A 922,746-nucleotide genomic window follows, 5' to 3' on the forward strand; every position below is an offset into this window, starting at 1 on the left:
GAAAGGCAGCAGATATTCAAAAATAATTGAATCCTCGCCACTACGATCTACCGCATCAAAAAGGCCCATGAACGTAATTTCAAGATTTGTTTTCTTAAATATGGTGGTGGCCGGGTCGCACTCTTCAAAGATTTTATGAGCAAATGCTCTTGCAAGGCTTGCGCCGAAATCGAAGCCAAATATTGACACGGATATTTTTTTAACCGGAGCTTTGCTGTTCTTGTTAGCGTCTTCTAAAGCCTTCTCCAAGGCGCTAACCGCCGCCTCCAATCGCGTATCTACACCTGTTTTGAAAAAGTTCGTTATCAGTTCGTTGTCACGAGTAAAGTCAAACATGTCCAGAGATGCTGGCGCTGCTGCTTTGATTGCTGAGGTAATAATGTTTCCAGGCTTTATATTGTTATAGATGCTTTCCCACCATTTTTTACCGGTAATGACGTCCTTTGCGGAATCAAGTGGGCTATTCGAAATAGTGTCTTCAGGAGACTTTACTATGCTGTCTTTCGCCCTGCTTGCGGCGCCATCAATGCCTGCGCCGCTTACGGTCTCTCCACCTCCGAGTGTTTTATCAAACTCAGTGGCCAAACCCGACAAGTAAAATCGTTTATTTCCCGCAAATGAATCTGATGCATCGGATAGGTCAGCATCCGGGTACGCCATGAAAAGTCTGGCAACATTACTGAGTCGATCCTCTTGCAAGTCGCTCTTCATGTTTCGGCCAAAACCATCGAAGAAGAATCCAACTCGCAGCGTCGCCTCACAAGGCAGAACAGGATTTTTCTCAGCAGAGGTGCAAGAGTTCGTTTTTGTGCTGATAGCTTCTGCACGATCTAGATGCTGAGGTGTGCTCATGGGATACGTCCTTGTTCAATAGATTTTTGCTTGGCAAAGGGAGATGGGAAAGGTCTTGTGAGGTCGGGACTCCATCCCAGCCTGACCTTGTTGCCTGGTTCGAATTGAACGTGAAGATATTGATCAGTTGGCCCACGCTCGGGCAGTGGAAGTTCAATTTCGTGATGCTCTTCTACCGCTCCACTCAATTGCTGCTGACGGGTCATGTCCAGAATCCATTTTATTTTAATGGTTTTTCCTTCAAATCGGGTGCAGCACATAATTCCGCCGCCTCCCATTGCCATCAAGTTTCCACCCCAAAAGTCATTCGCCCAGAAACTAAAAATCGGGCGATCCATATAGTTTGCAGATGTCAACATCGCCCCAGGCGTACGAAACTGGTTGTAAAGGTACGAACCCAGGAAAGGCAGCAGTAAAACAAGCATCCCAATGACCAGGTTGCGGCGGCGCCAGATTTTTTGCCGCTTCATGTTCATAGCCACGGTCATTTCTTGAGATCCTTATCTTGCGATACTTCTAAAACAGTCGAATGCATGACGGGCAAAAATGGACAGCTGATTTGTTTATCTATCCCGAAACTCACTCCGACAACTCCCTCATCACAACCCCAAGCGGCAACTTCTCCCCAACAGCCCGCGCTTTGGCTTTGTTCCACATCGGCCAATTCGCCGGGAACTCGGGATCCATCAATTGAAGGCTGGCAAACAGGCTGACGTCTTCCGGGTCCGACAAGCCTTCTGCGCGTCCAGCGTCCAGCGCCTGCTTGACCTGGTTCAACCGGTCGCCATGGCAGCTACTGGTGAATACCTCTGGCGCGTCTTTTTCCAGTTCGGTGGTCAGGTTGTAGGGCAGGGGATCGATCTCCATGTCCTTCCATAACCTGGCGTCCAGGAAAATCGGCTGGTACTTGCCCGGTTGTTCCAGGTTGAGCCCTTTGAAGCATTGCCACTCATCATCCGCCGCTGGCACCCACCACTCGTGCAACGGACCGAAAAGCCAGGCATGCCAGGACAGGTCGTCTCGAGCGTGGAGCATCGGCAGTACTTCAGGGGCGTAGCTGCGGATCATCAGGACTTCGCCGGCTTCATTTTTTGCCAGCAAGGCGTCGCTCAGGTGCGCCGCGAGTTTTTCTGCGGGGCAGTCGGTGCGGATCCAGCTGGCCATGGCAGTGCAGCCGGTAAAGTATTCGTGGGCGAGAAAGGCCTCGAATTCCATGTCACTGACGTCCACGAGCCATGGGCCGTAGTTGCGCAATTCGGCGAACTCCGGTTGAAGCATCAAGGGGCGGCGTGACGGATCGGATTTGAGGAATTGCTGCCGAGCCGGCTCGGAGAGCAGGCCCGTTTCAACGATTGCGAATCGCGACTGTGCGTTTTTATGCGCCTCTGCCCAGGCTTTCGCTGCGTCGTCCTTCGTCATCAATTGGCTCCCGATTGCAGGGCCAGTTTTTCCCGCATGGCTTTCTTCAGGCACTCAACGCAGATGCCTTTCGGCGCCTTCAGCTTTGGCACTACGGCCAGCGATTCAGCCTCGATCTTTTGATTCAGCCGGGTTTGCATCAAGCGTCCGGCCTTGTCGAGGGCTGCCAGGCCAGGAATGAAAGGCACGAGGATCTGAATGCCTGAGCCCACCCCCGGCGCACCGCCGGTGTTGGCCTTCACTTCCGCACCGCTGATGGTCACGCCACCCGCATCGACCTTGACGAAACTGCCGCCAGCCTTGGCCGTCAGCTCCATACCACCCTCGATCACGACCTTGTCGCCGGCGTGGTAATGAATCTCCGTGCCCGCCTCAACGAACTGCCCGGTGCCGACTTTCACATGCTGAGTCACGCCCACGGTCAGGTGATCGTTGGCGCGCATTTCACTGACACGATCCAGATGAGTGATGCGGTGCTCTTCAACCTTGAATTCACTCAAAACATTGGCTTCAACCGTGTCATGCCGTTCATTGCCAACGCGAATCTTCTGGTCGTGCTCGATGTTCTCGTCCCAGTCGCGCTGGGCGTGGATATAGATCTGTTCCGCGCCTTTCTTGTCTTCGATGCGGAATTCGTTGTAGCCCTTGCCGCCCGGTGAGCTCAGGGTCTTGAAGGTGCTGCGGGTCTTGTTCGCCGGCAAGTCGTAGGGGACGACGTTTTCCTTGTGGTACAGGCAACCGGTCACCAGCGGCTGGTCGGGGTCGCCTTCGAGGAAGGTCACCAGCACTTCCATGCCGATGCGTGGAATGGCAATGCCGCCGTACGCTGCGCCGGCCCAGCCGCTGGCGACGCGTAGCCAGCAGGTGGTCTTGTCGTCGGCCTGGCCGTCGCGGTCCCAGTGGAATTGCACTTTCACGCGGCCGTACTGGTCGCAGTGAATTTCTTCGCCAGCGGGGCCGGTGACGATGGCGGTCTGGCTGCCGAGCACTTTCGGTTTCGGGTGTTCGAGGGCAGGGCGGTAGTGGGCGTCCCACGGGGTGGCCACGAACGAGTTGCGGTAGCCCTGGTGGAAATCGCTCTTGTTGTCGGTGACGTCGCTGGTGACGTTTTCGCCCAGCACTTGCGGCTGCTTGCCTTCGTGGAAAACTTCCAGCAGCAGCCACAGATCGTTCCATTCGGCGCGCGGGTGTTCGGCCAGGGTCATGAAGTGGCCGCTGGTCAGGGTCGGTTCGTCACCTTTGCCTTCGGCGAGTTTGTAGTCGCTGCGATGGCGTTCCAGCGCGCGGGTCGAGAGGAACTTGCCGCGCTCGCGCGTGGTGAAGCGGCCGGGGTAGTCGTAGTCTTCCAGGTCCGGCATGAACTCGGATTTGACTGCGCCTTCGGGCAGGATCTTCGGTTTTTCGAAATCATAGTCGCGGCGGCTGACGCGGCTGGTGCGGGTTTCCAGGCGCAGGTTGAAACGCTTGATCACCGGTTTGTCGGCGGTCATGCCGGAGTCTTGCTGGTAGTTCACCGGTTTCAGTTTGCGGAAAACGGTCTGGTCGTCGCCGAACACCAGTTTGTGGCCGCTGCTGCTGTGCTGGAAGTGGAAGTGAATGCCTTCCTCTTCGCACAGGCGCTGGATGAAATGCAGGTCGGATTCGTCGTACTGCACGCAGTAATCGCGTTCCGGGTATTCGGCGCCGAGCTGGAAGCTGTAGGCGTTAGCCAGGATCCCGCGATCTTCCAGCACCTGGGCAATGATCTTCGGCACCGTCAGTTGTTGGAAAATCTGCTGGTCATGGTTGTGCCGCAGGTAGGCCAGTTGCGGCACCAGGCTCAGGCTGTAGCGGGTCAGGGTCTTGCCGGAATCGCCTTGCTCGATGCGATACACCAGACCATGAATCTTGCCTTCGCCAGTGGCGCCGAACGTGAGGCAGCCAGGCTTGTGCAGAAGTTCTTCAAGGTTGAGGTCGGGACGGGCGCTGACCAGTTCGATGTCGAAACGGAACGGTTCGTTGAGGGCTTCGCGACCAGTGAAACTGAGGACTTGCAGATCGGCCGAAGCGCCTTCGAGCGTGAGGGTAATGTGGGTAGCGTTGGCGTCCAGCATGCCTTGTTTTCCGTCCTTTGGATTAGCGTGGGCGGATGGTGCAGGATTAAACCGCCTCGTTCAAGGCGCAAATGCCGTAGAAGCACAGGTCTGAAGCCATAGGGAAAACCCCTAGGCCGGCTGTTTCGCCCCGTGAAACGGGCACTTTCGCACGAGAGATTCCGCGCAATCGTCAACTTCAACGCTCAAGAACATTCAGTCAGTTTCAGACTAAAGTCGCCTGTAGCACGTCAAAGCCATCTGCCATCATTGGCGCTCACCCCGCGTGTTCACTGCCTCCCGGTTCTTTATCGACCCGGGACGGGAGCTATTTCTGGTTGTTTGCGCCTCTGCGCAATCGTTGTTCTGTTGGAGTTTTCAATGCGTCCCCCATTTCCCCTCATCACCCCGCGCCAGTCGCTTGGCTTCGGAGCCTTTGTGCTGTGCGCCGGTTTTACCGCGCAGGTTCAGGCCAGCGGTTTTTTCGAAGACACCACGGCGAAGATCGAGTCGCGCACGGTGTACTTCAACCGCGATTTCCGTGATGGGCACACCTCCAGTGATCAGGGCGCGTCCAAGCGCGAAGAGTCGGCGCAGGGCTTCATTCTCAATCTGCAATCGGGTTACACCGAAGGCACCGTCGGTTTCGGGATCGATGCGCTGGGCATGGCGGGCTTCCAGCTCGATTCCAGCCCTGACCGCAGCAACAGCGGCCTGTTGCCGTCCAGCGGCGACAACCCGCGCGGTTCGAAAGGTCAGTACGCGAAGATGGGCCTGACCGCCAAGGTCAAAGTCTCGGACACCGTGCTGAAATACGGCGCGCTGCTGCCGGATCTGCCGCTGCTCAAGTACAACGACGGCCGCCTGCTGCCAACCATGTTCAACGGTGCGATGCTGACCTCCAAAGTGGTGAAGGACCTGACTTTCATGGCCGCGCGTCTGGACAAGTACACCGCCCGGGATTCGACCGATTCCCAGGACATCCGCGTGCACTGCAAGAACAAGCGCTATGCCTGCAACACCACCGCCGATCATTTCGACATGTACGGCTTCGACTACAAGATCAACGATCGCCTGACCGCGCAGTATCACTACGCCGAGCTGGAAGACATCTATCGCCAGCACTTCGTGGGTCTGCTGGCCAATCAGCCGCTGGGTGACGGCGTGCTGAAAGCCGATCTGCGGTTGCTGAAAAGCGCCGACAGCGGCGACGCGAAAGCCGGCTCCATCGACAACCGCGCCTTGAGCGGCATGCTGTCCTACGGCATCAACGGCCACACCTTCAGCGCCGGCTGGCAGCGCATGAACGGCGACAATTCGATGCCGTATCTGGATGGCAGCAACCCGTATCTGGTGAACTACGTGCAGGTCAACGACTTCGCGGCAGCGCAGGAACGTTCCTGGCAGCTGCGTTATGACTATGACTTCAAGGCGATCGGCATCAACGGCCTGAGCTTCCTGACCCGTTACGTGAACGGCGATCACATCAAGGTGCCGGGCAGCGATCAGGAAGGTAAAGAGTGGGAGCGTGACAGCGAGTTGAAGTACGTGATCCAGACCGGCACGTTCAAGGACGTCAGCCTGCGGTTGCGTAATGCGACTTACCGCACCAACTACGAGAAGTTCGCCCGGGACGTGGATGAGACCCGGTTGATCGTGAGTTACAACTTTTCGGTGTTGTAACCCATAGGTCGGTGGTGTCTGGACTGACGCCATCGCGAGCAAGTTCGCTCCCACAGGTTTCCCCGGGTGCTCACTAAATTGTGGTCACCCTAAATCCCTGTGGGAGCGAGCTTGCTCGCGAATGCGTCCGTAAGAGCACTGAGGGTCAGAGCCAATGCCAGAACCGGCTCCAGAACCCGCGATTCAAATCATCCTTGCACGCCGCGTATTGCTGGCCGTACATGTCCGAGCGGTTCTGCACCTTGCGCGCCACCGGTGGCAGCCACGCCTTGCTGGCGTAGGTCTTCTGGCGGAAACCGCCCCAGCCTTCGTGGTAGTTGAGGTACTGGTTGTAGGCGTCGTACTTGTACACGCCGTTGATCGAGGTGGTCTTGTCCATGTACCAGCCGACGAAGTCGATGGCGTCATCGAAGTCTTCGCGATCGGCGCCGTATCGGCCGGTGCTTTTCTGGTAGTCGGACCAGACTTCATCCTTGGCCTGCGCATAGCCCGACGCCGTCGTGACGCGGCCCCACGGGATTACCCACAGCAGGTATTTGCGCGGCGTCTTGGCGTCGTAGCGGTAGCCGGACTCCTGATACATGATCGCGAACGGCACCTGGATCGGTACGCCCCAGCGCTTTTGCGTGACTTGCGCCGCGTCGTACCAATCACTCTTTTCACGAAAAATCTCGCAGAGGTTTTCCGGCGAACGCGGTGGCGATGTTCCGCAACCGGTCAACAGTGCCGCCAATACCAAAAGTCCAACCGTGCGCCCCGAATTCAAAAGCCGTCATCCCGTCGTGCAAAAAAGGGCGCCAGTCTACGCGGTCAGGTCAACTGGTGGCGATAAGGCAAATCCGGACCTGTTTTACTGCATGTGAGGGCGGCGGCCTGTACGGCAAACCTGAGCATGCCGTCGATCTGCTCGCGGTCAAGGTGTTGAACGCCCTCCACCGAATCCAGTTCATGCTCGGTCAGCCAGGTGATCAACGCGGCCTGGAAGGTATCGCCGGCGCCGACGGTGTCGGCAATCTTCACCGAGCTTGCCGGCACCGACCATGAACCATGGGCACGGCTGAACACGGTCGCGCCTTCACCGCCACGGGTCAGAAACACCACCTGGCAACGATGCTGCAACCAGCCTTCGATGACGCGCGCCGGATCCTGCTCGGGGTACAGCAGGCTCAAATCTTCGTCGCTGACCTTGATCAGGTCCGCCAACGGCACCAGCGTAGCGATTCGTTCGCGCCACAGGTCGATGTTCGGCTCGGGGTTGAGGCGCACGTTCGGGTCGAGGCTGATCAGGCGCTTGCCGCTTTCGCGCTGCACCAGCGCAAGCAAGGTATCGGCAATCGGCTGCACCACCAGCGAGAAAGAACCGAAGTGCAAGCCGCGCACTTCAGGGCCCAACGTTGGCAAGTGCGTCAGGCTCAACTGGCGGTCGGCACAGCCTTCGCCACGGAAGCTGTAGTGTGGCGAACCATTGGCGCCCACCGCGACCATCGCCAGCGTGGTTGGCGCAGCGAAATCCACCAGGTAATCCGGGCGTACGCCTTCATCCTGCAGCACTTGCTGCAAACGCCGGCCGAGGTAGTCGGTGGACAACCCGCCGAACAGCGCCGAATCCACGCCCAGCCGGCGCAAACCCACCGCCACGTTGAACGGCGAGCCACCGGCAATCGCCTTGAAATTGACTTTCGATGCCTGCCCGCCGGCATCGTCTTCGCTGAAGAAATCGAACAGCGCTTCGCCACACACCAGGTACATAGTTGTTTGCTCTTTATAAGGTTGCGACATGCAGTCGATAGCGTTCATAGGCCTGCTGGAAGGCCGCGACATTCGCGGCAACCGGCAGGGTTTCACTGTTCAGGTCGAGCTTCACGCAGCGCTCGCACAGATCGGCCAGGGTGTCTTCGTGGCCGTTCGACCACGACTTGCACCACGCCGCCTGAATTGCAGCGCCGAGGGCTGCGGCTTCGCTCTGCTCGGTGCAGATCACCGGGGTGTTCATGATGTCGGCGACGATCTGCCGCCACACCGCACTTTTCGAACCACCGCCAATCAGGCAAATGCTGCGGCTTTGTAAACCATTCTGGCGCAACAGATCCAGTCCATAACGCAGGCCGAAGGTGGTGCCTTCGACGGCGGCGCGGCACAGATTGGCCTGGGTCAGGTTGCTCAGGGTCAAGCCATGCAGGCTGCCGGTGGCGTGGGGCAGGGGAGGCACGCGTTCGCCGTTGAGGAACGGCAGCATGCTCACGCCATCAGCGCCGATCGGGGCCTGGGCCACCAAGGCGTTGAAGGCGTCGAGATCGAGGTCGAACAATTCCCGGATCGCGCCCGTGGCGTTGGTCAGGTTCATGGTGCAGATCAACGGCAGCCAGCCGCCGCTGGAAGAACAGAAGGTCGCGACCGACGCGTCCGGGCTGACCTTCGGCACCTCGGCGTAGGCGTACACGGTGCCGGAGGAACCGAGGCTCATGGTGATCGCGCCCGGTTGAATGTTGCCGGTCCCGATGGCGCCCATCATGTTGTCGCCGCCACCGCTGGACACCAGTGTGGTTGGGTTGATGCCCAGCTGTTCGGCAATTGCCGGCAGGATTGTGCCGACCGCTTGATGAGCATCGATCAGCTCCGGCAGCGCGGATTGCAGACGGCCGCTGGCGTCGATGTCGCGCAGCAGTTGCAGATCCCATTGGCGGGTGCGCACGTTGAAATAGCCGGTGCCGGATGCGTCGCCGTATTCGCTGCAGCTACGGCCGGTAAGCCAGAAATTCAGATAGTCGTGGGGCAGCAAGATCCGCGCGATGCGGGAGAATACCTCCGGATGCTGCTCTTGGGTCCACAACAGTTTCGATACGGTGTAGCCCGGCGCGATGACTACGCCGAGGCGTTCCAGAGAGCCTTGTTCACCGCCCAGGTGAGTCAGCAAGCGGTCGTTTTCAGCCGTGGTTTCGGTGTCGCACCAGAGCTTGGCCGGGCGCAGGACCTGGCCTTGATCGTCGAGCAGCACCAGGCCGTGTTGCTGGCCGGAAACGCCAATGCCGAGGATCGACTGGCCGTCGACATTGGCCGCCAATAAAGCGCGGCGGGTGGCGAGGGTGAACGCCTCCAGCCATTGCGCTGTGTCTTGCTCGCGACGGCCGTTGGCGCCGCTGATCATCGTGTGGGCGGCGGCGCCCTGGCCCAACACCTGGCCGCTGGTGGCGTCGAGGATGATGGCCTTGGTGCCTTGGGTGCCGCAGTCGATGCCGAGGAACAGTTGTTGGTTGTTCATGGTGTGAACCTGTTGGTTTTTCCAGATCGTTCCCACGCTCCGCGTGGGAATGCAGCCCAAGACGCTCCGCGTCCCCATTCAACAGCGGACGCAGAGCGTCCATTGATGCATTCCCACGCGGAGCGTGGGAACGATCAGGTCAACAGGTGTTCGAGGGTTCGTGTGACGCCTTCTTCGCGCAAGCTGTTCAGGCACCACTCGAATGCTGCGACAAACTCGGGCGAACGCGGTATCGCCACGCCAAAAATCTCCTCAACCCCCAACAACCTTTCAGTAATCAGCGCATCCTCCGCCACCAACGCCTGACAGAACGCCGCCCGAGGATCCGGAATCGAGTAAGTGTCGCCATTCTCATCCACACCCTTCAAATAAAGCGCCCAGGCCGCCACCACCAGCGCCGCTCGTTTGGTCTCCTGCCCATCGGCAATCAACCGATTGATCGTCGGAATGGTGAACTTGGGAAACTTCGACGAACCGTCCGAACAGACGCGCTCCAGCTGATCGGCAATCGCCTGATTGGAGAACCGCGCTACCAGCGTGTCCTTGTACTCGGGCAAGTCGATGCCCGGCACCGGCGCCAATTGCGGAGTAACGTCCAGGTCCATGTAAGCGCGCATGTAGCGCACGAACAGCGGGTCGTTCATGGTTTCGTGAACGAAGCGGTAACCCTTCAAAAAGCCCAGATAGGTCAGCGCCAGATGACTGCCGTTGAGCAGTTTGATCTTCATCTCTTCGTAGGGGGAAACATCGTCGGTGAACTGCACGCCGACCTTTTCCCAGGCCGGGCGGCCGTTGACGAACTTGTCTTCCAGCACCCATTGCACGAACGGTTCACAGACCACCGGCCAGGCATCGTCAACGGCGTGTTTGTCCGCCAGTTGCAGGCGATGGGCGGTGCTGGTCATCGGCGTGATGCGGTCGACCATGGCGTTGGGGAAGCTGACGTTGGCGTCGATCCATTCGCGCAAGTCCGGATCCAGCAGCGCAGTGAAGGCCAGCAGCGCCTTGCGGGTCACGGCGCCGTTGTGCGGCAGGTTATCGCAGGACATCACGGTGAACGCCGGAATACCCGCCGCGCGACGTCTGGCTAGCGCCGCACAGAGGAAACCGAACACGGTTTTCGGCTGCTGCGGGTAAGTCAGATCGTGCTGAATCTGCGGCAGGTGCGCCATGAACTCGCCGTTGCTGTCGTCGATGCAGTAACCGCCCTCGGTGATGGTCAGCGAAACGATGCGGATCTGCGGATCGGCGAGCTTGTCGATCAGCACCTGGGCACTGTCCTCGGCCAGCAGCATGTCGCGGATCGCGCCGATGACCCGGACTTCGGTGTCGTCGCTGTCGCCGAGTTCGAACAGGGTGAACAGGTAGTCCTGCTCCTTGAGGTCGTCCCGGGCACGGCGGTCTTCGCCGCGCAGGCCGACGCCGCAGATCGCCCAGTCCAGCGCTTCGCCGGTGTTCATCAGCGCGTCGGTGTAATACGCCTGATGCGCGCGATGGAAGCCGCCGACGCCAATGTGGGCGATGCCCTGGCGGGTGTCGCCGAGGCTGTAGGCCGGCAGCTTCACTTCGGTGGCGAGGCGGTTGAGGTTTTGCTTGTTCAGTTTCATCGGGTCAGTCTCGAAATCAGGCGGCCGCGCGCAGCGGGCGGGTCAGCGCCACGCCGTCGGCATCGAACAGATGGCAGTGGGAGGCGTCCAGGTGCAGGTTCAGTTGTTCGCCGTAACGGCTTGCCAGATCACCACGCACGCGCATGGTCAGGGCTTCGCCGGCGTTGGTCTTGACGTGGCAGAAGGTGTCGCTGCCCAGTCGCTCGCTGACGTCAGCGGTGACTTGCAGGGTGCAATCGCCCGCTTGCGCCAGTTCCAGATGTTCCGGGCGAATGCCCAGGGTCACGGCGCTACCGACGCTCAGGTTCGATGCGTTGAACGGCAGGGTGATACGGGTGCCGGCGTCCAGCGAAACTTCGCAGCTAGCGCCATCGATCCGCACAATCTGGCCTTTGAGGAAGCCCATTCTCGGCGTGCCGAGGAAACCGGCGACGAACAGGTTGGCGGGGTTGTGATACAGCTCCAGCGGCGAGCCGACCTGTTCGATCTTGCCGCCATTGAGCACCACGACTTTGTCGGCCATGGTCATGGCCTCGACCTGATCGTGGGTCACATAAATCATGGTCGCTTTCAGGTCCTTGTGCAGGCGCAGCAGTTCCAGGCGCATCTGCACCCGCAGGGCGGCGTCGAGGTTGGACAGCGGCTCGTCGAACAGGAAGATTTTCGGGTTGCGCACAATCGCCCGGCCGATGGCCACACGCTGACGCTGGCCGCCGGACAGTTGTTTCGGCTTGCGCTCGAGCATCGGGCCCAGTTCCAGAATCCGCGCGGCTTCGCCGACTTTCTTCTCGACTTCGGCTTTCGGCACGCCAGCCAGGTCGAGGGCGAACGACATGTTTTTCTTCACGGTCATGTGCGGGTACAGCGCGTAGGTCTGGAACACCATCGCCAGATCGCGCTTGGCCGGGCTGACTTCGGTGATGTCTCGTCCGTCCAGTTCGATGGTGCCGCCGCTGACTTCTTCAAGGCCGGCGATCAGTCGCAGCAGGGTGGATTTGCCGCAGCCCGACGGGCCGACGAACACCACGAATTCCTTGTCGTTCACCTCAAGGTCGATGCCCTTGATGATGGAAAAGCCTTCGAAGCCTTTTTGCAGATTCTTGATTTTCAGGTTGGCCATGATGATGAGCCTCCACAATTTTTATTCAGTTGAACCGGATGGCTTTTCTGTGGGAGCGAGCTTGCTCGCGATGGGGCCGTGTCAGCCAATATCGTCGACGCATGACACACCGCTATCGCGAGCAGGCTCGCTCCCACAGGGGCATTCATTTGACGGCGCCGAACGACAGGCCGCGCACCAGTTGTTTCTGGCTGATCCAGCCGAAGATCAGGATCGGCGCGCAGGCCAGAGTCGAGACGGCCGACAACTTGGCCCAGAACAATCCTTCGGGGCTTGAGTAGGAGGCGATCAGCGCGGTCAGCGGCGCGGCTTTGGACGAGGTCAGATTCAGCGACCAGAAGGCTTCGTTCCAGCACAGGATCAGTGACAGCAGCACGGTCGAGGCGAGGCCGCCCTTGGCGATCGGCAGCAGCACGCGGAGCATTTCCTGGGCGAGGGTGGCACCGTCGAGGCGGGCGGCTTCGAGGATGTCCTTGGGGATGTCCTTGAAGTAGGTGTAAACCATCCACACCACGATCGGCAGGTTGATCAGCGTGTAGATCACGATCAGCGCGATGCGCGTATCGAGCAGGCCGAAGCTCTTGGCCAGCAAGTAGATCGGCATCAGCACGCCCACCGGCGGCAGCATCTTGGTGGAGAGCATCCACAGCAGCGTGCCTTTGGTGCGCTGGGTTTCGTAGAACGCCATCGAGTAGGCCGCCGGCACCGCGATCAGCAGGCACAGGGCGGTGGCGCTGAAGGAAATCACCACCGAGTTCCAGGCGAAACTGAAGTAGTCGCTGCGTTCGTTGATGTGCAGGTAGTTCTCCAGCGTCGGCGTGAAGATGAACTGCGGCGGCGTGGCGAAGGCGTCGATTTCGGTCTTGAAACTGGTCAGCACCATCCAGAAGATCGGGAAGAAAATGATGATCGCGATGGCCCAGGCCAGCGTGCCGAGCAGCAGGCTTTGCAGCCGGCGGGATTGTTGAAGAGTCATGGCAGGCCTCAGGCTTTGTCAGTCAGGTTTTTGCCGATCATCCGCACCAGAATGATCGCGGCGATGTTGGCAATGACCACGGCGATCAGGCCGCCGGCCGAGGCCATGCCGACGTCGAACTGCACCAGCGCCTGGTTGTAGATCAGGTAGGCGAGGTTGGTCGACGCGTAGCCGGGGCCGCCGTTGGTGGTGGTGAAGATTTCGGCGAACACCGACAGCAGGAAGATGGTTTCAATCATCACGACCACGGCAATCGGCCGCGCCAGGTGCGGCAGGGTCAGGTGCCAGAAGATCGCGATCGGGCCGGCGCCGTCGAGGCGGGCGGCTTCTTTCTGTTCCTGGTCGAGGGACTGCATGGCGGTCATCAGGATCAGGATCGCGAAGGGCAGCCATTGCCACGACACAATGATGATGATCGACAGCAGCGGGTAGTGAGCGAGCCAGTCCACCGGTTGCGCGCCGAACAGCTTCCAGATGTAGGCGAGGATCCCGGAAACCGGGTGGAAAATCAGGTTCTTCCAGATCAGCGCGCCGACCGTGGGCATGATGAAGAACGGCGAAATCAGCATCACCCGCACGATGCCGCGACCGAAGAACTCGCTGGCCTCAAGCAACGCACTGATCAGTACGCCGAACACCACGCTGATCAGCAGCACGCTGCCTACCAGCAGCAAGGTGTTGGTGGCGCCGGGCATGAAGCCGGAGTCGGTCAGGAAGTAGGTGAAGTTTTCCAGCCCGACGAACTCGTTTACGCCGGGGTCGAGCAGGTTGTAGCGGATCATCGAGAAATAGACGGTCATGCCCAGCGGCACGATCATCCACAGCAGCAACAGGGCCACCGAAGGGCTGACCAGAAACCAGCCGGGATTGGCCACACGGCTTTTGCGCCGGGGCTGCGACAGGTCGATGTGGGCTTTGGCAGTTGAAGTATTCATGGTGATCACAACCGTTTGGGTGCAGGTACATGTTCAGGAGAGAAAACCTTCCTGACATTGACGCGATCCCTGTGGGAGCTGGCTTGCCAGCGATAGCGATATAACGGCCGGCAGCAATGTTGACTGTGCTGACGCCATCGCTGGCAAGCCAGCTCCCACAGGTTGAGTGGCGAGTTACTTCGGATAACCCGCGCGCTTCATCTCGCGTTCGGTGGTTTGTTGGGCCGCGGTCAGCGCCTGGTCGACCGTTGTCTGGCCGATCAGCGCGGCCGAGAACAGCTTGCCGACCTGGGTGCCTATGCCCTGGAATTCCGGAATGGTCACCAGTTGGATGCCGATATAAGGCACGGGTTTGAGGGTCGGTTTGCTCGGGTCGGCGGCTTTGAGCGATTCCAGCGTGACCTTGGCAAACGGCGCGGCGCTCATGTACGCGTCGCTGTAGGTCGAGGCGCGGGTGCCCGGCGGTACGTTGGCGATGCCGTCGGTCTTGGCGACCAGTTCGCCGTACTCTTTGGAGGTGGCCCAGGCGCTGAATTCCTTGGCGGCGTCCTTGGCCTTGGAGCTGGTCGGAATCGCCAGTGCCCACGAGTACAGCCACGCCGAGCCTTTGTCGGTGACCTGATGCGGCGCGTAGGTGAAGCCGACGTGATCGGCGACCTTGCTTTGAGTCTTGTCGGTGACGAACGAGCCGGCGACGCTGGCGTCAACCCACATCGCGCACTTGCCGCTGTTGAACAGCGCAAGGTTTTCGTTGAAGCCGTTGCTGGAGGCACCCGGTGGACCGGATTTTTTCATGGTGTCGACGTAGAAGTTCAGCGCGTTCTTCCATTCCGGACCGTTGAATTCCGGTTTCCACTGCTCATCGAACCAGCGCGCACCGTAGGCGTTGGCCACGGTGGTGATCAGCGCCATGTTCTCGCCCCAGCCGGCCTTGCCGCGCAGGCAGATGCCGTACTGCTCCTTGTCCTTGTGGGTGAGTTTTTCGGCGAAACCGGCGATCTCCTCCCAGGTCGGACGCTCCGGCATGGTCAGGCCGGCGTCCTTGAACAGGTCGGTGCGGTAATAGGTGATCGAGCTTTCGGCATAGAACGGCAGGGCGTACAGCGACCCCTTGACCGACAGACCTTCGCGCACCGACGGGAACACATCGTCGAGGGCGTAGCTGGCCGGCAGATCCTTCATCGGCTCGAGCCAGCCTTTTGCCCCCCAGAGTGCGGCTTCGTACATGCCGATGGTCAACACGTCGAACTGCCCGCCCTGGGTGGCGATGTCGGTAGTCAGGCGCTGACGCAGGACGTTTTCTTCCAGCACCACCCAATTGAGCTTGATGTCAGGATGCTCGGTCTCGAAGGTTTTCGAGAGCTTTTGCATGCGGATCATGTCGCTGTTGTTGACGGTGGCGATGGTCAGGGTCTGGGCGCCAAGGCTGACGCTGCTGAGGGTCATGCAGGTGAGGGCCAGCAGAGCTTTTGCAGTGGGTTGCATCGTGCACTCCTTTTCTGCACCCGGCGGGGGCAGAAGGACAGTTATTGTTTTTGTGTTCTTCCGGCGGGGGAAGAATGTGCACTGATTACAGCCTTCTAATGAGGGGCTGACAAATCATCCCTAGCACTTGAATCGATACTTTTTTGCACTCGGGATTGAAGCGATAAACGCAGGGAAGGGTGTTTCAGGGCCGTAAGGGCGATGAAACCGTACAGGTTTTCGAGCGTCAGCCGTGGTTTTGCTCGGTCAGACGCTGCACCACCAGCCGCCGATAATGTGACGGCGTCATGCCTTTGAGCTGCTGAAAGCGCCGATTGAAATTGGAGATATTGTTGAACCCCGACTCGAAACACACTTCGGTCACCGGTTTGTCGCCGTCCGCCAGCAGTTCGCAGGATTTGCTGATGCGCAGGCGATTGACGAATTCGATGAAATTGCGCCCCGTCGCCTGCTTGAACACGCGGCTGAAATAAGTCGGTTTCATGCCCAGGTGCTCGGCGACTTCCTCCAGCGGCAGTTCCCGGGCGTAGTGGGTGAAGATGTAATCCACCGCGCGGTTGGTGCGGTCAATGTTGTGCTCATCGGCCAATTGCGGGGTGGTTGCGCCGGACAGCAGCTGGTAGTCGTCGGTCGCGGCCAGCAATTCCATCAAAATGAAAAAATGACCCAGGCGGGTAATGCCCTTGGTGTCGGCGATCTTCTGCATCAGGTTCGTCGCTTGGCGGATCGTGCGCGGGCAACGGAATTCGATGCCGTACTGCGCACGTTCCAGCAGCGGTGCCAGGGTCTTGAGTTCCGCGAACACCTGGTGACCGCTTTCAAACAGTTCATCGGTGAAATTGACCAGCATGTCGCGCTTCTCGACCACTTCATCCTCGGCCACTTGGCTGATCCAGTTGTGCGGCAGATTAGGGCCGGTAAGGAACAGTGTTTGCGGGTAGAAGTTGCCGATGTAGTCGCCGATGAATACCTTGCCAGAGCTGGCGACGATCAGGTGCAGTTCGTATTCCTTGTGGAAATGCCAGCGCACCAGCGGGCAGGGGAAACCATGCTGGCGATAGATGATGGACAACCCGTTGTGGTCATCCATCAGCTCGTAAGAGGGGTCGGTCACGCGGGCGGTGCGGGTCATGGCGGGGTACTTTTTTTGTTATCGCCCGTCGATCATGCCTCTTTGCGCAAGGATTGCGCCAGTTTCCATTGCGGTTCAGGCAGTTCGTTGTTTGGCCTTCAGCACGTTGGCAACGCGGCAAAACTCCACCAGGTCCGACTCTTCGATGAAGTCGACATTGATGATGTTGCACTTCAATGCCCAGTCACTTTTATCCAGGTCGAACCATTCGTTCAGCTCGTTATGGATGTCGACGGGGCCACCAAGGGCGGTGTAGCTGGTGGCAGATAACGACCAGGAATTCCAGGTGCCTGGCGGATTTTTCATTACATGTTCAATGAACTGTCTCAATTCATCTGGGTTGGTAATGCCGTTTCCGGACCATTTATGACTGATCTTGTCGTGGAATACCTTGTAGTCGAGTTTCGAGTGTGACCTTGCCGCAGCAAATACTCGTTGTGTCGTACTGATGCGCTTGAGTTCTTGAAGGGTGAGAGACTGGTTTACGCGCGGAACGAGGCGGTCTCCCAAGAGGGTGGTGATCGCATTATTAAAATTCTGATAGTCGAAGTCATTACCATCCAGGCTGTGAAAATCCAGGACGATGAATTCATCGGGATTCTTTTTCAGGAAACTGTTTACGTCATTAACCAGGTTTTCCAGCGTCCGGGAGTTCGTATGACCATTGTGGTGCAAGACGAACTTTCGAGGGCCCTCACCTTTGGCGTCATATCTCAGACGAATGTCGAGCGCTCGGGCGCCGTGATTCAGTTGTGCATGAAAACTGTCGTGCTGACATGCCAGCCAGTGACGCGGAGGGCCGAAGATCGGGTAGGTAGCGCGCCAGTCGCTGCCTGCGTTGTGAGCACCCGGCAATGTCAGTTCGCAGATGTTCAGCGAGTCAATGTCGGGGGTCCTGCTCATCCAGTTGGAAGTTGTCATGAGTGCATCCTGCATAAGTGATTTAAAAGAGCGACGCCGTTTTGAGTGTTTAAGGCGTCACTTGCAGGATGTTTATAGGGTTTCAGTTATTGGTTAGCTACAGGCATGTTGATTCAAGTTATTGGCTATTGTTTTTATAGTTTTCCGCGATGTCTATTTGTTCCGGTTTTTGGCCTCGATCCACTGGGCCATGTATTGTGTGCTCTTGTGAGAATGATGTCGCAACATGCTGCCAGTGAAGTTATTGCGCCTTAGTTGTTCAATGTTCTCACGGCATTCAAGTAGTTTGTTGATAAGCGCCGGTCCATGAACGACTTGCTGATAAATATCTTCGAGCAGTGTATGTCCCTGGGTTTGGGCTGCCTGCCAGCGTGTTTCGTCACGATAAAGTTTGACTGCGGCATCGGCGAAATCCTGCGCCGTGCGACAGATTGCCCCCGGCCAAGGCTGCTGGATATGCATGCCTTCGGCTCCAATCGGTGTGGTGATACTCGGCGTGCCGCAAAGCATCGCATCGATCAGTTTGCCCTTGATGCCGGCACCGAAACGAAGAGGCGCCAGGCAGATACGCGCATCGGACATGACCTGCAAGGCATCTTCTGCCCAGTTCATGATGTGGAACCCTTGCGCGGCATTGTGCAAGGCCGCGGCCTTGGGTGGTGTGTAGGCACCATAGATGCGCAACTGCGCCTTGGGAAGTTGCTCGCGGATCAGCGGCCAGACCGTCGATTTCAACCACAGAACGGCATCCCAGTTCGGCGCGTGGCGGAAGTTGCCGATACTGAGGAAGTCCGTGCGTTCAGCAAAGGTTTTTGCTGGCGTACTGGGCGGTTCAACCATCAATGGGCACCAGTGCAACAGCTCGGGTGGCAACTTGAACTGCTGTACCAGCAGTTCGATTTCTACTGGCGAGATCATCAGGTTCAGATCGCAGCGATAAAGCGCGGCAATCTCGCGCCTGGCCAGGTCAGTGTCAGCCATCAACTCGAATTCTTCACGCAGCGCAGGTGCGAACAATTCATGGAAGTCGTCTGCGTCATCACCGGCCTTCAGCCGATCCTTCAAGCGCTGATGCCTGGCATGGCGCAGGCTTTGCAGATCCGATGTTTCCAGAACACGCAAGGCATCGGGGCAGTGTTTTTCCACGCGCCAGCCGAACTGTTCTTCGATCATGAACTGGTCGAACAGGACGATATCCGGCGCCAGTTCGCTGATAAACGTGTCGAAACTGCTGTTGTTCAGTTCTATCGGGACAGTGCGGATTCCCAGTTGGCCAAGATCGGCCGGGTGTTCGCCAACACCGGCAGGACTGGCGAAGGTGACTTGCCAGCCCTGTTGCAGGAACGTTTCGAGAATCTGCATGACATGCCCGCTTGCTGCCGATGAGCGGGGTTCCGGCCAGACGTAACCAATGACGAGGACTTTGGTTGCGGGCTGACTCATGACGGGGTTCCTTGCTTGCAAAAGAGGGGGAGACGGGGCAAAAACCGCAATTAAATCACAGCAACTGCAACAAAGCCGTTTGCAATCCTTGGCTCGGGTTTCCAGAATTCCGAGCGCTTGCACCGTAGGGCTCGACAACGGTGCAAGCGCGACAGGCACTCTTTTAAAATGAGGGGACCGAACCCTGGCCAAGGCTCAGCCGCACGGGGGTAGTGATCGGGCGGTTCCCTGAGCTCTTCAAGGCTGCGCGCAGATTGCCCAGGTTTGACTGGAACGCCGGATTATTCGTCACCGATTGGCTCAGTAGCGAGGTCACCATCGTGTGGGAGTCGGCATTGAGGAACCCGGGAGCCTCATTGATGAAGGGAAGAGGTTCTCCGCGGGGCGGATTCAATAAGATCGAAATGCCTCTGCCGGCCAACTTGCTGGATCCGTCCACGTGTTCCGGACCCTTGGCGAGATTCAGCAGCCCGGAAACCTCCAGGTCCCCGACCATCAGCGCCTTTCGTTTGCTGATGTCAGCATAGAAAAAGTCATGTGTAGCCGGGCCTCCGTGGGACAGCTCATGCACAAAGATGTCTGCGATGCCGCTGTCGTCAAAGTTGATTTGCCGGTAGTAGTCATTCAATGCGTCGGTAAAAACGACCATGAATTGCTCGTGTGGTTGATCTGCCTGTACCGCAGCCTTCCAGGCACGGTAGTTGTCTGGAAAGAGGCCGGCGATCGCTTCACTGGCTTTGGCGTTGTCCAGCTTGATATTGCTGATCGCAAGGTTGTCGAGATCGTCTCTCATCACACGCATGGCATCCCGATAGGCTTTGGCTACCTCATCGGAGTCGGACCCAAAAAAGGCTTTGAGCAGAAACCGTATATCACGGTCATTGATCCCCTTGCTGAGCGTGTCGATCGCAAAGTCGAGCTTGCGTCGGGCAATGGGCAGTGCATTCTTGATGACTGATCGGGCGTAGCTCTTGGGTATGATCCGATGCAGTCCCGGCAACCGTGCCAGATCATCCGTGACTCGAAAGTTCTTCAACGCACGCCCTCCGGGAAGCCTGGTACGTGGGTGGATGGCGTACCAGTCCTGGTGATGCTTGAAGGCCAACAGGCTGATCGGCTCCCCCAGATCGTCCGCACCTTTCCAGGCGCCTTGTCTCAGGTCATAGAGCTCGGCAGCCTTCACCAGGTCATAGGACTGCGCGTTACCTGTCAGTTTGCGAAGTTGGCCGGTGGCGGTTTCCAGCGCGTTCAGGCCGTGCTTGCTCAAAAACAGAGCCCCCTTCCTGAGCAGGCGCGTGCCTTGTACAACAAGGTCCGGCAAGCCGTCGAACGGATTGACAAGTGAGGCGGAAAACCGGGCGCCTGCCTTGGCAATACTAAGCACTTTTGAGGTCGTGGAAGCCGTCTTGCCGACGATGCCGGCGACCGTAGCGCCAAAGCCGACGACCAGCCCCAGCAAGGCCAGCCCATCCAGCACGCACCCGCCAACCCCTTCGGCGACACGTGGAGCATCACCGGACCCGATGTCCTCGATGCACTTTTTGAAAGGAATGACGATATTGACGAGTGCTGTATCCAGCGCATCTTTTTGGGAGCGCATTTTTTGCAGATCCGTCTGCGTATTGAGTAATGCGTAAAGCTCTTCCCGGGTTGCTATCGGATGACAGGTCAACACTTCCTCTGCCAGCTTGTCGAGCGCCGAGGAGAAAAACAGAGGTACTGGCCGTACATCGTCTGACTGGAGGTGGAAATGCCAGAGCTTTTCCACGACGACTCTGGAGAACGTCGCCCGTTTCGGATGGCTTCCGTCTAGATAAGCCGAAGCGTCAACAGGCCACTGACGTTCCGGATTCTTGGCCTGGAAGTCCGTATCTGCGCCGGTATAGGACAGCGAGGGCGTGGAGTCGGCAATCCCGCTGGATCGCAACTGATCGGCGAGATCAGGTCGCTCGCGACACAATCCTTTCAGCGTGAAGAGTTCAAAGCAGCGAAATTCATTGTCATGCAGGCATCCGAGGATAATCCCGTAGCGCCCCTTCTCGTCGTCGCGCTGACGTTGGGTTTCCTGAAATGCGTTATCCGAATTCGCCTCTTTGCGTACGGTGTAGAGCGTAACGTAGCCGTTGGACAAAAAGGTGCGGCTGTCTTCCGGCAATTGGGTGATGGCCATTTTAATGACCGAGGACAAGCCTTTTTGCAGGTCGTGGTAATAGGGATCGAAGGCGTCGTTGAACAGCTTGTCGACAGGTTCGAGTTCCGAGAGGCGGGAAAAGGCATCCTTGGGAATGGCAAGTGTTTTCGTGGACACGAATCGGTGATTGAACCGTCTGTTCACGACCAGATCACCAGACATATAGAGGTCGAGAATGGAGGCACGAAGCCTGTGTACTTTGGACACGGCATATTCGTCTACCCCCAGTAAAACGGCGGCATCGTCCCAGAGGTAGACGAGATTGAAGGACGCCAGAAACTCAATCCAGCTTTTCTCGTTCAGGGCGGCCGGGTAGTTGAGCTTGTATACCCGCTGCTCCAGATAATCACCCGCCGGCATCACGCGTTTCAGTGCGCTCAAGGCCAGTTCGCGACGATTGGGTGGATTGGCTGAGATACCGGTTTCGATCTGGTTCAGCGCTTTGGCATATAGACCGAAGCTCGATGCGGCTTTGGCGTAGGATTCGGTGCTGTAGTCGGAATCCCGACTGTATGGCAGAACACCATTGAGCATGGCCCAATGAATGATCGGTTTGATTGCCGTCAATTCATGAAGCGTCAGTTGCGCCTTGCTGACCGGCGCCAGATCGGAAAAGGATTTGACCTCTTCGTAGTTCATGAGCCGGGATGCTCCAGGCGCGGTCAACTCGACCAGTGCCACCGCCTGTGCGAAGACGACCCAGCCGGGCCGGTCAATGGTCAACTCAACGGGCGTGCCTTGTACCAGAAATTCCGGTGCGATCCCCGCCAGCAATAAATGCGCAGCCAGTTGAGCGTTGTGCGATTCGATCATCTTTTCTGCGATCAGATGATTCTCGACTTCCTTCAAGATCTCGGGCGCTGTCCGTAAAGCGTTATCGGGTTGATAAAACGCATAACCGGCAATCTCGCCAGCCTGCTTTTCCATTTGAGGCATCAGGTCGAGAATCAGCGCCGTCGCCACCATGCACTTGAGTTGACGCTCGGTCGCCTGCGGATCATCCGTTTCGACATACCATTCAAGGCGCTCAAGCAAGGCTCGGCCCAATTTTTTTGCATTCGGCTTTTTCATGAAGCTGTTCAGGTAGAAGCCTGCATGTTCTCGCCGGATGTCTTCGGGAAAAGTGCTGAAGTTTTTCGGCGCAATATGCTGCAACAGACTATTACGCCCTTGAGTGGTCTCGGCGATCACGGTTCTGATGATCTGGCGATCATCGTTCGATAGATGGAAAGGTGAATCCAGCGGTTCCATCAGCAGTTCGCGATAGTCTCCCGTGTCCGGGCTGGCGGGGATCTTGAATTCGAGAAAGGCAATCAGGTTTTTTATATCGGAGACTGTTTTCGGAATCGTGTATTTGTGGAACACCAGCCACTGTTGTATTCCGATGAACTCCCCGGTAAAGACAAAACCACCGGTCTGTTCAGCACCTTCGGCAATAATCTGAAGATCATCTTGCAAGTAATGCTTTGTCTGAAAGTCGTGAGTCAGATTGATCCAGGTGCCTTCTTTGAAAACCCTGAGTGAGGCATTCATGTCGACAAACATGACCGGATCGGAAGAAAACTCGTAGACCTGCTGCATCGTAATAAAGGCAGTGTTCTTTTTGAATTTGGCCAGCGCGCTGCTGAACGGTTGCTGTGCAATATCGAGTGTCGATCCTGCGGTACGCGGGGCGACGATCTCGCTCAGGCTGACGATGTCGTCGTTTGCATGCTGGCTGATGTGCTCTTTGAGAGCTCGCATGATGATCGAACTCTCTTGCACATCAATTTCGTTTCGCCGGTTTACTAACGACGCCTGGAAAATGTTTTTCTCAATTGACGTCTGAGTGCCGTGCTGCACGGGGTACATGATTGAATATCCTTGTTCTCTTATGGAATGTTTGCCCTCAATAGATGTGCTGGTGCATTGCACGAGATATTGGAAACTATTGAGCCTGCGCAGAGTAAGTTACTCTGCGGCGCTCAAATAGTTGTCCATGGTTTCAAGGTTGTTCGGAAATGTGTTGGTAATAATTCAAGGATTGCGCGCAGGAGAAGTAATCAAGCACTCTCGCCTAGTTTTCCAGCATGCTTTTTACTTTGTCGCGTAGTTGATCAATCGAGAACGGTTTGCCGATCACCTGCATATCCGCCGGCACTTCAATTGTCTCGGCATAGCCGCTGGCGAACAGAATCGGCAGGGCAGGGCGCAGGTTGCGAGCTTCGGTGGCCAACTGGCGGCCATCCATGATCGGCAGGCCGACGTCGGTCATCATCAGGTCGATGTGCTGATTCAGGTCCTTGAGGATTTCCAGCGCCTGCTCGCTGCCATCTGCTTCCAGAACCTTGAAGTCCAGTTCCTCCAGCACATCGACGATCAGCATACGCACGATAGCGTCGTCTTCGACTACAAGGATGGTGGACGGGGTACTGGACATAGTGGCGGCTCTCAATAAATGGGGGGCGCCGGTCGATCAAAAATGCCGGGCTCTTGCATGAGTAAGTGGCGCATAGCCACAAGTTCCCGAGTGGATACAAAAAAGAATAGTCGCAAACGGGTGGGCAAGGATAACCGTTGGCCTGGGATTCGGCGCAGGCAAATGTGGGAAAACAGTGCTAACACTGTGAGAAAAATGGATCCATGCCGCCGTTTTGGGGCAAACTCTCTGGTTTTCAACAGTTCGACAAGGCTTCCTCATGTCCTCTCCGTCTTCGGTTGATGAGCAACGGTTTCGCAAACTCCTGAGTCGCAACGTCAGTTTGCCGTTGGGCGTCGGCGTCATCAGTGCCGTGTTCTTTATTTCCCTGATCACTTATCTGTTGTCCGTGATCCAGTGGGTGGAGCACACCGACCGGGTGATCAATAACGCCAACGAAGCGGTGAAACTCACCGTGGACCTCGAAACCGGCATGCGCGGGTATCTGCTTAGTGGTGACGAGCATTTCCTCGACCCGTACGAGACGGCCAAACCACGCATCGCCGTGGCGCTGAGCACCTTGCTTGAACTGACCGCCGACAACCCGGTGCAGACCGATCGCCTGCGCCGTCTTCAGGCGCTGCAAACCGAGTGGGCGACCTACGCGCAGTCGATGATCGACCTGCAACGCTCCAGCGGCGACTACAAGGCTGCGGTCAAGGCAGGTCGCGGCAAGCGCCTGACCGACGAGATCCGCAAGCAGTTCGACGACGTGATCGATACCGAGCAGACATTGCGTACCACACGCAACGAAGACGTTCGCCGCACCACGATCTGGAGCATCAGCCTCTACCTGCTGTTCGTGGCAGGTATCAGTGGTCTGCTGGCCTATGTCGGTCGGCGCGATCTGGTCAACCTTTCGCAAAGTTACGGTGCGACCCTGGCGGCGCAAGAGGCCAGTGCACAACGTCTCGAGCAGCAAGCCTGGTTGCGCAACGGGCAGACCCAACTCGCCGAACAAGTGTTGGGGCAACTGACGGTCAATCTGTTGGGGCGCAACATTCTGCAGTTCTGCGCCCAGTACCTTGGCACCGCCGTGGCCGCGCTTTATGTGCGCGAGGAGCATGGCGGCCTCAAACGCGTGGCGACCTACGGTTTCTCTCGCGAGCAGGAACAACAGGATCAATCGATTTACAGCGACGAGGGCATCGTCGGGCAGGTCGCCCAGCAGGCCCGACTGATTCGACTCGACTCGGTGCCGTCCGACTATTTCAAGGTCAGTTCCGGCCTGGGCGAAGGCCTGCCGCACAGCGTGCTGGTGGTGCCGACCAGCGATGACGACCGGGTCAACGGCGTGATCGAACTGGGTTTCCTGCGGCCGCTCACCGACCGTGATGTGGCCCTGCTGGAGCTGATTGCCGGCAACATCGGCACGTCCATTGAAGCGGCGCGTTATCGCCAGCGCTTGCAGGAAGTACTGGCCGAAACCCAGCAGCTCAACGAAGAGTTGCAGGTGCAGCAGGAGGAGCTGAAAACCGCCAACGAAGAGCTGGAAGAGCAGTCGCGGATTCTCAAGGAATCCCAGGCGCATCTGGAAACCCAGCAAGTCGAACTGGAACAGACCAACGAGCAACTGGCCGAACAGGCCCAGACCCTGGCCGAGCAGCGCGACGCCATGGATCAGAAGAACACCGAGCTCAATCAGGCTCAGGTGCAGCTCGAAGAACGCGCCGAAGAACTGCAGCGTTCCAGCAAGTACAAGTCAGAGTTCCTGGCCAACATGTCCCACGAGCTGCGCACGCCGCTGAACAGTTCGCTGATCCTGGCCAAGCTGCTGGCGGAAAACCCGCAGGACAACCTCAGCGCCGAGCAGGTCAAGTTCGCCGAGTCGATCTATTCCGCCGGCAACGATCTGCTCAACCTGATCAACGATATTCTCGACATTTCCAAGGTGGAGGCCGGCAAGCTCGAAGTGATGCCGGAAAACACCAGCGTCGCGCGTCTGGCCGACGGCTTGCGCAGCGTGTTCGAACCGCTGGCGGCGGACAAGAAGCTGACGTTCAGTGTCGAGTTGCAGTCCGATGCGCCGATCACCCTGTTCACCGACCGTCAGCGTCTTGAGCAAGTGATCAAGAACCTGCTGTCCAACGCCGTGAAATTCACCGAGCACGGTACGGTCAGCCTGACCATCGCCGGTCAGCCGGACAATCGCATCGCCTTCATCGTGCGCGACTCGGGGATCGGGATCGCTCAGGACCAGCAGGAAAGCATCTTCGAGGCCTTCCGCCAGGCCGACGGCACCACCAACCGCAAATACGGTGGCACCGGCTTGGGCCTGTCGATTTCCCGGGATCTGGCGACATTGCTGGGCGGCTCGATCAGTGTCAGCAGCGCGCCGGGGCAGGGCAGTGCCTTCACCCTGGTGTTGCCGCAGCAATACAGCGAGCCGGGCGACACGCCGGTAACGCCGCTAACCTTCAGCCCACCGGCCTCCGCACCTGTGATTGCACCTGTGGCAGCGGTTTCGCCACTGGCGCCCGTCGACATCCCGCGTTTCAACGATGACCGCAACAAAGCGCCATTCAATACCCGCTGCATCCTCGTGGTGGAAGACGAACCGAATTTCGCCCACATCCTTTATGACCTGGCCCATGAACTGGGTTATCAGTGCCTGGTCGCCCACGGTGCCGATGAAGGTTATGACCTGGCGAAAGAGTTTTTGCCGGACGCGATCCTGCTGGACATGCGCCTGCCGGACCATTCAGGCCTGACCGTGCTGCAACGCCTGAAGGAACACGCCGAAACCCGCCACATCCCGGTGCACGTGATTTCCGTGGAAGACCGCGTCGAAGCGGCGATGCACATGGGAGCCATCGGTTACGCGGTCAAGCCGACCACCCGCGAAGAGCTCAAGGACGTGTTCGCGCGCCTTGAAGCCAAGCTGACCCAAAAGGTCAAACGCGTGCTGCTGGTCGAGGACGATGATCTGCAACGGGAAAGCATCGCCCGGCTGATCGGCGACGACGACATCGAAATCACCGCTGTAGGACTTGCCCAGGACGCGCTGGATCTGCTGCGCACGACGATCTTCGATTGCATGGTCATCGACCTGAAGCTGCCGGACATGCTCGGCAACGACCTGCTCAAGCGCATGTCCACCGAAGACATCTGCTCGTTCCCGCCTGTCATCGTCTACACCGGGCGCAATCTGACCCGCGACGAAGAGGCGGATCTGCGCAAGTATTCGCGCTCGATCATCATCAAGGGCGCACGCTCGCCGGAGCGTTTGCTGGACGAGGTCACACTCTTTCTGCACAAAGTCGAATCGCAGTTGTCCCATGAACGGCAGAAGATGCTCAAGACCGCCCGCAGCCGCGACAAGGTCTTCGAAGGTCGCAAAGTGCTGTTGGTGGACGACGATGTACGTAACATCTTCGCCCTGACCAGCGCGCTGGAAACCAAGGGTGCAGTCGTGGTGATCGGTCGAAACGGTCGTGAAGCGATTGAAAAACTGAATGAAGTCGAGGACATCGACCTGGTGCTGATGGACGTGATGATGCCGGAAATGGATGGTTTTGAAGCCACCATGGAAATCCGCAAGGATCCGCGCTGGCGCAAGCTGCCGATCATCGCGGTGACGGCCAAGGCCATGAAGGACGATCAGGAGCGTTGCCTGCAGGCGGGCGCCAATGATTACCTGGCCAAGCCCATCGACCTGGATCGTCTTTTCTCGCTGATTCGCGTGTGGTTACCGAAGATGGAACGCATTTAGTGGAACGTAGTAATCCCGTTGAACGGAACAGTGAAATCGAACTGCGGTTGCTGATCGAGGCGATTTATCTCAAGTACAGCTACGACTTTCGCGATTACTCCGGCGCGTCGATCAAGCGTCGGGTGCAGCATGCGCTGAGCCAGTTCGAATGCGCGACCATTTCGGCGTTGCAGGAAAAGGTCCTGCACGACCCGACGGCGTTCATGCAGTTGCTGCAATTGCTGACGATTCCGGTCAGCGAGATGTTCCGCGATCCGTCGCACTTCCTGGCGATCCGCCAGGAAGTGGTGCCGCTACTCAAGACCTATCCGTCGATCAAGATCTGGATCGCCGGGTGCAGCACGGGCGAGGAGGTTTACTCGATGGCGATTCTGCTGCGCGAGGAGGGCCTGCTCGACCGCACGATCATCTACGCCACCGACATCAACCCGCGCTCGCTGGACAAGGCCAAGCAGGGGATCTTTTCGATGGAAAACGTGCGCGCCTACACGGCCAACTATCAGCAGGCCGGCGGTCAGCGCTCCTTCGCCGACTACTACACTGCTGCCTATGGCTACGCGATCTTCGACAAGAGCCTGTGCGAGAACGTGACCTTCGCCGATCACAGCCTGGCGACCGATAGTGTATTCTCTGAAACTCAATTAATTTCATGCCGTAACGTGTTGATTTACTTCAATAAAAAGCTTCAGGATCGAGCTTTCGGATTGTTCCATGAATCGTTGTGCCACCGTGGATTCCTGGTCTTGGGCAGCAAGGAAACTCTGGATTTTTCCGGCTACTCCAATCAGTTCGAACCGCTGGTGAAACAAGAACGGATCTACCGCAAATCATGAACAGCGCAGCAGATTTGCCTCGGGTCGAGGCGATTGTGGTCGGAGCTTCCGCCGGTGGCGTCGAGGCCTTGCTGACACTGCTCGGCTCACTGCGGGCCGGGTTCGGGTTGCCGATCATCATCGTGCTGCATCTGCCGGAAGAACGCCGCAGCCAACTCGCGGAGGTGTTTGCCCGGCGAGTGGCGCTGCCAGTGACTGAAGCCATCGATAAACAGGACATTGAGCCCGGCACCGTTTACTTCGCGACGCCGGGTTATCACTTGTCGGTGGAGCAGGACCTGAGCCTGTCGCTGAGCCTTGAAGACCGCTTGCATCACTCGCGGCCTTCGATCGATTTTCTGTTCGAGTCCGCCGCCGATGCCTACGGGCCGGCGCTGGCCGCCGTGCTGCTGACTGGCGCCAACCACGATGGTGCCCGGGGCCTGGCCCACGTCAAACAGCAGGGCGGGCTGACCGTCGTGCAGGATCCTGACGAGGCTCAGGTCGCCACCATGCCGCGCGCGGCGCTGAAGACGCATCAACCGGATTACATACTTCCCATCCACGGCATCGGCCGTCTGCTTGTCGAGCTGGAACGAATCGCATGCTGAGCAATATCCAGGCAAAACTGCTGATCGTCGACGATCTGCCCGAGAACCTGCTGGCCCTCGAAGCGCTGATCAAACGTGAGGATCGCACCGTTTACAAAGCACTGTCGGCGGACGAAGCGCTGTCGCTGCTGCTGCAACACGAGTTCGCCATGGCCATTCTTGACGTGCAGATGCCCGGCATGAACGGTTTCGAGCTGGCCGAGCTGATGCGCGGCACCGAGAAAACCAAGAATATCCCGATCATCTTCGTCAGCGCCGCCGGGCGTGAACTGAACTACGCGTTCAAGGGCTATGAAAGCGGCGCAGTGGACTTCCTGCACAAGCCGCTGGACATCCATGCGGTGAAGAGCAAGGTCAACGTCTTTGTCGACCTGTACCGCCAGAGCAAGGCGATGAAACAACAGGTCGAAGCCCTCGAGCAGAGCCGTCGCGAACAGGAAGCGCTGTTGCAGCAACTGCAAAGCACCCAGGGCGAGCTGGAGCAGGCGGTGCGCATGCGCGACGATTTCATGTCGATCGTCGCCCACGAAGTGCGTACGCCGCTCAACGGCCTTATCCTCGAAACCCAGTTGCGCAAGATGCACCTGGCCCGGGACAACGCCGCCGCGTTCACCCTCGACAAGATGCACGCGATGGTCGACCGCGACGAGCGCCAGATCAAAAGCCTGATCCGGCTGATCGAGGACATGCTCGACGTGTCGCGGATCCGCACCGGTAAGCTGTCGATCCGGCCGAGTCGGTTCGATCTGGCGCAACTGGTCGGCAATCTGCTGCAAAATTTCGCCCAGCAGATCGAAGCGGCCGAGACTGAAGTCAGCTTCACGGCGAAGGAACCGGTGCAAGGGCAGTGGGACGAATTCCGCATCGAGCAGGTGGTGTCGAACCTGCTGACCAACGCCTTGCGTTATGGCGGTAAAAGTCCGATCCAGGTTCGGGTCTATCGCGAAGGCAATGAAGCCCGGGTCGAAGTTCAGGATCAGGGCATCGGCATCAGCGAGGAAAACCAGAAACGCATTTTTCAACAGTTCGAACGGGTTTCCGCCAAGACGGTGGTCGCCGGTCTCGGACTGGGTCTGTTCATTTCCGAGCAGATCGTCGCCGCCCATGGCGGCTCCATCGTCGTCGAAAGCAAGATCAACGAGGGCGCCCTGTTTCGCGTTTGTCTGCCGCTCCAGGAAAACGGCGAAACAAACGCAACCTCTGAGTGACCACACGGTCGTATCAGCAGCTATTGACCGAACAAAGGCTTCCCATGAGCGTAGATGCACAAGATGTAGTACTCGTCGTCGAGGACGAACCGGTGATCCTGATGGTCCTGACCGATTATTTGTCAGGCCAGGGCTATCGCGTATTGCAGGCCGAAAACGGCGAGCAGGCGTTCGAGATTCTGGCGAGCAAGCCGCATCTGGACATGTTGATTACCGATTTCCGCCTGCCGGGCGGGATCTCCGGCGTGCAGATCGCCGAACCTGCCGTCAAATTGCGCCCCGATCTGAAGGTGATCTTCATCAGCGGCTACCCGCAGGAAATCCGGGAGACCGGCAGCCCTATCACCCGCAGGGCGCCGATCCTGGAAAAACCGTTCGATCTGGATGTGTTGCAGGAAAAGATTCAGGAACTGCTGGCCTGAGCCCCCCGTTCTTAGCAGGGGTTTTCAGGGTTCGGCGAGCATTCCTTTTCCACTTGGTCTGCCGGGTTGAAGGTGAACACTGCATCGGCTGCCGGTGTGACTGGCAGTGTGATTTTTATGATCGGAATGACGATCCCCGTCGATTTGAAAAAGTCTGTCTGATCGTATTGCGCACCCGCCAATCCATCATTCAGATAGAAGAAGGCCTGAATGGGCAACTTACTCGGAATATCCTGGGGCCACGTGGCCAGAATCAACTCGATGTAATCGTGTAATCCCGCGAAGAAGTTCGCCAAATTGTGCGCCCTGATACTTTGATAGAACGAATCAGCAGCCAGATTATTCATCGAATCTCTGACATCAAAGCTACACATGTTGTAGCCCATCTTGTATTGATTCCACCGTGCGACCCATTGTTCTGCGGTAGTTATTCCTACTGTCTGGCACCGGCGGCTGCCCACCGGGTCGTAAGGATGTGCTCCGCAACCGGGTTTGTCGCGTAAAGTGGTTCCCCCGTCGATAGGAAATGCGCACAGAATTTCAATTTTGGCCGTACCGATGGGACTGTTCAGTACTGGATGAAAGATGAAGCCGTTTTTTTGCCTGAATACGAGGCCGGTAAATTTGGAATCTGCACTCAGGTACGAAAAAGATACACCTCCACTATTTTGAGAATGGGGACTGGGGTTCCACGCCTTGTAGGCGGTAGACGGAACGGTAGAGCGAAGGATGATCCCGCGGCAGAGAAACGCGGGCATGGAAGCAGAACCACAATTCGCCCTTACATCCAGATATCGCGCGGTCAGAGCCGCTGCCACTGCTGGACCGCTTTGTGCCGCCGAGGAAACTGTACGGGGAACCGCTTTTTCAGTATCCGGACTCTGTAATGATCCCTGCTCGTGAAGCTGACACGCTGCCAATGACAGAACGAGCATCAATCCGAGTGCAAGTTTCCCGTTCATGTTGCCATCCTCTCATCTCGATTCGTTGACCGGTCCCTGTTCCCTTTTGCAGGGCCCGAGGGGCTTTCGCCGAGATTCAAGCAACATTGTGCGCAACTGGATAGCTGTCAAAGTTGACAGGTTAAAACACTGAAAAAGCAGCCTATGATTGAAAGTTGGCCGCTAGTGGAGTGCGACCGTCTGTCTGATTCGACAGGTAGCAGGATGTCAGCCGCGAATCATTTCCCGCACCTTTGCCGTCAGCAGGTCGAAGGTGAATGGCTTGGTGATCATCTGCATGCCCGGATCGAGAAACCCCCCGCGCACGGCGGCGTGTTCAGCGTAACCGGTGATGAACAGAACCTTCAGATCGGGCCGGTATTGTCGGCCGATTTCTGCCAACTGCCGACCGTTCATGCCCGGCAGGCCGACATCGCTGATCAGCAGGTCGATTCGCTGGGTCGAGTCAAGGATGGGAACGGCACCGTCAGCGTCACTGGCTTCGACAAATCCATAACCCAACTCACTTAATACCGCACTGACCAGCACGCGCACGGCCGGGTCGTCTTCGACGATCAGCACGGTTTCGCCTTCAACGGCGTCAGGGGCGTGCTCCATATCGATCGGGGTGTGGGGCAGGGATTCACCCTGGAAGCGCGGCAGATAGAGTTTGACCGTGGTGCCTTGGTCAATTTCGCTGTCGATCGCGACATGCCCGCCGGACTGCTTGCTGAAGCCGTAGATCATCGACAGACCAAGCCCCGTGCCCTGACCAATCGGTTTGGTGGTGAAAAACGGATCGAACGCGCGATTGATGACACTTTCCGGCATGCCGCAGCCATTGTCGCTCACGCTCAGCACCACATAATCGCCGGGCTCCAGATTGCTGTAAGCGGCGGTGAAATCCTGCCCCAGCACCTGATTACCCGTCTCGACCACCAGATTGCCGCCATCGGGCATCGCGTCGCGCGCGTTGATTACCAGGTTGAGCAGGGCGCTTTCCAGTTGATTGGGATCGGCCTCGGCTACCCACAATTGTTCATGCAGGCGCATGTCCAGCTGAATGCTTTCGTTGAGGCTGCGTTGCAACAGTTCGCCCATCGATTGCACCAGATCGTTCATCTGCACGGCTTTGGAGTCCAGCGACTGGCGCCGGGAGAATGCCAGCAGGCGATGCGTCAGGCCGGCGGCGCGGTTGGCGGAGGTCACGCCGAGGTCGATCAGGCTGTCCAGATCGTCGAGACGACCGCGTGCGAGGCGCCGGCGCAGCAATTCGAGACTGCCGATGATGCCGGTCAGCATATTGTTGAAGTCGTGGGCGATACCGCCGGTGAGCTGGCCGACCGCTTCCATCTTCTGCGATTGACGCAACGCTTCCTCGTTGTGACGCAACTGAGCCGTGCGTTCTTCGACTTGCTGTTCGAGGGTCTCGAGGGTCGATTGCAGGCGCCGCTCGCTCTCGCTCAGATCGATCAGACGATCGCGAGCCTCGTATTGTCGTCGCCGGCCGCGCAGAGCGGCGGAAATCAGGCTGACCAGCGTCGCGGGATGGAAAGGACGTTCAAGAAACGTCACGTTGCCCAGCAACTCACTGAGCTGTGAAGAGGGGCCTTGTTCGGGGCCGCCATGATGGGTCAGCAATACGATCGGCAAGTCCGACCAGGCAGGCTGCTGTTCCAGATACAGCAACAAGGTTTCCAGTTCCGGGCCACGCAAGGCCTCGGCGGCGATCAACAGCAGGCCGGCTCCCGGCTCCAGCTCGCTGCACAGGCTGGCAAGATCGGAAGTGACCAAGCCGCCATAACCGGCCTCATTAAGGATCATCAGCGCAATCTGGCTGTCGCGACCCAGGGGCGCCAGGATCAGCGCCCGTTCCGACAGCGGTACGTTGACGGTCACAAGTTGTCATCCTTAAGCAGCGGATTGCTCGCGCCGAGGTAGGTCGGAACGCCACGCAATACACCCTGGAAGGCTTCCAGTGGCTCACCGATGGTCATGGCTTGGGAGGAAATGCGGTACTCACGGATTGTCGATTCGTGACTGCCGGTACGTTTCTTGATGATCGAAATCGCCCGGCGAACCTTTCCGAGCGCTTCGAAGTAGCGCAGTAGTATCACGGTGTCGGCCAGATACGTGATGTCCACCGGCGCCTGCATGTCGCCGACCAGACCGTGCTGGGCGACGGTCATGAAGGTCGCGGCGCCCTTGCGGTTCAGGTACAGCAGCAATTCGTGCATGTGCAGCACAAGGGCATTCTCTTCCGGCATTGCCGCCTGGTAACCGTTGATGCTGTCGATCACCACGGTCTTGATGTCGCCCTCATCGACGCAGCGCCGCACACGGTGCGAGAACTCGCCTGGCGACAGTTCGGCGGCGTCGACCTGCTCGATCATCAGATTGCCGGTGGCCCGCAGGGCCTTGAGGTCGATACCGATGTTTTTCATGCGCTCGAACAGCAGCTCCAGCTCTTCATCAAAGATGAACAGCGCAGCTTTTTCCCCGCGCTTCACCGCTGCGGCCGCAAAGATCATCGAGATCAGCGACTTGCCGGTACCCGCCGGGCCCAGAATCAATGTGCTGGAACCGGTCTCGATGCCGCCTCCCAACAGCGCGTCCATCTCTTTTATTCCGCTGGTCAGTTGCAGCCGTGGGTAATCGCCCCGGTGTTCGGCCGCTACCAGACGCGGGAAGACATGCACGCCATCGCCCATGATGGTGAAGTCATGATAACCACCGCGATATTTCTGACCGCGATACTTGACCACCCTGACACGCCGTCGTTCGGCGCCGTAGTTGGGGGTCAGTTCCTCAAGCCGGATCACGCCGTGGGCCACACTGTGCACGGTCTTGTCGAGGGATTCGGTGGTCAGGTCGTCCAGCAGCAGCACTGTGGCGTCGTATCGCACGAAGTAATGCTTGATCGCCAGAATCTGCCGACGATAGCGCAGAGAACTTTGCGCCAGCAGGCGGATTTCCGAGAGGCTGTCGAGCACCACGCGCGTTGGCTTGAAGCGTTCGACCACTTCGAAAATCTGCTTGGTCGCTTCACCCAGCTCCAGATCGGAGGAGTACAGCAGGCTCTGCTGGTGCTCGGCATTGAGCAGGCTTTCCGGCGGAGTCAGTTCGAAAATATGGATGTTTTCGTCCAGCTCCCAGCCGTGGGACAACGCGCCCTGACGCAACTCTCGTTCGGTTTCCGACAGCGTGATGTACAACGAGCGCTCACCGGCACGGGCGCCGGCCAGCAGAAAATGTAACGCGACCGTGGTTTTACCGGTTCCAGGCTCGCCCTCCAGCAAGAAAACGTGACTGCGAGACAGGCCGCCGGCCAGGATATCGTCCAGACCCTCAATGCCGGTGGCAGCTTTTGCACTGATCAACGCGTTCGATGTAGACAAAAAATGCCCTCTCATGACTAGGGGAAAACGAGGCAGCGGGCGCCGGACGCCGTTTTGCACTGCCTGATTACTTGACCTTATGCCGAGACCGCGGTTCCGATTTTCTTGCGGGATGTGTCGAGCAGGCAGCTAGAGGCCTTGCTGTAACGAGGGGTCGTCCGGGTTCATCTGCTCGAGCTGGGCCAGCAGAATCTGCACGTTCTGCAACTGGCCGCTTTCTTTCCAATAGTTGATCAGCAATACCCGCGCCCTGCGGTCGGCGGGGTGACGCTGGACGATTTCCTGCAACTGCTTTTGTGCTGCCTCCAGTTCTTCGGCGCTGTGCAGGGTCGTGGCGAGGTCGTAGCGGTAGTCCTTGTTGTCAGGCTCGAGCTCCACGGCTTTGGACAAACCGAGCAGGGCGTACTCGCGTTGATCGTGGTGCAGCAACCAGAGGCCCAGAGCGTGCTGCAGATAGGCCGAATCGGGCTGGGCCTTCAATTGTCTGGCGAGCAATTGTCGGGCGGCATCGCTTTGCCCCTGACGATCGAGCACTTCGATCTGCATCACCAGCGCGGGGAGATTGCCAGGGTCCAGGCGCAGGGTCTGCTCCAACGCCTCTTGCGCCTGTTTCAGTTCGGCGTTGTGCAGATAAAGGCGCGCCAGTTGAGCGTAATTGGCGGCGCTTTCCGGCTGGGCCTTCAGCGCCTGCTCCCACACGTCGATGCCTTGCTGCAACGGTGCGAAATACAGTCCCAGTTGATCCGGAGACAAACCCAGCAGGGCGTTGATTGCAGCAAAACGTACGGTCTGATCCTCATCGTCGAGCAATGGCCCCAGCAACAGACTGCGCTGGCCGCCCGGCACCAGACCGGTCACGCTTTTGATCGCCGCCAGCCGGACGTCCGGCGATTCGTTTTGCAGATCGGCATCCGCGAGCTTCAGAGCCTGCGGACTCGGGTAATTGGGCAGTTCCGCATGCAGCCATACGCGCCGCTTGACCGACAGATCCGGACGCCCCAGTTGTTGATACAGAACCCGAGCGGCACCCGGCTGGCCGGCACGCGCGGCGGCCAGCGCTTCGCTGTAGCCATGCTTGATCGCTTCCGGCACCACGGGCACGGTACTTCGCAGAGACAGCCAGGCCACGAAGAGGACCAGCACAAGGCCGAGGCTGATGAGCAAATAGCGGCGAGACTGAGGCATGCGAATTTCCGAAACTTTCGTTTTGTAGCGGAGGTCGCAAGCTTCTGTCAGCTCGCGCCGTGAGTCAAACCCTCTGCCCGATATGACCTACCAAGGGCACTGAATCGGCCTACAACTTCTGTCGGCCCTGTAAACCGTCACGTCCTCCATGCAGTGTCTACGCTTGCAGAAGTTGTTTTGACGAGGCTACTCATGCAATCCCTGTTTATTTATTTCAAGGCGGTGATCCACCCCAGCCAGGCAGTATTGCTGTTTGGGTTGCGAACCATCGCCGCCGGATTGCTGACGTTGTACCTGGCGTTCCTGTTCGATCTGGATCAACCGAAATGGTCGATCATGGCCGTGGTGATCATCAGTCAGCCACTGGCCGGGATGGCGTTGGCACGCAGCTTCGGGCAAATCATCGGTACGACGCTGGGTGCGGTGGTGGCTGTGGTGCTGATGGCGATTTTTCCCCAGGCGCCGCTGCCGTTCATCACGACTTTGGCGCTATGGCTGGCCCTGTGCACGGCTGGCGGCACGTTGTTGCGTTACACCAGCTCCCAGGCGTTCGTGCTTAGCGGGTACACCGCCGTGGTGGTGGCGCTATTGGCGATTCCGGATCAGGACGGCACCTTTCTGCTGGCGGTGACCAGGGTCACCGAGACCTTGCTGGCGGTGGCGTGCGTGTGCGTGGTCAGTCTGCTGACGGCGCGGCCAGAGGCGGTGTCGCGCAATTATTTCGCGAAGGTCGATCAGGTGATCAGACTGGTCGCCACCCATGCTGCCGCCGTGCTTCGCACCGAAGAAAGCGAAGCGGACTTTCAGCGCCGACAAATGCAGCTGTTGGGGGAGATCAGCGCCCTTGAAGGTCTGCGTCGGCACTTGTATTTCGATGCTCCGCGTCTGCGCAGTGCCAACAATCTGGTGTTGTTGCTGGGTAATCAACTGATGCTGCTGACTTCGCGCCTGACCGCATTGCGTCACCAGCGTGAATTGCTCACCGAGCGCTGGGAGGGCGATCTGCCGCTGGAGATCCAGCAGTTGCGCGCCGAAGAATTGGCACTGCTCGACCAACTGGCACAGCAAGGTCGCTCATTGCCAGTCGAAGTGCGGCACCAGTTCGTCGCGCTGCAACAGCAATTCGAAGCGCTCGCCTACAAAGCCGAACAACTGACGGAAGACATGAGCGCAACCCTGCGCTCGCTGGCCTGGGCATTACGCTGGGAGCAGGCGCGGCTATTACAGCAACTGGAACAGATTCTCGAACTGAGCGACGCCATACAGGAAGGGCGGGAAGCCAGCTGCATGTTCCGTGGCCAGTCCAGCCCTTTGCATCTGGATTTCACCCTCGCGACGATGAATGCCATTCGCGCCTTCAGTGCATTGCTGGTAGCGGGGTTGATCTGGATCGAAACCGCGTGGGACGGTGCGCGGGGCGGGATGATTCTGGTGGGCATTCTGTGTTCACTGATGGCTACTTTTCCACGTCCCCTGATCGCCGCACAGAGTTACGCCCGAGGGTTGGGGCTGGCCTTGGTGGTGTCGGCGATCTATCAATTCATGCTGGTCCCGGCGATCAGTGATTTCGAAATGTTGGCCTTGATGCTCGCACCTTTGCTGTATGTGATCGCGGTCGGACTCTCCAGCCCGGCCACCGCCGGCATCGGCATGGGCCTGGGGCTGTCGAGTTTCCTGATGCTCGGCCCGCAAAATGTCGGCACCGGGCAGAACACCGCCATTCAGTGGTTCGAATTTGCCGGGGCCTACGTCAGTGCGGCGATGCTGGCGCTGATCGTCTACGCCTGGATTTTCCCGTTCCGTCCGGTGCTGCGAATCCGCCGCTTTTACAACGAGGCACGGGAGCAGGTTTACCAACTGACCAAAAGCCCGGCCACCGACGAACAGCAGTTCGCCTTTGAAAGTCGCATGGTCGATCGCCTGACCTCGATGCTGGGGGTGTTGCCGGCCGCCAATGATCGGGACATGCAGCGTCTGTATGAAATCAGTCTTGCCTGTGTAGCACTGGGCGTGGCCATGCACCAGCTCAGGCAACAAGCGCAGAACAACGCCTTGCTCACGGACGCTTTCGGTCGGCAGCTGTCAACGGCACTGCGGCAGACCGGCCGTTTCGTCGCCGGCCGAACGGACGTGCACCTGACACCGCTGCTGACAATGCTGCATGCGCTCGGCGATGAGCTGGATGCACTGCATGCCGCCACCCATGAACACTTGTGGTCGGTGTTTCGCATGCGCGTAGCCCTGTTGATCGTGGTGTCGTTTCTGGAGCGACATGGCAACGATTTACAGCCCGACAGTTCTGAAGGGGAGCCCGTCCTTGCCCATTGATTTCGAGATCGGCGGCGTTTACCTGCCTCCCATCGCACAGGCCCTGCTACTGGCCATACCGGTTTTTCTGCTGCTCGATTGGGGTTTGCGCCGGCTTGGCGTCCTGCGTTTTGTCTGGCACGAGGCGCTGTTCGAAGGCGCCTTGTACGCCTGTGTATGCGCCGCACTGATTTTGCTGATGGGAGCCTGAAACCTTGAAGACGTTGCTCACTCGATTGACGACATTGGCGGTGGTGCTGCTGGCGATCGTGCTCGGCTGGTTTGCCTGGGAGCATTACACCAGGGCGCCGTGGACGCGGGACGCGCGGGTGAGGGCGGATGTGGTGACGCTGTCGGCAGACGTCTCGGGCCGCATCGTCACGCTCTCGGTGCAGGACAACCAGCATGTCGACAAGGGTCAGTTGCTGCTGGAGATCGATCCGGCTCGCTACAGCCTCGCCGTCGAGCATGCGAAACGCTCGGTGGAGGTCTCGAAGGCCACGCTCGGGCAGTCGCAAGCGGCCATTGTCGCCAGCGAGGCGCTGCTCAAACAACGCCAGAGCGAAGAACGCCGCCGACGCACGCTCAAACAAGGGTTCGCGATTTCCGGGGAAGAGTGGGAGAAGTCCAGCACCGATGTCGCGGTAGCCCAGGCCGATCTGTTGCGCAATCAGGCGAATCTCGGTTTGGCCGAAGCCAACGTGCAGTTGGCGATTGCCGCGCTGACCCAGGCTGAGCTGGATCTGCAACGCACCCGAGTCGAAGCGCCGGTCAGCGGTTATGTCACCAATCTGTTGACCCGACAGGGGGATTACGCAGTGGCCGGCGGCGCCTTGCTGGCGCTGGTGGACAGCAGCTCCTTTTATGTCAGCGGCTATTTCGAGGAAACCAAGTTGCCAAGGATCGAGGAGGGGGATCGGGTGCGGATCGAATTGATGAGCGGGGAAAAATTCGGCGGCACCGTGCAAAGCATCGCCTTCGCCATTGCTGACCGGGAAAACGCGCAAGGCAGCCGATTGCTCGCCAACATCAACCCCAGCTACACCTGGGTGAAACTGGCGCAACGGGTACCGGTGCGGATCGGCATCGATCCCGATTACGCAGGCAAGGACCGACTGAGAGCCGGCACTACCGCGACGGTCACAGTGCTGGAAAACCGAGAACGACAGGCACAAAAAAGCCCCGCGACCGAATGATACGCGGGGCAAAAAATTTGGTTGGTTGCGGCCAACCAAAGGAGCTCTTTAAAAACTGTTACTTGCTGGCGACCGTCTCCGGCTGCCAGCCGCCACCGAGGGCCTTGTAGATCGCGACGATGCCGCGGTACAGATCCACTTCGGCCTGGGCCTGGCTGTCTTCGGCGTTCAAGCGTTCACGCTGGGCGTCGAGCAACACCAGGAAATCGGTGGTGCCTTCGCGGTAGCGAATCTCGGCGAGGTCGGCGGCCTTGCGGCTCGATTCGCTCTGACGGATCAGCGAGATCAGACGTTGCTGACGTTTGCCGTAATCACTGAAGGCGTTTTCCGACTCTTCCAGCGCGAGCAAGACTTGCTGCTCGTAGGTCGCCAGTGCGCCTTCGGCATCGGCATCGGCGCCGCGCAGACGGGCCCGCACGCTGCCCAGGTCAAACGCTGCCCAGGTGATGCTCGGGCCCAGTGCCCAGGCGTTGGCCGCCGAGGACCCGATCTGCGAACCACGCCCGGCCGTCCAGCCGAGGAAACCGCTGAGGCTGACCCGAGGAAACAGGTCCGCTTTGGCCACACCGATACGCGCCGTGGCCGAAGCCAGTTTGCGTTCGGCGCTGAGGATGTCCGGACGACGCTGCAGCAGTTCGCCCGGATCACCGATCGGCAAGGCCTTGGCAATCGCCGGCAGGTCTTTCGGGCTCAGGTCGACTGTCAGTTTGTCCGGACGCTCACCCAGCAGGGTAGCGATGCGGTTTTTCTGCCGCGCCTGTTCCGCCTGCAACTGCGGCACGCTGGCTTCGACCGACGCCAGACGGGCATCGGCCCGTTCAACATCAAGCTGATCGCCAACGCCGGCGTCACGCAGGCTGATGGTGATCTTGCGCGACTCCTGCTGGTTGTTCAGGTTGGCCAGGGCAATCTTTTCCCGCAACTGGGCACCACGCAGTTGACCGTAAGCGTCTACCAGTTCGGCAATCATGGTGACTTGCAGTTGGTACAGATCGGCTTCGGCCGCTTGCTGGTCGGCGTCGCTGGCTTCCAGATTGCGCTGGATCCGTCCGAACAGGTCCAGCTCCCAGGCCATGTCCAGACCCAGGTCGTAGCGTTCGCTATTGACCCGTTGGGTGGTCTGGCCCGGAATCTGACCTTTGGCCAGATCGCTGCTGGCGCGGCTGGTGATGGTCGGCATCGCGTCGTTGCTGGCATCGTCGCGGATCGCCCGGGCGGCTTTCCAGCGGGCGAACGCCACGCGCAGTTCACGGTTGCCTTGCAGCGATTGAGTCACCAACTGGTTGAGGGTCGGATCGTCGAACTGCTGCCACCAGATGCCTTCGAATTTCGAACGGTCGAAGTTCTTCTGGCCGGCGGCGCCGTCGGTGGCGGACGTGATGTTCGCCGCCTCCGTCGTCGGGGTCTTGTAGTCAGGGCCGACGGCGCAGGCACTCAGGGCCAGCACCAGCAGGCTCGGCAGGAAGACTTTCAGACTCATTGGTGCGCCTCCAGTGGCTTTTGAACATTGTGTGCCTTGGCCGCTTTGCGCGCCTCGCTGCGCTCCACGAAGTTGCGGATCAGCACATAGAACACGGGGGTCAGCAGAAGACCGAAGAAGGTCACACCGAGCATCCCGGAGAACACCGCCACACCCATGGCATGACGCATCTCGGCACCGGCACCGCTGGAGAACACCAGTGGCACCACACCCATGATGAACGCGAACGAGGTCATCAGGATCGGCCGCAGACGCAGACGGCAGGCTTCCAGTACGGCGGCCAGCGGATCGAGGCCTTCTTGCTGTTTGTCCTTGGCGAATTCGACGATCAGAATCGCGTTTTTACACGCCAGGCCCACCAGTACGATCAAGCCGATCTGGGTGAAGATGTTGTTGTCGCCGCCAGAAATGATCACACCGGTGATGGCCGACAGCAGGGTCATCGGTACGATCAGGATCACCGCCAGTGGCAGGCTCCAGCTTTCGTATTGAGCCGCGAGCACCAGGAACGCCAGCAATACGCAGAGCGGGAACACGAACAGCGCGGTGTTGCCGGACAGAATCTGCTGGTAGGTCAGGTCGGTCCACTCGTAGGTCATGCCGTTCGGAAGTTCATCCTTGAGCAGTTTCTCGATGGCTTTTTCGGCCTGGCCAGAGCTGTAGCCCGGGGCTGCGGCACCGTTGATTTCAGCGGTGATGAAGCCGTTGTAGTGCATCACACGGTCCGGGCCCGAGGTGTCGCTGACCTTGATGAAGGTCGCCAGCGGGATCATTTCGCCTTTGTTGTTGCGTACTTTCAGCTGGCCGATCTGGTCGGATTCGAGGCGGAACTGCTGCTCGGCCTGAACGTTGACCTGATAAGTACGACCGAAGCGGTTGAAGTCGTTGGCATACAGCGAACCCAGGTAGATCTGCAGGGTGTCGAAGATGTCGCTGACGGCCACGCCGTGGGTCTTGGCTTTTTCCCGGTCGATGGCGGCATCGACCTGCGGCACGTTCACGGTGTAGCTGGTGAACAGGTTGGCCAGTTCCGGAACGTTATGGCTCTTGGCAATAATGTTCATGGTTTCCTTGTACAGCTCTTCGTAGCCCAGGTTGCCCCGGTCTTCGATTTGCAGGCGGAAACCACCAATGGTGCCCAGACCTTGTACCGGCGGTGGCGGGAAGATCGCCATGTAGGCTTCCTGAATGTTCGCGTACTGGCCGTTCAAGGCACCGGCGATCGCACCGGCAGACATGCTCGGGTCTTTACGCTCGTCGAACGGTTTCAGGGTCACGAACACGATGCCGGCGTTCGGGCTATTGGTGAAGCCGTTGATCGACAGGCCCGGGAACGCTACGGCGCTTTCCACGCCCGGCTGTTTCAGGGCGAGGTCGGACATGCGCTTGATCACGTCTTCGGTACGGTCCAGGCTCGCGGCGTCCGGCAATTGCGCGAAGGCCACCAGGTATTGCTTGTCCTGGCCGGGTACGAAACCGGTCGGCGTGCTGGAGAAACCGAAGAAGGTCAGCACCATCAGACCTGCGTACAGGAAGAGGGCGATGCCGCTGCCACGGATGACCCGGCGCACGGTGCCGACGTAGCCATGGCTGGCGCGGTCGAAGAAACGGTTGAACGGACGGAACAGCCAGCCACCGAAGATCTTGTCCAGCACTCGCGAGAAGCGGTCTTTCGGTGCGTCGTGACCTTTAAGCAACACAGCGGCCAGCGCTGGCGACAGGGTCAGCGAGTTGAAGGCCGAGATCACGGTCGAGATCGCGATGGTCAGTGCGAACTGCTTGTAGAACTGACCGGTGAGACCCGAGATGAATGCCGCCGGTACGAACACCGCACACAGCACCAGCGCCGTGGCAATGATCGGGCCGGTCACTTCGCCCATGGCCTTTTTGGTCGCATCGAAGGGGTTGAGCCCCAGTTCAATGTTCCGTTCGACGTTCTCCACCACCACGATGGCGTCGTCCACCACGATACCGATCGCCAGTACCAGGCCGAACAGCGACAGGGCGTTGAGCGAGAAGCCGAACAGGTGCATCACCGCAAACGTACCGATCAACGATACCGGCACCGCCACCAAAGGAATGATCGAGGCGCGCCAGGTCTGCAGGAACAGGATCACCACCAGTACCACGAGAATCAGTGCTTCGAAGAGAGTGTGAACCACCGCCTCGATGGAGCCGCGCACGAAGATAGTCGGGTCATAGACGATGCTGTAGTCCATGCCTTGCGGGAAGCTTTTCTTCAGTTCTTCCATCTTGCCGCGAACTTCGTTCGAGATTTCGATGGCGTTGGAACCAGGACGCTGGAAGATCGGGATCGCTACGGCCGGCTGGTTGTTCAGCAACGAACGCAGGGCGTATTGGCTGGAACCCAGTTCAACGCGGGCGATGTCCTTCAGACGAGTGATTTCACCGTTGTCGCCTGCGCGAATGATGATGTTCTCGAACTCTTCCTCGGAGACCAGACGGCCCTGAGTGTTGACCGACAGCTGGAAGCTCTGGGCATTCGGGGCAGGGGGCGCGCCCAGCTGGCCGGCGGCCACCTGACGGTTCTGCTCACGAATCGCGGTCACCACATCAGTCGCGGTCAGATTGCGCGAAGCGGTCTTGTTCGGGTCGAGCCATACACGCAGCGAGTAATCGCCCATACCGAACAGCTGCACGTCACCCACACCGCCGAGGCGAGCGAGCTCGTCCTTGATGTTGAGGATTGCGTAGTTGGACAGGTATAGCATGTCGTAGCGTTTGTCCGGCGAGGTCAAGTGCACAACCATGGTCAGGTCGGGCGAAGCCTTGTCGACGGTGATACCGATGCGCGTCACTTCTTCTGGAAGTTTTGGCTCGGTCCGGGTCACGCGGTTCTGAACTTGCACCTGCGCGTTATCCAGGTCGGTACCCAGGGCGAAGGTGATGGTCAGGGTGATCTTGCCGTCAGCGGTGGATTGCGAGGACATGTACAGCATGTTCTCGACGCCGGTGATGGCCTGCTCCAGCGGAGCCGCCACGGTTTCACCGATGACTTTTGGGTTGGCGCCCGGGAAGTTGGCACGCACCACCACGGTCGGTGGCACGACTTCCGGGTATTCGCTGATCGGCAACTGGAACAGCGAAATCGCACCGGCGATCAGGATCAGCAGCGACAGCACCGCTGCGAAGATCGGCCGTGAAATGAAGAATTGGGAAAAATTCATCGGAGTTGTCGTCCCTTAACCGCGTGGGGTCGCAGCAGCCAGTTTCACAACCGAACCCGGCGCGCCTTTGGCAGGTGCGACTTTGGGCAGGTTGCTGGCTTCCAGCGCTTGTCGTTGTTGAGCGAGAGCGGCAATGGTCTGCTCGCTGGCCATCGGGATTACTTCAGGCGTGACTGGCGAGCCAGGACGAACCCGTTGCAGACCCTTGACGATGATCGTGTCGTCCTTGTTCAGGCCGCTGCGCACGATGCGCAGGCCCTCGATCTTCGGACCGAGCTCGACGGCGCGGTAGGCGGTCTTGTTGTCGCCATCCATCACCAGCACGAACTTCTTGCCGAGGTCGGTACCGACCGCTTCATCGTTGATCAGCATGGCGTTGTAGGTGCCGCTGCCGACCAGTTTCAAACGCGCATACAGGCCTGGGGTGTAAGTGCCATCGCTGTTGTCGAACACGGCGCGCCCACGGATGGTGCCGGTCTTCGGGTTGACCTGGTTGTCGACGAAGTTCATCTGGCCCAGGTGCGGGTTGCCGTCTTCATTGGACAGGCCCATGTACACCGGAGTGGTTGCACCGCGCTGACCCTGACGGGCGAGTTGGGTGTATTTGAGGAACACACGCTCGTCGGCGTCGAAGTAGGCGTAGACCTTGTCGGTGGAAACCACGCTGGTCAGCGCAGTGGTGTCGGCGGTCACCAGGTTACCGGCGGTGATCTCGGCACGGCTGACGCGGCCGCTGATTGGCGCGGTGACGCGGGTGAAGCTCAGGTTCAGCTTGGCCAGATCCAGTTGCGCTTGCAGCGCGCCGACAGCAGCACGAGCTTCTTGTGCAGCGCTGGTGCGCGAGTCGGCCAGCTCAGCGGAGATGGCGTTGCTGGCACGCAGACGTTCGCCACGACCGGCTTCGTTTTCACTGCGGGTGGCATTGGCGCGGGATTGAGCAACCAGGGCTTCGAGGCGGCGGACCTCGGCCTGGAACGGACGCGGGTCGATCTGGAACAGCAGGTCGCCTTTCTTGACCAGTGCACCTTCGGTGAAGGCGACTTCGTCGATCTGGCCGGAGACCCGCGGACGGATTTCAACGGTTTCCGGCGCCTCGAGGCGCCCGGTGAACTCGTCCCACTCGTTGACCGGTTGTTCCAGCACCTTGGCCACGCTGACTTTGGCAGCAGGCATGGTGGCGGCGGTCTCCGGAGTCTTGCCGCAGGCGCTCATCACCAGCACGGCCAACATGGCCAACGGGAAGCGCAAATGTTTGAGTGATTGTTCCATGGATGCATCCGCCAATGTATTGAAGATGGGCGGATGATGCTCGGCGGGTAGATGGCAAACGAATCGAATGACACGAAGGTAACTATCATTCGGAATGATATAAGCCCGAGCGAAGCCCTCTAGCATGCGCCTTTCGTTAGGGGGCTATCAATTGGTTTCAGGGCAATTCTCTGTTACCTGAGACGCAAAGGTCGGATGTGAAACTGCACGGTGGTGAATACGCGAGGATTAAAATGCCCACCCCCGCCTTGCGACAGGGCCGGCAATAGACCTTCGATTGGCGTCTATCTGAAAATCTGCTCAATCATGACCCTGGACGGGATCAATAGGGTATTCGAGTAATAGGCTTCGTACCCATAGGCGGTTATCCGAACTTTGCATGGGATCGAATTTTGCGACTCGAGCAACGGCTTGATGGCGTCATAGTCATTCAAGTCGCGTTGAGTTCCATACGGGTGGGTGTAGTAAAAGATGAGTTCGGAGGAAAACTTGTAATTGGGTTTGGTTTGACTGCTGGCGATTATTCGCCCTTCGGCTTTTACGGCAATTGGATGCTCGGATGAGAACTCCGTGTCTCGATTCAGGGAGCAACTGAGGGTCGGTGAGAGCTGATTGGACTGTTCGTAATCACTGAAAGCGTTCTGCAAATCCACAGTGGAGCTGAAGTGTGCCGTGAACAGATTGCTGGAGCCCATTCTGAAGGACGATAACGTGAGATCGGCCGCTGGAATACTGGCCGTTTTGACACAGCCACTACAGAGAAGCAATGCAAGGTAAATGACACCGCGCAGTCCGTTCATTGGCGTGTCTGTATACGTGCAGCACGCATAGAATTTACCGTCCCTGGAAATTTCGTCGCGAAGATTGCCGCAAGCCACTGCCACATTCATTAATCTCTATGACTCGTTATGGTAAAGGCTATGCCAGGCTATCCGGATCCCCAAAAAACATCTGAATCCGCGACCTCAACCACCGCTCCCCCGGATCATTATCCTGCGACCCACGCCACGCCATGTGCAATTCGAAGGTGCGCGTCGGCAGCGGCGGATCCTCCGCCCGAACCCCGCCCGCAGCCGTCAGCGCATCCGCGGTGTAATCAGGCACCGTCGCGACAATGTCAGTCCCGGCCAGCAACGTACTCAGCCCGTTGAACTGAGGCACGGCCAGCACCACATGACGCTTGCGCCCCAATTTCTCCAGTTCTTCATCAATAAAGCCACTGAGGTCACCAGCAAACGACACCAGCGCATGCGGTCGGGCGCAGTAATCGTCCAGGCTCAACGGTCCCGGCACAGTATCGGCGCGCAGCAGTTTGGGGGCGCTGCGGCGCAGGACCTTGCGTTTGGCGTTGGCCGGCAGGTCGGTGGTGTAGCTGACGCCGATGGAGATTTCACCGGAGGCGAGCAGGCCGGGCATCAGGATGTAGTTGACGCGACGTATCACCAGCACGATGCCGGGTGCTTCAGCGCGCAGACGCTTGAGCAGCATCGGTAGCAACGCGAATTCGACGTCGTCCGACAGGCCGATGCGAAATACCGAAGTGCTGGTGGCCGGGTCGAATTCTGCCGCGCGGCTGACGGCGGTGGAAATCGAGTCGAGGGCCGGGGAGAGCAGGGCGAAGATTTCCACCGCGCGGGCGGAAGGCTCCATGCTGCGCCCGGTGCGCACAAACAGAGGGTCGTCGAACAGCCCGCGCAGGCGTGAAAGCGCCGCGCTGATCGCCGGCTGGCCGAGAAACAGCTTTTCCGCCGCACGGGTCACGCTGCGCTCATGCATCAGCGTTTCGAACACGATCAACAGGTTGAGGTCGACACGACGCAGGTCATTACGATTCATCTGGAGTCCTGGCAGAGTCATCAAGCTTGACGAGAGCGACCATATGAGAACAATGGCCGGCATGAATCTTACGGGGAAAGGCTGGTAGTCTGCACCGGGTAATTCAGCTTTACTGAGATGACGGCAGCAGATTTTTCATGGATTTTCTCAATGCTGACCATGCTGCGGAATCAATGACAGGCATGTCGACTATTAATAGCCACTGATAGTCTTGGCTGGAAAGCCCAGATAGAGTTCAGGGCATTAGAGGTTACTTTGACGAGGTTTGCGATGTCCCGCACGATCCGTTTTCACAAGTTTGGTCCAGCCGAGGTGCTCAAATGCGAAGAGCATGCGGCTACTCAGCCAGGTCCTGGCGAAGTGCAGGTGCGTGTCGAGGCAATCGGCATCAGCTGGTATGACACGCTCTGGCGTCAGAATCTGGCGTCGTCCCAGGCACGTCTGCCTTCAGGCCTGGGCCATGAAATGTCCGGCGTGGTCACAGCGGTCGGCGACGGCGTCGAGGATCTGGCAGTGGGCGACAAGGTGGCCAGCTTCCCGGCCGAGAGCCCGAATGATTACCCGGTCTACGGCGAACTGATCGTTTTGCCGCGCACCGCGCTGACCCGCTATCCCGACGTGCTCAGCCCGATTGAAGCCAGCGTGCATTACACGCCGCTGTTGATCGCCTATTTCGGTTACGTTGATCTGGCACGGGTCAAGCCCGGGCAGTTCGCCCTGGTGACCGACGCCAGCCACTGTGCAGGTCCGTCCTTCGTTCAGTTGGGCAAGGCGCTGGGTGTGCGGGTGATCGCTGCCACCAAAACGGCGGAGGAGCGTGAGTACCTGCTGTCTCTCGGTGCCGAGAAAGTGATCGTCACCGAAGAAGAAGATCTGTTGATGCGCATCAACAAAATCACTGACAACCGTGGTGTTGACGTGGTGTTCGACGGTCTCGGCGGGCCACAGATGTCGCTGCTTGGCGATGTGCTGGCACCCCGTGGCAGTCTGGTGCTGTACGGTTTGCAGGGCGGCAATCAGACGCCGTTCCCGGCCTGCGCAGCGTTCCAGAAGAACATTCAGTTCTTTGTGCATTGCATCGGTAACTTCACCGGCAAGCCGGAGCTGGGCATCATCCAGGATCACGTGGCCTTGCAGCGTGCCTTGCGTGATATCAACCAGCTCACCGCCGACCGTGTGCTGCTTCCGCTCAAGACCCGGGTGTTCCCGTTCAACGAGTTTGTCGAAGCTCACCGCTATATGGACGAGTGTCCGTGCCGCGAGCGGGTTGCCCTGCAAATCGAAACTGCCTGACCTCCCAATCAGAGTCCGTGGCCCCACGGACTCTTGTGCGCTTTGTCCTTCAGACATCGAGAACCCCTGGGCCAGACGCCTGGGGACGTTCAGCAACTGAACTGGTTTTTGCTCTCGATCTGTATCTTCTAATTGCACTCCAGACCCTGATAATTGAATGACTACTTTCATCTCAAGGAATGAGCTATGTCTGTGCATTCTATTTGTTCCGTACAGTATCAATCGGCTGTTTATCATCGCATCTCAAACTTTTGTTTAAAGTTTGTAGGGGTGCCATGTAATCCCTTCTTTTTTTCTTGTACTCATCACGTGCAGGGGCTTGTAAGAAGTTTCCTAGGAAAACTCGATCCAGCAAGGAGCCCAGCCACGACGGGCCTTTCAGTCCTTTCGCTCGTGATTCTGAAATGCCACGCGCTCAACTGTTTCAAATAACTACAAAAACTTAAGTGTTAGCATTTCAGCGTCTATTAATTAATGAAGAGTGATTGCGCATCCGCTGTGCGTGGGCGCGCGATATAAAACCTTTGATACCGGGTGAAGTACTGATGAGCACGATCCATGATCAGGCAATGAATTATGTCTACCAGCAAGTATTGCAACGACTGCTGAGTTTCTTTTCCCGTGCCGAACGCACGGCATTGCAACTGTTGATCCAGCGCCTGGCGGTTGCCGCCGGGGGCATGGAACGCATCGGCGAATTCAAGGTGTTGGTGACTCAATCCGGCACACGCGACTGTTGTTACAGCCTGGCCTTGTTGCGTGCGGCCCAGTTGAGCATTGCCGGGCGTGCCCCCGCCACCTTTCAGTTGCGAGTCGCTACCCTGCGTTGCAATGGCGTACCGGCTTCGGCATTGCACAACATGCATCGCAGCTTCAGTGCACTGTTCCTGCATGACGATCCAAGGGTCGAGCTTTTGATGGTGGATCATCGCGAGATCCTGCCTTTCAACCATCTGGCGCCTGTTTGCGACGAAGGGCGCGAGGCCGGCAGGCTCAACCTGCTGATGGTCGGACATCGTCGTGGACGGGATGAGGATCTGACACTGTGGGATGACCTGTACCTGACCACCGCCGAGTTCTACGGTCAGGTGGCCCGCTGGAACAACGGTGTCGACGCCCTGATCAGTAGCGACAACGCACGCCGTCAGGAGCAGTTTCTCGATGGCCTGGACCGGGCAGTGCGCAAGGCCGGCATTGGCGAACTGGCGCGCACGGGGGGAGGGTTCGATGAATTGTTCGGATTGCTCGACAGCATCGGTGGCGATTGTTACCGCGAACTTTATTCCCAGGACGATCGTGTACCGTGGCGACCGCTCGGCGAATTCGAAGCCTGTCGTCGCACCGGCTACATCGGCATCGACGATATGGTCGTCGGCAAAATGGAGGAGCGCTGGCCCTTGCTCAGCGATTTCCTCGGGTTTCAAGCCGATGAACTGATGATTGAAGCGCGTGCCGGTGAATGCACCGACCCTTTGGTCGGCGCCTACTTGAAGGGGTTGCAAGCCAGTTTTACCGAAGGGCGCAACTATGAAGCCGGTGTATCGGATTATCTGCAGCAATACCTGGCGACGATGCGCCGCAGGAACACACCCGAACAGGTTTGCGAACGTTTCATTTCCACATTCTGCAATCTGCCCGATCTCGTCGGGCAGCGGTCGCAGGCAACGGCGTCGCTGCAAAAGAATTTCGGCCTTAACGAGTCGCAACTGGTTTGCCTGCTGTTCGCGCCCTTCATCGATGCCGGCGCAGGCCTTGAACATTTCTTGCGCACCTGCCATCCGGGCATGCTGGTCGCCATGCCGGATCTGCACCGCGCGATGCAGGGCCTGCACGCGCCAGAGCAGGTCTTGCAATGGATGACCGATGTCAGCGGTTTGCCCTTGCGAATGATCTGCCGGTTATATGCAATGGATGCAATACGGAGGGACGAACACGTCGCGAAAGCGCATGAGCTGCCCGAGCACGAGCTCACGGCGACTGACCGTTCGGCGGAAGGTTGAGTGTGAGTTTGTTAATCCGCCACGGGGACGTGCCTGCGGACACCTGCTCATGAGTGAGTCGCAAGCGTCCGGTTTTGCCTATCAGGCGGTCTATCGCTACCTGACGCAACTGATCAGCGAGCCGGGCAATCAGGGCGCCATTCGACTGCCGTCGTTAAGGCAACTGGCCGAGCGGTTGAACGTATCGATCTCGACCATTCAGTACGCCTATGCCCTGCTGGAGAAAGAAGGCCGGGTCTATTCCGTGGCCAAATCTGGATATTTTGCACAGGCGACATCGACGGTCATGCCGCCAGGACGCGGCAGTGATTTGCTGGAAACGGTCTACGTCAACGCCAGATGCGCTGGCATGCAGGTACTGAGTGCCGATGAGCCGGCGTTGGTCCAGCCACTGGATCGCCCCCTGCTGACGCTTGAGCGAGAGCTGTTGCGCCAGTATCCCCAGCATTTGCAAACGCCTGCCCAGCCTTGCGGCGAGCTGGAGCTGCGCACATTGTTGGCGGCCCGCTACACCTCCTCGGCGACACATTGCTGGCACGCCGAGGACGTTTACATCGGTGCCGATCTGAGAGGGGTGCTGGAAATCCTGATTGCCGTTCTCGAGTTGCGCCACGCAACCGTCGTCGTCGAGTCGCCCTGTGACTGGATGATTCTGCGTTTGCTGGAGTCCGCCGAAGTCCGGGTCATCGAACTCCCGGTTCAGCCAGACGGAGCACTCAGTCCGCAGAGACTCCAGAGAATGCTCGAAACCGAGCGAGTGCGGTTGATCCTGCTGTCCTCGAAACTGAACATGCCGCACGGGAGCCGTATCCCCCCGGACAGTCGCCAGGCCGTCGTGCAGTTGCTCACGAATCATGGCACCTGGGTTCTGGAGAACGATTGTCATGGCGAGTTGCTGGACGAGGCTGACGGTGAGCCACTGCGCGAGCTGGTGGATCCCGATCGGTTGTTGGTCTTCTCCATGTTCGAAAAAATCATCGGGGTTGAAGCGCCCTACGGGTTTGTCCTGTCGCGACAATGGCGCGCCGATCTGCAGCGTCATTTCCTGTTGCGTTCGTTTCGTCTGTCACCGATCCGCCAGAAGGCCATTGCCCGTCTCTACGGGAGCGGGCGGGTCGATCAGCACTTGCCGGTGCTCAAGCGCATACTCAAGGAGCGTCGGACGCGATGGGTCGAGTTGATAAGTGAACGCCTGGGCGACATTGTGCAGGTCATCGAACCCCAGGGTGGTGCAACGATCTGGCTGCATTCTGCCCGCCCGATCACAATGGACGCCGTGTTTCAGCGGTTGCTAAAACAACACGTGCTGATTGCACCGGGAGAACTGTTCAGTCTCCAGGGGCTGCACGCGCAGAACCTGCGCCTGAGTGTAACCGGCAGCGCCGAACATGAGTTGTTAAGACTTGTCGGACTGCTCGGGGATGCGTTACGACTGGCTCCGCGGACGGATGTTCGAAAACACGCGGCCTGTACGCAATAGACCCCATCGCACTCCGGACAAACTGCCAGTAAACTCCGCTGTAATTTCCTGAACCACTCTATTTCAGAGGTTTTGCATGACACTCAGTCCTTTTGCGGGCAAACCGGCACCGGCAGAACTGTTGGTCGACATCCCGCGACTGGTTACGGCGTATTACACCGGGCAGCCCGACGCCTCGGTTTCCACCCAGCGCGTGGCGTTCGGCACCTCCGGGCACCGGGGCAGTTCCTTTGATTTGAGTTTCAACGAATGGCACGTTCTGGCCATCAGCCAGGCGATCTGCCTGTATCGCGAAGCCCAGGGCATTACCGGGCCGCTGTTCGTCGGCATCGATACTCACGCGCTGTCGACCCCGGCCGGGGCCAGTGCCCTGGAAGTGCTGGCGGCCAACGGCGTGACTGTGATGATCGCCGAAGGCGATGAGTACACCCCGACCCCGGCAGTCTCCCACGCCATTCTTTGCTACAACCGTGGTCGCACCACCGGTCTGGCCGACGGCATCGTCATCACCCCGTCGCACAACCCGCCACAAAGCGGCGGCTACAAGTACAACCCAACCAACGGTGGCCCGGCCGACACCCACATCACCAAGTGGATCGAAGCCAAGGCCAACGAACTGCTGGCCAACAAACTGGCCGGCGTCAAACGCATCAGCTACGAGCAGGCGCTCAAGGCCGAAACCACCCACCGTCACGACTACGTCAACACCTACGTCGCCGACCTGATCAATGTCATCGACTTCGATGCCATTCGCGGCGCCAAGCTGCGCCTGGGCGTCGATCCGCTGGGCGGAGCAGGGGTGCGCTACTGGTCGGCGATTGCCGAGCACTATCGTCTGGACCTGGACGTGGTGAACAAGGAAGTCGACTCGACGTTCCGCTTCATGACCGTCGACTGGGACGGGCAGATCCGCATGGACCCATCGTCCAGCCATGCCATGCAAGGCCTGATCGGTCTGAAAGAGCGTTTTGACGTGGCCTTCGCCTGCGACCCGGATCACGACCGCCACGGCATCGTCACACCGTCCGGCGGCCTGCTGGCACCTAACAACTACCTGGCGGTGTCGATCGACTACCTGTTCCAGAACCGTCCGCAATGGCGTGCCGACGCGGCCGTGGGTAAAACCGTGGTCAGCAGCGGCCTGATCGATCGCGTGGCCAAGCGTCTGGGCCGTCGCCTGTACGAAGTGCCGGTCGGCTTCAAATGGTTCGCCGATGGCCTGTTCGACGGCTCGCTTGGTTTTGGCGGCGAAGAAAGCGCCGGCGCCTCGTTCCTGCGCAAGGACGGCGGTGTCTGGAGCACCGACAAGGACGGTCTGATTCCAGCCCTGCTGGCCGCTGAAATGACCGCGCGTACCGGCCGCGACCCAAGCCAGGCCTACCGTGCATTGACCGATGAGCTGGGCGAACCGTTCTCGGTACGTGTCGACGCCAAGGCCAACCCGGAACAGAAAGCGCTGCTGAGCAAGCTGTCGCCTGAGCAGGTCACCTCGACCGAACTGGCGGGCGAGAAGATCCAGAGCATCCTCAGCAAGGCTCCAGGCAACGATCAGGCCATCGGCGGTCTGAAAGTGATGACCGAAAACGGCTGGTTCGCCGCACGTCCGTCGGGCACAGAAGACATCTACAAGATCTACGCCGAAAGCTTCATCGGCGACGACCACCTCAAGCAACTGGTGGCCGAAGCGCAAACCCTGGTGGACGGTGCGATCAGTACCAAGTAACACCTGACGACGGAAAAGGGCGACCCTGAGGTCGCCCTTTTTTGTGCCCGCGATTCGCCGATCAGGCCAGATCCACCAACACGATCTCGCTGTCTTCCAGCGCCGTAACGGTCAACACCTGTTCATCAGCCACCGCCACACCGTCTCGAGCTTGTGCGCGCAAGCCATTGACTTCAATGACACCCGTAGCGGGAACCAGATAGGCACGACGCCCGGCATCAAGACGATATTCAGCGGTTTCCCCAGCCTTGATATTGGCCGCCACCAAGCGCGCATTGGCGCGGATGCGCAGGCTCTGATCGTCACCGTCCTTGCCGCTGGCGAGGGTCACGAAACCTTCGCGGTCGCCTTTCGGAAACGGTTTGGCGCCCCAGGACGGCGGTGCGCCGGTTTCGGTCGGCAGAATCCAGATCTGGAAGATCTTGGTGTCCGTGGCTTCCAGGTTGTATTCGCTGTGGGCGATCCCGGTGCCGGCGCTCATGACCTGCACGTCGCCAGCCTCGGTGCGGCCCTTGTTGCCCAGGTTGTCCTGGTGGCTGATCGCACCTTCACGCACGTAAGTGATGATTTCCATGTCACGGTGCGGGTGGGTAGGGAAGCCCGTGCCGGCGGCAATGATGTCGTCGTTCCACACGCGCAGGTTGCCCCAGCTCATGCGTCGCGGATCGTAGTACTCGGCGAACGAAAAATGGTGATGGGCATCCAACCAGCCGTGATGGGCGCCGCCCAGCGAGTTGAAAGGTCTGAGTTCAAGCATGATCGTCTCCTCAAAAGGTTCGTCATGGGGCGTGATGCCTGGGCCACGAAGCGAGACCGGTGATTGATGGCAGGCATCATCTATCAGTCAATCATCGAGAAAAAGCGTAAAAACTGCGGCATTCCAATCGAATCGATTGATATGAAAAAGGCTCGAAACCGTCTCATCCCACCTTCAATTCATCGCCTAAACCAATGACCTGTAAGCATTTCGCTAGAACAAAAAAGCAAATGCAGACACCATAGCCCTCAACAGCCTCACATCCGGAGTCCGTCAGCGTGGCGCAACACACCCCCGATCTTCCTCCCGAACCTCGTCCCCTGGCCGAGATGCCCTGGTTCAAACGCCTGGCGGCGCGTTTCCTTGGCCACGGCCTGACACAACTGCGTGCCCAGCATCGGGCTTCGTGGTTGCACGGCCAGGCCGATGGCTTTCGCAGCGGGCATACCGCCGGCGTGGATTACGGGTACAAGGAAGGCAAGGCTGACGGGCTGGAAGAGGGCCGCCAGGTCTTGTTGATCCGCGACAGCCGCAATACCGAGCATCGCCCGCCGGGTATCGACAATCATCTGTTCGACGACTGGCGCCTGCCAGTCAGCGCAGAGTTGAAGAAGCGCATGAAAGCCGACGTCGCACGCCTGCTGCCAGCCCACGCCCAGCCAAGCGTTGCGCAATGGAAAATGATATTCAGCGATACCCCGTCAACCTCCGTGATTGCCGGCGCCGGAGCCGGCAAGTCGACCACGCTGGTGCTGCGAATCCTGCTGCTGACTCACTATCTGGGCTTCGAGCTCGATTCGATGACCGTGGTGACTTTCACCCGCGAGTCGCGCAAGGACTTCATCAACAAACTGATCGAACTGTTCGCGTTGTGGGGCCGGGCACTCAGTCAGAAAGACGCCCGGGATCTGGTGCGCACCTTTCACTCGCGGATCCTGCCGATGGTTCGCAGCCTGCCGGGGTTCGAGCGCTTGCAGGCATTCGAAAACCTCAGCCACCGCGTGCAGGGCGGAGAAGAAGATGTCGACAGCAATCCGTTCGATCTGCGCATCAACGACGCACAGCGCCAGCAGCTCAACGCCTGTTACCACCGTCTCTACAAAGAAGACCCGCGCTTTGCGCAGCTGATCCAGCCGTTGTCCCGCCACGCCTTGCAGCTCAAGGAGCTGGAGCGCGATCACCCGGACGTGCAAAAGCGTGTCGCTGTAACCGAGCTGGCAGCCCGTCGCGACGAAGAGCTGTGCGACATGATCGAAGACTTGTGGCTCCGCGCCGGCGCCTGGCCGATCAAGGGCATCGAACCGAGCCGTCAGACTTTCGAAATCAACGGCGCATCGTTCCATTGCCACGGCTACATTCCGAGTCTGGATGCCTGGGTGGTGTTGGGTTTCGATCCTCGGGAAAACCCGCAGGTCTGCCGTCCCAACGCCAAACTGACGGTGCGTGCAGAGTGGGCAGTCAAGCGCACCCTGTTTCAAGCTTTCTGTCGTAAACCATTGATTTGGCTGGATAGTTACGAGTCGTCAAAGCGTTTATTGGCCGCACTGGCAGGTGATGTCAGCGCCGGCCCCGGCTTCGATTACAAGGTCAAGGGTGAGCTCGCGTCCGCGCCATTGCTCGACTGCTTTGTCGCCGCCGCAGGCTTCATCGAGAATCTGGGCCTGGATGTGCCGGACGCCGTTGGCCGCATGAGTTTCGCCAAGGACGATCCGGACCGGTTTTTCTTCGAGGCCTTGAGTCTGTTCTGGCGTGCGCTGGAAGACCATCTTCTGGATCAGAAACCGCCTGTCATGACCTACAACCGGATGTTTGCGCTGTTCAGCGAGCACTCACCAGAAAACTTCAAACTGCTCGGCGATGAGCTGCTGCGACCGATGTCGCACCTGATGATCGATGAATTCCAGGACGTTTCCCCGCAAATCGTCTCCTGGATCCGCGCCAGTCTGTCGGAAATCCGCAGTCGAGGCCCGGCCATGCACGTCGGACGAGGCGCACAGCGATCATCGCTACTTTGTGTAGGTGATGACTGGCAGTCGATCTACGGCTGGCGGGGCAGTTCGCCAAGCTACTTCATGGAGTTCAACAAGGAGTTTCCGTCGCCGAGCACCACCCGGGTGATGCTCAGCGACAACTATCGCAGCCATCAGCACATCATCGACGCTGCGGAGCACATCGTCCGGGCAGCGCCGGCGATTCCCGGCAAGAAGGCCAAGGCCTGCGGCGAAGAGAGGCCGTTGCAGCCGGTCAACGTGCTTGAACGCGATGATCAGGCTCTCGGCCAGCGCCTGGCAGAACACTATCGAAAGGGCGATTCAATCCTGATGCTCTATCGAAAAAGCAGCGATAAGTTATTGATAGAACAGCATATTCAATCTGTAGTTAATGTAGATTCGAGTTTGCCGTACGAGTCCCGCCGCCTGAAACAACTGACCTATCACAGTGCCAAAGGCTTGCAGGCTGACGCGGTTTTCCTGCTGGGCGATTGCCAGCACCTGACCAGTTCGCCGTACAAGAATCAGGTGTATCGCATGGCCGGACTGGGCAAGGCCGGTGACAGCGAGCCATACGACAGCGCGCAGAAAGACGAAATCCTGCGCCTGGCCTACGTCGGTATTACCCGCGCAGTCAGCCATTGCTACTGGTATGTCGAGCCGCAGGACACTCAAGCGGTCAACATGCCTCGGGCCTCGGATCGGGTCGCCAAAGGCAAACCGTTCTTCGTCGATCATCGGCCAGAAAAGAAAACAGCCTGAATCCACCGCCCATGAAAAAGCCCGCACAAAGCGGGCTTTTTATTTTAAATCAGCTGGTTACGCGTAACTCTTAAGGGATTCGGGAGGAATGAAAGCCTCCAGTTCATCCTCAACGGCTTCGATTATTCGCTCCACATCCGCTGCGTTCATCACTGTGGCACAGGGAATGCCGGCGATGGCGATCAGGGTTTCGCCGCTGGCCCGATCGAACAGGCGCGCGACCAGACTGCCCGGCGCATCCATGGTTGCCTCGAAACCCATGGGATGAAAATGCCAGCGCATCAGCTGGCAGGCATTGGGAAACGTGACCTTGCTTGAGCCTTTATTCATGTGTTGCCCGCCTTCTTCATCGAGCGCTTCCGTTTGCTCATGGTAGGTGGGAAGAGCCTTCATTGGCTCAACCGGTGATTGCCTTTAAAAGTAGCATCTGGATGTGAAATTCCTGTGAGAATTTTCAGTTCATTTAGCGATTGCGCGGATTTTTTTGATGTAAGTCACGATCCATCCCAGTCGTCGCCAAAATGCCATCACGGCCGGGTTGTTGATGCGGCGCCTGAAGTTGGGCAAGCTCGGTTCTTTTGCCTTGAGTCCCTTATGCACGCCGATGATGACAGCCCGGAACAGAGCCAGGCCACGGCCGAAACGGTCATGCGCTATCACCTGTGCTGGAAGCACCGGGACCTGAATGGCGTGATGGCGCTGTACCACCCGGACATCCAGTACAACGACTTCTTCCAGAACCGCGTGCTCGGCCTCGACGAGTTGCGCGAGTACGTCCGGGTCAGCATGCCGCGCGAATCCGATGAAGCGCTGGAGCATTGCGACCGCATCCGCATCGACGGCAACACCGCCTTCATTCAATACGAAGTGACATTGCGCGGCGGCAACGGGCTGGTGTCGTTTCGTTCCAGCGAAGCGATCACGGTCAAGGACGGCCAGATCTGGCGGGTCAACGAGTACGCCTCGCTGGTTCGCGAACCGGCTGACAGCCCGACGGCCACCCACCAGCGGCCGGCGGTGAGTCGCCTGGGTCTGTCGCCGCGACAGTTGAGCTTCATGGCCGATGACTTGCAGCAGTATTTCCAGCGTCAGCAACCGTATCTCGACCCCGAACTCGACCTGCAACGGGTGGCGAAGGAGTGCGGGTACAGCCGCAACCAGATTTCCTACCTGTTGAATCAGGTGCTGGGGCAAAGCTTCTACCGCTACGTCAATCAGGCGCGTCTGCAACATCTACTGCGGTCACTGGACAGCGCCACGCCGCCACTGCGCATCGACGAACTGGCCTTCGCCGCCGGTTTCAATTCGCTGTCGGCTTTCTACAGCTGCTTTCGCCAGCACACCGGCCAGTCGCCCAAGGCCTATGCGAAGCAAATTTCTTTGCGGACACGCGCGCAAGACAATTCCTGAGTTCTGCCACTAGGATCGACGCCATCGAAACCTGGATTGGCGGAGTCTTGCATGCCGGCGTGGCGCACTATCAGTTTGTGGATGGATCAACTCGACGAGCCGCTGACCGCGCGCCCGTCGCTTGCGCAGGACCTGGACGTCGACGTGGCGATCATTGGTGCCGGTTACACCGGACTGTGGACTGCGTACTACCTGAAACAACAGGCGCCGAGCCTGAACATCGCCATCATCGAAGCGCAAACCGCCGGGTTCGGCGCGTCCGGTCGCAACGGCGGTTGGTTGATGGGCAACCTGCTGGGCGAGGATCGCCTGCTGGCGGGCCTGTCACCGCAACAGCGCCGCGCTTCTTACGATCTGCTGCACGGCATTCCGGATGAAGTGGCAAATGTCCTCGAGCGCGAAGGCATCGACTGCGACTACCGCAAAGGCGGTGTGCTGTACTGCGCCGCGCGCTATCCCGAGCAGGAAGCGAATCTGCGGGATTACCTGAAAAAACTCCACGCTCAGGGCCTGACCGACGACGATTACCGCTGGCTCAGCCCCGAGCAACTGGCGCAGCAACTGCGCATCGCCAAACCCTATGGCGGCATCTTCGCCCCGCATGTGGCGACCATTCACCCGGCGAAACTGGTACGCGGCCTGGCACGAACCGTCGAAAGCATAGGGGTGAAGATCTACGAAAACAGCCCGGTGACCCACTGGCAGGCCGGCAGCCTGCGCACCGACAAGGCCAGCGTGCGCAGCCGCTGGATCGTCCCGGCCATCGAAGGTTATTCCGTCACGCTGCCACCGCTGGGCCGTTATCAATTACCCGTGCAGAGCCTGATCGTCGCCACCGAGCCGTTGCCCGCCGCGACCTGGGACGAAATCGGCTTGAGCCGCGGTCAGGCTTTCAGCGAATTCAGTCGCCAGGTCACTTACGGCCAGCGCAGTGCCGACAACCGTCTGATCTTCGGCGCCCGTGGCGGTTATCAGTTCGCCGGCAAGCTGCGCCACAACTTCGACCTGACCCGCGATGAAGTCGAGCTGCGCCGCTACCTGTTTGGCGAACTGTTCCCGCAACTGAAACACGTGCAGATCACCCATGCCTGGGGCGGCAACCTCGGCATGTCCCGGCATTTCAAACCGCACATGCTCTGTGATCGGGCCAACGGCATCGCGCTGTCCGGCGGCTATGGCGGGGAGGGTGTAGGCGCTTCCAGCCTGGGCGGTCGGACGCTTGCGGATCTGATTCTCGAGCGCGACACCGAGCTGACGCATCAACCCTGGGTACTGCCCGACGGTGGAATCCACGCGCTGCGGGCCTGGGAACCGGAACCGTGCCGCTGGCTCGGCTACAACGCGATCATCAAAAGCTTCGTCCACGAAGACCAGACCCTGGCCAACCCGGCGACTGCGCCCTGGCGGCGCAAGCTCGCCAGCCAGGTGGCCGGGTTCATGGAAGGGTTCATGCACTAAACGTTGTTTACTACGAGACAGGTAACGCCATGAGCATCACCCAATTCAAGAACACCGCCACGTTGCAGCTGGAAGAATCCAACCCGGTGGCCGTGCCGCTCGGCGCGCCGGTGGCGATTGCCTCGACCACCAGCGTCGAGCGCGACGACGGCGTCGAAACCGGCGTCTGGGAATGCACCCCCGGCCGCTGGCGGCGGCAGATCACCGCTCAGGAGTTCTGCCATTTCATTTCCGGCCGCTGCACGTTCACCCCGGACGACGGCGGCGAAACCCTGCATATACAAGGTGGCGACGCACTGATGTTGCCGGCCAACACGCTCGGGATCTGGGACATCCAGGAAACCGTGCGCAAGACCTATGTCCTGATTTTCTGACGTTTTGATCCTTTTGATTGCCTGCCAACAACAATAGCCAATACAGGAATCGATCCATGATCCGAAAGACCCTCGCGCTCGCACCCTTGATGCTCGCCGTTTCCCTCGCTCAGGCTGCGGATACGGTCAAGGTTTACAACTGGTCCGACTACATCGCGCCGGACACCGCCAAGAACTTCGAAAAGGCCAGCGGCATTGGCGTCACCTATGACGTCTACGACAGCAACGAAACCCTCGACGGCAAGCTGATGACCGGCAAATCCGGTTACGACGTGGTGTTTCCGTCCAACCATTTCATGGCGCGGCAGATCGAAGGCGGGGCGCTGAAGAAGCTCGACAAGAGCCAGTTGCCGAACTGGAAGAACCTCAACCCGGTATTGCTCAAGGCCTTGCAGACCAACGATCCGGGCAACGAACACGGCTTTCCGTACCTGTGGGGCAGCACCGGCATCGGCTACAACATCGCCAAGGTCAAGGCCGTGCTGGGGGACAACGCGCCGGTGGATTCCTGGGACTTGATCTTCAAACCCGAATACATGGAAAAACTGCAGAAATGCGGCGTTGCGATCCTCGACAACGGCCCGGAACTGCTGCCGGCAGCGCTCAACTACCTGGGTCTGCCGCATCACAGCAAAAATCCCGAGGACTACAAGAAAGCTGAAGCGCTGCTGATGAAAGTGCGGCCGTATGTCAGCTACTTCCATTCCTCGAAGTACACCAGCGACCTGGCCAACGGCGACATATGCGTGGCCGTCGGCTTCTCCGGCGATATCCTGCAAGCGGAAAACCGCGCCAAAGAGGCGAAGAATGGCGTCGACATCGGCTACGAGATTCCCAAGGAAGGCGCCGCCATCTGGTTCGACATGGTCGCCATGCCCGCCGACGCACCGGACGAGAAGGCCGGCTACGCGTTCATGAACTACCTGCTGCAGCCCGACGTGATGGCCGGCATCAGCAACTACGTGCACTACGCCAATGGCAACGAACAGGCCGACAACCTGATCGATCCGGCGATCAAGAACGACACCAAGGTTTATCCCAGCCCGGAAATGATGGGCAAGCTGTTCGCACTGGAAGCGATGCCGCTGAACATCGACCGGATCCGCACGCGGGTGTGGAACAAGATTCGCACCGGCAGCTGATGAAAACAGGCGAGGGCGGTACAGCCCTCGCCTGAATATGTACTGTTGAATCAACTTGATATCAAACCACTGGCATTGCACTGATAAAGTGCAGCAAAGTGAGACGCTGCTAACAAAAAACAACTTACCGATATTTAATATTTAAATAAGAAATCGTCAGACAATTAGGCAAATTCACCACACTTGCAAACTTCTTTCGGCGGCATGCGCTTTGTTTACGGGAGTTTCCCGGAACAGTTCAATTTGATCTCAAAAAAACGCTAGACGTTAGATTTCAAATTGTGTCAGGTTTCTTACGCCTTCATTGGGCGAGTGATAGGACAACCTCGCCAGAGGTTGTCGCTATCGGACAAAAACTGTTCCATTGCTAAACAAGGAAGTGTGTTTATGTCGAAAGTAAAAGCTAACGCTATTGATACCGCCGAACAGGCTTTCCAGCTGGCAGCGACCAGCACGGCGTATAACCAGATCAATAGCTTCAGCCACCAGTACGATCGTGGCGGCAACCTCACGGTCAATGGCAAACCCTCCTTTTCCGTCGACCAGGCCGCAACCCAGTTGTTGCGCGACGGCGCTGCCTACCAGGACAAGGATGGCAGCGGCAAGATCGAACTCACCTACACGTTCCTGACTTCGGTATCGTCCAGCACGATGAACAAGCACGGGATCACCGGGTTCAGTCAGTTCAGTACCCAACAGAAAGCCCAGGCCGCGCTCGCCATGCAATCCTGGGCCGATGTGGCCAATGTCACCTTCACCGAGAAAGCCTCGGGCGGTGACGGCCATATGACTTTCGCCAACTACAGCGGTGGCGTGGACGGCGCAGCAGCGTTCGCCTACCTGCCGGGGACCGGTCCGGGTTATGACGGCACTTCGTGGTACTTGATCAACAGCGGTTACACGCAGAACAAGACCCCGGACCTGAACAACTACGGTCGCCAGACCCTGACCCACGAAATCGGCCATACCCTTGGCCTGGCGCACCCGGGCGACTACAACGCCGGCAACGGCAACCCGACCTACAATGACGCCACCTACGGGCAAGACACCCGCGGCTACAGCGTCATGAGCTACTGGAGCGAAAGCAACACCAGCCAGAACTTCAGCAAGGGCGGCGTGGAAGCCTATTCCTCCGGCCCGCTGATGGATGACATTGCAGCGATCCAGAAGCTCTACGGCGCCAACATGACCACCCGCACCGGTGACACCACCTACGGCTTCAACTCCAACGCCGGTCGCGATTTCCTCAGCGCCTCGTCGTCGGCCGACAAGCTGGTGTTCTCGGTGTGGGATGCGGGCGGCAAGGACACCTTCGACTTCTCGGGTTTCACCCAGAACCAGAAGATCAACCTCAATGAAGCCTCGTTCTCCGACGTGGGCGGCCTGGTGGGCAACGTGTCCATCGCCAAGGGCGTCACCATCGAGAACGCGATCGGCGGTTCGGGCAACGACCTGCTGATCGGCAACAGCGCGGCCAACGAACTCAAGGGCGGTGCCGGCAACGACATCCTCTGGGGCGCCGGCGGTGCCGACAAGCTGTGGGGCGGTGCGGGTTCGGATACCTTTGTGTTCGCGGCCAGTTCCGATTCCAAGCCGGGTGCGATCGATCAGATCCTCGATTTCGTCAGCGGCCTGGACAAAATCGACCTGACCGGCATCACCAATGGCGCCGGCCTGCACTTCGTCAGCGCCTTCACCGGCGCGGCGGGTGATGCGGTTCTGACATCGTCGGGCGGCAACAGCCTGCTGTCGGTGGACTTCTCCGGGCACGGCGTGGCTGATTTCCAGGTCAGCACCGTTGGCCAGGCAGCCACCAGCGACATCGTGGCGTGATGTAACACGGAAAGCGGTGCGTAATGCGCCGCTTTCTTTACTTGCATCGCCATGGCCGGTAAGCAAGGCTACGTGCCGGAGTGAAATTTCCTATGATCCAATTCGCTTTTACCCGCAAAGCGGCGGCGTATCTGTTGCCGGTGCTGATGATGATTTCTGGAGAAACAACCATGGCAAGCAGCCTGAGACTCGAAGACCCATCGGTATTTGCCGGGCAGTGGCAAGCAACCCTGAGCGCCCGCAGTGACAGCCTCGAAGCGCAAGCGATGCAAGACAAGCCGTCGAACACCTGCCAGCTCGACCTCGAAGCCAATCAGACCCTGGGCAAGGGCGCCGATTGCCTGAGCGCTTGGTTGCAGGACTCAGCCATCGGCTGGTTCCCCGATCCGGACGGTCTGTCGATCACCGGCAAGGAAGGCTCAAGAATCCAGTTTTTCAGCCGACAACGTGACGGGCTTTATCTGAGCACTTTGAAGTCAGGCCTGGTGATTACACTCAAGCGTTCAGCGCAGCAGCCGTAATGACCGGAACAGACTGACCGTTTAAATATAAAGCACCCCGTTACAGTTATAAGCGACAGTGCAATAACACGCAGGCCGGTTTTAATCGCTGAAGTTGTTATTGAAGTGTAAGCAAGTACTGACGGTGTATGTCCCGCGCTCAAGGCGGGCAATTAATTGGAAGTCTCGCCAAGCAGGGCGGGAAATATCATTTCAGGAATAATCAATGAAGATGGCGAAGGCCCCAGCCACCGCTCCCTTATTCAAGGCATTGGGTGACTATAAAAGCATTCTGATCAGCGTCGGATGCTTTACCGCACTGATTAACGTGCTGATGCTGGTGCCCTCCATATATATGCTTCAGGTCTACGACCGGGTGCTGTCTTCGCAGAACGAAACCACCCTGGCGATGCTGTCGCTGATGGTCGTCGGTTTCTTCGCCTTCATCGGCCTGCTGGAAGTGGTGCGCAGCTTTATCGTGATCCGCATCGGCAGCCAGCTCGAGCGCCGTTTCAATCTGCGGGTCTATCAGGCGGCCTTCGAGCGCAACCTGTTCAAGGGCGAGGGTAACGCCGGGCAGTCCCTGGGCGACCTGACCCACGTTCGCCAGTTCGTTACCGGGCCTGCGCTGTTCGCGTTCTTCGATGCGCCGTGGTTCCCGGTCTACCTGTTCGTGATTTACCTGTTCAACGTCTGGCTTGGCGTGCTCGCCACGGCGGGTGCGCTGCTGTTGATCGCGCTGGCGTGCCTGAACGAATACATGACCAAAAAGCCGCTGGGCGAGGCCGCCGGTTTCTCGCAGAAATCCAGCCAGTTGGCCACCAGCCATCTGCACAACGCTGAAACCATTCAAGCCATGGGCATGCTCGGTGCCTTGCGCAAGCGTTGGTTCCAGGTGCATTCGCGCTTTCTCGGTCTGCAGAATCAGGCCAGCGACACTGGCGCGGTCATCAGCTCGCTGAGCAAAACCCTGCGCCTGTGTCTGCAATCGCTGGTGCTGGGCCTCGGCGCACTGCTGGTGATCAAGGGCGACATGACCGCCGGGATGATGATCGCCGGTTCCATCCTGATGGGTCGGGTGCTGAGCCCGATCGACCAGTTGATTGCCGTGTGGAAGCAGTGGAGCGGGGCGAAGCTGGCTTACCGCCGCCTCGATGCGTTGCTGCAAGCCTTCCCGCCGAGCGACGACGCCATGGCGCTGCCGGCGCCGAAAGGCCAGATCACCTTTGAACAAGTCAGCGCCGGCCCTCCGGGTCAGCGTGCCGCGACCCTGCACATGGTCAATTTCAACCTGGCGGCCGGCGAAGTGCTGGGCGTGCTCGGTGCCTCAGGCTCCGGTAAGTCGACTCTGGCACGAGTGTTGGTCGGCGTATGGCCGGCCCTTGGCGGCACTGTACGTCTGGACGGCGCCGACATTCATCGATGGAACCGCGATCAGCTAGGTCCATACATCGGCTATCTGCCCCAAGACATCGAGCTGTTCAGCGGCAGCATCGCCGAGAACATCGCCCGTTTCAGCGAAGCCGATCCGCAAAAAGTCGTGGCCGCCGCGCAACAGGCCGGGGTGCATGAACTGATCCTGCGCATGCCGCAAGGTTACGACACGCAGTTGGGCGAGGACGGCAGTGGCTTGTCCGGTGGTCAGAAGCAGCGCGTGGCACTGGCCCGTGCGTTGTACGGCAACCCGAGCCTGGTGGTGCTGGACGAGCCGAACTCCAACCTCGACACCGTCGGCGAAGCCGCGTTGTCCAGCGCGATCGTTCAGCTCAAGGCCCAAGGCACCACCGTGGTACTGGTGACCCACCGCTCTTCGGTACTGGCCCAGGCCGACAAGCTGCTGGTGCTCAACGACGGTCGCCTGCAAGCGTTCGGACCGAGTCACGATGTGCTCAAGGCGCTGTCCGGCAACCAGCCCGGCAACCAGCCTCAACAAAATGAAAAACCTGCGCAGGCACCGGCGGGGCTCAGCATGAGCCGACAGTATCAGCCGACGACAAGGAATTCGGGTGTATGAGCAGCGCGAACATGAACACGCAAAACGAAGCGACGATGGAACACGCGTACATCACCGAACGCCCGGAGCGCGATGCGAAATTCTTCGCGCGCATGGGCTGGATTCTGGCGCTGGTCGGCGCCGGCAGTTTCTTCACCTGGGCGGCATTGGCGCCGCTGGACCAAGGCATTCCAGTGCAGGGCACCGTGGTGGTGTCGGGCAAGCGCAAGGCCGTGCAGTCGATGAGCAGCGGTGTGGTCAGCCGGATTCTGGTACGCGAAGGCGAAATCGTGAAGCAGGGCCAGCCACTGTTCCGCCTCGACCAGACCCAGGTCGCCGCCGACGTGCAATCGTTGCAAGCTCAGTACCGCATGGCCTGGGCCAGCCTGGCGCGCTGGCAGGCCGAGCGTGACAACCTCAAGCAAGTGACGTTTCCGGCAGAACTGAGCGACAACGCGGATCCGCGCCTGGCACTGGTGCTGGAAGGCCAGCGGCAATTGTTCAGCAGCCGCCGCGAAGCGTTCTCCCGCGAGCAGGCCGCTCTGCGCGCCAGCATCGAAGGCGCCACCGCGCAACTGGCGGGCATGCGCCGCGCGCGTACCGACCTGAATGCGCAGGCCGACTCACTGCAACAGCAGTTGAGCAACCTGCAACCGCTGGCCGACAACGGCTACATCCCGCGCAACCGCTTGATGGAATACCAGCGTCAACTGTCGCAGGTGCAGCAGCAACTCGCAGAAAACACCGGTGATAGTGGCCGGGTGGAGCAGGGCATCCTCGAGTCGCGACTGAAATTGCAACAGCACAGCGAGGAATACCAGAAGGAAGTCCGCACTCAACTGGCCGACGCGCAACTGAAAAGCGTCACACTGTCCGAGCAACTGACCTCCGCCGGTTTCGACCTGCAACACAGCGAAATCCTCGCCACCGCCGACGGCGTGGCAGTCAACCTCGGCGTGCACACCGAAGGCGCCGTTGTCCGTCAGGGCGAAACCCTGCTGGAAATCGTCCCGCAAGGCACGCGCCTTGAAGTCGAAGGGCACCTGCCGATCAACCTGATCGACAAGGTCGGCACGCACTTGCCGGTCGACATCCTGTTCACCGCGTTCAACCAGAGCAAGACGCCACGGGTGCCCGGCGAAGTCAGCCTGATTTCCGCCGACCAGATGGTCGACGAGAAAACCGGTGTGCCGTACTACGTGTTGCGCAGCAGCGTCAGCGATCAGGCCATGGAAAAACTCAACGGTCTGGTGATCAAGCCCGGCATGCCGGCGGAAATGTTCGTGCGCACTGGCGAACGTTCACTCCTCAACTACCTGTTCAAGCCGCTGCTCGACCGCGCCGGTTCCGCGTTGACCGAAGAATAAGGATGTTCGGCTGTATGAATAAGCTTTCCATGCTGGCGGCAGCGTTCGCGCTGCTCGCGGGCAACAGTGCAGTGGCGGCCATGGGGCCGTTCGAAATCTACGAACAGGCGTTGCGCAATGACCCGGTATTCCTTGGCGCGATCAAGGAACGCGATGCAGGCCTTGAGAACCGCGCCATCGGCCGCGCCGGGCTGTTGCCGAAACTGGGTTACAACTACAACAAGGGCCGCAACTCGTCGAAGGCCACTTCACTCGACTCCCGCGCCCGCAACAACACTGAAGAGCGTAACTACAGCAGCTACGGCTCGAGCCTGACCCTGCAACAACCGTTGCTCGACTACGAAGCCTACGCGGCGTATCGCAAGGGCGTAGCCCAGTCGCTGTTTGCCGACGAAAACTTTCGCGGCAAGAGCCAGGAGCTTCTGGTTCGAGTACTGGATAACTACACCAAGGCCTTGTTTGCCCAGGATCAGATCGACATCGCGCAGGCCAAGAAGAAGGCGTACGAGCAGCAGTTTCAGCAGAACGAGCACATGTTCAAGCAGGGCGAGGGCACTCGCACTGACATCCTTGAAGCCGAGTCGCGTTATGAGCTGGCGACCGCCGAGGAAATCGAGGCCCGCGACGAGCAGGACGCCGCGCTTCGGGAGCTGGGCGCATTGGTAGGCGTGCCGGCGATGGACATCAGTGATCTGGCGCCGCTGGATCAGAACTTCCAGACGTTCGCCTTGATGCCGGCCAATTACGACACCTGGCACGAACTGGCGGTCAGCAACAACCCGAACCTTGCGTCCCAGCGTCAGGCGGTGGAAGTGGCGCGGTATGAAGTCGAGCGCAATCGCGCCGGGCACCTGCCGAAAGTCAGCGCCTATGCCACGATGCGCCAGAACGAGTCGGAAAGCGGCAACACCTACAACCAGCGCTACGAAACCAACACCATCGGTTTCGAAGTGAGCGTGCCGTTGTACGCCGGTGGTGGCGTGTCGGCCTCGACCCGTCAGGCCAGTCGCACCATGGAGCAGGCCGAATACGAACTGGACGGCAAGACCCGCGAGACGCTGATCGAACTGCGTCGCCAGTTCAGTGCATGCCTGTCCGGCGTCAACAAACTGCGCGCTTATCAAAAGGCGCTGGCGTCGGCCGAAGCGCTGGTGGTGTCGACCAAGCAAAGCATTCTCGGCGGCGAGCGAACCAACCTGGATGCGCTGAACGCCGAACAACAACTATTTACCACCCGCCGCGATCTGGCCCAGGCACGCTATGACTACCTCATGGCCTGGACCAAATTGCACTACTACGCGGGCACCTTGAGCGAGCAGGATCTGGCGCGGGTGGATGAGGCCTTCGGACAAGGCCCACGAACGCAATAAAACCGTAGCTTCTACGCAAAAAGCTTCGACACAAAACAACAAAAAAAGAGTGGTGAACATGGACGTACGCATCAAGCCGATTTCGGTCGGCACCCTGCTGCTTGTGATTTCTGCAGCCCAGGCCCAGGGCCAATACCTCGAAGCCGGTAAACCCGGCGATCCGGCCAGTTGGCGCAGCGCCGAATTCCTGCGTGACTGGGGCCTGGGTCGAATGCAGGCCGATCAGGCCTATGCCGCTGGCATCACCGGCAAGGGTGTGAAAATCGGCGCGCTGGACTCCGGTTTCGACGCGGCCCATCCCGAGTTCGCCCGTGATCGTTATAACCCGGTACTGGCCAGCGGCAGCTACCTCGACGGCTCGCTGTTCAACGTCAACGGCACCCTGAATCCGAACAACGACTCCCACGGCACCCACGTCGTCGGCACCATGGGCGCATCCCGCGATGGCACCGGCATGCATGGCGTGGCTTACAACGCACAGATCTACGTCGGCAACACCAACAAGAACGACAGTTTCCTGTTCGGTCCCAACCCCGATCCGCGCTACTTCAAAGCGGTGTACGACGCCCTGGCCGATGCCGGTGTGCGGGCGATCAACAACAGTTGGGGCAGTCAGCCGCCGGATGTCAGCTACCGAACCCTCGCCGATCTGCATGCCGCTTATGCCCAGCACTGGAACAAGGGCACCTGGCTCGACGCGGCGGCGGACGTTTCCCGTCGCGGCGTGATCAATGTGTTCAGCGCCGGCAACAGCGGCTACCCCAACGCCAGCGTGCGCTCGGCGCTGCCGTACTTCCAGCCGGATCTGGAAGGCCATTGGCTGGCGGTCTCCGGGCTCGATCAAAGCAACCAACAGAAGTACAACCAGTGCGGCATCGCCAAATACTGGTGCATCACCACGCCGGGGGCGAAGATCGACAGCACCATTCCCGACGGCGGTTACGCGATCAAGTCCGGCACCTCGATGGCCGCGCCGCACGCCACCGGCGCACTGGCGCTGGTGATGGAGCGCTATCCGTACATGAACAACCAGCAGGCACTCGAAGTGCTGCTGACCACGGCCACTCAGCTCGACGGTTCGGTGACCGACGCGCCGACCGAGCGAGTCGGCTGGGGCGTGGCCAACCTGTACCGGGCGATGCGCGGGCCGGGGCAATTGCTCGGGGCGTTCGACGCCAACCTGGCAGCCGGGCAGAGCGATGTCTGGAGCAATGACATCAGCGACAAAGCGCTGATCCAGCGCCAGCGCGAAGACCTCGCCGAGCACAATGCCTGGCAGCAAACCCTGCAAAACAAAGGCTGGCAGAACGGCGTTCCGGCCGGCGCCAGCCAACAGGATCAGACCGATTACGCCGTGGGCATGGCTCGCGATGCAGCGGCGTCCGGTCGGTTGTATCAGGGCAGCCTGATCAAGTCCGGCGACGGGCGACTGATTCTGACCGGTGAAAACACTTATCGCGGGCCGACCACGGTCAATGGCGGCCTGCTGACGGTCAATGGTTCGCTGACCTCGGCCGTAACCGTCAATGACGGCGGCACCCTCGGCGGCTCCGGACGAATCGGCGCACTGACCGCCAACAGTGGCGGGCGCGTGGCACCGGGCAATTCCATCGGCACGTTGAATGTCGCCGGTGACGTAACCTTCACGCCGGGCTCGACTTACGCCGTGGAGCTGTCTCCCACCAGCAGCGACCGCATCGTCGCCGGCGGCATGGCGTCCATCAACGGCGCCACCGTAAGCCTGTCGCTGGAAAACAGCCCGACGCTACTCAGCACCACCGAGGCCAGAAGCCTGCTCGGCCGGCAGTACGACATTCTGCAAGCAGCGGGTGGCATCCAGGGCCGGTTCGGCGCGGTGCTGCCGGATTACCTGTTCATCGGTGGCAGCCTGTCCTACAGCGACAACGGCATCGGTTTGAATGTCGAGCGCAACGGGACATCGTTCGCCAGCGTCGGCCAGACACCCAATCAACGCTCCGTAGCCACGGCGGTCGAAGGTCTGGGCGCGGGCAATTCCGTTTACGAAAGCCTGCTGTTGTCGGCCACCGCCAGTGACGCGCAACAAGCCTTTCAACAGTTGAGCGGCGAAATCTATCCGGCGCTCGGCTCGGTGCTGATCAACGACAGCCGCCAACTGCGCGATGCCATCGGCGAACGCCTGCACGATGCGCAAGCCACGCAAAGCAATGGCTGGATCAAGGCCCTCGGCGCCTGGGGTACATCCGACTCGCGCCACGACACTGCTGGATACAGCACGTCGATTGGCGGCTTGCTGGCAGGTGTCGACGGTGCCGTCGACGAGCAGACCCGCATCGGTCTGGTCACCGGTTACAGCGACAGTTCGCTGAGCATGGGCTCGGGCAAGCATTCCTCGGCCAAGGTCGACAGCTATCACCTCGGCGCCTACGCCGGTCACGAGATCGGCGCCTGGCGCCTGAGCACGGGCGCCGCCTACAGCTGGCATCGCGCCGATGTGAAGCGCGACTTGCAGTACGGCAACGTCAGCGCCAAGCAGAAAGCCAAGGTCGATGCCGCCACTACTCAAGTGTTCGGCGAAGCGGCTTATCGGCTGAACCTGCAACCGCTGGCCCTGGAGCCGTTCGCCAATCTGGCCTACGTACACCTCGACACCGACGGCTTCACCGAGAAGGGCGATGCCGCCGCACTGAAAAGCGGCGACGACCAGCGCGACGCAGTGTTGAGCACCCTCGGCGTGCGGGCGATCAAGACGTTTGATTTGTCATCTGCGCAGAAACTTGATGTGAGCGGGCATCTGGGCTGGCAGCACAGCCTGACCGACATCGACTCCGAACAGCATTTGCGCTTCGCCAGCGGCAGCGCGCCGTACACGGTCGAAAGCTCGCCACTGGTGCGCGACGCCGCACTGGTCGGCGTGCAGGCCAGTCTGGCACTGACCCGCGACGTGCGGGTGAACCTCGATTACACCGGACAACTGGCCAGCCGCGAGAAGCAGCACGGCGTGGGCCTGAGCCTGAACTGGCAGTTCTGACGGATCGCAACTGATCGGTTTGATCGGTTTGATCGGTTTGATCGTTCCCACGCTCCGCGTGGGAATGCAGCCCGTGACGCTCCGCGTCACTGGACGCGGAGCGTCCCTAGAGGCATTCCCACGCAGAGCGTGGGAACGATCAGGGGGAGAGCGTGGGAACGATCACGAGGCTGAACACACGGATTTTTCGCAACATCACTAAGGAAGGTCGCTGGATGAAAAACAACAACACCCCCGCGCAATCGGGTGGATGCTTTCGCCTGAAAACTCTCAATTTCGCCTTGCTCTGCGCGCTGGCCACCTGGGGCAGTGCACACGCGGCGCCCTACGTGGAAAGCGGTCGGGCAGGGGATCCGGGCAGTTGGCGCAGCGCCGAATTCCAGGCCGACTGGGGCCTGGGCGCCATCGGGGCGGATCACGCCTACGCCGCCGGTTACACCGGTAAAGGCGTGAAACTGGGGATCTTCGATCAGCCGGTCTACGCCGCGCACCCGGAGTTTTCCGGCAGTAACAAGGTCATCACCCTGGTGACCTCGGGGATCCGCGAATACACCGATCCGTACATCCCGGTCAAAGCCGGGGACGCGTTCCGTTATGACGGTTCGCCCTCGGTCGGTTCCGACGGCAAACTCGGCGCCCACGGCACCCACGTTGGCGGTATCGCCGCCGGCAGCCGTGACGGCGGGCCGATGCACGGCGTGGCGTTCGGCGCGCAGATCATCAGTGCAGACAACGGCGACCCGGGCCCGGAAGACGGCATCGTGCGCGGCAACGACGGCGCGGTGTACAAGGCCGGCTGGGATGCGCTGATCGCCAGCGGCGCGCGGATCATCAACAACAGCTGGGGGATCGGCATCACCGATCGCTTCGACCTCGGCGGCCGTGACCCGGCGTACCCGCACTTCACCGTCAACGACGCGCAACTGCAGTTCAACGAAATCCGCACACTGCTGGGCACCAAACCCGGCGGCGCCTACGACGGTGCCATCGCTGCCGCGCGCAGCGGGATCGTGACGATTTTTGCAGCGGGCAACGACTACAACCTGAATAACCCGGATGCCATCGCCGGCCTCGGCTACTTCGTGCCGGACATCGCGCCGAACTGGATCACCGTCGCCGCCCTGCAAAAGAACCCGGATCTGGCCAGCGCCAACCCGTACATCATGAGTACGTTCTCTTCGCGTTGCGGTTACACCGCGAGTTTCTGCGTCTCGGCACCGGGTACGAAAATCTTCAGTTCGATCATCGAAGGCACCAACGCCGACAACCTGACCACCGGCTACAAGAACTACAACGGCACCTCGATGGCCGCGCCCCACGTGGCCGGTTCCATGGCGGTGCTGATGGAGCGCTTCCCGTACATGTCCGGCGATCAGGTCGCCAGCGTGTTGCGCACCACGGCCACCGACCTCGGCGCACCGGGCATCGACGCCCTGTATGGCTGGGGCATGATCAACCTGCGCAAGGGCATCGACGGCCCGGCGATGTTCGTCACCGAGCAGGACATTCCCGAAGAGTTTCGCATCCAGGGCGCCTACGGCTCCGGCCAGTTCGTGGCCGATCTGCCGGGCATCGGCGCGATCATCGATGCGGGCAAACCCACCGAGCGCGTGTGCAACGACATCACCTGCGGACTCGACACCTGGCGCAACGACATCTCCGGCCATGGTGGTCTGACCAAACAGGGCATCGGCACCCTGGTGCTGACCGGCAATAACACCTACAGCGGTCCCACCCTGGTCAATCAGGGCCGACTGGCAATCAACGGCTCGCTGCAATCGGCGGTCACGGTCAATGACGGCGGCATCCTCGGTGGTAACGGCCGTATCGCCGCGCTGACCGCCAACAGCGGCGGCACCGTGGCGCCGGGCAATTCCATCGGCACCTTGAACGTGGCCGGTGACGTGACCTTCGCGCCAGGTTCGACCTATGCGGTGGAAGTGTCGCCAACCAGCAGCGACCGGATCGTCGCCGGTGGCAAAGCAGTGATTGAGGGGGCGACCGTGACCATGTCCCTGGAAAACAGCCCGACGTTGTTGACCACCGGCGAAGTGAGAAGCCTGCTGGGCACCCAGTTCAACATCTTGCAGGCAGCGGGCGGCATTGAAGGGCAGTTCGGACAAGTGTTGCCCGACTACGCGTTCCTAGGCGGCACCCTGGCTTACTCGGCAAGCGGTGTGCAACTGGACGTCGGCCGTAACGGCGCCTCGTTCGCCAGTGTCGGCCTGACGCCGAACCAGCGCGCGGTCGGTGCTGCCGCCGAACGCCTCGGCGCCGGCAATGCGTTGTTCGAAACCCTGTTGCTGTCGCCGTCGGCGGCCGCTGCGCAGGATGCCTTCCAGCAACTGTCCGGCGAGATTCATCCGGCCATCGGCACGCTGCTGATCAACGACAGCCGCTACCTGCGCGATGCTGTGGGCGAACGTCTGCGCGAGCGCGATCTGTTCGATGCCGGCGCGCCGACCGATGATCGCAGCAACGCCTGGCTCAAAGTGCTCGGCGCCTGGGGCAAGAGCGATGGCGGGTCGAAATACGCCGACTCCACCAGCTCCATCGGCGGCCTGCTGGCCGGTGTCGACGGCTTGATCGCTGAAGATACCCGTCTGGGTTTCGTTACTGGTTATAGCGACAGCTCGTTGAGCATGGGCGAGGGCACACATTCGTCTGCCTCGGTCGACAGCTATCACCTGGGCGCGTACCTGGGGCATCAGATCGATGCGCTGCGCCTGACCGCCGGTGCGGCCTACAGCTGGCATCGCATCGACGTCAAACGCGACCTGCAGTTCGGTGGCGTCAGCGGCAAACAGAAAACCAAGCGCGATGCGACCACCGCGCAACTGTTCACCGAAGCGGCCTACGACCTTGGCTTGCAACCGATGAATCTGGAGCCGTTCGCCAATCTGGCCTACGTGCACCTCAACAGCGACAGCTTCACCGAGAAAGGTGATGCCGCCGCACTGAAGGGCGGCGAAGACAACCGCGATGTAGTGTTGTCGACCCTCGGTGTGCGGGCCAAACGCACGTTTGCCCTGTCGGAGAAACACCAGCTGGAACTGGGCGCAAGCCTGGGCTGGCAGCACAATCTGAGCAGCGTGGATTCCGACAGTCACTTGGCCTTCGTCAATGGCAACAGTGCATTCACCGTGCAAAGTGTGTCGATGGATCGAGATGCAGCGGTGGTCGGCGTGCGCGCCGGGCTGGCGCTCAATCGCGATGTCCGGGTCAACCTGGACTACAACGGGCTGATCGGCTCCAACGAAAAGGACCACGGTGTGGGCCTGACGCTGGACTGGCAGTTCTAAGGGGTAGCGGCAGTTCTTTCGAGAACTGCCGTTTTTGAAAGGAAGAGAGAGCACAACATGGGATTGTTCGATTACAAAAATGCCGACGGCAAAGCGCTGTACAGCGATGCGATCGCCCTGACGCTGTATGCCTACACGCCGACCGGGCAAGCTTTGCCCGGCACTGGCTGGAAGCCGATCGGCGCCACGGCGCTGGGCTATCAGGGCAAGGTCGGGGCGCAGGGCACGTTCTTCGGTGAGAAGGACGGTTTCACCAGCGCCGAAGCCGAAGTGCTCGGCAAGTACGACGCCGCGGGCAAACTGATCGGCATCGGCGTGGCCTTCCGGGGCACCGGCGGGCTGGGTTACAGCGACACCTTTGGCGACATGAAAAACAATCTGCTGGCTGCCATCGGCCCGACGGATTACGCCACCCAGTACGCGAAAAACGCTTTCGACAACCTGCTCAAGTCGGTGGCGGCTTTCGCCGTCGCCCATGGCATCGCGGCCAAGGACGTAATGATCAGCGGCCACAGCCTCGGCGGTCTCGGGGTCAACAGCGTGGCGGAGTTGAGCGCGAGCAACTGGGGCGGGTTCTTCAAGGACGCCAACTACATTTCGTTCGCCTCGCCGACCCAGAGCAGCACCGGCACCAACGTGCTGAACATCGGTTACGAGAACGACCCGGTGTTCCGTGTACTCGACGGCACCACGTTCAGTACCGCGTCGATGGGCAAGCACGACAAGCCGCACGATTCGACCACCGACAACATCGTCAACTTCAACGACAACTACGCGTCCACCGCGCAGAACCTCGTGCCGTTCAGCATCGCCAATCCGCTGAACTGGTCGGCCCACAGCTCGCTGGGGTATGCCGACGGCCTGAATCGGGTGATCGCGTCGAAGTTCTACGGCCTGACGCACAAGGACTCGACGATCATCGTCTCCAACCTTGAGGAAGCGTCGCGGGGCAAGACCTGGGTCGAGGATCTGGGCCGCAGCGGCGAGCCGCACGCCGGCAGCACGTTCATCATCGGCACCGACAGCGGCGACTGGCTCAAGGGCGGGGCGAGCAACGACTTCCTGGAAGGCCTGGGCGGTGATGACCGTTTCCGTGACGACGGCGGCTTCAACATCCTGCTCGGCGGCCAGGGCCACAACACCTTCGAGCTGCAAAAGCCGCTGCAGAACTTCAGCTTCGCCAACGACGGCGACGGCACGCTGTACGTGCGTGACGCCTACGGCGGCATCAGCATGACCCGTGACATCGGCGCGCTGGTGAGCAAGGAGTCGGGGTCGTGGTGGGGCAGCAAGGAAATCTCCTGGACCGTCACCGCCAAAGGCCTGGCCAACGGTGCCGAACTGACCCAGTACAACCATTCGCTCAGCGGCGGCGCCATGGGCGACACCCTCAAAGCCACCGCCGACGGCGACTGGCTGTTCGGCCTGGGCGGCAACGATCACCTGATAAGCGACAAGGCCCACGTGACCTTCGTCGGTGGCGCCGGCAACGACGTGATGAGCGCGGTGGGTGGCAACAACACCTTCCTGTTCAGCGGCGCCTTCGGTTTTGACGCAATCAACGGCTACCAGGGCAGCGACAAACTGGTGTTCATGGGCGTCGAGGGCGCGGGGCAGGGCTACGACTACAAGCAACACGCGTCGCAGTCCGGAAGCGATACCGTGCTGAAGATTGGCGACTTTGCCGTGACGCTGGTCGGCGTAGGTGTGGCTAACCTGTCGGATTCGAGTTTCGTCTTCGCCTGACAAACCTTGTAGGAGCGAGCTTGCTCGCGAAGAGGGCGTGTCAGTCACCCAACCGGTAACTGACAGACCGCTATCGCGAGCAAGTCGAATCGTCGCACCGTCGCTCCCACATTGTGACTGTGTAGTAAATGCTCCGGGGCGCCTCGGGAGGGGCGTTCTGGTTGTGAGCTATCTCTGAACAATTCCAACAAAGAGAGAGGCAACAGCAATGGGTGTGTATGACTACAAGAATTTCGGTACGGCGGAATCCAAGGCGCTGTTCAGCGACGCCATGGCCATTACGCTGTATTCCTACCACAACCTCGATAACGGCTTTGCCGTCGGTTATCAGCACAACGGCTTCGGCCTCGGCTTGCCGGCCACACTGGTAACCGCGTTGATCGGCGGCACGGATTCCCAGGGGGTGATCCCCGGCGTTCCGTGGAACCCCGATTCGGAAAAAGCCGCGCTCGATGCGGTGAAAAAAGCCGGCTGGACCCCGATCACCGCCTCGCAACTGGGTTACGAGGGCAAGACCGATGCGCGCGGCACCTTCTTCGGCGAAAAGGCCGGCTACACCAGCGCCCAAGTGGAAATCCTCGGCAAATACGACGCGCAGGGCCATCTCACCGAAATCGGCATTGCCTTTCGCGGCACCAGCGGCCCACGGGAAATCCTGATCGGCGACTCCATCGGAGACGTGATCAACGACCTGCTCGCCGCATTCGGGCCCAAGGACTACGCCAAGAACTACGTCGGCGAGGCCTTCGGCAATCTGATGAACGATGTGGTGGCGTTCGCCAAGGCCAACGGCCTGACCGGCAAGGACGTGCTGGTCAGCGGTCACAGCCTGGGCGGGCTGGCGGTCAACAGCATGGCGGACTTGAGCACCGGCAAATGGGGCGGGTTCTTCCAGGATTCCAACTACATCGCCTACGCCTCGCCGACCCAGAGCAGCACCGACAAGGTGCTCAACGTCGGCTACGAAAACGACCCGGTGTTCCGCGCCCTCGACGGCTCGACCTTCACCGGCGCCTCGCTCGGTGTACACGACGCGCCCAAGGAATCGGCGACCGACAACATCGTCAGCTTCAACGACCACTACGCCTCGGCGGCGTGGAACGTGCTGCCGTTCTCGATCGTCAACATTCCGACCTGGATCTCGCACCTGCCGACCGCTTATGGCGATGGCATGAACCGGGTGATTGAATCGAAGTTCTACGATCTGACCAGCAAGGATTCGACGATCATCGTCGCCAACCTGTCGGACCCGGCCCGGGCCAACACCTGGGTCCAGGACCTGAACCGCAACGCCGAAACCCACAAGGGCAGCACGTTCATCATCGGCAGCGACGCCAATGATCTGATACAGGGCGGCAGCGGCAATGATTATCTGGAGGGCCGCGCCGGCAACGACACGTTCCGCGACGGCGGGGGCTACAACATCCTGCTCGGCGGCTCGGGCAACAACACCCTGGAGTTGCAGAAGTCGGTCAATACCTTCGACTTCGCCAACGACGGCGCCGGCAACCTGTACATCCGCGATGCCAACGGCGGGATCAGCATCACCCGCGACATCGGCAGCATCGTCACCAAGGAGCCGGGCTTTCTCTGGGGCCTGTTCAAGGACGACGTGACCCACAGCGTCACGGCGACCGGCCTGAAGGTCGGCAACAACGTCACTCAGTACGAATCGAACGTGAAGGGCACCGGCGGCGCCGACACCCTCAAGGCAAAGGCCAGCGGTGACTGGTTGTTCGGGCTGGACGGCAACGACCATCTGATCGGCGGGGCGGGCAACGACGTGTTCGTCGGCGGCGCGGGCAATGACCTGATGGAGTCGGGCGGCGGGGCGGATACCTTCCTGTTCAGCGGCGCGTTCGGCCAGGATCGCGTAGTGGGTTACACCGCCAACGACAAACTGGTGTTCCTCGGCGTGCAGGGCGTATTGCCCACCGACGACTTCCGCGCCCATGCCACGGCGGTGGGGCAGGACACGGTGCTGAAATTCGGTGCTGATTCGGTGACGCTGGTCGGGGTTGCGTTGAACAGCCTGAGTGCCGACGGGATCGTGATCGCCTGATGTAAGGGGAGCCTGCAAAGGCGCCATCGCGAGCAGGCTCAATCCCACATTTGGCCTTTTGTGGGAGCGAGCCTGCTCACGATTCAACGATAACGCGGTATTGAAAGTGACTCACCAGCCATTCCCTGACTCCAATCCCTGCACCAACAGGAAATGCGGCCTAAAGCCATGACGGCAACGTTCGTCATCTAAGGGTCGCCAACGAGTACAGGAGATTCACACGTGAAAGGTTTCAAGGGGTTTATCGGTATGGCGGGATTGGCGCTGTTATCGGCCAATGCCTGGGCCGATCTGCCTCACAGCTCGATTCTGAGCCGCTATGGCGTGACAACCGATCAGTTGCCAGAGCCGGCCAAAAGCGATGACGTCAAACCCGTCGAAGAAAAAAGCCGCTTTCATATCCAGCCCGAACAACCGTTCGTGACGATCCGCATCGGCGAAGACAAAACGCCGGAGATGACCGGCAACCTGAGCATCGACCGCATGGCGCAACAAGAGCGTCAGCGCTGCCAGCGACTGCAGGAAGAACTGGTTCGCCGGGGCGAGCGGCCCTTCAGCTGCGACGATTCCCTCCCGGGCATGGCGTTACCCCGCTGATGAATGCAAAAAAGGCTGCGATCCCACAGGATCGCAGCCTTTTTTGATGGACTAACCGTCAGTCTTCCTTGCGCACCGTAGCCACTTCGTCGGCACGCACGCGCACCTTGGCGCCGGAAATATCCTTGAATTCGTAGAAGCCATCCTCGGTTTTGGTATCAGGCATGTCTTCGGTCAGGTACTGGGTGCCGTTCTGCAAGGTGACCACCGTCTGGGTCGAGCAACCGGCGAGGGTCAGCAGGGCCGCAACAGCCAACGGGATCCCCAGAGTCTTGATTTTCATACGCAGCATTCCTGTTCGTTTCGACCATTGTCGGCCTCTAACGCGGTTGGTGCCATCGAGCCCGGAAAAGTTCGATGGACACGTGAAAAAAAACGCTTTGGCGGTGCCATTGATCCATTTCCGTTTGCGCCCACCGGGGCAGACTGGTATCTGTACGCATAACCAGTACTTGCTTGCCATGGCCCCGAAACTACCGTGATTGCCAATCCCCTCGACGACCCGTTCTATTACCTCAACAACTTCCGGCAAGTGCTTGACTGGCTTGAGCTTCGCTATGCCGATGTGATGACCGAAGCGGAACACACCTTCATTCGCGACTTCAAGGCGCTGCCGCGTCCGTCCCAGGGATTGCTGGTGCGGATGGTCATGCGCAAGGGCGTGCATTTCCGGGCTGGCAAGCTGAGTTATCCGGAAATCGGCGACATCGCCGTGGCAGCGCAACCGCTGCTCGATCATGGCTGGCTCGACGGACAGGCGCCGTTGTCGATGGCGGAACTGTTCGAGGTGTTGCTCAAGGCCGAGGTTCTGCAAGCCTTCGGCCCGGCCATCGACCAGCCCAAAGGCAAGAAGGTCGACTGGCTGCCGCTGCTGCACGAACAATTTCCCGAGCCCCGCAGTTTCCTGCAATGGTGCCCGGCGCTGGAGGATCGGCTATTCAGCCTGACGCTGATGGACCTGTGCGACCGTTTTCGCCTGATGTTCTTCGGCAACCTCTATCAGGACTGGTCGGAGTTCGTGCTCGCCGACCTCGGTATCTTCACCTATGAAAAAGTCGAATTCAGCGCCGACTCCCGGGGCTTGCGCAGCCGTGCCGACGTCGATGCCTGCCTGTTTTTGCACGACTGCCAGCTGTATTTCGAAGCGGGCGAACCGCTGGAGCCCATCGTCGAACAGGTCGCGGCGCTGCATTTCGACAACCCGTGGCTGCAACGCCGGCGCGGCAAGCTGTTGTTCCAGATCGGCCAATACTGCGAGCGCATCGGCGAATTCGCCCTGGCCCTGAAGATCTATCGCGACTGCGCCTATCCCGGCGCCCGATTGCGGATGATCCGCGTGCTGGAACGCAGCGCCGAATACGCGTTGGCTCTGGAACTGGCGGTCATTGCCGAGCAGGCGCCGGAAACCGCCACCGAACAGCAGGGCCTGCAACGGGTGCTGCCACGCTTGCGACGCAAGCTCGGCGGGCCACCGATCAAACGCACGGCGCCCGGCATGGTGGAACGGCTGGACCTGCACCTGCCGCGTCTCGATCCGGCGCTGTCGGTGGAATATCACGTTCAGGCGCACCTGCAAGAAGAAGCCGGCCCGGTGCATTACGTGGAAAACAGCCTGATCAATTCCCTGTTCGGCCTGCTGTGCTGGCCGGCGATCTTCGCGCCATTGCCGGGCGCGTTCTTTCACCCGTTCCAGCGCGGGCCGGTGGATTTGCTCAATGAAGACTTCCAGCCCCGACGAGCCGAGTTGTTTCAGGCCTGTCTGGCCGAACTCGACGATGGCCGCTATGCCGACACCATCCGCGCGCGGTTCGCCGCCAAATGGGGCGTGCAGTCGCCGTTCGTGTTCTGGGGCGCGCTCAATGAAGATTTGTTGGAACAGGCGCTGGCGTGTTTGCCGGCCGAACACCTCAAGCACTGGTTCAGCCGTCTGCTGCTGGACATCAAGGCCAACCGCGCCGGCATGCCCGACCTGATCCAGTTCTGGCCGCAGCACAAGACCTACCGGATGATTGAAGTCAAAGGCCCCGGCGATCGCTTGCAGGACAACCAACTGCGCTGGCTGGAGTTCTGCAACACGCACCGCATGCCGGTCGCCGTGTGTTACGTGCAATGGGCGGAGCAGGGCGCTTGAGCTACAGCATCGCGGTGCGGGCGTTGTGCGAGTTCACCGCGAAAAACGGTGACCTCGACTTGCGCTTCACCCCGTCACCGACCGCGCTGGAGGGGATTGCCGGGCATCGCACCGTGGCGTCCCGGCGCAACGACGCGTACAAGAGCGAAGTTGCACTGGAAGGCGCATTCGGGCCATTGAAGGTCAAGGGCAGGGCGGACGGCTATGACCCGACGCAGAACTGCCTGGAAGAAGTCAAAACCTATCGCGGTGACCTGAGCAAGCAACCGGCCAATCACCGTTCTCTGCATTGGGCCCAGGCGAAAATCTACGGCTGGTTGATGTGCTGTCGATTGCAGCTTGAGCAGATCAATCTGGCGCTGGTGTATTTCGACATCGTCACGGAAAAGGAAACCTGTCTGGTCGAGGCTTTCAGCGCCGAAGTGCTGCGGCATTTCTTCGAACAACACTGCGGTCTGTTCCTGGCGTGGGCCGAACAGGAAATGGCCCACCGCGAAGCGCGCAACCGGGCGGCGCAGCAGCTGGGTTTTCCCCATGCCGCGTTTCGCCCCGGCCAGCGTCACCTCGCCGAATCGGTGTTCAAGGCCGTCAGCACCGGCCGCTGCCTGATGGCCCAGGCTCCGACCGGGATCGGCAAGACCCTCGGCACCCTGTTTCCGATGCTCAAGGCGTTGGCACCGCAGCAACTGGACAAGGTCTACTTCCTCACCGCCAAGACACCCGGACGCAAACTGGCGCTGGACGCGGCGCAGGTGCTGTTCGATCACAGCGAAACCTTGCCGCTGCGAGTGCTGGAAATGGTCGCCCGGGACAAGGCCTGCGAACACCCGGACAAGGCTTGCCACGGCGAATCCTGTCCGCTGGCCCATGGCTTTTACGACCGTTTGCCCGCCGCCCGCGAGGCCGCCAGCCAATTGCGCTTGCTGGATCAGGCTGCACTGCGGGACGTCGCGGCGCAGCACGGCGTGTGTCCGTATTATCTGAGCCAGGAAATGGCCCGTTGGGCCGATGTGATGGTGGCGGACTACAACTATTACTTCGATTTCAGCGCGCTGCTGTTCGGTCTGGCCCAGTTCAATCAGTGGAACGTTGCGGTGCTGGTGGACGAGTCTCACAACCTGGTCGAACGCGGACGGCAAATGTACAGCGCTACCCTCGATCAGGCGACATTGGGCAGCGTGCGCAAAACCGCGCCCGAAGCCTTGAAGAAGTCGTTGCAGCGGGTCAACCGTGAATGGAACGCCCTGCACAATGACCAGTTGGCGCCGTATCAGGCCTACGACAAGGCGCCGGAAAAACTTTTGCAGGCGCTCTCATCCTGCACGGCGAGCATCGGTGACTACCTCAACGATCACCCGCAAGGGCTCGACAGCACGTTGCAGAATTTCTACTTCGAGATGCTGCAATTCGGCCGGGTGGCGGAACTGTTCGACGCGCATTACCTGTTCGACATCAGCAAACGCGACCTGGAGCGCAAACGCCCGTTATCGCAACTGTGCCTGCGCAACGTGGTGCCGGCGGCGTTCATCGGCCCGCGCCTGACGGCGGCGCGCAGCAGCGTGCTGTTTTCCGCAACCCTCAGCCCGCGCCACTATTACGCGGACTTGCTTGGCACACCGGCCGACACAGTCTGGATCGACGTCGAGTCGCCGTTCAGCGCCGAGCAATTGCAGGTGCAGATCGTCAGCCGGATTTCCACGCGTTTCACGCACCGTCAGGCATCGCTGGAGCCGATTGTCGAGCTGATCGCTCGCCAGTTCAGCGAACGTCCGGGCAACTACCTGGCATTCTTCAGCAGTTTCGATTACCTGCAACAGGTCGCGCAGTTGCTGGCCGAGCGGCACCCGCACATCACCTTGTGGCAACAATCCCGGGGTATGGCCGAAGGGGCGCGGCAGGGCTTTCTCGATCAATTCACTGCTGACAGCCAGGGCGTCGGTTTCGCCGTGCTCGGCGGCGCGTTCGGTGAAGGCATCGACCTGCCCGGCGCACGGCTGATCGGTGCGTTCATCGCCACCCTCGGGCTGGCCCAGCTCAACCCGGTCAATGAACAGATGAAGCGGCGCATGGCCGCGATCTTCGGCGCCGGTTACGACTACACCTATCTGTTCCCAGGCGTACAGAAAGTCGTGCAGGCCGCCGGGCGGGTGATCCGCACCCAGCAGGATCGCGGCATGGTGATGCTGATCGATGATCGCTTTGCCGAAAGCCGCATCCGGCAACTGCTGCCGCGCTGGTGGCACGTCGATATCGCAGAAGCACCTTTCCAATCCGCCGGTTTGACGCATACTCCTGTTATTGAAAAACAGCTTTGAGCCAAGCCTGATGAGCGAGAACAAGAAGTCCGCTGCGATCGAAGAGATGCGCTTTCGTTTGCTGATCGACGCGGTGGTCGATTATGCGATCTACATGATCGACCCCGAGGGCATCATCACCAGCTGGAACTCCGGCGCCAAACGCTTCAAGGGTTACGAAGAAGCGGAAATCCTCGGCGAACACTTTTCCAGGTTCTATACCCCTGAGGACCGCGCAAAAGGTTTCCCGCAGCGCGCACTGGACACCGCGCTCCGCGAAGGCCGGTTCGAGGGTGAAGGCTGGCGGGTCCGCAAGGACGGCACACATTTCTGGTGCCACGTGGTGATCGATCCGATTTACAGTCCGAGCGGGCAACTGCTCGGGTTCGCCAAGATCACCCGCGACCTGACCGACCGCAAGATGGCCGAAGAAACCCTCAAGCAGAGCGAGCAGCAGTTTCGCCTGCTGGTGCAGGGCGTCACCGACTACGCGATCTACATGCTCAGCCCCGAAGGCCGGGTGACCAACTGGAACCCCGGCGCGCAGCGGATCAAGGGCTATAAGCCGGAAGAGGTCATCGGCCAGCACTTCTCGATGTTCTACACCCCGGAAGACCGTGAAATCGGTGAGCCCCAGCGCGCTCTGGAAACCGCAGTGCGCGAGGGCCGGTTCGAAAACAAGAGCTGGCGCCTGCGCAAGGACGGCACGCGGTTTCTGGCGCACGTGGTGGTCGATGCGATACGCGGCGACACCGGCACCTTGCTCGGTTTTGCCAAGATCACCCGCGACGTCACCGAAGCCACCCAGGCGCAGCAGGCACTGGAGAAGACCCGCGAAGCGCTGTTCCAGGCGCAGAAAATGCAGGCCATCGGTCAACTCAGTGGCGGGATTGCCCACGATTTCAACAATCTGCTGACGGTGATCCTCGGCAACCTGGAAATCGTGCGCAAACGCGTCGGCGACGACCCGAAAGTCAGTCGTCTGCTGGAGAACGCTACCCAGGGCGCCTTGCGCGGCGTATCACTGACCCAGCGCATGCTGGCCTTCGCCCGCCGTCAGGAGCTCAAGACCGAACCTGTCGAGATCCCGAAACTGGTGCAGGGCATTACCGGGCTGTTGCGCAGCTCACTGGGACCGGGGATCCGCATCGAAACAAAGTTTCCCGAAGACTTGCAAGCGGTGCTGGCCGACAGCAACCAGCTCGAACTGGCGGTGCTCAATCTTGCGACCAACGCCCGCGACGCCATGCCCGAGGGCGGCAGCGTCACCATCAGTGCCGAACCCGAGGTGGTGCTCGAACAAAACGATTCGACCCTGGCGGCCGGGCGCTATGTCTGCCTGAGGCTGACCGATACCGGTGAAGGCATGGATGCCGACACGCTGGCGTCAGCGACCGATCCGTTTTTCACCACCAAGGGTCTGGGCAAGGGCACCGGGCTGGGGTTGTCGATGGTCCATGGCTTTATCGAACAACTGGGTGGGCGCTTCATTCTGAAAAGTACCAAGGAGCAGGGCACCACCGCTGAACTTTGGCTGCCGGTGGCCATCGACGGCGTCGCCGCCAAACCGCTTGGCCCGATTGCGTCTACCGATACGGTGCCGCGCCTCAGCGTGCTGGTGGTGGACGACGACAGTCTGGTGCGCACCAGCACCGTCCTGTTGCTGGAAGACCTTGGCCACCGGGTAGTCAGCGCCACCTCCGGTGCGCAAGCGCTTGAGCTGTTTGACCAGGGCGAGGTCATCGACCTGATGATCACCGACATGGCCATGCCGCAGATGAGCGGCGCGCAACTGGCTCATGCCGTACGCCTGCTCAAGCCGGATCTGCCGATCATCCTCGCCACCGGCTACGCCGAACGTCTCGAAGGCTTTGCCGCCGGGTTGCCGCGACTGTCGAAACCGTTCAACCAGCTGAATCTGGTGGAGATCATCGCCCAGTCGATGAAGTGAACCGGGGGCGCAATCGGGCTGAACTTGTCCGGGGCGTGGCGCCTCCAAACGCTTTGTTTCCGGAGCGTTTCCCGTGCCACGCATACTGACCCACCCGACCGCCGAAGAAACCCTGAACGAACATAATGCCAAAATGTTCGGTTCACCCAAGGAGCGGCTGGATTTCTACCGACGGGAAATCCAGTACGAAACCAGCATCCTGGCCAACCGAACCGACGCCTACCTGGCGGCGCAATCGTTTCTGGTGATTGCCTTTGCGTCCTGCATGGCCAACCTCAACCCCGAGTGGGGCAAGCTGTTCACCCTGGTGGTGCCGCCGTTTCTGGCGTTACTCGGGCTGCTCAGTTCGCTCAATGCCTGGCCGGGAATTCGCGCCGCCTACGACATCATTGATCATTGGCACTTCAAACAGAGTGAACTGCTGCGCAGCGAACCCCTGATGGGGCTGGCTTATGACGAATCGCCGCTGTTCAGCGAAATGGAGTCGAGCCACAAGGGGTATCGCAAGTCACTGCTGTTTTCCATTCGTACGCCGTGGATCTTTGCCACGTTCTGGATGTTGCTCGGCAGCTACGCCTTTTACATTCAGGTGACCAACCCGGGAGGTTGATCGGTTTTTACGCCGTTCGTAACGGGCAAGGATCGGCTGGGTACTGACGCCGTGCAGCAGAATGCTCAGCGCCACGACCGACAGGGTCAGGTCAGTACACACCGTGGCCACACTGTCACCCAGCCCATGGTTCAGCGCATAAAAGAGGTAGAACAGACTGCCGATGCCGCGAATGCCGAACCAGCCGATCAATAACCGTTGGCGTCCCGCCAGCAGCAATCCCCACGGCATCAATGCCACGCAGGCAGGGCGAATGACACAGAACAGCACGCCGCCGACCAGCAGTGCCCGCCAGTCCCAGTGACTGACCAGCACCACGCCGAGCAAGGTGACCAGAAACACCTCCATCGCCCGCTCGACCAGACCGCCGAAAGCGAGCATGTCGCCCATCATGATGCCAGCGGCTACCTGACTGTCTTCCAGTCGCTCGGTATCGCCGTGCACTGCGTGCTGCGGTTCGACGTTCTGATGGCCGACCACCGGTTGCACCAGATGCTCGGCGGGTGGCTGGTGGGCGCCGGTGGATTTGACCTCTTCCTGCCGCAACCCCAGTCCGGCGGCGAACACCGACAGAAACCCGTAGCCACCGATGGATTCGGCCACCACGTAGGCCAGCGCGATCAACGCCAGCGCCAGATAGTCATTGGGGCTGAGGGTGCTGTCATCGTTGCGGATGCGCAGTGACAAGGTCAGGCGGCCAATGCCGCGGCCCATCCAGTAGCCGCAAAGCAATCCGGCGGGCACGGCCCAGAGCAGGCTGCCCAGCACCCAGTCGGGCCACTCGGCGGCAAAGCCTTCACCGTGCAGCATTAACAGACCGAGGATCACAAAGGGAAAGGCAATCCCGTCATTGAGCCCGGCCTCGCCGGACAGGCCGAAGCGCACACTGTCGACGTCCCGCGCATCGTTGACCTGCACCAGCGCCGCGAGCACCGGGTCTGTAGGCGCCAGAATCGCTCCGATCAACAGCGAAGGGCCCCAATTCAGGTTCAGGCCAAAATGCAGCAACAGGCAGACGCCGATGATCGTCAACACCATCACCGGTCCCGCCAGGCCGAATGCGATCCGCCAGCGCTTGTCGCGCAACGGCAAACGCAGTTTCAAACCGCAGACGAACAGGGAAAAAAGCACCGCGACTTCGGTCAGGTGCTCCATCCACACAGAGGCCTTGTCCAGCGGCAACTCCAGCAGATCGAGCCCGACCGGGCCGATACCGATGCCCAGCAACAGGCAGACCGCCGACGTCGTCACCGGCATCCAGCGCAGGTAGGACGACGTCAATGCCAGGGTCAGCAAGACAGCACCGAGTACTGCCATCCAAATGATAAATGTCATGGCGGCCGACCCGTCTCACCCCTTGCGATCTGCTCGGGGCCTTGAGGTATTGAAACGCTTGCCGGGTGCCGGTTCATTTTTTCTGGCCGACGACCTCCCGGCTGAACCGGCAATAAATCAGGCCTTGCGTTCAGCCAGGCTGCGCGTCATCCGCGCAATCCCTTCTTCCAGCATCGAACGCGGGCAACCGAAGTTCAGGCGCACGAACTGCTGGCTATGATCGCCAAAATCCAGGCCCGGGCTGAGGCCGACCCGCGCGTGTTCCAGGAAGAATTTCTGCGGGTCGTCCAGATCCAGCGCCGAGCAATCGAGCCAGGCCAGGTAAGTGCCTTGCGGCACATTGATGGTCACACCGGGCAAACGGCTGCGCACCGTGTCCACCAGCCAGTCACGATTGGCTTGCAGGTAGTGTTTCAGCGATTCAAGCCACGGGCCGGCCTCGCTGTAGGCCACGCGGGTAGCTTCCATGCCCAGCGGATTGACGCTGTCGACCATACCGCAACGGGCGTGGTTGACGCGTTCGCGCAGGGCGGCGTCCTGGATGATCATGAACGAGGTCTTGAGGCCGGCGATGTTGTAGGCCTTGCTTGCCGACATCAGGGTGATGGTGCGGCGGGCGATTTCCGGGCTCAATGACGCGGTCGGAATGTGTACGCGGCCGTCGTAGCACAGCTCGGCGTGGATCTCGTCGGAGATGATCCAGGCGTCCTGCGCCACGCAGATGTCTGCCACGGCTTGCAGTTCTTCACGGCCGAAGACCTTGCCGATCGGGTTGTGCGGATTGCTCAGCAGCAGGGCCCCGCCACCGGTCAGGGATTCACGCAGTGCGTCCAGCGGGGTGGCGTAGGTGCCGTCGGCCTGGGCGTTGAATTCCAGCTCGACCTTGTTCAGGCCCCAATGGCCAGGCGCATGGCGCAGCGGCGGGTAGTTCGGGGTTTGCACCACGACGTTCTGCTGCGGTTGCACCAGCGCCTTGAGCGCCATGTTGAAACCCGATTCCACGCCCGGCAGGAAGATCAGCTCTTGCGGTTTGACCCGCCAGGCGAACTTGTTCCAGAGGTCGGCGACGATGGCCTCGCGCAGGTTGTCCTGGGCCACGCTGTAGCCCACCAACGGGTGCAGCAGCCGTTGGTGCAGCGCCTCGATGACCACCGGCGGCGCGGCGAAATCCATGTCAGCGACCCACATCGGCAACACGTCGGCCGGATAGCGGCTCCACTTGGTGCTGCCGGTGTCGTGGCGGTCGAATACCTGATCAAAATCGAAAGTCATGCGCGGTCTCTGAAGGCGGAGATGGGTCGTACCGGCCATGATAAGCCCATGCCCCTGAAGGAGCACACAAAACCTGTGGGAGCGAGCTTGCTCGCGAATGCGTCTGGTCAGGCAGCATCAATATTGAATGAAACACCGCTTTTCGCGAGCAAGCTCGCTCCCACAGGGAGGTGATGCTCCGACAAACGGCCGACGGTCGGTTTTCACACCGGCGGCGGGGGCGTTGTCTACAGTGAAAAAGTCGGCACTCGTGTGCCGCAACCGTGATTGTCCAGAACAAACCCGGCACAAGTACCGGGTTCCACCTGATCAGGAGTGCACGATGGATCTCAGCCGTCGTCAGTTCTTCAAGGTCGCCGGTATCGGCCTTGCAGGCTCTAGCCTGGGCGCGTTGGGCATGGCCCCGACGCTGGCCTTCGCCGAGCAGGTGCGCCACTTCAAGCTTGCCCACACCCATGAAACCCGCAACACCTGCCCGTATTGCTCGGTCGGTTGCGGCTTGATCATGTACAGCCAGGGCGATGCCGCGAAGAACGTTGCGCAAAACATCATCCATATCGAGGGCGACGCCGACCACCCGGTCAACCGCGGCACCCTGTGCCCGAAAGGCGCCGGTTTGCTGGACTTCATTCACAGCCCCGGCCGCTTGCAGTACCCGCAGGTGCGCAAGCCCGGCAGCAGCGAATGGACCCGGATCACCTGGGACGAAGCCCTCGACCGCGTCGCCGACCTGATGAAGGCCGACCGCGACGCCAATTTCGTCGAGCAGAACGCCCAGGGCCAGACGGTCAATCGCTGGCTGACCACCGGATTCCTCGCGGCGTCGGCGGCGTCCAATGAAGCCGGCTACATCACCCACAAAGTGGTGCGCAGTCTCGGCATGCTGGGGTTCGATAACCAGGCGCGTGTCTGACACGGCCCGACGGTGGCAAGTCTTGCCCCGACGTACGGCCGTGGAGCCATGACCAACACCTGGACCGATATCGCCAACGCGAATCTGATCCTGGTGATGGGTGGCAACGCAGCAGAAGCCCATCCTTGCGGCTTCAAATGGGTGACCGAAGCCAAGGCGCACAACGCCGCGCGGCTGATCGTGGTCGATCCGAGGTTTACCCGGACCGCGTCCGTGGCCGATTACTACGCGCCGATCCGCACCGGCAGCGACATCGCGTTCATGGGCGGGCTGATCAATTACCTGCTGACCGAGGACAAGATCCAGCACGAGTACGTGCGCAACTACACCGATGTGTCGTTCATCGTCAAAGCCGGGTTCGGCTTCGAGGACGGACTGTTCACCGGTTACGACGCGGCCAAGCGCAGCTACACCGACAAATCCACCTGGGGCTACGAACTGGGCGAGGACGGCTTCGTCAAAGTCGACCCGACCCTGCAGGACCCGCGCTGCGTCTATCAATTGATGAAGCAGCATTACAGCCGCTACAACATCGACCTGGCGAGCCAGATCTGCGGCATGCCGGTCGATGCCATGCAGAAAATCTGGGAGGAAATCGCCACTTGCTCGACCCCGGGCAAGACCATGACCATTCTCTACGCGCTGGGCTGGACCCAACACTCGATCGGCTCGCAGATCATCCGCAGCGCGGCGATGGTGCAACTGTTGCTGGGCAACGTCGGCATGCCCGGCGGCGGGGTCAACGCCTTGCGCGGGCACTCGAACATTCAGGGCCTGACCGACCTTGGGCTGCTGTCCAACGCGCTGCCGGGTTACCTGACCCTGCCCACCGACATGGAGCAGGACTACAACGCTTACATCAAGAAACGCACCCAGGTTCCGCTGCGGCCGGGGCAATTGTCTTACTGGCAGAACTACAGCAAATTCCACGTCAGCCTGATGAAAGCCTGGTACGGCGCCAATGCCACCGCCGAGAATCAGTGGGCCTACAACTATCTGCCGAAACTCGACATCCCCAACTACGACATCCTCAAGGTGTTCGACCTGATGGGGCAGGGCAAGGTCAACGGCTACATGTGTCAGGGCTTCAACCCGATTGCCGCGTTGCCGGACAAGAACCGGGTGATGGCGGCGCTGGCCAGGCTCAAATGGCTGGTGGTGATGGACCCGCTGGCCACCGAAACCTCGCAGTTCTGGGAACACGTCGGGCCGTTCAACGATGTGAAGAGTGCCGACATCCAGACTGAAGTGATCCGCCTGCCGACCACCTGTTTTGCCGAAGAGGACGGCTCGCTGGTCAACAGCAGCCGCTGGCTGCAATGGCACTGGAAAGGCGCCGACGGCCCGGGCGAGGCGCGTACCGACGTGCAGATCATGAGTGCGCTGTTCCTGCGCCTGCGTGAGCGTTATCAGGCCGAGGGCGGCAAGTTCGCCGATCCGCTGTTAAAACTGTCGTGGCCGTACAAGATCGCCGAAGAGCCCTCGCCGGAAGAGATCGCCAAAGAGGTCAACGGCTACGCCACCACTGATTTCACCGACGCCACGGGCGCGGCGATCAAGGGCAATTCGCAACTGGCCGGGTTCGCCCAGCTCAAGGATGACGGCAGCACCGCGTCCGGTTGCTGGATCTTCTGCGGCAGCTGGACCGAAGCCGGCAATCAGATGGCCCGCCGCGACAACAACGACCCTTACGGCATGCATCAGCATCAGGGCTGGGCGTGGGCCTGGCCGGCCAACCGGCGGATTCTCTATAACCGCGCTTCTGCGGACGTCGCCGGCAAACCCTGGGATCCGAAAAAACGCCTCGTCTGGTGGAACGGCAAGGCCTGGGGCGGCACCGATGTGCCGGATTACAAGGCCGACGTGCCGCCGGAAGCCGGGATGAACCCGTTCATCATGAACCCCGAAGGCGTGGCGCGGTTCTTCGCCGTCGACAAGATGAACGAAGGGCCATTCCCCGAGCACTACGAGCCGTTCGAAACACCGATCGGCATCAACCCGCTGCACCCGGACAACAAGAAAGCCACCAGCAACCCGGCGGCGCGGATCTTCGATTCGGTGTGGGACAGCCTCGGCGTGGCCAAGGATTATCCGTACGCCGCCACCAGCTACCGGCTGACCGAGCATTTCCACTTCTGGAGCAAGCACTGCAAGTTGAACGCGATTGCTCAACCCGAGCAGTTCGTGGAAATCGGCGAAGTGCTGGCCAAAGAGAAGGGCATCGCTGCCGGCGACCGGGTGCGGGTCAGCTGCAAGCGCGGGTTCATTGAAGCGGTGGCGGTGGTGACCAAAAGGATCCGGCCGTTGCAGGTCAACAACCAGGTGGTACACCAGATCGGCATTCCGCTGCACTGGGGCTTCACCGGCCTGACGCGCCACGGTTACCTGACCAACACCCTGGTGCCGTTCCTCGGCGATGGCAATACACAGACCCCGGAATCCAAGTCATTCCTGGTCAACGTGGAGAAGCTCTGATGGAGAATCTTTAGATGGCCAGCCAAGACATCATTGCCCGCTCGGCCACCACGACCCCGGCGCCTTCGATACGCGGTCAGGAACAGGTGGCCAAGCTGATCGACACCACCAAATGCATCGGTTGCAAGGCCTGTCAGGTCGCGTGCTCGGAATGGAACGAGCTGCGCGACGAGGTCGGCCACAACCACGGCACCTATGACAATCCGCAGGACCTGAGCGCCGATTCATGGACGCTGATGCGCTTCACCGAGCACGAAACCGACGCCGGCAACCTCGAATGGCTGATCCGCAAGGACGGCTGCATGCACTGCGCCGAACCCGGATGCCTGGCGGCGTGCCCCAGCCCCGGCGCGATCATCAAGCACGCCAACGGCATCGTCGATTTCGATCAGGACCACTGCATCGGTTGCGGTTATTGCATCACCGGTTGCCCGTTCAACATCCCGCGCATTTCGCAGAAGGATCACAAGGCCTACAAATGCACGCTGTGTTCGGACCGGGTGGCGGTGGGGCTGGAACCGGCCTGCGTGAAAACCTGCCCGACCGGGGCCATCGTGTTCGGCACCAAGGACGACATGAAGACCCACGCCGCCGAACGCATCGTCGACCTGAAAAGCCGCGGCTTCGACAACGCCGGCCTGTATGACCCGGAAGGCGTCGGCGGCACCCACGTCATGTACGTGCTGCACCACGCCGACACCCCGAAAATCTACGCTGGCCTGCCGGACAACCCGGCCATCAGCCCGTTGGTGGGCCTGTGGAAAGGCATCAGCAAACCCCTGGGCCTGCTGGCCATGGGCGCGGCGGTGCTGGCCGGGTTCTTCCATTACGTGCGGATCGGCCCGAACCGGGTCGAGGAAGATGAACATCCCGATCCGCCCGATACCTCGGTGCATGTCGTTGATCCGGCGGTGCACACCTTCGACCCACGCGGGGAGGGCCGGCCATGAGCAACAAGACGATCCTGCGCTACACCGCCAACCAGCGCACCAATCACTGGCTGGTGGCGATTCTGTTCTTCATGGCCGGGCTGTCGGGGCTGGCGTTGTTTCATCCGTCGATGTTCTGGCTGACCAATTTCTTTGGAGGCGGGCCGTGGACGCGGATCCTGCACCCGTTCATGGGCGTGCTGATGTTCGTGTTCTTCCTGGGCCTGGTGTTTCGCTTCTGGCGCTCGAACTTCTTTATCGACAACGACTGGAAATGGCTGCGGCGCATTGACCGGGTACTGGTCAACGATGAAGAGACTGTGCCGGCGGTGGGCAAGTACAACGCCGGGCAAAAACTGCTGTTCTGGACTTTACTGCTGTGCATGCTCGGGCTGTTGTTCACGGGGCTGGTGATCTGGCGCGCGTACTTCAGTCATTACTTCGGCATCACCACGATTCGCTGGGCGATGTTGTTGCACGCACTGGCGGGGTTTGTGCTGATCCTGAGCATCATCGTGCACATCTACGCCGGGATCTGGATCAAGGGTTCGGTGGACGCGATGATGCACGGCTGGGTCAGCCGCGCCTGGGCCAGGAAACACCATGCACTCTGGTATCGCGAGGTGGAAAGCAAGGATCCGCCAGAGCGACCGGTCACGAAAAAGGGCTGACAGTTGCCAACCATCCTCGAACCCGGAGAAATCGAAGCGGCGGCCAGTTCGCCGCCGTTTCTGCACCTGCCGCCGCACAACCTGTTCACGTTGCGGGCCCAGCGTCTTGAACGTTTGGCCGAAGGGCATCCGCTGGCCGACTACCTGTATTTGATTGCCGGTTTGTGCCGTGTCCAGCAGCAGGTCTTTGACGACCCGCCCTCGACCGCGCCGCTCGATGAACAGCGACTGGAAGTCTGCCGGCAACACGGCATGCCACCGTTCGCCGCCGACACTTTGATTCGCGAGGACGCCTGGCAGCTTTATCTTGAAGCCTTGCTCCAGCGTTATGTCGCCCCCGAGCAACCGGCGGTGGTCGAGGCCGTGACCACACTGCGCATCGCCAGTCCCGGACAGTTACGCGCCTGGGCCGTGGCGCTGGTCAGCGGCCAGTATTCGCTGGTGCCGGCGGCGCTGGTGCCGTTTCTCGGGGCGGCGCTGCAAGCAGCGTGGAGTCACTGGCTGCTCAGTGCGCGAAATCTGCAACTGACGCCCGGCGACAGCCTCAGCCAGTGCCCGGCCTGTGGCTCGCCGGCCATGGCCGGGGTGATCCGCCATCGCGGCAAGCACAACGGCCTGCGGTATCTGGTGTGTTCGCTGTGCGCCTGCGAATGGCATGTGGTGCGGGTCAAGTGCGTGTATTGCGAGCAGAGCAAAGGGCTTGAATACCTGAGCCTTGAGGATGACCGCCACGCCGCCAATCAGGCGCCGTTGCGCGCCGAGGTCTGTCCGGGCTGCAACAGCTACCTGAAGTTGTTGTATCTGGAAAACGACGGGGAGGGCGAGGCGCTGTCGGCGGATCTGGGCAGTCTGCTGCTCGACATGCGCCTGGCTCAGGACGGTTATCAGCGCCTGGCGCCGAATCTGCTGCTGGCGCCCGGCGACGAATAGGCCTCAGCGATGAGGCAGTTCAACCCGTGCGCGTAAGCCGCCGCTGCGGCGATTGCGCAAACTCAACTCGCCACCCTGTTCACGAATGATCCCCCGTGCCGCCGACAGACCGAGCCCGACACCGCCGGTGTCACGGTTGCGCGAGGTTTCGAGACGGAAGAACGGATCGAACACCCGCTCCAGCGCGTCCTCGGGAATCCCCGGCCCCTCGTCAATCACCTCGATGCGGATCGACGCATCATCGCAACTCAGCGCCACGCTGGGTCGCTGTCCGTATTTCACCGCGTTATCCAGCAGATTGACGATGACCCGTTTGATGCCCAGCGGCCGGCCGTCGTACACCACATGCGCCGGGCCGGTGAAACCGATGTCGAGGTGCTGATCGCGGTAGTCATCGACGATGGTTTGCAGCAACTCCGACAGATCGAACGCGGTGGATTGCTCCAGGTGGGTGTCTTCCCGGAAGAACGCCAGGGCGGCGTTGATCATCGACTGCATTTCCTCGATGTCGCGGATCAGTTTGCCCTGATGGTCGAGGTCTTCCATGAACTCGCTGCGCAGGCGCATCCGGGTCAGCGGGGCGCGCAAGTCGTGGGAGATGGCGGCCAGCATGTGGGTGCGTTCGCCAATGAAATGCTGGATCTGCGCCTGCATCGTGTTGAAGGCAACGATGGCCTGACGGATTTCATGAGGGCCTTCGAGGTGGATCGGCGGCGCTTTCAGATCCCCGCCGAAACGCCGCGCGGCATGGGCAAAGCGCTGCAACGGCTGGGCCAATTGCCGTGTGGCCAGCCAGGCGACCAGCAGGGTGGCGACCAGCCCCAGGGCAACGATCACGGCGATCCGTACGTTCAGGCTCAAGCCCCAACTGCGCTCCGGCGGCGTGAACGACAACCAGCTGTCATCAGCCAGCCGTATCAGCGCCACGTAGTGCGCCCGAGGGCTGCCGGCGGGCCAGTCGTCAGGGTTGAACACGTCGATCTGTCGGTCATCGCCGAGCAATTGCCGCAGCGCCGGCACTTTTCCGGCCTCAACCTGTTCGCCGTCCCCCGGCAGACCGAAGTCGACTCGACGGGGTTGCCACACCACTTCGAGCATCGGGCTGCTGGCGGCACTGGCCAGTTGCGGGCGCAGGGTTGCCGGCGCAGCTTCGATCACTCGGGTGGTGGCGGCGATCTGTTCCAGCAGACCGGTGCGTTCGATCGGCGGTCGGGCCCAGATGCCGGCGACCTGAACGAACAGCGCATTGAGCAGGAGCGACGCGAGCATGGCCGCGACGATTGTCAGGGCAATCCGCCGGCTGAGGGTGTCGCGCCGCAGCATCCGGCCAATCATGAGCGGCTGACCTTGGCAGTGAACATGTAACCGCCGTTGCGCACGGTGCGGATCAGGTCCGGGCGTTTGCTGTCCGGTTCGATCTTGCGCCGCAGCCGACTGATCTGCACATCGATGCTGCGGTCATAGGCGTCGTGGCCCTGGCCGTGGGTCAGGTCGATCAGTTGTTCGCGGGTCAGGATGCGTTGCGGGTGTTCGAGCAACACCAGCAGCAGATCGAATTCGCCGGCGGACATCGGGATCATCACGCCTTCGGGCGAGCGCAGTTCGCGGCAGGTGATGTCCAGATGCCAACCGGCGAAGGCCATGACTGGCCGTGAAGGCTCGGCGCCGGACGGCGTATTCTCGCCGACCCGACGTTGCAGGGCGCGCACCCGGGCCAGCAGTTCCTGCGGGGCGAAAGGTTTGGTCAGGTAGTCGTCGGCGCCCAGTTCCAGGCCGACGATCCGGTCGCTCAGCTCGGCCATGGCCGTGAGCATGATGATCGGGATGCCCATCTGCGCCCGAACCTTCTGGCACAGGCTCAGGCCACCCTCGCCGGGCAGCATCAGGTCGAGGATGATCGTGTCCGGCCGTGCCTGCGCAATGGCCGCCCACATGGCCTCGCCATGGGCGGCGACATCGACCTGATAGCCGTGCTGAACGAAGAACTTCTTCAGCAAGGACAGAATTTCCCCGTCGTCATCGACGATCAGCAATCTGCTCACGTTTGCGCAATCCATGAACCCCAAAAGAAGCGCATCTAAAACCATTTCGATGCGCCGGTCATATATTTCAATCCTGCAACATTCCTTCAGCGTGGACATCAGCCGGACATCGTCGGGCAAAAATCCGCTGGCAGTCTGCACGCCTTCCAACCAAGGGGGCTCAACATGAAGGACATGAACAGCGGCTACATCACTCGGGACCATGGCGCCGTGCGCCCGTTGATCCTGACCCAGCGCACCACCGCACCGGGCCCGGACACGCCGATCCTGTTCCAGGAGACGTGCCTGGGGCTGGCCAACGATCAGAGTCAGTTGATCCTGCGCCGCTATTTCGAACGGTTCAGCCCGACCGAGGCCCATTGGGTCGAATACCTGCACACGATTCCTACCGCCGAATTCATCCAATGGATCATGACCCACGGCCAGTTGCGCATCGAATGCTCCGACAACACCCCGCACAGCCACGTCCACGCCTGAACAAGGAAACACCACCGATGAATAGCCATCGCTCACTGGCCGTGCTGTTTGCCGCCACCCTCAGCCTGTCGGCGTGCAGCAGCAAGAAGCTTCCGACCGAGCCGCAGGCCGGTTTTCTACGGGATTACAGCGTGCTCAAGGAAGGGCAGACCGCTTCGGGACAAACGATCTTGAGCTGGGTCAGCCCGACACTGGCGAGGGGCCGTTACACCCAGGTTTACCTGGCGCCGAGCCAGTTCTACCCGCAGCCCCAGCCTTCGCCGCGCATTCCCCAAAGCACCTTGTCGGGCGTGACCCACTACTACGACGCAGCCCTCAGGCTGGAGCTGGGCAAGGTGCTGCCGCTGGCGTCGAAACCCGGCCCGAACACGCTGATCGTCAAACCGGCCATCACCCAGGTCGCCGCCAGTACTCAGGGCCTGCGCTTTTATGAATGGCTGCCGGTGACGCTGGTCGCGGCCGGGGTGAGCACCGCTACCGGCATTCGTGACCGGGACAGTGAGATCGCCACGGAAGTGTCCTTCGAGGACGGTTCGACCGGGGAGGTCGTGGCCGAGGTGGTGCGCAAGGGCAAGGGCGTGCCGCTGGAAAACGATAAACAGGTCATGACTGCCAATAACGTCAAAGCCGTACTCGATGGCTGGGCCACAGACCTGAGTCAAACCTATGTGCCGATGCAGAGGGCCGCGCTGCGCTAGAAGCAGGGTGGTCTAACATCATCAGGCGTAGTTCGATTTCGGGAGTGCCTGATGTCCGTGAGTGTTGCCCTGCGGTTACCGTCGATTGACAGCCTGTTGCGCCACCCCGCGTGCCAGCCTTTGGCCGAGCGTTACGGGCGCGGGGCCCTGTTGACGGGGTTTCGCCAGTTGCTGGATGACTTGCGCGAAGCGGTGGTGGCGGGGCAACTGACCACCCTTGAAATCAGTCCCGAAGCGCTGGCCGGAAGGGTCGCCGAACGTCTGGCGCTGAAGCAGCGCAGTCAGGTGCGCCGGGTGTTCAACCTGACCGGCACCGTGCTGCACACCAACCTTGGGCGCGCCTTGTTGCCCGAAGAAGCCATTGAAGCCGTGCAACTGGCGGCGCGCTATCCCTTGAATCTGGAATTCGATCTGGCCAGCGGCAAGCGCGGTGACCGCGACGACCTGATCGAAGGCCTGATCCGCGAACTGACCGGCGCCGAAGCCGTCACGGTGGTCAACAACAATGCCGCCGCCGTGCTGCTGACCCTCAACAGCCTCGGCGCGCGCAAGGAAGGCATCATTTCCCGGGGCGAGCTGATCGAAATCGGCGGCGCGTTCCGCATCCCCGACATCATGAGCCGCGCCGGCGTGCGCCTGCACGAGGTCGGCACCACCAACCGCACCCATGCCCGCGATTACGAAGCGGCGATCGGCCCACGCAGCGGCCTGATCATGCGCGTGCACGCGAGCAACTACAGCATTGAAGGTTTCACGGCCCGGGTGTCGACCTCCGAACTGGCCGCACTGGCCCATCGGCATGATCTGCCGCTGCTCGAAGACCTCGGCAGCGGCAGTCTGCTGGATCTGACCCGCTGGGGCCTGCCGGCGGAACCGACGGTGCGTCAGGCGCTGCTCGATGGCGCCGACATCGTCACCTTCAGTGGCGACAAACTGCTTGGCGGGCCGCAGGCGGGGGTGATTGTCGGGCGCAAGGACTTGATCGCGAAGATCAAGAAAAACCCGCTGAAACGCGCATTGCGGGTCGACAAACTGACCTTGGCCGCACTGGAAGCGGTACTCGGACTCTATCGCGACCCGGATCGTCTGGCCGAGCGTTTGCCGAGCCTGCGCCTGTTGTCCCGGCCGCAAGCCGACATTCTGACCCAGGCCGAACGCCTGCAACCGGCGTTGTCCCAAGTGCTGGGCAAGGACTGGACCGTCACGGCGATGCCGGCGCTGGGCATGATCGGCAGCGGCAGCCAACCGGTGGCGCGCCTGCCAAGCGCAGCGCTGTGCCTGCGCCCGCAAGTATCGAAACGCCTGCGCGGACGTTGCCTGCTGAATCTTGAAGCGGCGCTGCGCGCGTTGCCGATCCCGGTGCTCGGGCGTATCGATGACGACGCGTTGTGGCTGGATCTGCGGCAACTCGACGATGAACCGGCGTGGCAGGCGCAACTCGGGCAGTTGCAAACGTGATCGTCGGCACGGCAGGGCACATCGACCACGGCAAGACGTCTCTGCTCGAAGCGCTGACCGGGCAAACCGGCGACCGCCGCCCGCAGGAACGCGAGCGCGGGATGACCATCGACCTCGGTTATCTGTACGCAGAACTGGCGCCCGGCGCCGGGCTGACCGGTTTCATCGACGTGCCGGGCCACGAGAAATTCACCCACAACATGCTCGCCGGCGCGCAGGGCATCGATCTGGTGTTGCTGGTGGTGGCGGCGGATGACGGCGTGATGCCGCAGACCCGCGAGCATCTGGCGATAGTCGAGCTGCTGGGCATTCCACGGGCATTGGTGGCGATCACCAAGTGCGACCGGGTCGAGGCGGGCAGGGTAGACGAGGTTCGCCGACAGATTGAAAGCCTGCTGGCACCCGGGCCCTATGCCGAAGCACCGTTGCTGACGGTTTCCTGCGTGACGGGCGAGGGCGTCGATGCGCTGCGCCAGACATTGCTGCAGATAGAAGGCGAGGAGCGCAGTCGCTCAGGCGGATTTCGCCTGGCCATCGACCGGGCGTTCAGTGTCGCCGGCGCCGGGATCGTGGTGACGGGGACGGCGCTTTCGGGTTCGGTCGCCGTGGGCGACAAACTCAGCCTCGGCCCGGCGGGCAGAACCGTGCGGGTCAGGGGCCTGCACGCGCAGAATCAAGCCGCCGAACAAGCCTTCGCTGGCCAGCGCGTGGCCCTGAACATCAGCGCCGATCGCCTGGAACTCGGGCAGATCCATCGCGGCCAATGGCTGCTCGCCGAATGGCTGCATGCGCCGACCCAGCGGCTGGACATCGAATTTCGGTTGTTGCCGGGCGAACGGGTTTTCGAGCACTTCCAGCCGGTGCATCTGCATCTGGGCACGCAGGACGTGATCGCCCGCGTCGCCTTGCTGGAGGGGGCGAGCCTGGCACCCGGCGAGCGCATGTTTGCGCAACTGCTGACCAACGTCCCGGTGCACGGCGTCCACAGTGACCCGCTGATCCTGCGTGATGCCAGCGCTCAGCGAACGCTCGGCGGCGGGCGCGTGCTCGATCCCTTTGCTCCGGCCCGCCAACGCCGCAGCCCGGAACGGCTGGCGCAGTTGCGTGTGCTGGCGATCAGCTCCGAGCTGGAGCAGGCCTTGCCGACGCTGCTGGAATACAGCGAAAGCGGCCTCGATCCACAGCGTCTGGAGCGTCAGTTCAATCGCCCGCGTGACAGTTGGTCACTGCCGGACAACGTCCGCCTGATCGAAACCCGTCAAGGCCCGGTGCTGTTCAATGCGCAGCGCTGGGGGATGCTCAAGTTCACCCTGCTGGAGCAATTGGCGCGCTTTCATGAGCTGGAGCCCGATCAGATGGGCCCGGATCGCGACCGTCTGCGGCGCTTCAGCGGATTGAGCCTTGAGCGCGCGACCTTTATCAGCCTGCTGGAAGAACTGCTCGGCGCCGGTTCACTGGTCACCAGCGGCCCGTGGCTGCATTTGCCCGACCATCAAGTGCGCCTGAGTGCCGACGACGAAACTCTGTGGCAGGCGTTGCAACCGTTGTTCGAACAGGCCGGTTTCGATCCGCCGTGGGTACGTGACGTGGCAAAAATCGTCGACCAAGAGGACGCCACCGTCCGCTTGCTGCTGCGCAAACTGGCGCGCCTTGGCGTGATGCACCAGGTGGTCCGCGATCTGTTTGTCACCGACATCACGCTGCGGCAAATGGCGGCAGTGCTGCTGCGCCTCGCCGAAGAAAATCCGCAGATCGAAGTCACGGCTTTCCGCGATGCGCTAGGCTTGGGACGCAAGCGCAGTATTCAGATCCTCGAATACTTCGATCGGCTGGGCCTGACCCGGCGCGTCGGTGAAGGCCGGCAAATCCGCTCCGACAGTGCGCTGGCCAACCCCGGCGCGGACTGAGTTCAAGGAAGGCAATCGCGCCCGGTGGCGCGGCCGGGCTTCAAACCCGGTTGGGGACGGCATCCGTTCCCGGGCAGGTTCGACTCCGGCTGCCTTCCGCCATTTATCCCTTCAAAAGCCCAGCGGGTACTGGATCACCACGTAGATCCGGTCGATGTCATCGCCCGCCTGGGCGCTGTTGGCCCGGTGCGAAACGTGGGACAGCTGCACCGACAGATCCTTGGCCGCGCCGGACTGGACGATGTAGCGCAGATCGATGTCGCGTTCCCAATGTTTGCCACCGTCCCCTTGCTGCGGCTGGTATTGACCACTGTCCGCGTCGAACGGGTTATAGGCGCCGCCCTTGGGCGCGTGGGTGCCGTCGATTTGGCTGCCGGAAACGTAACGGGTCATGAAGTTCAGCCCCGGAATGCCGAAGGCGCCGAGATCGAGGTCGTAACGCGCTTGCCAGGAACGCTCGTGGGCGCCGTTGAAGTCGGCGTACTTGATCGAGTTGGCCAGGTAGATCGAGTCGCCGCCGACGAAATCGAACGGCGTGTCGCCATTGATGCGTTGCCAGCCGAGCATCACCGCGTGGGCGCCGAAAGTGTATTTGCCCGAGAGGCTGAACGCGGTGTTGTCGATGTCGCCCGCCAATGCCTGCCCGGTGTCGCGGGTGTGGTAGACGTTGGCGTCGAGCAACAGTCCGGACTGTTTGAAATGCAGGTTGGCGTAGTACTGGCGCCAGGTGTCGCTCAGGTCGGACGCATACAGGGCGCCGCCCACCGGGCTGTCACTGAACAGGTCGGTGCCGATAAAACTGATGCTTTCGCCTTGGGTACTGGCGCCATAGCCCTGAAAGTCGCCTTTGCCGGAGGAGCTGTCCTGGTTCCTGAACGCCGTGAAACGCCCGGCCACAACGCGCGCGTTTTCGATCTCGCGGCTGTCGAGCAGAAACCCCGTAGCGTATTCCGGTTGCAGGCGTTTGTCCGAAGTGTCGAACACCGGCGTTTCCACGGTCATTTCACCGAAGGCGAGGGTGGTTCTCGAGGCCTTGAGCTTCAATGCACCGCCGGCGCTGGAATAATCGCTTTCGCTACGACCGTCACTGTCCACCGGCAACAGTCCCGTGCCGGAATGGCCCTTGCCTCCATCAAGTTTCAGTCCATAAAAGGCGTGGGCATCGAGGCCGAATCCGACAGTTCCATCCGTGAAACCGGATGCAAAAGTGCCGATAAACCCTTGAGCCCATTCCTGTTTGTAGTTTTTCCCGGAAGGTGAGGGCGAGCGGTAGTCGTTGCTCAGGTAGAAGTTGCGGCTGAGCACTTCGGTCTTGGCGTCGTCGAGAAAACCACTGGCAATTGCCGAGTCGGCCATTGCGCAAAACAAGAGTGCCAGGGCGAAACGCGGTTGCAAGAAACCTTTCATGTGTCAGTGACCGGCCGTGAAGGAAGTCGCCGGATACTGAAGCAAACCGTCGTGCTGCGATTGAGCGGATGTGCTGCGTCAGCGTCCTCAGGTCACCCGGCCTTTTTGCTGCCCGGAAGGATCGACAGCGGCGGCTCTTGATGTGTGCAGAAGACGCGAGAAAGCCGCTTTGTCGATCGGACGACTCATGTAATAACCCTGCACTTCGTTGCATTGATCCTTGCCCAGGATGTCCAGTTGCTCTTCGGTTTCAACGCCTTCGGCGGTCACGGTCAGCCCCATCGCTTTACCCAGTCCGATGATGGCCTGCACGACCGCCCGATCATTGGCGCCGGTGCTGATGGACGCAATGAAACGTTTGTCGATCTTGATGCCGTCGAACGGGTAGGCACGCAGATAGCCAAGGGAGGAATAACCGGTGCCGAAGTCGTCCATGTTCAGCCGCACACCCAGTTCCTTGAGCGCGGTCATGGTGGTCAACGCGCCGTCGGTGTCGTTGAGCATCACGTTCTCGGTGATTTCCAGTTCCAGTCGGGTGGCCGGGAAGCGAGTGCCGACCAGCACCTGGCGTACATCTTCGACCACATCGCTGATTGCAAACTGCGCAGGTGACAGGTTGACCGACAGGAGAATGTCCGTCGGCCAGGTCAGTGCCGTTTCACAGGCCTCACGCAGGACCCAACGGCCCAGTGGAACAATCAGGTCTGTCTGTTCGGCCAGCGGAATGAACACATCCGGGCCGAGCAACCCTTTTGCAGGATGCTGCCAGCGCACCAGTGCCTCGACCGAGACGATTTCCTTGCCATCGACCTTGTATCGGGGTTGATAGTGCAGCAAGAACTCATTGTTCGTCAGGGCGCTGCGCAGTTCATCCTCCATCTGCCGGCGGGTCTGGATCTGATCGCTCATGTGCGCTTCGAAATAGCACCAGGTGTTCTTGCCTTCGGATTTGGCCTGATACAGCGCAATGTCCGCACAACGGATCAGCTCGCTGGCGACGTACCCGTGACGCCGGCTCAGGGCGATTCCGACACTGGCGCCGATATGCAACGGTTGCTGTTCGAAGAGGATGGGCTGATGCAGGCTGCCGATCAGGCGTGTGCAGAATTTGTCGATCTCCTGATGCGTATCCATGCCGCAGAGCACAACAACGAACTCGTCACCGCCCAGACGGGCGACGATATCGTGGTCGCGCGTGCATTCACGCAGGCGGCCGGCAACCTCTTGCAACACAGCATCGCCAGCCGGGTGCCCGAGCGAATCGTTGATCGGCTTGAAATTGTCCAGGTCAATCATCAGCACCGATAAAGGCGGGGCGTGCTCCTTGAGTAACAGGGCGTCATCCAGATAACGCGACAGTTTGTTGCGATTGGGCAGGCCCGTCAGCGCATCATGCAAGGACAGGTGCTGAATCTGGGCATGTGCAGCGACTTCATCGGTGATATCGCTGGCCGTGCCGCGATAACCGACAACTGCCGCACTGTTCACGATAGGCCTGGCCGAGAGCCGGCAATGGCGCTGTTGATCCTTGCGGTCACGGTAGGTGCAGCGCAGATCGCTGGCGTTGCTCTCCTCATCGAGTTTTTTCAGCCACAGATCCAGTGGAGTGGTGTCGCAGGCCAGCAAATGCCCGATGTGTTTCCCGATCCACTGAGCCTGCGGGTAGCCGGTGACCGCACTGAACCGGGTCGACAGATAGGTGATGGACAACGCTTCATCCACTTCCCAGATCCAATCGGACGCCGCTTCGGCCACCGCCCGGAAGCGCTCTTCACTGGCTTCCAGTGCGCGGTTGGACGCCAGCAGTGCCTGATTCGAGGCCTGCATCGCTTCAAAGCTGTTGTCGACATAGCGCGAGGAACGCAACGCATGGCGAAAGAACCAGGCCGTCAGCGCCATCAACACGATCAAAGCGGAGCCGAGGGTGGGCAACAACGACCACAGCAGATGCAGGCCCGGTCGCTCCAGATCCGCAACGAGGCTGTATCCGGTGCTGTCCAGCGCGACGCGGGGCTGGCCCGGGTCGATACTATCGTCCGGTGCCAGCGACAGATTGTTCAGCCCGTACCCGCTGCCGATCTTGCGCAACTTGGTGGGCGTCAGCTTGTCGACGAATACCAGCACCGAGGTCCTTTGTGGATCGCCCACCGGACGCTCATCATTGGGAAGGATCGCCGCTGCGGTGACCAGCGCCGGCCAGTCTTCGAACAATGAATAAGTACTGACGGGTTTGGTCAGGTCGGGCTGGTTCTGCACTTGCTCCACCAGACTGTTCGCCGAAAGCTGAAGGAACTGGGGCATTTGCGCATCGAGCATTTGCCCGCGAACGACGGCGTATTTGGTGCGTTCCCGATCCAGCACGAACAGACCGTCATAGCCGTCGCTGGTAAACAGGGTCTTGCCCATGTTCTGCTCGGTGTACGCCCAGTTCGTGTCGACCGTACCGCTCAAACGTTCATACGCTGTCGTCCAGTAGGCGTAACTGGTGATGTAGTTCTTGGATGCGGTAATCCGGTTTTCCAGCGCCCGGGTCGAATAGAACCGCACGTCATTGACGTCATCCTCATCCAGTTGAGTGGCAATGCCGAGCAACGCAGCGGTCGCCGCCATCACCCCGGCAATGAACAGCGCGCCCACCGCAATGGCCAGACGCCGGGTAACAGAGCCCTGCAGGGTGGGTAACGACGTCGCACGGCTGGAGATGTCCATTTGCTCGTCCTTGATCCGGTACTTCTTCAATCTAGAACATCGCCAGCCTCGGGATGTTCAGAAGATGTGCGAAACGTATGTCGAACAGGTCAAAACCCACTCTCGCGCATCAACACCGCCAACACATACGTGGCCCCGTCCCCGAGCAGGCTACGGCGTTCACCCTCGATTTTCAGATGGCCACGGGTCTCGCGCAGGCTCGGCGTGGCCTGATCCAGCTGGATCAGCACCTGAAACAGCGCAGCCGCAGGGGCCAGCGAATGTTCCTTTGACGTGGTCTGCACCGGCCCGCCAAACTGCGACGAGAGCATGCGGTGGGACAGCTGACTGGCTCGGGTGCTGCCGATCGCCAGTACCCGGCCGCTGATCGGGGTGACCTGGCCGTCCGGGTAAAAGCGCACGTGATCGCCCACGCTCATACGGTGCACCTGATCCTGCGCGACATAGGCGTCGACCTGCCAACTGCGGGGATCGATCAGGATGCCCAGCGGTTCTTGCCGGCCGATCCATTGACCGGGTTTCCAGTCCGGATTGACGTCCAGCCACACACCGGCAAACGGCGTTTGCAGGTTGAGCCGGGCGATTTCCGAGCGGGCCGCCCGGGCTTCTTCGAATTGCACATTCAGCCGCTCGCGGGTGGCGGCGTCCTCAGCTAGTCCGCCGGGGTCGGCAATCAGCCCGGACAACCGCGCCTCGTAGCTGCGGGCGTTGGCTTCGCTGCTTTGCAGGCGCGAGGCAATGTCCGGTTCATCCAGCACGGCCAGCGTCTGGCCGGCCTGTACCGGCCCCGCCGGGTGAATCGATTGCAGCCGCGCCGGGTAGGGCGCGTACACCCGCAATTGATGCTCGGCGCGCGCCACGCCGACGGCGCCGATCTGCGTGCGCCAAGGGATCGCCAGCCCGACCAGAATCAAACCGAGCACGGCATAAAACACGACCTTGCGCAGGCGCGGGATGGCGGCACGACGGGTCCACCAATGGCCGAGCTCGCGCACCACCGGCAGGGCAATGAACCAGGACAGTTCGACCATGAACAGGATGATCCCCAGCAATTTGAAAAAGAACAGGTAGACCGCCAGCGCGATCCCCAGAAACAGCACCAGCCGATACAGCCAGGTGACGATGGCAAAGGTCACCAGCAACCGCCGCTGGCCGGTCGGGAAAGACTCTGGCCAGTCTTCCTGCAAGCCGAGCAGATTGCGCCGCAGCGCCACCCGCGCCAATGCCGAGGAGCGCTCGTGCAGATTGGGGAAGTCGAGCAGGTCCGAGAGGATGAAATAGCCATCGAAACGCATGAACGGGCTGGCGTTCAGCGCCAGTGACAGCAACCAGCTGGTGGTCGCCAGATACAGCAAGGCATTACGCAGGGCGCCCGGATCGCACAGCGCCCAGCCCAGGGTCGAGAGCCCGGCCAGGGACAACTCGGTCACGATCCCCGCCGAAGCGATGGCCAGCCGCTGGCGGGAGCGGCTGAGTTTCCAGCTCTCGCCGGTATCGGTGTAAAGCATCGGCCACAACACCACGAAGGCAATGCCCATGTGTCCGACGCGCAGGCCAAGGCGCGTGGCCACCAGCGCATGCCCCAATTCATGCAGGGTTTTGGCGACGATCAAGGCCAGGGCAAAGCTGAACAGGCCCTCGGTGGAGAACGACTCCACGACTGCATGGGTAAAGACGTCCCACTGTTGCAGCACCAGCACGATGCCCAGCAGGCTCAAGCCGAACACCAGCAGGCCGGTGATCGGGTGAAACAGCCAGCCCAGTGCCCGCGCAAGTCGCTGCAACGGCACTTGCGGGCGTAACAACGGAATGCGGAAAAACAGGTAATGGTGCAGCCACCAGTTCCAGCTCAGCCAGGTGCTTTCTTCACTTTTGGCCTGCAGACGCTCCAGCGCGGCGGGGCCGGCCCGCAGTAACTGGTGTTGTTCGAGAAACTGGCGAAAGTCCAGAACCTGTTCGACATCCGGCTTGAGCGCGGTGCGTTCGGCGATTTGCGTGCAGATCTGCCGCGCCGATAGCCCCCAGCGCAGCAGGCATTCGAATTCCAGCCAGCCGATCCGGTAGAAGCGGTTGATGACGGTGTCCTGAATCACCCAAGCCGGTTCGCCATCACTGCCATGGGCGGCTTCGCTCAGACGCAAGTCCTCACGCAGCGGGGGCAGGGGCATGTCGGCCGGTTCGAGCATTACCAGCCACTCCACGCTCGCAGCGTCGCCAGCGGTCGGCGCAGCAGGTAATAACCGAGCATCACCCGGCCACCGTACAGTTTGGCGGTGCCATGCAAACCGAGGCGGGCGTGTTCCGGTTTGTCCTCAATACTGGCCAGCAAGCGATAGGCGACCACACCTTCGTCGCTGGGGCGTGCCTGATAACTGGTTTCAAGGATCTTGCCCTTGAGCGGTGCCAGCGGGTACGCCGTCAGGAACAACGTGACTTCTGCGCCTGGCTCAAGCGCAATCGCGTCGGCCACGGCCAACTGGATCTGCATGGCCGGCTGTGCGGGGTCGGCCACTTGCAGGATGCGCTCACCGGTCACTACCGGTTTGCCGAGCCAGTCGTTGGGGTCGCTGAAAACGGCGACGCCGGCGCGGGGCGAAAGTACCTGGGTGCGTTTCAGTTGAGCCTGCACGGCCGCGAGTTCCGCTCGACGCTGTTGCGCGCGGCCGTTGAGCAAGGTGAGTTCGCCTTTGCTTTGCGGGTTGTCGAACGCCCGCTGACTGGCCGCCAGCAACTCGGCCTCGGCCACAGCGACCTCCTTGCCCAGCACGTCGGCGCGACTGCGCAGGGTGGTTTCGTCCAGTGAAAACAGCGGTGTGCCTGCCTCGACCGGCTGATTGGGGCGCACCTGAATCTGCGCGATCACACCATCAATCGGCGAGCTGATGATCTGTGCCTGGCGCGAGACGATTTCCGTCGGCGCCAACGCGGTCTGCCGTACTGGCACCAGCAGCAGGGCAGCCAGCACTACCAGGCCGAGCAACAGTTGCCGGCGACTGAGTCGCCAGCGGCCGAAGTGTTTTTTTCGGGTCAGGGCGGACCAACAGTAAGCCCAGGTCTGCACCAGCCCGCCGAGGTGCTGGCGCAGCACCACGGGCGGTTCCTGTTCGAGCAACAGCAGCAACAGGCCCAGACGCCGGTCGTCGCGGTCATGCAAGGGCACGCACCACACGCCGGTTGGCCACCATTCGCCCCAGCCTTCGCTGATGTCGTCAGGTACGACGGCGGTGTCCTGCGTCACCCAGACCGGGTTGCCCTCCGGAACCTGAGAAGCCACCCAGCGACTGGCCCGTCGCAGCCAGACCAGATAGGGCGAGTCTTCACTGGGCCGCGACAGGCCGGACACGCTCAGCAGCTCCAGCGACGAATCGTGTCGGGCAAAAACCAGCGCCTGATGAAATGCCAGCAGCGGATACAGGTCGTTGGCCATGCTGAACGCCAGGGCATTCAGCGAATCGGCGGCCATCGCCTTGTCACGCAGGGCATCGAGTTCCAGCAGCAGCTGCGGATGGGGGAGGGAGTGAGGCAGCGGTTCATTCATGGTCATGGCTGAACATCTGGGCTCAGGCGAGCCGTGCCACTCATGCCGGCCATCAGATCGGGGGACTTTTCATCCAGACGCGCTTCCAGTTCCACCGTCTGCGCCACCGCATCAACCCGCGAGTTGATCGCACTGACATGGGCCGGGTAGGTCTTGCCGGTTTCATGAATGCTCACTTGTAACGGCAGGCCGGGCTTGAGGTTTTTCAGCAGATTGGAGGGCACGTTGAGGCGCACCTTCAAGGCACCATCGCTCACCAGATCGAACAATGGCGTACCGGCCGTTACGGTCTGGTAGGGCTTGACGTAGACCTTGGCCACACGCCCGGCAAACGGCGCCTGCACCTGGCAGTAGCCACTCTGGGCCACGCCCATGGCGCGGGCACCGTCGGCCTTTTGCACTTCGGTATTGGCCATCGACACCTCGATGTCACCCACCGCGTTGAGTTGACGCAGTTGCTTTTTCGCCTCCAGGTTCTGTTTGGCCATGGCCAGCTCTGCGGCCGCGACTTTGCTGCGGGCTTCGGCTTCGCTGCAGTTGAAGCGCGCCAGCAGCTCGGATTTCGCCACGTGTTCGCCGAATCCGGTCTTGAGCTCACCCAGCGTCCCGTTCATCTGGCTGGACAAGGTGGTTTCCAGTTCGGCGGCCAGCAACACGCGAATCGCCGTGGCGCTTTCCACCGGTGCGTCCTCGGCCTGAGCGCCCAGGCTGACCGCCAACATCAACAACAACCATCGCGAATCAAGGGCGGGTCTGGACATTCGGCATTCCTTGCTGGGTGACGAGCAGGCGTTGCTGCTCCTGTTCGTTCAACGTGCGCTGGATTTCCCGGGCCAGGGTTTTCACGTCATGTTTTTCGATTTCTTCGGGCAGCACGTCCAGGCCCACCGAGTTGTACAGTCGCCCCCAGGCGGCCTGAGCGCTGGAAAATGCCGCTTCACGTTGATAACGCGAGAGCAGATAGCGGCCTTCGGCACGGATCACTTCCAGCTCCGAACCCAGCGCACCGGTCCGGGCCGCTGTCGCGTAGTCCAGCAGGCTGCGGTCGACCCGCAGGCTGTCCTCGGTGAACGCAACTTCCTGGCGCGCCAGTTGATAGCGCAGGGTGCCGACGCGCACTTGCGTGAGGATCGCCATGGACAACGCCACACGCCGGGTGTCATCGGTTTCGCTCTGGGATTTCTCGGCCGCATTGAGCGCTGGCAGTTGCAGCAGGCGCAGCAGGTTCATCGAGACCTGCAGGCCGGTGCCCATCCAGTCGTTGTTGTAGAGGTATTTGTTGGAGTCGTACTTGTAGCCGAAATCGACACTGACGTTCGGCCACAGCTGCGCCTTGGCGATGTCCAGGTCTTTCTGGTTGACCCGTTTGCGATACCACTCTTCCATGATTTCCGGGCGGTGCTCGAGGGACAACTGCTCAAGCTGCGCCATGCTCTGGCGAACTTCCGGCAAGACCGGTTCGGCACCGTCGGCGAGGATCATTTTCGAACCCGGCGGCAGCGACATCAGCGCCGCCAGTTCAGCCTGGGCAAACTCCAGATCCTGACGGCGCACGGTCAGCAGATAGATCGAATCGAGCAACGCGCGTTGATAGGCGAGGATTTCCTGGCGCGGCAACAGCCCACGGTTCTCCGCTTCCCGGGCCGATGTCAGTGCGGTATTGGTGCGCATCAGCAACTTGTCCACTTCAGGCATCAGCCGCTGCGCGCCGAGGGCTCGCCAGTAGGCGTTGCGCACGTCCTGCAGGACGTTCTGCGCGACTTTGCGCCGACGCTCTTCGGCCATCAGGATCTGATCGGACTTTTGCTGGGTCCGGTAATAGGCCACGCCAAAGTCCAGCAGGCTCCAGCTCAGGCCCAGGCCATACAGCTCGCGATAACGCTCTTCGGAGGTCGATGAACGCAAGCTGACCTGACGATCCTCGATGCCGATGGAGGTACCGCCGGAGTCGTTGTTACGCCCGGCGTACCCGGCCGAAGCCACCAGCCGGGGGAGCATTTCGTGGCTCGACACATCGCGCAGGTCCGACGCCAGCGCGCTTTCCATCAGTTTGAGGCGATAGTCGAGGTTGTATTTCAGCGCCCGGGCCGCGGCATCGTAAAAAGTGATGGGCGCGGTGACCGGTTCCTGTCCCGAGTACATCCGCGACTGATCGGCCAGAATGCGCTGGCGGTTTTCTTCGTCGGTGGAGGGCTTGGGCTCCAGGGACGAGCAGGCACTGAGCAACAGTGCGGAAGCGATGGCAGTACCGAGAAACCTGGTCGCGGTTTTAGGCATGTTCAATCCTTTGTATTTTTTTGCGTTCATTCATTCGGTCCGGCCGTCGTCACCGCCGCGCTGGGCGGGGTGCAGCCGCTGGGCGGCGTTGCGCAACTGGGCGCTGAAACCTCTTGCCGGGCGCTGTTCCTGATGAGTTTCAGTGTTTGCCTGGCCTCGGGTCATTTGCGCCGGGTCAATGGTGAACAGCGACGGATCGCTGAGCAGCCCGTCGGCGCTGAGGCTGGTGCGCCCCTGACGCCCGAGAATCCACGCCAGGTCGAGGTCACTTTCAGCACGGCTGGCGCGCACGGCCTGAGACACAAACTGCCCTGGCACCAGGCCGAGCCCTGCACCTTTGGATTCGCTGGAAAACTCGCCGACGCTGGCAATGCGCAGATTCGCGCCGCCCGCGCCCCAGGTCGAGACCTCGAGCAGTTGCGCCTCGCGCTCGACCACCGGGGTGATGAAAACCGCCGGAGTGGGGTCTGGCAGCAGCAGATTGCGGTGGCGACTGCTCGGGTCGTTGTCGAAAAAGTTGCCTTGCGGCGCGGCGATGAAAGGCGTGGCGATGTCCAGATTGATCACCAGTTCGGCCTGGTCGCTGGCGCCCGCGCGATCATTGATGGTGTAGGTGAAGATGTCGCGTAACACCTGGCCCAGTCCGGCAGCTGCCAGCACCTGCGGGTTGTTCTGGTCGATGGTGTAGGTGTAGCTGCCGTCGGCGTTGATCACCAGGGTGCCGTACAGCCCGACGATTGGCTGGCCGATGACTCCGAAGGTTCCACTGCCGGACTCGGCACCGGTACGGATCGCGACTACTTGCAGCGCATCGTTGCCGTCCACGTCGCTGTCGTTGGGCAACACATTGCCGGTGACTTGCGGCGCAGGCGTCTGGTCGGTGGCGATCGCGCTGTCGTTCTGCGCCACCGGTGCGTCGTTGGCCCCTTGAATGACCACGGTCAGGCGCGCGTCCGACGTGGCACCGGCGGTATCGCGCATGCGGTAGGTGAACGTCTCGCTGAGGGTTTCGCCGGCCGTGCGCAAGGCCTGCACCAAAGGATTGCCGTTGTCGATCACGTAGGTGTAGCTGCCGTCGGCGTTGAGCGTCAGTTGGCCGTAAAGGCCGATCAACACCTGACCCGCTGCGCTCGACTGGCCGCCGGCGTTGCTGACACTCACCACTTGCCGGCTTTCGCCGTTGGCGACGCTGTCGACGTCGGTGTCGTTATCCAGCAAGTTGCCCGTGGCATTGCTGCCGGGAGTGCCATTAGCGACGCCACCCGCTTCCACGGCGACTGCGCTATCGTCTCGCGCCACTGGCGTGTCGTTGCGTCCTTCGATGGTAATGCGCAGCTCGGCAATGTCGGTTGCCCCGAACCCGTCACGCAGGGTGTAGCTGAACACGTCGGTGAGGGTCTGGCCACTCAGACGCAGGGCCTGGACTTCGGCCAGGTTGTTGTCGAGTTCGTAGTGCCATGTGCCGTCGGCGTTCAGTGTCAGGTCGCCATAACGACCGCGCAGAACGGTGCCCAACGTACCGGCAGTGCCGTTTTCGTTCAGACCACCGGTGCGCAGCGCAGAGACGGTGAGGGTGTCGCCCTCCAGATCCGTGTCATTGCCGATCACGTTGCCGCTCGGGTTGATGCCGCTCTGGCTGTTGTTTAGTCCGCCGGCCTCGACCGCAGTGGCATTGTCGGTGTTGGCCACCGGCGCATCGTTGCGGCCACGGATGATGATGTGGATTTCCGCCAGATCGCTTTGCCCGCCATTGTCGGTAACGCGATAGGTGAAGCGTTCGTTGAGAAACTGCAACGGGCCCAGCGCCTGAATGGCCGGGTTGCTGGAGTCGATGATGTAGGTGTAATTGCCGTCGGATCCGATGATCAATTGGCCGTAGAGGCCGTTGATCAGGGTGCCATTGGTGTTGTCGGTGCCCGGACTGACAGCATCCAGCGCGCCGCCGGCCGCTTCGGTGCCGAAACGGATGCCGGTCACGGTCTTGCCGTCGCCGGCATCGACGTCGGTATCGTTGGGCAGCACGTTGCGGGTCGGATTGACGCTGTTGCCTGCGCCGTTGTCGGCCACGGCCACCGCGACATCGTTGGTGGCCACCGGCGCATCCCAGGCACCGTCGACACGGATGCTCAGTTGCGCGGTGTCCGTAGCCCCGACAGTGTCACGCATGCGGTAGGTGAAGGTTTCCACCAGTGATTCGCCGAGTTTCAAGGCCTGTACGGCCGCCAGATTGTTGTTGACCACGTAGCTGTAGCTGCCGTCGGCGTTGATCGTCAGCGTGCCATAGAGCCCGACGATCGACTGGCCGGAACCCAGCGTGGTGAAGGCGCCGCCGGCCGCTTCGCTGCCGGTACGTACGCCGGTGACGGTTTTGCTGTCGCCGGCATCCACATCCGTGTCATTGCTCAGCACATTGCCCGTCGGGTTGATACCCGGTGTGCCATTGAGATTGCCACCGGCCTCGGCAGCCACCGCGCTGTCGTCGACCGCACGCGGATTATCGTTGGCCCCGCGAACAATGATGGTCAGCGTGGCGCTGCTGGTGGCGCCGGCCAGATCGCGGATCTGATAGGTGAAGATTTCCGTCAACGTATCGCCACTGGTGCGCAACGCCTGCACTTGTGGGTTGCCGTTGTCGACGATGTAGCTGTAACTGCCGTCGGCATTGAGCGTAAGGGTGCCAAAAGCGCCGGTAAAAGCCGTGCCGATCACGCCCGTCGAAAGCCCCTGGCGAACGCCGATGACGCTGAGTCGTTCACCGTTGCCATCCACGTCAGTGTCGTTGGAGAGCACATTGCCTGTCGGGTTGATGCCCGCCGTGGTGTTGTTCAGACCGCCGGCTTCGATGGCGGTGTTGCTGTCATTCTGTGCGACCGGCGTGTCGTTGCTGCCCTGGATGGTGATCGTCAGGGTCGCGGAATCCTGCGCCCCCAAGGCGTCGGCCACGCTGTAGGTGAAGTTGTCCGCCAAGGTGTTGCCGGCTCGCAAGGCCTGGACGGCCGCCATGCTGTTGTCCAGGCGATAGCTGTAACTGCCGTCGGCATTGAGGGTCAGCCAGCCATAAGTGCCGCGCAGTTCAGTGCCCAACGTGCCGGCAGTGCCTGTGCCAGCCTCGGTGCCGGTGCGCACGGACGACACGGCGCGGGTTTCGCCGTAATCATGGGCGGGAAGGTCGCCGGGGATTTCACCGCCGTCGACATCGCTGTCGTTGGTCAGCACATTACCGGTCGGATCCAGTCCCGGCTGGTTGTTGTTCAATCCTCCGGCCTCAACCGCCGTGGCGTTGTCATCGGCCGCCACCGGGTTGTCGTTCTGGCCGCGAATCAGCACGATGATTTCGGCGCTGTCGATTTCCGGTGTCGGACCCACGCCGTCGCTGACGGTGAAGGTGAAACGCTCGAGCAATAGCTGACTGCCCAGGCGCAACGCCTGGACATCCGGGTTGTTGTTGTCGAGCGCGTAGCTGTAGGTGCCGTCGGGGCGAATGGTCAGTGTGCCGTACAGGCCGTTGATCACCGTACCGCCGGCCGCTACTGCGACTGGCGTTCCGGGATCGCCTTCGGCACCGGCCTTGATGAACGTCACGGTCAGCGGATCGCCGTCCGGGTCGAAAGCGTTGGCGGTGGCATCGCCGATCGGATCGACACCCGCAGTGCCGTTGTTGACGCCGCCACGCTCGGTGGCGATAGATATGACGTTCTGCGCCACCGGCGGGTCGTTGACACCATGGACGGTAATGACCAGCTGGGCGGTATCGGTCAGCCCGGCAGTGTCGATAACGCGATAAGTGAAGAATTCGGTCAGTGTCTGCCCCGGTGCCAAAGCCTGGACCGCCGCATTGGTGCTGTCGACATCGTAGAAGAAAGAGCCGTCGGCACCGATTCGCAGCGTGCCATACAGGCCAGCCACCACCGTGCCATTGGCCGATGTGGTGCCTGCCGTGACGCCGCTCAAGGTGTCGTTGAGCGGGTCGTAAGTGGCTTCGCTCTTGTTGATGACGCCATTGACTTTCAGTTGCTCGCTGGGGCGGTCGACCTGATCGACATCCTGGTCCACGCCATTGCCGCCCGGCTGATCAATGCTGCCCGGACGGCTCGGGAACAGGATCACGTTACCGCTCGGGTTGCTTTCCGTGGCATTACCGTTGGTGGACGCTGCCTGAGCCTGGGCCGCGTCGTCGCTGGCCACCGGGTTGTCGTTGGCGCCCTGAATCGTGATGCGCAACTGCGCCACGTCGTTCAGGCCGCCGGCATCGGTGACCCGATAGCTGAACACTTCGACCAGTTGCTGCCCGACACTCAGGCGCTGCACCGTGGTATTGGCGTTGTTGATCACGTAGCGGTAGGTGCCATCGGGGTTGATGGTCAAGGTGCCGTAAAGCCCGGCGATAGAGGTGCCGACTGCCACCGGACTGAAAGCGCCGGGTTGCGATTCCGCTACCGCACGAATGCCGGTGACGGTTTTGGTTTCGCCGTTGGCAAGGCTGTCGACGTCGGTGTCGTTGTCCAGCACATTACCGGTGGCATCGCTGCCCGGTGTGCCGTTGAGTACACCACCGGCCTCGACCGCCGTGCCTTGATCGTCGACGCCGACCGGGGTGTCGTTGGCGCCCTGAATAGTCACGGTCAGAGTGGCGGTGGCCGTTGCGCCGGCCAGGTCGGTGAGCACGTAGTCGAAGCGGTCGATCAGGGTCTGCCCGGCCAGGCGCAAGGCCTGGACCGCCGGATTGTTGTTGTCGACGATGTACTGGTACGCACCGTTGCTGCCGACGATCAACCGCCCGTACTGGCCAGTGATCGCCACCACGCCCTGCACGGGCGTCTGGATGCCGGAGCCGTTGCTCGGGCCGACCGAGGCGACGTGCAGTTGATCGGCATTGGTGGCGATGTCGACATCACTGTCGTTGGCCAGCAGGTTCCCGGTCGGATCGACACCGATCGCCGCATTGTTGGTGCCCCCGGCTTCGACGGCCGTCGCACTGTCGTTGACCGCCACCGGGGTGTCGTTGACCGGGTCGAGGATGATTTGCAGGGTGTCGGTATCGGTCAGTGAATCGCCGGCAGTGCCAGGCAGGCCATCGCCGTCGGCATCGCCATAGTTACCCTGATCGTTGCTGATCACGGTCAGGGTGTCGGTGCCATTGAAATTCGGATTGCCCAGATAGCGCAGGCTGGCCAGCGCGGTGTTGATATCCGCCAGGGTGCCGGTCAGGGTCAGGGTGGCGGTGTTGGCGCCGCCGACCGTGACGCCCGGCACCGTTGCCCCGAGAAACAGGGTGCCGTTGACCACCTTCAGAATCACGCTGACCGTACGATCGTTGACGTTCGGGTCTCGGTTGGCGTCGATGTCCGCGACACTGATGCCACCGATGTTGAGCACCACGTCTTCCTGGCCGTGCTGAGTGCCGGGCAGGGTGTTGACCGGTGCATCGTTCTGCTCGACGTAACCGGCGTTGGCGGCCTGGGTATCGGCATCGCCCAGTGTGATGGTGATCTGACCGAGGGTGCCGCCATCGCTGTCGATCCGCACTCGCAGGTCGCCCACCGGTTGCGGATAACTGACCAGCCCGGCGGGCACATCAATGCGGAACACACCGAGCGGAAGTACGCCGAAGTGATACTGGCCATTGCTGTCGGTGACAGTGGTGAATTGCAGATTGTCGGCAGTGGTTTCCAGCAGACCGTCGGCGCCGGCCCAGGTCAGGGTCACGGTTTGCCCGGCGAGTCCGGCGCCATCGGGTACGCTGCTGCCGGTGGCCGACGCGGTATCGTTCCACAAGGTACCGGTGATGACGCCGAGTCCTGCATTGTCGCGCAGGATGTACTGGTTCGGACCGACGGTGCTGCCGGTCCGCTCACCGTCGATGGCTCCGTCTGTACCGACGCTGTTGCCGCCCCAACCAGTGAAGTCTTCGGGCAGGCTGCTCCAGGTCAGGGTCGCGTTGCTGCTGGCGATGATCGAGGCGTTGGGTAGCGTGACCTGATAGACCACTTTGACCTGCGCACCGACATCCAGCTGATCGAAATTGACGCTGATCCCGCCTGCAGCACTGAAGCTGACACCGGCAGGCAGATTGCCCGGGCCGTAGAGCACGCCATTGATACTGACGCTGATCAGACTGTAATTGCTGCCGCCGGCAAAACTGTCGCTGACCCGTGTGTCGAAGGCCGGCAAGCCGCCGTTCTGGGTGAAACTCAGCTGGATCGTGGCAGTACCGGTGGTTCCGGACGGGTTGGGGTTGAAACCGGTGACTTGTTTGTCGAAGTTGCTGAAGCTCGGCTCGACGATTTTTTCGAAGACCGTGTCGCTGTTGGCGCGGCCGACCCCGTTGACGATTTCATGGGCACTGGCTCCGAGCAGGGCTCCGGCGGCGTTGCTGGCCTGGTTGGTGACGCGGACGTTGAACTCGATCACCACACCTTCGAGGTCGTCGTCGGAACCACCGCCATTGACCACATTGCCGAGGTTGAACGTGATCACCTGACTGCCGTCGGGATTGGTGACGATGGTCAGGCGGCTCGGATCAAACACGCCGTTGGGGCCCAGCCCCAGCAGATCGGGAGTAATCGGCAAGGCCTGCGGGCTGTTTTCATTGCCGTTGATGTTCAGCGTGCCGCCGACGATAAGGTTGGCATCGGTGGTCAGGCCGCCATCGGAAATGAAACCGATCCGCAAGGCATTCACCAGCGCATCCGGGGAGATGAACTGCAAGCCATTGGCCAGGGTGATCTGAACTTGATAATTGGGGTTGTTGCCTTCCGGAACCAGTACCACCACCCGATAGCGGATGACTTCGCCGATGGTCACGGCTTCCTGCGCAGCGGTGGTCGGTGACGGGGCAGGGCTGTCCGGCAGGCCGCCGACACGGGAAATCTGGATGGCCTGGGCCACGGGTATCACCAGCACCGAGCTGTTGCGGTAGTCATTGAGGGAGCCGCCGTTGATCGGCCCGTCGACCCCGGTACGCTCGCCACTCTGGGTGCCATCGAGGCTGGTCCATTGCACCACCGCAACGTTGGGAATCGTCGACTGCGCTGCGGCCGACGCGTTGACCACACCCGACAGGCTCAACACGATGCTGCCGCCCTTGGCGATGTCGATGTTGGCGCCGCTGGCGGTGCGTAACTGGCCGTTGACCAGTTCGAAGTCGATGCCACCGTTGTTGGTCGCGCCATTGAGGTACAGCACCCCGGTCAGGGTGATGTTGCTGAGCTGGGTCGGCAGGCTGTCGAAGAAACTGATGTCGAAGGCGCTGAAATCGTTGCCGCCATTGCCGTTGGACAGGGTGATGGTGAACGTCACAGTGTCGCCCTGATCGTAGCCTCCCAGGCCTGAGGTCGATGTCAGATTCTGAATCACCGTCAACGTCGGTTCGCGCACGGTCACGGTCGGTTGGCCACCACTCAGGGCAACATTGCGGTCCACTGCGACATTGCCGTTGGGCGTGTCACCGTCAGGATCGCTGAACACCATTTGCGCATTGTTCTGCAGGGACTTGCTGGCCTGGTTGGCAATCACGTTGTTGGCCACCAGTTGCAAACGGATGACGAAGGTGTTGTTGCCGGTCAGGTTGTCGGCGGTTGCGCCGGAGATGCTGAACGTCCAGCGCGCATCCACGCCATCAGCGCCCAGTGCGCCACCCACACCGGTGAAACTGCTGACCACAATGCTGCCAGCGAAATCGGCCCCGAGGGCGCCACTGCCGGCACGGGTGGTGATGATCTGGTAACCGAGGCCGCCGTTGAAGCTGGTGTCCAGACGCATGCCCGGCGGAATCAGGTCTTCGATGCGCAGAGTTTGCGTGTTGCCTTCGGGCAGGGTGACGACGATGTCGTAGCGCATGCTTTCGCCGATCACCAGATCGCTGCCGGTGGTGTGCGAGGCGCTGGAATCGCCGTTGTCCAGCGTGCCGCCGGCGAAGACCTTAGTGATCGTCGGCGCCGCCACCTGCTGGCTCGACAGATCGGTGAGGTCGACGGGCGTGAAGTCGGTGCCGCCGTCGACACTGGCGTAATTGCTCAAGGTTGCCGTGCTTTGCAGACTGCGGCTGGCCTCGATGGTCGAGCTGACCACCACGTCGTAGCTGATCACGACCACATTGGCGCCGCTGTTATCGGCCGCCGTGCCGCTACGGCCGGCGAGCAGGGTGGCCTGGCCGCCGGCATCAAGGAAGGTGATCTGATTGCCTGACACGCTGTAGTCGACGCCGAGCACCAACGCCGTGCCGTCGCCGCGATAAATCTGCAGATTGGCCGCCGCCAGACTGCCGCCGACAAAACTCAGGCCGGAGGGCAGGGTGATGCTGGTTCTGACGTCAAAGGCGCCGCCGCCCCCCGAGTTCTCGATAGCGGTGACCAGGCGCAACCGGTCGCCACCGTCGATGCCGGTGATATTGCCGTCCACCGCCGCCAGATCGGTTACCCGCCCGTTGAACGGAGAACCCGCGCTGCCTGGCGGATTCCAGCTGCCGGTGGTGTTGCTGACGGTGCCATTGGAGCCGGAGACCACACCATGCTTGATCGACAGCACCGGTTCGGCCACGGAAACAATGGCCACCACATCGGAGGAAATCAGCGTGCGGTCGGTGAGGGTGGTTTGCTGGCTCGATTGCGCCAGTACGTCCAGCGAACGCTGGTCGGCGAATGGTTGGTCGCCCACGCGCACGGTAAATCGCACGACAATACGACTGCCCGTAGTGGTGGCGGTGACGAAGCTGCCAAAGTCGAAAGTCACCGAGTTGCCGACGCCACTGGTGACGGTCAGTACGCCACCGACGTTGGTATTGCCGGGGCCGATTTGCCATTGGCCGGGATCGCCGCCGGTTCCCCAGGTCACGCCGGAGACGTCGAACAACGGCAGCGGCAGGTAGGCCGTGAGTTTGAACTGCTCGTAATCGCCAGTGACCAGGTCGTAGCTCAGTTCGAAGGTGACTTCATCGCCGGGCCGCAGCTCACCGTTGCCCGGAGGGGTGCCGTTATTGACCTCCACCAGTTTGATGTCGACCGTACTGGTCGGGATCACGCTGGTAGTGGTCGAGCCGTCGGTTTCGCTTTGCCCGGTCAGGTTGAAGATGTCCTGAAGAATCGTGCCATCGACCACGGCGCTGTTGCCCAGCTCATCGCCTTCATTGATTTCGCTGTGGGGGTTGCCCGAGGGCGGTTTGTAGCTCTGGCCGACGACTGCCGAGTAACTGAGTACCGCCAGCACCGCGCCTTGCAGCGTGTCATCGAACGCCAGGTCGCCATTGAGCCAGCCCCGGATGTTGGAAAACGCATTGCGCAGTGATTGGGCAATGTCGAAGACCATCGACGTGCTGCCGTCGGCGTTGGTGACCACACTGGTCACAAGCGTGATGGTCTGGGCCACGCCATTGAGGGTGACGGTCAGCGTCGGTGTCCCTGTGAGGATCTGACCGTCGCTGAGCTGATCGCGAATGAGTAACTGACCTTCGTTGAAGAAGTCCTTGCCGAACGCGAAGTAGTCGGAAATGGCCAGGTTCAAGGTGTACCTGAGGGTGTCGCCGGGGCTGATGCCGGTCTGGCCGATGTCAGTTTGCAACGTCACCTGCTTGAGCAAAGTGATGGACTTGGCAACAAAGTCGGTAGGCCGCCCGGTGCCGGAAAAGTCGATGGTCGTGTTGGGCGCGACCACGTCACGCGGATCCAGCGGCGCCCACTGGCCGGACGCGGTAGGCGCACCGATGTTGATGGTCACGGCGTCCCCGGTGACCGGATTGATGATCGGCTGACCATTGGCGTCGACCTCCGGCACATAGAACGCGACCTGGGTGCCGGTGGCGGCAGAAAGCGTGTCGTACTCGACGGTGAAGGCGTTAATGAACACCGTATCGGACGCTATCAGCGTGGCGATTTGTGCCGGATCGGTGACGACGGTGCCGTCGTGCAGCGTGATCGACGTCAGGCGACCGCCCGCACCCGGGGTAATTGCAGTGACCTGGACGTTATCCGGCAACGGTTGGGTGACGATGACATGGGTCAGGGTCTGGCCTGGTGCCGGGGTGACCGTCACCGTCAAGGTGCGGCCGTAGTTGGGGCCGGTCGCGGTTTCACCTTCGGGCGTGGACAGCGTCTGATCGAAACGGATCACCGTCGGATGCACGACAAACGCGACTGTGCCGGCTTGAATCAGCGCCGGGTCGCTGGTGGGGTTGTCCAGCGCATCGTTGCCGAACTGAAAGCCGCCACTGGCTCGAATCGTCAGGTCCGGCGTGCCATTGGAGAATGCCGTGTCAGCCAGATTGCTCAGACTGGCCGAGACCTGCACGGAAATGACCGGCTGATCTTTGGAAACGCTGGCGAACGGTAACTCGATCACCACCAGTTGGTCGCCAACCCGCATGCCGAAAGCGGCGGCGCTGATTCGCAGCAGATTGCCGCTGGCGTCCCGGGCCAACGGGTGCGTGGCAAAACCGCTGGCGTCGAAGTTCACGACATGGGTGACGAGGTTCTGCCCCAGGTAACTGGCGGAAATGAAACTCGCACCATCGTTGCCGTCCTTGCCGCTGGCGGGCATGAACAGCGTCAGGAACGGCGCGTAGCCTTCCTGGCCCGAGGTGTTGCTGAAGTCGACATTGAAGGTGAAACGGTCACCCAGCAATACATCGCTGCCGGTGGCCGGCAACGTGACGGTCGGCGCCGCGTCGGCCAATAACCCGTCGAAACTCGCCATGGCGGCGCTGCTGATGGCGATCGCCTTGTCGATGTCGCCGACCCGGGTTTCCAGCGCCCAGTCACCACCGGCCTTGCTGCTGCCGGTGTCATTGCTGGAAGCTGCGACGTCGGCACCGGTCCAGCGGGCAAGTTCGGTGACCAGGGTTTTGCCGGCGGCGCCGGCACCGACATCGCATCCGTAGAGTTGAATGTCGGCGCCCTGGGTCAGGTTGTTGCGCCACTGTTCGAGGGTCTGGCCGAGCTGGTCGATATTGTCGGAAGTGACCGTTCGATTGCCCAGCGTGAACTGACCGGCTGCGCCGTGGGACATGACCTGGATCGAGTCGACCTTGCCGAGTTTTGCCAGTGCTGCCGAAATCGCGGCCAGACCGTCTTCTCCGTTGTTCACTACAATCGCCGTGACGTTGGCCGGGAGCTGCGCGAGCAGTTGCTCGCGATTTTCGACGCGGCTGTCGAGTACCAGCAACGTGCGCGCCGCCGAAGGCGCCTGCTCTGTGGCGGGGCGGCCCTCGACGGGGCTGGCGGGGTGGGGCGCTGCGGCATCGGCCGGGGCGGCGGGATCGGCGTGATGTTGATCGGCGGCGGCAGAGGCGGCAGCGCCGTCAAACAGGATGCGCGGTTCCAGAGCCAGTGACTGGCGATGCGGGCGCAGGTGAGCCTTTGACGACTGAGCAATCGGGTCTTGCATTTGATAGGCCCTCAAACTGCGTGGTAAATCATTCCGTTGAAACCAGCCCACTTCAGGACAGGTTTAGCGTAGGAGTTTTTTGAAGATTTGCCAGAACAGGAACCGCCGTTTAGACGGACGAAATGACACACCAGGGCACGGCTTTTGGCCAGCATGGCTGAGGGTCGGGAAGGGCTCGTCGATTTTTGAAACGCAGGACCAGTCGGCGTCCTTGACCCGAAAGCACAAGACTTCACGCTCAAAAACCGGATAATGGCGGCCAATTTGTTTAGCCCGCTATTCTGGTAACCCGCATGGAAATCAAGGTCAATTTTCTCGACAACCTCCGACTCGAAGCCAAGTTCGATGACTTCACGGTGGTGGCCGACCAACCGATCCGTTACAAGGGCGATGGCTCTGCACCGGGTCCGTTCGACTATTTCCTGGCGTCGTCGGCCTTGTGCGCGGCTTACTTCGTAAAGTTGTACTGCAGTACCCGCAACATCCCGACCGAAAACATTCGTCTGTCGCAGAACAACATTGTCGATCCGGAAAACCGCTACAACCAGATCTTCAAGATCCAGGTCGAGCTGCCGTCAGACATCTCCGAAAAGGATCGCCAGGGCATCCTGCGCTCGATCGACCGTTGCACGGTGAAGAAGGTGGTGCAGGCCGGGCCGGAGTTCGTGATCGAGGAAGTCGAGAACCTCGACGCGGATGCCCAGGCCCTGCTGATGCCGGCTTCCACCTCCGGCGCGGGCACCTCCATTGCCGGCAAGGACCTGCCGCTGGAACAGACCATCGCCAACATGTCGGGGATTCTGGCCGACCTGGGCATGAAGATCGAAATCGCTTCGTGGCGCAACATCGTGCCCAACGTCTGGTCGCTGCACATCCGCGATGCCCAGTCGCCGATGTGCTTCACCAACGGCAAGGGTGCGACCAAAGAGGGCGCGCTGGCCTCGGCGCTGGGCGAGTTCATCGAGCGGTTGAACTGCAACTTCTTCTACAACGATCAGTTCTGGGGCGAAGACATCGCCAATGCCGAATTCGTGCATTACCCGGACGAGCGCTGGTTCAAGCCCGGCGCCAAGGATGAGCTGCCTGCGGAAATCCTCGACGAGTATTGCCTGGGCATCTACAACCGCGATGGCGAACTGCGCGGCTCGCACCTGTACGACACCAACTCCGGCAATACTCAGCGCGGCATCTGCTCGCTGCCGTTCGTGCGCCAGTCGGACAACGAAGTCATTTACTTCCCGTCCAACCTGATCGAAAACCTGTTTCTCAGCAACGGCATGAGCGCCGGCAACACCCTGGCCGAAGCACAGGTGCAGTGCCTGTCGGAAATCTTCGAACGGGCGGTCAAGCGCGAAATCCTCGAAGGCGAAATGGCTCTGCCGGATGTGCCGCAAGAGGTGCTGGCGAAATACCCGGGCATCCTCGCCGGCATCCAGGCACTGGAAGAGCAGGGCTTCCCGGTGCTGGTCAAGGACGCGTCGCTGGGCGGTGAATTCCCGGTGATGTGCGTGACCTTGATGAACCCGCGCACCGGCGGCGTGTTCGCCTCGTTCGGCGCGCACCCGAGCTTCGAAGTGGCGCTGGAGCGCAGCCTCACCGAGTTGCTGCAGGGCCGCAGCTTTGAAGGCCTCAACGATCTGCCACAACCGACCTTCTCGGGCCAGGCCGTGACCGAACCGAACAATTTCGTCGAGCACTTCATCGATTCCAGCGGCGTGGTGTCGTGGCGTTTCTTCAGCGCCAAGGCCGACTTCGAATTCGTCGAGTGGGACTTCTCCGGCAATGGCGAAAACTCCAACGCCGAAGAGGCCGCTACGCTGTTCGGCATCCTCGAAGACATGGGCAAGGAAGTCTACATGGCGGTCTACGAGCACATCGGCGCCAAGGCTTGCCGCATTCTGGTGCCGGACTATTCGGAGATTTATCCGGTAGAAGACCTGATCTGGGACAACACCAACAAAGCGCTGCAATTCCGTGCCGACATCCTCAACCTGCACAACCTGAGCAAAGTCGGCCTGCGCAATCTCGCCAAAGGCCTGGAACACAGCGAGCTGGACGATTACACCGACATCACCACGCTGATCGGCATCGAGTTCGACGACAACACGCCATGGGGCAAGTTGACCATCCTTGAACTGCGCCTGCAGATCTACCTCGCCTTGCAGAAGTACGAGCAGGCCAAGGATCTGGTCGAGGCCTTCCTGCAATACAACGACAACACCGTCGAGCGCGGCTTGTTCTATCAAGCGGTCAACGTCGTGCTGGAAATGGAGCTGGACGAGGATCTGGAGCTGGAAGACTACGAAGCCAACTTCCGTCGCATGTTCGGCGACGAGCGCATGGATGCGGCGATCGGCTCGGTCAACGGCAGCGTGCGCTTCTACGGCCTGACGCCGACCAGCATGAAGCTGGAAGGGCTGGATCGACACCTGCGCCTGATCGAGAGCTACAAGAAACTGCACGCGGCGCGGTCCAACTTCGCGGGTTGATTCCGCTGGCGGCACGGACAAAAAAAGCACCTTCGGGTGCTTTTTTTGTGGTCGACAATCGTCGGCTTCAGAGCGCGGCTTTCACCTGCAATCCAAACACCAACGCATTGTCGATGTCCTGCCCGGAAAACGCACCCGGCTCGATGATGTATTGCACATTCGGACGCAGCGTCAGCCATGGGGTGGCTTGATAGCCGTAGCCGAGTTCGATCAATTGCTCGGCGCTGTCCAGATCGGGAAACGCTGCGCCATTGGCCATGGCTGCGTCCTGTTGCACATCGCGGCTGCGCGGGTTCGGTACTGCGCGGCCGTAGCCCAGCGCCACGGTGTCGCGCGGGCGGCCTTCGAACGGTTTGTACAGCACCAGACCGGTGCCGTACCACTTGCTGAACGGCGAAGCCGCTTCGCTGGCCGCCGAGTATTGGCCGAAAGCGTGCAGGCTGCGGCCTTCGGAGGCGTCAGAGGCCCACACAGCCTGGTCAATCAGGACGTAATGGCCGCCGCGTCCGGACACTTCCTTGTCACTGCCGATGCGTTTGACGTCGGAGCTGTCGTAGTAATAACCGACCTTGTACTCGCCTGGCAGTTTGCCTGCCTGCTTGTAGACCAGCTCGATCGGCACCACGGTGCCGGTGGTGTGTTTCGGGCCAAGGTGCCAGGCACGACTGGAATTGCCGTTGCTTTGCGGGTCGACATTGAACGCCGCCACTCGCAGTTGCCAGGCAGGGGAGAGGTCGTATTTCACCCGGACACCCAGGTGGGCGTTGGGATAGTTGGTCCAGCCGCTGCCACCAGACATGTTCAGCGGATGGCCGCAGAAGCCGGCGTTCATGAAGTTGCAGAGAATGCCGCTGTCGAGACCGCCGAGGTCATTGCCCATGGCCATGTAGCCGAGTTTGACGTTCAGCGCCGGGGTAAACATGCGCTCGTAGCTGAGTTCGGTGAGGCGCGTGTAGAGGCCGCCGTAGTTTTCCTGGATCGGCAGACGGTTGCCGACCAGATCTTCCGAGGCGCTGTTGCCGCGCCGGTCGTTGATGCTCAGTTGGATCTTGCCGGCGTTGTCCACGCCGTACAGTTTGCTCAGATCAAACTGCGCGCCGAGCTTGATGTTCTGCGAGTAACGGGCGGAGCGGTGCAGGCCGCCGTCGGCGTTGTAGGCGGTTTCGCCGGTGTAATCGCCGGTAAACTTGATGCCGTCTTCGTCGAGTTGGTGGCGCAGGCCGCCCCAGTCGCCGGTCAGGGTATTGCGGGTGAACACGTTCGAATCGGTGTCGGCGAGGGCGGGCAGGGCAGCGCCGCAGGTGAGACCGAACAGCATGCCGGTAAAGACCCCGGCGTGAGAAAAGCGAACAGCCAATGACATTGCGCAAATCCAGAGCGAAAGATATGAAACGACGCGGCACCCGAAGGTGCCGCGCACAAGTGAAGTGAAGGAGGGCGCCGCGGTTTACGGCAGGGCGTACGCCATCACGTAGTCGCCGCGATCGGTCGACTGGCGAGCACCGCCGGCGGTGATGACTACGTATTGCTTGCCGGTTTTCGGCGACACATAGGTCATCGGGCCGCCCTGGCTGCCGACCGGCAGACGTGCTTTCCAGACTTCTTCACCGTTGCCGCTGTTGAACGCGCGCAGGTAAAAGTCCTGGGTGCCGGCGATGAAGATCAGGCCGCCCTGGGTCGACAGCGTGCCGCCGAGGGTCGGCAGACCGATCTTGATCGGCAGGTGCATGCGGATGCCGAGCGGGCCAGTGTCTTCAACGGTGCCGACCGGAACCTGCCAGGCGACTTTCTGGGTCTTCATGTCGATGGCGGTCAGGGTGCCGAACGGCGGCGCCTGACACGGAATACCGGCCACCGACAGGAAGCGGTTTTTGTTCACGGCATAAGGCGTGCCTTTCAGCGGCACGGCGCCCATGCCGGTGTTCAGCGCTTCGCCACCGGAGGTTGCCTGACCTTTGTTCTGCGACGGGATCATCTGAATCCACAGGCCCAGGCGCATGTCATTGACGAAGATGAAACCGTGCACCGGGTCAGTCGAGATGCTGCCCCAGTTCATGCCGCCCAGCGAACCCGGGAAACTCAGGGATTTGTCAGTGCCCGGCGCGGTGTACAGACCGTCGTAGCGCATCGACTTGAAATCGATCCGGCACAGCAACTGGTCGTACGGCGTGGCGCCCCACATGTCGGACTCGGTCAGGTGTTGAGCACCGATTTGCGGCATGCCGACCGATTTCGGCTGGGTTGGCGAGTAAGGTTCGTTTGGAATGTTCGACGCCTTGACCGGCACTTCTTTAACTTCGGTCAACGGTTTGCCAGTGGCGCGGTCGAGCACGTAAATCTGTCCGGCCTTGGTGCCGATCACCAGCGCCGGCACGGTTTTACCGTCCTTGGTGAAGTCGATCAGGCTTGGCTGCATCGGCAGGTCGAAGTCCCAGAGGTCGTTGTGCACGGTCTGGTAGACCCACTTTTCTTCGCCGCTGTTGGCGTCCAGGGCCAGGATCGAGGCGCCGTAGGTATGATCCAGCTTGCTGCGCTCGACACCATAGATATCAGTGGACGAACTGCCCATCGGCAGGAAAACGGTATTGGTCGCCGGGTCGTAGGACATCGGCGCCCAGCTGTTTGGGGTGCTGCGCACGTAGGTGCTGCCGTCTGCCGGTGCCTTTTTATCCTGCGGATTGCCCGGGTCGAATGCCCAGCGCATGGCGCCGGTCATCACGTCGAAACCACGGATCACACCGCCCGGCATGTCGGTCTGCACGTTGTCGGCAACGCGACCGCCAACCACCACGGTGGTGCCGGCCATCAGCGGCGCGGAGGACAGTTGATAGTAGCTGTCCGGGACATCACCCAGACCGGCCTTCAGATCGACCTGGCCGTTGGTGCCGAAACCCTGGCAGAACTCGCCGGTGTCGGCATCGACCGCGATCAGGCGGGCGTCGATGGTGTTGGTCAGCAGACGGCGCGTGCAGTTGGCGACCGGTGCGACCGGGGTCTCGGCCACTGGCGAGTCAGCCGGTTTGGCGACGGCGGCGCTGGCGTCGAAATACGCCATGCCACGGCAACGCTGCCAGACTTTCGACTGGGCATTGATCGCGTTTTTCCAGAGTTCTTTACCGGTGTCGGCATCCAGCGCGATCAGGTTGTTGTGCGGGGTGCAGATGAACACTTTGTTGCCGATCTGCAGTGGAGTCAGCTGGTCTTCCGCACCGTTGCCGTCACTCTCGGCGATGTCGCCGGTGTGGTAGGTCCAGGCGACTTTCAGCTTGTCGACGTTGCTGCGGTTGATCTGATCCAGCGCGGCGAAGCGGCTGCCACCCTCGGTATTACCGTAGTGCGCCCAGTCTTTCTGCGCCTTTTCCGGCTCGACCGGCGTCAGGCCCGGACCAGTGCCGGTAGGGGCGACCGTCGGGTGCGCAACGAACATGTTGCCGGCAGCCACGGCCAGTCCAACCGCCAGAACAGCCGCAACGCCGTAAGCACCGCGACCTGCAACGTCACCATTGGCACGTTTGAGCAGCGGGTAGACCAGCGCGACAACCAGACCCACGGCGCTGAACATGAACAGGCGCGAGAACACCGGCCAGAACACCAGGCCCGCATCGCTCACGGCCCAGATGGCGGTCCCGACCAGAAACGCCGCAAACAGCCACGCACCGGCAACCTTGCGACAAACGATCAGCAGACCGGAAATGGCCATCGCCAGACCACCCACCAGGAAGTACCAGGAGCCTCCCAGGCTGACCAATTTCACACCGCCAGCGGCCAGTGCCAGGCCGAGGAGGGCGATGATCACGCCCAGCCCGACCAGAATGAATGTTGATATGCCCGAGAGGCGTTGACTCTGCTTCACGTTGAATGTCCCGTTGAAATGAGGGGGGCATTATATAGTTAGGTAACTATCTAGTTAAATCACTAAATCAGAATGAAGTGTAGTTTGCTGCTCAATGGCGCACCAGAACGAGGTCAGGCAACGCCAGTAGGCTTGGGAAGCGTGTTGAAACGTGAGCGAAAGTGTTTTTTTTTGCCAGGGAGGTCGGGATTTTTGACAGGTATGATCGGCGCAGGGACATAGGGAGTAGCGCCCCGGCGCCGCCAAAAAAGACGAAGCCTCCTGTCCACGGACAGATGGCTTCGAGGCATTTCAGTGACTCATAAATGGGAAGAGATGCGCTTTGATGTTGCTACAAAACGTAGTCAGGTCGGATTTCGATGCAAGAAGGGTATTCACACCTTCCAGGCCTGCTCGGATGGCACCAGTAGCTTGCAATCTATGCAGAGTGTCCAGAATGACTCTACTTCCGCGTCGAGAAAACCTTCGCTACTGCACATATTCTGGAATGCCGTCAGGTCAACCGGATCGCTTGGTGATAGCTTCGAAATTATTTCGTAGCCAGAGTGGTTCAATTTGTAGATTTTGAAATTGATCGGATCCAGAAAGCAGCGATCGTTATGGCGGGGGATCAGGTTTGTATTGATCTGGTACACGTGATAATCCTTCTAGAAGAAATTAACAAGGTCGCGAGACAGGTTGTTATTGATGAGTCTGTATAACGCATCCTCGGAATCCAGCAGCGCATTTTCGTATTGGTAAAACACATCGGGATGAATATTGTTTTTTAGCTGAAAAAGTGCCCATTCATTTGCAACAAACTCCTTCTCGTGATCATTGCTCTTGCGAGGGTCGATTTCCAGTGTGTCAGTGGCGATATGACCTATTTCATGCAAGGTAGTAAAAAAGCGTACAACCTCCGGAGTTTTTTCATCCAGGACAATGTGAAACTTCTCATTGAATTTGTAGACGATAGCGTTTGCCCCAAGTTCTGAGGAGGTCGTTTCGATCGTCGAAATTCCATAAACCTGCGAGAGACTGGATATCGTTTTCTGAAAAAAAGACCTGATTAACTTGTTCGTGTGACGCGTATAAATATCAGAGATACCTTCCTGGTAAATATTACCGATTTTCGGCTTCGCTTCATCCGTTGAAACACCACCATCCGCAGATATCACAATGTCCGGACTGACGCGTACCTTTTCGAGTGGTGCAGTTGAACCGAGGTCGTAGCCAGGGCAGATTATCCAATCGGTCTTATCGTATCGAACATTAAAGTCATGAGCTTTCTTCAAGACTGATTTGATTTCATCCGCATTCAAAGGCGTGCAGCTTTTTACAGGTGAGAACTCCAGATAAAATGTCAGCTTTACGGAAAAGGCATTCAATTCAAGACAGAGTTTGAATAGCTCACTTATCTCACCCGCATTGGCACTATGAATACACAAGGCAACGTTAAGATTAAGCCCGGCCGAGACTATGCGCTTGGCTGCGTCGCACACTTCTTCAAAGTTTCCGGGACGCCTGATACGGTCGTGCGTTGCGGAAGTAGCACCATCCAGACTTACCTGAATGGTCGGAATGCCGGCAGCCAAAATATCCTGAATGATTGCATCGTTCAGATTTACTCCCGTGCAGGCAACCAACGGCAGCATGTTCTTTGATTTGATGAGCTGTAATATTTTCAAGAATTCCGGATGCAGGACTGGATCACCACCCGCGATGATTATTGTATACACCCCATGGAATTGTGCTTCGCTGATAATGGCTTCAATTTTTTCGTAAGCCAGACGAAATTTATTGATTTCACCTTTCTGCACAATAAAACAATGAGGACACTTGAGATAACAGTCATATGTAATGTAGAGACTGAGAGAATAGGGGAGGTAATTTTTTCTCATCCCATGATCTCTTTGCTTGCGTAGCGGAATGCCAGAAGGGAAATCAGTGACAAGGCAGAAGCTATGCTCAGTATCGAGAAAATTGTATTTGAACCAAGAGATTCGGAAAACAATCCCGAAAGATAGGTTGCGACGCCTGTGATGGATGCTCGAAAAAAAGACGCTGTCGCCAAGGTAGTTGTTCGATCAGCACGACCGTTCTCGATATTGATATTGTAGATGTAAGAAGTCAGCGAAGGGTACATTCCCCGAACCATCTGATGGAAACAAATGGCCGCGACAATCGAGAACACATTCTTATCATCCAGAATCAATAGTGATGCTGCGAGGAAGAGCGAGAAAAATATCAGCTCAGGAAGACCAGTGGTAAGCAATCGCTTTTTAATATGGCTAAACACATATGCGCTTGCGGCGGAGAGGAGAAAAAGAGCTGAAAAAATCCCACCTACTTGATAGTACGGGACTTGAGCGGCCAATAGCAGCGGCTGGTAAAAATTGAACGCCACCCTGAGTGTCGCAAAAATGACGGCAGCGCAAAGAATAAAGTTGATCATGTACCACGATGAAAATGCATTCAGGAAGCCAGACTTCATAATGTTCAGGTACGATCGGCGGTCAGGCGCTCCCTCATGATGAAGATTTGTTGGCTTGGGCTCCTCGACATAAAGGGTGATGATGATGGTTGCCAGGCTCAGCAATATGATGTCCACGACCATGGGAAGGGCCAGATCTATCTCTGCCAATACGCCGCCAAGGATCGCAGCCACTGCCGCAGCGAACAGGGAAATGCTCGTCGACCTGGCCATTGCTTCGTGAAATTTATCTTCGGCTTCTCTTGATGCGTAGACATCGAACATCATCGACTGGAAGGAACTACCGGTAACAGCCGTGCCCACAGAAAACAACAGAGCAACAACAACGATAGGGATTTCATTTTTCCATAACAGCACTGACAACATAGCCAGGATGTAGACCACGTTGCCGACTACCAATGCTGTTTTTCTTCCTATTTTATCCGCTAACGCCCCGGCGGGAATTTCAATCAGCCAAAGAAAAAGAAAGCACAGCGCAAGCATCGTACTGTATTGTGCAAAAGTGTACCCTGCATAGGACAAATAAAAGATGGTAAGTACCGGCGCCAAAACCGATTCGACTCCGAAGAGCGATTGCAGATAGCTGAGGCGTCGCCATTTGTTTAGTACTGGATTATTATTCAAAGATATTTTTCCCATAGACGTTGTATGCCAGGTGACACCCATGCCGATGCACTTCCGAGAAGTTCTTTGCATCCTCGTAATTACTCGAAGCTAGTAGTTGACCGCGCCACTTGAGAAAAATTGGATCTTCGTTCCACACCCTTTGGATACTTTCAGAATCGACCATCGGCCGTGTTCGATCCTTCTCGGTGAGCATGTCGCACGCCGATAAAGAAAAATCGCTATTGATTACAATCGACGTCGTTGCTGCGCCACATCCAAAAGTAGAAGTGGCTGCGGTTTTTTTGTTATGCCATTTCACTTCATTGAAGAAAGGGCCGGCGACTATTTTTATGGAAGGATATTCTTGATGAAGATTCCAGAGTTCCGAACTGACCAAGCTACTGATCTGTGGGGTAAGACTATGACTATCGTCCAGGCCAGCGCCTGTTCCTGTTGGGACGAAAGCGCTGAACTTGATTTCTTGTACGCCAAGTCCATATGCGAGCTCAAAAATTTTCCGAGCGCTTTGATGGTTTTTCTTTGTTATCGTGATGGACAGGGTGACATTCATACCTGCCTCAACAAGTAAACCCACGCCGGTCATAGCCTTGGAAAAGTTTCCATCCCCCCTGACGCCGTCATTCAGTTGAGCAGTGTGCCCTTCAATACTGACTTGATAATTCACAGCACCAGAGGCTTTCAATTTAGCAACGAGGGCGGGGGTAATAAGGGTGCCATTGGTCACAATCAACAAGATCATCCCTTTTTCGGTAATGCGCTTGGCGATAATGGACAAATCTTTACGCACCATAGGTTCGCCACCAAGCAGAGTAATACTTCGAACCTGGTTGGCGGCGAGAAAGTCAATGGTGTCGAATATGCGCGGCAAATCGTTCTCTTGATAGGTGTAGTCTTCAAGATAACAGTGTGTGCAACGGATATTACACTTACTGGTGATGTACCATTTTACAAAAATGGGAAAGCCCAACGAGCAGACTTGGCTGGTCATTACGAATCCTTGTGATGAGGCATGTCTGATGATGCGAGCGACATGGGTTCCATATCGCTCGCATCATTTGATGCAAAGCGTTACATCAAGATCGCCTTGGTAGTACTTAGGCAACCCTCAATATTGATCATCTCCAGCGTTGGTGCAGGAAGTTTTTTCTTCCTCGCGTCAGGCTGAACTTGATCAATTTTTTGCTCCAGATGCTTCTTCTCGGCACTAACAGAGGAGGCACGATTTTCCATAGCCATACTATCTCCAATCTTGATGTATGCATGCTCAAGCGACATGCGCCAATGACATTAGCAATGCATGTGCCAATTCAAACAAATTTAGTAAGTTGTTGTTTTTTAATGGACGACAAAAAAAATAGAGCGGGTCAATCCATACTGAATTTCATTTGTTTATGTGCACATTCTGGAGCAAGTGGATCCAATTTGGTGCGATAAGTATTCGGGATTGTCCTGCACCAAGGGCGCCGGCGACCAAGTCCTGGGCCGACATCACGATGCCCGGATCCAGATGCTCATGCGAGGGTTTGGCGTTGCGCCGCAGGCGATTCGAAGAGATGCCAGGCGGATCGTTCCCCAATCACAGACTTGACGGTATTCACGCGAGCCAGCGCGATGCGCTTCAATGCCCAAATGGTTGCCTGCTCCATCGCCAACGAGAATCCCACAATGCGCAGCTTATGGAAGACCCTCGAGGGAGCCTCCCGTAATCTCCAAAAGCATCATAGATAGCGCCCGATGTCGAAGAGGGGGGAAGGGCAAGATACTTTGTCAAAAGCTGCGGCTTACGCTTTAATTTCAACTTGCCACTCACCCTATCGGCGATCTTGATGCCTTATCCGTCTGACTTTTCACACGACATCAGTGCGGTTGCCAGGATCGAGGCCGTCCCGCTTATTCTCAATATGGTGAAGCATGTTACCGGCATGCGCTTTGCGGCAATTGCGCGTGTCACCGAGACGAAATGGGTGGCCTGCGCAGTCGATGATTCTATTGATTTTGGGCTGATACCTGGCGGCGAGTTGGTGCTGGAAACGACGATTTGTCACGAAATTCGTCAGCACCGTCAGCCCGTTGTATTTCAGAATGCCAGTGAACATCCGGTGTACTCAACCCACCACACCCCTCGGGCATACGGCCTGGAAAGCTACGTCTCCATTCCTATCACCAGGACAAACGGAGATTTTTTCGGAACGCTCTGTGCTATCGATGAGGTTCCGGCACATTTTGATGAAGATGCGGTGTGCAAAACGCTAACGCTCTTTGCCCAGCTAATAGCAGTGCAACTAGACGTTTTGGCGGATCTTGATACCAAGACGATTGAACTGGCCGATGCAACCGAGACAGGCATTGTCCGGGAACAATTCATTGCCGTACTGGGACATGATCTCCGTTCGCCACTGAGCGCTATCAGAATGAGCGCCGATCTGCTGGAGGCCAAGCTTCCCGCCGGTCGCGAGCAGAAGCTTGCCACTGCAATACGACAAAGCTCGCAGCGGATGAATATCTTGATTGAAGATGTCCTGGATTTTTCTCGAGGAAAGCTGGGGGGAGGCATTCCGGTCAAACGAACTCTAGTAGATAACCTGGGTGACATTTTTATTGCCGTCATAAATGAAATCAGGACGAGTCATCCCCACGTCAAAATCCTTCAAGACGTGATCATTTCACCTGGGATCTTCTGTGATGCCGGGAGAATGGGACAATTGCTTTCAAACCTATTGGGTAATGCAGTGGCTCATGGAGCGCGTGATCACCCGATAGAGGTGATCGCGTGCATGCAAGAAAATCATATAGTCCTGTCAGTGAAGAACCATGGCCCGGAAATCCCCGACGTTTTGTTACCGTTACTGTTCCAGCCGTTTAAAAGGTCTGCAGGCGGTGGTCGAGGAGAGGGGCTGGGACTCGGTTTGTATATCGCATCTCAGATCGTAACGGGTCATAACGGGACGCTATCGGTAACCTCTACGTCAGATGCCGGCACGTGTTTCGTAGCAAGGTTCCCTGGCACCCTGGAGTGGACGCAAGCGGACCTGAATGTCCTTTAAATGATCTTATTGCCCGACTATTTCATGGCCGCCTCGGGCAATCGATTACCTGCAATCCGGTGAAATTCCAGCTAACTCGACTAAATGGTCGTTTAGTTGAGTTATTACAGACTGTATTTAGAATCAATGGAGCAGGTCATGAATTCACGTCCGATGACTGCGTCGAGCCTCATTGCAACACTAGCGCTTGAGCCTCACATCGAAGGCGGATTCTTTCGCAGAACGTACCAGGCCGATCATCGGGACAGGATCGGAACTGAAGGTGGTCAACGATTTCTGATGACGTCGATCTACTACTTGCTCACCGAGGAATCGCCGGTGGGACAGTTCCATTTCAACCAGTCTGACATCCTGCATTATTTCCATTTGGGCGACGCGATCGAGTACAACCTGATTCATGCCGACGGCTCACTGCAGACTTTGGTGATGGGCAGCGATGTTTTGGCCGGACAGCATCTGCAATTGCACGTACCGGGCGGAATCTGGAAAGCATCCAGATTGCTGAGCGGTTCGAACAGTTTTGGTTTGATCAGCGAAGCGGTTTCACCGGGTTTTGATTTCGCGGACATGGAAATGGGTAACCGGCAGAAACTCACAGCACAGTATCCGCAGCATCGAGCTCTGATTGAAAAGTTGACGCGTGACGAAGGTTGAAAGCTGCGCATTTCAAATGGATGGATCAGGAGGTACCAAGGATCAGGTCCTTTGAGAACGATGCTGTAGATTGAAACGGCGTACGCAACCGGGCTGGCTTTGTAATATTTTGTTACGTGTAATGTATATTATGTTAAACGACATGTCGTAGATTTTCACGAGCTGCCTAAGACGCTGATTCGACAAACCCTCTTCTGGCGGCCACATCATTAATACTCGGCCCGACCGCCCCCCCGGTACCGCAGCCTGACAGATGCGCAACTACAGGTCATTCGTGCACTGATTCGCTCAGGCGCCGTGGAGAATCCATTTCCGGAACGACTGCAGTTGCGCAACTGGCTGATGATTGAATTGCTACTGGAGACTGGTATTCGTCGTGAGAGCTTTTGAGACTCTCAGCATAAATGATCGCGAACATGATCCTAGCGACCGCGCACTGAAGAGACTGCGCTCAAAACATCTGGCTCAACCGGAGTTATTGCCTTCACTTTTGAAATCTCGCGAGGTAAAAGCATCAAAGAAAATTAAGACAGCGAGATCCAACTCTAAGTCAGAACTCGCTAGCACTTACCAACGGCGGTCAATCCCCAAAAATCTTGGTACATACGTCGGAAGAAGACTCAATAGCGTTCTGTGTTAAATATTTCTCTTCTCTTCGATATACTATATCGCTCAGATTCGATACTTCACCCGAATCCTTATCGTACGACCACAACAGCAAGGACCTTAGCGGGTGATTGGCAATTGCTTGCTTCGAGTTCGGCAGCATATTCGAATTGGCTTCAAATTCCTTTCCAAGATAATGGTTCACGCTGTTAGCCAATACGTCTGAGAGGAGAGTCATGGACGAATTCTCGCATACGATCTCAACTTTTAGGCCTGGATGGCTTGGTAAGTTATCTGCCGTTGCCTTCGATGAGCAATGAAGAAGCTCGCCGGTTGCTTTGTCGTAGACTTTGAACTCACGCTTCAATTCACCACTTTTCAGCAAGGACAGGTAGTCATCGAGCTCAATGAAGAGCTTTTTAATCACACCTTGATCCAGATTATCAGAGACCACCACCAACTCTACGCCCTTCTCTCTGAATTTGTGGACGGACGCAAGAACTTTAAGCATCAGTCCAATAAACAGCTTTGCATGCAGCAGCTCTTTGCTCGAACGATTGCCTCCCCTCCCATCGCAGAACTCAGACTGGTATAGCCCCTCGACATATATAGCTTCATACATCCATGGAATTTTCAGGTCAGTGAAAGCTTGGAAAATCACCCTTCGGGCTTGCTCTTGATTCGGCAGTTCGGTTATGTGAACTTTACCGGGCCCTTCAATATCAGAAAGTCTCTTTTCGATTTCCGTCTTGAATATTTCCAGGTACATGTCTGGAATGAGATATCCTGCAATGACTCCAAGTTCGCCAAGATAGCGCTCTCGCTTATCAGCATACCCCTTCCCGCCAGACTCATCGATGAATATGTAATGCCTTTTCATAATTTTCTCCATGAAAGCATGCATGCAGGCTGCTCGGGAAATCCCACGATAACTTCGGAACATGCCCAGTAGAAGGCACTAATGGGCTGATTGGTCCAGCCACCACAGGCTCAAGAAGGTCTGTCAGCGTAGCTGTACGGCAACCTCTCGTTGGTGTCGGCTTAGCCCCCCTTTCCCATCACCTTCATGATCCATTCATATGCCGCCACCGCCTTGCCCACAACATCGCCCGAGGTATTCACGAATTCCAGGGTCGATTTGATGAGGGTTAGCTGATTTCGGTTGATGCTGGTAGTGGCCACCTCTTTCCCTGGCAATAGGCCTTCAAGGTCCTTGAACAACTTGTCGCGGCTTTGAACCCAATGCTTGGCCTGTTCCGTGACGGATGGGATAAAGAGTCCACCTCGTTGAAGCTCAATCAGTGGTGCTCGACGGGTGTCTAGCTCTTCCGCAAGCTTCAACAAGCGTGTGATCTGCTCGTCTCTGAGAAATCTCTCAGACTCTTTGAAGGAGAACCGCGCGAGGACATTCTCCAGTATCTGTCGGCCCTGGCAGCCTTGAGCCACGTAGGACACCACCATCCGATGGTCATCGTCGTTACCACTATGCCGCCGAAGCACCTGATCCAATATTCTGGATATCTGACTCGTCTTTGCACTGATGCTGTTGACGAGATCTTGTATTCGTTCCAAGGCAGGGGGCAGCAAGTCTGCCATGCTCGAAATTTGTTTTTTGAAATTCGGGGTGCCGTCCACAATTATGCGAATTTTCTGAAGGAGCTCTATGAGATGCTCCATTGCCCAGTCCTTTTCCAATGAAAGGACGATGGATTCGTCAACCCCGTGCACGACGAGGCACAGGCAAGGCAGCTCGTCAGGTTTTACCTGAAAGATATCCATAAACTCCGGAACGAAACGGGCCGTCCCTCGTGCCGAAGTCTTTGCTACATGAGAGCGGTGGTGTTTCCATTCATCAGTCAGGTCTCGAAAACTTGTAGTGTCACGTAAAGGGAACGCGACGCCTGAAAAAGCCCCCACCTCACCAAGTCCCCGGTCGAGTCCCACAGCTGAGCTTCCAGTAGGGTCAAGCAAGATGAAGGCTACTTCGGTACCAAGCACCGCGTCCGCTGCTGAAAATTCTAGGATTAAGTCCTCCACCTTTTGCTGGTTTTGCAATTCCGGCGCCAGCATGATGCACATGATGCGTTGGCTTTCTTGTTTGACATGGAACCAGTCAACGAGCTCCTGGGGCGACGCGGCGGTGATCAGCATTGGTTTTCCTTTCTAATGCACAGTCAAATTTATAGTGTTTGATTCAAGGTGGTCAGGGCCACGCATTCGTTGAACTGGATGTTCAACACATGATCGCCATGGGCCGAACTGGCGGAAGTTTTCGATTTTCAATGCCGAGCGCTGTCCCCATCCTGGTTCAGTGGCAGGGAGCGAGCTTTTGCAGCGCAATCCTGGCAGGCATCCTCCTTGGGCATGCTAGCTATATGCCACGAAACACTGCAGAAGGCTACTCGATCACACCGATCGCTTGCGGGGAGTCAAATGCCATTTGATCTTTAAGTATTTGAAGATACCGTCGATATCGTTTGTGTTGATCCTTTTACTTAGGCCCCGAACACCGAGAAATAAGGCCCTGCAAAAATGGCAAGAAAAAAATCGAAGACGAGCACATCGTCGACAATGAAGCCAGCGTCTCTCACTCCCATAGAAAAAGCCAAGCTACAAAATTATCGCAACAAAATGGCAGCTGTGTGGCTCGCTATTACTTTCGTGTGGTTCGCGGGTGCCTTGCTTACCTTGGTAAACGCATCTGAAATTTTTGCTCGAGCCAACAAGCTCGATAACGCTTTTCAGATTGGATATGCAGCCATCACTATTGCGTTTATGGCTTATAGAGTGCGCTCCAGAAAGCTAATAGTCTCGTCCCCCACATTCACTCAGGACATGGACACTAGCATCCATAAAGCAAAGAAATTCAATAATATAGAGCTACTGAAAGGCACAATTGCCTTCGGCCTGATCTGGATTCCGGCGTTGCATTTTTCAGGCTTGCTAGATCCAGTGTTTATCTACTTCGGTATCTCCGCTTCCTCCGTCACAAATACTGCAGTTCAATGGCTAACCAGCGCGTTTGCATATCTGGCGAGCAACGCCCTGGCGGGCATCATCGGCGGTATCGCTTATGACCGCTTTAAGCGCAAACCCGAATCATCCAGCATTGATGGTTACGAATAAGCGTTGCTTATTATTCTGTTCGCCCGCCGCACTGCTGATTTCGCCAATCCCAGCAGCGTCCACTGCTCATGCACAGGAGCGGTGGACGACTCCAGATTGTGTAGAAAAAATTAATGGATTCCTGAGAAAGCGCCACTCCTGCTCCAGCATGTTCTGAACCAAAGGGAGGCTCCCCCTACCCTTCAGCCACTCCAGGACTACATGTTGTCTCTCATACTCGTTGAGTTTGTCCCATTCCTTTGCGACCGTCTCCTCGATTGCAATTACTGAGGAACGACGATGCCTTGGGCTACTGATCGCTGGATTTACACCATACCTCTATCCGCCGCGGCGTACGATTCATCACCCCCTTCCCTACAGCGCCCTGTCGAAACGAAACGAAGCCCCATAGGCCGAAGCAGGCAGGTGACTGGACTGATCTGCCCGCAACCGCGAGCGGAAAGTGCCACTCTGCGGTTGAGTACGGTACAGCCCACGCTTTTGCAATTCGGGAATAACCAGTTCGACAAAGTCCTCAAGGCTGCCTGGGCTGATCAATGGGTTGAGCATATAGCCGCTGGTGCCGGAAATACGCGCGTGCTCTTCGATGCGATCGGCGACTTGCTGCGGTGTACCGACGAGAATCAGGTCGCTGCCACGGGTAACGCTGGCGAAGCGCTTTTTCACATCCCCCGCCGTCAGCGGCTTACCACTGCCATCGGGGCGCATCACGTAAGAGGTCAGGCCCTCGGTGTGCGTCGAGAGCGCATCGCTGTCGGCGTAGCGGCTGATGTCGATGCCGGTGTCGCCGGCGTAACTGACCAGTTGTGCCTGCAAGTGATAGTTGCTTTGCAGCTCGTCGTATTTACGCTGGGCTTCGATTTCGGTTTTGGCCGTGACGATGCGCAACACCGTCAACGATTTCACGTCTTCACGTTGACGCCCCCGCGCCTGCGCCTTGGCCCAGATGTCTTCCAGGCCCTGACGAATTTCCTGCGGGTTGGACTTGGCGATGAAGATCAGTTCCGCATGTTTGGCGGCGAACTCTCGACCGCGTCCCGACCAGCCCGCCTGGATCAACAACGGTGTGCGCTGCGGGGACGGAGCGGTCAGATGCGGCCCGGCCACGCGATAGTGCGCACCCTCGTGATTGATCGGTCGCACCCGGTCGCCTCTGGCATACAGCTGGCGGGCCTTGTCGGCAACCACGGCGTCGTCGGCCCAACTGCCTTCCCACAGTTTGTACACCACGTCGAGAAACTCCTCGGCGCGCTCATAGCGATCGTCATGCTTGATCATTTCCTCCAGCCCGAAATTGCGGGCGGCGCTGGATAAGTAAGAGGTGACGATGTTCCACCCCACTCGCCCGTTGGTGAGGTGATCAAGCGTGCTGAAACGCCGGGCATGCGTAAACGGGTGCTCATAACTGGTGGTCACCGTGACACCAAACGCGAGGTTTTCCGTCACGGCCGCCAATGCCGGAATGATCATCAACGGATCGTTGGCCGGTGCTTCCACCGCCCATTTCATGGCCGCATCGGCATTGCCACCGAACACATCGTAGAAACCCAGCACATCACCAAAGAACAGCATGTCGAGGTGAGCCTGATCGGCAATCCGGGCCAGGTTTGACCAATAGCCCAGCGAGTTGATCGCCAGGCGTTCGTCCGCCGGGTGCGTCCAGAGGCTCGGCGCACCGCCGCACCCGACACTGGCTTGTTCATAGAGTGCAAACAACAGAGGTTTAGGATCGGACATCTTGGTTCCTGCAAGAAAATCATTGAACGGGCGAGTCATCGCTGATGCTTGAAGCCTCTGCCGTAATGGCGTTCGAGACGATGCTGGATCAGTTCGAGACCGATGGACAACAGCCAATAAATGACCGCTGCGGTGGTGAGCATTTCGATGTAGCGGTAGGACGAACGCCCGTACGACTGCGCCAGGAACATCACTTCCCAGACGCCCATGACCGAGATCAGCGATGAATCCTTGAGCATCGAAATGAACTGGCTGGTGGTCGGCGGAATGATCGTGCGCATGGCTTGCGGCAGGATGATATGGATGAACGTCGCGGCCGGTCTCAGGCCCAGTGCGGCAGCCGCTTCGCGCTGACCAGGGGCAACAGCAAGAATGCCGGCACGAAAAATTTCACTGAGATAAGCCCCATAGTTGAGCGACAGCGCGATGATCCCGGCGCTGATTGCGCCTGGCACCACGCCCAGCTGCGGCAGCCCCAGATAGATCAACAGGATCTGGATCAGCAGCGGCGTGCCGCGAAAGAACGAGGCGTAGAAGCTCGCGATGCCAAACGCCACGGCGCTGCTCGACAACCTGGCCAGCGCTGTGACAAAGCCCAGCAATAACGAAAACCAGATCGAGCAGAAACACAGGAATATCGTCAGCGCGGCGCCCTGCAAGAACCCGTTCGGCCCCAGATGCAGGCCGACCAGGTTCGGCCACTTTTCCAGAATGATCGAAAACTTCAGATCGAAGCGCATGAAAAACAGCACGCACAAGCCGAATAACGCCGCCCACGTCAGATACAGACGAGTGCGAAAGCCGAACAGCTGACGTGTCAGTTGCGGCTGCTTTTGCGGGGTGACAGTGGCTTTGGCCGGATGCGGGTTGATGGCTGTCATTGGCTGATATCAGAACCGATCCACTTGCGGGATATTTTGCTCAGCGTGCCGTCAGACTTGAGTTGCGCAATGACCTCGGTGACTTTCGCATTCCACTGCGGATCGCCCTTCTCTACCGCCACTACGTTCGGTTCGGCATACAGTGAATCTCCGGCAATCTTGAAGCGCGGATCCTGAGCGATGCGTTCACGCGCGGTGATGAGGTTGGTGACCATGGCATCCAGGCGCACGCCGGTGCCCAGTGCCAGATCCTGGAAGGCGACCGTTTCGTTGTCGTAAGGCGCGATCTGGACATTGTCGAACGGATAGCTCAACGGCTTGTCCTCGGCGCCTTCAATGACCAGATCCTTGTTCAGATAGGCCTCATAAGTCGACGCACTGATCACGCCGACCTTTTTGCCGGACAAGTCCTTTCCCGCGACGATGTCTTTGTCCTTTGCATTGACCACGATCACTGCCGGTGACTGGTAATACTCCACGGGGAAGTCGAACACTTCGGCCCGCGCCTTGCTCGGTGTCATCGAGCACACGCAGATGTCGTAGCGACCGTTCCAGTGCCCGGCGGCAATCACGTCCCAGGACGGCGTTTCGAGTTTCAGCTTGACCCCAAGGCGCTCGGCGACAGCTTTAGCAACATCCACATCGAAGCCGTCGAGTTGGTTCTGGTCGTTGAGAAAAGAGAACGGCGGGTAACTCTCCATCAGGACACCGGTGAGTTCACCTTTTTGCGTCACGCGATCAAGCGTCGGCCCGGCGAATGCTGCGGCGCAACTGGCGGCGAGCGCCAGGCCAAGTGTCAAATGTGTCGGGATCTTCAAGTGCGAATGCTCCAATCAGGAAAGCCTGATTAGATTAAAACGCACTATAAAATTAATATGTACTTCGTTTTAGGAATAAAAAGCTACGCTTAGGCTATATGGAATTCAGCCGTCAGCATTGACGGTGCCCGCTAGCGGGCACCACTTCCTATGGGAAAAAGCTACGCCCCGGCTTACCAGTTGTAACTCAATTTGGCGGTAATCTCGCGACCCGGATTGTAGAAGTTCGCCGTGCCGGAACCCACCACGTGCTGCTCATCCAGCAGGTTACTGAGGTTCACAGCAAGGTCGGTGCCCTTGGCGATCTTGTAGTTGAAAGCGGCGTCGAACAAGGTGGAGCCATCACTTTTGCCGGAGTTGGCTGCATCAAAGTAATAAGAGCCGACGTAGCGCGCACCCAAACCAACGCTCACATCAGTGCCCGGCACGTCGTAGTAGCTCCAAAGCGAAGCAGAATGCTTAGGTGCCGTGCTGAATTCATTACCCTTGAGGGAGCTACCGTCGTACAACGAACCGCGCACTACCTCGGACTCCATGTAGGAATAGCCGCCGATCAGGCTGAGGTTCTGCGTCACTTGCGCCTTGGCCTCCAGGTCGAGGCCTCGCGCCCGCGATTCGCCCACCGTCTGTTGCTCAATGATGCCGCTCGGCAGCACCACGGCGATGGTGACGTTTTCCTGGGTCAGGTCATAAACGGCTGCGGAGAACAGTGCGTCCATACCCATCGGCGCATACTTCACGCCCACTTCGTACTGCCTGCCCGTCTGCGGTGTTACGCCTACCTGCGGCGGCGAGACGGACTCCACCATGCTCACGTAGGTGGACACTTCATCGTTGACGATGTAAGTCAGCGCACCGCGATAGGAGGTTTCGGAGAAGTTGTCTTTCTCACTGGACTGCAAGCCTTTGCTGGTCAGATCCATCGAGTCGTTGCGCACACCACCGGTGACGATGAAACGCTCGTAGAACGACAGGTTCTGCTGAAGAAATACGGCTTTGGTTTTCGCGTCCCGCTTGTTGACGGCATACGGCGTGATTGAGCGTGAAACACCAGTGAACACGGGATTGGCAATGTCAATTGAGGTAGTCGGGGCGTAGACCGAGCTTTCCCTGGTGGTCGAATCGAGGTACTCCACGCCCACCAGGCTGCTGCTGTCGATGTTCTCGAAGCGGGCATCGTATTGCAGCATCAGATTGCCGTTGAACTGATCGGCTTCACTGTCCGTTCCAAACAGATACCGGTCAACCGTAGTGCCGACACGTGCGGCGCTGTCGCTGAGGTACACGTAGCCAAAATCATCGGTCAACTTGCTGTAACGCAGGTTGCTGCGCAGCACGAAGCCGTTGTCGAAGTCATGGGTGACGTTGCCGCTGAGGCTGGTGCGTTCGACGTTGTGAAAGTTGTAGCTGGGCTCACCATAAAACTTGCTGCGGTCGTATTCCTTGTCCAGCGGATAACCGCCGCTGTTGGGCGAACTGTCGGTTTTCAGATAGTCCAGAATCATGGTGGCCGACGTGTAATCCGTCGGTGCCCAGGTGAGGCCACCCATCACCAAACGGTTGTCGTCCTGCGAGTGGTCGTACTCGCGGTCGCTGTTTTGGCCTTTGGCAGTGAAGCGGCCAGCCAGGGTTTTTTCGTCGTTCAGAGCATCGCCCACATCGATGCCAGTCTCGACATGGTCAAAGGAACCGTAGGTCACATAGCCCTGGCCGAACTGCTCGAAGCGCGGCTGTTTCGTCACGAAGTTCACCGAACCGCCCGGGTCGGCCGGGCCAAACAGCGTGGAGTTGGCGCCACGCAGAATCTCGATACGTTCATAGGCGAAAGGATCTTCGCGTACTCCGCGCATCGAACTCAGGGTCAAGCCATCACGGTAGGTGGTGGCCTGGAAACCGCGGATCTGGAAATAGTCGTTGCGGTCGTCCGTGCCATAGAAGTCCGTGACCACACCAGGCGTGTATTGCAGCGCCTCTTCCGTGGTACTGACGCTGCGTTGCTCCATTTCCTTGTTGGTGACAACCGACACCGATGCCGGTGTGTTGAGAATGCTGGTTGCCACCTTGCCGCCAACCCAGAGCTCCTTGGCGACCACCGAGTTGGCGTCGTCGTCGGCACTGACCCTGACCTTGGCATTGATGATGAGGGGCGCAAGGCGGTAGTCCTCGACATCCGTTGCGTCGAGCTCCAGAGGGCCAGCGGGCTTTTGTTGAGGAACCAGCAGATAGGCATTCGGGCCTTGCTGTTCGATTTGCAATTCGCTCCCCTGCAGCAACGACGCCAGTGCGGCCGATGTCTCGAGCGTGCTGTTCACGCCCGAGGTGGTGCGATTGGCCACGCTCGGCGCATCGAACGAAAGACTGATACCCGCCTCGCGCGCAAAGCGATCGAGCGCTGGCGCCAGTGGGCCGGCAGCGATGTTCCACTGTTTGACTTGATGGGGGTGGTCGGCGCTCGACGTTTGCGCCAGCGACGGCAACGCGTAACTGCTCACGATCAAACCAAACATCGCACCCTGTATGGCACGATTCAGTGGATGGCGCTGTGAAACCGGGGACGAACTCATTTTCTCGCTCCAAGAAAGGACATCGGCAAACTGGCCTGTATTCCGGCCTTCCTTAGAGGTCGAACGAGAATGAGAAACCACCTCATTATTTTTTATAGTGTGAAAAGTCTGGATGGACTCAACTGGCAGCGGTCACGGTCACCCAATACCGGGTCCGATAATCAACGTGCACGCGCAGTGATTGCGCGACCAACGCCAGGACCTGATCGTTGTCGGCGAGCTGGAAGGTGCCGGAAACGCGCCGATCAGCCACCTCCTCGGCGCAGCGCAGTACCCCGGGGCGATAACGCGACAACTCCACGATGAAATCACCCAGGCGCATATTGCGCGCGCTGATCACCCCGTCCCCCCAGCTCCATGGATCAAGGCCGTTGTCCGTCAACGCACGAACACCACTTGATGTAAACAAAAGCTGATTTCCTGCCTGGACAACGCGGCTACCAGCAATTTGACTGGAGCCGGGGAAAGCCGTGACTGAGCCTCCCTGAGCCGCGACCAGAGTGCCATCGTCACGCTCGCGTGCAAGAAAGCGGGGACTCTGAGCGCGTATGATCCCGTCGCGGGTTTGTACCCAGAACGGTCGCGCTTGAGGCGAGTGTGGATCCGCGCCGACATTCACGATGATCTCACCACGCCGCAGGATGATCACGCGTCGCTGGGCGTCGAAATCGCTGTCGACGGCGCTGTCGCTATTGAGCTGGATAAGACTCCCATCATCGAGCTGGAAGCGTCGTTGCTCGCCGGTGCTACTGCGCTGCTGCGCAAGCATGGCCGGCAAGGGCGTGTAGTCCCGACCGAGCCAGGCCGCAGTGCCAACAGATGCCAATATGCCCAGTAGCTTAAGGCTTTCTCGCCGACGCATTCCCCGATCAGCGCCATTCAGGGTTTGCCGGGCCAATTGAGCTGGAACGCCAACCAACTCTTCCCCAAGCGTTTGCACACGCTGCCACGCCAACACATGCTCTGGGCGCTGCTGCAGCCAGTCCTCAAAGTTGCGCTGTGTTTGTTCATTGGCCTGATTGAAGCGAAGGCGCACCAACCATTGGATTGCCTGATCGACAATGGCCGGATCCAGCGCCTGCGGCTCACGCCTCGACATAACGCAATCGATAGCAGTGTTGCAGGGCCGTGGCCAGGTCGCGTTCCACCGTAGCGCAGGAAACACTCAGTTTTTCGGCTATTTGCGCGCAGGTCAGACCGTCGAGCCGGGCATATAAAAACGCCTGGCGAACTCTCGGTTTGAGCCTGTCGAGCATGCGGTCTATGCGCTCGAGCGAATCAAGAATCATCAGCCGGCTTTCTTCCGAGGGAACCTCGTGTGGCGGCAGTAACGCGACGCTTTCCAGGTAAGCACGTTCGAGTTCGCGACGACGATACTGATCAATCATCAGTCCGCGGGCGATGCTGCTCAGATAGGCGCGGGGTTCGCGCAAGGGGCTGGATTGACGGGATTTGAGCAGACGCACGAAGGTGTCTTGCACCAGATCTGCTGCGTTATCGCGACATCCAGTGCGTCGAAGTAGCCAGCCGTTCAACCAAGAGTGGTGGGTACGATAGAGCAGCCCTAGATCTGCAATACCTAGTGTTTCGTCGCTGCGCATCGGCATCCCGGTAGGTACATAATTGATAATGACTCGCATTCTACCCAGCCAGCAGGCCTGGGGCAAATACGAGGTGAGGTTCTTCACCGCTAGACAAAAAGATCGCCGTTTTATTGTCAGGTGGCTTCTTTGAGCCTATCTTGAGGAAACCTATACAGATACTTTGTTTTAGTACAAGTTTTAGCGATTTGGCCTTCGTCAGTTTTCCTGCCACTAGTGTGCTGAGTGTGCCCACTGTCAGCCGGTCATCACCGCGAAATCGAGGATTGTACGACGAAACACCCTGCAATCCTTGGACGGCAAAACCCTCTACAGCAGCTACCCTTCGTACAAGTAAATATTTCGAACCTTCCCCCTCAAAACCTGTGCAATCAGGGAGTAAGTCAATGACTCGATTCCTGCTGTTAATGGCACTGACGCTCAGCATTGCAAGCTGCACCAGCGTGGATGTCACGCGCTATGCCGATCAACAACCGGCACTCGATCTGGAGCGCTTTTTCAGCCAGCCCGTCAAGGCCTGGGGAATGTTCCAGAAGCGCAGCGGTGAAGTGACCAAGCGTTTTGAAGTCAGCATCGTCAGCCGTCGCGAAGGCAACAACCTGATTCTCGACGAGCGCTTCCTGTACAGCGACGGTACCCGCCAACAACGCGTCTGGACATTGACGCCACAGGGCCAGGGACGCTGGAGCGGTCGCGCCGGCGATGTAGTCGGCGTTGCCAACGGCCAGGTGGCTGGCAACACGTTGCACTGGCGTTATCGTCTCAACGTGTCGGTCGACGATTCGACCTATGAAATGAGCATGGACGACTGGATGTATCTGATGGACGAGGACACGTTGATCAACCGCACCCGCATGTCCAAATTCGGGGTTGAAGTCGGTCAGGTGACGTTGTTCTTCCGCCGCCAGGGCGCCGAATCAAGCCAATGAAACCGACAACGCAGAGCTCGACCGAATGAACGTTACCCGCCGCTTGTGCCTGGTACTGGGCGACCAGTTGTCCTTTGACCTGGCTTCATTACAGGCACTCGATGTCGAGCGCGACACGGTGCTGTTGGTCGAAGTCATGGAGGAAGCCAGCCATGTGCCCCACCATCCACAAAAGATTGCCCTGATCTTCAGTGCCATGCGCCATTTCGCCCAGGCCCTGCGAGAACAGGGTGTACATGTTGAATACGTCACCCTGGATGATCCCGAGAACAGCGGTTCAGTACCGGGTGAGCTACATCGCTGGCAAGCGCTGTTGCAGTCCGAGGAATTGCATGTCACCGAGTGTGGGGACTGGCGGCTGGAGCACTCGATCAAAGAATGCGGCTTGCCCATCCACTGGCACGCCGACACGCGTTTTCTGTGCAGTCGCGAAGAGTTCGCCGCATGGGCCGAAGGCAAAAAACAGCTGCGCATGGAGTTTTTCTACCGGGAGATGCGCCGCAAGAGCCGCCTGCTGCTCAATGGCGACGGCTCACCGGTGGGTGGCACGTGGAATTTCGATGCCGAGAATCGCAAAGCCCTGCCCAAAGGCGTGAAAGCGCCCTACCCGGCACGCTTCAATAACGACGCCATCACCTGCGAAGTACTGGCTCTGGTCAAGGCGCGTTTCAGCCAGCATTACGGTGCTCTCGATGACTTCAACTATCCCGTCACCCATGCCGATGCACAGGCACTTTGGGCGTACTTTCTCGATTACGGTCTGGCCGGGTTTGGCGATTACCAGGACGCCATGGCCAGTGATGAGCCGTTCCTGTTTCATGCGCGCATCAGCGCAGCGCTCAACATCGGCCTGCTGGATCTGCGGCAGCTGTGCAGCGACGTCGAGTCGGCGTACTGGTCCGGCAGCGTTGCGCTTAACGCCGCCGAAGGCTTCATTCGGCAATTGATTGGCTGGCGTGAATATGTGCGGGGCGTGTACTGGCTGAAAATGCCGGATTACGCGCTGGGCAATTCTTTTGGCAACAGCCGGCCGCTGCCCGAATTCTACTGGACCGGCGATACGCAGATGAACTGCATGCGCCACGCCATCGGGCAAAGCTTGCAGCACGCCTACGCGCATCACATTCAGCGGCTGATGGTCACCGGCAATTTCGCTCTGCTTGCCGGCATCGTGCCGAGTCAGATCTGCGAGTGGTATCTGGCAATTTACATGGACGCCTTTGACTGGGTCGAACTCCCCAACACGCTGGGCATGGTCATGCACGCCGATGGCGGCTTTCTCGGTTCCAAGCCCTATTGCGCCAGTGGCCAATACATCAATCGCATGTCGGATTACTGCCGAGGTTGCGCTTACAAGGTCAGCGAAAGCACGGCGGACAATGCCTGTCCGTTCAATGCGCTGTATTGGCATTTCCTGATGCGCCACGGTGAACTGCTGCGCGGCAATCAGCGCATGGCCATGATGTACAAGAACCTCGACCGCATGCCGGAAACGAAGCAACAGGCACTCTGGCAGCGCGGCGAGACGCTGTTGGCCCGCCTGGATAACGGGGAGACGATCTGAAATCAGCGTCCGCCCGCAGCGACCGTGGTCTATCGGTGAAACTTAACGATGACGCTACCTGTCAACGGATGAACAGTCATCAAGCCACACCGCTACGCGTTACTGACTGCACCTGTCGGGCATAGCCGCCCCCTGAAACCGGCCCTTTAACAACTTAACAAAGCAGGTGAGATGGATACCCTCAAACACCTTGATCGCGAAGCGCTTGAGTCCGAGGTAATGCGTTTGCGCGCCGCGCTGCTGAGCAATCAAGTCGACACTGAACAAAACGTGGCGACCCAACTGCAGGCCAGCCAGGCTGCACTCGCCCGCAGTGAGGAACGCTTCAGCACCATTCTGGAAACCATCGAGTCGGCGTTCGCCATCGTCAAAGTCAAATACGACGCCAACGACGAGCCTGTCGACTACTACTTCGTCGAGGCCAACCCGGCGTTCGAGCGTCAGTGCGGAGTCAACCTGCGCGGTAAATGGGTGACCGAGTTCGCACCCAATCTGGAACGCTTCTGGTTCGAAACCTACGGCCACGTGGCCAAGACAGGGGAACCGGCGAACTTCGAGAACTACGCCAATACTTTTGAGCGCTGGTTCGATGTGCGCGCCGTGCGTGTCGGCGATCCGGCCGACCGGCAGATCGCAATCCTGTTCAACGACGTCACCGAGCGGCGCGACGCAGAAGAACGCTTGCGCGCCAGTGAGGCCATCGCGCGGGAAAACGTCGAGCGGGTACAACTGGCACTCGCCGCCGGCGCCATCATCGGCACCTGGCACTGGGACCTGTTGACCAATCGCTTTGCCATTGACGACGGCTTCGCCCAGGTGTTCAACCTCGATCCGGCACTGGGGCGTGAAGGCCTCAGCCTCGAACAAGTGATCACCAGCGTGCACCCCGATGACCGGGGCGGCCTGACCACAGCGATCGACGAAGCCATTGGCCGCGGAGGCGCCTATTCCCATCAGTACCGTGTGCGCCGCGCGGACGGCAGATACCAGTGGATCGAGGCAAACGGCCGCGTTGAGTGTGCAGATGACGGAATTCCCCTGCGCTTTCCCGGCGTGCTGATCGACGTCGAGGAACGGCGCACCGTCGAGGCGGAGCGCGACCGGGCCATCGCCGCGTTGCGGGCACTTAACGACACACTTGAACAACGGGTGTCATCGCGCACCGCCGAGCTGATGCAAGCGGAGGAAAAACTGCGGCAGTCGCAGAAGATGGAAGCGGTCGGCCAATTGACCGGTGGCCTCGCGCACGATTTCAACAACTTGCTCGCGGGCGTCTCCGGCGCGCTGGAATTGATGGGCACGCGAATCAAACAGGGCCGATTGAGCGAAGTCGACAAGTACATGGTGACCGCACAGGGCGCGGTCAAGCGTGCCGCCGCCCTCACCCACCGCCTGCTGGCGTTCTCCAGACGCCAGACCCTCGATCCGCGGCCCACCGATGTCAACACGCTGATGACAGGCATGACCGAATTGATCCAGCGCACGGTGGGGCCGAGCATCCTTCTGGAAACGATCGGCTCGCCGGTGCTCTGGCCAACACTGGTCGATGCCAGTCAACTGGAAAACGCGCTGCTCAATCTGTGCATCAACGCCCGCGATGCGATGCCCGATGGCGGTCGCATTACCATCGAGACGGCCAATCGCACCCTGAACGCCGGGATCGCCAGCGCCCTGGACATGCCCGAGGGTGAGTATGTGTGCCTGTGCGTCACCGATACCGGCACCGGTATGTCGGCCGATGTCATCGCCAAGGCCTTCGACCCGTTCTTTACCACCAAACCGCTGGGCCAGGGCACGGGGCTGGGGTTGTCGATGATCTACGGGTTCGCCAAGCAGTCCGGCGGCCAGGTGCGCGTGCGCTCGCAGGTCGACCGGGGCACCACGATGTGCATCTATCTGCCTCGTCACAGTGGCGATCCCGTGCAGAGTCACGATGACAAGCACATCGCACCGGCGGTGGTGCCCAAGGCCAGCGAGACCATTCTGGTGGTGGACGATGAACCCACGGTGCGCGCGTTGTTGACCGAGGTGCTCGGCGAGCTCGGATTTAACTTGCTCGAGGCGGGCGACAGCGTTGCAGGACTGAGGCTATTGCAATCGAACGTGCATATCGACTTGCTGATTACCGACGTCGGCCTTCCGGGTGGCATGAACGGTCGGCAGCTGGCCGACGCCGGACGGGAAATCCGCCCGAACCTGACGACACTTTTCATTACCGGATACGCAGAAAACGCAGTGATCGGCTCGGGTCAACTGGGCCCCGGTATGCAGGTGCTGACCAAGCCCTTCGCGGTCGACACGCTGGTGGCGCGGGTCAGTGACCTGATGTCGTCAAGAACCGACCCCTCTTGCCCGGTCAGAAATCCACCGTAGCCGACAGCAGATAAGTTCTTGGCGTCGCCAGCGTCAAACCCGGTTCGCTGTCATCCGAAGCCCCGGCGGAGCTCCAGTAACGCTTGTCCGCCACGTTCTCCACATTGGCCCGCAGCGTGATGGTCTTTTCGTCGACTTTGAATGCGTAGCGTGCGCCCACATCAAAGCGTTCCCAGGCGTCTATTTCCTTGTCGTTGGACTGATCCAGATACTGCGAGCCGGAGTAGATCCCCCGCCCGGTCAAGGTCAGCCCCTGCACGTTCGGCACGTCCCATTCGGCGCCCAGGTTGACGTTGTATTTGGGCGTCGCCGGTGCACGATTGCCGTCGAACGTGCCGTTGGTGGTGTGGGTCAGTTCGCTGTCGATGTACATGACGCCACCCAGCAAACGGAAGCCTTTTAGCGGCTCGCCGAACACAGACAGTTCCACACCGTCGTTCTGGCGTTTGCCGTTGGGGCCGAACACCCGGGTAACGGCGTTGGTTTCGTACGCCGGCTGTTTGATCCGGAACACGGCAGCGGTCAGGCCGAACGAGCCGGCGTCGTACTTGGCACCCACCTCGACCTGGCGACTGATGAACGGCGGGAAGATTTCGTCCTCGTTCACGGACGTCGATGGCGCGATCTTGCCCTGACTCAAGCCTTCCATGTAATTGGCGTACAGCGACAACCTGTCGGTGGCCTTGAACAGCAGGCCACCCGACGGCGAAACCTTTTCCTCATCGTAGGCGGTGTCGCCCTTGACGTTGTCGGACCAGTCATCGACCTTCACCCGTTGCCAGCGGGCACCGAGGGTCAGCAGTAGACGATCATCGAAGAAACCCAAGGTGTCGGCCAGCGCCACGCCACTGAAACGGTTTTCGGTGTAGACCTCGGCATCCTGTCGTGTAGGGCGCACGGGGGTTCGGGTTTCCACCGGGTTGTAGAGATTGCTGGGGGCTGCCGCGTAACGCGCGCCACCGTTCTCGAAATCCATATAGAAATAGCTGGCGGCCAGATTGATCTCGTGACTCACGGGCCCGGTGTGAAACCAGTTGCGCACACCGGCGGTTGCCGTGCGGACGTTTTCGTCGCGGGTGAAATCCCGGGGCTGGACGCTGAAATCCCCGGCGTTGTTAGTCACCGAAACCGCGTGCCGAAGAAAATCGTGATTGCTTTTGCGCGCGCCGACGCCGCCATACAGCATCGTCGAATCGTTGACATCGAACTCGGCGTTGACCGTGCCGAACGTGTCCTTGGTACGCGCCTTGCTCCAGGGCTGCGCGTAGTTATGGCGCACCTCACTGGCGCTCGGGACCCGCGCATTGGCGCCCACCTGGACACGCTCCTGCGGCGCATCGGTATCGCGTTCGGTGCGGCCGATATCGGTCGAGAGGCGCAGGCGCTCACCGCGAAAATCCAGGCCCAGCACCGCCATGTCACGATCGACACTTTGATGATCCCATTCGGTATCGCCGGACTGTTTCACGCCGTTGAAGCGCAGGCCGAACTGGTTGTCTTCGCCAAAACGCCGGCCGACATCCACCGCGCCGCCGACCTGATTGTTCGATGCGTAGTTGGCGGTCATTGAAGTGATCGGTTTGTCGGTCGCGCGTTTTGGCACGACGTTGATGCCGCCACCGACGCTGCCGCGCGGAGAGATACCGTTGATGAGCTGGCTCGGGCCTTTGAGGATGTCGACGCGATCGGCCATTTCCATGTCGATCGTGTAAGTCGGCAGCACGCCGTAGAGGCCGTTGTAAGCGACATCGCTGTTGAACAGGCTGAAACCGCGAATGGTGAATTGCTCGTAGCGGCCGCCCGCCGGGTTGGTCGCGCGGACGGAGGGATCGCTGGCGATCAGATCGCCCAGCGTTCGCGCCTGCTGATTCTTGACCGCCTCACTGGTGTAGGTGGTTATGCTGAACGGCGTTTCCATGAAATCCCGCGAGCCCAGCAAACCTTGTGAACCCCGTCGGGCCACCTGGCCGCCGGCGAATACATCCCCTCCACTTTCATCATTGGCCCCAAGAATCGAGGTCGGCGCCAGTTGCAGGCTGCCGCCCTCGGGCGCTGGCACCAGAATGTAGGCTTGCTCGCCCACCGGTTGCAGTTGCAGGCCGGAGCCGGACAGCAGTCGGGCGAACCCCTCCTCCACCCCGAAATCACCGGCCAGCCCCGCGCTGCTGCGCCCGCTGACCAGCGCCGGGTCCACCGACAGGTTGACGCCGGCAAGTCCCGCGAAGCGAGTCAGCGCAGCGCTCAGGCTGCCCGCCGGCACTTGATAACTGCGGCGGGCGTCGTCGGCACGACTCTCTGACATCAACAACGGGCTGGCACTCAGGCTCAGCATCAGACTCAACTGCAACAACGGACGCAAACGGCTCGGGAAGACTGCGGACATGGGGAGAAGCTCTCGTTTTCGGTTCACTTGACTGGAATGACCAGCGAGGCGAAAAAAAGGGACAGGCTTCAACCGATATTTTTCCGCGGCACCAGCGTGACCCAGTAACGCGTCCGCGAATGCACCTCCAGCGGCAGACTCGCGGCCAGCAGGGCCAGCACGCGGTCGGTGTTGTCGAGACGGAAACTGCCAGTGACACGCAGGTTTTCCAGCGCCGGATCCCAGCGCAGCATTCCGGATCGATAGCGACCCAGTTCACGCAAAAAATCCCCCAGTGGCTGGTTTTGCGCCATCAGCACACCGCTGCGCCAGTCCGGAAGCATGGCGTCGAAGGCGCCAATCGGGCCAGCACCACTGGCTTGCAGGCTGATCCGTTGTCCGGCGCGCAAGGTCAGTTCCGGGCCCTGCAGGGGTTGCAGATGCACGGCCCCGCTGACCACCGATACCTGACAAGCGCGCTCGTCGAGCCGCACGCAGACTTCACTGCCGCTGACCGTGATGCGACCGAACGGTGCCCGGATCGTCAAAGGCGCGCTGCCCGACACCTTGAGCGCCATTTCACCGCGCACCAGGGTCAACTGACGGGCCGCGAGATCGACGTTCACCGCACTGTCGGTATTGAGCTGCAACGAGCTGCCATCGGCCAGCGGCATCTTTTTTCGTTCGCCAGTCCCGGTGTGCAAATCGGCGCGCCAGACATCCAGCGGCAGCTGGCGACTGACCAGCCAGGCCGCCGGCACCAGTGCGGCGACACCGAGCATGCGTTTGAGCGCTGCACGCCGCGCGGGGTCCGGTCGGTCCAGGGTGGCCATCGCCAGCGCCGGGGGCAGTTCGCAAAAACGTTGACGCAACAGTTGGGCTTTTTGCCAGGCATTTTCATGGCTGCCGTGACTGCTGCGCCACGTTTGCAATCGGGCGTGATCGGCGTCCGTCGCTTCTCCGGATTCAAGCAACGCCAACCAATGTGCGGCGGCCCGTGCGACCTCGCGGGCCTCGCTCGACGGGGCCGTGCGCATTACAGGTCCACCAGCAGGCAATGTTCGTAAGCCTGCGCCATGTAGCGCTTGATCGTGCGTTCGGAGACTTGCAGGCGTTCGGCGATTTCGCGGTAGCCCAGGCCTTCGAGCTGACTCCACAGAAATGCACGGCGCACGGGACGTGGCAGCCCATCGAGCAATTCATCGAGGGCTTGCAGGGTTTCCAGCAGAATCCAGCGCTGCTCCGGTGACGGCACACAGTCTTCTGGAAGCTGCGCCAAGGCATTCAGATACGCCTGTTCCAGGCTGCGCCGGGTGTAGAAGTTGCTCAGCAGGCGCTTGCCGACTGTCAGCAAATAGGCACGGGGCTCACGCATGTCGACGAGCGCTTGCGAATTGCCGAGCACCCGCAGGAACGTATCCTGACTCAGATCAGCGGCATCCCACGCATTGCCCATGCGGCGGCGCAGCCAGTTTTCCAGCCAGCCTCGATGGTCGCGATACAGGTCATGCAGGCTGTGTTCCGGTGGCTTCGCCGCTTCAATCATCTCAACAGATCCTGCCCGAAGGATACAAATGAGAGTGATTCTAATTAATATGCTGGCGTGAAACCACGTTCTTTTCGGGCGATTTCAAGCGTGTACCGGTCACGAAGACGACGAGCGCTTCAAGGTCTCGCTCGGCAACTCCTTGAACATCGCCCGGTAACTGCTTGAAAAACGGCCCAAATGCCAGAACGACCAGTTCATCGCGACCTCCGCCACCGTCGTATCTGCCGGCGAGCGCTTGAGCAATTCCCGCCGCGCGCTATTGAGCCTGCGCAAACGCAGCCAATGGCTCGGCGACATCCCCGTATAGGCCTTAAAGGTCTGCTGCAACTGACGCAGGGAAACCCCGGCGACCCGCGACAATTCCAGCAGATTGAGGGTTTCTTCCGGCGAATCCGCCGCCCACTCCCCTACGCGTTTGAGGGTGATCCGCTCTTCGGCGCGACGCTGCAAACCGCCGCCATCCAGGCACACGCTCGCGTTGTCGAGGATGAACAGGCAGTCCTCCAGCAACTGTTGGGTCAGTGCTTCTTTGCCCGGCTGATCAAGGGGTTGCGACAACTTCGTGAGGGTCGAGCTTAACCAGCGGCTGAACAATCCGTTCTGCGCGCCATTGAGCGGCGCCATGAACAGACCTTCCAGCCTGGCCACGTCCAGTCCGTTGCGGCGCACGAAGTCCGGGCCGAACACCACGGCGATTTCCTGGTAATTCTCCGGGGTGATCCAGATGTTGCGACTCTCTTCATTGAGCAGGTAGAGCGCGTTGTCGCTGCGATCGAAACAGAACGCCAGCGAGCCTTCAGGCGCGCTGAAATTCTGCTCGACCCGGGTGTTCATCTGTTCTTCGTAAACCTCGACACCCTGCAAATCCAGATAGCGGATCTGCCCGGCGAAATGCCCCGGCGACATCTGCTGGTAATGCTGAACCCAACCCGGCGTGGCGCGGATCTGTTCGGTGACATCGGCGGTGTTGAACGCTTGAACCTGAAGCGGATTGCACGTCGTCATGGGGAACCTTGCGCACTCTTTTGGTGCGCTTTGGTGCTGCTGAAAGTGGATAGATGGAACGTCAAGGCCCGCCCAAGATAGTCGTCAACGCGCCACAGGGGAAGCCTGCGAAAGATGAAATCGCACTTCCCCCGCGTCAATGAAACCAACGACGAGGTCTTTATGAATGCCCCTTTCGATCAGCTGTTCACGTGGCTGAAAGATCACAAGATTACCGAAGTGGAATGTGTGGTCAGCGACCTGACCGGCATCGCCCGCGGCAAGATCGCACCGACCAACAAGTTCCTGCATGAGCGAGGCATGCGCCTGCCGGAAAGTGTGCTGCTGCAAACGGTAACCGGGGATTTTGTCGACGACGACATCTACTACGACCTGCTCGACCCGGCCGACATCGACATGGTCTGCAAGCCGGTGAGCGATGCGGTGTACGTGATTCCGTGGGCCATCGAGCCGACTGCCATCGTCATCCACGACACCTTCGACAAATTCGGCAACCCGATCGAACTGTCGCCGCGCAACGTGCTGAAGAAAGTCCTGCAGCTGTACACCGACAAAGGCTGGAAGCCGATCGTGGCGCCGGAAATGGAGTTCTACCTGACCCAGCGCTGCGAAGACCCGGACTTGCCATTGAAGGCACCGCTGGGCCGTTCCGGTCGCGCCGAAAGCGGTCGTCAGTCGTTCTCCATCGACGCCGCCAACGAGTTCGATCCGCTGTTCGAAGACGTCTACGACTGGTGCGAACTGCAGGGTTTGGACCTGGACACGCTGATCCACGAAGACGGCCCGGCGCAGATGGAAATCAACTTCCGTCACGGCGACGCGCTGGACCTGGCCGACCAGATCACCGTGTTCAAGCGAACCCTGCGTGAAGCCGCGCTCAAGCACAACGTCACCGCGACCTTCATGGCCAAGCCGATCGGCGACGAGCCCGGCAGCGCCATGCACCTGCACCAGAGCGTGGTCGAGATCGCCAGCGGCCAACCGATTTTCGCCAATGCCGACGGCAGCATGAGCGACCTGTTCCGCCACCACATCGGCGGCCTGCAGAAGTACATCCCGAAAGTGCTGCCGATGTTCGCGCCGAACGTGAACTCGTTCCGCCGCTTCCTGCCGGACACTTCGGCACCGGTCAACGTCGAGTGGGGCGAAGAAAACCGCACCGTCGGCCTGCGGGTCCCGACGTCGGGGCCTGAAGCGATGCGAGTTGAAAACCGTCTGCCCGGCGCCGACGCCAACCCGTACCTGGCCATTGCCGCGAGCCTGCTGTGCGGTTACATCGGCATGGTCGAAGGTATCGAACCGAGCGCCGCCGTCGAAGGCCGGGCTTATGAACGTCGCAACCTGCGCCTGCCGATCACCATCGAAGAAGCCCTGACCCAAATGGAAGAGTGCGACACCGTCGCGCAATACCTGGGTAGCAAATTCGTGCGCGGCTACGTCGCGGTGAAACGCGCCGAGCACGAGAACTTCAAGCGCGTGATCAGTTCCTGGGAGCGAGAGTTCCTGTTGCTGAGCGTTTAACCAACACCCACGCCCCTGTGGGAGCTGGCTTGCCAGCGATGGCGTCGGCACAGTCAACATCTCTATCGACTGACCCACCGCTATCGCTGGCAAGCCAGCTCCCACAAGGGACCGTGCTCACCTGAAATCCAATAATTCGAAGAGGTGTCGATATGCGTCTGTTGAAATCCATGATCCCCGCCGCGCTGGCCCTGGCGTGCAGTGCCGGTGCCTTCGCCCAACCCCAGGTCAGCGTCTACAACTGGACCGATTACATCGGCGAAACCACCCTCGCCGACTTCCAGTCCAGCAGCGGGATCAAGGTGATCTACGACGTCTTCGACTCCAACGAAACCCTCGAGGGCAAACTGCTCGCCGGTCGTACCGGGTATGACGTGGTGGTGCCGTCCAACCACTTCCTCGCCCGTCAGGTAAAGGCCGGCGCGTTCCTGAAACTGGATCGATCGCAACTGCCGAACTGGAAAAACCTCGACCCGAAACTGCTGGCCCTGCTGGAAAAGAACGATCCGGGCAACGAGCACTCGGTGCCGTACCTGTGGGGCACCAACGGCATCGGCTACAACGTCGACAAGGTCAAGCAAGTGCTGGGCATCGATCACATCGACTCCTGGGCCGTGCTGTTCGAACCGGAGAACCTGAAGAAACTCACCCAGTGCGGTGTGTCGATGATGGACTCGGCCGATGAAGTATTCCCGGCGATCCTCAACTACATGGGCATGGACCCGCGCAGCGAAAAACCCGAGGACTACAAAAAGGCCGAAGAGAAACTGCTGAGCATCCGGCCGTACATCACCTATTTCCACTCCTCGAAATACGTGTCCGACCTGGCCAACGGCGACATCTGCGTGGCCTTCGGTTATTCAGGCGACGTGTTCCAGGCCGCCAACCGCGCCAAGGAAGCCAAGAACGGTGTGAACATCGCGTACTCGATTCCCAAGGAAGGCGCGAACCTGTGGTTTGACCTGCTGGCGATTCCCGCTGACGCCGGCAACACCAAGGAAGCCCACGCCTTCATCAATTACCTGCTCGATCCGCAAGTGATCGCCAAGGTCAGCGCCTCGGTCGGCTACGCCAACCCCAACCCGGCCGCCAAGCAATACATGGATGCCGAGCTGGTCAACAATCCCGAGGTCTATCCGCCTCAGGAAGTCCTCGACAAGCTCTACATCTCCTCTACCCCGCCCCAGTCGATCATGCGTCTGATGACCCGGTCCTGGAGCAAAGTGAAGTCGAACAAATGAATCAGTACACCCAGGAACATGCCCTCTCCTATTACGCCGCGTCGGCCCGGGCCAGCACACCCTATCCGGAACTTGAGGGTGACCTGATCGCCGATGTCTGCGTGATCGGCGGCGGCTTCACCGGCGTCAACACGGCCATTGAACTGGCGCAGCGCGGACTGTCGGTGATTCTGCTCGAAGCGCGGCGCATCGGCTGGGGCGCCAGCGGGCGCAATGGCGGGCAGTTGATACGCGGGATCGGTCATGACGTCGAAGGTTTCGCCCGGCATGTCGGCGCCGAAGGCGTGCGCTACCTGCACAGGGCCGGGATCGATTCGGTGGAACTGGTGCGCCAGCGCATCAGCGACAACGCCATCGAGTGCGACCTGCGCTGGGGCTTCTGCGAGCTGGCCAACACGTCGGCGCAGTTCGACGCCTTCAAGGCCGAGCAGGACAGCCTGGCGCAGTTGGGTTACCGCCATGAAACGCGGCTGGTCGCCCCTGAGCTGATTCGTCAGCAAGTGGTGAACGCGGGTGTCTACAAGGGCGGCCTGATCGACATGGGCTCGGGCCACTTGCATCCGCTGGATCTGGTCCAGGGCGAAGCGCGGCTGGCAGCCTCCCTCGGGGTACGGATCTTCGAGCAGAGCCCGGTGCTGGAAATCGTCCATGGCCCGACGGTTCAGGTGCGCACCCGAACCGGCACCGTGCGCGCCGGCAGTCTGGTGCTCGGCTGCAACGCGCACCTGGATGAGCTCGAACAGCAACTCAGCGGCAAAGTCTTGCCTGCCGGCAGTTACATCATCGCCACCGAATCGCTGTCGGCGGAACGCGCCGCCGAACTGATTCCGCAGAACCTGGCGCTGTGCGACCAGAAAGTCGGCCTCGATTACTACCGGCTCTCGGCGGACCGGCGCTTGCTGTTCGGCGGTGCCTGCCATTATTCGGGACGGGATCCGGCCGACATCGCCGCCTACATGCGACCGAAGATGCTCAAGGTGTTTCCGCAATTGGCGGACGTACGCATCGACTACCAGTGGGGCGGCAAGATCGGCATCACCGCCAACCGTTTCCCGCAGGTCGGCCGGCTGAAGCAACACCCGAATGTGTTCTATGCCCAAGGCTATTCCGGCCACGGCCTGAACGTCACCCACTGGTGCGCCAAATTGTTGGGCGAAGCGATTCATGCCGGTCACAGTCAGGGCATGGACGTGTTCAGCAACGTGCCGCACATGACCTTCCCCGGCGGCCCGGCGCTGCGTTCGCCACTGCTGGCACTGGGCATGTTCTGGTATCGCCTGCGGGAGTTGTTGGGATAAAGCGTCCTGCACATTTGCTCTATCGCGAAGCACTTCTATATTGATGAAGTGCTTTTGCGTTCCTGACGCTCAGTGCCCAACACACTTTGGAGGTCATGGATGGAGTCGTCAGCCGCCGATCAACCGCGAGCGCCCGGCCAGGCGCCGGTCAAGACCCGACGCTTCAGCATTTCGCTGGTGTGGATCGTGCCGATCGTCGCGGTGCTGGTGGGCATCTCGCTGGTGGTGCACAACCTCATGCAGGAAGGCCCCACTATCACCGTCACCTTCAAGACCGGCAGCGGCCTGACCGCCAACAAGACCGAAGTCAAATACCGCAATGTCGTCGTCGGCCAGGTCACGGATGTGGAGCTGAGCGACGACCAGAAAAGCGTCAACGCCACGATCAAACTGGCCAAACAGGCCGAAACCTTTACCCGCGAAGACTCGCAGTTCTGGGTCGTGCGCCCGCGCATCGGTGCGGGCGGCGTCTCGGGCATCGACACGTTGCTGTCCGGTGACTACATCGGCGCGGATATCGGACAGTCCAACTCGCGCGCAAAACACTTCAAAGGCCTGGAAAACCCGCCGCCGATCACCTATGGCGAACCGGGCAAGCGCTTCAATCTGCACGCCTCGGACCTCGGTTCGCTGGACATCGGCTCGCCGGTCTATTACCGCAAGATCCCGGTTGGCCAGGTGGTGGCTTATGCGCTGGACCCCGATGGTAAAGGGGTGAACATCGAGGTATTCATTCACGCGCCGAACGATGCCTACGTCACGGAAAACACCCGGTTCTGGAACGCCAGCGGCATTGACGTCAACGTCGGCGCCAACGGTTTTGCGGTGAAAACCGAATCCTTGTCGACCTTGCTGGTCGGCGGCATCGCCTTCCGCGCGCCGGAGTACAGCCCCAACGATGTCGCTGCCGCCGAAGAAAGGACTTACGACCTGTTCGACGACCAGCAAACCGCCCTCGCCCCGCCCAACGGCAAGGCGCAGTACCTGAGCCTGCGTTTCGACCAGGCCCTGCGCGGGCTGAAAGTCGATGCGCCGGTGGAATTCCTCGGCATCGAGATCGGCCGGGTGGTCAGCGTCAACCTGGACTTCGACGCGAAAAAACGCAGTTTCCCGCTCAACGTCGGCATCGTGATCTACCCGGCACGCCTCGGCCAGGCTCACATCAAGATGCTCAAGGCACTTGAGCACAATCCGGACGACGAAGCGGCGGCCGTGCGCCTGATCGGCACCTTTATCGACAACGGTCTGCGCGCCCAGGCCCGCAGCGGCAACCTGCTGACCGGCCAGTTGTACATTGCCCTGGACTTCTTCCCTAAAGCCGAAAAAGTGGCGTTTGACCCAACCGTTCGCCCGATCAGCGTTCCGACCGTCCCCGGCAGCCTCGAACAGTTGCAGGAAAAACTCGAAGCGATGATCGACAAGCTCAACAAGCTGCCGGTGGAACGGATTGCCGGCAACCTCGACAGCAACCTCGTGGAATTGCGCAAAGGCCTGACCCAGTTCAACGCCAAGACCCTGCCCGGCGTGCAGAACACCCTCGCCGACGTGAGCAAGACCCTGCAATCGGCCAGCTCGACCCTGGCCGAAGACTCGCCGCAACGCGAACAACTGACCCAGACCCTCGACGAACTCGGGCGCATGTCCCGTTCGCTGCGTGAGCTGTCCGATTACCTGGGCCGTCATCCGGAATCGTTGATTCGCGGCCGCCCCGACAACGCTGCGCCGCTGGACCTCAAAGGGCCGCCGCGCAATTGAGCACAGGAGCTGTCCCATGGCTTTAAAGCTGAAGTTCACCGTGCTCGCGATCGGCCTGTTGCTCGGCGCCTGCAGCAGCGCCCCGATCAGCTTCCATACTCTGACGCCGACGCAACCGATGGCTGGCCGCGCCGGTTCGGAAATCGCCATCGAAGGCATCAGCGTGCCGCCGCAGGTTGACCGGCCGCAGATCGTCATCCGCCAGGGCAACAGCGGCCTGGCGATCCTTGAGACTGAATGGTGGGGCGCGAGCCTGAGCGATGAATTGCGCAGCGCGCTGGTGGATCAACTGAGCAACGCCGGCAGCTCGCGCAAAACCTCGGTGCGCATCGATGTGCAACGCTTCGATTCGATTCCCGGGCAATACGGGCTGATCGACGTCAAATGGCGCCTGCGCCAGGCCGACACGGGTGATGACAACCTGCTCGCTTGCCGCTCCCTGCTGCAAACCCCGTCCGGGCCGAGCATCGACGATCTGGTGGTGGCCCAGCAGAACAACGTCAAGCGTCTGGCCGCGTTGATCCGTCAGGCGGCGGGCACCTCGCGGGGCTGTCCACCGGCGTCCTGAGCCTCCGGCTTCAACAAGACGGTAAAACGACAGCCGTTGGGCTCACGGGTTGTCAGCTCGACCTGCCAGTGCTCCCGGTTGCAAATCCGCTGCACCAGTGACAGCCCCAGTCCAAGTCCCTCGCCTCGACGTTCGTCACCGCGCACGAACGGCTGGAACATGGCTTGTCGCCGTTCCTCCGGAATGCCGATGCCGCTGTCTTCAACCACAAATCCGTGTTCTGCGACGGTAAGCCTGACAAAACCCTGATCGGTGTAGTGCCAGGCATTTCGCAGCAGGTTGCCCATCACTGACTGCAGGAAGGTCTGATTGAAGCAAGCCGCGCCGGCCGGGTTGATATCGCAGAAAAAATCCAGGCCTTTTTCGCGGATCAGCCGGCCCCAGATTTCGCTTTGGACTCGCGCTACCTCCCCGAGCGTGACGCAAATGTCACCGCCGGTATCTTCCTGCGAGCGGGCGAGCATCAGGAAGGTATCCACCAACTGCCGCATTTCATGGCTGGCCCGGGCGATGCGGTTGACCTGCGCGGCCGAGCGCACATCAAGCGACGGATTGGCGAGCAGCAACTCACAGGCACCGCCGAGCACCATTAACGGTGTACGAAGTTCATGGCTCACGTCGCTGGTGAACAGTTTTTCGCGGCTCAGCGTCTCGCGCAGACGGCCCAGTGTCTGATCGAACGAGAGTGCCAGCTCACCGACTTCGTCCGCCGCGTAGTCCGGATGCAGGGGCGGCGCCAGGACCAGTAACTGATCGCGGTGACGAACCTGACGCGCCAGACGGATGACCGGGGCCATCACCCGCCGAGCCAGCAATCGGCCCAGCGCAATCGCCAGCAGAATGCTCAGGATGAAACCCACCGCCACCACAATGAACAACAGATGCTCACGCTGTTCGAGACTTTCCTGGTCACGCAACAGCACGTACTTGCGTCCGCCCACCACCTCGACCATGGCGAAAAAACCGTCGCCCTCGAACATGACCTCCTGAAACCCCGGCGACAGAGCCGCCAGTGACGGAACCAGCGCCATGGCACCCGGTCCGCCTTCGAAGAAAAACAGCTCGCTCTTTTCCGGTCGATGGCTCCAGCGACTGATGTCATCCATCGCCAGTAAACGATGAAGACCGCCACTCAAGGTGGTGCTCGTCAACCGGTGTTCCACCACATGCACGGTGGCCACGATTCCCAGCGCAAACACCCCGGCCACCAGCGCGCTCATCAAGGCGAATACGGTCACGATCCGTTTCGTCAGGCTTTGCTTGAAATCCATTCGGCTGGAAGACTCCACTTTTTGTTATCAGACTCAGCGGTCAACATCAGGCGTATGACTAAGTAAGTTGACCGAACGGAATCAGCTTCACCTCAAACAGGAACATTTGTTAAGCCAGCCCGGCAAAAAAAGCGTATTTGAGTCTGGTTATCAGAAACCCGATTAATTAACGCACTTTCAACGCTCGCAAATTTTTCACATGTTCTTCACTGCCGCCCAACGCGAACAGCTCCAACATTCAGCCAGCATTCAAGTACGCAACCATAAAGTTGATTAAATCGCGGGCCAGTCTCGCCTGCGAAGTTAAGGGGCATGGCGTGGAGCGACAGATGCAATTAACAGCCGTCTATAAACAACGTCGAACATTGCGACTTGGGAAACTGCTCACGGTCATCGGTGCAGTGGTAGCGACTGCACTGGTCAGCGGCTTCGTCTGGGTCACCCGTTCACCCATTGATCTGGGCCAGGCGGGCAAGACAGCAATGGCTGACTGGACCAGAGCCTGGCAGGCTGGCGAAGTCGTGGCGCTGGTGCGTCACGCCGAACGTTGCGACCGCTCCGACAATATTTGTCTGGGCCCGGGAGACGGGATCACTCAGGCCGGCAACGAGTCGGCCGCGCAAGTGGGCAAGGGATTCGTGAGCCTGGGCATGCAGCAGGCGCAGGTTTTTACCAGCCCACTGACCCGTACGGTGCAGACGGCGCGTGCCATGTTCGGGCAGGACGCCACTGCCCAGACCTGGCTTGAATCCTGCGGTCCGTCGCTGCGTAACGATGTGGTGGCGCACAAAGTCGCACAACACAATCTGGTGCTGGTCACCCACAGCGGTTGCATCAGCGATTTTGAAAAACAGACCGGTTTCCCCCACGCGGTGGTCGCTGATTACGGCAGCACGCTGTTTGTTCGCATTGATGACAAGGGGCAACTTAAAGTGCTGGGCATTTTGAATGCCGAGGCCTGGTCTCAACTCAATAGTGATTAACGCCCAGGCTACCGCTAATTGAAAGTTCTGAGCTGTATTGAATTAAACAAAGCAGACTTCATTAAATTGTAATGAGAAATGTATCTGCCCTCCGACTTACTGGACAGCTGGTTTTTTTAGGCTTGGCTATATCGCGAGAACTTCGGCCTGGAGGTACGGCGGTTCTCTGGATACAGGAAATGCCCCGACACCTGCCTTCATTCAACACGATGACACGCTCGCTCAAGAACACGCCGGGCAGGTCATCGACATAAGAACTTCGTACGGTACCAAGGCTTTGTCATGACGTCTGAAAACAACCCGCTGCGGCACACTGCCCTTCAGTTTCCACAACCCACAGCCTTCGAACGCTGGGCCATCCCTGGCCTGATTCTGGCGTTCGTGGTGTTTTACCTGTTGCCGTTGATGACCCACGGCCTGTGGATCCCCGATGAAACCCGCTATGGCCAGATCAGCCAGGAAATGCTGCTGAGTGGCAATTGGGTCGCCCCGCACTTCATGGGCATCCGTTATTTCGAGAAGCCGATTGCCGGCTACTGGATGATTGCCATCGGCCAGGCGATTTTCGGTGACAACCTGTTCGGCGTACGCATTGCTTCGGCGCTGAGTACCGGAGTGAGTGTCTGGCTGACTTACCTGCTGGCCCGTCGGCTCTGGAACAACTCGCGTATAAGCGTCGCGAGCGCCCTGCTGTACATGAGTTTCGGGCTGATCGCAGGTCAGGCCGGCTATGCCAACCTCGATCCGCAATTCACCTTGTGGGTCAACCTGAGCATGGTGGCTGTGTGGTTTGCCATCGACAGCCGTACGCCCCGCGCTCGCCTGGGTGGCTGGGCACTGCTCGGTGTCGCGTGCGGCATGGGTCTGATGACCAAAGGGTTCCTGGCCCTGCTGTTGCCCGTGCTGATCGCCCTGCCCTACATGGTCTGGCAACGACGCTTCGGTGAGCTGGTGCGTTACGGTCTGGTCGCCGTGGTGGTCTGCGCCCTCGTCAGCCTGCCGTGGGTACTGGCGGTCCATTACCGGGAACCGGACTTCTGGCGGTTCTTCTTCTGGCACGAACACATCCGTCGTTTCGCCGCCGGTGACGACGCGCAACATGCCCGCCCGTGGTGGTTCTACCTGCCCTTGCTGTTTGCCTCGACCCTGCCTTGGGCGCTGCTTCTGCCTTCGACCCTGCTGCGCATGTGGCGCGAAAAACGTGAGGCAAAAACCACGTACCTGGCACTGTGGTTCCTGCTGCCGCTGGCATTTTTCAGCCTCAGCAGCGGCAAACTTCCTACGTACATCATGCCGTGCCTGTTTCCCGTCGCGCTGTTGATGGGGCAGACCGTGGTCAAGTGGCTGGATCAACGCAATGGCCGGCTCCTGCGTCTGAACGGTGTGATCAACACGGTGCTCGCCAGTGTTGCGCTGGCGGCCCTGCTCTATCTTCAGGCCACCAAGGAAATCTACGAAAACACCGAGTTGTTCAGCCTGTCGCTGGCTTATATCGTGCTGGTGGGCTGGATCATCGCCAACGCCTTGCAAGTGCTGCGGCCCCTGACATTGTGGGCAATGCCGGCGTTGGGTATCGGACTGCTCGTGGCGTTGCTGCCTGCAGCCATGCCGGCGCAGATCGTCAACAGCAAGATGCCCGATCAGTTCATTGCCGAGCATCAACGGGAACTGAGTGAAACCGCGTCCCTGCTGAGCAACGACCTGGGCGCGGCCTCGGCGCTGGCATGGCGCTTGAAACGCCCGCAAGTGGACCTGTTCAACACCATCGGCGAATTGAAATACGGCCTCGAAGACCCGGCCATGGCAGCACGCAAAGTCACCCTGGACAGCGTCGGCCAGTGGATGACCGACGCGCGGAAAAAAGGCGCCGTCGGTGTGGTCCTGCGCGTCAACAGCACGCAGGAAGAACAGGAAGTCGAATTGCTGCCGGTGGATGGCAAGCATTACCGGCGCGGCAATCTGCACATCTTCCTCTTCCCGCAGCGTCGGCCATGACGTTGCGCAACAATGACCGCGCCGCCCTGCTGCTCCTGCTGGCCGCCAGCGCCCTGATGTTGCTGCTGGGCCTGGGCAGCCGCGAACTGTGGGGCGCGGAAACCCGCTGGGCCAACATCGCGTTGCAGATGCTGCAAAGCGGCGATTACTTCGAGCCGTACCTCAAGGGCGATCCCTACTACGACAAGCCGTTACTGTCGTACTGGCTGATCACCGCAACCGCGTGGTTGACCGGGGGCCTGGATCATTGGTCGCTGCGCCTGTCTTCGGTGGTGTCCGCGTGGTTGAGCGTGTGGCTGGTGTATTGGCTGGGCGAGCAGTTGTTTTGCAAGGGCACGGGGCTGATCGCCGGGTGGATGCTGGCGACTACGTTCTACTTCGTGTTCTGGGCGCGAGTCGCCACAGCCGACATTCTGACCGTGTGCGGGGTACTGGCGGCGGTCTGGTGGTACTGGCGCGGGCCCGTAGACACCCGGTTTTCGCGCTACGTGGTGTTCTGCGGTTTGCTGGCCCTGACCTCACTGTTCAAAGGGCTGATCGGCTTTATCCTGCCGGGGCTGGTGCTGCTGCCTCACCTGTTGCATGAAGGGCGCTGGAAGCGTCATCTCAATCTGCGTCTGCTGGCAGCGCTGGTGATTGCAGGGGCGTTCTACCTGACGCCGTTCCTGCTGTCGCACCTCTATGGCGCGCCAGACTACGGGGAAAGCGGCCTCGGGCTGGTGTTGCGGGAAAACGTCGTGCGGTTTTTCCAGCCGTTCGACAACATTGGCCCGATCTACACCTATTTGCTGTACCTGCCGATTTATACCCTGCCCTGGGCGCCGTGCTGGATCATTGCCTTGTGGGTCGCAGCGCGGAACTGGAAACACATCGAACCGGACGCCCGCTGGCTTATTCAGGGCCTTGGGTTATTAATGCTGTTCTTCACGGCCAGCGGCAGCCGACGCAGTTATTACGTGCTGCCTCTGGTGCCGTTCGCGCAACTGCTCGGGGCCTGGTGGATCATCCAGCGCCTGGCGGCTCGAAATGCCGCAGGACCGTTCGGCGGGCGGGGCCTGAAAATCGGTTTCGGCGTGGCCACTGTCCTGCTGCTCGGCATACTCGGTGTGTTTTACCCGTGGACCAACAGCGGAGGCGGTGCGATCCGTTTCGGCGAGGCCGTGCGCCTGCAAGCCAGCCAACGGGCACCGTTGAGCCAATGGCATCTGGTGATGGTCGAGGTCGACAACAAAGTCCCGCTGTACCTGCAGACCGGCGGCGCGCCGTTCTACTACGTGCCGGAAAACCGCGATTTTCCCCGCGACGGCGATGCTGCCGCGATGTTCGAGTGGCTGGAACGCACCAGCGGCCAGCACTGGGATCCGCAGCGGACCATTTTCGTCGCGCAGTACCGCATCGGCGATCCGATACCGCTGAACAATCTCAGCCGCGACCATCAGGTCATTACCACCACGCCCACCCGCGGCGAACAGCTGTTCCACGGCCGCGACGATCAAAGCGTGGCCTACCTCCCCCAAGGTTCCTGAAAGACAACGCCGGGATCGCCCGGCGTCCCCGCCGAGTGACTGCTAACCTGAATGGCAATGACATGTATTAACGGTTGGTTTGACGTTTTTTTCTCATTTGCCTCTCTACATTGCCAGCCAGCCAACATCTGCAAATCATTCGCATTGAAACTCCCGCGAATGCTTGCCCATAACGTCTAAAAACAGGAGCTGCCCCGCCATGAGTCCATCCGTTCCGTCCTTTCTGAAACAGGCCGCGCTGGCGACTGCGCTGCTCGCTGCCGGTCAGGTGTTTGCCGCCGATTCCGTGGGTCTTGTGGTCTACAACGCGCAGCACGAAACCCTGACCAAGGCCTGGGTCGCCGGCTTCACCGAAGAAACCGGGATTCCGGTCACGATCCGCAACGGTGACGACACGGAAATGGGTAACCAGATTGTGCAGGAAGGCGCGTCTTCTCCTGCGGACGTATTCCTGACGGAAAACTCCCCGGCCATGGTGCTCGTGGACAACGCCAAGCTGTTCGCGCCGATTGCTCCGGCGACGCTTGAGCAAGTTGACGCGGCCTATCGTCCGGCCCACGGTCAGTGGGTCGGCATCGCCGCTCGCTCCACGGTATTCGTCTACAACCCGACCAAACTGGCGGAGAAAGACCTGCCAAAATCCCTGACGGATCTCGCCTCTCCCGCCTGGAAAGGCCGCTGGGCTGCCTCGCCTGCCGGTGCGGATTTCCAGGCCATCGTCGCCGCCGTGCTGGAACAGAAAGGCGAAGCCGCCACCCTTGAATGGCTCAAGGGCATGAAAGCCAACTTCACCGCCTACCGTGGCAACAGCTCGGTGCTCAAAGCGGTGAACGCAGGCCAAGTCGACAGCGGCGTGATCTATCACTATTACTACTTCGTCGATCAGTCCAAGACCGGCGAAAACAGCAAGAACACCGCCCTGCACTACTTCAAGCATCAGGATCCGGGCGCGTTCGTGAGCATTTCCGGCGGCGGCGTGCTGGCTTCCAGCAAGCATCAGGAAGACGCGCAGAAATTCCTCCAGTACATCACCGGCAAGCAAGGCCAGGAAGTCCTGCGCACCGGCAATTCCTTTGAATACGCCGTAGGCAAGGACGCTGCTTCCAACCCAAAACTGGTGCCGTTGAAGGACCTGGACGCACCGAAAGTCGATGCATCGAAGCTCGACAGCAAGAAAGCCGTCGAACTGATGACCCAGGCAGGGCTACTGTAATTGATGCCTGAAACGCTACCGGCGGGGATCGCTACGGCGCCCTCCGCCCATTTGTCACGCCGGTCCCGCGCCCTCAATGGACGCGGGAGCCCTTGGGTGGTCGCGCTGGCCATCGGGGTTTCGCTGTTGTCGCTGCTGCCGATCGGTTTCGTGATCGGCGTGTCGTGGTACACCGGTTGGGCGACGATCGAGGCGTTGGTCTTCCGCCCTCGGGTCGCCGAGCTGTTGATCAACACCGTGCTGCTGGTACTGATCACGCTGCCGATCTGCATCGTGCTCGGCACCACCCTGGCCTGGCTGACCGAACGCACCAATCTGCCGGGACGGCGATTGTGGTCACTGCTGGCAGTCGCGCCACTGGCGGTGCCGGCGTTCGTGCACAGTTACGCGTGGGTCAGCCTGATTCCGTCGATCAATGGGCTGCCGGCCGGGGTGCTGGTGTCGGTGATCGCCTACTTCCCGTTCCTGTACCTGCCGATTGCCGCGACGTTGCGTCGTCTCGATCCGGCGATTGAAGACGTCGCCGAATCCCTTGGTCTCAAGCCATGGGCGGTGTTTTTCCGGGTGGTGTTGCCGCAACTGCGGCTGGCGATCTGCGGCGGTGCGCTGCTGGTCGGCCTGCATCTGCTGGCCGAATATGGCCTGTACGCGATGATCCGTTTCGACACATTCACCACGGCGATTTTTGACCAGTTCAAATCCACCTTCAACGGCCCCGCCGCCAACATGCTCGCCAGTGTTCTGGCGCTGTGCTGTCTGGCGATGCTGACTGTGGAGTCCGCTGCCCGTGGCCACGCCCGGTATGCTCGCGTCGGTTCCGGCAGCGCTCGGGAACAACGCACCGTGCGCCTCAAGAAAGGCACTGCCGCGCTAGGCCTGTGCCTGCAGAGCCTGACCTGCCTGCTGGCCCTCGGCGTGCCATTGCTGACCCTCGGTAAATGGCTGATCGCCGGCGGTGCCGAAGTCTGGCAAGGCGAAGAATTGCTGCCAGCATTGCTGCAAACCCTGTCGTTCGGCGTAGCCGGCGCGCTATTGACCAGTCTGGCGGCAATCCCGATCGCATGGCTGTCGATCCGCGCCCCGGGCAAACTGCAACGCCTGCTCGAAGGCTGCAACTACATCACCAGCGCATTGCCGGGGATTGTCGTGGCGCTGGCGCTGGTGACCGTGACCATCCACTTCGCCCGACCGATCTATCAGACCACGATCACCGTGCTGCTGGCCTACCTGCTGATGTTTCTGCCCCGGGCGCTGGTCAGCCTGCGTGCCGGGTTTGCACAAGCGCCGGTGGAGCTGGAAAACATCGCGCAAAGCCTCGGTCGCTCACCCTTGCGCGCCCTGTGGCTGATCACCTTGCGTCTGGCGGCGCCCGGTGCGGCGGCGGGTGCGGCGCTGGTGTTTCTGGCGATCACCAATGAACTGACCGCGACCCTGCTGCTCGCGCCCAACGGCACGCGCACCCTGGCCACCGGTTTCTGGGCCATGACCAGCGAAATCGACTACGCCGCCGCAGCGCCTTACGCCCTGCTGATGGTGCTGTTGTCGCTGCCGCTCACGGCCATCCTCTATCACCAATCCAGGCGCAGTGCCGGCCGATGAACGCTCTCGACATCATCAATCTCAGCAAATCCTTCGGCGCACAAACGGCGCTGGATACCATTAACCTGTCCGTCCCGACCGGCAGCCGCACGGTGATCGTCGGCCCGTCCGGCTCCGGCAAGACCACCCTGTTGCGAATGATCGCCGGGTTCGAGTTCCCCGACGCCGGCAGCCTTACGCTCAACGGCCAGACCCTGGTCGACAGCACCCATGCCGTGCCCGCTTACCAGCGGCAGATCGGTTACGTGCCGCAAGATGGCGCGCTGTTCCCGCACATGACCGTGGCGGACAACATCGGTTTCGGATTGGCGGAAACCGGCAGCGCGAGAGCCGAACGCATTCAGGGGCTGATGGACAGCGTCGCCCTGAACGCCGACATGGCCGCGCGTTGGCCCCACGAACTGTCCGGCGGCCAGCAACAGCGGGTGTCCCTCGCCCGGGCATTGGCCCAGCGACCACGACTGATGCTGCTCGACGAGCCCTTTTCCGCCCTCGACACCGGCCTGCGGGGCGCCATGCGCAAAATGGTCGCGCGCCTTTTGGAGGATGCCGGCGTGACCACGATTCTGGTCACCCACGATCAGGGCGAAGCGCTGTCGTTCGCCGATCAGTTGGCGGTCATGCGCGACGGTCGGCTGGTGCAGTCGGGCCACCCGATGGACCTCTACCGCTACCCCGACGACGAACAGACCGCGCGTTTTCTCGGCGAAGCCGTGGTCATGCCCGCCCAAATCGAAGCCGGCTGGGCCCATTGCGATCTGGGCCGGGTGGCGGTCAACACCAACGGGTTTTCCGGCGCTGCGCAGATCATGCTGCGGCCTGAACAACTGCAACTGTCGGACATCCCCGCCGACCCGGACGGCTGTCATGCGGTGGTCACGGATCGGGACTTTGGCGGCAACGTCTGCACCCTGACCGTGGAACTTCGCTCCCAGGCCAGCCCCGGCCGTTCACTGCTGGTGCGCAGCTCCGGCATGCACGCGCCACCGGCCGGCAGCGCCGTGCAATTGTCCATTCTGGGGGCGGCGCACGTCTTCGAGACGTCCTGACGACAAAAATCGAAGCTACAGGTCGAAGCGGTCTACCGCGCGGCGCCGCTCATTGTCGTCGCGCACGTCGTAGTTGGCGGTTGTCTGGATGTTGCTGTGATGCGCCAGCTTCTGGGCAATCGACAGGTCATGCTCTTCGATCACCCGGGTGATGAACGAACGCCGGAAATCATGGGGCATGATCTTCACCCCGACCTGAGTACCGCGCTGACGGGCGATGTAATAGATCGCATGCTTGGTGATGCGCTCGCGGGTGATGTGGCTGCCACGGCGAATACGGTTGAACAGAAACGCGTCGTCGCTCTCGCCTTCCTTGAGTTCCGACCGACGAAACTCCAGCCAGGCATTGAGTTTGGCGAACGCCCAGGCCGGCGCGTATTTGATCAGCTGTTTGTTGCCCTTGGCGGTGACGCACAGACTGCGTTCGGTGAAGTCCACCTGATTCAGGTCCAGATCCACCGACTCCGACTTGCGCATGCCGGTGCCGTACAACAGCGCAATCACCGCTGCATCACGCAAACCTTGTGGCCGTGGATCGGCCGCGCAGACTTCCATCAACTCATGAATCAGCGTGCGCTTCAGATTGCGCCCCTGAGACAGTCGCGTGCCGCCAATGCCTTTGACCGAGCGCATCTTCAACAGATGTTCCTGACTGATAAGGCTCATGCGCCAGGCTTCATTCATCACACCGCGAATGGCGTTTACATAGAGCGAAGAAGTATTCGGCGCGTAATTGTCGGCGCGCAATGCCGCGACTAAAGCAACGACATCTTCCGGTTGCAGCGCATGCCAGGGAATGTCTTCGACGTTCATGTCTTCGAAACCGAGACGGTCGGCGGCATCTTGTAAAACGTAACGCATGGTGAGCTGGCTGGAGGGAGCCAGACGCGCCAGATACACGGTCATCGGGTTGGTTTTCAGGGTGTCGGGGGATGCAACGGGTAAGTCAATCAAACGTCGGGCCTTGAGTAAAAACAGTTCAACACAGCAACTAACAACTGCAACATTCTTAATATAAGGGGAACACTTCCGTAGGACTTTTCTACTAAAAACCGCGATAAACGGTAGAAGTCTGAACAGTGGCTGTATGGGTTTCAGATAAACGATTCGCCGACCGGTTTTTCATGTTCCTTTCACAAAAACGGGCATAACCTTAATTCCACTGAGTCCTGTGCCGGCGCTGCCCAAGCTGCCGGGCAATGCCTGAAAAGTCAACCGAACCCGACGTTATGTCGTCTTGGCAACTTATTGATGCAAAGGATTTTTTCGCGTCTACGCTTTGATTGGATCCAACACTTCAGTGGATCTATTTCTTTTTTCTTTGCAATGAGGTGTGCATGAGTCAGGCGTTTCTCCCCTTCTCCCGCCCCAGTATCGGTGATGAAGAAATTGCCGCCGTGGAGCAAGTTCTGCGCTCCGGCTGGATCACCACCGGGCCGAAAAACCAGGCACTCGAAGAACAGTTTGCGCAGTACGTTGGATGCCGGCACGCCGTGGCTTTGTCCTCGGCCACCGGCGGCATGCACATCACCCTGCTGGCGCTGGGCATCGGTCCCGGCGATGAAGTGATCACCCCGTCGCAGACCTGGGTCTCGACCGCCAACATGATTTCCCTGCTCGGCGCCACGCCGGTGTTCGTCGATGTCGACCGCGACACCCTGATGACCGACGCCGCGCGCATCGAAGCCGCCATCACGCCGCGCACCAAAGCGATCATTCCCGTGCATTACGCCGGCGCAGCGTTCGATCTCGATCCACTCTACGCGCTGGCCGACAAGCACGGCATCGCTGTGATCGAAGACGCCGCCCATGCCGCTGGCACCCGCTACAAGGGTCGCCACGTGGGTTCGCAAGGCACCGCGATCTTCTCGTTCCACGCGATCAAGAACATGACCTGCGCCGAAGGAGCAATGTTCGTCACCGACGACGAAGCGCTGGCCAGCCGTGTACGCATGCTGAAATTCCACGGTCTGGGCGTCGATGCCTATGATCGTCTGACTGGTGGCCGCAAGCCTCAGGCCCAGGTCATGGAGCCCGGTTTCAAATACAACCTGGCCGACATCAACGCCGCCATTGCCCTGGTGCAACTCGAGCGTCTGGATGCAATCAACACTCGCCGCACCGAACTGGCCACGCAATACCTGCAAAAACTCGAAGGCCTGCCGGTGCAACCGCTGGCCGTGCCGCAATACGCCCAACAGCACGCCTGGCACCTGTTCATCCTGCGCATCGACAGCGAGCGCTGCGGCATGGACCGCGAAGCCTTCATGAAGGGTTTGCAGGAGCAAGGCATCGGCACCGGCATCCACTTTATCGCCACCCACCTGCACACCTGGTATCGCCAGCGTGACCCGCACCTTTACCTGCCCGACACCGAATGGAACTCGGCGCGGCTGTGCTCGATTCCGTTGTTCCCCGACATGACCGACCAGGATCTGGACCGGGTCGTCGGAGCCATTGAACACCTGATGGGGAAACGCCCGTGAGACCTTATCCGATTCATTGCGTGTCGATCGTCATCCCGGTCTACAACGAAGAAGACAGCCTGCCGGAACTGCTGCGCCGCACCCAGGCTGCGTGCCAGCAACTGCGGCATGACTACGAAATCGTGCTGGTCGACGACGGCAGCCGCGACGCCTCCGCGCAACTGCTCGAAGACGCCGCCTCAGTCGAAGACAGCCCGTTCGTGGCGGTCATCCTCAACCGCAACTATGGCCAGCACGCAGCAATCATGGCCGGTTTCGAACAATGCAAGGGCGACGTGGTGATCACCCTCGACGCCGACCTGCAGAACCCGCCGGAAGAAATTCCGCGTCTGGTGGCCGAGGCCGAAAAAGGCTTTGACGTGGTCGGTACTGTGCGCGGCAACCGTCAGGATTCGGCACTGCGCCGCTATCCGTCGAAACTCATCAACCTCGCCGTGCAGCGCTCCACCGGTGTTGCCATGAGCGACTACGGCTGCATGCTGCGCGCCTACCGCCGCACCATCATCGACGCGATGCTCGCCTGCCGCGAACGCAGCACGTTCATTCCGATCCTGGCCAACAGCTTCGCCCGCCACACCACCGAAATCGTCGTGGCCCACGCCGAGCGTGAGCACGGCGATTCGAAGTACAGCCCGATGCGTTTGATCAACCTGATGTTCGACCTGATCACCTGCATGACCACCACCCCGTTGCGCCTGCTGAGCATCGTCGGCTTCGCCATGGCCGGGCTCGGCGTGCTGTTTGCCGTGGCGTTGATCGTATTGCGTCTGGCCTTCGGTTCCGGCTGGGCCGGTGACGGCATGTTCGTGCTGTTCGCTGTGCTGTTCGTGTTTACCGGCGGCCAGTTCATCGGCATGGGCCTGCTCGGCGAATACCTGGGACGCATGTACAGCGACGTGCGCGCCCGCCCGCGTTTCTTCATTGAAAAGGTGCTGCGCAGCCACCCCGCCACTCCGGCGCCTGCGGTCACCGTTGATGGTCTTTCCTCTACTGCTTCTACAACTTCTACTACCGGTCAGGTTCTCTCATGAGCGCAAAAACTGTTGTCTTCGCTTACCACGATATTGGCTGCGCCGGCATTCAAGCCCTGCTCGACAGCGGCTACGACATTGCGGCCGTGTTCACCCATGCCGACGATCCGCAGGAAAACGCGTTCTACGCCTCGGTCGCGCAACTGTGCGCCAACAAAGGCATCGCGGTTCACGCACCGGAAGACGCCAACCACCCGTTGTGGATCGAGCGGATTGCCAAGCTCAATCCGGACTACATCTTCTCGTTCTACTACCGCAACCTGCTGAGCGAGCCACTGCTGGCGCTGGCCAAAAAAGGCGCATTCAACCTGCACGGCTCGCTGCTGCCACGCTACCGTGGCCGCGCGCCGGCCAACTGGGTGCTGGTCAACGGTGAAACCGAAACCGGCGTCACCCTGCACCGCATGGTCAAACGTGCCGATGCCGGCGCCATTCTCGCCCAGCAGCGTGTGGCCATCGAACGCAGCGACACCGCGCTGAGCCTGCACGGCAAACTGCGCACGGCCGCCAGCGACCTGCTGCGCGACGCACTGCCGGCGATGCTTCAGGGCAAGATCACCGAGACCCCGCAGGACGAATCCAAGGCCACCGTGTTCGGTCGCCGCACCCCGGCGGACGGCAAACTGGTCTGGGCCCAACCGGCCGAGCAATTGTTCAACCTGGTGCGTGCCGTGACCCAGCCCTACCCCGGCGCCTTCTGCGCAGTGGGCGAGCACAAGCTGATCGTCTGGAGCGCGGAAGTCGTCAAGGGCAACGAAGGCCAGGCGCCGGGCCGGGTCATCAGTGTCGATCCGCTGCGCATCGCCTGCGGTGAAGATTCGCTGGTGATCAACGCCGGACAGCGCAACGACAACGGCCTGTACCTGAGCGGCCCGCAACTGGCCAATGAGCTCGGTCTGGTGGACGGCTCGCTGCTGCGCGGTGCCGAATCCGGCCGTGGCCCTCGTCGTACACGCGTGCTGATCCTCGGGGTCAACGGCTTCATCGGTAACCATTTGTCCGAGCGCCTGCTGCGTGACGAGCGCTACGAAGTCTATGGCCTGGACATCGGTTCCGACGCCATCGACCGTCTGCGCAGCCATCCGCGTTTTCACTTCGTCGAAGGCGACATCAGCATTCACTCGGAGTGGATCGAGTACCACATCAAGAAATGCGACGTGGTCCTGCCGCTGGTGGCCATCGCCACGCCGATCGAATACACGCGCAATCCGCTGCGGGTGTTCGAGCTCGACTTCGAAGAAAACCTGAAACTGGTGCGCTACTGCGTCAAGTACAACAAGCGCGTGATCTTCCCGTCGACCTCGGAAGTCTATGGCATGTGCCAGGACAAACACTTCGACGAAGACCGCTCCAACCTGATCGTCGGCCCGATCAACAAGCAGCGCTGGATCTACTCGGTGTCCAAGCAACTGCTGGACCGCGTGATCTGGGCCTACGGCGCCAAAGGCCTGAACTTCACCCTGTTCCGCCCCTTCAACTGGATGGGCCCGCGCCTCGACCGTCTGGATTCGGCCCGTATCGGCAGCTCCCGCGCCATCACCCAGTTGATCCTCAACCTGGTGGAAGGCACGCCGATCCGCCTGTTCGACGGCGGCGAGCAGAAGCGCTGCTTCACCGACATCGCCGACGGCGTCGAGGCGCTGGCGCGGATCATCGATAACGACAACGACGTCTGCAACGGCCAGATCATCAACATCGGCAACCCGGACAACGAAGCCAGCATTCGCCAGTTGGGCGAAGAACTGCTGCGTCAGTTCGAGGCTCACCCCTTGCGCAGTAACTTCCCGCCGTTCGCCGGTTTCCGCGACGTGGAAAGCAAGGCGTTCTACGGTGCCGGTTACCAGGACGTGGAACACCGCAAACCGAGCATCGCCAACGCCAAACGTCTGCTGGACTGGACGCCGACCGTGGAAATGCGCGAGACCATCGGCAACACGCTGGACTTCTTCTTGCGTGAAGCGATGCTCGAAATCGAGAGCAAGCGTTGATGCAGGCCGGTTTGCGCATCGACGTCGACACCTTTCGCGGCACCCGCGAAGGCGTGCCGCGTCTGCTCGAGATCCTCGACGAGGCGCAGATCAAGGCGACGTTTTTCTTCAGTGTCGGCCCGGACAACATGGGCCGGCATCTGTGGCGCCTGATCCGCCCGCAGTTCCTGTGGAAGATGCTGCGTTCCAACGCCGCCGGCCTCTACGGCTGGGACATCCTGCTCGCCGGCACGGCGTGGCCTGGCAAGCCGATCGGTCGCGACCTCGGGCACCTGATGCGTCAGGCCCGGGCCGCCGGCCACGAAGTCGGCCTGCACGCCTGGGACCACCATGGCTGGCAGGCCAACGCCGGGCGCTGGAGCGATGCGCAACTGGTCGAGCAGATCCGTCAGGGCGTCGACACCTTGAGCGACATCCTCGGTGAAAAAGTCACGTGTTCGGCCGCCGCCGGTTGGCGTGCGGACGAGCGTGTGATCGAAGCCAAACAAGCCTTCGGCTTTCGCTACAACAGCGATTGCCGTGGGCAGCGGCTGTTTCGTCCGTTGCTGGCCGATGGCTCGGCCGGCGCACCGCAGATTCCGGTGGACTTGCCGACCTTCGATGAAGTGGTCGGACCGAGCGTGGCGGCGAAGGATTTCAACGCTTTCATCCTCGACCGGTTCCGCCCGGACAACCTCAACGTCTACACCATTCACGCCGAAGTAGAAGGGATTCTGATGGCCGAAGATTTTCGTCGACTGCTGGCCGAGGCACGCCAGCGACACATCCACTTTCAGCCGCTGGGCGACTTGCTGCCCGCGTTTCTCAACACCCTGCCCATCGGCCGTGTGCAACGCGGCGCACTCGAAGGCCGCGAAGGCTGGCTGGGAGTGCAAGGCGCATGAGCAAACGCTTGGCATTGCCGCTGTTGCTGGGGCTTTTTCTGCTGGCCTACCTGCTGCCGCTCGGCACGCATGGCTTGTGGATTCCCGATGAAACCCGTTATGCGCAGATCAGTCAGGAGATGTTGCTGACTGGCAACTGGGCTTCGCCGCATTTCATGAACCTGCGTTACTTCGAAAAACCGGCGGCCGGTTACTGGATGATCGCCCTCGGGCAGGCCGTGTTCGGGCAAAACCTGTTCGGCGTGCGGTTTGCCTCGGCCCTGAGCACCGGGCTGAGCGTGCTGCTGTGCTTTCTCATCGCCCGCCGTTTGTGGAACGAGCCGCGCAAAAGCTTCGTCTGCGCCCTGCTCTACATGAGTTTCGCCGTCGTCGCCGGCCAGGCCGGTTACGCCAACCTCGATCCGCAGTTCACCTTTTGGGTCAACCTGAGTCTGGTGGCGCTGTGGTTCGCCCTCGACAGCCGTTCCAATGGTCAGCGCCTGGCCGGTTGGGCGGTGCTGGGCCTGGCGTGTGGCATGGGGTTCATGACCAAGGGTTTTCTCGCCTGGCTGCTGCCGGTGCTGATCGCCTTGCCGTGGATGCTCTGGCAGAAACGCTGGAAGGAATTGCTGCTGTACGGCCCGGTGGCCATCGCGGTGGCGATCATCGTCAGCCTGCCATGGGTGCTGGCGGTGCACGGTCAGGAACCGGATTACTGGCGGTTCTTCTTCTGGCACGAGCACATCCGCCGTTTTGCCGGCGACGATGCCCAGCATGACGCGCCGTGGTGGTTCTATCTGCCGCTGCTGGTGGCATTCAGTCTGCCGTGGGTCGGCATGTTGCCGGTGGCACTGAAACAGGCGTGGCAGACCCGCCGCGAAACCGGCATCGCGTTTCTCGGGCTGTGGCTGCTGATGCCGCTGCTGTTCTTCAGCCTGAGCAACGGCAAGCTGCCGACCTACATCCTGCCGTGCCTGCTGCCGCTGGCCTTGCTGCTGGGCCATGCGCTGGCCGATCGCTTGCGGCTGGAGCAAAGCCGGGCGCTGGGCCTCAATGGCCTGCTGAACCTGTTGCTGGGCATCGTCACGCTGATCGGGCTGGTTTACGTGCAGCTCAAGCGCCCGCTGTACGACCACGAATTGCACAGTCTGGTGCTGGTATTCATCGCCCTGACCGGCTGGATCATCAGCAACCTGTTGCAAGCCTTCCGCCCGTTGCAATGCTGGGCGGCGCCGGCGGTGGGCAGTCTGCTGCTGATCGCATTGCTGCCGGCGGCACTGCCCAAGTCGGTGGTTGCCAACAAAATGCCTGACCAGTTCGTCCTCACCCACCAGGTGGAACTGGCGACGACCACGCACCTGTTGAGCAACGACCTGGGCGCCGCGTCGGCCCTGTCCTGGCGCCTCAAGCGCCCGCAAGTGGCGCTGTACAACACGATAGGCGAATTGAAATATGGCCTTGCCTATCCTGACGGCATTCAACAACGGGTCGATCCCGATCAGGTGCAACAGTGGATGCGCGAAGCCCGCAAGACCGGTTCGGTCGGCGTGGTGATGCGGGTCAAGGGGCAAGACGAACTGGACGAACTCGACAGACTGCCCAAGGACGGCACCCGATATGAGCAGGGCAACCTGGTGATCATGATCCTGCCGCAGGAGGCGTCATGAGCCTGTGGCTGCTGTTGTTCGCCTGCCTGCTGACCTGTCTGGGCCAGGTCGCGCAGAAGTTCGCCGTGGAGAGCTGGCGCGGCGTCGATTCGGCGTGGACTGAAAAGCTCCGTTCACCCTGGCTGTGGCTGGCCCTGTTCGCTCTTGGCGCCGGCCTGCTGGTGTGGCTGCTGGTGTTGCAGCGTCTGCCGGTCGGGATCGCCTACCCGATGCTCAGCCTCAATTTCGTGATCATCACCCTGATCGCCCGCTTCGCGTTCAAGGAGCCCGTCGACGTTCAACACTGGTTCGGCGTGCTGTTGGTGATCGGCGGCGTGGCGCTGTTGGGGCAGCAGTCATGAACCAGCGCCGTGGAATCCTCTTCGCCCTGGCCAGCGTGCTGCTGGTCAGCGTGGCGCAATTGAGCATGCGCTGGAGCATGACGCGCCTGCCCCGCCCGGATCAGTGGCTGACCGTACAAAGCGTCGATTCAGTTGCGCTGGCCGTGGTGCTGGCGGCGATCTTCGCCTACGCGCTGTCGATGCTCTGCTGGCTCGCCGCCCTGCGGGATCTGCCGCTGGGCCGGGCCTATTCGCTGCTGAGCATCAGCTATGCGCTGGTGTACCTGCTGGCGGCCGGCCTGCCGCTGTTCAACGAATCTTTCAGTTTCTCTAAATCACTGGGCGTGGCGCTGGTCATGCTCGGGGTCATCACCATCAACACTCGTCCGGCCCGTGCGCCCGAATTGAGGAGTTCGCCATGAAAATCACAGTATTTGGTAGCGGTTATGTCGGCCTGGTGCAGGCCGCCGTGCTGGCCGAAGTCGGCCATGACGTGGTGTGCATGGACATCGACGAGAAAAAAGTCGAGCTGCTGCGCCAGGGTCACGTCAGCATCTTCGAGCCGGGGCTGGCCAGTCTGGTCCGCGAGGGCCTGGACGCTGGGCGCCTGCAATTCACCTGCGATGAAAAACTTGCGGTGCAGCATGGCAAGGTCGCGTTCATTGCCGTCGGCACCCCGTCGAAAGAAGACGGCTCGGCCGACCTGCGTTACGTGCTGTCGGTGGGTGACGCCGTGGCCCGGCATCGTGAGCAACCGCTGATTCTGGTGGAGAAATCCACCGTGCCCGTCGGCACGGGCGACACCTTGCGCACGCACCTGGACAAAGCTCTGGTCAAGGCCGGGCGCCTGTTGCAGTTCGATATCGTCTCCAACCCGGAATTTCTCAAGGAAGGTTCGGCGGTCGCCGATTGCCGCCGTCCGGACCGGATCGTCATCGGCTGCGAGCGCGAAGAAGTGCGCGACGTGATGCGCGACCTGTACTCACCGTTCAACCGCAACCACGACCGCATCATGTTCATGGACCTGCGCAGCGCCGAGCTGACCAAGTACGCCGCCAACTGCATGCTGGCGACCAAGATCAGCTTCATCAACCAGATCGCCGAGCTGGCCGAACACCTGGGCGCGGACATCGAATCGGTGCGCCAGGGCATCGGCGCCGACAGCCGCATCGGCTACCACTTCATCTACCCCGGTTGCGGTTACGGCGGCTCGTGCTTCCCCAAAGACATGCGCGCGCTGATTCACAGCGCCGAAGAGGCGCACTGCTCCAGCGATTTGCTGCAAGCGGTGGAAGCGATCAACCAGCGGCAGAAACACAAGCTGTTCGAACGCATCAACGCGTTCTACAAGGGTGAACTGCGCGGCAAGACCTTCGCCGTCTGGGGCCTGGCCTTCAAACCGAACACCGACGACATGCGCGACGCGCCGAGCCGGGTCTTGCTGGAATCGCTGTGGGCCGCCGGCGCCAATGTGCGGGCGTTCGACCCGGAAGCGATGCAGGAAACCCAGCATCTGTACCCGGACGAGTCGAAACTGATGTTGATGGGCACCCCGGAATCGGTACTCGCCGGTTCCGACGCGCTGATCATCTGCACTGAATGGCAGCAATTCAAGGCGCCAGATTTCGACCTGATCCAGCAACGCCTCAAGGCCCCGGTGATCTTCGACGGCCGCAACCTGTACGACGCCGAACGCCTGGCCCGCAACGGCTTCCATTACTTCCCGATGGGCCGTGGCGAATCGCGCACCCTGCCGATTCCGTTGCAGCAATGGCCGCACGCCTCGGACGTGGCTTGATCGGTTTAACCCCAGCCCTGCGCCGGCAGTCCCTGATCGCAGGGCTGCTGGCGTTCTTGCTGTTCATCGCCGGCGTGTACGGGCGGGCGCCCATCGGTTTCGACTCGCGCTTCGTGCTGTTCGCCCAGGAAATGCTGCGGCACGGGCCCAGTGTGTTTCCCACCACTTATGGTGAGCCGTACGCCGATTATTCTTCGCTCTCGACCTTGTTCATCTGGCTGTTGTCGTTGCCGTTCGGGACGGTCAACAGCCTGACGGCGTGGCTGCCGAGCGCTGTCGCCGGCGCAGTAATCGTGACGTTGATGTATCGCTTGCTCGCGCCTTCATCCGTGCGCTGGGCGGTGGTCAGCATCGCGCTGCTGATGCTCACCAGCACCTTCATCACCGAAACCCGCGCGGTGTCGCAGGACCTGATGCTCGCCGCCGTGGCGTTTTCGGTGTTCTACCTCGGTTATGCCCACGACCATTTTGCTGCCGGTCGACGCTGGCCGCTGGTGTTCATTCTGTTGCTGTTGGGGTTTGGCATCCGCGGGCCGATCGGGCTGGTGGTACCGACCGGCATGCTGTGCAGTTACTACCTGCTGGATCGCCAATGGTGGCGTCTGTTGACCTTCGGTGTGCTGGCTTCGCTCCTGCTGGCGGCCTGCGTCGGGCTATTGCTGTGGCTGGCGGAGGTCAGCGGCGGGCCGGCGTTTCGGCAGGACGTGATCCGCATGCAGTTCATGGGGCGCATGGACGGCAGCGAAGGCGTCAGCGGTTCGCTGTATTACTTCACCAGTTCTCTGGGCAACTACGCGCTGGCGTATCCGCTGGCCTTGCTGGCACTGGCGGCGGCGTGGCTGAGCAAGCCCCGGCAACGCGGCCCGGCCTTACGACTGGTGCAATATTGCGCTGCGGCGGGGTTGATCGTGATGCTCGGGCTGTCGATTCCCCAGGCGAAAAAGGCCCGTTACCTGCTGCCGATGCTGCCCATGGCGGCGATCATTGCGGCGTATCCGTTTCAGGTGTTGCACGGCCGGGTGTTTGCCTGGCTGCGCGTCGGCATGCAGGGATTGTGGCTGCTGATCCCTGCGTTGTTGATCGTCCTGCTGTGGGTGGCGCAGCGTCGGTTTCCCGAGGCCTTGACCGACCTGACGCCGGTAATGATCGTGCTCGGATTGCTGCAACTGGCCGCGTTGTCGCGGTTGTGGCTGCAGCGCTGGCGAACCGAAGTCCTCGTGTTCAGCGCCGTGCTGGCGGTCTGGGCGGCGTACGCGCTGGTGTTCGAGCCGGTGGAGCGCCAGCTCTATGACACGCGCACCTTCAGCCAGGCGGCGCTGGCGCGGGTCCACGAGCAACCCGCGCCGCTGGTGCTGCACGGCATGGGCAAGGACGCCAAGGCCATCAAGTTCATGGTCAATGTCGAGCAGGATCTGCAACCGCTGTTCACTGAAACCACGCAAGCGCTCGAAGCACTCAAGGGGCCGGCGTGGCTGATGATGGATCGCAGCGACCTCCAGGCCCTGCAAGGCACGCCGCTCGGAGCGCTGCAGCCGGTGCTGAGCGGCCGTTTCGACAAAAACGATTATGTATTGCTGTGGCTGTCGCCTTAACCTGCGCGCCTTGATTTCGACAGGGACCGCTGACTGATGACCTTCACCATGCGACAGGCCCTTGCAGCCGATGCCATCGCCCTCCCCGCCATCGAGCGCTCGGCCGCCGAGCTGTTTCGCCTCGACCCTTCACTGGCCTGGCTGGCGAATGCCGCCGTGCCGCAGGCGTCGGCGCATTTACCGGCGATTGAACGGGGCGAACTGTGGGTCGCAGAAAACAACGACGGACAACTTGCAGGCTTTTTAAGGGCGGTGACTGTCGACCAACAGTTGCACATTGAGGAACTGTCCGTCAGCCAACACTTTCAGGGCCGGGGCGTCGGTCGCAAGTTGCTGTTGGCGGCGATTGAACAGGCGCGTCTGTGGCAACTTCGGGCGGTGACGCTGACGACGTTTCGCGATCTGCCGTGGAATGCGCCGTTCTATCAACGCATGGGTTTTGCGCTATTGAACGCCGAGGAAAGCGATGCGCGCCTGAACCATGTATTGCGCGATGAAATCGCTCACGGATTGCCCGGCGAGCGACGTTGCGCCATGCGCCTGATACTCACGTCGTTGCCTTGAGATCAACCCCCAGCGCCTGGGCGAACGCCTTGACCAGCGGACTGCGCACGGTGTTGTGCCGCAGGATCAGATTGAACGGCGTGTCGAAGTGGACCAGCTCCGGGCACACCGCGCGAAACTGCCCGGCGGCCACCAGCGTAGCGGCGTAATGCTGCGGCAGAAAGCCCACGAAACGCCCGGTCTTGATCAGCAACGCCACCGCTTCGACCTGGGTCGCCGAGGCGGAAAAACTGTCGTAGCGAGCAAAGTTGAGCTTGTCGCGATGGATCGCATAGCGGTGGTTGATGCACTCGTAATCCTGCAGCACGTTGCCGCCCATCTGCTCCGCGGGCCTGTCGAACAACGGGTGGCCGACGGCGCAGTAAGCCTGCGAGCGCTCTTCATAGAGCGGGTAATAATCGAATTCTTCGCGTTTTTGATAAACCGGGACTATTCCGGCAACTAAGCGCCCTTCCACAACGCCTCTTTCCACTTCATCCAGCTGGGTCGCCTGAAGTTGAAACCTTACTTTCGGCGAATGTTCATTTATCTTTTTAAGCGCAGCAACTAACGGCGAATTATCGTCAGTGATCGTATTATCGATCACCCCCACTCCTAGGTCGCCGATGAGTTCGTTCTGCGCTGAACTTAGCCGATCACGAAAGTTGTCGACCGAGGCAAACAGATCAATCGACGCCTGATACACCAGACGCCCTTCTTCGGTCAGGTGAAACCCTTCGCGCCCCCGGGTACACAGGCGCATGCCGATGCGGATTTCCAGGTCGGAGATCTGCTTGCTGATCGCGGCCAGGCCCACGTTCAGCTCGTTTTGCGCCGCGCTGAAGCCGCCGGCCTCGACCACTGCCTTGAACACCTTGAGCAGTTTGAAATCCAGTCCGCTGAGGGCCAAAGGTGCCCGGTGAGCGGTTTTTACCGGTGGGTTTCCGGAATTGGAAAGTGGGGTTTCCATAATGCTGATTTACCTCTGGCGCAATGTTCAACAATCTGTGTCCAACAACAAAAACATCGCCGGCTAATAATAATGATCACAGAAAACAAGCCTTGGCAACCGCCAAAAAATCCCGAACATCAGTGCCAACTCACTGATCGCCAAACATTAAAAGCTGACACTTCGATCAGCTCTTGTCTCTTTGCAACTGCCCTCTTGAAAACTGCTTTGGCCTGATTCTGTCCGCTGACTCTTCAGCGCGACTTTCAGGGCCATGCACACCGATTTCAGTTCGCGTTACCGACGAGGAAAACAACAAATGTCTCAAACCACCGACCGTCTCTGGGGTGCCCGTTTCAAAAGCGGCCCGTCCGCAGCCCTGGCGGCCCTGTCCCGTTGCCCCGAGCGCTATTTCCGCCTGACGCCGTACGATCTGGCCGGCTCCAAGGCCCACGCCGGGGAACTGCAACGTGCCGGCCTGCTGGACGAGCAGGAAACCCGCACGATGATCGAAGCCCTGGACGGCATCGGTGCCGATTTTGCAGCCGAGCGCATCGCCCCGACGCTGGACGACGAAGACGTTCACACCTTCATCGAGCGCCTGCTGACCGAACGCCTCGGCGCGCTGGGCGGCAAGCTGCGCGCCGGCCGTTCGCGCAACGACCAGACCGCCAACGACCTGCGCCTTTTCCTGCGTGATCACGTCCGCACCCTGGCCGTGGAAGTGCTGGCCCTGCAAACGGCGCTGGTGGATCAGGCCGAACAGCACGTCGAAAGCATCTGCCCGGGTTTCACCCACTTGCAGCAGGCGCAACCGATCGTGTTCGCCCACCACCTGCTGGCCCACGCCCAATCGATGCTGCGTGACGTGCAACGTCTGGTGGATTGGGATGCGCGCACTTCGCTGTCGCCCCTTGGTGCTGCGGCCATGGCCGGTTCCGCGATCGCTCGCCAGCCGCAGCAATCGGCCAAGGAAATGGGCTACGCCGGGGTCTGCGAAAACTCCATCGATGCCGTGGCCAGCCGCGATCACGTCGCCGAATTCCTGTTCATCGCCAGCATGCTCGGGATCAACATCTCGCGTCTGGCCGAAGAGTTCTGCCTGTGGTCGTCGCGCCAGTTCCGCTGGGTCGATCTGGACGACGCCTACGCCACCGGCAGCTCGATCATGCCGCAGAAGAAAAACCCGGACATCGCCGAACTGGCCCGGGGCAAGGCTGGCCGTCTGATCGGCAACCTGACCGGTTTGCTCTCGACGCTCAAATCCCTGCCGCTGTCGTACAACCGCGACCTGAGCGAAGACAAGAACGGCGTGCTCGACAGTGTCGACACCCTGCTGCTGGTGCTGCCGGCCATGGCCGGGATGGTTGCGACCATGACCGTCAACGTAGAGGAGTTGCGCCGTCAGGCGCCACTGGGTTTCACCCTCGCCACCGAAGTCGCCGACTGGCTGGCCGTGCGCGGCGTGCCCTTCAAGGAAGCTCACGAAATCACCGGTGCGCTGGTTCAGGCCTGCGAAAAACACGACCTCGAATTGTGGGAAGCCTCGCCGGCGCTGCTGGCCGAAATCGACCCGCGCCTGACGGCAGACGTGCGTGACAGCCTGACCCTGGAAGCCGCCATCGCTGCCCGCAGCGGCTGGGGCGGCACCGCGCCGCAACAGGTGCGCGAGCAGATCGGCCGCCTGAAAACCGCCCTCGCCGCGCAGCAACAGTGGACCGAAAACTACCAGGGCTTCCGCCTCTAAGCCACGACGGCGGTCCCTGTGGGAGCTGCGGTGCGACGACTCGACTTGCCAGCGATGGCGTCCAGCCAGTCGACATTGATGCTGGATGACCCACCGCAATCGCTGGCAAGCCAGCTCCCACAAGGGCCGGTGTTGGATTTGAAAGTACAGTTCGGAGAAACACCATGAGCCAGACTCAGGCAGAACGACTCCAGGCGGAGCGCAAACTGGCGGAAAACCAGTTCGACATTACCCAGTACCAGCATGTGCCACGGCGTTATTACGGGCGGATCTTCTTCGCTACCGTGATCGTCATCGCCATCATCGGCCTGGTGCGAGCCTTCGCCGAAGGCAAGATCGAATGGTCGTACATCGGCCAGTTCCTCACCTCCGAAGCGATCATGTGGGGCCTGTTCAACACGATCATCATGGCCGTGCTGGCCATGGCGCTGGGCATCGTGTTCGGCGTGATCACCGCGATCATGCGCATGTCGGCCAACCCGATCCTGCGTTACGTGGCAGTGACCTACACCTGGCTGTTTCGCGGTACGCCGCTGATTCTGCAACTGCTGTTGTGGTTCAACCTGGCGCTGATCTTCCCCACCATCGGCATTCCCGGCCTGTTCGAACTCGACACCGTGAGCCTGATGACCCCGTTCGTGGCCGCCCTGCTCGGCTTGAGCATCAACCAGGGCGCCTACACCGCTGAAGTGGTGCGCGCCGGCCTGCTGTCGGTGGACACCGGCCAGTACGAAGCGGCCAAGTCGATCGGCATGCCGCGCCTGCAGGCGCTGCGCCGGATCATCCTGCCGCAGGCCATGCGCATCATCATTCCGCCGGTGGGCAACGAATTCATCGGCATGGTGAAAATGACCTCGCTGGCGAGCGTCATCCAGTACTCGGAACTGCTCTACAACGCTCAGAACATTTACTACGCCAACGCCCGGGTCATGGAGCTGCTGATCGTCGCCGGTATCTGGTACCTGGCCACCGTCACCGTCCTGTCCTTTGGTCAAAGCCGTCTGGAGCGTCGTTTCGCTCGCGGCGCCGGCAAGCGTTCTTGAGGAGTCGAACATGAGAAACATCGTCAAGGCCGTGAGCCTGAACAAATATTACGACCAGTACCACGCGCTCAAGGACATCAACATCGAGGTCGAGCAAGGCGAAGTGCTGTGCATCATCGGCCCGTCCGGCTCGGGCAAGAGCACCCTGCTGCGCTGCGTCAACCAGCTGGAAAAGATCGACAAGGGCGGTCTCTGGGTCGACGGCGAGCTGGTCGGCTACCGCGTGGTCGGGCACAAGCTGCACGAACTCAACGAATCACAGATCGCCCGCCAGCGCCTGGCCACCGGCATGGTGTTCCAGCGTTTCAACCTGTTTCCGCACATGACTGTGTTGCAAAACATCATCGAAGGCCCGTGCCAGGTACTCAAGCGTTCGCCCAAGGAGGCGCACGAAGAAGCCCTGGAACTGCTGGCCCGGGTCGGCCTGGCCGACAAACGCAACAGCTACCCGATCGAACTGTCGGGCGGTCAGCAGCAACGGGTGGCGATTGCCCGCGCCCTGGCCATGCGACCCAAGCTGATGCTGTTCGATGAACCCACTTCGGCACTCGACCCGGAACTGGTCGGTGAGGTGCTGTCGGTGATGCGCGATCTGGCGCAGACCGGCATGACCATGATCGTCGTCACCCATGAACTGGGCTTCGCCCGGGAGGTTTCCAACCGCATGGTGTTCATGGACGGCGGGCAGATCGTGGAGGCTGGAAGCCCCGAAGAAATACTAATAAGTCCGCAAAACCCGCGCACCCAAAGCTTCATTTCTGCCGTTCGAACCTGAGGCCCCTTTGGCCTTCACAACACTCATAAGAGAACGTCCATGAAGAACTTCGTCATTCCAGCAGTACTCACTTCCCTCATGTCTTGCGGTTTCGCCGTGGCCGCCGAATTGCCGGCCAGCATCAAGGAAAAAGGCGAAATCGTCGTCGCGATCATGCCCAACTATCCGCCGATGGATTTCAAGGACCCGGCCACCAACAAGCTCACCGGCCTTGATTACGACCTGGGCAACGCCCTGGCCGAACGCCTCGGGGTGAAGATCAAGTGGCAGGAAACCGGCTTCGAGCAAATGATCAACGCCCTGACCACCGACCGCGTGGACATGGTCCTGTCGGGCATGACCGACACCGCCGAGCGTCAGGCCAGCGTGACCTTCGTCGACTACTTCACCAGCGGCCCGCAGTTCTACACCTTGCAGAAAAACGCGGCGACCAACGAGATCATCGACCTGTGCGGCAAGAAAGTCGGCACCAGCCGCCGCACCACCTTTCCGGCGGAAATCGCCGAGTGGAGCAAGGCCAACTGTGAAGCCGCCGGCAAGCCTGCAATCAACGTGATCGGCACCGAAGGCTCGGCCGACGCCCGCGCCCAACTGCGCCAGAGCCGTATTGATGCGGCGATGCAGGGCAGCGAAACCCTGTCGTACCTCAAGACCCAGGAAAAGGACATGTACAAAACGGTCGGCCAGCCGATCTCCGTACAGTTCACCGGGCTGGGTGTGAGCAAGAAAAAGCCTGAGCTGAGTGAAGCGGTGAAGGTGGCGTTGCAGAGCATGGTGGATGACGGCAGCTATAACGCGATTCTGAAGAAGTGGGATCTGGAACTGGGTGCGATCAAGGACGTGACCATTAACGCCGGTAAGTAATCCGGTCAGCGCCACCTCTCCATTGTGGGAGCGAGCTTGCTCGCGAATTCAGTGTGTCATTCACCAGTGATGTCGACTGACATGGCCTCATCGCGAGCAAGCTCGCTCCCACAGGTACAGCGTACGTCCCTGCATGTGTGGAGCGCCCAATGCTCAGTTCACCCCAACCCACCTGGCCCGACCAGCACAAAGCCTGCCTCGCCCTGGCCTTCGACCTCGACGGCCCGACCGGCGATGCCATGCTCAACAACTCGATCTGGCACAAACCCGAGTACTTCGGCTTCGGCGGCTACGGCCCCTACCGCGCCTTGCCACGCCTGCTGGATCTGCTCGACACCTTCAAGATCCCGACCACCTTCTTCGTCCCCGCCTGGGTCGTGGAAAACTGGCCGAAACAATGCCAGGCCATCGTCGAGCGCGGCCATGAAGTCGCCTACCACGGCTACAAACACGAATCCTTCTACGCCCTGACGCTGGACCAGCAGCAGGCCGTGATGAACAAATCCCGCGATGTGTTCTGGCAATACCTGCACATCCGCGCCGAGGGCTTCCGCACCCCGTCCGGCGACTGGCGCGCCGAGACCCCGGCGATGCTGGCCGACAACGGCGTCATCTATTCCAGCAGCATGCGCGGCGATGATCGGCCGTATCTGGTCAACGTCCCCGGCCACGACACACCGCTGGTGGAGATCCCCGGCCGCTGGGAAATGGACGACTACGCCTCCCTCGCCTATACCCGCGCACCGAACTTCCCGTCCGGGCTCGACCGCACCGCCAGCTACGAGCTGACCCTCGACAACTGGCAGCGCGAATACGACGGCGCGATGGACGAAGGCCTGTGCCTGACCACTCTGTTCCACCCGAAAATCACCGGCAAACCGGGGCGCATCCTGTTGCTGGAGAAACTCTTCGACCACATGCGCCAGCGCGATGACGTGTGGTTCGCCACCTGCCGCGACGTCGCCCGCTGGTGGCTGAAGGAGCATCACCATGGCTGACGCTGAGAACCTCTGGCCCGCCGGCAAACGCTGCGCGGTGGTGCTGACCGTCGATTACAACGACATCCACGGCATTCTCACCCAGGCCCCGGAAGTCGCCGGGCGCGACAAGACACTGTCGGTGTGGCGCTACGGCACGCAACGGGGCGTCGAGCGTTTGCTCGGCCTGTTCAGGGAACTCGGGGTGCGCAGCAGCTGGTTCATACCCGGCATCGTTGCCGAGGAAAACCCGCAGCACATCGCCGCAATTCTGGCTGGCGGCCATGAAATCGCCTGCGCCGGTTACCGCCACCAGGATTACGACACGCTGGATCTGGCGGCGCAGAGCGCGGAAGTTGCCAAGGGCTGTGCAGCGCTGGAAGCATTGACCGGCGTGCGTCCAAACGGTTTCCGTATTCCGGCGGGTAACGGCGCGCCGGGCTTCATCGAAGCCTTGAAAGATCACGGCATTCACTGGTCGTCATCATGGCGTGGCGATGATCTGCCGTTTTTCCACCCGACCGCGCCCGAGGTGGTCGAACTGCCGCTGCATTACGAACTGGAAGACGAGCCTTACTTCGCCTTCAACCTGAGCCCGGCCGTGCCGCCGGCGCAATCGCGGATCGCCTCCTACAGCCACACCCTCGGCAACCTGCAAATGGACTTCGCCGGATTCCACCGTTTCGGCCTGTGCTACGTGCTGCGCCTGCACCCGGAAATCATCGCCACACCGGGGCGTATCGGTGTGCTGCGGGAATTGCTGCAAGGCATCCAGCAGCATGACGACGTGTGGATCGCCACCGGTGCCGAAGTCGCACAGTGGTGGGCACAAACGGCGGCGCCGGTCGCGCAGGATCATCCGGCGTCGGTGTATGAGCGCCATTATCGGGACTATCTCGTATGACGGAACGCATGCAACGGCTGGCGCGGTTTTGCGTCGAAACGCGGTTTGAAGATCTGCCGCCGGCGTTGGTGGAACAGGCAAAACGGCACATTCTCGACACCTTCGGCGCAGCGCTGGCCGGAGCCGACAGTGCGGTGGCGCTTCAAGCGCGGCAGGTGTTCGGCGCCGAGCCGGGCACCGCACTGGTCTGGGGTTCGTCATTGCGCGTCGGTGCGGGACACGCGGCGTTACTCAACGGCATCGCCGCCCATGCGCTGGAACTGGATGACACCGGCGGTTGCGATCACTCCGGCGCGGTGGTGTTGCCGGCGGTGGTGGCGGCGCTGTCACTGGTGGATCGGCCGGTGAACGGTCGCGAGTTCATCACTGCCGTGGTGATCGGCTATGAAATCGGCCGGCGGGTGCTGGAAGCCTGCGGCAGTTATTCGGCCCACAACGGCGCGGGCTGGCACTCGACCGCCACTTGCGGCGTGTTCGGCGCGGCGGCGGCCTGTGCGCGGATCTTTGCGCTGGATGTCGGGCAAACCGTGTCGGCACTGGGCATCGCCGGCAGTTTCAGCGGCGGGTTGTGGGCGTTCATCCACGACGGTTCGCAAAGCAAGAAACTGCACAGCGGTCGTGCGGCCGAGGGTGGATTGCTGGCGGCGCGATTTGCTCGTGAAGGCGTCAGTGGGCCGTCGGTGTTGTTCGATGATGTCTGGGGCGGGTTTCTCAAGACCCTGGCACCAGGCAGCGCGCAACCGGATGCGCTGGATGCCGATTTGGGACAAACCTGGAAACTCGCGCGCTGTTCGATCAAACCCTACGCCGCGTGCCGTGGTACTCACTCGGCGATCGACGCGCTCGGTTTGCTGCTGGAGCAATTGCAGGTCGGCGCGGATCAGGTGGAAGACGTCCAGGTGAACCTGTGCGGGTTTCTGCTCGACATGTGCGGCGGTCACGACACCCGCAGTCTGGCCGCTGCGCAGATGAGCCTGCCCTACGCACTCGCCGCGCAGCTGGTGCATGGTCATTGCCGGCTCGAGGCTTACGACGAACAGCCGCGAAACGATCCGCGCATCGCGCACTGGCTGACGCGCATTCGCCTTGAAGTGGATGAGCGACTGTCGGAGGATGGCGAGCCAGTGGTCGTGGTGCGAACCCGCGATGGGCGTGAGGCGAGTCTGTGTGTCGAGGTGCCGCTGGGGGCGCCGGGCAATCCGCTGAGCGAGACGGCGCTGGAAGAGAAGTTTTTCAGTCTGGCGTTGCGGGTGATTTCACCGCTCAAGGCTGAGCCGTTATTGGCGCAGCTACGGCAACTGCAAACGCTGGATTCCGTGCGCGATCTCGAGCACCTGTTAACCGAATAAGGATATTTGATTTTCCGTGGCCACCTACTCGCTCGTTATCCGCCGCCTGATGATCGTTTCGCTGACCATTGTCGTCAGCCGTGCCATCACCAGTCCTTTGCTCACCCTGTTTTTGAGCAACAAGCTCGGCCTCAACCAACAGGACGTCGGGTTGCTGCTGGGCATCGCGGTGTTCATCGCCACCCTGCTTGCACTTTACGGCGGCTACATCATCGACCGGCTCGAGAAGCGCCGATTGCTGATTCTGGCGATGCTCTCCAGCGCCATTGGCTTTGTGTTGCTGACCTTCGCCAAAGACCTGTACCTGACCACCCTGACCCTGGTCATCACCGAAACCGCCTCGGCGTTGTTCCTGATCGGCTCCAAGGCGATCCTCAGTGAAAACCTGCCCATGGGACAGCGGGCCAAGGCGTTTTCCCTGCGCTATACCCTGACCAACATCGGCTACGCCACCGGCCCGATGCTCGGTGTGGTGATCGCCGGGGTGTACCCGATTGCGCCGTTCCTGATTGCCGCTGGCATCGCCTTCGGCAGCATCTTCCTGATGATCGGCATCCCCAAGGACGCCAGCCCCGTCGCCGCCATCGGCCAGCCGCAAAGCTTTTTGAAAACCCTGATCACCCTGAAAAACGACCGCACGCTGATCATGTTCACCTGCGGCTGTCTGCTCAGCACCGTGGTGCATGGCCGCTTCACCCTGTACCTGTCGCAATACCTGCTGGTGGTCGAGGATTCGCAGCGCGCGTTGCAAACCATGGCCGCCCTGCTCGCCTGCAACGCCATCGCGGTGATCCTGCTGCAATACCAGATCGGTCGTTTCCTCAACCGGGAAAAACTGCGCTACTGGATCGCCGCCGGCACCAGTCTGTTCATTGTTGGATTGATCGGCTTCAGCCTGGCCGACAGCCTGGTGTCGTGGTGCATCGCAATGTTCATCTTCACCCTCGGCGAGATGATCATTTATCCGTCGGAGTTCCTGTTCGTCGACACCCTGGCCCCGGAAGAACTGCGCGGCAGCTATTACGGCGCACAGAATCTGGCAGCCCTGGGCGGCGCGCTGAGCCCGGTAATTTGCGGTTTCCTGCTGATGCACACACCGGCGCCGACCATGTTCTACGCCCTCAGCGCACTGACCGCGATGGGCGGGTTCCTGTGTTTCATGAGCGGGCGACGTGTGGCTTTACTGCATAAATAATGCATTGAAACTGCATTTATATGAATTTGTCAGCATCGTGATTGCTTGGCACACTGTGCGCGTTCCTCCCCCAATAGTTGGAACACTTCGAAGGACTTTCCGCGTTTACGGACAAGTCCTTTTTTTTGCCCTGAATTTCGCAAAGGATCGATTCTGCATGCTCGCTCGCTGGTTGCCCGCCGCCATCAACACCCGCCCCACCGAATGGAGCCGCGCCGCCATCGGCATGGCGCTGGGCACGTTGTTCAGCGTGTGGGCGTGCAGTCAGGTGTTCGGCATTGAAGTGGCCTACCACCTGATCGGCCCGCTGGGCGCCTCGGCAGTGCTGCTGTTCGCCGTGTCTTCCGGCGCCCTCGCCCAGCCGTGGTCGATCATCGGCGGCTACCTGTGCGCGGGCGTCGTCGCGTTGCTGGTGGCCCACGTCCTCGGCCGAACCTTGGGCAGCGCGTGTCTCGCCGCAGGCATGGCGCTGATCCTGATGTGCTGGCTGCGCTGCCTGCACCCACCGGCCGGCGCCGTGGCATTGACGATGGTGCTGGCCGACCCGATGACCATCGCCATGGACTGGAAAGCCCTGGAACCGGTGATGCTCAGCGCCGCGTGCCTGCTGCTCGCCGCCCTGGCCTACAACAACCTGACCCGCATCCGCTACCCGAAACGCCCCGCCGAGCCCGCGCCGGCCGTCGCACCGGTGGATATTCAGTCCATCACGGCCGAAGATCTGAAATTGGCACTGGCCGATATGGAGGCATTCATCGATGTCACGCCAGAAGATCTGGAGCAGCTGATTCATGCCAGTGAATTGCACGCCAAACGGCGGAGCATTGGCCAGGTGTTCCGCTGAGTCCGGATCCTGTCCCTGTCAGCGTTGTCGATTGAAAAGAAGCCGCGATCCCGTGCATTTGGCCTAAGGTAAAAATGCAGACAGCCCGTGCACATATCCCCGTTGTACATGGCAAATTTGCACTGTTACGATCCGCTAACGCTCGCGCGCGAGCTTCTCGAATAAAGACAATAAAAGCAGGGAGTTAGTGATGACTGCTCAGGCTTCATCCCCGCGGACTTCGTCCATGGATGCCACGCCGCACGAAGTGCTGGCCGAGGTTCGCAATCACATCGGTCATCTGACCCTCAACCGCCCCGCCGGCCTCAATGCCCTGACCCTCGACATGGTTCGCCAGCTCCAGCAACACCTGGATGCATGGGCTACGGACACCAATGTTCACGCCGTGGTACTGCGCGGTGCCGGCGAGAAAGCCTTTTGTGCCGGTGGCGACATTCGCTCCCTGTACGACAGCCATAAAAACGGCGACACGCTGCACGAAGACTTCTTCGTCGAGGAATACGCCCTCGACCTGACGATCCACCACTACCGCAAACCGGTGCTGGCGCTGATGGACGGTTTCGTTCTCGGCGGCGGCATGGGTCTGGTGCAAGGTGCCGATCTGCGGGTGGTCACCGAGAAAAGCCGTCTGGCGATGCCGGAAGTGGCCATCGGGTATTTCCCGGATGTCGGCGGCAGCTATTTCCTGCCACGGATTCCCGGCGAGCTGGGGATTTATCTGGGAGTCAGCGGCGTGCAGATTCGTGCGGCGGATGCGCTGTACTGCGGGTTGGCCGACTGGTATCTGGACAGCAGCAAACTCGGCATCCTCGACGAACAGCTCGATCTCCTTGAGTGGCACGATACGCCGCTGAAGGATCTGCAAAGCCTGCTGGCCCGCCACGCCGTGCAAACCTTGCCGGATGCGCCGCTCGAAGCCTTGCGTCCAGCCATCGACCACTTCTTCGCGTTGCCGGACGTGCCGAGCATCGTCGAACAACTGCGCGCCGTGACCGTCGCCGACAGCCACGAATGGGCGACCACCACTGCCGACCTGCTGGAAACCCGCTCGCCGCTGGCCATGGGCGTGACCCTGGAAATGCTCCGTCGCGGCCGGCACCTGAGCCTGGAACACTGCTTCGCCCTCGAACTGCATCTGGATCGCCAGTGGTTCGAACTTGGCGACTTGATCGAAGGCGTGCGCGCCCTGCTGATCGACAAAGACAAATCACCGCGCTGGAACCCGCCGACCCTGGCTGCGCTGCACGCCGAGCACATCGCGGGTTTCTTCCACGGTTTCGAAGAGAGCGGGAGCTGAGTCATGCACGATCTCGAATTGACTGAAGACCAGGTAATGATCCGCGACATGGCCCGGGACTTTGCCCGTGGCGAAATCGCCCCCCACGCCCAAGCCTGGGAAAAGGCCGGCTGGATCGATGACACCCTGGTGGCGAAGATGGGCGAACTCGGCCTGCTGGGCATGGTGGTGCCGGAAGAATGGGGCGGCACTTACGTCGACTACGTGGCCTATGCGCTGGCGGTGGAAGAGATCTCCGCCGGTGACGGCGCCACCGGCGCGTTCATGAGCATTCACAACTCGGTGGGCTGCGGGCCGGTGCTCAACTACGGCAGCGAAGAACAGAAACAGACCTGGCTGGCGGATCTGGCCAGCGGCGCGGTGATCGGCTGCTTCTGTCTGACCGAACCCCAGGCCGGCTCCGAAGCGCACAACCTGCGCACCCGCGCCGAACTGCGCGACGGGCAATGGGTAATCAATGGCGCCAAGCAATTTGTCAGCAACGGCAAGCGGGCGAAACTGGCGATCGTTTTTGCCGTCACCGATCCGGATCTTGGCAAGCGTGGGATTTCGGCATTTCTGGTGCCGACCGACACGCCGGGGTTCATCGTCGACCGTACCGAACACAAGATGGGCATCCGCGCCTCCGACACCTGCGCGGTGACGCTGAACAATTGCAGCATTCCTGAAGCGAATCTGCTGGGTGAACGCGGTAAAGGTTTGGCGATTGCTCTCTCCAACCTTGAAGGCGGACGTATCGGCATCGCGGCGCAAGCACTGGGCATTGCCCGTGCGGCTTTTGAAGCGGCGCTGGGTTATGCCCGTGATCGGGTGCAGTTCGGCAAGGCCATCGTCGAGCACCAAAGCATCGCCAACCTGCTGGCGGACATGCAGATGCAGATCAACGCGGCACGCCTGATGATCCTGCACGCGGCGCGGTTGCGCACGGCGGGCAAACCGTGCCTGTCGGAGGCTTCGCAGGCCAAGCTGTTTGCTTCGGAAATGGCTGAAAAGGTGTGCTCGTCAGCGATTCAGATTCATGGCGGGTATGGGTATCTGGAGGATTACCCGGTGGAGAAGTACTACCGGGATGCGCGGATTACCCAGATTTATGAGGGGTCGAGTGAGATACAGCGAATGGTGATTGCTCGGGAGTTGAAGAACTACCAGCTCTAAAAGGCAAAAGCATCGCTGGCAAGCCAGCTCTCACAGTTTCTTCGGTGTACACGATAAGTGCGAACGACCGAGATTCCTGTGGGAGCTGCGGTGCGACAATTCGACTTGCCAGCGATGGCGTCAATGAATACGCCGCACTACTTGCCTTGGAACTCCGGCGCACGCTTGGCCACAAACGCCGCCATCCCTTCCTTCTGATCCTGCGTCGCAAACGCCGCATGGAACACCCGGCGCTCGAAGCGCACGCCTTCAGTCAGGTTCACTTCAAACGCGCGGTTGACGCTCTCCTTGACCATCATCGCAATCGGCAGCGATTTGCTGGCGATCACCGCCGCGACTTTCAGCGCCTCATCCAGCAGCTCATCACTCGGCACGATGCGCGCGACGATGCCGCAGCGCTCGGCTTCCACCGCGTCGATCAAACGGCCGCTCAGGCACATTTCCATCGCTTTGGCCTTGCCCACGGCGCGGGTCAGGCGTTGGGTGCCGCCCATGCCCGGCAGCACGCCGAGGTTGATTTCCGGCTGACCGAATTTGGCGTTGTCGCCGGCCAGGATGAAGTCGCACATCAGCGCCAGTTCACAGCCGCCACCGAGGGCAAAGCCGTTGACGGCCGCAATGATCGGCTTGCGGCGGTTAGCCACACGGTCGCTGTCGCTGAACAAATCATCCATGTAAATCTGCGGATAGGTCAGCTCGGCCATTTCCTTGATGTCGGCGCCGGCGGCGAAGGCTTTCTTCGACCCGGTGATGACGATGCAGCCAATATTCGCATCGGCTTCGAGGCCATCGAGGGCGCGGTTCACTTCGCTGACCAGTTGCGCGTTGAGGGCATTCAGCGCCTGCGGGCGGTTCAGGGTGATCAGGCCGACGCGGCCATGGGTTTCCAGCAAAATCGTTTCGTAACTCATGTGCAGATTCCTTCTCAAAGATTGCGCGAAATGACCATGCGCTGAATGTCGCTGGTGCCTTCGTAGATCTGGCAGACCCGCACGTCGCGGTAGATGCGCTCCAGCGGAAAGTCGTTGAGGTAACCGTAACCGCCGAGGGTTTGCAAGGCCATCGAGCAGACCTTCTCGGCCATTTCCGAGGCGAACAGTTTGGCCATCGACGCTTCGACCAGCGCCGGCTGACCGCTGTCACGCAGGGCGGCGGCGTAGTGCACCATCTGCCGCGCCACGGCGATCTGGGTCGCCATGTCCGCCAGGCGGAACGCCACGGCCTGATGCTCGATGATCGGCTTGCCGAAGGTGTCACGCTCACGGGCGTAATCGCGCGCCGCTTCGAACGCGGCACGGGCCATGCCCACCGATTGCGAAGCGATGCCGACGCGCCCGCCTTCAAGATTGGCCAGGGCGATCTTGTAGCCCTCGCCCTCCTCGCCCAACCGGTTGGCCACCGGCACTTTCACGTCTTCGAACAGAATCTGGCAGGTGTCCGAGGCGTGCTGGCCGAGTTTGTCTTCGATGCGGGCGACTTTGTAGCCCGGCGAATCGGTCGGCACGATGAACGCGCTGATCCCGCGCTTGCCGGCGCTCGGGTCGGTGACCGCAAACACGATCACGACCCCGGCGTTCTGCCCGGAGGTGATGAACTGTTTGCAGCCGTTGAGCACGTAGTGATCGCCTTCAAGGCGTGCACGGGTTTTCAGGCTGCTGGCGTCGGAACCGGCCTGCGGTTCGGTCAACGCGAAAGCACCGAGCATCTCGCCGCTGGCCAGCGGCTTGAGGAAGCGTTCACGCTGGTCGTCGTTGCCGAACTTGAGGATCGGCACGCAACCCACCGAGTTGTGCACGCTCATGATGGTCGAGCAAGCACCGTCGCCGGCAGCGATTTCTTCCAGGGCCATGGCGTAGGCCAGGTAACCGGTGTCGCAACCGCCCCACTGCTCCGGCACCAGCATGCCGAAGAAGCCCAGTTCGGCCATTTCGCCGATGGCTTCCTTCGGGAAGCGGTGTTCGCGATCCCACTCGGCGGCGAACGGTTTGAGCCGTTCCTCGGCAAACTGCCGGGCCATGTCGCGGATTTGAGTTTGGTCTTCGTTGGGAATCATGGTGAATCCTTACTTCAGGTTCAGACACATATCCTGTGGGAGTGAGCTTGCTCGCGAAATCGGTGCGTCATGCAACTAAAATGTTGGCTGACACGACGCCTTCGCGAGCAAGCTCGCTCCCACAGTTCAATACACGCATTCCACGGCCATCGCCGTGGCTTCGCCGCCGCCGATGCAGATCGCCGCGACGCCGCGTTTGAGGCCTTTCTGGCGCAGGGCCGAGAGCAAGGTCACCAGAATTCGCGCGCCAGACGCACCGATCGGGTGACCCAGGGCGCAGGCGCCGCCGTGGATGTTGAGCTTGTCGTGAGGGATTTCCAGGTGGGTCATCGCCGCCATGCCGACTACGGCGAAGGCCTCGTTGACTTCGAACAGATCAACCTGATCCAGCGACCAGCCGGTTTTCTTCATCAGCTTCTTGATCGCGCCAATCGGCGCCACCGGGAACAGGCCCGGTGTGTCAGCGAAGGCTGCGTGGCCGTGAATCACCGCCAGCGGCTTCAGACCCTGTTTCTGCGCTTGCGACTGACGCATCAGCACCAGTGCCGCAGCGCCGTCGGAGATCGAGCTGGAGTTGGCCGCCGTCACGGTGCCACCCTCGCGGAACGCCGGTTTCAGCGAAGCGATCTTGTCCAGTTTGGCTTTTGGCGGCTGCTCGTCGTTGCTGATTACGACTTGTTCCTTGCCCACGGTCACGGTCAGCGGAACGATCTCGGCCTTGAAGCTGCCGTCCTTGATCGCCTGCTGGGCGCGGGTGGTCGAGGCGATGGCAAAGGCGTCCTGAGCTTCGCGGCTGAAGTCGTTGGTTTCGGCGCAATCCTCGGCGAAGGTGCCCATCAGGCGACCTTTGTCGTAGGCGTCTTCGAGGCCGTCGAGGAACATCGAATCCAGCACCCGGCCGTGGCCCATGCGGTAACCGGCACGGGCGCGATCCAGCAGGTACGGCGCGTTGGACATGCTTTCCATACCGCCGGCGATCACCACATCGGCGCTGCCGGCCAGCAGCATGTCGTGGGCCAGGATGGTGGTTTCCATGCCCGAGCCACACATCTTGTTGACCGTGGTGCAGCGGGTGGATTTGTCCAGCCCGGCGCCCAGTGCAGCCTGACGTGCAGGCGCCTGTCCGAGACCGGCTGGCAGCACGCAGCCAAACAGCACTTCATCGACTGCATCGACGGCCACACCGGCACGCTCAACCGCAGCCTTGATTGCAGCGGCGCCCAGTTGCGGCGCGGTCAGGCTTTTCAGTTCGCCCTGGAAACCGCCCATCGGGGTGCGGACGGCGCTGACGATGACAATCGGATCGTTGGAGATGGTCATGGGAAATCCTCCTTACTTGGCGGCCATGCGCAAGGCACCGTCGAGACGGATCACCTCGCCGTTGAGCATGCTGTTTTCAATGATATGCCGCACCAGCGCGGCGTACTCGGCAGGTTTGCCCAGACGTGGCGGAAACGGTACGCCGGCGGCCAGCGATTCGCGCACTTCCGGGGTCATGCCGGCCATCATCGGGGTTTCGAAAATGCCCGGAGCGATGGTCATCACGCGGATGCCGAAGCGCGCCAGTTCGCGGGCGGCAGGCAGGGTGAGGCTGGCGATGGCGCCTTTGGAGGCGGAATACGCGGCCTGGCCGATCTGGCCGTCGAACGCCGCAACCGACGCGGTGTTGATGATCACGCCACGTTCGCCGTCAGCGTTGGCTTCGCTTTCGGCAATCGCCGCCGCTGCCAGACGCAGCATGTTGAAGCTGCCGATCAGGTTGACGTTGATCACCTGAGCAAAACTGGACAAGGCGTGCGGACCGCTCTTGCCGAGGATCTTCTCGCCGCGAACGATGCCGGCGCAGTTCACCAGCCCGTTGAGGCTACCGAAGACTTTGACAGTCGCCTGCACGGCGGCTTCGGCGGCAGCTTCGTTGCTGATATCCGCCACCATGCTCTGCGCGCCGAGGCGCTGGGCCTGGGTGGCGACCGCATCGGCGTTCAGGTCCACCAGCATCACTTTGGCGCCGGCGCTCACCAGCAATTCAGCGGTGGCGGCACCCAGGCCGGATGCGCCGCCGGTGACGATAAAAACCTTGTTCTCGATCTGCATGACTGTTTCCTTGGATTCAAGCTGAAACGTTGTGCGCTGCGGCCTCTTGAGCCTTGGCGATTTCCTGGTTGCGCAAGATAAAGCGCTGCAATTTGCCGCTCGGGGTTTTCGGCAACTCGCTGACAAATTCGATTTCACGGGGGTACGAATGCGCGGCCAGGCGTTTGCGTACGTGTTGGCGCAGTTCTTCGGCCAGCGCAGGTTCCGCGCGGTATTGCGGGTTGAGCACGACGAAGGCTTTCACCAGTTCGGTGCGCTCCGGATCGGGTTTGCCGACCACTGCGGCTTCGACCACCGCCGGGTGTTCGATCAATGCGCTTTCCACGTCGAACGGGCCGACCCGGTAGCCGGAAGTGGTGATCACATCATCGCTGCGGCCGACGAAGCTGATGCTGCCGTCCGGATTCCATTCGACGGTGTCGCCGCTCAGGTAGTAATCGCCGACGAAAGCCTTGGTCGGCGCGCCTTCGTAGCCGGCGAACCAGCACATTGGCGACTGTGTGCGGTCGATGGCGAGGATGCCCGGCTGGCCGACGCCGAGTTCGTTGTTCTGATCGTCAAGCACCACGATGCGATGGCCCGGCGAGGCGAAACCGGCGGCGCCGAGGTGGATCGGGTGTTCGAGGCCGTGGTGGTTGCACAGCACCATGCCCAGTTCGGTCTGGCCGTAGTGGTCGTGAATGACCACGCCGAGGTTGTCGGCGAACCAGCGGATCACCTCCGGATTCAACGGCTCGCCGGCGCTGCTGACGATGCGCAGCCTGCCCTTGATCGACTTGGCGAAGTCATCGCCGCCGGCAATCAGCAGGCGATACGCGGTGGGCGAACCGGTGAGGTTGGTGATGCCGTACTTGTTGATCACCCGGCAGGTGCTTTCCAGGGTGAACGGGCCATCGTAGAACGTGATCGGATGGCCCATCGACAACGGGCCGGTGACGCCGAAATAAATGCCGTAGGCCCAGCCCGGATCGGCGACGTTCCAGAACGCATCTTCCGGGCGCAGATCCACGGCATCACGGGTGTAGCTCTGGAACGCGACGATGGCCTTGAGCGGCACCGACAGCGCTTTCGACGGGCCGGTGGTGCCCGAGGTGAACATCAGCAGGAACGGGTCTTCGCCGGTCAGCATGACCGGTTCGCAGACATTGGAATGGTTGGGCAGCTCGGCCCAGAAACTGAAATCGCCACGGACGATGCCCTGGCCTTTCGGACCGCCGACGGTGACCAGCGTCGGGCAGTCGGCGACTTCGGCAAGTTTCGGCCGGTTGACCGCATCGGTCACCACCACTTTGGCACCGGAACTGTGCAAGCGATGTTCGAGGGCTTTCGGGCCGAATGCCGTGAACAGCGGTTGATACACCGCACCGATGCGCCAGGTGGCGAACACGGTGATCAGCAATTCGATGTTGCGTGGCAGCAGGCCGGCGACCTTGTCGCCCTTCTGCACGCCCTGGGCGAGAAGGAAATTGGCGAAACGCGCGGCTTTGTCCTGCAGATCGTTGAACGTGTACGTCGCACCGGCGCCATCGCGCCCTTCCCAGAACAGCGCAATGCGCCCCGGCAGTGCGTGGCGGTCACAACATTCGACGCAGGCGTTGAGCGCCTCGAGCGTGCCGCTGAGCGCGGCGTCCACGGTGTGCTGATAATCAAACTGTGCGGTGGCAGACAAGTAATCGCGCATTGCCAGAATCCCTCTGTTCTTATTAGGTTGGGGAACCGTAAACAACAGAGGAATACTCGCGCCGCACGCCGGCTGCGGCAATGGTCAAAGCCCTCAAAGTGGATGACTGGTTTGGCCAAGATTCCGGTTACAGCTGATCGTTCCCACGCTCTGCGTGGGAATGCAGCCCGGGACGCTCCGCGTCCCCTCCAGAGCTGGAACGCGGAGCGTCCCTTGAGGCATTCCCACGCAGAGCGTGGGAACGAGAGTTGGCGTTGAGTCAGCGGGTGTTGGGAGTGTCGGTGGCGGATCAGACCGCTTCGTTGAGGATCAAGCTGCGATAGTGCCCGGGATTGGTCCCCGACCACTTGCGAAACGCCTTGTAGAACGAACTCGCATCGGCAAACCCCAGCCGCGTGGCGATCTCGGCAAAGCTGATCGAAGGCTCCGCCAGCCAGGTGATCGCCAACTCCTTGCGCACGCTGTCCTTCAACCCCTGATAGGTCTGCCCTTCTTCGGCCAGACGCCGGCGCAGGGTCGAGGCCGACATGCACAACTGCTGGGCCAGCGCGTCGGTTTCCGGCCAGTGTTCGGCGGCTAGCTGCCGCAGATCCTGCTTGATCCGGCTCGCAAGGCTTTCCGGGTCGCGGTACTTCACCAGAATGTTGGCCGGGGCATGGGCGAGGAAGCGCTTCAACTCCTCGGCGCTGCGCTTGATCGGCAGATCCAGCACATCGGCGGCGAAGATCATCCGCGTTCGCGGCCGGTCGAAGCGCAAGTTTTCCGAGAACATCACCCGATAGTCATCACAGAAGTCCGGCGCCGGGCAGCGCAATTCGATGGCCAGGATCGGAATCCGCCGCCCCGCCAGCCAGCACGCCACGCCGTGAACGATCATCCAGTAGGTGAAATAGGTGAAGGCGCGGCGCGGTTCCGGTTCGTCTTCCAGCAGGACGATTTCCGCCAGACTCTGCTGGTGCACCAGTTGCGCCGGCATGCGCTCGAGCATCAGCGACAGGAAATTCAGACCACTGCTCAACCCGGCCGCCAGATTCGGCTGGGCCATCGCGCTGCGGCAAAGGAATTCCAGGCTGCCGGATTTGAGCTTGCGCGGGTCCATGCCAAAGAACTCGTCATCGCCGCGCCGGGCCAGCAGCCGCCACAACCGTGCGTACTGGCTGGCCGGGACGCGGGCGTCGTCGGCGGACAGCAGCGCCGGATCGATCCCGACCTTGCTCAAGACTTCTTCCGTGGCCACGCCTGGGGCACAACTTTGCAGCAGTGCTTCGCGCACCAGTTGAATGGCGATGGTGTCTTTTTCCGACATGGAACGTGCGCAATCCTGTTGTTGTTCGAGTGGCGGGCATCTTAGCGCAGCTGGCTGGGCGACGTGGATGTTCAGACTCGTTCAGCTGAGGTTCAGGTAAATGTCAATTAGTGCCATGTGAGAATGACTTTCATTATGTTACAACTTGTAACCTCATTTCGTTACACAGTGATCGTCGAATGCTCGTTCCCTTTTTGATCATGTTGCGCGAAGGCATCGAAGCCGCGCTGATCGTTGGCATCATCGCCAGCTACCTGCAACAGACCGGCCGTGGCCAGTGGATGCCGGCGGTGTGGATCGGGGTGTTTCTCGCCGCTGCGCTGGCGTTGCTGGTCGGCGGTGGCCTGGAACTGGTCAGCGCCGAATTCCCGCAAAAGCAGCAGGAACTGTTCGAGGGCGTGGTCGGCCTCGTCGCTGTGGGCATTCTCAGCTCGATGGTGTTCTGGATGCGCAAGGTGGCGCGTTCGATCAAACATTCGCTGCAAGCCTCCCTCGATCATGCGCTGACCGCGTCGAAACATCAGGTCATCGCGCTGATCGCCATGGTGTTTTTCGCCGTGGCCCGGGAAGGACTGGAAACCGTGTTCTTCCTGCTCGCCGTGTTCCAGCAGAGCGAAGGCCCGGCCGCGCCGATCGGCGCCCTGCTCGGCCTGATTCTGGCGATCATCGTCGGCTTCCTGATCTACAGCGGCAGCATGCGCCTGAACCTGTCGGCGTTCTTCCGCTGGACCGGGCTGTTCATCCTCGTGGTCGCCGCCGGGATTCTCGCCAACTCGGTGCAGGCCCTGCATGAGGCCGGGGTGTGGAACCACCTGCAAACCGTGCTCTTCGACTTCAGCGCGACGCTGCCGATGGATGGCCCGCTGGGCTCGGTGCTGGCCGGCATGTTCGGTTATCAGGATGCACCGACCGTCAGCACCCTCGGCGCGTATCTGATTTATCTGGTGGTGGCGCTGGTGATGTTCTTCATGCCGGCACCCAGGCCCGCTGCCCAATCGTCTTCCGTTTCCAGCCAATAAGGGCCTTCATGTCAAAGCCTAATACTCCTCAGGCCTCGCCTCCCCGCGCCTTGCGCTGGGCGGTGGCCGGTTCGGTGGTCGTGATGATCGCCGCCGGTGGCCTGTTCTACTACGCCTCGAAAATGGCCGCCGCCAAACGTCAGCACAACCGTGACGAAGTGGTGGTGAACATCCACCCGCACAGTTGCGAGCCGAACGCCCTGACGGTGCCGGCCGGCCGCGCCAGTTTCCGCATCGTCAACCGCTCTGACCGGGCGGTGGAATGGGAAATCCTCGACGGTGTGCTGGTGGTCGAAGAGCGCGAGAACATCGCGCCGGGCCTGAGCCAGGTGATCAACGCCAACCTGCAGCCCGGCGACTACGCCATCACCTGCGGCCTGCTGAGCAACCCGCGCGGCACCCTGCACGTGACGCCAACCGCCGCTTCGGATGCCGCTGCCAAGGCCAAGCCGTCCATGGTTGCCTTCGTCGGGCCGCTGTCGGAGTTCCGCGTCTACCTGGCCAGCCAGGGCAGCGCGCTGATCAAAGCCGTGACCGCGCTGAATCAAGCGATCGACAGCGGCGATCTGGCCCGGGCCCAGGCGTTGTATTTGCCGGCCCGTGCCGCGTACCAGCGTCTGGCCCCGGCCGCACAACGCCTGGCCGAACTGGACAACAGCATCAACGCCCGCGCCGATTACTTCGAAAAACGCGAGCAGGATCCGGCCTTCGTCGGTTTCCACCGCCTCGAATACGCGCTGTTCCAGCAACGCAAACTCGACGGCCTGACGCCCATTGCCCAGGGCTTGCTCGACAACGTCACCACGCTGAAACAACAGCTGCTGGCCCAGTCGCTGCCGCCGGAGCAACTGGTGGAAATCGTCGTGCGCAACCTCAACACCCTCGCCGACGTGCGCGCCGCCAGCGGCGAAGAGGAACGCTACAGCCACGGCGACCTCAACGGCTTCGCGGCCAATCATGAAACCGCGCACAAAGTCGTCGAACTGCTGCGCCCGCTGCTGAGCAAATCCGCCGCCGACCTGCTGCCGAAAATCGACAGCGCACTGGCTGATTTCGATACCACGCTGAACGGCTTCAAGGTCAAGGACGGCTACGCCAGCTACGACACCGTCAACGGTGAGCAACGCAAGCAGATCGCCGACAAGGCCAAGGCCCTGGCCGACGCCCTCGACGCCATTGATCCCGCCCTCGGCCTCTCCGGCCTGTAAGCAGAAGACGAATACCGATGAACGATTCCGAACACTTCAACCTGCAACGTCGCCGTGTACTGATGGGCATGGGCGCCGCCGGTGTCGCACTGGCCGGCACGGCGTTGAGCTGCCCGGCGATGGCAGCCGCCCCTGCTCAAGTCACCGAAGCACCGAGCAGCGACAAGACCCAGGATCATCATGATTTTCATGGTGTGCACCAGAGCGGCATCGTCACCCCGCGCCCGGCGGCCGGCATGCTGGTGTCGTTCGATGTGCTGGCCAGCGACCGTGAAGACCTCGAACGCCTGTTTCGCACCCTCAACGAGCGCATCGCGTTCCTGATGAAGGGCGGCCCGGTGGCGCAGATCGATCCGAAGTTGCCGCCGCCCGATTCCGGGATTCTCGGCCCGGTAGTGACGCCGGACAACCTGACCATCACCGTGTCTGTCGGCGAATCATTGTTCGATGAGCGCTTTGGCCTCGCCGCCGCCAAGCCCAAGCGTCTGGTGCGCATGGTCGGTTTCCCCAACGATGCGCTGGAAGCCGATTGCTGCCACGGCGACCTGAGCCTGCAGTTCTGCTCCAACACCGCTGACACCAACATCCACGCCCTGCGCGACATCGTGAAGAACCTGCCGGATCTGCTGCTGGTGCGCTGGAAACAGGAAGGCAGCGTACCGCCGCAAGCCCCGGCCAAACCCGGTGTGCCGGCGCAATCGGCGCGTAACTTCCTGGGTTTCCGCGATGGTTCGGCCAACCCGGATTCCAACGACGGCAAAGCCATGGACCGCATCGTCTGGGTGCAGCCGGGCAGCGACGAACCGGCCTGGGCGGCCCACGGCAGTTATCAGGCGGTGCGGATCATCCGCAACTTCGTCGAACGCTGGGACCGTACGCCATTGCAGGAACAGGAAAGCATCATCGGCCGGGTCAAAACCACCGGCGCGCCGATGGGCGCCAACCATGAAACCGAAGTCCCGGATTACAGCAAGGACCCGGAAGGCAAGCTGACCAAGCTCGACGCACATATCCGCCTGGCCAACCCGCGCACCGCCGCGAGCCAGGCCAACCTGATCCTGCGCCGGCCGTTCAACTACTCCAACGGCGTGAACAAGAACGGCCAGCTCGACATGGGCCTGCTGTTCATCTGTTACCAGGCCGACCTGGAAAAAGGCTTCATCACCGTGCAGACCCGCCTCAATGGCGAGCCGCTGGAGGAATACCTCAAGCCGGTCGGCGGCGGTTACTTCTTCACCCTGCCGGGTGTCACGGGCGACAAGGACTTCATCGGTCGCTCGCTGCTCAACGCTACCCAACCAAAAACAACTGCATAGCATTCAACAGGAGCCGCCCCCATGAAAAAGACGCCACTCGCGTTATTGCTGACCCTTGGTTTGCTCAACACCCCGCTGTCGGCGTTCGCCGCGACCGCGCCTCTGGATCTGGTGGGGCCGGTGTCGGACTACAAGATCTACGTCACCGAACAACTGGATGAACTGGCCAGCCACACCCAGCAGTTCACCGACGCGGTGAAAAAAGGCGACCTGGCCACCGCGCAGAAGCTCTACGCGCCGACCCGCGTTTATTACGAGTCGATCGAGCCGATCGCCGAGCTGTTCAGTGACCTCGACGCCTCCATCGACTCCCGCGTCGACGACCACGAAAAGGGCGTGAAGGCTGAAGACTTCACCGGTTTCCACCGCATCGAGTACTCGCTGTTCTCAGAGAAGAGCACCAAGGATCTGGACGGCCTGGCCGATGGCCTGAACAAGGACGTGAAGGACCTGCAGACCCGCGTCGCCGGCCTGACCTTCCCGCCGGAAAAAGTCGTCGGCGGCGCTGCCGCACTGCTCGAAGAAGTCGCCGCGACCAAGATCTCCGGTGAAGAAGACCGTTACAGCCATACCGACCTCTATGACTTCCAGGGCAACATCGACGGCGCGAAGAAAATCGTCGACCTGTTCCGTCCGCAGATCGAGAAACAGGACAAGGCCTTCGTCGCCAAAGTCGACAAGAACTTCGCCACCGTGGACAAGATCCTGGCCAAGTACAAGACCAAGGACGGTGGTTTCGAGACGTATGACAAAGTGAAGGACAACGACCGCAAGGCGCTGGTGGGCCCGGTCAATACCCTGGCTGAAGACCTGTCGACATTGCGTGGCAAGCTCGGTCTGAACTGAGACGTGTAGCGCCTGTTCTACACCTTTCGCGAGCAAGCTCGCTCCCACACGAAGTCTTTGTTGAACACAGAAATTGTGCTCAGCAAAGATCCAATGTGGGAGCGAGCTTGCTCGCGAAGGCATTTTTAGCGGCGCTGAAAACTCTGTGCTTTAGAGGATGCGATAGAGCAACCGCTCGACGCGCACCCGGCTCACGCGCTTGAGGAACTTGGCCACGCCCGCCGGGTAGTCCGGCAAGGCTTCCAGGTCCTGGAATCGCTCGATCCGCGTGGTGTGTTCGAAGATGTTTTCCAGCTCAAGACGTCGCGGTTCCAGCCATTCGCCTTTCGGGTCATCGATCAGCAAGGCGTTTTCCAGATCGAGCCGGAATGCCCTCGGGTTGAGGTTGTTACCGGTCAGCAGCGTGTAGCGCTGGTCGATCCACATGCCCTTGAGGTGATAGCTGTTGTCGCCTTCACGCCACAGGTGCAGGTTCAACTGGCCGCTGTCGATGTTGCGCTGATGCCGCTTGGCGAAACGGCGCAGGCTGATCTCGTAGAGATACGGCAGCGCGGCGATCACCTTGAACGGCTCGCTCGGCGGGATGTAGAAGTCGTTGGCGGTCTTGTCGCCGACCACGATGTCGATCTTCACACCGCGGGCCAGCGCCCGGTTGATCTCGCGGATCACCCCCAGCGGCAGATTGAAATACGGTGTGCAGATGGTCAGTTGCTTCTGGGCGCTGGCGATCAGCTCCAGAATCACCCGGTTCAGCGGGTTGTTCTTGCCCACGCCGAGCAAAGGGCTGACTGACAGGCCGGTATGCGCCGTGTTGCCGGCACTGGTGTCGTAAGCCGCATATTTGAGGCGGCTGCGCAAATCGCCGATGTCGTTGCGCAGGCTGCGGGTGGTCGGCAGGTTCGGCAGGTCGAGGCGATGCACCGCTTTCGATTCGATCAGACCGTGCTTGACCAGATGGTGCATCGAATCCGCCAGTTCGCGGCTTTGCAACACGTGATAACGGTCGAAACGGTACTTGTCGAATTTATGCAGGTAGACGTTGTTCAGGCTCGCACCGCTATAGACCACGCAATCGTCGATCACGAAGCCTTTGAGGTGCAGCACGCCGAACAGCTCGCGGGTCTGCACCGGCACGCCGTAGACCGGCACCACGCTCTGGTGGGTGCGGGTCATTTCCTGATACCACGCCGAGTTGCCCGGCTGCTTGCCGGCACCGATCAAGCCGCGCTGGGCCCGCAGCCAGTCGACGACCACCGCGATTTCAAGCCCGGGACGCTTGAGTTTCGCGGCGTGCAAAGCATCGAGAATTTCCTGGCCAGCCTCATCGTTTTGCAGATAGAGCGCGACGAGGTAAATGCGCTGGGTCGCCTGGGCGATTTTCTCCAGCAGGCAACGGCGGAAATCGGCGGCGCCGGGCAGGATCGTCACGGCCTCGGCGGTCAGCGGAAAGCTGCGCAGTTTGGGCAGCAGAGAGCGTTTGAAAAGCAACGGCATAGGGCTCGCAATGGGTCGAATCCGAAGAACCCGAGAGCTTACACCATCAACTCCTTCGGGTCTTGTGAGTGTCTGTAATGACTTGACTGATCGTTCCCACGTCGAGGCGTCGAACCGTCCGCGTGGGAATGCCTCAAGGGACGCTCCGCGTTCCAGCTCGGGAAGGGACGCGGAGCGTCCCGGGCTGCATTCCCACGCAGAGCGTGGGAACGATCAAGTAGAACGCGAGAGCGATCAGGAAATAACTGCTTGACCAAGGAGAACGATCGTTCTACTGTTCGCCACATGAACAAAATAACCAGCAACGACACGACCCGAGACATCATTCTGGATGTCACCGAAAAGTTGATCTACAAAAGTGGCATCGCTGCCACCGGCATGGATCTACTGGTGAAAACCGCCGGCGTTTCCAGAAAGAGTATCTACCGCTACTTCGCCAACAAGGAGGAGTTGACCGTCGCCGCGCTGCAACGCCGCGACGTGCGCTGGATGCACTGGTACAGAAGCGCCGTCGATCAGGCCGAAACCCCGGCCGATCGCCTGCTCAACCTGTTTACCGTACTCAAGGGCTGGTTCGCCTCGGAAGGCTTTCGAGGATGTGCCTTCATCAATACCAGTGGCGAGACCGGCGATCCCGAGGATCCGGTCCGCCAGGTCGCCAAAGACCACAAACAGAAGCTGCTCGACTATGTGTGCGAGCTGTGTACCGAACATGGGGCCGAGGACCCGCAACTGCTGGCCAAACAGCTGCTGATCCTGATTGACGGCGCCATTACCGTAGCGCTTGTGATGGGTGATCACAGTGCCGCCGATAATGCGCAATGCATGGCGCGAAAGTTATTGGACCTGTAACGCCTTAATAAGCCTGACAAGTTGTTTGACTGTTAATAGATCGGGAGACAAACATGTCTACTGCAGCCGAAGTTCGTCCGCCATTGCCACCGTTCAACCGTGAATCGGCCATTGAAAAAGTTCGTCTGGCCGAGGATGGCTGGAACTCCCGCGACCCGGAGCGCGTGTCGCTGGCTTACACCCTGGACACCAAATGGCGCAACCGCGCCGAATTCGCCAACAACCGCGAAGAAGCCAAGGGTTTTCTGACCCGCAAATGGGCCAAGGAACTGGATTACCGCCTGATCAAGGAACTCTGGGCCTACTCCGACACCCGCATCGCCGTGCGCTACGCCTACGAATGGCACGACGACTCGGGCAACTGGTTCCGCTCCTACGGCAACGAGAACTGGGAATTCGACGACAAGGGCCTGATGTTCCAGCGTTACGCCTGCATCAACGACATGCCGATAAAGGAAAGCGAACGCAAGTTCCACTGGCCGCTGGGCCGACGCCCGGATGATCATCCGGGGTTGTCTGAGCTGGGTCTGTAATCAAGTAGCCGATCCCTCCTGCACAGTGTGCAGGAGGGATTTTCAGGCGACTTCGGCAGTCCGGGCCGATTGCGCTTTGGCCTCCAGTTCCCGCACCAACGGCAACACCCGCTTGCCGAAATACTCCACCTCTTCCTGAAAATGCAGGAACCCCGCCAATATCAGGTCCACACCCACCGCTTTCAACGCCACGATCCGCTCGGCAATCTGCTGCGGCGTGCCGATCAGATTGGTCTTGAAGCCGTCGTTGTACTGCACCAGATCTTCAAACGTCGATTTGGCCCAGTTGCCCTCGCCCTCGGGCGACGCCCTGCCCGCCTGTTTCGCCGCATCACCGAAGGCATTCACCGCTTCCGGATCCGCCTGGTCGATGATCTGTGCCAGTACTGCTTTGGCTTCTTCCTCGGTATCCCGGGCGATGACAAACGCATTCACCCCGATTTTCACCGAATGATGATTCGCCGCCGCTTTGGCGCGAATGTCGTCGACCTGCGCCTTGATGCCCTCGACGCTGTTGCCGTTGGTGAAATACCAGTCCGACACCCGCGCTGCCATGTCCCGAGCGGCGCGGGAACTGCCACCCTGAAAGATTTCCGGCCGGCCCAGCGGCTTCGGCTTCAGGCTGTAGTTGTCGAAGCGATAGAAATCGCCACGGAAAGTGAAGTTGTCCTGACTCCAGATCCCGCGCAGCGAACGGATGAACTCTTCCGAACGACGATAGCGCTCGTCGTGCTCCAGCCAGTGTTCGCCAATCGCCTGGAACTCGCCTTTGAACCAACCGCTGACGATGTTCACCGCAATCCGGCCGTTGGTGAGTTGATCAATGGTCGCCAACTGTTTGGCCGCCAGCGCCGGTTGCCACGGGCCGGGCAAGATGGCGGCGATGACTTTCAGTGTGCTGGTGGCGGCGAGCAGCGCATGGCTGAAGGCGACCGATTCATGCTGGAACTCGGCGCCGTAGCCGGCGGTGAAACGGATTTGCGTCAGGGCGTATTCGAAACCCGCCGCCTCGGCCAGTTGCGCCAGTTTGCGGTTGTAGTCAATGCCCCAGTCGGTGCGTTGCTCGATCTTGCTGACCACCAGCCCACCGCTGACGTTCGGCACCCAGTAGGCAAATTTCACGGCTTGCTGACTCATTGGCGTGTCCTCGGGACAGTTGATGAAGGTGAGAGAGCCAGAGCAGCAAGCGTGCCAGCAGCGGAAGGCCCGGTTTTATTGGGGCTACAGGCAATCGGGATGCATGGTGGGAGGGTGATTTGTTGGGTGCCTGTTCGGTGGGCAACAGTTGAACTGTCGGGGAAAGGACTGGCCTCATCGCTGGCAAGTCGAATCGTCGCACCGCCGCTCCCACAGTAATTTCAGTGCGCACAATATTGCGATCATCCCGAAAACTTGTGGGAGCTGGCTTGCCAGCGATGAGGCCATATAGGTCGCCGCAACACTTGGAAATGAGTAACATGGCTGCCCTCCCCGCAGCCCAGCTCTGCAACCTGCCGAATAAGCCGATTCCATGCCTTTCGAACTCAGCGTTGACCTCACCACCCTGGCCGTTCTGGCCCTTGTCGCTTTCATTGCCGGATTCATCGACGCCATCGCCGGCGGTGGCGGTCTGTTGACCACGCCTGCGTTGCTCACCGCCGGCCTGCCGCCACACCTGGTGCTCGGCACCAACAAACTGAGTTCAACTTTCGGTTCGGCGACTGCCAGTTTCACCTTCTACCGGCGCAAGCTGTTTCACCCCAAGCAGTGGATGCACGCCATCGTTGGCACCCTGGTCGGCGCGCTGACCGGCGCCATCGTCGCCCATTACCTGCCGGCGGAATGGCTGAACAAGATGCTGCCGGTGATCGTCTTCGCCTGCGGTCTGTACCTGTTGTTTGGCGGCACGCCGAAAGCGCCGCTGGACAGCGACGCACCGATCAAGAAGAAGTGGCAATCGACCCAGGGCTTCAGCCTCGGTTTCTACGACGGCGTGGCCGGCCCCGGCACTGGCGCATTCTGGACTGTCAGCAGTCTGCTGCTCTACCCGATCGATCTGGTCAAGGCCAGCGGCGTGGCGCGCAGCATGAACTTCGTCAGCAACATTGCGGCGCTGTCGGTGTTCGTGTTTTCCGGGCAGGTGGACTGGATCATCGGCCTGAGCATGGGCCTGTCGGTGATGGTCGGCGCGTTCTTCGGGGCGCGCACCGCGATCAGCGGCGGCGCCAAGTTCATTCGTCCGGTGTTCATCACCGTGGTGCTGGGGTTGACCGTGCGTCTAGCCTGGCAGCACTGGTTCAGCGTGGCCTAAGCGCCGCGCCACGTAGACGTCGATCAGGTAACGGGCAATCGATTTGGACGCCGGCAACGGCGGCAGATCGTGCACGTTGAACCACTGGGCGTCTTCGATCTCGTCTTCCTGACAGACAATCTCGCCACCGGCGTATTCGGCATGGAAGCCCAGCATCATCGAGTGCGGGAAGGGCCAGCACTGGCTGCCCATATACTGGATGTTCTTCACCTCGATCTGCACTTCCTCGCGCACTTCGCGGATCAGGCAATCCTCGGCCGACTCCCCAGGCTCGGCGAACCCTGCCAACGTGCTATAGACACCGGTGACAAAGCGCGGTGAACGCGCCAGCAGCACTTCATCGCCACGGGTCACCAGCACGATCATGCTCGGCGAAATCCGCGGATAACTGCGCAGATCGCACGGCTGGCAATACATCGCCCGCTCTCTTGGCACCTGGGTCATGGCCTGACCGCAATTGCCGCAGAAACGGTGTTCGCGAGCCCAAGTGCCGATCTGTGCGGCGTAGCCCAGCACTTTGTAGATCGTGTGATCGCCGTCGAGCATGAACGCCCGCAAGCCTTTCCAGTTGCACCCCGGCACCTCGCTGGTGCTGCGCAGTTCCAGCAGATACACCGGTTCGCCATCGAGATGACCGATACCGTGCTCGGCAAGGATCGACAAGTCCTGACGCTTGAGCCATTCCCGGGGGAACAGCGCGCCGTTGTCATCGAACAGGAAACCCTCGGGGCTGCGCGCCACGGCCCAGCCGCCGGGTTGATCGGTGTCCAGTACTGCAGTGGTCCAGCGAGATGTCATGGTTTCTCAATCCAGAAATTCGGGTTTCTGTTTGCTCATATGGGCAGCCATGGCCACGCGCAAGTCAGTGGATTGCAACATGGCGGCGTTCCAGGTGGCAACGTACTCGAGACCGTCGTCGATGCGATGGTCGCGCATGTAGCTGATCATTTCCTTGGTGCCGGTGACCGCGATCGGCGACTTGCCGGCGATGTCCCGGGCAATGTCCATCACGCCTTCGATCAGGCTGTCCTTGTCGCTGTAGACGCGATTGACCAGGCCGATGCTGCGCGCTTCTTCGGCGCCAAAGGTGCGACCGGTGTAAGCCAGCTCACGCAGCATGCCGTCACCGATGATCCGTGGCAACCGTTGCAGGGTGCCAACGTCGGCCGCCATGCCGATGTCGATTTCCTTGATCGAGAACTGCGCGTCTTCAGCGGCGTAGCGCATGTCGCAGGCGGCGATCAGGTCGATGGCACCGCCCAGGCAATAACCCTGGATCGCCGCGAGTACCGGTTTGCGGCAATTGTCGACGGCATTGAAGGATGCTTGCAGGGTCAGGATCTTTTTGCGCAGCAAACGCGCATTGCGCCCGACATCCTTGCCCAGCTCATTGGCCACACCGGCCAGCATCATCAGGTCGATGCCCGAGGAAAAGTGTTTGCCAGCGCCGCTGAGCACCACCACCCGCACTTCGTCGGTGTCGTCGATCCACTGGAACACCTCGACGATTTCGCTCCAGAACGCAGCGTTCATCGAGTTGATCTTTTCCGGACGATTGATCTGCACATGGGCGATGTTGTCGGCCAGTTCGACGCTGAAGGCGGTGTATTGAGTCATGGCAGAAATCCTTTACCGGGCTGAAAATGAGGCCCGAACTATAACAAGGCATCAGCACGGCGGTTCGGCCAAATGCGGGACTCTAGCCGTTCTTCACCGCGACGAAGGCGGCGGTCTCGTAAGGCACCGTCACCACCTCCCTGCCCCGCAGCTGTGGCTCGCCGGCAATCAGTTGAGCAATCTGCTCGTCGATCTTCGCGCGCTGTTGATCGCTCAACGCGGCAATGAAACTGGTGGAGCGCACCCGGTTGAAAATCACATCTTCCGGCGAGCCGGTATGGCCATGCTGAAAGTGCTGGGCCTGCAACGGCCCGAACGCAGGATGGGGAAAGGCCTTGCGCCATTCACCAGTGTAGAAGCGCGGGGTGTCGCCCTCCAGCGCATTGACGATGGCGTCCAGCTTGGGCACCCATTCGATCCGGGTGTCGCGCAGGTTCCAGATCAGGCCCAGTCTGCCGCCTGGCTTGAGCACCCGGGCGATTTCATCCAGCGCTTCGGTGCTGGCAAACCAGTGAAAGGCCTGCGCACAGACAACCGCATCCACCGAAGCATCGGGCAGCGGCAGATCTGTTGCCGTACCACTGACGGCCAACACCTGCGGCCAGGCTAGTGACAGTTTTTCCAGCATCTGCGCCACCGGTTCCACGGCGATTACCTGGGCGCCAGTCGCCACCAGCCGTCCGGTGAACTTGCCGGTGCCGGCGCCAAGGTCGATAACAGTCTTGTGGCCATCGAGGCCCAGTGTGCCCGTCAGCCATTCGCTGACGGCCGGCGGGTAGTCGGGCCGGCCCTTGACGTAGGTGTCGGCGGCGGTTTTGTAGCCACTGGCGGCCGAGTGGTGAACCTGATCTTTCATGGCCAAACTCCCATGGTGGAACTTCAGATCGACAACGAATGCTGACGAGCATAGCGCCGGAAAAAGGGCTTTCCTTTAACAAAGCCTGACAAAGCAATGAATAAATTTTCACCCTGTGGTGTTCAAAGTGAAACATGTCCCCCTGTGGAGCCTTGCCCATGACTATCCGTTCCGTTATGTTCGCCGCCCCGTTGCTGGTGGCCGCGGTTTTCGCAAGCCCCCTCGCCTTCGCCAATGGCGATGAAGAGGCGCCGGTACAGAAACCCAACTGCCCCAAAGGCCAGGTGTTCGACACCAAGACGCAGAAGTGCGTGATGCAGACCAGCCATCTGGTGCCCGACGCCGACCGGACCGATTACGCCTACCGTCTGGCCAAGGCCGGCCGTTATGAAGAAGCCCTGGCCCTGCTCGATACGCTGCAACAACCGAACACCGCCAAGGCCCTCAACTATCGCGGTTACGCGACGCGCAAACTGGGCCGCACTGATGAGGGCATCGGTTATTACCTGCAATCGGTGAAACTCGATCCGCAGTATGCGCAGGTCCGCGAATACCTGGGCGAGGCCTATGTGATCAAGGGTCGCGTCGATCTGGCGCAGGAGCAGTTGCAGCACATCCAGAAGATTTGCGGCACGACCTGCGAGGAATACCGGGACCTGGCCGAAGCCATCAACGATTCATCGAAAACCTGACACGACACGCGGAGGCGAACATTTTCAGCGATCAGGCCTTCAGAGCCGAACTCGGGCAACACCTGGCGCGCCTGTGGCGTTACGGCTTGCTGCTGTCGCGCAATCGGCACGTGGCCGAGGATCTGGTGCAAGCCACTTGCGTGCGGGCGCTGGAGCGTTCGGGCCAGTACGTGGCCGGCACCCGCATGGACCGCTGGCTGCTGAGCATTCTGCATTCGATCTGGCTCAATGAAGTGCGCGCCCGCCGGGTGCGCCAGGGCCAGGGCATGATGGATGCCGAAAGCCAGCTGACCTTCGATGGCGAATACGCCGCGCAGACTCACGTCATGGCGGCGCAGGTGATCCGCCGGGTCGATGCATTGCCGGAAACCCAGCGTGAAACGGTCTATCTCGCCTACGTTGAAGGCCTGTCTTATCGCGAAGTTGCCGAGATCCTGCAAGTGCCGATCGGCACGGTCATGAGCCGTCTGGCCACAGCACGCCTGAAACTGGCCGAATACCCGCCGCTGCATGCGGTACCGAACAGCCCCGCAGGAGACCGGCAATGAATGCGCCTTCCGACGAGCAACTGGTGGCGTATCTGGACGATGAACTGGACCGCGAACAACGCGGCCAGCTCGACAGCCTCATCGCCGACGATCCGCTGCTGAGCCTGCGGGTGCAATGGCTCGGCCGCAGCAATCTGCCGTTCAAGGCGGCCTACGACGAACTGGCGCAACAGGCGCCACTTGACCGTTTGCAGGCTCGGCTCGATGCCGCGCCGTCACCGCAGAAGCCGGGTTTCAGCCGACGCTGGTTCATCGGCGCAGCCGCCGCAGGCGTGGCGCTCGCAGGTATCGCGGCGGACCGCTTGTTCCTGGCCTGGCAAACGCAGCAATCGCACAACTGGCGCGAACTGGTGGGCGATTACATGGCGCTGTATGTGCCGCAGACCCTCGAGCATTTACCTACCGACGAAGCCTCGCAACTGGCGCAGTTGCGCACCATCGATGCGCGACTGGGCGTAAGCCTGACGCCGGCGAAACTGAAACTGCCCGGCGCGCAGTTCAAACGCGCGCAGCTGCTTGAATACGACGGCGTGCCCATCGCCCAGATGACCTGGCTCGACGCCACCCACGGCCCGCTGGCGCTGTGCGTCACGCGCACCAACAGCGGCAGCCAGCCGCTGGCCCATGAACGCCGTCACGGGATGAACGTGGTGTACTGGACCGAGCGTGAACACGCCTGGATGCTGATCGGCCATCATGCGTCGGCCGAACTCGAAAGCCTGGCGAAAACCTTCAAAGAGCGGCTGAGCGCGTGAGTGAACCTGTCGCTATGCTTGGCGAGTGATTATCCAGGGAGGACCCTTTTATGCCGATTTCAACGCGCACTGCCTTATTGGTCATCGACGTACAGAACGACTTCACTCCCGGCGGCCAGCTGGCCGTGCCCGAAGGTGATCTGATTGTTCCGCTGATCAATCGCCTCGCCACGCAATTCAAACAGGTCGTGATTGCCCAGGACTGGCACCCGGCCGGCCATGCGTCGTTTGCTTCCAGCCATCCCGGCCATAAACCCTACGACGTGATTCAACTGCCCTACGGCGAGCAAGCACTCTGGCCGGATCATTGCGTTCAGGCCACCCAGGGTGCCGAGTTCCACAAGGGTCTGAATCTGCCCCATGCACAGCTGATCATCCGCAAGGGTTGCAACCCGGACATCGACAGCTATTCGGCGTTTCTGGAAGCGGATCGCGTCACGACCACGGGTCTGGCCGGTTATCTCAAGGAACGCGGGATCGACACGGTGTACATGGTCGGGCTGGCGCTGGATTTCTGCGTGATGTTCTCCGCGCTGGATGCACGGGCGGCGGGGTTCAATGCGTTTGTGGTGCTGGATGCGTGCCGAGCGATTGATTTGAATGGCTCGCTGGCGTCGGCGGTCGAGCGGATGCAGGTGGCCGGGGTAGGACTGATCCAGTCGACTGAACTGCTTTGACCGACTTGCTGATCGTTCCCACGCTCTGCGTGGGAATGCCGCCCAGGACGCTCCGCGTCCTTTGTGACGCAGAGCGTCACCGTATGCATTCCCACGCGGAGCGTGGGAACGATCAGCGCTCTGGGTGGGAACTCAGCGATCATCAGGTCGGGGTTGGCAGCCAGAGCCTGAACCGCGCTCCGCCCAACGGCGAACCTTCCGCGGTCAACGTCCCGCCCTGCGCTTCCAGTGCCCGACGGCTGATTGCCAATCCCAGACCAAACCCGCCAGTGGCTCGATCCCGGCTGCGATCCAGTCGATAGAACGGCTCGAAAATCCGCTCCCGCTCGTCTTCCGGAATGCCGATACCATCGTCATCGACCCAGATTTCACACCCCTTCGGGCAGACCTGTACACCGATCTGAATGCGCTTTTCGCAGTAACGCATGGCGTTGCGCAGCAGGTTCTGAATCGCACGTGCCGTCAGGCGCGGGTCGAGGGAGAAGCGTTCCAGTTGATTGTGCAGCAGCACATCGATGACGATTTCCGGGGATTCCAGTTCTTCGTCGACGCTGCCCAGAATGCTGTCGATGAACTCGTCCAGCGACACTTCGACCTGCTCCGGCATCTTCGCCGGATTCTGCAGGCGGCTGTAGGACAGCAACTCCAGCACCAGCTCATCCAGTTCGCGAATGTGCGCGACCAGCCCTTGCAGGCGTTCGCGGCTGGCTTGCGGCAAGTCATCGGACAGCGCCAGCGCCAGGCCGAAGTCCAGGCGGGTCAGCGGCGTGCGCAACTCGTGGGACACGGCATTGAGCAGATCCCGTTGTTGATTGAGCAGGTTTTCGATGTCGCCGGCCATGGTGTCGAACACGTTGGCCAGACTACCGATATTGGAACCCGGGCCGATCTGCGTGCGCTCGCTCAAATGGCCCTTGCCGAAGCGTTCGGCCGTGCCCTTTAGCCGCTCCAGATCGCGCCAGTGCGGACGAAACCAGAGCAACAGGCACGCCAGCAGGCTCGCGCCGATGAGCACGTTGATGCTCCAGTACAACAAATTCACATCCATCGGATCCGGCGGCACCACCATCTGCACCGCCATTTCGTCGTTCAGCGGCGCGACCGCCAGCGTGCGCCAGCCCCAGTCGCCCACCCGCACCATGTTCTCGCCGCGCCGCAGACGCTCTTGCTCGATGGCGGTAAAGCCTGGGTCATCGATACGGGCCAGAACGATGTGCAACGGCTGGAAATCCTTGTCCATCGAGGCCGCCAGCGCCGGCCATTGATCCTGGGGCACCGTGCGAAACTGCTTGGTGATCAGCGATTGCAGGCCACGGGAATAGTCGAGGTTGTAGGTGACGAACCGCTCCCTGAACGCCATCACCACCAGATCCGGCACCAGATAGATCGCCGCGCTGTAGGAAACGATCGTCACCAGATAGAGGCGAAACAGGATTCTGAACATCGAATCAGCATTCCCACTCGGAACGGCTGAACAGGTAACCCTTGCCCCACACGGTCTTGATCTTGCGCGCCTCGCCGGCGTGGTCGTCGAACTTGCGCCGCAGCTTGGAAATCGCCACGTCCACCGAACGGTCGGTGCCGTTGAACTCTATACCGCGCAGGCGTTGCAGGATCTGGTCGCGGCTCAGCACTTCCCCGGCGTGTCGGGCCAGTACCACCAGCAGGTTGTATTCACCGCTGGACAGCTCGACCGGTTGTTCGCGCCAGGTCACGGTGCGCTCGGACAGGTCGATGCACAGATTGCCCATCAGGATCCGGTCGTTGGCAGTCATCGGCTCGCCGAGGCTGCTGCGCCGCAGCAAGGTGCGCACCCGCGCCAGCAAAACCCTTGGTTCGCACGGTTTGGTGACGTAGTCGTCGGCGCCCATTTCCAGGCCCAGCACCTGATCGTGGCTGTCATCGCGGGCGGTGAGCATCAGGATCGGCAGCGTTGCCGAGTCGGCGCGCAACAGGCGACAGACCTGCAAGCCATCGAGGCCCGGCAGCATCAGGTCGAGAATCACCAGGTCCGGCGGGTTGAGCCGTGCCCGTTCGCGCACATGGTCGCCACGGCCGATCACGCTGACGGAATAACCGTTGCGCTCCAGGTAGCTGGAAATCAGTTCGGCGAGGGCGGTGTCGTCTTCGACCAGAAGAATGTTGGGCATTGATGATCCAGATATTGCAGTGGTGTTTGTCAGGGCCTCTTCGCGAGCAAGCTCGCTCCCACATTGAATTTGTGTCGTTCACAAAACCTGTGGGAGCGAGCTTGCTCGCGAAAGAGGCTTAACAGTCACGAAATAATTCAAGGCGTAAAGGATATACGCCCTCACTCGTCACTGAGCAAAACCCTTACACAATTTCACACAGCGCCTACAAAGCTTCACCGCTACCCTCGGTGACTGTCCGTAGGATGCGCAGATCAATATTGGGGGTTGTACATGTCGAAGAATCTGCTGGCCGGGCTCGGCCTGATCGCATTGGCGCTGACGCTGAGTGCCTGTGATAAATCCTCGAACGCCGAAGAACAGGCACCGCCGGCCACCGTGCGGATCGAAACCCTTGAGGCGCGCCCCCTGTCGATCAGCAGCGAACTGAGCGGGCGGATTGCTGCGCCACGCATTGCTGAAGTCCGCGCCCGAGTGGCCGGCGTGGTGCTGCAACGCACCTACCGCGAAGGCAGCGACGTGAAAAAGGGCGATGTTTTGTTCCGCATCGATCCGGCACCGTTCAAGGCTGACCTGGACAGCGCCGAAGCGGCCCTGCGCAAGGCCGAGGCCAACGCATTCCAGGCGAAATTGCAGGAGCAGCGCTACGCCCAGTTGATCGACGACAAGGCCATCAGCGCTCAGGACTACGACAACGCCCGCGCCAACGCCCGACAAACCGCCGCCGACGTGGCCGCCAACAAGGCTGCTGTAGAACGGGCGAAACTGAATCTGGGTTACGCAACCGTCACTGCGCCAATTTCCGGCCGCGTTGGTCGCGCCCTGGTCACCGAAGGTGCGCTGGTCGGCCAGAACGAAACCACACCCATGGCGCTGATCCAGCAACTGAACCCGATCCACGCCGACCTCACCCAGTCGACCCGTGAGCTCAACGAATTGCGCCGGGCCTTCCGTTCCGGCCAGTTGCAGCAGGTCGGTCAGGATCAGGTCAAGGCCACGCTGATCCAGGACGACGGCAGCCTTTATCCGCTACCAGGCAAATTGCTGTTCAGCGACATCACCGTCGATCCGGGCACCGGGCAGATCATTCTGCGCAGCGAGTTCCCCAACCCGGATCTCGATCTGCTGCCGGGCAGCTACGTTCGTGTGCGTTTGGAGCAAGGCGTGATCCAGCATGGCCTCACCGTGCCGCAACGCGCTGTACAGCGCGACAGCGCCGGTGTCGCACAAGTCCTGACCGTCGACGATCAGATGCGCGTCGCCCAGCAGCCGGTTCAGCTTGGCGCTGTGCAGAACGACCGCTGGATCGTTACCGGTGGCCTGAAGGCCGGCGACCGCATTGTCATCGAAGGCCTGCAACACGCCCGTCCGGGCGAAGTGGTGCAGATCGACGACACCCCTCTTCCACTTGCCCAGACCTCTGGTCAGTAAGCAGGACGCTCTTCTATGCCGCAGTTTTTTATCGACCGCCCGGTGTTCGCCTGGGTCGTCGCGTTGTTCATCCTGTTGGCCGGTGCGCTGGCCATCCCGCAATTGCCGGTGGCGCAATACCCCGACGTCGCGCCGCCGCAGATCGAAATCTATGCCGTGTACCCGGGCGCCTCTGCGCAGACCGTCGATGAGAGCGTGGTCAGCCTGATCGAGGAAGAGCTCAACGGTGCCGATCATCTGCTGTATTTCGAATCCCAGAGCAGCCTCGGCAGCGCCACGATCAAGGCGACATTTCAGCCGGGCACCAACCCGGAACTGGCGCAGGTTGATGTACAAAACCGTCTGAAAGTGGTCGAGTCGCGCCTGCCGCAAGCGGTCAATCAGCAAGGCTTGCAGGTGGAGAAAGTCTCCGCCGGTTTCCTGTTGCTGATCACCCTGACCTCCAGTGACGGCAAGCTCGACGACGTGGCGCTCAGCGATTATCTGGCGCGCAACGTGATGAACGAGATCAAGCGCATCGACGGCGTCGGCAAGGCTCAGTTGTACGGCGCCGAGCGGGCGATGAGGATCTGGGTCGATCCGCAAAAGCTGATCGGTTTCAACCTGACGCCGGCCGACGTCAACGCCGCCATCGTCGCGCAGAACGCCCAGGTCTCGGCAGGCAGCATCGGCGATCTGCCGAACCCGAGCACTCAGGAAATCACCGCGACGATTCTGGTCAAGGGACAACTGTCGACGCCGGAAGAGTTTGCCGACATCGTGCTCAAGGCCAATCCCGACGGCTCCACCGTGCGCATCAAGGATGTGGCGCGGGTCGAGATCGGCAGCCAGGAATACCAGTTCGGCACCCGTCTGAACGGCAAGCCGTCCACCGCCGTCGGCGTGCAGCTGGCGCCGGGCGCCAACGCGCTCAGCACCGCCACTTTGATCCGGGCAAAGATGGATGAGCTGTCGCGTTATTTCCCGGCGGGCGTGGAATACAAGATTCCCTACGACACTTCGCCGTTCGTGAAGGTGTCGATCACCAAAGTGGTCTACACACTCGGCGAAGCCATGCTGCTGGTGTTTGCGGTGATGTTCCTGTTCCTGCAGAACATCCGCTACACCCTGATACCGACGCTGGTGGTGCCGGTGGCGCTGATGGGCACCTTCGCGACCATGCTCGCGCTGGGGTTCTCGATCAACGTGCTGACCATGTTCGGCATGGTGCTGGCCATCGGTATTCTGGTGGACGACGCCATCGTGGTGGTGGAGAACGTCGAAAGGATCATGGCCACCGAAGGCCTGTCGCCCAAAGAGGCGACACGCAAGGCGATGCGGCAGATTACCGGGGCGATCATCGGCATCACGCTGGTGCTGGTGGCGGTGTTCATTCCGATGGCGTTCATGCAGGGTTCGGTGGGCGTGATTTACCGGCAGTTTTCGCTGTCGATGGCCACCTCGATCCTGTTCTCGGCGTTCCTCGCCCTGACCTTGACCCCGGCGTTGTGCGCCACTTTGCTCAAACCGATCGCCAAGGGTGAACACCACGAGAAAACCGGGTTCTTCGGCTGGTTCAACCGTCGCTTCGAGCAACTGACTGATCGCTATCAGGGCTGGGTCGGCTACGCACTGAAGCGTACCGGGCGTTATCTGCTGATCTACGTTGTGCTGCTGGTGGGTCTGGGCCTGTGCTTCGCGCGCCTGCCCTCCTCGTTCTTGCCGGTCGAGGATCAGGGTTACACCATCACCGACATTCAACTGCCACCCGGCGCGAGCAAGAACCGCACGGTGCAGGTGGTCGAGCAGATCGAAGCGCACAACGCCGGCGAGCCGGGTGTGGGCGACAGCACGGTGATTCTCGGCTTCAGTTTCTCCGGCAGCGGGCAGAACGCCGCGCTGGCGTTCACCACGCTCAAGGACTGGTCACATCGCGGCAGCGACGACTCGGCAAGTTCGATTGCCGACCGCGCCAACATCGCCCTCAGCCAGATCAAGGACGCTGTGGCCTTCGCCGTGCTGCCACCGCCCGTGGATGGTCTCGGTACGTCCAGCGGCTTCGAATTCCGCCTGCAGGATCGCGGCGGCCTCGGTCATGCGACCCTGATGGAGGCGCGCACCCAGTTGCTCGCCGCCGCCGAGAAAAGCCCGATCCTGATGAACGTGCGCGAAAGCGCCCTGGCCGAAGCGCCGCAGGTGCAGCTGGAAGTGGATCGCAAGCAGGCCAATGCACTTGGGATTTCCTTCGCCGACGTCGGCAACGTGCTGTCCACCGCCATCGGCTCCTCGTACGTCAACGACTTCCCCAATCAGGGACGGATGCAACGGGTTGTCGTGCAGGCTGAGGGCGATCGCCGCAGTCAGGTCGATGACTTGCTGAAGATGCATGTGCGCAACGACGCCGGGAAAATGGTGCCGCTGTCGGCGTTCGTCAAAGCCACGTGGACTCAGGGCCCTGCGCAACTGACCCGCTACAACGGCTATCCGGCGATCTCGATTTCCGGCGAACCGAAACCCGGCCACAGCACCGGCGAAGCCATGGCGGAAATCGAACGTCTTGTGGCACAGGGGCCGAAAGGTCTGGGTCAGGAATGGACGGGGCTGTCGCTGCAGGAGCGTTTGTCGGGGAGTCAGGCGCCGATCCTGCTCGGGCTTTCGCTGCTGATCGTGTTCCTGTGTCTGGCGGCGTTATACGAGAGCTGGTCGATTCCGACGTCCGTGCTGCTCGTTGTGCCGCTGGGGGTACTTGGTGCGGTACTGGCAGTGACCCTGCGCGGGATGCCCAACGATGTGTTCTTCAAGGTCGGACTGATCACCATCATCGGCCTGTCGGCGAAAAACGCGATCCTGATCATCGAGTTTGCCAAGAGTCTGTATGACGAAGGTCACGATCTGATCGACGCCACGCTGCAAGCCGCGCGCCTGCGGTTGCGGCCGATTGTCATGACCTCGCTGGCGTTCATTCTGGGCGTTGTGCCGCTGGCGATTGCCACGGGCGCGAGTTCGGCGAGCCAGCAGGCGATTGGTACCGGGGTGATTGGCGGGATGATTACGGCGACATTGGCGGTGATTTTTGTGCCGGTGTTCTTCGTTGTCGTCATAAAGCTCGTACAACGATTCACCACCCCCCACTGATCCCAATTGTGGGAGCGAGCTTGCTCGCGAAAGCGTCGGCACATTCAACGTTGATGTTGGCTGACCGGACGCATTCGCGAGCAAGCTCGCTCCCACAGGGATTTGCAAACATCCAGCGTTATGGTCACACCTGCCATCGCTGGGCTAAGGTGTCTGAACCACCCTGGCCCATCGAGCTCCCATGCGCTTCCTCGCCCGCACCCACCCTCGCCTGTCCGCCGCTGCCTTGTTCGGCCTTGCCGTAGGCTTGCTGGCACCCGCCGATTCCATCATCAGCAAGATCCTCATCGGCTGGAACGCCGGGGTCTGGACCTATTTGGCTCTGATGCTCTGGCTCACCGCCCGGTCCAAGGCACCGGACGTGAAACAGATCGCAGTCATCGAAGACGAAAACGCCGGGCTGGTGCTGTTCGTGGTGTGTATCGCGGCGCTGGCCAGCCTGGCGACCATCACCCTCGAACTGGCCGGCAGCAAGGATCTGGATACCCACCACAAATTGATGCATTACGGTTTTACCGCATTGACGGTCATCGGCTCATGGCTGCTGATCGGAGTTATTTTCTGCGTCCACTACGCCCGGCTGTTTTACACCTGGGACGGCAAGGAGCCGGCGCTGCGCTTTGCCGAAGGCCTGACGACGCCCAACTATTGGGACTTTCTGTACTTCTCGTTCACCATCGGCGTCGCTGTACAGACGGCAGATGTCGGCGTGGCCACGCGGGAAATACGCAAGATCGTGCTGGCGCAGTCGTTGATCGGGTTTGTGTTCAATACAGCGATTCTGGGTTTCTCGATCAATATTGCGGCGGGGTTGTTTGGCTGAGCAGTGTGTCAGATAAAAAACACACAATCGACGCACTGTAAACTGTCAACTCTGACAGTTTACAGTGCGTCGTTTTAGCAGTCTGATAGCTCATCCCGAGGGTAGTCTTTATAAAGCGGGATACTTTGTGATGACTATGGAGACTATTTCGATGAACGCGAAAACACTCAACACCCGACAGGCTGCCCGAGCTGGAACGTGCGAAGGGATGCTGAATGACACCGAGGAATTCAAGGCAACGCTGGTTGAGCTCACCTCGGAGCAATACGAACCGCCACATGGTAAAGCCCTTAAAATGTTTGCCCGTCATCGCGACGTACAGCAATCTGCTACGAAAGAAATCACTCTTTCTGTCTCCGAAGGAGCGGCTGACGGCGAGTACGACCTGACTTACGAACAGACCGTAGTCAGGTTGACTTATGTTCACAATAAAAGTGAAACGGAGGCTTACATCTATTCACAGGTGGGTGGGAAAGCAAAAGTGGAATTCAATTCCCAAACCGGCGCCCTAAGCGGTGAGCTGATAAACGCGATTGTTGAGTACAGAGAGGGTGAAACGCCGGTCCAACTGAAAATCAATGTAAAATTCAATGCGGTCAACGGCCTTGTTTTGTACAGTACCTCCCAGCATAAACGCGTCGCGTGACTACTCGCATAAAGTAAAAAAGGAAGCCTCATGGCTTCCTTTTTTCTGCAATCATTGTCAGCACTTACCAATCATAACGTCCACCGATAGTGACGCCCAATGGCTGTTCGATATTGCGGCCATTGCTGTAATCAAAATCGGCATGCACATGAAGATTTTTCGTCAGCGTCATGGCAAGGCCCGTAGCCAACTTCAGTCGTGACCCCGACAGATCATTGTTGAAGACATTGTTGTTGACTTCGACCTTATTGTTTTTGGCGAATTCGTGCGCCCAACTGGCGCGCAGATACGGCTGCAGGACTCGGCCGCTTTCCAGTTCAATATTACGACCAATTGTTGCGCCTGCCTCGCCGATAAAGGAATGCATACGATCGCCTTCAGCTTGCAAGTCGTTATCGAGGGAAAAGTTTTTACCCTGAACCACGGACGCAGACCATTGGGTGAAAGGCTCGACATACACACCATGGCCAAGCGGTATATGGCGACCTACCTCGATTGATCCACCCATTCCTGTGTTGTCATAGTCACCTTTTGCACGCTTGCCGTCGCTAAGGCTCACTTTCGCCTCGTTACGAAAACGGTTGGCTTTCAAAACACCATCGAAATAAATGCCGGAAACCGCGTCGAGCCAGGTCGCGTAAGTGCCCAGATAGTAACTGTCGATCTTTCCTGAAGTTCCGGCATCAAGATCAAGGTCGGATTTGCTGTAACCAGCCATTGCACCCACCAACCACTGGGAGTCGCCAATTGCAGCATCTGCCCCCAGGGTGAAACCTTGCTGAGTTTGCTTATAACCCACGCCAGAACCATCGGCGACATTGTATCTATTGCCGTAAGTGCGGCCCCAGGCGCCGGCACGACCGCCATTGAAACGCAATTCCCCCATACGCGTACGCAAGGGTGCGAGTTCTCCGAGCAGAATTGTCGAGGGGGTATTGAACAAGGCGAGAACTGACCTCGCGCCCGGACTGACCGTTCGAGTGCTTGGGTCAAGGATCCAGTCGTTGCCACTTTTTGCCAAGCCGTAAGCATAAGTACCCAGTTCGACGTTACGGTCCATGAAGAACTGTGCATCGCCTCCAGCGGTCTGGACGACGCGGATAGGTTGCCCAGCCGCCGGATCAACGCCACTGCTCGCAATCAATAACTCGTGCGTCCCACTGGCATTGCCAGTGACGTTCAACAAATCGGTCTGCCCGGTGGCGAAATCAGTGCCCATCACAAACCGACCGTTACCGGACAGCGAGCCCACGTTCAACTGGTAGAACGCATCGTTGCCGCCGAACACCACTGAGCCACCGTTGTTAAGCGTCAATTGTTCAATGCTGCCATTGCCGACCATGACCCAACTCGACGTGTCATTGACGGTAGCGCTGGCGACGTTTTCCAAATGACCTGTCAAGGTGGAATTGTTCTGCAGTGTCAAATGTGTCGTGCTGCCCTGCTCCGAGACAATGTTGCCTGCCAGTTGGCTGTCGTTGACCAATAGTGAAGTATTCGCTCCGCCCTTTACGTCAAGCAATGTGCCGTTGCCCGCGAGTAAGCGAGCCCGGGTAAGTGAAACGGTGGCTGTCGAGTCTGACGCATTGGCAAAGTCAACCAAAATGGCCGATCCGGTTTGCCCCTGGACGGTCGTGTTTTCAAGATTCAGGACCGCGGGTCGGACTTCGTTGGGATCCAGATCGATCACGACACCTTCCTGTCCGCCCACTATCGTGCTACCCGTCGCAGATGCCTGACCGCTGCGCAATCGAAGCCCGTAACTGGTGACTCCAGTGCCGATCAGTGTTGAGTCGACCAGATCAAGGGTACTGAAAGCACTCACCAGCGCTCCGCCCAGAGCACCGCTGATCGTGCTGTTGTTGGCAACCGTGACGTGAGAGCCAATCTGCGTAGTAAAGTCACGAATCGCTTGAAGCCCAATGCGATTGCCAGTGATCGTGCTGTTATCGATCGTGGCGTCACTGTTGCTCAGAAGAACAGCGGCCAGTCCGCCCGTACCGACAACGGTTGCGCCGTTCAGATTGACCTTGGAACCGTTTCGCGCGGATATCTGTTGGGTTGTACTGCCAGCGTTGACGTTGAGGATAGAACTGTCAGAGGTGATCTGAAACGTCTGCGCACTATTGACGGTTAAGCTCGCGCCCTGGCTGAGATCCCAGGATTCCGGGGTACCACCGCTTACGGTTTCGTCCCTACCGACAACCGGGGCTGCGGACACCGATGAAATACACACGGAAAACAGCGATGTACTTAATACGGTTCTGAAAAACGGGTTGTTTGAGTTGGTTGTCAATTTCTTCCACATAACTGTCACCTGCTAGATTAACGTTAGTGGCCCTCCTCACAGGCGGCCGACCAATCGAGGGCTGGCAGACTATCCGGATTGTTCAAATATCTATGTAGGATTAATCTCTATTTACCGACGAATATTCCGCGAGAATTTCTCGAAAGGGCGAAAAAAGGCGGCGAGTTTTTTATCCTCACCGCGCGTAGTCGTGATCGTTAAGGGTTCGGTACAAACTCTTCGCAGAACCGCCCTTGGCTGTCATCCAGATCCAGTTCCCGGATGGCCACTACTGAATCAGGCGTAGGGTTGTTGCCTGGCCCACCTCGCGAAATTACATACCAGACATGGCCCATTGCCAGGTGTGCGGGTTTGAAATCTTCTTCATAAACACCGATTCCGATTACTGCCCCATCCACGGGATAAGTACCCGTTATTAGATACTTCGTTTCAGCATCCGTATCAGTAATAGGCGTTGTCGGATCATCCTTTGGATAGGCAATATATTTCAATGTAATCTCCTCGCCATCCACAGTGAAAGCGTTCGGCAATACACGCACCAGCAAATTTCGCCGTGGTGTGCCATCCCCGGGGTTTGTAGCAGTAGGGAAGTTCAGAGTCGCACATCCAATTCTTCGGGCCGGGCCTGCAAGATGGAGTATCTCCGGCGCGACCATTTGAATCGGAAAGGACTCTACAGGGACATCCTGAGTTCCGGACCTGTTTCGATTGTTACCGTCGGGCACATAGAGTTCACAGCGTAGAACGTGTGTCAATCCGCCACCTAGTCTATCCACCACATCCCACGGCAGGTTTTCGGAAATGGTTGTGCCTTCTTGCCCGGTAGTCAAAGGAACGGTAGCGAACGTTTCAGAGCCAAAAATAAAATCAAGCAACCAACCCTCTTCTGTCGGTGGAATCGCCGGCATAGCCAAACTGGCTTGTATGCCATTATCGCCATAATCGGACTCCAGGATTTCGTTGTCACTGCCCGCCGTCGTTTTCAGACTTGGCGCTGGAAGGCTTCCACCGACAATTGATATATCAATATCAATATCCACCTTGTCGGTTGCCAGCTCCTTGAGACCGCGAAACATCTTGAAGGCCACCGTCCGCTGAACGATACCGTCTGTGTTTCCATATATCTGCTCTACCAACGCAGGCGGTGCATAAAACTTAAGTTCAGTCGCAGTTCCGATTCTCTGTTCAGTTCCGACCTGTACGTTGTGCAGAGTAACGACGATCGTGTCTGCTGCAGAATTCGGCGTAGGGACTTTAACTACAATCTCGACACCCAACGGATCAAAAAGCATGTCTTCACGATCAATCAGGTTATCGCCACCTACACCATTGGCCAACGTAACAATTGGCGGCTCTACCGTAGCAGGATCAGGATTGGGTTTATGGGACACTTGGCGTTGGCTGAAATTCGAAGTGCGCGCCACATTACCCGCCGCATCGGTATTTACATAGATCAACCGATTGGGGCCATCACTCGCATTTACGAAAACATCGGCTGGAATTAAGGCATCCCGGTTAGCAGACAGAGGTTCTTCAAGAACGGGCGTATCGCGCTTGGGATCGGGCGCTGGTCCAAAAAACCAGGCAAAAACATCATTGGCCAAGAAATTAGGCGCGATAAATGGCTTGACGATAATACCGGGTTTGCCTTCGAGATATGTCTCATCGATTGGGTCCGTGGGGCCCAGATCGGCAGGCCAGGTAGGTGCGCCTGGTGTACGGTCAGATGGCGGGGTCTTGACAACGTTGTAACGCGTCCGGTCGATTGCAAAGGAGCTCTCGATTGACGCAACGTCGTTTGTACCGCCCGCATAAAAAATGTAGCGAAAGAACCATTCCGTCGGCTCTTCAGGGGTGGGGTCTTCTTTCAGAAAAGATTGCGCAATTTTAAAGGGTTGAGTCCAGTCTCTATCGGCTACCGGCCCCAATTCTAAAAACTGGCCAGGAAGAATATCGATCCAGGTAGTGGTGTCTTTTTTACGAATCTGCGGTTGAATTGCGTCGTCGTCATCCTCAAGCAATGGCTGTCCGATCATATAATCCAGATCTTTATCAAGATGCTCGATACGAATTCGTTTATCACCCGGAATAGTCTGCGCGGGAAAAGTAGGCGCAGGGGGTGGGTCAGCCAGTACGCCATCTGCCCTTTTGGTTTTTGATTGAAGTACCGCTTTCCTCGACAACTTGGCTTTCTCAATTATCGCGTTCATTTTCATCACTCCATCAGTTATAAACACCGCAACGACCAAAACAACTATCTTGACATCACGACCTTTGGTTCGTTAACCCCTTCCCAGAACAACACATATCTTTCCGAACTAACACACGACTTCGCCGACCTCGCAAACCTCTTATCAACATTGCTCAAGGCCCACAGGGAACCGGATCACCAGCAAGCATCCGACTGATTTTCAAAGTTGCAACTTTCGACATTCCTACTAACCTCGCGCCGCGAAATATACGATAGATCACTGTGGCGGATGCATTAGCAACCATAGGCTCTATATGAGGAACATACGGGTTAACCGTCAGACTGTATCCAGTCTTGACGTCTTGATCACTCAAGCTCTGACGAATGTTTTCCCAACGAGTGCGGGGGATTTCAACACTGCCCGAACTTGAAGGGCCATAACCTCTCCAAGTCACTTCGCACCGATCACCTACTTTAGAACCAGTCAATGCTGGAATAACAAGCCAGATACCCGTCCAGATTGCAGGTTCGGTAAAGCAATGAACGGTACCCCAAGGATCGGCATCCCGAAAAGTTACCATTTCCAGATCATCACGTACTGGGGAGTGGTCTATTGTCAGATTTCTGTGATCAGAAAAACTTGGATGATCCGCAGTATCATAAACTTCATACCATAGCTTGCCCACGCCATCACTTAACAGATATTTCGGTTCAATATGAATGACAAATTCCGGTTTTATATCCGCTGGAAGATACTCATTTATAATCACTACAGGTATTTGCCCGACTTGTTCATAACGGACAACGAGTTTGTCTCTATCCCCTGGCTGCGTGGCATAGGAAGGCCAAAGGGGAACCACCACATCAAGGCCTTGGGGAAGCAACTCACTGGGAACGTGTCCCTCAGGATCCTGTGAATGATCCAGTACCCCGATAACTTGAGGTGGCTTGAAATTCAGCGGCCCACTGACTGACATTTGAACACCTCTTTCAATCTGAAATTCTGTTCGCTAGTGCCTGTTACTGCTGAACAGATTAAGAGCGCTTTCATAACTTCCAGCTACTGTCAGATCTGACAGGTATTTCTACCGTCTGTCGGATATGCCTGACTTCACCCCCAAAATCGAAGCCATCTTCACTTGACGCGAACGAGGCGCTTAGTGTTTCCTGAAACCGGTTTCAGACAATAAGAAGACTCAACCGTGAACGACTTCTCCGCCGCCCAGCGCAGCCGCGTCACCATGCTCGACGTCGCCGAACACGCTGGCGTCTCAAAGGCCAGCGTCTCGCGCTTCATCGGCGATGACCGCGCCCTGCTCTCCGATGCCATTGCCCAGCGCATCGAGCAGTCCATTGCCGAACTCGGCTACCGCCCGAACCAGATGGCCCGTGGCTTGAAGCGCGGCCGTACGCGCCTGATCGGCATGCTGGTGGCCGATATCCGCAACCCTTATTCGATTGCCGTGATGCATGGCGTGGAGACTGCGTGCCGCCGACACGGTTACAGCCTGGTGGTGTGCAACACCGACCGCGATGACGAGCAGGAACGCCAGCATCTGGCGCTGTTGCGCTCGTACAACATCGAAGGTTTGATCGTGAACACCCTCGGTCATCACCGGGATGAGCTGAATGAGTTGAAGCGGGAAATGCCGCTGGTGCTGGTGGATCGCAAGGTCGATGGGCTGGACAGCGATATGGTCGGGCTGAACAACCCGCAAGCCATCGAGATGGCGCTCGCGCATCTTGAGCAACGCGGCTATCACGATGTGCTGTTGGTGACGGAACCTTATGACGGCACCAGTTCGCGGATCGAGCGGGTCAACAGTTTTCAGCAGCAAATTGGCCAGCGCAAAAGCATGAATGGTGCGGTGCTGGAAACCGGTTCGAGTCTTGCGGGCGATCTTCAAACCTTTTTGAACACACCTGATTCGGGCCCGAAAGCCCTGTTCTGCGCCAATGGCGTGGCGGCGCTGGCTTGCACTCTGGCTTTGCGCGAAATTGGCTGCCGGTTGTTCGAGGATGTCGGTTTGATCGCGCTGGATGATCTGGATTGGTATCCGTTGGTGGGCAGCGGGATCACCGCACTCGCCCAGCCTACAGAGGAGATTGGTGCGCGGGCGTTTGAGTGTTTGCTCAAGCGATTGCGTGGGGATGATGAAGCGGCGCGGACACTGGATTTTGCGCCGGTGCTCATTGAGCGTGGTTCAACCCAAGGGAAATCGGCTGACTGATCAGGCCCCATCGCTGGCAAGCCAGCTCCCACAGGTAATCGGGTGTACTTAAGTTTCGTGAACGATCCCGTATCTGTGGGAGCTGGCTTGCCAGCGATGAGGCCCGAAAGAACGACACACAACTTGATGATTTTTTTTGAACAAAAATGAAACCGGTTTCAGAGGTAGATAACAATGAATAAACCTGCCGTTTCCATCAGCCTCTCCAGCTACGGCGCCGACCTCGTGCGCCGCCGTGGCCAAGGTTCGTTCATCGAGGTGCTGGCCGCTGCCGGGGCCAATCGCATCGAATGGCGCGAGGAGCTGCTGACCAACGAAGTCCCCGAACAACTGGCCGCCGCCACGCGAGCGGAAGGCCTGCAAAGCATCTATTCCTCGCCCACCGAATTGTGGCTTGCCGGTCAGTCGCGCCCCAATCCCGAACTCATCACCGCGCTGCAAAACGCCGAAGCGTTCGGCTCGAAGTGGCTGAAGGTGTCGCTGGGTTTCTTCACCGACAACAACGATCTGCAGACGCTGGGGCAAATCCTTGCGCAAAGCCCGGTGCAACTGCTGGTGGAGAACGATCAGACCTTGCACGGCGGGCGCATCGAACCGTTTCAACGTTTCTTCGCCGCCGTCGAGCAACACAGCCTGCCGATCAAGATGACTTTCGATATCGGCAACTGGCAGTGGCAAGACCAGTCCGCCACCAGCGCCGCTCGACTGCTGGGCCGCCATGTCGGCTACGTGCATTGCAAAGCCGTGGCCCGCCGTACCGACGGAAAACTCGTGGCCGTGCCGCCCGCCGCCACTGACCTGCATCTGTGGGAACAACTGCTGCGGCACATGGCCCAAGGGGTCATGCGCGCCGCCGAATACCCGTTGCAGGGCGATGACCTGGTCGCACTGACCACGGAACACGTCGCCGCCCTCGCCCGCCTCGGCCAGTCCCGCCTGGAGCCTGCTTATGTCTGAGATCGATATTCTGTCGTTCGGCGAAACCATGGCCATGTTTGTCGCCGAACAGAGCGGTGATCTGGCGGCGGTCGAGCAATTCCACAAACGGATTGCCGGGGCCGACAGCAACGTGGCCATCGGGCTTTCGCGTCTGGGTTTCAAGGTGGCCTGGCTGAGCCGTGTCGGTGCCGACTCGCTGGGACGCTTTGTCGTCGAAACCCTGGCCCGCGAAGGATTGGATTGCAGCCATGTCGAAGTCGACAACGCGCACCCGACCGGTTTCCAGCTCAAATCCCGCAACGATGACGGCAGCGATCCGACGGTCGAGTACTTCCGTCGTGGCTCGGCGGCCAGTCATCTGTCGCCGCATTCGATCACTCCGATGCTGCTCGGTGCCCGGCACCTGCACGCCACCGGCATTCCGCCGGCGCTGTCCGCATCGGCCCGGGAGATGTCCCGTGAACTGATGACCCGCATGCGCAATGCCGGGCGCAGCGTGTCGTTCGACCCGAACCTGCGCCCAAGCCTGTGGGCCAGCGAGCGGGAAATGATCACCGAGATCAACCGCCTCGCCGCCCTCGCCCACTGGGTGTTGCCGGGTCTGAGTGAAGGCCGCTTGCTGACCGGGTTTGAAGATCCGGCGGATATCGCTGCGTTCTATCTGGATCAGGGCGCTGAAGCCGTGGCGATCAAGCTCGGGCCGCAGGGTGCGTATTACCGCACGCATCTGGATCAGGGTTTTGTCGCCGGGGTGCCGGTCGAAACCGTGGTCGATACGGTCGGTGCCGGCGATGGTTTTGCGGTCGGGATGATCAGCGCCCTGCTGGAGCATCAGAGTTTTCCCGAGGCGGTCAGACGCGCCAACTGGATTGGCAGTCGGGCGGTGCAGAGCCGTGGCGACATGGAGGGTTTGCCGACCCGCTCCGAACTCACCGCTGAATTCGAGGCCGCCTTCGCGAGCAAGGTCGCTCCCACAAGTCTTGTGTACGCCACAGACACTGTGGGAGCTGGCTTGCCAGCGATGAGGCCCTGACAGGCAACACATTTTTTGAACCTGCTGCGACAAAAACAACAAGCTCAGGAGCAAGACCATGAAAACCGCAACCCTCGCCACCCGCCGCTGGTGGTACATCATGCCGATCGTGTTCATCACCTACAGCCTGGCGTACCTGGACCGCGCCAATTACGGTTTTGCCGCCGCCTCGGGCATGGCCGCCGACCTGATGATCACCCCGGGCCTGTCCTCGCTGCTCGGAGCGCTGTTCTTCCTCGGCTACTTTTTCTTCCAGGTGCCCGGCGCGATCTACGCGCAAAAGCACAGCGTCAAGAAGCTGATCTTCGTCAGCCTGATACTCTGGGGCGGACTCGCCACGCTGACCGGCGTGGTCTCCAACGCCTATTGGCTGATCGTCATCCGTTTCATGCTCGGCGTGGTCGAAGCGGCGGTGATGCCGGCGATGCTGGTCTATCTCTGCCACTGGTTCACCCGCGCCGAACGCTCGCGGGCCAACACCTTCCTGATCCTCGGCAACCCGGTAACCATGCTCTGGATGTCAGTGGTTTCGGGCTATCTGGTGCAGCATTTCAGCTGGCGCTGGATGTTCATCATCGAAGGCCTGCCGGCGGTGCTCTGGGCGTTTATCTGGTGGAAGCTGGCCGATGATCGTCCGGCCCAGGCCAAGTGGCTCAACGACCAGGAAAAGCACGATCTGGAAAGCGCTCTCGCCGCCGAACAGGTCGGTATCAAAGCAGTGAAGAACTACGCCGAAGCCTTCCGTTCGCCGAAGGTGATCATTCTGGCGCTGCAATTCTTCTGCTGGAGCATCGGCGTCTACGGCTTCGTGCTGTGGTTGCCGTCGATCCTCAAGGCCGGCGCGCAGATGGACATGATCGAAGCCGGCTGGCTGTCGGCCCTACCTTATCTCGCGGCGGTAATCGGCATGCTGCTGGTGTCGTGGGGCTCGGACAAACTGCAAAAGCGCAAACGCTTCGTCTGGCCGCCGCTGCTGATTGCCTCGGTGGCGTTCTACGGCTCCTACGCCCTGGGCGCGGAGCATTTCTGGTGGTCGTACACGCTGCTGGTGATTGCCGGCGCCTGCATGTACGCGCCTTACGGGCCGTTCTTCGCCATCGTTCCGGAGATTCTGCCGGCCAACGTTGCCGGTGGTGCCATGGCGCTGATCAACAGCATGGGCGCCCTCGGCTCGTTCGGCGGTTCGTATCTGGTCGGTTACCTGAACAGCTCCACCGGTTCGCCCGGCGCTTCATACCTGTTGATGAGTGGCGCGCTGATGCTCTCGGTGGTGCTGACGATTTTTCTCAAGCCCGGCGCCAGCGACCGGGTGACGGCCAAGCGCGTCGCTCCGCGTCCGCTACCGGCCCATTCCTGAATTGATAGAGAGATGACTGCGATGAAGAAGCAGGTTGTGTTGTACAAGAAACTGTCGCCGGCGCTGATGGCGCGTCTTGAGGAACAGGTCGATGTGACGCTGATCGACAGCCTCGACGCCGACGGCCTGATGAAACTGCGCGACGCCCTGCCCGCCGCCCACGGTCTGCTTGGCGCCAGCCTGAAACTGGACGCGGCGCTGCTCGATCTCGCACCGAACCTGGAAGCCATCTCCAGCGTCTCGGTGGGCGTCGACAACTACGACATCGACTACCTGACCCGGCGCAAAATCCTGCTGACCAACACCCCGGACGTGCTCACCGAAACCACCGCCGACACCGGTTTCGCGCTGATCCTGGCCGCCGCCCGACGCGTAGTCGAGCTGGCGAACATGGTGCGCGGCGGCCACTGGCACCGCAGCATCGGCCCTGCACATTTCGGCACTGATGTGCACGGCAAGACGCTGGGCATCATCGGCATGGGGCGGATCGGCGAGGCGTTGGCCCAGCGTGGGCATTTCGGGTTCGGGATGCCGGTGACCTATCACAGCCAGTCGCGCAAACCGGCGGTTGAACAGCGTTTCGATGCGCAGTACCGAAGTCTGGAGGAGCTGTTGCAGCAGGCGGATTTCATCTGTCTGACCTTGCCGCTGACGGCGCAGACTGAAGGATTGATTGGCGCCGAACAGTTTGCGTTGATGCGCCCGGAAAGCATCTTCATCAACATTTCCCGAGGCAAGGTTGTGGATGAGGCGGCGATGATCGACGCCTTGCGGCATAACCGGATTCGCGCGGCGGGGCTGGATGTGTTCGAACGTGAACCGTTGAATCACGATTCACCGCTGCTGCAACTGAACAACGTGGTCGCGACGCCGCACATGGGTTCGGCAACCCATGAAACGCGTGAAGCGATGGCGCGCTGTGCGGTGGAGAATCTGTTGGCGGCGTTGGCGGGAAAGAAGCCGATGAATCTGGTGAATTCATCAGCTTGGCAAGGCTGACATTTTCCTATTCTGGAAGGGCCCTATCGCTGGCAAGCCAGCTCCCACAGATTTAGCGGTGATCACAATTCCGTGCACACCACCGACACTGTGGGAGCTGGCTTGCCAGCGATGGGGCCAGTCAAGGCAATACACATCTTTCAGGCGCTGCGCACCTGGAGAAGTTGCGCAGCGCACAGGGCAATCCGCGAGCACGCATCCGCCAGTTTCACCCGATCCACCACCAGCCCGATGCGAATATGCCCTGCCGCACTCGGCCCGAACGCTTCACCGGCCAGCACCGAAACCCCATAACCCTCGAGCAACCGCTCGGCAAAATCCTGCGCACCGATCCCGGTCTGGCGCACATCGACCATAACAAACATCCCGCCATCCGGCTTGATCGGGTACAACCCCGGACAGCCGCGCAGGCGTCCGCACACCAGATCCCTGCGCAAGCGGTATTCCTCGCGCATCTGCGTCACTTCCGGCAAATCCTTCTCCAGAGCGACCTGCGCGGCTTTCTGCACAAAGTCCGGCAGACCGAACAGCATGCTCAACGACAGGTTCACCAGATGCTCGGCCAACGGTTTCGGCCCGATCATCCAGCCGATCCGCCACCCGGTCATTGCGTGGGATTTGGACAAACTGTTGATGGTCGCCGTGCGCTCGGCCATACCCGGCAGACTGGCCGGGCTGACGTGCTCGCCTTCGTATAACAATTCGCTGTAGACCTCATCGCTGATCAGCCACAGGTCATGACGAATGCACAACGCCGCCAGTTCCTGCCAGATCAGCAGCGACAGACTGGCGCCGGAAGGATTGTTGGGACTGTTGAGCAACATGGCCCGAGTCTTCGGAGTGATCCGCGCCGCGACATCCGCCGGGTCGACACGAAAACCGTTTTCCGGACGCACCGGAACAGGCACCACGGTTGCACCGCAGGCGCCGAACACACCTTCATAAGTCACGTACATCGGTTCGGCGACGATCACTTCATCGCCCGGATCCAGCAGACATTGCGCCACCGAATACACCGCGCATTGCGCGCCGGGCAGCACAATCACATGCTCGGCGTCCACCTCCTGACCGCTGCGCCGCCGATGGCGTTCAGCAATCCGCTTGCGCAGCTCCAGCCGGCCGCGCACTTCGGAATAATGGGTATCGCCTGCCAGCAGGCTGTCGATGGCGCCGTGGATGATCGGCAGCGGCGTATCGAAATCCGGATCACCCACGGACAGCAGCAACACATCAATGCCCTCGGCGCGTAACTCCAGCGCTCGGTCGTGAATCCGCCAGGCCGCTGCTCCCTCCCCGGCGATTCGTTGGGTCAAGGCTGAATAGCGCATGTACGTCTCCTGATTGCGCGGTCTCCAGCCTTCACCCTAGGTCAAATCACAAACCGCGCCACCATCGCGTTCAAATCCACCGCCAGGCGCGACAGTTCGTGGGTCGCGGCGCTGGTTTGATTCGCGCCGGCAGCCGATTGCGTGGCCAGGTCGCGGATGTTGACCAGGTTGCGATCGACCTCGCGGGACACCTGCGCCTGCTCTTCCGAAGCGCTGGCGATCACCAGGTTGCGTTCGTTGATCTGGTGAATCGATTGAGTGATCTGCTCCAGCGCCACGCCAGCAGCGCGGGCCATTTCCAGGGTGGACTGGGTGCGCTGGTTGCTTTGCTGCATCGACTCGACCGCTTCACCGGTGCCGTTCTGGATGCCGGCGACCATTTTTTCGATTTCCTGGGTCGATTGCGCAGTGCGATGAGCCAGGGCGCGAACTTCGTCCGCCACCACCGCAAATCCACGCCCGGCTTCACCGGCACGGGCCGCTTCGATGGCGGCGTTGAGCGCCAGCAGGTTGGTCTGTTCGGCGATGGCGCGGATCACGTCCAGCACTTTGCCAATGTCGCGACCCTGAGTAGCCAGACCTTCGATCATCTGTGCGGTGTTCTGCACGTCGTGGGTCATGGTCTGGATCGCGTCCACGGTTTTCACCACCTGATCGCGACCTTCACGGGCGGCGTGGGTGGACTGGTTCGAGGCTTCGGAGGTCGACACCGCGTTGCGTGCGACCTCTTCCACCGCAGCGGTCATTTCGTTGACAGCGGTGGCAGCCTGTTCGATTTCGTCGTTCTGTTGTTGCAGACCGCGAGAGGCTTCTTCAGTCACGGCGCTGAGTTCTTCGGCAGCGGCGCCCAGTTGCGTGGCGGAGCCGGCGATCTGCTCGATGGTCTTGCGCAGATTGGTCTGCATTGCGGCCAAGGCTTCAAGCAGACGCGCCGGTTCGTCCTTGCCATCGACTTCGATGGTTTTGGTCAGGTTGCCGCCGGCGATGGTTTGTGCGGCAGCGACGGCACGGTTCAACGGGGTGACAATGCTGCGGGTCAGCAGCCAGGCCAGCAACACCGTGGCCAGTGCCGCGATGACCGCCACAATGACGATGCCGGTAATTGCGCTGTCGTAGTGGTCGCCCGCCTGGGTCGAAGCGGTCTTCGCATCGGCGGCGTTGATCGCAATCAGCTTGTTGAGCTGCTCGCCCATCTGGTCGGTGCCGTCCTTGATCTTCGTGTTGATCAGGGTACGCATCTCATCGACCTTGTCCTGACGCGACAAGTCCATCATCTGGTTCTGGGCTTGCAGATAGTTGTCGAGGGTCGTCGCGAAAGTCTGATACAGCGCGCGCTCTTCCGAACCGGCCGGCAATGCTGCGTAACTGGCCTGGGCGGCACGCACCTTGTCCACCAGCACGCCGATGCGGGTCTGGGCTTCCTGCAGACCGGCCGGATCGCGGTTGACCAGAATGCGGAATGACAGAATGCGCAGGCGCAAGACGTTTTCCGTGACCACGGCAAGTTGCGTGACGCTTGGCAACTGCGTCGACTCCATCTCCAGCGACGCCTGACGGATGATCGACATGCGATTGACGGCGAACACGCCGAGCACGATCACCAGCAAGGCAATAAAGGCAAAACCGAGGAAGGCACGGGGCGCGATATTCAGATTACGCAAGGACATAGGAGGACTCTCGGATAGTTGAAGCTACAAGCGTCCATGCCCTGTTCACTGGCCCGTGGGGCGGGGTTCAGTCCGGCGTCACTGTTTTGGGAAGTCTTGTGTGCGCCTGATTTCTGTATCGGCCAGGCTTGAGGAAGTTTGCGGGGAAAGATGAAATATTTTTCAAGATGTTGCGGGTGTTTCAGCGTTGAAACACCCGTTGTTTTAGATGATGGGTGACAGGTCAGGCCGGGGTTGCCATACGCCAGACGCGAGCGATGTCTGTGGCACGTTCGCGCAACAGGCGCGGCGCCTCCGCACAAGCTTGCTCGAGGGACATTGGGCCGCTGGTGACGGCGAATGCGGCATCGATACCGTGATCGTAAAGTTCCTGATAGCCCTCGCCCAAAGTGCCGGCGATGACGATCACGGGAACGCCTTGTTGCTTGGCGATCCGCGCTACGCCGAACGGGGTTTTGCCACGCAGGGTCTGAGCATCGAAGCGCCCTTCGCCGGTGACCACCAGATCTGCGCCCTTCACCGCATCGGCCAGTCCGACCAGTTCCGCGACTACTTCGACACCGGCCTGGAATCGCGCACCGAGAAACGCCTTGGCCGCGAAACCCAGTCCGCCTGCCGCACCGCTGCCCGGTTCATCGCGTACGTCATTGCCCAGCGCTTGGGCGCAGAGTTCTGCGAAGTGACCGAGAGCCTGATCCAGTTGTTGAACTTGCGCAGGAGATGCGCCCTTCTGCGGGCCGAAAATCGCCGAGGCGCCGTGGGGGCCGCACAGCGGATTGTTGACGTCGGCGGCGATGTCGAAACGGACGTGCGCCAGACGCGGGTCAAGTTCGCTGAGATCCAGTTTTGCAAGTTGCGCCAGCGCCAGACCGCCCGGCACCAGCGATTGCCCTTGGGCATCCAGCAGTTTCACGCCCAGCGCCTGCATCGCGCCGGCGCCGCCGTCGTTGGTGGCGCTGCCGCCGATGGCCAGAATGACGCGTTGTGCGCCGGCATCCAGCGCGGCGCGGATCAGTTCACCGGTGCCGAACGTGCTGCTGATGCACGCGTCACGCTGCCCCGGCGGCACCAATTGCAATCCGCTGGCCTCGGCCATCTCGATGATTGCGGTGTGGTTGTGTGGCAGCCAGCCCCACGCCGCTTCGACCGCTGCACCCAACGGGCCGCGCACGCGGGTGCGGCGCAGTTCACCTTCACACGCGGCGAGAATCGACTCCACCGTACCTTCGCCACCGTCGGCCATCGGGCATTTGACCAGCGTCGCCTGCGGCCAGACCTGCGCCAGGCCCAGCGCGATGGCTTCTGCAACGCCTTGGGCACTCAGGCTGTCCTTGAACGAATCGGGGGCGATGACGATTTTCATGCGAATTCTCCAGTTCCAATGCCCCTCATGCTGCCAGTCGCCTTGCCCGATGACGCCTGTCCGCTGCACAAGTTGGATTGGCGTTTATTGTTCATTTTCACAAAGGCAGGAATTTCGGTGCTGAATGTTCCGGCCCTATCGCTGGCAAGCCAGCTCCCACAGGGTTTTGCATCGTTCACATATTTTGTGCACGCCCGGATACTTGTGGGAGCTGGCTTGCCAGCGATGGGGCTCTCAAGAACACCTCATGCAGTCGATTCAGTCTGGGGCAGCAATTGCACCCCGAGATACAGCGCCAACATGCCATCGAGCTTCAACGGATCGACCCCGCTCAACTCGGCAATGCGCTCCATCCGGTAACGCAGGCTGTTGCGGTGAATCCCCAAGGCATCGGCGCAGGCCTGGCTCTGCCCGTCGTGATCGCACCAGCTGCGCAGGGTCGCGAGCAACTGGCCGTTGCTGTCCTTGGCGATGACTTTGCGTAACGGTTTGAGCAGTTCATCCAGTGCATCATCGTTGCGATGGCGCCAGAGCATCACCGGCAAGCGATAGCGGTTGAGGGTCAGCAACCGTGAACGCGGCAGCACTTCACGACCATAGGCGAGCAAATCGCCGACGCGTCGATAACAACGGCGCAGCCCCGACAGCCCATCGGCCTGCCCGCCGACCGCAATGCGCAAAATGTTCCAGCCCAGGCCATCGAGTTTTTCCAGCAGACGATCATGCTCGACGTTCTGACTCGCCGGACGGCACCAGAGCAGCGACGACTTGGCCGAACTCACGCACCAACTGTCGGGGTAGCGCGTCATCAGCCAGGCACTCAGCGCCTCGACGGTTTGCCCCGGCCCGTGTTCCAGGCCCAGCTCAAACAGATACGGCACTCGCGTCAGTTGTGGTTTGAGCCCAAGTTGCTGTGCCTCGTCGACCAGCCTTGGCGAATCCCCCGCCTCGCTCAACAGTAGCGCCAGCAAGTCATCGCAGCGCTGCCGCCGCCATTGCTGCTCGGATTGCTGGTTGCGCTGGCCGACCAGCATCTCGGCGGTCATGCGAACCAGTTCGGCGTAAGTGCGCAGTTGCTCCGGCTCGCCGGTAATGCCGAGTACGCCGATCAAACGCTGATCGAGCAACAGCGGCAGGTTGATCCCCGGCTGCACGCCTTTCAGATGCACCGCCGTCTGCGCGTCGATCTCCACCACCCGACCGTTGGCCAGCACCAGTTGCGCGCCTTCGTGGCGGGTGTTGATCCGCTCCGGCTCGCCACTGCCCAGGATCAGGCCCTGGCTGTCCATGACGTTGACGTTGTACGGCAAAATGGCCATGGCCCGGTCGACGATGTCCTGGGCGAGGTCGTGATCGAGTTCGAACATAAGGGCTGGAATCCTTGAAAACAGGCGCGGACGGTTGTTCACCCGCACAGGGTCTGGCAACAAACCCTGTGCTCAGGCACAAAGACAATCCGGCCAAAGGTGACCGAGACTCTCAGGGCGATCAACGTTACCCTTTGCATCGCAAAAAATCATAATAAAGAGAGAGCCGCCATGTCGCAGAGCGCCGCTGCCGCCCAGACCATCGCTGACGATAAAAATGCCGTCTACAAACGCATCACCCTGCGTTTGATCCCCTTCATCTTCATCTGCTACCTGTTCAACTACCTCGACCGGGTCAACGTTGGATTCGCCAAACTGCAGATGCTCGACGCGCTGAAATTCAGCGAAACCGTATACGGCCTCGGTGCCGGTATCTTCTTTATCGGCTACGTGCTGTGCGGCGTACCGAGCAACCTGGCCCTGACCAAATTCGGCCCACGGCGCTGGATCGCGCTGATGATGATCACCTGGGGCACGCTGTCGACCTGCCTGCTGTTCGTCACCACGCCGACCGAGTTCTACACCCTGCGCCTGTTCACCGGCGCGGCTGAAGCCGGGTTCTTCCCGGGCGTTGTGCTTTACCTCTCGCAGTGGTTCCCGACCTTCCGCCGTGGCCGGATCATGGCGTTGTTCATGTCGGCGATCCCGGTGTCCGGCCTGCTCGGCAGCCCGTTTTCTGGCTGGATCTTGAATCACTTCGCTGCGGGCCAAGGTGGCCTTGCCGGTTGGCAGTGGATGTTCCTGTTGCAAGGCATTCCGACTGTTGTGCTGGGCGCCCTTGCCTACTTCCTGCTCAGCGACAACTTCGCCAATGCCAAATGGCTGACCCCGCATGAGCGTTCGGTGCTGGAAGCGGATCAGGCGGAAGACCTGGCGAACAAGCCGAAAACCACCTCCGACTCGTTGAGCGCGGTGTTCAAGAACCCGGCGATCTGGGCCTTCGGCCTGATCTACTTCTGCATCCAGAGCGGCGTATACGCGATCAACTTCTGGCTGCCGTCGATCATCAAGAACCTCGGCTTCAGCGACAACCTGGTGATTGGTTGGCTGAGTGCGATTCCGTATCTGCTGGCGGCGGTGTTCATGCTGGTGGTCGGGCGTTCGGCAGACTTGCGTAAAGAACGTCGCTGGCATTTGGTGGTGCCGATGCTGATGGGTGCTGTCGGCCTGCTGATTGCGGTGAATTTCGCGGCGAATCCGGCGATTGCGATCCTCGGCCTGACCATTGCGACCATGGGTGCGCTGACGGGTCTGCCGATGTTCTGGCCGGTGCCGACTGCCATGCTGAGCGCGGGTGCTGCGGCGGGCGGGTTGGCGTTGATCAACTCGATGGGGCAGATGGCCGGGTTCCTCAGCCCTTATCTGGTGGGTTGGGTCAAGGACAGCACCGGGTCGACCGATGCGGCGTTGTATCTGCTGGCGGGGGTGATTGTTGGCGGGAGTCTGCTGGCGCTGCGGATGACCCGGACGTTGCGGGCCTGATTATTGGCAGACACAAAAAAAACGGCCCGATTCGGGCCGTTTTTTATTGACGCTAGATCGTTTTAGATCGTTCCCACGCTCCGCGTGGGAATGCAGCCCGGGACGCTCCGCGTCCCTTCCAGAGCCGAACGCGGAGCGTCCGCGGAGGCATTCCCACGCAGAGCGTGGGAACGATCTGGCTAGAGCGGTGTTTCTGTCTTCAACTCGAGATTATCCAGCGCCCGGTTCACCGCCAGTTCACTCAGCATGATCAGTTGCACAATGCCCAGCAGCACATGTCGCTGCGATCCGTCCGCAACGGCGCAAGGTTGTGTAGCCTGGGGTGCGTGTCTGAACGTGTCCTTTAAACACCACGATTAAACACTCACAAAATCCCCGTCTTTGCGTCCAGTTCAAGCACCAAGCCTCCCGGCATCTGCACAAAAATCTGCCAGACCCCATCCTCCGGCACCTGCGCCACCTGATACGACAACCCACTGCCCTGCACCCGCTTCAAAACCACCGCCGCATCTTCATCGGTACGAAACGCAATATGACTCAACGCCGCCTCATCCAGCGCAGGCTGCTCAATCACATGCACCAACGCCTCCCCATCCTGATACAACCAGCGCCCGGGGAACGGAAACGGCGGCCGACGCCCCGGCGTCAATCCCAATAACCCGCCGAAAGCGTCTTGCAGCGCCTGACCGTCACCAGTGTTGAAGGCCAGATGATCAAATGTCCACGTCATGTCTGTCTCCTGCGGTTATTCAGGATTTCAGTATCCGCGCTTGCCAATCCCGGAAAAATCCCGCAAAACGCCAAGGATCTTCAACGGATTTTTACTAATGAGCTCAATCCTTGATCTGGAAATCTTCGTCCGCACCGCCGACTCCGGCAGCATTTCCGCCGCCGCCCGGGCGCTTGAGCTGACGCCGGCCGCCGCCAGCATCGCGTTGAAACGCCTGGAAACCCGCCTCGGCATCCGCCTCTTCGCCCGCTCCACCCGCAGCATGCGCCTGACCGAAGAAGGCCGACGTTATCTGGAAAGCGTGCGTCTGGCGCTGGCCACCCTGGCCGAGGGCGAACAGGCGCTGAAGCAGCAGACCGAAGGCCTGAGCGGCGTGCTGCAACTGGCCGCGCCGTCGGACTTCGGGCGCAATGTGTTGCTGCCGTGGCTGGACGATTTCAAGCGCGAACACCCGCACATTCAGCTGCAATTACTGCTCAACGACCGGCATGCGGATCTGTTTCGCGAAACGGTGGATGTGGCGCTGCGCTTTGGCGTGCCGAGTGATTCGACGCTGGTGGCGTTGCCGATCCTGCCTGAGCATCGTCGTGTCGCCTGCGCCAGCCCTGCGTATCTGGAGCGCCACGGTACACCGCAAAATCCTGCCGAATTGAGCGAGCGCAGCGCCCTGCTCTACCTGCGCAACGGCCGGCCCTATAACACCTGGCGCTTCCATCGCGACGACGAAACGGTCGAGGTCGAAGTACGCGGCGACTACCTCAGCGACGACGGCGAAGTCGCCCGCCGCTGGGCACTCGCCGGGCACGGCATCGCTTACAAAGCCTGGCTCGACGTCGCCGAAGACGTGCGCGCCGGGCGGCTGGTGACGCTGTTCGATGACTGGTACGGCGAGAGCGTGCCGTTCAATCTGCTGTGCCCGCACCGGGTGCAGGTGTCGGAACGGGTCAAAGTGTTGCAGGCGTTTTTGCGCGAGCGTTGCAAGGGGTTGCACCGATAAATTCACTTTGCCGCGCCGGGCGCTTCTGGTATTTGATGGAAGCTTTCCCACCGACAAAAGGATTTCGGCATGAGCTATCGCACACTGGGTCACTCGGGGTTGCAGGTGTCCACCCTCACCCTCGGCACGATGATGTTCGGCGAACAGACCAGCGCGGAGGATTCGCTGCGCATCATCGACAAGGCCTGGGATCAGGGCATCAATTTCATCGACACCGCTGACGTCTATACCAATGGCCGTTCGGAAGAGATCGTCGGCGAAGCCATCGCCCGTCATCGGCATGAATGGGTGCTGGCGACCAAGGTCGGTTTCGGCCCGGTGGACGGCGTGCCGAATCGCAGTGGTTTGAGCCGCAAGCACATTTTCAATGGTCTGGAGGCCAGCCTGACCCGGCTTGGCACCGACTACCTCGACATCTATTACCTGCACCGCGAAGACCACAACACCCCGCTGGAAGTGACGATCTCGGCGATTGGCGATCTGATCCGCCAGGGCAAGATCCGTTATTGGGGCCTGTCGAACTATCGCGGCTGGCGGATTGCCGAGGTGATTCGTGTGGCGGACAAACTCGGTGTTGATCGGCCGGTCATCAGCCAGCCGCTGTACAACATCGTCAACCGCCAGGCCGAAACCGAGCAGATCACCGCCGCCCAGACTTACGGCCTCGGCGTGGTGCCTTACAGCCCGCTGGCCCGTGGCGTGCTCAGCGGCAAGTACGCGCCGGACGTGACCCCGGATGCCAACAGCCGTGCCGGGCGCCAGGACAAACGCATTCTGGAAACCGAATGGCGAGTGGAGTCGTTGCGCATTGCCCAGCAGATTCAGCAATACACTCAGGAGCGTGGGGTCGGAATTGTCGAGTTTGCGATTGCCTGGGTACTGAACAACGGCGCAGTGACCTCGGCGATTGTCGGGCCGCGTACTGAAGAGCAATGGGATGCGTACACCAAGGCGCAAGCGGTGAAGATTACGGCGGAGGATGAGGCGTTTATCGACTCGCTGGTGACGCCGGGGCATGCGTCTACGCCGGGGTTTAATGATGTGAGCCATTTTGTGTCGGGCCGGAAACCGCGTCAGGCGTAAAAGCATCGCGAGCAAGCTCGCTCCCACAGGGTTCTTGGGTGAATACAGATCTTGTGTTCCGCACAGACCCAATGTGGGAGCGAGCCTGCTCGCGATAGCGATAGTCGATTCACCACCTATGCTTGATGTGCTGGCCTCATCGTCGGATCGCCGCCCGGAGCAGGCTCGCTCCCACAGGTTTTGTCTCATGTGGGAAATATTGAGCACTCGGCCAATATTCAGCACAAAAACCACGTATCCTGCGCGCCCCGTTTGACCATCACCCCCGCGAGGACAGTTTGTCTAAAGGCATTGCTCTATCGGTGACAGCATCGACGCTGTTTGCCGTCATGTATTACTACACCTCGTTGCTCACTCCGCTGAGCGGCGTGGAAATCTTCGGTTGGCGGATGCTGCTGACCGTGCCCTGCATGACCGTGTTCATGCTGGTTTCCGGCGAATGGCGGCGGGTGCTCGAACTGCTGCGTCGGGTGCCTGCGCTGCCGAAGCTGCTCGGTGGCTTGATGCTTTCGTCAGCGTTGCTCGGCGTGCAGTTGTGGCTGTTCATGTGGGCGCCGCTCAATGGCTACAGCCTCGATGTGTCGCTGGGCTATTTCCTGTTGCCGCTGGCCATGGTCCTGACCGGCCGCATCGCTTATGGCGAAAGCCTGTCGTACCTGCAAAAAGTCGCGGTGTTCTTTGCCAGCCTCGGCGTGTTGAACGAGCTGTATCAGGTCGGCGGGTTTTCCTGGGCGACGCTGGTGGTGGTCGTCGGTTACCCGCTGTACTTCGTGCTGCGCAAATACCTCAAGACCGACAACCTCGGCGGCTTGTGGGTCGACATGACCCTGATGCTGCCGGTGGCGTACTGGTTTGTGCGCGGCGGCGAGCAGGGCTTCGGCGTGTTCGATCAGTACCCGGCGCTGGCGTGGTTGATTCCGCTGCTCGGTCTGATCAGTGCGTCGGCGCTGGTGGTGTACATCATCGCCAGCCGGTTGCTGCCTTTCAGCCTGTTCGGTTTGTTGAGTTACGTGGAGCCGGTGCTGTTGCTGGGTGTGGCGTTGCTGCTCGGCGAGAGCATCAAGCCCGGCGAATGGCTGACCTACATCCCGATCTGGCTCGCGGTGGTGGTGCTGGTGTTTGAAGGGTTCAAGCATCTGATGCGCCAACGGCGCCCGTAAGACGCGCAGTAAAAAGCCCGGCCTGCATTTCTGCAGGCCGGGCTTTTTTACATCTGGTGCGGATTACTCGGTAGCGAGTACGCCACGACGCACCTGGTCACGCTCGATCGATTCGAACAGTGCCTTGAAGTTGCCTTCGCCGAAACCATCGTCGCCCTTGCGCTGGATGAACTCGAAGAACACCGGGCCCATCAGGGTTTCCGAGAAGATCTGCAGCAGCAGACGCTTGTCTTCCTTGTCCGACGCACCGTCGAGCAGGATGCCGCGCGATTGCAGCTGATCGACCGGTTCGCCGTGGTTCGGCAGGCGGCCTTCGAGCATTTCGTAGTAAGTGTCCGGCGGCGCGGTCATGAAGCGCATGCCGATCTTCTTCAGCTGATCCCAGGTCTTGACCAGGTCGTCGGTGAGGAACGCCACATGCTGGATGCCTTCACCGTTGAACTGCATCAGGAACTCTTCGATCTGCCCTGCGCCCTTCGACGACTCTTCGTTGAGCGGGATGCGGATCATGCCGTCCGGCGCGGTCATCGCTTTCGAGGTCAGGCCGGTGTATTCGCCCTTGATGTCGAAGTAACGGATTTCGCGGAAGTTGAACAGCTTCTCGTAGAAGTTGGCCCAGTAGGCCATGCGGCCGCGATACACGTTGTGGGTCAGGTGGTCGATGATCTTCAGGCCGGCACCGACCGGGTTGCGATCAACGCCCTCAAGGAACACGAAGTCGATGTCATAGATCGAGCTGCCTTCGCCGAAACGGTCGATCAGGTACAGCGGCGCGCCGCCAATGCCTTTGATCGCCGGCAGGTTCAGCTCCATCGGGCCGGTTTCGATGTGGATCGGCTGGGCGCCGAGTTCCAGTGCGCGGTTGTAGGCCTTCTGCGAATCCTTGACCCGGAACGCCATGCCGCACACCGACGGACCGTGCTCGGCCGCGAAGTACGAGGCAACACTGTGGGGTTCGTTGTTGAGGATCAGATTGATCGCGCCCTGGCGATACAGGTGCACATTCTTGGAACGGTGGGTCGCGACTTTGGTGAAGCCCATGATCTCGAAGATCGGCTCCAGGGTGCCAGGTGTCGGCGATGCGAACTCGATGAACTCGAAGCCCATCAGGCCCATTGGGTTTTCGTATAAATCTGCCATGGTTGGCGCCTCATCATTCTTATCAATTAACCAGAGTTATTTGTCAGTAATGCTGAGGCCGGTGGGTGGCGCACAGGAGATGCCACGCACACTGCGGGCGAGGAAGTCACCGTAGATCAGTTGAAACCCGAATATCTTCATTGTCGACCCAAGGCTCTTGCGGGCGAGGCTTCTGCTGCCAGAAGACGATTATTATTGTATGCGTAACCCGATTCTACACAGCGTAAATAGGGTTGTCTGCCCTCTCTATAAAATCCGCTTTTTTCGTCCCGGTGCAAGGGGTTTGTTGCACAGCCAGATGCCCGTCAGAATCAGCACGCCGCCCAGGCACATGGCCAGCGTCAGTTGCTCGCCCAGCAGGATGGCGCCGGCCAGCACGGCGGTCAGCGGGTTGAGTGCAATGAACACGCCCGAGCGCATGGCGCCGATTTTGCGGATGCCATCGTAGTAACCGATATAGGCCAGCGCCGAGCCGAGCACGCCCAGATAGGCCAGGCTCAGCCATTGGCGTGTGCCAAGCGCAGCCAGCGCTTCAGCGTCCACTTCGCCATGGCTCAGGGCCAGCGCCCACAACATCAGGGTGCCCAGCAGAATCGAGAAGGTCACGGTCTGCACCGGGCCTATGCTCTGGTTGAGGCTGCGGGAGAACAGCGAATAGACGCCCCAGCTCAGCACACAACCGAGGATCAGCAGGTCGCCAATCCACGCGTCCCGTGTTTCGCTCAACAGCTGCGGGTTGCGACTGACGATCACCACACCCGCCCCACCGATGCAGATCGCAATCCCGATCACCTTCAACCGGCTCAGCTGCTCCTTGAACAGCAGCCAGGACGCCAGACCGATCACCGCCGGGTTCAGTGCAACGATCAACGAGGCCCGGGAAGCGTTGATGTATTGCAACCCATAAAAGAAACACAGGTTGTAGAAAAAAATCCCGAAGAACCCCAGCAGCACCAGTTGCAACCATTGCCCGGCATTGGGCCGCACCAACGGGATTCGGGCGAGCCTTAGAAACACCAGCAACGCCACGCTGGCCAGCAGAAACCGCAGGCTGGCGGCAAAGACCGGGCTCAGGCTGCCGGCCAGAAACCGCCCGGCCACCCACGTTCCGCCCCAAATCATGGTGACCAGGGCCAGGTTCAAATAGACGCGCATGTCCGAGGCGGCCGGACGAACAGGTTCATGACAACTCATAACGCTCCCAACGATGAGACTGACGGATGACGTATCATTCGATTGATTCCTCATCATCGTAAAATGAGTCTTTACTCATGACCCTGACCCAACTCGAAATCTTCTCGCTCGTGGCCGAATTGCGCGGCTTCACCCTCGCCGCCCATCGCCTGGGGATTTCCCAGTCAGCGGTGTCCCACGCCTTGAAGTCGCTGGAACAGGAATTGGGCGTCGAACTGCTGCGCCGACATCAATCCCAAGTGGAACTGAGCGACATCGGCGAGCAACTGCTGCTCCGGGCACGGGCGATGCTCGGGCTGGCCAACACGTTGCGTCAGGAGGCAGCGGATGCTCGCGGCATGAAGCGCGGAACCTTGCGCATCGGCTCGTTCGGGCCGACGTCCTCGATCAAATTGTTGCCGAGGATCCTTCAGCAGTATCGCGAGGCACATCCGGGGATCGAAGTGCACATCGATGAAGGCCCGGACCGGCAGGTGATTCAGTGGCTGGAGGAGCGGCGGATCGATATCGGATTTGCGGTGCTGCCCGAGGAGCGCTTCGACACCTTTGCCCTGATCGAAGATCAGATGGTTGCCCTGCTCCCGCTAGGTCACCCGTTGGCGGTGCGCGAATCAGTGACTCTTAAAGACTTGTGCAAAGACCCGTTCGTGCTGACCGAGGCCGGTTCATCGGAGCTGGTTTCGCGCCTGTTCAACGCCGCCCGGCTGAGCCCGAACATCCGCTTCCGCTGCTCGCAACTGCTCAGCACCCTCGACACCGTTGGCCGGGGCGATGCGATGACCGTGGTGGCTGAAAGTTCGTTGCCCTTCGATCCCGACCCGCGCTACATCAAACGACCACTGTCGCCCGCAGTAAGTCGGCAAGTCGGCCTCGCGGTGCTGGACCAGCGCCAGGCATCGCCCGCCACACTGGCATTCATTCAGCTGGCGACACGGCTGGATTACCGCTGAGCGGCGCAAGCGTCACTGGCCATCTATCATGGGCTCAGACCTTGGGCTTTGCGCGCACGCTTCGCCTGCTATCGAGAGTTCCATTCCACTGCGACAGGATGCGCCCATGCCACTGACCGTCAGGCCCCGCCGCAAGCGCAGCACCCGGATTATCGTGACATTGCTGTGCGGCCTGCTACCGATCGCGCTCGGCAGCGTGATTCTTTACATGCAGGCCGAACGCGCCCTCCAGCAGAGTTCGCAACACACCGCCGAGGAGGCCCTGCGTCAATTCGAACTGATGCTCGACAACACCGCCCAGGCTGCCCGGGAGCTACTGCCGCTGGCAGGCCAGACTTGCGAGACCGTCAAACTGGCCTTGCGTGAGCAAGTCACCCGCCGACCGTTCGTGCGCTCGACCAATCTGGTGTGGGACGACAATCTCTATTGCAGCTCGCTGTTCGGCGACTTCAAGGAAGCCGTCAATCCAGGCGATTACGCCCAAGGCAAGTTATGGCTCATGAACGGCAACCCGGTGACACCCAATACCGCACTCCTGGTGTATCGCCTGAGCGAAGGGCGCGGTGGCGCACTGACCACGCTGGACGGCTATCACCTGAGCAACATCCTGCGCCTGATCGGCCGGCACACATTGTTGTTGCTGCAAGTCGGCAACAACTGGCTCTCGGCCGACGGCAAAGTGCATCAAGGCGCCCTGCCTGCGTTGCCGGTTGCACAAAGTACCTTGCACTCATCGCACTATGCGTTCACGGTCAGCGCCGCTTTTGCGGAAGGCGAAACCTGGCGCTACATGAAAGACGAATATCCACCGCTGTTCAGCCTGCTGATGTTCTTCGGTGCGGTATCGGGAGCGATCGGCTACATCGTGCAGAAGCGCTCCACGTCGCCCAGCCACGAAATGCTTCGGGCACTGGAGGCGGGAGAATTCATTCCCTACTTCCAACCGGTGGTGCACGGCGACAGCAAGCGCTGGTCGGGCACGGAAGTGCTGATGCGCTGGAACCATCCCAAGGAGGGGCTGGTGCGTCCGGATCTGTTCATACCCTTTGCCGAACACTCCGGGCTGATCGTGCCGATGACCCGCGCCTTGATGCAGCAGACGGCTATCGTGCTGGGGCCGCTGTCATCGACCTTCACCGCGCCTTTCCACATTGGCATCAACATCACCGCCAGCCACTGCCACGATCTGGAACTGGTTGAGGACTGTCGTGAATTTTTGTCAGCTTTCCGGCCGGGCAGCATCAGCCTGGTCCTGGAGTTGACCGAACGCGAGCTGATCGAGCCGTCCGACATCACTCATCAATTGTTCACGCAGCTGCGCGCAATGGGCGTGAAGATCGCAATTGACGACTTTGGCACCGGCCATTCAAGCCTTGGGTACTTGAGAACTTTCAATGTCGACTTCCTCAAGATCGACCAGACATTCGTTGCCATGATCGATAAAGATGCCCTGTCCCGACACATCCTGGACAGCATCATCGAGCTCTCCACCAAACTGGATCTGGGGATTGTGGCCGAAGGTGTGGAAACACAGGCCCAGTGCGATTATCTGGCCGCCCATCATGTCAACTTTCTGCAGGGTTACCTTTTCGGCAAGCCGATGCCGGCGGCCGACTTCATCGAAGCATTAAGTCATCATTAACTTGTCTGGATAAATCCTGACACGCCGACAGCGCGCACCAAATTGATACAAAACAACGTTGTTGTTACATGAAGAAAAAGTCAGGATTTACTCTTGTCGCATTAACTACTACAATTTTTCTTACCTGTAGCAAGATACGCAGGTGAGCCATTATCACCGAGTCGCTTCAAGGCTCTTGGCTTATAGCTTTGTTTGCGGTTGGTATCAGCCAAACACACTATTGGAGTAAAGATATTGTCCAGACTCGCTGAATTTCGTGCAGCTGAAAAGGCCCTTCAGGAACAGCTCAAGCAGCTGGAATCGCTGAAGAACGATGCCGGGCTCAAGAAAGAAATCGAATTCGAAGAAAAGCTCCAGGGGCTGATGAAAACCTATGGCAAAGGCCTGAAAGACATCATCGCCATTCTCGATCCGAACCCGGCAAAATCCGGTCTGCAATCGACCGCCGCACCTAAAACCCGCCGCGCTCGCGTGGTCAAGGTCTATCAGAACCCGCACACCGGCGAGCTGATCGAGACCAAGGGTGGCAACCACCGTGGCCTGAAAGCCTGGAAGGAACAATACGGTGCAGCCACCGTTGATTCCTGGTTGCGCGGTTAATCCCTCGCAAACATGAAAGCCCTGCATATGCAGGGCTTTTTTTTGGACAATATTTAACAAATGCAACGATTTTTCTGGCGGGAAAGTTGAATCTCAAACCGCTCTCGCGCTGAAACTATGCTTCCGAATGTTGCTCCGTTAGCCGGAGATTAACTTTGTGTTTAATCAGTTCCGGTATCTAACACCACACTGGTCACGAACAGATGACTAAAATTTCAGGCTGTTTCGTGCAGCCATTATGTCGTCGCCGCTCGCCTTATAAACCTCTGCCTGCCCGGCATACGAAAGTACGTAAGCCTTATCCGCCTCGACCGCTGCAACCAATGTTTGCGACAACACGTGACGACCGTTTTCAGTCACCGTACAAGTGGTCTCAAGCGCGGTCAGCGAGCCCAGCGTACTCGCGTGAACCTTGTTGCAGACACTCTGATAACCGCTCTGGAAAAAGTCCTTCTGCACCGACTTGCGCATCTCCAGCAACACGCCCTGCAAGTTGACCTGATGACCACTTTCCACGCGAGTCATCGTCAACTCCATCACCATGACCTGATTGCCATCGGCGTCAGTCTTCACTGCGCGCTGACGGGAGACTTCAGGGGATGTTTCGGGCAGCGCTTCGACTTCCCAGCCGGCGGGCCAGGTGATGCTCGGCGCATCGGCGAAGGCCGGCAGCGCCAGCAGGGAAAAACCCAGGAAAACGAACAGCGATTTGAACGGTCGGATCATTACCAGAGGCACTCGCGGATTGAGCCGTAAAGTCTGAGGCCCGCCCGCTCGCAGGGCAAGCCCGCGCTTTCGGTTTGGCGATGCTGCCAGGCATGCGTATCATTGCGCCCATTCACTCGCCCCAATTTGTTACGGAGGGCCCATGAGCCTGCACGAACTGAACACCTTCCCTGGCGTCACCGCCACCCCGGACAGCGCAACCCGCAACTTCGTGTTCAACCACACCATGCTGCGCGTCAAAGACATCACCCAGTCGCTGGACTTCTACACCCGCGTACTGGGTTTCTCGCTGGTAGAGAAGCGTGATTTCCCGGAAGCGGAATTCAGCCTGTACTTCCTCGCCCTGGTCGACAAATCGCAGATCCCGGCCGACGCCGCTGCACGCACCGAGTGGATGAAGTCGATTCCCGGCATTCTGGAACTGACCCACAACCATGGCACCGAGAACGACGCGGATTTCGCCTATCACAACGGCAACACCGACCCGCGCGGTTTCGGCCATATCTGCATTTCGGTGCCGGACATCGTTGCCGCTTGCGCACGCTTTGAAGAGCTCGGCTGCGATTTCCAGAAGCGCCTGACCGATGGCCGCATGAAGAGCCTGGCGTTCATCAAGGATCCGGATGGCTACTGGGTCGAGATCATTCAACCGGCGCCGCTTTAAAGCTGAACCTGGGTAGAAAGCACCCCGCAAAGAAAAAACCCCATCAGCGATGATGGGGTTTTTCTGTTTCAGGCCCGGGAATTACGCCGGAGCCGAAGTGCGGATCAGGTGATCGAACGCGCTGAGGGAAGCTTTGGCGCCCTCGCCCACTGCAATCACGATCTGCTTGTACGGCACAGTGGTCACGTCGCCGGCGGCGAAGATGCCGGGGATCGAAGTTTCACCACGGTTGTCGACGATAATCTCGCCACGCGGCGACAGCTCGATGGTGCCTTTGAGCCAATCAGTGTTGGGCAGCAGACCGATCTGCACGAAGATCCCTTCCAGCTCGACAGTGCGCAGCTCGTCAGTAGTGCTTTCCTTGTAGCGCAGGCCGTTGACTTTCTGACCGTCGCCGGTGACTTCGGTGGTCAGCGCACTGGTGATCACGGTGACGTTCGGCAGGCTGTGCAGCTTGCGTTGCAATACGGCATCGGCGCGCAACTGAACGTCGAACTCCAGCAGGGTCACGTGGGAGACGATACCGGCCAGGTCGATGGCCGCCTCGACGCCGGAGTTACCGCCGCCAATCACTGCCACACGCTTGCCTTTGAACAGCGGACCGTCGCAGTGCGGGCAGTACGCCACGCCTTTGTTACGGTATTCCTGCTCGCCCGGCACGTTCATTTCACGCCACCGCGCGCCGGTCGCCAGAATCACACTCCTGGCCTTCAGGGTCGCGCCGCTGGCAAAGTGAACTTCATGCAGCTCGCCATTCTTGCCAGGGATCAGCTTGTCGGCGCGCTGCAGGTTCATGATGTCGACGTCGTACTGCTTGACGTGCTCTTCCAGCGCGGTCGCCAGTTTCGGGCCTTCGGTTTCCTGCACGGAAATGAAGTTTTCGATGGCCATGGTGTCCAGCACCTGACCGCCGAAGCGCTCGGCCGCAACACCGGTGCGAATGCCTTTACGTGCGGCGTAGATCGCCGCCGAAGCACCGGCCGGGCCACCGCCGACTACCAGCACATCAAAGGCTTGCTTGGCGCTGATTTTCTCGGCCTGACGCTCGATGGCGCCGGTGTCGAGTTTGGCGAGGATTTCTTCCAGGCCCATGCGGCCCTGGCCGAAGTTTTCGCCGTTCAGGTAAATGCTTGGCACAGCCATGATCTTGCGATCGTTGACTTCGTCCTGGAAAAGCGCGCCGTCGATGGCGACATGGCGGATGTTCGGGTTCAGCACGGCCATCAGGTTCAGCGCCTGAACGACGTCCGGGCAGTTCTGGCAGGACAGCGAGAAGTAAGTCTCGAAGTTGAACTCGCCTTTGAGCGAGCGGATCTGTTCGATCACTTCGACACTGGCCTTCGAAGGGTGGCCGCCGACTTGCAGCAGGGCCAGCACCAGCGAAGTGAATTCATGGCCCATCGGGATGCCGGCGAAACGCAGGCTGATGTCGGCACCGGGGCGGTTGATCGAGAACGATGGTTTGCGTGCATCGTCGCCGCTGTCGATCAAGGTAATCTGGTGCGAAAGACTGGCAACGTCTTTCAGCAGGTCGAGCATTTCACGGGATTTCGCACCGTCGTCGAGTGAGGCAACGATCTCGATCGGCTGGGTGACCCGTTCCAGGTACGATTTCAACTGGGCTTTAAGATTGGCGTCCAACATACGGGCGATCTCCTGACTTTATTTGAGGCGAAAAAAAGCCCGAGCGAATCTCGCCCGGGCTTTTCTATTGGGCGGTGCAGCTTACTTAAGTAGGTGCGGAGTTCCGCCCTGCATTGCGTGTCACAGACTTAGATCTTGCCGACCAGGTCCAGGGACGGAGCCAGAGTGGCCTCGCCTTCTTTCCATTTGGCCGGGCAAACTTCGCCTGGGTGAGCAGCGACGTACTGAGCAGCCTTGATTTTGCGCAGCAGCTCGGAAGCGTCACGGCCAACGCCGCCATCGTTCAGTTCAACGATTTTGATCTGGCCTTCAGGATTGATCACGAAGGTGCCACGGTCTGCCAGACCAGCTTCTTCGATCAACACGTCGAAGTTGCGGGAGATAACGTGGGTCGGGTCGCCGATCATGGTGTATTCGATTTTGCCGATGGCTGGCGAAGTGTTGTGCCAGGCAGCGTGGGCAAAGTGGGTGTCGGTCGAAACGCTGTAGATCTCTACGCCCAGTTTCTGGAAGGCGGCGTAGTTGTCAGCCAGGTCTTCGAGCTCGGTTGGGCAAACGAAAGTGAAGTCGGCCGGGTAGAAGAACACTACGGACCATTTGCCTTTCAGGTCAGCGTCCGAGACTTGTACGAAGTCGCCGTTTTTGAACGCGGTAGCTTTGAACGGTTTTACTTGGCTGTTGATGATAGGCATTGATGACTCTCCGTCAGGGTTGTGAATTCGATGGGGGAATCCTACCCAGTCACTCGACGGATGGCTCATTGGCAAACCTGATGCTGCTGATTTGTTTTCGCTATTAGCTGAGGGTATTAATAGAAGAAAACGATATCTACGGCGACAGCGGCTTATCCGTAATCCGGGCCATCCCGTGAAAGGGGCTCGCTTCAACATAGCGCATGGCGGACTTCATATCCTTCCAGCCCACGTAACTCATCAACGATTTGAGATCCCAGCCGCTTTGATGGGCCCATGTTGCGAAGCCGCGACGCAGGGAATGGCTGGTGTAGCGCTCGGCGGAGATACCGGCTCGCTCCAGGGCCTGACGCAACAACGGAATCACGCTGTTGGCGTGCAAACCCTCTTCGCTCAGATTGCCCCAGCGGTCGACGGCGCGGAACACCGGGCCTCGCACCAGTGCTGCCTCGGTGATCCATTCGATATAAGCCTGCACCGGGCACAGCTTCAGCAGCGCCGGGGCCTGATAAGTCTGTCCGAGGTTTTCCCGATCACCCTTGCTGCGCGGAAGGTACAGGGTGATGCCGCTGCCAGCGTGGGCCTGAACATGCTCGATCTGCACCCGACACAGTTCATCACTGCGAAAGCCGCGCCAGAAGCCCAGCAGAATCAATGCCCGGTCGCGGCAAGCTCTTAAAAGCAGCGGCCTGTCTTGTTGTTCACGGGCGTCTTTCATTTCCTGCTCCAGCCAGGCGACGGTCTGTTCAAGATCGCGCAGTTGCAATGGCTCGGCCTGCTTTTCCTGCGCGGGATGCAGCGCACGAATGCCCTTGAACACTTTGCGCACCACCGGCGACTTGGTGGGATCGGCGAAGCCCTGACTGTTGTGCCACTGCGCCAGCGCCGACAGACGCAACTTCAGCGTGTTGACCGACAACACGCCGGCATGCGCCACCAGATACCGCGCGATGCTGTCCGCTGTCGCCGGCAGAAACCCTCCCCACGCAGATTCGAAGTGCTCGATAGCCGCGCGATAACTGCGGCGGGTGTTGTCGCGGGTGGCGGCTTGCAGGTAGCGATCAATATCGCTCATGGGCTGATTCTCTCGTGGCGTACTGAGGGTTCGTGCAGAAACGGATTTTATGGGTTTCACATGGGGTAATACCAGTATATCCCGCCCATTTATCGATGCTTGTTTCACTTTATTTTCAACATGGTACACTTCGCACTTTGGTGGCATGTACCACAGTACGAAATGGTAGGAGCAGATATGGCCCGTGGCGGCGTTAACAAAGCAGTAGTCCAGATCGCGCGCACAGCGATCCTCGCCCGTGGCGAACACCCCAGCATCGATGCAGTACGCATTGAGCTGGGCAATACGGGTTCAAAAACCACGATTCATCGCTACCTGAAAGAGCTGGATGACGGCAGCGAACCGGCCGATGCTTCGGCAGAACCCATCGATGACGAACTCCTCGCTCTCGTCACGCGCCTTGCCCAACGCCTGAAAGAACAGGCGCAAGAACCGATTGACCAGGCGCGCGAGCAGTACGAACAACAGCGCCAGACGCTGGAGGACGAGCTGAATCAGCTTCGTCAGGATCATGCGCAACTGGAGAAGAAGCACGACATCCAGACTGCCGCGCTGGCCAAGGAATCCGAAGCCCTGAGCGATACCCGCTCGATGCTGCAGACCGAACAAACCCGCAACGCCGGGCTGAATCAGGCGCTGGCCGATTTTGAATTGCGCTTGCAAGACAAGGACGAGCAGATCCGCTCGCTGGAAGAAAAGCACCTGCACGCCCGCGATGCGCTTGAACACTACCGCAACGCCATCAAGGAACAGCGCGAGCAGGAACAGAGCCGTCACGAAACTCAGGTTCAGCAATTGCAGATGGAGCTTCGTCAGGCGCAGCAAAGCGCACTGGTACGTCAGGACGAAATCACCCAACTGCACCGCGACAACGAACGCCTGCTGACCGAAAATCGCGGCACCGTGCGCGAACTGAGCCTGATGCAGGATCAGCTCAAGCACAGCAATCAGCGTCAGGATCAACTGCTGGAGCAAGCCAATCGCGTCGACAGCGAGCGCACCCTCCTCCAGGAACGCCTGCGCGTGGCCCTGCTGGAAAGCCAGACGCTCAAGCAGAACGTCGACGAGCAATCGCAGCTCAATCAGTCATTGGAGAAGGAATTGACCAAGGCGCAAGACAGCCTGCGCCTGGCTACCACCGTTGCGGCAGCGCCAGACGCAGCAGAATCGAAAAAGACTTAAGCGCCGACCGGCGTACGCATCGTGACAAATTCTTCGGCCGCCGTCGGGTGCACCCCGATGGTGTCGTCGAAGTCACGTTTGGTGGCGCCAGCCTTCAACGCAATTGCCAGACCCTGCACGATCTCGCCGGCATCCGGGCCGACCATGTGACAGCCCAGCACCTTGTCGGACTTGCCATCGACCACCAGTTTCATCAGCGTACGCTCCTGGCAGTCAGTCAGGGTCAGCTTCATCGGCCGGAAGCGGCTTTCGTAGATCACGACGTCGTGACCCGCTTCCCGCGCTTCTTCTTCGGTCAGGCCGACGGTGCCGATATTAGGCAGGCTGAACACGGCCGTCGGGATCATCTTGTAATCCACTGGACGATATTGCTCAGGCTTGAACAGACGTCGCGCCACCGCCATGCCTTCAGCCAGCGCCACCGGCGTCAACTGCACACGCCCGATGACATCGCCCAGCGCCAGGATTGACGGCTCGGTGGTCTGGTATTGCTCATCGACTTTGATGAAGCCTTTGTCGTCGAGCTGCACATCGGTGTTTTCCAGACCCAGATTGTCCAGCATCGGACGCCGACCAGTGGCGTAGAACACGCAATCCGCTTCCAGTACGCGGCCGTCCTTGAGGGTGGCCTTCAGGCTGCCATCCGATTGCTTGTCGATACGGGCAATGTCGGCATTGAATTGCAGATCCAGACCGCGCTTGGTCAGTTCTTCCTTCAAGTGGTTACGCACCGAACCGTCGAAACCGCGCAAGAACAGATCCCCGCGATACAGCAACGTCGTGTTGGCGCCCAGCCCATGGAAAATCCCGGCAAATTCGACGGCGATGTAACCGCCACCGACGACCAGTACACGCTTGGGCAATTCTTTGAGGAAGAACGCCTGGTTCGAGCTGATCGCATGCTCATGCCCCGGAATCTCGGGGATCTGCGGCCAGCCACCGGTGGCGATCAGAATATTCTTCGCGGTGTAGCGCTCGCCGTTGACCTCAACTTCGTGCGGACCAACGATTTTCGCGTGGGCTTCATGCAGCGTCACACCGCTGTTGACCAGCAGATTGCGATAAATGCCGTTCAGGCGATTGATCTCGCGATCCTTGTTGGCAATCAGCGTCGCCCAATCGAAATCCGCCTCACCCAGGCTCCAGCCAAAACCCGAGGACTGTTCGAAGTCTTCGGCAAAGTGGGCGCCGTACACCAACAGTTTTTTCGGTACGCAACCGACGTTGACGCAGGTACCGCCCAGATAACGGCTCTCGGCCACGGCCACTTTCGCACCGAACCCGGCAGCAAAACGTGCAGCCCGCACACCGCCGGAACCGGCACCAATCACATAAAGGTCAAAATCGTAGGCCATTTCTATCTCCTCGGCAGGCGATCAGCATACCCGCAGACGCTTATTGAGCAAGTCTCTACTGCACGAGGACGGGCAATACCGGGAGGTTCTACGGTTAGCATTTGATTAATGACATTCTGCCGGCAGAACCTTTGGCAAGCGCAACGTACGCCTGGCAATCAGAATTGCTATCAGCGCCAGGCCGAAAGCGAGCCACGATGCCAATGTAATTCCGCCTTCAAATGCACTTCCCGCCTGCTGCATCAACTGTTGCGCTTGATCCCCCGCCAACCCCGTCGCAACATGATGAGCGCCAGCCAGCGTTTCACTTGCCAGCATCGTCTGAACATCGCTCAAAAACGCTGGAAGCTGCAGGTCTGCTCGGTAGTGAGCCGTCACCAGGCCGCCAAGCAGAGTAGTACCCAGCACCACGCCCACTTCATAGGCTGTTTCACTGATGGCGGATGCCGCCCCTGCCTTCGCTGGGGGCGCTGCCGACAAAATCACATCATTGGAAACCGTAGCGATCGCCCCCACTCCGATGTTGAGCAACGCGAACGCCACTACCAATACCGCAAGACTGCTGCCCATGCTGGCCACCAGCAAAAAGGCCGCACCGGTGAAGGCCACCAGAATCGGTATCAGTACATGCACCGGCATACGCTGCGCGACTGGGACGACCGCCATTCCAACCATAATCGCCATGATTTGCCCCGGCACCAATGCAAGACTCGCACTCAAGGGCGCCATTTGCAGAACAATCTGCAAAAACTGAGTCGTGAAGAAAACGAAGCCGACAAGAAACGCAAGACTCATCAAATTGATAAGGACTGACCCGCTGAAAGTGCCATTGCTGAACAGGGTCATGTCCATCAGGGGTACAGGAAGACGCAACTGGCGACGTACGAATATCCAGCCTGCCAGTGCACCTACCAGAAACGTGCCAAACACAACCCCGTCAATGCCCTCACTGGCGCCATGCTTGATGCTGTAAACGATACAACCCAGTGCGGCCATCGACTGAAGGATGCTGATCGGGTCCAGCGGACCCGACGCATCACGCTCTGATTCAGGGAGCAATAGCGGCCCCAGTACTAACAATGGAATCAGGACGGGAACCGCCAACAGAAAAATCGCGCCCCAATCAAAGAACTGCAGCAACACCCCTCCCACCAAAGGCCCTAATGCCGAGCCGACAGTCAGCGTGGTTGCCCAGATCGCTACTGCCACTCTGCGCTCTTCTCGATCCTCAAACACCGAACGTATCAATGCCAGCGTGGAGGGCATCAACATCGCACCGAAAACCCCCATGCAAGCCCGCCCGATAATCAGCTGCATCGATGTTGCGGAATATGCGGTCAGCACCGAGACCACCACAAACCCGAACGAGCCGATAAGCAGCAACTTACGGTGCCCCACCCGATCACCCAGGCTACCCATCGAAACCAGCAGTCCTGCGAGAACCAACGAATAGGCATCGATCATCCACAGCTGCTGGCTGGCAGTTGGACGCAAGGCTTCGGCGATTTTGGGTAACGCGAAACCCAATACGGTGTTATCAACGGTCACCAGCAGCACTGGCAACATGAGCACCGCCAGCCCTGACCAGCGACGGGCACTTGATCTTCGTGCGGTAGCCATATTCTCTGACGCCACAAGCAACACTCCTTATTGCTGGAGAATAAATTTCACAACCGTCCTTCGACGATCATGAAACGCTTTCCTCCGCACCTCCCTGGCGAAGACGAGTCAGTTCAGCAGCGAATATGCTGGCTGACAATCGAACATTTGTTTCACATTGCATCGCGAATCGAATCGAGATGCGCTATTTCTCCCCAGAAACGCAAACGCCCCGAACATGTCGGGGCGTTTGTTTTTAGCGTCACACTATTCAGACCGTGTGACGTACCTTCAGACAGTCAGGCTTTATCAGTAAGCCTTGCCAGTCTTGTAGAAGTTTTCGAAGCAGAAGTTGGTTGCTTCGATGTAGCCTTCAGCACCACCGCAGTCGAAACGCTTGCCCTTGAACTTGTAGGCCATCACGCAGCCATTCTGGGCTTGTTTCATCAGGGCGTCGGTGATCTGGATTTCACCGCCCTTGCCTGGCTCGGTCTGTTCGATCAGGTCGAAGATGTCCGGGGTCAGGATGTAGCGGCCGATGATCGCCAGGTTCGACGGCGCGTCTTCCGGCTTTGGCTTCTCAACCATGCTGTGAACGCGGTAGATGTCGTCGCGGATCATTTCGCCAGCGATGACGCCGTACTTGCTGGTTTCCTGCGGATCGACTTCCTGAATGGCAATGATCGAGCAGCGGAACTGCTTGTACAGTTTGACCATCTGGGTCAGTACGCCGTCGCCTTCGAGGTTGACGCACAGGTCGTCCGCCAGCACCACAGCAAACGGTTCATCACCGATCAATGGGCGACCGGTCAGGATCGCGTGACCCAGGCCTTTCATTTCGGTCTGACGGGTGTAGGAGAACGAGCACTCGTCCAGCAGCTTGCGGATGCCGACCAGGTATTTTTCCTTGTCGGTGCCTTTGATCTGGTTTTCCAGCTCATAGCTGATGTCGAAGTGGTCTTCCAGGGCACGCTTGCCACGGCCGGTCACGATGGAGATCTCAGTCAGACCAGCATCCAGGGCTTCTTCGACGCCGTACTGGATCAGTGGCTTGTTTACCACCGGCAGCATTTCTTTGGGCATGGCCTTAGTCGCTGGAAGGAAGCGAGTACCGTAACCGGCTGCTGGGAACAAGCATTTCTTGATCATATAAGTCCTTGAAAGGGCTGTGTGTACGAGTTTCGGCGCAGTCTAATCAGGCGGCGTACACCTTACAATGCCCCGCGCTGGCTAACCGGTGTCAACATAGAGAAATAATCTGGTGGATAGTTCAATCCGCACACAGGGGTTGCGCATTCAGCGTAGACCAAAGATGCCGAAACAGCGCATCGACCTGCGCCCGATCGCCCGTTTCCCGCTATCATGGCGCCTTTGAACCGGCCAACGAGGCAGATAGATGTCCGCAGCAAAAATCATCAACGGGTACACCGTCGACAAGGCGAAAGATGGGCAGTGGCATATCACCGCCGCCAACGGCGAAGATGTGTCCGGGCCATTGCCCACTGAAGCGATGGCGATTGAAGTAGCCGCGGTGCTCGATTACACGCCTCCTGCACCGAAGCGTCGCGGCAAGGATCAAGACTGATCGGCAACGACGAACCCCGGCCCTGCCCTCGCGCAGGGCTTTTTTTTGGACTGCTCACAAAGACGTGGCCAATCGCTATAACCTTTTCATGCCGGCGCTGTCATAGCGTCTAGCCCCCTCCTCCTCGAAGATGAACATTGCCATGACCAACCGCCCCCTCATCAGCTTTCTGCCCCTGATTGCGTTCGCGACCCTGGCCGGTTGCGCCACCTCGCAGCCAACCTATCTGAACAACGGCGAACAGGGGTTGAGCATCGACTGCTCCGGTGAAGCCAATTCCTGGGCCAGCTGCTATGAAAAAGCTGACGCGTCCTGCGCCGGCACCGGTTATCGCATCGTCGGGACCGACGGTACACCAGCGCCCAAGGAAAGCGACAAGACGCTGGGCGTCGATGTCGGCAACTACAAAAACCGCAGCGTAGTGGTGGTCTGCAAATAGACTTACATGTGAATTTCGGCGAATTTGATCCCCAACCCGCGTACGACTTCAATCAGGTCGTCGACTCGGCTAAAGGATTCGACTTCGTCGTTATCGTCGACCAGGAAGTAGCTGCGACCGGCGCTTTTCTTGAAAAACACGATCCACTCCCCCGGATTCGCCGGATTCTGGATCACATGGGTAGCGGCAATGAGCCCTTCCTTGTGTCGCTCCCGCACCTGTTCTCTCTTCATTCACTGCTCCAGAAATGACAATGCCGCCACAGCAACGCTGTGACGGCATCAATGCTGACTGACGACAGTCTATCAGCCGGAAATACAGGCGGTGGCGGCTTTGCGCACGTCCCACGGTCGCAGCGGCACATTGGACATCCGCTCATGCAGCTTGATACTGCTGCCGCCGGAGCGATCCTCGATGTCGAACACCGCAGCAGGACCCGATCCCAGCTTGCCCGGAACGATGACCCGAACTTCATCCTTGTGCCGCTCTACCTGCAACGCACCCCGGCTGTCGGACAGCTTTTCGGCCAGGCATTGAGCATACTCATGGGGTTTCTTGCCGGAAATGACGCTCATGGTCGGCAGCGTTTCATTGATTTCCGAAACGCTTGCGCAACCACCCATTGCCAATGCCAACGGCAGAATCACCACACCCCACTTCATACAAAATCTCCAATAAAGACCCTCCGACAGCACGAATGCCGTTTTTCTCCGAGGCTCACTGCATTTAACCCACATCGAATCGTGAATATCTGTTTTTAATTGTCAAAGCGGTGCCCGACGGCCGGATAATAACCCGTCCGGGCTGATAAACTGCGCCAATCGACAATGCTATCGTTTTGATTTTGTAGAAAAAGCCCTTCTGGAGGCGCCCATGAAATTCATTCACCAGCGCGAGCACCTCAACGAAGACGACATCGTCGTCATTCAATGCTCGCAAACCTGCAACATCCGCTTGATGAACGACGCCAACTTCCGCAGCTTCAAGAATGGCGGCCGCCATACCTATCACGGCGGTGCTTTCGACACGTTCCCGGCCCGTATCACCGCGCCTAGCACCGGTTTCTGGAACATCACTATCGACACCGTCAACCGCCGCGCGATCAGCGTGACCCGCAAGCCGACCCTGACGCATTCGATCAAGATCATTCGCCGCTCGAGCTCCAAACTCAGCTGAGCAGTTCCGCCAACGCAGACAGGTAAGCATCAACGTGGCCCAAACGACCAAATACGTGATCAAGTACAAACTCAACGGTGAACGCCGCTTCGAGTTCGCCCAACTGGAAAACGGCACCCAGGAAGAAGCCAAGGCAGCGCTGAATGCCCTGCACGGCCAGAGCGACGATGTGATCAGCGACATCAGCGTCAGCAAGGCCCTGTAAGACCCGGACGAAATTCGACCGCAAGCGGCGGAGTGTTGCGGCCGGGTGGACGGCCCAGACTGATACCTGAATGTAAGCCAAGGAATCAGCATGTCACCCTCACCCTCACCCTCACCCGCCTCCCCGCTCGATGCGCTGGACTGGAACGCCCTGGAGCAGCAACTGGATCAGGACGGCTGTGCCGTCATCCGCACGCTACTGCGCCCGGACACCTGCGATCGGTTGAGTGCACTTTACCCGCACAGCGAACCGTTCCGGTCCCAGGTGATCATGGCCCGCCACGGTTTCGGGCGCGGGGAATACAAATACCTGCGCTATCCGCTTCCATCCGTGGTTGAACGCCTGCGCAGCGCGTTATACCCGCGACTCGTGCCTCTGGCCAACCGCTGGCATGAACGAATGGGCCTGCCAGCGCGCTTTCCAGAGCAACACCGCGAGTTTCTCGAGCGCTGCCACGCCGCCGGTCAACTGCGACCTACACCGCTGTTGCTGCAATACGGCCCGCAGGACTACAACTGTCTGCATCAGGACCTGTACGGTGAACATGTCTTTCCGTTGCAAGTGGCGATTCTTCTGTCAGAACCTGGCGAAGATTTCACCGGCGGTGAGTTCGTCCTGACTGAACAACGCCCAAGAATGCAGTCGCGTCCGTTGGTGATGGATTTGAGAAAAGGCGACGCGCTGATCTTTGCCGTCAACCAACGCCCGGTCAAAGGCGTGCGCGGCGACTATCGGGTGACCATGCGCCACGGCGTCAGCCGGCTGCACAGCGGAAAGCGGCATACTCTGGGCATCATCTTCCACGACGCGACCTGACGATCATGCAAACCACCTTCGATCTATTCGCCGACACAGAATCCGAGCAGCCCCGGCGCGCCGAACAGATTGGCGAGCAATCCTGGGTGTTGCGCGGCTTTGCCCTGCCGCAAATCGAGCAATTGTTGCCGGCCCTGGAATCGATCATCGCCTGCGCCCCGCTGCGGCACATGATGACGCCCGGGGGCTTCAGCATGTCGGTGGCCACCAGCAGTTGCGGCGCACTGGGCTGGATCACCGATCGGAGCGGCTACCGCTATTCATCCGAAGACCCCGTTAACCATCGGCCCTGGCCGGCCATGCCCGAAGTTTTTCGCGAGTTGGCCCAGGCAGCAGCGAAACGCGCCGGATTTGCCGACTTCGTGCCGGATTCCTGCCTGATCAATCGTTATGTCCCAGGCGCGAAGATGTCGTTGCATCAGGACAAAGACGAAAATGCCTACGAAGCCCCGATCGTTTCGCTGTCATTGGGCCTGCCCGCAACATTCCTGTTCGGCGGTTTCGCGCGCGGCGACAAGAGCCAGAAAATCTCGCTGCTGCACGGCGACATGGTGATCTGGGGCGGTGTCGACCGACTGCGCTACCACGGCATCCTGCCGATCAAGCCTGGCCGGCATCCGCGCCTGGGCGAACAGCGCTTCAACCTGACGTTTCGCACCGCTGGATAATCCTGCAAAGTTTGACCGCAAGGGTCGGAGTGTTCCGGCCGGTGGCACTGGTTAACCTGAAATTCAACAGGTCAACGGACTCTCCATCATGAAAACGCTTTCCACCTCGCTGAACACTGAAGACGATCCACGCTGGGCCGCTGTCGTCGCACGCGACCCTCGGGCGGACGGTCAGTTTGTCTATGCCGTGAAAACCACCGGCATCTATTGCCGCCCCAGCAGCCTGGCGCGCTTGCCGAAACCGCAGAACGTCGAGTTCTTCGACACCGCCGAGGACGCCGAGGCAGCGGGCTATCGGCCCAGCAAACGGGCGGGCAAGGATCAGACCGAAGTCGCCGCGCAACATGCTGCGACCGTCGCGGCAGCCTGTCGCCAGATCGAAGCGTCGGACAGCCTGCCGGCGCTCAACGATCTTGCCGAAACCGCCGGCCTGAGCGCCTTTCATTTTCATCGAGTGTTCAAAGCAGCAACGGGGCTGACGCCGAAAGGCTACGCCGCCGCGCATCGCTCGCGCCGGGTTCGTCAGCGCCTGGCAGACGGCGGCTCGGTGACCGACGCGCTATATGACGCCGGCTTCAATTCCAACAGCCGTTTCTACGAGGCGGCCGATCAGGTACTGGGCATGAAACCCGGCGACTTCCGGGCGGCCGGGCAAAACAATGACATCCGCTTCGCCGTCGGCCAGTGCTCGCTCGGGGCCATTCTGGTGGCGCAGAGCGAGCGCGGGATCTGCGCGATTCTGCTGGGGGACGATCCGCACCGATTGGTGTGCGACCTGCAGGACCAGTTTCGCCGGGCCAACCTGATCGGCGCCGATGCCGAGTTCGAACAGCTGATCGCTCGCGTCGTCGGCTTCATCGAAGCGCCTGCCATCGGCCTCGAGTTACCGCTGGATGTGCGCGGCACGGCGTTTCAGGAACGGGTGTGGCAGGCGCTGCGCGAAATACCGGTCGGCAGCACCGCCAGCTACGCGGACATCGCCTTGCGTATCGGCTCGCCAAAAGCCGTGCGCGCAGTGGCCCAGGCTTGCGGCGCCAACAGCCTCGCGGTGGCCATTCCGTGCCACCGCGTGGTGCGTAGCGACGGCAACCTCAGCGGCTACCGTTGGGGTGTGGAACGCAAGCGCGAGCTGTTGTTGCGCGAAACGCAGACTTAACGCAGGCCAATGTAAATCGCCACCGATTCGGGGCCGGTATAGGCCTCGAAGTCGGTGGCAAATCGACGCTCGACCTGCGGATTGGCTTCAAAGTACTGCCAGATACGGCCCCAGGTCTCGATGACCGCGCCAGGCAGCGCGCCGCGACCTTCGAACACCAGATAGTTGCCGCTTTCGATCCGGATCGTCGCGAAATCTGACGATGGTTCGCTCACCGCCACCCCGGCGGTGACATCGAAGGCTCCGCTGGCATCCGACTCGTAAGCCGAGTACACGCCATAGACTGACGACTCGCTCAATTTGCCGGGAATCACCTCGGCCAGCCCCTTGGCAAAAAACTGTCCCCACATCGGACCGATCTTCGCAGTTTCCGGTTTGTGCTCGGCGGTGTTGGTGGTGCGTACGCGCAGACCGGAAACCGTGAATGAATCGACGTATTGCTGTTGTAAGTCCATCGAAAACGCCACTCCATTAGCTCGAAGTGCGGCCCGGGCGGGCCGCGATGGCGCTAATGTGTCAGCGATTGACGTCGACCACAACCCGCCCGCGCAACTGTCCGGCGAGCAACTTCGGGGCCGCTTCGAGGACTTCGCCGAGGCCGATTTCATGGCTGATCAGCGGCAACAGGGCGAAATCCAGATCCTTCGCCAGACGATCCCAGGCCTCGATGCGACGGGCCTTGGGCTGAGTCACGCTGTTGATCCCGGCCAGCGTCACGCCGCGCAGAATGAACGGCGCCACCGACGCCGGGAAATCCATGCCCTGAGCCAGACCGCACGCGGCCACCGTGCCTTCGGCCCGAGTGCTGGCGCAGGCATTGGCCAGCGTGTGGCTGCCGACCGAATCGATAACACCCGCCCAGCGCTCCTTGGCCAGCGGTTTTCCGGGTTCGGACAGAGTGGCGCGATCAATGATTTCGCCGGCACCCAGTTGTTTCAGATATTCGTGCTCCGACACCCGACCGGTCGAAGCGACCACGCGGTAGCCCAGCTTGCTCAGCAATGCGATGGCAAAACTGCCGACGCCACCGTTGGCGCCGGTCACCAGCACTTCGCCCTGTTGCGGTGTCACGCCGTTACGCTCCAGCGCCATGACGCACAGCATCGCCGTATAACCCGCCGTGCCAATGGCCATGGCTTGCGCGGCGGTGAATGCCTCGGGCAGCGGAATCAGCCAGTCACCGTTCAATCGCGCCTTTTGCGCCAAGCCGCCCCAGTGGCTTTCACCGACGCCCCAGCCATTGAGCAGCACCGAATCGCCAGCCTTGTAGTCCGGATGCGAGCTGACTTCGACGGTGCCCGCCAGATCGATCCCCGGCACCATCGGAAACTTGCGCACCACCGGGCTGCTGCCGGTGATCGCCAGGCCGTCCTTGAAGTTCAGCGTGCTGTACGCGACGCGAACCGTCACGTCGCCCTCCGGCAACTGCTCGTCACTGATCTCTTGCAGGTCGGCGCGATAACCACTGTCGTCTTTGTCGATCAAAATGCCTTTGAACATGACTGCCTCTCACGGGTGGAATTCAGGATGTCGAGGGATTGGAATAGCACACTGCAACATTTTGCCCCACTCGACCTTTAGCCAATCGGGCCCGAACGCCGAGCCAGCGCCGGCTGTTCAAGCTACAAATCTGTGCTGGTCATAGGGGTGGCTTTGCGTTAAAAAACCGGCTGCTATCGTCCCTGCCCTGTTTTGTCGTCGGAGAAGCCAATCCATGAGCCAATGGCCTGATACCCGCATTCTTGACCTGTTCGGCATCGAACTGCCAATCATCCAGGGCCCCATGGCCGGTGCCACTAACTCATCCATGGTCATCGCAGCGTGCAACGCCGGTGGCCTGGGTTCGATGCCGGCCGCAATGCTGACCGTCGAGCAACTGCGCGAAGAACTGGAGACCATCCGCCAGGGCACGAACAAGCCGTTCAACGTCAATTTTTTCTGCCATCAACCTCCCGCTCCTGATGAGCAAAAGGCCCGTGACTGGAAAAGCCTGCTGGAACCCTACTATCGCGAACTGGGTGTCGATTTCAATGCGCCGACGCCGGTGTCCAACCGCGCGCCCTTCGATGCGGCCGCCTGCGAAGTGCTGGAAGAGTTTCGCCCTGAAGTGGTGAGTTTCCACTTCGGTCTGCCGGAAAAATCCTTGCTGGATCGGGTCAAGGCCACCGGTGCGAAAATCATCTCGTCGGCGACTACCGTCGACGAAGCGATCTGGCTGGAGCAGAACGGGTGCGACGCGATCATCGCCATGGGTTACGAGGCTGGCGGCCATCGCGGGATGTTTCTCAGCGCAGACCTGAGCAGTCAGGTCGGTACGTTTGCGCTGGTGCCGCAAGTGGTCGACGCCGTGAGTGTGCCGGTGATCGCTGCCGGTGCGATTGCCGATGCGCGCGGTGTAGCGGCAGCTTTGATGCTCGGAGCTTCGGCGGTTCAGGTCGGCACGGCGTATCTGTTTACCCCGGAAGCGAAAGTCAGTGCGTCGCACCACAAGGCCTTGCGTACTGCCAAGGAAAGCGAGACAGCGGTGACCAATCTGTTCACCGGACGCCCGGCGCGGGGGATTCTCAATCGGGTGATGCGCGAACTGGGCCCGATGTCGGACAAGGCCCCGGCATTCCCGCTGGCGGGCGGTGCCTTGATGCCTTTGCGCGCCAAGGGTGAAGCGGAGTTCAGCAACTTGTGGGCCGGCCAGGCGTTCACGCTCGGCAAAGACCTCGGCACCGCTGAACTGACCCGGCAACTGGCGGAAGGCGCACTGGCAAAACTGACGCGATGATGGACCCGAACGGGCGAGGAGCGTGGCGCGCTCGCCCGGTTCAAAAGCAGTGCTTCCCGTTTGGCGGCATTTCGCTATATATTTCGCTATATAGCGTTTCACCCCCTCGCATCGGCGCAGTCTTCCTTCCAATAACAACTGCCCACTGCACTTGCCACCCACGGAGCCGTTACATGATCAATCGTGCCTCACGTTTTGCCCCTGCCCTGCTCGCGGTATTCGCCATCGGCGCCGCGCAGGCCGACGAAGTGCAAGTCGCAGTCGCGGCCAACTTCACCGCACCGATCCAGGCGATTGCCGCCGATTTCGAAAAGGACACCGGGCATAAACTGGTCGCTGCCTACGGCGCCACAGGCCAGTTCTACACCCAGATCAAAAACGGCGCGCCGTTCGAAGTGTTCCTGTCGGCAGACGACACCACCCCTGAAAAACTCGAAAAAGAAGGCGACACCGTCAAGGGTTCGCGCTTCACCTACGCCATCGGCACCCTGGCGCTGTGGTCGGCCAAGGAAGGTTACGTCGATGCCAAAGGCGACGTCCTGAAGAAAAACGAGTACCAGCACCTGTCCATCGCCAACCCGAAAGCCGCACCTTACGGTCTGGCCGCCACTCAGGTGCTGGAGAAACTGAAACTGACTGAGGCCACCAAAGCCAAGATCGTCGAAGGCCAGAACATCACCCAGGCCTATCAGTTCGTGTCCACCGGCAACGCCGAGCTGGGCTTCGTCGCCCTGTCGCAGATCTACAAGGACGGCAAGGTCAGCAGCGGCTCGGCGTGGATCGTTCCGGCAAGCATGCACGACCCGATCAAACAGGACGCCGTCATCCTGAACAAAGGCAAAGACAACGCCGCTGCCAAGGCGCTGGTTGATTACCTCAAAGGCCCGAAAGCCGCTGCGGTCATCAAGTCCTACGGTTACCAGCTGTAAATGTCGCTGACGAGTGCCGATTTCGCGGCGATCTGGCTGACCCTGAAACTGGCGTCCCTGACCACCGCGATCCTGCTGGTCGTCGGCACTCCGATTGCCCTGTGGTTGTCGCGCAGCCGTTCCTGGCTGCGCGGCCCCGTCGGCGCGATTGTCGCATTGCCGTTGGTGCTGCCACCGACGGTCATCGGTTTTTATCTGCTGCTCGCGCTCGGCCCCAACGGCTTCATTGGCCATTTCACCCAATGGCTGGGGCTCGGCACTTTGACGTTCAGCTTCACCGGCCTGGTGATTGGCTCGGTGCTCTATTCCATGCCGTTCGTGGTGCAGCCTTTGCAAAACGCCTTCTCCGCGATCGGCACTCGTCCACTGGAAGTGGCCGCGACATTGCGCGCCAATCCCTGGGATACCTTCTTCAGCGTGATCCTGCCTCTGGCTCGTCCCGGTTTCATCACTGCAGCAATCCTCGGTTTCGCCCACACCGTCGGCGAATTCGGTGTAGTGCTGATGATCGGCGGGAATATTCCCGACAAGACCCGGGTGGTTTCCGTACAAATCTACGACCACGTCGAAGCCATGGAGTACGCGCAAGCGCACTGGCTGGCCGGGGCGATGCTGGTGTTTTCGTTTCTGGTGTTGCTGGCGCTGTATTCCAGCCGCAAGACCCGCGCGGGCTGGAGCTGATCGATGATTGATGCACGTCTGAAACTGGGCTGGTCGGGCTTCAGCCTCGATGTTGACCTGCAGATGCCCGGTCGCGGTGTGACAGCGCTGTTCGGTCAGTCCGGCTCGGGCAAGACCACGTGCCTGCGCTGCATCGCCGGGCTCGAACGCGCGCCGCAGGCCTTTATCCGCATCAATGACGAGGTCTGGCAGGACAGCGAAAAAGGCATTTTCGTGCCGCCGCACAAACGCGCGCTCGGTTATGTCTTTCAGGAAGCCAGCCTGTTTCCGCACCTGTCGGTGCTGGCCAATCTGCAATTCGGCCTCAAGCGCATTGCCAAGGCGCAGCGCCGGGTCGACATGACCCAAGCCACCGAACTGCTGGGCATCGGCCACTTGCTTGATCGTCACCCGCAACACTTGTCCGGCGGCGAGCGCCAGCGTGTCGGCATCGCCCGTGCGCTGTTGACCAGCCCTAAATTGCTGCTGATGGATGAGCCTTTGGCAGCCCTGGACAGCCAGCGCAAAAGCGAAATCCTGCCCTACCTGCAACGCCTGCACGACGAACTGGAAATCCCGGTGCTGTATGTCAGCCACGCGCAGGACGAAGTGGCCAGGCTCGCCGATCACCTGGTGCTGCTCAGCGACGGCAAAGCGCTGGCCAGCGGCCCGATTGGCGAAACCCTGGCGCGGCTCGACCTGCCGCTGGCCATGGACAACGACGCCGGTGTGATCATCGAAGGCCAGGTCAGCGGCTACGATGCCGACTATCAATTGCTCACCCTGCAACTGCCGGACTCATCACTGAGCATTCGCGTGACCCACGCGCCGATGACAACGGGCCAGAGACTGCGTTGCAAGGTTCATGCGCGTGACATCAGCCTGACCCTGCAAAACAGCGAGTTCAGCAGCATCCTCAATCGCCTGCCGGTCACGGTCGTCAGCGAACAGCCGGCCGATAACGCCGCGCACGTGCTCATTCGCCTCGATGCCGGCGGGACACCGTTGCTGGCGCGCATCACTCGCTATTCACGGGATCAGCTTGGCGTGCATCCAGGTCAGCCGTTGTGGGCCCAGATCAAGGCTGTCGCGGTATTGGCGTAAATCCGCGGGCACGACCGTCATGGCGTGCGGTCAATGGCTTTAACAGCCTGATTTGCCGCGAAGGAAGTCCGCCATGCCCGATACTGCGCTCACCGAGGTGTTGCCTTCGGATCTGCATTACGTCGATGACACGCAGCCCGGTATCACCCGCAAAAAACTGCGCGGAAAATTCGCCTACTTCGATCCCGCAGGCCAGCGCATCACCGATCCCGACGAGATCAAACGCATCAACGCACTGGCCGTTCCGCCGGCCTATGTCGACGTGTGGATCTGCGCCGACCCGCGCGGCCACCTGCAAGCCACCGGCCGCGATGCCCGTGGACGCAAGCAATATCGCTATCACACACGATGGCGTGAAGTGCGCGACGCGGACAAATATTCGCGTTTGCGAGAATTCGGTCTGGCGCTGCCCAAGCTGCGTAAACAGCTGGAAGCGCTGCTGGCATCGCCGGGCTTCAGCCGAGACAAAGTCATGGCCACGGTCATCACGCTGCTCGACGCCACGCTGATCCGCGTCGGTAACACGCAATACGCGCGGGACAATCGCTCCTACGGCCTGACAACGCTGCGCAGCCGGCATGTCGAAGTCAACGGCAGCGCGATCCTGTTCCAGTTTCGTGGCAAAAGCGGTATCGAACATCAGATCACGGTGAAGGACCGGCGACTGGCGCGAATCATCAAGCGCTGCCTGGAAATTCCGGGGCAAAACCTGTTTCAGTATCTGGATGAAAATGGCGAGCGGCACACCGTCAGCTCCTCTGACGTCAACACCTACCTGCAAACCCTGACCGGCGCGGATTTCACCGCCAAGGATTACCGGACCTGGGCCGGCAGCGCCCTGGCATTGGCGGTCCTGCGGGAATTGCAATGGGAGTCCGAGACCGAGGCCAAACGGCATGTGGTCGAGATGGTGAAGGGCGTCGCCCGCCAACTGGGCAATACGCCGGCAGTCTGTCGCAAGTGCTACATCCACCCGGCGGTGGTCGAGCATTTCATGCTCGGGGCTCTGGCCGAGCTGCCGAAACCGCGCATCCGCAAGGGCCTGCGCAAGGAAGAAGTCGCGCTGGCGCTGTTCCTTGAGCGAATGCTCGAGAAGGCAGACACGCCTTGAAGCCTTCGACCGTCTCGACTAGGCTACGCCCTCCCACATCCCCAGGACGACCGCAGAAGTGAACAACTAAGCCTTCAAAAATGTAATCGCGACACGCCCTTCATGGCGCTTGTCAGTGTTCACGACATTTTTTGGAGGTGCCGATGACTCACGTCTCGCGTACGCCTGCTCTCGTCTCCGTGAATCAACTGGGTTTTCAGTTCGCCAATGGCGAGACGATCTTCACTGCACTCAATCTGAAATTCGATCACACCCCGACCGCCATTGTCGGGCGCAACGGCGTTGGCAAAAGCGTGCTGGCGCGCCTGATCGCCGGACATTGGCAACCTACCAACGGCAGCGTGACGCGCGCCGTGGCGACGACCTACGTGGCACAAACCTTTGTCGCGACACCCGGCGAGACGGTCGCCGAGTCCACCGGCAGCGTCGCGATTCTTCAGGCGCTGGAGCGAATGAACCGGGGCTGCGGATCAGTCAAGGATTTCGACCTCATTGGCGAACAATGGGATCTGGCGCAGCGTCTGCGGCGCATGCTCGATGACGCCGGGCTGACAGAAGTTGCCTTCACCGATCACACCGGCAACCTCAGTGGCGGCCAGCAAGCGCGCATCGCCCTGATTGGCGCGTTTATGAGTCAGGCTCCTCTGCTGGTCCTCGATGAGCCGACGAACCATCTGGACGCATCGGGACGGCAATGGCTGATGAACTCGCTGGAGCGCTGGCAAACTGGTTTGATCGTCGTGAGCCATGATCGGCAACTGCTCGACCGGATGCAGCGGATCGTCGAATTGAGCGCGTCGGGTGCAATTGAATTCGGTGGCAATTACTCGGCATTCCGCGAGCATCAGCGAATCCATCAAGCCGCGGCGCAAGCACGTCTCGACCACGCCAGAAGCGAACGCCAGCGCGAGCGGAATCGGCTACGGCGCGAACACGACACGATACAGCGCCACGCTGCCAACTCTCGACGCAACGCCGAAACCGCCAACATTGCCAGTTTCGAATACGTGGCGATCAAGGGCGCCGCCCGGGAAATCATGGGGCATGTCCGTCAGGGTCATCAGGCCCGCAAGTCAGAGCTCGATGCCCAGGTACGCGAGGCTTACGCCAAGGTGCAACCCGAGGACAGCGTGTTGATCAATTTGCCCGGGAGCGCCGTGCCGAACAACCGTCAGATCTGCACGCTGATCGACGCTCGGCTGCCCTGGCTGCCAAACGGCGCACTGAGCCTTACGATCCACGGCCCGATGCGGATCGCTGTCAGCGGGCCCAACGGCTGTGGCAAATCAACCCTGTTGAAAGTGCTCGCCGGGGAACTGTCACCCGTCGATGGAGCCGCCACGACTCACGTGCCCTTCGCATTCCTTGATCAGCAACTGGCGCAACTGGACGATCAGCGTTCCATCACCGAACAGCTGATGATGCAAGGGGCTGCGCTGACCGAAGGCACCCTGCGCAGCTATCTCGCCCACTTGCAGCTGGATGCGAGCCGCGCGACCGCCCCCTGTGTTTCGTTGAGCGGTGGCGAGCGCCTGAAAGCGGCGCTGGCACTGGCCTTGTGGCGAGCGGATCCTGCGCAGCTGTTGCTGTTGGATGAGCCTACCAATCATCTGGATCTGCCGTCGGTGGAAGCATTCGAACGGGCGGTGCAGGCATTTCTTGGCGCCATTGTCGCCGTTTCCCACGATCAGGACTTCCTCTCAGCACTGAATCCGACCCACCACCTGCGCTGGCTCCCATCAGGCTGGCAACTGCACCCGACGAACTGACCTGTGTATTTTTTGCACGATTGGTCAGGGCTTCTATAGTTGATCTGGTACGAATCAGCCGCGGTGACGCCATGGAAGACATATTCGTCGTGAAGCGCTGCAACAAGATCGTCATCCACGGCCGGCGCGCCGGAGAAGCGCTCCATGAGCCCGCCGAAGCCCTGGGCTGGTATCGCATCTGCGACACGCGAACCGGCGGTTTCATCGGCGATGGCTACGACCGGGAAGAAGACGCCCGCAAGGAATGTCATAGGCTCAACGCCGCCAGCTCGCGAGTGACCGCCCCCGAGTCTTCGGGCTGATAGCTGTCATTTACGGGTCTATACTCAAACCAGCTGAAGGAGCAGCGCCCCAACGGCAGAGAGCTCGCGCTTGCGGGCTTTTTGCTGCCACCGAGCGGATTAATGAACGGAGGTGTTCCATGTCCGAAAAAGAGTCCATCACCACTCTCCTTACCTTGCTCGAGGCTCGGGAGGCGCGTCTCGCGGCAGCGTGCAAAGAGATCGCCGACTGGGTCGATCATCAAGGCGGACACCCGACCGCCCTGCGCATCCGCGACCGGTTGAACGATATCGACAAGGACACTCCGCTGATTCGCAGTACCTTGTCTTCGCTCAAACCCATCGATCGGCCATTGCCACGATTCAGATAATTCGTCGATTCGCCTGCTGCGTGAAAGAACCCCTTTGGTCGTGAGAGGTCAATACCTTTACACGTCACCAAGGAGGCGTCTTATGGTCATTCATTTCAAAATCGACGGTCACCTGGCCTGTGGGCACAAGGGCAACAACCTCTCCTCCAGCAGCGAACTCAATCGAGTGAAATGCCGTAGTTGCCGCAATACCGACGCATACAAGGATGCACGCAAAGATCAGCGCAATGCCGCGCGGCGCGCGGCTCGCCACTCCAGAGCTGCGCACACGGCGTCCGACTGGCGTTCGGAATGGATCGAGCGATTGACCGCGATGGCAGGACTTCAGCGCTTGCCTAGAGGGTTTACCGGGCAAGCATTTGTCTGAACAAAAAATGGGCCGATTGAATCGGCCCTTTTTGCTGTTCGCTAAACGCTCTGGTGATTAGAGCCCGGTTAATGGAGTAGTCGACTTACTTCGTTTCCTTTACTTGGCAAACTCCATTGGCTTTGTTCTTGCCCGTGTACGAAACATCGGGTGAGCCGTCAGGCATGATCGTGAGCGAGATGGTCACGCCGCTGCCTTTGGCTTCGAAGGCGTTATCGTTGAATTTCTTCAGCTTCCCTTCTTTCCCATTGATATAGATCGGGCCACCTTTGTCCGCGTGGACCTCGATATTTCCAGGACATGTTGCGTTCAACAGCGGGATGCCGGCTTGAGCAACGGCGGAAGACAAAAGCAAAACGCTCAGTAGCAATCTCTTCATCATCATTGTCCTTTGTTGGATTGACCAAGAAAGAAGCAGTAGCTCCCACCCTCTTCAGATTCAGAAGTAGATCAGGAGGAATTTAACGTTGAAAAAAATGAGGATCAGCGCCGTCAACAAGCCAGGTGAACGCATAAGTCCCAGCAGGATGTAGAGAAAGGGATTCAACAGTCCGATCAGGAAAAAAACCCAAGGGGCGAGTCTTAACCGATCCGGATCAAACAGCGCCCAGATCATAAGCCCAAGCCATACAGCCCAAAAAAAGTACATCGTCACACCGTCGACGCGGAAAAAAGCCCGCTTGAAGGTATGCCCCACGGTATCCGTTTCGTTAAGCATATGCGCCACCGCGCTGACTGCTGCACTTGAATCATAGCTGAGACGTCGCAATGACCTTCAATCCATTGCCCGTGGAGGGCAAAGTTTGCCCATGGATCATCCTGAACTTGAAATAGTGGCGTGTTGCCGTTATTGATGGACGCATTTTCACTAGTAAGGACGCTCAACCTATGCCTTTTGCTCCTCTTCGCCATGCTGCTATCGGCCTACTGGCTGCTACCACTCTTTTCGGATGCGCCACTGCTCCAAAGGAAACCTGGACCAATAAAGGCCCCTCCGAAATTGTCACCAAGCAAGGGCAAAGAGTCTGCTATTCAGATGCCAACATCATCGGCGGTGAGCGGGTGTTCGGCATGCTGTGCGCGACCCCGAACTCTGGATTGCTGAATGAAGGCGAGCCACTGATCATGGCTGGCCCCGCTTATCACCGCCTCTTTAAAGCAGGTTTCGGCGAGACCACAAAAGGTATGGATATTCCGCTCGGAGATAAAACTGGGCGACTTCAATGCGACCCCTTCAAGGCTGATGCCAATAAGTCTTCACCAGAGAGCTTCTGCCGAATCACAGTGGATGGGCAGATGGTGGTAAGTGCAAAAATCACCTTCGCCGATAAATAACCTGGAGGTGCCGTACTCGCCTGCGGCACACCTACTCTGGTCTGTCTCGCTCAATGCTTGTGGCGATGACTGAATGGCGGTGGCCACGTGATTGGCGCCACGACGCTCAAGGCAAGGAACATGGCAAACCTAACAAAACTGCGCATCGGGCTGACAATCGGAGCACTTGTCGGCCTACTCCCGATTACTTTGCTTTTCACAGCGGGCATGATTGGCATCTTTGTCCCCGCCATATTTATTCCTCCTACCACTCCCTTCGTCGTGGCAGGATCCATTGGTGTCTGTTTCATCTCGATTTTCAGCATCGGTTCGGCTTGGAAAATCTACGCGCTATCAATGGCAACCTCACCCAATCTTCGACACACTCGACTACTGGCGTTTGGCGCTGTGGTGACCATGGTCTGGGGGTTGATGGTCGCCTTCTATGTTCGCGAAATACCAGAAGCCACATGCATATTCCTCATGCCTGGAGTCATTTCTTCGACCATGCTTGCTATTACCCTAAAACGAGTGCGGACTTGAAGACAGCGTTACCAGTCAGCGACATCAGTAAATCACCACGCCAGTCGAACTGGGGAAGCGCTGGAGAATGTGCTCAAAAAAGCGCGAATCACCGCTAAGGAATGCGAAACTCGGCTCAACAAAAAGGCCGCACTAGGCGGCCTATTGATTGGGTCTCGCGGAACTCAGCGCAAGCCAGTGAAACAGAAGATGGTGCCCGAAGCCGGAACCTAATTAGCCTGCAAAACATCAATATTTATTGACCCCTGCACAGAAACACCAATTTCGATGTACTGATCCGTGTACTAATTAATCGCTGCCCTGATATGCGCCCTTTGCTGATCATCACTGTATCACCTGATGTTACAGCTCGTCGCCTCGCGCTCCCACCCAGCACTCCTCGATTACTGTATATCCAAACAGCATCAAGCAAGGCGCTCCCGTGGATCCCTCCGACATCGAAAACACAGACGACTGGCTAGGCTGCCCGACGCCGCTCGAAACCTGCTGGCAGCAGCTCAGGCTCTACGAAAATGAGTTTGAGGAATTGAATCGACAGCTCCGTGAAGAGCGGGAGCGCATATTCAAGCTGGTTGAGCTGCACGCCGCTGCGGCATCGGACCGCGATCAGCTCCGAACTCAACTGGCGGCGGTGAAGTCAGTGGTGGCCGACGCGAAGCGAAGAGCCACGGATATTGAAACCAAAAGAAACTGGGAGTTGATGGCGAAAGGCAGAGAAATCAGCGAGCTGACTACCCAGATCAGGATTCTGAAGGGTGACAGCCCGTTCAAAGACCACTTCCCCCAACAGCGTGAAACAGACCGGACGTAATCCTGGCACGCCTGCAGCGCAATCAGTCCCCGGTCGCCTTCGTCGGTGATGGCGATAATTCTTTGAGCATGCGCTGGGTCAAGTCGGGCGCGTACGGCTGCATGATCCACGCTGCCGGCGCCGGCGGTGGCAGGCACTGAACAGCCACCGGTTGAACCTGCATCGAGGAGGACTGACAGCCGCAGATCAGAAGTGGCAAGGCGATCGCGCAGAAGAGCCTGGTTTTTTTGAGCATTGGTCATTTTCTCGAAGTGGGTTTTGTCACTGGCCGCCAGCCGCTGCTCGAGCGCCAGCCGCTTGCCCTGCTCGGCCTGTTGCTTGCCGTACCGCCAGTCCTGGACCTGCCAAGCGATGCCGAATCCGCCCAGCACCAGCGCCACCGCGCCGACGACCTTCCACGGCACGATCATCACGGCACTTCCCTGAAAAAGACGTGGCCTCCAAGCTTGAGCGTCTGCTTTGCCTTCGCAGCCCAAGCCGGCGGAGTTTTCATGCTCAGCGCGTAGTAGTGCGTGGCGCCGCCGGTCGGATCCGACACATTGCCGTCGATCACCTGGTCAGCAGCGATCCGACACTGCGCCAGCTCGCGGAACGGGATATCTCGCGCACCACTCAGAAACGGGCATTCGGATCGTTCTTGTTCCAGCAGCTGAACTGATACGGCTTCTGGCACACGCCGGCGTAGCCCTCCCACCACCACCACCACCACCACCACCACCACCATGAATTGGCCTTGCCATCAAACACCCGGTTACGGATGGTCCAAGCCAGGGCAATTTTTCCAGCCAGGCTTTCGCCGCGAGCCTCGCCCCACAGCGTTCGAGCAAGGATGTCGCGGTCTCTTTCGGTTGTAGCCATAGCTTTCCTCCAGACGAAAAAAAACCCGCACATGGCGGGTTTATTTTTTATGATCACTCTCAGGTTCTAAAAATTCGCGATTGAATCTTGTGTCTCAAATTCTCCATTGGGCCTTCGAAGCAGTAAAAAAGCACCGCCCCAGCTAAAACGGAACCAATAATCCCGACAACCATTAACAAAAAACTCGTCGGCCGACCCTGCGTGACTAGTGCGTAAATCATAATATGAATCAAATAAATTGAATAACTCCACTCACCAATCTTTCTAAAAACGATATTTTTCAGCAAGCCACCCAAACGTCCTTTCCCGTCAGCTAGAACAAGGATAAACAGCATCCATAAAGGGGAGAACAACAAATATTTGTTCATTAACCATTTATCTATCGGCATGCCAAAAATAATGTTTCTGAAATATGGAAACGTCATAACAATTATAACAATTATCGACAAACCGATGATATCTGCCTTCTGATCATCCAATTTATCCCGAAAGGAATGATGGATGATCGCGCAAACTATTCCGAAGGTGAAGCTGGATAAGTACCAGCGCGTTTCAACCGAATTCTCGGGAGTCAGCCAATACGGCCAAATCGACTGTTGAGCAACCACTAAAAGCGCGCAACCAAGCGTAGCTAAGTAAAGGCCGAACCTGTTATAAATCTCAATTACCAGATAAGCAAATAGAGGGAGGATAAAATAAAATTTAAACTCGGCGGGTATAGTCCATAAATGTCCATATCCTGACTCAAAGGTAATTGCACGAACAATGTCAAATCTAGTCTCTAATCCAATCCAACCTTTAGAATAGTAAATAAGCACGACAAGATAAAACAAGGGTAGAATCCTAAGAATCCGTCCCACAGCATAACTGATAGTCGATTTCAGGCCAAACCCTGACTTCATAAACTTAGAAGTTAAAAGAAAAGCGCTCAGTACAAAAAACAACCACACCCCTATCTTGCCTGTGCCCGCTAAGAGTGTGCCTGTAGACGGAAAAAAGTAGGCGCTCGCATGAATACAGATAACAATCAGGCAAGCAAGCCCCCTAATCCCATCCGCCCCTTCAAATCGTCCAGACATAACGCTCCTAGCAAATCGACGCACCCTACCACCTTAGTAATCTTCCATCAATTAGCTCGAAATAATATTTTTCGAATTGGTGTTATTAGGGGGCAAAGCCCAGTCCGGTGTTTCCGGCCAACCAGGTCGGGATGGGGTCTTGCTCAGCGCGCTTCGATAAATCTTCCAGTTTCGCAGCCGATCGGAGTCTTCCTCTGTGATCGCCCCGACTTCGAAGTCGTCCTGCAAGGGTTGGATCGTCTGGCTCGCAATAGCCATCAGCGCCGCGAGTTGCTGGGATTGCTGCCGCGCCATTTCATCGCGCTCAGACTTTTCGGTCAGCCACTGAGGAATCACCTCAACGAACGCTTCACCCTCGGAAAGGGTCTCGCCCACTTTTACGCTGCGCCAGCCGATGTCTGTGATTGCGTATCCGTTCATCCCTATCGCTCCAGGCTGTAACCGAGGACGTCAATAAACGTGTTGCCGCCGCTCGATGTGTTGAGGTAGTTGATTTGGCCGTTTTCGATTGGCGTCCGCGTGGTGTAACGGCACAGTGGCAACGAAGCGTCGAGAGCCATCGCCGGTTTTCTGCCGGGCTGTGCCGTTGGCATACACGGCAGGCGCGGTGGTGTTCATTTCCAGTGTCGGTGTGCCTGCGTTATCGAAGATGTACAGGTAGTAGGTAGAAGGTGTTAGCGATCAGCGTTCCCGGCGTGAACGAGTAGGTCAGCTGACTTGGAACCAGCAACACCCGGTTCAGTCCTGGCACGTGCGCAGCACCCGGTGACACGCTGACAGATCCTGAACTGCCCCAGATCGGCCGAAGCCCTTCGATGTAGCCGTTCGAGATTCGCGTGGCTTGAGCCTGAAGCTTTCCAACCGCAGCAAGCACTGAGTCAGCCGCGGAAACCGCAGCGACGTCCGAAACCACCAGTCCCGTCAGCAGAGCCGCGCGCACTCTCGCGTCGGTGAAGTACTTGTTGATCGTTCCTTCCGACAGGCCGTCCGTGTTTGTCAGGGCAGCAAGCTGCGCGCCGAACTGATTGACCAGCGCCCGCAGAGCATCCGCAGAATCCTTGACGTAGCCCTGCATCGGCGCCAGCGCATACGTGCCGGAGGAATTGGTTGCACCCTGATAATTGCGCGAGATCGACATCGCCGTGTCGCTGGCGATGTTGGTGACCTCATACCAGCCACCGTCTGGACCTCGGAAGGCATCGCCGACGCGCGAATTGGCAATGAATGCGGTCCCAGAACCGATTACCGCATTGGAATTTTGGACGACAGAAACCGTCCCGGTTTTGTACCAGGGCATAGTTGCATCCTATAAAAGGGGCTAAGCAGCTTGTTTTGCGAAAACTGCCGGAAGGAAAAAAGCGAACGAATTTGATGCAGCAACAGTAATTGCGTAGAGCTTGCTGTTGGGAAAATCCCACCAGCAGTAGAGGTTGCGAGGAATCCCGCTGCCTGAAGTCATTGGCATGCCGAACGTATTCAGCAGCATGAATTCGTTTTGTGGGAAGTCGAACGGAACCGAGTAATAGATGCGGGTCAGCCCTTGTGGGTCGAGGTCATATGTGACGCAGCTCCCGTTCTGGAAAGCCCTGGTGAAAGTGGCATTGGGTGTGCCCGAGTCAAAAAGAAGTTTCCCGGCGCCATCCCACAAACGCATTCCGTACTGGGCAACGGCCTGCGCAGCGAACGCAGCCACGAAATATCGTCCATTAGGTTGAGCCGTGTTCGCGCTGTAAGCCCGAACATAGAACCCGGTCCAGTTACCCGCCGATCCGATTAGTCGCATCTGGCATAGGCCGGCAACCGCATTGACCGTATCCGGACGCACAAACACCAGTGGCGGCTCTTGCGAAGTTACAGGCCGTGCGAAATAGGTCGTCGAGCCGAGCCCACCCTCCTCCGTCGGTGCAAACCTTCCGGCAGAGATCACCATCTATCGAGCGAACTCGGAATCGAGGGTGACGACGTTGCTGTTATTGGTGAATTGAACGCCATATCCCATCAGTTCCACCTCATCACGATCAGCCGCATGGTACCGGATGATGTGAAACTGGCAGCGTAGGTGCGCGTGTGGTTGTAGACGCGGGCAACACCATCAAGCATCTCGGTTTCAAATTGCATCTGAGAAGCGCTGTATGCCCCAGTCGGAACCACGATGGCGGTTCCATTCCCGGGGCCGACACCAGGCACCGCGAAATCCTGGCTTCCCTTTGAAGTCCCGACCGCGAAAGTCACCAGTGTTGAAAGCGCGAGCCGACCAACGACTCGGCAATCAACACTGTGCGGGGCACGTTCATTGATCCGTCGCAGTCGTGGACGGAAACCGTGGAGACGGCAAGCCGTTCACCAAGACTTAGCAGGTGCACCTGTGCGGCAACAGCGTCAGCCCGCCGCCGATGGCCGCACTGGCCCGGGCGAACGACCCATGGCGAGTTGTCGAGCGGCAGGCAGCAGCAGCGTAGTCACAACCACGGGAACGACGACAGCCAATCGGCCAGACGTAACAGAATCTGGCTGAGGAAATCGACAAACATTTGGTACATCAGATCGGCAATCAGGCGTTTCATGCGAAGTCGCTCCACAGCTATTGGGTAAGGCGACATTCTCCAATGACTGCACTGCTCGATCGCCTGAGGAAAACTGTGCCAAGCGCTGGCACAACTAAAACTTTCAATCTTTCCCCCATTGACACCCTCCACCGCCCGGGCATGCCCCGGCATAGGACTCCACATGCCCAAAGAAAACAAGCTCACCCTCAAGCGCCAGCGTTGCGAGCAGGTCAACAAAGTAATCCTGATCATTGCCAGCCACGGTCGCCGGTTCTTCTACGACGATGTCACGGGCCGTTATGCCAGCATGGAAGTCGATCATCGCGGAAAGGTTTGGATCGTCGACGAATACACAGGTAAGCGAATCTTCACCCATGAAACGGTTTGGGGCGGGCGGTGGCACGGGTTCAACCATGGCGGGACGCTGAAGGTCTGGTCAAAAAGTTTCGGGACTACATCTGCACGGGAGAACCACTGCACCCGGGATACCTCGGCCCGGAGCGATTCAGCGACAGCAATATCTGGGGTTACGACGAGGCCGGAATGAAAGCGGTGCGCGAGCATGCCGGTGCCCTTCATGTCTTCCGCCAACTACTCACGGAGGCAGCATGATCAACTTCTTCTGGCGCCTGGTCGCCAGGCTCCTGGCTCGCGCGGCCATCGCCGCCTGGCTCATCGCCCGCGCCAAGCTCACCCCGTACCAGCACATCATGTCCGCCGACGGCACCGAGATGTACATGGGCCGCTGGTGGCTGTTCAACCCGTACAGCCGGGAGACGCACAAGCCGGCGCCGTGGTGGTGCCCGTGGCCGTTCCGGATCCACCACATCCTGCGGCCGGACGCCGATCGTGACTTGCACGATCATCCGTGGAACGCCCGAACGATCATCCTGTGCGGCTGGTACGCGGAGGAACGTTTGGAGATGACAAGCATCGCTGACTGGCTATCCGACCGGCCAACACTGCTCCTGCCGGATGATGAGGTTTACAAGGTCGCGATGCGGACCCGCAGCCCCAGCGACACCGCCCGCCTCAACCACGGCGAATACCACCGCATCGACCAGGTATCCCCCGGCGGCGTCTTTCTGGATAGGTACCCAGGGACATGCGCGGCTGGCTGCCGTGTCATGAAAACCTGAAGTGCCAAGACTTCGTGCCGTTTGGGGCAACGAACAGGGATAGACAACTGGCGTCAGTCAGAGTGAAGCTCTTTTCGGCCGGCTTGGCCTGGCGCACAGCGGTATCAGTGAGAGGCATTAGTACATCACCATTGCAGTCGAACTGGGGAAGGACTGAATGATGTACAAAAAATATGAGAAGTGGTGAGAATGCTTGATAAGTGCTGAAAAAGAAAAAGCCCCTACAGGTCTATGCCATTGGGGCTTTTTGATAAGTCTTGAGAAGACCTGAGAATCAGAAATGGTGCCCGAAGCCGGAATCGAACCGGCACGCCCTTACGAGCGGGGGATTTTAAGTCCCATGCGTCTACCAGTTTCGCCATTCGGGCGGTAGCGCGGTGTTGCTTGGCTCTGATGACGATTCACAGTCCTGACAGGAACTGCACGTCGGCGGCAGAGGGGAAATATATACATCACATCCCGGTGAAGCAAGTTTGCAGTTGCAGTTTCAAAGACTAAATCTTTCAGTGCAACGTAAATAAAAAAGCTCCGTAAATCATGGATCTACGGAGCTTGTTTATAGTGGAGGCCGAGGTCGGAATCGAACCGGCGTAGGCGGATTTGCAATCCGCTGCATAACCATTTTGCTACTCGGCCTCAAAACATTTGCTGTCAGTAGCGCAACAACAAACGTTGTACAAATTGGAGCGGGAAACGAGACTCGAACTCGCGACCCCGACCTTGGCAAGGTCGTGCTCTACCAACTGAGCTATTCCCGCTTGGTGTGGCGCATTCTATAGATTCCAGATGTCCCGTCAACCCTTTGATTCAAAAAAGTTTTATTTCTTTTCAACATCGGTCTTCAGATGTGGCCAGGCAGCGCGAAGGTATTGAACCATCGACCACAGGGTCAGACCTGCCGACACCATCAGCAACGAGTAACCGATGAAAACCCAGAAACTGAAAACCTTGGGGTTGGCCAGGAGGATTACCAGTGCAAGCATTTGCGCAGCAGTTTTCCACTTGCCCAGATTCGACACGGCCACATGAGCCCGTGCACCGAGTTCGGCCATCCACTCTCGCAGCGCCGAGACAACGATCTCGCGACCGATGATCACAGCGGCCGGCAGTGTGAGCCAAAGGTTGCCATGCTCTTGCACCAGCAACACCAGGGCAACAGCCACCATCAGCTTGTCAGCGACAGGATCCAGAAACGCACCAAACGGCGTGCTTTGCTCCAGGCGTCGCGCGAGATAGCCATCCAGCCAGTCAGTCGCCGCCGCAAAGGCGAATACCGAACTTGAGGCCAGATAGCTCCACTGGTAAGGCAGATAGAACAGCAGGATAAAGATCGGAATGAGCAGGACGCGGAGAACGGTAATCAGATTAGGGATATTCATCGGCACAACTGGCTACGAGGTGAATGGGCATTCTACTCACTATGCAGGTTTGCATAAATCGACTCTGCTAGCTTTTTGCTGATCCCCGGTGCTTTGGCGATCTCTTCGATGCTTGCACGAGACAGCTCCTGCAATCCACCAAAATGTTTCAACAAGTCCCGACGACGGGTCGGCCCAACGCCCGCAACGCCTTCCAGCGTCGACGTGCGGCGAGTCTTGCCGCGCCGCGCGCGGTGGCCCGTGATTGCAAAGCGGTGGGCCTCGTCACGAATCTGCTGGATCAGATGCAGCGCCGGCGAATCCCCCCGCAAGGTGAACTCGTTTGCTGCATCATTCAGATACAAAGTCTCGAATCCGGCCTTGCGCGTGGCCCCCTTCGCGACCCCCAGCAGAATCAGATCCGACACAGCCAGTTCGTTGAGCACATCACGCGCCATCGACAACTGCCCCTTGCCTCCGTCCACCAGCAGAATATCCGGCAACTTGCCCTCTCCGTCCTTCAGTTTGCTGAAGCGTCGAGTCAGGGCCTGATGCATGGCGGCATAATCATCGCCGGCCGTTACGCCTTCGATGTTGTAGCGGCGATAATCCGATTTGATCGCCCCTTCCGGACCGAACACCACGCAGGAAGCAACCGTTGCTTCACCGCTGGAGTGACTGATGTCGTAGCACTCCAGGCGTTGGGGTGGCTCGTCAAGATTCAAGACTTCTGCCAGCGCTTCGAAGCGTGCGGCCACGTGTTGACGGTTCGCCAGCCTTGCACCCAGCGCCTGTTCCGCGTTGGTCACGGCCAGTTGCTGCCAGCGCGCCCGCGTTCCACGCACCCGATGACTGATGGTCAACTCACGCCCGCGCAACGACTGAATGGCCTCGATCAGCGCAGGAAAGTCTTCGTGCACGACGTTTACGATCAGTTCGCTCGGCAGGTCGCGCTCCGGGCTGCTGATAAAATATTGCCCCAGAAACGCTGCCATGACCTCGGCAACCTCTTCCTCAATTCCAACCTGAGGGAAGAAATTCTTGCTGCCAAGCACCCGCCCTCCCCGCACGCTGATCAGGTGGACGCAGGCACCACCCGGGTTCACGAACGCGGCGATCACATCGATATCACCCGTTCCGCCTTCCATGCTTTGCTGATCCTGTACCCGACGCAGCAACGCAATCTGGTCACGCAGTTCGGCGGCACGTTCAAATTCCAGATTGATCGCAGCCTCCTCCATCGCCGTCGACAGCTCATTAGTCAACGCATGGCTGCGTCCTTCGAGGAACATCACCGAGTGACGCACATCCTCGGCGTAAACCTCAGGTTCGACCAGCCCGACACAAGGCGCCTTGCAGCGCTTGATCTGATATTGCAGGCACGGCCGGGTCCGGTTCTTGTAGTAACTGTCCTCACACTGACGCACGAAGAACGTCTTTTGCAGAAGGCTGAGGCTTTCGCGGATCGCTCCGGCACTCGGATAAGGACCGAAATATTTGCCCTTGGCCTTCTTGGCCCCACGATGAATGCTCAGGCGCGGAAACTGTCCGTCAGACAGAAAGACATAGGGGTAGGATTTATCGTCGCGCAACAGGATGTTGTAAGGCGGCCGCCACTCCTTGATCAGGGTTTGCTCTAGCAGCAATGCCTCTGTCTCGTTGGACGTGATGGTGGTTTCGACCTGGGCGATACGCCCGACCAGTGCCGCGGTTTTCGGCGCCAGCCCCGTCTTGCGAAAATAACTGGCCAGGCGTTTCTTGAGGTTCTTGGCCTTGCCGACGTACAGCAGACGCGCATCGCTGTCGAACATGCGATACACGCCAGGGCGCCCGCTGACGGTCGATAAAAAAGCGCCCGAATCGAATGTTTCAGTCATGGTCAGAGGCTGGCATCAACCATGCCGTGCCGAACCGCCAGAAGCGTCAGTTCGACATCGCTGCTGATCGAAAGCTTCTCGAAAATCCGGTAACGGTAGGTATTCACGGTTTTCGGCGACAGGCATAACTTGTCGGAAATGATCTGCACCTTCTGACAGCCGACAATCATCAGCGCAATCTGGATTTCCCGTTCCGACAACGCATCGAACGGTGAATCGTTGGTGGGCTGGAACGACTTGATTGCCAGTTGCTGGGCAATTTGCGGGCTGATGTAGCGCTGGCCGGCGAACACCAGGCGAATGGCCTGAACCATTTCCGGCAATCCTGCACCCTTGGTCAGATACCCCGCCGCACCGGCCTGCAACAACCGTGTAGGAAACGGATCCTCCTCACACACGGTGACCGCGACCACTTTGATGTCGGGATGACTTCGCAACAGTTTGCGCGTGGCTTCGAGGCCGCCGATGCCCGGCATCTTGACGTCCATCAGCACTACGTCGGGCTTCAACTCACGAGCCTTGATGAGGGATTCTTCCCCGGACTCGGCCTGGCCTACCACCTGCAAGCCATCGATATCGGCCAGCATCCGTGTAATGCCTGTACGAACGAGATCATGGTCGTCGACCACTAGCACCCTAATCAAGCAGACACCTCGCGATATGGTCTTATTGGGATGCCGGACACCTTAGCAAAAAGTGCCGGACAGACCTAGCGGCAAGCGACATATAAAAAGTTTCAATTCTTCATCGAGGGCTTGCCAGCCGTGGGTTTCAGAGCACAGGTGTACTGAAATCAAGCTGCATTCGCAGGAAACACTCGTCCTCGCCCTGCACAAACATTCCTTTTCTTCGATACAGGTTTTGCGCCGGATTGTTCCTGAACACCGTCAGGCGCAACGCCGGGCGACGCTCCAGCCGAGCCATGGCAATAACCTGATCGATCGCCCAGGATCCCGCGCCCTGGCATTGAGCGCTTTCGACGATCTGCAATTCGCGGATATACAGGGCCCGAGCATCACGACTCAGACTGAAATACCCCATCAATTCGCCTTCACTAAGGATCAACCAGTTTTCGCGCCCGGCCCAGGCGACATCAAATGCCTCGTCCTGCCACAGCAGGTCATAGTGAATGTAGTAGCGGAGCATGTTTCGGCAAGTCAGCTCTCGCACAAACGACAGGTCGGCGGATGTTGCCTGGCGTAACTCAAAACTCATTCCTGCCTCTATCTTTTTCAAATTCAGGCCCGTCCTTGAGCACAAGTTCAGAGAATGGAGTGTGTCACACCTTGGCGGGCGCTCAACCCATAGAGTCCCTCTTGTGCCTCCGATAGCAATTTCTGATTGCTGACGCGCAGCAGCCTCTAGTAAGCTCGGCGCATTCATTGGAGACAGCTCATGTTCAACACCCTCTCACAGCTTCGTACCGCCAGCGCCTCGCGCTCGGGTGCGGCTGCCCGGGCGAACGGTGTCTGCGCTGCTCCAGCAAGCTTCTATTTTGGGTATTGGTTTAGCCACTGGCGCGCCTGATACCCACACGGCGCCCATTTGAACGGGTCGCCCACCAGAGATTTCTCAACCCCCGGTCGGCCTCCCGACCGGGGGTTTTGTTTTTTCAGGCCCGAACTTTTTCAGCAACACACCAGACACTTTGAGGATTCATCAGATGAACTACGCCACTTATTACCGTTACGACAGTTTTTCCGCCTGGCGATTTACCAGCCCCCGCTCGGGACAGCCTGCCGCCTCCGATCGGTCACCCAAAGGTGGCAAGCCAACACACGTAGCCAATCCGGCCAATTGTCGAACACCCCAGTAGGGCCGAGTGTGCGGGAAGCCCCCGCCGTCCGCCCAGGAATACCGAAAATGAACTCGTCCGTTTCTGCTCTTCCACTGTCCACCTTGAACTCTGCCAACGAAGCACTGACCCTGCGTCTGCCAAGTTCGCTGCAGCTCAAGCAGCAACTGCCGCTCAGCAATGCCCTGAGCAATCAAATCGTTGCCCACCGCCAGGCGGTCCGCGCGATTCTCAATGGTGAAGACCAGCGTCTCTTGGTGATCGTCGGCCCCTGCTCGATACACGACCCCAAATCCGCGCTTGAGTACGCCGAAAAACTCGCACAACTGGCCAGCGAAGTCCGTGAGAGCATGTTGCTTGTCATGCGCGCCTACGTAGAAAAACCTCGCACCACCGTCGGCTGGAAAGGCCTGGCATACGACCCTCATCTCGACGGTAGCGACGACATGGCTGCGGGCCTGGCGCTATCGCGCGAACTGATGCTGGAAATGATCCGCCTCGGACTGCCGGTTGCCACTGAACTGCTGCAGCCCATGGCAGCCGGATACTTCGACGATCTGCTGAGCTGGGTCGCCATTGGCGCCCGTACCACTGAATCACAGATCCATCGTGAAATGGCCAGCGGTCTCGGCATGCCGGTCGGCTTCAAGAATGGAACCGATGGCGGTGTCGCCATTGCCGTCGATGCGATGCGCTCGGCAGCTCATCCCCATCGCCATTTCGGCGTAGATAGCCAAGGCCATCCGGCAATCATCCCGACACTCGGCAATCCGGATACGCATCTGGTGTTGCGGGGCGGACATCAGGGGCCGAACTACGACCGTGAAAGCGTTTCCAGGATCAACAGCGAATTGAACCGACTGAAAATCCCGAGCCGTATAATGGTCGACTGCAGCCACGCCAACAGCGGCAAGGACCCGCTTCGCCAGCCCGACGTGTTCAATCATGTACTGGAGCAGCGCTTGCAGGGCGACCGTTCTCTGATCGGCATGATGCTTGAATCGCACCTGTTCGAAGGATGCCAACCCCTGAGCGAGTCCCTTCGTTACGGCGTTTCGGTTACCGATGGCTGCCTCGGGTTCGAGGCCACGAGACAATTACTGCTGGACGCCGCACACCGTATGCGGGAACAGACTTCGGCCTGATCATGAACACCGCCCTCCGCGGAGTTTCAACCGGAGGGCGGCTACGTTCACAACGGTGGGTCAAGCCTGAACGCGCACCAAGGTCACCCCGGATTCCTGACTGACATCATCCAGCCGCTCGACCGAGTAGGACAACCGTACAACCGTGTTCACATGCTCGCGCCAGAACCGGTAAGGCACGATAAAGACCAAAGGCTGCATGGCCATCCCTCCGATGATTTCTCGGTCGTCCCTATGGAAGAATGACTCGCCGTCACACTTGAGATAAACCAGCTCGCCTTCCTCCACCCGCGCATCACTGATCATCACGCTGATGCCATCGGTGGCATCCTGCACCTCAAGCACACCCTCATTCGCTTCAAGCACCCGAGGGGCCGGCAGCTCGCCTCGTACCAACGGAGCAATACCGATTTGCGTAACGCCTGACTCGCGAACGGCTCCGCTTTTCTGCTCGACACGGTAGCGGACCACCACCTCGCCGCCCAGATGCGGGAGGATGAATTCGGGAGCGACACCGAACACAAGGGGCTGACCGACAGCAAAGGATTCTACGATCAGGATGTCGCGAAACGATGCCTCCGGCGAAGGCCCCTGCCAGATCAACTCCACCCGGTCGCCTGAACTCATCCCGGCATAGGGCTGAAGGATGGCAGTCGTTCCCTCGGGTACGCGAGCCGGATCAAGAGTGCCCCCGACGACATCCTCCACGAGGACGGGCAACAGACTGTAGCGGACGTCTCCGACATCCAGCTGTATGCGCGATGACGTTGCAGGCGCCGACCTGGTGACGCTGCTCAGTGTCCAGAAGACTTCCAGCGTGCCCCCGTCCAGCGCAGCGATGTGAACATCCCGCACGATCAGAACCATATCCTTGCCCAACTGACGCTCACTGACGGATCTCGCAATGTCGTGCCGATACGACAATCCTTCTATATCGAGACCATGCCAGCTCAGCACAACCCTGTCCCCGCATGCCATTCCAGGCCAGGGCGCAATCCTTATAACAACCCTGCTCAATGACGGATCAACGACAGCGCCAACAATTGAGTCCAGCGTGGGCGCCGGTAACAGCAAATCCCCTGCACACTCCCGACAGAGTCCGAACGACTGAACGCTGTGATCCTCCTTCCATATGTCCTTTTCTTGCAAGACCGTTGCTTGTACATCATTCATCAGTCGCCTCTCCATTCCCTGGAATTGACACGTCGCCTGAGCTCTGCGTCGAAGAGCCTCTATTTAAAACGCTTCACCATCAATCCGATGTCAGCTCCGCGCTGTTCAAGTCATGGCTAAACGCACTAAAGGAAGTAGGCAAAAAAGGAAAAAATACTTTCACTGAGGCGGAAGCTGTCTAAATGTTCCGAAGTGGATTTCATCCAGCAGTGAAAATTCACACACGCATTGATCCAGTTTCCAACACATGATGGCGATTCTTCAGGCATCCCAAGGCGCACGACTGTTTTAGAGTGGCACGCAGAAAACATCGACGATCATCTGCGATCAAGGACGAAAAATGCTACTAAATGCGACAACCAACCATCCTATTCTTTTGGTGCATGGCCTGTTCGGATTCGAGCGCATTGGCCCGTTCGAACTGTTCCACGACGTCAAGCAGGCGCTCAAGGCCGTCGGCGCGCAGGTGTTTGTGCCTCATCTGTCGGCCATCCATGACAATGAAATACGCGGGGAGCAACTGCTCTCGCAAATCCACTCTGTGTTGAGAGGCACAGGCGCGACCAAAGTCAACCTGATCGGTCACAGTCAAGGCGCACTCGCGGCACGCTATGCTGCTGCGCTAGCCCCACACAACGTTGCGTCCGTTACGTCTGTCAGCGGACCAAACCACGGTTCGGAACTGGCGGACTTCCTGCGCAAGGCGCTGATACCTGGAAGACTGCCGGAGGTCGTGGCACAGAACGTGGCAACACGGTTTGCCGACTTCCTCTCCCAGCTCAGCGGGCATGCAACATTGCCGCACAACGCACTGGCTGCGCTGGCTGCCCTGACGACAGAAGGGGTTGGCAACTTCAATGACAAGTATCCGCAGGGTCTGCCCACGGCCTGGGGCGGTCACGGTGCCGAGTGGGTGAATGGTGTTCGCTATTACTCCTGGAGCGGTGTTGTACCGGAACTCGAGGAGCCGTCACTCGGCCCGGTACAGGAGATCTGCAGCGCCCTGTCGGAGTACTTCGTTACAGAGCTCGCCCAGAACGACGGGTTTGTCGGTCGCTTCAGTTCTCACCTGGGTACCGTGATCCGCTCCGACTACCCCCTCGACCATTTGCAAACGCTGCGGCGGGCCACCGGACAACATGCCATGGTGAACGACTCGATAAGTCTCTATGTCGAGCATGCCTTGCGCCTTCAAGCCGCTAATCTGTAGATGGCGCATCAGACGAGCGAACGGAACTTTGCCGAGAAATCGGCCACTGAATCCGGTAGGCTCCCCCCTTTACTGATTTGATTGGAGAGTTTCCCCATGGCTAAAGCCACTGCCCGCCACATCCTGGTTTCCAGCGAAGCCAAGTGCAACGAACTCAAAGCCCAGATTGAAGGTGGCGCCGATTTCGCCGAAGTGGCCAAGGCCAACTCCACCTGCCCGTCCAGCCGTCAGGGCGGCGATCTGGGTTCGTTCGGTCCTGGCCAGATGGTCAAGGAATTCGACACCGTGGTATTCAGCGCGCCGATCAACGTCGTGCAAGGCCCGGTGAAGACCCAGTTCGGCTACCACCTGCTGGAAGTCACCAGCCGTCAGGACTGATTTTCAGCCCGACCTGCTGTGCAACGGCCCGCCTGATGGCGGGCCGTTTTGTTTTGGTTACACCACACCGCTGGCGAACGGCGCGCCGCTCGCGTACAAATTGCGCTTATCGATTACCCGGCTTTAAGGCTGACAATGCGACTGGCTTTCCCGACATTGATGTTCACTGCCGTGACCCTGCTGCTGGGGATCACCGGTGTGGACGCCGCACCGCAGCATGCGATGACCGTCTATGGCGAACCGGCAAAGTACCCGCCCGGCTTCAGTCACTTCGATTACACCAACGTCCGGGCGCCCAAAGGCGGGACGATGCGCCGCTCCGCCGTCGAAATCGGCCACTTCGACCATGTTCTTCCCTATATCGACAAAGGCATCGGCGTCAGCCAGATCGACGGCCTGCTGTACTCCCCGCTCGCCCAGCGCTCGCTCGACGAGCCCTACACCGTATATGGCCTGGTGGCGCAGAAAATGGAACGCTCGGATGATGGCCTGTCCTTGCGCTTCTTCATCAATCCCAAGGCCCGCTTCGCCGATGGCAAGCCGATCACCGCCGAAGACGTGCGCTACACCTATGACTTGCTGATGACCCAGGGCAGCCTGCGTTATCGCACCCAGTTTGCCGACGTCAAAGGCGTCGAAGTCGAAGCCCCGCTCACCGTGCGTTTCGACTTCAAGAGCAACGAAAACCGCACCCTGCCACTGGACATCGCGACCCTGCCGGTATTTCCCGAGCATTGGTGGAAGACCCGGGACTTCGCCGGTGGTGGCGGCTATGAACCGCCGCTGGGCAGCGGCCCGTATCGGGTCGGCAAGGTCGATTCCGGGCGCAGCATCACCTTTGAACGCAACCCCGACTGGTGGGGCAAGGACCTGCCGGTCAGCCGTGGCCTGTACAACTTCGATCACTTCAGTATCGAGTACTTCGGCGACACCGACGTCGCCCGCCAGGTCCTGCGCGGCGGCGCCTACGACTACAACCGTGAATTCTCCGCCACCGGCTATTCCATCGGTTATGACAGCCCTGCCCTGAGCGACGGTCGCCTGCAAAAGGCTCATCTGGCCACCGAAGCGCCGCAGTCGGCCCAGGGTTTCGTGTTCAACCTGCAAAAGCCGATGTTCCAGGATCGCCGTGTTCGTCAGGCACTGGCCATGCTCTGGGACTTCGAATGGAGCAACCGGCAGATGATGCGCAATATGTACATCCGCCAGCAGAGTTACTTTTCCAACAGTGATCTGGCCGCCCGCCAGTTGCCGGACGCCGCCGAGCTGAAGATTCTCGAACCCTTGCGCGGACAGATTCCCGACGAAGTGTTCACCCAGGTCTTCGAAGCACCGAAGACCGATGGCAGCGGCATTATCCGTGACAAACAACTGCAAGCGCTGGAGCTGCTGGAACAAGCGGGCTGGAAACCCGATGGCGACCAGTTGGTCAACGACCGTGGCGAGCCGCTGAGCTTTACCTTCCTGGTCAGCCAGAACGGCATGGACCGTCTGCTGCTGCCCTACAAACGCACCCTGAAACAGATCGGCATCAACCTCGACATCCGCCGCATCGATTCCTCGCAGTACGTCAATCGCCTGATGAGTCGTGACTACGACATGATTGTCACCGGTTACCCGGTCACCACCTCCCCCGGCGGCGAGCTGTTGAACTACTTCGGTTCGGCTTCGGCCAACGATCCCGGCGCCAACAATTACATGGTGCTGAAGAACCCGGCGGTCGACACCTTGATCAACGGTCTGATCCGCGCCTCGACCCAGGCCGACATGCTGCGTTATGCCCATGCGCTGGATCGGGTGCTGCAATGGAACTACTACTGGATTCCCAACTATTACCCGCCGGGCACGTCCACCGTGTGGTGGAACCGTTTCGGCATTCCCACCGTGCAGGCGAGCAATGACGAAGCGATCGAGAGCTGGTGGGAAATCAGCAGCACGCCGCTGACCAACCAGCAGATGACGGCCGAGAAAATCAGCCGTGGCAGACCCGGAGGGCCGCACTGATGTGGGCTTACATACTGCGGCGTCTGCTGCTGATCATCCCGACGCTGGTGATCATTCTGCTGGTCAACTTCGTGATCATCCAGGCCGCGCCGGGTGGTCCGGTGGAACAGGCCATCGCCCACTTGCAGGGGATCGGCGGCGCCAGTGTCGGCGGCGGCGCAAGCGAGACCATGAGCGGCACCTCCCGCGCCAGTCGCGGCCTCGATCCACAGTTGATCAAGGACATCGAAAAACAGTACGGCTTCGACAAGCCGGCCCATGAACGCCTGTGGCTGATGCTCAAGAACTACGCGCTACTGGATTTCGGCAAGAGCTTCTTCCGCGGCGCCACGGTCACCGACCTGATCCTGCAGAAAATGCCGGTGACCATTTCCCTCGGACTGTGGGCGACGCTGATCACTTACCTGGTGTCGATCCCGCTGGGCATCCGCAAAGCCGTGCACCACGGCAGTCATTTCGATATCTGGAGCAGCACGGCGATCATCATCGGCTACGCCATGCCGGCATTTCTGTTCGCGATGTTCCTGATCGTGGTGTTCGCCGGCGGCACGTCGCTGAACTGGTTTCCGGTGCGCGGGCTGGTGTCCGACAACTTCGAATCCCTGTCGACCCTGGGCAAGATCACCGACTACTTCTGGCACCTTGTGCTGCCGGTCACGGCGCTGGTGATCGGCGGTTTCGCGACCCTGACCATCCTCACCAAGAACTCGTTCCTCAATGAAATCACCCGCCAGTACGTGGTCACCGCGCGCGCCAAAGGCCTGAGCGAAAACCGGGTGCTGTATGGGCATGTGTTCCGCAACGCAATGCTGCTGGTGGTGTCGGGCATTCCCCAGGCGTTCATCAGCGTGTTCTTCGCCGGTTCGTTGCTGATCGAAGTGATCTTCTCCCTCGACGGTCTTGGGCGCATGAGTTACGAAGCGGCCGTATCCCGTGACTATCCGGTGGTGTTTGGCTCGCTGTTCATCTTCACCCTGTTCGGCCTACTGATAAAACTGATCGGCGACCTGTGCTACACCCTGGTCGACCCGCGCATCGACTTCGCCGCGAGGAATGCCTGATGTTCAAGCTCTCGCCTCTGGGCCGTCGCCGTTTCGAACGCTTCAAGAAAAACCGCCGGGGCTGGTGGTCACTATGGCTGTTCATCGGCCTGTTCCTGCTCAGCCTTGGCGGCGAACTGATCGCCAACGACAAGCCATTGGTCGTCAGTTATCAGGGCCAATGGTATTTCCCGGTGTTCAAGCGCCACACCGAACAGGAGTTTGGCGGGCAACTGCCGTTCCAGGCCGATTACCGCAGCGACTACGTGCAGAAGCTGATCCGCAAGGACGGTGGCTGGCTGCTGTTTCCGCCGATTCCGTTCAGTGACGACACCCCGAATTACGACCTCAACAAACCGGCGCCGAGCCCGCCGACTTCGGTCAACTGGCTGGGCACCGACGACCAGGCGCGCGATGTACTGGCTCGGGTGATCTTCGGCGCCCGGGTGTCGATCCTGTTCGCCCTGATGCTGACCTTCGTCAGCGCCCTGATCGGCATCGCAGCCGGCGCCCTGCAGGGGTATTACGGGGGCTGGGTCGATCTGCTCGGTCAGCGGTTGCTGGAGGTCTGGTCAGGATTGCCGGTGCTTTACCTGTTGATCATCCTCTCGGGATTCGTCGAGCCGAACTTCTGGTGGCTGCTGGGGATCATGGCGCTGTTTTCCTGGCTGGCGCTGGTGGACGTGGTACGTGCCGAGTTTCTGCGCGGGCGCAACCTCGAGCACGTCAAGGCTGCCCGGGCCCTGGGCTTGAGCGATCGCAAAGTGATTCTCCGGCACATCCTGCCCAACGCGATGAACGCGACCCTGAGCTACCTGCCCTTTATTCTGACCGGGGCGATTTCCACCCTGACCGCACTGGATTTTCTCGGTTTCGGCATGCCCGCCGGCAGCGCGTCACTGGGCGAGTTGATCGGTCAAGGCAAACAGAACCTGCAAGCGCCGTGGCTCGGATTGACCGCGTTTTTCACTCTGGCGCTGATTCTTTCCCTGTTGGTATTCATCGGCGAAGCATTGCGCGATGCCTTCGACCCGCGCTCATGAACGGATCCTTGATATGACTGACAACCTGATCGAAATCCGTGATCTGAGCGTCGCCTTCCATGGCCAGACCGTGGTTAGCAATCTGTGCCTGGACATCCGCCCCGGCGAATGCCTGGCACTGGTCGGCGAGTCGGGCTCGGGCAAGTCGGTAACGGCTCATTCGATCCTGCAACTGCTCCCCGAATGCGATGCCCGGACCACCGGCAGCATTCGTTATCGTGGACAGGAACTGGTCGGCGCCGATCCCAAGACCCTGCGCGACCTGCGAGGCAACCGCATCGCCATGATCTTCCAGGAGCCGATGACCTCACTCAATCCGTTGCACACGATTGAAAAGCAGATTGGCGAAACCCTGTTGCTGCACCGTGGCCTCGGCGGCAAAGAAGCTCAGGCTCGCATCATCGAACTGCTTGAGCTGGTGGGCATCCAGAAACCGAAAGAACGGCTGAAGGCTTATCCGCATCAGCTGTCCGGCGGCCAGCGCCAACGGGTGATGATTGCCATGGCCCTGGCTTGCGAACCTGAACTGCTGATCGCCGACGAGCCGACCACTGCCCTGGATGTCACCGTACAGCGCAAGATCCTGTTGCTGCTCAAGTCCCTGCAACGGCGCCTCGGCATGTCGCTGCTGCTGATCAGCCACGACCTCAATCTGGTGCGCAGCATCGCCCAACGGGTGTGCGTGATGAAGGCCGGGGAGATCGTCGAGCAGGCGCCGTGCGAAACCCTGTTCACCGAACCGAAACACCCTTACAGCTGCGTGTTGCTCAACGCCGAACCGGAAGGCGAAGCGCTGCCCCGGGACGAACGCGAGAACGTGCTGGAAGTTGAGAATTTGCGAGTCGACTTTACGGTCGGCAGCGGGCTTTTCCAGCGCAAGCAATACCTGCGCGCGGTGGACGGCATCAGCCTGAGCATACAGCGCGGTAAAACGTTGGGCATCGTTGGTGAGTCCGGCTCGGGCAAGTCGACCCTCGGTCAGGCAATCCTGCGCCTGCTCGACTCCAAGGGCAGCATTCGCTTCCAGGGCGCGGCACTCGACGGCCTCGACCAGAAACAGATGCGGCCGTGGCGCCGGCAGATGCAGGTGGTGTTCCAGGACCCGTTCGGCAGCCTCAGCCCGCGCATGTCGGTGGCGCAGATCATCAGTGAAGGGCTGGAGGTGCATTGCCAGTCCACCGCCGCCGAGTGCGACGATCAGGTGATCCGCGCGCTCAAGGAAGTCGGGCTCGACCCCGAAAGCCGTCATCGCTATCCCCATGAGTTCTCCGGCGGGCAGCGTCAGCGCATTGCCATTGCCAGGGCACTGGTGCTCAAACCGGCGCTGATTCTGCTCGACGAGCCGACGTCGGCACTGGATCGCACCGTGCAGAAACAGGTGGTCGCCCTGCTCCGCCAGCTTCAGGAAAAACACGGCCTGACCTATTTGTTCATCAGTCACGACCTCGCGGTGGTGCGCGCCCTCGCCCACGACATGATCGTGATCAAGGACGGCAAGGTAGTCGAACGCGGCGCCAGCCACGACGTTTTCGACTCACCGCAGCATCCCTATACCAAAGAGCTGTTGGCCGCGGCGCATCCGGGATAGGCATAATCAGCGCATGCCTTTGAACCGCGTTGCGGCTATCGCTGGCAAGCCAGCTCCCACAGGTTTATCGGGTGTACACGGCATTTGTGAACGACCAAAAGCCCTGTGGGAGCTGGCTTGCCAGCGATAGGGCCAGGCCAAGCGGCACACATTCAGGATCAGTCAGATGAACACCACCGAAAGCCTCAAGGATTACCAACGGGTTCGCACGCTGGCGATCCGCTCGTTGTTCGAGATCATCGAGCAATCCAGTGAAGGCACGGTGATTGTCGATCGGGACGCGAACATCGTCTGGATGAACGAACGCTACGCCCGACGCTTCGGGCTCGACTCCGCCGCCGGGGCCATTGGCAAACCCTGCGAAAGCGTGATTCCCGGCAGTCTGCTGCGCGAGGTGGTGCGCACCGGGCGGCCGATTCTGCTGGACATGCAGGACACGCCGAAAGAACCGCTGGTGGTCATGCGCCTGCCGATCCATGACGACGCCGGATCGGTCATCGGCGCCATCGGTTTTGCCCTGTTCGATGAACTGCGCACGCTGTCGCCGATGCTCAAGCGCTACCTGAGCATGCAGGAAGAACTGGCCTCGACCCGTTCGCTGCTGCGCGCCCGGCAGACCAAGTACAACTTCGCCCACTTCATCGGCACCAGCGCTGCCAGCCTGGAAGTCAAACGCCGTGCCCGCCGCAGCGCCAGCGCCGAGTCACCGGTTCTTTTGCTGGGCGAGACCGGCAGCGGCAAGGAGTTGTTGGCGCAGGCCATCCACGGTGCTTCGCCTCGAGCGCACAAGGCCTTTGTCAGCATCAACAGCGCAGCGATTCCCGAGGCGCTGCTCGAAGCCGAGTTCTTCGGCACCGCGCCCGGCGCTTTCACCGGAGCCGATCGCAAGGGTCGCACCGGCAAGTTGCGGATTGCCCAGGGCGGGACGCTGTTTCTCGACGAGATCGGCGATATGCCACTGCCGTTGCAAAGCAAATTGCTGCGGGTGTTGCAGGAAAAGGAATTCGAGCCTGTAGGCTCCAACGACGTGATCCAGAGCGATGTGCGGGTGATTGCTGCGACGTCGACGGATCTGGAGGCGGCGATCAAGCGTGGCGAGTTCCGTGCCGACTTGTATTACCGCCTCAACGTGCTGCCGATTCAGGTGCCGCCGCTGCGTGAACGACTGGACGATCTCCCGGCGCTCAGCGAAGCGATTCTTGAGGAGCTGCGCAGTCAACACGAGTTGAACCGCGAAGCTCTGGAGTTGCTGGGTCAGCATGCCTGGCCGGGAAACATCCGCGAGTTGCGTAATGTGCTGGAGCGAGCGGCATTGCTCAGTGATGACTTGATGCTGACGGCGGATGACATTCGTGCCGCGATTGGCACGTTTACACCGGTTGAGCGAACGCTGACGCCTCTGTCAGAGCCGGTAACCAACGAGACCTTCAGTCGGGCCCGCGAGCGGTTTGACCGACAGTTGATTCAATCCACCCTCGCGCAATGCGGGGGCAAGGTGATCGAGGCAGCTGAGCGGCTTGGGCTCGGGCGCTCGACGCTTTACAAGAAGATGATTGCGCTCGGGATCGTAGAGTCTCAATAAAGAGACTAAATTCTCCAAATCAAGACAACACAAAAGCTTCGCGGGCAAGCCCGCTCCCACAGGGAAATGCGCTCAACTGTGGGAGCGGGCTTGCCCGCGAAAGCGCCCTTCCTGTCAGAGAAGTCTCAAAACAGAGACTAAATCTCGAAAAGCATCACAAAAAATCAAATTAATTCCTTTTATTTCAATAACTTAACCATCTGGCACAAATCTCGCTATAGCCCTTCCCACACCCGTTCCACCCACAAAAATAACAATCGAAGGAGCACACCATGAGTGTGATCATCGCCTTGGCAGCCCTCGCGCTGCTGATGCTCGCGGCCTACCGTGGCTACAGCGTTATCCTTTTTGCCCCGATCGCCGCCCTCGGCGCCGTCCTGCTCACTGACCCGTCCGCCGTCGCCCCAGCCTTTACCGGGGTGTTCATGGAGAAGATGGTCGGATTCATCAAACTTTATTTTCCGGTGTTCCTGCTTGGCGCGGTGTTCGGCAAGCTGATCGAGTTGTCGGGGTTCTCCCGCTCGATTGTTGCCGCAGCGATTCGTCTGCTCGGCACCCGCCAGGCGATGCTGGTGATCGTGCTGGTCTGCGCCCTGCTCACCTACGGCGGCGTTTCGCTGTTCGTGGTGGTGTTCGCGGTCTACCCGTTTGCTGCGGAAATGTTCCGCCAGAGCAACATCCCCAAGCGCCTGATTCCCGCAACCATCGCCCTCGGCGCCTTCTCGTTCACCATGGACGCCCTGCCCGGGACGCCGCAAATCCAGAACATCATCCCCAGCACCTTCTTCAACACCACCGCGTGGGCGGCGCCATGGCTGGGTGTGATCGGCACGATTTTCGTGTTCTGCGCCGGCATGCTGTTCCTGCAGCGCCAACGCAACAAGGCGCAGCGTGCGGGCGAAGGCTACGGCACCGAATTGCGCAACGAACCGGAAACCGCCGAAGACCTGAAACTGCCAAACCCGTGGATCGCCCTGTCGCCACTGTTGGCGGTGGGCATCATGAACCTGCTGTTCACCCAGTGGATTCCGCAGTGGTATGGCAAGACCCACAGCCTCGCGCTGCCGGGCATGGCCGCGCCGGTTACCACCGAAATCGCCAAACTGACCGCGATCTGGGCGGTGCAGGCAGCCCTGTTGGTCGGCATCCTGATGGTGCTGGCATTCGGTTTTAAAGCGATCAAAAGCAAGCTCGCTGAAGGCAGCAAAAGTGCCGTCAGCGGTGCATTGCTGGCAGCGATGAACACCGCGTCGGAATACGGTTTCGGCGCGGTCATCGCCTCGCTGCCGGGTTTTCTGGTGCTGGCAGACTGGCTCAAAAGCATTCCCAATCCGCTGGTCAATGAAGCGATCACCGTGACCCTGCTGGCCGGTATCACCGGTTCCGCTTCGGGCGGCATGAGCATCGCGCTTGCAGCGATGTCCGAGCAATTCATCAGCGCCGCCCACGCTGCCAACATTCCGCTGGAGGTGCTGCACCGGGTGGCCGCGATGGCCAGCGGCGGCATGGACACCCTGCCGCATAACGGCGCCGTGATCACCCTGCTCGCCGTCACCGGCCTGACTCACCGTGAGGCCTACAAGGACATTTTCTGTATTACGCTGATCAAGACCCTGGCGGTTTTCGTGGTGATCGGCACTTTCTACGCCACTGGCATTGTGTGAGGTATTGATGACGACTCTTTCTGGCAAGACCGCACTGGTTACCGGTTCCACCAGCGGCATCGGGCTGGGCATCGCCCTGACGCTGGCCAAGGCTGGCGCCAATCTGATCCTCAACGGTTTTGGCGATGCGTCGAAGGTGATCGCCGAAGTCGAGCAGTTCGGCGGCAAGGTCGGCCATCACCCCGCTGATGTCAGCGACCCGGCGCAGATTGCCGACATGGTCGCCTACGCCGAGCGCGAGTTCGGCGGCGTGGACATTCTGGTCAACAACGCCGGTATCCAGCACGTCGCGGCGGTGGAAGAGTTTCCGGTGGAGCGCTGGGATTCGATCATCGCGATCAACCTGTCGTCGGTGTTTCACAGCACTCGCCTGAGCCTGCCGGGCATGCGCGCCAAAGGCTGGGGGCGGATCGTCAACATCGCCTCGGTGCACGGTCTGGTCGGTTCAACCGGCAAGTCCGCGTATGTAGCGGCCAAGCATGGCGTGATCGGCCTGACCAAAGTGGTCGGCCTGGAAACCGCCGCCAGCAACGTCACCTGCAACGCTATCTGCCCGGGCTGGGTGCTGACGCCGCTGGTGCAGAAGCAGATCGACGATCGCGCAGCCAAAGGTGTCGACCCGCAGCAGGCGCAGCATGACCTGCTGGCCGAGAAGCAGCCGTCGCTGGAATTCGTTACCCCTGCGCATCTGGGTGAACTGGTGCTGTTTCTGTGCAGCGAAGCCGGCAGTCAGGTGCGTGGTGCCGCGTGGAATATCGATGGCGGGTGGCTGGCGCAGTAAGCTTGCAACTGATCGCTCCCACGCTGTCGTGGGAGCCTTCTGACAAACAATAAGAGGCAAACCATGTCCGACATTCTCTGGCAGCCCGATGCCAAACGCATTGCCCGGTCCCGCATGGACGGCTTTCGGCGTTTCATCAATCAACGCCATTACCTGAAGCTCGACGACTATCCGGCCCTGCACCAATGGTCCATCGATCAGCGCGAAGCGTTCTGGCAGGCGATCGTGGATTTCTTCAGCATCAGCTTTCACACCCAACCGGACGCCGTTTTGCGTGGAGGCCTGAAAATGCCGGGGGCCGAATGGTTTCCCGGCGCCACGTTAAATTTCGCCGAACACCTGCTGAGTCGCCGCGACGATGCCATCGCCGTGATCGCTATCGGCGAAAACGGTCAGCGTGAACTGTTGACCTGGGCCGAGCTGGCCCAGCAAGTCGCCGGGTTCCAGGCCAGCCTGCAAGCGGCCGGCGTCGTGCTCGGCGACCGGGTCGCAGCGTGCATGCCCAACACCTGGCAAACCCTGGTGGCGATGCTCGCGACCACCAGCCTCGGGGCGATCTGGTCGTGCTCATCGCCGGACTTCGGCACCCACGGCGTGATCGACCGCTTCGGCCAGATCGAACCGAAAGTGCTGATCACCTGCGCCGGTTACCGTTACGCCGGCAAAGAGATCGACCAGACCGTCAAGATCAACGAAATCCTCGAACAGCTGCCTTCACTGCAACAGCTGATCATCGTGCCCTACGCACGACCTCACGCCCATGCGACGGATTACCGGACATCCGCCAACGTCACGTTGTGGGACGATTTCTACGAACCCGGCGATGAGCCGCAGTTCGTCCCGGTGCCGTTCGATCATCCGCTGTACGTGCTGTATTCCAGCGGCACCACCGGCGTGCCGAAGTGCATCGTTCACAGCACCGGCGGCGTGTTGCTGCAACACGCCAAGGAGCACGGGCTGCATGTCGACCTGGGCCCCGGCGACCGGTTGTTCTACTACACCACCTGCGGCTGGATGATGTGGAACTGGCTGGTCTCGGCACTGGCGGTCGGCAGCGCGGTGGTGCTGTATGACGGCTCACCGTTTTATCCGGACAATGAGCGGTTGCTGGAGCTGCTCGACGACGAGCAGGTCAGCGTGTTCGGCACCAGCCCGAAATTCCTCGCGACCCTGGAAAGCAGCGGCATCAAACCGTGCGAAAGCTACGACTTGAGCCACCTGAAAACCCTGCTTTGCACCGGCTCCGCGCTGTCGCCGCAGAGTTATGACTTCGTCTATCGCGACTTCAAACCGGACGTGTGCCTGTCCTCGATGTCCGGCGGTACGGACATCGTGTCCTGCTTCGTCAACGGCAACCCGATGTCGGCGGTCCGCCGGGGCGAGATCATGGGCAAGAGCCTGGCCATGGCGGTGGAAGTGTGGAATGACGCCGGGCAACCGGTGATCGGCAAAAAAGGTGAGTTGGTATGCACTCGACCATTCCCGGCGATGCCCATCGGACTCTGGAACGATCCGGATGGCGAGAAGCTGCGCAAATCCTATTTCAGCCAGTTCCCCGGCGTCTGGGCCCAGGGTGACTACGCCGAACAACTGCCTCACGGCGGAATGCTGATTCACGGCCGCTCCGACGCCGTGCTCAACCCCGGCGGCGTGCGCATCGGTACGGCGGAGATCTACCGTCAGGTGGAGAAAGTCCCGCAAGTGCTGGACAGCGTCGCCATCGGCCAACAGTGGCAGGACGACGTGCGGGTGGTGCTGTTCGTACGCCTCAAGGAAGGCGTAGCGCTGGATGACACGCTGCAACAGCAGATTCGTCAGGTGATCCGCGCCAACACCACGCCTCGGCATGTACCGGCAAAAATCGTCGCAGTCACCGACATTCCACGCACGATCAGCGGCAAAGTGGTGGAGCTGGCCGTGCGCAATGTCGTGCACGGCCTGCCCGTCAAGAACACCGATGCGCTGGCCAATCCCGAAGCGCTGGAACAGTTTCGGGATCGGCCAGAGTTGGCGGACTGATATCAGAAAGCACAGTTCAGCATCGACAACCCGGATTGGCCAGGCCATCGGCTCTCCTCATCTGGTGTTCAGATTCAGCCACACCTCGGTTTCAATACCTTTGTCATCACTGCCGGAGATCGCACTTCTCATCAGACTGACATTTGCCGAGAAGCCTTCATAATCCGTTACCACCTGACTGAGCAGAGCTGTTGCCAGCGCACAGGAGTCAGCATTGTCGATCGCGTTGGCTAACATTGTCTCTGACGTCGAAGCCTTTAAATGGCCTGAGGCGAGATTCAACAGAGGGGTTACATTCAGACCTTTATGTTCATCCGCCGACGTCGTCGCAATCACAACATCTTTTCTGGCGGATGCAACGCGCAACATCTCGTGGATCAAATCGTCAGCAATCTCTCCATAAACCCGGCCCGCAAAACCCGATCGACTATTAAGATTTTTAGGGTTGATCGCCAGGAACTTGTAATCAGCCTTGCGACTCAAGGCAGCACGCTTCCACTGGTTGAAATCCAGGTCCTTGACGTTCAACGTTATCGAGTGGTCCTTCAAAGGATCGAGCACGACATTGCTCGCCGAATAGCCATTGAAGTCAGTCTTTACGACTTTCAAAAACGCGAGCAAATCATCCCGGAGCTGAGGTGTCGTTCCCAAAAACATACCAATCGCCGGATCGGTTTTGAGCTTGAGCGACGGTTGCGTCAAGACAACGATCGCGTTATCGATCTTGCGATTGGCAATCTCGATGCTTTTCTCAATGACATGATTGATGTAACTCGACGGCAGTTCATGGATGGCGTCTGGAACAGAGAATGGCTGTTTCCACTGGAAGTCGAGCGGTTTGCCCCACGGCCTGCCCAATCGACTGACGGCGTACCATTGACGGTCACGGGCGATAGCACATACATCCACGGCATTGGCAGAGTCGCGGCGTGGACGCCATTGCCCTGCACCGAGCTGAGGTACGCTGTCCAACTTGAGCAAGTCGACAGAAGAAGCCTTGCCCGTCAACCTGCGTAGCTGGAACGCCGCACGTTCGACAAGCCTTGCGCCGTCCTGGCTCAAACGCAATCCTCTTTTCAAGAGGGTCTTCGACAGTCGGAAACCTGCCGTCGGAAGTCCATCGAGCGGATTTAATGTCGATACCACCAACTTTAATCCGTACTTTCCTAGACTGGTCAGCTTCGATAGGGTCGATACAGTTCTGGCAGCGATATTCAGCAATTTGGTAGTTGTACCCAGTGCGGTAAAGAGCAAGCTGATTGCATCCATGGTGCAGCCGTAAAGACCATCTACCAGCTTGTTCTTGTCTCCCGACGCAATATCTTCAATACACTTTTTGAACGGTACGACCAAGTCGACGATATAAGTAATTACTTCGTCGGTCTTCGCCCGTGCCTGCTCGCGAGCAGTCAGTTCGGTCACCGCCTCCGTATACTCCTCGACCGTCGCCAAAGGGCGGTGAGTGACTATGAACTGCGCGATCTCATTGAGTCGTAGACTCATGAAGTTTTGATAGATGCCACTTCTCGGTTCTTCTTCCTGACTCGGTGCCCCCAGGGTACCCAGTTTTTCAATAACCGCGACACTTGTCCTGTTTTTCCTCGGGGTGGAGCCGTGAGTGTAGCTTTCCAGATCAACAGGCGCGTAATTCAGGGTATGGGCCGAAGGCACTTTCTCGTCAAGGCGACCGAAAAAATCCACTCTGGAAGCAAATTTTTTGTGCCCGACTTTCCGAATCAGTTCGCCCAGCTCGTCATTTCTTGTCAATTCACCTTGCAAGTTGAACATCTCGTGACAGAGGTACTGGTTGTCACCGTAGGCAACATACAGGATGACTGCGAACCGGCCGGTCGCCTCATCTCTTTGCGCCTGAGTTTCCATCCGTATCGGTTTCTTGTTGTTCACACCGACAAGGCCCGTACTATGGGCTGACGGATAATCAAGCGTACCCACGGGTGGGCGGACTGTGAAAAATGAAATGTCGTGGATTTCGTAAACCTTGCGCTCATCCTCTGGCAAACGCGCCAGGGCCAATTTGATATTGGTCGACAGGGCCTTGTGCAGTTTTTGATGATGCTCTCGCGCCGCGCTCTCGAATATCAGTTGATTGGGCAACATCCGGGTCAGTTGCGGATAAACGGAATAGAGACTTTTGTCTTTCCCCCAGTCCCAGTGTTGTTTTCGAAGTTCGTCTTCGATGTGCAGGTCCAGCATCGAAATCTTCGGGCCCGTATTGAACTGATCCGAATGTGGCCTCAGCAATGGCTTCTCAAGAAAGTCACATCCAGGCGCAGCAGCCTTGAGAGCTTCCAGGGCAATAGCCTTTCGGCTCGGCGGCTTTTCGCCCCACACATTGGTACTTTGGATCAGGGTGTTCACATAAACCTCGTAGGCTGACAAGGCTCGTTCGCTGGCATTCTTTGCCGAGTCTTCCAGCTCTTCGTGGCTAATGACTTCGTTGATCAATGCCCAATCGATGATTGGATCGATAGCCGTCAGGCTCTGCAACAGGCCCATGGAGTCACTAAGTTCATCCATATCCGAAAACGCCATGACCTGATCATAAGTCATGTAACGAGTAGCCCCTTTGGACTTCGTTTCCACGAAAGCCACAGCCTGAGAAAAGGTGACCCAAGCGAGAGACCCCACTGTAAGATCGGCGGGAATGGCCTTGACCAGAAAGCCAGGAGCAAGGTCGGCCAATAATAGATGCGACGCCAGAGGCACCAATTTGGCGGAGACCATTCGATTGGCCACCAGATACTGTTCAAGCTGGTTGCGGACAAGATTCATTGGTTTGTCCACGGAGTCCGAAGCCTGGTAGATATCGAATGGACCGATGTAATTTCGCGACTGCTCACTGCCGATACTGGGAAAGAGGTCAAGCAGAATTACGGTAATCAGCAGTTGCGACAAATCAACCGGCTCAAGCGTGCCGCTTGAGTTTGAACCATAACAGCCGAGGGCTTCGACGTACTTTCTTGCCAACGCTTGCGCCGAAGGGTGCGTGACCAATTTCGACAAGACTTCGTTCGCATTTTCCCAACCGAGATCTTCGGAATCCGGCAGCTTGACATTCTTGTACAACATGCCAAGCAACTTTTCACGACCAGGGGATAGTGTGCTCTTGAGCGCCCGTATCTCTTTAAATTGTGTAGAAGTTAAAACAACCGAATTATCATCATGACCGCGAATGTGCTCCCAGTAGTTGCCGAGCTTATCGGGATCTGATCCGCTCCACCGGAGAAAGGACAAAAGCTTGTGAGCGCTCCCGACCCGGCCTGGCAACTTCATATCGTGAAAACGCAACCATTGGGCGACACTGACGGACTGCGTGAATTTCAGTTCGCCACCTGTTGCCTGTGCTGCGTCAACCAATGCTTGCAGGCGAGGAGCATCAAGCGGGTCCGCTTGAAGTTCTGGTGCGATATCCAGAACTCCATTCTTTGTCACAACATTCATACGACCGCCAGCGGTAACGGACACGTGCTTATGATCGAGAGCCTCTATCTCCTTCAGTTTTTCCTGGAAGGCTTCCGACTCGACGAACGCCTTCAAAATGTGAATAACAGACTGCCACACGGTATGAAGTGACGAGCCTTCTTTCATAAAGAAAAATGAATTTTCCAGATCGATAACATCATGATCTAGGCGATTGGAGACAAGCACTTCAATCAAAGCCACGACACTTGCACGCTCAACATCATCAAACTTACCACTTGAAATAAAATTACGCACATCACGTACTGCAACCTGACTGACATCACCTCTAACTTTCATAAAGAACCACTCCAATACAGTCTATTTATTAAACGGAGCCGGCACTTTACTTGCGAGGAAAAATCCATCAAGCGGCAAAATATTAGATAAAGTTGCGCACCACCCTACTCATCAACAAAAAAAACACAGGCCATTCTCCTTAAACCCTTATTCGACCAACCCCCAATCACCTGATAACGGGGATTTTGCAGTGTCGGATTCAAGATTAAGTTTCAGCTTCAACCTTAAGTCATTAGCGGAATCAGCATATTTCAAAGCCTCGCCTTCATTAATTACTCGTTCCACTACTAACTTATAGAGTGCAGCATCAAATGTTTGCATCCCAAGTTCGGATGACTTTTCCATGATGGATTTGAGCTCACCCAATTGATTGCGCCGAATAAGATCACCAATGATCGGAGATCCCAGCATGACTTCCACCGCTGCCCTGCGTTGCCCATCGAGCGTGCGCACCAGTCGTTGGGAAACAAATGCCTTGAGATGGTTGCCCAGCGAGTGCAGTAATTGCGGCCGCCGTTCTTCGGGGAAGAAGTTGATAATGCGATCCAGCGCCTGATTGGCGTTATTGGCATGTAACGTCGACAGCACCAGATGCCCGGTTTCGGCGAATGCCAAGGCGTGCTCCATCGTCTCCCGATCGCGGATCTCGCCAATCAGCAATACATCCGGCGCCTGACGCAGCGTGTTTTTCAGTGCCGCATGGAACGTGCGGGTGTCGACCCCGACCTCTCGCTGGTTGATGATCGACTTTTTGTGCCGGTGGATATACTCGATCGGGTCTTCAACAGTGATGATGTGCCCGCTGCTGTGACGATTGCGATGATCGATCAACGCCGCCAGCGAGGTAGACTTCCCGGAGTCGGTGGCGCCGACGAACAGGATCAGCCCCTGCTTGAGCATCACCGTTTCAAGCAGCACTGGCGGTAGTTTGAGGTCTTCGAATCGAGGAATGTCGAGCTTGACGTTGCGGATCACGATCGACACGTCGTTGCGCTGCTTGAAGATGTTGACCCGGAAGCGACCGATACCAGTACGGGAGATCGCCAGGTTCATTTCCAGATCCCGTTCGAACTCCCGGCGCTGCTCGGCGTCCATCAGGGAGGTGGCGACACTGGCCACCTCACCGGGTTTGAACGGCTGCTCGCTCAAGGGTGTCAGCACCCCGTCGAACCGCGCACTGGGTGGCGCACCGGTGGAAAGGAACAGATCCGAACCGTGACGGCTCGCCAGTTGTTTGAGCAGTGCGTCGATTTCCATGGCCAAAAACACCCGCGAAGCTTTCAATGAACTTAAGACCGTGCGTCGTGACGCGACGGGTCTTACAGCGTCTACCGCACTAGGATAGTAGACGCCGCCTCACCGACCGCCGCCCAGGATTGATGTGATGAACGCTGTACCGAACACCAACGACGCCCAGGCATTGATTGCCCGAACCGACTGGGGCCGCAGCCCGCTGGGCACTGCCGGCACCTGGCCACAGAGCCTGCGCACCGCGGTGGACATCGTGATTCACTCGCCGATGCCGATGCTGCTGTTATGGGGTCCGCAACTGACCCAGATCTACAACGACGGCTTCGCTCTGCTGGCCGGCAGCAAGCATCCTCACGCTTTCGGACAGCCGGCGCACCAGATATGGCCGGAACTTCGAGATTTCACCGACCCGATTTACAGCGCCGTCCTACAGGGACAGGTGCGAACCTACAGCGAACGGCGCTTTACCCTGCAACGGGATGGCAAGGAGTCCGACTTCTGGCTCGATTTGACCTACAGTCCGATCCGTGATGAAAGCGCGCAGGTAGCCGGTATTCTGGTCACTGCAATCGAAACCAACGAACGCCGGCGCATCGCCCTGGAGCTACAGCAACGTTCCGAAGACAGCCTCAAGGCCCAGCGCGAAAGCGAGGAACGTCTGCAACTGGCGCTGGCGGCCACCGATGCGGTGGGGACCTGGGATTGGGACATCGGCGAAGACCGCTTCATCGCCGATGCGCATTTCGCCCAATTGCACGGGATCGATCCGGGTATGGCCGGTCAACTGCCCATCAGCGAATACCTGCATGGCGTGCACCCGGAAGACCGTGCGCTGATTGCCCGCAGCATCAAGCATTGCATCACCCACGGCACCGAGTACGCCGAGGAATACCGGTTACTGCAAGCCAACGGCGAGGTGCGATGGGTGTTCGCCCGCGGACGTTGCTACAAGGATCATCATGGCCGGCCGATGCGCTTTCTCGGCGCCGCCCTGGACTTGACCGAGCGCAAGCACACCGAACAGGCGCTACGCCAAAGCCAGACCGAGCTGCAACTGATCATCAACGCCATGCCGATCCTGATCAGCTATGTCGATCACGAAGAACGCTTTCGCCTGAACAATGCCGCGTACCTCGACTGGTACGGACTCACGCCCCAAGAGCTGTACGGTCGCACGATCCGCGAGGTGATCGGCGAAGAGGCCTATTTCCTGCGGGCGCCATACATCGCCGAAGCCCTGGCCGGCCGCCCCTGCTCATTCAGCCTCTACACGCCACACCGCGACGGCAGTCAGCGGCACGCCTTGATGAACTACCTGCCGCGTCACGGCGCGGACGGTGCGGTGAACGGTTTCTACATCTTTGTGATCGACGAGACCGAACGTAAAAAAACCGAAGAAGCCCTGCGCAACCTCAATGAAACCCTCGAGGAGCGCGTGGGTGCGCGCACCGAACAACTGGCCCAGGCCAACCAGCGTTTGCAGAATGAAATGTTCGAGCGCGAGCGCGCCGAAGATGCGTTGCGCCATGCGCAGAAAATGGAAGCGGTCGGCCAGCTCACTGGCGGCATCGCCCATGACTTCAACAACATGCTCACCGGAATCATCGGCAGCCTCGATCTGATGCAGCGCTACATCGCCAGTGGCCGCGCCGATGAAATCGGCCGGTTCACCGACGCGGCAGTGTCCTCGGCCAACCGCGCGGCGGCGTTGACCCACCGTCTGCTGGCGTTCTCCCGTCGCCAGTCGCTGGATCGCAAGACCCTCGACGTCAACGAACTGATCCGGTCTCTGGAAGACCTGATCCGCCGCACCAAAGGCGATCCGATCGAACTCAAATTGCATCTCGCCGACAACGTATGGCCGGTCAGCACTGACGTCAGTCAACTGGAAAACGCTCTACTCAACCTGGTGATCAACGCTCGCGATGCCATGCCCGACGGCGGCGAATTGTTGATTGAAACCGCCAACGTCTACCTCGACGGTAACGACATCACCACGCTCGAACTGGTCAAGGCCGGTGATTACCTGATGCTCGCGGTCAGCGACAACGGTACCGGCATGACGCCATCGGTGCGTTCGAAGGCGTTCGATCCGTTCTTTACCACCAAACCAATCGGCCAAGGCACCGGGCTCGGGTTGTCGATGATTTATGGTTTTGCCCAGCAATCGGGCGGGCACGTCAGCCTCGACAGCCTGCCCGGCCAGGGCACTTGCGTGCGCCTGTACTTGCCTCGTTTATATGCACTGGAACCGGAGCGGCCGGTCATCGAAGCGGTTACCGAGACCCACGCTGTTGCCACTGGCGAAACCGTGGTGGTGGTCGAGGACGATCCGGCGGTGCGCATGCTGGTCATGGACCTGCTCAAGGAATTGGGTTATCGCGCCCATGAAGCCGAAGACGCCAAAGGGGCCCTGCCGTTGCTGGAATCTGACCTGCGAGTTGACCTGCTGGTGACCGACGTCGGCCTTCCGGGCATGAACGGCCGGCAAATGGCGGAGATCGCCCGCCAGCATCATCCTGGGCTCAAAGTATTGTTCATGACCGGTTACGCACAGAAAGCCGCCGAACGCCAGGGCTTCCTCGAAGACGGCATGGACATGGTCGCCAAGCCGTTTTCCATCGAACAGCTGGCCGGCAAGATCCGCACGATGATCAGCCAGAATCCGTGACTTGAGGCATAATCCGCGACCCGCCGTCACCCCGCTACAGGTATTGCACGATGAAAGCCCAAGCCCGCCACATTCTGGTGAAAACCGCCGAAGAGGCTGAAAAACTCAAACAACGCATCGCCAACGGTGAAGCGTTTGATGTGCTGGCGAAGAAATTTTCGACCTGCCCGTCCGGCAAGCGCGGCGGTGATCTGGGTGAAGTACGGCCGGGGCAGATGGTCGGCGTGATCGATGCGGTGATCTTCAAGAAGCCGTTGCGCACGGTGCACGGGCCGATCAAGAGCAAGTTCGGTTATCACCTGGTGCAGGTGTTTTACCGCGACTGAGTGATTGGCTTCAGGGCCAATCGCGAGCAAGTCGAATCGTCGCACCGTCGCTCCCACAGTGATTGTGTGTCGTTCACGGTTCTTTTGTGGGAGCGAGCTTGCTCGCGAACCGATTGCGCAGCAATCGGCCATCCGCCACTTATCTCGGAATCAACGCTCCAGGCACTTGAATCACCTGACTGGCCAGACGATGCCCCGCATCTGCGGCCTGCGCAGGGCTTGCGCCCGACAAACGACTCGCCAGATACGCCGCACTGAACGAATCCCCCGCCGCCGTGGTGTCCACCACCTTCTCGACCTTCTGCGCCGGGACTTCAAACGCTTCCCCGTCGCAACGGATCAGACAGGCTTCGGCGCCACGCTTGAGCACCACTTCCGGCGTGCCGATCTGCGCGTACGCTTCAAACACCGCCTCACAGTCCTCGAAATGGAACAGCGCCTGCTCGTCGTCCACTGTCAGCAACGCCAGATCGACATGGGGCAACACGCTGCGATACGCAGCCCGCGCTTCTTCCACCGAGGCCCACAGACGTGGCCGATAGTTGTTGTCGAAGACGATTCGCGCATCACGCTGGCGGGCTTCGATCAAGGTCTCGATCAGCTTTTCCCGCCCCTGCGCGCCGAGTACCGCCAGCGTGATACCGCTGAAATACAGCACGTCGTAATCCGGTAGCGCCGCCAGAATTGGCGCGGCCGCCGGCGTGGTGAAGCAGTCGCGAACGGCAGCTTCGTTGCGCCAGTAAAGGAAGCGGCGCTCACCGGCCGCATCGGTCTGGATGCAATACAGACCGGGAAGGCGACCGGGCAAGCGCTGAACCAGATCCAGACCAACGTTTTCATCGGCCCAGCTGCGGCACATGGCGTCACTGAAGCTGTCGTCCCCCAGCGCGGTGACGTAATCGACCTGCGCCTTGTCGCCCATGGCGCGGGACAGATAGACCGCCGTGTTCAGCGTGTCACCGCCAAAACTCTGTTGCAGACTGCCATCGGCACGTTGCTGGAGTTCGATCATGCATTCGCCGATCAGGGCAATGCGCGGGGTGTTCGGACCCAATGGACTGAGCGTGTTCATCAGAAACAGGTTTCCATGGTTTCGATCACCGACAGCTGCTCGTCCACCAGCAGCCCCACGCGCCACTTGTCGAAGGTCAGGCATGGGTGCGAAGTGCCAAAGGAAATGATGTCGCCGACGCGCAATTCCACGCCTGGCGCCACGGTCATGAACGCGTGCTGATCCATCACCGCCGTCACCTTGCAGGCGCCGACATCGTCGCCCACCGCCGGCAGCACACCGGCCTTGTAACGCAGCAACGGAACCGGCATCCCGGCATCGAATGCCACGTCACGCTTGCCCAGGGCAATCACGGCAAACCCCGGCTCCGGCATCGACTGCACGTGGGCCCAGACTTCCAGCGCCGGGTGCAGGCCTTCGTGCAGGTCGCTGCGACGGTCGAGTACGCAGCACTGCGCCTCTTTATAGATGCCATGGTCGTGAGCGACATAACTGCCAGGGCGCAGCACGCTGAGGAAGCGCCCGCCGGCGTTCTGCGCTTCGAACGACTCAGCAATCAAGTCATACCAGGCCGAACCCGACGCGGTGATGATCGGCTTGGCAATGGCGAACGCGCCGCTGTCCTGCAACTGCACCGCCAGACGCACCAGCGAGGCGGCGAATTCACGGATACCGCTGACGGCGTGATCGCCATGGATCACACCCTCGTAGCCTTCGATGCCGGTCAGGGCCAGCGCCGGTTGTGCGCCGATGGCCTTGGCCAGTTCGATGACTTCCTGCTCGCTGCGGCAACCGCAACGACCGCCGACCACGCCGTACTCGATCATCACGTTCAGGCGTACACCGCGCGATGCGAAGTAAGCGCCCAGGTCGGCGACGTTGTCCGGGTGATCGACCATGCAATAGAAATCGAAGCCCGAGTCGGCCGCCAGCAGATCGGCGATCAACGCCATGTTCGGCGTGCCGACCAATTGGTTGGCCATCAACACCCGGCGCACGCCGTGAGCGTAAGCGGCGCGGGTTTGAGTGGCACTGGCCAGGGTGATGCCCCACGCGCCGGCGTCGAGCTGACGACGAAACAGCGCCGGGGTCATGCTGGTCTTGCCGTGGGGCGCGAGTTCGGCGCCGCTGTCACTGACGAATTTCTGCATCCAGCGGATGTTGTGTTCCAGCGCTTCGCGGTGCAGCACCAGCGCCGGCAGGCTGATGTCACGCACCAGTTGCGCGCCGAGGGCGGCATCGCCCTTTTCCACGGCAGCAGTGTTGTTGGCAGTCGTCATGGTCGAACTCCTCACAGTCGCGCCCGCTGGCGGGCGCGGTTATTCGTTGATTCGCCGGGCGAGGCTGTTGGCGCTCTCGATCAAGACCCGGCGATAGTCGTTGTAATGGGTCTTGGCATCGGCGCGCGGGGCGACGATGCACAGGGTGCAGATGGCAACGCCTTGAGGGTCTTTGACCGGGGCGGCGAAGCAATGGGTGAAGGTGTCGGCGACACTGTCGAAGGAGAAGAAACCGTCGATGCCGGCCTGACGGATTTCCGCCAGAAACGTCTCCATCGGCAGGCGTTCGCCACCCGGCAGAATGAAGTCGTCGGGGTCGATCAGGTCGCTGATTTGCTGGTCGCTCAAGTGCGCCAGCAGCAAGCGTCCGGAGGCGGTCCAAGGGATCGGCGCGTTTTCGCCGATATCGGAAGAAATACGGAAATGCCGTTCGCCCTCCTTCATCAGCGCCACCGTGTATTTGCGCCCGTTGAGCAGGCACATCTGCGCGGTTTCCCGGGTCTGGCTGACGATCTCCTGCAACGCATGATCGGCTTCGCGACTGAGGTCGAAGTGGCGCAAATGAGCCTGGCCGAGGAAGTACAGCTGACGACCGAGGTAAACGTGACCGTCCTTGCCCACCGGCTCCAGAATCCGCCGCTCGAGCAACGAGGCCACCAGTTCATAGACCGTGGATTTCGGGCTGCCGATGCCGTTGGCGATGTCGTTCGGACGCAGGGGCTGGCCGATTTCCTTGAGGAAATCGAGGATATCGAACGCCCGGTCCAGACCGCGTGCCCGGCGCTTGATGGTGTCTTCGGTCATTTCAGTGGTTCCCATTCAAAGTGCCGGGAGTTTATCGCGAAAAATCGCTCCCACGCTCTACGCGGGAGCGGCCAATGCTCAAGCCTTCTTCTTGTACGCAATGCAGTCGATCTCGACCTTGCAGTCGACCATCATGCTCGCCTGCACACAGGCCCGGGCCGGTGCGTGTTCAGGCTTGAAGTACTCGCCGAAGACCTTGTTGAAACTGCTGAAATCCCGTGGATCGTCCAGCCATACGCCAGCACGTACCACGTCTTCCAGGCTATAACCGGCCTCTTCGAGAATCGCGATCAGGTTTTTCATGGTCTGGTGCGTCTGCTCGACGATGCCGCCCACAATGATCTCGCCATCCACCGCCGGCACCTGCCCGGAAACGTGCAGCCAGCCATCGGCTTCAACGGCGCGGGCGAATGGACGAGGCTGACCGCCAGCGGCGGTGCTGCCGGTGCCGTAACGAGTAATGCTCATGGGTGTTTCTCCTGATTGAAAAAGTGAAAAGTCAGAACCGCGTGCTTTTGAGAAATTCCGCCAGCCGCGGCGATTGAGGACGCTCGAACAGTTCCTTGGGAGGCCCCTGCTCTTCGATGCGTCCCTGATTCATGAAAACGATCTTGTCCGAAACCTCGAAGGCAAAACGCATTTCGTGAGTCACCAGCAACATGGTCATGCCGTCCTCGGCCAGGCCCTTGATCACGTTGAGTACTTCGCCGACCAGTTCAGGGTCGAGGGCCGAGGTGACTTCGTCGAACAACATCAGGCTCGGATTCATCGCAATCGCCCGGGCAATCGCCACGCGCTGTTGCTGACCGCCGGACAACTGACCGGGAAAGTGATTGCGCCGCTCCAGCAGGCCGACCCGCTCCAGCCATTTCTCGGCCAGGACCACGGCTTCGTCCTTGTGCATCTTTTTGACTTTCAGCAAGCCGAGCGTGACGTTCTGCAACGCGGTGAGATGCGGGAACAGGTTGAATTGCTGGAACGCCATGCCGGTCATCGCACGATGACGGGCAATGACTTTTTCCGGGTGGCGCACGCGTTTGCCGTTGAGTTCGTCATAGCCAATGGATTCGCCGTCGAGCAGGATCTGCCCGCCCTGGAACTCCTCCAGCATGTTCACGCAGCGCAACAGCGTGGTCTTGCCCGAGCCGCTGGAGCCGATCAATGTCACCACGTTGCCGCGCTGCATGCTCAGGTCGACACCCTTGAGCACTTCGACCGCGCCGTACTGTTTGTGCAGGCCACGGATGTCCAGCAGGGGCTGAGCGTTCTGGACGTTGGAAACTTGAGCTTGAGTCATGGCAGGGCCACCCGCTTTTCAATGTGCCGGCCGAGTAATTCGATGCCGTAGTTGATGACGAAGAACAGAAAACCGGCGAACAGATAAAACTCCAGGGTCATGAACGTCCGGGCGATGATCTGCTGGGTGCTGAGCAACAACTCGGCCACGCCGATCACCGACAGCAAGGTCGAAGCCTTGACGATTTCCGTGGACGAGTTGACCCAGGTCGGCAGGATCTGCCGCAGTGCCTGAGGCAGCAGCACGTAGCCGAGGGACTGATAGAACGTCAGACCGATGGCCTTGCCGGCTTCCAACTGCCCGCGTGGCAACGCCTGCAATGCACCGCGCACAATCTCGGCGACGTGGGAGCCGCAAAACAGCGTCAGCCCGAGCGCACCGGCCTGAAACGCGCTGATCTGCCAGCCGAGCGCCGGCGCCATATAGAAGCAGGCCAGCACCAGCACAAACACCGGCGTGCCGCGAATCAGGTCGACATAAAGGCGGAACGGCGCGCGCATCCAGAACTTGCCGTAGGTCAGCACCAGACCGGCAAATACGCCGATGACCGTGCCGAACAGAATCGCCAGCGCCGACACCTGCACGCTGGTCAGAAAGCCTTGCCACAAGGCTTCGCGAGCAATCCACAACTCATGCAACCAACTGGGGGATTCGTACATCGCAGCCTCCTATCGGCGGATCGCCAGACGCTGCTCGAGGTAACGCAGCAGCATGGCAATGAGGTAACAGGCCGCGACATACAACGCCGTGGTCACCAGCCAGGTTTCGATCACCCGGTAGCTCTCGACGTTGATCTTGCGCGCGTAATAGGTCAGCTCCGGCACCGCGATCGCGGCGGCCAGCGAGGTGTCCTTGAACAGCGAAATGAAGTTGTTCGACAACGCCGGCAGCACGTTGCGCAACATCACCGGCACGGTGACATAGGCCTTCACCTGCCACTCGCCGAGACCGATGGCCAGCCCCGCTTCGCGCTGGCCCTTGGGAATGCTCAACAAACCGCCGCGGAACACTTCGGTCAGGTACGCCCCGGCATACAGCGACAGGGTGATGATGAACGACGGGATCTTGTCCAGCCGGATCCCCAGGCTCGGCAACGCAAAGTAGATCAACAGAATCAACACCAGGATCGGCGTGTTACGGATCACCGTCACATACACCGATGCCAGCACCCGCAAGGCGCGATGCTTCGACAACAAGGCAAACGCCATCAGCAGGCCGATCACGCAGCCGATGGCAATCGACACCAGCGCCAGTTCGAGGCCCAGACCGAGCCCCGCCAGCAAGGTGTCGAAATCGCGCCACACGGCGGCAAAGTTCAACTGATAGTTCATGGTCGGCAGTACCTTGAGCGGGGCGCGTCAGGGCGCCCCACTCTCACGGGATCATTTGAATTCGACAGGGAAACCGATGGCAGGCGATGGCAGATCGACGCCGAACCATTGCTTGAACGAGGCGGCGTAGGTCGGGAACTCCACGCCCGTCATGGCTTCGTGCAGGGTGGTGTTGACGAAGTTCAGCCAGTCCTGATCGCCGCGTTTGACCGCGCAGGCGTAGGTCTGCGGGCTCCAGGCGTACGTCGGGCTGCGGTAGCGGCCAGGGTTCTGCACCATCAGGTATTTGACCGAAGACTGGTCGGTGGCGGCAGCATCGGCCCGGCCGGAGTTCACCGCCTGGTACATCAGGTCGACGCTGTCGTACTGATCGACCTTGGCCTTGGGCAGCGCCTGATGCACCAGCTCTTCGGCGTACACGTTCTGCAGCACGGCCACGGTCACACCGTCACCACCGGCCTGCAGGTCTTCGATTTCCTTGTATTTGCTGTTGTTCGGCAGCAGCAGGCCGACACCTTCGCGGTAGTACGGCAGGGTGAACGCCACTTGCTGCGCACGGCTGGCGGTGACGGTGATGAACTGGCAGCTCATGTCGACCTTGTCGGTCAGCAGATTGGGAATTCGTGCATCGGACGACTGCACTACAAACTCGACCTTGCTCGGATCGTTGAACAGACCTTTGGCCACCATCCGGGCGATGTCGATATCAAAACCCTGCAACTTGCCGTCCGCGCCCTGGAAGTGCCACGGCGCGTTGGTGCTGCCGGTGCCCACAATCAGTTTTCCACGGGCCAGCACGCTGTCGAGCTTGCTGTCGGCCGCCTGGGCCATACCCGTGACAGCGGACGAAGCCGCGAGAACAAAAACACACGCTTTGAACAAGGAAGGTCGGCGATGCATGGCAAGCACTCCAGGAAGTTGTTTATTCCGCTATACCGGAACACGGTTTGTTACTACGGAATAGACAGCAGAAAGTGTGCCACAGGATTCGGGGGGAATCTGCACCCGTTTGAAAATTCTCAGGAATCAAAGAGATACGTAAAAAGGAAAAAAATAGAGAAACAGCGAGAGAGCGGAGCGTGCGCTACCGTTGGCTACAACAATGCGGGTAGCAGGTTCCCAGTCGGTGCACGGGTGATCGATTCAGGGGCAGTGCCCATTGTTACCGTAAGAGATGCCGGAGCAGATGCAGGCAATAAGGTCATCTATCGCGACCTTTATGGTCGGATCATTTTCCCGTTCCTTGCAAAGAGCAATCAGCTCCAGATCCTCAAGACGATTCATCAGCGCTTCATAGGTTTTTGCCGGGACGCAATAAAAGGCCGGCTCATTGCGGTTGAGAATTGCGACTGAATCACCGCCGCCTGCTGCGACAGTTCCCATGGGATTTTTTTTCAGTTCGGAAATGCTTGCTACGACTTGGGAAAGGACACTGTGAGTCATGAAGGTTTGCTTCGGAGTGCTTTTCAGAGTGCTGAAAATAGCACTCCAGGACGCATCTGACTTCAATCCTTTTGCTACGGAAACTGCTTTCAAACTTGCATCGCTGCCCATCAGGAGCTCCTTTGATTAAGGTCTGAAAAACGATACCAGCTGCCTGGCCTCCGCGGATCTGAGTCTTCTGAGGGAATGCTCTCGCATCAAAGTAGGACGAAATCATCCTTTGTAGGACCTACCTGTAATTTCTGACAGTAGACCGCCGTTTTGCCCTGCTTTAACGTCAAAGGCCTTCCAGATTCATTGCTCAGGAGGCTCCAATGACGACACCGACTCGATATTCAGCGTTGCCCCCGACGTACCGGAAGGTCTTGAAAGCCAGGCGCCTTGTCGTTCTGTATTTCTTCAACGAGCACTGCGGTGCCTGCGTTTTCGCAGGTCCGGTTTTCCTCGATATCGCCAAACCTTTCCGGCCCTGGATGGATATCTTCATGCTCGATACCGCACAGTCGTGCCGGCATCCGGATGTCACAGGAACCCCGACAGTGTTGTTCTACAAGGAAGGTGTACTGCAAAAAAAACTGAAAGGCATCGGTTCGGAAGAATCCCTCTTGCAAGACTTCACCCAATTCCTCGGCAAAACCAGACACTGCTCTGCACCGCGCAAGTCGACCCATGACCTGAACTGGCTTCGCCACACCCTCCGCACCCTATGCACCATCCCCCGCGCAAAACGATGGAACTTTTCCTGAAAGTGCCACCTAAGAGCCATCAGGTAATGGCACCTTCGTTCCAATTGATCTGTAACAACTAGCCTCGAAGCCGGATTGGACAAGCTCCCATCCGGCTGCTTTTCTTTATTTCTCAGAAAGAGATAAGTGCTGCCGGCCCTCGGGCTGCAGCCTTGCTTCGTCCCAGGAGGGGTCAATGTCCTTTAATGTCATGATGGTTTTCGGTACTCGCCCGGAGGCCATCAAAATGGCCCCGCTGGCTCGGGTTCTTCGTCAGTGGCCCGACATCACACTCAACATCTGCTCCACCGGCCAGCATCGCGAAATGCTCACTCAGGTGCTGGACGCGTTCGAACTGACGGTCGACGAAGACCTGCAAGTCATGACCCAGGGCCAGTCCATCAACGGCTTGTCGCAACATCTGCTCGCACAACTCGATCAGGCCTACGAGCGGGTCAAGCCGGACATCGTGCTGGTCCACGGCGACACCACCACCAGCTTCATCGCCGCCCTCGCCGCCTTCAATCGCCAGTTGCCCATCGGTCATGTCGAAGCCGGTTTGCGTACCGGCAACCTGCGCGCGCCCTGGCCCGAGGAGGCGAATCGACGCCTGACCGGCGTGATTACCGACCTGCATTTCCCGCCGACCTCCAAGTCCGCCGCCAATCTGCTGCGCGAAGGCGTACCCGAAGACAACATTGAAATCACCGGCAACACCGTGATCGATGCCTTGCTGTGGATGCGCAAGCACCAGCAGGATATCGATTGGCATCCACCTGCCGATTCGCCCCTGGCGGCGCTGGATGACCAGCGCCGGATGATTCTGGTCACCAGCCATCGACGGGAAAATTTCGGCGACGGTTTCCGCAATATCTGCCAGGCCCTGGCCGAACTGGCCGAGCAATACCCGGACGTGCAATTCGTCTATCCGGTGCACCTCAACCCGCTGGTACAGGAGGTCGTGTACGGCATGCTGGCCGACAAACCGAACATCTATCTGGTGCCACCGCAGGACTATCCGAACTTCGTCTGGCTGATGGGCCGCGCGCACTTCATCCTGACCGACTCCGGTGGCGTCCAGGAGGAAGCTCCGGCGATCGGCAAACCCCTGCTGGTACTGCGCGACGTCACCGAGCGACCTTCGGTACTGGAGAGCGGCACCATGCTGCTGGTGGGCACCGACAAGGCGCGCATCGTCAAGGAAGCCCGACAACTGCTGGATGACCCGGACACCTACGCGCGCATGAGCCGCGTGCACTTCCCCTACGGCGACGGTCACGCCAGCGAACTGATCGCCACCCGCCTCCACGCCTGGCTGAGCGCACGCTTGGCGGCGGGTAAAGGGGTATGAGTCTGGGTTGGGTCGATTTCTTTGCGTATGTGCTGTTCGGTCTCAAATATGTGGCGATTGCCCTCGCCCTGCTGATGTTCATCCTCGGTCTTGATGACCTGTTCATCGACCTCGTGTACTGGAGCCGCAAGTTCATCCGGCGCTGGCGGATCTACGAGAAATTCAAGCGTGCCGACGAAGAACGCCTGTATTCGATACCCGAGAAGCCGCTGGCAATCATGGTGCCGGCGTGGAACGAAGTCGGCGTTGTCGGTGAAATGGCGCGTCTGGCCGCCTCGACCATCGACTACGAGAACTATCAGATTTTCGTTGGCACCTACCCCAACGACGCCGAGACCCAGGCCGATGTCGACGCGGTCTGCCAGCACTACCCCAACGTGCACAAAGTGGTCTGCGCCCGCCCCGGCCCGACCAGCAAGGCTGACTGCCTGAACAACATCATCGACGCGATCCTGCGCTTCGAGAGCGAGGCGAAAATCCAGTTCGCCGGGTTCATCCTGCACGACGCCGAAGACGTGATTTCGCCGATGGAATTGCGCCTCTACAACTACCTGTTGCCGAACAAGGATCTGATCCAGATTCCGGTCTACCCCTACGCGCCGGAGTGGAAAGGTTTCACCGCCGGGCACTACGTCGATGAGTTTGCCGAAAATCATGGCAAGGACGTCATCGTCCGTGAAGCCCTCACCGGGCAGGTGCCCAGCGCCGGCGTCGGCACCTGTTTCAGCCGCAAGGCCATCAGCGCCTTGCTCGAAGACGGTGATGGCATTGCTTTCGATGTGCAGAGTCTCACCGAGGACTACGACATCGGCTTCCGCCTCAAGCAGAAAGGCATGAAATGCATCTTCGCCCGTTATTCGGTCAGCGATCCGAAACTGGCGCTGGAGCAACCCTGGGTGTTCGGCATGAACCGTGAGTTCTCCCAGGTCATCTGCGTGCGCGAACACTTTCCCCGCGACCTGCAACATGCGATCCGGCAGAAGTCCCGGTGGATTGTCGGCATTGTGTTCCAGGGCACCAAGAACCTCGGCTGGAGCCGCAAGGGTCTGCTCAATTATTTCCTGTGGCGCGACCGTCGCGGGCTGATCGCCTACCTGCTGAGTTTTCTGGTCAACCTGCTGTTCCTGGTGCTGCTGGCGATGTGGGCGGTGACGATCATTTCCCCGGACTCGTGGCGCTACCCCTCGATCCTGGCCGACAGTTCGTTGCTCTCGGTGCTGCTGTGGCTCAACGGCCTGATGCTGCTCAATCGTCTGTTCCAGCGCGGCTGGTTTGTCACCCGTTATTACGGTCTGGTCGAAGGTCTGCTGTCAGCCCCACGAATGATGTGGAGCAACTTCGTCAACTTCTTCGCCAACCTGCGTGCCTTGCGTCAGGTGATGGAAATGGGCGATTCGCGCCGTGTGGCCTGGGACAAGACCACTCACGAATTCCCGGCACTGACCAAGGCACAGCGCACCCCGCTCGGCCATCGCCTGGTGGAAAAAGGTCTGCTGACCGAAGAGCAACTGGAAGCGGCGATCACCAGTCCCGTGCGCCGGCGCCTGGGCCGCGAACTGTTGCTGCGAGAGTACATCGACAGCACTCAGCTGGTTCAAACCCTGGCCGAACAGCTGGATCTGGAATGGGCGCCACTCAATCCGTTCAAGCTCGACAAACGTCTGATCGACGCCGTGCCACGCCGGGTCGCCTCCCACTACGGCATTTTGCCGGTGGCCGAAGAAGGCGACACCCTGATCCTGGCCTCCGAAGGCCCGGTCAGCCAGGTCTCGCTGGGCGCCATCAGCCGTCAATTGAAACGCCCGGTGCGCAGCCGTCTCGCACCCCAGGGCCGCGTCACATTGGGGATTCGTTACTGGTACGCCAGCCCCCGCCAGAATGAGGAAGTGCGTCATATGCTCGAAGTGCTTGAGCGCCATCAGGACGATGAAGCCCTGCTGGAACGGGTCAGCCGCCATCAGGTGCTGCTGGGCAATCTGTTGCAGGTACGCGGCATGGTGCCGCCCACTCTGTTCAATCAGGCGCTGATCGACTTCGATGCCGAGAACAGGTCACTCGGCGAACATCTGATTTCCCGGGGCATGATTACCCAGGAAGTACTGGAACAGGCCCTGGCCGACCAGGCCAGCGAACAGCAAGCCGCCTACCGCATTGTCCGGGAGGTCGCATGAAGCCTGTGCATCGTCAAACCTTGCTGATGGGCAGCCTGCTGCTGGGCCTGAGCACCGCGTTTCCTCTGCAAGCTGCGCCGCTGAGCGAGTTTGAACAGTTCCGCAGCTATCCCTACATGGACCGCAGCTATCGCGAGGCGAAAAAGGGCAACTGGAAAGAAGTCGAACGACTGATGCGCCACTTGCTGGAAAAAGTCCCGAAAAACGACGAGGCCCGTGCACTGTTGGTGGAATCCCTGGCCAAGCAACGTCGTTACAAGGAAGCGCTGCAAGCCTTGCCGGACGACAGCGACGCCCTGCTCGACCTGCGCCTGACCTGGATCGAACAGGATCCGCCGACCAGCACGCAAGTGGAAAGCTGGATGGCCACCAGCAGCCTGAATGACCGCGTGCGCCTGTGGCAGGCATACAGTCTGAGTCTGGCCAAGTTCGGTGGCGCGGCAAAGGCCCACGACTGGCTGGCGCAACTGGCGCCCAAGGGCGACGACAATATCCTGCGCCTGGCCCGCGCCAACTGGTCGGAGCAATTGCGTGACTGGAGCGGCACCATCGACCAACTGGCGCCGCTGGCCGCACGCAAACAGCTGGACGCCGAAGGCTGGCAACGTCTGGCCAACGCCTACGTGCAGCGTCTCGATGAAAAGCCGCTGCAGCAACTGCTGCAACAGGCACCGAGTCCCGAGACCGCGCGCAACGTTCGCCTGGCGATGGTCGACCGCGCCATCGCCATGGGTCACGAGCAACAGGCTCAACGCTGGATGCAGTCACTCCCGGCCAGCGACCTCGCCGATCCAGCGCAACGTCAGCGTCTGTGGGAACTGGCGCGCAAGACCGAAGACGTGCCTACCGTGCAGCGACTGAGCAACGATCTGCAACGTCCTTGCCTGGAAACCGCCGAATGGCTGTCACGCCAGGATCCGGAAGCTGCACTCAAGCAACTGCACAGCTGTACTCCGTCGGACGATCCACAGACCTGGCTGGTACTCGCCCAGCGCCTGCAAGCCACGGACCTGTTGCAAAGTACCCGTCTACCAGAACCCTGGGACAGCCGACGGCAAACGCAGGTGCTCGACATCTGGCAGGAGCAAGGTCGCAGTGCCGAGGTCAACGCCTGGCTGGCCGGGCAGAAACAGACACCCGATATCGTCAAGCGCCGTGCGGAACTGACGCAGCGCATGGGTCGAATGATCGAAGCGGAAACTCTGTGGGAACTGCATTACCGGCAGACCGACAACCTGTCCTCGCTGAATCAGGCTACCTATCTGGCGGTGAATGCGGGTGATCGTGCGCATGCCCAGCAGTTGCTGGAATCTGCATTCGATCGTCACGGCGGGCGTCTGCCGTCGACGGCGTTGCAGCGTCTGGCCGGCTTGTATGCCGCAGCGCCATCCACGACACCCGAGCAACAGCGGCGTATGGCGCTGCTGCTCAACCGGGTGGACGGCGCCACGCGCGGCCAACTGCTCGCGCAACTCGCGGAGACCGGCCAGTGCGATGCCGTGCAGCAAGCCATCGGCAGCCACCCGCAAGCAGCTGGCGATTACCGCGCGCTCGGTCGCTGCGCCATGCCTGATCGCCCGGGCGAAGCCGTCGTCTATTACCAGCAGGCTGAAAAACTCGGTGATCGCGGTAGTCGCCTGCCGCTGGCCTATGCCCTGGAAGCGGCCGGTGATTCTGCCGGCGCACTGGCCATCTGGCACAGCTTCCCGACCGCCGAACTCAGCGACAACGCGCGTCTGACAGCCAGCCGCAGCGCGCTGAATGTCGGCGACAGCCAGACCGCCGAAACCTATTGGCAACAGAGCACCACTCGCGGCGCCAATGAATGGGCCCTCGGCGCAGCCATCGCCGACGCACGGGGTGATCATGCCCAGGCACTGCAACGACAGCGTCAGGCCCTGCAACAGACACCGGATGCCGGGCACTTCTACGCCGCATCGGTCACTGCGCAAAAGGCCGGGGACTTGCCACAAAGCACCGCTTGGCTGGCCGAAGCGGTACGTCGCGAGCCGAATAACCCGCGTTATCGCGCCGACTACGGTATGCGTCTGGCCGGTGCCGAAACCCGCGAAGAGCGCGCCACGGCGATTCCGTATCTGCAACAGGCGACCCGGGATTTCCCCGAGGATTACCGTCTCGGCGAAACCCTGGCCTGGCGCTACGACGAAGTCGAAGACAGCGCCTCCGCGCGCAAGGAACTGCGCCGGGTGATCGAACTGGAGCAGAACCCGGTGGCGGCCGATGACGAAGACGGCAGCATGGAAGCCCGGCGGTATCGCCAGCGCCGTGCCCATGAAACCTTGTCCCGGCGTGACAGTTTCACCGTGGCCAGCACCTGGTCACCGGCCGGGGTTTCGACCAACGACTTCCTGCGCCCGGATGACAGCGAAGGCAGCAACCGAGTGGCCCGCTCACAGAACGTTCAGGTCGCGATGTGGGATCACGCGCTGGGCGAAGAACCAAGTCGGGCCGGCAGTACGCTCTCGGTTTACGGCCGACTGCTGTTCGGTGGTCAAGGTCGCTCCAGCTATGGGGAATCCTTCGCCACCGGCGTAGGCCTGCGCTACAAGCCGTGGGGCACGGCCAACGTCAACCTGTATGCCGAAATCTACAAACAAACCGGAGTCAGCGACGATGGTAGTGGCGGCATGCGCCTGGGACAGTTGTTCAGCCCGGTGAAAGTCTGGGATCAGGGTCACGATTACGATCGCTTCGGTCGTACCAGCACCGACTACCTGTTGCGCGCCACCGCTTCGTTCCTCGATCAGGGCAAGTACCGCAACGACTGGCGGGTCGATGAAAACGATTGGGACGAGCGCTTCCTGTACCTCGATGCCGCATGGTGGACCAAGGCCGGCGATCACCAATGGTTGTCGCGCTTCCAGCAAGGTCACGCCTGGAAACTGCCGTTCAGCGGAGCCCAGACGATCATGCCTTACGGCTTCCTCGAATTTGCCAGCCAGGACCCGAGCAACGACTGGCGCCAGGACCTGCGCACCGGTGTCGGTCTGCGCTGGCAATGGTGGTACGACGAGGATCGCTACAACGCCTACCGTTCGAAACTGACGGTTCGCACCGAATATCAACAGTCGCTGGGCGGCAATCTGTATGAAGGCGGCAACGGTGTGCTGCTGGGCGTGGAGTGGAATTTCTGATGGCTCGATGGATGTTGTGTTTGTGCCTGCTGATGAGTGCCACTGTCGCCAGGGCCGATGAGCGAGTGTTCTATCAGCCGCTGAATGTCGATGCCGGCCTGACCCAGGCACAGTGGCAGAAAGTCTGGCAAGACACCGCGAAACAAGGCACGCGTACCGTGATCGTGCAGTGGACGGCTTATGGCGACTCGGACTTCGGCGGCGCCAATGGCTGGCTCGCCAACAGCCTGAAACTCGCTCAACGACAAGGTCTGCAACTGGTGCTCGGCCTGGCGATGGACCCGGCCTACTACAAGCGCATCGATGAACTGGACAGCGCCGGCCTCGGCGCTTACTGGCAGGCACAACTGGGTCAGTCACTGGCTCAGCAGCAGAAGCTGCGCCAGGACTGGAAGCTGCCGGTCAGCGGGTGGTATATGCCGCTGGAACTGGATGACCTGCACTTTCTGGCAGCAGATCGACGGGCCACGCTTCAGCGCCAGTTGAAGGACTTCGCCGCGAAGCTGGATGCGCCGCTGCATGTCAGCGCCTTCAGCGCCGGCAAGCTGGCTCCGGCGGTCAACGGTCAATGGCTGGGCGAATTGACGGCGGCCGGTGCGCAGGTCTGGTGGCAGGACGGCGCAGGCACCGGTCGTTTGTCACCACTGGTGCGCAACGGTTACGCCAGTGCACTGCCCTGCTCCGTGGGGATCGTGCGCGAGGCCTTCCGACAGGTCAGCCGCGAGGGCGAGCCATTCCGTGCCGAACCGGCCAACCCGGATGCGACCTCGACCGGCTGCCATCAGAACGCGGTGTTTTCCCTGCGCTATCGACCGTGGGGCTCGGTAATCCTCGATAACCAACGCAGGCATCCGGGCAGCAATGTACAAAACCATTGAAGACGAAGTCCTTAAGAAGACCGCGCCTGCCGAACTGTGGAGCGAGTTCATCCAGCATGAATTCGAGCGGCTGCACAGGTTCTGCCTGCTGATTTATCTGGCGAGCATCAGTGTCTGGATTGTCTTCGATCTGATCGTCAGTTTCCTGGGCGGGCAAGGTTTTACCTGGCGATCGATGGTGTTTCTGACGGTGTTTTCGATTCAGGCGGTCATTCTGCTGTTCACGCGAAAGGCCGCCCATTTCGACATCCTGAACATCCTGTTCATCGTCGCCATGACCCTTGGCGTGCGACTGCTGATCGACGGCCTGCCCGCGAGTTTTCAACCCGCGTGGCTGGTGCTGGGCGCCTCGAGCATGCTTTACAGCATTTCGGTTCTGCCCATCAGCCGCTGGTCGTTCTACACCTCGCAAGGGGTGATCTGGCTGGTGCTCAATCCGTTTTTTGGTACCGAAGTCGGGCTGTTCGAACTCAAAGGCGTGATGACCATCGCTTACACCGTGTTTCTCTGCGGGTTGACGATCTATACGTTTTTGAAGCTGCGCGAGGCCAAGCTCTACAACTACATCATGTCCAAGCTGTTGCTGGATCAGGCCTACAACGACACGCTTACCGAAATCCCCAACCGCCGCTCGTTCATGACCCGCGCCGGAAAAACCCTGCAAGCCATGCCGCGCGAGCATGACCATTACCTGGCGATGATCGACATCGACAACTTCAAGAAAGTGAATGATGTGTACGGCCACGACATCGGCGATGAGGTGCTCAAGCGCATCGCGGCGGACATCAAAACAGTGATGTCACGCTTCGAATACGCACGATTGGGCGGTGAGGAGTTTGCGATCTATCTGGCCGGTGTGCGCCGCGAGGATGTCGAGGCGCTGGCCGGGGAATTGTGCCGGGTGGTGCGTGAGCAACCGACCCGGCATCCGGTGACCATCAGCATCGGTCTGGCCCGGGTCGAAGATGGCGACACCCTAAACCAGGCCCTGATCAAGGCTGACGAAGCGTTGTACGAGTCAAAGCATACCGGCAAGGACCGGTACACTTTTCATCAGTGAGTCCGTCAGGCCTCACGCACCAGCAGCACCCGCGTCACGCGACGCTCTTCGACCGCCATCACGGTCATGCCCCAACCTTCATGTTCCAGTCGATCGCCCTTCATCGGCAGGCGATCCAGCAGGCTCATCACCAGCCCGGCCAGGGTCTGGTAATCCTCGGTCGGCTCGGCGCGAAAACCGGTGTGCTCGCGGATGCGGGTCAGGTTCAGCGCACCGTTGACGATAAACCCGCCCTGCTCTTCGACCACGTCCGGGCCGGCGATTTCGCTAGCATCGGGCAGTTCACCGGCAATCGATTCGAGAATGTCGGTCATGGTCAGCACACCGACAAAATCACCGAATTCATTGACCACAAAGGCAATGTGGGTCGAGGCCGCACGCATTTGTTCCAGTGCGTTGAGGATCGAATAGCTGTCCAGCAGATTGACGGTCTTGCGCGCCAGGTGTTCAAGGTTCGGCTCGTTGCCGGCCAGATACTCCTTGAGCAATTCCTTCTTGTGCACGAAGCCCAGCGGCTCATCGACCGCGCCGTTACGAATCAGCGGCAAGCGCGAGTAGGACGAATGCATCAATCGCGTACGAATAGCCTCGGCGTCGTCGGCCAGATCAATGTGATCGACATCGGCGCGCACCGTCATCAAGGCGCGGATCGGTCGCTCGGCCAATTGCAGCACGCCGCTGATCATCACTCGCTCGCGACGGTCGAACAGCTCCGCACTCGGCGCTTCACCGTTATCCAGCAGGTCGGAAATTTCCTCGCCGACTTCTTCCACCGCCAGTTTGCGACCACCCAACAGACGCATCACCGCGTGGGCCGTACGCTCACGCATCGGGCGCAAGCCCTGCATCGAGCGCTTGCGACGGGCGCGGGCGATCTGGTTGAAGATCTCGATCAGGATCGAGAAACCAATCGCGGCGTACAGATAACCTTTCGGGATGTGGAAGCCCAGGCCTTCGGCCGTCAAGGCAAAACCGATCATCATCAGGAAGCCCAGACACAGCATGATCACCGTAGGGTGGGCGTTGACGAAGCGGGTCAGCGGCTTGCTGGCAACGATCATCACACCGATGGACACGACCACCGCGATCATCATCACCGCCAGTTCATCGACCATGCCAACGGCAGTAATCACCGCGTCCAGGGAGAACACCGCGTCGAGCACGACGATCTGCGCCACGATCGGCCAGAACAGCGCATAAGCGGTGTTGGTGGAGCGCTCGCCAATATGGCCTTCCAGCCGTTCGTGCAGTTCCATGGTCGCTTTGAACAACAGGAACACACCACCGAACAGCATGATCAGGTCACGGCCGGAGAAGCTCTTGCCGAACACTTCGAACAACGGCTGCGTGAGGGTGACCAGCCAGGAAATGCTCGCCAGCAGGCCAAGACGCATGATCAGCGCCAGGCTCAAGCCGATGATGCGTGCGCGGTCGCGCTGATGCGGCGGCAGTTTGTCCGCCAGGATCGCGATGAACACCAGGTTGTCGATACCCAGTACCAGTTCCAGCACGATCAGTGTCAACAAGCCCAGCCATGCCGTGGGATCCGCTAACCATTCCATAATCTGTCTCTATCTCTCGTCAGTGAATTCAGGCTGCCGGACACGGCAAAGTGCGGCGCGAAAGCTCGAAGGCTGCGCCATCAACGATAGTCGGTAGTCGGAAGACTGGATGTTGCGAGTGCGTCAAGACCGCGCGGTGGCGCGAGGGGAACGGGGTTCTTTGAATAGAACTGGGAGGCTCCGAGAGGGTGTTCATGCAAATCCTGAATGAAAAAAGGCCTTGAAGCGTACAGGCTCTGATGACTTTTCCTACAGCTGGAAATCATTTCAAAATCTGTACGCCGCACACATCTCCGGACTTTTACGGGTAAAGCGTCGACAACACACGGTCCGCATTGGCACCGCAACTCATGCCTTCGGGCTTGGATTGAATGTTCTCGATCACCTCCAGCAACCGCGCCTTGCTCTGGGCCAGATGCTGCTGCATGACTTCGATCTGCTCGACCTTGCGCGTGAGGCCTGCCACCAGTTCATCGTGCTTGAATTCACCGGTTCCGGCGGCCGGCAACAGCTGCTTGAGTTCTTCCAGAGAGAACCCGGCCTGCTGGGCACTGCGGATGATATTCAGGGTCTGCAGCACTTGTGGCGGATAGCGCCGGTAACCATTGCCCTGCCGCTCCACTTTGGGAATCAGTCCCTGGGCCTCATAGAAACGAATACTCGAAGCGCTCAACCCGCTCTGCTGCGCCAATTCACCGATTTTCATTTCAGTCTCAATTTGCCTGCTTGACATTAAAGTTAACTTTAAGCTTAGCCTCTCTCCATCAATGATGAGGAGTCAAGCCATGTCGCCCTTCCAGATTTTGAATCTGCCCAACGGTCAGACCGTCGGCAACCGTATCGCCAAAGCCGCCATGGAAGAAAACCTCGCGGACGGTGACCAGGCACCTTCGCGCGAACTGTTCCGCTTGTATCAGGCCTGGGCCGACGGCGGTGCCGGATTGCTGTTGACCGGTAACGTGATGATCGACCGCCGCGCCATGGCCGGGCCCGGTGGCGTGGTGCTCGAAGACGAGCGGCATCTGGAGCGCTTCCGCCAATGGGCCGAAATCGCTCTTAGCGGCGGTGCGCAGGCCTGGGTACAGCTCAACCATCCCGGCCGCCAGACCTTCGCCAACATGGGCCAGCAAGCGCTGGCACCGTCGGCGGTGGCACTGGAAATGGGTTCGTTCTCGAAACTGTTCGCCGAGCCCAAGCCAATGACCGAGGACGATATCGAAGAAGTCATTCAACGTTTCGCCAAAAGCGCCGCGCTTGCCGAGAAAGCCGGATTCACCGGCGTGCAGATCCATGCCGCGCACGGCTATCTGCTGAGCCAGTTTCTCTCGCCGCTGACCAATCGCCGCACCGACCGCTGGGGTGGTTCGCTGGAAAACCGCGCACGCCTGCTGCTGTCGGTGATCGAGGCCATCCGCCAGGCCGTGTCGCCGCAGTTTTGCGTGGCGGTGAAACTCAATTCGGCGGACTTCCAGCGTGGCGGATTCGACACCGACGACGCGCGCCAAGTGATCGAATGGCTCAACGAGCAGCCGATCGACCTGCTGGAATTGTCAGGCGGCAGCTACGAAGCCCCGGCGATGCAAGGTGAAGCGCGTGACGGACGCACCCTTGCTCGTGAGGCGTTCTTTCTGGAAATGGCCACGGAACTTGCCAGCGTCGCGCGCATGCCGGTGATGGTCACCGGCGGAATCCGCCGCTTGCCCGTGGTCGAACAAGTGCTCGACAGCGGCATCGCCATGGCCGGCATCGCCACGGCGCTGGCCATCGAGCCAAGCCTGGTCAAACACTGGCGCGAAGGCCGCAACAGCGAGCCGCAGCTGCCGCCGATCCGCTGGAAACGCAAACCGCTGGCCGCACTGGCAAACATGGCCGTGGTGCGCTTCCAGATGGCCCGCCTGAGCCGTGGCCGCCAGCCCAAACCCGAGGTGTCGGCACTCTGGGCGCTGATCCGCGACCGGTTGTACCTCAGCCGCCGGACCCGCCAGTACCGTCAGGCGATGGACGTCTAACGCCCGGCAAACCGCAGGCGAGATAGCTGACGCAGGTCGTCCTCGACGTAGTAGTCGTTGGTCCAGCTGTCATCCGCCGCCAACGGCTGCACCTGCTTCAACGCCAGTTTTTTCGCGAAATAGCGAAAACGGTAATGCTCGTAGAACCGCAGCAATTCCAGGCCATAGCGGTCCGCCAGATCGGTATCGCCGCGAATGATCAGGTAGTTCTCGTCATTGCCGTTGCTGGCCGAGGTGCTGAGGTTGTGGCTGCCGCTGATGATGGTCGGGCTGTCGCTGGTGAAGTCGGTGACCACCGCTTTGGTATGCACCAGCAGGTTGCCTTTCTGACCTTTCATGTTCTCCCGCAGCCAGCCCTCAAGCCCGGTGTTGAGCAACGCAGTGGCGGCGAACTCGGCAGTCCGGTCAGCGTGAAACCCGGTGATGCGGCTGACCGTGTTTTGCAGGCCGTAGCGCAGGATGTCGTCGTGGGGCTGGCCGAGCAACGCGTTGAGAATCGCGTCGGGCAAGGCGAATGCGGTGACGAACAGCAGGTCTTTTTTCGCCCCCTCGATGATATCGACGAACTCCCGCAGATCAGCGCCGCCGGTGCGCGGTGAAAACCCGGCGAACAACGGCTGCGCCGGGTTCATCGGGTTGTGTTGGGTGATCCAGTCGCGGGTGGCGCCGACGTCCGCCGGCTCGGCCCAGATCTGCTCGAAGGTTTTCAGGTAACTCGCGCTGACCGCCGAATCGTCCAGCACATGCACCACGTTGGCCTGGCGGTACACGCCGTTGGCGGTGAAGTTGGTACTGCCGCAAAGCACCGCTTGCGGCTGGCGCTCACCGCCTCCGTCGAGGTGGCTGAGGACGATGAACTTGTTATGGAAAATGTTGTGAGTGACCCGCCCCCGTTTGCTGGTCGCCGGCAGTTTCGCAAGGCTGGCTTCGTTGATCGTGGTGTCTTCGTCGTCGGGCCGGGCGTGATACAGCACGCGCACTTGAACACCGCGATCGAACGCCGCGTTCACCGTGTCGATGATGGCTTGCAACTGGTATTCATAGATTGCGATGTCCAGCGCCCACCGACTGTCCAAGGCACGTTCGATAAACCCTTGCAGGCGCCCGAGCAGACCGTTCTCCAGCCACTGACGCGCTGCGTCGGGCCAGGCTTCGATGGGCATGTTCTTGTTGGCACTGATCTGTGCGTCGAGATCGGGGAATTTGCGCTGAAACGCCTGGCTCGCGGCCACGGCGCGGTTGAAGGTCACGCCCTGGTTGGCAGGATGGCCGTCGTCGGAGCGGATTGTCAGCTCCAGCGCTTCACCCAGTTGCGGCGCATCCGGCGTGCCATAGGCCAGGTGCACGCGATAGTGAATCGTCATGCCCGGATTGACCGCGTAATCGGCCCAGCGAAATTTCTGCAGCGGTGCCTTGTCGCTCGGCGTGGCGTGGAACTGCGCGAAGGTGTGAACCTTGCCGGGAAAGGTCAGGCTGTTGAACAGGAACAGCCACGGTTTGTCGCCTTGCTGCTTCTCGATGGCAAACCCCAGCAGGCCTTTGCGGCGGGATTCGGCGAGGTCCATGGCGAGCAGCACGCCGTTGGTGCCGGCGTAGGCCTTGACGCGAAAATCGTCCTGCGGATTGGCGACCAGTACGCGCATGATTCACTCCCTGTGATTGGGCCTTACTGCAGCATAGCCCTCAGACCGACAACAACTCGTCGATATGTCGGTAATCGGCGTCCAGTGCTGTCGCCAATTGTTTCGCGCGGCCCAGCCGGATCGGCCCGCGCTCGATATCGATCAACAGGCCCGGACACGCCAGCGCTGGCAGTTCCGGACAGTCTTTCAAACGGCCATCGGTGATCACCAGCAACCGTTGTTGCTCCGCGGAGAAACGCTTGCGCCGCACCGCCAGCCAATGCCCGGCTTCTGTCAGCGCTGCCAACAGAGGCGTGCCGCCTCCCGCGCCCAATCCATCGAGCCACGCGCGCAATCCGCTGGAGGCCTTCAGCCCTTGCACCTGCCATTTCGGCACCGCGCCGCTAGCGGTCAACAATGCAAGCCGTGCGCGTTGCCGGTAAGCGTCGTCGAACAGTTGCGCAAGCACGCCTTTGGCATCGCTCAAGGCTTGATGGCGACGGGTCGAGGCCGAGGCATCGACGATCACCAGCCACAGTTCATGGGGCGTGCGGGTGCGCAGTTGAAACAGCAGATCCGCCCGGGTTTTCGGGCGGCCATTGAGCAAGGTTCCCGGCCAGTTCACCGAGCCACTGCGTGCGGCGTGACGCTTGCCCTGGCGGCCGTTATCGAGGCGTCCGGCGCGGGGTCTGGCATTCGCCCCCGCGTCGGATCGGGGGCGAATGCCTAAGGCTTTTTTTGTAGGTGTGGCGGCCAGGTCGGCACTTCGCGGCGTGCGCCAGTAGCGAGGGCTGGGGCCGGCATTTCGCCCCACTGGCCCTGCCCTTCACTCGGTTCGGCGTTAGTGCCGGACGGCGATTGCGCCGGTGGCTGCGTACTGGATGAAGGCTGTTCGCGACGACGATGACGCAAGGCAAACTCAGCCACAGCATCAATGTCTTGCTCGGCGATGGCCTCGGCCCCCCGCCACGCGGCATGCGCCCGCGCCGCACGCAGCCAGACCAGATCGGCGCGCAAGCCGTCGACGCCTGCCTTGAAGCAGCGCTCGGTGATTTGCGCCAGCGCCGCGTCATCCAGCGGAATACCCGGTAAAACCTTGCGGGCGTTCTCGCAGCGCTCGCGCAGGGCTTGCTGCTCGGTTTCCCACTGCGCACAAAACGCCTGCGGATCGCTGTCGAAATCCAGCCGGCGACGAATGATCTGCCCACGTTCGGTCGGTGCCGTATGACCGCCAAGCGCGACGTTGAGGCCAAAGCGATCAAGCAACTGCGGACGCAATTCCCCCTCTTCCGGGTTCATCGTGCCGATCAGAACAAACTTTGCAGAATGCCGATGGGAGATGCCGTCCCGCTCGATCAGGTTGGTGCCACTGGCCGCGACGTCCAATAGCAGATCCACCAGATGATCCGGCAACAGATTCACTTCATCGACGTACAGCACGCCGCCGTCAGCCTTGGCCAACACACCGGGAGAAAACTGCGCACGACCGTCGCTCAACGCCGCGTCCAGATCCAGCGTACCGACCAGGCGTTCTTCAGTCGCACCCAATGGCAAGGTGACGAACTGACCGCTGGCCAACAGATCCGCCAGACCCCGGGCCAGCGTCGATTTGGCCATGCCGCGCGGGCCTTCGATCAGCACGCCGCCGATCTTCGGGTCGATGGCCGTCAGGTACAGCGCCAGTTTCAAATCATCGGCGCCGACCACGGCGGAGAGCGGGAAATGCGGGGTGTCGGTCATGTTCAGTCTCAGCTCTCTTCTTCTGTGTCCAGCAGCAGGTTTTCCAGGGCCTCTTTATAGGCGCCCGGTTCCTGCCACATCCCGCGCTGCTGCGCTTCGAGCATGCGTTCGGTCATGTCGCGCAGCGCGTGGGGATTATGCTCGCGCACGAAGTCGCGGGTCGCCGGGTCCAGCAGATACGCATCGGCCAGCAACGCGTACTGGTGATCGTCGATCAGTTGCGTGGTGGCGTCGAAGGCAAACAGGTTATCGACCGTCGCCGCCAGTTCGAACGCGCCTTTATAGCCGTGGCGCTTGATCCCGTCGATCCATTTCGGATTCGCCGCCCGGGAACGGATCACCCGGTTCAGCTCTTCTTTCAGGGTGCGGATCTTCGGCAAGTCCGGTTGACTGTGATCGCCGTGATAACTGGCCGCCGCTTCACCGCGCAGGCTTTCCACGGCGGCGAGCATGCCGCCCTGGAACTGGTAATAGTCGTTGGAATCGAGCAGGTCATGCTCGCGGTTGTCCTGGTTTTGCAGCACGGCCTGCACCTGGCTCAGGCGCTGGACGAATTGCTCGCGGGCGGCGGTGCCTTCGTCGGAACCGCCATAAGCGTAGGCGCCCCAGTTCAGGTAAACCTCGGCCAGATCCTCGCGGGTTTGCCACAGGCGACCGTCGATGGCGCCCTGTACGCCCGCGCCATAAGCACCGGGTTTGGCACCGAAAATTCGCCAGCCAGCCTGACGCCGGGCAGCGTCTTCATCCAGACCGGACTGGCGCAGCGCCTCACGTTCGGCACGCACTTTGGCGGCCAGCGGGTTGAGATCGTCCGGCTCGTCCAGTTCTGCCACGGCTTGTACGGCGGCGTCGAACAGGCGAATCAGGTTGGCGAACGCATCGCGGAAAAACCCGGAGACCCGCAGCGTGACATCGACCCGAGGCCGATCGAGCAGGCTCAGCGGCAGAATCTCGAAATCATCGACCCGCTGACTGCCAGTGGCCCACACCGGACGCACGCCCATCAGCGCCATGGCCTGGGCGATGTCATCGCCGCCGGTGCGCATGGTCGCGGTGCCCCAGACCGAAAGGCCGAGCTGGCGCAGATGGTCGCCGTGGTCCTGCAAGTGTCGCTCGAGAATCAGGGTCGCGGACTGGAAGCCAATCCGCCAGGCCGTGGTGGTCGGCAGGTTGCGCACGTCTACCGAATAGAAATTGCGCCCGGTTGGCAGTACATCGAGGCGCCCGCGACTTGGCGCGCCGCTCGGGCCGGCCGGGACGAATCGGCCACTCAACGCGTCGAGCAAGCCGTGCATTTCCGCTGGGCCGCAGGCGTCGAGGCGTGGGGCGATGACCTCACGCAGGTGAACAAGGATGGCACTTACCTCAGACCAGTGAGGACCCTGTGGGAGCGAGCTTGCTCGCGAAGGCGTCGTGTCAGTCGACATTTTTGGTACTGACATACCGCCTTCGCGAGCAAGCTCGCTCCCACAGGAATCACCCACGGCGTGCGAGATCGATTGAGCCGCGAACAGCTCAAGGCGTTCACGGGTATCTCCCGCCGTGCGCCAGACCTCGTCGCTGACCGACAGCAACTCCGATGGACGCGGGCCAGTCCAAGGATCAGCCAATGCGCAATCCAGCGGATCGAATCCCAATTCAAACGCCTTGGCCAACGCCCGCAACAGACTCGACTGCGCCCCTTTGCCGTCGCCACGCGGAATCCGCAGCAACGCCAGCAAGGTGTCGATGCGTAAACGCCCGGTCGGCGACTCGCCAAAAATGTGCAGACCATCGCGGATCTGCGATTCCTTCAGATCACACAGATAAGTGTCCAGACGCGGCAGCCAGATCGCCGCATCGGCGTCGCTGTCGAGGCCTTCGTCCAGCTGCAATTCACGATCAATCTGCGTGTCACGCACCAGTTGCAGAATGTCCCGCTGCAATTCACGGGCGCGACGCGGATCGAGCAACTGAGCTTCGTAATACTCGTCCGCCAACAGTTCCAGATTGCGCAACGGCCCGTAGGTTTCGGCACGGGTCAGCGGCGGCATCAAGTGGTCGATGATCACCGCCTGGGTGCGACGTTTGGCCTGAGCGCCCTCGCCCGGGTCGTTGACGATAAACGGATAGATGTTCGGCAGCGGCCCGAGCAGCGCGTCCGGCCAGCAGTTCTCCGAAAGGCCCACACCTTTGCCCGGCAGCCATTCGAGATTGCCGTGCTTGCCGACGTGGATAACGCCATGAGCCCCGTAGATCTGGCGCAGCCAGAAATAGAACGCGAGGTACGCGTGCGGCGGCACCAGGTCCGGGTCGTGATACACCGCGCTCGGATCGACCTGATAACCCCGCGCCGGTTGAATGCCGACGAAGGTCAGGCCAAACCGCAGGCCGGCGATCATCATCCGCCCGTCACGGCACATCGGATCGTTTTGCGGTGACCCCCAACGTTCCAGCACCGCCGTGCGATTGGCTTCGGGCAGCGCGTTGAACATCTTCAGGTAATCGTTCATCGCCAGGCTTTGCTGGCACGGGCGCTGGTCGAGCGTATCGAGATCGTTGCTGACGCCGCCGAGCAGTTGCCGGATCAGCTCGGAGCCGCTGTCCGGCAATTCGGCCGGCAACGGATAACCTTCAGCCTGCAACGCCCGGAGGATATTCAGCGCGGCAGCCGGCGTGTCGAGTCCCACGCCGTTGCCGATGCGTCCGTCCCGGGTCGGGTAATTGGCGAGGATCAGCGCGATACGTTTTTCAGCGTTCGGCACCCGCGCCAGTTCGACCCAGCGTCGCGCCAGTTCAGCCACAAAATCCATACGTTCAGGCTGCGCCCGATAACACACGACATCGGACTGACTGCGCTCACTGCGCCAGGCCAGATCCTTGAAACTGATCGGCCGACTGATGATCCGACCGTCGAGCTCCGGCAAGGCGATGTGCATCGCCAGATCCCGCGGACCGAGGCCCTGCTCGCTTTCGCGCCAACCGGGCTCGTTGTCCTGGGCGCAGATCGCCTGGATCACCGGAATATTGCGACGGAACGGCCGCAGATGCGGCGCCTCCGGGCTGGACTGGGCGAAACCGGTGGTGTTCAAGATCACCGAGGCCTCGACTTCATCCAGCCAGTCCTCGACCACCGACAGGCAGCCGGGCTCTTTCAAACTGGCCACGGCGATCGGCAACGGATTGAGTCCGGCAGCCTGAAGCCGTTGGCAGAACACGTCGATAAACGCCGTGTTCGCCGCTTGCAAATGCGAGCGATAAAACAACACCGCCGACACCGGTTGACCGGGCAGCCAATCGGCTTGCCAGTCACTCAGTGCGGCGGTGTTTTTGTTCGGGTGGTAAATCGCCGTGCGCGGCAGCGTCTGCGGCTCGCCCCACACGTAATCCCGTGCCAGCCAGCGATTGGCCAGACAGCGGAAAAAGTCCAGCGCATTGCCCATGCCGCCCTGACGCAGAAACTGCCAGAGCCGGTCGCGATCTTCGGCGCCGACGGTGCTGAGGTCGCTGAGCTCCGGGTCGGGCCGGTCATCGCCCGGTACCAGAATCACCTGCACGCCACGTTCGGACAACTCGACCAGCCGCTCGACGCCATAACGCCAATAAGCGATGCCGCCGTGCAACGAGATCAGAATGACCTTGGCATGGCGCAGCACTTCATCGACGTACAGATCGACCGACGCATGGTTCTGCACCTGCATCGGGTTGGCCAGCCGCACGCTCGGGTAATCCTCGGGCAGTTGCTGCGCGGCTTCGGCGAGCAGCGCGAGGCTGGAATCGCCGCTGCACAGGATCACCAGCTCGGCGGGGGTTTGTCCAAGGTCGGCAATGTTGTCATCCGACACGAAACCGCCGGGCTGGGTCCTGAGCAGGTGCATGGCTTAAACGCTGAGCGCGGCGCGCAGTTGCGCTTCGAGCTGGGCGGCATCCAGTTCCTGACCGATCAACACCAGACGCGTCACACGCGCTTCATCGGCGCCCCACTGACGGTCGAAGTGTTTGTCGAAACGCGTGCCCACGCCCTGGATCAGCAGACGCATCGGCTTGTTCGGGATTGCCGCGAAACCTTTGACCCGCAGAATGCCGTGCTGCACCACCAGTTGCGTCAGTGCGTCGAGCAACAGGCTTTCGTCGGCTTGTGGCAGTTCGATGGAGATCGAGTCGAAAGCGTCGTGATCGTGGTCGTCGTGATCGTCATCGCCTTCACCGTGGTGGTGATCGTGATGGCTGTGGCGGCTGTCGATGTGTTCTTCGGAACCGGCACCCAGACCAATCAGCACGTCCAGCGGCAGACGACCGTTGCTGGCTTCGATGATTTTCACCGCCGGCGGCAGCTCTTCGGCGACTTCCAGGCGCACGCGAGCGAGGTCTTCAGGGCTGGTCTGGTCGGCCTTGTTGAGGATCACCAGGTCGGCGCTGGCCAGTTGGTCGGCGAACAGCTCGTGCAGCGGCGATTCGTGGTCCAGGTTCGGGTCGAGTTTGCGCTGGGCATCGACCTGATCCGGGAACGCGGCGAAAGTGCCGGCGGCCACGGCCGGGCTGTCGACCACGGTGATCACGGCGTCAACGGTGCAGGCGCTGCGGATTTCCGGCCACTGGAAGGCTTGCACCAGTGGTTTTGGCAGGGCCAGGCCCGAGGTTTCGATCAGGATGTGGTCGAGGTCGCCGCGACGGGCCACCAGTTCGCGCATCACCGGGAAGAACTCTTCCTGAACCGTGCAGCACAGGCAGCCGTTGGCCAGTTCGTAGACACGACCGGTGGCTTCTTCTTCGGTACAGCCGATGGTGCATTGCTTGAGGATTTCACCGTCGATGCCCAGCTCGCCGAACTCGTTGACGATCACCGCGATGCGGCGGCCTTGCGCGTTGTCGAGCATGTGCCGCAGCAAGGTGGTTTTGCCCGAGCCGAGGAAGCCGGTGACGATGGTGACGGGGAGTTTGGCCAGTGTTTTCATCGGATGCCCTTTGGCAAGGTGGCGGGCATACGGGACGAGACCGGCACGCAAGTGCGTGCCTGGAGAGTTCGCCACCGGATCACCCCGCCCGGTTGAAAGTGAGAATCTGTGACGAGGCAGGTCTCCTGGCTGACGGTGTTCGGGCCTTGGCCCGGTATTCGCTGCGCCTTCCCGCTGGCTCTGGATTGAGTTGGCAGTGGCGTGGCAGCGAACAGCACCGTTCACAGTTGCGGGGGCAGCCGCGGCTTGGACCGCGTTCCCTTCTTAGCTTCGGCGTGGGCCGAAGAACCTCGAAAGCGCAAGGCTACGCATGGGTTCGTGATGGGTCAATGGCCGTTGTTTTTTGGTTTTGGGTTTTGTGAGCATATCCGTTGCTGCGGTAACGGCTTCCTAGGGTTCCGCCCTGACGGCGGGTCACTTTTGACAAACGCCCGGAATGCCGGCCCAGCCAAAAGTAACCAAAAAGTCTACGCCCCGGCGTACGGCACTTCGCTTAGGCTCAGTGTTCCCTCGCTACGGTGTCCATCAGGGGGCATCGCCTACGGTTTGCTTCGCTGCACCTCCTCTCGATGTATGCGGCTTCGCCGCACGGCGCTGCGCGCCTACCCCCTGATGAACACCTCCGCTCGGCCTGCCGAAGGGGCAAAAAATCAAAAGCCAGAGCCAGAGCCAGAGCAAAGGCCAGATCAAGAGCCCCTCACCCTAGCCCTCCCGAAACGTCGGACCGCCCGTAGGGAGAGGGAACCGACCGAGTTGATTGGGAGAGTTGCGCCGACTTGCGATACCGCGTTGAACTCAGACTTTGAAAAGCACAGAAATCGGCTCCCTCTCCTCGGGGAGAGGGCTGGGGTGAGGGGTAAGCCCACCACAAAACCAAAGCCGAACACGCCCCGCCCCCCCCACTCAAAACGATGAGCGTTAGCTCGAGTACCGCTTTTGATCGCAGGGCCCGTCGGCAGGCTGAGTGGAGGGATTGATCCGGGGGTGGGAGCGCAGCGACCGTTTGGCGAAGCCAAACACATCGAGAGGAGGTGCAGAGAAGCAAACCGTAGGCGATGCCCCCGGATCAATCCCGGAGCGAAGGAACCCCGAGCCTCAGCGAGGGGCCGTACGTCAGGGTGCAGCCTTTTTGGTTACTTTTTCGGCGTTTGGAAAAAGTGACCCGCCGTCAGGGCCATCCCTTTCAAGGTCTTTTCGTTTTGGCGGCCTTGATTACCCGGTCCGTTGAAACATGCGCATGCACCGCAGCGCCTTGCACCCATGTTTTGGGTTTGGGCACCTTGGGGCCCCGGGGACTTTTGGCAACTTGTTTTGGCTGGATGTTTCTGGCCAGTTCCAACAAGCGCTGGGCCAGTTTTTCCAGAGGTACGACGGGAAAGCATTCCGAGGGCAGCGCAATTTGCAGACCTTCATAGCCACTGCGGACCTGAACCGCCAAGTGATAGGTTGAGGCTTCCCAGCCCTCAGGCTGGGAAGCCTGATGGGCTTGCTCGACGCTTCGCTTGAGTACGGCCAGGACGTTGTAGGCCAAAACCGCAGTAGCAAACCCGAGCAGGGCAGCCTTTGGGCTACCAAGGGTTTCGATTTCACTTTCCAGGATTGCTTCCAGTCGCTGGAACATGCCTTCAATGCTCCAGCGGCGGCGATAGAGTTCCGCGATCTGCTGCGCGCTGACGCTGTCAGGCAGATTGCTCCAGAACATCAAGCTGCTGTCACCCGAGTCCGTTGGCGAGTGAAGCGTCAGTTCGACACGCCGACACTGGTAACCGCCTCTGACCTGAATAATCTGCTCACGCACAGTGCCCGTACTCACAGGCACTGGTTCTTGCCACTGCCCCTCCTGAATCAAGCGTGGATGCTTGGCTTGTTGGCGAATGACAAAGGAGGTTTTGACCTGTTCGCAAGCCTCCATAACCGGGAGCGTGCAATAGAGTCGATCAGCCAGCCACACTTGGCCCGACTCGGCATCGGCCAAGAGAGGCAACACGCAAACACGCTCGCTTGCGTAGGCATCCTCACACGCCTGCAGGTCGATGACCTGATCCAGGTCGGGATCGTAGACAACCACCGAAAAACCGGGCCGAGCGGCGCCTCGCTCGTGGCGTAAAGCCCCGAGTCGTTTCTCAGTGGATGCCAAGTGATTACCGTCCACCACCCGAACCTGCCAACCCGGCAGCATCGCCGTGCAACCCAACTCCCTGATCGTTGGAGCCAGGCGCTGTGCACAGCCCGTGACCAGGGCGCGCAACAGAGCTGGCTCGGTACGACTGATCTTGTCGTAGAGGGCCGCCAGGCTGACAGGAAGATCTTCCAGTTGCCGCGCCGCAGCGTGCAGGGATGGCTTCAAGCCCAATGAAACAAGGGACATCAGCTTGATGATGGTCGAGAACAGTAGCTCACGAGAATACTGCCGTTGCCGATGCTCTTCGAAGACCTGATCGACCCACTCAGGGGCAATAGCTTGCTCCAGCGCCAATTTGGCCATAACGCTGGCAGGTGCTTTTTTCTCGAAACGCGCTAAAACATCGGCCCACATCGTTCGGGTATCCCTGATAGAAACTTCAGGGGATTTTACCTAAGACCTTGAAAGGGATGGCCGTCAGGGCGGAACCCTAAGAAGCCGTTACCGCAGCAACGGATCAGCCCCCAATCCCAATCCCAATCCCAATCCCAATCCCAATCCCAATTGACTCAAATTCCCCCTCATGGTCTCCTACACAACTTGTTACGGGTGCCCTTCACAGGGTGAAACGGGAAACCGGTGAATCATGTGCTTTACTCTAAAGCCATGTCAGTCCGGTGCTGCCCCCGCAACGGTAAGCGAGCGAAGCGTCAGATCCACTGTGCCCTCGGGCATGGGAAGGTGACGCTTGCAGGTCGGCAGACAGCCACCCCTCGTGAGCCCGGAGACCGGCCCGCAACACACAGTGCGTATCCTTGCGCCACTGAACATAACAAACCCGCGGTGGGCGGGCGCTGTTCGAACCTCTGCGTGCCCGGCCGCAGGGGTTTTCATGCGCTCTATTCACCCGCTGACACTCCAGAGGGAAGCGCCATGTCGATCATCAGCAGCACCGGCAGCAATTCGGACAAGATCTCCAGCACCACCACCCTGAGCCAACGCCTGACCGCCGCCGTCTGCGCGTCGATCCTCGGTGCGTGCCTTGTGTATTTCGCCGGTTTCTCGCACATCGAAGCGGTGCACAACGCCGCGCACGATACCCGCCACAGCGCCGCGTTCCCTTGCCACTGAGACCTGACGACATGATCAAGCGTATTGCGCAGACCGCAGGTTTCACCGGCCTTCTGGCCGCCCTGCTCCTGACGTTGCTGCAAAGCTTCTGGGTGTCGCCGCTGATTCTGCAGGCCGAAACCTTCGAGAAAGCCGAGCCGGTTGCCGAAGTTCACGAACACGCCGCCGGCACCGCCGCCCACACCCACGATGCCGAAGCCTGGGAGCCGGAAGACGGCTGGCAACGCGTGGTTTCCACCACCGGTGGCAATCTGGTGGTTGCCGTGGGTTTTGCCCTGATGCTGGCGGGTCTGTACACCCTGCGTGCGCCGACCAAAACCTCTCAGGGCCTGCTCTGGGGTCTGGCCGGTTATGCGACCTTCGTGCTCGCGCCGACCATGGGCCTGCCGCCTGAACTGCCAGGCACTGCCGCCGCGGATCTGGCCTCGCGGCAGATGTGGTGGATCGGCACCGCCGCCTCCACCGCTGTCGGCCTGGCCTTGATCGCGTTCAGCCGTAACTGGCTGATGAAGATCCTCGGCGTGGCAATCCTTGCCGTGCCGCATGTGATCGGCGCGCCACAACCGCAAGTGCATTCGATGCTTGCCCCGGAAGCCCTCGAAGCCCAGTTCAAAATCGCTTCGCAGCTGACCAACGTGGCGTTCTGGCTGGCCCTGGGCCTGATCAGCGCCTGGTTGTTCCGCCGCAAAAGCGAAGGTCAGTACCACGCATGACCGATGACAGCGCAGCGCCGACCTTCGTGGTCGGCCTGGGCTGCCAGCGCGGCTGCCCGGCCAGCACGCTGCGCGCATTGCTCGATCAGGCGTTACAGGCGCATCGGATTGATCTTGAGAAGGTCAAGGCGCTGGCCAGCATCGACCTCAAGCGTGATGAACCCGGTTTGCAGGAGCTCGCCGCCCAACTGGCGCTGCCCTTGTTGTATTTCAGCAGCGAAGAACTGGCCAGTTATCAGCAACGCTTGAGTCACCATTCACAGATCGCCTTCGAACGCACCGGCTGCTACGGCGTAGCAGAAAGTGCCGCTCTGGCACTCGCCGAACAGTTGATCAGTGGCCCGGCAAAACTGCTGATTTCCCGGCAAAAGTACGCCCAGGCGACACTGGCATTGGCCGGCGCTGCGTAAATTCCCGATAATCCCCGCTTTCGATCATGAGCATTCTTCATCTGAAGGGCTTGTGAAGCTCCGCCCTGCCCCTTTTCTACAGGATCCAACGATGACCGTTTACTTCATCGGCGCCGGCCCCGGCGACCCGGAATTGATCACTGTCAAAGGCCAGCGGCTGATCCGCAGTTGCCCGGTGATCATCTATGCAGGCTCGCTGGTGCCGACGGCAGTGCTGGAAGGTCATTGCGCTGAAACCGTGGTCAACAGCGCCGAACTGCACCTGGAGCAGATCGTCGAGCTGATCAAGACCGCCCACGCCAAGGGCCAGGACGTCGCGCGCGTACATTCGGGCGATCCGAGCCTGTACGGCGCCATTGGCGAGCAGATTCGTTATTTGCGTGAGCTGGATATTTCGTTCGAGATCATTCCCGGCGTAACCGCCACTGCCGCTTGCGCTGCTTTACTGGGTGCCGAACTGACCCTGCCGGACATTTCGCAGAGCGTGATTTTGACCCGTTATGCGGACAAGACCGCGATGCCGGTTGGCGAAGAGCTCGGCAGTCTTGCGCAGCATGGGGCGACCATGGCGATTCATCTGGGCGTCAATCATCTGGAAAAGATTCTGGCTGAACTGCTGCCGCATTACGGCGCGGATTGCCCGATCGCGGTGATTCACCGGGCGACGTGGCCGGATCAGGACTGGGTGACGGGGACGCTGGAGGATATTGCCGCGAAGGTGGCGGCCAAGGGGTTTCGGCGTACGGCGTTGATTCTGGTTGGGCGGGTGTTGGGTAGCGATCACTTTAGTGAGTCATCGCTGTATCGCGCGGGGCATGCGCACCTGTATAGACCGTGAATGGGACGCGCAGCGTCCCGGGCTGCATTCCCACGCGGAGCGTGGGAACGATCAAAGTCCCAAAATTTCCGGCATAAAAAAACGGCGCTCACGGGGCGCCGTTTTTCATGCCGCAGCGAACACCTTAGTAGTAGGCGTTTTCTTTCTGCGTGTGGTCGGTCACGTCGCGAACGCCCTTGAGCTCCGGAATGCGCTCAAGCAAGGTGCGCTCAATGCCTTCCTTCAGGGTCACGTCCGCCTGGCCGCAGCCCTGGCAGCCGCCGCCGAACTGCAACACGGCAATGCCGTCTTCAACCACATCGATCAGGCTGACCTGACCGCCGTGGCTGGCCAGCCCCGGGTTGATTTCGGTTTGCAGGTAGTAGTTGATACGCTCGTTGACCGGGCTGTCGGCGTTGACCATCGGGACTTTGGCGTTTGGCGCCTTGATGGTCAACTGGCCGCCCATGCGGTCGGTAGCGTAGTCGACGACGGCATCATCGAGAAACGCTTCGCTGAACGAGTCGATGTAAGCGGTGAAGCTTTTCAGCCCCAGCGCTGTGTCTTCAGGTTTCTCTTCGCCCGGCTTGCAATAGGCAATGCAGGTTTCGGCGTACTGGGTGCCAGGCTGGGTGATGAAGACGCGGATGCCGATGCCCGGGGTGTTCTGCTTGGAAAGCAGATCAGCCAGGTAATCATGGGCGGCGTCGGTAATGGTAATAGCGGTCATGGAGACTCCTCGCAGGCTTGAGGCGGAGTTTACGCCAATCGGCGCGCGGCACAAAGTCCCAGTATTTTTGTCGGAATAAAATCCCGTTATTCAGGCTGGTGACGGACGGTCGCTCGAGCGCTGCAAGTGCCGGTATCCGGCCTTTTCGATCCATTTGTAGCTGGCCAGACTGCCCGCACCAATCAAGATCAAACAGACCGTAATGACGACGTACGGACTGAGCGAATAGCGCTGCGCCAGATAATGCCCGAGCATCAGAATAAGCGTGTGGATCAAGTACACCGAGTACGAACAGTCACCCATCAGTTTCAGCAATCGACTGCGGCGGGCGAATCGCTCCAGTGATAGGGCCGACATGACCAGAACGGCGGCCGGCACGCCCCACGCCAGCGCCTGATATTCACCGATCCAGACATGGATTGCCGCCAGCGCCGCCACCATTGCAAATATCGGCCCCCATAGCCCCGGCCTGATCCAGCCACGGCGATAGAGCATGCCGACGCCCATCCCCAGCAAGAACTCAACCACCAGGTCCGATCGGTAAAATTCGCTGATCCAGCCCAGCCCGGTCAGCACGTTGCAGACCAGAAACAGCAGAATCGCCACCACGGCAATCCGCAGTTTCAAGGGAAAAATCAGCGCTACCGCGAACAGCAAGTAAAACAACATCTCGAAATTCAGTGTCCAGCCCACGTTCAGCGTGGGGTAGATACCAAAACCACCGGGGTTGTCGCTGGCGATAAACAGCAACGACAAAAGGAAATTCGGCCAGCCGAAGCGCTCGTCGGGGAACGCCTCTGGCACGGCCAGCAGCAACAGAACCATCACGACCGTATAGAACCAGTAGGCCGGAGCAATTCTCATCAGCCGCAAGGCCATGAAACGCCCCGGCGTCAGTTCTTTATCCGCGGTGGACAGGAACATCACCAGACCACTGATGACGAAAAACACATCCACGCCGGCCGCGCCCTGATCGACAAACACCCGCCCGATCGGCCCGCCGGGCTCGAAATCGAAGAAAATCTGCATGACGTGATGACCCACCACCATCCAGGCGGCCAGTGCACGCAAGGCTTGCACCGAGATCAGCATTGAGGTCGCTCCTGGTCACAACATCTCGATCACCTCTTCCAAAGAGGATTGGCGGTGCTTCCATGAGTTGTGACAGTAGGACAACCTCAGAGGTCGATCAAAGATTCTCGTACCGGTTCATATCCAGCACGCCCTCTTCCACCGGATCGGTTTCGTGGATGTACTGGCTCAAGTCGTGGAAGTAGAACCAGAACTGCGGATGACTGCGGCGGATACCCCAGCGTTCGACGATTTTCTCGAACTGCGCCGCGTCCCTTGCACTTTCCATGGCGTCGACAAACGCCGGCACCTGATCCGCCGGGATGTTGAACATGAAGTTCGGGTAACTGCTGAGCACACCCGGGTAGATCGTCAGCGTATCCAGCCCCGGTTGATAGCGCAGCGATTCACCTAGCAGGAACGCCACGTTGCTGTGGGCACGGTTGCGCAGCAGGCTGTAGACCTCGCGTTTGCCGCTACGGGTTTCGACCCGCAGCATCGTCGCTTCCGGCAATTGATCGATCACTTTCAGGCCCGCTGCCGGGCGCGAAGTCAGGCGGCTCAACGCCTGTTCGGCGTTTTGCAGGGCCGGGTCGATGTTCGGGCGCGAACAATAGGCGTCTTCGCAGCGGTTGATCGGATCCGGACGCGCGTTGAGGTCGCCGTAGCGCGCCAGCAACTGCAGGGCGAAATCGCGTTTCGGGTCTTTTTCGTCGAGTTTCAGCGCGGTGGGTTTGTCGTCGTCGATGGCTTCGTAATCGAGCCACATCTTGAACTGGCCGCTGCTCTGATACCAATCGTCGAGGTAGCCCTCGCGGGAGTCGGCAGGCATCAGGCGCAGGAAGTTCTGTTCGGCGCCGTTGCGGATCAGGTCGAAATACAAGCGCGTTTGCGCCTGATGCGAGACGTTGCCGAACACATCGAAATTCACCGCCAACTGGTAATAGGTGCGCTCCAGCAGCGGATAGTCGAACAGCCACATGGTCTGCGGCACTTCGCCGATCAGGCCTTTGGTCACCGAAGCGCTGTCGAAGTGACGGAAGATGCTCAGCAAGGCGTTGTCGTTGCCGGCCCACAGGGTCGACCAGCTCGGTGCAGGCAGGTCGGCATAGCTGTCACGGCGCAGGGCTTCGTATTTGTTTCGCTTGTTGCGGTAGTTGTGCCACAGGCTCAGGACACTGCCGACATCGTCGTTCTGCCCCGGCATGGCCAGCAACGGCGTGGCCTGGCCGCGATAGTTCGGGTCGGTGATGTACAGGTCGTGCTCCGGCGCCTGGAACAGCGCCCAGAAGTTGTCACGGATCACGTCGGTCGCGATCTGCCCACGGCAAACCGGGCCGCGAATGAAGGTGCGCACGAAGTATTCGGCGTTATCGAGCATGAACTGATAACGCGCCTGCGCCGGGATTGCCTCGAAGGTCGCGAACGGGTTGGCCCGGCTCTGCGGCCCGTAACCCGGCAAGGCATTGACCTGCCAGTGGCCGTTGTAGAACAGGCTTTTGACCCGCGCCATCTTCGCCGCGCTCAGCGGATAAGTGATGTGGGTCTTGTGCACGATCACGCCCTGCACCGGCCACAGGCGGTAGTAGACCTGAGTGCCCGGATCGTCGTTCGGGCGACGCGTGGCGATCAGATCGATCGGCTGACCGGTCGGCGTGCGCGAACGCACCCACTGGAAGTAATGCCCCGGCTCGCCGTCCTTGAAATAGATGTGCGCCAGGAACCAGTGCTCGTACAGCCAGCGTCCGACCAGACTTTCCCGCGCGCCGGGCTGGTTGAGCAGGTTTTCCCACTGGACGATCTGCAGCGCTTCCTTGGTGCTCGGCGCCAGGCCTTGCTCGTCGATAGGTGCGCCGGACGCCAGCCAGCGCTGCAATGTCTGGTATTGCTGATCGGTCAGACCGGTCACCGCCAGCGGCATGCCCTCTTTCGGATGGGCGCCGGCATAGCCGTCGAATTCGGCGGGCATCGCGCACAGGTTCTCGCGGTTGAGGCCCAGCACGATGTCTTCCGGCAGTTTGGCGTTGGGTGTCAGCGGCGTTTTGTGTCCCAGCTCCAGCATGCGCGCCATCAGCGCGGCCTGACTGCCTTGAGCGTCGAGCACCGAATAGAAGTCTTTCTGCTGCCAGGCACGTTTGCCGAAGGCGTCGTAGAACAGCCGCGTGGTCGGTGCCGCCTGAGTGCGTTCGCCATCGTAGACCGGCATCTTGCTCGCGCCGCGGGCGGCGCCTTCGCCGCTGCCGAGGTTCAACTGACAGGCGGAGTCGTAGCAGGCATGGCAGGCCACGCACTTCTCGGTGAAGATCGGCTGGATGTCTCGGGTGTAGGAAATAGAAGAAGAAATAGCGGGACCCTGCGCCGCCGCGCCAAAGCTTAAAAACAGCAATGCAATGCTGATGACGCGGTACGACATGTCCCTGATCCTGATCCTGAATAAAAACGCCGCGATTCTACCGTTATGACGCCCGTGCCAACATGAGCGATATTCATGCAAAAGCGCCACATGCTCTAAAACCGCACAGGTTTGTTATGATCCCGGCCCTTCGTCATGGTCTTTTTCGAGTAGTCCCAATGTCCGATCGCAGCGTCCGCCTTCAAGCTCTCAAGCAAGCCCTCAAAGAGCGCATCCTGATACTCGATGGCGGTATGGGCACGATGATCCAGAGCTACAAGCTCGAAGAGCAGGATTATCGCGGCAAGCGTTTTGCCGACTGGCCGAGCGACGTCAAGGGTAACAACGACCTGTTGGTCATTACCCGTCCCGACGTGATCGGCGGTATCGAAAAAGCCTACCTGGATGCCGGTGCCGACATCCTGGAAACCAACACCTTCAACGCCACCCGCATTTCCATGGCCGACTACGGCATGGAAGAACTGGCCTACGAACTCAACGTAGAAGGCGCACGACTGGCGCGCAAGGTCGCTGACGCCAAGACTGCCGAGAACCCGGACAAGCCGCGCTTCGTCGCCGGCGTGCTTGGCCCGACCAGCCGCACTTGCTCGCTGTCGCCGGACGTCAACAACCCGGGCTATCGCAACGTCACCTTCGATGAGCTGGTGGAAAACTACACCGAGGCCACCCAAGGCCTGATCGAGGGCGGCGCCGACCTGATCCTGATCGAAACCATCTTCGATACCCTCAACGCCAAAGCCGCGATCTTCGCCGTGCAAGGCGTGTTCGAAGAACTGGGCTTCGAGTTGCCGATCATGATTTCCGGCACCATCACCGACGCCTCCGGCCGTACCCTGTCGGGCCAGACCACCGAAGCGTTCTGGAACTCGGTGGCCCACGCCAAACCGATTTCGGTCGGCCTGAACTGCGCCCTCGGTGCTCGTGAACTGCGCCCGTACCTGGAAGAGCTGTCGGACAAGGCCAGCACCCACGTTTCGGCGCACCCGAACGCCGGCCTGCCGAACGAATTCGGCGAGTACGACGAACTGCCGGTGGACACCGCCAAGGTCATCGAAGAATTCGCCCAGAGCGGTTTCCTCAACATCGTCGGCGGTTGCTGCGGCACCACGCCGGGCCACATCGAAGCCATCGCCAAAGCCGTCGCCGGCTATGCGCCACGGCAGATTCCGGACATTCCCAAGGCCTGCCGCCTGTCGGGCCTGGAACCGTTCACCATCGATCGCAGCTCGCTGTTCGTCAACGTCGGCGAGCGGACCAACATCACCGGCTCCGCGAAATTCGCCCGTCTGATCCGTGAAGACAACTACACCGAAGCCCTGGAAGTCGCCCTGCAGCAGGTCGAGGCCGGCGCCCAGGTAATCGACATCAACATGGACGAAGGGATGCTTGATTCGAAGAAGGCCATGGTGACCTTCCTCAATCTGATTGCCGGCGAGCCGGACATCTCCCGCGTACCGATCATGATCGACTCCTCGAAGTGGGAAGTGATCGAAGCCGGCCTCAAGTGCATTCAGGGCAAGGGCATCGTCAACTCGATCAGCATGAAAGAAGGCGTCGAGCAGTTCATCCATCACGCCAAACTGTGCAAGCGCTACGGCGCCGCCGTGGTGGTGATGGCGTTCGACGAAGTCGGCCAGGCCGATACCGAAGCGCGCAAGAAAGAAATCTGCAAACGCTCCTACGACATTCTGGTCAACGAAGTCGGCTTCCCGCCGGAAGACATCATCTTCGACCCGAACATCTTCGCCGTGGCCACCGGCATCGAAGAACACAACAACTACGCTGTGGACTTCATCAACGCCTGTGCCTACATCCGTGACGAACTGCCCTATGCCCTGAGCTCCGGCGGCGTGTCCAACGTGTCGTTCTCGTTCCGCGGCAACAACCCGGTGCGCGAGGCGATCCACTCAGTGTTCCTGCTGTACGCGATCCGCGCCGGCCTGACCATGGGCATCGTCAACGCCGGTCAGTTGGAGATCTACGACCAGATCCCGCAGGAACTGCGCGACGCTGTTGAAGACGTGATCCTCAACCGCACGCCGGAAGGCACCGACGCCCTCCTCGCCATCGCCGACAAGTACAAGGGCGACGGCAGCGTCAAGGAAGCCGAGACCGAAGAATGGCGCAGCTGGGACGTCAACAAGCGTCTGGAGCATGCGCTGGTCAAGGGCATCACCACCCACATCGTCGAAGACACCGAAGAATCCCGTCAGTCCTTCGCCCGCCCGATCGAAGTGATCGAAGGCCCGCTGATGTCCGGCATGAACATCGTCGGCGACCTGTTCGGCGCCGGCAAAATGTTCCTGCCGCAGGTGGTGAAATCCGCCCGCGTGATGAAGCAGGCCGTGGCCCACCTGATCCCGTTCATCGAACTGGAAAAAGGCGACAAGCCGGAAGCCAAGGGCAAGATCCTCATGGCCACGGTAAAAGGCGACGTACACGACATCGGCAAGAACATCGTCGGCGTGGTGCTGGGTTGTAACGGCTACGACATCGTCGATCTCGGCGTGATGGTGCCGGCCGAGAAAATTCTGCAGGTGGCCAAGGAGCAGAAGTGCGACATCATCGGCCTGTCCGGCCTGATCACTCCGTCGCTGGATGAAATGGTCCACGTGGCCCGCGAAATGCAGCGACAGGACTTCCACCTGCCGTTGATGATCGGCGGCGCGACCACTTCCAAGGCACACACGGCGGTGAAGATCGAACCCAAGTACAGCAACGACGCGGTGGTCTACGTGACCGACGCCTCCCGCGCCGTGGGCGTGGCGACGCAGTTGCTGTCCAAGGAATTGAAAGCCGGTTTCGTCGAGAAGACCCGCGAAGAGTACATCGACGTCCGCGAGCGCACCGCCAACCGTAGCGCCCGCACCGAACGCCTGAGCTACGCCGCGTCGATCGCGAAGAAGCCGCAGTTCGACTGGGCCACTTACAACCCGGTCAAACCGACGTTCACCGGCACTCGCGTGCTGGACAACATCGACCTCAACGTACTGGCCGAGTACATCGACTGGACACCGTTCTTCATCTCCTGGGACCTGGCCGGCAAGTTCCCGCGCATCCTCGAAGACGAAGTGGTCGGTGAGGCGGCGACCTCGCTGTACAAGGACGCCCGCGAGATGCTGACCAAACTGATCGACGAGAAACTGATCAGCGCCCGTGCGGTGTTTGGTTTCTGGCCGGCCAATCAGGTGCACGACGACGATATCGAGCTGTATGGCGATGATGGCAAGCCGATGGCGCGCCTGCATCACCTGCGTCAGCAGATCATCAAGACCGACGGCAAGCCGAACTTCTCCCTGGCCGACTTCGTCGCGCCGAAGGACAGCGAAGTGACCGACTATGTCGGTGGTTTCATCACCACCGCCGGGATCGGCGCCGAAGAAGTGGCCAAGGCCTATCAGGACGCTGGCGACGACTACAACTCGATCATGGTCAAGGCATTGGCCGACCGTCTGGCCGAAGCCTGCGCCGAGTGGCTGCACCAGCAGGTACGTAAAGAGCACTGGGGTTATGCCAAGGACGAAGTACTCGACAACGAAGCGCTGATCAAAGAGCAATACTCGGGCATCCGCCCTGCCCCGGGCTACCCGGCGTGCCCGGATCACACCGAGAAGGCCACCCTGTTCGCCCTGCTCGACCCTGAAGCCCAGGAAATGCGTGCTGGCCGCAGCGGCGTGTTCCTCACCGAGCATTACGCGATGTTTCCGGCGGCAGCGGTCAGCGGCTGGTACTTCGCGCATCCGCAGGCGCAGTACTTCGCCGTGGGCAAGGTCGACAAGGATCAGGTGCAGAGCTACACCTCGCGCAAAGGTCAGGAACTGAGCCTGACCGAGCGCTGGCTGGCGCCGAACCTGGGTTACGACAACTAAGTCAGCTTCGCGCGATACCCTGTGGGAGCGAGCTTGCTCGCGAAGGCGGACGATTATTCGACATTGATGTTGACTGAAACGCCCCCTTCGCGAGCAAGCTCGCTCCCACAGTTATTTCTGCGGCTTCAAAGGCGTTGACTATGCTTGTCTGACACACACGGCAGACGAGGGATTTATGGACGATCCAGTCGACAACAAGCCACCGACCTTCTGGCAGATGCTGCACAGCGTCATGGCGGCGGCGTTCGGGGTGCAGAGCGGCAAGAACCGGGCAAGAGACTTCACCCACGGCAAGCCCAGCCATTTCATCTTTCTGGGCATCGCGTTCACGGCGGTATTCGCCCTGACGCTGTTCGGCATTGTGCAACTGGTGGTGCACCTGGCGGGGGTCTGATCCGCTCAGCGCATCAGTGTCTGCAGATTGAACGGATAGCGATACGAAACCGGACGGCCTTTCGCCGAGAGTTTGCGAAAGTGCACGCCGTAGTCCGGTGAAGCGCCCATGGCCAGCATTCGGCGAGCATGTTCTTTGTCGATCAGTTGCAACAGCGGAATTTGCCGGTCACGACCGCCATACTGATTCAGATCGACGCCTTGCGCGTGATCGTGCAACTCGACCAGCGCCCAGCCACCGAGGGTGAAATGCCCGCCGAGCAATGCGCTCAGGCGACCGTCAACCATGGCTTGCAAGGCCTCGGGCGAGGTGTTGACCGCGCTGAACAGCACGTCCTTGCCCGGCACCTTGCCGACCTCGGACGCGGCGCGCATCGCACCGAAGGCCATTTCATCGTTGGCGGCCCACACCAATGACACTTTGGGGTACCGGACCAACAATTGCTTCGCCTGTTCGTAGGCCCGCTGTTGCGTCCAGCCGCCGTAGACCAGTTGCCGCAGTCGCACCTGAGGATGCTCGGCCAGCGCCCGCTGCATGCCCTTTTCGCGCAGCTGCGCCGAGGGTGTGATCTTCAGGCCGGAAAACGCCAGCAGATCGATACTTTCGCCGGGGGCCACAGCCGGATGCAGACGAATCAACTCCTTCATCATCAGGTAGCCGCCCTCTTCGTCGTTGGGCACCAGGCTGCCGATGCGATCCGCTCGCTGTGCCACCAGGGCCTGCTGGTTGGACGTCAGCGCCGAATTGACCATAAAGAGCTTCACGCCACTGCCATTGGCCATGCGCAGAATCTGCGGCGCCACGTACTGTTCGTTGACGAACACCAGATAGTCCGGTCGCTCCGGCCCCTGCAGGGCCAGTCGCGCCTGGGCCAGGGTCAGTTCCGGTTGGCGCTGGGCATAGAGGATGCGCAGGTCGATACCCAGATCACGGGCGGCAGCCTGCATGAATTGCGAGTAACTGACCCAGAATGCTTCCTGCGTCGAGCCCGGATTCAGAAACAGCACCGATTCTGCACGCGCGCAGGTTCCGAAAACCGCGCCGAACAGCAGCAGGCTGAGGTGGAGAAGCTTGAACATGAATCATCCGGGCCCAAGGAAAAATGGCCGCGCATTATAGCCATTGATCGCCTGGCCTTTGGCGCTTGATCCCGCCTTTTGTCCGACAATCGTCGCAAGCGGGGCCCGGACGAGTCGTTTTACTGATGGCTGACCCAGAACACCGCTGTTCCTACAACCAGAATGATCAGAAACAGAATGGCCCATGCATCGACGCTGCTATCGCTTTTCCTTGCCTTGGTTGGGTTGCTCATTGCATCGCCTCTTGTCGGTTTTATCGGTGATTGCAGAAAGACTCGACCACAGTTAAGACGATGATTGTCCGCACGACAAATGTGGGTTAGTTGACAGTGATTCTCGTTAGGCGATTTGGTTCTTTCCATATACTCAAACATCACTTTTGCGCATAACTGCAAACGGGTATATTGCCCCGGCTCCATTAGGGAGTGCGCGGCCGTGCGCGCGTAATTGCAGAGGCACCATCGGACTCCAGCAAGCGAAAACGCAGCGTTTTCCGAGTAGCCCAAAGCCTGAGAACAGGACTTATATGTACGTATACGACGAGTACGATCAGCGGATCATCGAGGACCGCGTCAAGCAGTTCCGTGATCAGACCCGACGCTATCTGGCAGGTGAGCTGAGCGAAGAAGAATTCCGCCCCCTGCGCCTGCAAAATGGCCTGTACATCCAGCGTTTCGCGCCGATGTTGCGCGTGGCGGTGCCTTACGGCCAGTTGACCTCGCGTCAGATGCGCATGATGGCCAAAATTGCCCGCGACTACGACAAGGGCTACGCCCATATCAGTACCCGCCAGAACGTGCAGTTCAACTGGCCGGCGCTGGAAGACATCCCGGACATTCTCGCCGAGCTGGCCACCGTGCAGATGCACGCGATCCAGACCAGCGGCAACTGCCTGCGCAACGTCACCACCGACCAGTTCGCCGGTGTTGCGTTCGATGAGCTGATCGACCCGCGTCCGTGGTGCGAGATCGTGCGTCAGTGGACGACCTTCCACCCGGAATTCGCCTACCTGCCGCGCAAGTTCAAGATCGCCGTCAACGGTTCGACCTCCGACCGTGCGGCCATCGAAGTCCACGACATCGGTCTTGAGCCTGTGCACAACGCTGCTGGCGAACTCGGCTTCCGCGTGCTGGTCGGCGGTGGTCTGGGTCGTACCCCGGTGGTCGGCGCGTTCATCAACGAATTCCTGCCATGGCAAGACCTGTTGAGCTACCTCGACGCCATCCTGCGGGTCTACAACCGCTACGGCCGTCGTGACAACAAATACAAGGCGCGGATCAAGATCCTCGTCAAGGCGCTGACTCCAGAAGTCTTCGCCCAGAAAGTCGATGCCGAGATGGAACACCTGCGCGGCGGTCAGACTACGCTGACCGAAGCCGAAGTGCATCGCGTCGCCAAGCACTTCGTCGACCCGGACTACAAGGCACTGAGCAGTCAGGACGCTGAACTGGCCGCTCTCGACAAAGAACATCCGGGCTTCGCCCGCTGGCGCACCCGCAATACCCTGGCGCACAAGAAGCCGGGCTATGTGGCCGTGACCCTGTCCCTGAAACCGACCGGCGTTGCGCCGGGCGACATCACCGACAAGCAGCTCGACGCCGTCGCCGACCTGGCCGACCGCTACAGCTTCGGTCAACTGCGCACCTCCCACGAGCAGAACATCATTCTGGCCGACGTCGAGCAGAGCCAGCTGTTCACCCTGTGGGGCGAGCTGCGTGAAGGTGGCTTCGCCACGCCGAACATCGGCCTGCTGACCGACATCATCTGCTGCCCTGGCGGCGATTTCTGCTCCCTGGCCAACGCCAAGTCGATCCCGATCGCCGAATCGATCCAGCGCCGTTTCGACGACCTGGACTACCTGTTCGACATCGGTGAACTGGACCTGAACATCTCCGGTTGCATGAACGCCTGCGGTCACCACCACGTCGGCCACATCGGCATCCTCGGCGTGGACAAGAAAGGTGAGGAGTTCTACCAGGTCTCCCTCGGCGGCAGCGCCAGCCGTGACGCCAGCCTGGGCAAGATCCTCGGCCCGTCCTTTGCCCAGGACGACATGCCGGACGTGATCTCCAAGCTGATCGACGTGTACGTGGAACAGCGCACCGAAGACGAGCGTTTCATCGACACCTACCAGCGTATTGGCATCGACCTCTTCAAGGAACGCGTCTATGCAGCGAATCATTAAGAACAACGAGGTCGTCGACGAAACCTGGCACCTGCTGCCCAAGGATTTCAACATCGACGAAATCAGCAACTGCGACGACCTGATCGTCCCGCTGCAACTGTGGCGTGAACACAGCCGCATGCTCAAGGCCCGCGATGGCGGTCTGGGTGTGTGGCTGGATGCCGACGAAGAAGCCGAGGAAATCGGTGACGACGTGAATGAGTTCCAGGTGATTGCCCTGAACTTCCCGGCATTCACCGACGGCCGCAACTACTCCAACGCCCGCCTGCTGCGTGACCGTTACGGTTTCAAAGGTGAATTGCGGGCGATTGGCGACGTGCTGCGCGACCAACTGTTCTACATGCGCCGTTGCGGTTTCGATGCCTTCGCCCTGCGCGCAGACAAAGACCCTTACGACGCCCTTGAAAGCCTCAAGGATTTCTCGGTGACCTATCAGGCCGCCACTGACGAACCGCTGCCGCTGTTCCGTCGCCGCTGACCGTTTGTGCTCCGAGCCCTTGTCAAAGGGTTCGGAGCCTCTGCTCAGACCGCTCCCGTTCCTAATCTGTTGGGCCCTGTCGTAACCGGCAACTGCAGCCCTGGATGACGTACCAGTGCCGCATGGGTCAACTGTTTGCGCAATTCCAGGCTTTCATTTCTGAAGTTGTCGAAGATTGTCGCCATCTGGTGTGCGGCAGCTTCACGAGACAGATTGATCTGCGACTCCAGCAGGGAAAAAGCCCGTGCGCTGCGATCCCGTATTGCTGCGAAAGCATCCTGACGACTCGTCGACAAATACTCGGCCCAGAATTCCTGCCGACTGAACGAGTCGGACAATCGCGAAGAATTTTCGGCCTTGACCACTTCCCGATAAGCCCTGTCGATCTGCTCGTCGGTGACGCCGGCATACAGCGGCACATTCAGTTCAGTGGGCTGCGCAGGCAATTCCAGACGTCCCGCCAGCCGTACCCGGTAAATCAGGTTGATATCCCGCGTCTGTTGCAGGCTCAACGATTCTGTCCGTGCGCGACGCGCGGTTTCCCGCACGACCTGTTTCTCCAGCTCCTGCAATCGAAACAGTCCGCGCAACAGACGAACAAGATCCCCCTCAAGCGTCTGGTTACCGGTGCGCGCCACCGCCGCGGCCCGAAAACACAGAACCCTGACTTCGAGCTCGCTGAACAACAAGGACGCATTGGCGGCACTCACGCGCCCTTCTCTGGCCATGCGAAAGAGCACACGACGCAGCCGCTCGTCTTCACACGCGGCCTCCAGCACATCCCAGACCCGCTGGGCAAGTTTAGTGCGGGCGCGGGAATAGTCAGCCGTCCCGCGCAATTGCATGAGCATGTCGAAAAATGCCCTGGAGTCCGGATCAGCCGACAGCGATAACAAGACCTCCTGGGCTCGCGCAACCTGCACCGATGACAAACCACTGACCCAACCGGCACCTTGCACGTCAGCCGCCGGCCTCGCCGTGGTGAGGTAGTCGGGGGTGATCACGCCCAGGCTGATACCTTGCGCCCGCTGATAATCGCCGATTGCCTGGAGGCTGGTCGCCGACAGAGGGTTGCCATCGATATGAGTGCCACGATTGAGCACTGCACGCGACTTGTACACCGACGCCGGGACCTCCTCGATTCTGTTGTTGCGCAGATCCAGGGTTTCCAGCTGGGTAAGCCCGTCGATGTCCAACGGCCACCGAGCGAGGCCTGTGTCGTGTAAATCCAGATGGCGCAAGTTGCGCATCGCACCGACCACAGGTGCCTGCCCCAACGCCTTGTTCAGGCTCAGGTCCAGTGAACGCAGATGCGCTTTGCTGCCCAGCTCCTGCGCAGAGTGTTCGTTCAGGCGAATCTGGTTGTTACTCAGATCCAGCCCCGTGAGCCCCGGCATGTCCGCAATCGCCTGAGGAATGCGCGTCAAATCGTTGCCAGAAAGATCCAGCACTCGCAGACGGGGGAAGTTGCGCAGAAAGGCATTTAAACCGGCACTGGCACCCACGCCATTCATGCGCAGCACCGTCACATGGGCGAAGTCACCGATGATCACAGGAAGGTCACCCAGTGGCACCGCGTCGAAGGTCAGGCTGTAAAGACTTTCAACGGAATGTCCGGGCATCCGGGTTTCCTTGCGCCACGCCCGCAGAATGGCCCGCGCCGCCCGGTTTTTACTGCGGGACGACACTTTGAGTCTCCGGCCTTCGCTATCGTGGTACCAGGTATCGCGCTGCACCCAGCGCTCCAGCGTCTCCAGGATCGTCCTGTATTCCTCTCGCATGTCCTCAAGGGTTCTGATGGCCAACACTTCGTCAATGCTCAGTGACGAAACAAATCGATCAATCTGCACCGAGGGTGAGGGATACAGTTCAAGAGCCCGGCGCAGCAGCACTGGCGATCTTTTCGGCACCGGACCTTGAACCGGCTCTGAGTCCACTGCTGCTTGTTCGACCTGTCGATCTGCCAGCCCCATGGGCGATCGATAGTCGGTACGCGAAGCCTCGATCCCCAGCACTTTTGCAAATGCCTCCCGGCGCTGCAGTGCCAACGCGGTTATCTTTTCTCTCAAGCCCGTGCCGTCCAGATCCGTATCGACGCCAATGGCTTTGCGCGCGTGTGCCGGGAGGCTTTGCGACAATGACTGAAAGAAATTCGCCCGGGTACGTTCCGGCTGACTGGAAACAACAGTGTTGCTGGAGTCCAGGCCTTGATAACGATCGGGATACGCTTCGAGCAACACCTGATGTACAGCACCGCCGGGGCCGACAGTCGCCCGTTGATCGTTTTGCACCCCCCAATCCAGAATTTCGACAAACACATCGCCGGGCCAGCCGGGCAAGTGCGTCAATGTATCCAGCACCAGCATATCCGCGTCACGTCCACTCGCTGCGTCCAGGTACAAGCTTTCGTTTGCCCGGTTCATGCGCTGGATCTGCTGATAGCGCCGTGCTTCTTCCGCCAGACGCAGCGGTACGGTGTCAGCATCAAGCTGCTCCCATTCATGCGCATCGGCATGCTGCGCCAACTCGTCGGCGACACTGGCCGACAGCCCTGGGAACGCTTTAATGATCGGCTCTGCCCTGGACAACTCGCAGACATCGGCGCGCTGAAACAACCGGTTCATCAACGTCATGCGCATGCGAGGCGCCAACCCGGCAATGTGTTTGCCCAGCAGCGCGCCCTGATTTTTCTGTTCCACGGTGGTCGAACCCAGCAAGTGAGAACGCTCACTCTCTTTCAGCGCTGCCAGCAGCGGCGAGTAAAACTGCCCCCTGCTCAGCAGGTCTTCATGGACTTGCACCTCGCGTGCGCCTTTGGTTCCGCCATAGCGCGCCACTTCGTTAGCGGTGATATCCGTCACGACAATCGCCAGGTCCCGCGGCCAGCGCCCTGCCATGGTCAGTAAGTACAGCTGCAGATCGGCATCGGCCTGTGGCGCAGAGGCAGGGACGGCCATCTGCTCGATGAACACCGTGACTTCGGTATCCGCACGAAAACGTCTGACCGTATCCGTCAGCGTCGCCATTGTCTTGCCGCGTTCGACAAACAGCTGGCGCATGGCGGTCTCGTCTATATTGCTGGCCGCGATGATTTGCAGGGCACGACTATCCGGAATCTTCGTCTCATGAAATCCCAGACGACGAAACAGCATCAGCGTGCTCCATTCTTGAGGCAACTCGGAATCGTGTCGCCAGGCGCCCGCCCCATTGGTCTCAAGCAAGGGGCAATAGCGTTTGGGCAACGGATAGGGGCGCACCTCCCACAAACTGGTACCGCTCAATGGACGTACCGCGTACGCGTCAGGTCCCAGCGGCAGATAACCATCACTTCCACGCCAGACGAGCCCTTGCGCATCGGCCGAAAGACTGCTCGGCAATGACTCCTGCTGGCGGTAAACGCTCATGTCCGGATTCCACAATCGATGCGAAAGCGCGTCCACCGGAACACGCCGCAGGCCCTGAATGAAACTCGACGAGCGCACCGCTCTATAAGCCTTGCCTGCGGCAACACCGCCGGCGGCAAAACCCGCCATGAGAATCAGGTTTTCCAGGGTATCGAACAGACAGTCAGCGGCATGCTCCTGATCGCCATGGGCCCAACTGTCGAACCCTTCATAAATCTCGCCGAGCAACTGCACGCCGGCGACGGCACACATGACCTGTCCCAGAAGCGGGACGAAGGAAAGAAAGAACAGAGCAGTATTGAGCCCAATGGCCTTATAGGTATCCAGTCGCGCCAAGCGGGTTTTTTCGTCTTCGTCGTCGGTGGGCACCACCAGCAAACGAGTGTCGGCCCTGACCTGCGCCGCGCGGTGCCGAAAGATCGCCAGAAACAGATCCTGTTTTGCATCACCCTCAAGATCGATGCCTGACAACGGCAGATAGATCGTAGAGACCGGGAGTGGATTCGGTCGGGCGTTCAAGAGCCGCACATCCAGACCGGTGAGGAACAGCGAGCGATCCTTCATCGAAATGAAGCGCAGGAAAAAGTTGCGAAATTCGGGATCACGCAAGCGACCGCTCAACTCGACTTCGAACTTCTGGAACGACACGTATTCTTTCAAGGGGTGATCGGGATCGCCGGGGATATAGACCACGCAACGATAATCGTCATCCGCATGTTCACTGACCGGGCCGATGAACATCGGCCCTCTCAGCGACACTCCGAGCATCTCGAGACTTTGATATCCGAGTGTGTTGTTGCCGAGTTTGATCGACGATGCCTGGTCTCGCACCGACTTTAGCATCTGGCTGACATCGAAGCTTATATGGCCACGCAGACAGGCCATATTCCGATCCACATCAAATTGATCTTTTGAACACGCTACAGCTGTTTCCTGCAAACTTGCGAACTGATCTTTGTTACCAAAAAAAGATTCAACATGCTTTTGATATTGCTTACCAAGATCCAGATAGCGACATAGCCTTGCAAACTCGTGGGGCTGCATCGCCAACACCTGATTGGCGCGCCCGGTTACCCGCTTCGGAATGTATAACAGAGACCGCTCGTGATAATTACCGGCCTGGGTTTCCGACAGCTCAAAGTTCTCGCAAGCTGCCGTCAGCAGATCCCGCTCAAGCGGCAGTACGAGCTTCTTGCGCAGGCCAAGCAGGCTCGATGTGGATCGCACATGCTGAAAAACTGCACCATCAACTTCAAAAGGCTCACCCAGCTTCTCAGCCATCGCCTTGGCCAACAGTGGCGTACAAAAACTCTGGGGGGATTTCAGTGTGCGCAATTGTTCCAGCGCGGAATGACGCGATTTGAAACTGGCTTTTAAACTTTCATAGAGATCATTACGAGCAGACTCCGAAGACTCAAGCAGCCAGGAAGGTATCTGTTTTTTATACAGTTCAAAAAAGACACCTTGTTGAGCCGGCGTCATGACAGGTGGAATCGACTTACTTTTTTCAACATCCATGTTTAGCAACTTCTTTCTGAAATGGAGTATCAGAATAAAGTCGAAACACGGCTCAATACAGCGCGATTAGTTGATAAATCCTCTACTAAAACAGCAACATTATTAAACTTTAAAATATCTATATACCGCACTGTCCGCTGATGAAAATGCATCACGCTCGTGGAGCGGAAACTCACGAACGTGATGCACGTATTTACCAGAAGCGCTGCTGGGTCAAGCGGCTCCACCAGCTCAGCAATACGCGATCCACGGAACCGCTGGCCGCCATGCCGATACGCTCCTGCAGGCTTTTGCGTTCAGCGTAATGCAGGTGATAGACCTCGGACTGTTTGGCGCGCTCGGCCAGGTATTCGTCGCTGGTCTTGAGTTCATCGACCAGTTGCTTTTCCAGTGCGGCGATGCCGAGCCAGACTTCTCCGGTGGCAACTTCGTCGATCGCCAGCTGTGGCCGATAACGCGCAACGAAGTTCTTGAACAGCTGGTGGGTGATGTCCAGATCTTCCTGGAATTTCTCCCGGCCCTTCTCGGTGTTTTCACCGAATACAGTCAGTGTGCGTTTGTACTCGCCGGCAGTCAGCACTTCAAAATCGATGTCATGCTTTTTCAGCAGGCGGTTGACGTTGGGCAACTGTGCCACCACGCCGATGGAGCCGAGAATCGCGAACGGTGCGCTGATGATCTTCTCACCGATACACGCCATCATGTAGCCGCCGCTGGCCGCGACCTTGTCGATACACACGGTCAACGGCACGCCGGCTTCACGAACGCGCGCCAGTTGCGACGAGGCAAGCCCGTAGCTGTGCACCATGCCGCCGCCGCTTTCCAGCCGCAGGACCACTTCGTCCTTCGGTGTGGCCAGGGTCAGCAGCGCGGTAATTTCGTGACGCAGACTTTCGGTGGCCGAGGCCTTGATATCGCCGTCGAAGTCCAGCACGAACACCCGCGGTTTGGCTTCGGGTTTCTTCTTCTGTTTCTTTTCGGATTTGGCCTGGCCCTTGCGCAATGCCTTGAGCTGATCCTTATCGAGCAGGGTCTGCTCCAGGCGCTCACGCAGGCCTTTATAGAAATCGTTGAGCTTGCTGACCTGCAACTGGCCGGCGGATTTACGCCGGCCCTTGCTGCGCAACGCAGCGAAACTCGCCAGCACCACCAGAATGGCGATGACCAGCGTCACGGTCTTGGCCAGAAAACTGGCGTATTCAGTGAAAAACTCCACAGTGACTCCTTCAAACGATGCGCGGTTGTGAAACACGCGCGGGAATTGGCTCCAGCATACCCATGCACCAGCCCCGCGGCCAGCCGTGAAACCTCTGGCAACAAGGCTGGAACGGGCATTTCAAACAAGCGTATGTTTTTTCATTGACAGCTCACCGTCATCCCCATAACCTCGCCACAACCTTCAACGTACCGGGATGACGCGGACGTGGGCAGCATCTACTTGATTCGACATGGCCAGGCCTCCTTTGGTGCAGACGACTATGACGTCCTGTCGCCGACCGGTGTACGCCAGGCAGAAATCCTCGGCCGCCACCTCGCCGAACTCGGAATCAGCTTCGATCGCTGTCTGTCGGGCGATCTGCGCCGTCAGCAACACACGGCCAACAGCGCGCTTGAGCAATTTTCCGCTGTCGGCCTGCCGGTTCCGGCCCTGGAAATCGATTCGGCCTTCAACGAATTCGATGCCGATGCCGTGATCCGCGCCCTGCTTCCGGCCATGCTGCCGGAAGAGCCCGAAGCCCTGGAGATACTGCGCAACGCCGCGCAAAACCGTGGCGAGTTCCAGCGCATCTTCGCCCTGATCATCGAACGCTGGCTCGCCGGCACCTATGACACACCGGGTCTGGAAAGCTGGCTGGGTTTCGTCGAACGGGTACAGGCCGGGCTGCAGCGGATTCTCGAACAGGCCGACAACACCCAGAAAATTGCGGTGTTCACCTCCGGTGGCACGATCACCGCCCTGCTCCATCTCATCACTCAAATGCCTGCCCGGCAGGCCTTTGAACTGAACTGGCAAATCGTCAACACCTCGCTCAACCAGCTGAAGTTCCGCGGTCGCGAGGTGGCTCTGGCTTCCTTCAACAGTCATGCACACCTGCAACTGCTGAAGGCCCCGGAACTCATCACGTTTCGCTGAGTCCGGATTACTGTGACCCTGCTGCAATCAACCAAAAAGGATCGAACCATGACCTCCGTAGCTGATGCCGTAAAAGCAATGCAAGCCAAGTTCAACCCAGCCGCCGCTGCCGGTCTGGATCTGATCTTCGGTTTCAACATCACCGACGAAGACAAGCACTACGCCCTGATCGTCAAAGACGGCACCTGCGACATCCAGGAAGGCGAAAACGCCGACGCCAACTGCACGCTGGTGCTGGACAGCGAAACCCTGAAAGGTATCGTCAGCGGCGAAACCGACGGCATGCAGGCCTTCATGGGCGGCAAGCTGCGCGTTGAAGGCGACATGATGCTGTCGATGAAACTGTCCGAGCTGTTCCCGGCGTAAGACAGCAGCCAGTCTGCAAACAAATCCCGCCCCAGTGGCGGGATTTGTCGTTTCAGGCGTTCACACCGGCCAACGACGCCGCCAGCAGCTCCCGCGTATAGGGGTGCCGAGCCGAACGGAACAATCCGGCCGTATCGCCACGTTCCACCACCTCGCCATCCTTCATCACGATCAGATCGTGGGCCAGCGCCCGCACCACCGCCAGGTCATGACTGATGAACAGATAAGTCAGCCCGTGCTCCTCCTGCAATCGACGCAACAGCGCGACGATCTGTTTTTGCACCGTACGGTCCAGCGCCGACGTCGGCTCATCCAGCAGAATCAAATCCGGCTTGAGCACCAGCGCCCGAGCGATGGCAATGCGTTGCCGTTGCCCGCCGGAAAACTCGTGGGGATAACGATGGCGGGTCGCCGGATCGAGTCCGACTTCCTTCAATACGTCGATCACAGCCTGTTCGCGCGCCTGCGCATTCAAGTCGCTGTGCACCTGCAAACCTTCGGCAATGATCTGCTCCACGCACATACGCGGGCTGAGGCTGCCAAACGGATCCTGAAACACCACTTGCAGGCGTTTGCGCAGCGGACGCAATTGTTTACCGCTCAGTTGCTCAAGCGCCTCGCCCTTGAAGCGGACGCTGCCGTCGGCGTCGATCAGGCGCAGGATCGCCTGACCCAGAGTGGACTTGCCCGAGCCGGACTCGCCAACGATGCCCAGAGTCTTGCCCCGCTGCAGGTTCAGATCGATGCCATTGACCGCATGCAGATACGACCTGGCCCGCAGCCACCCGCCGCCCAGCGGAAAACGCACATGCAGATCACGAACGTCGAGCAAATCCTCCGCCGCATCACGGCACAGCGCCGCACCGCCGGGTTCAGCATTGAGCAATTCGATGCTGTAGGGATGCTGCGGCGCGCGGAACAATTGCTCGCAGCTTGCCTGTTCGACGATCTCGCCCGCGCGCATCACCGCTACCCGCTGGGCGATGGTGCGCACCAGATTCAAGTCGTGGCTGATGATCAGCAGCGCCATGCCCAATCGCTGTTGCAGTTCCTTGAGCAGCAACAGAATCTTGCGCTGTACCGTGACGTCGAGGGCCGTGGTCGGCTCATCGGCGATCAGCAACTGCGGTTCGCATGCCAGCGCCATGGCAATCATCACCCGTTGCCGCTGGCCGCCGGAGAGTTGATGCGGATAGGCCTTCAGCCGCTCGCGCGGTCGTTGAATGCCCACCAGTTCCAACAGTTCCAGAATCCGTTTACGTGCCGCCGCGCCCGCCAGGCCTTTGTGCAGCGCCAGGCTTTCGCCGAGTTGTCGTTCGATGCTGTGCAACGGGTTCAGCGAACTCATCGGCTCCTGAAAAATCATCGCGATGCGGTTGCCGCGCAGTTGCCGCAGATAGCGCTCGTGTACACCCAGCAACTCTTCGCCACCATAACGGATGCTGCCGTCGATCTGCGTGATGTTCGGGTCCAGCAGTTGCAGGATGCTGTGGGCCGTCACCGACTTGCCGGAACCCGATTCGCCCACCAGCGCCAGACATTCCCCTGGGCGAATGTCGAGGTCGATGCCGTGCACCACTTCCTGCCCTTTGAACGCCACCCGCAGGTCGCGTATTTCGATCAGATGTTCACGCATATCAAGTCCTGGGGTCGAAGGCATCACGGCAGGCTTCGCCGATGAATACGAGTAGAGAAAGAATCAGCGCCAGGGCAAAAAATGCCGTCAGCCCCAACCACGGAGCTTGCAGATTGTTCTTGCCCTGACCGATCAACTCACCCAGCGAAGCACTGCCGGCGGGCATGCCGAAGCCGAGGAAATCCAGCGCCGACAACGTAGCGATCGCCCCGGTCAGAATGAACGGCAGGTACGTCAACGTTGCACTCATGGCATTGGGCAGAATGTGCCGCACGATCACCTGCGCATCGCCGACACCCAGCGCCCGCGCCGCTTTCACGTACTCGAGCCCCCGGCTGCGCAGGAACTCGGCGCGCACCACGTCCACCAGACTCAGCCAGGAAAACAGTGCCATGATCCCCAACAACCACCAGAAATTCGGCTCGACGAAGCCCGACAGAATGATCAGCAGATAAAGCACCGGCAGCCCCGACCACACTTCCAGCAAACGCTGACCGAGCAAGTCGACCCAGCCGCCGTAATAACCCTGCAAGGCGCCGGCAGCGATACCGATCAATGCGCTCACCGCCGTCAAGGCCAGGGCGAATAACAGCGAGACTCGCGTGCCGAATATCACCCGCGCCAGCACATCCCGCGCCTGATCGTCGGTGCCCAGCCAGTTTTCAGCGGTGGGCGGGCTCGGGGCCGGTTCGGTCAGGTCGTAGTTGGCCGTGTCGAAGCCGAACGGGATCGGCGCAAACCACATCCGCCCGCCCTGCCCCTCGATCAGTTCACGCACCTGGGCGCTGCGGTAGTCGGGCTGGAACGGCAGCTCGCCGCCGAAATCCTGCTCGGTGTAGCGCTTGAACGCGGGGAAATACCACTCGCCCTGCCAGGTCACCAGCAACGGCTTGTCATTGGCGACCAGTTCACCGCCCAGGCTCAGGCCGAACAGCGCGAGAAACAGCCACAACGACCACCAGCCGCGCCGATGAGCCTTGAACCGCGCCCAACGGCGCTGTCCGATTGGAGAAAGCGTCGGCATCAGGCAGTCCTCGCGGTGAAGTCGATACGCGGATCGACCAGCGTGTAGCACAGGTCGCCCAGCAGTTTTATCAAGAGCCCGAACAGGGTGAAGATGAACAATGAACCGAACACCACCGGGTAATCCCGCGACACCGCCGCTTCGTAGCTCAGGCGGCCGAGACCGTCGAGGGAGAAGATCACTTCGATCAGTAACGAACCGCCGAAGAACACCGTGACCAATGCCTGAGGCAAACCGGCCACCACCAGCAGCATCGCGTTGCGAAACACATGCCCGTACAACACCTGGCGTTCACTCAGGCCCTTGGCGCGAGCGGTGACCACGTACAGCCGTGAGATTTCATTGAGAAAGCTGTTCTTGGTCAGGATCGTCAACGTTGCGAAACCGCCGATCACCAGCGCGCTGACCGGCAACACCAGGTGCCAGAAATAATCGGCGACCTTGCCCCACAGCGACAGCTCGGCGAAGTTGTCCGAGACCAGCCCGCGCACCGGAAACCAGTCCAGCGCCGTACCGCCGGCGAACACCACGATCAGCAGCAGCGCAAACAGAAACCCCGGCATCGCATAGCCGATGATGATCGCCGCGCTGCTCCAGACATCGAACGCCGAGCCGTTGTGCACCGCCTTGCGGATGCCCAGCGGAATCGATACCAGATAAGTGATCAGCGTCGCCCACAATCCCAGCGACAGGGTCACCGGCAGTTTCTGCCAGATCAGTTCGGTCACCGACGCCCCCCGGAAAAAACTCTTGCCGAAATCCAGTTGCGCGTAGCGCTTGAGCATCAGCCACAAGCGCTCGCCGGCGCTTTTATCGAAGCCGTACTGGCGCTCGATCTCGGCCACCAGTTTCGGGTCCAGGCCACGGGTCGCGCGGGACTCGCCGCCAATGCTCTCGACATGGCTGGCCCCCACCGCCGCACCAACACCAATCCCCTGCAATCGGGCGATGGCCTGTTCGACCGGGCCACCGGGCGCGGCCTGCACGATCACAAAGTTCACCAGTAGAATTGCCAGCAAGGTCGGCACGATCAGCAGCAGACGCCGCAGGCTATAACCCCACATGGGCGTACTCCTTTTGCTGCTGCATTTGCGTCGAGGTCAGCGCGGTCGGGCTGATCTCCCACCAGGTGTCGAGGCCGGCGTCGTACAGCGGCGCAATTGCCGGGCGACCGAAGCGGTTCCACCACACCGTGGAAATCCCCGGCGGGTAATAGTTGGGAATCCAGTAATAGCCCCACTGCAACACCCGATCCAGCGCATGGGCGTGGCGCAGAAGGCTCTCACGATTGTCGGCCTGGACCACGCCTTCGAGCAGCGCATCCACCGCCGGATCGCGCAGCACCATGTAGTTGTTGGAGCCGGGATCGTCGGCGCCGTCGGAACCGAAGTAGTTGAACAGCTCGCGCCCCGGCGCCTGACTCACCGGGTAACCGACGACAATCATGTCGTAGTCGCGGCTGCGCACGCGGTTGGTGTATTGCGCGGTGTCGACCTGACGAATATCGAAGCCGATGCCGATCTGCGACAGGTTGCGCTTGAATGGCAGCAGCAGGCGCTCGAAACCCTTCTGGCCGTTGAGGAAGGTGAATTGCAACGGCTCGCCGGCGGCATTCACCAATTGATCGCCACGGGGTTTCCAACCAGCAGCCTCCAGCAATTTCAGCGCCTGCAATTGCTGCGCGCGGATGTTGCCGCTGCCGTCGGTGCGCGGCGCCTCGAACACCTGACTGAAGACTTCATCGGGAATCTTGCCGCGCCACGGTTCGAGGATTTTCAGTTCTTCGGCATCCGGCAGTTCGGTGGCCGACAACGCACTGTGGGAAAAGAAGCTGCGTTGGCGCAGGTACATGCTGCGCATCATCTGCCGGTTGCTCCATTCGAAATCCCAGAGCATGGCAATCGCCTGCCGGACCCGGCGATCCTGAAACATCGGCTTCTGCAAGTTGAACGCAAACCCCTGGGCGCCTTGTGCAGCACCGGGTGCGAGGTGTTCGTGCAGCAACTTGCCCTGCTCCAGTGCCGCGCCGGCATAACCGATGGTGTAACTGGTGGCGGAGAACTCGCGGTTGTAATCGAAGCCGCCGGCCTTGAGCACTTGTCGCGACACGTCGGTGTCGGCAAAGAACTCCACGCTCAACTGATCGAAGTTATAAAGCCCACGAGTGATCGGCAGATCTCTGGCCCACCAGTCCTTGATCCGCTGGAATTTCACGCTGCGCCCGGCGTCTACCGCGATAACCTTGTACGGCCCACTGCCCGGCGGAATCTCGAAGCCTGCGCCATCGGCGAAATTGCGTGTACGCCACCAATGTTCAGGCAACACCGGCAACGTCGCCAGATCCAGCGGCAAGGTCCGGCTCTCGTTGTTCTTGAACACGAAACGCACCTGGGTCGGCGACTCGACCTGCACCTCGGCGACATCGCGAAACTGCTGGCGATACTTGAGGCTGCCTTGAGTGGTGAACAGTTCGAAGGTGTAGCGCACGTCTTCGGCGGTGATTGGCGTGCCGTCCTCGAACTGCGCCTTGGGGTTGAGGTAAAAGCGCAGCCAGCGCCGGTCCGCGTCCAGCTCCATCCGTTGCGCGACCAGACCGTAGACGCTGTAGGGCTCGTCCTTGCTGCGATAGGCCAGCGGCGCATAGAGCCAGCCGTCGATGTCGGCGACACCGGTGCCTTTGTCGATGTAGGGAATCAGGTGATCGAACGGGCCGCTCTCCAGCGAAGAGCGGCGCAAGATTCCCCCCTTGGGCGCGTCGGGGTTGGCGTAGGCCAGATGCTGGAAGTCCGGGGCGTATTTCGGGGCTTCGCCGTAGACCGTGAGGGCGTGTTGTGGCGCCGCGAAAATGAGCGGGCTCGACAACATGAAGATGCTGAAAAGCATGAGTCTGGAGAGCATCGGCAAGATCCTGATAATTGGGCGCCGCCAATGGCCCCTCGCGAGCAAGCTCGCTCCCACATTGCTTCGTGACGAACACAAATCCCCTGTGGGAGCGAGCTTGCTCGCGATGGGGCCAAAGCAGTCACCACACCTCCTGCCTACCTGTGATGTGCAACAGGCCGGCATTTTTTATAGAACTGGGTTTAGAACGATGCGTTACTAAAACCCGCCCTGACCGATCATTCTCAGAACTTGTAATTGACCCGCGTGTACAGCGTGCGGCCAAACGGGTCGCCGTATTTCGGGTCGTAGCCGCTCTGGAACGTGTAGGTCTGGTTGCTGAATGGCGGCTCGCGGTCGAACAGGTTTTTCACTCCGAGGGTCACTGCCAGGGTCTTGCGCCAGGTGTAGGTGCCGGCCACGTCCCAGACGTTGTACGAGCCGACGTAATCGTGAGTCTCGCGATCCGAGTCGTGGTAACCGCTGGTGTAGCGGTTGGTCAGGCTCGCGCCGAGCGGGCCGTAGTTCCAGCTGCCGGTCAAGCTATGACGCCAGCGGGCCACGGCGCCGGCGGAAGCAAAGTCGCCGCCGCGAAAATCGCCGAGCTTGTCGATGTAGTCGCCCTTGAGCTGCTGCTGATAGTCGTAACGGGTGACGTAAGTGCCTTGCAGACCGATGCCGAAATCGCCGTACGGCATGCTCGGCAGGCGATAGTCGAAGCTCACGTCGACGCCGTTGGTCTTGATCTTGCCGAGGTTGGCCAGGCCAGTGACGATGTGATCGATGGAGCCATCAGGCTTGCGAATCAGACGCTCCGGGTACAGCTCCGGGTTTTCGAACACCGCCGATTCAGGGAATTCGGCGATCTGGTTGGCGATGTCGATCCACCAGAAATCCAGCCCGGTGGTCAGGCGATCAAACGGCTGATAAACGAAACCGAGGGTGACGTTGCGCGCAGTTTCCGGGCTCAAATCGGTGTTGCCGCCTGAGGTACGGTTGAACTGCTGGGCACAGTCGCGGTTGGCAATGCCGCCGTTGCTCGGGTTGCCACCGGCGCACAGGCGCGGGTCGTTGTAGTTGGCATTGGTGAACGAGGTGAACGTCGGGTTGTACAACTCATAAAGCGACGGCGCACGGAAGCCTTCGCTGTAGGCGCCACGCACCACCAGCTCCTTGAACGGCTGGAAGCGGAACGAGTATTTCGGGTTGGTGGTGCTGCCGAAATCGCTGTATTTGTCGTGGCGCACGGCGGCGGACAGTTCAAGGCTGTCGAGCACCGGCACGTTGACCTCGGCGTACTGCGCCGAGACGCTGCGATCTCCTTGTACGCTGCCATTGGGATCAACGCCCAGGCTCTGCACGTCGCCGGCGAACGCGGCGAAATCCTGATGAAAGTCTTCCTTGCGGTATTCACCGCCCAGCGCCAGCGCCGAAGGACCAGCACCGAACCAGTCGCCGATCTCGCGGCTGATGCGCCCGTCAATCGCCTTGACCCGGCCCACTGCCGTCGCGTAATCGCCATCCACTCCGTTGGCCGCCAGCAAGGCCGAACCGGCAGCGGTCTGCGGGCCGAAGGGGTTGATCAAACCGTTGGCGATGCCTTGACTGACGGCTCGGTCATTCACGTAACCGCTGCGAATCGTGTTGACCACTTTGTTCTGGTTGTAAGAAGCGCCGAGGTTGTAATCCCAACCTACCAGCGTCCCGTCGAAGCTCAACAGCAAACGCTGACCAGTGTTGTCGTCCTCATGCTGGCGGGCACCGACAGCCGTCTCGCGCCAGTTCACGTCCACCGGTTGCGTCGGGTCCAGAGCAAAACCGCTTGGCCCGGGCGTAATGCCGTTGCCCGGATAGAACGCAGTACCGGGATTGACCTGATTGCCCATCAACGTACCGGGACCGATCTGAGTACGGTTTTCGTTGCGCGCCCAGAAGTATTCGAGGCTGACGTTGTGATCGTCCGACAGCTTGCCGGTGGCTTTGGCGAAGGCGGAGGTCTTTTCGGTTTCCGGTACCAGGTCGAGATAACTCCACAGGCTCTGGCGGCAGATGCCGTTGCGTGACAGCAGCCCCGGTGCATTGCAACCGGAACCGGCCAACGGGTTGGTGGCATTGCTGCCCTGGCTCCAGTTGGCGGGCGATGCCGTGCCGGAGGTGTAATCCAGGCCGCGCCCCGGCTGGTAGTTATAGGTGTAACCACGATCATCGGCGGCCAGTCGGTTCTGCTTGTCGTAGCTCACCACGCCGAAAACGTTGAAGCGATCGTCCTGCAAATCACCAAAACCCCAGCTGCCGCTGAAGTTGCGGCTTTCACCGCCGCCGGAATGGGTCGGCGTGTCGTAGTTTGTGCTGATCTGGCCTTCGGTGAGGCTGGTCTTGGTGATGAAGTTGATCACCCCGCCAATGGCATCTGTACCGTACAGCGCCGAGGCGCCATCGCGTAGCACTTCTACCCGGTCGATGGCGGCGAACGGGATGGTGTTGAGATCGACGCCCGAGCCGTTGATCGCATTGGTCGCGTTGTTGCTCAGGCGTCGACCGTTGAGCAGCACCAGCGTTTTGTTCGGGCCGATACCTCGCAGGTCGGCGTAGGACGCCCCGCCGCTGCTCGACCCCACCGAGCGCCCGGAGCCCACCGAAGACTGGTTGGCCGAGATACGGCTGACCAGCTCTTCAGTGGTGGTCACGCCCTGCTTCTGCAACTCCTCGACCCTCAGGATGGTGACCGGTACGGCGGTTTCGGCATCGACCCGGCGTATCGCGGTGCCAGTGACTTCGACCCGTTGCAACTGGGTGGTCGGCTCGGTTGCCGTGCTGTCGGCGGCGACGGCCGGCAACGTGTTGATTGCCAGCAGCAAGGCCAGGCTCAACGGGGATTTAACGGGTGAAAATCGAATCATGAACAGCCATCCCTGCGTTTTGGTTTATGCAGGGATGTGCGATGGCAGATGGGAATTTATAGGGCGCGATTTAGACCGTTGGGTGCTGAGGTTATGCAAAACCGGCAAGTCGACTCATCAGGTCAAAACCGCTTCTTTGAGCAACCGGGTATCCAGCCCAAAACGTTCTTGGGAGACCATCCTGAACTGCCCCTCCGCCAAATCGCAGCTCACCAGCAAGTTCCACGAATGCCGGGTTGCCGCCGACGGGATCAGCACAAACGGATGCTCGGCCAGTAAAGCGTCGGCGAACAATCGCTGATTGGGTGACGGCCGTGCAGGGCTCAGCCAGTAAGGGTTCGGCACTTCTTCGGGCTGCACGATTTTCACCTTCGCGTCGCTTATGACCTCAAAACACGTCAACACATAAGGCTCGCGATCTAGAGCATCAAAACTGTGGTTGGCTGCCACCTCCAGAATGGCCGAGGACGGATCGACTGACGCGTAGACGACGCGTCGTCCAGGTATATTCCAGCGACCGCCACTCAGCTTTGAACCAATCCCGCTGTCCCAGGTACCTCCATAAACCTCGGGATCCAGCCGCCAGGCATACCAATGCTTGTCCCACGGCAAGGGGTTCATGGGTAAACCCCGTAGATAAGCTGACTCAGATACTGCTCCACCATCTGAAAACCCAATGGATGCAGCGTCAATTCCAGCGGCACATGACCGTAAAAATAGGTAGAGGGTTTTTGCATCCAGTCCTCCGCCCGTGGTTGCCCCCCGAAAGCCCGAATGGCCAACTCCAGCACCAATGCATATTGGTAGGCTATGACACTCTGCTGCGGGTCAAGCCGTACCGGTTTTCCTTCCTTCAGCAGCCGTCGTACCGTTCTGACCGACTTGCCAGTGATGCGTTTGACCACGTCGCCTTGCTGGTAAAGCTCGGAGGTTGAAAGCATGTCGACGACGTCGCTCAGCTCGAAACCTTCATCGGTAAGGTGAACAATCAGCATGGCGTCATCACCGATATTCTTGCCATGCACGAGCAATTCGACAGGTTTGCCCTCGACCTTCTTCAAGCCCGCCAACCGGGGTACTTTTGCGCTGGGCAACGCGACGTCCTCCATGGGGCACCTGGCACGATCATCGCGCCACTGATGGCGAGCGGAATAAGCAGGTGTTTCGTATTCGAGGTGTGCAGTTCGCATGATCCATCCATTATCAAAGGCCTGAGTAATCGGGCCGTTTACGACTTCAATGTCATCGCCGATGCTATAGATCATGCTTCCGACGACCAACCTTAAAAAGTCGTCGGAAATATCCCCGTTTTCGCACAAAGCCCGGCAACTTCCGTAGGACGCTGCCGGGCGTCATTTCGTCCTCAACTGCCGAAGTGATAACTCACATCCAGCCACCACTGACGCCCGTACGGGTCGTAGTTGCCGGTGGGGTAATACGGCCACCCCGCCGAGTCGTCATGCTTGACCTGGTTAAGTACGTTGTTCACGGTCAGCCCGACACTCGCCCGGTCGTTGAGCTTGTACCGCGCACTGGCGTTGAACACCGTCCACGGCGACAGTCGCCCATCGCCCGCGCCGTTGGTGACCGAACCGTAACGAATCCCCATCAGCGTTGCCGTGGCCTTCTGGTAATCCCAGGTCAGGCTCGCATTGACCTTGCTGCGCCAGTCGTAATTGGTGCGCGAGGTACGCCAATCCTGGGTCGGGGCTTCGTCCGATTCCTTGTAGTAATGCGACAGCACCAGGGTGTAGCCCAGCGCCGAACTGAACGCGCCGTACTGCCCGGCGCCCCAGCGGATGTTGCTCTTGAAGTCCAGGCCGCTGACTCGCTCGCTGGCGGCGTTGATCGCGTTCACCCGCACCCGCTGCAACTGATTGGGATCGATGGCGGCATTGCCGGGGTTGCGATCGACGCGTGCCAGGGTCGACTGGCAGTTGGCCGAGTTGATGTCCTGGGTGCCATTGCGACATTCGTTCTCTTGCTGCAACAGACGGTTTTCGTCGACGGTGGTCAGCAGATCATCGATCTCCACCCGCCAGAAGTCCGTGGAGAAATCAAAGTTGCGCGACGGCGACCAGACGAAACCGTATGTCCAGGATTTGCCGCGTTCGGATTCCAGATCCGCCGTTCCGCTCTGGGTGTAATCGACGCGCCCGCGATCACACGCGCCCTCCACGCCCTGGCTGCAACCGTAATAGTCGATCTGCGCCGGGTAGTAACCGTTGCTGTCGGACTGATAGATGTAGTTCAGGTCCGGGGCGCGGAAACTGGTGCCGTAGCTGCCGCGCACCAGCAGGCTGTTCACCGGCCGCCATTCGAGGCCGAGGTTGTAGGTTTTCTGTTGTTCGGTACGGCCGCTGAATTTGTATTGGTCCCAACGCCCCGCTGCCGTCGCCAATACGGTGTCGGTAACCGGAATGCTGAACTCGCCGCCCGCCGCGTAACGCTTGCGCGAGCCGCCGGAGCTTTGCGCCGGGGTCACGCCGTAGAAGCTGCCGTCATTGAGGCTGTCATCGGGATCGATGCGATATTCCTGCTTGCCCGCCTCCAGCACACCGGCGAATCCCACCGGGCCGGCCGGCAGATCAAACAATTCACCGTTGACCGAAGCGTTGTAACTGGTCGATACCGACTTGCTGCTCTGCGTCAGGTTGCCGCGAAACTGCTCCCACTCCTGGGGCGTCAGTGGCCGGTCGAGGCGCGAGGCATCCGGCGCAAACACCGGGTAACCGCCACGGGTGCCCAACTGCGGGCCGAGGTAGAAATCCTGGATCGACGACAGCGGCGTGTAACGCGTGGTGCGCACGCTTTTGTACTCGGACCGATTGGCCGCCAGTTCATAGTTCCACCCGGTGTCGGCGATCTTGTCCGAGAGACCCAGGGTGCCGGTCCATGAGGTATCGCGCCATTTGCTGTTGTTGCTGGTGCGGCCGCCGATTTCCTCTTCACCGAAGCGCCGATACCAGCGCTCCAGATTGCCGCTGTTCTGGTTGATGAAATCCGGCGAGGTGAAAGTCGGACCACGGGTGTTGTTCTGGATGTGATCGAGGCCGTACATCAAGTCGGCGAAGACCTGACCGCTGTCGCTGAAATGCCAGGTTCCACGGGTGTAGCCGTCGTAGTTTTCCTTTTGGGTCTGCACGGTCCAGTAATCGTTGTAGATCTGGTCGGTGCGGCAACGCCCGCCGTTGTTGAACAGTTTGTTGTCGAACGTGCCCTGATACGCGCCACAGCCGGGCCCCAGATAGCGGTTGTTGGTCAGGTCGCGACGGTAGCCGACATCCGCCAGCGGCCCGCTCTGCATGAAGCCGCGATCATCGGCCCAGATCGGATCGCGGTTGGTCAGTTCGAGTCCGAACAACCCGTCGAAGTCGCCCCAACTGCCACCGCCGCTGATCTGCAAGCGCTGGTTGTCGCCGCCGCCGCGCTCGCTGGTGCCGCCCTTGAGGTTGACGTCGACGCCATTCATTTTGTCCTTGAGGATGATGTTCACCACCCCGGCAATCGCATCAGACCCGTAGATCGCCGAGGCGCCGCTGCTGAGCACTTCGATGCGGTCGATGATCGCCGACGGAATATTCGCCAGGTTGGTGAAGTTGACCTTGCCATCGTACGGTGTCGGGTAATCGGCGACCCGCCGGCCGTTGATCAGCACCAGCGTGTGGTTGGGGCCAAGTCCGCGCAGGTTGAGGGCGCTGGCCGCCGGTTGCCAGGTGTTGCCGTAGTCTTCGCCCTGGGTCATGCCGGTGTTTTGCGTCTGCGTGGCGAGGGCGTCGTAGACGTTTTTGTAGCCGCGCGCTTCCATTTCTTCGTGGGTGATGACGTTGACCGGGGTCGCACCATCGCTCTGGGCACGGGCGATACGCGAGCCGGTGACGGTGACTTTTTCCATGCGGTAATCGGCGCTGCTGGCGGGCACCACGGCAGCCGCCTTGAGCGGCGCGGTGCTTGGCGCATCGGCCGGGCGAATGCTCAGGCCCTGGGTGCCCTGCTCGACTTGCAGACCGCTGCCGAGCAAGGCCTTCTCCACCGCCTGACGGCCACCCAATGCGCCGCGCACTGCACTGCTGCGCTTGCCCTGAACCAGATTCTGGCTGAAGGAGATCGGCACGCCGGTCTGGCGCGAGATGTCCAGCAGCACCTCGTCGAGGGCCCCTGCGGCGATGTCGAAGGTAAAGACCTGAGTGGCGGCGTCTTGTGCCTGAACGGCGGCCGGGACAATGCCCGTCGCCAGCACGATGGCCAGCGTCAGGCGGGACAATTGTTGTTGTTTGAATGAGAACATCGAGGGGCTTCCCTGTTGAAGGCGTCTGCTGGGAATGAGCAGTGGGCCGGCGCTTTTTATAGGGGTGCGGATAGACCGGGAAGTTATGGATTTATAACCGCGCTTCAATGCTGACCCAGTACGGGTTGTGCCAGGTGACACGGATCGGCAGCGAACGCTCCAGCAGCTGCAGGGTGCGGTCGCTGTCATCCAGCGGATAGAGGCCGCTGAGGCGCAGACCGGCGACCTCGGGGCTCAGATGCAAGATGCCGCGACGGTAACTGCGCAGGCTGTCGATGACCTCGCTCAAGGGGCGATCGCGCACCTCGAGCCGTCCCTGCACCCAGGCACTTTCCTGTCCTTTGCTGCGTTCCAGCGCGAGGATTTCCCGAGCGTCGAACAGCAGGCTTTCACCCGCCTCCACCACTTGCCGCGCACCGCTGGCGGTGACCACTTCGACCTGCGAATGCAGCATCACCAACCGCGTCGAATCCTCACCGCGCTGCACCAGAAATTTCGTCCCGAGCGCACGCATCCGCCCATGTTCGGTTTCGACCACAAATGGCCGGGCCAGATTCTTCGCGACATCGATCAGCAGCTCTCCGCTGCGCAAGTCCAGCAGGCGTTCCACGCTATCGAAACGCGGCACCACACGACTGCGGGCGTTCAACGTCAGGGCGCTGCCGTCCTCGAGGGTGAATTCACGTCGTTCACCAGTACCGGTCGACAACTCGCCGGATTCGGGCAGCCAGCCATAACGTCGACCGAGCAAGCCCGCTAACACGGCGATGCCGAGTACGCTCAAACTGCCGCTGAGGAACCGTCGGCGACTGGACGGCGCATTCAGGCTGTGCAGCACACTCTCACGGGGCAGTCCGCGCAGGTTCGAATGGCGCAGCAGATTCAAACCGCCCCCCATTTGCTCGATGATCTGCTGATGCCGTGGATCTGCCGTGCGCCAGGCGTCGAACGCAGCACGCTCCTGCAAGCTGACATCCCCCGATTGCAGCAGCGCCATCCATTGCGCGGCTTCGTCGATCAGCGTTTCGTCCGACCTCATGCCTGCATCGCCTGATAGCAACGTTTGAACGCCTCGACCATGTATTGCTGCACGCGGCTGGTGGACACGCCGAGGCGTTCGCCGATTTCGCTGTAGGTCAGGCCATCAAGCTGGTGATAGAGAAACGCAGCCTTGGCCTTGGCCGACAAGCCGTTAAGCAAGCGATCCACCGCCAGCAGCGTTTCGATCACCAACTCCCGTTCCTCGGGAGACGGATGCACCGGCTCCGGCGCCAAGGCAAGGCTTTGCAGATAGGCGCGCTCCAGATCCTGCCGGCGCCAGCCTTCATAGACCAGCCGCCGCGCAATCGTGGTCAACAGCGCGCGGGGTTCGCGAATCGCCAGCGGATCGGGCAGCGCCAACACCCGAAGAAAAGTTTCCGAAGCAATGTCCTGTGCGCTGTGCGGGCAGCCCAGGGTTCGGCTGACCGCGGCACACAACCATCGGTAGTCCTTTTGGAACATCTGTCCGATGACCTGGTAATGCGGGTTGTGACTCCCCATGCCTTACTCCCTGAAAACGGGCTCCACCCGCTGCGAAAATCCATGGATACGCCGGGATCTTCCGGCGTTGATCAGGGGTGCGACTGTGCAATAGCGCCTGAGACATTTGAAGTAATAAAAAATCAGGACAAGCAAACCTTTGAGAATAAGGCCTGTCGTCGCCACGGCAACACTGGCTGACACAACGTTGATCTCGATCACTGGCGCCCGCCACGCCACTCTCTAACCTTGCGCCTCCATCGATAGCCACGGACGGCTCACCGGGAGCCTGCGGCTGACCTTTCAAGGAAGAGCAATCATGCGATCACTCAACATCATTCTTCTGTCGTCGGCATTCAACGGCCTGACCCAGCGCGCGTGGCTGGAACTGCGTCAGGCCGGACATTCACCCAGCGTGGTGCTGTTTACCGACGAAACCGCCGTGTGCGAACAAATCGAAAACAGCGGTGCCGACCTGGTGATCTGCCCGTTTCTCAAGGACCGTGTTCCCCACGCACTGTGGAGCAACCCGCAGCGTCCGGTTGTCATCATTCACCCCGGCATCGTCGGTGATCGCGGTGCCAGCGCACTGGACTGGGCAATCATGCGCGAGCTGCCGTCCTGGGGCGTGACCGCCCTGCAAGCGGTGGAGGAAATGGACGCTGGTCCGGTCTGGGCCACTTGCGAATTCAACCTGCCGACAGGCCTGCGCAAATCCGAGCTGTACAACGGCCGGGTCAGCGACGCGGCGATCCGTTGTATCCGTGAAGTGGTGGAAAAATTCATCGAAGGCTTTGTGCCGGTGGCGCTGGATTACAACGATCCGAAAGTGCGTGGACGCTTGCAACCGAACATGAAACAGGACGACCGCACCTTCAGCTGGCACGACTGTTCGCGCTTCATCAAGCGCTGCATCGACGCGGCGGACGGCCAGCCCGGCGTACTCGCCAGCCTCGCCGGTGGACAGTATTACGTGTTCGACGCGCACCCCGATCAGCGCACTGGCATCCCCGGCGAGATTCTCGCGGTACACGACGACGCAGTACTCGTAGCGACCGGTGATCACAGCCTGTGGATCGGCTCGCTGCGACGCAAACCGCAACCGGGCGAAGAGACCTTCAAGCGTCCTGCGCGGCATGTGCTGGCCGGAAAGTTGTCCGGCGTGCCGGTGCTGGACTGGTCGGTTGCCAACGCGCCGTTCAGCGACGAGGCGTATCAACCGATCCGTTATCGCGAGTCCGGTCAGGTCGGCGAGCTGACGCTGGAGTTCTACAACGGCGCCATGAGCACCGAACAATGCCGACGCATGGTCGAGGCGCTGCGCTGGGCAAAATCCCGCGACACCCAGGTGTTGTTGATCAAGGGCGGACGCGGCAGTTTTTCCAACGGTGTGCACCTGAACGTGATTCAGGCCGCCGAGGATCCGGGTGCCGAAGCCTGGGCCAATATCCAGGCCATCGATGATGTGTGCGAAGCATTGCTCAGCGCGCGGCAACTGGTGGTCAGCGGTCTCACCGGCAATGCGGGCGCCGGCGGTGTGATGCTCGCACTGGCGGCTGACATTGTGTTCGCCCGCGCCGATATCGTGCTCAATCCGCATTACAAAAGCATGGGCCTGTACGGCTCGGAATACTGGACCTACAGCCTGCCCCGCGCCATCGGCCCGGCCATGGCCGAACAATTGACCCAGGCCTGCCTGCCGGTCAGCGCTGCGCAGGCGCTGCAACTGGGCATGGTCCAGGAAATCGGCCCGCGCTGCCCCGACGAGTTTTCGCTGTGGCTGCTGCAACGGGCCAACAGCGTGCTCAGCGATCCGACGTATGCGCCGGTGCGCGAACGCAAGCTGCGGGTCGATCATGTGCTGATCCGCCAATGCCGCGAGGCCGAGCTGCAAGAGATGCAGGAAGACATGCTGTACAACCGCAATCAGTTCGCCGAGAAGTGCCGCAACTTCGTCTACAAGCGCAAGACTTGCTGCACGCCGGCGCGGTTGGTGGAGGATTGGGCGCGGGTGCGTGATGTCGAAGTGGCTGACTGAACAATGACGCGGTCCCGGGGCTGCCCGTACAATGCGCGCACCTCAACCACCGGCCCGCCCATGGACATCGACCTCGCCCGCACCTTTCTGGAAATCGTCCGCCACGGCAGCCTCGCCGCGGCGGCTGAAAAGCTGTTCGTCACCCAAACGGCGATCACTGCCCGGGTCCAGAAACTCGAAAGTCAGTTGGGCAGCACGCTGTTCGTGCGCAACCGTGCCGGTGCGCGGCTGACCGCCAACGGCGAGGCCTTTGTGGTCTACGCCAATCAACTGGTGCAGACCTGGGAAGCGGCGCGCCGCGACCTGCCCTTGCCCGAGGGCTATCACAACGTGCTGCACATCGGCGGCGAGGTCAGCCTGTGCAACCCGCTGATGCTCAGCTGGGCTGCTGAGCTGCGGGAGAAAATCCCCGGCCATGCGTTGCGCATGGACATCCGCGACGGCGAAAACCTGCTGCGCCAGCTCGAACTGGGGGTGCTCGATGCGGCGCTGGTCTATCAACCGGAATACTGGCCGGGGCTGCAGGTCGAGCAGGTGCTGGAAGAGAAACTGATTCTGGTCACCACGCCCGGCCGCCCTGCCCCTTACGTGTACATCGACTGGGGCCCGGACTTCCGCCGCCAGCACGACGCGGCCCTGCCGGAAAAGGCCAAGGCCGCTCTGAGCTTCAACCTCGGCCCGCTGGCCCTGCAATACATCCTGGAGAACGGCGGCAGCGGCTATTTCCGGACCCGGGTCGTGCGCACTTATCTGGAAAGCGGCGCGCTGGAGCCGGTCACCAAAGCCCCGGAATTCGGCTATCCGACCTACCTCGTCTATTCCCGCGACCGCGACTCGGCGATCCTGCAACAGGCGTTCGATCTGCTGCGCGAAGTCATCAGGGCCGATGATGACTGGTCGCAGCGCTGGAACCCGTTGAGCTGACGGCCGCCATACACCGGATCATGGCAGTTGTGACCTGAAGGTTGCCCCTGCACAAACGGCGGGATCGGCTAATCTGCCGGGATAATGACAATATCCGCAGGTGACCGCAGTGAGGCAGACCACCGAGGCATTTCGCAGCCGCTACCGTGCGGCGATCCATCCGCGCTACAACCCGTGGCTGCACGGCGCGTTCGTGCTGCTGTTCGGCGCGCTGGCCATCGGCGCGTTCTGGAGCAGCGTGCACCAGGTGCGGCCGCTGGAATGGCTGACCGTGCCGCTGACCCTGCTGTTCTTCAATTTCGGCGTGTACATGGTGCACCGCCACCTCGGCCACCATAAAAAAAGCTTCGCCCGAATGTTCTACGCCCGGCATGCGGGCGATCATCACAGCTTCTTCACCCCCGGCCACATGACTTACGACGGCGCCCGCGACTGGCGGGTGATCCTGTTTCCGGCCTGGCTGATCGTGCTGCACACCCTGGCGATCACCTTGCCCCTGTGGTGGCTGTTCGCGCAGATCAACGCCAACGTCGCCGGGCTGTTCGGCGGCTGCATGGTGTTCGGCTACCTGACCTATGAAGTGTTCCATGCCTGCGAGCATCTGCCGCCGCAGAACCCGCTGACCCGCCTGCCGTGGATCCGCCAGATGCGCCGCCTGCACGAGCTGCATCACCGTCGCGAGCGCATGCAGGAGCGAAATTTCAACATCGTTTTTCCGCTGATGGACTACCTGTTCGGCACCCTCTACTGGGAGCCGGATACCGCCCCTTCAACCGATTCGAGAACGCCCATGACCCGCATGCAGCACACAGTCGACATCGCCGGTGATCCGATCGCCGTCCTCGCCTACGCCGCCACCGTCAGTCGCTGGCCTGAATGGCACCCGTCTTCGCTGAAGATTGACGGTCCCAGCGGTGCGCTGCATGCCGGGGCGCGATTCGACGAGGACATCCACGCCGGCGGTCGCGAGGGGCATTTGCGCTGGGAAGTCACCGAGTACCTGCCCGGCCGGCGCTGGTGTGCCCGGGCCCAGGGTGATCAGGGTCTGTCGTTGCTGCTGACCTATGAATGCTCGGCGCACAACGATGCCACGCGGTTCGTGCGTACCCTCGATTACCAGTTCGAGGGCATCGGTCTGCGCATTGCCAACCACCTGCTGCTCAAACGGCGCATTGATCGCGAATCGGCGGCTTCGATGCTGGCCCTGCGCGACATGGCGACCCGGCACCTGGCCCTTGCAGGAGCTCACGTGTGAGATGGCGCTCTCTGGTGTTGCTGCTGATTGTCGGACTTCTGGCCTTTTTGCTGTTGATGCCGACCAAGGTCGAGCCCGTGGCCTGGACGCCGCAACAGGCGCCCTCGCTGACCGAAGGCCCGTACGCTGACAACCAGCGACTCAAGGGCGCGGCGCAAGTCGGCCCGAGTGACATCGAAGGCCCGGAAGCGCTGCTGCTGGAAAACGATTTTCTGATTACCGGGCTGCATGACGGACGCCTGCTGCGCACCAGCCTCGACGGCCAGCAACGCCAAATCCTGGCGGATACCGGCGGCCGGCCGCTGGGATTGGCGCGGCATTCCAACGGTTTGCTGGTGATCGCCGACGGGGTCAAGGGTTTGCTGTCTCTCGACGCGCAGGGCCGGCTGGTGGCGTTGACCACCGAAGCCAATGGCCTGCCGTTCGGCTTCACCGATGACGTGGCCATCGACAAGTCCGGGCATTACGCCTATTTCAGCGATGCTTCGAGTCGCTGGGGTTACGGTCGCGATGGCGAAGCGATCATTGAACATGGCGGTGACGGACGCCTGCTGCGCTATGACTTCCAGACCGGCAAGACCGTCGTGCTGCTCGACAAACTGGAGTTCGCCAACGGCGTGACCCTCGGCCCGGAAGACGCCTACGTACTGGTCAACGAAACCGGCGCCTATCGAATCAGCCGTTATTGGCTGACCGGGCCGAAGGCCGGCACCCACGACCTGTTCATCGACAACCTGCCGGGGCTGCCGGACAACCTTGCGTTCAATGGTCGGGATCGCTTCTGGGTGGCGCTGTACACGCCGCGCAACCCGCTGCTCGACCGCACCGCTGAACACCCGTTCGTACGCAAGATGATCGTGCGGGCGATGACCGTGCTGCCCAAACCGGTGGAGAAACGCGGGTTCGTGCTGGGGCTGGATCTGGACGGCAAGGTGATCGCCAATCTGCAGGATGCCAGCAGCGGCAATTACTCGCCGATCACCACGGTGCGCGAGTATGGCAACTGGTTGTATTTCGGCTCGCTGAAGGCCACGCACATGGCGCGCTTGCCGTTGGAGGCGGCCTTGAAGTGAGGCTTTGAGATTTGTGATGAATTGGCTGACGCCATCGCTGCGATGCGGCGGGCCGACAAGCCAGCTCCCACAGGGTTTTTCGTCGTTTGCAGGTTTCGCGACCAACACGGTCACTGTGGGAGCTGCGGTGCGACGACTCGACTTGCCAGCGATGGCGGACTATCAGTTACTGGATCGATCGAACTTGTCGGGATCTTCGTCCTCCGGCACTTCCTCGCTCTTGCGCTCCTCTTCAGGATTACGAACGGTGTGCGCCGGGCTGTTGGGCTCGGGATGCGTCGGAACCGGGTCAAATGCGCCCTGCTCTTCACTGGGGAATTTTGGCTTGTTCATAAGGCACCTCGCAGAGAGTCGCTATTTGAAGACTCTGAACATTCGAGGTGCCGGTCGGGGCTGTCGTTCCAGTCATTTCACCACCGGAGGCCGGTGGCGCGACTGACGGTCAGGATCGGGCCTGCAATTGCTCGACGATCTTGTCTTTGACCTGCAAGCGTTTCTCTTTGAGTTTCTTCAGTGTGTCGTCGCTGGGTGCATCCGAAGTCGCCGTCTCGGCCTTGACGACTTCGGCGTCCGCCTGGGAATACTTGTTGATCAGTGCATCCAGATGTGGATCCGCGGTGCGTCGTTGCTGGATCTCTTCCTTCGTAAGTTTCAAGTCCTGTAACAAATCATGGGTCACCGGCATGGAACACCTCCGTCAGTTGATCGGCAGCCAACACGACCGATTGCGCTGGCCAGTTATCAGAATGGCCTCGGTTGACCGGTTCTGTCGACCACCTGTCAGACCAGCGGTGCCCGTTCGTCGCCCTGTCGCAAACCCGATAAAACCTTCGCCCGCGCTCGTCCCTCCATTGAATAACGCTCACAAAAACCTGCGTGGAGAAGCAACAATGGACGGATTCAAACTGCGTCATCTTTTCCTGGCCGTTGCATTGAGCACCGGCATGGGCTCGGCCTTCGCCGCCACTGACAATGACTTCGTCGACAACGCCGCTGCCGGCGGCATCGCCGAGATCGAAACCAGTCGCCTTGCCCTGGAAAAAAGCCAGTCGGCCGACATCAAGGCCTTCGCCAACATGATGATCACCGACCACGGCAAGGCCAACGATGAACTGGCCACGATCGCCAAGGCCAACGACATCGAAGTACCGGACACCACCACGCTGGTCAAACAGGCCAAAGAGAAAATCCTCGACATGCGCGATGAGTCCTTCGACGCCGCCTACGCCAACAATCAGGTCAAGGCCCACGAAGAAGCCATCCAGCTGTTCGAGAAACAGGCCAACACCGTGACCGACGATCAGGTCAAGGGCGCCACCGAGCTCAAGGGTTTCGCCCAGAAAATGCTCCCGGGGCTGCAAAAACACCTGGCCGCCGCCAAGGAATTGCAGGCCAAGCACCCGAGCAAATAAACGCAACACATCTCAAGAGGCCGCCTCCATTGGACGCGGCCTCTTTTTTGGCACGCCGTTTTTCGCAAAAGATCAGCGTCGCCAGCCATGGCGACTAGAGTTAACGGTGCGTTTCTTGCGGCAGATCAAAAATATCCTCGCAATATCGAACAACTATTTCGAACGCCAAGGGTCATTCACTTCGCGCCGGTCATTTTCCAAAGAACCGGCCCCAATTCGCAATGGAGCACGACGCACATGGCAGCACTGCAGAACAGCACACTCGATGCGATCAAAAACAAACAGGCACAACTGCTGGGCGAATGGATCAACGGACTGCAGGCCAGCGGCGCTACCCGCAACCTCAAAGAACACGACATACAGCAACAGACCACCGAGTTCCTGCAACTGGTGGTCAGCGGACTGGAAAACGACAACGGCACCAACATCGCCGCGCCGGGCTGGGAAAGCATCCGCCAGTTCCTCGAAAAACTCTCCCACAGCCGGGCCCTGCTCGGGCAGGACTCACAGCAGACCGCCAGCTTCATTTTCTCGCTCAAGGGCCCGTTGTTCACCCTGCTGCAAAACCATTACCAGGATCAACCGGCCCTGCTCGCCGAACAGCTCTGGGAAATTTCCGAACTGCTCGACGCCTTCGGCCTGCACACCATCCGCACGTTCCAGAAATCCCGTGAAGCCGTGATCAAGCGCCAGCAGGAAGAACTGCTGGAACTGTCGACCCCGGTGGTCAAGCTGTGGGATGGCGTCCTCGCCCTGCCGATGATCGGCACCCTCGACTCACAGCGTACTCAGGTGGTGATGGAATCGCTGCTGCAACGCATCGTCGACACAGGTTCGGAAATCGCCATCATCGACATCACCGGCGTGCCGACCGTCGACACCCTCGTGGCCCAGCACCTGCTGAAAACCGTGACCGCGATCCGCCTGATGGGCGCCGATTGCATCATCAGCGGTGTGCGACCGCAGATCGCCCAGACCATCGTCCACCTGGGCCTCGACCTGCAAGGCGTGGTAACCAAGGCCAATCTGGCCGATGCCTTGAAACTGGCGCTGACTCGCCTGGGCATCACCCTCGCGAAGACGGTTTAAACGATGGAACGCATCCCGATTCTTCAGATGGGCGACTTCCTGCTGGTGACCATCCAGGTCGACATGCATGACCAGCTCGCCCTCACCCTGCAGGACGACCTGTCCGAGCGCATCAGCAAAACCTCTGCCCGTGGGGTGTTGATCGACATCTCGGCGCTGGACATGGTCGATTCGTTCATCGGCCGGATGATCGGCACCATTTCCGGTCTGTCAAAAATCATGGACGCCGAAACCATGCTCGTCGGCATGCAGCCGGCGGTGGCGATCACGCTGGTCGAGCTCGGCCTGAACCTGCCGGGCGTCAGCACCGCGCTGAACGTCGAGCGCGGCATGAAACTGTTGCAGGAACGAGTACGCCAGCAATGACCGTGCGCAGCAGCGGTACACAACCGATCAACATCGAGCAGGACGTGGTGCTCGCCCGGCAACTGGCGCGCAAACTGGCCACCGAATGCGGCATGCGCCTGATCGACCTGACCAAACTGGTGACCGCCGTCAGCGAGCTGGCGCGCAACACCATGGTCTATGGCGGTGGCGGCGACATGGACTGGCAGATCCTCGACGACAACCACAAGGTCGGCCTGCGCCTGACCTTTCGCGATGAAGGCCCCGGCATTCCCGACCTCAAACTGGCGATGACCGATGGCTGGACCTCCGGCAGCGGTCTGGGCCTGGGCCTGACCGGGGCCAAGCGACTGGTGGACGAGTTCGAACTGGACACCGAGCCCGGCAAAGGCACTCGCATAACGATCACCCGATGGACATGAATATCAGCGGGAGCCTGACCCAGGTGTTGGTGATCGAGGACAGCAGCCAGATCGGCCATGCCCGGCGCACGGCGCAGCGGCTGGCCGAACAGCACGGTTTCGATGAACGCGATGCCGGACGTGTCGCACTGGTGGCCACGGAACTGGCGAGCAACGTGCTCAAACATGCGACGCACGGCGAAATGCATCTACGGGTGCTGAAGCGGGCCGAGGGTTTCGGTATTGAAATACTGGCGGTCGACCGGGCCGGCGGCTTCGATCTCGACGCGTGCATGGCCGACGGCTTTTCCACGGGTGGCACGCAGGGGATCGGCCTCGGTGCGGTGTCGCGTCAGACTGAAGTCTTTGATGTGTACGCCGACGCTCGGGGCGCGGTGTTGCTGGCGCGGCTGTATCCACGCAGCGACCGGCAGCCGGATCAGCGTTTCGGCATCAGCCAGCACTCATTGCACAACGACCCCGCGTGCGGTGATGTCTGGCATCTGGCGTTCAACGGGCCGGACATCAGCGCCCTGATCGTTGACGGTCTGGGCCATGGCGAAGACGCCGAGCGCGCCGGACGGGCCGGTGAGAAAGCCTTCGCCCTGGCCCCATTCGCCGCCCCGGTGTTGCTGATGGAAGACCTGCACCGGGAAATGATCGGCACCCGGGGCGGCGCGGTGGCGTTTGCGCAGTTCCATGGCGAGCGCGACAGCCTGACCTATTCCGGTGTCGGCAACATCGGCGCCAGTCTTGTCACGGCCGACAAATCCCGCGGACTGGCCTCGCACCCCGGAATCGTCGGCGGCCAATACCGAAAAGCCCAGCCCTTTGACTATGCTCACGTGAACGGACATCTATTGATCATGTATAGCGACGGCTTGCAGTCCCGCTGGAACCTTCAGGATTACCCCGGTCTGGTGCATCGCCATCCCGCCGTGATTGCCACCGTTCTGCACCGCGATTTCTGTCGCGCGCGCGACGATGTAACCGTGCTGGTCGTTGCCCTGGAGTCTGCCCATGACTGAGTCCCCGACCTTGAACAACGCCGAGCAGGCCGCACTGATCGCCCAGTTGCAGAGCGAAACCGCGGCGCTGCGCGAAGAGCTCGACGAAACCAATCAGGGCGTGCTCGCCCTGTACGCCGAACTCGACACCCAGGCCGAACAGCTGCGCCAGGCGTCCGATCTGAAAAGCCGCTTCCTGTCGTACATGAGCCACGAGTTCCGCACCCCGTTGGGTTCGATCCTGAGCATCAACAGCCTGCTGGCCGACGAACTCGACGGCCCGCTCAGTCCCGAGCAACACAAGCAGGTCGCGTTCGTCAGCAGCGCCGCCCGTGAGCTCAGCGACATGGTCGACGACCTGCTCGATCTGGCGAAGATCGAGGCCGGACGCATCAGCATTTCCCCGGCGTGGTTCGACATGTTCGATCTGTTCGCCGCACTGCGGGGGATGTTCCGGCCAATTGTCGACGCCACGGCTGTGGACCTGATTTTCGAAGAGCCGGTGGGCCTGCCGCGTCTCTTCACCGACGACAAGAAGCTGGCGCAGATCCTGCGCAACTTCATTTCCAACTCGCTGAAATTCACCACCCGTGGCGAAGTCCGGGTCTCGGCGCGCCTTGAAGGTCAGGACAAAGTGCGTTTCGCCGTCAGCGACACCGGTATCGGCATCGCCCCTGAATTGCACGGCACCCTGTTCGAGGACTTTTCACAGGTCGACTCGCCGCTGCAAAAACGCCTGCGCGGCACCGGGCTCGGCCTGTCGCTGTGCAAGCGTTTCGCCGAACTGCTCGGCGGTGAGGTCGGTGTCGAGAGTACACCGGGCGTGGGCTCGAGCTTTTTCGTGATTATTCCGTTGGCGATTGCCCAGGAGAACGTCGATGAAACATGACATCCGTCTGTTGATCGTCGATGACAACGTCGCCACTCGCTATGCCTTGCGCCGGCGGCTGGAGCGCCATGGTTACGAAGTGCTGGAGGCCGGCACGGGCGGCGAAGGTCTGGCACTGATCGCCAGCGAAGCGCTCGATGCGCTGATACTCGACGTCAATCTGCCGGACATGAGCGGTTTCGACATCGTGCGCAAACTGCGTGCCGAGCCGGGTACCGCCTTGCTGCCGGTGATCCACGTGTCGGCGGCGTCGATCCAGACGGGCGACATCATCACCGGCCTCGATGCCGGGGCCGATGCCTACCTGATTCACCCGGTCGATCCCGATGTGCTGCTGGCGACGTTGCGCACCCTGCTGCGGGTGCGCGACACGGAGAACGCGTTGCGCGAAAGCGAGGCGCGTTTCCGCGAGATTTTCGTCAACGTCTCCGCGCCGATTGCGGTGCTCGACGCCGACCTGAAAGTCCACGAGTGCAACCACGCCTTCTCCCAACTGATCCAGGACAACCGCGACCCGCAGACCCTCAGCGAATGCTTCGCCGAGGATCAGAGCGCGATCCTCGACGAACTGCGCCTGCGACTGGAGGACGGCGAGCGCTGGAAAGGCACGCTGAATATGCGCGTGCAGGGCGAGATCCGCGAGACCGAGTGGCAGATTTCACCCTATCGCACCCCGAGGCTGAGCCTGGTGTTCGTCGAAGACGTTACCGAACACCGTCATCGTGAGCGCTCGCACCTGGCGCGGCTGGACGACACCACCACGCAACTGGCCAAGGAAGTCGCCGACCGGGTCCGCGCCGAATCGCAACTGCTGCAAGTACAGAAAATGGATGCGCTGGGCAAACTCACCGGCGGCATCGCCCATGACTTCAACAACCTGCTGACCGGGATCATCACCAGCCTCGAACTGATCCAGAAACGCGTTGCCGATGCCCGCACGGACAAAGTCAAGTTCTACGCCGAAGCCGCCCTGAACTCGGCGATGAGCGCGGCCTCACTGACCCATCGCCTGCTGGCCTTTGCCCGACAGCAACCGCTCGACACCCGCCCGGTGGACATCAACGATCACGTGCGTTCGCTCGAAGAGTTGCTGATGCGCACCATCGGCGAACGTATCGCCCTCAAGCTTGAGCTGACCACTAAACCGGCGATTGCGCTGGTCGACCCGATCCAGCTGGAAAGCGCGGTGCTCAACCTGGTGATCAATGCCCGGGACGCGTTGCCTCAGGGCGGCAATATCTGGGTCAGCACCTATGCGGCGTACTCTCACGGCGATCCAAATCTTACCGATGGATCCTATGTGGCGTTGTCGGTGCGCGATGACGGCACCGGCATCGAGCACAACGTGATCGACAAGGTGTTCGACCCGTTCTTCACCACCAAACCGCTGGGCCAGGGCACCGGTCTGGGACTGTCGACTATCTACGGTTTCGCTCGTCAGTCCGGTGGCGATGCGCACATCCGCAGCGTGGCCCGACGCGGCACCGAAGTGACGATCATGCTGCCGGCCACCAACGATCCGACCGCTGTCGATCTGATGCCGCCAGTGGTCGATCCACAGGGATCCGGCGAGCATGTGCTGATTGTCGAGGACATGCCGTCGGTGCGGCTGTTCGTCACTGAAGTGCTGGAGGACGCGGGCTACCGCTGCACCCAGGCCGGCGATATCGAAACGGCGCTGGAGCGCTTGCAGAACGACCCGTCGATCAACCTGCTGTTGACCGACGTCGGCCTGCCAAGCATGAGCGGCCGCGAACTGGCCGACGTTGCACGGGGCTGGCGCGAAGCCTTGCCGATCCTGTTCATGACCGGTTACGCGGAAACAGCGATCAACCGCCAGGTGTTTCTCGGTGCGGGCATGGACATGCTGGTCAAGCCATTCCAGATCAGCGAATTGCTGGACAAGGTACGTCGCACCCTCGACGGTGCCTGACACACCGCCATCGCGGGCAAGCCCGCTCCCACCGTTTTTTGTGCCGTACACAAATTCGTGAACACATCAGACTCTGTGGGAGCGGGCTTGCCCGCGATGAGGCCGGCCCAAACGACGCACTCAGCGGCTGAGGGCCCGGGCTAGAAACGGCGCAGTCCGGCTCTTCTTGCTCGCCGCCACCTTCTGCGGCGTACCGGCCACGACGATCCTGCCGCCCTGATCCCCCGCGCCCGGACCCATGTCGATCACCCAGTCGCTCTGCGCCACCACGCGCATTTCATGCTCGACCACGATCACCGTGTGCCCGGCCGTCACCAGCGTATCCAGTTGCGCCAGCAAGCGGTCGACGTCGCGCGGGTGAAGGCCGGTGGTCGGTTCATCCAGCACATACAACGTCGCGCCGCGCTGATTGCGTTGCAGTTCGGTGGCCAGTTTGATCCGCTGGGCTTCGCCGCCGGACAATTCGGTTGCCGGTTGCCCGAGACGCAGGTAACCGAGACCGATGTCGCGCAGCACCTCCAGCGAACGGCGGATCCCCGGTTGCTCGGCAAACACCGCCACCGCTTCGTCCACCGTCAGTTGCAGCACCTGCGCGATGCTCAAGCCCTGCCAGAGGATGGCCAGGGTCTCGGGGTTGTAACGCGCGCCATGGCAGGTCGGGCACGGCGCATAAACGCTGGGCATGAACAGCAACTCGACACTGACAAATCCCTCGCCCTCGCAAGTCGGGCAGCGACCCTTGGCGACGTTGAAGGAAAACTGCCCGGCGTCGTAACCCGCCGTTTTCGCCTCGGAGGTTGCGGCGAACAATTTGCGCACGTTATCGAACAGCCCTGTGTAAGTCGCCAGATTCGAACGCGGGGTGCGGCCGATGGGTTTCTGATCGACCTGCACCAGACGCTTGATCGATTCCAGCCCGGCACTGACCTGGCCGGTGCTGGCGAGCGGAGTGTCATCCTCCAGATTGAGTTCTTCCGGCTCGGCATCACTGACGCTGCGCCCGAGCTGCGCGCCGACCAGTTCCAGGAGTGCCTGACTGACAAGGCTCGATTTGCCCGAACCGGAAACCCCGGTGACCGAGGTGAAACAGCCCAGGGGAAATTCGGCGCTGAGGTTATCGAGATTGTTGCGGGTGACGCCGTCGAGCTTCAGCCAGCCCGACGGTTTACGTGCGGCGCGGGTCGGCCGTTGCTGTTCGGCGAACAAATAGGCACGGGTCTGCGAGTGCTCGATCGCCGCCAGCCCCGGCGGCGGGCCGCTGTAGAGAATCTGCCCGCCCTTTTCGCCTGCTGCCGGGCCGACGTCGATCAGCCAGTCGGCCCGGCGCATGGTGTCCAGATCGTGTTCGACCACAAACACGCTGTTGCCGTCAGCCTTGAGGCGCTGCAAGGCCTCGAACAGTGCCTCGCCGTCAGCCGGGTGCAGGCCGGCAGAGGGTTCGTCGAGCACGTAGATCACGCCGAACAATTGCGAGCCCAGTTGGGTAGCCAGCCGCAGGCGTTGCAACTCGCCGGACGACAGGGTCGGCGTACTGCGCTCCAGTGCCAGATAACCGAGGCCGAGATCGGTCAGGGTGCTGACCCGGTCCAGCAAGTCCTCGGCAATGCGCTGCGCGGCCAGGCGTTTTTCCAGCGACAGGTTCGGCGTATGGCGAACGTCCGGCGCGTTGGCGTGGCCGCTGGCGCCGTGGGCCACGCGCTGCTGTCGGGCTTCGCGGGTCTGGCGGTGGGTCAGGGTTTCACCGGTTTCATCGGGGTGTTCCAGCCAGCTCGCGTCCGCCACCGGTTTCAAGACCTCGGCGACTTGCAGCAGCGGCATCCGCGACAATTCGCCGATGTCATGCCCGGCAAACGTCACCGACAGCGCCTCGCGCTTGAGCCGCTTGCCATCGCACAGCGGGCACAGGCTGCCGATCATGAATTGCGACACGCGCTTCTTCATCAGCGCACTTTGCGAATGGGTGAAGGTGTGCAGGATATAGCGTCGGGCGCCAGTGAACGTGCCTTGATAACTCGGCTCCATGTTGCGCTTGAGGGCGACGCGGGTTTCTTCCGGCGTCAGCCCGGCGTACACCGGAACGGTCGGCGTTTCTTCGGTGAAGAGGATCCAGTCACGCTGTTTTTTCGGCAGCTTGCGCCACGGGATATCGACGTCGATGCCCATGGTCACCAGAATGTCGCGCAGGTTCTGCCCCTGCCAGGCCAGCGGCCAGGACGCCACGGCGCGCTGGCGGATGGTCAGGTCCGGATCGGGCACCATCAACGCTTCGGTAACCTCGTAAACCCGGCCCAGTCCATGGCATTGCGGGCAGGCGCCTTGCGGCGTGTTCGGTGAAAAATCCTCGGCATACAGCATCGGTTGACCCGGCGGGTAACTGCCGGCGCGCGAGTACAGCATGCGGATCAGACTCGACAGCGTCGTCACGCTGCCCACCGATGAGCGCGTGCTCGGCGTGCCGCGCTGTTGCTGCAGGGCCACGGCCGGCGGCAAGCCTTCGATGGAATCGACATCCGGTACGCCAACCTGATCGATCAGCCGCCGCGCATAGGGCGCCACCGATTCGAAGTAGCGCCGCTGGGCTTCGGCATACAGCGTTGAAAACGCCAGCGACGACTTTCCCGAACCCGACACGCCGGTGAACACCACCAGCGCATCACGGGGGATATCGACATCAACGTTCTTCAGGTTGTGTTCGCGGGCGCCACGCACACGAACCATGCCAGCGGCGGAATTTGAGCTGCGCTTGGAGGTCATTGGCCAGCCTTGGTCAGGGGATTCGAAGCTCAGGCACTGAGCACGGAGCGGATCATCTGCAGCAATGCTTCGGGGCCGTAAGGCTTGCCGAGCAAATGAGTGTCGGGGCTGAGCTGGTGGTTGCGCGAGATGATGTCGCGGGTGTGGCCGGAGGTGAACAGCACCGCCACCGGCGGTATTTGCACCTTGGCCCACGCCGCCAGATCGGAGCTCTTGATCAGGCCGGGCATGACCACGTCAGTGAAGATCAGGTCAACCCGGGCGCCTTCCATCAACATCTGCATGGCCGCGTCGCCATTGCCGGCGATCAGCACGCGGTAGCCTTCTTCGCGCAACAGCTCGACCGCCGAAGTGCGCACCGCTTCGTTGTCCTCGACCACCAGGATCGTCTCGTGGCCGCCCGTGAGGGGTTTCTCCACGCTGGGCGCCGCCTGCCCCACCGCTCGCAGGCTGCGCGGGAAGTACAACTGCACCCGAGTGCCCTCACCCACCTGGCTGTCGATCTCGACATGCCCGCCGCTCTGTTTGACGAAGCCGAACACCATGCTCAAACCGAGGCCGGTGCCCTGGCCGTCGGCCTTGGTGGTGAAGAACGGTTCGAACACCTGCTCGAGCATGTGCGGGGCAATGCCGACGCCACTGTCACTGACCGAGACCCGGACAAAGTCCCCCGGCACGATGCCCTTGCCCGAACAGAACGCCCGATCCAGTGAGAGGTTGGAAGCGCCGAGCACAATGGTGCCCTCGCCCTTCATGGCATCCCGCGCATTGATCGCCAGATTGAGAATGGCGTTTTCCAGTTGATTACGGTCGACGTTGATGTGCCACGGTTCCTGCGGCAATTGCACGTCGATCTGAATGGTTTCGCCCAGCGCCCGTTGCAGCAACTCACCGACGCCTTCGAAGATCTGCCGGGGATTGCACACGGCCGGCGACAGCGGCTGGCGACGGGCAAACGCGAGCAGTTGCGAGGACAGCTTGGCGCCACGCTCCACCGCCGCCAGCGAGGCGTTGACCCGACGCTGGACGTTGGCGTTGTTGGGCTCGTGCCGTGCCAGCAGGTGCAGGTTGCCAGCGATCACTTGTAGCAGGTTGTTGAAGTCATGGGCCACACCACCCGTGAGGCCGCCGATGGCTTCGAGTTTCTGCGACTGGCGCAATTGCTCTTCGGCACTGAGGCGCGCCTCGACCTCATCGGCGACACGCTGTTCGAGGTTGCGGGTGAACTTGAGCAAGGACTCTTCGGCCGCCTTGCGCTCGTGAATGTCGATCAGCACGCCGGGGAAACGGAACGGCTGGCCCTGCTCGTCGAACTCGCAGCCACCGCTGGCCAGCACCCACAGGAAGCTGCCATCGGCGCGGATCACGCGGTATTCGGCGTTGTACGGCTCGCCGGTACGGACCGAGTTCTCGACACATTCCTGCACCCAGCTGCGGTCATCGGGATGAATGTGCGCCTCGGCAATGTGCTGCGGCAGGTTGGTCAGGTCCTGATCCGGCGGAAAGGAAAACGTGCGGGCGAATCGCTCGTCGGCGGACAGCACGTTGTTTCTTACATCCCACACGAAAGACCCGAGCAACGCCCCGGCATTCAGCGCCAGGCGCACCCGCTCGTTGTCGGCGCGGTAGGCGTCTTCGGCGGCCTGACGCAGGCGTTCGGACAGCACCAGTTCGGTGGTTTCCACCACCATCGCCATCACGCCCGCGGGCACCCCGGCATCGTTGGCCACCGGGCTGTAATACAAATCGAGCCAGACGTCCTCGGGCACGCCATCGCGCAACAGCACCAGCACCTTGTTGCGATATTCCAGAGTGCCACCCGCCAGACAGGTGTCCACCACATGCCGGTTGAACTCGGCGACCTCCGGCCAGCCCAGCTCCACCGGTGAGCCGAGCAGGTACGGATGCCGCCCGCCAGCGAACCGTGAATAGGCGTCGTTGTAGATCATGTAACCGGAGTGCCCCCAGAGCATGACCATCGGCAACGGCGAGGCCAGCATCAGTTGGACCGTGCTGCACAGGCTGGCCGGCCAGGTTTCGAGGGGGCCCAGATCCGTACCGCTCCAGTCGAACGCACGGATTCGCCCGGCCATCTCGCCTTGCCAGCCATCACACCCATGGCTATCGGTTAAAAACTGCATCGGCTGCTTCAACGCCTTGTGGTGAGTCCAGTTCAATCGCTGCGCGATCAAGCACCGCGCCCGTCTGTTTCGAGCGCATCAGGCAGCGATGGTTTCATTAGAGGTATAGCCGATTTCAGTGGCCGCCAACGCTCAGACTTCGATCAGGTGTTTGAGCGGATGGTAGCCGGTCTTGAGCTTCGCAGCGACGTCGAGAATCGCCTTCTGGATGCCGTCCAGGTGTATGCAGGTCAGCTCGATTGCCGCGCTCTGATTGCCGGCCTCGATGTACTCGATCAGGCGCAGGTGCTCATCGTCGCGGCAGGCTTCGTGGCTGTCGTCGTCCAGCGCGGCGGCGTACAGCGAGGCGCGGGAAATCAGCTTCTGGAACCAGTCGAGCAACACCGGGTTGTTCAGGCTGCGGGCCAGCTTGATGTGGAACTCGCCGAGCAAATGGATCAGCCGTTCATGATCACCGGCCGCGTGGGCTTCGTCTTCCAGCAGCAGGTGATCGCGCAGGTCCTGCATCGCGGCGGAGTCCTTGCGCCGGCACAGTTCGGTGACGATACCGATCTCGATCAGGCGCCGGGTTTCGAACAACGAACGGATCTCTTCATCGCTGGGCAGCGACACCGACGCACCTTTATTGGGCTCGGTGGTAACCAGACCATCGGCCTCCAGTTGTTTGAGCGCAGCACGAACCGACGTGCGGCTGACATTGAACAATTCCGCCAGCGACGCCTCGCCCAGTTTCATGCCCGGACGCAGCGAACGCTTGCTGATCGCCTCGTAAACCCCTTGGTAGACGCGGTCGACCGTGGTTTCCGTTTTCTTCTCGGTCATTCAAAAGCTCCTTCAATGCTGGCAACGCTGCCTGACGAAAGACTCAGTCAGGGAAATGGGGGGTTGCGCCAGCAGATTAATCCGGGTATTTCTAAATTGCATTCAGATATTGCATACAATAATTAGAGGATTGCACCATTATGGGTCAACCAATAGCCATTGAAGTGCGTAACGTATCCAAGCGGTATTCTGATGATCCTGGCCTGGCACCAGCCCTCGACAACGTGTCGGTGCACATCGCCGACAACGAATTCTTCACCCTCCTCGGCCCCTCGGGCTGCGGCAAGACCACCCTGCTGCGCACCATCGCCGGTTTTGAACACGTCAGCGACGGCGAGATCCGTCTGGCGGGCGAAACGGTCAATCACCTGCCGCCGTTCAAGCGTCGGGTCAACACAGTGTTCCAGAGTTACGCGCTGTTTCCGCACATGAGTGTCGCGCAGAATATCGCCTTCGGCCTCGAGATGCAGGGTCTTGATCGCAAGACGATTCCCGGACGGGTCGATGAAATGCTCGCGCTGGTGCAGATGGAGCATCTGGCCGGGCGCAAACCGGCGGAATTATCCGGTGGCCAGCAACAGCGTGTCGCTCTGGCCCGGGCCCTGGCGCCGAAGCCGAAAGTGCTGTTGCTCGACGAACCGCTGTCGGCGCTGGACCTGAAGCTGCGCAAGGAAATGCAGGTCGAACTCAAGCGTGTGCAGCAGGAAGCCGGGATCACTTTCATCTTCGTCACCCACGATCAGGAAGAAGCCCTGACCCTGTCCGACCGGATTGCGGTGATGTCCGCCGGCAAGGTCCTGCAGATCGGCACCCCGACCGACATCTATGAACGTCCGCAGCACCGGTTCGTCGCCCAGTTCATCGGCGACATCAACTTCCTCCCCGGCCAGCTCAAGCGCGGCGAGCACAACGAAAACATCTTCGTGCCCAACGGCATGCCGGTGGAAATCCCCTGCCCGCCACAGGGCGTCCAGGGCAGCAGCGTGCAGCTGGCGTTTCGTCCCGAGCGTTCGCAACTGGTCGCGGCGGACCAGCCGCATCATCTGCGCGGGGTGATCGAAGCGGTGCTGTACGTCGGCACCGCGACCCTGTACCAGTGCCGCTTGAACAACGACATCAAAGTCATGCTGCGCGAGAACAACGAAGGCCTGAATCGTGGTCGTGCGGTCGGCGAACGCGTGGCGGTGCACCTGCCGCCCCAGGCCTGCCTGTTGATGGAGGCCTGAGATGAGCGTCAGCAGCACTTCCCCCTCCCTCAACCGCGCGCTGCTGCTCAGCCCGGTGGTGTTGACCCTGCTCGCCCTGATCGCCATTCCGCTGGGGATCATGGGCTACATCAGCCTGCTGCCGCGCAACACCTACGGCGGCGTCGACTGGCAGGCGCAATGGCAACTGCAGAGTTATGTGCAGCTGTTTTTCCAGGAAGGTTTCGACGGTGAACTGGAACTGAACTGGGTTTACGCCCAGGCGTTGTTGCGCTCGGTGTTCCAGGCCGGTGGCACCACGGTGTTGTGCTTCCTGTTCGGGTTTCCGGTGGCGCTGTGGATGTCGAGCCTGACTCCACGCCGACGCAATCTGATGGTATTGCTCATCACCATTCCGTTCTGGACCAACCTGCTGATCCGCAACTACGCGTGGCTGATCATCCTGCGCGAACAGGGCTGGGTCGCCCAGAGCCTCAACGCACTGTTCCCGAGCGCCGGCGGCATCACCCTGCTCTACAACGACTTCGCGGTCAGTGTGGGCCTGGTCTACAGCTTCCTGCCGTTCATGATTCTGCCGATCTACTCGACCCTGGAAAAACTCGACTGGCGTCTGGTGGAAGCCGCCTATGACCTGGGCGCCAACCGCTGGCATGCGCTGCGGCGGATCATCCTGCCGCTGTCGATGCCCGGCGTGATTGCCGGTGCGTTGCTGGTGTTCGTGCCGAGCCTCGGCGCCTTCATCACCCCGGCGATTCTCGGCGGCGGCAAGACCCTGATGATCGGCAACCTGATCCAGCAGCAATTCGGCACCGCGCGCAACTGGCCGCTGGGCAGTTCGCTGTCGTTCCTGTTGCTGGGGATTCTGCTGTTGTCGCTGGTGCTCTACGCCCTCTACAGCCGCAGCGCGGCGAAAACCCTGAACCGGGGAGCGAAAGCATGATCTCTCTGCACCTGAAAAAACTCCCGGCGACCCGGGAAATCAGCCTGCTGATCCTCGCCTACCTGTACGTGCCGATCCTGGTGTTGATCGCCTACAGCTTCAACGCCAACCGCTCGGCGACGGTGTGGACGGAGTTTTCGTTCGCCTGGTACGGGCGAATCCTGGCCAACCCGTCGATTCAGACCGCCGCGCTGAATTCGATCATCGTCGCGACCATCGCCACGGTCTGCGCTACGGCGATTGCGCTGCTCGCCGCGCTGGCGACCTACCGGCCGTTCTACGGGCAGAAAATGGTCGAAGGCGGGATCAACCTGCCGCTGATCCTGCCGGAGATCGTCACCGCCGTGGCTACCCTGCTGCTGTTCATGGCGCTGGGGATCAAGCTTGGGCTGATGACGGTGATCGTCGCGCACATCGGCTTCTGCATTCCGTTTGCCTACCTGCCGATCCGCGCACGGCTCAACGATCTGGACAAAAGTCTGCTGGAGGCGGCCAACGATTTGTACGCCAACCCGTGGCAGGTGTTCCGCCGCGTGACCTTGCCGCTGCTGTGGCCGGCGGTGTTGTCCGGTTCGGTGCTGGCGTTCGTGGTCAGCCTCGACGACTTCATCATGACCTTCTTCGTCGCAGGGCCCGGTTCGACCACGTTGCCGGTGTACATCTTCTCGGCGATCAAGGCCGGCGTAACGCCCGAGATCAACGCGATCTCGACCCTGATGCTGGTGATTTCCATCGTGCTCGTGGTGCTGGCCTTCTGGCTCGGCCAACGCGGCAAACAACAATAAACCTGGAGCGCTCTGTTCATGAAAACCAAAAGCATGCGTTTGGCTATTTCCGGTCTGGCCCTGAGTTGTTTCACCGCGTTCAGCGCCCACGCCGCCGAGCCCAAGGTATTGTTCTTCTACAACTGGACCGATTACTACCCGGTGGAGCTGCTGGCCAAGTTCGAAAAGGAGACCGGAATCAAGGTCACCATGGACGGCTACGACAGCAACGAAACCCTGCTCGCCAAGTTGCAGGCCGGCGGCGCGGCGTATGACGTGATCGTGCCGTCGCAGTCGATCATGCAGACGCTGATCAAGCAGGACCTGCTGTTGGAAATCGATGCCCCGACCCTGAATAACTTCCAGTACGTCAAAGGCCCCTTCCGCGACCCGAGCTTCGACCCGGGCCGCAAGTTCTCGGCGCCGTACCTGTGGGGCACCACCGGGTTTTCCTATGACAGCGCCCGGGTGCCGGGCGGCAAGCTCGACGATTCGTGGAAAGAGTTCTTCGAACCGCGCAAGGAGCTGCAAGGCCAGCTCGCCGCCCTCGACACCTCCAGCAGCGTGATCAACGCCGCCAGCCATTACCTGAACGTCGACGAATGCACGGAAAACCCGCAGGACGCCAAGCGCATCCTCGAGCTGCTGCAAAAGCAGAAACCGTTTTTGAAGATGTACAGCTCCGACAACACCGTCGACCGCATGGCCTCGGGCGAAGTGATCATGATGCAGAACTGGAACGGCTCTACAGCGCGAGCCACCTTGCAGAAGAGCACGATCAAATACGTGTACCCGAAAGAAGGCCTGGCGATGTTCCAGGACAACTTCGCCGTACCGAAAAGCGCGCCGCATCCGGGCAACGCAAAGATCTTCATCGACTGGATGATGAAACCGGAAAACGCCGCTGCCGTGTCCAACGCGATCGCCTATGCCAACGGCATTCAGAGCGATCAGTTGCTGGATGCGAAATGGAAGGTCATGGACGCGATCAACATGCCCGAGGAATACGCCTCGCGCCTGCGTCCGGAGAAGGAATGCAGCAACAAGGCGCGGGAGCTGCAGGATCGGATTTGGTCGAAGCTTAAGGGCTGATCGCCTGACTTGAGACCGCGTCGCGGCCATCGCTGGCAAGCCAGCTCCCACAGGATTTCAGAGTGTTTCTGGATTTTGTGTACTACCCGCATCCCTGTGGGAGCTGGCTTGCCAGCGATGAGGCCCGCTCAGACAACATAGAAACAGAGGTATGAAATGTCCCACCCCCGCTGGCTCAGAAACATCCGCCCCTACGGCGCCCCCGCCGAAGACCTGCTGATCGAAAACGGCAAGTTCACCCAACGCCGCCCGGCCTCCAGCACCCCACTGGCCGCCACCGACATCGACGGCCAGAACCAGTTGCTCACCGCCCCGCTGGTGGAAAGTCACGTCCACCTCGACAAGACCCTGTACGGCCAGCCCTGGCGCCCGAACAGCGCCGGCCCGACACTCAAGGATTACATCAGCAACGAGCGCCGCGTCCTGCGTGAGGTCAAGGCGCCCATCGCCGAACGCGCCGGCGCCCTGCTGGAAAACTGCATCGCCCGGGGTTCGCTGACGATGCGTTGCCACGTCGACATCGACCCGGAATTCGGCCTGCGTCACGTCGAGGCCATGCAACAACTGCGCGAAACCTACAACGACCTGATCGACCTGCAATTGGTGGTGTTCCCGCAAACCGGCCTGATCAGCCGCCCCGGCACTGCCGAGCTGATGCGTGAAGCCATGGCCCTGGGCGTGGAAAACGTCGGCGGACTCGACCCATGCGGCATCGACAACGACCCGATCGCGCAGCTGGATTTCGTGTTCAAACTGGCCAGCGAATGCCAGCGTGGCGTCGACATTCACCTGCACGACAAAGGAGAACTGGGCCTGTGGCAGATCGCCCGGATCGCCGACTACACCGAGCGTTTCAGCCTGCAAAACCGGGTAATGATCAGCCACGCCTATTGCCTCGGCATGTTGCCTTGGAGTCAGGTCAAACCGGTCGCCGAACGCCTCGCCACGCTGGGTATTTCGCTGATGAGCTCGGCGCCGGCCGACTGCGCCGTTCCGCCGTTTCTGGCGCTGCGTGAGACCGGCGTCAACGTGTGCCTCGGTTCCGACGGCATCCGTGACGCGTGGTCGCCGATGGGCAACGGCGACATGCTGGAACGGGCGATGCTGCTGGCGTTCCGTTTCGACCTGGGCAAGGACGATGAACTGGCCGCGGCGTTCGAAGCGGCAACAGTCAACGGAGCGCGCGCATTGGGGATCGAGGATTACGGCTTCGCCATCGGCAAGCCTGCGGACTTTCTGCTGATGCCGGTCGAAACCCTCGGTGAAGCGGTGGTCGCGCGGCCGGTGCGTCAGGTCTATCGCGGCGGCGAACTGATCGCCAGCGGCGGTCGTTTGCTGGGCAGCCGTCTGTGAGACGGATCGGCCTGAAGGCCGGTTGCGTGGTCGGTTTCGACGGCACGCAGCATGTGCTGTGGCGTGACGGTGAAGTGGTGTTTGCCGGCTCGCGGATCGAGTTTGTCGGGCGCGGTTATCAAGGGCCGGTGGATCAGTGGATCGATTACGGCAATGCGCTGATCGGCCCCGGTTTCATCGACCTGGATGCCCTCGGCGATCTCGATTCCACCGTACTGACTCTGGACAACGGCGATGAACGCGCCATGGGCCGCATGTGGTCGGCGGAGTATCTGGAGGCCGGCCCGCGTGAGTCGTTCAGCCCTGAAGAAGAAGTCTTCAAATACCGCTACGCCTTCACCCAGTTGATCCGCAACGGCATCACCACAGCGATGCCGATCACCTCGATGTATTACCGCGAATGGGCGGAAACCTACGACGAGTTCTCGGCGGTCGCCGACGTGGCGGGTGAACTGGGTCTGCGCACCTATCTCGGCCCCTGCTACATGAGCGGCATGAGTTACTGGCGCGCCGACGGCAACCTCGGCCATCACTGGGATGAGGCTCATGGTCTGGCCGGGCTGGACGCGGCCGAACGGTTTTTCAAGGATTTCGATGGTGCGCACGCCGGGTTGATTCGCGGTGCGTTGCTGCCGGATCGCATCCAGACCTGCACCCCGAAGCTGCTGCAACGCACCTCAGCATTGAGCCGCGAGCTGAATGCGCCGATGCGTCTGCACTGCTGTCAGGCGTTGGGTGAAGTGGCGATGGTCGAACAGTTGCGCGGCACCTCGCCGCTGGGCTGGTTGCAGCAACTCGGCCTGCTCACCCCACGCAGCCTGTTGCCCCACGGTATCTACACCTCTGGCGATGACGATCTGCAACGGGTCATCGACGGCGGCGCGAGTCTGGTGCACTGCCCGCTGGTGTTCGCCCGTGACGGCGAGGCACTGAATTCGTTTGGCCGTTATCGCGCCAAAGGCATCAACTTCGCCCTTGGCACCGACACCTGGCCGGCAGATCTTCTGGAAAACATGCGCCACGGTCTGAACATCGCCCGCTTGATGGAGGGCGGGCCCACGCTGACCAGCAGCCTCGATCTGTACAACGCCGCCACCCTCGGCGGTGCCAAGGCGTTGGGCCGTGACGACCTCGGTCGCCTGGCCCCCGGCGCCAAGGCCGATATCACCGTGTTCAACCTGCGCGGCCTGCACCTGGGCCCGCTGTTCGATCCACTGAAAAACCTGCTGCTGGCCGGACGCGGCGACGACTGCATCGCCAGTTACATCGACGGTCGTTGCGTGATGCACGACGGTCAGGTCAACGGCGTCGACTACCCCTCCCTGCAACGTCAGGCCCAACGCCAATACGAAAAACTGATGCGCAGCCATAGCGACCGGGCCTTTGGTCGGCCTGACTGGAAGACCCTGTTCCAGCCAGCCATTCCCTTTGCCGACGACTACAGCGCCGAGGCGCCACTAAGCGCCATCGATCCACTTTCCTAGAGATTTCTGCCATGCACAGCTTCGATTTCAGCCAACTGAGCCCACGGGAAAAGTACAAGATTCTGATCGGCAGCGTGGTGCCACGCCCGATTGCACTGGTCACCACCATCGACGCTGAGGGCCGGGTCAACGCCGCGCCGTTCAGCTTCTTCAATGCGCTGTCGGCGGACCCGCCCATTCTCGCGCTCGGCGTGGAGAACTACGGCGACCAGAGCCCGAAGGACACCACGCGCAATATCCAGATGAATCAGGAATTCACCGTCAACATCGTCAGCGACGCCTTGGTGGAAGCCATGAACGTTTGCGCCGTGCCGTTTGCACCGGGCTTTGACGAACTGACCGCTGCCGGCCTGACAGCCATCCCCGGCACCTCGGTCAAATGCCCGCGAATCGGCGAAGCACCGGTGGCACTGGAGTGTCGGCGGATGATGGCGCTGAACATCGGCCAGTCCCGGGAGATCATTTTTGGCGAGGTGTTGATGGCGCATGTGCGCGACGAGTTGATCGACCCGAAAACCCTGTACATCGATCAATTGGGGCTGGATGCGATCGGGCGCATGGGCGGCCATGGTTATGCGCGGACCCGGGATTACTTCGATCTGCCGACCCGCTCGTTGCAGGCGTGGACGGAAGCACCGGGGGGTGGCGAGCGGTTGTGGCCACAGCGCTGAAGGTTTGATCGTTCCCACGCTCCGCGTGGGAATGCATACCGTGACGCTCTGCGTCCATGGCGGCATTCCCACGCAGAGCCCGGGAACGATCAGTTCGGGTTGTCAGTGGAAGTCGCGGCTCTGTACGCGGATACCGTTGAGCAGCGGAGTCAGATCGCTCAGACGTCCGGCGATCAGATGCCGCACTTCGCCTTCACGCTCCCAGCGGCCATCGACCTTGAGCAGTTGCGAACCCACCAGCACCTGACGCTGACGCTCGGCCAGATCGCGCCAGACCACCACGTTGACGTTGCCGAACTCGTCCTCCAGGGTCACGAAGGTCACGCCACTGGCGGTGCCCGGCCGCTGGCGCCCGGTCACCAGCCCCGCCACGCTGACCGGCCGGCCATGCTCGACGTCCAGCAACTCCCGGGAACTGCGACAGCGCCGCGCCCGCAACTCGTCGCGCAACAACGTCAGCGGATGCGGCCCCAGCGTGGTGCCGAGGGTGGCGTAGTCGGTGAACAGGTCTTCACTGACGCTCGGCGTCGGCAGCAGCACATCGGGCTCTTCCTGACTCGGCAATCCGGCAAACAACCCGAGCTGTTTCTGCACCCCGGCCACTTCCCAGCGCGCCCGATGGCGATGACCGGCCAGGCCGCGCAGCGCCCCCGAATCCGCCAGCAATGCCTGGGCGCGACTGTCGAGCCCGGCGCGTTCGCCCAGATCGGCGACATCGGCAAACGCCCCCCTCGCCCTAGCGCTTTCAATGCACCGGGCATCTTCCTCGCGAAAGCCCTTGATCATCCGCAGGCCCATGCGGATTGCCGGTTGCTCGCCGGTGATTGGCTCCAGGCTGCAATCCCAGTCACTGGCGCGCACGTCCACCGGGCGGATCTGCAAATGGTGCCGGCGTGCATCCTGAAGAATCTGATCCGGGCTGTAGAAACCCATCGGCCAGCTGTTGATCAGCGCACAGGCGAACGCTGCCGGTTCGTGGCACTTGAGCCAGCAACTGGCATAGGTCAGCAAGGCAAAACTGGCGGCGTGGGACTCGGGGAAACCGTAACTGCCGAAGCCCTTGATCTGTTCGAAAATCTGCGCGGCGAACTCCGGGCTGTAGCCGTTTTTCTTCATGCCGGCGGCCAGCCGCTCCTTGTGTGGCTCCAGTCCGCCGTGGCGTTTCCACGCGGCCATGGAGCGACGCAACTGATCGGCCTCGCCGGGGCTGTAATCGGCGGCGACAATGGCGATCTGCATCACCTGCTCCTGAAACAGCGGCACGCCGAGGGTGCGCTTGAGCACCACTTCCAGCTCCGGGGACGGATAGGTTTCCTCTTCTTCCTTGTTCCGGCGGCGCAGGTACGGATGGACCATCCCGCCCTGGATCGGCCCCGGCCGGACGATGGCCACTTCGATCACCAGATCGTAGAAGGTTTGCGGGCGCAGGCGCGGCAGCATCGACATCTGCGCCCGGGACTCGATCTGGAATACGCCGATGGTGTCGGCGCGGCTGATCATGTCGTAGGTCGGGCGATCTTCAGGCGGGATCGTGGCCAGACTCAGGTCCTGATGGCGATGACGGCGCAGCAGGTCGAAACAGCGGCGGATCGCGCTGAGCATGCCGAGAGCGAGAATATCCACCTTGAGCAATCCAACGGCGTCGAGGTCGTCCTTGTCCCACTGGATGATCGTGCGGTCGGCCATGGCGGCGTTCTCCACCGGCACCAGCGTGTCCAGCGGTTGCTCGGATATCACGAAACCGCCGGGGTGCTGCGACAGGTGCCGGGGGAAGCCGATCAGTTGCCCGGTCAGGCTCAGCACCCGGTGCAGCAGCGGGCTGTCCGGGTCGAAACCGTCTTCACGCAGGCGCTCCACGGGCGGCGTGTCATCGCTCCAGTGACCGCAGCAGTCGGCCAGCGCATTGATCTGGTCTGGCGGCAAGCCCAGCGCCTTGGCCACATCGCGGATAGCGCCGGCCGCGTGGTAGGTGCTGACCACCGCCGTCAGCGCCGCACGACGGCGGCCATAACGACGAAACACGTATTGCAGGACTTCTTCCCGGCGTTCGTGTTCGAAATCCACGTCGATGTCCGGCGGCTCGTTGCGCTCCCTCGACATGAAACGCTCGAACAGCAGCGTGGTGCGGTCCGGGTCGATTTCGGTGATGCCCAGGGCAAAACACACCGCCGAATTGGCTGCCGAGCCACGGCCCTGGCAGAGAATTTTCTGCTCACGGGCGAAGCGCACTACGTCGTGCACGGTGAGGAAGTAGCTTTCGTAGCCGAGTTCGGCGATCAGCTCCAGCTCATCGTCGATCTGCTTGAGCACCTTGGGTTGTGCGCCTTTCGGCCAGCGCCAGGCGATGCCGTGTTCGGTCAGGTGGCGCAGCCAGGAACTGGCGCTGTGTTCCTCGGGCACCAGCTCTTTGGGGTATTGATAACGCAACTCGCCCAGATCGAAGGTGCAGCGGCGGGCCAACGTCACGGACTCGTCCAGCAAGGTCTGCGGATACAACTCGCGCAACACATCGAGGCTGCGCAAATGCCGCTCGCCGTTGGGGTGCAAGCGCAACCCGGCTTCGGCCACCGGGACGTGATGACGGATCGCGGTCATGGTGTCCTGCAAGGCCCGCCGGCCACGGGCGTGCATGTGCACATCACCGCTGGCCACCGCAGGAATCTGCAGCTCATCCGCCAGACGCAGCAGTGCGGCCAGCCGCTGCTGATCGTTCTGCCCGCGATGCAGCTGCACCGCCAGCCACAGCCGTTCGCCGAAGGTCTGTTTCAGCCAGCGGCCCCCTTCCACGTCATCGACCGCCTCCGGCACCCACAGCACCAGCAACCCCGGCAGCGGCTCGCTGAAATCTTCGCGCAGTATTTGATACTGACCTTTCTGCGTGCGCCGTCGAGCCTGGGTGATCAAGCCGCACAACGCCTGATAACCCTCGATGTTCTCGACCAGCAACACCAGTTTCGGGCCGTTCTCGATGCGGATCTCGCTGCCGATGATCAGCGGCAGCTCCACGGACCTCGCTGCCTGCCAGGCACGGACGATCCCGGCCAAGGTGCATTCATCGGTGATCGCCAGCGCCTGATAGCCGTGCTTTTTCGCGCGCTGGAACAGCTCCAGCGCACTTGACGCACCGCGCTGGAAACTGAAGTTCGACAGGCAGTGCAGCTCGGCATAACCCTCGCTCATGCAAACCAGCCTTGCAGCCACAACGGACCGCCCTCACCCACTGCCCGGTACGCCCAGCCTTGCTGGCCGGCGCGGTTCTGGATCAGGTAATAGTCGCGGCGCACATCGTCGCCGTCCCACCAGCCGGACTCGATGCGTTCCGGCCCCATGAGGATGCGCGCCGAACCCTCGGGCACGGACTGCGGCTCGCCCAACAACCAGCCCGGACGCTGCACGCCCGGCAACGCAGGGCAGCGCTGTTTGTCGTCGGCGTTCTGCCATGCGCACTCCGGGCGATGATCGGCCTGAAAGCGCAGGCCCTGCACCGCATCATCGCCCAGCCGTGCGCGCAGGCGTTCGCGCAATTGCTCCCAGGGCAAGGTCTGCTGCGGGCGGTCGTCGAACAGTTCCTGAAACTGCGGCACGAAACTCGGCAAGTCCTCGGCGCGCAGACGAAAACCGCGCACAGGGGCTTCGACCTGCACCTGCTCCAGCCGGCCACGGGCCAGTTCAAAGAGCATCGCCGGATCGCGCTCGGCACTGAGCAGGCCGACCTTGATCAGCGTGTCCGGCAGCCCCGCATGTTCCAGATGCAGATCGAAGCGCTGCACGCCGCTGTCGCGCCCGCACAAAAACGCCGCCAGATCGGACGTCAGGCGGCGCAAGGGGAACAGCAGCGCCTGATGGGACTGCACGTCGAAATTGAGTTCGATCCGCACGTCGAAACGATCCGGCGGCAGGTAGAACGCCAGCGCCAGCGGCCGGGCGCCGAACAGCGTGTCCAGATGCTTGAGCATCGGCGCTTCGAAACGCCGGGCCAGAGCCTGACGCGGCAGGCTCTGCACCTGATGGAGGTTGCGCAGCCCCATGCGCGACAGCGCTGTGGCCACGCTTGGTTCAAGGCCGATGCGGTCGACCGGTAATTGCCCGAGGTGATGGCGCAGGGCCTCACCGTCGGGGACCACCAAACCGTCATAGGCGTTGGCCAACACCCGCGCCGCCACCGGGTTGGGTGCGGCGACGATGCGGTGACGAAAGCCCAGCTCGGTCAGCTCCGTGCGCAACCGCGCCTCGAACTGCGCCCAGGAACCAAACAGCCCGAGGCTCGATTCGATCTCGAACACTAAAGTGCGCGGGTAATGCACGCTGACCTGGGCGCTGAAGCGATAGGCCCAGGCCGCGAGAAACTGCTGCCAGTGCTCGACCTCGGCCGAATCGTAATCGACGGTGGCAAACCCTTTGCTCATGGCCTGCGCGGCGGTCATCGACTGCCCCGGCCGCAAACCCAATGCCCGCGCCGCCGGGTTGACCGCTTGCAGCACCCGGCGCTGGGCCGGGCCGCTGAGCAGCGCCAGCGGTTGCGCGGGATCGGGGCGCTGACGCAGCACGGCGTCGAGGGCCAATTGCGGGAACAGAATGCAAACCCAGCGCATGGCGACCTCAATGCCCCACAGCGAAGTCAATCGGTGCGCTGCGCGCCAGTCCGCCCCGGCACTTGAGCACGCGCAATTGCGCGGGTCGTGCATCGATGGCAATCCGCAGTGCGGCCGGCGACGGGTTGACCGCTTCGCTCAAGGGTCGCCACGCGAACGCCAGAGTCTGGCCGGTTTCCGCCGCCACCTGCAAACGGCGCAAGGCACGGTCATCGGCCTTGTGCGGCCAGCACAGCACCGCGCCGCAACTGCCCGAGCGCAGGCATTGTTCCGCCGCCCACAAGGCCTCGCGCTCGCTGGCCTGGATCACCGACAACTGGCGCAGATCGACCCCGGCATTGGCCCAGGCCTGCGGGTACGGCACGAACGGCGGCGCCACCAGCACGATGCGCTCGCCCGCCGCCGACAGCCGCGCCAACGTCGGCCATACCAGTTGCAGTTCGCCGACACCGGGCCCGGCCAGCAGGATTTCGCTCAACGCCGCTTCCGGCCAGCCGCCACTGGGCAAAGCGGCATCCAGCGCCGCGTGCCCGGTGGGTTGCGGGCTGGCGGCCGGTGGCGCAGGCCGGCCCTTCCAGACCTGGCCGCCATTGAACAGCGTATCCAGCGCGACGACGGCACCCATCAGCCTTGCCTCACCAGACCGCAGAACACCCCTTCGATGGCCAGGTCCTGATCGGCCCGCACGACAATCGGCTGGTACGCCGGGTTGCGCGGCAACAGGCGAACCTCTTCGCCGACCCGCTCGAAGCGTTTGATGGTGACCTCACCGTCGAGCCGCGCCACCACGATCTGGCCGTTGAGCGCCTCGGGGTTGCGGCGTACGCCGACCAGATCGCCGTCGAGAATCCCGTCTTCGATCATCGAATCGCCCTGCACCCGCAACATGTAGTCGGGCGTACGGGAGAACAGCGCGGGGTCGAGCATCAGCCGATTGTGGATGTCGGCATCGGCGCCGATGGGCGCACCGGCGGCCACCCGGCCAAGCACCGGGACTTCGAGCAGTTCCGGCCGCGCCGGTTGCCCGAGCAAACGAATGCCCCGGGCCTGATGCGGATTGACCTCGATAAACCCGGCTTCGGTCAGCGCCAGCACATGCTTGCGCGCCACGCTGCGGGAGGCAAAACCAAAAGCCTCGCTGATTTCAGCGAGGCTTGGGGGCTGACCATGTTCGGCGATGCGTTCGCGGATGAAGGTCAGGATGGCGGTACGGCGGGGAGTCAGAGTCGTCATGGAGTACATTTGTACTCTTGTGGGATTTTCCTGACAAGCACCGCCAGTCAGTTGGGTCCGACTTCATCGCGCAGTGTTCAGCATCGATACTGAAAGCCTGGTCTGCGCCAGCCATCGCTGAAAAACTTGTGACAAGATGTTTACAAAATTTTTACCAATCCTCTTCTATAGTTAGGAGCACATCCGTATGTGTTTTCTATCTGTAGAGGAACGATTCAAATGGCTTTGGGCAAAGGACTGCGCTTGCCAGTCATCACTCCAACCCGCCTGGTGCTGCTGTTTTCCCTGGCACTTGTGGCGCTGTACAACCTGGCGACCTGGAAAGCGCTGGGGACACTGATCACCCTGCAAGGCGCGCACAAAGTGGCGTTTTTCGCCTCTTTCGGGCTGTTTCTGTGGGCGGCGATCACCCTGCTGCTGACGTTGATCTCGTTTCGCTGGACGCTGAAACCGGCGCTGACGCTGGTGGCCCTGCTCTCGGCCTGCGCGGCGTATTTCATGAACGAGTACGGGATCACCATCGACACGGTAATGATCCAGAACGTGTTCGAAACCAATCCGGGAGAAGCCACCGCGCTGTTCAGCGGCAAATTGCTGGCTTATGTGCTGTTGCTCGGTGTGTTGCCGGCCGTGCTGATCTGGCGCTGGCCGGTGGTTTATCGGCCGTTCTTTCGGGGCTTGCTGAACAAGGTGCTGGTGATCGTGGCCTGTGTGCTGGTGATCGGCGCTTCGGTGGGCGCGTTCTATTCGACCTACGCGCCGATCTTTCGCGAGGAAGACAAGCTCACCCACTTCATCAACCCGACCAACTACATCTACGCGATCAGCAAATACACCAAGCAGCGGCTGGGAATCAAAAAGCATTTCGTGGTGCAGACCATCGGCGAAGATGCCGTCATGACCGCCAAGGCTGCCAGCCGCGAAAAGAAATCGCTGATGGTGTTCGTGGTCGGCGAAACCGCCCGGGCCGACCATTTCTCGCTCAACGGTTATGAGCGCGAGACCAATCCCGAGCTGAGCAAACTCGACATCCTCAACTTCACCCAGGTGCATTCCTGCGGTACTTCGACGGCGGTGTCGGTGCCGTGCATGTTCTCGATGTTCCCGCGCGAGGACTACAGCGACAAGAAAGGCAAAACCTACGAAGGCCTGCTGGACATCCTGCAACGGGCCGGCGTGCAAGTGCTGTGGCTGGACAACAACAGCGACTGCAAAGGCACCTGCCTGCGCGTGCCGAACCGCGACATCGCGAAGGACCAGCCGGGGCCGTTCTGCGACGGCAACAACTGCCTCGACGAAGCGCTGCTGGCCGACCTGCAAGGCTACATCGACAGCCTCAAGGGCAACGCGATCATCGTCCTGCACGCCGATGGCAGCCACGGCCCGGAATACTACGAACGCTACCCCAAGGACATGGAGCGCTTCAAACCGATCTGCCACACCAACCAGCTGGGCAGTTGCAGCCGTGACGAACTGGTCAACGTCTACGACAACACGATCCTCTACACCGACCATTTCCTGGCCAAGGTGATCGAGCTGCTCAAGCGCAATCAGGACCACCTCGATACGTCGATGCTGTACGTGTCCGACCATGGCGAATCACTGGGCGAGAACGGCCTCTATCTGCACGCCGCGCCCTATGCACTGGCGCCGGAAGCCCAGACCCATGTGCCGATGGTGATGTGGTTCGGCAACAACACGTTGGCGCAACTCGGCATCGACCGTGGCTGCCTGCAAGGCAAAAGCAGCCAGCCGGATCTGAGCCACGACAACCTGTTCCATTCGGTGCTCGGGTTGTTCGAGGTCAGGACGTCGCTGTATCAGCCGGGGCTGGATATTTTCCATGGCTGCCGGCCGCCGATGACTGCCGCGCAATAATTCAGACATCGAAGATCCCTGTGGGAGCTGCGGTGCGACGACTCGACTTGCCAGCAATGGCGGCCGCTCAATCAACATAGATGCCAGATTTGCCGGCCTCATCGCTGGCAAGCCAGCTCCCACAGAGTAAACGATGCTCTAAGGGGTTGAGTTGTGCCAGATAGGCCCACGGGTAAATCCCGCGTTGATGACCGTCGCTGAACACCAGTTGCAGGCCGTAACCCTGAGCGTTCAATTCGATGACCCGCACTCGCGGGTCAACCAACGGTGGCGTGCCCCGCAGGCGAAACGCGCGGCATTGCGAGCACGGGCACTGGCGGCGCAGTTCGGCATGGTCGAGCAGCTGTTCGCGGCCATCCGGCCAGCTCAGCCGTAACCGGTGTTCACTTTGGGAATTGCCGACCGACAGCGGATTCATTGCAGCTGACTCAAGGCAATCCGCACGGCCTTGCGCACTTCCGGGTCGCCGTCGTCCTGCGCGGCCTGCAATGCCGCCACCGCCCCACGATCATTCAATTCGCCGAGGGCCAGCGCGGCTTCCTTGCGCAGGTTGCTGATGCGATGGCCGAGGGTATCGATCAGGGCGTCGAGGGCCGGCACGTAACGCAAACGGCCGAGGCTGCGCGTGGCGCGCAGGCGAACCTGCCAGTAATCGTCGGCCAAGGCTTCGATCAGGGCCGGGCCCGCGTCGGTGTGGCCGACCTTGCCAAGGGTGGTTGCGGCTTCTTCGCGCACTTGCCAGGCCTGGTCCTGCAAAGCCTGACGCAAGGCGGGCAGCACTTCAGCGTCACTTGCCAAACCCAGGGCGCCGGTAGCGGCGCGGCGAACTTCGGTGTCCGGGTCATCACTCGCCAGGCGGGCCAGGGCTGGCAACGCGTCGAGTTGCTTGAGCCAGCCAAGCACGCCCACAGCTTCGCGGCGCACGCTGGCATCGGCATCGTTCAGCGCCTGAATCGCGGCCAGCGCAGCGCCGGGGAAACGCAATTCACGCAAGGCCCGGAACGCGGCAATCCGCACGCCGGTTTCGGCATGGCTGGTCCACGGCATGATCACCCTGCCCGCCGCTTCGGTCTTGAGCAGGCTCAGGCTCTGCGCCGCTGCGGCTTGCACCGCCGGCGACGGATCCGTCAGCGCCTGGCACAGCGCTTCAACCACCGGCTCGTCTTCCCAGGCTTCCAACAGGCGCGCCGCTTCGGCACGCACTTCTTCGGCGGGGTCTTCAGCCAGGCGCTCGACCAGCCAGAGCAGACCGTCCGGCTCTTCGAGGTCGGCCAGATCGATCAGGGCAATCCGCCGTACACCGGCGTCATCGGCGGTCAGGCGTGGTTGCAGGGCGAGAATGTCGTCGTTATCGGTCACAGCAAAAAATGAGGTCACAGGGCAAATCTCGGCAAGGTGTTTTCAGGAGGCAGGCCGAGCGGATTGAGGCGCGGCAGCGGTCGGTCGTTGTCGTGGCGCAGCAGGTCGAGGCAGTGGCGCTTGAGGCACGAGAACGCGTGGCTGGTGACCAGTTCGGTGGTGCGTGGGCGCGGAAAGTCGAGGCGCAGGTCTTCGATGATCCGCCCCGGCCGTGCGCTCATCACCAGCAAGCGATCGGCGAGGAACAGTGCTTCGTCGATGTCATGAGTGACGAACACCACGGTGGTACGAATCCGCGTCCAGATGTCCAGCAGCAGTTCCTGCATGTTCAGGCGGGTCAGCGCGTCCAGTGCGCCGAAGGGTTCGTCCATCAGCAACAGCCGTGGGCGATTGACCAGCACCCGGGCGATTTCCACCCGTTGCTGCATGCCGCCGGAGAGTTGATCGGGCCAGCGTTCAGCGAAGCCTTCGAGGCCGACCAGTTTGAGAATTTCGTCCGCAGCGCGATGGCGCTCGGTTTTACCGATGCCACGCATCTTCAGGCCGAAGGCGACGTTGTCGCGCACCGTGCGCCACGGGAACAAGGTGTGATGCTGGAACACCATGCCGCGCTGTGGCGACGGGCCAGACACTTCGGTGCCGTCGACTTTCAACTGCCCGCCATGGGGTTGCAGATGCCCGGCCAGCGCGCCGAGCAAAGTCGACTTGCCGCAACCGGACGGGCCGAGAATGCACACGAACTGGCCCGGCTCGATCTGGCAATCCAGGCCCTGCACCGCTTCAAAGGCTTGCCGGCCTTCGCCGAGCACGATGGACAACTGACGGATATCGATCCGCCCTTCCGGGGTTTGCATGACGCTCATCAGGCTTTTCCTCGTGGCCGGTGCCAAGGCGTGAACAGCCCGCCCAGGCGTTTGATCAGCAGGCTGCTGCCCATGCCCAACACGCCGATCAGCAACATGCCGACCACGATGTCGGCGTAGTTCTGGATGGTGTAGGACTCCCAGGTGTAGTAACCGATGCCGAACTGGCCGGAGATCATTTCGGCGGTCACCAGACAGAACCACGACGTGCCCATGCCGATGGCGAGGCCGGTGATGATGCTCGGCGCAGCGCCCGGCAGGATCACTTCCAGCAGGATCGCCCCGCGCCCGGCCCCGAGGCTTTTGGCCGACGCGATCAGGCGCGGGTCGACACCTTCGACGCCGTGCACGGTGTTGAGCAGGATCGGGAACAACGCGCCGGTGAAGGTGATGAACACCATCGACAGCTCCGACGACGGGAACATCAGGATCGCCAATGGAATCCACGCCACAGCGGGGATCGGGCGCAGCACTTCCAGCGGTGGCAGCAGCAGGTCTTCGGCCCATTTCGAGCGACCGATGGCCAGGCCCAGGGCGATGCCGATCACTAGTGCCGCGAGGTAACCGGCGAAGACCCGGCCGAGGCTGGCGCTCAGGTGCTGGATGAGCTTGCCGGAGTCGCCGAGGCCGAGTGCGGCTTCGATAACGGCCAGTGGGGTCGGGACGTTGGCGAAAGTGACGAGGCCGAGGTTCCAGTGGTGGCTGGCGGCTAGTTGCCAGAAGAGCAGGCAGAGTAATAGGGAGACGGCTCTGGGGAGCCAGCGTCGATAAGGTCTGAACACAACAATTCCTCTCACCCCGACTCTATGTGGGAGCGAGCTTGCTCGCGATTCGGATAGGTCAGGCAAAGTTGCACCGTCTGACCGGACGCCTTCGCGAGCAAGCTCGCTCCCACAGTTGACCGAGTTGTTATCGGGTTAACGACTGGCCACGGCCTGGGTCGTGGCATCGGTGAAGTCGAGGACTTTGCCGCCCTGAGCCGTGGCGAATTGCTGGGCCTGGCCTTTTAGCAGGAACGCGCTGAGGCGCCCCTTCGCATCACTGGCAAACCACGCCTGCTCCGCCAGCAACTTGATCCCGCTGTCACTCGCCTGGGCATACACCGCCCGGATGTTCTTGCCTTCCGACTTCAGGCCGGCCAGTGCGGTGAACGCCTCTTCAGCCGAGGCGTACCGCCGAACCTTGTCTTCACCCCGCACCCAGATTTCCGCGACATGGCTGAAGTCGGAAATCGCTTTCCCGGTCGCCGCATCGACCGACTTCAACGGCGTCTGCGCGTAGTTGGCCAGTTGCGCGGTGTAATCCAGATTCGAAGCCTTGAACGCCGCACGAATGTACTGATCGTCGATAAAGGTGTTCAGGTCGAGCCCACGATCCGCCTTCTTCAGCAGCTTCAGTGTATCGATGGCCGTGCCCACGGCCTGGCGATATTCAGGCTTCCAGCTCAGGTCGCGGGTCTGCACGCCGAGCGGGCCGTGGAACAGGTAATTGACCTCGGCATCGACGCCGGTGACCTTGGCGATCAGTTCGCTGTATTTCTCCGGTTCGGCGGCCAGCAGTTGATTGGCCTCGATGCTGGCGCGCAGGTAGGCGACGACAATTTCCGGGTACTTTTTCGCATAGGCCTGATCCACCAGCGCACCGTGGAAGGTCGGCGCATTGGCCTGGGCACCGTCGTAGATCTTGCGGGCGAAGCCACGGCTCGGGAACAGTTCGGCGAACGGTACGAAGTCGGCGTGGGCGTCGATCTTGCCGGCTTGCAAGGCAGAACCCGCGACCTCCGGCGGCTGGGCGATGATGTTCACATCCTTGAGCGGGTCCCAGCCCTGCTCCGCCACGGCGCGCAGCAACATGCCGTGGGCGGTAGAGGCAAAGGGCACGGAAATGGTCTTGCCCTTGAGTTCGCTCAGCGACTGCACGCCGGACGCGCTCGGCACCACGATGCCGTTGCCGCTGCCCTTGATGCTGCCCGATAGCACGCTGATGAACAGGCTGTGCTTGCCGGCGGTTTCAAACGCCACGCCATTGAACGCACCGGGGAAATCGGCCATGGCGCCGAAGTCGAGTTTGCCGGCGACCATCTCGTTGGTCAGCGGTGCGCCGCTGGTGAAGTTCTTCCACTGCACGTCATATTTGGCGTCCTTGTAGGCGCCGTCGTGAGGCAGGTATTTGTCGAGCAGGCCCAGCTCGCGAATCAACAGACCGCCGGCAGCGCAGTTGATGGTGGTGTCCTGGGTGCCGATGGCAATGCGGATGGTTTCGGCCGAGGCCGACAGGGTGAACGAAGCCAGTACCAGACCGGCGATTGCTGCACGCAACATGGTTGAATCCCCTCGAATCATTTATAGGATGTTCGTCTCCGCCGCGATCAGGGCGCGGTGGGAAACGAGGGGTGTTTTTCAATTCAGCGTCCGGGGTTTACGGATGGCTTTTGTGTTGTCTGGGGCGGCCTCATCGCTGGCAAGCCAGCTCCCACAGGTTTCTCGGTGTACTCATATTTTTGGGCTGGCTTCGATCCACTGTGGGAGCTGGCTTGCCAGCGATGGCGTCCTAGTAGTCAACGCAATAAATAAGGGATTTCGACTTTTACAGCACCGGTCGGGCAGTCCTTTTCGCAAGGCATGCAGTACCAGCATTCGTCGAACGCCATGTAGGCCTTTTGCGTGGCCGGGTTGATCGCCAGCAGGTCCATCGGGCAGACGTCGACGCACACGGTGCAGCCCTTTTCGGCGATGCATTTGTCCTCGTCCACGGTGACGGGGGCGTTGGAGCGGAAGAAGATTTCCTGGGCTTGATAGGCCATGGTTCGGACTCTCTCTAGTGATGCATCAAGCGGCGCAGGCGCCGACCCGCAAGCGGTCGTAAGCCTGCATTTCCTCGGCATCGAGCGGGATGATGTAAGGCTCGACGGCTTTCTTGAAACTGGTCATGCGCCCGTCCTCGCCCTTCTTCAGGTGGCAGTGGCAGAACCATTCGCGGTCGTCCCGTTGCGGGTGATCGACGCGGTAGTGGTACAGGCCCCAGCGGCTTTCGGCGCGGAACAGCGAGGCCCGGGCAGCCATTTCGGCGCAGTCGCGAATCACGCTGGCTTCCATGGCACGCATCAGTTCATGGGCGTTGTTGGCCTTCATCTCGTTCAGATCGCGTTCGATGTCGCTGAAGCGTTGCAGGCCGATTTCCATCTTCTTGGTCACTTTCGGCGGTTGCAGGTAGTCGTTGACGAAGCGCCGCAGCTTGTACTCGACCTGGGCCGGCGGCAGACCGTGTTCGCGGTCCAGCGGTGCGTAGACCCGGGTCTTTTCCTTCTCGATCTGTTCGGCATTCAAAGCGGAAAACTCGCGCCCGGCGACAAACTCCGCCGCGTTGTGGCCGGCGAACCAGCCATAGGTGAACGCGCCAAGCATGTAGTTGTGCGGCACGGCGGCCATATCACCGGCCGAGTACAAACCCTTCACCGAGGTTTCGGCGCGCTCGTTGACCCACACCCCGGACGCTGAGTGACCGCTGCAAAAGCCGATTTCCGAGATGTGCATCTCTACCATTTGCGTGCGGTAATCGGTGCCGCGATTGGCGTGGAACTGACCACGACTCGGGCGCTCGTTGCTGTGCAGGATTTCCTCGATGTTCTGGATTGTTTCCTCGGCCAGGTGATCGAGCTTGAGGAACACCGGGCCGTTGCCGCTTTCCAGTTCCTGGTGGAACTCCCACATCATCTGCCCGCTCCAGTAGTCGCACTCGATGAAGCGTTCGCCCTTGTTGTTGGCGGTGTAGCCGCCGAGCGGGCCGGTGACGTAAGCGCAGGCCGGGCCGTTGTAGTCCTTGATCAGCGGGTTGATCTGGAAGCACTCGAGGTTCGCCAGTTCGGCCCCGGCGTGATACGCCATCGCGTAACCGTCGCCAGCGTTGGTCGGGTTTTCGTAGGTGCCCATCAGGTAGCCCGAAGACGGCAAACCCAGTCGCCCGGCAGCGCCGCAGGCGAGGATTACGGCTTTGGCCTTGATCACGTGGAAATCGGCGGTGCGGCAATCAAAGCCCATCACACCATTGACGGCGCCCTCCTCGTCGGTCAGCAACCGGGTGCAGACCAGGCGGTTGGTGATGCTGACCCGCGCGCGTTTCAACTGGCGATACAGGACTTTCTTGATGTCGTGCCCTTCCGGCATCGGCAGCACGTAGGCGCCCATGTGGTGGACTTTCTTCACCGCGTAATCGCCGGTTTCGTCCTTCTCGAACTTCACGCCCCAGCGGTCGAGCTGTTCGATGGTTTCAAAGCTGTGGGTGGCATAGGCGTACACCGCCGCCTGATTGACGATACCGTCGTTGGCGATGGTGATTTCCTTGGTGTACTGCTCCGGCGTCGAGTGGCCGGGAATGATCGCGTTGTTCAGGCCGTCCATGCCCATGCTGATCGCGCCGCTGCGCTTGACGTTGGCCTTGTCGACCAGCAGCACCCGCAGATCCTTGTTCTTTTCCTTGGCCTTGATCGCGGCCATCGGGCCAGCGGTGCCACCGCCGATCACGACGATGTCGTATTCCTGTTCGAGGGTGTTGCGGGTCATGGTCACGCCCCTTTTTGCCGGTCGATCCGCAGGCGGTACTGGAACGCATCGCCACGGTAGTAAAGGTGTTCGAAGTCCAGCGGCTGGCCGTTGGCGTCGTGGGTCAGACGTTCAATGCGCATGATCGGCGAGCCGGCTTCGACGTTCAGCGCCTGGGTCAGGTCGCTGTCGGCCAGCACCGCGTCGATGGCCAGATCGGCGTGGCCGAGGGCGATGCCGCAGTCGTTTTCGAGGATCAGGAAGATGTCGCGGGTCACCAGATCGGCCTTCTCCAGGCGCTCGCCGACGGCTTTGGGCAGGTAGGTGATTTCCAGTGAAATCGGCTCGCGGTTGATCAAGCGTACGCGTTTGATCTGGGCGACGGTTTCGCCTTCGGCGACCTGCAATCGCTCGGCGACCAGTTTGTCGGCGGCGATGAATTTGAAACTGCGCAGGCGGTTGATCACCTCGTAGCCACGGCCGGTCATGGACTCGGCGAGGCCTTGCAGGGTGCTGACGTTTTGAAAGGTCTTGGGTTTGGCGACGAAGGTGCCTTTGCCGTGGATCTTGAAGATCAGCCCTTCTTTCTGCAGATCGCCCAGAGCCTGGCGCACGGTGATGCGGCTGACCTTGAACAGCGTGCCGAGCTCGCTTTCGGACGGCATCTGGCTGTCTTGCGGGTATTCGCCGTCGAGAATCCGGGCGCGCAGCACATCGCGCAGTTGGGTGTGCAGCGGAACGCTGCCAAGGGAGAGAACGTTATCGGTCATCACGGGATCACTTGTTATAACGAGTTATGACGTGATCTTAGAGACGTTATGACAAGCTTGAGAAATACCGAATGAGCATAACCTTAGATGCAGGGCACACGTTGTTACCTGTGGGAGCTGGTGGGAGCTGGCTTGCCAGCGATGGCGTCCCGTCAGCGAACTGATTGGCTATCTGAACCACCGCTATCGCTGGCAAGCCAGCTCCCACCGGGGGATGGTGTAAGTCAGGAGGATCAGTGGCGCTTGAGGATCTGATCCATGACCCAATCGGTCTTCAGGGCTTCGGCGGCGATTGCGGGGTGACGGGACTCACCGCGAATCTGCGCGTTCATGCCCAACACGTGGTGCCACTGGATGTGCTCGTGGTGGGGGATTTCCAGGCTGATGTGTTCATCAGCGTGCAGCTCGACCGGATGCTCGTCGAACACCGAGAAACCAATCCGCCCTTGGCTGCCGATGATCTCGACCCGATCCTCGCGCCGGTCCGCGACAAAGCTCCAGCAGCCCATGCCCAACGCGCCCGAGGCGAATCGCCAACTGGCGCTGACCGCATCTTCCGCCGCGTACAACCCGGCCTGACGCGCGGTGAAGCCGGCGACTTCGACGATGTCACCCAACAGATACTGGAACAGGTCGAAACCATGGCTGGCCAGATCCGCGAAATACCCGCCACCCGCCACCGTCGGATCGGTGCGCCAGTTGTCGCTGCCGTCCAGATCCTTGGGTGACGGCGCCTTGGTCAGCGTCCAGCTCAGGTGCCGCACCTCGCCGATGCGCCCCTGCTCCAGCCATTGCCGCACCTGCTGGAAACGCGGCAGCGAGCGGCGGTAATAGGACACGAACAGGTGCAGACCGGCGCCGACAAACGCCTGCTGCATTTCGCGGCTTTGCCCGGCGTTGAGGGCCATGGGTTTTTCCACGCAGCAATGCTTGCCGGCGGCGGCGACTTTCAGGCTGTAGGTGTAGTGACTGTCGGGGGGCGTGGCGATGTACACCGCGTCCACCTCGGGATCGTTGATCAGGGCATCGACGTCGGTGTACGTCCGGGCGATGCCGTGGCGCGAGGCGTAATCGGTCACGGCTTCGAGACGTCGCCCCATCACCGCCACCAACGCCGAACCGGGCGCCTTGTAGAAGGCCGGCCCGCTCTTGCGTTCAGCGACGCTGCCACAACCGATCATGCCCCAACGCACCACGTTCATTCTTGTGCCTCAGCCGATGCGCAGTGCGCGCAGATCGAGGTGGCCGTTCTGCAGCGGCGGGCACCAGTAGTAGCCGCCGGTGATCGGCCGGCTGATACGGTACAGACCGTCGGTGATGCCGTCTTCCAGGCCGCTCATGCGGCGCAGTTGCGCTTCGAAGGCATCGAGGGAGAAGCCGAACGCGAGGAACATCAGGCCGGCGCGGTCGCCTTCGATCCACGGCATCGAACGGCGCACGACGAACGCTTCCGGGGCGAAGCTTTCCTGGGCAGTACGCTTGACGTGAGCGGACACCGGAGCGTCGTCGATCTCTTCGTTGTCGCTCAGGCGACGGCCCATGATGTTGTCCTTGTCCTCGGCGGACAGCGCATGGAAACCCTTGAGGTCATGCTGCCATTGCTGGATGGCGGCGAAGCTGCCGCCGACCAGACCGTCCGCGCCTTCACTTTGCAGTGCGGCGGCGATGGCGGCTTCGTCATGGGGGTTTTCGGTGCCGTCTTCATAACCGGTGAGGTCATGGCCGTCCTTGTGGCGGAAGGCTTCCTGCATCTGTACCAGACGCAGCGCCGGGGCCAGTGCGGCCTCAAGTGCACTGCTGCGATTGAGCAACTCGCCACGGTCGACGCCGTGCAGCCAGACCCACAGCGCGTGCTGGGTCGACGGGTTTTCAACGCCAACGCCAGTCAGCGCCGGGAAGCTGCGCAGGCCGTCGATGTTCACATTCAGGGCCTTGGCCAGGGATTCACCGAAACCGACCACCGCCGACTTGCCGTCCACCAGGTTCAGCAAGTTGTCGATCGCCTGCGGCAGCGCTTCAACCGACTCGAGGGCGAAAAACAGGTGACGTGCTTGCGGTGGAACTGGGGTGGCGAGAATGCCCGGCTGGTAGTAACTCATGTCGACTCCTTGGAAAGAGCGCGGAGTTTAACTGTAGGCGGAGGGTTTGTGTGGGATCAGATCACGCACTCATTGCGCCATGCACTCGGGCTCTTGCCCGTCCAGCGCTTGAACGCCCGCCGAAAACTGCGCACGTCGCTGTAGCCGACTTCCTCTGTAATCCGCTCGATCGGCATATCAGGATTGGCCAGCAGACTCATGGTTCGCGCCTGGCGCACTTGCTCCAGCAACGCCTCGAATGTCAGCGAGTGCTCAGTCAGCCGCCGACGCAAGGTACGGCTGCTCATGTTCAAGTCGCCGGCGATCTTTTCGATGTGGCTACCCCGGCTCAAGTCCCGGGCAATCGCCCGCTCCACGGCCTGGATCAGATCGAGTTTCTGATGCACCTGCGCCGCTTCCAGCTCCAGCAACTTGACCGCCTGACGCAGCGCCAGCGAATGGTGGTTAGGCAGGTTCACATCCAGCCATTGCACGTCGATCAGCATGCGATTGTGCAGACACCCGAAACGCACATCCGGCCCCAACAGCCGCCGGTATTCATCGACGTAATCCGGCGCGGCGTGCATGAACTCCACGGCAATCGGCTTGAACGTCTCGCCCACCAGCGCCCGGCCGTAGACCAGCAGGCTGGCGAAAAACTCTTCCACCGCAAACACCTGCACATCGGCAAATGGCAGCCGGCATTCAACGTCGACGTACACCTGGTCGCCCACCACATCGACACTGGAAACGACGATCCCGCCGGATGTGTGCTGATGCCGGACCCCGATTTCGAACGCGTCGCGCAGGGTCTTGCACAGCGACAGCACATGCCCGAGCAGCCCTAGCGTCCCGAGCACGTTCTGCGCGCCGACCCACAGGCCCAGCCCCTGATTGGGCATGACTTTGAGCGCACGCTGGATCATGGCAACGGCCTGGCGATAGGAAATCCGCTGCGAAGGATCCTGCAAGTCTTCGAAATCAAAGCCCAGGCCACGGCACAGGCTCCGCGGCTCGATGCCCTTGTTGGCAGCGACTTCGGCCAGGGTTTGCAGGAGAAATGGCGACACCAAAGCCAGTTCGAAGGTCGGGTCTTGGACTTTTACGTTCATGGGGGCTGACATTCCGGATCACGCTGAATTGTTATTTTTGTAACCGGTTATGTCGAAGGAAGTTAGCACAGGGTTGGCGGGCTGTCCGCAGAAGTCCCCTTCCGTGTCCGCCAATACCCTGCCCTGACGTGCGCCAAGGGCTTATTTCTATAGTGGCCGGACGCCCTGCGTGCCGGCGTTGCGCCCAAACACAATAATAATGAGGACGGACATGACCCCGAACCGCGCGACATTCCCTGTGCGACTGGCGCTGAGCCTGCTCGGCTGCGCCGCGACCCTGCCGGCGCTGGCCACCGAAGCCGGCGTCGACAACATCGGCCCCGGCACCGACGGGTTCTTCATGCTGCCGCTGGAAGTCGACAGCCTTCCGGAGAACATGGTCGCCTTCAACCTCTACTACAACCACTACAAGTCGCGAAAGCTCAACATCAGTTCGCTCGGCGGCAAGGTGCCGAACGTCGAGATCGAATCCACCGCCGTCATCCCGCGTCTCGACTACCTGAGCCCGGTGCGGATTTTCGGCGGACGCCTGGCCGGTTACATCGCCCAGCCGTGGCTCAAACAGGAAGTTTCGGTATTCGGCCTGAGCGACACCCGCGAAGGCATGGGCGATACCACCATCGCGCCGATCATCCTGTGGGACATGGGCAAGAACCTGACCCTCGGCGCCGCCGTGGAAATCACCGTGCCCACCGGCGAATACAGCGTCGACCGCCTGGCCAACACCAGCAACAACTTCTACACCTACAAACCGCTGTTTTCCTTCACCTGGCTGCCGACCGAGCGCACCGAGGTGTCGATGAAAACCACCTACAGCTTCAACGAGAAGAACAAGGACACTGACTACAAGTCCGGGCAGATCTTCCACTTCGATTACTCGGCCAGCTACAAGATCACTGATGACCTGATGCTCGGCATCAACGGCTACTACCTCAAGCAGACCACCGACGACAAACAGTTCGGCCACACCGTGCAATTCGCCGGCGAAGACGTGAACGACGGCGTACGCGGCAAGGTCTTCGCCATCGGCCCGGCGCTGCACTTCACCTTCCTCAAGTACGCCAGCGCCGAGATTCGCTGGGCCAAGGAGTTCGACGTGGAGAACCGGCCGGAGGGGGAAATGTTGTGGGCGAAGGTGAGTATTCCGTATGCGTTCTGAGTGCATTTGTAGGAAGGCGCGCGCGGATTTGTAGGCAGAAAACCTGAAAAACAGAGGGTGGGAATAGGCCTACAGCGGCGGTCGAGATTGCCGGACAACGGAGGGAAACGTCCGGCAGATTTCAAAGGGGCGCTTGCAGATACTGGGCTTCGTTACTCCATGGTTCCTCAAGGGCTCATGGAGTGCATCGTCTGCCAGTGACGACAATGGGCCATTCCCCCTTAAACTGTTAAATTGATCACGGAGATCACTATGAGCTTATTACTTTCCCCGTTTTACTCTGACTTCGAATCCGAAGAAGAGGCCGAGAGCTACGATCGCTGGTTTCGTGCCAAGGTGCAGGCTGTACTGGATGATCCTCGCCCGGGCATTCCCCATGAGGAAGCCATGGTGCGGCTCGACCAGTTATTAGAAGAGAGACGCAAGAATCGACGCGCTGCCGCTTGAATGGAGCGATCAAGCTCTGGACGATCTGGCTGACATTATCGATTACATTGAACAATACAACTCAAACGCTTCAACGGCTCTGCAGCACAAGGTGGGTGCAGCAACGCAAAGGCTTTCATCAATCCCCTATGGTTACCGGTCCGGTCGAGCGCCAGGCACTCGGGAAATGGTGGTCAATCCGAACTATCTGCTGGTCTATCGAGTGAACGGGCGCATCAAAATACTGACGTTAGTCCACACCCGACGACAATACCCACGAACCTCATCACCATAAAAAAAGGGCGGCCAATTGGCCGCCCGAAGCGTACTACACGAGAGTCCTTTACAACGTCAGCTGTCCCCGCTCCTCTTCGGTCAGCTGCTGTTTCGCCTGTTCATCCAGCGCCCCGGCGCCCAGGACCTGCACCGGGCTGTTGGGGTTGTAACCGGGTGTCGGTGCACGGCTGGCGCCGTCGCGGGTCGGGGCCAGTTGTTCGTTGCCGAAGCTCAGTACTTGCACAGTGAACACCGAGGCCTGGTTCTGGCGTGACGCAGCTTGCTGCTGACGGGCGACGTCTTCCGCCGCCTGGGTCGCCGACGACGCAGCGGAACTGGCCGAGGTGATCGCCCCGGTGTTGACCGCCGAGACTACCGGCACGCCGGTCGCCTTGCCCTGCACCGAAATGTTGGCGGCGTTGACCACCGTCAGCGCGGCGATGTTGACGTTGCCCGAGACACGAATCCCCGCCTCGCCCGCATCGATGGTGCCCAGCGGCGCAATCAGGTCGATGTCCCCCGGTGCCACTTCGGCAATCGGGTTGAGCGTGGCGATACCGGCACCGGTGCTCGGCACCGATGGCGACAAGGTCACATTGCCCCAGCTGTCGTACACACGTTTCGGCGGGGTGTAGACCACGGTGGTTTTCGAACCGCGACCGGCGTTGATATCGCCTTCGGCCGACCAGCCGAGTATCGAACCACCGAACGTGGTCATGATCCGGCTCTGCCCCAGCAGAATGCTGCCCTGGGAGTAGAGCTGAATGTTGCCCGAGCCCTGAGTGATGATGCCTGCGGTGGACGGTGGTGCCGCGCCCTCGATGCCGAACACCTGACCACCGCCCGGCGTGAGCATCTGGATATCGCCGCCGAACAACGTCTTGACCCCGGCACCGCCATAAAGAGTGATATCGCCGTCATAACGGATCGGATTACCGGCCACATCGGTGGTCGGGAACAGCGCAGCAATGGCGTTGCGACCGCGCAGATAACTGCCTTGGCGTGGACCGTCGACGTCGTTGTACTCAAGACCACCCGCACGCAGTTCGGCGAAGTACACCTGGCGGGCGAAGATCGCTTGCTCGGCACTTGGCAACGCGGTGAAGAAGGCTTGCGCCTGCTCTGCATTGCCGCTGAAGCCGTAGCCGAGGGTCAGCCAGCTCTGCAATTCGTCGAGGTAGGTCTTGACCACTTTGCCCGGCTGCCCGGCAAGGGACAGATTCGCGTCAGCGAGATTGTCCCGGTTCAGATAGCGAGCGATAAAACGTCCGTAATCCGCACCTTGTGCACCGATGCCGGCCTGCAGCACGACGCTGGCACCGGGCCGACTGTCGCCCTGCACAATCGGCCCGAGGCTGGTGATGCTCGCGCGATCTTCCATGAGGATATTGCGCCCGGCATTGATGTCGAGCAGGCCGGGGCCGGCAATGTCGAAGCTGCTGTAGAGAATGTCGCGCCCCGCCGAGACACGCGACACATCACGCGCACCGTTGTGGACGAACAGGTTGCCCGAGGAGGCAATTGCTTCGACGTTCCAGCCCAGATCCAACGGCGCAGCAGTAGGTTTGCCAAGGTCGGTGCCGGCCGCAACGATATCGCGCCCGGCCAGCATCCACACCGGCGCAGCCGCGACATACCAGGTGCGCAGTGAGGTGCTGAAACGCAAGGTTTCACCGCTGCGCACGCCGACCAGATCACCGGTCAATGCGTAGAAACGTGTCGGTGCCTGCACACCGCTGGTGCCTGAATAAGTATCGGCGCCAAACGCAAACAACGGATAACGCAGGTTCTGACTCGGTGCCACGCCATCAACGCTGTAATTGCTCAAGAGCGGCTTGCTGCTGCCGTATTGCGCATAGCCGCTGAACGCCGGCGCGAATGGCGTGGCGAGGGCCGCCCGGCTGGCGCCGGACTGATCGATGGCATAGCCGCCGGCGTAAATCGAGTCGCCGGCGAGCATTTCCAGTTGACCAGCGGCTGAAGGTGCCAGCACCAGCGAATAAGCCGGTGCAGCAGGAAACGCACTGGAGACAGACACCGCTGACGTGCCGGCATAGATCGAACCCTGAGCGGCCACGGCGCGCAAGATCGACGGATAGACAAAGCGCAGGTCGCTCGGCGAGCTGTTGCGATTGGTCAGCGGCCCTGCCGTGCTGGTCTCGGCCAATTGGGTGCTTGGGGTCAGGTTGCCCCCGGCTGAAAACAGATCGATAGCGGTGTGATCCGTCCACAGCGAGAAACCCGCCAGTCCGCCACCGCCATACACGACGCCAGCGGCATCGGTGAACGGTGTGCTGTTTTGCAGACGCACGCGTCCCGGGTCCGCCGCACCACCGAGCACCAGATCACCCCGCGTGCTCAGGCGCATGCCCGAGTCACCGGGGATCAACACCAGACCACCGGAGGCAATGCCCAGGGTCGAGGTGAACGGGTCGAAGGCCCGGGTTTCGCGCGCATCCTGCAACGCCGCTGCCGCACCGTATTGCAGGTTGATCGCGCCAAGTGCCCCGCCCGACAACTGTGCCGCGCCGCGCAGGTTGATCAAGGCTCCCTGCAAGTCATGGTTCGGTGAGGCGTTGCCGCTCAGCCCCGCGCTCGCTTGCAGCGACGGGTTGAGCGTGCCGCCGATGCGAATGTCCATGTCGCCACCGCCGGTCAATTGCAGGCTGCCGTCGCTGCCGACCCGTCCGGTGCTGCCGACCGCGACGATCAAGCCTTGGCTGCGCGGGTTCAACCCGCTGTCGCCCAACGGCCGGAGCATGCCGCCGTCGCCGCCGACACGCAGGCTGACGTTGCCGCCACCCAGCGCACCAAAACCCGTGAAGCCGACCAGATAAGGGCCGCTATCGGTGCCCTGATCCGGCAGGGGTTGGGTCGCATAGCTGCCAAAGTTGATCCACCAGGCGGTCGGCACATCGCTGTTGCCTGCGCCTTGGCGCCAGAGCCAATTGCCCACCGAGACGCTGGCAACCTGCTCACGAAGCTTGGCCTGGGGGTTGAGGCTGCGACGGCCCACGGCGTCGCCGGACACCGAGCCACCGGCATTGATCGTCAGGTTGCCGCCCCACTGCGGATACCAGGCCTGATACAGGCTGTCGCTACCACCATTGACCCATTTTTCGTAATCGGCGCCCTGGCTCCCCAGCACCGAGCCATTGTCGGTCAAGTTGCCACGGCGCAGGTTGTAGCGCGGATCGACGTCGCTTGATTGGGTGCCGGCGGTGTATACCCCGAACGCCGAATCCATGCTCAGGTTACCAGCCGCCAACAGGTCGAGGTCGCCGGTGCCGGTGCGCAACACACTGAACATCTGCGAGTGGGTCGTGGTGCTGATCCCGCCCTTGTTCGGCGCACAGGAAAACGGGTCTGCATCACACCACCACAGGTCGTCCTCGACCACCGGGGTACCCGCCGGCATCCCGGCAATGTTGTCCGGCGCCCAGAGGAATTTGGCCGGCAACAGGCACGCGCCGGGGAACACGTCACACAAATACAGCTCATCATCGCTGACCACCGTGCCTTCCGGATAACCCATCGGGTTGCCGTCGACCCAGGTCGTATCGAGTTTTTTCTCGGTCACTTTCAAGCCGTAGTGGGTATCGGCCAGGCGCAAGTTGCCGTCGCTGGTCAACGGTTTCAACGCGCGGCTGTCGGCGGCATCCAGATCGGAGCCGGCCACCAGTCGCATCGACCACGACGTGCTGCCCGCCGGCAACATGCTCGCCACGGCCCAGTTACGGCCTTGTTGTGTAGCGTTGGTGTAACCGCGCAGTTCAATGAATGACATACCGTCAGCCAGCACCACATCCGTCATCGACGGAATCAGCGAGCCGCGCAGCAGCGCCAGCGCACTGCTCAATTTGACCCCGACAAGCACATTATCCGCACCGAGCGTGCCCGGCAGCGGCACGCCTTTAGGCCAGCTCATGGCCTGCAGTGCGGTGGCAGTGTTCAAGCGGGTACCGGCGCCCAGGCGACTGCCGATCGGCAAGGTCAAGTTCTGTGTAAGCAGAGTGCCGGCGGCGTACAGCAGGTTGCCCGCCGAATCGTGGATGGCGGCGGACAACACGCTGCCGGCGTTCAAGGTGTACTCACCGGCCAGAACCGCCTGGGTTGGCAACAACGTGCCGCTGGCGAATGTGGCCGCCTGAATCGGCAAGTCGTAGTTCAAGGTAGTGCCGTTCGGGAACAGCGTACCCTCGGCCAGCGTCACGCCGCTGCCCGGCACGATCAGATCGCCACCGAATGGCTGCACGCCCGGCAGCAGTTTCCAGCCGGCGTCATCCACGGTTTCCGGCGGCGGCGCGAAACCGTCGTTGATACTGCCGTAGATATCGAGGTTGCCACCGGCACGCATCACCAGGCTCGCCGACTCACCGGAGCCATACAGCGCAGTTTTCTGCGTGTGCGGATTGAGGCTCGCGTAGCGGTAGCGCGACAGGTCGATATCGCCTTCGACCAGCAGATCGCCGTCGGCAGACTTGCTGGCGATTTCCACACCCGGGCGCAGATGGAAGGCATCGCGGTAGGTCGCGTTGTTCAACCCTGCCAATTTGCGCTGCAGCAGGTCACTGTTGACCAGTGCCGCGTTGATGAAGGCGTCGCTGTCGCCATGAATCCGATCGAACAGTGCCTGATCGATCACCTGATACGGCCGGCCACTCGCTGCGGGATCAACGCCGTCGCGGGCATCCGTGTAGCGGCGAACGGCGTTGAGGCCAATAGAGCGCGCGCCTTGAATACTCAGTGCGCCATTGGCATCGATCGCGATATCACCGGCGCCCAGACGCGGCGCGTTCAACTCCAGGGTGCCCCGTGCAAGCCCATCGTTTTGTCCGGTCAGACTGCCCGGCGCGGCATCGGTGCCGTGGCGCAGATCGATCCGCGCACCGGAGGCCAGCGTCAGCACGCCGGCACCGGAATCGAGCTCGACGATCGCCCGGTTCGGCGCATCGATGATCTTGCCGTAGCTGTCGACCCGCAGCACTCGACCGTGAGCGTCGAGGACCGAACTGCTGCCCAAGGTCAAACCGTTTTTGCCGGACAGACGAATGCTGCCGACCCGCTCGCCACTGGCGTCGATGGTGCCGGCCACGCTCAAGTGGCCATTGTCCAGCGAGACATTGACCTCGCCGGCGCGCAGGCCATCGCCGATCAGCAGATCACCCTGTTTGAACTGGAAGCTGCGGCTGCCGAACACCTGGCCGTCATTCAAGCGCTGGTTGAGCGCGGCGAATTGTTGATTCAGATCGTCGCCCAGTTGCTGCGCACGAATCTCCACGCCCCCGGCCTTGTATGGCACCCAGGTGCCACCGGCATCGTAATGACCGCTGCTGGCGCCGAGGATCTGACCTTGCAGATCAACCACACCGGCGTTCGCCGCCAGCGCCACTGCGCTGAGATTGCCGGCCATATTGTTCTGCGCCGAAAGATCAATGCGCGAACCGGCCGCCTGACGGATATTGCCGCTGTTGCTGAAGAGCGACACGTCGCCGCCCCAGCTGTATTTGTTGACGTCGTTGAACGGCAAGGTGCGTCCGGCCAGATCCAGCTGCGCATTGCCCGTCAGGGTCAAGTCATTCTCGGCCTTGACTACCAGCTTGCCGCTCGCCAGCGCGATCCGGCTGTCGAGGACAACATGGCGCGCATCCAAAGTCAGTTCCGCGCCCAGCGCATCGGCTGCTGCGCTGGCAGCGCTGCCGGTCAAGGTCAGGTTATTGCCCGCCTTCAGCGAGTTGACCGAGGCGGCTTCACCAGTCAGCAACGGCGTGCGCAGCATGAGGTTGCCGCCGCTGTAGGCGTAGCCTTTGACCGGGTCGTACGCGCCCTGCTCCTGATACACCGCAAGACTGCCCTTGTGGTTGGCGGTAATGCGCTCGCTGGCACTGAGGTTGACGTTGGCAAAGCCCAACGCCAGACGGTCGTTCTGATCCAGGCCGCTGGGCTGCGGATTCGGCCCGTAACCCAATTCGATGCGCTGCGCTTCAATCTGCAGGGTCCCGCGCCCTGTGCCGGCGCCACCGCTGACTACTGCTCCCGGCGCCTGGGTGGCTCCGTTCCAGATCAGATTGGCGGTGCGCAAGGTGGCTACGTCCTCGCTGCCGCCCTGGCCGTAAATCGCCGGGGTCGTCAGGATCAGGTTCTGCAGTTTGCTCTGGCCGGTTTGCGGGTCCAGTGTGTCGAGCGTGGTGGTGCCAAAGAAGTTGAACGAGTCGCGAGCGGTCAGGTTCAGCGATTCCAGGGCCGGCGCCCCGAACTGGGTGTCGCCCCGAAGCAAGCGGTTCAGCACGTTCTGGCTCAGGGTCAGACCCACCGGCACGCGCCCCGCCGCGTCGCCCAGCACCTGTGTGTTGCCGACATTGACCGCGCCGACCGCCAGGGTCAGATGACGGGTGCCGAAACGCACCGTCTCATCAAGTTCGAAGTGGTTGTCGGTGGCGGCGCTGATACTGCCGTTGGAATACAGGATCGCCGGGTTACTGCACGGCGCCAGCGAGCAGGTGCCGATATGGATACTGCCGGCACCGGTATGGTCGACGGCTTTCTCCGGCGCCAGCACACTGTTCCAGCCATTGGAAACCAGCAACAGGCTGGCCTGCCCCGGCTGATAGACAAAGCCGTCGGTGGAGTCGAACGAGACCTCGCCGCGCCCCAGGGTATTGATCCCAGCCCCGGCCTCGACGGTAATGCCACCGCCGGTGTTCTCGGTGCGCAACATGACTTCCGGCGCCGAGAGGATCGCACCTTCACGCAAGAAAATGTCGGTGCCCGAGCCGCCGTTGACGAAGGTCACGATATTGCCGCCAGCGCCGTATTCCACGGTCGGTGCCGCGCCGATGGCCAGACGTCCGGCATTCAGGCGGTTGAGGCTGTCGGCGTAGAGCGAGACACCGCGAAAATCCGGCGTCGGCTCATGGCCTGCGCCCAGTACTTCGAGAATACCGATTGACGGTTCGCTCACCACGGCCGTGCCCGTAACGCCGCCCTCAGCGGGCTGAAACAACACCTCGCCGTTGAAATCCAGGGCAATGGCATGCTCTTCACCATGCTCCAGATTCAGACTCAGGGTTTTGCCGTCCATCGGTGCCAGTGCGCGTGGTACTCCACGCCGCGCCGCGTCACTGGTGATGAACTGGCTGTAGCTGGTTTCGTTGTATTGCGAGTAGCGGCGCAGTACATCAGCCGACGTCAGCGTCAGCGTGCTCGGCAGACTGTCACGCACGTCGGTATTGGCAATCGACATCTGGCCGCTGCTGGTCCATGAACCATTGCGCATTTGCAGCGCGCCACCCATGGCCGTCGGCGTCGCCTGGCCGTTGACCTCGACCCGGAACGCCCCGGGCAACAAGGCAAACGTCGAAGGCAGCAAGGTATAAGTGCCGGCCGGTAAACCCGGCACGCCCGCACCGATCGTGACCTGTTGACCGATGCGCGGATCGACCGCGCCAGCCTCGGCGATCACCGGGGCATAGACACTCTGATTGCCCGGCAGGATTGCGTAGACCGGATTGCTCGCCAGGCCCGGCAGGCTGAACGTGCCGTCAGCGGCATTGCGCACCAGCGGGTTGTAGCGGGCATCGGTGGAACCGCCACGCCCGGAGATGAAACCGGCGCCGCGCAGATCGCCACCGCCCGACAGATCAATCACCGCGCCTTGCGCGACATCCAGATACTGCGACTGCACGGCCACCCCGGTCGTGGTGCCGACTATGCCCCTCAACAGCACCGAACTGCCGTTGTAGCGATAGTCGATACCGTCAGTCGTGCCGCCATAAGGCATGACCAGTCCGGCGGCGCTGACTGACGTGAGACTGCCGGGCAACAACGCAACCTCGCGGGTCTGCACCGACTTGCTGCTCTCACCCAGAGTGATCAGGCCCAGCGGTGCCCGTACCACCCCGCCTTGTTCGATGTGGCTGGCGGCGAGGATCAACTCGCCGAACACCGAATAAGGCAATGCCGCCGGGACGCCACCCTGAGCGAAAATGCGCAAGGTGCCGTCACTCGGATCGGTCTGCTGCTGGAAGCCGGCGCGCACCCGGGCGTGAATCCCGCTCACCGGATAAATCTGCGCGGCGCCGAGGTTCAAATCACCCGCCGTCCACAGCTCGGCATAGGTTTGCGTGGAAGAGCCGATGAACCGCAGGTCGCCCTGACTGGCCAGCGTGACTTCGGCGAAGCTGCGGCGACCAACCTCAAGGACCGGCGCATCGAGTTGCAGAATATTGCCCTTGGTACCGAACGACAGGCTGTTACCGATATCCAGCAGGCTGGCGCTGGCGGTGAACTGCGCCGCCGAGACATCGGGCGTCGGCGCATGCATGACCCGAGGGCGGATAAAGACACTGGAGTCGTAATACGCGCCCGGGCCCAGCAACCGCAGGTGCGGTGCAGACAGATTGATCCGCGCATTGCTGCTCGAACCCTCGGCCAGGGAGATCGCGCCGGCATACAGGCTCAGGCTTTGATTCAGATGCAGGTTGACGTCGCCATCGAACGAAATCAGGCCATTGCTCAACAGCCCCAGATGATCGAAGCCGCCGGCCATCAAGGCATCGGCGCTCAGCCGGGCGCTACCGTAAGTCAGCATGGGTGCGGCTTCGCCGGGTTCAAGACCGGCCGCCAGGGTGGTCTTGCCAGCGCCCTGGCCGATGATGATTTCCCGTGGTCGCCGGACCTCGTTGCTGGCGGTGTTGAGGCGGTATAGCGGCGTTTCCAGGGCGATGTCCAGCCGCCCGCCACCCGCGCCGGCACCACCGGCTGCGGCACGCAGGTCGCCGTCGATGAACAGGCCGTTGTAGGAACTCAGGGAAATCCGCCCGCCGTCGGTAGCGACCGTGGTCGGACCCTGCCCGGCAATGTCCAGCACCGCCTGGGTGCCCGAAGCGTCAAGACGCGCGCCCTGGCGCACGATCACATAAGCGTCGGCCGACGTTGCCGTGGCTTTCTTCGAATCGATTTCACCACCGATGATGATGCTGCCACCCTTGCCGACCTGGCCGTACACCCTTCCCAGGGCATCGACGGCAGTGGCGGCGCGCCCCGCCACATCGAGCACCGCGTGCTCACCGATCCAGATTGACCGGTTGTGCGCCTGCGTCGGCGCTTCCTGCTGGCTCTGGGCCGGGTCAATGCTGCCGAACTGCTGCTGGCGAATATCGATCGTGCCGCCCCAGGCCAGCAGCGTACCGTCAACGGTGATCTGCCCCGCCCCGCGCAAGTTGATGCGTTGCCCCGGATCGACGCTCAGGCGTGAACCTGTGCCGAGGGTCAGCGTCGCGTTGCGCGGGTCGATCAGCCCCACGAGGCTCGGACCGGCCTGCAGCGAAAGGCTGGCGCCGGCACGTTGGGTCAACAGCGCTTTGGTCGGATTCTCCTGAAACAGCGCCGGTGTCCATAACTCCAGCGCCGTGCGCGGATCGCTGCCACTGACCTGGCTCGCAGCATCGTCAGTAAAACGATAGACCGGCGTGGTCACATCAAGCTGCGTGTCCCGGGCAACTTCGAGGCCATTCAAGCCAATCACGCTATAGGCTGAAAAACCTTTGCTGAACAGGCTCGGCGCCAGTTGCAGCGTCGATTTCGCAAGCGCTTCATCAGCCGCGCCGATCATCACCTTGTTGGCTTGCACCAACAACGTACCGCCGCCCGTCACGCCGTAACCGCGCAGCTCGCCATCCAAGGTGAGTTGCGAAGTGCCAGCGGCACTGTTGGCCGCCGACTCCAGCGTGACGCTGCCGCCCCTGGCGCCACGGGTCTTGCCGTTGGCCAGAATCGCCGCGCCGGAAGACACATCGAGCAGGCTGCCGCTCTGAACATCGATATCGCCGCTGCTGCGGATCGAAATCGACCCTCCGTCCAGCCAGGCCAGACTGGCCGCGTCGTCGGGGTCGGTGCGTTGATTGCTCCACAGCCCGCGAGTATCGAGTTGCACGCCATGGGCCACGGTGACCCGTTCCGGATGGCCAGCGGCCGGGGTGATTCGGGTGTCGGTGACGCTGCTGGTCTGCAACTGATTGAGCACGTTGCCCAGGCGAATGCTGCCGCCACGGGCGCTCAGGTCAGCATTGACCTGAACATCCGGCCCGTACAGGGTGATCTCGCCACCGGCATCGACCTGCAACGCGGCGTCCAGGGTAATGCGATCTTTGGCCGCGACCTTTAACGCACCGAGCTTGAAGCCGTTGAGTTGCCCGGCGTCGAGGAACAGCTTGCCCTTACGCGCGTCGGAGACTGCCGTCAGCAGGTCCCGGTCAGCGCCCGCAAGCATCTGTTCACCACCGATCTGCACCTGATCAAGCAAAGGATTCAGTCCGTACAACACGCCACCGGCCGCCGCCACATACGCCGGGTCATAGCTGCCGACGATCAGTTGTGCGCGACGCGCCAGCGCCGTCTGGCTCTGCTCGTAACCATCCAGCGGCGCACGCGGCGCCTGGGTCTGGCGCTCACCCTGATACACCTCGCCGAGCAACTGCCCGTCGAGCACCGCATTGGTCGTGCCGATCACCAGTTGCCCGGCATCGCGACCCACGGTGTAGCCGGATTCCTGGCGCGATCGCGGGGCAATCAACGAGCTGTAGTAGTAACTGGTTTGGCCCCAACGTTCGCTGCTGTCCTCATAACCTTTGTACAGGCCGGTGTAGAGCATGTCCCCCGGTGCCCGCGAGACTTCGTACAAGCGCCCGTCGGCGCCACGCAGCCAGCTCTGGCGGATCTCGCCGCTCTGCACGTCGAGCGTGCCGCCGGACAGATTGATCAACGAGCCCTTCTCAGTGATCACATCGTTGCCGGCAAAACTCACCGCGCCCCCCTGGGCCATCCATTCGCCAATGCTGTGGCCCTGCGTGCCGAGATAGCCGCCGACCTCAAGCAAACCACCGGCGGTGTACCAGCGATCCGTTGCATAACCGTTGGTACCCGCAGGCACATACACCAGCTCACGCACATCGACCCACACGTCATTGCTGTTGAGCGCACCTTTTTCGCGGTTGACCGACGCGTCGCGCTGCTCGTTGCCCTGGACGTTGATTTTGATGTTGTTGGATTCCATCGCGACTTTCACGCCGATGGCCCCAGACACATCGATCAGCGCCCCATCGCGCACCAGACTGCGCCGCCCTGCCGCCACGGCCACCTGGCCGCCGGTGGCGAGGGTGATCGAGCCATTCTGGAACTCGACACTGCCGCCGCTCTGAATCTCGATGCGCGACTGGTCGCTGCGCACTTTGTTGTTGGGGCTGACGCCGGTCAGTGCGGCTTTTTGTTGACTGTCGAGTGCAGTCAGATCACTGCTGTCGAGCATGATCGCCGCGGCACTGCCCTGCCCCAGCGTGACACTGCCGCTGGTATCGGTCGCCGGGTTGAGCAAGTGAATGGTGCCGCGCGTGGCCACCGAAGTACTGGCCAGCAGCACGCCGTTTTGCACGACTTCGTGGCCGGTCAGGGTGATGTCGCCGGTGGCGGCCTGGATCAAGCCGTTGTTGCTGACCTTGCCGACACTGCTGCCGCTGTTGAAGCCGGGAATCACTTCGCTGCCGAAGGTCGTGGAGAAGCCGTTGCCCTCGGTGCCCGAACCTTTACGGATGTAGAAGCGGTCACCGGCACCCAGCACGGTCTGGCCCTTGGCGGTGCTGATGCTGCCGTCGTTCTGCACTTCACTGCCGAGCAACAGCGCATAGCCGCCGGCATCGGTGGAGGTCGCGGGGCCGGCGGTCTGGATCGACGCGCCGCGCTCGACCAGCACCTTGCCGACAGCGTCGGTGAAGGTTGGCTGGCTGCCACTGCTGTCGAAATACAGGCCGCGCTCACGGAACTGAACGTCGGTGATGTTCGCCGCGGCGGCCACCAGATTGCGCACGTTGACCTGACTGTTGCCACTGAACACGATGCCGTTGCGGTTGATCAGCATCACCGTGCCGTCACCCTTGATCTGGCCCTGGATCTGGCTCGGACGCGAGGCCGGATCGTTGACCCGGTTGAGCACCGCCCAATTGGCCTGCTGAGCGAACTCCACGGTGGTGTTACGCCCGACGTTGAAGGTTTCCCAGTTGAGAATCGCCTTGTCGGCGGTCTGCTCGATGCGCACGTTGGTCTTGCCGTCGGCCTGGGTCTGTTGCGGGCCTTTGGCGTTCTGCCAGCCTTGCGCGAGGCTGTTATCGACTTGCAGACCGCCGGCGCCCAGACCGTCCGGCACCACCTGCACCGAACCCAGTGCCGCTGCGCGCCCGACCGCCTGCGCAGCTTGTTGCGCGGCAATCGCCGCGACCGTGTTGTTCAAGGTCTGTATCGAACGCTGTAACTGCTGGTTGGCCCGTTGCTGCTGCGCCAGCGGCGGGGTCATGCCCGGCAATCCGCCGCTGCTCGGGCGTGCTGCCGCCGCTTGCTGCGCAGCACCCTTGGCAGCAAACCAGTTTGAACTGAACGCCGTCTGCGCCTGCGCGCCGCCCGCCACCAGACACAACGCCACGGCCTGGGCCAGCGGCTTGAGCAGCCACAGCGCCGGGTCTATGGCATCACGTTTTAACGACTGAGCGCGGGTATGGCGACGGGATGGGCGAGCGAGCATCACTACGAGTCCTTTTGATTGCCGCAGGTCGGCGACAACCTGCTGTTACGACATAGGCGGTTGGCGAGGGACACGACCGAACCGATGTCACACAAACTTCATGATTGAGGTGTAACTGCCCGCCGCGGCCATCCGATATGGCCAAAAAAAATGGCAGCCCCGAAGGGCTGCCATTCGTCTTGCGGGTTAGCGCGAAGCTTACAAAGGACGACCGATAGCGTTGCACACGCTGGCGTTGTTGATGTCCAGGTTGTTGCCGCTGGTGTTGGTGATGAAGTTGGCGGTGACGGCGTTTTTCCAGTTGGTCGGAACTACGCTGAAACCGTGGTTGATGGTCGCTGCAGCGTTGCCCGGCACGCTGTAGTGAGTGGTCAGGAAGGATTTGATGTCAGCGGCCACGGTTGCATCCTTGTAGCACTGGCCGAAGATCAGGTTGGTGTAGGCAGCGATCGGGTAGCCGCTGGATGGGTTGGCAACCACTGGAGCCCATTGCGCAGGGTTCGAAGGAGCGGTTGGCAGAGGTGCCGAAGACAGCGCGGTGGTGACGTTGGCCGGAGTCGGTTGAACGCCGTTGACGCGAGAAACCACTGCGTTGCTGCTGGCATTCACGCCATCAGGACCGACATAACCAATGGAGCCGTCAACAGCGTTGACCTGAGTGGCCACGTCAGAAGTACCGGCAACGCCTACCCAGTTCGCAGGCAGGGTCGAACCGGCTGGCAGACGAGCGCTGGTGAAAGTGGAGTTGGTGGCGAACTTGGTCGGGCAGATCGAGTTCAGGTGACGGGTCAGGATTTCCGAAGTGCCGCTGGAAACGTTGCGATAAACAACGCGGATCGGCGTGGTGTCGGCAGTGCCCAGCAGAGCGCCCCAAGTGGTTTTGGTGCCGGAGAAGGCGTCGCACAGCTGAGCGCTGGTCAGGTTCAGAGCGGTCTGACCGGATTTTTTGTACGGAATGGCAACCGAAGTGGCCACCGAAGGCAGCTGGATCAGCGGGCCGTACGAAGCACCGAAGTTGGTGTTGTAGGTGCTGATTTCCGAAGCGCTGAGGACCGAGTCGCTACCGGCGAAGTGTACCGAACCGGTGGCGCTGAACAGAGCCGAGTTGTTGCTCAGAAAAGCGGTCTTGCCAGTGCCGCTGCCGGTGCCGGCGTAGGTGAAGTTGGCAGGCAGGATGCTGTTGCTGGAACCTTTGTACAAAGCGGCAGGCAGAGTCGCGCCACCACCGGTTACGTTGGCGGCCATGGCCTGGGCGGAGGCCAATGCGGCGACAGTCAGTGAGGCTGCGATCAGAGTGCGCTTGAACATGAAGAATCTCCTTTTCAACTAGGTTGGGAACACAGGTTTTCGGATTGCTTGCATGACACTGGGAGGACTCACCGCCGACCTTCGCAAGCGGGGTCCGTGGTTAAGTCGCACTGAGAAATTCGCAGTTTCCGGTGACAGATAAAGGAAAAAACCTCGGGAGGTGCAGGCTGATTTTCAAGGGATTTTCTCGGGTGTTCTGGGGGGTGGCCGGAGGGTCTGAGACAAGCTTTTCGAGGGAATCGGCCACAGCCCTTGAAGGGCCGTTGCAGATGACAGAAAGGAGAACCCGAGGATGGGGGGAATGAGGGTCGGGTGATGCTGAGGTCGCTGAAAAAAACCTGAATTATTTATTGCTCTGACCGGCCTCATCGCTGGCAAGCCAGCTCCCACAGTGTTCGGTGTTGTTAATGCAATTTTCTCCACAACACAAAAATCTGTGGGAGCTGGCTTGCCAGCGATAGGGCCAGTACAGACAACATCAAACCAACAGACACGCCCCTACTGCACCAGCTGATTGATCTCGATGATCGGCAGCAACACCGCCATCACAATCACCAGCACCACCCCGCCCATCACCACGATCATCAGCGGTTCAAGCAGCGCAGTCATGCCCATCGCCCGACGCTCGATATCGCGGGACAGGGTTTGTGCAGCGCGTTCAAGCATCGGCGGCAACGCACCGGTTTTCTCGCCGCTGGCGATCAGGTGAATCAGCACCGGCGGGAACACGTTTTCCACTTTCAGCGCTGCTGCCAGGTTGACGCCCTCGCGCACCTTGGCGGTGGCCTCATTGACGCTCAGGCTCAGGCGATCATTCGACAAGGTCTGCCGTGCTGCCTCCAACGCGCGCAACAACGGCACCCCGGCGCCGCCGAGAATCGCCAGCGTCGAGGCGAACCGTGCGGTGTTCAGCCCCAGCACAAACCGCCCGATCAGCGGCAACTTCAACACCCGATGATGCCAACTCAAGCGTGCCGCCGGATTGCGCAGATACAGGCGCCAACTCCAGAACGCCCCGGCCATGATCCCGGCGCACAACCAGCCCCACGCGCGGATGAAATCACTGGCATTGAGCATCGCCAGCGTCAGCCCCGGCAGATCCTGCCGCGCCTGGGAAAACGCGCTGACCACCTGCGGCACCACATAACTCAGCAGGAAAATCACGATGCCGATCGACACCAGCCCGACCACGCCCGGATAGATGAACGCGGTGAGTATCTTGCCCCGCAGGTTGTTGCGTTCCTCGATGTAATCCGCCAGCCGCTCCATCACCTGCGCCAGATCGCCAGACTCCTCGCCCGCCGCAATCAGCGCCCGGTAGATTTCCGGAAAATCCCGTGGCCGCGCCGCCAACGCTTCGGCCAGGCGCATGCCGCTGCGTACGTCGGCGCGCACGGCGCTGAGGGTGTGGGCGATGTGCTTTTTCTCGGCCTGTTCGACTGTGGCACTCAGCGCCGCTTCCAGCGGCAGACTGGCGCCGAGCAGGCTCGACAGTTGCCGCGTGGCCCACGCCAGATCGTTATCCGACATGCGGGCGCTGAACATTCCACCGCCGCCATGCTGGGAGACGTTGCTTTCCTTCTCCACCGACAACGCCGTCAAACCACGCCCGCGCAGCGCGCCAAACGCGGCGCCCTGACTCTCTGCTTCCAGATGCCCGGATTCGATCTTGCCGCTGGCATCGGCGGCTTCAAAACGATAGCGATTCATCAGGCATCCCGTGTCACACGAAGGATTTCTTCCGGCGCCGTGGCACCGCTGCGAATCCAGCGCTCGCCGTCCTCACGCAGGCTGAACATCCCGGCCTTGCTCGCCGCCGCGCGCAACGCCTGCTCCCCTGCCCCTTGGTGAATCAGGGTGCGGATGTCGTCATCGATGCAGAACAATTCGTGAATGCCGGTGCGGCCGCTGTAACCGGTGTGATTGCACGCCGCACAACCCACCGGGCGCCAGGTGCCGGGCGTCGCCGGGTCTTCCTGTTTGCACTGACTGCACAGCCGCCGCACCAACCGCTGGGCCAGAACGCCGAGCATCGACGAGGCCAGCAGAAACGGCTCAACGCCCATGTCGACCAAGCGGTTGACCGCCGACACCGCGTCGTTGGTGTGCAGGGTCGCGAGCACCAAGTGGCCGGTCAGCGAAGCTTGCACCGCGATCTGCGCGGTTTCCAAATCGCGGATCTCGCCGATCATGATGATGTCCGGGTCCTGACGCAGAATCGCCCGCAATGCCAGGGCAAACGTCATGTCGATCTTGGCATTGACCTGAATCTGGCTGATCCCCGGCAAGTCGTATTCCACCGGATCTTCCACGGTGAGGATGTTGCTGGTGCTCGCATCGAGCCGCGCCAGTGCCGCATACAAACTCGTCGTCTTGCCGCTGCCGGTCGGGCCGGTGACCAGCACAATGCCGTGGGGCTGGCGGATCAGGTGATCGAGTTTGGCCAGCACCTGCGCATCCATGCCCAAGGTTTCCAGATGCAGGCGCCCGGCCTGTTTGTCCAGCAAACGCATCACCACCCGCTCGCCATGACCGGTGGGCACAGTGGAAACACGAATGTCGATCGGTCGCCCCGCTACGCGCAGCGCTATGCGGCCGTCCTGCGGCAGGCGTTTTTCGGCGATGTCGAGCTGCGCCATGATCTTGATCCGCGACACCAACGCACCGTGCAACGCCTTGCGCGGCGAGACCACGTCGCGCAGGGTGCCGTCGACGCGGTAGCGCACCACCGAATGGGTTTCGAAGGGTTCGATGTGAATGTCGCTGGCCTCATCCCGCGCCGCCTGGGTGAGCAAGGCGTTGATCATGCGGATCACCGGCGCGCCGTCCTGGGTGTCGAGCAGGTCGGTGATTTCCGGCATGTCCTGCATCAGGCGGTCGAGGTCGACTTCGTTTTCCGCCGCGCCGACCACCGCCGCCGCGCTGCCGGTATCGGCATAGGCCGTGGCGAGCAACCCGTCGAGTTCGTCATCGCGTACCCGCTCAAGCCTGGCCGCGCCGAACTGCCGACGCACCTCGCTGATCGACCAGCCCGGCGTCGACGGGCACACCGTCAGCACGCCGTCGCGCAGCAGAATCCGCTGCGCCTTGGCCCAGGCGTAAGGCAATGCGCTCATTGCAGCGGCACCGCTTTGATCGTCGCGCGCGGGCCGGACACCGGCGCCGGCACGCCTTGGGCAGTGGCCGGCAATTGCGGCGCCTGCATGTCCGGCATCGCCCAGCTACGTTCCGGTTGCAGACCGCCCTGAGCGCGGCGCATGAAGTCGTAGCGGTTAAGCGTGATGCTGCGCCCCGCCGCGCTGTCGCGAATGATGTACGGGCGCAGGAACACCATCAGGTTGGTCTTGGTGATCGAGCGGCGTTCGTTGCGAAACAGCGCGCCAATCCCCGGAATACTCGACAACCAAGGCACCGCGTCATTGCTCTGGCTGTAGCCGTCCTGCAGCAGACCGCCGAGCACCATGATCTGCCCGTCGTCGAGCAGGATGCTGGTGTCGAGCGCGCGTTTGCTGGTGACGATCCCCGCCGAATTGGCCGCCGCCGAGGCGCGTTCGTCGATGCTGCTGACTTCCTGATAGATGTCGAGCTTCACCGTGCCGCCCTCGGAAATCTGCGGCCGCACGTTGAGCTTCAGACCGACCTCTTCACGGGTCACGGTCTGGAACGGATTGTTGCTGGTGCCCCCGCCGCCGGTGACGTAACTGCCGCTGACAAACGGGATGGTCTGGCCGACGAAAATGCTCGCGGCTTCGTTGTCCAGGGTCAGCAGGTTCGGCGTCGACAGCACGTTGGTGCCGCCCTTGCTCTTCAGGGCCCGGGCCAGCACTTTCAGGTCGAGGATCTTGCCGATGCCGGGGATATCGACGGTGCCGTTGACGTAGCCGAGGTTCAGACCTTGCGGGAGCACATCGAGGCTGGTCTTGCCATTGACGTTGATCCCCGAACCACCGAGGTTGGCCCCGCCGATCACGCCTTTGCCGCCGAGATTGCCGGTCTGCCATTGCACGCCGAATTCGCTGGCGTCGTCTTCGCCGACCTCGACGATCAGGCTTTCGATTACTACTTGCGCGCGGCGCTGGTCGAGCAGGTCGATGACTTCGCGCAGGTTGCGATACAGCGGCTCCGGCGCGGAAATCAGCAATGTGTTAGTGGTCGCGTCCGCCTGAATGGTCACGCCGCCAGCGCTGAACGCGACGTTCTGTTCACTGCTTTGAGCATTGCTGCTGCCACTGGTGGCGCTGCTGCCCTGAGCGTAACTGCCGCCGGTGCTGCCGCTGTTGGTGGTCGACGTGCTGCCGTTGCTTTGCGTGCCGCTCTGGCCGTTCTGCCCACCGCCCAAATTGGTGGAGCTGCCCATGTTGCTGAGCACCGAGCGCGCATTGTCGCTGGTGCCGCTGTCGCTCTCGCCGGTCAACAACCCGCGCAGGGCCTGGGCCAGTTTGCCGGCCTGAGCGTTGCGCAGATACACCACGTGCAGGTTGCTCGGATTGCTTTGCGCGTTGTCGAGTTTGTAGATCAGGTTGCGCGCCAGCTCCGTGCGCTCCGGGCTGCCGGCGCGGATGATGATGGTGTTGGAGCGCGGGTCACCGATCACGGCGATTTTCTGGGTCGGGTCATTGCCCGGCGCGTCGAGCAGGTCGGCGACCATCGGCGCGATGTCGGCGGCGATGCCGTTCTGGATCTGCACCACGTCAGTGTCGATGGCGCTCGGAGTGTCGATGCCCTGAATCAGTTGCGCGACTCGCGTGAGGTTCTCGGCGTAGTCGGTGACGACAATGGTGTTGTTGCCCGGATAGGCGTTGATCGGGTTGTTCGGTGACACGATCGGGCGCAGCACCGGGATCAGGTTCACCGCGTTCTCGTATTGCAGGCGGAACGTGCGGGTAAGCATGCCGTTGCCGGCCGGTTTGTCGGCGCTGTAGATCGGCCCGCCGAGCAACTTGGCATCGGCCTCCGGCACCACCTGCGCCACGCCGCCGACGTCCACCACGCTGAAACCCTGCATGCGCAGCGCCGCCAGCAGCATGTCGTAGGCCTGATGCGCCGGCACCTGGCCTTCGGAGACCAGCGTCAGATTGCCCTTGACCCGTGGATCGACCAGAAACTGCTGGCCGGTGGAGCGCGACAACGCCCGCACCACCGCTTGAATATCGGCATCGACAAAATTCAGCGTCACCGGTTGATCGCCCAACGGGTTGGCCGGCAACGTCGTGCCCCGCGCCGAGCCGCCACTGCGAGCGCGTTCGGTGATGTTGTGCAATTGCTTCGGCGCGGGTCTGGCCTGAGCCTGCGCCCGTTCGCGGTCGAGCACCGCGTCGCCACTGCGCTGGGTGTTGGCCAGCGGCCGGCCGAGTTCGCTGTCCACCAGCAGCGGCGGTTGATTCGGTGGCGTGGTGTTGCTGCACGCGCTCAATGCCATCAACAGCATCGGCAACGCCATGCGTTTGGATCCTGACCCCTTCATGAAGCTTCCTTAGCGCCCAGCGCCTGATCCATGCGTACGGTGCCCGACAGAGTGCCGGCGGTGTCATCGGTCGCGGCGTCGTCTGCGCGTTGCAGACGGGCCTCGACCACTTGCAGTGAAAAATTCCGCGGTTGGCTCAGCAGCCAGTCGAGCACGGCGTCGGCCGGTGCCGCGTCGAAGGTCAACTGCCAGCCGGCGGAAGCGGCCGCCAATTGGTAATGGCCACCCAGTCCGCTGGCCTGCAAGGTCTGTTGCAGCGACTGCCCAAGGTTCTGCCCATCCGGGCGCACGCTGACGTCGCGCAACAGCACTTCCAGCGCTTCGGCCTGGGCGCGCAGTTTTGGCGTTTCGACTTGCGACGCGGCGATCTTCTTCAGCGGCGGCTGAACCAACGCCACCCACACAAACAGCCCCAGCAACAGCGCCGCCATGCCGCCGACCATGCGCTTTTCCCGCAAAGCCAACGGCTGCCAACGGGCCTGCAACTGAGCGTTGAAGCGCTGCCAACCGGCGCGGTATTTCGCAAGCGAGGGGCTATTCATCTTCGGCTCCGCTGCTGTCGTCGTTGTCGGTGGCGGCGGTCGCCTCGCCGGCCGGGCGCAGGACCCAGCCGTCGTCATTCGGGCTGATGCTGATGCCGGCCTGGGCCAGCGTGGCTTGCCAATCCTTGTCGTTGCCCGAACGCCGGGCCTCGGGCAGCAGACTCAGTTGCAACGCACCGTCGACAAACTCCAGACGCTGCACCGTGCCCGCCATGGACGGCATGCCGCTGCCGGCCTGCAACACCAGCCGCGTGAAATCCTGACCCGGCGCATCCGCCGCGCCTTGCTGGCGCGCCGTGATTTGCTGACGGGCCTGTTGCAGCGGATTGAGGATCACCGGCAACTCGGGAAACGCCTGCTTCACCCGCTGCGCCATCTTCGCCTTGAGCTGCTGGCCCTGCCCGGCCTCGCGAGCGGCGTACAGGTTCAAACCGATCACCCACACCGCCAACGCCAGCGCACAGCAACCGAGCGCCCTGCCCCAGCCGCGATGTTCGGTGCCCGGTTGCTGGAGGCCACCGTGCAAGCCCCAGTTCGGCAACGGGCCGGAGCAGCGTTGTGTGTCGGGCAATGTCGATTGCACCGCCTCAGGCGCGCCGTCACCGATCCAGTGCGCCGGCAGACCGGTTTCCAGCAGCCACGCTTCGTCGATCATCGGCTGCACCTGCGCCGCATTCGGGCCGTGGCGCAGCAACAGATGATCGTCGTGCAGGCAGCCGATACCGCCCGCCATCACCGGCAAACTGTAGGCCGCCGGGTACAGGCCTTTGAGGTTCAAACCGTATTGCCCGAGGTGCTGCAAATCCTTGCGTGCTACCCAGGCAATCTGCACCTGGCCGGTTTCGTTGCGAGCACTGTGGGCGATATGCATCTCGGCGCTATCACCGAGCATCAAGGCCTGCGCTGCACATTGCACCGCCGCAGCGGTTTTGCTCGCGGGCAACGGCGGCAGATCGATGCTCGCCAACAGGCTGTCTGACGGGTGCAGAAAGCACACCAGCGGCTGCTTCGGCAGTGCGCCAAGCCGCACGCGTTCCTGGCGAGTGACCTGCCCCTGACGATCCAGCCACGCGCAATCCACTTCACTGTCGAGACTCAGCTCCGCCAGCGGCGGCAAACTCACGCGCAACTGGCTCATACGCCCACCCGTGACCAGATCACTTGCGGCAAGCGGTCTTCACTGCGATGCAACAACGCATCGAGGCTGACCCGCCGCTGATCCCGCCGCGCCTGCCCGCGCAGCCGGAACCAGTCGCTGGTGATGCCGACCTTGACGCTGGTGATCTCCAGTTGCGGCAGTCGCAGGCGATTGACGAAATCCCCGCGGTTGATAAACCAGCGCCCGGCGTCACGCTCATTGATCAACGCCTGCGCCCGCTCCAGCGACAGCCCCGGCACATAAGCCGCGAGCACCGGCGCCGTGGCCGTGTTGCCGTTGAGCCAGGTGGTCGCCGGAATCACCGTCAGGTACGGCGCGAGTTTCGCCAGCACCGCATCGTTGACCCCGTCGACACTGCGCAAATCATCAAGCGTGCGCAGCATTGGCAAGGTCGGCGGTTGCGGTTTGCGCGAAGCGGACGGCGACGTGGCGCGCCCACTGTCGAAGGTGTTTTTCGCCACAGGCTTGTCCACCACTTGGGCATTCAACAGGTGCGGATACGAGCCGATCACCCGCTGACTGATGCGCCGGCTCAAGCCGCTGCTGACACCAATCAACTCGCACAAACGCTCGAACGCCTGCACCTGCGCGTCATCGATCCGCTCGTTGGCCACCAGATTGCGCAGGTTGAACTTGCCCTGCTCGTCCTCCAGCCGCCCCTCGAAACCCTGGGTGTTCAACCGCTGCGCCCACGGCTGATCGAGGCGGGTCAACGGATCGCGCTGCCGCGCATCCCACAACAATTGCCGGCTGATCTCCAACCCGCCGTGCAGCACCCAGCGGCCCTGCACGCGCAGTTGTTCGGCCTCCAGCGCCCGGGTCGAAACGCTCTGGCGGGTCAGCATGCCGGCGGCGATCACCGCGACCACCGCCGCAATCAGCAGCGCACTGATGATCGCCATCCCCTGCTGGTTCGATTGGCTGTTCATGACCGGCCTTACAACTGCCAGGAACCGATGTCGGCATTCACACCGTCGCCGTCAGGCTGGCCGTCGGCGCCGAGGGAAAAGATGTCGATCTCGCCGTTGGCACCGGGATTGAGGTACTGATAAGGACGACCCCACGGGTCATTCGGCAGGCGCTCCAGGTACGAGCGCCAGTTGGTGTTCTTCGCATCGGCCGGCCGCTCCACCAACACCTTCAGACCCTGGCTCTGGCTCGGGTAAGTGCCGTGATCGAGGCGATACAGCTTCAGCGCCTGCATCAACCCGCCAATGTCCTGCTTCGCCGCCGTGGCCCGCGCCTGATCCGGCCGGTCGAGCACCTTGGGCACCACCATCGCCGCCAGAATCCCGAGAATCACCACCACCACCATGATCTCGATCAGCGTGAAACCCTGCTGCCCACGGGGCATCCGGCTCGGTCGACTGGGTTGTTTGAACTGCGCGATATCCATCTCGTCATTCCCTGGCTTGATTCGATTCGACGCGCAGTGTTGCAAGAAGATATGTCAGGGATGTTGAAAATCCTCGGGAGAAACTGTCATGTAAAAAGCAGTTGAGCGGCGACTGCCCGGTCACCGCCCCGACTCACGCGACACCTGTCACTGCGTGCCTGCATAAGTACCTTTCACTGGGTTGGAGGACTGCCACCGACCCACCACCTGTTCGCCGCTGAAAAACTGAAAACTGGCGCTGCCACCCTGTACGGTGGGCATGGTCACCCGGATGATCGGGGCCACAAGCCCCCCCGACACGTTGTAGAAATCCCGTTGATTGTATTGAGCATCCGGCAAGCCGCTGCCCGTATAGAAGAACGCCCACAACGGCACGGTGCGATGAATGTTCTGCGGCCAGATATCGCTGACCACTTCGTTCCAGCCCTGAAACGAGGTGGCCCCCAACAACGCCATTGCGCGAACGCCTTCGATATAGGCTGACGCCGCGTGATCGCCTGCGGTCGTTTCGCGAACATTGAAGCCGCATTGCGCGTTGTTGGTCCGGTAGTTGTTCAACCATTGTTGGGCCGTAGTAATTCCGGAAAGATGGCAAGGACGGCTGGTGAGCGGTTGGGAAGAAAGCGCGCCGCAGCCGTTCTCCGAGCGCGAATTGGAACTCGCATTCAGGGGGAAAATGCAGAACACGTCGATATCCCTTTTATCTACCGGACTGTCGAAGATCGGATAGACAAAGTAGCCATTGTTGTAGAGAAAACTTCGGAAGGTCGAATCGCGCCGCAACCAGGACCAGGACACGCCGCCACGCTGCACAGCAGTCGGGCTCGGATTCCAGACATGGTAGGCCGTCGACTTCACGGTCGCCCTCCCCATGACACCCGAACAAAGAAACGCTGGCCGTCTTGGGTTACCGCAATCGACTCGAGTGTCGTTGTAAAGCGCCTGGAGCTTGGCCGCCGTAGAGGCGCCGTCAAGGGTAGCTTGCTGAATCTGCAGTTCATCCGGGACCTGCTGCTGTATGGTGCAGCCAACCAACAGGCACAGCATTACAACCGTGAGCATTCTCATCAGTGAAATCCTTTTATCGATTGGACGTTGCCAGCGACAGACAGAATTCCAACTGGCGAAAGCCCTGCAAAACCCTCTGCAAAAGAACCCGCCAGACAGAGCTTTTCCAGGGACGCCTCAATCAAATCTCACGGACATAAGTGTCGCTACTGTCAGATCTGACAGTAGCGACCAACGGTCGAGCCTCCTCGGGAGTTTTGGTCAGCAATCGGTCAACTTCGAGGTTTACAGTGCGATGTCCTTCCCATCGAAATGTCCCGATGCCCAGCAAAGCCCGACAAGCCGGATTCACCCTGATCGAAGTGCTGGTCGCACTGGCAATCATCGCCGTCGCCATGTCCGCCGCCGTGCGTGTGGCGGGGTTGATGACGCAGAGCAGCGGGATATTGCGCGATCGCTCGATTGCGATGATTGCGGCGCAGAGTCGGATGGCGGAGTTGCGTTTGGAGGGGCGATTGCCGATGGGGGTCAAGGTGATGGAGTGTGATCAGGGGCGGTTGTTGTTGCGGTGTGAGCAGGTGATTGGGGGGGTGGAGAATGGGCGGTTGCTTAAGGTTGGTGTGCAAGTCTTTGATCGCAGTAAGGAAACGCCACCGCTAGCGAGGCTGGAGACGTTGCTCAACAGGCCGCAGGACTGACACTCCCCTTGCCGTCAGGCGTTCTACCTTTCTGGTCTCCAGCGCATGAATTACCGGAAGTGGCCAGGATGACTATTCTGTTGACTCCCCCCGGCCGATAATTGCCAGTCGATGCCGCTAAACGGGGCAATGGAGTGCGAGATGAAAATTATCGCTTTTTTGGCAATCTATCTCGCCGGCGGGGTTGCCCTGTTTCCCCTCCTCGACCTCTTTCGTCCGGTAGGCATTTCTCTCGACCAGTTTTATTCGGAGTTTTACCTCAGCTCCGGCGCTGATGTGGCGCAACGTCTAAGCCTGAGCTTCATCTACGCAAGCGTGTTTCATCTGGGGTGGGCTGCCCTGTTTTCTGAATCCGCAAAAAGCTGGGTGTACACGACCAACATCAAAGACCTTTGCTATCTCGCCTTACGGTGTTTGAGCTTTTTTTGCATCAGCCTGATGACGCTTGGACTGGTCGGGAAAAGCGCGCAGAAAGTGCCCGCTACAGAGTTTCATCAATATTTTCATTTTCTGGTTATCTGCATGCTCGCGGGCGTTTGGGCGTGGGAGCTCAAGAATTTTTTGATAGCCGTCATTCATTACGCCGCAAGAAAAATCAGGGGAGCGACTGAATGAGAGAAGCCAGATTTATTTCCAGACAGGAAAATTGGCCTTCTTTTTTCACCTGTTTAATCAATTCCCACGACCCCGTTTAAAGACACCCACCGTTACCTCCTCAAGGCTACAACGCCTTGCGTCATTGCCTACGACTACGCCAGAATCCGCCGGCTTGTGCGTCTGGGGTGCGGGTCTTATCGTTTCCGGGTCACTGAAAAACAGTGATCGGGTTTGGTAGCCCGACCTCCCATATGACGCATAACGTCACCTAGCGCAGACGCCCTTTCGGCATTTGTCTTATGGTGGCCATGCGCAGGGCGCCCTCGGGCGCGCCGGATTTTCCATATGGGCCGGTCTACCAACCTTCGTATGGCCACCACCACTCGTTTGGTAGCGAGAGTGATGGCTCCTTAAGTCCCATATGGAGCTACATCTATGTTCAAGCCAACACCAAACCCACCAGAAACCGATCCGGTCTCCCCCTACAAATTCCCCGACTCCCGAACCCTCAACGAAGCCGCCGAACGCGCCCTCGACCACTACCTCACCCCACAACAACGCATCATGGGCAGCCACCACAAACACGACCCCATGTATCTGGCCAACCCGGCCTACAACACCGAATCCTTGCTGGCCAATGCCAGCGAATCACTGGGATCGGCGAGCGAAATGCTTAACAACTTTGCGGCCACACTGGAGCCTGCTCATCGCAAGACTGCGATCGGGATTGCGCAGTTGGTGATGTTGAGTGAATTGGCGGTAAATCAGGCGTTGGATCATGTTGAGGTGAAGGCGTAAGCGTCTGAGTGCTGTAGCTCAATAGACGAAAACAAAATGGCCGAGGTTGTCAGGTGTAACTGACTACCTCGGCCAAATGAGCATTTCTATTTTTTGCGGCACACCTCGACGTCATCCTGAGTCTTCAGGTCCGTGTCGATTCCCAAGCGATACCTGCAGTAATCAATAATCCACCCCCGCTCCTCTGCTGTCAGGCGTTCAACCTTCCTGATCTCTCCATCGTTGGCGTGGATGTTGTAGAACTTCATCTGAAACGTCGGGTGTTTCTTGATGAAGACAATGGTCTCGATGTCCCCGTCCTCAAGGGCTTCGTAGTAGCCGATGTAAAGCACCGTCGTTACGACGAGGATCGCTGCGATTAGAAACTTTTTCATTCCGTTGGCGCCGATGGCAGAGGCTGAAGGGTTCTAGCATGAAAGGAGACTGATTGAATGCCAGAAAGTAAATCAGCCCCCATTTTTTGCTGCCAGCCCAGCTCCCACAGATTTCAACGTCCTACACAATATCTGTAATTAACATAAATCCCTGCGGGAGCGACGGTCCGACGATTCGACTTGCTCGCGAAGGCGCCAGAATTGACACCAGCTTAATCAGCAGGTGATCCCGAGGTCTGCTTCACCGGCAATTGCAAATTATCCAACGCCCGATTCACCGCCAACTCCCCGAGCATGATCAACTGCGCAATGCCCACCAACGCCCGACGCTGCGAAGCCGGCACCAGACTGGCGATGTTCTGGGCAATGGTTTGGGCCGAAGCGAGTGTTTCACTGGCATCAATCAGCAGTTCTTCGTTTTTGTTGTCCGCAGTCACGGCATACATCCCGCGGGTTCTGCGTAGAGGCGGCGTGGAGCCGGGCGGACAGAGGTAATGGTCGAGCGCGCGGTCGGCGGCTTCGTGGAGTTTTCTGGAATCGATGGATTCGTAGGGGGAAACCGAGTCGGCTTCGGGCGGGTTGGGTGTTGGTTTGATCATGGTGAAGCTCCATTTTTATACCTGGTGGAACCACCAACACCTGTCGCTAAACAAGTAAAGGTGGCAGCTGTACGCGGGTTAGCGAACCGAGAGGTATAAGACCCGGCAGACCCGAAGGTCTCCCACGCACAGCCACCATATCGTCATCGCAAAAATCTGCGACAAACTGGAGCGTCGTTGAACTTATACCTGGTCAGGTCGCTAAACCCGGTCGCTGGGTTGCCAGCGACACGTAGACGATAAAGACCAGGTACAAAGCGTACAAGCCGGCGGATTCTGGCGTAGCTGTAGGCAACGGCGCAAGGATATGTAGCCTGAGAGAGTGTCTGGAGATGTCTTTTTAAACGTTGGTGTTTATCGAAGCTTTACTGCGGCACCTCCATGAGGTGTGGAGGCCGGCCAGATGATTTTCCGGTTTATTTTTTGGAAATAAATCAGTCCCCTTTTTCCCTTTTTCTACTCGCCAACCAGTCGTGCTACAGATTGCTCATTTCTGAAATTGACTATTGAATGTACTGGCCCCCGTGATACCTTCCTTGTGCTATGGCGCAATGATTTGGGTAGGGGCACATGGAATTAGGTGCGTTGAAGAAGCGGCTCCAGCAACATCTTGGTGACGGACTTGTATTAGTAATTGGTTCTGGATTGTCCTGTGCAGAAGGCGTGCCCGGGATGGGAGCGCTTGGGCAGCATCTTGTCACGCATATTCCTGCGGCCCTCTCTCCGGACGACAACACACTCTGGGAACAGATTCATCCCCTCATAGAAACCGACGGGCTGGAGGCAGCTTTACTGAGGTATGCTCCCACTCCCTCCCTCGAGGCGGCCATTGTTCAAAGTACGGCCGACTTCATTGCTCTCGCTGAATCAAGCATCATTTCCGAAGTTTTCAATAACACAAAGACGCTTCGCTTAACCAACCTCATTCCTCATCTATTGAAGCCGGACACCGGCATACCAATTGTTACAACTAACTATGATCGCCTTGTCGAGATTGCATGCGAGGAAGCCAAGCTAGGTGTTGATACGATGTTCAGTGGTCATTTTGCAGCGAGGCTTGACCCGCAGGATAGCTACTGGAGTTTCTGCCGAGGCGTTAAGCTAGCGGGCAAAAATGTGCGCTATAAATTCGCGTCGAAGGTAAATGTATTCAAACCTCACGGTAGCCTCGACTGGTATTACCGCGAAGGCAATCCTGTGCGCTACGCTGGGACCTTGCCTCTTCCCCGGCTCATCATTACGCCAGGTTTGAACAAGTTTCGGAGCGGTTACGATAGCCCTTTCGACAAACATCGCGAAAAAGCGAACGATGCCATTGATAAGGCGCGATATTTCCTCATCATCGGCTACGGCTTCAATGACGATCATTTGGAAACCCATCTCACCCCTCGCATAAAGTCCGGTGTGAAGACGGTTATTTTGACGCATTGGCTATCCCCTAAAGCCCGGGAGATCGCTACGAAAAACAAGCAGGTAATTGCTGCCGAGTATCACGAAGATGGAGGAACTGTTGGTACTCGTTTCATAGTTGATGGCACCGAAAAGTTTTATCCCGGTATTAACTATTGGGATCTCGACGGATTTGTGAAAGGAGTTCTATCCGCATGACTGGTTCAGCGCTTGATTTTACAGACAACGACCAAATTGGACGCGTGGCCGGTGTCGACACCAGTCGTGTAGCCATTGATGTCACCAACTCAGACATGTTGACCCGCGTTGGAATTGGGCAACTCATCGCCATCAAAGGCGTGACCCAGGCAGAATATCTGATCGCAATGGCTGATCGGGTTACTCGCACACTCCGAGAGGAACTTCCTGATCCGGCAGATGGTGAGTTCGGAACTCTGATGATTTCGCCTGCAGATCACATGCAAGCATTTGTTATCGGCACCTATCGGTCGGTTGATGGTGACAGTTCTGACACCTTCAAGCGCGGCGCTGATAGCTTTCCACAGATAGATAGAGACTGCTTCGTCATTGAAGGCCCCAATCTTCAGCGATTTATGGGTATTTTGGGCGCTGGGCTCTCCGAAGACGAGCGGTTGAAACTTGGGACCTTTGTTGCTGATCGGAGTGCTGAAGCGATCGCGAGTGGTGACAAATTCTTTCAGCGGCACGCGGCAATTCTGGGTAGCACTGGATCGGGTAAAAGCTGGGCTGTCGCTCTCATTCTCGAACGGGCCGCCAAACTCAAGTTCCCCAACATTGTGGTATTCGATATGCATGGCGAATATCAACCGCTTGCAGACCAGAGCAAAGGCGGATTCGCACAGCGTTTCCGTATCGCTGGACCTGGCGACCTTACAGCACCAAAGGACGATGCGTTGTTCCTTCCGTACTGGCTGCTAAACCGTGATGAGATGCTTTCGATGATTTTGGACCGGAGTGATCAAAATGCTCCCAACCAAGCTTCTCGCTTCACTCGCCACGTTCGAGAGTTAAAGGGCGCCACTCTGGATATTTCGGATAAGGCCAAGGTTAAAGAGACTTTTACGGTCGACTCGCCGATACCCTATGCCGTTTCAGACCTAGTCGCAAAATTGAAGATCGACAACACGACGAAAGGGGTCGGATCAAAAGGCGCAGCGGTAAAGGGGGAATGGGAGGATAAACTGACCCGATTTATTTCCCGTCTTGAGGCGAAGCTTGAAGATCGCCGTTACGGTTTTATGTTCTCGCCGCCACCAGAGTCATTAGATTACGGATGGCTCGCAAAGCAGATTGTGAAACTGCTTCGCGCGGGTTCAAATAATGGCATTAAGATTATTGACTTCTCTGAGGTTCCCGCCGATGTACTACCCGTCGTTACCGGTACACTGGCTCGCCTCCTTTACGATGTCCAATTTTGGATGAGTGGGGATGCACGGACGCCGATCACGCTGCTCTGCGACGAAGCGCATCTCTACCTACCGGTGAAAGATGACGCCGACGCTGTCCAGCGGCAGGCGTTGTGGTCATTTGAACGTATAGCAAAGGAAGGGCGTAAATACGGTTTTTCATTACTCGTGGTAAGCCAAAGACCATCTGATGTGAGTCGGACGATTCTCTCCCAATGCAATAACTTTCTCGCTCTCAGGCTTACAAATGATAGCGATCAGAATGTTATAAAAAAACTCATGCCGGACTCATTAGTTGGGCTAACAGCAATGCTACCCTTACTCGATACAGGCGAGGCTCTGCTTCTAGGTGATGCTGTTCTTCTTCCCACTCGAATCAAGCTGGATCGACCTCAAGTAAAACCTGACAGCGCGACGCGAGAATTCTGGAAGGAATGGGGTTCGCTGAAACCTAATGAGGACTTGCTGGAGGCAGCAGTCGAATGCCTACGGAGTCAGTCGCGAGCAAGCTGATCGATTACGCTTGATGTTGAATGAAGGTAAAAACAGGGGAATTCTTTATTCCCCATTTTTACAGCTTCTTAAACATTTGATAAAAACCAAGCCCCCCAAAAAAAACGGCCAAATAAAAACCGACAGCCCAACCCACATAAAACACAACAACCCAATAAAATATCAAATACAGCACAAATCATGCAGTCATATTAATTAAGCAACAGAGCTTAGCATCAAACCTATAACAACGGACATTTAACACAGACACGAAGCCGACCCCAATGAATAACCCTAAGCGCATGAACTATAACAACACCACACTAAAGTGCCGCATAGATGACTTCGAGAGCGGCCGACTGATGGAAGACCACAGTTTCAATAACTGCCTACTCTACCTAACTCAGCCGACAACTTATTCACCTGAGATAACATTGGCAACTGTCTGCTTCGTTCGCAACGATCATGTCGTTCGAACCTGGCACGCACGAATTACAAAATTCAGCAAATTTAACGCGACATTAGCACACACCTCAAATGGAGAATTCAGCGCCGCTGTAAATTTATTTGAATTTAATTCCCAAGAAGCTAGCATCCTGGATGATCGTTCTGCATATAGAGAACTTATAGAAATTGCAGGACCAGCCACTGCTAAAGCTCTCTTGTTTCGCGCTCATGACGCTGCAGTCCTACACGCATTCAGACCTACCAGCCAGCTGTATAAAAAACTTGTTCAAGACTCATCTCTACACGGGCTCATTGTAAACGACAGCGAATTCTACACTTACATCTCTCTAAAGCTTATATTTGAGGAAAACGCAATTGGAGGTCATAAGACGATCTCTCATTTACAATCGACTTTACCGACAATATCAAACAATCAAAAAGCACAGCTAGAACTAGACTTTCGCTTCAACCACACTGCGACACCATTTGCTTTACCACTTAACGTAATCATAGGATCTAACGGCGTCGGTAAAACTCGCACCCTTCAAGCGATCGCACGCACTTTACAAAAAAATGATGGTAGATACTCTAAGAATGAATATCCTCGCAGCAACCCGATTGTTGTGTTTTCCCATGAGCCACAACGTTGGAGAGAGAACAGTGCAAAAAGCTTCAAACATGTTTCGCTAAGTATCACCCGTTCTGATTGGGGAAAACTACCCGCCATCACACAAGAAATTTCGCTATTGCGCGAAAGAAACTTTTCGCTCAGCACACTTAACAACATCATTAAAAAAGTGCTAGACACTCGTCATCTATACTTAAAAAAGATGGGAAATGAATCTACGGGATACTCCCTTGACGAATTAGCAAACCAACCGGATAAGTGTGAACGCATTGACATTAGTGCCGAATATAAATTTATAGACGACCATGGCCTAGAACATCACTTGAGCTCAGGCCAGAGAGCCTTAATCTGCTTTTGTTTTAATGTAGTCTTACACTGCAGGCCAAAATCAATATTATTAATTGACGAACCAGAAAACCACCTACACCCAAGATTTATCTCGCTACTCATACAGACACTTAACTCAGTTTTATTAGCAACAGAATCGGTAGCTATTGTCGCCACACATTCACCCTTCATCGTGAGAGAAATCGACAAGTCTGGTGTGTTAATTTTGCAAGTTGATCAGCAAAACCTCCCATCACTATTTCGACCAAGCATGCAAACGCTGGGTGGTGATATATCGCTAATTTCTGACTTTGTTTTTGAAGACATTAGTGTGCGGAAAGGTTATCAAGAGTCCATCGATGAATCCCTGCGTGCCTGCCGTGATCCTGCCGCTCGAAAAGCTGTCTTGGAGCAATTCACTGCCCTTGGCATCGATGCCGCAGCCTATGCGCGATCGTTGGAGCATTAAGAGAATAAACATGCCTACGTACATTCAACGCACCAGACAAATCAGCGATGATCTGAAAGCTATATCAGCGTTCGTAAAAGAAGAACAAAAAAACTCAGATATTTTGCGACCACAACTCAGCAATCTTCGTTCGATGTTCAATAACTACTTGCACGCTGTAGAAAACCCAAACAGCCATAGAGCATGGCGAAAATACAATATTAGCGCGGCGACTGCCTTTCACTTTCTCTATGACAGCAAAGCAAAATGCCTATCCTACGTTGATGACTTTCGCCATGATGCTATCGATAAGCTTGGTGGTTGCCCATACTGCGGGCTGCCCAGCAACATAACATTAGATCACTATCTCCCTAGAAAAATAGGTGCTTTCCCAGAATTCTCTATATTGTCTAAAAATCTAGTGCCGGCCTGCTCAGACTGCCAAGGAAAGAAGAGTGATTTCTATACACTTACTAAAGAAAAATCAATCCCCAAACGAAGATCTAGACTCAAAACAACACGCAAAATAAAAAAAACCTACAAGCACATCAAAATCAGCAACCGAAAAAGTTCGCGACACACCCTAAGCATGCGTATAAAACCACTTAGATTGCTTCATCCATACGTAGATTCGTTCTTGATGCACTCAGTATTGAGTATCTATCCGACATCCCAGAGAAACCGATTTTTAGTACATGCCAAAGGTAGCTTGCGCAAAGAGGAACGTGAACGATTAAACTTTCATTTAAAAAAACTCAATATCGAAACACGTTGCAACCATGCTATCGGCAGATGTAGAAATGCAATAATTAGAGACTTATCGTCCAACAACATATCTTTCGATCGAAAAAGCATAGTCAAAGAACTACCAAGACTTCTAAAGTCCGCCTTGGAACGTGCTGCATTAGCCCCAAACGCCATAGAACCGGCCTACATCAAGTCGTTAATCAACCATCCCTCAACACTTGACGACTTAATTAACTGGTCTCAAAACCGTATCGAGCCGAACATATTAGCAGCCAAGCCCATTATTCTTTAACTTTTTCGGGGTGAGAAAATTCAACTCTGCTAAATTGAACTATAGATAATCGTACTCAAGAGCGCTCCTGTCCCACTTCAAACATTCTTTGCTTTTCCGGCCTCTTTTTTTCCGAGGCACTCGAACTGGTAGAAGAGCGCTATTCCAGCGGAAAGGGCAATATGCTGGAAATAAGCCCAACAACTCACGGCCTAACCAACCTAGGCATCTCCACCCCCTCCCCCAACCTCTCCACCCCCAACCGCACCCTCTCCCCACCCTGCTCAATCACCACCCCATCCCCCTCCACCGCCACCAACTTCACCCCAGGACTCACCCGTTCCCCCTGCAAAAAACTCCTCGGCGGTCCGTCGTTGAGGCTGAGTATCGCCACCGCCCCCCGACTCCCCGCCATCACCCCACTGACCTTGATCTCCACCGGCGCCGTGCGGTTGGAAAACCATTGCAACGCCGGGTTATCGCTGCGCGCAGCAAGCAGTTGCGGCGTAGCCGCCGGGGTGTGGGATTCGGCGGTGGTCAGGAGCAGGGATGACCAGGTGGCGATGCCGACCAGGGCGGCCAGCAGTGCGGCGGCCTGGATGATTTGGGGGGGTGAAAAGCGTGCGGTGTATCTCATGGGCTGAATCTCCTTTTAGTCCCGGTGACCAGACTACGCGGCAATTCTCACGGTTTTATTTCACACGCCTTACATGTTGGCCGTGCAGGATGGTTTTTTGGGACGGGCTGGACGCAAGGGAGTGCGCATTCGATGAACCGGTGCAGGCAGCAGGGTTTTACGCTGATCGAGTTGATGGTGGTGCTGGTGATCATCGGCATCGCCAGTGCGGCGATCAGTCTGAGTATCAAGCCCGATCCGTTGCAGTTGCTGCGCAAGGACGCCGAGCGCGTGGCGCAGTTGCTGCAGATTGCCCAGGCCGAGGCCCGCGCCGATGGCCGGCCGATTGCGTGGTTGAGCGATGGCAAGGGGTTTCGGTTCAGTCGGCGCAGTGACAGTGGCAAGGGTTTTGATCATTTCGATCGGGACCCGCAGTTGCGGCCGCGTCCCTGGCAGAGTCCGAAGCTGGAGGTGCGGGTGGAGCCCAAGCAGAAGGTGGTGTTGAACGCGGAGTGGATCAATCCGCCGCTGCAGTTGACGCTGTCTGACGGGCTCAATCGGTTGAGTGTGCTGCGCGATGCTTCGGGCCGGATTAGCGTGCAATGAACAGACAACAAGGTTTTACGCTGATCGAGGTAATGGTCGCGATTCTGTTGATGGCGGTGGTCAGTCTGATTGCCTGGAAGGGGCTGGACAGTGTCACCCGCGCCGACAGCCATTTGCAGGCCAGTGGTGAGCAGAGCGACAGCCTGTTGCGTGCGTTGAATCAGATGCAGCGGGATGTGGAGATGCGCGCCGGGATCGAGCTGACGGAGCCGAAGAAGGTCGGCACCGAGGATGAACCGGCGACGGCGCCGCCTGCGCTTACGGTGCGCAGCAGTGACAGCAAGGGGTTTCGACTGGACATTATTCGTAGCGCGGCGGATCAGCCGGGGGCGTTGCAACGGGTGCGCTGGTGGCTCAAGGGGGACACGCTGTATCGCGCGGTGGCGCCGGCGCGCAGTCGGTATCCGTTGCCGGCGCCTACGGCTGGGGTTGCGGTGTTGGGTGAGGTGAGTGATTTGCAGGTGCGGGTTTGGGAGGCGGACAAGGGGTGGCGGCAGTTGAGCGGGAGTCGGCGGGAGGATCCGTTGGGGTTGGAGGTGCGGTTGACTCGGGAGACGGCGCAAGGGCCGGAGAAGTACCGGCAGGTCATGGGGCCACTCCAATAACTGGGTTCACTGAGGTCCCCGTGGGAGCTGCGGTGCGACGATTCGACTTGCCAGCGATGGGGTCTGCACATCCAACATCTCATTGCCTGACATACCGCTATCGCTGGCAAGCCAGCTCCCACAAGGTTCTATGGTGTTTGTGGGGGTTGTGTTAGTTAGCTGAGGACTACGACGCCGCCCGGCAACTCGGTGCATTTGACGCCGTAGGCATCGCGGATCAGTGCGCCTACGCCGGCCAGTTGGTCGAGGGAGAAACGTGCCTGTACGCGGCGTTGGCCGAGTTCGCGATTGAGCAACAGCAACATGCCCGGGCGGTAGCGGTTGATCTCGTCGATCATCTGGCTGAGGGTCGTGCCGTTGAACACCAGGACCTGTTGGCGCCAGTTGGTTACCGCCGCTGTGTCGACACTTTGCACCGTGCCGACCTGTTGCGCGTCGTAGGTCAATTGCTGACCCGGTTCCAGGCGCAGGCTGCGGCCTTCAACTTCCACTTCTACTGCGCCATCGAGGCAAGTCACGCACACCTGCTGATCGAGGTTGCGCAGGTTGAACCGCGCCCTGCTCGCCCGCAACCAACCGCCTCCGGCCTGCATCGCCATGGGCAGCCGTGCGGTCTGCACTTCGACTTCGCCGCTGACCAGTTCAAAGCCTTGCACGCCCTCATCCACCGAACGCTGGTTGATGCGGGTCTGGGTGTTCAGTTCCAGACTCAGGCCATCCGCCGGTTCGACCCGACGTTGCTGGCCGACTTCGGTGATGTAATCAGCGCCAAGTCCGGAGAACCCGCCTGGTATCGTGCCACGTACCAACAGGAACGCCGCCGACGCCGCAATCGCGCCGCCGAGAAAGGCCCGTCGTCCAAACCGTCGTGGCGCCTGCATTGCTTCCGCCGCCGGTTGCAGCAGGTGCCACAAGGCCTTGCACTCTTCAAAGGCGCGGGCGTGTTCGGGGCTTTGGGCGCACCACTGGCGCAGCGCTCGGGCGTCGGCGACCGTGGCGCGGCCGGAGGTCAGCAGGATCAGCCAGTCGCGGGCTTCGCTTTGCAGACGCTCGGCAGGCGTGGGCTCGGCAGGTGTCAGACGGAAGATGTTCAAACGCACAGGTACTCGACGGGTTGATCGGGACACTAAATCGGAGCTTCATTCACTAGACGGTTTTCCGGCCCCGCGACCGAACCGCTGAAACACTTTTCTTTCCAGTTTGGCCGCGCAGTGTCCGAGGGCAGCCTTGATTTCCTTCTCGACCATGCGCGTGGAGATGCCGAAACGCTGGGAGATTTCCAGGTGCGGCGCTTCTTCCAGGCGTGCGGCGATGAAGATCCGGCGCCGCCGCGCGGGCAGCTCGTAGAGGGCGCTAAGCAGGGACTGGATTTCCTTCTGGCCGCCGACCACGCGCATCGGGTCCAGCGCTTCGTCGCTGACTTGCAGCAGTTCTTCGACTTCGCTGCCGGTGAGCAGCCGCGCGTCGGCCTGGCGGCGGTCGGCGGCGATGTTCAGGGCCATGCGATAGAGGTAGGCGTTGGGCCGCAAAAGGTTTGGCGGCGCTTCCATGCGGTCGACCCGCAGGTAGGTTTCGTGCAGCACGTCGTTGGCCAGGTCCTCCGAGCCGAGACGGCGTCGCAGGCGCACCCGAAAGTCCTCGTAGGACGTCAGGAACAGCTGGACCATCGAACTTTGTCCGGCGTCTTTCATCCCCCGGAAACTCCTTCCCATTGTGTGCATTCCATGCGCTTTCCTGACGATTCGGGTAACAACAGCAACGTGACTGGCTGGCGCAATGCGCCGGGTGTCGGCCGGTCGATTTTGAGCGTGTGAAAACTTTCTACCAGCGCTGCATCGCGCCGAACATCGCCGGTGGTGGTGACCAACCGGTTGTGCTGCACCACGCCGTCGCGGCCGATCCACAGCTGCAACACCGCGCGAAAACTGCCGGGCCGGGTCAGCGGCGAGCGGCACAGGTTGCGTTCAATCGCGGCCTGCACCGCCGTGGCGTAACTGCGGTTGACGGCTGCGCTAGCGGGGGTCGGTTTCTCCGCCGGCATCGGCACTTCCTCGACTTGCGCAACCTGCAAGGTGAACGCGTCGTCGCGGCTGTACTTGGCCATCAACCCGCTGCCGCCGAGCATCCGGCGCAACGCTTCAGCGGCGGTGAATTCGCCATCCACCGCCAGGGAACGCCGACCGCGACTCAACTGGCTGTCGACCAGCACCGCCATGCCGGTGGCGCGGCTGAACTGATCGAGGGCGCGGGCCAGTTCCTGGGCCGGAATGTGCAGCGTCATGCGCATGGTCGCTGGCATCGGGTCGGCGCCGGCGCGGCTCAGAAACAAGCCAAGCAGCAGCCCCAGACAGAGCTGGCGCACGAGCGCTGAGCGCACAACATCCTCCCTGGCACGGCCTCGCTGCACGGCTGATGTATCCCTGAAAACCGTCATCCTGAGGGCTGTTTATGAATCTGGTGTGACGGCCACTGCAAAAAAACCATCACGGGATCGGCGCCGCCGTTGCACTAGACTCTTGAGCTAGAGCGGCCCCTTCGGGCCGGCCAGGAGGCAGGCATGAAATCAGTCTGGAAAGTCGCCCTCGGTGGGTTACTGCTGACGGTGTTTAGCGGTGCACATGCGGAGGAGCCGCTGGGCTGTGTCGAGGTAACGGTGGGCGGCTACAAGGCGCCGAATTACGATTGCCTGAGCCAGCAGATGGGCAACAACCCCGACGGCGCGGCGGCTGCGCAGAAGAATCAGGAAGCGATGAATGTGCCGATCAACAAGCGGCCGCCGAATCAGGTGGGGTTGGCGACGCCGGCGGCCACCAGTACGCGGATGGGCAATACGTTTGGCACGTCGGTGAAGCCGCAGCGCCCACCGAACTAGCTTTTACTGGATCGTTCCCACGCTCCCGCGTGGGAATGCAGCCCGTGACGCTCCGCGTCACTGGACGCGGAGCGTCCCTAGAGGCATTCCCACGCGGAGCATGGGAACGATCAAAACCACAGCCACCGAACCAGCTTTTACTGGATCGTTCCCACGCTCCCGCGTGGGAATGCAGCCCGTGACGCTCCGCGTCACTGGACGCGGAGCGTCCTTAGAGGCATTCCCACGCGGAGCGTGGGAACGATCACCGTGTGGGGGGAGATCGCTCGTGATCAGTCGCTGGGGATCTGGCGGAAGCTCACCGCCAGGCGATTCCAGCTGTTGATGGTACTGACGGCCATGGTCAGGTCCACCATTTCGCCTTCGTTGAACTGTTCCCGGGCTTGTTGGTAGACGTCGTCCGGTACATGACTTTCCGCCAGTAGCGTGACGGCCTCGGTCCACGCCAGCGCCGCACGCTCGCGCAGGTTGAAGAAGCCGCTGTCGCGCCAGACCGCGATAGCGTACAGCCGCCGATCTGTCTCCCCTGCCCGCCGCGCTTCCACCGAATGCATGTCGGTGCAGAACGCGCAGCCGTTGAGTTGCGAGGCGCGGATCTTGATCAGGTGCAACAGCGGCGGCTCGATGCTCAGGCTGCTGGTCAGCGCTTCCAGGGCAATCATCGCTTTCATGGCTTTGGGTGAAGCGCTGTAGTAATCCAGACGCGGGGACATGGGCGGGCCTCGGGCAGCAGAAGAGTGATTTCACGGTAAGCGCTGGTTCGCCAGGGTTACAGCCCCAATTGCACGGAAAACAGGCAGACCACTGAACCCCGAGCCAAACACGATACCTGTGGGAGCTGGCTTGCCAGCGATGGGGGAATTACATCCAACATAGATTTCAGCAGATATACCGCTATCGCTGGCAAGCCAGCTCCCACAGGGTACGTGACCAATTTGAGGGATTTGCACTACGCAACTTCTGCCGATACCGCATTCGGGAGTAATCTGGCCGGCACACTCAATCGCCCGGAGAGCCTCCTCGGTATGGAACTTCATGTCGTGATCAACGGCCGCAAGGATCTGGCCGGTCAGTTGTACCAGCAACTGCGCGGCGCCATTGAATCCGGGCGTCTGGCTGCCGGCACGCAGTTGCCGCCCAGCCGTTTGCTCGCCGAGCAATTGGGGATCTCGCGCAAGACCATTTCCGACACTTACGCGCAGCTCACCTACGAGAATTTCCTCACCGGCGTGATCGGCAAAGGCACTTACGTCAACGCCCGCTCGACGCCGGTGCAGCGCAAGCAAAGCCATTCCGAGCTGGCCAGTTCCGAGGTGATCGAGAGCTGGCGCAATCTGCCGGTGTTTCTGCGTCATCCAACGCTCGAGGGTTCGCTGCGCTACGACTTCATCGGCGGCGCCACCAGCAAGGGCCAGTTTCCCCAGGATGACTGGCGCCGCTGCGTCTCTCACGCGCTGCGGCAGATGGCCAATTCCAAAGGTTTCTACAGCGTGCCGGAAGGCCTGCCGGCGCTGCGCAATGCGATTGCCCGGCACATCGCGTTTTCCCGTGGCGTGAACTGTCAGGACGAGGACATCGTGGTCTGTAACGGCGCGCAACAGGCGCTGGATCTGATCACCCGGGTGTTGATCCGCCCCGGCAGTCTGGTGGCGATGGAAGATCCGGGTTACCCGCCGGCGCGGTTGCTGTTCGGCACTCACGGGGCAACGGTGGTCGGCGTGCCGGTGGATGCCGAGGGCATTCAGGTCGAGCGGATTCCCGAGGGCACGCGGCTGATCTACGTGACGCCGTCGCACCAGTTTCCGCTGGGCATGCCGATGAGTCAGGCGCGGCGCGAGGCCCTGCTGGCACGGGCCCATGAACTCGGTGCGATCATCATCGAGGACGACTATGACAGTGAATTCCGCTACGAGGGCCGGCCGACCGATTCGCTGCACAACCTCGATCAGCGCGGCATCGTTGCCTACGTCGGCACCTTCTCGAAAACCCTGCTGCCGGAGCTGCGGCTCGGCTATGCGATCCTGCCGCCGGCGATCCTCGAAGCGGTGATCCGCGCCAAGCAGCTCACCGATCTGCACGCCTCCACCCTGCCCCAATGGGCGCTGGCCAAGTTCATCGCCGAGGGTTGCCTGCTCAAGCACATCCGCCGCTGCCACACCATTTATGCCCAGCGCCGCGAACGGATCCTGGCGCGCATGGCCACCGACCTGTCGCCGTGGCTGGAGGCCGTGCCGCCCAGCGCGGGTTTTCACATGGCGGTGTTCTGCAAGGTGCCCATCGACTTGCCGCTGGTGATCGAACTGGCAAAAAAAGTCGAAGTCGGGCTCTACGCCATCGACGGCTTCTATTACCAGCAGCCGGCAAGAAGCGGGATGTACTTCGGTTTCGGCGCCATCGAGACGCTGGACATCGATATCGCCCTCGACCGCCTGCGCGACATTCTGCAACAGGTCGTTGGTTAGATTGGCCTAAACGATTAACCGCCGATTGGTTATTGGTGATCCGTGGGTGCAGGCCTATCCTGCACAAGCGTTATCCCTCAATGAGCAGGATTCGTCCGGCCTGATTCAGGAGTGTGAGCAATGTCCAACGAAGTGATCAACACCGTACAGGTGCAGGCTGCAGCCGGCCGATCGGAGGAGCTGGGCAAGCAGTTGCAGAAGATCGTCGAAACCCTGCGTGAAACGCCGGGCTGCGATTCCTACATGGTCGACCGCTGCCCCGAGGACAGCCACCGCTGGACGGTCAGCGCCCGCTGGCAGTCGGAAGCGGCAATGCAGGCGCATTTCAATCGCCCGGAAGCCCAGGGCTTCATCGACCTGATCGACAGTCGTCTGGCCAATAGCGTGGATTTCAACTCTTTTCCAATCGTTTGACTTACTGACGCCATCGCTGGCAAGCCAGCTCCCACAGGTTTCGTGTAGTTCGCATGATTAATGAACTGCACGAAATCTTGTGGGAGCTGGCTTGCCAGCGATGGCGTATTCGAAAGCGCAGAATCCCCCAGATTGGTCACCCAAACTTCCCGAACATTGGCCGTTTGAATACCCAGGCCCGCGGACTACTGTGATTACCGACTCCCCCACTTATCAGGTGATCACCATGAAAGTCCTGCACTTGCTTGCCGCCCCGCTCGCCGCTCTGGCCCTCACCATCAGCGCTTCGGCACTGGCCCACGGCACAGATTCCCCGTCCGAGAAAATCTCGGTGCTGCAGGATCAGATGCTGAAAAACGTCCCCGGCAAAAAAGCCATGATGATCGAAGTCGATTACAAACCCGGCCAGTCCTCCATTGCCCACAAACACGACGGCACCGCCATGGCCTACGTGCTCGAAGGCGAGATCGTTTCCCAGGTCAAAGGTGAACAACCGATCACCTACAAGAAAGGTCAGTACTGGTACGAGCCGGCCGGTTCCGAGCATTTGATCTCGAAAAACGCCAGCAAGAGCAAGCCGGCCAAGTTGCTGGTGTTCATGGTGCTGTCGCCGGACGAACAAGTGCTGATCCCATTGAAAAACTGATGGTTGTTTAACCAGCCATAAATAAAAGGCGCAAATTTTTGATTTACGCCTTTTTTATTTCTCGCGGCAATTAATCAAGAACGCTTACAGCCAATAAAACTATTGCATGACAGTCATTCAGCAAATTGTCAGGTTGTTTTGAGTTTGGCGGGAGTAGTCTGAGGCAACTGTCGCCGGTTCCATTTAATCAACCCCGACACCTCTGACTTTCCGACTGAAGTTGCTTCACGGGAGACTCACCATGAAACTTGCCTTTGCCAGTACCTTGGCGATATCGGTTTTAGCGTTGTCCGCCTGTTCTGTTCCTACCGCCCCAAAAGCGGTTTCCTCCCTCGACACGCTGTTCACGCAACCGGTGGGTCGCAGCAGCGCCACCCAGGTCAAAAGCGGTCCCGGTGTCTCGCTGGGCGTGATTTACAGCCCAAGCACCCAGACCAACCGTGACTACCTGCGCAACTACCAGGCCAACGCCGGCACCGGTTTTGGCCAGAGCCTGCTGGTGCAGCCGATCCACGACGCCTACGTCGCCACCTCGAAACCGGACATGGCGGTAGATTGGGTCAAAGCCTCGCTGCAACGCCAGTTCGGTTCGGTCACGGTGTACCCGGACATGCAGAGCCTGCGCGCGGCCAACCCGGATGTGGTAGCGATCGTCGACACTCACAGCCAGTTGATTACTTCGCGCAGTTCGGACGTCAAGGCGGATGTGAGTGCTGATTTTTATGACGGGAAGTTCAACTATATCGGCACCGCCAAAGGGACGGATGCCAGAGCCTTGAGTCCGTTATGGGCGGATTACAAACGCTCGGAAGAGATCGTGGCGGATATTAATGAACAGCAGAATGTGCAAGTTCGGGCGTTGCAGAAGTTTGACCAGTCGCTCAGTAATTTGTTGACCAGGCCGGCAGATAAGGTGTCGATGCTTGATAACAAACAAACACACAACTTGCAGTGACAAATAGGGCCTCATCGCTGGCAAGCCAGCTCCCACAGGTATCGGGAACACTGAAATATTTGTGGGAGCTGGCTTGCCAGCGATAGGGCCAGATCAAACAACACAAATCCATCAGGCAAAAAAAAGCCCCCGCATCTCACAATGCAGGGGCTTTTTCATTCAGCAGCTACTCAAGCAAGCTCAAGCTCCGCCGTCGCCGCAGCAGGCACAACCGCCTGACCGCTCAGCGCGACGTCGTTCAGCTCACGGTTGGCCACCGCGTACATGGCGTAGTCGGTGCCGCTGGCGGCACGGATTTCCACCAGCATGGCGCGCCAGCGCTGGATCATCGCGTCGTGTTGCGCCATCCACAGCCCCAGACGCTCTTCCACGTCCAGGTTGCCACCGCCCGCTTGCAGAACAGCGATGGTGATCGCGCGTTGCTGCCAGTCGACGTCGTCGCGGAACGCTTCACGGGCCAGGGCCTGCCAGTTGTTTTCAACCGGCAAGGCGCTGATCTGCGAGATGTACCAGGTGATGTCCAGCGCGCTGCCCACGGCGAAGTACGCCTTGGCCACTTCGGCTGGATCCTGACCGGTGACGTCGGCCGCTTCGATGATCGGCAGCAGCGTGTAGAGGTGGGTAGTCCCCGCCACCATACGCGCCAGCAGTTCCGGTACACCGGCTTCGACGTAAGCCTGATAACGCGCCTGCCAGTTTTCGCGGATTTCGCCGCTCAGCAGCTCGTCCAGCTTCAGGCCCAGCTCTTTCAGGTGCGGACCGAAATGCGCGACGTCACGGGCAGCGTTCTGCTCGTTGCGACGGGCACGCAGGAACCAGCGCGTAGCGCGACGGCCCAGACGCATCAGCTCGTCCATCAGTTCCAGCTGCACGTCAGCGGAAACCTGATAGTCCAGGGCTTCAATCTGACGGAACCAGTGCGGGAGGTGGAAGATGTCACGCACGATCACGTAAGCGCCGGCCACGTTCGCCGGGGTCATGCCGGTGGACTCTTTGAGTCGCTGAACGAAGGTGATGCCCATGTGGTTGACCAGATCGTTGGCAATCTGGGTGCTGACGATCTCGCGCTTCAGACGGTGACGGCGCATGGCATCGGCGAACTTGCTGACCAGGCTCGGCGGGAACGCCGTTTCCATGTCGCGGGTCAGGTAGTCATCGTCCGGCACCAGCGAGTCCAGCAGCTGCTGCTTGAGGTCGATCTTGCTGTACGAGATCAGCACCGACAGTTCCGGACGCGTCAGGCCCTTGCCCGTCGCGGCGCGCTCGGTGAGCTGCTCCTCGGTCGGCAGGTACTCGATGGCGCGGTCCAGCTTGCCACGGCCTTCCAGGTCGCTCATCAGGCGTTTGTACTCGGCGGCACGCTCGTAGGCACGGCGGGCAGCCAGGGACAGGGCCTGGGTCTGCTTGTAGTTGTTGCCCAGCACCAGACCACCGACTTCGTCGGTCATGCTCGCCAGCAACTGATCGCGTTGCTTGCCGGTCATGTCGCCAGCCTGAACCACTTCGTTCAGCAGGATCTTGATGTTCACTTCGTGGTCGGAGCAGTCCACGCCACCGGCGTTGTCGATGAAGTCGGTGTTGGAACCGCCGCCATTGAGACCGAATTCCACGCGACCCAGTTGGGTCATGCCGAGGTTACCGCCCTCGCCCACGACTTTGCAGCGCAGTTCGTTGCCGTTCACGCGCAGTGCATCGTTGGCCTTGTCGCCGACATCCGCGTGGCTTTCGGTGCTGGCTTTGACGTAAGTACCGATACCGCCGTTCCACAGCAGATCCACCGGCGCCTTGAGCAAGGCGTTCAGCAGTTCGGTCGGGGTCAGCTTGTCGGCCTGGATGTCGAAGCGCTCTTTCATCTGTGGCGAGATGGCGATGCTCTTCGCGCTGCGCGAGAAGATGCCGCCGCCTTCGGACATGATGCTGGTGTCGTAGTCGGACCAGGCCGAACGCGGCAGGTCGAACATGCGCTGACGCTCGACGAAGCTGGTGGCCGGGTTCGGGTTCGGGTCGATGAAGATGTGCATGTGGTTGAACGCGGCAACCAGTTGCAACTTGTCGGACATCAACAGGCCGTTGCCGAATACGTCACCGGCCATGTCACCCACGCCGACCACCGTGATGCTGTCTTCCTGGACATTGATGCCGCGCTCGCGGAAGTGGCGCTGTACGCCAACCCACGCGCCCTTGGCGGTGATGCCCATTTTCTTGTGGTCGTAACCGGCCGAACCACCGGACGCGAACGCGTCACCCAGCCAGAAGCCGTAGTCGATGGCGATGCCGTTGGCGATGTCGGAGAAGGTTGCAGTGCCCTTGTCCGCCGCGACCACCAGGTACGGGTCATCGTCGTCATGACGCACGACGTTGGCCGGCGGTACCAGTTTGCCGTCCTTCAGGTTGTCGGTGATGTCCAGCAGACCCGAGATGAAGATGCGGTAGCAGGCGATGCCCTCGGCCGCGATCTCGTCACGGCTGCCGCCCAGTGGCAGGCGACGCGGCAGGAAGCCGCCCTTCGCACCCACCGGCACGATGACCGAGTTTTTCACTTGCTGGGCTTTTACCAGACCGAGGACTTCAGTACGGAAGTCTTCTTCACGGTCGGACCAGCGCAGGCCGCCGCGAGCAACGTTGCCGAAGCGCAGGTGCACGCCTTCGACGCGTGGCGAATAAACGAAGATTTCGAACTTCGGCACCGGTTTCGGCAGCTCAGGAATCAAGTGCGGGTTGAACTTGAAGCTGAAGTACGACTTGTTCTGGCCGTTGGCGTCGGTCTGGTAGAAGTTGGTGCGCAGGGTCGCTTTGATCAGGTCCAGGTAACGACGCAGGATGCGGTCTTCGTTGAGGACTTGAACGTCGTCCAGCGCGGTCAGGATCGCCTGTTCCAGACGCTGTTGCTTGTCGTCCAGATCATCGCTGCCGAGCTTGCGGGCCAGGTAGAAGCGGGTCTTGAACAACCGGGTCAGTTCGCGAGCGATGTCGGTGTGGTTGTTCAGGGTGCTGGCGATGTAGCCGAGGTCGAAGCCCAGGCGGATCTGCTTCAGGTAGCGGGCGTAGGCACGCAGCAGCGCAACGTCGCGCCATGGCAGGCCGGCGGTCAGCACCAGACGGTTGAACGCATCGTTCTCGGCATCGCCACGGACGATATGGACGAACGCGTCCTGCAGGGTGTCGTTGAGTTGCTGGATGTCCAGGTCCAGGCCTTCGGCGGCGGTGAACGCGAAGTCGTGGATCCAGAACTCGCGGCCATTGGTGTGACGCAGACGGTACGGGAATTCACCCAGTACGCGCAGACCGAGGTTTTCCAGGATCGGCAAGACGTCGGACAGTGCCAGCGGGGTATCGGCGTGATACAGCTTGCAGTGCAGCTCGCGTGGGCCGGAGGCCAGCGGCTGGTAGAAGCTCATGGCCAGCGGCTTCTTCTCGCTCAGGTTCAGCAGGTGCTGCATGTCGACCACGGCCGAATGCGCTGCGAAACGCTCGCGGTAGCCAGCGGGGAAGCCTTTCGGGAAGTCGGCCAGCACGTTGGTGCCGTTGGCTTCGCCGAAGGTTTCGACGGTCAGGGCGGCGTAGTCGTCCTGCCAGCTGCGGCAAGCCTGGATCACTTCGTTTTCCAGTTGCAGCGGGTCGATGTCGATGCGGTTTTTCGGGTCGACGCGCAGGATCAGTTGCACGCGGGCCAGCACGGACTCGGAGAAGAACGTCCAGAACTCGCAGTCGGAGGCTTTCAGGCGCTCCATAAGCACTTGCTGGATCTTCTGGCGAACCTCGGTGGAGTAGATGTCGCGCGGCACGTAGGCCAGGCAGTAGCAGAAACGACCGTACGGGTCTTTGCGCAGGAACACGCGGATCTTGTTGCGTTCCTGGATCTGCACGATCGACATCACGGTGCTGAACAGTTCGTCGACCGGAGTCTGGAACAGGTCGTCACGCGGCAGCACTTCCAGCACCTGGGCCAGTTCCTTGCCAAGGTGAGCCTTGGCCTGGAAGCCGGAGCGACGCTCGATTTCCTCGACCTTGCGGCGGATGAACGGGATGACACGCACGCTTTCGCCATACACCGACGAGGTGTACAGGCCCATGAAGCGGTGTTCCTTGATCACTTTGCCGTCGGCGTCGAGTTCGCGGATCGACACGTAGTCCGGGTAGGCCGGACGGTGTACGCGGCTCGGGTGTGCAGCCTTGGCGAACGACAGCAGCGTCGGTTCGCGCAGGTAGTTCACGGCGTAGTCTTCGATGTGACGGTCTTCGTTGGTCAGACCGGTGCGCAGCATCTTGGTCAGGCCGAGGAACGAATTCTGGTCGTATTCGATGTGGCCGCCATCGGCCTGATCGACCACGGTGAACTCTTCGTAGCCGAGGAAGGTGAAGTGGTTGCCCACCAGCCATTCCAGGAAGCTCTTGATTTCGGTCTTCTCGTCGGCATCGACAGCGAATGCACTGTTATCGAGCTTGGTGAGGATTTCCTGCACCTTGGCCTTCATCGGCTCGAAATCGGCGACCGCGACGCGGACTTCACCCAGGACCTGTTCCAGTTCCTTGCTCAGCACATTCAGCTCGGCCGCGTTGGCGCAGCGGTCGATTTCCAGGTACATCAGCGACTCGTGCAGTACGCCTTCGCCGGTCGAACCTTTTGGCAGGATTTCCAGCAACTCGCCCTTGCTGCCACGACGCACGCTCAGCACGGTGGTCTGCAGGGTGTGGATGCTGTAGCCGCGACGGTTCAGCTCGGTACGCACCGAGTCCACCAGGAACGGCAAGTCGTGGTGCAGCACTTCGACCGCAGTGTGGGTCGACTGCCAGCCGTGGCGTTCGTAATCGGGGTTGTAGACGCGCACTTGCGGTTGCGCGTGATCGAAGCGCTCAAGCAGGCGCCACGCAGAAAGAGTACAGCCAGCGAGGTCGGAGAGGCGACGTTGGGTCAGCTCGTCCAGGGAAATGATGCCGAAGAATTGTTCAGCGAACAGCGCCACTTGTGGCAGTGCCTGTTCACTGATGTGCTGCGCCAGTGCCGCTTGCAGTTGGTGCTGGAAGTCGGCTTTGCTGGCTGCGGTGAAGAACGCCATCTGTGGTACTCCGCTTGGGCTTGTTATTGATGGAAAGCGTCGCGTACAAAACCCCTTTCGGGGCGTTCCGTCGCCCTGTTCCTGATTCTCGGGCAGAGGAAACAGGGTGACAGGTGGGTGAAGCTGGACGAGACACTCAGGTCACATTCACCTTCCATGAATGGGCATCTGCAAAAACGACTGCCCGGCGCCGCTCGCGGGGCCATGGCAATGCCTTTACGGGTGCTCATCCGTTGCGCAGCTTAATGGGTGCGACAATGTGTCTGCTTGCGGTGCTGCGACATATTCGGTCATTGGCACGTAAACCAAGGCAAGCGCATCGGTAAACACTAGCATTCATGGGGCAGAACGCCGGTCTGAATCCCCGTTTTTACGGTACAGGCGTGCCAGGAATGACCATTGATCTGCGTCGCGTTCACGACACATCCTCTGACACTCTCACATGCAGAAATTCCCGAGGGCTGGCAGAATCGCGCCCAATTGCGACCAACAAGCCCGCCGAGGCAGGAATTCCCCATGCAAATGACCACCGCCCTTTTGATCGTCAACCCGTGCGACGACGAAGAAGACAACATGGCCATGCTCTGCTGCCACAGCGACAAGGGCGACATGTTTCTGATGAGCCGCTACCCGGACGAGGACGAGCTGGAGATCACGCTGGATGGCGAGCCGTCCACCCTCGATGGTGTGAAAGTCACTCTGACCAAGACCCTGCTGAAGATCGAAATCGCTGCAGCCGATGCCGATGCGTTGAATGGGGATGATGTGCTGGAAATCACCTTCAACCCGGACATGGTGGATCTGGCTGAGGTCGAGGAAACCCTGAAGAACATTCTTGATGGTACTGGCACTTACATCAGCCAGTTTTGAGGGTGTCTGCACTGGCCTCATCGCTGGCAAGCCAGCTCCCACAGGTATCGGCGTTGTGAATGCGATTTGTACAATACACCGACCCTTGTGGGAGCTGGCTTGCCAGCGATAGGGCCAGAACTGACCCCCAACCTTTCCCTGTCTACAAAAATCCAACAATTGCCCCGGTCATTTCCCGCACTTTGCGCAAAATGCCGTTAGTCGCCACCCCCCGCGATGGATTAAAGTAACGCCCCCAGCCCCGGCGTTATCCGAACGCCTGTGGCCACCCTTTCCAGGAACAGTCATCGATGGAACATCGTGAAGCGCTGCTGGCGCTGCGAACCTTTCTTTCAACGCAGATTCTCGGCCAGGAAAAACTCATCGAGCGCTTGCTCATCGCCCTGCTCGCCGACGGCCACATGCTGGTCGAGGGCGCTCCGGGTCTGGCCAAGACCAAAGCGATCAAAGAACTCGCCGAGGGCATCGAAGCCCAGTTCCATCGCATTCAGTTCACCCCGGACCTGCTGCCGGCGGACATAACCGGCACCGAGATCTATCGCCCGGAAACCGGCAGCTTCGTGTTCCAGCAAGGCCCGATCTTCCACAACCTGGTGCTGGCGGACGAAATCAACCGTGCCCCGGCCAAGGTCCAGTCGGCACTGCTAGAAGCCATGGCCGAACGTCAGGTCAGTGTCGGGCGCAGCACTTACGAGCTGTCGCCACTGTTTCTGGTGATGGCCACGCAGAACCCGATCGAGCAGGAAGGCACTTATCCGCTGCCCGAAGCCCAGCTCGACCGGTTCCTGATGCACGTAAAAATGGGCTTTCCTGACGCCGCCGTCGAACGCCGGATCCTGCAACAGGCTCGTGGCGAAGCCCTGAATGGCGAAACCAAGCCCGAACGCCGGGTCAGCCAGCAGGCGATCTTCGCCGCGCGCAAGGAAATCCTCGGCCTGTACATGGCGGACGCCGTGGAGGAATACCTGGTACAACTGGTCATGGCCACGCGAAACCCGGCCAAGTTCGACCCGGAAATGGCCGAATGGATTGCCTACGGCGCCAGCCCGCGTGGCTCCATCGCCCTGGACCGCTGCGCCCGTGCCCACGCCTGGCTGGCCGGTCGCGACTTCGTCAGCCCGGAAGACATCCAGGCCGTGCTGTTCGACGTGTTGCGTCACCGCATCATTCTGTCGTTTGAAGCCGAAGCCGCTGGCATCGACCAGGATCGGGTGGTGCAACGGATTCTCGACGTCGTAGCCGTCGCTTGACCCCCATGAACGCCTCCCTGCCGTCCGAACCCGGTATCCGCATCTCCCTCGCCGAACTGATCGAGATGCGCCACCGCGTGCGCGAAGTGCAACTGTTTTCCACGCCGAGCCAGCGCAGCCCGCTGATCGGCCTGCATCACTCGAAATTCCGTGGCCGTGGCGTCGACTTCGATCAGGTGCGGGTCTACCAGGCCGGCGACGACGTGCGCACCATCGACTGGCGCGTCACCGCGCGGACGCAGGAACCGCACACCAAGCTATTCCATGAAGAACGCGAACGGCCGATTTTCATCATGGTCGAGCAGAGCACACGACTGTTCTTTGGCTCCGGGCTGATGTTCAAGTCAGTGCTGGCCGCACAGGCCGCAGCGCTGATCGGCTGGGCCGCGCTTGGCCACAACGACCGGGTGGGCGGGCTGGTGTTCGGCGACAACGAGCACTACGAAATCAAGCCGCGCCGCAGCAAGCAGAGCCTGCTGCAATTGCTCAACCGCTTGGTGAAGGTCAATCAGTCGCTGCACAGCGAGCGAGAACCGGATCGCGATGCATTCGGCGTGGCCCTGCGCCGGGCCCGTGAAGTGCTGCGACCAGGCAGTCTGGTGATCGTGATCTGCGACGAGCGCGCACTGTCCGACAGCGCCGAGCAGCAATTGAGCCTGTTGTCGCGCCATTGCGATCTGTTGATGCTGCCGCTGTCCGATCCGCTGGACCACGCCCTGCCCGCCGCCGGACTGCTGAGATTTGCCGAACGCGGCGCGCAGCTGGAACTCGACACCCTCAATTTCGACCTGCGCCAGACCTACCGCGCCCAGGCCGAAGCACGCATCGCCCGCTGGGAATTGCTCGCGCAGAAGCTGCGGGTGCTGTTGATGCCGTTGAGCACCCAAAGCGAAATGGTCGAGCAGATGCGCGAGTTCCTTAACCCGCAACGTCCGGGGAAAGGTCGATGAACGGCCTCGAACAACTGCAACCGCTGATCTCCCCGCCACCGATTGCCTTCTGGCCGCCGGCACCGGGCTGGTGGCTGCTGCTTTTGCTGTTGCCGATAATCGGCTTCGCGGTCTGGCGGCTGCGGCGTTTCATTCCGATCAAGAAAAAACCGATCGTGCGCGCCGAACTGCCACTCGACCCGGTACGCATTGCTGCACTCGCCGAACTGGCGCAGATGCCCAAACCCTACGACGGCGCACCGGCCGGGGCTTGGCTGCAACAGCTCAACGGTCTGCTCAAGCGCTTGTGCCGCAACCACTATCCCTACAGCCAGAGCCACACCCTCAACGGCCGTAAATGGCTGGCGTTTCTCGACAACCGTTGCCCCGCCGCTGGCCTGACCCGCTGGATGGTGCTCGTCGAAGGCGCCTACAAACCCGAGTGCAAACTCGACGACAAAGCCATCGCCGGCCTGACCCAGGCAGTCGACACCTGGATCCGCAAACATGTTTGAGTTCGCCTGGCCGTGGATCTTTGTGCTGTTGCCGCTGCCGTGGCTGATGCGCCTCGTGCTGCCGGTGGCCGACAGCGGCGAGCCAGCGCTGAAAGTGAGTTTCCTGGGTGACCTGGAAGGCCTCGCCCGCCGTCGCGCCCGCGCCAACCTGCCGGCCTGGCGCCAGCAGGCACCGTTTCTGTTGTTGTGGCTGATGCTACTGACCGCCGCCGCCCGCCCGCAATGGCTCGGCGAACCACTGCCGATTGCCGCCAGCGGTCGTGATCTGCTGGTGGCGGTGGATGTGTCCGGCTCGATGGATTTCCCGGACATGCAATGGAACGATGAAGACGTCAGTCGCCTGTCGCTGGTCCAGCATTTGCTCGGTGATTTTCTCGAAAGCCGCGATGGCGACCGGGTCGGCCTGATCCTGTTTGGCAGCCAGGCCTACCTGCAAGCGCCACTGACATTTGACCGGCGCACGGTTCGGGTCTGGCTCGATGAGGCGCGGATCGGTATCGCCGGCAAGAACACCGCGATTGGCGACGCCATCGGTCTGGCCCTCAAGCGCCTGCGCATGCGTCCGGCCCAGAGTCGGGTGCTGATTCTGGTCACCGACGGCGCGAACAATGGCGGCGAAATCGACCCGCTGACCGCCGCAAGACTGGCCGCCAATGAAGGTGTGAAAATCTACCCGATCGGCATCGGCGCCGATCCCGAAGAAAGCGGCGCCACGGCGTTGCTCGGCGGCAACCCGACTCTCGATCTCGACGAGCCGGCACTCAAGGCCATCGCCGAGGTCACCGGCGGGCGTTACTTCCGCGCCCGCGACGGCCAGCAACTGCAAGCGATCAAGGACACTCTCGACCAGCTCGAGCCGGTGACCCAGCAACCGACCCAGGCCCGTCCGGCACAGGCGTTGTATCAGTGGCCGCTGGCCTTCGCCCTGCTGCTGAGCATGTTGCTGGTGGCCCGTGTGCTGTGGCCGGACAACCCGCTGCAACGGCTGTTCACCAAGGAGCTGTATCTGCAAAGCCCCCTGCCTGACTGGCGCGAGCGCCTCAAGCGCCTGCGTTTGCGGAGGCGTCGATGATCGACTTCTGGCCGCACTGGTTCCGCCCCTGGTGGCTGTTGCTGCTGCCGTTGCTCGGCTGGCTGATCTGGCAGCTCTGGCACCGGCAGAAACGTGCCGGGCGCTGGCAGATGATTCTGCCGCCGGCCTTCCACACCACGTTGCTCAGTGGTGGCAGCGGTCGTGACAGCAAATTGCCGTGGGTCGCCCTGAGCGTGGCATGGCTGCTGACGATCCTGGCGTTGCTCGGGCCGAGCTGGGAACGGGTCGAACAGACCAGCCAGAAACCTGCCGATCCGTTGGTGGTGATCCTGGAGCTGACCCCGGAAATGCTCGCCACCGATTCTCCGCCAACGCGACTGGAACAGGCCCGGCGCAAGCTGTTCGACCTGTTGCAGGTGCGCAGCGATGCCCAGACCGCCATCGTCGTTTACGCCGGCAGCGCCCATACGCTGGTGCCGCTGTCGGATGATCTGGCGACCAGTCGCAATCTGCTCGATGCGCTCAAGCCTTCGCTGATGCCGGAAAGCGGCCACCGCGCCGACCTGGCGGTGAGCAAGGCGCTGGCGCTGCTCAAACAGGGTGCATTGGGTCAGGGGCGGATTCTGCTGATTGGTTCTTCGCTGTCGGAAGAGGAACGCCAGGGCATTCGTCATGCGCTGAGCGGCCAATCGGCACAACTGTTGATGCTCGGCATCGGCACCGCCGAGGGCGCGCCGATTGCTCAGGAGGACGGCAGTTTCCTCAAGGATGCCCAGGGCGCGATCCGGGTGCCGCAACTCGACAGCCCTGGCCTCGGCGCATTCCTCAACGCGGTCGGCGGCGAGTACCGCAGCGCACGGCTCGATGAATCCGATCTGGGCGAGCTAGGCCTGCTCGATGGCCCACGCAGCCTGCGCAGCGATGGCCAGACCGTTCGCCTCGACACCTGGGCCGACCAGGGTTACTGGCTGCTGTTGCCGCTGTTGTTGCTCGCCGCCTGCGCCGGGCGTCGTGGCTGGCTGTTCTGCCTGCCGTTGCTGCTGGCATTGCCGCAACCGAGCTATGCCTTCGACTTCGAAGACCTGTGGCTGCGCCCCGATCAACAAGGTTTGCACCTGCTCAAGCAGAAGCGCCCCGCCGAAGCGGCGAAGCATTTTGAAGACCCGCAATGGCAAGGGGTGGCGTTGTACGAAGCCGGCGACTACAGTGGCGCCGCTCAGCGTTTCGCCGAAGGCAATGACGCCCACGCCCACTACAATCGTGGCAACGCCCTGGCCAGAAGCGGTGAGCTGGAAGCGGCGCTGGACGCCTACGAACAGGCTCTGGAACGCCAGCCGGATCTGCGCCCGGCGCTGACCAACAAGGCGCTGGTCGAAAACCTGCTCAAACAGAAAAACGCACCGCCGCCGGCCGAACCGCAAGACAAACCGGCGCAGCAGAACATACCGGGCGATGAACCACCGCCACCGACTGCTCCGCCGCCGGCGGTCAAAAGCGAAACCCACAGCGAGCCGCAGACCGGCGAGTCCGCCAGCGAGCCGCCGACCACCCCGCCGCTGCCGGGGGCGAACGAGCTGCCGGACAGCGAACCGGGCGAGGAACAGAACACTCCGCCGCTGCTGCGCCCCAATGAGGAAAACCTCGAAGGCGAGCAACAGCAGGCACTGGAGCAATGGCTGGGCAAGATCCCGGACGATCCGGGCGAACTGCTGCGCCGCAAATTCTGGTACGAACAGCAACAACATCAGGATCAGGAAAACATTCGATGACCCGTTTCACCGCTCTCTTGCTGCCCCTGCTGATCTGCACGGCCACCGCCCAGGCGGCCGAGCTGACGGCCAGTGTGGATCGCAGTCGCCTGAACTCCGGCGAGACGGTCGAACTCACCCTCGAATCCAACGATGTCACGCAGTTCGGCAAACCGGACCTGAGCCCGCTGGAGCCGCTGTTCGAAGTTCGCGGCACCCGTCAGGTCAACCAGTTGAACACACTCAACGGTGACAATCGCGCCACCACGCGCTGGATCATCACGTTGCTGCCCAAGCAGAACGGCAGCGTTGAAATCCCGCCGCTGAAACTGGGTGAAATCGAGAGCCAGCCGATCACCGTGCAGGTGATCGAGAGCGACACCCGCGCAGAAAACAGCGCCCGCGAACCGGTGTTCATCGAAGCCAGCCTCGACCAGACCAGCGTTTACGTGCAGGCCCAGGCGATCCTGACCCTGCGCATCTACCATTCGGTGTCGCTGTACGACGACAGCAGCCTGACGCCGTTGCAGATCGCCGACGCGCGCATCGAACAATTGGGCGACATGCGCACCTACGAGAAAGACATCAACGGTGTGCGCCATGGCGTGATCGAGATGCGCTATGCGATCTATCCGCAGCACAGCGGTTTGCTGAGCATCGCCCCGCAGACCTTCAGCGCCACGCTGGTCGATACACAAGCCTCGCAGGACTCGACGGCGCAGGGGCCGAAGCCGGGCAAACTGATGCACATCAGCTCCGCCGCGACTTCGCTGACAGTCAAACCCAAACCGATGACCTACCCCAGCGATGCGCCGTGGCTGCCGGCCCGCAATCTGAGCCTGAGCGAAAGCTGGAACCCGGAGCCGGAACACACTCAGGTCGGCGATTCCCTGACCCGCAGCCTGACCCTCAAGGTCGAAGGCCTGGCCAGCTCGCAGCTGCCGGCCCTGCCCGCCACTGAAGCCAACGGCCTGCGCCGCTACCCGGATCAACCGGTGCTGAACAATCAGAGCAGCGACCGAGGGCTGATCGGCAGCCGTGAAGAGCGTGAAGCACTGGTGCCGAGTCGCAGCGGCTCGATTGAATTGCCAACAGTTGATGTGGTCTGGTGGAACACCTTCGAAGATCACCTGGAACACACCAGCCTGCCGGCGCGCACCCTGCAAGTGGCGAACAACCCGAGCCTGCAGGTCGACACCCCGGCGGGCAACGCGCAACCGCTCAGTGCCGCCGACAGCGAAGCCTTGTGGTGGTGGAAACTCAGCACGTTCATTCTGGCTTGCACCACCCTGCTCGGCTTCGGCCTCTGGTGGCGTGCCCGTTGGCAACCGGCGATCCTGCGCGCCGCGCAAACCGGCCCGAGCCCCCGCACCCTGCTCGACGACATCAAACGCGCCAGCCAGGCCAACGACCCCCACGCCACCCGCCAGGCCCTCGACGCCTGGGCCCGTCAGCAGCCGGAAACCCTGGCGGATATGGCGGCGCGTTTTGTGCCGCTGTCGGATGCGCTCGACGGGCTGAACGGCGCGCTGTACAGCGAGACCGGGCAGCATTGGCAGGGTGAGGATCTGTGGCGGGCGATCCGGACGATTCCGACGGCGGAGCGGGTGCAGGATCCGGTCGGGGACAGCGGGTTGCCGCCGCTTTATCCGAAGTAGGAACGTCCCCTTTTTTTCTTAAATTCAAAAAGAGATAACCCGTAAGAGTTCTTCTATTTTCGCCTTATCTTCAGGATGACGCTGAAGGTACTTCTCACAAGCTAGCCGAAGATACTCAGTACAAACCGATTCGCTGACGACGATGGTGTCCTCATCACTCGGGGGATAGCCATAGGAAAATTCCACCCCTTCGAAGTGCTCTTCGTCGAACGGGCTGCTTTCATCAGGAAAGTTACAGTATGCCCCATCCACACTGAACCCCCATCTTTTCACAACATAGCCAACCGCCTCGATAAAACGGCCGTCATTATACATCCTGTCAAAATACCCTTTAACAATCCAATTAGGGTCTGACTGGCTATATGGCTGACCGAACAACTCTCTCATATGCACCTCACATTTTTAATTCGGGTGGACATTACTCCCTTTTTAGTCCTTTTTTCTCTGCCTTTACTACTCCGGCAACTATATTTTCTCCGAAATAGTTTCCAACTCATCCCACAGATGGGACAGGCCAATACTGCTCATATAAGTCATGTAATCCACAAATCCGGGGAACTTTACTTCGTCGATCGAGAACCACGTCGCTTCGCACTCAGGGCAAATAAAAATAATCGACCTAGTCGCTTTTATCATCGCCTTGATAACGTCGTCCTGCTGACATCTTGGGCAAATCACATACACCTCCCCCATGAAACTCAGTAAAAAAAGTAACAAAAAAAGTAAAAAAAGGGGACAGATTTATTTAATAAAAAAGCCCCCTTCCCTTTCACTTTCATGTCTTGTCGTAAACATAGTCGTCAGGTATTTCTTGCCACTCGGCTTCTCTGACCAGTGCATCGAAATCATCAAATATTCCTCTAAAAAAATTTGACAGATCCAAAAACCCCGTACGCGCCCTTCCCGCCGCCACACACAACTCAACGTCATCTTTACTTTTCAATGCTTGCGCGACTCTCGAAACATCGGACACAGCGTTACCCATCAACTACGACAGTTCGTCATTCCAATTCAGCCTATAGTCGGCCGCCCAACTGTCAGCATCGAAAGTGCCCCACTTTTCGGTAATCAAGTCAATCAACGTCTTTCGGAACGCTTCTCCATCCTTCATCGCAACCCCCTGCGGTCATCAATCGATTTTTTTCGCTTTTCGGGCCTGATCAACGCGTTTCCACTTTTATCTGGCTCATTGTCTGTTAGCACCTACTTCATAAACTCGCCAGGAACCGCCCTTCCCGTTTCGATATCAATCTCATACATACCACCATCCCATCTATAACCTTTAAGTACCCCCTCATTGAAGATGATATTTGTGAAGGGACCTGCATGGGCGTCAAAGTCAAAAAAAAAAGCCAAACCCTACGACCGACTTCACCCATTAAATAGATATTTCTCGCACACTCAACTACACCGAAAAGTGCTTCCTGCCCGAGTCGATCAATCAGCACAACACTCAAGGATTCTGCGACCTTAATTACTTTTGAAGTCTTCATCAGGCGCAATAAAGCTCTACATACACAGCCTCAACGATGGCGTCATCTTCTTCGAAGTCAGGCACGTAAAATTTCAAACCCATATCAACAACATCAAAGCCCGAGTTGTTTGACCGGTCTCGCGTCATACCAGCGCGAATCAATCCCAGATCACCGCGACCCAACAAGCAAAAAATCATAGTCATCTCAAGCAACCTGTCAGGGCTGAAGCAGCCTTTAACAGCTCGGCGTCAGCACTCAAGCGATTCACTTCGGCCACAGCAACAACAGCCTTGCGGGATGCCTCGACATTCTCGTGCCAATACACAGTTCTCAAACCCGCCAGCGCAACCAGCAATTCCCCGTCATATCTATCGCCTTCCAGAACGTCTTTGGTCAGTAAAGCAATGCCGATGGGCAACAACTCCCGCACATGCAAATCCTGCCTCAATGCACGACAGACATCTCCCACACTCAAGCAATCCAAGGGCGTATCGCGCACGGACAAATACCATTCATCCAACGACGAGAGCTTTCCCGGGGTCCCGTAAACATCCGGTCCTTGCTCCAGGTCCCGAAACCTCATGCCTCGGCTCCCGGACTCAACGATCCAACCTGGTAGAAAGTAATATCCGGGCCATAGTTCTGCTCCGAGTTCGTCACCTCTACACAAAACACCTTCTCTGGAAATTTTTCTTTCAGCACCATGCGCCACGCAAAACCGATCACATTGCACAATTGAAGAAACACGTCATCCGAAACACCAGCAGCAACCTGGCCAAAAACGTCATAGATCCTCACAACATTCAATAACTTTTCAGTCTTTGAAATATCACCAGAGGCAAGGCCAGAACACCTATCAAGCACTTCAGTCGAGAAATTCCGCGCTAAAAATACGCCACCCTCTTTCACCACAAAATCCGGGAAGAGCATTTTTGAAAACAACAGAATATGTTCGGGCTGGCATTGATCGAAGATGTACGAATAAACGTCCAGACCTTCCTGACTCGACCACTGTTTTTTCCAGGAACAATACGCTGGATTGTCAGTAACGGAAGGTATCGAGTTAACCCGTTTCATTGCGCTTGCTCCAGACTTTATGTCTCTGTGACCTATCGTGGCGTGCAGGTTGAAGCACGACGAGTCGCCAGCCCCAAAAACGATATCAATATAGTGGCGCGATGGTAGGTAACCGGTGCCGGGTCGTCAATTAATGGGCTCACCGAGATCGCGGCCGCCGCCTCCCGGACAAGCCTACCCGCCGCAATAATCTGTAAACTCTCCCCTCTTTCGCCGCCCCTCTCATCCCGGCGGCCATCACCTCTTTATATTGAGGAGTCAGCCTTGCGTCTGTTTCACACCTCCGACTGGCACCTTGGGCAGAACCTGCACGGCCAGGAGCGCGATTTCGAGCACGCCTGTTTTCTCGAGTGGCTGCTGCGCCAATTGAAGCTGGCGCAGCCGGACGTGCTGCTGATTGCCGGCGACATCTTCGACACGGTCAATCCACCGGTCAAAGCCCAGGAACGCCTCTACGATTTCATCGTCAGCGCCCACGAACAGCAACCGTTGCTGACTATCGTGATGATCGCCGGCAACCACGACTCCGGCTCGCGGATCGAGCTGCCCGCGCCGTTGATGCGGCGTTTGCGCACCCATGCACTGGGCCGAGTGTTGTGGCTGGATGACGGGCAACTGGATGCTGAGCGTCTGCTGTTGCCGCTGCCGGACGCCACCGGTGAAATCGCCGCGTGGTGCCTGGCGCTGCCGTTCCTGCGGCCTGCCGAAGTGACCGGCGCGCATCTGGGCGATAACTACCTGCGCGGCATCGGTCAGGTTCACGAATGGCTGATCGAAGCGGCCAACGCCAAGCGCCAGCCAGGCCAGGCGCTGGTCGCCATCAGCCATGCACACATGGCCGGTGGCTCGGTGTCGGAAGACTCAGAACGCAGCCTGATCATCGGCAACGCCGAAGCCTTGCCCGCCAGCCTGTTCGGGCCGAGCATCAGCTACGTTGCCCTCGGCCATTTGCACAAACCGCAGAAGGTCAACGGCGAAGAACGGATTCGCTACAGCGGCTCGCCGATCCCGCTGTCGTTCTCGGAAATCGCTTATCAACATCAGATTCTCGACATCGTGCTCGACGGCGAAACCCTGGTCAGCGTCGAGCCAATGCTGATCCCCCGCTCCGTCAATCTGCAGCGTCTCGGCCCGGCACCACTGGCCGAAATCCTGCTGCAACTGGCGGACCTGCCGAACATCGATCTGCTGGCCGAAACCCAGCGCCAGCCGTGGCTGGAAGTGCGGGTGCGTCTCGACGAGCCGCAACCGGATCTGCGCCATCAGGTCGAAAGCGCCCTGCAAGGCAAGGCTGTGCGACTGGTGCGAATTGCCGCCGAATACGCCGGCAACCGGGGCGCTGACGGCGCCGAGGACGGCAGCGCGCTGATCGAACTGGACCAGCTCACGCCGCAGGAATTGTTCAGCCGCGCCTGGCTCGACAACTACGGCAGCGAGGTCGACGAGCAAACCCTCAAGGACTTCGCCGAACTGCTGCAAGACGTACAAATGGAGGGCGAGCAGCCATGAAGATTCTCGCCATTCGCTTGAAGAACCTCGCGTCGCTGGCCGGCCCGTTCGAGATCGACTTCACCGCCGAACCGCTGGCCAGCGCCGGACTGTTTGCGATCACCGGCCCGACCGGCGCCGGCAAAAGTACTTTGCTCGATGCGCTGTGCCTGGCGCTGTTCGGCGCCGTGCCGCGCCTGAACAACACCGGGCGTGACGCCAAGGTGCCGGACGCCGACGGCGAAATCGCCACCGGCGACCCGCGCACCCTGCTGCGTCGTGGCACCGGTGAAGGTTTTGCCGAAGTGGATTTTATCGGCGTCGACGGTCGCCGCTATCGCGCGCGCTGGGAAGCCAATCGCGCCCGGGAAAAGGCCGGCGGCAAGTTGCAGGCCAGCCGTCAGAGCCTGCGCGACATCGATCAGGATCAACTGCTCGCCAGCCAGAAAGGCGAGTACAAGACTCAGCTCGAAGCCGCGCTGGGCCTGAACTTCGAACAGTTCACCCGCGCCGTGCTGCTGGCCCAGAGCGAGTTCAGCGCCTTCCTCAAGGCCGACGACAACGACCGCAGCGAACTGCTGGAAAAACTCACCGATACCGCGCTCTACACCCGCCTCGGCCGGCGCGCGTTCGACAAGACCAAAGAGGCCCGCGAAGCCCACAAGCAGTTGCAGGATCAGGCCACCGGCGTGACCCCGCTGGCGCCCGAGGCTCGCGCGGAACTCGACGAGCGCTTCAATGCCGCCCAGCAACAACTCAAATTGCAGCAGACGCAGCTCAAGCAGATCGAGCAACAGCACGATTGGCTCAAGGAGCTGCTGCGGCTGCAAGACTCGCAACAAGCCGCCGCCGAACAACTGAGCAGCGCCGAGCACGAACGGGAGTCGCTGGCCGGTGAGCGTTTGAAGCTCACCCGACTGGAACAACTTGCCCCGCAACGGCACCAGTTCGCCCGCAAAACCGAACTCGATGCACTGCTGACGCCGCTGGCGGAACAGATCAATGCGCACACCCGGCAACAAGGCGAACTGGCTGAGCGCCAGACTCGGCTGGAACAGGATCTCGCCGCAGCGCAGACCGCCCTGACCCAGGCACAAACGCAGCAAAGCGAAAGCGCACCGCTGTTGCGTCTGGCGTTCGAGGAGCAAAGCACCCTTGCCCGCCTCGCCAAGGATGTCGCGTCCGGCGCCGAAGCGAAGCAAGCCGCCGAGCAGGCCTGCGCCCAAGGCCAGAGCACGATCCAGACCCTGCTCGATCAGCAAAAACAGGTCGCTGAACGCTTGCAACGCATTGCCACCGATCTTGAGCAAAGCGCCCATCTGGCACCGTTGAGCGAAGCGTGGAATGCCTACCGCGACCGCTTGCAGCAACTGATGCTGATCGGCAATCGGTTGAACAAGGGTCAAAGCGAACTCGCTTCCCTCGAAGAAAACGCCACCCGCGCCACCGAAGCGCTCGCCACGCAGAAGCAGCAACTGGAAGTGCTCTTCAAGGAAGCCGGCGCCGAGCCTGACGCGGTCGCCGAGCAGATCGGCATCCTCGGCAACCTGTTGCAGGACAACCGCAAACAACTGCGCGCCGTCGAAGACCTGTCGCGCCTGTGGGCCAGTCAGCAGGAGCTGGACAATCGCAGTGCCGAGCTGCAACAGCGTCAACTCGATGCACAACAGGAACGCGAGCGCCTGACCCAGGACGGGGTGAAAACCAAGTCCGAACTGGCCGTCGCCGAACAGACCCTCAACGTCACCCGTGAACTGCTCGAGCGTCAGCGTCTGGCCCGCAGTGCCAGTGTCGAAGAACTGCGCGCGCAATTGCAGGACGACCAGCCGTGCCCGGTCTGCGGCAGCAACGAGCACCCGTATCACCAGCCGGAAGCCCTGTTGCAAAGCCTCGGTCGTCACGATGAAAACGAGCAGGCCAGCGCGCAGCAAGCGGTCGATCAACTGAAGGAAAAAATCACGGAGCTGCGTGCCAGTGTTGGTGGCGTGATTGCCCAACAGAAAGAGCTGTTGCAACAGCAGGAACAACTGGCGGCCCAACAGCAAGCGCTGACGCCAAGCATCGAGGCGCATCCGCTGGCGGCATCGTTGCTGAATCAGGACAGTGACAAGCGCGCTGCGTGGCTCACCCGCCAGAATGAACAACTGAATCAGAGCATCACCCAGGACGAACAGCGCCAGACCGCCCTGCTCACGCTGCAACAGGATGCGGCGCGGCTGACCCAGCAATTGCGTCACGCCGAAACCGCGCACCAGCAAGCGTCGCAGCACCTGAGCAATCAGCAACGCGAACTGAGTGCTGACCGCCAGCGCCTGGACGAAGAACTGGCGGCCTTCGCCACACTGCTGCCGAGCGACACCCTCGACGCCTTGCGCGCCGAACCGGCCGCGACCTTCATGCAGCTTGACCGGCAGATTGCCGAACGTCTGGCGCAAGTCGATCAGCAGAAGGAAGAACTGGCCGAGCAACAACAACGCCAGCAGACGCTCGAGAAAGAACAGGACCGCCAACAGAGCCGTGCGCAGCAGCTGCAAAACGCTGAGCAGCAACTCAACGCGCTGACCGAGCAACAACTCGCCAGCCAGCAGAAGCTTGCGCAATTGCTCGGCGATCACAACTGCGCCGAACACTGGCAGCAGCAACTGGAACAAGCCGTGGAACAGGCACGCAACGCCGAATCCACGACGACTCAAGCACTTCAGGACGCGCGTACGCAGCTCGTGCAAATCGCCGCCGAACTGAAAGCGCAGCAGGAGCGTCTGCAAGCGCTCGAAACCGAAGACCGCGATCTGGCCGGCAAGATTGCCGACTGGCGCGCTCGCCATCCGGAGCTGGATGACGGCGGCCTCGAAGATCTGCTGCGGGCCGATGACGCGCAGGTCGATGAGTTGCGCCAGCGCTTGCAGCACAACGAAAAAGCCGTTGAACAGGCCAGGGTGTTGTTGCAGGAACGCGATCAGCGCCTGCTCGATCATCAGGCCCAACACAACGGCAACCTGGATGCCGAACAACTCGCCAGCGCCCTCGCCGACCTGCAACACCAGTGCACGGCCAGCGAACAGCAATGCGCCGAACTGCGCGCCGAGCAAGCCGAAGACCAGCGCCGCCAGAACGCCAATCAGGCGCTGGCGCAGCAAATCGCCGACGCCTATGCCGAGTATCAGCGCTGGGCGCGGCTCAATGCGCTGATCGGTTCGGCCACCGGCGACACCTTCCGCAAGATCGCCCAGGCTTACAACCTCGACCTGCTGGTGCATCACGCCAACGTACAACTGCGGCAACTGGTCAAGCGCTATCGCCTCAAGCGCGGCGGCAGCATGCTCGGCCTGCTGGTGATGGACACTGAAATGGGCGACGAACTGCGCTCGGTGCATTCGCTGTCCGGCGGCGAAACCTTCCTGGTGTCGCTGGCCCTCGCCCTGGGCCTGGCCTCGATGGCGTCGAGCACGTTGAAGATCGAATCGCTGTTCATCGACGAAGGTTTCGGCAGCCTCGATCCGGAATCCCTGCAACTGGCCATGGACGCCCTCGACGGCTTGCAGGCGCAGGGCCGCAAGGTCGCGGTGATTTCCCACGTGCAGGAAATGCACGAGCGGATTCCGGTGCAGATTCAGGTACAGCGCCAGGGCAACGGTTTGAGCACACTGGAGGTGAAATGAACACGCTGTATTCCTTCCGCCGCTGCCCGTACGCGATGCGGGCGCGGATGGCCCTGCGTTATTCGGGTGTGCCGGTGGACATCGTCGAAGTCAGCCTCAAGGCCAAACCGGCGGAGATGCTGGAGATCTCGCCCAAGGGCACGGTGCCGGTGCTGGATGCGGGCGGTCAGGTGATCGATGAAAGCCTGGAGATCATGCGCTGGGCGCTGGCGCAGAACGATCCGGATAACTGGTTGCTGGGTGGCGATTCAAGGATCGCCGAATTGATCGAAGCCAACGATCAAGTGTTCAAGGTTCACTTGAATCGCTACAAGTACGCCGAGCGTTATCCGGAACAACCGATGGAGGTTTATCGCGCCGAAGGTGCTCTGTTCTTGCAGAAACTGGATGAGTTGCTCGGGGGGCGTGATTACTTGCTGACCGGGCATCCGAGCCTGGCTGATATCGCGTTATTGCCCTTCGTTCGCCAGTTCGCCCATGTTGATCGCGACTGGTTTGCGCAGACGCCTTACGTGCGGTTGCAGGCCTGGTTGCAGCGGTTTCTGGAATCGGAACTGTTCACCGGCATCATGAAAAAGTAGGCGCGTTACGTCAGCACTTCACACATGCCGATGGCCGAGCAATCCACTTCAAACGGGCCGAGAAAACCGCTGGGGGTTTTCACCGGCGGATTGCCGGCCAGCAGCCCCAGCGCATTGGCCCGTTCGATGTTGTGAGCGATGCTGTGGTTGGCCTCTATGGCTCGGGCCAGTCCACCGACCGAGCCCTGACCGAATCCCAAAAGCGAAGCGCCGTTGGTCATGAACGCCAGTCCGGCAATGACCCAGAGTCTGTAGCCTTTCATGCTCCGCCGACTCCCGCGAGTTCAGTTGAATCCACCGTCGCGTTCTGCGAGCGGAGTTCGAACTGGATGCCGGGATGTGCAACGTCGATCGGTGCTTCGAAGCTGTGTTGCGACTGCGACGCCAGACTGACAAACAGCACCATGACCAGGTACAGACCGATGGCCACGTAGGCGCCGCGTTTGGCGGAAGTGATGATTGAACTGGCCATGATGTGTGCTCCGCGGACAATGTTTCGAGGTCCACAGAATCGATCAAAAAAGCCGGGGTAACCACTCAGGGTTTTCCATAGTAACCATCAGCTTCGTTGATTATTTAGCCGGTCTATCTCGTCGTTTGAAAATAGCTATCGCCGGTCGCTGCGCAGGCAAAAAACTGCCCAAGGCTGCGATCTTTTGATTTTGCTTTTTGATAAACAAGATCAAAGGATCGCAGCCTTGGGCAGTTCCAGGGTGTGACGGAAATTTCAGTGTTGAGCTTTGTGATCCAGCGCGGCGTAGAAGTTGGCGCTTTGTTGCAGGTATTTCTGGGTGTAGCTCTGGGTGTGGGATTTTTTGTCGCTGATTTCAACGTTGGCGCTGGCAGGCAGGGCCACGGTGGCGGAGATGGCGGAAGCGGCAATCACGGAGAAGAGATTGAAGTTCATGGCGGTAACCCTCGTGTTCAGTTGGCTTGCTTGCCCGGTTGGGCCGTGAAGCAAACTTAACGCTCGAGGGTTGATCGCTTGAAATGCTTTGCAACATTACCTGTTATCAGCAGGATTAATACAAAGCTTCAGGCCCCGCAAACCGGGGCCTGCGGCTTATTGACGCACGAGAAACTTGAGGTCGCTCGGGGCGTCCATCGGCAGTTTTTGCACGGTTTTGCCCAGCAGACCGGTCTTGCCGTCACGCTCGACCACGACAATCTGGTTGCTTTTCTGGTTGGCGATCAGCAGGAATTTGCCGCTTGGATCGAGGCTGAACTCACGCGGGTGATCGCCATCCACCGAACGTCGTTGCAGTTCCTTGAGCTGGCCGCTGGCCGGGTCGATGGCGAACACCAGCAACTGATTGGCGGTGCCACGGTTGCTGACGTAGAGGAATTTGCCATCGGCGGACGCGTGCAGCGCGGCGGCGGCTTTGTCCGAAGTCGGCTGGCCGGCAGCCAGATCGACCATTTGCGTCTGGGTCAGTACGCCGTCCTTGTAGTCGAATACCGCGACCTGAGCACTCATTTCCATGGTCAGCCAGGCATGTTTACCGTCCGCGCTGAACAGCAGATGACGCGGGCCGCTGCCGGCTGGCAGTTGCACCGACGCGGTTTTCGCCGGGGTCAGCGGCAGGTCCGGGTTGGCTTTCGGGTCGAATTGGTAGATGAAGACCTTGTCCGCACCGAGGTCGTTGGAGAACACGTATCGGCCATCCGGCGAGGACACCGTCGAGTGTACGTGGTTCGAAGCCTGGCGCTCGGGATTGACCCGGCTCGCCGGGTGCGCACTCATCTGCACCACTGGTTTGAGTTTGCCGTCGCTGCCCACCGGCAACACCGCGAGGGTGCCGCCCGGATCTTCGACCACCGAGTAGTTGCTGACGAACAGATGGCTGGCGTCGCCGCTGAGGCTCGAGTGGGTCGGCTCGTTGCCCAGGCTCTGGACCTGATTGATCAGGATGAGCGCGTGGGTCTTCGGATCGATCGAATAACTGCTGACGCGGCCAACCGGATCTTTCTGGCCAGGACCGTTTTCGTTGACCGCGAACACCCGGTGCTGATCCTTCGACAGGGTCAGCCATGACGGGTTTTCACTCTTGATCACTTGCATCGGCTTGGCGTCGATCTGGCCGGTGGCGCTGTCGAAGTTCATCCGGTAAATGCCTTCGCTGGTGCCGGCGGTGTAGGAGCCCACCAAAAACTGGAAGCTCTCGGCCGAGGCGCTGGAAAGCCCCATCGCGCCGACGCTGCCGGCCATCAGCAATGGCCAGAATTTACGCATGTTCATTCGGTTTCATCCTCGTCGTCGGCGCTGCTGAGTACATCGCCGAGGCAGACCAGACGGTGTTCGCCGACGGTTTTGGTGTCGCTGGCAAAACCGACGATCAGCCAGCTCTGCAGATCTTCATCAAACGTCGCCGCAGCCACCTGCGCCGGGGTGAACTCCCAATGCTTGGCTGCCCGGCCATCGATGCATTCGATGTGCAGGTTGTCGTCTTCGTCGAGGGCGAATTCGAAAGCGTGCAGGCCGTCGATTTCGACCATACCGCAGTGTTCGAGGGCGTTGAGAAGGGTGTCGGTTACGGCAGTCATGGCAATCATGTCTTTCAGGGGGAAAGGGCCAATGATAGCTCAAAGCAGCCGCTGAGCCCCTGTGGGAGCGAGCTTGCTCGCGAATACGGAGTGTCAGGCAATCAACAAGTGACTGGACGGCCGCCTTCGCGAGCAAGCTCGCTCCCACAGGGATCTCGCTGTGGCTTAGAGGGCGTCGCGCGATGGCTTGCCATCGACCAACCGCTGGATGCGCAGCGGATTGGCGTTTTTCAGCGGTTCCGGCAGCAGGCTGTCGGGGTAGTTCTGGAAGCACACCGGACGCAGGAAACGATCGATTGCCAGCGTACCCACCGAGGTGCCGCGAGCATCGGACGTCGCCGGATACGGCCCGCCGTGAACCATCGAATCGCACACTTCAACACCGGTCGGATAACCATTGAGCAGGATCCGCCCGACCTTCTGCTCCAGCAGCGGTGTCAGCTCCGGGAACCGTTCGAAATCGGCTTGCTCGCCGATAATCGTTGCCGTCAGTTGTCCATGCAGCCCCTGCAACGCCGCGCTCAACTGCGCCTTGTCGGCCACTTCGACGATCACCGTGGTCGGGCCGAACACTTCTTCCTGCAGCACTTCATCGCCATCGATCAACAGGCTGACATCGGCCTTGAACAACTGCGGCTGCGCCTGATTGCCTTGCTGCGAATTACCCGCCAGATGCTCGATACCGGCGTGGGCCAAGAGTTTTTCCAGACCTTTGCCGTAGCTGCCCAGCGTGCCGGTATTGAGCATGGTTTGCGCCGGTTGATCGCCGATCAGCGCCGCGACTTGCTCGATGAACGCCGTGAACTGCGGCGAGCGAATACCGATCACCAATCCCGGATTGGTACAGAACTGACCGCAGCCCTGCACCACCGACGCGGTCAGATCGCGGGCGACGGTTTCCGAACGCACGGCCAGGGCCTGGGGCAGCACGATCACCGGGTTGATGCTCGACATCTCGGCGAACACCGGAATCGGTTGAGGGCGCGCGGCGGCCATGTCACACAGCGCCCGTCCGCCCCGCAGCGAACCGGTGAAACCCACCGCCTGAATGGCCGGATGTTTGACCAGCCATTCGCCGACACCACCGCCGTAGATCATGTTGAACACGCCGGCCGGCATCGCGGTTTTTTCTGCTGCACGGATCAGCGCATTGGCGACAAGCTCAGCGGTGGCCATGTGACCGCTGTGTGCCTTGAACACTACCGGGCAACCGGCGGCCAGTGCCGACGCCGTATCGCCGCCGGCGGTGGAGAATGCCAGCGGAAAGTTGCTCGCACCGAACACCGCCACCGGGCCGAGGCCGATGCGGTACTGGCGCAGATCCGGACGTGGCAGCGGCTGGCGATCCGGCAACGGCAGGTCGATACGCGCACCGTAGAAATCGCCGCGCCGCAGGACTTTGGCGAACAAGCGCATCTGGCCGCTGGTGCGCCCTCTTTCACCCTGAATCCGCCCGGCCGGCAGTGCAGTTTCGCGGCAGACCACGGCGACGAAATCATCGCCCAGCGCATCCAGTTCATCGGCAATCGCCTCAAGAAACTGTGCGCGGCGTTCGGCGCTGAGGCTGCGATACGCCGGATACGCCGCAGCCGCAGCCTTGGCGGCGGCGTCCACCTCCGTTTCCGTGGCCTGAATGAAATCGTGGGGCAGTGCTTCGCCCGTGGTGGCGTCGACGCTTTGCAGCTTGACGTTGCCCGCCGCGCTGCGACGACCGCCGATGTAGTTGTGACCGAGAATCTGAGTCATGGGATCTCCTTAAAGGGTGCCAATGCTGTCCGGTTCGAATGCCGCTGCGACCGGGGCGATGCCGTTGACCAGCGGTGCGCCGAATTCGGCCTGGCTGATTTCGAACACATCGCCCGGCTGAGTGCGAATGCCATCGGCGAACGACAGGGTCGCGGTGCCGAAGAAGTGAATGTGCACGTCGCCAGGACGCAGGAACTGGCTGTATTTGAAGTGGTGGTATTCGAGGTTCGCCAGGCTGTGGCACATGTTGGCCTCGCCGCTGAGGAACTCGTTCTGCCACAGCACTTCCCCGTTGCGCAGGATGCGACTGGTGCCCGCCAGGTGTTGAGGCAATTCACCCGTGCGAAGTTCCGGGCCGTAGCTGCAACTGCGCAGTTTCGAGTGGGCCAGGTACAGGTAATTCTTGCGCTCCATGACGTGATCGGAGAACTCGTTGCCCACCGCAAAACCGAGGCGATACGGCTTGCCGTCATGGCCGATGATGTAGAGGCCGGCCATCTCTGGCTCTTCACCGGCGTCTTCGGCAAACGGCGGCAGCGGGAACGGCTGGCCAGGTCGCACGACGATGCTGCCGTCGCCCTTGTAGAACCACTCCGGCTGCACGCCGGCCTGCCCCGCCGCCGGTTTACCACCCTCCACGCCCCATTTGAAGATGCGCATGGTGTCGGTCATCGCCGCTTCGTCGCCGGCCTGTTGGTGCATCTTGTCCCGGGCCGACGCGCTGCCGAGGTGCGTAAGGCCGGTGCCGCTGACCAGCATGTGCGCCGGGTCCGGGTGATCCAGCGGCGGCAGGATGCGCAGTTTGGCCAGCAATTCGGCGTAATCGTGGCTGATGCCCAGGCCCAGGGTTTGCACTTGCTGCGCCAGGGTGCTGCCGGCCTCGATCGCGGCCAGGGCGAGATCGCGGACCGTGCGCGCATCCTGCACTTCACGCACCAGACCGTCCTCGACCACCCCGACGCGGCGCTCGCCGTTACTCAATTCGAATTGAACCAGATGCATGTTTTTCTCCTATTACCTCAAAAAACACCGCTGATCCCTGTGGGAGCTGGCTTGCCAGCGATAGCCATCTGTCAGATACATCAATGCTGAATGTGCTGACGTCATCGCTGGCAAGCCAGCTCCCACAAGTAACAGCGCCGATCATTCAGGTGCGCGTGGCGCCTCGGGCGCTCGCTGCAAATTGCTCGACTGGGAGCACATGCTTGCGCTCCAGCAAGCGATAGACGACGCCCGTCAGAATCAGTCCGAACACCATCACGCCGGACAGGAAGTACAGGCCCGAAGCGAGGTTGCCGGTGTATTCCTTCAAGGCGCCGATCACGAACGGGCCGATGTAGCCGCCGAGGTTGCCCACCGAGTTGATCAAGGCAATCCCGGCCGCCGCACTGGCGCCGGCAAAGAACCGCCCCGGCAACGTCCAGAACACCGCCGTGCAGGAAAACAGCGCGAACGCCACCAGACACAACGCCGCCAGTTGCGCCACCGGCAACGACAGCCAGGCACTGAGGAACAGGCCGATCGCGCCCAGCACATAAAGCACCGCCAGATGGCCGTAACGATCATTCAAACGGTCGGAACTGCGCGGAATGATCAGCAGGCCGATGATCCCGAAAATGTACGGTACCGATGACACGAAACCGGTGACCAGATCGCTGCCGCCGAACTGTTTGATCAGGGTCGGCAACCACAGGCCCAGGCCATAAATGCTCAGGGTCACCGGCAGGTAGAACAGCGCCAGCAGCAACACCCGTTTGTCTTTCAGCGCATGCAGCGGATTGCCGTGACGGGTCTGGCCGTATTCCTGCAGGTCCTTTTTCAGCTCGCCGGTCAGCCAGTCCTTCTCGGCCTGGTCCATCCATTTCACTTGCTGCGGGCCGTCCGGCAGCCAGCGCAATACGGGCCAGGTCAGCAGGATCGCCGGGGTGCCGATGACGATGAACAGCCACTGCCAGCCGTGCAGGCCGAGGATGCCGTCCATGCCCAGCAAACCGCCCGAAACGGGGCCGGTGATCATCATCGCGATGGGTTGGGAAAGGATGAACAGCCCGAGGATCTTGCCGCGATGGCGCACCGGGAACCATTGGGTGATGTAGTACAGAACGCCGGGAAAGAACCCCGCCTCCGCCGCGCCGAGCAGAAAGCGCATCACGTAGAAACTGTGCGGCCCCTGCACGAACGCCATGCCGATGGTGATCGCGCCCCAGGTGATCATGATCCGCGCAAACCAGCGCCGCGCGCCGAAGCGTTCGAGCATCAGGTTGCTGGGGATTTCAAACAGAAAATAGCCGATGAAAAACAGCCCGGCGCCAAGCCCGTAGGCGGCATCGCCGATGCCGATGTCGGCGCCCATGTGCAGCTTGGCGAAGCCGACGGCGGAGCGATCCACATAGGCGATCAGGTACAGCAGGATCAGGAAGGGAATCAGTTTCAGCGTGATGCGCCGGACAAGCCGCAGTTCCTGGCTCATGGGATCGGTCTCCGATTGTAGTTTTTATGGAACCTCGGGGGACGCCTCTCGCAAAAAACCGCCAGGGTCATCCCTCCGTCGAAATCGACTATATAGTAATACTAATTACGCAACAACACTTCCAAACCGCCGATTTTGCGCTTATGTTTAGCCAAAGCTCGCAAACAATAGTCTTACAATAAGAGAATCGATCATGTCTGATAAGAAACCCACCCTGCGCTCCGCCCAATGGTTTGGCACGGCCGACAAGAACGGCTTCATGTACCGCAGCTGGATGAAGAATCAAGGCATCGCCGACCATCAGTTCCATGGCAAGCCGATCATCGGCATCTGCAACACCTGGTCGGAACTGACGCCGTGCAACGCGCACTTCCGCCAGATCGCGGAGCACGTCAAGCGCGGGGTGATCGAGGCCGGCGGGTTCCCGGTGGAATTCCCGGTGTTCTCCAACGGCGAATCGAACCTGCGCCCGACCGCCATGCTGACCCGCAACCTGGCGAGCATGGACGTCGAGGAAGCGATTCGCGGCAACCCGATTGACGGCGTGGTGCTGCTGACCGGTTGCGACAAGACCACCCCGGCCCTGCTGATGGGCGCGGCCAGTTGCGACGTGCCGGCGATCGTGGTTACCGGCGGGCCGATGCTCAACGGCAAGCACAAGGGCAAGGACATTGGTTCCGGCACGGTGGTCTGGCAGCTCAGCGAACAGGTCAAAGCCGGCACTATCACGATTGACGATTTCCTCGCGGCCGAGGGCGGCATGTCCCGCTCGGCCGGTACCTGCAACACCATGGGCACCGCGTCGACCATGGCCTGCATGGCCGAAGCCTTGGGCACTTCGCTGCCGCACAACGCGGCGATTCCGGCGGTGGATGCGCGGCGTTATGTGCTGGCGCACATGTCCGGCATGCGTGCGGTCGAGATGGTTCGTGAAGATCTGAAGCTGTCGAAGATCCTGACCAAGGAAGCCTTCGAGAACGCGATCCGGGTCAATGCGGCGATTGGCGGTTCGACCAACGCGGTAATCCACCTCAAAGCCATCGCCGGGCGCATCGGCGTCGAGCTGGATCTGGACGACTGGACCCGGATGGGCCGTGGCATGCCGACCATCGTCGACCTGCAACCGTCCGGGCGTTTCCTGATGGAAGAGTTCTACTACGCCGGGGGCTTGCCGGCCGTGCTACGTCGCCTGGGCGAGGCCAATCTGATTCCCAACCCGAACGCTTTGACCGTCAATGGCAAATCCATCGGCGAGAACACCAAGGACGCACCGATCTACGGTGAAGACGAAGTGATCCGCACCCTCGACAATCCGATACGCGCCGACGGCGGTATCTGTGTGTTGCGCGGCAACCTGGCGCCACTGGGCGCAGTACTCAAGCCGTCAGCCGCCACGCCGGAACTGATGCAGCACCGTGGCCGCGCCGTCGTGTTCGAGAACTTCGACATGTACAAGGCGCGAATCAACGACCCGGAACTGGACGTCGATGCGAACTCGATCCTGGTGATGAAAAACTGCGGGCCGAAGGGTTATCCCGGTATGGCCGAAGTCGGCAACATGGGCTTGCCGGCCAAGCTCCTGGCGCAGGGTGTGACCGACATGGTGCGCATTTCCGACGCCCGCATGAGCGGCACTGCTTACGGCACCGTTGTGTTGCATGTCGCCCCCGAAGCGGCGGCCGGCGGGCCTTTGGCGGCGGTGAAAGAAGGCGACTGGATCGAGCTGGACTGCGCCAGCGGGCGTTTGCACCTGGACATTCCGGACGCCGAACTGGCGGCGCGCATGGCGGATCTGCAACCGCCGCAGCAGCTGTTGGTGGGTGGGTATCGTCAGCTGTATATCGACCATGTGCTGCAGGCGGATCAAGGCTGCGATTTCGACTTCCTCGTAGGTTGCCGAGGGGCTGAAGTACCGCGCCATTCCCACTAACACCGCCGCCCCTGTGGGAGCTGGCTTGCCAGCGATTACGGTCTGCCAGCTGACACTCATGTTGACTGACACTCCGCCATCGCTGGCAAGCCAGCTCCCACATTTGCTTTGTGTATCCACCTCAAGATTGTGTCGTGCCTGCTATGATGCGCGGCATCTCCATCGCTCAGGATCGCGCCACTCCCCATGGATTACCGCAAACCTTCCGACCGTAAAAGCATGCACTCGCGCATCGTCCAGGAACTGGGCATGCAGATTGTTTCCGGACGCTTTCTGCCCTGCGACAAGCTGCCCGCCGAAGCCTTGCTCTGCGAGGAGTACGCGGTCAGCCGGCCGGTGTTGCGCGAAGCCACGCGAGTGCTGGTCGCCAAGGGCCTGGTGTATTCGAAACCCCGCGTCGGCACCGTGGTCAAGCCGCGCCGTGAATGGCACATGCTCGACCCGGACGTGCTGCACTGGCTGATGCAAAGCAGCCCGCAGAATGAGTTCTTCAATGTCCTGACCAGCGTGCGCAGCATCATCGAACCGGCCGCCGCCGCCCTCGCCGCCCAGCACGCCACCGATGCCGACATTGCGTCGATTGCCGAGGCTTACCAACGCATGGAAGCCGCGCCGACCCCGGAGGCCTTGCTGCAACCGGATCTGGACTTCCACAGCCGGATTGCCGATGCGACGCATAACGACTTGCTGGCGAACCTGTGCAACATGCTGTCGGTGGCGATTGCCGAAGCGCTGAAGCATTCGAATCAGCGGCCGAATCTGCATGAGCTGGCGTTGCCTCGGCACAAGGCGATTTTGACAGCGATCGAAAATCGGGATGCGTTGGGGGCGCGGCATGCGACGTTGGTGCAGCTGGATGATGCGCGCAGTGCGCTTAGTGTCGTGCTTGGCACCGAACTCTCCTGAACACAACAAAACCCTGTGGGAGCTGGCTTGCCAGCGATGAAGGCTGAACATTCAACATTGGTGTGGGCCGCTGATCCGCTATCGCTGGCAAGCCAGCTCCCAGAGGGTTAATCGTGAACTTCGCGACATAAAAAAGCCGCAACCCGAGGGTTGCGGCTTTGTCGTTTCAGGCCCGCCGATCAGTGGGCAAACAACGAATTCCCCTTCTGCCCCGCCAGTTTCTCCGGTTTGATCAGGAACTTCGCCAGTGCCGGCAACAGCCACAGCGCACCGAACATGTTCCACAGCAGCATGAAGGTCAGCATCAGGCCCATGTCGGCCTGGAACTTGATCGCCGAGAAGATCCAGGTGCACACGCCGATCGCCAGACACAGACCGGTGAACAGCACCGCTTTACCGGTGGATTTCAGGGTCTGGTAATAGGCTTCCTGCAACGGCAGGCCGGCACGCAGGAAACTTTCCAGGCGGCTGTAGATGTAGATGCCGTAGTCCACGCCGATCCCCACGCCCAGCGCCACCACCGGCAGCGTCGCCACTTTCACGCCGATGCCCATGAACGCCATCAGCGCGTTGCCCAGCACCGAGGTCAGCACCAGCGGCAGCACGATGCACAGGGTCGCCGCCCACGAGCGGAAGGTGATCATGCACATGACCGCCACGCAGATGTACACCAGGATCAGGATGGTCAGCTCGGACTTCTTGATCACCTCGTTGGTGGCCGCTTCGATCCCGGCGTTACCGGCGGCGAGGATGAATTCCAGGCCTTCCTTGTTGTTTTCCTTGGCGAAGTCCTGCACCGCATGCACCGCGCGATCCAGGGTTTCGGCTTTGTGATCGTTGAGGAACACCAGCACCGGCGCCAGCGAGCAACTGTTGTTGTACAGGCCGTCAGCCCGGGCGATGGAGTTGTTCAGCACGTCCGGGTTGCGCGACAGGGTTTCCCATTTCAGGTTGCCCTCGTTCATGCCCTTGATCATCTGCTTGGACACGGTCACCAGCGAGATCGCCGACTGCACGCCCTCGGTGTTCTGCATCTTCCACATCAGCTCGTCGATCGGCGCCATGGCTTCATAGCGCGAGCAGCCTTCGGACTTGGTCTTGACCATCACCACCAGCACGTCGGAACTGGTCGAGTAGTTGCTGATGATGAAGTTGTTGTCCTTGTTGTAGCGCGAGTCCGGACGCAGTTCCGGCGCGCCCTGGTCGAGGTCGCCGATCTTCAGGTTCTGGCTGTACCAGAGGCCGCCACCGAAGGCGACCAGCGCCAGGGCGATGGAAATCGGGGCGACTTTCGGGTTGGCGAAGTTCGACAGCAGGCGCCAGAACGGATGTTCGCGGTGCGCGTCTTTCTTGCTCTTGGCGATGGCTCGCTTGCTGATGCCGACATAGGAAATCGCCACCGGCAGCAGGATCAGGTTGGTGAACACGATCACCGCCACGCCGATGGAGGCGCCGATGGCCAGCTCGCGAATCACGCCGATGTCGATGATCAGCAGCGTGATGAAGCCGACGGCGTCCGCCAGAATCGCGATCATCCCTGGCAGGAACAGCTGACGGAATGTCCGCCGTGCAGCCGTCAGCGCGTTGTCCGCCTCGCCGGATTGCAGGGCGATCCCGTTGATCTTCTGCACGCCGTGGGAAATACCGATAGCAAAGATCAGGAACGGCACCAGCATCGAATACGGATCCAGGCCGAACCCGAAGAAGTGCATCAACCCGAGTTGCCAGACCACCGCCACCAGCGTGGTGCTCAACACCGCCACGGTGCTGCGCAGGCAGTTGGTGAACCACAGCAGCAGGATCAGGGTGATGACGAAGGCAATGCCGAAGAACATCACCACCATCACCAGGCCGTCGATCAGGTCGCCGACCTTCTTGGCGAAACCGACGATGTGGATCTTGACGTTGGGGTTCTGTGCTTCGAACTTGTTGCGGATCTTGTCTTCAAGCTCATGGGAGAACTGGCGATAGTCCAGCGCCAGCAGCTTGCCCTGGTCCTGCGGGTCCGGGTAGGACTCCAGCAGCGGGATATCGACGATGCTCGACTTGAAGTCGTTGGCCACCAGACGTCCGACCTGACCGGACTTGAGCACGTTGTTGCGCAGCAGATCGAGGCTGTCCTGAGAGCCGTTGTAGCTCTGCGGGATCACTTCGCCACCGGCAAAACCTTCCTCGGTCACTTCGGTCCAGCGCACGCTCGGGCTCCACAACGACTTGAGGCCGGAACGGTCGACGCCGGAGATGTAGAACACCTCGTCGTTGATCTGACGCAGGGTCTCCATGTACTCCTTGGAGAAGATGTCGCCGTCCTTCGCTTCCACCGAAATACGCACGGTGTTGCCCAGGTTCGCCAGATCGTTGCGGTGCTCCATCATCTTTTCAATGAACGGATGCTTGAGCGGGATCATCTTTTCGAAACTGGTGGACGGGCGGATCAGCGTGGCCTGCCAGAACAGGAAAATGCTGACCAGCAGGCAGATCACGATCACTGCCGGGCGGTTGTTGAAGATCAGGCGCTCGAGAAACGTCGCCTTGTCCTGATGATGAGTGCTCAAGGAAGTCATAGCCCCGCCTTCTTATTATTGATTCGGCTCATTTGCCCAGCTCGGCGCCGTTCGCAGTAGTCACCCGAACGCCACCCTGCCCGCTCAGGATCAGATTGCCGTTGCCGGCGGCGGTGACCGACGACAGCGAGATACGATCCGGACGGTTGAACACGCTGAAGGTTTCGCCATTGTCGCTGCTGCTGACCACCGAGCCGCCGTTGCCAACGATGACGATGGAGCCGTCCGCAAGCAGCGTGGCACCGGAAAGGCCGAATTCCAGCGAACCGCGCGCGGCTTTCAGTTCGACTTGCTCCCAGGTGCTGCCGAAATCGGTGGAGCGGTAAAGATTGCCGCGCAGACCGTAAGCCAGCAGGGTTTGCGGTTGCGCCGTGCCGATCACGCCGAACAGCGAACCTTCGTATGGGCCTTCGAGTTTTTCCCAGGTCTGGCCCCAGTCGGCGGAGCGGAACATGCTGCCCGATTCGCCGACGATGAACAGGCCGGCGTCTTTTACCGCACCGATGGCGTTGAGGTGGAACTGGTCTTCGTTGTCGAGGCGATCACTGACGTCTTCCCAGTGCTTGCCGCCGTCGGTGGTTTCCAGCAGCGCGCCGTAGGCACCCACGGCCAGGCCGCTGTTGACGTCCTTGAACCAGACGTCGAGCAGGGGCGATTCGCGCTTGAGGTCTTCGAACTGTTTGGTCCAGGTCAGGCCGCCGTCTTCGCTGGCGAGGATCTGTGCGTCGTGGCCGACGGCCCAGCCGTGCTTGTCATCGACGAAATACACGGAGGTCAGCAACTGGCGGCTCGGCACCTTGGCCTGGGTCCAGGTCTTGCCCTGGTCGTCGGAATAGAGAATGTGTCCGCGATCCCCGACCGCCACCAGCCGGGTTCCGGCATGAACGACATCGAGCATCAGGCTTTTCGAGGCCTTGGCCGATTCGGTGGAATAGACCACGTCGGCTGGCGCTTCGGCGGCGAGCACCGGCGCCGACAATGTGGCAAAGCCCAGCAGAGAGAGTGCTGTGGCCAGCAACGCGGTGTTGCGTAACGCCGGCGGGCGGCAACGACTCATAGACCTTCCCCTGTTTATTATTGTTGGTCATGGACCTTAAGGGCGCCGCAAGGGTGCTCACGGTGACTGCCTGGTCACAAGCATAGTCCTGAAACCCGCCATCCAGAGCCCCTTCGGAAGCTGGCTCATCCTATCGGGCATTCGAAACGTCTGACAATCGGCGCAACGTTATCTTTTGTTAACCGAAAGCAGACCTCTGCAACGAATGAATTTCCCTGTGGGAGCGAGCTTGCTCGCGAAGAGGCCCTTGCAGTCGACATCTTCATTGCCTGACCCAACGCTTTCGCGAGCAAGCTCGCTCCCACAGGGGTCGGTGGTGCCTGTGGAGTTGAATACATGACCATTCGCCGGGGTGATGCGGCAAAAGTCATCGAGGGGACTTGCACGATCGGTATTATGGTATACCATCAGACGCACAGACACTCTTTATCCCCTACGGAGCAGCTCATGAGTTTCGAAATTCGCAAGATCGTCAGCTATGTCGAAGAGACCTTCATTGAAGGCGGCAAGGCGTCCGACACCCCGGTGACCATGGTCGGCCTGGCCGTCGTGATGAAGAACCCGTGGGTCGGCAATGGCTTTGTCGAAGACCTCAAGCCGCAGATCCGCGCCAATTGCTCCGACCTCGGCGCGATGATGGTCGAGCGTCTGGTGGGCATCATCGGCGGCGCCGAGAAGATCGAGGCTTACGGCAAAGCGGCAGTCGTCGGTGCCGATGGCGAGATCGAACACGCCTCGGCGGTGATCCACACCCTGCGTTTCGGCAATCACTATCGCGAAGCGGTCAAGGCCAAGAGTTACCTGAGCTTCACCAACAAGCGCGGCGGTCCGGGCACTTCGATTCAGATCCCGATGATGCACAAGGACGACGAAGGCCTGCGCTCGCACTACATCACCCTGGAAATGCAGATCGAAGACGCCCCGCGCGCCGACGAAATCGTCGTGGTGCTCGGTTGCGCCGACGGTGGTCGCCTGCACCCGCGCATCGGCAACCGCTACATCGATCTGGAAGAACTGGCCGCCGAAAAAGCCCAGTAATCACAATAAAAAAAGGCATTGCAGGAGCGCTCCATGATTCGGCTCACCGCTGAACTCACCCCGGCCGGCACCAGTTATCTGGCGACAGGCGTTGGCCAACCCGTGGTGTTGATCCACGGCGTGGGTCTGAACAAAGAAATGTGGGGCGGCCAGATCGTTGGCCTGGCCACGCAATACCGGGTGATCGCCTACGACATGCTCGGCCATGGCGCCAGCCCGCGACCGGCCAGCGGCACCGCCCTGCTCGGCTATGCCGATCAGTTGCTGGAGCTGCTCGACCACCTGCAATTGCCACTGGCATCGGTGATCGGCTTTTCCATGGGCGGTCTGGTGGCGCGGGCCTTTGCCCTGCATTACCCGGACCGCCTGAAAAGTCTGGTGGTGCTCAACAGCGTGTTCAACCGCAGCGAAGAGCAACGCGCCGGGGTCATCGCCCGCACCGCGCAGGCCGCCGAACACGGGCCCGACGCGAATGCCGAAGCGGCGCTGTCGCGCTGGTTCAGCCGCGAATATCAGGCGGCCAATCCGGCGCAGATCGCCGCGATCCGCCAGACCCTGGCCGGCAATGATCCGCAAGGCTACCTGACCACCTACGAACTGTTCGCCACCCAGGACATGTACCGCGCGGACGACCTGGGCAGGATCCAGGCGCCGACGCTGATCGCCACCGGCGAGCTCGACCCCGGATCGACCCCGGAAATGGCAGAGCAACTGGCCGCGCGCATTCCCGGCGCGAAGGTTGCCGTGCTGCCCGAGCAACGGCATATGATGCCGGTAGAGTCGCCACGGCTGGTGAACCAGACGCTGCTGGAATTTCTCGACACCGCACACGCCCGACAAAACCATATAAAGGGGATCGTTGCATGACGCTCGCACGCTTCCAGATGTGCATCGGCGGAGAATGGGTCGACGCCCTCTCCGGCAAGACTTTCGAAAGCCTCAACCCGGCGCTGGCCGAACCCTGGGCCGAACTGCCCGACGCGGATGAAGCCGACGTCGAACGCGCCGTGCAGGCAGCGCAAAACGCTTTCGACAGCCCGGCATGGCGTGGTTTGACCGCCACCGCGCGCGGCAAACTGCTGCGTCGCCTCGGTGACCTGATCGCCGAAAACAAGGAGCATCTGGCGCAGCTGGAAAGCCGCGACAACGGCAAACTGATCCGCGAAACCCGGGGTCAGGTCGGCTATCTGCCGGAGTTTTTCCACTACACCGCCGGCCTCGCCGACAAGCTCGAAGGCGGCACCCTGCCGCTGGATAAACCCGATCTGTTCGCCTACACCGTGCACGAAGCCATGGGTGTGGTTGCCGCAATCATTCCCTGGAACAGCCCGCTGTATCTGACCGCGATCAAACTGGCGCCGGCATTGGCGGCGGGCAACACCATCGTGATCAAACCGTCGGAGCATGCCTCGGCGACCATTCTGGAGCTGGCGCGCCTGGCCCTCGAAGCCGGGATTCCGCCGGGCGTGGTCAACGTGGTCACCGGTTACGGCCCGAGCACCGGCGCCGCCCTCACCCGCCATCCGCTGATCCGCAAGATCGCCTTCACCGGCGGTGCGGCCACGGCCCGGCATGTGGTGCGCAGCAGCGCCGAGAACTTCGCCAAGCTGTCACTGGAACTGGGCGGCAAGTCGCCGAACATCATCTTCGCCGACGCCGATCTCGACAGCGCGATCAACGGCGCCATCGCCGGGATCTACGCGGCGTCTGGCCAGAGCTGCGTCTCCGGTTCGCGACTGCTGGTGCAGGACGAAATCTACGACGAATTCGTCCGCCGATTGGTGGAACGCGCCCAGCGCATCCGCATCGGCAACCCGCAGGACGACAGCAGCGAAATGGGCCCGATGGCCACCGCGCAGCAACTGGCCGTGGTCGAAGGTCTGGTTGCCGACGCTATCGCCGAAGGTGCGCGCCTGCGCCTGGGCGGCAAGCGGCCGAGTGGCGTCGGTGACGGCTGGTTCTACGAACCGACGCTGTTCGAATGCGACCGCAATTCGATGAAGATCATGCAGGAAGAAGTCTTCGGCCCGGTGGCCTCGGTGATCCGCTTCAAGGACGAAGCCGAAGCACTGGCGATTGCCAACGACTCGCAGTTCGGCCTCGCCGCCGGCATCTGGACCCGCGATCTGGGCCGCGCCCATCGCCTGGCCCGGGATGTGCGTTCGGGAATCATCTGGGTCAACACCTACCGCGCGGTGTCGGCGATGGCACCGATCGGCGGCTTCAAGAACAGTGGCTATGGACGCGAAAGCGGCATCGATTCGGTGCTGGCCTACACCGAACTGAAAACGGTGTGGATCAACCTCTCCCAGGCGCCGATGCCTGATCCGTTTGTGATGCGTTAGGAGTCCTGCGACATGATCGAACCCGGCATTTACAAAGACGTCATGAGCTCGTTTCCGTCCGGGGTCACGGTGGTCACCACCCTCGACCCGGACGGTGGCATCGTCGGCATCACCGCCAGCGCCTTCAGTGCGCTGTCGATTGACCCGGCGCTGGTGCTGTTCTGCCCCAACTACGCCTCCGACACCTATCCGGTGCTGCGCGACAGCAAGCGTTTCGCGATCCATTTGCTGTCCGCCGACCAGACCGCCGAGGCCTACGCCTTCGCCGGCAAAGGCAAAGACAAGGCCAACGGCATCGAGTGGCATTTGAGCGAACTTGGTAACCCGATCCTCGACAAGGCCACGGCGATCATCGAGTGCGAGTTGTGGCGCGAATACGACGGTGGCGATCACGCGATCATCGTCGGCGCGGTGAAGAACCTGATCCTGCCGGCGCAGCCGGTGACGCCGATGATCTATCACAAAGGCAAGCTCGGGCCGTTGCCAACATTGGCCTGAGAAAATAATGCAAAACCCTGTGGGAGCGAGCTTGCTCGCGAAGGCGTAGTGTCAGTCGACATCAATGTTGCAGGAGCTGACGCTATCGCGAGCAAGCTCGCTCCCACAGGGAATGGTGGCGTGAGAGGTAATGATGAACAATGACAAGTATGAAAAGGGATTAAAGATCCGCACCCAAGTGCTGGGGGAAGCCTACGTGCAGCGCTCGATCGACAACGCCGACGACTTCACCCGCCCGCTGCAGGAGATGGTCACCGAATACTGCTGGGGCCATGTCTGGGGACGCGACGGCCTGTCGCTCAAGGAGCGCAGCATGATCAACCTGGCGATGATCTCGGCGCTCAACCGTCCGCACGAACTCAAGCTGCATGTGCGCGGCGCCTTGCGTAACGGCCTGAGTCGTGAGCAAATACGCGAAATTCTGCTTCAGGTCGGTATTTATTGCGGCGTCCCGGCAGCCGTGGACAGTTTCCGGCTAGCCCGTGAAGCCTTCGCCGAAGCCGACGCCGAGGCCTCCAGTTAACCCCTCGGCTGTTTGAATGCCCGTCTGGCATGGACAGCCAACTTAAAGAGCGGACCCCATGAAACGCCTGCCACTCGACGACAGCTTCAAGGTCAATCGCAACCCCGTCACCCTGCGCGAAATCGTGCTGGATAAACTGCGAAGCGCCATCATGAACTTCCAGCTGCTGCCGGGCGATCGCCTGGTGGAGCGCGATCTGTGCGATCGCCTGGGCGTGAGCCGTACGTCGGTGCGTGAAGCCTTGCGTCACCTGGAATCCGAAGGCCTGGTGGAGTTCGCCGACGCCAAGGGCCCGCGCGTGGCGATCATCACCCTCGCCGATGCGGTCGACATCTATGAACTGCGCTGCGTGCTCGAAGGCCTGATCGTCCAGCTGTTCACCCTGCGCGCCAAGGCCAAGGACATCAAAGCCCTGGAAAAAGCCCTCGACGAGAACCGCAAGGCACTCAAGGACGGCGAGCTGCAACAGGTGATCGACTCGGTGCAGGGTTTCTACGACGTGCTGCTGGAAGGCTCGGGCAACCATGTCGCGGCCACTCAGTTGCGTCAGTTGCAGGCGCGCATCAGCTACCTGCGGGCGACCTCGGTGTCCCAGGAAAATCGTCGCGGCGCCAGTAATCACGAGATGGAAAAAATGGTCGAGGCGATCAAGAGCGGCGATCCGCTGGCGGCGCATCAGGCGTGCGTCGATCACGTTCGCGCGGCGGCTGCCGTGGCCCTCGACTACCTCAAGCGCAAACAGGAAGAGACCGGCGCCACACCGCCGATCACCCTGCCCATCGCGCTGAAAGAACCGCGCATAGGTCACTGACATGTTCAGCCCGAGCTTTTGCCCGAAATGCGGTGGCGCTGACCTCGGTCAGCAGGTGCCGCCGGGCGATACGCACGAGCGCCTGATGTGCCGCGGCTGCGGCTACATCCACTACGTAAACCCGAAGATCATCGCCGGCTGCATCATCGAGCAGGACGGCAAATACCTCTTGTGCCAACGGGCCATCCCCCCGCGCCCCGGCACCTGGACCCTGCCCGCCGGTTTCATGGAAAGCGGCGAAACCACCGAACAGGCCGCCCTGCGCGAAGTCTGGGAAGAAAGCGGCGTGCGCGCGGAAATCGTCTCGCCCTATTCGATCTTCAGCGTGCCGAAGATCAGCGAGGTCTACATCATCTTCCGCGCCCTCGCGCTGGAGATCACCGGCCAGTACGGCCCGGAAACCCTCGCCTGCAAATTCTTCGCCCCCGAAGACATCCCGTGGGACCAGATCTACTACCCGGCGATCCGGCAGATCCTCGAACGCTACATCGAGGAACGCCAGGCCGGGGTCTATGGCATGTACATGGGCAATGACGACAGCGGCAAGATTCATTTCATGCGTTGATCAGCCGTCACTTGCAAGAGATACAGAGCCCGGCCCGATTCCTCGGTAGATAGGTGCTCAGTCCGGCATCGCACGAATGATATCCGCCAAATCATCTTTGGTGATTTCATTGGCTTTGAGAGCAGCGGAGATGTCTTTCTTGGAGAGCGGGAAACGCTTGAAAATGTCCTTCAAGGTATCGGCATCAATATTGGCGAGCCAAAGAGGATCAATAAAAGAACCGCCATATTCGGGCTTCATTGGGACTTCTTCGTGGGCAATGGCACCTTTGTGATTCAGATACACAACATAACGATCGTGCCCTTCAGGAAAGCTTTTATCGTGATATAGCGTTGTTCCCATCGGCAGGACATAGTAATTGTCATCGCCACCTTGCCCTTCGATCAGCAGGGGTTCTTTGGTTTTAACCATCTCCAGATCGCGTCCCTTCGCACTGTTCCCGAAAATCAGAAAAGCCAGAAAGACTGCATTTACCAATAGAGCCGCCGCTAGCCAGAGGCCTACTCGCCTACCTGCAAACATTCCTTTTGTCATGCGCATCAATATTCCCTTAGAGCACATCGTGCAAAATCGCAGGCATTAAATTCCGTCCGGCGGGCGATCTCCTGATCCAGAAAAAATATCAAAAGATCGCGGCCGCGTTCGATTCTGTAGTTCCTGCGGGTTTGCAGGCAAGTCGTTACGGCGCCATCCCTTCAACGATGACAATCTCCGCCCTCGCCCATTCCTCGCGATAGCTCTTCGCTTCCTGATACGCCGCCGAGTGATAGCACGCCACGGCCTGCTCATAACTGTCGAATTCAATCACCACGCTGCGCTGCGGCGTCGTCCGTCCTTCCATCGCTTCACTGCGCCCGCCTCTGGCCAAAAACTTCGCGCCGAACTCGGCGAACGCTTTCGGCGCGCGCTGGGTGTATTGGCTGTAGTGATCGGGATCGGTGATGTCCACGTGAGCAATCCAGTACGCCTTCATAGTGACCTCTTGGTTGAATTTGTATTATGGTATACCACGAATTTCATCCACATCGAGAGTCCAGCATGGCCTTCAACAGCATCGAAGAAATCATCGAAGATTATCGTCTCGGCAAAATGGTGTTGCTGGTCGATGACGAGGATAGGGAAAACGAAGGCGACCTGCTGCTGGCCGCCGACCGTTGCACGCCCGAGGCGATCAGTTTTATGGCCCGTGAGGCCCGGGGGCTGATCTGCCTGACGTTGACTGACGATCATTGCCAACGCCTGGGACTTGAGCAGATGGTGCCGAGCAATGGCAGCGTGTTCAGCACCGCGTTCACGGTTTCCATCGAAGCGGCGGTCGGCGTGACTACTGGCATCTCTGCTGCGGACCGCGCTTGCACGGTGGCCGCTGCGGTGGCGCCGAACGCTCGCGCAGAGGACCTGGTGCAGCCTGGCCATATCTTCCCGCTGCGCGCCAAGGAAGGTGGCGTGCTGACCCGTGCCGGTCACACCGAGGCCGGTTGCGACTTGGCGCGTCTGGCCGGGTTCACGCCCGCCTCGGTGATCGTCGAAGTGATGAACGACGACGGCACCATGGCACGCCGCCCGGATCTGGAAATCTTCGCCCGCAAGCACGGGATCAAGATCGGCACCATCGCTGACCTGATCCACTATCGCCTGAGCACTGAGCACACCATCGAGCGCATCGGCGAGCGGGAGCTGCCGACGGTGCATGGCACCTTCCGTTTGATCACCTTCGAAGACCGCATCGAGGGCGGCGTGCACATGGCGATGGTCATGGGTGAACTGCGCCGCGAAGAGCCGACGCTGGTGCGTGTGCATGTGATTGATCCGCTGCGCGATCTGGTCGGCGCCGAGTACAGCGGGCCGACGAACTGGACGTTGTGGGCAGCGCTGCAACGGGTCGCGGCCGAAGGGCATGGCGTGGTCGTAGTGCTGGCCAATCATGAGTCATCGCAGGCATTGCTGGAGCGCATTCCGCAACTGACTCAGCCGCCACGGCAGTTCAGTCGCTCGCAATCACGGATCTATTCGGAGGTCGGCACCGGGGCGCAGATTCTGCAGAACCTGGGCGTCGGCAAGCTGCGCCACCTGGGCCCGCCGCTGAAATATGCCGGTTTGACCGGCTACGATCTGGAAGTGGTCGAGAGCATTCCCTTCACCGAATAACCCCGTTTGCCAGATAGCCGGTACGGCAAAGTGCTTGCACAAAGTTTGGAATACCATAATATGATATTCCATAGACCGGACGACCTGAAAAACCGTCCACCTACTGCTCCCGACAGGCGGGCAACAACGCAAGCCCGCTCAAAAACACAACAATGAGGGCGTAAAAATGGTGTTGAACAAAGCTGCAACCGCGATCTTTTTTGCGGGACTGCTGAGCGTGACCGGTCAGGCCGCGATGGCCGCCGAGAGTGTGAACTTTGTCAGCTGGGGCGGTAGCACCCAGGATGCGCAGAAACAGGCCTGGGCCGATCCGTTCAGCAAGGCCAGCGGCATCACCGTCGTGCAGGACGGCCCGACCGACTACGGCAAACTCAAGGCCATGGTCGAGAGCGGCAATGTGCAATGGGATGTGGTCGACGTTGAAGCCGACTTCGCCCTGCGCGCCGCCGCCGAAGGCCTGCTCGAACCCCTCGATTTCAAACAGATCCAGCGCGACAAGATCGACCCGCGCTTCGTCAGCGACCACGGCGTCGGTTCGTTCTTCTTCTCCTTCGTCCTCGGCTACAACGAGGGCAAGCTCGGCGCCAACAAGCCGCAGGACTGGAGCGCGCTGTTCGACACCAAGACCTTCCCCGGCAAACGCGCTCTCTATAAATGGCCGAGCCCCGGCGTGCTTGAACTGGCCCTGCTCGCCGACGGCGTGCCGGCAGACAAGCTCTACCCGCTGGACCTGGATCGCGCCTTCAAGAAACTCGACACCATCAAGAAAGACATCGTCTGGTGGGGCGGCGGCGCGCAGTCGCAGCAACTGCTGGCCTCCGGTGAAGCGAGCATGGGCCAGTTCTGGAACGGTCGGATTCATGCCCTGCAAGAAGATGGCGCACCGGTCGGCGTGAGCTGGAAACAGAACCTCGTAATGGCTGACATCCTGGTCGTGCCAAAGGGTTCGAAAAACAAGGACGCGGCGATGAAGTTCCTGGCCAGCGCCAGCAGTGCGAAGGGCCAGGCCGACTTCTCCAACCTGACCGCCTACGCCCCGGTCAACGTCGACAGCGTGGCGCGTCTGGACTCGACGCTGGCCCCTAACCTGCCGACTGCCTACGCTAAGGATCAGATCACTCTTGATTTCGCGTACTGGGCCAAGAACGGTCCGGCCATCGCGACACGGTGGAACGAATGGCTGGTCAAATGAAAATGGCGGCCACCGCGTCCCGTCCCTCCACTGCCACCGGGAGCGCCCCGAGCGCTGCCGGCCTGGCTAAAGGCAAAAAGGCGAGTGCCATGGCGCAAGCCCCGTCCCTCAAGCAACGCTGGCGCGGCGCCGGCAATCTCGCGCCGGCGCTGCTGTTCCTTGGCCTGTTCTTTCTCGCGCCGCTGATTGGCCTGCTGTTGCGCGGCGTGCTCGAACCGGTGCCGGGCCTTGGCAACTATGAACAACTGTTCGCCAACTCGGCGTACGCCCGGGTGCTGTTCAACACCTTTTCGGTGGCGGGACTGGTGACCGTATTCAGCCTGCTTTTGGGCTTCCCGCTGGCCTGGGCGATCACTCTGGTGCCACGGGGCTGGGGCCGCTGGATCCTCAACATCGTGCTGCTGTCGATGTGGACCAGCCTCCTCGCCCGCACCTATTCGTGGCTGGTGCTGTTGCAGGCTTCGGGCGTCATCAACAAAGCCTTGATGGCCATGGGCATCATCGATCAGCCGCTGGAAATGGTGCACAACCTGACCGGCGTGGTGATCGGCATGAGCTACATCATGATCCCGTTCATCGTGCTGCCGTTGCAGGCGACCATGCAGGCCATCGACCCGATGATCCTGCAGGCCGGCTCGATCTGTGGCGCCAGCCCATGGACCAACTTCTTCCGGGTGTTCCTGCCGCTGTGCCGGCCGGGTCTGGCGTCCGGCGGCTTGATGGTGTTCGTGATGTCGCTCGGTTACTACGTCACCCCGGCGCTGCTGGGCGGGGCGCAGAACATGATGCTGCCGGAATTCATCATTCAGCAGGTGCAGTCGTTCCTCAACTGGGGCCTGGCCAGCGCCGGCGCCGCGTTGCTGATCGTCATCACCCTGGTGCTGTTTTACGTCTACCTGAAGCTTCAGCCGGAATCCCCGGTTGGCGCCAGTAACGCGAGGTAAGCCGACATGCTCCTGACGCCCAATGCCATGAGTCGCCGGATGCGCTTCGGCCTGTATTTCACCACCGGGCTGATCGGCCTGTTCCTGCTGTTGCCGATCGTGTTCATCGTCCTGCTGTCGTTCGGTTCGTCCCAGTGGCTGGTGTTCCCGCCTCCGGGCTGGACGCTGAAATGGTACGTGCAGTTCTTCTCCAATGCCGACTGGATGAGCGCAGCGCTGGCCAGCCTCAAGGTCGCGGTGCTGACCACGATCTGCGCCGTCGCCCTCGGATTGCCGACTGCCTTTGCGCTGGTGCGCGGACGCTTCCCCGGCCGGGAAATGCTCTACGGTCTGTTCACCCTGCCGATGATCGTGCCGTTGGTGATCATCGCCGTGGCGGTGTACGCGCTGTTCCTCAAGCTCGGCTACACCGGGACCATGTTCGCCTTCGTCGTCAGCCATGTGATCGTCGCGTTGCCGTTCACCATCATCTCGATCATCAACTCACTGAAGCTGTTTGATCAGTCGATCGAAGACGCGGCGGTGATCTGCGGGGCGTCACGCCTGCAAGCGGTGTTCAAGGTGACCTTTCCGGCAATTCGTCCGGGGATGGTGGCCGGCGCCCTCTTCGCTTTCCTGGTTTCGTGGGACGAAGTGGTGCTCAGCGTGATGATGGCCAGCCCGACCCTGCAAACCCTTCCCGTGAAAATGTGGACCACCCTGCGCCAGGACCTGACGCCCGTCATCGCCGTCGCCTCGACGCTGCTGATCGGTCTGTCGGTATTGGTCATGGTGATCGCCGCCGCTCTGCGCCGGCGCAACGAAATCAGCGCCTGAGCGCCCAGGAGTACGACATGAGTGCCGTGATCAAAGACGCATCCCAGCAGAACGACAAACCCCTGGTCAGCCTGCGCAACCTGAACAAGCACTACGGCGATTTCGCCGCCGTGGACAACATCTCGCTGGACATCAAGGACGGCGAATTCCTGACCTTCCTCGGCTCCAGCGGCTCGGGCAAAAGCACCACGCTGTCGATGCTCGCCGGCTTCGAAACCCCGAGCAGCGGCGAGATCCTGGTCAACGGCCAGTCGCTGGTGAACGTGCCGCCGCACAAGCGTGACATCGGCATGGTGTTCCAGCGTTATTCGCTGTTCCCGCATCTGTCGGTGCGCGACAACATCGCGTTCCCGTTGGCGATCCGCAAACTCGCTGCGGCTGAACGTGACAAGCGTGTCGATGCGATGTTGAAACTGGTGCAGCTGGAGCAATTCGCTCATCGCCGTCCTTCGCAACTGTCCGGCGGCCAGCAGCAACGGGTCGCCATTGCACGGGCGCTGGTTTACGAGCCACGCATTCTGCTGATGGACGAACCTCTCGGCGCGCTGGACAAGAAGCTTCGCGAAGACCTGCAGGATGAATTGCGCCAGTTGCATCGTCGCCTCGGCATCACCATCGTCTACGTGACCCACGATCAGGAAGAAGCCATGCGCCTGTCCCAGCGCATCGCGATTTTCAGTCACGGCAAGATTGTCGGGCTCGGCAGCGGTTATGACCTGTACCAGAACCCGCCGAATGCGTTTGTGGCGTCGTTCCTCGGCAACTCGAACTTTCTCAAGCTCAAGGCGCAGGGTAATGCGGCGGCGAGTTTTGAAGGGCAGTCGCTGTCGATTCGCCTGACCGCCGGATTGCAGACCGGGCAGGATCTGCTGCTGATGGTGCGTCCGGAAAAGGCGTTGGCGTTGAGTGTGCAGCAGGCGAATGACGAGCCGTTGGCAGCGGGCTGGAACGAGGTTTCGGCGAAGGTGGTTGAGGTGTTGTTTCTGGGTGAGAGTCAGACGTGCAGTGTGGTCACGTCGGCTGGCACATCCATGACGGTGAAGGCGCTATCGGCAGCCGGGATGCAGTTGAAGGCCGGGGATCCGGTTCGGGTGCGTTGGGCGACGGCGGATGCTTGCGTCTACACCGAGTGGGCCGAAAGCGACCTCAACAAGGCCGCCGGATCACACTAAGGTCTTTCATATACTGCAAAACCCTGTGGGAGCGGGCTTGCCCGCGAAGGCGTCAGTAAATTCGACATTGATGTTGAATGTGCCAACCTCTTCGCGGGCAAGCCCGCTCCCACAGGAATTGTGGCGTCTAGACAATCGGGGCTAAACCCTCGATCTGATCAGGCCAGGCCGTCAACACTTCAAACCCGTCCTCCGTCACCGCCACCATGTGCTCCCACTGCGCCGACAACGATTGGTCCTTGGTCACGACAGTCCAGCCATCCGCCAGACTCTTCACATGGCGCTTGCCGGCATTGAGCATCGGTTCAATGGTGAAGATCATCCCGGCCTTCAGCTTCAAGCCCTGCTCCGGATAACCGTAATGCAGCACCTGCGGTTCATCGTGATAGACCTTGCCGATCCCGTGCCCGCAATACTCGCGCACCACGCTGAAACCTTCCTTCTCCGCCAACGTCTGGATCGCATGCCCGATATCACCCAACGTGGCACCCGGCCGCACGACGCGGATGCCCGCGCACATCGCGTCATAAGTGGTCTTGATCAGGTGCCGCGCCTCGGGTGTCGGTTCGCCGACCACGTACATGCGGCTGGTATCACCGAACCAGCCGTCCTTGATCACCGCGATGTCGAGGTTGACGATGTCGCCGTCCTTCAACACGCGCTTCGAAGGAATGCCGTGGCAGACCACTTCGTTGACTGACGCACAGACGGTTTTCGGGAAGCCGTGATAACCAACGTTGGCCGGAATGGCTTTCTGCACATTGACGATGTAGTCGTTGCACAACTGATCGAGCTGATCGGTGGTGACGCCCGCCTTGACGTGCGGCACCAGCATCGCCAGCACCTCGGCGGCCAGTCTGCCGGCTTCGCGGGACTGGGCGATTTCGGCCTGGGTGTTGAGCTTGATCGGGTTTCTCATGCCTTGACCACCTCTTTGACCGAGGCGTTCTGCGCGGCATCCGCCAGTGCGCAGACTTGCTGCAGATCCAGACCACCCGACTGTTCGGCGCGAATCAATAACCGGCAGATAGCATGGTGATCAAGGTCCGGATACAGCTCGGCGAGCATACCGATGCGCATCCAGTGTTCGGCCTGCGCGTTGATCGAGCGGCTGAGTGCGTTGCTGGAGATGCGCAGATTCTCGTGCATGTCCTCTGAAATCTTTACGATGCCCATTTCAATATCCGATACGAAGTGTATATGGATCGTATACTAATCGTGCATTGCCCGGGATTGCAAATTTTGGACGTCCGGTAAATCGCGGGCAAAAAAAAGCTGCCCAAAGAGGCAGCCGAAACATGAAAAGCACGCGATGTATTGAGGGCAAGTATGAACAGCCGATAATGACAGTGTCATGACAGCGATGAATTCATTGAACCGCCCCGCCCGCGTCATCAGGTTGTCATCGAACCCACGGCAGAATCCTCGCAAACCGTCCCGCGCCTCCCGACGGATGATTTGCAAGGATCCCCATGAAAGAAGACACCTCGCTGTTTGCCGCCATCGACCTCGGTTCCAATGCCTTTCGCATGATGATTGGCCAGTCGGTGCGCAGCAGAAAGGGCTTCATGATTCAGGAGGTCAAAACCTTGCGCGAGCCGGTGCGGCTGGCCGAGGGTTTCGACGGCCGGGCACTCGACGAAATGGCGCTGGATCGTGGCTGGCAGGCGCTGGCACGGTTCGGCAAGAAGCTGCGCGGTTTCGAGCCCGGTCGCGTGCGCGCGGTGGCGACCAGCGCGGTGCGCGAGGCCGACAATGCGCAGCTGTTTCTGGCCAGCGCGGAACGGCATCTGGGGTTTCGCATCGATGTGATTTCCGGTCATGAAGAAGCGCGTCTGGTCTACGCCGGTGTGGCCCACACCCTGCCGGTTGCCGATGACATGCGCCTGGTGGTCGACATTGGCGGCGGTTCCACCGAACTGATTCTCGGCCAGGGCGCGCAACCGCTGCTGACCGAGAGCATCGCCATCGGCAGCGGCACCTTGAGCACCCGTTACTTTCGCAACGGTGAGATTTCCGCCGGCGCCCTGCAGGAAGCCGAACGCGTGGCCATCCTGCAATTTGAAAAAGTCGCCCGTCGTTACCGCGCCCAGGGCTGGCAGCAGACCATTGGCTCTTCAGGCACCGCGCGGATGCTCGCCAAGGTGCTCAAGGCCAATCGCCTGAACGATCATGGCGAGAGCGGCATCACCTACGGCGGCCTGCTGCGCTTGTCCCTGCGCTTGCTTGAGGTGAGCAACGTTCAACACCTCAAACTGGCCGGTCTGCAAACCCATCGCCAGAGCATCCTGCCCGGCGGTCTGGTGGTCATGCTGGCAGCGTTCAAAGTGTTCGGCATCTCGCAAATGGTGCCGTCCGAACCCGGCTTGCGGCTGGGTGTGCTGCACGGTCTGATGAGCAACCACTGAGCGATTTTTGCTGCAGGATTTTCACTGCTGGATCAAGCGCTCCGTGACACTGAAGACGCCCTTTCAATACTCGATGACGCCTGCGTATAAACCCCTGCAAATCACTTCCTTCCCTTCGCTGATTTCGTTCTATCGTTAGATCGAAATGGCTGTATTTCCGGCCGTTTAAAGGTTGCGGCAGCTCAGGTCTGAGCCTATGTTGCACCCGAGCTTTTTCCCCGCGAACGGAACGCGATCAACACCACAAAGAGGTGAAGAGATGTCAAAGGATTCACGCCCTGCCGTACTTGGGCTGATCGGCAATACGCCGCTGGTACAAGTCACCCGCTTCGATACCGGTCCCTGCACCCTGTTTCTCAAACTCGAATCCCAGAACCCCGGCGGTTCGATCAAGGACCGCATCGGTCTGGCCATGATCGACGCCGCTGAGCGCGATGGTCGCCTGCAACCGGGCGGCACGATTGTCGAGGCCACCGCCGGTAACACCGGTCTTGGCCTGGCCCTGGTCGGCCGCGCCAAGGGCTACCGCGTCGTGCTGGTGGTGCCGGACAAAATGTCCACCGAAAAAGTCCTGCACCTCAAGGCCATGGGCGCCGAAGTGCACATCACCCGCTCCGATGTCGGCAAGGGCCATCCCGAGTATTACCAGGATGTCGCCGCGCGTCTGGCCAAGGACATTCCCGGCGCGTTCTTCGCCGACCAGTTCAACAACCCGGCCAACCCGCTGGCCCACGAGTGCAGCACCGGGCCGGAAATCTGGGCCCAGACTGAGCATGACCTGGACGCGGTCGTGGTCGGCGTCGGCTCGGCGGGCACGCTGACCGGCCTGACCCGTTTCTTCAAACGCGTACAACCGGATCTTGAAATGGTCCTGGCCGACCCGGTCGGTTCGGTGATGGCTGAATACAGCCGCAGCAAGCATCTCGGCACCGCCGGATCCTGGGCGGTGGAAGGCATCGGCGAGGACTTCATTCCGTCGATCACCGACCTGTCGAGCGTGCGCAGCGCCTACTCGATCAGCGACGAAGAAAGCTTCGATCACGCCCGCCAGTTGCTGAAAGCCGAAGGCATTCTGGGTGGCTCGTCCACCGGCACCCTGCTCGCCGCCGCGCTGCGCTACTGCCGCGAACAGACCGAGCCGAAACGCGTGGTCAGCTTCGTCTGCGACACCGGTACTCGCTACCTGTCGAAGGTCTACAACGATCAGTGGATGACCGATCAGGGCCTGCTACAGCGCAAACGCTACGGCGACCTGCGCGACCTGATTGCCCGACGTTTCGAAGACGGAAAAGTCGTCAGCGTCGGCCCGTACGACACACTGATGACCGCGTTCCAGCGCATGCGCCTGGCAGACGTTTCGCAACTGCCGGTGCTGGTGGATGGCAAACAACTGGTCGGCGTGATCGACGAGTCGGACATTCTGGTGCGGGTGCACGAAGACGCCTCGCTCTTCAGCAAACCCGTGTCCAGCGCGATGACGGACAAGTTGCAAACCCTCGCCCCCGGCGCCACGCTGGCTGAACTGGAAACCGTGCTCAGCAGCGGCCTGGTGGCCATCATCGCCGACGCTTCAGGCTTCCACGGCCTGATCACTCGCGTCGACATGCTCAATCAATTACGGAGATCCCTGGCATGAGCCAGCACGACAAGAACGCCCGTCAACAGGGCTTCGCCACCCGCGTGATCCACGCCGGGCAAACGCCGGACCCGACCACCGGCGCGCTGATGCCGCCGATCTACGCCAACTCCACGTACCTGCAAGACAGCCCCGGCGTGCACAAGGGCTTTGACTACGGCCGCTCGCACAACCCGACGCGTTTTGCCCTGGAGCGTTGCGTGGCGGATCTGGAGGGCGGCACCCAGGCGTTCGCCTTCGCGTCCGGGCTGGCGACGATTTCCACCGTGCTCGAACTGATTGACGCCGGCTCGCACATCATCTCCGGCAATGATCTGTACGGCGGCACTTTCCGGCTGTTCGACAAGGTTCGCCAGCGCAGCGCAGGCCATCGTTTCAGCTACGTCGATCTGGCGGATCTGTCGGCGTTCGAAGCGTCGTTGCAGGACGACACGCGCATGGTGATTGTGGAGAGCCCGACCAACCCGCTGCTGGGCCTGTCCGACCTCGCCGCCATTGCGCGCATCTGCAAGGCGCGCGGAATCCTCTGCGTGGCCGACAACACCTTCGCCAGCCCGTGGATCCAGCGTCCGCTGGAGCTGGGTTTCGATATCGTGCTGCACTCGACCACCAAGTATCTGAACGGTCACTCCGATGTGATCGGCGGGATCGCGGTGGTTGGCGACAATCCAGCACTGGCCGAGCGTCTGGGCTTCCTGCAGAACGCCGTCGGCGCGATCTCCGGCCCGTTCGACGCCTTCCTCACCCTGCGTGGCGTGAAGACCCTGGCGCTGCGCATGGAACGTCATTGCAGCAACGCGCTGGAGCTGGCGCGCTGGCTGGAGCAGCAGCCGCAGGTCAAACGCGTCTACTACCCGGGTCTGGAATCCCATCCGCAACACGAACTGGCCAAGCGTCAGATGCGCGGTTTCGGCGGGATGATTTCCCTGGATCTGCACAGTGATCTGGCGGGCGCCCGGCGCTTCCTGGAGAACGTACAGATCTTCGCCCTCGCCGAAAGCCTTGGCGGTGTGGAAAGCCTGATCGAGCACCCGGCGATCATGACTCACGCGACCATTCCGGCGGAAACCCGTGCCAAGCTCGGCATCGGTGACAGCCTGGTGCGTCTGTCGGTAGGCGTCGAGGACATCGAAGACCTGCGCGCGGATCTGGCGCAAGCGCTGGCCAGTATCTAACGCCCGAAAACGTCAAAGCCCGCACGAGGCGGGCTTTGGTGTTTGAGTAGGCGGCCAGTGCTGGTCTCTGGCTTACGAGGTTTCTCAGGACTCCCACAGTACAGGCAATGTGCTCTGCTGCTTCACACGGCATAAGGGCTGGAACCCAGCGCGGGGTTCTTTCTAACCGTGTACCCTTCGGAACGCGCCCCACGTCCCCTCGCTATCCGCTTGCGCATCAGTCTGCGTCTTCGCCTACATCCTTGAGCCTAGCAAACACGCTGCATTGCGCTACGCGGTTTTTAGACTGATTGTTTTCTAGCGCCGGCCTGCAAGGAAGCTAACCGACTATCGCCTTCACGGCGCTTCAGCCTGCCTCCCGCCAAGGGCGAACTATACTTTTCAGTTCGCTGTCCAGATTTCCTGTAAACCGTCGACACCCGTGCACCCTCCGGTGCCCCCGTGCCACTCACCAATCTGGTTGACCCCGGGCCGACGAGCCTTCCGTCAGACAACGAATGACGGCTGATGCTCGGTTGCTGTGTGGCTGATGGGGCGTGGAGAAAATCATGAAGCATACGCTTTGGCCGGGCCTTGTCCTGGCAGTTGCGGCAACGGTGGCAATGCCCAGTGTCTGGGCTGCGAAGGCGCAGGCTTTGGCGTCGGATGGGGCGGATCATGTGGGTGCGGGGGCGGTTGCTTCTGATGGCGCCGATCATGTCGGTGCTGGCGCGGTAGCTTCTGACGGTTCCGATCATGTTGGCGCCGGAGTCGTTGCTTCTGACGGCGCGGATCACGTCGGCGCCGGTGCGGTCGCCTCTGACGGCGCGGATCATGTTGGCGCCGGAGCCGTTGCTTCTGACGGCGCGGATCACGTCGGCGCAGGCGCGGTCGCCTCTGACGGCGCGGATCACGTCGGCGCAGGCGCGGTCGCCTCTGACGGCGCGGATCACGTCGGCGCAGGCGCGGTCGCCTCTGACGGCGCGGATCACGTCGGCGCTGGCGCGGTCGCCTCTGACGGCGCGGATCACGTCGGCGCTGGCGCGGTCGCCTCTGACGGCGCGGATCACGTCGGCGCTGGCGCGGTCGCCTCTGACGGCGCGGATCACGTCGGCGCTGGCGCGGTCGCCTCTGACGGCGCGGATCACGTCGGCGCTGGCGCCCTCGCCTCTGACGGCGCGGATCATGTTGGCGCCGGAGCCGTTGCTTCTGACGGCGCGGATCACGTCGGCGCTGGCGCACTCGCCGCCGATGGCGCTGACAAGGTCGGTGCCAACCGGCTTGCCTATTCCCGCGCAGGCGTCGGTTCGGACCAGGTGGCTTCCGCCCTCATGAGCGGCAGCTATTCGGACCAGTTCAACAGTCCTCAATAACCGCTATCGGCGCAACCAGCCCACCGCTGGTTGCGCCGCACTAGCACATTTGTGCTAATCGACCACCCCGATCCCTGGCGTTATAGTCCCTCGCAACCCCCGACACTCCCCAACATTGCTGCCGTGCAGTGCGCGGGATCGTTGTGCCTGGAAAAACAACAACACCAAGGACTCTGTACGCTCATGAAAACACTCATCGCCACCCTCAGCCTCGCAGCCATCGTTCTCACCGGCTGCGCCACCCCCAAGCAATGGGAAGCCACCGGCGGCAGCAAGACCGACGGCGTCGTTCAGGTCTCCTATGAACTGGGCCAGTTCGAGAGCGGACAAACCTCCGCCGCTCAAGGGTTGGCCACGGCTGAAGGCCGTTGCAAGGTCTGGGGCTACAAAAGCGCCGAAGTGTCGGGTTCGGAGAAAAACATCTGCCGCACCATGGGTCAGTACAACTGCCTGCAAACCACCATCACGCAGGACTATCTGTGTAAGCGCTGACTGCTTCGGTCTGCCGGTCGCGCAGCGCACGCAAGGTCGCGCGCAGCTCGGCCGGACGTACCGGCTTGGACAGAATGGCGATCTGGCGATCCTGCAGGGCCGCCTGGATTTTTTCGATGTCATGTCCGGTGATGATCATGGCCGGCACTGCATAACCGCGCTGACGGCGAACCTCATCGATGCACTCGATACCGGTACTGTGGGAGCCGAGGTCATAGTCGGCCACGATGATGTCGCAGTCCGTGACCAGCCCCTGCCCGCTCAGCTCGGCCTGCACGACGCAGCCCCAACGCTCGAGCAACGCCGAGGTCGCCAGCAGAACGTTGCGATCATCCTCCACCAGACACACCTTCAACCCTGTCAGCAACCCGACCTGTCGAGCCTCCTCCCGATTGACCGGCATCTGCGGCGATGCCAGTGGCAGCCCATACAAGTTCACCGCCGTGCCCTGCCCCAGGCATGAGCGGATCGCGACGTCGATACCGATCAATTGGCCCAGACGCCGGACAATCGACAGCCCCAGGCCCACGCCTTCGACGTCTTTGTCGCGCAACTGGCGCACCCGATAGAATTCCTCGAACACCTTGGGCAAATGCTCTTCGGCGATACCGTTGCCGCGGTCATAGATCGCGATGGCCAACCCGGCGCCGCGCTTGCGCACACCGATCAGCACCGGCCGGTGCGCGCCGTATTTAAAGCAGTTGGAGAGCACGTTCTGCACCATGGTCGCGAGCAACGCCGGATCGGTGCGCACCCAATGTTCACAAGACCGCAGGCGCAACTCCACACCCGCCCAACGTGCGGCTTCGGCGTTCTGGCGGATCAGATCCGTCAACCATTCGCCCAGTTCAAGCGTCTGCAACCGGGGCAGAATCCGCCCGTTGTCGAGGGTGTAGAGATCGAGAATGGAACGAAACAGCTGCGACACGTTGAGCAGCGAACGGTCGATACTGTCCACCAGCCGCCGCTCCTTCTCGCCCAGCCGCGACTCGCGCAGGCACGCAGTAAACAGGCCGATGGAGTGGATCGGCTGACGCAGGTCATGACTGGCCTGGGCCAGGAAACGCGACTTTTCCAGATTGGCAGCGACCGCTTCTTCAGATGCCTTGCGCGTACGCTCCAGCAGCAGGTGCGCATACACCGGAATCACCGTGCTGGTGATCATCAGCATCAATACCATGAACGGTTGCGCCTGCCAGTACGGCGTCAACCGATAGACCGCCAGCAGCGCCAGCAATGCCAACACCGTGGCGATCGCCAGGTAGCGCGAGCCGTAGCGCATGCCGTTGCCGAGATTGACCCAGACCATCACGGCATAGATGGGCAACGCCGCCTCGCCGCCGACCACCAGCCCGAAACTGGTACCGGTGTAATCGTGGATCATGCCGAAAATCCGCCGCGCCGGATAATGCCCCGGCCAGCGTACGATGGCCTGGCGCAGCACGACGGAGGCCAGCAAAAACAGGGAGATGTAGGTGACCACCGGCAGGTAAGTATCGAAGCGCTGGCCTGGCAGGAAACCGAGCACGGCCATGTACACCAACGCAATGCTGGCGATGATGATTCGCAGATTGGCCTGGTCGAGCTCGGTGTTTTTTTCGAACTTCATGGAGGAACGTCCTTGTGCGGCAGTCGTCATAAACAGCACGAATCAACAGGCATTGCCTTCGCGTGGTGCTAAGGTGCACACCGTTAAAAATGCTGACCCAGGGAGGGTTTTGCCATGGCGTGCCGAATCATCATAGCCGACGATCATCCGTTGTTTCGCGAAGCGCTGCTGCGCACCGTCCAGCGCCTGCTGCCCGAAGCCCTGATCGAAGAAGCCGGCGACCTCGACACTGTGCTCGCCCTGCTGCCGGCCGGCGATGAGCCCGACACCTTGATCCTCGACTTGCGTTTTCCCGGCCTGACCTGTGTCAGCCAGCTCTCTGAACTGCGTCGGCGTTTACCGCGAACCACCCTGATCGTGGTGTCGATGGTCGATGACGAGACGCTGATCGGCGAAGTCATGGCCACCGGCATTGATGGATTCATCGGCAAGAACATCGCCCCCGACGAAATCGGTCAGGCGATCCGGGCGATTCGCGAAGGTGAGGTGCTGGTCAAATTCGCCCCGTCCGGCCTGCTGCCGCTGGACACCGGCACCGCCCTCACCCCGCGCCAGCAAGAGGTGCTGCGGCTGATCGCCCAAGGCAAGACCAACAAGGAAATCGCCCGTGAACTGGATATTTCGCCGTTCACGGTGCGGATTCATGTGTCGTCGTTGTTGCGGGTGTTGAATGTGCCGTCTCGGGCCGCAGCAGCGGTGAAATACTCCGGAGTCTTGTAGCCTGCCTCCGGGTCAGGCGTGCGGGTGTACGGTCAGTGCTACCAGTTTCACCACAATCGGCCGGACCACGAGAATGCACAGAAACGCCACGGGCATCGCGAGTTTGTAGGCGTGTAGTGCATTGCTAAGGTAATCGGCATCAATCCCGAAATTGGACGCGGTGATCACCAACGACATCAGAAACGCCATGATGGTCGCCATGTACAACGCGAATACGTACGGCGTGGCGCGGGCAGACAGCTTGCGCTGGTTAAATGCTGTGGTTCTTGGGGATAGTCTCTGGTTCATGTCAGTCCTTGTTGACCGAAGTGGATAGGCGCCGAGCACCCTAACAAGCCTGCCAACCCGCAACTAGACTGATCGCCGTGAGCACTTTATAAACAAAGTCTTATGAATCCTTTTTTGCCAGGATCCCCGCATGAATCTGTTGGGTGCCATCGATTGCTTTATCAAAGTCGTTGAGGCGGGATCGATTGTCGGCGCCGCCAAAACTCTCGGGGTGAGTGCCGCCGCCGTCAGTCAGACCCTCAGTCGCCTTGAGGCTCACCTCGACACACGCCTGCTGCAACGCACTACCCGCAGCATGGCGCTGACGGAGAGCGGTTCGGTGTATTTCGAGAAGGTAAAACGTATCGCGCTCGATCTGGAATCCGCGCAGAGCGCGATCAGCCACGCACAGACGCAACTCCAGGGACACTTGAGTATCGCCTCCACCGCCGGGTTTGGACGCCATGTACTGGCCCCGGTCATTGCCGGTTTCGCCGAACGTTACCCGAAGTTGACGCTTGAGCTCTCGACCACCGACCGCAAAATCAATCACCTCCATGAAGGTATCGACCTGAGCCTGCGCATCGAGCCGCAACTGGAAGACGGCATCATCGCGCGCAAGGTCGCGACGGTGCCGTTCGTGATTTGCGCCAGCCCCGGTTATCTGCAACAGGCCGGTCGACCGGGCGCTCCGGAAGATCTTCAGCAGCACGCTTGCCTGGCGTTCCGATACCCACTCGACGGGCGTTTTCTGCGCTGGTGGTTTGTCCGGGATGACCAGCGTTTCGAAGCCGCAATCAATGCGACTGCCGTCAGCGACGATATCGACGTGTTGGCGCAAATGGCGGCCCATGGCGCCGGTATTGCACGCCTGGCCGAATTCGTTGCCGCGCCGTATCTGGAAAGCGGTCAGCTCGTGCCGCTGTTCGAGCCTGGCGATGGATTGACACGGGCCAGTGCGGCACCGTTGGAGATCTACGCCTGTGTGCAGGAGCGTGCAGCCCTGACACCCAAGGTCAAGGCATTCACGGACTATCTGATCGAGCAACTGAAAACACGCTGGCCCACCCGATGATCATCAAGGATCAACGTTTGCCATCAGTTCAGGCACCGATTCCTGCCGTTTCGCATACCGCTGCGCCAACACCGCGCAGACCATCAACTGAATCTGATGGAACAGCATCAGCGGCAGAATCAACACGCCAATCGTGCTGCCGGCAAACAACACCTGAGCCATCGGCACACCGGTGGCCAGGCTTTTCTTCGAGCCGCAGAACAGGATGGTGATGCGGTCTTCCTGACTGAAACCGAACGCCTTGCCCAGCAGGGTGGACGCCAGCAGCACCAGCGCCAGCAGAATGCAGCAGACCACCACCAGCCCCAGCAGATCGATCACCGGAATCTGGTGCCAGATGCCCTCGTTCACCGCTTCGCTGAACGCGCCGTAGACCACCAGCAGAATCGAGCCCTGATCGACGAATTTCAGCCAGTTCTTGTTGCGACCGACCCAGGCACCGATCCAGCGGCGAGCGATCTGGCCGACAATGAATGGGAGCAGCAGTTGCACGCTGATTTTCACGATCGCATCGAGGGTCGAACCGCCGTCACCGTGGACGTTCAGCAGCAGCGTCACCAGCAGCGGCGTAAGAAAAATCCCGAACAGGCTGGACGCCGCCGCGCTGCAGATCGCCGCAGGAATATTGCCCCGCGCCAGCGAAGTGAAAGCAATCGCCGATTGCACCGTAGCCGGCAGCGCACACAGGTAAAGCATGCCCATGTACAGCTGATCGCCGATCATCGGCGACAACAGCGGCTTGAGCGCCAGACCCAGTAGCGGGAACAGGACAAAGGTCAGGCCGAACACCAGCAAATGCAGGCGCCAGTGGCCGGCGCCGGCAATGATCGATTCGCGCGACAGCTTGGCGCCGTGCAGGAAAAACAGCAGCGCGATGGCGATGTTGGTCAGCCAGCCGAAACCGGTCGCGACCTGGCCGCTGGCGGGCAGGAAGCTGGCCAGCAGCACCACGCCGATCAGGGTCAGGGTGAAGTTATCGGGCAAAAATCGTGGGCGCGTCATGGTTTGTTCATCCGGGGGTTGCCAGTACGTGGAAGCGACTCTAACGTGGCTGGAAATTACCGACTAACGCCGAAGAACCCACAGATGCCGCCAAAAGGACACGACAAGAGCGTCAGACGCAGCATTCCAGGGCTGCCCAGCCTGCCGCGTCCGCTGTACGGGCGCACCGAATCGCTGCCCAATCGCGCGCTGACCCGCCGCCATAGCCATCCGTGGGTGCAGTTGTCCTACGCCATCCAGGGTGTGCTCGAAGTGCAGACCGCCGTCGGTCGTTTCGTTGCACCGCCGGAGCGGGCGGTGTGGATTCCGGCGGGCGTGCCGCATCGAGTATTCAGTTCGCCGCACACCGAAATGCGCAGCCTGTACATCGATTGCAGCGTCGCCAGCTGGGCGCCGGAGCGTTGTCATGTGCTCGGCGTCAGTGATCTTTTGCGTGAATTGATTCGGGCCTTCAGTCAGATTCCTGTCGAATATGACCAGAGCGGCCCGCACGGGCGTCTGGCGCAGGTGATCCTCGATCAACTGGCCGAAGCCCCGCCCATCGATCTGATGCTGCCACTGCCGCAGGACAGTCGCTTGCGCCAGATCTACCAGAGTCTGGAGCAACATCCGGAACAGCAGACCACCCTGGCGCACTGGAGCGAAAAATTCGGCGTGACCGAGAAAACTCTGACTCGGCTGTTCCTGCGCGACACCGGTTTGACCTTCCGCACCTGGCGTCAGCGCTTGCGTCTGCTGGGTGCGCTGACGCCGCTGGAACGCGGCGAGCGCGTCACCGACGTGGCTTTGGCCTGTGGTTATGACTCGACGTCGGCCTTTATCGCGGCGTTTCGCCAACAGTTCGGTGAAACACCTGGCGAATTTTTCCGATGAAATTAACCGATATTTATCGACTTTATGCATGCCATTGAGCAAATTTCAGGGTAGAGTTTCGCCCATCAAAAATCTTTGACATCTTTCGACGATAACAATGATCAACCACCCTTTAGCGAACCTGTCGGCGGTAACAGCATGATCGAAGTCACTGAAGTTTCCATTGCCCAATTGCGCGCGGCGCTCGAATCCGGCCAGACCACAGCCGTTGAACTGGTGCAGGCCTATCTGGCGCGCATCGACGCCTTTGACGGCCCGGACACTGACACTGCCCTGAACGCAGTGATCGTGCGCAACCCCGACGCGCTGAAAGAGGCGCAGGCCTCGGACGACCGTCGCGCCAAAGGCGAAACCCTCGGTCCGCTGGACGGCATCCCCTACACCGCCAAGGACAGCTATCTGGTCAAAGGCCTGACCGCCGCGTCCGGCAGCCCGGCTTTCGCCGATCTGGTGGCCCAGCGCGATGCGTTCACCATTGAGCGCCTGCGTGCGGGCGGTGCGATCTGCCTGGGCAAGACCAACATGCCGCCGATGGCCAATGGCGGAATGCAGCGCGGCGTCTACGGCCGTGCGGAAAGCCCGTACAACGCTGATTACCTGACTGCGCCGTTTGCTTCCGGCTCGTCGAACGGTGCCGGTACTGCCACTGCTGCAAGCTTCTCGGCATTCGGTCTGGCGGAAGAAACCTGGTCGAGCGGTCGCGGCCCGGCGTCGAACAACGGCCTGTGTGCCTACACGCCGTCGCGCGGGGTGATCTCGGTACGCGGCAACTGGCCGCTGACGCCGACCATGGACGTGGTGGTGCCCTATGCCCGAACCATGGCTGACCTGCTGGAAGTGCTCGACGTGGTGGTCGCCGAAGACGCCGAAACCCGTGGCGACCTCTGGCGCCTGCAACCGTGGGTGCCGATCCCGAGCGTCGCCTCGGTGCGTCCGGCTTCTTACCTTGAACTCGCAGTGAAAAGTGATGCACTGGCCGGCAAACGCCTGGGCGTGCCGCGCATGTACATCAACGCCGACCCTGAGGCCGGCACCAGCGAAGAACCGGGCATCGGCGGCCCGACCGGGCAGCGCATCAACACTCGCGCCTCGGTGATCGATCTGTGGAAACAGGCCCGTCAGGCCCTCGAAACCGCCGGCGCCGAAGTGATTGAAGTGGATTTCCCACTGGTCTCCAACTGCGAAGGCGATCGCCCGGGCGCACCGACCGTGTTCAATCGCGGCATCGTCTCCAAAGAGTTCATGCACCACGAACTGTGGGACCTGTCGGCCTGGGCCTTCGATGATTTCCTGCGCGCCAACGGCGACCCGAAACTCAACCGTCTGGCAGACGTCGACGGGCCGAAAATCTTCCCGCACGACCCGGGCACCCTGCCCAACCGTGAAGGCGACCTCGCCGCCGGCATGGACGAATACGTGCGCATGGCCGAACGCGGCATCACGCCGTGGGATCAGATCCCGACCCTGCCGGACGGCCTGCGCGGCCTGGAGAAGACCCGCAAGCTCGACCTCGAAGACTGGATGGATCGCCTCGGCCTCGACGCCGTGCTGTTCCCGACCAACGCCGACGTCGGCCCGGCGGACGCCGACGTCAACCCGGCCTCGGCGGACATCGCCTGGAGCAACGGCATCTGGGTGGCCAACGGCAACCTGGCGATTCGTCACCTTGGCGTGCCGACCGTCACTGTGCCGATGGGTGTGATGGCGGACATCGGCATGCCAGTGGGGCTGACGTTTGCCGGACGTGCCTATGACGACTCGACTCTGTTGCGACTGGCAGCTGCATTCGAGGCAACCGGATCGAAACGTTTAGTGCCACCACGTACGCCAGCGCTTTCCAGCGAGTAATGATTGGACCGTGAGTCCAAGTTTTAGAAGTGTGCCGTGAGCCTGCTCGCGGCACATACTCCAAAACACGCAAACCACACTTTTAACATTTTCACAACTGTCAACTCTGACAATTGCACAGCGCACAAGCAATAACTAACATCAAGCCGAAACAGCACCCGTGTAATCTAAAAATTCACAGGTTTACATTTCGACTTAACAAAGGTTAGTCATAATGAAACGCACAAAAAACGATAACAATAATAACACCGAGCTCCCCCATGATGAAAATAATGCTACGACAGCTCCCTGCGGGGATGAGTCTTTTTTCCATGGTTTCTTCAACCCGCCACACCATTACATGGGCAGGGAATTTACTGCGGACGAATTTGTCTTCGCTTCGCTAACCCCCGAATACATAAGCACTTTGGGTTACAGATTTGCCGGAATCCAACCTAAAGAATCTATAAGATTTCTTATCCCACGATATCTCCCCAATGGAAACTATCCTATTGACAATTCCAACCCAGCCTTACCACAGGCGCGCCTCTCTACTAACGGTGGCACCATTTATTCAGGAAAAGACGGTTTTTTTGAATTCACCCTCGACAGGGCCTCAAGTATTATTGAGGCTAAATTTCATCTCACCGTGCTAACTGAAGGAAAGGAATATCCTCTCAAAGGGGAATTAAAACTCAACGCCACCGGCCCAATCTAGACTGCACTAAAGTCAAACGACCAAAAACTTAATGAAAACATCGACAAATGTTCCACTATTAAACAACATTAGTCCAACATCCCCTGACTTAATGAAATGAAGGCTGCATCATTAGATCCGGCCTTTTTTATCGCTCTGCCAGTTCTTCCAGTAAATCCGCCGAAGGCACGAAAAACAGACTGCCCGTGACCGCCGCACTGAAGTCCAGCAACCGGTCGTAATTACCGGGTGGGTTGCCGACAAACATGTTCTCCAGCATCTGCTCCAACGGTTCCGGCGAGCGCGCGTAGCCAATGAAGTAAGTGCCGAACTCCCCCGCGCCGGGCCGGCCGAACGGCATGTTGTCGCGCAGGATTTTCACCTCTTCGCCGTCCTTGGTGATGGTCGTCAACGCGCTGTGGGAATTGCTCGGCTTGACCGAATCATCCAGCTCGATATCGGACAGTTTGGTGCGCCCGATCACCCGCTCCTGCGCTTCGACCGGCAATTCGTTCCACGCCTTCATGTTGTGCAGGTACTTCTGCACCAACACATAACTGCCGCCACTGAACGGCTGATCTTCATCGCCCACGAGGGTGAAATGCTCGGCTTTGCGTCCGACCGGATTTTCCGTGCCGTCAACGAAACCGATGATGCTGCGCATGTCGAAATAGCGGAAACCCTGTACCTCGTCCGCCACCGTCACGGCGCCCTCCAGCGCCGACATCAACTGCGTCGCCAACTCAAAACACAGATCCATCTGATCGGCGCGAATGTGCAGCAGCAAGTCGCCAGGCGTGGAAACGGCGCGTCGCCCTTCTACGCCAAATTCGCGGAAGTCGTGCAAGGACGCCGGGCGTGGACTGCCGAACAGACGATCCCATGCGCGGGAAGAAAAACCACAGACACAGGACAGGTTGCCCGAGGGAACGCGTTTGCCAACCGAGCGCGTCAGGCCGGCGATATCGGCGCACCAGCCACGGACTTTTTCGGCGGCCTCGGCCTCGGCGTTGAGGGTCGCCACGATGAAGATGGCAGCGCTGGTGATCGGGCTGCAGACGGCTTGAGGATCTGGCGTGTCGATGATCGTAGCTCCCGGAGTGGTGGACTGACTCGACAACGAGGTTAGCAAAGAAGTGTTGAATGAAGTATTACCCGCGCTCTGCCCGGGTCATCCGACACTTCGTTATTCACGAACAATACCCACGAAATAAACGATTTTTCTTTGTCGGAAGGCTCCTACTAGCATGGCCCCGTCTACCCCGAAAAACATAAAGACAGGGAGAACGGCATGCACCCCATCAACATCGGCGAACCCTGGATGTGGGTCGCCTTCATCGTTTTTGTCCTGGCCATGCTGGCCGTCGACCTGTTCGTCTTCGGTGGGCGCAAGGCGCATCGGGTCTCGGTACGTGAAGCCTCATCCTGGGTATTTGCCTGGTGCATGCTGGCGATGGCCTTCGCCGGATTGCTCTGGTGGTATCTCAACGGCGAATTCGGTCCCGAAATCGCCAAGGTCAAGACCCTGGAATTCCTCACCGGTTACCTGATCGAGCAGTCGCTGTCGATCGATAACATGTTCGTCTTCGTGATGATCTTCAGCTACTTCGCCGTGCCGCCGGAGTTGCAGCGCCGGGTGCTGCTGTACGGCGTGCTCGGGGCGATCGTGATGCGCGCGGCCATGATCTTTGCCGGCGTATGGCTGGTGTCGCAATTCACTTGGCTGCTGTATGTGTTCGGCGTGTTCCTGATCATCACCGGGATCAAGATGCTGGTGTTCGCCGAGCAGCAACCGGACCTCGATAACAACCCGCTGCTGCGCTGGGTGCGCGGGCATCTGCGCATCACCAATGGCTTTCACGGTGAGCGGTTTTTCGTGCTGCAGAACGGTGTGCGCTGGGCCACGCCGATGTTCCTGGTGCTGGTGCTGATCGAAGCGAGCGACCTGATGTTCGCGGTCGACAGCATCCCGGCGATCTTCGCGGTGACGACCGACCCGTTCATCATTTTCACCTCGAACATTTTCGCGATCATGGGGCTGCGGGCGCTGTATTTTCTGCTGGCGGACATGGCCGACCGCTTTCATCTGCTCAAGTACGGACTGGCGCTGGTGCTGGTGTTCATCGGCGGGAAGATGACGGTGATGCCATGGTTTCACATGCCGGTGGAGTGGTCGCTGGCGATTGTCGGCGGGCTGATTCTGGCGTCGGTGGTGCTTAGCCTGATCCTGACAAAGGACAAGTCGCCCGAGAGCGAAACGCAGGAAAGCCAGGCGAAGTAGAATTTGTGGGAGCGAGCTTGCTCGCGAAGGCGTCATGTCAGCCAACTAATCTGTCGAATGACACAACGCTATCGCGAGCAAGCTCGCTCCCACAGTAATTGTGGTCTGCTACTTATCAGACTTGATGCTGGTCCACACCCGGGTCCGCACCCGTTCCAGTTTCTGCGGCAACGGTTGCACCACGTACAGCTTCTTCAGCGCTTCGCTGGTCGGTGTCAGGTTCGGGTTGCCGGTGATTTCCTTGTTGATCAGCGGCAGCGAATCCTTGTTGGCATTCGGGTAACCGAGGAAGTCACTGATGGAAGCGATGACCTTCGGATCCAGCAGGTTGTTGAGGAACTCGTGGGCCTCTTCAACGTTTTTCGCGCTCTTCGGAATCGCGAACGTATCGAACCAGATCGGCGCGCCCTCCTTCGGCAGGCGCCAGTCGACCACCACGCCGTTTTTCGCTTCTTTGGCGCGGTTGCCGAACTGGTAGAAGCTGCCGGAGTAACCGATGGCCACGCAGATGTCGCCGTTGGCGATATCGGTCATGTACTTGGCCGAGTTGAAGTAGGTCACATAAGGGCGAACCTTGAGCATCAAGTCCTTGGCTTTCTCATAGTCGGCCGGGTTCTGGCTGTTCGGGTCCAGACCCAGGTAATGCAGGGCCAGCGGCAGGATTTCCGTCGGCGAATCGAGCATCGCCACGCCGCAGGATTTCAGCTTCTCCATGTTCTCCGGTTTGAACACCAGATCCCAACTGTCCACCGGCGCATTCTCGCCGAGCGCCGCCTTGACCTTGGCCGGGTTGAAACCGATCAGCACCGTGCCGACCATGTAAGGCACGCCGTACTGATTGCCGGGGTCGTTGACGTCGAGCAACTTGAGCAGCGCCGGGTCCTGGTGACTCCAGTTCGGCAGCTTGGACTTGTCGAGTTTCTGGAACACGCCGGCCTTGATCTGGGTATCGAGGAACTGGTTCGACGGCACCACCAGGTCATAGCCGGAGTTGCCGGTCAGCAGTTTGGCTTCGAGTGACTCATTGGTGTCGAAGGTATCCCAGGTCACTTTGATGTTGCTTTTGGCGGCGAAATCCTTGGGCACCGACGGCAGGATGTAATCCGCCCAGTTGTACACCCGCAGTTCGCGCTGTTCGGCCTGGACGGCGCTGGCCAGCAGCGTCAGCCCGCAAACAGTGGCGCCCAGAATGCGTTTCATCGTGACCATGTTGTGTTTCCCCGAATGCAGCGTGAGTCGATGGTTTTTATGTTCTGTACACGGCAGCGGCTTGCAAATCAGCCAAGGGCAAGGAAGGTGCAGCATCTAGTTGTGGCTTCGATTCTTCCTGACAGCGTAGACGCAGCACAGTAGCCCATTGGCCAAAAGGGGATCGAAATGGCCAATTTGCGTGACCGTCGGGATGCGGAAACAACAATGCCCGACGAAGTGCCGGGCATTGTCTGAACAGCCTGCGAAGGATCAGTCGGTAAAACCCAACCGCGCCGCCCTGCTCTGCTGCGACTGCCCACGGGTCGCCAGGCAGTAATACAGCGGGCACGTCACGATCAGGCCGACCAGCCACGACAGGTCCGCGCCTTCCAGCAGATTGGCATACGGCCCGACATACAACGAGGTGTTGGCGAACGGCAGTTGCACGATGATGCCGATGAAATAGGCAATGATCGCGTGCAGGTTGAAGCGCCCATAAATGCCGCCATCGGCGCGGAAAATCGAGGCGATGTCGTAGCTGCCGCGCTTGATGAGGTAGAAGTCGATCAGATTGATCGACGCCCACGGCACCAACACCAGCAGCAGCGCCAGAATCAAGCCGATGAACTCGGAAATGAAATCCGCCGACGCGCCCAGCGCCACCAGGCAGCAGCCCGCCAGCACCACGCTCGACAAGATCACCCGCACCTTGATGCTCGGCGTCCATTGGCTGGCAAAGGTCTGGATCGAGGTGATGATCGACAGCACCGCGCCATACAGATTCAGCGCGTTGTGGCTGATGATATTGAGCAGGAACAGCACCATCAGAATCGGCCCCAGCCAACCGGTGGACTGCTTGACCGCCGCCATCGCCTCGGTGCCTTCCGGGGTCGCCAGCACCGCGACCGCGCCGAAGGTGAACGACAGAATCGTGCCCAGCGTGGCGCCGAGATAAGTCGCGATAAATGGCTTGCTGATCCCGATGTCCGCTGGCAGGTAACGGGAATAGTCGGAGACATAGGGCGAGAAACTGATCTGCCAGATGATCCCCAGTGACACCGTCGCCAGCCATCCCGAGAGATTGAAGCTGCCCCGGGTAAAGAAGTCCGCCGGCAACTCATGGGCAAAGATGTAGATGAACCCGGCGAGCAGCGCGCTGCCCATCACCCAGGTGCCGATGCGGTTGAGCGTGTGAATGAAGTTGTAGCCGATCACGCCGATGGCCGTGGCGCTCAGGGCACCGATCAGAATGCTCAGCGGCGCCGGCACCGACGGCGCAATGCCGACGATGGATTTGCCGGCCAGCACGATGTTGGAAATGAAAAACCCGATATAGATGATCGCTGCGAAGAACACGATCAGCAGCGCGCCGTATCGCCCGAACTGACCACGGCTCTGGACCATTTGCGGAATGCCCATGCGTGGGCCTTGCGCCGACGCCAGGGCGATCACCACGCCGCCGATCATGTGCCCCAGCGCAATCGCCAGCAGCCCCCAGAACAGGTCGAGATGAAACACCTGGACCACCATGGCGCCGGTGACGATGGGCAGTGGCGCAATGTTGGTGCTGAACCATAGAGTGAACAGGTCGCGGGCCTTCCCGTGGCGTTCCGCGAGTGGGACGTAGTCGACCGTGTGATTCTCGATCAACGGATCTTGCCGGGACATCTGGGACATAAAAATGAACTCGATTGGGTCTGTTCTTATCGTTGTATGAAGCCAAACCGGGGGTGCTTCGTGGCGACCCCTCAGATGAACACCATATTATGGTATTCCAACATTTTCACAAGACTGATCCGCTATTTACGATGGCAGCTGATCCGGCATCCTCGCTGATGGCCAGCGTTCTCGGCTAGAGCAAAGCCCCGTAAATACTGAGTTTCCGACGGATGAACCACGTTTATCGTTTCACCAAAAAAGCGCTTGCAATCGATGTATTACGGTATACCATCAGACCTATAAACACATAAAAATACGCTTCACCGCACTCGAGGATTGACCAATGATCGATGCTGCCGTCTACAAACAAGTCATGGGCTCGTTTCCGTCCGGCGTTACCGTCATCACCACGCTGGATGACGACGGCCAGATCGTCGGTCTGACCGCCAGCGCCTTCAGCTCGCTGTCGATGGACCCGGCCCTGGTGCTGTTCTGCCCCAATTACAGCTCCGATTCCTACCCCGTCCTGATCAAGAACAAACGCTTTGCCATTCACGTGTTGTCCGGCGGCCAGCAGAGCGAAGCCTACGCGTTCGCCCGCAAAGGCAAGGACAAGGCGCAGGGCATCGAGTGGACGCTGAGCGAACTGGGCAACCCGATCCTGGCCAACGCGACAGCTATCATCGAATGTGAGCTGTGGCGCGAATACGAAGGCGGCGACCACGCGATCATGGTCGGCGCGGTGAAAAACCTCATCGTTCCTCAGCAGGACGCCGGCCCGCTGGTGTATTGCCACGGCAAGATGGGCGCCCTGCCCGCTTTTGCCTGATCCGCACGATTGCACTTAAACAGGCCGGCAAGCGACCGGCCGACCACAAGAGACTCGAGGTAGCGTCATGAAATTTTCCCTGTTCGTACACATGGAGCGCTGGGACGAAAGCGTCAGCCACCGTCAACTGTTCGAAGACCTGACCGAACTGACGTTGATGGCCGAGGCCGGTGGTTTCAGCACCGTGTGGATCGGCGAACACCACGCGATGGAATACACCATCTCGCCGAGCCCGATGCCGCTGCTGGCCTACCTCGCGGCCAAGACCACCACCATTCACCTGGGCGCCGGCACTATCATCGCGCCGTTCTGGCACCCGTTGCGGGTCGCCGGTGAATGCGCATTGCTCGACGTGATCAGCAACGGGCGGATGGAGGTCGGCCTGGCGCGTGGCGCCTATCAGGTGGAATTCGATCGCATGGCCGGCGGCATGCCCGCCTCCAGCGGCGGCCAGGCGCTACGGGAAATGGTCCCGGTGGTGCGCGCCCTGTGGCAAGGCGACTACGCCCACAACGGCGAGATATGGAAATTCCCCACCTCCACCAGCGTGCCGAAACCGATCCAGAAGCCCAACCCGCCAATGTGGATCGCCGCCCGCGACCCGGACTCGCACAACTTCGCCGTGGCCAACGGCTGCAATGTGATGGTCACACCGTTGATGAAAGGCGACGAAGAAGTCCTCGATCTGAAGAACAAATTCCAGACTGCGCTGGACAACAACCCGGATGTGCCGCGTCCACAATTGATGGTGCTGCGTCATACCCACGTGCACTCGGCGGATGACCCGGAAGGCTGGAAGGTTGGCGCCAAAGCCATCTCACGTTTCTACCGTACCTTCGATGCGTGGTTCGGCAACAAGGAAGTGCCGGTAAACGGCTTCCTGGCACCGAGCCCGGAAGAGAAATTTGCAGGGCGGCCGGAGTTTGAACTGGAGAGCCTGCACAAGACCGCCATGATCGGCACACCGGAAGAGATCATTCCGCGGATCAAGTACTACCAGGAACTGGGGGTCGATGAGTTCAGTTTCTGGTGTGACAACAGCTTGCCGCACGCGGAGAAGAAGAAGTCGCTGGAGTTGTTTATCAAGCATGTGGTGCCGGCGTTTCGTTAAATACGCCGAACAACGTTGAATGTAGAAGCGCCCCGAACGGAACGTCGGGGCGCTTTTTTCGGCTGACGCAGGTGTCAGTAAGCAGTCGAGGTTGTCGCGATATCTTCCGGCGCCAGATGGCGACCATCGACCGACAGCAGCTCCAGCTTCCTGATCGGCTTTCGCTTCTGTGCATCGACCATCACCGACCCCGGCTCGCCCGGCTCGAACATGAACTCCCCGCCCCACTGCGACAGCGCGACGATCACGGTTTGCAGCGCCCGGCCCTTTTCCGTCAGCACGTACTCCTTGTAGGCGCTGCCATCGGACGCAGGCTCCATGCGCAGGATCCCACGCTCCACCAGCCCTTTGAGCCGGGTGCTCAACATGTTCTTGGCGATCTCAAGGCTCTTCTCGAAATCGCTGAAACGACTAATGCCTTCCAGCGCATCGCGGATGATCAGCAGCGACCACCAGTCACCGATCAGGTCGAGTGTCCGGGCGATTGGGCAGGCATTACCCGCAAGGCTTTTGCGCTTCATTTCGGGTGTCTCCGGCAAAACGGCAGGTTCGATGCGGTTGCATCTTACAACTCGTATCGCAAAACCGATAACGCCATGCGCCACGAACTTAGCACCTGCGTACAAGTGGCCAATCCGCTTTGTCGCGATAGTGAGCGTTGCCATCACGGCATCCACGCAGGCCCACACCCAAGGAGTTTTCATGAGCACGTTCACGACCCAAGACGGCACCGAGATCTATTTCAAGGACTGGGGCAGCGGCAAGCCCGTGCTGTTCAGCCACGGCTGGCCGCTGGACGCCGACATGTGGGAATACCAGATGGAATACCTGAGCAGCCGCGGCTATCGCACCATCGCCTTCGACCGTCGCGGTTTCGGCCGCTCCGAGCAGCCGTGGACCGGGTATGACTACGACACCTTCGCCGATGATATCGCGCAACTGATCGAGCACCTGGACCTGCGTGACGTGACCCTGGTCGGCTTCTCCATGGGCGGCGGCGATGTCAGCCGCTACATCGCGCGCCACGGCAGCGAGCGTGTTGCCGGGCTGGTGTTGCTGGGCGCGGTGACCCCGCTGTTCGGCAAGAAACCGGACTTTGCCGAGGGCGTCGACAAGTCGGTGTTCGACGGCATCAAGGCCGGCCTGCTGAAGGATCGCGCGCAGTTTATCGCTGACTTCAACGCTCCGTTCTATGGCACCAATCAGGGCCAGAAAGTCTCCGATGGCGTGCTGACACAAACCCTGAACATCGCCCTGCTGGCGTCGCTCAAAGGCACTGTGGATTGCGTCACTGCATTCTCGGAAACCGACTTCCGACCGGACATGGCGAAAATCGATGTGCCAACGCTGGTGATTCACGGCGATGGTGATCAGATCGTCCCGTTCGAAACCACCGGCAAACGTGCCGCTGCGCAGATCAAGGGCGCTGAGTTGAAAGTCTACGCAGGCGCGCCACACGGCTTTGCGGTCACCCATGCGCAGCAATTGAATGAAGACCTGCTGGCGTTTCTCGATCGCTGAGTCCGGCTGATCTGAACACGCCTTGAAAAGGGCCGCCGACAACCCTGTCGGCGGCCCTTTTTTTCCGTGTCCCGGATTCCGGCGCCACGGCGAGCCCCTTTATTTACGGGGCTTTCAGGTCTCTGCATCACGTTTTTATCTTCACATGCCAGCTTAATAATATTTTACCGATAACCACCCCCTCCCTAGTCTGATCCCAAGCACAGAGAACAGGTCGACAGCGACCTGAATCCAAAGGCCTCGTGAGAAGGGATCAGAGATGACCACTGAAATAATAAAAACAGACACGCTTGTTGTCGGCGCCGGTCAAGCGGGTGTGGCCATGAGTGAACACCTGAGCAAACTCGGTGTGCCGCACCTGGTGCTGGAGCGCAGCCGCGTTGCCGAACGCTGGCGCACCGGGCGCTGGGATTCGCTGGTGGCCAACGGTCCGGCGTGGCACGACCGGTTTCCGGGGATGGAATTCGATGATGTCGACCCGGACGGTTTCGCCCACAAGGAGCGCGTCGCCGATTACTTCGAAGCCTATGCGAAGAAATTCAACGCGCCGATCCGCACCGGCGTCGATGTGAAAAGCGTGGTGCGCAATGTCGGGCGCCCGGGCTTCACTGTCGAAACTTCCGAGGGCGTGATTGAAGCGGCCCGCGTCGTCGCTGCCACCGGTCCGTTCCAGCGTCCAGTGATCCCGGCGATTGCGCCGAAGGATGAGCGTCTGCTGCAGATTCACTCGGCCGACTATCGCAACCCACAACAACTGCCGGCCGGCTCGGTGCTGGTGGTCGGTGCCGGTTCGTCGGGCGTGCAGATTGCCGATGAATTGCAGCGCTCGGGCAAGCAGGTTTACCTCTCGGTCGGCGCCCATGACCGCCCTCCTCGCGCCTACCGCAACCGTGATTTCTGCTGGTGGCTCGGCGTACTCGGCGAGTGGGATCAGGCCGCGATGAAACCGGGCCGCGAGCATGTGACCATCGCTGTCAGCGGTGCCCACGGTGGCCGCACCATCGATTTCCGTGGCCTGGCTCATCGCGGCATGACTTTGGTCGGCGTCACCGAATCGTTCAGCGACGGCGTGGTGACCTTCAAGCAGGACCTGCGCGACAACCTCAAGCGTGGCGACGAGAACTATCTCGCGCTGCTGGATGCCGCCGACGCCTACATCGAACGCAACGGCCTCGACCTGCCGCTGGAACCGGAAGCCCGCGAGACTTATCCGGACCCTGAATGCGTGAAAAACCCGCTGGCCGATCTCGATCTGGCCGCCGCCGGCATCACCTCGATCATTTGGGCCACCGGGTTTGCCGTGGACTATTCGTGGCTGAAAGTCGCCGCGTTCGACGACAACGGCAAGCCGCAGCACCAGCGCGGTGTGTCCAGCGAAGCGGGTGTGTATTTCCTCGGTCTGCCGTGGCAATCGCGACGCGGCTCGTCGTTCATCTGGGGCGTGTGGCACGACGCCAAGCACGTGGCCGATCACATCGCCACCCAGCGCAAATACCTGGCCTATCGCGATGCCGAACAACGCGAAGCCGCGCTGCACAACAACGCAGTCGACACCGTCGACGCTTGATTTCCCTCTTCAATCCCGGCGCCCGTCGCGCCGGGTCCGATTTCGTCAGGAGCCTCACATGAGTCAGCCAACCCACACCCGCATCCGCATGTTCAACACCAAGGACACCTACCCGAACCAGACCCTGGACAACGACCTTTGCCAGGCCGTGCGCGCCGGCAATACCGTGTACGTCCGTGGTCAGGTCGGCACCAATTTCGACGGTGAACTGGTCGGCCTCGGCGACCCGCGCGCGCAGACCGAACAGGCCATGCGCAACGTCAAGCAACTGCTCGAAGAGGCCGGCAGCGACCTGAGCCATATCGTCAAGACCACCACTTACCTGATCGACCCGCGCTACCGCGAGCCGGTGTATCAGGAAGTCGGCAAATGGCTGAAGGGCGTGTTCCCGATTTCCACCGGGCTGGTGGTGTCGGCCCTGGGTCAGCCGCAGTGGCTGATGGAGATTGATGTGGTTGCGGTGATTCCCGAGTAATTCGACCTTAGCGAAAGGAGGCCACACATGACATTTTCCATCGCCGCCCGTTGCCCCGAAACCGGCCAGTTCGGCATCGCCATCAGTTCCTCCAGCATCGCCGTCGGCGCCCGCTGCCCGTGGCTGTTGCCGGGGGTCGGCGCGGTGTCGAGCCAGAACATCACCCTGCCGTCGCTCGGCCCGGAAGTGCTCGCCTTGATGGAACAAGGCCTGGCGCCCGAGGCCGCGCTGGACAAAGTGCTGACCCGCAACGGTTACAGTCAGTACCGGCAGATCACGGCGATCAACCACCTCGGTCAGACCGCGCATTTCAGCGGTGCGCAAACCCTGGGCGTGCACAACGCCGTGTCCGGCGAACAGTGCGTGGCGGCCGGCAACATGCTCGCCGGGCGCTCGGTGATCGAAGCCATGGTCAGCGCGTTTGAGGATGGCGAAGGCCAATTGGCCGACCGTCTGATCAAGGCCTTGCACGCCGCCCAGGCCCTGGGCGGTGAAGCAGGTCCGGTGCATTCGGCAGCCGTGGTCGTGGTTGGTGAACTGACCTGGCCCATCGTCAACCTGCGGGTGGACTGGGCCGATGAAGACCCGATCGGCCAATTGCAAAAACTCTGGGACGCCTATCGCCCGCAGCTTCAGGACTACATCGACCGCGCCCTCGATCCGGCCAGGGCGCCGGGCTACGGGGTTGCCGGAGACGACCGATGAGCAACAGCGTCGCGTTGCTCAGGACGCTGGTGGGGTTCGACACCACCAGCCGCGAGTCCAACCTGCAATTGATCGACTTCGTGCGTAGCCACCTCGAAAGTTTCGACGTGCCGTGCGAGCTGATCTACAACGATGAGCGCAGCAAGGCCAACCTGTTCGCCACGATCGGCCCGGCCGATCAGCCGGGCATCGTACTGTCGGGGCACACCGATGTGGTGCCCGCCGACGGTCAGCCATGGACCGTGCCGCCGTTCGAACTCAGCGAGCGCGACGGCAAGCTTTACGGTCGTGGCACGGCGGACATGAAGGGCTACATCGCCTGCGTGCTGGCGCTGGTGCCGTCGTTGATCGAAGCACCGCTGCACCTGCCGGTGCACATTGCGCTGTCGTACGACGAAGAAGTCGGCTGCCTAGGCGTGCGCTCGTTGCTCAAGGTGCTGGAGCAACGTCCGGTCAAACCGTTGCTGTGCATCATCGGCGAGCCGACCGAGCTCAAACCGGTACTCGGGCACAAAGGCAAACTGGCGATGCGCTGCGATGTCCAGGGTCACGCCTGTCATTCGGCCTACGCGCCGCTCGGAGTGAACGCCATCGAATGCGCCGCCGAGCTGATCGGCGAGCTGGGACGCATCGGCCGGCAACTCAAGGATGAACACCTCGATCCGCGTTTCGACCCGCCGTACTCCACGGTGCAAACCGGTGTGATCAGCGGCGGCAAGGCATTGAACATCGTCCCCGCCGACTGCCGTTTCGACTTTGAAATCCGCGCCCTGCCCTCGCAGGATCCGGCGATTGTCGCGCAGCAACTCAAGACCTACGCCGAACAACAAATGCTGCCGCGCATGCGGGCCGTCAGCGAGCAGAGCGATATCCGCTTCAGCGAATTGTCGGCCTATCCGGGGCTGGCCACCGATGCCCGAAGCCAGGCTGCCGAGTTGATCGCTACGTTCTGTGGTTCGGACGATTTCGGCACCGTGGCCTTTGGAACTGAAGGCGGCTTGTTCGATGCGGTGGGGATTCCCACGGTGGTGTGCGGTCCCGGCAGCATGGATCAGGGCCACAAGCCGGACGAGTTCGTCAGCCGCGATCAGCTCAAGGCCTGCGATGAGATGCTGCAAAGGATGCTGGCTTCGATTCGTCTTTGATACCGGGCCCCAACTCTTTGGGAGCAGGTTTGCCCGCGAAAGCGCCAGATCAGCCATCTGTTTGGGTTGAGTCTGATGGCCTCTTCGCGGGCAAGCCCGCTCCCACAGGACTTAGCGATTGGCGCAGATTTTCGATGCGCCACATCCTACAGACAGCTGCTCCGTTGGAGGTCTGCTGCGCTCGCGCTTGCACGTATGAAAGGCCCGAAACAGAGCGGCTTCGACGGAAACACGAAGCTCGTTTTTTTAACGCCTGAAGCAACAAAACTACTAATTTATCTCTCCCCTTTCCTTGCCCATGATCAACCCCAACAAGAAATGCGCCGTCCGTGCCGGCGCTCACTGAAGTACGTCCACGTACTCGTCCTTGCCTTGGAGTTCGTCATGGCCACCTCTGCAACAACGTCCGCACCGCTCATTGAAAAACATACGATCGGCTATGTGCCGCCCGAAGATCGCCACGGAAAGGTTCGGGATCTGTTCACCCTCTGGTTCGGCGGCAATATCGCGCCGTTGCCCATCGTCACCGGCGCCCTCGGCGTGCAGTTGTTTCACCTGAATCTGGTGTGGGGCATCGTCGCCATTCTGGTCGGTCATCTGGTCGGCGGTGTGCTGATGGCGCTGCACTCGGCGCAAGGCCCGCAGATGGGCATTCCGCAGATGATCCAGAGCCGTGCGCAGTTCGGTTCCCTTGGCGCATTGCTGGTGGTGTTGATTGCCGGCGTCATGTACATCGGCTTCTTCGCCTCCAACATCGTGCTGGCCGGCAAGTCGCTGCATGGCGTGGTCGACAGCGTTCCGGTGCCGGTCGGCATCGTGATTGGCGCGCTGGGTTCGGGGATCATCGGCATCATCGGTTACCGCTTCATTCACGTGCTCAACCGCATCGGCACCTGGGTGCTGGGGATCGGCATCGTGGTCGGTTTCGGCTACATCCTCACCCACATCCAGACCGATGACTTCCTCACTCGCGGCAGCTTCAACATCTCGGGCTGGCTCGCCACCGTGTCGCTGGCGGCGTTGTGGCAGATTGCGTTTGCGCCTTACGTGTCGGACTACTCGCGCTACCTGCCGGCGAATGTGCCGGTGGCGGCGACCTTCTGGACGACCTATCTGGGATCGGCACTGGGTTCGAGCCTGTCGTTCGTGTTTGGCGCCGTTGCCGTGCTGGCAACACCGGTGGGCATGGACACCATGGAAGCGGTGAAACTCGCCACCGGCGCCATCGGCCCGTTGATGCTGGTGCTATTCCTGCTCAGCGTGATCAGCCACAACGCCCTCAACCTGTACGGCGCGGTGCTGTCGCTGATCACGCTGGTGCAGACCTTCGCCTACCGCTGGATTCCAACCGCCAAGAGCCGTGCGGTGATTTCGATCATCGTCCTGCTGGCCTGCTGCTTCGCTGCGGTCGGCGCCTCGGCAGACTTCATCGGCCACTTCGTCGACATGGTGCTGGTGCTGTTGGTGGTGCTGGTGCCGTGGACGGCGATCAACCTGATCGACTTTTACGCCATCCACAAAGGGCAGTACGACATCGACTCGATCTTCCAGGTCGATGGCGGCATCTACGGCCGTTACAACCCGCAAGCCTTGCTGGCCTATGCGATCGGTATCGCGGTGCAGATTCCGTTCATGAACACGCCGCTGTACGTCGGGCCGGTGTCGGCGCACATCAACGGCGCGGACCTGTCGTGGGTGGTTGGCTTGCTGGTGACCTCGCCGCTCTATTTCTGGCTGGCGACTCGTGACAGTGCTTATCGTCGGCGGCTGACCTCCGGAAAACTGGTGAACAGTCTGTAAGCGATGCGTTCTGCGCTGACACACGAAGGCCCTCGAAAGTGAGGGCCTTTTTGTTTTGGATGGAGCCGCCTATTTCGACTTGAATGCCTCACGCCGCGCCTGTCGTTCGGCGGCGTACGCCTCTTGCGGCTGGCTGATCAGATCCTCACGGCGCAACACTTCACCGCAGTGATCGCACAACGGCCCGAGGCCGGCGCTGTGGTTGCAGTTCTTGTGGGTCATGTTCACCGCCAGCCCTTCCTCCGGCGACTTGCACCAGGTCTCGCCCCAAGCGCGTAACGCGATCACCACCGGGTAAAACGCCTCGCCTTTTGCGGTGAGGTGGTACTCGTAGCGTTTCGGCCGCTCGTTGTACAAGCGACGCTCGACCAGTCCGTCCGCCTCGAGGCTTTTCAGACGGGCGGCGACCATCTGCGGCGTACCGCCGGTCTGGGCCAGGATCTCGTCGTAACGATGGCTGCCCATGAACAACTCGCGCAAAACCAGCACCGTCCAGCGGTCGCCGACGATCGCCTCGGCCCGGGAAATCGGGCACAGCGTATCGGGAAGACTATCGTTTACAGCCATCAGGGCTTGCCTCTTTCACAGTTACTATGATTATCATATCAACACGATGCGGGAACAAGCCCTGAGCATCGATCACTCTCATTGCCGGAGTACATCGTCATGTCGAAACCTCTCTATCCGCTCGACAGAACCGCCTACCTGCTGGTCGATCCGTACAACGATTTTCTCTCGGACGGCGGCAAGATCTTTCCGCTGATCAAACCGATGGCCGAGCAGAACGGCTTGCTCGACAACCTGCGCAAACTCGATCGCGCCGTACGGGCCCTGCCGATTCCGGTCGTCATCGTACCGCATCACCGCTGGGTCAAAGGCGACTACGAAAACTGGGATCATCCCACTCCCACCCAACAAAAGATCATGCACATGCACCACTTTTCGCGCGGCGAATGGGGCGGTGAATGGCACCCGGACTTCGCACCGAAGGACGGCGACATCGTGGTTCAGGAACACTGGGGCTCCAGCGGTTTCGCCAACACCGACCTGGATTTTCGCCTGAAACAGCAAGGCATCACCCACGTAATCATTGTCGGGCTCCTGGCCAACACCTGCATCGAAGCCACCGCGCGCTATGCGTCCGAACTTGGCTATCACATCACGCTGGTACGCGATGCGACCGCTGCGTTCAAAGAGGAAATGATGCACGCCGCCCACGAACTCAACGGCCCGACGTTCGCCCATGTCATCACCACCACGGACGAACTGATCGCCAGCCTTCAGTCCCAGGGTGACGCGAAATGAGTCTGACTGGCCACCTGCTGATAGGCGCCGCTGACGTCCCCGCTACCGAGGGCACGATGAAGGCGCTGAATCCGGCGACCAACACACTGATCGAGCCGGAATTCGCCTTCGGCGGTGCAGCGCAGATCGACCAGGCTGCAACCCTCGCCGATGCGGCCTTCGACAGCTACAGCCACACTTCGCTGGCCGAACGTGCGGCGTTTCTCGAAAGCATCGCCGACAACCTCGACGCCGTCCGTGAGGAACTGGCCGCCCGTGCCGCACTTGAAACCGGTCTGCCTCAGGCACAGCTCGAAGGCGAAGCCGCCCGGGCCGCGACTCAGTTCCGTCAGTTCGCCGACGTGGTGCGCAAGGGTCGGTTCCTGCAACTGGCGATCGACCCGGCGCAACCTGAGCGTCAGCCCCGGCCACGGATGGATCACCGGCTGCAAAAGATCGCGATAGGCCCGGTAGCGATCTTCGGTGCGAGCAACTTTCCGATCTCCTATTCGGTGGCCGGCGGCGATACTGCGTCGGCACTCGCGGCCGGAGCTACGGTGATTCTCAAGGCCCATAACGCGCATCCCGGGGCCTCGGAAATTCAGGCTCGCGCAATCCGCAAAGCGGTGCAGATGCATGGCTTGCACGAAGGGGTTTTCTCCATGGTGCGCGGTGGTGGTAATGCCATCGGTGAGGCGCTGGTCGATCATCCTTTGATTAAAGCGGTGACGTTCACCGGTTCAGAGGTGGGCGGCATGGCGCTTTATCGCCGCGCGCAATTACGGCCTGATCCGATTCCGGTGTTTACCGAAATGACCAGCGTCAACCCGACGTTCATTTTGCCCGCAGCGCTGGCCGCACGTGGCGGCGAGATCGGCGATGGCTTTATCGAGCGGATGCTGGTGAATGTCGGGCAAGCCTGTTTGTGTCCGTCGATCCTGATCGCGGTCGAGGGTGAAGGACTGCAAGCGCTGCGCAGCGCCATGATCAAGCGAGTCAGCGAAGCGCCGGCACGCACGATGCTGACGCCGGGGATTCACGGTTCATACGTCAAAGGGCTGGTGGCAATGGAAAGTGTGGGGGCGAATCGGGTGGCGGTCGGCGCGCCGGCGGATGGGAAGTTTGAAGGCCGCTCGGCGCTGTTGGAAGTTGACGGTCAACGCCTGCTCAGCGAACCGGCGCTGGCCCATGAAGTGTTCGGCCCAGCCGCGTTGTTGGTAACGGTTAACAATGAAGAAGAGTTGCTGGCAGTTGCCCGTTCATTCAAGGGTCAACTGAGCGCAGCCATTCACCTTGAAGACCGCGATCTGGATCTGGCCCGGCATCTGCTGCCGATCCTCGAACGCCGCACCGGACGCATTGTGGTCAACGCCTTCGCCCATCCGCAGGAAGTGACTTTCGCCACCGTCCACGGCGGGCCGTTCCCGGCCACTTCGGACAGCCGCTTCACCTCGGTCGGCATGACCTCGATCGAGCGCTTTTTGCGGCCGGTGGCGTATCAGGGCTTTCCGGATGCGTTGCTGCCGCAAGTGTTGCGCGACGGTAATCCACTCGACCTGCCCCGCAGCATCGACGGCCAATAAAAAATGCCCGGTTCGGCGAATCACCGAACCGGGCATTTTTAGCGAGTCACGGGTTCGATCAGGCCGGCACACCCAGAATGATGTGCGAAGCCTTGATCACTGCCGTAGCACTGACGCCAGTCGCCAGGCCCAACTCGTTCACCGCATCTCGGGTCACGATCGAATAGACCTTCGAACCGCCGGCCAGCTCGATCACCACTTCAGCGTTAACGGCGCCATCAGTCACGCTCAGCACCTTGCCTTGCAGGCAGTTGCGGGCCGACAGGCGAATGTCGCTGGACTCGGTCATCAGCATCACCCAAGGCGCCTTGACCAAAGCAACGGCTTCTTTGCCCACCGCGATGCCCAGGCTTTTGAGGCTGGCCAGGGTCACGACTGCAACCAGCTTCTCGCCGCCCGGCAGGGTCAGGACGACTTCCGCATTGACCGAGCCTTCCTGAACCTGGCTGACCTGACCTTTGAAAACGTTGCGGGCACTGACTTTCATGATGGACGTCCTTTTGTTGACTTTAGAGTTAGGAAACGGGCTGCATCATCGGAGCAAGCGTTATGTAGTTACAACTATAGCGCTGCGCCTGAATGCACATCGACTCCTGACTTTAGATCAACAAGTCTTCATAGAAGGCGCCGTACGGAAGCTCAGGGTGTTCGATCTGTATTTCCAGAATCCACACACCGGCATTCGGAGCCTGATCAAAGTCACCGAGATTGCCGCCCCGATAAATCGCATGGGGAAAATCGCTGACCCGGTGGCCCTTGATGTCCAGATTCAGCTTCCAGCCCATCGCCTCGGCCTGATCGGTTGCGTAGCGATAAAGCTCGACACCGGTCACGCCCTGACGCCAGAAGGCCTCGACCTTGTCGAAGAGTTCTTTGGAGGCCGCCGCACAAGCGATCATCTGCGGGTCGGAACCAGTAACAAACGTCGCCCCGGCGTCGCCTTCGTGGCCTTCCCAGACCACGCCCATGTCGATGAAGAAAATGTCGTTCTCGCCCAGCACCGGATCGCCGTCCGAACGCTCCTTGAAGGTCTTCAGCGTGTTGGCGCCGAAGCGGATCAGCAGCGGATGCCAGATCCGGTCCATCCCCAGTTCAACAAGGATCTCTTTGCCCCGCGCATGGGCTTCCGATTCGCGCATACCGGGTTTGATCACCTTGGCGATCTCGTCCACGGCCTTCCAGGTCAACTGCTGGGCGTGGCGCATGGTTTCCAGCACAAAACGCTCACCTACCGCTTCTTTCCCGCTCAGGGCTGTGGTCATCGCTGATTCCTTTTGGCTAATCGCTTGCGCTGTATAGTTTTTTATATTGCGAAACAGGACGCCTAAGATACAACCATGACACAACGTGTCAATTCTCTTCTGCGCGCACCACGCCGCGCTCCTCCAGCAAGCGCACAAACATGCTCAGACTGCGCGAAACCGTACCCCGTCGCCATACCAGCCACGTCGTCAGATAGCGGAAATCCGACGCCAGCGGCCAGACGCTCACCGTCGCGCAACCGGGCATGCTCTGCAACATGCTGCGCGGCATCAGGGCCAGACCGGCGCCCGCACTGACGCAGGCGAGCATGCCGTGATAGGACTCCATTTCGAAGATCTTGCCGGGTACCGCAGCGTCGGTGCTGAACCATTTTTCGAAGTGATGGCGATAGGAGCAGTTCGAGCGGAACGCATAGATGTTCTCGCCGTTCACGTCCGCCGCGCGCTGTATCGGCCCGTGATGAAGCGGCGAGATGATGACCATTTCCTCTTCGAATGCCGGGATGCCTTCCAGCGCCGGATGCAAGACCGGGCCGTCGACGAACGCAGCCGCCAGGCGCCCGGACAACACTCCGTCGATCATCGTCCCGGACGGCCCGGTCGACAGATCCAGATCGACCTTCGGGTGTTGCTGGTTGTAAGTCGCCAGCAAACCTGGAATCCGCACCGCCGCCGTACTTTCCAGCGAGCCCAGCGGGAACGCGCCTTGCGGTTCCTCGCCGGCAACCGTGGCGCGCGCTTCCTGCACCAGATCGAGAATGCGCCGCGCGTACTCCAAAAAACTCCAGCCGGCCGGCGACAGGCGCAAGCGACTTTTCTCGCGGATGAACAGGTCGACGCCCAAGTCCTCCTCCAACTGCTTGATGCGGGTCGTCAGGTTCGACGGCACGCGATGGATCTGCGCCGCCGCAGCGCTGATGCTGCCGTGCTCGGCCACGGCCTTGAAGATTTCCAGTTGCACCAGATCCACAGTCATTCTCCAATCGTGAAAGAAACGCTCTTTATTATTCAGTTTCCAGAAATCAAACGCCACCCTACTCTGAGCGCATCCACTGACCTCGCAGGACGATGCCATGAGCCCGATTTCCAGCCAGACCCACGCCATCTCGATCAACCCCGCCACCGGCGAGCAGATCGGTCACTACGCCTTCGAATCCGCCGAAGCCCTCGACGCAGCGCTGACCCGCGCCGCCTTCGGCTTCAACAAGTGGAAACGCAAGCCGCTGCAGGATCGCTCCCGCGCCCTGACCGCGCTGGCCGGCGCTCTGCGTGACAGCAGCGAAGCCATGGCGACCATGATCACCCGGGAAATGGGCAAGCCGATCGCCCAGGCCCGTGGCGAAATCGAGAAATGCGCCAAGCTCTGCGAGTGGTACGCCGAACACGGCCCGGCCATGCTCAACGCCGAAGCGACGCTGGTCGAAGGCGGCAAGGCGCGCATCGAGTATCGTCCACTCGGCCCGATCCTCGCCGTGATGCCGTGGAACTTCCCGATCTGGCAAGTGCTGCGCGGTGCAGTTCCGGCGCTGATCGCCGGCAACACCTACGTGCTCAAGCATGCGCCGAACGTGATGGGCAGCGCCTATCTGTTGCGCGACGCCTTCACCCGCGCCGGTTTTGCCGATGGCGTGTTTGAAGTGATCAACGTCACCCCGGAAGGCGTGTCCACCGCCATTGCTGACCCGCGCATTGCCGCCGTAACCCTGACCGGCAGCGTCCGCGCCGGCATGGCCATCGGTGCACAGGCCGGTGCCGCGCTGAAAAAATGCGTGCTGGAGCTGGGCGGTTCCGATCCGTTCATCGTGCTCAACGACGCCGATATCGATGAAGCCGTGCAGGCAGCGGTGATTGGTCGCTACCAGAACTCCGGCCAGGTCTGCGCCGCCGCCAAACGCCTGATCATCGAAGAAGGCGTGGTCGAAGAATTCACCCGCAAATTCGTCGAAGCCACCCGCCAGTTGAAGATGGGCGATCCATTGTCCGCCGACAACTACATCGGCCCGATGGCGCGTTTCGATCTGCGGGACGAACTCGATCAACAAGTGCGCGACACCCTCGAAGAAGGCGCCACCCTGCTGCTCGGCGGCGGCAAGGCCCAAGGCCCGGGCAACTACTACGAGCCGACCGTGCTGGCCGATGTCACTGATCGCATGACCTCGTTCAAACAGGAACTGTTCGGCCCGGTGGCCTCGATCATCACTGCCCGCGATTGCGCTCACGCCGTGGCCCTGGCCAACGACAGCGAGTTCGGTCTGACCGCCACGATCTACACCGCCAACGTCGCCCTGGCCCAACAACTGACCAGCGAGCTGGAAACCGGTGGCGTGTTCATCAACGGCTACTCCGCCAGCGACCCGCGCGTCACCTTCGGTGGCGTGAAGAAAAGCGGTTTCGGCCGCGAGCTGTCGCACTTCGGCGTGCGCGAGTTCTGCAATGCGCAGACGGTGTGGCTGGATCGCCGCTGAATCCAATGAAAAAAAGCCCGGAAGTGTTTTGCGCTTCCGGGCTTTTTCATTTCAAACCGCCACCTGTTGTGGCTCCGATACCATCCGGTCCTTGCTTAACAGCCCCAGCACTACGGACGCCGACACCAACGTGATGATCGTCAGGATGTGCAGCAGAGACTGGAACGCCGAAGCGTAACCCTGCACCAGACGTTCGTTGGCCAGACCCGGAATCGTGTTGATCGCGTGAGCCATGTCGCCCGTGGTCACCCGGTGGGCGGTATCGGCAATCAGTGCGGCATCTGCACCGCTGGCCACGGCTTGCAGATCGGTATGCAGCAGCGAGGCAAGAATCGCCGCCACGCTCGCCAGTGCAATTCCCTCACCCGCCACCCGCACCGTGTTAAAGATCCCTGCCGCCATGCCGGCGCGCTCTTTCGGCACTACGCTGACCGACAACCCGTCCATCAATCCCCACGGCAGTCCCGCGCCGATTCCGATCAGCACCATCGGCACCACCAACGCGAATTTCGGCTCGCCGACGTTGTACAGGCTCAGCCAGTGCAAGCCCACGGCGGCAATCAAAAAACCCACGCCCGACAGAATGCCGGCCGAGACAAACCGGGTCATGGATGCCGCCAGCATCGGCACCACCAGCATCGGCGCCGACAACGCCAGCAACAGCAGACCGGCATCGATTTCACTCAAGCCTTCGACGCCGATAAACCGCAGCGGCAGCATGACCACCAGCACGATGTAGCAATAGCAGGTGCCGATCGGCAGCATCTGCACACCGATGAACCGCGGAAAACGGAACAGCGTCAGATCGAGCATCGGACGTTTGACGCGCATTTCGATCATGACAAACAGCGCCAGCAACAGCGCCGAAGCACCCAACAGCCCCACCACCAACGGACTGTCCCAACCGCTTTCGGGCGCCTGGATCACACCGAACGTGAACAGCGCCAGCATCGAGCTGAACGTCACGGTGCCTGGCCAGTCGAGACCGCTGGCGTCGGGGTCGCGGGTTTCGCGCATGCGCGGCAGGCCGAAGACCATCGCAATCACACCGATCAGCGCGGTGAAGACAAAGATCGCGCGCCAGTTGAACGCCTCGATCAGCGCCCCGGCCACCAATGGCCCGAACGCCAGGCCGATGCCAAATGTGGTACCCAGCATGCTGTAGGCACGGGTGCGCGCGTGGCCTTCGAATTCTTGCGCCAGCGCTGCAGAACCACTGGCTAGCGCTGCGGCACCGGCCACGCCCTGAATCGCCCGCAACACGTCCAGCCAGAACACCGAAGGTGCCAGGCTCTGGGCAATCGACGCTGCGGTGAACAACAGCATGCCGGCAGTGAACAGGCGCTTGCGTCCATAGACATCGGCCAAAGCCCCCGCCGCCATCAGCAGACTGCCGAAGGTCAGCATGAATGCGTTGGTGATCCAGGTCAGCGCCACCGGGCTGCCGCCCAGGTCACGGCCAATGGCCGGCGTTGCCACTGCGCCGCCGGTAAAACTTAACGGAAGGACCAGCGCCGACAGGCAAATGGCCGCAAGGATCAGCCGTTTGTCGCGCGAGCCTCGGTGTTGGGAGACGGTTGTCATGATTTCATCCAATGAAAAGAAAACAAGGCTGCGATCAACAGAGCGCAGCCTGTGATGGCTTCAACGGGGGTTGGGTCAGTCCTTGAAATCCGTGGACAGCGCCAGCTCATTCCACTCGGCCAACTCCTGCGCCACCAAGCGGTTCTTCGCTTCGATCCGCGCAATCGTGTCGCTGCCCAGCGCCAACCGCTGCGGCGGGCTCGGTGCGTTGACCAGCGCCAGCATCGCATCGGCAAACTTCAGCGGATCACCCGGCTGAGCATGATTGGCCGCTTCGGCAAACGTGCGCATCTTGCCGACGGTTTCGTCGTAGTCGGGCAGAACCAGTGCGGTCTTGATCAGCGACTGCTCGTCGAGGAAATCGGTGCGGAAGAAACCCGGTTCGACCACCGTGACCTGAATGCCCAGCGGCGCCAGTTCCTGATGCAGCGCTTCGCTGATGCCTTCCACCGCAAACTTGGTCGAGCCGTAAACGCCCCAGCCCATATAGGCCTGATAACCGCCAATCGACGAGATGTTGATGACCCGTCCGCTGCGCTGGGCGCGCATGTGTGGCAGCACGGCGCGGGTGACGTTGAGCAGGCCGAACACGTTGGTGGCAAACAGGCGCTCGGTCTCGCTGGCGCTGGTTTCTTCGACGGCGCCCAACACGCCGAACCCGGCATTGTTGATCAGCACGTCGATGCGGCCGAAGCGCTTGATGCCTTCTGCCACCGCTTGGTGGGCTTCTTCTTCGCGGGTGACGTCCAGCCGCACGGCCAGCAGGTTCGGGTGATCGCCGAGGCGGTCGGTGACGTCTTGCGGGTTGCGGGCAGTGGCAATCACCGCGTCACCGGCACGCAGGGCCTGTTCAGCGATAAGGGTGCCAAAACCACGGGAGGCTCCGGTAATCAGCCAGGTACGCATATCAACTACTCCTGTCATTGACCCTGGCGTTGTTGCCGGGCCTTCTCGATGAGTTGAGTCGACTTTAAAGCCGTGCTACTGATGTGATAATCCCAGCAAATTTGCATGACTTTGTGAAAGGTGCTCACAAATGAAAAACCCGTCCACGGCGGATCTGTCGATCTTTCTCTGCATCGCCCAGCACCTGAATTTCAGTCGTGCGGCAGTGGATCTGGGCCTGACACCTTCAGCCCTGAGCCATTCATTGCGAGCGCTGGAAAATCGCCTCGGCGTGCGGCTGTTCAACCGGACCACCCGCAGCGTGGCCCTGACCGAGGCTGGCGAGCGGTTATATGCGCGGCTGAAACCAGCCTTTCGCGACATCGAAGATGCCCTTGAAGACCTCAATCACTTTCGCGACAAACCCTCGGGCAATCTGCGTATTACGTCCGGGCGCCAGGCCTGTGAGCTGGTGCTGCTGCCCATTGCCAGCGAGTTCCTGCTGGCCTATCCGGACATACGTCTGGAAGTGGTCGAAAGCGATGCGCTGCTGGATATCGTCGCCGCCGGATTCGATGCTGGGGTACGCTTCGGCAACCGGCTGGAAGCTGACATGGTGTCGATGCCCATCGGACCGAATCTGCGCTCGGTGGTAGTCGGCTCACCCGGCTTTTTCGAACGACATCCCGCGCCACAGAAACCTGAAGACCTGCATGCCCTTCCCTGCATCCGCCATCGGTTCCCGAGCGGCTCGATGTACCGCTGGGAATTCGAACGCGGTGGCATTGAACAGGAAATCGAGATCAACGGACCGCTGACCCTGGGCGATGTGAGCCTGATGATCGGCCCGGCGTTGCAGGGCTTGGGGCTGGCGTATGTGTTCGAGGACATGGCCCGGGAACACCTGGCGAGTGGGCGACTGGTGCAGGTGCTGGCGGACTGGTGTCCGTACTATCCCGGTCTGCATCTGTACTACCCGAGTCGGCGCCACGTACCGGCGCCGCTCAAGGCGTTCATCGACTTTGCCCGCAATGCCCGCGACGGTAAAACGGGATAAGCCGTTCTACAGATACTTCAACCAGGCGATGTCGCGGCGCCGGGCCTTCAATCCCGAAAACCAGCGCACCGCCGGAAACAACCCGACCGCCAGCACCATCGCCGCCAGCCAGACCGCTGCCACCGACGAGAAACCGAAATAAGTGCCCTGATTAAGCCCGAACAACGCCAAGCCGATCAGGTACAACACCTTCAGCGCATACAGGTGCAGCAGGTAGAAAAACATCGGCGCCGAGCCGAAAACGGTCAGCCAGCGAATCCAGCGCCGATCCTGCGCACGCTCGAATACCAGCAACAGCAGCAACCCGACGCTCACCGTCAGCGTGATGAACAACAGCGACGGCGGGTATTTGGTGATGTTGAAAAAGCTCATCAGGGTTTGCAGACCGCTGTCGCCGAATGCCCAGGGTTTCTCGCCGTAACCGTTGACCAACCGCAGTGTCACGAACCCGATTAGCCCGGCGATACCACCGATCAACAAGCGACGCTGCCGCACTCCGGCATCAGCTGCGCGAGCGAACCACGGCCCCAGGGCGTAACCGAGACCGATCACGCCGATCCACGGCAACAGCGGGTACGAGGTACGCAGACGCAAGGTCTCACCGGCCTCGATCCAGCCGCGGTCATGCAGGATCGCCCATGGCACGTGCAGCGCCGATTCGGTGCCGAAGTGCAGTCCGTCGAGCAGGTTATGCCCGGCGATGATCGCCAGGCTCAACGTCAACAGCAGCCAGCGCGGCAGCCAGACCAGCAGCGACAGCGCGATCATGCTCAGGCCGATCGCCCAGATCACTTGCAGGTAGATCACGGTCGGTGGCAGCTGGAACGTCCAGGCGAAATTCACCAGGGTGAACTCCAGCAACACCAGAAACAGTCCGCGCTTGAACAGGAAGGCACTGACGTCAGCCTTGCCGTCGTACTTTTCCCCGAACAGCCACGCCGACAATCCGGTCAGCAGCACAAACACCGGCGCGCACAGGTGCGCCAGGGTACGGCTGAAGAACAGCGCAGGCTCGGTATTGGCGATGTCCATCGGATCAGAGACCTGACGATGCAGCAGAAAGGTTTCGCGCACGTGATCGAGCAACATGAACAGAATGACCAGGCCACGCAGCGCATCAATGGACAGCAACCGGCCGGTCACCGAGGGGGCAGAACGGGGAACCGCAATCGTCATGGAGGTATCGCAATCGAAAGGTTGATCGATGCAGCCGCCCGGAAGCGGCTGCAAATTAGCGTTACCTTATAACACGAAAATGCATTCCAATCGCTAGCGATTCTCAACCAGCGCTCACGCAGTGCGCAGGGTTTCCAGCACGACCTGCAACGGATGGCGCAACTGCTGATCGGCCTGGCGCTTGACCTGGCTGCGGCAGGAATACCCGGTGGCCAGCGCCTCGCCCTTCTCCGCCGGCGCCTCGATCTGCTTCGCCCAGGATTGCTCGTAGATCACTGCCGAGGTTTCGCGATTGCGTGCTTCGTGTCCGTAAGTGCCGGACATGCCGCAGCACCCGGTGGCCTGGGTTGCCAGCTTCAGGCCGACACGCTCGAACACCTGCTCCCACTGACGGGTAGCGGCCGGCGCGTTGGTTTTCTCGGTGCAGTGCGCCAGCAGGCGGAAGGTGTCGTCGCGGCGCTGAGAGGCTTGTTCCGGCATGACCTTGAGCAGCCACTCCTGCACCAGCGCTACCTCCGGGCATTTTTCCATCCCCGGCACTTTCAGGTATTCCTGGCGATAGACCAGGGTCATGGCCGGGTCGAGTCCCACCAGCGGCACACCGATCTCGGCCAACGCGCGCAATTGCCCGGCATTGCGCAACGCCGCGCGATTGAACGCCGACAGGAAACCCTGCACATGCAGCGGCTTGCCGTTGGCACTGAACGGCGCCAGGTAAACCTGATAGCCGAGGCGCGAAATCAGCTCGATCAGATCCGCCAGCAGCGGCGCTTCGAAGTATCGGGTGAAGGCATCCTGCACCAGCACCACGCTGCGCTCGCGTTGCGCCTGGGTCAGCGCCGACAACACGTCGACCGACGCCGGCTGAACCTGCCAGCGGCGCATCGCCGCGTGGAAATCGAAACGGCTGAGCAACGGCACATCGACCATGCCGCCAAGGCGATCGATCAAGCGACGGCTGAACGAGGCGCCCATCAAGCCGTTGTAGAGCAACGGAATCCGCGCCATATACGGAATCGTGTACTCCAGCGAGGCAATCAGATAATCCCGCGCCGGCCGCAGATAGCGGGTGTGATACAGCTCCAGAAACCGCGAACGGAAATCCGGCACGTTCACTTTCACCGGGCACTGCCCCGCGCAGGACTTGCACGCCAGGCAGCCGGCCATGGCGTCGTACACCTCATGGGAGAAGTCCTTTTCCTGCGCACGGCTGTTGCGCCAGCGCTGCAGCAATGTGCTGAAAAACGGCGGACGGCGGCTGGCATCGGCCAACACATCAACACCCGCCTCGCCCTGCAACCGCAGCCATTCGCGAATCAGCGAGGCGCGGCCCTTGGGCGATTGCGCACGCTGGCGGGTGGCTTTCCACGACGGGCACATCGCATCGTCGGGATCAAAGTTGTAGCAGGCGCCGTTGCCGTTGCAGTGCATGGCCGCGCCGTAGTCCTGCCAGACTTTCTCGTCGATCTGCCGATCAAGTTCGCCGCGCAGGGTCACTTCGTCGATCTTCAGCAATGCCGCGCCGGGAATGTTCGGCGTGGCGATCTTGCCGGGGTTGAACTGGTTGAACGGATCGAACGCGGCCTTCAAGGCTTGCAGCGCCGGGTACAGTTCGCCGAAGAACGCCGGCGCGTATTCCGAGCGCAGGCCCTTGCCGTGCTCGCCCCACAGCAGGCCGCCGTAACGCTGGGTCAACGCGGCGACGCCGTCCGACACTGGTCGCACCAGCGCAGCTTGTTGCGGATCCTTCATGTCGAGAATCGGCCGCACGTGCAACACGCCGGCATCGACGTGGCCGAACATGCCGTATTGCAGTTTATGGCTGTCGAGCAGGTCGCGCAGTTCGGCGATGTACTCGGCCAGGTGTTGCGGCGGCACAGCGGTGTCTTCGACAAACGGCTGCGGCCGCGCTTCACCGGCGACGTTGCCGAGCAAGCCCACTGCACGCTTGCGCATGCCGTAGACGCGATTCACCGCCGCATGCCCGACGGCCAGCGTATGCCCCAGTCGCTCGACCGTGGCGTCGGTGCCCAAGTGCTGGACGAAGGCCTCGACCCGGCCTTGCAATTCCTCGGGATCGTCGCCGCAGAACTCAACCAGGTTGATTCCCAGCGTTGGCCGCTCGGCGCTTTCCGGGAAATACTCGGCGACGCCATGCCAGACGATGTCCTGCATCGCCAGCAACAGCACTTTGGAGTCCACGGTTTCAATCGACAGCGGTTTGAGCGCCATCAACGCCCGGGCATCGCGCAAGGCATCCATGAAGCCGGCGTAGCGAATGTTCACCAGCATCGTGTGCTTGGGGATCGGCAACACGTTGAGCTTGGCCTCGACCACAAACCCCAGCGAACCTTCAGCGCCGCACAGCACGCTGTTGAGGTTGAAACGGTTGTCGGCCTCGCGCAGGTGCGCCAGGTCGTAGCCGGTCAGGCAGCGGTTGAGATCGGGGAAGGTTTCCCGGATCAGCTCGCCCTGCTCGTCGATGATCTGCCGTGCACAGCGATACACCTCACCGGCCCGGCCCTCACGGGCGCATTCCGCTGCCAGTTCACTTTCTTCCAGGGGACGGCCATGCAAGCGCTCGCCACCGCGCAGCACCATGTGCAGTTCCAGCACGTGATCGCGGGTCTTGCCGTAGGTGCAACTGCCCTGGCCGCTGGCGTCGGTGTTGATCATGCCGCCGACGGTGGCGCGGTTCGAGGTCGACAGTTCCGGGGCAAAAAACAGCCCGGCGGATTTCAGCGCGGCGTTCAGTTGATCCTTCACCACACCGGCCTGCACCCGCACCCAACGCTGTTCTACGTTGATTTCGAGAATGCGGTTCATGTGCCGCGACAAGTCGACGACGATGCCGTCGGTCAACGACTGGCCGTTGGTACCGGTGCCGCCGCCGCGAGGGGTGATCACCACTTTCTGGTACGCCGGTTCGGCGATCAGGCGCGCCAGCAGCGCCACGTCGTCGGCATCACGCGGGAATACCGCCGCTTGCGGCAAGCGCTGATAGATCGAGTTGTCAGTGGCCAGCACCACGCGGCTGGCGTAATCGGCACTGATTTCGCCGCGAAAACCGCCGTTTTCAAGAGCTTTGAGAAACTGCTGGTAATCGGTGTTCAACGCGGTGGAAGGCGACAGCTGGGCAATCATCGGGCGTGCAATCTCGGTCAAAAACGGGCCATGTGGCGGTGAACAGTTGTGCGCAATGAATGATTGCGTCACGCTCCCGCCATCTCATAGGCCTTATGTTCATTGCAGAGCGACGCCGGGACAACCGTAAAATCGACCCGCAATCCATGACTAAAACGAATGAATCCGCGAACCCTCACTCCCTCGATGTCGTTGCTGCTGGCGTTTGAAGCCGCCGCACGCCATGAAAGTTACACCCGCGCCGCTCACGAACTGTCGTTGACCCAAAGTGCCGTCAGTCGGCAGGTGCAGATTCTGGAAAAGATGCTCGGCATGCGCCTGTTCAGCCGCGAAGGCCGGCGAGTGATCCTTACCGACGTCGGGCGCATGTATCAGCGCGAACTGTCCGAAGCCCTCGGCCAGATCCGCAGCGCGACGTTGCAGGCCATGGCGTTTGGCTCAGGGATTCACAGCCTGCGCCTGGCGACCTTGCCGACTTTCGGTTCCAAATGGCTGCTGCCGCGCTTGAAGGATTTCTACACCGCGCACCCGGGCATGACGGTGCACCTGCATTCACGCATCGAAGCCATCGACTTCGACACCAGCGAAATCGACGCGGCAATTTGCGTCGGCGGCGGTGACTGGCCGGGGCTGACAGCCCACCGTCTGCACACCGAAGAACTGGTGGTGATCGCCAGCACGCAGCTGTCCGATGCCGAACGCCGTGCGGCCGACAAGGACATCGCCGGACAACTGCTGCTCAATGTCAGCAGCAACGCTCAGGCCTGGTCCGAGTGGTTCAGCCATCACGCCCTGCCCCATCGCAGCATGCGCATCGGCCCGAGTTTCGAGATGACCTCGCACTTGATCCAGGCAGTGCGCGCCAATATCGGCATCGGCCTGGTGCCGAGGATTCTGGTGGAGGATGAGTTGCACAACGGCGAGCTGCTGCAACTGGGCGAACCGATCAGCAGTCGGCGCAGCTATTACCTGGTGTACCCGGCGCGCAATGAGTCGCTGGCATCGCTGAAGGCGTTTCGCGACTGGTTGATGCGTACGCTCTGAAACAACAGAGGGCGCCGTTTGGCGCCCTCTGGTTTTGCTCGATCAGAACCGCGGCTTCAGCGCTTTCCAGTCCGGTTTGTAGCGCTGCATCTGCCGCACATCATCGCGCTGGCGGATGCCGCAGGTCAGGTACTGGTCATGCAGCTTGCCCAGTTGATCGTGATCCAGTTCCAGCCCCAGCCCCGGTGCACGAGTGATCTTTACGCAGCCATCGACAATCGGCAGCTTGCCGCCCTTGATCACTTCTTCATCCGGTTCCTGCCACGGGTAATGGGTGTCGCAGGCGTAGTCCAGATTGGGTACAGCAGCCGCCACGTGAGCCATCGCCATCAGGCTGATGCCCAGGTGGGAGTTGGAATGCATCGACACGCCGAGGCCGAAGGTGTCGCACATTTTCGCCAGGGTCTGGGTGTCGCGCAGGCCGCCCCAGTAATGGTGATCGGCGAGGACAATCTGCACGCTGTCCAGCGCCACGCTGCGGCGGAACTCGTCGAAATCGGTGACCACCATGTTGGTCGCCAGCGGCAGCCCGGTGCGTTTGTGCAGCTCGGCCATGCCGTCGAGGCCCGGTGTCGGGTCTTCGTAATACTGCAGATCATCGCCCAGCAACTCGGCCATGCGAATAGAGGTTTCCAGCGACCAGTTGCCGTTGGGATCGATGCGCAGCGGATAACCGGGAAAGGCCTTTTTCAGCGCCTTGATGCACGCCACTTCGTGCTCCGGCGGCAGCGTACCGGCCTTGAGCTTGATGCTCTTGAAGCCATAAGCCTCGATCATCCGTGCGGCCTGGGCGACGATCTGCTGCTCGTTCAGCGCCTCACCCCAGTTGTCCGGTTTGTACGGCGAATCGACGTGCTGCGCGTACTTGAAAAACAGATAGGCACTGAACGGCACTTCATCACGCACCGCCCCGCCCAGCAGGTCCACCAGCGGCACATTCAGGTAACGCGCCTGCAAGTCGAGAAACGCCACTTCGAACGCCGAATAAGCGTTGCTGACAGCCTTGCTGGCGTGGGAACCAGGCGCCAGTTCGGCACCGGCCAGACTGGCCGGTTTGTTGGCAGCAACCGTCGCCTGAACGATCCGACGCAGCTGATTGAGGTTGAATGGATCGAGACCGATCAACTGCGACTGCAACTGTTGCTGGATCGCCAGCGCCGGGGCATCGCCATAGCTTTCGCCGAGGCCGATGTAGCCGTTGTCACTCTCGATCTCGATGATCGAGCGCAGGGCAAACGGCTCGTGGATGCCACTGGCGTTGAGCAGCGGCGGGTCACGGAAAGCGATTGGAGTGACGGTTACGCGAGTGATTTTCAAAATGACGCTCCTGTTGAGTCGGAATCAGTGGCTCGCCAGCGGCTTGGCCGTCGGCGCAACGGCGGTTTCGGGTTCAGGCTTTGCCGGGGTTTTACCTTTGGCGCCGGGCGCCATGCGGGCGAAGAAGATCACCACTGCCGCCACCAGTGAGGTCGCGGCCAGGCCATACAGACCGCCCTCGATGGAGCCGGTGGTCTGTTCCAGAAAGCCGAATGCGGTCGGCGCGACGAAGCCGCCGAGGTTGCCGATGGAGTTGATCAGCGCGATCACCGCCGCTGCGATGCGCGCATCCAGATAGCTTTGCGGAATTGGCCAGAACAGCGCCGAGGCAGCTTTGAAGCCAATGGCCGCGAAACAGATGGCGACGAAGGCGAAGATCGGCCCGCCGGTGGTGGACATGAACATGCCGAACGCGGCAATCACCAAGGTCAGCGCGACCCACGCCTGCTGGAATTTCCACTTGCCGGCCAGCGCCGCAAAGCCGTACATCGCGACGATGGAAATGATCCACGGCACCGAGTTGAGCAGCCCGACCTGGAAGTCGCCGAGGTTGCCCATTTTCTTGATCATGCTCGGCAGCCAGAAAGTGGCGCCGTAGATCGTCAGGGCGATGGAGAAGTAGATGAAGCAGAACAGCGCGATCTGCCGGTCAGCCAACAGTTTGAACATCGATGGCTGGGCTACGTGAGTCGCTTCCCGGGCACGCTGTTCCTCGGCGATCGCGGCCACCAGCGTCTCGCGCTCTTCCTCGCTCAGCCACTTGGCCTGGCGCGGATGGGATTGCAGCCAGAACCAGACAAACCCGCAGAGCACCACCGACGCCGCGCCTTCGATCAGGAACATCCACTGCCAGCCGTGCATCCCCAGACCGCTGATGTGTAACAGCGCGCCGGACACCGGACCGGAAATCACCGAAGCGATTGCCGAACCGCTGAGAAACACCGCCATGGTCTTGCCGCGTTCAGAGGCCGGCAGCCATTGGGTGAAGTAATAAATGATCCCCGGGAAGAACCCGGCCTCGGCAGCGCCCAGAATGAAGCGCAACACGTAGAAACTGGTTTCACCCTTGACGAACGCCATGGCCATCGCCGCGGCGCCCCAGGTGAACATGATCCGTGTCAGCCAGGCGCGGGCGCCGTAGCGTTGCAGGAGCATGTTGGACGGCACTTCAAACAAGGCGTAACCGATAAAAAACAGACCGGCGCCCAGACCATAGGCAGCGGCGCCGATACCCAGATCGGTTTCCAGATGGCTGCGCACAAAACCGATGTTGACCCGGTCGATGTAGTTGACGATGAACATCACCACGAACAGCGGCAGCACATGACGCTTGACCTTGGCGGCGGCGCGGGCGAGTACCGTGATGTCCGGCGGACTCTGGAGGGTATTCAAGGGGCGACTCCCGATCTTTGTTTTTGTAGGGATAGCGGTGGCCTTTGAGGCGTAGATCGATCATGGACGGGGCAATTGATCCCGTCTAATCTAACTTGGCATTCGATTGATACCTGGATTAGATCAATGTTCGAGCTGACCCAACTGCGCTGCTTCACCACCGTCGCCACTGAACTTAACTTCCGCCGTGCCGCGGAACGGTTGAACATGACCCAACCGCCACTCAGCCGACAGATCCAGTTACTGGAGCATCACCTGGGTGTCGACCTGTTTACCCGCAGTACGCGCAGTGTGGCGCTCACTGCCGCTGGCCGCGCATTCTTCATTGAGGCGCAGAACCTGCTCGAGCGCGCCCAGCAGGCCGCCGTCACCGCCCGGCGCTTTGCCGAGGGTGACATCGGTTCGGTGAACATCAGTTTTGTCGGCAGCGCGGTGTACGAGTTTCTGCCCAAGGTCATCGCCGAGGCACGACTCAAACAGCCGCAGGTGAAAATCGACCTGACCGAAATGAACACCTATCAACAACACGAAGCCCTGCGCGCCCGGCGCATTGATCTGGGCATCGTCCGCGCGCCCTTGCTGGAACCGGGCTACGCCACCGAATGCCTGGTGCGCGAGCCGTTTGTGCTGGCAGTGCCGAGTGGCCATCGACTGGCCGAGGCTGATGACGTTTCAGTGAAGGACCTGGATGGGCAGCCCTTCCTGATGTACTCACACGCGGCCTATCCACCGTTCAACGAATTGCTCACCGGCATGCTGCGCTCGGCCCGGGTCGCTCCGGATTACGTGCAGTGGCTGGGTTCTTCGTTGACGATTCTGGCGCTGGTCAACGCAGGAATGGGCCTGGCGCTGGTGCCGCGTTGCGCGACCAGCGTGGTATTCAGGAATGTAGTGTTTCGCGAAATCGACCTGGGCGAAGGGGTGCAGAGCGAGCTGCATCTGATCTGGCGGGAGAACAACGACAACCCGGCGTTTGCGATGTTGCTGGAGGGCATTCGCCGGGCGGTGAAGGATGGATGGGGTTAGTAGCGGGCTTGCGGTGATGGGGGGTACTTCAGCGGTGGAGGTGCCTTTGGGCCCGTGATCAACGGTTTCTCCAACAGCTTCCCGTCGGGCCCTACGAAAAGTCGCTCCAGATGTTGTGGCATTGGTTGCGGTGCTCTGGCGGTCATGATGAACCCTCTGATGCCGGGCTGAATTCAACCCATTTAACCTTCGCGGAATCTATCAGCAAAAATTCGGCGCCAATAGGATCCAATTTGCCATCTTCGTTGAGCCAGCGTGGAAACCTCATCAAAAACTGCCCGGTGTTCGACTCCGGTGGCCACTCGACTGGCCAGCCTAGAACGCGCCTTTCATCCTCCAGATGAAGGGTGATGAATCGGTCATATTGAGCGAAAGCGCAGAACCATTCACTGGGATAGGAAGATTGTTTCGTTACGTTTCTACTGCGCAACCACCTATGCAATTTGCCATTGGTTGCCAGACAGCAAGCCATCAACCCAAGCAGTAGCGAAGCAAAAAATGCCCACGACGCTTCAGCTTTCGTATCCCATTTTCCTACAGAAAACCCCTTCTCCCCCACCCACACACAAACCGCCCCAATCCCCAGTACCATCCCGTGAATCACAAACGTGAAAATCAACGCCTGCACAATCTGCCCGAACGTATCCGGCCGCTTGAAGGCCGTCAGGGTGTAGAAAATCCAGGCCGAGACAAACCCCGGGATCAGGTACTGCAACAGCGGAATCACTTCTTTCACCAGATCATCCATGACCGGTCGCTCCTTGAATCAAAAAACAATCCTCCAGAAACAGCAGTGCCGGCCCGTAATGGGCCGGCACTCAAAGCCTAGTGCAGGCTGGAAAGACGCCCGCGATCAACTGTCACCGCGCATTACGCGTCCTGCAGAATCAGATCCGCGCCCTTCTCCGCCACCATCAGCACCGCCGCATGGGTGTTGCCCGATGTCACGTTGGGGAAGATCGACGCATCGACGATCCGCAAACCGTCGAGGCCATGCACCTTGAGGCGCTTGTCGACCACGGAAGATTGCTCGTCTGCACCCATCGCGCAGGAGCCACACAGGTGATAGATCGAACCGCAGTTGTCACGGAAGTACTGGAGCATTTGCTCGTCGGTTTCCACTGCCGGCCCCGGCAGGACTTCATCGACCGTAATGCCCTTCAATGAAGGCGCGCCCATGATCTTGCGCATCAGGCGGCTGCCCTGGATCACCTCGTCGATGTCCTTTTGCGTGCTCAGGTAGTTCGGGTCAATCAACGCCGCATCGCGCGGATTCTTCGAAGCAATCTCGATGTGCCCGCGACTGGTCGGGCGGCACGGATTGAAGCACAGCAGGAAGCCTGAATACGGCTCGGGCTTGAGGCTGGCCTTGTTGTTTTTCGGAATCTGGTAAGACAGTGGGTTGAAATATAACTGCAGGTTCGGATGGCTCTGCTCCGCGTTGCCTCGGAAGAATCCGCCGGCCTGATTGACGCTCATCGCCAGCGCGCCCTTGCGGGTCAGCAGATATTTCACGCCGAGCTTGAACTGGCCGAACAGCGAGCTCAGCTCATCGTTCAGGGTCGGGATATTGGCCTTGTAGTAGTAGCTGACGCACAGGTGATCCTGCAGGTTCTGCCCTACCGCCGGCAGGTGTCTGACCAGCGGAATCTGATGCTTGGCCAGCAAGGCGCGATCGGCCACGCCGGACAGTTGCAGGATCTTCGGCGTGTCGACAGCACCGGCGCACAGGATCACTTCCTTGCGCGCCGTGAAGGTCCGCGCCACACCATGCTGGGTGATGGAAATGCCGGTGGCGCGCTGCTGACTTTCATCGAACAGCACCCGATCAACCAACGCGTAATGCTCGACCGTCAGGTTCGGCCGGCTCAACGCCGGGTGCAAATGGGCGAAGCTGCTGGAACTGCGCTGACCATTGCGGGTGTTGACGTCGTAGATGCCCGCGCCTTCGAATTTCGGCCCGTTGAAATCGTCACTGCGGGGGTAGCCGAGTTCATCACAGCCCTTGAGAAACACGTCGCAGATCGGGTGGGTCTGGCCGGCCATCGGCGTGATGCTGATCGGCCCGCTGCCGCCGTGGTATTCGCTGTCGCCCAGCGGATGGTTTTCCAGTTTGCGGAAGTACGGCAGCACATCCTTGAAGCCCCAGCCGTCGTTGCCGTTGGCCGCCCAGTCATTGAAGTCATGAGCCTGGCCACGCACGTAGATCATCGCGTTGATCGAGCCCGAACCGCCCTGGACCTTGCCGCGCGGGGCGTAGATTTCGCGATTGCCCAACTGCTTCTGCGGCTGGCTGTAGTACATCCAGTTGAAGGTCGGGTTGTAATACATTTTGGCGAAGCCGACCGGGATCTTGAACCACAAGGAACTGTCCTTGCCGCCCGCCTCCAGCAGCAGCACCGTGTATTGGCCCGAGGCCGAAAGCCGATTGGCCAGCACGCAGCCAGCGGCGCCTGCGCCAGCGATGATGTAGTCGTATGTCATGCACGGTTACCGCGTAAGTCGTTGTACAAAGAATGCCTGTCAGCCAGGCACTATCCTTGTGGGAGCGAGCTTGCTCGCGATTGCGGTGCCACATTCAACATCGATGCTGACTGAACTGACGCTATCGCGAGCAACCTCGCTCCCACAGGTCTTGCGGTTGGGTTAGAAACCTCGTCAGCCCTTGGCCGGCGATGTGTCTTTGACGTCGGCCGGGGTCGGGGCCATTTGCAGGTGCAGGCGTTCGCCGGTGTACGGCGAATGCTTGCGCACCACGTCCATGTTCAGCTCCACGCCCAGGCCCGGCTCGGTGGACGGGATGATGTAGCCGTCCTCCCACTGCAGCGGTTTTTTCAGGACCTCGGCGTGGAAGCCACCCCAGGTCTCGATGCTTTCCTGGATCAGGAAGTTCGGCGTGCAGGCTGCGAGCTGGAAACTCGCCGCTGCGCCAATCGGCCCGTTGTACAAGTGCGGGGCGATTTGCGCGTAGTAGGCTTCGGCCATGCTGGCGATCTTCTTGCCTTCGAGCAGGCCGCCGCAGCGCGCCACGTTCATTTGCAGAATCGACGCACCGCCGGCCTGCAACAGCTTGAAGAACTCGTACTTGGTGGTCAGGCGCTCACCGGTGGCAATCGGAATGCTGGTCTTGGCCGCGACCTGCGCCATGGCCTCTTCCTGACCCGGCGGCACCGGTTCTTCGAACCACAGCGGATCGTATTTCTCCAGGCGTTTGGCCAGACGAATCGCCGAGGACGGCACCATTTGCCCGTGGGTGCCGAACAGCAGATCGCACTTGTTGCCCACCGCTTCGCGGATCTTGCGGCAGAAGGTTTCGCAGCGCTCCAGCACTTCCAGCGAGATCTGATGCCCGGAGTACGCCGTATAAGGCCCGGCCGGGTCGAACTTCACGGCGGTGAAGCCCTTGTTCATGTTTTCAACTGCGCACTCGGCAGCCAGATCCGGGTCGTCGTAGTCGTACTCGCCACGGCTGTTGACCGGGTACAGGTAGGTGTAGGAGCGCAGGCGTTCGTGAACCTTGCCGCCAAGCAGTTCGTAGACCGGTTTGTTCGCGGCCTTGCCGATGATGTCCCAGCAGGCCATTTCCAGGCCGCTGACCACGCCCATCATGGTCAGGTCGGGACGCTGGGTGAAACCACTCGAATAGGCCTGACGGAAGAAGCGTTCGATGTGGTGCGGATCCTGATTCAGCAAGTAGCGCTCGAACACGTCTTCGATGATCGGCAGCATGGCTTTGGGGCCGAAGGTCGCGGCGTAGATCTCGCCGACGCCTTCGATGCCGCAGTCGGTCTTGAGCTTGACGAACAGCCAGTACATGCCGCCGATGTGCGGTGGCGGTACGGCGACGATATGGGTTTCAAGGGCGACGATTTTCATCTCAGGCACCTGCTTTATTCAAAGATTTACGATTGATCCGGGCACGCAGGGTCACAGCAGCCAGGGTGCCGATCAGACCGATAGCAGCGATGTAACCGAAGTACAGCTTGTAGCCGAGGGCGCCAGGGAAATGCTCAGTGAGGTAGCCGTTGATCAACGGGATAAACGCATCCGGCATGTAACCGACTACCGAGACGATGCCGATGGCCAGCCCGGTGATACGCAGCGGAATGTTGCAGCTGTCGAGGATCGCCCAGTACAGACCGCGAATCGCGTAGGTCATCAGGCCGATGAAAATCACTGTCGCGATCAGCAGCCCCATGCTGTTGAGCGCCGGGAACACGATCAGCCCGACAATCGCCAGACTCGCCAGCAACAGCGCAACAATCAGCACCGAGATGTTTGAGAACTTGTCTCCCAGCCAGCCGCCACCGATGCCACCAATCGGGCGCATCCACAGTTTGATGGTGGTGATGGTGCCGGCCATGACGGCGGTCAGGCCGCTGCCTTGCAGGTAATCCGAGAAGCTGTAGGTGGCCCAGAAGATGTGATAGCCGCAGAACACGATCGCGGTGACCAGCCACAGTTCAGGGATCTTCACCAACGTTGCCAGATCAGTGAACAGGTTGAACTTGCCCTTCTCCACCGGCGGCGTGTCCTCCATCGACTTCGGGTCCTTGATCAGCACCAGCACACAGCCGATGGCGATACAGGTGAAGGCGTAGAGGTAAACCACATGCTTGAAACCTTCGGCGGTGGACTCGCCACGGGTTTCGGTGGCGTAGGCGAACAGCCCCAGCGCGACCGTTGCCAGCAACGCTTCGACCAGTCCGCGACCGCCATCAAGAATGCCGAAGAATCGGCCCTGCTCAGTGTGATGAGCAATCATCTTCACGCGCTTGAGCACCGAGGCCCAGAACGTCAGGCCGGTGGTCAAACCCCAGCAACCGAAGATGATCATCAGCCCGGTCATCGACGGCGCGGTCGAGTACCACAGGCCCAGCGCACCGGTCGCCACCAGCGAGAAAAAGATCAGGAATCGCGGCGCGATACGGTCGGCCAGCCAGCCGCTCGGCAAGTAGCTGAGCAGGAAAATCGTCCCCAGCATCGAGTACAGATAACCCAGCTCGCTGTGGTTGATCTGGAACACTTCGAGCATGGTGGTCTGATAGACCTGGCGCAGGTACAGAATCGGATAGATCGCACCGGCGGCGAGCACCAGCAACATCAGTTGGAAATAGCGACTTCCCTTGTCGCTCTGGCTTTTCGAAGCCGAGTTGGAACCCTGAACAGCGGCAGCAGAGGATGCATGCTTGGACATTGAAGTGACCTCGGGCGACCCGTGCTCCGGGCGCCCCTGATAATTGTTTTTATAGGTGTAGCGTGAGGCGTGATGCGGTGGATCAGTACTTCATGACCACGAGACGGGTCTGGGTGAATTCGAGCATGCCGTGCTTGCCGTCATCGCCGCCCAGGCCCGAGCGTTTCCAGCCGGCGTGGTAGCCCTGATACGGATCGGCCGGGGTGCGATTGACGTACAACTCGCCGGCCTCGATGGCGTTGGCGACTTTCTGCGCGGTGCGGTAGTTCTCGGTGTACAGCACAGACGACAGGCCGAACTGGTGGTCGTTGGCCATGGCCAGCGCTTCGTCGATGTCGCGGTACTTGAGCACCGGCAACACCGGGCCGAAGATTTCTTCCTGGACGATTTCCATGTCCTGACGGCAACCGCTGAGCAGCGTTGGCGGGTAGAAATGTCCCGGGCCTTCAGGCAGCACACCGCCGCTTTCGAGGACGGCGCCGTCGGCGATCGCGCGCTCGACCATCGCGTGGATGTTCTTCTGCGAACTGGCGTTGACCAACGGGCCCATCAGGCTGGCGTCCGTGGCGCGGTCGCCGAATTTCACGGCGGCGATCTTCGCTTTGAGCAACCCGAGGAAACGGTCGTAGACGCTTTCCTGCACATAGACCCGCTCCACCGCCGTGCACAACTGGCCGCAGTGAGTGGTCTTGGAGGCGATGATTGCGCTCGCGGCCGCTTCAAGATCGGCATTGGCTTCGATGATTGCCGGGGTCTTGCCGCCCAGTTCCAGCGACGGTTTGGCGATGTTGGCCTTGCAGTAATCGAGGACGATGCGCCCGGCGTTGACGCTGCCGGTCAGGGTGATCAGGCCCACGGCTTTATGGGTGCAAACGGCTGCGGCGGTGGCGTGATCCATGGTCAGGATATTGATTACGCCGGCCGGCATGCCCGATTGCTCCACGGCTTTGGCGATTTCGAATGCCGACGTCGGAGTGTTGTTGCTCGGGCGCACCACCACGGTGTTGCCGGCAATCAGCGCCGGAGCGATTTTGCGCAACAGGGTGTAGACCGGGTAGTTGAACGGAATCAGGCACGCGACGACGCCAATCGGCTCGCGGTGCAGAAACAGGTTTTCGTCGGGGCTGTCGCTGGGAATGATCTCGCCTTCGATGCGGCGCGCCCACTCGGCGTGGTAACGGGTGATCTGCGCGGCATAACGGGCTTCGTTGCTGGCATCGCTCAGGCTCTTGCCGGACTCGGCTGCCAGTGCGGCGCCGATGGCTTCGGCGCGATCTTCAAGGGCCGCCGCAAACGCTCGCAGGTGCTCGGCGCGTTCGATGCTGGTGAGTTTGCCCCAGGTTTTTTGCGCCTTGGCGGCGGCGTCGACTGCCGCCGTAGCCTCTTCGGCAGTAGCCGCTGACACCTGGCCGATCAACGCTTCGGTGGCCGGGTTGTAGACCGCGATCAGCGCCGCGCTGGCCGGCTCGATGAAGTGGCCGTTAACAAAATTTCGCTCGACTCGCATGTGCATCGCCCATCGTTTGTTTTTATCGATGCCGCCAGTCTTGTCATCGACAGCGGGTTCAACAAACGATTTATCCGGCGATCAAACATTCGAAAAAGGCTCGTTACTCAGAAAATCGCCTTCGAAGGCTCAAGCTGGCGCTGCGCCAGCCAGATCTCTTCCTGCAACCACTGACTGAACGCCTGCAATTGCGGCATCTGCGTCTGCTCCGGGCGGGTCACCAGCCAGTAGGACTGGTGCCCTTCAACGTGGACGTTGTGCACCTGGGTCAACTGCCCGCTGGCCAGCTCCGAGGCGACCATGTGCCAGTCGGCAATGGTGATTCCCAGACCATCGACCGCCGCCTGAATCGCCAGGTCCAGCAGGTCGAATTCATAACCGCCCTGGGTATCGACACCCGTGATGCGCGCCGCGTCGAGCCAGTGTTTCCAGGTCAGGTAACGCTGATCCTCCCGGGCCAGCACATGCAGCAGGGTCAGGCGATTGAGGTCGATGCCCTGATCGCCGCCCTCCCGCGCATACAGGGTCGGCGCGCACACGGCGATGTGCCGCTCCTGAATCAGCAGCGAGCTGTCGAGCCCGTCCCACTCGCCGTCGCCAAAACGGATCGCGCAATCGAGGGTGCTGGTTTCCGCGAGGCTGTCCTGCAAGCGGGTGGTGATGCTTAGTTCCAGTTCGGGATGTTGCTCGCGCAAGCGCCCCAGGCGTGGCATCAACCAGCGGCTGGTGAAGGTGGGCGGCGCGTTGATGTGCAGGCGGTTGGCGTGGGTTTTCTGCTGGATGCTGCGCACGGTCAGCTCGATCTTGTCGAATGACTGATGCAGCGCCCGCAGCAGAATCTTGCCGGCACCGGTCAGCTCGAGATGGTGATGGCGGCGTTCCAGCAGGCTCTCGCCGAGTTGTTCTTCCAGCTGCCGCACCTGACGGCTGACCGCGCTCTGGGTGACGTTGAGCAACTCGGCGGCGCGGGTGAAGCTGCCGGTGCTGCCGGCCACTTCGAATGCTTTGAGCGCATTCAGGCCGGGCATTTTGCGTTTCATACAAGGCACTCGAAAACCACTGACAAGGCGCAAAGCATCCCACGACACTGGCGAATTGTCCTACAGGATTTTCTGAGTAACATGCATTCGATGCAGGTTTCCCCACCGTTTTTATCGTTTGTTCAACAAACCGCAGATGGCAAAACTGCGCGGCATCTCTAATAAAAACAATCGAGAGCCGCTCCATGCCCTTCCCTGCCTCTTTGCGCCTGCGCACCACCTCCATCGCTCTGTTCTGCAGCATTGCCGCCCCGGCCATGGCGGTCCAGGTCACCGACAATCTCGACCTTGGCGGCGCCATACGAGCGCGTTGGGACGTGGACCCGGATCGCGACATCCAGAAGTTCGGTCTCGACACGGTGTTCCTCAGCGCCAAGTACAACTCCGACACCTGGATCGGCGAAGCGCAATACCGCTTCTACGGTCGCTCCTACCCGTACCAGTACACCAAGGACTACGGTGATATCCGCTTCGCCAAGTTCGCGTGGGTCGGCTACAAGTTCAACCCGGACCAGCAAGTACAGGTCGGCCTCAATACCGTACCGTTCGGCTTGCAGCCGTACTTCGGCAGCACCTTCTATGAAACCCTGGGCAACGTCATCGGCCTGGAAGACGTGCAACAGGTCGGCGCCAAGTACATCCAGCAAAGCGGCGACTGGAACGTTCAGGCCGGTTATTACCTGCGTCCGGCCTGGCAAGGCAAAGGCACCAGCAAAGGCGTGACCTACTCCAGCGTCGTGTCGGGCGCCGACAGTTACGTGGCCGACGGCAGTGACAATCAGGAACGCAACACCGTAGTGCTGCGCGTGGCCAGGTCGCTGGATCTGGGGCCTTGGAAATCCGAAGTCGGGATCTCCGGCCTGACCTCGACCCTCGAAAACAAGGACACCGACAACGACGGTCGACGCAACGCCGTAGCCGTGCATTACCTCGGCAAGAACGGCCCGTGGGGCGTGCAGTTGCAGGCGGCGCGGCAGCAGATGTCGCCGCGCAACGCCGGCACCGATGAACTGGTGACCCTCGGCGGTTACGACGGTACTTACAACGTGGCCAGTCGCGGCAATCTGTACGTGGCTGACCTTAGCTACGACGTCAGCGGCAAATACCTGTTCGACCAGGTCAGCGGGATCAAGCTGTACGCCAACTACAGCGCGTTCGACAAGTCTGCCAGCGGCTTCAAGACGTCTGAGCGGATGATCCTTGGTACCTCGTTTTCCGTCAGCAAATTGTGGGTGGCCACGGAATGGCTGTTCGGCAAAAACGATCCGTACATCGGTGGCAGCAGCTACACCCAGAGCCTTGGCGCGGGCGGATTGGATCAGTGGGAGAACCAGTTGTATGTGAACGTCGGGTATTACTTCTGACGCTCGAACTTTCAGCGCCTGAAAGTCAGTCATCGCTGGCAAGCCAGCTCCCACAGGATTGATGGTGGCCGCAATATTTGTGGTCACCTTGATACTTGTGGGAGCTGGCTTGCCAGCGATGGCGTCTGTCCAAACAACACTTGCATCCGCCCATCACCGATAGTCAGATAGGCCCATCTCAAAACAACAATAAACCGCCCGATCCGGAGTTCCGCCTCCATGCGTCAACTGCCCTCGCTCAACACCCTGCGCGTGTTCGAAGAAGTCGCCCGTCATCGCAGTTTCAGCCAGGCCGCCATCGGGCTGAACGTCACCCAGGGCGCAGTCAGTCGCCAGATCAAACAGCTTGAAGACTACCTCGGCGTCGCGCTGTTCGTGCGCACGCCTCAAGGGCTGTCGCTGACCGAAGCCGGCAGCAATCTTTCCCCGCATCTGGCCGAGGCCTTCGACCACATCGAACGTTCTCTGCAAGCGGTGCGCGTGCCCAATCTGCGCCAGCGTTTGAAAGTACTCGCGCCGCCGACCTGGGCCACGCGCTGGCTGTCGCCACATCTGCGCGCATTCTGTCAGCGCTACCCGGACATAAACCTCAGCGTGACCAACCAGATCGGCCACGACAGCCTCACGGAAGTCGATTGCCACATCCGCTTCGGCCTCGCGGCAGCGCCTCACTGCGCCAGCCAATTGCTGGTGATGGAAAGACACATCGCGGTGGCCAGCCCGGAGCTGTTCAACGGCGATCAGCCGCCGGATCTGCGGCAATTTCCGCTGCTGCACATCCTGCACGACGGCAAGCGCTTGAAGGTCTGGGAAAACTGGCTGGCGGCCATGGGCCGGGATGATATCGATGCCGCGCAAGGGCTGGAATTCAGCACCCTGGATCAGGTGATTCATACCGCCCTGGCTGGCGGTGGCCTGGCGGTGATCGACCGGCAGATGATCGAAAAGGAACTGGCCAACGGCAGCCTGCTGCCGATCACCCCGATTGAGGTGATCGGCCCTTATGGGTATTGGCTGGATGTGGCGAATGACAAGCAAGGGCTGTCGAAGGTGAGGCTGTTTACCGAGTGGCTAGGGGTTGTCAGCAACCCCTGACCTGCACTCATCAGACGGGCGTGGCGACTTTCCCTACCACCCCTGTCCCGACTTCCACCGGACTCTGCGCCTTGCATGCCTGACTCAACGTCAACGACTTGGTCTCCGGCGCCCACGCCCAGGACAGCAACGCGCCGATCCCCAGAATCGCCGCAAGAATGCCCATGGTCGGGCTCAAGCCGATCCCCGCCACGCTCACCGGCAACAGGAACGTACTGACTGCCGAACCCAGACGGCTGACTGCAGTCGCCAGACCGATCCCGCTGGCCCGCACTTCCGTCGGGAAGCTCTCCGCCGGGAACACGCCCACCAGGTTGCTCACCGCCGACAGCACCAGCGTGAACACGCCGAACACCAGCACCATCAGCCACGGCGCACTGCCCGGCAACACCGCCAGCAGAAACAACGCCACCGCCAGAATGATGAACGAGTTGATCAGGAAGCCGCGCCGGGTGAATTTGATCGTGCACCAGATACCGATCAACGCGCCGAGGATCAGCAGCATGTTGAGCATCAACTCGGTGCCGAAGCCTTCGGCCAGGCCCATCTTCTGCAGGATCGACGGCAAGAAGGTGTAGATGGCAAAGTACGGCATGACGATGCACACGAAGAACAGGCAGTTGAACGCCGTGCGCTTGCGGTATTCGCGGCTGAACAGCACCGCGTAGCCCGAGCGGGTTTCCGTGGAGCGGGTTTCGTCCAATTCGACGTTATCGCCCAGATGCTTTTTGACGATGGCGCGGGCTTCGGCCACCCGGCCCTGATTGACCAGCCAGCGCGGCGACTCCGGCGTGCCGATCCGGGCGATCAGAATCAACGCCGCCGGGATCGCCGACGACGCCAGCATCCAGCGCCACGCATCATCACCGAGGCTGAGCATGGCGGTGCCGACGAAGGTCGCTGCGACGTAGCCGAAGGTCCAGATCACGCTGAACGAACCCAGCAACACGCCGCGATGTTTCTTCGGCGCGAACTCGGCAAGCATCGCGTGCCCGACGCTGAAATCCCCGCCCAGACCGATGCCGATCAGCACCCGACAGAGGAACAGGCTCATGGCGGTTTCGACGTAGAACTGCATCACCGAGGCGATGGTGATCAGCACGAAACTGACCAGAAAGATTTTCTGCCGGCCGACCTTGTCCGAGATCCAGCCGAAAAACAGACTGCCGAGAAACAGGCCGATCAGCGCCGACGCGCCGATCAGACCCTGCCAGAACGCGTCGAGCTGCATCTGCGGGCTGAGCAAGGTGAACGCGATGCCGATCAGGCCAAGGATATAGCCGTCGGTGAAGTGCGCGCCGAAGGTCAGGCCGGCGATCTTGAGGTGGAAGCGCCCGATGGGCAGGTCATCGATCTTTACGGGTTGAGCGGACATGTTCGTCTCCAATTGTTGTTATTGACGGAGAAACCGATAGCTCTTGCAGTTCATTGTGGGAGCGAGCTTGCTCGCGAAGCGGAGTGTCAGTTAACAGAACTACCAACTGGCCCGACGCATTCGCGAGCAAGCTCGCTCCCACAGATTTCGAGTGATACTCAGAGACCGCCCATCAACAGGTATTTGATCTCCAGATAGTCATCCAGACCGTATTTCGAACCTTCACGCCCAAGGCCCGATTCCTTGATGCCACCGAACGGTGCCACCTCCGTGGAGATGATCCCTTCGTTGATGCCGACCATCCCGGCTTCCAGCCCTTCAGCCATGCGCCAGACGCGGCCGATGTCGCGGCTGTAGAAGTACGCCGACAGACCGAACGGCGTGTCGTTGGCTCGCGCCAGCACCTCGGCTTCGTCCTTGAAGCGGAAGCACGCGGCCACCGGGCCGAAGGTTTCGTCCTGAGCGATGAGCATGTCGCCGTTGGCTTCGGTGAGGATGGTCGGTTCGTAGAACGTGCCGCCGAGGGCATGACGGCGACCGCCGCACAACAGCGTGGCGCCCTTCTCCAGCGCGTCGCTGACGTGGGCTTCGACCTTGGCCAGCGCCGCGGCGTTGATCAGCGGACCTTGCTCGGTCTCACCGTCCAGCGCACTGCCCACGCGCATCGCCGCCACGGCTTCGGCGAGTTTGCCGGTGAAGGCTTCGTAGACGCCGTCCTGAATGAAGAAGCGGTTGACGCACACACAGGTCTGCCCGGTGTTGCGGAATTTCGAGGCCATCGCGCCTTTCACGGCCGCATCGATGTCGGCGTCGTCGAAGACAATGAACGGCGCGTTGCCGCCCAGTTCCAGCGAAACTTTTTTCAGGGTGTCGGCGGCCTGACGCATCAGCAATTTGCCGGTGCGGGTCGAACCGGTGAACGACAGCTTGCGCACCACGCTGGACGCTTGCAGGGCGCCGCCGATGGCCACCGCATCGCCGGAGACGATGTTCAACACACCGGCCGGAATCCCGGCCTGCTCGGCCAACACCGCCAGGGCAAATGCCGACAGCGGGGTTTCTTCCGACGGCTTGAGAATCATCGTGCAACCCGCCGCCAGCGCCGGTCCGACCTTGCGGGTGACCATCGCCAGCGGGAAGTTCCACGGGGTGATCGCCGCAACCACGCCGATCGCTTCCTTGGTCACGATGATCCGCGCATCGGCCTTGTGGCTCGGAATCACATCACCGTAAGCACGCTTGGCTTCTTCACCGAACCACTCGAGAAAACTCGCGGCGTAGACCACTTCGCCCTTGGCTTCGGCCAGCGGTTTGCCCTGTTCGCGGCTGAGCAAGGTCGCCAGCTCCTGCTGGTTGGCGAGCATCAGATCGCTCCAGCGTTTCAGGCGCTGGCTGCGTTCCTTGGCGGTGAGTTTGCGCCACGCCGGCAAGGCACGGTTGGCGGCTTCGATGGCGAGGTTGGTTTCCTCGGTGCCAGCCTTTTGCACGTCGGCGATCAGTTCGCCATTGGCCGGGTTGCGCACCGGATAAGTAGCGCCGCCCTGGCCCCACTGACCGTCGATAAAGTTGCCGTGACGGATCAATTCGCTCATGCCACCGCCCCCTGCAACGTAAAGCGTTCCTGCCCTGGACGGGCCGTGCGCAGGATGCGTTTGCCGGCGGTGTAATCGTTGATCACGTCGCACGGGGTGTAGTTGCGTTCCAGCTCGTGCAGTTCTTCGGCATCGAGTTTTGTCTCCAGCGCTGCCAGTGCGCTGTCGAACTGTGCGGTGGTGTCAGCGCCGACCAGCATGCAGTCCACGCCCGGATGATTGGCGACCCAGGCCTGGGCGATCTGCGCGTTCGACACACCACGGGCACGGGCCACGCGCTGTACGGAATGAGCGATCTCGAACGAGGCTTCGTCGCTGTACATCTGCTGGGTGAAGAAGTCGGTCTGGTTGCGGGTCGATTGCACGTCACCCGTCAACAGGCCACGAGCCAGCGGACTGAACACCGAGACGCCGATGCCCTGATCGCGGCAGAACGGAATCATCTCGCGCTCTTCTTCGCGGTAGGCGCAGTTCAGTTGCAACTGCATGTTGATCGGCTTGACCCAGCCATTGCGCTCGCAGGCCATGAGGATTTTCGCCAGTTGGCCGGTGAGCATGGTCGAGACGCCGATGTAGCGCGCCTTGCCGGAACGCACGATGTCGTTCAGCGCGCCCATGGTTTCCTCGACCGGGGTGTTCACGTCGAAGTAATGCAGCATGAACACGTCGACGTAATCCATGTCCAGACGCTTCAGCGAAGCATCGATGCTGTCCATGATGTGCTTGCGCGAATGGCCGCTGGCATTGATGCCGTTGCGGGTGCCGTAGCCGACCTTGGTGGTGATCACCAGGTCTTCGCGACGGGCCAGACGCTTGACGATGCGCCCCACCACTTCTTCGCCGACACCGGCGGAATAGAAGTCCGCCAGGTCGATGAAATTCACGCCGTTGTTCAGGGCGTGAGCGACGATCGGCTCGCTTTGTTTTTCATTGAAGATCCACGGCTTCCAGTCCGGGGTGCCCATGTTCATGGTGCCCAGGCACAGGCGGGAAACTTGCAGGCCGGAGTTGCCCAAACGGATGTATTGCATGGCGCGGACCTCAGGCTTTTGGCGTGTAGAAAGGGTTGCTGATGTGATTGACCACATCTTTGAGCTGCGCGGTTTCCGGCTTGCCGGTCAGGGCGGCGCGGATCGCGGTACGGCAGGCGTTGTAGTTGTTCAGGTAGACCGCATCGAGGTCGTCGCAGGCCGGGTTGACCCAGTTGGCGGTGACGATGGCCCACTCGTCTTCGGCTTCCGGCGGCAGCGTGCCGTCGAGCAGTGCTTCGAGCACAGCCTTGGCGATGCCCGCCTGGGAGGCGCCCCACGTCGCGTTGCCGTGCAAGTCGCTGCTGATCGCAGCCTTGTTGACGAACAGGGTCATCGGCTTGACCGGAATGTTCGGCTGGGCGATCACCATGAACGGGCAATGGCCCTGGCTCGGCGACGCCAGACTGTTGGCAAACGCCTGCCCTGCCGGACCGTTGCGCGGGCCGATCAGGATATTGATGTGCGCGGCGTTCACGCCCGGGCCTTCGAAACCTTCACCGATGTACAGGTCGAGTTCTTTCATCAGTCATTACTCTTTGCGATGCAGAGGGATTTTTTGGGGTGATCGACAGCTCACGCTGACCGAATGGCCAGCGTGATCAATAACGGACGTGAGGAGATGCGAAGGGAGAATCGGGACATGGTTGCAAACGCTCTCTGGTTGTTATTGATGAGCTGTGTTTGCGATTTTTTAACACCGGGGATCGGGCCGGCCGTAACCATTAAAAATCATGGGGCAATGACTTTTAGTCATAGCCTTTTGTGATGGCGAAAAAATCCCGCTCGCAAGCGGGATTTTTGAGACTGCGCGGTTTACGCGACGACAGGGATCATCGGATCCGCAGCTGCCAGCGCAATGGCACGGTCAGCCGCCGGTGGGTAGATCCACTGGGTGTTGATCTGGGTCTTGAGCGACTTGCCCTCCTCCTTGACCAGCTTCACCTGACGATCCCAGCCTTCGGTGTACACCGCGCCCCAGGCGCCGAGGTCCAGGCAGGTCACGTATTTCGGCTGGCTGTACGGCGTCGGATCAACGCCGAGGATCTGCGCCGCGACATTGTTGCCGGCGTGACGACCGAGGGAAATCGCGTGCTGGCAGGTCATCAGCGCGAAGTTGCCGATATCGTCAGTGGCTGCGTAAGCCACGTCGCCGGTGGCGAAGATGTCGTCCTGGCCAATGACTTTCAGGTTGGCATCAACGTGCAGACGGCCCTGACGATCGCGCTCGGCAGGAATCTGCTCGGTCAGGGAGCTGGCACGTACACCGGTGGTCCAGACCACGGTTTTTGCCTCGATGCGCTGGCCGTCCGACAGGGTCACGCCGTTTTCATCGACCGACAGCACCGACACACCCAGTCGCCATTCCACGCCCAGTTCTTCGCTCGCTTCGGCAATCGACACGCTGATGGCTTCGCCCATGGAAGCGCCGACTTTCTGTGCACGGTCAACGATGATCACTTGAACGTTGGCATCGTCGCCCAGCACGGCCCGCAGGCGCGCCGGCATTTCAGTGGCGGTTTCGATACCGGTGAAACCGCCGCCGGCGACGACCACGGTGTTGCGCGCCAGGCTTTCAGGCTGACCAATCAGCGAATCGAGGTGGTTTTCCAGGCGGATGGCGGCTTCGATCTGATCGACGTCAAACGCGTATTGGGCCACGCCCGGGGTGTCCGGCAGGGCCAGGCCGCTGCCGGAAGCCAGCACCAGTTTGTCGTAGTTGAACACCTGCTGCGCACCGGCTGCGTCGGTGTAGCCCACGGTTTTTGCCTGTACGTCGATGGTGTTCGCCGCGCCTTTGATGAAGTTGACGCCAACCACATCGAACAGATCGCCCAGCGGCGCTGCCAGCGTGTGGGCATTCGGCTCATAGAAACGCGGACGCACGCGCAACTCGGCCTGCGGCGCCAGCACGGTAACGTCAATGTTGTCCCGATTGTGAATGTCGACCAGACGCGTGGCGCTCAACGCGGTCCACATGCCACCGAAACCTGCGCCGATTACCAGAATGTGCTGTTTCATTGTTCTCTCCAGGCACGAAGCCAAGTCACTGAATGAGGTTGAAGGATTCACATCATCGGGAGCGGACACGTTTGTAATTTTCAAGAACGCGGAAGGCTGCTCACCGGATAACGGCGACTGTATTGGTCGCCTTTCAATCCGACAAGTCAGATTTTGTGATGATTAGCATCGAAAACTTCGATAGCTCAAACCGCTGACTAAAGAACTACATAACTCATTGAATTAGCTTGAGGCCTAGAAAAACCGCGCCCTACCGGCAAAACAACAAAGGCGTTCCCGATTTGTTTGCCACGAACAACCCTGCTAACATCGGCGACAAATACAGTCGGAGATAGTTATGTCGCTTTACAGTGCGGGGGTCGAGTACGGCATTCATTGCCTGGCCTTTCTGGTGGGTAGCGGCGGTGACAGTCGTGAAGCCAGCGTGCGTGACCTGGCAGAGCTGCAAGGGGTGCCGCTGGATTACCTGGCGAAGATCTTCACCAAACTGGCCAAGGGCAAACTGGTGGAGTCCACTGGCGGTGTGCGCGGCGGCTTCACCCTGGCGCGTCCGGCGGATGAAATCACCCTGCTCGACATCGTCAATGCCATCGACGGTCGCAAGAACATTTTTGAATGCCGGGACATTCGCGGACGCTGCGCGCTGTTCGACGGCTCCCCGCCCGACTGGGCGTTGGAGGGCACCTGCTCGATTCACGCCGCGATGATGACTGCGCAAAAACGCATGGAAGAAGCCCTCGCTCAACAGACGATTCTCGACATCGCCAGAAAGGTCGGGCGCAAGGCGCCGACAGGGTTCAACAGCCAGGTGGAAGACTGGATGCAGGATCGCCGGGAAAAGAAGACCGGTGGCGCCGGCATTCCACTCACCGACATCTCGGACTGAGCTCGATCAGCAGGCAAAAAAAAGCAGAAACCGATCACCGGTTTCTGCTTTTTTTATTTGTCCATTACAGGCAATCACGTACCGATTTGCGCAACGATCCAGACTTCGCCCACGGTGGCCCCTGATACAGGGAAACGCGGCTACCGTCCTTGTACTTGACCACATCGAGAATCTCGTCGGCGGTGACGATGCTCGGCGCAGTGATCCGGTAGCCGTTGGAAATCGACGTCTGGGACGTCTTGGCAACGTCCTGCTGCCACAGCGGCAATACACACGCGGCGTAGTCCTTGGGAGTCTTGCCGCTGATCTTGCTGACATTCGGCTCGCCCGGCACCAATGACGCAGGCAACGAGCAACCGGCCAATGCCGCCAACAGCATGCCCCCGATCAACATCCGCATGGTGATTCCTTCATCTGAAAAAACGCGAATGTACCCTGTAACTGTTCGGACATCCATCGTAGCGCTCTGCCTGCATGTCCCGAAAACCGGGCCATTCCGCCCACTGACAGGCAACCCTTGACCCGCTCCGGAAAAATGCAGCTACTCTGTTTTACCGAGAATGTTCCGGAGGTGATCATGCGGCTCAATGAATACGAACACGAACTTCAGCGTGACCTGCAAAGCGTGGCATCGGACCTGAGATGGTCGGCGGTGGACCTCAAGCGCATCGCCGAGCAACTGCGCCAGTCGGGCAACGAGGCAGACGCCCAGGCGGTGCTGCGATCCTGCGAGGTGCTGCAAAGCGATGAAGAACGCCTGCAGTTGTATGCCCGGGAAGTGAAAGCCCGTGCCATCAGCCGGACCAAAGTCCACTGAACCTCACCCGGCCCACAGCAAAAAGCCCCGGACAACCGGGGCTTTTTCTTCACAGGCCTTCAGCCTGACTTGCGACCGCGTGCGCGGCTTTTGTACCCCGGCAGCGCGGCGGCGTACGCCAGCGCTTCCTCGCGACTGGCAAACGATGCGAGCCGGTCGCCCTGCGTGCAGACCCGCCACGGGCCGTTGTTCACGCTGAGTACGTCGTAGCCATTCATGTGCATTTTGTTCAGCATCGCCATGCTCATAGGCACCTCCTGTCTGGTAACGAACTTTTTCACCTTACACCCGCAACGCGCTGCCGTGCCGACCGGACGTCGCACCGTGGCCGCGTCAAGTCTCCGGCACTTTTGCCACGGCCATGCACTCAGAAGCTCTAAACCGGCAGCGGCCCGGATATTGCTAATTCATGACAGATTTATGACAACCGGCAATCGGGTAACACATGAAAGTACGAGCAACCGTCATCTGCGAGCAGGATCGACATATTCTCCTGGTGCGCAAACCCAGGTGCCGCTGGACACTTCCGGGGGGCACCGTCGAACCGGGAGAAACTCGCGCGCAAGCCGCCGCCCGCGAGCTTCGGGAAGAAACCGGGCTGGAAAGCGATGACATGCTCTACCTGATGGAATTGCTGGCCGGCAGCACCCGCCACCACGTCTACGAGGCGTCAGTGCTGAACATTGATCAGGTTCGGCCGCTGAATGAAATCGTCGACTGTCTCTGGCACCCGCTCGATACGGTGCAGAATCTGAACGTCAGTGACGCCACGCTGAGCATCGTCCGCGCCTTTCAGCGACGTCTTTGACCCTCAGCCGGCGAACGCCCGGCGTCCGGCACTCATCTCAGTGCGCAATTCACCGATGAAATTGGAGATGTCACGAATGGTGACCAGATGCTCCGGGGAAACCCCGTTGAGCAACAGGTTGACACGCCCGCTGTCGGGTTCGTAAACCTTGATCTGCAAGAGTCCCTGCGCCGTTTCGATGCAATCGCAATACAGCGGCGAAAAGCCGGATTCGACGATGCGGCAAATGTCGGTTATGGCAATCATGGGGGCACGCCTCACAGGCGCAGGCTCGGGCGACCCGATCAGCATAGATGAGCTTTAACCGCCCCGCTCCCGCCGACACCCGCAAAATTTGCCAACCGCTTCACATCTTCCAGTCGCCGCACTCAGTGGGCGTCGTGATCCCAGATCCAGTTCCAGATCCCCGGCAGGTTCACCGGTTTCGACGACTCGCCCACCGTGCGTGCCAGCGCGGCTTTTTCCAGCGCTGCGCGATCGTCATAGAACGGTTTGTCCGCCAGTTGAACGCCGGTGGCGGCGGCGCTGTCGAGCAGAATCTGCAAGTACTCGCGGGTGTGGCGGGCGGTGTAGCGGTTGAGGTCATGGAAGGTCACCACCACCGGAATTACCCCGTCCACCGTTGGCAACTCGCCAAGGGCAATCCGTTCGCGGACTTCCGACAATTGACGCAGCATGTTCGCCCGCCGCCGGGGGCTGGCGTTGAAGCCCCAGATCTTGCCGTCGTTGGCGCTCAAGTCGGTCAGTAATACCTGCATATGGTGCTGCTGATAGGCAGCAAAGGTGCGTTTGTCGTAGTTCCAGAAGGGTGGGCGCAATAACGTCGGCGGCGCGCCGGTGATTGTCGCGATGTCCGCCGAGCCGTTGGTCAACGTGGTTTCGAGCTCATCCGGGTCGAGCAATCGATGATTGGTGTGCCAATGGGTGGCGGTGTGAAAGCCCAGAATATGCCCTTCAGCGTACTCGCGGCGCATGACCCGACGGCCGATCTCGCTGTTGCCCGCCCGAGGCGCGCGGGTCTGGACGAAGAACACCGCTTTAATCCCCGGCTGCAGCGGGTTGTCCTTGAGGCTGTCGAGCACGGTGTCGGTGGGATTGAAAAAACTGGAAGCGCTGGGGCCGTCATCGAAGGTCAACAGAAACCGCACGGGTGCCTGGGCCTTGAGCCGGGCTTCGGTCTTCGCGGTCATTTCGATGGGAGCGGCGATGCACCCGGCCAACCCGACGGCCACCGCCATCGCGCAGAAAAGCTTGAACCACTGTGTCATGTTTTGCCTTGAGCCCGACCGTTGCGGTCATGTTGTCGATTGGCAAAACTCCTTCGCCGCTGCTGCCTCCCTGCGACCCATTGAGATGGGCCGAGGTTGGATAAAGATACACAGGGTTTGGTTCCGGCGCTCGCTCAGCGTGCCAGCGCCTGTTGAAACGAGCTGTCGATGATCCCCGCCGTGGCCAGCGGAGCCGGCAGCGCCTTGACCTTGAACAGAAAGTCGGCGGTGCTTTGCAGGTCAGCGGCGGCCTGCTGATCCACCGGGCCGACCGTCATGTGCGCCTGGCGCAACCAGTGCCGCGAAACCTGCTGATCGAGATTGGCTTTCTTTGCCCACAGGTCGGCGTATTCGTCGGTGTGGCTATCGACCCAGGCCCGGGCCTGCTTCAGGCGCCCGAGGAAATCGGCGATCGCTTCACGCTTGCTGTCGATGGACGGCGCGGACGCGGCGATGGCGCTCAGGCCCGGCATCAGGTTTTTCGCCGTGAGAATCGGTCGCGCGCCGGAGAACACGATCTGCTGGGAAATGTAGGGTTCCCAGACCGGGAACGCATCGATGCTGCCTTGCGGTAGCGCCGCCGCGGCATCAATCGGCATCAGTTTGACGAAGTCGACGTAATTCTCCGGCAAACCGCCCTGCTCCAGCGCGCGCAAGGTCAACTGCTGACTCCAGGCGCCCGGCCAGTAGGCGACTTTCTTGCCTTTAAGGTCCTCGATGGTTTTCACCGGAGAATCCTTGGGCACCAACAGGGCGATGGTGTCCGGGTTCTGTCGCGAGACACCGATCAGCTTCACCGGCGCCTGCTTGGCCGCCAGAAACAGAAATCCCGAATCCCCAAGGAAACCCAGATCCAGCGACCCGGTCTGCAACGCCTCGGCCAATGGTGCAGCGGCCTGGAAATGTTTCCAGTCAACCGTGTAAGGCGCGTCCTTTAGCACGCCGGACGCTTCTATGGACGCGCGGATGTTGTAGTAATTCTGGTCGCCGACATGCAGGACCAAGGGTTCGGCAGCGTAGGTCAATGGCGTGGAAAACAGTGCGCCGGTCAACGCGGCGCGTAGGAAACGGGAGAGCTTCATGGCAAGTCCTGCAGAAGGGATTTTATAGACCATAACGCTCTTACAAATCAGATTTAAAATTCGATTAACGCATAAGCTCAGCACGGTCCGGCCGTACTGTTGGCCGAGCAACAGTGGCTCGGCACAGTGTTTTCCCTGCAACACTTCAAACCTGCAATACCGGCTTAAAGTCCCGTAAACACGGGACAAGGCGCACATGGCACAGAGCCTGCAATATTCCACTCATGCAGGAAGCATTCGATAAAAACATCTTTTTGGACATAAGAATCTGTTGCCTTGCCGGAGCGTGCCCATGAAATCCCTCTTACCGTTTTCCCGCGTCAAAACGCTGCTCGCGGCCTGTGCAGTGGCCCTGAGCCTGCAACCGCTCGCCCACGCCGCCGAAGCGCCGCCCGCCGAAGTGCACCTGGATTACGCCTATTACTCGCCGGTCAGCCTGGCGCTGAAACATCTGGGCTATCTGGAAAAAGCCCTGCCCCAGAGCAAAGTCAGCTGGGTGCTGAGCCAGGGCAGCAACCGCTCGCTGGAATACCTCAACAGCGGCGGCGTGGATTTCGCCTCGTCGGCCAGCCTCGCTGCCGTGCTCAGCCGGGCCAATGGCAGCCCGATCAAATCGGTCTACGTCTACAGCCGCGCCGAATGGACTGCGCTGGTGGTGCGCAAGGACTCGCCGATCCAGTCCGTCGCCGACCTCAAGGGCAAGAAAATCGCCGCCACCAAGGGCACCGATCCGTACCTGTTCACCCTGCGCACCCTGCAACAGGCCGGGCTGAAAAAGGACGACGTGGAACTGGTGCACCTGCAACACCCGGACGGCCGCACCGCACTGGAGAAAGGCGATGTCGACGCCTGGGCCGGCCTCGATCCGCACATGGCCGCCAGTCAGGTGCAGGCCGGTTCGCGCCTGCTGTACCGCAATCGCGACTTCAACAGCTATGGCGTGGTCAGCGTCACCGAGCAATACGCCAGGCAACACCCGCAAACCATCGACACCGTGATCAAGGCCTATGAACAGGCTCGCGAGTGGTCGGTGAAGAACCCCGACGAACTGGCCCAATTGCTCGCCAGTGAATCCGGCTTGCCGCTGGACGTGGCCAAACTGCAACTGTCGCGCACTGACCTGAGCAGCCCGCAACTGACGGCCAAGGACGTACTGGCTTCGAAAGCGGCCGCGCCGATTCTGGTCTCCGAAGAACTGGTGCGCCGTGGGGTGAATGTCGATCAGGTCATCGATCAGTTGATCGACACCGGTTTCCAGCAAGCCGCCGCCGCCCAGTAACCCATCAGGCTCACAACAGATCCGCGCCCGTCGCGGATTTGTCGTGAGCGGAGAACCGTCCATGAGCAACGACTTGCCCGCCCGCCTCGCCGCGCCGGCATCACACCGACAAGCCTTGCGGTTGAATCCGCTCTGGCGCCGGCGTCTCAAGGGCCTGGCCCTGCCGCTGCTGATCGTGATTGCCCTGGAATTCATCGTACGCATCGGCTGGCTGCCGTCCTACCAGATGCCCGCGCCGAGCGAGATCGCCCTGACCCTCACCGACCTGGCCGAAGGCGCCTTGTGGAAACACATCGGCGCCAGCCTGATTCGCGTACTGCTGGGGTTTGCCATCGGCGCGAGTCTGGCGCTGGTGTTCGCCGCATGGGTCGGCCTTAGCCGCGAAGCCGAGGCCTATCTGGAACCGACTTTCGCCGCGCTGCGCTCGATTCCCAGCCTGGCCTGGGTACCGCTGTTGCTGCTGTGGCTGGGGATCGACGAGACCTCGAAAATCGTCCTGATCGCCATCGGCGCTTTCTTTCCGGTGTACGTCAACGTGGTCGCGGCGATCCGCAACATCGACCGCAAACTGGTGGAAGTCGGGCACATCTACGGTTTCAGCCCGCTGCAACTGGTGCGACGGATTCTGCTGCCCGCCGCCCTGCCCGGCCTGTTCACCGGATTACGCAGCGGCATGAGCCTGTCGTGGATGTTTCTGGTGGCGGCCGAACTGATCGCCGCGACCAAGGGGCTGGGTTACCTGCTCAGTGACGGTCGCGAAACGTCGCGGCCGGACATCGTGCTGGCCGCGATCATCGTCCTCGCGCTGCTGGGCAAACTCAGCGACGGCCTGTTGGCCGTGCTGGAACGCCGCTGGCTGATCTGGCGCGACGCCTTCACCGGCCAGGGCAGCAAGGATTGAACCGTGCAACTAAGCTGAAACCTTCAGGCAGGTGTTCGCCGGAGGGTCGGCCGATGTGCGGAAGACTGTCGCAATACCGCGGCATCCACGATTTCGTCGCGGTGCTGAGCATTCCCGATGCGCTGATCAATCACGTCGGCGACGCGCCGCTGGCGCATTACAACGCTGCGCCCACGACGTCACTGGCGATCCTTCATCAGCACCAACAACGTTTGTACGCCGAGAATCTGCGCTGGGGCTGGCGCCCGCACTGGGCCAAGGATCGCGCCGCGCCAATCAACGCGCGGGTGGAAAAAGTCGCCCACGGGCCGTTCTTTCGAGCGATCTGGCGTCATCGGCTGATCGTGCCGGTCGACAACTGGTTCGAGTGGGTCGACGGGCCCGACAAGAGCCGACAACCGTGGCTGATTCGTCGCGCCGATCATCAACCGGTTTTCTGCGCCGCCATCGGCCAGTTTCCGACACCCGGTGAACCTCCACGGGAAGACGACGGCTTCGTCATCATCACCGCCAACAGCGAAGGGGGCTTGCTCGATGTCCATGACCGACGCCCCATCGTGCTCCGCACTGATTGCGTGCACGAGTGGCTCGATCCCGCCACGCCCCCGGAGCGTGCCGAGCAGATGCTGCTGTTCGAGGCCCAAGCCAGCGAAGCATTCCAGTGGCACAAAGTCGGCAAAGCGGTGGGCAACTCCCGCAATCAGGGCGAAGAACTGATTGTGCCGGTAGCGTAAATAAATGCCGGTGCGGTGCGTTATCAAGAACAGGAATCCACGAATTGAATCCTGCGCGTTACACGCGGTGTTTCATTCGCGAAACAGGGAGCTGAAACAGTCGTTTGAGTGAACTAACCGCCTGTCTGACATTTCAATCGTCATACATACTTTTAGAAACACTACGGATAGCATGCGCGCCGCATTTCCTATTGGCATACCAGTTGACCAAAGAGTCAGCAAAACCAGGAATACCCCACAAACTAACAAGCCTTGCAGAGAACTAAGTTGCGCGACGATTTTGCAATCAAACAGGTCACAGGCCTGGAGTGTATTCATCTGTCCACGACAGAACGCTTTCAACTCGACTGTTTTATCGGCCACTACATAAAGACTCGAAACCTGCGTGACGTACCCGATATCGACCGCATCCTGCGCGCCACCCTCGAAAGCTATCCCTGCCACCCGCCGGTGATGGTCAACGAGTTGAATGCCTGGATCGACAAGACCTTGGGTTATCGGGCCTCCCACCCCGATTTCACGCAGCTGGACGATCTTTGATGAAACGAAAAAGCCCCGCAATCGCGGGGCTTTTTCGTTGTGGCGTTCAGGGTCTCAGGGGGCGTTCCTGATCACGGTCGGACAACTCGCGGCTGTCGTCATGCTTCCAGGTCTGCTCCTTGTGTTTCTCCCGCTCGATTTCTTCTTCACTCGGTTCGTCATCTTCTTCGGGACGTTTCTGCTCGGTTGCCATGTTCACCTCGCTAATGGAATTCATCCATTAAGCGTAGAACTTAAAGCCACCAGCGCAATAGAAAGAAGAACGCCATGCTCAATAGCATGCTGAGCAACGTATTGCGTGTGTAAATCACCAGCCCGATTGCCACTAACGAACTCAGCAGATAAGGGTTATCCCATTGCAGATTCAGCTGTTTGTCCGGCATGAACACAATCGGCCCGCAAATCGCGGTCAACATGCCCGGCACGGCAAAACCGAGAAACTGCCGCGCGTTGCTGCTCAGGCGCACCGGCAAACGTGGTTCGAGGAACACGTAACGGTTGAGGAACACCAGAATTCCCATGCCGATAATCACTGCCCAGACCATCATGTGCGCTCCCGATACAGCTTGTTGCAGATAAACCCGGCGGTCATGCCGGCAAGACCCGACAGCACCAGCGCCGAACCCCATTGCCAGTAACTGAACAACACCGAGCAGAACAGCGACACCGCCACGCAGACCACCGTCGGCACATTGCGCACCACCGGGGTGATCAGGGCGATGAAAGTGGCGGCAATCGAGAAGTCCAGCCCCAGGTGTTCAAGCCCCGGGATGCTGCTGCCGAGCACAATGCCGGCCAGGGTGAAGAGGTTCCAGGCGATGTAGAACGTCAGGCCGACGCCCAGGGCGTACCAGCGGTTGAACTGCTGCCGATCATGCTGACTGGTCAGGGCAAACAGCTCATCGGTGAGCAAAAAGCCCAGGCCAATACGCCAGCGACCCGGCAACGGCGAAATCACGTGGCGCATGCTCATGCCGTAAAGCAAATGCTGCGAAGTCAGCAGCAGCGTGGTCAGCAGAATCGAGAAAATCCCTGCGCCGCCCTTGAGCATGCCGATTGCCACCAATTGCGCAGCGCCGGCGAACACGATGCTCGACAGGCCCTGCCCTTGCAGCGGTGTGAGGTTGGCTTCGATCGCCATGGAGCCGGCCAGCAGCCCCCAAGGCGCGGTTGCCAGGGATAACGGCATGATCGCCGCGGCTCCGCGAAGAAAGGCACTGCGCGGCATTAATGAGTCAGACATAACACGCTTCAACCGTGGGACAAGGCACCGGACTCTGCCAGCAAACGCCAGTTCATGGCTTGAACAATCTTGCGCAGTTGGCGCAAATCCTTCCTTCCGTCAGTCGCTTACCGGCGTAACATGGCAAGCATTCACACACGCGTCAGGGAGACGACATGCTGTATCGAATAGCCGCCGACGGGCTGGTGCTGTTTCATTTGCTGTTCATTCTGTTCGTGTTGTTCGGCGGGCTGCTGGTGCTCAAGTGGCCGCGGCTGGTCTGGCTGCATTTGCCGGCGGCGGCCTGGGGTGTGGCGGTCGAGGTGTTGCACCTGACCTGTCCGCTGACCTATTGGGAAAACCTGATGCGCCACGCTGCCGGGCAGACCGAATACGCGGGTGGTTTCATCGAACATTACGTCTGGCCGATCATCTACCCGGCCGGGCTGACGCCGCAGATTCAGTTGCTGCTGGGCAGCGTAGTGCTGGTGGTCAACCTGCTGGTCTACGGGCGCCTGATTCGCCGCTGGAAACTGCGTCGCGCCGCGCGCATTCCGTTCTAGCGCGCTTTCAAGGTTTCCAGCCAGGCCGGATCGAGGCGCGTCTGATCGGTGTCCAGACCGAGCGCCTCCATCCGCGCCTTGTGCGCTTCGACTTCCCGGTGCAATTGCGCGTGATCGCTGGAGTTGCCGTCCAGTTCATGCATCTGGGTCAGCCCCAGGTGATAGAAGCGCAATACCTTCATCGCCACCGGATCACCCTTCTCCACCGCCGCCGTCACCTGATGCATCACGTTGGTGACGCTCATCAGGCTGCGCTTGAGCCGCCAGCCGTACACCGCCGGAGCCATCCAGGTCTGATTCCAGAAACGCCCGCGCAGCAACGCCGCCGTCAGCAGAAATGCGCCAAACACCCCGCCGACATTGAACCGCAGATTATCCCCGCCCGGCTCGCCGAACAGCGCCACCGCCGCCGTCGAAAACGCCATCGCCAGCACCAGAAACAGCACCGCGATGATCAGCGTGCTGCGCCGGGTCTGCTGGCGATAAGTGATGGCATCGATCGGTTGAATCTCGAACATCGCGACAGGCTTCCATGGCTTGAGTTAAAAAGAGGCTGCGCATTATCGCCTCTGAGGCGGATTTAGCTATGCTGGAGCGCCTTTTCATCTTTTCAACGTCCAACGGGGACATGGCGATACCACGCAGATCGTGCCATCTTCATTCATGGATACACACTATTCGGATGCCATTGGCCATGCCGGCAATGACATCGTTTTAAGGATCACTGCATGACCCAACGACACGTAATCAATGCCTCGGTCAGCCCAAAAGGCAGCCTCGAAACCCTTTCCCAGCGTGAAGTTCAGCAACTGAGCCAGGCCGGAACCGGCAGCACCTACACCCTCTTTCGCCAGTGCGCCCTGGCAATCCTCAATACTGGCGCCCATGTCGACAACGCAAAAACCATTCTTGAAGCCTATAAAGACTTCGAGATCCGCATCCACCAGCAGGATCGCGGCGTGCGCCTGGAACTGCTGAACGCTCCGGCCGACGCCTTCGTCGACGGCGAAATGATCGCCAGCACCCGGGAAATGCTGTTCAGCGCCCTGCGCGACATCGTCTACACCGAGAACGAACTCGATGCCTTGAGCATCGACCTCAGCACCTCCCAGGGCATCAGCGACTACGTCTTCCACCTGCTGCGCAACGCGCGCACCCTGCGTCCGGGCGTCGAACCGAAAATCGTCGTGTGCTGGGGCGGCCACTCGATCAACACCGAAGAATACAAATACACCAAGAAAGTCGGCCACGAACTGGGCCTGCGCAGCCTCGACATCTGCACCGGCTGCGGTCCCGGCGTGATGAAAGGCCCGATGAAAGGCGCGACCATCGCCCACGCCAAGCAACGTATTCACGGTGGCCGTTACCTCGGTCTGACCGAGCCGGGCATCATCGCCGCCGAAGCGCCGAACCCGATCGTCAACGAGCTGGTGATCCTGCCGGACATCGAAAAACGCCTGGAAGCCTTCGTCCGCGTCGGCCACGGCATCATCATCTTCCCGGGCGGCGCCGGCACCGCCGAAGAGTTCCTGTACCTGCTGGGCATCCTGATGCACCCGGACAACGCCGGCCTGCCGTTCCCGGTGATCCTGACCGGGCCGAAACATGCCGCGCCGTACCTGGAACAACTGGACGCCTTCGTCACCGCCACCCTCGGCGAAGCGGCGAAAAAGCACTACGAAATCATCATCGACGATCCGGCCGAAGTGGCCCGGCAGATGACGGCGGGCCTCAAGGCTGTGAAGCAGTTCCGCCGCGAACGCGCCGACGCGTTCCACTTCAACTGGCTGCTGAAGATCGACGAAGGCTTCCAGCGCCCGTTCGACCCGACTCACGAAAACATGGCCAACCTCAAGCTGCACCGTGACCAGCCGCCCCATGAACTGGCGGCCAACCTGCGCCGCGCGTTCTCCGGGATCGTCGCCGGCAACGTCAAGGACAAGGGCATCCGCCTGATCGAAGAACACGGCCCGTATCAGATCCGTGGCGACGCCGCGATCATGCAGCCGCTGGATCTGCTGCTCAAAGCCTTCGTCGCCCAGCACCGGATGAAACTGCCGGGCGGCGCGGCGTATGTGCCGTGCTATCGCGTAGTGTCCTGACACCATCAATGCGTAAGCCTGGAGAGCCATTCTTCAGGCCATCCCCTAACACTGTGGGAGCGGGCTTGCCCGCGAAGGGGCCAGCGAATTCAGCATCTTTGTTGACTGACGAACCGCTTTCGCGAGCAAGCTCGCTCCCATAAAAAGAGTGTGAACCATGGATCACATCAACCACATCCTGATCGTCGACGATGACCGCGAGATCCGCGAGCTGGTCGGCAATTACCTGACCAAGAACGGCCTGCGCAGCACCGTGGTCGCCGACGGCCGGCAGATGCGCAGCTTTCTGGAAGCCAACACCGTCGACCTGATCGTGCTCGACATCATGCTCCCCGGCGATGACGGGCTGGTGCTGTGCCGCGAGTTGCGCGCCGGCAAGCACAAGGCGATCCCGATCCTGATGCTCACCGCCCGCGACGACCAGACCGACCGCATCCTCGGCCTGGAAATGGGCGCCGACGATTACCTGACCAAACCCTTCGCTGCCCGCGAACTGCTGGCGCGGATCAACGCCGTGCTGCGCCGCACGCGAATGCTGCCGCCCAATCTGCTGATCACCGAAACCGGGCGTCTGCTCGCGTTCGGCCGCTGGCGCCTGGACACCACCGCCCGCCACCTGCTCGATGAAGACAACACCATGGTTGCCCTCAGCGGCGCCGAGTATCGCTTGCTCCGGGTGTTTCTCGACCACCCACAACGGGTGCTCAGCCGCGACCAGTTGCTCAATCTGACTCAGGGTCGCGACGCCGACCTGTTCGACCGCTCCATCGATTTGCTGGTCAGCCGCCTGCGTCAGCGTCTGCTGGACGACTCCCGCGAGCCGACCTACATCAAGACCGTGCGCAACGAGGGGTATGTTTTCTCCTTCGCCGTGGAGATGCTCGCCGAATCCTGACGGATTTGTATCACTCTGTATAAATTCGCCGCGCAGATACGTAATCCGTGTTTTCGGGCCGCAACACCACATATCAGCGATACACCCTCGCGTTTGAATGAACCCACCAGAAAGCACTGGTTCACTCATCTCAAACGCAAGGAGAAGCACCATGTTCAAGTCCTCGAAATCCCTGGCACTCGCACTCAGCCTGCTCGGCGGCCTGGCCCTGGCCGACCTGGCATCCGCCAGCTCCCAGCCGCTGGTCGCTGAATACGGTTCGGAAAACCTGCAGAAGGATCGCGTTGCCGAGGGTGGTGCAGATCGCTTGCAGGCACTGCGTGAACGCGTGGCGGAAGGCGGCGCGGATCGCTTGCAGGAACTGCGTGAACGCGTGGCGGAAGGTGGCGCCGACCGTTTGCAAGAGTTGCGCGAACGCGTCGCCGAAGGGGGAGCAGATCGCCTTCAGGAACTGCGCGAGCGTTCGGCCCGCAGCGTACTCGTCGCCGAGAACCGTCCCGAGTTCGGTTCCAAGTACCAGCGCTACTGATCGTTCGTACCCGCTGCAGTCGATTCCTGCCGGGGGCACTCTGCCCCCGCAGCGATCACGACTTCCCGGTAACGGGGCACAGCGAGATGCCATGCAATATTGCCGAGCCATTGAACCTTGAGCGTCCGGGCGCTGCGCAAGACCTGGTCGCGTAAAACATCGTCGCATTCAAGCCGATCCAGCTCACGCGGCAAGCGCCGTTGCAGCTTGAAAAACTCTCCCGCCCAGACATCGATACGATGGCGAACCTCGCCGGCCGCTTCACGCGGGGAACATTGTCGATGATGGATGAGGTGAGTCAGCAGGTTGTACACATCCTCCATGGGATTCTCCATCCTGGAGAAGGACAGCAAGTCATTGACGGCCTTCATCAGATCCAGGCTCACCCTGCGTAGCGCCTGCCATATGTCGCTGTAGTAAACGCGGGACGGCAGGTGCACACGATCGGCGAAATAGTTGAACTCCACACACACCTGAAATCCGCCGGCATTGCGCCAGACACTTTCAAAATCCTGCTCGGCCGGCTGCGAACCTTCAAGACGATGCATCGCAGCACGCAAACAGGGATAGATATAACTTTCATACTGTTCAAGCACTCGTTGTCGCCACTGTGGCGGCATTTGCGCTGCAGCCTGTTGGATGAGGTCCGCCAGACCACCTGCCAGCCCATGGAAAAACGAGAGCCCACCAAGGCTTGCCATCTCATGCACCTCACGGATCGCCTGTTCCAGCAGCTCGGGATCCTGAGTCAAATCCTCATCGGCCAGATCATCCTGACAACTGAACCACCCGGTGAGGTGAGCAAGTACGAAAAGATCCTCACTATTTGCATTGGGCCACATATAACCGGCGTACAACCCTGGCTGGTATATATTGCGCTGGTGCTTCGCATGCGGCCCATCCTCCAGCCCAAGACGAATCAGCCATTGGCGAGTATGCACTTCCGCTTCCTGGGCATGGGGGCTGAGCGCAAATGACAGCCGTTGCAGCCGAGGCGGAAGCGAGAAGTCTTTTCGATGCTGTTTGATTAACGCGTCACGGTCGCGAAGCTGCTTGTACCAACCGCGCACAGTCGAGATCTCGTGCTGCCCGAGAATTAACTGCAACCAGACGGTGAACCCTGCTGGCTCGCGCCTGATTTCGCCAAAAAGTGCATACAGACTCGACCATCTCCAATCCATCGCTTCATCGGGATTCACCTCGGGATCCACTCGGCTGAGCCCGATATACACGTGGTCGTACTCGTTCTCGATCAAACCATTGGAAACCTGTGTCCGGTACACGAAGGCCTCGACCTCCATCAGCACAGGGCAATCAAGCCCCATCTCTTCGAACAATCGTCGTCTGGCTGCCGCAAGGGTCGGTTCGCCGGGTCGAGGATGGCCACAACATGTATTGGTCCATAAGCCTTGAGAGTGATATTTGCCCATCGCGCGTTTTTGCAGGAGCAGTCGTCCTTTCAAATCGAAAATGAAGACTGAAAAGGCGCGATGCAAAAGACCGTCGCGGTGCACCTGCATTTTTTCGGCGGTTCCGGTCACCCGATCATATTCATCTACAAGAATCAGCTCTTCCATCCTCGTCACCTTCGCCCCCTCAAGACTGGAAGATACGTCGGACCAGACTTCACTCTGCCTATCGGATTAAAACGTCACTTTAAAAACTAGACAAATCAGAACAAATCACAAGTCTGGCACTCAGCCTCTCGCCAGGACAATGCTGCGATATTTCTTAAAATTCTACAGTCGATTACCAATCGATTCTTACTCGAGCATGAGACGCCACACTAAATACGCTACGTTAAAAATATCAGTACCTAATGAACCGTCATTGCCAGAACCAGGTTGTTGGCATCTGCCCCAAGGCGCTTTTTGTATGTTGCAATCAACTTATTCAACCTACGCGCAAGCCAGAGAACTTTGGGCTTTGGCCTTTCGCTATCAGGAACAGCACACCGGAATGAAAGTCAGGACAGCACTGACGCTGGCGATTGCAGACATTTACCGGTTGCTGCCAGTGCATGCGCAAACGCTTTGTCAGATTGTCGAGCTCTTCAATACCGCGTCTCTGGTACACGACGACATCATTGACGAGGACACTACACGTCGCGGCGCCCCGTCCGTCTGGGTGAAGTTCGGTATCGCCAGCGCACTGGTATCCGGCATGTGTGGCTACATCGAAGGCTTGCAAAAGCTGAACGCCTTTGGTGATCCGAATCTCATTGACGCAGCCCTGAAAAGCCTCGAAGCGCTGCACATCGGCCAGCACCTCGACACGCAGCTGAGTGCAGGCAACAGTTTGCCGACACTGGATCAATATCGTTTTATTGCACAAGCCAATACCGGATGCTTTTTCATGTTCATCCTGGACTCATGCCAGATCCTCAATCCGATGCCGATAGCGGTTTATTCGGCATTGAAAGACCTGATGCTGGAACTGGCGGTCTATTACCGCTTCATCAATGACTACTGCGATATAAACCACACACCTCACTTCAAGAAAAAAGGCTTTGCACCTGATCTGGAAGGAGGTCCGAAAACGTTTCTCATGATCCTGGCCAACAGTCCATTAATCAAAAGCAAAAGAACGGAACTGCAGAAACGCCGAATCATTTCTGACTGGGGAGATGCCGGCGTTTTCACCCAAGCGATGAACATCATGGAAGACAGTTTCAATACCATCTTGCTTCATTTTGAAGAAGCCCGGCGCCACGCTCGGGAGCGAAACTTTGGTTCGCTGCATGCGTTCCTGCAGAACGTGCATTTTCAGCAACAACCACAGGATGACTACTACCTGTCATTAATCAGATAGCCTGGGTCCCTGTCGCTACTACCGATAAGCCTTGTTCTCTGACACAAAAGCCCCGCTGTTTTCCCACGACAGCCGTCATGGCTCGTACTAAGCTGCGCGATTGATTTGTTCAGGGACGATCCATGAAACGATTTGCCGCCTGTCTGCTGTCCATGCTGGCCCTGACGGCCACCGCGGCGGATCTGCAACTGCTCACCGACAACCATCCGCCCCTGCATTTCATGCAAGGCAATCAGCTCGCAGGGTTCGGTGTTGACGTGGTGCAGGCTCTGGCGACCCAGACCGGCGACCGCATCCATCTGCAACAAGTCCCGCTGCTGCGCGCCCTGCGCATGGCCAGCGACACGCCCGACACCGGCGTATTCACCGTGCTGCGTACCGACGAACGCGACGATCGCTATCAATGGGTCGGGCCGCTGATCGAAGTCGAAACCGCGCTGTACGCCCGCGACAATCTCCAGCCTCCCGTGCAAAGCCTGAGTGAAGCCGATCACCTGGGCCGAATCACCGTGCCACGTAAATGGTTGGTCTACAGCTATTTGCAGGGGCAAGACCTGAACAACCTCTACGGCGTGGAAACCCCGGAACAGATGATGCGACTGTTCAGCCTGGGGCGTACCGACTTCGTGGTCTCCGACACCTGGTCCAAGGCCGCCCTCGCCCGCGCACAAGGCATGGAGCCGGGACGCTTGCAGTATCAGATCCCGTTGATGAAACAGAACACCTACATTGCCTTTTCGCCGCAGACCGATCCGAAACAGGTCGCCCGCTGGCAGCAGGCGCTGGATACGTTGCGGGCCGACGGCCGTCTGGAGCAACTGCGCCAGCGCTGGCTGAGCAATACCCTACCGCGCTGATCGGGCATCAACGCCTTCGATAACAACTATGCGCAAGGGTGTTTTCACATCAAAACCCTCCAGCACTAGAGTGGGCTCCATCTTCTCCCCACTCTCTGGAGCAACATCATGAAAGACATCATCGCACTCGGCTTCATCGTTTCCCTGATCGGCGCCACCTCAGCCATCGCGGCACCACACGCCAGCACTCCGGTTGTCGCCGCTGCGACCGTTGGCCAGTCCGGCACCCTGAACGTCGATACTGTCAGCATCGACGCCGAACACAAAGGCAGCCTCAAGCTGCAACAAAATGCTGAACAGACCAAACTCTACGTCGCGGAAAACCGCCCGGAATTCGGCTCCAAATATCAGCGCTACTGAGTGATCGGTTTGAGCTGCCAGAAACAGGAAACCCCGCCGAAGCGGGGTTTCTTGCATTTGCGCGTCAGCGCACCAGTCGCGCGGCCAGTGCCTTGGCCTGCAACGCGACGTCGGTGACAGCGGTGCTTTCCCACCACATCCCACGCAACGGCGGGCCCATGGCGAACAGGCGGTTCGAGATCCGGCCCTCGACATCCAGCACAGCGCCGTCCACCGCCGCCTCGATCCCCAGCGCCAAAGGCCCCGGGCGAACCAGACCGCGCGCCAGCAACTGCTGCGGCAAAGGTCGCGCGACTCGGCGCCAGTCGTATTCGATGCCGCTGGAATTGATCAACGCCGCGCCCTGCACTACGCGGGTTTCCGCCTGACCTCGAGGGCGAATGCGGATACTCACGCCATCGCCCGACACCGGCTCAAGCCCCTTGTAAGACGCCGCATGAATGCGCAATCGCCCTTCCCGGTGCAGACGCTCGACCAATTCCGCACTCAATGGCGGTGAACGATGGTGATGACTTTCCCACCACGGCCGCACATGCCGCACGAACTGCCGGCGTTGCACATCGCTGGCCTGGCTCCACAACCGACCGATGTGCGCACGCACGGTGTCGAGCGGCGCCTGCCAGTCGATGCCCTTTGCGATGGCGTCGCGACAATGCCGGCGCAATTCGCGCAGTAACTGGCGCGGTGTGCGAATGCTGTGATCTTCGGCGAGGAAGTCCACCCACGCCGGCGGTTGTCGACGCACATGGGGCAACAGTCCGTGCCGGGAAAACACCTCGATCGGCCCGCGATGCCCGGCCTGCTCCAGCGACACCACGGCATCGACCATGGTCAGGCCGGAGCCGATGATCAGCACCGAGGATTGCGGATCGAGTTGACGCATGGCCGTGACATCCCACGGATCAAGCGACGCCGCGTTGAGGCCGCTGGACTCTTTTTGCGGGGTGCGGGCAGCCGGGAACATCCCTGTCGCCAGCACTGCATGAGCGCCCTGCAATTGCTGGCCGTCACTCAAAGTGAGCAGCACGCAATCGCTGGAGGCCTGAACGTCGACCACTTCGGCGCGCACATGCTCGACCGTCGACCCGAATTGCGCGCCCACCTGCTGCGCTTCGGCCAGACGCTGCTGCACGTATACGCCGAACAGCCCCCGAGGCGGAAACAGTTCGCTGACCGGCACGTGCTGCCGATCCGCCTCCGGCCAACCGCCACCGGCAATGTGCTCGGTCAGCCATTGGGTCAAGTCATCGGCATTGTCCGGATCAACGCTCATCCGCGCCGCGTTGCCGTTGAGCGTGTGGCCCAGTTCCACCGCGCTGTACGCTTCACCCCGACCCAGTTCAGCCCGGGGCTCGATCACCAGAATCTTTCTGCGCCCCGCCAAACGCAGCAATTGCACCGCCAGCATCGTGCCGCTGAGGCCGCCGCCGACAATCAGGATGTCGGCGTGACGCAGTGCGGTCGTATCGGTTTGAGTCATGCCGTTCTCGCAACTGAGGATATTCTCGGGCCAGTGTCATTCAGACGCCGCGAAGGCGTCTAGACGGACGCGGCTTTTTTCTCCTGCCGATGCAACTCACCCAGGTTTCGATAACCGCTGCCCGGATGAATCTCCGGCAGTCTCGGCCCTTCGCCAAACAGCTTCTCGCGCAAGGTCCCCGGCGCGTACGCGGTCTTGTAGACACCGCGCTTCTGCAACTCCGGCACCAGCAGTTCCACGGCATCGATGAAGGTTTCGTGGGTCAGCGCGTAAGCCAGGTTGAAGCCGTCGACGTCGGTTTCGTCGACCCACTCCTGCAACAGGTCCGCCACCGTTTCCGGGCTGCCGACAAACAACGGGCCGAAGCCGCCGATGCCGACCCAGTCGGCGAGTTCGTTGGGGGTCCAGACCTTGTTCGGATCCGCCGTGGAAAACGCTTCGACTGCTGATTGAATGGCGTTGGTGTGCACGTGTTTGAGCGGTTCGTCCGGTTTGAAACGGCTGAAGTCGATGCCGGTCCAGCCGGAAATCAGCGCCATCGCGCCTTCGTAGCTGACCCAGGATTTGTATTCTTCGAACTTGGCTTTGGCCTTGGCGTCGGTCTCGCCCAAAATCACCGTTTGCAAGTTAAAGATCAGGATCTTCGACGGATCGCGCCCGGCCTCGGCGGCGCGGCGGCGGATGTCGGCCACGGTTTTCTTCAGCAGCACTTTCGACGGGGCAGCGACAAAAACGCATTCGGCGTGCTCGGCGGCAAACTGCTTGCCCCGGCTGGAAGCGCCGGCCTGATAGAGAACCGGCGTGCGTTGCGGCGACGGCTCGCAAAGGTGAATGCCCGGCACCTGGAAGTGTATGCCGTGGTGACGAATCTCATGGATTTTGCTGGGGTCACTGAAGATCCGCCGCTTGCGATCCCGCAGAATCGCGCCCTCTTCCCAACTGCCCTCCCAGAGTTTGTAGCAGACCTCCAGGTATTCCTCGGCGAAGTCGTAGCGCGCGTCGTGTTCGGTCTGGGCTTGCTGGCCGATGTTCTTCGCGCCGCTCTCCAGATACGAAGTGACGATGTTCCAGCCGGCACGGCCCTTGGTCAGGTGATCGAGGGTCGACAGGCGTCGGGCGAACGGGTACGGATGCTCGAAGGACAATGAAGCGGTCAGGCCAAACCCCAGGTGCTCGGTGACCAGCGCCATCGGCGGGATCAGTTGCAACGGATCGTTGACCGGCACCTGCGCCGCCTGCCGGATGGCCGCTTCGCCATTGCCGTTGTATACGTCGTAGATGCCCAGCACGTCAGCGATGAACAAGCCGTCGAACTTGCCGCGCTCGAGGATTTTCGCCAGATCGGTCCAGTACTCCAGATCCTTGTATTGCCAGGAACGATCCCGAGGGTGAGCCCACAGGCCCGGCGACTGATGGCCGACGCAGTTCATGTCGAAGGCGTTGAGGCGGATTTCGCGGGGCATCAGATGGCACTCCGAAAAATTGGAGTAGCAATGCTGCTAATTCGAAAACTGCCACAAGAAACATCACTTCTGTGACGATTGAAATTGTACCTGCCCTGCACCCCATGAATAACAGGAGAGGAAGGTAAGCATTGGAAAAAGATGGGCATGAAGCGACTCCAGCGAAGAATGTTTTCACAGGCGTCAATACAGAAGTCGTGCCAGCTTTATTAGTTGTTTTAAATCAAACAGTTAAGATAAGAATCTAATCCCGTATCTCGAAACCACTCAACAGAATGTGGTTTTACTGTTGATCAGCAAACACATGAGAAAGCAGGCCACCAAAGATGCGGGACCTGCCATGGAGTTAACAATCAGTGGGTGATGTCGTATTGGACGGGTTTAGATTTTTGGTCGTTAGCCCCCCCCGCCCAGTGAATATAGTCGAACGTCCTTCCAGCACCAAGATTGTCAAGTAGCGCCGTTCGTGGAATCAGCAACTCATAATAACCACCAATATCAGGGCCCGGCGACTGAGCCGGGACTACCACCTTAGCGTTGATTCTCAATTCGACAAGATCGTCGGGATCGGTAAGAGGAGGAACTGGAATTAAGGCCGTCGCACCCTTTGCGGGCACGTTCTTCAGGCTGAGTTCCGTTCCAATTGCTTCTTTCATTTCGAGCGCTTCCGGTTCCATTTCTTTATTCCTTCTTAACGAGGGTGAACTCTGCCCAAAGAGGAGAGCTGAGCAACGACGTTGCCTGGAACCATTGAATGGCGACGAGATATGTACGTCTACTGTCAGAAATAACAGGTAAAAGGCTATATCCGACCGACGGTGACTGGCGTCAGATCACCACATTGCGCACGAAGCGCGCGGCCACTTCCCCGTCATTGCGATAGGTGTGCGGCTGGTTGCTGGCGAACATGAAAAACTCCCCGGCCGCGATGCGCTGGGGTTGGTCGCCGAGCATCAGCGTCAGGCAGCCCTCGAACACGAAAATCTGCTCGCTCCAGCCTTCGGCATCCGGTTGCGAGGGATAGACCTCGCCCGGTTGCAGGCACCATTCCCACTGTTCCACCGCACGGGTGGCGTTGGCCTTGGACAGTAAAACGGCTTTGCTGCCGGGGATGCTGCCGGCCCAGGCCAGCTCGTTGATACGGCCGGGATCGCGATTGTCCGGGGCCTGAATCAGGTCACTGAAGGCCACTTCGAGGGCTTCGGCGACGCGGTCGAGAGTGGTCAGGCTGACATTCTTTTCGCCGGCCTCGATGGCCACCAGCATCCGCCGGCTGACCCCGGACTTTTCCGCGAGGGCCGTCTGGCTCATGTCGGCGGCGTGACGCAGGCGCCGGACGTTCTGGCTGACGTGTTGCAGGACCGAAGCCCGCTGAACGGAATCTTTGTGCACTATATTGCTCACTGGCTGGGGTTGGGCAGTATACTGCGCAACATTTGGCGCATTGTGCGTCTCCTCCTTAAAAGTGCGCAAGGTCATGACGTCAGCCAATTCCTCCCAAACTCCCCTGCGGTTTTCCCGGTTCAGCAAAGCCGAGTGCGTGCTGGTGCTGATCACCATGCTTTGGGGCGGCACCTTCCTGCTGGTGCAGCACGCGATGGCCGTCAGCGGCCCGATGTTTTTCGTCGGCCTGCGCTTTGCCGCAGCGGCGAGCATCGTTGCGCTGTTCTCCTGGAAACACCTGCGTGAACTGACCCTGTTCGAACTCAAGGCCGGCGCTTTTATTGGCGTGGCGATCATGCTCGGCTATGGCTTGCAGACTGTCGGATTGCAAAGCATCCCGAGCAGTCAGTCGGCGTTCATCACCGCGCTGTACGTGCCGTTCGTGCCTCTGCTGCAATGGCTGGTCCTCGGTCGGCGCCCGGGTTTGATGCCGAGCATCGGCATCATGCTGGCATTTACCGGACTGATGCTGCTTTCCGGGCCGTCCGGCGCTTCGCTGAATTTCAGCCCCGGTGAAATCGCCACGTTGATCAGCGCCATCGCAATAGCGGCCGAAATCATCCTGATCAGTAACTATGCCGGGCAGGTCGATGTGCGCCGCGTAACCATCGTGCAGTTGGCGACGACTTCGGCGCTGTCGTTCTTGATGGTGGTGCCGACCGGCGAGGCGATTCCGGATTTCTCTTGGCTATTACTGAGCACCGCCCTGGGCCTCGGCGCGATGAGTGCGGCGATTCAAGTGGCGATGAACTGGGCGCAGAAAAGTGTTTCGCCGACCCGTGCGACCTTGATCTATGCAGGTGAGCCCGTGTGGGCGGGGATCGTCGGGCGCATTGCGGGTGAGCGTCTTCCGGCCATCGCATTGGTGGGTGCGGGGCTGATCGTGACGGCGGTGATCGTCAGTGAATTGAAGACCAAAGGCAAAGATACACAAACGATCACGGAAGAATTGAAGCACGAGACCGAAGGCTAAACGCGGGTTTTACGGCTACTTTGTAGGATTCAGAGACATCCTCGCGTTTGGCGATCCGGGAGCTGGCACGTATGATGCTTCACAAACTTCCGCAGATTAGAAGCCTATGTCCCTGATAGTTCTACTGCTTCTGCCTTTTCTGGGCAGCTGTCTGGCAGCCGTGCTGCCGCACAACGCACGTAACGCCGAATCCCTGCTGGCAGGTCTGGTCGCACTGATCGGCACTGTCTCGGTCGCACTGCTGTACCCGCAAATCGCCCACGGCGGCGTGATTCGCGAAGAATTCACGTGGCTGCCCAGCCTGGGCTTGAACTTCGTCCTGCGCATGGACGGCTTCGCCTGGCTGTTCTCGATGCTGGTGCTGGGCATCGGCACCCTCGTCTCCTTATATGCCCGCTATTACATGTCGCCGGACGATCCAGTGCCGCGTTTCTTCGCGTTCTTTCTGGCGTTCATGGGCGCCATGCTCGGGCTGGTGATCTCCGGCAACCTGATCCAGATCGTGTTCTTCTGGGAGCTGACCAGCCTCTTCTCGTTCCTGTTGATCGGTTACTGGCACCACCGCCACGACGCGCGCCGTGGTGCGTACATGGCGTTGATGGTCACCGGTGCCGGGGGATTGTGCCTGCTGGCGGGGGTCATGATCCTCGGCCATGTCGTCGGCAGCTATGACCTGGACAAGGTCCTGGCCGCCGGCGATCTGATTCGCGCACATGCCCTCTACCCCATCCTGCTTCCCCTCATTCTTATCGGCGCCCTCAGCAAAAGCGCCCAGTTCCCCTTCCACTTCTGGCTGCCGCACGCGATGGCGGCACCCACACCGGTTTCGGCATACCTGCACTCGGCGACCATGGTCAAGGCCGGGGTTTTCCTGCTGGCCCGCCTTTGGCCGTCGTTGTCCGGCAGCGAAGAATGGTTCTACATCGTCAGCGGCGCCGGCGCCGCCACGCTGTTGCTCGGCGCGTACTGCGCGATGTTCCAGAACGATCTCAAGGGACTGCTGGCGTACTCGACCATCAGCCACCTCGGTCTGATCACGCTGCTGCTGGGCTTGAACAGTCCGCTGGCCGCTGTGGCGGCGGTGTTCCACATTCTCAACCACGCGACCTTCAAGGCTTCGCTGTTCATGGCCGCCGGGATCATCGACCACGAAAGTGGCACCCGCGACATCCGCAAGCTCAACGGCCTGTTCAAACTGATTCCGTTCACCGCTACCCTGGCGATGGTCGCCAGTGCGTCCATGGCCGGCGTACCGCTTCTCAACGGTTTCCTGTCGAAAGAAATGTTCTTCGCCGAAACCGTGTTCATCAATGCCACCGCCTGGGTTGAAACCAGCCTGCCAATTGTCGCGACCATTGCCGGGATGTTCAGTGTTGCCTACTCGCTGAGATTCACCGTCGACGTGTTCTTCGGCCCGACTGCCACCGACCTGCCCCACACCCCGCACGAACCGCCGCGCTGGATGCGTGCACCGGTGGAATTGCTGGTGTTCACCTGCCTGCTGGTGGGGATTTTCCCGGCCCAGGTGGTCGGTCCGTTGCTGGCCGCAGCCGCATTGCCGGTAGTGGGTGGTGTGCTGCCGGAATACAGCCTGGCAATCTGGCACGGCCTCAATGCTCCGATGATCATGAGCCTGATCGCCATGTCTGGCGGCATCGTGTTGTATCTGCTGCTGCGCAACCAGCTCAAGCGCGGACGCTTCAAGTATCCGCCGCTGGCGGGCCGCTTCAACGGCAAGCGAATGTTCGAACGCAGCCTGGTGGCGATGATGCGCCTGGCTCGACGCCTGGAGCGGCGGATCGGCACCAAGCGTCTGCAAACCCAGCTGTTCCTGATGGTCTTGGCGGCAGTGCTGGCCGGCCTGATTCCGATGCTGCACAGCAGCCTGAGCTGGGGCGACCGGCCGAAGATCCCGGGCTCGATCGTGTTCGTGACCCTGTGGCTGCTGGCAATCGCCTGTGCCCTCGGCGCCGCGTGGCAGGCCAAGTATCACCGTCTCGCCGCCCTGACCATGGTCAGCGTCTGTGGCCTGATGACCTGCGTGACCTTCGTCTGGTTCTCGGCGCCGGATCTGGCCCTGACGCAACTGGTGGTCGAAGTAGTGACCACCGTGCTGATCCTGCTCGGCCTGCGCTGGCTGCCACGACGGATCGAAGAGGTTTCGCCGCTGCCAAGCAGCCTGCGCAAGGCGCGGGTACGGCGTCTGCGCGACTTGCTGCTGTCGATTGCAGTCGGTGGCGGCATGGCGCTGCTGTCCTACGCCATGCTGACCCGGCAGACGCCGAACGACATTTCTTCGTTCTACCTGAGCCGCGCTCTGCCTGAGGGTGGCGGTAGCAACGTGGTCAACGTGATGCTGGTGGATTTCCGTGGTTTCGACACCCTTGGCGAAATCACGGTGCTCGCCGCCGTCGCGCTGACCGTGTTTGCCTTGCTGCGTCGTTTCCGCCCGCCGAAAGAAAGCCTGCAACTGCCGGCCCAGCAACGCCTGCTCGCCCCCGACGTGGTCACCGATCTGGTCAACCCGCGCTCGGCCAGCGACACCGCGCTCGGTTTCATGATGGTGCCGGCTGTGTTGGTGCGTCTGTTGCTGCCGATTGCGCTGGTGGTGTCGTTCTACCTGTTCATGCGCGGGCACAACCAGCCGGGTGGCGGCTTCGTCGCCGGTCTGGTGATGTCGGTGGCGTTCATCCTGCAATACATGGTCGCCGGCACCCAGTGGGTCGAGGCGCAAATGAGCCTGCGGCCGCTGCGCTGGATGGGCACTGGCCTGCTGTTCGCCACCGTCACCGGTCTCGGGGCGATGGCGGTCGGTTATCCGTTCCTGACCACCCACACCTGGCACTTCAGCCTGCCGCTGCTGGGTGACATCCATATCGCCAGCGCGCTGTTCTTCGATATCGGCGTCTATGCCGTGGTGGTCGGGTCGACCTTGCTGATCCTCACCGCCCTCGCCCACCAATCGGTCCGGGGCCACAAAACCGCTGCCGCCAAAGGAGCCGTCTGATGGAAGAAGTCATCGCAATCGCCATCGGCGTGCTCGCCGCATCCGGGGTCTGGCTGATCCTGCGGCCACGGACATTCCAGGTGGTGATGGGCCTGTGCCTGCTGTCCTACGGCGTCAATCTGTTCATCTTCAGCATGGGCAGCCTGTTCATCGGCAAGGAGCCGATCATCAAGGACGGCGTGCCGCAGGACCTGCTCAATTACACCGACCCGCTGCCACAGGCGCTGGTGCTGACGGCCATCGTCATCAGCTTCGCCATGACCGCATTGTTTCTGGTGGTGCTGCTGGCCTCACGGGGCCTGACCGGCACCGACCACGTTGACGGAAGGGAGCCCAAGGAATGACGGCGATAACTCACCTGATCGCCGCACCGATCCTGCTGCCGCTGCTGACCGCCGCCATCATGCTGATGCTCGGCGAGAAGCACCGACCGCTGAAGGCGAAAATCAACCTGTTCTCCAGCCTCCTCGGCCTGGGCATTTCGGTGATGCTGCTGCAATGGACCCAGACCACCGGCGTGCCCGGGTCCATCGGCGTCTACCTTCCGGGCAACTGGCAGGTGCCGTTCGGCATCGTGCTGGTGGTCGATCGTCTGTCGGCGTTGATGCTGGTGCTGACCGGAATCATCGGCGTCAGCGCCCTGCTGTTCGCCATGGCCCGCTGGGACGGCGCCGGGTCGAGCTTCCACGCGTTGTTCCAGATTCAGTTGATGGGGCTGTATGGCGCGTTCCTGACCGCGGACCTGTTCAACCTGTTCGTGTTCTTCGAAGTGCTGCTCGCCGCATCCTACGGCCTGTTGCTTCATGGTTCGGGCCGGGCACGAGTGTCGTCGGGGCTGCATTATATTTCGATCAACCTGCTGGCGTCGTCGCTGTTCCTGATTGGTGCGGCGTTGATCTACGGCGTGACCGGCACGCTGAACATGGCGGATCTGGCCCTGAAGATCCCGCTGGTGCCGGAGGCCGATCGTGGCCTGCTGCATGCCGGCGCGGGGATTCTGGCCGTGGCGTTCCTGGCCAAGGCCGGCATGTGGCCGCTGAATTTCTGGCTGGTGCCGGCCTACTCGTCGGCCAGCGCGCCGGTGGCGGCGATGTTCGCGATCATGACCAAGGTCGGCGTCTACACCCTGCTGCGCTTGTGGACGTTGCTGTTCTCGGGTCAGGCCGGCGCTTCGGCGTATTTTGGTGGTGACTGGCTGATCTACGGCGGCATGGCGACCATGGCCGGCGCAGGCGTGGCGATCATTGCTGCGCAACGCCTGGAGCGCATGGCCAGCCTGAGCATTCTGGTGTCGGCGGGGATCCTGCTGTCGGCCGTGGGTTTCGCCCAGCCGAACCTGATTGGCGCCGCGCTGTTCTATCTGGTCAGCTCGACCCTGGCGCTGAGCGCACTGTTCCTGCTGGCCGAATTGATCGAGCGTTCGCGCACCGCCATCGAAGTACCGCTGGAAGACGAAAACGAACTGCTGCCGCGTCCGCAGGAATGGCAACGACCGGTCAAGGGCATCAACCTCGACGACGATCAGAAAGCCGTGGTGGGTCAGGTAATCCCATGGACGATGGCGTTCCTCGGCCTGAGCTTCATTGCCTGCGCGCTGCTGATCATCGGCATGCCGCCGTTGTCCGGGTTCATCGGCAAGCTCAGCCTGATCGGCGCCCTGCTCAATCCGCTGGGCCTCGGCGCCGGCGAGCCGATCTCGAATGCCGCCTGGGCGTTGCTGGCCCTGCTGATCCTTACCGGACTCGGGTCGCTGATGGCGTTCTCGCGTCTGGGGATCCAGCGCTTCTGGTCGCCAGAGGAGCGCCCTTCGCCGCTGCTGCGCAAACTGGAATGCACGCCAATTTTCCTGCTGCTCGGCCTGAGCATTGCGCTGACCTTCAAGGCTGAACCGCTGCTGCGTTACACCCAGGCAGCAGCCGACGCCCTGAACAATCCGCAGCAATACGTGATGGCGGTACTCGGCACCCGCGCCGTGCCGAGCCCGGAAGCCAAGGCTGCGCTGTTGGAGGTGCAACCATGAAGCGTCTGTTTCCTGCTCCGTGGTTGTCGCTCGCACTGTGGTTGCTGTGGCTGGTGCTGAACCTGTCGGTCAGCCCGGGCAATCTGCTGCTGGGTGCCGTACTCGGCTTCTGTGCCCCGCTGATGATGCGCAAACTGCGCCCGCAGCGCACCCGCATCCGGCGCCCCGGCACCATCCTGCGCCTGTTCCTGCTGGTCGGGCGTGACGTGGTGGTTTCCAACCTGGCCGTGGCCTGGGGTGTACTCAACGCTGGTCGACGCCCGCCCCGCTCGCGCTTCATCAAGGTGCCTTTGGACCTGCGCGACGCCAACGGTCTGGCAGCATTGTCGATGATCTGCACGGTCGTGCCCGGCACGGTATGGTCGGAACTGGCGCTGGATCGCAGCATTCTGCTACTGCACGTTTTCGATCTGGATGACGAGGCGCAGTTCATCCAGCACTTCAAGGTCACTTACGAGCGGCCGTTGATGGAGATTTTCGAATGAGCCCGCTGCTGTCGAACGCGATTCTGCTGACGCTGTTCCTGTTTTCCCTGGCCATGGTCCTCACGCTGGTACGCCTGTTCAAAGGCCCTTCGGCGCAGGACCGGGTACTGGCGCTGGATTACCTGTACATCGTCGCCATGCTGATGATGCTGACCCTGGGGATTCGCTACTCCAGTGACACCTACTTCGAAGCGGCGCTGCTGATCGCGCTGTTCGGCTTCGTCGGCTCGTTTGCCCTGGCGAAGTTCCTCCTGCGTGGCGAGGTGATCGAATGAACGCTGAACTGTCTCTCTGGGTGGAAATCCCGGTGGCGATCCTGCTGGTCCTCAGCGGCGTGTTCGCCCTGATCGGCGCGACCGGCCTGCTTCGGATGAAAGATTACTTCCAGCGCATGCATCCGCCGGCGCTGGCCTCGACGCTGGGTGCGTGGTGTGTGGCGCTGGCGTCGATCATCTGCTTTTCCGCGCTCAAGTCCGGGCCGGTGCTGCACGCATGGCTGATCCCGATCCTGCTGTCGATCACCGTGCCGGTGACTACTTTGCTGCTGGCGCGGGCGGCGTTGTTCCGCAAGCGCATGGCCGGGGATGATGTGCCGGCCGAGGTCAGCAGCCGGCGCACTGAAACCGGCAGCTAGATCCAGGCAACAGCCAACAGCCCGGCTCCCAATATCAGACACAGCGGCGAGTAAACCCACGTGTCGAGCCGGGCAAACCGCGATCCCTTCACTTCCTTGAAAAAACCCACCAATTCCGAATCGCCAATCGCCCGCGCAAACATCAGCAGCGCAATCGCGCTGATCATCCATTGCAGCGCCCAGTGATGCACCGCAGGCAGCCACCACCCCACCCGCATGCACACCAGTGCGGCAATCAGTAGCAGGGCTGCCGCCACCACCAGCGTGATCCAGCCTGACGGCTTGAACGCCGGCCTGAGCGTCAGCCCGCCGTTATCCACCGGAACCTGCGGCACCACCGCCACGGCCGCCCACTGCCCACCCATCGCCCAATACACATGCATCAGGCTGATCACCGCAAATATCGTCACCAGCCATTGAGCCAACACAAAGGTCATGGTCGAGAATCCTTTCAAGGGATTTGAACAAAACATCCTAGTCGGCATTTTTCCATGTGCACGACCGGTCGGCGGTGCGGTAAAGTGCCGCCCCATGAAATTCACCCGTACCGATCGCTCACTGCTGGCCTGGATGCTCTATTGCTGCGTCCTGTTCAACGTGTTCGCCTGCAGCATCGGTCACGGACAAATGGTCGGCATGCAGCTCAACGGTATCGGCGGCCAGTTCTGCGCCGTCGACCCGAACACCCAGGCGCCGCTCGCTCCAAATCCCGCCGAAGAAAAACTGCCGACCCTGGCCAAAGCCTTCGGCTGTCCGCTGTGTTCCACTGGCGGCATGGGCCCGGCGTTCAACTCCAGCCTGACCCTGGCGATCCTGCCGGAACAACACAGCCCGCCGCTGCCGGTCATCGTCAGCGCCGACCTCCCTGCCCGCTTCATCTGGCCTTCGGCCAATCCTCGCGCCCCGCCGCTCGCCTGAGTGTCCTTGCCTTTTTGATTTGTCAGCCCACTGCGCCAACGCGCGGCGTTCGCCTGTGCGCTGACTCCTAGACAAGCATTCAGGATTCAATCGATGAAACAACTTACCTTGCTGGCGAGCCTGTGCGGCTGCCTGTCCGTCAACGTCTGGGCGCAGTCCACCGTGGATCTGGCGCCGATCACCATCGACGGCGAATCCGGCGCCGAACCGGGCCTGAGCCTCGACCAGTCCAGCGGCATGGCCTCGCGCCTCGGTCTCAGTGTGCGTGACACTCCGGCCTCGGTGGCCATCGCCAACCGCAATGACATCGAACGTCACGGTTCGCAAAACTTTCAGGACGCGGCCAACACCTTGCCGGGTGTGAACGCCAGTGCGCCGCCGGGCTTTGGCGGGTTCGCCTCCTATCGTGGCTTTACCAGCAGCCAGATCACCCAGATGTTCAACGGGGTCAACGTTTCCGGCGGACTGGCGCGCCCCGTGGATTCGTGGATTTATGACCGGGTGGAACTGGTGGGCGGTCCCTCTTCGCTGATCAACGGCGCAGGCTCGGTCGGCGGCTCGCTGAACTACGTGACCAAACTGGCCACCCGCGACGAGCAAGCCATCGAAGGCAGAGTCAGTTATGGCACCTACGACACCACCGAAACCGCGTTTGGCCTCAATCACGCGCTGACCGAACCTGGCGCCGACGTGCAGCATTACGCGCGTCTCGACGTCAGCCACAACACCGGCAACGGCTACATCGACCGTCAGGAACGCGATGCCTGGAGCGTGGCGTTCTCGCTGCTCAGCGACCTGACGCCGAACCTGTCGCACACCCTGGCCCTGGAATATCAGGACGAACACGAGGACAGCCCGTACTGGGGCACGCCAGTGCTCAACCCCAAGGCCGGCGAATTGAAGATCGACAAGCACAACCGCTTCAACAACTACAACGTCGAGGACGGCCGCTACGAGCAGCGGACAATCTGGGTTCGCTCGATCATCGATTACCGGATCAACGACAGCACCACCCTGCGCAACACCCTCTATCACCTCGACAGCCAGCGCGATTACCGCAACCTGGAAACCTATCAATACAACGCCGACAACAGCGCGGTGAACCGCTCTACTGCGTATCAGGTGCGACATCAGGGCGAGCAGGACGGCAACCAGTTCGAACTGCGCCACGACAACAGCCTGTTCGGCCTCGACACCACCTGGTCCGGCGGTTTCGAATACAAGGTCAACCAGACCACCAACTCGCCGCTGAACGTCAAAGGCGCCAGCACGGTGAACCCGAACAACTACCGACCGGGGCATTTCTATGACATTCCCGGAACATTGCCGGGTTTTGTCAGCGACAAGACCAACGAAGTCACGACCAAAGCGCTGTTTGCCGAAAACCGCCTGGCACTGACCGACAAGCTCTCGCTGCTCACTGGCCTGCGCTACGACGACATCGACCTCGACGTGACCAACCATCGCACGGTGACCGCGAGTAACCCGCGTCATCTCAAACGCAGCTGGGAGCCGGTCACCGGGCGCGTCGGCCTGACGTATCAGTTCACTCCGTCAGCCAATGTGTACGTGCAATACAGCACCGCCGCCGAGCAGCCCAATGGCACCCAGGACTTCGATGTCTCGACCGGAAAACAATGGGAAATCGGCAGCAAGTTCGACTACCTGAACGGGCGCGGGTCGGCGACGGTGGCCGCCTATACCATCGAGCGCAAGGACTTCGCCGTGACGGATCCACTGGACCCGACCAGCAGCATTCCGGTTGGCCAGCAGACTTCGAAGGGCATCGAGATTGCCAGCTCCTTGCGGATCACCGACAAGTTGCTGGCCGAAGGCAACTTCGCCTGGGTCGATGCGCAATATGATGAGTTCAACGAGAAGAACGCTGCCGGCGTAGTGGTTTCCCGCAAGGGCAACACACCGACCAACGTGCCGGACCGGGTCGGCAATCTGTGGCTGACCTACGATTTCTCGCCGCAATGGCAAGGCGGGGTCGATGCGCGGTACGTGGCGTCGGTGTTCGCCGACAATGCCAACACCATGACCGTGCCGTCGTACACGCTGTTTGGCAGCTTCCTCAGCTACAAGGTGGATTCGCACACCACCGTGACCGGGCGGGTGCGTAACCTGACGAATGAGGTGTATGCCGAGTTCGCCCATGTTTCGCCGGCGTATTACCTCGGCACACCGCGTACATTCGAGCTGGCAGTGCAAACCCGCTTCTAAAAGCTTCGCGGGCAAGCCCGCTCCCACAAGAATCGATGTGTTTTCAAAGCTCGGAGCACACCGAAAAAACTGTGGGAGCGGGCTTGCCCGCGATGAGGCCCGTCGGTACGACCTCTATTTCAAATCAGCTGAAACCTTATCTGCCACGTCCTTCGGCAACCACGCCTGCCACACATCCGGATGCGCCTTCATGAACGCCACCGCTGCGTCCCGGGGCGCCGTGTGTTTCTCGCTCATCTCGGCCAGCGCCTTGTTCAGGTCATCAATCGGAAAGTCGACTTTGCTGAAAAACTCGACAATCTGCGGATACTGCTTCCGGAACGGCGTGGATACCCCGATCGACAGCTTCGAGGCCAGCGAACGGGTCGGTTTCGGATTGGGATTGTCGGCGTCGGTCAGGGTCTTCCAGGCCTCGGCATCGAACGGCGGCTCTTCCAGTTGAATCAGTTTGAACTTGCCGAGCAACGGCGTTGGCGACCAGTAATAGAACAGCACCGGTTTGCCCCGGCGGATCGATGAACTGATTTCTGCATCCAGCGCCGCACCGGAGCCGCTGCGGAAATTGACGAAATCGTCCTGCAAGCCGTAAGCGGTGAGCTTCTGCTTGTTCACCACCTCCGACGTCCAGCCGATCGGGCTGTTGAGGAACCGACCCTTGCTCGGGGTTTCCGGGTCCTTGAAGACGTCCTTGTATTTCTTCAGATCGCTGACACTGCGCAGATCCGGCGCCAGTGGCTTGATGCCCTTGGCCGGGTCGCCCTTGATCACGTACTCCGGCACCCACCAGCCTTCGGTGGCGCCTTTGACCGTGTCGCCCAGGCTGGCGACCTTGCCTTCGGCTTCGGCTTTGACCCACACCGGACTGCGCCCGGCCCACTCTTCACCGATGACCTGAATATCGTTGTTGGCCAGTGCGGTCTCCAGGGTGATGGTGGTGCCCGGCAAGGTGTCGGTCGGCAGGCCGTAGCCCTTCTCGACGATGATGCGCAGGACATCGGTGATCAGGCTGCCGCTTTCCCAGTTCAGGTCGGCAAAGTGGATCGGCGCCTGTGTCGCACTCACCGCAGGCACCGCCGTCATCAAGCCGAAAGTGGTCAGGCCAGCGGCCAGCAACCGTCGAAATCCGTTCATGCTTTTGCACCTCGTGCTGTTCACAGCAATAGCAGGATGGCCTGACAGAAGACCGCAAGCCTCTGAATACTCAGTCAACTGACTGTAGACGAGGTTCCTGCTTTTTCAGGGGCATGACACGGACAAGGCTACTTTTCAGAAATTTCCTGCAGGCTCTTCAGCTCGCGTCTGACCATGCTGGCGTATTCCGCAGGCTGCAAGGCGTAAATTTGCGAGGCGACCCAACCCAGCCATGCGCCCTTCATCTCTGCCTTTGCAGTGAACAATCGACGGGCTTCTTCACGGGCGCTGTCGAGATTCTGCAGGTGGAAATCGGCGCGGCTCACTCGCTGGCCTTGAACGTTACCAGTTCGCCCTTGCGCCACTTGGCGGCTTTGGCGGTGACGGCTTTCAGGGTTTTGGTCAGGCCTTCCTGCAATTGTTCATTGGCGGCGAACACGGTGACCGCACTATGACCTTCCTTGAACACGATGGCATGACCGTCCGCCGTGGTGACAAACGCGTAGTCCCCCAAGCCGTACACAGTCATTTTGATTTCGCGAAAGCGGATGTCCATCTTGCCGCCTTCACGACTTGGAAGCACCGAGGCACTGAAATGATCGCCGACCTTGAGCTTGAGACCCGGTTTGTCATCGACCACCAATGCGCTTTCGGTGTCGATCTCGGCAACATAAATGCCTTCGGCGTTTTGCTCGGTGATGTAAACAAAACGTGATTGAAACTGCTTGACCAGCTTTGCCCGCAAATCACCCAGCACGAACAAAGCATGCATATCGAGGTTACTGACTGCCAAAGATACATCCCCACACTTGAAAAGAGTGCCGTACGCGAAAAGCGCTTACGGCATAAAAAGTCGGCATGGCCGAAGGTGTTGCGCGATGACTCGAATATACGCCTGAGCGAGCAAATTGCTCATTCAACGCGAGGTCCACAAGACTACTGGAATGCCACTCGCGAAACCTGCAAAGACGTTCTCCAAATGTTGAAGGAAAACGTGTCGCGGCCGGCCAGAGAATACTGACTACGAACTTTAGGGAAAAAACTCACCAAGAAAAGCACTTTTCCGACATATCGCACGCAAAAAATTGCTTTAGATAACGCCATGCCGTCAACAGGTGTTGGCGATTCTAGAGCAGCGATACTGCTTGCGACTACCCGCAACACCTTGTAAATGCGGGTCAACCCATGAAAAGGACTTCATATGTGCACTATGACGCATTTTGCCGTGACTCAAGAACCTGCCTTTGTGCTGAGCACTCCGGGCTTCGAGACTGTTCCCACCATGAAGCCCTGCGGCCAGGAACCGTTGTTTCAGGTGATCCCGGCGGGCAACGCCTTTTTTCATATCAAGGAAAAGTCGACAGGCCTTGTCAGAGGTTTCCGTGAGAATCACAACGCCGCCTGCGCCCTCGCCCGCTCACTGGAATCACAGATCGAACTCCTGGCCAGCCAGCACCTCAGATACAGAGAGTGATCGACCCGCCATCCTCCAAGGAGCACAACATGGAACTGCCTGCCTACAACCTGACAACCCTGTTCGATCAATTAGGACTGCCTTCAGAGGAAACGGCGATCGACGACTTCATCGAAGCCCATCCGCTGAATCCCGATATCAAATTGATCGACGCCGACTTCTGGAGTCCGCAACAGGCGCAACTGCTCAAGGAATGGCTTCGTGCCGATGGCGAGGAAGCGGTGATGGTCGATGAACTGAACGTGCGCCTGCATCGGGGCAAATGATTTCGATCAGTGCAGGCTGTCACCGGAATCAGCGCTCAATTGCGCTAGCCATGCAGCCCTGCACTCTTCCGCCTCGTTTCGACTCGCGAAGGCAGTGCCACGGCGTTCGCCATTGAGCAGCACCACCCAGCAGACACTTTGCCCCATCGCGCGCAGTCCGGCGGGGACACCGCTACCGATCATCACTGCGACATCGACTCTGCATTGCATGCTGACCTCCCAACTTCATTAGCAACCTAACTATGTAGGCATGTTAATGATTTGGATCAGGGGGAAACAGCGACGCCGCTGCACAGCTTAATTGCAGCTTCGGCAACAATGCCTCAGCGCGGTTCCTCCGGTTTGTAGCCCAGGCGCAACCCGCCCCAGTGGCGACCCTTGACGATGATCGGCACCGACAGGTCATGCATCAGCTCGCCGGTATCGCGGGTGTAGGTCTGCAACAGCACCGGTTGCTGATGGCTGCCGCAGCGGATGCCGGTGCGGTCGGCGAATTTGCGTTTGGTGCGATTGTTCACGGTATCGACCTGCACATCTCCGGTCAGTGGCTGGCTGAACGCCCGATTGTGCGTCGGCACGTAACCCTGCTGCGTGCAGGCGATAGCAAAGACCAGGCCTTCGTGACGCGGCAACAGCGGTTCCTGAATCGCCGGCAGCACCTGATCGGTGTAGCGGTCGAAACGGGTCTGGAACTTTGCCGGCTGGGTGTCCGGGATCGGTTGATACTGGCGGTCGAACAGGTCTTCAAGGCTGATGCGCCCTTGTTCGACGTCGGCCTCGAACCGCGCGGCGATCTGGCTGGCCCCTTCGCGGGCGAGGTCGTAGATGCGTTGGTGATAGTCGTCCAGCCCGACTTCGGCCAGGCGTTCGCTGATGGTTTCCGCCTGCCCTTCCATCTGCACCGCGGCTTCGGCCAGACGCCGAGTCTGTTGGTCGCTGATCGCCAGATCGCTGCGCATCTGCTCGATGGCGGTGAACAGGCTGTCGAGCTGTTCACGATTGGTTTCTGCGCCTCGGGCGATTTCGCCGACCTGGGTTTCTACCCAGGCCGCCAGTCGCGCGATGTTTTCCAGGTGCTGACCGGTGTGTTCGACCTGCTCGACGCCCGTGTGCAAATCGTCGGAGAGCTGGCGAATCTGCTCCACCACCTGCGCCGTTCGTTGCTGGATGTCGGCGACCATCTCGCCCACTTCGCCGGTGGCCGTCGCGGTACGGGCCGCCAGACCGCGCACTTCATCCGCCACCACCGCAAAACCGCGACCGTGCTCACCGGCCCGGGCCGCTTCGATGGCGGCGTTCAACGCAAGGAGGTTGGTCTGGCTGGCGATGGACTGGATCACCAGCGTCACGCGCTGGATGTCATCGCTGCGCTGGCTCAAGGCTTCGATCAGTTCGCGGCTGGCATTGGCGCGCTGGCTGAGTTGATGCATGCGCGAGATCGAATCCACCAGTTCGGTACGCCCCGCCGCGCTGCTGTGATGGGCTTCGCTGGCAGCGCCCAATGCTTCACGGCTGAGCTGCGAAGTGGCCTGCTCAGTAGCGATCATGACTTCAGCGTTGTTGACGATCTGCGCGGCGGCGTCGAGTTGCGATTGCAGCTTGCCGGCCAATTCCTTGACGGAAAAAGCCACGCCAGCAGCTGACAGCGCGTTATGACTGGTGGTGTAGGAAAGGTCGCGAGTCAGCTCGGACATCGCGTTACTGCTATCGACCGGTTGCGCATCAGGGACTGCCCGGGAACGCAGGCGCGGCAGCCAGACAATCAGCACCGCCAACGGCATGCCGACGTACAAAGGCCATTCGCCCAGGCTCATCCCGGCCAGCAACAGCATCAGGGCGATGCTTTGCAGGGTCGGCGTCAGCCAGCGATTCTTCGGCAAAACAACTGGTGCAGGCAGAGCCGCAACCAGAGATCCATCTCTCGTCATTTTGTTACCCCACGCTTGTTCTCATTGTTGTGACTGCATTAAACGCCACTACAACGCCATTATCCATGGTCCGTTAGTCGTGGGTCTGTGGCAGGTCAATGGAATGGTGCGTGGACTTTCCGGCAGACGAGAAAAAGCAAAGATCGCAGCCTTTTACAGTTCCCGGAGGAGCTGCAAAAGGCTGCGATCTTTTCGCGACGACCCGCATTGAAGGGGTCGCCTCAGGAATCAGGCCTGACGCTGGTGCTTGTCGATCTGCTCGTGACGCTCTTGAGCTTCGATGCAGTACTTGGTGGTCGGGCTGATCAGCAGGCGTTTCAGGCCAATCGGCTCGCCGCTGTCGTCGCACCAGCCAAAGCTGTCTTCCTTGATACGCTCAAGGGCCTGCTCGAGTTGCGGCAGCATGCGCTGGTCGCGATCAATCGCGTTTACCAGCCAGGTGCGCTCTTCTTCCACCGATGCGGCGTCCGCCGGGTCAGCCGGGGTGTCCAGGCTTTCGATGGCAATACGGTTCTGCTCAATGCGCTCATGGGTTTCGACTTTCATGTTCTGCAACAGCTCGCTGAAGAAAGCGTGTTGCTCGGCATTCATGTAGTCATCTGCCGGCATGGCCAGCAACTTGTCCTTTGTCATTGATATCTCTATAAAAAAACGTGCATTAAGGCGAATTAGGGAGCGTTCCGGCGAACCGCCTGCGGTCATCGGAAAGGCATCGTTTATTGCAAACGCCACCCGGCACTCAATTTACGAAGGGGCGGCAGTCTAAGGCCCGTTTGAGGCCTCAGCAACTGTAAATACCGGGAATTTGTCCGACAAGGCCCGGAAACTGCTCTGACACAGGCTTCACAGCGCTCATCGGAGTGCGTTTATAGCAAGAAATTCAGTCGAGCGGCTGTATATAGAAGACAAACGGCGGACGAGCGGCGCTTTGTCGCAATTCGTTACGGTCGCTGACCGCATAACCATCCCCCTCGCAAAGACTGACAAATTCCCCCAACCTCGGCTACGTTATGCCCTCCCCGGTTCGACTTGAAGGAACGCGTCATGAAACTGATCGGCATGCTGGACTCCCCTTACGTGCGCCGCGTGGCGATTTCCGCCAAATGCCTGGGGGTCGAACTGGAACACGATCCGGTCTCGGTATTCCGCCACTTCGAACGTTTCCAGCAGATCAACCCGGTGGTCAAGGCGCCGACTTTGGTCCTTGATGACGGCGAAGTGCTGATCGACTCGACCCTTATCCTCGACTACCTCGAAGCACTGTCCGGCAAAACCCTGCTGCCCGCTGACCTGCCGCAACGGGTCAAAACCATCCGCCTGATCGGCCTCGGCCTCGCCGCCTGCGAAAAAGCCGTGCAGCTCTACTACGAACGCAACCTGCGCCCGGCCGAGATTCAATACCAGCCGTGGGTCGAACGCGTCGAAGGCCAACTCGCCGCCGCCTTCACCGCCCTACAACACGAACTCGAAAAACACCCGCTGCCCACCGACGGCCCCCTCCAACAGGACGGCATCACCCTCGCCGTCGCCTGGAGCTTCACCGGCCTCGTCGTCCCCGACCAGATCGACGCGGATCGCTTCCCGCGCATCGCCCAATACACCGCGTACGCCGAAAGCACCCAGGCGTTCATCAGCACCCCGATGACCTGACCATGAGCTCCACAGAAACCGCTGCCCCGGCCCTGAAAGAAATCTTCAACGCCGAACGCCTGCAACATATCGCCACAGAAATGAGCGCCGTGTACCCGGCGTTCAAAGCCAAGGCCTTTCTCAAGCACGCCAACGACGGCCTCGCCGACCTCTCCGTCATGCAGCGCATGGCCCGCGTCAGCGAAAGCCTGCACGCGGTGCTGCCGCTGGATTACGCAGATTCCCTCGCCGTACTACGCGAACTCGCCCCACGCCTGAACAGCGGCTTCGTCAGCATGTGCCTGCCGCACTACGTGGCGAGCTACGGCGCACACGCGTTCGACATTTCGATGGAAGCCCTGAAGTACTTCACCACCTTCGGCTCCTCCGAATTCGCCATCCGCCACTTCCTGCGCAGCGACCTGGAACGCTCGCTGGAACTGATGCACGACTGGACGCGAGACGAAAACCACCACGTCCGAAGACTCGCCAGCGAAGGCAGCCGCCCTCGCCTGCCGTGGTCGTTTCGCCTGGAACCGGTGCAGGCTGATCCGCTGTTGGCTGCCGGGATTCTTGACCGGTTGAAGGCCGATGAGAGCTTGTACGTGCGCAAGTCCGTGGCGAATCATTTGAATGACGTGACGAAAGAACATCCGGAATGGGTGCTGGATACGGTTGAGGGGTGGTCGCTGGAGAACAGGCACACGGCGTGGATTGCCAGGCATGCGCTGCGGAGTTTGATCAAACAAGGGGATTTACGGGCGCTCACGGTTATCGGTGCGGGGGCGAAGGCTGAGGTTGAGTTGCTGGATGTGAAGGTGGAGCCGGCGGTTGTGCGGCTTGGGGAGACGATCACTCTGTCGTTTACCGTTCGATCGTTGGTAGCAGTTGAACAGCGGTTGGTGATTGATTATGCGATTGACTATGTGAAGGCGAATGGCGGGACGTCGGCCAAGGTTTTCAAGTTGAAGACGTTGGTGTTGGCGGGGTTTGGGAGTGAGGTTGTTGCGCGGCGGCAGGTGATCAAGGATTTCACTACGAGGAAGCATTATGCGGGGGTACATGCGGTGCATGTGGTGGTTAATGGGGAGCGGTTGGGGAGTACAGCGGTTGATATCAATTGCTGACGAACTGAAAGTTCCTCTCTGACGTTGCTCTCGGACGACAAAAAATAAAAAGAGGACATGGCCATAAAGCTTAAACAAATAATCGATTGCTTTTTTAAATATGCGAGTGAACAGAGAAATCCGTACAACAGCTTCCCCCTCACCACTGAAGTCGATGAGTTTGGCGGGCCATATATTGAAATTAATCCAACTCGATGCTTTCAACTCTTCGCAACCTATCAAACATTTACGACTTTACTTTCTGACTGATTTTGACCAAAAGTATCTAAACACGCTGCCCCCTTCACAGCCGGCTTCAGGCGGAAAGGAATGTCAAACTGTCAAGATCGATCTCGGCGCAACACCCTATATCCCCCTTGTAAAGCGAAACCCTGGAAACTCCCAGCTCGGACTGTAAGAGCTCGACTAGCGTTCTGAGCTTTTTGTTTTTAGACATCGACGTCGGACGCATTACCGTTGCCTGTCCGGGTTCGTCATCGTAAATTCTGATCAGAAACATACCCTCTTCGCTCTGTATGACGTAGTTATAACCATGGTATTCATACCCAAGGTCATGGTCGACATCATCAAAGCGAGTAGCTTTTATTATCTTCAAAGTGGCATCCAGTATTCGATCACTATAGAAGTATCATTTAAAAAAATGCAAAAAACAGGACGCATCTATTTATCGATAGATCCGTCCTATCTTCTTCGACTAACCCCCGTTTTCCAAGAATTACCAACTGCCATATGGATTGCGGAGTTTGTCGATATATCGCTTGGATTTTTCACTGACAGGATAGGCGTAACGCCCCTGGTTTTTGCCTTGGCTTGCACCCAAGGGCTCAATTTCTGCTTGGGCTCTAGCCACTTTGACCGGGTGATGGCAAGAGTCTCTAACCCACACTTGCACAACTCCGCCTGGCGCCAACCCTAAATAAACCGAAGAAATATAGGTAGCCTTCTGATCCGGTGTTTTCGCGCATCGCTGGTTGACCGATGTCAGCATTAGTTGCCTGGCTTCTTCCGGTATATCCACCCAAGCACGATAGGTCTGAGGCTCCACAATAGATTGCCAACGAACAAAGATTCGCTTGGGAAGATCGGCGCCTACTACTGCTTTCGCAGAGCCGCCTACGCCATGCCAACCTCGGGCTGACTCTGTGCCATCCTCTGGTTGCCCGCCCGAGGCGGATCCCCCGCTAGTGTGCAGGAACGTTCTTCCTTTGATGTCTTCCACCGAAGTATCTTCCACCCAAACCTTCATGTAGTGAGGCTCTGTGAAACCCAGCTCCCACCATTCGGACTTGGGATCATTTTCGCCTGACAACGGATCGGTCAAATGACAACCAGCAATCAACAGCACACATAGCAAACTTATGAATGGCCTCATTTTCTGACTGTTACCAGCTGCCGTACGGAATGCCAAATTTCTCGATGTAGCGTTGCGATTTTTCACTGACCGGATAAGCGTAACGCCCTTGGTTCTTACCCTGACTCGGACCTAGCGGTTCGATTTCTGCTTTGGCTTTCGCCACTTTCACCGGATGGTGACACGAGTCCCTGACCCAGACTTGTACAACCCCACCGGGAGCCAGCCCCAGGTAGATAGAAGCGGAATAACTCGCTTGCTCCTTCGGCGTTTCCGAACAACGCTGATTGACCGACGCCCTCATTAACTGTCTGGCCTCTTCGGGCACATCCAACCAAACAACATAGGTCTGAGGTTCGACAATCGATTGCCAACGCACGTAAATGCGTTTGGGGAGATCGGCACCAATCACTGGCTTTGCAGCAGCTCCCAAAGCGTGCCAGCCTCGTGCAGATTCTTTACCGTCTTCAGGCTCCCCGCCAGCAGCCGTACCTCCTCCCGTACGCTTGAACAGCTTGCCGTTTATATCTTCGACAGCACTGTCCTCCACCCACACTTTCATGTAGTAAGGCTCAGTAAATGCGAGCTCCCACGACTCGGACTTAGGGTCGTTTTTGGCAGACAGCGGGTCCGCAGACTGACAGCCAGTCATGAACAAAGCACAAAACAGGGTTACAAAAACTCTCATTACCAAAGCGTCCAATCAGGTACGTGTGGGTGTAGCACGCGGATGGCATCGGCGGTCGGGGCGTTGATGTATACCGCATTTAGTCCGCTGCCATCTCTGCGGCCGAGTGGATGGTTCCAGTTTGCGGACTTATGAATGTACTTGAGCTTCAGCAGCTGCTCCTCTTCAGGCGTGGTGCTGTAGTCACCCGCAACGAACCGATCACACAAAGCTTGAAGTTCTGCGGGGACGGTCAAATCCGGAGTGTCAGGAATATCGTTGAATCGAGCGCCTTTCTCTTTTGCCAGATGATGCATCACTCTCAGGTAAACCCTGGATAGCATGCCACTCACCGGACGCTTGAGCTGTACAGCTGCGTAAACACGTTTAACGCTTGGACTCAGCCGATCTTGCGGACTATTCGGCACCAGAAGCGCTTCTGGAGTCACAATCTCAAGCATGTCTGCAGGCCATCCCTTGAATAACCACTGGTTTCTAACATTAACCGCATCGCTGTAGATCGAGGTATTCACGACGTCGGTGTTAAATGGCACGATCAGTGTTTGCATTGGGCTAACAAGAACACACTCCTGCGCTTCCTCCAGATACCCTCCGCCGATGTCGGAATGCACTCCAGGCAGAATAATCTCCAGATGATCAGGTTTGACGCGACTGAGTGCGAAGTTGGCTCTGCATTCATCACGAGCAACCAACTGAGCGACATCACTGAAAAAACGACGATCAAGGTAAAGCTTGATACCCGTCGCAATTGGACTTTTGATATTTCCCAAATTCGACCAACCAGCGATCGAGGGCACTGTATCGAATAATCCGATAAACCCCATATTGATGTCGCTTTTATACTGGTCATTGAATCTAGGACCGAATGCTCTCGGTAGATTTCGCAGTACATGACCAAGAGGGCCGCGACTGGTGCGAACAATTTCGTTGGCGAAATGCCGTGCGGCTGCGGCGCCACGACTGAAACCAAACGTATCGAACGTCAGTGAGGTGATTTCACTGTCCGGGTTATCTTCAAGGACTCGATTGATCGCTTGTTGGATCATGGGAAACGCGGACTCGACTCGCCCTGCGACACCTGTTTCTCCGCGCCCGGTACCAGCACCGAGTGCGCTGTCTTTTTCGCCAGATCGCGTGCCGATGCCCTCGACGTAGACAACGCGGGAAGCTCGTCCCCCTTGCGCTACAGGAACCGCGTCATATAGCTCACTCAGCTTTTTGATATTGCTGACATCATTGCCATAACTGCTATCCGGATCACTCATATACGGCTTGCAACTCGCATCAATATCTTGAGCAGCAATCGGATGATGAGCACCACACAGAAGCCCGGCCGCCGCGTTATTGGCATTATTCCCCGTACCATCGAAGAACACTCCTATCCGCAGGGCTATGCCGATTTTTTCACGAGCCGATGCCGGTTCCTTCCCGTGTTTCTCATACTCAGCCCAACGCTGGGCATGAATATCGACGGGGTCGGTTCCTTTGTTGCGATAGTTTTTAGGCGGGTTGGGAATGTAGCCACTCAATCCTTGATTCCTTCTTCTGATCCTTGAAGAACGGGCCGAAGGGTGACAGCGGAAATCGGGGGGCGCAAGGCGTGGCCGCGTGCCAGCACCTGTGCTCTTTCTCCCTGCCTGCAATGGTGGCGCCCAACCACGAATGATAAGGTTCAGACTCAAAACCAGGGACGACGCCTCGTGCACAAACAATGTCTTGCAGCAGCGATAACCTTCACCATCAGTCTTTCCGCTCTTGCCTCTCCTGTGCCGCAGGAAGAGCTCGAAGAGTGCCAACGAATAGAAAACTCGGCCAAACAGGTCATGAAAACCAGGCAGCAAGGCGTCCCCATGGCTTCGGTGTTGGAACTGGCCGAAGCGGCAGGCAAGCAGAACGAGTATGTGGGTGAGGTGTTCAAGTCGTTGATCCGCGAGGCGTACGAGATTCCTCAGTACACAACCGAGAGCTTGCAGCAGAAAGCGATCAGCGATTTCCATTCCAATTTCTACAAGGCTTGCATCGTGACGGCGGAAAAGAGAGCAAACGCCAACGGCTGAGTTCAACGAACAATCAAGGGAGCAGATTCAGGTAGTGAATCTGCTCCCTTTTTACTGAAGTACTGCCTTAGGCCTTCAGTTCGACGTTATCCAACGCCTGATTCACCGCCAATTCCCCGAGCATCACAATCTGCGCAATCCCTATCGCAGTCTTACGGTGAGCGGGCTCCAGCGTGGCCGCAAAGTTGTTGAGCATTTCGCTGGCCGAGCCTAGGGATTCGCTGGCATTGGCGAGCAGTGATTCGGTGTCATACGCCGGATTGGCCAGGTACATCGGATCGTGTTTGTGGTGACTCCCCATGACCCGTTGCTGCGGAGTGAGGTAATGGTCGAGCGCGCGTTCGGCGGCTTCGTTCAAGGTTCGAGAGTCGGGGAATTTGTAGGGTGAAACCGGATCGGTTTCCGGGGGATTCGGTGTGGGTTTGATCATGGTGAAACTCCTGATTTTCAATAGGAGCTACCAGCATCACTTGCAGATGATGGGTGGCAGCCATGTGCGGGTCTGCAAGACCGGGAAACCAGGCACCCGGCAGACCCGAGGGTCTCCCGCACAAAGCCGCCATTGAGCGGACGCGAACGAGCATCCTGTTGGCAGGCTGTGCGACTGGTTTTTTCGGCGGGCTTGCAGACCCGATCACTGATGGGCAGTGACGGGAATCAAGTTACGGTCGGGGGTCCAGACGCACAAGCCGGCGGATTCTGTCTTAGGTGTAGGGGGTGACGCAAGGTGCTGTGGGCAGCAACCCACAACAAGAAGCTTCACTTAAACAGGCTATTTGTTCTGCGTTTAATTTCAGGTAAATGGGGGACTGAGAGAGTCAGATTTTTTGTGTGCGGACCGTAAACGGACAGTCGTCAGCGATGCCCCTGAGCGAAAGTTTTCCTTTGACGAACCTCAACTTCAGGCATCAAGCGATCAGTCGACTGATCAGACTGAGACGGTTACGCTGGCGTTTTTTACCTGAACGGAAAGCGTATGACAGAGGTGTATCAGGGAAGCTGTTTGTGTGGAGCCGTCAGCTACGAATTAATCGCCTCACCGAAAGCGGTGAGTCATTGTCATTGCAGTCAGTGTCGAAAAGGTCACGGGGCAGCATTCTCTTCATACGGCAGTGTTCCGCATAGCGCACTTCGAGTACTCCGTGGTTCTACCAGCATCAAATCCTATGCTTCTTCGGAAACGGTATTGCGCGAGTTCTGTGCAGAATGCGGTTCGACCTTGTTCTGGTCACAGTCTGAAGGTGAGTTTGCCGACTGGGTTTCGATAGCTTTGGGCACGCTCGATACGCCGTTCCTGCCTGAAAAGCAGAAGCACGTTCATACCGATTCTGCAGTCCCTTGGTATATGTCCTCTAAGCCATGTGTATCAGATGAGCGTCCACCCTTCCCCTTGACTCCAATGGTGGCGCCCAACCACGAATGATAAAGCTCAGCCTCAAAATCACGGACGACACCTCGTGCACAAACAATGTCTTGCAGCAGCGATAACCTTCACCATCAGTCTTTCCGCTCTTGCCTCTCCCGTGCCGCAGGAAGAGCTCGAAGAGTGCCAACGAATAGAAAACTCGGCCAAACAGGTCATGAAAACCAGGCAGCAAGGCGTCCCCATGGCTTCGGTGTTGGAACTGGCCGAAGCGGCAGGCAAGCAGAACGAGTATGTGGGTGAAGTGTTCAAGACGCTGATTCGCGAGGCGTACGAGATTCCGCAGTACTCAAGCGAGAGCTTGCAGCAGAAAGCGATCAGCGATTTCCATTCCAATTTCTACAAGGCTTGCATCGTGACGGCGGAAAAGAGAGCAAACGCCAACGGCTGAGCTCAACGAACAATCAAGGGAGCAGATTCAGGTAATGAATCTGCTCCCTTTTTACTGAAGGACACAGTGCCGTACACCGGATCGGCCAGATACATCGCGTCCGGATTTCTTAATCTGCTGCCGTTGCGATGTAGGCCGGATAGTCGGTATAGCCTTTGGTTGGGCTACCGTTGATGCCGTAAAAAGTAGAACGATCACCCTCAGCGATTGGCCAGCCGTTTTGCATCCGTTCGACGAGGTCGGGGTTGGCAATGAATGGGCGACCAAACGCAATCAGATCGAGATCACCAGCCTCCAAAGCAGATTCTGCCAGCTCTTGGTTAAAGCCTCCTGCAGCGATCAGGGTGCCTTGATACGCTTTGCGAAACTGGAAGGCGAAGCCCTCCGGAATTGCCTCTGCGCCAATCGTGAGTTGATCACTCAAATGCACGTACGCCAGATCCCGATCATTGAGCGCCGAGGCCACGTTCAGCCAGGTGGCGGCTTCTTCAGCATAGGGGTGCATGTCGAAAAGACGACCAAACGGAGACAGCCGCACCCCGACCCGAGCACTGCCGATCTCTGCTGCCAAAGCATCCAGCGTTTCAAGCAGGAAACGTTGACGATTGGCGATGGAGCCACCGTACGCGTCCTGGCGATTATTCAACGCGCCGTTGAGGAACTGTTCAAAAAGATAGCCATTGGCGCCGTGCAATTCGACACCATCAAAACCCGCGTCTATTGCTCGGCGTGCGGAACTGACAAAATCAGCGGTGACCCGACGCACTTCGGCCGTGCTCAATGCTCTGGGGGTACTGGCCTGCACGGGGCCGGGTTGGTCTTTTTCAACCCACGCGTAGGCGTTTGAGTTTGCGGCAACACTGGCAACGGATGACACCGGTGCGCCATTGGCCGGTTGGAGTGATACATGTGACATGCGCCCGACATGCCACAGCTGCGCGAAGATTCGTCCACCTTTGGCATGGACGGCATGCGTCACACGGCGCCAGGCTTGCGCTTGTTCATCGGTGTAGAGACCCGGGTTGAACAAGTAACCACAACCTTCGCGTGAAACAGGAATGCCCTCGCTAATGATCAGGCCGGCTGAAGCACGCTGAGCGTAATAGAGAACCGTGTGCTCATCCGGAATGTCGGCAAGGGCTCTCGCGCGAGTCATGGGAGCCATGACTACGCGGTTGGCCAACTCGGTGCCGGCCAGATCGTAGGGTTTGAATAATTTTTTCATCAGAAACTCTGTGGGTGATGTAAAGGGAAGCGGATCAGGGCAAAACCAGGCCATTTGCAGGATCGCCGCCGCCGACATCGGGCTCCGGCCACACGACATCAAGGCGGGTACGGCTGATCAGCCATTGGCCGTCAACTCGCCGGTATTCGTCGGCATATAGCCCGAGGAGGAGCAGCGGGTTCTCCCCCGCCGCCCTTTGGGTGGCGAAATCGATCAAGTAGCAACGACCTTCGGCCCGATTCTCATCGAGGATCTCGATCCAGTGGTTCGACACCGCGTGAATGAATGGATACACCCCGCGTTGTTGCACATCGAATACCGAGAAAGCTTGGGTCAAACCTTTCTGGATGGCTTCACGACCTTTCCAGCAGCCGCGATCAACCTGGCAAATGGCGTCTTCGGTAAACAACTGTGCGAGTGCATCCATCCGATTGGCGTCAAGGTGGTGGCAATAACGCAAGCGCAGGTTTCTGATAGCTTCAAGCGCGAGCAATCGGTTCAAGTCGGCGTTCATGGTGGCCTCAAGGAGTAGGTCATTTAAAAGTGAGGCCCACTTTAATCCAGCCCTTGAACTCTAAAAATCAGTGAAAATTTCAATCAGTTGATCCTCAGGGGATATAATCAAATGTCTATCTCAGCGGAATCGGTTATGGATTCTCTTCAATTTGATGGCATCCCGGAATTCACACTCGCAGCTCAACTGGGAAGTTTTACAGCGGCGGCATTGCAACTGGGCGTCACCAGTTCCGCAGTGGGCAAGAGCGTGACCCGACTGGAAAAGCGCCTGGGGATCAAGTTGCTGCATCGCACAACACGCAAGCTGAGCCTGACCAGCGAAGGCGAGGCGTATCTGGCCAGTTGCTTGCGGGTAATGGACGAGCTTGCGGACATTGAAGACAATCTCTCTTCAGGGAGTGCCGAGCCAAGGGGGCGCCTGCGAATCGATCTGCCTGCCGCCTTCGGTCGACGGCACATCGCGCCGATGCTTATTTCTCTGGCGCGTAAATATTCACAGCTTGATCTGACGCTAACCTTCGGTGAGCGGAAGGTCGATATGATCAACGATGGTATCGATCTGGCGGTTCGAATCGGTGATCTGAAGGATGATCCAGAGTTAGTGGCGCGCCGACTCGGTCAACAGCATCTGGTGATCTGTGCGACGCCCGACTACTTGAGTCAATGCCCACCGATTTTGAGCAAGTCCGATTTGCTGGAGCGTGACTGCATCATTGCCTGGCGCAAGGGGTTGCGCATGACATGGTTGATGAAGAACTCAAAAGGCGGGACAGAAGCGCAGGAAGTACGAGTACGACATGAGTTTGGTGACGGTGAAATGATGTTGCGCGCGACTCTGGAAGGTTGTGGGCTTTGTCAGCTGCCGACATGGCTGGTTTCGGAACACCTGCACAGCGGTGCATTGGTCACGGTCCTGGACAAATATGCAGGAGCAACAATGCCCATACACGTCATTTGGCCACGCACGCGTTACATTCAGCCGAAAGTGAGAATTGTCGTCGATGCCTTGCTCAACATGGCTGATGAGAATGCAGAACTGTTCGGCGCACCCCGCCCCCTCCGTTAGAGCAAGACCGCTGACGGCCGTTTGCTGCCCTTCGAAGGCAACCCGTTAATCCGCCTTGCAGGGCGAGCGCGAGCAGACTCTCCCTTGGTGGCGACAAACAAAGTTTGCACCACTGAGGGACAGTCCTCGCCGAAAGGGGTCTGCATCAGGCTCCGACCCAAAGCCTCCCTTCACCCGCAGTAAAAACCGCCCCCTCAATGTGATAAACCTGCGGTTCCTCCGAAAAATACCCCTCAAGTTCCAGCATAAAGACCCTGTGATCCTCCCCCGCCTCAAACTCGGTATGCGCCTCAAGCGATTCCCATCGCACGATCAAGTTGAACCGCTCCGGCGTTTCAATCCCCTGCGCAAGCATGTGCCCGCCATACCCATTCGCGCGGCGGAGCAAAGGTGCAACCTCGGCAAATGCACGTCTGAACTCATCAATGCGTTCTGCGTGAACAGGCAACAAAGCGATCTCATAAATCATGACGCATCCCCCACAGAACCCGAACGAAGTGACGGCACGACCGCAATCGCAATCTTCCCTTGAAGACCATTGTTGGGACTTTCCAACCGAGCATGGGCCAGCGGAATCTCCGCAAGCGAATACACCGCGCCAACATGTGGCCGCAGTTGACCGCGCTCCACCAGGGCACTCAATTCATCGAGCTTGCCGCGGTTCTGGCGGGTGAAAACGAAGTGGTAACTCGCGTTCTTGCCCCAGGCCTGAACGAGGTTTTGTGGTTTGGCGATATCGACGATCGAGACCACGCGGCCAAGCTGTGCGAGGGCGTCGGGGCTGCGCGACAGGGTGTCGCCACCGATGGTGTCGAACACCACGTCCACTCCGAGGCCATTGGTTTCTCGCAGGATGGCGTCGACGTAATCTTCCTTTTCGTAGTCGATGATCACATCGGCGCCCATGCGGCGGACGAACTCGGCGTTTGCTTCGCGCGCGGTGGTGAACACTTTGGCGCCCATCGCTTTGGCGAGCTGGATGGCGACGTGTCCGACGCCTCCCGCGCCGCCGTGGATCAGAATGCTCTCCCCTACTCTGAGCGCCGCCCGCCCGATCAGGGCCTCCCACGCCGTCCCGCCCACCAGGCTCAGGCTGGCCGCTTCGAGATGGCTCAGCGAGCGCGGCTTTTTGCCGATGATGCTGGCGGACGCCACGTGGTACTCGGCATAGCTGCCGGGGCCGTCGAAGATTTGCGGCGTGTACCAGACTTCGTCGCCCGGTGCGAAAGCCGTCACGCCGGGGCCGACGGCTTCGACTACGCCGGAGACGTCATGTCCGGTGATGGCCGGCAGTTGCACCAGGTCGGGATAGTCGCCGCGTCGGACTTGATAATCCAATGGATTGATCGAGGTGGCGTGTACTCGGACCAGCACTTGCCCCGCTTCCGGCACGGGCTTGGGTACGTCGCAGAGTGTGAACGATTCCGGGTTGCCAAATGATTCAAGCAGCATCGCTTTCATGGTGAATCCTCGTATCGACAATAAGGGATATCGAGATATCTCGATATCATGCGGTAAAAATTTTTACAGCTCTTTCCCTATGACCTCGGCCAAAGCGCTGATATTGGCTTCGTTGCGCTTGTAGTAGGTCCACTGACCGATGCGCCTGACTTCAACCAGGCCCACGCGCTGCAGCGTTGCAAGATAACCGGACACCGTTGACTGCGAGAGTCCGATGCCCTCTTGAATACTGCTCACACACACGCCCACCGTGTGAACGTCGCCCTCGTCCTGCGGGGGGAAATTCTTTACGGGGTCCTTCAAGCCTTTCAGGATTTCAAGCCGTACCGGGTTTGAGAGTGCTTTGAATACTTCGATCAGGTCCATGCCGCGAGAATATCGAGATTATTCGATATGTCAATACGCTGATTGACCAGCGGAAAACAGAACGGTCTGCCGACACCCACGGCATCGGCAGACCGGATTTCACCGCGAACAACCTCAGTACGGATTACACCGCTGCGCCACCGCCGTCGCCTGATCCACATACGGCCGCGCCGGCTCAAGGTTCCACTCCGGCTTGTTCCTTACAGGCTTGCCATCAAACGTCGCTGCCAGATGACAAACCAGCTGCCGGCGCAATGACCCACCGTTGACGCTGTACTGGCGCCATTGCTCGTCGTTTTTGTGTTTGTTGTACAGCTCGGCAAACATGCGGTCGGTCTGGTCGTCCTTGATCGCGCGGCCGCAGGCGGTAGGCACGACTTCCAGAGACCAGGTTTTCGGCCCCAGTTTCGGGTCGTCCCGTTGGACCCAGGTGCTGGACTCGATGTACTTCTCGCAGAACTGTTGCGCCGGCGGCGCTACCGTCTGCATGCACGAGAACGTGGCCTTGGCGGTCGGGGTTCTCGGGAAGTCGATCTTGACGATGTTGCGGTCCTTGCCGGTCTTGTTCTTGTAATCACGCTGGTTGGCCAGCGCATCGTTCAAGCCCCGGGAGTCGCTGTAGAAAAATGCCAGGATCGGCAATTCATCGGTCTTGGGATTGCCCAGGCGCAGTTCGGTCTGGGTCTGGAACTCACGGGTGTTGATGACGCGCCGGGCCCCCATAAAGTTCTGGAACGCACTGACCCGATCCTGGCTGCTCATCGGGTTGCGCATGTTGAAGCCGCATTGCAGCTGATCCTGCTGGCGGTTGTTGTTGAACCTGGTGAAGTGCGCGACCCAGGCGTTGACATTGGTGATCGGCGGCGCCATGGCCTGGCAGACCGCTTCGGTCGGGCTGGTGTTCTTGTTGTTGCCACAGCCGCGATCATCGCGAAAGTCGGTCCAGGCATCGTTAGGGAACGCGCAGTAAACGTGTACCGGATTTTCCGGGTCGCGCACCATATCGACCGGGGTGATGATGTAGCCGTTCTGCGTGCTCATTCCGGGGTCTTCGTAGCTGATGCCGTCGGCCCGCATGTAGGAGGCGGCAAACGTGCCCAGTTCTACGGCTTTGGGGCTGGGGTTCCAGACGTCCCACTGCTGCCCTTTCGCCGGATCGGCCCGGTGCGTCCCCCGGATCAACAGCCCCGAGCAGTCCGACGCCGGGTCTTTGCCACAACTGGCTACGGTGTTGTTGTACAAGCCTTCAACGCGTTTGAGGGTTTCTTCGCAGGACTCGGCACTGGCCGACGTCGCGTGCAGAAACAATGGAACCGCGAGTAACGGGACGATCCTGTTCCAGCGCTCTTTCATGATGTGTTTCTCCCTGATGGTGCTTCTGACCTTCCCTGCTCAACCCGATGCGACGTCCTGCTGCATCGGGCGGGTTTAACGCGGAACCGGGTTGCAACCTGCCGAGCGGGTCTCGCTATCGGAGAGCGCAGGCCGGAACGGCTCAAGATTCCAAGGCGTCTTGGCGCGGTAATTCACCAGTACGCAGTTCAATTGCTGACGCATGCTGCCGACGGATTTTTCGTTGTCGCGCCAGTTGCCATCGGCGCCTCTGAGCGCGAACAACTGTTGGTACAAGGCGTCGATCTGTTCGTTGGGCAAGGCACGTCCGGCGGCTGTCGGCACCACGCTCAAGGTCCATTCGTCCTGACGGGTGCCCGGGTCGTAGCGTTTGACCCAGTCGGCAGATGCAATGTATTGCGGCGCCTTCACCGGCAGCGGATTACAACCGGCCTTCGCCGCCTCCTGAGGCGTGACGACGGGACGGAACGGTTCCAGATTCCACTCGGTCTTGCCGGGGTAGTTCTGCACCAGGCAGCTCAGTTGCTGACGCATGCTGCCGGCGGATTTTTCGTTGTCGCGCCACTGGCTGTCGGCACCGCGCAGCGCGAACAATTCCTTGTACACCGCCTCCTGATCGCTGGCCTGAATCGCCTTGCCCTGAGCGGTGGGCGTGACATTCAGGGTCCACTCGTTCTTGCCCGTGCCTGGGTCGTGACGCTCGACCCAATTGGCCGAAGCAATATATCGAGAGGTAACCGGTGCAGGCTGCCCGTTACCGGCCGTTGTCAGATCAATCGCCTGATCCGCCGCGACGTAACTGAAACGCTGCTCCGGCGGCTTGGTGAAGTCCAGCCGCAGGACCGGCACGCTGTACCCCTGAGCCTGGAGTTTCTTCTGGAAGTTGCGCGCACTGTTCAGGCCGTTTTCCGGTTTCGGCGGTGCCTGATCGCCACGAGTGGCGAAGTTCTGCGTGCTGTTGACGTTGTAGACGAAGGCGTCGATGTACTTCATGTTTTCGCTGCCATCGTTGCTCGACGAGGCGTTCTTCAACATGAACTCGTTGACCTGGGCGCTGAAGGCGAAGGGGTCTTTGTTGGTGGTGTTCACCCGCGATTCGTGGACGCGGATCATCGCATTCCAGTCGCTGGGCTTCTCCGCGTTCCAGGAGCACTGGCCGTACTGGATCGGTCCTTTCATCAACCCGGTGTACTTGTTGGTCCACTGCTCGGCGGTGGTCACGCCGGCTTCCGCGCAAGTGCCATAGGCCAGCGCGGCGTTCTTGTTGTTCATCGTTCCCTGAGCTGTGCGCGGCGGTTCGCGACTGTCAAAAAAGCCGCAGCCATACCACTTGCGCTCGGGCCCGGTGCCGCCATCGAAGGCGTAGATGCAGGTGAAGCCTTGCTCTTTGACCGGCAGTTGCAGCGCCGCTGCATCGGTGGGATTGCGCAGGATGAAACCGGCCGGATGAATGAGGATGCGGGTGCTCAGATCCTTGCGGATCCACGAATAGGACGTCGCGCCGATCTTGATCGCGTAAGGGCTGTAGTCCCAAGGGTTGAACGGCCCGTCGTTGACCATGCGCAATGTCACACCACTGCAGTAGTAGAGCCCGCGAGCGGCGCCAGTGTCGGGCTCCTGGCAGGCATCCTTGAGGGTGTTGTAGTTGCGGTTGATGCGGTTCAGGGTTTCCAGTGGGTCAAGCGGTGACTGGGCCGCCATGGCGCTGAATGCCAGGGGGAGGAACAGGCCCAGAATAAAAGGCGAACGAACGGCTGCGCGCATAACCGACACTCCTTGTCGTGCGAGATGACACTTCCATGAAGGGCAGCGTAGTTAGCTCAATCCATACGGTCAAACCGCTGACCGGAACGTTGTGAACATGTCCTCACTTCCTGCCACTTGCCAGATGATGAGCAACCAACGCGTTCGCATGTCCGTGGCCCATGCCGTGTTCGGACTTGAGCCAGGCGACCAGTTCCATGTGCTTTTTGTCGGTGATGCTGGCGAGCAGGTTCAGCCAGTGGTCGATGGGCTGGCCGTACTTCTTTTCGATTGAAGGGAAGTAGGATGCCGGACCTTTTACTTTTGCGTCTTCGCTCATGTTGCAAGCTCCCTGTTTGCGATGGAATGTCATGACCTCACAGATTGAAGGCCAGGATGATCGCGCAGTCCAGTGCAGGCAGGCTGATACGTCAGGGAGCAACCATTGGCCGCACACGTTTTTGCAACCCCGTTGATTCAGCATCAGTCCGCGATACCGTCTCCGGCACCGCCACCCAGAGCAGCACCAGCGCCACCATTGCCACCGCTGCCAAGGTCAGGAACGCAGCACTGTACCCCGCCTCCTGAACCACAATCCCCGCCAGGCTGTTGCTCAATGCCGCGCCCAGACCAAACACCGTCGAAATCGCTCCAAGGCTGACGTTGAAATGCCCGGTCCCCAGCGTCAGGTCTTTCACCACCACCGGAAACAGTGCGCCGAAAATCCCCGCGCCGATGCCATCGAGCAACTGCACCGAAACCAGCCACCACGGATCGTTCGACAGCACATACAACACGCCGCGCAACGGCAGGATCAGGAACCCCGCCAGCAGCAATGGCTTGCGCCCCCACAGATCGGCCTTCGCCCCCACCAGCAGCGCGACCGGCACCATCACCAGTTGCGCCGCGACGATGCAGGCGGACGTGAGCGGCGTGGCCATCTGCAGATTGGCCTGCGCCAGTTTCTGACTCACCAGCGGCAGCATCGCCGCGTTTGCCAGATGAAACAGTGCGCAGCAAATCGCGAACATCAGCAGCGGTCTGTTGGTGAGCAACACCGACAAGCCTGAAGGTTGCTTGCCCTGCCCCGCTTCGCTGGGTTCCAGACCTCGGGCGAGATCGTGGTCAATCGCGTCGGCCGAAACGAACGAGACGGCAATCACACTGGCCAGCGCCATGACTGCCATCAAATAGAACACGGCGACCGGGCCGAACAGGTACGCAGACAAACCGGCCAACAACGCCGCGCAGGCGTTGCCGGCATGGTTGAAGGTTTCGTTGCGCCCGGTTCTTCGCGTAAAGGCGCGAGGCCCGGTGATTCCCAGAGTGATTGCGCAAATGGCCGGCGCGAATATCGAGGCAGCAACGGCGCTGATGGCTTGCGTCAAGGCCACCAGCGTAAACGACGTCACGAACGGCAACAGCAGACAGCTTCCGGTGACCACCAGCGCGGCAATCGCAATCAGCGACCGTTTGAAGCGTGTGCTGTCGACCAGCGCGCCTGCCGGGGTCTGCGTGATGAGTGCGGCGATCCCGGCGATGGTCATGACCAGACCGATACTCGCCGGCTCCCAGTGGTGAACCGCCAGCAGGTAGATCGCCAGATAAGGGCCGAGCCCGTCACGCACGTCGGCGAGGAAGAAATTCAGGCCGTCGAGGGACAGGGTATTACGGCGATCGAGGTGAGTAGCCACGGGTAACGTCTTCGTTGTCGAGGTTCTGCGAGATGACTCAACCTCCGCAATTGAAATGACCTTTTGCGAGAGATTTTAGTTGCATGGATTGGCGGGCCGACTTGCCCCAAAGGCAGCGCATTGCACAAGAATTGTCGAGAACCCGGTGACGGTATCGCCAAGTGTTCTAAAGGACTGTCAGTTCTGTCAGGTTACGTGCCGTCTGGCCAGGTTTACGCTGGCATCAATTACAGTAAATCGAGGCGCTCATCATGTTTCGGATTCGTCATCTTTTGCCAAAGGTTGTTCTCTTGTTGGCGATGCTGAGTTTGATCAGCCATGCACAGAGCACCGTCACGTTTACCTATTTTCTTCCCGTGGACTTTCAGTGCAATAACGGTGTAACAACGCGGGGCTACAGCGTTTATGCGTCGGGGGCCCGTTCCGAGTTGGGGAACTGGGATGTAACCAAGGCGGTGAAACTGACACCTTCTGCTTATCCGACCTGGACCGGCTCAATACAATTCAACGGAGCCAATCCCGGTGATGTCGTGGAATGGAAATGCATCATCCGCAATGAGACCAACCCCAGCGACGTACAGAAGTGGCAGGCAGGGGCCAATAATCAGGTGACATTGGCGTTCAAACCTACGCCCACCACCGTAGGAACATTTTGAGGTTGCGATCCAGTGACTCAGAGATTGAGCAACAACCCCTGCTCTGCCTCGCAAAGCCCCACCACGTAATCCCAGACCACCCGCAACCGCACCGACTTGTGCAACTCGCGCCGCGTACTGATCCAGTAACTGCGCGCGATGCTCTCATCCGGAAGCAGCGCCACCAGATCCGGATCCGACGCGGCCATGTAACAAGGAAGAACTGCAATGCCGAGACCTGAGCGCGCCGCCTGCTGCTGGGCAATCACGCTGGTGCTGTGAAACACCACCCGCGGATTGCGGCAGAAGCTGTTGAGGAACATCAGCTCCTGACTGAACAGCAGATCGTCGACATAGCCGATCCACGCGTGCCGGCCAAGATCTTCGCGGCTGCGCAGAGGCGGTGCGCTGTCCAGATAGCTTTGGCTGGCATAAAGCGCCAGCCGGTAATCGGTGAGTTTGCGGGTGACCAGCATGTCCGCCGCCGGCCGTTCCAGGTGAATGCTGATTTCCGCCTCGCGGTTGAGAATGCTGACGAAGCGCGGCACGGCAACCAATTCCACTTCCAGTCCCGGATAGCGCTCGAACAGTCCGATCATGCGGCTGGCCAGAAACATGATGCCCAAGCCTTCGGTGACCCCGACGCGGATCTTGCCCAGCGGTGCCGTGGACTGGGTGATTTCTTCCTGAGCCAGCAGCGCGACGTTTTCCATGGCTTCGGCATGTTTGAGCAGCGCCTCTCCCGCCGGGGTCATTTCGTAGCCTTGAGCGTGCTGGACGAACAGCGCGGTGCCGAGGCTTTTTTCAATGGCCTCGATATGCCGGGCGACGGTGGCGTGAGTGGTGTTCAAGCGGCGGGCGGCAGTGAGCAAGCGGCCACTGCGCTGCAACTCGAGAAAGAACCGCAGGTCGTTCCAGTCGAACATGGCTTGTCCTTCTCGGCTATCGTCAGTAAGCGCTGTTTGAAAACGCACAGCGGCTGCGCAAAAACTAACATTCTTTTGACGAAAGCTAACAACTAGGATGACCGACAACAAAAACAATAAGCGAGGTCAGGGAATGCAGACTTCCCTCGATGAATTCGATTACATCGTGGTCGGCGCCGGGCCGGCCGGGTGTTTGCTGGCCAATCGGCTGTCGGCCGATCCGCAGCAGCGCGTTCTGTTGCTGGAAGCCGGCGGGCGCGACAACTATCCGTGGATTCACATCCCCGTGGGTTACCTGTTCTGCATCGGCAACCCGCGCACCGACTGGTGCTTCAAGACCGAAGAACAACCGGGCCTCAATGGCCGCGCGCTGAGTTATCCGCGGGGCAAGGTGCTGGGCGGCTGTTCGTCGATCAACGGCATGATCTACATGCGCGGCCAGGCCAACGACTACGACGGCTGGGCTGCCGAGGGCAATCCGGGCTGGGCCTGGAATGACGTGCTGCCTCTGTTCAAACAGAGCGAAAACCACTTTGCCGGCGCGGCGGACTTTCATGGCGACAAGGGTGAATGGCGAGTCGAACGCCAGCGTCTGTCGTGGCCGATTCTCGACGCCTTTCGCAGCGCTGCCGAACAGAGCGGAATCGCCAGCATTGATGACTTCAACCAGGGCGACAACGAGGGTTGCGGCTACTTCCAGGTCAATCAGAAGGCCGGGGTGCGCTGGAATGCGGCGAAGGCGTTTCTTAAGCCGATTCGCGATCGGGCCAATCTCACGGTATTGACCGAAGTCGAAGTGGATCGCGTGTTGTTCGAAGACGGTCGCGCCTCGAAGGTCAGCGCCCGTTGGCAAGGCCAACAAAAGAGTTTCAAGGCGCGTAAGGAAATCGTGTTGTGCGCAGGCTCCGTGGGCTCGCCGAGCATTCTGCAACGCTCCGGAATCGGCCCGCGCCCGCTGCTGGAAAAGCTCGGGATCGGCGTGGTGCATGAGCTGCCGGGCGTCGGCGGCAACCTGCAGGATCACCTGCAACTGCGGCTGATCTACAAGCTGGAAAACGCCCGCACCCTCAACCAGATCGCCGGCAGTGTGTGGGGCAAGATGGGCATGGGCCTGCGCTATCTGTATGACCGCAGCGGGCCGTTGTCGATGGCGCCGAGTCAGCTGGGCGCGTTTGCCCGCTCCGGGCCGGAACAGACCTCGGCCAATCTTGAATATCACGTGCAGCCGCTGTCGCTGGAGCGCTTTGGCGAACCGTTGCACAGTTTCCCCGCGTTCACCGCGTCGGTGTGTGATTTACGGCCGCAGAGCCGTGGCCGGGTCGAGATCCGCTCAGCCGATCCTCAAGCAGCGCCGCTGATTCAACCCAATTACCTCAGCCATCCCGAAGACCTGCGCGTGGCCGCCGACGCGATTCGCCTGACACGACGCATCGTCGCCGCCCCGGCCCTGCAAGCCTTCAACCCGGTGGAATACCTGCCCGGTGCCAGCCTGCAAACCGAAGAACAACTGCACGAAGCGGCGGCGAAGATCGGCACGACGATTTTCCACCCGGTCGGCACCTGTCGCATGGGCAACGACGCGGACGCCGTGGTCGATGCGCAGTTGCGCGTACACGGCGTGCCCGGTCTGCGAATTGCCGATGCGTCGATCATGCCGCGCATTACCTCGGGCAACACTTGTTCACCTACGCTGATGATTGCCGAGAAGGCAGCACAGCTGATTCTCAACCCCGCAACTGTAAACACAACCCCTGTGGGAGCTGGCTTGCCAGCGATGACGGAGTGACATTCAACAATTATGTCGGCTGATTAACCGCCATCGCCAGCAGGCTGACTCCCACAAGGGGCATATTTGATTCAAGGACATTGCGCATCACCCGGACACGCAACACCAGTGGAAACAACAAAAACAATCACTGTGAGGGATACCGACATGTCAGAACACGCTCAGCCTCTGGACGCCGTGCGCAGCGCGGACGCCAGCCCCGATACCCGAAAGGTCATCTTCGCCTCGTCCCTGGGGACGGTGTTCGAGTGGTATGACTTCTTTCTCTACGGCGCCCTGGCGGCGGTCATCAGCAAGCAGTTTTTTGCCGGGGTCAACGACACCACCGCGTTCATCTTCGCGCTGATGGCGTTCGCCGCAGGCTTCATCGTGCGGCCGTTCGGGGCGCTGGTGTTTGGTCGGTTGGGGGACATGATCGGACGCAAATACACCTTCCTCGCGACCATCATTCTGATGGGCGTGGCGACGTTCGCCGTGGGCCTGCTGCCGACCTACGCCAGCATCGGCATCGCGGCGCCGATCATTCTGGTGGTACTGCGCATGCTGCAGGGCCTGGCCCTCGGCGGCGAATACGGTGGCGCCGCGACTTACGTGGCGGAACACGCGCCGATCGGCAAACGCGGTTTCCACACCAGCTGGATTCAATCCACTGCCACCCTCGGTCTGCTGCTGTCGTTGCTGGTGGTACTCGGTTGCCGCTACTTCACCGGTGATCAGTTCGAGGTCTGGGGCTGGCGCATTCCGTTCCTGCTGTCGATCGTGCTGTTGGGCATTTCCACCTGGATTCGCCTGAGCCTGCACGAATCGCCGGCCTATCTGAAAATGAAAGAGGAAGGCAAGACCAGCAAGGCGCCGATCCGCGAATCTTTCGGTAAGTGGGAAAACCTCAAAGTCGTGCTGATCGCCCTGTTCAGCATCAACGCCGGCCAGGCGGTGACCTTCTACGCGGCGCAGTTCTACGTGCTGTTCTTCCTCACCCAGTTCCTGAAAATGGACCCGGCGGTGGCCAACAGTTTGCTGATCATCAGCGTGGTGATCGGCGCGCCGTTCTTTATCTTTTTCGGCTGGCTGTCGGACAAGGTCGGACGCAAACCGGTGCTGATGCTCGGTCTGTTGCTGGCCACGGCGCTGTACTTCCCGATCTTCAAATCCCTCGCCCACTACGCCAACCCGGCCATCGACCACGCCAGCCAACAGGCGCCGATCACCGTGGTGGCCGACCCGGCCACCTGCACCTTCCAGTTCGATCCGGTGGGCAAGGCCAAATTCGACAGCCCCTGCGACAAGGTCAAGACCTTCCTGGTCAAGCAAGGCCTGCCCTACTCCAGCGTCGCCGCCCCGGCGGGCAGCGCAGTGCAGGTGAGCGTCGGCGATGTGAAACTCGACGGCTTCGACGAAGCCGCCCTGCGCGGCGCCATCACCCTGGCCGGCTACCCGCAACAGGCCGACATGCAACAGATCAACAAGCCGATGATCGTGGCCCTGATCGTCGCGCTGATCATCATCTCCGCCATGTGCTACGGCCCGCTCGCTGCGCTGATGGTCGAACTGTTCCCGACCCGCATCCGCTACACCTCGATGTCCCTGCCGTATCACATCGGCAACGGCTGGTTCGGTGGTTTCCTGCCGACCGTGTCGTTTGCGCTGGTGGTGTACACCGGGGATATTTTCTACGGGCTGTGGTACCCGGTGCTGATTACCGGGGTGAGCCTGGTGGTGGGGATGATCTGTCTGCGTGAGACGAAGAATATCGATCTGGACAAGAACTGATTGATAAAGGTGTGGCGGGGGCGCAATGCCCTCGCCACCCTGCGGAATCTCAGACCTCCGCCTCCAGCAATTCAAACTTCACCTGATCGGGATAAAACGCCACGTAGTCCTTGATCTGGTTGACCGAAATCTTCGGATGTTCGTACGTCCATACCGCATTCGCCCCTTCATGCCCCGGCACTTGCAGACTGAAATAGTTGGCGTCGCCCTTGTACGGGCAATAGGTGGTGTGGTCGGTACGGGCGAAATACTTCTCGTCGATGTCCTCGCGCGGGACGTAGTAGACCGGCGGGTAATTGGCTTCGAGCAGCACCAGCGCCCGGGCCGACGCGGCGACCTGTATGCCGTGGAATTTTACAAGGAGGCAGCCTGGCTGCTCGGCGATGGTGATGACGGGACTGGGGCCGGAAGTTTTCATCGGTTTCTCCTGACTGCGGCGAAGGCACCGGTTCAGGTATAACCCATGCGCAGGAATCTCGTCGGGTTCGCAGCCGAACGGTTTTTCCGTTCACAAAAAAACCGCAGCCTGCGAAGGACTGCGGTTTTTTCGTTTCAGATTTTCCGTTTTCAGATCAGGCGACGATATCGGTCGCCACAGCTTGCCCCACCACACCCACGGCGAAGTCCACCGAACCCTGGCCTGTGAGGTCGATCATCAGGCTGGTCTGGTTGGTCTGTTCGAAGTACGTGAGGATCGCATCGCCCGCGTGCCCGGTGAAGCCGCTGACGAAGTTCAGCGTGGCCGCGCCGGTGGCGAACCCGGCGATGCCCGACAGGTCGATCTTGTCCAGGCCGCTGGTGAAATCCATGATCCAGTCCGGCGCGGTCATGGTCGAATCACTGGCTGCGCCGAATACGAAGGTGTCTGCGCCCTCACCGCCCCATAACGAATCACCACCGCCACCGCCGTAGATGATGTCGTTGCCGGCACCGCCGATCAGGTCGTTGGCCGCCGCGTTACCGATCAGCAGGTCGTTGCCCGAGCCGCCCACTGCGTTTTCAACGGTCACGCCATACGCGATGGACACGTTGCCCACCAGGCCGCCGACATCGGAGAACGAACCTTCGTTGAGGTTGATCTTCTGGTTCTGGCTGAAGCCGGAGAAATCCAGCGTGTCGTTGCCGCCGCCGTCCCACACCGAGAACACCACTTTGGAAGTGTTCGAGGTGGCGCTGTAGTAATCGCGGTCGGCGTTGGAGTTGAAGCCGTACACGGTGTTGTCGGCACGGGTTTCCAGGTTGGCGCCGTAGAGTTTCTGCACGGCGACGATGTCATCCAGCAATGGTGCGGAGGCGTAGGCGCCGCTGCCGTCCTTGCTGAAGTTCTGGTCGGTGTTGGCTTCGCTCCAGTAGCTCATCAGGCTGTAGCCACGGGTGTCTTCGGCGTACTTGGCATCGCCGTAGGTCGGGTTGCCGTTGCCGGCGTTGTAGGCGCCCGGGTGCGACAGACCGAGGGTGTGGCCGATTTCGTGGGTCAGGGTCTGACGCCCGTAGTTGTTGGTGTCCGGGGTCTTGTTGACCTGGTACTGATCGTTGATCAGGTACCAAGATTGACCGTCGTAGCTGCTGCCCTGCGGCAGGTAGGCGAACGCCGCGCCGCCGGTGCTGACGTCGTAGTTGCCGAAGGTCATGTGGCCGTCGCCACCCTTGCCTTCGGTGAAGGTCACGTTGGCCACGTCCGACCACGATTGCATCGACAGGATGGCCTGGGCTTTTTGCTGGGCGCTGAACTCGCTGAAGTTGCCGAGTTTCGGGTTGTAGTTCGACGGTTTGTCGGTCAGGAACGTGTAGGTCAGATCAATCTTGCCGTCGGCATTCTTGTCCTGCCACGACATGCCCTTGCGCAGGATTTCGTCGGCGGCCTGGTCGGCAGTGAATGACGGTTTGCCATTGACCGTCCCGGTGCCCCGGTCGTACAGGTGGCTGAAGGTGTCGACGGCGGTGAAGGCGCTGCTGGCCTGGGAGGAAGGTTGAGACATGGTGTACGTCCTTGTTTCTAAAGAGTCAGTGTCAGACAGAAAAGCGGCGATCTTCTGGCGAGATCGTCCTGTCACTCGCCCCGTAAAGGCGAATTGAACCTGCCACAGCCGCCACGGGGGGCGCTAATCAATTTCTCGATAGCGTCCCGGATTGCCACGACGCGCACTGTCATGACCGGCAATCTTTTTATCTGTATATCCATACAGATAAAAGTTGCCCCATCGCCCGAGTCAGGCCATTCTGTGCGCCTCTTCGGGCAATGATCGACGATGGTGGTTATGCGGCTGTACCTCTGTGAAAAACCTTCCCAGGCCAAGGATATTGCGGCCGTGCTCGGCGCAAAGCGTCGCGGCGATGGCTGCTGGCTGGGAACGGATGTCACGGTGACCTGGTGCATCGGCCACCTGCTGGAAACCGCGCCGCCGGACGCCTACGACGCCAAATACAAGCGCTGGGTACTGGCGGACCTGCCGATCATCCCGAACAAGTGGAAAATGACCGTCAAGCCGCGTACCGCCAGCCAGTACAAGGCAGTCAAGCGCTTGCTCGGCGAAGCCAGCGAACTGATCATCGCCACCGACGCCGACCGTGAGGGCGAAATGATCGCCCGGGAACTGGTGGAGCATTGCCGCTATCGCGGGCCGATCCGCCGCTTGTGGCTGTCGGCGCTGGATGAAGCCTCGATCCGCAAGGCGTTGGCAGCGCTCAAACCGGGCGCTGAAACCTTCAGCCTGTATCACTCGGCACTGGGGCGCTCACGGGCAGACTGGCTGATCGGGATGAACATGAGTCGGCTGTTCACCCTGCTCGGCCGGCAATCGGGCTATCAAGGCGTGTTGCCGGTAGGCCGGGTGCAGACGCCGACGTTGCGACTGGTGGTGGATCGCGATCGCAGCATCGCCGACTTCGTGCCGGTGGCGTACTGGGCCATCGACGTGCAACTGCTGCACAACGGCACGCCGTTCACGGCGCAATGGCGTGCACCGAACGATACCTGTGACGATCAGGATCGCTGCCTCAATCAGGTCCTCGCCCAGCAAGCGGCCGCCGCAATCAGCAGCGCCGCCAGCGCCCGGGTGATCAAGTTGCGCACCGAGCGCATGCGCGAAGTGGCGCCCCTGCCCTTCGATCTCGGCACCTTGCAGGAAGTCTGCTCGAAGAAGCTCGGCCTCGGTGCCCAGGAAACCCTCGACATTGCCCAGGCCCTCTACGAAACCTACAAAGTCATCACCTACCCGCGCAGCGATTGCGGCTACCTGCCCCTGAGCCAGCACAGCGAGGCGCCGGGGATTCTTGCGGCGCTGCGTCAGGCTGATCCGAGTCTGGAAACGCTGCGCAAGCATCTGGAGCCACAGCGCCGCTCCCGCGCCTGGAACGACGCCAAGGTCAGCGCCCACCACGGCATCATCCCGACCGCTGCTGCGAAAAATCTGGAGCGCCTGACCGGCAAGCACCGCGCGGTCTACACGCTGATTCGCGCGCGTTATCTGGCGCAGTTCCTGCCCAATCACGAATACGACCGCACCCAGGCCGATTTCGATTGCGCCGGGGAAGCCTTGCGCGCGGTCGGCAAACAGATCATCGAACCAGGCTGGAAACGTGCGTTGCCCGAAGCGCTGGCACCGGCCAAGGGTCGCGAAGCACCGGCCCCGCAAACCTTGCCCACGCTGACCCAGGGCGCCGAGTGCGCCGTAGCGGACGTGAAGCTCAAGGACCTGTGGACGCAACCGCCAAAGCCCTACACCGAAGGCGATCTGATCAAGGCGATGAAGAACGTCGCCAGACTGGTGGAAGATCCGCTGCTGAAGCAGAAACTCAAGGACACCACCGGCATCGGCACCGAGGCTACCCGCGCCTCGATCATTCAAGGCTTGCTGGATCGCGGTTATCTGGTGAAGAACGGCAAGGCGCTGTCCGCCACACCCGCCGCGTTCAGCCTGATCGACGCTGTGCCGCGAGCGATTGCCGACCCCGGTACCACGGCGATCTGGGAACAGGCGCTGGACATGGTGCAGAGCGGCGAGATGAGTCTGGAAGAGTTCGTCACCAAACAGGCGGCGTGGATGAGCAAGCAAGTGACCCGCTGCGCCGGGCTGAGTCTGACCATCAGTGGCCCGCCGCCTGCTGGCAAAGCCGCTGCGCCATGGAAGAACAAACGCAAGACCACCCGGCGTAAAACCAGCGGAACCAGCAAGCGAGCGGTGAAACCGGCAGCCAGATAGCCCGCTGCGCGCTACTGTTTCTGCAGTGATTGTCAGGAGCCAGCGGCATGTCTGTCATCGAACTGCGCGTCGCCCGGCGCGACGAACTGGACACCCTCGAAAACCTGATGCAGTTCTACACCTATGACTTCAGCGAGTGGCTGCCGCTGAAGTTGGGCGGGCATGGTTTCTTCCCGATCCAGTTGAAGGACGATTACTGGCGCCAGCCGGCAACCCGACCGTTCCTGATCCACGTCGACGGCGAACTGGCGGGATTCGTGACCGTGGACGATCACCTCCTCATCGAAGGCGCCGACTACAACATCGGCTATTTCTTCGTCAGCCGGCGCTGGCGTGGCCAAGGCGTCGCGCAGTTTGTCGCCTCTGCCCTCTTGAGCCATCTGCCCGGTCGATGGCAGATTTTCCATGTCGACGCCAACGTGCCTGCACAGCGGTTCTGGGCCCGGCTCATCCCCGAGCTGAGCGGCGGCGACTTTACCCGCCAGACCAAAACAGTGGACGGCTATCCCTGCACGTTCTACTGCCTGCGCAGCCCTTCTCCCGCTGCCTGAACAGCGCTTTTTTCATTCCAGAATCACTTTGTCCGACAATATGTAGTGACCAAAAATAATCACTACAAAACCGTTGACGGCATCGTTTTGCTTTTGCATGATGCAGACGTCTCCCCGATCGGGAGCACTGGTAACACGCTTGAGCAAGCTCGTCTGACCGCCGAGCTGTTTTTTCCGGATACACGCTGCCCACAAGGCAGATTGAAGAAGCTGACCTGGCCTGAACGTCCAGTACAAGGACGAGAAGCGCTGGCGAAAATTCTCAAGACGCTTGTGGTCGACCCTGAAAACGTCGTCAAGGAGCCTCCCGGTTTTCGCTGCTTCTCCTCGTTGTGACGCTATTGCGTAGCAGTTATTCAACACGACTACATGCAACAGATGCATGACCCCGTACTTCACACGGGCGACCGCTGACGTCCTGGTTTCGGTGCCAGGGATCAACTAACCGATGGGCTACCTGTATTAGCGAATCAACTTTGAAAGATCACCAGACTGGTCAAGGGGCAATATCATGAATCTGAACAATCAACCTACTATCGAAGAACTGGCTCGTATGTTCGCGGCGCAAAAAGACAGCCACGACAGCCATATTCTGTGGATCAGCAAGTCGGGTCAGGTCCATATCGACTGCCTGTCGCCCCATGCTGGTGAAGAAGAGTTCGACCGGAACAACCAGAACCTGCTGGCCCGCCTGAAGATGTACCGCCGCGGCCACGGCTATGTCGGCAAGAAAGCCGCAGCCGACAAGGACTTCATCGGTAATGTTCTGCAAACGCTGAAACAGGCGTGGGACTCGATGCAGAACAAGAACGAAGTTCGGGTGATTGATCGGTTCTACTGAGTTAAAACTTCAATAAACAAAGGGCCTGCTTCGGAAACGAAGCAGGCCCTTTTTATTGCTCACAAGTATTATTCATGAACGGGTTTCCAGCACCATGTCCATAAACGCCACCGCCGCCGCACTGTGATAGTTGTTCTGACGCCGCAACAACGCCGCGCCCCGCTGCGGCGCCTCACTCTCGACACTCAACCGGCGCAACGCCCGATCCTCGGTCGCAATCGCTTCCGGCAGCATGGTCGCAATCGGCGCATGCCGGATCACTTCCAGTAACGTACTCACCGAATTCACCTCGATCTGCACCTTGGGTGTGATGCCATTCTGGCGGAAGTATTCGTCGATCGACTGGCGAGTGAAAAAGTCAGGCGCCAGCAAGGCGAAATCCAGTTGCGCAATGTCATCCGGCGTCAGCACAGAAGCGCTGTCATACAACGGATGCTCACGCCCGACCATCACCCCCAACGTCTCGACAAACGCCGGAATGCACTCAATGTCCGGATTGCGCACCGGCGTGAAGGCAATCGCGATATCCAGCGAGTCATCCGCCAGCCCTGCTTCGATGTCGTCCATCGACAACTCGAAAATCTCCAGGTGAATCCCCGGATACCGCGCCACGTAGTCACGCACCAATGGCCCCACCAGATACGCCATGAACGTCGGCGTCATGGCCAGGCGCAGCGAGCCACGGGAAAGATCCTTCACGTCATGCAACGCGCGCTTGCCCGCCTCCAGCTCCACCAGCACCCGACGCGCGCATTCGATATAGGCCTGGCCGGCATCAGTGGGTTTGACCGAGCGTGAGGTGCGGTCGAACAGGTCCACACCGAGGCTTTCTTCCAGTTGGCGGATCTGTTGCGACAGGGTCGGCTGCGACACGTGCAGCGCCTCCGCCGCCCGGGTGAAGCCGCCGTGATCGGCCACGGCCAGCAGGTATCGCAAATGTCGCAACAGCATGGGACGCTCCATCTATAGGCAGTGCTTATGGTTTGCATTGTATATCGGTCTTGGACGCTATGGATCAATCGGCAGAAGATGAATCCCACACAGCAAGCCAACCCCGAAAGGAGAAGCACCATGCAATCCCAAGCCTACAACGACAGCCGCATCGCCCTGACCACCCGCGCCCTGGATGCCAAGGCACAGAAGAACCTGTCGTGGCAGGATCTGGCGGACGGCACCGGCCTGAGCCTGGCCTACGTCACCGCTGCCCTCCTCGGCCAGCATCCACTGCCGACAGCCGCCGCCGAAGTGGTCGGTGACAAGCTTGAGCTGAGCGCCGAAGACGTCGCCGCCCTGCAAATCATCCCGCTTCGCGGCAGCCTCGACGGTGTGCCGACCGACCCGACCATCTACCGCTTTCACGAGATGATCCAGATCTACGGCACCACCCTGAAGGCGCTGGTTCACGAACAGTTCGGCGACGGCATCATCAGCGCGATCAACTTCAAGCTCGACATCAAGAAAGTCGAAGACCCTGAAGGCGGTTCCCGCGCCGTGGTCACCCTCGACGGCAAGTTCCTCCCGCTGCGTCCGTTCTGATCCATCCCGGGCCCACACCCCGCGTGCGGGCCCCTCCAAACCTGAATCGCCAAGTCGTCACCACACCTGTCTGGAGGCTGCCCCATGCAAAAAATCCTGTTGACCCTGGCCCTGCTCGCCGGTCTTTGCGCTCAAGCCCAGGCCGATGACGAAGCCGTCGCTTACCGCTACGGCATGTCTCTGGATATCGCTGAAGTCGTGAGCATCACCCCGGTGGCCGATGTCTGCGGCGTAGTGCCGGTCGAGATGACTTACCTCGACAGCCACGGCGCAAAACACATTCTTCAATACAGCGAATTCGGCACCGGCTGTTCGAACTGAGAGGACTACACCATGAAAAACCTGATCGAAGGCTTCCTGAAGTTCCAGAACGAAGCGTTTCCACAGCGCACCGAACTGTTCAAATACCTGGCGACGACCCAAACCCCGGGCACGCTGTTCATCACTTGCTCCGACAGCCGCGTCGTCCCGGAACTGCTGACCCAGCAGGAACCCGGCGAGCTGTTCGTGATCCGCAACGCCGGCAATATCGTGCCGTCCTACAGCCCGCATCCGGGTGGGGTTTCGGCGACGGTGGAATACGCGGTAGCCGTGCTCGGAGTGACCGACATCGTGATCTGCGGCCACTCCGATTGCGGAGCCATGACTGCCATCGCCCAGTGCAAATGCATGGATCACCTGCCCGCCGTCAGCGGCTGGCTGCAACACGCCGAGTCGGCGAAAGTGGTCAACGAATCGCGGCCTCATGCCAATGACGCAGCGAAGCTGAGTTCGATGGTGCGGGAAAACGTGATCGCGCAACTGGCGAACATCCAGACTCACCCGAGCGTGCGTCTGGCCCAGGAAAAAGGCCTGCTGAACCTGCACGGCTGGGTGTACGACATCGAGACCGGCTCGATCGACGCACTGAGTGCCGACCGCCGTACCTTCGTCTCGCTGGCCGAGCAACCGTCGACGTGCGCGGTGTACGGTCAGGCAGTCGATGCTGCTTGAAAACACAACGCCGCGCCCGTCATTGCGACGGGCGCGGCGTTGTTCTGTTCAGCGTTTTACGCCCAGATCGGTTTGCGTCATGCGGCTGCGCACGGTGAATACACCGTCACCGGAGAGAATCGCGCTGCGGGCAAACAACCGGCCGCTTTCCCAGTTCGAAAGGCCCAGTTCCGGCTTGTTCAGCGCGTACTGGCCATCGACCCAACGGGTGATGCCATCGCCCACGAACGGCGCGTTGACCGCGCTGTAGAAGCGCTCCTGAACCGCCGCGTCTTCGCTGATCAACGACACCGTGAACTGCGGGCTGTAGCGGTTGAACAGCGCAATGGCCTGATCCAGATCGTCGACGATCATCAGGCTGGTTTCCGGGGTTTCTTCCCATTCCCACTCGCGGCCCAGTTGCGCTTCCGGCAATGGCTCGGCCAGCGCTTCGGTCTGGTAACCCTCGGCGCGGTAGACCTCGACCGTCGCGTTCTGCCAGTCGCTCGGCAGGTAGCTTTCACTGCCTTCGACGATGTGCAGTTTGCAGCCCTGACCGCGCGCGGTGCCGGCCTGTTTCAAGGCGTCGAGGAACAACGGCACCAGTTCGGCGGCGCGGTCGCGCTGGATCAGGCAGACGTTCAGCGTGTTGCAAACCTTGCGATCCAGCGAGTTGCGCACCACGGCGGCAAAGCGTTTGGCGTCGGCATCACGATCAGCAATCAGCCACGCGCCACCGGTGCCGTGCAGGCTGACGGCGGTGCCGGCCTGCTGGGCGATGCTGCCCAACTGGCTGACCGCACGGCCCGAACCACGGGCCACTGCCAGCGACAGACGCCGGTCGGCGAACATCGCCCAACCGGCGGCGTGGTTGACGCTTTCCACCAGCGACACCGCACCCGCCGGCAGACCGGCATCGGCCAGCGCCGGGTTCAGGGCGTGGGTGACGATGGCTTGCGCGGTGCCCAATGCATCGCTGCCAATGCGCAGCACGGCGGTGTTGCCGGTACGCAATACACCCGCGGCGTCGGCGAAGACGTTCGGCCGGCCTTCGAACACGAACGCGACAATACCCAGCGGCGACACCACCTGCTCGACCTTCCAACCGTCATGCTCGACGCTGCTGATTACCTTGCCGCGTGTGGCCGGCGCATCACGCCAAGCGCGCAGGCCGGCGATCATGTCGCGACGCATGCGCTCGTCGGCGAGCAAACGGGTAGTGGAACGACCGCGCGCCTTGGCCCGCTCGATGTCGGCGAGGTTGGCGGTTTCGATCAGCGCCCAGGCGTCCGGGTTTTCCAGACGTTGGGCGAACAGATCGAAGAAGCGGCTGATGGCCTCATCCGGCACAGCGGACAACGCGGTAAACGCCGCCGCTGCACGCTCGATCGCCACCGACGCCGCCTGCTGATCCACCACCGGAATCAGCAACAGCTCGCCGCTCACCTGCTCCACCAACAGGTGGTCGCCGGGTCGGAAACGCTCGGCCAGTTCGGGGCTGACCACGGTGACGCGGTTACCGGCGAAAGGGATAGGCGTGCCAGCGACGAGACGTTCGAGCGCGAGAGACATGGAGCGGATTCACCATATTGAGGGCGGCCGGAAAATGTATAGGTTGGCCTCCCTCAACGCAACACGGGCTCAGAACACCGACCAGCCAATCCGCGAACTGAGCATTTCCAGCGCCGCCATCCCCGCCAGCGAATTGCCCGCCGTGTTCAGTTCCGGCGACCACACGCACACAGTGAACTGCCCCGGCACCACCGCAACGATGCCGCCACCGACGCCGCTCTTGCCCGGCAGGCCGACACGGTAGGCGAAGTTGCCGGCCTCGTCGTAGAGACCGCTGGTGGCCATGATCGAGTTGACTTGCTGGGTCTGGCGGCGAGTAAGAATCTGCTCGCCGCTGTGTTTGCAGAAACCGTCATTGGCCAGGAAGCAGAAGGCCCGGGCCAAGTCGATGCAGTTCATGCGCAATGCGCAGTGGCTGAAGTAGCTGCGCAGCACCGCTTCAACGTCGTTGTGGAAATTGCCGAAGGATTGCATCAGGTAAGCCATCGCCGCGTTGCGCGCGCGGTGCTGGTATTCGGAATCGGCAACCTTGCCGTCGACCATCACTTGCGGATTGCCCGACAGCCGCCGCACGAAGTCACGCATCGACAACGCCGGTGCGGCAAAGCGTGACTGGTTGATGTCGCAGATCACCAGCGCCCCGGCATTGATGAACGGATTGCGCGGGCGACCGCGTTCGAATTCCAGCTGCACCAGCGAGTTGAACGGCTGGCCGGACGGCTCGTGGCCCAGGCGTTCCCAGATCGCCTCGCCGGAATGTTCGATGGCCTGCACCAGGCTGAACACCTTGGAAATACTCTGCACCGAGAACGGCGTCTCGGCGTCACCGGCGCAATACATCTCGCCGTCGTTGCCGTACACGGCGATGCCCAGTTGATTGGCCGGCACGGTGCCGAGGGCGGGAATGTAGTCAGCCACCTTGCCCTGCCCGATCAGGGGCCGGACAGCGTCAAGGATCTCGTTCAACAGCGCTTGCATGCCGGGTCTCGAAGTCTCGCCCCATGGGATTGCGGGGACACCGTGGCTAGACGCTGCGGGTCTGAGGCAAATCACACATTCGGAATAATTGGAGATCCAGTGTGGGAGCGAGCTTGCTCGCGATGAGGCCAATACAGCCAGCACCCTCGGCGCCTGACCCGCCGCTATCGCGAGCAAGCTCGCTCCCACAGGTTTTGCGCAGGCTGTGTATCGCAGTGTGTACGGCCCGACGCCCGACACATCCCGCGCACAAATCCGGCCCTTCGCGACACATCAGCGATACAGCCCGGCGTTCAAATGAACCTGTCGATCGGCAACCCCGATCAAGCCTTTGAACTCACCTATCGCATCGGAGATTCACCATGACCAAGCTCTCGAAAACCTCCCTGACTCTGGGCCTGCTGCTTGCCGGTGGCCTGGCCCTGTCCAACGCCGCTTCGGCTTCCGAAGCGTTCAGCGTCAAGCAACTGGATCACGGCTACAGCCAGACCCAGGCCAAGGCCGACTCGGCGGAAAAAACTTCGGAAGGCAAATGCGGCGAAGGCAAGTGCGGCGCCGGCGAGTAACCCTTTTTACGGGGCACGTCGGTGCCCCGTTTTCTTTTGAATGAATGGAGCCTTCCCATGACCACAGCTCTCTCGTCGGCCGTCAAAGGCCTGCATGTGAACCTTGACCGCGCCGGCCAGTGGCTCGCACCGCTGACCCTGCGCCTGTTCATCGCCTGGGAGTTTTTCGAATCGGGGCTGGAGAAATTCAACGGCCAGAACTGGTTCGAAGACATTCAGGAGCGGTTCCCGTTTCCCTTCGACCACTTGCCGGCGACGCTGAACTGGGAGCTGTCGATGTGGGCCGAGCTGATCTGCGCGCTGGCGATCCTGATCGGATTCGGCACGCGGATTTCGGCGATTTCTTTGATCGTCGTGACCGTCGTCGCCACGGCTGCTGTGCACTGGCCGGCGGACTGGTCCTCTTTGAGTGAGCTGGCCCAGGGTTACGCGATCACCAACAAAGGCTTCGGCAACTTCAAGCTGCCGGCGATTTATCTGGCCGCGCTGGTGCCGCTGGTGTTTGCCGGGGCCGGCAAGTTGAGTGTGGATGCGTGGCTGGTGCGGTTGTACTGGAAACGCGCCAGCCGCTGAGGATCAATGCGCCCGGTCCAGCCCCGCCAGCAACGCGCTGTCCCGGCTGTAGATGTCCGGCGCGTAGAGCACGCGACCCTGGCCGTCGACCTGTGCCGTCCAGTAAGTCATGAGGATCGGCACCGGGTTGCTCAGGCGGAATTCATGGGTGGTGCCGGTGGCCAGCAAGGTGTCGGTGCGCGCCTTCTCCGCCGGGCTGAGCAGGAAATCGCGCAGCTTCATCGGATGCTCGACCCGCACGCAACCGGAGCTGAACGCCCGCGGCCCCTTGTCGAACAGCGCCTTGCTTGGCGTGTCGTGCAGGTACACCGAGAACGGATTGGGGAAACGAATGACCATTTGCCCCAACGGATTGCGCGGCCCGGCGTCCTGGCGCAGGAGGATGTTGCCGGGGTTGTCCCAGTCGATGTCGGCAGCGGCCAGCGGCTGACCGTTGGCGTCGAGCACTTGCAGGTTCTGACGGCTGAGGAAGGTCTGGTCCTTGCGGATTTCCGGCAGCTTGTCTTCCTTCCAGATGGTTGGCGGCACAGTCCAGGTCGGGTTCAGGGTCAGGCGCGTGACCCGGGATTTGAGCAGCGGGGTCTGGCGTTCGGCGCGCCCGACCTGGGTGCGGGTCTGCCACACCGGCAGGCCACCCTGATAAAGCGTCAGTTCGGCAGCGGCGACGTTGACCAGCAGACCGTCCGGCTCCATGTCCTGGGCCATCCAGCGGAAACGTTCAAGGTTGACTCGCAACTGTTCGCGACGAGTCAGCGGGCTGATATTGAGTTCGGCAATCGTTCCCGGCCCGACCACGCCGTCGGCCTGCAACGAATGGTTGGCCTGAAAGCTCTTCACCGCCTCTACCAATACACCGTGATAAGCGTTGTCCGGCGTGCCGGCAACGCTGCTCAAGTAGCCTTCGCTGTAGAGCCGCCGGGCCAGTTCAGGTACGCGTTTGTCTTCCATGTCCGGACGCAACAACGGGCCGTTGCCAACCGACGTCCATTGGGGCAAGGCTTTCAGGCGCTGCGCGGCATACAGATGTCGCAGATTCTGGTACTGCGCCAGCTGCGGGCGGGCCAGATCGAACGCGGCCGGAACGTTGCGCACGCCCGGTACGGCGATGGCGAGCAATTCGGCCTGACGGTCGCGGGGCGTTTCGTCGGAATGCCACAGCGGTTCGAAATGCGATTGCAGCAAGCGGCCGTAATGCAGGTCCTGCAGAGCTTGCAGGTAGTAACGGCTGATCTCGATGTCGGCGCACAGCTCGCCGTCCTGCGGCGCGGTGAGCGCCACCGGATAGCGTTTCGGGTTCAGGCCATCGTCGGCCAACAGCTGCAATTGCGCATGCAAGGCCGGCAATTGCCCGCCATCGGCCCACACCGGCAGCCAATCCTGCTGCTGATAGAACGCGCGCAACTGATCCAGCGCCGGACCGTTGAGGCTGGTGCCGATCGTCGGGCACGCCTGGGGCAGGCTGATCAGCGCAGCCTGCAACGGGCTCTGCGGCTCGATGGGCATTTCCGTCGGCACGGGCGGCAGCGTCGGGAGTCCCGGCAACGGCTCTTCGGCGCAAGCGACAAACGGCGCAGCGAGCAAACAAATGCTCAAGTAGCATGCGTACTTTTTGAACAACTGCTTTACTCCAATCCATGGCCGTCTTGATTGACGGTCAACCTTACCTCAGGTGCGGTGAACAGTCAGGCCCGATTCGCGGGCTTGCCGGGAACGACTGGACGTCAGGAGCCTAAGTGCCAAACAAGTAGCAAGTGGAGACTCACTTTAAATGTTGACGTTTTTGCGCCGACTTCTGCTGACTGCCACCGCCCTTGGCGTGTTGACCAGTCCAGCCTTTGCCGCCGGCACCTCTTCGCCGGTTCTGTACACCAGCCTCGCGCACGCCGCTCCGGAACTCAATCCCCAGGCGCTGAAAGGTGCCTTGAACGCCATGCAATGTGCGATCAACAACGGCGCGAAGCAGTCCCGTCACCTGGCGATCATCGACTATTCGCAGCCGTCCACCGAGCGCCGGTTGTGGATCTTCGACCTGACCCGGAAAAAACTGGTGCTGCGCGATCTGGTCGCCCACGGCTCGAACTCCGGGGAAAACTTCGCCACCCGGTTCTCCAACCGTGAAGGCAGTTTTCAGTCCAGCCTCGGCCTGTTCCGCACCCAGGAAAGTTACCAGGGCACCCACGGTTACTCACTGCGCATGGACGGTCTGGAACCGGGCGTCAACGACATGGCCCGTGACCGTGCCATCGTGATCCACGCCGCCGATTACGTGAACCCGTTCTGGAGCAAACGTACGGGCCGTCTGGGCCGCAGTCAGGGTTGCCCGGCGGTGCGACCGCAGGTTGCCAAACGAGTGATCGACAGCCTGAAGAATGGCCAATTCATGTTCTCCTGGTACCCGGATCAGCAGTGGCTGAAATCCTCGCCGTACCTCAACTGCCAGCCACAACAGATCGCGAGCATTCTCAGCACCCACGCCAGCTGAATACTCTGTGGGAGTGCGCTGGCTCCCACAGGTTCGGTTTATTACAGATTTGTCATCGAGTTGTCGGTTTGCCGAGCGGATCGCCCGGTAGCTTGAAGTTGTCCCGGCCAGAACGCCGATCAACTTCAACGACTCGAGTGACCCATCATGAAAACCCTGATCCTCGCCTTCACCGCCCTCCTCGCCACCGGTTCCGTGTTCGCCGCTGAAATGCCTGAGAGCACGGTCATTCACGACACCAACGGCTTTTACGTGCACCTGGATGTCGACAAAGTCCTTTCCAGCACCGATATTTCCCAGGCTTGCGGCGTGATCCCCGCGCAGCTCAACTACCTCGACCACCAGGGCCGTGAACATGTGCTGGACTATCAAGTGCAAGGCAGCGGCTGCATCAATGACAATTGAGGCACAGTGCCCATGAATATCCTTGTTGTCGAAGACGAACCCAAGGCCGGCAATTACTTGCTCAACGGCTTGCAGGAACTGGGCTACAGCGTGAGCCTGGCCCGGGACGGCGCCGACGGTCTGCACCTGGCGCTGGAGTTCGACTTCGACGTGATCGTGCTGGACGTGATGATGCCGAAAATGGATGGCTGGGAAGTCTTGCGCCGGCTGCGAAAGGAAACCGACACGCCGGTGCTGTTCCTGACTGCCCGCGACGACATCGCCGACCGGGTCAAGGGGCTGGAACTGGGCGCCGACGATTACCTGATCAAGCCGTTTTCCTTCGCCGAACTGGTGGCGCGCCTGCGTACCCTGACCCGGCGCGGGCCGATCCATGAAGAAGAGCAATTGCAAGTGGCCGATCTGCAGATCGACGTGCTCAAGCGTCGGGTCACCCGCGCCGGCAACCGGATCACCCTGACCAACAAGGAATTCGCCCTGCTGCAACTGTTCGCCACCCACACCGGGCAAGTGCTGTCGCGTTCGCTGATCGCCTCGCGGGTGTGGGACATGAATTTCGACAGCGACACCAACGTGGTCGATGTCGCCGTGCGCCGCCTGCGGGCGAAGATCGACGACCCGTTCCCGCTCAAGCTGATCCACAGCGTGCGCGGCATCGGCTACCGCTTCGATACCCAGCCATGAAAATCGCCGGCACTTACTCCCTGACCTTGCGTCTGGCGCTGGTCTTCGCCGTGCTCGCCTTCGCCGCGCTGGCGGGCCTCGGCGCGGCGCTTTACAACCAGCTGGAAGAGCAACTGACCCGCCGCGACGACATCCAGTTGGTCAGCCGTATCGACCAATTGCGCACCATCCTCAACGACAGCAACACCCTTGAGCTGATCAAGACCAAACCGGCGCTGTTCCAGAACATGCTGGGCAACCGCGAAGCGCTGTTGACCATCGGTGCGCCGGGGCAACCGCCCTTGTTCGTGGTCAACCCCAGCGACCTGGCACTGCCGAGCGTGCCCGCTGTACCGATCGACCATGTAATGGCGCTCAACGACGTGCAGCATCTGCCGAGCATCAACGGCGTGCCGTTCTCGGCGGTGGCGGCCAGTATCGACTCCGGCGACCAGGGCAATCTGCAGGTGCTCATTGCCAAGGTGATGAGCGAACGCACAGCGATGCTCGCCAACTACCGGCTCAGCGTATACGGCCTCGCGTCACTGGCCGCAATTGTGCTGGCGTTGGTCGGCTGCCTGCTGGTGTATCGCGGTTTGCTGCCATTGCGGCGGATTGCCCGACATGCCCACGGGATCGGCATCGCCAACCTCGGCGAACGCCTCGACCGCCACGGCACGCCCCGGGAATTGCAGCCGATGATCGAGTCTTTCAATGCGATGCTGGACCGGCTCGACCGAGGGGTTGCGCAACTGAGCCAGGTCTCCACCGACATGGCCCACGAACTGCGTACGCCGATCAACAACCTGCTCGGAGAGACCCAGGTCGCCCTGCAACAGAACCGCAGCGTCGACGCCTATCAGCAACTGCTCGCCTCCAACGTCGAAGAACTCGAACGACTGGCGCGGATGCTCGACAACATGCTGTTTCTCGCCCGCACCGACCCGGCCAGTGCCCTGAGCCAGCGGCAGGAGCTGGACGCCGGCGATGAGATGCAGCGTATCGCCGATTACTTCGAAGGGCTGGCTGCCGATGTCGGCGTCACCATCGAGGCCAGTGGCAGCGGTGTGATCTGGGCCGAACCGATGCTGCTGCGCCGAGCGCTGGCCAACCTGTGCGCCAACGCGATCAAGTACGGCGCGGCGGATTCGACGTTGCAGGTCGAAGCCATTGCTGAAGCGGACGGCAGCTACCTGCGGGTACGCAATCAGGGCGCGACCATTCCTGCGGAACACCTGTCGCGACTGTTCGAGCGCTTCTACCGCGTCGATCCGTCCCGTGAGCGCTCGGCCCAATCCAACGGTCTGGGCCTGTCGATTGTCGCGACCATCATGCAGTTGCATCAGGGCCGCTACAGCGTCAGCAGCGCTAATGGCGTCACCTGCTTTGAGCTGTTCTTTCCTGCCCGACAATCCCGCGACTGATTTCGCCAAGGCCTTACTGTGGGAGCGAGCTTGCTCGCGAATGGGTCATACCAGCCAACTCTTCAGCGCATGACATACCGCATTCGCGAGCAAGCTCGCTCCCACAATTGATTGATGCACAGGGCGGCGAGCATCAACGCCGTGGCCACGCCGAAGGTGATGTGCAGTCCGCCTGCAATAACTGCGGCCGGCGCCTGAGTCGGATCGTCCGTGGCCAGGGCGAACACCGCGCCCATTGCCGCCGCCCCGGTGATCAAGCCCAGATTGCGCGACAGCCCGAGCATGGCCGAGACCACGCCGCGCTGATCCTGAGCGACGCCGGACATCAAACCCGTGTTGTTGGCGGCCTGGAACAGCGCATAACTCAAGGCCACCAGCATGATCGGCAGCACATACGCAAGCAGCCCGAGCCTCATGGGTAACAAGGACAACAGACCGCATCCGCAAGCCAGGCCGAGCAACGCGCCCGGCACCATCCGCCGCGCGCCGAAACGATCCACCAGCCGCCCGGCCGGTACACCGCTGAACGCCGCCAGCAACGGCCCGATCGACAACACCAGTCCGACCTGAGTGTTGGTGAGGCCCAGTCCCCGGCTCAGGTAAAACGGCCCGACCACCAGCGTGGTCATCATCACCGTCGTCACCAGCAACGTCAGGGCCAGACTGCTGCTGATTCGCGTGTCGGTGAACAATGACAGGTGAATCAGCGGCGCCTTGCTCCGTTTCTCGACCAGGATGAACAACCCCACACCCAACAGGCTGATCAGCAACAACGTCGGGGTGAGTCCTTCAATCGTCATCGCCAGTGCATAGGCCGCCAGCGTCAGCATCAGCACGGCGGTGCCGGGATAATCAAATGCAACACCCGAGCGCACGATCCGATCCTTCGGCAAATACCGATACACCAGCCAGGCATTGAGCAACCCCAACGGCACGTTAATCACAAAGATCGACTGCCAGCCGACATGCGCCATCAACAACCCGCCGAGCGACGGCCCGAGGGTGGTGCCGGTGGCCGACATCGTGGCCAGCAACCCCATCGCACTGCCGGCCCGGGATTTCGGTACTGCATCGGCCACCAGCGCCACCGTCAATGCAAACATGATCGCCGCGCCCAGGCCTTGCACCGCACGCGCACCGATCAGCCAGGCCAGACTCGGCGCCAGTGCGCAAGCCAGCGAAGCGGCGGTAAAAATACCGATGCCGATCAACAGTAAGCGCCGCCGACCGAAGCCGTCACCCAACCGCCCGACGCTGACAATCAACGTGGTGACCGCCAGCAGATAAGCCAGCACGATCCACTGCACTTGTTGAAAGGTCGCATCGAACGCCGCCGCCAGCGTGGGCAATCCGGCGTTGGCGATGCTGGTGTCCAGCGACGGCATCAGCATCGACAGCGCCAGACTGGTCAGCGCCCAGCGGGCTGAAGGACTCAGGGGTTCTCGGTGCATGGGAGGCTCACAGGGCAGAAGTCATGGGACATAGCCTGAGCCTCGACAATACAAGGCGCAAGACGCATGCTTTGCACTTGATACCTGCATGGAACGCCATGTCATGAATGCACCGGACCTGAACCTGTTGATCACCCTCGACGTGCTGCTGAGCGAAGGCAGCGTCGCCCGCGCCGCCGAGCGCCTGCGTCTGAGTCCGTCAGCCATGAGCCGCGCGCTGGCCCGGCTGCGGGAAACCACCGGGGATCCGCTGCTGGTGCGCGCCGGCCGAGGACTGGTGCCGACCCCGCGTGCGCTGGAGCTGCGCGACCGGGTCAGTTATCTGGTGCAGGAAGCCGAAGCGGTTTTGCGCCCGGCAGAAGTGCTCGATCCCGGCCAGTTGCGGCGCACCTTCACCCTGCGCAACACCGACGGTTTTGTCGAAACCTTCGCCGCCGCCCTGCTCGCCCGCATCGCCGAAGAGGCGCCCGGCGTGCGCCTGCGCTTTGTGCAAAAAGCCGACAAGGACAGCACGCTCCTGCGCGTAGGCCGGGTGGACCTGGAAACCGGCGTGGTCGACGACAGCACTGACCCGACGCTGCACAGCCGCATCCTGTTCCGCGATCAGTGGATCGGTGTGGTGCGTGAGGGACATCCGTTGAGCAGCGGCAAGGTCAGCGCCAAACGCTTCGCCGCAGGCCAGCACATTCTGGTGTCACGGCGCGGGCGCAGCAGCGGCCCGGTGGACGAGGCATTGCTCGCCTTCGGACTGACGCGGGACATCGTCACTTCGTTTGGCGGGTTTTCAGCGGCGCTGACGCTCGTCCGTGAGTCGGACCTGATCGCCACCGTTCCGGAACGTCACACCAGCAAACTGCGCACGGGCCTGCACAGTTTCGCCCTGCCCTTTCGCATGCCGGACATCAGCGTGTCGATGCTCTGGCATCCGCGCATGGACGCCGACCCGGCGCACCGCTGGCTGCGCAATTGTGTGCGGGAAGTCTGTGCCTAACGCGCATCCCCGCCAGCGGGTTTGTAGAACAGAAATTTCCTGGTCTCGGCGGTCTTGGTGTATTCCTTGGCCCAGCTCGGATGAACGTTGCGGTCGTGAAAATACAACGCGCCGTGGGTGCGATCGGTGAGCTGACGGTTCAGCGCCTTGCCGGCGATTTCCTTGGCCAGCGCGTATTCGGCATCCTCCTTGACCTGATCCGGACGCCCGTCACACCACCATGAAAACTGGCAGCTCTTGGTTTCCGAGCCCTGCTTGACCACCTCGCAGACCGTGCCCGGAAAGCCGTCATGCCCGAGGCGGTTCATCACCACACTGGCCACGCCTTCCATGTCGGCATTGTCCTTGCCTTTGGCTTCCCAATAGATACTGCGCGCCAGACAGGTGATCGGATCGTCCAGCGGTGCGGCGCCGGCGGGGTCAACCGCCTGCGCTTCAGTCGGGGTGATGGCTTCGGATTTAGGTGCCGGGGGCGCGTCGGGTTTGTCGGCGGCCTTCTCTTCCAGTACCTCGGCTTTCGCTTCGGCCTTTGCCTTGATCGGCGCCTGATCGGTGGCCAGTGCCGCGCCGCTCAGCAGGGTCAACGCAAGACAGCAAAGCAACCCGTTCAATCGCATGATCATTCTTCCGGCAGGGCCCGATGCGGGCAAAGTGTTACGTGGTTGAGACGCCCGGTTTCCGGGGTCTTCGCGAAGTGTAGACGGCAATTTTCACGGCATCGTTCCGCAGAAAAATCCGCGCCATGAAGAAAAAGACATTGCACGAACCGGGGCCCTTTCGCGCATGATGTGCGCACTCAGCCCAAGGGAGATTTCCATGCGCTTCATGCCATCCGTTCTGCGACTCGCCGCGTTGTCCGTGGGCCTGGCGCTGGCCACTTCGGCCATGGCCACCGACGAGTCGCAATTGATCGAATCGATCAACAGCTACCGCAGCCAGCCGCAGCGTTGTGGCACTCAGGCGTCCAGCGAATTGCCGCCGCTGTCGGCCGATCCGCGCCTGATTCTGCCGGCCAGCGGTGTGGTGGATTTGCAGCAGGCGATGTCCAGCGCTCGCTACCCGATGGTCAACGTCCAGGCGATCACCCTCAACGGGCCACGGGAAGCAGCGTCGGCGATGAAGGCGATTCAGGAGAGTTTCTGTCAGGTGGTGCTGGATCCGCAGTTCGTCGACATCGGCGTCAGCCGTGCTGACCGTGACTGGCGCATCACCCTCGCCCGGCCACTGCTGTCCGCCCGCCTTGGCGACGGTCAGGCTGAAGGCCAAAAACTCCTCGAACAACTCAACGCCGCCCGCGCCCAACCGCGCCAGTGCGGCGGTCAGGCCTTCGCAGCGACTGCGCCGCTGGCGTGGAACGCGGTGCTCGGCGGCGTCGCCCAGGAACACAGCCGCGAGATGGCCAACAACAATTATTTCGACCACAAGGACCGCGACGGCCGCACCCCCGGCGACCGCGCCGAACTGGCCGGCTACAGCGGTCAGCAGGTCGGCGAAAACATTGCAGCCGGACAGGACACGGTGCAGAAAGTCGTCGCCGGCTGGCTCGCCAGCCCCGGCCATTGCGCCAATCTGATGAACCCGCAATACCGCGAGCTCGGCGCTGCTTACGCAGTCGATCCGAAGAGCAGCGCCGGCATTTACTGGACGGCGATGTTTGGTGGCGAATAAGTCTTGAAACCACCACTGAACACTGTGGGAGCGAGCTTGCTCGCGATGGCGGTGTGTCATTCACCGTTGATGTAACTGACACATTGCTATCGCGAGCAAGCTCGCTCCCACAGGGTCAGCCTATGAACTTGGAATTCTGGAAAAAAAACCGGAGCCCCTGTCAGGCTCCGGTTTTTTATGCTCAATGAGTTCTCATCCCCGCCGCATACATCGCCAGTTTCAGCAGGCTCGCCACCACCGCCAGCGACACCACGCTGCCGGACCAGATCAGCAGCAGCCAGCCCAGACGCTTGTACCAGGGGCTGGATTTCACCTCACGCGAATCAATGGTAGCCATCGCCGATCCTCACTTTGCCGCGGAACACGTAGTAGTTCCAGAAGGTGTACATCAGGATCACCGGCAGGATAAACAGCGCGCCGATCAGGGCGAACAGCTGGCTGGTGGCCGGTGAAGCCGCCGCCCACAGGCTGACCGACGGCGGGATGATGTTCGGCCAGATGCTCAGCGCCAGGCCAATGTAGCCGAGGAACGTCAGCACCAGTGTGAACACGAACGGCCAATGGGTGTGCCGCTGGCGCAGTGAACGCAACAGCCCGAACAGCGCCAGCACCGCCAACACCACCAGCCCGGCGAACACGGTCAGGTGCGCATGGTTGAACCAGCGGCCAGCCAGTTCCGGGTGCAGTTGCAGCGTCCACGCGCCGATCACCACCACCATCGCCAGCAGCAGCCACGCCAGCGGACGGCTGTAGTGACGCATCCGCGACTCGAGCATGCCTTCGGTTTTCACCAGCAGCCAAGTGCTGCCCAGCAAGGCGTAAGCGACCACCAGACCGACGCCGCAGACCAACGGGAACGGTGCGAGCCAGTCGAGACCGCCACCGGCAAACTGCCGGTCCACCACCGGAATCCCCGCCACATACGCGCCGATCACCACGCCCTGGGAGAACGTGGCCAGCAGCGAACCGCCAATGAACGCCCAGTCCCACAGATAGCGTTTTTCCGCCGGTGCCTTGAAACGAAACTCGAACGCCACACCACGGAAGATCAACCCCGCCAGCATGAGGATCAGCGGCAGATACAGCGCCTCCAGAATCACTCCGTAAGCCAGCGGAAACGCGCCGTACAACGCCGCGCCGCCCAGCACCAGCCAGGTTTCGTTGCCGTCCCAGACCGGTGCGACGGTGTTCATCATCACGTCGCGTTCCTGCTCGTCGCTGATCATCGGGAACAGGATCCCGAGGCCCAGATCGAAGCCGTCCATGATCACGTACATCATCACCCCGAAGGCAATGATCACACCCCAGATCAACGAGAGATCGATACCTTGAATACCCATGACTCAACGCTCCTTTTTCAGTGGATCCGGGTCGCGGATTCGAGGTTGTCGGTGACCGCCGAAAGTGGCCGGCGCGGGGTCTGCACCTGGGTGCCTTCGGGCGGGTGTTCGTGGTGCGGCTGCGGGCCCTTGCTCACCAGTTTCATCATGTAGCCGATGCCCACAGTGAACACTGAGCAGTAGATGACGACGAACAGCGCCAAAGAGGTGCTCATCTGCGCCACCGAGTGATGGGACGCCGCGTCATGGGTGCGCATCAGGCCGTACACCACCCACGGCTGGCGCCCGACTTCGGTGGTGATCCAACCCGCCAGCAGCGCGATCAGACCGCTCGGCCCCATCAACAGCACCAGGCGCTGGAAGCCGCGATGACGGTAGACCTTGCCGTTGCGCCGCAGCACCAGGCCCAGCACACCGACCAGGATCATCAACATGCCCAGCCCGGCCATGACGCGGAAGCTCCAGAAAATCACGGTCGAGTTCGGCCGGTCTTCTTTCGGGAAGCTCTTGAGCGCCGGAATCTGTTTGTCGAGGCTGTGGGTGAGGATCAGGCTGCCGAGGTATGGGATTTCGATCGCGTATTTGGTCTTCTCCGCCTGCATGTCCGGGATGCCGAACAGCACCAGCGGGGTCGGCCCGTTGTCGGGGTTTTCCCAGTGACCTTCGATGGCGGCGATCTTCGCCGGTTGGTGTTCCAGGGTGTTCAAGCCATGGGCGTCACCGACCACCGCTTGGATCGGCGCGACGATCAGCGCCATCCACAGCGCCATGGAAAACATCTTGCGCACCGGTTTGCTGTCATTGCCGCGCAGTAAATGCCAGGCTGCCGAAGCGCCGACAAAGAACGCCGTGGCAACAAACGCGGCAATCGCCATGTGCGCCAGGCGGAACGGGAACGACGGGTTGAACACGATCGCCAGCCAGTCGATCGGCATCACCCGGCCGTCAACGATTTCGAAACCTTGTGGGGTCTGCATCCAGCTGTTGGACGCGAGAATCCAGAAGGTCGAGATCAGCGTGCCGATGGCAACCATCACTGTGGCAAAGTAGTGCAAGCCACGGCCCACGCGGTTCCAGCCGAACAGCATGACGCCAAGGAACCCGGCCTCGAGGAAGAACGCGGTCAGCACTTCATAGGTCAGCAACGGCCCGGTGACGCTGCCGGCGAAGTCGGAAAACCCGCTCCAGTTGGTGCCGAACTGGTACGCCATGACCAGCCCCGACACCACGCCCATGCCGAAGTTGACGGCGAAGATCTTCGACCAGAAGTGGTAGAGATCGCGGTAAGTGTCGTTACGGGTTTTCAGCCACAGGCCTTCGAGCACCGCGAGGAAACTCGCGAGGCCAATGGTGATCGCCGGGAAGATGATGTGGAACGAAACCGTGAACGCGAATTGAATTCGCGCCAGGTCCAGTGCCTCCAGGTTGAACATGATGATGTCCTCATCAAGGCTGAAAAGCGGCAGCACACGGCCGGGCCACCGCCAGGCGTGAACGCCTGCAGCCAGTCAAAAATGCAAAAGGGTTGGATCGCGTGAGTCGGTTACGCCACCGACGACGGAATCAGGTTGCTCGCCTCGGCCGCTTCGAGGCGGATCGCCACGAATTTCGAGGTCGGCGTGTAGGTGCGATCACCGTAGCTTTCCAGCGGCACCAGCGGATTGGTTTCCGGGTAGTACGCGGCAGCCTGCCCAGCCGGAATGTCGTAGGCGATCAGGGTGAAACCGCTGACCCGACGCTCACGCTCGTCGCCCCACAGCGCCACCAGGTCAACCTTCTGCCCCGGTTCAAACCCGAGCCGGCGGATGTCCTGTTCGTTGGCGAACACCACGTCGCGCATGCCGTAAACCCCGCGATAACGGTCGTCGAGGCCGTACAGCGTGGTGTTGTACTGATCGTGGGAACGCATGGTTTGCAGAATCAGATGCGGTTTGACCGGCAGGTTGCGCACGCCTTCGCTGATCAGATGTTCCGGCAGCACACACGGGGTGAACTGGGCCTTGCCGGATTCGGTTTTCCAGACCCGGTCGGAAGCGTTGTTGCCGAGATGGAAACCACCGGGGATCAGCAGCTTCTCGTTGAAATTCTCGAAGCCCGGAATCACGTCGGCGATCAGGTTGCGGATGCGCCCGTAGTCGCCCACCGCCCATTCCCAATCGATCGGGTGTTTGCCCAATGTGGCGGCAGCGATCCCGGCAATGATCGCCGGCTCGGATTTCAGGTGCGCCGACTTCGGCTTCAGTTGGCCGAACGACAAATGCACCATGCTGAAGGTGTCTTCCACCGTCACGCCTTGCGGGCCTTCGGCCTGGACGTCGATGTCGGTTCGGCCGAGGCACGGCAGGATCAAAGCATCGCGCCCGGTCACCAGATGGCTGCGGTTGAGCTTGGTCGAGATGTGCACGCTCAGGTCGAGTTTGCGCATGGCGGCGTGAGTGCGTGGCGTGTCCGGCGTGGCCTGGGCAAAGTTGCCGCCCAGACCGATAAACACCTTGGCTTCGCCGCGTTCCATGGCACCAATCGCCATCACCGTGTTATGGCCGTGCATGCGCGGCACCTTGAAGTTGAAGCGTTTTTCCAGGGCGTCCATCAGCTCGGTCGGGGCCAGTTCGTTGATGCCCATGGTGCGGTCGCCCTGCACGTTACTGTGGCCGCGCACCGGCGACAGCCCGGCGCCCGGACGGCCGACGTTGCCGCGCAGTAGTTGCAGGTTGATGACTTCCTGCAGGGTCGGCACCGAGTGCACGTGTTGGGTCAGGCCCATGGCCCAGCACATGATCACGCTTTTGGCGCGGGCGTACATGCGCGCTGCCAACTCGATGTCATGCAGCGGCACGCCGGATTGCTCGACGATGTGCTCCCAACTCGTGGCATCGACTTCGGCCAGATAGCTGTCGAGACCCGACGTGTGCTCGGCAATGAACGCGTGATCGAACACCGGTTCGCCACCGGTGGCCTGGGCTTCACGCTCCCACTCCAGCAGGAACTTGGCCATGCCGCGGATCATCGCCATGTCGCCGCCCAGTGCCGGGCGGAAGTACGCGGTGTTGGTCGCTTCCCAGCCGTTGCTGAGCATCTCGATCGGGTTTTGCGGGTTCTGGAAACGTTCCAGCCCACGCTCCTTGAGCGGGTTGATGCACACCACCTGGGCGCCACGCTTCACCGCTTCACGCAGCGGTTCGAGCATGCGCGGGTGGTTGGTGCCGGGGTTCTGGCCGATGACGAAAATCGCGTCGGCGTGGTGCAGGTCTTCATAGACCACCGTGCCTTTGCCGACGCCCAGGCTCTCGCCCATGCTCACCGCGCTGGCTTCGTGGCACATGTTCGAGCAGTCCGGGAAGTTGTTGGTGCCATAGGCGCGGACGAACAACTGATAAAGAAACGCCGCTTCGTTGCTGGCGCGACCCGAGGTGTAGAACTCGGCCTCGTGAGGCGATTTCAGGCCTTTGAGATGTTTGGCGATCAGCGCGAAGGCTTCGTCCCAGGTGATTTCGACATAGCGGTCGACCCGCGCGTCGTAGCGCATCGGGTGGGTGATCCGCCCCTGATATTCGAGCCAGTAATCGCTTTGCTCGGCCAGGGTCGAGACCGTGTACTTGTTGAAGAACGCCGGATCGACCAGGCGGCCGGTGGCTTCCCAGTTCACCGCTTTGGCGCCGTTCTCGCAGAACTTCAGCATGCTCGCGCCGGGTGCCTCACCCCAGGCGCAACCGGGGCAGTCGAAGCCGCCGTTCTGGTTGGTCTTGAGCATGGCGCGGATGTTTTTCAGGGCGTTTTCACTGCCCAGCCAGTTTTTGGTGAGGCTGATCACAGCGCCCCAACCCGCAGCGGCGCCCTTGTAGGGTTTGTAACGGTCGACTTGTGACATGGGACTTCTCCATGACGATGCACACAGGCAAAAACCTGATCGGGTTTAAACAGCGACGACTGACTTTCAAGTTAAAAAGCGGTCGTTTCGTTTGACGGGGCCAAGGATAGGAACCGCTGCAAAAATTTGTCTAATCGCTATTAATGACTGCGTTATCGAAAGCATCTATCACGGACTTAAACCCTTTAAATCCGGGCACTTGCAAAACTAAGAAGGGAAAAACAGCGAATAATCATTTCATCATCGACAGCATCAATCGGCCGGTAATCAAGAGTGATTGGACGCTGTTCCAAGTTGCTCATAACCTGCACCGACCCAATCCCTTCAATAGCGGATTTCACCCAAGCGAGGCTGTCATGTCAGAGCGCGTCTTGATCGATGGTTACAACCGCCGCGTCGACTACCTGCGCATGTCGGTCACCGACCGCTGCGACTTTCGCTGCGTGTATTGCATGGCCGAAGACATGCAGTTTCTGCCGCGCCAACGGGTGCTGACGCTCGAGGAGATCTATCAACTGGCGCAGAGCTTCGTCGCGCTGGGCACCCGCAAGATCCGCCTGACCGGCGGTGAGCCGCTGATTCGTCCCGGCGTCGTCGGTTTGTGCAAGCAGATCGCCGCCCTGCCCGGCCTGCGCGAACTGTGCCTGACCACCAACGGCTCGCAACTCGGCAAACTCGCCAGCCCGCTGTTCGACGCCGGGGTCAAACGCCTCAACGTCAGCCTCGACAGTCTCGATGCCGAGCGCTTCAGGCAGATGACCCGCACCGGCGACCTGGCACAAGTGATCAACGGCATCGATGCCGCCCGCGCCGCCGGATTTACCCGCACTAAACTCAACTGCGTGGTGATGCAGGGCCGAAACGATCACGAGATCAACGATCTGGTGCAGTTCGCCATCGAACGGGATCTTGATATTTCCTTCATCGAGGAAATGCCGCTGGGGATCATCAGCGAACACAGCCGCGCCGAGTCGTTCTTTTCCAGCACCCAGGTGCGCGAAAAGATCGCCGAGCGCTACACCCTGATCGACTCCGCCGAGTCGACTCAGGGCCCGTCGCGCTACTGGCGGCTGGCCGAAGCGCCGCACATTCGGCTGGGGTTCATCTCGCCCCACAGCCACAACTTCTGCGGCACCTGCAACCGGGTGCGGCTGACGGTCGAGGGGCGTTTGCTACTGTGTCTGGGAAACGAGCATTCGGTGGATCTGAAAGCAGTGCTGCGCGCCCATCCGGGACAACCGGAACGCTTGGAGAAAGCCATCATCGAAGCGATGAAGCTCAAGCCTTACCGGCATAACTTTGAAGTGAACGACGACGTGCAAGTGGTGCGTTTCATGAACATGACCGGCGGCTGATCCGCCACGTTTTCAAGGCAGAGAGCCGCATGATCATCCGACCCAAGGTCAATCAATTCGCCATTCTCTTCACACTCAAGGGCTCGATTGCCAAGCGCATCGCCCTGCGCGCCCTGATGGTCACGCTGCTGGCGTCGGCCATCGTGCTGGTGGAAATGCTCCACCCGAGCAACTTCACCAAAGTCAACGCCACGCCGTTCACCCTGCTCGGCCTGTCGCTGTCGATCTTCATGAATTTTCGCAACAACGCCTGCTACGACCGCTGGTACGAAGCCCGCAAGGCCTGGGGCGAAGTGATCGTGCATGTGCGCTCGGTGATTCGCGAAACCCATGTCATCCGCGAGTCGGCCCAGCGTCGACTGTTGCTGCTCAACCTCGCAGGTTTTGCCCACGCGTTGAATGCGCGCTTGCGCCGGGAAGACGAAGCCGCCGCCAGCGCCCAATGGATCACTCCGCAACACGATGCTCAGGTGCCGGATTACAGCGGGCGGATCCTGCAGACGGTGGGCCAGCAATGTTCCGATCTGCATGAGTCAGGCGAGCTCAGCGAATGGCGCTACATGCTGCTGGCCAATCACCTGACCAGCCTGACCCAGGCGCAGGCCGTGTGCGAGCGGATCAAGAACACGCCGCTGCCCTTCCCGTACACTTTGCTGCTGCACCGCACGATTTACCTGTTCTGCATCCTGCTGCCGTTCGCCATGGCCGAACCGCTGGGCTGGCTGACGCCACTGTTCACGGCGATTGTCAGCTACACCTTTTTCGGGCTGGATGCGATTGCCGATGAGCTGGAAGACCCGTTCGGCCGGGATGAAAACGATTTGCCGACCGATGCGCTGGTGCGGGGTATCGAGCGGGATATTCTCTCGGAGCTGGGGACTGAGCCGTTGCCGCCGGCGCTGAAACCCGTCGACTATGTACTCAGCTGAAGCTGATGCACCGCTGGCTCTTGCAAGGGCATTGGTGGCGAGCCCGGATACTCAGCCAACATGCAAAACCTGTGGGAGCTGGCTTGCCAGCGATGGCGTCGGATCAGTCGGTAAAGATGTTACTTGTGCTGACCTAATCGCTAGCAAGTCGAATCGTCGCACCGCAGCTCCCACAAGGTTTCAGTGGCGGGCTCCAAGTCTCGGCCAACACAAGATCAATCCAGATGCGCCCAGGTCATGCGAAACGATGCGCCGCCCCACGGTGAATCGCCAACCTCGACCCGGCCACCATGGGACTGCGACACCCGTCGTACCAATGCCAATCCGAGACCAAAACCACCGGTGCGGCGATCACGGCTGGCGTCCAGACGGGAGAACGGTTCGAAAATCTTCTCCCGACCGGCCAGCGGCACACCCGGCCCGTCGTCATTGACCTGCACTTCGTATTGATCGCCGATGCGCACCAGCGACACCTCGACCCTCTGCTCGGCATATCGAATGGCGTTGCGCAGCAGATTGATCACCGCCCGCGCCATGAACCGCGGTTCGATCCGCACTTCATCGACCCGGCAATCAACGATCAACAGCTGCACCCCGGCCGCCTCGGCCTCCAGCGCCACGCTGCCGACCACGCTGTCGAGCCAGTTCGCAGCCTGGATGTTTTCGCGGGTGATCACCGTCGCGCCGCGTTCGAGGCTGGCGTAGGTCAGCAGTTCGGAGACCATTTCTTCGAGTTCGCCGAGGTCGGCGTACATGTCGGCGATCAGTTCGCGGTTCTGGCTGGCGTCCGGTTGCTGCTTGAGCTGATCGAGCTCGAACGACAACCGGGCAATCGGCGTGCGCAGTTCGTGGGAGACCGCGTTGGTCAGTTCGCGCTGATTGGCGATCAGGCCTTCGATGCGCGCCGCCATCAGGTTGAAGTGGCCGGCCAGGTCGCGGATGTTCGAGCGTTTGGACAGCTGGATCCGCACCGAAAGATCGTTGTCGCCGAACCGCTCGGCGGCCAGGCGCAGTTTTTCCAGATCGCGCCAGTGCGGGCGAACCCAGAAGAACAACACGACGCCGATCATCACTGCAATCATCAGGTATGCCCCGGCGATATAGAACGGCATCAGACTCGGTTCGGCCGGCAGCTTGATGCTGAGCAGTTGCGGCCCGCCGTCGATCGAGGCGATGTATTGCGTGTACTTCTCGCGAATCACCAGCAAGCCTTGGGAGAGCTCGGCTTTTTCCTTTTCGTCCAGGGCCAGTTGATCGGCCTGAACCAGCGTCAGCCCTAGCCCATAATGCGGTCGGATCGCTTGCAGTTGCTGCTCGCGGTCCGGGTTATCGAGATTGCGCAGTAGCTCGGTCAGACTCCAGGCCTGGCCACGCACTGCTTCGCGGTTGTAATCCTGCATCTGATAGTCGAGCAGCGCGTCGAACGTGCGCTCGACCGTCTGCAGCGCCAATACCAGACCGACGGTCATCACCAGAAACAGCCCGAGAAATAACCGCAGCATCTACAACTCCCACGCGAACGGATTGAACAGGTAACCCTTGCCCCACACGGTCTTGATGCACACCGGTTCGCGAGGGTTGTCCTTGAGTTTGTTGCGCAACTTGCTGATGTACACGTCGACGCTGCGGTTGAGGCCATCGAACGCGATGCCGCGCATGCGGTTGAGAATGTCATCGCGCGACAGAATCTTGCCGGCGGCGCTGGCCAGCAGCCACAGCAGCTCGAACTCCATGGTGGTCAGCTCGATCAGCTCGCCCGCCAGACGCACTTCGCGGCAACTGCGGTCGATGATCAGGTTGCCGAATTCCAGCGAACTGACCACGCCGCTGTCCGGTACTTGCCGGCGTTGCAAGGCACGCAGGCGCGCGAGCAAGACCGGCGGTTTGATCGGTTTGATGACGTAATCGTCAGCCCCGGACTCCAGGCCCAGAATATGGTCGAGGTCATCTTCCTTGGCTGTCAGGATGACAATCGGCGTGTCCGACACGCTGCGGATTTCCCGGCACACGTGCAGGCCGCTCTGACCCGGCAGCATCAGGTCGAGCACCACCACCTTGGGCTTGAATTCGAGAAACGCGGCCACAGCCAGATCGCCGCGATGCACCGTGCGCACATCAAAGCCGTGTTGTTCGAGAAAGTGCGCGATCAGCGCAGCCAGTCGCTCATCGTCTTCCACCAGCAGGACTCTGCCAAAACCCAGGTTATCCATAACAACCGCCGCCAACCGCTTTGTGAAGTGGACGGCATTATGCGGGCATTCGATGGCGAGTCGTTTACGCCAGGCAGCAAAAACCGGCCACTTGGGCCGGTTTTCGTTGATGTTTCATACTCTTAAGAGTTTTTAACAATTCATGCCGCGACGGGTACGCCGCTGTGGAAACGGAATTCCTCGTCCGGCGACTCGATCAGGTCCTGCTCAGCGGCGCGGACTTTCTCGATCACCTGCGCGATGTCCTTGGCGTCACCGTATTGATAGGCCAGTTTCAGGTAACCCTGGAAATGCCGGGCCTCGCTTTTCAGCAGGCCGAAGTAGAACTTTCCGAGTTCTTCGTCCAGATGCGGCACCAGCGCTTCGAACCGCTCGCAACTGCGCGCTTCGATAAAGGCGCCGACCACCAGGGTATCGACCAGTTTCACCGGTTCGTGACTGCGCACCACTTTGCGCAGGCTCGAGGCATAACGCCCGGCGTGGAGCTGGCGCAGTTCGATCTTGCGTCGCTTCATGATGCGCATCACCTGTTCGTGGTGCACCAGTTCTTCCCGGGCCAGACGCGACATCATGTTGATCAGATCGACGTGGGAGTGGTACTTGGCGATCAGGCTCAACGCGGTGCTGGCGGCCTTGAACTCGCAGTTCTTGTGGTCGATCAGCAGGGTTTCCTGATCGGCCAGCGCGGCTTCAACCCAGGCGTCAGGCGTGCGGCAACCGAGGAATTCGTGGATTTCGGGAAGGATCATGGGGCTCACGGTCAAAAGGTGTTCGAGCGAAGGGCGCCGATTATACCGGCCTGCCCGCAGACCACCAGCGGCCTGCGTTGATATGCATCAAGTCGCAGGCACGGCAGCAGCAACTATAGTTGTGCAACGCCGTGCCTTTTCATTGCTGGAGACTCACTCATGCAAGCCATTCGCAGCATTCTGGTGGTCATCGAACCCGAACACGCGGAAAGCCTGGCGCTCAAGCGCGCCAAGCTGATCGCCGGGGTGACCCAGGCCCATCTGCACCTGCTGGTCTGCGACAAGAAGCACGATCACGCCGGCATGCTCAGCGTGCTCAAGGCCGCGCTGCTGGCGGACGGCTACAGCGTCACCACTGAACAGGCGTGGAACGAGAGCCTGCACGAAACCATCATCGACGTGCAGCAGGCCGAAGGCTGCGGGCTGGTGATCAAACAGCATTTCCCCGACAGCCCGCTGAAAAAGGCCCTGCTGACTCCGGCGGACTGGAAACTGCTGCGCCACTGCCCTACTCCGGTGTTGCTGGTGAAAACCGCCGGTTCGTGGAAAGACAAAGTGATTCTGGCGGCGGTCGATGTGGGCAATGCCGACGGCGAGCACCGTCACCTGCACACCACGATCATCGACCACGGCTTCGACATTGCCAGCCTGGCCAAGGGGCATCTGCATGTGATTACCGCCCATCCGTCGCCGATGCTGTCGGCGGCAGACCCGACGTTCCAGCTCAAGGAAACCATCGAGGCGCGCTATCGCGAGCAATGCCGGGCGTTTCAGGCTGAATTCGACATCGATGACGCTCACCTGCACGTCGAGGAAGGCCCGGCGGATGTGCTGATTCCGTTCATGGCGCACAAGCTGCAGGCGGCGGTGACGGTGATTGGCACGGTGGCGCGCAGCGGGGTATCCGGTGCGTTGATCGGCAACACCGCCGAGCAGGTGCTGGATCAGCTGGAAAGCGACGTGCTGGTGCTCAAACCTCAGGAGGTTGAGGATCATTTGGTCGAGTTGGCGGTGAAGCATTAAGTATTGTGGCGCCTGTAAGGCCATCATCGCTGGCAAGCCAGCTCCCACAGGGTTTCGGGCTGTATGCCGGATTTGTGATTGCGCAAAAAATGTGGGAGCTGGCTTGCCAGCGATAGCAATAGATCAGTCGCCGAGGGCATCCTTGAGGAAACCGGGCGCGATATAGCGCTGATAGTGCGCTTCCGACAGCAGGAAAAATTCCCGATCAATGGCATCGCGCAGTTCCGGCAGGTTCCAGTCGCGAAACTCCGGCAACAGCACCATCCCGTAGGCTTCCAGATTAATGATCACCCGTGCGCCCCGGGCGATCAGCTGATAGGCCCAGCAATATTCCGACTGATGCGGCACGAAGCGGATCTTGCGCTGTTCCAGTTGCAGGCGCAGGCGCGCCGGATCGAAGACCTCGACCTTGCTGGCCATCACTTGTGACAGCAATTGCTCAAGACGCAGCCAGACCGCGCGCTTTTCTTCCTCGTTGTAACCGTTCCAGTGGATCACTTCGTGGTGGAAACGCTTGCAGCCACGGCACACCAGATCACCGTAAACGGTGGAGCAGAGGCCGACGCAGGGGGTCTTGATGGTCTGATTGGGCATAAATGGGCAAAACACTTGAAACGCGGAACAGGTCGGCATGTTAGCCCTTTGTCCGGCATTCATCACCCCTCAAACGTCAGGGGCAAGCGCTGGATCAAGGTTTGCCCCATCCGCGCACAACGCAACCAAAGTCCAATAGAGCGCGACTTACCTTTAAATTTTTTTTGCCGTAGAATCAGCCAGCCTTTTTAGGCGCCAATGTCCGTTAGAAGCTGTTTTCAAAGCGTCACGAGCACAGTCGTTCCTTCAGAGCGGTGTTGGCGAAGGGTTTTTCCAGCGGGGAAAAGCCCAACGCCAACCCTCATCAGCTCCCCGTTCTGCAGGCGTAAAACTTTGAAAGCAGCTTCTGTAAGGAATTGCCGGTAATTCTGGCCGAACGACCCACAACGTCGTGAGGAGCATGAGTACGGCAATTTCGGGATGAGCGTCCCGGACACCCATTTGGGACCACTGATGAGGGTAATAACTGTGCTTGAAGCCTACCGCAAACATATCGAAGAGCGTGCAGCCCTGGGTATCGTTCCCCAGCCGCTTAACGCCGAACAAACTGCAGGCCTGGTCGAGCTGCTGAAGAATCCTCCGGCTGGCGAAGAAGCTTTCCTCGTTGACCTGATCACCAATCGCGTACCACCAGGAGTGGACGAAGCCGCCTACGTCAAGGCCGGTTTCCTCTCCGCACTGGCCAAGGGCGAAGTCTCCTCCCCTCTGCTGGACAAGAAGCGCGCTGTAGAACTGCTCGGCACCATGCAGGGCGGCTACAACATCGTGACCCTGGTTGAACTGCTGGACGAAGCCGAGCTGGCGCCAGTGGCCGCCGAAGAACTCAAGCACACCCTGCTGATGTTCGATGCCTTCCACGACGTGGCTGAAAAAGCCAAGAACGGCAACGTTCACGCCAAGGCCGTGCTGCAATCCTGGGCTGACGGCGAGTGGTTCAAGAAGCGCCCTGTGCTGGCCGACAAGATCAGCCTGCGCGTCTTCAAGGTGACCGGCGAAACCAACACCGACGACCTGTCCCCTGCTCCAGACGCCTGGTCGCGTCCAGACATCCCGCTGCACGCCCTGGCCATGCTGAAAATGGCCCGTGACGGCATCGTTCCGGACGAGCAAGGCAAGACCGGCCCGATGAAGCAGATCGAAACCATGCGCGGCGAAGGCTTCCCGATTGCCTACGTCGGTGACGTGGTCGGTACCGGTTCCTCGCGTAAATCGGCGACCAACTCGGTCCTGTGGTTCTTCGGCGACGACATCCCTTACGTGCCGAACAAGCGCGCTGGCGGTTTCTGCTTCGGCAGCAAAATCGCTCCGATCTTCTACAACACCATGGAAGATGCCGGCGCACTGCCAATCGAGTTCGACGTATCGAACATGAACATGGGCGACGTGATCGACCTGTACCCGCACGCAGGTAAAGTCTGCAAGCACGGTACCGACGAAGTCATCACCACCTTCGAAATGAAGACCCCGGTCCTGCTGGACGAAGTCCGTGCCGGCGGCCGTATCCCGCTGATCATCGGCCGTGGCCTGACCGAGAAGGCTCGCGCCGAACTGGGTCTGCCTGCGTTCGATCTGTTCAAGAAGCCTGAAGCACCGGCTGAAAGCACCAAAGGCTTCACCCTGGCGCAGAAAATGGTCGGCAAGGCTTGCGGTCTGGCAGAAGGCAAAGGCGTTCGTCCTGGCACCTACTGCGAACCGAAGATGACCACCGTAGGTTCTCAGGACACCACCGGTCCGATGACCCGTGACGAACTGAAAGACCTGGCGTGCCTGGGCTTCTCCGCTGATCTGGTGATGCAGTCCTTCTGCCACACCGCGGCTTATCCAAAGCCGATCGACGTGACCACCCACCACACCCTGCCAGACTTCATCATGACCCGCGGCGGCGTTTCCCTGCGTCCGGGCGACGGCATCATCCACTCGTGGCTGAACCGCATGCTGCTGCCGGACACCGTGGGTACCGGTGGTGACTCGCACACCCGTTTCCCGATGGGCATCTCGTTCCCGGCCGGTTCCGGTCTGGTCGCGTTCGCCGCTGCCACCGGCGTCATGCCGCTGGACATGCCGGAATCGATCCTGGTGCGCTTCAAAGGCAAAATGAAACCTGGCATCACCCTGCGTGACCTGGTTCATGCCATTCCTTACTTCGCCATCCAGAACGGTCTGCTGACCGTCGAGAAGAAAGGCAAGAAAAACGCCTTCTCCGGCCGCATCCTGGAAATCGAAGGCCTGGAAGGTCTGACTCTGGAACAGGCTTTCGAACTGTCCGACGCCTCGGCCGAACGTTCGGCTGCCGGTTGCACCATCAAGCTGTCGAAAGAGTCGATCACCGAGTATCTGCAGTCCAACGTCACCCTGCTGCGCTGGATGATCGGCGAAGGCTACGGCGATGCGCGTACCCTGGAGCGTCGTGCCCAAGCGATGGAAGCCTGGATCGCCAACCCGCAACTGATGGAAGCCGATGCCGACGCCGAATACGCCGAAGTCATCGAAATCGATCTGGCCGACATCAGCGAGCCGGTACTGTGCGCGCCGAACGACCCGGACGACGCCCGTCTGCTGTCCAGCGTTGCTGGCGAGAAGATCGACGAAGTGTTCATCGGTTCGTGCATGACCAACATCGGTCACTTCCGCGCTGCCGGTAAACTGCTCGATCAGGTCAAGGGTCAGCTGCCAACCCGTCTGTGGCTGTCGCCGCCGACCAAAATGGACGCTCACCAACTGACCGAAGAAGGCTACTACGGCATCTACGGCAAGGCCGGCGCCCGCATGGAAATGCCAGGCTGCTCGCTGTGCATGGGTAACCAGGCACGCGTTGAGCCGAACAGCACCGTGGTGTCGACGTCGACCCGTAACTTCCCGAACCGTCTGGGCGACGGCGCGAACGTCTACCTGGCCTCGGCCGAGTTGGCGTCCGTTGCTTCGATCCTGGGTCGCCTGCCTACCGTCGAGGAGTACATGGAATACGCTGGCAAGATCGACAGCATGGCGGCCGACGTTTACCGCTACCTGTCCTTCGACCAGATTGCCGAGTTCCGTGAAGCTGCTGCGAACGCCAAGATCCCTGTCGTTCAAGCCTAACGCTGCAACGCAATGAAAAACGCCGCCCATCGCGAGATGAGCGGCGTTTTTTTATGCCTGCTGAACGGCTGGCGCTGATCGTTCCCACGTCGAGGCGTCGAACCGTCCGCGTGGGAACGATCAATTACAAACCATACAGGCACAAAAAAGGCCGACCTGCGACGCAGATCGGCCTTTGTGTTTCACAAGATCAAACGGGATCCTGTGTTGAACCTCAAGCAGTCAGCGAGTAGATCAACGCCGAAATCGCCACCAGACCCACTGCGGTGACAAACACGTTCGACATCTGCCCACGATAACGGGCCATTGCCGGCACTTTGCGGATCGCGTACATCGGCATCAGGAACAGGATCGCCGCGATGACCGGGCCACCGATGGTTTCGATCATGCCGAGGATGCTCGGGTTCAGGGTCGCCACGATCCAGCACACCACCAGCATGAACGCCGCCACGATGCGGTCCAGGGCCTTGGCCCCTGGACGCTTGCCGCTCTTGACGATCAAGCCCTTCAGGCCTTCGCTGGCACCGATGTAGTGGCCGAGGAACGACTTGGAGATGGCCACGAACGCAATCAGTGGCGCCGCGAACGCGATGGTCGGGTTGCTGAAGTGGTTGGCCAGGTACGACAGGATCGACAGGTTCTGCGCCTTGGCTTCCGCCAGTTGCTCCGGCGACAGGGTCAGTACGCAGCTGAACACGAAGAACAGCACCATCACCACCATCAACAGGTGCGCGCGGGACAGGATCTGCGAGCTGCGCTCGTCAGCGTGAACGCCGTAACGACGCTTCTGATCGACCGCAAACGCCGAGATGATCGGCGAGTGGTTGAACGAGAACACCATCACCGGAATCGCCAGCCACAGCGTGTGCAGCAGCGCCGACGGTGCCGGCACTTGCGAAGCGGTGGTCAGGATGCCGCCGTTCCAGTGCGGAATCAGGTACACCGCCAGGAACAGCAGCGCAACGATGAACGGATACACCATCAGGCTCATGGCCTTGACGATCACTTGCTCGCCGCAACGCACCACGGCCAGCAGGCCAAGAATCAGCACGAACGACAGTACCGCACGCGGTGGCGGCGTAATGTGCAGTTGGTGTTCGAGGAAACTGGCGACCGTGTTGGTCAGGCCGACGCTGTAGATCAGCAGGATCGGGAAGATTGCAAAGAAGTACAACAGAGTGATCAGTGCACCGGCCTTGATGCCGAAATGCTGTTCCACCACGTCAGTGATGTCGGCGCCTTCGCGACCGGAAAGCACGAAGCGGGTCAGGCCGCGGTGTGCGAAGAACGTCATCGGGAAGGCCAGCAGCGCGAGGATCACCAGCGGCCAGAAGCCACCCAGGCCTGCGTTGATCGGCAAAAACAGGGTACCGGCGCCGATGGCCGTCCCAAACAGTCCCAACATCCAGGTAGTGTCATGGCGATTCCAGCTCGACAGTTCGGCTGGTGCTGCCGCTTCAAAGCGTTGTTCGACGCTATTGGCCTGATCATTCATCCGGTCGGATCTCCGCATTCCGGTCACTTGCCACTCGGTCAGGACGCGTCGGAAAAAACCGACAGACATGCTCCGGCCGAAACAGGGGCGCGATTCTCCGTGATAAATGAGCAGAAGCAAAGACTTAGCTGAGGAATGGTTGTACGGAGCAGATCGAAGGAATGTCGTTTTTGGGAAAAACCCTGTCGGCGCCAGATACGTAACATGTCGCTTTATGGCATGTACCGGCGCCGAATGAGCCATGGGAAAGCCCGATCAGATCGATCGGGCCAATATGAAGCCGAGGAACATGCAAAAGATGCCCAGACCCATCAACCCCCAGATCGGGCGCATTTCTTTCCTGTCTTTGATACGTATTTTTTCGGCCCACTCATCGTGTTCCCGTTCCAGTTGTTCCATTCTGGCTTTGGCGTCATAGGTGCTCATGTTGATTTCCTTTTGGGTCATGTGTCTGAAGATTGCGAAAACGAACGCTCAAAACTTGAAAAAGACGCCTGCCAATGCCGCGCTTGCCGTCAACACGCCGGCCACCACCGCAACCGGATAAAAATACGTCTCCCACTTCAGCTTCTTCTGTTCCGCCATAAGCTTCTGCCGCTCAGCTATCAGTTTTCGCGTTTCGTTATGCAGCCTGTCGAGTTCCAGGTTTTCGCGGTTGTTCTGAAGCATTGGCCTTCCTTGGCTGATGGCAATTTCCGTCCGGATTACTGCTTCGTCATGAAGAACGCATCCCGTCCTGCTCTCTATAATTCCGCGCTTCTCACCCCGCCGTATAGCGGATGAATCCGGCAGCACTCGTAGGCAACATCCGTAAATCCCGCAGGACGGTGCGTCCATTTCCTAACGTTTTTAAACAACCTCACCGTCTGGCATTTTTCGGCTATACCCAATGGCGAATTGACTGACATCCCCGTCCAGTCCCCTCGTCTGTGGAGCCATCCCCATGCCCCTCGTCCGCGTCGACATCAAGAAAAACCCGGACCCGACGTTCGCCAAACGCATTGGCGAAGTGATCTACGCCGCCCTGCGCAGCGAGATCAACGTGCCGGAACACGACAACTTTCAGGTGCTGGCCGAGCACGACGACCAGCACTTCGTCTATGACCCGCAATACCTGGGGATCCAGCGCAGCGACGGCATCGTGTTCATCCAGCTGACCATCAGCGAAGGCCGCACCGTGGAGATGAAACAACGGCTGTTCCAGACCATCGCGCGCAACCTGAACCTGCAACTGTCCGTACGTCAGGAAGATGTGTTCATCAATCTGGTGGAAGTGAAAAAAGAGAACTGGTCATTCGGCAACGGCATCGCCCAGTACGTGACCTGACTCTGTGACCGTCAGCACCGGCGTCACCTTCTGACGAAGCACCCGCACGCTCCCCCATCAGCTCCTACACTGCCTGATGCGGGGCCGTGCCAGCCATTGCCAAACCGCTCTGGAATCAGCACTCTGAACCGACTTTTGCGCCCGAAGACCGACGATCACAGGAGCCGAGCAATGCCCGCCACCGTTCTGGTACTGGTTGAAACCATCAATGACTATTTGCCGATCCTCGAGCGTCAGGGTTTTCACCTGATTCTCGCGCCGACCCCTGCCGAACGCGCGCAAGCCATCGCCACCCAGGGTGCGCGAATCGACGCGGTGCTGACCCGTGGCCCGCTGGGTTTATATGCTGAAGAAATCGCGGCCTTGCCCGCGCTGAAAATCATCTGCGTGATCGGCGCCGGTTACGAGCAGGTCGACCTGCAGGCCGCCAGCGACCGGGGGCTGACCGTGACCAACGGCGCCGGCGTCAACGCTTCATCGGTGGCCGACCACGCCATGGCGATGCTGCTGGCGCTGGTGCGTGACATTCCGCGCTGCGATGCGGCGGTGCGTCGGGGCGAGTGGCCGAAAGTCATGCGTCCGTCGCTGGCCGGCAAGCGCCTGGGCATACTCGGGCTGGGCGCGGTGGGGATGGCGATCGCCAAGCGCGCCGGCCTGGGCTTCGACATGGAGATCAGTTACCACAACCGTCAGGTGCGCAGCGACGTGCCTTATGCGTTTTGCTCGACCCCGACCGAACTGGCCCGGGCCTCGGACTTTCTGGTAGTCGCCACGCCCGGTGGCATCGGCAGTCAGCATCTGGTGACCCGCCCGGTACTCGATGCCCTGGGACCCAACGGCTTTATCGTCAACATTGCCCGCGCCAGCGTGATCTCCACTGCCGACCTGATCAGCGCACTGGAGCAACGTCGAATCGCCGGGGCGGCGCTGGATGTGTTCGATCACGAGCCACAAGTGCCCGATGCGCTGAAGGGCCTGAGCAACGTGATTCTGACCCCGCACGTCGCCGGTCTGTCACCGGAAGCCACCCAAGGCACCGTTGAGCTGGTGGGCAAGAATCTGGTGGCGTTCTTCTCCGGGCAACCGGTGCTGACGCCGCTGCAGTTGCCGCCGAAACTGAACAACCAGCGCGTGCACTAAAGCACGCCGAGCAAGGTCCACAGACGCCGGGATTCGGCGTCTGCCGAAATCAGCTCGCCGAGCAGCTCGCTCAACGGTTTGTTGCCCCACTCGACGCCGCGCCGGATCAGATACGGCACCGGGCTGTGGGGTTCGGTGCGGGCCAGGTACTCGGCGATCAACAACAATTGCCGATAAGCCTCTTCGCGGCTGGCCGGTTCGCGCGGCACTGGCGCGGCTTCGGGCGTGGCCGTGACAGACGCTTCAACCGGTGAGACCGCGACCGGCGCAGGCGGCGGTGCCGACAGTGGTTGTTGTGGGTGCATGGCGATGAACTCCTGAACCAAGGTCAACAACGCTTGAAGGGTGTCCTGCAATGGTCCGAGCCCCGGTCCCTGATCTCCCAGATACGCATCGCACCAGGCATCGAGACGTTGCAGGTGTTGCAGGCTCAGCAGCAGATTGCCTTGATGGCGCAGCCAGAACGCCATGGGCGTGGCCCGCACCTGCTCGATGAGTTTCTTGTGTTCGCTGCGCGCAGTTTCGGCCGACGCTTTCGCGCCTTTGGAATCGTTGGCCTGCACCTGTTGCACCTGAATCCGTCGCCAGGTTTCGAGTGTGTAACCCTCAAAATCGCTGTTGTTCGCTCCGAATAAAGACACCCGGGTCAGCAGCACTTCACTGTAGCGACGCACCAGCCACTCCAGCGGAATCGCCCGCCACGACTGGTCACCGTCGTCGGCCTGCGGGTGCAACTGTTCGGGATAGCGCTCACACAGACCGGCGATCAGCGCCAGACTGCCCGGCAGTCCATCGAGTGCCTGCAAGTGCAGCCAGGCCTCGCCCAGCCAGGCGCTGAGCATCAGGTCCTTGCTGCGTTCGAGCAATAACGCGGTGGTCAGTCGCTCGACTTCCGGCCAGTTGGCCCGTTTCAGGGTCGACTGCCAGACACCCGTGGGCAGGCTCGCGTCGTCCTCGCGACGCAGATCGCGCAACTGGTCGTACTCGCGTTCATAGCGCAGATCCGCACCACAGGGCGCGTCTTCGCTGATGGGCGAAAGCAGCTGATCGATCAGGTCCGGCAACGGGGTCGAGGGCAGGCTCACAAGTCCTCCTTCTGCGCTTCAAGGGCGGCGGTGGTGCCGGTCGCCTGGAACGGCGAACGCGGCGCGCGGGTCGGCAACGGCGGAATCGACAACGGCAGTTTCGAGCCTTGGCTCATCAGCGACACACGCACGAACATCCGGGTGAATTCGCTGGTGACGCTGTCGTTCTGCGCAGTGACCGGCAGGCGCAGGCTCAACGGGAAATCGGTGTAATCCATGCTCGGCTGGCGCTGCACCGAGAAGTGCGCGCGCATCAGGCGCAGCAGCGACCACGGCCCGCCATACTCCCAACCGGCCTCCAGATCGCGCACCACCAGGTTCGGTTGCAGCGGATCGTTGACCGGACGCTCCTTGCCGTTGCGCGCCCAGCGCAGGGTCAGGCGGATTGGCTGCCCGGGCATCCAGCGCAGGTTCGGCTGATCGGCGGCGGGATAACTGATCTGCTGATTGCCGGCCAGCAGGCCCCAGGCAATCACCTGATCGGCGCCCTTCTCTTCTTCACGGTCAGTGCGCCAGCGCACGTCCAGCTCGACGCCGAGAATTCCGCTCTTGTCGCGCATGAACAGCGGCGTCAGCCAGACGCTGGCCTGCTTCACCCGGTTGAGAAAATCTTCCGCCGCCAGCCGCTCCGGGGTCTGGCTCAGGACCAGTCCGGCCTGGGCCACGGGCAAACGCTTGTCGATGATTTCCAGAAAGTGCTGAACCCGCGCCGGATCGGCATCCTGGGCCTGCACGCCGTTGGCAAACGGAAAGCGGTCGGCCAGGTATTGATTGAAATAGCCGGCCAGCTCGTTCCACGCGGCGGCCGCCTGTTGCTGTTGCAGAAACTGGCAGCGTTGCAGGGCCGACTGTTGCAGCTCCACCGCCCGCATCGCCAGGGTCCCACGCCCGCCGGTCACATTGGCCGTCTGCAGCATCTGCACGCAGGAGCCGATGTCCATCTCAATGAAATCACGGCTGACCAGTTGTTCGATCTGCGCCGGCGAACTGGCCGGGTTCGAATCTTTGTACTTGAGCAAGTCATCGTTGAGTGCGCTGAACTGGGTCACGCGCTCGTAATCGAGCGCCGACAGATTGCCCTGCTGGGTCTTCAGCCATTCCAGAGCCGGGGCACGACGCTCGATGATGCCGAGCATGGTGTTGAATTGCTGCTTGAGACCCAGCTTCAGCTCCTGCACGTCGCTGGCGCCATAGAGTTGCAAACCGAGGTTTTTCGATCCGTCCCACTGGCTGATTTCCGTACGGCCCCCGAACAACGGCTGCTCGGTAATCTCGTTCAGACCGCCGACAATCTGCGCCATGGCGCGGCGGTTCAACGCACCCTGCAAAAGCGCCGCCAGATCGGGACGATGCACCTCGACAAAAGCCTTTTGCAGGTTCATTGCCTGCACGGCCTGCACGTTGAACACCTCGTAGGGATGAGTCTGGTCATCGTGATCCTTGAGACTCAACCACATCGCCTGCGCGGCGGCGGTTTCGGCCGCTTTCAGCAATGCTTCGCGATAGTCCGGCGGAATGCGCGGCAGCTCTTCGGCGACGTAGCTCTTGTAGCTGGAGAAATAATTCAGCGATTCGTTGAGGTCATCACTATCTACGGTCTGGCCTTGCCGGTTGACGCTGTCCTGACTGGCGCGCAGGGCAATCGAAACGAAGTCGCGCTTGAACAGCGCCTGCACAGCATTATCGAGCTTGACCACCTGATCCTGCAGCGCCAGTTGCCCGCTGCCCTGTTGCACCAGCAGATTGCCCCGCGAGCCTACCTGGGCGATCCATTGATCGCGAAAACTCTGTTGCAACTTGCCGGCCTGTGCATCGAGCTGCTGTTCGACCGCCGGGCCGAGCAATGAACTCTTGCGCACCTTGTCGAGAAATTCACGATAGCCCGGCACCAGCTCCTGGCCCTTGCCGCGACTCCAGGTCGAGTTGGTCAGGGCGATCGCCGCTTGCAGGTCGTCGATCAGCGCGCGCAGGTCTTCCAGTTCGGTAAGGCTGTTGCCACTCCCGGCTTCAAGCTGTTCCAGATGCAATTTCAGGTAACCGGCCTTGCTGACGAAGTTGTCGGCCAGAAAATACTGATCGAGCCAGCGCTCCATCAGCCCGGTGAAATTGCTCACGATCAACGGCCGTTCAACGCTCAGATCCAGCGCCTGCAAGTCGCCGCCATCACTGGCCACGAGCAGCCGGTTGTAGTAGGTGGCGTGGGGCAAGGTCGCGGCGTTGAGGTTGAGCGACAGCGCGCTGTTGCTCAATTGCGCCAAGTCCTCCAGCGGCGCCCGCTGATTGTTCTGCACCTGGGCGAACAACTGGTTCTGTTGTTCCAGACGCAAGGCCCGCTCGACCAGATCCGTGGCCTTCTGATAATTCTGCCACTGCGCCGGGTCTTCGCTTTCCACGCTGGTGCGCCGGTCGGTTTCGCGGATCGCCTTGATTCTCGCCAGCTCAGCGACCAGCAGATCGTGCAGCGGTTGCAGCATGTGGTGCTGGGTCGACCTGAACACTTCCTGTTCGAGTCGCTCGTCCAGCGAAGAAAACCACGACGTCGGAAAGGCCAGCGAAACGTAGTGCCAGTGCGGCGCCCGTTCCAGCACGCGCCAGAAATTCTGCACATTGCGCCGGGTCGGCTCGACCCGATGTTCGTCGTCGATGACCGCCACGTAATTTTTCTGCGCGCCGTGCAGCAGCCGCGCCAGTTCGTGGGCGTCCTTGACTGACGCCTGCCAGACCCAGAGCATCGCCACCGCCCAGACCACCCCGACCACCAGCGCTACCCCGGCGGTCACTCGCTGCCAGCGCTGGCGCAGGCGTAACAGGCGCGGCACGCCCTGGGCCAGTCCGCGTTCACCGACGATTCGCTGGCGCCACAACTGACGCACAAACGCACTTTGCTGCAGGCCACTGTCATCGGCAGAAAAACCGTCCAGCGCATCGTCGCCCGGTTGATTGGCCGTCAGGTAAACGCCACGAAAACACGGTGCCTCGCCCTGAGCGTTGCCTTGAAACACTGGCTCCAGCACGTTCTGCAAACCACGGCGCAGGGTTTCCAGACGTTCCGGCAAGGCGTACAGATCCGCGCTCAAATGCCCGGACAAGGTGCCGATTTCGATCACCGCTTCCGCCACCGCACGATGCAGCCGATCCAGCGCCTGATCGCTCCATTGCCCTTGCCACACCGCGTCGCGGGCATAGGGCGACGACCAGCCCAGGGTGTGATCGCGGGCTTCGTCCGGCAAGGCGCTGATCAGCTCCTGAAATCCCGGAAGTTCCTCCAGCCCGGTGATGACCACGTACACCGGCAGGCTCAGACCAAAGCGCTGTAACAGATCAATGAAACGTCGACGCGCCGCCAGCCCCAGTTGCGTGGCTTGTTCCAGATTGCTCAACCGACTGACCGGTACTGTCCAGATCACCCCGTCCAGCGGACGCTTGCTGCGCAGACGCAGGATCAACCCGAGCAGACGCCACCAGCCGCCGCGTTGCAGGTGCATGCCGTCTTCCGGCAGAAACAGCGCCTGCGGCACCACCAGAACCGCACCTTCGGAGTCCGACCACCAGCGACCGAACCACGCCGGTTTGTCGGTCGGTTGCAGTCGCCATTGAGTCGCGAGTTGTGCGCCCTGGATTTCATCGCCGAGCATCAGCAGCCAAGGCATCTGATACCGGTCGTGGGCGCCCTGCTCCTGTTCCATGTGCCGCACGGCGGCGTAGAAACTGCGTATCGCCGCGCCGCTCTGAGTGCGCAGCCACCACACCGCCACCGCGATGATCACCAGCAGCAGAAGGATGGCGACCACCCAGGCCACGATCGTCAGCGTACTCATGAGTCTTGCTCCGGCGCCGACAGCGTATCGGGCGCTTGCAACACCGGCTCCAGCTCCTGGCGGATGTCACGCCACAGAAACTGCCCTAACCCGGTCAGCAACAGAATCATCGCCAGAATGCCCAGGGCCAGGCGGAAGCCGTCGGGCAACACCGTGCGTACCGGCAACTGCAAAGGTGTCGCCAGCGAAGGCTGTACCAGACGCTGGCTGACGTCGGCGTAATCGGCCTCGTCCTGCCAGGCAAACGTGAACAGGGCCCGCCGCCACTTCTCCCTTTGTACCTGGCCCAGCTCACCGCGCAGGCGTCCGTGGAAACCGAGGATCAGACACTGCAAATACACGTTGGCCAGATCGCGGGTGGTGGGTTGCTGTTCATCGAGCAACGTCTGGATCGCCGCCGGCACTTGCTCGCCAGCCTGACGGCTGGAATACAGTCGCGACTCCAGGGGCTTTTCCTGCCAGACACTCTGGCCCGGCCATGGGCTGAACAGCAGGGTTTCATCAACGAGCGCGACAAACGCGTACACCAGCGCCTTGACCTGCTCGGTCGCCGAATCGCCCACCCGGGCAAACGCGGTGCGCCACAACCGTTGCGAAGCCTGGGTCGAGAGCTCGACCACGGTTTCGACCAACGCCGCCTCGTCCTCGCTGTCCTTGGGCAACTGACACCAGTCCTGCGACCACTGCTGCCACGTCTGGCGGAACGCACTGCTCAGCGGAGCGTCCTGCAACCCGAGGCTTGCGGCACTTCCTTGCGACATACGACGTTCCTTGTGTGGTCAGGCACGTTCACTGTTCTGGGCGACAAACAACACCACTTGCCACGGACTGCTGGTCAGTTTGGTGGCCGGCGCGGCGATCATCAGCGGCAGTTGCGCGTCGAACCAGCTGCCTTCAGCGGTTACCACGAACAGCCGGGTGTCGTCGCCGACGCTGTAGGCCACCTGCTCGCTGCGGCTCATGGCCTGATGCGTCAGACCGCTCATGCGCTGACGGCTGAGCAAGGCAATGTGCGGCGCAGAGGCGATGATCGCGCCCCGCAGCCATTCGCCGGCCGCCTGCTCGCTGGCCCCGTTGGGCATGCGCAGGCCGATGACCAGACGCTGGCTCGGTTGCTCGTCCGGCAACTGAATGGAAAAACTCTGCTCACCGCGTTCGAACGCAATACTGCGATACCCGGCGCGGATCAGTTCCAGGGTGTTTTCCAGCCAGTCGAGCAGCGGTTCGTAACCGCGCTGCAATTCGAGAAAGTCCAGTGGCGCAAAAGCCGGCACGCCCGCCAGCGGATCCAGTGCCGACCACGCACCGGCGAGTCCCAGCAGTTGCACATAAATGCTTTGCGGATGAGCGACACGACTGATCAGCGCCCCTTCCACTTCCGGCAACCGCGCCCACAGCGCTGTCATCTGCCGACGGATTTCCAGCGCGTCATCCTGATTGCCGGCCTGTTGCGCCTGGCGCAATCGCCCGCCGAGAAACAGGCACTTCTCCCGCGCCCGCGCACAGAGCCCGGCTACCCGTCGACCCAGTGGCGATTCCGGCAATAGAACCGGTGTCGGCGGCGTGTACGGCAACGGCAGGAAACCGCCGCCCTCCTTGCGGATTTTCAGCAGCGGCAGGCAGATCGAATCGGCTTTGTTCAGTTGCGTGCACAGCCGTGGATTGGGACGCCACACCGTGATCGACTCAGGAAATTCGCCGCTGGTGAGATCCGGCAATGCCTCACCGACCACCGATTGCAGACGTCCCTTGAGCGGCAACAATTGCCCGGCGCGCCACAGCGGACTGATCGCCAGATAAACCGTCACCGTCGCATCGTCCGTGGCGTCGATCGCCGGGCCGACATCCAGCTCCAGCGTCGGATCGACGCCGGCTTGCAGATTGACCGGCAGACCATCCGGCATCGTCCCTTGCAACGACAGCACCCGCACCACGCCGGCGCTCATCGCCGACGGATCGAACTCCATGTGGCTGGCGCCGAAAAACCACGGATTGCACGCCTGAGCCAGATGCGCGCCGAGCGCCTCGGCCCGCAGGCCCTGTAACTGAAAATGCTGTGGCAGCAATTGCATGCCTTCATGCCAGCAGACCGCGTCAGGTAGCAGACTCATACGACTCCCTTCGACTGCACCGCGAACCGGCGGCGGACGGTGTGTTTCAGTTTTCCCTGCTGACCAGGCTCATCTCGCGACTGTCGAACTTGAGCCATGCGTCGCTCTGATCGTCCAGCCGCAGGCGGTGCGCTCCGGGAGTGTTATAGCTGGCGAAGACCAAAAGTCCAGCCGCCCGCTTGCCCCCCAAAGGGAACGGCTGGCGGTCGATGAATTGCCCCGGCACCAGCTCCAGTCCCCACACGCTCATCAGCTGACGATAGTCGCGCTGGTACTGCTCGCGCTCGGCAAACCACTGGCGGGCACTGATGCCTGACAGTTGCTTGAGCAGATCCGGATCGTTGACCGCGATGAAATCCACGGCGATCGGGGTGTCGTCATTGGCCTTGGGAGCGACGTCGAGGGTCAGGCTGTCGAGGTCCACTTTCGGCCCGAAAAACGAACAGCCGGCGAGCAGCGCAAACCCGATCGTTAGAAAAAGTCGTGCAGACAAAATGAATTTTCCTTTTCGCCAACCAGTCCAAAAAAGTTTTTCGCTTGCATTTTTATAGACCTGTTCTAGCGTCTTGGGTAGTTCGGTTCCTACAGCCGAATGAGGAAGGTTTGTCAAAGGAACGACAGGTCATCTGCCACCCTTTCTAACCTGTGGTCCAGCAAGGGAAAGCGATGAACGGGCCTCCCCGATGCATTGCGCCCGCTCATCGCATCGGAGTCCGCCGACATGGCAGAAAGTACCCAGCACAAGCTCGACCGGGTTCGCCCGCCCCGAGTGCAAATCACCTATGACGTCGAAATCGGCAACGCCATCGAGAAAAAGGAATTGCCGCTGGTGGTCGGCATCCTGGCCGACCTCTCGGGCAAGCCGCTCGAACCCTTGGCAAAACTGACCGAACGCCGTTTCACCGAAATCGACCGCGACAACTTCAACGACGTCCTCGCCTCCATCGCTCCCCGCGCCACGCTGCAAGTCAACAACACCCTCAGCGGCGACGACAGCAAGCTCAACATCGAACTCAACTTCAAGCACATCGACGACTTCGACCCGGTCAAGGTGGTGGAGCAAGTCACCCCGCTGCGGCGCTTGTTCGAAGCCCGCCAGCGCCTGCGCGACCTGCTGACCAAACTCGACGGCAACGACGATCTCGACAAGCTGCTGCGCGACGTGATCGCCAATACCGAAGGCTTGCAAGAGATCAAGTCGGCCCGCCCGGACACCGCTGTCCCGGCCGCTGATGCCGAAGCTCCGGCCGAACCGCAAGCCTGATCGTCCACCTGACCGAGGAAGAATTCGCCATGCCCGCCGCCGCCCAGAATCAAGCCAGCGAAAATGCTGCTGCCGAGACTTTATCCCTGCTCGATCGAATCATCGCCGAGGGCCGCATGGCCCATGACGACAGTCAGCAGGATTACGCCCGCGACATGCTCGCGGAATTCGCCACCCAGGTGCTCGACGAAGGCATGGCCATCGACAAGGACACCGTGGCGATGATCAACGACCGCATCAGCCAGATCGACGAGCTGATCAGCGCCCAGCTCAACGAGGTGCTGCATCACCCGGACCTGCAAAAACTCGAAGCGTCCTGGCGCGGCCTGCACATGCTGGTGCAGAACACCGAAACCAGCACCCGGTTGAAATTGCGCCTGCTCAACGTGACGCAGAAAGAGCTGCAGAACGATCTGGAAAAAGCCGTCGAATTCGACCAGAGCGCCCTGTTCAAAAAGATCTACGAAGAGGAATACGGCACCTTCGGTGGCCACCCGTTCAGCCTGCTGGTGGGTGACTACACCTTCGGCCGCCACCCGCAGGACATCGGCCTGCTGGAGAAACTGTCGAACGTCGCCGCGGCCGCCCACGCCCCCTTCATCGCTGCTGCCAGCCCACGGCTGTTCGACATGAACAGCTTCACCGAACTGGCCGTGCCGCGTGACCTGTCGAAAGTGTTCGAGAGCCAGGAACTGATCAAGTGGCGCTCGTTCCGCGAAAGCGAAGACTCGCGTTACGTCTCGCTGGTGCTGCCGCACTTCCTGCTGCGCCTGCCTTATGGCCCGGACACTTCGCCGGTGGAAGGCATCAACTACGTCGAAGACACCAACGGCACCGACCACAGCAAATACCTGTGGGGCAACGCCGCGTGGGCGCTGTCGCAACGCATCACCGAAGCGTTTGCCAAATATGGCTGGTGCGCGGCGATCCGCGGCGCTGAAGGCGGCGGCGCGGTCGAAGGCCTGCCGGCGCACACCTTCCGCACCAGTTCCGGTGACCTGTCGCTGAAATGCCCGACCGAAGTGGCGATCACCGACCGCCGCGAGAAGGAACTCAACGACCTCGGCTTCATCGCCCTGTGCCACAAGAAGAACAGCGACATCGCGGTGTTCTTCGGCGGCCAGACCACCAACAAATCCAAGGTCTATAACACCAACGAGGCCAACGCCAATGCACGTATCTCGGCGATGTTGCCGTACGTGCTCGCGGCTTCGCGTTTCGCCCATTACCTGAAGGTGATCATGCGCGACAAGGTCGGCAGCTTCATGACCCGCGACAACGTGCAGACCTACCTCAACAACTGGATCGCCGACTACGTGCTGATCAACGACAACGCCCCGCAGGAAATCAAGGCGCAGTACCCGTTGCGTGAAGCGCGGGTGGACGTCACCGAAGTCGCCGGCAAGCCCGGTGCCTATCGCGCGACGGTATTCCTGCGGCCGCACTTCCAGCTCGAAGAGCTGACCGCGTCGATCCGTCTGGTCGCGACCTTGCCGCCACCGGTAGCAGCCTGACCTGTACACGCCCGCAGGATTCCTTGCGGGCGTTTCCCTGTTTGCCTGGCACGACACCTTTCAGGAGTTTCAAGCGATGGATGCAATCATTCTCGACCTCGGCGGCGACATCAAAGGCGACAGCCTGCTCGAGGGTTATGCGGACAAGATTGAAGTCATGTCCTACAGCCACAACGTGGCGATGCAAGTCACCAACGACGTCAGCAACTCGGAGCGCACTTCCGGCAAACCCCACGTCGGCGAGTTCACCCTGACCAAATTCGTCGACACCTCCACACCGTCGCTCAACGAATACTGCTGCGCCGGCAAGCCGATCCCGGAAGCCAAGATCACCATCGGCCGCAACGCCGCCGAAGGCAGCGGGCAACTGCTGCCCTTCATCATCTACACCCTGACCAACGTGGTGATTTCCAACGTCAGCGTCAGTGGCGGTACGGGCGGCAAACCGGTGGAAACCCTGTCCCTGAACTTCACCAAGATCAAATGGGAGCTCACCGCGCAGAAAGACGACGGCACCAAGGAAGGCACGGCTGCCTCAACCTGGGACATGGCCGCCAACAAGCTCGTCAGCTAACCCGGCGGCGCGGCCATGGCAGGCACCGGCTTACTTCCACCGCTGTTCGAACGCCTCGCCTCGAGTGAGGGCGACGGCGCGCGGGAGTTCGATCGGCAGGATTTGCTCGACTCGGTGCACGCCGAGCTCGGGCGCCTGTTCAACACCCGCCGTGGCCCGCGCACCCTGACCTCCCCGCCCAGCGTCATCGATTACGGCATCGCCGACTGGAGCGCCCTGCAACAACAGCGCAGCGATGATCGTCGTCGACTGGCGCGGGACATTCGCGAAGCCATCACCCATTTCGAACCACGCCTGCTGCTCGGCGAAGTTCAGGTCAATCCCCTGCCCGAGCACCCGCAGCGCCTGAGCATTCGCCTGCTCGGCGAGTTGCGCAGCGGCTCGCAGCACTGGCCGGTGGCATTTGTCATCGAGCCCGGCAACGAAGGGCTGGAGGTGCGCCATGAGCGACTCGATTGACCCGCAACTGCTCGACTACTACCAGCGCGAACTGACCTGGCTGCGTCACGCCGGCAGCCAGTTTGCCGAGCGCTATCCGAAAGTTGCGCGGCGGCTGGAACTGTCCCCCGGCGAATGTCCCGACCCACACGTCGAACGCTTGCTTGAAGGTTTTGCCCTGCTCGCCGCACGCCTGCAACGACGGCTGGATGACGACTACGCCGAATTCAGTGACGCGCTGCTCGAACAGCTTTATCCCCTGGCCATGCGCCCGTTGCCGTCGTGCGCGATTGTCCAGTTCGAACCGGATCCGAGCAAAGGCAACCTCGACGGAGGTTATTCCCTGCCCCGGGACACGCCGTTGTTCGTCACCACCAGCAAGGGCGAAAGCATTCACTTTCGCACCAGCGCCGCCGTGCGCTTGTGGCCGGTCGAAGTCAGCGAAGCCTTGTTGCTGGGCAGCGATGAAGCCCAGGCGCTGACCGGCGTAGCGCAGTCCCGTTCGGCACTGCGCCTGAGTCTGCGCTGCCTCGGCGACAGCCAGTGGTCGGAGCTGGGCATCGAACATTTACGCATTCACCTGGCCGCGTCACCGGTGATCAACGCCAGCCTCTATGACCTGCTCGGCGCCCATGCGGTGCAGGTGTTGGCCGGCTCGCCGGGGAGCATTCCCGCCCGCGTGAAAGGCCTGCCGAAGATCGTCGGTTTCGCCGACGACGAAGTGCTGCTGCCGGACGAAGACGGCGTGCATCCGGGCATGCGTCTGCTAGCCGAGTACTTCGCATTCCCGGACAAATTCCACTTCTTTGATCTGCCCCTGTCCGGTGTTTCGAGTGACAGCCAGACGCTGTATCTCTACATCGTTTTTGACCGGGCCCCGGCCGGTCGCCTGCACTTGCAGGCCAGCGATATCGCGCTGGGCTGCGCGCCGGTGATCAACCTCTTCCCGCGCACCTCGGAGCCGCTGCGGCCCGATGGCACCCGTAGCGAGTATCGACTGATCGCCGACAGTCACCGGGAAAACAGCGTCGAGATTCACAGCATTCGCAGCGTGCGCGCCAGCTCCGCCAGCGGTGTGCAACGGCTGCCGGCGTATTTCGGCAGCCAGCACAGCAGCGGTGACCGGCAACGTTACTGGCATGCACGACGGGTCAACGGACAGACGCCGAACCGGCTCGGCAGCGATCTGCTTGTCAGCGTGGTCGACACCCGTTTCGAACCGCAGACCGACCTGCCCGATTACAGCCTGACTGCCGAACTGCTGTGCACCAATCGGCATCTGGCCCAGAGCCTGCCCGCCGGTACGCCGCTGGGTTTCGAACGGCCGGGCCCGGTGGCGTGGGCACGCCTGCGCAATCCGCCGAGCCCGCAAAGCCTGCCGCGTCTGGACGGTGATTCGCGCTGGCGGCTGGTCTCGCAACTGACCCTCAATCATCTGTCGCTGGTCGAAGGGCCACAGGCACTGGATGCGCTGAAGGAAATCCTGACCCTGCACAACCTGCGCGATGAGGCCAGCGCCCTGCGCCAGATTGAAGGTCTGCTGAACCTCGGTTGCGAGCGGGTGATCGGCCATGTCGGCGCCGACGCCTGGCGCGGTTGGCGCAACGGGCTTGAAGTGCAATTAGAGCTCGATCCACAGCATTTCGTCGGCAGCAGCGCGGTGTTGTTTTCAGCGGTGCTCGCGCAATTCTTTTCGGTGTACGCCACGGCCAATCGCTTTGTGCGCACGGTGCTCATGCAGGCTGACAAGGAGGTCAAGGCATGGCAACCCCAAGCCGGCATGCCCCTGTCGCTCTGACCCTGAGCCAGCGCCTGCGCCGTGATCCGCAGGCGTTCGAATGGTTGCAGGCGTTGCTGTTGCTGGAGCGCGAACAGCCCCAGGCCGACGCCCTTGGTTCGGGTACATCGCCACAGGCCGAAGCGCTGAAATTGCGCGGGCCACTGACGCCGTTGTTCGCCGCCAGTCAGATCGAAAGCCTGGAGGAAAACCCCGGTGAACCGCTGACCCTGAACTCGCCGATGTTCGGCCTCGGCGGCCCCGACGGCCCGCTGCCTTACGCCTATCAGGAATGGCTGCAACAACGGGCGCGGGCCAAGGATCATGCGCCCGCCGAGTTCCTCGACCTGTTCCAGCATCGGCTGCTGAGCCTGCTGTACAAGGTGATGCGCAAACACCGGATCGCCCTCGGCTTTACCTCGCCCGGCGCCTCGCCGGTGCAGGCGCAACTGCGGGCGCTGACCGGGTTGCTGCCAAAATCCCTGCAAGAACGCCAGGCGATTCCCGACTGCGCCGTTCTGGCCTGCACCGCGTTGTACGCCGATGGCCGCCGCTCACTGGCGGGGTTCGCGGCGATTGTCCGCGAGCAGTTTTCCGTGGCGGTGGAACTGAGCGCCTATGAAGGGGCGTGGCGTGAGATTCCACGCGCCAGCCGCAGCGTCATGAAGGCCGGCGGACGCAATCTGCAACTCGGCCGCAGCGCTGTCGCCGGGACTCGGGTCTGGGATGAACACGCCGGAATTCGTCTGACGCTGGGGCCGCTGCCATCGACGCAGGCCGCGCGCTTCTTGCCGGACGGCGAAGCGCATCCGGCACTGGCCAGTCTCGCTGCGCTGTATTTCGGCCCGGATCTGGACGTGAAACTGGTGCTGCTGGTGCGTGGTGCCGGGCCGCTGCAACTCGGCCGACAAACCCCGGCTCTGCTGAGCTGGAACGGTGGCCTGCAACGGCAGACCAACCTGGCCGTGCTAAGGATCGAAACCCGCCTGCGTCAGCTGGAGATCACCTGAAATGGAACTGGCCAGCCTGATCGGACGCCTCAACCCGGACAACCGCCGCGCCCTCGAACGCGCCGCGCAACGGTGCTTGCAGCGCGGGCATCACTTTGTCGAGATCGAACATCTGTTGCTGGAACTGCTGGATATCGAGGGCGGCGATTTTGCGTTTCTACTGCCGCGCTTCGGGCTGGAGCGTGATGCGCTGACGGCGGAGATCAACAAGGCGCTGGACCTGTTCAAGGCTGGCAGCACGCGCACGCCAGCGTTGTCTTCGCACACCCTGGGATTGCTGGAAGACGCCGTGGTGCAGGCCAGTGTGCTGGGCATCGACAGCATTCGTTCCGGGCTGTTGTTGCTGGCGCTGATCGACCGTGACGAGCGCCGTAGCCTGCTGCTCAACAGCGCGTCTTCATTGCTGCGCATTCCGAAAGAAGCGCTACGCACGAACCTGCTGGAGTGGACCGAGAATTCCCGGGAACATGTCGGCCCGCGCGCGGTGTCTTCGGGGAGTCCAACGCCACGGCAAGACTCGGTGCTCGATCAATACACCCAGGACCTGACAGCCGATGCCCACGCCGGGCGCATCGACCCGATCGTCGGTCGCGATGGCGAAATTCGCCAGTGCATCGACATTCTCCTGAGACGCCGGCAGAACAACCCGATTCTGGTCGGCGCACCCGGCGTCGGCAAAACCGCTGTGGTCGAAGGCCTGGCGCTGCGCATCGCCGCCGGGGATGTGCCGCCGTCGTTGCAGGAAGTCAGTTTGCGGGTGCTCGACCTTGGTTTGCTGCAGGCCGGGGCCGGGGTCAAAGGTGAATTCGAACAACGGCTCAAAGGCGTGATCGACGCGGTTCGCAGCGCCGACAAGCCGATCATCCTGTTCATCGATGAGGCCCACACGCTGATCGGCGCTGGCGGTGCCGAAGGTGGCAGCGACGCGGCCAACTTGCTCAAACCCGCGCTGGCCCGAGGTGAATTGCGCACGCTGGCTGCCACGACCTGGATGGAATACAAAAAATATTTCGAGAAAGACCCGGCCCTCGCCCGCCGCTTCCAGCTTGTGCAGGTCGAAGAACCGGATGAAGTCACCGCCGTGGAAATGCTCCGTGGCGTGGCTGCCAAACTCGAACAGCACCACGGCGTGCAAGTGCTGGATGCCGCGATCCACGAAGCGGTGAAACTCTCGCACCGTTACATCTCCGGCCGCCAGTTGCCGGACAAGGCCATCAGCGTCCTCGACACCGCCTGCGCCCGGGTCGCCCTCGGCCAGCACGACGTGCCGCCACCGCTGGAGAGCCTGCGCCACCGTCAGCAAAGCCTCAAAGAAGAAGTCGAACGGCTGCGCCGGGAACAGGCCACGGGGCTCGATCACCGCGAGCGCATCACTCTGTTGGAAAGTGAATCGAAGACCAATGTCCAGGCCATCCGCGAACTGGAAACCCGCTGGAGTGAAGAGCGTGTCGCCGTGCGCGAACTGCTCGACACCCGTCGCGAATTGCTCGACCTCAGCGAACGCGCCGACAGCGACAAACCCGACGAAGCCACCGACAGCCGCATCGATCACCTCGCCGCCGAATTACTGCGTCTGGAAGCCGGACTCGATGCGATCCGCCAGGACGATCCGCTGGTGCCTGAACAGGTCGACGGCAAAATCGTAGCTGCCGTGATCGCCGGCTGGACCGGCATTCCCGTCGGCAAAATGCTCGCCGACGAAGCACACGCCGTGCGCACCCTCGGCACACGCATGGGCCAGCGCGTGATGGGTCAGAGCACTGCGCTCAACACCATCGCCCAGCGTTTGCAGGCCTATCGGGCGGGGCTTACCGATCCGCAAAAACCTGTCGGTGTTTTTTTGCTGGTCGGCCCCACTGGGGTTGGCAAAACTGAAACCGCTTATGCGCTGGCCGACGCGTTGTACGGCGGTGAACGCAACCTGATCAGCATCAACCTTTCTGAATATCAGGAAGCCCATACCGTCAGCCAACTCAAGGGCGCGCCACCCGGCTACGTCGGTTACGGCAGCGGTGGCGTACTGACCGAAGCCGTGCGGCGCAAACCGTATTCGGTGGTGTTGCTGGATGAAATCGAGAAGGCCCATCCGGATGTACTGGAAGCGTTCTACAACGTGTTCGACAAAGGCTTGATGGAGGACGGCACCGGGCTGGTGGTGGACTTCAAGAACACCGTGATGCTCGCCACCAGCAATGTCGGCGCTGAGCTGTTGCTCGACACACCGACTGCACAACTCGGCTCGGAAGCGTTCAACGAGGCACTGCACAAAGTCCTGCTGCAAGCCTTCCGCCCTGCGTTTTTGGCGCGCATGACGGTGGTTGCGTATCGACCGCTGGATGAGCAGACGCTGGAAGGGATTGTGTTGGCGAAGCTGGAGAAATTGCGTGGCCGCTACAAGGCCGCGACCGGCAAGCAGTTCGAGTTTGACTCGGGGATCGTTAAAGCCGTGCTCGCCAAATGCAGCGCGGCCGGTGCGCGGGATGTCGAGAATGTGCTGATGACGCAGGTGACAGGGAAATTGGCGGAATGGGTTTTGGAATAAAAGCGTACTTGCATTTCAAGGAGGAAATACGGAAATGAAAAGTGTTAGCCGAGTGAGAAAGCACACGCCAGAACATAAGAGAATTTCAAAAGCTTTCTCTCAATCGCCGGAGAAATTAATAAAGCTAAAGGATTCTTTTATTTTCTTTAGCGATGATCGTACTTGCTATCGCGCGACAAAAGCCGATGAGCAGCTCACTATTTATCGGCAATCCGGAAACAAGCACATCTTCAGGCGCTCACGTAATCCCGACGTACCAAAAACACGTGACTCTACCAAAATGGACGCCCTGAAACACCACGTATCATTTGACCTGCCTCTAATAGCACCAGATCACGACGCCAAAGATATAAAAAGCCAGCACTACATGATCCCTATCACGGCACTTAATAAAAAAAGACGTATCACACAGAATGCCGTAATGGGTGGAAGTGCCCATGAACATATCAATGAACAACCTTCCAACACATTTTTCACGCCAGATGGCCGGCATGAATGGCTGCACCTTCAGGCTCATAGTCATGGAGGAAAGCAGGCGGTAGAAAATCTCGTCGCGGGCAGTCGAGACTCTAACTCACTGCAAATCGGAGTTGAAGACGCGCTTATATTTTGCAGAAACACATTAAACTCCGTCAGCAGCAATCTTCTCATGAATGCAACAGTCAAGTGCGCAACGCTTCCTGAGACCAACATAGGAACAATCTGCGAATACCTGATCACTATTCACGATACTGAAAATGCAAAGAATATTGCATGCGAACCCATCTCTATCAACTTGCAATACCATTCATCAGAACAAGACAACAACCTACATTACGATCACGTCAGGGTCATTTACAAAAAAACCTGCGAGATGATTTTCAACAAAACCAACGAGCTATTGACAATTGACGACCTGCTGGGTGATGAAATAGCAATAAACAACTCCGCAGAACAGCGTTTGTCAAATGACTCACAAGATCAAAAAATGAGTGATGACGAATAGTGGAGTAAAGGGGACGGATTTTTTTGCCGTATACGAAGCAAGTAAATCAGCAAATAAATCCGTTTCATTTTTCGCTTTTTTGGCGAAATGGAGCCGACCTGATTTCTTTTGCGAAGGGTCGGCGCAGTGTTTTGCAGAATGACATTCTGATCGATAAAGAAGGATTACCATGCCGGTCACTATCCGTTTCTACCTCGACTCGAAAACCTTCGGCGCACCTTCCAATCCTCTGTCGATCGGCGTCGTGATCGACTGGCTGTCGAAATCCGGCTACCAGCTTGATCTTTATCGGGGAGAAGGTCTGATGCTGGCCGAGTTCCTGGGACGAACGACCAAAACTTATGGTTTTTTACTGGCTGATGATTTTTTGAAGGACCTCAAGGCTTTTGTCTACCCAGGACCTTCGCAAGCGGTTTCGCGTCCGGTCAATCCGCGCAAAACCCCGGAAAGTGAGGGCGTTTTCATGGCGCCACCACAGACAGATATAACAAAACACGCCAAAGATAGAATGCAGCACCAACTCAGGCTTTTTCTGATTATGATTTTGATGAAATGCAATGGCTGTTTCTCCAGCGCCAGCGCGGATGATGTCGAACTGTCCAAGACAATATTTCAACATGGTCAGGGCAACCTGGGCGAAGCCGCCGCCCACAAAATAATGGCGACGTTCACGGTGAAAAAAAAGCAGCTTGAAAGTATCACCGGCGACAACGCATGCCGCACTTTTCTAATCTACCTCCAGTCAGAAACATCCATATTGAAATCGTATTTCAACAGTGCCGACAGTGAAGTCGAAACTCTCATAAGGAACGACCTTCTTATCATGGCCAAGAACATTGTATCGGACCCGTACTTGGTTAAACCCATGAGCCTTGACAGCTTCAAAGAACACGCCGGCTCCATTTGGAGTACATTGCACGGCCTTTATTTTTCCGCATGCAGAAAGGCCTTGCTGACTGCTGCTGAACGAATGAAATTGGAACTGCACAACTACAATTGTCGCAAACTGATCCCGAACATTCCGTTGGAGAAATTGATGGAGGCGAAGAAAAAATCAGCAGAAGCCGCTTTTACCAGCATCGTACTCGACACTTATTTTGAAAGTGCTCAAAACACCGTCGACTGTCCATTGAGCGAGGGCGAAATAGAAAATCTGTACGACGTTTTTACTGACCCGACCACGGCTGCTGAACTTGTCTGATCTCACACCCATTTCCATAGCAGGAAGGATCGACTCATGGACTACGAACGCAGGGAGATGCTGCATATCCCTTCGCCTCTGGACGAAATCAAGAGGATGGAAAAAGAGGCGCAAGAGTATTGGAACCGGGTGATTCGAGAAACCGGAGCGTCGCCGCTATGGTGGAAGTTGATGCGTAATCCGAAGTTTCGCGCGGCGGTGGAAGCCGAAGCAGAAAGAATTTATCTGGAAAGCATCGATGAACTGGTTAAGCGCAGAGCGACAGAAGCCGGAATCGCTCAACAACTTGAAGAAGAATATCAACAACGACTGCGCAAGCCCGGCAGGCAATTGGCCGCGAAAGTACCGGACAATCTGAACGATCTGGTCAAACGGGTGAAATCTGAACAAGCGACTGGCGTAACTTACGGAACACTCGCGGAATACCGCCAGTATGAAAAGCATTTCGCCAAAGCACGTGAACGGGGTGACAGAATCGTCATCCTCGGAAAACACTCGGGCAAGGAGCTCAAGAAACTTCTGGCCGCCGTACACCCTAAAATCGACACTTCGGGCCTGGATGATGATACAGCGTACGGTGGCGACCTAATGATCATCGGCCTCGAACGCAGGGAATTCGAATCCTGGCTCAAGCATCTGGAATTGTGGGGAATGAATGATGAAGCGAGCGTGATCACCAAGACCGTTCAAATGAAATGGGGTGAGTCCAGTGATCCCGCCAATACGGAAGAGCAAATAACTTACGCAGGCATTCAACTGTCCGGACTGCGCGACGAAACGGCACTTCCGCTGGGCCATCAAGAAATATCGATCGGGTTGTTGAATCCTGCTCATCCCTGGGACGCGTTGGCCCCGCAGTTGGCAGCCACGGTAATCACCGAGGCCATAACAAGAGCATTTGCACCGGGCAAGCATGGAAAGATGAGTGTTCCCCGAGGGGGGTTATACCCTTTCGTCAGCCGTATCGTAATACGTACCAGCAACTGGACACATCGATTTCTGGTCAGCGATAACAGCATCACCTGCACCTCCAGCACCCGACATGTTGCACAGCATCGTCAACTGCTGTCAGACCCGCGCCCGGGCAAGCCTGCCGCCGGCGTCCGGAAAGGAATGCTGATTTCGACAAAGCCTGGAGCACGCATTCAAATTACCGATAACTCCAATGGGCAAAGAGTGTACAAGTTGAATGAAAAACAGCTGGAAGACCTCAAGCTCACGCTCCTCGATAGACCGCAGAATATCGAATTTGAAGTCGACGCAAGTGGAAAAATAATACGGATTATCCGCCTCGGATAGCGGGATTCAGAACAGGGTAATGTGTGGTTGATGACGATTCAATTGAAGAGGTCTTCATATGCCCCGCTCCACCGACAGCAACACAACCCTGTCCCTCACCGCCACCTCGCTGTCGGCGCTTTACCCTGAATCATTGACTGGAGACGAAGCGCTCAATCTGTTGGGTTCGCAAACCCTCAACGGCCTCAACGACGGCACGTCTCTAACCCTGACCAGCGCCATCGCCACCCACGTCACCACCACTTTGCACAACGACGCCCAACTCCGTCCCTTCGACGCCCTGGTCGCCGAGATTCGCCAACTCCCCGCCGACGCCACCGCAGAACGCTATCAGTTGGTGTTAAGACCGTGGCTCTGGTGGCTGACCCTGGCCAGCAACAACCGTGTATTCCAGAACCTCGCCACCTCCGACATCGTGACCACAATCTTCAAGGCCCACGATTTCACCGATTTCAAACTCTCACTGACCGGCAGTTACACGCCCCGCGAGTACTGCGTGCAGTACGGCGAAACCGATTTCGCCTTCATCTCGCGGCTGCTGGAAGAGGAAGGCATCTTCTGGTTTTTTACCCACCAGGACGGCAAGCACACGTTGGTACTCGGGGACAGCAATGACGCCTTCGTACAGATTCCCAACGGGCCGAAGGTCAGTTATCTGGGCCAGGGTCTAGGTGAGCGCGAGCTGCATGGCATCCGCTCGGGCCAAGTCTGTTTACAGGCAGTCGCCGGGGTTTATCGGGCGACGGATTATGAATTCACCACGCCGAGCACATCGCTGTATGGCCAGGCCGAAGCCGTGGCCGGGCCGCGTTCGATCTATGAGCATCCCGGCGGTTACAACGCCAAGGCGCGCGGTGATGCACTGACCAAGCAGCGTGTCGACGGTTTGCGCAGTGAAGAGAAACGCTTCGTCGGCGAGAGCGACTGCCGCTGGCTGATCCCGGGCCACTGGTTCACCCTCGATGGCCACGAAGACGCAGGCCTGAACATCGACTGGGTCGTCACGCGGGTGACCCACGACGCCAGCCATGAAAGCTATCGCAATCGCTTCGAAGCGATCCCCAAAGCCACGCCATTTCGTCCGCAACGCACCACGCCCAAACCGCGCATGCACCCACAAACCGCCATCGTCGTCGGCAAGTCCGGCGAGGAAATCTGGACCGACGAATACGGCCGGATCAAGTTGCAGTTCCCTTGGGACCGAGACGGCAAGAACGATGAAACCAGTTCCTGCTGGGTGCGCGTGGTGCTGCCGTGGAGCGGCAAGGGTTTCGGCATGCAGTTCGTGCCGCGCATCGGTCAGGAAGTCATCGTGACGTTTATCGACGGCGATCCCGACCGGCCGCTGGTCACCGGTTGCGTGTACAACGGCGACAACGCCCTGCCCTACGCCTTGCCGGCGAACCAGACCCAGTCCGGGATCAAGACTCAATCTTCAAAGGGTGGCGGCGGTTTCAACGAGCTGCGTTTCGAGGACAAGAAGGACGCCGAAGAGGTGTTCCTGCAAGCGCAGAAAGACCTGAAGATCAACGTACTCAACGACACCACCGCCACCGTCGGCCACGACGAAACCCTCACGGTGCAGAACGCGCGCACCCGCACGGTCAAGGACGGCGATGAAACCGTGACGCTGGAGAAAGGCAAACGCAGCGTGACGATCCAGACCGGCAGCGACAGCCTTGATGTGAAGGACAGTCGCACCGTAAAGGTGGGCACCGACCAGAACCACAGCACCGGCGGCAACTACACCGACAAGGTCACCGGCGATTACAGCCTGACGGTGGACGGCAACCTGACAATCAAGGTCAGCGGCACCCTCACCTTGCAAAGCGGCGGCAGTTTCACGATCAAGAGCGGCGCGGATCTGGCCACTTCGGCCAGCACCTCGATCACCCAGAAGGCCGGCACCGCCATGACCAATCAGGCCGGTACCTCGCTGGACAACAAGGCCGGAACCACGCTGACCAACGACGCCGGCATCAGCCTGACCAACAAGGGCGCGGCCTCACAGACCGTGGACGGCGGCGGCATGCTGACCATCAAGGGCGGTCTGGTGCAGGTCAACTGACAAGGAGAAGCCATGGCGATCACACCGCTGGATCTGCAGCAGGATGACAAACACCTCAAGGGGCGATTGCAGGACGGCCAGCTCGACGGCCCGTTGAACATCAAGGATGACGGGCGCAAACAGGCGGACCTGAATTACAGCCAGGGCGAATTGCAGGGCACTTCTCTGCTCTATCACCCCAACGGCAAGGTCTCGGCGCAGATGCCGTTTGTGCGCGACAAGCTGCAAGGCATCGCCAGTTTCTACGCGCCCGAGGGCTGGTTGCAGCGCAAGGCCACGTACCGGCGCGGATTGCTGCATGGCGAGGCGTTCAACTACTTTCCCGACGGGCAAGTGGCGGAGGCGGAGTTCTATCGCGATGGCGTGCGTGAGGGGCGTTATCAGCGCTTTCATCCCAATGGCAAACCGGCGGTGGATGCACGTTATCTGAATGGGCAGTTGATGGAACCGGAGCAAGGGTTCGCCGAGGACGGCCGGCCGCTGGATGCCGATGGCAAGCCGATTTCCCGGGTGCGCTGGTGGTTTCGCAAATGGACGGATCCGCAGCAGGCCTGAAACTTTAAGGTTGTATTGACTGGCCCTATCGCGGGCAAGCCCGCTCCCACTGTGGTCGGTGTTATTTACACAATTGCATTCACAACGCAGACCCTGTGGGAGCGGGCTTGCCCGCGATGGGGCCAGCACACTCAATGCAAGAATCAGGGAATCAACATCTGCATCTGCCCCGGCATCACGATCTTGATCACCCCCGCCCAGTTGCACATCAACGTGCTGTTGGCATCGATCGCCGGCATCCCGCCCAGCAGCAAGGTCGGCGCGCCGCCGGGGATCCACGGCGTGGCGGTCGCCGGAATGCATGGCATCGGCGTCAAGACGCCCAACGCCGCAGCCGTGGCAGCCGCGACCATCGGGTTGGCCATGCTCATGCACATGCCGAACGTGGTGACGTTGACCAGCGGAATGTGATCCATGATGTTCGCCGCCGGCATCCCGCCGGTCAGCGTGCGGTTGGCCGGCAGCACGTTGAGCACCGCCGGCGCGGCGCCAAAACTGCATTGCAGGGTGGCGCTGGCACAGACTTGCGGGCAGCCCATTTCAAAGCTCCTTCGTGAACAAGGCATACGCGCTAAACCTTAGTCGCCAGCGGCCTGCCGCGCACATTCCCAAAGGTGATTATCGTCCAACACGCTAACCTATAAGACCGAACCGCGCTTGTGACGTCCCGAGCGCGCCATTAGATTAGCCAATGATGTCTGGCCTCCAAAATAAGCAGAAGGGATAAGCATGGCGCTTACTGACCAGTCCACCCGTATCCGCTCTGGCGAAGAACTCGATGCCAGCCTGATCGATCCGTACCTCAAGGCGCACATTCCGGGCCTGACCGGCACGCCGCAGATCAGCCAGTTTCCCGGCGGCGCGTCGAACCTGACCTACCTGCTGGAATACCCGGACCAGGAATTCGTCCTGCGCCGTCCGCCGTTCGGCCACAAGGCCAAGTCCGCCCACGACATGGGCCGCGAATTCCGCATCCTCAACCAGTTGCGCGACGGTTTCCCGTATTGCCCGAAAGCCTACGTGCACTGCACCGACGACTCAGTGATCGGCGCCGAGTTCTACGTGATGGAACGGGTCAAAGGAATCATCCTGCGCTCTGACCTGCCGCCGGAACTGGGCCTGGATTCAGCGAAGACCGAAGCCCTGTGCAAGAGCTTCATCGATCGTTTCGTCGAGCTGCACCGGGTCGATTACAACGCCTGCGGCCTCGGCGATCTGGGCAAGCCTGAAGGTTACGTCGCCCGCCAGATCAAAGGCTGGAGCGAGCGCTACGAAAAAGCCCTGACCCCGGACGCACCGCACTGGGAACAGGTCAAAGCCTGGCTCAACGACAAGATGCCGGCCGATCACCCGACCTCCAGCATCGTGCACAACGACTACCGCTTCGACAACGTCATCCTCGACCCGAACAACCCGATGCAGATCATCGGCGTCCTCGACTGGGAACTGACCACCCTCGGCGATCCGCTGATGGACCTGGGCAACACCCTCGCCTACTGGATCCAGGCCGACGACCCGACACCGGTACAACTGATGCGCCGCCAGCCGAGCCACGCGCCGGGCATGCTGACCCGCCGCGAATTCGTCGACTACTACGCCGAGCGTTCGGGCATCCAGATCGACAACTTCGACTTCTACTACACCTACGGCCTGTTCCGCCTGGCCGGCATCGTGCAGCAGATCTACTACCGCTTCTTCCATGGCCAGACCCAGGACAAACGCTTCGCGCAGTTCATTCACATGAACAAACTGCTGGAGCAGATGAGCCTGCAGGTCATTGCCAAATCCAGCCTCTGATGACGGCGTTATAACAAGGCTTACTACAAGGGAATCCCATGTCCAAGACTCAGTTGTTCGACCTCGACGGCAAGATCGCTTTCGTCTCCGGCGCCAGCCGCGGCATCGGTGAAGCCATCGCCAAACTGCTGGCCCAGCAAGGTGCCCATGTGATCGTTTCGAGCCGCAAACTCGAAGGCTGCCAGCACGTGGCCGACGCCATCATCGCCGCCGGCGGCAAGGCCACAGCGGTCGCCTGCCACATCGGCGAAATGGAACAGATCAGCCAGGTCTTCGCCGGCATCAAGGAACAGTTCGGGCGCCTGGACATCCTGGTCAACAACGCCGCGACCAACCCGCAATTCTGCAACGTGCTGGACACCGACCTCGGCGCCTTCCAGAAAACCGTCGACGTGAACATCCGCGGCTACTTCTTCATGTCGGTGGAAGCCGGCAAGCTGATGCGCGAAAACGGCGGCGGCAGCATCATCAACGTGGCGTCGATCAACGGCATTTCGCCGGGGATCTTCCAGGGCATCTACTCGGTGACCAAGGCTGCCGTGATCAACATGACCAAGGTCTTCGCCAAGGAATGCGCGCAGTTCGGCATCCGCTGCAACGCCCTGCTGCCGGGCCTGACCGACACCAAATTCGCCTCGGCGCTGGTGAAGAACGACGCGATCCTGAAACAGGCCCTGACGCAGATCCCGCTCAAGCGAGTAGCCGACCCGAGCGAAATGGCCGGCGCCGTGCTGTACCTGGCGAGCGATGCGTCGAGCTACACCACCGGCGTTTCGCTGAACGTGGACGGCGGTTTCCTGTCCTGATCCAGTCCTGTAGGAGCGAGCCTGCTCGCGATAGCTTCAGTACAGTCAACATCTGCTTTGACTGAACCACCGCTATCGCGAGCAAGCTCGCTCCCACAGGGTCAGTGTTTCAATCAGGCATCGAGGACTTTCGGCAACTGCCAGCCAAAATGCACCGACAACAACCGCAACAACAGACACGCCGCCCCCGCCAGCAACGCAGCCGCCACCGGCGGCACACCCAGCCGGCGTCCGACGATCAACACCGCAGCGCGGACAAACGCCGAACTGGCATACAGATCCGCCTGCAACACCACCGGCACCCGCGCCAGCACAATGTCACGCAGCACCCCGCCACCGACCCCGGTAATCGTGCCCATCAGCATGGACACAAACGGCGAGATCCCGAAATTCAACGCCTTCTGCGCCCCGGCCACGGCAAACAACGCCAAACCCGCCGCATCCAGCACGATCAAGGTCGAACCGGACCAGCCCAACACCAGTTCATGAAAAACGAACGCCACCCCGCCCATGGCAAACGCCAGCGCCGGATAGCGCCAGTCCGCCACAGCCTTGGGCGGCGTCGCACCGATCAACAGATCACGGGTCACCCCGCCACCGAGCGCAACGATGAACGCAATCACCATCACCCCGAGCAGATCGAGCTGACTGCGCATCGCCGCAATCGCGCCTTCAACCGCAAACACCGCGGTGCCGACCAGATCGGCCACCAGCACAATCCACTCGACCCGCGCCTTCAACGGCGCCCGGGTTATTGAGTGACGCAACGGGTCTTGGTGATGTGTCGAGTCACTTGCCCGTCGGCATACGCATCACCGGCGACCTCGGTATTTTCCATGACCTGACAAGTGCGCTCAGGTGGCGGAGGTGGCGCGGCCGGCGGAGGGGGTGGAGGACTGGCACAACCACTGAGCAGCACCAGACCGAAAGCCGACAACAACGAAAAACACACGCGTTTCCCAGGATTGTTCATAGGATGACCCGCGATGAATGGAAGAAAACTCCCGTCGCCGAGCAGGACAACGCCCGGTTATGGAAACCGAACCACTCATTCCTTATAGACCAGTGGGGGGTGAGTGCCAGTGAAATGGCTCGAACCGGCAGGATTTGCTGTCGATTTTCGGGATGAGTCGACTGATCCATCGCCACCGCCGACAAGCCATCACCTACAGGTGAATGTCAGATTGGGACGCAGAGCGTCCCGGGCTGCATTCCCACGCGGAGCGTGGGAACGATCAAAGAGCACACAAATCGGCCTTACGCCCCTCGCTCCTCACCACTCAAAACGATGAGCGTTAGCTCGAGTACCGCTTTTGATCGCAGGGCCCGTCGGCAGGCTGAGTGGAGGGATTGATCCGGGGGTGGGAGCGCAGCGACCGTGCGGCGCAGCCGCATGCATCGAGAGGAGGTGCAGCGAAGCAAACCGTAGGCGATGCCCCCCGGATCAATCCCGGAGCGAAGGGACACCGAGCCAAAGCGAGGTGCCGAACGTCAGGGTAAAGCCTTTTCGGTTACCTTTTCGGCGTTTGGAAAAGGTGACTCGCCGTAAGGGGGGGTGTCAGAAATTTTGTGTTCGGGCATAACAGAGGTGCATGTATGCCAACCAAAAAGAAACCCGCGTTGCGAGAGCTGCCGAAAATCCCGAAAGAGCTGCTCGAGCAATTCACCGATGGACCGATGACCGCTGAAGCCATCGAGGACGCGTCAGCAGCGTTCAAGAAGGCTTTGATCGAGCGAGCGCTGAGTGCAGAGCTTGGTCACCACTTGGGCTATCCGCCGGGCGCGCAGCGCCCAGAGGATGAAACCAACCAGCGCAATGGCAAGAGCGGCAAGACGGTTCTAACCGGTGACGGCCCGCTACGGCTGGATATTCCACGCGACCGGGACGGCAGTTTTTCCCCGATCCTGATTCCCAAACACGAGCGCCGCTACACCGGGTTCGATGACAAGATCATCGCCATGTATGCCCGTGGAATGACGGTCAGAGAGATCCGGGCGTTTCTTTCCGAGCAGTACGGTACCGATGTTTCTCCTGACTTCATCAGCTCTGTAACCGACGAGGTCATGGCAGAGATCGGTGCATGGCAACAACGGCCTTTGGAGCCGATGTATCCGGTTATTTTCTTCGATGCTTTGCGGGTCAAAATCCGTGAAGAGGGGCTGGTTCGCAACAAGGCGATCTACTTGGCCCTGGGTGTTTTGCCTGACGGAACACGCGATATTCTCGGCATCTGGATAGAAAATACCGAGGGCGCCAAGTTCTGGATGAAGGTTTTCAACGACCTCAAGACACGCGGCGTCGAAGATGTGTTGATTGCTGTGACCGATGGCCTCAAAGGCATGCCAGAAGCGCTCAACGCCGTGTTTCCAGACACGACACTGCAAACATGCATTGTTCATCTGATCCGCAACAGCCTTGATTACGCGGCTTGGGACAAGCGTCGCGAACTGGCCAAGGCGCTTAAGCCGATCTATCAGGCGGTGACCGCCGAAGCGGCCGAGCAGGCGCTGGACGCCTTTGAAAACGGACCGTGGGGCAAGCAGTATCCGACGGTAGTGGCTGCCTGGCGCCGCGCTTGGGATCGTGTGATCCCATTTTTCGTGTTCCCGCCGGCGATCCGAAAAGTGATCTACACGACCAACGCCATCGAGAGCATCAACGCTCAATTGCGCAAAATCATCAAGACGCGCGGCCACTTCCCGACCGACGATGCGGCGACAAAACTGATCTGGCTTGGACTGCGCAATATCACCGCCAACTGGGGCTCAGCGGCCCATGACTGGAAAAGCGCGATGAATCAATTTGCGATTCTGTACGGAGATCGATTTATCAGGCCAACCTGGTAAAAGCACGGCCTGCCTGACGGCAGGCCGTTACCGGCCCGCACACAAAATATCTGACAGTCCCCCGTAAGGGCGAAACCGCCAGCAGCTGCCCCCGAAGAACCGGATATTCACCCAAACCGAACAAGAACCTGGTCGGCCCAAAGGCCGCCAAGTTCAACTGGGCGACCGCAAAGAATTACTCTCAAGCTCATACCGCAACTCACCAATCAAAGCATCCACCGCTTCCGGAGTACGCAAGGCACCAAGGCTCAACCCACTGATCACCAGATCCACCCGCCCCGAAACCGGCTCATACAACTTCACCGTAAGCGAATGATCCCCATCCACCACACACTCACAAGCCAACGGCGAAAAACTACGCTCAAGCCGAGCCCGCAACTGCGCCAGATAAATCATCGCGCCAGCTCCGCACAACGAGACTCAACGACAAACAACACATTCATAAAGGGCTGATCCATTAGCAGGTTCCAAAGAGACACGATCACAAAAAAAATGCACCGCACCTCACCAGACTAAGAACACCCCGCCCGATCAAACACCCGAATTTGCACCCCATGAACTAGTGCATTTGCACCTTACCGCTGCCCCCGGCCGCCCCCCGAAAACAACCCACGCTCCCGAGCCCAGACTATCGCCTCGCTGCGACTGTGCACATCCAGCTTCGAATACACCGTCGCCACATGATTGCGCACCGTGTTCGGCGCCAGCTTCAACCGCGCAGCAATCTCCTTGTCCGCCAGCCCTTCACAGATCAGCGCCAGCACATCACGCTCGCGTGCGGTGAGATCAGTGAACGACACACTCGGCAGCTGCGGCGAGTTGACCTTCTTCACATTGGCCAGCTTTTCGATCAGCGTCCGGCTGAACCACGACGCATCCTTCATTACCTCTTCAATCGCCGCCACCAGCTCAAGCTCGGTGCGCTTGCGCTCGGTGATGTCCATCAGCACCAGCAGATAGCACACCGTGTCCTGGATGTTGACGGTGTCTGCAGACACCGCGCACTCCAGCAGCTCGGCGTCTTTCCTGCGGATCCGCATGTCGACGCGATCAACCCGACCGGTCTTCTCCAACGCCGCCAGCAACCGGGCGCGTTCCGCCGGTTCATCGATGAAGTCCAGTTGCGCGACGGTCTTGCCGAGTACGTCGTCGCTCTCGTACGCCAGGGTATCGAGAAACGCCTGATTGACGTCGATCAGCCGCTGCTCGTCGGCGCTGCAAATCAGGATAGGCACCGGGGTCAGGCGAAAAGCCTTGGCAAAGCGCTCCTCGCTCTGGCGCAGGGCGACCTCGGCCTTGTGCCGGGGCTCCATGTCGACAAATGAAAACAGCATGCAGTCTTCGTCGTTAAGGACCAGCGGCTGACCAGCGACGATTACCTGCTTGCTGCCACCGTCCGGCAGACGCAATTCAGCCTGCATCTGCGGAATGGTCGCAACATCGCGCAGGCGCTGGATCGCCAGATCCTTGCGCTCGGCCTGTTCGAGAATATCCAGCTCATAGGTCGAGGCGCCGATCACCTGATCGCGGCTGTAGCCGGTCATTTCCAGAAACCCCGGATTGACCTTGATGTAACGCAGGTCGCTGAGACGGCAGATCACCGCCGGCGCCGGGTTGGCATTGAAGGTTTTTTCGAAGCGCTGTTCGGCGTTGGCCCAGTCGGTGACGTCACTCATGATCAGCACCAGCGACTCGATGTCGCCGTCCCGATCGGTCAACACCATGCTGCGCACGCTGTGCACCCAGGTGCGTTCCTCGTCGCTGTTCGGGGTGACTTCGACAAGCACGTCGCTGAAGGTCTCGCCGGCGGCCACGCGACTGATCGGATACTGCTCCGGTGTCAGCGTGTGATTGTTGCGATAGCGCAGGTTGAAGCGCTCGACGTATTCCCCGGCGTTGTTGCCCAGTTCGCCGATCCGGCTGACGCCATGCATCGCCAGCGCGGCTTCGTTGGCCCAGAGAATCGTCTGGTCGAGTTCCAGCAGAATCACCCCGTCGGACAGGCCGGCAATAATCTGCTGCAACTGACGGCGATTGGTTTCGGTGGTCAGGACGTCCCGGCTCATTGGTTCTCCACAAGTTCGCGCATGTGAAGTTTACGACCGCAGGCATCCATGATCGTGCCGATCGCTCATGCAACCATACCCCAACCATTTGTGGGAGCTGGCTTGCCAGGGATAGCGGTGGGTCATTCAGCACTTCAGTTGAATGGAAGTCCGCAATCGCTGGCAAGCCAGCTCCCACAGGGATTGAGTGCTGGTTTCAGATATCTACCAGTTCCCGCAGCGTATCCAGAAAGAGCTTGAGCACCGGCGAGGCATCGTCCGCCCGATATGTCGCGTACAGCGGCACTTGCGGCAACGCCGGGGTCAGGCGTCGGAACACCAGCCCGGCAGGGGCCAGTTGCTCGATGGAGGCCGGCAACAGCGCCACACCGAACCCGGCGCGAACCAGACTGAGCAAGGTCTGCACCTCGATCACCTGCTGGCGGATCTGCGGGGTGAACCCGGCCTGAATGCAGCACTGATAGAGAAAATTGGCGAACCGCGACTGCTTCAATTCCAAAGCCACGAACGGTTCCTGCGCCAGATCAGCCGGCGCCAGCACTTCGCGTCGGGCGAGCGGGTGATCCTCTGGCATCACCACATGGATCGGCTCATGGATCAGCAATTCATTGCGCAATTGCGGGTCGTCATAACCGACGCGGAACACGCAGGCGTCGATGCGTTTCTCCTTCAACGCCTTGACCTGCGCCGCCGGGGTCATCTCATGCAGACGCCAGGTGACCTGCGGGTAGCGCTCGCGAAACAGGTGCAGGGCCTTGGGCAGCACGCCGACCATCACCGAGCTGATCATGCCGATTTCCAGCTCGCCGAGCTGCCCGCGCCCGGTCTGGCGGGTCAGGTCCAGCGCCCGTTCGAGTTGTTCGAACACCAGCGGCGCCTGTTCCTTGAGCATCTGCCCCGCCGCTGTCAGCTCGACCCGGTGATGGCTGCGCTCGAACAGCGGCGTACCGAGTTCTTCCTCCAGCAAGCGGATCTGCTGGCTCAGCGGCGGCTGGCAGATGTGCAACCGTTCGGCGGCGCGGCCAAAGTGCAGCTCATCGGCCAGCGCCATGAAGTACCGCAGCAAACGCAGGTCCATGGCGGCTTACCCCAGGTTCAATGGCGTGGAACGCTGACGCACCCCGGTCAGGCTGAACAGCGCATTGGCAATCGCCGGGACCACCGACGGACTGCCCAGCTCCCCGACGCCGCCCGGTTTGTCCGGCAGGCCATCGAGCACGAGGATGTCCACCGGCGGCATGTCCGACATCCGCGTGACGCGATAGTCGTGAAAATTGCTCTGCACCACCCTGCCCTGCTGGATGTCGAGACGGTCGAACAGCGCATGGCCGAGGCCCCACATCAAACCGCCGTAAATCTGTTCTTCGACCCCGCCGGGCGACACCGCCAGACCGCAATCGACCACACAGGTCAGCTTCTCGACCCGCGCCTTGCCATCGACTTTTGCGACCCGCGCCACCACGGCGATGAAACTGGTGTAGCCCTGATTGGTGGCGATTCCCAGCGCCGTGTCCGGCGGCAGTTTCTGGCCCCAACCGGCGCGCTCGGCGGCCTGCTTCAACACCGCCACATGCCGTGGCCGCTCCTGCATATTGGCCAGCCGGAACGTCAGCGAATCTTCACCGGCCGCATGGGCCAGTTCATCCATGAAGCTTTCCACGGCGAACACGTTGGGAATGAAACTGACCGAGCGATACCAACCGCTGGGCACGTTGCTTTCGTGCTTGACCCAGTTCAGTTCCAGGTGCGGCGGACGGTAGGCGAAGTCCCAAGCGGTGATCGCTTCGGTGGTGCTGTAATCCATGTGATCCGGGCGCTCGAAATAACCCGGCTCCCATTGTTCCGGCGAGGCCGGTGACACCGCATGCAGTTGCAACGCCGTGAGTTTGCCCTGGGCATCCAGTGCGCCTTTTGCCCGATGAAGCGTGGCCGGGTGATTGAACAGCGCGTGCATTTCGTCTTCGCGGCTGTTGAGCAGCTTCACCGGCACACCGGTCTTCTGCGCCAGATACGCCACTTCGAACAGCCAGTATTTGGCTTCCCGTGCACCGAAGCTGCCGCCGGAAACCAATTCATGGATAGTGACCTTGTCCTTGCCGATGCCGCACACGGTCTGCGCCGCTTCCAGTGCCGACGACGGCACCTGCACGCCGCCCCAATAGGTGATCGCCTTGTCCTTGACCTGCGCCGTGATGCAGATCGGTTCCAGCGGATTTTGCACCTTGTAAGGCATGGTGTAATCGGCTTCGAGCAGCTTCGCTGCGCCCGGCCATTGTCTGGCGACATCACCCTGGGCCATGGCTTTGACGGTTTGCGTTGCCGGGTCGCTGATCGCTGCGATCTGTGCCTTGACCAGCTCGGCACTGTCGAAGCCAGCCAGCGGGGAGTCGCTCCATTTGATCTCCAGCAGCTTGCGTCCCTGCTGCGCGGCCCAGAAGGTTTCGGCCAGCACCGCGACGCCTTCGAGGTTGCCGCCGAGCACGTCCGGTCGCCCCGGAATCGCGATCACCTTGCGCACGCCTGGCACCTGCAAGGCGGCCGCCGAATCCACGGCGACAACCTTCGCGCCCACTACCGGCGCACGCTGGATTACCGCCACCAGCATCCCCGGCAACTGCACGTCGATGCTGTACTTGAAGCGCCCGCAAACCTTGGCCGCCGCATCGCGTTTGTGGCGCAGTTTGCCGATGTATTTGAACTGCGCAGGATCCTTCAGCGTGACGTTGGCCGGCGCCGGCAGATGCGCCGCCGCGCCGGCCAGTTCGCCGTAGCCGAGGCTGCGTTTGCTCGAAGCATGCACGACCCGGCCTTCTTCGGTGGAGCAGCTGTCGGGACTGACTTTCCACTGCTGCGCCGCCGCACTGATGAGCAGCACCCGAGCCGTGGCGCCGGCCATGCGCAAGCGATCGTATTCCAGCGACACACTGGTGCTGCCGCCGGTGGAGAACACTTTCCAGACCGGATGAATGTAGGTTTCAAAGAACGGATCTTCCGGAGTGATGACCTGCACGGTCATCGGGTTCACGTCCAGTTCCTCGGCCACGCACGCGGCCAGCGCGGTCTGGGTGCCGGTGCCGGAATCGTGTTTGTGCACCACCAGTTTCACCGTGCCGTCCGGCAGCACGCGCACCCAGGCGTTGGGTTCAAATTCAGTGGCCGAGGTTTTCGCTTCAGTCGCCGCCGCCCCGGAAGGCAGATACAGCGCAATCGCCAGACCGGACGCCACCGTCACCGCCTGTTTGAGAAACACCCGGCGCGAGGGTTCATGAAGAGTGCCGTCGATGAGGCTCATCACGCCTCCTTCGGCGTATTCGCCGCACGTTTGATCGCCTTGTTGATGCGCCCATAAGTGCCGCAGCGGCAGATATTCCCGGACATGGCGTTGCGGATCGAGTCGTCGTTGACCGGTGCGCCGGTGTTGAGCAGCGCGGCGGCGGACATGATCTGCCCGGATTGACAGTAGCCGCATTGCGGCACATCTTCGGCGACCCAGGCCAGTTGCAGCGGATGGTTTTCGCTGGGCGACAGGCCCTCGATGGTGGTGATGCTGTGGCCCGCGACGGCGGCCAGCGGCAACTGGCAGGAACGTACCGCAACGCCGTTCAGGTGCACGGTGCAGGCACCGCACAGGCCCATGCCGCAGCCGAACTTGGTGCCGGTGAGTTTCAACTGATCACGCAACACCCATAACAAGGGCATGGAGGGGGACGCCTCATCCAGCTCGCGTCGTTCGCCGTTTACCGTGAATGCAATCATTGTCAGGCTCCAGAAGAGCGGCCCGTCTTTGTGCGGGCCTGGTGACCGATTATTGGAACCCCCGGCAACGCGCGGCCAGCGACGATTTCTGCCAACCGGTGTAAGCAGGACTAACAACATGTACAAGCGATACCCGTCGGTGCAGTCCATGAGCGCGTTCATCCATGCGGCGCGCAGCGGCAGTTTTTCCAGTGCCGCACGCAAGCTCGACCTGACCCACAGCGCAATCAGCCAGCAGATCCGCGCCCTGGAAGACTTCATCGGCCAGCCTCTGTTCGTGCGCGAAGGCGGCGGCAGCAACCTGACCGACGCCGGGCAGTTGTTTGCCAGCGTGTTGTCGGATGGTCTGGCGCAGATTGATCGCGCGTTGTCTTCGGTGAAAAACCGCAGCGTGGCCCAGCGACTGACCCTGGATGTGGACAGCGAACTGGCGCAGAGCTGGCTCAATCCGCGTCTGCCGCAGTTGCTCGATGGCTTGCCGGATTACGAAGTGACGCTGCTGTCGATGCCGCGCAGTGATCGCAGCACGTTCGAACGGGTGGACCTGTCGCTGCGCTACGGCTATGGCGATTGGGACGATTGCGAGATGACGCAGATCTGTGGGGATCGGGTGTTGGCGGTGGCGTCTCCGGCGCTGCTGGAGCGGCACGGATTGCAAGTGCCGCTGAGCCCGGCGCAGATTCTTGAGTTGCCACTGTTGGGGTATACGCGACGGTCGTGGATTCCGTGGCTGGATGCCGCGGGCATGCCGGCGGTGGAGCCTGCTGCTCGCGTCGTTTTTGATAACGCGGCGAATCTGATTGCGGCTGCCGAAGCGGGTGTCGGTGCGGGACTGGTGCGTGGATTGTTGGCCGCCGATGCGTTGCGCAGCGGGCGGCTGGTGGCGTTGAACGAGGTGCAGATTGCGGCGCATTACAACCTGTATGCGGTGTGGCCGCATGGGCAGGCCGAGCGGGTGGCGCCTGTTGTTGAAGTGATCAAGCAGTTGGCCCTGCGAACACCATCCTGACGCCATCGCTGGCTTGCCAGCGATGAGGCCTGCACATCCACCCCAAAAAACCAAAACCATATCGAACAAGTATCACCACCCCACCCAATTAATATTGTACGAACCCTCCCCCGCCTTCCAATACTCGCCTCAAGCAACCACCCACCCGGGCCGGATGCGAACAGGCGAGGGAATGCGCGAGTGCTGCGCATAGAAACGGCCGATTGCCCGGGACGTGGATGCTGTGAGCCGCAAGGCTCCCTTCCCCGCTATCAGGAGATCGACTTCAATGATCATCGATATCAGCTGCTATCCCACGGATCTCGTGGACCTCGCCTGGAGGCATGACGGTGACCCGTTCACCGGCGAGCGTCTGCTGGAGATGATGGATGGCCCGTACATGGTCAACGGCAAGCCTCGCCGCATCGACAAAGCCTTCATCCAGCCGCCGCAGGGCAACACCATTTACACCTGGACCGACGGCGAACTGTCGGGCCGCGAATCCATCGACGCCTACATGGCCTACACCCTGAAAATGGTCCAGACCTACCCGGACCGTTTCATCGGTTGCTTCGTCTACAACCCGCGCTGCGGCGTGGAAAACGGCGTCGAGGCAATCGAACGCTACGTGAAAGAGCACGGTTTCAAGATGGTGCAGATGCAGGCCAACATGCACGCCTACCGGCCTGACCGTGCGCTGGACTGGGTCCGTCCGGCCTTCGAGAAATGCGCCGAGCTGGGCATTCCGGTCAAGCTGCACACCGGCGACGGGCCTTACAGCATCCCGTCGGAATGGGTGCCGATGATCAAGGAATTCCCCAACGTCGATTTCATCATGGCCCACTTCGGCGTGCAGACCGGCGGCGTCTATGTGTTCGAACCGATGCAGTGGGCGATGGAGTTGCCCAACGTCTATTGCGAGTCCGGCTGGTGCCTGCAATCGCGGATCGTCGAATTCGCCAAAGTCCTGCCGACCCACAAGATCCTGTTCGGCACCGACACCCCGCCGAACGAACCGGGCATGTGGCTGCGCCTGCTCGAAGTGCTGTGCCACGAGCCGCCACAGGGCCTGAACCTCGACGAGGACACCCTCGAAGACTACCTGGGCAACAACACCGCACGGATGATCGGCCTCGAGCCGTCCCCGCCGCCGCGTTCCGTTTCCGAAGCAGAGGCGCAACTCAAGCGCCCCGTCACCACCCAACTGGCCAGGAGCTGAACCGATGATCATCGACACCCATCTGCACCCCACCAACCTGGTCGACGAGGCCTGGCGCCACACCGGCGAACCGTTCACCGGCGAGCGCATGCTCAAACTGATGGACGGCCCGTACATGATCAACGGCAAGCCGCGCCGGATCGACATGGGTTTCATCCAGCCGCCACCGGGCAACACCGGTTATCGCGACGGCAACCGCCGTGGCCGCGAGGGCGTGCGCGACTACATGTCCTACGTCGCCGAACTGTGCGTGAAGTACCCGGACCGTTTCATCGGCAACTTCAACTTCAATCCGCGCTGGGGACCGGAAAACGGTGCGGCAGAGCTGGAATTCCACATCAAGGAATACGGCTTCAAGATGCTCAAGCTGCACGCCAACATGCACGGCTATCGCCCGGATCGCGCACTTGACTGGCTGCGTCCGGCGATGAAGGTCTGCGCCAAATACAACATCGTGGTGCTGATCCATACCGGCGACGGCCCGTACACCATTCCGACGATGTTCTACCCGATCATCCGCGAGTTCCCGATGGTCAATTTCATCATCGGCCACTTCGGCATCCAGACCGGGGGCAACTACTCGTTCGAGGCGTTCTGGATGGCGATGGACACGCCGAACGTGTACTGCGAATCCGGCTGGTGCTTCCAGTCGCGGATCGTCGAGTTCGCCAAGGAGCTGCCGCGCAACAAGATCGTGTTCGGTACCGACTCACCGCCGAACGAACCGGGCATGTGGCTGCGCGAGCTGGAAGTGTTGTGCTCGCCGGCGCCGCAGGGCCTGGGGATCGACGAGGATCACCTTGAGGATTACCTGGGCAACAACATCGCCCGGTTGTGCGGGATCGAACCGACCCCGCCGCCGAAGGATCTGGCCGAGGCGGACATTCGTCTGACCACGACCTACCTATAGACACAAAACCTGTGGGAGCGAGCTTGCTCCCACAGGGATCAGTGTCACAACAGTAAACAGCGACTTTACAGGCGCGAAGATGACCCGGCGTTCGCTCGACCGGCAGGCCAACGGCTTGTCGATCGAACGCCAGCCTCACCCCTGCGTGCCTGCTTTTTACGAGGTGAAACCATGACCCGTTCGACGCTCGGCGACTCTCAGGACTTTCACGTATTCATCGACGCCTATCGCCGCCAGTACCCGGACGATGTGCTGACCATCACCCACCCTCTTTCCGCCGATCAGGACGTCACCGCCCTGGTCGATGCCCTCGCCACTCAGGGCCGCGATCCGCTGCTGATCTGCGAAAACGTCGGCAACCTCGGCGTGCCGGTGGCGACCAATCTGTTCGCCTCCCGCCGACGTATCGCCCGGCTGTTCGGCGTCAGTGCCGCGCAGTTGCACGAAACCTTCCAGACCCGCGCCAACCAGCCGATCGCGCCACGCTACGTCGAAACCGGCCCGATACTCGACGAAGTGTTCGAGGGCGAAGCGCTGGACCTGGCGCTGCTGCCGATGCTCAAGCATTTCGACAGTGATCGTGGCCCCTACATCACCAACGCGATCATCATCGCCGAGGACCCGCAGACCGGCATCGCCAACATGAGCTATCACCGCTCGATGCGTCACGCCCGTCAGGCCCTGGCCACCAGCCTGCACTCGCGCGGGCACCTGTGGCGGATGTTGCAGACCGCCCGTGAACGCGGCGAAGAATTGCGCGTGGCCATGGTGGTCGGCGCGCACCCGCTGTTCATGCTCGCCGCCGCTGCACGTTTGCCCTACGGCAGCGATGAACGCGCAGTGGCCGGCGGGCTGTTCGGTGCGCCGCTGGAGCTTGTGAAGACCCCGCGCTACGGCATCGGTGTTCCGGCTCACGCCGAGTTTGTGCTCGAAGGCGCGATAGACCCGACGGCCTATGCCGAAGAAGGCCCGTTCGGCGAATTCAGCGGTTATTCCTCGGATCGCTCGACCAACAACGTGCTGCGCGTCGACACCCTGTTGCGGCGCAAGGACGCGTGGCTGGTGGACGTGATGGGCGGGCGCTACGCCGAGCACCTGACCCTGGCGCGACTGCCCCGCGAAGCGGAAATGAGCGAGAAGCTCAAGGCGCGCTTCCCCGCCGTCACCGCCGTGCATTACCCGAACTCCGGCACGCATTTTCATTGCTACGTGGCGCTGGACCAGAGCCGCGACGGCGAGGCCCGGCAGATCATGCTGGCCCTGCTCGGCTGGGATCCGTACCTGAAAACCGTGATCGCGGTGGACAGCGATATCGACCTCACCGACGACAGCCAAGTGCTGTGGGCACTGGCCACGCATTTCCAGCCGCACCTCGACATCTTCACCATCGACGGTTTGCCCGGCAGTCCGCTGGACCCTTCGTCCTCGGTCAATGGCACTACTTCGCGCATGGGTCTGGATGCCACGCGCGGCTCGGGGTTTGACGGGATCAAGGCGCAGCTCGATCAGGACGTACTCGAACGTGCCCGGCAACTGCTTGAAGGTCTGCCATCGTGAACCGTCAGCGGATGGTGGTCGGCATCAGTGGCGCGTCCGGCTTTATCTACGGCGCGCGCCTGCTGGAGTTGCTGGTCGAGCTGAACATCGAAAGCCACCTGATCATCAGCCGCGCCGCGCTGCTGACCATGGCCCACGAAACCGACTACAAACTGGCGGACGTCACCGCCCTCGCCAGCCATTACCACCGCGCCGATGACGTGGCCGCCGGGATCGCCAGCGGTTCGTTCCGCTGCCTGGGCATGGTGGTTGCGCCGTGCTCGATGCGCACCCTGGCGGAGATCGCCACCGGCACGTCGTCGGGGCTGATCGGCCGCGCCGCCGACGTCACCCTCAAGGAACGCCGCACCCTGGTGCTGATGGCCCGCGAAACACCGCTGACCCTCGCCCACCTGCGCAACATGACCGCCGTCACCGAGATGGGCGGCATCATCGCCCCGCCGGTCCCGGCCTTCTACGCCCGCCCCGACAGCCTGGCGCAAATGGTCGACCACAGCCTCGGCCGCGTCCTCGACCTGTTCGGCCTCGATGCCGGCGTCGCCCGACGATGGCGAGAACACACAAAAACCTGTGGGAGCGAGCTTGGTCCGGGCGGCGATCCGACGAAAGCGGTAAGCCAGTCACCATCACTGCTGAATGACACACCGCTATCGCGAGCAAGCTCGCTCCCACAGTAAAGCGTCATCACTCAATTCATCGTGCACCGGTAATCACCAAGGAGCCTCACATGAACACCCCCTTCAACGCCCCGACCCCGAACACCAAAATCCCGGTCACCATCCTCACCGGGTTCCTCGGTGCCGGCAAAACCACCCTGCTCAATTACATCCTCAAGGAGAACCATGGCCGCAAGATCGCGGTGATCGAAAACGAGTTCGGCGAGGTCGGCATCGACGGCGATCTGGTGCTCAGTTCCGAGACCGAAGAAATCTACGAAATGGTCAACGGCTGCGTCTGCTGCACCGCCGAGGTTCGCGAGGATCTGGTGCGCATCGTCCGCGAACTGGTGGCGCGCCCGGTGCGGCTCGACCACATTCTGATCGAGACCAGCGGTCTGGCCGACCCGTACCCGGTGGCCCAGAGTTTCTTCATCAACGACCCGATCGCCGAGGAAGTCGAACTCGACGCCATCGTGACCATGGTCGATGCCAAGCACATCGCCCAGCACCTGGAAGACCTGCAACTGGACGGCGTCGACAATCAGGCGGTGGACCAGATCGTCTGCGCCGACCGCATCGTCATCAACAAGGTCGATCTGGTCAGCGCTGAAGAGGTGGAAACCCTGCGCGGCAAGATCCGTGGATTGAACGCCACGGCGGATCTGGTGACCTCGACCCACGCGCAAATCGACCTCTCGAAGATCCTCGGCATCGGTGCCTTCGAATGCACGCAGAAGCTGATGGAAATCGGCGCGGATCAGCACGATCACGATCACCACGAGCATGACCATCACGCTGAAAAGCCCGACCACGAGCACGACCCAAGCGTGTCGTCCGTGGGCATCGCCGTGGACGGCGCCGTCGACCTGATGGCCTTCCACCGCTGGATCAGCGAGTTGCGCAGTGCTCAGGCCGACAACCTGTACCGCATGAAAGGCGTGCTGGCGGTGGCCAACGAAGACCAGCGCTACGTACTGCAAGGCGTGCACAGCCTGGTGGAGTTCCGCGCCTCGACCGCGTGGGGTTCCGAGCCGCGTTCGAGCAAGATCGTGTTCATCGGCCGCGACCTGGATCGGGCGGCGCTGAACCAGGGCTTCGCCGCCTGCCTGGCCGGCTGAAACCCGGCATCGGAGCCGGTGGATGGCGGTTCCGGGCACATGAATGACTGATGCACAGTTTTTGAAAACCTCACGAAACCCTGTGGGAGCTGGCTTGCCAGCGATTGCGGTCTGTCAGCAAACAAAGATGGTGACTGATCAGCCGCCATCGCTGGCAAGCCAGCTCCCACAAGGATCGAGGCGCTCCAAAAGCGGCATCAGACGAATACCCCTCTGTACCGAATAACAACAGCTAGAGGTGATTCCCCATGTCGTCAGCCAGTTCCTCCTCCACCGTCCACCCTGTCGACCGCGTCCTGCCGGTGCGACAGATGCTCACCCTCGGCCTACAGCACATGGCCGTCTCGTACATCGGCGCCATCGCCGTGCCGTTGATTGTCGCCAGTGCCTTGAAGATGTCCCACGCCGACACGGTGGTGCTGATCAGCACCACACTGTTCTGCTCCGGCATCGCCACCCTGTTGCAGACCGTCGGTTTCTGGAAGTTCGGCGTGCGTCTGCCGATTCTGCAGGGCGTAGCGTTCAGCAGCGTCGGGCCGGTGATCGCCATCGGCAGCAACCCGGAGGTGGGATTCGCCGGGGTCTGCGGGGCGGTGATCGGTGCGGGGATTTTCACCATGTTGATCGCGCCGTTCGTAGGCCGCTTGCGGCGGTTTTTCCCGCCCGTGGTGACCGGTTGCATTGTCACGGTGATCGGTTTGCAGCTGTTCCCGATTGCCTATGAATGGGTCGGCGGCGGGCGCAACGCGAGCAATTTCGGCGCGCCGGCGTTTCTCGCCGTGGCCGTGGTGGTGTTGCTGACCATCCTGCTGGTCAACCGTTATGGCAGCCCGTTGCTGCGCAACATGGCGGTGCTGGTGGGGATGCTGGTGGGCGCCGGTCTGGCTTACGGCCTGGGCATGGGCAACTTTCACAGCGTCGAGGACGCGCCGTGGCTGACCGTGCCCTACCCGTTCTATTTCGGTCTGCCGACTTTCAGCCTGATCCCCATCGCCACGATGGTGGTGGTGATGATCGTGCAGATGGTCGAGTCCATGGGGCTGTTCGTGGCCATCGGCGACATCGTCGACAAACCGGTTGAAGACAAGCAGGTGATCAACGGCCTGCGCGCCAATGGCTTGGCCAGCACCATCGCCGGGATGTTCGCCGCGTTTCCGTTCATTGCCTTCATGGAGAACGTCGGGCTGGTGATCCTGACCGGCGTGCGCAGCCGCTGGGTGGTGGCGGTCAGCGGTCTGCTGATGTGCTCGATTGCGCTGGTGCCGAAAGCCGGGGCGATCATCGCCTCGATGCCGACCGCCGCACTGGGCGGTGCCGGCATCGCCATGTTCGGCGTGGTCGCGGCGGCCGGGATACAGACCCTGGCCAAGGTCGACTACGAGCGCAATCGCTACAACGTGCTGATCGTCGGTTTCACCATCGCCGCCGCCCTGGTGCCGGTGCTCGCCCCGACCCTGTTCAAACAACTGCCCGAGTGGTCACAGCCGTTCCTGCACAGCAGCGTGGTCATCGCCTGCCTGGTGTCGGTGCTGCTCAACGCGGCGCTCAATGGCGTCAGCGTGCCAGAAACCACAGCCGGCAAATCCGCCTCGCACATCCTCTGACTGGAGCTGCCCATGACTCGACTTCAAAACATCCTGATCAAAAATCCCGTGGCGGTGATGACCGGCCTGCGCGGCCCCCGTGCCCGGGCCGGCGCCGTGGACATCCGCGTGGTCAACGGCCGGATCGCGGAAATGGCCGCCAACCTTGAACCGCAACCCGGTGAGCGAGTGATCGACGCGCGTAATTCGGTGGTCTATCCGGGCTGGATCAACACCCACCACCACCTGTTCCAGAACCTGCTCAAAGCGGTGCCCGAAGGCTTGAATCAGGACCTGCAAGGCTGGCTGGCCAGCGTGCCCTATCCGCGCCTGAACCGTTTTACCCCACAACTGGCGCGGATCGCCGCACGGCTGGGGATGGTCGAGTTGCTGCTGTCCGGCGTCACCACCTGCGCCGATCACCACTACCTCTACCACGCCCACGGCAGCACCGAGACCGGCGACCTGCTGTTCGACCTCGCCGAGGAATTCGGCCTGCGTTTCGTGCTCTGCCGTGGCGGTGCACTGGAGTCGGCCAGCGCGCATCCGGGCTTCTCGAAAACCGCGCTGCAACCGGAATCCCTGGAGCAGATGGTCGGCGATATCGAACGGCTGAAATCGCGCTACCACCAGGACACCCCGGATGCCCTGCGCCGGGTGGTCGTGGCGCCGACCACGCCGACCTTCTCGCTGCCGCCAACGCTGTTGCGCGAACTCGCGCACACCGCCCGAGGCATGGGACTGCGCCTGCACACGCACCTGTCGGAAACCGAGAACTACGTGAATTTCTGCCGCGACAAATACAACTGCCTGCCAGTGGAGTTCGTCGCCGAACACGAATGGCTCGGCCCGGACGTCTGGTTCGCCCACGCCGTGCACCTGCAACCGGGGGAAATACGCATGCTCGCCCAGACCGGCACCGGCGTCTCCCACTGCCCCGTCAGCAACGCCCGGCTGGGCAGCGGCGTCGCGCCGATCCCGCAAATGTACGAGGCCGGCGTACCGATCTCCCTCGGCGTCGACGGCGTGGCCTCCAACGAATCCGGGAGCATGGTCGGCGAAGCCAACACCGCGTGGCTGATCCATCGTGCCGAACAAGGCGCCTCAGCCACCACCGCCGAAGACGTCATCCACTGGGGCACGGCCGGCGGCGCACAAGTGCTCGGCCTCGGCGCAGTCGGCACGCTGGAAGTCGGACAGGCAGCGGATCTGGTGATCTACAGCCTCGACCATCCAAGGTTCTACGGCTTCCACGACAGCGCCGTCGCCCCGGTCGTCGCGGGTGAGCCGACTGCCGTGAAATACAGCCTGGTGGGTGGGCGGATTGTCGTCGATGACGGCGTGATTCCAGGGCTGGATATCGAGCGGATGCGGGCCGAGGCCTGGGAGGGTGTGCAGGCGATGATGAAGGTCGATGACTGATGAAAATTCGGTGGGAGCGGCGGTGCGACGATTCGCCTCGTCAGCTCCCACCGGCAGCATTAGCGCCCTGCGCTTTTGTCGACTAACGTTAGTACCTCATCGGATTGAGCCCCTGCCAGTGACACCGGGCTCTTGATCAAGGAGAGACTGATGACATCCAACCGCCTCATCGAACAGACCTATCGCACCTGGTCCAGCCCCATCCTGCTGGAGCTGAAAAAGCGCGAGCACGAGATGGCGCCGGCCGAACGCCAGGCGCTCGAGAATGTGTTGGTGGAAAGACGATTGCTGGATGTTGGCAATCCCAAAGGTGTTGAACGGCGTAAGAGTGCGTCGAGTAAAACCGACAATCCCGGGTAATCACTTCACCCGCCTGAGTTTGCGTTCAGCCCCAGGTTAAGTAGCTCCTTGCGCAAGATCGAGGGTTTTAGAACGGCCAATCCAGCCTGCCATCCCATCGGCAGCAAACCAGTCAATTTCTGCTGGCTGATCACGGGTTCGGCCAGCAAACAACTTTTGCGTTGGCTGATACTGATGACGTTCAGCAACCAGTCATCACCCTGCCCGTCCATCCAGCGGCAAATCTCGCTGCAATACTTTTCGATCAACGCATCTGCGTCCCACACGGTCATCTGCGCGAAAACCGCGGGCAACCGGCTTTCGGGTTTCATGCGTTTGAGATCGGCGGCCAACGCAGCGGATATGTCTGATTCGATGGTTGCCTGACATTCGAGAAAATATTGCTCGGGCCACTCTGCCGTGAGTTGCCCGTGGGGCGCGAGCTCGGCGTAGGCGTCAATGTCCGCCGTCGTGGTCATCTGCCCGGTGAAATTCAGCGTGTTGTCCAAAATCGCCGTGGCCAGCAGCGCGGCGCTTTGCTCGCTGATCCTCGACAGCAATCCTGCGGCTTTCCAGCGCTGGAAAACCTGGGTCGCCGCTGCGCCGATCGGGCGGATATCGGCGACAGATCCGAGCTTCTGCGCCCAATGGTTTTCGAAGCCTGGATGATGGTCGATGACTTCCACCACCCGATCGAGCGCGACCATCGGGTCGAAATGGTGATAATCGGAGACGTCGACCAGCACAAACTCGTCGCTGGGTGTCGGGCGGTAATCGTCCAGAACAGCGCCCCAGCCGAGCACTGTCTTCGAAACACTGGCATTGGGTTGTGCGCTGCTGACGGCGCGGGCGGGCATGCCTTGCAGGTTGAGCAGTTCGGCGTAGGCGATGCAGCAGGCGTAGGCGTCGATGTCTAGATACGCCGAGCCGGAGGTGATGACTTTGATGGGCGACATTGCGCGTCCTGACTTCCTTTTTCAGGGGCGGCAACGTCGCACATTTTCATGAACGATTGATGAACATCACGCAGCGCGTTGCCCCCCGGCCACCGACGCCGAAGCCGCCAGCATTGCCCGCAGCAACACCGCACACCCGGCCGCGAGATCATCCGGCGCGGCGTTTTCGATTTCGTTGTGGCTGATACCGCCTTCGCACGGCACGAAGATCATCCCGGCCGGGCCCAGTTCGGCGAGGAAAATAGCGTCGTGGCCGGCGCCGCTGACGATGTCCATGTGCGACAGGCCCAGCCCTTTGGCGGCGCCGCGCACGGCTTCGACACAGCCTTTCTCGAAGTACAGCGGCGGGAAGTCGGCGGTCGGGGTCAGTTCATAGGTCAGGCCGTGTTCTTCGCAGGTGGTTTCTATGACTTGCTTGACCTCGGCGATCATCGAGTCAAGGCGTGCCGGCTCCAGATGCCGGAAGTCCAGGGTCATGCGCACCTCGCCGGGGATGACGTTGCGCGAGCCCGGATAGGCTTGCAGGCAACCGACGGTGCCGCAGGCGTGGGGTTGGTGGCCGAGGGCCGCGCGATTGACCGCTCCCACGATCACCGAAGCGCCGACCAGAGCGTCCTTGCGCAGGTGCATCGGGGTCGGGCCGGCGTGGGCTTCGACGCCACGCAGTTTCAGGTCGAACCACTTCTGCCCCAGTGCGCCGAGCACTACGCCGATGGTTTTCTGCTCGTCTTCAAGGATCGGGCCTTGCTCAATGTGTGCCTCGAAATAGGCGCCGACCTTGTGCCCGCTGACTTTGCGCGGCCCGGCGTAGCCGATGGCGTTCAGCGCTTCGCCGACGGTAACGCCGTCGGCATCGACCTTGGCCAGGGTTTCTTCGAGGGTGAATTTTTCGGCGAACACGCCGGAGCCCATCATGCACGGAGCGAAGCGCGAGCCTTCTTCATTGGTCCAGACCACCACTTCCAGCGGCGCCTCGGTTTCCACGCCGAGGTCGTTTAGGGTGCGCAGCACTTCGACCCCGGCCAGCACGCCGAAGCAGCCGTCGAACTTGCCGCCGGTGGGCTGGGTGTCGATGTGGCTGCCGGTCATTACCGGTGGCAGGCTCGGGTTACGGCCGGGGCGACGGGCAAAGATGTTGCCAACTTCATCGACCGTGACGCTGCAACCGGCGTCCTTGCACCACTGCACGAACAGGTCGCGGGCCTGGCGGTCGAGGTCGGTCAGGGCCAGACGACAGACCCCGCCCTTGACTGTGGCGCCGAGCTTGGCCAGCTCCATGAGCGACGCCCACAAGCGGTCGCGGTTGATGTGCTGATGGGTCGATTGCAGAACGTCTACGGCTGCGTTCATGGGGATCTCCTCAGGCTGCTAGTTCCCACGCTCTGCGTGGGAATTCATCCATGGACGCTCTGCGTCCGCTTTGGGGACGCGGAGCGTCCCGGGCTGCATTCCCACGCAGAGCGTGGGAACGATCATTACGAGGGTGCTTTGGCCATGGCCGGGTTACCGCGCATCGCGCACAACCCGTAATAGATCAACCCGCCCAGCGCCGAGCCGGTGAACCAGCCGTAGCTGTAAAACCAGCTGAACGCATCGCTGCCAAGCGACAACAAGGTCAGCACCACCGGCACGCCGAACGCGATGAACCCGGCCAGGTTCCACGCCGGGTACACGTCGTCGCGGTACAGGCCGGCCAGGTCCAGTTGCTGTTTCTTGATCAGGAAATAATCCACCACCATGATCCCGGCAATCGGCCCGAGCAGGCTGGAATAGCCCAGCAGCCAGTTCGAATACACGGTTTCCAGGCTGACATCGGAAACGATCAACCCGAGTTTCTTCAGCAGTTCATGGCCCATCAGCGCCAGCCCGACGAACCCGGTGAGAATCACCGCTTTGGTGCGGTTGATCACCTTGGGCGCGATGTTCTGGAAGTCGTTGGTCGGCGAGACAATGTTGGCGGCGGTATTGGTCGACAGCGTGGCGATAATGATCAGCGCCATGGCCACCGCGACCCACACCGGGCTCTGAATATGACCGATCAACGTCACCGGATCGGAGACGCTGACGCCCACCAGTTTCACCGAAGCGGCAGTCATCACCACGCCCAGTGCGGCGAACAGGAACATGGTCAGCGGCAGACCGAAAATCTGCCCGAGGATCTGATCCTTCTGGCTGCGGGCATACCGGCTGAAGTCGGGAATGTTCAGCGACAGGGTGGCCCAGAAACCGACCATCGCCGTCAGCCCGGCGGCGAAGTAACTGACCACACTCGCGCCCTCGGGACGCTTCGGCGCAATTGCCAGCAACTCAGTCATCGACACATTCGGCATGGCCCACACCAGCAACCCGATGCCGACCGCCACCAGCAGCGGTGCCGACAGGGTTTCCAGCCATTTGATCGACTCGGCGCCACGGATCACCACCCACAGATTCAGCGTCCAGAAGATCATGAAACCGATCACCTCTCCCGTTCCGCCGAGTGATTTCCAGCCTTCAAATACCGAGCCGAGAAACAGGTGAATCGCCAGTCCGCCAAACATGGTCTGGATACCGAACCAGCCGCACGCGACAAGCGCGCGGATCAGGCACGGCACGTTGGAGCCGAGGATCCCGAACGAAGAACGCAGCAGCACCGGAAACGGAATCCCGTATTTGGTGCCGGGGAACGCGTTGAGCGTCAGGGGAATGAGAACGATGACGTTGGCAAACAGAATCGCCAGCAAGGCCTCGCCGACGCTCAGGCCGAAATACGCGGTGAGCACACCACCCAGGGTGTAGGTCGGCACACAGATCGACATGCCGACCCACAGTGCAGTGATGTGCCATTTGTTCCAGGTTCGTTCGCGCACCTTGGTCGGTGCCATGTCGTGGTTGTAACGGGGACTGTCGAGGACGTCGCTACCGGCTTCGAGTTCGAACAAGCCGTCGCGCTCGGTCACTTGCGATCTGTTCTGTTGCATGGCCGCTCCACTGTTCTTCTGATTATTTTTCTGCTCATCAGGCGGCTGCACACGCAGGTGCGAGCCGGACGATGGCCGGAGGAACTGACAACTTTCATGCACCGGCCATGGTGTCAGCGGCGGCATCAATAAACGTGCCGGGGGAACCGCTTGGCGCCAGGGCAGTGCTTTCCATTTCCTGCAACTTACTGATGTTTATCAGTTTTAATTATTCACCTTGTGAGGCCGCGAAAAACTTGACTGAACACTCAGGCTAAATGCCAGGCAAGTTGTCCGAACTGTCAGGACTCAATCTGGTGCACTGCATTATTTTTCTTCAGGACGCCCCACTCTCCGCTCAACTTCAAGCGGCTGATTTCACATAGGAAATCTTGACCATATTTCCATCCTGTCAAGTGCGTCAAAATGGTGAAGCGCCTCACCATTTTGGTGATTTTGTATTTTTATCTTTATTTTTCAGATATTTAAAACGGTCATAAGCTTATAAAAAATAATCTTGATCAATTGCAGAACTGCGACTAGCGTCTATTCCTGACAGCGCTGACAAGATTACCCATTTGGCGCTGCAAACAATAAAACACTAGAACCGGCACAAGTCGGTCATGCCTGCGAGGAACTCGGAATGTCTCTGTTGATCCGTGGCGCCACCGTTGTTACCCATGATGAAAGTTACCGCGCCGATGTCTATTGCGCTGACGGCGTGATCAAAGCCATTGGTGAAAACCTCGATATTCCCGCCGGCGCCGAAGTGCTCGACGGCAGCGGCCAGTACCTGATGCCCGGCGGCATCGATCCGCACACCCACATGCAACTCCCGTTCATGGGCACCGTGGCCAGCGAAGACTTCTACAGCGGCACCGCCGCAGGCCTGGCCGGCGGCACCACCTCGATCATCGATTTCGTGATTCCCAATCCGCAGCAGTCGCTGCTTGAAGCCTTTCACCAGTGGCGCGGCTGGGCGGAAAAATCCGCGTCCGACTACGGCTTTCACGTCGCGATCACCTGGTGGAGTGAACAGGTGCGCGAGGAAATGGCCGAGCTGGTCAGCCATCACGGGATCAACAGCTTCAAACATTTCATGGCCTACAAGAACGCGATCATGGCCGCCGACGACACGCTGGTGGCGAGCTTCGAGCGCTGCCTGGAACTTGGCGCGGTGCCGACCGTGCACGCGGAAAACGGCGAACTGGTCTATCACCTGCAACGCAAGTTGATGGCCCAGGGCATCACCGGGCCGGAAGCGCACCCGCTGTCACGGCCCTCACAGGTTGAAGGCGAGGCCGCGAGCCGGGCGATCCGTATCGCTGAAACCATCGGCACGCCGCTGTACCTGGTGCACGTCTCGACCAAGGAGGCCCTCGACGAAATCACCTACGCCCGCAGCAAGGGTCAACCGGTCTACGGCGAAGTGCTGGCCGGGCATCTGCTACTGGACGACAGCGTCTATCAACACCCGGACTGGCAGACCGCCGCCGGTTACGTGATGAGCCCGCCGTTCCGTCCGCGCGGGCATCAGGAGGCGCTGTGGCATGGTTTGCAAAGCGGCAATCTGCACACCACCGCCACCGACCATTGCTGCTTCTGTGCCGAACAAAAAGCCGCCGGCCGCGACGACTTCAGCAAGATCCCCAACGGCACCGCCGGCATCGAAGACCGCATGGCGGTGTTGTGGGATGAAGGGGTGAACTCGGGGCGGTTGTCGATGCAGGACTTCGTCGCCCTCACCTCCACCAACACTGCGAAGATCTTCAACCTCTACCCGCGCAAGGGCGCGATCCGCGTCGGCGCCGATGCCGACCTGGTGCTGTGGGACCCGCAAGGCACCCGCACCATCTCCGCCAAGACCCACCATCAGCAGGTGGACTTCAACATCTTCGAAGGCAAGACCGTACGCGGTGTACCTAGCCATACCGTCAGCCAGGGCCGGGTGGTCTGGGCCGACGGCGACCTGCGCGCTGAGCGCGGGGCAGGCCGGTATATCGAACGGCCGGCGTATCCGGCGGTGTTTGATTTGCTGAGCAAACGGGCTGAGCAACATAAGCCTACTGCTGTGAAACGCTGAAAGCGGCCTTCGGCCGCATCGCTGGCAAGCCAGCTCCCACAGGAATCCAGGGCGTTCATAAACCCCTGTGGGAGCGGGCTTGCCCGCGATGAGGCCAGTTCAGGCAACACAAAAAACCACTGCCCGACAGAGGCAGAAAACCTCAATTAACCGTGAGGCAAAAAACCGTGATCGAGACCCTGAACCATCTCCCGCACCCGCACGAAAGTGCGGCCGCCCTCGCCGGCCATTTCACCGATCTGGCGCCGCCGCTCAACGACCGTCAGGCACATCTGGAAGCCTCGCGCTGCCTGTATTGCTACGACGCGCCGTGCGTGAATGCGTGCCCGAGCGAGATCGACATCCCGTCGTTCATCCGCAATATCCATCAGGACAACGTGCCGGGGGCAGCGCAGAAAATCCTCTCGGCGAACATCCTCGGCGGCAGTTGCGCGCGGGTCTGCCCGACTGAAATCCTTTGCCAGCAAGCCTGCGTGCGTAACAACGCCCACGAATGTGCGCCGGTGCTGATCGGCCTGCTGCAACGCTACGCCGTGGACAACGCGCACTTCACCGAACATCCCTTCCAGCGCGCCGCCGCCACCGGCAAACGCATCGCCGTGGTCGGTGCCGGCCCGGCGGGTTTGTCCTGCGCGCATCGCAGCGCCATGCACGGTCATGACGTGGTGATTTTCGAAGCACGGGAGAAGGCTGGCGGGCTCAACGAATACGGGATCGCCAAGTACAAACTGGTCGACGACTACGCGCAGAAGGAGCTGGATTTCCTCCTGCAGATCGGCGGCATCGAAATCCGCCACGGGCAGAAACTCGGTGAAAATCTGACCCTCAGCGAACTGCATCAACAGTTCGATGCGGTATTCCTCGGCCTCGGTCTGAACGCCAGCAAGCAGCTCGGTCTGGCCCACGAAGACGCACCCGGCCTGCTCGCCGCCACCGATTACATCCGCGAACTGCGCCAGGCCGATGACCTGTCGCAACTGCCGTTGGCCGAACACTGCATCGTCCTCGGCGCCGGCAATACCGCCATCGACATGGCCGTGCAGATGGCCCGCCTCGGTGCCCGCGACGTCAATCTGGTCTATCGCCGTGGCGCGGCGGACATGGGCGCCACCGGCCATGAACAGGACATCGCCAAGGCCAATCAGGTGCGACTGCTGACCTGGGCGCAACCCGATGAAGTGCTGCTCGACGCTGAGGGCAAGGTGCGCGGCATGCGCTTCGCCCGTACGCATCTGGTGGACGGTCGCCTGCAAACCACTGGCGAAACGTTCGAGCTGGCCGCCGATGCGATCTTCAAAGCCATCGGCCAGGCCTTCGACAGCAGCGCCCTCGCCGACCCGCTGGCCCGCGAATTGAAACGTCAGGGCGAACGCATCCAGGTCGATGAAAACCTGCGCACCAGCATCCCCGGCGTGTATGCCGGCGGCGACTGCACCAGCCTCGATCAGGACCTGACCGTGCAAGCGGTGCAACACGGCAAGCGCGCCGCCGAGGCGATCAACGCTCAACTGATGCTCAATGTGGAGGCTGCGTAAATGGCCGATCTCTCGATTGTCTTCGCCGGTATCAAAGCCCCCAATCCGTTCTGGCTGGCCTCCGCGCCGCCGACCGACAAGGCCTACAACGTGGTGCGCGCCTTCGAGGCCGGCTGGGGTGGCGTGGTCTGGAAAACCCTGGGTGAAGACCCGGCGGCGGTCAACGTGTCGTCCCGCTACTCGGCGCATTACGGTGCCAACCGCGAAGTGCTGGGCATCAACAACATCGAACTGATCACCGACCGCTCGCTGGAAATCAACTTGCGGGAAATTACCCAGGTGAAGAAGGATTGGCCAGACCGCGCGCTGATCGTGTCGCTGATGGTGCCGTGCGTCGAGGAGTCGTGGAAACACATCCTGCCGCTGGTGGAAGCCACCGGCGCCGACGGCATCGAGCTTAACTTTGGTTGCCCCCACGGCATGCCCGAACGCGGCATGGGCGCGGCGGTCGGTCAGGTGCCGGAGTACGTCGAGCAGGTGACGCGCTGGTGCAAGACTTACTGCTCGCTGCCGGTGATCGTCAAACTCACGCCGAACATCACCGACATCCGCGTCGCCGCCCGCGCTGCACACCGGGGCGGTGCCGATGCGGTGTCTCTGATCAACACCATCAACTCCATCACCAGCGTCGACCTGGAACACATGGTCGCCCTGCCCACCGTCGGCAGCAAAAGCACCCACGGCGGTTATTGCGGTTCGGCGGTCAAGCCGATCGCGCTGAACATGGTCGCGGAAATCGCCCGTGATCCGCAGACCCAGGGCCTGCCGATCTGCGGCATTGGCGGCATCGGCAGCTGGCGCGACGCGGCGGAGTTCATGGCACTGGGCAGCGGCGCGGTCCAGGTGTGCACGGCGGCAATGCTCCACGGTTTCCGGATTGTCGAGGAGATGAAGGATGGCCTGTCGCGCTGGATGGACAGTCAGGGTTACGCCAATATCGCCGAGTTTTCCGGGCGCGCCGTGGGCAACACCACGGACTGGAAGTACCTGGACATCAACTATCAGGTGATCGCGAAGATCGATCAGGAGGCGTGTATCGGTTGCGGGCGTTGCCACATTGCCTGCGAGGACACGTCACACCAGGCGATCAGCAGCCTGAAACAGGCCGATGGCACGCACAAATATGAAGTGATCGATGATGAGTGTGTGGGGTGCAATCTGTGCCAGATCACCTGCCCGGTGGCGGACTGCATCGAGATGGTGCCCATGGAGACGGGCAAGCCGTTTCTGGACTGGAATCATGATCCGAGGAATCCGTATCACGTTGCCGTTTAGATTGATCGTTCCCACGCTCTGCGTGGGAATGCTTCAAGGGACGCTCCGCGTTCCAATGGGACGCAGAGCGTCCCGGGCTGCATTCCCACGCGGAGCGTGGGAACGATCAGTTCGAGGCTCAGGGTTCTAATCCGATCCCCCGCAAAATCACGCTAGTCACCGTCTGCACCGCCCGCTCGAACTGCATGTCCGACAGCGGCTGGTGCTCATTCAAAATATTCACCTGATGATCGAAGTCGGCATAGTGCTGGGTCGACGCCCAGATCATGTACAGCAGGCTCGACGGTTCCACCGGCAGAATCCGCTTGTCTTCCACCCACTGCCGGATCTTCGCCTCTTTCATTTTCGCCCAGTCGTACAGGCTCACATCCAGCGCCTCGCCGAGGGTCGGGGCGCCGTGGATGATTTCGTTGGCCCAGACTTTGGACCCGTAAGGCCGACTGCGCGAGTGGTTCATCTTGGCGCGGATGTAGCTGCTGAGCACCACGCGCGGATCATCGAACATCTCGAAGCACAGCGCATCCTGCTTCCACACTTCCAGCAGGTCGAACAGCACCGCGCTGTACAGCTCGCTCTTGGTCGAGAAGTAGTAATGCAGATTGGATCGCGGCAGCTGCACTTCAGCGGCGATGTCCGCCATGGCGGTGCCACCGAAACCTTTTTCGGCGAAGACTTTTTCCGCCGCCAGCAGGATCTTGTCGACGTTGGTGCGGCGGATTTCGATCTTGTGATTGCCCATGTGGGCTCCCTGAAGACAACGTTGTTGAAGACTAGCACCCGCTCTGTGTAAGGGGCGACAGCCGAGAACGATTCTTCACACACCCGGGCATTTTTCTGGTTCAGGATCGCCCCCGCCTCCCTGTCTTCACTCAAGGCAACATGCACGGCACGCCCTATACTGTCGACCGTCACTCACTGAAAAGGGATTTCCCATGAAGCTGAAAAACCTGTTCACCGCTGGCGCGCTGCTGGCTTCGCTGGTCGTCACCTCCCAGGCTTTCGCCCACGCGCATCTGAAAAGCCAGACCCCGGCCGCCGACAGCACCGTCGCGGCGCCGACGGATCTGCGCCTGGTGTTTTCCGAAGGCGTCGAAGCCAGCTTCACCAAAGTCACCGTTACCCACGACGGCAAGCCGGTGGCGGTCAAACCGCTGACTACCGAAGGCGACAAGAAAACCCTGATCGTCACCCCCGAAGCACCGCTGACCGCTGGCGAGTACAAGGTCGAATGGCACGCGGTGTCGGTCGACACGCACAAGAGCGAAGGCGCCTATCAGTTCAAGGTCGGCCAGTAATTCATGAGTGAAGCGCTGGTGCTGTGCCGGTTTCTGCATTTCATCGTGGTGTTGATGCTGTTCGGGGCCTGGCTGTTCCGGCCACTGTTGCTCAAGGATGAAGCGCCGACGCTGGACCGGCACCTCGCGCGACTGACCCGCTGGCTGGCAGCGATCGCTCTGGCCAGCGGCATGATCTGGGCGTTGTTGATTACCGCAAGCATGGCCGGTTCGGCGGCTGCCGCGTTTGATCCGGCGACCGTCGAGCTGGTTCTCGGTCATACGTTTTTCGGTCAGGTCTGGCGCTGGCATCTGCTCATCAATGCGCTGTTGCTGGCGTTGCTGTTTACGCCTTGGCGTTCGAACCGGCCATTGCGGCTGGGCCTGAGCGCACTGCTGCTGATGACACTGGCACCGGTCGGTCACGGCGCAATGCTCGACGGCTTCAGCGGGCAGATGCTGATCCTCAATCAAGCCATTCACCTGACCTGCGTGGGTGCCTGGCTCGGCGGGCTGCTGATACTGGTGATGATCCTGCGCCGACCCGAACACGCCGTGCGCAAAGTCTTGCAGCGATTCAGCGGACTCGGCTACGCACTGGTCGCCGGCCTGCTGCTCACCGGGCTGATCAACGTGCGCGTGCTCACCGGCCAATGGTGGCCGACGCCGCTGTTTTCGGGGTTCGCCCTGATCCTGTCGATCAAGGCGCTGCTGGTGTTAGGCATGCTCGCACTGGCGCTGTTCAATCGCCTGCGGATCAACGAGTGCGAACAACGGATCGACACCCTCAAGCGCAGCGTCATGCTCGAGTGGCTGCTGGGGATCGGCGCCGTGGCCGCCGTTTCCGTGCTCGGCACCCTGCCGCCGATGATCGCCACCTGAGGTCAGTGTTTCTGGGTGTCGCCCGCCGCCGTATCAATGCTGACCACCACCGACATCCCTGGCCGCAACCGCTCGCTCTCCTGCTGATCCGGATCGATGGTGATGCGCACCGGCACCCGCTGGGCGATTTTCACGAAGTTGCCGGTGGCGTTGTCGGCCTGCAACAACGCGAATTCGGAACCGGTGCCCGGGGAGATGTGCTGCACGTGGCCGGTGAATTTGCGGTGATTCAAGCCATCGACGGTGAAGCTCGCCGGTTGCCCGACGCGCACGTTATCCATCTGGGTTTCTTTCATGTTGGCGATCACCCATTTCTGGTTCGGCACCAGCGCCATCAACTGCGCCCCGGAGTTGACGTAAGCGCCGAGACGCACGCCGATCTGCCCCAACTGACCGTCGCGCGGGGCGATGATCCGGGTGTTGGACAAGTCGATTCGTGCCAGCTGCACCGCCGCCTCGGCACTGGCCACCGCCGCTTCCAGAGAGCCGCGATTGACGATCACCGTCTGCAGATCCTGCCGGGCGATTTCCAGATTGGCCTTGGCCTGTGCCAGCGCCGCGATGCTTTGCGCATTGGCGGCCAGCGCCACGTCCATCTCACGTTTGGACACGGAGCCGTCGTTGACCAGCGCCTTGTTGCGCCGCAGGTCCGCCTCGCTTTTGCGTAGCTGCGCTTCGCTGTCGGCCACCACTGCCTGTCGCAGCTTGATCGTCGCCTCGGCGCTGTTGCGCTGCTGCACCACGTTGGCCAGCGAAGCCTTCTGCACCGCCAGTTGCGCCAGCGACTGGTCGAGGCGTTGCTGATAAATACGATCATCGAGACGCACCAGCAAATCGCCCTCTTTCACAAACTGGAAATCCTGCACCGGCACTTCAAACACATAACCGCTGAGCTGCGGACCGATGATCGTCACCTGCCCGCGCACCAAGGCGTTTTCAGTGGTCTCGACCGCGCTGCTGAACGGTGGCAACTGCCAGGCGTACAGCACGATCAGCACGCCGACGATGGCAATCGCGGCAAAGCCCAGCGACGAGATGATGCGCACCCGCAACGAGCGCGGCTCGGTATTCGGTGATGACGGCGGCGCCACGCCTTCAGGGGTCGCGGCGATGGCATTGGTGGTCGTGGTAGTCGGTTCGGTCATGAAGAAGTGGCACCGCTGGAAGGTACGGAAGGTGTCGGGGCGACAGTTTTGGTGGTGCTGATCAGCCACAGCGCACGGATGGAGATCCAGATCATGGTCAGGATCGCGATCACCGCAATCAGCATGAACACATCGTTATAGGCCAGCACGTTGGCTTCGCGAGTGGCGGCGTTGGCCAGGCTGCGAATACCGGCCAGATTGCGCAGGCTCGGGTCGGCGATCAGCGAGCCGACCGCCGACCCGCCGCTCTGCACCCGGGCGGCGACACGCGGGTCGGACATCACCAGTTGCTCGACGATGTGGCTGGAATGAAATTTCTCGCGCACGATCTGGAACGTCCCCAGCAACGCAGCGCCGATCAGGCCGCCGAGGTTGTTGCAGATCCCGAACAACACGGAAAAGCTCACGAGATTGCGCGGATTGGTCAGCACGTTGCGCGTACCCAGCACCATGGTCGGGCCAAGGAAAAATGTACTGCCGAACGCCAGGAGGAACTGGCTGAAATACAGGTTGGCGGGGCGGGTCAGGTTGTTCGATGAGCTGTCCATGATTGAGCCGGTGGCCATCAACGCCAGCGAGACAATCAGCGGCATCAGCAGGTGTTTCGGATCGATGGTCAGCGCACTGGTCAGCAGCCCGGCGACGCTGCCGATCAGCATCACCACGTACAAGCTATGAAGCTGCTGGCTGCTCATGTTCAGGTTTTGCATGAAGCCCACGGCGCCGGTGGATTGCTCGGAGGTCACCATGCGAATCAGGATCACCGCCAGCGCCAGGCGGATCATCACCCCGCTGCCGAGCCAGCGGGTCATCAGCATCGGGTTGCTGCGGTTATGTTCGATGGCCAGCCCCGCGAGAATCAGGGCAATCGACGCGGCCAGGGCGATGCCGATCCAGTCGGCTTCCAGCCACCAGTCGATGCGGCCCAGGGACAACACGGCGCACAACAGCGCGACGCCGCTGGCAAGGATGGCGAAGGTGAGGAAGTCGAGGGGTTCGAAAGTCTTGAACCGGTCACCCGGCGGCAATTTGAGCATCAGGACGCAGCCCAGCGACAGCAGCGCCATGCCCAATTCGAACAGGTACAGGCCGCGCCATTCGGCGATTTGCAACAGGTCTTCGGAAAACAGTCGCGCCAGCGGCAAGGCCAGTTGCGAAGTGCCAAGGCCCAGCACCAACGCTTTCATCCGCCATTTGGCCGGGAATGCCTGCACCATGTAATACAGGCCCAGCGAGCTCAACGCCGCGCCGACCATGCCGTGGGCCGCACGCACGGCGACCGCCGAATTCAGGTCATTGACGAACAGATGGCCGAAAGTCACCAGCGCATACAGCACCAGAAACACCTCGGTGAACGCCCGCAGCCCGAACTGCTGGCGAAACTTCACCAGCAGCAGGTTCATCGACACGTTGGTCATCACGTACGCCGCCGGCAACCAGGCCATCTCCGCCGTGGTCGCCCCGAGCGCGCCTTGCAGGTAAGGCAGATTGGCGACTACAAGCGAATTGCCCAACCCGCCGGTCAATGCCACCAGCAACCCCACCAGCGCATAGGCCAGGCGCTTGGGGTTGGAATGCAGCGGCGTCGAAGGGGAACCGGGCAGACTGGGCTTCTCGTGGGGCTGCCAGTTGCGCGGGGCGTATTGATCCATGGAAAAGCCTTGTGCTGTAGTCGCTGAAGTGTGCCGCAAATCCTGCCAAACACATATCCACTGTGGGAGAGAGCTTGCTCCCACAAGGGATTTTGGGTGGATTCGTAAATTTTGTTTAAAGGTCATCTCGCCCGCAGCGGATTTTTCCCAGGCATGGCGAATGCCAACCTTGCAGCACTTCTCAACCTGCAAGGTGCCCGTTATGACCACTCCCCGCTGGCAACGCTCCCCGCGTCTGCTGAAAAACCTGCTGGCCGCCGCGCTGTTGCTGCCCGCCCTCGCCTTCGCTCAGGAACGCCCGTGGCCGGATGGCTCGCAACTGGTGATTTCGGTATCGATGCAATTCGAAACCGGCGGCCAGCCCGAGGGCGCTGAAAGTCCGTTCTCCGGTACACCGCTGCCAAAAGGCTATCCGGATCTGCCGGCGCAGACCTGGTTCGATTACGGCTACAAGGAAGGCCTGTGGCGCATGCTCGATCTGTGGGATCGCACCGGCATCAAGGTCACCTCCCACGTGGTCGGCGAAGCGGCGCTCAAGCACCCGGAACTCGCCAGGGCAATTGCCGAGCGCGGCCATGAACTGGCGGCCCACGGCATGCGCTGGGCCGATTCGTACAACATGAACTACGCCCAGGAAAAACAGTTCATCGGCGATGGCGTCGCGGCGGTGGAAAAAATCACCGGCCAGCGCTCGGTCGGCTACAACGCCAACTGGCTGCGCCGCAGTCCCAATACGCTGAAGGTGCTGCAGGATCTGAACTTTACCTATCACATCGACGACGTCAGCCGTGACGAGCCGTTCGTGACCATGGTCCGTGGACGTAAATTCGCCGTCGTGCCGTATACCCTGCGCAACAACGACATCGTGCTGGTCGAGGGCCGGCACTTCTCCGCCGAGCAGTTCTATCAGCAATTGGTACTGGAGTTTGATCGCCTCTACGCCGAAGGCGCGAGCAAGCGACGGATGATGTCGGTGAGCTTGCACGATCGCATCGGCGGCACGCCTGCGATGGTAGAAGCCATGGAGCGTTTCATCCGTTACGCCCAATCCCATCCGAAAGTGAAATTCATGCGCAAGGATCAGATCGCGCAAATCGTGCTGACCGAAAAAAATCCGCTGATCGATAACACTGAAGCGCTCTACAACCAGTAAAAACGCCCGAAAGCAGCCCTCTTCACAGCGCTTGGAGGGCTGCCCGCTGACGCGAACTCATCGTACAACGCCCTGTTGACTTTTCCGGAAAACCTCGCAAATATCCGCAACCATGTTGTACGACGACGTATAACAAATAATAAAAACAACAAATGAAACAGGGAGCGTCACAGTGAGCACACTCGTCTGCAATTCCGTCCGCACATCCCGTTTTTCTGTCCCCCGCCCGCGTTCCACCCTGAGCCTGATCGGCTGCAGCAGTCTGGCCCTCTTCTTGCCGATGAGCGCCGATGCCGAGGGTTTCATCGAAGACAGCAAAGCCACGCTGAACCTGCGCAACGCCTACTTCAATCGCAACTTCGTCAACCCGAACTATCCCCAGGGCAAGGCTGAAGAGTGGACGCAAAACTTCATCCTCGACGCCAAATCCGGTTTCACCCAGGGCACCGTCGGGTTTGGCCTGGACGTATTGGGGCTGTACTCGCAGAAACTCGATGGCGGTAAAGGCACGGGCGGTACGCAGTTGTTGCCGATTCACGATGACGGGCGTCCGGCGGACAACTTCGGGCGCCTGGGTGTAGCGCTCAAGGCCAAGGTGTCGAAGACCGAATTGAAGGTCGGTGAATGGATGCCGGTGTTGCCCATCCTGCGCTCGGACGATGGTCGCTCCCTGCCACAGACCTTTCGCGGTGGCCAGATCACGTCCACCGAAATCAATGGCCTGACCCTGTACGGTGGCCAGTTCCGTGGCAACAGCCCGCGCAACGATGCGAGCATGGAAGACATGTCGATGAACGGCCGAGGCGCATTCACGTCCGACCGCTTCAACTTCGGCGGCGGCGAATACACCTTCAACGACAAACGCACGCTTGTCGGTGTGTGGTACGCCGAACTCAGCGACATCTACCAACAGCAGTATTTCAACCTCAGCCACAGCCAGCCGCTGGGCGACTGGACGCTGGGCGCCAACCTCGGTTTTTTCACCGGCAAGGAAGACGGCAGCGCCCAGGCCGGCGACCTCGACAACAAAACCGCATTCGCCATGCTCTCGGCCAAGTACGGCGGCAACACCTTCTACATCGGCCTGCAAAAACTCACGGGCGACGATGCCTGGATGCGCGTCAACGGCACCAGCGGCGGCACCCTGGCCAACGACAGCTACAACGCCAGTTACGACAACGCGCAGGAGCGCTCCTGGCAGATTCGCCACGACTACAACTTCGTTGTCCTCGGCGTCCCCGGCCTGACGCTGATGAACCGCTACATCAGCGGCGACAACGTGCACACCGGTACCATCACCGATGGCAAGGAATGGGGTCGCGAATCGGAACTGGCCTACACCGTGCAAAGCGGCCCGCTGAAAAACCTCAACGTCAAATGGCGCAACGCGACGATTCGCCGGGACTTCAGCACCAATGAATTCGACGAGAACCGGATCTTCATCAGCTACCCGATTTCGTTGTTGTAAGCCCGTGCATGGCGTGATCGGAAGGTGAATCCGCCTTCCGTCATTTACACCGAAAGTCGCGTTGACAAGTTCCGGAAACCCTACCGATACTTCAGCGCAGTCATACGACAACCTACAACAAACCTAATAACAACGTGTAAGGGATTGCCATGACGTTCACCTCCACCGCCCCAACTCCGTTCAATCGCCTGCTGCTGACCGGCGCCGCCGGTGGCCTGGGCAAAGTCTTGCGCGAACGTCTGCGCCCCTACGCCAACGTGCTGCGCCTGTCGGACATCGCTGCCCTCGCCCCGGCCATCGATGACCGGGAAGAAATCGTGCTCTGCGACCTCGCCGACAAAACCGCTGTGCATCAACTGGTCCAAGGCGTGGATGCGATCCTGCATTTCGGTGGAGTCTCGGTGGAGCGCCCCTTCGAAGAAATCCTCGGTGCCAATATCTGCGGTGTGTTCCACATCTATGAAGCGGCACGCCGGCATGGCGTCAAACGGGTGATCTTTGCCAGTTCCAACCATGTCATCGGCTTCTACAAACAGGACGAACACCTCGACGCCAGCTCCGCTCGCCGCCCGGACGGCTACTACGGTTTGTCCAAGTCCTACGGCGAAGACATGGCCAGTTTCTACTTCGATCGCTATGGCATCGAAACCGTCAGCATCCGCATCGGCTCGTCGTTTCCCGAACCGCAGAACCGCCGAATGATGCACACCTGGCTGAGCTTCGACGACCTCACCCAATTGCTCGAACGTGCGCTGTACACCCCTAACGTCGGCCACACCGTGGTCTATGGCATGTCCGCCAACAAGGACGTGTGGTGGGACAACCGCTTCGCCAGCCACCTCGGCTTCACGGCCAAAGACACGTCCGAAGTGTTTCGCGAAAAAGTCGAGGCGCAGCCCATGCCGGCAGCCGATGACCCGGCGCGGATCTATCAGGGCGGAGCCTTCGTTGCGGCCGGACCTTTCGGCGATTGATCGCTGCGCTTGTCCGTCGTCAAAAGAACAAAACCAAGGGAATGAGTATGCAAGCCGAATTGATCGTCGACGCCCGCAACGCGGTCGGTGAAAGCCCGGTGTGGGTCCCGCAGGAAAACGCCCTTTATTGGGTCGATATCCCCAACGGTGGCCTGCAACGCTGGAGCGCCGACACTGGCCACGTTCACGCCTGGAAGGCTCCCGAAATGCTTGCCTGCATCGCCCGACACAGCAAGGGTGGCTGGGTTGCCGGCATGGAGAGCGGGTTCTTTCACTTGCAACCCCACAGCGATGGCAGCCTCGACAGTGAGCAGCTCGCGACCGTCGAACATAAACGTCAGGACATGCGTCTGAACGACGGCCGCTGCGACCGTCAGGGCCGGTTCTGGGCCGGCAGCATGGTGCTGAACATGGGCCTGAATCTGCCCGAGGGTCGGCTCTATCGCTACGGTGCCGGGCAAACGGGCGCGATCGAGGCACAGCTCGACGGTTTCATCGTGCCCAATGGCCTGGGTTTCAGCCCGGACGGCAAGACGATGTACCTGTCGGACTCGCACCCGAACGTGCAACTGATCTGGGCTTTCGATTACGACACAGAGACAGGCACACCCTCCAACCGACGGGTGTTCGTGGACATGAATCATTTTTACGGCCGCCCCGACGGAGCCGCCGTGGATGCCGAGGGTTGCTACTGGATCTGCGCCAACGACGTCGGCCTGATCCACCGGTTCACCCCCGAAGGTCGCCTCGACCGCTCGCTGCAGGTACCGGTGAAAAAACCGACCATGTGCGCCTTCGGCGGCAGCCGGATGGACACCTTGTTCGTGACCTCGATCCGCCCCGCCGACGACCATGATCCGCACTCCCTGGCGGGCGGCGTGTTCGCCCTCAACCCCGGCGTCAAAGGTCTGCCGGAACCCTTGTTCGACGACCTGCTGTAACCCCCTGCTGAATCGCTGTGCCTTGAACACAAAAATAACAAGACTGGAGAACCCCTCATGGACTTCAAACGCACGTTGCTCGCCGCCGCCCTCCCCCTCGCGCTCACTTTCGGCAGCGCGGCCCAGGCGCTGGAAATCAAATTCGCCGACATCCACCCCGCCGGTTATCCGACCGTGGTCGCCGAAGAACAGTTGGGCAAGACCCTGGTTGCCGAAAGTGACGGCAAGCTGACCTTCAAGATGTTCCCCGGCGGCGTTCTCGGCTCGGAAAAGGAAGTGGTCGAACAAGCCCAGGTCGGTGCCATCCAGATGGCCCGCGTCAGTCTCGGTATCGTCGGCCCGGTGGTACCGGACGTGAACGTGTTCAATATGCCGTTCGTATTCCGTGACCAGGCACACATGCGCAAGATCATCGACGGCGAGATCGGCGACGAGATCCTCGACAAGATCACCCAATCCGAATTCAACCTCGTCGCCCTGGCGTGGATGGACGGCGGCACGCGCAACATCTACACCAAGAAACCGGTGCGCAGCCTGGCGGACCTCAAAGGCATGAAAATCCGCGTTCAGGGCAATCCGATGTTCATCGAAACCATCAACGCCATGGGCGGCAACGGTATCGCCATGGACACCGGCGAAATCTTCAGTGCCCTGCAGACCGGCGTTATCGACGGTGCGGAAAACAATCCACCCACCCTGCTTGAACACAACCACTACCAGAACGCCAAGTTCTACAGCCTGACCGGGCACCTGATCCTGCCCGAACCCATCGTGATGTCGAAAATCACCTGGGACAAACTCACGCCCGACCAGCAGACCCTGGTGAAAAAAGCCGCCAAGGCTGCGCAGGCCCAGGAGCGCACGCTGTGGGACGCCAAGTCCGTCAGCAGCGAGGAAAAACTCAAGGCGGCCGGCGTCGAGTTCATCACCGTCGACAAGAAACCGTTCTACGAGGCCACCGCCTCGATCCGCGAGAAATACGGCGCGCCCTACGCCGACCTGATCAAGCGCATCGAAGCCGTTCAGTAACCCTCCCAGCCCTCTGCAAAAGGCCCGGCAGCGCTGACGTCGCCTGATGTCCGCGCGTGCCCGGTTACGGTGGAACCCGATGAAGAATTTGCTGCTGCGCATCAATGACCGGATCTACATGGCCTGTATCTGGGTCGCCGGTCTGTCGGTGCTGACCATTTCCCTGATCATTCCCTGGGGCGTGTTCGCCCGATATGTCCTCGGCACCGGCTCAAGCTGGCCGGAGCCCACCGCCATCCTGCTGATGATGGTCTTCACCTTCATCGGTGCAGCCGCCAGCTATCGCGCCGGCGCACACATGGCGGTGGCGATGGTCACCGACCGCTTGCAACCGAAGATGCGCCGGGCCATGAGCATCGTTTCGCAAGTGCTCATGGGCACCATCTGCCTGTTCATGACCATCTGGGGCACCAAGCTGTGCCTGTCGACGTGGAACCAGTTCATGAGCGCCCTGCCGACCTTGCGGGTCGGCATCACTTACATGCCGATCCCCGTTGGTGGTGCGCTGACGCTGATTTTCGTACTGGAAAAACTCTTGCTCGGCGATCAAAGCAACCGCCGTGTGGTGCGATTCGACCTGGTTGAAGAAAACGAAGGGGCTGCCTGATGGACGCATTGATACTGCTGGGCAGTTTTATCGCACTGATCCTGATCGGCATGCCGGTTGCCTATGCCCTCGGGCTGTCGGCCCTGATTGGCGCGTGGTGGATCGACATCCCGTTCCAGGCCCTGATGATTCAGGTGGCGGGCGGGGTGAACAAATTCTCGCTGCTGGCGATTCCGTTCTTCGTGCTCGCCGGCGCGATCATGGCCGAGGGCGGCATGTCGCGACGGCTGGTGGCGTTTGCCGGCGTTCTGGTGGGTTTCGTGCGTGGCGGACTGTCGCTGGTCAACATCATGGCCTCGACCTTTTTCGGCGCGATTTCCGGCTCGTCGGTGGCCGACACCGCGTCGGTGGGTTCGGTGCTGATCCCGGAAATGGAGCGCAAAGGCTACCCTCGGGAATTCTCCACAGCGGTCACCGTCAGCGGTTCGGTACAGGCCCTGCTGACCCCGCCCAGTCACAACTCCGTGCTCTACTCGCTGGCCGCCGGCGGCACCGTTTCCATTGCTTCGCTGTTCATGGCCGGCGTGGTGCCGGGCCTGCTGATGAGCGCGTGCCTGATGGTGCTGTGCCTGATTTTTGCGCGCAAACGCGACTATCCCAAGGGCGAAGTGATCCCGCTGCGCGAAGCCCTGAAGATCTGCGGCGAAGCGATGTGGGGCCTGATGGCGATGGTGATCATTCTCGGCGGGATCCTGTCGGGGATCTTCACGGCCACCGAGTCGGCGGCCATCGCCGTGCTGTGGTCGTTTTTTGTCACCATGTTCATCTACCGCGACTACAAATGGAGTGAACTGCCGAAACTGATGCACCGTACGGTCCGCACCATTTCCATCGTGATGATTCTGATCGGCTTCGCCGCCAGTTTCGGCTACATCATGACCCTGATGCAGATTCCGGCGAAGATCACCACGCTGTTCCTGACCCTCTCCGACAACCGCTACGTGATCCTGATGTGCATCAACGTCATGCTGCTGTTGCTCGGCACCGTGATGGACATGGCGCCGCTGATCCTGATCCTCACGCCAATCCTGATGCCGGTGATCCTCGGTATCGGTGTCGACCCGGTGCAGTTCGGCATGATCATGCTGGTCAACCTCGGTATCGGCCTGATAACGCCGCCAGTCGGGGCCGTGCTGTTCGTGGGATCGGCGGTGGGCAAGGTCAGCATCGAAAGCACGGTGAAGGCGCTGCTGCCGTTCTACGCCGTGCTGTTCCTGGTGCTGATGCTGGTGACCTACGTTCCGGCGCTGTCGCTGTGGTTACCGCATCTGGTGTTGTAACGCGATCGCTGTGGCGAGGGCACTTGGTCCCTCGCCACAGGTTTTGTCTCACGCCCGCAGCAACATGTAAGCCGCGACCACCAGACACACGCTGGCAAACCCAACCTGCAACGTCCTCGCCGGCACTCGCGCGCAGAGTTTGCGGCCGATGATCATGCCGACGATGCTGGCCACGATAAACGCCACACCCAGATGATCGATCCGCACGCCCGCATGGAACGCGCCGATCACCCCGATGGCGGAAATCAGACTGATGACCATCAGTGAAGTGGCGACGATGCCGCGCATCTGCACATCGGTCAGTTGCTTGAACGCCGGCACGATCAGGAATCCGCCGCCAACCCCCAGCAACCCGGACACCACCCCGGTGACCGCCCCCAATGCAGCAAGAGTCGCGGTGCATTTGGCAGTCCAGTCGAAACGGCCGGTCTGTTCATTGAGCATGCAGTTCTTCTGACCCCAACTGGCGTGGCCATGGTCGCTCGGGCCCTCTTGCTGGCGTTCGCGGCGCAACATGCGCCACGCCACCATGACCATCAGCAGGCTGAACAGGATCATCAGAACCTTTTCCGGCAACTGATGGGCGAAGTAGATGCCTACCGGCGAAAACACCGCGCCGAGCGCCGCAATCAGCAGCGCCGCGCGATAACGCACCAGACCGTGGCGCAAGCCATCAATCGCACCGACTGCCGCCGCGCTGCCGACTGCACACAACGCCACCGGTGCCGCTTGCGTCATCGTCCAGCCCAGTCCGAGCACCAGCGCCGGTACGGCGAGAATCCCGCCGCCGGCCCCGGTCAGACCGAGGATCAATCCCATCACCACACCAAACAGACTTGCCAGCAACATAAAGTTTACTCAGTCGACTTTGGACAGGCTGGTCAGCCATTCGCGGCCCTTGAGCATGCCGTTCCAGTAGAACCACGGCAGCAGCGTCGCCTTCAGCCACCACGCGGAACGGCGCGGAACGGTCGGGTCGAGGGGAAAGGTCGGCAGCAGTTTTCCGCCATAGCCGAACTCGGCGAGGATCACCTTGCCCTTCTCCACCGTCAGCGGACAGGAGCCGTAGCCGTCGTACTTCAGCGGCGGTGCCAGCTCCTTGCGCAACGCCAGCAGGTTTTCCGCTACCACCACGACCTGTTTGCGCACTGCTGCGGCGGTCTTCGCATTGGTGGTGCCGCAGATATCGCCCAGGGCAAACACTTCGCGATAACGCGGATGTTGCAGCGTGTGCGGATTGACCTCGCACCAGCCGGCAGCGTCGGCCAGGGGGCTTTGTGCGATGAAATCCGGCGAGACCTGCGGCGGGACGACGTGCAGCAGATCGAAGGTCTTGGCCTGACGGGTGACGTTGCCGTCCGCATCCTTGACATCGAACCAGGCGGTTTTCGCCGGGCCGTCGACCTTTACCAGATTGGAATTGAACGCCAGTCGCGCATTGTATTTTTCGATGTACTTCATCAGCGGCGGCACGAAGGTCGGAACGCCGAACAACGCGGCACCGGCCAGATTGAACTCGACATCAACCTTGCTCAGCACATTGCGCTTGAGCCAGTGATCGCAGGACAGGTACAGCGCTTTTTGCGGCGCGCCAGCACACTTGATCGGAATCGGCGGCTGGGTGAACAGGGCTTTGCCGCCACGCAGTTTCTGCACCTGATCCCAAGTGTATTGCGCGTGCTGATAGCTGTAGTTGGAGGTGACGCCGTGCTGGCCGAGGCTTTCCTGCAAGCCTTCGATCTTCTCCCACGCCAGGCGCAGGCCGGGGCAGACAATCAGGTTCTGATAGGTGACGGTGCGTTGATCGTTGAGGGTGAGACGGCGCTGGTCGGGGTCGATGCCGGACACTGCCGCTTGAATCCACGTGGCCTGGCGCGGCATCACTTTGGTCATCGGTCGGGCGGTGTCTTTGGCATCAAAGGCGCCACCGCCGACCAGTGTCCACGCGGGCTGATAGTAATGCAGGGTGCTCGGCTCGATCACCGTGATTTTCAGGCCGGGATCGCGCTTGAGCAGGCTCGCGACAAAACCGATGCCGGCAGTGCCGCCGCCGATGACCACGATGTCCGCACTGATGGATGGGCCCCAGTGTTGATCGTTCATTGCTTGTTCCTTATGGCTGCACGCAAGGATAGCCGGGTCTATTGCGCCCAGCTTTTGAGCACGGCTCCGCAGTAGAGTCCGGAGAGGGTTTTCATCACCTGGATCACTTCGTGACTGGCGAGACCGTAAAAAATGTACTTGCCTTCACGACGGGTCGCGACCAGCCCTTCATCGCGCAGGATGCCCAGTTGCTGGGACAGGGTCGGCTGACGCACGCCGGTCATTTTCTCCAGCTCGCCGACGTTGCGCTCGCCCTGGGTCAACTGGCACAGGATCAACAGCCGATCCTCATTGGCCAAGGCCTTGAGCAGCGAACAGGCCTTGGAGGCCGAGGCGCGCAGTTGGGCGACTTCACATTCGGTCAGACTGGATTGCATTTGCAGGATGCCTTCAACGTCACTTAAGCTGCGGACATTATGTGTTTACATAAAGTGTTGCAACCCTGACTTCCCACCTTCCTGCACAGGACCGCGTTCATGCCCGCGCTGATTGAAGCTTTCCTCGACCCCGCCTCTTCGACCTACAGCTACGTGGTCTACGAGGCCGACGGCGGGCAGTGCGCAATCGTCGATCCGGTACTTGATTACGACGGTGCCGCCGGCCGCACCTGCACGGCTCAGGCGGACAAGATCATCGCCTTCGTGCGGGCCCACAACCTGCAAGTGCAATGGCTGCTGGAAACCCACGCCCATGCCGATCACTTGTCCGCCGCACCGTATCTGCGCCGGGAACTGGGCGGAAAAATCGCGATTGGCGAGTCCATCAGTAAAGTGCAGAACGTGTTCAAGGCGCTGTTCAACCTGGAACCGGAGTTTCGCGCCGATGGCTCGCAGTTCGATCATCTGTTCGCACCGAACGAGTCGTTCCGGATCGGCAATCTCAAGGCTACCGCCCTGCACGTCCCCGGCCACACCCCGGCGGACATGGCCTACCTGATCGACGGCGAACAGATTCTGGTCGGCGACACGCTGTTCATGCCCGACGTCGGCACCGCCCGTTGCGACTTCCCCGGCGGCAACGCTCATCAACTGTTCAATTCGATTCACAAGCTGCTGGCCTTCCCCGCCAGTGTGAAGCTCTACGTCTGTCACGACTACCCGCCGCAAGGTCGCGCCGCACAGTGCCAGACCACCGTGGGTGAGCAGCGCAAAAACAATATCCATGTGCATGACGGCGTCGACGAAGCCGCGTTTGTCGAGATGCGTACCCAGCGTGATGCAGGACTGGGTATGCCGACGCTGTTGCTGCCGGCGATTCAGGTCAACGTGCGGGCGGGAAATCTGCCGCCGGCGGAAGACAATGGTGTGACGTACCTGAAGATACCGATCAACTCGCTATAGGAAATAGCCTCGTAAGTGATTCGCGTGAAAGCTTTTCCCACGTAACGCGTCGATACCGGTGAACTGGCGTATCTCCAGCAAACAGGCAAACTCCATTGGGCAATCAACCAATGGAGTTTGTGCAATATGGATATTCGCCGTAACCATCGGGACATGTCACCGCAACAGAAATCCGCTTTCATCGAAGCGGTGCTGCGGCTGAAAAACAACGTCAACAGCGTGCTGCGCCCCGGGCAACAAAGCCGTTACGACGACTTTGTACAGATACACAAGAATTCGATGGGCCGTGGCAATCCGCTTGCCCCCAACCCGCACCTCAGTCCCCTGTTCTATCCGTGGCACCGGATCCTGATCCGCCAGTTCGAACTGGCGCTGCAGGCTGCGGTCGACGACCCGAGCATCACGCTACCCTACTGGAACTGGCAACTCGGTGGCGCCGACAACCCCTTCACCTCGGACTTCATGGGCGGCAACGGTGACAATACCCAGAACCTGCTGGTAACCACCGGACCCTTTTCCAGTACACAGTCGCCATTCATTGTCTCGGTCTGGGACGAGGGATTCGGTGACGCCGGCGTGCGCCGCAATCTCGGGGCTGCGGGGAACTTGCCGTCACCGGAAACCGTCATTTCGGCGCTGAACAGAACACCCTACTGGATGGAGCCAGGCGGCTGGGAAAACGTTTCCGAGCGCGAACTGCACAATCCCGTACATGCCTGGATCGGGGGCAACATGATGGAGGCATCCTCCCCCAACGACCCGATATTCTTCCTGCATCATTGCTATCTGGATTTGCTTTGGGAGCGCTGGAAATACCTGCACCCGAACGTCCCCTCCTTCCCGCAGGACGACTTGAGCACCTCGACACTGGTCTTTCACCCGGAAAACGAACGCGCGCCCTGGTCCCAGAGCTTCACCGTTCAGCAGGCACTTTTTACCGAAGAACTGGGTTATCGGTATGAATACCTGTGAACGGCTCCCGTGCTCAGTTGCCCAGGGTCAAACCGTTCGCCGGCAGCGGCAGCGCCGTTTTATAGCGCACCTGCTTGAGCGCAAAGCTTGACCGAATGTTGGCCACGCCCGGCACCTTGGTCAGAAAGTCCATCATGAAGCGTTCAAGCGACTGAATGGTCGGCACCAGCACCCGGATCAGATAGTCCGGGTCGCCGGCCATCAGGTAGCACTCCATGACTTCGGGCCGGTCGGAAATCGCCTCTTCGAAATGCTGCAACGCTTCCTCTACCTGCTTCTCGAGACTGACGTGGATGAACACGTTGACGTGCAGCCCAAGCAGGTCGGCATCCAGCAGCGTTACCTGCTCACGGATCAGCCCCAGTTCCTCCATCGCCTTGACCCGGTTGAAGCACGGCGTCGGCGACAGGTTTACCGAACGGGCCAAGTCGGCGTTGGTGATGCGCGCGTTCTCCTGAAGGCTGTTGAGAATGCCGATATCGGTACGGTCCAGTTTGCGCATGAGACAAAACCACCTGTTTTTTATGTTTATGCAGAATTTCTATCTGCAAATGATCTTCAGCGCAACGAAACAGAGAGAAATATTCTTCTTGCCCGGGCCTATGATTGTTGTAGGACAAGATTTCTTTTATCGAAGAATGACTGCCAGCTCACTACAAGAAATTCACAAGATCGAGCGTAGAAGCCATGACCCAAGCGTATGAACCGCTGCGTCTGCACGTCCCTGAACCTTCGGGCCGCCCAGGCTGCAAAACCGATTTTTCCTACCTGCATCTGACCGATGCCGGCACGGTGCGCAAACCTTCCATCGACGTTGAACCCGCCGACACCGCCGACTTGGCCCGTGGTCTGATCCGCGTGCTCGATGACCAGGGCAACGCCCTCGGCCCATGGGCTGAAAACGTGCCGGTCGAGATCCTGCGCAAAGGCATGCGCGCCATGCTCAAGACGCGGATCTACGACAACCGCATGGTGGTCGCCCAGCGTCAGAAAAAAATGTCGTTCTACATGCAGAGCCTCGGCGAAGAAGCCATCGGCAGCGCCCAGGCCCTGGCCTTGAACAATGACGACATGTGCTTCCCGACCTACCGCCAGCAAAGCATTCTGATGGCCCGCGACGTGCCATTGGTCGATCTGATCTGCCAGTTGCTGTCCAACGAGCGCGATCCGCTCAAGGGTCGTCAGTTGCCGATCATGTATTCGGTCAAGGACGCCGGTTTCTTCACCATTTCCGGCAATCTCGCCACCCAGTTCATTCAGGGCGTGGGCTGGGGCATGGCCTCGGCGATCAAGGGCGACACCAAAATCGCCTCGGCCTGGATCGGCGACGGCGCCACCGCCGAATCGGACTTCCACACCGCCCTCACCTTCGCTCACGTTTACCGTGCGCCGGTGATCCTCAACGTGGTCAACAACCAGTGGGCGATCTCGACCTTCCAGGCCATCGCCGGTGGTGAAGCCACCACGTTCGCCGGACGCGGCGTCGGTTGCGGCATCGCCTCGCTGCGGGTTGATGGCAACGATTTCTACGCGGTCTACGCCGCCTCCGCCTGGGCTGCCGAACGCGCCCGCCGCAACCTCGGCCCGACCATGATCGAATGGGTTACCTACCGCGCGGGCCCGCACTCGACCTCCGACGATCCGTCCAAATACCGTCCTGCCGATGACTGGAGCCACTTCCCGCTGGGCGATCCGATTGCGCGCCTGAAACAGCACCTGATCAAGGTCGGCCACTGGTCGGAAGAAGAGCACGCCGCCGTCAGCGCCGAGCTCGAAGCCGAAGTGATCGCCGCACAGAAACAGGCCGAACAGTACGGCACCCTCGCCGGCGGCCAGATTCCAAGCGCCGCGACCATGTTCGAAGACGTCTACAAAGAGATGCCGGAGCACTTGAAGCGCCAGCGTCAGCAGTTGGGGATCTGACATGAACGATCACAACAACAATATTCAGTTGGAAACCGCCATGACCACGACCACCATGACCATGATCCAGGCCCTGCGCTCGGCCATGGATGTGATGCTTGAGCGTGACGACAACGTGGTGGTGTTCGGCCAGGACGTCGGCTACTTTGGCGGCGTGTTCCGTTGCACCGAAGGCCTGCAGACCAAGTACGGCACCTCGCGGGTGTTCGACGCTCCGATCTCCGAGAGCGGCATCGTCGGTGTCGCCGTGGGCATGGGCGCTTATGGCTTGCGTCCGGTCGCCGAGATCCAGTTCGCCGACTACGTATATCCGGCGTCCGACCAGATCATTTCCGAAGCCGCCCGTCTGCGTTATCGCTCGGCCGGCGAGTTCACCGCCCCGATGACCCTGCGCATGCCTTGCGGCGGCGGCATCTACGGCGGCCAGACCCACAGCCAGAGCATCGAGGCGATGTTCACTCAGGTCTGCGGCCTGCGCACCGTCATGCCTTCCAACCCGTACGACGCCAAGGGCCTGCTGATCGCCTCCATCGAAAACGATGACCCGGTGATCTTCCTCGAGCCGAAACGCCTGTACAACGGCCCGTTCGACGGCCACCACGACCGCCCGGTAACCCCGTGGTCGAAGCACCCGGCTGCACAAGTGCCGGACGGCTACTACACCGTGCCGCTGGACGTTGCCGCGATCACCCGTCCGGGCAAGGACGTGACCGTGCTGACTTACGGCACCACCGTGTATGTGTCGCAAGTCGCTGCTGAAGAAAGCGGCGTTGACGCTGAAGTCATCGACCTGCGCAGCCTGTGGCCGCTGGACCTGGAAACCATCGTCAAATCCGTGAAGAAAACCGGCCGTTGCGTCGTGGTTCACGAAGCCACCCGCACCTGCGGTTTCGGCGCCGAACTGGTGTCGCTGGTGCAAGAGCACTGCTTCCATCACCTGGAAGCGCCGATCGAACGCGTCACCGGTTGGGACACCCCCTACCCGCACGCGCAGGAGTGGGCGTATTTCCCTGGGCCGTCCCGAGTGGGCGCGGCGCTGAAACGGGTCATGGAGGTCTGAATGGGCACGCACGTTATCAAGATGCCGGACATCGGCGAAGGCATCGCAGAAGTAGAACTGTCGCAGTGGCACGTCAAGGTTGGCGATCTGGTCGTTGAAGATCAGGTGCTGGCGGATGTGATGACCGACAAGGCGATGGTCGATATTCCCTCACCAGTACACGGCAAGGTGATTGCGCTGGGCGGTCAGCCGGGCGAAGTGATGGCGGTCGGCAGTATCCTGATCAGCATCGAGGTTGAAGGTGCTGGCAATCTGAAGGAGTCCGACAAACCGGCGCCTGTGGCGGCGAAAGAAACACCTGTCGCACCCAAAGTTGAAGCTGTCATTGAAAGCAAACCTGCCGCCGCACCGCGTCCGGCGGCTGCCGTTTGTCAGGGTCCGATGGTCGCCCGCGAAGCCGATGAGCGTCCGCTCGCCTCGCCAGCCGTGCGCAAGCATGCGCTGGACCTGGGCATTCAATTGCGTCTGGTGCGTGGTTCCGGCCCGGCCGGTCGCGTGTTGCACGAAGACCTTGAGGCCTATCTGGCTGAGGGTCAATCGAACGTTTCGGCGCCGGTCGCCGCCGCTTACGCCCAGCGTAACGATGAAGAACAGATTCAAGTGATCGGCATGCGCCGCAAGATCGCCCAGCGCATGCAGGACGCCACTCAGCGTGCTGCGCATTTCAGCTATGTAGAAGAAATCGACGTCACCGCGATTGAAGAGCTGCGTGCCCATCTGAACGAAAAACACGGTGCCAGCCGTGGCAAGCTGACCTTGCTGCCATTCCTGGTGCGCGCCTTGGTCGTCGCGCTGCGCGACTTCCCGCAGATGAACGCCCGCTACGACGACGAAGCCCAGGTCATCACCCGCCTCGGCGCGGTGCATGTCGGCGTCGCCACCCAAAGCGATGTCGGCCTGATGGTGCCGGTCGTGCGTCATGCCGAGGCGCGCAGCCTGTGGGACAGCGCGGCGGAAATCTCCCGCCTGGCCACCGCTGCACGCAACGGCAAGGCGAGCCGCGATGAACTGTCCGGCTCGACCATCACCCTGACCAGCCTCGGCGCCCTTGGCGGCATCGTCAGCACCCCGGTGCTGAACCTGCCGGAAGTGGCCATCGTCGGCGTCAACAAAATCGTCGAACGCCCGATGGTCGTCAAAGGCCAGGTGGTGATCCGCAAGATGATGAACCTCTCCAGCTCCTTCGATCACCGCGTGGTCGACGGCATGGACGCGGCGCTCTTCATCCAGGCCATTCGTGGCCTGCTCGAACAACCCGCGACCCTGTTTCTGGAGTGATGGCATGCAATCTCTGAACACCACGCTGTTGATCATCGGCGGCGGCCCCGGCGGTTACGTGACGGCCATTCGTGCCGGGCAACTGGGCATTTCGACCATTCTGGTCGAGGGCGAATCGCTGGGCGGCACCTGCCTGAACATCGGCTGCATTCCGTCGAAAGCGCTCATCCATGTGGCCGAACAGTTTCACCAGACTCAACACCACAACCAGCATTCGGCACTGGGCATCAGCGTTTCGGCGCCGACCCTCGACATCACCAAAAGCGTCGAGTGGAAGGACGGCATTGTCGATCGCCTGACCACCGGCGTCGCCGCGCTGCTGAAGAAGCACAAGGTTCAGGTCATCAACGGCTGGGCCAAGGTCATCGACGGCAAGACCGTGGAAGTCGGTGACACCCGCATCCAGTGCGAACATCTGGTGCTGGCCACCGGTTCGAAAAGCGTCAATCTGCCGATCCTGCCGATTGGCGGGCCGATCATTTCGTCCACCGAAGCGCTGGCGCCGAAGTCGATTCCGAAACGTCTGATCGTGGTCGGTGGTGGTTACATCGGTCTGGAGCTGGGCATTGCCTATCGCAAGCTCGGTGCCGAGGTCAGCGTGGTCGAGGCGCAGGATCGGATTCTGCCGGCCTACGACGCCGAACTGACCCAACCGGTACACGACGCGCTGAAGCAACTGGGCGTGAAGCTGTACCTGAAGCACAGCGTGCTGGGCTTCGACGGTACGTTGCAGGTGCGCGATCCGAATGGCGATACCCTCAACCTGGAAACCGATCAGGTGCTGGTGGCTGTGGGTCGCAAACCCAATACCCAGGGCTGGAACCTCGAAACGCTGAATCTGGACATGAACGGCTCGGCGATCAAGATCGACGGCCGTTGCCAGACCAGCATGCGCAATGTCTACGCCATCGGCGACCTGAGCGGCGAGCCGATGCTCGCCCACCGCGCCATGGCTCAGGGCGAGATGGTCGCCGAGCTGATCAGCGGCAAGACCCGCGAATTCAGCCCGACCGCCATTGCCGCGGTGTGCTTCACCGATCCGGAACTGGTGGTGGTCGGCAAGACGCCGGACGAGGCCAAGGCTGCGGGACTTGACTGCATCGTGTCGAGCTTCCCGTTTGCGGCCAATGGTCGGGCAATGACCCTGGAATCGAAAACCGGTTTCGTGCGGGTGGTCGCTCGTCGGGACAATCATGTGATTGTCGGCTGGCAGGCGGTCGGTGTTGGCGTATCGGAACTGTCGACCGCATTTGCGCAAAGCCTGGAAATGGGTGCGCGACTGGAAGACATCGGCGGCACCATCCACGCGCACCCGACCCTGGGTGAAGCGGTACAGGAAGCGGCATTGCGCGCCCTCGGGCATGCGTTGCACCTATGATTTGATCGTTCCCATGCTCTGCGTGGGAACGCAGCCCGGGACGCTCTGCGTCCCAAAAGGCCGAACGCGGAGCGTCCGATGAGGCATTCCCACGCAGAGCGTGGGAACGATCAAGCACGAACTATCTGTCTGTCATCCGATAGTCCGGGCTGCGAAACCGCTCAAGAATGAAGTATTGTTGTGCCCATCCAAAAAAACGTCAGAAGCCTTGAACCGCTTCGGCGGTTGTTCAGTGATAGAGGGTGTCATGGGTAACGAAAGCATCAACTGGGACAAGCTGGGTTTTGACTACATCAAGACCGACAAACGCTATCTGTCGTACTTTCGCAACGGCGAGTGGGACAAAGGCACCCTGACCGAAGACAACGTGCTGCACATCAGTGAAGGCTCCACTGCCCTTCACTATGGCCAGCAATGCTTCGAAGGCCTGAAGGCCTATCGTTGCAAGGACGGCTCGATCAACCTGTTCCGTCCGGACCAGAACGCCGCGCGCATGCAACGTAGCTGCGCCCGCCTGCTGATGCCGCATGTGTCCACCGAGCAGTTCATCGAAGCGTGCAAGGAAGTGGTTCGCGCCAACGAGCGCTTCATCCCGCCTTACGGCACCGGCGGCGCGCTGTACCTGCGCCCGTTCGTGATCGGCGTGGGTGACAACATCGGCGTGCGTACCGCACCTGAGTTCATTTTCTCGGTGTTCGCGATCCCGGTCGGCGCCTACTTCAAGGGCGGCCTGACCCCGCACAACTTCCAGATCTCCACCTTCGACCGCGCCGCGCCACAAGGCACCGGTGCCGCCAAGGTCGGTGGCAACTACGCCGCCAGCCTGATGCCGGGCTCCCAGGCCAAGAAAGCGCACTTCGCTGACGCCATCTACCTGGATCCGCTGACCCACAAGAAGATCGAGGAAGTCGGTTCGGCCAACTTCTTCGGGATCACCCACGACAACAAATTCGTGACCCCGAACTCGCCATCGGTACTGCCGGGCATCACCCGTCTGTCGCTGATCGAACTGGCCAAGTCCCGTCTGGGCCTGGAAGTGATCGAAGGCGACGTGCTCATCGACAAGCTTTCGGACTTCAAGGAAGCCGGTGCTTGCGGTACCGCTGCGGTGATCACTCCGATCGGCGGCATCAGCTACAACGACCACCTGCACGTGTTCCACAGCGAAACCGAAGTCGGCCCTGTCACCCAGAAGCTCTACAAAGAGCTGACCGGCGTACAGACCGGCGACGTCGAAGCGCCAGCCGGCTGGATCGTCAAGGTTTGACCTGACGGCCAGAAGCACAAAAGCCCCCATCGAGTGATCGATGGGGGCTTTTTCATTCGCTTCGCTCGCCGGCCTTCATGGCAATCCGCTTGCCCGCGCGCCCGGCAATCCCGCTCGCCTGTCCGTTCCGCTGCTTGCCCATTCGCGCCTGGGTAATCAATCCGGGAATCAACTCCCCCTCCGGCAGGTTCTTCCAGAACCGCGTCGGCAAATGCCCCTGCATGACCTTTTCGTTCAACCGTGCCGGGTTGAAGATGTGGCTGTAATACGTCAGCCATAAATCACCGTGGGGATCGTCGACGTTCTGCGCCAGTTGCTGCCACTCCACCGGGCACTGACGTTGATGAATCAGTTGTTCGCCATCGTAATAGACCCCGTCGCGAGGCGTGGCGATCAGCCAACGATGCCGTCCCATGCGCCCGATGAAGTGTTCGCTGGCGCTGTGCAGGATGTCGTGGGCCGGTTCGTGCCACGCGACGTATTGCGGCCCCGGCAGTTCTGGCGGACGCTCGATGAAACGCACGAACGCATGCAGATGATGGGCTTCGCGCTGCACCTGCTTGATCCGCCGCTGCAACTCGCTGCCCAGCTTGTCGCCGGCCATCATTGCCGTGCGGTCGCCGTGGCTGACCCGCCACAGCACTTCATACAGCAGGCTCCAGCGCTGATCGCCCCGGTAGCGTGACGCTTGTTCCAGGGTGTCGAGCAACACCCGCGGAATCCGCGCCTGAAACGGCCCCTGGCCTTCGGGTACTGCCACGTCACTGGCAAACAGATCACTCACCCCTTCCGACGCCCAGCTCACCAGACTCGGATCGATTTCATGGCTGAGCAGCCAGCGGGCCTGCTGACGCCAGGTGTCGAACAGGTCATCGCAATCGAGGTTGATCATCCCCACAGCCCCATCTGCTGCGGCATCGGCCGGTCGCGCAATTGCTGATAAAGCATCTGGCTGGTGACTTCCGCCTGTTGCGGGTGGTAATCGCTGGTGATGATGAACGGTTTGGCCTTGGCCAGCACACAACGCATGCGCGCCACGTCTTCGTAGCGAATGCGCCGCTGTCGACGCAGCTCCACCAATCGCTCGGTGGTACGCAGACCAATGCCGGGAATGCGTGAGATCAACGCCGGTTCAGCGCGATTGAGGTCCAGCGGAAACACCTCGCGATTCTGCAGGGCCCAGGCCAGTTTCGGGTCGATGTCCAGCGCCAGATTGCCCGGCCCCTGCAACAACTCACCGGCGGTATAGCCATAACCACGCAACAGAAAATCAGCCTGATACAAGCGGTGCTCGCGCATCAATGGCGGCGCAGCCAGTGGCACGCTTTTAGGGCTGTCGGGAATCGGGCTGAACGCCGAGTAATAGACCCGGCGCAGACGGAAGTTGCCATAGAGCGCCTGCGCGCTGTGCAGGATCGTGCTGTCGTCGGTGTCATCGGCACCGACGATCATCTGCGTGCTCTGTCCGGCCGGGGCGAATTTCGGTGCGCGGGGTTCGTTGAGCACCGTCTGCACGCCGGTATAGATGGTGTTCATCGCCTGCTTGATCGAGCCGATGTGTTTCTCCGGCGCCAGGGTTTGCAGGCTGGCATCGGTGGGTAATTCGATGTTGACGCTCAATCGGTCGGCGTAACGCCCGGCCTCTTCGATCAGAGCAGGGTCCGCATCCGGGATGGTCTTGAGATGAATGTAGCCACGGAACTCATGCTCTTCGCGCAACAGCTTCGCGACGCGCACCAGTTGCTCCATGGTGTAGTCCGCCGAGCGGATGATCCCCGAACTGAGGAACAACCCGCTGACGCAGTTGCGCCGGTAGAAATCCAGGGTCAGCGTCACCACTTCCTCTGGCGTGAAACGCGCACGCGGCACATCGCTGGAGCGGCGGTTGACGCAGTACTGGCAGTCGTAAAGACAGAAATTGGTCAGCAGAACCTTGAGCAACGACACGCAACGCCCGTCCGGCGTGTAGCTGTGACAGATGCCCATTCCATCGGTCGAACCCAGCCCGCTCTTGCCCTCGGAGCTGCGCTTGGGCGCGCCACTGCTGGCGCAGGAGGCGTCGTACTTGGCGGCGTCGGCGAGAATGCTGAGCTTGTCGATGATTTGCATGGCAGGGACTCGATACTGTTCGCATATACAGTATAGAGTCAGCCCACAGGCCACAAGCCGTAAAACGACCCTTCGTCAGTCAGGCTCGTTGCGCTCGGCTGCCAGCCGCCACGGTCGAGGATTTACGCACTGGGACAGGTTGAGTCGACTCGGGCCACGTCACCCCGAATCGCGCCGCCATTTCCTTGCGCCCCAACATCGTCAACGTCAGCGCCCGACTGTCCAGATCCTGCGTCACCCATTTGCGCTTCAACGCCGCCTGCAATAACGCCGCCCCGAGCGAACCGCCCAGATGCGGCCGGCGCATGCTCCAGTCCAGGCACGGGCAGGCAAAGCGGCGGCGCATCGTCGACAGATCCTTGACCTCAATGCCCAGCCCTTCAAAAAACGCCTCGCCACTTTCACTGAGGCGATAAACCTGCTCATCGGTTTCCACCAGCCAACCGCCCTCCAGCAACCGGTCATGCAACAACACCGCCAGCGTTCCGGCCATATGGTCGTAGCAAGTGCGAGCGAATTGCAGGCGATCCGGCGTGTGCGGCTTGAAGGTCGGCGCGGGGTTCTGGCCGATCACCATCAGCGCTTCCAGCGCCTGGGCCACGCGTTTGTCAGCGAGGCTGTAATAACGATGGCGGCCCTGCACGTGCAGGCGCACCAGCGCCAGATCCTTGAGCTTGGCCAGGTGCGCGCTGGCGGTCGAGGCGCTGACGTCGGCGAGGGTCGCCAGCTCCGTGGCGGTACGGGCGTGGCCGTCCATCAGCGAGCACAGCATTTTGGTCCGCGCCGGTTCCGCGATGGCGGCGGCCACTTGCGAGACGCCGATGTCTTGATGTTCTGCGTGCATATTTCGCTCCCGGACGAATCATCGCCCTCAAGGACTGGAGATAGTAGCAACACTTTCCCCATCGACAAGGTTGCGATCCATGGACCCGATCATCGCTGCGACTCACGCCGATCCCTATCCCTACTACGCCGAACTGCGCGCGGCGGGCGGGCTGAGCTTTCATCACGGACTGAAACTGTGGGTTGCCAGTAGCGCCCGCGCGGTCTGCGCGGTGTTGGCGCATCCGGATTGCCGGGTGCGTCCGGTGCAGGAACCGGTGCCCAAAGCCATCGCCGATGGCATGGCGGGCAAGGTGTTCGGCCAGTTGATGCGTATGAATGACGGCGAAGCTCAGCGTTGCCCACGTTCGGCCATCGAGCCGCCGTTGGGGTTGTTTGATCGGGAAGAAGTCAGCGCTCTGGTGTCCGCGCGGTTGATCACGGACGATGCCGACGGCCTCTATAAAGCCATGTTTCGCGGCCCGGTTTGCGTGGTCGCGGCGCTGCTCGGATTCACCCCGGCGCAGGCGCGGGTCATCAGTGAACTGACGGCGGATTTCGCGGCGTGCCTGTCGCCGCTGAGCAATGACCTGCAACTGACGGCGGCCCATCGGGCGGCGGAGCAATTACGCGGATACTTCATTGAGTTGCTGGCGGATCCGAACCCGTTTCTCGCCGACATTCGCCAGCGTTTTGTCGGCGATGAGGACGTGCTGCTCGCCAACCTGATCGGCCTCTGTTCGCAGACGTTCGAGGCTACCGCCGGGCTTATTGGTAATGCGTTGGTGGCTTTGCAGCGTCAGCCTGAGTTACGCGCGGCGTCAGTGGATTCGTTGCTGGCTGAAGTCCAGCGCTTCGACCCGTCGGTACAGAACACCCGCCGATTTGTGGCAAACAGCTGCGAAATCGACGGCGTTCGGCTGGAATCGGGCGACGTGATTCTGGTGTTGCTGGCCTCGGCCAATCGCGACCCGGCACTGAATGAAAACCCGGATCGCTTTATGCCGGATCGCTCGAACCGCCGCAGCTTCACGTTCGGCAGCGGTCGGCATCAATGTCCCGGACAGATGCTGGCAATGACGATCGCCAGCGCCACGCTCACCGAAATCCTCGCCCGCGACATTGATCCGGGAAGATTCACGTGGCACTACCGGCCTTCGCTGAATGGACGAATTCCGATGTTCAGCGAGGTGCAGATTTGAGCACCGCGGCAATCAAGGATCAGGTGGCCCATTCCAGGGATGCAGGCAACTGGAAACAGAGGTCTACTTCCAGTTTTGCGGCGGCCGACAGGTTGACCAGCGCATCCAGCGAGAACTTGTCGATTTTGCCGTTGAGTACGTCGTTGAGACGCGGCTGAGTGATGCCGAGACGCTTGGCCGCCTCTTTCTGCGGAAGCTCCCACGCACGAATCGTCTCGCAAAGCGTGCGCATCAGCTTGGCCCGCAGACGCATGTTGGCCGCTTCCTGCGGCGTGTCTTCCAGTGCATCCCAGATGCTTGAGAAACGCTGGGGTGGGTTTTGATGATCCTTCATGGTTTCACCTGTTCCTGGCATTTGAACGTGCCACGCAGGCTATATCGAAACCGATATAAATCAAGCTCGAAGTGGCTTATTAAATATTCGGTATCACAAAGAGGATGTTTACAAGCAAGCACGCTTCACAGGCCGGCGGCGACCTCTTATGTGAGCCATAAAGCCTGACAAATGAAGCATCATTTTGCCCGCATCCGGGAGGCTACATTGCCTTGCGCCTTTGCCTACAACTACGCCAGAATCCGCCGGCTTGTGCGGTTTTGAGGGCGTCGGTAACTTGGTTCGCGTCACTGAATGGTCAGTGATCGGGTTTAGTCGCTCGGTATTACCTTCAAACTGCATAACGCTCCAGACAGACAGGTTTTCAATACCTGCGCTTAATGGTAGCTGTGCGCAGGGCACCTTCGGGTGCACCGGTTTGGAAGGTTGCCGGTCGACTAACCTGCGTATAGCTGCCACCTTTTTCGTTTAGTCGCGAGGTGGTGTCGGCATCACTTTGGAAACCTTCGAAATGTTCAAAATCACACCGAATCCTCCCGAAACAGATGTCGAAACTGATTCAGACCCAACTTCGCCCTACGCCTCCACCGACTCAAAAAAACTCCACGAAGCCGCCGAGCGCGCCCTCGACCATTACCTGAAACCCACCGCCCCGAAACAACACTGCCCCGGCCGCATGTTCCTCGTCGCCCCCGACCTGGATCAACATGCCCTGCTGGCCCACGCCTGCGAATCGATGACTTCGGCCAGCGTGATGCTCAGCGACTTCGCCGCGCTGCTGGACCCGCCCTACCGCAGCACCGTGCTGGGCATCGCCCAAGTGGTGATGTGTGGCGAACTCGCGGTGAACCGGGCGCTGGACACTCTCGATGCCACGACCTGAGGAACACCCATGGAAAGCAAATCCGATGCACACATCGTCGCCGCCCTGATCTCCATCGGCCTCAACGAGAAAGACAGCCAATGGGCCCAAAAGGCCTGTCTGCTACTGCTCGAGAGCGAACGAAAATCCATCGTCAGCGCCGCACTCACCGCCCTCACCCAACTCGCCCGTGACCATGGCGAACTGGATCGCAACCGCCTGCTGCCGGCACTCACCAGCGTAAAACGGCGATTTCCAAGCCTGACCGGCACGGTTGCCGCGACGCTGGATGAGATGGCGATGGCTGCGTAACACCTAGGGCACAAGGCAAGAAAAAACCCGCTGCCTCCGTGAAGGGAGACAGCGGGTTTTGTTTGCAGATGCGATCAGCGCCGAAAGTCAGACAGGATAAACGGTGTATGACTCTCAAGTAACGGTCGACCTCTTCCAGCGAATGCAGTCCTTCACTGGATGAAACGACGGCCTCCTGTTCATTCTTGCGAGTCAGATTTTGGGAGCCAAGAAGTGAGCCTGACCTATAAAGACCCATCCATTAGCCACAATGAGGCAGTGAGGTTTCTTCAAAGCCCCTCAGACGAGGATGTTATCCAAGCTTTGATTTCTATTGGTCTCAATGAAGAAGACAGAATCTGGGCTCAGCAAACCTGCCTGAAGTATTTCGCCAGCAGCAATGAGTCGGTTGTCGCATCTGCCATTACCGCTTTGGGCCACATTGCTCGAAGGCACGGCGAGCTGGACAAAGACATTGCCTTCGCAGCGCTGGATGAAGTGAAGACAAGATTCCCTTCGCTAGAAGGCGTGATTTCAGACACGCTTGACGATATTGAGGCATTTACCTGATTTAAAGCCCTTGCAGAACGTTGTGATCAGGGTTTCACCTCATCACAACGGGCTTTATGTGCAAACGCGATCACCGCCGAAAGTCAGACAGAATGAAAGGCGTATACCCCCTCAAGTAAGTCTCGACCTCTTCCAGCGAAAGCAACCCGTCACGGGACGAAACAGTGGCTTCTTTGTCATCGTCGCGGGTCACTGTCACGGTGTAAGCGCCCTCCTTCTCCAGCAAAACGCCGGTGAACCTGACCTTCTGCCCGTCTTCCTCGGCGAAGGAAATTGCGGACAGTGGCTTTGACACCAGGGCCTGAGCCTTGCTGGCCAGAAAGGCTTTGCGCCGTGCAAGTACATCCTTCCCGACGAACCACAAAAAAACCATCGTGGCCGCCATGATTACCAGCTCGATGTTGTACATCGATCTCCGTCTTCCCGGGTGTTCGATAGTCAACCACGCAACGGTTTCGTAAATGATCTGTTCAACATCCATCGACCTGATCCTTGAGCCGTTCGAACAAGATGACCTCCGGTCATCAATCCTCCCGCGTCAACACTTCCAGCAACTCAATCTCGAACACCAGATTCGAATGCGGCGGAATCTTGCCCATTGTCCGCTCGCCATAACCCAGATGCGCCGGCACCAGCAGCTTGCGCTTGCCGCCCACCTGCATGCCCATGATCCCCTGATCCCAACCCTTGATAACCCGGCCCGTGCCGATCACGCACTGAAACGGCTTGCCCCGGCTCCAGGACGAATCGAATTCGGTGCCGTCTTCCAGCCAACCGGTGTATTGGGTGGTGATCAACGCGCCTTTGACGGCGGCTTTTCCGTCACCGGGCTGAAGATCGATTATCTGCAGTTCATCATTCATAACATTCGCTCTATTGTTCCGCTGGCCGCCGTTTTCCCAGAAATGCCGGCCATTGGCAACCGTTTGACCCAAGGTTGCCGCTGTTTCCGGCGTTGGCCGTGAATTAAGATAGCGACACGCCATCACTCCCGGATCGATACGCCATGCCAGCGACGCTTGAATGACTCAACTCTGGATCAGCTTCGCCATTGTCGTCGTGCTGATGGTCGTGATCGCCGTTCTGATCCGCCGAGTGCGCGAGCTTCGTCAGCAACTCGCCGAGTATCGCGAACTGCTCACTCGCGCGGCCGAGGGCCAGAACATCCGTCAGGATGGCGACGCCGACCGCTTCAAGCGCAGCCAGTATTTCGCCCGGATCGGCACATGGGACTGGGAAGTCGACACCGACCGGCTCTACTGGTCGGACGCAATCTTCGGCATGTTCGGGTTCAAGATCGGCGAAGTGACGCCTTCCTACGCTCTGTTCTGCTCCTGCGTACACCCCGAAGACCGCGCCAAGGTGCGCGCCGGGGAATTGCGCTGTCTTGAAACCGGCGAAAACCACGATGAGGAATACCGCGTGGTCTGGCCCGACGGCACGATTCGCTGGCTGCGGGAAACCGGCAATGTGGTACGCAACGATCACGACGCGGTGATCAAGATGATGGGCGTGGTGCGCGACATCACCGAAGAAAAGGCCTCGGCCAGCTACCTCCAGCACCTGGCCCACTTCGACCCGTTGACCGGCCTGCCCAATCGGCTGGTGCTGGAAGAACGGTTATCGGAAGCACTGGAACATGCGCGGGTGACCGAAACGCGGGTGGCACTGGTGTTTATCGATCTCAACGGTTTCAAAGCGATCAACGACCGCTACGGCCACGCCGCCGGCGACCGCGTTCTGATCACCACCGCCACACGCCTGAAACGCATCTTGCGGGTCAGCGACACCGTCGCGCGGATCGGCGGCGACGAATTCGTGGTCATCCTGCAAGGCCTCGCCCCCGGCCTGAACCTGCAGGACGAAGCCCGCAGCATCTGCCAGAAAATCTTCATCGAACTGTCCCCGCCGATCCCCATCGGCAACGAACAACGCCACATCGGCACCAGCCTCGGCGTAGCCGTATTCCCCGACCATGCGCCGACCATGGATCGGTTGCTGCACATTGCGGATCTGGCGATGTACGAGGCTAAACGCAGCGGGAACAATCAGTATCGATTGGGCGGCGGGCAGACGCTGAGTCATGGCCGGACTGATTGAGCCCGACGCTATTTCTCCACCGGCTGAATCGCCACAATCGTCCCGTTGGTGATCATCACCATCACGTACTTGTCATTGATCTGCACCCACTGCGCCTGCGGCTCCGGTTGCTTGAGGCCTTTCTGTTTCCAGTTGGTCAGAGCTTTTTCGCTGCGCTGATAAATGTCCGGGGCGCGGTCGTTGACTTGCAGTTCGCGGCCGTCGACGGGGGAATGTTCGACGGTAGAGGTCGAGGTTTGCGCCGCTTGAACGAGGGGACTGATCCCGGCGATGCCGGCGACGAGGGCCAGGCTGGCGATTAGGGTCTTGTTGTTCATCGGTGAACCTCCTGAAATGTGTGATACCTGAACTCCGACTGCGGGGTTCTGGAATCATTCCTTGTATTTTTTGCCCGGACTGGCTGGGAGATTGTAGTCGCCGACCAGTCAGCCATCGCTGGCAAGCCAGCTCCCACAATAATTGTGGTGTTTACAGAATCGCTGAGCACACCACCAAAACTGTGGGAGCTGGCTTGCCAGCGATAGGGCCGGCACATTCAAAACTTGCACTGTCTGACACACCATGACTTGCATGCCAGCCCCCCCACAATAACCCCGATTAATCCGGCATACGCATCAATCCATGCCAACAATGCAATTAACAAATCGATCCCTGCGCGCCACTATCCGCCCCAATAAGAACCGTGCGCCGCCTCCCCGTCGCGCACGTCATAAAAGCGGTGGAGTATTTTTCGATGACAGCCTCAATCCCACACGGCGGCTCGCGGGCCGGCGCCATTTTCCGGGTGACCTCGGGTAACTTCCTCGAACAGTTCGACTTCTTTCTGTTCGGTTTCTACGCCACGCAGATCGCGGCGGTGTTCTTTCCGGCGAGCAGTGAGTTCGCGTCCCTGATGATGACCTTTGCGGTGTTCGGCGCAGGCTTTTTGATGCGTCCACTGGGGGCAATCGTGCTCGGCGCGTACATCGATGACGTGGGTCGGCGCAAAGGTTTGATCGTCACCCTGTCGATCATGGCCAGCGGCACGATCTTGATTGTGCTGGTGCCCGGATACGAAACCATCGGCCTGTTCGCCCCGGCGCTGGTGTTGATCGGGCGGCTGCTGCAAGGCTTCTCCGCCGGTGCCGAACTGGGCGGGGTTTCGGTGTATCTCTCGGAGATCGCCACGCCCGGACGCAAAGGCTTTTTCACAGCCTGGCAGTCGGCCAGTCAGCAGGTGGCCATCGTCGTCGCCGCTGCGCTCGGTTACGGTTTGAACCAGTGGATGGCGCCGGAAGCCGTCGCGGATTGGGGCTGGCGGATTCCGTTTTTCGTCGGCTGCATGATCGTGCCGTTCATCTTCATCTTGCGCCGCAATCTGGCGGAAACCGAAGAGTTCGCCGCCCGCAAACATCGCCCAAGCATGAAAGAAGTGTTCCGCACCCTCGGCCAGAACTGGGGCGTGGTGCTCGGCGGGATGCTGATGGTTGCCCTGACCACCACCGCGTTTTACCTGATCACCGTGTACGCGCCGACCTTCGGCAAAACCGTGCTGCACCTGAGCACATCGGATGCGTTGCTGGTGACGCTGCTGGTGGGCGTTTCCAACTTCTTCTGGTTGCCGATTGGTGGCGCGTTGTCCGACCGCATCGGCCGCCGTCCGGTGCTGATCGCCATGTCGCTGCTGGCCCTGGCAACCACGTATCCGGCGCTGTCGTATCTGGTGCAGGCGCCGAGCTTCAGCCACATGCTGCTGTCGCTGCTGTGGCTGTCGTTCATTTATGGCCTGTACAACGGCGCGATGATTCCGGCGCTGACCGAGATCATGCCGGTGGAAGTGCGGGTGGCGGGTTTCTCGCTGGCTTATAGCCTGGCGACGGCGGTATTCGGCGGCTTCACGCCGGCGATGTCGACCTTCCTGATCCAGTACACCGGCGACAAAGCCGCACCGGGTTACTGGATGAGCATCGGTGCACTGTGTGCGTTGTTCGCGACGCTGTATCTGTATCGCCGGGCCGGCGGTCGTCTGCAACCTGTTACTGCCTGAGAACACCACCATGAAAAAACTGTTTACCGTTACCGCCCTGCTCGCCGGTCTTGCGTTCAACGTTGCGGCTCAGGCCGAAGAACTGCGGGTCATGACCTCGGGCGGTTTCACCGCCGCCTACAAGATCCTCGGGCCGAAATTCGCCACCGCCACCGGGAACACGCTGGACACCCAACTCGGTCCGTCGATGGGCAAGGCGCCGGAGGCAATCCCCAATCGCCTCGCCCGTGGTGAAAAGGCCGACGTGGTGATCATGGTCGGCTATGCCCTCGATGATCTGATCAAGCAAGGCAAGGTCGACCCGGCTTCGCGGGTGGAACTGGCGGACTCGCGAATCGGCCTGGTGGTGCGCGAAGGCGCGCCGAAACCGGACATCAGCAACGTCGACGCGCTGAAGAAAACCCTGCTCGATGCCCAGTCGGTGGCCTACTCCGACAGCGCCAGCGGCGTGTACATCGAGCAGCAATTGTTCAAGAAACTGGGGATCGAAGATCAGCTGAAACCGAAGGCGAAGATGATCCCGAAAATCCCGGTGGGCTCAGTGGTCGCGACCGGCGATTATCAACTGGGCTTCCAGCAGGTCAGCGAATTGCTGCCGGTGCCGGGGGTGAGTTTTGTGGCGAAGATTCCGGAGTCGGTGCAGTCGGTCACGCGGTTTGCAGCGGGGATTCCGGTGGGTGCGCAGCATCCAGAAGAAGCGAAAGCCTTGCTCGCTTATCTGGCCGCACCTGCCGCCCAGCCTGACGTGCAGGCCACCGGGCTGGATTCGGTCAAGCGCTGACCGTCGGCGGCTGGACTTTCATTTCCACCACCAGCCGCTCAAGTTCCAGTGCCGCCGGGGTCAGCGTACGACCCCGGCGTTTGATGATGCCGACGCTGCGCATCACTTGCGGGTCGGTCAGCGGCACCCGCGTCAGGATCGGATGATCCGCCGCCGGCATCGCCATCAGCGGCACCGCTGCCACACCCAATCCCGCTTCCACCAGACCGATCATGGTCGTCACATGCCGCGTCTCGCAAATGCCCGGGCGCTGCGGCACCACGTTGGCCAAAGCCTGATCCAGCAGAAACCGGTTGCCCGAAGTCTTGTCCAGCGAGATGTAATCCTGCCGGTAGAACTCGTCCCAGGTCACGCTGCTGCGCCCCGCCAGCGGATGATCGCGGCGACAGGCGACCACGTAGCTTTCCTGCACCAGCGGCTCGAAATCCACACCCGCCTCCTGGGTGCCCATGAAACTCAAACCGAAATCCGCCTCGCCGTTGACCACCGCGCCCAGCACGTCGTGGGCGCTGGAGTCGAGGACTTTGACTTTGATTCGCGGGAACTGCCGGTGATAACGGGCGACCACGCTCGGCATGAAGTAGTACGCCGCCGAAGGCACGCAGGCGACCGTGACATGGCCGAGCCGGTTCGAGGCGACTTCGCTGATGCCCAGCAATGCCACGTCCAGATCGTCCAGCAAACGTTCCACGCTGGGCATGAAACCGCGGCCGGCCTGGGTCAGGCTCACCTTGCGCGTGGTACGTTCGAACAGCTTCACGCCGAGGGCGTCTTCAAGCTTTTCGATGCGCCGGCTCAGGGCCGGTTGCGACAGGCGCACGGTGTCGGCGGCCTTGCGAAAACTGCCCTGCTCGACCACCGCGCGAAAGGCTTGCAGGTCGTTGAGGTCGAAGTTGATGGCCATGGAAGACTCGCAAGGAATTGATTCGCTGAGGCTATAAATGTAACCAATTGATGCAAATTATTACAGAAGCACATCTGCTCAAGCCTGTGCTGCCCTAGAGTGTTCACATAGCCTGAGATCGCCCGAGCCCCTTGTGGGAGCGAGCTTGCTCGCGAAAGCGGTGTGTCATTCAGCAGACAGGCCGTCTGACACGCCCTTTTCGCGAGCAAGCTCGCTCCCACAGTTGGATCGTCAGTGGATCTTGAATCGTTGCAACCTTTATCCTTGTCGCCCCCCGCCGTACCGCGTTACTGGAGTCCGCTCATGCCCCATGAAGGCAATCTGTTACAGGCCGCCGTCGTCTTTCTCTTCGCCGCCGTGCTTACCGTCCCCCTGGCCAAGCGCCTGCAACTGGGCGCGGTGCTCGGTTATCTGTTTGCCGGGGTGATCATCGGCCCGTCGGTGCTGGGCCTGATCGGCAATCCGCAAAGCGTCAGTCACATTTCGGAACTGGGCGTGGTGCTGCTGTTGTTCATCATCGGTCTCGAGCTGTCGCCGCGACGCTTGTGGGTGATGCGCAAATCGGTGTTCGGCGTCGGTCTGGCGCAGGTGCTGCTGACCGGTTCGGTGATCGGTGTGCTGGCGCTCTCGGTGTTCGGCCAGCCGCTGAACAGCGCGATTGTCTTGGGCCTGGGCCTGGCGCTGTCGTCCACCGCGTTCGGCCTGCAAAGTCTGGCGGAACGCAAAGAACTGACCAGCCCCCATGGTCGCCTGGCGTTTGCGATTCTGCTGTTTCAGGACATCGCGGCGATCCCGTTGATCGCCCTGGTGCCGATGCTCGCGGGGGTCGATCACCACACCAGCACCGCCGACGATGTGCGCCACAGTTTGCAGGTGCTCGGCGGCATCGCGGTGGTGGTGATCGGCGGACGTTATCTGTTGCGTCCGGTGTTCCGCGTGGTGGCGAAAACCGGTCTGCCGGAGGTCTCTACCGCCACCGCGTTGCTGGTGGTGATCGGCACCGCGTGGCTGATGGACATGGTCGGCGTGTCGATGGCGCTGGGCGCGTTTCTCGCCGGCCTGCTGCTGGCGGATTCGGAATATCGCCATGAGCTGGAAGCGCAGATCGAACCGTTCAAGGGCCTGCTGCTCGGGCTGTTTTTCATCAGCGTCGGCATGGGCGCCAATCTCAGTCTGCTGCTCAGCGCGCCGATCACGGTGCTGGGGCTGACGCTGTTGTTGATCGCCCTGAAGTTGCCGTTGCTGTTTGTGGTCGGACGCCTGGCGGGTGGATTGAGCAAGGTCAGCGCGATTCGCCTCGGCATCGTGCTGGCGGCGGGTGGTGAGTTTGCGTTTGTGGTGTTCAAGATCGGTCGCGATCAAGGCCTGTTTGAACCGCGTCTGTATGACCTGCTGGTGCTGACCATCACCCTGTCGATGGCCGTCACGCCGTTGTTGCTGCTGATCTGCGCACGGTTGGTCAGCCCGAAGGTGCAGCCGGTGGAAGTGCCGGAGAAATTCCGCCAGATCGAGACCGAAACTCCACGGGTGGTGATTGCCGGCATGGGCCGGATGGGTCAGATCGTGGCGCGGATTCTGCGGGCGCAGAACATCAAGTTCGTGGCGCTGGATACTTCGGTGGAAACCATCGAGTTGTCCCGCAGTTTCGGTGGTGTGCCGGTGTTCTACGGTGACCCGATGCGACCGGAAATCCTCAGCGCGGCCAAGGTCGGGGAAGCGGAGTATTTCGTGATTGCCACGGATGATCCGGAAACCAACATCAAGACCGCCGAGATCGTGCGCAAGCTCTACCCGCACATGAAGATCATCGCCCGGGCGCGTAACCGGCAGCATGTGCATCGGTTGGTGGATGTGGGGGCCGAGCCGATCCGGGAAACGTACTATTCCAGTCTGGAAATGAGCCGCCGCACGCTGGTTGGCCTCGGCTTGACCCAGGCCCAGGCCGATGCGCGGATCAAGCGCTTCAAGCACCACGACGAACAAGTGCTCGAGGCTCAACACGCGGTGTACGACGACGCGGCCAAAGTGCTGCAGACCGCGCAGGAAGCGCGGGCGGAACTGGCCCGGTTGTTCGAGTCGGATCAACTGGAAGAACAGTCCAGCACGTCCTGACGTTTGCAGAGTTCCAAATGTGGGAGCGAGCTTGCTCCCACAGGGAACTGTGGTCAGGCCATCTCTAGTTCGAGTTTCGTCTCAACGGGCGCCACTGCAAACCGGTCCGCCAGAAACGGCGTGATGTCCAGCGGCAGCGGTTCATCGTTGACCAGTTTGTCCAGCAACACCCCGGTGATCGCCGATGTCAGCACCCCGGTGCGGAAATGCCCGCAGGCGTTCAGGTAACCCTCCACTCCGGCCATCGGCCCGAGAATCGGCAACTCATCCGGCGAGCCCGGCCGCAACCCGGCCCAGGTGCGCTTGAGGTTGATGTCCGCCAGTTCCGGCAGACAACGCACCGCGCCCTGCACCAGCCCGGCGATTTCCGGCCAGGTGGTGGTGACGTCGAAGCCCTTGTCCTCGGTGGTGCTGCCGATCAGGATCTCGCCGTTGTCCTTCTGCGCCATATAGCAGTCGCTGGTGGTCAGGCAACCGTTGAGGATTTTCGGCAGGCGTTCGGTCAGCAGGATCTGGCCTTTCACCGGCTTCACTGGAATACGAATTCCCGTGGCCCACTCGCTGAGATCTGCCGCCCACGCACCGGCAGCGTTGATCAGGGTCTTGCAGTGAAACACCCCGGCTTCAGCCGTTTGTACACCGGTCACCCGCGTGCCGTGATGCAGCACACCGGTGATGTTGGTGTTGACGAACAGGTCAACACCATTCTGCCGAGCGCCTTCGGTGTAGGCATCGGCGAGGCGGAACGGGCTGACCTGATGGTCGCAAAGAAACTCCAGCGCCCCGCGCGCTTCATGGCTGACGCTCGGCTCGGACTCGCGCAATGCAGCCTGATCGAGCCAGCGCACCTGATCGGCCAGGTGCGGGATGCAGCCGACAATGTGTTCGGCGTACAACCGGTCTTCATCGTCATAGATCACGAATTTGAGCCCGGTCTTCTCGAACTTGAAATCCATCCCGTGGTTGTCTTTCAGCTCACGGTGCAGCGCCGGGTACAGCGCGTTGGACTGCAAGGCGAAATCGAAGAACGACGGCGGCAGGATGTGCGGCGTGCTGGCATCCACCGCCACCGCCGCGCCCTGGGTTTCGCGCTTGCGGTTAGCCGACATCATGCGGAAGAAAATCACCCCGCAACCCAGCCCCACCGACTCGCCGATGGCCCACAGGCCGCCAGCCGAGGCGCGGGTCGCGTTGCCCGGACGCTTGGCGTCGATCAGCGCGACCTTGAGGCCTTTGCGCTTGGACAATTGATAGGCGATGGACGCGCCAATCACACCGCCGCCGGCGATGACCACGTCATAGAACTTACTCATGGGAAACGGCCTCCGTGCCGAGGGACTGGAACGCGGAAAAGGGAATCGGATCAATCGGGAAACGCGGCCGCAGCCAGCCGACATCCTTGCGCCCGGTAGCCTGACGCAAGCGGTCGCTGCAATAACCGACACACATCCGCCCCTGACAGTCGCCCATGCTCACGCGGGTGCGCATTTTCAGGCTCGCGATGTCCTGCACGCCCTGCTCCAGCGCCCGGTCGATGTCGGCACGGGTCGCGTGTTCGCAGCGGCAGATCACCGTATCGGCGGCCGGCAATGCGGTCTGCCCGACCCCGCGTTCGGTGTAGCGGTCCACCGCCGCGCGGAAACGCACGATGGCTTTTAGTTTGCTCATGTAGCGGTCGCGGCGGACTCGTGCCAGTTCCTCTTCCAGCACACCGCGTTGCAGCAGGATCGAGGTGGCGGCGATCTTGCCGGCCAGCATCGCTGCTTCACCGCCGCGAATCCCGCCCATGTCACCGGCCAGATGCACGTGGGGTTCGCTGCTTTGCTGCCAGATGTTGGCGTTGGCGCGCAGGTAACCGTCGTCGCTGAAGCCGTGATCCAGACCCATCTGCTGACTCAACTGGGTACGCGGAATGAAGCCGTAGCCGACCGCAAGCGTCTTCGCCTCGAAGCGTTCGACGCGGCTCATGTCCGGCTCCCACGTCGCCGAGTACGGCGCCACGCTGACGCTTTTCAGTTCACCTTCGCCGTGCGCTTCGACCACGCCCCAGCCGTAGTGCATCGGGATGCCGTGCAGTTTGAGATAGGCGAGCATGCTCAAACCATCGAGAAACAGTTGCGGCTTGTTCAGCAGCGCCAGACTTTCCCTGGCGATCTTGCCGAACGCGCAGGCCTCGTAGACCCCCGCCACGCTCACGCCCGACGCATGCAACTGGGTCGCCACCAGCGGCAACAACGGCCCGGTGCCGGCGATCACCACCGGCCCCTGCGGTTTGACCACGCCGCTCTTGATCTGCAATTGCAGGCCGCCGAGCATGATCACGCCGGGAAAGGTCCAGCCGGGAAACGGCACGCTGCGTTCGTGGCAACCGGCGGCCAGCAGCAACTGCGGGTATTCGATTTCGTGCAGACGCTCGTCGCCGTCCAGCACCAACAGCGAGCGCGCACCTTCGGCGCCGACCACGCGGTGGTTGAGACGCACGTCAATCAGCCCGGACTGCTCCTGGAAATCACCGTGCAGTTTGCCCAGGGCCTCGGAATAGCGCGGCCCCAGGTAATCCAGCTGCACACCGTCACGCAGCGGCCCGCGATAGACCACGCCGCCAAGGCGCGACGCCTCTTCAAGCAAGGTGCAGCGCACCCCGTGCAGGGCCAGTTCGATGGCCGCCGCCATTCCCGCCGGGCCACCGCCGACGATCACCGGATGCAGGCTCATACCCCCTCCTGCCCGTGAATACGGTTGGCCTGGGTTTCGATCAGCATGCCCTCGCGCACCACGGTCTGGCAGGCGCGGCGCTTGTGCCGGCCGTTGATTTTCACCAGGCAGCACTGGCACACGCCCATGCCGCAATAGGCACCGCTGATCTGGTTGTGATCGTTGCGCGCGACCTGGCGTACGCCGAGGGACTGAATGACGCTGAGCACGGTTTCGCCGATGGCGGCGCTGACCGGCTGGCCGTTGATGTGGACAGTCATATCCGCCTGCGCCAAAGGCTGGATATCGAAGGTTCTTTCTAGGCAGTTCATTGCGATGATCGTCCGTGAAAATTCAGGTGAGTTGTTATGTCAGCCCCCTGCTGCACTACACCTGGCGTCCCGTTTAATTCTTCAATACGAGCGGGTTTGCGTGGTACTCCGTCAGCGCAACAGGTTGCGCACGACACAACTGTAGTCGAAGTCGCGACAAGGGCCTGGAACATTTAAGTTAGGAGATATCGCCACTGGAAATATTGATCCAGGCCAGTGAAACGGCGACGCGCTCGTGAGTCTGTCTGGTGAAAAACGCAAAAAGCCGCTTCAACCCGAAGGTGGAAGCGGCCAAGGCATATGCCTCAAGGAATCAGTGCACGAACAGGGCGATCAGGATGATGATCGGGATTGGAACGCCGAGGAAAAACAGCAGTAGTGAGCGCATGGTGATTCTCCTTGATTAACGGACTGGCGGCAGCGTGGTCGTGGTGTAGGTTTCGACTTCGACGTACTCGACTGCATCCCGGCGGCGACCGCCGAAGGTGGCCGAAAGGCTGGCGAAGAACGCACCGGCCAGCAGCGCGATGAACATCCACAGCGTGGTCCAGGCAGCGACTTTGGCAGCGGTGTCGGCGGCTTGTTGCGCTTTAACCTTGGCGTCGGCGATTGCCTTCTGGGTGCGGGCGTAGATTTCATCGACCCGACGTTCGGCGTCGGCCTGGGTCAGGTTGGTACGCTGCGCGACCAGTTGGGCGAGGTAGGTACGGTCTTCGGCGCTGAGCTGACCGTTGGCCAGGCTCTGGGCGAAGATCCGGGTCACGGTGCCACGGGCGGCGTCATCGCTGACGGCAGCAGGACGATCGTCGCGGAACAGACTGTCGACGAAGTAGCCGTACTGATCGCTGTCAGTGTTGGCCGCTGCGGTGCCGGCTGCTTGTGTCATCGCACTGGCTGCGCCACCGGCAACGCTTGCACCGGCCTGCACGCCACCGCTGACGATGCTGCTGACCGAACCGACCACCAGCGTCGCGGTGACCAATGTCGCCACACACCAGGCGAGGAAGCCATGGGCGGTGTCGCGGAAATACACCTCGTCACCGTGCATGTTGGCCCATTTGACCCGCAGGCGACCGGCGATGTAGCCACCGAGTCCCGAAGCGATGATTTGCGTGGCGGCCAGCCAGATGATCGTTGAAATGCCCAGGCCCTTGGCGCTGACGCCCTCCCCGGCCCACGGTGAAACAGCGGAAAAGCCCAGACCGAAACCCAACAGCACCAGAATCAGCGACAGTGCCGCCGCAGCGGCAGCCCCTGCGAAGATCGCGCCCCAGGACACGCCCGAGACGTTGCTCGACTCTCCTTCGTAGGCAGGATAAAACCCATCAGAGGATCTATTCATTGTTGTAGTGCTCCAGGCATGAAAAATGGTGTTACAACTCGTCATCAGAGGAATTGCAGTGACCGTGCCAGTCGCCAACATTAAATAAATCGTTTGGATTCAATCAGTTAAAAAGTCTGAACTTCCAAGGACCATGCAATTTGCAACAACGGGTCGATAGCAGCGGGTTTTATGCATTGGCACAAAAGCCCGGCCGTAGCGTTTGTATCCGCTACAACATGAAAGTTAATTTAAAGCGTCAACGCAAAATCTTGGCAAAATGCTGCCATTGCGTTTGAACAGACCAGCAGGCCCACCATGACTCGCATCCTGACCATCGAAGACGACGCCGTGACCGCCCGGGAAATTGTCGCCGAACTGAGCAGCCACGGCCTCGACGTGGACTGGGTCGACAACGGCCGTGAAGGCCTGGACCGCGCCGTCAGCGGTAACTACGACCTGATCACCCTCGACCGCATGCTGCCGGAACTCGATGGCCTGGCCATCGTCACCACTCTGCGCACCATGGGCGTGGCGACGCCGATCCTGATGATCAGCGCCCTCTCCGACGTCGACGAGCGCGTGCGTGGCTTGCGCGCCGGCGGCGATGACTACCTGACCAAACCGTTTGCTACCGACGAAATGGCCGCGCGAGTCGAAGTGTTGCTGCGTCGGCAGAACAGCAACGGCGCCCAGCCGACCACGTTGCAGGTGGCGGATCTGCAACTCGATCTGATCAGCCACGAAGCCCGCCGCGCCGAGCAAGTGCTGACGCTGCTGCCGACCGAGTACAAATTGCTGGAATTCCTGATGCGCAACAGCGGCCAGATCCTGTCGCGGATGATGATTTTCGAAGAGGTCTGGGGCTATCACTTCGACCCCGGCACCAACCTGATCGACGTGCACATCGGCCGCCTGCGCAAGAAGATCGACCCGCCGGGCAACGTCCCGCTGATCCGCACGGTGCGAGGCTCGGGTTATGTCATTGCCGAACCCGTCTGACGGTTGGCGTTCTTCCAGCAGCCGGCTGCTGGCGCTCTACAGTTCGTTGTTCGTGGCCTGGAGCGCGATCCTCATGGGGGTCATGTACTTCGAGGTTTCCGGTTACCTCGACAACCTGGCCAAGCACTCGCTGATGCAACGCCAGCACCTGTTTTCGCATTTTCGCGGCGACCAGCTGGAAGACGCGCTCGCCGCCAGCATGACCTTCGACATTCGCGGCATCGACGCCTACGGCCTGTTTGACGCCCAGCACCGTTACCTCGGCGGCGCGTTGCAGAAGATCCCGGATGGCCTGCCGCTCGATGGCAAAATCCACATGCTCAGCGAATGCGCCGACTCCGACGACCCGACCCTGCCCAACGACAGTTGCGACGCGGTAGCCACACCGACCCGTGATGGCCGCTGGCTGGTGTTGCTGCGGGACAACGGCTCGCTGTTCGCGGTGACCAGGATCATTCTGCATGCGTTGCTCTGGGGCGTGTCGCTGACGATTGTGCCCGGGATCATCGGCTGGCATTTGCTGCGTCGGCGACCGCTGCGGCGGATCCGGGCGATCCAGGCCAGCGCCCAGTCGATTGTCGCCGGCGACCTGACCCACCGTTTGCCGCTGTCCAATCGCCGCGACGAGCTGGACATGCTCGCCGCCATCGTCAACGCCATGCTCGATCGCATCGAGCGCTTGATGAACGAAGTCAAAGGCGTGTGCGACAACATCGCCCATGACCTGCGCACCCCGCTGACCCGTTTGCGCGCGCAGTTGTATCGCATGCAGCAGCAGGCCGGCGAAGGTTCGCCGGAGGCGGCGCAACTGGATCTGGTGCTGGCCGAGGCCGATACGCTGATGGCGCGGTTTCGCGGTTTGCTGCGAATTTCCGAGCTGGAAGATCGTCAGCGTCGCTCGGGGTTTGTCGAACTCGATGCGGTGTTGTTGTTGCAGGAACTGCACGAGTTTTATCTGCCGCTGGCTGAAGACGACGAGCTGCGTTTCGAGCTGAACATGCCGGAAACCCTGCCGATGCTGAACGGTGACCGGGCGTTGCTGTTTGAAGCGCTGGCGAACCTGTTGAGCAATTCGATCAAGTTCACCCCGGCCGGTGGCACAGTGGTGTTGCGCGGGGTCAATGATGCGGGGCATACGCGGATCGAAGTGCATGACTCCGGTCCCGGCATTCCCGAATCCGAGCGGGAGGCGGTATTCCAGCGTTTCTATCGTGCCGAGGGCGGACAACTGCAGAATGGCTTTGGCCTGGGGCTTTCGATCGTCGCGGCGATCGTCAACCTGCACGGGTTCAGCCTTGAGGTGGGACGCAGTGAGCTGGGTGGGGCGAAGCTGGTGCTGGATTGTCGGCAGAGCCTGATTTCACAGTCGTGAAGAGATCGTTCCCACGCTCCGCGTGGGAATGCAGCCCGGGACGCTCCGCGTCCCTTCCAGAGCTGGAACGCGGAGCGTCCCTTGAGGCATTCCCACGCAGAGCGTGGGAACGATCATCGACTTAAACGGGATAGTTCGCGCGCAGTGCGTCGAGCCCGCCCTGATAGATGCCGCTGAACAGCGCCACCACTTCCTCATCGCTCACGCCCTTGGCCGTGAAACGTCCCGACCACGTCACCTTCGCGCCCTGCCCCTGGGCTTCGACGCGAATCGTCGCCAGATAATCGGTGGCCGGAAACGGCGCCTGCAGAATCGAATAACTGTAGGTTTTGCCCGCGTTATCGAACGTTTCCAGACGCTCGACCACCACGCCACCGTCAGCGGTTTGCAGGGTGCGCACACGCCCGCCTTCGCTCAGCTCGCTGTTGGGAATGAAGGGCAGCCAGTCCGGCAGGGTGTTGAAGCCGCCAATCAATTGCCAGACCTGTTCGGCCGAAGCCGGGATGTCGATCGTTGCTGATGCAGTTGCCATAAATAAAAAGTCTCTCTCGATAAATTCAGATAGTCAGGCTGTCGACCACGCCGCCGTCGACCCGCAAAGCGGCGCCGGTGGTGGCCGAGGACAGCGGTGAAGCGATGTAAGTGACCAGATGCGCGACTTCTTCGACATCCGCCACGCGCTGGATGATCGAGCTCGGACGGGCCCGGCGCACAAACGCGTCAGCTTCGTCACGCAGGCTGCGGCCAGACTCGGCGGCAGCATCCTTGAGCATTTCCTCGACGCCGTCGGTGAAGGTCGGCCCGGGCAGGATCGCGTTGACCGTAACCCCGGTGCCCGACAGGCGCTTGGCCAAGCCATGGGACACCGCGAGGTTGGCGCTTTTGGTCACGCCGTAGTTGATCATGTCGGCCGGGGTGGCCACGCCGGATTCCGAAGACAGGAAGATCACCCGGCCCCAGCCCTGCTCGACCATCGCCGGCACGTAATGCCGCGACAGGCGCACGCCAGAGATCACGTTGATTTCATAGAAGCGCGTCCACTCATCGTCCGGCGCGTCAAAGAAATCCACGGCGTTGTAGATCCCGAGGTTGTTCACCAGGATGTCGGCTTTCGGTTCGGCGGCGAACAGTTTCTGCGCGCCTTCGGCCGTGCCCAGATCCGCCGTCAGACCGCGCAGTTGCGCGCCCGGCACCTTGTCCCGAATGCTCGCCAGCGCCTGTTCGACCTTGGCCGAATCGCGACCGATCACCACCACCGTGGCGCCCGCCTCGGCCAGCGACTGGCTGATGCCCAAACCGATGCCCGCCGTGCTGCCGCTGACAATCGCCAGTTTTCCGCTCAGATCGATCTTCATGCTTTCACCTCGTCGATGGGTAATGGTGCACGTTCGGACACCAGTTTCGCTTCACGCATGGCCTGCCAGAAACCGGCCGGAATGACCGCCGACAGCGCCGCCACATCTTCAGCGATGCGCCCCGGTTTGCTCGCACCGGGAATCACGGCCGCCACGGCCGGATTGGCCAGCGAGAATTGTAGTGCAGCCGCTTTGACATCGACGCCGTGGGCAGCGGCGATGCGTTTGATCTGCTCGACCCTTGCAACGATTTCAGGACTGGCCTTCTGGTATTCGAAGTGCGCGCCACCGGCCAGGATCCCCGAGCTGTAGGGGCCACCGACAACGATTTCAACGTCCTGCGCCCTCGCCGAATCCATCAAGCGCTGCAAGGCGCGGTCGTGATCGAGCAAGGTGTAGCGGCCGGCCAACAGAAAGCCGTCAGGCTGCGCCTCGGTCAGGTCCAGCGTCAACTCGCACGGCTCGACCTTGTTCACGCCCAGGCCCCAGCCCTTGATCACGCCTTCTTCACGCAGACGCGTCAGGACTTTGAAGGCGCCGGTGCGGGCCTGATTGAAATACTCGAGCCATTGGTCACCGTAGAAGTCCTGAGCGATGTCGTGCACCCAGACGATATCGAGGCGGTCGGTTTTCAGACGCTTGAGGCTGTCTTCGATCGAACGCAGCGTGGCGTCGGCGCTGTAGTCGTTGACGATCTTGTTAGGGCGACCGTGTTCGAACACCCCGCTTTTCTCGCCCAGATCCCGGGCGGCGGCGTCTTCGACTTCATCGAGAATCACCCGGCCGACTTTGGTGCTGAGCACATAGTCGTCACGCTTGTAGCGGGACAGTGCTTCGCCGAGGCGGATTTCCGAGAGGCCCGAGCCGTAGAACGGCGCGGTGTCGAAGTAACGCACGCCGGCCTCCCATGCCGCATGCACGGTGGCCTGGGCTTCTTCTTCAGGAATGGCGCGGAACATGTTGCCCAGCGGCGCGGTGCCGAAGCCGAGTTGGCCGGGGAGTTTGTCTTTCAAGCTCATGATGCTGTCCTCGTAAGTCGTGGTCGGTGTTGACCGTTGAGCAGATCCTAGATTGCGCCACTCAGACCGTCCAAGACATAATCCGCAGCACTTGAGTCCCTGAAGGTCTGACATGATCGACATCCGCCAATTGCGCTACTTCGTCGCCGTCGCCGAGGAAGAACACGTCGGCCGCGCCGCCGAGCGCCTGCACATTTCCCAGTCGCCCCTGAGCCGGCAGATCGCCCAGCTCGAAGAACGGCTGGGCCTGACCCTGTTCGAGCGCAGCCAGCAGCGCATCCGCCTGACCCGCGACGGCCAGACCTTTCTCGCCGAAACCCGCGCCCTGCTGACCCACGCCAACCGCCTGGAATCCCTCGGCAAACGCCTGGGCCGCGGCGAAGAAGGCGGTCTGTGCATCGGCTACATCGAAAACGCCATGCACGCCGGGGTCTTGCCCAATGCCTTGCGCGTGCTGCGGGCGGATCGGCCGAACGTGCATGTCGCGCTGTACAACCTGAGTTCCGCCGAACAACTGGAAGGCCTGCGTCAGCGTAGTCTTGATATCGCGCTGGTCAGTGAACCGCCGACGATCGACGATCCTGACCTGCTGGGCTTTCAGGTGCTGGACGACCCGATGCTGCTGGCGCTGCCCGAACAACATCCCCTGAACCAACTGGAATCGCTGACCCCGGCGGATCTGGCCGATCAGGAATGGATCGGCGTGCAGCCACGCCAAGGCGCTGATGATGAGTTCGTCAGCGCCTGTATCCGCGCAGGCTTCACCCCGGATGTAAGGATGCAGGCCACCGAGCCGTTTACCGCATTGGGGCTGGTTGCCTCGGGGCTGGGGATCGCGATGATCCAGAAAGGTCTGAGCCATAACGCACCGCCGGGCGTGGTGCTGCGAGAAGTGCCGTGGCTGGCGTTCACCACCCCGTTGTGGGCGGCGTGGCACCGGATCAATCTGCGGCCGCTGGTGGAAACGTTTCGCAAGGTTTTGACCGGGGTCGATCCCGCCCAGTGACCCGACAGCACAAGACTTTGCTGCTTTACTGAGAAGACTCAAAAAACCAGCGAGCCTTCCGGCATGAACCGCAATGACCTGCGTCGCGTGGACATGAACCTGTTGGTGATTTTCGAAACCCTGATGTTCGAAAAGAACCTGACCCGCGCCGGGGAAAAACTGTTCCTCGGCCAGCCCGCCGTCAGTGCTTCACTGGCCAAACTGCGCGACCTGTTCGACGACCCGTTGCTGGTGCGCAACGGCCGCGTGCTGGAGCCGACCCAGCGGGCGCTGGCGATCCTCAAGGAATTGCAGCCGGCGATGGACACCATTTCCGGGGCGGTCAGCCGGGCCAAGGATTTCGACCCGCTGAGCAGCCGCGACGTGTTTCGCATCGGTCTGTCGGACGACGCCGAGTTCGGCCTGCTGCCGCCGCTGCTCAAGCAATTGCGCGAAGAAGCGCCGGACGTGGTGGTGGTGATCCGCCGGGTGAATTTCCTGCTGATGTCATCGATGCTGGCGTCCGGGGAGATTTCCGTCGGCGTCAGTTACACCACCGAACTGCCGGCCAATGCCAAACGCAAAAAACTGCGGGACCTGCGCTGCAAGATCCTGCGCGGCGACGATCGTCCCGGCGCACTGACCCTCGACGAATACTGCGAACGGCCCCATGCGCTGGTGTCGTTTTCCGGGGATCTGGGCGGTGCCATCGACAACGATCTGGCGCGGATCAACCGCGCACGTCGCGTGGTGCTGGCGGTGCCGCAATTCGCTCCGCTGCGAGCGATTCTGGCCGGCACCGACATGCTCGCCACCGTGCCGGACTTCGCGGCTTGCGCGCTGGTCGAGGGCAGTAGCGTGCTGCGTGCCGACGACCCGCCGTTCGACATCGTGCCTTCGGAACTGTCGATGGTCTGGAACGGGGTCAACGACAACGATCCGGCGGAGCGCTGGCTGCGCTCGCTGATTGCCCATCACATGTCGGCGCCTCTTCCACCAGCGGCGCACTGACTGGTTTGAACCCCGGATCGACCTCGCGCAGGTACACCGGCAGGTCGGTCATCGGCGGCATCTGCGGGATCTCGAAATACATCTGCACCACCCAGCCACGGTGGTAGTTGTTGTGGTTGATCACGTGCATCAGGATCGCCCCGGCATTCATGGTGCCGCCATCGCCGGAAACGAATTTGAAGTCGATCAAGCGGTTCAGCGAGGCTTCAGTCTGCTGCGCGCTCCAGGTGCGATACCAGCCGTCGACTTCCTGCTGGGCCTGGCGCAACTCGCCGAGGTCGGCGTGCACCAGATCATGGGACGTCGTGAAACCGTGCTCGCGCCCTTCGAGGTGCGCCTGCCAGATCCGGTCGACCACATAGATGTGGTTCAGCGTGCCGATCATGCTCTTGAAAACCGTCTTGCGCTCCCTCGTCGTCTCCCCCGCCGGCAGCGCTTGCAGGCTGTCGAACAGACGCTGATTGGCCCAGGTCTTGTAGTCCGTGAGCAGATGGGCCGTGGCCAGATTGATCATCGCAGGTCACCGTAGGCACGAAAAAGGGCTCAGCCTAGGATAGACCTCTCTCGCGGGAATGGCGGTGGTGCTGACTATTGGTCGAAGGGAAATACCTTCCGCTTTCACTCAAGCCCCCAACCGCGCCCACCCCGCCACCAGTTGCGCACTGATACTCACCCCACCACAAACTATGACTACCACATCATGCGCCCCTGCCAGCGCCGGATGGTCGAGGTACGCCACCGCCAGCGAAACCCCGCACGCCGGCTCCACCAATTGCCGCAGATCACCGGCATAACGCACCACGCCCATGATCGCGTCGTCATCGGACAGCACCAGACATTCATGATCGAACTCGCCGATATGCTCTACCGGCCACGCCGCCACCTGCGCGGCGCCGAGGGAGGTGGCGACGGTGTCGATCCGATTCAGGCGCACCGGATGGCCTGCCTGGACAGCGGCAGCGAACGAGGCGGCGCCTGTGGTTTCGCAGGTGATGATGCGGCAGTCGCGGCGGTCGTGGCGCAGCAGCCCGATGAGGATTCCTGCCAGCAAACCACCGCCGCCGACCGATGTGACCACGGTATCGACCTGTGGGCAGTCCTCGAGGATTTCGTCGACCATCGAGCTGTGCCCTTCCCACAGCACCGGGTGGTCGAAGGCCGGCACGTATTCGGTGTCCACCGCGCTGGCCAGTTCCCGCGCTCGCTGATTGGCTTCGTCCCAGACCTTGCCGTGGACGATGACCTCCGCGCCGGTGCGGCGAATACGTGCGCGAGTTGCTTCAGGGGTGGTGTGCGGCACCACGATGCAGGCTTGCAGGCCCAGGCTGTCCGCTGCCACCGCCGTGGCCAGCCCGGCATTGCCGCCGGACGGACACACAACCTTGCGCTTGCCCTGCGCCGCTGCCTGACTGCACAACAAGCCCATGCCACGCAGCTTGAACGAACCGCACGGTTGCAGGTTTTCCAGCTTCAGCCAGATGCGCCGGGAAGCGGTCGACAGGGTCGGATGGAGGATCAGCGGCGTGCGGATGTGCAGCATGGCGGACTCCCGAAGCGGCGGATCGGATGATCGGAACGTCTCTGCCTGAAGTTTAGTCGACGCCCCTGGCAGCGGTTAAACGCCGGGGATCGTGCCGGGATCTACACTGAACGGAACAGCCGTGAGGTGCCTATGAAAATGTCTGCGCAAATGACCGTGGTCGCAGTGCTCGCCACCCTCGCCTATCTGGGCCTGGCGATGTGGGGCATCGGTGGCGTGGCGGTGTTCTTTTCTCACGGCGCGTTGGTCGTGGTGGCGTTGGCCACGCTGGCCATGGTGGTGGCGTCGTTGTTTACGGAAGTGAACCTGAGCACCGGCGAACGCGAGGACCGGGCCAATCGCTGGGTGATTCCGGCGTTCGCCGTGATCGGACTGGTCAGTGCTTTTCTGCCGGCTTATTGCGATCGCATCGGCTTTTGGACCATCGGCCGCGAAGGCACCCGTTGGCTGGGTGCGCTGCTGTTTATCGTTGGTGGCGGATTGCGTTTGTGGCCGGTGTTCGTGCTCGGCCATCGGTTCAGCGGGTTGGTGGCGATCCAGCCGGGGCACCGGTTGGTCACTGATGGCATCTACCGGCATCTGCGCAACCCCAGTTACCTGGGGCTGGTGATCAATGCGATCGGCTGGGCGCTGGCGTTTCGCTCGGTGGTCGGCCTGTTGCTGGCGGCGCTGACGCTGATCCCGCTGATCGCCCGCATCCACTCCGAAGAGGCCCTGCTGCGCACGCAGTTCGGCGCCGAATACGACGCCTATTGCGCCCGCAGCTGGCGCTTGCTGCCCGGGGTTTATTGAGGTTGCAGGCGAAGTTGGCCGTCGCTTTCGATGATCAGCACAATGTCGCGATAACTGGAAATCGTCGCGTGTGCGGTTTCAAGCGGATGCTGGTGCGTCGTGGTGATGATCATCAACGGCGCACCGGCGGCTTCAGCGGCCTGAATGCCCACTGTGGCGTCTTCGAAAATCAGACAACTCGCCGGTTCCAGGCCCAGACGCTTGGCGGCCAGCCGATAACCCGCCGGATCAGGTTTGCCGGCGGTCACGTCCTCGGCGGTGATCATCACCGCCGGTTCAGGAATCCCCGCCGCCGCCATCCGCCGCAACGCCAGATCCCGTGGCGCCGAGGTCACCATGGCCCAGCGATCCGCCGGCAACGACTTGAGAAACGCCGCCGCGCCGGGGATCTCGACGATGCCTTCGACGTCTTCGATTTCCGCCTCGGTGATCAAAGCCGCTTGCGCCTCGGCGTCCACGCCCGGCAGGTTCAAGCGCGTGATGGTGTCGATGGCGCGCACACCGTGGATGGTCGGCAGGAACGTTTCGACATTCACCCCGTGGCGCACGGCCCAGGCGGACCAGATCCGCTCGGCGGCGGCGATGGAGTTGAGGACAGTGCCGTCCATGTCGAACAGGAACGCGCCGAACGCGCGGTTGAAAACAGCATCGTGAGCAGACAAAAGATCACTTCCTCGCAAGGGGCCGGGCAACGATGCCCGGCAATGTAGCACTTGCGGGAGGCATCAGTGCAAACGCGGGGCCCTGGATTTGAACGCACCGTCGACGCAATCAAGCAACTGACCGATGGCCCAGGGCTTCTTGATGAACGCCACCGGGTGCCGCACGCCGGAAGTTTCCGGCGTTTCATAACCGGACATGACCATCACCGGTTTTTCGGGCCAGCGATCACCGACCAGATTGGCCAGGTCTGCGCCGTTGAGCGTGCCGGGCATGGTGATGTCGGTCAGCAGCAGCGCCACTTCCGGCGCATGCTTTTCCAGATACAGCGAGGCCGCATCGGCGCTGGTCTGCGGCTCGACCTTGAAACCTTCCTCCTGAAGAATTTCGCACAAAAACTCCAGAATCAACGGATCGTCCTCGACTACCAGAATCAACCCGCCAGGAAGGTGCGCGCTCGACGTCGGAATTGGACACATGAACTGGCACTCCCTGAATTGCATGAACGATTTAGCGGCTTGATCCCGCTGCTTATCTGGTATGAGCAGCGCCTTCTACAGAAATTCATTTTTGATACAGGTCTTTTCGATAACACTCGGTCGATGGGCAGTCGTCGGTACGAATTTGCGGTTAAAATGCGCGCCCTTTTGCTGGCCGATCCCGATTGATGAACCCTCAAGCCCTCGCCGTTCTCCATGCCCACCTGCTCACCGCGCTGACTTCGGCACCGGCCGAAACCCGGCGCCTGTTCCATGGGCGCGGGCGTTGCTGGCCGGGGCTGGAGCAGGTGACGGTAGATTGGCTGCAAGGCGTGGTGCTGGTGTCGTTGTTCAAGGAGCCCGAGGCTTCGCAGCTGGAAGACCTCAAGCGCCTGTTGCTGGAAATCACCGGTTCGGCGCCATGGCAGCACTCCGGCGCCCACACTTTGCTGATCCAGCACCGTTACCTGCCGCAGAGCACTGCCGAATGGCTGCTGGGTGAAGAAATCGACGAAATGACCATCATTGAGGGCGAGCTGAAATACCGCGTGGATCTGGGCCGCAAGCAGAACGCCGGGCTGTTCCTCGACATGCGCTACGGGCGCAACTGGGTGCGCGAGCAGGCGGCGGGCAAACGGGTGCTGAACCTGTTCGCCTACACCTGCGGTTTTTCGGTGGCGGCCATCGAGGGCGGCGCCAGCCATGTGGTCAACCTCGACATGTCCCGCGCCGCGCTGAGCCGCGGCCGCGACAACCACCGGCTGAACGGACACGACCTGAGCAAGGTGAGTTTCCTTGGCCACGACCTGTTCAAGTCCTGGGGCAAGGTGATCAACAGCGGCCCGTATGATCTGGTGATCATCGACCCGCCGTCGTTCCAGAAAGGCAGCTTCCTGCTGACCAAGGATTACCAGCGTGTGCTGCGTCGCCTGCCGGAACTGCTCACGGCGCAGGGCAGCGTGCTGGCGTGCATGAACGATCCTTCGTTCGGTCCGGACTTCCTGATCGACGGCGTGACCCAGGAAGCGCCGAGCCTGCGCTTCGAGCAGCGGCTGGAAAATCCGCCGGAGTTTCCGGATGTCGATCCTGAAAGCGGTCTTAAGGCGCTGCTGTTCAAGCAGATCGGCTGACCCGCTCAGCGCGGCCGCAACACCAGCGCAAACAGCTCGCCATGTCCGGTAACGTTGAGCTTGTGATAGAGGTTGCGCCGATGCACCTTCACGGTCTCCGGCGAAATGTTCATCTGCTGGGCGATGGCTTTGCTGGAAAAGCCCTGAAGAATCAGGCGCGCTGTGTCGATTTCACGCGCGGTCAGCCGGGCGTCGAAACGATCCAGCAGCGCCGCGATATCGCCGACCGGCGCTTCGACCGCCGCCCCTTGCGGCGGCATCAACTGCACGTGCCGACGCATCGCTGACAACACCCAGTCCCGCACGCACAGCAGGCACCCCTGCTCCTGCAAACTGAACGCCGTCGCCCGGCCCATCGACAAACCGAGCACGCCGCCATCGATGTTGATCATGAATTGCAGCTCATCCGCGCCGACCACCGAACGGAAATAACTCAGGTAGTACTCGCTGTGCAGAAACTGGTCCGGCGCCACGGACGCGAGGTTGTGCAGACCGTCGGCGATCCCGGCGACCGCAGCCTGATAGAACGGATCAAGCAGGTACATGCCGGCACAGTAACCGGCCAGTTCTTCCTGCTCGTCGGCGTGGCCCTGAGTGTCGAAGTCGATCAGCAGTTGCGGCGGGTGCCCCGTCTGCATCACCGCCACCAGCGCATTGTCCAGCGGCACCAGCAGCCGCAGCGTATCGACCAGCGTCCGCCAGAAACCATCCAGACCGATCGTGGCGAACACCCGCGACAGGCTCTGGTGCACCGGCAATTCCTGCAGCAACGCGTCCACGCTCTACCCCTTTTGAGTAACCCATGATGGGAATGGGTGCGGCACGGCCCGCCCGATAGGCTGACCACTCCTGTTCATCACCGGCCTGCCAACAGGCCAGGAGTGCCGCATCATGCGTGGTCATCGTGGGTATATCAACCTGGGTCTGATGGGCGTTTTGTCCGCAGCGCTGAGTGCGCAGGCGGCCGATACGCCGAGCGTGCATGTCTACAACTGGTACGACTACATCGGCCCGAACACCCTGCATGACTTCAAGCGCGACAGCGGTATCGAACCGGTCTACGACACCTTCGACAGCGCCGAAGTGCTGGAAGGAAAACTGATGACCAGCCGCAGCGGCTACGACGTGGTGGTGGCGAGCAACTTCAGCCTGCCGACCCTGATCAAGGCCGGCGCGCTCGCCCCGCTGCCCCGCGATCAACTGCCGGGCTGGAAGAACCTCGACAACGATCTGCTGAGCAAACTGGCCAACAACGATCCCGGCAACCAATACGCCGTGCCTTACCTGTGGGGCACCAACGGCATCGGCTACAACGTCGACAAGGTGCGTGCGGTGCTGGGCGACAAGGCGCCGGTGGACTCCTGGGATCTGGTGTTCAAGCAAGAGAACCTTGCCAAACTGGGGGAGTGCGGCGTGGCGATGCTCGATTCGCCGTCGGAAATGCTCCCGGTCGCGCTGCACTATCTCGGCCTGCCGCCCAACAGTACCAACGCCGAGGACTATCAGAAAGCCGAAGCGCTGCTGCTGAAACTGCGCCCGCACATCGCCTACTTCAACTCCTCGAAATTCATCAGCGACCTTTCCAACGGCAACATCTGCGTGGCGGTCGGCTGGTCCGGCGCGATGCTCGAAGCGAAGACAAACGCCGAGCAGGCCGGCAACGGCGTAAAGATTCAATACAGCCTGCCCAAGGAAGGCGCGCCAGTGTGGTTTGACACGCTGGTGCTGCTCAAGGACGCCCCGCATCCGGCCCAGGGCCTGGCATTCATCGACTACCTGCTGCGGCCCGAGGTGATTGCGCCGGTCAGCGATCACCTGTCCTACCCCAACGGCAATCGCGCCGCCACGGCGCTGGTTGCCCAGACCACCCGCGACAACCCGGCGGTTTACCCGTCAGCCACGGCGATGGCCACGCTGTACACCCTCGAGCCCTTGCCCAAAGCCACCGAACGGGTGCGCACGCGGGTATGGAGCAAGGTCAAGAACGGCCAGTAACAGCCCTGCAAATCACTGCCTTCAACAGAGAGAACGTCAATGAAACCACGTGCCCGCGATCTCCATATCCGCATTGGTCAATTACAGCCCGGCCCGGTCAACGCCATCACCGACGTACCCGGCGTACGGGTCGGCCACAGCAATGTGCGTGGCCGCAGCGCCGGCGGTCGTGACATTTGCACCGGCGTCACCCTGATCGAACCGCGCGCCGGCTCGACCAACGCCCAGCCGTGTTTCGCCGGTGTCCATGTACTCAATGGCAACGGCGATGCCACAGGGCTGGAGTGGATTCGCGAAGCCGGCCTGCTGACCAGCCCGATTGCCTTCACCAACACCCACAGCCTCGGCGTGGTGCGCGATGCCTTGATCGAACTGGATCGCGCGCAGCAGCCGGACGACGGTCGTCTCTACTGGAACATGCCGGTGGTGCTGGAGACCTTCGATGGGTTACTCAACGACATCAACGGTTTTCATGTGAAGCCCGAGCACGTGGCCGAGGCGATGGGCAACGCGGTTGACGGCCCCGTACAGGAAGGCGCGGTGGGCGGTGGCAGCGGCATGATCTGCCATGAATTCAAGGGCGGGATCGGCACCGCGTCGCGCCGGTTGAGCAAGGCTCAGGGCGGTTGGACCGTGGGCGCCATCGTCCAGGCCAACCACGGGATTCGCAGCGAGTTGCGGGTCGACGGCTACCCGGTCGGGCGCTACATGGAACAGGTGGATTCACCGTTCCTTCGCGCTTCGTTGCCGCATCCGGGCATGGGTTCGATCGTGGTGTGCCTGGCCACCGATGCGCCGTTGTTGCCGCATCAATGCACACGACTGGCGCAACGGGCGAGCCTCGGTCTGGCGCGCACCGGGGGCGGCAATGAGGATCACAGCGGCGACATCTTTATCGCCTTCGCCACCGGCAACGGCCATATCCCGCCTGCCGCCTACGAGGGCAAAGGCGCGCCGACCTGCGACGACTTGCGGATGGTCAACAACGATCACATCAGCGAACTGTTTCTGGCGGCGACCGAGGCGGTGGAAGAAGCGATCATCAACGCCTTGCTGGCCAGCGCCAGCACCGAAGGCAACGGGCATTCGGTGCCGGGGCTGGATGCCGAGACCCTGCTCGCGGCTCTGGATAAAGCAGGCTGGCCTGGCGCCCGCTGACATTCAGCGAAACAGCCCCTGTCCGAGCTCGCGCGCCGCCTGCAGTTGCACCGCCGGATCGCTCGACTCGGACTCCAGCAGCAACGCCGCCCCCGCCACCGTCGCCCCGCAGTAATCGAAAATGCCGTGATCGATCTGCGCCTTCATCGCCGCGCCGTAGCCGTGGCGTTCGTAGGTGCGTGCATCTGCCCCGCCGAGTGCGACCAGGTGCACGCGCAATCGTCCGAGTTTTTTCAGCGTCTTATCGCCGTCGAAATCAAAGGCCCAGCCGTTGCTGAACACCCGGTCGATCCAGCCTTTGAGCAGCGCCGGCATCGCCCACCAGAACACCGGATAGACCAGCACCAGCGCATCGGCGCGGTCGATGCGTGCCTGCTCGGCCAGCACATCCGCCGGTGGTGCAGATTCGCGGTGATGCACCGCCCAGTCGGCCACGCCAAAGCGCGGGTCGAATGCCTCGGCGTGCAGGTCGGCGATTTCAAAGGTGTTGGACGGATCGCTGTCCGACAGGCCTTTGGCAATCTGGTGCGCCAACGAGTGAGTCAGCGAACGTGGATCATCGTGGTCTACAACAATCAATGCGTGCATGGGGGAATCTCCGGTTGGTGATTGCTGACCAAGGGCTTATCCTTTCGATAAGCTACAGTTAGTAAGTTACCTTCAGTAAGTTACGTTTGGTATATAAGCAATGTCAACCACTGAAATCCCTGAACCCGCTCAACCCCGTCGACGCCTGTCCCGGGAAGACCGCCAGCGCCAGTTGCTCGACATGGCCTGGCAGCTGATTCGCGAAGAAGGCACCGATGCACTGACCCTCGGTTATCTGGCGGAAAAGGCCGGCGTGACCAAACCGGTGGTCTACGACCACTTCACCACCCGCGCCGGTCTGCTTGCGGCGCTGTATCAGGATTTCGACCGGCGCCAGACGGCGCTGATGGACGCGGCGCTGGCCAATGCCAAGGCGACCTTGAGCGGCATCGCGTCGGTCATCGCCACGGCCTATGTCGATTGCGTGCTGACCCAGGGCAACGAAATTCCGGGGGTGATTGCCGCCTTGGCGAGCACGCCGGAACTGGAGAGAATCAAGCGCGAATACGAGGCGATTTTTCTGGAGAAGTGCCGCAGCGTGCTCTCGCCTTTCGCTGACGGCGCGGAGATCGGACAGGCAGGACTGCGCGCCATGCTGGGCGCCGCCGAAGCGCTGTCGCAAGCGGCAGCCACCGACGAAATCAGCGCCGAACAGGCCCGTGACGAGCTGTTCGCCACCATCCTTGCGATGGTCGAAAGAGCCGCCACCCGCACCACCAAAGCAGGTGACTGACGGTACTTGAGCGCATCCCCCCTCCTTCCTACGATGGAGCTACGCAGTCGCTTGGTCCGCCAAACCGCTGCGTAGGTGCGGGTGCTCTGAACCCCAATCAAGCCCGCACCTGGCTTCATGCGCATCTTGAGCCTCGCGGGCTCTACTTCCTCCCCATCAAAGAGTCTTGAGGCTCTTTTTTGTCTCTGAAAATCAGCGTTCGGGTTAGCGACGGATCGAGCGCCATGTGGCCTGGGCCAGCAATTCGCGATAAGCCTTCGGACTGCCCTGCACCCGCCCGGACAACCACGCGCGGCAATAGCTGTCGGCCTGACCGACGATCAGCGACGGCAGCAGTTCGGCCGGGCATTCATTGAGTTCAGCCGCGCGCCCGGACTCGGCCAGCCAGGTGCGCAGGCCCAGGTTGCGGGTCTTGTTGCGCTCGGCCAGCTCGTCCTTGTGCGGGCCCCGGGTCACGGCATAACGCGCGTGATACTGGAACCGCGCCCATTCCGGCTGGTTCTCGACCCAATCCACGTAACTGTAGACCAGCGCCTGCACGCCCTCTTCGGTGGTCGTCGCGTCGGCCAGATAGGCGTCTCGCAGGCGTGCCTGATCTTCCAGCGCGGTGAAGAACAGCGCCGCCACCAGCCCTTCCTTGTTGCCGAAGTGGTGGTAGATCGCCCCGACACTGGTGTCGCACTCGGCACGGATCATTTCGATGGTGGTGGCCTCGATCCCCTGTTCGTTGAACAGGCGCAGGGCCTTGCGAAAGATGTCGCGCTTGAGTTCGGCGCGGCGGCCGGGGTAGCTGCGTTCGAGTAGATCTGCGGTGTCCATGGGCCTTGAAAATCCGGGTAAAGGGCACATCCGTGCCGGTGATCGAAACGCGCACAGGTTGACAGATTTCCTGCGAACAGAATACCGTTCCGTTACAGAACAATATTCTGTAACGGAACATCATTCTGCAAATCCCCTAACCGCGAGGCTTCATCCATGAGTCAGTTTCTCAGCATGTTCAACAGCGTCGGTCCTCAGGCGTTCAGCCAGATGGCCTGCCAGGTCGCGCCGTACTTCAGCACTATCAACCCACTGGTCACCGAGTTGCGGGCAGGTTCGGCGCAGGTGCAAGTGCCGTTTCGCCGCGAGATCACCAACCACCTCGGCACGGTGCACGCCATTGCCCTGTGCAACGCCGCCGAACTGGCGGCCGGGATGATGACCGACGTGTCGATTCCCGCCGGCGCGCGCTGGATTCCCAAAGGCATGACCGTCGAATACCTGGCCAAGGCCAAGACCGACGTGACCGCCGTAGCCAATGGCGAAGGGCTGGACTGGCAAACCGAAGGCGACAAGATCGTGCCGGTGGATGTCCACGACGCCGAAGGCAGGAAAGTGTTCACGGCGCGGATCACCATGAACGTGAAACTGTCCTGAATCACCGGCTCAAAAAAGCCCTTGCTGCGTTGATCGCAACAAGGGCTTTTGTCGTTTCAAAGAGAAGGGATCAGTGAACGGTCAGACGCTGGCGGACAAATTCTTCGGTGCGCCGAGTGACCTGATCCAGATGCCGGTCGCGCTGTTTCTCGGCATCGAGCATCGCCCGCTTGCCGTGCTTTTGCAGCAGGTAGGTGTGGATCTGTTGCACTTCCAGCGAACGGTAGATCGGCGTCGTGTCGATGAAACCGCGCAGCCCGTTGCTGCGGTAATGCCGGGTGCTCATCAGCACCTGCGTTTCCAATTGGCCCAGTACTTCGAAACCCAGCGCCTCGAAATACGGCACCTTGCCGACGCTGCAGGTCAGCTCGGCATGGGGGTAACGCGCCACCATGTCCGCGATCAACGAACGGGCCACGCCCTGACGCCGATGCCCCTCGCGCACCGCCAGATAGGCCACGTTGCACGCCTCCCAATCACCCTGCACCGGCAGGTACAACAGGAAGCCGATCACCTGCTCCGGGTCATCGTCGTCGGTGGCCACCAACAGTTCCACCTCGGTGCCCTTCTCGCCGTTCAACGCCTCCAGATACAGATGCACCTCGTAGCCGACCGCGTACTGATAGACGTTGTACAGCAGGTTGCTCGGGCCAAGGCCGACGGCGCTGATGTCGGTCAGGTAGTCGACCACCATCTGCAGGATCTGGCTGTTGACGCCTTCGGGGCATGGGGTTTTGTAGTGGGTGATGCGGGGCATGGCGGGCGGACTCCGGCGGTAAAACACAAGTTGCCGGTCGGGCTGAGCGACCGGCGAACCGCGACATCATACCCCTGAGCAAGCCTGACAAAAATTTCATCTGCCCGAGAACGGATTTTTCGCCGATTTGACGTCCAATTTTTCAGCTGCGTTGATTTCCCCACGCAGGCCTTGAGGAGTTGTCATGAACGTTCTGCGTTCCCCGAAAACCATGAAAACCTTGCTTGCCGCCACGCTGGTGGCAATCACCCTGTCAGGCTGTGTCGTCGAACCGGCTCGCCCGCATCGGCCACCACCGATCGTCGAAGTGGTCCCGGCGATGCCTGCACCGGGTTATCACTGGGTCGCCGGGCATTACCGCTGGGCCGGCAACCAATGGCGCTGGATGCCGGGGCATTGGCGGGCGTATTGAGGCCGGTCACTGCGCGGGTGCAACGACCTTGAACTTGATGTCGATATCCTTCGACACCACGGTGTCCGCCCACTCCCCCGCGCCGAGGCCGAACTCGTCGCGCTTGAGCACCAGTTCACCGTCGAAGATGCCGATGCTGCTGTCGGGTTTGAGTTGCACCGGCACTTGCACCTCACGAGTGATGCCTTTGAGGGTGAGGTGGCCGTCGACCAGAAAACGGTTGTCGCCGGCCGGGCTGAAGCGGGTCGATTCGAACACCGCCACCGGAAATTTATCGGTGTCGAACCATGCAGGTTTCACCAGCTCGGTGTTGGCGTCTTCACTGCCGGCGTCGATGCTGGTGAGGTCGATGTGCAGCGTGGTGCGGGCACTGGTGAGGTTGTCGGAGTCGAAATCCAGCGTCGCGTCGAACTTGCCGAACGTGCCGTACATCCGCGAGCCCATCTGGTTGTAGGTGAAACTGATCTGGCTGGCGGTGGTGTTGACCCGGGTGTACTCCACCGCCTGCGCAGCAGGGAAGACGATCAGGCAACACGCGGCAGCCAACAACAATCGAATCGACATGGAAGGCTCCGGCGCCCGATGGGTCTCGAATGACTTAAGCAAACATCCGTCACTTGCGCCAGCCCCGCCAATGTCTACCCGGTTCCCTTCGTCACACCAACCGCTCGATCTTCTGATGCTTCCAGACCCGTGTGTAATACAGCGTCTGCAGCACCAGCATCCCCAGATACGCGATAGGAAACGCCATCCACACGCCCTGCAGACCGAACTGCCCGTCCAGCCAGTAGGCCGCCGGCAATTGCACGCCGAGGACACAGATGATCGCCACGCCCACCGGCACCAGCACCGTACCGCTGGCGCGCATGATGCCGCCGATGATCGCCTGGAAACCGAAGATCAACAGGCTCCACAACATGATGTGCAACAGGTGCTCGGCCATTGCCCGGGTCGAGTCTTCGGTCAGGAACAGCCCCAGCAGCCAGTGCGACAGCAGGTAACCCGCCAGGATCAGACCACCGGTCAGGCACACGTTGATCCACAACCCGGTGCGCAGGATCGGGCCCATCCGCTCCAGCCGTCCGGCACCGATTGCCTGGGCGCCGAGGATCGAGGCGGTGATCGCAATCGACAGCGCCGGAAACTGCACGTAGTTGACGATCTGCGTCACCGCGCCATAGGCCGCCGTCGCCTGCGAGCCGTGCTGGTTGACCAGTGCCAGAATCACCAGCTCCGACAGCGACAGCACAATCATCTGCACCCCGGTCGGCAGACCGATGCGCAACACCTTGCCGAGAATCGCGCCGTCCAGACGCAACGCCGCAAAGAACTCGCGATCCGGCGCCAGCGGGTGGCCCTTGCGGATCAGGCTCCATGACAGCCACGCCATCGCCGCCAGCGTACCGGCCAGACCGGCGAACGCCGCGCTCTGGATCCCCCGTTGCGGCAAACCGAACCAGCCGCGAATGAACGCCGGGGTCAGCGCCAGACCGACAACGGTCGACAGCAACAGCGCCAGCATCGGCGACAGCGTGTCGCTCACCCCGCGCAACAACTGCGTGAACAGGACGTAAACCAGCACAACCGGCAAGGTCCACATCATCACCCGGGCATAGGCCACCGCATCATCCAGCACATCCGCCGGTGTGCCCAACCCCTGCAAGGCCTGACGCGCAAACACACTGCCCAGCACCGCCGCCACCAGCCCGATCAATACCCCCAGCAACAACGTCGCCCCGGCAATCGCCTTGACCATGTGCGACTCACGCGCCCCCCACGCCTGACCGATCAGCACCCCCGCCCCGGCGCCCAGGCCGATGACCAGCGCAATGAAGAAAAAGATGATCGGGAACATGCCGGACACCGCCGCCAGCGCCTGAGTGCCGAGCATCTGGCCGATGTAGATGCTGTTGACCGTGCCCGACATCGATTGCAGGAAGTTCGACAGCACCATGGGAGCCAGGAATAGCAGGTAGGTTTTCCAGAGGGGGGATTGAGCGGGGGTTTGCATTGAGGGTCCGTCTCGGGTGGGAGCTGATGACAGAGTCTAAGGTATGCAATGCCGTTCAGGTCGTACCCGTTTGCATTAAAACTTCGTAATCTGCACCTCGATCAATGTTCGTAGCCTCCCCATCACGACAGGAAGTGAATCCCTCCCATGCGCCGTTCCCCGTTTCTGCTGAGTTGCACCCTATTGACCGCTCTGGCGACGAGCGTCCACGCCGGCCCCACGCCCTCGCCCGAAGTGGTGCAAGGATTGGTGAACACCCTGAACGAACGCCTGAACATCGGCGACCTCGTCGCCCTGACCAAATGGGACAGCGGCAAGCCGATCCAGGACAGCCCCCGTGAGGCGCAGGTGATCGACAACGCCCGCAAGCTGGCCATCGAACGCAAGCTCGACCCGGAAGACGTTGCGCAGTTGATCGCCGCGCAGATGGAGGCCAACAAACTGGTGCAGTACGGGTTGCTCGCGCAATGGCAGGCCGCCGGTGCCGCGCCGGACACGCCGCGCCCGGATCTGGGCAAGCAGATTCGCCCGCGTCTGGACGAGTTGCAGACCCGTCTGCTGCAGCAATACGCCGACTTCACGCCCTACCGTCACGACCCGAACTGCCCGGCATGGCTGGCCAAGGCGCGCACCGGTCTGACCCGCGATGCGCTGCATGATCTGGCCCTGACCCGCGCCACCGGCGAGCTGTGCATTCGGCCGCTGGTGCCCTAGAACAAGGGTCTTGGCTTACATTGCTGGCGTCGATAGTCACCATCAGTTCAATGAAGTTCTCATAAAAAATCCGCGGCGTAACATCGGCTCCATACCCAACAAACAACACCCCTGGAGCACACGATCATGAAACGCCAAATCCTTCTCGGCATCGCTTTCTCGGTTCTGGCAGTCAACGCTTTTGCAGCCAAACCCGCCCACACCATGATCGCCGAGGGCGGTTCGGACCGGTTGATTGAAAGTCGTTTGGCCGAGGGTGGTTCTGATCGTTTGATCGAACGCCGTGTTGCTGAAGGTGGCGCTGATCGCCTGATCGAGCGTCGCGTCGCTGAAGGTGGCGCGGATCGCCTGCTCGAACGCCGTGTTGCTGAAGGTGGCTCGGATCGTCTGCAAGAGCGCCGTGTTGCCGAAGGTGGCTCGGATCGTCTGCAAGAGCGCCGTGTTGCCGAAGGTGGCTCGGATCGCCTCATCGAACGCCGCGTAGCGTAAATCTGCTGTTTTACCGCAACACAAAGAAAAGCCCGGCCTGATCAGCCGGGCTTTTTCACGTCCAACCGGCGTTTATTGCACGGTTTTCAGCTTGACCACATCACCGGAGACCTTGGTGGTGTAGCCGCTCAGGACCCATGCCCAGAACCAGTTTTCCTGAATCTGAGTGTTGATCATGGCATCGCCGCCCTTGGCTTTGATCGCGGCATCCTGTGCACGGACGAAACGGCTGTTCTGCCGGATCGGGATCACGCCGAACAGCATCAGACCGGTGGCGGTGGCTTCGCTGTGGCCAATCACGGTGTATTGGCTGCTGTCGTAGTGTTTGGTGTTCATCGGGGTGCCGGTGCAACCTGCCAGAACCACACCGAACAGTGCGGCGGCGACTACTTTGCTGAGGTATTTCACTGCAAGACTCCATGGGTAAACGCCCGGGATCCGTCTCTCGGGCGGCGCACACTTTACCGAACGCAGTAGCTCATTGATATCAATCCCGGAAGGTTTCATTAAACGGCCTTGCTGGCAACCCATCCGCCATGTCGCATACCATGGCACCACTCCAATAAAGACAGACATTTCTCCATGCTCAAAGCCAGTCTGCGCAGCCACCTGACCCTATGGTTTGCCGGTTTGTCTCTGCTGACGCTGTTGAGCGTGGGCTTCTACGTCGGTGATATCGCCACTGAACAAATGAAACGCGCCAGCGGCAATGCGCTGCTCAGTACCGCGCGGTCAGCGGCGGCGCTGCTGGGCGAGCAACTGCGCGAACGGCAACTGGAGGTCTATCTGCTCAGCCGGGCGCCGCATCTGGAACGCGGTGATCTGGACAATCCGGCGATTCTCAAATCGATGCAGCTGCGCACCGAGGCCCGCACCGAGTATGCATGGATGGGGGTGACCGATGCTCAGGGCCGTGTGCATCAGGCAGTCAACGGTTTGCTGGTCGGTCAGGCCGTGCAACAACGCCCCTGGTTCCAGGCTGGTCTGCGCGGTGAATACACCGGCGATCCGCACGAAGCCGTGTTGTTGGCGAAACTGTTGCCAGGCCTGCCCAACGGCGAGCCACTGCGCTTCATCGACTTCGCCGCGCCCATTCGCAATGCCGACGGTCAGGTGATTGGTGTGCTCGGCGCCCATGCGCACTGGAGCTGGGTCACGCATATCGTCGAATCCGCAGCCATGTCGCACAAGGGAGCGGAGCCGGATATCGAAGCGCTGATCATCGATCACGACGGCAAGGTGCTGTACCCGGAAGCGCTGGTTGGCCAGCAGATGCCGGCCAAGGATCCGCAGTCCCCGGGCTGGGTCGTCGGCAACGGATACCTGACCAGCGAGGTGACGGTACCGACACCTACAGGCACCGCGCTGTCGTGGTCGATTGCCGTGCGTCAACCACTGGACACTGCGCTGCAACCGGCGCGACTGCTATTTTATAAATTGCTGTTGCTGGGGGTTTTCGCCGCCGTGGCGTTCGGGCTCGTGGCGTATTACCTGGCGCTGTACCTGAGCCGTCCCATCGAGCAACTCGCGCGTTCTGCCCAGAAAGTGCAGAACAACCAACCGGGGGCCCACTTCCCGCTCCAGCATCCCGTGCGGGAAATTGCCCAGCTCGGCCAGTCCATTGATGCCATGACCCAGTCGCTGCTCGCCAAGGAGCGTGAGCTGCAAGAGACCAACGCTTCGCTGGAAGCCACGGTCGCCCAACGCACGGCAGCCCTCACACTGGCCAACGCCGAGCTGCTGAGCCTGGCCACCCACGATGGCTTGACCGGTGTCTACAACCGCCGCCGCTTCGACGAAAAACTCACCGAATACAGCCTGTTGTTCCGTCGTACCGGGCGGCCGTTTGCGCTGCTTCTAATTGACGCCGATCACTTCAAGCGCATCAACGACACTCACGGTCATGCGGCCGGCGACGACGTACTGCGGCAATTGGCGCGACTGATCCAGATCAGCATCCGGAGCACGGATTTCGTCGCCCGTTACGGAGGCGAAGAATTTGCTGTGCTGCTGCCGGAAATCGCCAAACCCGATACCCCGGATATCGTCGCCGAGAAGATTCGGTCAGCGATTGCCGAGGCGACCTTTCCAGCGGTCGGCCCGGTGACGGTCAGCATTGGTGTCAGCCTGGCCGACCCGGCCGACAACACCCCGACAGCATTGGTCAAACGTGCCGACCAGCAGTTGTACAAGGCGAAAGCGGCAGGTCGCAATCAAGTGGCCTGCCAGGCTTCGCTCATCGAGGTGAGCGAAAATGGCTGATGCGCACTCGATCCCGCCACGATTTCATTTTGGCGAAAGCCCGACACCCTCTGCGATTCAGGGGCGTCGATCAAAGATGTGGAGACTGGCGCTGAAGTAAACCGCTTTAGTGCTGCATGTCCTTGATCAGATCGGCCATCAACAGATCAGACACGTGGGTAAACGCCTTGCGCAGAACTTCGGGATCTCTTGCATATTGCTCCGGCAGGTAAGCAAGGTTGTTGGCGTCATTGAATACGGAGATCGTTTCAAAGTTTCGCCAAACCGCCGAGCCCTTGCGCTTGATCTGAGCGGTTGCACCAATAACCGGATACAACTCGGTGCTGAAGTTTTTCAGGCTCAACCCCCATTGCGAGACGATGATCTCGATCTCGGCATCAGCCTGCTCGCCTTCTCCGACTATTGTGAACAGCCGCTCCTGCTGAACCCGGTCAACGAAACGCTGGCGGACCAGTTTGGCCAGGTCGATATCATTGGCCTTCATGTTGTTGAGGATTGCCCGGGAAATATCCCCCGTCAGCACATCACCATTTTTTGTCCCCTCCACGGACCCCGCGCCTGCCAATGCATTGACTTGTGTCGTCGATGCACCGGCCGCCATCCCGGTGGCTGCGCCGGCACCGGCACCGAGTCCCGCGCTCCAGGCTTGAGTCATGCTGGTGTATTTGAAGTTTTCGACGGCGACATACACCGGCAGCACTTTCAGGGTCTTGATCTGTTGACGATCTTCGATACTGAAGTTTTTGGTAACGCATCCGCAGAGCAGCAAGAGTGAGCCAACAACAATGAGCAATTTTTTCATGGCGGGGAAAGTTCGAAGGACTGGATGTCAGACTTATCGCCCGCACTCGCCAATCCTTGAACCTGGCATGACTCACTGCCACGGAAAAATCGGGGCGGGTGCAAGGCTAACGCCCCGCCCTCTCAAGTACGCAGCTCCCGCACAGGCGCTTCATTACTGAGAAAACGTCTGCAGATACGCCAACAAATTATCAATCTTCTCCTCGTCACTCAGCCCCCAGAAAATCATCCGCGTCCCCGGCACCACGCCCTTCGGATCTTTCAGATACTTCGTCAGCGTTTCACGATCCCAGGTCAGGCCGGAGTTTTTCATCGCATCGGAATACACGTAATTCGCCGACGTCCCCGCCGGGCGACCGATGATGCCGTTGAGTTCCGGGCCGAAGCCTGGGCGGGCGGATTCGCCGACCTGATGGCAGCCGCCGCACAGGCGCGGGAAGATTTTGGCGCCGGCCTCGGCGTCACCGGCAGCCAGTGTTGGCGTGCTGAACAGGCCTGCGTTGAGGATCAGGGCGAGAGTCAGTAATGCAGCGTTTTTCATCGGGGTTTTCCAGATCTTCGGCGGCGCCAAGGGTAATCGGGCGTGGCCAGTTGCGCTACAGGTAGGCGCCCACAACCTGGCGGACTTTGAGCAAGGCTTGACGCAGGACAAGCATGTCCACCGATCCCAGCGCCAGACGAATTGCGTGGGGCACATGGGTGGACACGGTGAAGGGTTCTGCGGTGGTAACGGAAACCTGCTCGTGCATCAACTCGACCACGATATGGTCGGCCCGGACATCTTCCGGCAGCGGCAACCAAAGGAAATATGAAGAGGGATGACCCACGGTCGGGAGGCCCTCGAGGATCTGCGCAGCGAGGATTTGCCGGGCCTGGGCGTCACTGCGCTTCTGCGCTTCGAGCAAGGTGACGGTGCCGTCGTCGAGCCAGCCGCAGGCGATGGCGGTCATCACCCCGGGCGTGTTCCAGGTGGTTGCGCGGATGATCCGCTCCAATGCCGCGACCCGTTCAACCGGCGCGGCGATGAAACCTACACGCAGGCCGGTGGCGATGTTTTTCGACAGGCCCGACACGTAGACCGTGCGCTCCGGCGCAAGAAAGGCCAACGGGAGCGGAGGGTTATCGACCAGAAAGGCGTAGGCCGCGTCCTCAATGATCGTCAGATCATGCCGGCGGGCAATCGCGATCAAGTCCTCACGTTGTTCCAGCGGCATCACCCAACCCAGTGGATTGTGCAGGGTCGGCATGCTGTACACGGCACGCACCGGGCGCTGACGGCAGAGTCTGTCGAGAGCCGCCAGATCGGGGCCCTGCTCATTGACGGGAATCGCCACCACTTCCAGGTGCAGCGCGTCGGCCAGCACTTTGAATCCGGAGTAGGTCAAGGCGTCGGCGGCAATCACATCACCGGGTTTCAGCAAAGCCATCAGCGTCACCGCCAGCCCCTGCTGGGCGCCATTGACGATCAGTATCTGCTCGGCCTCGACATTCAAACCTCTTGTCAGCAGATGCCGCGCCACCGAGGCCCGTTCGTGCTGGCGACCGGCGTGGGGCTGATAGCGCAGCAGCGCTTCGAGGTCACCGGACAGCGCCAGTTGCCGCAACGCAGTGCGCAGCAGCTCGGCCTGCCCCGGCAATGACGGGTAGTTGAAGTTGAGGTCGATCATGCCGACCGCGACGTCTTTCTGGTCGATGCCCTGCCCCGGCAACAACGACGTCTCCCGCACGAATGTACCGCGCCCGGCTTCGCCGCTGACCAGGCCCATGGCCTCTAGTTCGGCGTATACGCGCGAGGCCGTGACCAGCGCCAGCCCTTCGCTCGCCGCCAATTGCCGGTGGGTCGGTAAGCGAGTGCCGGGCAGCAGTCGGCCGGCGCGAATGTCGGCGGCATAGGTGTCGACAAGGGTCTTGTAACGGGAGCGCGGCATGTCGGGCTGTATCCATGACAATTCTTTGATTGTGCTGATTCTCGTCCCTAGGATTGTTTCAACGCAACCCACCTCTGAGCGCAACGCGTATGGAACGAACCACCCAACTCACCCCGGCCCTGGAAAAAACCAGCGGCTGGATCAATGGCTTTATCGGCGTCGTGATCTTCAGCGGCTCGCTGCCCGCCACGCGACTGGCGGTGCTGGAATTCGACCCGGTGTTTCTCACCGTCATCCGCGCCACCATCGCCGGCGCCCTGGCGTTGTGCCTGTTGTGGCTGTTTCGCGAACGACGTCCGGAGCGGGATCAGTGGTTGTCATTGCTGATCGTTGCGCTGGGCGTGGTCGTGGGTTTCCCGTTGTTGACGGCCCTGGCATTGCAATACGTGACGTCGGCGCATTCCATCGTGTTTGTGGGATTGCTGCCGCTGGCGACAGCGATTTTCGGCGTACTGCGTGGCGGTGAACGGCCACGTCCGGTGTTCTGGATTTTTTCTGTATTGGGCAGTTCGCTGGTGGTCGGTTTTGCGATCTCGCAAGGCCTGACCGCCTCGCCCACCGGCGATCTGCTGATGCTGGCGGCGATTCTCGCCTGCGGCCTCGGTTACGCCGAAGGCGCAAAACTGTCGCGCACCCTTGGCGGCTGGCAGGTGATCTGCTGGGCGCTGGTGTTGTCGCTGCCGGTGATGGCCGTGCTGAGCGTGTGGCTGGCGCCCGCCTCGTTCAGCGGCATCAGCCTGTCGGCATGGATGTGCCTGGCGTACGTTTCGCTGTTCAGCATGCTGATCGGTTTTGTGTTCTGGTATCGCGGGCTGGCTCAGGGCGGGATTGCGGCGGTCGGACAGTTGCAATTGCTGCAACCGTTTTTTGGCCTGGCACTGGCCGCTACTTTGCTGCATGAACATGTCAGCGTGGGCATGTTGGTGGTCACGCTGGGGGTGATTCTGTGCGTGGCCGGGGCGAAGAAATTCGCTAAATAGGCGTCAGCTCGCGCCGACCTTCCATTCACGCGGACTGAGCCCGGTCTTGCGCCGAAACGCCCGGGCCAGCGCCGACGGACTTTCATAACCGACCTCTTCGGCGATCAAGGCAATCGGCCGTCCCTCGCGCAGACGTTTCTGCGCGAGGCTGATCCGCCAGTTCACCAGATAATCCACCGGTGTCTGCCCCACCACCCGCCGGAAGTGCTCAGCAAAACCGGCACGGGACAGGTTGGCGGCGCTCGCCAGTTCGGCAACGCTCCAGGCCTTGGCCGGTTGGTCGTGCATCAGGTTCAAGGCACGGGAAATCTTCGGATCGGCCAGCCCCGCCATCATGCCCGGTTGCTGGTTGCGACTGCTGATGAGGTGGCGCAACAACAGAATCACCAGCAATTCAAACAGCCGGTCCATCACCGCTTCACGCCCACAATGTCCGTCGAAGGCCTCCTTGAACAACCACTGCAGGGTGTTGGCCATATCCGGGAGGTCAGCGAGTTTCAGCACCAGATAATCCGGCAGCGCTGCCGCCAAAGCATTGCCCGCGCCGCCATCGAAGGTCAGAGAAGCGCACACCAGTTGCGTGCCCATGGCTTCATTGGCGAACAAGCGATGGGCCATGGGGCGCGGGAAAAAGATCAGGGTGGGCTCATTGAGCGAGAGTTCAGGATCGTTTCCCGGTTTGAGCAACAGCTCCCCCGCCTGCAACAGATGCACATGCCCACACACCTGATCGCCGCCGTAGGCGCTCACCCCGCAGAACGTGCCGCTATGAAAGGTGCCGGCATTGACGCCGAAATGACTGAGCAACGTAGAAAGGCGGTCCATGACTGATTCTCGCAAGGACAGGTTTGGACGATCTGTCGCATATCCTCGACGATTTGCACCCAAAGCACCAGTCGCGCTCCGTAGCATTCACTCCATCCCCGGCGCACTTCGCACCGGACTTTCGGAGAATCACCATGAGCCGCATCGCCCCTCTCAGCCTCGAAACCGCCACCGACGCCACTCGCCCGACACTTGAAGGCGTACAGAAAAAAATCGGTTTCCTGCCGAACCTGTTCAAGACCCTGGCCACTGCACCCGTTGCACTGGATGCCTACGTACAAATTTCCGCCACGCTGGGCAAGACCTCCCTGAGCGCCAAAGAAAAAGAGGCGGTGTATCTGGCCGCCTCGCAAGTCAACGGTTGCGACTATTGCCTGGCAGCGCACACCCTGTTCGCCAGCAAGGCCGGGCTGGCAGCAGAAGAAATCATCGAAGCGCGTCACGGTCGGCTGAATGCTTTTGCCACCCTCGCCCATCAACTGACCGAAACCCGTGGTCACTTGAGCGATGAGCAGATTGCCGCCGCCCGTGCTGCTGGCATCGACGACAAGAAGATCATCGAAGTGATCGCGGTCGTCGCCGCGCAAACCCTCACCAACTACCTGAATAACGTGGCGCTGACCGACGTCGATTTCCCGGCAATCGAAAATCCAGCGTAATGCAAAAAACTGTGGGAGCGAGCTTGCTCGCGATGGCAGTGGATCAGTCAACATCTTTGTCGATTGATACTCCGCCATCGCGAGCAAGCTCGCTCCCACATTGAATTTTGTACTGCGTCGGACGCGTCAGTCGTGATCGACCCCGGCACGTTTCAGCAACTTCTTGCAGCGTTCGGACAGGTGAAACACCTGCAACTGCTTGCCCGCCTTGGCGTAGCGTTCGCGCAGGGTTTTCAGCGCGGCGATGGCCGAATAATCGACAAAGCTCAGGTGCCGGCAATCCAGCGTCACCCGTTGTGGGTCACTGGCCGGGTCGAATTGATTGAGGAACGGCGTGGTCGAGGCAAAAAACAGCGTGCCGTGCAGGCGATAGAGTTTGCTGCCGTCCGCTTCCAGATGCTCATCGGCGTACAACTCGCGCGCTTGCTGCCAGGCAAAGTTCAGCGCCGCGATGACGATCCCGCACAGCACTGCCGTGGCCAGATCGGTGAACACGGTGATGGTCGTTACCGCGATGATCACCAGCACATCGTTGAACGGCACTTTGTTCAGCACCCGCAGCGAAGCCCAGGCAAACGTCTGCTGCGACACCACAAACATCACGCCCACCAGCGCCGCCAGCGGAATCCGCTCGATCAGCGGCGACAGAAACAGAATGAACAGCAGAATCAGCACCCCGGCCACTACGCCGGACAAACGCCCACGCCCGCCGGAACTGAGATTGATCACGGTCTGGCCGATCATCGCGCAACCGCCCATGCCGCCGAACGCACCGGAGACTACGTTCGCCGCGCCCAGCGCCACGCATTCGCGATCCGGGTAGCCACGGGTCTCAGTGATTTCGTCGGTCAGATTGAGGGTCAGCAGGGTTTCCAGCAGACCGACCAGCGCCATCAGAATCGCGTAGGGCGCGATGACGCGCAGGGTGTCGAGATTCCACGGAATGTCCGGCAGCGCGAACCTCGGCAGGCCGCCGGCGATGTGTGCCATGTCGCCGAGGGTGCGGGTCGGCAGGCCGAGCAGGTAGACCAGCAAACCGACACCGAGGATCGCCACCAGCGCCGGCGGCACGGCGCGGGTCAGGCGCGGCAGGATGTAGACGATGGCCATGGTCAGCAGCACCAACCCGGTCATCAGGTACAGCGGCGTGCCGCTGAGCCACTGCTCGCCGCTCTTGAAATGCTCCAGTTGCGCCAGCGCAATGATGATCGCCAGACCATTGACGAACCCGAGCATCACCGGGTGCGGCACCATGCGCACCAGTTTTCCCAGGCGCAACAGCCCGAACGCCATCATGATCAAGCCGCCGAGCAACACCGTCGCCAGCAGGTACTGCACGCCGTGTTGCACCACCAGCGCGACGATCACCACGGCCATCGAACCGGCCGCTCCGGAGACCATGCCGGGCCGGCCACCGAACAGCGCGGTCAGCGTGCAAATGATGAAGGCGCCGTACAGGCCCATCAGCGGATTGAGGTGAGCCACCAGCGCAAACGCAATGCATTCGGGCAACAGGGCAAACGAGGTGGTGAGTCCGGCCAGGACATCGGCGCGCAGACGAATCGGTTTCATGGCTTACCTGACAGAGCGGCCGACGGGCGCGGCCGCATGCATTTGCGCAAAAGAGCGCCGCGGAAAAAGAGGGTTGCGGATGTTACGCAAATGCACCGGCGTGGGCCAGTCATCGCTGACAACCGCCGGCGTGCGCTCTATGCTGGCGCGCAGTTTTTGCCAGTGGAGCCCCGAATGCCGACCGAATTGACCAGCCGCGAAGTGTGCCAGCGATTGCGCGATGCCGCGCTGGGCGTGTGCGCCTTGCGAGTGACAGGCATGCGAACCGGGCAGGTTTCAGTCGATATCGAAGGCTGGCACTTGCGACTCGACTTCGACGACCAGCGTCTGCATCACTGCGCTGATTGTCATTGCCCGGACGGCCGTGAATGGACGCTCGACACCCGGCAACGCTTCGGTACTGATCCGGTCAGTCTGCTGAGTACCTGGGAACTGGCACAGATCGAGGGTTTGTTGCGGCAGCCTGAATGAGGGAAGGCAAACAGAGTTGCCCAATGATGGCACTCTGCCCATAATTCGCCCCCCCTCTTCAACGCGCAAGGAACTGCCGTGAAAAAAACGCTGCTGTTGGTCCCGCTGTTTGCTCTGCTCCTGCAAGGCTGTGGCATGACCATGACCCGTTACGAGCCAAGCTTCGACAACGTTCAGAAGCTCAAGCAAACCCCGCCGCTGCACGCGATCAGCAATCCGCAGGTCACCGCTGAATCGGGCGAAGGCTCGTTGATGGTCCGCGCCAATCCGATCAAGTCGCCGACAGGGAGCATCCCGGCGCATATCCAGGACGCGATCACCGAAGAATTGCGCAAGGCCGGTCTGCTCGATCCGCAGGCGTCGCGTCATCTGCAAGTGCTGGTGGTAAAAAACCAGTTGAACGCCGGCATGGGCACCGGTGACGGCACCATCGCTGCACGCTTCACCCTGCGCAATGGCAACGATGTGGTGTACGACGCCACCAAAGATGTCAGCCATCAGTGGAACAGCAGCTTTTTCGGCTTTATCGCGATTCCCAACGCGGCCAACGCCTACAACCCGATGCTGCAGGACTTGCTGAAGAATCTGTACAGCGATCCACAGTTCATTCAGGCCCTGAAGTAAGGGGCAAAAAAAAGAGCCGCGATTGCGGCTCTTTTTTTGTGCCCACTCGCTGGAGTGAGTCAGATGCCCGAATATTTCGGACGGTTGCTGTCGGCCCATTCCTTGAGCAACGCATTGACCTGCCGAGTGAACGTATCGGTCACCGCCGCTTTCGGGGTATTGAACGCCAGCGGCAGGAACCAGATGCCCATCCAGGTGCCGACCGCGTCATGGTTGCTGGCGGTGGACAACGGCTGGCCTTGCTGATCGAGGGTTTCCAGGCTCATGGTGTACTGATCGGTGGCGTAGGCCGGAATGATCGTCATGCTCAGACCACTGATGAACGCCAGTACCATCTGACCGCCATTCGGTGGATGGTTGTACATTTTCAGGCGCAGGCTGTAGTCACCTGGCTGCTTCTCGAACTGGTCGAAGGTGACACGACCGAACAAACCGGAATCCTTCAGGACGGTTTGCAATTGCGGTTTGAGCATGTCCCGAGCTTGTGGCATTTCCACGGCGGAAGCGCTTTTCGGCTCGCCCTGGTAGAAGTCGAAATCGACATAGACGTTTGGCTTGTTGGCATAGCTGGCCATCGATGGCAGCGTGACCGGGGCCACTTCGTCCTGGGTGAAACTGGCACAGCCGCCCAGGGTGAGCACCAGACCCAGCGCCAGGATTTTCCCGAATTGCATGATGTCTTCCCTAAAAGTGATATCAAAGAGCCTCCATTGCGGAGCGCCGGGCGGATTCTAGTGATCGTCTACGTTCGGGAAAAGACCTGATTCGGGAAAATCATGAAAAAGATTGCGCCGGCTCAGCTTTGGCGCAAATCGAGGGTGTAAGTGTAATAGCCCGTATCGCGCACCCAACCGAGTGATTCGTACAAACCCTGGGCGGTGAAATTGTCGGTGGCGGTTTCCAGCACCAGGCCCTTGGCACCGGTTTCGACGGCGAAGTCGCGGGCGGTGTTCATCAATAATCGACCGACCCCTCGGCCACGGGCGGCCGGCGCGGTGAACAGGTCGCTGAGCAGCCAGGTGCGGTGGGCGTCAATCGAGGAAAACGACGGGTATAACTGCACGAAACCCAGCGCCTCACCGCTTTGATCCTCAACCAGAAAAATCGCCGATTCATCGCCGGCCATGCGCTCGGCAATGAAGGCTCGCGATTGCTCGAGATTCGACGGCTGGCCATAAAAACCGCGATAGGCGTCGAACAGCTTCGCCACCGCGTCGAGGTGAATCGTCGTGGCGCGCAGTGCCTGAAGGTTCATTGTCATTTTCCTGATGTTACTGAAATTGAAACCAGCATAGCGCCGAGGAACGAGTTCGCTGGCTTAATCGCTATATAGTTTTGTATATTGCGAACCCGAAATGGCCAGACACTCCATGCCGTCCATGAGCAGTATCCGCGAACGCAACCAGCAACTGATCCTGGCCGCCGCCAGTGAAGAATTCGCCGCCAACGGCTTCGACGCGACCCAGACCCGCGACATCGCCGCCCGCGCCGGTGTGCCCAAGGCCAACCTTTATTACTACTTCCAGAGCAAGGAAAACCTCTACGGCAAAGTGCTGCTCGGCTTCGTCGAACCGTTGCTGGAAGCCTCGGCGGTGCTGCGTGAAAGCGACGATCCAATAATCGGCCTGCGCGCCTACGTCGCCGCGCGCATCCGCATCGCCCGCGAGCATCCGGCGATCGCCAAAGTATTCAGCGGCGAGTTGTTGCTCGGCGGCCGCCAGTTGCCCGACGAATGTCGCGACCTGCTGCACGGCGAAGCCCGGCGCAATGTCGAGTGCCTGCGCAGCTGGATCGACCGCGGGCTGCTGGCGCCAGTCGATCCCGAGCACTTGATGTTGTTCATCTGGTCGGCGACGCGTACCTACACCAATATTGGCTGGCAGATGGGGCGCATCACCGGGCGGGAAGTGCCGCAGGATGAGGATTATGCGGTGGCGGCGCAGACGATTACGCGGTTGGTGTTGAGCGGAGTGGTGTCCGAGCCGGTGAGTGATGTTCGCAAATTAATGTTTGCAACTTGATTTCAGGCAGCGACAGTAAGCCGTCGACCGCCCCGCCGTCATTCAAGGAGCAACAAATGGCCGAGTCAGATATTCACCTGTCGGACAGTTCGGACCGAGTACTCTTCAAGCGCATTGCCGATGAACTCCAACAAACGCTGAACGGAACATGGACAACCCAGGCCAGCGGTCTGGATCAGTATTACTGGGATCTACAAGTGGATGGGCAGGTGATTACCCTGCACCTGGAGCATTACCTGGGGATCATGTTGCTGGTGGAGGACGCGAATCCGCAGTGGGTGGCGTCGGAGCGGTTTCAGGCCGTGGTGCGGCAGTTGCGAATAGCGTGACTCACACGCGTCAGTGTGGGAGCGAGCTTGCTCGCGATGAGGACAGCACATTCAACATCATCGGTAACTGAACGAATGCCATCGCGAGCAAGCTCGCTCCCACAATGACTGCAATAACCATCAGAACGTAATCTGGGCCGCCGGCTTCACATCGATCCGCGCCACGGAACCGGTCAGGTGCGCCCAGTCCTTGTTGTGTTCGGCGATGATGTCTTCGGCACTCATGGTGCCGTTGTCGACGGTGGTATGCCCGTCGGCCGCCAGTTCCACGTCGTAGCCCAGCTGATGGGCCTGGCGCACGGTGGCGTTGACGCAGTAATCGGTTTGCATACCGCAGATCACCAGGCGGTCGAAATCTTCCCGGGGGATCAGTTTCTGCAGGTTGGTCTGATAAAACGAATCGTTGGCGGTCTTGTCGACGCGCAGATCGCCGGGCGCGGTGGCCAGGCCGTCAGCCAGTTGCCAGCCCTCGGCACCGTGGGCAAACGGACTGTCCTTTTCGTTGTGCTGGATCAGCACCACCGGCACACCCGACTGGCGCGCGCGGGCGCTGAGGGCGTTGATGGTGTCGATTACCCGTTTGGCGTCGTGGCACTCGTATTCGCCCGTGCACAGGGCGCGCTGGACATCGATGATCAGCAATGCGGTGGTCATGGTGAGCCTTCCTTGATCGGTCCTTGAGACAGGGGCGGACCTGTGCCCGCCCCCTTTTTACTCCGCTCAGTAACCCAATGACAACCCGGTGTTGCGCCGTGGATCGTTGGCGCCGTAGAAGCGGTTCTTGCCGACCGGTTTGCCACCCAGCGACGGTGCACCGACCAGGATAGCGGCGATATGGTTGGGATCCTGCGGGCCCGCGAACTTGTGGCCCCAGCTCTCGAGAATCTTCTTCGTGTCGGGGCTGGCGGCGAAGTCTTCGAGGTTGGTTTCCTCCGGCATCCACTGCTGGTGGAAACGAGGTGCATCGACCGCTTCCTGCAGGCCCATGCCGTAGTCGATGACGTTGAGCATGGTCAGCAATGTCGCAGTGATGATGCGACTGCCGCCCGGTGTACCGACCACCATCACCACCTTGCCATCCTTGGTGACGATGGTCGGGCTCATCGAGGACAGGGGTGCCTTGCCGGGAGCGATGGCGTTGGCTTCGCCCTGCACCAGGCCGTACATGTTCGGCACGCCGACCTTGGAGGTGAAGTCGTCCATTTCATCGTTGAGGATCACCCCGGTCTTGCTCGCCATCACGCCCGCACCGAACCAGTCGTTTAGGGTGTAGGTGACCGAGACCGCGTTGCCCCACTTGTCGACGATCGAATAGTGCGTGGTGTTGCTGCCTTCATGGGGCGCAACGCCGGGTTTGAGTTCCGCCGACACCCCGGCCTTCTGCGGCTGGATCGCGTTGCGCAGCTTGGTTGCGTAGTTCTTGTCCAGCAGGTGTTCGATGGGGTTCTTCACGAAATCCGGATCGCCCAGATAGCTGTTGCGATCCACATACGCGTGACGCATCGCCTCGATCTGGTAGTGCATGCCCTGGGCCGAATGGAAGCCCAGATCCTTCATCGGATAGCCTTCGAGGATGTTCATGATCTGGCAGATAACCACCCCGCCGGAGCTTGGCGGCGGTGCTGACACGACGTGATAGCCGCGATAGTCGCACTCCACCGGAGCCAGTTCGCGGGTCTTGTATTTGTCGAGGTCGGCTTGGGTAATGATGCCCTTGTTGGCCTGACTGGACGTAACGATGGCGTCGGCCACCCAGCCTTTGTAGAAGCCGTCGGCGCCTTTTTCGGAAATGGTGCGCAGGGTTTTACCCAGATCCTTCTGCACCAGTTTCTGCCCGACCTGCATCGGCTCGCCGTTGCTCAGGAAGATCGCGCCGGAATCCTTGATGTCCTTCTTGAACACGTCGGTGGCGTATTCCAGCAGCTCGACGTCGCCCTGTTCCAGGGCAAAACCTTCTTCGGCCAGTTTGATCGCCGGGGCAATCATCTCCTTGCGCGGTTTGGTGCCGTACTTGCTCAGCGCCAGTTCCATGCCAGACACGGTGCCGGGAACGCCGACCGCGAGGTGGCCACGGGTACTCAGGTCCGGAATGACGTTGCCGTCCTTGTCGAGGTACATGTTGGCCGTCGCGGCCAGCGGGGCTTTTTCGCGAAAGTCGAGGAAGGTCTTGCGTCCGTCCGCCAGTTGAATGGTCATGAAACCACCACCACCGAGGTTGCCCGCCGCCGGGTAAACCACCGCCAGTGCATAACCCACGGCGACCGCCGCATCCACCGCGTTGCCGCCACTTTTCAACACGTCGACGCCCACGTGAGTAGCCAGGTGCTGGGCGGTGACCACCATGCCGTTTTCGGCGGCGACCGGGGCAACCGAGGCCGCGTGGGCCATGAGGCAGCTGAGCGCCAACGAGGTCGCCATCAGCGATTTGGCAAAAGGTTCGTACTTCATGAGTCGGTCTCTTCTTTTTATAAGGTAGGAAAGCGCTTCAAGAGCATCAGCCAGTATGGTCGCGATTGCGATTTGCGCCTCCCCGATCCGGCAGTATGCTGGGCGCTGTTTCCGCCCCGACCAGGAGTTTTTCCCATGGCCTACACGTTCATCACCCTGCCCTCGCCCGTCGGCGAGTTGAAGCTGGTCGCGAACGGTTCACGTCTGGCCGCCATCCTCTGGGAAAACGACAAACCCAACCGGGTGCGCCTGGGGCCGATGAGCGAAGCACCGGACAATCCGGTGTTGATGAATACCGCGCGACAGCTGGAAGAATATTTTGCAGGAACGCGAAACGCGTTCGATCTGGAACTGGACTTTGCCGGCACCGAGTTCCAGAAAAAGGTCTGGGCCGCGTTGCTGACCATTCCGTTTGGTGAAACCCGCACCTACAGCCAGATCGCCGAACAGATCGGCCACCCGAGCGCGGTGCGTGCCGTCGGCGCGGCGAACGGGCGCAATCCGATTTCGATCATTGCGCCGTGCCATCGAGTCATCGGCGCCTCAGGAAAACTGACCGGTTTTGCCGGAGGCCTGGAAGCCAAGGAGCGCTTGCTGACCCTGGAGGGTGGCCAGTGGTCGGACATCGGTAAAACCGGTGATCTGTTTTAACCGCCGAACAGGTTATTCATCGCCGCATATTGCAACAGCATGATGGTCTTGGCATCGCAGATCTCGCCGCGCTGGAACGCCGCCAGCGCATCGTCGAAACGCCACTCCAGTACTTCAAGTTCTTCGGTTTCCTCTTCCAGACCGCCCCCTTCACTGACCTTTGACGAGGCATCGTACTCAGCGATGAAAAAGTGCAATTTCTCGGTCACCGAGCCTGGGCTCATGTAGGCCTCGAACACCTTCTTCACGTCATGCACGCGGTAACCGGTTTCTTCCTCGGCCTCGTCACGGATACGCTGCTCCGGCGCTGCGCCTTCAAGCAATCCGGCCGCCACTTCAATCAACAGACCGTCGTGACCGTTGACGAACACCGGCAGGCGGAACTGCCGGGTCAGCACTACGGTGCGTTGCTCGCGGTTGAACAGCAGAATCGCCGCGCCATTGCCACGGTCGTAGACCTCGCGGGTCTGACGCTGCCAGTCACCGTTGTTGCGGTGATAGTCGAAGGTGATTTTCTTCAGCAGATACCAGTCGTGGGACAACACCTGGGTATCGACGATGTTGACCCGCTCGGCTGTGTTGGACATGACGCCTGATCCTTTTTTGTCATCGGAAGATGGCCATGGTAGGTGAAATGATGCGAACCGCCGACGAAAAAAAGCCCGGCAGCGCTACCGGGCTTTTTCTTCATTGACTACTGATGAGCCACATTCATCGTTGCTGCATCAGTGCCCTGCGCCGCAGACGGCGCCCCGTGAACAAGCGGTCCATAACGCCGACTGAATTCCCAGTTGTACGGCACGCGATCCTTGCTGGTGCCGTTATCCCAGTTCACCGACCAGGTCATCAGGCCCTTGATCGGATGCCCTTTGACCGCCAGGCGTTTCATCGCGTTACCGACCACGGTTTTGTCGATCACGTAACCGGTGGCAGCGGCATCGACGTTAGACGGCAGGCCGATCACGAACTTGTCCGCCGGGATCTTCGTGAAGCCGCGGGTGCCGGTCACCAGGCTCTCGGTCAGGTAATAGAGAAAGTCCTCTTTCATCGCGTCGTTGTTCTGGGCGATCCACGCCCCGTTGCCGTTATTGGCTTCCGGCACCCAGACCCCGTCGCCGCCCTGGTTGTAGAACTGCGGAGCGATGAAGTCGTAATAGCCTTCCAGCGCTTGCAGGTAACCGACGTATTTGCCGGAGGTGGTCAGGTACGGAAACTCCGGTGCCATGCTGATGATGAAATGCTTGCCCTGGCCTGCGTAGTGATCCTTGACCAGTTTCAGCGCGGCCGGCAGGACGGTCTTGTTGGCAGCGAAATCAATCGCGCTCTGTTCAAGATCGATGTCCAGGCCATCAAAACCGTAGGTTTCCACCAGCCGGATGATTTCGTTGGCCAGCGGTTGCTCCTGACCGGCGCGCAACTCGATGTGCGCATCGGCACCGCCCAGGGAAATCAGCACGGCCCGCCCCTGACTGTTGAGCACCCCGACCTGACGGCGGAACTCGGCATCGGAGACGTTGAACGGCTTGAAGGTCGGAATCCCGCTGCCCTTCATGAAGGCCACCGCGACCACGTTGTATTCCTTGGGCACGTTTTCCAGCGCGATGTTGGCGAACTGGCCGCGCTGGTAACCGTCGCTCGGGCCGGCCGGCCAGTTGTGCCAGAAGCCCATGAGGATCTTCTTGCCGGCAAGGCTTGGCATCAGCGACGCCGCGTCGCTGGCCTGGTTTTTCAATAGGGTGAAGTCGATGTTTGACATGTTCTAATCCTTCAGAACGTGTGGGTTTGACGTTGCGGGCTTATTTGAAGTCCACATCGAAGGCCTGATAGAAGGCGTTGCCGGTGTTGGCGACGATCCACATCAGGACGATGACGTGATGACCCTGCTTGTTGCCCGGAAGTTTCACGGCGTGGTTGACCTTGGCTTTCAATTCCGCCGAATGACTGTAGTACGGCACTTGCGGATAGAAATCCTCGGCGAAGGGTTGCGCTTCCAGTTGCGCTCGGGTGATGCGTTGTTGCGGGTCCCAGCCATCCTTGGTGATCAGCCAGCGATAACCGCGGGTGGTGTGCGGCGCGGTGTACTCCCATTTGACCTCAAGGGTCTGACCGGGAGTGACATTTAGCAGCGGCCAGGAGAAAGGACGCCCGAGTTTCTTGCTCATTTCTTCTGCGGTGAAGTTCACACAGTCACGTGCGTCGTTCTTGCCGCCACTGAGAATATAGCCGTCAGCCGGCGGTACGACGCTCGGGTTGTCGCTTTCGAACGGCGCCGGGAACGGACCGGCCGCGAGTTCCGGAAAGTTCTTGCCGCCTTCCATTTCATTGACCTGCCAGCCGCCGAGCAATCCTTGCTCGATGGCCACCGCGCCGCGGCTTGCAGGTGAAATGACGCGACCGTGTCGCAGTTGGGTTTGAGCTTGTGGTTGGTTCATGTTTTTCACTCCGTTGATTTAAGAACTCTCCTGTCCGAGGAGAGGCCCTCAAGCTAACGGAGGGGGATTTTTTGTCCATCGGCGGTTTTGTCGCAGTCTGCCTCGGCGAAACTCGAAAAATGCCGAAAACACTGTATATAAACACAGTGCATTACGACGACACTCACCCGACGCATGGCAAAAAGACTACACCGCGTCATTACAAAAACCTGCATTCACCGGTTCAGGGAAGCTGCGCCTTGAACTCCTTTTCATACTGCCCGGCGAGCTGTTCCTTTTGCTTGTCGTCGAGCAGCTTGCCGGCCATCTGGAAGAACTTCTGCTCCTCTTCCTGCAGGTGGTGATGGACCTTCTCCGAGAGCTTTTTCGCCGTGGCCAGCCAGGCCGGACTGGACATCTCGGTCTCGTCGAGCTCTTCCATCATTTCGTCCATTTCATGGTGCTCGGCAATGGCATGGCGACTGAGGTCGATACCGTTGTCGAACTCCATCAACGGGATATAGAAATGGCGCTCTTCGGCCGTTTCGTGGGCCTGAAGCTCAGCCTTCAGTTGCTTGTAGGCCTCGACCCTTTCCGGGGTGTCACCGCTGGTCTTGATCAACGATTTCGCGTAAGTCCGTTGACGGTCGTGGCTTTCACGCAGGGCTTCGAAAATGTTCATGGAATCTCCCAGGCAAACGCGTTCCGGATGGACGCCCTAAAGGGCTAGACCCCGGCGCGGGAGCGACGGTTCCAAGCGATTGCTTCAATCGGCTGCGGCGCGATAGGCTGCCGATTCATTACTACAAGGAAGACAACATGACGTTGCGGATCGAGCTGTCACAGGACCCCACCGAAGAACAGCGCGCAGCCATCCTGGCGCCCCTGCGTGCCCATAACATCGCCAAAGCCGGGCCTTCGCTGTACGAACCGGTCGCGTTGCTGGTGCGCGACGACAACGACGCGATCCTCGGTGGCCTCTATGGGCACACGTTCTATCGCTGGCTGTTTATCGAATTGCTGGCAGTGCCGGAGGAAGGCCGGGGACAGGGCATCGGCTCGAAGCTGATGAACATGGTCGAGGAATTCGCCCGGGAAAAAGACTGCGTGGGGATCTGGCTCGATACCTTTGATTTTCAGGCGCCCGGGTTCTACAAAAAACTGGGATATACCGAGTGTGGCGAGATTTTGGATTATCCGCTGGGGCACAAGCGGCATTTCTTCCAGAAGCGTTTGATTGAGTGAGTTCAGCGACCCTCGCCCGCAGGCTGGCGAGGGTCGCGCAGCGTCAACGCATTCAGCTGCCCGTTACAGGCAGGTTGCCAGCGCCGCCAAGCGGCGCTTGGCCACAAAATCATCTTTCTGCGCGTAGTAATTCAGCACGGTGCCGGACGCCTCAGTGGTCAAGTCGACAAACGACTCCGCCGAACGGGTATAGACCGTCGAGCCACCCTTCTTGCCCGGTTGCAGATATGCCGCCGCGTCCACGCCGAACACCGCTTCGTCCTGCCAGGCGAATTGCACGCACCGGGCCACGTCTTTTTCGGGCTTGTCCGAATTCAGGATCTTGTAAGGGGTTTGTGTGCGGGCGTCTTCCATCGCCGAACCCGCGCAACCGGCCAGCAGGGTTGCCGCCAGCGCCACCATCAGCATTCGCATTGCATTCGCTCATTCGGAAAAAAGCGGACTGTATCACCGCAACGGGAAAAATCGTTCTGCTTTACTGCATTTAGAACGCGACACATGCCGACCGCTGCGGCACATTAACGGTCATCAGCCTTACAAGGAAAGCCCATGGCGCCTACTGACCAGCGACACGAACAGGCCCTGAAACTGTTTCTCGATGCGCGTCCGCAACTGCGCGAAACCCTTGATCACCTCAACCCGCTGCTGGCCCAGGCCAAAGGCGAAACCCAGGCGCAGTACCGCGAAGAACGCCTGCACGAAGCCTTCGAAGCCGAGGCCGAAAGCCAGGGGTTGTTTGCCTGGGAACTGACGCTGCAGCTCACCGCCGCGACGCCCGAGGAGTATCAGGCGCAACGCCTGGAAGTGCATCGCGAAGTGGCGGAAATGGCCGGCATGAACTGGCTGGAGTATTGCGATCTGTATGGCATAGAACCGTAAACCCCGCTCAAGGACGCTGCCTCGATGCTGCCTTCCACCTCGACCCACCGCGCCAGCCCCGGACATCTTCATATTCAGAAATGGCGCGGCCGCGTGGGTCTGGCGCTGGTTGCCAGCCTGTCCGTACTGGCCGGCATGACTGATGCCATAGGCTTCATGGCCAGCGGCGATTTCGTTTCTTTCATGAGCGGCAACACCACGCGGCTGGCCGTGGCGATCAGCGATGGTGACAGCGGACTGACATTAAGGCTGATCCTGCTCGTCGCAACGTTCATTGTCGGCAATGCCCTCGGGGTCGTGGTCAGCCGTTTGGGTGGTAGACGGGCGCTGCCACTGTTGTTGTCCATCGCCGCTCTGCTCTGTTTGGCAGCCTGGCCCTTTGACACGCAACTGCCGGCCCTGCTGGCGGCGATCATTGCGATGGGCATGCTCAACGCGGCAGTGGAAGAGGTGAACGGTCTGCCGGTCGGGCTGACGTATGTCACCGGCGCGCTGTCACGATTCGGCCGTGGGTTGGGCCGGTGGGTGCTCGGCGAACGGCGAAGTGGCTGGCGGGTGCAGCTGGTGCCGTGGAGCGGGATGCTGGTCGGGGCCATTCTGGGGGCGGTGCTGGAGCATCATCTTGGACTTAAAGCGATGTTGGTCAGCGGACTGTTTGCCGCCGTTCTGGGGCTGCTGACCCTGAAGATTCCGCGACGCTGGCAGTTGGGCTACATGCCGCGCTGACAGACAGCTGTTCACATCGAGACGGGCGCGGGAAACATCCACTTCGCCGCCCCGCCGAGAAAGCTTTATCATGGCCGCAGTTTTGCTGATCGAGTCCGTCATGAAGTTCGCCATTGCGCTGTTTTCCGCCGCCCATGCGCCCTCCTCGCGCCGCGCCCTGCTGTTCGCCCAGGCCGTGCTGGCTGGCGGGCATGAAATTGTCCGGCTGTTTTTCTATCAGGACGGTGTCTACAACGCGTCCGAAGCCGTGGTCACGCCGCAGGACGAACTGGACCTGCCCAAACAGTGGCGAACCTTTATCACCGAACAAAATCTCGACGGCGTGGTATGCATCGCCGCGGCCCTGCGCCGTGGCGTGTTGAATGCCGAGGAAGCCGGGCGTTATCAGCGTGATGCGGTGGCCGTCAGCGCGCCTTGGGAATTGTCCGGCCTCGGTCAGTTGCATGACGCGGTGCAGGATGCCGACCGACTGATCTGTTTCGGAGGCGCATGACATGGCCAAGTCCCTTCTGATTATCAGCCGTCAATCGCCGTGGTCCGGCCCTGGTGCCCGCGAAGCGTTGGACATCGTCCTGGCCGGCGGCGCCTTCGATCTGCCGATCGGCCTGCTGTTTCTCGACGACGGCGTGCTGCAACTGGCCGCCGGGCAGAACGCCAAGGCTCTGCAACAGAAAGACCTGAGTGCCAACCTGCAAGCGTTGCCGATGTTCGGCGTCGAAGAGCTGTTCTACTGCGCAGACAGCGCCAGTGTTCGTGGCCTCGGCGATCGTTCGCTGGACGAGGCGCAGCCTTTGGCCGCCGAGCAAATCACCGCCCTCATTGACCGTTACGACCAGGTGATCACCCTCTGATGTCGACTTTGCATGTGTTGTCCCATTCCCCGTTCGGCGACGAACGCCTGACCAGTTGCCTGCGCCTGTTGGGTGCTGCCGACGCGCTGTTGCTGTCCGGCGATGCCGCTTATGCGCTGCAACCCGGCACCGCGCCGTTCAGTGCGCTGGAATCCCGTAAGGCGAAATTGTTCGTGCTGGCCGAAGACGCGCAAGCCCGTGCCGTGCAGGTTCCGGACTGGGCCGAAGCCATCGACTACCCCGCCTTCGTCGAGCTGTCGATCCACCACGACAAGGTCAACTCCTGGCTATGAATGCGCTGACCGTCGGCGCCCGCGCCATCGAACTGGACAAGGACGGCTTCCTGGTCGACCTCAACGACTGGTCGGCCGAAGTCGCCAGCGCCCTCGCCGCGGCCGAAGACATCGAACTGAGCCCGGAGCACTGGGAAGTCCTCGAGCTGCTGCGCAGTTTCTACGCCGAATTCCAGCTGTCCCCGGCCACCCGGCCGCTGATCAAGTACACCGCGCTCAAGCTCGGCGCGGAGAAAGGCAACAGCCTGCACCTGAACCGACTGTTCAAAGGCACCCCTGCCAAACTCGCCGCAAAACTGGCGGGCCTGCCCAAACCGACGAATTGCCTATGACCGACTATCCAGCGCTGACCCTCGAAACGCCCGCCGAGCATCCGTTCGCCCAATTCGTGCGCATCCTCGGCAAGGGCAAGCGCGGCGCCCGCGACCTGACCCGCGAGGAAGCCCGGGCGGCCATGGGCATGGTGCTCGACGAAGCGGTCGAAGAAACCCAGCTCGGCGCCTTCCTGATGTTGCTGCGGCACAAGGAAGAAAGCGCCGAAGAAATGGCCGGCTTCACCGAGGCCCTGCGTGAGCGCTTGCAGGCGCCGGCACTGAAGGTCGATCTGGACTGGCCAACCTACGCCGGCAAGAAACGTCACCTGCCGTGGTATCTGCTGGCCGCCAAGTGCCTGGCACAGAACGGTGTGCGCATCTTCATGCACGGCGGTGGCGCTCACACTGCCGGACGCTTGTACTCCGAACAACTGCTCGGCGAATTGAACATTGCGCTGTGCCGCAACTGGCAACAGGTCGGCGCGGCGCTGGATAACGGTGGTCTGGCGTTCATGCCGCTGGTGGACTGGGCGCCGCAGCTGCAACGGATGATCGATCTGCGCAACACCCTCGGCCTGCGCTCGCCTATTCATTCGCTCGCGCGGATTCTCAATCCGTTGGGCGCGCGTTGCGGTTTGCAGAGTATTTTCCACCCGGGCTATCAAGCGGTGCACCGCGATGCCAGCGGTCTGCTCGGCGACACCGCAATCGTAATCAAAGGCGACGGCGGCGAAATCGAGGTCAACCCGGATGCCGACAGCCACTTGTACGGGACCACCGGCGGCGAAAGCTGGGACGAGGAATGGCCGCAGCTGTCGGCGCAGCGTCACGTCAAACCGGCGTCGCTGGATATCGAACACCTGACAGCGGTCTGGCGCGGTGATGTGGTCGACAGCTACCCGCAAATGGCGCTGATTTCGACCATGGCGTTGGCGCTGCGCGGCCTCGGTCACTCCCGTGAACAGGCTTTCGAAACCGCCGAGCAATACTGGGCCGCGCGGGATAAATCGATTTAACCGATCATTAACGCCCGATCTTTGCGCTTTTTGTTCGAACTCATCGGAATAGACTCGGCTCCAACGATTATTGGTTTCTGGAGTCTTGATCATGGGTTTACTCGTCGACGGCCGCTGGCAGGACAAGTGGTACGAAAGCAGCAAGGACGGCGCGTTCCAGCGCGAACAGGCGCAGCGCCGTAACTGGGTCACCCACAACGGCGAGCCGGGCCCGAGCGGTGACGGCGGTTTTGTCGCCGAGGCCGGGCGTTATCACCTTTATGTCTCTCTCGCCTGTCCGTGGGCTCATCGCACGTTGATCCTGCGCAAGCTCAAAGGCCTGGAAAGCCTGATCGACGTTTCCGTCGTCAGCTGGCTGATGCTGGAAAACGGCTGGACCTTCGATCAGAACCTCGGTTCGACCGGCGACAAACTCGACCACTTCGATTTCATGCACCAGCGCTACACCGCCGACACCGCCGACTACACCGGCCGCGTCACCGTGCCGGTGCTGTGGGACAAGAAGCTCAAGCGCATTGTCAGCAACGAATCGGCGGAGATCATCCGCATGTTCAACAGCGCCTTCGATGACTTGACCGGCAACGATCTGGACTTCTATCCGGCGCCATTGCGCGGCGAAATCGATGCGCTGAACGAACGGATCTACCCTGCCGTAAACAACGGCGTGTACCGCGCCGGGTTTGCCACTTCGCAGCAGGCCTATGAAGAAGCGTTCGATGATGTGTTTGCCGAACTCGATCATCTGGAGCAGGTGCTGGGCGCCAACCGTTATCTGACGGGCGAATATCTGACTGAGGCGGACGTTAGGTTGTTCACCACCCTGATTCGTTTCGACGCGGTATATCACGGGCATTTCAAATGCAATCTGCGGCGGATCAGCGATTACCCGAACCTGTCGAACTGGCTGCGTGAGGTGTACCAGTGGCCGGGCGTTGCCGAGACCGTGGATTTCCAGCACATCAAGAATCACTACTACGGCAGCCACAAGACCATCAACCCGACCGGGGTGGTGCCGAAGGGGCCGGAGCAGGATTTCACTGTTGCCCATGACCGGGACCGGTTGGGCGGGAAAGGGGTCTGGCGCAAGGCCTGATATTTGTGCAGTTCTTGAGGGCCCAATCGCTGGCAAGTCGAGTCGTCGCACCGCAGCTCCCACAGGTTTTGTGTTAAAGCTGAAATTTCAGCATCACGCAATTCCTTGTGGGAGCTGCGGTGCGACGACTCGACTTGCCAGCGATGCGGACTACTCGGTTTCAGATTTGACCCTGAGCGCCCTCGAACCACGCCAGTTTCTCGCGCAGTTGCACCACTTCGCCGACGATCACCAGGGTCGGCGCATGCACTTCATGCTCCGCCACCAGACGCGGCAGGTCGGCCAGCGTGCCAGTGAAGACCCGCTGATTGACCGTGGTGCCCTGCTGAATCAGCGCCGCCGGGGTATCGGCCGCACGACCATGCTTGATCAACTGCTCGCAAATGACCGGCAGCCCCACCAGGCCCATGTAGAACACCAGCGTCTGCGCCGGCGCGACGAGGTCGGCCCACGGCAGATCGGTGGAACCGTCCTTCAAGTGCCCGGTGACGAAACGCACCGACTGCGCGTAATCGCGATGGGTCAGCGGAATCCCGGCATACGCCGCGCAACCGCTGGCCGCCGTGATGCCCGGCACCACCTGGAACGGAATGCCATGGGCCGCCAGTTCCTCGATCTCTTCGCCGCCACGGCCGAAGATGAACGGATCCCCGCCCTTCAACCGCACCACGCGCTTGCCGGCCTTGGCCAGATCCACCAGTTGCTGGTTGATCTGATCCTGCGGCACGGCGTGATCGGCGCGACGTTTGCCGACGTAGACACGCTCGGCATCGCGGCGGCACAGCTCAAGAATCGCGGGCGCCACCAAGCGGTCGTACAGCACCACATCGGCTTGCTGCATCAGACGCAAGGCGCGGAAGGTCAGCAGATCCGGATCGCCCGGTCCTGCGCCCACCAGATACACCTCACCAGCCGTGACCATGGCTTCGCCATCAATCTTGGCTTGCAGCAGACGTTCGGCTTCTGCGCCCTGTCCTGCCAGTTGCCGGTCGGCGATCGGCCCCTGGAACACGTCTTCCCAAAATCCCCGCCGCTGCTGCACATCAGGGAACAGGCCTTTGACCTGATCGCGAAACCGCGCGGCCAGACCGGCCAGATGGCCGTAGGTCGAAGGAATCCAGGTTTCGATCTTGGCGCGGATCAGCCGGGCCAGCACCGGCGCGTCGCCGCCGCTGGAGACCGCAATGATCAGCGGCGAACGGTCGACAATCGCCGGGAAGATCACGCTGCACAGCGCAGGTGCATCGACCACGTTGACCGGTACGCAGCGCCGATGGGCATCGGCGGAAACTTGCGCGTTCAACGCTTCGTCGTCGGTGGCGGCAATGATCAGCCCGCAACCGTCCAGATCCGTTTCGGCGTAGCCACGCAACAGGCACTCGCCACCGCTGGCGGCAACCAGTTCGCGCAGTTGCGCTTCGATTTCAGGTGCGACCACCCGCAGCAGCGCACCGGCATCGGCCAGCAGGCGGGACTTGCGCAAGGCAATCTCCCCCCCACCGACGACCAACACACGACTGCCGCGCAGGTTGTGAAACAGCGGCAGATATTTCATTTAGCCGATGACCTCAAGGCCACCCATGTAAGGCTTCAGCACGTCCGGCACACGGATCGAACCGTCGGCCTGCTGGTAGTTTTCCAGCACGGCAACCAGGGTACGACCGACCGCCAGACCCGAACCGTTCAGGGTGTGCACCAGCTCAGGCTTGCCGGTTTCCGGGTTGCGGAAACGCGCCTGCATGCGGCGGGCCTGGAAATCGCCGCAGTTGGAGCACGACGAGATTTCACGGTACTTGTCCTGGCTCGGGATCCATACTTCCAGGTCGTAAGTCTTGACCGCGCTGAAGCCCATGTCGCCGGTGCAAAGCGCCAGGGTGCGGTAAGGCAGTTCCAGCAGTTGCAGGACTTTCTCGGCGTTGGCGGTCAGGCCTTCCAGCGCTTCCATCGACTTCGACGGCTCGACAATCTGGACCATTTCAACTTTGTCGAATTGGTGCTGACGGATCATGCCGCGAGTGTCACGACCCGACGCGCCGGCTTCGCTGCGGAAGCACGGGGTGTGAGCAACAAACTTGATCGGCAGCTGTTTCGAATCGACGATTTCACCGGCCACGATGTTGGTCAGCGACACTTCGGCGGTCGGGATCAGGTACAGATCGGCTTCGCCTTCGCGGGCGATCTTGAACAGGTCTTCTTCGAACTTCGGCAGTTGGCCGGTGCCTTGCAGCGCCGGGGCCTGAACCAGATAAGGCGTGTAGGCCTCTTCGTAGCCGTGCTCGGTGACATGCAGGTTGATCATGAACTGCGCCAGTGCGCGGTGCAGACGGGCAATCGGGCCGCGCAGCAGGGCGAAACGTGCGCCGGACAGTTTGGCGGCGGTTTCGAAGTCGAGCCAGCCGAACTTCTCGCCCAGGGCCACGTGATCCTGAACCGGGAAGTCGAAAGTAGTCGGAGTGCCCCAGCGGCGGACTTCGACGTTGCCGTCTTCGTCTTCGCCAACCGGTACCGATTCGTGCGGCAGGTTCGGAATGCCCAGCAGGATCGAATCCAGTTCGGTCTGGATCGCGTCCAGTTCGACTTTACCGGCGCTCAGTTCGCCCGCCATGCGCTCGACGTCCGCCATCAGCGGCGCGATGTCTTCGCCGCGCTGCTTGGCCTGACCGATGGATTTGGAACGCGCGTTACGCTCAGCCTGCAGTGCTTCGGTGCGGGTCTGGACGGTCTTGCGCTGTTCTTCCAGCGCTTCGATGCGCGCGACATCCAGGGCAAAGCCACGGGAAGCCAGGCGGTCCGCTACGTCCTGAAGGTTGCTACGTAACAGTTTGGAATCGAGCATGTCGGTTTCTCGTTATCAAAGTTTGGTCAGGGACAGGCCGGCCCAGGTCGCGAGCAGCCCGCCGAATACGCTGATGGCCGCATAGCCCAGGGCCAGCGGCACTTGCCCGCTTTCCAGCAGGCGCACCGTATCCAGTGAAAAGGATGAAAAAGTCGTCAGCCCCCCGAGGAAGCCGACCATCAACCCGGCACGTACCTCGATCGGCACTTCCGGGCGTATCAAAAACAGGCCGTACAACACGCCAATGAGCAGACAGCCCACGATATTAACGGCCAGCGTCGCGGTATAGAAGTGCCGCGGCCAATTGGCGTTGACCCAATTGCCGGTGGCGAAGCGCAACAAGGTGCCGGCAATCCCGCCGACGGAGACTGCAACGATCAATGGAACCACTATTTTCTCCGCTGCCGAGGGCTTAAACGATCAAGTTGGGCGAGGTGGTTGAGCTTTTCGCCGATCTTCAATTCCAGGCCGCGCGGCACCGGTTGGTAGAACGGAATCGGGTCGAGTTCTTCCGGGAAATAGTCTTCGCCGGCGGCATAGGCGTCCGGTTCGTCGTGGGCATAACGGTATTCGTCGCCATAACCCAATTGCTTCATCAATTTGGTCGGCGCATTGCGCAGGTGCAGTGGCACTTCCAGCGAGCCGTGTTCGGCGGCGGCGCGCAGCGCGGTCTTGAAGCCCATGTACACCGCGTTGCTTTTCGGCGCACAGGCCAGATAAGTGATGGCCTGAGCCACTGCCAGTTCACCTTCCGGGCTGCCGAGACGTTCCTGCACTTCCCACGCGGCCAGACACAGGCTCAGTGCGCGGGGGTCGGCGTTGCCGATGTCTTCGCTGGCCATGCGCACCACGCGGCGGGCCAGGTACAGCGGATCGCAGCCGCCGTCGATCATTCGCGCAAACCAGTACAGCGCGCCGTCCGGATTGGAACCGCGCACCGATTTGTGCAGTGCTGAAATCTGGTCGTAGAACGCTTCGCCGCCCTTGTCGAAACGCCGGCGAGTGTCGCCGAGCAGGCTTTGCAGCAAGTCGGTGCCCATCTCGCTGTGGTCTTCGGCCAGGTCAGAGGCGTTTTCCAGCAGGTTCAGCAGGCGTCGGCCATCGCCATCGGCAGCGGACAGCAGCATCTGGAAGCCTTCATCGCTGAGGGTCAGATGTCGCTTGCCCAGACCACGTTCTTCGGTGAGCGCGCGGTGCACCAACTTGCGCAACGCCGCCTCGTCGAGGCTCTTGAGCACGTAGACCCGTGCCCGCGACAGCAATGCATTGTTCAGTTCGAACGAAGGGTTTTCAGTGGTGGCGCCGATAAAGATCAGCGTGCCGTCTTCAACATACGGAAGGAAGGCGTCCTGTTGAGACTTGTTGAAGCGGTGCACTTCATCGACAAACAGGATCGTGCGCTTGCCGTACTGGCCGGCCTGCTGCTTGGCGATTTCCACTGCCTGACGGATCTCCTTGACCCCGGCCAATACCGCCGAGACCGTTTCGAAGTGCGCATCCGAAACTTCCGCCAGCAACCGCGCCAGGGTGGTCTTGCCCACGCCCGGCGGGCCCCAGAAGATCATCGAATGCAGGGCACCCTGCTCCAGCGCTTCGCGCAAAGGTTTGCCGCGAGCGAGCACGTGTTCCTGACCGACGTACTCATCCAGATTGGTCGCCCGCAAACGGGCGGCCAGTGGCTGGGCAATCGGTGCACTGCGAAACAGATCCATCACGTACCGTTGAAACCTCTGTGTTTATTCCTGGATCACGTCGGCACCCTTTGGGATGTCGAACTTGAACTTCGATGCCGGGACCGCTTCGTTGGCCTTCACACCGGTGAACAGGATGTTGGTGCGCTGGCCGACGCTGTCGATCAGTTGCATGTCATTGACCAGACCATTGCGGAACGACAGGCGCAGGCTGTCGAACAGGGTGTCCTTGGTTTTCGGCTTCAGGGTGAAGTCGATCACGCCGCCGGCTTCTTTGGCACTGATATCGAAGCTCTGGCTGATCTTCGACACGTCGCCGGACAGCAACAGGGCCGGGGTCTGAGTCAGACGCTCATCAAGCTTCTTGATGGTGGCCTGTTCCAGATCCGGGTCCCACAGGGTGACCTTCTTGCCGTCGGACACCATGGTCTGCTCGGCTGGCGCATTGGTGTGCCAGTAGAACAGGCCCGGACGCTGCAGGGTCATGTCGCCGGTGGTTTCCTGCAACTGGGTACCGCTACCGTCGAGGGTCAGTTGGGAAAAATTGGCGGTCAGGGTCTTGGATGTTTCGAGCAATTGGGTCAGGCGAGCCACATCCTTGTCATCGGCGTGAGCCGTGAGGGTGGTCAGAGCCAGTACCGGCAGCAACATGCGGATAAGACGCATGGGAGTCCTCTTGAATACTCGTGGGAAAGTGGACGGCGCTTCATGCACCGTCCATTGCATTTGGATCAGGGTATCGAATCAGTCGCGTACCGGGCCAGGGGCCAGGACTTCGCGGGAACCGTTGGTGTTCATCGACGTCACGACCCCGGCCATTTCCATGGCTTCGATCATGCGCGCGGCACGGTTGTAGCCGATCTTCAGCTTGCGCTGTACAGCGGAGATGGAGGCGCGACGGCTTTCCAGCACGAACTGCACGGCTTCGTCATACAACGCGTCGGCTTCCGGATCATCGCCGTCACCGCCGCCGCTGCTGCCTTCGAAACCACTGCCCGCCTCTTCGACACCGTTGAGGATGTCGTCGTTGTATTCCGGCGCGCCGCGCAGTTTCCAGGCTTCAACCACCCGGTGAACTTCATCGTCGGACACGAAGGCGCCGTGAACCCGGATCGGCAGGCTGGTGCCCGGCGGCATGTAGAGCATGTCACCGTGACCGAGCAGTTGTTCGGCGCCGCCCTGGTCGATGATGGTCCGGGAGTCGATCTTGCTCGACACCTGGAACGCCATCCGGGTCGGGATGTTGGCCTTGATCAGACCGGTAATCACGTCCACCGATGGTCGCTGGGTCGCGAGGATCAGGTGGATACCGGCCGCACGCGCCTTCTGGGCGATACGGGCGATCAGTTCTTCGACCTTCTTGCCGACGATCATCATCATGTCGGCGAATTCGTCCACGACCACGACGATGGTCGGCAGCTTCTGCAACAGCGGCGCTTCGTCATGGATGCTTTCGCGTTTGTACAGCGGATCGCTCAGCGGCTCGCCGGCGTCCTGGGCTTCCTTGACCTTGGCGTTGAAGCCGGACAGGTTGCGCACGCCCATCTTCGCCATCAACTTGTAGCGACGCTCCATCTCGGCAACGCTCCAGCGCAAGGCATTGGCGGCGTCCTTCATGTCGGTCACGACCGGGCACAGCAGGTGCGGTATGCCTTCGTAGATCGACAGCTCAAGCATTTTCGGGTCGATCATGATCAGCTTGGCGTCGTCCGGGCCGGACTTGAACAGGATCGACAGGATCATCGCGTTCACGCCCACCGACTTACCGGAACCGGTGGTACCGGCCACCAGCAGGTGCGGCATCTTCGCCAGGTCAGTGATGACCGGTTTGCCGCCGATGTCGTGGCCCAGGGCCAGGGTGACCGGCGACTTGAAGTTGTCGTACTCAGGCGTCGACAGCACTTCGGAGAAGCGCACGATCTGCCGGTCCTCGTTGGGAATCTCGATACCGACCGTAGTCTTGCCCGGAATCACTTCCACCACCCGCACGCTGGTCACGGCCAGCGAACGTGCAAGGTCTTTCGCCAGGTTGGCGATACGACTGACCTTCACGCCCGCAGCAGGCTGGATTTCGTAACGGGTAATGACTGGACCGGGGTGAATCGAATCCACAGTGACTTCGACGCCGAATTCCTTGAGCTTGATCTCCAGCAAGTGGCCGACCGCCGCCAGGGATTCGGGTGAATAATTGAGTTGTTTCTTTTCCGCAGGATCGAGAATCGAGATCGGCGGCAAGGTGCCTTCCACGGCGCTGTCGACGAACAACGGCACCTGTTTCTCTTTCTGCACGCGCTTGCTTGGCTCCGGCGCTTTGACCGGGGCCGGCGCGATAACCGGCGGAACCTGCTTCTCGCGCTCGGACATGTGCTTGCTCAGGGCCTGTTCGCGCTCGATCAGCCGCTCCTTGACCTTGGCCTGCTCGCGCTTGTCGGTGACCGTCGGTGCAACCACGTCGTGCACGCGATCATCGACTTCACGCAGTTGCGCGACCAGTTGCTTGCGCTCGGTACGCGCCGACCACCAGCGGTTGACCGCACCCTGGAACAGTTCGAACAGATCGAGGGTGATCTTGCCGGTGATATCCATCACCTTGAACCACGACAGGTCGGTGAACACCGTCAGGCCGAACAGGAACAGTGCGATGAACAGCAACGTGCTGCCCTGAATGTTCAGGGCATTGCGGGCCAGATCACCAAGGCTTTCGCCCAGCGCACCACCGGCGCCAGCGGGCAATCCAGTGGCCGCATGGAAGTGGATGTGCGCCAGCGCGGCGCCGGACAACACCAGGAACACCAGGCCGATCAGGCGCCAGGAGAACAGCCAGCCGCTCCACTGCCACGGCTCGTGACGCTGACGGAAGATCTGATACGCCTTGATCGCCAGCAGCAACGGGAAGATGTAAGCGAAGTAACCCAGCACCATGAACAGGATGTCGGCGCTGTAGGAACCGGCCGGACCGCCGAAGTTCTGCACGTCGTCGATCTTGCTGTTGTGGCTCCAGCCCGGATCGTCCTTGCCGTAAGTCAGCAACGCCATCATCAGGAACAGGCACAAGGCGCCGATAGCGATCAATGCACCTTCCTTGAGCCGGTAGTGCAACTGTTGACGCCAGAGCGGAACGACTGTTTTTGGTGCTTCCGTGGATTTCTTCAAAACGCTTCTATTCCTGCGCCAGAGGCGCGTCCATCTATTGAATGACGATAAAAAACTGCCCAATCCAGGCAGGTAAAAAATTGACGGGCGCAACGGAGACTACTTTTAACACTGCGCCCCGCCTTTTATAAACACGGCACGCGGCGAATATTCTGTAACAGCCCGGCATTGTACGGGTTTGCGCGTTCGATGCCATGCTTCCAAGCCCCTGGTTCAAGCATAGCCAAACGCACAACGCCCGGCGTTCAATTTGAGCATGCATTGTCTTTTGTGACAAAGGCTTATGAGGTGTATTTGATGAACGTAGCGAAGCATTCGCGCCTCATCTCCCCAGAGTGCCACGCATTGGCATCGGCAAGCTTGCCCGCACCGGTGTTGCGCCCGATTACGACCGCATCCGGATGCTCAAGTTGCAGCGGCACAAACACCGCGCCGCAACGCAGGACATTCGCGCAATTTCCCGGCACACTTTATCGCGGGCCGATTGCCCACCGCCCTCCCCTTCTGCAAGCCTGGACGCCATGCTGACTTGGTTACAACGCAATTCACTGACTTTCCCTCCACTGGAAAAAGCCATGCGCGATCCCAACGGATTGCTGGCGGCCGGTGGCGACCTGTCCGCCGATCGCTTGATCCAGGCTTATCGCCACGGTTGCTTTCCCTGGTTTTCCGAAGGCCAGCCGATTCTCTGGTGGTCGCCGGATCCGCGCACCGTCCTTTTTCCCGACGAACTGCACGTCTCGCGCAGCCTCGGTAAATTGATGCGCAAACAGCGTTATCAAGTGACCTTCGATCAGGATTTCGAGGCCGTGATCAACGCCTGCGCCGCACCGAGGGAATATGCCGATGGCACCTGGATCACCGAGGCGATGCAGGACGCCTATATCGAACTGCATCGACGCGGCTTCGCTCATTCGGTGGAGGTGTGGGATCAGGGCGAACTGGTCGGCGGCCTGTACGGCCTGGCGATGGGGCAGCTGTTCTTCGGCGAATCGATGTTCAGCCGCGCAGACAATGCCTCCAAGTACGGCTTTGCCACACTGGTGCAACATCTGAAAGACGCGGGTTTCGTGTTGATCGACTGCCAAATGCCGACCGATCATCTGCACAGTCTTGGCGCCCGGGCGATTTCCCGCTCTGCATTCGCTGAATATCTGGCCCGACACCTCGATCAACCCAATCATGCGACCTGGGTTTGCTGAGCGACTTTTGCGTGCGTGGCTTACACTTAATTCACCAGCTTACCCTTGAGGGTTGATCATGACCGAGTTGGCGCGGTTGAAGTTTTATGCCACTCAGCCTCACTCTTGCAGTTATCTGCCCGAGGAACAGGCGACGACCCTGTTTCTCGATCCGAGCCAGCCCATGGACGTGCATGTCTACGCAGACCTGTCAGAAATGGGCTTTCGCCGCAGCGGCGACCACCTGTACCGCCCGCATTGCCAGAACTGCAATGCCTGCGTGCCTGCGCGCATTCCCGTGGCGCAGTTCAATCCCAACCGTCAGCAGAAACGAATTTTCAAGCGCAACAGCGATTTACAGGTACGCCCGGTCAAGCCGGCGTTCAGCGAAGAATATTTCGACCTCTATCAGCGCTACATCGAACAGCGCCACGCCGACGGCGACATGTACCCGCCGAGCCGCGATCAATTCTCGACTTTTCTGGTACGCGATCTGCCCTTCTCACGGTTCTACGAATTCCGGCTCGACGGACGGTTGCTGGCGGTCGCCGTCACCGATCTGCTGCCCAACGGCTTGTCGGCGGTCTACACCTTTTACGAACCGGATGAAGAGCGTCGCAGCCTGGGACGGTATGCCATCCTCTGGCAAATCGGCGAGGCCCAGCGGCTGGGGCTTGAAGCGGTGTACCTGGGTTACTGGATCAAAAACTGCAAAAAGATGAACTACAAGACCCAATATCGACCTATCGAACTGCTCATTAATCAGCGCTGGGTCATCCTGAACTGAATGCAAGCCCTAAACCCCTTGGCGTAAACCCCATTTTTCGGGCACAATGCACGCCGCTTTTGCCTGGCGCAGTTGCACCGGGCCATTCATTGGATACCGAGGGCTTTACTGCATGTCGAAAGAAGACAGCTTCGAAATGGAAGGCACTGTCGTCGACACCCTGCCCAACACCATGTTTCGTGTGGAGTTGGAAAATGGGCACGTCGTAACCGCGCATATTTCCGGCAAGATGCGCAAGAACTACATTCGTATTCTTACCGGTGACAAAGTGCGCGTCGAGCTGACGCCCTATGACTTGAGCAAAGGGCGTATTACTTACCGCGCTCGCTAATCAAGTCAATACAAGACGCCCGGCATTTGCCGGGCGTTTTTGTGTGTGCGTGTTTTTTTGGATTTGGGTGTATATCCATTGCTTCGGGTGCTGCCGCTGGCGGTTTCGCTCTTACAGCGAGTCCCTTTTTCAAACGCCAAAAAGGAACCAAAAGGCTTTTGCCCCGGCGTACGGCACTTCGCTTAGGCTCAGTGTTCCCTCGCTACGGTGTCCATCAGGGGGCATCGCCTACGGTTTGCTTCGCTGCACCTCCTCTCGATGTATGCGGCTTCGCCGCACGGCGCTGCGCGCCTACCCCCTGATGGACACCTACGCTCGGCCTGCCGAAGGGGCAAAAAATCAAAAGCCAAAGCCAGATCAAGAGCCCCCGCTCCTCACCACGCAACACGATGAGCGTTAGCTCGAGTACCGCTTTTGATCGCAGGGCCCGTCGGCAGGCTGAGTGGAGGGATTGATCCGGGGGGTGGGAGCGCAGCGACCGTGCGGCGCAGCCGCATGCATCGAGAGGAGGTGCAGCGAAGCAAACCGTAGGCGATGCCCCCGGATCAATCCCGGAGCGAAGGGACACCGAGCCTCAGCGAGGGGCCGTACGTCAGGGTTAGAGACCTTTTGGTTACTTTTGGGGCGTTTGCCAAAAGTGCCCCGCCGTAAGGGCGGAACCCCAAGAAGCCGTTACCGCAACAACGGATATTCACACCAAACAAACAGACAATAAAAAGGCGCCCAAAGGCGCCTTTTCACTTACCAGCCATCAAGCCATTTCTGCAGTGGTCTCGAAGTCAAACGTCAGCTCACCATCCTTGATGTCGATGTGAACCACACCGCCATGCTCGGCCAGCTCGCCAAACAGAATCTCCTCCGCCAGCGGACGTTTGATCTTGTCCTGGATCAGACGCGCCATTGGACGCGCGCCCATGGCCGAATCGTAACCACCGGCCGCCAGCCAACTGCGCGCCGCATCGGTGACTTCCAGAAGCACCCGCTTGTCTTCCAGCTGCGCCTGAAGTTCGGTAAGGAACTTGTCCACCACGCTTTTGATGACCTCATGACTGAGGCGACCAAACTGAATAATGGTGTCCAGACGGTTGCGGAATTCCGGCGTGAAGCTCTTCTTGATCACTTCCATCGCATCAGACGAGTGGTCCTGATGGGTGAAACCGATCGAAGCACGCGCCGCCGTTTCAGCACCGGCGTTGGTGGTCATGATCACGATCACGTTGCGGAAGTCCGCCTTGCGCCCGTTGTTGTCGGTCAGCGTGCCGTGGTCCATCACCTGCAGCAGCAGGTTGAAGACTTCCGGATGCGCCTTCTCGATTTCATCGAGCAGCAATACGCAATGCGGCTGCTTGGTGATCGCTTCGGTCAACAGACCGCCCTGGTCGAAACCGACATACCCCGGAGGCGCACCGATCAGACGCGATACGGTGTGACGCTCCATGTACTCGGACATGTCGAAGCGCACCAGTTCGATCCCCAACGCCTTGGCCAATTGACGCGCGGCTTCGGTTTTACCGACACCGGTCGGCCCTGCGAACAGGAACGAACCGACAGGCTTGTCAGGCGACTTGAGACCGGCACGGGACAACTTGATCGCAGTCGACAGCGAATCGATCGCCGCGTCCTGACCAAACACCGTCAGCTTCAGGTCACGCTCGAGGTTACGCAGCAGTTCCTTGTCGGAGCTGGTGACGTGCTTCGGCGGAATCCGCGCGATTTTCGCCACGATGTCCTCGACCTCAGGCACTTCGATGCGTTTCACACGCTTCTCGACCGGTTGCAGACGCTGATAGGCGCCCGCCTCGTCGATCACGTCGATGGCCTTGTCCGGCATGTGCCGGTCATTGATGTAGCGCGAAGCCAGTTCCGCAGCGGCGCGCAGCGACTCATCGCTGTATTCGATGTTGTGGTGCTGCTCGAAACGCCCTTTCAGGCCGCGCAGGATACCGATGGTGTCTTCCACCGACGGCTCGACGACATCGACCTTCTGGAAGCGACGCGCCAGAGCGCGGTCTTTTTCGAAGATGCCACGGAATTCCTGGAACGTGGTCGAGCCGATGCAGCGAATGTCGCCAGACGACAACAACGGTTTGAGCAGGTTCGAGGCATCCATGACGCCACCGGACGCAGCACCTGCACCGATGATGGTGTGGATCTCGTCGATGAACAGGATCGCCTGCGGACGTTTTTTCAGTTCGTTGAGCAGCGCCTTGAAGCGCTTCTCGAAATCACCGCGATACTTGGTGCCCGCGAGCAGAGCGCCCAGATCGAGGGAATAAACGACGCTGTTGGCCAGCAGGTCTGGCACCTGGTTGTCGACAATGCGCTTGGCCAGGCCTTCGGCAATTGCGGTTTTACCCACGCCAGCCTCGCCCACCAACAGCGGATTGTTCTTGCGACGGCGCGCGAGAATCTGCGCGACACGCTCGACTTCCGTTTCACGCCCGACCAGCGGATCGATCCGGCCTTGGCGTGCGAGTTCGTTGAGGTTGCTGGCATAAGCGTCCAGCGGATTGCCTGAAGAAGAAGACTCACCGCCCTCGTCGTCCTGCATATCTTGTTCACCTTCAGAGTGATCGCCATGCCCCGGCACTTTGGAAATGCCGTGGGCGATATAGTTGACGACATCAATGCGTGCAACGCTCTGCTGTTTCAGCAGGAACACCGCCTGACTCTCTTGCTCACTGAAGATTGCAACCAGCACGTTGGCGCCGGTCACTTCGCGTTTGCCCGAGCTCTGCACATGAAAGACAGCACGTTGCAGCACACGCTGGAAGCCCAGGGTTGGCTGGGTTTCGCGATCCTCGTCGTGAACGGGGATCAGTGGCGTGGTGGAGTCGATGAACTCCTGCAGGTCGTGCTTGAGTTTGTCGAGGTTTGCGCCGCAGGCACGCAATACGGTGGCGGCAGCCTCATTGTCCAATAGGGCCAGCAGCAGGTGTTCGACGGTCATGAACTCATGACGCTTCGAACGTGCCTCCTTGAAGGCAAGATTGAGGGTGACTTCGAGCTCGCGGTTTAACATAGCTTCACCTCATACCCAAGTGGTCGGCGATTAACCGTCCTTCTCGATTTCACAGAGTAGCGGATGCTGGCTTTCCCTGGCGTACTGGTTGACCTGCATGGCCTTTGTCTCGGCGATGTCGCGGGTAAACACTCCACATACTGCCCGCCCTTCTGTATGGACGGCCAGCATGACCTTGGTCGCCAGCTCGCGATTCAGGTTAAAAAACACCTCGAGCACTTCGACGACGAAATCCATCGGTGTGTAGTCATCATTGAACAAAACCACCTTGTACATCGGCGGCGCCTGTAACGCAGGCTTTGCTTCCTGAACAGCAACGCCTGCCGAATCGTCGTCGTGCTCCTGTGGAAGATCCTTTTGGAGAAGCGGGCGATCCTGATTGAATGTTAGTCGAATCTGGCTGATTGCATGCATGGAAAGAAAGGTTCGTCAGTTGTGCAAATACAGTGGTGGGGGCGGCTTGACACGTTTTCAACTCCGACTGCCCGGTCACCTTGACTATCGGGAAAACGGTGTTACAACCAATAGAACCCACAGTGGGGAAAAAAGATCCGCGGAGTCAATCTTTTTAACGGATTCGACTGCGGATGAATTGGATGATACTCCAGCGATGGAGACTGTTGCAGAGGGATTTGAGCATGGCTGTCGGCAAGGTGAAATGGTTCAACAATGCCAAGGGGTTCGGTTTCATCAACACCGACACCCACGAAGGGAAGGATGAGGACGGCAAGGAGATCGACTTCTTTGCCCACTATTCCGCCATTGAAATGGTCGGATACAAAACCCTCAAAGCCGGGCAAATCGTCAAATTCGAGATCGTGCAAGGGCCCAAAGGCCTGCACGCCACAAAAATTCAGAATGTTGAGGCCGCAAAAGACGCCGTCTCGCCAGCAGCTCATCACCAGTCAGTGACCAGCTGAAGCAACCAGAACACCTGCCAGAAAACAAACCGCCCGGCTCGATCACTCGAGCCGGGCGGTTTCGTTGCAGCTGTCTGTCTTACATGTGCTTGACGATCGCCTCACCGAAGCCCGACGACGACACCAGCGTGGCGCCCTCCATCAGACGTTCGAAGTCGTAGGTCACGGTCTTGGCCTTGATGGCGCCATTGGTGCCCTTGATTATCAGGTCGGCCGCCTCGGTCCAGCCCAGGTGGCGCAGCATCATCTCTGCCGACAGAATCACCGAACCCGGGTTGACCTGGTCCTTGCCGGCATATTTCGGCGCGGTACCGTGGGTCGCCTCGAACATGGCCACGGTGTCGGACAGGTTGGCACCCGGCGCGATCCCGATACCGCCCACTTCCGCCGCCAGGGCGTCGGAAAGGTAGTCACCGTTGAGGTTGAGGGTAGCGATCACATCGTACTCGGCCGGACGCAGCAGGATCTGCTGGAGCATGGCGTCGGCGATGGCGTCCTTGACCACGACTTCGCGGCCGGTTTTCGGGTTCTTGAATTTCATCCATGGGCCGCCATCGAGCAGCTCGGCGCCGAATTCTTCCTTCGCCACCTCATAGCCCCAGTCCTTGAAGGCACCTTCGGTGAATTTCATGATGTTGCCCTTGTGCACGATGGTCAGCGACTTGCGGTCGTTGTCCACTACGTATTGCAGGGCCTTGCGCACCAGACGCTTGGTGCCTTCCTTGGAAACAGGCTTGATGCCGATGCCGCAATCCTGGTCGAAACGGATCTTGGTGACGCCCATTTCTTCTTTCAGGAATTTGATGACCTTGGTGGCCTCAGGCGAGCCGGCCTTCCATTCGATACCGGCATAAATGTCTTCGGAGTTCTCACGGAAGATCACCATGTCGACGTCGCCAGGCTTTTTCACCGGGCTCGGCACGCCTTCGAACCACACCACAGGGCGCAGGCAGACATAGAGATCGAGCTGTTGACGCAGGGCAACGTTGAGGGAGCGAATACCGCCACCGACCGGGGTGGTCAGCGGGCCCTTGATGGAAACCACGTAGTCCTTGACGGCATCCAGGGTTTCCTGGGGCAGCCAGGTGTCCTGGTCATAGACCTGAGTTGCTTTTTCGCCAGCATAAACCTCCATCCAGGAAATCTTGCGCTTGCCCCCGTAGGCTTTTTCCACGGCAGCATCAACCACTTTGATCATCACAGGGCTGACGTCGACGCCAATGCCGTCACCTTCGATGAAGGGAATGATCGGGTTATCAGGGACATTGAGAGAATGGTCTGCGTTGACGGTGATTTTGTCGCCGACGGCTGGAACCTGAATCTTCTTGTAACCCATGCTGAACTCCATTGTTTGGATTGAACATCTGGCTTGGTTCGAGCGTAACCCAGTTGAATCAACACGCAAACCCTCTGTTCCGGGCGCGGCCACATCTCGTTTCGTACAAGCCTGAAAGCAAAGGGAAAAGCGCCAATCTCAAGCATTCACGGCGACTCTACGCCCCACCCCGCCCTGCGACCTTTAGACCAATGGACGAGAATCGTTGCATATGAACCATCGGCAGATTGCCAGCTACCTATGTATAATGCCGCCCGCTGACCAAAGGGTCACGACGGCTGGCCTCTCTAGCACGAGACTTTCCGCCTGATTGGTCGGGTTGTTACCGCAGTCCGACTGCTTGACGCTCTACTGATGCACCCAACATCACCGCGAAGATTCTCGACATTCGGTTCATGGATGACTTTGAACGAACGCGCTTACCCGGCGCCCCTCGAGTTTCTGCGCACGCTTTAGCAAAGAAGAGAGAGTTAATCCGAATATGCCCACCCGCTCGAAGATCATCTATACCTTCACCGACGAAGCTCCAGCCCTCGCCACCTATTCCCTGCTGCCGATCATCGAGGCTTACACCGCCTCGGCCGATATCGCCGTGGAAACCCGCGATATCTCTCTTGCAGCACGTATTCTGGCCAGCTTCCCCGAGCAACTGGGCGACAAAGCCGTAGCCGACCACCTCGCCGAACTGGGCGACCTGGCCGTTACGCCTGAAGCCAACATCATCAAGCTGCCGAACATCAGCGCCTCGGTTCCGCAACTGCAAGCCGCGATCAAAGAACTGCAAGCCCAGGGCTACAACCTGCCGGACTACCCGGAAACCGTGACCAGCGACGCCGACAAAGACGCCAAGGCGCGCTACGACAAGGTCAAGGGCAGCGCCGTGAACCCGGTTCTGCGTGAAGGCAACTCCGACCGCCGCGCTCCGCTGTCGGTCAAGAACTACGCTCGCAAGCACCCGCACAAAATGGGCGCCTGGGCCAAGGACTCCAAGTCCCACGTCGCTCACATGAGCACCGGCGATTTCTACGGCAGCGAAAAAGCTGCCCTGATCGACGCCGCTGACGCCGTGAAGATCGAGCTGATTGCCAAAGACGGCACCGCTACCGTCCTGAAAGAAAAAACCACCGTTCAGGCGGGCGAGATCCTCGACTGCTCCGTAATGAGCAAAAAGGCTCTGCGCGCGTTCATCGCCGCTGAAATCGACAGCGCCAAGCAACAAGGCGTGCTGCTGTCGGTTCACCTGAAAGCCACCATGATGAAGGTCTCCGACCCGATCATGTTCGGCCAGATCGTTGCCGAGTTCTATAAAGACGCCCTGACCAAGCACGCCGACGTGCTGGCCGAAATCGGCTTCAACCTGAACAACGGCATCGGCGACCTGTACGCCCGCATCAAATCCCTGCCGGCCGAACAGCAAGCCCAGATCGAAGCTGACGTGCAAGCGGTCTACGCCGTTCGTCCGTCGCTGGCGATGGTCAACTCCGACAAAGGCATCACCAACCTGCACGTGCCGAGCGACGTTATCGTCGACGCCTCGATGCCGGCCATGATCCGTGACTCCGGCAAGATGTGGGGCACCGACGGCCAGCTGCACGACACCAAGGCTGTGATCCCGGATCGCTGCTACGCCACCATCTACCAGGCCGTGATCGAAGATTGCAAAGCCAATGGCGCTTTCGATCCGACCACCATGGGCAGCGTGCCAAACGTTGGCCTGATGGCCAAAAAGGCTGAAGAATACGGTTCCCACGACAAGACCTTCCAGATCAAGGCCGACGGCGTGGTTCGCGTGACCGACAGCAAAGGCACCCTGCTGATGGAACAGGCTGTTGAAGCCGGCGACATCTTCCGCATGTGCCAGACCAAAGACGCGCCGATCCAGGACTGGGTCAAACTGGCCGTCAACCGCGCTCGCGCAAGCACAACTCCGGCCATTTTCTGGCTGGACCCGATGCGCGCCCACGACGGCGTGGTGATCGAGAAGGTTCAGGCTTACCTGAAGGATCACGATACCGCCGGTCTGGACATCCAGATCATGGCGCCGGTCGACGCGATGAAGTACACCCTGCAGCGCACCCGCGAAGGCAAGGACACCATTTCGGTGACCGGCAACGTACTGCGCGACTACCTGACCGACCTGTTCCCGATCATGGAACTGGGCACCAGCGCCAAGATGCTGTCGATCGTGCCGCTGATGAACGGCGGTGGCCTGTTCGAAACCGGCGCCGGCGGTTCGGCTCCGAAGCACGTGCAGCAACTGGTCGAAGAGAACTTCCTGCGCTGGGATTCGCTGGGTGAATTCCTGGCCCTGGCCGCTTCTCTCGAGCACCTGGGTGTGAACTACAACAACCCGAAAGCGCTGGTTCTGTCCAAGACTCTGGATCAGGCTACTGGCCAGTTCCTGGACAACAACAAGTCGCCATCGCGCAAAGTCGGCAACATCGACAACCGCGGCAGCCACTTCTACCTGGCCATGTACTGGGCACAAGCCCTGGCCGCCCAGACTGAAGACGCTGCACTGCAAGCGCAGTTCGCAACTCTGGCCAAGACCTTGACCGAGAACGAAGCGACCATCGTCGCCGAGCTCAACGCCGTTCAAGGCAAACCAGTGGACATCGGCGGTTACTACCACGCCAATGCCGAGCTGATCAGCAAGGCCATGCGCCCAAGCGCAACCCTCAACGCGGCCATCGCTGCGCTGGTATAAGGTTGTAAAGGGAACATCACAAACCCCGGCCATGCGCCGGGGTTTGTGTTTTCAGAGTTCACACCCTTCCCATGTGGGAGCGAGCTTGCTCGCGAATGCGGTTTATCATTCAACATCTTCATTGACTGACCCATCGCTTTCGCGAGCAAGCTCGCTCCCACAAGGGGATTGGGGTTTAAACCAATAGTTTGAGGAAGACTTATGGACTGGCTCCCCCACATCACTGTCGCCACCATCGTCGAGGACAACGGTCGTTTCCTGATGGTCGAGGAACACAAGGCTGGCCGTAACGTACTCAATCAGCCCGCCGGCCATCTGGATCCGCACGAAACCCTGATCGAAGCCGCCGTGCGCGAAACCCTCGAAGAAACCGGCTGGGACGTCGAACCCACCGCCGTGATCGGCATTTATCTGTACACCGCCCCGAGCAACGGCGTGACTTACCAGCGCGTGTGCTTCAGCGCCAAAGCCGTCAAACACCACCCGGATTACCAACTGGACGACGGCATCGTCGGCGCCAAGTGGCTGACCCGCGACGAATTATTGGCCCAGCGCGATAACTGGCGCAGCGAGCTGATCATCCGTTGCATCGATGATTATCTGGCCGGCAATCGCTTCGGCCTCGAACTGATCCGCCCTTCCCTTTAGCCTTGAGGCCGTGAGCCTGATAGAATCGCGTCCTTTTTCAAGACACTCATTGAATCCCTATGCGTGATCCAGCCCCTTCTGACACATCCAAGAAGCGCGTCATTGTCGGCATGTCCGGCGGCGTGGACTCTTCCGTTTCCGCTCTCCTGCTGATCGAGCAGGGTTATGAAGTGGAAGGCCTGTTCATGAAGAACTGGGAAGAAGACGACGGAACGGAATACTGCACCGCCATGGACGACCTGGCGGATGCCCAGGCCGTGTGCGACAAGATCGGTATCAAGCTGCACACCGCCAACTTCGCCGCCGAGTACTGGGACAACGTGTTCGAGCACTTCCTGGCCGAGTACAAGGCCGGCCGTACACCGAACCCGGACATCCTGTGCAACCGCGAGATCAAGTTCAAGGCATTCCTCGACTACGCCATGATGCTCGGTGCCGACCTGATTGCCACCGGTCACTACGTGCGTCGCCGCGACATCGACGGCCGCACCGAACTGCTCAAGGGCCTGGATCCGAACAAGGATCAGAGCTACTTCCTGCACGCCGTCGGCGGCGAACAGATCGCAAAGACCCTGTTCCCGGTCGGCGAGCTGGAAAAGCCGGAAGTTCGTGCAATTGCCGAGAAATACGAACTGGCGACCGCCAAGAAGAAGGATTCCACCGGGATCTGCTTCATCGGCGAGCGCCGTTTCAGCGATTTCCTCAAGCAATACCTGCCGGCACAACCGGGCGAGATCAAGACCACCGAAGGCGAAGTCATCGGCCGTCACCACGGCTTGATGTACCACACCATCGGCCAGCGCCAGGGCCTGGGCATCGGCGGCTTGAAAGACGCCGGCGACGAGCCGTGGTACGTGCTGCGCAAGGATCTGGACACCAACGAGCTGATCGTCGGTCAGGGCAACAACCATCCGTGGCTGTTCTCCAGCGCCCTGCTCGCCTCGGAAATCTATTGGGTCAACCCGATCGACCTGAGCCAGCCGCTGCGTCTGACCGCCAAGGTTCGTTATCGCCAGAGCGACCAGTCCTGCACCCTTGAGAAAACCGAAACCGGCTATCGCGCCGTGTTCGACGAACCGCAACGCGCGGTCACGCCGGGCCAGTCGGTGGTGTTCTATGACGGTGAAATCTGCCTCGGTGGCGGCGTGATCGAAGTCGCCGAGCCGTGGAGCCGCCAGGCATGAGCCCGACTCAGGAGCAATTGACCGCTCTGGGCGGCGTGTTTCTAGCCGCCGTGCTGGTGGACCGGATCGCCAAGACCGGCCAGACCAACGAGGCAGGCCTGAGCTGCATGCTCGGCAGCTTGCTGGTTCGCGACCCGAAAGACACGCTGGATGTGTACGGCGGCGACGACATCAATCTGCGCGAAGGTTACCGCGCACTGATCGGCGCCCTCGAGCGCGACCCGAGCACCTTGCAGCGCGAGCCGCTGCGCTATGCCCTGTCGATGCTCGGCCTTGAACGGCAATTGGCCAAGCGCAACGACATGCTCGACGTGATCGGCAAGCGTCTGCCGCAAATCCAGTCGCAGGTCGAGCATTTCGGCCCGGCCCACGAAAACGTGATCGCGGCCTGCGGTGCGCTGTATCAGGACACCCTGAGCACGCTGCGCCAACGCATTCAGGTGCATGGCGACATGCGCAATCTGCAGCAGCCGAGCAACGCCTCGAAGATCCGTGCCCTGCTGCTCGCCGGCATTCGTTCGGCACGCCTGTGGCGCCAGCTCGGCGGTCACCGCTGGCAGTTGGTCGTGAGCCGGCGCAAATTGCTCAAAGAGCTGTATCCATTGATGCGCAGCGAGTAAATCGCCGCGCAATAAAAGCTTTGTAGTCTGTAACGCGTAATACGCCGGTCAGTTGGCGACGGACCGGCGGATTTTTTCATGTATGATACGCGCCCCATTTCGTTGCCCGACTGTCCGAGAACACCCCATGCAGCTCTCTTCGCTCACTGCGGTTTCCCCTGTTGACGGCCGCTACGCCGGCAAAACCCAGGCCCTGCGCCCAATTTTCAGCGAGTACGGCCTGATCCGTGCCCGCGTTCTGGTTGAAGTGCGCTGGCTCCAGCGCCTGGCCGCTCACGCCGGCATCCCGGAAGTGCCAGCCTTCTCCGCCGAAGCCAACGCCGTTCTGAATGAACTGGCCGAAAACTTCTCGCTGGAGCACGCCGAGCGCGTGAAAGAGATCGAGCGCACCACCAACCACGACGTAAAAGCGATCGAATACCTGCTCAAGGAGCAAGCGGCCAAGCTGCCGGAGCTGGCCAAGGTCAGTGAATTCATCCACTTCGCCTGCACCAGCGAGGACATCAACAACCTGTCCCACGCCCTGATGCTGCGCGAAGGCCGTGACGACGTGATGCTGCCGCTGATGCGCCAGACTGCCAACGCCATCCGCGAACTGGCCATCCGCTTCGCCGACGTGCCGATGCTGTCGCGTACCCACGGCCAACCAGCCTCCCCGACCACTCTGGGTAAAGAGCTGGCGAACGTGGTTTACCGTCTCGAGCGCCAGATCGCTCAGGTCGCTGCCGTTCCGCTGCTGGGCAAGATCAACGGCGCTGTCGGCAACTACAACGCTCACCTGTCGGCCTACCCGCAGATCGACTGGGAAGCCAACGCCCGCGCCTTCATCGAAGACGAGCTGGGTCTGGGCTTCAACCCGTACACCACGCAGATCGAGCCGCACGACTACATCGCCGAGCTGTTCGACGCCATCGCGCGCTTCAACACCATCCTGATCGACTTCGACCGCGACATCTGGGGCTACATTTCCCTGGGTTACTTCAAGCAGCGCACCATTGCTGGCGAAATCGGTTCGTCGACCATGCCGCACAAGGTCAACCCGATCGACTTCGAAAACTCCGAAGGCAACCTGGGCATCGCCAACGCACTGTTCCAGCACCTGGCGAGCAAACTGCCGATCTCCCGCTGGCAGCGCGACCTGACCGACTCCACCGTTCTGCGCAACCTCGGTGTCGGCTTCGCCCACAGCGTGATCGCGTACGAAGCGAGCCTCAAAGGCATCAGCAAGCTCGAGCTGAACGCTGACAAGATTGCTGCCGATCTGGACGCTTGCTGGGAAGTCCTGGCCGAGCCGATCCAGACCGTGATGCGCCGCTACAACATCGAAAACCCGTACGAGAAGCTGAAAGAACTGACTCGCGGCAAGGGCATCAGCCCTGAAGCGCTGCAGACTTTCATCGATGGCCTGGACATGCCGGCCGATGCGAAAGCCGAGCTCAAGCAACTGACCCCGGCCAACTACATCGGCAACGCTGTAGCGCAAGCCAAACGCATCTGATCGACTGCTTGACCCGTTTGAGACGCCCGGCCGCGCCGGGCGTTTTTATTCCCGTCTGAAAAATGCTTTTTTTCAATAGGTTACATATGAATCCCGATATTCCTCTTCAACTTCTGGGTGGTCTTACGGCGCGCGAGTTCATGCGCGATTACTGGCAGAAAAAACCACTGCTGATCCGTCAGGCGATTCCTGATTTCGAAAGCCCGATCGACGCCGACGAACTCGCCGGCCTGGCCCTGGAAGAAGAAGTCGAATCGCGCCTGGTGATCGAGCACGGCGAGCGCCCATGGGAACTGCGTCGCGGCCCGTTCGCCGAAGACGAATTCAGCAAACTGCCGGAGCGCGAATGGACGCTGCTGGTGCAGGCGGTCGATCAGTTCGTACCGGAAGTCAGCGAGCTGCTGGAAAACTTTCGCTTCCTGCCGAGCTGGCGCGTCGACGACGTGATGATCAGCTTCGCCGCCCCGGGTGGCAGCGTTGGTCCGCACTTCGACAACTACGACGTATTCCTGCTGCAAGGCCACGGCAAGCGCAACTGGAAAATCGGCCAGATGTGCAACTCCGAAAGCCCGCTGCTGCAACACGCGGACCTGCGCATCCTCGCCGAATTCCACGAGACCGAAGAGTGGGTCCTGGAACCAGGCGACATGCTGTACCTGCCGCCGCGCCTGGCTCACTGCGGCGTTGCCGTCGATGACTGCATGACCTACTCGGTCGGTTTCCGCGCACCGAGCGCCGCTGAAGTGCTGACCCACTTCACCGACTTCCTCAGCCAGTTCCTGACTGACGAAGAGCGCTACACCGACGCCGATGCAAAACCGGTCAGCGATGATCCACATCAGATCCAGCACGATGCGCTCGGCCGCCTGAAAGCGCTGCTCGCCGAGCACATGAGCGACGAACGCCTGCTGCTGACCTGGTTCGGCCAGTACATGACCGAGCCGCGTTATCCAGAGCTGGTGGTCGGCCCGGAAGAAGTCGAGGAAGAAGACCTCCTCGGCGCGCTCGAAGATGGCGCCATTCTGATCCGCAACCCGAGCGCGCGCCTGGCGTGGTCGGACGTCGATAACGATCTGCTGCTGTTCGCCAGCGGCCAGAGCCGTTACCTGCCAGGCAAACTGCGCGAACTGCTGAAGCTGATCTGCTCCGCCGACGCCCTGCACACCGACAACCTCGGTGACTGGCTGAGCGACGAAGACGGCCGCGGCCTGCTGTGCGAACTGGTCAAACAGGGAAGCCTGGGGTTCGCCGACGATGAATAAGATTCGCGTACGTGTTGCAGACTGGCAAAAGGACAACGCCGAGATCCGCCGCATTCGCGAAACGGTGTTCATTGCCGAACAATCGGTTCCACCCGAGCTTGAGTGGGACGCCGATGACGCCACGGCGGTGCATTTTCTGGCTTTCGAAGGCGACTTTCCGATCGGCACCGCCCGCCTCTTGCCCGACGGGCATGTCGGCCGGGTTTCGGTGCTGAAGGACTGGCGCGGCCTGAAGGTCGGCGATGCGCTGATGCACGCGGTCATCGCCGAAGCCGAGGAGCGCGGCCTGAAGCAGCAGATGCTCAGTGCCCAGGTGCAGGCCACGGCGTTCTATGAGCGCCTGGGTTTCAATCTGGTCAGCGAGGAATTCCTGGAAGCCGGGATTCCGCATGTCGACATGGTTCGTCATTCGGCTTAAGACCGAGGCGCTCCTTTCGCGAGCAAGCTCGCTCCCACAGGATGACGCCGAACCTGTGGGAGCGAGCTTGCTCGCGATAGCGGTCTCGAGAACACTCCAAACGCCCCGCCATCTCACGATGCCGGGGCGTTTTGCTGTCTACGATTCAACTTGCCCCACCCCGGGCCGACAAACTGGCAATATCAAGCCTTTCGAAAGCGGAGATAACGGACATGTCCCTACGCACCCTGCTCACCACCCTGCTGCTCGGCTGCAGCTTTTCGGTGATGGCAGCCACAGAAATCGTGCCCCTCAAATACCACACCAGCGCCGACATGCTGCCGGTGGCTCAGGACTTTATCGGCAAGGACGGCCAGGTCAGCGCTTATGGCAACCAGCTGATCGTCAAGGCGGAGCCCGGCAAGATCGAAGAACTCAAGGATCTGCTCTCACAGCTCGACACCGCACCCAAGCGCCTGCTGATCACGGTCGACACCAACGAAAACAACGGCCGTGGCGACGAAGGCTATTCGGTCAACGGCGCCCAGACCCGCATCATCAGCCGCAGCACTGCCAGCCGTGACGGCGGCATTCAGCAGATCCAGGCCAGCGAAGGTGCGCCGGCGCTGATCCAGGTCGGCCAGAGCGTGCCGATCACCAGCAGCCAGAGCGATTCTTATGGCGGCTACAGCAGCCAGACTCAATATCGCAACGTCACCCAGGGGTTTTATGTCACCGCCAGCGTCACCGGCGAAACCGTTCACCTGGCCATCAGTACCAACCGTGACCGTATGAGCCAGGAACGTCCCGATGTAGTGAACGTGCAAAGCACCGACACAACTGTCACCGGGCGACTGGGCGAGTGGATCACCCTCGCCGGCGTGAATCGCCAGACCCAGGCCGACAAACAGGGCCTGGCCCGCAGCTACTCGACTCAAGGCCGGGATGACATGACGTTGCGGGTGAAAGTCGACACGTTGGACTAAAGCACCAAAAACTGACTGATTAGTCGTATTAGACGAAAGATGTAGTGCTTGAAAAAAAGCACTACAAAACGTTTGACGAGCCAAAAAAGCGAAGGCATGATGGCCTCGCTCCCGCTAATCAGAGGCCCTGGCAAGGGCCTTCGAAGCGATGCTCGCAACCATCCCCGCGAGCCGTTTCGTGTCTGTACCGCCCACAAGGTGTGTTTGACGAGGTTGCCGACTGGAACGAAGTTGTCCCGAGGGACGGAAGCGTAATTAGGTAACCCGGCTTTACACTGTAGTTCGTACAAAGGCCCACGACGCCCGAATGCGCCCGCCAGTTCGCCTTTACCTGCTCACTTCCCCTCGAGCCCATCGTTCATCCCGTCGCCTGCCCCGCCGAACCCGACCTGACCACCTAAGCTTCTGGTCAGCGAGCGCAAGGAATTTTCCACCGCAGAACAACTTTTCATAAAGACGCGACGAGGTTTATCTCCATGGCACTGACACGCGAACAGCAAATTGCAGCCCTTGAAAAAGACTGGGCTGAAAACCCGCGCTGGAAAGGCGTGACTCGCAATTACTCCGCTGCTGACGTCGTCCGTCTGCGTGGCTCGGTTCAACCAGAGCACACCTTTGCAAAAATGGGCGCCGAAAAACTGTGGAACCTGGTCACCCAGGGTGCCAAGCCGTCCTTCCGCCCAGAGAAAGATTTCGTCAACTGCATGGGCGCCCTGACCGGCGGCCAGGCTGTGCAGCAGGTTAAGGCCGGTATCCAGGCGATCTACCTGTCGGGCTGGCAAGTCGCTGCGGACAACAACTCCGCCGAATCGATGTACCCGGACCAGTCGCTGTACCCGGTGGACTCGGTTCCAACCGTGGTCAAGCGCATCAACAACTCGTTCCGTCGTGCCGACCAGATCCAGTGGAAAGCCGGCAAGAACCCGGGCGACGAAGGCTACATCGACTACTTCGCGCCAATCGTGGCTGACGCCGAAGCCGGTTTCGGCGGCGTACTGAACGCCTACGAGCTGATGAAGAGCATGATCGAGGCAGGCGCCGCCGGCGTTCACTTCGAAGACCAGCTGGCTTCCGTGAAGAAATGTGGCCACATGGGCGGCAAGGTTCTGGTTCCAACCCAGGAAGCCGTGCAGAAGCTGACCGCAGCTCGTCTGGCTGCCGACGTTGCCGGCGTACCGACCATCATCCTGGCCCGTACCGACGCCAACGCTGCCGACCTGCTGACTTCCGACTGCGACCCGTATGACAAGCCGTTCGTAACCGGCGATCGCACTCAGGAAGGTTTTTACAAGGTTCGTGCCGGTCTGGACCAGGCAATCGCCCGTGGCCTGGCTTACGCGCCGTACGCCGACCTGATCTGGTGCGAAACCGCCAAGCCGGACCTGGAAGAAGCCCGTCGCTTCGCTGAAGCGATCAAGAAGGAATACCCGGACCAGATCCTGTCGTACAACTGCTCGCCTTCCTTCAACTGGAAGAAAAACCTGGACGACGCGACCATCGCCAAGTTCCAGCGCGAACTGTCCGCCATGGGTTACAAGCACCAGTTCATCACCCTGGCCGGCATTCACAACATGTGGCACAGCATGTTCAACCTGGCACACGACTACGCCCGCAACGACATGACTGCCTACGTGAAGCTGCAAGAGCAGGAATTCGCTGACGCCGCCAAGGGTTACACCTTCGTGGCTCACCAGCAGGAAGTGGGCACTGGCTACTTCGACGACATGACCACCGTGATCCAGGGCGGCACGTCCTCGGTGACCGCGCTGACCGGTTCGACCGAAGAAGAACAGTTCCACTGATCGACTTCGCCTGAGCGAACGGCCTTTGCGGACCGTATAGAAAGCTAACCGCACTGCCGAAAAACTGACGCCCCGACTGGTTCGGGGCGTTTTTTTTGCACGGCGCGATCTCCGCCCCCTCACAAATCCCTGTGGGAGCGGGCTTGCCCGCGATGGCGCCTGCAGATTCAAAAAATTCGGCGACTGACACACCGCTATCGCGGGCAAGCCCGCTCCCACAGGTTTCTCTTCAGCCCGATAACAAAAACATTGATCCAGCGCGGTACGAACGTCAGAAAAATCAGCTAAAACGGGCGCCGCCGCTACTTGCAGTAACGCGCATATAAGACAACTTCCCAACTACTGACCCGTTAAACAGTTACGAAACCACTCCAAACGATATTAATTATCATTTAGCTGCAACTATGTTCGTTACATTTCCTACAAAACATAATTCGTGAAATCCCGGCTAATGCCCGCAACGCATGGGCTGCGGCTCCTTCGAGGTGCGCTATGTCCTTATTCCAATAAATAATTTCGCTATAGGAATTTTACTTGCAGGGTGTTTAGCCATAAAATCAGCGCGATTGATTGCTGCGACATATCGTCACTGCCTTATTTCTTTATCAAGCTCAGAGACCTTTGCTCTCTGTTAAGGATTTCCAGCATGCCCGAAGCGACAGGACTCATGGCCCACAACTGGGGCTTTGCCATTTTCCTTCTGGGTGTAGTCGGCCTGTGTGCCTTCATGCTCGGCGTCTCCAGCCTCCTCGGGTCAAAAGCCTGGGGCCGCAGCAAAAACGAACCGTTCGAGTCCGGCATGCTACCTACCGGTGGCGCCCGCTTGCGGCTCTCAGCCAAATTCTATCTGGTCGCGATGTTGTTCGTGATCTTCGATATCGAAGCCCTCTTTCTCTTTGCATGGTCTGTGTCCGTCCGCGAAAGCGGCTGGACCGGATTCGTCGAAGCTCTCGTTTTCATAGCAATTCTGTTGGCAGGTCTTGTCTACCTGTTCCGAGTGGGCGCCCTTGACTGGGCTCCGGAAGCTCGTCGCAAGCGGCAGGCGAAGCTGAAACAATGAGGCTTTGGCAATGCAATACAATCTCACCAGAATCGACCCCGATGCTCCTAACGAGCAGTATCCGATCGGCCAGCGGGAAACCGTTTCCGATCCGTTAGAAGATCAAGTCCACAAAAACATTTTCATGGGCAAGCTGGAAGACGTGCTGAGTGGCGCGGTCAACTGGGGACGCAAGAACTCCCTGTGGCCGTACAACTTCGGTCTGTCGTGCTGCTACGTGGAAATGACCACCGCCTTCACGGCGCCCCACGACATCGCGCGCTTCGGCGCCGAAGTTATCCGGGCATCACCGCGTCAGGCCGACTTCATGGTTATCGCCGGGACCTGCTTCATCAAGATGGCGCCGATCATTCAGCGCCTGTACGAGCAGATGCTCGAGCCCAAGTGGGTGATCTCGATGGGTTCGTGCGCCAACTCCGGCGGCATGTACGACATCTACTCCGTGGTTCAGGGGGTGGACAAGTTCCTGCCCGTTGACGTCTACGTACCTGGCTGCCCGCCCCGTCCAGAAGCTTTTCTGCAAGGCTTGATGCTGTTGCAGGAATCCATTGGCCAGGAGCGTCGCCCACTTTCCTGGGTCGTTGGCGATCAAGGCGTTTATCGCGCCGACATGCCTTCGCAGAAGGAACAGCGCCGCGAACAGCGAATCGCAGTCACCAACCTGCGCAGCCCTGACGAAGTCTGATCCAGTCTGTTTCAAAGAAACGAGAAGCTGGCTTCATTCTTTACGTTGACCGAAAGCGAAAAAATAACCATGACTACAGGCAGTGCTCTGTACATCCCGCCTTATAAGGCAGACGACCAGGATGTGGTCGTCGAACTGAACAACCGTTTTGGCGCCGAAGCGTTCACCGCCCAGCCGACCCGCACCGGCATGCCGGTGCTGTGGGTGGCTCGCGCCAAGCTCGTCGAAGTCCTGACCTTCCTGCGCAACCTGCCCAAGCCGTACGTCATGCTCTATGACCTGCACGGCGTGGACGAGCGTCTGCGCACCAAGCGTCAAGGGCTGCCGGCCGGTGCCGATTTCACCGTGTTCTATCACCTCATGTCGCTGGAGCGTAATAGTGACGTGATGATCAAGGTCGCCTTGTCCGAGAGCGACCTCAGCTTGCCGACCGTCACCAGCATCTGGCCGAACGCCAACTGGTACGAGCGTGAAGTCTGGGACATGTACGGCATCGACTTCAAAGGTCACCCGCACCTGTCGCGCATCATGATGCCGCCGACCTGGGAAGGTCACCCGCTGCGCAAGGACTTCCCGGCGCGCGCCACCGAGTTCGATCCGTTCAGCCTGAACCTGGCCAAGCAACAGCTTGAGGAAGAAGCCGCGCGTTTCCGTCCTGAAGACTGGGGCATGAAGCGTTCCGGGGCAAACGAGGACTACATGTTCCTCAACCTGGGCCCGAACCACCCTTCGGCGCACGGTGCGTTTCGCATCATCCTGCAACTGGACGGTGAAGAAATCGTCGACTGCGTTCCGGACATCGGTTACCACCACCGTGGTGCCGAGAAGATGGCGGAGCGTCAGTCCTGGCACAGCTTCATTCCGTACACCGACCGTATCGATTACCTCGGCGGCGTGATGAACAACCTGCCGTACGTGCTCTCGGTCGAGAAGCTGGCCGGCATCAAGGTGCCAGAGAAGGTCGACGTCATCCGCATCATGATGGCCGAGTTCTTCCGGATCACCAGTCACCTGCTGTTCCTGGGTACCTACATCCAGGACGTCGGCGCCATGACTCCGGTGTTCTTCACCTTCACCGACCGCCAGAAGGCCTACACGGTGATCGAAGCCATCACCGGTTTCCGTCTGCACCCGGCCTGGTACCGCATCGGCGGCGTCGCCCACGACCTGCCGCGCGGCTGGGAAAAACTGGTGAAAGACTTCGTTGAATGGCTGCCGAAGCGCCTCGACGAATACACCAAGGCCGCCCTGCAGAACAGCATCCTCAAGGGTCGTACCATCGGCGTTGCCCAGTACAACACCAAAGAGGCCCTGGAATGGGGCGTCACCGGTGCCGGCCTGCGTTCCACCGGTTGCGACTTCGACCTGCGTAAAGCGCGTCCGTACTCCGGCTACGAGAACTTCGAGTTCGAAGTACCGCTGGCTGCCAACGGCGATGCTTACGACCGCTGCATGGTTCGCGTCGAAGAGATGCGCCAGAGCGTCAAGATCATCGACCAGTGCCTGCGCAACATGCCGGAAGGCCCGTACAAGGCGGATCACCCGCTGACCACGCCGCCGCCGAAAGAGCGCACGCTGCAGCACATCGAAACCTTGATCACGCACTTCCTGCAAGTTTCGTGGGGCCCGGTCATGCCGGCCAACGAATCCTTCCAGATGATCGAAGCGACCAAGGGCATCAACAGTTATTACCTGACGAGCGACGGCGGCACCATGAGCTACCGTACCCGGATCCGTACTCCGAGCTTCCCGCATCTGCAACAGATCCCTTCGGTGATCAAAGGCAGCATGGTCGCGGACCTGATTGCGTACCTGGGTAGTATCGATTTCGTTATGGCCGACGTGGACCGCTAAGCATGAACAGCACGCTTATCCAAACAGACCGTTTCACCTTGAGTGAAACCGAGCGCTCGGCCATCGAGCACGAGCTGCATCACTACGAAGACCCGCGCGCGGCGTCGATCGAAGCCCTGAAGATCGTTCAGAAAGAACGCGGCTGGGTGCCGGACGGCGCTCTGTACGCCATCGGCGAGATCCTCGGCATCCCGGCCAGCGACGTTGAAGGCGTGGCCACGTTCTACAGCCAGATCTTCCGTCAGCCGGTCGGCCGTCACATCATTCGCGTCTGCGACAGCATGGTCTGCTACATCGGTGGCCACGAGTCGGTGGTCAGCGAAATCCAGAACAACCTGGGAATCGGCCTGGGTCAGACCACCGCCGACGGTCGCTTCACCCTGCTGCCGGTCTGCTGCCTCGGCAACTGCGACAAGGCACCGGCGCTGATGATCGATGACGACACCTTTGGCGATGTCCAGCCTGCCGGCGTCGCCAAACTGCTCGAGGGCTACGTATGACCCTGACTTCTTTCGGCCCGGCCAACCGCATCCAGCGTTCGGCCGAGACTCACCCGCTGACCTGGCGCCTGCGTGACGACGGCGAAGCCGTGTGGCTCGACGAGTACCAGGCCAAGAACGGTTACGCCGCTGCGCGCAAGGCCTTCGCCGACATGGATCAGGACGCCATCGTCCAGACCGTGAAAGACGCCGGGCTCAAAGGTCGCGGCGGTGCAGGCTTCCCCACTGGCGTGAAGTGGGGCCTGATGCCAAAGGACGAATCCATCAACATCCGCTATCTGCTGTGCAACGCGGATGAAATGGAGCCGAACACCTGGAAAGACCGCATGCTGATGGAGCAACTGCCCCATCTGTTGATCGAAGGCATGCTGATCAGTGCCCGCGCGCTGAAAACCTACCGTGGCTACATCTTCCTGCGTGGCGAGTACACCACCGCCGCCAAGCACCTGAACCGTGCCGTGGAAGAAGCCAAGGCAGCCGGCCTGCTGGGCAAGAACATCCTGGGCAGCGGCTTCGACTTCGAGCTGTTCGTCCACACCGGTGCCGGGCGTTACATCTGCGGTGAAGAAACCGCACTGATCAACTCCCTCGAAGGTCGCCGCGCCAACCCGCGCTCCAAGCCGCCCTTCCCTGCCGCCGTTGGCGTGTGGGGCAAGCCGACCTGCGTGAACAACGTTGAAACCCTGTGCAACGTGCCGGCGATCATCGCCGACGGCGTGGACTGGTACAAATCGTTGGCCCGCGACGGTAGCGAAGACATGGGCACCAAGCTCATGGGCTTCTCCGGCAAGGTCAAGAACCCTGGCCTCTGGGAACTGCCATTCGGCGTGACCGGTCGCGAGCTGTTCGAAGACTACGCCGGCGGCATGCGCGACGGCTTCAAGCTGAAAGCCTGGCAGCCAGGCGGCGCCGGTACCGGTTTCCTGTTGCCGGAACACCTCGACGCACAAATGTACGCCGGCGGCATCGCCAAGGTTGGCACCCGTATGGGTACCGGCCTGGCCATGGCGGTGGACGACAGCGTCAACATGGTGTCCCTGCTGCGCAACATGGAGCAGTTCTTCGCCCGCGAATCCTGTGGCTTCTGCACACCTTGCCGTGATGGCCTGCCATGGAGCGTCAAGCTGCTGATGGCCATCGAACAAGGCCGCGGCCAGCCGGGTGACATCGAGACCCTGCTGGGTCTGGTCAACTTCCTCGGCCCGGGCAAGACCTTCTGTGCTCACGCACCGGGTGCCGTGGAGCCGTTGGGCAGTGCCATCAAATACTTCCGTCCAGAGTTCGAAGCCGGTATCGCGCCTGCAAGCGCCGCCGTCCCGCCTCTGGCGAAGCCGATCGTAGTCGGCGCGTAAACGCTTAAAAAAGGCGAAGGGTCCGTGCCCTTCGCCTTTCGTCCGATGACGCCTTTCGGGGCTGACTGGATTCGGACGGATAACAAGATTCCATTAGCCACGCCCGCTGACACCGGGCCAACGAAGACCTTTGAACCATGGCCACTATCCACGTAGACGGCAAAGCGCTCGAAGTCGACGGGGCAGACAACCTGTTACAGGCATGTCTGTCGCTGGGCCTCGACATCCCTTATTTCTGCTGGCACCCCGCGCTTGGTAGCGTCGGGGCCTGCCGCCAGTGCGCGGTCAAGCAGTACACCGACGAGAACGACACCCGTGGTCGCATCGTCATGTCCTGCATGACCCCTGCCACCGACAACACCTGGATCTCCATCGACGATGAAGAATCCAAGGCGTTTCGCGCCAGTGTTGTTGAATGGCTGATGACCAACCACCCGCACGACTGCCCTGTGTGCGAAGAAGGCGGTCACTGCCACCTGCAAGACATGACCGTGATGACCGGCCACAACGAGCGCCGTTATCGCTTCACCAAACGTACTCACCAGAACCAGCAACTGGGCCCGTTCATTTCCCACGAAATGAACCGCTGCATCGCCTGCTACCGCTGCGTGCGTTTCTACAAGGACTACGCCGGCGGCACCGACCTGGGTGTATTCGGCGCCCACGACAACGTGTACTTCGGTCGCGTTGAAGACGGCACGCTGGAAAGCGAGTTCTCCGGCAACCTCACCGAGGTCTGCCCGACCGGTGTGTTCACCGACAAGACTCACTCCGAGCGCTACAACCGCAAGTGGGACATGCAGTTCTCGCCGAGCATCTGCCATGGCTGCTCCAGCGGTTGCAACATCTCCCCGGGCGAGCGTTACGGCGAACTGCGTCGCATCGAAAACCGTTACAACGGTTCGGTGAACCAGTACTTCCTGTGCGACCGTGGCCGTTTCGGTTATGGCTACGTCAACCGCACCGACCGTCCACGTCAGCCACTGCTGGCCGACGGCACCAAGCTTGGACTGGACGCTGCGCTGGACAAAGCCGCCGATCTGCTGCGCGGTCGTAACATCGTCGGTATCGGTTCGCCGCGTGCCAGCCTGGAAAGCAACTACGCGTTGCGTGAACTGGTCGGCGCCGAGCACTTCTACTCCGGTATCGAAGCCTCCGAGCTGGAGCGCATCCGTCTGGTCCTGCAAGTGCTCAAAGACAGCCCGCTGCCAGTGCCGAACATACGCGACATCGAAGACCACGACGCCGTGTTCGTCCTCGGTGAAGACCTGACCCAGACCGCCGCCCGCATGGCCCTGGCCCTGCGTCAGTCGGTCAAAGGCAAGGCCGAAGACATGGCCGAAGCCATGCGCGTTCAGCCTTGGCTCGACGCTGCCGTGAAGAACATCGGCCAGCACGAGCTGAACCCGCTGTTCATCGCCAGCCTGGCTGAAACCAAGCTCGACGACATCGCCGAAGAGTGCGTTCACGCCGCTCCAGACGATCTGGCCCGCATCGGTTTCGCCGTGGCTCACGCCCTGGACGCCAGCGCACCGGCCGTTGAAGGTCTGGACGCCGAAGCCCTGGAACTGGCCAAGCGTATCGCCGACGCCCTGCTCGCCGCCAAGCGTCCGCTGATCATCGCCGGTACTTCGCTGGGCTCCAAAGCCTTGATCGAAGCGGCTGCGAACATCGCCAAGGCCCTGAAGCTGCGCGAGAAGAACGGTTCGATCAGCCTGATCGTGCCGGAAGCCAACAGCCTCGGCCTGGCCATGCTCGGCGGCGAATCGGTTGATGCTGCGCTGCAAGCGGTCATCGACGGCAAGGCTGACGCCATCGTCGTGCTGGAAAACGATCTGTACACCCGCACCGCCAAGGCCAAGGTCGATGCGGCACTGAACGCTGCGAAAGTAGTGATCGTTGCTGACCATCAGAAGACCGCCACCAGCGATCGCGCGCATCTGGTTCTGCCAGCCGCCAGCTTCGCTGAAGGCGACGGTACTCTGGTCAGCCAGGAAGGTCGCGCCCAGCGCTTCTTCCAGGTTTTCGACCCGCAATACATGGACGCGAGCATTCTGGTCCACGAAGGCTGGCGCTGGCTGCATGCCCTGCGCGCCACCCTGCTGAACCAGCCGATCGACTGGACGCAACTCGACCACGTGACCGCTGCCGTTGCTTCGAGCACCACGCAACTGGCCCGCATCGTCGACGCCGCACCGTCCGCCTCGTTCCGCATCAAGGGTCTGAAACTGGCGCGTGAGCCGCTGCGTTATTCCGGTCGCACCGCGATGCGCGCCGACATCAGCGTTCACGAACCACGCACCCCGCAAGACAAGGACACCGCGTTCGCCTTCTCGATGGAAGGTTACTCGGGCTCCGCCGAACCGCGTCAGCAAGTGCCGTTCGCCTGGTCGCCGGGCTGGAACTCGCCGCAAGCCTGGAACAAGTTCCAGGACGAAGTCGGTGGTCACCTCCGCGCTGGCGATCCGGGCACCCGCCTGATCGAAAGCACCGGTGATTCGCTGAACTGGTTCGCCAGTGTTCCGCGCGCGTTCAACCCGGCCCAGGGCACCTGGCAAGCCGTGCCGTTCTATCACCTGTTCGGCAGCGACGAGAACTCGTCGAAAGCCGCTCCGGTCCAGGAACGCATCCCGGCCGCCTACGTTGCACTGGCCAAGTCCGAAGCGGATCGCCTGGGCGTCAACGACGGTGCTCTGCTGAGCCTCAATGTTGCCGGCCAGACCCTGCGTCTGCCGCTGCGCATCAATGAAGAGCTGGGCGCTGGCCTGGTTGCACTGCCGGCTGGTCTGGCGGGCATTCCGCCGGCGATTTTCGGCCAAACCGTTGATGGTCTGCAGGAGGCAGCGCAATGACCTGGTTCACCCCTGAAGTGATCGATGTGATCCTGACGGTCATCAAGGCCATCGTGATCCTGCTGGCCGTGGTGGTCGCAGGCGCGTTGCTCAGCTTTGTCGAGCGTCGCCTGCTGGGCTGGTGGCAGGACCGTTACGGTCCGAACCGCGTTGGCCCGTTCGGCATGTTCCAGATCGCAGCCGACATGCTGAAGATGTTCTTCAAGGAAGACTGGACCCCGCCGTTTGCCGACAAGGTGATCTTCACCCTGGCACCGGTGGTGGCCATGTCCGCCCTGCTGATCGCCTTCGCGATCATCCCGATCACCCCGACCTGGGGCGTGGCGGATCTGAACATCGGCCTGCTGTTCTTCTTCGCCATGGCCGGTCTCTCGGTCTACGCGGTGCTGTTCGCCGGCTGGTCGAGTAACAACAAGTTCGCCCTGCTGGGCAGCTTGCGTGCCTCGGCGCAGACCGTGTCCTACGAAGTGTTCATGGGCCTGGCCCTGATGGGCATCGTGGTGCAGGTCGGCTCGTTCAACATGCGCGACATCGTCGAGTACCAGGCGCAGAACCTGTGGTTCATCATTCCGCAGTTCTTCGGCTTCTGTACCTTCTTCATCGCTGGCGTGGCCGTGACTCACCGTCACCCGTTCGACCAGCCGGAAGCGGAACAGGAACTGGCCGACGGTTACCACATTGAATACGCCGGTATGAAATGGGGCATGTTCTTCGTCGGTGAATACATCGGCATCATCCTGATCTCGGCGCTGCTGGTCACCCTGTTCTTCGGTGGCTGGCACGGTCCGTTCGGCATCCTGCCGCAACTGTCCTTCGTCTGGTTCGCACTGAAGACCGCGTTCTTCATCATGCTGTTCATCCTGCTGCGCGCTTCCATCCCGCGTCCGCGTTATGACCAGGTGATGGATTTCAGCTGGAAATTCTGCCTGCCACTGACCCTGATCAATTTGCTGGTGACCGCTGCAATCGTGTTGTGGAACACGCCTGCGGTTGCGGTTCAGTGAGGATTTGACCCATGTTCAAATATATTGGCGACATCGTTAAGGGTACCGGTACCCAGTTGCGCAGCCTGGTCATGGTCTTCGGCCATGGCTTTCGCAAGCGCGACACCCTGCAATACCCGGAAGAGCCGGTCTACCTGCCACCACGCTACCGTGGTCGCATCGTCCTGACCCGCGACCCCGACGGCGAAGAACGCTGCGTAGCCTGCAACCTGTGCGCCGTGGCATGCCCGGTGGGTTGCATCTCGCTGCAGAAAGCTGAAACCGAAGATGGTCGCTGGTACCCGGACTTCTTCCGTATCAACTTCTCGCGCTGCATTTTCTGCGGTCTCTGCGAGGAAGCCTGTCCGACCACCGCAATCCAGCTGACCCCGGATTTCGAGATGGCCGAGTTCAAACGTCAGGACCTGGTGTACGAGAAAGAAGATCTGCTGATCTCCGGCCCCGGCAAAAACCCTGATTACAACTTCTATCGTGTTGCAGGTATGGCCGTTGCGGGCAAGCCGAAAGGCGCCGCACAAAACGAAGCCGAGCCGATCAACGTGAAGAGCTTGCTGCCTTAAGGAAGAACGATGGAATTCGCTTTCTATTTCGCATCGGGTATCGCTGTTGTGTCCACACTGCGTGTGGTCACCAACACCAATCCTGTGCACGCCCTGCTCTACCTGATCATTTCGTTGATCGCCGTGGCCATGACCTTCTTCGCACTCGGCGCTCCGTTCGCCGGCGTGCTGGAAGTGATCGCCTACGCTGGCGCCATCATGGTGCTGTTCGTGTTCGTGGTGATGATGCTGAACCTGGGGCCTGCCTCGGTTCAGCAGGAACGCACCTGGCTCAAGCCCGGGATCTGGGCGGGGCCGGTGATTCTCGCCGCCCTGCTGCTGGCCGAACTGCTGTATGTGCTGTTCGCTCACCAGAGCGGTCAGGCCATCGGCCACACCACCGTCGATGCAAAAGCCGTGGGCATCAGCCTGTTCGGTCCGTATCTGCTGGTGGTCGAACTCGCCTCGATGCTGCTGCTCGCTGCAGCCGTCACGGCGTTCCATTTGGGCCGTAACGAGGCGAAGGAGTAAGACATGCCTGCTATCCCTCTCGAACATGGTTTAGCCGTTGCCGGCATCCTGTTCTGCCTTGGTCTGGTCGGCCTGATGGTCCGCCGCAACATTTTGTTCGTGTTGATGAGTCTGGAAGTGATGATGAACGCCTCTGCACTGGCCTTCATCGTTGCGGGCGCCCGCTGGGCGCAACCGGATGGACAGATCATGTTCATCCTGGTGATCAGCCTTGCAGCCGCCGAAGCCAGTATTGGCCTGGCGATCCTGCTGCAACTGTATCGCCGCTTCCACACGCTCGATATCGACGCTGCCAGTGAGATGCGCGGATGAACCTACTCTTTCTGACTTTCGTATTCCCTCTGATCGGGTTCCTGTTGCTGTCGTTCTCGCGCGGCCGCTTCTCGGAAAACCTGTCGGCGCTGATCGGTGTCGGCTCCATCGGCCTGTCTGCCATCGTCGCGGCTTACGTGATCTGGCAATTCAACGTCGCTCCGCCGGAAGGTGGCGTCTACACCCAGGTGCTGTGGCGCTGGATGTCGGTGGAAGGTTTCCAGCCTGACTTCGCGCTGTACCTGGATGGTCTGTCCGTGACCATGCTCGGTGTGGTCGTCGGTGTCGGCTTCCTGATCCACCTGTTTGCCTCCTGGTACATGCGTGGCGAAGACGGTTACTCGCGCTTCTTCTCGTACACCAACCTGTTTATCGCCAGCATGCTGTTCCTGATCCTGGGCGATAACCTGCTGTTCATCTACTTCGGTTGGGAAGGCGTGGGCCTGTGCTCGTACCTGTTGATCGGTTTCTACTACAGCAACCGCAACAACGGTAACGCCGCACTGAAAGCCTTCATCGTCACCCGTATCGGCGACGTGTTCATGGCGATCGGCCTGTTCATCCTGTTCCAGCAACTGGGCACGCTGAACGTCCAGGAACTGCTGGTGAAGGCGCCTGAGCACTTCAAGGTCGGCGATTTCTGGATCGTGCTGGCGACCCTGATGCTGCTGGGTGGTGCGGTCGGTAAATCGGCGCAACTCCCGCTGCAGACCTGGCTGGCGGACGCGATGGCCGGTCCTACTCCGGTTTCGGCACTGATCCACGCCGCAACCATGGTGACTGCCGGTGTCTACCTGATCGCCCGTACCCACGGTCTGTTCGCCCTGGCGCCGGATATCCTGCACCTGGTCGGCATCGTCGGTGGAGTGACCCTGGTACTGGCCGGTTTCGCCGCGCTGGTGCAAACCGACATCAAACGTATCCTCGCCTACTCGACCATGAGCCAGATCGGCTACATGTTCCTGGCGCTGGGCGTTGGCGCCTGGGAAGGCGCGATCTTCCACCTGATGACCCACGCCTTCTTCAAGGCCCTGCTGTTCCTTGCCTCCGGTGCGGTGATCGTTGCCTGCCACCACGAGCAGAACATCTTCAAGATGGGCGGCCTGTGGAAGAAACTGCCGCTGGCCTACGCCAGCTTCATCGTCGGTGGTGCCGCTCTGGCCGCCCTGCCACTGGTGACTGCAGGTTTCTACTCCAAGGACGAAATCCTCTGGGAAGCGTTCGCCAGCGGCAACCACGGTCTGCTTTACGCAGGTCTGGTCGGCGCATTCATGACGTCGCTGTACACCTTCCGCCTGATCTTCATCGCGTTCCACGGTGAAGCCAAGACCGAAGCCCACGCCGGTCACGGCATCGCTCACTGGCTGCCGCTGTCGGTACTGATCGTGCTGTCGACCTTCGTCGGCGCCATGATCGTTCCACCGCTGCACGGCGTACTGCCTGAGAGCGTTGGCCATGCCGGTGGCGAAGCCAAGCACAGTCTGGAAATCGCCTCGGGCGCCATCGCCCTGGCCGGTATCCTGCTGGCGGCCCTGCTGTTCCTTGGCAAGCGTCGCTTCGTGAGCGCGATCGCCAACAGCGGCATCGGCCGTTTCCTTTCGGCCTGGTGGTTCGCTGCCTGGGGCTTCGACTGGATCTACGACAAACTGTTCGTCAAGCCGTACCTTGCGATCAGCCACATGCTGCGCAAAGACCCGCTCGACCAGACCATCGGTCTGATCCCGCGCATGGCCAAGGGTGGTCACACTGCCCTGAGCCGTACCGAAACCGGTCAACTGCGTTGGTACGCTGCTTCGATGGCTGCTGGTGCCGTGTTGGTCATCGGCGCTGTCGTGCTGGTAGCGGTCTGATATGAACCTTGCGAATTTGCGAAAGGAAACGAGCCCGTCATGATTCTGCCTTGGCTAATCCTGATCCCCTTCATCGGCGGCCTGCTGTGCTGGATGGGTGAGCGCTTCGGCGCTACCCTCCCCCGCTGGATTGCGCTGTTGACCATGACCCTGGAACTCGCCCTCGGCCTCTGGCTGTGGGCCCACGGTGACTATTCATTTGCTCCGGCGCCTGGCGCCGATCCGACCTGGGCGCTTGAGTTCAAGCACGTCTGGATCCAGCGCTTCGGCATCAACGTGCACCTGGCCCTTGACGGCCTGTCGCTGCTGATGATCCTGCTGACCGGTCTGCTGGGTATCCTGTCGGTACTCTGCTCGTGGAAAGAGATTCAACGTCACGTTGGCTTCTTCCACCTGAACCTGATGTGGATCCTGGGCGGTGTTGTCGGCGTGTTCCTCGCCCTCGACCTGTTCATGTTCTTCTTCTTCTGGGAAATGATGCTGGTGCCGATGTACTTCCTCATCGCGCTCTGGGGTCACAGTTCTTCGGACGGCAAGAAAACCCGTATCTACGCAGCGACCAAGTTCTTCATCTTCACTCAGGCTTCCGGCCTGATCATGCTGGTGGCGATCCTCGGTCTGGTCCTGGTCAACTACAACAGCACCGGCGTGATCACCTTCAACTACGCCGATCTGTTGAAGACCAAGATGTCGATGACCACCGAGTACATCCTGATGCTCGGCTTCTTCATCGCCTTCGCGGTCAAGCTGCCAGTGGTTCCGTTCCACTCCTGGCTGCCTGACGCTCACGCCCAGGCACCGACTGCAGGTTCCGTCGACCTCGCCGGTATTCTGCTGAAAACCGCGGCCTACGGTCTGTTGCGTTTCGCCCTGCCGCTGTTCCCGAACGCCTCGGCCGAGTTCGCGCCGATCGCCATGACCCTCGGTCTGATCGGGATCTTCTACGGTGCGTTCCTCGCTTTCGCACAAACCGACATCAAGCGTCTGATCGCCTTCTCGTCCGTTTCCCACATGGGCTTCGTACTGATCGGCATCTACTCCGGCAGCCAACTGGCGCTGCAAGGTGCCGTGATCCAGATGCTGGCGCACGGTCTGTCGGCAGCTGCACTGTTTATCCTCAGCGGTCAGCTGTACGAGCGTCTGCATACGCGTGACATGCGTGAGATGGGCGGTCTGTGGTCGCGTATCGCTTACCTGCCGGCGATCAGCCTGTTCTTCGCAGCCGCCTCTCTGGGTCTGCCGGGTACCGGTAACTTCGTCGGCGAGTTCCTGATCCTGATCGGTACGTTCGCCAGTGCTCCATGGATCACCGCGATTGCCACCTCCGGTCTGGTGTTCGGTTCGGTCTACTCGCTGATCATGATCCACCGCGCTTACTTCGGTCCGTCCAAATCGGATTCGATCCTGCACGGCATGGACGGTCGCGAACTGATCATGGTGCTGGGCCTTGCGGTACTGCTGATTTACCTCGGCGTCTACCCGCAACCGTTCCTCGACACTTCCGCCGCCACGATGCATGGCGTGCAGCAGTGGCTCGGCACCGCCTTCACTCAACTCGCTTCGGCCCGGTAAGAGCGCTATGGAATTCACGATTCAACACTTTATTGCGCTTGCGCCACTGTTGATCACCAGCCTCACCATTATCGTGGTGATGCTGGCAATCGCCTGGCGCCGCAACCACTCGCAGACCTTCCTGATTTCGGTGGCAGGTCTGAACCTGGCCTTGCTGTCGATCCTGCCAGCCCTGAAAGTCGCGCCTCTGGCCGTGACCCCATTGCTGCAGATCGACACCTTTGCCTGCCTGTACATGGCGCTGATCCTGGTCGCCACCCTTGCCTGCGTCACCCTCGCCCACGCCTACCTCGGCGATGGCGGTTCGGGTTACCCGGGCAACCGTGAAGAACTGTACCTGCTGATCCTGATGGCCGCCGCCGGTGGTCTGGTTCTGGTCAGCGCGCAGCACCTGGCCGGCTTGTTCATCGGTCTGGAACTGCTGTCGGTGCCGGTCTACGGTCTGGTGGCTTACGCCTTCTTCAACAAGCGTTCGCTGGAAGCCGGCATCAAGTACATGGTGCTGTCGGCCGCCGGTTCCGCGTTCCTGTTGTTCGGTATGGCACTGCTTTACGCCGACTCGGGTTCGCTGAGCTTCGTCGGCATCGGCCAGGCCCTGGCCGCGACCGGCCTGCCAAGCTCGTTGGCGCAACTGGGCCTGGGCATGATGCTGATCGGTCTGGCGTTCAAACTGTCGCTGGTACCGTTCCACCTGTGGACGCCGGACGTGTACGAAGGTGCTCCGGCACCGGTGGCCGCGTTCCTCGCCACCGCGTCGAAAGTGGCTGTGTTCGCGGTCATGGTTCGTCTGTTCCAGATCTCCCCTGCCGCCAGCAGTGGTGTTCTGAGCAACGTACTGACCATCATCGCCATCGCCTCGATCCTGTTCGGTAACCTGCTGGCCCTGACCCAGAGCAACCTCAAGCGTCTGCTCGGTTACTCGTCCATCGCGCACTTCGGCTACCTGCTGATCGCGCTGGTGGCGAGCAAGGGTCTGGCGGTGGAAGCCATCGGCGTGTACCTGGTCACCTACGTGATCACCAGCCTCGGCGCCTTCGGCGTGATCACCCTGATGTCCTCGCCGTACAACGGCCGTGACGCAGACGCGCTGTACGAGTACCGCGGCCTGTTCTGGCGCCGTCCGTACCTGACCGCCGTACTGACCGTGATGATGCTGTCCCTGGCCGGTATCCCGCTGACTGCAGGCTTCATCGGCAAGTTCTACATCATCGCCACCGGTGTCGAGTCGCACCAATGGTGGCTGGTAGGTTCCCTGGTTCTGGGCAGCGCCATCGGCGTGTTCTACTACCTGCGCGTGATGGTCACCCTGTACCTGATCGAACCGAACCTGCGCCGCCACGACGCCCAACTGCACTGGGAACAGAAAGCAGGCGGCGTGATGCTGCTGGCGATCGCCCTGGTGGCGTTCTTCCTCGGCGTCTACCCACAACCGCTGCTGACCCTGGTTCAGCAATCGGGCCTGGCGGGCTGATCGCTCAGCGATAGTTGGCTACAAACAGAAACGGCACCTTTGGGTGCCGTTTTTGCGTCTAGACCGTCTTGAGTTGTTTCACCATCGGCACGCAGGCCAGTTGCAGACCTGAAGGCGATTGATAGATCGCCCTCCCCTCCCCGACGTAACCGCAGCGCCGATAAAAATCAGCGGCATTCAACGTCGCATCCAGACAAACCTCTGCCAGTCCCAGATCCCGCGCCAGCGCTTCCAGAAAGTGCAGCACACGTTTACCCAGCCCGCGCTGCATGAAATCCGGATGGATGAAGATTGCACCGATTTCGCGGTGCTCCAGATCAAGCATGCCGGTTGCCACGGGCTCACTCTCAACGTAACCCAGATAGAAATGCTTTTGCATGAGCGTGTCATAACCGTCTGCCGCCGAGCCCTTTGTCCAGTCGAGCATTTGCTGCTCGCTGTAGGCACCGATGCATTGATGCCGGATCGCCAGTCGCCGAATCTCGAACGCTATCCCGGCATCGTCGGGGGTGGCTCTTTTCATTTCGAACATTTCTCTCTCCTTGAGCCATGTGCAGACGGGTAATGAAAAAGCCCCGTCCATTTCTGGCGGGGCTTTGGGTAACACGTCATTGACCAGACATGCATGACCTTATGGCCCGCCGGAAGCGGTCATAGAGGAGCACATCATGGTCATTCGGTGTTGGGTGGTCATGGCCGGATAGTGCTGCGGATTGTTCCGTCACGTCAATCGCAGGCCACCTAACGAAATTGTAATTCCCCAATCACCTCCCCGTTATCTGCAGCCTGCAACGATGTCACCCGGCGACTCTCCCGGCGGGCCCCTTGCCCGTCGAACAATAAAACCCACGCCGAAGCTCGTTCCCGTTCTGCCGAACCCTAGGAGTGATTGATGGTTAACAACACAAAAATATCGATGGCCGCTCTGGCAGTGATTGTCGGCGCTGGGCCGTCCACGGTGTTTGCAGAAGAAAAACCCGAAGGGTTTATCGAAGGCAGCAGCCTGACGGTGCTCAACCGTAACCTCTATTTCAACCGTGACCACCGCAACGGCCAGTCCAGTCCGACGGGCAATGGTTATTCCGAAGCCTGGGCCCACGGCATCATCGGCAAGTTCGAATCCGGTTTCACCCAAGGCACCGTCGGGGTCGGGGTGGATGCGTTTGCGATGATCGGTCTGAAACTCGACACAGGAGACGGCCGCAACGGTGGCCGCAGTTCGTTCGATGTGTTGCCGGTCAACAGCGACGGTGAAGCGCGGGACGAATACACCAAGGTCGGTGGCGCCGCCAAAGTGCGCGCTTTCGATACGGTGGTGAAAGTCGGTGATGTGTTCCCGGCCAACCCGGTGGTCGCGGCAGGCGATTCGCGATTGCTGCCGGAAAGCTTTCGCGGTGTGACGGCGACCAACACCAGCATCGAAGGCCTGTCGATCCAGGGCGGCCGGCTGCATGCGATGAGCCAGCCGGTTTCCAGCGACCTGCGTGAAAACTTCGCAACCTTCTATGCCGGCCCGGTCAATTCGCCGTGGATTGCTTACGGCGGCGGCGATTACGCGCTGAACAAAAACCTCAGTTTCAGCCTGTACTCCAGTCGCCTGAAAGATGCCTGGAACCAGTACTACGCCGGCACCGCCTGGACGTATCCGCTGTCGGATGACCTGTCGTTGTTCGGTGGCCTGAATTACTACAAGGCGGTCGACGAGGGTAAACAACTGCTCGGCGAGTTCGACAACAACATCTGGAGCGGCCGCGTCGGCGTAAAACTCGGCGCCCACTCGGTCGCGCTCTCCCACCAGCGCAACAACGGCAACGACGACTTCGATTACCTGCGTCAGTCCGACTCGATCTTCCTCGACAACTCGATCCAGTACAGCGACTTCAACTCACCGAAAGAGCGTTCGTGGATGGTGCGCTACGACCTCGACATGACCACTTATGGCGTGCCGGGCCTGTCGTTCATGACCCGCTATGCCCGCGGCACCGACGCCGATTATTCCAACGCCAACGCCGTGTACATGCGCCGCGATGCCGATGGCAATCCGCTGACCGACCAGAAGCGCTGGGAGCGTGATATCGAAGTCAAATACGTGGTGCAAAGCGGTTCGATGAAAGACCTGGCGCTGCGCCTGCGCCAGGCCACGACCCGCGCCACCGCGTTCGAGTCGGATCTAGATGAAGTGCGGGTGATCGTCGAATACCCGCTGGCGATTCTCTGAGTTTCACCAGCAATGCCCATTCACCTTTAGAAGCTCCTTGCTCCTTTGGTAAGAGGTGAATCTTTGGCGTCCTTCGGGGCGCCTTTTTTGCGCCCGAAAAAAAGCCCGACTCACTGCACATGAACCGGGCGCTTCAGCCGGGATTAGCGTCAGCCACCCTGCTGACGACAATTCCCCATCACGTTGTAAGTGACCGTATTGAGTTGCCCCTTGGAGTCTTCGTAAGTCATCGCAGCCGGCACGACCGCGCATTCATTCTTTGGCCGGACAACGCTCACCACCTTCTTCACATCCAGCTTCATCCCGTACTCGTATTCCTTGACCACCGGCGCCGCTTTGCCCTGACTGGCCGCGTACTGCTCCATGGCTTTGGTGTTGGCACTGAGCGCCCGGTCGAACGTTCTGTCGCCACCGCCTTCGGCCAACACATTCAAGGACATTGCCATGACACCGGTGAACGCCATCCACTTGAGAAGCTTCATATCCATCTCCTTCAAAACAAACTCATAAAAAAGCCCACCATCGATGCGCGATGACGGGCTCATTCATTGGCGCCACGCTTACAGGTCTTGGGTCTTGTCGTCCTTCTTGTCGTTCACGACGACGGGATCACGGGCCTTTTCCTTCGCAGCAAACACCTCCATCGAGCGGTCATTGGCAGTCATCATTCTGTCGAACGTGCGGTCGCCGCCACCTTCGGCCAACACCAGGGAAGACATCATCAGAGCCACGGCAAACGCGCCAATCTGTGCAAGTTTCATCGTTGATTCCTCATTCAAGTAACTGACGGGATCAAGGTAACAATCCGAACCTTTCGTGACGGTGGCGCCGAAATTACATATCCGTTATGTGCCACCGCCCTATTGGATCAATACAAAAACTGTGGGAGCGAGCTCGCTCCCACAGGTAGATCATCTATTCAGTTGACCAGTGTCCTCATCCCGACGATGCGCCAGCTGATACAACGCCGGCAGGATCAGCAGCGTGAGAATGGTCGAGGACAGGATCCCGCCAATCACTACCGTCGCCAGCGGTCGCTGCACCTCGGCCCCGGTGCCGGTCGCAAGAGCCATCGGAATGAAGCCCAAAGACGCCACCAGCGCCGTCATCAACACCGGACGCAATCGCGTCAACGCACCTTCGTGAATCGCGTCGGACAGCGAGCGCCCCTCCTCCCGCAAGTTGCGGATAAACGCAATCATCACCAGCCCGTTGAGCACCGCCACGCCGGACAGCGCGATAAACCCGACACCCGCCGAGATCGACAGCGGAATGTCCCGCAGCCACAACGCCATGACCCCGCCGGTCAGCGCAAACGGAATCCCGGTAAACACCAGCAAGCCGTCCTTGAGGTTGTTGAACATCATGAACAGCAGCCCGAACACCAGCAGCAACGCCACCGGCACCACGATCTGCAAGCGCTTGGCCGCCGATTGCAGTTGCTCGAACTGGCCGCCCCAGGTGGTCCAGTAACCCGCCGGCACCTGCACGTCGCGCTCGATCGCTTCGCCCGCCTCGGCGACAAAAGAGCCGATGTCACGCCCACGCACGTTGGCGCTGACGATCACCAGCCGCTTGCCGTTCTCGCGACTGACCTGATTCGGCCCCAGCACCAGATCGAGACTGGCAACGTCCTTCAACGCAATGAAGCCGATCTGACTGGAAGCATCACCACCCGCCGCCGGCACCGGAATCAGCAGCGCCGACAACCCGTCGATGTCCTTGCGCATGGCGTCGGACAACCGCACCACCATGTCGAATCGACGATCACCTTCATACAGCGTCCCGGCCTTCTGCCCACCGACGGCCACCGCAATGGTGTCCTGCACATCGCCGACGTTGAGCCCGTAACGCGCGGCTTTGTCGCGGTCGATGTTGATGGTCAGCACCGGCAGACCGGTGGTTTGCTCGACCTTGACCTCGGACGCGCCGTCGACCTTCTGCATCGCGGCGGCAATCTTCGCCGCCGTGGCGTTGAGCACGTCCATGTCATCGCCGAACACCTTGACCGCCACGTCGCTGCGCACGCCGGAGATCAGTTCGTTGAAGCGCAACTGGATCGGCTGCGACAGTTCATAGTTGCTGCCCGGCAGCGTCGCGGCAGCCTGTTGCAGTTCGGCCATCAGGGTTTCCCGGGACTTGCCCGGATCCGGCCATTGCTCTTTCGGTTTGAGCATCACGTAGCTGTCGGAGATGTTCGGCGGCATCGGGTCGGAAGCGATTTCCGCAGTGCCGGTGCGGGCGAAGACGCGCTCGACTTCCGGCACTTTATTAAGGATCAACGTTTCCAGCCGCTGCTGCATATCCACCGATTGCGTCAGGCTGGTGCCCGGCACGCGCAACGCCTGCAAGGCAAAATCGCCTTCGCTGAGACTCGGCACAAACTCGCTGCCCATGCGGCTGGTGACCACGCCACTGAGCACAATCACTCCCAGCGCCGCGCCGACCGCCATCGTCCGGTGGGACATGACCCAGTCCAGCGCCGGTGCATAAACGCGACGCGCACCGCGCATCACCACGCCCTCTTCTTCCTTGACCTTGCCGGTCACGAACAGCGCAATCGCCGCCGGTACAAAAGTGACGGACAAGAGCATGGCGCCGAGTAACGCGATGACCACGGTGAACGCCATCGGATGGAACATTTTTCCTTCGACGCCGCTCAGGGCGAAGATCGGCAGGTACACCACCATGATGATCAACTGGCCGAAAATCAGCGGTCGCCGCGCCTCCTTCGCCGCCGCAAACACTTCATGGAAACGCTCGGATCGCGTCAGCAGGCGCCCGTGATGCTGCTGCGCATGGGCCAGCCGGCGCAGGGTGTTTTCGACGATCACCACCGCGCCGTCGACGATGATGCCGAAGTCGAGCGCGCCGAGGCTCATCAGGTTGGCGCTGACCTTGTTGCTGAACATGCCGGTGAAGGTGAACAGCATCGACAGCGGAATCACCATCGCCGTGATCAGCGCGGCGCGGATATTGCCGAGGAACAGGAAGAGGATCGCGATGACCAGAATCGCGCCTTCGATGAGGTTTTTCTTCACCGTGGCGATGGCCTTATCGACCAGATGCGTACGGTCATACACCGGCACCGCGATCACGCCGGTGGGCAACGACTTGTTGATCTGTTCGAGCTTGGCGGCGACGGCCTGGGAAACCGTGCGACTGTTTTCACCGATCAACATGAACACCGTGCCGAGCACCACTTCCCGGCCATTTTCCGTGGCGGCGCCGCTGCGCAGTTCGCGACCGATGTCCACGGTGGCGACGTTTTTGATGCGGATCGGCGTGCCGTCGACGTTGGCCATGACGATGTTGGCAATGTCCTCGGTGCTCGCCACTTGCCCCGGTGCGCGTATCAGCAATTGCTCGCCGCTGCGCTCGATGTACCCGGCACCGACATTGGCGTTGTTGCGCTCCAGCGCCGTCACCAGATCGGTGAGGGTCAGTTTGTAGGCCGCGAGCTTTTTCGGATCGGGCGCAATCTGGTACTCCTTGGCAAAACCGCCGATGGTGTTGATTTCGGCCACACCGGGGACGTTGCGCAGTTGCGGCTTGATGATCCAGTCCTGGATCACCCGCAGATCGGTCGGCGTGTAGGGCGTTCCGTCATCTTTCAGCGCGCCTTCCTTGGTCTCGACCGTCCATAAAAAGATCTCGCCGAGCCCGGTGGAAATCGGCCCCATCACCGCTTCCACGCCTTCGGGCAATTGCTCCTTGGCCGACTGCAACCGCTCGTTGACCAATTGCCGGGCAAAGAACAGATCGGTGCCGTCCTTGAAGATCACCGTGACCTGCGACAAGCCCGAGCGCGACAGCGAGCGGGTCTGCTCCAGCGCCGGCAGGCCGGCCATCGCGGTTTCAATCGGAAAGGTGATGCGCTGCTCGGTTTCCAGCGGCGAGAACCCGGCCGCGCCGGTGTTGATCTGAACCTGGACGTTGGTGATGTCGGGCACAGCGTCGATCGGCAGTTTCTGATAACTGGCGATGCCGAGGCCGGCCATGAGCAGAACGGCGAGCAGCACGATGATGCGCTGCTCGATGGCAAACTGGATCAGGCGTTCGAACATGGGAGTCTTCCGCGATTAATGACTGTGCTCGGCCGAGGCTTTGCCCAGCTCCGATTTGAGGACGAAGCTGCCGGCGCTGGCGACTTGCACGCCCGGTTCCAGTCCGGCGGTGACTTCCACCTGACCCGCCGCGCGACTGCCCAGCTCCACCGCTTGGGCCTTGAAGCCGTCGTCGGTGCGCACGAATACCGTGGGTTTGTCCTCGACGGTCTGGATTGCGGTTTCCGGTACGGCGACTTTGGCCTGACGGCTGTCGGTGGCGACCAGCGCGGTGACGAACAGGCCGGGACGCCATGAGCCTTGCGGGTTTTCCAGGGTGACGCGCACGGTCGCGGTGCGGGTCTGTTCGCCGAGCAGGCTGCCGACGTAGGCCACGGTGCCGCTGACCTCGGCATTCAACTCCGCCGCGCTGACGGTGACGGGTTTGCCCACTTGCACCTTGTTCAAGTCCTTCGGTGAAACGCCGAACGTGACCCACACCCGCGACAGGTCCGAAAGCGTGAACGCCGCCGTGGTTTCATCGACCACCTCCCCCGGCGTCAGGTGTTTTTCCACCACCACGCCATCGAACGGCGCCCGCAGTTCATAGCGATTGCCACCGGTGGCGACCACACTGCCACTGAGTACGCTGATCTTCTGCCGGGCATTGCTCACGGCGATTTCGGCTTCTTCCAGGGCCTGGCGCGCCTGGAGGAAATCCTGCTCGGCGGAGATCTTGTCCTGCCACAGTTTCTTCTCGCGCTCGAACGTCGTGCGGGCCAAAGCCAGACGACGTTGCGCGGCAGCCTGCTCACTGCGCTGATCGGAAATCTGCTGACTGGCGATCACGGCCAGCAACTGGCCCTTCTTCACCGACTGCCCGAGATTCACCGACACCGACTCGACCACGCCCGGCACGCGCGGCACCACATGCGCAGTGCGGTCTTCGTCAAAGCGCACTTCGCCAGGGAATGACAGACCGAGGCTGAAGTCATGCGCCTGCGCGACGGCCAGTTGAATGCCCGCTGCCGCGATCTGCTCGGCAGTCAATTCGATGTGCCCTTCTTCGTCGTGCTCGCCGTCAGCGGCGGCGCCTTCTTCGGCGTGATCGGCGTGTTCCGCCGCTTCATCGGCGTGCGCATCGATAGGCGCATTGCCGCTCCACATCGAGCCGATGCCAATGCCCAGCGCCAACGTCGCCGCAGCGACCACGATCAGTTTTTTGTCCATGGAAACTCCTCTGCGCCAAACCATCGCGCAGTGATCAGAAAGTTGAAATTCAAGGGTTGGCGCTGAGGTCGCCGAAGATGCGTTCGATGCGGACCCGGGCGTCGGTCGCCTCGCTCACCGCCTGGATGTATTGGCTGCGAGCGACGATCAATGTTCGCTGGGCGTCGAGCACGTCGAGGAAGCCGAACTTGCCCATTTCGAAACCGCGAGTGGCGCTGTCCACCGCACTTTGCGCGGCGGGCAGGATGGTCCGGTCGAACGCCTGGATTTCGCCGTTGGCGGTCTGCCATTGCGCCAGCGTGGTCTGGATTTCCGTGCGCAGACGCAGTTCGGTGGCGTTGCGCAGGTCCCGCGCCTGATCGGTACGCCGCGCCGCCGCCAGCACGTTGCCCTGATTGCGGTTGAACAGCGGAATCGGCATCGACAGCCCGACCACGTTGACCCGCTCGCGCTCGGTTTCGCTGTACTGGCTGCCGATACTGACGGTCAGATCGGGAATCCGCTGGGACTTTTCCAGTCCCAGCGACGCCTCGCGCTGGTCGATCTGCAACCTGGCCAGGCGCAGCTCCGCTGTTTCATTAAGGCGCTCAAGCAAACGGTTGGGCGGCGGTACGTTGGGCGGGCTTTGAGTCGCGGTCTGCACCGTGGTCGACGTCGGCAACGGTGCGCCCATGACCTGGGCCAATTGCTGGTACGCATTGGCCTGATCGCGCTCGGCGCGGCTCACTTCCAGACGCACCTCCGAGAGCTGCACTTGTGCCCGCGTGCCTTCCACTGGCGAAGACTTGCCCGCCTCGATCCGGCCCTGCGCCACGCGTAAACCGTGCTCGGCAAGTTGCAGCGACTGCCGGGCCAACTGCAAACGTTGCTGCGCGGTTTGCGCGCCGTTGAACGCTTGAAGCACATCGGCGCGCAGTGCGTTGCGCTTGCGCTCCAGCTCGATGCCGGCGGCATCCTGCGCACGGCTCGCCACATCAATCCGCGCGCCCCGCTTGCCGCCCAGTTCGATCGGCTGGCTGAGCATCACCGTAGTAGTGCGCGATTCGCGCCGGGTGTCTTCGGCTTCCCACGACACCTCGGGGTTGGGGATCAGCCCGGCCTGCTTGCGGTCGCCTTCGGCAATGCCGATTTCCCACTGCGCGGCGGCCAGCTCCGGGTTGCCGGCGAACGCGGTTTGCAGCGCCTGATCCAGCGTCAGGGTCGATGCGCTGGCAAGACTGGTACAGGCCAGCAACAAGAGGCCGCTGGCGGTTTTTTTCAGGCGCGATCGCGCCGTCAGTTCAATTAAACCGGGCAATGGAAGGCTTCCTTCAATCAAGAATCGTTGATGGCGCCACGGTAGGGTTTTGAACTTATCGACAAGGTGACGTGAACATTACAAATCCGTTATCCACGGTTTATCGAAGTTGTTTTGCTCTAGGATTCGAAGTTCGAATGACTTTGTTGCAATACATGGAAACAAATACACGTTAGATATCTGCCGAACAGCACTTGCCGAAATGGAAGCCATCAAAAAATGATCACTTCGCTGCGACAGGCTGTCGCGGATGGCCGATTTAAAGGGCTCAGGCGTTGACTCTGTAGCCACTACAGCCTTTACCGTGCACGCCACTCAGTTACAAAGTCCGTCAGGAAGCCCCTACAAAAACTACAACTTCCCCGACCCATTTACTTAAATACCCATTCATTAAAAGTGGTGAAACATCATGCGAATCCTTGTCGTCGAGGACGAGCTTAAAGCTGCCGAATACTTGCATCAGGGCCTGACCGAAAGTGGTTATATCGTTGATCACGCCGTCAATGGCGCGGATGGTTTGCACCTGGCGCAACAACAGGTTTATGACCTGATCATTCTCGATGTGAACCTGCCGGAACTCGACGGCTGGAGCGTGCTGGAACAACTGCGTCGCACCCACTCCACACGGGTGATGATGCTCACCGCACGCGGGCGGCTGGCAGACAAGATCCGGGGACTGGATCTGGGCGCCGATGATTATCTGGTCAAGCCATTCGAGTTTCCGGAACTGCTGGCACGGGTGCGCACGTTGATGCGTCGCAGCGAGAACATCCCGGTGCCGCAGGTGCTCAAGGTCGCCGATCTGGAACTCGATCCGGGCCGTCACCGGGCCTTTCGTGGCACGCAGCGCATCGACCTGACCACCAAGGAATTCGCCCTGCTGCACCTGTTGATGCGCCAGTCCGGCGAAGTGCTGACCCGCACCCAGATCATCTCGCTGGTGTGGGACATGAATTTCGACTGCGACACCAACGTGGTCGAGGTCTCGATCCGCCGCTTGCGGGCGAAGATCGACGACCCGTTCGACAGCAAACTGATCCACACCCTGCGCGGCGTCGGCTATGTGCTGGAGGCCCGGGAATGAAGCCGGCGAGCCTGTCGCTGCGGCTGGGTCTGACGGTCAGCATTCTCGGCGCACTGCTGGTGGTGTTTCTGGCGATCCTCGCGTATTTCGCCCTGACCCATGAGCTGAACGCGCTATCGCGCGACAGCCTGGAAAAGAAGCTGGAACAGGTCGAGCACAGCCTGACGCTGTACTTCGACACCGGCGAGATCAGTGCCAAGCCGCACATTTTGCTCGATCAGGTCATGGGGCATGACAACCTGACGCTGACCATTTACGACCTGAACAACCTGCGCACGCCGCTGCTCAAATCCGGCTCGGGCCTGACAGATCCACGGGTTGAACTGAAGGCAGTAAGGGCGACGACCGAGCAGTTGACCCACACCGACAGCGCCGATACCGAAGGCGCGAAGTTTCTCACCGTCTCCAAGCTGATTCGCTTGAAGGATGGCAGCAACGTACCGGTGCTGCTGTCGATGGATAACGCCCACGATCAGGCTCTGCTCAGCGCCTACCTGCGCTCGACGCTGATGGCCTTGCCGTTGCTGCTGGTGTTCATCGGCCTGACCGCCTGGGGCGCGGTGCAGCGCGGACTGGCGCCGCTGCGCGAGTTTCGCAAAGTGGCGGCGCGAGTGACAACGCAGGATCTCGATCATCGCCTGTCGGTGCTGAACATGCCCCAGGAACTCAGCGAACTGGCGCAGGGCATCAACGTCATGCTCGATCGCCTGGACAGCGGCGTGCAGCAGCTGTCGCAGTTCTCCGATGACCTGGCCCACGAGCTGCGCACGCCGATCAACAACCTGATGGGCAAGGCCCAGGTGACGCTGTCGCGGGAGCGCTCGGTCGAGGAATACACCAACGTTCTGGTGTCCTGCACCGAGGAGCTGGAGCGGGTCGCGCGGATTGTCTCGGACATGCTGTTTCTGGCCCAGGCCAGCCAGCCTGCGGCCCACGCCTCGTTCGAGCCGATTGCGCTGGAGCAAGAGGCGTTCAGGGTGGCCGACCTGTTTTCCCTGTCGGCGCAGGACAGACAGATCGACCTGAAGGTCATCGGCAGCGCTCAGGTGTCGGGCGACCGGCTGATGATTCAGCGAGCGATTTCCAATCTGCTGTCCAATGCCCTGCGCCACTGCCCGTCCGGCAAGACCGTTTCGCTGTTCATCGAACAGGCGCCGACCGAGGTGGCGCTGCGGGTGAGCAATCCCGGTGCGGGCATCGAGGCGCAGCACCTGCCGTATCTGTTCGACCGTTTTTACCGGGTCGACAGCAGTCGCACCCGCTCACAGGGCAGTACCGGTCTGGGGCTGGCCATCGTGCATTCGATCATGACCCTGCATCAGGGCTCCGCGCAGGTTCAAAGCCGTCCGGGAGCGATGACGGTGTTCAGTCTGGTGTTTCCCGTGGTGCACCGGGAACGGCACTAAACCTTCAAGCCGATTTGTGCGGTGTTTTCTCAAACCTCATGGGAAAAATCACCGCACAAGGGCTGCATCCATCCCCGTAAATCCTTCAGTACGAATTTGCGTCGTCGCCGCGCTGAAACGTCTGACAACGACAACAGACAGAACGCCTCAGACCGCTGACTCCTTTCGCGTGGCTCACCCGTTGCCACGCAGTGCTGCCCCCCAGAAACACGTCCGCCCGGCGTCAATTCACGTTTTATCAGTACGTATTTCGACACCGCTGAAACCCGCGACTGGAAACGTCCGGACATTTTTGACCCCGCCTTCACCGCGCTTTTAGATTCGGCTCGTGCTTGCAACAGCACTCCCAAACAACAACCAAGGAGCAACATCATGGGCTACATGGGCAGTTTGAACGCAAACCCTATTGATGAACTGGAAGAGCAGGAAGCCCCCTCGCCAGAGCAGATCGAAGCGCTACAACTGACCGAGGAAGAACAGGCAGAGCTGAACGCCGAGTGACAGAACCTGCGAGGGCCTTGCGCCCTCGCGGGCTTTCCAGGAAGGGAATCATGGACAAGACAACGTTGGCCGAGCGTGAGCTCACGGCCGACCAGGCAGAGCGGCGTATTCACACCGAACTTTCACACCTGGGCCTCACACCGCACACCCGCACCCTCGGTAGCAAAGTGGTTGCCGTTCAGGCGAGTCTTCATGGCTGCGACAACCGTCATGCCCGCGGCTCCGGCAAGGGCTATGCGGATCAGGCGCACCTGGGCGCGCTTTATGAAGCGCTCGAGCACTACTGGACGGATGAGCTCTGTACCACCGATGTTCACCACGAAACGGAAGGCTATTTCAAAGACACGCCGATCTTCGCCGATGACTCGCTTCTGTACAGGCTCACCTGCCAGAAAAACGTGCGCATCACCTGCCGGACCTATGTCTGTCCGCCCTGGCATGAGAGGTTTTCCTATCCGGTGGCGCTGACCTCGCCAAACGGCTCACGTTTGCCCTCGTTACCGGGCACGGCCGACTATCGAGCCGTGCAGCGCTACGCCAGCAACAGCGGCACCGCGATTGGCGCCACTTACAACGAAGCGATGCTGCACGCCGCAAACGAATGCATCGAGCGCGATGCCGTGTCGTTGTTTCTGCTCGATCATTTTTATTATCAGAACCATCCACCACTGCGACGGGTGGCGCGCCTCACTGAAAGCGACGAACTCGCCCGTCTGTGGGCCGATGCCGAACAGGAAATCGACGGCGAAATCGTGCTGGTGGATATCAGCACCGAGTTCGAGACCCGGACTTTTCTGGCCTTCACCATGAAGCGGGGTGCTCACCCCCAGGTATTCGGCAGCGGCAGTTCCCTCGACCCGCGCCATGCGGCGTGGCGGGCACTCACTGAACTGGTGCAGTTGCAACTGAGTGCCACCGAACCCGAATACCGCCAGACGCTACTCAATGCGCTGCGCAACCTGAAGCCTTTCCCGCGTCTGCTGCGCTGTGCGCAATTCGATCCGCAGACGCTGCTGCATCGCTGCGTTCAACACGAGGTGAGACTGCCGGATTCCGCTAAAGACCTGTCGGTGGACAATCAACTGCACTTGCTGACTCAAGACCTGCGGATTCATGGCCGTACGCTCGGTGCAGCCGTCCTGCAGCGAACCGAGCTCGGCACGACCCTGCTCAACGTGGTGATCCCCGGACTGGAACGCTTCTTCGTGGTCTCCAGCGGTAACGTCGTCGTCCCGCAAGCCCGGGGCCGCACGCTGGAGAGGCCCGCCCCATGAACCGACTCGATCGCACCCGGGAATTGACACTGGCCCGATCCCTGCGCCTTTACCTCAACGAGAACGGCGCTGTTGGCCACTACCTCGAACCACGAGGCAGTGGACTGCATCACGTTTTTTTCCTGCGGGTGAACGATGAGCTGTGGGTCGGCCGCAAGCTCCTGCAGCGTGACCGGCATTTTCGGTGGCAGGCCAACAGCGCGCTCAAACCCGGCATGTTGTTCGGCCCGCATCTCCATTCATTGTGGGGTAATGACGGGTTGTCGATCGGCTATCGGACGGTCTCCCCCGCAGACAAAGCGCAGGCCTTCGAGCACGCAAGGCATCAGGCTGACAGCGAGATCCTGTTTCCCTTTCCACTGCTGGATGAGAAAGGTCGGGAGGCGGTCTGCCCGGCAGACTTCTGGCACTGCAACGAATCACTGGCCGAACAACTGAACACCGACGAACACCACTTGCGCGAATACTGCGCCGGGCTGCTCCAGGCCATCACTGAAAAAGGCGCACTGATTTACGACCCGGCGTGCTCGACCGGCGCGTTCATCGCCCATCTCGCCCGCGCCCTGCCCGACTGTCTGTGTCTGGGCAGTGACCGTTCGGCCTCGATGATCGAACACGCCAGGCGATGGCACAGCGGGACATCCGTGGAGTTCGACGTGCTGGAGGCAAGTGAAGCCTTCGATACCGGCATCCGCTGCGATGTTTTGATCCTGCGTTTCCTCAACGCCGAAGTCTTGACCCGCCGTGAGGCCCAACCCGCATTCGAATCGCTGATCCGTTGCGTCAAACCCGGCGGCACGATCCTCGTTTTCGGTCACACCCCGGTGTTGATCCCGATCACCTGGCTCGCCTCCCTCCACAACCTGAAACTTGAATCCAGCGTCGCTGCGCTGCCGGGGCAAATCGAGCTGTTCCAGTTCTATCGTCTGACGGTTCCGGCGCCATGAGCTTTTCCCTGCACAGCCGAGGCTATTACCCGACCGGCGACGGCCATCAACTCTATTGGGAACGGCATGGTGTTCCGGGACACGAACCGGTGTTTTTCCTCCATGGCGGCCCCGGCGGACGCATCAGCCGCCACCATTTGCAGTTCTTCGAACCGGGAAGGTTCGACATCATCCTGTTTGACCAGCGCGGTTGCGGGCGCTCGACGCCCTATGGGGAACTGCGGGACAACAACACCGGGCTGTGTGTTGAAGACATTGATGCCCTGCGCCAGCATTTCGGTTTCGAAAAAATCAGTGTGCTGGGCGTGTCATGGGGCAGCTGGCTGGCGATCCAGTACCAACAGCGCTACCCGCAGCACTTGCTGAAAACCACACTGGTTTCGGTGTTCGTGCCGTTTGCCGCCAATGTCAGGGCCTACGATCAGGCGCTCAATGACGGACTGGCGCAATCGTCTCAAGCGTCGACCGGGCACCGCGCGAAGGACATCTATCGGATCCTCGGCGAAGGCTGCCCATTACAGCAACACCGCGCCGCCATCGAATGGCTGAATGCCGTTCTGCGTCGCACAGGGCAGACGATTTGCCCCGACACACTGGAACGTTTCGTCGATCAGGAGGCAGTGCTCGCGATCCGCCTCGAACTGCATTACCACCTGCAGAACTACTGCTTCACGCCAAAGGATGAAGACCTGACCCTCGACGACAACACCCTGCTGATCCAGGGCATCCGCGACACCCATGGCATGGCCAGCGTGCGCTGGCTAAGGCAACGCATGAACATCCACTGCCGGCTGCTGCACGCCGGGCACAATGCCTTTGAAAACGCCCTCCTCAAAGCGGTGCGTCGGGCGGTGAAACGTGAAATCGAAAGGTGAGCGTTATATGACCGTAGGATTTTTTTCCGTTACTGGCCCGTCCCGCCGGGAACACAGAAAGCTCTCTCCATATTGCCCGTCTCGTCCTACAGCCACGCCAGGAAACAAGACGTTATCTTGGGTCACGGTTTACCAAGCGGCTGAGGCCAGAACGGACAATGAAACGTGAAATCTTTTTTGAGCTGGTGAGCAGCTTCGATTCATCGGTGGTCGAGCGACGGAGCAAAGTCATGCAGTTTCCTTATATAGCGCGACATGCAGGCTTGTCCCTCACCTGCACAGAACAAATCCGGGACTTTGCCGCCCCCCTCGATTCTGGCTATATTTGTCCAGAATATGAGGAAGACATGATGATCATCGTTCCGTTGGCCGAAGCAAAAAACAATCTATCCAGACTCGTCGATGAGGCCGCCTCGGGGCAGATCATTACAATTGCCAAACATGGGCGTGCACTCGCTCGTCTGGTTCCTGTCACCAAGGCTCAAGGTCCGCGTATAGGTGCGATGAAGGGCAAACTCGTGCTTCCCGAAAACTTCGACGCGCCACTACCGGATGACATGCTCGACGCGTTTGAGGGTGGCCAGTCATGAGGGTATTGCTCGACACCCACATTCTGCTCTGGACGCTTTCAGACGACTCCAGACTCTCCGCAAAAGCCAGAAAACTGATTGAGAACGCCACCGAAATCTACATCAGCGCTGCGACCTATTGGGAGATGGCGATCAAGGTCGGCCTCGGTAAGTTGAATGTTGATCTCGAAGAAATAAGGCAATACAGCCTCGACAGCGGCTTTGTAGAACTCCCGGTGACTTCAGAACACGCCATTGCCGTAAAGGAGCTTGAACACCACCATCGCGATCCATTCGATCGGCTTATTGTTGCAACAGCCATGGTAGAGCCGATGAAGCTGCTAACCGCCGATCCCCTGGTGGCTCAGTACACAGATCTGGCTGTTCTGGTCTGAATCCCGCACAAAGAAAAACGGCACCCGAAGGTGCCGTCCCGTCCCGCAAAAACGCTTACTTGCGTGCCGCCTCCCACGACTTGAGCAGTTCGTTGTAGCTCACGGTTTCGCCCTTCGGCTTCTCGTTGGCCAGTTTCGGTTTTGGTGCGCCCGGCTGGTCGAACCAGTATTGCGCGTCACGCTCGGGGTTCATTTTCGGTGCGCACACCGCTTGGGCCTTGGAGCGTTCCAGACGGGTCATGATCGCGTCCTGATCCTTGGCCAGACCGTCGAGGGCCTGTTGCGGGGTCTTCTCGCCGCTGGCGGCTTCGGCGATGTGGCTCCACCACAGTTGCGCCAGGCGTGGATAGTCCGGCACGTTGGTGCCGGTGGGGGTCCATTGCACGCGGGCCGGGCTGCGGTAGAACTCGACCAGACCACCGAGTTTCGGTGCCAGATCGGTCATCGCTTGCGAGTTGATGTCCGACTCGCGAATCGGCGTCAGGCCGACGATGGTTTTCTTCAGCGACACGGTTTTCGAAGTCACGAACTGCGCGTACAGCCAAGCCGCGAGTTTCTGTTTCTCAGGCGTGGATTTCATGAAGGTCCACGAGCCCACGTCCTGATACCCGAGTTTCATCCCCTCTTCCCAGTACGGCCCGCGCGGCGACGGCGCCATGCGCCATTTCGGCGTGCCGTCGGCGTTGACGACCGGCAGGCCCGGTTTGGTCATGTCGGCGGTGAAGGCGGTGTACCAGAAGATCTGCTGGGCGATGTTGCCCTGGGACGGCACCGGGCCGGATTCAGAGAAGGTCATGCCCGCCGCTTCCGGTGGCGCGTACTTCTTCAGCCAGTCGACGTATTTGGTGGTGGCGAACACCGCCGCCGGGCCGTTGGTGTCGCCGCCGCGGGTCACGCTGGAACCGACCGGGTGGCAATCCTCGACGCGAATCCCCCACTCGTCCACCGGCAAGCCGTTGGGAATGCCCTTGTCGCCGCCACCAGCCATGGAGAACCAGGCATCGGTGAAGCGCCAGCCCAGGGACGGGTCTTTCTTTCCGTAGTCCATGTGCCCGTAAATACGCTTGCCGTCGATTTCCTTGACGTCTTCGCTGAAGAACTTGGCGATGTCCTCATAGGCCGACCAGTTCACCGGCACGCCCAGTTCATAGCCGTACTTTTCCTTGAACTTGGCTTTCAGGTCAGCGCGTTCGAACCAGTCCGCGCGGAACCAGTACAGGTTGGCGAACTGCTGGTCGGGCAATTGATAGATCTTGCCGTCCGGCGCGGTGGTGAAGGAGATGCCGATGAAGTCCTTGATGTCGAGGGTCGGCGAGGTGAAGTTCTTGCCTTCGTTGGCCATCAGGTCGGTGATCGATTCGGTCTTGCCGTAGCGAAAGTGCGTACCGATCAGGTCCGAGTCGTTGACCCAGCCGTCGTAGATGTTCTTGTCCGACTGCATCACGGTCTGCATTTTTTCCACGACGTCGCCTTCCTGAAGCAGGTCGTGGGTCAGCTTGATCCCGGTGATTTCGCTGAAGGCCTTGGCCAGCACCTTGGATTCATATTCGTGGGTGGTCAGGGTTTCCGAGACGACCTTGATGTCCATCCCGCGAAACGGCTCGGCCGCCTTGATGAACCACTTCAGTTCTTCGAGCTGCTGCTCGGCCGTCAGGGTCGACGGCTTGAATTCGCTGCCGATCCATTTTTTTGCGGCATCTTCGTAGGCGTCGGCCCAGGCGGACGCGCTCAAACCGCTGAGTGCCAGCATGGCTGCCAATGAAATGCTATGTCGCAGCTTATTTTTCTTATCGAACATAGAGACCTCCTGTTAGGTTTTCGGAGCAAGATTGCCGAGCGATTCGACTAGCCCCAACGCATCACAGCCAACAGCCACACCAGGGACAACGCGGACGCTACCCAGATGCTCCAGTCGGTCACGCCGATTACCAGCAGATGCAGGTAGGCGCTGCCGAGAAGACCGATGAACAAGCGATCGCCACGGGTGGTGGCAATCGGCAGAAACCCTCGCCGCAAGATGCTCGGCGAGCGCAGTTCCCAGGTGGTCATGCCCACCAGGATCAAACCAATCACGATGAAAAACGCCGCCGTCGGGACGGTCCAGCTCATCCATTCCATCATCAGTTCCTCAGACCCGGCCCAGGGCAAAGCCCTTGGCCACGTGGTTGCGAACGAACCAGATCACCAGCATGCCGGGGAGAATAGTCAACACCCCCGCCGCCGCCAGTACACCCCAGTCAATGCCGGACGCCGACACCGTGCGCGTCATCACCGCCGCGATCGGTTTGGCGTTCACCGAGGTCAGCGTGCGCGCCAGCAGCAGTTCGACCCAGGAAAACATGAAGCAGAAAAACGCCGTCACACCGATGCCGGAGCCGATCAGCGGAATGAAGATCTTCACGAAGAACTTGGGAAAACTGTAGCCGTCGATGTAGGCGGTTTCGTCGATTTCCTTCGGCACCCCGGACATGAAACCTTCGAGGATCCACACCGCCAGCGGCACGTTGAACAGGCAGTGCGCCAGTGCCACGGCAATGTGGGTGTCGAACAGGCCGATCGACGAATACAGCTGGAAGAACGGCAGCAGGAAAACCGCCGGTGGCGCCATGCGGTTGGTCAGCAGCCAGAAGAACAGGTGCTTGTCGCCGAGAAAGCGGTAGCGCGAAAACGCGTAGGCCGCCGGCAGTGCCACGGTCAGAGAAATGATCGTGTTCAGACTGACGTAATACAGCGAGTTGATATAGCCGGTGTACCAGCTCGGGTCGGTGAAGATCACCTTGTAGTTCGCCAGCGTGAAATCCTGTGGGAAAAGGGTCAGTCCGCCGAGGATTTCGGTGTTGCTCTTGAACGACATGTTCAGCAGCCAGTAGATCGGCACCAGCAGGAACAGGATGTAGAGCAGCAGTGGAACAAGCTTTCTTTTGCTCATGGCCGGGCCTCAGCGGTTGGCATCGTTGTGGGTCATGGCGGTGTAGAACAGCCAGGACACCAGCAGGATGATCAGGAAGTACACCAGCGAGAATGCCGCCGCCGGCCCCAGGTCGAATTGGCCTACGGCCATCTGGGTCAGGGTCTGACTCAGGAAGGTCGTCGAGTTACCCGGCCCGCCGCCGGTGAGCACGAACGGCTCGGTGTAGATCATGAAGCTGTCCATGAAGCGCAGCATCACCGCGATCAGCAGCACGCTCTTCAACTTGGGCAACTGAATGTGCCGGAACACCGCCCAGGCCGAGGCCCGGTCGATGCGCGCGGCCTGGTAATACACATCTGGAATTGCCCGCAACCCGGAGAAACACAACAGCGCCACCAGCGAAGTCCAGTGCCAGACGTCCATCACCAGCACGGTGACCCAGGCGTCCATGGTGTTGGCCGCGTAGTTGTAGCTGATGCCCATGGCGTTAAGGCTCGACCCGAGCAGGCCGATGTCGGCGCGGCCGAAAATCTGCCAGATGGTGCCGACCACGTTCCATGGAATCAGCAGCGGGATCGCCAGCACGATCAACACCACCGACGACCAGCGCCCCTTGGTCGGCATGGTCAGCGCGATGGCGATGCCAAGCGGGATTTCGATCAGCAGCACACACGCCGAGTAGATGAACTGGCGCAGCAGCGAATCGTGCAGACGCGGATCGAGCAGCACCTGCTTGTACCAGTCGGCGCCGACGAAGTAGCGGCTGGACTGGTCGAAGATGTCCTGCACCGAGTAATTGACCACGGTCATCATCGGAATCACCGCACTGAAGGCCACCAGCAGGAACACCGGCAGCACCAGCCACCAGGCCTTGTTGTTCTGCACCTTGTTCATGGCTGTACCTCGCTGTCGGTTGCATCCAGCAGAAACTCGTCGGCGTAGACCATCAGCCACTGCGCCGGAAAACTGATGTAGGCCGTGCCCTGCGGCACCGGTTTGTCCTCGGCCAGACGCACTTTCAGCAGCGCGCCATCGAGATCCAGGGTCATGATCTTGTACGTGCCGAGGTCTTCGACGTGTACGACCCGCGCCTGCATCGCATCATCGAACGGTTCGTCCCACACGTGAATGAACTCGGGACGAATGCCGACCTTCAGATTTTTCCACTGACCGTGTTCGATATGGCGCTGCAAGCCGTCGGACAGCGGCAGGTGGGTCGAGTTGAAGCCGACCCCGCCCGGTTGCGGCTGCACTTCGATCAGGTTCATCCCCGGGCTGCCGATGAAGTAGCCGACAAAGGTGTGGCTCGGCCGCTCGAACAATTCCCGTGGGGTGCCGAACTGGACGATCTGGCCGCCGTACATCACCGCGATCTTGTCGGCGAAAGTTGAAGCCTCCAACTGATCGTGGGTGACGTAGACCATGGTGATGTTGAACTGCTCGTGGATCTGCTTGAGCTTGCGCCGCAGTTTCCATTTCAGGTGCGGGTCGATCACCGTCAGCGGCTCGTCGAACAGGATCGCCGACACGTCATCGCGCACCAGGCCACGGCCCATGGAGACTTTCTGTTTTTCGTCGGCGGTAAGGTTGCGCGCCTTTTTACTCAGCAGGTTTTGCAGGTCGAGGACTTCGGCGATTTCCTGCACCTTGCTGTGTACTTTCGCCTCGGCCAGGCCCTGATTTCTCAAGGGAAAGGCCAGGTTGTCGAACACGGTCATGGTGTCGTAGACCACCGGGAACTGGAACACCTGAGCGATGTTGCGCTTCTCCGGGGTCAGGTCGTTGACCGCTTTGCCATCGAACAGCACATGGCCCTGGGACGGGCTGAGCAAACCGGAAATGATGTTGAGCAACGTCGATTTGCCGCAACCCGAAGGGCCGAGCAAGGCATAGGCGCCGCCCTGCTCCCAGATGTGGTCCATCTCGCGGATCGCGTAATCCTCGGGCCCGCTCGGGGTTTTGCTGTAGCTGTGGGCGAGGTGCTGCAAACGGATTTCGGCCATCAGGCAACCCTCGCGACTCGCCGGCCCGGTGCCTGCACCAGGCGGCCCTGCGCATCGAACACAAACAGTTTATGAGTCGGGATATAGATGCGGATCGGCGCATCGACGTCGTATTCGTGAACCCCCGGCAAATGCAGCACCAGCAGAAAATGCTCGTTGCGCACGTGCAGGAAGGTTTCGGAACCGCTGATTTCCGCCACCTCGACGGTCACCGCCAGTTCCAGGTCGTCGTCGTTGCTCGGCACCAGCGAGATGTGGCTCGGACGCACGCCAAAGCGGAACTCGCCCTCGCCCACCGGCCGCAAGTCGACGTTCAACGGGAAGTGCACGAAGTTGGCGAAACTCACTTCGTTACCGGCGATACGCCCCGGCATCAGGTTGATCGGCGGCTCGGAAAACAATTCAGCCGCCAGCACCGTTTGTGGCTGGTGATAGACCTCGGTCGACGGGCCGCTCTGGATCACCCGGCCCTCGTGCAGAATGGTGGTGGTGCCGCCCAGCGCCAGCGCTTCGTTGGGTTCGGTGGTGGCATAGATGGCGATGGTGTGGCGGGCCTTGAACAGCTCGCGCATTTCCTGGCGCAGTTCTTCGCGCAGTTTGTAATCGAGGTTGACCAGCGGCTCGTCGAACAGAATCAGTTCGGCATCCTTGACCAGCGCCCGGGCCATGGCCGTGCGTTGTTGCTGACCGCCGGAGAGTTCCAGCGGATAGCGCTTGAGAAACTTCTCGATGCGCAGCATCTTCGCGGTTTCCTGCACCTTGCTCTGGATCTGCTCATTGGAGATCCCGGCCTGGCGCAACGGCGACGCGATGTTCTCGAACACCGTCATGGTCGGGTAATTGATGAACTGCTGATAGACCATCGACACGTTGCGCAGACGCACCGGGCGCTGGGTGACATCGACGCCGTTCATCAGGATGCGGCCGCTGTCGGGCTTGTCCAGACCGGCCATCAGGCGCATCAGACTGGTCTTGCCGGACAGCGTGCGCCCGAGCAAAACGTTGAAGGATCCAGGTTCGAATTTCAGGCTCGCATCGTCGATCCAGGTCTGGCCCTCGACGGTACGGCTGACGTGCTCCAGGGTGAGTGACATGGCTCGGCCTTTTTATTATTGGAGTCAAGCGACCTGTCCTGTAGAGCGACATTCGTGCCAGAAACGGCAAGCTGTTGATTTACCGCAAAATTCGCTGGAGGCCACGCAAATCGGGGTTCGTAGCTGAACACAAGTGAACAGTCGCGACTGAACAATTGAACAGTCGGTCGATTGACAATGAACAATAGTGAACAACACTCTATGGATGCTTTTTTGGCACGGATCCTGTGAGAGCGAGCTTGCTCGCGATAGCGGTATGTCATTCACCGTTGATGTAACTGACACATCGCTATCGCGAGCAAGCACGCTCCCACAGAGATCTCAATAACAATAATAAAAACGCTGTATTCAGAGGCTGACTGCCATGGCCGCACCTGCCCCGCCGCTTTCCCATGACGCCATCGTCCAGGACTCCTGGTCCCGTTGCCGCGCCTTCGGTCTCAATCATCAAAGCGCCCCGGCCTTCGATCAGTTGCCCGCTGCCGGCATCGCGCAGTTGCTCGACCGTCATCATTCGCTGGTGCAGACCACCCACCAGGAAGTGCTGCCGTATTACGAGAACATCCTGAGCAACTCCAACTGCCTGATCATGCTGGCCGACAATCAGGGCCAGGTGCTGACGTCCTGGGGCACCCAGCGTTTCATCGAGCCGAATCTGGCGCGCGGTTTTCAGGCCGGCGCCAGTTGGGTCGAGCGCGCCAGCGGCACCAACGCCATCGGCACGGCGCTGGCCTGCGAGCAAGCAGTGCACATTGAACATGATGAACACTTTCTCAAGGCCAACCGTTTCATGACCGGTTCCGCCGCACCGATTTTCGATGCAGAGCGCAAGGTCATCGCCGTGCTCGATGTGTCCAGCGACAGCTACCTGCCGCCCTCGCACACCCTCGGCATGGTCAAGATGATGAGCCAGACCGTGGAGAATCGGTTGATCCTCAACCTGTTCCACGGCCAGCACTTTCAACTGACCTTCAACACCGGGTTGAACAACCTCGACAGCCAGTGGGCCGGGCTGCTGATCTTTGATGAGAGCGGTCAGGTGCTGTCGGCCAACCGTCGGGCCGACAATCTGTTGGGCGTGCGGTTGTCGCGGGTCAGCGTTGAAAGTCTGTTCAAGGTGTCGTTGCTGGAGTTGATCAATCAGCCGGACGGTTTGCCGTTCGCCTTGCAGACCTCCGGGCGCAATCGTTTCCAGTGTTTGTTGAAACGCCCTAAACAGGCGCCGATTCAGGCGCGGGTCTTTGCTGAAACCAGAGCCACTGAACCAAAAATCGCCGTACCGACGGCCATCAGCCTGAGCACATTGCACTTCGGCGACAGCCGCGTGGAAAAAGCCGTGCGCCAGGCCGAGCGGCTGCTGGAGAAGGACATTCCGCTGCTGATTCACGGGGAAACCGGGGTCGGCAAAGAGGTCTTCGTCAAGGCCCTGCATCAGGCCAGCTCCCGCAGCAAACAGGCGTTCATCGCTGTCAACTGCGCGGCGATCCCCGCCGAACTGGTGGAGTCCGAGCTGTTCGGCTACGAGAAAGGCGCGTTCACCGGCGCCAACCAGAAAGGCAGCATCGGGCTGATCCGCAAGGCCGACAAAGGCACGCTGTTCCTCGATGAAATCGGCGACATGCCGCTACCGACTCAGGCCCGCCTGTTGCGGGTGTTGCAGGAGCGCTGCGTGCAACCGGTGGGCAGCAGCGAGCTGTTTCCGGTGGATCTGCGGATCATCTCCGCCACCAACCGTTCGCTCCGGGAACAGGTGCAACTGGGGCGCTTCCGTGAGGACTTGTACTACCGCATCGGCGGCTTGACCCTCGAATTGCCACCGCTTCGCGAGCGCAGCGACAAGCAGGCGCTGTTCAAACGCCTGTGGGAACAACATCGCGAGCCATCGCAGTGGGCGGGATTGAGTCGCGAGGTGCTGGACTTGTTTGAACGGCATCCGTGGCCGGGCAATCTGCGTCAGGTCAGCAGCGTGATGCAGGTGGCACTGGCGATGGCCGAGGAACAACCGATTCGACCCGAACATTTGCCGGACGACTTTTTTGTCGATCTGGAGATGGAGCCAGTGGAAGTGGCCGAACCGTTGGGCATCGACCTGAACGACGCCGAGGCGTTGAACCGGGAGCTACAACTGGCCGGGGGCAATATTTCCCATCTGGCGCGACGGTTGGGGGTGAGCCGCAATACGCTGTACAAGCGATTGCGGCAGCTTGAGAACTGAGCGCCGCCATAGAGGGTCAGGCCGAAATTGCTGGCTCAACAGGTGCAGCCGATGCGGCCGCCAACGTACGCAGGCCCATCAGCACCACAACCATCATCATCAAACCTGCGGCTATCGCAACGCCGAACCCTGCCCGCGCGCCGCAAGCATCAATCACCAGCCCCGCCAGCATGCCGCCGAGCGCCACGCCGATGCTGATCCCGGTGGTCATCCACGTCAGCCCTTCGGTCATCCTCGCCGCCGGGATGATGATCGTCCCCAGCTTCATGACCACAACCATGGTCGGCGCAAACGAGATACCAGCAATAAACAACATCGCGGACAGGGCATAAACGTCCGGTGAGAACACCGGCAACACGCCGGTAACTGCCGTGACCAATATCCCGATGAAGAACTGTTTTTCAATCGCCAGCGAAACCCGCAACGCGCCGAAGGTCAGGCCCGCCACCAGCGAGCCGAACGCATAGGCGGCGAGGATAAAGGTGGCAGACGCTGGCCAGCCTTGCGCATTGGCGAAGGCCACAACCGCGACATCAATCGACCCGCCAATGGCCCCCATCGCCAGTAGCGCCAGGACAATGGTGCGAACGCCGGGAATCAGCAGGGTCGATCCGCTGTTTTTCCGGTTGCCCGCCACCACTTTCGGTTCGGTCTGACGTTGCATGAGAAACGCCGTCACGCCGACGGCCAGCAGCCCCACCGCCACCAGCGGCCCGGCTTCCGCGAAAAAACTCACGCTCAAACCGATCGCCAGTGGCGGGCCGATGATGTAAGCCAGTTCGGTGAGGACCGTGTCGAGCGAGAACGCGGTGTGCAGCTGCGGCTTGCCACGAAACAGCTGCGTCCAGCGTGCGCGGATCATGGACGGCATGCTCGGCATCGTCCCCGCCAGTGCCGCCAGCACAAAAAACAAAGCGGCGGGCGCTCTCAGGTGTACGGCAACAATCAGCGCCAGCAGCATGACGATGCTGAACACCGTGACGACCGGCAGCACGCGGCTCTGGCCATGCTGATCAACCTGCTTCGAGATGCGCGGGCCGAGCAGCGCGTTGGCCAGGGTAAACGTGCCGGCGACTGCGCCGGCCAGCCAGTAAACGCCGGTCTGCTGCACCAGCATGGTGATGATGCCGATGCCGATCATTGCCTGCGGCAGTCGGGCGATAGAGCTCGCGAGGATCAGCCCGGTGGCGCCGGGTGTCGATACCAGCTCGCGATAGTGATTAGCCATGATTCCTCCCTTCCGGATTCGCTGCTGATGAGCATCCTGCCGCGTGCGCTATCAAGACCTATGCGAATGCCAAAAGCAATCACGGGCTTTCATTTTGACAACCGAAGCGGGCATTGCTGGATCGTTCCCACGCTCTGCGTGGGAATGCAGCCCGGGACGCTCCGCGTCCCATGCCGAAGCGGACGCGGAGCGTCCATTGAGGCATTCCCACGCGGACGGTTCGACGTGGGAACGATCAACCCGGAGTAAGCAGCAGAAAAACAAAAACCCGCACAAGGCGGGTTTTGTTTGTAACAGGCGCAGCGATCAGTCAGCCAGACGCCAGGTCGTGCCGCCCTTGCCGTCTTCCAGCACCACGCCCATGGCGGTGAGCAGGTCGCGGATGCGGTCGGATTCGGCCCAGTCCTTGCCGGCACGTGCCGCCAGACGCGCAGCGATCAGCGTTTCGACTTCCGCTGCATCGACACGCCCTTCGGCGCCGGCCTGCAGGAAGTCATCGGCTTCGAGCTGCAACACACCCAGCACGCTGGCCAGTTCTTTCAGGCGCGCTGCCAGACCGGCCGCAGCATCGAGATCGCTCTCGCGCAGGCGGTTGATCTCACGCACCATCTCGAACAGCACCGCGCAGGCTTCCGGCGTGCCGAAGTCGTCGTTCATCACCGTGGTGAAACGCTCGACGAACGCTTCGCCGCCCGCCGGTGCGACGTTCGGCAGGCCTTTCAACGCGTGGTAGAAACGCTCCAGTGCGCCCTTGGCGTCCTTGAGGTTGTCTTCCGAGTAGTTGATCGCGCTGCGGTAGTGGCTCGACACCAGCAGGTAACGCACGACTTCCGGGTGGTACTTGTCGAGCACGTCGCGAATGGTGAAGAAGTTGTTCAAGGACTTGGACATCTTCTCGCCATTGATACGGATCATGCCGCAATGCATCCACGCGTTGGCGTAGGTCTTGCCGGTGGCCGCTTCGCTCTGGGCGATTTCGTTTTCGTGGTGCGGGAACTCCAGGTCGCTGCCGCCGCCATGAATGTCGAACGTCTCACCCAGGCAGCAGGTGGACATCACCGAGCACTCGATGTGCCAGCCCGGACGCCCGGCGCCCCACGGCGATTCCCAGCTCGGCTCGCCCGGCTTGACGCCTTTCCAGAGCACGAAGTCCAGCGGATCTTCCTTGGCTTCGTCGACCTCGATCCGCGCACCGATGCGCAGGTCTTCGATCTTCTTGCGCGACAGCTTGCCGTAACCCATGAACTTGCCGACGCGGTAGTACACGTCGCCATTGCCCGGGGCGTAGGCGTAACCCTTGTCGATCAGGGTCTGGATCATCGCGTGCATGCCAGGGATGTGATCCGTGGCGCGCGGCTCCATGTCCGGCTTCTTGATGTTCAGGCGCGCTTCGTCTTCGTGCATCGCGGCGATCATGCGCTCGGTCAACGCTTCGAACGACTCGCCGTTCTCGTTGGCCCGGTTGATGATCTTGTCGTCGATGTCGGTGATGTTGCGCACGTAGGTCAGGTCATATCCGCTGAACCGCAACCAGCGGGTCACCAGGTCGAACGCGACCATGCTGCGACCATGGCCCAGGTGGCAGTAGTCATACACGGTCATCCCGCAGACGTACATGCGCACCTTGTTGCCATCCAGCGGCTTGAAGACTTCTTTGCTCTTGGTGAGCGTGTTGTAGATCGTAAGCACGGTGTTTCCTTAAGACTTGATCACTGGCCCCACGAATCGCGCAGGGTCACGGTACGGTTGAATACCGGCTGACCTGGTTTCGAGTCCTTGATATCCGCGACGAAGTAACCTTCGCGCTCGAACTGGAAACGGTCTTCCGGCTGTGCATTGCCCAGCGAAGGCTCGGCACGACAACCGGTCAGCACTTGCAGTGAGTCAGGGTTGATATTGTCCAGGAAACTCGCGCTGTCTTCGGCCTTCTCCGGGTTCGGAGAACGGAACAGGCGATCGTACAGGCGAACTTCGCACTCGATGCTGGCAGCGGCCGGCACCCAGTGGATCACGCCTTTGACCTTGCGGCCTTCAGGGTTCTTGCCCAAGGTGTCCGGATCGTACGAGCAACGCAGCTCGACGATGTTGCCGTCGGCGTCCTTGATCGCTTCGTCGGCACGGATCACGTAGCTGCCGCGCAGGCGCACTTCGCCGTTCGGCTCCAGGCGCTTGTAGCCTTTTGGCGGCTCTTCCATGAAGTCATCGCGGTCGATGTAGATTTCACGGGCGAACGGCAGCTGGCGCACGCCGAGTTCTTCTTTTTGCGGATGACGCGGCAGTTCGAGGTTGTCGACCTGGTCTTCCGGATAATTGGTGATCACGACTTTCAACGGACGCAGCACGCACATGGCGCGCGGGGCGTTCGCGTCCAGATCCTGACGGATGCTGAACTCGAGCATGCCGAAGTCGACCACACCGTCGGAACGGTTGGTGCCGATCATGTCGCAGAAGTTGCGGATCGACGCCGGGGTGTAGCCACGGCGGCGGAAGCCCGACAGCGTCGACATGCGCGGATCGTCCCAGCCGTTGACGTGTTTCTCGTCAACCAGTTGCTTGAGCTTGCGCTTGCTGGTGATGGTGTAGTTGAGGTTCAGGCGGCTGAACTCGTACTGACGCGGGTGCGCCGGCACTGGCAGTGCGTCGAGGAACCACTCGTACAGCGGACGATGGCTTTCGAACTCCAGGGTGCAGATCGAGTGGGTGATGCCTTCGATGGCGTCCGACTGACCGTGGGTGAAGTCGTAGTTCGGGTAGATGCACCACTTGTCACCGGTCTGGTGGTGATGGGCGTGGCGGATGCGGTACATGATCGGGTCGCGCAGGTTCATGTTCGGCGAGGCCATGTCGATCTTGGCGCGCAGTACGCGGGCACCGTCCGGGAACTCGCCGGCGCGCATGCGGGCGAACCAGTCCAGGTTCTCTTCCACCGAACGGTCGCGGAACGGGCTGTTCTTGCCAGGCTCGGTCAGGCTGCCGCGGTATTCCTTGGCTTGCTCAGGCGTCAGGTCGTCGACGTAGGCCTTGCCGGCCTTGATCAGCTCGACGGCCCAGTCGTGCAACTGGTCGAAGTATTGCGAGGCGTAGCGCACTTCGCCGGACCATTCGAAACCCAGCCATTTGACGTCGCTTTCGATCGCGTCGATGTATTCCTGGTCTTCCTTGGCCGGGTTGGTGTCGTCGAAACGCAGGTGGGTAACGCCGCCGAACTCCTGGGCCAGGCCGAAGTTCACACAGATCGACTTGGCGTGGCCGATGTGCAGGTAGCCGTTGGGCTCAGGCGGGAAACGGGTGACGATCTGCGTGTGCTTACCCGAGTCCAGGTCCGCCTGGATGATCGGGCGCAGGAAATTGACCGGCGTAACGGGGCCGGTCTTGGAATTCGAGGTAGGGTCGACAGTGGGCTTGCTCATAGGATCCTTGAACGTACAGTGCGCGGCCGGGACACGGGCCTGACAAAACAAAGCCGCTATCATAGCCGATGCTGTCAAGCCCCTGACAGAGCAGGGCTTAAAAGGAATGCATTTAATCGCCGGGTTTTGAAAAACAGCCTCGAAATTCGCGCCTGTCACGCTAAACTGCGCACCTTGGCCCTCACGGGCTGAACCGGTACGGGGCCGAAATGTCCCAATACCCACGAATTCCTTATAAAGAGTAGCGATCATGACTCAAGTTAAATTGACCACCAACTTCGGTGACATCGTCCTGCAACTGGACGCTGAAAAGGCGCCGGTCACCACCGCCAACTTCATCGAATACGTTAAAAAGGGTCACTACGAGAACGTCGTGTTCCACCGCGTCATCAAAGGTTTCATGATCCAGGGCGGCGGTTTCGAGCCAGGCATGAAAGAAAAGAAAGACAAGAGCCCGAGCATCCAGAACGAAGCCGACAACGGTCTGAAGAACGACAAGTACACCATCGCCATGGCCCGTACCATGGACCCGCATTCGGCATCGGCGCAGTTCTTCATCAACGCCTCCGACAACAGCTTCCTCAACCATACCGCCAAGACCGCTCAGGGCTGGGGTTATGCCGTGTTCGGTAAAGTGGTTGCGGGCACCGACGTTGTCGACAAGATCGAAGGCGTTTCCACCACGTCCAAGGCAGGCCACCAGGACGTACCAGCAGACGACGTGATCATCGAGAAAGCCGAGATCATCGAAGCGTGATATTGCTGATTTCAGACTTGCATCTGGAAGAGGAGCGCCCGGACATTACCCGGGCGTTTCTGGATTTGCTCGCCGGACGCGCCCGCTCGGCGAGTGCGTTGTACATTCTGGGCGACTTTTTCGAGGCGTGGATTGGCGACGACGCCATGACCCCCTTCCAGCGTTCCATCTGCCAGGCCCTGCGCGAACTCAGCGACAGCGGCACGGCCATTTTTCTGATGCACGGCAATCGCGACTTCATGCTCGGCAAGGCCTTCTGCAAAGAGGCCGGCTGTACGCTGTTGAAGGACCCGAGTGTCGTGCAGTTTTACGGCGAACCGGTATTGCTGATGCACGGCGACAGCCTGTGTACCCGCGACGAAGCCTATATGAAGCTGCGCCGCTATCTGCGCAATCCGCTGAGCCTGTTCATCCTGCACAACCTGCCCTTGCGCACCCGCCACAAGCTGGCGCGCAAGCTGCGCAGCGAAAGCCGGGCGCAGACGCGGATGAAGGCCAATGACATCGTCGATGTCACGCCGGAGGAAATTCCGCGGATCATGCAGGAATACGGGGTGAAAACCCTGGTTCACGGGCACACCCATCGCCCGGCCATCCACAAGTTGCAGATCGGCGATCAGGCGGCGAAGCGGATTGTGCTGGGGGATTGGGATCGTCAGGGCTGGGCGTTGCAGGTGGATGAGACCGGGTTTGCGTTGGCGCCGTTTGACTTCGCACCGCCGCCTTCACTGCCCGCCCCAACCGTCTAAAGCCGTATAAAAAACTGTGGGAGCGAGCTTGCTCGCGAAGGCGTCGTGTCAGTCAACATAAATGTTGGATGTCAGTCAGCATTCGTCGGAACGCCGCCCGGAGCAAGCTCGCTCCCACCGGTACTGTGTCGCCCTTAGTGACCGCTGGCCGCCGGGCCTGCCTTGGCAGCAAACGGCGGTTTAGCCAGCCACACAATCAGAATCAACCCCATAAACCCCCACCCCAACAGCGTGAAGTAATCCACGGTGGAAAGCATGTACGCCTGACTGGTCAGCACATGATCCAGCTGCGCATACGCCGGATTGCTCGCCCCGCCCAACTGATTCAGCGCCTCACGGGTCGCCGGCTCATAAGTGCTGATGCTTTCGCTCATGTAGGCATGATGCTGATCCGCCCGGCGAATCCAGATCCACGTAGTCAACGACGCCGCAAAGCTGCCGCCCAGTGTCCGCAGGAACGTCGCCAGACCGGCGCCATCGGCAATCTGACTTGGCGGTAGATCCGACATCAGAATGCTCAGGGTCGGCATAAAGAACAGCGCCACACCAATCCCCATGAACAACTGCACCAGCGCGATGTGCTGGAAGTCCACCTCGTTGGTGAACTCGGCGCGCATGAAGCAGCTCAGGCCGATTGCCAGGAACGCCAGTCCGGCCAGCAGGCGCAGGTCGAACTTGTGCGCGTACTTGCCGACAAACGGTGACAGCAACACCGGCAGAATGCCGATCGGCGCCACCGCCAGCCCGGCCCAGGTCGCGGTGTAGCCCATCTGGGTCTGCAACCACTGCGGCAGGATCAGGTTGATGCCGAAGAATCCGGCGTAACCCAACACCAGCACCAGCGTGCCGATGCGGAAGTTGCGGTGGGCGAACAGCCGCAGGTTGACCACCGGATGCTGGTCGGTCATTTCCCAGATCACGAACACCGCCAGCGCGATCACCGAAATTGCCGCGCCGATAATGATGAAGTTCGACTCGAACCAGTCCAGGTCATTGCCCTTGTCGAGGATCACCTGCAACGCGCCCACGCCGATGATCAGCGTGATCAGCCCGACGTAATCCATCGGCTGATGGCTGGTGACCACCGGGCGCTTGGCCAGTTGCTGGCGCACCACCATCACCGCGAAAATCCCGATCGGCACGTTGATGAAGAAGATCCACGGCCAGCTGTAACTGTCGGTAATCCAGCCGCCGAGGATCGGCCCGGCAATCGGCGCCACCACCGTGACCATCGCCAGCAACGCCAGGGCCATGCCCCGCCTCGCTGGCGGATAGACCGCAATCAGCAGCGTCTGGGTCATCGGGTACAACGGCCCGGCCACCAGACCTTGCAGCACGCGGAAGCCGATCAGCTCCGGCATCGACGTGGAAATACCGCAGAGGAACGAAGCCAGTACAAACAGGATGGTCGCCCACAGAAACAGCTTCACCTCACCGAAGCGACGGCTCAGCCAGCCAGTGAGCGGCAGCGCAATGGCGTTGCTCACGGCAAACGAGGTGATGACCCAGGTGCCCTGCTCCGAACTCACGCCGAGGTTGCCGGAAATGGTCGGCAGCGCCACGTTGGCGATGGTGGTGTCGAGCACCTGCATGAAGGTCGCCAGCGACAGGCCGATGGTGCTGAGCAACAGGCTGGGCGGCGTGAAAGAGGCGTTATTGCTCATCGCGAATCCTTTGGAGCTGAATTTTTTGGAGCGGGGCAGGCGCCGCGCTTGTTACAGACGCAGTCACCTTTGTGGGAGCGAGCTTGCTCGCGATGGCGGTCTGTCAGATAAATTAATACTGAATGACACACCGCCTTCGCGAGCAAGCTCGCTCCCACAGGGGGAAGGAATCAGCGTTGCGCGGTCTTGCTGACCGCCGCGCTGTTGTCGTGGATCAACTGGGTGATCATCGCGTCGGCTTCGGCCAATTGACGGTCGTAGACGTTGGTGCTGAACGAGGCCTTTTGCGGTGGCTGCTGGGCCAGTACCGGGCCACTCTGGTCGTGCAGGTTGACCTCGACATTGGTCGACAGACCGACGCGCAGCGGATGTTTGGCCAGCTCTTCGGCGTTGACGTGAATCCGTACCGGCACACGCTGCACGATCTTGATCCAGTTACCGGTGGCGTTCTGCGCCGGCAACAGGGCGAACGCGCTGCCGGTACCTGCGCCGAGGCTGTCGATGGTGCCGCTGAACTTCACGTCGCTGCCGTAGATGTCCGACTCGATCTCCACCGGTTGGCCGATGCGCATGTCACGCAGCTGGGTTTCCTTGAAGTTGGCGTCGATCCACAACTGATCCAGCGGAATCACCGCCATCAGCGCGGTGCCCGGCTGCACACGCTGGCCGAGTTGCACGGTGCGCTTGGCGACATAACCGGTGACCGGTGCGATCAAGGTGCTGCGAGCATTGGTCAGGTAGGCCTGACGCAGCTGCGCGGCGGCAGCCATCACGTCCGGGTGCGACGACACCACGGTGTCATCGACCAGCGCGCTGGTGGTTTTCAGTTGCTGTTTGGCGTTGGCCAGGGCGTTTTGCGCCGAGGTCAGGTCATCGCGGGCGTGGGACAGTTCTTCCTGGGAAATCGCCCCGCCAGCGGCGAGATTTTTCCGGCGGTTGAAGTTGTCCTGGGCTTTCTGCACTTCGGCCTGTTGCGCATTGACCTGGGCCTTCATGCCGTCGACGTTGCTGTACAAGCCGCGAACCTGGCGCACGGTGCGGGCCAGATTGGCCTTGGCACTTTGCAGGCCGACTTCGGCGTCGTTCGGGTCGAAGTTGATCAGCACCTGGCCTTCATGCACCAGATCGCCGTCGTCGGCGCCGATGCTGACCACGGTGCCGGTCACCAGCGGGGTGATTTCCACCACGTTGCCGTTGACGTAGGCGTCGTCGGTGCTTTCGCTCCAGCGCCCGATGAATTCGTGATACGCCCAGACACCGGCACCGGCGAGGGCAACCATAACGGCCAGCACCAGCAGCATCACCTTGCGTTTGCGCGGATTGCCAGTGTCCTGGGCGTTGTCTTGAGCTTGTGTGTTTTCGGCAGTGGCCATGACAAGTACCTTGAATTAGTTGTGCGGCGTGGCTGGGGTGGCGTTGGCTGCGGTCAGGGTTTGCCCCTGGAAGCCGCCGCCCAGCGCTTGCATCAGTTGAATCGACAGGTCGATCTGCTCGGCATTCAGGTTCGCCAGCTGACGCTGGGCCTGCAGCAATTGCTGCTCGATGCTGAGCACGTCCAGGTAGTTGCCGATGCCGGAACCGTAACGCTGGACGACGGTGTTGTAAGAATCCTGGGCAATCTCGGTCGCATGCTGCTGGGCGCCGATCTGCCGGCCGATGTCACGCAACTGGTTGATCGTGTCGCTGACATCGCCCAGGGCTTTCACCAGGCTTTTGTTGTATTGCGCCACGGCGAGGTCGTAATCGGCGTCGCGGGCATCGAGGTTGGCGCGCAGGCGTCCGCCATCGAAGATCGGCACCGAAATCGTCGGGGCAATGTTGAAGAAGCGACTGGCGGAACCGAACATCGCGTCCCCCAACAAGGATTCGGCACCGGCGGAAGCCGACAGGTTCAAGTTGGGATAGAAGCGGGTCTTGGCCGAGTCGATGTCCTTGCTCGCCGCCTCGACACGCCAGCGCGCGGCGACCAGATCCGGGCGACGGCCCAGCAGTTCGGCGGGCAGAACAGACGGCAGCGCGACAGCACTGGCTTGCAGGACTTTCGGTCGAGCGATTTCGTTGCCGCGATCCGGGCCTTTGCCGAGCAACACGGCCAGGGCGATTTTCGCGCTGTTCAGGCGCTTTTCAGCGTCGATCAGGCTGGCTTCGGAGCTGGCTTCCAGACTTTGGGTCTGCTGGAACTGGTACTGGCTGTCGATCCCGGAGCTCAAGCGGCGCTGGCTAAGGTCCAGCATCTGTTTGGTGCGTTTGAGGTCTTCGTTGGCCAGGTCATAGACGATGTGCGCCTGACCCAGATCGCTGTAGGCCCGGGCCACGTCGGCGGCGAGGGTCAGTTGCGCGGCCTGACGGTCGACTTCGGCGGCGCGGGCCTGACCGAGTGCGGCTTCCCAGGCGTCACGCTGGCCGCCCCACAGGTCGAAGTTGTAATTGAAACCGGCGCTGATGTTGCGCACGGTGGCGTAGGCATCGCCCTGCCCTCGCGGGTCCTGATCCTTGGCCAGACGCGAACGGCTGATGCCGGCGCTGGCGTCGAGGGTCGGATAGCGCTCGGCATCGGCGGCGTACGCGGCGGCGTTGGCCTGATGGGCACGGGCGTCGGCGATCTGCATGTCCGGGCTGTCTTTCAGGGCTTCGCGGATCAGCCCGTCGAGCTGCGGATCGCCGAGGCTGGTCCACCAGTCGCGACTCGGCCACGCGGCCTGGGACAGGGTCACGCCGTTGAGCGATTGCCCGGTCTTGAGGGTTTTCGCGTCGAGGCTGGCGCCCTGGGTATCGAGGCCACTGTAGTTGGCGCAACCGGCGAGGATCATCGCCGACAGCACCAGTGTCAGGCTGCTGCGCAAGGTTTTACCGCTCATTTTGTTCACCTAACCGCTGGAGGGTGATCGGGTCACCGGCTGCCAGCAAAATTTTCTTGAGGATGTATTCCAGGGTTTTCAACTCGTCCGGGGTCACGGCGCCCGCCAGTTCATTCATGGCGTCGGCGCCGATGTGCGGCAGGCGATCGGCCAGTTGCTGGCCCTGTTCGGTGAGTTTGAGTTGCACCTGACGGCGATCGCCTTCGCTGCGTTGGCGAACCAGGAAACCTTTCTGCTCCAGACGGTCGAGCATGCGGGTCATCGAACCGCTGTCCAGCGACAGATGCCGGCACAGCTCGGCCGGGGTGTCGACGCCGTACTGGGCCATGATGATCAACACCTTGAACTGCGCGGCGGTGATGCCGTGGGGTTCCATGTGGGTGTCGATGATCTTGTCCTTGAGCAGCGCGGCACGGCCGAGCAACAGGCCGAGATGGCAATGCTTGAATTCGTCGGGGGTGAAATGCTTCATGTGCTCACCTAATAACTGCCTAGGCAGTGAATGTATGTCGAGATGTTACTGCCTAGGCAGCGAATGTCAACGTAATAGTTAGGTTGCTTTGTAATTAGTTGACCAGTGGACTGGGTTTTGTGGTGCCCATACAGACGCAATCGCTGGCAAGTCGAGTCGTCGCACCGCAGCTCCCACAGGTTCTCCGGCATACATCAATTTTGTGTACGACAAGTACCGGGTGGGAGCTGGCTTGCCAGCGATGGCAGCGACTCGGTATAGAGCCAGTCAGGATTTGTCGGAGGGATGATTCATCGGTGGCGGCTGAAGGGGATGGACTTCCCGCCCGCGCAACGCAGTCGCCACATACCCGCAGGCACGCCTGGCTCCCGCGTAAATGCCGTGCCAGCCCGGCGGCGCTGGCTCGATGGCAGCATGCAACGCCCGCGCATAATCGAGCACCAGGCCGGGTGTCCAGGCCATGGCCTCGGCGCGCTTGCGCACCTGGGCCGCGACCCAGAATTCGGGGCTGATGATGATCCGGGCAAAATCCAGCATGCTCGAATGCCCCCGGTTCATCGCGCCCTCGAGTGCTGCCTCAAGGCTGTGCGCGACAGCACTCGAACAATTGCGGCTGGTAAGGTTGTAGGTGGTGTTCTGTCGATAATCCGCCCAGAACGCCTGAAGCCGCGCGGCATCGTAGTGCGCGAAGCTGACCTGCACCGAGGACGGGCACCAGTCGGCCACTTCGCTCGCATAGTCCGGCAGAAACCGCCCCGCCACGTCGTTGTTCGGCGTGGCCCGCAGCAACCGCACGAAATCCCCCGCCGAGCGATCGATGTCGTCCAGCGGATAATGGCTGATGTAGATGTCCGGCCCACACTCCATTGCCGCGTGGCCGGCAGAGATGACGCCGTTGATATCGACCGCCGCGATGTAACGATTGAGCAACCGATTGCGCACCAGGGTGTCTTCAACGGTGCCGCTCGGTGTCCAGACATGGATCACCATTGCGCTGTTGCATGCAGGGGCATGGACCGGGGCAGGCGTCACCGGCGCCGGTCTGTTCTTGAACCGCAATGCCTGCTGCAACAAGGCACAGCCCGAAAGAAAGATGCTCATGCCAATGCAGAATGGCACCGTCCCCTTGTAAAGACTCGGATACGGTTCGAGGATGAACACGCCAAAGCCGATCTCGAACAGCGCCACCAGCAGTGACATTCGCCAACCGACAAAGCGCACCACCACCGCAGCCGCCAGCCGAAAACCGCCATCGAGCAGAAAAGCCGCACCGAACAACACCGCGAGAATCACACCGGCAGCATGCTGTCGGTCGACGATCAGCAGCCCCAGCAGCAGAAACGCCAAACCGCGAGCCTTGCGCAAAGCCGCCGCCGTGCCGGTTTTCGGAGCCGGCACCAACAGAATGATCAGGGCTTCGAGCAACAACAGATAGCCGAACACATGCAGCGGAAAATACAGAACACCGTCCAGCGCATCGATGAAGATGGCCACACCGGCCGCGCCCCAGACAACGCCGGTCAATGCCAGTGCTGACCAGCGCCGCCGGACAAAGTCGTGACCGAGCAAGACCATACTCAAACGGACCATAGGCGCCCCCGGGGCGTTTCGGGCAGCCGCAAACGGCGCCCTTCAAGCTGCGGTCAGTCTAATACATCCAGAAAAAAGCCGGATCGTGGTCACACGATCCGGCCAGGGGGAAGGCGGGCTAGAAATCCCGCTTGTAGAAGATGTCCAGCGAACTGGCCACGCCGCTGGCGGCTTCGAGGTAAACCTTCTTGCTCAGCTTGTAACGCAAGGCGATGGTGTTGGCCGGCTCGAACACGCCGACGCCGTAACGCAGGCTGAGTTTTTCGGAGATATTGCCGCTGGCCACCACGCTGGTGGTGTTGCCACTGCCCTGGGTGTCGAGCTGGAAATCCTGAATCCCCAGATCCTTGGCCAGACCGCTGGTGACCCCGGAACTGCCCATCAGGCCCAGACCGAGCGCCGCTTGCGCGAGCATGTTGTTGTCCTCGCCGGTGGTGCTCAGCGGACGCCCCAGCACCAAATAGGACAGCGCCTGTTCCTGGCTCATGGCCGGCTCGGAGAAGATCTGCGTGGTCGGCTGCTCGGCGCTGCCGCTCAGGCGAATGCCGGCGATCACGTCATCAGTCTGGCGAATCGCTTCGATGTCCAGATACGGCTGATCCAGCGGACCGGCGAACAGCAGACGCGCGCGACGTACCGTCAGGCGCTGGCCGTAGGCGCGGTATTTGCCGTCGTTGAGCCACAGCTCGCCACGGGTGTCCAGGTTGTCGCCGATGTGCACGTGACCTTGCAGGTTGGCAGTCAGGCCGAACCCGGCGAAGCTCAACTTGTCCTGGCCGACCACCACGTCAATGTCCATTTTCATCGCCAGCGGCGGTTTGCCCTCTTCGGTCTGCGCGCCGACGATGATCGTGTCATCGGAAACTTTCACCGTCGATGGCGGCAGCTCCCGCACGGTGATTTCGCCTTTGGGCACCAGCACCTTGCCGGCAATCGCCAGCTCATCGCCGGCCATGGAAATCTTCAGGTCCGGCGCGACTTCCAGTTTGGCGTAGGGCTCGACCGTCACCGGCAGTTGCGTACCCTTGAGCGCCAGATCCACCACCAGCGCCTGCCCCCAGGTGATGTTGCCGTTCAGGCTGCCCTGCCCGCTCTTGCCGCTTTTCCAGCCGCCGTTCAGTTGCACGGCTTCACCGGCGATCACCGCTTGCAGTTGCAACGCTTGCAGTTCGATCGGCAACTCCGGCCCGGACACTTCGCCGTCGCTCAGTTGCACCGTGCCGTTGACCAACGGCGCGAGCAGCCCGCCGGAAATCGTGCCGCTGCCGTTCAGGCGCCCGGTGAGTTTTTCGACCATCGGCACAAACGGGCGTGCCACCGACAAGTCCAGTCCGCTGAGGCGGAATGTACCGCTGAGCGGTTTGTTCTTCGGCAGCGGGTTGAGCTGCGCCTGCACCATCAGCTCGCCAAGTTTGCCGCCGACGAAGTTGAGGTCGGTGTCGATGCGCTTGGGCGTGAGTTTGCTGGTGAGCTTGAGGGTCTGGTACGGGAAGTCGACCCACTGATCCTTTTCCTTCATGCGCAAGGTGCCGCCGCTGGCATCGACGCTGATCTGGCCGTTCGGGCCGCTGGCCGGCAGGTCCAGTTGCAGGTCGGCATTGAGCTTGCCCTGCCAGGCGAAATCTTTGGGCAGCCACTGCGCCAGGCTTTCGATCGGGAATTGCTTGAGGTGGTAGCGCAGCTTCGGTTCCGGCATCAGGCGCTGATCTTCACCGCACAGGCTGGCATTGCCGGACATCCAGCAATGGGCGCCGAAGTTGATCTTGCCGTCGGCCAGACGCTCGAGCTTGGCCGGGTTTTGCAATTTCCAGTCCTGGCCGCCGGCCTGAATGTCACCGCTGGCCAGACGCCCGCGCCAGTTGCCTTTGTCCAGATTGCCGTCCAGGCCCAGCGCCAGTTTCAGCTTCGGCCCGAGCAGGTCGAGGTTGAGTTTCTGGTTTTTGATATCGCCCTGAGCGCTGGCGGTCAGGGTGCCCAGCGACGTGTCGCCGGCCTGGATGCCGCTGCCCTTCAGATCGATTTTCGCCCGTTGCGCGCTGTCGAGGGTGGCATCTAGGTTGAGGCTTTGCAGGCGATTGTCCTGGAACGCCAGTTGTGAACCTTGCAGGCCGAGCTTGCCTTGCGGCGCCTTGAGCGTACCGGCGACATCGACCCGACCGTTGATCTGCCCGCGCAGTTGTGGCCAGAGCTGGGCCAGACGCGCCAGTTTGACGTCGATCTGCCCGGTGAGCTTCTGTTGCAGGCTGCCCTTGCCGTTGATGCTGTTGTCGCCGAGGCGGATTTGCAGGGCATTCAGATTCCACTGCTCGCCGGCGCCGTCGGCCTTGGCTTGCAGGATCGCCGGTTGGCCGCGCAGTTTGCCTTTCAGATCGAGGTCGGCATTCAGGCTCAGGCGTTCGTTTTTCATTTCGCCTTTGCTCTTCAACGGACCCGCCAGCGTGCCCGGCAACTCCGCAACCCAATACGCCGGGTTGAGCGCCGACAGTTCCAGCGCGGTGTCCCAGGCAATGCCATCGGCGAACTGCACGTTCACATGACCTTCGGCCTTGCCCTGCCCGGCTTCGAGTTTCAGTTGTGGCAGGAAAATCTGCTTGAGATTGCCGCTGAACGGACTGTTCAGGCTGAACGCCCCCGCCGGCCCATCTGCGGCGGCGGCGAAGTTACCGATGTACTGACCGTCGGTGTAGGAGACTTCGCCCGTGAAGGTACGCAACGTGACCTGCGGCTCGTCGATCTCCGGATAGAGCCGGTGCCACGGAAAATCCAGCCAGTTGATGTTGGCCTGAGCGCTGAGGCCTTTGCTCCAGTCGACGTTGCCGGTGAGCTTGAGGCTTTGCTTGTCGTTGGCTGTCAGGTCGAGGCCGGCGATCTGCGCACCCTTGGCGTCAACCTTGCCTTTGAGCAACAGTGCCACCGGGCCTTTATCGGCAGGCAACGTGGCGTTGCCGAGCAATTGGTAACCGTTTTTCAGGTCGCCTTCGCCGGTCAACACCAATTGGTTGAATTGCAGGGTGTCCGGCAGATCGGCGCTCGGTTTGAACGCCTCCGAGGTGATCCGCACTTTGGCCGGCAGGTTTTCCACCAGCGGTTGCAGCTCGCCGCTCAACTGGCCGCTGAGGTAGCCACGGCTGTCGGCGTGCAGGTTGAGGCTTTTCAGCAGGTCGCCGTCGACTTTCAGCGCCAGCGTCCAAGGTTCGGGAGCCGGCGACGGCAAGGTCAGATCACCCGTGATGTTCAGCGGCCAGTTGCCGGTCGGTTGTAGCAGGCCGGACAGATTCAGGCTCAACTCGTCGCGTTGCAGTTTCACGCTATCGATCTGCATGCCCTTGGCGGTCCAGTGCGCCGCCAGTTGCAGACCTTTCAACGCTTCACTGCCGTTGAACAACAGGCTGCCGACCTGCACGTCGCCCAGCTCGATGGCCACGGGCAATTGCAGATCAGGAAGTTTGATCGGGCCGCTTTCGGTGACTTCTTCGCTCGGCGGGAATTGCAGGCTGACGGTATCGGCCTTGAGCTGTTCGATGCACAACGTCATGCGCGTCAGGCACAGCGGCGACCATTCGAAGATCGGTTTGCTCAGTTCGACGCGACTGGTGTCCTGCTGCCACAGCAGATGATCGGCGCTCCACTGCCCGCCGAGCCGACCCTGGAAATTGTCGACGCTCAGGCCCGGCACCAGACCCAGCACCCAACGGCTGCCGGCCTGCGTTCCGAGCACAGCGGTAACGCTCAATACAATCAGCAGCACCAGCGACAACAGCGCCAGCGCCGAAATCTTCAAACCACGCTTCACAGCTCAGGCCCCATGGAAAAGTGCAGCCGGATGCCGCCATCGTCGTCCAGCGCATGGGCCAGGTCGAGGCGGATCGGCCCCACCGGCGAAACCCAGCGCACACCGATACCGACCCCGGTCTTGAGGTTCGGCAGTTCGAGTTTGTTGAAGGAGTTGCCCTGATCGACGAAGGTCGCCACGCGCCACTTCTCGGCAATCGAATATTGATATTCGACGCTGCCGGCCACCATGTAGCGCCCGCCGATTCGGTCGCCGTCGGAGTTCTCCGGCGACAGGCTCTGATAGTCGTAGCCGCGTACGCTCTGATCGCCACCGGCAAAGAAGCGCAGCGACGGCGGCACCGATTTGTAGCCGTTGGTGGCGCTGCCGCCGACCTGTACCCGGCCGAGCAAACGGTGCTTGTCGAATACGGTGGTCAGGCCTTTGACCAGCGCCGTGCCGTAAACCAGATTGTTGTCGGAACCGAGGCCTTCTTTCGCAACCTTGCTTTCGAAGGTCAGGCGATAGCCATTGTGCGGGTCAATGCGGTTGTCGCTCTTGAGGTAGGAATAGCTGACGCCGGGCATCAGTAAAGTGCTCAGACCGGAGTCGTCGCCGAGCTGGTATTCCTCGCGCTGCCATTTCAGCGAGATCACCCGCTGCCAGCCGCTCGGCAGTTTGCTGTGCCATTCAGGGCCGAAGGTCAGCAGCTTGCTCAAGGTGTCGGAACCGTCGATGTCCTCGTATTGATAACCGCCGGCCCAGCGCAGTTTGTCGGTCAGCGGCGGGTCCAGCGGGATGTCGTAGAACAGGCCGACGTTTTGTCGTGGCGCCGACAGTTCGGCCTCCCAGCCATAACTGTCGCCCTGCGGATTGACCCAGTGGCGGGTCCAGTTGGCCTTGATTCGCGGGCCGACGTCGGTGGAATAACCGAGACCCAGGCCCATGGTGCGCGGCTTGCGGGTGTCGAGTTTGACGTCCACCGGGATCACGTCGTTTTTCGCGGCGGTCGGCGCGGCGTCGACACGCACACCTTCGAAGTAGCCGCTCGATTGCAGGTCGCGGTTGAGTTCGGCGATCAGCTCGGAGTCGTAGGGTTCGCCGGCCTTGAACGGCACCATGCGTTGCAGCAGGTCTTCGTCGAACGGTGTGTCGCCTTCAAAGCTGACTTTGCCCAGCGCATAACGCGGGCCGCTTTCGTAGATCAGTTCGACGTCGGCGACCCCGGCGCGGGGATCGACCATCAATTTCTGACTGGTGAAATGGCCGCTGAAGAACCCATAGCGCGAAGCCTGGTTCTGGATCAGGCGCTTGGCGTCTTCGTAACGCCCATGGTTGAGCACCGCGCCAGGCTTGAGCACGTCACTTTTCGGGACTCGAAAGGATTTGAGGGAGGCCGCCGGGCCGTCGATGCGCACGGTCACGTTGCGCAGGCGGATCGGCTCGCCAGGATCGATGTTCAGCACCAGACGCGGTTTTTCACCGCCCTTGACGTCACTTTCGATCTGCGGCTGGTAATAACCCAAGGCCTGGGCGGCCTTGCGCGCCTGCTCTTCGGCGCCGCGACTGAAGCGCTGCAAGGCTTCTTCGTCACGATCGCCGAGGCTGCCGATATAGCCTTCTATATTGGCTTTCAGTTCATCGTTGGACGGTTTGATCCGCACATCCAATTCACTTTGCGCCAGCGCCGCGCAGCTGGTTAACAGCATGAGCACGCCACTGGTAAATCTTCCTGGAAACTTCATAGGCGCGGATGCTATCACGGGCTTGGGAGCGTGATAGAACAGGAAATTTCCGAAAAAGTTCGATGGTCATCCCGTTGCAGTTTGTAACACCTGCGGGTTGGCGTGGAAAAACACGTGCTCGCGCACCGGGCCGACGGCGACTTCGCCGATTTCCTCGTAACCCTGACGCTTGTAGAACTCCAGATAACGCGGGTTGCCGGTGTCGAGGATCACGCCTTGGGAGCTTTCGTCCACCGCGCACCAGTTGTGCACCGCTTGCAGCAGCTGTTCGCCGAAATGCTTGCCCTGAAATTGTGGATGCACGCCGAGCAGCGGCAGCATGTGCACCGAGTCGGTCGGCACGCAGGCCTCGACGGCGGCGTGGTACTCCAGATAACGCCGGGTGCAGCGGAAACCGGTGCTCAGCACCATGCGCAAACGCCAGGCCCAACTTTCGGTAACACCCAGACGCCGTTGCGGCGGCGCGATCAGGGCGATGCCGATCAAGCGGTCGTTGACCAACAGGCCGATGGCCGGCAAATCCTGCAAAAAATGCTGTTTGACCAGCTCCCGCACCGTGGCGCGTACCCGCTGCTCGTAACCCGGACGCTCGGCTTCGAACAGGTAAGCGAAGGTCGGCTCGTGGCGATAAGCCTGATAAAGAAGGGATCGCGCTTCCCGGGAATAACCGCGGTCGAGCATATGAATGTCGGCGATGGCGGTTTGGGTTTCAGGCATGACGGTGATTCTCCCCGGGGCGCGCTCGGATGGCGGCGCTCTTGTTGGTACGAACCTTTTGGTGATGGCACAGTTCCCCACAGGTATAGACTAACCAGAGATTTTCATCGACTGGTCGGGCCTCATCGCTGGCAAGCCAGGCTCCCACAGGTATTTTTTGCGTACACGGATTTTGTGGACGAACGAGATACTGTGGGAGCCTGGCTTGCCAGCGATGGGGCCATTAGGGGCCGCGCACATCTGACAGACCTGAATGAATCTGCTTACCCCACGCTGGCCCAGATCCTACATGTCAGCTAGCATCGCCCTTTTGCCAGGACTGCCGACCATGAAGATCGTTTCCTTCAACATCAACGGACTGCGGGCCCGCCCGCATCAGCTGGCGGCGCTGATCGAAAAGCATCAGCCGGACGTCATCGGCCTGCAGGAAACCAAGGTCCACGACGACCAGTTCCCGCTGGAAGAAGTACGTGCCCTGGGTTATCACGTGTATTTCCACGGCCAGAAAGGCCATTACGGCGTCGCCCTGCTTTCGCGCCAGGAACCGATTGCCGTGCACAAAGGCTTCGCCACCGATGAAGAAGACGCTCAGCGGCGCTTCATCTGGGGCACCTTCGCTGATGCCAACGGTACTCCGGTGACGATCATGAACGGCTACTTCCCACAGGGTGAAAGCCGCGACCATCCGACCAAATTCCCGGCCAAGCAACGCTTCTACAGTGATTTGCAAGCCCTGCTGGAAAGCCAGTTCAACAATGAACAGCCGCTGGTGGTGATGGGCGATGTGAACATTTCCCCGGAAGACTGCGACATCGGCATCGGCCCGGACAACATGAAGCGCTGGCTGAAAACCGGCAAATGCAGCTTCCTGCCGGAGGAGCGCGAGTGGATGGCCCGCCTGAAAAACTGGGGCCTGACCGACAGCTACCGTCACCTGAACCCGGACGTGACCGACATGTTCAGCTGGTTCGACTACCGCAGTCGCGGGTTTGAAGACGAGCCGAAGCGTGGTTTGCGCATTGATGTGATTCTGGCATCCCACGGTTTGCTGCCACGGGTGAAAGCCGCCGGTGTCGACTATGAACTGCGCGGGATGGAAAAGCCTTCGGACCATGCGCCGATCTGGCTGGAATTGAGCTGAGATCCTGTGGGAGCGAGCTTGCTCCCACATTGACTCAGCTGTCATGTATTGGTCATGCGCCTGACTTAATCTCCCCGGCAATCCCCTTGGCTGCAATCGGTGCCGGCATGACCCTGCGTGTTCTGTTCGTCTTTCTCCTGAGCGCCTGGCTGCAGGTTGCGACCGCGGCATTGCCCATTCCCGAGAACGGCCCGGTATTGCGCATCCAGGGTTCCAACACCATTGGCGCGGCGCTCGGCCCGGCGCTGGTGGAAGGTCTGTTGCAAGACCAAGGACTGTTGAAAGTCCACAGCGAAACCCCGGACACCGCCAACGAACAACGGGTCGTCGGCCTGACGGCTCAAGGCCAGAGAGTCGTGGTGGAAATCGCCGCCCACGGTTCCAGCACCGGTTTCACGGCACTGAAAAGCAACAGCGCCGATCTGGCCGCGTCTTCGCGCCCGATCAAGGACAGCGAACTCGCCAGCCTGCAATCCCTCGGTGACCTGAAAAGCCCCGGTGCCGAGCAAGTCATCGCCATCGATGGCCTGGCGATCATCCTTCATCCCGACAATCCGCTGAATCAATTGAACACCGAACAACTGGCGCGGATCTTCAGCGGGGAGGCGAAGACGTGGGAAGACGTCGGCGGCAAGGGTGGGACGATCCATTTATATGCGCGGGATGATCAGTCCGGCACCTACGACACCTTCAAGGAACTTGTCCTTAGCCGTCGTGGGAAAACCCTGAACAGTTCGGCGAAACGCTTCGAATCCAGCGAGCAATTGTCCGACGCCGTGAGCGCCGATCCACAAGGCATTGGCTTTATCGGCCTGCCCTATGTGCGTCAGGCCAAAGCCGTGGCGATTGTCGACGGGCAGTCCTTGGCGATGTTGCCGCTGGCCAGTTTGATCGCCACCGAAGACTATCCACTCTCTCGGCGCTTGTTTTTCTATTTACCGCCCGACAATCAGAATCCGTGGGCGCAAGCTCTGGTGGACTTTGCGCAGAGCCGTCAGGGCCAGGCGATTGTCGCGGCCAACGGTTTTATCGCCCAGACCGTGCAGGCCATCGCCGTCACGCCGAATGCGCTGATGCCCGAGGGTTATCAATCCCTCAGCCGCCATGCCCAGCGCCTGACCGTGAACTTCCGTTTCGAAGAAGGCAGCGCCAGCCTCGACAACAAGGCCCGCCAGGATCTGGCCCGGGTGTTCGACTATATAAAGCACCATGACAAGACCGATCGCGCAGTAACACTGGTGGGATTTGGCGACGCCAAGGACGATCCGGCACGGGCGGATTTGCTGTCGAAGCTGCGGGCGATGGCGGTACGCCGGGAATTGGTGAAAAACGGCGTGGTATTGCGCGAGGTGCGCGGGTTTGGCGCGCTGATGCCGGTGGCGACCAACAGCGGGGATGAGGGCCGGATCAAGAATCGGCGGGTTGAGGTTTGGGTTTACTGAGGTCGAACCACTGATCGTTCCCACGCTCTGCGTGGTAACGCAGCCATGGACGCTCCGCGTCCACTGTGACGCGGAGCGTCACGGTATGCATTCCCACGCAGAGCGTGGGAACGATCACCGCGATCAGCGCCTTGCGTGGGAAGGATCAGGAGTGAAGTGCTGGATCAGCGCTCGCTGCGCAGCATTTCCTTCGGCACGTACTTGCCGACCTCGAACTTGCCGATCGCCGCGCGGTGCACTTCGTCCGGGCCATCGGCCAGGCGCAGGGTGCGTTGCATGGCATACATGTAGGCCAGCGGGAAGTCGTTCGACACCCCTGCCCCGCCATGAATCTGGATCGCCCGGTCGATCACCCGCAACGCGACGTTCGGTGCGACAACCTTGATCTGCGCGATTTCGCTCTTGGCGACCTTGTTACCCACGGTGTCCATCATGTACGCCGCTTTCAAGGTCAGCAGGCGTGCCATGTCGATCTCCATCCGCGAGTCGGCGATCTTGTCGACGTTACCGCCCAGACGCGCCAGCGGTTTGCCGAACGCGGTGCGACTCACCGAACGTTTGCACATCAATTCCAGTGCGCGCTCGGCCATACCGATCGAACGCATGCAGTGGTGAATCCGGCCCGGGCCAAGGCGACCTTGAGCAATTTCGAAGCCGCGTCCTTCACCGAGCAGAACGTTTTCGTACGGCACTCGCACGTTGTCGAACAGCACTTCGGCGTGGCCGTGGGGTGCATCGTCGTAACCGAACACCGGCAGCGGACGGACGATCTTCACACCGGGGGTGTCGACCGGCACCAGAATCATCGAGTGCTGGGCGTGACGCGGAGCGTCAGGGTTGCTCAGGCCCATGAAGATCAGGATCTTGCAGCGCGGATCGCAGGCGCCGGAGGTCCACCACTTCTTGCCGTTGATCACCCACTCGTCGCCATCGCGCACGGCACGGGCGGCCATGTTGGTGGCGTCGGAGGACGCAACGTCCGGCTCGGTCATGGCGAACGCCGAACGGATCTCGCCGCGCAGCAACGGTTCGAGCCAGCGCTGCTTCTGTTCTTCGTTGGCATAACGCACCAGCACTTCCATGTTGCCGGTGTCCGGCGCCGAGCAGTTGAACGGCTCGGGGCCCAGCAGCGAACGGCCCATGATTTCCGCCAATGGCGCGTATTCGAGGTTGGTCAGGCCGGCGCCGAGCTCCGACTCAGGCAGAAACAAATTCCACAGACCTTCAGCCTTTGCCTTGGCCTTGAGTTCTTCCATGATCGCCGTCGGCTGCCAGCGATCGCCTTCGGCGACCTGACGCTCGAACACGGCTTCGGCCGGGTAAACGTAAGTGTCCATGAACGCGGTCACGCGCTCACGCAGTTCTTGCACCTTGGGCGAATAAGCGAAATCCATGAGCAATTACCTTTTTTCGGCAGGTTGTTTAAGTCATGCAATCGATGCTAGAACAGCGTTGATAATTTACCTAGCCTATTCTCGGCGTGTATAAACATTCATCACCGATATATGATTGGTTGATTTTCCTGGCCGCCCTGACCCGCGCCATCCACCTATAAAAAGAGAGCCGCGTAATGAATCTGAGCAAGGTCGACCTCAACCTTTTCATCGTCTTCGACGCGATCTACACCGAAGCCAACCTGACCCGCGCCGGGCAGATTGTCGGCATTACCCAGCCTGCGGTGTCCAACGCCCTGGCGCGGTTGCGCGAGACCTTCAACGACCCGCTCTTCGTACGCACGGCCCAGGGCATGGTGCCGACGCCCATGGCGCAGAACATCATCGGCCCGGTGCGCAACGCACTGTCGCTGTTGCGGGTGTCGGTTCAGGAAAGCCGCATTTTCAACCCCTCGCAAGCGGTCAAGACTTACCGCATCAGCATGACCGACCTGACCGAAGCAGTGATTCTGCCGCCGCTGTTCCAGCGCCTGCGTCGTCTGGCGCCGACGGTGATCATCGAAAGCTTCCTGTCCAAACGCCGGGAAACCACCAAAGAGCTGGCCGCCGGACGTCTCGACTTTGCCGTGGATGCGCCGCTCAACACCGACCCGCAGGTGCGCCACGTCAAGTTGATGGAAGACCGTTACGTCTGCGCGATGCGCAAGGGCCATCCGTTGGCGACCAAGGAAAAATTCACCCTCGACGATTACCTGTCGCTGACCCACATTCATATTTCCAGCCGTCGCAGTGGCCTGGGCCATGTCGATCTGGCGCTGGGCAAAATGGGCATCCAGCGCAAGATCGCCCTGCGCTCGCAGCACTATCTGATGGCGTCCCAGGTGTTGCAGCAGACCGACATGGTGATGACCGTGCCGGAGCGTTTCGCCCGTCGCCATGACCTGCATGCGTTCAATCTGCCGGTCAACGATGTGCCGCCGGTGGAAACCCATTTGTACTGGCACGAAAGCACCGACCAGGACCCGGCCAACCGCTGGATGCGCGAGCAGATGATCGAGTTGTGCCAACAAGTGACGGCGCATGAGAAGAAGCTCGACAAGCTGCAGGCGCCCGCTACTTGACGTAAACGTCAACCTGCCATTAGCTTAGCGCCAAGACCTTTTTTCGAGCGCTTTCATGAGCAGCCAGACCTACAGCATTTCCGACCTCGCCCGCGAGCTGGACATCACCACCCGGGCGATCCGCTTCTATGAAGAACAAGGCCTGCTCAGCCCCGAGCGCCGAGGCCAGGAACGCATCTATTCGCCACGCGACAAGGTCAGCCTGAAGCTGATCCTGCGGGGCAAGCGCATCGGTTTTTCCCTGGCCGAGTGCCGCGAGCTGATCGAGCTCTACGACCCTTCCAGCGGTAACACCAAACAACTCAACAGCATGCTGGCGAAAATCAGCGAACGTCGCGAACAGCTCGAACAGCAGCTGCTGGACATCGAACAGATGAAGCTGGAACTCGACACCGCCGAAGAACGCTGCGTGCAGGCGCTGGAGCAGACGCTCAAGAGTCAGCAATCAGTTCAGTGAGCCAACACAAATCCCCTGTGGGAGCGAGCTTGCTCGCGATTGAGGTTAGACAGTCAGCATCATTTTTGAATGTCAGACCGCTATCGCGAGCAAGCTCGCTCCCACAGGGTTCTCGATACAGTCAGATAATGAGCAGGTTCAGCCCATGTCCCTCCCCTCCCAAGTACGCCTGATCGAAGTCGGCCCCCGTGACGGCCTGCAGAACGAAGCCCAACCCATCAGCGTTGCCGACAAGGTGCAACTGGTCGACGCGCTGAGCGCCGCCGGCCTCGGCTATATAGAAGTCGGCAGTTTCGTCTCGCCCAAGTGGGTGCCACAGATGGCCGGCTCCGCCGACGTGTTCGCGCAGATCCAGCGCAAGCCCGGCGTGATCTATGGCGCACTGGCGCCGAACCTGCGCGGTTTTGAAGATGCGCTGGCCGCCGGGGTCAAGGAGGTCGCGGTGTTCGCCGCCGCGTCCGAAGCGTTTTCGCAACGCAACATCAATTGCTCGATCAGCGAAAGCCTGGCGCGGTTCTCGCCGATCATGGAATCGGCGAAACAGCACGGCGTTACCGTGCGCGGTTACGTGTCCTGCGTGCTGGGTTGCCCTTATGAAGGCGATGTCGCCCCGGAGCAAGTGGCCATGGTCGCCCGCGAGCTGTACGCGATGGGCTGCTACGAAGTGTCGCTGGGTGACACCATCGGCACCGGCACCGCGGGCGCCACCCGCCGGCTGTTCGAAGTGGTTTCTAAGCAGGTGCCGCGAGAGAAACTCGCCGGCCACTTCCACGACACCTACGGCCAGGCCATGGCCAACATCTACGCCAGCCTGCTGGAAGGCATCGCGGTGTTCGACAGCTCGATCGCCGGCCTCGGCGGCTGCCCGTACGCCAAAGGCGCCAGCGGTAACGTCGCCACCGAGGATGTGGTGTACCTGCTCAACGGCCTGGGCATCGAGACCGGTATCGACCTCGACGCCTTGATTGCCGCCGGCCAGCAGATCAGTGCCGTGCTGGGTCGCCCGACCGGTTCGCGCGTGGCCAAGGCTCGCAGCGCACAGTGAGGGGATGGTGTTACCGCCGAGCGCGAAACGTGGGCACAAGCGAGTAACACGGAAACAAATTGTCTGGTTTTGCCTGAAGGAAAAATCCTTCAAAAATCTCAAACCCTTGATTTACAAGGGTTTTGAAAAGTTGGCACGGCTTCTGCTATCTCTATGGCATAACAAGAATAAAAAGCAGCAAACCAATAAAAATAAGACGTACCGACTCTGACATAACAAAAACAACACGGCAGAGACGCAGCTAACAGATTTTTTTGGAGAAGGTGTGCTTTTCAGGGTATTCCTCGGAATGACCCGCAACCGGGCAGAGAACAATAAAACTACCTTCAGGTAGCTCCCGAATCGGTTGGATCGCTAGACGAGAAAGCAGATCAGCGCTCAAAAAAATACGTTTGCTCTTGACCCCGGATGGGGGTCGCCAAAAACAGCGGTAAAGGGCCACGGTTGCCAAAAACAACAACAGACCGCCCCTCAATAATAAAAAAGAGCACGCGACGACAAAATTAAAGGGGAGCTTCGGCTCCCCTTTGTGCTGTCTGGTCTTCTGAAATCCTGCAGGAGACTGTGGGAGCAAAGCCCCCACAGATCCGCTCCTCAGCCCTGGTTACTGCGCAACTCCTCGATACTGATCTCGCGCATCCGGAATTTCTGGATCTTGCCCGTTACCGTCATCGGAAATTCCTCGACGAACTTGAAGTAACGCGGCGTCTTGAAGTGGGCGATGCGTTCCTTGCACCACGCTTGCAGCTCTTGTTCGGTGGCGCTGTGGCCGGGATGGAATTTGATCCAGGCGACGATTTCCTCGCCGTATCGCGAGCAGGGAATGCCGATCACCTGCACGTCCGCCACCGCTGGATGGGTGAAGAAGAACTCTTCGAGTTCACGCGGGTAAATGTTTTCACCGCCACGGATGATCATGTCCTTGTTGCGGCCGGCGATGCACACGTAACCCTCGTCGTTCATGCTCGCCAGGTCGCCGGTGTGCATCCAGCCTGCCGCGTCGATGGCTTCGGCGGTGGCATTCGGGTTGTTCCAGTAGCCGAGCATCACGCTGTAACCACGGGTGCACAGTTCGCCAATGGTGCCGCGTGGCACCGGATTGCCGGCCTCGTCGATGATCTTGCTTTCGAGTTGTGGCTGGGTGCGGCCGACAGTGGTGACGCGCAGTTCCAGTTCGTCGGATGGGCCGGTTTGCAGCGATACGGGGCTGGTTTCGGTCATGCCGTAGGCGATCTGCACCTCGCTCATGTGCATCTCGTTGATGACCCGACGCATCACCTCGATCGGGCAGGTGGCGCCGGCCATGATCCCGGTGCGCAGGGTCGACAGGTCGAATTCGGCGCGTTGCGGCTGATCGAGCATGGCGATGAACATGGTTGGTACGCCGTACAGCGCGGTGGCCTTTTCTTCGGCGACAGTGTTCAGGGTCAGCAGCGGATCGAAGGCATCGTTGGGATAAATCATGGTGCTGCCGTGAGTGATGCAACCGAGGTTACCCATGACCATGCCGAAGCAGTGATACAGCGGCACCGGGATCACCAGGCGATCAGCGGCGGTCAGGCCGAGGCTTTCGCCGACCATGTAGCCGTTGTTGAGGATGTTGTAGTGACTGAGGGTCGCGCCCTTGGGGAAACCGGTGGTGCCGGAGGTGTACTGGATGTTGACGGGCTGGTCGAAGTGCAGGCTGTCACTGCGTTCACGCAATTGTTCTGGAGAGACACTGGCGGCCAGTTCTGCCAGTTGCGACCACGGGAGAAAACCCGAAGGCGGCTGCGGATCGAGGCTGATCAGACCACGCAGCTCCGGCAGGCGCTCGCTGCGCAGCTCGCCGATGGATTGCTCCGCCAGTTCCGGCAGCAAGCCTTGCAACATGCCGTGATAGTTCGAAGATTTGAAGGCGCCGGCGCAGACCAGCCATTGGCAACCGGATTGCTTGAGCACGTATTCGAGCTCGGAGCTGCGATAGGCCGGGTTGATGTTGACCAGGATCACGCCGATCTTCGCGGTGGCGAACTGAGTGATGCACCACTGCGCGCAGTTCGGTGCCCAGATGCCGAGCCGGTCGCCGGCCTGCAAACCCAACGCCAGCAACGCTCTGGCATGCACGTCCACCGCGTCGGCCAGTTGCCGCCACGTGTAACGCAGCTGCTGATGGCGCACCACCAGCGCCTCGCCGTCCGGGTACTGCGCGACGGTCTCGTCGAACCTTTGCCCGATGGTCATCGCCAGCAAGGCTTTGTCCTGGGAACCACGGGTATAGCTGCGCTGCGGGTTTGCACTGGGTTGATCCATGACGACCCCTATTGTCTTTATTAGTGGGTGTTGGACCGGAGCCATATGAGCTCCGACCGTTCAGAACTGGCTCTACTCTCGCTCAAGTTGACGTTAACGTAAAGGGTGATTGACAGCCATTCGTCACAGGCTTACGTTAACGTAAAGGTGAGAACTGAAACGCCCTTCTCCCTACCCTACAAAAAAGCCAAAAGGTGACCCATGAGCTACCCATCCCTGAACTTTGCCCTCGGTGAAACCATCGACATGCTGCGCGATCAGGTTCAGTCCTTCGTCGCCAAGGAGATCGCCCCGCGTGCCGCGCAGATCGACAGCGACAACCTGTTCCCGGCCGATCTTTGGCGCAAGTTCGGTGACATGGGCCTGCTCGGCATTACCGTACCGGAAGAGTACGGCGGCGCTGGCCTGGGTTACCTGGCGCACGTGGTGGCGATGGAAGAAATCAGTCGGGGCTCGGCGTCGGTGGCGTTGTCCTACGGCGCTCACTCCAATCTCTGCGTCAACCAGATCAACCGCAACGGCAATCACGAACAGAAATCCAAATACCTGCCGAAGCTGATCAGCGGCGAACACGTCGGCGCTCTGGCGATGAGCGAACCGAACGCCGGTTCCGACGTGGTCTCGATGAAACTGCGCGCCGACAAACGCGGCGACCGTTTCGTGCTCAACGGCAGCAAGACCTGGATCACCAACGGCCCCGACGCCAACACCTACGTGATCTACGCCAAGACCGACCTGGAAAAAGGCCCGCACGGCATAACCGCATTCATCGTCGAGCGCGACTGGAAAGGCTTCAGCCGCAGCAACAAGTTCGACAAGCTCGGCATGCGCGGCTCCAACACCTGCGAGCTGTTCTTCGATGACGTCGAAGTGCCGGAAGAGAACATCCTCGGCGTGCTCAACGGCGGCGTGAAAGTGCTGATGAGCGGCCTCGATTACGAGCGTGTCGTGCTGTCCGGCGGCCCGACCGGGATCATGCAGTCGTGCATGGACCTGATTGTGCCGTACATCCACGACCGCAAGCAGTTCGGCCAGAGCATCGGCGAGTTCCAGCTGATCCAGGGCAAGGTCGCCGACATGTACACCCAGCTCAACGCCAGCCGCGCTTACCTTTACGCCGTGGCCCAGGCCTGCGAGCGCAACGAAACCACCCGCAAGGACGCCGCCGGCGTGATCCTTTACACCGCCGAGCGCGCCACGCAAATGGCCCTGGACGCGATCCAGATTCTCGGCGGTAACGGTTACATCAACGAATTCCCGGCCGGCCGTCTGTTGCGTGACGCCAAGCTGTACGAAATCGGCGCTGGCACCAGTGAGATCCGTCGCATGCTGATCGGTCGCGAACTGTTCAACGAAACCCGCTAAACGGAGCTGTCCATGGCTATCCTGCATACCCAGCTCAACCCCCGTTCAGCGGAGTTCGCCGCCAACAGCGCGGCGATGCTCGAACAGGTCGACGCCCTGCACACCCTGCTCGCCCAAGTGGTTCAGGGTGGCGGCGCGAAGGCTCAGGAACGTCACACCTCGCGCGGCAAACTGCTGCCGCGTGAGCGGATCAACCGTTTGCTCGATCCGGGCTCTCCGTTTCTGGAAATCAGCCAGTTGGCCGCCCACGCCGTGTATGGCGAAGACGTGCCCGCCGCTGGCGTGATTGCCGGGATCGGCCGCGTGGAAGGCGTCGAGTGCATGATCGTCGCCAACGACGCGACCGTGAAAGGTGGCTCGTACTACCCGCTGACCGTGAAGAAACACCTGCGCGCACAGACCATCGCCCAGCAAAACCGCTTGCCGTGCATCTATCTGGTGGACTCGGGCGGCGCCAACCTGCCGCGTCAGGACGAGGTGTTCCCGGATCGCGAGCACTTCGGACGGATCTTCTTCAACCAGGCCAACATGAGCGCCATGGGCATTCCGCAGATTGCGGTGGTCATGGGCTCCTGCACCGCCGGCGGCGCCTATGTGCCGGCGATGGCCGACGAAGCGATCATGGTGCGCAATCAGGCGACGATTTTCCTCGCCGGACCGCCGCTGGTGAAAGCCGCGACCGGCGAAGTGGTCAGCGCCGAAGACCTCGGCGGGGCCGATGTGCACTGCAAGATTTCCGGGGTCGCCGACCATTACGCGGAAAGCGATGAGCACGCCCTCGCCCTCGCCCGCCGCAGCGTTGCCAACCTCAATTGGCGCAAGCTCGGCGAAGTGCAGCAGCGCACGCCGATTGCGCCGCTGTACGCCAGCGACGAGTTGTACGGTGTAGTTTCAGCGGACGCCAAGCAGCCGTTCGATGTGCGCGAAGTGATTGCGCGACTGGTCGACGGTTCGGTGTTCGATGAATTCAAAGCCTTGTTCGGCACCACGTTGGTGTGCGGCTTCGCCCACCTGCACGGCTACCCGATCGCGATCCTCGCCAACAACGGCATCCTGTTCGCCGAAGCCGCGCAAAAAGGCGCGCACTTCATTGAACTGGCCTGCCAGCGCGGCATTCCGCTGTTGTTCCTGCAGAACATCACCGGCTTCATGGTCGGTCAGAAATACGAGGCCGGCGGCATCGCCAAACACGGCGCGAAACTGGTGACCGCCGTTGCCTGCGCCAAAGTGCCGAAATTCACCGTGATCATCGGTGGCAGCTTCGGCGCCGGTAACTACGGCATGTGCGGGCGGGCCTACGATCCGCGGTTCCTGTGGATGTGGCCGAACGCGCGGATTGGCGTGATGGGCGCCGAACAGGCGGCCGGCGTGCTGGTTCAGGTCAAGCGCGAGCAGGCCGAACGCAGCGGCCAGGCGTTCAGCGCCGAGCAGGAAAGCGAGATCAAGCAACCGATTCTCGACCAGTACGAAGAGCAGGGTCACCCCTACTATTCCAGCGCACGGCTGTGGGACGACGGCGTCATCGACCCGGCGCAGACCCGCGATGTACTGGCCCTGGCCTTGTCCGCGTCGTTGAACGCGCCTATCGAACCGAGCCGCTTCGGCGTGTTCCGGATGTGATCGGGAGAACCTCATGAGCGACTTCAACACCCTCGAACTGCAAAGCGATCCACGGGGTTTCGCGACCCTGTGGCTGAGCCGCGAAGAAAAGAACAATGCGTTCAACGCCGAGATGATCCGCGAGTTGATTCTGGCTTTGGACAAGGTTGCCAGCGACGCCAGCCTGCGTTTTTTGCTGGTGCGCGGACGCGGCAAACACTTCAGCGCCGGCGCGGATCTGGCCTGGATGCAGCAATCGGCCGAACTCGATTACCACACCAACCTCGACGACGCCCGGGAACTGGCGGAGCTGATGTACAACCTCGCCAAGCTGAAAATCCCGACCGTGGCCGTGGTGCAAGGCGCGGCGTTCGGCGGCGCATTGGGCCTGATCAGTTGCTGCGACATGGCGATTGGCGCCGATGACGCGCAGTTCTGCCTGTCGGAAGTGCGCATCGGTCTGGCGCCGGCGGTAATCAGTCCGTTCGTGGTGCAAGCCATCGGCGAACGTGCGGCGCGGCGTTATGCGCTGACGGCCGAACGTTTCGGCGGGCAGCGGGCACGGGAAATCGGCTTGTTGTCCGAGAGCTATCCAGCGACCGAGCTTGAACAGAAAGTCGAGCAATGGATCGACAATCTGCTGCTCAACAGCCCCGCCGCCATGCGCGCCAGCAAGGATCTGTTGCGTGAAGTCGGCAACGGCGCGCTGACGCCGGCCCTGCGCCGTTACACCGAAAACGCCATCGCCCGCATCCGCGTCAGCCCGGAAGGCCAGGAAGGTCTGCGGGCCTTTCTGCAGAAGCGTCCGCCGAGCTGGCAAGCCGCAACCACCACCAAGGAGCCGCGTTGATGAGCGCACCTGTTCTCACCACCCTGCTGGTGGCCAACCGTGGCGAAATCGCTTGCCGGGTCATGCGTACCGCCAAGGCGCTGGGCCTGACCACCGTGGCCGTGCACAGCGCCACCGACCGCGAGGCTCGGCACAGCCGTGAAGCCGACATCCGCGTCGATCTGGGCGGCAGCAAAGCGGCCGACAGCTATCTGCAAATCGACAAACTGATCGCAGCGGCCAAGGCCAGCGGCGCTCAGGCGATTCATCCGGGGTATGGCTTTCTGTCGGAAAACGCCGGTTTTGCTCGCGCCATCGAAGCGGCCGGCCTGATCTTCCTCGGCCCTCCCGCCTCTGCCATCGACGCGATGGGCAGCAAATC

The 922,746-nt window shown here is 60.4% G+C and carries 803 protein-coding genes, 4 tRNA genes, 7 pseudogenes and 2 riboswitches (2 of these 816 cut by a window edge); of the genes and pseudogenes, 428 read left to right on the forward strand and 386 right to left on the reverse strand.

Annotated elements, in window-relative coordinates; all coding sequences use genetic code 11:
* The 4 genes from IHQ43_RS14560 to IHQ43_RS14575 form a co-directional block, all read right to left on the reverse strand.
* Window positions 1-852, reverse strand: the start of a protein-coding gene (locus IHQ43_RS14560) for a phospholipase effector Tle1 domain-containing protein (protein WP_064596413.1). The gene continues 975 nt to the left of window position 1, outside the view; the window shows 852 of its 1,827 coding nt (coding positions 1-852); it begins with the start codon at window positions 850-852; its stop codon lies beyond the left edge, outside the window.
* Window positions 849-1,340, reverse strand: coding sequence for a DUF3304 domain-containing protein (locus IHQ43_RS14565; RefSeq protein ID WP_192561029.1), 492 nt, complete (start codon window positions 1,338-1,340; stop codon window positions 849-851). The genes IHQ43_RS14560 and IHQ43_RS14565 overlap by 4 nt, the downstream gene beginning before the upstream one ends.
* Window positions 1,341-1,431: 91 nt before the next feature.
* Window positions 1,432-2,325, reverse strand: coding sequence for a DUF4123 domain-containing protein (locus IHQ43_RS14570; RefSeq protein ID WP_192561030.1), 894 nt, complete (start codon window positions 2,323-2,325; stop codon window positions 1,432-1,434).
* Window positions 2,271-4,364, reverse strand: a complete 2,094-nt coding sequence (locus IHQ43_RS14575) for a type VI secretion system Vgr family protein (RefSeq protein ID WP_192561031.1) — start codon at window positions 4,362-4,364, stop codon at window positions 2,271-2,273. Before IHQ43_RS14575 ends, IHQ43_RS14570 begins: the two co-directional genes overlap by 55 nt.
* A 360-nt stretch (window positions 4,365-4,724) precedes the next feature.
* Between IHQ43_RS14575 and IHQ43_RS14580 the strand changes: the two genes are divergently transcribed.
* Entirely contained in the window at window positions 4,725-6,026 is a 1,302-nt protein-coding gene (locus IHQ43_RS14580) for an OprD family porin (protein WP_192561032.1), read from the forward strand.
* A 145-nt stretch (window positions 6,027-6,171) separates the two neighbouring features.
* Here IHQ43_RS14580 and IHQ43_RS14585 read toward each other — a convergent pair whose 3' ends face one another.
* The 13 genes from IHQ43_RS14585 to IHQ43_RS14645 form a co-directional block, all read right to left on the reverse strand.
* A complete protein-coding gene (locus tag IHQ43_RS14585) occupies window positions 6,172-6,792 on the reverse strand; it encodes a transglycosylase SLT domain-containing protein (RefSeq protein ID WP_127798072.1) in 621 nt (206 codons plus the stop codon).
* A 44-nt stretch (window positions 6,793-6,836) separates the two neighbouring features.
* Window positions 6,837-7,775, reverse strand: a complete 939-nt coding sequence (locus IHQ43_RS14590; RefSeq protein WP_192561033.1) for a carbohydrate kinase family protein — start codon at window positions 7,773-7,775, stop codon at window positions 6,837-6,839.
* Between the two features lie 13 nt (window positions 7,776-7,788).
* Window positions 7,789-9,285, reverse strand: a complete 1,497-nt coding sequence (xylB, locus tag IHQ43_RS14595; protein ID WP_192561034.1) for a xylulokinase — start codon at window positions 9,283-9,285, stop codon at window positions 7,789-7,791.
* A gap of 134 nt (window positions 9,286-9,419) precedes the next feature.
* Window positions 9,420-10,892, reverse strand: a complete 1,473-nt coding sequence (locus tag IHQ43_RS14600) for a mannitol dehydrogenase family protein (RefSeq protein WP_192561035.1) — start codon at window positions 10,890-10,892, stop codon at window positions 9,420-9,422.
* A 16-nt stretch (window positions 10,893-10,908) separates the two neighbouring features.
* A complete protein-coding gene (locus tag IHQ43_RS14605) occupies window positions 10,909-12,012 on the reverse strand; it encodes an ABC transporter ATP-binding protein (RefSeq protein WP_192561036.1) in 1,104 nt (367 codons plus the stop codon).
* Window positions 12,013-12,157: 145 nt separating this feature from the next.
* Window positions 12,158-12,988 (reverse strand): carbohydrate ABC transporter permease, encoded by an 831-nt coding sequence (locus IHQ43_RS14610; protein WP_007957423.1) that lies wholly within the window; start codon window positions 12,986-12,988, stop codon window positions 12,158-12,160.
* A gap of 8 nt (window positions 12,989-12,996) precedes the next feature.
* Entirely contained in the window at window positions 12,997-13,923 is a 927-nt protein-coding gene (locus tag IHQ43_RS14615) for a carbohydrate ABC transporter permease (protein WP_085696464.1), read from the reverse strand.
* 174 nt (window positions 13,924-14,097) lie between these two features.
* Window positions 14,098-15,408 carry an ABC transporter substrate-binding protein gene (locus IHQ43_RS14620; RefSeq protein ID WP_192561037.1) on the reverse strand — a complete coding sequence of 437 codons (1,311 nt, stop codon included), beginning with the start codon at window positions 15,406-15,408 and terminating at the stop codon, window positions 14,098-14,100.
* Between the two features lie 226 nt (window positions 15,409-15,634).
* A complete protein-coding gene (locus tag IHQ43_RS14625) occupies window positions 15,635-16,540 on the reverse strand; it encodes an AraC family transcriptional regulator (protein WP_192561038.1) in 906 nt (301 codons plus the stop codon).
* Between the two features lie 75 nt (window positions 16,541-16,615).
* On the reverse strand, window positions 16,616-17,461 hold the full coding sequence (locus IHQ43_RS14630) for a phosphatidylinositol-specific phospholipase C domain-containing protein (RefSeq protein ID WP_192561039.1): 846 nt from the start codon (window positions 17,459-17,461) through the stop codon (window positions 16,616-16,618).
* A gap of 153 nt (window positions 17,462-17,614) precedes the next feature.
* Window positions 17,615-18,904: a glycosyltransferase gene (locus IHQ43_RS14635; protein WP_192561040.1), complete on the reverse strand. Its 1,290-nt coding sequence runs from the start codon at window positions 18,902-18,904 to the stop codon at window positions 17,615-17,617.
* Window positions 18,905-19,067: 163 nt separating this feature from the next.
* Window positions 19,068-22,946, reverse strand: coding sequence for a hypothetical protein (locus IHQ43_RS14640; protein ID WP_192561041.1), 3,879 nt, complete (start codon window positions 22,944-22,946; stop codon window positions 19,068-19,070).
* 205 nt (window positions 22,947-23,151) lie between these two features.
* Complete coding sequence (locus tag IHQ43_RS14645) at window positions 23,152-23,514, reverse strand: response regulator (protein WP_192561042.1); 363 nt, start codon at window positions 23,512-23,514, stop codon at window positions 23,152-23,154.
* Between the two features lie 259 nt (window positions 23,515-23,773).
* Here IHQ43_RS14645 and IHQ43_RS14650 point away from each other — a divergent pair, with 259 nt between their 5' ends.
* Genes IHQ43_RS14650 through IHQ43_RS14670 form a run of 5 tightly spaced genes read left to right on the forward strand, consistent with a single transcriptional unit; the run spans window position 23,774 to window position 30,318 of the window.
* The gene (locus IHQ43_RS14650) at window positions 23,774-27,265 is read left to right on the forward strand and encodes a response regulator (RefSeq protein ID WP_192561043.1); all 3,492 of its coding nucleotides are present in this window, start codon (window positions 23,774-23,776) and stop codon (window positions 27,263-27,265) included.
* Window positions 27,265-28,098: a CheR family methyltransferase gene (locus tag IHQ43_RS14655; RefSeq protein WP_085603817.1), complete on the forward strand. Its 834-nt coding sequence runs from the start codon at window positions 27,265-27,267 to the stop codon at window positions 28,096-28,098. The genes IHQ43_RS14650 and IHQ43_RS14655 overlap by 1 nt, the downstream gene beginning before the upstream one ends.
* Window positions 28,095-28,688 carry a chemotaxis protein CheB gene (locus tag IHQ43_RS14660; protein WP_192561044.1) on the forward strand — a complete coding sequence of 198 codons (594 nt, stop codon included), beginning with the start codon at window positions 28,095-28,097 and terminating at the stop codon, window positions 28,686-28,688. Before IHQ43_RS14655 ends, IHQ43_RS14660 begins: the two co-directional genes overlap by 4 nt.
* Window positions 28,682-29,896 (forward strand): hybrid sensor histidine kinase/response regulator, encoded by a 1,215-nt coding sequence (locus IHQ43_RS14665; protein WP_192561045.1) that lies wholly within the window; start codon window positions 28,682-28,684, stop codon window positions 29,894-29,896. The genes IHQ43_RS14660 and IHQ43_RS14665 overlap by 7 nt, the downstream gene beginning before the upstream one ends.
* Before the next feature lie 44 nt (window positions 29,897-29,940).
* Window positions 29,941-30,318: a response regulator gene (locus IHQ43_RS14670; protein ID WP_007954537.1), complete on the forward strand. Its 378-nt coding sequence runs from the start codon at window positions 29,941-29,943 to the stop codon at window positions 30,316-30,318.
* An 11-nt stretch (window positions 30,319-30,329) separates the two neighbouring features.
* Here IHQ43_RS14670 and IHQ43_RS14675 read toward each other — a convergent pair whose 3' ends face one another.
* From IHQ43_RS14675 to IHQ43_RS14690, 4 genes are all read right to left on the reverse strand, one after another.
* A complete protein-coding gene (locus IHQ43_RS14675; protein WP_192561046.1) occupies window positions 30,330-31,280 on the reverse strand; it encodes a halovibrin HvnA in 951 nt (316 codons plus the stop codon).
* Between the two features lie 207 nt (window positions 31,281-31,487).
* Window positions 31,488-33,158, reverse strand: a complete 1,671-nt coding sequence (locus IHQ43_RS14680; RefSeq protein ID WP_192561047.1) for an ATP-binding protein — start codon at window positions 33,156-33,158, stop codon at window positions 31,488-31,490.
* Entirely contained in the window at window positions 33,155-34,657 is a 1,503-nt protein-coding gene (locus IHQ43_RS14685; RefSeq protein WP_192561048.1) for an ATPase domain-containing protein, read from the reverse strand. The genes IHQ43_RS14680 and IHQ43_RS14685 overlap by 4 nt, the downstream gene beginning before the upstream one ends.
* A 129-nt stretch (window positions 34,658-34,786) precedes the next feature.
* On the reverse strand, window positions 34,787-35,842 hold the full coding sequence (locus IHQ43_RS14690) for a tetratricopeptide repeat protein (RefSeq protein WP_192561049.1): 1,056 nt from the start codon (window positions 35,840-35,842) through the stop codon (window positions 34,787-34,789).
* A gap of 192 nt (window positions 35,843-36,034) precedes the next feature.
* On the opposite strand from IHQ43_RS14690, the gene IHQ43_RS14695 reads away from it, so the two are divergent.
* The 3 genes from IHQ43_RS14695 to IHQ43_RS14705 are packed head-to-tail and all read left to right on the forward strand — an operon-like array spanning window position 36,035 to window position 39,345.
* Window positions 36,035-38,170 (forward strand): FUSC family protein, encoded by a 2,136-nt coding sequence (locus IHQ43_RS14695; RefSeq protein ID WP_192561050.1) that lies wholly within the window; start codon window positions 36,035-36,037, stop codon window positions 38,168-38,170.
* Entirely contained in the window at window positions 38,160-38,360 is a 201-nt protein-coding gene (locus IHQ43_RS14700) for a DUF1656 domain-containing protein (RefSeq protein WP_039768281.1), read from the forward strand. The genes IHQ43_RS14695 and IHQ43_RS14700 overlap by 11 nt, the downstream gene beginning before the upstream one ends.
* A 4-nt stretch (window positions 38,361-38,364) precedes the next feature.
* On the forward strand, window positions 38,365-39,345 hold the full coding sequence (locus tag IHQ43_RS14705; RefSeq protein WP_192561051.1) for an HlyD family secretion protein: 981 nt from the start codon (window positions 38,365-38,367) through the stop codon (window positions 39,343-39,345).
* A 58-nt stretch (window positions 39,346-39,403) separates the two neighbouring features.
* Here IHQ43_RS14705 and IHQ43_RS14710 read toward each other — a convergent pair whose 3' ends face one another.
* From IHQ43_RS14710 to IHQ43_RS14730, 5 genes are all read right to left on the reverse strand, one after another.
* Complete coding sequence (locus tag IHQ43_RS14710) at window positions 39,404-40,825, reverse strand: efflux transporter outer membrane subunit (RefSeq protein ID WP_192561052.1); 1,422 nt, start codon at window positions 40,823-40,825, stop codon at window positions 39,404-39,406.
* A complete protein-coding gene (locus IHQ43_RS14715; RefSeq protein WP_192561053.1) occupies window positions 40,822-44,013 on the reverse strand; it encodes an efflux RND transporter permease subunit in 3,192 nt (1,063 codons plus the stop codon). Before IHQ43_RS14715 ends, IHQ43_RS14710 begins: the two co-directional genes overlap by 4 nt.
* A gap of 15 nt (window positions 44,014-44,028) precedes the next feature.
* The gene (gene mexE, locus IHQ43_RS14720) at window positions 44,029-45,282 is read right to left on the reverse strand and encodes a multidrug efflux RND transporter periplasmic adaptor subunit MexE (RefSeq protein ID WP_192561054.1); all 1,254 of its coding nucleotides are present in this window, start codon (window positions 45,280-45,282) and stop codon (window positions 44,029-44,031) included.
* Window positions 45,283-45,566: 284 nt separating this feature from the next.
* Window positions 45,567-46,082, reverse strand: coding sequence for a hypothetical protein (locus IHQ43_RS14725; protein WP_192561055.1), 516 nt, complete (start codon window positions 46,080-46,082; stop codon window positions 45,567-45,569).
* 118 nt (window positions 46,083-46,200) lie between these two features.
* Window positions 46,201-47,118: a LysR family transcriptional regulator gene (locus IHQ43_RS14730; protein ID WP_244142209.1), complete on the reverse strand. Its 918-nt coding sequence runs from the start codon at window positions 47,116-47,118 to the stop codon at window positions 46,201-46,203.
* Window positions 47,119-47,388: 270 nt separating this feature from the next.
* On the opposite strand from IHQ43_RS14730, the gene IHQ43_RS14735 reads away from it, so the two are divergent.
* From IHQ43_RS14735 to pgm, 4 genes are all read left to right on the forward strand, one after another.
* Entirely contained in the window at window positions 47,389-48,411 is a 1,023-nt protein-coding gene (locus IHQ43_RS14735) for a zinc-dependent alcohol dehydrogenase family protein (protein WP_192561056.1), read from the forward strand.
* A 545-nt stretch (window positions 48,412-48,956) separates the two neighbouring features.
* Window positions 48,957-50,411, forward strand: coding sequence for a hypothetical protein (locus IHQ43_RS14740; RefSeq protein WP_192561057.1), 1,455 nt, complete (start codon window positions 48,957-48,959; stop codon window positions 50,409-50,411).
* A 49-nt stretch (window positions 50,412-50,460) separates the two neighbouring features.
* A complete protein-coding gene (locus IHQ43_RS14745; protein ID WP_192561058.1) occupies window positions 50,461-51,891 on the forward strand; it encodes an aminotransferase-like domain-containing protein in 1,431 nt (476 codons plus the stop codon).
* Between the two features lie 76 nt (window positions 51,892-51,967).
* Window positions 51,968-53,614: a phosphoglucomutase (alpha-D-glucose-1,6-bisphosphate-dependent) gene (gene pgm / locus IHQ43_RS14750; protein ID WP_192561059.1), complete on the forward strand. Its 1,647-nt coding sequence runs from the start codon at window positions 51,968-51,970 to the stop codon at window positions 53,612-53,614.
* 61 nt (window positions 53,615-53,675) lie between these two features.
* On the opposite strand, the gene IHQ43_RS14755 is transcribed toward pgm, so the two are convergent.
* The gene (locus IHQ43_RS14755) at window positions 53,676-54,371 is read right to left on the reverse strand and encodes a pirin family protein (RefSeq protein WP_192561060.1); all 696 of its coding nucleotides are present in this window, start codon (window positions 54,369-54,371) and stop codon (window positions 53,676-53,678) included.
* A 278-nt stretch (window positions 54,372-54,649) separates the two neighbouring features.
* Between IHQ43_RS14755 and IHQ43_RS14760 the strand changes: the two genes are divergently transcribed.
* Window positions 54,650-57,124 carry a UvrD-helicase domain-containing protein gene (locus IHQ43_RS14760; protein ID WP_192561061.1) on the forward strand — a complete coding sequence of 825 codons (2,475 nt, stop codon included), beginning with the start codon at window positions 54,650-54,652 and terminating at the stop codon, window positions 57,122-57,124.
* 57 nt (window positions 57,125-57,181) lie between these two features.
* On the opposite strand, the gene IHQ43_RS14765 is transcribed toward IHQ43_RS14760, so the two are convergent.
* The gene (locus tag IHQ43_RS14765) at window positions 57,182-57,454 is read right to left on the reverse strand and encodes a DUF1652 domain-containing protein (protein WP_011334086.1); all 273 of its coding nucleotides are present in this window, start codon (window positions 57,452-57,454) and stop codon (window positions 57,182-57,184) included.
* Between the two features lie 264 nt (window positions 57,455-57,718).
* Here IHQ43_RS14765 and IHQ43_RS14770 point away from each other — a divergent pair, with 264 nt between their 5' ends.
* The 14 genes from IHQ43_RS14770 to IHQ43_RS14835 all read left to right on the forward strand — a co-directional run bounded on the left by IHQ43_RS14770 (window position 57,719) and on the right by IHQ43_RS14835 (window position 79,288).
* Window positions 57,719-58,534 (forward strand): nuclear transport factor 2 family protein, encoded by an 816-nt coding sequence (locus IHQ43_RS14770; protein WP_192561062.1) that lies wholly within the window; start codon window positions 57,719-57,721, stop codon window positions 58,532-58,534.
* A gap of 51 nt (window positions 58,535-58,585) precedes the next feature.
* Window positions 58,586-59,992 (forward strand): NAD(P)/FAD-dependent oxidoreductase, encoded by a 1,407-nt coding sequence (locus IHQ43_RS14775; RefSeq protein WP_192561063.1) that lies wholly within the window; start codon window positions 58,586-58,588, stop codon window positions 59,990-59,992.
* Between the two features lie 29 nt (window positions 59,993-60,021).
* Window positions 60,022-60,366: a cupin domain-containing protein gene (locus IHQ43_RS14780; RefSeq protein ID WP_192561064.1), complete on the forward strand. Its 345-nt coding sequence runs from the start codon at window positions 60,022-60,024 to the stop codon at window positions 60,364-60,366.
* A gap of 56 nt (window positions 60,367-60,422) precedes the next feature.
* Window positions 60,423-61,508, forward strand: coding sequence for a polyamine ABC transporter substrate-binding protein (locus IHQ43_RS14785; RefSeq protein WP_192561065.1), 1,086 nt, complete (start codon window positions 60,423-60,425; stop codon window positions 61,506-61,508).
* Between the two features lie 387 nt (window positions 61,509-61,895).
* Window positions 61,896-63,341, forward strand: a complete 1,446-nt coding sequence (locus tag IHQ43_RS14790) for a serralysin family metalloprotease (protein WP_192561066.1) — start codon at window positions 61,896-61,898, stop codon at window positions 63,339-63,341.
* A gap of 92 nt (window positions 63,342-63,433) precedes the next feature.
* Window positions 63,434-63,862, forward strand: a complete 429-nt coding sequence (locus tag IHQ43_RS14795; protein ID WP_192561067.1) for an AprI/Inh family metalloprotease inhibitor — start codon at window positions 63,434-63,436, stop codon at window positions 63,860-63,862.
* 205 nt (window positions 63,863-64,067) lie between these two features.
* Window positions 64,068-65,855, forward strand: a complete 1,788-nt coding sequence (locus IHQ43_RS14800; protein WP_192561068.1) for a type I secretion system permease/ATPase — start codon at window positions 64,068-64,070, stop codon at window positions 65,853-65,855.
* Window positions 65,852-67,201, forward strand: coding sequence for an HlyD family type I secretion periplasmic adaptor subunit (locus IHQ43_RS14805; protein ID WP_192561069.1), 1,350 nt, complete (start codon window positions 65,852-65,854; stop codon window positions 67,199-67,201). The genes IHQ43_RS14800 and IHQ43_RS14805 overlap by 4 nt, the downstream gene beginning before the upstream one ends.
* Before the next feature lie 2 nt (window positions 67,202-67,203).
* Window positions 67,204-68,571 carry a TolC family outer membrane protein gene (locus IHQ43_RS14810; protein ID WP_192561070.1) on the forward strand — a complete coding sequence of 456 codons (1,368 nt, stop codon included), beginning with the start codon at window positions 67,204-67,206 and terminating at the stop codon, window positions 68,569-68,571.
* Between the two features lie 58 nt (window positions 68,572-68,629).
* Entirely contained in the window at window positions 68,630-71,581 is a 2,952-nt protein-coding gene (gene eprS / locus IHQ43_RS14815) for an autotransporter serine peptidase EprS (RefSeq protein ID WP_192561071.1), read from the forward strand.
* Window positions 71,582-71,796: 215 nt separating this feature from the next.
* Window positions 71,797-74,883: an autotransporter serine protease gene (locus IHQ43_RS14820; RefSeq protein WP_192561072.1), complete on the forward strand. Its 3,087-nt coding sequence runs from the start codon at window positions 71,797-71,799 to the stop codon at window positions 74,881-74,883.
* Between the two features lie 57 nt (window positions 74,884-74,940).
* Entirely contained in the window at window positions 74,941-76,629 is a 1,689-nt protein-coding gene (locus IHQ43_RS14825; RefSeq protein ID WP_192561073.1) for a polyurethane esterase, read from the forward strand.
* A gap of 208 nt (window positions 76,630-76,837) precedes the next feature.
* Window positions 76,838-78,691, forward strand: a complete 1,854-nt coding sequence (locus IHQ43_RS14830) for a polyurethane esterase (protein WP_192561074.1) — start codon at window positions 76,838-76,840, stop codon at window positions 78,689-78,691.
* 222 nt (window positions 78,692-78,913) lie between these two features.
* A complete protein-coding gene (locus IHQ43_RS14835) occupies window positions 78,914-79,288 on the forward strand; it encodes a hypothetical protein (protein ID WP_192561075.1) in 375 nt (124 codons plus the stop codon).
* 58 nt (window positions 79,289-79,346) lie between these two features.
* Here the strand turns inward: IHQ43_RS14835 and IHQ43_RS14840 are convergent, their stop codons facing one another.
* A complete protein-coding gene (locus tag IHQ43_RS14840; RefSeq protein WP_192561076.1) occupies window positions 79,347-79,571 on the reverse strand; it encodes a YgdI/YgdR family lipoprotein in 225 nt (74 codons plus the stop codon).
* A gap of 195 nt (window positions 79,572-79,766) precedes the next feature.
* On the opposite strand from IHQ43_RS14840, the gene IHQ43_RS14845 reads away from it, so the two are divergent.
* The 4 genes from IHQ43_RS14845 (at window position 79,767) to IHQ43_RS14860 (ending at window position 86,274) form a co-directional block, all read left to right on the forward strand.
* A complete protein-coding gene (locus IHQ43_RS14845; protein ID WP_192561077.1) occupies window positions 79,767-81,419 on the forward strand; it encodes a VRR-NUC domain-containing protein in 1,653 nt (550 codons plus the stop codon).
* Entirely contained in the window at window positions 81,416-83,734 is a 2,319-nt protein-coding gene (locus IHQ43_RS14850) for an ATP-dependent DNA helicase (RefSeq protein WP_192561078.1), read from the forward strand. Before IHQ43_RS14845 ends, IHQ43_RS14850 begins: the two co-directional genes overlap by 4 nt.
* A gap of 10 nt (window positions 83,735-83,744) precedes the next feature.
* Entirely contained in the window at window positions 83,745-85,664 is a 1,920-nt protein-coding gene (locus IHQ43_RS14855; RefSeq protein ID WP_192561079.1) for a hybrid sensor histidine kinase/response regulator, read from the forward strand.
* A 73-nt stretch (window positions 85,665-85,737) separates the two neighbouring features.
* Window positions 85,738-86,274, forward strand: a complete 537-nt coding sequence (locus IHQ43_RS14860; protein ID WP_192561080.1) for a hypothetical protein — start codon at window positions 85,738-85,740, stop codon at window positions 86,272-86,274.
* Here the strand turns inward: IHQ43_RS14860 and IHQ43_RS14865 are convergent.
* Both IHQ43_RS14865 and IHQ43_RS14870 read right to left on the reverse strand, forming a co-directional pair.
* Complete coding sequence (locus IHQ43_RS14865; RefSeq protein ID WP_192561081.1) at window positions 86,173-87,609, reverse strand: cation:proton antiporter; 1,437 nt, start codon at window positions 87,607-87,609, stop codon at window positions 86,173-86,175. The genes IHQ43_RS14860 and IHQ43_RS14865 overlap by 102 nt on opposite strands.
* 117 nt (window positions 87,610-87,726) lie before the next feature.
* Window positions 87,727-88,881 carry a MalY/PatB family protein gene (locus tag IHQ43_RS14870; RefSeq protein WP_192561082.1) on the reverse strand — a complete coding sequence of 385 codons (1,155 nt, stop codon included), beginning with the start codon at window positions 88,879-88,881 and terminating at the stop codon, window positions 87,727-87,729.
* Window positions 88,882-89,203: 322 nt separating this feature from the next.
* Here IHQ43_RS14870 and fdnG point away from each other — a divergent pair, with 322 nt between their 5' ends.
* The 4 genes from fdnG to fdhE are packed head-to-tail and all read left to right on the forward strand — an operon-like array spanning window position 89,204 to window position 94,799.
* Entirely contained in the window at window positions 89,204-92,269 is a 3,066-nt protein-coding gene (fdnG, locus tag IHQ43_RS14875) for a formate dehydrogenase-N subunit alpha (RefSeq protein ID WP_192561083.1), read from the forward strand.
* Window positions 92,270-92,283: 14 nt separating this feature from the next.
* On the forward strand, window positions 92,284-93,219 hold the full coding sequence (gene fdxH / locus IHQ43_RS14880) for a formate dehydrogenase subunit beta (RefSeq protein WP_192561084.1): 936 nt from the start codon (window positions 92,284-92,286) through the stop codon (window positions 93,217-93,219).
* On the forward strand, window positions 93,216-93,869 hold the full coding sequence (locus IHQ43_RS14885) for a formate dehydrogenase subunit gamma (protein WP_192561085.1): 654 nt from the start codon (window positions 93,216-93,218) through the stop codon (window positions 93,867-93,869). Before fdxH ends, IHQ43_RS14885 begins: the two co-directional genes overlap by 4 nt.
* Window positions 93,870-93,872: 3 nt before the next feature.
* Window positions 93,873-94,799 carry a formate dehydrogenase accessory protein FdhE gene (gene fdhE / locus IHQ43_RS14890; protein WP_192561086.1) on the forward strand — a complete coding sequence of 309 codons (927 nt, stop codon included), beginning with the start codon at window positions 93,873-93,875 and terminating at the stop codon, window positions 94,797-94,799.
* Window positions 94,800-94,802: 3 nt separating this feature from the next.
* Here fdhE and IHQ43_RS14895 read toward each other — a convergent pair whose 3' ends face one another.
* A complete protein-coding gene (locus tag IHQ43_RS14895; RefSeq protein WP_192561087.1) occupies window positions 94,803-96,134 on the reverse strand; it encodes an ATP-binding protein in 1,332 nt (443 codons plus the stop codon).
* A complete protein-coding gene (locus IHQ43_RS14900; RefSeq protein WP_102686172.1) occupies window positions 96,131-96,856 on the reverse strand; it encodes a response regulator in 726 nt (241 codons plus the stop codon). Before IHQ43_RS14900 ends, IHQ43_RS14895 begins: the two co-directional genes overlap by 4 nt.
* A gap of 150 nt (window positions 96,857-97,006) precedes the next feature.
* Here IHQ43_RS14900 and IHQ43_RS14905 point away from each other — a divergent pair, with 150 nt between their 5' ends.
* The 5 genes from IHQ43_RS14905 (at window position 97,007) to IHQ43_RS14925 (ending at window position 101,483) form a co-directional block, all read left to right on the forward strand.
* Window positions 97,007-97,318, forward strand: coding sequence for a hypothetical protein (locus IHQ43_RS14905; protein ID WP_011334117.1), 312 nt, complete (start codon window positions 97,007-97,009; stop codon window positions 97,316-97,318).
* 17 nt (window positions 97,319-97,335) lie between these two features.
* The gene (locus IHQ43_RS14910; RefSeq protein WP_192561088.1) at window positions 97,336-98,016 is read left to right on the forward strand and encodes a DUF3313 domain-containing protein; all 681 of its coding nucleotides are present in this window, start codon (window positions 97,336-97,338) and stop codon (window positions 98,014-98,016) included.
* A 51-nt stretch (window positions 98,017-98,067) separates the two neighbouring features.
* Entirely contained in the window at window positions 98,068-99,474 is a 1,407-nt protein-coding gene (gene selA, locus IHQ43_RS14915; protein ID WP_192561089.1) for an L-seryl-tRNA(Sec) selenium transferase, read from the forward strand.
* Window positions 99,471-101,381 (forward strand): selenocysteine-specific translation elongation factor, encoded by a 1,911-nt coding sequence (gene selB, locus IHQ43_RS14920; RefSeq protein WP_192565003.1) that lies wholly within the window; start codon window positions 99,471-99,473, stop codon window positions 101,379-101,381. Before selA ends, selB begins: the two co-directional genes overlap by 4 nt.
* Before the next feature lie 6 nt (window positions 101,382-101,387).
* Window positions 101,388-101,483, forward strand: a tRNA-Sec gene (locus tag IHQ43_RS14925).
* A 9-nt stretch (window positions 101,484-101,492) separates the two neighbouring features.
* Here the strand turns inward: IHQ43_RS14925 and IHQ43_RS14930 are convergent.
* The 7 genes from IHQ43_RS14930 to IHQ43_RS14960 all read right to left on the reverse strand — a co-directional run bounded on the left by IHQ43_RS14930 (window position 101,493) and on the right by IHQ43_RS14960 (window position 122,688).
* Window positions 101,493-102,737, reverse strand: coding sequence for an OprD family porin (locus tag IHQ43_RS14930; protein ID WP_425220305.1), 1,245 nt, complete (start codon window positions 102,735-102,737; stop codon window positions 101,493-101,495).
* 138 nt (window positions 102,738-102,875) lie between these two features.
* Complete coding sequence (locus IHQ43_RS14935) at window positions 102,876-105,497, reverse strand: bifunctional diguanylate cyclase/phosphodiesterase (protein ID WP_192561091.1); 2,622 nt, start codon at window positions 105,495-105,497, stop codon at window positions 102,876-102,878.
* An 89-nt stretch (window positions 105,498-105,586) separates the two neighbouring features.
* The gene (locus IHQ43_RS14940) at window positions 105,587-107,683 is read right to left on the reverse strand and encodes a site-2 protease family protein (RefSeq protein WP_192561092.1); all 2,097 of its coding nucleotides are present in this window, start codon (window positions 107,681-107,683) and stop codon (window positions 105,587-105,589) included.
* A complete protein-coding gene (locus IHQ43_RS14945) occupies window positions 107,683-109,041 on the reverse strand; it encodes an efflux RND transporter periplasmic adaptor subunit (protein WP_192561093.1) in 1,359 nt (452 codons plus the stop codon). The genes IHQ43_RS14940 and IHQ43_RS14945 overlap by 1 nt, the downstream gene beginning before the upstream one ends.
* Entirely contained in the window at window positions 109,038-109,796 is a 759-nt protein-coding gene (locus IHQ43_RS14950) for an efflux RND transporter periplasmic adaptor subunit (RefSeq protein ID WP_192561094.1), read from the reverse strand. Before IHQ43_RS14950 ends, IHQ43_RS14945 begins: the two co-directional genes overlap by 4 nt.
* Window positions 109,777-111,312, reverse strand: coding sequence for a TolC family protein (locus tag IHQ43_RS14955; RefSeq protein ID WP_115077954.1), 1,536 nt, complete (start codon window positions 111,310-111,312; stop codon window positions 109,777-109,779). Before IHQ43_RS14955 ends, IHQ43_RS14950 begins: the two co-directional genes overlap by 20 nt.
* Before the next feature lie 30 nt (window positions 111,313-111,342).
* A complete protein-coding gene (locus tag IHQ43_RS14960) occupies window positions 111,343-122,688 on the reverse strand; it encodes a VCBS domain-containing protein (RefSeq protein WP_192561095.1) in 11,346 nt (3,781 codons plus the stop codon).
* Between the two features lie 293 nt (window positions 122,689-122,981).
* Here IHQ43_RS14960 and IHQ43_RS14965 point away from each other — a divergent pair, with 293 nt between their 5' ends.
* Window positions 122,982-125,177 carry an OsmC domain/YcaO domain-containing protein gene (locus tag IHQ43_RS14965; protein WP_192561096.1) on the forward strand — a complete coding sequence of 732 codons (2,196 nt, stop codon included), beginning with the start codon at window positions 122,982-122,984 and terminating at the stop codon, window positions 125,175-125,177.
* A gap of 67 nt (window positions 125,178-125,244) precedes the next feature.
* Here IHQ43_RS14965 and IHQ43_RS14970 read toward each other — a convergent pair whose 3' ends face one another.
* From IHQ43_RS14970 to IHQ43_RS15000, 7 genes are all read right to left on the reverse strand, one after another.
* Window positions 125,245-126,540, reverse strand: coding sequence for a carbohydrate porin (locus IHQ43_RS14970; RefSeq protein WP_192561097.1), 1,296 nt, complete (start codon window positions 126,538-126,540; stop codon window positions 125,245-125,247).
* A gap of 84 nt (window positions 126,541-126,624) precedes the next feature.
* Window positions 126,625-129,030, reverse strand: coding sequence for a glucose/quinate/shikimate family membrane-bound PQQ-dependent dehydrogenase (locus IHQ43_RS14975; protein ID WP_192561098.1), 2,406 nt, complete (start codon window positions 129,028-129,030; stop codon window positions 126,625-126,627).
* 374 nt (window positions 129,031-129,404) lie between these two features.
* Window positions 129,405-129,665, reverse strand: coding sequence for a hypothetical protein (locus IHQ43_RS14980; protein ID WP_192561099.1), 261 nt, complete (start codon window positions 129,663-129,665; stop codon window positions 129,405-129,407).
* A gap of 12 nt (window positions 129,666-129,677) precedes the next feature.
* Window positions 129,678-130,910 carry a radical SAM protein gene (locus tag IHQ43_RS14985; protein WP_192561100.1) on the reverse strand — a complete coding sequence of 411 codons (1,233 nt, stop codon included), beginning with the start codon at window positions 130,908-130,910 and terminating at the stop codon, window positions 129,678-129,680.
* The gene (locus tag IHQ43_RS14990) at window positions 130,907-132,169 is read right to left on the reverse strand and encodes an MFS transporter (RefSeq protein ID WP_192561101.1); all 1,263 of its coding nucleotides are present in this window, start codon (window positions 132,167-132,169) and stop codon (window positions 130,907-130,909) included. Before IHQ43_RS14990 ends, IHQ43_RS14985 begins: the two co-directional genes overlap by 4 nt.
* Complete coding sequence (locus IHQ43_RS14995) at window positions 132,120-133,118, reverse strand: radical SAM/SPASM domain-containing protein (protein ID WP_192561102.1); 999 nt, start codon at window positions 133,116-133,118, stop codon at window positions 132,120-132,122. The genes IHQ43_RS14990 and IHQ43_RS14995 overlap by 50 nt, the downstream gene beginning before the upstream one ends.
* Before the next feature lie 80 nt (window positions 133,119-133,198).
* Complete coding sequence (locus IHQ43_RS15000) at window positions 133,199-133,366, reverse strand: hypothetical protein (protein ID WP_192561103.1); 168 nt, start codon at window positions 133,364-133,366, stop codon at window positions 133,199-133,201.
* 590 nt (window positions 133,367-133,956) lie between these two features.
* On the opposite strand from IHQ43_RS15000, the gene IHQ43_RS15005 reads away from it, so the two are divergent.
* Window positions 133,957-135,174, forward strand: coding sequence for a GAF domain-containing sensor histidine kinase (locus tag IHQ43_RS15005; RefSeq protein WP_192561104.1), 1,218 nt, complete (start codon window positions 133,957-133,959; stop codon window positions 135,172-135,174).
* A gap of 138 nt (window positions 135,175-135,312) precedes the next feature.
* On the forward strand, window positions 135,313-135,828 hold the full coding sequence (locus tag IHQ43_RS15010; RefSeq protein WP_192561105.1) for a cupin domain-containing protein: 516 nt from the start codon (window positions 135,313-135,315) through the stop codon (window positions 135,826-135,828).
* 580 nt (window positions 135,829-136,408) lie between these two features.
* On the opposite strand, the gene IHQ43_RS15015 is transcribed toward IHQ43_RS15010, so the two are convergent.
* Both IHQ43_RS15015 and IHQ43_RS15020 read right to left on the reverse strand, forming a co-directional pair.
* On the reverse strand, window positions 136,409-137,338 hold the full coding sequence (locus IHQ43_RS15015; RefSeq protein WP_192561106.1) for a hypothetical protein: 930 nt from the start codon (window positions 137,336-137,338) through the stop codon (window positions 136,409-136,411).
* A 137-nt stretch (window positions 137,339-137,475) separates the two neighbouring features.
* Window positions 137,476-138,585, reverse strand: a complete 1,110-nt coding sequence (locus IHQ43_RS15020) for a hypothetical protein (protein ID WP_192561107.1) — start codon at window positions 138,583-138,585, stop codon at window positions 137,476-137,478.
* A gap of 381 nt (window positions 138,586-138,966) precedes the next feature.
* Between IHQ43_RS15020 and IHQ43_RS15025 the strand changes: the two genes are divergently transcribed.
* Complete coding sequence (locus IHQ43_RS15025) at window positions 138,967-139,560, forward strand: hypothetical protein (protein WP_192561108.1); 594 nt, start codon at window positions 138,967-138,969, stop codon at window positions 139,558-139,560.
* 354 nt (window positions 139,561-139,914) lie between these two features.
* Here the strand turns inward: IHQ43_RS15025 and IHQ43_RS15030 are convergent, their stop codons facing one another.
* The 6 genes from IHQ43_RS15030 to IHQ43_RS15055 all read right to left on the reverse strand — a co-directional run bounded on the left by IHQ43_RS15030 (window position 139,915) and on the right by IHQ43_RS15055 (window position 147,161).
* Window positions 139,915-141,297 carry an LLM class flavin-dependent oxidoreductase gene (locus IHQ43_RS15030; RefSeq protein ID WP_192561109.1) on the reverse strand — a complete coding sequence of 461 codons (1,383 nt, stop codon included), beginning with the start codon at window positions 141,295-141,297 and terminating at the stop codon, window positions 139,915-139,917.
* A 35-nt stretch (window positions 141,298-141,332) separates the two neighbouring features.
* The gene (locus IHQ43_RS15035) at window positions 141,333-142,178 is read right to left on the reverse strand and encodes an amino acid ABC transporter permease (RefSeq protein ID WP_192561110.1); all 846 of its coding nucleotides are present in this window, start codon (window positions 142,176-142,178) and stop codon (window positions 141,333-141,335) included.
* The gene (locus IHQ43_RS15040) at window positions 142,175-142,996 is read right to left on the reverse strand and encodes an ABC transporter substrate-binding protein (protein ID WP_192561111.1); all 822 of its coding nucleotides are present in this window, start codon (window positions 142,994-142,996) and stop codon (window positions 142,175-142,177) included. The genes IHQ43_RS15035 and IHQ43_RS15040 overlap by 4 nt, the downstream gene beginning before the upstream one ends.
* 173 nt (window positions 142,997-143,169) lie before the next feature.
* Window positions 143,170-145,560, reverse strand: a complete 2,391-nt coding sequence (locus tag IHQ43_RS15045) for a TonB-dependent siderophore receptor (RefSeq protein WP_192561112.1) — start codon at window positions 145,558-145,560, stop codon at window positions 143,170-143,172.
* Between the two features lie 118 nt (window positions 145,561-145,678).
* Entirely contained in the window at window positions 145,679-146,659 is a 981-nt protein-coding gene (locus IHQ43_RS15050) for a FecR domain-containing protein (RefSeq protein ID WP_192561113.1), read from the reverse strand.
* A complete protein-coding gene (locus IHQ43_RS15055; RefSeq protein WP_192561114.1) occupies window positions 146,646-147,161 on the reverse strand; it encodes a sigma-70 family RNA polymerase sigma factor in 516 nt (171 codons plus the stop codon). The genes IHQ43_RS15050 and IHQ43_RS15055 overlap by 14 nt, the downstream gene beginning before the upstream one ends.
* Window positions 147,162-147,547: 386 nt before the next feature.
* Between IHQ43_RS15055 and IHQ43_RS15060 the strand changes: the two genes are divergently transcribed.
* From IHQ43_RS15060 to IHQ43_RS15070, 3 genes are all read left to right on the forward strand, one after another.
* Window positions 147,548-148,090 carry a DUF3833 domain-containing protein gene (locus IHQ43_RS15060; protein WP_192561115.1) on the forward strand — a complete coding sequence of 181 codons (543 nt, stop codon included), beginning with the start codon at window positions 147,548-147,550 and terminating at the stop codon, window positions 148,088-148,090.
* 25 nt (window positions 148,091-148,115) lie between these two features.
* A complete protein-coding gene (locus tag IHQ43_RS15065) occupies window positions 148,116-149,654 on the forward strand; it encodes a cryptochrome/photolyase family protein (RefSeq protein WP_192561116.1) in 1,539 nt (512 codons plus the stop codon).
* A gap of 171 nt (window positions 149,655-149,825) precedes the next feature.
* Window positions 149,826-152,027, forward strand: coding sequence for a hybrid sensor histidine kinase/response regulator (locus IHQ43_RS15070; protein ID WP_192561117.1), 2,202 nt, complete (start codon window positions 149,826-149,828; stop codon window positions 152,025-152,027).
* Here the strand turns inward: IHQ43_RS15070 and IHQ43_RS15075 are convergent.
* From IHQ43_RS15075 to IHQ43_RS15090, 4 genes are all read right to left on the reverse strand, one after another.
* Window positions 152,011-154,410 carry a TonB-dependent receptor gene (locus IHQ43_RS15075; protein ID WP_192561118.1) on the reverse strand — a complete coding sequence of 800 codons (2,400 nt, stop codon included), beginning with the start codon at window positions 154,408-154,410 and terminating at the stop codon, window positions 152,011-152,013. The genes IHQ43_RS15070 and IHQ43_RS15075 overlap by 17 nt on opposite strands.
* A 68-nt stretch (window positions 154,411-154,478) precedes the next feature.
* The gene (locus IHQ43_RS15080) at window positions 154,479-155,426 is read right to left on the reverse strand and encodes a FecR domain-containing protein (protein WP_192561119.1); all 948 of its coding nucleotides are present in this window, start codon (window positions 155,424-155,426) and stop codon (window positions 154,479-154,481) included.
* Window positions 155,426-155,935, reverse strand: a complete 510-nt coding sequence (locus IHQ43_RS15085) for a sigma-70 family RNA polymerase sigma factor (protein WP_192561120.1) — start codon at window positions 155,933-155,935, stop codon at window positions 155,426-155,428. Before IHQ43_RS15085 ends, IHQ43_RS15080 begins: the two co-directional genes overlap by 1 nt.
* Before the next feature lie 99 nt (window positions 155,936-156,034).
* Complete coding sequence (locus tag IHQ43_RS15090) at window positions 156,035-156,943, reverse strand: helix-turn-helix domain-containing protein (RefSeq protein WP_192561121.1); 909 nt, start codon at window positions 156,941-156,943, stop codon at window positions 156,035-156,037.
* 162 nt (window positions 156,944-157,105) lie between these two features.
* Here IHQ43_RS15090 and IHQ43_RS15095 point away from each other — a divergent pair, with 162 nt between their 5' ends.
* From IHQ43_RS15095 to IHQ43_RS15115, 5 genes are all read left to right on the forward strand, one after another.
* On the forward strand, window positions 157,106-158,464 hold the full coding sequence (locus IHQ43_RS15095; RefSeq protein WP_007951306.1) for a glutamine synthetase family protein: 1,359 nt from the start codon (window positions 157,106-157,108) through the stop codon (window positions 158,462-158,464).
* Between the two features lie 152 nt (window positions 158,465-158,616).
* Window positions 158,617-159,705 carry a polyamine ABC transporter substrate-binding protein gene (locus IHQ43_RS15100; RefSeq protein ID WP_192561122.1) on the forward strand — a complete coding sequence of 363 codons (1,089 nt, stop codon included), beginning with the start codon at window positions 158,617-158,619 and terminating at the stop codon, window positions 159,703-159,705.
* Entirely contained in the window at window positions 159,702-161,003 is a 1,302-nt protein-coding gene (locus IHQ43_RS15105) for an NAD(P)/FAD-dependent oxidoreductase (RefSeq protein WP_192561123.1), read from the forward strand. Before IHQ43_RS15100 ends, IHQ43_RS15105 begins: the two co-directional genes overlap by 4 nt.
* Window positions 161,004-161,102: 99 nt before the next feature.
* Window positions 161,103-162,758, forward strand: a complete 1,656-nt coding sequence (locus tag IHQ43_RS15110) for a PqiB family protein (RefSeq protein WP_192561124.1) — start codon at window positions 161,103-161,105, stop codon at window positions 162,756-162,758.
* Between the two features lie 16 nt (window positions 162,759-162,774).
* A complete protein-coding gene (locus tag IHQ43_RS15115) occupies window positions 162,775-163,326 on the forward strand; it encodes a PqiC family protein (protein ID WP_192561125.1) in 552 nt (183 codons plus the stop codon).
* On the opposite strand, the gene IHQ43_RS15120 is transcribed toward IHQ43_RS15115, so the two are convergent.
* Window positions 163,284-164,597: a sensor histidine kinase gene (locus tag IHQ43_RS15120; protein ID WP_192561126.1), complete on the reverse strand. Its 1,314-nt coding sequence runs from the start codon at window positions 164,595-164,597 to the stop codon at window positions 163,284-163,286. The genes IHQ43_RS15115 and IHQ43_RS15120 overlap by 43 nt on opposite strands.
* Window positions 164,598-164,926: 329 nt before the next feature.
* Here IHQ43_RS15120 and pmrG point away from each other — a divergent pair, with 329 nt between their 5' ends.
* The 6 genes from pmrG to IHQ43_RS15150 all read left to right on the forward strand — a co-directional run bounded on the left by pmrG (window position 164,927) and on the right by IHQ43_RS15150 (window position 172,962).
* Window positions 164,927-165,580 (forward strand): lipopolysaccharide core heptose(II)-phosphate phosphatase PmrG, encoded by a 654-nt coding sequence (pmrG, locus tag IHQ43_RS15125; protein WP_192565004.1) that lies wholly within the window; start codon window positions 164,927-164,929, stop codon window positions 165,578-165,580.
* A gap of 282 nt (window positions 165,581-165,862) precedes the next feature.
* Window positions 165,863-167,575: a lipid IV(A) 4-amino-4-deoxy-L-arabinosyltransferase gene (gene arnT, locus IHQ43_RS15130; protein ID WP_192561127.1), complete on the forward strand. Its 1,713-nt coding sequence runs from the start codon at window positions 165,863-165,865 to the stop codon at window positions 167,573-167,575.
* A complete protein-coding gene (locus IHQ43_RS15135) occupies window positions 167,572-169,101 on the forward strand; it encodes an ArnT family glycosyltransferase (protein WP_192561128.1) in 1,530 nt (509 codons plus the stop codon). The genes arnT (IHQ43_RS15130) and IHQ43_RS15135 overlap by 4 nt, the downstream gene beginning before the upstream one ends.
* A 199-nt stretch (window positions 169,102-169,300) precedes the next feature.
* Complete coding sequence (locus tag IHQ43_RS15140; RefSeq protein ID WP_192561129.1) at window positions 169,301-170,314, forward strand: iron ABC transporter substrate-binding protein; 1,014 nt, start codon at window positions 169,301-169,303, stop codon at window positions 170,312-170,314.
* 3 nt (window positions 170,315-170,317) lie between these two features.
* On the forward strand, window positions 170,318-171,913 hold the full coding sequence (locus tag IHQ43_RS15145) for an ABC transporter permease (protein WP_192561130.1): 1,596 nt from the start codon (window positions 170,318-170,320) through the stop codon (window positions 171,911-171,913).
* Entirely contained in the window at window positions 171,910-172,962 is a 1,053-nt protein-coding gene (locus IHQ43_RS15150; protein ID WP_192561131.1) for an ABC transporter ATP-binding protein, read from the forward strand. The genes IHQ43_RS15145 and IHQ43_RS15150 overlap by 4 nt, the downstream gene beginning before the upstream one ends.
* 15 nt (window positions 172,963-172,977) lie before the next feature.
* Here IHQ43_RS15150 and IHQ43_RS15155 read toward each other — a convergent pair whose 3' ends face one another.
* Window positions 172,978-173,868: a site-specific integrase gene (locus IHQ43_RS15155; RefSeq protein ID WP_192565005.1), complete on the reverse strand. Its 891-nt coding sequence runs from the start codon at window positions 173,866-173,868 to the stop codon at window positions 172,978-172,980.
* A gap of 431 nt (window positions 173,869-174,299) precedes the next feature.
* Between IHQ43_RS15155 and arnB the strand changes: the two genes are divergently transcribed.
* The 10 genes from arnB to IHQ43_RS15205 are packed head-to-tail and all read left to right on the forward strand — an operon-like array spanning window position 174,300 to window position 185,271.
* Entirely contained in the window at window positions 174,300-175,448 is a 1,149-nt protein-coding gene (gene arnB / locus IHQ43_RS15160; protein WP_192561132.1) for a UDP-4-amino-4-deoxy-L-arabinose aminotransferase, read from the forward strand.
* A complete protein-coding gene (gene arnC / locus IHQ43_RS15165) occupies window positions 175,445-176,479 on the forward strand; it encodes an undecaprenyl-phosphate 4-deoxy-4-formamido-L-arabinose transferase (protein ID WP_192561133.1) in 1,035 nt (344 codons plus the stop codon). Before arnB ends, arnC begins: the two co-directional genes overlap by 4 nt.
* On the forward strand, window positions 176,476-178,467 hold the full coding sequence (gene arnA / locus IHQ43_RS15170) for a bifunctional UDP-4-amino-4-deoxy-L-arabinose formyltransferase/UDP-glucuronic acid oxidase ArnA (protein WP_192561134.1): 1,992 nt from the start codon (window positions 176,476-176,478) through the stop codon (window positions 178,465-178,467). Before arnC ends, arnA begins: the two co-directional genes overlap by 4 nt.
* Entirely contained in the window at window positions 178,467-179,351 is an 885-nt protein-coding gene (arnD, locus tag IHQ43_RS15175) for a 4-deoxy-4-formamido-L-arabinose-phosphoundecaprenol deformylase (protein WP_192561135.1), read from the forward strand. The genes arnA and arnD overlap by 1 nt, the downstream gene beginning before the upstream one ends.
* Complete coding sequence (arnT, locus tag IHQ43_RS15180; RefSeq protein WP_192561136.1) at window positions 179,348-180,997, forward strand: lipid IV(A) 4-amino-4-deoxy-L-arabinosyltransferase; 1,650 nt, start codon at window positions 179,348-179,350, stop codon at window positions 180,995-180,997. Before arnD ends, arnT (IHQ43_RS15180) begins: the two co-directional genes overlap by 4 nt.
* Entirely contained in the window at window positions 180,994-181,338 is a 345-nt protein-coding gene (gene arnE / locus IHQ43_RS15185; RefSeq protein WP_192561137.1) for a 4-amino-4-deoxy-L-arabinose-phosphoundecaprenol flippase subunit ArnE, read from the forward strand. Before arnT (IHQ43_RS15180) ends, arnE begins: the two co-directional genes overlap by 4 nt.
* On the forward strand, window positions 181,335-181,739 hold the full coding sequence (gene arnF / locus IHQ43_RS15190) for a 4-amino-4-deoxy-L-arabinose-phosphoundecaprenol flippase subunit ArnF (RefSeq protein WP_192561138.1): 405 nt from the start codon (window positions 181,335-181,337) through the stop codon (window positions 181,737-181,739). The genes arnE and arnF overlap by 4 nt, the downstream gene beginning before the upstream one ends.
* Complete coding sequence (locus IHQ43_RS15195) at window positions 181,736-183,115, forward strand: UDP-glucose dehydrogenase family protein (RefSeq protein ID WP_085610361.1); 1,380 nt, start codon at window positions 181,736-181,738, stop codon at window positions 183,113-183,115. The genes arnF and IHQ43_RS15195 overlap by 4 nt, the downstream gene beginning before the upstream one ends.
* A complete protein-coding gene (locus IHQ43_RS15200) occupies window positions 183,088-184,707 on the forward strand; it encodes an ArnT family glycosyltransferase (protein ID WP_192561139.1) in 1,620 nt (539 codons plus the stop codon). The genes IHQ43_RS15195 and IHQ43_RS15200 overlap by 28 nt, the downstream gene beginning before the upstream one ends.
* Window positions 184,708-184,743: 36 nt before the next feature.
* Window positions 184,744-185,271 (forward strand): GNAT family N-acetyltransferase, encoded by a 528-nt coding sequence (locus IHQ43_RS15205; RefSeq protein WP_192561140.1) that lies wholly within the window; start codon window positions 184,744-184,746, stop codon window positions 185,269-185,271.
* Here IHQ43_RS15205 and IHQ43_RS15210 read toward each other — a convergent pair.
* The gene (locus tag IHQ43_RS15210; protein WP_192561141.1) at window positions 185,255-186,220 is read right to left on the reverse strand and encodes a LysR family transcriptional regulator; all 966 of its coding nucleotides are present in this window, start codon (window positions 186,218-186,220) and stop codon (window positions 185,255-185,257) included. The two genes, IHQ43_RS15205 and IHQ43_RS15210, sit on opposite strands and share 17 nt — an antisense overlap.
* Before the next feature lie 298 nt (window positions 186,221-186,518).
* Between IHQ43_RS15210 and argH the strand changes: the two genes are divergently transcribed.
* The 11 genes from argH to IHQ43_RS15265 all read left to right on the forward strand — a co-directional run bounded on the left by argH (window position 186,519) and on the right by IHQ43_RS15265 (window position 198,349).
* Window positions 186,519-187,946: an argininosuccinate lyase gene (gene argH / locus IHQ43_RS15215; RefSeq protein ID WP_192561142.1), complete on the forward strand. Its 1,428-nt coding sequence runs from the start codon at window positions 186,519-186,521 to the stop codon at window positions 187,944-187,946.
* A 164-nt stretch (window positions 187,947-188,110) separates the two neighbouring features.
* Complete coding sequence (locus tag IHQ43_RS15220) at window positions 188,111-188,989, forward strand: amino acid ABC transporter permease (protein ID WP_011334265.1); 879 nt, start codon at window positions 188,111-188,113, stop codon at window positions 188,987-188,989.
* 10 nt (window positions 188,990-188,999) lie between these two features.
* Window positions 189,000-189,764 (forward strand): amino acid ABC transporter ATP-binding protein, encoded by a 765-nt coding sequence (locus IHQ43_RS15225; RefSeq protein WP_039768627.1) that lies wholly within the window; start codon window positions 189,000-189,002, stop codon window positions 189,762-189,764.
* 39 nt (window positions 189,765-189,803) lie between these two features.
* Entirely contained in the window at window positions 189,804-190,628 is an 825-nt protein-coding gene (locus IHQ43_RS15230; protein ID WP_192561143.1) for an ABC transporter substrate-binding protein, read from the forward strand.
* 149 nt (window positions 190,629-190,777) lie between these two features.
* Window positions 190,778-191,626 (forward strand): polysaccharide deacetylase family protein, encoded by an 849-nt coding sequence (locus tag IHQ43_RS15235; RefSeq protein ID WP_192561144.1) that lies wholly within the window; start codon window positions 190,778-190,780, stop codon window positions 191,624-191,626.
* A complete protein-coding gene (locus IHQ43_RS15240) occupies window positions 191,619-192,509 on the forward strand; it encodes a polysaccharide deacetylase family protein (protein ID WP_192561145.1) in 891 nt (296 codons plus the stop codon). Before IHQ43_RS15235 ends, IHQ43_RS15240 begins: the two co-directional genes overlap by 8 nt.
* Entirely contained in the window at window positions 192,506-193,858 is a 1,353-nt protein-coding gene (locus tag IHQ43_RS15245; RefSeq protein ID WP_192561146.1) for an MmgE/PrpD family protein, read from the forward strand. The genes IHQ43_RS15240 and IHQ43_RS15245 overlap by 4 nt, the downstream gene beginning before the upstream one ends.
* A 16-nt stretch (window positions 193,859-193,874) precedes the next feature.
* Window positions 193,875-195,053, forward strand: coding sequence for an MFS transporter (locus IHQ43_RS15250; protein WP_039768637.1), 1,179 nt, complete (start codon window positions 193,875-193,877; stop codon window positions 195,051-195,053).
* Between the two features lie 157 nt (window positions 195,054-195,210).
* A complete protein-coding gene (locus tag IHQ43_RS15255) occupies window positions 195,211-195,897 on the forward strand; it encodes an HPP family protein (RefSeq protein WP_102686096.1) in 687 nt (228 codons plus the stop codon).
* 190 nt (window positions 195,898-196,087) lie between these two features.
* Window positions 196,088-197,194 (forward strand): enoyl-CoA hydratase/isomerase family protein, encoded by a 1,107-nt coding sequence (locus IHQ43_RS15260; protein WP_192561147.1) that lies wholly within the window; start codon window positions 196,088-196,090, stop codon window positions 197,192-197,194.
* A gap of 3 nt (window positions 197,195-197,197) precedes the next feature.
* Window positions 197,198-198,349 (forward strand): acyl-CoA dehydrogenase family protein, encoded by a 1,152-nt coding sequence (locus tag IHQ43_RS15265; RefSeq protein ID WP_192561148.1) that lies wholly within the window; start codon window positions 197,198-197,200, stop codon window positions 198,347-198,349.
* 137 nt (window positions 198,350-198,486) lie between these two features.
* On the opposite strand, the gene IHQ43_RS15270 is transcribed toward IHQ43_RS15265, so the two are convergent.
* From IHQ43_RS15270 to IHQ43_RS15295, 6 genes are all read right to left on the reverse strand, one after another.
* A complete protein-coding gene (locus tag IHQ43_RS15270; RefSeq protein ID WP_192561149.1) occupies window positions 198,487-199,260 on the reverse strand; it encodes an enoyl-CoA hydratase in 774 nt (257 codons plus the stop codon).
* Window positions 199,261-199,274: 14 nt separating this feature from the next.
* On the reverse strand, window positions 199,275-200,402 hold the full coding sequence (locus IHQ43_RS15275; RefSeq protein ID WP_192561150.1) for an acyl-CoA dehydrogenase: 1,128 nt from the start codon (window positions 200,400-200,402) through the stop codon (window positions 199,275-199,277).
* Window positions 200,403-200,528: 126 nt separating this feature from the next.
* Window positions 200,529-201,722 (reverse strand): acetyl-CoA C-acyltransferase, encoded by a 1,194-nt coding sequence (locus IHQ43_RS15280; RefSeq protein WP_192561151.1) that lies wholly within the window; start codon window positions 201,720-201,722, stop codon window positions 200,529-200,531.
* A 12-nt stretch (window positions 201,723-201,734) separates the two neighbouring features.
* The gene (locus tag IHQ43_RS15285; protein ID WP_192561152.1) at window positions 201,735-202,496 is read right to left on the reverse strand and encodes an SDR family NAD(P)-dependent oxidoreductase; all 762 of its coding nucleotides are present in this window, start codon (window positions 202,494-202,496) and stop codon (window positions 201,735-201,737) included.
* Window positions 202,497-202,512: 16 nt separating this feature from the next.
* The gene (locus IHQ43_RS15290) at window positions 202,513-204,177 is read right to left on the reverse strand and encodes an AMP-binding protein (RefSeq protein ID WP_192561153.1); all 1,665 of its coding nucleotides are present in this window, start codon (window positions 204,175-204,177) and stop codon (window positions 202,513-202,515) included.
* 289 nt (window positions 204,178-204,466) lie between these two features.
* A complete protein-coding gene (locus tag IHQ43_RS15295; RefSeq protein WP_192561154.1) occupies window positions 204,467-205,483 on the reverse strand; it encodes an AraC family transcriptional regulator in 1,017 nt (338 codons plus the stop codon).
* A gap of 179 nt (window positions 205,484-205,662) precedes the next feature.
* Between IHQ43_RS15295 and efeU the strand changes: the two genes are divergently transcribed.
* From efeU to efeO (IHQ43_RS15315), 4 genes are read left to right on the forward strand one after another with little or no spacing between them, the layout of a single operon-like run.
* Entirely contained in the window at window positions 205,663-206,502 is an 840-nt protein-coding gene (gene efeU / locus IHQ43_RS15300; protein WP_192561155.1) for an iron uptake transporter permease EfeU, read from the forward strand.
* Window positions 206,503-206,510: 8 nt separating this feature from the next.
* On the forward strand, window positions 206,511-207,710 hold the full coding sequence (gene efeO, locus IHQ43_RS15305) for an iron uptake system protein EfeO (RefSeq protein ID WP_192561156.1): 1,200 nt from the start codon (window positions 206,511-206,513) through the stop codon (window positions 207,708-207,710).
* Window positions 207,711-207,727: 17 nt separating this feature from the next.
* On the forward strand, window positions 207,728-209,026 hold the full coding sequence (gene efeB, locus IHQ43_RS15310) for an iron uptake transporter deferrochelatase/peroxidase subunit (RefSeq protein ID WP_192561157.1): 1,299 nt from the start codon (window positions 207,728-207,730) through the stop codon (window positions 209,024-209,026).
* A 21-nt stretch (window positions 209,027-209,047) separates the two neighbouring features.
* Window positions 209,048-209,872, forward strand: coding sequence for an iron uptake system protein EfeO (gene efeO, locus IHQ43_RS15315; protein WP_192561158.1), 825 nt, complete (start codon window positions 209,048-209,050; stop codon window positions 209,870-209,872).
* A 150-nt stretch (window positions 209,873-210,022) separates the two neighbouring features.
* Here efeO (IHQ43_RS15315) and pssA read toward each other — a convergent pair whose 3' ends face one another.
* Window positions 210,023-211,366: a CDP-diacylglycerol--serine O-phosphatidyltransferase gene (gene pssA / locus IHQ43_RS15320; RefSeq protein ID WP_192561159.1), complete on the reverse strand. Its 1,344-nt coding sequence runs from the start codon at window positions 211,364-211,366 to the stop codon at window positions 210,023-210,025.
* A 285-nt stretch (window positions 211,367-211,651) separates the two neighbouring features.
* On the opposite strand from pssA, the gene IHQ43_RS15325 reads away from it, so the two are divergent.
* Together IHQ43_RS15325 and IHQ43_RS15330 are read left to right on the forward strand one after the other, a co-directional pair.
* Window positions 211,652-212,218 carry a TetR/AcrR family transcriptional regulator gene (locus IHQ43_RS15325; protein WP_192565006.1) on the forward strand — a complete coding sequence of 189 codons (567 nt, stop codon included), beginning with the start codon at window positions 211,652-211,654 and terminating at the stop codon, window positions 212,216-212,218.
* A 53-nt stretch (window positions 212,219-212,271) separates the two neighbouring features.
* Window positions 212,272-212,751 carry a nuclear transport factor 2 family protein gene (locus IHQ43_RS15330; RefSeq protein WP_192561160.1) on the forward strand — a complete coding sequence of 160 codons (480 nt, stop codon included), beginning with the start codon at window positions 212,272-212,274 and terminating at the stop codon, window positions 212,749-212,751.
* A 42-nt stretch (window positions 212,752-212,793) separates the two neighbouring features.
* Here the strand turns inward: IHQ43_RS15330 and sfnG are convergent, their stop codons facing one another.
* Window positions 212,794-213,888 carry a dimethylsulfone monooxygenase SfnG gene (sfnG, locus tag IHQ43_RS15335; protein WP_192561161.1) on the reverse strand — a complete coding sequence of 365 codons (1,095 nt, stop codon included), beginning with the start codon at window positions 213,886-213,888 and terminating at the stop codon, window positions 212,794-212,796.
* A 373-nt stretch (window positions 213,889-214,261) separates the two neighbouring features.
* On the opposite strand from sfnG, the gene IHQ43_RS15340 reads away from it, so the two are divergent.
* The gene (locus tag IHQ43_RS15340; RefSeq protein ID WP_011334290.1) at window positions 214,262-215,041 is read left to right on the forward strand and encodes a TSUP family transporter; all 780 of its coding nucleotides are present in this window, start codon (window positions 214,262-214,264) and stop codon (window positions 215,039-215,041) included.
* On the opposite strand, the gene nudC is transcribed toward IHQ43_RS15340, so the two are convergent.
* The 3 genes from nudC to IHQ43_RS15355 all read right to left on the reverse strand — a co-directional run bounded on the left by nudC (window position 215,009) and on the right by IHQ43_RS15355 (window position 217,514).
* A complete protein-coding gene (gene nudC, locus IHQ43_RS15345) occupies window positions 215,009-215,839 on the reverse strand; it encodes an NAD(+) diphosphatase (RefSeq protein ID WP_039768669.1) in 831 nt (276 codons plus the stop codon). The genes IHQ43_RS15340 and nudC overlap by 33 nt on opposite strands.
* A 6-nt stretch (window positions 215,840-215,845) precedes the next feature.
* Complete coding sequence (locus IHQ43_RS15350) at window positions 215,846-216,658, reverse strand: crotonase/enoyl-CoA hydratase family protein (RefSeq protein ID WP_085709995.1); 813 nt, start codon at window positions 216,656-216,658, stop codon at window positions 215,846-215,848.
* An 82-nt stretch (window positions 216,659-216,740) separates the two neighbouring features.
* Window positions 216,741-217,514: a class I SAM-dependent methyltransferase gene (locus IHQ43_RS15355; RefSeq protein ID WP_192561162.1), complete on the reverse strand. Its 774-nt coding sequence runs from the start codon at window positions 217,512-217,514 to the stop codon at window positions 216,741-216,743.
* A 158-nt stretch (window positions 217,515-217,672) separates the two neighbouring features.
* Here IHQ43_RS15355 and IHQ43_RS15360 point away from each other — a divergent pair, with 158 nt between their 5' ends.
* The 4 genes from IHQ43_RS15360 to pncA all read left to right on the forward strand — a co-directional run bounded on the left by IHQ43_RS15360 (window position 217,673) and on the right by pncA (window position 220,186).
* A complete protein-coding gene (locus tag IHQ43_RS15360) occupies window positions 217,673-218,206 on the forward strand; it encodes a tetratricopeptide repeat protein (protein ID WP_085603415.1) in 534 nt (177 codons plus the stop codon).
* A 62-nt stretch (window positions 218,207-218,268) separates the two neighbouring features.
* On the forward strand, window positions 218,269-218,754 hold the full coding sequence (locus tag IHQ43_RS15365; protein ID WP_192565007.1) for an RNA polymerase sigma factor: 486 nt from the start codon (window positions 218,269-218,271) through the stop codon (window positions 218,752-218,754).
* Window positions 218,751-219,509, forward strand: coding sequence for an anti-sigma factor family protein (locus tag IHQ43_RS15370; protein ID WP_192561163.1), 759 nt, complete (start codon window positions 218,751-218,753; stop codon window positions 219,507-219,509). Before IHQ43_RS15365 ends, IHQ43_RS15370 begins: the two co-directional genes overlap by 4 nt.
* Before the next feature lie 50 nt (window positions 219,510-219,559).
* On the forward strand, window positions 219,560-220,186 hold the full coding sequence (gene pncA / locus IHQ43_RS15375; RefSeq protein WP_192561164.1) for a bifunctional nicotinamidase/pyrazinamidase: 627 nt from the start codon (window positions 219,560-219,562) through the stop codon (window positions 220,184-220,186).
* Window positions 220,187-220,328: 142 nt separating this feature from the next.
* Here the strand turns inward: pncA and IHQ43_RS15380 are convergent, their stop codons facing one another.
* Together IHQ43_RS15380 and IHQ43_RS15385 are read right to left on the reverse strand one after the other, a co-directional pair.
* The gene (locus IHQ43_RS15380) at window positions 220,329-221,630 is read right to left on the reverse strand and encodes an ATP-binding protein (RefSeq protein ID WP_192561165.1); all 1,302 of its coding nucleotides are present in this window, start codon (window positions 221,628-221,630) and stop codon (window positions 220,329-220,331) included.
* 4 nt (window positions 221,631-221,634) lie between these two features.
* On the reverse strand, window positions 221,635-222,336 hold the full coding sequence (locus IHQ43_RS15385) for a response regulator (protein WP_007960391.1): 702 nt from the start codon (window positions 222,334-222,336) through the stop codon (window positions 221,635-221,637).
* Between the two features lie 273 nt (window positions 222,337-222,609).
* Here IHQ43_RS15385 and IHQ43_RS15390 point away from each other — a divergent pair, with 273 nt between their 5' ends.
* The 4 genes from IHQ43_RS15390 to IHQ43_RS15405 all read left to right on the forward strand — a co-directional run bounded on the left by IHQ43_RS15390 (window position 222,610) and on the right by IHQ43_RS15405 (window position 228,350).
* Window positions 222,610-223,767, forward strand: coding sequence for an efflux RND transporter periplasmic adaptor subunit (locus IHQ43_RS15390; protein ID WP_011334302.1), 1,158 nt, complete (start codon window positions 222,610-222,612; stop codon window positions 223,765-223,767).
* A 15-nt stretch (window positions 223,768-223,782) separates the two neighbouring features.
* Window positions 223,783-226,881: an efflux RND transporter permease subunit gene (locus IHQ43_RS15395; protein ID WP_192561166.1), complete on the forward strand. Its 3,099-nt coding sequence runs from the start codon at window positions 223,783-223,785 to the stop codon at window positions 226,879-226,881.
* A gap of 181 nt (window positions 226,882-227,062) precedes the next feature.
* Entirely contained in the window at window positions 227,063-227,704 is a 642-nt protein-coding gene (locus tag IHQ43_RS15400) for a DUF1345 domain-containing protein (RefSeq protein WP_192561167.1), read from the forward strand.
* 151 nt (window positions 227,705-227,855) lie between these two features.
* Window positions 227,856-228,350 (forward strand): hypothetical protein, encoded by a 495-nt coding sequence (locus tag IHQ43_RS15405; protein WP_192561168.1) that lies wholly within the window; start codon window positions 227,856-227,858, stop codon window positions 228,348-228,350.
* Window positions 228,351-228,414: 64 nt separating this feature from the next.
* Here IHQ43_RS15405 and IHQ43_RS15410 read toward each other — a convergent pair whose 3' ends face one another.
* The 3 genes from IHQ43_RS15410 to IHQ43_RS15420 all read right to left on the reverse strand — a co-directional run bounded on the left by IHQ43_RS15410 (window position 228,415) and on the right by IHQ43_RS15420 (window position 233,826).
* Window positions 228,415-230,658, reverse strand: coding sequence for an autotransporter outer membrane beta-barrel domain-containing protein (locus IHQ43_RS15410; protein ID WP_192561169.1), 2,244 nt, complete (start codon window positions 230,656-230,658; stop codon window positions 228,415-228,417).
* A 197-nt stretch (window positions 230,659-230,855) separates the two neighbouring features.
* Entirely contained in the window at window positions 230,856-232,868 is a 2,013-nt protein-coding gene (locus IHQ43_RS15415) for a hypothetical protein (protein WP_192561170.1), read from the reverse strand.
* Window positions 232,869-233,022: 154 nt separating this feature from the next.
* Window positions 233,023-233,826 (reverse strand): hypothetical protein, encoded by an 804-nt coding sequence (locus IHQ43_RS15420; RefSeq protein ID WP_192561171.1) that lies wholly within the window; start codon window positions 233,824-233,826, stop codon window positions 233,023-233,025.
* Window positions 233,827-234,051: 225 nt separating this feature from the next.
* Between IHQ43_RS15420 and IHQ43_RS15425 the strand changes: the two genes are divergently transcribed.
* The 5 genes from IHQ43_RS15425 to IHQ43_RS15445 all read left to right on the forward strand — a co-directional run bounded on the left by IHQ43_RS15425 (window position 234,052) and on the right by IHQ43_RS15445 (window position 239,408).
* A complete protein-coding gene (locus IHQ43_RS15425; protein ID WP_192561172.1) occupies window positions 234,052-235,080 on the forward strand; it encodes a LacI family DNA-binding transcriptional regulator in 1,029 nt (342 codons plus the stop codon).
* A 174-nt stretch (window positions 235,081-235,254) separates the two neighbouring features.
* Entirely contained in the window at window positions 235,255-236,037 is a 783-nt protein-coding gene (locus IHQ43_RS15430) for a sugar phosphate isomerase/epimerase family protein (RefSeq protein ID WP_192561173.1), read from the forward strand.
* Window positions 236,030-237,052: a sugar kinase gene (locus IHQ43_RS15435; protein WP_192561174.1), complete on the forward strand. Its 1,023-nt coding sequence runs from the start codon at window positions 236,030-236,032 to the stop codon at window positions 237,050-237,052. Before IHQ43_RS15430 ends, IHQ43_RS15435 begins: the two co-directional genes overlap by 8 nt.
* 58 nt (window positions 237,053-237,110) lie before the next feature.
* The gene (locus IHQ43_RS15440) at window positions 237,111-238,409 is read left to right on the forward strand and encodes an MFS transporter (RefSeq protein ID WP_192561175.1); all 1,299 of its coding nucleotides are present in this window, start codon (window positions 237,111-237,113) and stop codon (window positions 238,407-238,409) included.
* Window positions 238,410-238,430: 21 nt separating this feature from the next.
* On the forward strand, window positions 238,431-239,408 hold the full coding sequence (locus IHQ43_RS15445) for a 2-hydroxyacid dehydrogenase (RefSeq protein WP_192561176.1): 978 nt from the start codon (window positions 238,431-238,433) through the stop codon (window positions 239,406-239,408).
* A 140-nt stretch (window positions 239,409-239,548) separates the two neighbouring features.
* Here IHQ43_RS15445 and IHQ43_RS15450 read toward each other — a convergent pair whose 3' ends face one another.
* The 4 genes from IHQ43_RS15450 to IHQ43_RS15465 form a co-directional block, all read right to left on the reverse strand.
* Window positions 239,549-240,736, reverse strand: a complete 1,188-nt coding sequence (locus IHQ43_RS15450; RefSeq protein ID WP_192561177.1) for a pyridoxal phosphate-dependent aminotransferase — start codon at window positions 240,734-240,736, stop codon at window positions 239,549-239,551.
* Between the two features lie 41 nt (window positions 240,737-240,777).
* A complete protein-coding gene (locus IHQ43_RS15455) occupies window positions 240,778-242,403 on the reverse strand; it encodes a methyl-accepting chemotaxis protein (RefSeq protein WP_192561178.1) in 1,626 nt (541 codons plus the stop codon).
* A gap of 223 nt (window positions 242,404-242,626) precedes the next feature.
* Window positions 242,627-243,766, reverse strand: a complete 1,140-nt coding sequence (locus tag IHQ43_RS15460) for a glycerate kinase (RefSeq protein WP_192561179.1) — start codon at window positions 243,764-243,766, stop codon at window positions 242,627-242,629.
* A 245-nt stretch (window positions 243,767-244,011) separates the two neighbouring features.
* On the reverse strand, window positions 244,012-245,133 hold the full coding sequence (locus tag IHQ43_RS15465; protein WP_192561180.1) for a sugar diacid recognition domain-containing protein: 1,122 nt from the start codon (window positions 245,131-245,133) through the stop codon (window positions 244,012-244,014).
* Window positions 245,134-245,304: 171 nt separating this feature from the next.
* On the opposite strand from IHQ43_RS15465, the gene IHQ43_RS15470 reads away from it, so the two are divergent.
* Entirely contained in the window at window positions 245,305-246,615 is a 1,311-nt protein-coding gene (locus IHQ43_RS15470) for an MFS transporter (RefSeq protein ID WP_192561181.1), read from the forward strand.
* A gap of 179 nt (window positions 246,616-246,794) precedes the next feature.
* On the opposite strand, the pseudogene IHQ43_RS29810 reads toward IHQ43_RS15470, so the two are convergent.
* Both IHQ43_RS29810 and IHQ43_RS15475 read right to left on the reverse strand, forming a co-directional pair.
* Window positions 246,795-246,902 (reverse strand): annotated as a pseudogene (locus IHQ43_RS29810) (DUF6124 family protein); the annotation flags it as partial.
* Between the two features lie 77 nt (window positions 246,903-246,979).
* The gene (locus tag IHQ43_RS15475; RefSeq protein ID WP_192561182.1) at window positions 246,980-247,345 is read right to left on the reverse strand and encodes a VOC family protein; all 366 of its coding nucleotides are present in this window, start codon (window positions 247,343-247,345) and stop codon (window positions 246,980-246,982) included.
* Between the two features lie 97 nt (window positions 247,346-247,442).
* Here IHQ43_RS15475 and IHQ43_RS15480 point away from each other — a divergent pair, with 97 nt between their 5' ends.
* From IHQ43_RS15480 to rarD, 3 genes are all read left to right on the forward strand, one after another.
* Window positions 247,443-248,342 (forward strand): LysR family transcriptional regulator, encoded by a 900-nt coding sequence (locus tag IHQ43_RS15480; protein ID WP_192561183.1) that lies wholly within the window; start codon window positions 247,443-247,445, stop codon window positions 248,340-248,342.
* Between the two features lie 69 nt (window positions 248,343-248,411).
* On the forward strand, window positions 248,412-249,425 hold the full coding sequence (locus tag IHQ43_RS15485; RefSeq protein ID WP_085686999.1) for an aldo/keto reductase: 1,014 nt from the start codon (window positions 248,412-248,414) through the stop codon (window positions 249,423-249,425).
* Between the two features lie 278 nt (window positions 249,426-249,703).
* The gene (rarD, locus tag IHQ43_RS15490; protein WP_192561184.1) at window positions 249,704-250,585 is read left to right on the forward strand and encodes an EamA family transporter RarD; all 882 of its coding nucleotides are present in this window, start codon (window positions 249,704-249,706) and stop codon (window positions 250,583-250,585) included.
* Between the two features lie 63 nt (window positions 250,586-250,648).
* Here rarD and hppD read toward each other — a convergent pair whose 3' ends face one another.
* Both hppD and IHQ43_RS15500 read right to left on the reverse strand, forming a co-directional pair.
* Window positions 250,649-251,725 carry a 4-hydroxyphenylpyruvate dioxygenase gene (hppD, locus tag IHQ43_RS15495; protein ID WP_007958955.1) on the reverse strand — a complete coding sequence of 359 codons (1,077 nt, stop codon included), beginning with the start codon at window positions 251,723-251,725 and terminating at the stop codon, window positions 250,649-250,651.
* 246 nt (window positions 251,726-251,971) lie between these two features.
* Complete coding sequence (locus IHQ43_RS15500) at window positions 251,972-252,919, reverse strand: DMT family transporter (RefSeq protein WP_192561185.1); 948 nt, start codon at window positions 252,917-252,919, stop codon at window positions 251,972-251,974.
* A 77-nt stretch (window positions 252,920-252,996) separates the two neighbouring features.
* On the opposite strand from IHQ43_RS15500, the gene IHQ43_RS15505 reads away from it, so the two are divergent.
* The 3 genes from IHQ43_RS15505 (at window position 252,997) to IHQ43_RS15515 (ending at window position 256,111) form a co-directional block, all read left to right on the forward strand.
* Window positions 252,997-253,869: a LysR family transcriptional regulator gene (locus tag IHQ43_RS15505; RefSeq protein WP_192561186.1), complete on the forward strand. Its 873-nt coding sequence runs from the start codon at window positions 252,997-252,999 to the stop codon at window positions 253,867-253,869.
* 106 nt (window positions 253,870-253,975) lie between these two features.
* Window positions 253,976-255,511, forward strand: coding sequence for an EAL domain-containing protein (locus IHQ43_RS15510; protein WP_192561187.1), 1,536 nt, complete (start codon window positions 253,976-253,978; stop codon window positions 255,509-255,511).
* A 234-nt stretch (window positions 255,512-255,745) separates the two neighbouring features.
* Window positions 255,746-256,111 carry a histone-like nucleoid-structuring protein, MvaT/MvaU family gene (locus IHQ43_RS15515; protein WP_011334329.1) on the forward strand — a complete coding sequence of 122 codons (366 nt, stop codon included), beginning with the start codon at window positions 255,746-255,748 and terminating at the stop codon, window positions 256,109-256,111.
* A 207-nt stretch (window positions 256,112-256,318) separates the two neighbouring features.
* On the opposite strand, the gene IHQ43_RS15520 is transcribed toward IHQ43_RS15515, so the two are convergent.
* Window positions 256,319-256,837, reverse strand: coding sequence for a DUF4946 domain-containing protein (locus IHQ43_RS15520; RefSeq protein ID WP_192561188.1), 519 nt, complete (start codon window positions 256,835-256,837; stop codon window positions 256,319-256,321).
* 142 nt (window positions 256,838-256,979) lie between these two features.
* Between IHQ43_RS15520 and gloA the strand changes: the two genes are divergently transcribed.
* A complete protein-coding gene (gene gloA, locus IHQ43_RS15525) occupies window positions 256,980-257,501 on the forward strand; it encodes a lactoylglutathione lyase (protein ID WP_192561189.1) in 522 nt (173 codons plus the stop codon).
* Between the two features lie 81 nt (window positions 257,502-257,582).
* Here the strand turns inward: gloA and ahpF are convergent, their stop codons facing one another.
* From ahpF to IHQ43_RS15540, 3 genes are all read right to left on the reverse strand, one after another.
* Window positions 257,583-259,145 carry an alkyl hydroperoxide reductase subunit F gene (gene ahpF / locus IHQ43_RS15530; RefSeq protein ID WP_192561190.1) on the reverse strand — a complete coding sequence of 521 codons (1,563 nt, stop codon included), beginning with the start codon at window positions 259,143-259,145 and terminating at the stop codon, window positions 257,583-257,585.
* A gap of 128 nt (window positions 259,146-259,273) precedes the next feature.
* Window positions 259,274-259,837, reverse strand: coding sequence for an alkyl hydroperoxide reductase subunit C (gene ahpC, locus IHQ43_RS15535; protein WP_003224621.1), 564 nt, complete (start codon window positions 259,835-259,837; stop codon window positions 259,274-259,276).
* 136 nt (window positions 259,838-259,973) lie between these two features.
* Window positions 259,974-260,912 carry a site-specific integrase gene (locus IHQ43_RS15540; RefSeq protein WP_192561191.1) on the reverse strand — a complete coding sequence of 313 codons (939 nt, stop codon included), beginning with the start codon at window positions 260,910-260,912 and terminating at the stop codon, window positions 259,974-259,976.
* A 177-nt stretch (window positions 260,913-261,089) separates the two neighbouring features.
* On the opposite strand from IHQ43_RS15540, the gene IHQ43_RS15545 reads away from it, so the two are divergent.
* Window positions 261,090-262,094, forward strand: a complete 1,005-nt coding sequence (locus tag IHQ43_RS15545; RefSeq protein ID WP_192561192.1) for a DNA-binding protein — start codon at window positions 261,090-261,092, stop codon at window positions 262,092-262,094.
* On the opposite strand, the gene gorA is transcribed toward IHQ43_RS15545, so the two are convergent.
* The 3 genes from gorA to galU form a co-directional block, all read right to left on the reverse strand.
* Window positions 262,091-263,449, reverse strand: a complete 1,359-nt coding sequence (gorA, locus tag IHQ43_RS15550) for a glutathione-disulfide reductase (protein ID WP_085686981.1) — start codon at window positions 263,447-263,449, stop codon at window positions 262,091-262,093. The genes IHQ43_RS15545 and gorA overlap by 4 nt on opposite strands.
* A 105-nt stretch (window positions 263,450-263,554) precedes the next feature.
* A complete protein-coding gene (locus IHQ43_RS15555) occupies window positions 263,555-265,015 on the reverse strand; it encodes an MFS transporter (protein WP_244142210.1) in 1,461 nt (486 codons plus the stop codon).
* A gap of 342 nt (window positions 265,016-265,357) precedes the next feature.
* Window positions 265,358-266,197: a UTP--glucose-1-phosphate uridylyltransferase GalU gene (galU, locus tag IHQ43_RS15560; RefSeq protein ID WP_007912230.1), complete on the reverse strand. Its 840-nt coding sequence runs from the start codon at window positions 266,195-266,197 to the stop codon at window positions 265,358-265,360.
* Window positions 266,198-266,444: 247 nt separating this feature from the next.
* Between galU and IHQ43_RS15565 the strand changes: the two genes are divergently transcribed.
* The gene (locus IHQ43_RS15565) at window positions 266,445-266,633 is read left to right on the forward strand and encodes a hypothetical protein (RefSeq protein ID WP_192561193.1); all 189 of its coding nucleotides are present in this window, start codon (window positions 266,445-266,447) and stop codon (window positions 266,631-266,633) included.
* A 142-nt stretch (window positions 266,634-266,775) separates the two neighbouring features.
* A complete protein-coding gene (locus IHQ43_RS15570; protein ID WP_192561194.1) occupies window positions 266,776-267,072 on the forward strand; it encodes a hypothetical protein in 297 nt (98 codons plus the stop codon).
* 2 nt (window positions 267,073-267,074) lie between these two features.
* Here IHQ43_RS15570 and IHQ43_RS15575 read toward each other — a convergent pair whose 3' ends face one another.
* Both IHQ43_RS15575 and IHQ43_RS15580 read right to left on the reverse strand, forming a co-directional pair.
* On the reverse strand, window positions 267,075-267,305 hold the full coding sequence (locus tag IHQ43_RS15575) for a hypothetical protein (RefSeq protein ID WP_192561195.1): 231 nt from the start codon (window positions 267,303-267,305) through the stop codon (window positions 267,075-267,077).
* A 72-nt stretch (window positions 267,306-267,377) separates the two neighbouring features.
* Window positions 267,378-267,734: a hypothetical protein gene (locus IHQ43_RS15580; RefSeq protein WP_192561196.1), complete on the reverse strand. Its 357-nt coding sequence runs from the start codon at window positions 267,732-267,734 to the stop codon at window positions 267,378-267,380.
* Between the two features lie 211 nt (window positions 267,735-267,945).
* On the opposite strand from IHQ43_RS15580, the gene IHQ43_RS15585 reads away from it, so the two are divergent.
* The 5 genes from IHQ43_RS15585 to ada all read left to right on the forward strand — a co-directional run bounded on the left by IHQ43_RS15585 (window position 267,946) and on the right by ada (window position 271,093).
* The gene (locus IHQ43_RS15585) at window positions 267,946-268,248 is read left to right on the forward strand and encodes a DUF1883 domain-containing protein (RefSeq protein ID WP_007958929.1); all 303 of its coding nucleotides are present in this window, start codon (window positions 267,946-267,948) and stop codon (window positions 268,246-268,248) included.
* Between the two features lie 34 nt (window positions 268,249-268,282).
* Complete coding sequence (locus tag IHQ43_RS15590) at window positions 268,283-268,453, forward strand: hypothetical protein (protein WP_192561197.1); 171 nt, start codon at window positions 268,283-268,285, stop codon at window positions 268,451-268,453.
* A gap of 90 nt (window positions 268,454-268,543) precedes the next feature.
* Window positions 268,544-269,269: a 2OG-Fe(II) oxygenase gene (locus IHQ43_RS15595; RefSeq protein ID WP_192561198.1), complete on the forward strand. Its 726-nt coding sequence runs from the start codon at window positions 268,544-268,546 to the stop codon at window positions 269,267-269,269.
* 5 nt (window positions 269,270-269,274) lie between these two features.
* On the forward strand, window positions 269,275-269,937 hold the full coding sequence (alkB, locus tag IHQ43_RS15600; protein ID WP_192561199.1) for a DNA oxidative demethylase AlkB: 663 nt from the start codon (window positions 269,275-269,277) through the stop codon (window positions 269,935-269,937).
* A gap of 88 nt (window positions 269,938-270,025) precedes the next feature.
* Window positions 270,026-271,093: a bifunctional DNA-binding transcriptional regulator/O6-methylguanine-DNA methyltransferase Ada gene (gene ada / locus IHQ43_RS15605; RefSeq protein WP_192561200.1), complete on the forward strand. Its 1,068-nt coding sequence runs from the start codon at window positions 270,026-270,028 to the stop codon at window positions 271,091-271,093.
* Here the strand turns inward: ada and IHQ43_RS15610 are convergent.
* Window positions 271,090-271,548 carry a GyrI-like domain-containing protein gene (locus IHQ43_RS15610; protein WP_192561201.1) on the reverse strand — a complete coding sequence of 153 codons (459 nt, stop codon included), beginning with the start codon at window positions 271,546-271,548 and terminating at the stop codon, window positions 271,090-271,092. The two genes, ada and IHQ43_RS15610, sit on opposite strands and share 4 nt — an antisense overlap.
* A 61-nt stretch (window positions 271,549-271,609) precedes the next feature.
* On the reverse strand, window positions 271,610-272,593 hold the full coding sequence (gene acuI / locus IHQ43_RS15615; protein ID WP_192561202.1) for an acrylyl-CoA reductase (NADPH): 984 nt from the start codon (window positions 272,591-272,593) through the stop codon (window positions 271,610-271,612).
* 214 nt (window positions 272,594-272,807) lie between these two features.
* Between acuI and IHQ43_RS15620 the strand changes: the two genes are divergently transcribed.
* From IHQ43_RS15620 to IHQ43_RS15660, 9 genes are all read left to right on the forward strand, one after another.
* On the forward strand, window positions 272,808-273,869 hold the full coding sequence (locus tag IHQ43_RS15620; protein WP_192561203.1) for an NAD(P)H-dependent flavin oxidoreductase: 1,062 nt from the start codon (window positions 272,808-272,810) through the stop codon (window positions 273,867-273,869).
* 173 nt (window positions 273,870-274,042) lie between these two features.
* On the forward strand, window positions 274,043-274,798 hold the full coding sequence (modA, locus tag IHQ43_RS15625; protein ID WP_102688025.1) for a molybdate ABC transporter substrate-binding protein: 756 nt from the start codon (window positions 274,043-274,045) through the stop codon (window positions 274,796-274,798).
* Window positions 274,799-275,479, forward strand: coding sequence for a molybdate ABC transporter permease subunit (gene modB, locus IHQ43_RS15630; RefSeq protein ID WP_085701986.1), 681 nt, complete (start codon window positions 274,799-274,801; stop codon window positions 275,477-275,479). It begins immediately after the preceding gene.
* Between the two features lie 3 nt (window positions 275,480-275,482).
* Entirely contained in the window at window positions 275,483-276,562 is a 1,080-nt protein-coding gene (gene modC / locus IHQ43_RS15635) for a molybdenum ABC transporter ATP-binding protein (RefSeq protein WP_192561204.1), read from the forward strand.
* A gap of 73 nt (window positions 276,563-276,635) precedes the next feature.
* Window positions 276,636-277,673, forward strand: a complete 1,038-nt coding sequence (locus tag IHQ43_RS15640) for a DNA topoisomerase IB (RefSeq protein ID WP_192561205.1) — start codon at window positions 276,636-276,638, stop codon at window positions 277,671-277,673.
* Between the two features lie 143 nt (window positions 277,674-277,816).
* Complete coding sequence (locus IHQ43_RS15645) at window positions 277,817-279,442, forward strand: ATP-binding cassette domain-containing protein (RefSeq protein ID WP_192561206.1); 1,626 nt, start codon at window positions 277,817-277,819, stop codon at window positions 279,440-279,442.
* A 71-nt stretch (window positions 279,443-279,513) separates the two neighbouring features.
* Entirely contained in the window at window positions 279,514-279,744 is a 231-nt protein-coding gene (locus tag IHQ43_RS15650) for a hypothetical protein (protein ID WP_192561207.1), read from the forward strand.
* 119 nt (window positions 279,745-279,863) lie between these two features.
* Window positions 279,864-280,094, forward strand: a complete 231-nt coding sequence (locus IHQ43_RS15655; protein WP_039768768.1) for a hypothetical protein — start codon at window positions 279,864-279,866, stop codon at window positions 280,092-280,094.
* A gap of 82 nt (window positions 280,095-280,176) precedes the next feature.
* A complete protein-coding gene (locus IHQ43_RS15660; protein ID WP_192561208.1) occupies window positions 280,177-280,461 on the forward strand; it encodes a hypothetical protein in 285 nt (94 codons plus the stop codon).
* An 85-nt stretch (window positions 280,462-280,546) separates the two neighbouring features.
* On the opposite strand, the gene IHQ43_RS15665 is transcribed toward IHQ43_RS15660, so the two are convergent.
* Together IHQ43_RS15665 and IHQ43_RS15670 are read right to left on the reverse strand one after the other, a co-directional pair.
* Entirely contained in the window at window positions 280,547-280,840 is a 294-nt protein-coding gene (locus IHQ43_RS15665) for a hypothetical protein (protein WP_192561209.1), read from the reverse strand.
* Between the two features lie 60 nt (window positions 280,841-280,900).
* The gene (locus IHQ43_RS15670; RefSeq protein ID WP_244142211.1) at window positions 280,901-281,230 is read right to left on the reverse strand and encodes a hypothetical protein; all 330 of its coding nucleotides are present in this window, start codon (window positions 281,228-281,230) and stop codon (window positions 280,901-280,903) included.
* A 119-nt stretch (window positions 281,231-281,349) separates the two neighbouring features.
* Here IHQ43_RS15670 and IHQ43_RS15675 point away from each other — a divergent pair, with 119 nt between their 5' ends.
* A complete protein-coding gene (locus tag IHQ43_RS15675) occupies window positions 281,350-281,796 on the forward strand; it encodes a hypothetical protein (RefSeq protein ID WP_192561210.1) in 447 nt (148 codons plus the stop codon).
* A gap of 120 nt (window positions 281,797-281,916) precedes the next feature.
* A complete protein-coding gene (locus IHQ43_RS15680) occupies window positions 281,917-282,318 on the forward strand; it encodes a hypothetical protein (protein ID WP_192561211.1) in 402 nt (133 codons plus the stop codon).
* Window positions 282,319-283,110: 792 nt separating this feature from the next.
* Here IHQ43_RS15680 and IHQ43_RS15685 read toward each other — a convergent pair.
* The 7 genes and pseudogenes from IHQ43_RS15685 to IHQ43_RS29595 form a co-directional block, all read right to left on the reverse strand.
* Window positions 283,111-283,539: pseudogene (locus tag IHQ43_RS15685) on the reverse strand (lysis system i-spanin subunit Rz); the annotation flags it as partial.
* A pseudogene (locus tag IHQ43_RS15690) lies at window positions 283,539-283,987 on the reverse strand (cell wall hydrolase). The pseudogenes IHQ43_RS15690 and IHQ43_RS15685, both read right to left, overlap by 1 nt.
* Before the next feature lie 59 nt (window positions 283,988-284,046).
* Window positions 284,047-285,066 carry an acyltransferase family protein gene (locus IHQ43_RS15695; protein ID WP_192561212.1) on the reverse strand — a complete coding sequence of 340 codons (1,020 nt, stop codon included), beginning with the start codon at window positions 285,064-285,066 and terminating at the stop codon, window positions 284,047-284,049.
* Between the two features lie 51 nt (window positions 285,067-285,117).
* Window positions 285,118-285,486, reverse strand: a complete 369-nt coding sequence (locus IHQ43_RS15700) for a tail fiber assembly protein (protein WP_192561213.1) — start codon at window positions 285,484-285,486, stop codon at window positions 285,118-285,120.
* A gap of 567 nt (window positions 285,487-286,053) precedes the next feature.
* A pseudogene (locus IHQ43_RS15705) lies at window positions 286,054-286,363 on the reverse strand (tail fiber domain-containing protein); the annotation flags it as partial.
* 21 nt (window positions 286,364-286,384) lie between these two features.
* Window positions 286,385-286,996, reverse strand: a complete 612-nt coding sequence (locus IHQ43_RS15710) for a hypothetical protein (RefSeq protein WP_244142212.1) — start codon at window positions 286,994-286,996, stop codon at window positions 286,385-286,387.
* A 68-nt stretch (window positions 286,997-287,064) separates the two neighbouring features.
* A complete protein-coding gene (locus IHQ43_RS29595; RefSeq protein WP_425220306.1) occupies window positions 287,065-287,373 on the reverse strand; it encodes a hypothetical protein in 309 nt (102 codons plus the stop codon).
* A 420-nt stretch (window positions 287,374-287,793) separates the two neighbouring features.
* Here IHQ43_RS29595 and IHQ43_RS15715 point away from each other — a divergent pair, with 420 nt between their 5' ends.
* Both IHQ43_RS15715 and IHQ43_RS15720 read left to right on the forward strand, forming a co-directional pair.
* The gene (locus tag IHQ43_RS15715) at window positions 287,794-288,159 is read left to right on the forward strand and encodes a hypothetical protein (protein WP_244142213.1); all 366 of its coding nucleotides are present in this window, start codon (window positions 287,794-287,796) and stop codon (window positions 288,157-288,159) included.
* A 61-nt stretch (window positions 288,160-288,220) separates the two neighbouring features.
* Window positions 288,221-288,751 carry a hypothetical protein gene (locus tag IHQ43_RS15720; protein WP_192561214.1) on the forward strand — a complete coding sequence of 177 codons (531 nt, stop codon included), beginning with the start codon at window positions 288,221-288,223 and terminating at the stop codon, window positions 288,749-288,751.
* Here the strand turns inward: IHQ43_RS15720 and IHQ43_RS29415 are convergent.
* The 8 genes and pseudogenes from IHQ43_RS29415 to IHQ43_RS15755 all read right to left on the reverse strand — a co-directional run.
* Window positions 288,741-288,869 (reverse strand): annotated as a pseudogene (locus tag IHQ43_RS29415) (Arm DNA-binding domain-containing protein); the annotation flags it as partial. The gene IHQ43_RS15720 and the pseudogene IHQ43_RS29415 sit on opposite strands and share 11 nt — an antisense overlap.
* Window positions 288,870-289,032: 163 nt before the next feature.
* Window positions 289,033-289,119, reverse strand: a tRNA-Leu gene (locus tag IHQ43_RS15725).
* Between the two features lie 194 nt (window positions 289,120-289,313).
* Window positions 289,314-289,387 (reverse strand) — tRNA-Cys (locus tag IHQ43_RS15730).
* A gap of 46 nt (window positions 289,388-289,433) precedes the next feature.
* Window positions 289,434-289,509: transfer RNA gene (locus IHQ43_RS15735), tRNA-Gly, on the reverse strand.
* 60 nt (window positions 289,510-289,569) lie between these two features.
* Entirely contained in the window at window positions 289,570-290,130 is a 561-nt protein-coding gene (gene pgsA / locus IHQ43_RS15740) for a CDP-diacylglycerol--glycerol-3-phosphate 3-phosphatidyltransferase (RefSeq protein WP_192561215.1), read from the reverse strand.
* A 32-nt stretch (window positions 290,131-290,162) separates the two neighbouring features.
* Entirely contained in the window at window positions 290,163-291,986 is a 1,824-nt protein-coding gene (uvrC, locus tag IHQ43_RS15745; RefSeq protein WP_192561216.1) for an excinuclease ABC subunit UvrC, read from the reverse strand.
* A 2-nt stretch (window positions 291,987-291,988) separates the two neighbouring features.
* A complete protein-coding gene (gacA, locus tag IHQ43_RS15750; protein ID WP_032829778.1) occupies window positions 291,989-292,630 on the reverse strand; it encodes a response regulator transcription factor GacA in 642 nt (213 codons plus the stop codon).
* A 127-nt stretch (window positions 292,631-292,757) separates the two neighbouring features.
* Window positions 292,758-293,201, reverse strand: a complete 444-nt coding sequence (locus IHQ43_RS15755; protein ID WP_192565010.1) for a GNAT family N-acetyltransferase — start codon at window positions 293,199-293,201, stop codon at window positions 292,758-292,760.
* Between the two features lie 648 nt (window positions 293,202-293,849).
* On the opposite strand from IHQ43_RS15755, the gene IHQ43_RS15760 reads away from it, so the two are divergent.
* Window positions 293,850-294,926: a 3-deoxy-7-phosphoheptulonate synthase gene (locus tag IHQ43_RS15760; RefSeq protein ID WP_192561217.1), complete on the forward strand. Its 1,077-nt coding sequence runs from the start codon at window positions 293,850-293,852 to the stop codon at window positions 294,924-294,926.
* A gap of 60 nt (window positions 294,927-294,986) precedes the next feature.
* Here IHQ43_RS15760 and IHQ43_RS15765 read toward each other — a convergent pair whose 3' ends face one another.
* Window positions 294,987-296,099 (reverse strand): hypothetical protein, encoded by a 1,113-nt coding sequence (locus IHQ43_RS15765; protein WP_192561218.1) that lies wholly within the window; start codon window positions 296,097-296,099, stop codon window positions 294,987-294,989.
* Window positions 296,100-296,439: 340 nt separating this feature from the next.
* Here IHQ43_RS15765 and IHQ43_RS15770 point away from each other — a divergent pair, with 340 nt between their 5' ends.
* From IHQ43_RS15770 to IHQ43_RS15815, 10 genes are all read left to right on the forward strand, one after another.
* Entirely contained in the window at window positions 296,440-297,309 is an 870-nt protein-coding gene (locus IHQ43_RS15770) for an esterase/lipase family protein (RefSeq protein ID WP_192561219.1), read from the forward strand.
* A gap of 96 nt (window positions 297,310-297,405) precedes the next feature.
* Window positions 297,406-297,687, forward strand: coding sequence for a peptidylprolyl isomerase (locus tag IHQ43_RS15775; protein ID WP_007952068.1), 282 nt, complete (start codon window positions 297,406-297,408; stop codon window positions 297,685-297,687).
* Window positions 297,688-297,822: 135 nt separating this feature from the next.
* The gene (locus IHQ43_RS15780) at window positions 297,823-299,691 is read left to right on the forward strand and encodes an extracellular solute-binding protein (protein ID WP_192561220.1); all 1,869 of its coding nucleotides are present in this window, start codon (window positions 297,823-297,825) and stop codon (window positions 299,689-299,691) included.
* A complete protein-coding gene (locus tag IHQ43_RS15785) occupies window positions 299,691-300,752 on the forward strand; it encodes a microcin C ABC transporter permease YejB (protein ID WP_192561221.1) in 1,062 nt (353 codons plus the stop codon). Before IHQ43_RS15780 ends, IHQ43_RS15785 begins: the two co-directional genes overlap by 1 nt.
* Window positions 300,752-301,774, forward strand: a complete 1,023-nt coding sequence (locus IHQ43_RS15790) for an ABC transporter permease (protein ID WP_192561222.1) — start codon at window positions 300,752-300,754, stop codon at window positions 301,772-301,774. The genes IHQ43_RS15785 and IHQ43_RS15790 overlap by 1 nt, the downstream gene beginning before the upstream one ends.
* Window positions 301,775-301,787: 13 nt before the next feature.
* Window positions 301,788-303,362 (forward strand): ABC transporter ATP-binding protein, encoded by a 1,575-nt coding sequence (locus tag IHQ43_RS15795; protein WP_192561223.1) that lies wholly within the window; start codon window positions 301,788-301,790, stop codon window positions 303,360-303,362.
* Between the two features lie 166 nt (window positions 303,363-303,528).
* The gene (locus tag IHQ43_RS15800; protein ID WP_192561224.1) at window positions 303,529-304,944 is read left to right on the forward strand and encodes a sigma-54 interaction domain-containing protein; all 1,416 of its coding nucleotides are present in this window, start codon (window positions 303,529-303,531) and stop codon (window positions 304,942-304,944) included.
* A gap of 272 nt (window positions 304,945-305,216) precedes the next feature.
* Complete coding sequence (locus tag IHQ43_RS15805) at window positions 305,217-306,608, forward strand: GntP family permease (RefSeq protein ID WP_007952055.1); 1,392 nt, start codon at window positions 305,217-305,219, stop codon at window positions 306,606-306,608.
* Between the two features lie 7 nt (window positions 306,609-306,615).
* Window positions 306,616-307,389, forward strand: a complete 774-nt coding sequence (hbdH, locus tag IHQ43_RS15810; protein WP_192561225.1) for a 3-hydroxybutyrate dehydrogenase — start codon at window positions 306,616-306,618, stop codon at window positions 307,387-307,389.
* A gap of 63 nt (window positions 307,390-307,452) precedes the next feature.
* Window positions 307,453-309,408: an acetoacetate--CoA ligase gene (locus IHQ43_RS15815; RefSeq protein WP_192561226.1), complete on the forward strand. Its 1,956-nt coding sequence runs from the start codon at window positions 307,453-307,455 to the stop codon at window positions 309,406-309,408.
* 57 nt (window positions 309,409-309,465) lie between these two features.
* Here IHQ43_RS15815 and IHQ43_RS15820 read toward each other — a convergent pair whose 3' ends face one another.
* Both IHQ43_RS15820 and IHQ43_RS15825 read right to left on the reverse strand, forming a co-directional pair.
* Complete coding sequence (locus tag IHQ43_RS15820) at window positions 309,466-313,188, reverse strand: YbaB/EbfC family nucleoid-associated protein (RefSeq protein ID WP_192561227.1); 3,723 nt, start codon at window positions 313,186-313,188, stop codon at window positions 309,466-309,468.
* A gap of 147 nt (window positions 313,189-313,335) precedes the next feature.
* Entirely contained in the window at window positions 313,336-314,445 is a 1,110-nt protein-coding gene (locus IHQ43_RS15825; protein WP_192561228.1) for a PilT/PilU family type 4a pilus ATPase, read from the reverse strand.
* A 127-nt stretch (window positions 314,446-314,572) separates the two neighbouring features.
* Between IHQ43_RS15825 and IHQ43_RS15830 the strand changes: the two genes are divergently transcribed.
* The gene (locus tag IHQ43_RS15830; RefSeq protein ID WP_192561229.1) at window positions 314,573-317,110 is read left to right on the forward strand and encodes a PAS domain-containing hybrid sensor histidine kinase/response regulator; all 2,538 of its coding nucleotides are present in this window, start codon (window positions 314,573-314,575) and stop codon (window positions 317,108-317,110) included.
* Between the two features lie 50 nt (window positions 317,111-317,160).
* The gene (locus IHQ43_RS15835; RefSeq protein ID WP_192561230.1) at window positions 317,161-317,436 is read left to right on the forward strand and encodes a peptidylprolyl isomerase; all 276 of its coding nucleotides are present in this window, start codon (window positions 317,161-317,163) and stop codon (window positions 317,434-317,436) included.
* Window positions 317,437-317,575: 139 nt separating this feature from the next.
* Here the strand turns inward: IHQ43_RS15835 and IHQ43_RS15840 are convergent, their stop codons facing one another.
* The 9 genes from IHQ43_RS15840 to IHQ43_RS15880 all read right to left on the reverse strand — a co-directional run bounded on the left by IHQ43_RS15840 (window position 317,576) and on the right by IHQ43_RS15880 (window position 324,603).
* Complete coding sequence (locus IHQ43_RS15840) at window positions 317,576-318,508, reverse strand: sugar kinase (protein WP_192561231.1); 933 nt, start codon at window positions 318,506-318,508, stop codon at window positions 317,576-317,578.
* Window positions 318,508-319,728: an amino acid deaminase gene (locus IHQ43_RS15845; RefSeq protein WP_192561232.1), complete on the reverse strand. Its 1,221-nt coding sequence runs from the start codon at window positions 319,726-319,728 to the stop codon at window positions 318,508-318,510. The genes IHQ43_RS15840 and IHQ43_RS15845 overlap by 1 nt, the downstream gene beginning before the upstream one ends.
* A gap of 39 nt (window positions 319,729-319,767) precedes the next feature.
* Entirely contained in the window at window positions 319,768-320,532 is a 765-nt protein-coding gene (locus IHQ43_RS15850; protein WP_192565011.1) for an IclR family transcriptional regulator, read from the reverse strand.
* Window positions 320,533-320,610: 78 nt separating this feature from the next.
* Window positions 320,611-321,000, reverse strand: a complete 390-nt coding sequence (locus IHQ43_RS15855; protein WP_123586511.1) for a RidA family protein — start codon at window positions 320,998-321,000, stop codon at window positions 320,611-320,613.
* Between the two features lie 31 nt (window positions 321,001-321,031).
* The gene (locus IHQ43_RS15860; RefSeq protein WP_134020291.1) at window positions 321,032-321,829 is read right to left on the reverse strand and encodes an amino acid ABC transporter ATP-binding protein; all 798 of its coding nucleotides are present in this window, start codon (window positions 321,827-321,829) and stop codon (window positions 321,032-321,034) included.
* Window positions 321,826-322,488 carry an amino acid ABC transporter permease gene (locus tag IHQ43_RS15865; RefSeq protein ID WP_192561233.1) on the reverse strand — a complete coding sequence of 221 codons (663 nt, stop codon included), beginning with the start codon at window positions 322,486-322,488 and terminating at the stop codon, window positions 321,826-321,828. Before IHQ43_RS15865 ends, IHQ43_RS15860 begins: the two co-directional genes overlap by 4 nt.
* A 9-nt stretch (window positions 322,489-322,497) precedes the next feature.
* Window positions 322,498-323,160: an amino acid ABC transporter permease gene (locus IHQ43_RS15870; RefSeq protein ID WP_059405928.1), complete on the reverse strand. Its 663-nt coding sequence runs from the start codon at window positions 323,158-323,160 to the stop codon at window positions 322,498-322,500.
* Between the two features lie 51 nt (window positions 323,161-323,211).
* Complete coding sequence (locus IHQ43_RS15875; RefSeq protein ID WP_192561234.1) at window positions 323,212-324,060, reverse strand: transporter substrate-binding domain-containing protein; 849 nt, start codon at window positions 324,058-324,060, stop codon at window positions 323,212-323,214.
* Between the two features lie 243 nt (window positions 324,061-324,303).
* Window positions 324,304-324,603 carry a type II toxin-antitoxin system Phd/YefM family antitoxin gene (locus IHQ43_RS15880; RefSeq protein WP_192565012.1) on the reverse strand — a complete coding sequence of 100 codons (300 nt, stop codon included), beginning with the start codon at window positions 324,601-324,603 and terminating at the stop codon, window positions 324,304-324,306.
* Window positions 324,604-324,917: 314 nt separating this feature from the next.
* On the opposite strand from IHQ43_RS15880, the gene IHQ43_RS15885 reads away from it, so the two are divergent.
* The 6 genes from IHQ43_RS15885 to IHQ43_RS15910 all read left to right on the forward strand — a co-directional run bounded on the left by IHQ43_RS15885 (window position 324,918) and on the right by IHQ43_RS15910 (window position 333,943).
* Window positions 324,918-325,349, forward strand: coding sequence for a thioredoxin family protein (locus IHQ43_RS15885; protein ID WP_192561235.1), 432 nt, complete (start codon window positions 324,918-324,920; stop codon window positions 325,347-325,349).
* A 175-nt stretch (window positions 325,350-325,524) separates the two neighbouring features.
* Window positions 325,525-326,679, forward strand: coding sequence for a non-hydrolyzing UDP-N-acetylglucosamine 2-epimerase (gene wecB / locus IHQ43_RS15890; RefSeq protein WP_192561236.1), 1,155 nt, complete (start codon window positions 325,525-325,527; stop codon window positions 326,677-326,679).
* Window positions 326,676-328,850, forward strand: coding sequence for a cyclic di-3',5'-guanylate-activated glycosyltransferase NfrB (gene nfrB, locus IHQ43_RS15895; protein ID WP_192561237.1), 2,175 nt, complete (start codon window positions 326,676-326,678; stop codon window positions 328,848-328,850). The genes wecB and nfrB overlap by 4 nt, the downstream gene beginning before the upstream one ends.
* Window positions 328,847-332,005, forward strand: a complete 3,159-nt coding sequence (locus IHQ43_RS15900; RefSeq protein WP_192561238.1) for an NfrA family protein — start codon at window positions 328,847-328,849, stop codon at window positions 332,003-332,005. The genes nfrB and IHQ43_RS15900 overlap by 4 nt, the downstream gene beginning before the upstream one ends.
* Window positions 332,005-332,883 (forward strand): DUF4434 family protein, encoded by an 879-nt coding sequence (locus IHQ43_RS15905; protein ID WP_192561239.1) that lies wholly within the window; start codon window positions 332,005-332,007, stop codon window positions 332,881-332,883. Before IHQ43_RS15900 ends, IHQ43_RS15905 begins: the two co-directional genes overlap by 1 nt.
* Entirely contained in the window at window positions 332,867-333,943 is a 1,077-nt protein-coding gene (locus IHQ43_RS15910) for a GGDEF domain-containing protein (protein ID WP_192561240.1), read from the forward strand. The genes IHQ43_RS15905 and IHQ43_RS15910 overlap by 17 nt, the downstream gene beginning before the upstream one ends.
* Before the next feature lie 5 nt (window positions 333,944-333,948).
* Here the strand turns inward: IHQ43_RS15910 and IHQ43_RS15915 are convergent, their stop codons facing one another.
* On the reverse strand, window positions 333,949-335,505 hold the full coding sequence (locus IHQ43_RS15915) for a TerC family protein (RefSeq protein WP_192561241.1): 1,557 nt from the start codon (window positions 335,503-335,505) through the stop codon (window positions 333,949-333,951).
* 301 nt (window positions 335,506-335,806) lie between these two features.
* A complete protein-coding gene (locus tag IHQ43_RS15920; protein WP_085695943.1) occupies window positions 335,807-336,211 on the reverse strand; it encodes a MerR family transcriptional regulator in 405 nt (134 codons plus the stop codon).
* A 79-nt stretch (window positions 336,212-336,290) separates the two neighbouring features.
* Between IHQ43_RS15920 and IHQ43_RS15925 the strand changes: the two genes are divergently transcribed.
* Window positions 336,291-337,514: an NADH:flavin oxidoreductase/NADH oxidase family protein gene (locus IHQ43_RS15925; RefSeq protein WP_192561242.1), complete on the forward strand. Its 1,224-nt coding sequence runs from the start codon at window positions 336,291-336,293 to the stop codon at window positions 337,512-337,514.
* On the opposite strand, the gene IHQ43_RS15930 is transcribed toward IHQ43_RS15925, so the two are convergent.
* The 6 genes from IHQ43_RS15930 to IHQ43_RS15955 all read right to left on the reverse strand — a co-directional run bounded on the left by IHQ43_RS15930 (window position 337,511) and on the right by IHQ43_RS15955 (window position 348,295).
* Window positions 337,511-339,157 carry a phospholipase D-like domain-containing protein gene (locus tag IHQ43_RS15930; RefSeq protein WP_192561243.1) on the reverse strand — a complete coding sequence of 549 codons (1,647 nt, stop codon included), beginning with the start codon at window positions 339,155-339,157 and terminating at the stop codon, window positions 337,511-337,513. The two genes, IHQ43_RS15925 and IHQ43_RS15930, sit on opposite strands and share 4 nt — an antisense overlap.
* Before the next feature lie 40 nt (window positions 339,158-339,197).
* Entirely contained in the window at window positions 339,198-339,893 is a 696-nt protein-coding gene (locus IHQ43_RS15935) for a vWA domain-containing protein (protein ID WP_192565013.1), read from the reverse strand.
* Window positions 339,863-340,876 carry a magnesium chelatase ATPase subunit I gene (locus IHQ43_RS15940; RefSeq protein ID WP_192561244.1) on the reverse strand — a complete coding sequence of 338 codons (1,014 nt, stop codon included), beginning with the start codon at window positions 340,874-340,876 and terminating at the stop codon, window positions 339,863-339,865. The genes IHQ43_RS15935 and IHQ43_RS15940 overlap by 31 nt, the downstream gene beginning before the upstream one ends.
* Before the next feature lie 8 nt (window positions 340,877-340,884).
* Window positions 340,885-344,733 carry a cobaltochelatase subunit CobN gene (cobN, locus tag IHQ43_RS15945; RefSeq protein WP_192561245.1) on the reverse strand — a complete coding sequence of 1,283 codons (3,849 nt, stop codon included), beginning with the start codon at window positions 344,731-344,733 and terminating at the stop codon, window positions 340,885-340,887.
* Window positions 344,734-344,736: 3 nt separating this feature from the next.
* Complete coding sequence (gene cobW / locus IHQ43_RS15950) at window positions 344,737-345,810, reverse strand: cobalamin biosynthesis protein CobW (RefSeq protein WP_064597024.1); 1,074 nt, start codon at window positions 345,808-345,810, stop codon at window positions 344,737-344,739.
* A 98-nt stretch (window positions 345,811-345,908) separates the two neighbouring features.
* Window positions 345,909-346,118: riboswitch (cobalamin riboswitch) on the reverse strand.
* A gap of 875 nt (window positions 346,119-346,993) precedes the next feature.
* Window positions 346,994-348,295: an IS4 family transposase gene (locus tag IHQ43_RS15955; protein ID WP_192564953.1), complete on the reverse strand. Its 1,302-nt coding sequence runs from the start codon at window positions 348,293-348,295 to the stop codon at window positions 346,994-346,996.
* A gap of 227 nt (window positions 348,296-348,522) precedes the next feature.
* Window positions 348,523-348,743: riboswitch (cobalamin riboswitch) on the forward strand.
* A 122-nt stretch (window positions 348,744-348,865) separates the two neighbouring features.
* Here IHQ43_RS15955 and IHQ43_RS15960 point away from each other — a divergent pair.
* The 4 genes from IHQ43_RS15960 to cobM all read left to right on the forward strand — a co-directional run bounded on the left by IHQ43_RS15960 (window position 348,866) and on the right by cobM (window position 351,024).
* On the forward strand, window positions 348,866-349,063 hold the full coding sequence (locus IHQ43_RS15960; RefSeq protein ID WP_007959524.1) for a CbtB domain-containing protein: 198 nt from the start codon (window positions 348,866-348,868) through the stop codon (window positions 349,061-349,063).
* An 11-nt stretch (window positions 349,064-349,074) separates the two neighbouring features.
* Window positions 349,075-349,776, forward strand: a complete 702-nt coding sequence (locus IHQ43_RS15965) for a CbtA family protein (protein ID WP_192561246.1) — start codon at window positions 349,075-349,077, stop codon at window positions 349,774-349,776.
* Window positions 349,773-350,186, forward strand: coding sequence for a cobalamin biosynthesis protein (locus IHQ43_RS15970; RefSeq protein WP_011334491.1), 414 nt, complete (start codon window positions 349,773-349,775; stop codon window positions 350,184-350,186). Before IHQ43_RS15965 ends, IHQ43_RS15970 begins: the two co-directional genes overlap by 4 nt.
* A 91-nt stretch (window positions 350,187-350,277) precedes the next feature.
* Entirely contained in the window at window positions 350,278-351,024 is a 747-nt protein-coding gene (gene cobM / locus IHQ43_RS15975) for a precorrin-4 C(11)-methyltransferase (protein ID WP_192561247.1), read from the forward strand.
* A 124-nt stretch (window positions 351,025-351,148) separates the two neighbouring features.
* Here cobM and nfuA read toward each other — a convergent pair whose 3' ends face one another.
* From nfuA to IHQ43_RS15990, 3 genes are all read right to left on the reverse strand, one after another.
* On the reverse strand, window positions 351,149-351,733 hold the full coding sequence (gene nfuA / locus IHQ43_RS15980; protein ID WP_003225494.1) for a Fe-S biogenesis protein NfuA: 585 nt from the start codon (window positions 351,731-351,733) through the stop codon (window positions 351,149-351,151).
* 90 nt (window positions 351,734-351,823) lie between these two features.
* Window positions 351,824-352,825, reverse strand: a complete 1,002-nt coding sequence (locus tag IHQ43_RS15985; RefSeq protein ID WP_192561248.1) for an acyltransferase family protein — start codon at window positions 352,823-352,825, stop codon at window positions 351,824-351,826.
* 97 nt (window positions 352,826-352,922) lie between these two features.
* The gene (locus IHQ43_RS15990) at window positions 352,923-355,217 is read right to left on the reverse strand and encodes a fatty acid cis/trans isomerase (protein ID WP_192561249.1); all 2,295 of its coding nucleotides are present in this window, start codon (window positions 355,215-355,217) and stop codon (window positions 352,923-352,925) included.
* Window positions 355,218-355,375: 158 nt separating this feature from the next.
* On the opposite strand from IHQ43_RS15990, the gene metH reads away from it, so the two are divergent.
* Together metH and IHQ43_RS16000 are read left to right on the forward strand one after the other, a co-directional pair.
* Entirely contained in the window at window positions 355,376-359,086 is a 3,711-nt protein-coding gene (gene metH / locus IHQ43_RS15995; RefSeq protein WP_192561250.1) for a methionine synthase, read from the forward strand.
* A gap of 175 nt (window positions 359,087-359,261) precedes the next feature.
* Window positions 359,262-359,480 carry a DUF2970 domain-containing protein gene (locus IHQ43_RS16000; RefSeq protein ID WP_007959515.1) on the forward strand — a complete coding sequence of 73 codons (219 nt, stop codon included), beginning with the start codon at window positions 359,262-359,264 and terminating at the stop codon, window positions 359,478-359,480.
* Between the two features lie 5 nt (window positions 359,481-359,485).
* Here the strand turns inward: IHQ43_RS16000 and IHQ43_RS16005 are convergent, their stop codons facing one another.
* Window positions 359,486-360,559: an ABC transporter substrate-binding protein gene (locus IHQ43_RS16005; protein WP_192561251.1), complete on the reverse strand. Its 1,074-nt coding sequence runs from the start codon at window positions 360,557-360,559 to the stop codon at window positions 359,486-359,488.
* Window positions 360,560-361,085: 526 nt separating this feature from the next.
* On the opposite strand from IHQ43_RS16005, the gene IHQ43_RS16010 reads away from it, so the two are divergent.
* Together IHQ43_RS16010 and IHQ43_RS16015 are read left to right on the forward strand one after the other, a co-directional pair.
* Window positions 361,086-362,744: a nitrite/sulfite reductase gene (locus IHQ43_RS16010; protein ID WP_192561252.1), complete on the forward strand. Its 1,659-nt coding sequence runs from the start codon at window positions 361,086-361,088 to the stop codon at window positions 362,742-362,744.
* The gene (locus IHQ43_RS16015; protein ID WP_096819964.1) at window positions 362,728-363,222 is read left to right on the forward strand and encodes a DUF934 domain-containing protein; all 495 of its coding nucleotides are present in this window, start codon (window positions 362,728-362,730) and stop codon (window positions 363,220-363,222) included. Before IHQ43_RS16010 ends, IHQ43_RS16015 begins: the two co-directional genes overlap by 17 nt.
* A 44-nt stretch (window positions 363,223-363,266) precedes the next feature.
* Here IHQ43_RS16015 and IHQ43_RS16020 read toward each other — a convergent pair whose 3' ends face one another.
* Together IHQ43_RS16020 and sohB are read right to left on the reverse strand one after the other, a co-directional pair.
* The gene (locus tag IHQ43_RS16020) at window positions 363,267-368,144 is read right to left on the reverse strand and encodes a dermonecrotic toxin domain-containing protein (RefSeq protein ID WP_192561253.1); all 4,878 of its coding nucleotides are present in this window, start codon (window positions 368,142-368,144) and stop codon (window positions 363,267-363,269) included.
* A 193-nt stretch (window positions 368,145-368,337) separates the two neighbouring features.
* A complete protein-coding gene (gene sohB / locus IHQ43_RS16025; RefSeq protein ID WP_192561254.1) occupies window positions 368,338-369,360 on the reverse strand; it encodes a protease SohB in 1,023 nt (340 codons plus the stop codon).
* 207 nt (window positions 369,361-369,567) lie between these two features.
* Between sohB and IHQ43_RS16030 the strand changes: the two genes are divergently transcribed.
* Both IHQ43_RS16030 and IHQ43_RS16035 read left to right on the forward strand, forming a co-directional pair.
* On the forward strand, window positions 369,568-370,278 hold the full coding sequence (locus tag IHQ43_RS16030; protein WP_192561255.1) for a histidine phosphatase family protein: 711 nt from the start codon (window positions 369,568-369,570) through the stop codon (window positions 370,276-370,278).
* 48 nt (window positions 370,279-370,326) lie between these two features.
* Window positions 370,327-370,644, forward strand: a complete 318-nt coding sequence (locus IHQ43_RS16035) for an SCP2 sterol-binding domain-containing protein (protein WP_085730743.1) — start codon at window positions 370,327-370,329, stop codon at window positions 370,642-370,644.
* Between the two features lie 52 nt (window positions 370,645-370,696).
* Here the strand turns inward: IHQ43_RS16035 and IHQ43_RS16040 are convergent, their stop codons facing one another.
* From IHQ43_RS16040 to IHQ43_RS16085, 10 genes are all read right to left on the reverse strand, one after another.
* Entirely contained in the window at window positions 370,697-372,280 is a 1,584-nt protein-coding gene (locus IHQ43_RS16040) for an ABC transporter ATP-binding protein (protein WP_192561256.1), read from the reverse strand.
* 1 nt (window position 372,281) lies between these two features.
* Window positions 372,282-373,304, reverse strand: a complete 1,023-nt coding sequence (locus IHQ43_RS16045; RefSeq protein ID WP_192561257.1) for an ABC transporter permease — start codon at window positions 373,302-373,304, stop codon at window positions 372,282-372,284.
* Window positions 373,304-374,368, reverse strand: a complete 1,065-nt coding sequence (locus IHQ43_RS16050; protein WP_192561258.1) for a microcin C ABC transporter permease YejB — start codon at window positions 374,366-374,368, stop codon at window positions 373,304-373,306. The genes IHQ43_RS16045 and IHQ43_RS16050 overlap by 1 nt, the downstream gene beginning before the upstream one ends.
* Complete coding sequence (locus IHQ43_RS16055) at window positions 374,355-376,202, reverse strand: extracellular solute-binding protein (RefSeq protein WP_192561259.1); 1,848 nt, start codon at window positions 376,200-376,202, stop codon at window positions 374,355-374,357. Before IHQ43_RS16055 ends, IHQ43_RS16050 begins: the two co-directional genes overlap by 14 nt.
* Before the next feature lie 227 nt (window positions 376,203-376,429).
* On the reverse strand, window positions 376,430-379,084 hold the full coding sequence (locus IHQ43_RS16060; protein ID WP_192561260.1) for a TonB-dependent receptor: 2,655 nt from the start codon (window positions 379,082-379,084) through the stop codon (window positions 376,430-376,432).
* Window positions 379,085-379,201: 117 nt separating this feature from the next.
* Window positions 379,202-379,705 carry an RES family NAD+ phosphorylase gene (locus IHQ43_RS16065; RefSeq protein WP_192561261.1) on the reverse strand — a complete coding sequence of 168 codons (504 nt, stop codon included), beginning with the start codon at window positions 379,703-379,705 and terminating at the stop codon, window positions 379,202-379,204.
* Window positions 379,702-380,193 (reverse strand): antitoxin Xre/MbcA/ParS toxin-binding domain-containing protein, encoded by a 492-nt coding sequence (locus IHQ43_RS16070; RefSeq protein WP_192565014.1) that lies wholly within the window; start codon window positions 380,191-380,193, stop codon window positions 379,702-379,704. The genes IHQ43_RS16065 and IHQ43_RS16070 overlap by 4 nt, the downstream gene beginning before the upstream one ends.
* 254 nt (window positions 380,194-380,447) lie before the next feature.
* Window positions 380,448-383,372, reverse strand: coding sequence for a TonB-dependent receptor (locus tag IHQ43_RS16075; RefSeq protein WP_192561262.1), 2,925 nt, complete (start codon window positions 383,370-383,372; stop codon window positions 380,448-380,450).
* Window positions 383,373-383,463: 91 nt separating this feature from the next.
* A complete protein-coding gene (locus IHQ43_RS16080; RefSeq protein WP_192561263.1) occupies window positions 383,464-384,411 on the reverse strand; it encodes a FecR domain-containing protein in 948 nt (315 codons plus the stop codon).
* Complete coding sequence (locus IHQ43_RS16085; protein WP_011334510.1) at window positions 384,408-384,914, reverse strand: sigma-70 family RNA polymerase sigma factor; 507 nt, start codon at window positions 384,912-384,914, stop codon at window positions 384,408-384,410. Before IHQ43_RS16085 ends, IHQ43_RS16080 begins: the two co-directional genes overlap by 4 nt.
* A 298-nt stretch (window positions 384,915-385,212) precedes the next feature.
* On the opposite strand from IHQ43_RS16085, the gene IHQ43_RS16090 reads away from it, so the two are divergent.
* The 4 genes from IHQ43_RS16090 to IHQ43_RS16105 all read left to right on the forward strand — a co-directional run bounded on the left by IHQ43_RS16090 (window position 385,213) and on the right by IHQ43_RS16105 (window position 390,183).
* A complete protein-coding gene (locus IHQ43_RS16090) occupies window positions 385,213-386,931 on the forward strand; it encodes a hydrogenase maturation protein (RefSeq protein WP_192561264.1) in 1,719 nt (572 codons plus the stop codon).
* A gap of 60 nt (window positions 386,932-386,991) precedes the next feature.
* Window positions 386,992-387,855: a LysR family transcriptional regulator gene (locus IHQ43_RS16095; RefSeq protein WP_085610473.1), complete on the forward strand. Its 864-nt coding sequence runs from the start codon at window positions 386,992-386,994 to the stop codon at window positions 387,853-387,855.
* A 109-nt stretch (window positions 387,856-387,964) separates the two neighbouring features.
* Window positions 387,965-389,110 (forward strand): SRPBCC family protein, encoded by a 1,146-nt coding sequence (locus IHQ43_RS16100; protein WP_192561265.1) that lies wholly within the window; start codon window positions 387,965-387,967, stop codon window positions 389,108-389,110.
* Window positions 389,111-389,166: 56 nt separating this feature from the next.
* The gene (locus tag IHQ43_RS16105; protein ID WP_425220307.1) at window positions 389,167-390,183 is read left to right on the forward strand and encodes an SMP-30/gluconolactonase/LRE family protein; all 1,017 of its coding nucleotides are present in this window, start codon (window positions 389,167-389,169) and stop codon (window positions 390,181-390,183) included.
* Window positions 390,184-390,345: 162 nt separating this feature from the next.
* Here IHQ43_RS16105 and IHQ43_RS16110 read toward each other — a convergent pair whose 3' ends face one another.
* Both IHQ43_RS16110 and IHQ43_RS16115 read right to left on the reverse strand, forming a co-directional pair.
* Window positions 390,346-390,516 (reverse strand): hypothetical protein, encoded by a 171-nt coding sequence (locus tag IHQ43_RS16110; RefSeq protein ID WP_192561267.1) that lies wholly within the window; start codon window positions 390,514-390,516, stop codon window positions 390,346-390,348.
* 109 nt (window positions 390,517-390,625) lie between these two features.
* Window positions 390,626-390,868, reverse strand: coding sequence for an HP1242/YdcH family protein (locus tag IHQ43_RS16115; RefSeq protein ID WP_039768852.1), 243 nt, complete (start codon window positions 390,866-390,868; stop codon window positions 390,626-390,628).
* Window positions 390,869-391,073: 205 nt separating this feature from the next.
* Here IHQ43_RS16115 and IHQ43_RS16120 point away from each other — a divergent pair, with 205 nt between their 5' ends.
* The 7 genes from IHQ43_RS16120 (at window position 391,074) to IHQ43_RS16150 (ending at window position 397,259) form a co-directional block, all read left to right on the forward strand.
* Entirely contained in the window at window positions 391,074-391,595 is a 522-nt protein-coding gene (locus IHQ43_RS16120) for a DUF4142 domain-containing protein (RefSeq protein ID WP_192561268.1), read from the forward strand.
* A 237-nt stretch (window positions 391,596-391,832) separates the two neighbouring features.
* Complete coding sequence (locus tag IHQ43_RS16125) at window positions 391,833-392,684, forward strand: STAS domain-containing protein (protein ID WP_192561269.1); 852 nt, start codon at window positions 391,833-391,835, stop codon at window positions 392,682-392,684.
* A 3-nt stretch (window positions 392,685-392,687) separates the two neighbouring features.
* A complete protein-coding gene (locus tag IHQ43_RS16130; protein ID WP_007959463.1) occupies window positions 392,688-393,050 on the forward strand; it encodes an STAS domain-containing protein in 363 nt (120 codons plus the stop codon).
* The gene (locus IHQ43_RS16135; RefSeq protein WP_192561270.1) at window positions 393,047-393,451 is read left to right on the forward strand and encodes an anti-sigma regulatory factor; all 405 of its coding nucleotides are present in this window, start codon (window positions 393,047-393,049) and stop codon (window positions 393,449-393,451) included. The genes IHQ43_RS16130 and IHQ43_RS16135 overlap by 4 nt, the downstream gene beginning before the upstream one ends.
* Window positions 393,448-394,458 (forward strand): ATP-binding protein, encoded by a 1,011-nt coding sequence (locus tag IHQ43_RS16140; RefSeq protein WP_192565015.1) that lies wholly within the window; start codon window positions 393,448-393,450, stop codon window positions 394,456-394,458. Before IHQ43_RS16135 ends, IHQ43_RS16140 begins: the two co-directional genes overlap by 4 nt.
* Window positions 394,451-395,326: a sensor histidine kinase gene (locus IHQ43_RS16145; RefSeq protein WP_192561271.1), complete on the forward strand. Its 876-nt coding sequence runs from the start codon at window positions 394,451-394,453 to the stop codon at window positions 395,324-395,326. The genes IHQ43_RS16140 and IHQ43_RS16145 overlap by 8 nt, the downstream gene beginning before the upstream one ends.
* On the forward strand, window positions 395,316-397,259 hold the full coding sequence (locus IHQ43_RS16150; RefSeq protein ID WP_192561272.1) for a response regulator: 1,944 nt from the start codon (window positions 395,316-395,318) through the stop codon (window positions 397,257-397,259). Before IHQ43_RS16145 ends, IHQ43_RS16150 begins: the two co-directional genes overlap by 11 nt.
* A gap of 120 nt (window positions 397,260-397,379) precedes the next feature.
* On the opposite strand, the gene IHQ43_RS16155 is transcribed toward IHQ43_RS16150, so the two are convergent.
* The 3 genes from IHQ43_RS16155 to IHQ43_RS16165 form a co-directional block, all read right to left on the reverse strand.
* Window positions 397,380-400,013 carry an excinuclease ABC subunit UvrA gene (locus IHQ43_RS16155; protein WP_192561273.1) on the reverse strand — a complete coding sequence of 878 codons (2,634 nt, stop codon included), beginning with the start codon at window positions 400,011-400,013 and terminating at the stop codon, window positions 397,380-397,382.
* Between the two features lie 29 nt (window positions 400,014-400,042).
* Window positions 400,043-402,154 carry a hybrid sensor histidine kinase/response regulator gene (locus IHQ43_RS16160; RefSeq protein ID WP_192561274.1) on the reverse strand — a complete coding sequence of 704 codons (2,112 nt, stop codon included), beginning with the start codon at window positions 402,152-402,154 and terminating at the stop codon, window positions 400,043-400,045.
* A 132-nt stretch (window positions 402,155-402,286) separates the two neighbouring features.
* Window positions 402,287-402,976 (reverse strand): GntR family transcriptional regulator, encoded by a 690-nt coding sequence (locus IHQ43_RS16165; RefSeq protein WP_192561275.1) that lies wholly within the window; start codon window positions 402,974-402,976, stop codon window positions 402,287-402,289.
* 140 nt (window positions 402,977-403,116) lie between these two features.
* On the opposite strand from IHQ43_RS16165, the gene IHQ43_RS16170 reads away from it, so the two are divergent.
* The 7 genes from IHQ43_RS16170 to IHQ43_RS16200 all read left to right on the forward strand — a co-directional run bounded on the left by IHQ43_RS16170 (window position 403,117) and on the right by IHQ43_RS16200 (window position 410,485).
* Window positions 403,117-404,202, forward strand: coding sequence for an ABC transporter ATP-binding protein (locus IHQ43_RS16170; RefSeq protein WP_192561276.1), 1,086 nt, complete (start codon window positions 403,117-403,119; stop codon window positions 404,200-404,202).
* Between the two features lies 1 nt (window position 404,203).
* A complete protein-coding gene (locus IHQ43_RS16175; protein ID WP_007959454.1) occupies window positions 404,204-405,121 on the forward strand; it encodes an ABC transporter permease in 918 nt (305 codons plus the stop codon).
* Window positions 405,118-405,906, forward strand: a complete 789-nt coding sequence (locus IHQ43_RS16180; protein ID WP_064597101.1) for an ABC transporter permease — start codon at window positions 405,118-405,120, stop codon at window positions 405,904-405,906. Before IHQ43_RS16175 ends, IHQ43_RS16180 begins: the two co-directional genes overlap by 4 nt.
* An 18-nt stretch (window positions 405,907-405,924) precedes the next feature.
* Window positions 405,925-406,977, forward strand: a complete 1,053-nt coding sequence (locus tag IHQ43_RS16185; protein ID WP_192561277.1) for an extracellular solute-binding protein — start codon at window positions 405,925-405,927, stop codon at window positions 406,975-406,977.
* A 156-nt stretch (window positions 406,978-407,133) separates the two neighbouring features.
* Window positions 407,134-408,330 carry an amidohydrolase family protein gene (locus IHQ43_RS16190; RefSeq protein WP_192561278.1) on the forward strand — a complete coding sequence of 399 codons (1,197 nt, stop codon included), beginning with the start codon at window positions 407,134-407,136 and terminating at the stop codon, window positions 408,328-408,330.
* Window positions 408,327-409,814 carry an amidohydrolase family protein gene (locus tag IHQ43_RS16195; RefSeq protein ID WP_192561279.1) on the forward strand — a complete coding sequence of 496 codons (1,488 nt, stop codon included), beginning with the start codon at window positions 408,327-408,329 and terminating at the stop codon, window positions 409,812-409,814. The genes IHQ43_RS16190 and IHQ43_RS16195 overlap by 4 nt, the downstream gene beginning before the upstream one ends.
* Before the next feature lie 11 nt (window positions 409,815-409,825).
* Window positions 409,826-410,485: a flavin reductase family protein gene (locus IHQ43_RS16200; protein WP_192561280.1), complete on the forward strand. Its 660-nt coding sequence runs from the start codon at window positions 409,826-409,828 to the stop codon at window positions 410,483-410,485.
* Window positions 410,486-410,587: 102 nt separating this feature from the next.
* Here the strand turns inward: IHQ43_RS16200 and IHQ43_RS16205 are convergent, their stop codons facing one another.
* Genes IHQ43_RS16205 through lexA form a run of 4 tightly spaced genes read right to left on the reverse strand, consistent with a single transcriptional unit; the run spans window position 410,588 to window position 416,319 of the window.
* Window positions 410,588-413,665 carry an error-prone DNA polymerase gene (locus IHQ43_RS16205; protein WP_192561281.1) on the reverse strand — a complete coding sequence of 1,026 codons (3,078 nt, stop codon included), beginning with the start codon at window positions 413,663-413,665 and terminating at the stop codon, window positions 410,588-410,590.
* Window positions 413,662-415,077: a Y-family DNA polymerase gene (locus tag IHQ43_RS16210; protein WP_192561282.1), complete on the reverse strand. Its 1,416-nt coding sequence runs from the start codon at window positions 415,075-415,077 to the stop codon at window positions 413,662-413,664. The genes IHQ43_RS16205 and IHQ43_RS16210 overlap by 4 nt, the downstream gene beginning before the upstream one ends.
* 7 nt (window positions 415,078-415,084) lie before the next feature.
* Window positions 415,085-415,702 (reverse strand): translesion DNA synthesis-associated protein ImuA, encoded by a 618-nt coding sequence (imuA, locus tag IHQ43_RS16215; protein ID WP_192561283.1) that lies wholly within the window; start codon window positions 415,700-415,702, stop codon window positions 415,085-415,087.
* Window positions 415,702-416,319, reverse strand: coding sequence for a transcriptional repressor LexA (lexA, locus tag IHQ43_RS16220; RefSeq protein ID WP_192561284.1), 618 nt, complete (start codon window positions 416,317-416,319; stop codon window positions 415,702-415,704). The genes imuA and lexA overlap by 1 nt, the downstream gene beginning before the upstream one ends.
* 210 nt (window positions 416,320-416,529) lie before the next feature.
* On the opposite strand from lexA, the gene IHQ43_RS16225 reads away from it, so the two are divergent.
* Window positions 416,530-418,188 (forward strand): phosphoethanolamine transferase, encoded by a 1,659-nt coding sequence (locus IHQ43_RS16225; protein WP_192561285.1) that lies wholly within the window; start codon window positions 416,530-416,532, stop codon window positions 418,186-418,188.
* Window positions 418,189-418,336: 148 nt separating this feature from the next.
* On the opposite strand, the pseudogene IHQ43_RS16230 reads toward IHQ43_RS16225, so the two are convergent.
* From IHQ43_RS16230 to IHQ43_RS16280, 11 genes and pseudogenes are all read right to left on the reverse strand, one after another.
* Window positions 418,337-418,606: pseudogene (locus IHQ43_RS16230) on the reverse strand (DUF971 domain-containing protein); the annotation flags it as partial.
* Window positions 418,603-419,565, reverse strand: a complete 963-nt coding sequence (locus IHQ43_RS16235; protein ID WP_192561286.1) for a HEAT repeat domain-containing protein — start codon at window positions 419,563-419,565, stop codon at window positions 418,603-418,605. The pseudogene IHQ43_RS16230 and the gene IHQ43_RS16235, both read right to left, overlap by 4 nt.
* The gene (locus IHQ43_RS16240) at window positions 419,562-420,410 is read right to left on the reverse strand and encodes an ABC transporter ATP-binding protein (RefSeq protein WP_192561287.1); all 849 of its coding nucleotides are present in this window, start codon (window positions 420,408-420,410) and stop codon (window positions 419,562-419,564) included. Before IHQ43_RS16240 ends, IHQ43_RS16235 begins: the two co-directional genes overlap by 4 nt.
* The gene (locus IHQ43_RS16245; protein WP_192561288.1) at window positions 420,410-421,192 is read right to left on the reverse strand and encodes an ABC transporter permease; all 783 of its coding nucleotides are present in this window, start codon (window positions 421,190-421,192) and stop codon (window positions 420,410-420,412) included. Before IHQ43_RS16245 ends, IHQ43_RS16240 begins: the two co-directional genes overlap by 1 nt.
* A 135-nt stretch (window positions 421,193-421,327) precedes the next feature.
* Window positions 421,328-422,731, reverse strand: a complete 1,404-nt coding sequence (locus tag IHQ43_RS16250; RefSeq protein ID WP_192561289.1) for an ABC transporter substrate-binding protein — start codon at window positions 422,729-422,731, stop codon at window positions 421,328-421,330.
* 236 nt (window positions 422,732-422,967) lie between these two features.
* Complete coding sequence (locus IHQ43_RS16255; RefSeq protein ID WP_007959413.1) at window positions 422,968-423,213, reverse strand: 4Fe-4S dicluster domain-containing protein; 246 nt, start codon at window positions 423,211-423,213, stop codon at window positions 422,968-422,970.
* Between the two features lie 25 nt (window positions 423,214-423,238).
* Window positions 423,239-424,969, reverse strand: a complete 1,731-nt coding sequence (locus IHQ43_RS16260; RefSeq protein ID WP_192561290.1) for a fumarate reductase/succinate dehydrogenase flavoprotein subunit — start codon at window positions 424,967-424,969, stop codon at window positions 423,239-423,241.
* Between the two features lie 2 nt (window positions 424,970-424,971).
* Entirely contained in the window at window positions 424,972-425,718 is a 747-nt protein-coding gene (locus tag IHQ43_RS16265) for a GntR family transcriptional regulator (RefSeq protein WP_085654180.1), read from the reverse strand.
* A gap of 233 nt (window positions 425,719-425,951) precedes the next feature.
* Window positions 425,952-426,920: a Gfo/Idh/MocA family protein gene (locus IHQ43_RS16270; protein WP_192561291.1), complete on the reverse strand. Its 969-nt coding sequence runs from the start codon at window positions 426,918-426,920 to the stop codon at window positions 425,952-425,954.
* 9 nt (window positions 426,921-426,929) lie between these two features.
* Window positions 426,930-427,817 (reverse strand): Dyp-type peroxidase, encoded by an 888-nt coding sequence (locus tag IHQ43_RS16275; RefSeq protein ID WP_192561292.1) that lies wholly within the window; start codon window positions 427,815-427,817, stop codon window positions 426,930-426,932.
* Window positions 427,818-427,873: 56 nt separating this feature from the next.
* Window positions 427,874-428,908 (reverse strand): AraC family transcriptional regulator, encoded by a 1,035-nt coding sequence (locus tag IHQ43_RS16280; protein ID WP_192561293.1) that lies wholly within the window; start codon window positions 428,906-428,908, stop codon window positions 427,874-427,876.
* 211 nt (window positions 428,909-429,119) lie between these two features.
* On the opposite strand from IHQ43_RS16280, the gene IHQ43_RS16285 reads away from it, so the two are divergent.
* The 3 genes from IHQ43_RS16285 to IHQ43_RS16295 all read left to right on the forward strand — a co-directional run bounded on the left by IHQ43_RS16285 (window position 429,120) and on the right by IHQ43_RS16295 (window position 430,788).
* Entirely contained in the window at window positions 429,120-430,067 is a 948-nt protein-coding gene (locus tag IHQ43_RS16285) for a SphA family protein (protein ID WP_192561294.1), read from the forward strand.
* 252 nt (window positions 430,068-430,319) lie between these two features.
* Window positions 430,320-430,514 carry a type II toxin-antitoxin system RelB family antitoxin gene (gene relB / locus IHQ43_RS16290; protein ID WP_192561295.1) on the forward strand — a complete coding sequence of 65 codons (195 nt, stop codon included), beginning with the start codon at window positions 430,320-430,322 and terminating at the stop codon, window positions 430,512-430,514.
* A 46-nt stretch (window positions 430,515-430,560) separates the two neighbouring features.
* Window positions 430,561-430,788, forward strand: a complete 228-nt coding sequence (locus IHQ43_RS16295) for a type II toxin-antitoxin system RelE/ParE family toxin (protein WP_243459157.1) — start codon at window positions 430,561-430,563, stop codon at window positions 430,786-430,788.
* 48 nt (window positions 430,789-430,836) lie between these two features.
* Here the strand turns inward: IHQ43_RS16295 and IHQ43_RS16300 are convergent, their stop codons facing one another.
* The 10 genes from IHQ43_RS16300 to IHQ43_RS16345 all read right to left on the reverse strand — a co-directional run bounded on the left by IHQ43_RS16300 (window position 430,837) and on the right by IHQ43_RS16345 (window position 454,274).
* Window positions 430,837-443,337: a filamentous hemagglutinin family protein gene (locus tag IHQ43_RS16300; protein ID WP_192561296.1), complete on the reverse strand. Its 12,501-nt coding sequence runs from the start codon at window positions 443,335-443,337 to the stop codon at window positions 430,837-430,839.
* 198 nt (window positions 443,338-443,535) lie between these two features.
* Window positions 443,536-444,645 (reverse strand): substrate-binding domain-containing protein, encoded by a 1,110-nt coding sequence (locus tag IHQ43_RS16305; RefSeq protein ID WP_192561297.1) that lies wholly within the window; start codon window positions 444,643-444,645, stop codon window positions 443,536-443,538.
* A 498-nt stretch (window positions 444,646-445,143) separates the two neighbouring features.
* Complete coding sequence (gspF, locus tag IHQ43_RS16310) at window positions 445,144-446,355, reverse strand: type II secretion system inner membrane protein GspF (RefSeq protein WP_192561298.1); 1,212 nt, start codon at window positions 446,353-446,355, stop codon at window positions 445,144-445,146.
* A complete protein-coding gene (gspE, locus tag IHQ43_RS16315) occupies window positions 446,355-447,761 on the reverse strand; it encodes a type II secretion system ATPase GspE (RefSeq protein ID WP_192561299.1) in 1,407 nt (468 codons plus the stop codon). The genes gspF and gspE overlap by 1 nt, the downstream gene beginning before the upstream one ends.
* Window positions 447,758-450,109, reverse strand: coding sequence for a type II secretion system secretin GspD (gspD, locus tag IHQ43_RS16320; protein WP_192561300.1), 2,352 nt, complete (start codon window positions 450,107-450,109; stop codon window positions 447,758-447,760). Before gspD ends, gspE begins: the two co-directional genes overlap by 4 nt.
* Window positions 450,106-450,651 (reverse strand): type II secretion system protein GspM, encoded by a 546-nt coding sequence (gene gspM / locus IHQ43_RS16325; RefSeq protein ID WP_192561301.1) that lies wholly within the window; start codon window positions 450,649-450,651, stop codon window positions 450,106-450,108. The genes gspD and gspM overlap by 4 nt, the downstream gene beginning before the upstream one ends.
* A complete protein-coding gene (gene gspL / locus IHQ43_RS16330) occupies window positions 450,644-451,789 on the reverse strand; it encodes a type II secretion system protein GspL (RefSeq protein WP_192561302.1) in 1,146 nt (381 codons plus the stop codon). Before gspL ends, gspM begins: the two co-directional genes overlap by 8 nt.
* Window positions 451,786-452,739 carry a type II secretion system minor pseudopilin GspK gene (gene gspK / locus IHQ43_RS16335; protein ID WP_192561303.1) on the reverse strand — a complete coding sequence of 318 codons (954 nt, stop codon included), beginning with the start codon at window positions 452,737-452,739 and terminating at the stop codon, window positions 451,786-451,788. Before gspK ends, gspL begins: the two co-directional genes overlap by 4 nt.
* An 8-nt stretch (window positions 452,740-452,747) precedes the next feature.
* Complete coding sequence (gene gspG, locus IHQ43_RS16340; RefSeq protein WP_085610505.1) at window positions 452,748-453,206, reverse strand: type II secretion system major pseudopilin GspG; 459 nt, start codon at window positions 453,204-453,206, stop codon at window positions 452,748-452,750.
* Between the two features lie 147 nt (window positions 453,207-453,353).
* A complete protein-coding gene (locus IHQ43_RS16345) occupies window positions 453,354-454,274 on the reverse strand; it encodes a hypothetical protein (protein WP_192561304.1) in 921 nt (306 codons plus the stop codon).
* A 260-nt stretch (window positions 454,275-454,534) separates the two neighbouring features.
* Here IHQ43_RS16345 and gspI point away from each other — a divergent pair, with 260 nt between their 5' ends.
* From gspI to IHQ43_RS16360, 3 genes are all read left to right on the forward strand, one after another.
* Window positions 454,535-454,912: a type II secretion system minor pseudopilin GspI gene (gene gspI, locus IHQ43_RS16350; RefSeq protein WP_192561305.1), complete on the forward strand. Its 378-nt coding sequence runs from the start codon at window positions 454,535-454,537 to the stop codon at window positions 454,910-454,912.
* A 141-nt stretch (window positions 454,913-455,053) separates the two neighbouring features.
* Window positions 455,054-455,527 carry a hypothetical protein gene (locus IHQ43_RS16355; protein ID WP_192561306.1) on the forward strand — a complete coding sequence of 158 codons (474 nt, stop codon included), beginning with the start codon at window positions 455,054-455,056 and terminating at the stop codon, window positions 455,525-455,527.
* 417 nt (window positions 455,528-455,944) lie between these two features.
* Complete coding sequence (locus tag IHQ43_RS16360; RefSeq protein ID WP_007959368.1) at window positions 455,945-456,307, forward strand: DUF6124 family protein; 363 nt, start codon at window positions 455,945-455,947, stop codon at window positions 456,305-456,307.
* A gap of 86 nt (window positions 456,308-456,393) precedes the next feature.
* On the opposite strand, the gene IHQ43_RS16365 is transcribed toward IHQ43_RS16360, so the two are convergent.
* Window positions 456,394-456,681: a hypothetical protein gene (locus IHQ43_RS16365; protein WP_192561307.1), complete on the reverse strand. Its 288-nt coding sequence runs from the start codon at window positions 456,679-456,681 to the stop codon at window positions 456,394-456,396.
* 212 nt (window positions 456,682-456,893) lie between these two features.
* Window positions 456,894-457,280, reverse strand: a complete 387-nt coding sequence (locus IHQ43_RS16370; RefSeq protein WP_192561308.1) for a DUF6124 family protein — start codon at window positions 457,278-457,280, stop codon at window positions 456,894-456,896.
* 570 nt (window positions 457,281-457,850) lie between these two features.
* Here IHQ43_RS16370 and IHQ43_RS16375 point away from each other — a divergent pair.
* The 4 genes from IHQ43_RS16375 to IHQ43_RS16390 all read left to right on the forward strand — a co-directional run bounded on the left by IHQ43_RS16375 (window position 457,851) and on the right by IHQ43_RS16390 (window position 463,498).
* Complete coding sequence (locus IHQ43_RS16375; RefSeq protein WP_192561309.1) at window positions 457,851-458,888, forward strand: SIR2 family protein; 1,038 nt, start codon at window positions 457,851-457,853, stop codon at window positions 458,886-458,888.
* A complete protein-coding gene (locus tag IHQ43_RS16380) occupies window positions 458,885-460,630 on the forward strand; it encodes an ATP-binding protein (protein ID WP_166223031.1) in 1,746 nt (581 codons plus the stop codon). Before IHQ43_RS16375 ends, IHQ43_RS16380 begins: the two co-directional genes overlap by 4 nt.
* 263 nt (window positions 460,631-460,893) lie before the next feature.
* Window positions 460,894-462,480, forward strand: a complete 1,587-nt coding sequence (locus tag IHQ43_RS16385; protein WP_166223034.1) for an AAA family ATPase — start codon at window positions 460,894-460,896, stop codon at window positions 462,478-462,480.
* A 10-nt stretch (window positions 462,481-462,490) separates the two neighbouring features.
* Entirely contained in the window at window positions 462,491-463,498 is a 1,008-nt protein-coding gene (locus IHQ43_RS16390) for an HNH endonuclease (protein ID WP_192561310.1), read from the forward strand.
* Between the two features lie 184 nt (window positions 463,499-463,682).
* Here the strand turns inward: IHQ43_RS16390 and IHQ43_RS16395 are convergent, their stop codons facing one another.
* Window positions 463,683-464,114 carry a type II secretion system protein N gene (locus IHQ43_RS16395; RefSeq protein ID WP_192561311.1) on the reverse strand — a complete coding sequence of 144 codons (432 nt, stop codon included), beginning with the start codon at window positions 464,112-464,114 and terminating at the stop codon, window positions 463,683-463,685.
* 132 nt (window positions 464,115-464,246) lie between these two features.
* Between IHQ43_RS16395 and gspH the strand changes: the two genes are divergently transcribed.
* Entirely contained in the window at window positions 464,247-464,699 is a 453-nt protein-coding gene (gene gspH / locus IHQ43_RS16400) for a type II secretion system minor pseudopilin GspH (protein WP_011334577.1), read from the forward strand.
* On the forward strand, window positions 464,696-465,304 hold the full coding sequence (locus tag IHQ43_RS16405; RefSeq protein WP_192561312.1) for a prepilin-type N-terminal cleavage/methylation domain-containing protein: 609 nt from the start codon (window positions 464,696-464,698) through the stop codon (window positions 465,302-465,304). The genes gspH and IHQ43_RS16405 overlap by 4 nt, the downstream gene beginning before the upstream one ends.
* A gap of 155 nt (window positions 465,305-465,459) precedes the next feature.
* Here IHQ43_RS16405 and IHQ43_RS16410 read toward each other — a convergent pair whose 3' ends face one another.
* From IHQ43_RS16410 to IHQ43_RS16420, 3 genes are read right to left on the reverse strand one after another with little or no spacing between them, the layout of a single operon-like run.
* Window positions 465,460-466,398 carry a FecR family protein gene (locus tag IHQ43_RS16410; RefSeq protein WP_192565017.1) on the reverse strand — a complete coding sequence of 313 codons (939 nt, stop codon included), beginning with the start codon at window positions 466,396-466,398 and terminating at the stop codon, window positions 465,460-465,462.
* A gap of 45 nt (window positions 466,399-466,443) precedes the next feature.
* The gene (locus tag IHQ43_RS16415) at window positions 466,444-466,995 is read right to left on the reverse strand and encodes an RNA polymerase sigma factor (protein ID WP_011334580.1); all 552 of its coding nucleotides are present in this window, start codon (window positions 466,993-466,995) and stop codon (window positions 466,444-466,446) included.
* The gene (locus IHQ43_RS16420) at window positions 466,992-467,738 is read right to left on the reverse strand and encodes an STN domain-containing protein (protein WP_425220281.1); all 747 of its coding nucleotides are present in this window, start codon (window positions 467,736-467,738) and stop codon (window positions 466,992-466,994) included. The genes IHQ43_RS16415 and IHQ43_RS16420 overlap by 4 nt, the downstream gene beginning before the upstream one ends.
* 123 nt (window positions 467,739-467,861) lie before the next feature.
* On the opposite strand from IHQ43_RS16420, the gene IHQ43_RS16425 reads away from it, so the two are divergent.
* Window positions 467,862-468,176, forward strand: a complete 315-nt coding sequence (locus tag IHQ43_RS16425) for a hypothetical protein (RefSeq protein ID WP_192561314.1) — start codon at window positions 467,862-467,864, stop codon at window positions 468,174-468,176.
* A gap of 272 nt (window positions 468,177-468,448) precedes the next feature.
* Here the strand turns inward: IHQ43_RS16425 and IHQ43_RS16430 are convergent, their stop codons facing one another.
* On the reverse strand, window positions 468,449-468,889 hold the full coding sequence (locus tag IHQ43_RS16430) for a carboxymuconolactone decarboxylase family protein (protein ID WP_192561315.1): 441 nt from the start codon (window positions 468,887-468,889) through the stop codon (window positions 468,449-468,451).
* Window positions 468,890-469,201: 312 nt separating this feature from the next.
* On the opposite strand from IHQ43_RS16430, the gene pdxR reads away from it, so the two are divergent.
* From pdxR to IHQ43_RS16450, 4 genes are all read left to right on the forward strand, one after another.
* A complete protein-coding gene (gene pdxR, locus IHQ43_RS16435) occupies window positions 469,202-470,638 on the forward strand; it encodes a MocR-like pyridoxine biosynthesis transcription factor PdxR (RefSeq protein ID WP_192561316.1) in 1,437 nt (478 codons plus the stop codon).
* A 120-nt stretch (window positions 470,639-470,758) separates the two neighbouring features.
* Complete coding sequence (locus IHQ43_RS16440) at window positions 470,759-471,052, forward strand: putative quinol monooxygenase (RefSeq protein WP_007959339.1); 294 nt, start codon at window positions 470,759-470,761, stop codon at window positions 471,050-471,052.
* A gap of 226 nt (window positions 471,053-471,278) precedes the next feature.
* A complete protein-coding gene (locus tag IHQ43_RS16445; RefSeq protein ID WP_115078193.1) occupies window positions 471,279-471,698 on the forward strand; it encodes a cupin domain-containing protein in 420 nt (139 codons plus the stop codon).
* Window positions 471,699-471,939: 241 nt separating this feature from the next.
* Window positions 471,940-472,653, forward strand: a complete 714-nt coding sequence (locus tag IHQ43_RS16450) for an ATPase (RefSeq protein ID WP_192561317.1) — start codon at window positions 471,940-471,942, stop codon at window positions 472,651-472,653.
* Window positions 472,654-472,823: 170 nt separating this feature from the next.
* Here IHQ43_RS16450 and IHQ43_RS16455 read toward each other — a convergent pair whose 3' ends face one another.
* Window positions 472,824-477,710 (reverse strand): NAD-glutamate dehydrogenase, encoded by a 4,887-nt coding sequence (locus IHQ43_RS16455; RefSeq protein ID WP_192561318.1) that lies wholly within the window; start codon window positions 477,708-477,710, stop codon window positions 472,824-472,826.
* A gap of 516 nt (window positions 477,711-478,226) precedes the next feature.
* Between IHQ43_RS16455 and IHQ43_RS16460 the strand changes: the two genes are divergently transcribed.
* From IHQ43_RS16460 to IHQ43_RS16490, 7 genes are all read left to right on the forward strand, one after another.
* Entirely contained in the window at window positions 478,227-478,580 is a 354-nt protein-coding gene (locus IHQ43_RS16460; protein ID WP_192561319.1) for a hypothetical protein, read from the forward strand.
* A 290-nt stretch (window positions 478,581-478,870) separates the two neighbouring features.
* Window positions 478,871-479,830 (forward strand): AAA family ATPase, encoded by a 960-nt coding sequence (locus tag IHQ43_RS16465; protein WP_011334589.1) that lies wholly within the window; start codon window positions 478,871-478,873, stop codon window positions 479,828-479,830.
* 5 nt (window positions 479,831-479,835) lie between these two features.
* Window positions 479,836-480,780, forward strand: coding sequence for a DUF58 domain-containing protein (locus IHQ43_RS16470; protein WP_007959332.1), 945 nt, complete (start codon window positions 479,836-479,838; stop codon window positions 480,778-480,780).
* Complete coding sequence (locus tag IHQ43_RS16475) at window positions 480,777-481,274, forward strand: DUF4381 domain-containing protein (protein ID WP_192561320.1); 498 nt, start codon at window positions 480,777-480,779, stop codon at window positions 481,272-481,274. Before IHQ43_RS16470 ends, IHQ43_RS16475 begins: the two co-directional genes overlap by 4 nt.
* Complete coding sequence (locus tag IHQ43_RS16480; protein ID WP_192561321.1) at window positions 481,267-482,346, forward strand: vWA domain-containing protein; 1,080 nt, start codon at window positions 481,267-481,269, stop codon at window positions 482,344-482,346. The genes IHQ43_RS16475 and IHQ43_RS16480 overlap by 8 nt, the downstream gene beginning before the upstream one ends.
* Window positions 482,343-484,076 (forward strand): vWA domain-containing protein, encoded by a 1,734-nt coding sequence (locus tag IHQ43_RS16485; RefSeq protein WP_192561322.1) that lies wholly within the window; start codon window positions 482,343-482,345, stop codon window positions 484,074-484,076. The genes IHQ43_RS16480 and IHQ43_RS16485 overlap by 4 nt, the downstream gene beginning before the upstream one ends.
* Entirely contained in the window at window positions 484,073-485,713 is a 1,641-nt protein-coding gene (locus IHQ43_RS16490) for a BatD family protein (RefSeq protein ID WP_192561323.1), read from the forward strand. Before IHQ43_RS16485 ends, IHQ43_RS16490 begins: the two co-directional genes overlap by 4 nt.
* Before the next feature lie 24 nt (window positions 485,714-485,737).
* On the opposite strand, the gene cdiI is transcribed toward IHQ43_RS16490, so the two are convergent.
* The 5 genes from cdiI to IHQ43_RS16515 all read right to left on the reverse strand — a co-directional run bounded on the left by cdiI (window position 485,738) and on the right by IHQ43_RS16515 (window position 488,265).
* Window positions 485,738-486,100, reverse strand: coding sequence for a ribonuclease toxin immunity protein CdiI (gene cdiI, locus IHQ43_RS16495; RefSeq protein ID WP_039766840.1), 363 nt, complete (start codon window positions 486,098-486,100; stop codon window positions 485,738-485,740).
* A gap of 388 nt (window positions 486,101-486,488) precedes the next feature.
* A complete protein-coding gene (locus IHQ43_RS16500; RefSeq protein ID WP_192561324.1) occupies window positions 486,489-486,686 on the reverse strand; it encodes a hypothetical protein in 198 nt (65 codons plus the stop codon).
* 519 nt (window positions 486,687-487,205) lie between these two features.
* Window positions 487,206-487,391 carry a hypothetical protein gene (locus tag IHQ43_RS16505; protein WP_192561325.1) on the reverse strand — a complete coding sequence of 62 codons (186 nt, stop codon included), beginning with the start codon at window positions 487,389-487,391 and terminating at the stop codon, window positions 487,206-487,208.
* Window positions 487,388-487,771 carry a contact-dependent growth inhibition system immunity protein gene (locus tag IHQ43_RS16510; protein WP_192561326.1) on the reverse strand — a complete coding sequence of 128 codons (384 nt, stop codon included), beginning with the start codon at window positions 487,769-487,771 and terminating at the stop codon, window positions 487,388-487,390. Before IHQ43_RS16510 ends, IHQ43_RS16505 begins: the two co-directional genes overlap by 4 nt.
* A complete protein-coding gene (locus IHQ43_RS16515; protein ID WP_192561327.1) occupies window positions 487,768-488,265 on the reverse strand; it encodes a hypothetical protein in 498 nt (165 codons plus the stop codon). The genes IHQ43_RS16510 and IHQ43_RS16515 overlap by 4 nt, the downstream gene beginning before the upstream one ends.
* 264 nt (window positions 488,266-488,529) lie before the next feature.
* On the opposite strand from IHQ43_RS16515, the gene IHQ43_RS16520 reads away from it, so the two are divergent.
* From IHQ43_RS16520 to IHQ43_RS16530, 3 genes are read left to right on the forward strand one after another with little or no spacing between them, the layout of a single operon-like run.
* Window positions 488,530-489,774: an exonuclease SbcCD subunit D C-terminal domain-containing protein gene (locus IHQ43_RS16520; protein ID WP_192561328.1), complete on the forward strand. Its 1,245-nt coding sequence runs from the start codon at window positions 488,530-488,532 to the stop codon at window positions 489,772-489,774.
* On the forward strand, window positions 489,771-493,412 hold the full coding sequence (locus IHQ43_RS16525; protein WP_192561329.1) for an AAA family ATPase: 3,642 nt from the start codon (window positions 489,771-489,773) through the stop codon (window positions 493,410-493,412). The genes IHQ43_RS16520 and IHQ43_RS16525 overlap by 4 nt, the downstream gene beginning before the upstream one ends.
* Window positions 493,409-493,993: a glutathione S-transferase gene (locus tag IHQ43_RS16530; protein ID WP_192561330.1), complete on the forward strand. Its 585-nt coding sequence runs from the start codon at window positions 493,409-493,411 to the stop codon at window positions 493,991-493,993. The genes IHQ43_RS16525 and IHQ43_RS16530 overlap by 4 nt, the downstream gene beginning before the upstream one ends.
* Window positions 493,994-493,998: 5 nt before the next feature.
* On the opposite strand, the gene IHQ43_RS16535 is transcribed toward IHQ43_RS16530, so the two are convergent.
* From IHQ43_RS16535 to IHQ43_RS16570, 8 genes are all read right to left on the reverse strand, one after another.
* Window positions 493,999-494,256, reverse strand: a complete 258-nt coding sequence (locus tag IHQ43_RS16535; RefSeq protein WP_192561331.1) for a hypothetical protein — start codon at window positions 494,254-494,256, stop codon at window positions 493,999-494,001.
* Window positions 494,253-494,465 carry a hypothetical protein gene (locus tag IHQ43_RS16540; RefSeq protein WP_192561332.1) on the reverse strand — a complete coding sequence of 71 codons (213 nt, stop codon included), beginning with the start codon at window positions 494,463-494,465 and terminating at the stop codon, window positions 494,253-494,255. The genes IHQ43_RS16535 and IHQ43_RS16540 overlap by 4 nt, the downstream gene beginning before the upstream one ends.
* Before the next feature lie 255 nt (window positions 494,466-494,720).
* Window positions 494,721-494,900 carry a hypothetical protein gene (locus tag IHQ43_RS16545; protein WP_007941320.1) on the reverse strand — a complete coding sequence of 60 codons (180 nt, stop codon included), beginning with the start codon at window positions 494,898-494,900 and terminating at the stop codon, window positions 494,721-494,723.
* A gap of 156 nt (window positions 494,901-495,056) precedes the next feature.
* Window positions 495,057-496,232 (reverse strand): lactonase family protein, encoded by a 1,176-nt coding sequence (locus IHQ43_RS16550; RefSeq protein ID WP_192561333.1) that lies wholly within the window; start codon window positions 496,230-496,232, stop codon window positions 495,057-495,059.
* On the reverse strand, window positions 496,229-496,537 hold the full coding sequence (locus IHQ43_RS16555) for a DUF5629 family protein (protein WP_192561334.1): 309 nt from the start codon (window positions 496,535-496,537) through the stop codon (window positions 496,229-496,231). Before IHQ43_RS16555 ends, IHQ43_RS16550 begins: the two co-directional genes overlap by 4 nt.
* 165 nt (window positions 496,538-496,702) lie before the next feature.
* Window positions 496,703-498,283, reverse strand: coding sequence for an aldehyde dehydrogenase (NADP(+)) (locus IHQ43_RS16560; protein WP_192561335.1), 1,581 nt, complete (start codon window positions 498,281-498,283; stop codon window positions 496,703-496,705).
* Between the two features lie 9 nt (window positions 498,284-498,292).
* Window positions 498,293-499,285 carry an AraD1 family protein gene (araD1, locus tag IHQ43_RS16565; protein WP_192561336.1) on the reverse strand — a complete coding sequence of 331 codons (993 nt, stop codon included), beginning with the start codon at window positions 499,283-499,285 and terminating at the stop codon, window positions 498,293-498,295.
* A gap of 145 nt (window positions 499,286-499,430) precedes the next feature.
* Window positions 499,431-500,753, reverse strand: a complete 1,323-nt coding sequence (locus IHQ43_RS16570; protein WP_007957417.1) for an MFS transporter — start codon at window positions 500,751-500,753, stop codon at window positions 499,431-499,433.
* A 193-nt stretch (window positions 500,754-500,946) separates the two neighbouring features.
* Here IHQ43_RS16570 and IHQ43_RS16575 point away from each other — a divergent pair, with 193 nt between their 5' ends.
* Both IHQ43_RS16575 and IHQ43_RS16580 read left to right on the forward strand, forming a co-directional pair.
* A complete protein-coding gene (locus tag IHQ43_RS16575) occupies window positions 500,947-502,683 on the forward strand; it encodes an IlvD/Edd family dehydratase (protein ID WP_192561337.1) in 1,737 nt (578 codons plus the stop codon).
* Between the two features lie 186 nt (window positions 502,684-502,869).
* Window positions 502,870-503,589 carry a FadR/GntR family transcriptional regulator gene (locus IHQ43_RS16580; protein WP_007957415.1) on the forward strand — a complete coding sequence of 240 codons (720 nt, stop codon included), beginning with the start codon at window positions 502,870-502,872 and terminating at the stop codon, window positions 503,587-503,589.
* 179 nt (window positions 503,590-503,768) lie between these two features.
* Here IHQ43_RS16580 and IHQ43_RS16585 read toward each other — a convergent pair whose 3' ends face one another.
* Window positions 503,769-506,153 carry an efflux RND transporter permease subunit gene (locus IHQ43_RS16585; RefSeq protein ID WP_007957414.1) on the reverse strand — a complete coding sequence of 795 codons (2,385 nt, stop codon included), beginning with the start codon at window positions 506,151-506,153 and terminating at the stop codon, window positions 503,769-503,771.
* A 28-nt stretch (window positions 506,154-506,181) separates the two neighbouring features.
* Window positions 506,182-507,210 (reverse strand): WD40/YVTN/BNR-like repeat-containing protein, encoded by a 1,029-nt coding sequence (locus tag IHQ43_RS16590; RefSeq protein WP_192561338.1) that lies wholly within the window; start codon window positions 507,208-507,210, stop codon window positions 506,182-506,184.
* 447 nt (window positions 507,211-507,657) lie between these two features.
* Between IHQ43_RS16590 and IHQ43_RS16595 the strand changes: the two genes are divergently transcribed.
* The 7 genes from IHQ43_RS16595 (at window position 507,658) to IHQ43_RS16625 (ending at window position 512,990) form a co-directional block, all read left to right on the forward strand.
* Complete coding sequence (locus tag IHQ43_RS16595) at window positions 507,658-508,248, forward strand: amino acid synthesis family protein (protein WP_007957412.1); 591 nt, start codon at window positions 507,658-507,660, stop codon at window positions 508,246-508,248.
* A 33-nt stretch (window positions 508,249-508,281) separates the two neighbouring features.
* Window positions 508,282-509,115 (forward strand): alpha/beta fold hydrolase, encoded by an 834-nt coding sequence (locus IHQ43_RS16600; protein ID WP_192561339.1) that lies wholly within the window; start codon window positions 508,282-508,284, stop codon window positions 509,113-509,115.
* Window positions 509,112-510,593, forward strand: coding sequence for an aldehyde dehydrogenase (locus tag IHQ43_RS16605; RefSeq protein ID WP_192561340.1), 1,482 nt, complete (start codon window positions 509,112-509,114; stop codon window positions 510,591-510,593). The genes IHQ43_RS16600 and IHQ43_RS16605 overlap by 4 nt, the downstream gene beginning before the upstream one ends.
* Before the next feature lie 12 nt (window positions 510,594-510,605).
* Window positions 510,606-511,091 carry a flavin reductase family protein gene (locus IHQ43_RS16610; RefSeq protein ID WP_192561341.1) on the forward strand — a complete coding sequence of 162 codons (486 nt, stop codon included), beginning with the start codon at window positions 510,606-510,608 and terminating at the stop codon, window positions 511,089-511,091.
* 133 nt (window positions 511,092-511,224) lie between these two features.
* A complete protein-coding gene (locus IHQ43_RS16615) occupies window positions 511,225-511,614 on the forward strand; it encodes a carboxymuconolactone decarboxylase family protein (protein ID WP_192561342.1) in 390 nt (129 codons plus the stop codon).
* 58 nt (window positions 511,615-511,672) lie between these two features.
* Window positions 511,673-512,425 carry a GntR family transcriptional regulator gene (locus tag IHQ43_RS16620; RefSeq protein WP_085603063.1) on the forward strand — a complete coding sequence of 251 codons (753 nt, stop codon included), beginning with the start codon at window positions 511,673-511,675 and terminating at the stop codon, window positions 512,423-512,425.
* A gap of 1 nt (window position 512,426) precedes the next feature.
* Window positions 512,427-512,990, forward strand: coding sequence for an NUDIX hydrolase (locus tag IHQ43_RS16625; protein WP_127798406.1), 564 nt, complete (start codon window positions 512,427-512,429; stop codon window positions 512,988-512,990).
* A 57-nt stretch (window positions 512,991-513,047) separates the two neighbouring features.
* On the opposite strand, the gene IHQ43_RS16630 is transcribed toward IHQ43_RS16625, so the two are convergent.
* Both IHQ43_RS16630 and IHQ43_RS16635 read right to left on the reverse strand, forming a co-directional pair.
* Window positions 513,048-513,530: a hypothetical protein gene (locus tag IHQ43_RS16630; RefSeq protein WP_244142214.1), complete on the reverse strand. Its 483-nt coding sequence runs from the start codon at window positions 513,528-513,530 to the stop codon at window positions 513,048-513,050.
* A gap of 139 nt (window positions 513,531-513,669) precedes the next feature.
* The gene (locus IHQ43_RS16635) at window positions 513,670-513,963 is read right to left on the reverse strand and encodes a DUF1330 domain-containing protein (protein WP_192561343.1); all 294 of its coding nucleotides are present in this window, start codon (window positions 513,961-513,963) and stop codon (window positions 513,670-513,672) included.
* A gap of 65 nt (window positions 513,964-514,028) precedes the next feature.
* On the opposite strand from IHQ43_RS16635, the gene ribBA reads away from it, so the two are divergent.
* From ribBA to IHQ43_RS16660, 5 genes are all read left to right on the forward strand, one after another.
* The gene (gene ribBA / locus IHQ43_RS16640; protein ID WP_039766885.1) at window positions 514,029-515,138 is read left to right on the forward strand and encodes a bifunctional 3,4-dihydroxy-2-butanone-4-phosphate synthase/GTP cyclohydrolase II; all 1,110 of its coding nucleotides are present in this window, start codon (window positions 514,029-514,031) and stop codon (window positions 515,136-515,138) included.
* 166 nt (window positions 515,139-515,304) lie between these two features.
* Window positions 515,305-516,330 carry an ABC transporter substrate-binding protein gene (locus IHQ43_RS16645; RefSeq protein ID WP_192561344.1) on the forward strand — a complete coding sequence of 342 codons (1,026 nt, stop codon included), beginning with the start codon at window positions 515,305-515,307 and terminating at the stop codon, window positions 516,328-516,330.
* The gene (locus tag IHQ43_RS16650; protein WP_192565019.1) at window positions 516,327-517,274 is read left to right on the forward strand and encodes an ABC transporter permease; all 948 of its coding nucleotides are present in this window, start codon (window positions 516,327-516,329) and stop codon (window positions 517,272-517,274) included. The genes IHQ43_RS16645 and IHQ43_RS16650 overlap by 4 nt, the downstream gene beginning before the upstream one ends.
* Before the next feature lie 6 nt (window positions 517,275-517,280).
* Window positions 517,281-518,090, forward strand: a complete 810-nt coding sequence (locus IHQ43_RS16655; RefSeq protein ID WP_007957396.1) for an ABC transporter permease — start codon at window positions 517,281-517,283, stop codon at window positions 518,088-518,090.
* Window positions 518,091-518,107: 17 nt separating this feature from the next.
* The gene (locus IHQ43_RS16660; RefSeq protein WP_192561345.1) at window positions 518,108-519,262 is read left to right on the forward strand and encodes an ABC transporter ATP-binding protein; all 1,155 of its coding nucleotides are present in this window, start codon (window positions 518,108-518,110) and stop codon (window positions 519,260-519,262) included.
* A 127-nt stretch (window positions 519,263-519,389) separates the two neighbouring features.
* Here the strand turns inward: IHQ43_RS16660 and map are convergent, their stop codons facing one another.
* Window positions 519,390-520,181, reverse strand: coding sequence for a type I methionyl aminopeptidase (map, locus tag IHQ43_RS16665; protein ID WP_192561346.1), 792 nt, complete (start codon window positions 520,179-520,181; stop codon window positions 519,390-519,392).
* Window positions 520,178-520,438, reverse strand: a complete 261-nt coding sequence (locus IHQ43_RS16670; RefSeq protein ID WP_085690302.1) for a ParD-like family protein — start codon at window positions 520,436-520,438, stop codon at window positions 520,178-520,180. The genes map and IHQ43_RS16670 overlap by 4 nt, the downstream gene beginning before the upstream one ends.
* 296 nt (window positions 520,439-520,734) lie before the next feature.
* On the opposite strand from IHQ43_RS16670, the gene IHQ43_RS16675 reads away from it, so the two are divergent.
* The 3 genes from IHQ43_RS16675 to IHQ43_RS16685 all read left to right on the forward strand — a co-directional run bounded on the left by IHQ43_RS16675 (window position 520,735) and on the right by IHQ43_RS16685 (window position 524,481).
* On the forward strand, window positions 520,735-521,670 hold the full coding sequence (locus tag IHQ43_RS16675) for a Ppx/GppA family phosphatase (protein ID WP_192561347.1): 936 nt from the start codon (window positions 520,735-520,737) through the stop codon (window positions 521,668-521,670).
* Between the two features lie 259 nt (window positions 521,671-521,929).
* Complete coding sequence (locus IHQ43_RS16680) at window positions 521,930-523,306, forward strand: pyridoxal-phosphate dependent enzyme (RefSeq protein WP_192561348.1); 1,377 nt, start codon at window positions 521,930-521,932, stop codon at window positions 523,304-523,306.
* Window positions 523,303-524,481, forward strand: a complete 1,179-nt coding sequence (locus IHQ43_RS16685) for a cystathionine gamma-synthase (protein ID WP_192561349.1) — start codon at window positions 523,303-523,305, stop codon at window positions 524,479-524,481. Before IHQ43_RS16680 ends, IHQ43_RS16685 begins: the two co-directional genes overlap by 4 nt.
* A 281-nt stretch (window positions 524,482-524,762) precedes the next feature.
* Here IHQ43_RS16685 and IHQ43_RS16690 read toward each other — a convergent pair whose 3' ends face one another.
* Window positions 524,763-525,647 (reverse strand): hypothetical protein, encoded by an 885-nt coding sequence (locus IHQ43_RS16690; RefSeq protein WP_192561350.1) that lies wholly within the window; start codon window positions 525,645-525,647, stop codon window positions 524,763-524,765.
* A gap of 369 nt (window positions 525,648-526,016) precedes the next feature.
* On the opposite strand from IHQ43_RS16690, the gene yecR reads away from it, so the two are divergent.
* Window positions 526,017-526,325 carry a YecR family lipoprotein gene (gene yecR / locus IHQ43_RS16695; protein WP_119426270.1) on the forward strand — a complete coding sequence of 103 codons (309 nt, stop codon included), beginning with the start codon at window positions 526,017-526,019 and terminating at the stop codon, window positions 526,323-526,325.
* Here yecR and IHQ43_RS16700 read toward each other — a convergent pair.
* On the reverse strand, window positions 526,297-527,934 hold the full coding sequence (locus IHQ43_RS16700; RefSeq protein ID WP_192561351.1) for an ATP-binding response regulator: 1,638 nt from the start codon (window positions 527,932-527,934) through the stop codon (window positions 526,297-526,299). The genes yecR and IHQ43_RS16700 overlap by 29 nt on opposite strands.
* Window positions 527,935-528,048: 114 nt before the next feature.
* Between IHQ43_RS16700 and IHQ43_RS16705 the strand changes: the two genes are divergently transcribed.
* On the forward strand, window positions 528,049-528,654 hold the full coding sequence (locus IHQ43_RS16705) for a LuxR C-terminal-related transcriptional regulator (protein ID WP_192561352.1): 606 nt from the start codon (window positions 528,049-528,051) through the stop codon (window positions 528,652-528,654).
* A gap of 12 nt (window positions 528,655-528,666) precedes the next feature.
* Here IHQ43_RS16705 and IHQ43_RS16710 read toward each other — a convergent pair whose 3' ends face one another.
* Window positions 528,667-528,942, reverse strand: coding sequence for a DUF2798 domain-containing protein (locus tag IHQ43_RS16710; protein ID WP_192561353.1), 276 nt, complete (start codon window positions 528,940-528,942; stop codon window positions 528,667-528,669).
* A 130-nt stretch (window positions 528,943-529,072) separates the two neighbouring features.
* On the opposite strand from IHQ43_RS16710, the gene IHQ43_RS16715 reads away from it, so the two are divergent.
* Window positions 529,073-529,996, forward strand: coding sequence for a LysR family transcriptional regulator (locus IHQ43_RS16715; protein WP_192561354.1), 924 nt, complete (start codon window positions 529,073-529,075; stop codon window positions 529,994-529,996).
* A gap of 3 nt (window positions 529,997-529,999) precedes the next feature.
* Here IHQ43_RS16715 and IHQ43_RS16720 read toward each other — a convergent pair whose 3' ends face one another.
* Window positions 530,000-530,998 (reverse strand): bile acid:sodium symporter family protein, encoded by a 999-nt coding sequence (locus IHQ43_RS16720; RefSeq protein WP_192561355.1) that lies wholly within the window; start codon window positions 530,996-530,998, stop codon window positions 530,000-530,002.
* An 84-nt stretch (window positions 530,999-531,082) separates the two neighbouring features.
* Between IHQ43_RS16720 and IHQ43_RS16725 the strand changes: the two genes are divergently transcribed.
* From IHQ43_RS16725 to IHQ43_RS16735, 3 genes are all read left to right on the forward strand, one after another.
* On the forward strand, window positions 531,083-531,871 hold the full coding sequence (locus IHQ43_RS16725) for an AraC family transcriptional regulator (RefSeq protein WP_064597283.1): 789 nt from the start codon (window positions 531,083-531,085) through the stop codon (window positions 531,869-531,871).
* A 138-nt stretch (window positions 531,872-532,009) separates the two neighbouring features.
* On the forward strand, window positions 532,010-533,719 hold the full coding sequence (locus IHQ43_RS16730) for an amidase (protein ID WP_192561356.1): 1,710 nt from the start codon (window positions 532,010-532,012) through the stop codon (window positions 533,717-533,719).
* Between the two features lie 214 nt (window positions 533,720-533,933).
* Window positions 533,934-534,416: a hypothetical protein gene (locus tag IHQ43_RS16735; RefSeq protein ID WP_192561357.1), complete on the forward strand. Its 483-nt coding sequence runs from the start codon at window positions 533,934-533,936 to the stop codon at window positions 534,414-534,416.
* Between the two features lie 127 nt (window positions 534,417-534,543).
* On the opposite strand, the gene IHQ43_RS16740 is transcribed toward IHQ43_RS16735, so the two are convergent.
* Window positions 534,544-535,515 (reverse strand): Dyp-type peroxidase, encoded by a 972-nt coding sequence (locus IHQ43_RS16740; RefSeq protein WP_425220282.1) that lies wholly within the window; start codon window positions 535,513-535,515, stop codon window positions 534,544-534,546.
* 171 nt (window positions 535,516-535,686) lie between these two features.
* On the opposite strand from IHQ43_RS16740, the gene IHQ43_RS16745 reads away from it, so the two are divergent.
* Window positions 535,687-536,676, forward strand: a complete 990-nt coding sequence (locus IHQ43_RS16745) for a TerC family protein (protein ID WP_192561358.1) — start codon at window positions 535,687-535,689, stop codon at window positions 536,674-536,676.
* A 108-nt stretch (window positions 536,677-536,784) separates the two neighbouring features.
* Here IHQ43_RS16745 and IHQ43_RS16750 read toward each other — a convergent pair whose 3' ends face one another.
* Both IHQ43_RS16750 and IHQ43_RS16755 read right to left on the reverse strand, forming a co-directional pair.
* Window positions 536,785-537,885 (reverse strand): polyamine ABC transporter substrate-binding protein, encoded by a 1,101-nt coding sequence (locus IHQ43_RS16750; protein WP_192561359.1) that lies wholly within the window; start codon window positions 537,883-537,885, stop codon window positions 536,785-536,787.
* A gap of 252 nt (window positions 537,886-538,137) precedes the next feature.
* Window positions 538,138-539,544 (reverse strand): purine-cytosine permease family protein, encoded by a 1,407-nt coding sequence (locus IHQ43_RS16755; protein WP_192561360.1) that lies wholly within the window; start codon window positions 539,542-539,544, stop codon window positions 538,138-538,140.
* 325 nt (window positions 539,545-539,869) lie between these two features.
* Here IHQ43_RS16755 and IHQ43_RS16760 point away from each other — a divergent pair, with 325 nt between their 5' ends.
* Window positions 539,870-540,355: a flavin reductase family protein gene (locus IHQ43_RS16760; protein ID WP_007950450.1), complete on the forward strand. Its 486-nt coding sequence runs from the start codon at window positions 539,870-539,872 to the stop codon at window positions 540,353-540,355.
* Window positions 540,356-540,422: 67 nt separating this feature from the next.
* Entirely contained in the window at window positions 540,423-541,466 is a 1,044-nt protein-coding gene (locus tag IHQ43_RS16765) for an LLM class flavin-dependent oxidoreductase (protein WP_007950451.1), read from the forward strand.
* Between the two features lie 74 nt (window positions 541,467-541,540).
* On the opposite strand, the gene IHQ43_RS16770 is transcribed toward IHQ43_RS16765, so the two are convergent.
* Window positions 541,541-541,987 carry a winged helix-turn-helix transcriptional regulator gene (locus IHQ43_RS16770; RefSeq protein ID WP_192565021.1) on the reverse strand — a complete coding sequence of 149 codons (447 nt, stop codon included), beginning with the start codon at window positions 541,985-541,987 and terminating at the stop codon, window positions 541,541-541,543.
* A 181-nt stretch (window positions 541,988-542,168) separates the two neighbouring features.
* Between IHQ43_RS16770 and IHQ43_RS16775 the strand changes: the two genes are divergently transcribed.
* The 6 genes from IHQ43_RS16775 (at window position 542,169) to IHQ43_RS16800 (ending at window position 548,679) form a co-directional block, all read left to right on the forward strand.
* Window positions 542,169-542,987 (forward strand): alpha/beta fold hydrolase, encoded by an 819-nt coding sequence (locus IHQ43_RS16775; protein WP_192561361.1) that lies wholly within the window; start codon window positions 542,169-542,171, stop codon window positions 542,985-542,987.
* A 259-nt stretch (window positions 542,988-543,246) separates the two neighbouring features.
* A complete protein-coding gene (locus IHQ43_RS16780) occupies window positions 543,247-544,554 on the forward strand; it encodes a flavin-containing monooxygenase (RefSeq protein ID WP_192561362.1) in 1,308 nt (435 codons plus the stop codon).
* 58 nt (window positions 544,555-544,612) lie between these two features.
* Complete coding sequence (locus IHQ43_RS16785; RefSeq protein WP_007950460.1) at window positions 544,613-545,029, forward strand: RidA family protein; 417 nt, start codon at window positions 544,613-544,615, stop codon at window positions 545,027-545,029.
* 27 nt (window positions 545,030-545,056) lie between these two features.
* Window positions 545,057-545,734: a DUF1028 domain-containing protein gene (locus tag IHQ43_RS16790; protein WP_192561363.1), complete on the forward strand. Its 678-nt coding sequence runs from the start codon at window positions 545,057-545,059 to the stop codon at window positions 545,732-545,734.
* The gene (gene argE, locus IHQ43_RS16795) at window positions 545,731-546,879 is read left to right on the forward strand and encodes an acetylornithine deacetylase (RefSeq protein ID WP_192561364.1); all 1,149 of its coding nucleotides are present in this window, start codon (window positions 545,731-545,733) and stop codon (window positions 546,877-546,879) included. Before IHQ43_RS16790 ends, argE begins: the two co-directional genes overlap by 4 nt.
* Window positions 546,880-547,263: 384 nt before the next feature.
* On the forward strand, window positions 547,264-548,679 hold the full coding sequence (locus tag IHQ43_RS16800) for a purine-cytosine permease family protein (protein WP_192561365.1): 1,416 nt from the start codon (window positions 547,264-547,266) through the stop codon (window positions 548,677-548,679).
* Window positions 548,680-548,748: 69 nt separating this feature from the next.
* On the opposite strand, the gene IHQ43_RS16805 is transcribed toward IHQ43_RS16800, so the two are convergent.
* Window positions 548,749-549,246 (reverse strand): winged helix-turn-helix transcriptional regulator, encoded by a 498-nt coding sequence (locus IHQ43_RS16805; RefSeq protein WP_192561366.1) that lies wholly within the window; start codon window positions 549,244-549,246, stop codon window positions 548,749-548,751.
* Between the two features lie 99 nt (window positions 549,247-549,345).
* Here IHQ43_RS16805 and IHQ43_RS16810 point away from each other — a divergent pair, with 99 nt between their 5' ends.
* Together IHQ43_RS16810 and IHQ43_RS16815 are read left to right on the forward strand one after the other, a co-directional pair.
* Window positions 549,346-549,984, forward strand: coding sequence for a cysteine hydrolase family protein (locus IHQ43_RS16810; RefSeq protein WP_192561367.1), 639 nt, complete (start codon window positions 549,346-549,348; stop codon window positions 549,982-549,984).
* The gene (locus IHQ43_RS16815; RefSeq protein ID WP_192561368.1) at window positions 549,981-551,546 is read left to right on the forward strand and encodes an aldehyde dehydrogenase (NADP(+)); all 1,566 of its coding nucleotides are present in this window, start codon (window positions 549,981-549,983) and stop codon (window positions 551,544-551,546) included. Before IHQ43_RS16810 ends, IHQ43_RS16815 begins: the two co-directional genes overlap by 4 nt.
* A 58-nt stretch (window positions 551,547-551,604) precedes the next feature.
* On the opposite strand, the gene IHQ43_RS16820 is transcribed toward IHQ43_RS16815, so the two are convergent.
* The 3 genes from IHQ43_RS16820 to ptrR all read right to left on the reverse strand — a co-directional run bounded on the left by IHQ43_RS16820 (window position 551,605) and on the right by ptrR (window position 553,778).
* Window positions 551,605-552,033, reverse strand: coding sequence for a TOBE domain-containing protein (locus IHQ43_RS16820; protein WP_192561369.1), 429 nt, complete (start codon window positions 552,031-552,033; stop codon window positions 551,605-551,607).
* Window positions 552,034-552,145: 112 nt separating this feature from the next.
* Entirely contained in the window at window positions 552,146-552,808 is a 663-nt protein-coding gene (locus IHQ43_RS16825; RefSeq protein WP_192561370.1) for a M24 family metallopeptidase, read from the reverse strand.
* An 88-nt stretch (window positions 552,809-552,896) separates the two neighbouring features.
* Window positions 552,897-553,778 (reverse strand): putrescine utilization regulator PtrR, encoded by an 882-nt coding sequence (gene ptrR, locus IHQ43_RS16830; RefSeq protein WP_007950470.1) that lies wholly within the window; start codon window positions 553,776-553,778, stop codon window positions 552,897-552,899.
* A 103-nt stretch (window positions 553,779-553,881) separates the two neighbouring features.
* Here ptrR and IHQ43_RS16835 point away from each other — a divergent pair, with 103 nt between their 5' ends.
* A complete protein-coding gene (locus tag IHQ43_RS16835) occupies window positions 553,882-555,273 on the forward strand; it encodes an aldehyde dehydrogenase family protein (RefSeq protein ID WP_192561371.1) in 1,392 nt (463 codons plus the stop codon).
* Window positions 555,274-555,324: 51 nt separating this feature from the next.
* Here the strand turns inward: IHQ43_RS16835 and IHQ43_RS16840 are convergent, their stop codons facing one another.
* Window positions 555,325-556,857, reverse strand: coding sequence for an MFS transporter (locus IHQ43_RS16840; protein ID WP_192561372.1), 1,533 nt, complete (start codon window positions 556,855-556,857; stop codon window positions 555,325-555,327).
* A gap of 75 nt (window positions 556,858-556,932) precedes the next feature.
* On the reverse strand, window positions 556,933-557,763 hold the full coding sequence (locus tag IHQ43_RS16845; RefSeq protein ID WP_192561373.1) for an oxidoreductase: 831 nt from the start codon (window positions 557,761-557,763) through the stop codon (window positions 556,933-556,935).
* A gap of 130 nt (window positions 557,764-557,893) precedes the next feature.
* On the opposite strand from IHQ43_RS16845, the gene IHQ43_RS16850 reads away from it, so the two are divergent.
* Window positions 557,894-558,799: a LysR family transcriptional regulator gene (locus IHQ43_RS16850; protein ID WP_192561374.1), complete on the forward strand. Its 906-nt coding sequence runs from the start codon at window positions 557,894-557,896 to the stop codon at window positions 558,797-558,799.
* Between the two features lie 6 nt (window positions 558,800-558,805).
* Here IHQ43_RS16850 and IHQ43_RS16855 read toward each other — a convergent pair whose 3' ends face one another.
* Window positions 558,806-559,975, reverse strand: a complete 1,170-nt coding sequence (locus IHQ43_RS16855; RefSeq protein WP_192561375.1) for an acetyltransferase domain-containing protein — start codon at window positions 559,973-559,975, stop codon at window positions 558,806-558,808.
* Window positions 559,976-560,089: 114 nt separating this feature from the next.
* Window positions 560,090-563,119: a D-2-hydroxyglutarate dehydrogenase YdiJ gene (ydiJ, locus tag IHQ43_RS16860; RefSeq protein WP_192565022.1), complete on the reverse strand. Its 3,030-nt coding sequence runs from the start codon at window positions 563,117-563,119 to the stop codon at window positions 560,090-560,092.
* A 159-nt stretch (window positions 563,120-563,278) separates the two neighbouring features.
* Between ydiJ and IHQ43_RS16865 the strand changes: the two genes are divergently transcribed.
* Window positions 563,279-564,163, forward strand: a complete 885-nt coding sequence (locus IHQ43_RS16865; RefSeq protein ID WP_192561376.1) for a LysR substrate-binding domain-containing protein — start codon at window positions 563,279-563,281, stop codon at window positions 564,161-564,163.
* A 42-nt stretch (window positions 564,164-564,205) separates the two neighbouring features.
* Here the strand turns inward: IHQ43_RS16865 and IHQ43_RS16870 are convergent, their stop codons facing one another.
* On the reverse strand, window positions 564,206-565,480 hold the full coding sequence (locus IHQ43_RS16870; protein WP_192561377.1) for a glucarate dehydratase family protein: 1,275 nt from the start codon (window positions 565,478-565,480) through the stop codon (window positions 564,206-564,208).
* A 24-nt stretch (window positions 565,481-565,504) separates the two neighbouring features.
* Window positions 565,505-566,872 carry an MFS transporter gene (locus IHQ43_RS16875; protein ID WP_192561378.1) on the reverse strand — a complete coding sequence of 456 codons (1,368 nt, stop codon included), beginning with the start codon at window positions 566,870-566,872 and terminating at the stop codon, window positions 565,505-565,507.
* A gap of 126 nt (window positions 566,873-566,998) precedes the next feature.
* Here IHQ43_RS16875 and IHQ43_RS16880 point away from each other — a divergent pair, with 126 nt between their 5' ends.
* Entirely contained in the window at window positions 566,999-567,898 is a 900-nt protein-coding gene (locus IHQ43_RS16880; protein ID WP_192561379.1) for a LysR family transcriptional regulator, read from the forward strand.
* A 142-nt stretch (window positions 567,899-568,040) separates the two neighbouring features.
* Here IHQ43_RS16880 and IHQ43_RS16885 read toward each other — a convergent pair whose 3' ends face one another.
* The 6 genes from IHQ43_RS16885 to IHQ43_RS16910 all read right to left on the reverse strand — a co-directional run bounded on the left by IHQ43_RS16885 (window position 568,041) and on the right by IHQ43_RS16910 (window position 575,642).
* Window positions 568,041-568,646 (reverse strand): DUF6338 family protein, encoded by a 606-nt coding sequence (locus IHQ43_RS16885; protein WP_192561380.1) that lies wholly within the window; start codon window positions 568,644-568,646, stop codon window positions 568,041-568,043.
* Between the two features lie 122 nt (window positions 568,647-568,768).
* Window positions 568,769-570,382 carry a GMC family oxidoreductase gene (locus IHQ43_RS16890; protein WP_192561381.1) on the reverse strand — a complete coding sequence of 538 codons (1,614 nt, stop codon included), beginning with the start codon at window positions 570,380-570,382 and terminating at the stop codon, window positions 568,769-568,771.
* Window positions 570,383-570,556: 174 nt separating this feature from the next.
* A complete protein-coding gene (locus tag IHQ43_RS16895; RefSeq protein WP_085602972.1) occupies window positions 570,557-571,774 on the reverse strand; it encodes a mandelate racemase/muconate lactonizing enzyme family protein in 1,218 nt (405 codons plus the stop codon).
* A 1-nt stretch (window position 571,775) separates the two neighbouring features.
* On the reverse strand, window positions 571,776-573,095 hold the full coding sequence (locus IHQ43_RS16900) for an MFS transporter (RefSeq protein WP_192561382.1): 1,320 nt from the start codon (window positions 573,093-573,095) through the stop codon (window positions 571,776-571,778).
* 82 nt (window positions 573,096-573,177) lie between these two features.
* Window positions 573,178-574,602 (reverse strand): aldehyde dehydrogenase, encoded by a 1,425-nt coding sequence (gene aldA / locus IHQ43_RS16905; RefSeq protein WP_192565023.1) that lies wholly within the window; start codon window positions 574,600-574,602, stop codon window positions 573,178-573,180.
* Between the two features lie 107 nt (window positions 574,603-574,709).
* Entirely contained in the window at window positions 574,710-575,642 is a 933-nt protein-coding gene (locus tag IHQ43_RS16910; RefSeq protein ID WP_096820112.1) for a LysR substrate-binding domain-containing protein, read from the reverse strand.
* 185 nt (window positions 575,643-575,827) lie between these two features.
* Here IHQ43_RS16910 and IHQ43_RS16915 point away from each other — a divergent pair, with 185 nt between their 5' ends.
* Complete coding sequence (locus tag IHQ43_RS16915; RefSeq protein WP_192561383.1) at window positions 575,828-577,006, forward strand: hypothetical protein; 1,179 nt, start codon at window positions 575,828-575,830, stop codon at window positions 577,004-577,006.
* Window positions 577,007-577,225: 219 nt separating this feature from the next.
* Window positions 577,226-578,101: a LysR substrate-binding domain-containing protein gene (locus IHQ43_RS16920; RefSeq protein ID WP_192561384.1), complete on the forward strand. Its 876-nt coding sequence runs from the start codon at window positions 577,226-577,228 to the stop codon at window positions 578,099-578,101.
* Between the two features lie 10 nt (window positions 578,102-578,111).
* On the opposite strand, the gene IHQ43_RS16925 is transcribed toward IHQ43_RS16920, so the two are convergent.
* The 5 genes from IHQ43_RS16925 to IHQ43_RS16945 all read right to left on the reverse strand — a co-directional run bounded on the left by IHQ43_RS16925 (window position 578,112) and on the right by IHQ43_RS16945 (window position 584,118).
* Window positions 578,112-579,476: an MFS transporter gene (locus tag IHQ43_RS16925; protein ID WP_192561385.1), complete on the reverse strand. Its 1,365-nt coding sequence runs from the start codon at window positions 579,474-579,476 to the stop codon at window positions 578,112-578,114.
* A 158-nt stretch (window positions 579,477-579,634) separates the two neighbouring features.
* Window positions 579,635-581,068 carry an NAD-dependent succinate-semialdehyde dehydrogenase gene (locus IHQ43_RS16930; RefSeq protein WP_192561386.1) on the reverse strand — a complete coding sequence of 478 codons (1,434 nt, stop codon included), beginning with the start codon at window positions 581,066-581,068 and terminating at the stop codon, window positions 579,635-579,637.
* Window positions 581,065-582,099, reverse strand: a complete 1,035-nt coding sequence (locus IHQ43_RS16935; protein WP_192561387.1) for an aldo/keto reductase — start codon at window positions 582,097-582,099, stop codon at window positions 581,065-581,067. The genes IHQ43_RS16930 and IHQ43_RS16935 overlap by 4 nt, the downstream gene beginning before the upstream one ends.
* Window positions 582,100-582,109: 10 nt before the next feature.
* The gene (gene fae, locus IHQ43_RS16940; protein ID WP_192561388.1) at window positions 582,110-582,622 is read right to left on the reverse strand and encodes a formaldehyde-activating enzyme; all 513 of its coding nucleotides are present in this window, start codon (window positions 582,620-582,622) and stop codon (window positions 582,110-582,112) included.
* A 290-nt stretch (window positions 582,623-582,912) separates the two neighbouring features.
* A complete protein-coding gene (locus tag IHQ43_RS16945) occupies window positions 582,913-584,118 on the reverse strand; it encodes an NAD(P)/FAD-dependent oxidoreductase (protein ID WP_192561389.1) in 1,206 nt (401 codons plus the stop codon).
* Window positions 584,119-584,455: 337 nt separating this feature from the next.
* On the opposite strand from IHQ43_RS16945, the gene IHQ43_RS16950 reads away from it, so the two are divergent.
* On the forward strand, window positions 584,456-585,004 hold the full coding sequence (locus tag IHQ43_RS16950) for an RrF2 family transcriptional regulator (protein WP_192561390.1): 549 nt from the start codon (window positions 584,456-584,458) through the stop codon (window positions 585,002-585,004).
* Window positions 585,005-585,068: 64 nt separating this feature from the next.
* On the opposite strand, the gene IHQ43_RS16955 is transcribed toward IHQ43_RS16950, so the two are convergent.
* Window positions 585,069-585,404, reverse strand: a complete 336-nt coding sequence (locus IHQ43_RS16955) for a hypothetical protein (RefSeq protein WP_192561391.1) — start codon at window positions 585,402-585,404, stop codon at window positions 585,069-585,071.
* 177 nt (window positions 585,405-585,581) lie between these two features.
* Between IHQ43_RS16955 and IHQ43_RS16960 the strand changes: the two genes are divergently transcribed.
* Window positions 585,582-585,821, forward strand: coding sequence for a hypothetical protein (locus IHQ43_RS16960; RefSeq protein ID WP_007950501.1), 240 nt, complete (start codon window positions 585,582-585,584; stop codon window positions 585,819-585,821).
* A 59-nt stretch (window positions 585,822-585,880) separates the two neighbouring features.
* On the opposite strand, the gene IHQ43_RS16965 is transcribed toward IHQ43_RS16960, so the two are convergent.
* Window positions 585,881-586,069, reverse strand: coding sequence for a DUF2188 domain-containing protein (locus IHQ43_RS16965; protein WP_192561392.1), 189 nt, complete (start codon window positions 586,067-586,069; stop codon window positions 585,881-585,883).
* A gap of 197 nt (window positions 586,070-586,266) precedes the next feature.
* On the opposite strand from IHQ43_RS16965, the gene IHQ43_RS16970 reads away from it, so the two are divergent.
* Complete coding sequence (locus IHQ43_RS16970) at window positions 586,267-586,629, forward strand: NUDIX hydrolase (RefSeq protein WP_192561393.1); 363 nt, start codon at window positions 586,267-586,269, stop codon at window positions 586,627-586,629.
* Between the two features lie 3 nt (window positions 586,630-586,632).
* On the opposite strand, the gene IHQ43_RS16975 is transcribed toward IHQ43_RS16970, so the two are convergent.
* From IHQ43_RS16975 to IHQ43_RS16985, 3 genes are all read right to left on the reverse strand, one after another.
* Window positions 586,633-586,875 carry a DUF1652 domain-containing protein gene (locus IHQ43_RS16975; RefSeq protein WP_192561394.1) on the reverse strand — a complete coding sequence of 81 codons (243 nt, stop codon included), beginning with the start codon at window positions 586,873-586,875 and terminating at the stop codon, window positions 586,633-586,635.
* Between the two features lie 122 nt (window positions 586,876-586,997).
* Entirely contained in the window at window positions 586,998-587,897 is a 900-nt protein-coding gene (locus tag IHQ43_RS16980; RefSeq protein WP_192561395.1) for a polysaccharide deacetylase family protein, read from the reverse strand.
* A gap of 134 nt (window positions 587,898-588,031) precedes the next feature.
* Window positions 588,032-588,979, reverse strand: a complete 948-nt coding sequence (locus tag IHQ43_RS16985) for an ABC transporter substrate-binding protein (RefSeq protein WP_192561396.1) — start codon at window positions 588,977-588,979, stop codon at window positions 588,032-588,034.
* 292 nt (window positions 588,980-589,271) lie between these two features.
* On the opposite strand from IHQ43_RS16985, the gene IHQ43_RS16990 reads away from it, so the two are divergent.
* From IHQ43_RS16990 to IHQ43_RS17005, 4 genes are all read left to right on the forward strand, one after another.
* Window positions 589,272-590,258, forward strand: coding sequence for an aliphatic sulfonate ABC transporter substrate-binding protein (locus tag IHQ43_RS16990; protein WP_192561397.1), 987 nt, complete (start codon window positions 589,272-589,274; stop codon window positions 590,256-590,258).
* 61 nt (window positions 590,259-590,319) lie between these two features.
* A complete protein-coding gene (locus IHQ43_RS16995; RefSeq protein WP_192561398.1) occupies window positions 590,320-591,159 on the forward strand; it encodes an ABC transporter permease in 840 nt (279 codons plus the stop codon).
* Window positions 591,160-591,212: 53 nt separating this feature from the next.
* Complete coding sequence (locus IHQ43_RS17000; RefSeq protein WP_192561399.1) at window positions 591,213-591,893, forward strand: SOS response-associated peptidase; 681 nt, start codon at window positions 591,213-591,215, stop codon at window positions 591,891-591,893.
* A 267-nt stretch (window positions 591,894-592,160) separates the two neighbouring features.
* Complete coding sequence (locus IHQ43_RS17005) at window positions 592,161-592,433, forward strand: hypothetical protein (RefSeq protein ID WP_192561400.1); 273 nt, start codon at window positions 592,161-592,163, stop codon at window positions 592,431-592,433.
* A gap of 46 nt (window positions 592,434-592,479) precedes the next feature.
* On the opposite strand, the gene IHQ43_RS17010 is transcribed toward IHQ43_RS17005, so the two are convergent.
* The 3 genes from IHQ43_RS17010 to IHQ43_RS17020 are packed head-to-tail and all read right to left on the reverse strand — an operon-like array spanning window position 592,480 to window position 593,676.
* Window positions 592,480-592,626 carry a hypothetical protein gene (locus IHQ43_RS17010; protein WP_192561401.1) on the reverse strand — a complete coding sequence of 49 codons (147 nt, stop codon included), beginning with the start codon at window positions 592,624-592,626 and terminating at the stop codon, window positions 592,480-592,482.
* Between the two features lie 40 nt (window positions 592,627-592,666).
* On the reverse strand, window positions 592,667-592,978 hold the full coding sequence (locus tag IHQ43_RS17015) for an AzlD domain-containing protein (protein WP_166742327.1): 312 nt from the start codon (window positions 592,976-592,978) through the stop codon (window positions 592,667-592,669).
* Window positions 592,978-593,676, reverse strand: coding sequence for an AzlC family ABC transporter permease (locus IHQ43_RS17020; protein WP_045121617.1), 699 nt, complete (start codon window positions 593,674-593,676; stop codon window positions 592,978-592,980). The genes IHQ43_RS17015 and IHQ43_RS17020 overlap by 1 nt, the downstream gene beginning before the upstream one ends.
* A gap of 155 nt (window positions 593,677-593,831) precedes the next feature.
* Here IHQ43_RS17020 and IHQ43_RS17025 point away from each other — a divergent pair, with 155 nt between their 5' ends.
* On the forward strand, window positions 593,832-594,218 hold the full coding sequence (locus IHQ43_RS17025) for a DUF2784 domain-containing protein (RefSeq protein ID WP_192561402.1): 387 nt from the start codon (window positions 593,832-593,834) through the stop codon (window positions 594,216-594,218).
* Here the strand turns inward: IHQ43_RS17025 and IHQ43_RS17030 are convergent.
* On the reverse strand, window positions 594,215-594,736 hold the full coding sequence (locus IHQ43_RS17030) for a DUF3087 domain-containing protein (protein ID WP_007950518.1): 522 nt from the start codon (window positions 594,734-594,736) through the stop codon (window positions 594,215-594,217). The two genes, IHQ43_RS17025 and IHQ43_RS17030, sit on opposite strands and share 4 nt — an antisense overlap.
* A gap of 210 nt (window positions 594,737-594,946) precedes the next feature.
* Between IHQ43_RS17030 and ppnN the strand changes: the two genes are divergently transcribed.
* The 3 genes from ppnN to IHQ43_RS17045 all read left to right on the forward strand — a co-directional run bounded on the left by ppnN (window position 594,947) and on the right by IHQ43_RS17045 (window position 597,744).
* A complete protein-coding gene (gene ppnN / locus IHQ43_RS17035; RefSeq protein WP_007950520.1) occupies window positions 594,947-596,320 on the forward strand; it encodes a nucleotide 5'-monophosphate nucleosidase PpnN in 1,374 nt (457 codons plus the stop codon).
* A gap of 157 nt (window positions 596,321-596,477) precedes the next feature.
* Window positions 596,478-597,215: a response regulator gene (locus tag IHQ43_RS17040; protein WP_192561403.1), complete on the forward strand. Its 738-nt coding sequence runs from the start codon at window positions 596,478-596,480 to the stop codon at window positions 597,213-597,215.
* A 151-nt stretch (window positions 597,216-597,366) separates the two neighbouring features.
* A complete protein-coding gene (locus tag IHQ43_RS17045) occupies window positions 597,367-597,744 on the forward strand; it encodes a hypothetical protein (protein WP_192561404.1) in 378 nt (125 codons plus the stop codon).
* Here IHQ43_RS17045 and idi read toward each other — a convergent pair.
* Window positions 597,738-599,321: an isopentenyl-diphosphate Delta-isomerase gene (idi, locus tag IHQ43_RS29600; RefSeq protein WP_244142215.1), complete on the reverse strand. Its 1,584-nt coding sequence runs from the start codon at window positions 599,319-599,321 to the stop codon at window positions 597,738-597,740. The two genes, IHQ43_RS17045 and idi, sit on opposite strands and share 7 nt — an antisense overlap.
* Window positions 599,322-599,619: 298 nt before the next feature.
* Between idi and IHQ43_RS17055 the strand changes: the two genes are divergently transcribed.
* The 3 genes from IHQ43_RS17055 to IHQ43_RS17065 all read left to right on the forward strand — a co-directional run bounded on the left by IHQ43_RS17055 (window position 599,620) and on the right by IHQ43_RS17065 (window position 601,772).
* Window positions 599,620-600,555 carry a polyprenyl synthetase family protein gene (locus IHQ43_RS17055; RefSeq protein WP_192561405.1) on the forward strand — a complete coding sequence of 312 codons (936 nt, stop codon included), beginning with the start codon at window positions 599,620-599,622 and terminating at the stop codon, window positions 600,553-600,555.
* A gap of 122 nt (window positions 600,556-600,677) precedes the next feature.
* Window positions 600,678-601,412, forward strand: a complete 735-nt coding sequence (locus tag IHQ43_RS17060) for a substrate-binding periplasmic protein (RefSeq protein ID WP_192561406.1) — start codon at window positions 600,678-600,680, stop codon at window positions 601,410-601,412.
* Window positions 601,413-601,520: 108 nt separating this feature from the next.
* The gene (locus tag IHQ43_RS17065) at window positions 601,521-601,772 is read left to right on the forward strand and encodes a hypothetical protein (protein WP_179694589.1); all 252 of its coding nucleotides are present in this window, start codon (window positions 601,521-601,523) and stop codon (window positions 601,770-601,772) included.
* A gap of 64 nt (window positions 601,773-601,836) precedes the next feature.
* Here IHQ43_RS17065 and IHQ43_RS17070 read toward each other — a convergent pair whose 3' ends face one another.
* From IHQ43_RS17070 to IHQ43_RS17085, 4 genes are all read right to left on the reverse strand, one after another.
* Complete coding sequence (locus tag IHQ43_RS17070) at window positions 601,837-603,252, reverse strand: FAD/NAD(P)-binding protein (protein ID WP_192561407.1); 1,416 nt, start codon at window positions 603,250-603,252, stop codon at window positions 601,837-601,839.
* Between the two features lie 59 nt (window positions 603,253-603,311).
* Window positions 603,312-604,715 carry an LLM class flavin-dependent oxidoreductase gene (locus tag IHQ43_RS17075; protein ID WP_192561408.1) on the reverse strand — a complete coding sequence of 468 codons (1,404 nt, stop codon included), beginning with the start codon at window positions 604,713-604,715 and terminating at the stop codon, window positions 603,312-603,314.
* Between the two features lie 353 nt (window positions 604,716-605,068).
* The gene (locus IHQ43_RS17080; protein WP_192561409.1) at window positions 605,069-605,392 is read right to left on the reverse strand and encodes a hypothetical protein; all 324 of its coding nucleotides are present in this window, start codon (window positions 605,390-605,392) and stop codon (window positions 605,069-605,071) included.
* A gap of 151 nt (window positions 605,393-605,543) precedes the next feature.
* Complete coding sequence (locus IHQ43_RS17085; RefSeq protein WP_007950529.1) at window positions 605,544-606,107, reverse strand: helix-turn-helix domain-containing protein; 564 nt, start codon at window positions 606,105-606,107, stop codon at window positions 605,544-605,546.
* A gap of 85 nt (window positions 606,108-606,192) precedes the next feature.
* Between IHQ43_RS17085 and IHQ43_RS17090 the strand changes: the two genes are divergently transcribed.
* The 7 genes from IHQ43_RS17090 to IHQ43_RS17120 all read left to right on the forward strand — a co-directional run bounded on the left by IHQ43_RS17090 (window position 606,193) and on the right by IHQ43_RS17120 (window position 613,277).
* A complete protein-coding gene (locus tag IHQ43_RS17090; protein WP_192561410.1) occupies window positions 606,193-607,131 on the forward strand; it encodes a DMT family transporter in 939 nt (312 codons plus the stop codon).
* A gap of 106 nt (window positions 607,132-607,237) precedes the next feature.
* Window positions 607,238-610,138 (forward strand): monovalent cation/H+ antiporter subunit A, encoded by a 2,901-nt coding sequence (locus IHQ43_RS17095; protein ID WP_192561411.1) that lies wholly within the window; start codon window positions 607,238-607,240, stop codon window positions 610,136-610,138.
* On the forward strand, window positions 610,138-610,482 hold the full coding sequence (locus IHQ43_RS17100; protein ID WP_003192163.1) for a Na+/H+ antiporter subunit C: 345 nt from the start codon (window positions 610,138-610,140) through the stop codon (window positions 610,480-610,482). The genes IHQ43_RS17095 and IHQ43_RS17100 overlap by 1 nt, the downstream gene beginning before the upstream one ends.
* Window positions 610,479-612,158, forward strand: a complete 1,680-nt coding sequence (locus tag IHQ43_RS17105) for a monovalent cation/H+ antiporter subunit D (protein ID WP_192561412.1) — start codon at window positions 610,479-610,481, stop codon at window positions 612,156-612,158. Before IHQ43_RS17100 ends, IHQ43_RS17105 begins: the two co-directional genes overlap by 4 nt.
* Window positions 612,155-612,643 (forward strand): Na+/H+ antiporter subunit E, encoded by a 489-nt coding sequence (locus tag IHQ43_RS17110; protein ID WP_192561413.1) that lies wholly within the window; start codon window positions 612,155-612,157, stop codon window positions 612,641-612,643. The genes IHQ43_RS17105 and IHQ43_RS17110 overlap by 4 nt, the downstream gene beginning before the upstream one ends.
* Complete coding sequence (locus IHQ43_RS17115) at window positions 612,640-612,918, forward strand: K+/H+ antiporter subunit F (protein ID WP_007910754.1); 279 nt, start codon at window positions 612,640-612,642, stop codon at window positions 612,916-612,918. The genes IHQ43_RS17110 and IHQ43_RS17115 overlap by 4 nt, the downstream gene beginning before the upstream one ends.
* Window positions 612,915-613,277 carry a Na+/H+ antiporter subunit G gene (locus IHQ43_RS17120; protein ID WP_007950534.1) on the forward strand — a complete coding sequence of 121 codons (363 nt, stop codon included), beginning with the start codon at window positions 612,915-612,917 and terminating at the stop codon, window positions 613,275-613,277. Before IHQ43_RS17115 ends, IHQ43_RS17120 begins: the two co-directional genes overlap by 4 nt.
* On the opposite strand, the gene IHQ43_RS17125 is transcribed toward IHQ43_RS17120, so the two are convergent.
* Window positions 613,274-613,714, reverse strand: coding sequence for a DUF3995 domain-containing protein (locus IHQ43_RS17125; protein WP_192561414.1), 441 nt, complete (start codon window positions 613,712-613,714; stop codon window positions 613,274-613,276). The genes IHQ43_RS17120 and IHQ43_RS17125 overlap by 4 nt on opposite strands.
* Before the next feature lie 94 nt (window positions 613,715-613,808).
* On the opposite strand from IHQ43_RS17125, the gene IHQ43_RS17130 reads away from it, so the two are divergent.
* Window positions 613,809-614,195, forward strand: a complete 387-nt coding sequence (locus IHQ43_RS17130; RefSeq protein ID WP_192561415.1) for a DUF2946 domain-containing protein — start codon at window positions 613,809-613,811, stop codon at window positions 614,193-614,195.
* 93 nt (window positions 614,196-614,288) lie between these two features.
* Window positions 614,289-616,421 carry a TonB-dependent receptor gene (locus IHQ43_RS17135; protein ID WP_192561416.1) on the forward strand — a complete coding sequence of 711 codons (2,133 nt, stop codon included), beginning with the start codon at window positions 614,289-614,291 and terminating at the stop codon, window positions 616,419-616,421.
* Between the two features lie 114 nt (window positions 616,422-616,535).
* Here IHQ43_RS17135 and IHQ43_RS17140 read toward each other — a convergent pair whose 3' ends face one another.
* From IHQ43_RS17140 to IHQ43_RS17150, 3 genes are all read right to left on the reverse strand, one after another.
* Window positions 616,536-617,552 carry an ABC transporter substrate-binding protein gene (locus tag IHQ43_RS17140; RefSeq protein ID WP_192561417.1) on the reverse strand — a complete coding sequence of 339 codons (1,017 nt, stop codon included), beginning with the start codon at window positions 617,550-617,552 and terminating at the stop codon, window positions 616,536-616,538.
* A 128-nt stretch (window positions 617,553-617,680) separates the two neighbouring features.
* On the reverse strand, window positions 617,681-617,878 hold the full coding sequence (locus tag IHQ43_RS17145) for a hypothetical protein (protein ID WP_192561418.1): 198 nt from the start codon (window positions 617,876-617,878) through the stop codon (window positions 617,681-617,683).
* Window positions 617,875-618,345, reverse strand: a complete 471-nt coding sequence (locus IHQ43_RS17150) for a hypothetical protein (protein ID WP_007950541.1) — start codon at window positions 618,343-618,345, stop codon at window positions 617,875-617,877. The genes IHQ43_RS17145 and IHQ43_RS17150 overlap by 4 nt, the downstream gene beginning before the upstream one ends.
* A 408-nt stretch (window positions 618,346-618,753) precedes the next feature.
* On the opposite strand from IHQ43_RS17150, the gene IHQ43_RS17155 reads away from it, so the two are divergent.
* Both IHQ43_RS17155 and IHQ43_RS17160 read left to right on the forward strand, forming a co-directional pair.
* Window positions 618,754-619,026, forward strand: coding sequence for a hypothetical protein (locus tag IHQ43_RS17155; RefSeq protein ID WP_192561419.1), 273 nt, complete (start codon window positions 618,754-618,756; stop codon window positions 619,024-619,026).
* Window positions 619,027-619,055: 29 nt separating this feature from the next.
* Window positions 619,056-619,292, forward strand: a complete 237-nt coding sequence (locus tag IHQ43_RS17160) for a DUF2789 family protein (protein ID WP_192561420.1) — start codon at window positions 619,056-619,058, stop codon at window positions 619,290-619,292.
* A gap of 6 nt (window positions 619,293-619,298) precedes the next feature.
* On the opposite strand, the gene IHQ43_RS17165 is transcribed toward IHQ43_RS17160, so the two are convergent.
* The 3 genes from IHQ43_RS17165 to IHQ43_RS17175 form a co-directional block, all read right to left on the reverse strand.
* Entirely contained in the window at window positions 619,299-619,502 is a 204-nt protein-coding gene (locus tag IHQ43_RS17165) for a hypothetical protein (RefSeq protein WP_192561421.1), read from the reverse strand.
* A gap of 113 nt (window positions 619,503-619,615) precedes the next feature.
* Window positions 619,616-621,220 (reverse strand): methyl-accepting chemotaxis protein, encoded by a 1,605-nt coding sequence (locus tag IHQ43_RS17170; protein WP_192561422.1) that lies wholly within the window; start codon window positions 621,218-621,220, stop codon window positions 619,616-619,618.
* Window positions 621,221-621,448: 228 nt separating this feature from the next.
* Entirely contained in the window at window positions 621,449-621,853 is a 405-nt protein-coding gene (locus IHQ43_RS17175; RefSeq protein WP_007935965.1) for a TraR/DksA family transcriptional regulator, read from the reverse strand.
* A gap of 411 nt (window positions 621,854-622,264) precedes the next feature.
* Between IHQ43_RS17175 and IHQ43_RS17180 the strand changes: the two genes are divergently transcribed.
* Complete coding sequence (locus IHQ43_RS17180) at window positions 622,265-622,870, forward strand: glutathione S-transferase (RefSeq protein ID WP_192561423.1); 606 nt, start codon at window positions 622,265-622,267, stop codon at window positions 622,868-622,870.
* Window positions 622,871-622,872: 2 nt separating this feature from the next.
* Window positions 622,873-623,976, forward strand: coding sequence for a DNA alkylation repair protein (locus IHQ43_RS17185; RefSeq protein ID WP_192561424.1), 1,104 nt, complete (start codon window positions 622,873-622,875; stop codon window positions 623,974-623,976).
* Window positions 623,977-624,691: 715 nt separating this feature from the next.
* On the opposite strand, the gene IHQ43_RS17190 is transcribed toward IHQ43_RS17185, so the two are convergent.
* Genes IHQ43_RS17190 through IHQ43_RS17200 form a run of 3 tightly spaced genes read right to left on the reverse strand, consistent with a single transcriptional unit; the run spans window position 624,692 to window position 627,544 of the window.
* On the reverse strand, window positions 624,692-625,348 hold the full coding sequence (locus IHQ43_RS17190; RefSeq protein WP_192565024.1) for a DUF2931 family protein: 657 nt from the start codon (window positions 625,346-625,348) through the stop codon (window positions 624,692-624,694).
* A 10-nt stretch (window positions 625,349-625,358) separates the two neighbouring features.
* A complete protein-coding gene (locus tag IHQ43_RS17195) occupies window positions 625,359-626,015 on the reverse strand; it encodes a DUF2931 family protein (protein WP_192561425.1) in 657 nt (218 codons plus the stop codon).
* Entirely contained in the window at window positions 626,015-627,544 is a 1,530-nt protein-coding gene (locus tag IHQ43_RS17200) for a phospholipase effector Tle1 domain-containing protein (protein ID WP_192561426.1), read from the reverse strand. Before IHQ43_RS17200 ends, IHQ43_RS17195 begins: the two co-directional genes overlap by 1 nt.
* A 171-nt stretch (window positions 627,545-627,715) precedes the next feature.
* Here IHQ43_RS17200 and IHQ43_RS17205 point away from each other — a divergent pair, with 171 nt between their 5' ends.
* Window positions 627,716-628,072 (forward strand): hypothetical protein, encoded by a 357-nt coding sequence (locus IHQ43_RS17205; protein ID WP_192561427.1) that lies wholly within the window; start codon window positions 627,716-627,718, stop codon window positions 628,070-628,072.
* 67 nt (window positions 628,073-628,139) lie between these two features.
* On the opposite strand, the gene IHQ43_RS17210 is transcribed toward IHQ43_RS17205, so the two are convergent.
* A complete protein-coding gene (locus IHQ43_RS17210; protein WP_192561428.1) occupies window positions 628,140-628,502 on the reverse strand; it encodes a DUF6124 family protein in 363 nt (120 codons plus the stop codon).
* Between the two features lie 546 nt (window positions 628,503-629,048).
* Between IHQ43_RS17210 and IHQ43_RS17215 the strand changes: the two genes are divergently transcribed.
* Both IHQ43_RS17215 and IHQ43_RS17220 read left to right on the forward strand, forming a co-directional pair.
* On the forward strand, window positions 629,049-629,495 hold the full coding sequence (locus tag IHQ43_RS17215; protein WP_192561429.1) for a GFA family protein: 447 nt from the start codon (window positions 629,049-629,051) through the stop codon (window positions 629,493-629,495).
* Between the two features lie 34 nt (window positions 629,496-629,529).
* The gene (locus tag IHQ43_RS17220; protein ID WP_192561430.1) at window positions 629,530-629,886 is read left to right on the forward strand and encodes a hypothetical protein; all 357 of its coding nucleotides are present in this window, start codon (window positions 629,530-629,532) and stop codon (window positions 629,884-629,886) included.
* Between the two features lie 109 nt (window positions 629,887-629,995).
* On the opposite strand, the gene IHQ43_RS17225 is transcribed toward IHQ43_RS17220, so the two are convergent.
* Window positions 629,996-631,111, reverse strand: coding sequence for an alkene reductase (locus tag IHQ43_RS17225; RefSeq protein WP_192561431.1), 1,116 nt, complete (start codon window positions 631,109-631,111; stop codon window positions 629,996-629,998).
* A 34-nt stretch (window positions 631,112-631,145) separates the two neighbouring features.
* Entirely contained in the window at window positions 631,146-631,625 is a 480-nt protein-coding gene (locus IHQ43_RS17230; protein WP_192561432.1) for a nuclear transport factor 2 family protein, read from the reverse strand.
* Window positions 631,626-631,760: 135 nt separating this feature from the next.
* Here IHQ43_RS17230 and IHQ43_RS17235 point away from each other — a divergent pair, with 135 nt between their 5' ends.
* Window positions 631,761-632,693: a LysR family transcriptional regulator gene (locus IHQ43_RS17235; RefSeq protein WP_192561433.1), complete on the forward strand. Its 933-nt coding sequence runs from the start codon at window positions 631,761-631,763 to the stop codon at window positions 632,691-632,693.
* 145 nt (window positions 632,694-632,838) lie between these two features.
* Here IHQ43_RS17235 and IHQ43_RS17240 read toward each other — a convergent pair whose 3' ends face one another.
* The 7 genes from IHQ43_RS17240 to IHQ43_RS17270 all read right to left on the reverse strand — a co-directional run bounded on the left by IHQ43_RS17240 (window position 632,839) and on the right by IHQ43_RS17270 (window position 639,310).
* A complete protein-coding gene (locus tag IHQ43_RS17240; RefSeq protein WP_192561434.1) occupies window positions 632,839-633,162 on the reverse strand; it encodes an antibiotic biosynthesis monooxygenase family protein in 324 nt (107 codons plus the stop codon).
* A complete protein-coding gene (locus IHQ43_RS17245; protein ID WP_192561435.1) occupies window positions 633,159-634,154 on the reverse strand; it encodes a zinc-dependent alcohol dehydrogenase family protein in 996 nt (331 codons plus the stop codon). Before IHQ43_RS17245 ends, IHQ43_RS17240 begins: the two co-directional genes overlap by 4 nt.
* A 63-nt stretch (window positions 634,155-634,217) precedes the next feature.
* Window positions 634,218-634,520: an ArsR/SmtB family transcription factor gene (locus IHQ43_RS17250; protein ID WP_007950555.1), complete on the reverse strand. Its 303-nt coding sequence runs from the start codon at window positions 634,518-634,520 to the stop codon at window positions 634,218-634,220.
* Window positions 634,521-634,634: 114 nt separating this feature from the next.
* Complete coding sequence (locus IHQ43_RS17255; protein ID WP_192561436.1) at window positions 634,635-635,873, reverse strand: DUF2599 domain-containing protein; 1,239 nt, start codon at window positions 635,871-635,873, stop codon at window positions 634,635-634,637.
* Window positions 635,874-635,948: 75 nt separating this feature from the next.
* Window positions 635,949-637,637 (reverse strand): DUF2599 domain-containing protein, encoded by a 1,689-nt coding sequence (locus IHQ43_RS17260; RefSeq protein WP_192561437.1) that lies wholly within the window; start codon window positions 637,635-637,637, stop codon window positions 635,949-635,951.
* Window positions 637,638-637,740: 103 nt separating this feature from the next.
* On the reverse strand, window positions 637,741-637,956 hold the full coding sequence (locus IHQ43_RS17265) for a DUF4287 domain-containing protein (protein WP_192561438.1): 216 nt from the start codon (window positions 637,954-637,956) through the stop codon (window positions 637,741-637,743).
* Between the two features lie 91 nt (window positions 637,957-638,047).
* Window positions 638,048-639,310, reverse strand: a complete 1,263-nt coding sequence (locus IHQ43_RS17270) for an MFS transporter (RefSeq protein WP_192561439.1) — start codon at window positions 639,308-639,310, stop codon at window positions 638,048-638,050.
* A gap of 251 nt (window positions 639,311-639,561) precedes the next feature.
* On the opposite strand from IHQ43_RS17270, the gene IHQ43_RS17275 reads away from it, so the two are divergent.
* Window positions 639,562-639,966 (forward strand): carbohydrate-binding module family 20 domain-containing protein, encoded by a 405-nt coding sequence (locus tag IHQ43_RS17275; RefSeq protein ID WP_192561440.1) that lies wholly within the window; start codon window positions 639,562-639,564, stop codon window positions 639,964-639,966.
* A gap of 17 nt (window positions 639,967-639,983) precedes the next feature.
* Here the strand turns inward: IHQ43_RS17275 and IHQ43_RS17280 are convergent, their stop codons facing one another.
* Entirely contained in the window at window positions 639,984-640,871 is an 888-nt protein-coding gene (locus tag IHQ43_RS17280; protein WP_192561441.1) for a LysR family transcriptional regulator, read from the reverse strand.
* Window positions 640,872-641,004: 133 nt separating this feature from the next.
* On the opposite strand from IHQ43_RS17280, the gene IHQ43_RS17285 reads away from it, so the two are divergent.
* Both IHQ43_RS17285 and IHQ43_RS17290 read left to right on the forward strand, forming a co-directional pair.
* On the forward strand, window positions 641,005-642,657 hold the full coding sequence (locus IHQ43_RS17285; protein ID WP_192561442.1) for a GMC family oxidoreductase: 1,653 nt from the start codon (window positions 641,005-641,007) through the stop codon (window positions 642,655-642,657).
* A gap of 147 nt (window positions 642,658-642,804) precedes the next feature.
* Entirely contained in the window at window positions 642,805-644,427 is a 1,623-nt protein-coding gene (locus IHQ43_RS17290; RefSeq protein WP_192561443.1) for an MFS transporter, read from the forward strand.
* A 49-nt stretch (window positions 644,428-644,476) separates the two neighbouring features.
* Here IHQ43_RS17290 and IHQ43_RS17295 read toward each other — a convergent pair whose 3' ends face one another.
* Complete coding sequence (locus tag IHQ43_RS17295; RefSeq protein WP_192561444.1) at window positions 644,477-644,845, reverse strand: DUF427 domain-containing protein; 369 nt, start codon at window positions 644,843-644,845, stop codon at window positions 644,477-644,479.
* A gap of 154 nt (window positions 644,846-644,999) precedes the next feature.
* Window positions 645,000-646,406, reverse strand: coding sequence for a serralysin family metalloprotease (locus IHQ43_RS17300; RefSeq protein ID WP_192561445.1), 1,407 nt, complete (start codon window positions 646,404-646,406; stop codon window positions 645,000-645,002).
* A 279-nt stretch (window positions 646,407-646,685) separates the two neighbouring features.
* Between IHQ43_RS17300 and IHQ43_RS17305 the strand changes: the two genes are divergently transcribed.
* From IHQ43_RS17305 to IHQ43_RS17320, 4 genes are all read left to right on the forward strand, one after another.
* Window positions 646,686-648,629 carry a DNA topoisomerase III gene (locus tag IHQ43_RS17305; RefSeq protein WP_192561446.1) on the forward strand — a complete coding sequence of 648 codons (1,944 nt, stop codon included), beginning with the start codon at window positions 646,686-646,688 and terminating at the stop codon, window positions 648,627-648,629.
* A 47-nt stretch (window positions 648,630-648,676) separates the two neighbouring features.
* Entirely contained in the window at window positions 648,677-649,180 is a 504-nt protein-coding gene (locus IHQ43_RS17310; protein ID WP_192561447.1) for a GNAT family N-acetyltransferase, read from the forward strand.
* A gap of 45 nt (window positions 649,181-649,225) precedes the next feature.
* Window positions 649,226-649,516: a hypothetical protein gene (locus tag IHQ43_RS17315; protein WP_158248202.1), complete on the forward strand. Its 291-nt coding sequence runs from the start codon at window positions 649,226-649,228 to the stop codon at window positions 649,514-649,516.
* Window positions 649,517-649,691: 175 nt separating this feature from the next.
* Window positions 649,692-650,021: a hypothetical protein gene (locus tag IHQ43_RS17320; RefSeq protein WP_085602835.1), complete on the forward strand. Its 330-nt coding sequence runs from the start codon at window positions 649,692-649,694 to the stop codon at window positions 650,019-650,021.
* Between the two features lie 72 nt (window positions 650,022-650,093).
* On the opposite strand, the gene cynR is transcribed toward IHQ43_RS17320, so the two are convergent.
* On the reverse strand, window positions 650,094-650,972 hold the full coding sequence (gene cynR, locus IHQ43_RS17325) for a transcriptional regulator CynR (protein ID WP_192561448.1): 879 nt from the start codon (window positions 650,970-650,972) through the stop codon (window positions 650,094-650,096).
* Between the two features lie 120 nt (window positions 650,973-651,092).
* On the opposite strand from cynR, the gene cynS reads away from it, so the two are divergent.
* From cynS to IHQ43_RS17340, 3 genes are all read left to right on the forward strand, one after another.
* Entirely contained in the window at window positions 651,093-651,557 is a 465-nt protein-coding gene (gene cynS / locus IHQ43_RS17330) for a cyanase (protein ID WP_192561449.1), read from the forward strand.
* A gap of 84 nt (window positions 651,558-651,641) precedes the next feature.
* Window positions 651,642-651,878 carry a DUF2790 domain-containing protein gene (locus IHQ43_RS17335; RefSeq protein WP_192561450.1) on the forward strand — a complete coding sequence of 79 codons (237 nt, stop codon included), beginning with the start codon at window positions 651,642-651,644 and terminating at the stop codon, window positions 651,876-651,878.
* A 12-nt stretch (window positions 651,879-651,890) separates the two neighbouring features.
* Complete coding sequence (locus IHQ43_RS17340) at window positions 651,891-652,550, forward strand: carbonic anhydrase (protein WP_192561451.1); 660 nt, start codon at window positions 651,891-651,893, stop codon at window positions 652,548-652,550.
* A gap of 48 nt (window positions 652,551-652,598) precedes the next feature.
* On the opposite strand, the gene IHQ43_RS17345 is transcribed toward IHQ43_RS17340, so the two are convergent.
* Together IHQ43_RS17345 and glsB are read right to left on the reverse strand one after the other, a co-directional pair.
* Window positions 652,599-654,101, reverse strand: a complete 1,503-nt coding sequence (locus tag IHQ43_RS17345) for an aldehyde dehydrogenase family protein (RefSeq protein ID WP_192561452.1) — start codon at window positions 654,099-654,101, stop codon at window positions 652,599-652,601.
* Window positions 654,102-654,170: 69 nt separating this feature from the next.
* Complete coding sequence (gene glsB / locus IHQ43_RS17350) at window positions 654,171-655,079, reverse strand: glutaminase B (protein ID WP_011334745.1); 909 nt, start codon at window positions 655,077-655,079, stop codon at window positions 654,171-654,173.
* A gap of 362 nt (window positions 655,080-655,441) precedes the next feature.
* Here glsB and IHQ43_RS17355 point away from each other — a divergent pair, with 362 nt between their 5' ends.
* Window positions 655,442-655,645, forward strand: a complete 204-nt coding sequence (locus tag IHQ43_RS17355; protein ID WP_007950576.1) for an HvfA family oxazolone/thioamide-modified RiPP metallophore — start codon at window positions 655,442-655,444, stop codon at window positions 655,643-655,645.
* 57 nt (window positions 655,646-655,702) lie between these two features.
* Window positions 655,703-656,218: an HvfX family Cu-binding RiPP maturation protein gene (locus tag IHQ43_RS17360; RefSeq protein WP_192561453.1), complete on the forward strand. Its 516-nt coding sequence runs from the start codon at window positions 655,703-655,705 to the stop codon at window positions 656,216-656,218.
* 3 nt (window positions 656,219-656,221) lie between these two features.
* Here the strand turns inward: IHQ43_RS17360 and IHQ43_RS17365 are convergent, their stop codons facing one another.
* On the reverse strand, window positions 656,222-657,835 hold the full coding sequence (locus tag IHQ43_RS17365) for a L,D-transpeptidase family protein (protein WP_192561454.1): 1,614 nt from the start codon (window positions 657,833-657,835) through the stop codon (window positions 656,222-656,224).
* 151 nt (window positions 657,836-657,986) lie between these two features.
* On the opposite strand from IHQ43_RS17365, the gene IHQ43_RS17370 reads away from it, so the two are divergent.
* The 4 genes from IHQ43_RS17370 to IHQ43_RS17385 all read left to right on the forward strand — a co-directional run bounded on the left by IHQ43_RS17370 (window position 657,987) and on the right by IHQ43_RS17385 (window position 661,192).
* On the forward strand, window positions 657,987-658,700 hold the full coding sequence (locus IHQ43_RS17370) for a murein L,D-transpeptidase catalytic domain family protein (RefSeq protein ID WP_192561455.1): 714 nt from the start codon (window positions 657,987-657,989) through the stop codon (window positions 658,698-658,700).
* A 147-nt stretch (window positions 658,701-658,847) separates the two neighbouring features.
* A complete protein-coding gene (locus IHQ43_RS17375; RefSeq protein ID WP_192561456.1) occupies window positions 658,848-659,105 on the forward strand; it encodes a DUF2790 domain-containing protein in 258 nt (85 codons plus the stop codon).
* Window positions 659,106-659,117: 12 nt separating this feature from the next.
* Entirely contained in the window at window positions 659,118-659,789 is a 672-nt protein-coding gene (locus IHQ43_RS17380; protein WP_007950581.1) for a heavy metal response regulator transcription factor, read from the forward strand.
* Window positions 659,786-661,192, forward strand: coding sequence for a heavy metal sensor histidine kinase (locus IHQ43_RS17385; protein WP_192561457.1), 1,407 nt, complete (start codon window positions 659,786-659,788; stop codon window positions 661,190-661,192). The genes IHQ43_RS17380 and IHQ43_RS17385 overlap by 4 nt, the downstream gene beginning before the upstream one ends.
* Before the next feature lie 62 nt (window positions 661,193-661,254).
* Here IHQ43_RS17385 and IHQ43_RS17390 read toward each other — a convergent pair whose 3' ends face one another.
* Complete coding sequence (locus tag IHQ43_RS17390) at window positions 661,255-662,643, reverse strand: MFS transporter (RefSeq protein WP_192561458.1); 1,389 nt, start codon at window positions 662,641-662,643, stop codon at window positions 661,255-661,257.
* A gap of 103 nt (window positions 662,644-662,746) precedes the next feature.
* On the opposite strand from IHQ43_RS17390, the gene IHQ43_RS17395 reads away from it, so the two are divergent.
* Complete coding sequence (locus IHQ43_RS17395; protein WP_007950584.1) at window positions 662,747-663,634, forward strand: LysR family transcriptional regulator; 888 nt, start codon at window positions 662,747-662,749, stop codon at window positions 663,632-663,634.
* On the opposite strand, the gene IHQ43_RS17400 is transcribed toward IHQ43_RS17395, so the two are convergent.
* Complete coding sequence (locus IHQ43_RS17400; protein WP_192561459.1) at window positions 663,631-664,251, reverse strand: cell wall hydrolase; 621 nt, start codon at window positions 664,249-664,251, stop codon at window positions 663,631-663,633. The genes IHQ43_RS17395 and IHQ43_RS17400 overlap by 4 nt on opposite strands.
* Window positions 664,252-664,450: 199 nt before the next feature.
* Here IHQ43_RS17400 and IHQ43_RS17405 point away from each other — a divergent pair, with 199 nt between their 5' ends.
* A complete protein-coding gene (locus tag IHQ43_RS17405) occupies window positions 664,451-665,302 on the forward strand; it encodes a CAP domain-containing protein (RefSeq protein ID WP_192561460.1) in 852 nt (283 codons plus the stop codon).
* A 181-nt stretch (window positions 665,303-665,483) separates the two neighbouring features.
* On the opposite strand, the gene IHQ43_RS17410 is transcribed toward IHQ43_RS17405, so the two are convergent.
* The 4 genes from IHQ43_RS17410 to IHQ43_RS17425 all read right to left on the reverse strand — a co-directional run bounded on the left by IHQ43_RS17410 (window position 665,484) and on the right by IHQ43_RS17425 (window position 670,510).
* The gene (locus IHQ43_RS17410) at window positions 665,484-665,639 is read right to left on the reverse strand and encodes a DUF2474 domain-containing protein (RefSeq protein WP_192561461.1); all 156 of its coding nucleotides are present in this window, start codon (window positions 665,637-665,639) and stop codon (window positions 665,484-665,486) included.
* On the reverse strand, window positions 665,626-666,642 hold the full coding sequence (gene cydB / locus IHQ43_RS17415; RefSeq protein WP_192561462.1) for a cytochrome d ubiquinol oxidase subunit II: 1,017 nt from the start codon (window positions 666,640-666,642) through the stop codon (window positions 665,626-665,628). Before cydB ends, IHQ43_RS17410 begins: the two co-directional genes overlap by 14 nt.
* A 17-nt stretch (window positions 666,643-666,659) precedes the next feature.
* Window positions 666,660-668,075: a cytochrome ubiquinol oxidase subunit I gene (locus tag IHQ43_RS17420; protein ID WP_192561463.1), complete on the reverse strand. Its 1,416-nt coding sequence runs from the start codon at window positions 668,073-668,075 to the stop codon at window positions 666,660-666,662.
* A gap of 110 nt (window positions 668,076-668,185) precedes the next feature.
* Complete coding sequence (locus IHQ43_RS17425; RefSeq protein WP_192561464.1) at window positions 668,186-670,510, reverse strand: FdhF/YdeP family oxidoreductase; 2,325 nt, start codon at window positions 670,508-670,510, stop codon at window positions 668,186-668,188.
* Window positions 670,511-670,866: 356 nt separating this feature from the next.
* Here IHQ43_RS17425 and moaA point away from each other — a divergent pair, with 356 nt between their 5' ends.
* Both moaA and IHQ43_RS17435 read left to right on the forward strand, forming a co-directional pair.
* Window positions 670,867-671,865, forward strand: a complete 999-nt coding sequence (moaA, locus tag IHQ43_RS17430; RefSeq protein WP_192561465.1) for a GTP 3',8-cyclase MoaA — start codon at window positions 670,867-670,869, stop codon at window positions 671,863-671,865.
* A gap of 29 nt (window positions 671,866-671,894) precedes the next feature.
* Window positions 671,895-672,794: a bestrophin family protein gene (locus IHQ43_RS17435; RefSeq protein ID WP_192561466.1), complete on the forward strand. Its 900-nt coding sequence runs from the start codon at window positions 671,895-671,897 to the stop codon at window positions 672,792-672,794.
* A 215-nt stretch (window positions 672,795-673,009) separates the two neighbouring features.
* On the opposite strand, the gene IHQ43_RS17440 is transcribed toward IHQ43_RS17435, so the two are convergent.
* From IHQ43_RS17440 to IHQ43_RS17450, 3 genes are all read right to left on the reverse strand, one after another.
* A complete protein-coding gene (locus IHQ43_RS17440) occupies window positions 673,010-674,296 on the reverse strand; it encodes an ATP-binding protein (RefSeq protein WP_192561467.1) in 1,287 nt (428 codons plus the stop codon).
* Entirely contained in the window at window positions 674,297-675,004 is a 708-nt protein-coding gene (locus IHQ43_RS17445; RefSeq protein WP_192561468.1) for a winged helix-turn-helix domain-containing protein, read from the reverse strand.
* Between the two features lie 140 nt (window positions 675,005-675,144).
* A complete protein-coding gene (locus IHQ43_RS17450) occupies window positions 675,145-675,753 on the reverse strand; it encodes a MiaE family protein (protein WP_064597504.1) in 609 nt (202 codons plus the stop codon).
* A gap of 159 nt (window positions 675,754-675,912) precedes the next feature.
* Between IHQ43_RS17450 and IHQ43_RS17455 the strand changes: the two genes are divergently transcribed.
* Window positions 675,913-676,776 (forward strand): universal stress protein, encoded by an 864-nt coding sequence (locus IHQ43_RS17455; RefSeq protein WP_192561469.1) that lies wholly within the window; start codon window positions 675,913-675,915, stop codon window positions 676,774-676,776.
* A gap of 123 nt (window positions 676,777-676,899) precedes the next feature.
* Here the strand turns inward: IHQ43_RS17455 and IHQ43_RS17460 are convergent, their stop codons facing one another.
* A complete protein-coding gene (locus IHQ43_RS17460; RefSeq protein WP_039767141.1) occupies window positions 676,900-677,370 on the reverse strand; it encodes a DUF1289 domain-containing protein in 471 nt (156 codons plus the stop codon).
* Between the two features lie 468 nt (window positions 677,371-677,838).
* Here IHQ43_RS17460 and acnB point away from each other — a divergent pair, with 468 nt between their 5' ends.
* The gene (gene acnB / locus IHQ43_RS17465) at window positions 677,839-680,448 is read left to right on the forward strand and encodes a bifunctional aconitate hydratase 2/2-methylisocitrate dehydratase (protein WP_192565025.1); all 2,610 of its coding nucleotides are present in this window, start codon (window positions 677,839-677,841) and stop codon (window positions 680,446-680,448) included.
* A gap of 214 nt (window positions 680,449-680,662) precedes the next feature.
* On the opposite strand, the gene IHQ43_RS17470 is transcribed toward acnB, so the two are convergent.
* The 3 genes from IHQ43_RS17470 to IHQ43_RS17480 form a co-directional block, all read right to left on the reverse strand.
* Entirely contained in the window at window positions 680,663-681,943 is a 1,281-nt protein-coding gene (locus IHQ43_RS17470) for an HAAAP family serine/threonine permease (protein ID WP_192561470.1), read from the reverse strand.
* Between the two features lie 255 nt (window positions 681,944-682,198).
* Window positions 682,199-682,369 carry a hypothetical protein gene (locus IHQ43_RS17475; RefSeq protein ID WP_007958834.1) on the reverse strand — a complete coding sequence of 57 codons (171 nt, stop codon included), beginning with the start codon at window positions 682,367-682,369 and terminating at the stop codon, window positions 682,199-682,201.
* A gap of 48 nt (window positions 682,370-682,417) precedes the next feature.
* Window positions 682,418-682,612, reverse strand: a complete 195-nt coding sequence (locus IHQ43_RS17480; RefSeq protein WP_007958836.1) for a hypothetical protein — start codon at window positions 682,610-682,612, stop codon at window positions 682,418-682,420.
* 274 nt (window positions 682,613-682,886) lie between these two features.
* On the opposite strand from IHQ43_RS17480, the gene IHQ43_RS17485 reads away from it, so the two are divergent.
* Window positions 682,887-683,270 (forward strand): tautomerase family protein, encoded by a 384-nt coding sequence (locus IHQ43_RS17485; protein WP_192561471.1) that lies wholly within the window; start codon window positions 682,887-682,889, stop codon window positions 683,268-683,270.
* Window positions 683,271-683,441: 171 nt separating this feature from the next.
* Window positions 683,442-684,410, forward strand: a complete 969-nt coding sequence (locus IHQ43_RS17490; protein WP_192561472.1) for a 2-hydroxyacid dehydrogenase — start codon at window positions 683,442-683,444, stop codon at window positions 684,408-684,410.
* Here IHQ43_RS17490 and tssA read toward each other — a convergent pair.
* Genes tssA through IHQ43_RS17515 form a run of 5 tightly spaced genes read right to left on the reverse strand, consistent with a single transcriptional unit; the run spans window position 684,407 to window position 691,917 of the window.
* Window positions 684,407-685,495 carry a type VI secretion system protein TssA gene (gene tssA, locus IHQ43_RS17495; RefSeq protein WP_192561473.1) on the reverse strand — a complete coding sequence of 363 codons (1,089 nt, stop codon included), beginning with the start codon at window positions 685,493-685,495 and terminating at the stop codon, window positions 684,407-684,409. The two genes, IHQ43_RS17490 and tssA, sit on opposite strands and share 4 nt — an antisense overlap.
* Window positions 685,492-689,313: a type VI secretion system protein gene (locus IHQ43_RS17500; RefSeq protein WP_192561474.1), complete on the reverse strand. Its 3,822-nt coding sequence runs from the start codon at window positions 689,311-689,313 to the stop codon at window positions 685,492-685,494. The genes tssA and IHQ43_RS17500 overlap by 4 nt, the downstream gene beginning before the upstream one ends.
* Window positions 689,310-690,074, reverse strand: a complete 765-nt coding sequence (locus tag IHQ43_RS17505; protein WP_192561475.1) for a DotU/TssL family secretion system protein — start codon at window positions 690,072-690,074, stop codon at window positions 689,310-689,312. Before IHQ43_RS17505 ends, IHQ43_RS17500 begins: the two co-directional genes overlap by 4 nt.
* Window positions 690,075-690,092: 18 nt before the next feature.
* On the reverse strand, window positions 690,093-691,424 hold the full coding sequence (gene tssK / locus IHQ43_RS17510) for a type VI secretion system baseplate subunit TssK (protein ID WP_192561476.1): 1,332 nt from the start codon (window positions 691,422-691,424) through the stop codon (window positions 690,093-690,095).
* Window positions 691,425-691,470: 46 nt separating this feature from the next.
* On the reverse strand, window positions 691,471-691,917 hold the full coding sequence (locus IHQ43_RS17515) for a type VI secretion protein (protein ID WP_192561477.1): 447 nt from the start codon (window positions 691,915-691,917) through the stop codon (window positions 691,471-691,473).
* A 228-nt stretch (window positions 691,918-692,145) separates the two neighbouring features.
* Between IHQ43_RS17515 and tssB the strand changes: the two genes are divergently transcribed.
* From tssB to IHQ43_RS17575, 12 genes are all read left to right on the forward strand, one after another.
* Window positions 692,146-692,688, forward strand: coding sequence for a type VI secretion system contractile sheath small subunit (tssB, locus tag IHQ43_RS17520; protein ID WP_007958861.1), 543 nt, complete (start codon window positions 692,146-692,148; stop codon window positions 692,686-692,688).
* Window positions 692,689-692,717: 29 nt separating this feature from the next.
* Window positions 692,718-694,202 carry a type VI secretion system contractile sheath large subunit gene (tssC, locus tag IHQ43_RS17525; protein ID WP_039767165.1) on the forward strand — a complete coding sequence of 495 codons (1,485 nt, stop codon included), beginning with the start codon at window positions 692,718-692,720 and terminating at the stop codon, window positions 694,200-694,202.
* Window positions 694,203-694,278: 76 nt separating this feature from the next.
* Window positions 694,279-694,776, forward strand: a complete 498-nt coding sequence (locus tag IHQ43_RS17530; RefSeq protein WP_007958866.1) for an Hcp family type VI secretion system effector — start codon at window positions 694,279-694,281, stop codon at window positions 694,774-694,776.
* A gap of 15 nt (window positions 694,777-694,791) precedes the next feature.
* Window positions 694,792-695,235, forward strand: coding sequence for a type VI secretion system baseplate subunit TssE (gene tssE / locus IHQ43_RS17535; protein ID WP_192561478.1), 444 nt, complete (start codon window positions 694,792-694,794; stop codon window positions 695,233-695,235).
* Window positions 695,219-697,012 carry a type VI secretion system baseplate subunit TssF gene (gene tssF / locus IHQ43_RS17540; protein WP_192561479.1) on the forward strand — a complete coding sequence of 598 codons (1,794 nt, stop codon included), beginning with the start codon at window positions 695,219-695,221 and terminating at the stop codon, window positions 697,010-697,012. Before tssE ends, tssF begins: the two co-directional genes overlap by 17 nt.
* Window positions 696,976-698,001: a type VI secretion system baseplate subunit TssG gene (gene tssG / locus IHQ43_RS17545; protein ID WP_192561480.1), complete on the forward strand. Its 1,026-nt coding sequence runs from the start codon at window positions 696,976-696,978 to the stop codon at window positions 697,999-698,001. The genes tssF and tssG overlap by 37 nt, the downstream gene beginning before the upstream one ends.
* Before the next feature lies 1 nt (window position 698,002).
* Complete coding sequence (tssH, locus tag IHQ43_RS17550; RefSeq protein WP_192561481.1) at window positions 698,003-700,543, forward strand: type VI secretion system ATPase TssH; 2,541 nt, start codon at window positions 698,003-698,005, stop codon at window positions 700,541-700,543.
* Window positions 700,544-700,577: 34 nt separating this feature from the next.
* Entirely contained in the window at window positions 700,578-701,528 is a 951-nt protein-coding gene (locus IHQ43_RS17555; protein WP_192561482.1) for a hypothetical protein, read from the forward strand.
* 169 nt (window positions 701,529-701,697) lie between these two features.
* Window positions 701,698-702,729 carry a hypothetical protein gene (locus IHQ43_RS17560; RefSeq protein WP_192561483.1) on the forward strand — a complete coding sequence of 344 codons (1,032 nt, stop codon included), beginning with the start codon at window positions 701,698-701,700 and terminating at the stop codon, window positions 702,727-702,729.
* A 36-nt stretch (window positions 702,730-702,765) separates the two neighbouring features.
* Entirely contained in the window at window positions 702,766-704,028 is a 1,263-nt protein-coding gene (locus IHQ43_RS17565; protein ID WP_192561484.1) for a hypothetical protein, read from the forward strand.
* 58 nt (window positions 704,029-704,086) lie between these two features.
* A complete protein-coding gene (locus IHQ43_RS17570; RefSeq protein WP_192561485.1) occupies window positions 704,087-706,096 on the forward strand; it encodes a type VI secretion system Vgr family protein in 2,010 nt (669 codons plus the stop codon).
* 12 nt (window positions 706,097-706,108) lie between these two features.
* Complete coding sequence (locus IHQ43_RS17575; RefSeq protein WP_192561486.1) at window positions 706,109-706,651, forward strand: toxin-antitoxin system YwqK family antitoxin; 543 nt, start codon at window positions 706,109-706,111, stop codon at window positions 706,649-706,651.
* 143 nt (window positions 706,652-706,794) lie between these two features.
* Here IHQ43_RS17575 and IHQ43_RS17580 read toward each other — a convergent pair whose 3' ends face one another.
* A complete protein-coding gene (locus IHQ43_RS17580; RefSeq protein WP_192561487.1) occupies window positions 706,795-707,190 on the reverse strand; it encodes a DUF4280 domain-containing protein in 396 nt (131 codons plus the stop codon).
* 190 nt (window positions 707,191-707,380) lie between these two features.
* On the opposite strand from IHQ43_RS17580, the gene IHQ43_RS17585 reads away from it, so the two are divergent.
* Window positions 707,381-708,448, forward strand: a complete 1,068-nt coding sequence (locus tag IHQ43_RS17585; protein ID WP_192561488.1) for a phosphotransferase family protein — start codon at window positions 707,381-707,383, stop codon at window positions 708,446-708,448.
* A gap of 38 nt (window positions 708,449-708,486) precedes the next feature.
* On the forward strand, window positions 708,487-709,254 hold the full coding sequence (locus tag IHQ43_RS17590) for an SDR family oxidoreductase (RefSeq protein ID WP_085687598.1): 768 nt from the start codon (window positions 708,487-708,489) through the stop codon (window positions 709,252-709,254).
* A gap of 113 nt (window positions 709,255-709,367) precedes the next feature.
* Here IHQ43_RS17590 and IHQ43_RS17595 read toward each other — a convergent pair whose 3' ends face one another.
* The gene (locus tag IHQ43_RS17595; RefSeq protein ID WP_244142216.1) at window positions 709,368-710,021 is read right to left on the reverse strand and encodes a trimeric intracellular cation channel family protein; all 654 of its coding nucleotides are present in this window, start codon (window positions 710,019-710,021) and stop codon (window positions 709,368-709,370) included.
* An 829-nt stretch (window positions 710,022-710,850) separates the two neighbouring features.
* Here IHQ43_RS17595 and IHQ43_RS17600 point away from each other — a divergent pair.
* Window positions 710,851-712,101: an IS256 family transposase gene (locus IHQ43_RS17600; protein ID WP_192561489.1), complete on the forward strand. Its 1,251-nt coding sequence runs from the start codon at window positions 710,851-710,853 to the stop codon at window positions 712,099-712,101.
* 153 nt (window positions 712,102-712,254) lie between these two features.
* Here IHQ43_RS17600 and IHQ43_RS17605 read toward each other — a convergent pair whose 3' ends face one another.
* The 5 genes from IHQ43_RS17605 to IHQ43_RS17625 form a co-directional block, all read right to left on the reverse strand.
* A complete protein-coding gene (locus IHQ43_RS17605; RefSeq protein WP_084776931.1) occupies window positions 712,255-712,497 on the reverse strand; it encodes a DUF1652 domain-containing protein in 243 nt (80 codons plus the stop codon).
* A gap of 179 nt (window positions 712,498-712,676) precedes the next feature.
* A complete protein-coding gene (locus IHQ43_RS17610; protein WP_192561490.1) occupies window positions 712,677-714,167 on the reverse strand; it encodes a helix-turn-helix transcriptional regulator in 1,491 nt (496 codons plus the stop codon).
* A 196-nt stretch (window positions 714,168-714,363) separates the two neighbouring features.
* Entirely contained in the window at window positions 714,364-715,245 is an 882-nt protein-coding gene (locus IHQ43_RS17615; protein WP_192561491.1) for a LysR family transcriptional regulator, read from the reverse strand.
* 6 nt (window positions 715,246-715,251) lie between these two features.
* Window positions 715,252-717,459, reverse strand: coding sequence for a xanthine dehydrogenase family protein molybdopterin-binding subunit (locus tag IHQ43_RS17620; protein WP_192561492.1), 2,208 nt, complete (start codon window positions 717,457-717,459; stop codon window positions 715,252-715,254).
* The gene (locus tag IHQ43_RS17625) at window positions 717,459-717,923 is read right to left on the reverse strand and encodes a (2Fe-2S)-binding protein (protein WP_102717626.1); all 465 of its coding nucleotides are present in this window, start codon (window positions 717,921-717,923) and stop codon (window positions 717,459-717,461) included. The genes IHQ43_RS17620 and IHQ43_RS17625 overlap by 1 nt, the downstream gene beginning before the upstream one ends.
* 118 nt (window positions 717,924-718,041) lie before the next feature.
* Between IHQ43_RS17625 and IHQ43_RS17630 the strand changes: the two genes are divergently transcribed.
* The 9 genes from IHQ43_RS17630 to IHQ43_RS17670 all read left to right on the forward strand — a co-directional run bounded on the left by IHQ43_RS17630 (window position 718,042) and on the right by IHQ43_RS17670 (window position 727,739).
* Window positions 718,042-718,932: a LysR substrate-binding domain-containing protein gene (locus IHQ43_RS17630; RefSeq protein WP_192561493.1), complete on the forward strand. Its 891-nt coding sequence runs from the start codon at window positions 718,042-718,044 to the stop codon at window positions 718,930-718,932.
* Window positions 718,933-719,200: 268 nt separating this feature from the next.
* Window positions 719,201-720,130, forward strand: coding sequence for an amidohydrolase family protein (locus IHQ43_RS17635; RefSeq protein ID WP_007952852.1), 930 nt, complete (start codon window positions 719,201-719,203; stop codon window positions 720,128-720,130).
* A 4-nt stretch (window positions 720,131-720,134) separates the two neighbouring features.
* On the forward strand, window positions 720,135-721,040 hold the full coding sequence (locus tag IHQ43_RS17640) for an amidohydrolase family protein (RefSeq protein ID WP_007952854.1): 906 nt from the start codon (window positions 720,135-720,137) through the stop codon (window positions 721,038-721,040).
* A 171-nt stretch (window positions 721,041-721,211) separates the two neighbouring features.
* The gene (locus tag IHQ43_RS17645; RefSeq protein WP_192561494.1) at window positions 721,212-722,597 is read left to right on the forward strand and encodes a UbiD family decarboxylase; all 1,386 of its coding nucleotides are present in this window, start codon (window positions 721,212-721,214) and stop codon (window positions 722,595-722,597) included.
* An 11-nt stretch (window positions 722,598-722,608) separates the two neighbouring features.
* Window positions 722,609-723,274 carry a UbiX family flavin prenyltransferase gene (locus tag IHQ43_RS17650; protein WP_244142295.1) on the forward strand — a complete coding sequence of 222 codons (666 nt, stop codon included), beginning with the start codon at window positions 722,609-722,611 and terminating at the stop codon, window positions 723,272-723,274.
* 50 nt (window positions 723,275-723,324) lie between these two features.
* Entirely contained in the window at window positions 723,325-724,374 is a 1,050-nt protein-coding gene (locus IHQ43_RS17655; RefSeq protein WP_192561495.1) for a CobW family GTP-binding protein, read from the forward strand.
* A gap of 248 nt (window positions 724,375-724,622) precedes the next feature.
* On the forward strand, window positions 724,623-725,978 hold the full coding sequence (locus IHQ43_RS17660) for a nucleobase:cation symporter-2 family protein (protein ID WP_192561496.1): 1,356 nt from the start codon (window positions 724,623-724,625) through the stop codon (window positions 725,976-725,978).
* 12 nt (window positions 725,979-725,990) lie between these two features.
* A complete protein-coding gene (locus tag IHQ43_RS17665; protein WP_192561497.1) occupies window positions 725,991-727,379 on the forward strand; it encodes an amidohydrolase family protein in 1,389 nt (462 codons plus the stop codon).
* 150 nt (window positions 727,380-727,529) lie between these two features.
* Window positions 727,530-727,739, forward strand: coding sequence for a hypothetical protein (locus IHQ43_RS17670; RefSeq protein WP_192561498.1), 210 nt, complete (start codon window positions 727,530-727,532; stop codon window positions 727,737-727,739).
* Window positions 727,740-727,744: 5 nt separating this feature from the next.
* Here IHQ43_RS17670 and IHQ43_RS17675 read toward each other — a convergent pair whose 3' ends face one another.
* From IHQ43_RS17675 to IHQ43_RS17685, 3 genes are all read right to left on the reverse strand, one after another.
* Entirely contained in the window at window positions 727,745-728,665 is a 921-nt protein-coding gene (locus tag IHQ43_RS17675; RefSeq protein WP_192565027.1) for a DHH family phosphoesterase, read from the reverse strand.
* Window positions 728,666-728,740: 75 nt separating this feature from the next.
* Entirely contained in the window at window positions 728,741-730,024 is a 1,284-nt protein-coding gene (locus tag IHQ43_RS17680) for a Zn-dependent hydrolase (protein WP_192561499.1), read from the reverse strand.
* A gap of 125 nt (window positions 730,025-730,149) precedes the next feature.
* Complete coding sequence (locus IHQ43_RS17685; RefSeq protein ID WP_192561500.1) at window positions 730,150-731,634, reverse strand: NCS1 family nucleobase:cation symporter-1; 1,485 nt, start codon at window positions 731,632-731,634, stop codon at window positions 730,150-730,152.
* A 622-nt stretch (window positions 731,635-732,256) separates the two neighbouring features.
* On the opposite strand from IHQ43_RS17685, the gene hydA reads away from it, so the two are divergent.
* From hydA to preA, 3 genes are all read left to right on the forward strand, one after another.
* Entirely contained in the window at window positions 732,257-733,696 is a 1,440-nt protein-coding gene (gene hydA / locus IHQ43_RS17690) for a dihydropyrimidinase (RefSeq protein WP_192561501.1), read from the forward strand.
* A gap of 167 nt (window positions 733,697-733,863) precedes the next feature.
* Window positions 733,864-735,231, forward strand: coding sequence for an NAD(P)-dependent oxidoreductase (locus IHQ43_RS17695; protein ID WP_192561502.1), 1,368 nt, complete (start codon window positions 733,864-733,866; stop codon window positions 735,229-735,231).
* Window positions 735,232-736,506 (forward strand): NAD-dependent dihydropyrimidine dehydrogenase subunit PreA, encoded by a 1,275-nt coding sequence (preA, locus tag IHQ43_RS17700; protein WP_192561503.1) that lies wholly within the window; start codon window positions 735,232-735,234, stop codon window positions 736,504-736,506.
* 118 nt (window positions 736,507-736,624) lie between these two features.
* Here preA and IHQ43_RS17705 read toward each other — a convergent pair whose 3' ends face one another.
* Window positions 736,625-737,245, reverse strand: a complete 621-nt coding sequence (locus IHQ43_RS17705; protein WP_007952885.1) for a TetR/AcrR family transcriptional regulator — start codon at window positions 737,243-737,245, stop codon at window positions 736,625-736,627.
* A gap of 193 nt (window positions 737,246-737,438) precedes the next feature.
* Here IHQ43_RS17705 and copC point away from each other — a divergent pair, with 193 nt between their 5' ends.
* On the forward strand, window positions 737,439-737,801 hold the full coding sequence (gene copC, locus IHQ43_RS17710; RefSeq protein WP_192561504.1) for a copper homeostasis periplasmic binding protein CopC: 363 nt from the start codon (window positions 737,439-737,441) through the stop codon (window positions 737,799-737,801).
* Window positions 737,802-737,804: 3 nt separating this feature from the next.
* Window positions 737,805-738,662: a copper homeostasis membrane protein CopD gene (gene copD / locus IHQ43_RS17715; RefSeq protein WP_192561505.1), complete on the forward strand. Its 858-nt coding sequence runs from the start codon at window positions 737,805-737,807 to the stop codon at window positions 738,660-738,662.
* 2 nt (window positions 738,663-738,664) lie between these two features.
* On the opposite strand, the gene IHQ43_RS17720 is transcribed toward copD, so the two are convergent.
* Window positions 738,665-739,807 (reverse strand): HlyD family secretion protein, encoded by a 1,143-nt coding sequence (locus IHQ43_RS17720; RefSeq protein WP_192561506.1) that lies wholly within the window; start codon window positions 739,805-739,807, stop codon window positions 738,665-738,667.
* On the reverse strand, window positions 739,804-741,459 hold the full coding sequence (locus IHQ43_RS17725; RefSeq protein WP_192561507.1) for an MFS transporter: 1,656 nt from the start codon (window positions 741,457-741,459) through the stop codon (window positions 739,804-739,806). The genes IHQ43_RS17720 and IHQ43_RS17725 overlap by 4 nt, the downstream gene beginning before the upstream one ends.
* Before the next feature lie 202 nt (window positions 741,460-741,661).
* Between IHQ43_RS17725 and IHQ43_RS17730 the strand changes: the two genes are divergently transcribed.
* The 7 genes from IHQ43_RS17730 (at window position 741,662) to IHQ43_RS17760 (ending at window position 748,911) form a co-directional block, all read left to right on the forward strand.
* Window positions 741,662-742,612, forward strand: coding sequence for a polysaccharide deacetylase family protein (locus tag IHQ43_RS17730; RefSeq protein WP_192561508.1), 951 nt, complete (start codon window positions 741,662-741,664; stop codon window positions 742,610-742,612).
* Window positions 742,613-742,784: 172 nt separating this feature from the next.
* Window positions 742,785-744,080: an OprD family porin gene (locus IHQ43_RS17735; protein WP_192561509.1), complete on the forward strand. Its 1,296-nt coding sequence runs from the start codon at window positions 742,785-742,787 to the stop codon at window positions 744,078-744,080.
* Window positions 744,081-744,229: 149 nt separating this feature from the next.
* Window positions 744,230-745,054, forward strand: a complete 825-nt coding sequence (locus IHQ43_RS17740; protein WP_192561510.1) for an NAD-dependent epimerase/dehydratase family protein — start codon at window positions 744,230-744,232, stop codon at window positions 745,052-745,054.
* Between the two features lie 47 nt (window positions 745,055-745,101).
* A complete protein-coding gene (locus IHQ43_RS17745; RefSeq protein WP_192561511.1) occupies window positions 745,102-745,995 on the forward strand; it encodes an SMP-30/gluconolactonase/LRE family protein in 894 nt (297 codons plus the stop codon).
* Between the two features lie 57 nt (window positions 745,996-746,052).
* Window positions 746,053-747,024 (forward strand): TRAP transporter substrate-binding protein, encoded by a 972-nt coding sequence (locus IHQ43_RS17750; protein ID WP_192561512.1) that lies wholly within the window; start codon window positions 746,053-746,055, stop codon window positions 747,022-747,024.
* A 79-nt stretch (window positions 747,025-747,103) separates the two neighbouring features.
* A complete protein-coding gene (locus IHQ43_RS17755; RefSeq protein ID WP_192561513.1) occupies window positions 747,104-747,631 on the forward strand; it encodes a TRAP transporter small permease in 528 nt (175 codons plus the stop codon).
* Window positions 747,631-748,911 (forward strand): TRAP transporter large permease, encoded by a 1,281-nt coding sequence (locus IHQ43_RS17760; RefSeq protein WP_192561514.1) that lies wholly within the window; start codon window positions 747,631-747,633, stop codon window positions 748,909-748,911. Before IHQ43_RS17755 ends, IHQ43_RS17760 begins: the two co-directional genes overlap by 1 nt.
* 48 nt (window positions 748,912-748,959) lie before the next feature.
* Here the strand turns inward: IHQ43_RS17760 and IHQ43_RS17765 are convergent, their stop codons facing one another.
* From IHQ43_RS17765 to IHQ43_RS17775, 3 genes are read right to left on the reverse strand one after another with little or no spacing between them, the layout of a single operon-like run.
* Window positions 748,960-749,760 (reverse strand): sulfite exporter TauE/SafE family protein, encoded by an 801-nt coding sequence (locus IHQ43_RS17765; protein ID WP_192561515.1) that lies wholly within the window; start codon window positions 749,758-749,760, stop codon window positions 748,960-748,962.
* Window positions 749,761-749,769: 9 nt separating this feature from the next.
* Window positions 749,770-751,014, reverse strand: coding sequence for an NAD(P)/FAD-dependent oxidoreductase (locus tag IHQ43_RS17770; protein ID WP_192561516.1), 1,245 nt, complete (start codon window positions 751,012-751,014; stop codon window positions 749,770-749,772).
* A 38-nt stretch (window positions 751,015-751,052) separates the two neighbouring features.
* Window positions 751,053-751,391 (reverse strand): ArsR/SmtB family transcription factor, encoded by a 339-nt coding sequence (locus IHQ43_RS17775; RefSeq protein WP_007952897.1) that lies wholly within the window; start codon window positions 751,389-751,391, stop codon window positions 751,053-751,055.
* Window positions 751,392-751,490: 99 nt separating this feature from the next.
* Here IHQ43_RS17775 and IHQ43_RS17780 point away from each other — a divergent pair, with 99 nt between their 5' ends.
* Both IHQ43_RS17780 and IHQ43_RS17785 read left to right on the forward strand, forming a co-directional pair.
* A complete protein-coding gene (locus tag IHQ43_RS17780; RefSeq protein ID WP_192561517.1) occupies window positions 751,491-752,354 on the forward strand; it encodes an MBL fold metallo-hydrolase in 864 nt (287 codons plus the stop codon).
* 126 nt (window positions 752,355-752,480) lie between these two features.
* Complete coding sequence (locus IHQ43_RS17785) at window positions 752,481-753,326, forward strand: tyrosinase family protein (RefSeq protein ID WP_192561518.1); 846 nt, start codon at window positions 752,481-752,483, stop codon at window positions 753,324-753,326.
* A gap of 13 nt (window positions 753,327-753,339) precedes the next feature.
* Here IHQ43_RS17785 and bkdR read toward each other — a convergent pair whose 3' ends face one another.
* A complete protein-coding gene (gene bkdR / locus IHQ43_RS17790) occupies window positions 753,340-753,828 on the reverse strand; it encodes a Bkd operon transcriptional regulator BkdR (RefSeq protein WP_007915088.1) in 489 nt (162 codons plus the stop codon).
* A 185-nt stretch (window positions 753,829-754,013) separates the two neighbouring features.
* Between bkdR and IHQ43_RS17795 the strand changes: the two genes are divergently transcribed.
* The 5 genes from IHQ43_RS17795 (at window position 754,014) to IHQ43_RS17815 (ending at window position 760,232) form a co-directional block, all read left to right on the forward strand.
* Window positions 754,014-755,249: a 3-methyl-2-oxobutanoate dehydrogenase (2-methylpropanoyl-transferring) subunit alpha gene (locus IHQ43_RS17795; RefSeq protein WP_192561519.1), complete on the forward strand. Its 1,236-nt coding sequence runs from the start codon at window positions 754,014-754,016 to the stop codon at window positions 755,247-755,249.
* A 1-nt stretch (window position 755,250) separates the two neighbouring features.
* Entirely contained in the window at window positions 755,251-756,309 is a 1,059-nt protein-coding gene (locus IHQ43_RS17800; protein ID WP_007952909.1) for an alpha-ketoacid dehydrogenase subunit beta, read from the forward strand.
* The gene (locus tag IHQ43_RS17805) at window positions 756,310-757,587 is read left to right on the forward strand and encodes a dihydrolipoamide acetyltransferase family protein (RefSeq protein ID WP_192561520.1); all 1,278 of its coding nucleotides are present in this window, start codon (window positions 756,310-756,312) and stop codon (window positions 757,585-757,587) included.
* Between the two features lie 4 nt (window positions 757,588-757,591).
* Window positions 757,592-758,965 (forward strand): dihydrolipoyl dehydrogenase, encoded by a 1,374-nt coding sequence (gene lpdA / locus IHQ43_RS17810; protein ID WP_192561521.1) that lies wholly within the window; start codon window positions 757,592-757,594, stop codon window positions 758,963-758,965.
* 247 nt (window positions 758,966-759,212) lie between these two features.
* A complete protein-coding gene (locus tag IHQ43_RS17815; RefSeq protein ID WP_192561522.1) occupies window positions 759,213-760,232 on the forward strand; it encodes a branched-chain amino acid aminotransferase in 1,020 nt (339 codons plus the stop codon).
* A gap of 52 nt (window positions 760,233-760,284) precedes the next feature.
* Here IHQ43_RS17815 and IHQ43_RS17820 read toward each other — a convergent pair whose 3' ends face one another.
* From IHQ43_RS17820 to IHQ43_RS17830, 3 genes are all read right to left on the reverse strand, one after another.
* Window positions 760,285-761,124 (reverse strand): TIGR03915 family putative DNA repair protein, encoded by an 840-nt coding sequence (locus IHQ43_RS17820; protein ID WP_192561523.1) that lies wholly within the window; start codon window positions 761,122-761,124, stop codon window positions 760,285-760,287.
* Entirely contained in the window at window positions 761,121-762,341 is a 1,221-nt protein-coding gene (locus IHQ43_RS17825; RefSeq protein WP_064597572.1) for a putative DNA modification/repair radical SAM protein, read from the reverse strand. Before IHQ43_RS17825 ends, IHQ43_RS17820 begins: the two co-directional genes overlap by 4 nt.
* Window positions 762,342-762,420: 79 nt before the next feature.
* The gene (locus IHQ43_RS17830) at window positions 762,421-763,185 is read right to left on the reverse strand and encodes an ArsR/SmtB family transcription factor (protein WP_192561524.1); all 765 of its coding nucleotides are present in this window, start codon (window positions 763,183-763,185) and stop codon (window positions 762,421-762,423) included.
* 79 nt (window positions 763,186-763,264) lie between these two features.
* On the opposite strand from IHQ43_RS17830, the gene IHQ43_RS17835 reads away from it, so the two are divergent.
* Window positions 763,265-764,365: a cytochrome P450 gene (locus IHQ43_RS17835; protein WP_192561525.1), complete on the forward strand. Its 1,101-nt coding sequence runs from the start codon at window positions 763,265-763,267 to the stop codon at window positions 764,363-764,365.
* 19 nt (window positions 764,366-764,384) lie between these two features.
* Here IHQ43_RS17835 and IHQ43_RS17840 read toward each other — a convergent pair whose 3' ends face one another.
* A complete protein-coding gene (locus IHQ43_RS17840) occupies window positions 764,385-764,699 on the reverse strand; it encodes a helix-turn-helix domain-containing protein (protein WP_192561526.1) in 315 nt (104 codons plus the stop codon).
* A 511-nt stretch (window positions 764,700-765,210) separates the two neighbouring features.
* On the opposite strand from IHQ43_RS17840, the gene IHQ43_RS17845 reads away from it, so the two are divergent.
* The 3 genes from IHQ43_RS17845 (at window position 765,211) to IHQ43_RS17855 (ending at window position 766,422) form a co-directional block, all read left to right on the forward strand.
* Window positions 765,211-765,582, forward strand: a complete 372-nt coding sequence (locus IHQ43_RS17845) for a DUF6124 family protein (protein WP_192561527.1) — start codon at window positions 765,211-765,213, stop codon at window positions 765,580-765,582.
* 9 nt (window positions 765,583-765,591) lie between these two features.
* The gene (locus tag IHQ43_RS17850) at window positions 765,592-765,873 is read left to right on the forward strand and encodes a hypothetical protein (RefSeq protein ID WP_007952929.1); all 282 of its coding nucleotides are present in this window, start codon (window positions 765,592-765,594) and stop codon (window positions 765,871-765,873) included.
* A gap of 213 nt (window positions 765,874-766,086) precedes the next feature.
* Window positions 766,087-766,422, forward strand: a complete 336-nt coding sequence (locus IHQ43_RS17855) for a hypothetical protein (protein ID WP_192561528.1) — start codon at window positions 766,087-766,089, stop codon at window positions 766,420-766,422.
* Between the two features lie 70 nt (window positions 766,423-766,492).
* Here the strand turns inward: IHQ43_RS17855 and IHQ43_RS17860 are convergent, their stop codons facing one another.
* Together IHQ43_RS17860 and IHQ43_RS17865 are read right to left on the reverse strand one after the other, a co-directional pair.
* On the reverse strand, window positions 766,493-766,903 hold the full coding sequence (locus IHQ43_RS17860; protein ID WP_192561529.1) for a hypothetical protein: 411 nt from the start codon (window positions 766,901-766,903) through the stop codon (window positions 766,493-766,495).
* 43 nt (window positions 766,904-766,946) lie between these two features.
* Complete coding sequence (locus tag IHQ43_RS17865; RefSeq protein ID WP_192561530.1) at window positions 766,947-767,285, reverse strand: FKBP-type peptidyl-prolyl cis-trans isomerase; 339 nt, start codon at window positions 767,283-767,285, stop codon at window positions 766,947-766,949.
* A 160-nt stretch (window positions 767,286-767,445) separates the two neighbouring features.
* On the opposite strand from IHQ43_RS17865, the gene IHQ43_RS17870 reads away from it, so the two are divergent.
* On the forward strand, window positions 767,446-768,522 hold the full coding sequence (locus tag IHQ43_RS17870) for a sensor domain-containing diguanylate cyclase (protein WP_192561531.1): 1,077 nt from the start codon (window positions 767,446-767,448) through the stop codon (window positions 768,520-768,522).
* A gap of 8 nt (window positions 768,523-768,530) precedes the next feature.
* On the opposite strand, the gene IHQ43_RS17875 is transcribed toward IHQ43_RS17870, so the two are convergent.
* A complete protein-coding gene (locus tag IHQ43_RS17875; protein ID WP_007952935.1) occupies window positions 768,531-768,839 on the reverse strand; it encodes an RcnB family protein in 309 nt (102 codons plus the stop codon).
* A gap of 416 nt (window positions 768,840-769,255) precedes the next feature.
* On the opposite strand from IHQ43_RS17875, the gene tcuC reads away from it, so the two are divergent.
* Both tcuC and IHQ43_RS17885 read left to right on the forward strand, forming a co-directional pair.
* Complete coding sequence (gene tcuC / locus IHQ43_RS17880) at window positions 769,256-770,548, forward strand: MFS transporter (RefSeq protein WP_192561532.1); 1,293 nt, start codon at window positions 769,256-769,258, stop codon at window positions 770,546-770,548.
* Between the two features lie 10 nt (window positions 770,549-770,558).
* The gene (locus IHQ43_RS17885; RefSeq protein WP_192561533.1) at window positions 770,559-771,329 is read left to right on the forward strand and encodes a substrate-binding domain-containing protein; all 771 of its coding nucleotides are present in this window, start codon (window positions 770,559-770,561) and stop codon (window positions 771,327-771,329) included.
* On the opposite strand, the gene IHQ43_RS17890 is transcribed toward IHQ43_RS17885, so the two are convergent.
* Complete coding sequence (locus IHQ43_RS17890; protein ID WP_192561534.1) at window positions 771,319-772,233, reverse strand: LysR family transcriptional regulator; 915 nt, start codon at window positions 772,231-772,233, stop codon at window positions 771,319-771,321. The genes IHQ43_RS17885 and IHQ43_RS17890 overlap by 11 nt on opposite strands.
* A 303-nt stretch (window positions 772,234-772,536) precedes the next feature.
* Between IHQ43_RS17890 and IHQ43_RS17895 the strand changes: the two genes are divergently transcribed.
* On the forward strand, window positions 772,537-774,345 hold the full coding sequence (locus IHQ43_RS17895; protein WP_192561535.1) for a monovalent cation:proton antiporter-2 (CPA2) family protein: 1,809 nt from the start codon (window positions 772,537-772,539) through the stop codon (window positions 774,343-774,345).
* A 53-nt stretch (window positions 774,346-774,398) separates the two neighbouring features.
* Here IHQ43_RS17895 and hcnC read toward each other — a convergent pair whose 3' ends face one another.
* The 4 genes from hcnC to IHQ43_RS17915 form a co-directional block, all read right to left on the reverse strand.
* Window positions 774,399-775,658, reverse strand: coding sequence for a cyanide-forming glycine dehydrogenase subunit HcnC (gene hcnC, locus IHQ43_RS17900; protein WP_192561536.1), 1,260 nt, complete (start codon window positions 775,656-775,658; stop codon window positions 774,399-774,401).
* Window positions 775,651-777,060 carry a cyanide-forming glycine dehydrogenase subunit HcnB gene (hcnB, locus tag IHQ43_RS17905; RefSeq protein WP_192561537.1) on the reverse strand — a complete coding sequence of 470 codons (1,410 nt, stop codon included), beginning with the start codon at window positions 777,058-777,060 and terminating at the stop codon, window positions 775,651-775,653. The genes hcnC and hcnB overlap by 8 nt, the downstream gene beginning before the upstream one ends.
* Complete coding sequence (gene hcnA / locus IHQ43_RS17910; protein ID WP_192561538.1) at window positions 777,057-777,371, reverse strand: cyanide-forming glycine dehydrogenase subunit HcnA; 315 nt, start codon at window positions 777,369-777,371, stop codon at window positions 777,057-777,059. Before hcnA ends, hcnB begins: the two co-directional genes overlap by 4 nt.
* A 403-nt stretch (window positions 777,372-777,774) precedes the next feature.
* Window positions 777,775-778,713, reverse strand: coding sequence for a hypothetical protein (locus IHQ43_RS17915; protein WP_192561539.1), 939 nt, complete (start codon window positions 778,711-778,713; stop codon window positions 777,775-777,777).
* Window positions 778,714-779,010: 297 nt separating this feature from the next.
* Between IHQ43_RS17915 and IHQ43_RS17920 the strand changes: the two genes are divergently transcribed.
* Together IHQ43_RS17920 and IHQ43_RS17925 are read left to right on the forward strand one after the other, a co-directional pair.
* Entirely contained in the window at window positions 779,011-779,694 is a 684-nt protein-coding gene (locus IHQ43_RS17920) for a response regulator transcription factor (RefSeq protein ID WP_007952956.1), read from the forward strand.
* The gene (locus tag IHQ43_RS17925) at window positions 779,672-781,066 is read left to right on the forward strand and encodes a sensor histidine kinase (protein ID WP_192561540.1); all 1,395 of its coding nucleotides are present in this window, start codon (window positions 779,672-779,674) and stop codon (window positions 781,064-781,066) included. Before IHQ43_RS17920 ends, IHQ43_RS17925 begins: the two co-directional genes overlap by 23 nt.
* 121 nt (window positions 781,067-781,187) lie before the next feature.
* On the opposite strand, the gene IHQ43_RS17930 is transcribed toward IHQ43_RS17925, so the two are convergent.
* Genes IHQ43_RS17930 through IHQ43_RS17940 form a run of 3 tightly spaced genes read right to left on the reverse strand, consistent with a single transcriptional unit; the run spans window position 781,188 to window position 783,440 of the window.
* Window positions 781,188-781,598, reverse strand: coding sequence for an SRPBCC family protein (locus IHQ43_RS17930; RefSeq protein ID WP_192561541.1), 411 nt, complete (start codon window positions 781,596-781,598; stop codon window positions 781,188-781,190).
* A gap of 25 nt (window positions 781,599-781,623) precedes the next feature.
* A complete protein-coding gene (locus tag IHQ43_RS17935; RefSeq protein ID WP_192561542.1) occupies window positions 781,624-782,421 on the reverse strand; it encodes an SDR family NAD(P)-dependent oxidoreductase in 798 nt (265 codons plus the stop codon).
* Window positions 782,418-783,440: an aldo/keto reductase gene (locus tag IHQ43_RS17940; protein WP_192561543.1), complete on the reverse strand. Its 1,023-nt coding sequence runs from the start codon at window positions 783,438-783,440 to the stop codon at window positions 782,418-782,420. Before IHQ43_RS17940 ends, IHQ43_RS17935 begins: the two co-directional genes overlap by 4 nt.
* A 112-nt stretch (window positions 783,441-783,552) precedes the next feature.
* Here IHQ43_RS17940 and IHQ43_RS17945 point away from each other — a divergent pair, with 112 nt between their 5' ends.
* Window positions 783,553-784,446, forward strand: a complete 894-nt coding sequence (locus tag IHQ43_RS17945) for a LysR substrate-binding domain-containing protein (protein WP_192561544.1) — start codon at window positions 783,553-783,555, stop codon at window positions 784,444-784,446.
* A 63-nt stretch (window positions 784,447-784,509) separates the two neighbouring features.
* Entirely contained in the window at window positions 784,510-785,436 is a 927-nt protein-coding gene (locus IHQ43_RS17950) for a LysR substrate-binding domain-containing protein (protein WP_192561545.1), read from the forward strand.
* Here the strand turns inward: IHQ43_RS17950 and IHQ43_RS17955 are convergent.
* Window positions 785,351-785,950: a DinB family protein gene (locus IHQ43_RS17955; RefSeq protein ID WP_192561546.1), complete on the reverse strand. Its 600-nt coding sequence runs from the start codon at window positions 785,948-785,950 to the stop codon at window positions 785,351-785,353. The genes IHQ43_RS17950 and IHQ43_RS17955 overlap by 86 nt on opposite strands.
* A gap of 108 nt (window positions 785,951-786,058) precedes the next feature.
* Window positions 786,059-786,976: a pyridoxal-phosphate dependent enzyme gene (locus IHQ43_RS17960; protein WP_192561547.1), complete on the reverse strand. Its 918-nt coding sequence runs from the start codon at window positions 786,974-786,976 to the stop codon at window positions 786,059-786,061.
* Between the two features lie 132 nt (window positions 786,977-787,108).
* Here IHQ43_RS17960 and IHQ43_RS17965 point away from each other — a divergent pair, with 132 nt between their 5' ends.
* Window positions 787,109-787,768, forward strand: a complete 660-nt coding sequence (locus tag IHQ43_RS17965; protein WP_192561548.1) for a methyltransferase family protein — start codon at window positions 787,109-787,111, stop codon at window positions 787,766-787,768.
* On the opposite strand, the gene IHQ43_RS17970 is transcribed toward IHQ43_RS17965, so the two are convergent.
* Window positions 787,762-788,430 carry an HAD family hydrolase gene (locus tag IHQ43_RS17970; RefSeq protein ID WP_192561549.1) on the reverse strand — a complete coding sequence of 223 codons (669 nt, stop codon included), beginning with the start codon at window positions 788,428-788,430 and terminating at the stop codon, window positions 787,762-787,764. The genes IHQ43_RS17965 and IHQ43_RS17970 overlap by 7 nt on opposite strands.
* A gap of 63 nt (window positions 788,431-788,493) precedes the next feature.
* Entirely contained in the window at window positions 788,494-788,907 is a 414-nt protein-coding gene (locus tag IHQ43_RS17975; protein ID WP_192561550.1) for a response regulator, read from the reverse strand.
* Between the two features lie 188 nt (window positions 788,908-789,095).
* Between IHQ43_RS17975 and IHQ43_RS17980 the strand changes: the two genes are divergently transcribed.
* Window positions 789,096-790,037, forward strand: a complete 942-nt coding sequence (locus IHQ43_RS17980) for a class I SAM-dependent methyltransferase (RefSeq protein ID WP_192561551.1) — start codon at window positions 789,096-789,098, stop codon at window positions 790,035-790,037.
* Window positions 790,038-790,042: 5 nt separating this feature from the next.
* Here IHQ43_RS17980 and IHQ43_RS17985 read toward each other — a convergent pair whose 3' ends face one another.
* Window positions 790,043-790,816: a helix-turn-helix transcriptional regulator gene (locus IHQ43_RS17985; protein WP_192561552.1), complete on the reverse strand. Its 774-nt coding sequence runs from the start codon at window positions 790,814-790,816 to the stop codon at window positions 790,043-790,045.
* A gap of 112 nt (window positions 790,817-790,928) precedes the next feature.
* On the opposite strand from IHQ43_RS17985, the gene IHQ43_RS17990 reads away from it, so the two are divergent.
* Both IHQ43_RS17990 and IHQ43_RS17995 read left to right on the forward strand, forming a co-directional pair.
* Complete coding sequence (locus tag IHQ43_RS17990) at window positions 790,929-792,032, forward strand: polyamine ABC transporter substrate-binding protein (protein WP_192561553.1); 1,104 nt, start codon at window positions 790,929-790,931, stop codon at window positions 792,030-792,032.
* A 39-nt stretch (window positions 792,033-792,071) separates the two neighbouring features.
* Complete coding sequence (locus IHQ43_RS17995) at window positions 792,072-793,190, forward strand: DmpA family aminopeptidase (protein ID WP_192561554.1); 1,119 nt, start codon at window positions 792,072-792,074, stop codon at window positions 793,188-793,190.
* A gap of 3 nt (window positions 793,191-793,193) precedes the next feature.
* Here the strand turns inward: IHQ43_RS17995 and IHQ43_RS18000 are convergent, their stop codons facing one another.
* Complete coding sequence (locus IHQ43_RS18000; protein WP_192561555.1) at window positions 793,194-793,778, reverse strand: NAD(P)H-dependent oxidoreductase; 585 nt, start codon at window positions 793,776-793,778, stop codon at window positions 793,194-793,196.
* Between the two features lie 100 nt (window positions 793,779-793,878).
* On the opposite strand from IHQ43_RS18000, the gene IHQ43_RS18005 reads away from it, so the two are divergent.
* Window positions 793,879-794,511 (forward strand): TetR/AcrR family transcriptional regulator, encoded by a 633-nt coding sequence (locus tag IHQ43_RS18005; RefSeq protein WP_192561556.1) that lies wholly within the window; start codon window positions 793,879-793,881, stop codon window positions 794,509-794,511.
* A gap of 204 nt (window positions 794,512-794,715) precedes the next feature.
* On the opposite strand, the gene IHQ43_RS18010 is transcribed toward IHQ43_RS18005, so the two are convergent.
* Complete coding sequence (locus tag IHQ43_RS18010) at window positions 794,716-795,330, reverse strand: TetR/AcrR family transcriptional regulator (protein WP_192561557.1); 615 nt, start codon at window positions 795,328-795,330, stop codon at window positions 794,716-794,718.
* 156 nt (window positions 795,331-795,486) lie between these two features.
* Here IHQ43_RS18010 and IHQ43_RS18015 point away from each other — a divergent pair, with 156 nt between their 5' ends.
* Window positions 795,487-795,927: a hotdog fold domain-containing protein gene (locus IHQ43_RS18015; protein WP_192561558.1), complete on the forward strand. Its 441-nt coding sequence runs from the start codon at window positions 795,487-795,489 to the stop codon at window positions 795,925-795,927.
* Between the two features lie 70 nt (window positions 795,928-795,997).
* Here the strand turns inward: IHQ43_RS18015 and IHQ43_RS18020 are convergent, their stop codons facing one another.
* Window positions 795,998-796,684 carry a GNAT family N-acetyltransferase gene (locus IHQ43_RS18020; protein ID WP_192561559.1) on the reverse strand — a complete coding sequence of 229 codons (687 nt, stop codon included), beginning with the start codon at window positions 796,682-796,684 and terminating at the stop codon, window positions 795,998-796,000.
* A 184-nt stretch (window positions 796,685-796,868) separates the two neighbouring features.
* Between IHQ43_RS18020 and IHQ43_RS18025 the strand changes: the two genes are divergently transcribed.
* On the forward strand, window positions 796,869-797,096 hold the full coding sequence (locus IHQ43_RS18025; RefSeq protein ID WP_115078432.1) for a YXWGXW repeat-containing protein: 228 nt from the start codon (window positions 796,869-796,871) through the stop codon (window positions 797,094-797,096).
* A gap of 6 nt (window positions 797,097-797,102) precedes the next feature.
* Here the strand turns inward: IHQ43_RS18025 and IHQ43_RS18030 are convergent, their stop codons facing one another.
* Both IHQ43_RS18030 and IHQ43_RS18035 read right to left on the reverse strand, forming a co-directional pair.
* The gene (locus IHQ43_RS18030) at window positions 797,103-797,660 is read right to left on the reverse strand and encodes a YceI family protein (protein ID WP_192561560.1); all 558 of its coding nucleotides are present in this window, start codon (window positions 797,658-797,660) and stop codon (window positions 797,103-797,105) included.
* A 91-nt stretch (window positions 797,661-797,751) separates the two neighbouring features.
* Entirely contained in the window at window positions 797,752-799,107 is a 1,356-nt protein-coding gene (locus IHQ43_RS18035) for an MATE family efflux transporter (protein ID WP_192561561.1), read from the reverse strand.
* A gap of 147 nt (window positions 799,108-799,254) precedes the next feature.
* Here IHQ43_RS18035 and IHQ43_RS18040 point away from each other — a divergent pair, with 147 nt between their 5' ends.
* A complete protein-coding gene (locus IHQ43_RS18040) occupies window positions 799,255-799,821 on the forward strand; it encodes a chorismate mutase (RefSeq protein WP_192561562.1) in 567 nt (188 codons plus the stop codon).
* Window positions 799,822-799,947: 126 nt separating this feature from the next.
* The gene (locus IHQ43_RS18045; RefSeq protein WP_192561563.1) at window positions 799,948-800,310 is read left to right on the forward strand and encodes a hypothetical protein; all 363 of its coding nucleotides are present in this window, start codon (window positions 799,948-799,950) and stop codon (window positions 800,308-800,310) included.
* Window positions 800,311-800,382: 72 nt separating this feature from the next.
* On the opposite strand, the gene IHQ43_RS18050 is transcribed toward IHQ43_RS18045, so the two are convergent.
* Window positions 800,383-800,718 carry a hypothetical protein gene (locus IHQ43_RS18050; protein ID WP_011334911.1) on the reverse strand — a complete coding sequence of 112 codons (336 nt, stop codon included), beginning with the start codon at window positions 800,716-800,718 and terminating at the stop codon, window positions 800,383-800,385.
* A 174-nt stretch (window positions 800,719-800,892) separates the two neighbouring features.
* Here IHQ43_RS18050 and IHQ43_RS18055 point away from each other — a divergent pair, with 174 nt between their 5' ends.
* Window positions 800,893-802,572, forward strand: a complete 1,680-nt coding sequence (locus tag IHQ43_RS18055) for a sensor domain-containing diguanylate cyclase (RefSeq protein ID WP_192561564.1) — start codon at window positions 800,893-800,895, stop codon at window positions 802,570-802,572.
* Between the two features lie 106 nt (window positions 802,573-802,678).
* Here the strand turns inward: IHQ43_RS18055 and IHQ43_RS18060 are convergent, their stop codons facing one another.
* The 3 genes from IHQ43_RS18060 to IHQ43_RS18070 all read right to left on the reverse strand — a co-directional run bounded on the left by IHQ43_RS18060 (window position 802,679) and on the right by IHQ43_RS18070 (window position 805,301).
* Window positions 802,679-803,374 carry a hypothetical protein gene (locus IHQ43_RS18060; protein WP_192561565.1) on the reverse strand — a complete coding sequence of 232 codons (696 nt, stop codon included), beginning with the start codon at window positions 803,372-803,374 and terminating at the stop codon, window positions 802,679-802,681.
* Between the two features lie 153 nt (window positions 803,375-803,527).
* On the reverse strand, window positions 803,528-803,914 hold the full coding sequence (locus IHQ43_RS18065; protein WP_192561566.1) for a c-type cytochrome: 387 nt from the start codon (window positions 803,912-803,914) through the stop codon (window positions 803,528-803,530).
* Window positions 803,915-803,969: 55 nt separating this feature from the next.
* Window positions 803,970-805,301: an aminotransferase-like domain-containing protein gene (locus IHQ43_RS18070; protein ID WP_192561567.1), complete on the reverse strand. Its 1,332-nt coding sequence runs from the start codon at window positions 805,299-805,301 to the stop codon at window positions 803,970-803,972.
* An 89-nt stretch (window positions 805,302-805,390) separates the two neighbouring features.
* Here IHQ43_RS18070 and IHQ43_RS18075 point away from each other — a divergent pair, with 89 nt between their 5' ends.
* The gene (locus tag IHQ43_RS18075) at window positions 805,391-806,281 is read left to right on the forward strand and encodes a DMT family transporter (RefSeq protein WP_192561568.1); all 891 of its coding nucleotides are present in this window, start codon (window positions 805,391-805,393) and stop codon (window positions 806,279-806,281) included.
* 3 nt (window positions 806,282-806,284) lie between these two features.
* Here the strand turns inward: IHQ43_RS18075 and IHQ43_RS18080 are convergent, their stop codons facing one another.
* Window positions 806,285-807,106: an AraC family transcriptional regulator gene (locus tag IHQ43_RS18080; RefSeq protein ID WP_192561569.1), complete on the reverse strand. Its 822-nt coding sequence runs from the start codon at window positions 807,104-807,106 to the stop codon at window positions 806,285-806,287.
* 134 nt (window positions 807,107-807,240) lie between these two features.
* On the opposite strand from IHQ43_RS18080, the gene IHQ43_RS18085 reads away from it, so the two are divergent.
* Window positions 807,241-807,765, forward strand: coding sequence for a carboxymuconolactone decarboxylase family protein (locus tag IHQ43_RS18085; protein ID WP_192561570.1), 525 nt, complete (start codon window positions 807,241-807,243; stop codon window positions 807,763-807,765).
* 126 nt (window positions 807,766-807,891) lie between these two features.
* Here IHQ43_RS18085 and IHQ43_RS18090 read toward each other — a convergent pair whose 3' ends face one another.
* On the reverse strand, window positions 807,892-809,337 hold the full coding sequence (locus tag IHQ43_RS18090; RefSeq protein WP_192561571.1) for a SulP family inorganic anion transporter: 1,446 nt from the start codon (window positions 809,335-809,337) through the stop codon (window positions 807,892-807,894).
* 174 nt (window positions 809,338-809,511) lie between these two features.
* Between IHQ43_RS18090 and IHQ43_RS18095 the strand changes: the two genes are divergently transcribed.
* Complete coding sequence (locus tag IHQ43_RS18095) at window positions 809,512-809,808, forward strand: DUF7693 family protein (RefSeq protein ID WP_192561572.1); 297 nt, start codon at window positions 809,512-809,514, stop codon at window positions 809,806-809,808.
* Window positions 809,809-809,886: 78 nt separating this feature from the next.
* The gene (locus tag IHQ43_RS18100; protein ID WP_192561573.1) at window positions 809,887-810,432 is read left to right on the forward strand and encodes a hypothetical protein; all 546 of its coding nucleotides are present in this window, start codon (window positions 809,887-809,889) and stop codon (window positions 810,430-810,432) included.
* 59 nt (window positions 810,433-810,491) lie between these two features.
* Here IHQ43_RS18100 and IHQ43_RS18105 read toward each other — a convergent pair whose 3' ends face one another.
* Together IHQ43_RS18105 and IHQ43_RS18110 are read right to left on the reverse strand one after the other, a co-directional pair.
* Entirely contained in the window at window positions 810,492-811,106 is a 615-nt protein-coding gene (locus tag IHQ43_RS18105; RefSeq protein WP_115078447.1) for a hypothetical protein, read from the reverse strand.
* Between the two features lie 122 nt (window positions 811,107-811,228).
* The gene (locus tag IHQ43_RS18110; RefSeq protein ID WP_192561574.1) at window positions 811,229-811,687 is read right to left on the reverse strand and encodes a GNAT family N-acetyltransferase; all 459 of its coding nucleotides are present in this window, start codon (window positions 811,685-811,687) and stop codon (window positions 811,229-811,231) included.
* A gap of 124 nt (window positions 811,688-811,811) precedes the next feature.
* Here IHQ43_RS18110 and IHQ43_RS18115 point away from each other — a divergent pair, with 124 nt between their 5' ends.
* On the forward strand, window positions 811,812-812,453 hold the full coding sequence (locus IHQ43_RS18115; protein ID WP_192565028.1) for a TetR/AcrR family transcriptional regulator: 642 nt from the start codon (window positions 811,812-811,814) through the stop codon (window positions 812,451-812,453).
* 56 nt (window positions 812,454-812,509) lie between these two features.
* Entirely contained in the window at window positions 812,510-812,782 is a 273-nt protein-coding gene (locus IHQ43_RS18120; RefSeq protein ID WP_192561575.1) for a DUF3630 family protein, read from the forward strand.
* A 120-nt stretch (window positions 812,783-812,902) separates the two neighbouring features.
* On the opposite strand, the gene IHQ43_RS18125 is transcribed toward IHQ43_RS18120, so the two are convergent.
* Window positions 812,903-813,436, reverse strand: a complete 534-nt coding sequence (locus IHQ43_RS18125; RefSeq protein ID WP_192561576.1) for a cysteine hydrolase family protein — start codon at window positions 813,434-813,436, stop codon at window positions 812,903-812,905.
* A gap of 66 nt (window positions 813,437-813,502) precedes the next feature.
* Window positions 813,503-815,230 carry a gamma-glutamyltransferase gene (ggt, locus tag IHQ43_RS18130; RefSeq protein ID WP_192561577.1) on the reverse strand — a complete coding sequence of 576 codons (1,728 nt, stop codon included), beginning with the start codon at window positions 815,228-815,230 and terminating at the stop codon, window positions 813,503-813,505.
* Window positions 815,231-815,365: 135 nt separating this feature from the next.
* Between ggt and IHQ43_RS18135 the strand changes: the two genes are divergently transcribed.
* Window positions 815,366-815,881 (forward strand): methylated-DNA--[protein]-cysteine S-methyltransferase, encoded by a 516-nt coding sequence (locus IHQ43_RS18135; protein ID WP_192561578.1) that lies wholly within the window; start codon window positions 815,366-815,368, stop codon window positions 815,879-815,881.
* Here the strand turns inward: IHQ43_RS18135 and IHQ43_RS18140 are convergent.
* The 4 genes and pseudogenes from IHQ43_RS18140 to IHQ43_RS18155 all read right to left on the reverse strand — a co-directional run bounded on the left by IHQ43_RS18140 (window position 815,878) and on the right by IHQ43_RS18155 (window position 818,974).
* Window positions 815,878-816,468 (reverse strand): NUDIX domain-containing protein, encoded by a 591-nt coding sequence (locus IHQ43_RS18140; protein WP_064380653.1) that lies wholly within the window; start codon window positions 816,466-816,468, stop codon window positions 815,878-815,880. The two genes, IHQ43_RS18135 and IHQ43_RS18140, sit on opposite strands and share 4 nt — an antisense overlap.
* Before the next feature lie 143 nt (window positions 816,469-816,611).
* Window positions 816,612-817,637: pseudogene (locus IHQ43_RS18145) on the reverse strand (chitinase); the annotation flags it as partial.
* Between the two features lie 40 nt (window positions 817,638-817,677).
* Window positions 817,678-818,313: a lytic polysaccharide monooxygenase auxiliary activity family 9 protein gene (locus tag IHQ43_RS18150; protein ID WP_192561580.1), complete on the reverse strand. Its 636-nt coding sequence runs from the start codon at window positions 818,311-818,313 to the stop codon at window positions 817,678-817,680.
* 223 nt (window positions 818,314-818,536) lie between these two features.
* Window positions 818,537-818,974 carry a hemerythrin domain-containing protein gene (locus IHQ43_RS18155; protein ID WP_192561581.1) on the reverse strand — a complete coding sequence of 146 codons (438 nt, stop codon included), beginning with the start codon at window positions 818,972-818,974 and terminating at the stop codon, window positions 818,537-818,539.
* Window positions 818,975-819,111: 137 nt separating this feature from the next.
* Here IHQ43_RS18155 and IHQ43_RS18160 point away from each other — a divergent pair, with 137 nt between their 5' ends.
* Window positions 819,112-819,537: a GNAT family N-acetyltransferase gene (locus IHQ43_RS18160; RefSeq protein ID WP_192561582.1), complete on the forward strand. Its 426-nt coding sequence runs from the start codon at window positions 819,112-819,114 to the stop codon at window positions 819,535-819,537.
* A 63-nt stretch (window positions 819,538-819,600) separates the two neighbouring features.
* Here the strand turns inward: IHQ43_RS18160 and IHQ43_RS18165 are convergent, their stop codons facing one another.
* On the reverse strand, window positions 819,601-819,951 hold the full coding sequence (locus IHQ43_RS18165; RefSeq protein ID WP_192561583.1) for a hypothetical protein: 351 nt from the start codon (window positions 819,949-819,951) through the stop codon (window positions 819,601-819,603).
* A gap of 135 nt (window positions 819,952-820,086) precedes the next feature.
* On the opposite strand from IHQ43_RS18165, the gene IHQ43_RS18170 reads away from it, so the two are divergent.
* From IHQ43_RS18170 to IHQ43_RS18205, 8 genes are all read left to right on the forward strand, one after another.
* Window positions 820,087-820,416 (forward strand): DUF6388 family protein, encoded by a 330-nt coding sequence (locus IHQ43_RS18170; protein WP_192561584.1) that lies wholly within the window; start codon window positions 820,087-820,089, stop codon window positions 820,414-820,416.
* Window positions 820,417-820,440: 24 nt separating this feature from the next.
* Complete coding sequence (locus IHQ43_RS18175; protein WP_192561585.1) at window positions 820,441-821,142, forward strand: YoaK family protein; 702 nt, start codon at window positions 820,441-820,443, stop codon at window positions 821,140-821,142.
* A 100-nt stretch (window positions 821,143-821,242) separates the two neighbouring features.
* A complete protein-coding gene (gene tusD, locus IHQ43_RS18180; protein WP_192561586.1) occupies window positions 821,243-821,635 on the forward strand; it encodes a sulfurtransferase complex subunit TusD in 393 nt (130 codons plus the stop codon).
* Between the two features lies 1 nt (window position 821,636).
* The gene (gene tusC, locus IHQ43_RS18185; RefSeq protein ID WP_039767393.1) at window positions 821,637-821,993 is read left to right on the forward strand and encodes a sulfurtransferase complex subunit TusC; all 357 of its coding nucleotides are present in this window, start codon (window positions 821,637-821,639) and stop codon (window positions 821,991-821,993) included.
* The gene (tusB, locus tag IHQ43_RS18190; RefSeq protein ID WP_192561587.1) at window positions 821,993-822,286 is read left to right on the forward strand and encodes a sulfurtransferase complex subunit TusB; all 294 of its coding nucleotides are present in this window, start codon (window positions 821,993-821,995) and stop codon (window positions 822,284-822,286) included. Before tusC ends, tusB begins: the two co-directional genes overlap by 1 nt.
* Complete coding sequence (locus IHQ43_RS18195) at window positions 822,283-822,618, forward strand: TusE/DsrC/DsvC family sulfur relay protein (protein WP_007958196.1); 336 nt, start codon at window positions 822,283-822,285, stop codon at window positions 822,616-822,618. Before tusB ends, IHQ43_RS18195 begins: the two co-directional genes overlap by 4 nt.
* Window positions 822,615-823,616, forward strand: coding sequence for a glycosyl transferase family protein (locus tag IHQ43_RS18200; protein ID WP_192561588.1), 1,002 nt, complete (start codon window positions 822,615-822,617; stop codon window positions 823,614-823,616). The genes IHQ43_RS18195 and IHQ43_RS18200 overlap by 4 nt, the downstream gene beginning before the upstream one ends.
* 91 nt (window positions 823,617-823,707) lie before the next feature.
* Window positions 823,708-824,709: a glutathione S-transferase family protein gene (locus IHQ43_RS18205; RefSeq protein ID WP_192561589.1), complete on the forward strand. Its 1,002-nt coding sequence runs from the start codon at window positions 823,708-823,710 to the stop codon at window positions 824,707-824,709.
* A 160-nt stretch (window positions 824,710-824,869) separates the two neighbouring features.
* Here the strand turns inward: IHQ43_RS18205 and cysG are convergent, their stop codons facing one another.
* The 6 genes from cysG to IHQ43_RS18235 form a co-directional block, all read right to left on the reverse strand.
* Complete coding sequence (gene cysG / locus IHQ43_RS18210) at window positions 824,870-826,264, reverse strand: siroheme synthase CysG (protein WP_192561590.1); 1,395 nt, start codon at window positions 826,262-826,264, stop codon at window positions 824,870-824,872.
* On the reverse strand, window positions 826,265-827,545 hold the full coding sequence (gene serS, locus IHQ43_RS18215; RefSeq protein WP_192561591.1) for a serine--tRNA ligase: 1,281 nt from the start codon (window positions 827,543-827,545) through the stop codon (window positions 826,265-826,267).
* Window positions 827,546-827,560: 15 nt separating this feature from the next.
* Window positions 827,561-827,935: a fluoride efflux transporter CrcB gene (crcB, locus tag IHQ43_RS18220; RefSeq protein WP_007958188.1), complete on the reverse strand. Its 375-nt coding sequence runs from the start codon at window positions 827,933-827,935 to the stop codon at window positions 827,561-827,563.
* On the reverse strand, window positions 827,935-829,257 hold the full coding sequence (locus IHQ43_RS18225; protein WP_192561592.1) for a replication-associated recombination protein A: 1,323 nt from the start codon (window positions 829,255-829,257) through the stop codon (window positions 827,935-827,937). The genes crcB and IHQ43_RS18225 overlap by 1 nt, the downstream gene beginning before the upstream one ends.
* A 24-nt stretch (window positions 829,258-829,281) precedes the next feature.
* Window positions 829,282-829,902: an outer membrane lipoprotein periplasmic chaperone LolA gene (gene lolA, locus IHQ43_RS18230; RefSeq protein ID WP_007958184.1), complete on the reverse strand. Its 621-nt coding sequence runs from the start codon at window positions 829,900-829,902 to the stop codon at window positions 829,282-829,284.
* Between the two features lie 78 nt (window positions 829,903-829,980).
* Entirely contained in the window at window positions 829,981-832,389 is a 2,409-nt protein-coding gene (locus tag IHQ43_RS18235) for a DNA translocase FtsK (protein WP_045121862.1), read from the reverse strand.
* A 521-nt stretch (window positions 832,390-832,910) separates the two neighbouring features.
* On the opposite strand from IHQ43_RS18235, the gene aat reads away from it, so the two are divergent.
* The 3 genes from aat (at window position 832,911) to infA (ending at window position 834,688) form a co-directional block, all read left to right on the forward strand.
* Window positions 832,911-833,591, forward strand: a complete 681-nt coding sequence (aat, locus tag IHQ43_RS18240; protein WP_192561593.1) for a leucyl/phenylalanyl-tRNA--protein transferase — start codon at window positions 832,911-832,913, stop codon at window positions 833,589-833,591.
* 58 nt (window positions 833,592-833,649) lie between these two features.
* A complete protein-coding gene (locus IHQ43_RS18245) occupies window positions 833,650-834,357 on the forward strand; it encodes an arginyltransferase (RefSeq protein WP_192561594.1) in 708 nt (235 codons plus the stop codon).
* Window positions 834,358-834,469: 112 nt separating this feature from the next.
* Complete coding sequence (gene infA, locus IHQ43_RS18250) at window positions 834,470-834,688, forward strand: translation initiation factor IF-1 (RefSeq protein WP_002553999.1); 219 nt, start codon at window positions 834,470-834,472, stop codon at window positions 834,686-834,688.
* Window positions 834,689-835,439: 751 nt separating this feature from the next.
* Here the strand turns inward: infA and clpA are convergent.
* Window positions 835,440-837,710 carry an ATP-dependent Clp protease ATP-binding subunit ClpA gene (clpA, locus tag IHQ43_RS18255; RefSeq protein WP_007951436.1) on the reverse strand — a complete coding sequence of 757 codons (2,271 nt, stop codon included), beginning with the start codon at window positions 837,708-837,710 and terminating at the stop codon, window positions 835,440-835,442.
* A gap of 30 nt (window positions 837,711-837,740) precedes the next feature.
* Entirely contained in the window at window positions 837,741-838,124 is a 384-nt protein-coding gene (gene clpS / locus IHQ43_RS18260) for an ATP-dependent Clp protease adapter ClpS (protein ID WP_011334948.1), read from the reverse strand.
* Between the two features lie 224 nt (window positions 838,125-838,348).
* On the opposite strand from clpS, the gene IHQ43_RS18265 reads away from it, so the two are divergent.
* Window positions 838,349-838,630 carry a cold shock domain-containing protein gene (locus IHQ43_RS18265; RefSeq protein ID WP_192561595.1) on the forward strand — a complete coding sequence of 94 codons (282 nt, stop codon included), beginning with the start codon at window positions 838,349-838,351 and terminating at the stop codon, window positions 838,628-838,630.
* A gap of 79 nt (window positions 838,631-838,709) precedes the next feature.
* On the opposite strand, the gene icd is transcribed toward IHQ43_RS18265, so the two are convergent.
* A complete protein-coding gene (icd, locus tag IHQ43_RS18270; RefSeq protein ID WP_085689987.1) occupies window positions 838,710-839,966 on the reverse strand; it encodes an NADP-dependent isocitrate dehydrogenase in 1,257 nt (418 codons plus the stop codon).
* Window positions 839,967-840,447: 481 nt separating this feature from the next.
* Here icd and IHQ43_RS18275 point away from each other — a divergent pair, with 481 nt between their 5' ends.
* From IHQ43_RS18275 to nuoN, 22 genes are all read left to right on the forward strand, one after another.
* Complete coding sequence (locus IHQ43_RS18275) at window positions 840,448-842,673, forward strand: NADP-dependent isocitrate dehydrogenase (protein WP_192561596.1); 2,226 nt, start codon at window positions 840,448-840,450, stop codon at window positions 842,671-842,673.
* Between the two features lie 201 nt (window positions 842,674-842,874).
* Window positions 842,875-843,321 carry an NUDIX hydrolase gene (locus IHQ43_RS18280; RefSeq protein WP_192561597.1) on the forward strand — a complete coding sequence of 149 codons (447 nt, stop codon included), beginning with the start codon at window positions 842,875-842,877 and terminating at the stop codon, window positions 843,319-843,321.
* Between the two features lie 59 nt (window positions 843,322-843,380).
* Entirely contained in the window at window positions 843,381-844,505 is a 1,125-nt protein-coding gene (mnmA, locus tag IHQ43_RS18285) for a tRNA 2-thiouridine(34) synthase MnmA (RefSeq protein WP_192561598.1), read from the forward strand.
* Window positions 844,502-845,125 carry a high frequency lysogenization protein HflD gene (gene hflD, locus IHQ43_RS18290; protein WP_039767411.1) on the forward strand — a complete coding sequence of 208 codons (624 nt, stop codon included), beginning with the start codon at window positions 844,502-844,504 and terminating at the stop codon, window positions 845,123-845,125. Before mnmA ends, hflD begins: the two co-directional genes overlap by 4 nt.
* Window positions 845,126-845,252: 127 nt before the next feature.
* Window positions 845,253-846,623, forward strand: coding sequence for an adenylosuccinate lyase (gene purB, locus IHQ43_RS18295; RefSeq protein WP_192561599.1), 1,371 nt, complete (start codon window positions 845,253-845,255; stop codon window positions 846,621-846,623).
* A gap of 86 nt (window positions 846,624-846,709) precedes the next feature.
* Window positions 846,710-847,885: a ribosomal protein uL16 3-hydroxylase gene (locus tag IHQ43_RS18300; RefSeq protein ID WP_192561600.1), complete on the forward strand. Its 1,176-nt coding sequence runs from the start codon at window positions 846,710-846,712 to the stop codon at window positions 847,883-847,885.
* Entirely contained in the window at window positions 847,878-848,303 is a 426-nt protein-coding gene (locus IHQ43_RS18305; protein WP_192561601.1) for a GNAT family N-acetyltransferase, read from the forward strand. Before IHQ43_RS18300 ends, IHQ43_RS18305 begins: the two co-directional genes overlap by 8 nt.
* Window positions 848,304-848,515: 212 nt before the next feature.
* Window positions 848,516-849,268 (forward strand): secretin N-terminal domain-containing protein, encoded by a 753-nt coding sequence (locus IHQ43_RS18310; RefSeq protein WP_192561602.1) that lies wholly within the window; start codon window positions 848,516-848,518, stop codon window positions 849,266-849,268.
* Between the two features lie 476 nt (window positions 849,269-849,744).
* Window positions 849,745-851,070 carry an isocitrate lyase gene (aceA, locus tag IHQ43_RS18315; RefSeq protein WP_192561603.1) on the forward strand — a complete coding sequence of 442 codons (1,326 nt, stop codon included), beginning with the start codon at window positions 849,745-849,747 and terminating at the stop codon, window positions 851,068-851,070.
* A 646-nt stretch (window positions 851,071-851,716) separates the two neighbouring features.
* Window positions 851,717-852,130: an NADH-quinone oxidoreductase subunit A gene (locus tag IHQ43_RS18320; protein ID WP_003223812.1), complete on the forward strand. Its 414-nt coding sequence runs from the start codon at window positions 851,717-851,719 to the stop codon at window positions 852,128-852,130.
* 10 nt (window positions 852,131-852,140) lie between these two features.
* Window positions 852,141-852,815, forward strand: a complete 675-nt coding sequence (locus tag IHQ43_RS18325) for a NuoB/complex I 20 kDa subunit family protein (protein ID WP_007951456.1) — start codon at window positions 852,141-852,143, stop codon at window positions 852,813-852,815.
* Between the two features lie 69 nt (window positions 852,816-852,884).
* Window positions 852,885-854,669, forward strand: coding sequence for an NADH-quinone oxidoreductase subunit C/D (gene nuoC / locus IHQ43_RS18330; RefSeq protein ID WP_192561604.1), 1,785 nt, complete (start codon window positions 852,885-852,887; stop codon window positions 854,667-854,669).
* A 2-nt stretch (window positions 854,670-854,671) separates the two neighbouring features.
* Entirely contained in the window at window positions 854,672-855,169 is a 498-nt protein-coding gene (gene nuoE, locus IHQ43_RS18335) for an NADH-quinone oxidoreductase subunit NuoE (protein ID WP_003223804.1), read from the forward strand.
* A complete protein-coding gene (gene nuoF, locus IHQ43_RS18340) occupies window positions 855,166-856,521 on the forward strand; it encodes an NADH-quinone oxidoreductase subunit NuoF (RefSeq protein ID WP_007951458.1) in 1,356 nt (451 codons plus the stop codon). The genes nuoE and nuoF overlap by 4 nt, the downstream gene beginning before the upstream one ends.
* A gap of 137 nt (window positions 856,522-856,658) precedes the next feature.
* Window positions 856,659-859,373: an NADH-quinone oxidoreductase subunit NuoG gene (gene nuoG / locus IHQ43_RS18345; protein WP_192561605.1), complete on the forward strand. Its 2,715-nt coding sequence runs from the start codon at window positions 856,659-856,661 to the stop codon at window positions 859,371-859,373.
* Window positions 859,370-860,377: an NADH-quinone oxidoreductase subunit NuoH gene (nuoH, locus tag IHQ43_RS18350; protein WP_007951460.1), complete on the forward strand. Its 1,008-nt coding sequence runs from the start codon at window positions 859,370-859,372 to the stop codon at window positions 860,375-860,377. Before nuoG ends, nuoH begins: the two co-directional genes overlap by 4 nt.
* Before the next feature lie 11 nt (window positions 860,378-860,388).
* Complete coding sequence (gene nuoI / locus IHQ43_RS18355) at window positions 860,389-860,937, forward strand: NADH-quinone oxidoreductase subunit NuoI (protein WP_007951461.1); 549 nt, start codon at window positions 860,389-860,391, stop codon at window positions 860,935-860,937.
* 9 nt (window positions 860,938-860,946) lie between these two features.
* Window positions 860,947-861,447, forward strand: coding sequence for an NADH-quinone oxidoreductase subunit J (nuoJ, locus tag IHQ43_RS18360; protein WP_007951462.1), 501 nt, complete (start codon window positions 860,947-860,949; stop codon window positions 861,445-861,447).
* Between the two features lie 3 nt (window positions 861,448-861,450).
* Window positions 861,451-861,759 (forward strand): NADH-quinone oxidoreductase subunit NuoK, encoded by a 309-nt coding sequence (gene nuoK, locus IHQ43_RS18365; RefSeq protein ID WP_003180046.1) that lies wholly within the window; start codon window positions 861,451-861,453, stop codon window positions 861,757-861,759.
* The gene (gene nuoL, locus IHQ43_RS18370) at window positions 861,756-863,609 is read left to right on the forward strand and encodes an NADH-quinone oxidoreductase subunit L (protein WP_192561606.1); all 1,854 of its coding nucleotides are present in this window, start codon (window positions 861,756-861,758) and stop codon (window positions 863,607-863,609) included. Before nuoK ends, nuoL begins: the two co-directional genes overlap by 4 nt.
* A 39-nt stretch (window positions 863,610-863,648) precedes the next feature.
* Window positions 863,649-865,181 carry an NADH-quinone oxidoreductase subunit M gene (nuoM, locus tag IHQ43_RS18375; RefSeq protein WP_007951464.1) on the forward strand — a complete coding sequence of 511 codons (1,533 nt, stop codon included), beginning with the start codon at window positions 863,649-863,651 and terminating at the stop codon, window positions 865,179-865,181.
* A 7-nt stretch (window positions 865,182-865,188) separates the two neighbouring features.
* The gene (nuoN, locus tag IHQ43_RS18380) at window positions 865,189-866,652 is read left to right on the forward strand and encodes an NADH-quinone oxidoreductase subunit NuoN (protein ID WP_007951465.1); all 1,464 of its coding nucleotides are present in this window, start codon (window positions 865,189-865,191) and stop codon (window positions 866,650-866,652) included.
* 58 nt (window positions 866,653-866,710) lie between these two features.
* Here nuoN and IHQ43_RS18385 read toward each other — a convergent pair whose 3' ends face one another.
* Window positions 866,711-867,184, reverse strand: a complete 474-nt coding sequence (locus IHQ43_RS18385) for a GNAT family N-acetyltransferase (RefSeq protein ID WP_192561607.1) — start codon at window positions 867,182-867,184, stop codon at window positions 866,711-866,713.
* Between the two features lie 360 nt (window positions 867,185-867,544).
* On the opposite strand from IHQ43_RS18385, the gene IHQ43_RS18390 reads away from it, so the two are divergent.
* Complete coding sequence (locus tag IHQ43_RS18390; RefSeq protein ID WP_192561608.1) at window positions 867,545-868,870, forward strand: OprD family porin; 1,326 nt, start codon at window positions 867,545-867,547, stop codon at window positions 868,868-868,870.
* Window positions 868,871-869,019: 149 nt separating this feature from the next.
* Here IHQ43_RS18390 and IHQ43_RS18395 read toward each other — a convergent pair whose 3' ends face one another.
* From IHQ43_RS18395 to IHQ43_RS18415, 5 genes are all read right to left on the reverse strand, one after another.
* A complete protein-coding gene (locus IHQ43_RS18395) occupies window positions 869,020-869,352 on the reverse strand; it encodes a DUF2790 domain-containing protein (protein ID WP_192561609.1) in 333 nt (110 codons plus the stop codon).
* A 78-nt stretch (window positions 869,353-869,430) separates the two neighbouring features.
* Window positions 869,431-869,631, reverse strand: a complete 201-nt coding sequence (locus IHQ43_RS18400) for a co-regulatory protein PtrA N-terminal domain-containing protein (protein ID WP_192561610.1) — start codon at window positions 869,629-869,631, stop codon at window positions 869,431-869,433.
* Between the two features lie 150 nt (window positions 869,632-869,781).
* The gene (locus tag IHQ43_RS18405; RefSeq protein WP_192561611.1) at window positions 869,782-872,937 is read right to left on the reverse strand and encodes a CusA/CzcA family heavy metal efflux RND transporter; all 3,156 of its coding nucleotides are present in this window, start codon (window positions 872,935-872,937) and stop codon (window positions 869,782-869,784) included.
* A 15-nt stretch (window positions 872,938-872,952) separates the two neighbouring features.
* Window positions 872,953-874,146 carry an efflux RND transporter periplasmic adaptor subunit gene (locus IHQ43_RS18410; protein WP_192561612.1) on the reverse strand — a complete coding sequence of 398 codons (1,194 nt, stop codon included), beginning with the start codon at window positions 874,144-874,146 and terminating at the stop codon, window positions 872,953-872,955.
* 49 nt (window positions 874,147-874,195) lie between these two features.
* Window positions 874,196-875,443, reverse strand: a complete 1,248-nt coding sequence (locus IHQ43_RS18415) for a TolC family protein (protein ID WP_192561613.1) — start codon at window positions 875,441-875,443, stop codon at window positions 874,196-874,198.
* 409 nt (window positions 875,444-875,852) lie between these two features.
* Here IHQ43_RS18415 and IHQ43_RS18420 point away from each other — a divergent pair, with 409 nt between their 5' ends.
* The 8 genes from IHQ43_RS18420 (at window position 875,853) to IHQ43_RS18450 (ending at window position 882,494) form a co-directional block, all read left to right on the forward strand.
* The gene (locus tag IHQ43_RS18420) at window positions 875,853-876,527 is read left to right on the forward strand and encodes a heavy metal response regulator transcription factor (protein WP_007951475.1); all 675 of its coding nucleotides are present in this window, start codon (window positions 875,853-875,855) and stop codon (window positions 876,525-876,527) included.
* Entirely contained in the window at window positions 876,524-877,933 is a 1,410-nt protein-coding gene (locus IHQ43_RS18425) for a heavy metal sensor histidine kinase (protein WP_192561614.1), read from the forward strand. The genes IHQ43_RS18420 and IHQ43_RS18425 overlap by 4 nt, the downstream gene beginning before the upstream one ends.
* A gap of 372 nt (window positions 877,934-878,305) precedes the next feature.
* Entirely contained in the window at window positions 878,306-878,434 is a 129-nt protein-coding gene (locus IHQ43_RS29705) for a hypothetical protein (RefSeq protein ID WP_007951477.1), read from the forward strand.
* Between the two features lie 50 nt (window positions 878,435-878,484).
* On the forward strand, window positions 878,485-879,708 hold the full coding sequence (locus IHQ43_RS18430; protein ID WP_192561615.1) for a YcaO-like family protein: 1,224 nt from the start codon (window positions 878,485-878,487) through the stop codon (window positions 879,706-879,708).
* Window positions 879,705-880,655, forward strand: coding sequence for a class I SAM-dependent methyltransferase (locus tag IHQ43_RS18435; RefSeq protein WP_192561616.1), 951 nt, complete (start codon window positions 879,705-879,707; stop codon window positions 880,653-880,655). The genes IHQ43_RS18430 and IHQ43_RS18435 overlap by 4 nt, the downstream gene beginning before the upstream one ends.
* Window positions 880,652-881,530: an alpha/beta fold hydrolase gene (locus tag IHQ43_RS18440; protein WP_192561617.1), complete on the forward strand. Its 879-nt coding sequence runs from the start codon at window positions 880,652-880,654 to the stop codon at window positions 881,528-881,530. The genes IHQ43_RS18435 and IHQ43_RS18440 overlap by 4 nt, the downstream gene beginning before the upstream one ends.
* A gap of 158 nt (window positions 881,531-881,688) precedes the next feature.
* Window positions 881,689-882,120, forward strand: a complete 432-nt coding sequence (locus IHQ43_RS29605; protein ID WP_244142217.1) for a type II toxin-antitoxin system Phd/YefM family antitoxin — start codon at window positions 881,689-881,691, stop codon at window positions 882,118-882,120.
* Entirely contained in the window at window positions 882,117-882,494 is a 378-nt protein-coding gene (locus IHQ43_RS18450) for a type II toxin-antitoxin system VapC family toxin (protein ID WP_192561618.1), read from the forward strand. The genes IHQ43_RS29605 and IHQ43_RS18450 overlap by 4 nt, the downstream gene beginning before the upstream one ends.
* 55 nt (window positions 882,495-882,549) lie before the next feature.
* Here IHQ43_RS18450 and IHQ43_RS18455 read toward each other — a convergent pair whose 3' ends face one another.
* The 6 genes from IHQ43_RS18455 to IHQ43_RS18480 are packed head-to-tail and all read right to left on the reverse strand — an operon-like array spanning window position 882,550 to window position 888,502.
* Window positions 882,550-884,292 carry an ABC transporter substrate-binding protein gene (locus IHQ43_RS18455; RefSeq protein WP_007951484.1) on the reverse strand — a complete coding sequence of 581 codons (1,743 nt, stop codon included), beginning with the start codon at window positions 884,290-884,292 and terminating at the stop codon, window positions 882,550-882,552.
* Window positions 884,293-884,339: 47 nt separating this feature from the next.
* Window positions 884,340-884,612, reverse strand: a complete 273-nt coding sequence (locus IHQ43_RS18460) for a DUF2160 domain-containing protein (protein WP_039767461.1) — start codon at window positions 884,610-884,612, stop codon at window positions 884,340-884,342.
* A gap of 10 nt (window positions 884,613-884,622) precedes the next feature.
* Window positions 884,623-885,423, reverse strand: a complete 801-nt coding sequence (locus IHQ43_RS18465) for a carbohydrate ABC transporter permease (RefSeq protein ID WP_115078485.1) — start codon at window positions 885,421-885,423, stop codon at window positions 884,623-884,625.
* A gap of 9 nt (window positions 885,424-885,432) precedes the next feature.
* On the reverse strand, window positions 885,433-886,299 hold the full coding sequence (locus tag IHQ43_RS18470) for a carbohydrate ABC transporter permease (protein ID WP_007951487.1): 867 nt from the start codon (window positions 886,297-886,299) through the stop codon (window positions 885,433-885,435).
* Window positions 886,296-887,408 carry an ABC transporter ATP-binding protein gene (locus tag IHQ43_RS18475; RefSeq protein WP_192561619.1) on the reverse strand — a complete coding sequence of 371 codons (1,113 nt, stop codon included), beginning with the start codon at window positions 887,406-887,408 and terminating at the stop codon, window positions 886,296-886,298. The genes IHQ43_RS18470 and IHQ43_RS18475 overlap by 4 nt, the downstream gene beginning before the upstream one ends.
* A complete protein-coding gene (locus IHQ43_RS18480) occupies window positions 887,408-888,502 on the reverse strand; it encodes an ABC transporter ATP-binding protein (protein WP_007951489.1) in 1,095 nt (364 codons plus the stop codon). The genes IHQ43_RS18475 and IHQ43_RS18480 overlap by 1 nt, the downstream gene beginning before the upstream one ends.
* A 364-nt stretch (window positions 888,503-888,866) precedes the next feature.
* Between IHQ43_RS18480 and IHQ43_RS18485 the strand changes: the two genes are divergently transcribed.
* The gene (locus tag IHQ43_RS18485) at window positions 888,867-890,717 is read left to right on the forward strand and encodes a sigma-54-dependent Fis family transcriptional regulator (protein ID WP_192561620.1); all 1,851 of its coding nucleotides are present in this window, start codon (window positions 888,867-888,869) and stop codon (window positions 890,715-890,717) included.
* A 16-nt stretch (window positions 890,718-890,733) separates the two neighbouring features.
* Here the strand turns inward: IHQ43_RS18485 and IHQ43_RS18490 are convergent, their stop codons facing one another.
* From IHQ43_RS18490 to IHQ43_RS18500, 3 genes are all read right to left on the reverse strand, one after another.
* Window positions 890,734-891,945: an MFS transporter gene (locus IHQ43_RS18490; RefSeq protein WP_192561621.1), complete on the reverse strand. Its 1,212-nt coding sequence runs from the start codon at window positions 891,943-891,945 to the stop codon at window positions 890,734-890,736.
* A 306-nt stretch (window positions 891,946-892,251) separates the two neighbouring features.
* Window positions 892,252-893,634 carry a cysteine--tRNA ligase gene (gene cysS / locus IHQ43_RS18495; protein WP_192561622.1) on the reverse strand — a complete coding sequence of 461 codons (1,383 nt, stop codon included), beginning with the start codon at window positions 893,632-893,634 and terminating at the stop codon, window positions 892,252-892,254.
* 20 nt (window positions 893,635-893,654) lie between these two features.
* Window positions 893,655-895,355, reverse strand: a complete 1,701-nt coding sequence (locus tag IHQ43_RS18500; RefSeq protein WP_007951493.1) for a glutamine--tRNA ligase/YqeY domain fusion protein — start codon at window positions 895,353-895,355, stop codon at window positions 893,655-893,657.
* A gap of 250 nt (window positions 895,356-895,605) precedes the next feature.
* On the opposite strand from IHQ43_RS18500, the gene IHQ43_RS18505 reads away from it, so the two are divergent.
* Together IHQ43_RS18505 and lpxH are read left to right on the forward strand one after the other, a co-directional pair.
* A complete protein-coding gene (locus tag IHQ43_RS18505; RefSeq protein ID WP_085690022.1) occupies window positions 895,606-896,112 on the forward strand; it encodes a peptidylprolyl isomerase in 507 nt (168 codons plus the stop codon).
* Window positions 896,109-896,861: a UDP-2,3-diacylglucosamine diphosphatase gene (lpxH, locus tag IHQ43_RS18510; RefSeq protein ID WP_192561623.1), complete on the forward strand. Its 753-nt coding sequence runs from the start codon at window positions 896,109-896,111 to the stop codon at window positions 896,859-896,861. The genes IHQ43_RS18505 and lpxH overlap by 4 nt, the downstream gene beginning before the upstream one ends.
* A gap of 134 nt (window positions 896,862-896,995) precedes the next feature.
* On the opposite strand, the gene IHQ43_RS18515 is transcribed toward lpxH, so the two are convergent.
* The 8 genes from IHQ43_RS18515 to IHQ43_RS18550 all read right to left on the reverse strand — a co-directional run bounded on the left by IHQ43_RS18515 (window position 896,996) and on the right by IHQ43_RS18550 (window position 909,679).
* Window positions 896,996-898,525 carry a DHA2 family efflux MFS transporter permease subunit gene (locus IHQ43_RS18515; RefSeq protein ID WP_192561624.1) on the reverse strand — a complete coding sequence of 510 codons (1,530 nt, stop codon included), beginning with the start codon at window positions 898,523-898,525 and terminating at the stop codon, window positions 896,996-896,998.
* 170 nt (window positions 898,526-898,695) lie between these two features.
* Window positions 898,696-899,898, reverse strand: coding sequence for an HlyD/EmrA/EmrK family protein (locus IHQ43_RS18520; RefSeq protein ID WP_192561625.1), 1,203 nt, complete (start codon window positions 899,896-899,898; stop codon window positions 898,696-898,698).
* Window positions 899,899-899,913: 15 nt separating this feature from the next.
* Window positions 899,914-901,383 (reverse strand): efflux transporter outer membrane subunit, encoded by a 1,470-nt coding sequence (locus IHQ43_RS18525; protein ID WP_192561626.1) that lies wholly within the window; start codon window positions 901,381-901,383, stop codon window positions 899,914-899,916.
* Window positions 901,373-901,855 carry a MarR family winged helix-turn-helix transcriptional regulator gene (locus IHQ43_RS18530; RefSeq protein ID WP_192561627.1) on the reverse strand — a complete coding sequence of 161 codons (483 nt, stop codon included), beginning with the start codon at window positions 901,853-901,855 and terminating at the stop codon, window positions 901,373-901,375. Before IHQ43_RS18530 ends, IHQ43_RS18525 begins: the two co-directional genes overlap by 11 nt.
* Window positions 901,856-902,122: 267 nt before the next feature.
* Window positions 902,123-903,445, reverse strand: a complete 1,323-nt coding sequence (locus IHQ43_RS18535; RefSeq protein WP_192561628.1) for a DUF308 domain-containing protein — start codon at window positions 903,443-903,445, stop codon at window positions 902,123-902,125.
* 118 nt (window positions 903,446-903,563) lie between these two features.
* Complete coding sequence (locus tag IHQ43_RS18540; RefSeq protein WP_192561629.1) at window positions 903,564-907,238, reverse strand: translocation/assembly module TamB domain-containing protein; 3,675 nt, start codon at window positions 907,236-907,238, stop codon at window positions 903,564-903,566.
* On the reverse strand, window positions 907,235-908,962 hold the full coding sequence (locus tag IHQ43_RS18545; protein WP_192561630.1) for an autotransporter assembly complex protein TamA: 1,728 nt from the start codon (window positions 908,960-908,962) through the stop codon (window positions 907,235-907,237). Before IHQ43_RS18545 ends, IHQ43_RS18540 begins: the two co-directional genes overlap by 4 nt.
* A gap of 66 nt (window positions 908,963-909,028) precedes the next feature.
* Window positions 909,029-909,679: a GNAT family N-acetyltransferase gene (locus IHQ43_RS18550; protein ID WP_007951503.1), complete on the reverse strand. Its 651-nt coding sequence runs from the start codon at window positions 909,677-909,679 to the stop codon at window positions 909,029-909,031.
* 328 nt (window positions 909,680-910,007) lie between these two features.
* Between IHQ43_RS18550 and xthA the strand changes: the two genes are divergently transcribed.
* Together xthA and IHQ43_RS18560 are read left to right on the forward strand one after the other, a co-directional pair.
* Window positions 910,008-910,820: an exodeoxyribonuclease III gene (xthA, locus tag IHQ43_RS18555; protein ID WP_192561631.1), complete on the forward strand. Its 813-nt coding sequence runs from the start codon at window positions 910,008-910,010 to the stop codon at window positions 910,818-910,820.
* 107 nt (window positions 910,821-910,927) lie between these two features.
* Window positions 910,928-912,262, forward strand: a complete 1,335-nt coding sequence (locus IHQ43_RS18560) for a substrate-binding domain-containing protein (protein WP_192561632.1) — start codon at window positions 910,928-910,930, stop codon at window positions 912,260-912,262.
* A gap of 164 nt (window positions 912,263-912,426) precedes the next feature.
* On the opposite strand, the gene IHQ43_RS18565 is transcribed toward IHQ43_RS18560, so the two are convergent.
* Window positions 912,427-913,656 carry an acyl-CoA dehydrogenase gene (locus IHQ43_RS18565; RefSeq protein ID WP_192561633.1) on the reverse strand — a complete coding sequence of 410 codons (1,230 nt, stop codon included), beginning with the start codon at window positions 913,654-913,656 and terminating at the stop codon, window positions 912,427-912,429.
* Window positions 913,657-913,832: 176 nt separating this feature from the next.
* Here IHQ43_RS18565 and IHQ43_RS18570 point away from each other — a divergent pair, with 176 nt between their 5' ends.
* From IHQ43_RS18570 to IHQ43_RS18580, 3 genes are all read left to right on the forward strand, one after another.
* Entirely contained in the window at window positions 913,833-914,777 is a 945-nt protein-coding gene (locus IHQ43_RS18570) for a LysR family transcriptional regulator (RefSeq protein WP_011334997.1), read from the forward strand.
* Window positions 914,778-914,832: 55 nt separating this feature from the next.
* Complete coding sequence (locus IHQ43_RS18575; RefSeq protein ID WP_085690041.1) at window positions 914,833-915,234, forward strand: MerR family transcriptional regulator; 402 nt, start codon at window positions 914,833-914,835, stop codon at window positions 915,232-915,234.
* Between the two features lie 145 nt (window positions 915,235-915,379).
* Window positions 915,380-916,279: a hydroxymethylglutaryl-CoA lyase gene (locus IHQ43_RS18580; RefSeq protein WP_192561634.1), complete on the forward strand. Its 900-nt coding sequence runs from the start codon at window positions 915,380-915,382 to the stop codon at window positions 916,277-916,279.
* Between the two features lie 594 nt (window positions 916,280-916,873).
* Here the strand turns inward: IHQ43_RS18580 and IHQ43_RS18585 are convergent.
* Window positions 916,874-918,571: an AMP-binding protein gene (locus tag IHQ43_RS18585; RefSeq protein WP_192561635.1), complete on the reverse strand. Its 1,698-nt coding sequence runs from the start codon at window positions 918,569-918,571 to the stop codon at window positions 916,874-916,876.
* A 201-nt stretch (window positions 918,572-918,772) separates the two neighbouring features.
* Between IHQ43_RS18585 and IHQ43_RS18590 the strand changes: the two genes are divergently transcribed.
* The 4 genes in view from IHQ43_RS18590 to IHQ43_RS18605 are tightly spaced (at most 13 nt apart) and all read left to right on the forward strand, a layout consistent with a single transcriptional unit that may run on beyond the window.
* Window positions 918,773-919,936, forward strand: coding sequence for an isovaleryl-CoA dehydrogenase (locus IHQ43_RS18590; protein WP_085712435.1), 1,164 nt, complete (start codon window positions 918,773-918,775; stop codon window positions 919,934-919,936).
* Window positions 919,937-919,948: 12 nt separating this feature from the next.
* Window positions 919,949-921,556: a carboxyl transferase domain-containing protein gene (locus IHQ43_RS18595; RefSeq protein ID WP_192561636.1), complete on the forward strand. Its 1,608-nt coding sequence runs from the start codon at window positions 919,949-919,951 to the stop codon at window positions 921,554-921,556.
* Window positions 921,557-921,569: 13 nt separating this feature from the next.
* Complete coding sequence (locus IHQ43_RS18600) at window positions 921,570-922,385, forward strand: gamma-carboxygeranoyl-CoA hydratase (RefSeq protein ID WP_085712437.1); 816 nt, start codon at window positions 921,570-921,572, stop codon at window positions 922,383-922,385.
* Window positions 922,385-922,746, forward strand: the start of a protein-coding gene (locus tag IHQ43_RS18605) for an acetyl/propionyl/methylcrotonyl-CoA carboxylase subunit alpha (protein ID WP_192561637.1). 1,588 nt of this gene lie beyond the right edge of the window; 362 of the gene's 1,950 nt are visible here — the first part of the coding sequence; it begins with the start codon at window positions 922,385-922,387; its stop codon lies beyond the right edge, outside the window. Before IHQ43_RS18600 ends, IHQ43_RS18605 begins: the two co-directional genes overlap by 1 nt.

The organism is Pseudomonas gozinkensis, assembly GCF_014863585.1.
Classification (GTDB): domain Bacteria; phylum Pseudomonadota; class Gammaproteobacteria; order Pseudomonadales; family Pseudomonadaceae; genus Aquipseudomonas; species Aquipseudomonas gozinkensis.

Coding starts and splice junctions, on each gene's coding strand:
- IHQ43_RS14565 (WP_192561029.1), bottom strand. CDS start 1,340: ATGACCGTGGCTATGAACATGAAGCGGCAAAAAATCTGGCGCCGCCGC.
- IHQ43_RS14575 (WP_192561031.1), bottom strand. CDS start 4,364: ATGCTGGACGCCAACGCTACCCACATTACCCTCACGCTCGAAGGCGCT.
- IHQ43_RS14580 (WP_192561032.1), top strand. CDS start 4,725: ATGCGTCCCCCATTTCCCCTCATCACCCCGCGCCAGTCGCTTGGCTTC.
- IHQ43_RS14590 (WP_192561033.1), bottom strand. CDS start 7,775: ATGTACCTGGTGTGTGGCGAAGCGCTGTTCGATTTCTTCAGCGAAGAC.
- xylB (WP_192561034.1), bottom strand. CDS start 9,285: ATGAACAACCAACAACTGTTCCTCGGCATCGACTGCGGCACCCAAGGC.
- IHQ43_RS14600 (WP_192561035.1), bottom strand. CDS start 10,892: ATGAAACTGAACAAGCAAAACCTCAACCGCCTCGCCACCGAAGTGAAG.
- IHQ43_RS14605 (WP_192561036.1), bottom strand. CDS start 12,012: ATGGCCAACCTGAAAATCAAGAATCTGCAAAAAGGCTTCGAAGGCTTT.
- IHQ43_RS14610 (WP_007957423.1), bottom strand. CDS start 12,988: ATGACTCTTCAACAATCCCGCCGGCTGCAAAGCCTGCTGCTCGGCACG.
- IHQ43_RS14615 (WP_085696464.1), bottom strand. CDS start 13,923: ATGAATACTTCAACTGCCAAAGCCCACATCGACCTGTCGCAGCCCCGG.
- IHQ43_RS14620 (WP_192561037.1), bottom strand. CDS start 15,408: ATGCAACCCACTGCAAAAGCTCTGCTGGCCCTCACCTGCATGACCCTC.
- IHQ43_RS14625 (WP_192561038.1), bottom strand. CDS start 16,540: ATGACCCGCACCGCCCGCGTGACCGACCCCTCTTACGAGCTGATGGAT.
- IHQ43_RS14630 (WP_192561039.1), bottom strand. CDS start 17,461: ATGACAACTTCCAACTGGATGAGCAGGACCCCCGACATTGACTCGCTG.
- IHQ43_RS14635 (WP_192561040.1), bottom strand. CDS start 18,904: ATGAGTCAGCCCGCAACCAAAGTCCTCGTCATTGGTTACGTCTGGCCG.
- IHQ43_RS14640 (WP_192561041.1), bottom strand. CDS start 22,946: ATGTACCCCGTGCAGCACGGCACTCAGACGTCAATTGAGAAAAACATT.
- IHQ43_RS14645 (WP_192561042.1), bottom strand. CDS start 23,514: ATGTCCAGTACCCCGTCCACCATCCTTGTAGTCGAAGACGACGCTATC.
- IHQ43_RS14650 (WP_192561043.1), top strand. CDS start 23,774: ATGTCCTCTCCGTCTTCGGTTGATGAGCAACGGTTTCGCAAACTCCTG.
- IHQ43_RS14660 (WP_192561044.1), top strand. CDS start 28,095: ATGAACAGCGCAGCAGATTTGCCTCGGGTCGAGGCGATTGTGGTCGGA.
- IHQ43_RS14665 (WP_192561045.1), top strand. CDS start 28,682: ATGCTGAGCAATATCCAGGCAAAACTGCTGATCGTCGACGATCTGCCC.
- IHQ43_RS14670 (WP_007954537.1), top strand. CDS start 29,941: ATGAGCGTAGATGCACAAGATGTAGTACTCGTCGTCGAGGACGAACCG.
- IHQ43_RS14675 (WP_192561046.1), bottom strand. CDS start 31,280: ATGAACGGGAAACTTGCACTCGGATTGATGCTCGTTCTGTCATTGGCA.
- IHQ43_RS14690 (WP_192561049.1), bottom strand. CDS start 35,842: ATGCCTCAGTCTCGCCGCTATTTGCTCATCAGCCTCGGCCTTGTGCTG.
- IHQ43_RS14695 (WP_192561050.1), top strand. CDS start 36,035: ATGCAATCCCTGTTTATTTATTTCAAGGCGGTGATCCACCCCAGCCAG.
- IHQ43_RS14710 (WP_192561052.1), bottom strand. CDS start 40,825: ATGAGTCTGAAAGTCTTCCTGCCGAGCCTGCTGGTGCTGGCCCTGAGT.
- IHQ43_RS14715 (WP_192561053.1), bottom strand. CDS start 44,013: ATGAATTTTTCCCAATTCTTCATTTCACGGCCGATCTTCGCAGCGGTG.
- mexE (WP_192561054.1), bottom strand. CDS start 45,282: ATGGAACAATCACTCAAACATTTGCGCTTCCCGTTGGCCATGTTGGCC.
- IHQ43_RS14725 (WP_192561055.1), bottom strand. CDS start 46,082: ATGAACGGACTGCGCGGTGTCATTTACCTTGCATTGCTTCTCTGTAGT.
- IHQ43_RS14730 (WP_244142209.1), bottom strand. CDS start 47,118: ATGAATCGTAATGACCTGCGTCGTGTCGACCTCAACCTGTTGATCGTG.
- IHQ43_RS14735 (WP_192561056.1), top strand. CDS start 47,389: ATGTCCCGCACGATCCGTTTTCACAAGTTTGGTCCAGCCGAGGTGCTC.
- IHQ43_RS14740 (WP_192561057.1), top strand. CDS start 48,957: ATGAGCACGATCCATGATCAGGCAATGAATTATGTCTACCAGCAAGTA.
- IHQ43_RS14745 (WP_192561058.1), top strand. CDS start 50,461: ATGAGTGAGTCGCAAGCGTCCGGTTTTGCCTATCAGGCGGTCTATCGC.
- pgm (WP_192561059.1), top strand. CDS start 51,968: ATGACACTCAGTCCTTTTGCGGGCAAACCGGCACCGGCAGAACTGTTG.
- IHQ43_RS14755 (WP_192561060.1), bottom strand. CDS start 54,371: ATGCTTGAACTCAGACCTTTCAACTCGCTGGGCGGCGCCCATCACGGC.
- IHQ43_RS14765 (WP_011334086.1), bottom strand. CDS start 57,454: ATGAATAAAGGCTCAAGCAAGGTCACGTTTCCCAATGCCTGCCAGCTG.
- IHQ43_RS14770 (WP_192561062.1), top strand. CDS start 57,719: ATGCACGCCGATGATGACAGCCCGGAACAGAGCCAGGCCACGGCCGAA.
- IHQ43_RS14775 (WP_192561063.1), top strand. CDS start 58,586: ATGCCGGCGTGGCGCACTATCAGTTTGTGGATGGATCAACTCGACGAG.
- IHQ43_RS14780 (WP_192561064.1), top strand. CDS start 60,022: ATGAGCATCACCCAATTCAAGAACACCGCCACGTTGCAGCTGGAAGAA.
- IHQ43_RS14785 (WP_192561065.1), top strand. CDS start 60,423: ATGATCCGAAAGACCCTCGCGCTCGCACCCTTGATGCTCGCCGTTTCC.
- IHQ43_RS14790 (WP_192561066.1), top strand. CDS start 61,896: ATGTCGAAAGTAAAAGCTAACGCTATTGATACCGCCGAACAGGCTTTC.
- IHQ43_RS14795 (WP_192561067.1), top strand. CDS start 63,434: ATGATCCAATTCGCTTTTACCCGCAAAGCGGCGGCGTATCTGTTGCCG.
- IHQ43_RS14800 (WP_192561068.1), top strand. CDS start 64,068: ATGAAGATGGCGAAGGCCCCAGCCACCGCTCCCTTATTCAAGGCATTG.
- IHQ43_RS14805 (WP_192561069.1), top strand. CDS start 65,852: ATGAGCAGCGCGAACATGAACACGCAAAACGAAGCGACGATGGAACAC.
- IHQ43_RS14810 (WP_192561070.1), top strand. CDS start 67,204: ATGTTCGGCTGTATGAATAAGCTTTCCATGCTGGCGGCAGCGTTCGCG.
- eprS (WP_192561071.1), top strand. CDS start 68,630: ATGGACGTACGCATCAAGCCGATTTCGGTCGGCACCCTGCTGCTTGTG.
- IHQ43_RS14820 (WP_192561072.1), top strand. CDS start 71,797: ATGAAAAACAACAACACCCCCGCGCAATCGGGTGGATGCTTTCGCCTG.
- IHQ43_RS14825 (WP_192561073.1), top strand. CDS start 74,941: ATGGGATTGTTCGATTACAAAAATGCCGACGGCAAAGCGCTGTACAGC.
- IHQ43_RS14830 (WP_192561074.1), top strand. CDS start 76,838: ATGGGTGTGTATGACTACAAGAATTTCGGTACGGCGGAATCCAAGGCG.
- IHQ43_RS14840 (WP_192561076.1), bottom strand. CDS start 79,571: ATGAAAATCAAGACTCTGGGGATCCCGTTGGCTGTTGCGGCCCTGCTG.
- IHQ43_RS14855 (WP_192561079.1), top strand. CDS start 83,745: ATGAGCGAGAACAAGAAGTCCGCTGCGATCGAAGAGATGCGCTTTCGT.
- IHQ43_RS14865 (WP_192561081.1), bottom strand. CDS start 87,609: ATGACATTTATCATTTGGATGGCAGTACTCGGTGCTGTCTTGCTGACC.
- IHQ43_RS14870 (WP_192561082.1), bottom strand. CDS start 88,881: ATGACTTTCGATTTTGATCAGGTATTCGACCGCCACGACACCGGCAGC.
- fdxH (WP_192561084.1), top strand. CDS start 92,284: ATGGCCAGCCAAGACATCATTGCCCGCTCGGCCACCACGACCCCGGCG.
- IHQ43_RS14885 (WP_192561085.1), top strand. CDS start 93,216: ATGAGCAACAAGACGATCCTGCGCTACACCGCCAACCAGCGCACCAAT.
- IHQ43_RS14895 (WP_192561087.1), bottom strand. CDS start 96,134: ATGATTGGCCGGATGCTGCGGCGCGACACCCTCAGCCGGCGGATTGCC.
- IHQ43_RS14900 (WP_102686172.1), bottom strand. CDS start 96,856: ATGGATTGCGCAAACGTGAGCAGATTGCTGATCGTCGATGACGACGGG.
- IHQ43_RS14905 (WP_011334117.1), top strand. CDS start 97,007: ATGAAGGACATGAACAGCGGCTACATCACTCGGGACCATGGCGCCGTG.
- IHQ43_RS14910 (WP_192561088.1), top strand. CDS start 97,336: ATGAATAGCCATCGCTCACTGGCCGTGCTGTTTGCCGCCACCCTCAGC.
- selA (WP_192561089.1), top strand. CDS start 98,068: ATGTCCGTGAGTGTTGCCCTGCGGTTACCGTCGATTGACAGCCTGTTG.
- IHQ43_RS14930 (WP_425220305.1), bottom strand. CDS start 102,737: ATGGCCGACTCGGCAATTGCCAGTGGTTTTCTCGACGACGCCAAGACC.
- IHQ43_RS14935 (WP_192561091.1), bottom strand. CDS start 105,497: ATGGACATCTCCAGCCGTGCGACGTCGTTACCCACCCTGCAGGGCTCT.
- IHQ43_RS14940 (WP_192561092.1), bottom strand. CDS start 107,683: ATGCTCGAACCGGCCGACATGCCCCTGCCCCCGCTGCGTGAGGACTTG.
- IHQ43_RS14945 (WP_192561093.1), bottom strand. CDS start 109,041: ATGACCATGAATGAACCGCTGCCTCACTCCCTCCCCCATCCGCAGCTG.
- IHQ43_RS14950 (WP_192561094.1), bottom strand. CDS start 109,796: ATGTCCAGACCCGCCCTTGATTCGCGATGGTTGTTGTTGATGTTGGCG.
- IHQ43_RS14955 (WP_115077954.1), bottom strand. CDS start 111,312: ATGCCTAAAACCGCGACCAGGTTTCTCGGTACTGCCATCGCTTCCGCA.
- IHQ43_RS14960 (WP_192561095.1), bottom strand. CDS start 122,688: ATGCAAGACCCGATTGCTCAGTCGTCAAAGGCTCACCTGCGCCCGCAT.
- IHQ43_RS14965 (WP_192561096.1), top strand. CDS start 122,982: ATGGAAATCAAGGTCAATTTTCTCGACAACCTCCGACTCGAAGCCAAG.
- IHQ43_RS14970 (WP_192561097.1), bottom strand. CDS start 126,540: ATGTCATTGGCTGTTCGCTTTTCTCACGCCGGGGTCTTTACCGGCATG.
- IHQ43_RS14985 (WP_192561100.1), bottom strand. CDS start 130,910: ATGAGAAAAAATTACCTCCCCTATTCTCTCAGTCTCTACATTACATAT.
- IHQ43_RS14990 (WP_192561101.1), bottom strand. CDS start 132,169: ATGGGTGTCACCTGGCATACAACGTCTATGGGAAAAATATCTTTGAAT.
- IHQ43_RS14995 (WP_192561102.1), bottom strand. CDS start 133,118: ATGACCAGCCAAGTCTGCTCGTTGGGCTTTCCCATTTTTGTAAAATGG.
- IHQ43_RS15000 (WP_192561103.1), bottom strand. CDS start 133,366: ATGGCTATGGAAAATCGTGCCTCCTCTGTTAGTGCCGAGAAGAAGCAT.
- IHQ43_RS15005 (WP_192561104.1), top strand. CDS start 133,957: ATGCCTTATCCGTCTGACTTTTCACACGACATCAGTGCGGTTGCCAGG.
- IHQ43_RS15010 (WP_192561105.1), top strand. CDS start 135,313: ATGAATTCACGTCCGATGACTGCGTCGAGCCTCATTGCAACACTAGCG.
- IHQ43_RS15015 (WP_192561106.1), bottom strand. CDS start 137,338: ATGCATGCTTTCATGGAGAAAATTATGAAAAGGCATTACATATTCATC.
- IHQ43_RS15020 (WP_192561107.1), bottom strand. CDS start 138,585: ATGCTGATCACCGCCGCGTCGCCCCAGGAGCTCGTTGACTGGTTCCAT.
- IHQ43_RS15025 (WP_192561108.1), top strand. CDS start 138,967: ATGGCAAGAAAAAAATCGAAGACGAGCACATCGTCGACAATGAAGCCA.
- IHQ43_RS15030 (WP_192561109.1), bottom strand. CDS start 141,297: ATGTCCGATCCTAAACCTCTGTTGTTTGCACTCTATGAACAAGCCAGT.
- IHQ43_RS15035 (WP_192561110.1), bottom strand. CDS start 142,178: ATGACAGCCATCAACCCGCATCCGGCCAAAGCCACTGTCACCCCGCAA.
- IHQ43_RS15045 (WP_192561112.1), bottom strand. CDS start 145,560: ATGAGTTCGTCCCCGGTTTCACAGCGCCATCCACTGAATCGTGCCATA.
- IHQ43_RS15050 (WP_192561113.1), bottom strand. CDS start 146,659: ATGTCGAGGCGTGAGCCGCAGGCGCTGGATCCGGCCATTGTCGATCAG.
- IHQ43_RS15055 (WP_192561114.1), bottom strand. CDS start 147,161: ATGCGCAGCGACGAAACACTAGGTATTGCAGATCTAGGGCTGCTCTAT.
- IHQ43_RS15060 (WP_192561115.1), top strand. CDS start 147,548: ATGACTCGATTCCTGCTGTTAATGGCACTGACGCTCAGCATTGCAAGC.
- IHQ43_RS15065 (WP_192561116.1), top strand. CDS start 148,116: ATGAACGTTACCCGCCGCTTGTGCCTGGTACTGGGCGACCAGTTGTCC.
- IHQ43_RS15070 (WP_192561117.1), top strand. CDS start 149,826: ATGGATACCCTCAAACACCTTGATCGCGAAGCGCTTGAGTCCGAGGTA.
- IHQ43_RS15075 (WP_192561118.1), bottom strand. CDS start 154,410: ATGTCCGCAGTCTTCCCGAGCCGTTTGCGTCCGTTGTTGCAGTTGAGT.
- IHQ43_RS15080 (WP_192561119.1), bottom strand. CDS start 155,426: ATGCGCACGGCCCCGTCGAGCGAGGCCCGCGAGGTCGCACGGGCCGCC.
- IHQ43_RS15085 (WP_192561120.1), bottom strand. CDS start 155,935: ATGATTGAAGCGGCGAAGCCACCGGAACACAGCCTGCATGACCTGTAT.
- IHQ43_RS15090 (WP_192561121.1), bottom strand. CDS start 156,943: ATGACGACGTGCAATCCGCTTCAGGTTCAAGCGTTCAACACCGCCGAT.
- IHQ43_RS15095 (WP_007951306.1), top strand. CDS start 157,106: ATGAATGCCCCTTTCGATCAGCTGTTCACGTGGCTGAAAGATCACAAG.
- IHQ43_RS15100 (WP_192561122.1), top strand. CDS start 158,617: ATGCGTCTGTTGAAATCCATGATCCCCGCCGCGCTGGCCCTGGCGTGC.
- IHQ43_RS15105 (WP_192561123.1), top strand. CDS start 159,702: ATGAATCAGTACACCCAGGAACATGCCCTCTCCTATTACGCCGCGTCG.
- IHQ43_RS15110 (WP_192561124.1), top strand. CDS start 161,103: ATGGAGTCGTCAGCCGCCGATCAACCGCGAGCGCCCGGCCAGGCGCCG.
- IHQ43_RS15115 (WP_192561125.1), top strand. CDS start 162,775: ATGGCTTTAAAGCTGAAGTTCACCGTGCTCGCGATCGGCCTGTTGCTC.
- IHQ43_RS15120 (WP_192561126.1), bottom strand. CDS start 164,597: ATGGATTTCAAGCAAAGCCTGACGAAACGGATCGTGACCGTATTCGCC.
- pmrG (WP_192565004.1), top strand. CDS start 164,927: ATGCAATTAACAGCCGTCTATAAACAACGTCGAACATTGCGACTTGGG.
- arnT (WP_192561127.1), top strand. CDS start 165,863: ATGACGTCTGAAAACAACCCGCTGCGGCACACTGCCCTTCAGTTTCCA.
- IHQ43_RS15135 (WP_192561128.1), top strand. CDS start 167,572: ATGACGTTGCGCAACAATGACCGCGCCGCCCTGCTGCTCCTGCTGGCC.
- IHQ43_RS15140 (WP_192561129.1), top strand. CDS start 169,301: ATGAGTCCATCCGTTCCGTCCTTTCTGAAACAGGCCGCGCTGGCGACT.
- IHQ43_RS15145 (WP_192561130.1), top strand. CDS start 170,318: ATGCCTGAAACGCTACCGGCGGGGATCGCTACGGCGCCCTCCGCCCAT.
- IHQ43_RS15150 (WP_192561131.1), top strand. CDS start 171,910: ATGAACGCTCTCGACATCATCAATCTCAGCAAATCCTTCGGCGCACAA.
- IHQ43_RS15155 (WP_192565005.1), bottom strand. CDS start 173,868: ATGACCGTGTATCTGGCGCGTCTGGCTCCCTCCAGCCAGCTCACCATG.
- arnB (WP_192561132.1), top strand. CDS start 174,300: ATGAGTCAGGCGTTTCTCCCCTTCTCCCGCCCCAGTATCGGTGATGAA.
- arnA (WP_192561134.1), top strand. CDS start 176,476: ATGAGCGCAAAAACTGTTGTCTTCGCTTACCACGATATTGGCTGCGCC.
- arnD (WP_192561135.1), top strand. CDS start 178,467: ATGCAGGCCGGTTTGCGCATCGACGTCGACACCTTTCGCGGCACCCGC.
- arnT (WP_192561136.1), top strand. CDS start 179,348: ATGAGCAAACGCTTGGCATTGCCGCTGTTGCTGGGGCTTTTTCTGCTG.
- arnE (WP_192561137.1), top strand. CDS start 180,994: ATGAGCCTGTGGCTGCTGTTGTTCGCCTGCCTGCTGACCTGTCTGGGC.
- arnF (WP_192561138.1), top strand. CDS start 181,335: ATGAACCAGCGCCGTGGAATCCTCTTCGCCCTGGCCAGCGTGCTGCTG.
- IHQ43_RS15195 (WP_085610361.1), top strand. CDS start 181,736: ATGAAAATCACAGTATTTGGTAGCGGTTATGTCGGCCTGGTGCAGGCC.
- IHQ43_RS15200 (WP_192561139.1), top strand. CDS start 183,088: ATGGCCGCACGCCTCGGACGTGGCTTGATCGGTTTAACCCCAGCCCTG.
- IHQ43_RS15205 (WP_192561140.1), top strand. CDS start 184,744: ATGACCTTCACCATGCGACAGGCCCTTGCAGCCGATGCCATCGCCCTC.
- IHQ43_RS15210 (WP_192561141.1), bottom strand. CDS start 186,220: ATGGAAACCCCACTTTCCAATTCCGGAAACCCACCGGTAAAAACCGCT.
- argH (WP_192561142.1), top strand. CDS start 186,519: ATGTCTCAAACCACCGACCGTCTCTGGGGTGCCCGTTTCAAAAGCGGC.
- IHQ43_RS15220 (WP_011334265.1), top strand. CDS start 188,111: ATGAGCCAGACTCAGGCAGAACGACTCCAGGCGGAGCGCAAACTGGCG.
- IHQ43_RS15225 (WP_039768627.1), top strand. CDS start 189,000: ATGAGAAACATCGTCAAGGCCGTGAGCCTGAACAAATATTACGACCAG.
- IHQ43_RS15230 (WP_192561143.1), top strand. CDS start 189,804: ATGAAGAACTTCGTCATTCCAGCAGTACTCACTTCCCTCATGTCTTGC.
- IHQ43_RS15235 (WP_192561144.1), top strand. CDS start 190,778: ATGCTCAGTTCACCCCAACCCACCTGGCCCGACCAGCACAAAGCCTGC.
- IHQ43_RS15240 (WP_192561145.1), top strand. CDS start 191,619: ATGGCTGACGCTGAGAACCTCTGGCCCGCCGGCAAACGCTGCGCGGTG.
- IHQ43_RS15245 (WP_192561146.1), top strand. CDS start 192,506: ATGACGGAACGCATGCAACGGCTGGCGCGGTTTTGCGTCGAAACGCGG.
- IHQ43_RS15255 (WP_102686096.1), top strand. CDS start 195,211: ATGCTCGCTCGCTGGTTGCCCGCCGCCATCAACACCCGCCCCACCGAA.
- IHQ43_RS15260 (WP_192561147.1), top strand. CDS start 196,088: ATGACTGCTCAGGCTTCATCCCCGCGGACTTCGTCCATGGATGCCACG.
- IHQ43_RS15265 (WP_192561148.1), top strand. CDS start 197,198: ATGCACGATCTCGAATTGACTGAAGACCAGGTAATGATCCGCGACATG.
- IHQ43_RS15270 (WP_192561149.1), bottom strand. CDS start 199,260: ATGAGTTACGAAACGATTTTGCTGGAAACCCATGGCCGCGTCGGCCTG.
- IHQ43_RS15275 (WP_192561150.1), bottom strand. CDS start 200,402: ATGATTCCCAACGAAGACCAAACTCAAATCCGCGACATGGCCCGGCAG.
- IHQ43_RS15280 (WP_192561151.1), bottom strand. CDS start 201,722: ATGACCATCTCCAACGATCCGATTGTCATCGTCAGCGCCGTCCGCACC.
- IHQ43_RS15285 (WP_192561152.1), bottom strand. CDS start 202,496: ATGCAGATCGAGAACAAGGTTTTTATCGTCACCGGCGGCGCATCCGGC.
- IHQ43_RS15290 (WP_192561153.1), bottom strand. CDS start 204,177: ATGCGCGATTACTTGTCTGCCACCGCACAGTTTGATTATCAGCACACC.
- IHQ43_RS15295 (WP_192561154.1), bottom strand. CDS start 205,483: ATGTCGGAAAAAGACACCATCGCCATTCAACTGGTGCGCGAAGCACTG.
- efeU (WP_192561155.1), top strand. CDS start 205,663: ATGCTCGTTCCCTTTTTGATCATGTTGCGCGAAGGCATCGAAGCCGCG.
- efeO (WP_192561156.1), top strand. CDS start 206,511: ATGTCAAAGCCTAATACTCCTCAGGCCTCGCCTCCCCGCGCCTTGCGC.
- efeB (WP_192561157.1), top strand. CDS start 207,728: ATGAACGATTCCGAACACTTCAACCTGCAACGTCGCCGTGTACTGATG.
- efeO (WP_192561158.1), top strand. CDS start 209,048: ATGAAAAAGACGCCACTCGCGTTATTGCTGACCCTTGGTTTGCTCAAC.
- pssA (WP_192561159.1), bottom strand. CDS start 211,366: ATGCCGTTGCTTTTCAAACGCTCTCTGCTGCCCAAACTGCGCAGCTTT.
- IHQ43_RS15325 (WP_192565006.1), top strand. CDS start 211,652: ATGAACAAAATAACCAGCAACGACACGACCCGAGACATCATTCTGGAT.
- IHQ43_RS15330 (WP_192561160.1), top strand. CDS start 212,272: ATGTCTACTGCAGCCGAAGTTCGTCCGCCATTGCCACCGTTCAACCGT.
- sfnG (WP_192561161.1), bottom strand. CDS start 213,888: ATGAGTCAGCAAGCCGTGAAATTTGCCTACTGGGTGCCGAACGTCAGC.
- IHQ43_RS15340 (WP_011334290.1), top strand. CDS start 214,262: ATGCCTTTCGAACTCAGCGTTGACCTCACCACCCTGGCCGTTCTGGCC.
- nudC (WP_039768669.1), bottom strand. CDS start 215,839: ATGACATCTCGCTGGACCACTGCAGTACTGGACACCGATCAACCCGGC.
- IHQ43_RS15350 (WP_085709995.1), bottom strand. CDS start 216,658: ATGACTCAATACACCGCCTTCAGCGTCGAACTGGCCGACAACATCGCC.
- IHQ43_RS15355 (WP_192561162.1), bottom strand. CDS start 217,514: ATGAAAGATCAGGTTCACCACTCGGCCGCCAGTGGCTACAAAACCGCC.
- IHQ43_RS15360 (WP_085603415.1), top strand. CDS start 217,673: ATGACTATCCGTTCCGTTATGTTCGCCGCCCCGTTGCTGGTGGCCGCG.
- IHQ43_RS15370 (WP_192561163.1), top strand. CDS start 218,751: ATGAATGCGCCTTCCGACGAGCAACTGGTGGCGTATCTGGACGATGAA.
- pncA (WP_192561164.1), top strand. CDS start 219,560: ATGCCGATTTCAACGCGCACTGCCTTATTGGTCATCGACGTACAGAAC.
- IHQ43_RS15380 (WP_192561165.1), bottom strand. CDS start 221,630: ATGTTCAGAATCCTGTTTCGCCTCTATCTGGTGACGATCGTTTCCTAC.
- IHQ43_RS15385 (WP_007960391.1), bottom strand. CDS start 222,336: ATGCCCAACATTCTTCTGGTCGAAGACGACACCGCCCTCGCCGAACTG.
- IHQ43_RS15390 (WP_011334302.1), top strand. CDS start 222,610: ATGTCGAAGAATCTGCTGGCCGGGCTCGGCCTGATCGCATTGGCGCTG.
- IHQ43_RS15395 (WP_192561166.1), top strand. CDS start 223,783: ATGCCGCAGTTTTTTATCGACCGCCCGGTGTTCGCCTGGGTCGTCGCG.
- IHQ43_RS15400 (WP_192561167.1), top strand. CDS start 227,063: ATGCGCTTCCTCGCCCGCACCCACCCTCGCCTGTCCGCCGCTGCCTTG.
- IHQ43_RS15405 (WP_192561168.1), top strand. CDS start 227,856: ATGAACGCGAAAACACTCAACACCCGACAGGCTGCCCGAGCTGGAACG.
- IHQ43_RS15410 (WP_192561169.1), bottom strand. CDS start 230,658: ATGTGGAAGAAATTGACAACCAACTCAAACAACCCGTTTTTCAGAACC.
- IHQ43_RS15415 (WP_192561170.1), bottom strand. CDS start 232,868: ATGAACGCGATAATTGAGAAAGCCAAGTTGTCGAGGAAAGCGGTACTT.
- IHQ43_RS15420 (WP_192561171.1), bottom strand. CDS start 233,826: ATGTCAGTCAGTGGGCCGCTGAATTTCAAGCCACCTCAAGTTATCGGG.
- IHQ43_RS15430 (WP_192561173.1), top strand. CDS start 235,255: ATGAATAAACCTGCCGTTTCCATCAGCCTCTCCAGCTACGGCGCCGAC.
- IHQ43_RS15435 (WP_192561174.1), top strand. CDS start 236,030: ATGTCTGAGATCGATATTCTGTCGTTCGGCGAAACCATGGCCATGTTT.
- IHQ43_RS15440 (WP_192561175.1), top strand. CDS start 237,111: ATGAAAACCGCAACCCTCGCCACCCGCCGCTGGTGGTACATCATGCCG.
- IHQ43_RS15445 (WP_192561176.1), top strand. CDS start 238,431: ATGAAGAAGCAGGTTGTGTTGTACAAGAAACTGTCGCCGGCGCTGATG.
- IHQ43_RS15450 (WP_192561177.1), bottom strand. CDS start 240,736: ATGCGCTATTCAGCCTTGACCCAACGAATCGCCGGGGAGGGAGCAGCG.
- IHQ43_RS15455 (WP_192561178.1), bottom strand. CDS start 242,403: ATGTCCTTGCGTAATCTGAATATCGCGCCCCGTGCCTTCCTCGGTTTT.
- IHQ43_RS15460 (WP_192561179.1), bottom strand. CDS start 243,766: ATGAAAATCGTCATCGCCCCCGATTCGTTCAAGGACAGCCTGAGTGCC.
- IHQ43_RS15465 (WP_192561180.1), bottom strand. CDS start 245,133: ATGTTCGAACTCGATCACGACCTCGCCCAGGACATCGTCGACCGGGCC.
- IHQ43_RS15470 (WP_192561181.1), top strand. CDS start 245,305: ATGTCGCAGAGCGCCGCTGCCGCCCAGACCATCGCTGACGATAAAAAT.
- IHQ43_RS15475 (WP_192561182.1), bottom strand. CDS start 247,345: ATGACGTGGACATTTGATCATCTGGCCTTCAACACTGGTGACGGTCAG.
- IHQ43_RS15480 (WP_192561183.1), top strand. CDS start 247,443: ATGAGCTCAATCCTTGATCTGGAAATCTTCGTCCGCACCGCCGACTCC.
- IHQ43_RS15485 (WP_085686999.1), top strand. CDS start 248,412: ATGAGCTATCGCACACTGGGTCACTCGGGGTTGCAGGTGTCCACCCTC.
- hppD (WP_007958955.1), bottom strand. CDS start 251,725: ATGGCAGATTTATACGAAAACCCAATGGGCCTGATGGGCTTCGAGTTC.
- IHQ43_RS15500 (WP_192561185.1), bottom strand. CDS start 252,919: ATGAGTTGTCATGAACCTGTTCGTCCGGCCGCCTCGGACATGCGCGTC.
- IHQ43_RS15505 (WP_192561186.1), top strand. CDS start 252,997: ATGACCCTGACCCAACTCGAAATCTTCTCGCTCGTGGCCGAATTGCGC.
- IHQ43_RS15510 (WP_192561187.1), top strand. CDS start 253,976: ATGCCACTGACCGTCAGGCCCCGCCGCAAGCGCAGCACCCGGATTATC.
- IHQ43_RS15520 (WP_192561188.1), bottom strand. CDS start 256,837: ATGATCCGACCGTTCAAATCGCTGTTCGTTTTCCTGGGTTTTTCCCTG.
- gloA (WP_192561189.1), top strand. CDS start 256,980: ATGAGCCTGCACGAACTGAACACCTTCCCTGGCGTCACCGCCACCCCG.
- ahpF (WP_192561190.1), bottom strand. CDS start 259,145: ATGTTGGACGCCAATCTTAAAGCCCAGTTGAAATCGTACCTGGAACGG.
- ahpC (WP_003224621.1), bottom strand. CDS start 259,837: ATGCCTATCATCAACAGCCAAGTAAAACCGTTCAAAGCTACCGCGTTC.
- IHQ43_RS15540 (WP_192561191.1), bottom strand. CDS start 260,912: ATGAGCGATATTGATCGCTACCTGCAAGCCGCCACCCGCGACAACACC.
- IHQ43_RS15545 (WP_192561192.1), top strand. CDS start 261,090: ATGGCCCGTGGCGGCGTTAACAAAGCAGTAGTCCAGATCGCGCGCACA.
- gorA (WP_085686981.1), bottom strand. CDS start 263,449: ATGGCCTACGATTTTGACCTTTATGTGATTGGTGCCGGTTCCGGCGGT.
- IHQ43_RS15555 (WP_244142210.1), bottom strand. CDS start 265,015: ATGTTGCCAGTGCTGCTGGTGACCGTTGATAACACCGTATTGGGTTTC.
- galU (WP_007912230.1), bottom strand. CDS start 266,197: ATGATCAAGAAATGCTTGTTCCCAGCAGCCGGTTACGGTACTCGCTTC.
- IHQ43_RS15565 (WP_192561193.1), top strand. CDS start 266,445: ATGTCCGCAGCAAAAATCATCAACGGGTACACCGTCGACAAGGCGAAA.
- IHQ43_RS15570 (WP_192561194.1), top strand. CDS start 266,776: ATGACCAACCGCCCCCTCATCAGCTTTCTGCCCCTGATTGCGTTCGCG.
- IHQ43_RS15575 (WP_192561195.1), bottom strand. CDS start 267,305: ATGAAGAGAGAACAGGTGCGGGAGCGACACAAGGAAGGGCTCATTGCC.
- IHQ43_RS15580 (WP_192561196.1), bottom strand. CDS start 267,734: ATGAAGTGGGGTGTGGTGATTCTGCCGTTGGCATTGGCAATGGGTGGT.
- IHQ43_RS15585 (WP_007958929.1), top strand. CDS start 267,946: ATGAAATTCATTCACCAGCGCGAGCACCTCAACGAAGACGACATCGTC.
- IHQ43_RS15595 (WP_192561198.1), top strand. CDS start 268,544: ATGTCACCCTCACCCTCACCCTCACCCGCCTCCCCGCTCGATGCGCTG.
- alkB (WP_192561199.1), top strand. CDS start 269,275: ATGCAAACCACCTTCGATCTATTCGCCGACACAGAATCCGAGCAGCCC.
- ada (WP_192561200.1), top strand. CDS start 270,026: ATGAAAACGCTTTCCACCTCGCTGAACACTGAAGACGATCCACGCTGG.
- IHQ43_RS15610 (WP_192561201.1), bottom strand. CDS start 271,548: ATGGACTTACAACAGCAATACGTCGATTCATTCACGGTTTCCGGTCTG.
- acuI (WP_192561202.1), bottom strand. CDS start 272,593: ATGTTCAAAGGCATTTTGATCGACAAAGACGACAGTGGTTATCGCGCC.
- IHQ43_RS15620 (WP_192561203.1), top strand. CDS start 272,808: ATGAGCCAATGGCCTGATACCCGCATTCTTGACCTGTTCGGCATCGAA.
- modA (WP_102688025.1), top strand. CDS start 274,043: ATGATCAATCGTGCCTCACGTTTTGCCCCTGCCCTGCTCGCGGTATTC.
- modB (WP_085701986.1), top strand. CDS start 274,799: ATGTCGCTGACGAGTGCCGATTTCGCGGCGATCTGGCTGACCCTGAAA.
- modC (WP_192561204.1), top strand. CDS start 275,483: ATGATTGATGCACGTCTGAAACTGGGCTGGTCGGGCTTCAGCCTCGAT.
- IHQ43_RS15640 (WP_192561205.1), top strand. CDS start 276,636: ATGCCCGATACTGCGCTCACCGAGGTGTTGCCTTCGGATCTGCATTAC.
- IHQ43_RS15645 (WP_192561206.1), top strand. CDS start 277,817: ATGACTCACGTCTCGCGTACGCCTGCTCTCGTCTCCGTGAATCAACTG.
- IHQ43_RS15650 (WP_192561207.1), top strand. CDS start 279,514: ATGGAAGACATATTCGTCGTGAAGCGCTGCAACAAGATCGTCATCCAC.
- IHQ43_RS15655 (WP_039768768.1), top strand. CDS start 279,864: ATGTCCGAAAAAGAGTCCATCACCACTCTCCTTACCTTGCTCGAGGCT.
- IHQ43_RS15660 (WP_192561208.1), top strand. CDS start 280,177: ATGGTCATTCATTTCAAAATCGACGGTCACCTGGCCTGTGGGCACAAG.
- IHQ43_RS15665 (WP_192561209.1), bottom strand. CDS start 280,840: ATGAAGAGATTGCTACTGAGCGTTTTGCTTTTGTCTTCCGCCGTTGCT.
- IHQ43_RS15675 (WP_192561210.1), top strand. CDS start 281,350: ATGCCTTTTGCTCCTCTTCGCCATGCTGCTATCGGCCTACTGGCTGCT.
- IHQ43_RS15680 (WP_192561211.1), top strand. CDS start 281,917: ATGGCAAACCTAACAAAACTGCGCATCGGGCTGACAATCGGAGCACTT.
- IHQ43_RS15695 (WP_192561212.1), bottom strand. CDS start 285,066: ATGTCTGGACGATTTGAAGGGGCGGATGGGATTAGGGGGCTTGCTTGC.
- IHQ43_RS15700 (WP_192561213.1), bottom strand. CDS start 285,486: ATGAACGGATACGCAATCACAGACATCGGCTGGCGCAGCGTAAAAGTG.
- IHQ43_RS15710 (WP_244142212.1), bottom strand. CDS start 286,996: ATGGTGATCTCTGCCGGAAGGTTTGCACCGACGGAGGAGGGTGGGCTC.
- IHQ43_RS15715 (WP_244142213.1), top strand. CDS start 287,794: ATGCCCAAAGAAAACAAGCTCACCCTCAAGCGCCAGCGTTGCGAGCAG.
- IHQ43_RS15720 (WP_192561214.1), top strand. CDS start 288,221: ATGATCAACTTCTTCTGGCGCCTGGTCGCCAGGCTCCTGGCTCGCGCG.
- pgsA (WP_192561215.1), bottom strand. CDS start 290,130: ATGAATATCCCTAATCTGATTACCGTTCTCCGCGTCCTGCTCATTCCG.
- uvrC (WP_192561216.1), bottom strand. CDS start 291,986: ATGACTGAAACATTCGATTCGGGCGCTTTTTTATCGACCGTCAGCGGG.
- IHQ43_RS15755 (WP_192565010.1), bottom strand. CDS start 293,201: ATGAGTTTTGAGTTACGCCAGGCAACATCCGCCGACCTGTCGTTTGTG.
- IHQ43_RS15760 (WP_192561217.1), top strand. CDS start 293,850: ATGAACTCGTCCGTTTCTGCTCTTCCACTGTCCACCTTGAACTCTGCC.
- IHQ43_RS15765 (WP_192561218.1), bottom strand. CDS start 296,099: ATGAATGATGTACAAGCAACGGTCTTGCAAGAAAAGGACATATGGAAG.
- IHQ43_RS15770 (WP_192561219.1), top strand. CDS start 296,440: ATGCTACTAAATGCGACAACCAACCATCCTATTCTTTTGGTGCATGGC.
- IHQ43_RS15775 (WP_007952068.1), top strand. CDS start 297,406: ATGGCTAAAGCCACTGCCCGCCACATCCTGGTTTCCAGCGAAGCCAAG.
- IHQ43_RS15780 (WP_192561220.1), top strand. CDS start 297,823: ATGCGACTGGCTTTCCCGACATTGATGTTCACTGCCGTGACCCTGCTG.
- IHQ43_RS15785 (WP_192561221.1), top strand. CDS start 299,691: ATGTGGGCTTACATACTGCGGCGTCTGCTGCTGATCATCCCGACGCTG.
- IHQ43_RS15790 (WP_192561222.1), top strand. CDS start 300,752: ATGTTCAAGCTCTCGCCTCTGGGCCGTCGCCGTTTCGAACGCTTCAAG.
- IHQ43_RS15795 (WP_192561223.1), top strand. CDS start 301,788: ATGACTGACAACCTGATCGAAATCCGTGATCTGAGCGTCGCCTTCCAT.
- IHQ43_RS15800 (WP_192561224.1), top strand. CDS start 303,529: ATGAACACCACCGAAAGCCTCAAGGATTACCAACGGGTTCGCACGCTG.
- IHQ43_RS15805 (WP_007952055.1), top strand. CDS start 305,217: ATGAGTGTGATCATCGCCTTGGCAGCCCTCGCGCTGCTGATGCTCGCG.
- hbdH (WP_192561225.1), top strand. CDS start 306,616: ATGACGACTCTTTCTGGCAAGACCGCACTGGTTACCGGTTCCACCAGC.
- IHQ43_RS15815 (WP_192561226.1), top strand. CDS start 307,453: ATGTCCGACATTCTCTGGCAGCCCGATGCCAAACGCATTGCCCGGTCC.
- IHQ43_RS15820 (WP_192561227.1), bottom strand. CDS start 313,188: ATGAAAGTTAGAGGTGATGTCAGTCAGGTTGCAGTACGTGATGTGCGT.
- IHQ43_RS15825 (WP_192561228.1), bottom strand. CDS start 314,445: ATGGAAATCGACGCACTGCTCAAACAACTGGCGAGCCGTCACGGTTCG.
- IHQ43_RS15830 (WP_192561229.1), top strand. CDS start 314,573: ATGAACGCTGTACCGAACACCAACGACGCCCAGGCATTGATTGCCCGA.
- IHQ43_RS15835 (WP_192561230.1), top strand. CDS start 317,161: ATGAAAGCCCAAGCCCGCCACATTCTGGTGAAAACCGCCGAAGAGGCT.
- IHQ43_RS15840 (WP_192561231.1), bottom strand. CDS start 318,508: ATGAACACGCTCAGTCCATTGGGTCCGAACACCCCGCGCATTGCCCTG.
- IHQ43_RS15845 (WP_192561232.1), bottom strand. CDS start 319,728: ATGACGACTGCCAACAACACTGCTGCCGTGGAAAAGGGCGATGCCGCC.
- IHQ43_RS15850 (WP_192565011.1), bottom strand. CDS start 320,532: ATGACCGAAGACACCATCAAGCGCCGGGCACGCGGTCTGGACCGGGCG.
- IHQ43_RS15855 (WP_123586511.1), bottom strand. CDS start 321,000: ATGAGCATTACTCGTTACGGCACCGGCAGCACCGCCGCTGGCGGTCAG.
- IHQ43_RS15860 (WP_134020291.1), bottom strand. CDS start 321,829: ATGACTCAAGCTCAAGTTTCCAACGTCCAGAACGCTCAGCCCCTGCTG.
- IHQ43_RS15865 (WP_192561233.1), bottom strand. CDS start 322,488: ATGTACGAATCCCCCAGTTGGTTGCATGAGTTGTGGATTGCTCGCGAA.
- IHQ43_RS15870 (WP_059405928.1), bottom strand. CDS start 323,160: ATGAACTATCAGTTGAACTTTGCCGCCGTGTGGCGCGATTTCGACACC.
- IHQ43_RS15875 (WP_192561234.1), bottom strand. CDS start 324,060: ATGCATCGCCGACCTTCCTTGTTCAAAGCGTGTGTTTTTGTTCTCGCG.
- IHQ43_RS15880 (WP_192565012.1), bottom strand. CDS start 324,603: ATGACTCACAGTGTCCTTTCCCAAGTCGTAGCAAGCATTTCCGAACTG.
- IHQ43_RS15885 (WP_192561235.1), top strand. CDS start 324,918: ATGACGACACCGACTCGATATTCAGCGTTGCCCCCGACGTACCGGAAG.
- wecB (WP_192561236.1), top strand. CDS start 325,525: ATGTCCTTTAATGTCATGATGGTTTTCGGTACTCGCCCGGAGGCCATC.
- nfrB (WP_192561237.1), top strand. CDS start 326,676: ATGAGTCTGGGTTGGGTCGATTTCTTTGCGTATGTGCTGTTCGGTCTC.
- IHQ43_RS15900 (WP_192561238.1), top strand. CDS start 328,847: ATGAAGCCTGTGCATCGTCAAACCTTGCTGATGGGCAGCCTGCTGCTG.
- IHQ43_RS15905 (WP_192561239.1), top strand. CDS start 332,005: ATGGCTCGATGGATGTTGTGTTTGTGCCTGCTGATGAGTGCCACTGTC.
- IHQ43_RS15910 (WP_192561240.1), top strand. CDS start 332,867: ATGTACAAAACCATTGAAGACGAAGTCCTTAAGAAGACCGCGCCTGCC.
- IHQ43_RS15915 (WP_192561241.1), bottom strand. CDS start 335,505: ATGGAATGGTTAGCGGATCCCACGGCATGGCTGGGCTTGTTGACACTG.
- IHQ43_RS15920 (WP_085695943.1), bottom strand. CDS start 336,211: ATGAAAATCGGTGAATTGGCGCAGCAGAGCGGGTTGAGCGCTTCGAGT.
- IHQ43_RS15925 (WP_192561242.1), top strand. CDS start 336,291: ATGTCGCCCTTCCAGATTTTGAATCTGCCCAACGGTCAGACCGTCGGC.
- IHQ43_RS15930 (WP_192561243.1), bottom strand. CDS start 339,157: ATGCGCGTACTGGTCGCCAATCCGCAGGACGATTTTCGCGTCAAGGCC.
- IHQ43_RS15940 (WP_192561244.1), bottom strand. CDS start 340,876: ATGACCGACACCCCGCATTTCCCGCTCTCCGCCGTGGTCGGCGCCGAT.
- cobN (WP_192561245.1), bottom strand. CDS start 344,733: ATGCACCTGCTCAGGACCCAGCCCGGCGGTTTCGTGTCGGATGACAAC.
- cobW (WP_064597024.1), bottom strand. CDS start 345,810: ATGAAAACACTGGCCAAACTCCCCGTCACCATCGTCACCGGCTTCCTC.
- IHQ43_RS15955 (WP_192564953.1), bottom strand. CDS start 348,295: ATGGCCAAATTGGCGCTGGAGCAAGCTATTGCCCCTGAGTGGGTCGAT.
- IHQ43_RS15960 (WP_007959524.1), top strand. CDS start 348,866: ATGTCGATCATCAGCAGCACCGGCAGCAATTCGGACAAGATCTCCAGC.
- IHQ43_RS15965 (WP_192561246.1), top strand. CDS start 349,075: ATGATCAAGCGTATTGCGCAGACCGCAGGTTTCACCGGCCTTCTGGCC.
- IHQ43_RS15970 (WP_011334491.1), top strand. CDS start 349,773: ATGACCGATGACAGCGCAGCGCCGACCTTCGTGGTCGGCCTGGGCTGC.
- cobM (WP_192561247.1), top strand. CDS start 350,278: ATGACCGTTTACTTCATCGGCGCCGGCCCCGGCGACCCGGAATTGATC.
- nfuA (WP_003225494.1), bottom strand. CDS start 351,733: ATGACCGCTATTACCATTACCGACGCCGCCCATGATTACCTGGCTGAT.
- IHQ43_RS15985 (WP_192561248.1), bottom strand. CDS start 352,825: ATGCTGATCTCGGTGCAAGCCTTGCGTGCACTGGCCGCCTGGATGGTG.
- IHQ43_RS15990 (WP_192561249.1), bottom strand. CDS start 355,217: ATGTCGTACCGCGTCATCAGCATTGCATTGCTGTTTTTAAGCTTTGGC.
- metH (WP_192561250.1), top strand. CDS start 355,376: ATGTCCGATCGCAGCGTCCGCCTTCAAGCTCTCAAGCAAGCCCTCAAA.
- IHQ43_RS16000 (WP_007959515.1), top strand. CDS start 359,262: ATGGACGATCCAGTCGACAACAAGCCACCGACCTTCTGGCAGATGCTG.
- IHQ43_RS16005 (WP_192561251.1), bottom strand. CDS start 360,559: ATGTTCAAGCTTCTCCACCTCAGCCTGCTGCTGTTCGGCGCGGTTTTC.
- IHQ43_RS16010 (WP_192561252.1), top strand. CDS start 361,086: ATGTACGTATACGACGAGTACGATCAGCGGATCATCGAGGACCGCGTC.
- IHQ43_RS16015 (WP_096819964.1), top strand. CDS start 362,728: ATGCAGCGAATCATTAAGAACAACGAGGTCGTCGACGAAACCTGGCAC.
- IHQ43_RS16020 (WP_192561253.1), bottom strand. CDS start 368,144: ATGGATGTTGAAAAAAGTAAGTCGATTCCACCTGTCATGACGCCGGCT.
- IHQ43_RS16035 (WP_085730743.1), top strand. CDS start 370,327: ATGACCTCCGTAGCTGATGCCGTAAAAGCAATGCAAGCCAAGTTCAAC.
- IHQ43_RS16040 (WP_192561256.1), bottom strand. CDS start 372,280: ATGCGTGAACATCTGATCGAAATACGCGACCTGCGGGTGGCGTTCAAA.
- IHQ43_RS16045 (WP_192561257.1), bottom strand. CDS start 373,304: ATGCCGACGCTTTCTCCAATCGGACAGCGCCGTTGGGCGCGGTTCAAG.
- IHQ43_RS16050 (WP_192561258.1), bottom strand. CDS start 374,368: ATGTGGGGTTATAGCCTGCGGCGTCTGCTGCTGATCGTGCCGACCTTG.
- IHQ43_RS16055 (WP_192561259.1), bottom strand. CDS start 376,202: ATGCTCTCCAGACTCATGCTTTTCAGCATCTTCATGTTGTCGAGCCCG.
- IHQ43_RS16060 (WP_192561260.1), bottom strand. CDS start 379,084: ATGATTCGATTTTCACCCGTTAAATCCCCGTTGAGCCTGGCCTTGCTG.
- IHQ43_RS16065 (WP_192561261.1), bottom strand. CDS start 379,705: ATGAACCCCTTGCCGTGGGACAAGCATTGGTATGCCTGGCGGCTGGAT.
- IHQ43_RS16070 (WP_192565014.1), bottom strand. CDS start 380,193: ATGGAGGACGTCGCGTTGCCCAGCGCAAAAGTACCCCGGTTGGCGGGC.
- IHQ43_RS16075 (WP_192561262.1), bottom strand. CDS start 383,372: ATGTTCTCATTCAAACAACAACAATTGTCCCGCCTGACGCTGGCCATC.
- IHQ43_RS16080 (WP_192561263.1), bottom strand. CDS start 384,411: ATGAGGTCGGACGAAACGCTGATCGACGAAGCCGCGCAATGGATGGCG.
- IHQ43_RS16085 (WP_011334510.1), bottom strand. CDS start 384,914: ATGGGGAGTCACAACCCGCATTACCAGGTCATCGGACAGATGTTCCAA.
- IHQ43_RS16090 (WP_192561264.1), top strand. CDS start 385,213: ATGCGATCACTCAACATCATTCTTCTGTCGTCGGCATTCAACGGCCTG.
- IHQ43_RS16095 (WP_085610473.1), top strand. CDS start 386,992: ATGGACATCGACCTCGCCCGCACCTTTCTGGAAATCGTCCGCCACGGC.
- IHQ43_RS16105 (WP_425220307.1), top strand. CDS start 389,167: ATGCCGACCAAGGTCGAGCCCGTGGCCTGGACGCCGCAACAGGCGCCC.
- IHQ43_RS16110 (WP_192561267.1), bottom strand. CDS start 390,516: ATGAACAAGCCAAAATTCCCCAGTGAAGAGCAGGGCGCATTTGACCCG.
- IHQ43_RS16115 (WP_039768852.1), bottom strand. CDS start 390,868: ATGCCGGTGACCCATGATTTGTTACAGGACTTGAAACTTACGAAGGAA.
- IHQ43_RS16120 (WP_192561268.1), top strand. CDS start 391,074: ATGGACGGATTCAAACTGCGTCATCTTTTCCTGGCCGTTGCATTGAGC.
- IHQ43_RS16125 (WP_192561269.1), top strand. CDS start 391,833: ATGGCAGCACTGCAGAACAGCACACTCGATGCGATCAAAAACAAACAG.
- IHQ43_RS16130 (WP_007959463.1), top strand. CDS start 392,688: ATGGAACGCATCCCGATTCTTCAGATGGGCGACTTCCTGCTGGTGACC.
- IHQ43_RS16135 (WP_192561270.1), top strand. CDS start 393,047: ATGACCGTGCGCAGCAGCGGTACACAACCGATCAACATCGAGCAGGAC.
- IHQ43_RS16140 (WP_192565015.1), top strand. CDS start 393,448: ATGAATATCAGCGGGAGCCTGACCCAGGTGTTGGTGATCGAGGACAGC.
- IHQ43_RS16145 (WP_192561271.1), top strand. CDS start 394,451: ATGACTGAGTCCCCGACCTTGAACAACGCCGAGCAGGCCGCACTGATC.
- IHQ43_RS16150 (WP_192561272.1), top strand. CDS start 395,316: ATGAAACATGACATCCGTCTGTTGATCGTCGATGACAACGTCGCCACT.
- IHQ43_RS16155 (WP_192561273.1), bottom strand. CDS start 400,013: ATGACCTCCAAGCGCAGCTCAAATTCCGCCGCTGGCATGGTTCGTGTG.
- IHQ43_RS16160 (WP_192561274.1), bottom strand. CDS start 402,154: ATGCAGTTTTTAACCGATAGCCATGGGTGTGATGGCTGGCAAGGCGAG.
- IHQ43_RS16165 (WP_192561275.1), bottom strand. CDS start 402,976: ATGACCGAGAAGAAAACGGAAACCACGGTCGACCGCGTCTACCAAGGG.
- IHQ43_RS16170 (WP_192561276.1), top strand. CDS start 403,117: ATGGGTCAACCAATAGCCATTGAAGTGCGTAACGTATCCAAGCGGTAT.
- IHQ43_RS16175 (WP_007959454.1), top strand. CDS start 404,204: ATGAGCGTCAGCAGCACTTCCCCCTCCCTCAACCGCGCGCTGCTGCTC.
- IHQ43_RS16180 (WP_064597101.1), top strand. CDS start 405,118: ATGATCTCTCTGCACCTGAAAAAACTCCCGGCGACCCGGGAAATCAGC.
- IHQ43_RS16185 (WP_192561277.1), top strand. CDS start 405,925: ATGAAAACCAAAAGCATGCGTTTGGCTATTTCCGGTCTGGCCCTGAGT.
- IHQ43_RS16190 (WP_192561278.1), top strand. CDS start 407,134: ATGTCCCACCCCCGCTGGCTCAGAAACATCCGCCCCTACGGCGCCCCC.
- IHQ43_RS16200 (WP_192561280.1), top strand. CDS start 409,826: ATGCACAGCTTCGATTTCAGCCAACTGAGCCCACGGGAAAAGTACAAG.
- IHQ43_RS16205 (WP_192561281.1), bottom strand. CDS start 413,665: ATGAGCGAGGGTTATGCCGAGCTGCACTGCCTGTCGAACTTCAGTTTC.
- IHQ43_RS16210 (WP_192561282.1), bottom strand. CDS start 415,077: ATGCGCTGGGTTTGCATTCTGTTCCCGCAATTGGCCCTCGACGCCGTG.
- imuA (WP_192561283.1), bottom strand. CDS start 415,702: ATGGGTGCCGTCGTCGCGCTGGATACGCTGTTCAATGGCGGCCAGGTC.
- lexA (WP_192561284.1), bottom strand. CDS start 416,319: ATGTACTCCATGACGACTCTGACTCCCCGCCGTACCGCCATCCTGACC.
- IHQ43_RS16225 (WP_192561285.1), top strand. CDS start 416,530: ATGGCTTTGGGCAAAGGACTGCGCTTGCCAGTCATCACTCCAACCCGC.
- IHQ43_RS16240 (WP_192561287.1), bottom strand. CDS start 420,410: ATGAGCGTCATGCAAACCCCGGAAGGGCGGATCGATATCCGTCAGTTG.
- IHQ43_RS16250 (WP_192561289.1), bottom strand. CDS start 422,731: ATGTTGCGTGCAGCAATCGCCGGTCTGGTACTGGCTTCGTTCACCCTG.
- IHQ43_RS16255 (WP_007959413.1), bottom strand. CDS start 423,213: ATGGCCTATCAAGCCCAGGAAATCTTCTTCCGCTCCAACGCCCCCGTC.
- IHQ43_RS16260 (WP_192561290.1), bottom strand. CDS start 424,969: ATGACCCGCAACACCCTCGAACAGGAATACGACATCGTCGTGATCGGC.
- IHQ43_RS16265 (WP_085654180.1), bottom strand. CDS start 425,718: ATGACCGATAACGTTCTCTCCCTTGGCAGCGTTCCGCTGCACACCCAA.
- IHQ43_RS16270 (WP_192561291.1), bottom strand. CDS start 426,920: ATGAACGTGGTGCGTTGGGGCATGATCGGTTGTGGCAGCGTCGCTGAA.
- IHQ43_RS16275 (WP_192561292.1), bottom strand. CDS start 427,817: ATGAGTTACTACCAGCCGGGCATTCTCGCCACCCCAGTTCCACCGCAA.
- IHQ43_RS16280 (WP_192561293.1), bottom strand. CDS start 428,908: ATGAACGTAAAAGTCCAAGACCCGACCTTCGAACTGGCTTTGGTGTCG.
- IHQ43_RS16285 (WP_192561294.1), top strand. CDS start 429,120: ATGACCCCGAACCGCGCGACATTCCCTGTGCGACTGGCGCTGAGCCTG.
- relB (WP_192561295.1), top strand. CDS start 430,320: ATGAGCTTATTACTTTCCCCGTTTTACTCTGACTTCGAATCCGAAGAA.
- IHQ43_RS16300 (WP_192561296.1), bottom strand. CDS start 443,337: ATGCTCGCTCGCCCATCCCGTCGCCATACCCGCGCTCAGTCGTTAAAA.
- IHQ43_RS16305 (WP_192561297.1), bottom strand. CDS start 444,645: ATGTTCAAGCGCACTCTGATCGCAGCCTCACTGACTGTCGCCGCATTG.
- gspF (WP_192561298.1), bottom strand. CDS start 446,355: ATGAATCGCTATCGTTTTGAAGCCGCCGATGCCAGCGGCAAGATCGAA.
- gspE (WP_192561299.1), bottom strand. CDS start 447,761: ATGAGCGCATTGCCTTACGCCTGGGCCAAGGCGCAGCGGATTCTGCTG.
- gspD (WP_192561300.1), bottom strand. CDS start 450,109: ATGAAGGGGTCAGGATCCAAACGCATGGCGTTGCCGATGCTGTTGATG.
- gspM (WP_192561301.1), bottom strand. CDS start 450,651: ATGAATAGCCCCTCGCTTGCGAAATACCGCGCCGGTTGGCAGCGCTTC.
- gspL (WP_192561302.1), bottom strand. CDS start 451,789: ATGAGCCAGTTGCGCGTGAGTTTGCCGCCGCTGGCGGAGCTGAGTCTC.
- gspK (WP_192561303.1), bottom strand. CDS start 452,739: ATGAACAGCCAATCGAACCAGCAGGGGATGGCGATCATCAGTGCGCTG.
- gspG (WP_085610505.1), bottom strand. CDS start 453,206: ATGGATATCGCGCAGTTCAAACAACCCAGTCGACCGAGCCGGATGCCC.
- IHQ43_RS16345 (WP_192561304.1), bottom strand. CDS start 454,274: ATGAGAATGCTCACGGTTGTAATGCTGTGCCTGTTGGTTGGCTGCACC.
- gspI (WP_192561305.1), top strand. CDS start 454,535: ATGCCCAGCAAAGCCCGACAAGCCGGATTCACCCTGATCGAAGTGCTG.
- IHQ43_RS16355 (WP_192561306.1), top strand. CDS start 455,054: ATGAAAATTATCGCTTTTTTGGCAATCTATCTCGCCGGCGGGGTTGCC.
- IHQ43_RS16360 (WP_007959368.1), top strand. CDS start 455,945: ATGTTCAAGCCAACACCAAACCCACCAGAAACCGATCCGGTCTCCCCC.
- IHQ43_RS16365 (WP_192561307.1), bottom strand. CDS start 456,681: ATGAAAAAGTTTCTAATCGCAGCGATCCTCGTCGTAACGACGGTGCTT.
- IHQ43_RS16370 (WP_192561308.1), bottom strand. CDS start 457,280: ATGATCAAACCAACACCCAACCCGCCCGAAGCCGACTCGGTTTCCCCC.
- IHQ43_RS16375 (WP_192561309.1), top strand. CDS start 457,851: ATGGAATTAGGTGCGTTGAAGAAGCGGCTCCAGCAACATCTTGGTGAC.
- IHQ43_RS16380 (WP_166223031.1), top strand. CDS start 458,885: ATGACTGGTTCAGCGCTTGATTTTACAGACAACGACCAAATTGGACGC.
- IHQ43_RS16385 (WP_166223034.1), top strand. CDS start 460,894: ATGAATAACCCTAAGCGCATGAACTATAACAACACCACACTAAAGTGC.
- IHQ43_RS16390 (WP_192561310.1), top strand. CDS start 462,491: ATGCCTACGTACATTCAACGCACCAGACAAATCAGCGATGATCTGAAA.
- IHQ43_RS16395 (WP_192561311.1), bottom strand. CDS start 464,114: ATGAGATACACCGCACGCTTTTCACCCCCCCAAATCATCCAGGCCGCC.
- gspH (WP_011334577.1), top strand. CDS start 464,247: ATGAACCGGTGCAGGCAGCAGGGTTTTACGCTGATCGAGTTGATGGTG.
- IHQ43_RS16405 (WP_192561312.1), top strand. CDS start 464,696: ATGAACAGACAACAAGGTTTTACGCTGATCGAGGTAATGGTCGCGATT.
- IHQ43_RS16415 (WP_011334580.1), bottom strand. CDS start 466,995: ATGAAAGACGCCGGACAAAGTTCGATGGTCCAGCTGTTCCTGACGTCC.
- IHQ43_RS16420 (WP_425220281.1), bottom strand. CDS start 467,738: ATGACGGTTTTCAGGGATACATCAGCCGTGCAGCGAGGCCGTGCCAGG.
- IHQ43_RS16425 (WP_192561314.1), top strand. CDS start 467,862: ATGAAATCAGTCTGGAAAGTCGCCCTCGGTGGGTTACTGCTGACGGTG.
- IHQ43_RS16430 (WP_192561315.1), bottom strand. CDS start 468,889: ATGTCCCCGCGTCTGGATTACTACAGCGCTTCACCCAAAGCCATGAAA.
- pdxR (WP_192561316.1), top strand. CDS start 469,202: ATGGAACTTCATGTCGTGATCAACGGCCGCAAGGATCTGGCCGGTCAG.
- IHQ43_RS16440 (WP_007959339.1), top strand. CDS start 470,759: ATGTCCAACGAAGTGATCAACACCGTACAGGTGCAGGCTGCAGCCGGC.
- IHQ43_RS16445 (WP_115078193.1), top strand. CDS start 471,279: ATGAAAGTCCTGCACTTGCTTGCCGCCCCGCTCGCCGCTCTGGCCCTC.
- IHQ43_RS16450 (WP_192561317.1), top strand. CDS start 471,940: ATGAAACTTGCCTTTGCCAGTACCTTGGCGATATCGGTTTTAGCGTTG.
- IHQ43_RS16455 (WP_192561318.1), bottom strand. CDS start 477,710: ATGGCGTTCTTCACCGCAGCCAGCAAAGCCGACTTCCAGCACCAACTG.
- IHQ43_RS16460 (WP_192561319.1), top strand. CDS start 478,227: ATGCAAATGACCACCGCCCTTTTGATCGTCAACCCGTGCGACGACGAA.
- IHQ43_RS16465 (WP_011334589.1), top strand. CDS start 478,871: ATGGAACATCGTGAAGCGCTGCTGGCGCTGCGAACCTTTCTTTCAACG.
- IHQ43_RS16470 (WP_007959332.1), top strand. CDS start 479,836: ATGAACGCCTCCCTGCCGTCCGAACCCGGTATCCGCATCTCCCTCGCC.
- IHQ43_RS16475 (WP_192561320.1), top strand. CDS start 480,777: ATGAACGGCCTCGAACAACTGCAACCGCTGATCTCCCCGCCACCGATT.
- IHQ43_RS16480 (WP_192561321.1), top strand. CDS start 481,267: ATGTTTGAGTTCGCCTGGCCGTGGATCTTTGTGCTGTTGCCGCTGCCG.
- IHQ43_RS16485 (WP_192561322.1), top strand. CDS start 482,343: ATGATCGACTTCTGGCCGCACTGGTTCCGCCCCTGGTGGCTGTTGCTG.
- IHQ43_RS16490 (WP_192561323.1), top strand. CDS start 484,073: ATGACCCGTTTCACCGCTCTCTTGCTGCCCCTGCTGATCTGCACGGCC.
- cdiI (WP_039766840.1), bottom strand. CDS start 486,100: ATGAGAGAGTTGTTCGGTCAGCCATATAGCCAGTCAGACCCTAATTGG.
- IHQ43_RS16505 (WP_192561325.1), bottom strand. CDS start 487,391: ATGACTATGATTTTTTGCTTGTTGGGTCGCGGTGATCTGGGATTGATT.
- IHQ43_RS16510 (WP_192561326.1), bottom strand. CDS start 487,771: ATGAGGTTTCGGGACCTGGAGCAAGGACCGGATGTTTACGGGACCCCG.
- IHQ43_RS16515 (WP_192561327.1), bottom strand. CDS start 488,265: ATGAAACGGGTTAACTCGATACCTTCCGTTACTGACAATCCAGCGTAT.
- IHQ43_RS16525 (WP_192561329.1), top strand. CDS start 489,771: ATGAAGATTCTCGCCATTCGCTTGAAGAACCTCGCGTCGCTGGCCGGC.
- IHQ43_RS16530 (WP_192561330.1), top strand. CDS start 493,409: ATGAACACGCTGTATTCCTTCCGCCGCTGCCCGTACGCGATGCGGGCG.
- IHQ43_RS16535 (WP_192561331.1), bottom strand. CDS start 494,256: ATGAAAGGCTACAGACTCTGGGTCATTGCCGGACTGGCGTTCATGACC.
- IHQ43_RS16540 (WP_192561332.1), bottom strand. CDS start 494,465: ATGGCCAGTTCAATCATCACTTCCGCCAAACGCGGCGCCTACGTGGCC.
- IHQ43_RS16545 (WP_007941320.1), bottom strand. CDS start 494,900: ATGAACTTCAATCTCTTCTCCGTGATTGCCGCTTCCGCCATCTCCGCC.
- IHQ43_RS16550 (WP_192561333.1), bottom strand. CDS start 496,232: ATGAACATGCGTAAATTCTGGCCATTGCTGATGGCCGGCAGCGTCGGC.
- IHQ43_RS16555 (WP_192561334.1), bottom strand. CDS start 496,537: ATGACTGCCGTAACCGACACCCTTCTCAACGCCCTCGAACACTGCGGT.
- IHQ43_RS16560 (WP_192561335.1), bottom strand. CDS start 498,283: ATGACTCAGATTCTCGGTCACAACTACATCGGCGGTCGTCGCAGCGCG.
- araD1 (WP_192561336.1), bottom strand. CDS start 499,285: ATGCATCTGGTTCAATTCGAATTGAGTAACGGCGAGCGCCGCGTCGGG.
- IHQ43_RS16570 (WP_007957417.1), bottom strand. CDS start 500,753: ATGAGCCAGGAACTGCGGCTTGTCCGGCGCATCACGCTGAAACTGATT.
- IHQ43_RS16575 (WP_192561337.1), top strand. CDS start 500,947: ATGTCTGATAAGAAACCCACCCTGCGCTCCGCCCAATGGTTTGGCACG.
- IHQ43_RS16580 (WP_007957415.1), top strand. CDS start 502,870: ATGGATTACCGCAAACCTTCCGACCGTAAAAGCATGCACTCGCGCATC.
- IHQ43_RS16585 (WP_007957414.1), bottom strand. CDS start 506,153: ATGACTTCCTTGAGCACTCATCATCAGGACAAGGCGACGTTTCTCGAG.
- IHQ43_RS16590 (WP_192561338.1), bottom strand. CDS start 507,210: ATGAGTCGTTGCCGCCCGCCGGCGTTACGCAACACCGCGTTGCTGGCC.
- IHQ43_RS16595 (WP_007957412.1), top strand. CDS start 507,658: ATGAGTTTCGAAATTCGCAAGATCGTCAGCTATGTCGAAGAGACCTTC.
- IHQ43_RS16600 (WP_192561339.1), top strand. CDS start 508,282: ATGATTCGGCTCACCGCTGAACTCACCCCGGCCGGCACCAGTTATCTG.
- IHQ43_RS16605 (WP_192561340.1), top strand. CDS start 509,112: ATGACGCTCGCACGCTTCCAGATGTGCATCGGCGGAGAATGGGTCGAC.
- IHQ43_RS16610 (WP_192561341.1), top strand. CDS start 510,606: ATGATCGAACCCGGCATTTACAAAGACGTCATGAGCTCGTTTCCGTCC.
- IHQ43_RS16615 (WP_192561342.1), top strand. CDS start 511,225: ATGAACAATGACAAGTATGAAAAGGGATTAAAGATCCGCACCCAAGTG.
- IHQ43_RS16620 (WP_085603063.1), top strand. CDS start 511,673: ATGAAACGCCTGCCACTCGACGACAGCTTCAAGGTCAATCGCAACCCC.
- IHQ43_RS16625 (WP_127798406.1), top strand. CDS start 512,427: ATGTTCAGCCCGAGCTTTTGCCCGAAATGCGGTGGCGCTGACCTCGGT.
- IHQ43_RS16630 (WP_244142214.1), bottom strand. CDS start 513,530: ATGCGCATGACAAAAGGAATGTTTGCAGGTAGGCGAGTAGGCCTCTGG.
- IHQ43_RS16635 (WP_192561343.1), bottom strand. CDS start 513,963: ATGAAGGCGTACTGGATTGCTCACGTGGACATCACCGATCCCGATCAC.
- ribBA (WP_039766885.1), top strand. CDS start 514,029: ATGGCCTTCAACAGCATCGAAGAAATCATCGAAGATTATCGTCTCGGC.
- IHQ43_RS16645 (WP_192561344.1), top strand. CDS start 515,305: ATGGTGTTGAACAAAGCTGCAACCGCGATCTTTTTTGCGGGACTGCTG.
- IHQ43_RS16650 (WP_192565019.1), top strand. CDS start 516,327: ATGAAAATGGCGGCCACCGCGTCCCGTCCCTCCACTGCCACCGGGAGC.
- IHQ43_RS16655 (WP_007957396.1), top strand. CDS start 517,281: ATGCTCCTGACGCCCAATGCCATGAGTCGCCGGATGCGCTTCGGCCTG.
- IHQ43_RS16660 (WP_192561345.1), top strand. CDS start 518,108: ATGAGTGCCGTGATCAAAGACGCATCCCAGCAGAACGACAAACCCCTG.
- map (WP_192561346.1), bottom strand. CDS start 520,181: ATGAGAAACCCGATCAAGCTCAACACCCAGGCCGAAATCGCCCAGTCC.
- IHQ43_RS16670 (WP_085690302.1), bottom strand. CDS start 520,438: ATGGGCATCGTAAAGATTTCAGAGGACATGCACGAGAATCTGCGCATC.
- IHQ43_RS16675 (WP_192561347.1), top strand. CDS start 520,735: ATGAAAGAAGACACCTCGCTGTTTGCCGCCATCGACCTCGGTTCCAAT.
- IHQ43_RS16680 (WP_192561348.1), top strand. CDS start 521,930: ATGTCAAAGGATTCACGCCCTGCCGTACTTGGGCTGATCGGCAATACG.
- IHQ43_RS16685 (WP_192561349.1), top strand. CDS start 523,303: ATGAGCCAGCACGACAAGAACGCCCGTCAACAGGGCTTCGCCACCCGC.
- IHQ43_RS16690 (WP_192561350.1), bottom strand. CDS start 525,647: ATGATCCGCGCCGTCAGAGGCGAGGGCGCCAGCGCCGACGTGATCCGC.
- yecR (WP_119426270.1), top strand. CDS start 526,017: ATGAAAACACTCATCGCCACCCTCAGCCTCGCAGCCATCGTTCTCACC.
- IHQ43_RS16700 (WP_192561351.1), bottom strand. CDS start 527,934: ATGAAGTTCGAAAAAAACACCGAGCTCGACCAGGCCAATCTGCGAATC.
- IHQ43_RS16705 (WP_192561352.1), top strand. CDS start 528,049: ATGGCGTGCCGAATCATCATAGCCGACGATCATCCGTTGTTTCGCGAA.
- IHQ43_RS16710 (WP_192561353.1), bottom strand. CDS start 528,942: ATGAACCAGAGACTATCCCCAAGAACCACAGCATTTAACCAGCGCAAG.
- IHQ43_RS16715 (WP_192561354.1), top strand. CDS start 529,073: ATGAATCTGTTGGGTGCCATCGATTGCTTTATCAAAGTCGTTGAGGCG.
- IHQ43_RS16720 (WP_192561355.1), bottom strand. CDS start 530,998: ATGACGCGCCCACGATTTTTGCCCGATAACTTCACCCTGACCCTGATC.
- IHQ43_RS16725 (WP_064597283.1), top strand. CDS start 531,083: ATGCCGCCAAAAGGACACGACAAGAGCGTCAGACGCAGCATTCCAGGG.
- IHQ43_RS16730 (WP_192561356.1), top strand. CDS start 532,010: ATGATCGAAGTCACTGAAGTTTCCATTGCCCAATTGCGCGCGGCGCTC.
- IHQ43_RS16735 (WP_192561357.1), top strand. CDS start 533,934: ATGAAACGCACAAAAAACGATAACAATAATAACACCGAGCTCCCCCAT.
- IHQ43_RS16745 (WP_192561358.1), top strand. CDS start 535,687: ATGCACCCCATCAACATCGGCGAACCCTGGATGTGGGTCGCCTTCATC.
- IHQ43_RS16750 (WP_192561359.1), bottom strand. CDS start 537,885: ATGGTCACGATGAAACGCATTCTGGGCGCCACTGTTTGCGGGCTGACG.
- IHQ43_RS16755 (WP_192561360.1), bottom strand. CDS start 539,544: ATGTCCCAGATGTCCCGGCAAGATCCGTTGATCGAGAATCACACGGTC.
- IHQ43_RS16760 (WP_007950450.1), top strand. CDS start 539,870: ATGATCGATGCTGCCGTCTACAAACAAGTCATGGGCTCGTTTCCGTCC.
- IHQ43_RS16765 (WP_007950451.1), top strand. CDS start 540,423: ATGAAATTTTCCCTGTTCGTACACATGGAGCGCTGGGACGAAAGCGTC.
- IHQ43_RS16770 (WP_192565021.1), bottom strand. CDS start 541,987: ATGAAGCGCAAAAGCCTTGCGGGTAATGCCTGCCCAATCGCCCGGACA.
- IHQ43_RS16775 (WP_192561361.1), top strand. CDS start 542,169: ATGAGCACGTTCACGACCCAAGACGGCACCGAGATCTATTTCAAGGAC.
- IHQ43_RS16780 (WP_192561362.1), top strand. CDS start 543,247: ATGACCACTGAAATAATAAAAACAGACACGCTTGTTGTCGGCGCCGGT.
- IHQ43_RS16785 (WP_007950460.1), top strand. CDS start 544,613: ATGAGTCAGCCAACCCACACCCGCATCCGCATGTTCAACACCAAGGAC.
- IHQ43_RS16790 (WP_192561363.1), top strand. CDS start 545,057: ATGACATTTTCCATCGCCGCCCGTTGCCCCGAAACCGGCCAGTTCGGC.
- argE (WP_192561364.1), top strand. CDS start 545,731: ATGAGCAACAGCGTCGCGTTGCTCAGGACGCTGGTGGGGTTCGACACC.
- IHQ43_RS16800 (WP_192561365.1), top strand. CDS start 547,264: ATGGCCACCTCTGCAACAACGTCCGCACCGCTCATTGAAAAACATACG.
- IHQ43_RS16805 (WP_192561366.1), bottom strand. CDS start 549,246: ATGGCTGTAAACGATAGTCTTCCCGATACGCTGTGCCCGATTTCCCGG.
- IHQ43_RS16810 (WP_192561367.1), top strand. CDS start 549,346: ATGTCGAAACCTCTCTATCCGCTCGACAGAACCGCCTACCTGCTGGTC.
- IHQ43_RS16815 (WP_192561368.1), top strand. CDS start 549,981: ATGAGTCTGACTGGCCACCTGCTGATAGGCGCCGCTGACGTCCCCGCT.
- IHQ43_RS16820 (WP_192561369.1), bottom strand. CDS start 552,033: ATGAAAGTCAGTGCCCGCAACGTTTTCAAAGGTCAGGTCAGCCAGGTT.
- IHQ43_RS16825 (WP_192561370.1), bottom strand. CDS start 552,808: ATGACCACAGCCCTGAGCGGGAAAGAAGCGGTAGGTGAGCGTTTTGTG.
- IHQ43_RS16835 (WP_192561371.1), top strand. CDS start 553,882: ATGAGCCCGATTTCCAGCCAGACCCACGCCATCTCGATCAACCCCGCC.
- IHQ43_RS16840 (WP_192561372.1), bottom strand. CDS start 556,857: ATGACAACCGTCTCCCAACACCGAGGCTCGCGCGACAAACGGCTGATC.
- IHQ43_RS16845 (WP_192561373.1), bottom strand. CDS start 557,763: ATGCGTACCTGGCTGATTACCGGAGCCTCCCGTGGTTTTGGCACCCTT.
- IHQ43_RS16850 (WP_192561374.1), top strand. CDS start 557,894: ATGAAAAACCCGTCCACGGCGGATCTGTCGATCTTTCTCTGCATCGCC.
- IHQ43_RS16855 (WP_192561375.1), bottom strand. CDS start 559,975: ATGACGATTGCGGTTCCCCGTTCTGCCCCCTCGGTGACCGGCCGGTTG.
- ydiJ (WP_192565022.1), bottom strand. CDS start 563,119: ATGATTGCCCAGCTGTCGCCTTCCACCGCGTTGAACACCGATTACCAG.
- IHQ43_RS16865 (WP_192561376.1), top strand. CDS start 563,279: ATGAATCCGCGAACCCTCACTCCCTCGATGTCGTTGCTGCTGGCGTTT.
- IHQ43_RS16880 (WP_192561379.1), top strand. CDS start 566,999: ATGTTCGAGCTGACCCAACTGCGCTGCTTCACCACCGTCGCCACTGAA.
- IHQ43_RS16885 (WP_192561380.1), bottom strand. CDS start 568,646: ATGGATGATCTGGTGAAAGAAGTGATTCCGCTGTTGCAGTACCTGATC.
- IHQ43_RS16890 (WP_192561381.1), bottom strand. CDS start 570,382: ATGACATACGACTACATCATCGCTGGCGCAGGCGCCGCTGGCTGCGTG.
- IHQ43_RS16895 (WP_085602972.1), bottom strand. CDS start 571,774: ATGAAAATCGTCGCCCTTGAAACCCATATCGTCGCCGTACCGCCACCG.
- IHQ43_RS16900 (WP_192561382.1), bottom strand. CDS start 573,095: ATGTCCAAGCATGCATCCTCTGCTGCCGCTGTTCAGGGTTCCAACTCG.
- aldA (WP_192565023.1), bottom strand. CDS start 574,602: ATGCGAGTCGAGCGAAATTTTGTTAACGGCCACTTCATCGAGCCGGCC.
- IHQ43_RS16910 (WP_096820112.1), bottom strand. CDS start 575,642: ATGAAACGCAAAATGCCCGGCCTGAATGCGCTCAAAGCATTCGAAGTG.
- IHQ43_RS16915 (WP_192561383.1), top strand. CDS start 575,828: ATGCCCTTCCCTGCCTCTTTGCGCCTGCGCACCACCTCCATCGCTCTG.
- IHQ43_RS16920 (WP_192561384.1), top strand. CDS start 577,226: ATGCGTCAACTGCCCTCGCTCAACACCCTGCGCGTGTTCGAAGAAGTC.
- IHQ43_RS16925 (WP_192561385.1), bottom strand. CDS start 579,476: ATGTCCGCTCAACCCGTAAAGATCGATGACCTGCCCATCGGGCGCTTC.
- IHQ43_RS16930 (WP_192561386.1), bottom strand. CDS start 581,068: ATGAGCGAATTGATCCGTCACGGCAACTTTATCGACGGTCAGTGGGGC.
- IHQ43_RS16935 (WP_192561387.1), bottom strand. CDS start 582,099: ATGCAATACATCCGTTTGGGCAACTCCGGCCTGCAAGTTTCCCGCCTG.
- fae (WP_192561388.1), bottom strand. CDS start 582,622: ATGAAAGAACTCGACCTGTACATCGGTGAAGGTTTCGAAGGCCCGGGC.
- IHQ43_RS16945 (WP_192561389.1), bottom strand. CDS start 584,118: ATGAAACAGCACATTCTGGTAATCGGCGCAGGTTTCGGTGGCATGTGG.
- IHQ43_RS16950 (WP_192561390.1), top strand. CDS start 584,456: ATGTCGCTTTACAGTGCGGGGGTCGAGTACGGCATTCATTGCCTGGCC.
- IHQ43_RS16955 (WP_192561391.1), bottom strand. CDS start 585,404: ATGCGGATGTTGATCGGGGGCATGCTGTTGGCGGCATTGGCCGGTTGC.
- IHQ43_RS16960 (WP_007950501.1), top strand. CDS start 585,582: ATGCGGCTCAATGAATACGAACACGAACTTCAGCGTGACCTGCAAAGC.
- IHQ43_RS16965 (WP_192561392.1), bottom strand. CDS start 586,069: ATGAGCATGGCGATGCTGAACAAAATGCACATGAATGGCTACGACGTA.
- IHQ43_RS16970 (WP_192561393.1), top strand. CDS start 586,267: ATGAAAGTACGAGCAACCGTCATCTGCGAGCAGGATCGACATATTCTC.
- IHQ43_RS16975 (WP_192561394.1), bottom strand. CDS start 586,875: ATGATTGCCATAACCGACATTTGCCGCATCGTCGAATCCGGCTTTTCG.
- IHQ43_RS16980 (WP_192561395.1), bottom strand. CDS start 587,897: ATGACACAGTGGTTCAAGCTTTTCTGCGCGATGGCGGTGGCCGTCGGG.
- IHQ43_RS16985 (WP_192561396.1), bottom strand. CDS start 588,979: ATGAAGCTCTCCCGTTTCCTACGCGCCGCGTTGACCGGCGCACTGTTT.
- IHQ43_RS16990 (WP_192561397.1), top strand. CDS start 589,272: ATGAAATCCCTCTTACCGTTTTCCCGCGTCAAAACGCTGCTCGCGGCC.
- IHQ43_RS16995 (WP_192561398.1), top strand. CDS start 590,320: ATGAGCAACGACTTGCCCGCCCGCCTCGCCGCGCCGGCATCACACCGA.
- IHQ43_RS17000 (WP_192561399.1), top strand. CDS start 591,213: ATGTGCGGAAGACTGTCGCAATACCGCGGCATCCACGATTTCGTCGCG.
- IHQ43_RS17010 (WP_192561401.1), bottom strand. CDS start 592,626: ATGGCAACCGAGCAGAAACGTCCCGAAGAAGATGACGAACCGAGTGAA.
- IHQ43_RS17015 (WP_166742327.1), bottom strand. CDS start 592,978: ATGGTCTGGGCAGTGATTATCGGCATGGGAATTCTGGTGTTCCTCAAC.
- IHQ43_RS17020 (WP_045121617.1), bottom strand. CDS start 593,676: ATGTCTGACTCATTAATGCCGCGCAGTGCCTTTCTTCGCGGAGCCGCG.
- IHQ43_RS17025 (WP_192561402.1), top strand. CDS start 593,832: ATGCTGTATCGAATAGCCGCCGACGGGCTGGTGCTGTTTCATTTGCTG.
- IHQ43_RS17030 (WP_007950518.1), bottom strand. CDS start 594,736: ATGTTCGAGATTCAACCGATCGATGCCATCACTTATCGCCAGCAGACC.
- ppnN (WP_007950520.1), top strand. CDS start 594,947: ATGACCCAACGACACGTAATCAATGCCTCGGTCAGCCCAAAAGGCAGC.
- IHQ43_RS17040 (WP_192561403.1), top strand. CDS start 596,478: ATGGATCACATCAACCACATCCTGATCGTCGACGATGACCGCGAGATC.
- IHQ43_RS17045 (WP_192561404.1), top strand. CDS start 597,367: ATGTTCAAGTCCTCGAAATCCCTGGCACTCGCACTCAGCCTGCTCGGC.
- idi (WP_244142215.1), bottom strand. CDS start 599,321: ATGGAAGAGCTGATTCTTGTAGATGAATATGATCGGGTGACCGGAACC.
- IHQ43_RS17055 (WP_192561405.1), top strand. CDS start 599,620: ATGTTGCAATCAACTTATTCAACCTACGCGCAAGCCAGAGAACTTTGG.
- IHQ43_RS17060 (WP_192561406.1), top strand. CDS start 600,678: ATGAAACGATTTGCCGCCTGTCTGCTGTCCATGCTGGCCCTGACGGCC.
- IHQ43_RS17065 (WP_179694589.1), top strand. CDS start 601,521: ATGAAAGACATCATCGCACTCGGCTTCATCGTTTCCCTGATCGGCGCC.
- IHQ43_RS17070 (WP_192561407.1), bottom strand. CDS start 603,252: ATGACTCAAACCGATACGACCGCACTGCGTCACGCCGACATCCTGATT.
- IHQ43_RS17075 (WP_192561408.1), bottom strand. CDS start 604,715: ATGCCCCGCGAAATCCGCCTCAACGCCTTCGACATGAACTGCGTCGGC.
- IHQ43_RS17080 (WP_192561409.1), bottom strand. CDS start 605,392: ATGGAACCGGAAGCGCTCGAAATGAAAGAAGCAATTGGAACGGAACTC.
- IHQ43_RS17090 (WP_192561410.1), top strand. CDS start 606,193: ATGACGTCAGCCAATTCCTCCCAAACTCCCCTGCGGTTTTCCCGGTTC.
- IHQ43_RS17095 (WP_192561411.1), top strand. CDS start 607,238: ATGTCCCTGATAGTTCTACTGCTTCTGCCTTTTCTGGGCAGCTGTCTG.
- IHQ43_RS17100 (WP_003192163.1), top strand. CDS start 610,138: ATGGAAGAAGTCATCGCAATCGCCATCGGCGTGCTCGCCGCATCCGGG.
- IHQ43_RS17105 (WP_192561412.1), top strand. CDS start 610,479: ATGACGGCGATAACTCACCTGATCGCCGCACCGATCCTGCTGCCGCTG.
- IHQ43_RS17110 (WP_192561413.1), top strand. CDS start 612,155: ATGAAGCGTCTGTTTCCTGCTCCGTGGTTGTCGCTCGCACTGTGGTTG.
- IHQ43_RS17115 (WP_007910754.1), top strand. CDS start 612,640: ATGAGCCCGCTGCTGTCGAACGCGATTCTGCTGACGCTGTTCCTGTTT.
- IHQ43_RS17120 (WP_007950534.1), top strand. CDS start 612,915: ATGAACGCTGAACTGTCTCTCTGGGTGGAAATCCCGGTGGCGATCCTG.
- IHQ43_RS17125 (WP_192561414.1), bottom strand. CDS start 613,714: ATGACCTTTGTGTTGGCTCAATGGCTGGTGACGATATTTGCGGTGATC.
- IHQ43_RS17130 (WP_192561415.1), top strand. CDS start 613,809: ATGAAATTCACCCGTACCGATCGCTCACTGCTGGCCTGGATGCTCTAT.
- IHQ43_RS17135 (WP_192561416.1), top strand. CDS start 614,289: ATGAAACAACTTACCTTGCTGGCGAGCCTGTGCGGCTGCCTGTCCGTC.
- IHQ43_RS17140 (WP_192561417.1), bottom strand. CDS start 617,552: ATGAACGGATTTCGACGGTTGCTGGCCGCTGGCCTGACCACTTTCGGC.
- IHQ43_RS17155 (WP_192561419.1), top strand. CDS start 618,754: ATGTGCACTATGACGCATTTTGCCGTGACTCAAGAACCTGCCTTTGTG.
- IHQ43_RS17160 (WP_192561420.1), top strand. CDS start 619,056: ATGGAACTGCCTGCCTACAACCTGACAACCCTGTTCGATCAATTAGGA.
- IHQ43_RS17165 (WP_192561421.1), bottom strand. CDS start 619,502: ATGCAATGCAGAGTCGATGTCGCAGTGATGATCGGTAGCGGTGTCCCC.
- IHQ43_RS17170 (WP_192561422.1), bottom strand. CDS start 621,220: ATGACGAGAGATGGATCTCTGGTTGCGGCTCTGCCTGCACCAGTTGTT.
- IHQ43_RS17175 (WP_007935965.1), bottom strand. CDS start 621,853: ATGACAAAGGACAAGTTGCTGGCCATGCCGGCAGATGACTACATGAAT.
- IHQ43_RS17180 (WP_192561423.1), top strand. CDS start 622,265: ATGAAACTGATCGGCATGCTGGACTCCCCTTACGTGCGCCGCGTGGCG.
- IHQ43_RS17185 (WP_192561424.1), top strand. CDS start 622,873: ATGAGCTCCACAGAAACCGCTGCCCCGGCCCTGAAAGAAATCTTCAAC.
- IHQ43_RS17190 (WP_192565024.1), bottom strand. CDS start 625,348: ATGAGGCCATTCATAAGTTTGCTATGTGTGCTGTTGATTGCTGGTTGT.
- IHQ43_RS17195 (WP_192561425.1), bottom strand. CDS start 626,015: ATGAGAGTTTTTGTAACCCTGTTTTGTGCTTTGTTCATGACTGGCTGT.
- IHQ43_RS17210 (WP_192561428.1), bottom strand. CDS start 628,502: ATGATCAAACCCACACCGAATCCCCCGGAAACCGATCCGGTTTCACCC.
- IHQ43_RS17215 (WP_192561429.1), top strand. CDS start 629,049: ATGACAGAGGTGTATCAGGGAAGCTGTTTGTGTGGAGCCGTCAGCTAC.
- IHQ43_RS17225 (WP_192561431.1), bottom strand. CDS start 631,111: ATGAAAAAATTATTCAAACCCTACGATCTGGCCGGCACCGAGTTGGCC.
- IHQ43_RS17230 (WP_192561432.1), bottom strand. CDS start 631,625: ATGAACGCCGACTTGAACCGATTGCTCGCGCTTGAAGCTATCAGAAAC.
- IHQ43_RS17235 (WP_192561433.1), top strand. CDS start 631,761: ATGGATTCTCTTCAATTTGATGGCATCCCGGAATTCACACTCGCAGCT.
- IHQ43_RS17240 (WP_192561434.1), bottom strand. CDS start 633,162: ATGATTTATGAGATCGCTTTGTTGCCTGTTCACGCAGAACGCATTGAT.
- IHQ43_RS17245 (WP_192561435.1), bottom strand. CDS start 634,154: ATGAAAGCGATGCTGCTTGAATCATTTGGCAACCCGGAATCGTTCACA.
- IHQ43_RS17250 (WP_007950555.1), bottom strand. CDS start 634,520: ATGGACCTGATCGAAGTATTCAAAGCACTCTCAAACCCGGTACGGCTT.
- IHQ43_RS17255 (WP_192561436.1), bottom strand. CDS start 635,873: ATGAAAGAGCGCTGGAACAGGATCGTCCCGTTACTCGCGGTTCCATTG.
- IHQ43_RS17260 (WP_192561437.1), bottom strand. CDS start 637,637: ATGCGCGCAGCCGTTCGTTCGCCTTTTATTCTGGGCCTGTTCCTCCCC.
- IHQ43_RS17265 (WP_192561438.1), bottom strand. CDS start 637,956: ATGAGCGAAGACGCAAAAGTAAAAGGTCCGGCATCCTACTTCCCTTCA.
- IHQ43_RS17275 (WP_192561440.1), top strand. CDS start 639,562: ATGTTTCGGATTCGTCATCTTTTGCCAAAGGTTGTTCTCTTGTTGGCG.
- IHQ43_RS17280 (WP_192561441.1), bottom strand. CDS start 640,871: ATGTTCGACTGGAACGACCTGCGGTTCTTTCTCGAGTTGCAGCGCAGT.
- IHQ43_RS17285 (WP_192561442.1), top strand. CDS start 641,005: ATGCAGACTTCCCTCGATGAATTCGATTACATCGTGGTCGGCGCCGGG.
- IHQ43_RS17290 (WP_192561443.1), top strand. CDS start 642,805: ATGTCAGAACACGCTCAGCCTCTGGACGCCGTGCGCAGCGCGGACGCC.
- IHQ43_RS17295 (WP_192561444.1), bottom strand. CDS start 644,845: ATGAAAACTTCCGGCCCCAGTCCCGTCATCACCATCGCCGAGCAGCCA.
- IHQ43_RS17300 (WP_192561445.1), bottom strand. CDS start 646,406: ATGTCTCAACCTTCCTCCCAGGCCAGCAGCGCCTTCACCGCCGTCGAC.
- IHQ43_RS17305 (WP_192561446.1), top strand. CDS start 646,686: ATGCGGCTGTACCTCTGTGAAAAACCTTCCCAGGCCAAGGATATTGCG.
- IHQ43_RS17310 (WP_192561447.1), top strand. CDS start 648,677: ATGTCTGTCATCGAACTGCGCGTCGCCCGGCGCGACGAACTGGACACC.
- IHQ43_RS17320 (WP_085602835.1), top strand. CDS start 649,692: ATGAATCTGAACAATCAACCTACTATCGAAGAACTGGCTCGTATGTTC.
- cynR (WP_192561448.1), bottom strand. CDS start 650,972: ATGCTGTTGCGACATTTGCGATACCTGCTGGCCGTGGCCGATCACGGC.
- cynS (WP_192561449.1), top strand. CDS start 651,093: ATGCAATCCCAAGCCTACAACGACAGCCGCATCGCCCTGACCACCCGC.
- IHQ43_RS17335 (WP_192561450.1), top strand. CDS start 651,642: ATGCAAAAAATCCTGTTGACCCTGGCCCTGCTCGCCGGTCTTTGCGCT.
- IHQ43_RS17340 (WP_192561451.1), top strand. CDS start 651,891: ATGAAAAACCTGATCGAAGGCTTCCTGAAGTTCCAGAACGAAGCGTTT.
- IHQ43_RS17345 (WP_192561452.1), bottom strand. CDS start 654,101: ATGTCTCTCGCGCTCGAACGTCTCGTCGCTGGCACGCCTATCCCTTTC.
- glsB (WP_011334745.1), bottom strand. CDS start 655,079: ATGCAAGCGCTGTTGAACGAGATCCTTGACGCTGTCCGGCCCCTGATC.
- IHQ43_RS17355 (WP_007950576.1), top strand. CDS start 655,442: ATGACCAAGCTCTCGAAAACCTCCCTGACTCTGGGCCTGCTGCTTGCC.
- IHQ43_RS17360 (WP_192561453.1), top strand. CDS start 655,703: ATGACCACAGCTCTCTCGTCGGCCGTCAAAGGCCTGCATGTGAACCTT.
- IHQ43_RS17370 (WP_192561455.1), top strand. CDS start 657,987: ATGTTGACGTTTTTGCGCCGACTTCTGCTGACTGCCACCGCCCTTGGC.
- IHQ43_RS17375 (WP_192561456.1), top strand. CDS start 658,848: ATGAAAACCCTGATCCTCGCCTTCACCGCCCTCCTCGCCACCGGTTCC.
- IHQ43_RS17380 (WP_007950581.1), top strand. CDS start 659,118: ATGAATATCCTTGTTGTCGAAGACGAACCCAAGGCCGGCAATTACTTG.
- IHQ43_RS17385 (WP_192561457.1), top strand. CDS start 659,786: ATGAAAATCGCCGGCACTTACTCCCTGACCTTGCGTCTGGCGCTGGTC.
- IHQ43_RS17390 (WP_192561458.1), bottom strand. CDS start 662,643: ATGCACCGAGAACCCCTGAGTCCTTCAGCCCGCTGGGCGCTGACCAGT.
- IHQ43_RS17395 (WP_007950584.1), top strand. CDS start 662,747: ATGAATGCACCGGACCTGAACCTGTTGATCACCCTCGACGTGCTGCTG.
- IHQ43_RS17400 (WP_192561459.1), bottom strand. CDS start 664,251: ATGCGATTGAACGGGTTGCTTTGCTGTCTTGCGTTGACCCTGCTGAGC.
- IHQ43_RS17405 (WP_192561460.1), top strand. CDS start 664,451: ATGCGCTTCATGCCATCCGTTCTGCGACTCGCCGCGTTGTCCGTGGGC.
- IHQ43_RS17410 (WP_192561461.1), bottom strand. CDS start 665,639: ATGGCTACCATTGATTCGCGTGAGGTGAAATCCAGCCCCTGGTACAAG.
- cydB (WP_192561462.1), bottom strand. CDS start 666,642: ATGGGTATTCAAGGTATCGATCTCTCGTTGATCTGGGGTGTGATCATT.
- IHQ43_RS17420 (WP_192561463.1), bottom strand. CDS start 668,075: ATGTTCAACCTGGAGGCACTGGACCTGGCGCGAATTCAATTCGCGTTC.
- IHQ43_RS17425 (WP_192561464.1), bottom strand. CDS start 670,510: ATGTCACAAGTCGACCGTTACAAACCCTACAAGGGCGCCGCTGCGGGT.
- moaA (WP_192561465.1), top strand. CDS start 670,867: ATGTCAGAGCGCGTCTTGATCGATGGTTACAACCGCCGCGTCGACTAC.
- IHQ43_RS17435 (WP_192561466.1), top strand. CDS start 671,895: ATGATCATCCGACCCAAGGTCAATCAATTCGCCATTCTCTTCACACTC.
- IHQ43_RS17440 (WP_192561467.1), bottom strand. CDS start 674,296: ATGCTGCGGTTATTTCTCGGGCTGTTTCTGGTGATGACCGTCGGTCTG.
- IHQ43_RS17445 (WP_192561468.1), bottom strand. CDS start 675,004: ATGGATAACCTGGGTTTTGGCAGAGTCCTGCTGGTGGAAGACGATGAG.
- IHQ43_RS17450 (WP_064597504.1), bottom strand. CDS start 675,753: ATGATCCTTCCCGAAATCCACGAATTCCTCGGTTGCCGCACGCCTGAC.
- IHQ43_RS17455 (WP_192561469.1), top strand. CDS start 675,913: ATGCAAGCCATTCGCAGCATTCTGGTGGTCATCGAACCCGAACACGCG.
- IHQ43_RS17460 (WP_039767141.1), bottom strand. CDS start 677,370: ATGCCCAATCAGACCATCAAGACCCCCTGCGTCGGCCTCTGCTCCACC.
- IHQ43_RS17470 (WP_192561470.1), bottom strand. CDS start 681,943: ATGAATGATCAGGCCAATAGCGTCGAACAACGCTTTGAAGCGGCAGCA.
- IHQ43_RS17475 (WP_007958834.1), bottom strand. CDS start 682,369: ATGAGCACCTATGACGCCAAAGCCAGAATGGAACAACTGGAACGGGAA.
- IHQ43_RS17480 (WP_007958836.1), bottom strand. CDS start 682,612: ATGCTTCAGAACAACCGCGAAAACCTGGAACTCGACAGGCTGCATAAC.
- IHQ43_RS17485 (WP_192561471.1), top strand. CDS start 682,887: ATGCCCCTCGTCCGCGTCGACATCAAGAAAAACCCGGACCCGACGTTC.
- IHQ43_RS17490 (WP_192561472.1), top strand. CDS start 683,442: ATGCCCGCCACCGTTCTGGTACTGGTTGAAACCATCAATGACTATTTG.
- IHQ43_RS17500 (WP_192561474.1), bottom strand. CDS start 689,313: ATGAGTACGCTGACGATCGTGGCCTGGGTGGTCGCCATCCTTCTGCTG.
- IHQ43_RS17505 (WP_192561475.1), bottom strand. CDS start 690,074: ATGTCGCAAGGAAGTGCCGCAAGCCTCGGGTTGCAGGACGCTCCGCTG.
- tssK (WP_192561476.1), bottom strand. CDS start 691,424: ATGAGTCTGCTACCTGACGCGGTCTGCTGGCATGAAGGCATGCAATTG.
- tssB (WP_007958861.1), top strand. CDS start 692,146: ATGGCAGAAAGTACCCAGCACAAGCTCGACCGGGTTCGCCCGCCCCGA.
- tssC (WP_039767165.1), top strand. CDS start 692,718: ATGCCCGCCGCCGCCCAGAATCAAGCCAGCGAAAATGCTGCTGCCGAG.
- IHQ43_RS17530 (WP_007958866.1), top strand. CDS start 694,279: ATGGATGCAATCATTCTCGACCTCGGCGGCGACATCAAAGGCGACAGC.
- tssE (WP_192561478.1), top strand. CDS start 694,792: ATGGCAGGCACCGGCTTACTTCCACCGCTGTTCGAACGCCTCGCCTCG.
- tssF (WP_192561479.1), top strand. CDS start 695,219: ATGAGCGACTCGATTGACCCGCAACTGCTCGACTACTACCAGCGCGAA.
- tssG (WP_192561480.1), top strand. CDS start 696,976: ATGGCAACCCCAAGCCGGCATGCCCCTGTCGCTCTGACCCTGAGCCAG.
- tssH (WP_192561481.1), top strand. CDS start 698,003: ATGGAACTGGCCAGCCTGATCGGACGCCTCAACCCGGACAACCGCCGC.
- IHQ43_RS17555 (WP_192561482.1), top strand. CDS start 700,578: ATGAAAAGTGTTAGCCGAGTGAGAAAGCACACGCCAGAACATAAGAGA.
- IHQ43_RS17560 (WP_192561483.1), top strand. CDS start 701,698: ATGCCGGTCACTATCCGTTTCTACCTCGACTCGAAAACCTTCGGCGCA.
- IHQ43_RS17565 (WP_192561484.1), top strand. CDS start 702,766: ATGGACTACGAACGCAGGGAGATGCTGCATATCCCTTCGCCTCTGGAC.
- IHQ43_RS17570 (WP_192561485.1), top strand. CDS start 704,087: ATGCCCCGCTCCACCGACAGCAACACAACCCTGTCCCTCACCGCCACC.
- IHQ43_RS17575 (WP_192561486.1), top strand. CDS start 706,109: ATGGCGATCACACCGCTGGATCTGCAGCAGGATGACAAACACCTCAAG.
- IHQ43_RS17580 (WP_192561487.1), bottom strand. CDS start 707,190: ATGGGCTGCCCGCAAGTCTGTGCCAGCGCCACCCTGCAATGCAGTTTT.
- IHQ43_RS17585 (WP_192561488.1), top strand. CDS start 707,381: ATGGCGCTTACTGACCAGTCCACCCGTATCCGCTCTGGCGAAGAACTC.
- IHQ43_RS17590 (WP_085687598.1), top strand. CDS start 708,487: ATGTCCAAGACTCAGTTGTTCGACCTCGACGGCAAGATCGCTTTCGTC.
- IHQ43_RS17600 (WP_192561489.1), top strand. CDS start 710,851: ATGCCAACCAAAAAGAAACCCGCGTTGCGAGAGCTGCCGAAAATCCCG.
- IHQ43_RS17605 (WP_084776931.1), bottom strand. CDS start 712,497: ATGATTTATCTGGCGCAGTTGCGGGCTCGGCTTGAGCGTAGTTTTTCG.
- IHQ43_RS17610 (WP_192561490.1), bottom strand. CDS start 714,167: ATGAGCCGGGACGTCCTGACCACCGAAACCAATCGCCGTCAGTTGCAG.
- IHQ43_RS17615 (WP_192561491.1), bottom strand. CDS start 715,245: ATGGACCTGCGTTTGCTGCGGTACTTCATGGCGCTGGCCGATGAGCTG.
- IHQ43_RS17620 (WP_192561492.1), bottom strand. CDS start 717,459: ATGAGCCTCATCGACGGCACTCTTCATGAACCCTCGCGCCGGGTGTTT.
- IHQ43_RS17625 (WP_102717626.1), bottom strand. CDS start 717,923: ATGATTGCATTCACGGTAAACGGCGAACGACGCGAGCTGGATGAGGCG.
- IHQ43_RS17630 (WP_192561493.1), top strand. CDS start 718,042: ATGTACAAGCGATACCCGTCGGTGCAGTCCATGAGCGCGTTCATCCAT.
- IHQ43_RS17635 (WP_007952852.1), top strand. CDS start 719,201: ATGATCATCGATATCAGCTGCTATCCCACGGATCTCGTGGACCTCGCC.
- IHQ43_RS17640 (WP_007952854.1), top strand. CDS start 720,135: ATGATCATCGACACCCATCTGCACCCCACCAACCTGGTCGACGAGGCC.
- IHQ43_RS17645 (WP_192561494.1), top strand. CDS start 721,212: ATGACCCGTTCGACGCTCGGCGACTCTCAGGACTTTCACGTATTCATC.
- IHQ43_RS17650 (WP_244142295.1), top strand. CDS start 722,609: ATGGTGGTCGGCATCAGTGGCGCGTCCGGCTTTATCTACGGCGCGCGC.
- IHQ43_RS17655 (WP_192561495.1), top strand. CDS start 723,325: ATGAACACCCCCTTCAACGCCCCGACCCCGAACACCAAAATCCCGGTC.
- IHQ43_RS17660 (WP_192561496.1), top strand. CDS start 724,623: ATGTCGTCAGCCAGTTCCTCCTCCACCGTCCACCCTGTCGACCGCGTC.
- IHQ43_RS17665 (WP_192561497.1), top strand. CDS start 725,991: ATGACTCGACTTCAAAACATCCTGATCAAAAATCCCGTGGCGGTGATG.
- IHQ43_RS17670 (WP_192561498.1), top strand. CDS start 727,530: ATGACATCCAACCGCCTCATCGAACAGACCTATCGCACCTGGTCCAGC.
- IHQ43_RS17680 (WP_192561499.1), bottom strand. CDS start 730,024: ATGAACGCAGCCGTAGACGTTCTGCAATCGACCCATCAGCACATCAAC.
- IHQ43_RS17685 (WP_192561500.1), bottom strand. CDS start 731,634: ATGCAACAGAACAGATCGCAAGTGACCGAGCGCGACGGCTTGTTCGAA.
- hydA (WP_192561501.1), top strand. CDS start 732,257: ATGTCTCTGTTGATCCGTGGCGCCACCGTTGTTACCCATGATGAAAGT.
- preA (WP_192561503.1), top strand. CDS start 735,232: ATGGCCGATCTCTCGATTGTCTTCGCCGGTATCAAAGCCCCCAATCCG.
- IHQ43_RS17705 (WP_007952885.1), bottom strand. CDS start 737,245: ATGGGCAATCACAAGATCGAAATCCGCCGCACCAACGTCGACAAGATC.
- copC (WP_192561504.1), top strand. CDS start 737,439: ATGAAGCTGAAAAACCTGTTCACCGCTGGCGCGCTGCTGGCTTCGCTG.
- copD (WP_192561505.1), top strand. CDS start 737,805: ATGAGTGAAGCGCTGGTGCTGTGCCGGTTTCTGCATTTCATCGTGGTG.
- IHQ43_RS17720 (WP_192561506.1), bottom strand. CDS start 739,807: ATGACCGAACCGACTACCACGACCACCAATGCCATCGCCGCGACCCCT.
- IHQ43_RS17725 (WP_192561507.1), bottom strand. CDS start 741,459: ATGGATCAATACGCCCCGCGCAACTGGCAGCCCCACGAGAAGCCCAGT.
- IHQ43_RS17730 (WP_192561508.1), top strand. CDS start 741,662: ATGACCACTCCCCGCTGGCAACGCTCCCCGCGTCTGCTGAAAAACCTG.
- IHQ43_RS17740 (WP_192561510.1), top strand. CDS start 744,230: ATGACGTTCACCTCCACCGCCCCAACTCCGTTCAATCGCCTGCTGCTG.
- IHQ43_RS17745 (WP_192561511.1), top strand. CDS start 745,102: ATGCAAGCCGAATTGATCGTCGACGCCCGCAACGCGGTCGGTGAAAGC.
- IHQ43_RS17750 (WP_192561512.1), top strand. CDS start 746,053: ATGGACTTCAAACGCACGTTGCTCGCCGCCGCCCTCCCCCTCGCGCTC.
- IHQ43_RS17755 (WP_192561513.1), top strand. CDS start 747,104: ATGAAGAATTTGCTGCTGCGCATCAATGACCGGATCTACATGGCCTGT.
- IHQ43_RS17760 (WP_192561514.1), top strand. CDS start 747,631: ATGGACGCATTGATACTGCTGGGCAGTTTTATCGCACTGATCCTGATC.
- IHQ43_RS17765 (WP_192561515.1), bottom strand. CDS start 749,760: ATGTTGCTGGCAAGTCTGTTTGGTGTGGTGATGGGATTGATCCTCGGT.
- IHQ43_RS17770 (WP_192561516.1), bottom strand. CDS start 751,014: ATGAACGATCAACACTGGGGCCCATCCATCAGTGCGGACATCGTGGTC.
- IHQ43_RS17775 (WP_007952897.1), bottom strand. CDS start 751,391: ATGCAATCCAGTCTGACCGAATGTGAAGTCGCCCAACTGCGCGCCTCG.
- IHQ43_RS17780 (WP_192561517.1), top strand. CDS start 751,491: ATGCCCGCGCTGATTGAAGCTTTCCTCGACCCCGCCTCTTCGACCTAC.
- IHQ43_RS17785 (WP_192561518.1), top strand. CDS start 752,481: ATGGATATTCGCCGTAACCATCGGGACATGTCACCGCAACAGAAATCC.
- bkdR (WP_007915088.1), bottom strand. CDS start 753,828: ATGCGCAAACTGGACCGTACCGATATCGGCATTCTCAACAGCCTTCAG.
- IHQ43_RS17795 (WP_192561519.1), top strand. CDS start 754,014: ATGACCCAAGCGTATGAACCGCTGCGTCTGCACGTCCCTGAACCTTCG.
- IHQ43_RS17800 (WP_007952909.1), top strand. CDS start 755,251: ATGAACGATCACAACAACAATATTCAGTTGGAAACCGCCATGACCACG.
- IHQ43_RS17805 (WP_192561520.1), top strand. CDS start 756,310: ATGGGCACGCACGTTATCAAGATGCCGGACATCGGCGAAGGCATCGCA.
- lpdA (WP_192561521.1), top strand. CDS start 757,592: ATGCAATCTCTGAACACCACGCTGTTGATCATCGGCGGCGGCCCCGGC.
- IHQ43_RS17815 (WP_192561522.1), top strand. CDS start 759,213: ATGGGTAACGAAAGCATCAACTGGGACAAGCTGGGTTTTGACTACATC.
- IHQ43_RS17820 (WP_192561523.1), bottom strand. CDS start 761,124: ATGATCAACCTCGATTGCGATGACCTGTTCGACACCTGGCGTCAGCAG.
- IHQ43_RS17825 (WP_064597572.1), bottom strand. CDS start 762,341: ATGCAAATCATCGACAAGCTCAGCATTCTCGCCGACGCCGCCAAGTAC.
- IHQ43_RS17830 (WP_192561524.1), bottom strand. CDS start 763,185: ATGCACGCAGAACATCAAGACATCGGCGTCTCGCAAGTGGCCGCCGCC.
- IHQ43_RS17835 (WP_192561525.1), top strand. CDS start 763,265: ATGGACCCGATCATCGCTGCGACTCACGCCGATCCCTATCCCTACTAC.
- IHQ43_RS17840 (WP_192561526.1), bottom strand. CDS start 764,699: ATGAAGGATCATCAAAACCCACCCCAGCGTTTCTCAAGCATCTGGGAT.
- IHQ43_RS17845 (WP_192561527.1), top strand. CDS start 765,211: ATGTTCAAAATCACACCGAATCCTCCCGAAACAGATGTCGAAACTGAT.
- IHQ43_RS17850 (WP_007952929.1), top strand. CDS start 765,592: ATGGAAAGCAAATCCGATGCACACATCGTCGCCGCCCTGATCTCCATC.
- IHQ43_RS17860 (WP_192561529.1), bottom strand. CDS start 766,903: ATGGATGTTGAACAGATCATTTACGAAACCGTTGCGTGGTTGACTATC.
- IHQ43_RS17865 (WP_192561530.1), bottom strand. CDS start 767,285: ATGAATGATGAACTGCAGATAATCGATCTTCAGCCCGGTGACGGAAAA.
- IHQ43_RS17870 (WP_192561531.1), top strand. CDS start 767,446: ATGACTCAACTCTGGATCAGCTTCGCCATTGTCGTCGTGCTGATGGTC.
- IHQ43_RS17875 (WP_007952935.1), bottom strand. CDS start 768,839: ATGAACAACAAGACCCTAATCGCCAGCCTGGCCCTCGTCGCCGGCATC.
- tcuC (WP_192561532.1), top strand. CDS start 769,256: ATGACAGCCTCAATCCCACACGGCGGCTCGCGGGCCGGCGCCATTTTC.
- IHQ43_RS17885 (WP_192561533.1), top strand. CDS start 770,559: ATGAAAAAACTGTTTACCGTTACCGCCCTGCTCGCCGGTCTTGCGTTC.
- IHQ43_RS17890 (WP_192561534.1), bottom strand. CDS start 772,233: ATGGCCATCAACTTCGACCTCAACGACCTGCAAGCCTTTCGCGCGGTG.
- IHQ43_RS17895 (WP_192561535.1), top strand. CDS start 772,537: ATGCCCCATGAAGGCAATCTGTTACAGGCCGCCGTCGTCTTTCTCTTC.
- hcnC (WP_192561536.1), bottom strand. CDS start 775,658: ATGAGTAAGTTCTATGACGTGGTCATCGCCGGCGGCGGTGTGATTGGC.
- hcnB (WP_192561537.1), bottom strand. CDS start 777,060: ATGAGCCTGCATCCGGTGATCGTCGGCGGTGGCCCGGCGGGAATGGCG.
- hcnA (WP_192561538.1), bottom strand. CDS start 777,371: ATGAACTGCCTAGAAAGAACCTTCGATATCCAGCCTTTGGCGCAGGCG.
- IHQ43_RS17915 (WP_192561539.1), bottom strand. CDS start 778,713: ATGAATAGATCCTCTGATGGGTTTTATCCTGCCTACGAAGGAGAGTCG.
- IHQ43_RS17920 (WP_007952956.1), top strand. CDS start 779,011: ATGACTCGCATCCTGACCATCGAAGACGACGCCGTGACCGCCCGGGAA.
- IHQ43_RS17925 (WP_192561540.1), top strand. CDS start 779,672: ATGTCATTGCCGAACCCGTCTGACGGTTGGCGTTCTTCCAGCAGCCGG.
- IHQ43_RS17930 (WP_192561541.1), bottom strand. CDS start 781,598: ATGGCAACTGCATCAGCAACGATCGACATCCCGGCTTCGGCCGAACAG.
- IHQ43_RS17935 (WP_192561542.1), bottom strand. CDS start 782,421: ATGAAGATCGATCTGAGCGGAAAACTGGCGATTGTCAGCGGCAGCACG.
- IHQ43_RS17940 (WP_192561543.1), bottom strand. CDS start 783,440: ATGAGCTTGAAAGACAAACTCCCCGGCCAACTCGGCTTCGGCACCGCG.
- IHQ43_RS17945 (WP_192561544.1), top strand. CDS start 783,553: ATGATCGACATCCGCCAATTGCGCTACTTCGTCGCCGTCGCCGAGGAA.
- IHQ43_RS17950 (WP_192561545.1), top strand. CDS start 784,510: ATGAACCGCAATGACCTGCGTCGCGTGGACATGAACCTGTTGGTGATT.
- IHQ43_RS17955 (WP_192561546.1), bottom strand. CDS start 785,950: ATGATCAATCTGGCCACGGCCCATCTGCTCACGGACTACAAGACCTGG.
- IHQ43_RS17960 (WP_192561547.1), bottom strand. CDS start 786,976: ATGCTGCACATCCGCACGCCGCTGATCCTCCATCCGACCCTGTCGACC.
- IHQ43_RS17965 (WP_192561548.1), top strand. CDS start 787,109: ATGAAAATGTCTGCGCAAATGACCGTGGTCGCAGTGCTCGCCACCCTC.
- IHQ43_RS17975 (WP_192561550.1), bottom strand. CDS start 788,907: ATGTGTCCAATTCCGACGTCGAGCGCGCACCTTCCTGGCGGGTTGATT.
- IHQ43_RS17980 (WP_192561551.1), top strand. CDS start 789,096: ATGAACCCTCAAGCCCTCGCCGTTCTCCATGCCCACCTGCTCACCGCG.
- IHQ43_RS17990 (WP_192561553.1), top strand. CDS start 790,929: ATGCGTGGTCATCGTGGGTATATCAACCTGGGTCTGATGGGCGTTTTG.
- IHQ43_RS17995 (WP_192561554.1), top strand. CDS start 792,072: ATGAAACCACGTGCCCGCGATCTCCATATCCGCATTGGTCAATTACAG.
- IHQ43_RS18000 (WP_192561555.1), bottom strand. CDS start 793,778: ATGCACGCATTGATTGTTGTAGACCACGATGATCCACGTTCGCTGACT.
- IHQ43_RS18005 (WP_192561556.1), top strand. CDS start 793,879: ATGTCAACCACTGAAATCCCTGAACCCGCTCAACCCCGTCGACGCCTG.
- IHQ43_RS18010 (WP_192561557.1), bottom strand. CDS start 795,330: ATGGACACCGCAGATCTACTCGAACGCAGCTACCCCGGCCGCCGCGCC.
- IHQ43_RS18015 (WP_192561558.1), top strand. CDS start 795,487: ATGAGTCAGTTTCTCAGCATGTTCAACAGCGTCGGTCCTCAGGCGTTC.
- IHQ43_RS18020 (WP_192561559.1), bottom strand. CDS start 796,684: ATGCCCCGCATCACCCACTACAAAACCCCATGCCCCGAAGGCGTCAAC.
- IHQ43_RS18025 (WP_115078432.1), top strand. CDS start 796,869: ATGAACGTTCTGCGTTCCCCGAAAACCATGAAAACCTTGCTTGCCGCC.
- IHQ43_RS18030 (WP_192561560.1), bottom strand. CDS start 797,660: ATGTCGATTCGATTGTTGTTGGCTGCCGCGTGTTGCCTGATCGTCTTC.
- IHQ43_RS18035 (WP_192561561.1), bottom strand. CDS start 799,107: ATGCAAACCCCCGCTCAATCCCCCCTCTGGAAAACCTACCTGCTATTC.
- IHQ43_RS18040 (WP_192561562.1), top strand. CDS start 799,255: ATGCGCCGTTCCCCGTTTCTGCTGAGTTGCACCCTATTGACCGCTCTG.
- IHQ43_RS18045 (WP_192561563.1), top strand. CDS start 799,948: ATGAAACGCCAAATCCTTCTCGGCATCGCTTTCTCGGTTCTGGCAGTC.
- IHQ43_RS18055 (WP_192561564.1), top strand. CDS start 800,893: ATGCTCAAAGCCAGTCTGCGCAGCCACCTGACCCTATGGTTTGCCGGT.
- IHQ43_RS18060 (WP_192561565.1), bottom strand. CDS start 803,374: ATGAAAAAATTGCTCATTGTTGTTGGCTCACTCTTGCTGCTCTGCGGA.
- IHQ43_RS18065 (WP_192561566.1), bottom strand. CDS start 803,914: ATGAAAAACGCTGCATTACTGACTCTCGCCCTGATCCTCAACGCAGGC.
- IHQ43_RS18070 (WP_192561567.1), bottom strand. CDS start 805,301: ATGCCGCGCTCCCGTTACAAGACCCTTGTCGACACCTATGCCGCCGAC.
- IHQ43_RS18075 (WP_192561568.1), top strand. CDS start 805,391: ATGGAACGAACCACCCAACTCACCCCGGCCCTGGAAAAAACCAGCGGC.
- IHQ43_RS18080 (WP_192561569.1), bottom strand. CDS start 807,106: ATGGACCGCCTTTCTACGTTGCTCAGTCATTTCGGCGTCAATGCCGGC.
- IHQ43_RS18085 (WP_192561570.1), top strand. CDS start 807,241: ATGAGCCGCATCGCCCCTCTCAGCCTCGAAACCGCCACCGACGCCACT.
- IHQ43_RS18090 (WP_192561571.1), bottom strand. CDS start 809,337: ATGAAACCGATTCGTCTGCGCGCCGATGTCCTGGCCGGACTCACCACC.
- IHQ43_RS18095 (WP_192561572.1), top strand. CDS start 809,512: ATGCCGACCGAATTGACCAGCCGCGAAGTGTGCCAGCGATTGCGCGAT.
- IHQ43_RS18105 (WP_115078447.1), bottom strand. CDS start 811,106: ATGCAATTCGGGAAAATCCTGGCGCTGGGTCTGGTGCTCACCCTGGGC.
- IHQ43_RS18110 (WP_192561574.1), bottom strand. CDS start 811,687: ATGAACCTTCAGGCACTGCGCGCCACGACGATTCACCTCGACGCGGTG.
- IHQ43_RS18115 (WP_192565028.1), top strand. CDS start 811,812: ATGAGCAGTATCCGCGAACGCAACCAGCAACTGATCCTGGCCGCCGCC.
- IHQ43_RS18120 (WP_192561575.1), top strand. CDS start 812,510: ATGGCCGAGTCAGATATTCACCTGTCGGACAGTTCGGACCGAGTACTC.
- IHQ43_RS18125 (WP_192561576.1), bottom strand. CDS start 813,436: ATGACCACCGCATTGCTGATCATCGATGTCCAGCGCGCCCTGTGCACG.
- ggt (WP_192561577.1), bottom strand. CDS start 815,230: ATGAAGTACGAACCTTTTGCCAAATCGCTGATGGCGACCTCGTTGGCG.
- IHQ43_RS18135 (WP_192561578.1), top strand. CDS start 815,366: ATGGCCTACACGTTCATCACCCTGCCCTCGCCCGTCGGCGAGTTGAAG.
- IHQ43_RS18140 (WP_064380653.1), bottom strand. CDS start 816,468: ATGTCCAACACAGCCGAGCGGGTCAACATCGTCGATACCCAGGTGTTG.
- IHQ43_RS18150 (WP_192561580.1), bottom strand. CDS start 818,313: ATGAACCAACCACAAGCTCAAACCCAACTGCGACACGGTCGCGTCATT.
- IHQ43_RS18155 (WP_192561581.1), bottom strand. CDS start 818,974: ATGAACATTTTCGAAGCCCTGCGTGAAAGCCACGACCGTCAACGGACT.
- IHQ43_RS18160 (WP_192561582.1), top strand. CDS start 819,112: ATGACGTTGCGGATCGAGCTGTCACAGGACCCCACCGAAGAACAGCGC.
- IHQ43_RS18165 (WP_192561583.1), bottom strand. CDS start 819,951: ATGCGAATGCTGATGGTGGCGCTGGCGGCAACCCTGCTGGCCGGTTGC.
- IHQ43_RS18170 (WP_192561584.1), top strand. CDS start 820,087: ATGGCGCCTACTGACCAGCGACACGAACAGGCCCTGAAACTGTTTCTC.
- IHQ43_RS18175 (WP_192561585.1), top strand. CDS start 820,441: ATGCTGCCTTCCACCTCGACCCACCGCGCCAGCCCCGGACATCTTCAT.
- tusD (WP_192561586.1), top strand. CDS start 821,243: ATGAAGTTCGCCATTGCGCTGTTTTCCGCCGCCCATGCGCCCTCCTCG.
- tusC (WP_039767393.1), top strand. CDS start 821,637: ATGGCCAAGTCCCTTCTGATTATCAGCCGTCAATCGCCGTGGTCCGGC.
- tusB (WP_192561587.1), top strand. CDS start 821,993: ATGTCGACTTTGCATGTGTTGTCCCATTCCCCGTTCGGCGACGAACGC.
- IHQ43_RS18195 (WP_007958196.1), top strand. CDS start 822,283: ATGAATGCGCTGACCGTCGGCGCCCGCGCCATCGAACTGGACAAGGAC.
- IHQ43_RS18200 (WP_192561588.1), top strand. CDS start 822,615: ATGACCGACTATCCAGCGCTGACCCTCGAAACGCCCGCCGAGCATCCG.
- IHQ43_RS18205 (WP_192561589.1), top strand. CDS start 823,708: ATGGGTTTACTCGTCGACGGCCGCTGGCAGGACAAGTGGTACGAAAGC.
- cysG (WP_192561590.1), bottom strand. CDS start 826,264: ATGAAATATCTGCCGCTGTTTCACAACCTGCGCGGCAGTCGTGTGTTG.
- serS (WP_192561591.1), bottom strand. CDS start 827,545: ATGCTCGATTCCAAACTGTTACGTAGCAACCTTCAGGACGTAGCGGAC.
- IHQ43_RS18225 (WP_192561592.1), bottom strand. CDS start 829,257: ATGGATCTGTTTCGCAGTGCACCGATTGCCCAGCCACTGGCCGCCCGT.
- lolA (WP_007958184.1), bottom strand. CDS start 829,902: ATGCGTCTTATCCGCATGTTGCTGCCGGTACTGGCTCTGACCACCCTC.
- aat (WP_192561593.1), top strand. CDS start 832,911: ATGCTGACTTGGTTACAACGCAATTCACTGACTTTCCCTCCACTGGAA.
- IHQ43_RS18245 (WP_192561594.1), top strand. CDS start 833,650: ATGACCGAGTTGGCGCGGTTGAAGTTTTATGCCACTCAGCCTCACTCT.
- infA (WP_002553999.1), top strand. CDS start 834,470: ATGTCGAAAGAAGACAGCTTCGAAATGGAAGGCACTGTCGTCGACACC.
- clpA (WP_007951436.1), bottom strand. CDS start 837,710: ATGTTAAACCGCGAGCTCGAAGTCACCCTCAATCTTGCCTTCAAGGAG.
- clpS (WP_011334948.1), bottom strand. CDS start 838,124: ATGCATGCAATCAGCCAGATTCGACTAACATTCAATCAGGATCGCCCG.
- IHQ43_RS18265 (WP_192561595.1), top strand. CDS start 838,349: ATGGCTGTCGGCAAGGTGAAATGGTTCAACAATGCCAAGGGGTTCGGT.
- icd (WP_085689987.1), bottom strand. CDS start 839,966: ATGGGTTACAAGAAGATTCAGGTTCCAGCCGTCGGCGACAAAATCACC.
- IHQ43_RS18275 (WP_192561596.1), top strand. CDS start 840,448: ATGCCCACCCGCTCGAAGATCATCTATACCTTCACCGACGAAGCTCCA.
- IHQ43_RS18280 (WP_192561597.1), top strand. CDS start 842,875: ATGGACTGGCTCCCCCACATCACTGTCGCCACCATCGTCGAGGACAAC.
- mnmA (WP_192561598.1), top strand. CDS start 843,381: ATGCGTGATCCAGCCCCTTCTGACACATCCAAGAAGCGCGTCATTGTC.
- hflD (WP_039767411.1), top strand. CDS start 844,502: ATGAGCCCGACTCAGGAGCAATTGACCGCTCTGGGCGGCGTGTTTCTA.
- purB (WP_192561599.1), top strand. CDS start 845,253: ATGCAGCTCTCTTCGCTCACTGCGGTTTCCCCTGTTGACGGCCGCTAC.
- IHQ43_RS18300 (WP_192561600.1), top strand. CDS start 846,710: ATGAATCCCGATATTCCTCTTCAACTTCTGGGTGGTCTTACGGCGCGC.
- IHQ43_RS18305 (WP_192561601.1), top strand. CDS start 847,878: ATGAATAAGATTCGCGTACGTGTTGCAGACTGGCAAAAGGACAACGCC.
- IHQ43_RS18310 (WP_192561602.1), top strand. CDS start 848,516: ATGTCCCTACGCACCCTGCTCACCACCCTGCTGCTCGGCTGCAGCTTT.
- aceA (WP_192561603.1), top strand. CDS start 849,745: ATGGCACTGACACGCGAACAGCAAATTGCAGCCCTTGAAAAAGACTGG.
- IHQ43_RS18320 (WP_003223812.1), top strand. CDS start 851,717: ATGCCCGAAGCGACAGGACTCATGGCCCACAACTGGGGCTTTGCCATT.
- IHQ43_RS18325 (WP_007951456.1), top strand. CDS start 852,141: ATGCAATACAATCTCACCAGAATCGACCCCGATGCTCCTAACGAGCAG.
- nuoC (WP_192561604.1), top strand. CDS start 852,885: ATGACTACAGGCAGTGCTCTGTACATCCCGCCTTATAAGGCAGACGAC.
- nuoE (WP_003223804.1), top strand. CDS start 854,672: ATGAACAGCACGCTTATCCAAACAGACCGTTTCACCTTGAGTGAAACC.
- nuoF (WP_007951458.1), top strand. CDS start 855,166: ATGACCCTGACTTCTTTCGGCCCGGCCAACCGCATCCAGCGTTCGGCC.
- nuoG (WP_192561605.1), top strand. CDS start 856,659: ATGGCCACTATCCACGTAGACGGCAAAGCGCTCGAAGTCGACGGGGCA.
- nuoH (WP_007951460.1), top strand. CDS start 859,370: ATGACCTGGTTCACCCCTGAAGTGATCGATGTGATCCTGACGGTCATC.
- nuoI (WP_007951461.1), top strand. CDS start 860,389: ATGTTCAAATATATTGGCGACATCGTTAAGGGTACCGGTACCCAGTTG.
- nuoJ (WP_007951462.1), top strand. CDS start 860,947: ATGGAATTCGCTTTCTATTTCGCATCGGGTATCGCTGTTGTGTCCACA.
- nuoK (WP_003180046.1), top strand. CDS start 861,451: ATGCCTGCTATCCCTCTCGAACATGGTTTAGCCGTTGCCGGCATCCTG.
- nuoL (WP_192561606.1), top strand. CDS start 861,756: ATGAACCTACTCTTTCTGACTTTCGTATTCCCTCTGATCGGGTTCCTG.
- nuoM (WP_007951464.1), top strand. CDS start 863,649: ATGATTCTGCCTTGGCTAATCCTGATCCCCTTCATCGGCGGCCTGCTG.
- nuoN (WP_007951465.1), top strand. CDS start 865,189: ATGGAATTCACGATTCAACACTTTATTGCGCTTGCGCCACTGTTGATC.
- IHQ43_RS18385 (WP_192561607.1), bottom strand. CDS start 867,184: ATGTTCGAAATGAAAAGAGCCACCCCCGACGATGCCGGGATAGCGTTC.
- IHQ43_RS18390 (WP_192561608.1), top strand. CDS start 867,545: ATGGTTAACAACACAAAAATATCGATGGCCGCTCTGGCAGTGATTGTC.
- IHQ43_RS18395 (WP_192561609.1), bottom strand. CDS start 869,352: ATGAAGCTTCTCAAGTGGATGGCGTTCACCGGTGTCATGGCAATGTCC.
- IHQ43_RS18400 (WP_192561610.1), bottom strand. CDS start 869,631: ATGAAACTTGCACAGATTGGCGCGTTTGCCGTGGCTCTGATGATGTCT.
- IHQ43_RS18405 (WP_192561611.1), bottom strand. CDS start 872,937: ATGTTCGAACGCCTGATCCAGTTTGCCATCGAGCAGCGCATCATCGTG.
- IHQ43_RS18410 (WP_192561612.1), bottom strand. CDS start 874,146: ATGGACAAAAAACTGATCGTGGTCGCTGCGGCGACGTTGGCGCTGGGC.
- IHQ43_RS18420 (WP_007951475.1), top strand. CDS start 875,853: ATGCGAATCCTTGTCGTCGAGGACGAGCTTAAAGCTGCCGAATACTTG.
- IHQ43_RS18425 (WP_192561614.1), top strand. CDS start 876,524: ATGAAGCCGGCGAGCCTGTCGCTGCGGCTGGGTCTGACGGTCAGCATT.
- IHQ43_RS29705 (WP_007951477.1), top strand. CDS start 878,306: ATGGGCTACATGGGCAGTTTGAACGCAAACCCTATTGATGAACTGGAA.
- IHQ43_RS18430 (WP_192561615.1), top strand. CDS start 878,485: ATGGACAAGACAACGTTGGCCGAGCGTGAGCTCACGGCCGACCAGGCA.
- IHQ43_RS18435 (WP_192561616.1), top strand. CDS start 879,705: ATGAACCGACTCGATCGCACCCGGGAATTGACACTGGCCCGATCCCTG.
- IHQ43_RS18440 (WP_192561617.1), top strand. CDS start 880,652: ATGAGCTTTTCCCTGCACAGCCGAGGCTATTACCCGACCGGCGACGGC.
- IHQ43_RS29605 (WP_244142217.1), top strand. CDS start 881,689: ATGAAACGTGAAATCTTTTTTGAGCTGGTGAGCAGCTTCGATTCATCG.
- IHQ43_RS18450 (WP_192561618.1), top strand. CDS start 882,117: ATGAGGGTATTGCTCGACACCCACATTCTGCTCTGGACGCTTTCAGAC.
- IHQ43_RS18455 (WP_007951484.1), bottom strand. CDS start 884,292: ATGTTCGATAAGAAAAATAAGCTGCGACATAGCATTTCATTGGCAGCC.
- IHQ43_RS18460 (WP_039767461.1), bottom strand. CDS start 884,612: ATGGAATGGATGAGCTGGACCGTCCCGACGGCGGCGTTTTTCATCGTG.
- IHQ43_RS18465 (WP_115078485.1), bottom strand. CDS start 885,423: ATGAGCAAAAGAAAGCTTGTTCCACTGCTGCTCTACATCCTGTTCCTG.
- IHQ43_RS18470 (WP_007951487.1), bottom strand. CDS start 886,299: ATGAACAAGGTGCAGAACAACAAGGCCTGGTGGCTGGTGCTGCCGGTG.
- IHQ43_RS18475 (WP_192561619.1), bottom strand. CDS start 887,408: ATGGCCGAAATCCGTTTGCAGCACCTCGCCCACAGCTACAGCAAAACC.
- IHQ43_RS18480 (WP_007951489.1), bottom strand. CDS start 888,502: ATGTCACTCACCCTGGAGCACGTCAGCCGTACCGTCGAGGGCCAGACC.
- IHQ43_RS18485 (WP_192561620.1), top strand. CDS start 888,867: ATGGCCGCACCTGCCCCGCCGCTTTCCCATGACGCCATCGTCCAGGAC.
- IHQ43_RS18490 (WP_192561621.1), bottom strand. CDS start 891,945: ATGGCTAATCACTATCGCGAGCTGGTATCGACACCCGGCGCCACCGGG.
- IHQ43_RS18500 (WP_007951493.1), bottom strand. CDS start 895,355: ATGAGCAAGCCCACTGTCGACCCTACCTCGAATTCCAAGACCGGCCCC.
- IHQ43_RS18505 (WP_085690022.1), top strand. CDS start 895,606: ATGACTCAAGTTAAATTGACCACCAACTTCGGTGACATCGTCCTGCAA.
- IHQ43_RS18515 (WP_192561624.1), bottom strand. CDS start 898,525: ATGAGCAATAACGCCTCTTTCACGCCGCCCAGCCTGTTGCTCAGCACC.
- IHQ43_RS18520 (WP_192561625.1), bottom strand. CDS start 899,898: ATGGCCACTGCCGAAAACACACAAGCTCAAGACAACGCCCAGGACACT.
- IHQ43_RS18525 (WP_192561626.1), bottom strand. CDS start 901,383: ATGAGCGGTAAAACCTTGCGCAGCAGCCTGACACTGGTGCTGTCGGCG.
- IHQ43_RS18530 (WP_192561627.1), bottom strand. CDS start 901,855: ATGAAGCATTTCACCCCCGACGAATTCAAGCATTGCCATCTCGGCCTG.
- IHQ43_RS18535 (WP_192561628.1), bottom strand. CDS start 903,445: ATGGTCCGTTTGAGTATGGTCTTGCTCGGTCACGACTTTGTCCGGCGG.
- IHQ43_RS18545 (WP_192561630.1), bottom strand. CDS start 908,962: ATGAAGTTTCCAGGAAGATTTACCAGTGGCGTGCTCATGCTGTTAACC.
- IHQ43_RS18550 (WP_007951503.1), bottom strand. CDS start 909,679: ATGCCTGAAACCCAAACCGCCATCGCCGACATTCATATGCTCGACCGC.
- xthA (WP_192561631.1), top strand. CDS start 910,008: ATGAAGATCGTTTCCTTCAACATCAACGGACTGCGGGCCCGCCCGCAT.
- IHQ43_RS18560 (WP_192561632.1), top strand. CDS start 910,928: ATGACCCTGCGTGTTCTGTTCGTCTTTCTCCTGAGCGCCTGGCTGCAG.
- IHQ43_RS18565 (WP_192561633.1), bottom strand. CDS start 913,656: ATGGATTTCGCTTATTCGCCCAAGGTGCAAGAACTGCGTGAGCGCGTG.
- IHQ43_RS18570 (WP_011334997.1), top strand. CDS start 913,833: ATGAATCTGAGCAAGGTCGACCTCAACCTTTTCATCGTCTTCGACGCG.
- IHQ43_RS18575 (WP_085690041.1), top strand. CDS start 914,833: ATGAGCAGCCAGACCTACAGCATTTCCGACCTCGCCCGCGAGCTGGAC.
- IHQ43_RS18580 (WP_192561634.1), top strand. CDS start 915,380: ATGTCCCTCCCCTCCCAAGTACGCCTGATCGAAGTCGGCCCCCGTGAC.
- IHQ43_RS18585 (WP_192561635.1), bottom strand. CDS start 918,571: ATGGATCAACCCAGTGCAAACCCGCAGCGCAGCTATACCCGTGGTTCC.
- IHQ43_RS18590 (WP_085712435.1), top strand. CDS start 918,773: ATGAGCTACCCATCCCTGAACTTTGCCCTCGGTGAAACCATCGACATG.
- IHQ43_RS18595 (WP_192561636.1), top strand. CDS start 919,949: ATGGCTATCCTGCATACCCAGCTCAACCCCCGTTCAGCGGAGTTCGCC.
- IHQ43_RS18600 (WP_085712437.1), top strand. CDS start 921,570: ATGAGCGACTTCAACACCCTCGAACTGCAAAGCGATCCACGGGGTTTC.